Source organism: Serratia sp. D1N4 (genome assembly GCF_054552755.1).
The window spans coordinates 4311661-5234406 of the sequence record NZ_CM137274.1 but is presented as its reverse complement, the minus strand read 5'-3'; the positions used below and the strand labels follow the sequence as shown (position 1 = coordinate 5234406).

Sequence of the window (922746 nt, the reverse complement as noted above, 5' to 3'; positions counted from 1 at the left end):
AGCGCAGCGGCCATATGCATCGGTACGGAATCCACACCGAGGAATAATGTTGCGTGATCGATCAGCGCCGCGAGTTGGCGCAGGGTCAACTGCCCGGCCAGAGAAACCACGCCATGCGGTGGGCATTGCTCTAGAATCCGAGCCACCATTTGTTGCTCTTTAGCGTCTGGCCCTGAAGTGATCACCAACTGGTGTCCATCTGCCTGTAGCGCGCTGATGGTAGCAGCCATCTTTTCTTCACTCCAGCATTTGAAAAACCAGCGTGAGGTCGGTTGTACCACGATATACGCACCGGTGATGCCCTTTTGTTGCAGAAGCTGAAGGCTGGTTTGCCAGTCCTGCGGGCTATAACTCATGGTCACCTGCTGGCTGACGGTAGGCAAACCGAGCGGTTGCAGCAGTGAAAGGTTTTGCTCAACGGTATGCAGATGGGCATGATCGGCCACTGAAACCAGATGGGTATGGCAATGGCGCCATAAAAAACCGCGGCGTTTAGGGAAGTCAAAACCCAAGCGGATGCGCGCACCGGTCAGTTTGGCGAGCAGCGCGCTGCGCCATTGATCGGCGAGATTGACCACCAGATCGTAACGCTGTGCTTTTAACTGGCGAATCAGCTTTAGTTCGTGGCCGAGATGCGCCTTAGTTCCCTGTTTTTTCCATTGGCGATCGATGACGAATATCTGCGACAGCGCCGGGTTGCTGACCAGCATATCCTGCGTTTCTTGGTATAGCAGGACGTCAATCTGTGCATCAGGGTAGTTTTGCCGCAGGGTATTGATGACCGGTGTGGTAAGCAGCATATCGCCATGATGGCGGAGTTTAACGATCAAAATACGCTGTATTGGCGTGGCAAAAGCTAAGGCTGGTGCATCGTTCATCATGAGTCGCTTTCAGAGAAACCAATCACTGATTCTAAATGACCCGATTGCATGTGGCTACTGTTGCTCAATTTTCTTGCCAGTAACGAAAAAATAATCGGTTCTGGAGATAAACGTGGCGTAACGTTGTCCAAACGAGGCAGCAAAGTTGTTTGCCCTCGCTAAACAGGCTGCGTAACATAATGTATTCCGTTGAGATCAGGCTCGATATTTATGACCAAACCGGCGTTTCTTATCACGATTGATACCGAAGGCGATAATCTGTGGCAAAACCACGATCGCATTTCGACCGAGAACACGCGTTTTTTGCCGCGCTTTCAGGCGCTGTGTGAAAAATATGCCTTCAAGCCGGTTTATCTCACCAATTATGAAATGGCGGTGGATGCGGAATACGTCGAATTTGCCCGCGATGTGATTGCGCGCGGAACCGGTGAGGTGGGGATGCATCTGCACGCCTGGAACAGTCCGCCGCTGACGGCACTTACTGATGATGACTGGCGTCATAAACCCTATTTGATTGAATATCCTGCCGAGCAGATCCGCGCCAAGGTCGATCATATGACCAAACTGCTGGAGGATGCTTTCCAGACCAAAATGCTTAGCCACCGCGCTGGGCGTTGGGCGTTTAATGAGTTTTATGCCTCACTATTGCTGGAGTATGGCTATCAGGTGGATTGTTCCGTTACGCCGCGCGTCAACTGGCAGTATTCGCCGGGTAATCCGCAGGGTAAGGGTGGCACCGATTATCGTCACTTCCCGTCGCAGGCTTATTTTATCGACCCGCAAGATATTGCCAAACCGGGCCATTCGACGCTGTTGGAGGTGCCGATGAGCATCCAGTATAAACACTCGGCGCTGATGAATGCGGTAAAACAGGGCTATGATCGCCTGCGGGGTAAAAAACGTTCGCCGTCGGTACATTGGCTACGCCCAGCAGGTGGCAATCTGGAGCAAATGAAGCAGGTTGTGCAGCGTTCGTTGGCTGAAGGCAATGATTACGTTGAGTTTATGCTGCACTCTTCCGAATTTATGCCCGGCGGCAGCCCAACGTTTAAAACCGAGCAGGATATTGAAGCCTTGTATCGCGATCTGGAGCAGCTTTTTGCCTGGTTGCAACAACGTACGGTAGGAATGACATTGGCTGAATATTATCAACTTAAAGTGAATTAACATGTCGAAGCAATGGAAAGTAAAACTAGCGAATGCCTGTCTTTGGCTTTATACAAAACTTGGTAGCAATTTTAAAGACAAGAGTTCATTCGATACAAATCGTGAGTTTGATCGTATTGCAATATTTTCGACTACCGCTCTGGGTGATCTGATGTTCAATACACCAGCGATCCGTGCGCTTCGTGAACGCTATCCATTAGCTAAAATCACTATGGTATCCAGCTATAAGAATAGCGGAATGGTGGAGACCTGCAGCTATTTTGATGACGTGATTTATTGGGACCACAAGGCCAAGAGTTTGCTCAGCGTTATCCACAAGCTGAGGAAAAATCAGCCGCAGTTGGCGGTGATACTACATTCAAAAGCTCCCTATGATGTCCTTGCGGCGATTTTTTCTGGCTGTGAGTATCTGTTTAAAGATGTGTATAAAAATGAGCTGCCTGGTGTGGATCAGTGGCTTGCTGGCACTAGTGTTCGAAGTTGTGGTCATTTGATCCAGCGTAAGCTGGACTTGGTCGGCTTGTTAGGCTGCGATACACAAAACCGAGAAATGTTTATCCCGATAGATTTCCCGCTCCAGCAAAAACAACCGGGCAAAGTTATGTTTGGTTTCCAGATGGGGGCTTCTGAGCTGTTGCGTTGCTGGCCAATAAGCCACTTTGTCAGCTTGGCGAAAATGCTGCTGGCGCGTTCACCAGATTACTTGATTATCCTGATTGGTTCGCCCAAAGAGCAGATGATCGAGAGCGAGTTCATGGCAGGATTGACGATGGAAGAGCAGAGCCGGGTTATCAGTTATATTGGTAAAACTACGCTGCCACAGTTGTTGGCAGTGATAAAAAACATGGATATGCTGGTTACCGGTGATACTGGCCCGTTACATTTAGCTATTGCGTTGAAAACTAAAACTGTAAGTCTGTTTGTTACAGCCGATCCGTTACAAACAGGGCCTTATCAAGATATCGAGCGGCACCAGGTTATATATTTGCCGGCAGAGTCGATCAACCTAAGTAAAGAGCAGCGTCATCAACCCTTGAGCGTTATCTCCAGCGATGAAGTGATGGATAGGGTGATAAGAATGATCGCCGAATAACTGGGAGACGGAGTTTTAATAATGTCAGCAAGTTTAAAAGTATATGCTGATATAGTGAGCTATTAACGATGATTGCAGTTAGGGACAAAAGAGCGGGCTTGATTATCCCCTCAGATACTTCGGTGGTAAATATGGTCTGCGCGTTTGATAAACGCTTGGTTGCCATTTATAACCAACGAAAGCTCAAGGATACCAAATTGCCTGGTCATATCATCTGGTCACCCAACTATGACAATGCAGTGCAATTTGTGACGGAGGAGAAGAATGTGAGTGACGTACAGATTGAACAGATTACCCAGTTGATTGGCGAACAGATTGCGATGATGATTGAAGTGCCTGCGGCACAGAAGAGAACATCTTAAAATATAGAAAAGAGCTACTAAATAGGTAGCTCTTTATCCGTCAATCAATAAACGCGGGAATTCAAATTAGTGGTCATGAGTACTCCTAGCGGGAACCAAAACAAGTACCAGAACTCAGCTGGATTACCTATCATAAACATGCCCTGCGAGGTATAAAACAGCAGCGTGAAGATAAATAATCCTACCTCCAATCGCATGCCGTTGCGTAGATGCCGCGTAGCCAGAATACCGCAATAGCTTAATATCGCGACCAACATTCCTAACCCCACCATGCCGCCTTTCAGCAATGTACCCCAGTATAGGCTGTGGGTGGTACTGATATGTTCGCCAGAATAGTTAGTGAAATCCAGTTCATAATTAAAGCCATAGCCAAAATAAGGTGCTTGCTTTACTAAGTCGAATGTATGGTGCCAAATGCTCAAACGCAGGAAGCTTTGAACGTATATACCTTCGAAACGGGCGATCAGTTGTTGCCCTATTTCTGTGAATAGTATCGCTATACCCATAGCGATCAACATGAATAGAAAATAAGTGAGGTGTTTCAATTTCAAATGTTTGTAGGGTAGAGTCAGTATTAGGGCAATCAGTAAAGAAAGTACTGGTCCACGGCTTTGGGTAAGCAGCATGGTACCGAAGAGTATGAGAACAGCGAGCAACATAAATTTGCTTTGTTTTTCGCGAAAGACGATTAGGCTGAGTATAACGCCAACTCCTGCTAAACCAGCTAAGTCGATCACATTGTCCGGACCAGGATTGTTTTTTGATACCAATCGATTGGTCAGTATGTCGTTATAATCAAAAAATATCGAATATAGACACAGGATGGTTAAACCTAAAACAATTATGCTGAACAACAGATTACGTTGCTGGCTGTTAAGCACAGTGATTAGCATTGCTAAATATAGCAGCAGGTAAACGCTGTGTGTCAAGGTTGATTCAATATTGAATGGCTCGCTTGACCAGAGGTTGCTAAAGGAGAAGTAGAGCAGCATCGCAGCAATAAGCGCTAGACCCTGGCGGCTTTCACGATTACGGAAAAAAGACAGCCTGAGATCTTTATCAAGATACAGTGTGATAATGAAAAAAATAGCAGAAAGATGGAATAGGTTATTAACTTTAGTAAAACCACAAAAAATAGCACTGAAAAAAGAAAAAAGAAAAAAGAACATCACATACAGCTTTTTCGGCCGAAAAGGGTTACTTAAAGATATCATCGGGGGTGACCTTGTCGAAAATGTCATTGCTGATAGCGCTGGTAATTGAAAGATTTTTAATAGTGATATTCTTGGCTTTCATAAGGTGGCTGGCATGACGGAAAGACGGCATAACCAGACCAGCAACTTTATCGCCTAGAGCTGTAGGGAGCTTATTCTCTGCGGCCTCATAAAAGCGTGGCTGGTGGAAGTTATTCATATCCAGGCCTATGATATACAGCCGATTAAAACCGAGGAAAGTCAGGATCTGTAATGCCCAGTAAACGACTGTTCCAGCATCAAAGATACCGCTGCGAATGTCGTGATTAAAGGCGATGTCTTTTCTGTCGGCAGCAAAAACCACATTACGATTATCGCGGTAGGCTAACCACAGTGAGTCGTTGGTGATCATCGGCTGATAGATTTTAAATGTGGCGTCTTCAATCACCGCAAAACGGCAGTGGACCTGTTGTAGACTGAACCTGTCGATGATTTTGGCAACGCCGTGTACTGTGGTGAACAATGTTAGCCTTTTGTCATCTATAATATTGCGGATAATCTCAGGCTTTTGGTCAATAAACCCCATATCTACAATGACATAAAATTTAAAATCAACACTGTCATGCAAGAAGTAAGCGCCGTTAACACCCATTGCAGGCATAGCGGGAAATTTTTCTAGGCAGAGATTTTTCACCGATGGACCTGTGGCGGTCAACAGGAGATCACCGGAAAAACTCCCTTTCAGGCCAGCCAATTGCACTATCGGTACCCGCTGCTGTTTGTAATTCAGCTCAATAATTTCCCCGCTGGCTGCACGTTTGATTTTTACGTAGGGCCAGAGATTTTCGTTATGCCGAAAAGAACGAGCATGGGTATAGCGGTAAATTTGCTTAAATAAAGTTCCCATTACAGCAGCATCCTGTATTGAATTAGCGCGGCAACTTTTTGCGCAGAAATATCAGCCATACTATTCCCTGCCTCAGGGCGGCAGGCATGTTGATTCCGCCCATACCCCCCAATCAACCCCGGATCGGTCGGGCCGAATAGCGTGATATTCGGGCGATCCAGCGCGGCGGTCAGATGGCTGAGCCCGGTATCCACCGACACCACGCCTTTTGCACCGGCCAGCACTTCCGCTACTTGCTGTAAGCTGAGCTTCGGCAGCACTTCAACATGCGCAAACCCTTCCGCCAGCCGCAGGGCGCGCTGATGTTCATGCGCTGCTCCCCATGGCAGTTTTACCTTCAGCCCGGTCGCGGCAACCAAATCAATCAGTTCGCGCCAGTTTGCTTCCGGCCAGTGTTTTTCATCACGCGTGGTGGCGTGCAGGAAAACCAGATATTGCCCGGCATCCACCGGTGGTTGGCTGAGAAAACGGGCGGCAATGGCGTAATCACCCGCGCTCTGCGGTTTTTCATAGCCCAAGCTTTTGGCAAACAGCTCACGCAGGCGTTCCACCGCATGCTGCTGCTTATCAATTTCATGGCGATGATTATAGAACCAACTGGCAAAGGGCTCACGTGCGCTTTTGCAGTCCGGGCCGTGCTTGCTACCGCGCGCGATACGGGTTACCAGCGCGGCGCTTTTCATCAAACCCTGAGCGTCGATCACGATATCATAACTGCGTTCCCGAACCAGGCGCTTGAAATCGCAGCGCTGCTGGCGGGCTTCGGGGCCGAACCAGTTTTTGCGCCAGCGGCGAATGGCCACCGGAATAACGCGGTCCACCGCCGGATGCCAACTGGGGATCTGGCTGAACCCTTCTTCCACTACCCAATCGAAACGGATGCCGGGGATGGCATGCATCGCATCGGTCAATGCCGGCAGCGTATGGAGCACATCCCCCATGGATGAGGTTTTGACGATCAGAACCTGCATGTTTATTCCTCGCTGGCGGCAAGTAACGGCGTCAGCGCGTCCAACACCTGCTGTGGTTGAATGTCGATCAAGCTCTGGTGATAGCCCTGATCGGCATCACCCTTACGCACTTTGTGATAGCCGCTAATCAGGCGGATGACTTTTGCCTTGTTGGAAAGCGGCGGGGTGAAGTCTGGGCTGCTTGGGCCATACAAGGCTATCAATGGTTTATTCAATGCCGCGGCAACGTGCATCAATCCTGAGTCATTACTGACCACCGCCTGGCAGGAGGCCAATAGAATCACCGCTTGTTCCAACTGGGTTTCCCCGGCCAGATTGAGGCAGAAATCACGCGCTTCTTCGGCCAGCGCCGCACGGATCTGTTCCCCGGCAGCGTGGTCTTTGGCCGAACCAAACAAAGTGATCTGATAGCCTTGGTCGATCAGCAGTTGCGCCAGCGCGGCATAGTGGTAATGCGGCCAGCGTTTTGCCGGGCCAAATTCCGCCCCTGGGCAAAAGCCGATAATCGGCCGGTAATCGGTGAGGTTAAAGGCGGAAGTGGTTTCGGCAATCTCTTCGTCGCTCACCTGCAGTTGCGGCCATAGCAGCGGCTGTGGCAAGTCTGCGGCTCGCTGTATCCGCTGTTTGTCATAAGCCAGCGCGACATAGCGTTGCACCATCAGCGGGAAGGCGGCTTTATCCAGCACGCGGATATCATTGAGCAGGCCGTAGCGCATTTCACCCCGCCAGCCGGTGCGCAGCGGCACGTTGGCGAACAACGGCACCAGGGCGGATTTGAACGAGTTGGGCAACACGTAGGCGCGATCGTAACCGTTGGCACGCAGGCTGTGCCCCAAACGGCGGCGCTCGCCCAGCCCCAACGCGCCGTGGCCCAGCGGCATAGCCAGCGCCTGGTTGACTTCCGGCATGCGCGCCAGCAATGGGCGGCACCACGCGGGTGCCATCACATCGATTTCCGCTGACGGATATTCGGCCTTCAGGGTGCGGTAGAGACTTTGCGACATCATCATATCGCCAACCCACGAAGGGCCGATAACCAGAATTTTCATACCCTTTGCAGGTTCCTTCCGCTTAAGCGGTGCGATTCAACCAGGCCATATATTCTTTGACGCCTTCAGCGACCGTTTTGAACGGCGCGTTGTAACCGGCAGCGCGCAGTTTGGTCTGATCGGCCTGGGTATAAGCCTGATAGCGGCCTTTCAGCTTTTCAGGGAATTCAATGTACTCCACTGCGCCTGATTGATGGTATTCCACCACCGCATCGGCCACCGCCTGGAAGGTTTCCGCCCGGCCAGTTCCGCAGTTGAAGATGCCGGACACGCCGTTTTGCCAGAACCACAGGTTAACCGCCGCAACATCGCCCACATAGACGAAATCACGCTTGAAGTTTTCGCTGCCAGAGAACAGTTTCGGGTTCTCGCCACGGTTAATCTGGTTGTTCAGATGGAACGCTACGCTGGCCATGCTGCCTTTATGGCCTTCACGCGGGCCATAAACGTTGAAGTAACGGAAACCACACACCTGTGATTCGGCCTCTGGCAGGATTTCACGCACGTATTGGTCGAACAGGAATTTGGAGTAACCGTAAACGTTCAGTGGCTGCTCGTACTGGCGCTCTTCGATAAAGTTATCGGTCCGCCCACCATAGGTGGCGGCGGAAGAGGCATACAGGAACGGGATTTGGCGATCCAGGCAGAAGTGCAGGATGTCTTTGGAGTACTGATAGTTATTATCCATCATGTACTTGCCGTCCCACTCGGTGGTAGACGAACAGGCACCTTCGTGGAAAATGGCGTCGATGTCGCCGAGATCGTCACCGGCCATGATGCTGGCGATAAAATCTTCTTTATCCACATAATCGGCAATATCCAAGTCCACCAGATTGACGAATTTGGTGCCGTCTTTCAGGTTATCCACCACCAGGATATCGCGATACCCGGTGTCATTCAGTGCTTTGATAATGTTGCTGCCGATCATGCCAGCGCCGCCAGTGACGATAATCATTGGGTTTACCCCTGTATTCTTCCCGGTGACGCACAATGCTCCACCCGATATGCTGCCTATAATAGCATTTCATGCCAGCGGGAACAGCGTAACGGTTCTTAATGTCCCGTTCGATAAGTACATATCCTAGTTTGCCGTGATATCTGCTGCACTTTTCATATTCTCTACCGCGCATTGTCGTCAGTTTGCCAGTAAATCAGTAAAATATGTTGAAAACGTCCCTATTCTGGAGATTACCGAATGTCCACGTCCTTTTACCAGCAGCTGGAGCAACAGCTTGCGACCACCCGTGCCGAAGGGCTGTTCAAAGAAGAGCGCATTATCACCTCTGCGCAGCAGGCCGATATCGCCGTCGCTGATGGCCGCCATGTGATCAATTTCTGCGCCAACAACTATCTGGGGCTGGCGAATCATCCGGCACTGATTGCGGCCGCGAAGGCGGGCATGGACAGCCACGGCTTTGGTATGGCATCGGTGCGCTTTATCTGCGGCACGCAGGACAGCCATAAACAGCTGGAACAGAAACTGGCCGATTTTCTGGGTATGGAAGATGCCATTCTGTACTCCTCATGCTATGACGCTAACGGCGGCCTGTTTGAAACCCTGCTCGGCCCGGAAGACGCTATTATCTCCGATGCGCTGAACCATGCCTCGATCATCGATGGTGTGCGCTTGTGCAAAGCCAAGCGTTATCGCTATGCCAACAACGATATGCAGGAGTTGGCCGAACAGCTCAAGCAGGCTAAGGCCGATGGCGCTCGCCACATTATGATCGCCACCGACGGGGTGTTCTCCATGGACGGCGTGATCGCCAACCTGCAAGGCGTGTGCGATCTGGCCGATGAGTACAATGCGCTGGTGATGGTCGACGACTCTCACGCGGTGGGTTTTGTCGGTGCGCACGGGCGTGGAACGCATGAATACTGCGAAGTGATGGGCCGCGTCGATATTATTACCGGCACGCTGGGTAAGGCGCTCGGCGGTGCTTCCGGCGGCTATACCGCCGCGAAGAAAGAGGTGGTGGAGTGGTTGCGCCAGCGTTCGCGTCCGTATCTGTTCTCTAACTCACTGGCACCGGCGATCGTTGCTGCGTCAATCAAAGTGTTGGAACTGCTTGCAGACGGCGACGCGCTGCGCGATCGCCTATGGGCCAACGCTCGATTGTTCCGTGAAAAAATGACCGCGGCAGGTTTTACGCTTGCCGGTGCCGATCACGCCATCATTCCGGTGATGCTGGGTGAGGCGAAATTGGCACAGGATTTCGCCAATGCTTTGCTTAAGGAAGGCATTTATGTGACGGGCTTCTTCTACCCGGTGGTACCGAAAGGCCAGGCACGTATCCGTACCCAGATGTCTGCCGATCACTCACCGGAGCAGATTGAGCGTGCTGTTGCTGCGTTCATTCGTATCGGTAAAGAACTTGGAGTCATTGCATGAAAGCATTAGCAAAGCTGAAAGCGGAAGAAGGTATCTGGCTGACCGATGTGCCCGAGCCTGAACTGGGCCACAACGATGTGATGATCAAAATCCGTAAAACCGCCATCTGTGGCACCGATATGCATATCTACAACTGGGACGACTGGTCGCAGAAAACCATTCCGGTACCGATGGTGGTTGGCCATGAATACGTCGGTGAAGTGGTGGCGATCGGCCAGGAAGTCAAAGGTTTCAGCATCGGCGATCGCGTGTCTGGCGAAGGGCATATCACCTGTGGGCACTGCCGCAACTGCCGCGCTGGCCGCACGCATCTGTGCCGTAACACCATTGGCGTGGGGGTTAACCGCCCAGGGGCGTTCGCGGAATATCTGGTGATCCCGGCCTTCAACGCCTTCAAAATACCGGACAATATTTCCGACGAACTGGCCTCGATCTTCGATCCGTTTGGTAATGCGGTGCATACCGCGCTGTCTTTCGATCTGGTGGGTGAAGACGTGTTGGTTTCCGGCGCAGGCCCGATCGGCATTATGGCGGCTGCGGTGTGCAAACACGTGGGCGCGCGCCATGTGGTGATCACTGATGTGAATGAGTATCGTCTGGAACTGGCGCGTAAAATGGGCGTGACCCGCGCGGTTAACGTCAGCAAAGAAAACCTGAATGATGTGATGGCCGAGTTGGGCATGACCGAAGGGTTCGACGTGGGCCTGGAGATGTCTGGCGCGCCACCGGCCTTCCGCACGCTGCTCAATGCCATGAACCACGGTGGCCGCATTGCGATGCTGGGGATCCCGCCGTCGGACATGTCCATCGACTGGAATCAGGTGATCTTCAAAGGGCTATTTATCAAAGGGATTTATGGCCGTGAAATGTTTGAAACCTGGTACAAGATGGCGGCACTGATCCAGTCTGGCCTGGATCTGACACCGATGATCACTCACCGTTTCCCGATTGACGATTTCCAGCAGGGCTTCGATGCCATGCGTTCGGGGCAGTCTGGGAAAGTAGTGTTGAGCTGGGATTGATATAGCCTTCGTCTTTCAAGTTGCAGCGTTGTTGGCTGCATGCGCTAACCCCAGTCACTTATTGTGTATAAGCTCCTGGGGATTAGCGCATTTGCCGCCTAGCTGCCACTCGAAATCCATTGGCTACTTACCGGGGTGGATTTCATACCTTATGCTTATGGCGTAGTCTGCTCCGACCCCAACCAATTCTGCCAATGGTGTTTCAGCAACAGCACCACTGGCGACTGTGCAACGCTCTCCCCGATCACCTTCAGCGCTTGGCTGGCATTCACTTTTTCTTTCGGCAGCTTAACCTTGCACTGCTTGATTGCGCCGGTAAACGGATTCTTCGGTTGCACGGTGTGCGGCTTCGCTGGTGGAACATAGCTGCCCCCGCTTTGCTGCGGTTCATTCAGCAGGGCACTGGGTTTTACCAGCACGATATCGCTCGGCAACGTGGCCAGCATCTGTTGCAGCACTTTCACCGTGGCAGGCCGTGGGTGGCCGATGGCAATGGCAGAACCGCTGCGGCGTGCCAACTCAACCGCACGGTTGAACTGACGGCGGATATCGTCCGGGTTGGCGGTATCGTCAAGAAACACTTTGCGTTTGATCACTTTGACATGGGTACCGGCCGCAGCGCGCATCGCCTGGCTGTTGCCGATGGTCATGCTGTCGAGAAAATAGAGCTGATAACCGTCAAGCGCCTGCATCACCTTCTGCATACCCGGCAGGCTGGAGGTCATCGCGCTACCCATATGGTTGTTCATCCCCACTGCATAGGGCACGTTATTGACCGCGTTACGGATGATACGCTGAATTTCTTCACTACTCATTGAGGGTTGCAGCGTATTGGGTTCCAGCGATTGCTTGCTGAGCGGCGCCATTGGCATATGGATCAGCACTTCTCGCCCCTGGCTGTGGGCTTTGGTTGCCATCATCCGGGCGTGGGGCGCGTTGGGCAGAACGGCGACTGAGACGGCCGTGGGCATTTGCATCACAGCATTCTCTTCATGCGGGCGATAGCCGACATCATCAATCACGATGGACAGCTTTCCAGCCTGTGCGGCACAGGCCAGCAGCAGAGAACCCATCAGGATAGCGGTACGCAATTTGCTATAGTGCACTCTATCTTCCCAACCACGGCAGTGGGTTAACGGCCTGACCCTGGCGACGGATTTCAAAATAGAGCGATGGCGTTCCCTGACCACCGCTGGTGCCTACCAGCGCGATAGGCTGGCCTGCACGCACTTGCGCACCGACGTTGACCAGTGCGCTCTGGTTGTAGCCATACAGGCTCATATCACCTTTACCGTGCTCGATCACCACCACCAGACCATAGCCTTGCAGCCAATCGGCAAGCAGGACGCGGCCATCAGCGATGGCTTTCACTTCGCTGCCTTCGGCAGCCGAGATCACCATCCCTTTCCAGCGTAATTCACCTTGCAGTTGTTCGCCAAAGCGATGTTCGGTGCGGCCACGCACTGGCCAAACGGCCTGTCCTTCAGGGCGACCTAAACCGCCGGTGCGCGCCATCAGTGAACGTTCACCTTCGCTAGGCTGATAGCGGGTACCGGTTTTTTTCGCCTGCTGTTCTTTGACTTTAACCTGTTCACGCACTTTGGCGGCTTCACGCGCTTCGCGCTCTGCGCGAGCCCGTGCCTCACGCTCGGCGCGGGCGATCTGGTCACGCAGGCGGGTTTCGTTCTGGCGTAGTTCCACCAGCCGCTGCTGATCTTTTTCCAGCGAGGCTTCCAGTGAAGTCAGGGTTTTCTTGCGTGCGCTGCGTGCCTGTTCCAGCTTCTGTTGCTGGGTTTGCTGCTCGCCGAGTAACGATTTCTGTTGGCCCTGTTTGACCACCAGCGTGCCTTTCTGCTCGGCCAACTGCGTGCGGGTTTGTTGCAGTTGTTCAATGGATTGCTGGCGCGCCACATTCAGATAGCTGAAATAGGCCAGAATACGTTCACTGCGCTGGCTCTCTTCACCGCTGAGGATCAGCTGCAACGCGCTGTGTTGCCCCTGCCGGAACGCGGCATCGAGCTGTTTGGCGAGCATTTCCTGCTGGGTAGATTGCTGTTTTTGCAGTTTGGCGATTGAGGCATTCAGGCCAGAAATATCTTTGCCCAGTTCGCTGAGCGTGCCTTGCGTATCACGCAGTGAACGGCTGGCTTGCGCGATGGTTTTTTCTTGCAGTTTGAGTTGTTCTTGCAATGAGCTGCGCTGTTGCTGTTGTTGCTTCACCGCCTTTTCTTTTTCGGCGATGCTTTGTTGCAGGTCTTTGAGCTGGGATTTGTTGTCTTCTGCCGCATTGCTGGTTAACGGCAATAGCAATGCGCCAGCGAAAAGTACGCTGGCGCAGACGGTGGTCAACTTGCGTAGCGCAGAGCATTCAGGCAGTAATTGGCTGTCTGAGCTTGCGCTACGGATGACCCTTGGTAGTGCAAAATTCGCCTTCTCCCTCATGGAGAAGGATTATTCCACGATGAACAGCGGCTTACCAGTCATCTCTTGCGGGATTTCCATACCCATCAGCGCCAGCATGGTTGGTGCGATATCGGAAAGCTTACCACCTTCAACCGCCTTGGCCGGTTTGCCGACATAAATCAGCGGCACTGGCAGGCTGGTGTGCGCGGTATGCGCCTGGCCGGTAGCCGGATCGCGCATCTGCTCGGCGTTACCGTGGTCCGCAGTGATCAGCAATTGGCCATCAACGGCTTTCACCGCATCAACCACCTGCGCAATGCAGTGGTCCAGCGTTTCTACCGCTTTGACTGCCGCATCATAAACGCCGGTATGGCCCACCATATCGCCATTCGGATAGTTACAGATGATGGCGTCGTACTTGCCGCTGTGGATAGCGGTCAGTAACTTTTCGGTCAGCTCTGCGGAACTCATTTCCGGTTGCAGATCGTAAGTGGCCACTTTTGGTGAGTTGATCAGCACGCGTTCTTCGCCTTTGAACGGCTCTTCGACGCCGCCATTGTAGAAGAAGGTGACGTGAGCGTATTTCTCGGTTTCTGAAATGCGCAGCTGGGTTTTGTCGTGCTTCATCAGCCACTCGCCGAAGGTGTTCGCCAGCGAAGCCGGTGGATAGGCACAGGCGGTCTGGATGTCGGCGGCGTATTCGGTCAGCATCACGAAATCACCGAATTTCACCACTTTAGCCCGTGGGAAACCGTCGAAATCGGCATTGATAAAGGCGCGGGTGATCTGGCGCGCGCGGTCAGCACGGAAGTTCATGAAGATCAGCGCATCGCCGTCATTCATCTGTGCAGTGGCTTCGCCTGCGGCCTGAATCACGGTTGGTTTCACGAATTCATCGTTTTCATCGCGGGCATAGGCGGCTTGCAGCGCGGCAACGGCGTTATCGGCGGTGTATTCGCCTTTGGCCTGAGTCATCAGATCGTAAGCCAGTTGCACGCGATCCCAACGGTTATCACGATCCATAGCGTAGTAACGACCAATCACGGAGGCAATGCGCCCGGCACCCAGTTTGGCGAACTCATCACTGAAACGTTTCAGTGTGTTTTCAGCACTGCGCGGTGGGGTATCACGCCCATCCAGGAACGCATGCAGGTAAACGGCTTTAGCACCACGCTGTGCGGCGAGTTTGATCATCGCCAGAATGTGGTCTTCGTGGCTGTGCACGCCGCCAGGGGACATCAGGCCCATGATGTGTACCGCTTTACCGGCTTTCACCGCGTTGTCTACCGCAGCGGTCAGGGTGGCGTTGGTGAAGAAGTCACCGTCTTTGATTTCTTTGTCCAGGCGGGTCAGATCCTGATAAACGATGCGCCCAGCACCCAGGTTGACGTGGCCCACTTCCGAGTTGCCCATCTGGCCATCAGGCAGACCAACATCCAGACCGGAGGCGGCAATCAGGGTGTGTGGCTGTTGTTGCCACAGACGATCCATGACCGGCGTTTTGGCATTCAGGATCGCGTTGTCCTGCTGTTCTTCCCGGTGGCCATAACCGTCCAGGATCACCAGAACCATGGGCTTTTTCGTACTCGACATTGCTATAACCTCGTTATGATCGCTTAAGTTGTGAATAGCCATCAACCCCTTGGAATGATGGCTATTCACCCTCCAGAACCGAATGATTTTACAACAAAGCCGGGAAAAAAGAGCCTAGAAAGATCAAAGTTGCGTTGAACAATGGCGACTTTCCTTGTGCCATTGCGGTAATTTTTCGGCGCAGACCGCAGTTTCTGCATTCACGCTTGCTTATTGGCTGTATTTGCCGCATTCGGCAGGTATACTCTGAAACCTTGACTTATTTTCCCCTAACTGACGGGAGTTGTTACACCCCATGCTGCAAGAAATTATGCAATTTGTTAGCAGGCATCCCATACTGAGTTTGGCTTGGGTGGCGCTGCTGGCTGCGGTGATCGTTATGACCATCAAGGGCCGTTTCTCTAAAGTGAAAGAGATCACCCGCGGCGAAGCTATTCGCCTGATCAATAAAGAAGATGCTGTAGTGGTAGATACCCGCAGCCGGGATGATTTCCGTAAAGGTCACATTGCCAATGCCATCAATCTGACGGCAAGTGAGATCAAAAGCGGCAGCCTCGGCGAGTTGGAAAAACATAAAGCCCAGCCGATCATTGTGGCTTGCGCTAATGGCACCACATCACGCGAGCCAGCAGAAAATCTGGATAAAGCCGGTTTTGTCAGCGTCTACACCCTGAAAGACGGTATTGCGGGCTGGAGCGGTGAAAACCTGCCATTGGCACGCGGCAAGTAATTTATTTACGTAGTTGTAGTTTAAGGTGGTTTTTTCCATGGCTAGCATTGATATTTACACCAAGGCAACCTGTCCGTTCTGCCATCGCGCCAAAGCGTTGCTGAACAGTAAGGGAGCTGCGTTCAACGAGATTGCTATCGATGGCAATAACGTGAAGCGCGAAGAGATGATTGCGCGCAGTGGGCGAACCACCGTGCCTCAGATTTTCATCGACGGTCAGCACGTGGGTGGCTGCGATGATTTACATGCACTCGATGCTCGCGGTGGCCTTGATCCGCTGCTTTAAGCGGGTAGTTATACCCACAGGGCTTGGCGCTGCAGTCTGCAGTTTCAAGCTGCTTAGGGTATACCGGTTACTGAGTGTCAATAAGGATATTTAACTAAGGGTATCAGACAAATGTCAGAACAAAACACCACAGAGATGGCTTTCCAGATCCAACGTATCTACACCAAGGATATCTCTTTCGAAGCGCCAAACGCTCCGCAAGTATTCCAGCAGGAATGGCAGCCAGAAGTTAAACTTGATCTGGATACCGCTTCCAGCCAATTGACTGATGGCGTGTATGAAGTGGTACTGCGCGTAACCGTAACGGCGTCTCTGGGCGAAGAAACTGCGTTCCTGTGTGAAGTTCAGCAGGCGGGCATCTTCTCCGTAGCCGGGATCGAAGGGACGCAGCTGGCGCACTGCCTGGGTGCATACTGCCCGAACATTCTGTTCCCGTATGCGCGTGAGTGCATCACCAGCCTGGTTTCTCGCGGTACATTCCCGCAACTGAACCTGGCACCGGTCAACTTTGACGCGCTGTTCATGAGCTATCTGCAACAGCAGCAACAGCAGGCCGAAAGCGAAGGTGCCGAACCACATCAGGATGCCTGATGAACACCGTCAATGCTTCAATGACTGTTATCGGTGCCGGCTCGTACGGCACCGCATTAGCGATTACGCTGGCGCGTAACGGCCATCCGGTCATATTGTGGGGGCATATCCCCGAAAAAATTCAGATTATGCAGCGCGATCGCTGCAATCAGGCGTTTCTTCCCGACGTTGCTTTCCCCGATACCTTGCTGCTCGAAGCCGATCTGGCCCGTGCGCTGGCGGCCAGCCGTGATGTGCTGGTGGTGGTGCCGAGCCATGTATTTGGTGACGTGCTGCGCCAGTTGAAACCGCATCTGCGCCCGGATGCCCGCATTGTATGGGCTACCAAAGGCCTGGAAGCGGAAACTGGCCGGTTGCTGCAAGACGTGGCGCGCGAAGCGTTGGGCGATAATATACCGCTGGCGGTGATCTCTGGACCGACGTTTGCCAAAGAGCTGGCAGCCGGGCTGCCGACGGCGATTGCGCTGGCGGCCACCGACGAGCAGTTTGCCGAAGATTTGCAGCAGTTGCTGCACTGCGGCAAAAGCTTCCGCGTGTACAGCAACCCTGATTTTATTGGGGTGCAGTTGGGCGGCGCGGTAAAAAACGTCATCGCCATCGGCGCTGGCATGTCCGACGGTATCGGCTTTGGTGCCAACGCGCGTACCGCGTTGATCACCCGTGGGCTGGCGGAAATGAGCCGTCTTGGTTCCGCACTGGGCGCTGACCCGTCAACGTTTATGGGCATGGCGGGGTTGGGTGACCTGGTGTTAACCTGCACGGATAATCAATCGCGCAACCGGCGTTTCGGTATTATGCTGGGGCAGGGCATGGACGTGAATGAAGCACAGGCCAGCATTGGGCAAGTGGTGGAAGGCTATCGCAATACCAAAGAGGTCTTGGCGCTGGCGCAACGTCATGGTGTGGAAATGCCGATTACCGAGCAGATTTACCAGGTGTTGTACTGTGATAAAAATGCCCGCGAGGCCGCGCTGAGTCTGCTGGGGCGTACCAGAAAAGACGAAAAACACAGCGCTTGACCTAAGGAAGGGTTCAGGACCAGAAGTCTTGTGCCTCAGGATTGGATTGAGCCACCTTGCCGGAAACCCTGGCAAGGTGGCTTGTTTTGTAAGGCAGAGAGGAAAGCGATGTCAGTAGAAGAGTTAGAGCAGGTCTGGAGCAATATAAAATCAGAGGCGAGAGCACTGGCTGATTGTGAACCGATGCTGGCTAGCTTTTTCCACGCAACGTTGCTTAAGCATGAAAACCTGGGCAGTGCGCTCAGTTATATCCTGGCCAACAAGCTGGCCAATCCGATCATGCCAGCGATTGCCGTACGTGAAGTGGCGGAAGACGCTTACCGCTCTGATTCACAAATGATTGTTGCAGCGGCTCGCGATATTCTTGCGGTGCGGCTGCGCGACCCGGCGGTGGATAAATACTCTACGCCACTGCTGTACCTTAAAGGTTTTCACGCTTTGCAGGCCTATCGCATTGCGCACTGGCTGTGGATGCAGGGGCGTCAGGCCCTGGCGGTTTATCTGCAAAATCAGATCTCTGTCGCCTTTAGCGTGGATATCCATCCGGCGGCCACCATCGGCTGCGGCATCATGCTCGATCATGCGACCGGCATTGTGATCGGTGAAACCGCGGTGGTGGAGAATAACGTCTCTATCCTGCAATCGGTGACCCTCGGCGGGACCGGCAAAACCAGCGGCGATCGCCACCCTAAAATCCGTGAAGGCGTGATGATTGGCGCTGGTGCCAAAATTCTCGGCAATATTGAAGTGGGCAAAGGGGCGAAAATCGGTGCTGGTTCGGTAGTGTTGCACTCCGTGCCACCTCATACCACTGCCGCAGGCGTTCCTGCCCGCCTGGTTGGGCGGCCTGAAAGTGATACGCCGTCGATGGATATGAATCAGTATTTCAACGGCGTGAATCACGGGTTTGAATACGGCGACGGGATTTAACCCGCCGCCTTATCAGTTACTCCAAATAAAACACCTCACGCAGTGCTGAGCTGACCGGGCTGTGATCCGGGTTGCTTGGCATCACGTCGCTCATAAAACGCCACCAGCGCTGGCAGGTGGCGGTATTAGCCACGGCGTTCCAGCGCTCTTCCGACTCGATCTCAACATAGCCAAACAGCAGGTTGCGCGCTTCGTCCAGAAAGATGGAGTAGTGGTGCGCTCCGTGCTCTTTCAGCACTTGTTCCAGCTCTGGCCAGATCGGGTTATGGCGCTGTTGATATTCCGCGTGGGCACTCGGGTTAACCTGCATCACAAAAGCTTTACGGATCATGGATTTTCCTCCGCTATTACAGCGCCGCTAAATACAGCTCGCGCACCTGTTCGCGATCGGCCGGGCGTGGGTTGCAGGGTGCACAAGGGTCGGCCAGCGCTTTATCCAGCCAGTTTTCAATATCCTGTTCCTGGATGCCGAGCGCCGAGAAACCTGCTGGGATCCCCACGCGCAGCGAAAGTGCACGAATGGCGGCGATCGCCTGATGGCTGGCCTGCTCTTCATCCATTCCCTGGGTATTCACGCCCAAAGCCTGCGCGATGCGAGCAAAACGCGCCACGGCATTGGGGCGGTTAAACGCTTCGATCACCGGCAGCAGGATGGCATTGCACACGCCGTGCGGCAGATTGTGGGTGGCGCCGGGTTGGTGGGCTAACGCATGCACCAAGCCAAGCCCGGCACTGTTAAATGCCATGCCAGCCAGATATTGGCCATATGCCATCATTTCCCGCGCTTGCAGGTTGTTACCGTCGTCCACTGCGGCGGGTAGCCAAGTGCCGATCAGGCGAATCGCTTCCAAGGCTGAGTGATCGGTCAACGGATGGGCTCCGACAGAAACATAGGCTTCTATTGCATGAGTTAGTGCGTCCATGCCGGTGGCGGCGGTCACGCTGGTGGGAATGTTCAGCATCACGGCCGGATCGTCCACGGCAATATCCGGGATGATATTGGTGTCGATAATCACTTCTTTGACGTGGCGCTGGCTGTCGGTGATCACCGCATTGCTGGTCATCTCGGCTGCGGTGCCGGCGGTAGTGTTGATGGCGACCAGCGGCGCACCCGCCTGTTTGACCTTACCTACGCCCGAATAGGCGGTGGAAGGGCCGGGGTTGCCGGTGAGGATTTTGATCGCTTTGGCGGTGTCGATCGGGCTGCCGCCGCCGAAAGCAATCAGGTAGTCACACTGGTGCTGCTTGAATGCTTGCCAACCCTTCTGCACCAGTTCTTCGGTGGGATTGGGGAATACTTCATTGAACATCGCGTAGGGCAGCGCCTGTTGTTGCAGGGCGCTGAACAGCCCTTCCAGCAGGCCAAGCTCAACCAACTGACCATCGGTGACAATCAGCGCTTTACCCCATTGTTTTTGCGCCAGCAGCTTAACCATATCTTCAATGGCGCCACAGCCGTGCAAACTGATTTTTGGTAATGCCAGCATGAAACTCATATGTATTACTCCTGAAGTGAGAATGCATTGTGATGCGCCCACCTAAGTGGACGCAGGGAATGCATTCTCAGTCTTCGAGCGCCGCTGCCAGCGGCGTGACGCCAAAGCGCTGGGCCAGCGCGGCTAACTGGCTGCCAGAAATGGTCTGTTTCTTGCCGCCCATCGACAGCACTTTCACCATGATTTCGGCAGATTTCTCTGCGGTGTCGATCAGGCCGAAAGCGTCATCCAGCGTTGGGCCGGTGCCAAAGATGCCGTGGAACGGCCACAGTACCAGGCTGTGCGCCTGCATCTGTTCGGCGGTATGGGTGCCGATCCCGTCGGTACCCGGTACCATCCACGGCACAATGCCGATGCCGTCCGGGAACACCACCAGGCATTCGGTGCTGCCTTCCCACAACAGGCGGGTAAAGCGGGCATTATCCAGTTCCTGCACAAAGCTCAGTGCGATCAGGTTGGTGGCGTGGCAGTGCATGATGACGCGATCGCTACCGCCGCTGACCCGCATACGTACGATGTGTGACTGGAAGTGGGCCGCCAGTTCCGAGGTCGGCAGGCCGCCTTGCGCAAGCCCCCAGTGGATGTGATAGGCGGTACCGTTATGGTTAAGTTGCAGCAGCACCAGGTTTTCTTCTGGGGCCAGTTGCACGTTGCGGAAGAACTTGCCGGATCCGGTGACCAGGAACCAGCAGTTGGCCAGTTCGCTGGCCGGTTGCGTTAGTTCTACGCAGCGTGGCTGGGTGACGAAGTCGTTACGGAAAGGCTCAACGTCTTCCGCCGTCAGTCGCAGGCTGACATTGCCGCCGTTGCGTTCATCCCAGCCTTTGAGCCACATATCGCTGGTGGCTTTGATCATGCCCTGGATAAACCAGGAGGAAAGTAGCTGTTGCATTGCGCGGTATCCTTAACGTTGGCTGAGAATCTGTTGTTCGTAGCTGCGCACGTTGTCGAGCCAACTGGCATCGGCCGGGACATCGTTACGCTGGCAGTAGGTTTCCCACACGGCTTGCCACGGCAGGCATTTTTGCTCTTCCAGCAGGGCCAAGCGTGCGGTGTAATCACCGCGTAGTTCGAGCTGACGCAGCATTGCGGTCGGCTCAAGCAGGGCGCGTAGCAGTGCTTTTTTCATATTGCGCGTACCGATCACCCAGGCGGCGATGCGGTTGATCGAGGCGTCGAAGAAATCCAGGCCGATATGTACGCGGTTGAACAGGTTGTGGCGCACGATCTCACTGGCGATGGCCTGGGTTTCGTCATCCAACAGCACCACGTGATCGCTGTCCCAGCGCACCGGGCGGCTGACGTGCAGCAACAGGCGCGGAACATACAGCATGGCGCTGGAGATTTTGTCGGAAATCACTTCGGTGGGGTGGAAGTGCCCGGCATCCAGGCACAGCGCGGTCTGGCGGCTGGCGGCGTAGCCGAGGTAGAACTCATTGGAGCCGACGGTGTAGCTCTCTGCGCCGATGCCGAACAGTTTGCTTTCCACGGCGTCGATATGGTGGGCCGGGTCGAGCTTTTCGGCGATCACTTCATCCAGTGCGCTCAATAAACGTTGGCGCGGGGCCAAGCGATCGATCGGCGTGTCTTTCATGCCATCCGGGATCCAGATATTCATCACCGAAGGCGTGCCGAGCTGCTCACCGAAATAGGCGGAAACGCGGCGGCTAGCCTGGCAGTGTTCAATCCAGAACTGGCGGATGGCTGGATCGGCGTGCGACAGGGTAAAACCGTCTGCGCTCAGCGGGTGCGAGAAACACGAAGGGTTGAAATCCAGGCCCAGCCGGTGCCGTTTTGCCCATTCCACCCAGTTCTTGAAATGACGTGGCTCAATCTGGTTACGTGCTACCGGCGTCTCGGATTCGAGATAAATCGCGTGCAGATTCAGGCGGTTCGGGCCGGGGATCAGCGCCAGCGCCTGCTCCAGATCGGCACGCAGCTCTTTGGCATTACGCGCTTTGCCGGGGTAGTTACCGGTCGCCTGAATGCCGCCGGTCAGCGAGCCTTCCGGGTTTTCAAAACCGGCCACGTCATCGCCCTGCCAGCAGTGCATGGAGACTGGCAGAGTATCCATCGCCTGAATGGCGGCCTCAACGTCAACGCCAACGGCGGCAAAGCGCTGTTTTGCCAGTTCCCAGGCTTGTTCAATAGAGCTTTTCATATACAAAGTTCCTTAGGTAATTGACTCAACGACTGAAATTGCGGCCAGTGGGCGGCAAAGTCGGGATTGTCGCGAGGGGTGAAATGTTGCAGCGGGAAATTCTGCGCCACGATGCGGCGGAATTGCCCGATATCGGCGACGGCATCCAAGGCCATCAACTGGCAGCCGACGTTGCCCAGCGTAGAGGCCTCGATCGGCCCGGCGCTGATGGCCAGCCCACAGGCATCGGCACACAGTTGATTGAGAAAATGGTTCTGGCTGCCGCCGCCAACGATATGCAAATGGCTCAGCGGGCGGCCATGCAGGGTGGCCAACTCCTGTGCCACCTGGCGGTAGAGCATGGCCAGGCTGTCGAAGATACAGCGCACCAGTTGCGCAGGGCTCTCCGGTACCGGCATCTCCTGTTCACGGCAATAGGCCTGAATGGTCTGGCACATGTTGGCCGGGTTGATAAAGCGATCGTCATTGGGGTTGATCAACGAGCGGCAGGCGGGTTGCTGCGCGGCTTGGGTAATCAACGCCGGTAAATCGCCGATATTCAACTCCTGAGTGGCGCGTTGCAGCAGCCACAGGCCCATGATGTTTTTCAGTACCCGATAACCGGTTGCGCCGCCTTCGTTGGTGATGTTGGCCGCCAGCGATCTGGGGTTAACAATCGGTACCGGGCTTTCAATGCCCATTAGCGACCAGGTGCCGGAACTGAGGTAAGCAGCATTGGCATCCTGCAACGGCGTGGCGAGCACCGCGCTGGCAGTATCGTGAGTGGCGACGGCGATAACCGGCACTTGCTGGCCGCTGGCGCTGGCCCAATAGCCCACGCGGTTGCCCGGCGGGGTCGGCTTACCGAACCAACGTGTTGGCACGCCCGCCCAGGCAAGCAGCTCGGTATCCCATTGATCAGTATCGATATTCAGTAATTGGGTGGTGCTGGCGTTGGTGTATTCCCAGTTCAGTTGCCCGGTCAGCCGGAAGTGCAGATAGTCTGGGATCAGCAGCAGGTGCGCTACGCGCTCTAACAGCTCAGGCTGCTGCTCGCGCAAGGCGCGTAACTGATACAGGGTGTTGAAGGGCAGAAACTGAATGCCGGTGCGATGGTAGATATTGCTCCGCCCAAGAGTGCGCTGGGCTTGCGCCATTGTGCCCTGCGTGCGGGCATCGCGGTAAGAGACCGCTTGGCCGACTCGCTCGCCTTGGGCATCCAGCAGCACAAAATCCACCCCCCAGGTGTCGATACCGATGCTGTCGAGCACGATGCCCTGCTCATCAAGCTGAGCGAGCGCCTGGCGGATGTGCTGCTCCAGCGCATCCAAGTCCCAGCAGTCCTGCCCATCCCGCTGTTGCAAACGGTTGGTAAAACGGCTGACTTCCCGTAGCTGGAGAAGCTGTTGTTCCGGTTGATAGCTGGCCAGCATCACGCGCCCGCTAGAGGCACCCAGATCGATGGCAGCAATGTTGCGTGTAGTCATGAGTGAAAGCCCGTTATTGCTTGATGACGGGCAGTGTAGAAAGTTGCGGGTAGCGAAGCCTTCTCGCTACTGCCAATGCCGAGGGCGGGTTGGCAAAATGGCAAAGGTAAAGGTGAAGCAGCTCACAGTTTGCCATTCAGCCCGGTTTTCTGCGGGTTGTGACCTTGCACGCATTTCTCAACATTGCTGCGGCTTTCTTAAAAAACGCACAGATTTAGCGTGCTTTTCGGTCAAAAACTTAAGGTATCTTCCTTGATGCTTCTCTTACTATCGTTAACCGACGTTGCGCGGTAATCCCGCCGCGCCAAGGAACGGGGGGTAAGATGAATCTATTACACAGTAGTGATTTTTTCCCTTCCTGTAGCGCGCCCGTGGTGATTGAACCCCGTGAACCGCAGCAGGCTTTTCCAGAACATCATCATGATTTTTACGAAATCGTGATTGTTGAACAGGGAGCCGGTGTCCATGTGTTTAACGGCAATCCTTATACCCTTAACAGTGGCTGCGTCTGTTTTGTGCGCGATCACGATCGCCATCTGTTTGAACAGACCGACGGTTTAATCCTGACCAATATCCTGTTTCGCGCCCCAGGGGCGTTCCGCTTTGTTTCCGGCGTGGAACAGTTCCTGCCCCGCGAGCGCGACGGTATTTATCCCGCGCATTGGCGCATCAACCATCAGGTGTTGCAGCAGGTTAAGCAGCTGATTGCATTACTGATGAGTGCGCCAGCAGGTGACCAGCCGGAAGAGATTGCGCTGCATGAAAGTGTGTTTATGCAACTGCTGGTGCAGCTGTGGCGCGGGTGCATGGCGCGGCAGGGCGACGATCAGGAAGGGCGTTTACACCAACTGCTGGACTGGTTGCAAAACCATTACGCCGAACAAATCGAATGGCCGGAATTGGCAGAACGCTTTGCCATACCGTTACGCACGTTGCACCGGCAGTTGAAGAACCACACCAATATGACACCACAGCGTTATCTGACTCACCTGCGGCTGTTGCAAGCGCGCCATATGCTGTGCCACAGCGACCGCAGTATTACCGATATCGCCTTTCGCTGTGGCTTTGGTGACAGCAACCACTTCTCAACGCTGTTCAAGCGCGAGTTTACCTGCCCACCGCGTGCGCTGCGGGGTTTGCGTTAGCGGCGTGAAATCGCGATCGTATCAATTTTCCTCGCTTCAGGTTCGGTAATAATGCCCAGTGGTGATGAATAAAAAAGGTGTACAGATGAGGGAATCATTACTGTTGGAGAGCCGCGATTATCTGCCCTCTGAGCAGATGCCGGTAGCGGTGGCGGAACGCTATCCCCAGGAAGGGTTTGCTACCCATACTCACCAGTTTTGCGAGATCGTCATCGTCTGGCGCGGCAATGGCCTGCATGTGCTGAACGATCGCCCTTATCGCATAACCTGCGGGGATATTTTTTATCTGCGCGCCAGCGATTGCCACAGCTATGAGTCCGTACACGATCTGGTACTGGATAATATCATTTACTGCCCTGAACGCCTGCGGCTGAATGCGCAATGGGAAAGCCTGCTGCCACCGTTTGCTGCATTGGACGAGCGTTACTGGCGGCTATCCACCCAGGGCATGGCACAGGCGCGGCCGATCATTGCTCAGCTTTCGCAGGAGAGCCGTAAAACCGATTCGCTGTCGCTGCAATTAACCGAAGCGCTGCTGCTGCAACTGGCGATCGTGCTGAAACGCCATCGCTATGCGGTGGACAAAGCGCATATGCTACCGGATGGCGAGCAGTTGGATTTATTGATGGCGGCGCTGCAAAGCGGCATCGACGGGCATTTTGAACTGGGGTTATTTTGCCAACAGCACCGTTTAACCGAGCGGGCGCTGAAGCTGCTGTTCCGCCAGCAGACCGGCATGACCATCAACCACTATCTGCGGCAGATCCGGCTATGCCAGGCCAAGCGCTTGCTGCGCCGCAGCGAGTTCCGTATCAGCGACATTGCGGCTCGCTGCGGTTTTGAGGACAGTAACTATTTTTCTGTGGTGTTTGCGCGTGAGGCCGGAATGACCCCACGCGAATATCGTCAGCGGTTTGTGGCGATGGAGGCGTTGCTGTAATCGTCAGCCCTTAAGACGCCATCCCCATACCTACAATGTTGGCCGCCAGAATGATCACCAGGCAGCCGATACACAAGACGGCAACCGGTTTTCTGGTGCCGCATTTCCACTCTTTCAGCAGCAACCCGACGATACCGCCGCACAGTACGTAGAAGCTCATATGCAGCATCCAGCTCATGTAATCGTATTGTGTTGGGATCTTGGCGTGGCCCCAGGCGTAGAAGAAGAATTGCAGATACCACATCAGGCCAGCCAGCATGGAGAACAGCACGTTGATCACCAGCAGCCGCTTCGGTAGCGAGAAATCCGCTTTGACCGACAGGTTGTTCAGAGTTGCCAGGCGGATAAAGCAGTAACCGAGGTTAATCAGCGCACCTCCGCCCATAATCACCACATAGCTTGGCAATGCGACGTACAGCGGATCGATGCCCAAGGCACTCGCCGCTTCATGCATCGGTTTGGCGGCGTCCATGGCAAACGACATCCCTGCCGAGAAAATACCGCACATCACCGCCAGTACCAGCCCTTTTTTCAGGTTGAACTCTTCGGCGCGGATGCCCATGGCCCGCTCTTTCAGCAAGCCCGCGTAGCTGACGATTAACACACCGATCAGCGCAACGAACACGCCAAGCAGCGACATGCGGCCACCGGCGGTACCGAACAGCAGTTCAAACCGGCCTTGCAGCAATGGAGTCATCAGCGTACCGATGATCAGCGTGATGCCAATGGCGATACCAATCCCCATCGACATGCCGAGATAGCGCATGGTCAGGCCATAGTTGATGTTACCAATGCCCCACATGGCACCGAACAGGAACACCGGCAGCAGGGTGGCTGCGCTGAAGGAGCCGTAGTATTGCCAGAAATCAGGCAGCAGCACATAGCTGACTGCCCAAGGTAGAATCAACCAGGAGACGAAGCCGCCGATCGACCACATGGTTTCCCAGGACCAGTTTTTTACCTGTTTGAATGGTGCGTAGAAGCAGGCAGCGCTGGCTGCCCCGACCAGGTGCCAGAGTATCCCCAGCATAATGGCGTTGTTCATCTTGTTTATCCTTCGTTGTTATTGGCGCGGTAAGCCCACGGATGAACAGGAAGTCTAAAGAGAGGTGGCAAAGGGAACCTTCGGGTGGCTGCCGGATGGGGCAACAGCATGGCAAAATTCAGCGGGTGCGTATGCCGACGATCACAGATTTAGCGAGAATGATTTAGGGCGATGTCTGTACGGTAGGCCATCGCCTTGAGGTGGCATATTTTATTCTTTTAGCAAAGCACCTGCGTAACCTAGCTGGCGCCAAGCTTCATACACCACCACGGAAACCGCGTTTGACAGATTCATGCTGCGGCTTTGGGCCTGCATGGGGATGCGGATTTTCTGCTGTGCAGGCAACGCATCGAGAATGCTGGCGGGCAAGCCGCGGGTTTCTGGGCCGAACAGCAGATAGTCACCCGCCTGATAGCTCACCGCGCTGTGCGCTGGGGTGCCTTTGGTGGTCAGGGCAAACAGCCGCTGCGGGTTTTCGCTGGCGAGAAACGCGGGGTAATCGGTATGGCGTTTGATGCTGGCAAATTCATGGTAATCCAGCCCGGCACGGCGCAGGCGTTTGTCATCCCACGGGAAACCCATCGGTTCGATCAGATGCAGCTGGAAGCCGGTATTGGCACACAGGCGGATAATATTGCCGGTGTTGGGTGGAATTTCAGGTTCAAATAAAACGATATTCAGCATGTAAAAGGCCCCTCATGATGAGGGGCGCAGAATAGCAAACTCTTGGCGTGCTGGCGATTAACGCTGATGCAGCGGCAGCCACAGTACCAGGCGCAAACCACCCAACGGGCTGTCTTCGGCCTTTACCCAGCCGCGATGCTGGTTGGCGGCTGCCTCGACGATTGCCAGCCCCAGGCCGGTGCCGCCGGATTCACGATCGCGGGCTTCATCGGTGCGGTAGAACGGGCGGAAGATCTGCTCGCGATCTTCCGCGCTAACGCCAGGGCCGTCGTCATCGACCACGATGGTGACCCCCTGATTATCGGCGCTGAATGCCACCGTAATGCGCGTATGCGAGTAACGCAGGGCGTTACGCACAATGTTCTCCAGCGCGCTGTCCAGCGCACCTACATTGCCGTAAATCGTCCAAGGGCCAGGAGGGGAAGTGACCTCCAGATGTTTGCCCATCTGTTCGGCTTCGAAGCGAGCATTGTCCAGCACTTCGGCCCACAGTTCGTTCGCTTTCAGCAGTTCGCGCACCAGTTCGCTTTTCTGCTGCCCGCGCGACAGGATCAGCAGATCGTTGATCATCGAATCCAATCGTTGGGCTTCGGTTTCAATACGCGCCAGCTCATGCCCTTCGCCGTGACGGCGGCGCATCAAGGCGGTGGCCAGTTGCAGGCGGGTCAGCGGGGTGCGCAGTTCATGGGAGATATCGGAAATCAGCCGTTGCTGGGCCGTCATCATTCTTTCGAGCGCGCTCACCATCTGGTTAAAACTGGCACCGGTGGCGAGGAATTCCTGCGGGCCAGACTCCAGCTCTGGATGCTGTTTCAGGTTACCGCGTGCCACATCGTCGGCGGCATTTTTCAGCTTACGTGCCGGTTTCGCCAGGCTCCAGGCCAGCCACAACAGCAGTGGGGCGCTGATCAGCATGGTAACGATCAGCAGCAACAGCGGGCGGTCAAACATCAGGTTGATAAAATCGGATTGCGGACTGTTCGCCGGGCGGATCAGGTAGAGCTGATAGTTATCTTCGCCATCGCGCACCGAGAACGGGCCGACCAGCTCAACACGGCCATATTTTTTCTTTTTCGGAAAATCTGAGTTATCCGATTGGCCGATGAAGTTGCGCACAATCTGCATTTCGTTGCGCTGGGCACCAATCACCCGCCCTTCGCTGGTGACCAGAATCAGGCGCTGGCCTGGGGGAGCCCATTTATCGATAGCGCGAAACAGGCGGCGCCACCACATCAGATCGTTGGCCGGATCGTTTTGCAACTCGGCCTCGACGTGTTGTTCCAGCATCAACCCCTGCCGCTGCTCGCTGTCCAGCAGCGAGGTTATCTGGCGGGAGTCGAGTTTCGGCACCATCAACACCAACATCAGCACCAAGGCTAATGTGAACCAGAAAATGGCGAAGATGCGTGCCGTCAAACTGTTGATCATGTTGCTGATACCATCAAATAGCCCCGTCCACGCAGGGTTTTGAACCACGGGTGGCCGTCTTTGCGATCCGGCAGCTTACGCCGCAGGTTGGAAATGTGCATGTCAATGGCGCGGTCAAACGGCGTCAGGCGTTTGCCCAACACTTCCTGGCTCAGTAATTCACGTGAGACAACTTGGCCGAGATGCTGTGCCAGCAGGTAGAGCAGGGTAAATTCGGTGCCGGTGAGATCGAGCGCATGCCCGTCAAAAGTCGCCTCTTGGCGACCAGGGTTGAGTTGCAGGCCGTCTACGTCCAGCGTAGGGGCGCTGGTATCCACATTCTGCTGCTGTTCGCTCCAGTTGGAACGGCGGAGAATGGCGCGGATGCGGGCTACCAGTTCGCGATCGTTAAAGGGTTTCGCCAGATAGTCATCGGCACCCAATTCCAGGCCAAGCACCCGGTCCAGTTCGCTGCCACGCGCGGTCAGCATGATCACCGGAGTTTGGTGATGTTGGCGCAGTTCTTTCAACGTATCGATACCGTTTTTCTTCGGCATCATGATATCGAGCAACAGGAGATCGATGGAGCTGTCCAGTAACGACAACGCCTGTTCACCGTCGTGGGCCACGACGATGTTAAAGCCTTCCATTTCAAGCAGTTCTTTCAGCAGCGAGGTTAGCTCGCGGTCATCGTCAACTAACAGAATTTTGTTCATTATGATTTACCTCCTGACGCAAAATACGTCATCAACTGTTGACATTCCATGACTTTACGTAGTTTTACATGCACTGACGCATGTTTGCAGGTGCAGCAGTACACTGCTCCTCGTTGATTCGCAAAGAGAGAATGCTTGAGGAGTGAAAATGCGTAAGTTTACCGCAGTAGCGATGGCATCAATGTTGGCGATAGGTTCTTCCGCTGCCTTTGCTGCCGATACTACACCGGAAACTGCTCAAGCTCCTGCCAATGATGCGATGATGAGAACACCTGGCCAATACCACATGTTTGAGGGTATCAGCCTAACCGAGCAGCAGCGCCAGCAAATGCGCGATTTAATGCGCCAGGCTCGCCACGATCTACCTGATGTTAAGATAGCGGAAATTGAAGCCATGCATCGGCTGGTGACCGCAGACAAATTTGATGAAGCCGCCGTTTATGCCCAGGCGGAAAAGATGGCTCAGGAACAGGTTAAGCGGCAGGTCGAAATGGCCCACATACGCAACCAGATGTATAACCTGCTGACGCCAGAGCAAAAAAGTGTTTTAGACCAGAAACATCAGCAGCGCATGCAGCAGATGGAGCAACAAATTTCTGGTTTGCAGCAAACTTCTGCCCAGAAGTTGAGTACGACTGAGTAGTCCCCTGTTTTTTCCTTGCCATAGACACCATCCCTGTCTTCCCCGCCTTTATGGCGGGGCTTTTTTTGCCTGACATTCCGTTATACTAACGCCATGAGTTTTAGTTGGGGTTCTTTATGGAACAGCAATATGCGCGTCTGGTGAAATCCGCTGCTTTAGCCGCCACCGCGACGGCCTCTGTTTTGCTGCTAATCAAAATCGTTGCCTGGTATCTCACCGGGTCGGTGAGTTTGCTGGCGGCGCTGGTGGATTCTCTGGTTGATATCGCTGCTTCGTTAACCAACCTGTTCGTCGTGCGCTACTCATTGCAACCCGCGGACGAGGAACATGCTTTTGGTCACGGCAAGGCCGAGTCATTGGCGGCGCTGGCGCAGAGCATGTTTATTTCCGGTTCTGCGCTGTTCCTGTTTCTGACCGGTTTCCAGCACCTTTTCTCACCACAGCCACTTAATGACCTCGGTATCGGTATTGCGGTGACGGTCATCGCGCTGGTGAGCACTCTGGTTCTGGTCACCTATCAGCGCTGGGTGGTAAGAAAAACCCGCAGCCAGGCAATACGAGCAGATATGCTGCATTATCAGTCAGATGTCCTGATGAATGGTGCTATTCTAGTGGCGCTGGGGCTCAGCTGGTACGGATTTCACCGTGCGGATGCGCTGTTTGCTTTGGGGATCGGGGTCTATATCCTCTACAGTGCACTGCGGATGGGGTATGAAGCGGTGCAATCTCTGTTGGATCGGGCCTTGCCGGATGAAGAGCGCCAGGCGATTATCGACGTGGTATCCTCCTGGCCAGGAGTAAAGGGGGCGCACGACTTGCGTACCCGGCAATCCGGGCCGACGCGGTTTATTCAGCTGCATCTGGAAATGGAAGACTCGCTGCCGCTGATGCAGGCGCATATTCTGGCTGAGCAGGTTGAGCAGGCGCTGTTGCATCGTTTTCCGGGGGCGGATGTGATTATCCACCAGGATCCCTGCTCTGTAGTGCCAGTAGGCCAGCAGGGTCATTGGGAACTATAGTTAGTTGATTTGGGTCAATAGGGTAGACATTGCGGGAATATCGCCTTAGCTCGGTGTGCTATACGCGGTTTTTTCCGCGATATTGCGTGACCTGAATCAATTCAGCTAAGTCTTTTTGTTATAATATCCAGCAATAAAAGCCGTAAAGCTGGTTTTCTGCAGTCGGAAAGAGTCCAGGGCAATCGGCGAATACAGAATTCTTTACAAGTTCAGAGGTAGTCATGATCAAGAAAATCGGTGTACTGACGAGTGGCGGCGATGCGCCAGGTATGAACGCTGCCATTCGCGGCGTTGTGCGTGCTGCACTCACAGAAGGTCTGGAAGTTTTTGGTATTTACGATGGCTACCTTGGTTTGTACGAAGATCGCATGGATAAATTGGACCGCTATAGCGTGTCTGACATGATCAACCGCGGTGGTACCTTCTTGGGTTCTGCGCGTTTCCCTGAATTCAGAGATGAAAACGTACGTACCAAGGCGATTGAAAACCTGAAAAAGCGTGGTATTGATGCGCTGGTTGTCATTGGCGGTGATGGTTCCTACATGGGGGCGAAGCGCCTGACCGAAGAGGGCTTCCCTTGTATCGGTCTGCCAGGCACCATCGATAACGATGTGGCGGGCACTGACTACACCATCGGTTATTTCACCGCGCTGGAAACCGTGGTGGAAGCGATTGACCGCCTGCGTGATACCTCTTCATCACACCAGCGTATCTCCATCGTTGAAGTGATGGGCCGTTACTGCGGTGAGTTGACGCTGTCTGCCGCCATTGCCGGGGGCTGTGAATTTATCGTGCTGCCGGAAATCGAATTCAGCCGCGACGATCTGGTTAATGAAATCAAAGCCGGTATTGCCAGAGGTAAAAAGCATGCCATCGTGGCTATCACTGAGCACATCTGTGATATCGACGAACTGGCGCGCTATATCGAGCAGGAAACCGGTCGTGAAACCCGTGCGACCGTGTTGGGCCATATCCAGCGTGGCGGTTCGCCGGTGGCTTATGACCGTATCCTGGCGTCTCGCATGGGGGCTTACGCCATTGAACTGCTGCTGCAAGGTTACGGCGGCCGTTGCGTGGGCATTCAGAACGAGAAGATGGTGCACCATGACATCATCGATGCTATCGAAAACATGAAACGCCCGTTCAACATGGACTGGCTGGAAACGGCGAAAAAGCTGTACTGATACGTATTTATTTGCTGCAAACAAGCCTTCGTTTACCGGAGGCTTTTTTTTACGTGTTGCCGTCATATTCCAGAATGGTCTAGCAGGAAATTTTTTATTCTTTAATGGTGAGGGAAATTTCTGGCAGGCTTTGATGTTAAATCAACCTACTGAGGTTGCGGTCATTTTTCTGGGGGAGTAGGCAATGCGTAAATGGGGTGTAGGTGTGACTTTGCTGCTGTTGGTATCCGGTGCCATGGCGAAAGATATTCAATTACTGAACGTTTCATACGATCCAACGCGTGAGTTCTATCAGGAATACAACACCGCTTTCGGTAAATACTGGCAACAGCAGACCGGTGATAACGTCACGGTGCGTCAGTCACACGGTGGTTCCGGCAAGCAAGCCACCTCGGTGATCAACGGCATTGAGGCTGATGTGGTGACGCTGGCATTGGCTTATGATGTGGATGCCATTGCCGAGCGTGGTCGTATCGATAAAGACTGGATCAAGCGCCTGCCAGACAACTCAGCACCCTATACTTCCACCATCGTATTCCTGGTGCGCAAAGACAATCCCAAGCAGATTCATGATTGGCCCGATCTGGTGAAATCAGGTGTGTCGGTGATTACGCCGAATCCAAAAACCTCCGGTGGCGCTCGCTGGAACTATCTGGCGGCCTGGGGTTATGCCCTGCATCACAATAATGGCGATAAAGCCAAGGCGCAGGAATTTGTCAAAAAACTGTACAAGAACGTTGAGGTGCTGGATTCCGGTGCGCGTGGCGCAACTAACACCTTTGTTGAGCGTGGGATCGGTGATGTGCTGATCGCTTGGGAAAACGAAGCGTTATTGGCGGAAAAAGAGCTGGGGAAAGACAAATTTGAAATCATTACCCCGAGCGAATCGGTTTTGGCTGAGCCAACCGTGTCGGTGGTCGACAGAGTGGTGGATAAGCGCGGCACCCGTGAGGTGGCCAATGCCTACCTGAAATACCTGTATTCCACCGAAGGCCAGACTATTGCAGCGAAGAATTACTATCGCCCACGTGATGAGGCGGTTGCCGCCAAATTTGCCGAGCAGTTCCCGAAGCTGAAATTGTTCACCGTGGATGATACGTTCGGCGGCTGGACCAGCGCACAGAAGGTCCATTTTGCGACCGGCGGCGTGTTTGACGAGATCAGTAAGCGGTAATTCATTGAAGATATACACAAAAAACCCCGGCGCGCCGGGGTTTTGCTATTTCAGGCCGGAAAAATCAGGCTTTTTTCGCTGCGGCAGCGGCTTTGACGATCACGGCGAAAGCGTCAGCTTTCAGTGATGCACCACCAACCAGCGCGCCATCGATATCTGGCTGAGCAAACAGTTCTGCGGCATTTTTGTCGTTCACAGAACCGCCGTACTGGATGATCACTTCAGCGGCCACGGCAGCATCCTGCTTGGCGATATGATCGCGGATAAATTTGTGTACTGCCTGTGCCTGCGCAGGGGTAGCAGATTTGCCGGTACCGATGGCCCATACTGGCTCATATGCGATCACGGTACCTTTGAAGGCTTCAGCCCCTTGGGTTTTCAGCACGGCATCGAGTTGGCGTGCGCAAACTTCTTCGGTTTTACCCGCTTCGTTTTCTGCTTCGGTTTCACCGATGCACAGCACTGGGATCAGGCCAGCGGTTTTCAGCACGGCAAATTTCTCAGCGATCGCAGCATCAGTTTCTTTGTGATAAGTCCGGCGCTCAGAGTGGCCGATAATGATGTATTGCGCACCGATGTCTTTCAGCATGTCGGCAGAGACTTCACCGGTGAAAGCGCCGGACAGATTAACGTCAACGTTTTGTGCGCCCAGCGCGATGCGGCTACCGCCCAGCGCGTGCTTGGCCTGATCCAGATACATCACCGGAGGTGCGATGGCAACGCCACAACCGTCAACGCTGCTCAGTTCTTTGCGCAGGCCAGCGATCAGTTCATTGACCATATTGATGCTGCCGTTAAGCTTCCAGTTACCCATAACTAATGGATGACGCATGTGTTTTTCTCCAAAAAAGGGACGCGAGAGTCGAAATAACCACTGCCGGACCGGCAATTTACCTGCCCAACAGTATAGAGATGAATAAACGCAAAGGCTTTGCTTTTTGTCATTAATTGCCGGGGTATCAGGGTTCAGATAGCGACAGCTTAATCGGTTCAACCGCGAAGGTGACTCCCTGATCGCCGTTATCTGCCACCACATAGCGTATTGCGCCAATCTGATGCTGATAAAAATGCAGACCTTTGCCTTTTTCCAGTAAATTACTCACCTTGATGATGCTTTCTTCCACGGTCAGCGCGGGTTCGAACTGGCGCATCAGGGCGGCCATGTAGTTGACCGAGATCGCCCGTGCGGTCTTTTCTTCGTTACCCTGCAAGGGCAAATGGGTGATTTGCAACGTTTTGATTTTACCGGTGCCTTTTTCCAGCGCGGTAGAGGCATACAGATTTTCGTTCAGCTTACTGGCGGCGCGGGTCAACAGAGGGGAATCGTCTGCCTTGGAGGCAATCGCGCGGAACTCACCGATCGGTAACATCGGATTATCACGGTTATATTTTTCGCGAAATTGTACCACCGTCAAATCAAATGTCGGTGCTCCGGCCAGCAGATAAGGTGCGTTCGGAGGTGCACCAGCAACGGCATCTGGCGGATCGGCCCAAGCATTGCCGATACCGAATAACAGGCAGGCAATAGCGATGATTTTTCTCAGCATGATAGGCGGTATCGGTAACAAGGATGACTCCGATTAAAGCGATATACTCGTCATACTTCAAGTTGCATGTGCGATGGCCCGCTTTCTGCCGGGCAGAAATCTCAACCCGGTATGGCCTATGTTACACTGCGTCGCTGAATATGGGCAGGCCAAGAGTGCATGAATCAATGACCTTACAACAGTGGTGTTTCTCATTTAAAGGCCGCATCGGGCGGCGCGATTTCTGGATCTGGATCGGTATCTGGCTGGCGCTGATGGCGGCTGCTTTCACGCTGGCCAACTATCATCTGGTGGCGATCCAGTCGATTGCCTTTTTTATTGTAGTATTGCTATGGCCAACGGCGGCGGTGCTGGTTAAACGCCTGCACGATCGCAACAAGGCGGGTTGGTGGGCGTTGCTGCTGATCCTGGCATGGATACTGGCGGCGGGGAACTGGCAGATGCTGGCACCGATCTGGCAGTGGGGTGTCGGCCGGTTTATCCCGTCGCTGATTATGGTGATGATGGCGCTCGATCTGGGCGCTTTTGTCGGCACACCAGGGGATAACCGATTCGGCCCAGAAGCCGAGCCGGTAAAATTCCGCTAAATTACCAGTAATGCTCGCTGGTGATATGCCCTGGTTTGCGGCGCAGGTGCTTGCGCATCTGATGGCGTTCTTTCAGCGTTTGCTGGGTGTCACGCACCATCTGCGGGTTACCGCACAACATCACATGGCTGGTTTCGGCATTGAGGGTTAACCCCACGGCTGCTTCCAGCCGCCCATCTTCGATCAGCGCTGGCACACGCCCGGTTAACGATCCGGTTACTTCTTCGCGGCTGACGATGGTTTGAATGCGTAGCTTGCCGTGATAGCGCTGTTGCAGTTGCTGCATCAATGGCAGGTAGCTGAGATCGCGGGCAAAACGTGCTGCATGAACCAGAACCAGGTTGTTGAATCGCTCCAGCCCTTGGCCTTGTTGCAGAATCGACAGATAAGGGCCGATGGCGGTACCGGTGGCCAGCATCCACAGCGTGTCGCAATCCGGCACCTCTTCCAGCACAAAGAAACCGGCGGCCTCTTTGGTGACCATCACGTCGGCACCCGGTTGCAACTGGTGGAGCCTTGGGCTGAGTTTCCCTTCCGGCACGGTAACCAGATAGAACTCCAAGTTGGGATCGCTGGGGGCGTTGACATACGAATAGGCGCGCTGAACGCGTTCACCGTCGATCTCCAGCGCCAGTTTGGCAAATTGCCCGGCGCTGAAGCTGTCGATAGGGGCATTGACGGTGATACTGAACAATCCATCCGTCCAGTGTGTTACCTGAGTGACTTTGCCATTAACCCATTCAGCCATACTGTTTAAAGCTCCTGCGTTTGAATCAAATAAGCACAATGTCGTGAGCCGGAAATGGCATGTGCCGTGCGCTCTATCCGGTAACCCTGACCAAGCAGGCGATGGAACAGTTGCAGTTCCGAGTTGCACAGTTTGCTGCAAGCATTGGCCGCCACGCCGATGGGGCAGTGGTTTTCCACCAGCAGCATACCCTGCGGGTGATCAAGCAGTTCCGCCATATAACCGTCGTGCTGGCGCAGGCGCACCAGGCGAGAAAGCTTACCAAGCGGGTTTTCCTCTTCTGCCAATTCATCAGCATAGCGGCGAAAGAGCTTTTCCTCCCGTGCAAGAATCAGTTTCTCAACGCCTTCGGTACCGAACAGCTCATTGGCCGACTCCAGCAACGTTTTCGAAAGCCGGTCATGGCTATCGGCAAACTGGGCATGGCCCTGCTGAGTGAGCGACCAATAGCGCGTCGGGCGGCCTACTTTAGTGCGCGTTTCCTCGTAACAAACCAACTCACGCTTTTCCAGGGACTGCAGATGCTGACGGATACCCATCGGCGTGATCTCAAGCCGTTCGGCCAACATTTTGGCAGAGTGAGGTCCTAAGGTTTTCAACTGCAATAAAATAAGTTCTGGTGTTTTCATAAACCAAATCCCTGTGGCAGTCATATTATTTCAAGTTGATGAAAATAATTATCGATTAAATGCTAAAGCCGGATTGCCGCAATTCCCCTGACATTCTTAACTCTTTCTAGCTATTCGTACAATTTAATTTACGAAATTGGCGGTGATTTTTGCCAGTATGACGATGATCAATATCTACCTTAAATTCGCTGAAAAATCAGATTTGTTCGCTTATGCGACACAAAGAGGGTGCCCTTAGGTTTATCTCTGGCACTTTGCGTGGTAATGGGTGTAATGAAGGGTGAACACGTTAACAACGATAATGAGAAAATGGTGAGGCGGCCTGACAAGAATAGGTGGGCACCCTATAGGGTGCCCTTGATATTTACAGCAGGAATTCGTGCAGCGCAGCGTCTTTGCGATCCAGATAATGGGTCGAGCGGATGCGGCGGATGGTGCGTGACTTACCGCGGATCAACAGGGTTTCGGTGGTAGCCATATTACCTTTGCGGGTGATGCCTTCCAGCAGGTCGCCTTTGGTGATGCCGGTAGCGGAAAAAATCACGTTATCGTTGCGCGCCATGTCATCAAGAATCAGCACTTTACCGGCTTCGATGCCCATCTCTTGGCAACGGGCCAATTCCTGCTCACCGATCCGACGGTTTTCTGCGGTGTCGCCCTTCACCTGATGGCGTGGCAGCAAGCGGGCCTGCATGTCACCATCCAGCGCGCGGATCACTGCGGCGGATATCACGCCTTCTGGCGCACCGCCGATGCCATACATCACATCCACTTCGCTATCCGGCATGCAGGTTAAAATAGAGGCGGCCACGTCACCGTCAGGAATGGCGAACACTTTCACACCAAGCTGCTGCATCTGGGCGATCACCGCGTCGTGGCGTGGTTTCGCCAGCGTGATCACTGTCAGTTCTGTCAGCGGTTTACCAAGGCGGGCAGCGATATTGTGCAGGTTTTCGGCCAGCGGCAAATTGAGATCGATAGCCCCGCTCACTTCGGGGCCAACCACCAGCTTTTCCATATACATGTCTGGCGCATGCAGGAAGGTGCCGCGATCGCCCACGGCCAGCACCGCCAGCGCGTTGGACTGGCCCATGGCCGTCATCCGGGTGCCTTCGATCGGGTCGACGGCGATATCCACGGCATCGCCCTGACCGGTGCCTACCTGTTCACCAATGTACAGCATCGGGGCTTCATCAATCTCGCCTTCGCCGATCACAATACGGCCATCGATATCCACTCTGTTGAGCATAATGCGCATGGCATTGACGGCGGCTCCGTCAGCAGCATTTTTGTCGCCGCGCCCCAACCATTTGTAACCCGCCAGAGCGGCGGCTTCGGTAACGCGGGAAAATTCGATGGCTAATTCACGTTTCATGGCAAACCTGTGAGTGATTAAAGGGAAGAAAATATCAACAAAGTTTATCACAGGGCGGCGGCGGTCGGGCGGGGCAAAAAAAGCGCCGCCCGCAGGCAGCGCATTGTCAGGGCAAAAGCAGCCGGTGAACTTAGTCGTGATCTTCCCACGCCTGCGCACGAGCCACGGCTTTTTTCCAGCCGCTGTAACGGAAATTGCGCTCGGTGGTTTCGATACCAGGGCGGAATTCACGTTCAATGTTGGCTTTGCTCTTCACTTCGTCCAGATCGTTCCAGTAGCCGATCGCCAGGCCTGCCAGGTAAGCCGCACCCAACGCTGTGACTTCACGCACTTCAGGGCGCTCCACACGGGTACCGAGGATGTCGGACTGAAACTGCATCAGGAAGTTGTTGGCCACCGCGCCACCGTCCACACGCAGCGATTGCAGGCGGGTGTTGGCATCGGCCTGCATCGCATCCAGCACATCGCGAGTCTGGTAGGCGATAGATTCCAGCGTGGCTCGGATAATGTGGTTGCTGTTCACGCCGCGCGTCAGGCCAAAGATGGCACCACGAGCATACGGATCCCAGTATGGCGCGCCCAGGCCGGTAAAGGCGGGCACCACATATACCCCGTTGCTGTCTTTTACCTTGGTGGCAAAGTATTCGGAGTCGGCCGCATCGCTGATCAGTTTCATCTCATCGCGCAGCCACTGGATCGAAGCACCACCGATAAATACCGCACCTTCCAGCGCATAGTTCACTTCACCACGCGGGCCACAGGCGATGGTGGTCAGCAGGCCATGGTTGGAGCGCACGGCTTCAGTACCGGTATTCATCAGCAGGAAGCAGCCAGTACCGTAGGTGTTTTTCGCCATGCCCGGTTGGACGCAGAGCTGGCCGTACAGCGCCGCTTGCTGGTCACCGGCGATCCCGGCAATAGGAATACGCGTACCGCCTTTACCACCAATGTTGGTCTGGCCGTAAACTTCTGAAGACGGGCGGACTTTCGGCAGCATGGCGCGTGGGATATCCAGCACTTCCAGCATACGATCGTCCCAATCCAACTGGTGGATGTTGAACATCATGGTGCGTGAGGCGTTGGTGTAATCGGTCACATGCACCCGCCCTTGGGTCATTTTCCACACCAACCAGGTGTCGACGGTGCCGAACAGCAGTTCGCCGCGCTTGGCGCGCTCGCGGGCACCTTCGACGTGATCGAGGATCCATTTGACTTTGGTGCCCGAAAAATACGGGTCAACCACCAGCCCGGTGTTGTGGCGGATGTACTCCTCCAGCCCGTCACGCTTGAGCTCTTCGCAGATTTCTGCGGTACGGCGGCACTGCCAGACGATGGCGTTATAAATCGGCTTGCCGGTCTCTTTTTCCCAGACGATGGTGGTTTCGCGCTGGTTGGTAATACCGATACCGGCGATCTGGTCAGAACTGATGTCCGCTTTGGCCAGCACTTCCACCAGCGTAGAACTCTGCGAGGACCAGATCTCCATCGGATCGTGTTCCACCCAGCCGGGCTTCGGGTAGATTTGGGTAAATTCACGCTGTGATACCGCAACAATGTTGGCATCGTGATCGAGCACTACGGCACGTGAACTGGTTGTTCCCTGATCGAGAGCGACAATGTATTTTTTTTCTGTTGTCATGAGTTTAATCCTGTTGTTGTTAACCGTTAAAACCGTGCCAATCACGCGTTACGTTGTTCTGGCTTAGCGGCGGGTTGGTCTTCTTCGACGCAAACGTCGCAAGGCAGATGGCGGCCAATCAGCGCGCGGTAACCGAAAGCCCCCAGACCGGCACCGACGATAGGGCCGAAGATCGGTACCAGGAAGTAAGGGATATCACGTGCGCCGGTGAAGGCCACTTTGCCCCAGCCTGCCAGATAAGCGAACAGTTTCGGGCCGAAGTCACGCGCCGGGTTCAGTGCGAAGCCGGTTAATGGTCCCATAGAGGCACCGATGACGGCAATCAGAATACCGATCAACAGCGGGGCCAGTGGGCCACGCGGAATGCCGTTGCCGTCGTCGGTCAGCGCCAGAATCAGGCACATCAGAATGGCGGTGATCACCGTTTCTACCAGGAAGGCCTGGCCGACGGAGATATGGGCATTGGGATAGGTGGAGAAGATACCGGCCAACGCCAGGCTTTCATCACTGCCGCGCACCATCTGATTGGCGCTCTCAAAGTCGAAGAACAGGTTGTAATACAATCCGTAGACCAGTGCTGCGGCGCAGAAGGCCCCGGCAACCTGCGCCACGATGTAAGGGAGGACTTTGCGGCCATCAAAGCAAGCGAACAACCACAGCGCCAGCGTGACGGCCGGGTTCAGGTGTGCGCCGGAGATCGCGGCGGTCAGATAGATGGCCATGGCAACGCCCAGGCCCCAAATGATACTGATTTCCCACTGACCGAAGCTGGCACCGGCCAGTTTCAGCGCTGCAACGCAGCCTACGCCAAAGAAGATCAACAGACCGGTACCGAGGAATTCCGCGATACACTGGCCTTTTAAAGTCGGACTGGTGGTTTGGCTCATAATATTATTGTCCTGCAGACGATGGTTATAGGTTTATATCCTGCTGGGTATACAGACTTGGCGCGTTTCGCGTTGTGGCCAGAGGTACAGTTTTTTCATCTCGTCCACTTATAGATTGAGGACGTGATGTAAATTTATCGTTAACGAACATAAACGAGAAATAGCGAAATCAAAATGTGTGTACTTCGTCATAAAATTGAGCGAATTCGCGTTATTTAGTGTTTTTTATGAGCCATGAAAGTGTGATCTGACCATAGGTTTGATTTTCTTTTGTTAACAACGACTAAAGTGGCGGTAAGAAAATTGCAACAGACTGCGCGTTGGGCCGGTATGTTGCTAGACAGTGAGAGGCAGGCTACATACAATCGTTTTTATTGAAAGAAGCGTTTTATTGAGACACGCGCGTTTTCCATAACAGTGCGTGTCATTTGGCGCGATGCATATTCGCAGTAGCTGCAGCCGATGTTGCGGCGCTACTTATAGATGTACGCCTTGCTATCATGAGGGGACTGAAGAATGTCATTTGAAGTATTTGAAAAACTGGAAGCAAAAGTTCAGCAGGCGATTGATACCATCACTCTGTTGCAGATGGAAATTGAAGAACTGAAAGAGAAGAATAACGCTCTGTCTCAGGACGTGCAGAACGCTGCGGGTAACCACGAAGCGCTGGCGCGTGAGAATCAGCAACTGAAAGAAGAGCAGCATGTTTGGCAAGATCGCCTGCGTGCACTGCTGGGCAAAATGGAAGAGGTCTAATCTCGTCCGTTAGCTGAGATCGAAAAGGGCGCCTAGGCGCCCTTTTTCATATTCTGCGGTTACTCGATATCAAGAGGATCTTCGGAAAGAATGATACCGGTATTGTCGGCGTAGAGGTGATCGCCAGAGAAGAAGGTGACGCCACCGAAGTTAACGCGGATATCACTCTCACCCACGCCTTCACTGGTAGCACCCACCGGGATTGCGGCCATAGCCTGAATACCGATGTCCAACTCTTCCAGATCGTCCACCTGGCGTACCGCACCGTAAACCACGATGCCTTCCCATTCGTTCTGGGTTGCCAGGCGTGCCAGCTCAGCGTTGATCAGCGCGCGGCGCACAGAGCCACCACCGTCGATCAGCAAGACGCGGCCACGGCCGTTTTCTTCGAGCAGTTCGAACAGCAGGCCGTTATCCTCGAAGCATTTCACCGTAGTGATTTGCCCGCCAAATGAAGTACGCCCGCCAAAATTAGAGAACAGAGGTTCAACTACGTTGACCTCTTCCTGATAAATATCACAGAGTTCGGAAGTATCGTATTTCATAGGATTTTACGTCAGTTTGCCGCTGGAATAGTCAGTATATCCCTTTATTCGCCCTGTTGGCAAAATCATCAGTTTTTAACTGAGCACCACGCCGATAGCGAATAACAGGTTGGCCAGTAATGCTGCCTTCACCATGTGCTCCAGCATCGGGCGCATGCCGATGGCGGTGGGATCGCGCAGCACGCGCATACCGTGGCGCAACAGCAGCGGTATGGCCAGCACAAACAGCCAACCCCACAGGCTGTGCAGGTTGAGCAGGGTAAACAGCGCGAAGCACACCACGGCGGCGATCAACAGAAAGGCGTGGTAGTAACGTGCTTTCTGCGGCCCGAGGCGCACCGCCAGGGTATTTTTGCCGTTGACGCGGTCGCTTTCGATATCGCGCAGGTTATTGATGTTGAGCACCGCCGCCGCCAACAGGCCGCAGGCGGTGGCTGGCAGCATCACGATGCTGTCAAAGGTGTGTGTTTGCAGATAGTGCGATCCCGCCACGCTGAGCCAGCCGAAAAACACCAGAACCGAAATATCCCCCAATCCCAAATAGCCATAGGGTTTGTTACCCACGGTATAGGTAATGGCAGCGACGATCGCCAAGCCACCCAGCACCAGGAAACCGACCACATCACCCGGTTTTTCGCAGGCGACAGCAATCAGCCAGCAACCGGAAATGGCAATCAGGATCACCGTCAGCACCAACGCCCGTTTCATCTGGGCCTGAGTGATCATCCCTTTCTGCATGCCGCGCAGTGGGCCGATGCGATCTTCGTTATCACTGCCTTTTACCGCGTCGCCATAGTCATTGGCCAGATTGGAGAGGATCTGCAACAGGCCAGCGGTCAGCAAGGCCAACAGGGCTACACCCGGTTTGAGGCTGCCTTGCCAGGCGGCGATAGCAGAACCGACAACGATGGAGGCAAACGCCAACGGCAGGGTACGCGGTCGTAAACTTTCCAGCCAGGCTTTAGCCGGGGTGGTGGGGGTTGATAAGCTCATGTTTCGCTTCAGTAAGTCAAAAGGCGGTGTCCGTTCGAAATAAATGTGGGAGGCAATGCCTCCCACAACGATAACTGACAGGACAGTGATAGCGCGATTATAGGATAAAACGACTCAGATCTTCATCCGCTACCAGTTCATCCAGGTGATTGCGCACGTAATCGGCGTCAATTGTAATAGATTGACCGTTAATTTCACTCGCGTCATAGGAAATATCTTCCATCAGACGTTCCAAGACGGTGTGCAGACGACGTGCGCCGATGTTTTCGGTGCGCTCATTCACTTGCCATGCGGCTTCGGCGATGCGGCGGATGCCCTCGGCAGTGAAGTCGATCGTCACGCCTTCGGTGCCCATCAGCGCTTTATATTGTTCGGTCAGCGATGCGCTAGGTTCTGTCAGGATACGTTCGAAATCCTCCGTAGTCAGCGCCTGTAGCTCAACGCGGATTGGCAAGCGGCCTTGCAGTTCCGGGATCAGATCGGCAGGGCTGGCGGTCTGGAAAGCGCCGGAAGCGATGAACAGGATGTGATCGGTTTTCACCATGCCGTGCTTGGTGGATACCGTACAGCCTTCCACCAGCGGCAGCAGATCGCGCTGCACGCCTTCACGGGAAACGTCTGGGCCGGAACTTTGGCCGCCACGCTTACAGATTTTGTCGATTTCATCGATAAACACGATGCCGTGCTGCTCAACGGCTTCTACCGCCTGCTCTTTCAGCTCTTCCGGGTTCACCAGCTTGGCGGCTTCTTCTTCCACCAGCAGTTTGAAGGCTTCTTTGATCTTTAACTTACGGGGTTTCTGCTTCTGCCCGCCGAGGTTCTGGAACATCGACTGCAACTGGTTGGTCATCTCTTCCATGCCCGGAGGGGCCATGATTTCGACGCCCATCGGTGCGGCGGCCAGATCGATTTCGATTTCTTTATCGTCCAATTGGCCTTCACGCAATTTCTTGCGGAATACCTGACGGGCGGCAGAAGGTTCCTGCTGCTCTTCGGCCTGGCCCCAGTTGTTTTTGGCCGGTGGGATCAGTACGTCGAGCAGCCGTTCTTCGGCCATCTCTTCGGCGCGAGTACGGTTTTTCTCGATCGACTGCAAGCGCACCATTTTCACAGCGGCATCGGTCAGATCGCGGATGATGGAATCCACTTCTTTACCGACATAGCCCACTTCGGTGAACTTGGTGGCTTCCACTTTGATAAACGGCGCATTGGCCAGTTTGGCCAAACGACGGGCGATTTCGGTTTTACCGACGCCGGTCGGGCCGATCATCAGGATATTTTTAGGGGTGACTTCGTGACGCAGCGTCTCGTTGAGCTGCATCCGGCGCCAGCGGTTGCGCAGGGCAATGGCAACAGCGCGTTTGGCCTTGTTCTGGCCAATGATGTAGCTGTCCAGTTCGCTGACGATCTCGCGCGGGGTCATTTCAGACATAGTATTCGATCCTTACGCTTTGGAAGGCAATTCTTCAATAGTGTGGAACTGGTTGGTGTAAATACAGATGTCACCGGCGATGCTGAGGGATTTCTCAACGATTTCGCGGGCGCTCAGTTCGGTATTTTCCAACAGTGCGCGGGCCGCCGACTGGGCGTAGGGGCCGCCGGAGCCGATGGCGATCAAATCATTTTCTGGCTGCACCACATCACCGTTACCTGTGATGATCAGCGAGGCATTCTCATCCGCTACCGCCAGCAGCGCTTCGAGTTTGCGCAGCATACGATCGGTACGCCAGTCCTTCGCCAACTCAACGGCGGCTTTCACCAAGTGGCCTTGGTGCATCTCCAGCTTGCGCTCGAACAACTCGAACAGCGTGAAGGCGTCAGCAGTACCACCAGCGAAACCGGCAATCACTTTATCGTTATACAGGCGACGGACTTTCTTGACGTTGCCCTTCATGACCGTGTTGCCCAGTGTGGCCTGGCCATCGCCACCGATCACTACTTGGCCGTTGCGGCGTACGCTTACAATTGTTGTCACGAGCAAATCCTCGTTGCAGACGGAAAGAAGACCCCGTTGTCTCTGCTTGCGCAGAAGCAACGGGGCATATTGAGAATATAGTTGGGGGAGAAGTGACGCTTTTCAACCCCCGACGGCGAGGGGAATGCAACTCGACATGCCAGAGCTCTTCAGGCGGGCCAGGGTTTTGTCGGCAGCAGCACGGCTGCTGTAGGGGCCCAGCATCACGCGATTCCAACCACCACCTGCCGTGATGCGGCTTTCGATGCCTTCAAACGCCAACTGTGCGCGTACCGATTCGGCCTGATCTGTGGCACGGAACGAACCACATTGCACCATCCACTTCTGTTTCTGCTCTGGTTTGGCTTCCTGCTTGGCCGTTTCCGCTTTCACTTCGGGCTTCACTTCCGGTTTCGGCTGCGGCTTAGGTTCCGGCTGCCGGGTTTGAACCGGCGGAGTGACCGCTTGTGGCTTTGGCTGTTGCACCGGTTGTTGGTGCTGCTGTACCGGTGCCGCGTCGTTGTTGAACGGGTTTCGTGATTGGCTCACCGGCTGCTGCTGTTGCACCTGCTGCGGTATTTGCTGTTGTGGTATCTGTTGCTGCTGACGACCATTACCGCGGAGCTGTGACGGATCGTTATAAGGCACTTCAGACAACTGCGTCGGGCGCTGCTGCATGTCAGCCTGCATCTGTTCAAGCAACTGGCGCTGTTCGGCGGTCAGTTGGGTTTTGGTATTATCATCGCCACCGGCCCTAGGTTCGGTGGGTGATTGCACGCCAATCTGACGATTCTCCAGCTCTTTGATATAGCGCCAACGCTCTTCCGGCTTCGGCGGCAGGCCGTTACCTGGGCGAGTGCCGTGCGTAGGCAGCAACGGAGCATCGGCCGGTTTGTTGTGCGTAATGAAATAGAGGCCACCGATAAAGACAACCAGAAGGGCAACGGCAAGCGCCACCACGGTTTTGGATACCTTCGGAGAACTGCGTTTACGGCTGGGGGTCTTGCGCCGCGCTGCCCCTGAGCGCCCGCGGCTTACATAGTCTCTCTGTGCCACTATAATTCCGCTGTGTCCTGATGAGGTTAAAGCCTATCCTCTAGGCTGTTTGATTGGCCACCTTTGCCGTCTCGGCAGAAATGACCACAACAATAATTATACCTATCTGATAGGTTTTGAGTCCGCCATGTTACTTAACCCAAAAATGTTTGACTAGCGTTTCGGGGCCGCAGTGCTGTCACGGATAATCAATTCGCTGTCCAAAAGCCGGGATCCGCTGTTTACCGTCTGCCCGTGCAATTGTTCCAGCAGTAGCAGCATGGCTTGCTGACCGATCAGGAAACGAGGCTGCGCCACCGTGGTTAAAGGGGGATCACAATACTGTGCCGGTTTGATATCGTCAAAGCCGACAACGGAGAGATCCTGCGGTACCCGCAAGCCCAGCTTTTTGGCCTGGAACAGTACGCCAATAGCCATAATGTCGTTGTGACAGAAGATGGCTGTAGGAGGTTTTGGCAGGGCCATCAGCGATTTCAGGGCTTGAGCGCCTGCTTCATAGCTGAAATCACCCCGGGTAATATAACTGCTTTCAACGCTAATACCATTACGGCGTAGCGCCTGAATGTAGCCCTGCAACCGATAATGGCTCAGCGGCATGTGTTCCGGCCCCGCCACACAGGCGATCTGTTTGTGGCCAAGCTGATGCAGATAATGCACGGCTTCGAAGGCAGCGGTCAGGTTGTCGATATGCACCGTCGGCAGTTCCAGTTCCGGTGCAAATTCGTTGGCCATCACCATCGGTGGCAGGTTGCGTTGTTCTTCCTTGCTGGCGTCGAACGGCAGGTTAGAGCCGAGCAGCAGCATACCGTCAATTTGCTTGGTGATAATCAGGTTAACGAAAGTGCGTTCCTGCTGGTTCTGTTGCGCACAGTCGCCGATCAGTACCAGATATCCCTGTTGCGCTGCGGTTTGCTCGATCCCTTGGATCACGTCGGCAAAAAACGGATCGCAGATATCGGGAACGATCACCAGGATGGTACGGGATTCATTGCGTTTGATATTGCGTGAGAGGGCATGAGGGGAGTAACCCACGGCCAGCACGGCCTGTTCTACTTTCTGACGCGTTGGCGTTGACACCTTTTCCGGATTCATCAGCGCACGGGACACGGTTGCCGTTGAAACGCCGGCCATTTCAGCAACGTCTTTCATGGTGGCCATGGATAGTTCTTTCTTGTGTTCCAACGCCTTTCTCCTTGCGTTGGCCCATGCCAACGCGACAACTGGGATTGACTCATACATTCTGGCGTGCGGTGGTGTTGTTATTGTTAGCGCCATCCACGTTCAAAGCTTCCATCATGCTGCTTGCCTGCACTGACATTCTAAACAGATTACGCTCGGCTTTTGTTACCTAAATTTCATAAAAAGTGTGAGTTAGGGAGGTTTTTTCGTGTTACCTCGCAAATTCAAGGGTCTTTGTGCTCTGAATCAGATTGCTCCGGGTTTAACTGTCGATCGGATCGACGTCCAGCATCCACTTCACTTTGCGTGCCTGGGGTAGGGTGCCAATCAGCGGCAGCGTGGTTTTCATCAGGTGTTGCAGCAGGCGTCGGGAAGGGTGTTGCAACAGCAACTGCCAACGGAAACGGCCACCGCGCTTCGACTGTAATGCCGGAACCGGGCCCATGACCCACAGCGAATCATCCTTCAGCGGGCTGGCCTCCAGCAGATTGCGCAGTTGCTGTAAGAACAGCGGTGCCTGCTGATTATCGTGATCTTCCGAACGCACAATAATGTGGCTGGTGTAAGGCGGCAGAAATACGCTGTTGCGCTCCGCCAGCGTCTGTTTGGCGAAGGCGTCATAGCCCTGTTGCAACAGGATCTGCAACAGAGGGTGTTCGGGGTGATGGGTTTGCAACAGCACTTCACCCTGTTTACCCGCACGCCCGGCGCGGCCAGAAACCTGGGTATACAACTGGGCGAAACGCTCGGCAGAGCGGAAATCGGCGGAGAACAGCGCACCATCGACATCCAGCAACGCAACCAGCGTCACATCCGGGAAGTGGTGGCCTTTTGCCAGCATCTGGGTGCCGATCAGAATACGTGGGCCGCCGCGGTGGATATCCGCCAGATGTTGTTCCAGCGAGCCTTTGCGGCTGGTGGTATCGCGATCGATACGGGTGATGGCCGTTTCCGGGAACAGCGGTGCCAGCTCATTTTCCAACTGTTCGGTACCGACCCCGACCGAGACCAGATGCGTGGAACCGCACTGCGGGCACTGGTGTGGTACCGGGCGCTGGCTGTCGCAGTGGTGGCAACGCAGCTGGCGCTGATTCTGGTGGATAGTGTAGTAGTGGTCACAACGTTGGCACTCGGCGATCCAACCGCATTCATGGCATAACAGCGCAGGTGCATAGCCCCGGCGGTTGAGGAACAGTATCACCTGATTACCGTTCTTCAAGTGGTGCTGCATGCTTTTCAGCAGCGGTTGTGACAACCCAACCTTCAGCGGCAGGCCCTTCAAATCGATCAGGTGCTGGTTGGCCGGTTTGGCATTACCTGCGCGCTGGGTCAGCTTAAGCTGGCGATATTTACCCAGTTGCACGTTGTGCAGCGTTTCCAACGCCGGGGTGGCAGAACCCATCACCATCGGAATATCTTCGGCGTGGGCACGGAACACTGCCAAATCGCGGGCATGGTAACGCCAGCCTTCCTGCTGTTTATAGGAGCTGTCGTGTTCCTCGTCGATGATAATCACCCCAAGGCGCGAAAACGGGGTGAACAGCGCCGAACGGGTGCCGATCACAATGGCCGCTTCACCGCTGCGGGCGCGCAGCCAAACGGCCAGCCGTTCGCTGTCGTTCAGGCCGGAATGCAGCACGTCCACCGGTGCGTTGAACCGTTCGCGAAAGCGGGCGATGGTCTGCGGCGTCAGGCCGATTTCCGGCACCAATACCAGAGCCTGTTTACCTTTGGCCAGGATGTTTTCCAGCACGCTGAGATAAACTTCGGTCTTGCCGGAGCCGGTTACCCCTGCCAGTAACCAGGCAGCGAAATGGTCGTCTTCACTGCGGATGGCTCCCACAGCGGTGGCCTGTTCGGTATTGAGCCGCAGCCGTTCGCCGAGGATCTCAAAGCCGGGCCGCCAGTCCTGCGTTGCCAAAACCTGAGCGCGGAGATCGGCCAAGCCTTTGGCACGTAATGCCTGGAATGCACTGTCGGTCAGCTCGAGTTCGCTGACCTGGTGGCGATAAACCGGGCGTTGCAGCAGTGCCGCCAGCGCCTGCTGCTGTTTGGGGGCTCGTTTGAGGCTTTCCGGTGGTGTGGCGCGCCCCTGTTCGGTGGCAAACCATTGCCACAGCGGGGTTGTCTCTGCTGATTTGCCTTGGCGCAGCAGGATCGGCAACGCGTGGAACAGCACTTCACCAATCGGGTAATGGTAGTATTCAACCGCCCATAGCAGGATGCGCCACAGGCTGGGGGAGAATAGGGAGTCGTTATCCAGCAGGCTGTCGATGGGTTTCAGCTTTTCCAGCGGCAGTTCGCTGGTTTCGCTACAGCCGACAACAATCCCGATCGCCCGTTGCTTTCCCCAGGGCACACCCACACGCGCGCCGATGACCGGCTGCAAGCCTTCTGGCAGCAGATAATCGAAGGTACGGGCGAGGGGAACCGGTAAAGCAACCTGTACAACGGGCATGTGGCGATCCAGCTAGAAAAAAGTGGTGGCTAGTTTACACTGCGGGCCGCTAAATGTACGGATCCGTTTGCGCAGTCTATTTAATTCTGTATAATTTGCCGCCTTTGATATAATTCCATATCAAAATTTATCAACCACGTGTGGTGTCTGGCGGAACAGGGCTGGATAGCGACACGGCCTTAACTGAGGTTTCCCATGAAACAAGGTATCCACCCAAAATACGAAGAAGTTACTGCTAACTGCTCTTGCGGTAACGTGATCAAAATCCGCTCTACCGTGGGTCACGATCTGAACCTGGACGTTTGTGGCGAATGTCACCCGTTCTACACTGGCAAGCAGCGTGATGTTGCTACCGGTGGCCGCGTTGACCGCTTTAACAAGCGTTTCAGCGTACCAGGCGCTAAGAAATAAGATTTCTTACCGTCAGATGAAAAAGGCGCCTTCGGCGCCTTTTTTCGTTTCTGCCATCTGCATTGGCAGGTTGGGATCAGTAATCCCAGGTATCGGGATCCACACCCAATTCACGCATCAGCACTTTCGCGGCTTCCGGGATTTCATCGCTGCGTTCTTTGCGCAGATCTTCATCGTTCGGCAGCGGCTGGCCAGTAAAAGCGTGCAGGAATGCTTCGCACAGCAATTCGCTGTTGGTCGCGTGGCGCAGGTTGTTGACCTGGCGGCGGGTTCGTTCATCGGTCAGGATCTTCAGGACCTTCAGCGGAATGGAGACCGTGATTTTTTTTACTTGCTCGCTTTTTTTACCGTGTTCAGCGTAAGGGCTGACATACTCGCCGTTCCACTCAGCCATGGGACACCTTAAAATTTGTCAGAAAAACTACCATCATTCTAGAAACCGGCCAATTATGCCCGATCTTCACTGTTCTCACTAATAAATGTCAATTTCACGCGATCATATTCACCGAATTGCGACCTTCAGTAGACCTTGTGCATGCATTTTTGCATTAACATCTTGTCGTCATAACAAACCGCTACAATTTTAGCGGGTATTGGCGCTTTGCTCAATCTATACGCAAAGAAGTTTAGATGTCCAGATGTATTGACGTCTATTTCGGCTGCGAGTAATCTTTAGGCCTCATTCACCCACTTTCCGAGAGCCTAGCCACCCTATGACGCGTAAACCAGCCACCATTGCCGTGCGTAGCGGTCTGAATGACGACGAACAGTACGGCTGTGTCGTCCCGCCGATCCACCTTTCGAGCACTTATAACTTCACCGATTTCAATCAGCCCCGCGCCCATGATTATTCACGCCGTGGTAACCCGACGCGTGATGTGGTGCAGCGTGCGCTGGCGGAGCTGGAAGGCGGTGCAGGCGCGGTCATGACCGGCAGCGGGATGTCGGCGATCCATCTGGTGACCACCGTGCTGCTGAAGCCGGGCGATCTGCTGGTGGCTCCGCACGACTGTTACGGCGGCAGCTATCGCCTGTTCGATAGCCTGAGCAAGCGCGGTGCCTATCGCGTGCTGTTTGTCGATCAGGGGAATGAAGCCGCGTTGCAACAGGCGCTGGCGCAAAAGCCGAAGCTGGTGCTGATCGAAAGCCCAAGCAACCCGCTGCTGCGCGTGGTGGATATTGCGGCTATCTGTCACGCGGCGCATGAGGCGGGTGCGCTGACGGTAGTGGATAACACCTTCCTCAGCCCGGCATTGCAACAGCCGCTCAAGCTGGGTGCCGATCTGGTGGTGCATTCTTGCACCAAATACCTCAACGGCCATTCTGACGTGGTCGCCGGTGCGGTGATTGCCAAAGATCCGGATCTGGCGGTGGAACTGGCGTGGTGGGCGAATAACATTGGCGTTACCGGGGCTGCGTTTGACAGCTATCTGCTGCTGCGCGGCATCCGTACTCTGTCACCGCGCATCAAGGCGGCACAGCACAATGCCGGGGCGATTGTCAGCTATTTACAGCAGCAACCGCTGGTCAAAAAGCTGTATCATCCTTCTCTGCCGGAGAACCCAGGCCATGAGATTGCATGCCGTCAGCAACTCGGGTTCGGTGCCATGCTCAGCTTTGAACTGGATGGTGACGAAGCGCTGCTGCGGCGTTTCCTCTCCGCTCTGGAATTGTTTACGCTGGCAGAATCATTGGGTGGCGTAGAAAGTCTGATCTCGCATGCCGCGACCATGACTCACGCCGGGATGGCGCCAGAAGCCCGTGCTGCAGCCGGTATTTCCGAAAGCCTGCTGCGTATTTCCGTAGGTATTGAAGACTGTGATGATTTGATTGCCGATCTGGAACAAGCCTTCCAGGCGGCGGCAACGAGGTAAGCATGAATGCAATTGCGGTAGCAGGGGCGGTTAACGGGCGTCAACTGCACAAATTTGGTGGCAGCAGTCTGGCCGATGTGAAGTGTTATCAGCGGGTGGCCGGGATTATGGCCGAGTACAGCCAGCCGGGTGACATGATGGTGGTTTCGGCGGCCGGTAGCACCACTAACCAATTGATTAGTTGGTTGAAGCTGAGCCAGAGCGATCGCCTTTCCGCACATCAGGTGCAGCAAACGCTGCGCCGTTATCACAGCGAATTGATCGGGGGCTTGTTGCCGCCGGAAACGGCTGAACCGCTGATTGCCGAATTTATTCAGGATCTTGAGCGCCTGGCAGCTTTGCTGGACGGTAAAGTTGATGATGCGGCGTATGCGGAAGTGGTCGGCCATGGTGAAATCTGGTCGGCGCGCCTGATGGCTGCCGTACTGAACAAACAGGATATACAGGCGGCGTGGCTGGATGCGCGTGATTTTCTGCGCGCTGAACGTGCGGCGCAACCGCAGGTGGACGAAGGCCGCTCCTATCCTTTATTGCAGCAGTTGCTGGCGCAACACCCAGGCAAACGCTTGGTGGTAACCGGTTTTATTTCGCGCAACGATGCTGGTGAAACCGTGTTGCTCGGGCGTAACGGCAGTGACTATTCTGCTACGCAGATTGGCGCATTGGCCGGTGTGGCGCGCGTCACCATCTGGAGCGACGTGGCCGGGGTTTACAGCGCCGATCCGCGCAAAGTGAAAGATGCCTGCCTGCTGCCGCTGTTGCGCTTGGACGAAGCCAGCGAACTGGCTCGCCTGGCGGCACCGGTATTGCATACCCGCACGTTGCAGCCGGTTTCCGGCAGTGACATCGATCTGCAACTGCGTTGCAGCTATCAACCGGAACAGGGGTCGACACGCATCGAACGTGTGCTGGCTTCCGGCACCGGTGCCAAAATTGTGACCAGCCATGATGACGTTTGCCTGATTGAATTCAGCGTGGCTCCACGGCATGACTTCAAGCTGGCGCAGAAAGAGTTGGAGCTGGTGCTGAAGCGTGCGCAGATCAAACCGCTGGCCGTGGGTATCCATCCTGACCGTAACTTGATCCAACTGTGCTACACCTCGGAAGTGGTGAACAGCGTCTTGCGCGTTCTGCAAGAGGCGGTGTTGCCGGGTGAACTGCAACTGCGTGAAGGGTTGGCGCTGGTGGCACTGGTCGGTGCTGGCGTGTGCAAGAATCCGCTGCACAGCCACCGTTTTTACCAGCAGTTGAACGATCAGCCGGTAGAATTCATCTGGCAGGCGGAGGATGGCATCAGCCTGGTGGCGGTGCTGCGTCAGGGGCCGACCGGCCTGCTGATTCAGGGCCTGCATCAGACGCTGTTCCGCGCGGAAAAACGCATCGGCCTGGTGCTGTTCGGCAAGGGCAACATCGGTTCGCGCTGGCTGGAGCTGTTTGCCCGCGAGCAGAAGAACCTCTCGGCGCGCAGCGGTTTTGAATTTACCTTGGCTGGAGTGGTGGATAGCCGCCGCAGCCTGTTGAATTACGATGGGCTGGATACCAGCCGCGCGTTGGCGTTCTTTGAAGAAGAAGCCCAGGAACTGGATGAAGAATCGTTGTTCCTGTGGATGCGTGCCCATCCGTTTGACGATCTGGTGGTGCTCGACGTCACCGCCAGCGAAAACCTGGCAGAACAGTATCTGGATTTTGCCAGCTACGGTTTCCACGTGATCAGCGCCAACAAACTGGCGGGCGCTTCGTGCAGCGCTAACTACCGGCAGATTCGTGATGCGTTCGCCAAAACCGGCAGCCACTGGCTGTATAACGCCACCGTGGGTGCAGGTTTACCGGTGAACCACACCGTGCGCGATCTGCGCGACAGCGGCGACAGCATTCTGGCGCTCAGCGGTATTTTCTCCGGCACGCTGTCTTGGCTGTTCCTACAGTTTGACGGCACGGTGCCGTTCACCGAACTGGTAGACCAGGCTTGGCAACAGGGCCTGACTGAGCCGGATCCGCGCGTCGATCTCTCTGGGCAGGACGTGATGCGCAAGCTGGTGATCCTGGCGCGTGAGGCGGGTTACGACATTGAACCGAATCAGGTGCGAGTGGAATCGCTGGTGCCTGCCGGGGCGGAGCAAGGCTCCATCGATCAGTTCTTCGAAAACGGTGAGGCGTTAAATCAGCAAATGCTGCAACGCTTCGAAGCTGCCAGCGAAATGGGATTGGTGCTGCGTCATGTGGCGCGTTTTGACGCCAATGGCAAAGCGCGCGTCGGCGTCGAAGCCGTACGCCCGGAGCATCCGCTGGCTTCGCTGTTGCCGTGCGACAACGTGTTTGCCATCGAAAGCCGCTGGTATCGTGATAACCCGCTGGTGATCCGTGGGCCAGGGGCGGGGCGCGATGTGACCGCTGGCGCAATCCAGTCGGATCTTAACCGCTTGGCGCAACTGCTTTAATCCTCAACGGGCGCTGCGGATGGCGCCCGGTTTTTCTCCCGCTGTTAGCGCAATCATGAAATTCTCTCATGTTGTGTGAGGATTACTCATCGTATTACCCTCACTTTCCTGTTGACTCTTTAGGTCACATACGGCATTTTCTATCTAGACGTCTAAACGTATAGACGCTTAATAAAATAAAGCAAAACACAGTGATCGATAAGAGGCGGACAGGGTATGAGTTTTTTTCACGCAAACCAGCGGGAAGCGCTGAATCAGAATCTGGCGGAGTTAAGCGGCCAGATTAATGTGTCGTTCGAGTTTTTCCCGCCGCGTACCAGCGAGATGGAAGACACCTTGTGGCAGTCGATCGATCGTCTGAGCAGCCTCAAACCCAAATTTGTCTCCGTGACCTACGGTGCCAACTCTGGCGAGCGCGATCGCACCCACAGCATTATCAAAGGCATTAAAGAGCGCACCGGCCTGGATGCCGCACCGCATCTGACCTGTATCGATGCCAGCCCTGCACAACTGCGTGATATCGCTACCGATTACTGGAACAGCGGTATTCGCCATATCGTTGCCCTGCGCGGCGATTTGCCACCGGACAGCGGCAAGCCGGAAATGTATGCTGCCGATCTGGTCACGTTGCTGAAAGACGTCGGCGATTTCGATATCTCTGTGGCGGCCTATCCGGAAGTGCATCCGGAAGCGAAAAGCGCCCAGGCAGACTTGATCAACCTGAAGCGCAAAATTGATGCCGGTGCCAACCGGGCCATTACTCAGTTCTTCTTCGACGTGGAAAGTTACCTGCGTTTTCGCGATCGCTGCGTGGCGACCGGGATTGATGTAGAAATCGTGCCGGGGATCCTGCCAGTTTCCAACTTCAAGCAGTTACAGCGCTTTGCCACTATGACTAATGTGCGGGTGCCAAGCTGGATGACCAGCATGTTTGCCGGGCTGGACGACGATCCGGAAACCCGCAAAATGGTCGGTGCCAATATCGCGATGGATATGGTGAAGATCCTCAGCCGCGAAGGGGTGAAGGATTTCCATTTCTATACGCTGAATCGCGCTGAAATGAGCTATGCCATCTGCCACACGTTAGGGGTTCGTCCAGCAATCGCCTGATTTATTTGATTATTATTGAAAAAAAAAGCGCGGTGTATGATCACTGCGCTTTTTATTATTTAAAGGGAAGGCTAATCAGCCCCTTCACTCTGTGGGCGAAGGGGCGTTATTTTAGCCGGTATTACGCATCCCGGCGGCAACGCCGGCAATGGTCACCATCAGCGCCTGTTCAACCCGTGCGTCCGGGTGTTCCTGCTGGCGTGAACGGTGTAGCAGTTCGGCTTGCAGCACGTTGAGCGGATCGGTGTAAACGTTACGCAGCGCAATGGATTCGGCGATCCACGGCAGGTCTGCCATCAGGTTATCGTCGTTGGCAATGGTCAATACTACTTTGATATCGCTTTCCAACTGATCGCGCAGCTGTTTGCCCAACGGCCACAGCGATTTATCTACCAAGCGCTGATCGTAGTATTCCGCCAACCACAGATCGGTTTTGGAAAACACCATTTCCAACATGGCGATACGGGTCGAGAAGAACGGCCAGTTGCGGCACATGGCTTCCAACTGATCTTGCTTACCCGCCTTCACCGCTTCCTGCAAACCTGCACCGGCACCCAGCCAGGCGGGCAGCATCAAACGGTTCTGCGTCCAGGCGAAGATCCACGGAATGGCGCGCAGGCTCTCAACGCCGCCGTTCGGGCGACGCTTGGCCGGGCGCGAACCCAGCGGCAGTTTGCCCAGTTCCTGCTCCGGCGTTGCGGCGCGGAAATAGGGCACGAAGTCCGGGTTTTCACGCACGTAACCGCGATACATTTTGCATGAGGTTTCGGACAGTTCATCCATCAGCGAGCGCCACTCTTTTTTCGGCTCTGGCGGCGGCAACAGGTTGGCTTCCAGTACCGCGCCGGTGTACAGCGCCAGGCTGCTGATGGCGACTTCTGGCAGGCCAAACTTGAAGCGGATCATCTCGCCCTGTTCGGTAACACGCAGGCCGCCTTTCAGGCTGCCCGGCGGTTGTGACAGCAGAGCGGCATGGGCCGGTGCGCCACCACGGCCGATCGAACCGCCACGGCCATGGAACAGTGTCAGCACTACGCCAGCTTTTTCACAGGTTTTGATCAGCGCATCTTGCGCACGGTACTGCGCCCAGGAGGCCGCCATCACGCCAGCGTCTTTCGCCGAGTCGGAATAGCCAATCATCACCATCTGTTTGCCCTGAATAAAGCCGCGATACCAGTCGATATTCAGCAACTGGGTCATCACGTCGTCGGCATTGTTCAGATCGTCGAGGGTTTCGAACAGTGGTGCTACCGGCAGCGCAAATGGGCAACCGGCTTCTTTCAGCAGCAAGTGCACGGCCAGCACGTCGGATGGCGTGCGCGCCATGGAGATCACATAAGCGGCGATCGAACCCTGCGGTGCTTCCGCGACTACGCGGCAGGTTTCCAACACTTCCTGCGTATCGGCACTCGGCTCCCACTTCAGCGGCACCAGCGGGCGCTTGGAGTTCAGTTCGCGGATCAGGAAGGCCTGTTTATCGGTCTCAGACCAGCTTTCGTAATCACCCAACCCCAGATAGCGGGTCAGTTCGGCAATGGCTTCGGTATGGCGGGTGCTTTCCTGACGCACGTCGATGCGCACCAGCGGCACGCCGAAACAGCGCACGCGGCGCAGAGTATCCAGCAGTTGGCCGTTGGCGATAATCCCCATGCCACAGGCCACCAGCGATTGATAACAGGCGTACAGCGGTTCCCACAGTTGCTCGTTGTTCACCAGCAGATCGTGCGGACGCAGCACGCGTTCACCTTTCAGCCGCCCTTCCAGATACGCCTGGGAGCTCATCAGTTGGCTGCGCAGGCGCTTCATCAACTCACGGTAGGGTTCCTGTACGTCGTCACCACCGGCCAGTTCACGCAATTCCGGAGTACATTCGGTCATCGACAGCTCGGAGACCAGCACCTGAATATCGCGGGTGAACAGGTCACAGGCTTTCCAGCGGCTTAATAACAGCACATGACGGGTGATTTCTGCCGTGACGTTCGGGTTACCGTCGCGGTCGCCGCCCATCCAGGAGGTGAAGCGAATGGGCACAGCTTCTACCGGCAGGCGGTAATCGATGGAGTTTTCCAACTGCTCGTTAAATTCGCGCAGGAACGCTGGCACACCTTCCCACAGGCTGTTTTCTACTACCGCAAAGCCCCATTTGGCTTCGTCGACCGGCGATGGGCGGTTTTTGCGCATCTCGTCGGTATGCCAGGATTGCGCCACCAACTGGCGCAAACGGCGCATGATTTTATTGCGCTCGTAGTCGGCCAGATCGTTATGGTCGAGCTGGCTGAGGCAGGTATTCACCTCAACCAGCTTGTGGATCAGGGTACGGCGGGTGATTTCCGTCGGATGCGCGGTCAGCACCAGCTCGATAGAGATTTCGTCTACTGCCTTTTGCAGATCTTTGGTGCTGAGCTGTTTGTCTTTCAGCCGGGTAAACAGCTGCGCCAAGGCTTCCGGATTGCTCGCCGCCTCGCCGTGTGGCGAAATGCTGTGATACTGCTCGGCCACGTTGGTCAGATTGAGGAACTGGCTGAACGCGCGCGCTACCGGCAGCAACTCGTCGTTGGACAGGTTTTGCAGCGTCGACAGCAGTTCCTTGCGGTGTGCTTCATTACCGGCACGTGAAGATTTGGAAAGCTTACGGATAGTTTCAACGCGATCAAGAATATGCTCGCCCAGCGCGTCTTTGATGGTGTCGCCGAGCAATTTGCCGAGCATACTGACATTACTTCGCATTGCCGAATATTGTTCGTTCATATAACCCCTGGCTCAATTCTCTGTATACCTCCGTCACTCAAGTTGCCGTGTTGTTAACCACAACTTGAAATCTGTGGGTACCTGATTTTCATCTTGTAAGTAAATTTCACGTGTTAGGTAAAGAACCGCTGTTTTATCTCACCATGCACCTGCCCAATGGTTAATTGACACTATTTTTAGCAAAAAAACATCAAAATCGGCGCATTTTGTGAAATTTAATTACGGGCCGCTGGTTATCAGTCTGGCTTATCGGCTTAATTTTCTGCGCCTAAAGAGTAGGGAAACACCCTACTCTTTACGTGTTTTTATTGCTGGCAGAAGTGATCGACCAGTTGCCCCAGCAGTTTGCGGGTGGGTTCGATAAACGCCGTGTCGAGGTATTCATCTGGCTGATGCGCCTGGTTGATTGAACCCGGCCCCAGCACCAGCGTTGGGCACACTTCCTGTACGAATGGTGCTTCGGTGCAGTAGTTAACCACTTCGGTACGTGAACCCAGCAGTTTCTCAATCACTGCCACCATATGGTGATCGGTCGGGCACTCGTAGCCCGGGATCGGCGGATGCAGCTCATCAATCGACAAACGCCCAGGCCAGCGCTGGCTGACCGGTGCCAGTGCCTCGTGCAGCAGTTCGTTGATGTTATCCAGCGTCATGCCCGGCAGCGGGCGGATATCCATATGCAGTTCACAGCAGGCACAGATACGGTTGGCCGCATCTCCACCGCTGATATGGCCGAAGTTCATGGTGGGATAAGGCACGGCAAACGCCGGATTGTTGTAGCGCTCTTGCAACGTTTTGCGCAACTCCATCAAATGCCCGATGGATTCATGCATCAGATCGATAGCGTTGACGCCGCGCGCCGGATCGCTCGAATGGCCCGATTGACCCACGATGCGGATAGCATTGGAGATATGGCCTTTGTGCGCGCGCACCGGTTTCAGCGACGTTGGTTCACCGATAATGGCAAAGTCCGGGCGGATTTTGGTGGAGGCGGCGAAATAGCGCGCTCCGGCCATGGTCGTTTCTTCGTCTGCGGTGGCCAGAATGTACAGCGGCTTGGTCAGCTTGCTGGCATCAATATCCCGTACCGCGTCCAGAACGAAGGCGAAGAAGCCTTTCATATCGGCGGTGCCCAGCCCGTAAAGTTTATTGTCGTGCTCGGTCAAGGTGAACGGATCGCGCGTCCAGCGGCCTTCATCGTAAGGCACGGTGTCGGTATGGCCCGCCAGCAGCAGGCCGCCGCTGCCCGTGCCAATGCTGGCCAGCAGGTTAAATTTGTTGCGCGTATCAGGTACGGGCTGCACGTCAACGCGGAAGCCTAAATCGGCGAACCAACCGGCCAGCAAGTTGATTAATGCTTCATTACTCTGATCGAGGGCACCATCGGTGGCGCTGATCGACTTCGTTCTGATCAACGCCCGGTACAGCTCAATAAATGGGGGTAATTTCATCTTCACTGTTGACAGCCTTTGGTTAGGATAGTATCAATATTCATGCATTTATTCTGAATAAAAATACATTAAGCTGGAGCGTAAGGGAATACGAACCCTGGATGTTGATAAAACATCAACGCTCGACCACGTGGGTGAACGGCGCAACAACGCGACCAAGCCCTGCTGATGGGGCGCAAGTGCCTCTACTTTAAGCCAAAAAGGTGAAAGGCCACATGTTGAATACGCTGATTGTTGGAGCCAGCGGTTACGCCGGAGCGGAGCTCACGGCTTATCTGAATCGCCACCCACACATGAACATAACCGCTTTAGCGGTTTCAGCGCAAAGTGCAGATGCAGGAAAATTACTTTCTGAGCTGCATCCGCAGTTAAAAGGCATCGTTGATCTGCCGTTGCAGCCGCTGGTGAACGTGGCGGAAGCGGCAAAAGGGATCGACGTGGTGTTCTTGGCAACGGCACACGAAGTCAGCCACGATATTGCCCCCGAGTTTTTAGCGGCAGGCTGCGTGGTGTTCGATCTCTCAGGTGCGTTCCGCGTGCAGGACACCGATTTTTATCGCCAATATTATGGCTTTGAACATCAGCATGCCGAATGGCTGGCCAAAGCGGTATACGGCCTGGCGGAGTGGCAGAGCGAAAAAATCAAAGAGGCACAGCTGATCGCCGTACCGGGTTGCTACCCAACGGCGGCTCAGTTGACGCTGAAACCGCTGATCGACAAACAACTGCTGAATCTGGACCAATGGCCGGTGATCAACGCCGTCAGCGGTGTCAGCGGTGCCGGGCGTAAAGCCAGCGTCACCACCAGCTTCTGCGAAGTCAGCCTGCAACCTTACGGCCTGTTCAATCATCGCCACCATCCGGAAATTACTGCGCACTTGGGCATCCCGGTGATCTTTACGCCGCATCTGGGTAGCTTCCCACGCGGTATTCTGGAAACCATCACCTGCCGCCTGAAAGCGGGCGTCACCGCGCAGGATGTGGCTGCGGCCTATCACGCGGCTTACGACGATAAACCGCTGGTGCGGTTGTACGACAAGGGTGTGCCAGCGCTGAAGTCGGTGGTGGGCCTGCCGTTCTGCGATATCGGTTTTGCCGTGCAGGGCGAGCATTTGATCGCCGTAGCAGCCGAAGACAACTTATTGAAAGGTGCAGCCGCTCAGGCGGTGCAGTGCCTGAATATCCGTTTTGGGTTCCCGGAAACCCAATCATTAATTTAAATCAGCGTGAGCAAAGCGATGAACCCATTAATTATCAAACTCGGTGGTGTGTTACTGGACAGTGAAGAAGCGCTGGAGCGCTTGTTTACCGCGCTGGATATCTATCGCCAGGAACATCAGCGCCCGCTGGTGATCGTCCACGGCGGCGGTTGCGTGGTGGATGAACTGATGAAGCAACTTTCTCTGCCCGTGGTGAAGAAGAACGGCCTGCGCGTTACGCCTGCCGATCAGATCGACATCATTACTGGTGCACTGGCCGGTACTGCCAACAAAACTCTGCTGGCGTGGGCGGTTAAACACAAGATCAGTGCGGTTGGGCTGAGCCTGGCCGACGGCGGCAGCGTTGCCGTAACCCAGCTCGACCCGGCGTTGGGCCACGTTGGCAATGCACAGCCGGGTTCGCCTGCGCTGCTCAATACGCTGCTGGCGGCTGGCTATCTGCCGGTGATCAGTTCTATCGGCATTACCGCCGAAGGCCAACTGATGAATGTGAATGCCGATCAGGCCGCTACGGCGCTGGCCGCAACCTTAGGTGCAGATTTGATCCTGCTGTCGGATGTCAGTGGCATTCTCGACGGTAAAGGGCAGCGCATCGCGGAAATGACGGCGCAAAAAGCAGAACAACTGATTGCTCAGGGCATCATTACTGATGGTATGGTAGTGAAGGTGAACGCGGCACTGGATGCAGCGCGTACCCTTGGCCGCCCGGTGGATATCGCCAGCTGGCGTAATGCCGAAAAGCTTCCTGCTCTGTTTAATGGTGTGTCGATTGGCACCCGGATCCTCGCTTAAATTTAGAATTAAAAAGGAATAACACAATGCAAAACAAAGGCATCAAGAAAATCGTTCTGGCGTATTCTGGCGGTCTGGATACTTCAGCCATCATTCCATGGCTGAAAGAAAACTACGGTGGCTGCGAAGTGGTAGCTTTCGTTGCGGATATCGGCCAGGAGCGCAGCGATCTGGAAGGCGTTGAGCAGAAAGCTCTGCAATCCGGTGCCTCTGAGTGTCACGTGGTCGATCTGCGTGAAGAATTCATCCGTGACTATGTTTATCCGGTGCTGCAAACCGGTGCGCTGTATGAAGGCAGCTACCTGCTGGGTACCTCTATGGCGCGCCCAATCATCGCTAAAGCCCAGGTTGAGCTGGCGCTGAAAGTGGGTGCAGACGCGCTGTGCCACGGTGCGACCGGTAAAGGCAACGATCAGGTGCGTTTCGAAACCACCTATACCGCGCTGGCTCCACATCTGAAAGTGGTTGCACCATGGCGTGAGTGGAACCTGCGTTCCCGTGAAGCGCTGCTGGATTACCTGAAAGAACGTAATATCCCGACCACCGCGTCGCTGGAAAAAATCTACAGCCGTGATGAAAACGCTTGGCACATTTCAACCGAAGGCGGCGTGCTGGAAAGCCCGTGGAATGCGCCGAACAAAGATTGCTGGGTGTGGACCGTAGATCCGCTGGAAGCGCCGGATCAGCCTGAGCACGTGACGGTGACCGTGGCGAAAGGCTGCGTGGTAGCGGTGAACGGCGAAGCGATGAGCCCGTACAAGTGCCTGGAAACCCTGAACGTGCTGGGTGCCAAGCATGGCGTTGGCCGTATCGACATCGTAGAAAACCGTTTGGTGGGCATCAAATCCCGCGGTTGCTACGAAACCCCAGGGGGCACCATCATGGTGGCTGCGCTGCGTGGTGTCGAGCAACTGGTACTGGATCGCGACAGCTTCAAATGGCGTGAGCAGCTGGGCCTGGAAATGTCTTACGTGGTGTACGATGGCCGCTGGTTTGCGCCGCTGCGTCGCTCCATTCAGGCTTCTGCCCAAGCGTTGGCCGAAGAAGTGAACGGCGAAGTGGTACTGCAACTGTATAAAGGCCAGGTGACGGCAATTCAGAAAAAATCCGCCAACAGCCTGTACTCCGAAGAGTTTGCGACCTTCGGCGAAGACGAAGTTTACGATCATAGCCATGCGGGCGGCTTTATCCGCTTGTTCTCGCTCTCTTCCCGTATTCGCGCGTTGAACGAGAAGAAAAAGTAACCTTGGTTTAGCGTCAATTTGAGGGGCGCAGCATGCTGCGCCCTTTCGCATACTTATTCAGGAGCAAGATTATGGCACTTTGGGGCGGACGCTTCAGTCAGGCAGCGGATCAGCGGTTCAAACAATTAAACGATTCTCTGCGTTTCGATTATCGCCTGGCGGAACAGGACATTGTTGGCTCCGTCGCCTGGTCAAAAGCGCTGGTGACCGTCAATGTACTGACGGCGGTGGAGCAACAACAACTTGAACAGGCGCTGAATGCGTTGCTGGTAGAAGTGCAGGCCGATCCGCTGGCGATCGTCAAAAGCGATGCGGAAGATATTCACAGTTGGGTAGAGCAGAAGCTGATCGATAAAGTCGGCGATCTGGGCAAAAAACTGCATACCGGCCGCAGCCGTAACGATCAGGTGGCTACCGATCTGAAACTGTGGTGCAAACATCAGGTCAGCGAGCTGCATCAGGCGATCATCCAACTGCAACAAGCGCTGGTAGAAACCGCCGAAGCTAATCAGGATGCGGTGATGCCGGGGTATACCCACCTTCAGCGCGCACAGCCGGTTACTTTTGCACACTGGTGCCTGGCCTATGTAGAGATGCTGGCGCGGGATGAAAGCCGCCTGCAAGATACGCTGAAGCGCCTGGATGTCAGCCCACTGGGTTGCGGTGCGCTGGCAGGGACGGCTTATCCGATCGACCGTGAGCAACTGGCCGGTTGGTTAGGTTTTGCCTCTGCGACCCGTAATAGCCTGGATAGCGTTTCCGATCGTGACCATGTGCTGGAACTGTTGTCCAACGCGGCCATCAGCATGGTGCACTTATCGCGCTTTGCTGAAGACCTGATCTTCTTCAACAGCGGCGAAGCGGCATTTGTTGAGCTTTCCGATCGCGTGACTTCGGGCTCATCCCTGATGCCGCAGAAGAAAAACCCGGATGCCCTGGAGCTGATCCGTGGTAAATGCGGGCGCGTACAGGGTGCGCTGACCGGCATGATGATGACCTTGAAAGGGCTACCGCTGGCGTACAACAAAGACATGCAGGAAGATAAAGAAGGGCTGTTCGATGCGCTCGACACCTGGATGGACTGCTTGCAGATGGCGGCGCTGGTGCTGGACGGTATTCAGGTGAAACGCCCACGTTGCCAGGAAGCGGCGCAGCAGGGTTATGCCAACTCCACCGAACTGGCCGATTATCTGGTGGCCAAAGGCGTGCCGTTCCGTGAAGCGCACCACATTGTGGGTGAAGCGGTGGTTGAAGCTATTCGCCAAGGCAAGCCGCTGGAAGATCTGCCGTTGGCAGACCTGCAAAAATTCAACTCAGTGATTGGTGACGACGTGTATCCGGTTTTGGCGCTGCAATCTTGCCTGGACAAGCGTGCGGCCAAGGGCGGTGTTTCGCCGCAGCAGGTTGCGAGCGCGATTTCTGAGGCGAAGAAACGTTTGGCGTGATGAGCTTAACAGGGCCGAGTATGCTCGGCCCTGATTGATAATGCATTGCTAGCCTGCCAACCGCGCACACAGGTAGCGGTTCAGGCTGACACCCTCCTCCATAGCGCTGATCGCCAAGCGCCGATGCTGCTCCGGCGTCAGGCGCAGTACCAATTTCCCACTGAAATTTTTCTCCGCCAGCGCTTCCGGTGGCGTTTCACCGTTGGCGATCATGTCTGCCACCACCTGTGCTACCAGTTGTTCAATGCCATCCAGCGCACCAGTACGGGTTGGAGCCAGCCAGGACAGAGAAGGGAATTCTGTACATAGCCCAACGTACTCGCCGTCTTCTGCTGACCAAGTGATACGGTAAGTGTAATGCTCATGCATTGCCATTTTCTTCCTCCAATCTGATCAGTGCCGCTATCACCTGCCTGACTTGATAAACCTTTGCCATACCGCTGTCTGCGCGTTGGATGTTAACTCGCGGATCACCCGGCCATGGCATGCTGTAAACTTTGTGACTACTACTACTCATCCGTGGGGCGCCAAACCAACGGTTGCAGATTTTTGCCAGTTCATGAAATTTGATATTGGTCTGCCGTTGGCGAAGACTGGCTATAACGTCGCTGAGTTCTTTCATCCGTGCACTCTCAATATAGTATCATTAATAGTATCATTCAAGATATCTACGGATAAAAATGACGGCAGAAGAGGGTTTCGGCAACCAAGGGATAATAAATCTGGAGTGTATTACGCAAAAAACCGGGCGCAGCGGCCCGGTCTGGTGTTTTGCAGAGATGAATATTTATTCACCAGGGCAACGTTGGCAGCGCTCCGCTTCGGTTTCACCCAATTTCAGCTTGGCTTGCAGATCGCGCAGTGCGGTACGCAAGCCTTCTTCAATCACCGGATGGTAAAACGGCATATCCAGCATCTGGTCGATGGTCATCTGTTGCTGGTGCGCCCAGGCTAGCAGGTGAGCGATATGTTCTACATCCGGGCCGATCATCTCGGCACCTAAAAAGCGCCCGGTACCTTGTTCACCATAGACGTGCAGAATACCTTTATTACGCAGCATCACGCGGGAACGGCCCTGATTTTCGAACGACACTTCACCCACTTCAAAGCAGCCACAGGCGCTAAATTTCTGGCTCAGCTCGCGGAAAGTGGAGCCGACCATGGCGATTTGTGGATCGGAAAACACCACAGAAATCGCGCTGCGGCGCAGGCCTGGGTTAACTTCCGGGTAGCTGCCGGCATTTTGCCCGGCAATACGCGCCTGATCGCTGGCTTCGTGTAGCAGCGGCAGTTGGTTACTGGCATCACCAGCGATGAAGATATGCGGCACGCTGGTTTGCATGGTCAGGCGATCGGCCTGCGGCACGCCTTTGGCATCAAGCTCCAGATGGGTATTTTCCAGACCGAGGTTGTCTACATTCGGGCGGCGGCCGGTGGCGGCCAATACGTAATCCACCCCTATTTCCTGCGTTTGGCCGTGGTTATCTTGATAGCGGATAAACACTTTTTCGCCTTCGCGCTGCATGATGTCTACCTTCACGTCTGGGTCGAGAGTGAACTCTTCCCCTAGCGTTTTAGCGGCATATTGACGCACGGTGCTGTCAGTTAGCGGACCAACACCCCCACCAACGCCAAACACTTTGGTGTTTACCCCGAGGCGGTGCAGCGCCTGGCCCAGTTCCAACCCGATGACACCCGGCCCGAATACGGCGACCGACTGCGGTAAATCATCCCAGTTGAATATGTCGTCATTGACGATCAGGCGATCGCCCAACTCGTTCCACGGCGCAGGCCAGCTTGGGCGTGAACCGGTCGCGATCACGATACGCTGTGCCACAATACGCGTATGTTCATCTACCTGCAGGGTATTGTCGTCGATAAAGCGGGCATAACCCTGAATTTTGTCGGCTGCCGGGATGCTGTCGACGCCTTCCAGCACAAAACCGACAAAGCGGTCGCGCTCGCGTTTGACACGATCCATCACTTCGCGGCCATTGATGGTGGTTTTGCCCGCAGGGTGTACGCCAAAACCCGGTGCGCGTTCAATCTGATGTACTGCTTCTGCCGCAGCAATCAAGAGTTTGGAGGGCATACAGCCAACGCGAGCGCAGGTGGTGCCATAAGGCCCGCCTTCAATCATCACCACATTAGGGGTAGAGAGTTTGGCTGCGCGATAAGCCCCCAATCCGGCTGTGCCACCGCCGATCACTGCCACATCAACATTCAACTGTTTCATATCCACTCCTGAATACCCTGAGTTTTCAGCCCATCTGGTATAAAAAAGGCGGGTCAGTGCCCGCCAAAAGTTCACGTGTTTTTCAAACGGCACATTGTTGAGTACCGAATGAAACCCGTCGGGTATTTTTTCTTATTAGGCTGACAGGAAAGCTTCCAGATCGTCGCTGCCACCGATATGGCGACCGCCGATAAATACCTGTGGCACGGTCGCGCGGCCACTGACAGCGCGCAGGCTGACGGTAGTAGCATCTTGGCCCAGCACGATCTCTTCGTACTGCATGCCGCGCTCTTGCAGCATTTGCTTGGCTTTGGCGCAGAATGGGCAGCCCGGCTTGGTGAACAGGGAGACGGATTCCTGCACTTTGAACTCTGGAGCCAGGTATTTCAGCATGGTGTCGGCATCAGAGACCTCAAACGGGTCGCCCGGCTTGTTGGGTTCGACGAACATTTTTTCCACTACGCCATTACGCACCAGCATGGAATAGCGCCATGAGCGTGGGCCAAAGCCCAGATCGGGTTTCTCAACCAGCATGTTCATCCCTTTGGTGAATTCGCCGTTGCCGTCTGGCACAAAGGTAATGTTTTCTGCGTGCTGGTCTGCCTTCCAAGCGTTCATCACGAAGGTATCGTTGACTGAAACGCACAGGATGCTGTCAACGCCGTGCTGCTTGAACACGCTGGACAGCTCGTTATAGCGCGGCAGATGGCTGGAAGAGCAGGTTGGGGTGAACGCACCTGGCAGAGAAAACAGGATCACGGTTTTATCTTTAAACAGGTCATTAGTGGTGACATCAATCCATTGGTCGCCTTGGCGAGTGTGGAAAGTAACCTGAGGGACTTTTTTGCCTTCTTGACTGGTAAACATGGATTAACCCCTTAATTAGAAAAATAATTTTTTGCTTCTTGCGCGGTATCGCTTCGTTGGGGGACATTATTCATGCTTGGGCTTGATAGATCTAATCACTCATTGCTATCTTATCTATCGCCATGAGCTATCATGGCTAGGAGGTAAATAATGAATATTCGTGATTTAGAGTATCTGGTTGCTTTGGCTGAGCATCGCCATTTTCGGCGCGCTGCTGATTCATGCCACGTCAGCCAGCCCACGCTGAGCGGGCAGATCCGCAAGCTGGAAGATGAACTCGGTGTGATGCTGCTCGAACGCACCAGCCGTAAAGTGTTATTCACTCAGGCGGGCTTATTGCTGGTGGAGCAGGCGCGTACCGTGCTGCGCGAAGTCAAGGTTCTGAGAGAAATGGCCAGCCAGCAGGGTGAAGCCATGTCTGGGCCGCTGCATATCGGCCTGATCCCCACCGTGGGGCCTTATCTGCTGCCGCAGATTATCCCAACGCTGCATAAAACCTTTCCCAAGCTGGAAATGTACCTGCATGAAGCGCAAACCCACCAACTGCTGGCACAGCTCGACAGCGGCAAGCTGGACTGTGCGATTCTGGCGTTGGTGAAAGAAACCGAAGCCTTCATTGAAGTGCCGCTATTTGACGAGTCGATGAAACTGGCCGTGTATTCCGATCACCCTTGGGCGCAGCGCGATCGCGTGGCGATGCCGGATTTGGCAGGGGAAAAACTGCTGATGCTGGAAGATGGCCATTGCCTGCGCGATCAGGCGTTGGGCTTCTGCTTCCAGGCCGGTGCGGATGAAGATACCCACTTCCGCGCCACCAGTTTGGAAACGCTGCGCAATATGGTAGCGGCGGGCAGCGGAATTACGCTGTTGCCAGCGCTGGCGGTGCCCAATGAGCGCGAGCGTGATGGTGTTTGCTATCTCGATTGCTACAAGCCGGAACCGAAGCGCACCATTGCGTTGGTGTATCGCCCCGGTTCCCCGCTGCGTGGCCGTTATGAGCAGTTAGCCGAAGCGATCCGCGAGCACATGCAGAATTACCTCGGCACTGCCTTAAAACAGGCGGTTTAAACCGTTCAGCGCGGCAACGCGATAGGCTTCGGCCATGGTCGGATAGTTGAAGGTGGTATTAACAAAATACTCGATAGTATTGCCTTCACCTTTCTGTTCCATGATCGCCTGGCCGATGTGAATGATCTCTGCCGCACGTTCACCGAAGCAGTGGATCCCCAGGATCTGCAAAGTTTCGCGGTGGAACAGGATCTTCAGGCTGCCGACGCTCATCCCGGCGATCTGTGCCCGGGCCAAATGTTTGAACTGGGCGCGTCCTACCTCATACGGCACCTTCATGGCGGTCAACTCCTGCTCGGTTTTACCGACGGAGCTGATTTCCGGAATGGTGTAAATGCCGGTTGGGATATCTTCGATCAGGTGCCCGCTGGCGGCACCGGAGGAAATCGCCTGCGCAGCGATGCGGCCTTGATCGTAGGCGGCTGAGGCCAGGCTTGGGTAGCCGATCACATCACCCACGGCGTAAATATGGGCCACCGCCGTCTGATACATGCTGTTGACCTTCAGCAGGCCACGGCTGTCAGACTCCAGGCCAACATTCTCCAGCCCCAGCGAATCGGTATTGCCGGTGCGGCCGTTGGCGTACAGCAGGCAGTCGGCCTTCACTTTTTTGCCCGACTTCAAGTGCACAATCACACCATCTTCCGTGCCTTCGATCTTCTCGAACTCTTCGTTGTGGCGAATCACCACGCCATTATTCCAGAAGTGATAAGACAGCGAATCCGACATTTCCTGATCGAGAAACGCCAGCAGACGATCGCGGGTGTTGATTAAATCCACTTTTACGTTTAAACCGCGGAAGATCGACGCATATTCGCAGCCAATCACCCCAGCACCGTAGATAATCACGTGGCGTGGTTCGTGGTTCAGCTCGAGAATGGAATCGCTGTCGTAAATGCGTGGATGTTTAAAATCAACGCTGGCCGGACGGTAAGGGCGTGAACCGCAGGCGATCACGATATTGTCGGCGCGAATGGTGTCCTGAGTGCCGTCTTTATAGCGAACGCTGACGGTATTGGCGTCGATAAAGCGAGCATCGCCGGCAAACAGTTTGCATTGGTTGCGCTCATAAAAGCCTTGGCGCATGCGGGTTTGCTGGTTAATGACGCTGTCGGCGTGGCGTAAAATGTCAGGGAAAGTGGCACTGAGGGTGCGGGAGTTATTGTAAAGCGGGTTCTGGTTGAATTCGATGATGCGGCTGACCGCGTGGCGGAGTGCTTTTGAGGGGATGGTACCCCAATGAGTACAGCCGCCGCCCACGTTGTTGTACCGTTCAATCACGGCCACGCGGGCACCTTGTTTCACCAGCCCCATAGCGGCGCCTTCACCACCAGGGCCCGAGCCAATGACAATGGCGTCAAATTGATAGTGCTGTTGCATGTAGGAGAGACCTGTTCTTATACAAAATTACAACGGTATCTTAACATCATAGCGCTGTGTGCCCAATGACCATTAGCCTTTTTGAGGCAAAGCGCCACCTGCGCAGCCCGAAACTGTGACAAAGCGCGTTTGTATAAATGCGGTTGCAATAAATTTGCTATATTGCCAATTCTGCGGCGTTAGACTGAGTGGATGGAATTTATCTGAATATGCACATTGGCGTCAGAGCACAACAAAAAGAACGGACGCGCCGTTCCCTCATTGAAGCGGCTTTCAGCCAGCTCAGTGCCGAACGCAGTTTTGCCAGCCTGAGCCTGCGTGAAGTCTCGCGGGAGGCCGGTATTGCGCCGACCTCGTTCTATCGCCACTTCCGCGACGTAGATGAACTGGGGCTCACCATGGTCGACGAAAGCGGCCTGATGCTGCGCCAACTGATGCGCCAGGCACGCCAACGCATTGCCAAAGGCGGCAGCGTGATCCGCACGTCGGTCTCCACCTTTATGGAATTTATCGGTAACAATCCCAATGCATTCAGGCTGTTGCTGCGTGAGCGTTCCGGGACTTCTGCGGCATTTCGCGCGGCGGTAGCGCGTGAAATCCAACATTTTATCGCCGAACTGGCGGATTATCTCGAGCTGGAAAACCATATGCCACGCAGCTTTACCGAAGCGCAGGCGGAAGCGATGGTGACCATTGTGTTCAGTGCCGGTGCGGAAGCGCTGGATGTGGATATCGAACAGCGGCGGAAACTCGAGGAACGGTTAGTGTTGCAATTGCGGATGATTTCCAAAGGGGCTTATTACTGGTATCGTCGCGAGCAAGAAAAAGCATCTGTATCCCGCGTATAACAAGGTGAAAATAATGGAAAAATCCTGTCGTGAGAATGGTACTTTACTGCTGGCGTTAATTGCCGGTCTGTCGATTAACGGCTCTTTTGCCGCGCTGTTCAGCTCGGTGGTGCCGTTTTCGATCTTCCCGTTGATTGCTTTGGTGCTGGCGGTGTATTGCCTGCATCAACGTTACCTGAGCCGACCCATGCCGGAGGGAATGCCGAAGCTGGCTGCCGCCTGTTGCCTGCTGGGTATCCTGGGGTACAGCGCGATCGTCCGGGTGGAATACCCGCAGATTGGTTCTAACTTCCTGCCATCCATTGTCTGTGTTGCACTGGTATTCTGGATTGGATTCCAATTGAAGAGACGTGATTCTGCCGCGCAATAAGCTTTATTCTCAATGAAATGGCGGGCATCGAGCCCGCCTGATAATCTATCAGCGGCGTTCCAGCAACACACCGCATTCCATATGGTGGGTGTAAGGGAACTGATCGAACAGCGCCAGGCGGCTGACTTTGTGGGTTGCCTGCAATGTTGCCAGATTGGCGCACAGCGTTTCTGGGTTGCAGGAAATGTACAGAATGCGTGGATAAGCCTGCACCATCTTCACTGTATCTGCATCCAGCCCGCTGCGTGGTGGATCGACAAAAATCGTCTCGCAATTATAACTCGTTAAATCAATCCCTTTCAGCCGGTTGAATTCGCGCACGCCGTTCATCGCCTGAGTGAAATCCTCCGCCGCCATGCGGATGATCTGCACGTTGTCGATCTGGTTGGCCGCAATATTGTACTGGGCTGCGGCAACGGAAGGCTTAGCGATTTCGGTAGCCAGCACGCGATCAAAGTTGCGTGCCAGCGCCAGTGAGAAGTTGCCGTTACCGCAATACAGTTCCAACAGATCGCCTTGCGAATCCTGCGTGACATCCAGCGCCCATTCCAGCATTTGCACGTTCATTGCGGCGTTGGGTTGAGTAAAGCTGTTCTCTACCTGGCGATAGATCATGTCACGACCGGCGACCGGCAAGACTTCGTCGACATAATCCTGATCCAGCATAATTTTCATCTTCGACGCGCGGCCAATCAATTGCACATCAAAGCCCTGTGCGCGTAGCGCATCGCGCAGTACCGCTGCATCTTGTTGCCATTGTTCATCCAGCTTGCGGTGATACAGCAGCGAGGCAATGATTTTACCGCTCTGCGTGGACAGGTAATCAATCTGGAACAGCTTATGGCGCAGCACCGGGTTGGGTTTGATGGCGGCGATCAACGCGCTCATCAGCCGGTTAATCAGTTCGCTGGCGGCTGGGAAGCTGTCGACGCGGATGCGCTGTTTGGTCTGTTGATCGAACATGATGTGGTACATCTCGTCTTCATCATGCCAGATACGGAATTCCGCACGCATACGGTAGTGGCTGACTGGCGAGCGGAACACCTCCGGCTCAGGCGCCGTGAACGGTGACATCATCGTTTTCAGACGGGCAGTTTTCTCTGCCAGTTGGTCGTCATAGCGTTCAGTGGGCAAAATTTCGGGCGTCATGGGGTTCTTCTCGTCAGGCAAATTGGATCAGCGTGGATTGTAGGGAATCAAGCCGTGAAGTCCAGTTTTGTTAGGTTCGCGACCTTATTGGCTGTCTAGACATCTATTTTCATTGATCGTAGCATGGCCGTCCGGCCTCAAGCAGCGAGTGAAAAGGGAATCCAGTGTGAATCTGGAGCTGACGCGCAGCGGTATGGGGAAGTCACGGCGATAGCGTTTTTACGCAGACACTGTCCACTGCTGGATGGGAAGTCATCGCCCGGTGTCGGTTGCCCACGGCAATCTGCAAATCCCAAGCCCGAAAACCTGCCGGTGTACGTCGCACAATCCATGGCCGTCGCGAATTATCGGCTGTGATCCTGCGGCATCCGCCAATTAAGTTTGGATGCTTTTCTTTATGACAATGATAAAAAATACACTGCTGGCGGTGGCCTCCTCCGTGACGGCAGTTTCTGGATGGGCGCAAGACAACACCACAACCAACAACAGCGATACCCTGGTGGTGAGCGCCAATCGCTTTGCGCAGCCGGTTTCTTCCGTGCTGGCCCCGACCTCTGTTGTTACCCGTAATGATATCGATCGCTGGCAGGCCAAGAGCGTGGCCGATGTCATGCGCCGCTTGCCTGGTGTGGACATCGCGCAGAATGGCGGCCTGGGGCAAAGTTCCGCCGTCTTTATTCGTGGTACCGATTCCCGACATGTGCTGTTGTTGATTGACGGTATCCGCCTTAATCAGGCCGGTATCAGTGGCTCTTCTGATCTGAGCCAAATCCCGATTTCGCTGGTGCAAAAAGTCGAGTTTATTCGCGGACCTCGCTCTGCCGTCTACGGTTCTGACGCCATTGGTGGAGTGATCAACATCATTACTACCCGTGAGAAGGAGGGCTCTTCGCTTTCTGCCGGTGTCGGTTCGAATGGCTATCAGCAGTACGACGGTGCTACGCAACAGCAACTGGGGCAAAACACTGTTGCTACCTTGGCGGGCAACTATACCTATACCCGCGGGTTTGACGTGGTGGCCAACCTGCCGGACAGCTTTGGTAATCCGGCACAACCCGATCGTGATGGCTTCATGAGCAAATCGCTGTATGGCGAACTGCAACACCAGTTTACCGAGCAGTTGGGTGGGTTTGTGCGTGGTTATGGCTACGATAACAGTACGGCCTATGATGGTAGCTATGCAGACACCCGTCAGCTATATAGCCAGTCGTGGGACACTGGCATGCGTTATCGCGAGGGTATTTATGCCACGCAGCTAACGGCCAGCTACAGCCATAGCAAAGACTACAATTACGATCCGAAATATGGCCGCTATTCCCCCTCCGCAACCCTGGATGACGTCACACAATATAATGTGCAGTGGGGAAATAACGTCCAGGTTGCTCAAGGCAGTGTCAGCACCGGCGTTGACTGGCAGGAGCAGAAGCTCGAACCTGGCACCGCTTATATCACCGACAGCAAAAGCCAGCGCAATACCGGGCTGTATCTGACCGCACAACAACAGTTTGACGCTATTACCCTGGAAGGGGCGGTGCGTGGTGACGATAACTCGCAATTTGGTTGGCACAATACCTGGCAAACTAGCGCTGCGTGGGAGTTTGTTGAAGGCTATCGTGCAATTGCTTCTTATGGTACCGCATTCAAAGCGCCGACTCTTGGGCAGCAATATGGCGACTTTGCTGGTAATCCGAATTTAAAACCGGAAGAGAGCCAGCAGTGGGAAGGGGGCTTTGAAGGGCTGACTGGCCCGGTAAACTGGCGTGTGACGGGGTATCGTAACGATATCGATAACCTGATTGGTTATACTTCCAGCAGTTCCATTCCTGCTTATTACAATGTGGATCAGGCTATTATTAAAGGTATCGAAGCCACGGCCTCCTTTGATACCGGGCTATTTACCCATCAGATCAGCTATGACTATGTTGACCCGCGCAATGCCAAAACCAATGAGGTGTTGGTTCGTCGTTCTAAGCAGCAGGTCAAGTACGAACTGGATTGGCAGATCAAGGACTTCGACTGGGCAGTCACTTATCAATATCTGGGGGAGCGCTATGACACTGATTACAGCACCTACCCGGAGCAGCGGGTCAGACTGGGCGGTGTCAGCCTGTGGGATCTCGCAGTTTCGTATCCGGTCACATCTCATCTGACAGTTCGTGGTAGAATTGCTAACCTGTTTGATAAAGATTACGAGACGGCTTATGGCTACGTTACTCCAGGAAGAGAATATTACCTCACTGGAAGCTATATCTTCTAAAAGCGCCGTGACACCGCGCCCGACGGTGCTGATATTTGATTCCGGCGTTGGTGGGTTATCGGTGTATCAGGAGGTTCGGCAGTTGCTGCCGGATCTCCACTATATTTATGCCTTCGATAACGTGGCATTTCCCTATGGTGAGAAATCCGAAGAGTTCATCGTTGAGCGTGTGCTTGAGATCGTCAGTGCAGTTCAGCAGCGCCATCCTCTGGCGATTGTCATCATCGCCTGCAATACCGCCAGTATCGCCTGCCTGCCTGCGCTGCGTGAACGCTTTACTTTCCCGGTGGTTGGTGTGGTGCCTGCCATCAAGCCTGCGGCTAAACTGACGGCGAATGGCATCGTTGGTTTGCTGGCGACACGTGGCACGGTTCAGCGCTCTTATACTCATGAGCTGATTTCCCGTTTCGCGACCGATTGCAAAATCGAACTGCTGGGTTCTTCGGAACTGGTGGAGCTGGCAGAAGCCAAGCTGCATGGCGAAGAAGTGCCACTGGCTGCGCTGAAGAAAATCCTGCAACCGTGGCTGAATATGCGTGAGCCACCGGATACGGTGGTGTTGGGGTGTACCCATTTTCCTCTTTTATCTGAAGAGCTGATGCAGGTCCTGCCAGAGGGAACGCGGCTGGTGGATTCCGGTGCGGCCATCGCCCGTCGTGCTGCCTGGCTTATCTCGGCGCAAGAAGGTTTGGTCTCAACCCAGGAAGAGAATCTGGCCTATTGCATGGCACTGAATGAAGATACTGACGCATTGTTGCCCGTTTTACAGGGCTACGGCTTTAAATCGTTGAAAAAACTGCCACTTTAAATACATTTTGATTAAACATTCAACGGTCGGCAGAAAAAGTGAATTTAGGGGTTGCGGCGTTCTGAGAACTCCCTATAATGCGCCTCCACTGACCGGGAACAACGACTACTCTAACGAGACAGTTCGCCCAGCCAGGAAGAAGCAACCCGGTGAAAACACCGCATCTCGCAAGAGAAAAAAGGTTGACTCTTCAGCGGGAAAGCGTATTATCTGCCTCCCGCGTTACCGAGAAACATGTCGGTAACCAACGCTCTTTAACAATTTATCAGACAATCTGTGTGGGCACTCACAAGACGATATCCAGCCACTTCGGTGGCAAAAAAATATCAAGTCTTGAAGAGTGACAAAAGCAGTATACATTGACCCGCAAGGGCAATGCATTTGCAGAAAGTAATCTTTGAGCATCGCTTTACTTGTTAAAGCAAATCGAACTTTTAATTGAAGAGTTTGATCATGGCTCAGATTGAACGCTGGCGGCAGGCCTAACACATGCAAGTCGAGCGGCAGCGGAAAGTAGCTTGCTACTTTGCCGGCGAGCGGCGGACGGGTGAGTAATGTCTGGGAAACTGCCCGATGGAGGGGGATAACTACTGGAAACGGTAGCTAATACCGCATAACGTCTTCGGACCAAAGTGGGGGACCTTCGGGCCTCACACCATCGGATGTGCCCAGATGGGATTAGCTAGTAGGTGAGGTAATGGCTCACCTAGGCGACGATCCCTAGCTGGTCTGAGAGGATGACCAGCCACACTGGAACTGAGACACGGTCCAGACTCCTACGGGAGGCAGCAGTGGGGAATATTGCACAATGGGCGCAAGCCTGATGCAGCCATGCCGCGTGTGTGAAGAAGGCCTTCGGGTTGTAAAGCACTTTCAGCGAGGAGGAAGGCAGTCGTGTTAATAGCGCGACTGATTGACGTTACTCGCAGAAGAAGCACCGGCTAACTCCGTGCCAGCAGCCGCGGTAATACGGAGGGTGCAAGCGTTAATCGGAATTACTGGGCGTAAAGCGCACGCAGGCGGTTTGTTAAGTCAGATGTGAAATCCCCGCGCTTAACGTGGGAACTGCATTTGAAACTGGCAAGCTAGAGTCTTGTAGAGGGGGGTAGAATTCCAGGTGTAGCGGTGAAATGCGTAGAGATCTGGAGGAATACCGGTGGCGAAGGCGGCCCCCTGGACAAAGACTGACGCTCAGGTGCGAAAGCGTGGGGAGCAAACAGGATTAGATACCCTGGTAGTCCACGCTGTAAACGATGTCGACTTGGAGGTTGTGCCCTTGAGGCGTGGCTTCCGGAGCTAACGCGTTAAGTCGACCGCCTGGGGAGTACGGCCGCAAGGTTAAAACTCAAATGAATTGACGGGGGCCCGCACAAGCGGTGGAGCATGTGGTTTAATTCGATGCAACGCGAAGAACCTTACCTACTCTTGACATCCACGGAACTTGGTAGAGATACCTTGGTGCCTTCGGGAACCGTGAGACAGGTGCTGCATGGCTGTCGTCAGCTCGTGTTGTGAAATGTTGGGTTAAGTCCCGCAACGAGCGCAACCCTTATCCTTTGTTGCCAGCACGTAATGGTGGGAACTCAAAGGAGACTGCCGGTGATAAACCGGAGGAAGGTGGGGATGACGTCAAGTCATCATGGCCCTTACGAGTAGGGCTACACACGTGCTACAATGGCATATACAAAGAGAAGCAAACTCGCGAGAGCCAGCGGACCTCATAAAGTATGTCGTAGTCCGGATTGGAGTCTGCAACTCGACTCCATGAAGTCGGAATCGCTAGTAATCGTAGATCAGAATGCTACGGTGAATACGTTCCCGGGCCTTGTACACACCGCCCGTCACACCATGGGAGTGGGTTGCAAAAGAAGTAGGTAGCTTAACCTTCGGGAGGGCGCTTACCACTTTGTGATTCATGACTGGGGTGAAGTCGTAACAAGGTAACCGTAGGGGAACCTGCGGTTGGATCACCTCCTTACCTAACGATATTGCATCGAGTGAGTGCTCACAACAGATTGTCTGATGAAAAAGTAACGAGCAGAAAAATCTTTATAGGCTTGTAGCTCAGGTGGTTAGAGCGCACCCCTGATAAGGGTGAGGTCGGTGGTTCAAGTCCACTCAGGCCTACCAAATTCGCACTTATGCTGCATTATGGGCTGAGCACGGATGAACAGGTTTCCTGAAAGGGAAAGGCTGTAATTCGCCGCGAGTGGTAATAAAGATTTCTGCCAGTGACTGTATGGGGCTATAGCTCAGCTGGGAGAGCGCCTGCCTTGCACGCAGGAGGTCAGCGGTTCGATCCCGCTTAGCTCCACCATATCCATATAGTCCTTGATAATACTTCAGAGTGTACTGGCAACAGTATGCTGCGAAGTATTTTGCTCTTTAACAATCTGGAACAAGCTGAAAATTGAAACCTGACAGCTGAAACTTATCCCTCCGTAGCGTTATTGGGGTAAGGACTAACCTGTCAGAGAGTCTCTCAATTGTTTACAGCACGACTGTTGTTTTCTGTTTACAGGAAACACCTTCGGGTTGTGAGGTTAAGTGACTAAGCGTACACGGTGGATGCCTAGGCAGTCAGAGGCGATGAAGGGCGTGCTAATCTGCGAAAAGTGTCGGTAAGCTGATATGAAGCGTTATAACCGGCAATACCCGAATGGGGAAACCCAGTGCAATTCGTTGCACTATCGTATGGTGAATACATAGCCATACGAGGCGAACCGGGGGAACTGAAACATCTAAGTACCCCGAGGAAAAGAAATCAACCGAGATTCCCCCAGTAGCGGCGAGCGAACGGGGAAGAGCCCAGAACCTGAATCAGTGGGTGTGTTAGTGGAAGCGTCTGGAAAGTCGCGCAGTAAAGGGTGATAGCCCCGTACACTAAAATGCATGCATTGTGAGTTCGATGAGTAGGGCGGGACACGTGACATCCTGTCTGAATATGGGGGGACCATCCTCCAAGGCTAAATACTCCTGACTGACCGATAGTGAACCAGTACCGTGAGGGAAAGGCGAAAAGAACCCCGGCGAGGGGAGTGAAATAGAACCTGAAACCGTGTACGTACAAGCAGTGGGAGCCTACTAGTTGGGTGACTGCGTACCTTTTGTATAATGGGTCAGCGACTTATATTTTGTAGCAAGGTTAACCGAATAGGGGAGCCGTAGGGAAACCGAGTCTTAACTGGGCGAATAGTTGCAAGGTATAGACCCGAAACCCGGTGATCTAGCCATGGGCAGGTTGAAGGTTGGGTAACACTAACTGGAGGACCGAACCGACTAATGTTGAAAAATTAGCGGATGACTTGTGGCTGGGGGTGAAAGGCCAATCAAACCGGGAGATAGCTGGTTCTCCCCGAAAGCTATTTAGGTAGCGCCTCGTGAACTCATCTTCGGGGGTAGAGCACTGTTTCGGCTAGGGGGCCATCCCGGCTTACCAACCCGATGCAAACTCCGAATACCGAAGAATGTTATCACGGGAGACACACGGCGGGTGCTAACGTCCGTCGTGAAGAGGGAAACAACCCAGACCGCCAGCTAAGGTCCCAAAGTCATGGTTAAGTGGGAAACGATGTGGGAAGGCATAGACAGCCAGGATGTTGGCTTAGAAGCAGCCATCATTTAAAGAAAGCGTAATAGCTCACTGGTCGAGTCGGCCTGCGCGGAAGATGTAACGGGGCTAAACCATGCACCGAAGCTGCGGCAGCGACGCTTAGGCGTTGTTGGGTAGGGGAGCGTTCTGTAAGCCGTTGAAGGTGGTCTGTGAGGGCTGCTGGAGGTATCAGAAGTGCGAATGCTGACATAAGTAACGATAAAGCGGGTGAAAAACCCGCTCGCCGGAAGACCAAGGGTTCCTGTCCAACGTTAATCGGGGCAGGGTGAGTCGACCCCTAAGGCGAGGCCGAAAGGCGTAGTCGATGGGAAACGGGTTAATATTCCCGTACTCGGTGTTACTGCGAAGGGGGGACGGAGAAGGCTAGGCTAGCCGGGCGACGGTTGTCCCGGTTTAAGCGTGTAGGGGGAGAGAATTGGTAAATCCGTTCTCTTATTCAACCCTGAGGCGTGATGACGATGCACTACGGTGCAGAAGTGGTTGATGCCAAGCTTCCAGGAAAAGCCTCTAAGCTCCAGGTAACACAGAATCGTACCCCAAACCGACACAGGTGGTCAGGTAGAGAATACCCAGGCGCTTGAGAGAACTCGGGTGAAGGAACTAGGCAAAATGGTGCCGTAACTTCGGGAGAAGGCACGCTGGCGCGTAGGTGAAGAGACTTGCTCTCGGAGCTGAAGCCAGTCGCAGATACCAGCTGGCTGCAACTGTTTAATAAAAACACAGCACTGTGCAAACACGAAAGTGGACGTATACGGTGTGACGCCTGCCCGGTGCTGGAAGGTTAATTGATGGGGTTAGCGGCAACGCGAAGCTCTTGATCGAAGCCCCAGTAAACGGCGGCCGTAACTATAACGGTCCTAAGGTAGCGAAATTCCTTGTCGGGTAAGTTCCGACCTGCACGAATGGCGTAATGATGGCCAGGCTGTCTCCACCCGAGACTCAGTGAAATTGAACTCGCTGTGAAGATGCAGTGTACCCGCGGCAAGACGGAAAGACCCCGTGAACCTTTACTATAGCTTGACACTGAACATTGAGCCTTGATGTGTAGGATAGGTGGGAGGCATCGAAGTGTGGACGCCAGTCTGCATGGAGCCAACCTTGAAATACCACCCTTTAATGTTTGATGTTCTAACTCGGCCCCGTGATCCGGGGTGAGGACAGTGTCTGGTGGGTAGTTTGACTGGGGCGGTCTCCTCCCAAAGAGTAACGGAGGAGCACGAAGGTTAGCTAATCACGGTCGGACATCGTGAGGTTAGTGCAAAGGCATAAGCTAGCTTGACTGCGAGAGTGACGGCTCGAGCAGGTACGAAAGTAGGTCTTAGTGATCCGGTGGTTCTGAATGGAAGGGCCATCGCTCAACGGATAAAAGGTACTCCGGGGATAACAGGCTGATACCGCCCAAGAGTTCATATCGACGGCGGTGTTTGGCACCTCGATGTCGGCTCATCACATCCTGGGGCTGAAGTAGGTCCCAAGGGTATGGCTGTTCGCCATTTAAAGTGGTACGCGAGCTGGGTTTAGAACGTCGTGAGACAGTTCGGTCCCTATCTGCCGTGGGCGTTGGAAGATTGAGAGGGGTTGCTCCTAGTACGAGAGGACCGGAGTGAACGCACCACTGGTGTTCGGGTTGTCATGCCAATGGCACTGCCCGGTAGCTAAGTGCGGAAAAGATAAGCGCTGAAAGCATCTAAGCGCGAAACTTGCCTCGAGATGAGTCTTCCCTGGGCCTTTAAGGTCCCTGAAGGAACGTTTAAGACTAAGACGTTGATAGGCTGGGTGTGTAAGTGCAGCGATGCATTGAGCTAACCAGTACTAATGAACCGTGAGGCTTAACCTTACAACACCGAAGGTGTTTTAGTGAGAGACAGAATATAAGTTTTGATTTTCAGCGATGTTCTTAGATTGGTTCTGGTGGTTACGTGTAGAGACATGTAACGGCCTGGAATGAAACAGAATTTGCCTGGCGGCAATAGCGCGGTGGTCCCACCTGACCCCATGCCGAACTCAGAAGTGAAACGCCGTAGCGCCGATGGTAGTGTGGGGTCTCCCCATGCGAGAGTAGGACACTGCCAGGCATCAAACAAAGGTTATCAGAGTGACATCTGGTAATAGCGAAATCGCAGAAGCGGTTTTGCCGGTATCGAAAGGTACCGCATGAAAGAATCGGTGGAGCGGTAGTTCAGTTGGTTAGAATACCTGCCTGTCACGCAGGGGGTCGCGGGTTCGAGCCCCGTCCGTTCCGCCACTTATTTGATTATGCCTGCTAAAATTAGCAGGCATAATGTTAAGCACGATTTAGGGGCGTAGCTCAGTTGGTAGAGCACCGGTCTCCAAAACCGGGTGTCGCGAGTTCGAGTCTCTCCGCCCCTGCCATATTAGAAACCCTTTGCGAAAGCGAAGGGTTTTTTTTGCTTCAAATTTTCCTCAAACAACCTCGTTTATCACAACATCTTGCCTAATACTCCTGCCGAAACCGTTCCCATTTTAGACATTTTTAGCTGAATCCATGCACAAATTGGTTGTAATACTAGGGTGTGATAGCGCTCATCATTCCAATCTGCAGTTCGGTTACATCTTATTAGCCCTAAAGTTTTTTGGGCACATCTCACTGAAGCGAATACACCAACAGCCATCTCTGCCTGAGCTTGTTGCATTCTGAGCAGAGCGAGGAGAAAAACATGTATAAGCGTTTACTGTTAGCGGCCGCTGTAAGCGGTGTGTTGATGGGGGCGGCTCAGGCCGAACCATTGGTTGTCGGCTTTTCTCAGATCGGTTCCGAATCAGGGTGGCGTTCGGCAGAAACCAAAGTGTCGAAACAGGAAGCGGAGAAACGTGGTATTACGCTGAAGATCGCTGATGCGCAACAGAAACAGGAAAACCAGATTAAAGCGGTAAGATCTTTTATTGCACAAGGTGTTGATGCCATTTTCATCGCACCAGTGGTCGCCACCGGTTGGGCTCCGGTACTGCAAGAAGCGAAAGAAGCCAAAATCCCGGTCTTCTTGCTGGACCGTATGATCGAAGTGAACGATCCGTCGCTATATACCGCCGCTGTGGCTTCAGACAGCGTGCATGAGGGCAAGGTCGCAGGGGAATGGTTGGTCAAAGAAGTGGCTGGCAAACCTTGTAACATTGTCGAACTGCAAGGGACGGTAGGATCCAGCGTGGCGATCAACCGCAAGAAAGGTTTCGCTGACGGCATTGTTTCTGCCGATAACCTCAAAATCATCCGTTCGCAGTCTGGTGACTTTACCCGCAGCAAAGGTAAAGAAGTGATGGAAAGCTTTATCAAGGCGGAACAGAACGGCAAAAATATCTGCGCTGTTTATGCCCATAATGACGATATGGCGATTGGTGCTATTCAGGCCATCAAAGAAGCGGGTCTCAAACCAGGTTCGCAAATCAAGGTTGTTTCCATCGACGGTGTACCGGATATCTTCAAAGCCATGATCAATGGCGAGGCCAACGCTACGGTTGAACTGACGCCAAACATGGCGGGCCCAGCATTTGATGCTCTCCTGGCGATGAAAAAAGACGGTACCCAACCAACAAAATTCATCCAAACCGAATCAAAGTTGCTGCAACCTGACACCGCCAAGCAGGAATTCGAAATGAAGAAAAGCATGGGTTATTGATGGCAACAGGCGGGATAAATGATGGCCACACCTCAGACAACGTTACTGGTAATAAGCGGTTTATCCGTTGAGTTTCCGGGCGTAAAAGCGCTGGATCAGGTTGATTTTACGTTACAGCGCGGCGAGGTTGTGGCGCTTTTGGGGGAAAATGGTGCGGGGAAATCGACGTTAATCAAAGCATTAACCGGGGTTTACCCGCGTTCCGCTGGTGAGGTTCGCTTGGAGGGTAAAGCAATTGCGCCGCAAAGCACCGCGCAGGCGCAGGCGCTGGGTATTGGCACTGTTTATCAGGAAGTTAACCTGCTACCGAATATTTCGGTCGCGGCTAACCTGTTTATTGGCCGTGAACCCACCCGTTTTGGTTTGGTCGATCAAAAAACCATGCTGCGTAATTCACAACAACTGCTCAAGGGTTATGGCCTGGAGTTGGATGTCAGCCAGCCGCTAGGCAATTATTCGATTGCCATTCAGCAAATTGTTGCGATTGCCCGGGCCGTCGATCTTTCCGCCAAAGTGTTGATTCTGGATGAACCTACCGCCAGCCTGGATGCAAAAGAAGTCACCATGCTGTTGGATATTCTGAGCCAGTTGCGATCGCAGGGAATGGGGATGATTTTTGTCACCCATTTCCTTGAGCAGGTATATCGCATCAGCGATCGTATTACCGTATTGCGTAACGGCAAACTGGTAGGAACCCGCATTACCGCCGAGTTGCCCCGGCTTGAACTGGTGCAGATGATGCTGGGACACAGTTTTGATGAAACCTTGCTGAAGCGCGCTGCGCATGAGGCGGTACAGGCTGCGCCGTTGGTGGCGTTTAGCGGTTATGGCCGGCGTGGCATGGTTGAACCGTTCGAGCTGGCGCTACGCCCAGGTGAAATTGTCGGCTTGGCAGGCTTACTGGGCTCAGGCCGTACCGAAACCGCACAGTTGATCTTTGGTATCAAGAAACCGGACAAAGGTCAGGCAACCGTCGAGGGCAAGCCGGTGGAGATCCGTACGCCGCGTAAAGCTGCCAGCCTGGGGTTTGGCTATTGCCCGGAGGATCGTAAAACCGACGGTATTGTTGGCGCCGCAACGGTAAGGGAAAACATCATCTTAGCGCTGCAAGCGCAGCGTGGTTGGCTGAAGCCTTTAGCCCTGCGTGAACAAACCAAAATTGCCGAAAGTTTTATCCAACTGCTGGGCATCCGCACGCCGGGGCCGGAACAGCAGATTCAGTATCTTTCTGGCGGTAACCAACAGAAGGTGCTGCTTTCACGCTGGCTGGCGACCAAACCCCGTTTTCTTATTTTAGACGAACCGACACGCGGTATTGATGTCGGGGCGCATGCGGAAATTATCCGCCTGATAGAGCGGTTGTGCGATGAAGGGCTGGCACTGCTGGTGATCTCCTCAGAACTGGAGGAACTGGCAGGGTACGCCGATCGTATTGTGGTGTTGCGTGACAGAAAGCATGTGGCGCAGCTCGATCATGATGCCATTACGGTTCCCGCCATTATGCAGGCTATTGCAGTGCAACAGGGGGCAGGATGAACCAGAGGAGTTTTTCCATGACCGGTGGAGCGCGCAAGATCAGATGGACTATGCCTACTGGGGCGACGCAACTGGGGGCGCTGGCGGTCATTTTGATCATAGATAGCCTGGTCGCTCCGAACTTTTTCTCGATTCATATTCAGGATGGGCGCTTGTTTGGCAGCGTTATTGATATTCTCAATCGTGGTGCCCCAGTCGCGCTATTGGCGCTAGGAATGACGTTGGTGATTGCCACCGGCGGTATTGATTTGTCCGTTGGTGCCGTCATGGCGATCGCGGGTGCGACCGCTGCCACGATGACCAGCGCAGGATACCCACTGGCCTGCGTATTAGGGGCGGCATTGGTTGTGGGAGCACTGTGCGGCTTGTGGAACGGTTTTCTGGTGGCGGTGTTACAGATACAACCGATCGTGGCCACGTTGATGCTGATGGTGGCCGGGCGTGGTATTGCCCAACTGATTACTGAGGGGCAGATTGTCACCTTCGAGCGTGAAGGGTTGGCACAATTGGGCAGTGGTACGCTGATGTATTTGCCGATGCCGGTGATTATTGCTGCGGTAATGCTGCTGTTGATTTGGCTGTTAACGCGCAAAACGGCGTTGGGGCTGTTTATTGAAGCGGTAGGTATCAATTTACGCTCGGCGCGCAATGCGGGTGTTAACACGCAGTGGGTCGTTATCGCGGTGTATGTCATCTGTGGCCTGTGCGCAGCGGTGGCCGGTATTATCGTTACGGCAGATATCCGTGGGGCTGATGCCAATAATGCCGGCTTATGGCTGGAGCTGGATGCGATTCTGGCGGTGGTGATTGGCGGAGGATCGCTATTAGGTGGGCGTTTCAACCTGTTGTTGTCGGTGGTAGGGGCCTTGATTATCCAGGGAATGAATACCGGCATTCTGCTTTCCGGCTATAAACCTGAATTCAATCTGGTGTTGAAGGCGATGGTGGTATTGGCGGTGCTGATGGTGCAATCCCCGAGCGTTTCATTACACCGGCTGTGGCGGAGACGAAAACCATGATGAAACGTAATTTGCCGTTGTTAATCACGATCGCGGTGTTCCTGCTTGGCTACGCTTTTTGCCTCAGCCAGTTCCCTGGTTTTGCCTCAACGCGCGTGTGGTGCGATCTGCTGACCGATAACGCGTTTCTCGGTATTGTCGCGGTGGGGATGACCTTTGTGATCCTGTCCGGCGGGATCGATCTGTCGGTCGGTTCAGTGATTGCTTTCACCGGCGTGCTGCTGGCGAAACTGATTGGCAGCTACGGTATTGCCCCCGGCTATGCTTTTATGATTGCGCTGCTGATGGGAGCCTCTTTTGGTGCTTTGATGGGGTGGATCATTGATGCTCTCAAGCTACCAGCATTTATTATCACTCTGGCAGGTATGTTCTTCGTTCGCGGTATGAGTTTTATTGTCTCGGAAGAGTCGATACCGATCGATCACCCGCTGTATGCCACGTTGGCAAACTATGCCTGGAAATTACCGGGTGGCGGGCGGCTTACCTTGCTGGCGTTGGTGATGTTGTTGGTAGTGGCAATAGGCATGGTGTTGGCGCACCGCACACGCTTTGGTCATAACGTCTATGCCATCGGTGGTAACCCGGTTTCTGCGGCATTGATGGGCGTGCCGGTGCAGCGCACGACGGTATTGATTTACCTGCTTTCCAGCACATTGGCCGCGCTGTCCGGGATTGTCTTTTCGCTGTATACCTCGGCGGGCTACGCGCTGGCGGCCAGCGGCGTTGAACTGGACGCCATTGCAGCGGTAGTCATCGGCGGCACGCTGCTGACCGGCGGCGTCGGCACCATACTGGGAACCCTGTTTGGCGTGTTGATTCAAGGATTAATCCAGAGCTATATCACTTTCGACGGTACGCTAAGCTCTTGGTGGACCAAGATCGTCATCGGCATTCTGCTGTTCTGCTTTATCGGCCTCCAGAAGGCGATGAGCGCGTTTTGGCTGGCAAGAAGGGCGAAGCCCAGTCAACCGCGACTGAAGCCGCTATAGCGCTTTAGGCTGCGGTATTTAAAGGTATTTTCAGCAGTTGGCGGATGAGCGGCTGCTGATCGCTGTTTTGCAGCCACACCGCGTATAGCGGGCGAACGATGGCTGGCGTATCGGCCGCCACAACCAACTGTGGGTACTCTTTTTCCCACTGGCTGGGCAGAAAGGCACAACCTCCGGTGGTTTCCAGCAGTTGACGCGTCAGATGTGCCGAGGTGGTGGTCAGCACCGGCATAGTTTCGCTGTCCAGCATGCGGCTTTCCTGTTGGTGAAAGTCTGCTCCCCATTCCAGCTTGATATAAGGCATCGGTGCCTGCTTGTCGCGCAAGGCGGAGGAGAATAGCCGCAGCGAGAAGTTACCCAGCAGTTGGCTCGCCAACTCCTCCATCTTTGGCGGCTCGGTGGTAATCAGTAAATCAAGCTGTCTTTCATGCAGCTGTTTCACCAGAGAATGGCGTAACGCGATTCTGGCCTCCAGTTGCAACGCTTCCCGCTGTTGGTAGAGCGATTGCAGCCAGGGTGTCAGATAAGCCTCCCACAACGATGCGGTTGCGCCGATCGAAAGCTCGGTGTGCTGCAACGATCGCACAACTTCCTTTTTTGCCAACTGCCAGGTATTCATCAGGCTTTCAGCGTAGGGCAGCAGTCGTTCGCCGGCTGGCGTCAGGCGGATATTATTGCGGTGACGGGTGAATAAATTTGCACCTAATTGATTTTCAAGCTGGCGGATGCGGAAACTCACCGCAGACTGCGTTAAGTACAGGGATTCCGCTGCCCGGCCAAAGTGACGCGTTCTACTGACCTCCAAAAAGGTTTTCAGTAATTCGGTATCCACACCTGTCTCCAAAATTTTTTGTCGTTAGGATTTAAATGTTTTGTTTTACACAATGTCAAGCCTATCTAATACTCCGCGCCATAAACAGCACGGCCATGAGAGAATTAGGAGCGTGTCAGATGGCGGATAGCTTCATCACGACCAATCGTTTTTTTGATAATAAACACTATCCTCGCGGGTTCTCCCGTCACGGCGATTTCACCATTAAAGAAGCGCAATTGCTAGAGCGTTTCGGGTATGCGTTCAACGAGTTGGATGCGGGCAAACGTCAGCCAGCCACTGAAGAAGAACAACAGTTCGTCGCAGTGTGCCGTGGTGAGCGTGAGGCCGCGACCGAGCAAGAGAAAGTATGGGCCAAGTATCTGGCGCGCACTCGCCGCCCGAAAAAGTTCCATACGCTGTCAGGCGGCAAGCCGCAGGCAGATGCGGTGGAAGATTACACCGACAGCGACGATTGATCACCATGGGGCCTTTGGGCCCCATTTTTTTACTCCAGGCTGCGGTGTAACTGCAGTAACAGCCGATCCATGCTGCGATAGCTGAGGGCTTCGCTCAGGTGGCGTTTATCGATATCCTTCTCCCCGGCTAAATCTGCCAGCGTGCGCGCCACTTTTAGGATGCGATGCCAGGCACGAACCGACAGCCCCAGCTTACTCAGTGTCGCTTCCAGAAAATCTGCTTCTGCCGCTGGCAAGTGGCAATCCCGATCCACTTCTCGGTTATTCAATAGCGCATTCACCTTGCCTGCCCTGGTCAGCTGCCGTTCGCGTGCCTGCAACACCCGCTGGCGCACCTGCTGGCTGCTTTCGCCGACGCTGCGTTGCTTACCCAGCATCCCCGGCGGTAACAGCGGCACTTCAATCGACAAATCAAAACGATCGAGAAACGGGCCGGAGAGCCGCCCAAGATAGCGCAGGATCTGTTGTGGCGGCGTACGATTATGCACGCCCTGGTAGTGGCCGGTTGGGCTGGGGTTCATGGCTGCAATGAGTTGCACCCGTGCCGGGAAGCGTACTTTGGCTGCGGCGCGTGAAATCACGATCTCACCCGATTCCAACGGTTCACGCAGGGCATCCAGCACCCGTCGTTCAAATTCCGGCAACTCATCAAGAAACAGAACGCCATTATGCGCCATAGAAATTTCCCCTGGCCGGGGCAGTGAACCTCCACCGACCAGTGCCGCCATAGAAGCGCTGTGGTGGGGCGCGCGGAATGGCCGCTGTCGCCATGGCAGCGTTTCATCAGGGTGATGCAATAAACTGGCGACCGCAACGCTCTCTAAGGCTTCCTGATCGCTCAGCGGGGGGAGTAATCCATTGAGTCGGCTGGCCAACATGGTTTTTCCGGTGCCCGGCGGGCCGAGTAACAACAGGTTATGGCCACCAGCGGCGGCGATTTCCAATGCACGCTTGGCCTGCTCTTGGCCGATGATCTCCTGCAGATCGGCGGTTTCTGCTGGCGCTTCAGCCGCAGGCGGAGCGACAGCGTTCGGTAGCTCTCCTTTTCCTTGCAGGAAGGCGCAAACTTCCAACAAGTGTTCCGCTACTCGCGTGTTGTTATCTGGCAGCAGGCCCGTTTCTTTGCCGTTGGCTGTCGCCAGAATCAACCCCCGGCCTGCTTCTGTTGCCGCTATTGCTGCTGGGATCGCCCCGTTGACGGCTCGCAGCGCACCCGAAAGCGCCAACTCACCGAGAAATTCATAGCGCATCAGTTGGTCGACAGGAAGTTGCCCTGAAGCGGCGAGGATCGCCAGTGCAATCGGTAAATCGTAGCGCCCGCCTTCTTTAGGTAAATCGGCGGGTGCCAGGTTGACGGTGATCCGCTTGGCCGGAAAGGTGAAGCCATTGTTGATCAGCGCGCTGCGTACCCGATCGCGCGCCTCTTTTACCGTGGCTTCTGGCAGGCCGACTAATGCCAAGCCAGGTAAACCATTGCTGATATGAACTTCCACGGTGACCGACGGTGCCTGAACACCGATAGTGGCGCGGGTATAAACGACCGCCAGTGACATAGTGCTCTCCTTGCTGAAGGCCACATGATGCGGGAGCTGCGGAAGAGATGCGCGTCGGGAATGGCTGACTTGCGCAACGCTGTGCAATCAAAATTTGTTTATTTCAGTTGGTGAACATCAACGTGCGAAGTTGTACGCATCTTGCTGCAATGCTCTTTCACAATTCGTTACGGGTGACGAGCGTGCTGAGTGCCAAGGCATCGGGTTAGCGTGTTAGCGTTTGAATTACCAGTAGTTTGTTTGAGGTATGACCAGATTGCGATGAATAATAACGCAAAAAAATGTTGTCATACCACCTGCTGCTATGGTAACTCTGTAGGCATTAGTTCGACGCGAGCACAGTGAACAAACCCATTATGAAAGCCTTTATCCAAGTGATTAGCCTAGTCGTGATTAGCGTGGTGGTGATTATTATCCCACCGTGCGGGGCTGCACTTGGACGAATAAAGGCTTAGAAAACAAGCCGGAATCGCAAGAGAACCCCCCGCACCGTCAGGTCCGGGGGTTTTTTTATGCCAAGAGAAAAGCAAAACGAGGAGCAGAGAATGAACAACGGAATAAAATCCTGCCTTTCCCGCAGTAAGGCGGGGAAATAACCATGAATGGTGCTCAGTGGGTAGTTCAAGCGTTGCGTGCACAGGGAGTGGATACGGTATTCGGCTATCCGGGCGGCGCAATTATGCCGGTCTACGATGCATTGTATGACGGCGGGGTAGAACACCTACTGTGTCGCCATGAACAGGGTGCTGCGATAGCCGCCATCGGTTACGCCCGTTCCAGCGGTAAAGTCGGCGTATGTATCGCCACCTCCGGCCCTGGTGCCACTAACCTGATCACCGGTCTGGCGGATGCGCTGCTGGATTCGGTGCCGGTGGTGGCTATCACCGGTCAGGTCGGTTCTGCGTTGATTGGTACCGATGCTTTTCAGGAGATCGATGTTCTGGGCTTGTCTCTGGCCTGTACCAAGCACAGTTTCCTGGTGGAATCACTGGAAGCGCTGCCTGGCATCATGGCTGAAGCCTTTGCTATTGCCACCAGCGGCCGCCCTGGCCCGGTCCTGATCGATATCCCGAAAGACATCCAGTTGGCACAGGGCGATTTACCGCCTCACCTGATGCCGGTAGAAGCCGAACTGGAACACCCGGTTGCTGAACTGGCTCAGGCCACGCGGCTGCTGGCGCAGGCGCAGCGGCCAATGCTGTACATCGGTGGTGGAGTGGGGATGGCGCAAGCGGTGCCCGCATTACGTGAGTTTATCGCGGTGACCCAGATCCCTGCCGTTGCCACCCTTAAAGGGCTGGGCGCACCCGATGCCGACCATCCTTACTATCTCGGCATGCTGGGTATGCACGGTACTAAAGCTGCCAACTTTGCGGTACAAGAGTGTGACCTGCTGATCGCCGTTGGCGCCCGTTTTGACGACCGTGTGACCGGTAAACTGAACGCTTTTGCGCCGCATGCCAAAGTGATCCACATGGATATCGATCCGGCAGAAATGAGCAAACTGCGCCAGGTGCACGTTGCTCTGCACGGTGATTTGAAAACCTTGCTGCCAGCCCTGCAACAGCCGGTGAATATCAGCGCCTGGCATCAGCGGGTGGCCGAGCTGAAAGAGATCCATGCCTGGCGCTACGATCATCCCGGTCAGCCAATCTATGCACCGCTGTTACTGAAGCAACTCTCTGAACGCAAACCGGCCAATACCATCGTGACCACCGACGTGGGCCAGCACCAGATGTGGGCTGCGCAACATATGACCTTTGATCGCCCGGAGAACTTCATCACCTCCAGCGGCCTGGGGACGATGGGCTTTGGTGTGCCTGCGGCGGTAGGTGCCCAGATGGCGCATCCTGAAAACATGGTGATCTGCGTGTCCGGCGATGGTTCTTTCATGATGAACGTGCAGGAACTGGGCACCATCAAACGCAAGCAGCTGCCGTTGAAGATCGTGTTAGTGGATAACCAGCGTTTAGGGATGGTTCGTCAGTGGCAGCAACTGTTTTTTGATGGGCGTTACAGCGAAACCAACCTCTCCGATAACCCCGATTTCCTGATATTGGCCAGTGCCTTCGGCATCCCCGGCCAGCGTATTACCCGTAAAGACCAGGTCGCAGACGCGCTCGATGCCTTGCTCAACAGCGAAGGGCCTTATCTGTTACAGGTTTCCATTGATGAGCTCGAGAACGTCTGGCCGCTGGTGCCGCCGGGCGCAGGTAACGAAACTATGTTGGAGAAAGTATCATGATGCAGCATCAACTCTCGATCCAGGCCCGCTTCCGCCCAGAAATGTTAGAGCGCGTATTGCGCGTGGTACGCCACCGTGGTTTTCAGGTTTGCGCCATGAATATGGCTGCGGGTATCAATCCTGACAATATTAATATTGAATTGACCGTTGCCAGCCAGCGCTCTGTGGATTTACTGTCATCACAGTTAAGCAAGCTGATGGATGTTTCCAGCGTTGAGGTTCAGCAACAACTATCACAACAAATACGCGCCTGATTGCGCCACAAGGAATGGAACAATGACAAAGAAAGCCGATTACATTTGGTTTAATGGTGAGATGGTTCCCTGGGCCGAGGCTAAAGTACACGTGATGTCACATGCGCTGCATTACGGCACCTCGGTATTCGAAGGCGTACGTTGCTATGATTCCCACCTGGGTCCGGTAGTATTCCGCCACCGTGAACACATGCAGCGCCTGCATGATTCGGCCAAAATCTACCGCATGCCGGTGGAGCAGAGCATCGACGAACTGATGGAAGCCTGCCGTGCCACGCTGCGTAAAAACAATCTGGTGAGTGCGTATATTCGTCCGCTGGTGTTTATCGGCGATGTTGGGATGGGCGTTAACCCACCGCCTGGCTATAAAACTGACGTGATTATCGCTGCGTTTCCTTGGGGCGCGTATCTGGGCGAAGATGCGCTGGACCAAGGTATCGATGCGATGGTTTCTTCCTGGCACCGTGTGGCACCTAACACCATTCCAACCGCCGCCAAAGCGGGCGGTAACTACCTTTCTTCCCTGCTGGTGGGCAGCGAAGCACGCCGCCACGGCTATCAGGAAGGTATCGCGCTGGATGTTCACGGCTACATCTCTGAAGGGGCCGGTGAGAACCTGTTTGAAGTGAAAGATGGCGTGCTGTTTACTCCGCCATTCACTTCTTCTGCACTACCGGGCATCACCCGTGACGCTATTATCAGGCTGGCGAAGGACATGGGCTTTGAAGTGCGCGAGCAGGTGCTTTCCCGTGAGTCACTGTATCTGGCGGACGAAGTATTTATGTCCGGCACGGCGGCGGAAATCACCCCGGTGCGCAGCGTTGACGGCATCCAGGTCGGGATCGGCAAATGTGGCCCAATCACCAAGCAGATCCAGCAGGCGTTCTTTGGCCTGTTCACCGGCAAAACCGCAGATAAGTACGGTTGGCTGGATCCCGTGAATCAATAACGACAGACATCAGTAAACGGGCGGCCCGTTCGCCGCCGGTAAAATGAATATATTTGGAGTGAATAAGCATGCCTAAGTACCGTTCCGCTACCACCACCCACGGCCGCAACATGGCGGGTGCCCGCGCATTATGGCGCGCGACCGGGATGACCGACGCCGATTTCGGCAAACCGATTATTGCGGTGGTCAACTCCTTTACCCAGTTCGTCCCGGGCCATGTGCATCTGCGCGACTTGGGTAAACTGGTTGCCGAACAGATCGAAGCCTCCGGCGGTGTGGCAAAAGAGTTCAACACTATTGCCGTGGATGATGGGATCGCCATGGGTCACGGTGGCATGCTGTACTCCCTGCCGTCGCGCGAACTGATTGCCGACTCGGTGGAATACATGGTGAATGCCCACTGCGCCGATGCGATGGTGTGTATCTCCAACTGCGACAAAATCACCCCGGGGATGATGATGGCAGCGATGCGCCTGAACATTCCGGTGATCTTCGTTTCCGGCGGCCCGATGGAAGCCGGTAAAACCAAGCTGTCGGACAAAATCATCAAGCTGGATCTGATCGATGCGATGATCCAGGGCGCGAACCCGAACGTCAGCGATGCCGACAGCGAACAGATTGAACGTTCCGCCTGCCCGACCTGTGGTTCCTGTTCCGGCATGTTTACCGCCAACTCGATGAACTGCCTGACCGAAGCGCTCGGCCTGTCGCAACCGGGTAACGGTTCGCTGCTGGCGACCCACGCCGATCGTAAAGAGCTGTTCCTCAATGCCGGTAAGCGTATCGTTGAGCTGACCAAGCGTTACTACGAGCAAGACGACGAAAGCGCACTGCCGCGTAATATCGCCAACAAGGCGGCGTTCGAAAACGCCATGACGCTGGATATCGCCATGGGCGGTTCCACCAACACCGTATTGCACCTGCTGGCATCGGCGCAGGAAGGCGAAGTTGACTTCACCATGGAGGATATCGATCGCCTGTCGCGCAAAGTGCCGCACCTGTGCAAAGTGGCACCGAGCACGCAGAAATACCATATGGAAGATGTGCACCGCGCTGGTGGTGTGATCGGCATCCTTGGTGAGCTGGATCGTGCCGGGTTGCTGAATCGCGACGTAGGTAACGTGCTGGGGCTGAGCCTGCCGCAGATGCTGGAAGCCTACGACGTGATGCTGACCAAAGATGAAGCGGTGAAGAAAATGTACTCTGCAGGCCCGGCAGGTATCCGCACCACGCAGGCATTCTCACAGGATTGCCGTTGGGATTCGCTGGATACCGACCGTCAGGAAGGCTGTATCCGCACGCGTGAGCATGCTTACAGCCAGGACGGTGGCTTGGCAGTGCTGTACGGCAACCTGGCAGAAGACGGCTGTATCGTTAAAACCGCCGGTGTGGATAAAGACAGCCTGATCTTCAGTGGTCCGGCCAAAGTGTTCGAGAGCCAGGAAGATGCGGTAGACGCGATCCTCGGCGGCAAAGTGGTGGCTGGTGACGTGGTGGTGATCCGCTACGAAGGTCCGAAAGGCGGACCGGGCATGCAGGAAATGCTCTACCCGACCACGTATCTGAAGTCCATGGGCCTGGGCAAGGCCTGTGCGCTGATCACCGATGGCCGTTTCTCCGGCGGTACCTCTGGTCTGTCGATTGGTCACGCTTCACCGGAAGCGGCCAGCGGCGGCGTGATTGGCCTGGTGCAGGACGGCGATATGATCGCCATCGATATCCCGCAGCGTGGTATTGCCTTGGATGTGTCGGACAGCGAACTGGCTGCCCGCCGTGAAGCGGAACTGGCACGCGGCGACGCAGCCTGGACGCCAAAAGCCCGTGAACGCCAGGTCTCTTATGCGCTGCGCGCTTATGCGACGCTGGCCACCAGCGCCGATAAAGGCGCAGTACGCGATAAAAGCAAGCTGGGAGGCTGATACAAATGGCGGAATCCCTTCCCCTATCCGACGCTCCCTGCGGCGCGGAGTATCTGCGAGCGGTGCTCCGCTCGCCGGTTTACGAGGTGGCTCAGGTCACCCCGTTGCAGGCGATGGACAAAATCTCTGCGCGCCTCGGTAATACCATTCTGGTGAAGCGCGAAGATCGTCAGCCGGTGCACAGCTTCAAGCTGCGCGGGGCTTACGCGATGATTGCCAGCCTGAATGAAGAGCAGAGAGCCCACGGCGTGATCACCGCTTCGGCCGGTAATCACGCGCAGGGTGTGGCGTTTTCCGGTAACCGGTTGGGGATCAAAACCCTGATCGTGATGCCGGTGTCCACTGCGGACATCAAAGTGGATGCGGTGCGCAGTTTCGGTGGCGAAGTGCTGTTGCACGGTGCCAATTTCGACGAAGCCAAAGCCAAAGCAATCGCACTTTCACAGCAGCAAGGGATGACCTTTGTGCCGCCGTTCGATCACCCGATGGTGATCGCCGGGCAGGGCACGTTGGCCATGGAACTGTTGCAGCAGGACGCACATCTGGATCGGGTTTTCGTTCCAGTCGGTGGCGGCGGCTTGGCGGCGGGTGTGGCGGTGCTGATCAAGCAACTGATGCCACAGATCAAAGTGATCGGTGTCGAAGCGGAAGATTCCGCCTGCCTGCGTGCGGCGTTGGATGCTGGCCATCCGGTGGACTTGGCGCGTGTCGGGCTGTTTGCCGAAGGCGTGGCGGTGAAACGCATTGGTGACGAAACCTTCCGCCTGTGCAGCGAGTATCTTGACGATGTGATCACCGTCGACAGCGATGCGATCTGCGCGGCGGTGAAGGATCTGTTTGAAGACGTGCGGGCAATCGCCGAACCTTCAGGCGCGCTGGCGCTGGCCGGGCTGAAAAAATACGTGCAGCAGCACAATATTCAGGGCGAACGCTTGGCGCATGTGCTTTCCGGTGCCAACGTGAACTTCCACGGCTTGCGTTATGTTTCTGAACGCTGCGAACTGGGTGAACAACGCGAAGCGCTGCTGGCGGTGACCATTCCAGAACAGAAGGGCAGCTTCCTGAAGTTCTGCCAACTGCTGGGCGGCCGTGCGGTGACCGAGTTCAACTATCGTTACGCCGATGCCGATCATGCGTGCATCTTCGTCGGCGTGCGCTTAACGCGTGGCCGCGCCGAGCGGCTGGAGATCATCAACGAGCTGAACAGCGGTGGTTATCAGGTAGTGGATCTGTCTGACGACGAAATGGCTAAGCTGCACGTGCGCTACATGGTCGGCGGGCGACCGTCGAAACCGCTGCGCGAGCGCCTGTACAGCTTCGAATTCCCAGAATCGCCTGGTGCGTTACTCAAGTTTTTGCAAACGCTGGGGACTCACTGGAATATCTCCCTGTTCCATTACCGCAGCCACGGCACCGATTTTGGCCGCGTGTTGGCGGGCTTTGAGCTGTCGCAGAGCGAGCCGGAGTTTGATCAGCACCTGACGGCGCTGGGCTACGATTGCCACGATGAAACCGACAATCCGTCATTCCGTTTCTTTTTGCAGGGCTGAAATCAGCGACAAGGACAGCGCATGGCTAATGAGTTCACCGGTTTCAGTCAGCAAGGGCTGAGTTTTCTTCAGCAGGTGCGGATTGAGAACGACAAAGAATGGTTTGAAGCGAATCGCGATGTGTACGATCGTGAGCTGTTAACGCCGTTCCGCGCGCTGGTGGAGGCACTCAGCCCGGCGATGTTGGCTATCGATCCGTACTTCGAAACCCGGCCAGCGATTGGTAAAACGCTGTCGCGTATTCATCGCGACACGCGTTTCTCCCATGACAAATCGCGCTATCGCAGCCGCATGTGGCTGACCTTCAAACGGCCAAGCAAAGACTGGAAAGATGCGCCGGTGTATTTCTTTGAACTGGGGCCGGACATGCTGCGTTATGGGCTGGGTTATTACAGCGCCAACAAACCGACGATGGATCTGTTCCGCCATACCCTGCGGCATCGGCCACAGCCGTTTTTAGAGGTGGCCGCTTGTTGCCGTGCGCCGTTTGAACTGATGGGGGAAAGCTACAAACGGCCGCTGGTGAAAGAGCAGGTACCCGAGATCGCCACCTGGTACAACCGCAAATCCTTTGCGGTGATGGCCACCGACAGCCAGGTGGAAAAGCTGTTCAGCGCCGATCTGATTTCCCTGCTGGCTCAGGATTTTTTGCAGCTTGAACCGCTTTACCACTGGCTGATGCAGGTGGAGGCGATGAAGCAGATCGATCCAGCAGATCTATGAATGCCCGTCGTCTTTCAAACCGTAGCGCGATTAGCTTCGCTTAGATTATTTTGGGTAGAGCAACTGCCAAAACGCCTCGATCAGCGGTTCGCTGAGGCGTTTTTTTTGCACGCAAACGCCCAGTTCGAACGGTTCAACCATGGAAATATGGTCCAGCGTTGAAATGCGGTTGCGTACCGGTTCCGGGCTGTTGTCCACCACCACGCTCGGGATCAGCGCAATGCCGCAGCCGAGGGCGACCATCGAGACAATCGCTTCGTGGCCGCCGACGGTGGCGTAAATCAGCGGGTTGGTAATGCGCTGGCGGCGGAACCACAGCTCGATACGTTTGCGCGAAGGGCCGTGCTCCGGCAGGATAAACGGAATATTGGCCCAGTCAGGTTGATCGGCAAAGGCCTGAGCGCGCACCGCGCACGGCAGGGCAGGGGCAATCAGCACCAGCGGGATCTCGCCGATCTGGGTAAATGCCACGCTGGTGGGCAGGGTTTCCGGCCGCCCGGCGATGCCGAGATCGGCTTCGTTGGACTGCACTTTATCCACCGCATCGGCGGCATCGCCGGTGGTCAGCTTGATTTCCACCAGCGGGTGCTGGGCGCGGAAGCGATCCAGGATCGGCGGTAAATGGCTGTAGGCGGCGGTGACCGAGCAGAACAGCCGCAGTTCGCCGCTTAGCGAAGGGCCGTGCTGGCCGAGCGCATGTTTTAGCTGCTGATATTGCAGCAGCGTTTGCTGGGCAAACACTTTCAGTTGTTCACCGGCATCGGTCAGCTGTACGGTGCGGTTATCACGCAGAAACAGCGGTTGCCCAAGAATTTCTTCCAGCCGTTGGATCTGGCGGGAAAGCGTGGACGGGCTGACGTGCATCGCCTTGGCGGTACGGCCAAAGTGATGACTTTCAGCAAGATGCAGGAACAGCTTGAGATCACGCAAATCCATATCAGTACGCTCGCAGTGAGAGTGTTGCATAAATTGCAATATCACATTCGTAATATATCAATTTAAGCAACGCAATTCCTGTTATACATTGAACGCAACTTATCCCGCATACACCGAGCGGGGAATGAACCTTACATCTTACCGGAGTAAACCATGGCTAATTATTTCAACACATTGAACCTGCGTCAGCAGTTGGCGCAATTGGGTAAGTGCCGTTTCATGGCGCGTGACGAATTTGCTGATGAAGCGGGCTACCTGAAAGGCAAAAAAGTGGTGATTGTCGGCTGTGGCGCACAAGGGCTGAACCAGGGCCTGAACATGCGTGATTCCGGCCTGGATGTGGCCTATGCGCTGCGTAAAGAAGCCATTGAAGAGAAACGTGCCTCATGGCGCAAAGCCACCGAGAACGGCTTCAAGGTAGGCACTTACGAAGATCTGATCCCTCAGGCCGATCTGGTGGTTAACCTGACGCCAGACAAGCAGCACTCCTCTGTAGTCCGCGCAGTACAGCCGCTGATGAAAGACGGCGCAGCGCTGGGTTACTCCCACGGCTTCAACATCGTTGAAGTGGGTGAGCAAGTGCGTAAAGACATCACCGTGGTGATGGTAGCGCCTAAGTGCCCAGGTACTGAAGTACGCGAAGAATACAAGCGTGGTTTCGGTGTGCCAACGCTGATCGCCGTTCACCCGGAAAACGATCCAAAAGGTGAAGGTATGGCGATTGCCAAGGCATGGGCAGCGGCCACCGGCGGCCATCGTGCGGGCGTGCTGGAATCTTCCTTCGTAGCAGAAGTGAAATCTGACCTGATGGGTGAGCAGACCATCCTGTGCGGTATGTTGCAGGCGGGTTCTCTGCTGTGCTTCGACAAGCTGGTAGCTGAAGGCACCGATGCTGCTTACGCAGAAAAACTGATTCAGTTCGGCTGGGAAACCATCACCGAAGCGCTGAAGCAGGGTGGCATCACCCTGATGATGGATCGCCTGTCTAACCCGGCCAAACTGCGTGCTTACGCGCTGTCTGAGCAACTGAAAGGCATCATGGCTCCGCTGTTCCAGAAACACATGGACGACATCATCTCTGGCGCCTTCTCCAGCGGTATGATGGCCGACTGGGCAGAAGACGATGTGAAACTGCTGACCTGGCGTGAAGAGACCGGTAAAACGGCCTTCGAAAACGCACCACAGTTTGCGGGCAAAATCAGCGAGCAGGAATACTTTGATAACGGCGTGCTGATGGTGGCTATGGTGAAAGCGGGCGTTGAGCTGGCGTTCGAAACCATGGTGGATTCCGGCATCATCGAAGAGTCTGCTTACTACGAATCACTGCACGAACTGCCGCTGATCGCCAACACCATCGCGCGTAAGCGTCTGTATGAAATGAACGTGGTGATCTCGGATACTGCGGAATACGGTAACTACCTGTTCGCCAACGCGGCAGTGCCGTTGCTGAAAGATTTCATGAAGACCCTGCAAGCGGGCGATCTGGGCAAATCTGTTGCTGGCACTTCCGTGGATAACGCGCAACTGCGTGATGTGAATGAAGCCGTTCGCAACCACCCAATCGAATCTGTTGGCCGCAAACTGCGTGGCTATATGACCGATATGAAACGCATTGCGGTTGCAGGCTAAATACCCGTCGTCTTTCAAGCGGTAGCGTTGTTACCTGCACTATCTCACCCCAGTCACTTACTAAAGTAAGCTCCTGGGGATGAGATAGCTTGGCGCCTAGCTGCAACTTGAAATCCATAGGGTATTAAGATTGGTTTTCGAGTCCAATAAAAAGGCCAGCATTGTCGCTGGCCTTTTGGCGTTTTAGTGGGCAGAGAAATTACTGCGGCATGGCTTCACGCGGGATGATGGCACCACGGTACTGAATCACCGTGCTGGCGGTCAGGTGGCCGCGCTGTGCGGCGCTGACGGCATCACCGCCGGTCAGGCGAATCGCCAGATAACCGGCGCTGAATGAGTCACCGGCGGCGGTGGTATCAATAACCTTCTCTTTCGGCAGTTTCACCGCAGGCACGTCGTGCGTTGCTCCGTCTGCGCTGAACACCAGGCAGGAGTCCGCGCCACGCTTGATCACAATCTCGCTCACGCCGAAATCGCGCGTGCGGCTCACTACCTGCTCAACCGGCAGTTGGCCCCACAGTAAATCTTCATCGTCCAACGTCAGGAAAGCAATGTCGGTGCAGGACAGGATATCGCGGTAGGCCTGCTGGGTTTCGTCTTTGCTTTGCCACAGGCGCGGCCGGTAGTTGTTGTCAAAGATCACTTTGCCGCCGTTGGCCCGGCACTGGCGCAGCAAGGTCAGCAGTTTTGCCCGGCTGGCAGGAGGGAGGATCGCCACGCTGATACCGCTGAGATAGATATAGTCAAACTGCGCCAGTTGCGCGCACAGATCTTCCGCCTGCGGCCCATCCAGCCAGTAACGGGCTGCGGCGTCGTTACGCCAGTAGTAGAAGGTGCGCTCACCGGTGTTGTCGGTTTCGATCACATACAGCCCTGGCAGCTTGTTTTCCAGTTGCTGAATCAGATCGGTTTTCACCTGTTCCTGCTGCCAGGCGTGCAACATCTCCCGGCTAAAGCTGTCGGTGCCGAGCGCGGTAACGTAATGCACGTTCAACGCCTGCTGCGGAACCTGACGGGCGATATAGACGGCGGTGTTAAGGGTATCGCCACCGAATCCACGGCTGAGATCTGCGCCTTTCTGCGACAGTTCGATCATGCATTCGCCGATCACGGCGAGATTTTTGCTGTTCATGATAATCCCTGACTGAAGAGTTGAGTCTGACTGATGTGAGATACGTTTAGTCTCAACGCAAGGGCGGGGGCAGTCAATAGAAATAAAACGGCGTTTTAATTATTTTATGATCGCGATCGGGAAACACCGGGTTTCCCGTCGTCCATGAGTGAAAGGTGGGCTATATGGCGGCTGCGCGCAGGTCCGTCACGCTCTTGCCGCCGATACCCCAGTTATCGGTATCCACCTCTTCGATCACCACCACGGTAGTTGCCGGGTTTTTACCCAGCGTATCGACCAGCAACTGGGTGACACCGGCGATCAACTGTTTTTTCTGATCCGCAGTGGCACCTTCACGGGTAATTTTGATATTGACGTAAGGCATGGTTATTCCTCTTTTTATTGTTCAAGGTAAGAACCGATAATAGTCGATTACCTCAGCACCTGGCAGCTATGATCCTGAATCTCTTCTGCCGAGGCCATATTCAACCGCAGCAGATCACGTTCGACCGCCAGCAGCAGAAAATCACCTGCGGGCAATGCGGTCATCGCCAGGCCATAACTGCCCATGCTTTCATGCGCGCCCGGTACGCCCTGTGCGAGTAAGCGAAACGCCCCCGATTGCTTAAGCTCGGCTGCGCTGACGCGGCGTGCCAGATAGCTATGCTCCAACAAACCACCAAGCAGCGGTTGCCACTGTTCGCTGATATCGCCACTCAATTGTGCCAGCCGATCTCTGACTGCCGGTTGCAGGCAGGAAATATGAATATGCAGCTGATTCTGCGTGCGGCCGTACTCTGAGTTGATCGCCAGCGAGAGGTTGGCATTGTCGATTGGTTTGCCGTATTTATCCGCCATAAAATGGCGCGCTTGCCAGGCTAAGGCGAAAAAGTTCGGTGTATCGGGTTGCAGTACCTGCGGGCTTTCGATACCGGTGATTTTAGTGCTGGGCAGCAACAGGAACTGTAGTGGCCCATTGCGATCCTTCAGTACCACAAATCCTGCCGCTTCATCCACCTGTGCGCAAGGTGCCGGATTGTTGCTTTGCTGCTGGTTTGGCAGGCAGTGCTGGCTGACGATACGCCACAAGGCGTCTGGATGCGCCGGTTTCAGCCAGAAATAGAGCGCAAAAAAGATAAGCACCACTAGCGCAGCACACACAGCCAACCAACGGCGAAATGACATAATGAGTTTCCGTAGAGAAGGGGTAGCAAACAGAATAGCCGGGTTTTATGACAAACGGCCCCAGTAAACCGGGGCCGGGAAGGATTACAACGACTGGTGACGGGTTTCTTTCATCAGCAACAGAGCGATCAGCGTCAGGCTCGCCATCGCCGCCAGGTACAGGCCAACGTAGAACAGCCCAAAATTGTTTGCCAACCAGGTGGCGATATAGGGAGCGACAGAGGCACCCAGAATCGAGGCCACGTTATACGAGAAAGAAGCCCCGGTATAACGTACTTCGGTCGGGAATAATTCCGGCAGCAGTGCGCCCATCGGGCCGAAGGTCAGGCCCATGATGCTCAGACCGCACAGCAGGAAGGCCATCACCAGCACCTGATTGCCAGAACCCAGCATGCTTGGGAACACGAAGGCAAAGGCGATCATCAGCAGGGTGATAACAATCATGGTCTTGCGACGGCCAAAGGCATCCGCCAGCAAACCGGCGATCGGCACCATTACACCAAAACCGATTACCGCAACCATCAGCATCCACAGGAAGCTATTGCGCGAATAGCCCAGCCCCAGCGGTTCCGCTGCCGTACCGAAAGTCATGGAGTAGACGGTCATCAGGTAGAACAGCGTATAGGTGGCCAGCATTATAAAGGTGCCGAGGATAGTGGCCTTCATATGCTTGCTCAACAGCGTGCCAAGCGGGATTTTTACCTGTTTACCCGCTTTGGCCACTTTGGCAAAAATCGGGGTTTCATGCAGCGAAACGCGCACGTACAGGCCAACCAACACCAGCGCGGCAGACAGGATAAACGGCACGCGCCAGCCCCAGGTCATGAATTGCTGGTCGGTCAGCAGCCAGGAAAGCAGCAGGAAAGTGCCGTTGGCGAAGAAGAAACCGATGGGCGCACCCAACTGAGGGAAAGAACCGTACAACGCGCGTTTATGTGCTGGCGCATTCTCGGTGGCTAACAGGGCAGCACCGCCCCATTCTCCCCCTAACCCCAACCCTTGGCCAAAACGCGCCAGCGCCAGCAGGATCGGCGCAAAGATGCCGATGGTTTCATAGGTTGGCAGCAGGCCGATCAGCACGGTAGAGATCCCCATGGTCAGCAAGGAGGCAACCAGCGTGACTTTGCGCCCGACGCGGTCACCGAAGTGGCCAAAGACGGCAGAGCCAATCGGCCGGGCAATAAAGGCGATCGCGAAAGTAGCCAGCGATTGCAGCGTTGCCGCAGCAGGATCGCCCTGTGGGAAGAAGATATGCGGGAAGACGATGACTGCGGCGGTGGCGTAAATATAGAAATCGAAGAACTCAATGGCGGTACCGACCAGCGAGGCGACAATGACTTTTCCCCGGGAGTTAACCGGTGTGGATGCCTCTTCGGCGTCCACAGTTGTTGCGATGGAAGCTTGCATAGTTGTTTCTTATATTTTGGATTTATAAAAACCCATTTTAGTCATAGCAAAATGCCATTTTCAATGGCGTAACTTTGTGCAATTCGGTAAATGACCTGTTAAAAAGACTAATGATTTAATAAGTGGCTTTTATTTAGTTTTAAACACCGTTGAATAATGAATGTGTAGGTATAACGGCTGTGAAATGAGAAAAGAAAAGTTGTAGGCTAGTAGGTTATGCTGGTTTTTGTTGTGCGACCGGTTTGTTATCGAAGCTATACACTGCTTTTTACCGCATTTATCAGGATAAAAAGCCAGTCATAACTATACGACTGGCATTAACGGTCGGGATTCACTTCACCTGTGGCAGGGTCTTATCCTCTTGGTACTGGGCTGTGGCGATCCAGGCGGCGCAAAACAGCGTCAGGCGGGCAAAGAAGTAGAAGAATGCCATCAGCCCAATCACGGAGCCAAAGGCTGCGCCGGAAGGGGATCTCGCCACCTGCGGCAGCGTCATGGTCATCACAAACTTAATCACCTCAAAGCCGATGGCGGCAAGCAACGTGCCGCGCAGCAGGGCCTTTTTCTTCGGCTTGTGGCGCGGCAGCATCCAGAAGATCCACAGAAACAGCAGATAATTGGCAAAGATCGAAATGGATAGCGCAATCAGCGTCATCGCTGGTCGTAGCCATTCGATACCGCCTAACCCAAGGGCATGCACAATGGCCGCCTGAGCGGAACCGGCGATCGAGGTCAGCGAAAGCGTCACGATCAGCGCCACCAGCAGGCCGATCAGGGAAATAAAGTCGCGGGTGTAGCGGAAGTAAATTTTCTCCTGATCCTGCGGATTGCGTTCCCAGACATCGCGCGACTGTGCGCGGATCGCCTCACGCAAATTGCCCATCCAACTGATACCGGAATACAGCGCCAGCGCCAAACCGGTAAGGCCGACGGTGGTACGCTGCTGGATCGCCGTATTCACGGTGTTCTTCAGCGTGCTGGCGAGCGTTGGGTCGCTGATGCTGTTGACGATTTTGCCGATCAGTTCAGCCAGCAAATCCGGGTTGGAAGCCAGCACAAAACCCACGGCGGCGAACGAGACCATCAGGATCGGAATCAGCGAAAGAAAGGAGAAATAGGTAATGGCGGCACCAAACTGGCTGCCCATGCGATCGTTAAAACGTTCGGCGGCGCGCAGCAGATGGGCAACGCTGGGCCAGGTTTTGACACGCTCGACTAAATGGGAAAAACCAGAAAGGGTTTTATTCTGCGGCTGATGGGGTTTTTTATCCGATCCTGTAAGCATTACGTCACGATTCCTTATCGATAAACACAGCAACTTCTTTCAAGCCGCAGAGGTTGTCGCGTTGATTATACCAAAATGAGCCTGGGATGTGGCCGTTATACCCGCGTTGTACCATTCACCAAACATATTCTTTCAGCCGTATACCTTCAATTTTTATCTATTGCCCTCCTCAAGAAGGCGTTTACTCATTCATAGGGCGCAGCGTGTTTAGCTTTTCTGCGCCTGTAACTGTAGCAGCCGTAGGGGCTGGAACGGTTTTATCTCCCATCAATAGAAAAAATGGAAGGTCATATGAAATTATTCAATCACCCAAACTGTCGTCCGTTTCTTGAAGCGGGCAATCTGTCACAACTCTCTGCTTACTACGAGGAAGAGCGGCACATCATGTGGATGATGCTACGCGCTGAACCACGTCCTTGCTTCAATCATGCTCTGATTGAAGACATCATGACGCTGGCACAGGCGGCAAAAGAATCGTCGCTGCAGTTTGACTTTTGGGTAACCGGTTCGCTGGTTCCCAACATGTTTAACGTGGGGGGCGATTTGAACTTTTTTGCCGAGGCGATAAAAAACCGCAAACGTGAATCAATGATGGCTTATGCACGCGCCTGTATTGACTGCGTTCACGCCGCCGCTCGTGGTTTTGACACCGGAGCTATCAGTATCGCTATGGTAGAGGGCAGTGCGCTGGGAGGAGGTTTTGAAGCAGCACTGGCGCATCACTTTGTGCTGGCCCAGAACAATGCACGCATGGGTTTTCCGGAAATTGCCTTCAACCTGTTCCCTGGGATGGGAGGATATTCTCTGGTGGCGCGTAAGTCAGGCATGAAGCTGGCGGAAGAGCTGATCTGGACCGGTGAATCCCACACGGCTGAATGGTTTGAAAGCCGTGGATTGGTGGACCATCTGTTCCAGCCGGAAGATGGCTATATGGCGACCCGTACCTTCATCGATACCATTCGGCCCAAGCTGAACGGTATGCGCGCCATGTTGCGTGCCCGTCAACGGGTATTGCAACTGACGCGCTCGGAGCTGATGGATATTACCGAGGACTGGGTGCAGGCGGCCTTTACCATTGAGGAGAAAGATATTGCCTACATTGAACGATTGGTGATGTTGCAGGATCGCCATGCGCAGAACCTGCTGCGTGCTGGGTAATTAACGCTAGCCCGCATCATCTTGCTGATGGTGCGGGCTATATGATTTCAGCCACTGTTCCAACTCTTCCGGAAGCATAGGTTGTGCAAACAGGAACCCCTGCTTTTCGTCAACCCCGACGCAGTCCAGAAACTGGTTTTCGCTTTCCGTTTCAACACCTTCGGCAATCACCCGGAACTTCAGCGCCTCGGCCGTGGCGACGATCGCACGTATCAATGATTGCGACACCGGAGCGAGATTCACCCCACGCACAAAGCTTTTATCCAGCTTGATGGCATCGAGCGGAATACGCGCCAACTGCGCCAGTGAAGAGTAACCGGTACCGAAATCGTCCAGGTGAACCTGTGCACCCAGCGATCGCAACCGGCTGATCACCTCGTGCACCCGGCTTTCATCTTCAATCAGACTGCTTTCCGTTAATTCGAAATCCAGCGTACAAGGAGCGAGCTGGTTTTCTTTCAGCGCGTTGATGAAATCGTCAACAATGCTATCGTCCACCAGTTGCCGGGGTGAGAGATTGACTGCAACCCGCAGATTCAGCCCCTGCTGCTGCCATTTTGCCGCCTGTTTGGCCGCGGTTTGCAACACCCAGCGGCCAAGCGGGGCGATCAGCCCAGACTCTTCGGCATAGGAGATAAACTGCATCGGCGGGATCAGCCCACGCTCCGGTGAGTCCCAGCGTACCAGAGCCTCTACGCTGCGTGCGACACCGCTGCGCCTGTCGATCTTCGGCTGGTAATACACCACGAGCTGGTTCTGCTCCAGCCCTTTGCGCAGGTTGGTGTCCAGCCACATATATTCGGCGACGCGCCGGTTCATTTCCGGTGAGAACACGGTAAAGGTACGTTTGCCATTTTCTTTGGCGACATACATGGCGGTATCCGCGCTGCGGATCAGATCATCGAGATCCTTGCCGTGTTCTGGGCACAGAGCAATGCCGATCGAACAACCGGTATAGACCTCAATCAGGCCGATGCGGAACGGTATTTTCAGGCGATCGATAATGCGCTGTGATAATTCCTGCAGTGTGGGGATGTCGGCCTGACGCACCATAACCAGGAACTCATCGCCCCCCAACCGGGCCAGCATTTCGCCCTGCTTAAGGCAGCCGAGAATAGCTCGTGAAACTTCGACCAGCAAACGGTCGCCAAACATATGACCATAGGCATCATTTACTTTCTTGAAGTTGTCGAGATCGAGATACACCAACCCGACGCTGTGGTCACCGCGCTCGTTAATCGCCTGGCTGACGTAATCCTGGATGGCGTTACGGTTCGGCAAACCGGTAATGGTATCGGTATTGGCCAGCACCCGCAGACGTTCCTGGGCCCGGCGCTCTTCGGTAATATCGGTGCCGGAACAGATCAGGAAAACCTCTTTCTTGCCACTGCCGCTGTGCACGAATTTATTGCGGAACAGGAATAAACGTTCGCCCTTAACCGTTTTTATCCAGCGTTCCACCTCGTAAGAGGAGCCGTTACGAAAGAAACCGGCGATATTACGGCGTGATGCGCTGGCTTCTGCCGGGCTCATAAACATCTGAAAGACGTTTTTGCCGATCACATCCTGCTCTTGTAGGCCGGTGTACTCTTCACTCAAACGGTTAAAGCGCTGAATGCGGCCATGCTGGTCAACAATCACGATCACGGAGTTGGCTTCTGACACCACCTGTTCGGCAAACGACAGGCCGTGCACCAGATCGCGAGCAACCGCCTGAGTATCGGTGTAGGCGGAGGCTGTGCCCGCCCATTCGTGCTTATTGACCCGGCGGCCGACCAGATGCAGGTGAATGGGCTGGCCACCCAGCTGAATAGTGATATCCAGACTGGCGGTGATCCCGCTCAGGCGGCGGATTTTTGCCGCCTGCATATCGCTGAGTGCTACGGCAATATGTGTTTTACCTTTAATCGCAGTCAGTTCCAGAGCATTGCTGTCAAACGCCAGATGCCAATAGGGGCTGCTGGTGCCAAAATGGGCGCTAAGTAGCATCGGGCCTTGGTCTGCGAGCATTATCATTCCTCAAAAAGCAGAGCAACCGGGCGTTTTTGATGGGTAAACGGCTGACTTCAGGCCCGGTAATGCGGGCATTCCCATCAAGTAAAACGCCTTTGCGAGTCATTTGGGTGGCAGTGGAACAATTATAGAGGCAATTTTCGCTTTGATAGGTCACTTTTGCCTAAGTGACGTTTGCAATAGAGTGTAAAAGAGAACCGCAGACTGCGCGAAAATCTATTTTTATCCACCTTGTTGAACCTGGGGTGCTGCCGAGGTGGTTAAATTATGCCAACCGCTGTTGCAGGCAGAAATAAAGCGGAACCTCTTTCTGGCGCAACGCAAATTTCCATATCACTGACACCTTCTCCATAATTTATTCATAATTGATGCATAAAGCTATTTAAGGTTTTAAAAAGTTTACACTCCATCGCATTACTCTATGTTTATCAGCCTACTATTATTTCCGACGACACGATGAGCCTGTTAACGTACAGCGCTCCTGATGAAGAGTAATTTTAAGGAAATAATCATGCGTAAACTAACGGCTTTATTTGTTGCTTCTACTTTGGCTCTGGGTTCAGCTTCTGCGGCATTTGCTGCTGATACCGCGGCCACACCTGCCACGGGTGCCGCACCAATGAAAATGATGCATCACAATGGCCCAGGTAAAGGTGGCCCGTTTGCCGGTTTGAATCTGACTGAACAACAGCGCCAGCAGATGCGTGACATTATGAAGGAGTCGCACCAGAATCGTGGGCCGGGGGCGAAAGATGAGCGTCAGGCGCTGCATAACCTGGTTGCTTCAGACAGTTTTGATGAAGCTAAAGCCAAGACGCAAATTGATGCGATCGGTAAAGCGCAATCTGAGCGGATGCTGGAGCGCGCCAAAGCGGAAAATAAAATGTATAACCTGCTGACTCCAGAGCAGAAAAAGCAATACAATGAGAACTATCAGAAACGTGAGCAGAAGATGATGGAGCGTATGAATAAAATGAAGGATCAGCAACCTGCCGCGCAGTAATTAAGAATTCACCCTATATAAAAAGGCCGGATTAATTATCCAGCCTTTTTTATTTCGCTTTCCATTAAAAATGGATTCCCTGGTGAGGCGTGCGAATTATGATTATTCAGCCACAGGCGAAATGGCATGAAATTGTTCGACAATCACCTGGGCAAACAGCGGATCGTTGATGTGATAGGGCGTTTTAATCAACTGGCGTTTATCGGTTTGTTCCAGCGTCTGCTCCAGTGAATGGGCAAAGGCACTCAGCGCGGCCGGATCCCAGAAAGGTTGCCCTGGGGCATCCAGCGCCGAAACACCGCCTGTTGGTAGCACGAAGCGTATATCACCCTCACAAGCATTTAGCTTTTCACCTATCCAACGGCCCATGTGAGTATTTTCTTCCACCGTCGTGCGCATCAACGTCACCTGGGTATTGTGATTGTAGAAATGCCGATCGGCATAGCGCGCCGGGATGGTTTTCGGATGGCCAAAGTTGATCATATCCAGCGCCCCGCAGGACATCACACAAGGGATGCCGGTACGGGCAATGGCGCCAAAGCGATCTTCATTGCAGGCTAAAACACCGTCGAACAGATAATCACAGACTTCAGTGGTGGTCAGATCCAACACGGCGTTGAGCAAATGGCTGTCGATCAGCTTTTCCATTGCCCGGCCGCCGCTGCCGGTGGCATGAAATACCAGGCAATCCCAGTCAGCTTCGATCGCATGGGTAACGGCTTTGATGCAGGGCGTGGTGACGCCAAACATGGTCAAACCGGTTGCAGGCTTGCTGTCGGCATCATCATCCACATGAAAACGTATCGCCCCGGCAATCTGATTTGCGGCATTGCTCAAGACTTTGCGTGAAATCCGATTCAGCCCAGCGATGTCGGTGACCGAATACAGCATGGCGATATCGCTGGCCCCGACATAGCCGGAAACATCGCCCGCCGCCATACTGGAAACCATTAATTTTGGCAGACCAATCGGCAATTGCTGCATGGCCGGTGTTATGATTGCGGTTCCGCCTGATCCACCCAACCCGAGCAGGGCGGCGACATCGTTGCGTGTCAGCATGAAACGCTCGAAGGCGACCGCCATCGCAGCAATGGCCAGGCCACGGTTGCGGCAAAAAACGGCCTGTGCACCTTCGGGATGATAACGGGCAATTTCCGCAGCAGAAACGTCGACCTGATAAGGAGAAGGCGTTCCTGAAGTGGAAAGATCAAGGGTCAGTGGGGGTAAACCGAGATTGGCGATCAGGTTGCGGACATACTCCAACTCTTGTCCTTTGGTATCTGCTGTGGTAGCAATATAGACAAAAGCCGGGGTGTTTCTCATCGTCTGTTCCTGAAAAAGGTTCGGACAAATGTCCGAACAGTTTGTTTATAAAGACAATTATTATTTTAAGTTTGGAACCCTGGTGTTGGACAATAAGATACAGCAGATTATTTTGTAGACATAATGAGACTGTCGTATCATTTATGCAAGTGTTAATTAGCTGATAATGTGACTCCCGTCTCATTATTGGCCGTTTTAGCTTGTTTTTTGTGCTGGTGGACCAGGATCCTACCGGTTACGTTTCTATCGTATTTGCTCCAGGGTTGGATGATACGAGGAAGTTCGAGGTTGACGTGCCAATAACCGCATTCCCCGCACCGCGGGATGAATCTCTGACGCATACCAGGGCCAAAACCCGTCATTTGCTGCTGAGCAGCGCAATGGAACTCTATGATGGCGGCGTTTTCCCCTCGATCACTGAACTGGCTGCCCATGCGCAGGTTTCCCGTGCTACCGCCTATCGCTACTTCCCCACTCAGAGTGCGCTGATCGCTGCCGTGGTGGCGGAAAGCCTAGGGCCTATTCTTGAATGGCAACCGCAGGATAACGATGCGCTGAAGCGTATTCAGCAACTGCTGGCGTTTGCTTATCCGCAGATGGAACGGCATGAGGGGGCGTTGCGTGCGGCGTTACAACTGTCGTTGCAGCAGTGGGCCCATGCCGTACCGGGTGAAAAGTTTGTGCGCGGCAACCGTAAGCGCTTGCTGAAGCTGGCGGTAGAACCCTTGCAGGATAAACTGCCACCCGAAGCCCTACAGCGTGTGATCCATGCCTTCTCGCTGATTTATGGCTCGGAAGTTTTTCTGGTGCTGAAAGATATTTGGGGTTTAGAACTCGACGGTATTCAGAATGTGACCCAATGGATGGCGAAAGCCATTATTCGTCAGGCCGAAGAAGATGCGATAAACGGTGGCAAATAGCCAGCACTACCCGCCCACGCGATGGCCGAGCACGCAATATTCTTCTCTCTATCTCACTGTTAATCCACTCAAAATAAAAAAACCGGAACCCTTGCGGGGCCCGGTTTAACAGTGGGTAAAACGGCTAGCACGATGGCTAAACTACACACGGCTTGCAGAGCATCCTGATGCATACATCCATTCTCAGGAACCGCGACCGGTTCAAAATTTCCCTGGTGTCGTTATGGTTATTATGAACAGATAGGTCTAGTATCGTTTTTATAATATGTTGTTTCTCATACCATGTTTGACTATAAAAGATGGCATGTCAAGCAAGCTTTCGGTTTTAAGATTGCATAATATGTAAGTTTTCGATAACGTTTCTACATAGAAAGCATCAAAGCGACTGATAAATCAGTAAAAAAGATCGAAGGATAAAATGTATAACAATCATCAAAAATTCGATTCGCAGTCGATTGCAGGCAAGGTCAGGGAACTCTTTCTACACCATGGGGTTGGTAAGCGTCAGCAGGCAAAAGAACTCAGCCGTATTCTGGATCTGAGTTTTTCTCATGCCCATCGTAAGCTAAAAGGGCAGAGCCCGTGGACGCTGGAGCAAATTAATCGGGTGGCCGTGGCGCTGGGAGAAAACTTGGCTGCCATTGTTGATATCCTCCCCGAAAACGACGTGTTGGCACAAACTATGGTGCAGGATGCCATCTTTTCGGTTGCGGGGGTCGAACTTCCTTGTATCGGCCATATCGGTGACGAGCTCGCCGGAGGCCGCTTGGCGGAATTTGTTGCCTTGCAGCAGGAAGGGCAATGGAGGATCTACCGTGCCGATGAGGCGCCGGCGGGGCAGCGTTTCTGCGTAGAGCTGATAGAGATCCGCCCAGGCAGCGTTGACGATGAGCGCCTGAGTATTGCGGTATTGGATGATGCCCATCAGGCGGCAGACGAATTGACCAAGTATCTTAATGCTCAGGGTTTTAGCGCCGTTGCTTTCTACGACGTTGCCAGTCTCTGTCAGGCGCTGCACAAAAGCCCGTTCGATGGCTACGTAGTGGATTGGCTGATTGGGCAGGAAACGGCACAACAGTGCATCGAAACCATTCGCAGCTCAGACCACCCTGATGCGCCGGTATTGGTATTGACCGGGCAACTGGGGACCGATCTGCGCGAATCTGAAATTGCCAGAGCGATGCGTGATTACGACGTGCTTGGCCCTTATGAAAAACCGGTGCGGCTTCATGTGATCGAAGCCGCACTGCAACGCTGTTTTAATCTTTAGTGGCAAACAAGGCTGCCAATGATGTGGACAGTGTGCCCATGCGCACGGGCTTCATCAGATAGTCATCAAACATGGCTCGCTGCTCGGTGGCAAGTAATTCGGGCGCGTAGGCGCTGATACCGATAATTGGAATGTTGCGGTTCGGGCCACGCTGGCTGCGCAACTGTTTTGCCACCGTACTCCCGTCAATCCCAGGCATTTGCAGATCGAGCAGCAGCGCGTCATAAGGGCGTCGCAGCAGTTTTTGCAGTGCCCGTTCCGATGAATCGCACAATTCATACTGATACCCCAGTTTGTCGAGCAAGGTGATAAACGCATGGCCGGCGGCCGGGTTATCATCCACCACCAGAATCTGTTGTTCTTTTTTCAACGACGAGGCTTCGAGCTGCGGGCTTGCTGCGGGCAGCTCTTCCGTGCTGATTTCAACAGGAATGCTGACGACAAAGGTGCTGCCTTTTTTCACTTCGCTGGAAACCTTGATCGTCCCCTTAAGCAGCTCGACCAAGCCGTGGACAATCGCCAGCCCCATGCCAATGCCGCTGTATCGACGCGTATGTGACTGATCCAGCTGGGTGAATGGCTGGAAAATCTGTGGTAACACTGTTTCTTCAATGCCGATCCCGGTGTCTGTCACTTCGACAATCAGCGCAACGCCATTGGGTTGGTGACGCAGGCAACTGCGTAAGGTGATCGTGCCGTGCTCGGTGTATTTAAAGGCGTTGGTCAGCAGATTGATGAGAATCTGCCGGATGCGCAGCGGATCGGAATCAATCAGCGGTGTATTGGGCTCCAACTCACAGATTAATTTGATGTGTTTCTTGTGCGACAGCAGGCTAACTTCGTCGGCCGTTTCTTCAATCAGTTTTCGTGCGTTAAACGGCACGATGCGTAACTCCATCATGCCGCTTTCCAGGTGGGCATAATCGGTTAAATCTTTCATCTGGCTTTCAATTTGCTGTGCAGCGCTCTCCAACCGCTGGAAGGTATCCCCATGCTCAGCCGAGAATTTAGTATTCACCAGCACATCAATGGCGGACATAATGCTTTGCAAAGAAGTCCGTAGCTCGTGGCCGATGGCACCTAAGAAGGCATTTTTAGTGCGGGTGGCCTTTTCTGCTTCAATTGCCAGCGCCTGTTGCTGAATGGTCAGGCGTTGCTGGCGCAAAACCAGCAACGTGATCACGATCAGGGCGATGACTGAAAATATGATCATCACCAGCCCATAGAAAATAATGCGGCGTTTCTCAATAAAATCTTCGTAAGCATCGCTGCGTTGTTTCACTTCCGCATGATCTGTCAGGTTGGCCATCTCAATGGATAACGGTTTGAGTCGGGCTAAGGTTTGTGAAATCTGCTGAAAGTTAACGTTTGGATGGCTAATCAGCGCATCAAGGTTATCCATCTGCTGGCGTATTTCTGTAATGACTTGTGGATAACCGGGCTCGCGATACAAAGGCTCCGTGGATTCTGACACGGTTTCAAGCACATAAAAGCGTGAGTAAAGGATCTCGAATTTTAGTCTGAACTCCTCAGCATTATATTGGCTGGCACTTTTTCGTTGCTCAATAAAGGTTTCAAACTCGGCAAGCTTGATGGCAAATTTGGCGATCGACCACGAGTAGTTTTCCTGCGTGCCAGCAATCGCATACAGCCCCTTCTGGGAGAGGATTGCGCTGTAAGAATACAGCGTTACCGCGGAGGCGACTAAAAACAGGGCAGCAAAAATGGCCGGAATAGCCAACTTGCGGCCATTTTTAAATGACATCAGCATCATTTGATATCTATCCGAGTGATTTGCCAGATAAAGCGCGAGTTATACAGTGGGGAATTCAATTCCTTTCCGCCACTGTCGCGGGGGTACACGAGAAATAAGGGGCCAAAATTTCTTATTTTCAGCAGGGTGCCCCCCATTTTATAGGCCAGGATCATGCGATATTTTTCGACATCGGTGATGGGGATTGTGATGGAGTAATCATTCAACGCGTAAAACGTCATCGTGGTCCCTTTGGCGCCTACCATGGTCAATAATTCAGCCAGCGCGACGCCTTCAAATTTTTCCAGTGGAGTCCATGATGTGCTGGTGGTAATCGTGTGTACCGGCATGGAAAATAACTGCTTATCGGTAAAAATATAGCTGTGATTTTTTTCATCAGTGAAGTGGCTGATATTCCCTGTTATTTCCAGCGTAAAACTTAATGCGGAGGATTGGCAGATCGCCAGGGCAGCTAATGCCAAAGTGATAATTCTGAGCAAATGGGTGAACATCAGTGTATCCCAATCATCATCGGTAAAGATTTTAGAGTTACGAATTTATCAGGCCGCCGCGTTACAGAGAACACCCAATTTACCGTTCAGGACGCTACGCAGCGCCATCATGCGTCAATATTGCGTTCTTGCAACCCCGTAGAGAAGAAACGTGACGCCGGTCAGCTTTTTTGACGGGCAAAAAATGAGCTTTGAATCAGCCAGTATTTGGCCTTGATGGTGGCCGCTCCGGCATTGTTTGATAGGGGTGTTAAGTAAACCAGGGGTCCAGATTATGACATCTAACTTTAAAAACGAAATACAGACATTCGGACGCTCCCTATTATTGCCTATTGCCGTTTTAGCACCAGTAGGGATGTTAATGGGGATCTGTAGCGCGCTGGGTCAGGCGTATATGATCGACAAACTGCCGTTTCTGGGAAATGCCTATTGCAAGGCGATATTGTCTTCAATGGGGTTAATCAGCAGCGTGGTATTCCAGAATATCCCATTACTGTTTGCCATGGGGGTTGCCTATGGGATGTCGAAGAAAGAAAAAGGCATTGCGATTTTTGCCTCGGTTATCGCTTATTTAACGCTCTTGATCTCAATGCATGTGCATCTGAAATTAATGGATCAGTTGATTACGGATAATATGGCGCTGGTCGGGCAGGGCATGGTGCTGGGAATACACACGCTGAAAATAGAGGCGCTGGGGGGCATTATTGCCGGTCTGCTGGCTGCCAAGGTGACCGACAGATTCTATCGGCTGCAACTGCCATTGGCATTTGCCTTCTTCAGCGGTAAAAAATCGGTCGCCATCCTGTCAATCGCCTTTACCATTCCGATCGGCCTGCTGCTGCCCTTTGTCTGGGATCTGTTTACCTACGGGATGAGGAGTATTTCCACCATCATGATGGCACCGAACATCGGTGCCGGGATCTACATGACCTTGAATCGTTTGCTGATCCCGTTTGGTTTACACCATGTGCTGAGCTCGACGGTGCGCTTTACCGAGGCGGGTGGCACCTACCTGATCGACGGGCAAACCTACGTCGGCATTCTGCCGGCAATGAATAAAATCCTGTTTGAACTGGGGCCAAATCATCCGGCATGGAATGAGCTTATGCCGACGCTGTCGAGCTACCTGGCCTCATCACAGATGTTGACCACTTTGTTCCGCGTTCCGGCGATCGGCCTGGCGATGTACCACATGGCCTATCTCAAGAACAAGAAGTTTGCCAAGGGGATGATCCTCACCGTGGTACTGACCGCGTTCCTTGGCAATATTACCGAGCCGCTTGAGTTCTCTTTCCTGTTTATTGCGCCGAAGCTGTTTATTATCTATGCAATATTGTGTGGCCTGTTAACCATTCCTCTACAGATATTAGAAGTTTCGATTGGCTATATTCGCGGGACAATCTTTGACTTCGGTATTTTTGGGCTGATGTATGAGAATACCCACTGGGTGAACCTGATTCTTCTGGGGATGGTTAACTTTGTGGTGTTCTATTTCTTCTTCCGCTACGCCATTGGCAAGTTCGACATTAAAACACCGGGCCGTGAAAATGAAATGGCGGACAGCGCTCTGCTGAATAACAAAGAGTACGACAAGGTGGCGCAACTGGTGGTGGAAGGTTTGGGCGGTAAGAGCAATATCAAGCGGGTGGAAAACTGTGTATCACGTCTGCGTATCGATCTTGGCGATCAGAAGCTGCTGAATATGGATCTGCTGAAAGAAGCCGGATCCTTGGGGACCTTTATTCCCTCCAACAACCATATTCACGTCGTCTTTGGGCCACACGTCGAGTTTGTCCGCAATGCGGTAGACGATCAACTTGCTGGCATTACGCAACGTTAAGAGGAAACAGCATGCGCGCACTCTATGACTCTAAAAGTAAAACCATCGACCATCAGGGCATGAAAGATCTGTTCACCCACGAAGCCAGGGTGCAGTCATGGCTTGACGTGGAAGGCGCACTGGCGCTGGCGCAGGCCAAGGTTGGCATGATCCCCGCCGCAGCGGCTGAAAATATTGCTGCCAACTGCCGCTTGGAGCGGATCGATCTCGCCGAGGTTGATCGCTTGCTGCGCCAGATTGGCCACGGTTTTGTACCGGTGATCAAGGTGTTGGTTAAAGCCTGTGATGCGGAAAGCGGCAAATATGTGCATTACGGCGTAACCACCCAGAATATTCAGCAAACGGCCCATCTGCTGATCGTAAAAAAATTCCACCAGAAACTGATGAAGTTCGTGGATGACACGCTGGTCAATCTGGCGCGCCTGGCGAAAACGCATAAAAACACCCTGATGGCGGGGCGCACTCACGGTAAACACGCTTTGCCCATCACCTATGGCTATAAGGTTTCAGTGTGGATTTATGAACTGTTGGCGGCGGTGGAGCGCATGCAGGAGGCGGAAAAACGGGTGTTTACCGTAATGATGGGCGGTGCGGTGGGGGCGTTTCACGCCACGGGTGAAGCGGGCAGAACGGTGCAGGATCTGGTTGCCGAGCAGCTCGGCATGTACTCGATGCTGGTGCCTTCGCGCAATGCTCGGGTGTTCCGCGCCGAGTACATCACCAATCTTTGCCTGCTGGCGACGACCCTGCATAAAATCGCTGAAGAAGTTTATCAGACCTCCAGCGAAGAGTTTGGCGAGGTATCGGAAGCGTTCACCAAGGGCACCGTGGGCAGCAGCACCATGCCGCAGAAGGTCAATCCCAAGCTGGCCAAAGGCATTATTGCCAACGCGCAGAAGCTGTATTCGGTACTGACGGCGGCGCTGTATGTCTGCCCACGGCCGTTTGAGGCCGACAGCTCCGCCTACTTCATCTTTGATGCCAGCCTGCAAGAAAGTATTGAGCTGATGGCTGAAATCATCCTGCGCGCCGAAGAGCTGACGCGCACGCTGGTGATTAACCCTGAACGGATGCATGACAACGTAATGCTGACGCACGGGCTGATTAACAGCGAAAAAATCATGATGAAACTGGTGGATAAGCTGGGCAAGGATCCGGCTCACGAGCTGGTTTACCACATGGCGATGCGCAGCACGCACGAGCATCTCGAATACAGTGAGATATTGAGTAACGATCCGCTGATGGCGGAAAACTTCACCGCCGATGAGATTGCGGAGCTGCTGGACCCTGCATGCTACACCGGCCTGTGCGCCGTACTGGCCGATGAGTTGGCCGAGCGAGTGCTGGCCCGTGAATAGCCATCGTTCTGATTAATAAAGGCCATTGCATCAGCTCACCGCTGAAAGTTGTAAAAAAATATGTTGATACTTATCAATGTGTGACAGATTGAAAAGCGAGCAAACTAGCGCTGCCCAATTGGCACAGAGAAGTCGTCTATAAGCATCATTAAAAGGAATATCAGCATGAAATTGATTTCAAAGATATTTTTTTACCGGGCTTACCAAGAACATAACAGAACCCAAAGGGAAAGAGTCACACCCAATAAATCCCTGATTGCCTTGGCGATTACCGCAGCCATGTTGCCGATAGCAGGTTCGGCCGTTGCCGCCTATGCAGAGCCTGGCCAGATTGGCGATAAAGCCAGCTGGGAAACCGAAGAGTACGGCAAAGATTGGGGCCTGGCCGCGATAAAAGCCTCCGGTGCCTATGCGCTGGGGTTCTCCGGGCAAGGGGTTAAGGTTGGCGTGATGGATTCCGGTGCGCTGCTTTTTATTCATCAGGATCTTAATAGCGATCGCTTCCATGCGGTTGAAGCTGCTGGCACCTACGGCTCTTCTGGCTTGCGTTATCCCCAGTCGGCGGTGGGCTCGCAGGGGGAATATACTGAGGGCGAAGTATTCGATCTTAGCGGCCAATGGATAGCCGGGGTTAACGACGGGCACGGAACCCACGTCACCGGCACCGTTGGGGCTAATCGCGACGGTGAAGGGATGCACGGGGTTGCCTGGGGGGCTGATGTGTATGTCGGTAACACCGGCGGGACCGATGGCAATAACTATGGCCCGTTCCAGGATTATCAGTTCTTCTATAGCGGTTGGAAAGCGCTGGTGGATTCCGGTGCCGAAGTGATTAATAACAGTTGGGGCACCAACATTCGCATTACTGACAACGGCTCAACCGGTAATGACGGCGGCAACACCGGCGTTCATCTACCGGCAAATAATATGGCCCAGTCGGAATATGAGTATTTCTATTTCAACAAAAGGTATGGCGCAAATCCCTCCTTTGTTGATGCCGCTTACGATGCGGTGAAAGGAACCACGGTGGTGCAGATATTTACCACCGGCAATCGCGATTTCGCTAATCCATTCTATCGCGCGCTGTATCCCTATTATCATCCTGAGGCCGAACAGCACTGGATTGCGGTTGCCGGGCTACAGCGGGTAACGAGTAGCGATAAATACGCGCTGTCTTATACCTGGAATGAGGCTGGCGAGGCCAAGTGGTGGACCGTGGCGGCACCGGGAAGTGGCATTTACTCAACCACGGTGAATGCGGCAACCGGTGCGGCTGGCTGGGGGAATTCATCCGGCACTTCCATGTCTGCGCCGCACGTTGCCGGTGCCATGGGCGTTCTGCTCTCGCGTTATCAGGATATGAGTGCGCTTCAGGTGCGTGATGTGCTGTTTACCACCGCCAGCCACCAAAACCCAGACGGCAGCACCTTGGATAGCTGGACGGCGGCTGACGGCGTGCCTGATATTCGTTACGGCTGGGGCGTGCCCGATCTGGATAAAGGCATGTATGGGCCTAGCCAGTTCCTCGGCAAGTTTGAATACAACATCGCCAGCACGCCGCTTGATGTCTGGAGCAATAATATCAGCCAGCAAGCGCTGGATGCACGCGAACAGGAAGATCTGGCCTGGTTACAGCGCTATCAAGCGCAGGGCATCGCGGCGGGCGGAGCCTACGAGTTAGGCAACAGCTTCGTGGTCAATGACGGTAACAGCGATCCAACGGATCACCTCGTTAGCCAAGCGGATGCTGAACAGTGGCGGCAAGACTATTACAGCCAGCGTGCAGCGGCTATTCAGGCCAGGATTGATGCCGATCTTTATACCGGTTCTCTGGTTAAGCTCGGCGCAGGTACGCTGATCATGACCGGCGATAATACCTATCAGGGCGGCACCCGCGTGGATCAGGGTGAACTGTATGGTTTCACGGAATCATTTGGCAGCGGAACCGTGGCGGTCAACGGCGGTAAATTCGGTGTCCTCGCCCGCTATAACGATACCTTTACGTTGAAGGGCGAACTGGCCTCAACCGAGAGTCATAAGGCGAATATTGCCGTTAATGCGGGTGGGACTTACGTGGTCAGCACGGGCGAAAGCGTCAACGTAGGCCAGTTAACCTTTAATAACGGCTCAATGATTACGGTGGGCTCCACCAATAAAGACGTATTCGAGGAGGTGTTTAATCATGGCACCGTGGTTAGCGGAACCGTCACTGCGGATAGGTTAACCGGCGCTGATAAAGCCATCGCCACACCTCAGTATGCGTTCTTCAAAACCGATGTCGATATTTCCGGCAATTCGCTCACTGCCAGCTTTGGCCGTAATAAGGACGTGACCTTTGCCTCTTATGCATCAAGCCACAATGGCCGGTCTATTGGCCAAGCGATTGAAGGCAGCGGTTCTGGTGCGCTGTTCGATAGCCTGTTAATGGCGTCTGGCGATGAGGTTCGTAATACTCATGATTCACTCGGCAGTGATATGTACCTGAATACGCAAAATGCCAGCATTGTTAATTCAATGACTTTGTCGCGCGTGATTAAGGATCAGGCCGTTGGCGTGGGCGGTGGCCGCTATGTTGAAACGGTTGATGGTGCAGGCCGCCTTTGGGTTGCGCCGATCGGTAGCTGGTCCAAGGTGGATTACGGCCAATCCAGCATGGACGTCGATTTCTATGCGGCTTTAATCGGTGGTGAAATTAATGCCAACGCTAGCACCAAACTGGGCCTGTATTTCGGCGCGGGCAGCACCGATTTTAAAGGGAATAGGCAGAGCAGAATCGACAGCGATGATCTGCATTTTGGGGTGTACGGTGTTTCCAACATAGCCGATATGGCCTCGCTGAATTATGGTGCGATGCATACCCGGCAAAATCGCGATGCTCATCGTACTTTGCTGGTTGGCGATCAAATGGCTAGCAATTCAGTTTCCCCGGATGTGGATATTACCCAGCTGTTTGCCGAAGCGGCCTATTCAGGATTGACTACGGACACTTATTCCATCGAGCCGTATGCCGGTTTCAGTTGGCTGCATATTAAATCCGATGGCTATGTTGAAACGGTTAACAATATGCAGTTTACCACCGACGTTGATAACCAGGATCTACAGGTCACCACGCTTGGTGCCCGTGCTGCGCTGCCGTTTACCTTGGGTGAAATGAAGATGGCAGTGAAAGGCGATCTGTATGGCATGCACTTCTTTGGTGACAGCACACCGGAAGCGACGATGCGCCTGGCCGATAGCGGAGTGGCTAAAATCCAAGGCGGCAAATTGTCTACTCTGGTTGGGGTGGGTTTGGGCATTGAAACCAAGCTCAACAACGCGGCTACGTTCGGCATATCCTATACCGGCGCATATAATAGCGATGTCACCTCAAACGGTTTTTATGCCAAATTAAAAATCGACTTCTGACATTGATACGAAACGGAACGGCCAATATTCAGCGGCCGTTCTGTTTCAAATGAAAAAGTCGGGGTATTTCTGCTCTAACAGCGCACGCAGTTGCTGCTGATCCAACCCTGCGGTTTCCTGAATAAACGCCTCTGCGGGGATCTTCTTTTTAGCACGCGAAAGCCCGTGCTTACCCAGCAGCGAGATATCATCGCGGGTCAGATAGAAATTCACCTTGATATAATCCAACTGGTAATACTTCAGATAGCTGGAGATTTTATTGGTAAAAGTAATCAGCAAATCGAAAGGGATCTGCTCCAGCGTGTGTAATTCGTTGATATTGACGCAGCCGACGATCTCAATATGAAAGTGCGATTTCAGCACCTCCTTAAAATAACCGACCTTACTTTCCGACGAATTGGTAACGATAATCACGCGTTGTTTATATTCACTGTGGATGCGGTTTTGCAGCTCGTATTTTTTCAGGATTAATACCAGCGTCGACAGATGCACGGTGGAAAAGGTGGTGTGATAGTGCTGGGCGATGGGCGCAGTGGCTTCAGCCACGCCCTGATAGAGCAGGGCGTGCCGGGTCTGCACCTGATGCAGCTTTTTGTCGTCAAAATATAAATTGAACCGGCTTTGCACAATGGTCGCATAGATGAACTGATAAACCTCGGCAAAGAACGGCGACGCGTTGTGTATTTCTGCTCTCAACAGCGGGGAAATATAGTCACACAGGCGTGTGACCAGCGTAATCAGCGTGGGATCGTAGACATCGAACGGTCGCCAGGTAGAGGTCAGTGAGGAAATCAGCAGATCGAGAAAGCGATCTTCATGTTCACTGCCCAGCAGCGCAAAGTCGCAGGACTGAATAAAGTTAAGGTTAGCGCTGCTGGTAATCCCATGCCCGCGCCGCATCCGGTGCAGCGCAATGCTCATGTACACCAGAAAGTATTTTTTGCTGTTATAGCCCAGCGTAATCATGCGGCTTAGCCGTTGCTGACAAAGCTCGGCGGCAGCGTGAATCTCCTGCTGACACTCGCGTAAAAACTGCGTGGCAATGGAGCGATTAATCGGCTCATTGGCTTTGTGCGGCACCAGCAGGTGATCTTCACCAATTTCCACCGTTTTGAGAATGGTTAGGCACACCGCGATGCGCAGTAGAATCTCGTCGCCGTCCAGCCGCGATCCCTGTTTGGGAATGGCAGTCACACTGAGGCGGTTGGCTTGTAAAAAAGCTAAGAGCGCCTGATTATCGTTTTTGAGCGTGGTCGGGCTGACGTTGAACTTGCGGTAGTATTCGCTTTTATTCACCACCTCCTGCAAACACAGCGCCACGCTGAGATCCTTAATACGCTCCTCTGCGGTGGTGATATAGCGGTTAAACGGAATATGTTCCAGCAAGGCAATATATTCCCGATAGGTAATGGCCGTGACGATCGACTGCCCATCTAGGTGTAGGTGGTAGTCAGGCTCAAGCAGCTCGTTAATCTCTTTCATTGCCCGCTTCAGCGTCGATGTGGTTTTACCAAATCTGGACGTGACATCCTCGATTAATACCGGGCTGTGTTCCTGAATATATTTTAACAATGACAGGTCAAAGCTGTTCACTATGGCATCTCAAGGTCGCGTCAGAAGGGGATAATTTAGAATATAGAAAAGCCGGGATCCTGTCTGTGAACTGCGTGGAGCATCTTCAGAAGTAAAAAGGCCAGATGCGGTTGCATCTGGCCTCAGGCTGCTGACAAAGTCAGATATTAGGGAGAGCGCCCCTCGGTGCGCTAGGCCCGGGTATCTCGAGCTTAAAGACCACTTTGTCATCAACCTCTGGTTAATCAAACTCTTAAAACCCTGCTTGTTAGCGCATGGTCACAAACTCTTCCGCAGCGGTTGGATGGATCGCCACGGTGTTGTCGAAATCTTTCTTGGTCGCGCCCATTTTGATCGCCACGGCGAAACCTTGCAGGATTTCGTCCATGCCGAAGCCAATACCGTGCAGGCCGACGATCTTCTCTTCTGCACCCACGCACACCAGCTTCATGCGGCACGGCTGGCGATGCTGGGTTACCGCGCTGTACATAGCGGTAAAGGCGGATTTGTAGACCTTCACGTTATCTTCGCCGAACTGCTCTTTCGCCTGCGGCTCGGTCAGGCCAATGGTGCCGATCGGCGGGTGGCTGAATACCACGGTGGCGATGTTGCTGTAATCCAGATGCTCGTCTGGCTTGTTGTTGAACAGGCGTTCGGACAGACGACGGCCTGCGGCAACCGCCACCGGGGTCAGCTCAACCGCACCGGTGTTGTCGCCAACGGCGTAGACGCCTTTCACGTTGGTGTTCTGGAATTTATCGACTTCAATGTAACCTTTGGCGTTGGTTTTCACCCCGGTGACCGCCAGGTTCAGGTTGTCGGTGGCGGGTTCGCGGCCAATCGCCCACACCAGGCTGTCGACGATAAACTCTTTACCGCTTTCCAGTTGCAGCGTCAGGCTGCCATCGGCGTTTTTAACGATGGCTTTTGGAATCGATTCGGTGTGCAGCTGTGGCCCTTCGGTGTTCATCACCTCAACCAGGGTTTCTACAATCATCGGATCAAAGCTGCGCAGCGGTGCATGCTTACGCACGAACAGATGGGTTTCTGCTCCCAGCGCGTTCATCACCCCGGCAAGTTCCACCGCGATGTAACCTGCACCCACCACTGCGACGCGTTTAGGCATCGCGTCCAGCTCGAAGAAACCGTCGGAATCGATGCCGTATTCTGCACCAGGAATCGTCGGGTGGCTCGGGCGGCCGCCGGTGGCGATCAGGATATGATCGGCAGTGATGGTTTCGCCATTAACTTCTACCGTGTGCGCGTCAACGAAACGGGCAAAGCCTTTGATCACATCAACCTTGTTTTTACCCAGCACGTTGTCGTAGGAATTATGGATACGATCAATGTACGCGGTACGGTTAGCCACCAGCTTCTTCCAGTCAAACGCGTTGACGGTGGTATCAAAGCCGTAGTCTGGGCCGTATTGATGGATGGCTTCGGCGATCTGTGCCGCGTGCCACATGACCTTTTTCGGTACACAACCCACGTTAACGCAGGTGCCGCCCAGCTCTTTGGCTTCAATCAGTGCGCATTTCTGGCCATACATGGCCGCCCGGTTGATCGATGCGATACCGCCGCTGCCGCCGCCAATTGCTAGATAATCGTAATGTTTCGTCATCTGGGGTTTCCATGAGTTGTGTGATTCGAAGAGGTAGAGTTTAACGCCTGACAGGGGGTTGTCGCAAAGATTGCGTCAATGGCTGTGATAGGCAGAGGTTTGGGCTCCGGCCAGATGTAGAAGAAGTGACTCTACGCGGTGCTGCCGAACGAATGGCATCATCAGGTTGTCAATGCCCCTGCCTGTGGGGATTAGAGGGTAAGCGCGGGCAGAATGAACCGAGCCATAAGACTCACCTAGGGAATCTAAGATAAAGCCTATAGCGATGGTTTTTTTGAGCTTGAATTTGACTTTGACTTTTAGGTTAACTATATAAAAATGACTGAGGTAAAAAAATTACATTGAAAGTGGATGTCAGCACAGTAGGTGGTTAACAATATTCTCTCGCATATTTCCCGTATTAGTTTAGATATCAACTCAATATCCTGGCCGATTGCAGGATATTTACTGATACATGGAAGTCTTTTTTAAAGTAAATATCAAAAGACATAACTGCAAGGGTTAATATTTTAAAGCATCTAAGAGGACATTTTATGGAAAATGTAAAATTACCTTTAAGTGGCAACCCTAACATTGATTTTATTTTGAGACAATACAAGGCGTTGCCTAGTAATGGTGGCAATACCTATACATGGAGTATGGCCAAAACCTCATATACTAACCCTGTACCCAGCACAGAGTTTGGAACCACCTACATCCCTATTCCAGCAGATAATCCTTATAATGATTTAATCAGGAAGTCATTGAATAATCTCAGCACTTTTGCCAATGTCACCTTTAAAGAGGTTGATGAAAGTAAAAATGAAATGGGTGATCTGCGCTTCATGGCGAGCAATGAGCTCAATTTCAGGGCTGCTGGAATAAGCACTCGTATTAATAATGTTAGCACCCTGGTATTCAAAATCGACCCCCCTAATGGTGTCACTGTTCCACCCTCATTTTATGTCTCTGCACACGAAATCGGCCATGCGATGGGGCTCAGTCATACTCAAGTCAAGGTTAATGGGCAATGGAGTGAGGTAAGCAACCTCACTGATGTTACACTCCTGGATACTCTTATGTCGTATAATCAAATGCGGAACTCTTTACACTATCCGCAGGAAAGAACGGCCTTATATAACTCTAAGGGGGGGTATCTGGGTGAGGCACAAACCATCAGTTACGGTATTCTTGATATTCAGGCCTTACAATATATTTATGGTAAAAACACCCACTTCAATGCTGATAATACCACCTATAAATATACACCCGATAAGCTGAATTTCTTTGATACCATCTGGGATGGCGGGGGCAATGACACGCTTGATTTCAGTGCATTCAGTCTTGGGTCAGTCATCGATCTTAATGGGGGCACCAGAAGTTCAATCTATGTTGAAGTCCCTAAACTTGCCCCTGCTAAGTCATACTTGAATTCAATAAGCTATGATGGAACCCATGCTATTGGTCTTGCCTATGGTGCAAATATAGAAAACGCCAATGGAACACAAGGTAATGACACAATATATGGTAATGAATTAAATAATATCATTAAGGGGAATAATGGGAACGATACTCTTTATGGTGGCAAAGGCAATGACACGCTCTATAGCGGCATAGGTAATGATATACTCTATGGCGGAGAGGGTAATGATATTCTCTACGGTGGTGCAGGAGTTAAAACACTAAATGGTGGTGATGGAAATGACTCTCTTTATATAGCGAGTAATAGCATTAACTATCTTTACGGTGGCAGTGGTAATGATAAGTATGTAATAGGTGCTACCAATGCCAGCTATGAGATTTTTGAAGATAAAAACGGTGGGGCATCCGATACTATTGAGTTTTTAGGTGGTATTCAAGCCAACACAACTTTTTATCTGCCTGCCAATGTCGAAAATTTCAGAGCGAATACGATGCTAACAGCAAATAACGCTCAGGCAACGTTGATTGGGAATGAATTAAACAACTCAATCAGTGGCAGCATCTACGCCAATGATATCATCATAGGCGGTAAGGGTAATGATACGTTGCAAGGCTTTAAAGGTAGCGATACCTATATTTTTAACAAAGGTGACGGGAAGGATATCATCTGGGAGTACAATAACGATACCTCTGGCAAGGGTGATACAGACACCTTGATTTTAAATAATATTGATGCAGACCAACTTTGGTTCAGTCGCACCAAAGGTTTATCTGGTGATAGTGATAACCTGCTTATTTCAATATTAAATTCTTCTGACAGTATAACGATACATCACTGGTTTGATAATAATAAGGGCGCTACTTTTAGTAATGGTAAACTAGAGAGCATAAATACTGCTGATGGGGAGTCATTAAATATTGCACAGGTTGATGGCCTTGTGGGAGTAATGCAGGGGGTATTACCACCTTCGTCAGGACACTCGTCAATTATTGATGACTATCTTTCGTTGACTCACGGGGCCATTATATAATTTTAGTTGCTAAGCAATTATACTTTCCGCATAGCAAGGTTAAATGACAGCTTAAAATTAAGGTCATGAGATTTAGCAAATCACGTAATCAGAAGCAAAGGATATGCTCTATACCCAAAATAATGCGAGTTGCAGGGGGCGGTATTCCCCTGCAACTGAATATACCCGTGATCATTGAAAACGCTTGATTTTGTTCGCTACGAGGATCATGCGTTTTACCATGAAGATATTTATCACCGCAGAACAGAAAATCGAACTCGAACGCCTACATGATCCCAGTAGGGATAAGTTCGTTTGTGATCGCATAAAAGCTGTCCTTCTCGCTTCTGAAGGCTGGAGTTCTGTGATGATTGCTCAGGCTTTGCGCCTGCACCAAACAACGGTTGATCACCATATCCGTGAATACCTGAATAAAGGCAAGCTAAAGCCTGAAAATGGCGGTTCTGACGGAATGCTCAACGCTGAACAAACCGAGCAACTTATCCGCCATCTTTCTCAATATTTATTTCATCACACTCTCCAGATTGTGGCTTATGTCGCCCAAACCTGGGGGATCACATATAGTATCCCTGGGATGAATAAATGGCTGCACCGACATGGCTTCAGCTATAAGAAACCCTCAGGCGTACCTCATAAATTCAGTGAAGAGAAACAGCAACAATTTATTGAGTATTATGAAAAATTAAAGATAGATGCAGGCGATGAACCTATTCTTTTTTTGGATGCGGTGCATCCTACTCAAGCAACCAAACTGAGCTTCGGTTGGATAAGAACAGGCGAGAAAAAAGCTGTTGAAACAACGGGCAGCTGTACACGAATGAACATACTGGGGGCATTGGCTCTGAACGATACTGCCCATCCGGTCATTGATGACTATGAAACAATTAATGACTACAGTGCTTGCCAGTTTTTCAATGAGATAAGGAAGGTTTACCCGGATTATAGCCAGCCAATTCATATTATTCTGGATGGCGCAGGATATAACAAAGCAAACCTGGTCAAAGATTGGGCATTTATCTGCAATATCACGTTGCACTACTTGCCCCCTTACAGTCCCAATCTGAACCCCATCGAACGGTTATGGAAGTTGATGCACGAGTGTGCAAGGAATAACCGTTACTTTGCCAACAAGCGAGATTTTCGCGCGGCTATCTTTAACTTTTTTACGGCAACGCTACCTGAGATGGCGGGTGCTTTATCATCCCGGCTTAATGATAATTTTCAGGTGCTGAAGCAAGCACCTTCAAGTTAATCGGGTATATACTCAATCAAAAATCACATTTTTGAAATGATTCATAAAGCACTTTTTGGTGTGTAGGGAGGTTAAGGGACACAGCCTAGATAATCGTAATGTTTCGTCATCTGGGGTTTTCATGAGTTGTGTGATTCGAAGAGGTAGAGTTTAACGCCTGACAGGGGGGGTCGCAAAGATTGCGTCAATGGCTGTGATAGGCAGAGGTTTGCTCCTCTGCCTGGCCGATTTTAAACAATGATCAGTTCAGGTTTTGCCTGACTAAGTGCTTTGTGATCATCGTTGTTGATGCCAGTATCGGTGATGATGATGTCGATCTTGCTCATCGGTAGCACCAGATTAAAGCCGCGACGGCCAAACTTGGTGGAGTCCACCACCGCCACTACGCGTTTTGCCGCCTGCGCCATGACGCTGCTGATGGAAAAACCCTCATTAAAGGTGGTGATGCCGTTGGTGGCATCCAGTCCATCGGCTCCAACAAACATCACATCGCCCGCAATACCTTGCAAGGAAAGCTCTGCGATGGAACCGTGCAGCGAGCGGGTTTTGTGGCGCAGCGTGCCGCCGCAGAGTACCAACGTAATGTCTTTATTATCGGAAAGAGCGAAGGCGGCGGGCAGATTATTGGTGATCACGGTGATATTACCCATTTTCACCAGCTCTTCGGCAATCAACATGGTGGTGCTGCCGCTGTCCAGAATCACCGTATCGCCGGGATTGACCAGCGCGACCGCTTTTAACGCAATGCGTTTTTTTGGGTCTTGCGCCAGTTGGTAGCGTTCTTCCAAGATAATTTCGTCATTGCTTTTCGCCACCTCAGCTTCCTGCTCCAGTGGGCTACCTAACCGGGCTGCGCCGCCGTGAAAGCGGATCAGCAGGCCTTTTTCTTCCAGTAAGCGCAGGTCAGCACGGATAGTGACTTCCGATATTCCGAAGGAATTCGAAAGATCGCTAACCAAGATGCTGCCGTTCTGCTGGATTAAGTCGACAATTTTGTTTCGCCTTTCAAAAGAATTCATCATCCTGACCTATCGAAATGTTTTGCTTTTATTTTATGCGAAAGGGATATGAAAGGGGAGCATAAAGATAAAGGAGATGAGAGATGAAGCAAAAATAATGGCTGCACAGGGCAGCCATTGGAGGTTAATCATCAGCGAGTTTGAGCATTATTTTGCCCTGCATCGGCCCGCCAGCCAGGGCAGACACGTTTGCGGCGTACTGTTCCGGTGGGGCGATGCTGGCAATCAGCGGTTCCAACGCCAGTTCAGCCGCTTGGAACAATTTGATGGCTTGCTGCCACTCTTCCCCCGGCCAGGGCGCGGAATAATTCATCCAACTACCCAACAGCGTCAGCTCTTTGCGCAGTATCTGGCTGAAGGTGGTGTAAGACAGATGCAAATCCTTATGCAGCGTACCGACCAGCGCGATTTGTGCCCGTGGTCCGGCGATCTCCAGTGCTAAGCTGACAGTCTGTGGTGTACCGGCAGTTTCCAGAATCAACTGGTCAAAGCGCCGTGTTTGCAGGTTTTCAGCGATCTGTTGTGCGCTGAGTTCTGCACTGTTAAAGGTGTCCACCGCACTGATTTGGCGTGCCAACTGCAACCGCTCCTCGTTGATGTCGATCGCCGTGACGCTGCGTGCACCCATCGCTTTGGCACATTGGATCGCCAGTTGGCCGATAGTTCCGGCCCCGATGATGATCACTTCTTTATCTTGGCAGCCACCGGCTAACTGAATGGCGTGCAGGCCGACGGTGATCGGCTCAATAAACGCCCCTTGCACCAGGCTGACGTTAGCTGGCAGTTTCACCAGATTAGTGCGCTTTACCACCACCAGCTCGGCGTTGCCGCCGTGGCTGCGTGAACCGATAAATTGGTAATTCTTGCACAATGAATAGTAGTGCCGCTGGCATTCTGGGCACTTAAAGCACGGCAGCAGCGGAACACAGGCCACCGCATCATGTTGTTGTAGGTCAGTTACCTGCTCACCCCAGGCGACAACCCTGCCACTGAATTCATGCCCGAGAGTGATCGGGTAAAAATGCGCCCCTTCGGCGAAGATGCGTGGGATGTCTGAACCGCATAAGCCGGAATAGGCCACCTTTACCAACACCTCATCGGCGGCTTGGAGAGAAGGGGCGGGGCGTTGTTCAACGCACACTTGCCCCTCCGTGTGAATCACGACTGATTTCATAACTTGGACTCCGCAGAAAGAGAGGGGGAGACAAGCTCCCCGGGCAATCAGGAAAGAGCGTTGAGGCTCGCAGCGGCCTGTTGCTTGGCGGCGACTTCTGCCTGCTCAAACTGGCGGGCGCGGCGCCAGGTGAGGAACACTCCGATGGCGTAGATACAGCCGATTACCAGCAAGCCTGCCATGTTTTGCCAGGTCAGCAGTTGGATTAGCAGGTAAGTGATCGGTGAACCTCCCTGGTCCATCGAAGCCACCACGCCACCCGCCTTCAGCGCCCCTGCATTGGCGGCCAGTTGGGTATGCAGACCGATGGTCTGGGTGGCGATCCACAGCGTAATGCTCATGATGATGAAGCCGGAGATCAGCGTGCGGAACAGGTTACCCTGATGCACTGCCACGGCAATGGCGACGAAGAAGCCGATAGTGGCCAGATCGCCAAACGGTAGCACTTGGTTACCCGGCACGATAACGGCGATCAGGATGGTCAGCGGAATAAAGATCAGGCTGGCGGAGACTACTGCGGTATGACCTAACAGCAGCGCCGGGTCAAGGCCGATCAGGAATTCCTGGCCACCAAAGCGTGCCTGTAGGCGTTTGCGCGCATGCTTGGCGATCGGCGTCAGGCCATCCATGATCGGTTTAATCACCCGTGGCATCAGCAGCATTACTGCGGCGGTTTTCACCGCTAGTTGCAGGATGCCTTTCAGATCGTACCCGGCCAGCGCGCCAATAATCAGCCCCATAACAAAGCCGACGGTGACCGGTTCACCGAACGGCCCAAAGCGTTTTTGCACGTCGTCTGCGCTGAAGTGAATGCGGTTCAGGCCGGGAATTTTCTCGATCACGGTATCGACCAGTACGGCGATTGGCCCCATATAGGCAGAGGTCCCGTGTGGAATCGCGATACCTTCCAGCCCGAAAAAGTCGCGGGTATCTTTGGCGAACCAATCTCCCAGCTTGTAGACGAACGCGGCATGCACCACCACGCCTAGGATCCCCAGCCAGTAAGAGCCGGTGGCCAAATGCACCATGGCACCGGTAAAGGTCATGTGCCAGATGTTCCAGATATCCACGTTAACCACCCGTGTCATACGCGTCAGCAGCATCACGATGTTCACCGCAATCGCTACCGGGATGGCGATCAGGGCGATCTGCGACGCCCAGGTCATCGGTGACGATCCGGGCCAGCCGATATCCACCACGTGCAGGTTAATCTGGAACTGTTCGGCCATCGATTTGGCCGCCGGGCCGATTGAATCCAGCATCAGGCCAATCACCAGCCCGATACCCACGAAACCGATGCCGATATGAATGCCGGATTTAAACGAATCCCCCAGCTTCATCCCCAAAATCAGCGAGAAGATGATGATCACGATCGGCAGCATTACAGTCGGGCCGAGATCGAGTATGTAACGCATGATGTCGGTAAACATAGGGCTACTCCGTCAGAAGAGTGAGTATTTTTTGTTTCAGTGCGTCGATACCAACGCCGGAAACAAACGGCATGCCGTGCACCAGCGGGATATCGCCAAATTGGCGATCGACACGCGCGGTGGTGCAGATCAGATCGGCATCGTCCATATAGGTTTCAATCTCGGCCACGCGGCATTGCACCAGATCCAGCTCGATATTGTGCTCCGCGCACAGCTCTTTAATCTCTTCTGCGGCCAGGGTTGAGGTGGCAACGGCACCCCCACAGGCAACGATAATTTTACGCTTCACAGTGTTGCTCCTACATAGGCTTGTTGTTGGGTGGCTGCGGGCGAAGTGAATATCTGTTGTGCAAAAATCTCGCCCAATTTTTCTTCAGGTGCAGTCAGTAACGCATTGATAAATTCGGGGTGCTGTAATTGGCCAAACAGCTTACGCAGCAAGACCAACTGTGCGGCCGGGTCGGTGACGATCAGCGCGATAATCAGCGCTGCCGCAATGGTGCCATCACCATCCGCCTGAGCGAACGGTACTGCTTTGTCTGGGCGGATCAGGTAAATCGCCGGTGTGCGAGCGTGTTCAGCTTCGCAATGCGGTATCGCTACCGCATGTTGCTCCAGGGCGATGCCGGTGGGGTATGTAGCTTCACGCACCAGCAACGCCTGCGGGTAACTGTTGTGTACCACTCCGGTGTTGAGCATGGCGGTACCGATATGTTCCAGCGCCTGCTGCGCATCGGCAAAATGGATGCAGGTGCGAACGAACAGTTGGCTGCTATGCATAGCAAGTCTCTCCGCTGTTTGTTTGCAGTTCAGCCGGGGAACAGCCGAAGCGGTAAGCGCGCAGCACATCCTGAATTTTGTCGATGAGTAACGCATGTGGTTCTTTCGCCAGCTTGTGTTCCATCACACGCTGATATTGCAAAGGAAAGTACTGGCTGAGTAGGCCACCGGGGATCTCCTGCTGGCAGAGGTTTTCCAGCAGTGTCGCCATACTTTGCGCAATACGCGGGTGCGGCCAGTAATAACGAATGCGATCCGACAGGCTGAAATGCAGGTCTATCAATGAACGGCTGAACGTGGGGTGATAGTACTTCTTCCAGTAGTCCGGTTCGTCGAGCATGACTGTGTCAAGTACCGCCAGGATCTGGCTGCGTTTTTCCGGCGCGATTAATACCTGCTCGATATTGGCCATCGCAAACACCGCTTCGCGCAGGGCGAAAGTCAGCGCCGGGCCAACCTTCAGAATCGCGAAGTGGTCGCGCACCAGTTGCTGATAGGCTTCCCGCGTCTGGTAATCGGTGGAATGCGCTTCGTAAACCAGAGGTGTCGTGGTGATGAAGTGGGAAAGCTCGCGGGCCAGTTCTGGTTGGTAAGCGATCACTTGCGAGTGATCGAACTCAACACCCGGTTGCACCACTAGTGCGATAATCCTTGGGATAGCATCTTCCAGCCCAGCTTGGCGGAATGCCTGATAGTGGGTTTCTAGCGTCGCGGCAGCGTCGCTCGCGTGAGTAATATGCACGCTGCCAATGGCGGAGGATTCGCCGCCGGGGACCGGCACTTCGGTGCCGATCACATAGGTTAGCTGCTGTTTTTGCTCAGGCGTGGCTACCTGTTCGGCGATCCGGCACAGGCGTGCGGCGCGTTCAGCTAAGGTGTGGGGATCCAACGGGATCGGATCGTCGGCGCAGGACATGGAAGCGTCCAGGTGGATCTTGCTGAATCCGGCTTTGACGTAATCGGCGATCAGCACTTCCGCCTTTTCCATGGCGCTGGCTGCTGGTTCATGCTGCCAGCAGTTGGGCCCCAGATGATCGCCCCCTAACAGCAGCCGAGAGGTAGGGAAGCCGACGGTTGCCGCAATTTCACTGACAAACTGGCGGAAATCAGCCGGTTTCATGCCGGTGTAGCCGCCAAACTGATTAACCTGGTTGGATGTTGCCTCGATCAGCACCTGACGATTGCTGTGTAAATCCAGGCGGAGTGCAGCTTCAATAACTAACGGGTGTGCCGAACAGACAGAGCAAATACCGATCGGCTCGCCTGCTTTGTGTCTTGCGATGATATTTTTCATTTAACCTCCGTTTACTTACGAATATAATCGTAATGTTTCGAAGTGTTAGCAATGCTCTTTTGTATTATTCGTGATCCAGATCGAAAACTTTGCTGCTGTCTTCAGCCTGCTGGTCTTTCGCTATGGTGGACATCACAAATAAAAGAACTAATTTTTATTTTTAATAATCAATAAGTTGTATTTTCACACGAAGAAGAGGAATAAAATGAAAGCGGCATGAGAGCCGCTTGGTGAAGGATTTTCAACAAAAAGGGAATGGGTTTTAGGTCGCTCAGAGTTTGCCTTCACAACCACACACGTGAATGACCTTTTTCACCACCTGCTGCATGGCCTGCTTAGCCGGTTGCAGATAGTGACGCGGATCGTTGGCCTGCGGGTGCTGCGCCAGATACTGCTTCAGCGCATCCGAAAAAGCGATCTTCAGTTCAGTTGCAACGTTAACCTTACAGACTCCGAGCCGGATAGCGTGCTGAATATCGCCGTCTGGTAAGCCTGAAGCCCCATGCAGAACAAGCGGTACGCTGACCTTATTACGGATTTGCTCCAGGCGAGTGAAATCCAGTTCTGGCGTTCCTTGATAGAGCCCGTGCGCCGTGCCGATCGCCACCGCCAGTGAATCTATGCCGGTGGAACGAACAAACTCCTCGGCCTGCTCTGGCGAGGTATAGTGTGCGTCTTTGGCATCGACGCTGATGCCATCTTCAATCCCGCCTAGCCGCCCCAGTTCCGCTTCAACGCTCACGTCGTAACGATGGCAAAATTCGGTCACCTGCCGCACCAGCGCAATATTTTCTGCCAGCGGCAGGTGTGAGCCGTCGATCATCGCCGAGCGGATCCCTACATTCACTTTGCTTTCAATATCCTGCATGGTTTCATGGTGATCGAGATGCACCGCCAGCGGGATACGATATTCGGCCGCCAGCTGCTTGACGATGGCGACAACATTGGCGGTGCCTGCATAAAGGTAAGTGCCTGGCGTACCGGCCAGGATCACTGGCGAACGCATCTCTGCCGCCGTCTCTGCCACGACCTGCATGGTTTCCAGGTTATGAATATTAAAGGCCGGTACGGCATAGCCCTGTTGTTGTGCTTTTAGCAGCATATTTTTGGTCGAAATGATGTACACCGCACGCCTCCTGTTCTCTTTTCTTACGATATATTTCGTATTCATAATCAAATCGAAATAAAAAATAATCAAATGGTTGTTTCTTAGTTGTGATCTGGATCAGGAAAAGATCGTGATTAAAACGCAGGTTTGCAGAGGGAGACGGGGGAAATAAGAATGGCCGCCCAGGCAGGCGGCCATGTTGGGCATTACTCGGGAACCACCCAGTTCACCAAGTGGTGACCGATACCGGATGGCACCAGCACCTTGTGCAGCCACGGCAGCACGTTGTTCATCTGTTGCTCCAGCTTCCACGGCGGGTTAATCACGATCATGCCAGAGGCGGTCATGCCGCGCTGATCGCTGTCGGGTTTGACCGCCAGTTCGATCTGCAGGATGCGGCGAATACCGGTCGCTTCCAGCTCTTTCAGCATGCGTTTGATCTGCTGGCGCAGTACCACCGGATACCAAAGCGCATAAGTGCCGGTGGCGAAACGCTTGTAGCCTTCCTGAATGCCTTTCACCACGTCCTGATAATCGGTTTTCATTTCATACGGCGGATCCATCAGGATCAGGCCACGGCGTGATAGCGGTGGTAATTGGGATCTGATCTGTTGGTAGCCATCGGCACGTTGCACTTTGGCGCGTTCATCTTTCTGGAACTCACTGCGCAGCAGCGGGTAATCGCTCGGGTGCAGTTCGGTGAGATGAATTTTATCCTGCGGGCGCAGCAACTGGCGGGCAATCAGCGGTGAACCCGGGTAGTAACGCAGGGTGCCCGAACGGTTGAAGTTGTGTACCACGCTCATGTAAGCCGCCAGCTCTTCCGGCAGATCGTCACGCTGCCACAGCAGGCCGATACCCTCCAGGTATTCCCCGGTGCGTTCGGCGTGTTCACCGCTCAGTTGATAACGCCCGGCACCGGAGTGGGTATCCAGATACAGCAGCGGTTTCTCTTTTTCTTTCAGCGCTTCAATGATCAGGCTCTGAACGGTGTGCTTGAGCACGTCGGCGTGGTTGCCAGCGTGAAAACTGTGGCGGTAACTTAACATTTGTATTTATCCGATTGAATTTAAAATACTATTATCGAAAGCATTTATTCTGGCAGGCTGATGAATCTAGGTGTGAAAAGCCCGGGCAAACCAGGCTTATGGTTATGCGACTTTCTGTGCCTGCATTGTGGCATATTTTTGGTCTACCTGGATATCGAAGTCAGTAAACAGTGCCACAGGCTTCACGCTGCGCCCGGTTTTTTCCAGCCTAACAAAGCCATGTGAGCTAAGTGTTTTCAGGGTAACCGACAGGTTGCTAATTTTTCGTCCTGAGAGCTCGGCTAACTCCGTTAGCGTTTCCGGTTTCTGTTCGTCCATCATGCGTAGCAGCGAAATATTCTCGTTGCTTAGCACCTGCGCTAGAGCAATCATGGAGGTAAACCAGACCTTTGGCTCATTAGGTTCAGGTTTGTACTCACCTTTGGCGATCGCCAGCGTTCTTTTGCGAATGAGTTCTTCTGGCATTACACCGATCAGTGCTTTCATTCCGCTAACCTCTCTTTTCTCTTTCCGCGATGACTTCATCCATCTTCTCAAAGAAATCCTGAATCAGTTGGGACGCGGAGGTAAACTCGTAAGGGTATCCCTTATCACTGGGGGTTCTATGAATATGGTCATACACCAATCGGCCCGCATATTTGCCTTTTTTCGGTGGCTTGATGGCATGGGCATTATCCATACCAAATACCCTCGTATTGTGCTTATCATGCACTGTAAGGCTGTATCGAATGCCATGTGGAATAAAACTATTGGGTTTAACCCGCCATGCTTCAACTTTCCACCAGTAACCATCTTCTCGGTTGACTTTTTGCCCATGTAATTCAAGTAGATATTCTAAACTAGAATCATGTTGCATATCGCTTCCTTGTGATGCTTATGATCTAATCATAACCTTGTGTTGCTTAAAGTTCAAACCATAAAAGACCCTATGCCCCCTAATGGCACTTTCCCTCAATCGCCGCCATTGATTTTCCTGTCATTTGGCACCATGTTAGTGAGACATTCGTATTTACTCGGCCTGATGTCCGCATCCGGCCCACAACGCCAATCAGGACTGCCCTTATGACCAATCCGTTGCTGACCCCGTTTTCCCTGCCGCCGTTTTCGGCGATTCGCCCTGAAGATATCGTGCCTGCGGTGCAATCCGCGCTGGCTGATTGCCGTGCTGCGGTGGAGCGCGTGGTCGCTCAGCCGGGGCCGTTTACCTGGGAAAACCTGTGCCAGCCGCTGGCGGAGTCTGACGATCGTCTGTCACGCATCTGGTCGCCGGTTGGCCATTTGAATGCGGTGAAAAACAGCCCAGAGCTGCGCGAAGCCTACGAGCAGGCGTTGCCGCTGCTGTCTGAATACGGTACCTGGGTGGGCCAGCACGAAGGTTTGTATCAGGCGTATCGCAGCCTGAAAGAGGGCGCAGGCTTCGCTCAACTGACTACGCCACAGCGTAAATCGGTGGAAAACGCGCTGCGTGATTTTGAACTGTCGGGCATTGGCCTGCCGGTTGAGAAACAGAAACGCTACGGTGAGATCGTCGCGCGCCTGTCTGAATTGGGTTCCACCTACAGCAACAACGTGCTCGATGCCACCATGGGCTGGAGCAAGCTGATTACCGACGTCAATGAACTGAGTGGCCTGCCGGAAAGCGCGTTGGCGCAAGCACAGGCGATGGCCCAGGCCAAAGAGCAGGAAGGCTGGTTGCTGACGCTGGACATGCCGAGCTATCTGCCGGTCATGACCTATGCCGACAATCAGGCGCTGCGTGAAGAGATGTACCGCGCCTTTGCTACCCGGGCTTCCGATCAGGGGCCGAACGCCGGTAAATGGGACAACAGCGAAGTGATGGCAGAAACGCTGGCGCTGCGCCATGAACTGGCGGAGCTGTTGGGCTTTGCCAGCTATGCCGATAAATCCCTCGCCACCAAAATGGCAGAAAATCCGGAGCAGGTGCTGGGGTTCCTGAACGACTTGGCCAAGCGTGCGCGTCCGCAGGCGGAGCAGGAACTGGCGCAGTTACGTGCTTTCGCCAAGCAGCATTACGGTGTGGAAGAGCTTGAGGCTTGGGACATTACCTATTACGGCGAAAAGCAGAAACAGCATCTGTTCTCCATCAGCGACGAACAGCTGCGCCCCTACTTCCCTGAACAGCGCGTCGTTGAAGGGCTGTTCGAAGTGGTGAAACGCATTTACGGCATTACCGCCAAAGAGCGTAAAGATGTGGATACTTGGCATCCGGAAGTGCGCTTCTTCGATTTGTTCGATGCTAATGGCGAACTGCGCGGCAGCTTCTATCTGGATCTGTACGCCCGTGAGAACAAGCGCGGTGGGGCGTGGATGGACGATTGCGTCGGCAGCCTGCGCAAGGCGAACGGCGAACTGCAAAAACCGGTGGCTTACCTCACCTGTAACTTTAACCGTCCGCTGGGCGATAAACCGGCGCTGTTTACCCATAACGAAGTCACCACGCTGTTCCACGAGTTTGGTCATGGCCTGCACCATATGCTGACGCAGATCGATACCGCCGGTGTCTCTGGTATCAACGGTGTGCCGTGGGATGCGGTCGAGCTGCCGAGCCAGTTTATGGAAAACTGGTGCTGGGAGCCGGAAGCGCTGGCGTTTATCTCCGGCCACTTTGAAACCGGTGAACCGCTGCCAAAAGCCTTGCTGGACAAGATGCTGGAAGCGAAAAACTATCAGGCGGCGCTGTTTATTCTGCGTCAGTTGGAGTTCGGCCTGTTCGATTTCCGTATGCATGCGGAATACAGCCCAGAAAAGGGTGCGCAGATCCTGCCAACGCTGTTTGACGTGAAGAAAACCGTGGCGGTCGTGCCTTCGCCGAGCTGGGGCCGTTTCCCACATGCCTTCAGCCACATCTTTGCCGGTGGCTACGCGGCGGGTTACTACAGCTATCTGTGGGCGGAAGTGCTGTCGGCAGATGCCTACTCACGCTTTGAGGAAGAAGGGATTTTCAACGCACAAACTGGTAAATCCTTCCTGGATAACATCCTGTCGCGCGGCGGTTCTGAAGAGCCGATGGAATTGTTCAAACGCTTCCGTGGCCGTGAACCGAAGCTGGATGCTATGCTGCGCCATTACGGTATTAAAGGATAACCCGCCACGTGAGCGTGTTTTTATTGTGTGAAGCAGGCGCCGATCCCGGCGCCTTGTCTATTCTGGCTGAGCGCTGGCAGCTGACTTCCGACGACGATGCGGTGGTGGCGCTGGTATTGACGCCGGAGCGGCTGGAACTGCGCAAGCGCGATGAGCCGAAGCTTGGCGCGATCTACGTTGATTTTGTTGCAGGCCCGATGGCGCACCGGCGGCGTTTCGGCGGCGGCCGTGGTGAAGCGGTTGCCAAAGCGGTGGGCATTAAGGGCAATACTCTGCCCAGCGTGGTGGATGCTACCGCCGGGCTGGGGCGCGATGCCTTTGTGCTGGCGGCGCTCGGTTGCCAGGTGCGCATGCTGGAGCGTAATCCGGTGGTTGCTGCGTTGTTGGACGACGGTTTGCAGCGTGGCTATCAGGACGCCGAGATCGGCCCGTGGCTGCGGGAACGTATGACGCTGCTGCACGCTTCCAGCCTGACGGCGCTGGCGGATCTCGATCCGCGCCCGGAAGTGGTGTATCTCGATCCGATGTATCCGCATAAGCAGAAAAGTGCGCTGGTGAAGAAGGAAATGCGGGTGTTTCAGTCGCTGGTGGGCAGTGATGATGATGCCGATGGTTTGCTTGAACCGGCTCGCCGCCTGGCCACCAAGCGCATCGTGGTGAAACGCCCAGACTACGCACCGCCGCTGGCGAATGTTCCAGCCCATGCGGCAACCACCACCAAAAATCACCGCTTCGATATTTATATGCCGCTGTAAAGCGGCAGATTATTCAGCCAAGAGGTTTTCCCCTGATCTTGCCCAGGTTAGGGGAGCGTTGCTGGTCAATCATTGAACCATCTCACATTTCCTATGCTCCTTCTGCAATGCTGCTGGTATGTCTGGAATGCACCTCGCATAATCCCATTTAATTACAATTATCTATGATTAAATCACATCATGAAAAAGACGCTTCTGTCCTTGCTGCTTTGCTTGAGCACCTCTGTTATGGCCGCTGAACCGGTAAATATCACCATTCTGGGCACTTCCGATCTGCATGGCACCTTTGTGCCTTGGGATTACTCCACCGATACTGAAAATCTGGCGGGCAGCCTGAGCCAGATCGCGACTCAGGTGCACCAGGTGCGTGCCCAGCAGCCGAACGTGATTCTGGTGGATGCCGGTGACACCATCCAGGGCAACTTTGTTGAAACCTTCAAGAATGACCAAACCAGCCCGATGATCCTCGGATTTAACGCGTTGGATTACGACGTGTGGGTGATGGGCAACCACGAGTTTGATTTTGGTTTGAAAGCGCTGGCAACCCCGATTAGCCAATTTAAAGGGGCTGCGCTGGCGGGTAATATTTTCTGGCAAAGCGGTAAGCCTTATTTGCCTTCCTACAAGATCGTTGAACGGCAAGGGGTGAAGATTGGCATTATCGGCATGGATACGCCGATGACCGCCGAGTTTGCCAAAGGCACCGATCGTATCGATGGCCTGACATTTACCGATCCGGTGCAGGCGGTGAAAAACGTGATCCAGCAGATCCACGGCCAGGTGGATGCGATCGTGCTGGTAGCACATATGGGGATCGATAATGAGAACCAGCGGCCGGGCACCGGCGTGGGGGATATTGCGCGCGCCAATCCGGAATTGGCGGCAATCGTGGCTGGGCATATGCACGTCAAAGTGGATAAAGAGCTGATCAATGGTGTGATCGTCACCGAACCGGATAAATATGGCCGTGCGCTATCGCGTATCGATCTGCAATTCGAGCAGCAGAACGGTAAGTATGTGTTGATCAATAAAGACAGCTACACCTACCCGATCAAAGGGATGGCGTCCGACAAAAAATTGGAAGAGATCTATCAGCCGTTCCATACCATTCTGCGTGCCAATGCTAACCGGCCGATTGCGCAATTGACGGGGCAGGATTTGGTGCCGCCGGATGCGGTGAAGGGCATCCCGCAGGTACATATTCAGGATACCGGCATTAGCGCGTTATATCAGGAAGCGGCTCGCTACTATGCACCGCAGGCGCAGGTGGTTGCGTTGCAGATTGATAACGATCGGCCAAAGCTGAACGTGGGCACTATTACCGCCAAAGACATCGCCTTTAACTATCAATATGCTGGGGGTGAAATCACCGTTTACCAACTTACCGGCAAAGAGTTGAAAAAGTATATGGAGTGGGTCGGGGATTATTTCAATCAGCAACAGGATGGCGATGTGACCTACAGCTTTAACCCGCAGCGCCGTGCATCTAAATACTCCACCAACGACTTTTTTGATGGTGTGACCTATACCATCGATCTGCGTAAACCGGTTGGGCAACGGATCACTGACCTGAAGCTGAACGACGGCACCCCTGTAACCGACAGCATGCCGATTCGTTTGGGGATGAACAGCTACCGCATGGGCCACCTGACGCAGAAAGGCGGGGTGTTGGAGGGTATGCAGTTCCCGGTTCTTTCAGACACCAAGGCCGAATATGGCGAAGAGGCGGGCACGATCCGCAATCTGACTATCCGCTATCTGACCGAGGTGAAGCAGGGCCAATATCAGGGCAAAGCGATGCAACGTTGGAAACTGGTGGGGCTGGAAGGTTATGAACGTGAGCGCAAGATCGTCGAAAAACTGCTGAACGACGGTAAAATCAGCGTACCTACTACCGACGATGGCCGCTACAGCAATGTGGCTTCCATCAACGTCAAAGAACTGTTGTTCAGCGATCCACAGGCGATGCAGCAGCAGATGACGGCGTTGCGGCAACAGGCGCAGGCGGCGACCGATCCGGTCATCAAACAGCGGCTGAACGATCGGTTAGTGATTATTGGGGCGATTAACTGAGGTTGCCTCAACAGGAAGGGGATCCATCAGGCAAAATTAATGCCGGCTTCAGCGCTAATGCTTGTCAGTTAAGGCTAACCAGTTCCCTCTCCCTTGGGGCTGTCTCTTATACACAACGTGTTCGTCTCTGTAAGTCAGGTGTAATGGGAATTGCCGTAAAAGATCATAATCCGATGGAACAATAATGGACGGCAATTGCAGGGCCCAAGGCGGGGCCCTGCACCCGCGCCTACGCTTAACATGGCCTGCCCGCTGCGCGGGTACCTTCGCTACGCCCCCGTTGCCGGACGGGTCGGCTCAATTCACGTCCCTGTTCATATCGCCTCAACCGGCCATCCATGGCCGGTTGCCCCTGGCAACGGTGTCTTGCTCAGCAGGCCATGATGCGCTTAACGTCAACACCCGAATCTGTAAGTAACGGGCAAATTTTATAATGGTATTGATAACAGCGTGTCAAACTCCGTTGTTGGTGAGATGAGCACTGATGTTGAAGCCATTGAAGGCGCTGAACGCAGACACGGCGCATAAGTGACCGCGCCACGGACGGCGCGTTCATCACATTGCCAATGTGTACACAATATGTTTAGCGACCTAAATAAACACTCATTCCCCTACTTCAAGATGTGAACAAGAGACAGCCCTTGGGGAGAGGGTTAGGGTGAGGGGAAGATCACCGAACTCAAGCCCCTCACCCCGGCCCTCTCCCACAGGGAGAGGGAGGCCACACCTTTAGCATCTGCTGCATCATTATTATGCAGTTTTGCGCTTAACTGACCGGCATTACGGCTTCAGCGCCGGCATTTAACAGGTCTATCTCACCGAACAGGGCTTAGAGCACGCCCTGAGCCAGCATCGCGTCAGCAATTTTAACGAACCCGGCAATGTTAGCACCGTGAACGTAATGCGTTTGCTTGCTTTCACCGCCGTATTCGACGCAGGCCTGATGAATATCCGCCATGATATGACGCAGGCGAACATCCACTTTCTCGGCTCGCCAGTTAAGACGTGCGGCGTTCTGCGCCATTTCCAGGCCAGAGGTGGCTACGCCACCGGCATTGGCTGCTTTGCCCGGAGCGAACAGCACGCCCGCTTCGAGGAAGGCATCGGTAGCCTGAATGGTGGTTGGCATGTTGGCGCCTTCTGCTACGGCTTTGACCCCGTTGCGGATCAGCGTTTGTGCGGCTTCCAGATCCAGTTCGTTCTGCGTAGCGCAAGGCAGGGCGATATCCACCGGTACGTTCCACGGCTGCTGGCCTGCCAGATAGGTCAGGCCACGCTCACGGGCGTAATCTTCTACGCGGCCGTAACGCTGGTTCTTGATTTCTGCCAGGTGAGCCAGTTTCTCGGTGGTGAAGCCCGCTTCGTCCACCACGGTGCCGCCTGAGTCGGAAACGGTGATCACGCGAGCGTCCAGTTCTAACGCTTTCTCGATGGTGTATTGCGCCACGTTACCGGAACCGGATACCGCTACGCGCATGCCTTCAAAACCCAGGCCGTGGCGTTGCAGCATTGAATCGGTAAAGTAAACCAGGCCGTAACCGGTTGCTTCCGGGCGTATCAAGCTGCCGCCGAACGACAGGCCTTTGCCGGTGAACACGCAAGAGGTGTTGTTGGACAGCTTCTTCATCATGCCAGCCATAAAGCCCACTTCGCGGCCGCCTACGCCGATATCCCCAGCAGGTACATCGGTATCTGGGCCTAGGTGGCGATAAAGTTCGGTCATTAACGCCTGGCAGAAACGCATGATTTCGCCCTGGCTTTTGCCCTTCGGATCAAAGTCAGAACCGCCTTTACCACCGCCCATCGGCAGCGTGGTCAGGGCATTCTTGAAGGTCTGCTCAAAGCCAAGGAACTTCAGAATGGACGTGTTGACCGACGGGTGGAAACGCATGCCGCCTTTATACGGGCCGATGGCAGAGTTGAACTGGATACGGTAAGCGCGATTCACACGTACCTTGCCAAGATCGTCCACCCAGCTGACGCGGAACTGAATAATGCGCTCAGGCTCAACCAGGCGCTCTAACAAGGCATGGTCACGGTAATGTGGGTTGCGTTCAATGAAGGGCCACAATGAGGTGAAAACTTCACGTACTGCCTGTAAATATTCCGGTTGATGCGAGTTATGGCGCTTTAGCGAGGTTAGAAACGATTCCAGTGATACAGCTTGTTCCATGAATAAACTCCTTTTAGCATTTGGGTTCCCCTGTTTTTATAGATGTAGCTCACAGTTGGGGAGGATGTTGTGTCTATATCGACTATATCACCGGGGGCAGGCTGAATAACAAGTAATAAATAGGGGGTATACAACGAAAAACGCCCGCATTAGGCGGGCGCTGGCAAGCGGGGTTAGCAAATACTTACTTTTCTTCTTCGTCACGCAGCGGCACAATCAGCATGTCGATGTGCACGGTGTTGATCAACTGGCGTGCAGAAGACATCAGTTTGCTCCAGAAATCCTGGTGGTGGCCGCACAGCACCAGATCCACGTCATATTTCTTGATGGCATCGACCAGCACCTGTGCCAGATCGCCGCTGCCGCTCAGGGTTTCGCTGATCGGATAGCCCGCATTTTGCGAAAGTTCGGTTAACGCCTGGTGAGTTTCTTCGGAGATACGTTTCTGCATATCGCCGAGATTGACATCGATCAGGCCGGTATACAGATCGGAATAGTTAACATCAACGTGGATCAGGGAGACTTTGGCATTGTACGGTCGCGCCATGGATACTGCTTTTTCTACCAGAATTTTGCTTTCCGGTGATAGGTCAACCGCGATCAGAATGTGTTTGTAAGCCATGAGAATACTCCTTCCAGATAATGCCGATTAAAGGGTTGGCAGGCATTCAGTGTTCCAGCTTGGCGCTTGCGCCTTACCTGCATAGTACCATTCAGATAACACAGTGATATGTTGGTGCGATCACACTGCATTGCATCAATAAACCTTCTTGACGTCTACCTCTTTAGTTTTACACCGATGTAACAAAAAATCCTATTGTTTATATGGTTATCTACCATTTTAACCGTTGAGTTATAAGCGTTCTTGAGTAAAGAGGAGTTTACATTTCCCCTTGAACAGCGCAAAAGCGCCGCGGGTTACGGTTATGATTTATAACCAAGTGGTAGATGACAAATTTAGCCATTGCGTTAAATTTTATACAGGATTCAAGTCAGTTTGTGCTTCGGTATCCTACAATAGTGAATATGGGCTTCACCCTATCCCCTCTGAGCCGCAAGGTGCTTCATATGCACTTTGCGTATCGATGCCCCGTCGGCCAGAGGTTGTGATAATGCGTGGCCACTTAAAAGGTGCTAGGAGGATGGGAGCCACAGGCTCCGGCAGCATTGGGTAGAGGTAGGGCCGTTGGCCCGGCGGTTGGCCGGGATCGCAACGCCCTTGAGGGGGCAATCATCATGAGTACTGTCGCGCTATTTTGGGCTTTGTGTGTGGTATGTGTGATTAATATGGCTCGTTATTACTCTTCTCTGCGTGCGCTGCTGGTGGTTTTACGCGGCTGCGACCCGCTGCTGTATCAATATGTCGATGGCGGGGGGTTTTTTACTTCGCACGGCCAACCGAGTAAACAGATACGCCTGGTGCGCTATATCTTTGCACAACGCTATTGCGAGCATCACGATCCGGAGTTTATCCGCCGTTGCCAGCGTGTGCGCGGTCAGTTTCTGTTGACGACAGAGCTGTGCGGGTTGGTGCTTCTCAGCCTGTTAGCGATGGCGATTTGGTATTAGATGTTTGATTTGTAGACATAAAGAAAGGCGGCCAAGGCCGCCTTTCTTATTTCATGCACGAGATTAAATCAGCTTCAGAGCCAGCCAGTACAGGCCACCGGAAAGCAGAATCGATACCGGCAGGGTCAGTACCCAAGCCAGCGCGATGTTCTTCACGGTTTTACTCTGTACGCCGCCGCCATCCACGAGCATCGTCCCGGCAACCGCCGAAGAGAGTACCTGGGTGGTGGAAACGGGCATTCCGGTGTAACTGGCCACGCCAATCGACAGTGCGGCAGTCATCTGAGCCGACACACCCTGTGCGTAAGTCATGCCCTTCTTACCGATTTTTTCACCGATAGTAGTGGCAACACGCCGCCAGCCCACCATGGTACCGAGGGACAGCGCCAAGGCTACCGCTACGATAATCCACATCGGTGCATACTCAACGGTTTCCAGCAGGTCTGAACGCAGGTTCTTCAGGAAACGCTGGTCTTCCGCCGAGGTTTCCGGCAGTTTGGCCACTTTACCTGCCGTATCCGTTACGCACATCAGCAGGCGGCGCAGTTGGCTGCGCTGTTCCACCGTCAGTTGATCGTAACTCTGCAGGTTGTTCAGCAGGTCAAGGGAGCGCTCTACGGCGATCATGGCGCGTGAACTGTCGCAGTGGAACTCAGCCGGTTGGTTAGGCGTCTGAGACGCTTCCTCCGGCGTAGGGACCAGCGGAGTCTGGGCGATCACATGGGAAAGGGAATCCCCATGCTGCTGATAGAATTGCTGCAGGTGAGCGACGGCATCACGCGTACGGGTGATGTCATAACCGGTGGCACTCATATTGAGCACGAAACCTGCGGGAGCAACACCGATCAGCACCAGCATGATCAGACCGATACCTTTCTGACCGTCGTTGGCACCGTGTGAGAAACTCACACCGATAGCCGACAGGATCAGGGCAATACGCGTCCAGAACGGCGGCTTACGTTTGCCGTCGACCTTCTCACGCTCTGCCGGAGTCATATGGATGCGCTGACGTTTTTTGGTCTTGCTCCAATAACGGCGCAGCACAAACACCATCAGCCCGGCAATAATCAACCCAATCAGCGGGGAGAAGATTAATGACAGGAAGATGCTGATCATTTTCGGCACATTCAGCGCGTCAACCACCGACGTGCTGGTGACGAGTGCGTTGGTTAACCCTACCCCAATGATGGAGCCAATCAGCGTGTGCGAACTGGACGCCGGTATCCCAAAGTACCAGGTACCGAGATTCCAGATAATTGCCGCCAACAACATGGAGAAGACCATGGCTAACCCGTGTGTTGAACTGACGTTCAACAACAGATCGGTTGGTAACAGGTGGACAATGGCGTAGGCAACACTCAGGCCGCCGAGCATGACGCCAAGGAAATTGAAAACGCCCGCCATCACGACCGCAACTTGCGAGCGCATAGCACGGGTATAAATTACAGTAGCAACCGCATTGGCCGTATCGTGAAAGCCGTTGATGGCTTCATAGAACAATACAAACATCAATGCGAGGATTAACATCAGGCCGGTATGGAAATCCAGGCCAGTGAACAAATGTAGCATAAGCGTTACGCCAGGTTGGTGGACATGAACGCCGCGCATTATCTGTGACAACCGGTGTCGGGGAAAAGGAAAATATGACGTTTTTTTGATTTCAATGTGACAAAAGAAGGTTAGCGGCATGACTAATCGAATAACTATCAGCATATTACCTGCATTTACGCTTACTAACATTTTCTTACGGTAGCGTCGGCCCGCCGATGCCTTTACAATCCTCCGCCGCAGATTTAACGCTGACTGGCAGCGAAACGGCGTAAAATAGCGCGCTTTTACCGCGATTGTGATTTTTTTGCTCAGAGAGGCTCAGGTGGAACAGTTTGATGTCGTAGTGATAGGTGCGGGCGCCGCAGGGATGTTTTGTGCTGCGCAGGCAGGGCTTCTCGGCTGCCGGGTGCTGCTGCTCGACAACGGCAAAAAACCGGGCCGCAAGATCCTGATGTCCGGCGGTGGGCGCTGTAATTTTACCAATCTGTATACTGAACCGGCGGCTTATCTCTCGAACAACCCACATTTTTGCAAATCTGCGCTGGCGCGTTATACCCAGTGGGACTTTATCGATCTGATTAATCGCCACGGCATTGCTTACCACGAAAAAACGCTGGGGCAGTTGTTCTGCGATGATTCGGCGCAACAGGTGGTTGATCTGCTGGTGAAGGAGTGCGAACTCGGTCAGGTGACGATGCGCTTGCGCAGCGAAGTGCTGAGTGTAGAAAAAATCGACGATGGGTTCGAGCTGGCACTGAATGGTGAGAAAGTAAGTGCTCGCTCACTTGTTGTGGCCTGCGGCGGGCTTTCGATGCCGGGCTTGGGGGCATCGCCCTTTGGTTACAAGCTGGCGGAGCAGTTTGGCCTGAAAGTATTGCCCACCCGTGCCGCGTTGGTGCCTTTTACCCTGCATAAACCGTTGTTAGAGCAATCCCAGACGCTTTCCGGCGTTTCGGTGCCTGCGGTGGTGACAGCGGAGAACGGCACCAGTTTCCGTGAAAGCATTCTGTTTACCCATCGCGGTCTTTCTGGCCCAGCGGTTTTGCAGATTTCCAGCTACTGGCAACCCGGTGAGTTTGTGAGCATTAACTTACTTCCCGCGCTAGACCTGATGGGCTTCCTGAATGAGCAACGGCAGGCCCATCCTAATCAGAACCTGAAAAACACCCTGGCGCTGCACTTGCCAAAACGTCTGGTTGAGTTCTTGCAAACGCTGGGGCAACTGCCGGAAGCGACACTGAAACAGCTCACCCTGGCCCAGCAGACCGCGTTGGTTGAGAGCCTGCAAAACTGGCGGGTACAGCCGAACGGCACCGAAGGTTACCGCACCGCAGAAGTGACATTGGGCGGCGTGGATACCAAAGCGCTTTCTTCCAAAACCATGGAGGCGAACAGCGTGCCGGGCCTGTACTTTATCGGCGAAGTGGTGGATGTGACAGGGTGGCTGGGGGGTTACAACTTCCAGTGGGCCTGGAGTTCCGCCTGGGCCTGCGCGCAGGCTGTGGCCGCTGTGCAGGAACAATAAAGTTTGCCCACGGTAACTGGCTTAGTTATTAGCGGGTCAAGAGTATCGGATGCAGGTTGTATGACTGTCCACTTGTACCGGCCCCTATTTTTCATCATCTTGCCGGCGACGGATTGTCACTGGCAGAAAAATTCTATCTGTTGGCCGCCTAAAAAATAGGTACGCCCTGTTTTTTGTCTTCTCTTCGTGAATGCGACAGAGTCGTAAAACATTTATCTGCAATGAAATCCAGAAATTGATTTTCATTCTCAAATAGACTTTTAGGGGCCTGCTGTAGAATTTTTTCTTTACTATCGCTTCTTATAAAAAATAGGGTAGAACCTGAAAAGTAGGATGGAGTGATAAAGTAAATAAAGACCCCTTCATTGAACAGCTCTATATACTTAGTGCCGGAAATTGTCGTTTTTTCAGTCAGCATTGTGTATTTTTTGGGCAATACAGATCTAGCCATACCAAAAATATCGTTTCTAAATTTCAGTTGCAATGCAACCAGGTCCTTATTTTCATCAAATAGTACAAAAGCTATTTCGAGATCTTCAGGGACTATATCCTTACGCACCTCTTTGTCCGAGTTAGGCGTTTCTTGATAAATGTTACCTTTCAGTATGTTATTAAAACCTATTTTTACTGCAGTAGGATGCGCTTTTTTATACGTATCCTCCGTTGTTTGTCCGAATTTTATTGTAATAGTACCTGTCGCAGTCGCACCTACATCATGACAAAGCAGGCAATTTAACAATAAGAACATAAAGAGGCTTAAAAGAAACTTGGCATCCATAATCACATCCTATGAACTATTTTTGTGTATTCAGGGTCATCGCCCGATATCATGCCCACAACAACCACAGATGACATGCACAGCATCAACGAGGTTCTGTATTTAATTTAGCATGAATTTTGCCTCCCGTTTTACGAATCTGAATACGTAATTGAAGCACCATTTACAATGGCCCAGACAGGAGGGGGGCTTGACGCTCTTGATTCAACCAGTCGGACAAATTGATCGACGGTTAATACTTTCACAAGTAGTCACTATTCCATCCTGCTTTCGCACGTTTCGTTTTGATGCTGGTCTTAGTTGTCTTCTTATTTTTCAATAAGTTAAGGCTTGGTCTGTTGAATATCTATATACCTGTGATCGTTGAAGATGCTTGATTTTGTCCACGTTGAGGATCATGCTCTCCACCATGAAGATATTTATTGCCGCCGAACAAAACATCGAACTTGAACGACTGCATGACTCCAGTTGCGACAAGTATATGTATGATCGTATTCAGGGAAATAATTGCTGAACGTGACTTCTGTCCCTCTGCCAATCCCACACGTTGTGTTTTCGCCAGAGGGAAAATATGACACCAATATTTTATCAATTAGCGGGTTGCTGGGTATATGCGGTACATATTCCTGAACGATTGCCGATGCTTTAAAAGTTTATAGCAAGTATGGCAGGTTCAACCTAGGGGGAGTAATAATGTTCTTTTTTAAAGAAAACGCTTGAAGTTCGTGACATATCTTGGCTAAAAACTTTGGTAGCTCTTGCATTACTACTGGAATCCTACTTTTTCTTTATCCGATAATGATATGTTTCTCTGGTTTTGATCTATTTGGCATGACTGGTTTCGATAAATAATTTTTTTATCTTCACTGAGTGCTATCACTCATTTTATTGGTTATTCATCTTTATAAAAAATGATAGTTACAAAAAATATTGCAAGATTTTACCTTTAATTCAATTTGTCATTTTGATAAACGGTGTTTTGAACATTATTCCCTATGTCGACTGTCGTCACTATCGCTTTTTGAACGGTATACGACGCAGTCTGGCAATGTCTTCCCTGATACGGTTACAGGACGTGCTTGATTAACTCAACCCAACCCCGAATCTCGTGACTCTGGCGTTGTTGTTAGCGGAGTTCTGTAGGGTATATGTTTTACTTATCGGTGATAAAAAAATGGTATGGATGTAATTTAAGTAAAAGCTGTAAATTCTTCTATAATCTATTTGGCATAGGTAAAGAGCGAGTCGGTTACGCTCACGCTACCTATGATTAATATCAATTGCGATAGGCTAGAACCATCGTACCTCAAGTTACATATGCGTTAGTTTCCCTGTCGTTCGAATTATTTATGCTAATAGGATTTCTCTGAAGGGTTGGACCCCAGCCGTTTGTCTGTAAACGATATTTCAGTATCAAAACACATTTAATGCTGATAAATCGTGGGCAGTCATTGCGGTAATACTTAATGTATTTTTATGGGTAATCAAATATGCGTATTAACAAACCATTACTGACCATAGTAGGCGGACTATTCTTCTTTTCAGGGATGATTTGTGCACAAGAAATACACCCCAGTGTGACGAAAACCATCAAGATCACCGCGAATATCAGTGACAGTATTTTTGTTTCACGGCCAGACGGTGGTGGGTGGTACGACACGGTAAGTTTGGCTGCCACGGACGGTACGCAGAAGTCTTTCGCGGCCGACATCCCGGTTCAAGTGTGGACCAGCACGCCAGGCGTTAATGTCTCTCTGGTTCACCCTCTTGATCTCACACGCACTGATGCTGCCTACAAAATGGAGCAGGTTAACGTTAAGTTTGGTGATGGGGTAGGTGCAGGCAAAGACCTCAGCGCGTCACAGACGTTTGTGCAGAAGATAAAAGTGGGTAACGGCTACCAAAGCGTCTATCACCTGCAAATCAAAGCTAATTCTCCCACGACCTCTGACCGGGCCACCACGCAAGGCCTTTATACGGGCGATCTGGTTATGCTGTTCGAGATCCCACCTAGCGCTATTTGAGGGAGAGCCCTGGTACTGAATCATCCCCGTCATAATCTACGGTGGCCACTCAGGTGGTCACCGCTATCTGATACGCACAGAGCCTCATCACCTGTATCAGCCACAACGTCATGTCACGGCTGGCACAGTCGTAGCCAATTCCTTTCGCTCGGGCAATACGCCCCCTTGCGCAATTCAGGTGTAAACTCCGCAAGGCTTGAGATGCGCTTAAAATCGCCATCATAGAATGTAAAAATATGAATATCACCATAGCTTCCTGCAGGGAATATTCTTACAAATAAGTGATGCCATTGAAAATAGGTTTTGCTGTATTTCAGTAAGTTCAGAATATAAAACCAAAAACGATTAAAAAAATATACCATTAAAAATCAATAGATCGTATAGGAATGCACATCAGAGCAATCAACTGTGTAAATGCTTTATTTTGAGTTTCAAGATCGAGAATTGTCATATTTACCACATAATCAACATGATTTATTTGCTGGGATCGCTTTGTTTTAACGGTTTTATTCTGGTTTTTTCATACAATTAAACTGTATATTTATCATAATAACCTGTTGATTTTAATTAAATTAATAGCATTGTCGAATGGGTTGTAAGTTGATTTTTCTTTAACAAAAAATTAACGTTCGTGGTGGGGGTTTTTAGTTATTTTACTGTTGCCATAATGAGCTGGTTTTTAACTGTTTTTGCGGTTAAGATTTTTCTGTGATTATAGCGAATCATGACCGATTGTTGAGGTGTTATTTGTCGTTATTAACTCAATGTGAATACTGTTTGATTACGAGTGGTGAATTCGCTGGTTTAGGCATAATAAGTGCGTTTGGCATCATTTTAATAACCATTAAAAAGGGGTAATTATTTACGATAACCGCGATGAAATAATAATTCGTGCAAAAAAAACACAGAAAGTTCTCAACTGATGGATTGGTGAGGCGCGCGGATGATTCCTCTATAAATAGAGTCGGGTTTCTGAGCGATATTAGTCGACAAAACGCTCGGGAACGCGGCCTCTGTATCGAGAGAGATAAGTGGGTCACTACCGTTTAGCCAACTGAGAGAAGCGTTATGTCACTATTTATGAAGGTGTTCACCACGCTGGTGCCGGGTGAGAGAGGGTTTTATCGACAGCTTGCGTGTGGTCGCCGCATATAGAGATGCTTAAAAGTCACGACCGGGAGAAAACTATGGGGAAAACAGCCATCAAATATGAACTTAAAAAACGGCATATGCTAAAGGTGTTACAAGATTTGTGTTCGTTGCACATGACTCCAGGAGAGTTGCAAGCCCTACCACCGCCGGAACTGTGGCCGAAAACGCGGGAGCTGGCAGACCAGTGTGGCGAGAACATCTATGTGGCACGCACGCTGCTCTTGGCGCTGGAGAAAGAGGGCAAGGTTCACTGCACTCATCGCAGCATCAATAACTCATTGCGTTGGTACATTTGCACTGAATAAAAAGTGGCAGCTTGGCTGTTGCATGCAAGATGAAAGGTATAATGAGTCATCCTGTAAAAACTGGAGCCACCATGCGGGGCAGTAATGACATACTGGTATTGGACGATATCCATTATCAAATCGGGGATGCGGTCATTCTGGATTCCGTCTCTTTCACGCTGAAGCCGGGCGAATTCAAGCTGATTGCCGGGCCCTCGGGGTGTGGGAAAAGTACGCTGCTAAAAATTGTCTCTTCTTTAATCAGCCCGACTCGCGGCTGCATTCTGTGTGACGGCCAATCCATCGATGATATTGCGCCAGAAGAGTATCGCAAACAGGTGTCTTACTGTTTCCAGACGCCATCGCTGTTCGGTACCACGGTCTATGACAACCTCGCGCTGCCTTACCAAATCCGTAAGCTGAAGCCGGATGAACAGAAAATGCAGCGAGAACTTGAGCGCCTTGCTTTGCTTGGCAGCATGTTGAAAAAAGGGATTAACGAGTTATCTGGCGGTGAGAAGCAGCGTATTTCCCTGATTCGTAACCTGCAGTTTATGCCCAAGGTATTGCTGTTGGATGAAATCACCAGCGCGTTGGATGAGGACAACAAGCGTAACGTCAATGCGCTGATCCACCAGTTGGTGGCCGAGCAGGGGCTGGCCGTGCTGTGGGTAACGCACGATAAAGATGAAATCAGCCACGCAGACGATGTGATTACCCTGCCGGTAAACCGCGCCAATACTCAGGAGAGCACCGATGAATCAGCCTAGCATTACCAATGAGTCATTGGGGCTTTCGATGATTTTGGTGGTTGTCGCCATTTTGATCAGCCACAGAGAAAAGCTGGCGTTAGAAAAAGAGATTATCTGGAGCATGTGCCGCGCGGTGGTGCAACTGATCATCGTCGGTTATGTGCTGAAGTATATTTTTGATTTAAATAATGAAATCCTGACGGTGCTGATGGTGTTGTTTATCTGCTTCAATGCGGCTTACAACGCGCAAAAGCGCAGCAAATATATCGATCACGCGTTTGCCATCTCGTTGATTGCCATTACCACCGGGGCGGTGCTGACGTTGGTGGTGTTGGTGTTAACCCGCGCTATCACCTTTACGCCGATGCAGGTGATCCCCATCTCCGGCATGATCGCCGGTAACGCCATGGTGGCCGTAGGGCTGTGTTACAACAATCTTGAGCAGCGTTTTAACAGCGAGCAGCAGAAAATCCAGGAAATGCTCAGCCTGGGGGCCTCCCCCAAGTTTGCCTCTGCGGCGCTGATCCGTGACAGCATCCGTGCTTCGCTGATCCCCACCGTGGATTCGGCCAAAACCGTAGGCCTGGTGAGTTTGCCGGGGATGATGTCGGGGCTGATTTTTGCCGGGATCGACCCGGTAAAGGCGATCAAATACCAGATTATGGTGACCTTTATGCTGCTTTCCACCGCCAGCCTGTCGACCATCATTGCCTGCTATCTGGCGTACCGGAAGTTTTACAATTCGCGTAAGCAATTGCTGGTGGAGCGGTTGAAATAAAGGGAGTGCATGGTTCGCGAGTTATTGGTTATGATGGCTGTGGTATCTACGATATTCCAGCCATCAAAACAAAGTAATACTATCTATGTTCAACCCGCACCTTGATGCTTGGTTTTCGGTGGTTAATTATACATTCATCGATAAGTCACACTATATTGCACAGTGACATTGGCATTACCAGGTTTGACATTGTTACTGAGTGCTTTATAGCGGGCAGAGAAATTCAGAGAGTAATTATCCCCTGGTGATGGTGATGTCTCGAAATAGTTTTCCACATTTGGCTGGATTAAGAGGTATATTTTAGAGTTAATATTAACTTGAAATGGGTGATGAGTTTTTTACCAAAACAATGATTGAATAACATATCGTCTTGTTTTTAAACATTAAGCAAATAGTATTCAGAGTAAACTTTATGTTATGGGGTTTATACCCTTCATACTTCAAGTGGCTTGGGTGTTGGCTGCGTCCGTTCGCACCAGTCACATAGTTATCTATGCTCCTGGCGACTCTCGGACTGGCCGCCTACAAGCCACTCGAATTATTTTGGGTATATCCTTATAATAATGAAAGGCAAATGGGGTTTTATAAGTTAAATTAACCTCAGGTAGGAGGGTGAGATAATTCGCTTTTGGGTTGTAAGATATTAAAGCCCCCCGCGATACGCAAGGGGTTGAGTGGTATTACCCTTGCAACAACGCAATACTTTGGCGGATCTCGCGCTCAATATCCTGTTCCGTCCATTTATCCAGCTGCGAAGAGAAGGGTTCGAAAGCATAGAGCCCGCGGTAACCCAAACGCTCCAGATTCTGCACCTGCGTTTTACTCTTCAAGCGATCCTTATCACTCAGCATAATGCGTTGCTCATCGCTCAACGCACTTTTGTTCATTGGATCTTCCACACCGGAAAGATGCACCAGACCAATTTGCTCAACCTGAATCTGCGTATCGAAGTCCGTCTGACTCACCTCGCTCAGGTAGTGATGAAAGGTATCCAGCACCATTTTATAGGGTGCTGCGGAATCGCGGATCAGCGCCTGGGTCAGTAGCGAAGAGCGCAGGGAACTGATGCCGAAACCCAAGGGTTCGACGTAACCCGCAACATCGTATTGCTTGAACAGCGGGGCCAGCAGTTGCAGCGATTCCAGCGTATCTTCGCGCTTTTGCGCCTCGCTGCGGCGATCGCCCGCGTTGCAGTTGGGGCACAGCACCACTGCCTGGCATTGGAGAGCCCGTGCCTGCACCAATAGAGCTTCGGTTCTGGTCAATAGCGCGGCTTTATCTTCCAGCAGGTTGAATTGCCCAAGGGCGTTGATGGTGACGATCTCAATCCCGTACTCGGCCGCTAGCGTATTGAGTTGTGCGTCGCTTAGGTTATCGGTGACGCTGCCGCTCGGCATATCGTTGCGCAGTTCAACCTTGTTGAGCCCGCACCGTTGCACCAGGCGGAAGAAACTTTCCAGACTGAGCTTGGGTGCAATCTTGCGGTTGATGCAAAAACGTTCTAAGGCAATGGTCATCCTGTTTAACTCCTGTATGTAACGGGGATTCGCGCAGCTTGCTGCTGCACTCCGGGCTTCTATTCAATCTTTAAAAGGAATATTTATTTCATATTTATATTATTTTGAAATTTTATTGTTTGATCGGGTTCAAGGAATCAGCAAAGCACTACAGGGTTAACGCGCTTTTAACCTGTCTAATGGCCAAGATTTGCGAGCTTCCGCACTAAAATTAAATTTTCTAAAATAATTTATTTGAAATATATTTTTCATTGAAATAGAGTCCATTGCATCTGGTCAGGATTTCGCCTGTCTGTAGCAGCTGGGACTTAAGAGGGTGGGGAGATGAAAACTGTAGGTAACTTTATTGGCGGGCAGGTTTGCCTGAGCAGCAGTAGCCAGACCGCTGACGTGCATAATCCGGCCACCGGCCAGGTTGAACGCCGCGTAACGCAAAGCACCGCCGCCGAGGTGAAACAGGCGATTGATGTCGCTCATCAGGCGTTCAGCGATTGGTCGCGCACCACGCCGCTGCGCCGGGCGCGCATTATGTTCAATTTCAAAACCTTGCTGGAGCAAAATCGTGAAGAGTTGGCGCAGCTGATCGTCAGCGAGCACGGCAAGGTCTATTCTGATGCGCAGGGTGAACTGACGCGCGGGATCGAGGTGGTGGAGTTTGCCTGCGGTATTCCGCATCTGATCAAAGGGGAATATTCAGCGGATGTGGGGAGCGGCGTCGACAGTTTCTCACTGATGCAGCCGCTGGGCGTGGTGGCAGGGATCACCCCGTTCAACTTCCCGGCGATGGTGCCGATGTGGATGTTCCCGATCGCGCTGGTCTGCGGCAACACCTTTATACTGAAACCGCCTGCGCTGGTGCCTTCCGCCTCGGTGCGCCTGGCGCAACTGCTGCAAGAGGCCGGGCTGCCGGACGGTGTATTCAACGTGGTGCACTGCGCTAACGAAGAAGCTTCGCAACTGTGTACCGATCCGCGTATTCAGGCGGTGAGTTTTGTCGGGTCGTCCACCGTTGCCGAGCATATTTACACCACCGCCAGCGCCCACGGTAAACGCGTGCAGGCGTTTGGCGCGGCGAAGAATCAGGCCATCGTGATGCCGGATGCCGATCTGGATGCGACGGTGAATGCCCTAATGGGCGGCGCATTCGGCTCTGCCGGTGAACGCTGTATGGCCTTACCGGTGGCCGTGGTGGTCGGCGATAGCACCGCCGATAAGCTGATCGCTAAGCTCAAACCGCTGATTGCCCAGTTGCGCGTTGGCCCTGGCATGCAGCAGGGTGGGGAAGAAAATGAAATGGGGCCGCTGGTTTCATCGGCTCACCAGAAAAAAGTGCTGGGCTATATCGATCTCGGTGTGCAAGAGGGGGCCACGCTGGTGGCGGATGGCCGCAATTATCAGGTGCCAGGCCATCCGCAAGGGTATTACGTCGGCGGTACGTTGTTTGATCACGTCACGCCGAACATGCGCATCTACCGTGAAGAGATCTTCGGGCCGGTGCTGGGCATTGTGCGCGTACCGGATTATCAGACCGCTATCGCTACGGTAAACAGCCATGAATTCGGCAACGGCAGCGCGATTTTTACCAGCAACGGCCACTATGCCCGCCAGTTTGTGCAGGAAGTGCAGGCCGGGATGGTGGGGGTCAATGTGCCGGTACCGGTGCCGATGGCGTTTCATAGCTTTGGCGGCTGGAAGCGCTCGGTATTCGGCGCGCTTAACGTACACGGCACCGATGGCGTGCGATTCTATACCCGCATGAAAACCGCCACCGCCCGTTGGCCAACCGGCCAGCAGACGCTGTCTGAATACAGTATGCCTACGTTGGGGTAACCGAGAAGAGACCAGGAGAATCGCTATGTCTTCATTACTCGCTAAATGCCAACCGCCGGATGCTCAGGGGCGCATTCAAGCGGTGACGCCAGAGAACGCAGGCTGGCGTTACGTCGGGTTTGAGGTTTATCGTTTGCAGGCCGGGCAGTCGCTGCAACTGGCAAGTGCGGATAAAGAACTGTGCCTGGTGCTGGTGGCGGGCATTGCCTCGGTGGCGACCCTGCGCGCGGAATATCCGCACATCGGCAAGCGCATGAGCCCGTTTGAACGCACCCCGCCTTATGCGGTGTATGTTCCGCATCAGGATCGCGTAGAAATCCGCGCTGAAAGCGACTTGGAACTGGCCGTTTGCAGCGCACCGGGCAACGGGCATTTACCTTCGCGCCTGATCACCCCGGCAGACGTCGGCGTCGAGCGGCGTGGCAAGGGCCGCAATCAGCGGTTGGTGCATAATATCCTGCCGGACAGTGCTCCTGCCGACAGCCTGCTGGTGGTCGAAGTCTATACCGACGAAGGCAATACCAGCTCCTACCCGAGCCATAAACACGATCGGGAAGATTCACCGGACGAAACCTATCTGGAAGAAACCTATTATCACCGCCTTAACCCCGAGCAGGGCTTCTGCCTACAGCGGGTGTATACCGACGACCGCTCGCTGGATGAATGCATGCCGGTGTATAACCGTGATGTGGTGAAAGTACCGCGCGGTTATCACCCGGTGGCGACGTTGGCGGGCTATGACAGCTACTATCTCAACGTGATGGCCGGGCCGGTGCGCCAGTGGAAATTTACCTGGGAGAAGGATCACGCCTGGATTAATAGCGAGAGTTATTCGTTGTAGGAATAGACCACAAAACCGTGGCTTTATCGGCTGCCATCCGATGCTGGCAGCCTTTATCGTTTTAAGGCCGAGAAAACGAAGCTCCAAGGCTATTATTCTGGCAGTTTGCCTTCTTGCTTAAGGAAGTCGGTCAAAAAGTATTGCGCATCTCCTTCATCAGAAAGCGACTTACTGTAGGAAATAGGGTGAATGGCATTTTCCCCAGGCAGGTATAATTCACCCGAGTTACCGTTGCTAATCACCAGAGCCACAAATTTTTTGCCGTTCACACTGACGCTATAGTCAGTACGATCGCCTTTGCTCTCCACATCCATCAGTTGGATTTTCTTATCCCACTCATGGTCGGCATTGGTGACCTGCACTAACGCTTTCTGTTCTGAGCGTTGGCCATAGCGTAGCGTCCACACCTGAATACCCTGGCTGCCCTCCCATGCCTTCACCCGTTCTGCCACTTCTGGGCGAGCAGGCTCAGCAGAAAAACCAGTGGCCGACATCACACATAACAGAGTAAGAAGGATACATTTTTTTAACATCACATCGTCCCATTTACGGATTGAAAAAGAAGATTCTGGCGCTGTACGACCTGCTATTCCTACAGATCTTTAGCGTTATTCAGCGCCAGCGACACTGCCAGCGTCTGTGCCAGGCACATCGAGGCCACCTGCGAGCGGAACCCATCGACCTGCGCTTCGCGCACCACAAAGCAGACATCGCTGAAGGCGGCCAGCGGGCTGACCTGGCTGTCGGTAATGGCGATTTGCAGCGCACCCTGTTTGGCTCCCAACTCCACCAGTTCAATCGCTTCTTTGGCGTATGGCGAGTAGCTGATGGCGATCACCACGTCTTTGGGTTTCACCATGCTGAGCTGTTCGGTAAACATCCCACCTAATCCGTCGATCAAGAATGCGCGTCTTTCCAGGTGGCGCAGGGCATAGGTGAGGTAAGACGCCACGCTGAACGAGCGGCGCAGGCCAATCACATAGATATTTTCCGCGTTATTCAACAGTTCTACCGCCCGATCCAACTGCTCGGCGCTGGTTTGCATCGCGAGCTGTTGCAGCGCCTGCGAATTAACCATGGTGAAGACGTTGAGGATTTCGGCGGGCTTTTCTGGCGCGACGCTGTCATCGGAAGAGGTTTGGCGGAACAAACGTGCGCGTTCGGTATAGTTAACCGTTTCTTCCATTAGGTGCTGGCGAAAAACCTGTTTCATTTCGTTAAAGCCGTTAAAACCAAAGGCGCTGGCGAAACGAATCAGGGTAGACGGCGGGACACTGGCCTGTGCGGCGATGGAAGCAACGGTATCGAAAGCAATGCTATTACTGTTATCCAGAATATAGCGCGCCACCTGTTTTAAACGCTTGCTGAGCGTTTCATAACGGCGGCGGATCTCATCTTGTAACAGCGAAAGTTGAGTTGGGTTATTCATCCATTCGGCTCGCAGTAGGGGGAGGAAGCGTATCGGTGTATACGCCTGAATTATCGGCAGGCCATTCTAACAGATGGAGCGGAAATTTCATTTCATCAAAAAGCGATTTATTCCATCGCAAGCTGCGTTGCCTCACAGAAAATCGGCAAAAAAACCCCTTAAAGCGGCGAAAAGCACCTTAAGGGGAAATGAGATAATGCCGGTCTGTTATGCCAAAAATGGCCTAATTATTCGGCATAATGCTGAAAGTTTAGCCCCCTCTACCTGTGGGAGAGGGCCGGGGTGAAGGGCTTTAGCTCGGTGAAATTCCCCTCATCCTAACCCTCAATTGTTGTCAGGTTTAGCGAAGAGCCGTTTTTCCTTCAGGCTGAGGGCGATACTGTCGCCACAGACCGATCAGCCTCAGGTATTTCTGTTTCACCTGTTCGATTAAGGCGGCATCGTCGATCTCACCCTGTAGCCAGAGACGGGAAGGGGGGCCAAAGATGGTGCGGCCAACCGCAAACCCTTTCACCCAGCGGGCGTCTGCGGCAGCGGCAAAGCCCGCTTGCAGCGTGGCTTCCGGTGCATCCAGCCCCAGGATCAGTACCCCACGGCAGAACGGATCCTGCGCCTCAATCAGTGCGCCCACCTCTTGCCAGTTGGCGGCGCTCAGCGGGGGCAGTTTCCACCAGTCGGGCTTGATCCCCAAGCGGTAGAAATGTTCCAGCAGGGTCAGATAGTGGCGCTGGTCTTTGTCTGCGCTGCTCTCCGGCAAAATCACCTCAAGCAACAGTTCGTGGCCGGACTTGCAGCAGCCGCGATACACCTCGGTAATCCATTCATCCTGTTCACGGCGCAGTTCAGCCGCATCCTGCGGATGATAGAACACCAGGCATTTCACCACATGTTCCTGCGGCCAATCGAGCAACTGTGAGCCGATATTACCGTGCTCCAGCCGCAATGGGCGCGAGCCTGGCTGCTCAACAGGGCGGCCAATCCACCAGCCTTGGCCAGTGATTTCATTCAGCACCGCCTGGCCGTAGGTGGTATCCGCCAGAATGCCGCTGTTGCCCTTAAGACCGCCTTCTGCCGCCGCTGCCTGAGCTGCGCTCAACAACAGGGTTTTCAAGCGGGGAATGCGATCTTGGCCAACGCCCGCTTGATGCGCCATATCTGCCAGCTGTTTACGGTGATCGAAGGCAAACACGCACAGCTCGGGCCATTGCTGCTTACGCGTGGTCACCCGGTGCAGATGGTTCAGGTGTGCATCGCGATCCGGGCGTGGCACCTGTTGTTCACGCTGCAAATAGTCATCCAGTTCCCGCTTGGTGGGCATCGCCGGTGCGCAGCCATGGCGCGACACCACCAGCGCTCCGCAGGCATTGGCGTAGCGGCAGGCCTGATCCCAACCTTCGTCATTCAGGTAGCCGCGCAGCAGGCCGGACATAAAAGCATCCCCCGCGCCCAGCACGTTGAGCACCTCAACCCGCACGCCGGAGTGCAGTTTTACCTGCTGCCAATCCTCGGCGATCGCCCCTTCAAAGACCGAACAACCCTGTGCGCCACGTTTGCACACCAGCGTTGCCTGGGTGGTTTTACGCACGTTTTGCAGGGCGGTCAGGGTATCGGTGCTGCCACCGGCAATATGGAACTCTTCTTCGGTACCGACGATCAGATCGAAATGATGCAGCACCTCCTGCAACTCGCGGGTGACTTTCTCTGATTCGACAAAGCGGGTTTCACCGTCCCCCAGCGAAGTCAGCCCCCACAGCACCGGGCGGTAATCGATGTCCAGCGCGGTGCGCAACCCGTGGCGGCGGGCATATTCCAGTGCTTTCAGCACCGCCGCACGGGTATTGGGGTGCGAAAGGTGGGTGCCGGTGATCGCCAGCGCTCTGGATGAGGCGATGTAGTTTTCATCGATATCCTCTGGCGTCAGGGCCATATCGGCGCAGTTTTCGCGGTAAAAAATCAGCGGGAAGGTTTCCTGATCCTTGATGCCGAGGATCACCAACCCGGTCAGGCGCTGTGGGTCGGTGATCAGGTATTGGGTATCGGCCCCAACGCGCTGTAGCTCTTCACGCAGGAAACGGCCCATGTGCTCATCCCCCACGCGGGCCAGCATGCCGGACCTGAGCCCCTGAATCGCCGTGCCGTATGCCACGTTGCCGGACGAGCCGCCAAGGTATTTGGCAAATGTGCTGGCATCTTCCAGGCGTGCGCCAATTTGTTGCGCATAGAAATCGACAGCGATGCGCCCCAGGCAGATGACATCAAGCTGCTTGTGTTGTGTAGCCATACCCGTTTCCTTCTGTATTAAGCGAAACCCGACTGCGATCCGGTCAAAGCGATGAGTAAATTATGAGGAATAAAAATTTCAATTTCAATGTTGAATGAAATTTAAACCCCGAAAATGTGAGATGGCTGAAAATGGCGTAAAACCGGGCGGAGCGGCAGCTAGACCGCGCTATTGCTGGCCTACGGCGATCGCTGAACAAAGCCAAGCCTGACGGGAGTTGGTTGACGATTAGGTGGTAATAGATTGGCGTTTTTTGCATCCTCACGATAAAGAAAATTAATAACCTTATGAATTACAACTATAAATAGGCTTTCGGATTCACTGGTTCTGCGATCCTTATCGCAAAATGAAATATTTTTTCTGTTATTAAATTTTATGGAAAATATATTTGTTTATAATCGGTGGCGTTTCAGATTGTTCGACATCGCACGGTTTCTCAGGCCCGAGCATGGCATCCCGTTGCAGGGCACCTACGGATAACGAATCGAAAGGGTGAGTAAATGGGGAAGATCAGGTTAACCATGGCGCAGGCGCTGGTCAGATTTCTCGATAACCAGTACCTGTTGGCAGACGGCGTAGAAACCAAGTTCGTCAAAGGCATTTTTGCGATCTTTGGCCACGGTAACGTGCTCGGTCTGGGGCAGGCGTTGGAGCAGGATTGTGGCGATCTGCGGGTGCATCAGGGGCGCAACGAGCAGGGCATGGCGCATGCCGCTACCGGCTTTGCCAAACAGAAACTACGGCGGCAGATCTATGCCTGTACCTCGTCCGTCGGCCCGGGTGCGGCCAATATGATCACTGCTGCGGCCACCGCCACGGCCAATCGCATTCCGCTACTGCTGCTGCCGGGCGATGTGTTTGCCTCGCGTCAGCCGGACCCGGTATTGCAACAGATTGAGCAGTCTTACGATCTCAGCATCAGCACCAACGATGCTTTCCGTGCCGTCAGCAAATATTGGGATCGCATCGTGCGCCCAGAGCAACTGATGAGCGCCTGCATCAATGCCATGCGGGTACTCACCGATCCGGCCGAAACCGGTGCCGTTACGCTGTGTTTGCCGCAGGACGTGCAGGGTGAAGCCTACGACTACCCGGATTACTTCTTCCAAAAGCGGGTACATCGTCTCGATCGCCGCCCGGCAACCGCAGGTATGTTGGCCGAGGCGCTGGCATTGCTGAAAGGCAAGCACAAACCGCTGTTAATCTGCGGCGGTGGCGCAAAGTATTCGCAGGCCGGGCAGGCGCTGAAGCAGTTTGCCGAGCAGTTTCATATTCCGTTTGCAGAAACCCAGGCTGGGAAGGGCACCATACCTTCAGACCACCCTTATAACCTGGGGGGGATCGGTGAAACCGGCTGCCTGGCGGCCAACATGCTGGCAAAACAGGCCGATGTAGTGATTGGCGTCGGCACCCGTTATAGCGATTTCACCACCTCATCCAAGTGGCTGTTCCAGCACCCGCAGGTAGCCTTCCTCAATATCAACGTTAGCGCGTTTGATGCCGGCAAACTGGATGCGGTGCAGGTGCTGGCAGACGCCCGCGAGGCGTTGGATGCCCTGAGCAACCCACTGGCACAGGCGGATTACCGTTCCGGCTGGGGCGATGATATCCGCAATGCGCTCAGCGAGCAGCAGCAGGAAACCCGGCGCGTTTATCAGGCAGCCTATACCGGTGCTGATTTTGTGCCAGAAATCGACGACGCCCTCGATCATGAACGCGTATTTGCTGAATTTATCGAAAAAACCGACTCCGTACTGACCCAAAGCCGGGTGCTAGGCGTATTGAATCAGCACCTGCCGCCGGACGGTATCATCGTGGCCGCTGCCGGTAGCCTGCCGGGCGACCTACAGCGCGTCTGGCAGAACCGCAGTGAGCACGCTTATCACGTGGAATATGGCTATTCCTGCATGGGCTATGAAGTTAACGCCGCGTTGGGCGTCAAGCTCGCCGAACCACAGCGAGAGGTCTATGCCATGGTCGGCGACGGTGCCTTCATGATGCTGCATTCTGAACTGGTCACCTCGATCCAGGAAGGCTGCAAAATCAACGTGCTGCTGTTCGATAACATGACTAACGGCTGCATCAACAATCTGCAGCTGGGCAACGGTATGGGCAGCTACACCACCGAATTCCGCTTCCGCAACCCGCAGGGCGGCAAGCTGGATGGCGAACTGGTGCCGGTCAACTTTGCCATGCTGGCGGCGGCCTACGGCTGCAAAACCTATAGCGTTACCAACGAGCAGCAACTGATCGACGCGCTGGCGGATGCGCGCAAGCAGCAGGTTTCTACCCTGTTGGATATTAAAGTGCTGCCCAAAACCATGGTGCACAACTATCTCAGCTGGTGGCGCGTGGGCGGGGCCCAGGTGGCCGAAAGTGAAAAAATCGCCACAGCGGTTCGCCAGCAGCAAGAGAACATTGATAAAGCCCGCGACTACTGAATTCCCAGACATTACATCTGCCGTACACATGCGAGGAAAGCGAGAATGACATTGAATATTGGGGTGATTGGTACCGGAGCCATCGGCAGAGATCATATTCGCCGTTGCAGCAAAGTGCTGCAAGGCAGCCGTATTGTGGCGGTGAATGATATTAACCGTGACAGCGCGGCCAAGGTGGTCAGTGAGTTGAAACTGGATGCGCAGGTGTACGACAACGGCCATGATCTGATCCGCGCCGCCGATGTACAGGCTGTGTTGGTCACTTCATGGGGCCCAAGCCATGAAGAGTTTGTGCTGGCGGCGATTGCGGCGGGTAAACCGGTGTTCTGCGAGAAGCCGCTGGCGGTCACCGCACAGGGCTGTAAAAACATCGTCGAAGCCGAAGCCAAACAGGGCAAGCGGCTGGTGCAGGTCGGCTTTATGCGCCCTTACGATCAGGGCTACCGTGCGCTAAAGCAGGTGCTGACCAGCGGCCAGATTGGTGAGCCCTTAATGCTGCACTGCGCGCATCGTAACCCGACGGTCGGCGAGGCCTACACCACGGATATGGCGATTACCGATACGCTGATCCACGAGATCGACGTGCTGCGCTGGCTGCTGGACGATGATTACGTCTCTGTGCAGGTGGTGTTCCCACGCAAGTCTTCCAAAGCCTATTCGCATCTCAAAGACCCGCAGATTGTGCTGCTTGAAACGGCCAAGGGAGCCCGCATCGATGTGGAAATCTTTGTGAATTGCCAGTACGGCTACGATATTCAGTGCGAAATCGTCGGTGAAAGCGGTATTGCCAAGTTACCGGAACCCTCTGCGGTGCAAATGCGCAGCGGGGCTAAGCTTTCCACCGAGATCCTCACCGACTGGAAAGAGCGCTTTATTGATGCCTATGACGTTGAGTTGCAGGCTTTTATCAACGACGTACAAACCGGCAAGCTGACCGGCCCTTCTGCCTGGGATGGTTATGCCGCAGCGGTTGCTGCCGACGCCTGTATTGCAGCCCAGCTCAGCGGCGAAATTGTACCGATCCGGCTGCCAGCCCGCCCTGATTTCTACGGTAAATAAATGGGCCGAGGGTGGCGTAATGCCGGTCAGTTAAACGCAAAACTGCATAATCATACGCAATGGCTAAAGGAGTCGCCCCCTCTCCCCGTGGGAGAGGGCCGGGGTGAGGGGCTTGTAGTGCGGTGTTCATCCCCTCACCCTAACCCTCTCCCCAAGGGAGAGGGAACTGGTTAGCCTTAACTGACAAGCATTACCGCAAGTGGCTGGCATTAACCGATTACCGAGGCTGAAAATGAATCAAGAACATGTGAAGTTGGCCATCGCCCCGATTGGCTGGACCAATGACGATCTGCCCGAGTTAGGGCAAGAAAACACCTTCCAGCAGTGTATCAGCGAAATGGCGCTGGCGGGGTTCACCGGTTGTGAAGTGGGCAGTAAATACCCGCGCGACCCAAAAGTGCTGAAACCGATGCTGGATATTCGTGGCATCCAAGTCTGCAATGCCTGGTTCAGTACCTTCTTTGCCGATGGTTTGGAGGAGAAAACCATTGATGAATTTGTGAATCATATGAATTTCCTGCATGCCATGGGCGCGAAAGTGATCGGCTGTTCCGAACAAAGCCGTAGCATTCAGGGCACCACCAAAGGGGTGTTTGAAGAGAAACCCTATTTCAGCGACGCAGAGTGGCAACGCATCGCCGCTGGCTATAACGAACTGGCGAATATTGCTGCCAGCAAAGGCATGCAGGTGTGCCTGCATCACCATATGGGCACCGGCATTCAGACGGCGGAAGAGATCGACCGTTATATGAGTATGGTGAACGACGATGTTTACCTGCTGTTTGATACCGGGCACGCCTACTATGCCGAAGGCAGCCAAAGCGCGATGTTGGCGATCCTGGAAAAATACCTGCCACGTATCAACCATGTGCATTTGAAAGACGTACGTGATGAGGTGGTTGCAGCAGTGAAAGCCAACAGGCTGAGCTTCCTAGATGGCGTGAAGAAAGGCACCTTTACCGTGCCGGGCGACGGCGTGATCGATTTCCGCCCGGTGTTTAAACTGTTGGACGAAGGTGGTTATCGAGGTTGGATGGTGGTTGAGGCCGAACAGGATCCGGCGATCGCCAACCCGTTTGAATATGCGGTGAAAGCGCGGCGCTATCTGCGTGCAACCGCAGGGCTTTGAGCTCGACGGGGCGCATCATCGCGCCCCGTGGTGATCTCAAACTGAACGTAACCGTGCCATATGATAGGCATCAACCAGTTCACCGTCGCGGAAAGCAAAGTGGCGGCTGGTGCCTTCAATCTCGAAACCGAATTTGCGATACAGCGCGATCGCGCTCTGATTGTCGGTGAACACCGTCAGCTCAATGCGTTCGATGGCACCCCAGTTGTCGCAAATATCGATCATCGCTTTCATCAGCGCGCTGCCAATGCCTTTGCCGTGGTAATTGGCATCGACGCAGAGACCAAAAGTGGCCACATGGCGGCGGCGGATGCGTTGGATAAGTTCCACCGTCAGTTGGCCGACCACCTGCTCATTAATACAGGCCACTAGGCTGTAAGTCCCGGGTTTCACCTCGGCAATGCGTTTTTGCCAGTGGGCTTTTGACGGTAGCGGCAATTGTAGCGTGTCACGGTAAACGGCGGGGTGCGAGAACAGTTGATGCAACGCTTCGGCATCTTTATCTTCTACGTGACGAACCACAATCTCGCTCATTATTGCTTCTCCCTTGAGTTTACCCTTTGAATAATCTCTAAAATTATCTGTTTACCCTAGGGAGTCAATATTCTTGTTAACTGTTCAAAAAAACGCTTTACAAGTGCGAATGATAATGATTATTATTAACGTGCATTCAGGGGAAAGCATCAACCTTTGATACTGTCGCTTGAAGGCACGACATTGCTCACATTGCTTCCAATGTTTACTTAGCCAGCTCGGGTGCTGGCTTTTTTTTTGCCCAAATTTCCTCGCCTGCTAACTTGGCCAACTTATTTGCAACTCTGTTGAAAACTCCATCTAATTTTTTGAATAGAGGGGTGAGATTTTTACGCTTTCTTATTCTGCCGCCAGGACTAGACTGTAGAAAACGTTGAGGAGAGTTGAAGATGATTTATTTACGTAAAGCAGAAGATCGCGGTCATGCCAATCATGGTTGGCTGGATAGCTGGCACAGCTTCTCATTTGCTGACTACTATGATCCTGATTTTATGGGGTTCTCAGCCCTGCGGGTGATCAATGAAGATGTGATCGATGCTGGTCAGGGTTTTGGTACCCATCCCCATAAAGATATGGAGATCCTCACCTACATCCTGAGCGGTACGGTGGAGCATCAGGACAGCATGGGGAATAAAGAACAGATCCATGCCGGTGAGTTTCAGATTATGAGTGCTGGTACCGGGGTGCGTCACTCGGAGTACAACGCCAATAACGATCGGCCGCTGCATCTTTATCAGATCTGGATTATCCCGGATCAGGTTGGGCTGAAGCCTCGCTATGAGCAACGCATGTTTGACGCACCGCAGGGCCGCCAACTGGTACTGTCGCCGGATGCCCGCGAAGGCTCGCTGAAAGTGTTCCAGGATATGACGCTGTCGCGCTGGGCGCTGAAAAAAGATGAACAGTCGGTTTACCCGATTCAGGCTGAACGCCGAGTCTGGATCCAGGTGGTGCGCGGTAATGTCGCCATCAATGGCCACAAAGTGGGCACCAGCGATGCGCTTGCCGTGTGGGATGAAGTTGCATTATCGATTCATGCCGACGAAGACAGCGAGATACTGCTGTTCGATCTGCCACCGGTATGATGGAGTAGGGGCCAGCATGTTGGCCCCTTTTTCTTGCCCGCAGGCCGCGTAAGCAACAATATCGGCCTGCCGTTTTTTTTGCTAGAATGGCCACCCATTCACGGTAAGCCAGTTCATTGATAATGAAGAAAAAACGGCCGGTGCTCCAAGATGTCGCAGATCAGGTTGGCGTCACCAAGATGACGGTGAGCCGCTATTTGCGTAACCCCGATCAGGTTTCTGCGGCTTTACAGCAGAAAATTGCGATCGCGCTGGACGATCTTGGCTACATCCCTAACCGTGCCCCGGATATTCTTTCCAATTCCACCAGCCGTGCAATCGGCGTGCTGCTGCCGTCGCTGACCAACCAGGTGTTCGCCGAGGTGCTGCGTGGCATCGAGAGCGTGACCGATGCGCATAATTATCAGACCATGCTGGCGCACTATGGCTATCTGCCGGAGCGTGAAGAAGAACGCCTGACGTCTTTGCTGTCTTACAACATTGACGGGCTGATCCTGTCCGAGCGTAACCACACTCCGCGCACCTTGAAGATGATCGAAGTCGCTGGCATCCCGGTGGTCGAGTTGATGGACTGCGTATCGCCGTGCATCGATCTGGCGGTGGGGTTCAACAACTTTGAGGCCGCCCGCCAGATGACTCAGCAAATTATCTCGCGCGGCCATCGCCATGTGGTGTATCTCGGTGCGCGTCAGGATGAACGTACTCTGATTAAACAGCAGGGTTACGAACAGGCGATGCGTGAATCTGGCCTAGAACCGCACAGCGTCATGACCGCGCGCTCTTCTTCCTATTCTGCCGGTGGCGAACTGTTGCTCGAGGCACAACGCGCTTACCCGCAGATCGACAGTATCTTTTGCACCAACGATGATTTGGCGATCGGCGCGGCGTTTGAATGCCAGCGTCAGGGGCTTTCGATCCCGCAGGATATGGCGATTGCCGGTTTCCACGGCCACGATATTGGCCAGGTGATGGTGCCGAAGCTGGCGAGCGTGCTGACGCCGCGTGAGCGCATGGGGCAGATCGGCGCGGAACGCCTGCTGGCCCGTTTGCGGGGTGAAACGGTTGGCCCACGCATGGTTGACGTCGGTTTCACCGTGATCCCCGGCGGCAGTATCTGAAGCCGGGCGCATATCTGCGCCCTCAGCCCATTTATTTCTGCAGTTCGGCCACGCAACGGCTGACCACGCCTTCGATATCGGTATCGATATCAATGCAGATCACATCTTTCTCATCGGCCGTGGGTTCTTCCAAAGCGTCAAACTGGCTTTTCAGCAGGTCGGTCGGCATAAAGTGCCCGGAACGCGCTTTCAGGCGCGCCAGAATCACATCGAAGCTGCCTTTCAGGTAGATAAACACCATGTTTTCGTTGTCTTTGCGCAGCAGATCGCGGTAGCGGCGCTTCAGCGCGGAGCAGACGATGATCCCATTTTCATTTTTGTGATTCAGGCTGTACGCCGCATCATTAAGACGCTGCAACCAGGGAACACGGTCATCGTCATTCAACGGTTGCCCGCTGGCCATCTTCTGGATATTGGCGCGCGGATGCAGATCGTCGCCATCAATGAATTTTGCCTGGATTTCCCGTGCGACAGCCGCGCCAATCGTGGATTTGCCGCTGCCGGAGACGCCCATCAGGATGATGCTTTTTCCCGCCATAAGTTTGATCTCTATCCCAGAATAAGAATTTTGCCTTGGTTGATGGTTTCGAATCTTACCATGTTACCGGTATCATGATACGGGTAACAAATGGAGATGTGATTGCCATCACAAAGGGTTAGAGCCAGGGATAGTCGTCTGTACTCAATCGCACTCAAGCGGCCCAGTAACACCAGGAAAGGGCCGTAAAACTAAAACCAAGCACCCTTTTTCGCTGCCGTTTTGCGAAGAGGCTAAGTGATAAAAGAGTTGGAGAAAAATTATGCCATTAGTGATTGTTGCAGTCGGCGTAGCCATGCTACTGCTGCTGATGATCCGCTTTAAACTGAACGGCTTTATCTCGCTGATTCTGGTCGCGCTGGCGGTTGGGATCATGCAGGGTATGCCAGTGGATAAGGTGATTGGTTCCATCAAGGCCGGCGTTGGCGGTACGTTGGGTGGTTTGGCGCTGATCATGGGCTTTGGTGCCATGCTCGGCAAACTGTTGGCGGACTGCGGCGGAGCACAGCGCATCGCCACCACTCTGATCGACAAATTCGGCAAACAGCATATTCAATGGGCGATTGTGCTCACCGGTTTTACCGTCGGCTTTGCTCTGTTTTATGAAGTGGGTTTCGTCCTGTTGCTGCCGCTGGTGTTCACCATCGCCGCTTCTGCACGTATTCCGCTGCTGTATGTCGGCGTGCCAATGGCTGCTGCGCTGTCCGTGACCCACGGTTTCCTGCCGCCGCACCCAGGCCCAACCGCTATCGCCACCATTTTCCATGCGGACATGGGTAAAACCCTGCTGTTCGGTACCTTGCTGGCGATCCCAACCGTGATTCTGGCAGGCCCGGTGTATGCGCGCTTCCTGAAAGGCATCGACAAACCGATCCCTGAAGGTTTGTACAACCCGAAAACCTTTACTGAAGAAGAGATGCCTGGCTTTGCCGTCAGCGTAGCAACCTCGCTGGTGCCGGTGATCCTGATGGCGCTGCGTGCGGTAGCGGAAATGGTGCTGCCAAAAGGCCATGCCGTTCTGCCTTATGCTGAGTTCTTCGGCGATCCGGTGATGGCAACGCTGATTGCGGTGTTGATCGCGATCTTCACCTTCGGCCTGAACCGTGGCCGTAGCATGGATGAAGTGATGGCAACCGTGACGGAATCCATCAAAATCATTGCCATGATGCTGTTGATCATCGGCGGTGGCGGTGCGTTCAAGCAGGTGCTGGTGGACAGCGGGGTGGACAAGTACATTGCCAGCATGATGCAGAGCAGCGGCGTTTCGCCGATCCTGATGGCCTGGTCAATTGCGGCGATACTGCGTATTGCGCTGGGCTCTGCCACCGTCGCGGCGATTACCGCAGGCGGTATTGTTGCACCGTTGATCGCTACCACCGGGGTCAGCCCGGAGCTGATGGTGATCGCCGTGGGTTCAGGCAGCGTGATCTTCTCGCACGTTAACGACCCAGGCTTCTGGCTGTTCAAGGAGTACTTCAACCTGACCATTATGGAAACCATCAAGTCCTGGTCGGTGCTGGAAACCATCATTTCAGTCTGCGGCCTGATTGGCTGCCTGTTGTTGGCGATGGTGATTTAACGCTTTAACGCCAGGGCGCAGCAGCGCCCTGGCGTGGCTACAGTTTCATATAGGCTCGGATGCCATCCAGGAACATTTGGGTAGAGAGCATCACCAGAATCAGCCCCATCAACCTTTCCAGCGCGTTCACCCCTTTGCTACCCAGCAGGCGCAGGAACAGGCTCGACATCAGCAGGATCGCCGCCGACAACCCCCAGGCAATCAACAGCGCCACCACCAGGTGTGACAACTGGTTAGGATACTGATGCGAAAGCAGCATCAGCGCTGCCAGAATCGACGGCCCGGCCACCAGCGGAATGGCAAGCGGCACCAGGAATGGCTCTTCACCGGCAGAAAGGCCGGTGCTGTTACCCTCCTGAGACGGGAAGATCATCTTGATGGCAATCAGGAACAGGATAATCCCGCCGGAGATCGATACGGTTTCGGTGCGCAAGTTGAGAAACGCCAGAATACGCTCACCGGCAAACAGAAAGACCAGCATCAGCAGCAAGGCGATCAGCAGTTCACGGATCAGCACCACCCGGCGGCGACGCGGCTCCAGGTGCTTGAGCACCGACATAAAAATCGGCAGATTACCCAGCGGATCCATGATTAAAAACAGTAGCACCGTGGCCGAAATCATCTCTGTCATCATTACCTCAAAATCTGAAAAATGCGCCGGTGACTCGGGCAACACCCTGGTCTCTACATCCCCATCTCTTAGAAGAATGGCAGATATATAAGAAGCATTGCTGAGAATCGCTCAGCCATCGAATAAATTCACTTTGCGCCTGCGCCGACATTTTGTAAGGTGGGTAGATATTGCACACCACTTACGACAGTGTCGTTTATCCCCAAGGCAGGACTGTAAATTATGAAAAACGTTGGTTTCATCGGTTGGCGCGGTATGGTCGGCTCTGTACTTATGCAACGCATGACAGAAGAGCGCGATTTTGACGCCATTCGCCCGGTATTCTTTACCACCTCGCAGCACGGCGCTGCCGCCCCGGTTTTCGGCGGCCAACAGGGTACGCTGCAAGATGCGTATGATGTTGAGGCGCTGAGCGCACTCGACATTATTATCACCTGCCAGGGCGGTGATTACACCAACGAAATCTATCCAAAGCTGCGTGCAACCGGCTGGAAAGGTTACTGGATCGACGCCGCCTCCTCTCTGCGTATGAAAGATGATGCCATTATCATCCTTGACCCGGTGAACCACGACGTGATCCAGGAAGGGCTGAATAAAGGCATCAAGACTTTTGTCGGGGGGAACTGCACGGTCAGCCTGATGCTGATGTCACTGGGTGGTCTGTTTGCCAACAACCTGGTGGAGTGGGCGTCGGTGGCGACCTATCAGGCGGCATCCGGCGGCGGCGCACGTCATATGCGCGAACTGCTGATGCAAATGGGCATGCTGCACGCCGACGTAGCAAAAGAGCTGCAAAGCCCGGCTTCGGCCATTCTGGACATCGAGCGTAAGGTCACTGAAGCCACCCGTTCCGGCAAGTTGCCGACCGATAACTTTGGCGTGCCTTTGGCTGGCAGCCTGATCCCGTGGATCGACAAGCAGTTGGATAACGGCCAGAGCCGCGAAGAGTGGAAAGGCCAGGCGGAAACCAACAAGATCCTCAATACCTCGGCGATTATTCCTGTTGATGGTCTGTGTGTCCGCGTCGGTGCGCTGCGCTGCCACAGCCAGGCATTCACCCTGAAGCTGAAAAAAGATGTGCCGCTGGCGGAAATCGAACAGATGCTGGCAACGCACAACGACTGGGTGCGCGTGATCCCGAACGACCGCGAACTGACCATGCGTGAACTGACGCCTGCGGCGGTGACCGGTACGCTGAATACGCCGGTCGGCCGTCTGCGCAAGCTGAATATGGGGCCGGAATATCTCTCCGCGTTCACCGTCGGCGATCAGCTGCTGTGGGGTGCTGCTGAACCGCTGCGCCGCATGTTGCGTATTCTGTTGTAAACCTCTGCCCAACAGACCTCAGGATGCACTGTAGCCTGAGGTCCAGCGGGATAAGCTGAACTTCCTGAGGGCTGGTCTCTTTCGGCCCTTTAACACCTTGTTTTCAACACTCTCTGTTCTCTGTGTACGCAACCCACCTTTTATCGTTTCTGGCGCGAAGGGAGATGGAAAATCGCTGAAAGAGGGAATGAAACACTGCTGTAACACGCGTGTCACAAAGCCGGTTGCAGCGCAAACAGGCTGCCAGATCTGCCGTTTTTCCAATGCAAAATTTTCCTTTGTAATCATCAATGCTTCTACAGACTTTGGCTATGCTTGTTAGGCTGGCGAATTCATGCCGATTAACGGTGAGTATTTGTCTGAAAAGTAGACATAAAGAGCGGTATTTCGGCTTTGAAGGATGCAAATTAATCAATAACCGACCGAAATCACGCTTTAGGTTCTGAATGAATTGCATGATAGATACAACGGCTGCTGTTAGGTGTAGCCCCTTAAGAGTCATGCTCTTAATCTAAGGAAGAATGCCATGCCTGTACTTCCCGATCGTGACGTGATCAATCAGATAATTTCCGGCCACTACGCCGATCCTTTTGCCCTGCTGGGTATGCATGTTACAGAGCGTGGGTTGCAAATTTGCGCTCTATTACCGGATGCGGGTTCCGTGTGGCTGGTGGAGAGCAAAACCGGTAACCGTTTGGTTCAGCTCAATTGTGACGATGCGCGCGGCTTTTTCAGTGCCATCGTACCGCGCCGTAAAACCCCTTTCCGTTATCAGCTGGAAGCCAGTTGGCGCGATCACCAGCAAATTATCGAAGACCCTTACCGTTTTGGCACTCTGTTGCAGGATATCGACAGTTGGCTGCTGGCCGAGGGCACCCATCTGCGGCCCTATGAACGACTGGGGGCTCACCCCGGCGAACTGGATAACGTAGAAGGTGTCAGCTTTGCCGTGTGGGCACCGAATGCGCAGCGCGTTTCTGTGGTTGGCGAGTTTAACTTCTGGGATGGCCGACGCCACCCAATGCGCCTGCGCAGAGAGAATGGGATTTGGGAACTGTTCCTGCCGGGCGTCAAGGCCGGGCAATTGTATAAATATGAGATTATTGACTGCTACGGCAACGTCCAACTGAAAGCCGATCCTTATGCTTTTGAAGCGCAGATGCGGCCGGATACGGCGTCGCTGATTACGCCGCTGCCAGCCGTGGTGGAAAATACCCCCGAGCGGCAGCGGGCTAATGATTTTGATCGCCCCATTTCAATTTACGAAGTGCACCTCGGATCATGGCGGCGTCATACCGACAACAATTTCTGGCTCAGTTATCAGGAACTGGCCGAACAACTGATTCCTTACGTCAAAGAAATGGGTTTCACCCATCTTGAGCTGTTGCCGATCAACGAACATCCATTTGACGGCAGTTGGGGGTATCAGCCGCTGGGAATGTATGCCCCGACGCGCCGTTTCGGTACTCCTGCGGAGTTCAAAGCCTTTGTGGCTGCGGCGCACGAAGCCGGGATCAACGTGATTCTTGACTGGGTGCCGGGGCATTTCCCAAGCGACGCTCACGGGTTAGCGAACTTCGACGGCACGGCGCTGTATGAGTATGCCGATCCGCGCGAAGGGTTCCATCAAGACTGGAATACCCTGATCTACAACTATGGTCGCCACGAAGTGCGTAACTTTTTGGCAGGTAACGCGTTTTATTGGTTGGAACGTTTTGGCATCGATGGGCTGCGTGTGGATGCCGTCGCTTCGATGATCTACCGCGATTACAGCCGTGCCGACGGCGAGTGGGTGCCAAACTACTACGGCGGCAATGAAAACCTGGAGGCTATCTCCTTCCTGCGCTACACCAACCAGACGTTGGGCAAAGAGCGGCCAGGCGCGGTGACGCTGGCGGAAGAGTCTACCGATTATCCCGGGGTGACGCTGCCGCCGGAAGCCAACGGTTTAGGGTTCCATTACAAGTGGGATCTGGGCTGGATGCATGACACGCTGGATTACATGAAATGCGATCCGGTACACCGTAAATATCATCACAACATGATGACGTTCGGCATGCTCTACTCCCACACCGAGAACTTTGTGTTACCGATATCGCATGATGAAGTGGTGCACGGTAAACGTTCTATTCTGGACCGTATGCCGGGCGATGCGTGGCAAAAATTCGCTAACCTGCGGGCGTACTACGGCTTCATGTGGGCACATCCGGGCAAAAAGCTGCTGTTTATGGGCTGCGAGTTTGCTCAGGGCCGGGAGTGGAATTTCGATACCAGCCTTGATTGGCACCTGCTGGAAGGGACGGATGGTTGGCACAACGGTGTACAGCGCCTGGTGCGCGATCTCAACCACTGTTACCAGAACCATGCGCCGCTGTATGAGTGTGATTATCAAGCCGGTGGTTTTGAGTGGCTGGTGGTGGATGATCATGAAAACTCGGTATTTGCTTTTGCGCGTTACGACTCGCACGGCAATGAACTGATTGCCATTAGCAACTTTACCCCGGTGCCGCGCCATCATTATCGCATCGGTGTTTCCCGCCCTGGTGAATACCGTGAAATCCTCAATACCGACTCGCACCATTATCACGGCAGTAATGCCGGTAATCAGGGGCGGGTGATTTCAGAGTCGATCGGCAGTCATGGCCGTGAGCATTCGATCAGCATCATGGTGCCGCCGTTGGCAACAGTGTATTTGTTGCGGGAGGTGCAATGATTGCACTGACACCCGGCCTCGCTGCGCCTTTAGGGGCTTATTACGACGGTAATGGCATCAACTTTACGCTGTTTTCTGCCCACGCCACGCAGGTGGAACTATGCCTGTTCGACGCCGAGCTGCGGGAAACACGTTTGCCGTTACCGGCACGCAGCGGTGACATCTGGCATGGTTATTTGCCAGGTGGCGAGCCGGGGTTGCGTTATGGTTTCCGGGTGCATGGCCCGTTCGAACCGCAGCGAGGGCTGCGGTTTAACCCCAACAAGCTGCTGCTCGATCCTGCCGCCCGCGCGGTGGAAGGGCCGGTGGCCGATCACTTGTATCTGCATGGCGGTTATGACCAGCCGGATCCGCAGGACAGCGGGCCGCTGATGCCGAAATGCATCGTGATCGACGAGCGTTACGACTGGGAAGACGATCGCCCACCGGCAACGCCGTGGCGCAAAACGGTGCTTTACGAAGCCCACGTGCGTGGCTTGACCTTGCTGCATCCAGAAATACCGCCGGTGTTGCGCGGCAGCTTCGCCGCCCTCGGGCACCCGGTGATGATCGCCTACTTCAAGCGGCTGGGGATTACTGCGCTTGAGCTGTTGCCGGTTCAGCAGCACACCACGGAACCGCGTTTGCAGCGCCTGGGGTTGATCAACTACTGGGGCTACAACGTGCTGGCGCCCTATGCGCCGGATAACCGTTATTCCAGCCTGAGAACCGGGATGACGCCGTTGCGCGAGTTTCGCGATGCGGTGAAGGCGCTGCATAAGGCGGGCATTGAAGTGATTCTCGATGTGGTGTTCAACCACAGCGCAGAATTGGATCTCGACGGGCCGACGCTGTCACTGCGCGGCATCGATAATCCGAGTTATTACTGGCTTGAACCCGATGGCGACTACGTTAACGCCACCGGCTGTGGCAACACGCTGCGGCTGGATCAGCCAGCAGGAGTGGCGTGGGTGATGGATTGCCTGCGTTTTTGGGTACGTGAGTGCCATGTTGACGGTTTCCGTTTTGATCTTGGCACCGTGTTAGGCCGTACACCGGCGTTTGACCGCGATGCACCGCTGTTTCAGGCGATGCTGGCGGACGATACGCTGGGGCGTTGCAAACTGATTGCTGAACCTTGGGACATTGGTTCCGGCGGCTATCAGGTTGGGGCGTTTCCCGGCCGTTTTGCCGAATGGAATGACCATTTCCGTGATGATATCCGTAGCTTCTGGCTGCAAGGGCATCTGTCACTCGGTCAGTTCGCCCGGCGTTTTGCTGCCTCCAGCGATGTGTTCAACCAACGTGGGCGCGCACCTTATGCCAGCATCAATATGCTGGCGGCCCACGACGGATTTACCCTGCAGGATGTAGTGAGTTTTAACCAGAAGCACAACCAGCCGAACGGCGAAGGAAACCGTGATGGCAGTGACCACAACTTTAGCTACAACCACGGTGTTGAAGGCCCAGTTGCTGACGACGCCATTGTGCAACACCGTAGGGTCAGTCAGCGGGCGCTTCTTGCCACGTTGCTGCTGGCTCAGGGAACGCCGATGTTGCTGGCCGGCGATGAACATGGACACAGCCAGCAAGGCAACAACAATGCCTATTGTCAGGATAACGAAACCACTTGGCTCAACTGGGCCAAGGCGGATGATTCCCTCACCGCATACACCGCCGCGCTGATCCGCCTGCGCCAGCAAATCCCTGCTTTGCAGCAAGATTGCTGGTGGCAAGAGGGAGACGGCAGCGTGCAGTGGCTGAATGTGCATGGGCAACCGCTCAGCGCACAGGAGTGGGAACAGGGCGATCGGCTGTTACAGATCCGCCTGTCACAACGCTGGCTGCTGGTGATCAATGCCACGCCGCAAGACGTTGAGATGACGTTACCTGAAGGGGATTGGCAGGTTGTCGCCCCCTTTACGCAGGAAGAAGATTCTCAGGCGAAGTTACCCGCCTGGTGCCAGGCTGCGCATTCGCTTTGCGTGCTGGCAGAAAAGAAAAATTAAAAGGAGTCAGCTATGGTTAGGTTTGAGAGTAAAGACCCCCTGATGTTAGCGCGCCAATTGCCGAATAAAACCGTTGCCCTGATATTGGCTGGTGGTCGTGGCTCGCGTTTGAAAGATTTGACCTCTACCCGTGCCAAACCGGCCGTGCACTTTGGCGGTAAGTTTCGCATCATTGATTTTGCCATGTCGAACTGTCTGAATTCGGGGATCCGCCGGATGGGCGTGATTACCCAATATCATTCCCACACGCTGGTGCAACATATTCAGCGTGGCTGGTCGTTCCTCAATGAAGAGATGAATGAATTTGTCGATCTGCTGCCTGCCCAGCAGCGCCAGAGTTCCGATCACTGGTACAAAGGCACCGCCGATGCGGTATACCAGAACCTGGATATCATCCGCCGTTACGATGCGGAATACGTGGTGATCCTGGCCGGTGACCATATTTATAAAATGGATTACTCGCGCATGCTGATCGACCATGTGGAGAAAGGGGCGCAGTGTACGGTGGCCTGTATTCCGGTGCCGATCGGCCAGGCCAGCGAGTTTGGCGTGATGAAGGTGGACGATAACGACCAGATCCTGGAGTTTCTTGAGAAGCCGGAAAATCCGCCAGCCATGCCGGGTAATCCGGAGATGGCGTTGGCCAGCATGGGGATTTACGTCTTCAATGCGAAATATCTGTTCCGGTTACTGGAAGAGGATATGGCGACGCCGGATTCCACTAACGATTTCGGCAAGGATCTGATCCCGAAAATCACCGCACAAGGTGAAGCCTGGGCGCATCCGTTCACCATGTCCTGCGTGACTTCCAGCCTGGATGCCCCGCCGTATTGGCGTGATGTCGGGACGCTGGATGCCTATTGGCGTGCTAACCTTGATCTGGCATCGGTAACGCCGGAGCTGGATATGTACGATCGCGCCTGGCCAATTCGCACCTATATGGAGCCATTGCCGCCTGCCAAGTTTGTGCAGGATCGTTCCGGCAGCCACGGTATGACCATGAACTCGCTGGTTGCTGGCGGCTGTATTGTTTCCGGTTCGGTGGTTGTCCATTCGGTGCTGTTCTCGCGTGCGCGAGTGAACTCTTTCTGTACTATTGACTCTTCAGTATTACTGCCTGATGTGAACGTTGGCCGCTCTTGCCGCCTGCGTCGCTGCATCATCGACCGTGCCTGCCAAATTCCGGAAGGGATGGTGATTGGCGAAAATGCCGACGATGACAGCAGACGTTTTTATCGTTCAGAAGAAGGCATTGTGCTGGTGACGCGTGAAATGCTGTCAAAGCTGTAGGCATTTGCTGAACCCGTGGGCGCTCGCTGCGCCCTCTATCTCTGCAAAGAAGTTTTTGCCGAATTTCAGGAGTGAGAATGCAGGTTTTACACGTATGTTCTGAAATGTTCCCTCTGCTTAAAACGGGTGGTCTTGCAGACGTTGTTGGCGCATTACCGGCGGCACAAATTGCCGCAGGTGCGGACGTTCGGGTGTTGTTACCGGCTTTTCCTGATATCCGTAACGGTATTCCGGACACCGTACTGGTGGCGGAGATCGACTCTTTCGCCGGGCGGGTGGGCTTGCGGTATGGTACCTATCACGGCGTCGGGGTTTACCTGATTGACGCGCCTTGGCTGTATGACCGGCCGGGCAGCCCGTATCACGATCAGTCAATGAACGCTTATCCAGATAACCATCGCCGCTTTGCGTTGCTGGGGTGGATGGCCTGTGAGTTGGCGAAAGGGCTGGATCATTACTGGCGGCCAAAGGTGGTGCATGCGCATGACTGGCATGCCGGGCTGGCCTGCGCTTATCTGGCGGCCAATGGTTATCCTGCACGCTCTATTTTCACCGTGCATAACCTGGCTTATCAGGGGTTGTTCTCTGCCCATCATATGCCGGAGCTGTGGTTGCCACCGTCGTTCCTTAATCTTTACGGTTTGGAGTTCTACGGTCAGATATCATTCCTTAAAGCCGGGCTGTTTTATGCCGATCATATCACTACCGTCAGCCCGACCTATGCGCGTGAAATTACCCACGCGGAGTTTGGTTATGGCATGGAAGGGTTGTTGCAGGATCGTCAGCGGCAAGGCCGGTTGAGTGGCATTCTTAACGGTGTGGATGACAAGATCTGGGATCCGTCCCACGACGCACGTCTGACCGCCCGTTATGACGCCGATCGTCTGAAAGACAAGGCTAAAAACAAGGTTCATCTGCAAAAAGCCATGGGTTTACAGGTGGATGAGTCTTTGCCGCTGTTTGCCGTGGTTAGCCGCCTGACCAGCCAAAAGGGGTTGGATCTGGTGCTGGATGCCTTGCCGGCGCTGCTTGATCAAGGGGGGCAACTGGCGTTATTGGGAGCCGGTGATGCGATGTTGCAGCAGGCTTTTCTGGCGGCTGCGGCCGATTACCCAGAGCAGGTGGGTGTGCAGATTGGCTATCATGAGGCGTTCTCCCACCGGATTATCGGCGGGGCGGATGTGATTCTGGTGCCGAGCCGTTTCGAGCCTTGCGGCTTGACTCAGCTTTATGGTTTGAAATATGGAACGTTGCCGCTGGTGCGTCGCACTGGCGGGCTTGCGGATACGGTAGTGGACTGCGCGCTGGAGAATCTGGCCGACGGCACTGCCAGCGGATTTGTGTTTGATGATTGTGACGCCGTTGCCTTGAGTAACGCGATCCGACGCGCCTTGGTACTGTGGAGCAGGCCGAAACACTGGCGCCACGTACAACGCCATGCCATGGGTCTGGATTTTGGCTGGCAGGTCGCGGCAAAGGATTATCTGTCGCTTTATCAACGCTTGTTGTAATTACGCACTTGGGAACAAATCGTTATGACTTCACCATTTAGTTACACCTCACCCACGGTCAGTGTGGAAGCGCTGAAACATTCTATCGCCTATAAACTGATGTTTATTGTCGGTAAAGATCCGGCTATCGCCACCCAGCATGACTGGCTGAACGCCGTGCTGTTTGCGGTGCGCGACAGGATGGTGGAACGCTGGCTACGCTCGAACCGCGCCCAGCTTTCGCAGGACGTGCGGCAGGTCTATTACCTGTCGATGGAGTTCCTGCTCGGCCGTACATTATCAAACTCTTTATTATCGATGGGGATTTACCAGGATATTGAAGATGCATTGGATGAAATGGGCCTGAGCCTGAGCGAGTTGCTCGAAGAAGAAAACGATCCCGGCCTGGGCAATGGCGGCCTGGGGCGTTTGGCGGCCTGTTTCCTTGATTCGCTTGCCACGCTGGCGCTGCCAGGGCGGGGCTACGGTATTCGCTATGAATACGGCATGTTCAAGCAGAACATCATTAATGGCCAGCAGATGGAGTCGCCAGATTACTGGCTGGAATATGGCAACCCGTGGGAGTTCCCGCGTCATAACACCCGTTATAAAGTGCGTTTTGGCGGGCGTATTCAGCAGGAAGGGGCGAAAGCACGCTGGCTGGAAACCGAAGAGATCGTGGCGATCGCTTACGATCAGGTGATACCCGGTTTTGATACCGATGCCACCAACACGCTGCGCTTGTGGAGTGCCCAGGCCAGCAACGAAATCAACCTGGGTAAATTCAATCAGGGCGACTACTTCGCCGCAGTGGAAGATAAAAACCACTCCGAAAACGTATCGCGCGTGCTCTATCCGGATGACTCTACCTATTCTGGCCGTGAATTACGTCTGCGGCAGGAGTATTTCCTGGTGTCGGCCACGGTGCAGGATATTCTCAGCCGCCACTGGACGATGCACAAAACCTTCGACAATCTGGCCGATAAGATCGCTATTCATCTCAATGATACTCATCCGGTATTGTCCATTCCTGAACTGATGCATTTGCTGATTGATGAGCATAAATTCAGTTGGTTGGATGCCTGGACCGTGGTGGAGAAGGTGTTCTCTTATACCAACCACACGCTGATGAGTGAAGCACTGGAGACCTGGCCGGTCGATATGTTGGGCAAGATCCTGCCGCGTCACTTGCAGCTTATTTTCGAAATCAACGACCATTTCCTCAAGCATGTGCAGGAAGTGATCCCTGGCGATAACAAGCTGTTGTCGCGTGTTTCCATTATTGATGAAACCAATGGCCGTCGGGTGCGTATGGCATGGTTGGCGGTAGTGGCCAGCCATAAAGTGAACGGCGTTTCCGCACTGCACTCTGAGCTGATGGTGCAATCTCTGTTTGCCGATTTCGCCCGCGTATTCCCGGATCGTTTCTGTAATAAAACCAACGGGGTAACGCCGCGTCGCTGGCTGGGCCTGGCTAACCGGCCACTGTCGAAAGTGCTGGACGACAGCATTGGCCATCACTGGCGTACCGATCTCAGCCAGCTCAGTGAAATCAAACCCAACGTGGATTACCCGAGTTTCCTACAGGCGGTACAGGCGGCCAAGCGCCAGAACAAAGAGCGTTTGGCGAGCTACATTGCGAAGAAACTCAACGTGGTGGTGAACCCGGATGCGTTGTTCGACGTGCAGATCAAGCGTATCCATGAATATAAGCGCCAACTGCTTAACGTGCTGCATGTGATCACCCGCTATAACCGTTTGTTGCAGGATCCGGAAACCAAAAGCGTGCCACGCGTGGTGATTTTTGCCGGTAAAGCGGCTTCGGCTTATTACGCGGCCAAGCAGATCATTCGTTTGATCAACGACGTGGCGAAGGTGATCAACAACGATCCGCGTGTGCACGACGATCTGAAAGTGGTATTCATTCCGAACTACGGCGTGAGCCTGGCGCAGATGATCATTCCGGCGGCGGATCTTTCCGAGCAGATCTCGCTGGCGGGTACGGAAGCATCAGGCACCAGTAACATGAAGTTTGCCCTTAACGGCGCGTTGACCATCGGCACGCTGGACGGTGCTAACGTCGAAATGCTGGATCACGTCGGGGAAGAAAATATCTTCATCTTCGGCAATACCGCCGATCAGGTGGAAGATTTGCGCCGTACCGGCTATAACCCGCGTCAATATTATGAGCAGGATGCCGAGTTGCATCAGGCACTGACGCAGATTGCCACTGGCGCGTTCAGCCCGGAAGAGCCACAGCGCTACAGCAACCTGTTTGATTCGCTGGTCAATCTGGGCGATCACTATCAGCTGCTGGCAGATTACCGCAGCTATGTGGATACGCAGGACAAAGTGGATGAGGTGTATCTGAATCAGGACGACTGGACGCGGCGCGCCATACTGAATATCGCCAATATGGGCTATTTCTCTTCTGACCGTACTATTCAGGAGTACGCGGATGAGATCTGGAACATTAAGCCGATAAAATTGTAATAAAAAAGGGCCGAATAACGGCCCTTTAGTGAAAGATGTTCGGAGGCTCAGCGTGCTGGGCCTCTTTTTTGCCTTGATATCAAGAGGCCAGCGGCAGCGCTTTCAGCTTCGCGAGTTCTGCCAGCCAGGTTTTCACCCGCGCCTGCTGTGCTTCATCAAGCCACATACCCAGTTTAGTGCGGCGCCAGATAGCATCATCCAACTCAACCACCCACTCTTTCTCCACCAGATACTTCAGTTCTGCCTCATACAGACCATGACCAAAGTCTTCACCCAACTCGCTCAGGCTAGTGGCATTCGCCAAGATCAGCTCGCTATGGCTGCCGTAAGTGTGGGTGTAACGGCGAGCCAGCGACTCTGGCAGCCAACCATATTGGCGGCGCAGTTTGGCAGCGTAACTATCACGGTCGCCGCCGATGTCGCCACCGGGCAGCGCGCCGTTCTTGGTCCACGCCGGGCCAGCGCCAGGGTAATAGTGCGCCAGTTTTTCCATCGCATGCTCGGCCAGTTTGCGGTAGGTAGTGAGTTTACCGCCAAACACGGAAAGCAGGGGAGCTTTGCCCTGATCGTCATGCACATCCAGCGTGTAGTCACGGGTGACCGCCTGCGGCGAGTCAGATTCGTCATCACACAGCGGGCGCACGCCAGAGTAGGTCCAGACGATATCGTCACGGCCCAACTGTTTCTTGAAGTGATTGTTATACACCTTCAATAGATAGTCGATTTCGTTATCGTCGATCTTCACGTCTTTCGGGTCGCCGTGGTATTCCACGTCGGTGGTGCCGATGATGGAGAAGTCATCCAGCCATGGGATCACGAACACAATACGGTTGTCTTCGTTTTGCAGAATGTAAGACTGCGGCTGGTTATGCGCCTTCGGTACCACAATGTGGCTGCCTTTGATCAGGCGGATACCGTAAGGGGATTTGAGTTTCAGGCCGTCGTCGAAGAAATGCTTCACCCATGGGCCGGTGGCATTGACCAACCCTTTGGCGCGCCAGGTCAAGGTTTTGCCGCTGTCGATATCGGTGGCTTCCACCATCCACAGGCCATTTTCACGCCAGGCGCGGGTGACTTTAGTACGGGTACGCACCTCGCCGCCACGTTCAACCACTTCCTGCGCGTTCAATACCACCAGGCGTGCATCGTCTACCCAGCAGTCTGAATATTCGAAACCGCGCGTTAATTCTGGCTTCAGTACCGATTCTGGTCCAAAACGCAAACCTTTACTGCCTGGCAGGCTGGTGCGCTTACCCAAGTGATCGTACAGGAACAGACCGGTGCGGATCATCCAGGCTGGGCGTAAATGCGGTTGGTGCGGCAGGCGGAAACGCATTGGAAAGGCGATATGCGGTGCCAGTTTGAGCAGCACCTCACGTTCGGCCAGCGCTTCGCTCACCAGGCGGAATTCGTAATGCTCCAGGTAGCGCAGGCCACCATGGATCAGTTTTGAGCTGGCGGAAGACGTAGCACAGGCCAAGTCTTGCGCTTCCAGTAGCAGAACGGACAGCCCGCGCCCGGCTGCATCTGCTGCGATGCCGGCACCGTTGATACCGCCACCGATCACGATCAAGTCTTTGGTTTCCACGTTAACTTCCTCCAGATGTTCGGAATAGCTCTTTAATGTTCGTTTTCGCTCATGATTGTAATCAAAAACCAACAAACAAGCCAAGAGTTAACCAAACAAAAACATTTTTGCGTGATAGAGGTAACGATTCGGTGATGATAGGGATACAAATTGAAGGGGTATTTGGTGGTGGATTTTGGGAGCCTATTTGCAGTTATTGTGAACCCAAACAGCGGGTAAATGCGAGCCCGCGCGATTTCAAACGCGAGCCGCTATAGCCAATGTGCTCTGTTTCAGAGCATCGATCCTCCGGAAACGTCGATGACCTGGCCAGTAGTCCAACGGCCGTCGTGTGAAGCGAGGAATGCAACGAGGCCTGCGACATCATCTGCACTGCCGATTTTGGAGAATATTGAAAGCGCTTCGGCCTGACGACGCGCCTCCGGCTCGTTCAACCAGTCGCCGTTCATGTCCGTATCGATCACGCCCGGCGCGACCGCATTGACGGTAATACCACGTGGACCAAACTCCGCTGCCAGAGCCAGGGTCAGTGCGTTGATTGCTCCTTTAGATGCAGCATAGACCGGCCTCGTAGGAGCGGCTATGCGTGTTAGTGCCGATGAAAAATTGATGATTCGGCCACCTTCACGAATGTGAGGCGAAGCCGCTTGAGTGAGAAAGAAGGTCGAGGCCAGATTGATGGAAAGGACTTCGTTGTAAAGTGCCTCGGTGGTGTCATCCAGCGTGGCAAGCGGTGCAACACCAGCACAGTTGACCAGGATGTCTACTTTTTCTTCGCCGGTATGTTCCTTCGCAGCCGCAGAGAACGCCCGCCAAAGGCCCCAACTGGCAGCGTGCCCCTCGTTCCTGAAGTCGGCATGAAGCGCAATCGCACGCGACCCCAGCTTTTCGACGCAGTTTACGACCCGATCGGCCGCCTGACGGTGGGTGCCGTAGTGGACACCAATAAACTCTGCACCTTCGGCGGCAAGCCGTTCGACAATGGCTCTGCCGATGCCTCGCGATCCACCTGTGACCAGAGCCACCTTGCCGCTCAGTTTCTTAGAATTGTTAGCAACCATGTATTTTCTCCTAGGGTTTGATGAGATGCGTATACGCCGGTTTTCACCGGTAATAGCTACTCGCTAGCTGGTAGTGCTTGCCAATCGCGACGCAGGTACGGAAGTAGGCTGATGAGGCCCAGGACAGCAAGAATGACGCCAACCCAGAGCGGCGATCGAAGCCCGTAACCCGCACTGATACCTAGGCCACCTACCCATGAGCCGACGGCCAAACCGATGTTAATGACGGAGGTATGGACCGTGTTCACCAACGGGCCCGGGTGAACGGCCGTTTTCATCACGCGCGTGATCATCGCCGGGTTCATAGGAATGCCGACCAGCCCGATGATAACGATCAGTATCACAGTGAGAACGGCAGAATGAGCCAGAAGTGCCAGGAGGAGCAACGCAGCACTAAGCATAATCAGGCCAAGCAGCATGATGAGCATCGTGTAGCGGTCTGCGTAGCGCCCGACGATCGAATTGCCAATCACGTTTGCCAGTCCGTAGAGGCCAATCAGCCACGGAATAGCCGCGGTTGTGAAACCAGTCACTTCAGTAAGAATCGGCGCGAAATAGGCAAATGCGGCAAACGTCGCTCCGATGATGAGTGCACTCGTGGTGTAGGCCGCCCACAGGTGAGGATTCTTGAACTCAGCCAGTTCGGCATCAAGACTGACCATCTGCCGGTGCTGTGACTTGGGGACCAGAACAGCGACAATGAGCCCACAGACTACCGTCAAGACGAAAACGAGCCAGAAGGTTGCACGCCAGCCCATATGCTGATCGACGATGGTCGCCATGGGTACGCCCAACACAGTCGAAAGCATCAGACCGCCGATGACGATCGAAACGGCTCTGCCGCGGGCGTTCGGGCTAACAAGCTCGGCGCATATCGCCAGTGCGGCCCCAAAGCAGGCTGAGGCGAAGACACCCGTGGCGACCCTTGCCACTGCCATGACCTCGTAGCTGGTGGCTGAAGCTGCGATAGCTTGAGCGATTGCATAAGCGCTCATCAGCCATAGTAAAGCCTGTTTATTGGGAACCCGCAGTTTCAGCAGGAACGTGGTGAGCAGCGGCCCACCAATCACCATCCCCCCAGCGTAGAGCGAGATGAGATATCCGATCTCAGTGACGGAAACGTCGAATGCGCTGGTCAGCGAGAGCATCATTCCAGCGACCATGAACTCGGATGTGGTCAACGAGAAGATCGTCAAACCCAGTATGTAAACGACTAATGGCATGTAAATTTCCTTAGGTGAGTCAATTGTGGACCAATTGGTAAAAAATTGGGCGAAAAAACGGCTGACTCTGTAGGATGTACGCCACATGTTCAGTTACAGTCTGGCAAGTGCCCCTTCCAAGGCGTCTTGTAAGAACGCCCGGTCAGGCATCGATTGGCCAAGGATGCGCAAGCCGAAGTAGCTGCTGAGGAAAGCACGTGCCTTTTCAAGCGCAGGCCTATCGCAAGCAATGTCCCCATCCCGCTGGCCGGCGGTAAAGACCTCGCATAAAACCGTTTCCAGATGCACGACATGGCTACGGACCATCTTCTGGATCGATAAATCTTTTTGTGCACGTTCCATGGCCGCGAACAGAGCCATGCAGGTCCGATGTTCGGTATCGTTGAGGTCTTCATCCACACCCCATTGAAGGAACTTACGGAGTCGTTCGATGGCGGTTCCTGGTCCATTCAGGATCTTTTTGTGCGATGTGAGGGCAAGCCTTTGGTAGTGCTGCAGAGCCAACTCGTAGAGTTTCTGCTTGCTACCGAAAGCGTTGTAGAGGCTGCCTTTACCCAGGCCAGTCCGCTCACAGAGTGCCTGCGTGGAGGTTCCCTCGTAGCCATTGAGCCAAAAGACCTGCATGGCCGTTTCTATGGCAGTATCCCTGTCAAACTCTCTGGGTCTGCCTGCCACGCTGTTTGTCGTCATGATTGCAACCTTAAAGGCTGTGACACGCTGCAAAATGCTTTATGCCGTACTCAGTAAGGCCATTTTGTACCACTCGGTCAATAACCTGTCAAGCAACCCGAATTATTTGGGGTATAAATATATTATTTATCAATGTGTTTAACATTCATGTCGTCATCCCTTTAGGCAAAGAAGTCAGCACGGCTGCAACTGTAGATCATACTGCTCGACGGTCTTCATTGCGCTCAGCGTCATGTTTTCTTGATCTAGATCGGGTTTTTGGTGTGCATCTCTGGTTATACTCGAAAAGTTAGTAGGTGTTTTTAATCTTTCAGAATAGGGTTATTAACCCTGTTGTGAATATGGTTAATCCATAAAACTACCGTTTTATATTAAATTTTCGTATAACGCCTTCCTCAATCTGGAAGAGTCAATTATTTGATTTTTCTAAGAATCCTCTTGTAGCTATAAAAATAGCACATTACATGAAACAAAATAACATCTCCTCGGCCATAAAAAAGATCTCTATAGTCCACCCATCGCAAAAAATACACATGCAACGTTAAGCCTTTAATGGGTGACTTTAGCAATCAATTAACCACATTTAAAACATGGCATAATGAGAGTCTCTGAAAAAAGCATTCATACTTCTTTTGCTCATGGTGGTATTTAATTGTCATTTTTATAAAAATCAGTACACATATGAAATACTCAAGATATTAATTACTTATCGATAGTTTGATGGCTATTTCATATGGTTAATACCCAGAAATCACAAAAGTGGAACGGCTTTTATATTAAATAATACCTGAGGTAAAAAATAATCCGTAAACAAAAAATTTGCTTGTGAATAATTATCTCAAGCATGTTAATCGGGAGCTATTGGCCGAACGGTTTATCAACCAAACCAATAGCATTATTTGCCCTAAGTAATTCGAGTTGCACGAAAGCCAACGCCTCGGCAAGTTGAACTATGGTTGGGATATGAAACGATGCTAATGCATCAAATTAAGTCATAAATACGGAACCCGTATTTTAAAGGAAAGTGTTAAATGAAAAAGAATATTATCGTTGCCACCTTGGCTGCTGTTGCTGCTATGAGCTCTGTTTCTGCATTTGCAGCAGATGGCCAGATCAACTTTACCGGTGAAATCATCGATTCTGCCTGTGAAGTGGTGAACAACGTTAGTGCCCCACTGAATGTTAACCTGGGGAAAGTGGCTAAAACGGCTTTCTCTGGCGCTGGTGATACGGCTTCCGCTACCAAGTTTACACTGCAGCTGAAAAACTGCCCAGCCACATTGACCGGCGCGGCAGTGAAGTTTGAAGGCGCAACCGCTGATGGTGACAGCAGTGTCTTGGCACTGACCCAGGGCGCTGGCGTGGCAACAGGCGTGGGCATTCAAATCACTGATACTACTAATTCAGCTGTACAATTGAACACCGCATCAGCCATCTACCCACTGGTATCAACCGGTGTGAATAACCTGGATTTCGTTGCGCGTTATATTGCAACCGCAACTGATGTTGGCGCGGGCCAGGCGAATGCCGTAGCCAGCTTCACCATTAACTACAACTAAAACTCAGCCCGATTATAAAGGGCTGTGAAATAACGGGGAGGCCATGCCCCCCGTTATTATTAAATCTTCATTTGTGGAACCAAGATATATGAAATTCTCACCTGCATTAATTTTAGCCCTGTTATTCACCATCAATGTCGCACAGGCGGGTGTCATTGTGGGGGGAACTCGGCTGATTTATGACGGCGATAAGAAGGAGTCTTCACTGAGCGTCAAAAACCCGGATAAAACGCCTTATTTAATCCAAACCTGGATTGAGACGACCGGTGGTGCTGAGAAAGCCCCCTTTATAGTGACACCACCGCTGTTTCGTCTGGATGGTGGAAGAGAAAACGTACTGCGTGTGGTACGAGCAGGCGGCAATCTGCCAACAGATAAAGAATCCTTATTCTGGATAAACATTAAATCTATCCCGTCTGCCGAACAGAATATCGATAGAAATACGCTGCAAATTGCCGTTAAGACGCGCATCAAGCTGATTTATCGCCCGCAAGGCGTGAAAGGTAGCCCAGAAGATGTGGCTGACAAAATCATTTGGCAGCGCAATGGCAATGACCTGCAAGTGACCAACCCCACACCCTTCTATATGAACTTCCAAGGGGTGCAGGTGGCTGGAAAGGACGTGAAAGAGGCGACCTATGTTGCTCCAGGCAGCACCGCCCGCTTTGCCTTGCCGTCAGGAGTGAGCGCAGGCCGCGTAAGTTGGAAAATCATTAATGACTATGGCGGTGCTGGCAAAGAACATACAGCAGCGTTGTAAATGATGTGAATCAGCCAGATAGCCACATATATCTGTAATACATCTAAGAAATAAAGGGCGTTAGGGGAAAGGACATTCTCCTAATGCCATTGGGTAAAACAAGTGAGTCGTCGTAAAGGTCAGTGACATGTCTAGGAATTGGGTAAAAAGTAAGTCTTCGCTGCGCATCAGCCCGCTCGCTTATTTCATTGCTACACAACTGATGCTGCTGGGGGGAGTCTCCTTCGGGGCGCAAGCCCGTGAGTCTTTCAACCCAGCTTTATTGGAGGTCGGTAACCCGCATCACGACAGCACTGACCTGACCGTGTTTGAAGAGGGGGCCTTACAGGCTCCCGGTACTTACCGGGTGGATATCTACATCAACAATGAACAGCAAGATACACGCAGCGTTGAGTTTCAGATGGGGAAAAATGCGCAAGGTGAAGACAGCCTGCAGCCTTGTCTAACGGTCGCTCAGTTGAATGAAATGGGCGTTAAAACTGACCTGTTCCCGGAGATGGGCAATGCTGAGGCACAGTGTGCCAACCTGAGCGCTATTCCAAAAGCCAATGCCGAATTCCGTTTTGATGCCCAGCAATTGCTGCTGAGTATCCCGCAGGCGGCCATGTCACAGCAGGCGCAGGGCGCTGTACCAGAGAGCCAGTGGGATAAGGGGATTCCATCCTTGTTGCTGAACTACAGCCTGAGCGGTGCTAACACCTTGGCACGTGACGGCAACCGCGGTGACAGCAGCAGCCAGTTTGCCAACCTGCGCCCCGGTATCAACGCTGGCCCATGGCGGTTGCGCAACTACACAACGCTGAACCGCGATGATCAAGGGCAAAGTGAATGGAGTACGGTGTACACCTACGTGGCGCGTGACATCGCTTTTCTCAAAAGCCAACTGGTGTTGGGTGACAGCACCTCACCAAGTGACGTGTTTGACAGCGTACCGTTCCGTGGAGCACAACTGGCATCGGACGACGACATGATACCTGACAGCCTGAAAGGCTATGCGCCAGTGGTGCGTGGTATTGCACGCACCCATGCCCAGGTGACCATCCGCCAGAATGGCTATGTGATCTACCAGAGTTTCGTGGCCCCGGGAGCATTTGAAATTACTGACATATTCCCGACCGGCGGTAGCGGGAATCTGTTTGTGACTATCCGTGAGTCTGACGGCAGCGAGCAGCATCTGGTTGTTCCCTACGCGTCACTCCCGCTGTTGCAGCGTGAAGGCCGCCTGAAATACGCCATAACCGGTGGGCAATATCGTTCTTACGACAGCAGCGTGGAGAAAACCACCTTCGGCCAGGCCACGGCAATTTATGGTCTGCCCTATGGGCTGACCGTCTACGGCGGCGGGCAGTTTGCCAGCGGGCAGTATCAGTCCGTGGCGCTGGGGATGGGGACCAACCTGGGCGATTTTGGTGCGCTGTCGACCGATGTGACCCAAGCTTGGTCCACTCTGCAAGATCAACCACAAGAAGACGGCCAGTCGTGGCGGATCCGTTACAGCAAAAACTTTGTGCAGACCGGGACCAACTTTGCCATTGCGGGTTATCGCTACTCTACCGATGGTTACTACAGCCTGCAGGAAGTACTGGATACCCACCGAGATCAAGGCAGCCAGCCGCGGGACGAACGCCGACGCAACCGCTCCGAACTGACCATGAACCAGAATTTGTGGGAAGGAGCGGGAGCTTTGTCACTGAGCTGGATCAGCGAAGACTACTGGAACAGTAATCGGACCATGCGCTCAGTGGGGGCCGGATATAACAACAGTTGGAACGGTATCAGCTACGGCTTGAACTACAGCTACAGCGAGAACTCGACCGCGAGTGGCAGCCATGATGGTGGGCGCGTATACGACAGGGACCAGATGTTCTCGCTTAACGTTAGCGTGCCGTTGGACCGCTGGATGAGAAACACCCATGCCAACTATATGGTAAACAGCAGCAAGCAAGAGGGAAGCACCCACTCTGTTGGGCTGGGCGGAACGGTGTTAGCAGACAACAATCTGAACTGGAGCGTGCAGCAGGGCTACGGTACCAAAGGTGTGGGTAACAGCGGCAATCTGAATGCAGATTACCGCGGCACTTATGGGCAGGTGAATGCGGGTTATGGCTATGACCGCAACAACCAGCGGCTGAACTACGGTGTGCAGGGCGGCGTGCTGGTGCATGAAAACGGTGTGACCCTCGGCCAGACACTGGGAGAAACCGTAGCGTTGGTGAAAGCACCGGGTGCAGCGGGGATTGGTGTGAGTGGCCAAACGGGAGTGAAGACCGACTGGCGGGGCTATGCCATCGTGCCATACAGCAGCCCATACCGTAAGAACCAGGTGCAGTTGAATACCGAAACGTTGCCGAACAATGTTGATCTGACGATGACCAGCCAGAATGTGGTGCCAACGCGCGGCGCCGTGGTGCGCGCCGAGTTTGAGACTAATGTGGGCCAACGTGTGCTGATGAACCTGTTCAGAGCAGGTGGTGCTCCGGTGCCGTTTGGCGCGACGGTCAGCAATCCGGCGCAGAAAGCGGTACAGGGTTTTATCGTGGGTGACAATGGGCAGGTTTATCTGACCGGATTGGCGGACAGCGGTGTACTGAATGTGAAATGGGGAGCGGGGGCAAGCCAGCAGTGTCAGGTGGAATATCGTCTGACAAAACAGACTACAGAAAATACCGGTGTTCTAACCCTGAACGGGCAGTGCCTGTAATTAATCAGCATGTGCATACATCGGCAATATTTATTGAAGAGATCGTTATGAAGCAAAGAATACCACTATTTATTTTACTGCTGATCGGTGCCTGGCTGGGAACTGTTCGGGAGGCTGCGGCGGATTCCTGCACGGCTATCAACAACACTTTTGTCATGCCCAGCACTTTGGTAATACCTCGTGATTTACCCGTAGGCGCGCAGATTGGTGCGGAGATCAGAACCGGAAGCTACACGGTGTATAACAACTGTATAAAGACAACGACGGGAAACCAGAACGTGGGGATTGGCACCAATGCTACCTTTGTACAAAGCATCACGGGCGCTCGTCTGTATGCCACAGGGATCCCCGGCGTCAGTTACTCTTTATCTGTCACACAGATTGGTGGCTGTACCACGGTTAACACGCTTGGTGGAACCTCGGGTTATCAGGGCAACCCGAATATGCGAAATCAGTGTATCAGTACCGGGTTTTGGGGGACCGTAACTTTTCAATATATACTGCGCTTTTATAAAACTGCTGTCGTCACCGGTTCTGGCAATGTGGGTTCTTTAGCTGCGGGCTATGCCTTTGTGAGGTTCGATGGTTCCGGTTTTATCACCCCATATGCCAACCTGACGGTGACGGGGATGACGGCAAAAACCACAACCTGCTCGGTGACTGACAGTAACATCAATGTCAATCTGGATACCGCCAAAGGCAGGGACTTTAGTGGAATTGGCAGTACAACGGGCAGCACGGCGTTCAATATCGGCCTGAGTAATTGTGATGCCGGGTTGAATGTCAGAATGACACTCAGTCCAGGCAGCGGCGGCAGCAGTAATAAAAGCCTCGGGCTGTTAACCACCGATGGCACCTCTACCGCCAGCGGTCTGGCATTGCAGCTATTGTACAACAACGCGCCCGTTCAACTGGATACTGCTTTTAATGTATTGGGTTCGGCGACAACCGATGGGGGCACTTACCAAATCCCGTTGGCGGTGCGTTATTACCAATCAGGCGAAAAGATAACCGGCGGTACGGTCAACTCCAACGCGACGTTCACCATGACGTATAACTGATCTTGGTGGCCGTACTATGAATCACCCGGGAGCATTCAATGCTGCCGGGTGATTATCGTTGGGGGGAGAGGACAAAAATCAGCACAGCTCCAACTGCACATCGTACTGCTCGATGATCTTCATTACGCTCGGCGGTGGAGCCTGGTCGGTAAACAGGTAATCAATCAGGTTCATATTGCCCAGGTTAACCATCGCATTACGGCCGAACTTGGAGTGGTCAGTCACCAGCATCACGCAGCGGGAGTTTTCGATAATCGCGCGTTTGGTGCGCACCTCATGATAATCGAACTCAAGCAGCGAGCCGTCCATATCGATCCCACTGATGCCGAGAATGCCGTAATCCAGGCGGAATTGAGAAATAAAGTCCAGCGTGGCCTCACCCATAATACCGCCGTCGCGGGTACGCACTTCGCCACCGGCCAGGATCAGACGGAAATCCTCTTTGGCGGTCAGCAGAGTGGCGACGTTCAGGTTGTTGGTCACGACACGCAGGTTTTTATGATTCATCAGCGCATGGGCTACCGCTTCCGGGGTGGTGCCGATATCGATAAACAGCGTTGCGCCATCGGGGATCTGGCTGGCGACGCGTTGAGCAATCCGCGCTTTCTCTTCGGACCACATCACTTTGCGATCGTGGTAGGCAGCGTTGACTGAGCTGGACGGCAGCGCCGCGCCGCCGTGATGGCGTTGTATCTTGTTCTGATCGGCCAGGTCATTCAAATCACGGCGAATGGTTTGCGGGCTGACGGCAAAATGCTCGACCAACTCTTCTGTACTGACGTAACCCTGCTGACGCACCAATTCGATAATGGCGTCATGACGCTGTGTCTGCTTCACGATAATCCCCTAAAACGCCCGGTGTCTTTCAGGCAGCCACCTAGTCGGCAGCCACCCGAAATCCGCAGAGTAAATTATTTTTCGTTGTGCGTGCGATGACGCGTGTCCCAAAATGCCATTAATAACCCTAACACTAAACCGGCTACGTGTGCCGCGTTGGCGATCGACATTCCTAAAATATCGAAATAGCCAGCGACCAGCCAGAGCACGGAAAACACCATTAAACCGCGTGGCAGATTGAGGCCGCATTGCGGATTGCGTTCACCGCTCAGCCAGACGTAGCCCATCAGCGCGTAAACTACGCCGGAAAGCCCACCAAACAGCGCACCGCTGAACAGGGATTGCGCCCAGCCGCTGAAAAAGGCCGAAACCACGGCGATCACGAACAGTTTTCCCGCGCCGAGACGTTTTTCTACCGGGCCACCAAGGTACCACCACCAGAGCAGGTTGAAGGTAATGTGCAGCAGCGAGAAGTGCAGAAACGCATGGCTGAACCAGCGCCACAGTTGGCCGTATTGCGAGCTGTTCTGCGGCCAGGAGAGCCAGTACATCACGGTATCATCCCCCAGCACCTGCATCAGGATATACACCAGAATACACAGTGACATGACCGTGAGCGTCAGCGGCCCGGCTTTGCTGCGGATAATTTGCAGGTAAGAGAATTGCTGGTAATGCAAACCGGCGTCGGTATTGCCCGCCTGCCAACTGGCGGCCTGATAGCGGCTATTCAGCGGATCGAGCAGAAACTGCTGCAACTCATGTTGCACCTGTTCCAAATGGCCGTCGTCCGCCAGCCAGATTTCTGCCGCCTCGCCGGTATTGCGGATCTCAAGCGGGATGTGCTGCGTTGCCATGTAATCGACAAAGGCTTGTGCCAGACGAGGGTTGGATACGGCGATCACTCGAACCATGGATTTTCCGTCTAAGTAGATGATTTTATCCGCGAGTTTACCCCTCTGCGGCATTGATGGCAGATTATACCGTTGAAATACTGAACGCAGCGATAAAAACAGCGGAGAATTGAGCAGGCCGCCTAAATGAACGGCCTGTAAAGAATCAAGCGGAGGTTTCGACATCCTGCGGGAACTGGCGTGCCCAGGCTTCAAAGCCGCCGTCGATGCTGTAAACCGCGTCAAACCCCTGATGCAGCAGGTACTGTGCGGCGCTGCGGCTGCTGTTGCCGTGGTAGCACATGACCATCACCGGGCGTTCGAACTCATTTTGCTGCATAAAAAGCGGCAGGCTGGCGTTGGTAAGATGAAACGCGCCCGGTGTATGCCCGGCGGCAAAACTTTGCGGATCGCGGATATCGACCAGCGTCGCGCTGCCTTCTTTCCAACGGGTATGGGCCTGCTCAATGCCGATCGCTTCAAACTGTTCCATGACTTCAGACTGCCTCGTAATTGGGGGGATCTGATTAGTGTAACCAAATCCACCCCATTTATGACCAGAGCAACCCTGTGGGCTTTTCCGGCAGGCAGATTACCAGCGGTAGCTCAGACCCAATGAGGCACCGTAATCCTGATAGCTATTGCTGCCCATGGTGGTGCCCCCTTCCATCCAGAGCTGGAATTGGCTGGAAGTTGGCGTTTTTATGCCGACTTTCACTTCGAATAGATTATTAAGGGAGCCTGCTTCTACTCGCGATTCATTAAAATAGACCGCGTTGCTGCCGTTATTATGCCACCAGTTGGTGGCCAGATAGGCGGTAATATTGTCGTCTTGATTGCTATACCAACGAATGCCTGCCCGCGAAGTGAAATCTGGTGCATCACTCTGCCGAATGAATGTGTCTGTGGCATCACGATAATTATCGGTACGGAAATCATTATAGATAAGCTGAAGCTGTGGCTCGATAATCAATTCCCACGCAGAGAGAGGTTGGAAAGCATAACCGGTTTCCAAAGAGAGGCTAAAGTTGTTGCTGTTATAATCCTCTTTCCCCGCACTATTGTTAAACCAAGAATACTGGAGCCACGAATCAATATAAGCACCTTCATGGTTTTTACTGTCTTGATACCAAGTGCTATAAAGCCCGACGGAATAACCGTTAACGCGGCCGTCAGATGTGGAGTTGGCGAAGTGCGACTCGGTATCAGCGCGGCCGTATCCCGTCATGAGACCCAAGGTCCACTCTTCGTTTTCCTGCTGTAACGCGAAAATATCGCCACCGAGCTGGAACACCTGGCGATTCATATCGATCGGCAGGTTATCATCGGCTGCGCTCAGGTTTTTGGTGCTATAGCCGGAGGCGCGTAACCATAACTGATCGCTACCTGGCGATGTTTTCCGCTGGTGCAAGGTTTGAGAAAATAATGAACGTGCGGCGATCTGATTACCTAAATAGGTGCCCGCATCTGCGCGATAGCTATAATCTGTGGTCGTATTTTCGCTGGCTATTGCTGGGAAAATAGCGAAAGAAAGGCCTGCTGTAATTAGAAATGTCCTAGTTATTGCCATTATTCCAACTCCTTATGGAAAATATTAGGCAATACTACTTACAGCAAGAGCTAATGTCATTGAGCTTGTGCAAAATAAGAATACGCCCGTCAATTTTCAAGCGGCAGTGTTCAGCTCACCGAGCGGCTGAACACCGAATGCCATTAATTCCCCGTTATGCCCCATAGCCCATCATTTTCAGCAACTGCTGGGCTTGCTGCACCGCTTCCTGTCGATGGGCAACCCCCAGTTTCTGATACAGATTACGAATATGGGTTTTGATGGTGGTGGCTGCCACCGCCAGTTCACCGGCGATCTGCTCGTTGCTGTAACCGGAATAAATCAGGCCCAGCACCTGCCACTCACGCTGGGTCAGCGGGCTGGTGCGGATCAGTTCCGGCACCTGTGGGTGGGTCAGCAGCTTATCGACGAAACTCTCGTCAAAATGGGCGAACTTGTGGCGATGATGTTGGTTGATGTCGCGCAAAATGCGTTGCGCGCGGTGCTGCTCCAGCTCAGGCAGCGTATTGAGTTGGATTAACTGACGCAGTTGCTGCGCCATGGTTTCCCCTTCAATCACAAAGTGGCTGATAAACCCGGTGCGGTTTGCCAGCGCCAGCGCTTCGATCAGCACCCGCAGCGCATCGCCTTTGCGATCCATCTGCCAATAAAGCTGATTGCTGAGCAGCAGGTTACGATTGAGATCGCTGACCAGCCGCAGGCGGCGGGCGTTTTCATTTAATTCGTCCAGCACCACTTCGGCTTCTTCGAATTGGCCGAGAATAATCTGCACGCGGGCAATATTGCGCCACTGGCCCTGCATAAAGTGGTTGTTCGCCATGCCCGGTTTTTCGGTATGGCGCAGCCAGTTGGCGGCGGCGGCGGTGTCTCCGGTCATCTGCCAATGGATCACCCGGGGTTTATCGGCGTTGGTCAGCCAATCGCGGTGATATTGCGAGCCGTGCAGCAAGACTTCGCAACGCAGCAGGTGGCTATTGGCATTATCCAGATCGCCCCGCGCCAGTGAACATTTCGCCAACATTGCCAGGCATTGCAACTGCTGCTGTGGCTGGTAGTTGGCCAGCACCTTCAGCCCTTCACGCGCGGCGTCCTCGGCCTCATCCAGCCGTGACCATGACCAGAGCACCTGCGAGCGGATACGCAGCAGGAACTCATGCATCGGCAACTGTTCCAGATGCTGTTCGCGCACCAGCTCAAAGGCTTTTTCCTGCGTTTCATAAGCGGCCTGCAAGAAGCCTTGGGCGATCAGAATTTCGCTTTGCTGCAACAGTGCCCACAGCGCGTAATGGTAAGCCTGATGGCGGCGGGCCATCTGTTCGGTCTGCTGCATCATCGGCAGCGCGCGAGCCAGCTCGCCTTTGCAATGGTGAACTTCGCCAGTGACCGAGGTGGCCACGATGCGGCTGTAATAGCTGGAAAGCGGCAGGAACTTCAGCGCTTCGGTAGCCAACCGTTCGGCCTCTTCCGGTTTGCCAGCGTTGATCGCCACCTGCGCGCGCAATGCATCGAATTCAGCATGCAGGGTTTGGTCGATGGCGATTTTCTGCTCGCACATGGCCTGTTCGGCGCGTTCCAACTGGGTGTTGACCTCGCTGTAGCGGTGCTGGCTTTGTGCCAGCCAAGCCTGCAACAACGCCAGTTTCGGGCTTTGGATCAAGCGTTCATACGGCAGTGCCTTTAGGCACTCTTCCAGCAGCGCTAACTCACTGTGGTGGAACAACGACCAGGCATGTTGCAGCAGGATATCGCGCAACATGCTGACGTCGCTGGCCGCCAGCGCATGATGGATGGCTTCCGCTGGGTAACCGAGTGCCAGCCAGCCTTCGGCGGCGGCACGATGCAGGCCCGGCAGCTCCAGCGCCAGTTCCCACTGGCAGCGCTGGCGCAGGAATGAGGCGAATAACGGGTGGAAACAGAACCACTCACCGGTATCGTCCATGCGGTGGATAAACAGCCCTTGGCGTTCCAACTCTTCGAGCCGTTGCTGGCCGTTATCTTCGCCGGTCAGGCGCACGATCAGCGTGTCGTTCATCGAACGCAATACTGAGCAGCGCAGCAGGAAGGCGCGGGCATCGGCATCGACGCGATCCAGCACCTCATCCACCAGATAATCCGAAAGATGGCTGGCATTCAGCCCGGCTAAACGTTTGGCGGATTGCTGGGCGGAAGAGGTGGACTGGCGGGCAGACAGCGCGATCAACTGCAATGCGGTGGCCCATCCTTCCACTTCATCGCACAGGCGGCTGCTGTCATGGTGTTCAAGCGGTGAACTCAAGCGGTAGTCAAAGAACTGCTTGGCTTCCTGGTGGGTAAAGGCCAACTGCTGCGTGCTCAACTCCAGCAGTTGGTCGCGCACCCGCAGGTTGGCGATGCCGAGAGCGGGCAGCGTGCGTGACAGCAGGATCAGCGTCAGGTTTTCTGGCTGATGGCGCAGGAAGAAGCGCATCGCTTCGTGGATCACGTCGTTGGTGATCAGATGATAATCATCAATCACCAGATATAGGGGGTGATGCCAATCGGAAAGCTCGATAAACAGCTGTGCGAATAGCGCAGACAGGCTAGCGTACTGGTGTTTTTGGCTGAGCGCCTCGCTTTTCACACAGTGCCCGCCGGTTGCCTGCTGCACTGCGGCGATCAGATAACTGGCGAAGCGCTCTGGCTGGTTGTCGCTTTCATCCAGAGAGTACCACCCCAGATCCGATTTGCCCGCCGCCCATTGGGCAACCAGCGTGGTCTTTCCATATCCTGCCGGGCAATTGACCAATGTCAGGCGATAATTTGCAGCGCTGGCTAATTTGACCAGCAGGCGATCGCGTATCACGGTATTTTGCAGCCGTACCGGACGGCTCAGTTTTGATGGGATCAGCATAATATTCCAGGTGTAAAGTGCGGTTCCCGCCGCCGAAGGACTGCCCGAAGGTTTTTTGTCGCGAATCTTCTTCGGGACCGGGGTAGCATTAATTATTTTGTAGCTCGTAATTAATCCCCCTCAATAACTTCGAACATCGCCAAACGTATTGCAACAAGCTTCCGCTTTGGCTTGGAGTTAAGTTGCTATCGATCACACTTTTTTACGCTCTCTGCCAGATCATAACCAAGGCATTTTTTACCGTGACGTTTAATTGCACTCGGTAACTGTAGTGGCAATTTTGTCGCATGACGAGACCAGTACAAAACTTCAGCGGCTGAAGTCACTATGTTAACGTCACAGCACAGCATCCTGCCGTTGTTTTTGTGCGCAACGATAGCCCTGATGGGGGATGTTGAGCCCCTTCAGGGGGGATAAAAAGTGCCCGAGATCACAATTCCGACTACGCCCCAACTCTCCTCCCTCGCTAACCCCTAGGCGGGATGATGCCGTTGTGCGTACTCCCCGGCACGATAGTGAAAAAATTGGCCCATTTATCGGATTAGAGAGTTCTCCCTATGTCACAGTCTATGCTTAAAAAGGACGTTTTTCTGGCTGCGCTGACTCGTCAGTGGCAGCGTTTTGGCCTCAGTTCCGCACAGCAGATGACCCAACATCAATGGTGGGAAGCTGTCAGTGCTGCGCTTGCCGAGCAACTGGCGGCACAGCCGGCACCGCGTAAAAGCAGCAAGTCGCTGCGCCATGTGAATTACATCTCAATGGAATTCCTGATTGGCCGCTTAACGGCCAATAACCTGATCAACCTTGGTTGGTACGACACGGTTGAAGCGGCGCTGGCGGAGCAGGACGTTAAACTGGCAGATTTGCTGGAGCAGGAAACCGATCCGGCGCTGGGTAACGGCGGGCTGGGGCGTTTGGCAGCCTGCTTCCTTGATTCAATGGCGACGGTGGAACAACCAGCCACCGGTTATGGCCTGAACTATCAGTACGGGCTGTTCCGCCAGTCGTTCAAAGAGGGGCACCAGCAGGAAGCGCCAGACAACTGGCAGCGCGAGAGCTATCCGTGGTTCCGCCATAATGCGGCGCTGGCGGTGGACGTTGGCATCGGCGGTAAAGTGGAAAAACTGGCCGATGGCCGCGAACTGTGGCACCCGGAGTTTACTCTGCGCGGCGAAGCCTGGGATCTGCCGGTACTGGGGTTCCGTAACGGAGTGACCCAACCGCTGCGCCTGTGGCAGGCAACGCACTCGCATCCGTTCGATCTGAACGATTTCAACGATGGCAAATTCCTGCAGGCAGAAAAGCAGGGCGTTGAAGCGGCTAAACTTACCAAAGTGCTCTATCCGAACGACAACCATCAGGCTGGCAAACGCCTGCGCCTGATGCAGCAGTATTTCCAGTGCGCCTGCTCGGTGGCGGATATCCTGCGCAAACACCATCAGGCGGGCCGCAAGATTGCAGACCTGCCAAAGTACGAAGTGATCCAACTGAACGATACTCACCCGACCATCGCTATTCCGGAAATGCTGCGCATCCTGTTGGATGAACATCAGATGGATTGGGATGCAGCCTGGGCGATCACCAGCAAGACCTTCGCCTATACCAACCACACGCTGATGCCGGAAGCCCTGGAGTGCTGGGATGAAAAACTGGTGCGCAGCCTGCTGCCACGCCATTTCTCAATCATCAAGCAGATCAACGCCAACTTCAAAAAGCTGGTGGACCAACACTGGCCGGGCGATGACGCCGTTTGGGCCAAACTGGCGGTACACCATGACAAGCAGGTGCGCATGGCGAACCTGTGCGTCGTGAGCGGTTTTGCGGTTAACGGTGTAGCGCAACTGCACTCGGATCTGGTGGTGAAGGATCTGTTCCCGGAATATCACCAGCTGTGGCCGAACAAATTCCACAACGTCACCAACGGTATTACGCCGCGCCGCTGGCTGAAACAGTGTAACCCGGCGTTGTCCGGTCTGATCGACGAAACGCTGAAGGTAGAGTGGGCCAACGATCTGGATGCGCTGAAAGGCCTGGAAAAATATGCCGACGATGCGGCGTTCCGCCAGCAGTATCAGCAGATCAAACGTGATAACAAGGTGGCTCTGGCCAATTACGTGCATAGCGTGATGGGCCTGACGCTCAACCCGGATGCGATCTTCGACGTACAGATTAAGCGCCTGCATGAATACAAACGTCAGCACCTGAATTTGCTGCATATCCTGTCGCTGTATCGCCAACTGCGCGATAACCCAGAGATGGATATGGTACCGCGCGTGTTCCTGTTCGGTGCCAAAGCGGCTCCAGGTTACTACTTGGCGAAAAACATCATTTATGCGATCAACCAGGCGGCGGAGAAGATCAACAACGATCCGATCGTGAAGGATCGTCTGAAAGTGGTGTTTATTCCGGACTACCGCGTTTCGGTAGCGGAGCTGATGATCCCGGCGGCCGATGTTTCTGAGCAGATCTCCACCGCTGGTAAAGAAGCCTCCGGCACCGGCAATATGAAGCTGGCGCTGAACGGTGCCTTGACCGTGGGTACGCTGGACGGTGCCAACGTTGAGATTGCCGAGCAGGTGGGCGAAGACAATATCTTCATTTTCGGCAATACCGTGGAGCAGGTTAAGGCGTTGTTGAAGAAGGGTTACGATCCGCTGAGTTACCGTAAGAAAGACAAACACCTGAAAACGATTCTGGATGAATTGGCCAGCGGCATCTTCAGCCAGGGTGACAAGCACGCCTTCGATCTGATGCTGCACAGCCTGCTGGAAGGCGGCGATCCGTATCTGGTGCTGGCAGACTTTGCTTCCTACTGTGAAGCTCAACGGCAGGTAGACAAACTGTATCGTGACCGCGACGAATGGACGCGCCGTACCATCCTTAACACCGCGCGCGTGGGTATGTTCAGTTCCGATCGTTCGATCCGTGACTACCAGCAGCGCATCTGGCAAGCCAAGCGTTAAGGAGTACGAATGAGTAAAGCTATCGATCAGGCGGCCTCCCAGGCAGGGATTGCGGCTGATTACATCAATGCCCATGGTAAACAGCAGGCTATTTCGCCGGAAACCAAGCGTAAGCTGCTGGATGCCATGAGTAACGCGTCGCTTCGTTCGGAGGCTGCGCCGTTACCATTGGTGAAAGTGTTCTATCACGGCAACCCGGTGGCTTTGCCGCTGGGCGGCAGTGGTGAGTACCACTGGGTGCTGCAATGCGAGGACGGTAGCCAGCAACAGGGCCGCGCCAGCGCGCGCAAAACCTTGACCCTGGCGGGCAAACTGCCGCTGGGGTATCACCAGCTCCAGCTGACGCAGGGCGAGCAGCAATGGCAGTGCCGGTTGATTGTCGCGCCGAAACGCTGCTACGAGCCCCAAGCCCTGCTGACCGGAAAAAAACTGTGGGGTGCCTGCGTGCAACTCTACACGTTGCGCTCTGATCGTAACTGGGGCATCGGTGACTTTGGCGATCTGCGCGTGATGGTCAGCGAAGTGGGGGAACGCGGTGGCGCCTTTGTTGGGCTAAACCCGATCCATGCGCTGTATCCGGCCAATCCGGAAAGTGCTAGCCCTTACAGCCCTTCTTCACGGCGCTGGCTGAACGTGGTGTATATCGACGTCAACGCGGTGGAGGATTTCCAGCACAGCGCAGCCGCGCAGAAATGGTGGCAGAAGGCGGCGACACAGAAGCTGCTGGCGAAAGCGCGCAGCAGTGACCAAGTGGATTATTGCGCGGTCACCCAGTTGAAGCTGGCGGCGCTGAAGCTGGCGTTCCCGCAGTTTCAGGCCCGCAAGGCCAGCGATGCGCTGAAGCAGGCGTTTGAACGTTTCGTGAGTGAAGGAGGCAGCAGCCTGTACCAACAGGCGGCCTATGATGCGTTGCATGCACATCTGTCTGCCAACGATAGCAGCATGTGGGGTTGGCCAGCTTGGCCGGAGGAGTATCGGCAGGGCAATGGGGCCGCAGTAGCGGCTTTCTGCCAACAGCATACGGATGAAGTGACTTTCTATCTGTGGCTGCAATGGTTGGCTGCCAGCCAGTTTGCCGAGTGCTTCGGCCAAAGCCAAGAGCAGCAGATGCCGATCGGCCTTTACCGCGATCTGGCGGTAGGCGTGGCGGAAGGCGGCGCTGAAACCTGGTGTGAACGCGAGCTGTATTGCCTGGGGGCTTCTGTCGGGGCTCCGCCGGATATCCTCGGCCCGCTGGGGCAAAACTGGGGCCTGCCGCCGATGGATCCGCATGTGATGGCGGCGCGCGGCTACCAGCCGTTTATCGATTTGCTGCGTGCCAATATGACCAGCTGCGGTGCTTTGCGTATCGACCACGTCATGGCGCTGTTGCGTTTATGGTGGATCCCTTACGGTGAAACCGCCGATAACGGGGCCTACGTCAAATACCCGGTTGACGATCTGCTGGCGCTGTTGGCGCTGGAAAGCCAACGCCATCGCTGCATGGTGATTGGTGAAGATCTCGGTACCGTGCCGGTGGAGATCGTCGGCAAGCTGCGTGATAGTGGGGTTTACTCCTACAAAGTGCTGTATTTCGAACGTGATAGCGAGAGCCAGTTCCGCGCGCCGCAGTCTTATCCGGTGCAGGCGATGGCGACCATTACCACGCACGATCTGCCCACGCTGCGTGGCTATTGGCAGAGCGGTGATCTGACGCTGGGGAAAACGCTGGGGTTATACCCGGATGCCGAGGTGCTCAAAACGCTGTTTGCCGATCGTGAACGCGCCAAGCAGGGCTTGCTGGATGGGCTGCACCGCTACGGCTGTGTGCCGCAGAAGGTCGGCAAAAAAGCCTCTTTGTTGGCGATGAGCCCATTGTTGAACCGTGGGTTGCAGCGTTATGTGGCTGACAGTGCTAGTGCGCTGCTGGGCCTGCAACCGGAGGATTGGCTGGATATGTCCGACCCGGTCAATATCCCAGGCACCAGCAATGAATACCCAAACTGGCGGCGCAAGCTGAGCCATACCTTGGAAGAGATGTTTGCCGATCGGCAGGTGAATCGTTTACTGAAGGATTTGGATAAGCGGCGCAAGAAGGTGTCGGCTGGGTAATTCGCAATATATAGGGCGCCGTATTGGCGCCCTAAGCATATTAGTAGTAAGAGTGCTCACCACGCTGGTGCTCGGTCAGGTCGCGTACCCCTTTCAGTTCGGGGAACTTCTGTAATAGCTCTTTCTCGATCCCTTCCTTCAGCGTTACGTCAACCATCGAACAACCGTTGCAACCGCCGCCAAACTGCAGGATAGCCAGCCCGTCATCGGTGATTTCCATCAGCGTAACGCGGCCGCCGTGGCCTGCCAACTGCGGGTTGATCTGCGATTGCAGCACGTATTCCACACGTTCCATCAACGGGGCATTGTCGTCGACTTTGCGCATTTTGGCGTTTGGCGCTTTTAGCGTGAGCTGGGAACCGAGTTGATCGGTGACAAAGTCGATTTCAGCGTCTTCGAGATACGGTGTGCTCAATTCATCAACAAAAGCAGACAGCTTTTCGAACTTCAGCTCGGTGTCTGTTGCTTCTACCGCATCTGGCGGGCAATAAGAAACACCGCATTCAGCCGTTGGCGTACCCGGATTAATCACGAATACGCGGATTTGGGTGCCTTCTTCTTGGTTTGCCAACAGTTTGGCAAAATGTTCCTGTGCTGCATCTGTTATACGGATCATGGCATTGACTCAATAGTTGACTGCTATAGTAGGATATAATACGCCCATTGCGGTGGTACTACAATGTGCGGCAGACGCACCAGATCTGCAAGGAGGCGACGCCCTGTTTCTGCAATAATTTAGCGATTTCTGCCACCGTGCTACCGGTAGTTACTACATCATCCAGCAGCGCCACATGCCTCCCTGCCAGGTTTTCATCACAACGGAATGCGCCGCGTAAATTGCGCCGCCGCGCACGGGCGATTAATTGCTGCTGTGGCGAGGTAGTCCTGATCCGGCGCAGCGCGGCGGGCCGATATTCACACCCCAGCCAGTGCGCCAATGGCCGGGCCAGCAGATCGCTCTGATTGTAACCCCTGCGCCAGCAGCGCTTATCCTGTAAGGGTACCGCTAAAATGATGTCCGGTTTGTTCAGATGTTGCTCTCGGTGAGCCCGTAGCCAATGCAGCAGGATCAACCGGGCCAGCGTCGGGGCCAGTTCTGGCGTGCGCTGGAATTTGAAACGCTTGATTAAGCTACTGATTGGCAAGCAATAGTCGGTGGCAAAAACCAGTGCCTGCCAGGGCGGTGGCTGTTGCAGGCAGCGGCCACAAGGCCGGTGCGGATCGCCGCTAGGTAAACCACAGCGTGGGCAACTGATGGGTTTGGCGGGCAGTTCACGCAGGCAATAACTGCAAATGCCCTGCTGCATTAGCCTTAATGGTTGCCGGCATAGCCAACAGCGGCTGTAGATTGATAGCATACCGTCCTCCGTGACGGAACGAGTTCAGAAGGACAATAACTGATGACAGCGCTGTATTGGCAAACAATGGGCGAAGGCGATCGCGATCTTGTGCTGCTGCACGGATGGGGATTGAACGCCGAAGTATGGGGTTGCATATTGGAGCGATTGACGCCGCATTTTCGCGTGCACCTGGTCGATCTGCCGGGCTATGGCCGCAGCCAGGGTTATGGTGCGTTATCGTTGCCACAGATGGCGGACATCCTGCTGGCGGCAGCCCCTGCGCGCGCGTATTGGCTGGGCTGGTCATTGGGTGGGCTGGTGGCCGGGCAGATTGCCCTGACGCAGCCTGAGCGGGTGGTAGGGCTGATTACCGTGGCTTCTTCGCCCTGTTTTGCCGCGCAGGAGGATTGGCCAGGGATCCGGCCAGAAGTGCTGAGCGGTTTCAAGCAGCAGCTCAGCGAGGATTTCAACCGTACCGTAGAGCGCTTTCTGGCGCTGCAAACCCTGGGAACCGAAAGCGCCCGCCAGGATGCGCGCCTGTTAAAAACCGTGGTGCTTAATCAACCGATGCCGGGTGTCGCGGTGCTCAATAGCGGGCTTGATATACTGCGTACCGTGGATCAGCGGCAGCAGCTGGCCAAGCCAGCGATGCCGGTGCTGCGCATTTATGGTTACCTGGATGGTTTGGTACCGCGCAAGGTCGCGACGCTGTTGGATGAGCGGTGGCCGCAGTCGTCTTCGGTGGTGATCCCCAAGGCGGCCCATGCGCCTTTTGTCTCTCACCCTGAAGAATTCACCAGCATTATTAATCAATTTGCTGCAACCCGGTAGGCGCGCGGCTTCGCGCTGATACCACCCTGATTGCGGCCAAAAAAGGCACAAAAGAGCGCTACAAGGTCGGCTAATTGGCGGATAAAAAAGCAGGCTGATTCGATATATGAAGGGCTAGATATGTGGCGAACGGTGAGAAAACTGCATGTATTTTTTCACTGGGCTCTTGAGCATCGCTGCGTATCGATGCCTGATTTATTGTTAACGGCTTTCATAACAACTCATTTATCCGCTTAGAGGTATGGTCATGAAATCATTGAAGATGACGGTTGCAGCATTGGTTGTGGGTTTAGCGTCTTTCAGCACAATGGCGGCAACATTACTCACTCAGGAAGATTTGGATAAGGCACCAGGCAAGTACGAGAAAATTGGCATGATAACGTCAACTGCCCAAGCCACCGATCCAATGGACTTGAAAGAGGAATTGTCCAAACTGGCTGACGAGAAAGGTGGGAAGTACTACGTGGTTGTGGCTGCCCGCGAGCATGGCAGGTTCAGTGCGGCCGCTGAAGTGTACAAAGATAAGAAATAATTTGCTAACGAGGGGCGCATAGCGTGCGCCCCTGTTTTTTGTCTCTAGTTTTTCAAGCGATAAACTACCGTACTGCATCTTTCCGGGCAGCGCTTGCAGCTGCCGCTCAGGCATTCACTGTTATCCTGCTCGATACGCTCCACTTTACCCATATCGGTTAAACGCTCCAGCATGGCTTCAACCAGCGGCAACGGCGTTGCCAGTTGGTGGCTCAACTGTTGAGCCTGAGCGCTGCCCCGCAGGGCGAGCGCATCACGGATTTGCAGCAGGCTGGCCATCAGTGGCAATCACCCTGCGGGTTTTGGCAGCAGGCGGCAGGCGTTGCGTTGCGCAGGCGGATGGTCACGCGGCTGCGAGCCTTACGTAATGCCAGCAGCAGCAAGGCATTGAAGGCCAGCACCGACAGGATCGCCACCAGGCTGTATTGCGGATGCTGGCTAAAGGTTGCTATCTGGTAGAACAGGGTGGCCAGCGAGTAGGCCACATTCAGCCCCCACAGGATGGAGAAGGTCATCCAGCCCCGGCTTGATTCGCGGGCAATCGCACCCATCACCGAAACGCACGGCACATACAGCAGCACGAAGATCAGATAGCTGTAAGCAGAAATAGAGGTGCCGAATTTGCTGCTCATAACCCCCATTGAGCCTGCGCCCATTTCGCCATCGCCTTTGCTGGCTTCGATAGGGTTGGCAAGTACGCTGAGGCTGAAAGTGCCTTTCAGACCTTGCCAGGTTTCATCCAGAGCGGCAGACAATTCATCCAGCAGGTTGAAATTGGCGGCGTCGAACGGTTGATTGGTGATGTGTTCGGCGGTGTACAGCGTGTTGAGCGTCCCCACCACCACTTCTTTGGCCATGGCTCCGGTAACCAGGCCGACGGTTGCCTGCCAGTTATCGCTGTGCACCCCCATCGGTTGCAGCAGCGGTGTAAGCACTTTGGAAACCGATGCCAACGCTGAATCATTGATGCTGTCTACCGGCTTGCCGCTGAACGAGAAGCTGTTCAAGCCACCGATCAGGATACTGGCAATCACAATGACTTTCCCGGCGCGCAGCACAAAACCTTTCAGGCGTTGCCAGGTTTGCAGCAGCAGGCTTTTCAGGTGGGGTACGTGATAAACCGGCAACTCCATGACGAACGGTGATGCTTCACCGCGCATGATGGTGTATTTCAGCACCAGGCCGGTAAGAATAGCGACTACGATACCCAGCATATACAGCGAGAACACCACGCCAGCGCCGTCTTGGCCGAAAAATGCCGCAGCGAATACGGCGAAGATCGCCAGCCGCGCACCGCAGGACATAAAAGGAGCCATCATGATGGTGATCAGGCGTTCACGTTGGGCATCCAGCGTGCGGGCACCCATGATCGACGGCACGTTGCAGCCGAAACCGACGATCAGCGGCACGAAGGATTTCCCCGGCAAGCCGAGCGCCTGCATCAGGCGATCCATAACGAACGCTGCGCGCGCCATGTAGCCGGAGTCTTCCAAAAAGGACAGGAACAGGTACATCATGCCGATCTGCGGCACCAACGGCAGCACGGTATTGATACCGCCACCGACGCCCTGTGCCAGGAAAATGGTCAGCCATTCAGGGAAATGCAGGGTATAACCCACCCATTGGATCCCCTGAATAAAGATTGCCGCCGAGCCGAGATCGAAGATCGGTTGCAGCGCACCACCGATGTTGATCGCCAGCAGGAACATCAGGTACATCACCAGCAGGAAAATCGGCACGCCGAGCCAGCGGTTGAGGATCACTTTATCCAGCACTTCAGTCAGTCGGTTCGGCAGAGCTTGTTGCGCGTTACTGACGGCGTCGCAAAGGGCTGCGATCGACTGGTAACGTGCATCGGCAATCACCAGCGCCGGATCTTCCTGCTGCTGCTGTTGCAGCGCTTGCCTGGCCTGCGGCAGCAGAGCGATAGCATCACCTGCCAACTGGTGGCTATAAATATCCCCTTCCAGCATTTGCAGCGCCAGCCAGCGGCGCTGTTCGGTGGGCAGATTCTGCGGCATGGCTTCGGTCAAGGCGTTGACTTGGTCTAGCAGCAACGGCGGGTAATTTACCAAGGCTTTGAGCTGATTGAACCGATGACCGTCGATCATCTGTTTCAGCATGCCAATCCCGTCGGCTTTGGTAGAAATCAGCGGTACGACCGGGCAACCCAGGCGTTCAGACAGGGCCGCAAGATCAATCTCGATGCGCTGGCTTCTGGCGATATCCAGCATATTCAGCGCCACGATGCAGGGAATGCCCAGCTCCAGCAGTTGCAGCGTCAGGTAAAGGTTGCGCTCCAGGTTTGACGCATCTACCACGTTGATCAACAAGTCAGCGTCGCCGCTCAGGATGTAATGGCAGGCGATCTGTTCGTCAAGCGAGGTCTGTTCGGAGATGGTGGTGAGCGAGTAGGTGCCGGGCAAATCGACCAGAGTAACCTGCGATTGCGCTGTGGAAAACTGGCCTTCTTTGCGTTCAACCGTGACTCCGGCCCAGTTACCAACCCGCTGACGCGCACCGGTAAGCTGGTTGAACAGTGTAGTTTTCCCTGAATTCGGATTACCTATCAAGCCAATGGTGATTTTTTTCATAATCCAACGTGATATCAGTAAATTAAGTACCGGCCATGCGCAGAAGCACGGCAAAAGCCTGAGGCGGGGGGCGGCGTGTGGTTACTGGCCGTCGAGCAGGATCAGGTCCAAATCTTTTTTCCGCAGCACCAGGCTGACGCGGCGGGTTTTTATTTCTATTGGATCGCCGAGTGGTGCAACGCGTACTACTTCAAATAATGAACCGGGCAGCATCCCGAGCGACAGCAGTTTCTGTCGGTAAGCGGGGCTGATTTCACTGGAGAAACCGGCAATTTTATAAGTCTGTTTAGGAAGAAGATGCATATTACCTTCTTGGTGATCAAAACGTTCCCGCTGGAACGTTGCTTTCAGAACAGTTTTGCCCAGGCTACCCGAGGGGGTAAATGGAGCCGAAACAGCTGAGCCATGGCGTGGCCCAATAAACACGCAACATAATAATAGTGAGAACGATTATCGTAATCAATACAAGAAACAGGGTTGTTGACTGCTAATTGTACTACTTTCTTGCGGTGCATCAAAAATAAGTGGAAATGTTATCCGGCAGAGGGCGGGGTGAACTCCGCCCTCTGCCGTTAGGCTTAACGTTTTTTGCCGAACGCCGCAGCCAACGCGTCACCCATGGCACTGTTGTTTGCCGGGGTGGTGGTGCGTGGTTTCGCTGCTTTGTTGGCTGGCGCGCGTGAAGCGTTGTCGCGTGCTGGAGCGCTGTTGTTGCTACCGCTGCCACGGCGTGATGAACCTTCGCCCGGTTGCTCGTCCAAGCGCATGCTGAGTGCGATACGCTTGCGTTGCAGATCGACTTCCATCACCTTCACTTTGACGATATCACCGGCTTTCACCACGGTGTGCGGATCCTGCACAAACTTATCTGCCAGCGAGGAGATATGCACCAGCCCATCCTGATGCACGCCGATATCCACAAACGCACCGAAGTTGGTGACGTTGGTGACCGAGCCTTCCAGAATCATCCCGACTTGCAGATCGTTCAGCGTTTCCACGCCTTCTGCAAAGGTGGCGGTTTTGAATTCTGGGCGCGGATCGCGGCCCGGTTTTTCCAGCTCTTTCAGGATGTCGGTAACCGTTGGCACACCAAATTTCTCATCGGTGAAATCGCTGGCTTTCAGGTTGCGGATGGCGTTCGAGTTGCCCATCAGATCCTGCAACGCCTGCTGGGTCGCGGCCAGAATGCGCTCCACCACCGGGTAGGTTTCCGGGTGAACGGTTGAGGCATCCAGCGGGTTATCACCGTGGTTGATACGCAAGAAGCCCGCACACTGCTCAAAGGCTTTTGGCCCTAAGCGACTGACTTTCAGCAGTTGCTCGCGGTTGCTGAAACGGCCGTTTTCATCGCGCCAGGTGACGATATTCTGCGCCATCATACGCGTTAAACCGGCCACACGGGTCAATAAAGGCACCGACGCGGTATTCAGATCAACACCCACGGCGTTTACGCAGTCTTCCACCACCGAATCCAGCTTCTTCGCTAACTGGCTCTGGCTGACGTCGTGCTGGTATTGGCCGACGCCGATGGATTTAGGGTCAATCTTAACCAGTTCGGCCAACGGATCCTGCAAGCGGCGGGCAATGGAAACTGCGCCACGCAGGGAAACGTCGAGGTTCGGGAATTCCAGCGCCGCCAGTTCTGAGGCGGAATAGACCGAAGCACCGGCCTCGCTGACGATCACTTTCTGCGCCTGCACATTCGGGAACTGTTGCTGTAGTTCGGCAAAGAAGCGCTCGGTTTCGCGGGAGGCGGTACCGTTGCCGATCGCCACCAGTTCCACCTGGTGCTTGATGCACAGTGCGGCAACTACGGCGGCAGCTTTAGCGGCCTGACCGGTGTGCGGATAAACGGTATCGGTCGCCACCAGTTTGCCGGTGGCATCCACCACCGCCACTTTGACACCGGTACGCAGGCCAGGGTCCAGGCCCATGGTGGCACGCATACCGGCCGGGGCGGCCATCAGCAGATCGTGCATATTGCGGGCGAAAACGTTGATCGCTTCGTCTTCTGCACGCTCACGCAGGGTGCCCATCAGTTCGGTTTCCAGATGCAGCAGCACCTTGATGCGCCAGGTCCAGTTGACCACCGCCTTGCGCCAGACATCGGCCGGCGCATTGTTCAGGCGCAGGTTCAGGTGGTTGATGATGATCAACTCGCCCTGGCTTTCGCGCGGCGCTTCTTCAAACTGCGGGTCGGCATTCAGCGCCAGTTGCAGTACCCCTTCATTGCGGCCGCGGAACATCGCCAGCGCACGGTGAGAAGGCACTTGTGAAATCGGTTCATGATGATCGAAGTAGTCGCGGAATTTCGCGCCTTCCTCTTCTTTGCCTTCCACCACCTTGGACACCAGATGGGCGTTTTTCCACAGGTAATCGCGCACTTTGGCCAGCAGCGTGGCATCTTCGGCGAAGCGTTCCATCAGGATATAGCGCGCACCGTCCAGCGCCGCTTTTACATCGGCAACGCCTTTGTCGGCATCAACATAACGTTCGGCCGCCTGTTCTGGCTGCTGCTGTGGATCTTGCCACAGCAAGTCGGCCAGCGGCTCCAGACCGGCTTCAATAGCGATCTGACCACGGGTGCGGCGCTTGGGTTTATACGGTAGGTAAAGGTCTTCGAGTTCGGTTTTGCTCTGCGTGGCGTTAATTGCCCCAGCCAGCTGTTCGGTCAGCTTACCTTGCTCGTCGATGGATTTGAGGATGGTCTGGCGGCGATCTTCCAGTTCACGCAGGTAACCCAAGCGGGTTTCCAACTGGCGCAGTTGGGTGTCGTCCAGGCCTCCGGTGACTTCCTTACGATAGCGTGCGATAAACGGCACGGTATTACCTTCATCCAGCAGACGGATGGCGGAGTCAACTTGCTCCGGCCGGGCCTGCAATTCTGTTGCAATAATGCGGCTCAGTGGGTCATTCATAAGTCGGGTATCTGTTCAGCACGATAATCAATAGGGGGATAGTTATACGGTTTGCAGGGATAAAATGCCAGCGCAGTGGGCTGACATGCCCCTTCACTCTTTCACATAGGTGATCTCATTGACCGACCAAAACGCTTCACCGGCAGGCGTTTGCACCGTGGCGCTATCGCCCACTTCCTTTTTCAGCAGTGCGCGGGCCATCGGTGAGTCGATGGAGATGTAGTCTTTACGGCCGAAAATCTCATCGTAACCGACGATACGAAAGCGTTTGATCTCACCCTCATCGTTTTCGATCTCCACCCAGGCACCAAAAAACACCCGGCCTTCCTGCTGCGGCGAATAGTCGACGATTTTCAACTGCTCAAGGCATTTGGTGAGGTAGCGCACGCGGCGATCGATTTCACGCAGCCGCTTTTTGTTGTACTGGTAATCGGCGTTTTCACTTCTGTCACCCAGGCTGGCGGCCCAGGTGACTTTCTTGGTCACTTCCGGGCGCTCTTCACGCCAAAGAAAGTCCAGTTCTTGCTTCAGCTTGTCGTACCCCTCACGGGTAATCAGCAATGTTTTCATCGTTATCCACCTTGCAGTCAGCCGTTAATCTGGGGATTCTCGCATAAACGGGTCATTGGGTGAGTTTTTTATCGGTATCTCTGCGGTACACTGCCAAAACCGCCAGTTTGGGATTTTCGGCTGTCTGTGTAAACAATCACAAGTAAGAGGCGGCCTGGCCCGATACTTAAGTGAAAACAGTTGATATCTGAGCAAAAGAATAAGCTTTGTAACAATTTCGGCTAGAATGTATACCATTAAATGCTGTCAGTAATGACAGGGTTTTTTAACAATACAAGGCTGTTGCCAAACCGTCGCCAGCAGTGCTTATACATCTGTGCCGGCCACAGCCTAGAATCAGGCAATACAGCCTTTGGGAGTAATACAATGCAAGAAAATCATAAGATTCTGGTCGTCGATGATGACATGCGCCTGCGTGCGCTTTTAGAACGTTATTTAACGGAGCAGGGCTTTCAGGTTCGTAGCGTGGCCAACGCTGAGCAAATGGATCGTTTGCTGACGCGTGAATCTTTCCATCTGATGGTGTTAGACCTGATGCTGCCGGGTGAAGACGGGCTTTCTATCTGCCGCCGTCTGCGCAGCCAAAGCAACCCGATGCCGATCATCATGGTGACTGCCAAGGGCGAAGAAGTGGATCGCATTGTCGGGCTCGAAATCGGTGCCGATGACTACATTCCTAAACCGTTCAACCCGCGTGAACTGCTGGCCCGTATCCGTGCGGTGCTGCGCCGTCAGGCCAATGAACTGCCAGGCGCCCCTTCACAGGAAGAAGCCATCATCGCCTTTGGTAAATTTAAACTGAACCTGGGCACGCGCGAAATGTTCCGCGAAGACGAGCCTATGCCGCTCACCAGCGGTGAGTTTGCGGTATTGAAAGCGTTGGTCAGCCATCCGCGCGAGCCGTTATCACGCGATAAGCTGATGAACCTGGCTCGTGGCCGCGAATACAGCGCGATGGAGCGCTCCATCGACGTGCAAATTTCTCGCCTGCGCCGCATGGTTGAGGAAGATCCGGCCCATCCTCGTTATATTCAGACCGTTTGGGGCCTGGGTTACGTCTTCGTGCCGGACGGCACTAAGGCATGAAGCGATTGCGCTTTTCACCGCGTAGCTCGTTTGCCAGAACTTTGCTGTTGATTGTCACCTTGCTGTTCGTCAGCTTGGTGACGACCTATCTGGTGGTGCTCAACTTCGCCATCCTGCCCAGCCTACAGCAGTTCAACAAGGTTCTGGCGTATGAAGTCCGTATGCTGATGACCGACCGGCTGCAACTGGAGGATGGCACGCTGCTTGAAGTGCCACCGGCGTTCCGCCGTGAAATCTACCGTGAACTGGGTATTTCCCTGTATACCAATGCTGCGGCGGAGGAAAGTGGCTTGCGCTGGGCGCAGCACTATCAATTCCTCAGCCAGCAGATGGCGCAGCAACTGGGTGGGCCGACGGATGTCCGCGTTGAGGTGAATAAAAACTCACCGGTGGTTTGGCTGAAAACCTGGCTGCAACCGGACATCTGGGTGCGCGTTCCGCTGACCGAAATCCATCAGGGTGATTTTTCACCGCTGTTCCGTTACACCTTGGCGATCATGCTGCTGGCGATCGGCGGTGCCTGGCTGTTTATCCGTATCCAGAACCGCCCCCTGGTTGAGCTTGAACACGCGGCCTTGCAGGTGGGGAAGGGGATTATTCCGCCACCGCTGCGTGAATATGGTGCCTCTGAGGTGCGTTCCGTGACCCGTGCCTTTAACCAGATGGCGGCCGGTGTGAAGCAACTTGCCGACGATCGTACGCTGCTGATGGCCGGGGTGAGTCACGATCTGCGCACGCCGCTGACGCGCATCCGGCTGGCGACAGAGATGATGAGCACCGAAGACGGCTATCTGGCGGAGTCGATCAATAAAGATATCGAAGAGTGTAACGCCATCATCGAGCAGTTTATTGATTACCTGCGCACCGGCCAGGAAATGCAGACCGAGATTAGCGATCTGAACACTATTCTGGGCGAAGTGGTGGCGGCAGAAAGCGGCTATGAGCGGGTCATTGAAACGGACATCCTGCCGGGCGAATTGATGATGAATGTGCATCCGTTATCAATCAAGCGCGCGGCGGCCAACATGGTGGTGAATGCGGCCCGCTATGGCAATGGCTGGATCAAGGTCAGCAGCGGGCGTGAGTTGCAACGCGGCTGGTTCCAGGTGGAAGATGACGGCCCAGGGATCAAGCCGGAAGAGCTTAAGCATCTGTTCCAACCCTTTGTGCGTGGCGATAGCGCGCGCAGCACCAGCGGTACAGGGCTGGGGTTGGCGATTGTGCAACGTATTATTGATGCTCATGCTGGGGTGTTGGATATCGGCACCAGTGAACGCGGTGGGTTGCGCATCCGCGCCTATATTCCATTGCCGATGGAGAAAAGAGAATCGGCCAACGGCCATCAAACGGCGAAAGACACCGCATAGCTTCCTGACCGGGCTGTGGCTCGGTCAGGGTTTTCTGCTCATCACGTAGTATTCCGCTGCCTCTTCATGCAAGCGCAGGCTGGTGGTGGCTTGCCAAGGGTCGATTAGCTCAATCCCGCAATGGTGAAAGTCTTTGGTATTGCGTGTTGCCAGTGTTGCGCCGTACTGCAGACAGGTGGCGGCAATTTGCGTGTCGGGAATACTCATTAACCTACCTTGACGCTGATTTCGTCCCATTAGCTGGGCGTATTGCATAGCGCAAAGCGTATCAAATGGCAGAATCTGCTCATCAAATCTCACCTGTACCGCCTCGGTCAACTTATGCCTGAGCTCAAGTTGCCGCTTTCCGTCAGGCATACAGGCAACACCGCTAAACAACTCTGCAAGTACAATCGCACTCAGATAAAGCTCGTCGTTGTCTCTTTCATTCAGCCAATTAATGACGTTGTAATGTGGATTGGGGCGTAACGTTTCTGAAATCACATTGGTGTCGAGAATAATCATGCTTGGTCATCATCATCGTCAAAGGTGACAATCCGCGGCGGTACGGCATCGCGAGGTGGGATCTCCAGTTCAACACCGCCAAATTCGGCAAAATGCTGGTGCATCCAGGTGCCTAAACCATAGCGCGGTGGCTTTTTCACCAGTGCCTGCTTCAAAATCATGCGAACTTCCTCCTCCATGGAATGGCCATTTTTAGCCGCTGAGATACGCAGCAATTCTTTTACTTCATCATCCAGATTCCTGACGGTTATGGTAGCCATTGATCCCCCTTTTGCTAGCAATGATTGCATTGCATGATTATCCTATCGGGCTGATTAAAAAACAAGCTACTGAAATGAAAAAAGGCGCGAAATCGCGCCTTAAGGTAGAAAATGTAGGGGGCTAAAACACTGAGACAACGCCCCCTACAAGAGGGTATTACAGCTTCGGCCCTACACTGACCAGCGCTGCGCCAGCCGGTGTATCTGTATATTTATCGAAGTTGGTGATAAAGCGATTCGCCAGATCGTGCGCTTTTTCTTCCCACTGCTCGACCTTGGCGTAGGTGGCGCGTGGGTCGAGGATCGCCGGATCAACGCCCGGTAAGGCGGTTGGCATCGCCAGATCGAAGATCGGCAGCGTGATGGTTTCTGCTTTATCGATTTCACCGTTGAGGATGGCGTCGATAATGCCGCGGGTATCTTTGATCGAGATACGTTTACCCGTGCCGTTCCAACCGGTATTCACCAGATAAGCCTGCGCACCGGCCGCCTGCATGCGCTTAACCAAGACTTCGGCGTATTGGGTTGGGTGCAACGACAGGAAGGCGGCACCGAAGCAGGCTGAGAAGGTCGGCGTCGGCTCGGTAACACCGCGCTCGGTACCGGCCAGTTTTGCGGTGAAACCAGACAGGAAGTGGTACTGGGTCTGGTTGGCCGTCAGGCGTGATACCGGCGGCAGTACGCCAAAGGCATCGGCGGTCAGGAAGATCACCTTGGTGGCATGGCCCGCTTTTGAAACCGGTTTAACAATGTTGTGGATATGGTAGATCGGATAGGAAACGCGGGTGTTCTCGGTTTTCGAGCCGTCGTTGAAATCCACGGTGCCATCGGCCAGTACGGTGACGTTTTCCAACAGCGCATCGCGCTTGATGGCGTGATAGATATCTGGTTCAGCCTCTTCGGAAAGCTTGATGGTTTTGGCGTAGCAGCCACCTTCGAAGTTGAACACCCCGTCGTCGTCCCAGCCGTGTTCGTCATCGCCGATCAACTGGCGTTTCGGATCGGTAGAGAGCGTGGTTTTACCGGTGCCGGACAGGCCAAAGAACACCGCTACATCGCCTTTCTCGCCCACGTTGGCCGAGCAGTGCATAGAGGCGATACCTTTCAGCGGCAGCAGGTAGTTCATCATCGAGAACATACCTTTCTTCATTTCGCCGCCGTACCAGGTGCCGCCGATCAACTGCATACGTTCGGTCAGGTTGAACGCCACGAAGTTTTCCGAGTTCAGCCCCTGTTGCTGCCAGTTCGGGTTGGTGCATTTGGCACCGTTCATCACCACGAAGTCAGGTTCGAAGTCCTGCAACTCTTCTTCGCTTGGGCGGATGAACATGTTTTTCACAAAGTGCGCCTGCCAGGCCACTTCGGTGATGAAGCGGACTTTCAGACGGGAGTCTGCGTTGGCACCACAGAAGGTATCAACCACAAACAGGCGTTTGCCAGAGAGTTGCTCGGTGACCAGCTGTTTCAGATCTGCCCAGACTTCGGGGCTGAGAGGTTTGTTATCGTTCTTGCCTTTACCCTGATCGGCCCACCAGACGGTGTCCCGGGTGATATCGTCGCGGACGATGTATTTATCTTTTGGAGAACGGCCAGTGAAGATGCCGGTATCAACGGCAACGGCTCCCAGGCTGGTTACGACGCCACGCTCAAACCCTTCCAATGAAGGATCGGTCTCTTCCTTAAACAGTAATTCATAACTCGGATTGTGAACGATTTCACCAACGTTATGAATACCATAAGCGGCAAGATCCTGGTGGGTTATACCTTTAACACGCATGTCACTGCTCCTTGATCACAGAATTTCTGGCAACAATTGTAGGGATTCAGCAGGGAGTAACCGCGATAGCTATCAAATATTTAACGTTTAAAACGTTTTTTAGCTACGTTATGAGATGTAGCACACGGAAAAAAGCAAGCGTGCAAACGGTGAGGCTTGGCGAGCGCCAGAACGCGCTCGCCAGAGTGTGGTGCAACTTAGTGTAGCTGTGGGCTGCTGTCGGTATTACCACTGTAAAGTGCGGCGATGTCCACGGCATCGAACAGGTAATGATTGCCACAATAGTCACAATGCATGTCGATGTTACCGTCTTGCTCCAGCATGTTGGTCACTTCCTCTGCCGGTAGCGTGATCAGCGCATCGGCACAGCGCTGGCGTGAACAGGTGCAGCGGAAGGTCACATCCTGCGGTTCGTAGAGCGTCACTTCCTCCTGATGATACAGGCGATAGAGCACCTCGTTGGCTGGCAGGTTGAACAGCTCTTCATTCTTGATGGTGGCGGTCAGTTGCACCAGGTGATCGAAGTCATCGGCATTGCCGTCCTGTGCCGGTAGCACTTGCAGCAGCATGCCGCTCGCCACGGGCTTACCTGATGATTCGCCGGTACGGATAAACAAGCGGGTTGGCAACTGCTCGGACTGACGGAAATAACCTTCCAGGCATGCTGCCAGGGTTTCACCTTCCAACCCGACGACGCCCTGATAGCGCTCGCCTTCGGTCGGGCTGATGGTGATCACCATAATACCGTTGCCGAGCATTTGATGCAGCGTGTTGCCTTCAACGATTGGGCCTTCTACACGGGCTACACCGCGCATTTCCTGGCGGTTGTTACCGTTGATAACGGCCAGCTTGAGTGGGCCGTCACCCTGTAGCTGCACGGTGATGTCACCGTCGAATTTCAGCGTGGCAGTCAGCAGACTGGTGGCAACCAGCAGTTCACCGAGCAGTTGTTGTACCGGTGCCGGGTAGTCATGGTTGGTCAGAATCTGCTGATAGGTTTCATTGACGGTAACCAGCTCACCGCGCACCGCGTAGTTTTCGAACAGGTAACGGTGTAATTGGTCATGGTTGGACATAGTTTTCTCTCATTGAGGCGAGGGATGATTCCGGCTCGCCAGGCTATCTTATTGTGCAGCCCTACTGGGGCTGGCTCTTGAATTTAATCAAATCACGCCGCTCTTTTTTGTCTGGACGGCGATCCGGGTGCGGCATGGTCAGTGAGTTCATCTTGCGGGCCAGCGCCACTTTTTCGCGGTTGGCGATGCTGGCCTCGGTTTCCTGATAGATCTGCTGGGCCTCGCTGGCCCCTCGCCGCTGGCCGGTGACGGCCAGAACCACCACGGTACGTTCTTCATTGCCTTGGCGCAGTTTGATCTCGGCATTAATCTCAACGATTTTGCTCGGCTTGCCGCGCTGCCCGTTGTAATGCACCTTACCGCCGTCGATCATTTCGCGCGCCAGCGCACGGGTTTTATAAAAACGTGCCGCCCACAGCCATTTGTCCAGACGGACGGCATCATCATTCTGCGTTGCTTTGGCTTTCATGGCTTCCCCTGTTGCAGCGCCGGTATCAACTGGCGATAGTCGCTCATTGACGGATAGCGCTGAAAAGTTTTACTCGCCATGCTGGAGTCCGGGTTTTGTACCCCCAGGCAGTGGCGGATACCAAAGGTTTGGGCAGCATCCAGAATAGGCTCACTGTCATCAACAAACAGCGTGCGATGCGGATCAAAGCCGGTTTGCTGCTGCACCGCCTGCCACAGACGCTGATCTTCTTTTGGATAACCAAATGTGTGGGTGGAAAGTAATAAATCAAGGTGCTGGTCCAACCCGGTGTGCTCAATTTTTACCGCCAGACTGTGCGGATGGGCATTGGTCAGCAAGATGGTCCTGCGGCCTGCATGGCGCAAAGCCTGTAGAAACGGCTCGGTATCTTCACGCAGCCGCGCGCGGCTGCCCACTTCGCTGGTCATGCGATAGATATCCAAACCCAGCCGATGGCTCCAGTAATCAAAGCAATACCAATTCATGGTGTGCTGTACGGCGAGATATTCGGCATAAATGATTTTACGGGCGTCATCGAACGGGATGGCCCGCTGCTCACTTAGCGCTTGTGGAACCAGCGTCAGCCAGAAATGGCTGTCGAACTCCAGATCGAGCAGAGTGCCGTCCATATCCAGCAGCACGGTATCAATATCGTGCCAGTCGAACTCGGGAACCATGAAAAAACTCCATAGGCAGGCCGGTGGTGGCCCATAGTGTTAGCGTAGCATAAGCCGAGTTCGGGTTGTGCACGCGTAATGACTAAACCACCGGGCGTATGGAAACCGGATTGAGCTGAGGATTGAAGCAGCTTTCGTAGTAGCGTTGGATATCAGCGAGACGATGTTGGTTCTTGCGCCAGCGCTGTACCAGCCGCCAGGTGTTATAGCCAAGGCTGGCCACCAGCGCCAGCAGTAACAGGCTGGTGCCAAGGTAACGCCACAAGGTGATCATATCGGGTTCGCTGTGTAAGGCGATATGGCGGGTGCCATTGGCATCAACAGAGATACTGGTAATGACCCCCTGAGCGCGGAACGGCGTATGCAGTAACAGGCTGGAGAGACGTTGCAGTTCGCTCCACTGGTCGAGCGCATTGTATTCGTTCAGCGGTTGAGTGGGCAGCGGATGATCGACCAGTTGTTTGCCTTCATCGCTGGTGATCAGAAAGCCACCCGGCGGTGGGCTGTTGAGTGCGGCAGCGGCCTGGCGGGTTTCATTAGTGACAAACGACGAGGTCGCTGCGTTGCTCAGGTTTTCCAGCGATTCTGCACTGACTGGCCGCAGCAGGACGTTAACGCCCTGAAGAGTGCCTGATTTGGCGCGTTTCACCAGGCTGGCCCAGTTTTTGGCATTCCCCAGATTGACCAGGGCGTTTTTCAGCCGGACACAGTCGCTTTCCATGTTGCACAGATCATGGGTTTTCAACACGATATCCGAAAAATCATCCAACAGGATCATACCGGATTTCTCAATGGCGCTGGCCAATTGCGGGTTCAGTTTCTGGTCAGCTCCGCTGGGGTGCAACTGCCGGTTAATCGTGGCCAGCAGGGCGGAGGCCTTGTCGATCACCTCCGACTCCGGTTGCGGTAACGGGGCGGCATTGTTCCAGTAGATCCCAGAGCAATCGAAAGGCATAAAGCCGGGCTGCGCAGCACTCACGTTGCCTGATGGCACATAGCACATGCCGTAGCCCTGGATTTTCAGGGTATCACCAATGCGCAATGGTGTAGCTTCCAGCGCCTGTACGCTGGTGACGTCGCTTCTCTGTGCGCCCTGTAGCCACGCGCTGCTCAGTTTAACCGGTAGGCTGAGCGGTACGTAGGTCAGCAGCAACAGCATCGTTACTAAGGCGCTGGCGGCCAGCACGGCGTGCTTTCCCCATGGCTGCAAAGGGAAATTTTTCACCTCATCGTGCAGGGAGAGATAACGCCCTTGGCGCACCACTTGCCGGTTGAGGTAGATATCCACATTGGTGACTTTACCCAGATCGGACGTGAGGTAAGGCTGCCAATGTGCTGGGTAAGTCAAATCGATCACCCCCAGCGAGATATTACTGAGCTGCCCCTGATCGGTTTCGTCGAACAGCCCCCAGCGCTTTGGCGTGCCGCGCAGGCAGTGGACTTCCTTCAGTTCGCTTTCGGTCGGGTGGCGCAGCAGATTCCAGCAGCCCCAGATGATCATCAGCACTGCAACAACGATCATCCAGGGGATAACCATCACCGGGCTGATCAGGCTGAAGAACAGCAGCAACAGGGCGGCAGAAATGGTGGCCGCTTCCTTGATACCGTTCGGGCGATTCAGCGCATGCTCCTGGGGGGTTTCCTTACGGATATTGACCAGTTCAATATGTTCACTCTCTTCCTGGCGGATGGAGGCATTCCTTACTGGCATCGCAGTAGTCACTACGGGCGGTTGTGGGCGCTCGTGAATATGATCGAGCAGCGAATGGCCATTGAGTGAGATAACAAGCGGCAGCGTCTGGGTTCTGATCACTTCAACATGATTATCGGCGCTGATGTATTGTTCCCAGAATGGCGGCAGATGTATTTCTTCGGAATCGAGATAATAGCGCAAATTATTGGGTTCATCGCTGGCCAGGCCATAGCGGGTAATGGCATGAGTGATAGGGTAAACCTTGTCGCTCTGTGGTATGAGTGCCAGCCTGACGGAAGGCAAAGCCGGGGAGGCGGGCAAAAGTTTGTTACCTAGCCTGCTCTGCTGATTGAGGTAATACTCAACTGCCGCACGTTCATCCGCAGTCAGTTTGCGGTGTGTTGGTTTAATGAACGGCAGAGAACCTGCCAATACGGGCTGTTTGCGGAATTTAAACCAGAAATAGAGGCCAGCAGGGATCAGGCAAGCTAGCACCAAGACCAATATTAACGCTATTGTGCTCATGCTGCCCTCATCGTGAACTCATAAAACCCACCAACCTCACTCATAATTTGCTGCCTATTATACGGAGTTAGCTTCCAGGGGATATATATACCCTTCATACTTCAAGTCGCTTGGGTGTTGGCTGCCTTCACTCACCCCAGTCACTTACTTGAGTAAGCTCCTGGGGCTTCGTTCAGTTGCCGCCTACAAGCAACTTGAATTATTTTGGGTATACCCTTCATGTTTGAAGCTGCTGGTAGGCGGCAACTTGGATACTGAATCACCCACGAATAAATGGTATGCCACAGGGATGCTCTGCATAACCCATGGCTCATATGATGATAGCAACCATGCCACAGACCCGATATCGGCTTTATCCTATTTTATTATTCAGTTTTTAGTGAGTTTTTTGGGAAAATGGCTTCGTACTGGCTACGCTTGTTAAAAAAAAGTAAATTAACGCTTAAGTTCGTTGCGACAGAGGTTCTCATTAACGCACAATGTGATCAAGATCGAGTTTGTGCGCCCCAGTTTGGTGCAGCACGCCCATCATTATCCTGGTTGCCTGCTTTCTGAGCGGACAGCCCATTTGAGGCAATCATGCATAAACACCTGCAAAAACCTAAAATTCTGAAAGTAGAAACGGTCGCGCGTTCGCGTTTATTCAACGTGGAATCGGTCGATCTGGAGTTCAGTAATGGTGTACGGCGGGTGTACGAGCGTATGCGGCCCTCCGAGCGTGAAGCGGTGATGATTGTACCGGTGGTGGGGGACGATCTGCTGCTGATCCACGAATATGCGGTGGGCACCGAATCTTATGAGCTGGGGTTTCCAAAAGGCCTGATCGATCTCGGTGAAGGGGTGCTGGAAGCGGCCAACCGTGAATTGATGGAGGAGGTGGGCTTTGGTGCAAGGCGCTTTGATTTCCTGAGTAAACTGACGATGGCTCCCTCTTATTTTTCCAGCCAGATGAATATCGTGCTGGCGCACGATCTCTACCCGCAAAGCCTGGAAGGCGATGAGCCGGAACCCTTGCCGCAGGTGCGCTGGCCAATTGCCAACATGATGGCGTTATTGGAGGAACCGGATTTCCGTGAGGCCCGTAACGTCAGTGCGCTGTTCCTGGCCGCAGCCTTCCTGCGTAACTCGCGTTAACATTGCCAGATAACGTTCAGTTAAAAAAACGGCCAGATTGCTCTGGCCGTTTTTATGTTTAGAACAGCTCGTGGCTTTCACCACCGGGGTCTGTCAAGGTGGTACCGGCGTCATGCACCGAGTAGCCTGTTGGCTGGGTGCCATCGATAAAGAACTCGGAACGGCTGCCACCGCCGCCATTGGACAGCTTGCCAGTGCTCTTGTCGATGGTTACGCTCACAATGCCCGGTGGTGGTGTGACCTTCTGCTCTGGAACGCCGTCCAGTGCCACTTTCATAAAGTCATCCCACGCCGGTTGTGCACTTTTCGCGCCACCTTCGCCGCCGGAGATCTGATCCTCAATCGCACCAGAAGCGGTTGCACGCCCCAGATCGCGGCGGTGATCGTCGAAACCAATCCAGACCGACGTCACGGTATCCGGGCCATAACCGGAGAACCAGGCGTCTTTTGAACTGTTGGTAGTACCGGTTTTACCCCCGATATCACGGCGTTTCAGATCGCGCCCGGCACGCCAGCCGGTGCCCATCCAACCCGGCTCACCAAAGATATTGCTATTGAGCGCATCGCGCATCAGGAACGCCAGAGGCGTACTGATCACGTGCGGTGCATACTGCTGATCGTTATCCTGCTGTACCTGGGTTGGCGTTACCTGCTCCAACTGTGGCATTGGCACATTGGCGTTGCTGTTTTCCTGCGATACCGCTACGTTTTCAACGTTATCATCAGAAAGCATGGCTGCACGCTGAGTATCGCCGTAGATCACCGGCAGATTGCAGCTTTCACACACCACTTTCGGCTTGATTTCAAACAGGGCTTTGCCGCTGTCATCTTCAATCTTGGTGATGAAGTAGGGGTCAACCAGATAACCGCCATTGGCCAGCACTGCGTAACCACGCACCACCTGCAACGGAGTGAAAGAGGCCGAGCCCAGCGCCAGTGATTCCGAATGCACAATGTTCTGTGCCGGGAAGCCGAAACGCTGCAGATATTCTGCCGCATAATCCACGCCCATTGCACGCATCGCACGTACCATCACCACGTTCTTCGACTGCCCCAGGCCCTGACGCAAACGGATTGGGCCGTCATAGGTTGGCGGTGAGTTTTTCGGCCGCCAATCAGTACCGGCACCGGCATCCCAGCGGGTGATGGGCAGATCGTTGAGAATGGTTGCCAGCGTCAGGCCCTTATCCATCGCTGCGGTATACAGGAACGGTTTGATGTTGGAACCGACCTGACGCAATGCCTGAGTCACGCGATTGAACTTGCTCTGGTTGAAATCGAAACCGCCGACCAGCGCTTTGACGGCACCGTTGTTCGGATCGATAGAGACCAGCGCCGAGTTGACATCCGGCACCTGCGACAGCCACCAGTTATCATTCACTTTGCGCACCCACACCTGCTGACCCGCCTGAACCACGTCGGTGACGCGCTTCGGCGTTGGGCCTTGCTGGGTGTCGGATTTGAATGAGCGAGCCCAGCGCATGCCGGACATCGGCAACGTAATGCTGCTGCCATCGGCCAACATCGCCGTGGCCTGGTTGACGTCGGCCTGGGTAACTACCGCTGGTGCCAGCGGGCCATAGCTCGGCAGATTTTTCAGGGAATCGACAATCTGTTTCTGATCCCAAGCTGCTTCACCCACTTTCCACAGTACGTTCGACGGGCCGCGGTAGCCGTGGCGCATGTCGTAGTCCAGTACGTTGTTACGCACCGCCTCCTGCGCTGCCAACTGCAGTTTCTTGGTGATGGTGGTGTAAACCTTGTAACCGTCGGTATAGGCGTTCTCACCGTAACGCGTGATCATTTCCTGACGCACCATCTCAGCAAGATAAGGCGCAGAGAAGCTGATTTCTGGCGCATGGTAGTGGGCAACCAGTGCCTCACTGCGGGCCTGATCGTATTGCGCCTGCGTGATGTAATTTTCATCCAACATACGCGACAGCACCACGTTACGGCGCGCAACGGCACGATCGTGCGAGTACAGCGGGTTGAAGGTCGACGGTGCCTTAGGCAGACCGGCGATGGTGGCCATTTCGCTTAAGCTGAGCTGGCTGACGTCCTTGCCGAAGTAAACCTGCGCGGCCGCCCCGACGCCGTAAGCGCGGTAGCCCAAGTAGATTTTGTTCAGATACAGCTCAAGAATTTCGTCTTTGGACAGCATCTGTTCAATGCGTATCGCCAAGAAAACCTCTTTGAGCTTACGCATCAGGGTGCGTTCCGGGCTCAAGAAGAAGTTTCTTGCCAACTGTTGGGTGATGGTACTGGCACCTTGTGACGCTCGGCCAGAAACCAGGGCGACAGACGCGGCACGGAAGATACCGACCGGGTCAACACCATGGTGTTCATAGAAACGGCTGTCCTCTGTGGCGATGAAGGCATGCACCATCACCGGTGGAATTTGATCCAGCTTGAGAGGGATACGACGCTTCTCACCGAATTGAGCGATCAGTTCGCCATCGGCACTGTAAACCTGCATTGGAATTTGCAGCCGCACGTCTTTTAGCGTTGCGACGTCGGGCAGCTGTGGCTCGACATATTTGTACAAGCCAAAAATCGAGGCTGCTCCCAGCAAGATGCAACACACTGCAAGGATTAGAAAATACTTTACGAACTTCACCTGAGATTTCCCATTTCATGTCATTTGGGCAGTTTATAAACAACCGCGCGGTAGTATAAAGGCAAGCCTGCGACATGGATATGTTCTTTTATCATTTGACGATACGGAAGCGGGGTGAAATATGTTCTCTCAAGCATGGCAGGTAGGCCTGGATATACAGAGCAACTGTGTGAGGGCATTGGCAGCACAGCATCGCCGCAGCGGTTGGCAACTGCGTCATTGGTGGCAACAGGCGCTGCCTCAGCCGGTGCTACGCGACGGTTGTATTGAGAAATCCGAAATGTTGATCACCCTGCTAAAGCAGTGGCGTAATCGGTTACCAAGACATATTTCCTTACGCATTGCTTTGCCTGCGCAACGGGTTCTACAACACCGGTTGCCGTTACCGGATTATCGTTTGCGGGAGCCGGTCCGCCATGATTACATCACCACTCAGGGGCTGAAACAATTCCCGCTCGACAGCCAGACTTTAGCGATGGATTACCGTATCGCCCCACCGAATACCAGCCAACTGCTGCTCACCGCCGCTCGCCAACAAGAGCTCCAGCAGTGGCTGCACTGCCTGCAAGAAGCCGATCTTCAGCCGCAGGTCATTGATATTACTCCCAGTGTTCTGTGTGCCATGGCGGCTTTTGCAGGCCTGACATGCGACGCGGGCCTGCTGCATCGTCTGGAACAGGAGTGGCTGTGGGTGGCTCCGCGCAGTACGCCATTTGCCTACGGCGTACTGCCTGTCGGTGAGATCGAGAGCACGCAGCAGGCGCTGGCCGCTATGCGTATGGCCTGCCCGGCTCTGGGCGACAAACCGGTGTATTACAGCAGTGTGTTGGACGAAGCCTTGCCTGCCGGAGTTGTGTCCTGGTCGCCTTTCACCGCTTTCAGCCACTTGCATCCCCCGTTGCCAGCACAGCCCACGGCTTTTGTTCTGGCAGGCGGGCTGGCTTTACGCCGTGAGGATCGCTGATGTATCAGGTCAATCTTTTGCCTTGGCGCCTTAGGGCGCAGCGGCAGCGCTACGGATTTTGGCTGCGAGTGTTCTGCATCCAACTGTTGGTTGCCTTGGTCCTTCCGGTCACGGCTTTCTTCCTGCTGCGTTATCAACATACGCAGCAACAGAGCGCTTTGCAGACGCTGACGCAACAGCACCTGGTGCTGGCTGGCAGGATCCAGCAGACGCAGCAGGTGATGGCAGCGCTGGCGCGGTTAACGGCTGAAGAGACACGTCGCCAGCAGAATGAAATACATAACCGGCGTTACCTGTATTTATTGCAACAACTCTCGGCAGTGATACCCGACGAGCTATGGCTGACGGCGTTGGAAGAGAATGCACAGGGCATCTCTTTGCGCGGTTTTAGTGGGCAGTACGCAGCAATTACCCTGTTTGAACAGCGCTTGGCTGCTTCGCCTTTGTTGGAAAGTCATCGTTTGGCGGAGGTGACACGGCATAAAAACGGGATATTGGCCTTCACCCTAACGGCGCGTTGGGGGAAAGATGGATAAACCGCTGCCGGATTGGATCAAACCTTGGCTCAACCGGCCCGGCTGGCAACTGCTGGTGGTTCAATGGCTGCTCTTGATCGGCCTGATGCTGCTGACCAGCGTGTTGCTGGTATACGGTGAATGGCAACAGTTGGAGCATCTACGCGCGCAACAGCAGCGCCTGGAGGTAGAGATTGCCGAACGTCAGCAGCAACTGACTCGCTTACCGGCATTGGAGGAGTTGGAACAGCGTCTGCAAGATCAGACCTTGGCGTTACCCGCACAGCCGGAAAGCTTTGGTAGCAAGCTCTATCAGGTGGGTGGTGTGTTGCTGCGTTGGCAACAGCAGGAGCAACCTGCACAGCAAATCGCGAAGTTGCAGGTGGATTACCCTGGGTTATTGCGCTTGCTGGAAGGTTTGTCGCCCACGCTGCGCATTAGCCAGATGGCGATCGAAAAGCAACCGGAAGGGCTGATTACCCAACTGATTTTGCTCGCAGCAGAAGGGAGGAGCGAATGAAGAAAGAATATTGGCTATGGCTGATGCTCTCCACTCCCGTTTGGGCTGTGCAAGAGCGCGATCCGTTCCAACAGCCTCTGGTTGCGTCCTGTGTTTCACCAGCCGTTTCACCGGCTAATTGGCAGCTAAAGGGCACTATTGGTGAACCTGGCTTGCGTCATGGCTGGCTGATCACCTCGCAAGGGCAGTGGTTAAGGTTACAGCCGCAGCAGACATTGCTGGATGGGCTCTGGCAGGTGGAGCAAATTCAGGCGCGACAGCTTGAATTCAGTGAAGTTGGCACGGAACGCGTTTGCCCCCCAGCCACGGGCAATATTGTTCTGACGTTGGGCAAACCATAAGGAAATGGAAATGAAGAAATATCATTGGCTGGTGGCGCTGTTGCTGGCGTTTCCCTTCATGGTGATGGGGGAAATACAGCAGGAAATACAGCAGGAAAAACCGGTCTCTCTGGAGTTTCACGATACGCCAGTGAGCCTGATCTTACAGGCATTGGCGGAATACCAGCAACTGAATCTGGTGGCAGCCGAGGGCGTAGATGGCAATCTGACCCTGCGCCTGGAGAATGTTCCTTGGCGGCAGGCGTTGGCGGTGGTGTTGCGTATGGGGAAACTGACGATGACTCTCGATGGCAATGTGATGCTGGTTTTCCCCGAACCTGACGAGCAGGAGCAGCAGCGTCGGCAGCAGGCACTGGCGCAACAACTGCCCTTGGAGAACCTGACGATCTCGCTGCAAAATGCCGATGCTGGAGAGATCGCCCAGAGCCTGGATAGCCAGCGCGGCAAGTTGCTGACCGAGCGCGGTAGCGTGGTGGTAGATAAGCGCACCAATGCGTTATTGCTGCGTGATACCACATCGGCTCTCGCGCAGATGAAAGCCTGGGTGGCGGATATGGATACACCACTGGAACAGGTGCAACTGGCGGCACATATTGTCACCATCAGCAGTGAAAACCTGCGGGAGCTTGGCGTGCGCTGGGGATTGTTATCAGACGAAAAACCTGCGCAGTCTTTACGGATAGATAATTTCAGCGTGGGTTTGCCGGTGGAAAACAGCGCGGTAACGGCCGGTTTTCATCTGGCGCGCATCAGTGGGCGTATTCTGGATCTGGAGCTGTCGGCGCTGGAACAGGAAAATGAGGTGGAAATCATCGCCAGCCCACGCCTGCTGACGGCACACCAGCAAACCGCCAGTATCAAACAGGGCACGGAAATCCCCTACGAGGTCGCGAGCGGCACCAGTGGTGCGACCTCGGTAGAGTTTAAAGAGGCGGTATTAGGGATGGAAGTTACGCCCAAAATCCTGCCCAATGGCCGTATTACGTTAACGCTGCAAATCAGCCAGAACATGCCTGGCCGCTCGATAAAACAGGGGGCCGGGGAGGCGTTGGCTATCGACAAGCAGGAAATCAAAACTCAAGTGACGGTAAAAAACGGTGAAACCATTGTATTGGGTGGTATATTTCAGCAGCAGAACCTGAACGGCGCGAACAAAGTTCCAGGCGTGGGGGACGTGCCATGGCTGGGATCGTTGTTCAAACACAGCAGCAAACAGCATAAAAGGCGTGAGCTGGTGATATTTATTACTCCAACGCTGATCAAGGTCTGATTTACCGGGGCCGCTGCCAACGAAAAAGGCGAAAGTTAATGGTCAGATAGACTTTTTTTCTCGCCTTGGGGGCATCTGCGTTTGACGCTGCGGCCGATTTAGCTTACAAGGGTTACCGAATTAGGCTCCGAGGTTTTTTTGTTAATGCTATACCCGGCGTCTTTCAAGTTACAGTGTGGTTGGCTGCACGTAATCCCCCAGTCACTTACCTTGGTAAGCTTCTGAGGTATTTACGCTTGCTGCCTGGTTGTAACTCGAAATCCATAGGGTATTAAGACGCCGTTAAAAACGTATGGTTTCCCTCCTGCGGCGTGGATAGCGATTTATTCGGTTGCCAAACTACCAAGAGTGTTGAGATAATTTTTCGTCTGATCTCGCACTATCGCTTATGAGGTTTCAGTTTAGGTCCCGCCGCTAATTTGATTGGCGGGGCGGGTTATCATTAACGAATTGTCTTAGTAATACCGAAAAACATGGCAGAGAAACGCAATATCTTTCTGGTTGGGCCTATGGGTGCCGGCAAAAGCACTATTGGCCGTCAGTTAGCTCAGCAACTCAATATGGAGTTTTTCGACTCCGATCAAGAAATTGAGCGACGTACCGGAGCTGACGTGGGCTGGGTATTCGACGTGGAAGGGGAAGAAGGCTTCCGCGATCGTGAAGAAAAAGTCATTAATGAACTGACGGAAAAGCAGGGGATCGTGCTGGCTACCGGCGGGGGCTCGGTTAAGTCGCGTGAAACGCGTAACCGCCTGTCGGCGCGTGGTGTCGTGGTCTATTTGGAAACCACTATCGAGAAGCAATTGGCCCGTACCCAGCGTGACAAAAAGCGTCCGCTGTTGCAGGTTGATTCTCCTCCGCGTGAAGTGCTGGAAGCGCTGGCTAAAGAGCGCAATCCGTTATACGAAGAAATTGCAGATGTCACTATCCGCACAGACGATCAAAGCGCTAAAGTGGTTGCCAACCAGATAATCAACATGCTGGAAAGTAACTGATAGCGGTTTCCGCGTTGGCTACGGGCAAATGCGGAAATTCTGATTGTGTTCCCCGCGTTGGCGGGGACAAACCACACCGAGAACTGAGCGCGACATGGAGAGAATTACCGTAACGCTTGGGGAGCGTAGCTACCCGATTACCATAGCCGCCGGATTGTTTAACGATCCGGCTTCTTTTATGCCGCTAAAGGCGGGTGAACAGGTCATGCTGGTCACCAACCAGACCCTGGCTCCGCTGTATCTGGAGCCTGTACGCAAGGTGCTGGAGCAAGGCGGTGTAGTGGTGGATCAGGTGATACTGCCTGATGGCGAACAGTACAAATCCCTTGCCGTGCTTGAGCAAGTGTTCTCGGCGCTGCTGGAAAAGCCACACGGTCGCGACACCACGCTTATCGCCCTCGGCGGTGGCGTGGTTGGCGATCTGACTGGCTTTGCGAGCGCGTGCTATCAACGCGGTGTGCGTTTTATCCAGGTTCCTACCACGCTGCTCTCGCAGGTGGACTCCTCCGTTGGCGGTAAAACCGCCGTCAATCACCCGCTCGGTAAAAACATGATCGGCGCCTTCTACCAACCCGCTGCGGTGGTGGTAGATCTCGATTGCTTGCGAACCTTACCGGCGCGTGAACTTTCCTCTGGTCTGGCGGAAGTGATCAAGTACGGGATTATTCTCGACGGTGATTTCTTCGTCTGGCTGGAAAACAATATTGATGCGCTGGTGGCATTGGATATGGGCGCGTTGGCGTACTGCATCCGCCGCTGTTGCGAATTGAAAGCTGAAGTGGTCGCCGCCGATGAACGCGAAAGCGGCCTGCGCGCGCTGCTCAATCTGGGCCATACTTACGGCCATGCCATTGAAGCTGAAATGGGCTACGGTGTATGGTTGCACGGTGAAGCCGTGGCTGCTGGCATGATGATGGCCGCACATACCGCGCGCCGCCTGGGCCAGTTTTCTGTCGCCGATATTGAACGTATCAAAGCGCTGTTGCTGCGTGCCGGGCTGCCGGTGTGCGGGCCGCAGGAAATGACGCCTGACGCCTATCTGCCGCATATGATGCGCGACAAGAAAGTGTTGGCAGGGGAGCTACGTTTGGTATTACCGAAGGCGATGGGTGAAGCGGAAGTTCGCGGTGGTGTGGCACGTGATATAGTGTTGGCTGCAATTGCGGATTGCCTGCCGTTGCAACACGCGTGAGTAAATCGGAATAACTGACAGTGGCTTAGCCGCTGTTTGCATCTGTTATTAATTAATGTGCAAAGCAATACGAGCATCGCTTTGCCATCATCGGGTTAATAGTCTCGAACCATACCGGGTTCAGGGTGGCGGGCTTTTGCCTCTAGTTGGAGGATTTCAGATGGACGAGTTTAAACCGGAAGACGATCTCAGACCTGATGCTAGCGATCGTCGTCCTTCACGTTCGCGGCGGCCAGCAACAGGGCCGAGTTTTTCCTTATCGCGCCAGCATTTGATGATTGGTGTCGGCATTCTGGTTCTGCTGGTGCTGATCCTGGGTATCGGATCGGCGTTGAAAGCACCGACCCAGCATGAGACGGCGCAGCAGGGTGCAGCCCGTGATATCAACCTGTCGGATTCTTCGTCGCTGACTACCAGTAACAATGGTGTTCCGGGGGGCACTACCGATACCCACGATAACAACGGTGTTGGTCAGGCTCAGCCGCAGCAGCCACAAAACATCAGTGTTCCGCCTATTTCCAGCACGCCGAGCGAAGCACAGCCAATGCCACCACAGGGTGGGGCGCAACAGCGTGTCGAACTGCCAGGCAACATGACGGACGCACTGTCATCGCAGCAGAATCAGGTTGATGCAGCCGCACAGAGCCTGAACGCCCCGGTTTCCGGGTTGCCAACCGCGCCAGCAACCGTGATGAGCGGTGCAGGTGCGCGAGAAACCACGCGTCCGATGCATAACAATGCCATTCCAGCGGCACAGCAGCGTAAAACACCGGCGAAAACCGCAGCTAAACCTTCTGCAACGACCACCACGGTTTATACACCACCGGCAGCGGTAAAAAGCGGTGTGGTGAGCGGTAGCACGGGTTCCATTACAGCGGCACCGGGTAGCCATTACACGCTGCAACTGAGCAGTGCTTCTCGTTCTGATACGCTGAAGGCTTTCGCCAAACAGCAAAATCTACAGAACTTTACCGTGTATGAAACCAAACGCGACGGTAAGCCGTGGTTCGTGTTGGTGAGCGGTAACTATGCTTCTTCGGCGGATGCGAAGCGCGCAGTTGCGACGTTACCGGCAGAGGTTCAGGCGAAAAAACCATGGGTCCGGCCTGTACATCAAGTACAGCAAGATCTTAAAAAATAAACCATTTAATTTTGTGCGCTGATGTGCTGTCTGAAACAGAGTACAATCCGCCGCTCTGAATTGTATAAGTAGCTAACTGACGGCATGAAGAAAAACCGCGCTTTTTTAAAATGGGCTGGTGGAAAATACCCGCTGGTTGACGAGATCCGTCGTCATCTGCCAGCGGGCGACTGCCTAATCGAGCCCTTCGTGGGTGCGGGTTCAGTCTTTTTGAACACGCAATACGATGCCTACATTCTCGCCGACATCAACAGCGATCTTATTAATCTGTATAACATCGTTAAGCTGCGCACGGATGACTTCGTGCGCGATGCCCGCATCCTGTTTGCTGATGAATACAATGTCTCGGAACAGTTTTACCTGTTGCGCGAAGAGTTTAATGCAAGCGGCGATGCTTATCGTCGGGCGCAGCTGTTCCTCTATCTGAACCGCCACTGTTATAACGGCCTGTGCCGATATAACCTGCGTGGTGAGTTTAACGTCCCGTTCGGGCGTTATAAGAAGCCGTACTTTCCGGAAGATGAACTGTACTGGTTTGCTGAAAAATCCCGCAATGCCACTTTCGTCTGCGAGCATTACCGCGATACCATGGCCAAGGCAACGCGTGGCGCGGTAGTGTATTGCGATCCGCCTTATGCACCGCTTTCGGCGACGGCGAATTTTACCGCCTATCATACCAACAGCTTCAGCATTGCCGATCAGCAAGGGCTGGCGCAACTGGCGCATCAACTGTCGGTGGAAAATCAGGTACCGGTATTGATTTCCAATCATGATACCGAACTGACACGCGACTGGTATCAGCATGCTGAATTCTTTGAAGTGTCGGCACGCCGGACGATCAGCCGTAATATCCTCGGCCGCAGTAAAGTGAACGAACTTTTGGCTCTATATATCGCTAAGCCGGGGTTGCACCCCGACGTATAACAACTCGAACCCTACGTTTGGAGAAGCGGATGAAAAAGTTTTTGATTGCCCCGTCCATTCTGTCGGCAGATTTTGCCCGGTTAGGTGAAGATACTGCCAAGGTGCTGGCTGCCGGTAGTGATGTGGTGCACTTTGACGTCATGGATAACCACTATGTTCCCAATCTGACGATTGGGCCGATGGTCTGCGAAGCGCTGCGCAACTACGGCATCACTGCCCCGATCGACGTTCATCTGATGGTCAAGCCGGTTGATCGCATTGTGCCGGACTTCGCCAAAGCCGGTGCGACCTACATCTCTTTCCATCCCGAAGCCTCCGAACACGTTGACCGCACCCTCCAACTGATCAAAGAACACGGCTGTAAGGCCGGTTTGGTGTTTAATCCGGCCACGTCGCTGAGCTATCTCGATTATGTGATGGATAAACTCGATGTGATCCTGCTGATGTCGGTTAACCCCGGTTTTGGTGGCCAGTCGTTTATCCCTGGCACGCTGGATAAGCTGCGTCAGGTGCGCAAACTGATCGACGACAGCGGGTTTGATATTCGTCTGGAAGTCGACGGTGGGGTCAAGGTGGACAACATTGCTGAGATCGCCGCAGCGGGTGCTGATATGTTCGTCGCAGGTTCCGCGATTTTTGGCAAGCCGGATTACCGCGCGGTGATTGACGAAATGCGTCGTGAGCTGGCGAAGGTGAATCATGGCTGATTTTAGCGCCATTCGCGGCCTGGCTTTTGATCTGGACGGCACGCTGGTTGACAGTGCTCCAGGGCTGGCGGCGGCGATCGATCTGGCGCTGGCAGAGATGGGCTTACCGCAGGCCGGTGAGGCGCGAGTCGGCACCTGGATCGGTAATGGCGCAGATGTGCTGGTGCAACGAGCGCTGCGCTGGGCGGAAGCGGCGGCCACGCCGGAGCATTGTCAGCAGATGCGCGAGCGTTTTGACTATTTTTATGCACAAACCGTGAGCAGCGGCAGTCGCTTGTTCCCGCAGGTGAAAGCCACCCTTGGCCGCTTGGCTGAGCTGGGCTACCCGATGGCGCTGGTGACCAACAAGCCGACGCCCTTTGTGGCTCCGTTGCTGACTGAGCTTGGTATTATCGATACTTTCTCGCTGATTATTGGTGGCGATGATGTGGTGGCGAAAAAACCGCATCCCGCGCCGCTGTATCTGGTATTCGGCAAGCTCGGCCTCCGGGCTGGCGAGGTGTTGTTCGTCGGTGATTCACGCAACGATATTCAGGCGGCGCAGGCGGCAGGTTGCCCGAGCGTTGGCCTGACTTACGGATATAACTACGGTGAAGCGATCGCCCTGAGCCATCCCGACCGCGTGTTGGAGCGCTTTGCCGATTTGTTGCCCGCTCTTGGGCTGTCATCTTTAGAGAATCAGGAATTTAATCATGAGTAAGCCCATCGTATTTAGCGGCGCGCAGCCGTCTGGTGAACTGACCATTGGCAACTACATGGGTGCGCTGCGTCAGTGGGTTCAAATGCAGGATGATTATGACTGCATTTACTGCATCGTTGACCTGCACGCGATTACCGCGCGTCAGGATGCGGAAAAACTGCGTAAAGCCACGCTGGATACGCTGGCGCTGTACTTGGCCTGCGGTATTGACCCGGCAAAAAGCACCATTTTTGTTCAGTCCCATGTGCCAGAGCATTCGCAACTGAGCTGGGTGCTCAACTGCTATACCTATTTCGGCGAACTGAGCCGTATGACCCAGTTTAAAGACAAATCGGCACGCTATGCCGAAAACATCAACGCTGGCCTATTCAGCTATCCGGTGCTGATGGCGGCGGACATTTTGCTGTATCAGACCAACCAGGTGCCGGTGGGTGAAGATCAGAAACAGCATCTGGAACTGAGCCGTGATATCGGCCAGCGCTTCAACGCCCTGTACGGCGACGTGTTCAAAATACCAGAACCCTTTATTCCCAAGTCTGGCGCGCGCGTAATGTCACTGCAGGAGCCGACCAAGAAGATGTCCAAGTCGGACGATAACCGTAACAACGTGATCGGCCTGCTGGAAGATCCGAGCGCGGTGACCAAAAAAATCAAACGTGCGATGACCGACTCGGAAGAGCCGCCGGTCATCCGTTACGACGTGGCGAACAAAGCGGGCGTTTCCAACCTGCTGGATATCTTGTCTGGCGTCACCGGCAAGAGTATTGCCCAGTTGGAAACGGAATTTGCAGGCCAGATGTACGGCCACCTGAAGGGTGCAGTGGCAGAGGCGGTTTCCGGCATGCTGAGTGAACTGCAAGAGCGTTATCACAGCTTCCGCAATGACGAGGCGTTCTTGCAACAGGTGATGCGTGATGGTTCGACAAAAGCCCGTGCTCGCGCGCAGGAAACGCTGGCGAAAGTGTATGAAGCGGTAGGTTTTGTGCCACATCCGTAATCGCTCACCCATTCCCTCTCCTTGGGGAGAGGGCTAGGGTGAGGGGAATATCACCGCACTACAAATCCTTCATCCCGGTTCTTTCGGGGCGTTAACATTCAGTGAATGGCCGCTTTTTTTACGCCATTTTGCTAAGATTTTCCGATAGTTCCCGGCTGGAGAACCAGTTCAGCTTGCTGCGCAGGCTGACCACGCTGCCAACGATGATCAGGCTCGGGCTGGCGGCCTGTTGCGCAAGCACTCCCAACCGATCCAATTCCCCTTCAATCACCCGCTGGCGGGTAGACGTGCCGTTTTCCACCAAGGCTATTGGCGTGGTGGCGGCCATACTATGCGCCATCAGTTGCCGTTGGATCTCTGCTGCCTGTGCCAGGCCCATATAGAACACCAGGGTTTGTTGCCCGGCGGCCAGCGTGGCCCAGTCGAGCCCGCCATCAGCCTTGGCGTGGCCGGTCACCAGCCGCACGCTCTGGGCGTGATCGCGATGGGTCAGGGGAATGCCGCTGTAGGCCGAACAGCCGGACGCAGCGGTAATCCCCGGCACTACAGAAAACGGAATGCCCGCTTCGGCCAAGGTTTCCAACTCTTCACCGCCGCGGCCGAAGATAAACGGATCGCCGCCTTTCAGCCTGACCACACGCTTACCCTGTTGAGCCTGCTCCAGCAGGATCTGATTGATATGCTCTTGCGGCACGCAGTGGTGCCCGGCACGTTTACCCACGAAGATTAGCTGCGCATCGCGGCGCACCAGCGCCATCACCTCGTCAGAAACCAGGCGATCGTAAACTATCACGTCGGCCTGCTGGATCTGCTGTAGGCCTTTCAGCGTCAGTAACCCGGCATCGCCCGGCCCGGCACCCACCAATACCACTTCGCCATGTTCTTCAGGCTGATGCGCAAATAGCTGCTCAACCTGTTGATCAACCAAAGCAGCATCATGGCTAGCCAGCGACTGCGCCAGCCGATCGTGGGCGAACAGCCTTTCCCAGAAACGGCGGCGCGCACCGATCTCGCTAAACTGCTGTTTTACCCGTTGGCGCAGCGAACCGCCCAACTGAGCCAGTTTACCGAGGTGTTGTGGCAGCATCGCTTCCAGCTTTTCCCGCAGCAGGCGCGCCAGCACCGGGGCTTTACCGCCGGAAGTGACGGCGACCATTAGCGGAGAGCGATCGATAATTGACGGCATGATAAAGCTGGCGCGTTTTGGATCGTCCACCACGTTGCAGAATACCCGCTGCTGATTGGCACACTGATAGACCAGAGCATTCACTTCTAGCCGATCGGTAGCGGCAATCACCAGCCATTTTTCTGCCAGCAGTTCGGCATAGAATTCACCTTCCACCAGCGTGACCTGCCCCTGTGCGGCCCAGGCCAGAAACTGCTGATTGAACTGGCAGGCATTGACCGTCAGCCGTGCACCGGCATCCAGCAGCAGGCGCGCCTTGCGTTCGGCGACTTCCCCACCGCCGACCAGCAGGCAGGCTTTATGTTGCAGTTGGCAGAAAATCGGTAAGTAATCCATCGGCAATCCTTGGGGGGAAGTGGCTAACGGGGCGATAATTCGCCCCTGCTTGATTATGCGGTTTGGCGAGTGGCGGCGTTTGCAGCCTGCGGGCGTTGCGCACGCGGTGTGGCATACCAGTAACCGAGGCCCATCAGGACCGCGCCAGACAGCGTATTCCCCAGCGTTACCCACAGCAGGTTATGGCCGATACCGCTCAGGGTATAGGCTTCGCTATGATTGCCGAACCAGGAGAGGGCAAACAGCGTCATGTTGGCAATTGAGTGTTCGTAGCCGGAAGCGATAAACGCCAGCAAACACCACCAGATGGCGATGAACTTGGCAGCACCTTCAACGCGCAGCGCCATCCAGATCGCCAAGCAAACCAGCCAGTTACACAGCACCCCTTTAAAGAACAACACTTCTGCCGGGGCCGTGGTTTTCGCCAGCGCTGCGGTATGGACCAGGCTGGTGTCGACCGGCAACAGGCTACCGCCGCCGTAGTAATACATCAGCGCCACCAGCACCGAGCCGAGCAGGTTGCCCAGCCAGGTTTGCGGCAACACGGCCCACATCTGGCTCTGTTTGATGGTGCCTGCTTTCACGCCGAGCGTCAGGAACATAGTATGGCCGGTGAACAGTTCGGAACCGGCGATGATCACCAGCGTCAGCGCGATGCCGAAGGTGGCGCCCATTACCAATGGGCGGATCGACGGATCCACCAGATTACCCAGGGTGAAGATCAGAATGATGCCAAGGCCGACGTAGGCTCCGGCCATGGCTGAACTAATCCAGAAGCCGAGCGGGCTCTCTTGCGCCAATTTGACGATGCGCGCCGCGTTGGCGGCAGATTTATTGATGGTATCGGTAAACATAAATTTCCCTGGAAAGTAAAAACAAAAAGTGTAAAGGCAATAAGCGGTAATGCTGCTTGGGCGGAGCTAACCAGTTCCCTATCCCTGTGGGGGAGGGGGAAACCCCCTCAGGCATAGTGCGTTTTTACTGCATAGCCACCTGAACCCTATCGCCGACGACCCGGCTGGTGAAACTGGCCACGGACCGGTTTTCATCCTCCATACACCGGCCATCGCGCAGGCGGAAATGCTGTTTCTTCAGCGGGCTGGCTACCCACAGTTCACCCTGATGTTCGGCAATCAGGCCGCGTGACAGCACGCTGGCCTGGGCGAACGGGTCGATATTGCTGATGGCATACAGTTGTTCATCGGCGCGCGGGCGGAAGATGGCGACCTGCTGCTCGCCAATCAATGCACACACGCCAGTGCCGGGCAGGATATCGGCGATCGGGCAAACGGAAATCCACTGGCTCATGCGTTGCTCTCCTCAGTTTCAAGCAAGACGACGGGGATGCGCTCATCCGGGCGCGCCGGGCGGTGCTGTTCGCGTTCTGGCACCACTTGCACGTTCGGGTCGCGCTGGCTGCTGTTGATGAAGTGAGAAAAACGTACCTGAGCGGCAGGATCCTCGACGGTGGCTTTCCACTCGCAGATCACCGCGCTGCGTAGGCGGGCGATTTCGGCTTCCAACTGATCGTTGATCCCCAGTTTGTCGTTGATGATCACCTTGCGCAGATAATCGATCCCGCCTTCCAGGCTTTCCAGCCAGACCGACGTACGCTGCAATTTATCGCCGGTGCGGATGTAGAACATCATAAAGCGGTCGAGGTAGCGCATCAGCGTATCGCTGTCGAGATCTGCCGCCAGCAGATCGGCATGGCGCGGTTTCATTCCGCCATTGCCGCATACATACAGGTTCCAGCCGTTTTCGGTGGCAATAATACCGACGTCTTTCCCCTGCGCTTCGGCACATTCACGGGTGCAGCCAGAAACGCCGAACTTCATTTTGTGCGGGGTGCGGATACCTTTGTAGCGGTGCTCAAGCTGCACGCCGAAGCCGACGCTATCGCCGACGCCGAAACGGCACCAGGTGCTGCCGACGCAGGTTTTCGCCATACGCAGCGCTTTGGCATAGGCGTGACCGGTTTCGAAACCGGCGGCGATCAGCCTGCTCCAGATGGCCGGTAGATCGTCCTTCTGTGCGCCGAACATGCCGATACGCATTGAACCGGTCATCTTGGTGTACAGGTTATAGTCTTTAGCGATCTGGCCGACGGCGATCAGACCTTCCGGCGTGATTTCACCACCGGCAGAGCGTGGGATCACCGAATAGGTGCCATCTTTCTGGATGTTGCCCAGGAAGTTATCGTTGGTGTCTTGCAGCGGCGTGTGCTGCGGCTTGAGTACATACTCGTTCCAGCAGGACGCCAGCAGCGAACCGACGGTGGGTTTACACACTTCGCAGCCGTAACCTTTGCCGTATTTTGCCAGCAGCTCCGCAAAGGTTTTAATGCCTTCGACACGGATCAGGTGGTACAGCTCCTGGCGCGAATAGGCAAAGTGCTCGCACAGGTGGTTATTTACCTCGATGCCCTGTTTGCTCAGCTCGGCGTTCAGCACCTGGGTGATCAGCGGAACGCAGCCGCCGCAGCCGGTTCCGGCTTTGGTTTCAGACTTGATGGCCGCCACGGTGTGGCAACCCAGATTCACCGCTTTGATGATGTCGCCTTTAGTGACGTCAAAGCAGGAACAGATCTGCGCGGTTTCCGGCAGCGAATCGACACCGATCGCCGGTTTGCTGCCCGCATGGGCTGGCAGGATCAGGCTGTCCGGGTTTTCCGGCAGTTCGATGTTGTTCAGCGCCAGTTGCAGCAGGTTGCCGTAGTCGCTGGTATCACCGACCAAGACCGCGCCGAGCAGAGTTTTGTTATCTGCGCTGACCACCAGACGTTTGTAGACCTCTTTGCTCTCGTCCAGATAGACGTAGCTGCGTGCGCCAGCGGTACGCGCATGGGCATCACCGATCCCGCCGACGTCAACGCCCAACAGTTTCAGCTTGGCACTCATATCGGCACCTTGGAAGGCGTTCTCGCGGCTTAGCAGATGATCGGCGGTGACCTGCGCCATCTTGTAACCTGGAGCGACCAGGCCGAAGGTACGCTCGCGCCATGAGGCACATTCCCCGATGGCGTAGACATCCGGATCGGAGGTCTGGCAGCTATCGTTAATCGCAATGCCGCCGCGCGGAGCCGTTGCCAGCCCACACTGGTGCGCCAGCTTGTCCTGCGGGCGGATGCCGGTGGAGAATACGATGAAATCGACTTGCAGCTCGCTGCCGTCGGCAAAGTGCATGGTTTTGCGCGCGCTCTGCCCACCGTTAACGATCTCGGTGGTGTTTTTGCCGGTATGAACTTTAACGCCCATGCGCTCGATCTTGCGGCGCAGTTGGTCGCCACCCATCGGATCGAGCTGTTCGGCCATCAGCATCGGGGCGAATTCGATCACGTGAGTTTCCACGCCCAGGCTTTTCAGTGCTCCAGCGGCTTCCAAACCGAGCAGGCCACCACCGACCACCGCGCCGCGTTTGCTACGGCGTGCGCAGGACTCGATGGCGTTCAAATCTTCAATGGTGCGGTAAACGAAGCAGTCCTGGCTTTCGGAACCTTTGATCGGCGGGATCCACGGGTAGGAACCGGTGGCCATGACCAGTTTGTCGTAATACACCGTGCGGCCGGTGTTGGAGTGGATCACTTTCTCCGCCCGGTTAATGGTGATGGCGCGTTCGCCCACCAGCACTTTCACGCCCTGTTTTTCGTAAAAGCCTTCGCGCACCAGCGAAAGTTCTTCGGCAGTATGGTGAGAAAAGTAGGAGGAGAGATGTACGCGATCGTAGGCGATGCGGGGTTCTTCACAAAAGATGGTAATTTCAAACTGATCTTTGTCTGCCTTCTCCAGCAGATCTTCGATAAATCGGTGGCCGACCATGCCGTTGCCGATGACAGCGAGTTTAACTCTGCTCATTGTTGCCTCAAAAATTCTGATTTCCTAGGCGTACCTTATTCCTCCCTGACATCGATTTATTGATACAAATCAATTCGCCTTTCATATACCTCTAATGTGGTATATGCATGATTTTTATAAATATTTGTTAAGTTGTGGTTTTTGTTCAACTTTAGCTGAATCGAGCCAGTTAATTACAGAGTGAGTAATTTGCTAACCGCTGGTGAGGTTATAAACATTCCGCCGCTTTGTCAGCCACAACCGGCACCCGTATGATGAAGAGAACGCTTGGCTGAATAGAGGTGACAAGGTGGCAAATCATCCCGTGAAGTTTATCGATAACCTGCGCCTGAGTGGGCAGGAAGGGTTATGGCAACTGGCGTTTGAGCAGGGGCGTATTACTCATATCATTCCGCAACCGAGTGGGTTGGGGCGGCGCAATGATGCTCTGGATGCCGAGGGCGGTTTGGCACTGCCCGCGTTTGTCGAACCGCATATTCATCTTGATACCACCCAAACCGCCGGGCAGCCCGCCTGGAATCAGTCCGGCACCTTGTTTGAAGGTATTGAGCGCTGGGCCGAGCGCAAGGCGCTGCTGACCCACGAAGACGTGAAGCAGCGCGCCTGGCAGACGCTGAAATGGCAGATCGCCAACGGCGTGCAGTATGTGCGTACTCACGTTGATGTCTCTGATCCCACCTTGACCGCACTGCGCGCCATGCTGGAAGTGAAGCAGGAAGTCGCGCCTTGGGTGACGCTGCAAATTGTGGCGTTCCCACAGGAAGGGATCCTGTCTTATCCCAACGGCGAAGCGCTGTTGGAGGAGGCGTTGCGCCTGGGGGCCGATGTGGTTGGGGCGATCCCGCATTTTGAATTCACCCGCGAATATGGCGTGGAGTCACTGCATAAGGCCTTCGCTTTGGCGCAGAAGTACGACCGGCTGGTGGATGTGCATTGCGATGAGATCGACGATGAACAATCGCGCTTTGTCGAAACCGTGGCGGCGTTGGCGCTGAAGCTGGAAATGGGCAGCAAGGTCACCGCCAGCCATACCACGGCGATGCACTCCTACAACGGGGCTTACACCTCGCGTCTGTTCCGCCTGCTGAAGATGTCTGGGATTAACTTTGTTGCCAATCCGCTGGTGAATATTCATCTGCAAGGGCGTTTCGATACTTACCCTAAACGGCGTGGGATTACGCGGGTGAAAGAGATGCTGGAGGCGGGCATCAACGTCTGCTTTGGTCATGATGACGTGTTTGATCCCTGGTATCCGCTCGGCACCGCCAATATGTTGCAGGTGCTGCATATGGGGCTGCACGTTTGCCAACTGATGGGTTACGGCCAGATTAACGATGGGCTGAAGCTGATCACCACTCACAGCGCGCGGACCATGCACTTGCAGGACTATGGCCTGAAGGTGGGCAACAGCGCCAACTTGGTGATCCTGCCTGCGGAAAGCGGCTTTGACGCGGTACGCCGCCAAACGCCGGTGCGTTATTCCATTCGCCACGGCGCGGTGATTGCCGAGACCCAACCGGCAACCACCACGCTGTATCTGCAAGCTGAGGAAAAGGTAGATTTTCGGCGCTAAGCGGAGTGAGGGGTTTTAGTTTGGTGACTTTCCCCTCACCCTAGCCCTCTCCCCGAAGGAGAGGGTGATCTTTGCCGATCAGTGCGTTGTATGCCCGTGGCTGCGGTGCTTAGTGACAAAACCGAGCAGCAGACACATCACAAACACCGCCAGATACAGGCCGTTGGCGGCGGTCAGCGCCGCATGTGCACCGCCTTTGGCCACCAGCGGGCCGGTCACCACAAAGGTCAGCATGGTGCCGATAGTGCCGCAGGTCAGGATAAAGTTGACCAGTTTCGGTGAGGAAACTTTAGTTTGCAGCGAACCGAGGGTGATCAGCGTGGTGTAGATGGCGCTGGAAACAAAACCTAAAGCCATGATGAAGTAGCTCAGGTGCTGTGGGTTATCACTGCTGACAAACAGGTACATCGCACCGGTGGCCAACGCCGCCAGCACGGTCACGATGCGTTGCAGATCAAAGAAGCGCAGGATAAAGCTGAACACCCACATGCCGATCATATAGGACGTCCAGAAATCGCTCACCAGCTTACCCGCTTGACTGATATCCATGCCGAAGGATTTGGTGGCGTATTCCGGTACCCACTGGATAAAGCCCAACTGACCGAGGATATAGCACAGTGCGGCGATCGACAGGAACAGCACGCCAATACCCCATTTCTCTTTCACGACTGGTTCAGCGCTTTTTGGCCCTTTGTTGCCCAGCACCGGGAACTCAGAGCACAGGGTTAACACGAAGATCGCAACGTACAGCAGGCCAATGCAGGCATAAACCCAATACCAGCCAATGCTGCGGGCCAGCAACATGGCGGCGACGATCGGGAAAATCATCCCGGCCATGCTGAAGAACGAATCGGTGAACAGCAGGCGTGAACCGCGTTGGCGGCCAGCGTACATATGGGTGATCAGGAAGGTGCCGATCGACATGGTAATCCCGCTGACCACGCCAAGCACAAACATGCACAGTGAGAACAGAGCCAGGCTTTTGCTGACCATAAGCCCGGCAACCGCCAGCAGCATCAGGACAAAACCAAACAGCAACTGACGTTTCAACGGGATGATTTCCATCAGCCAGGCATTGAGGAAGATCGAAATCAGAATACCGGCGTTAAGAAAGGTAAAGGTGTTACTCATGCTGGAAACTGGCAGATTGAAATATTCTGCAATGTTGCCCATCACCATCCCTGTGACGATCACTAAAGCTCCGGTCAGCGCGTAAGAAAAGAAGCTGATCCATGTTAGCCGGATGCGGTTGCTGTCATTCATTGTATAGGCCTGATTGATGGCTGTTTCGGTTGAGGGTTAATACTGGCATTAGGCATAAGGCCGCAGGGTTTTTCTGGAAAGACAGAAAAAATCCCGTTCAGGCCACCAGGAAGCGGATCCTAGCATAGCCAACGGGAGTTTTTGTGATGGTTGTCTGTTTTTTGATGCAAGAGATGAAAGTTGAAAGATATCCCTGTGATCTAACCAGCGACTGGCACGATCGAATCACGGCGCACGATCATCGGCTCAAAGGTTACAGCAGGCGTGAGCGGATCGATCAACCGGCGAGTGGCATACTGCGCCATCTCAGTGATCGGGAAATGCACGCTGGTCAGGGCCGGGCGGACAAAAGGCGCACGTTCGCCGCTGTCATAGCAAATCAGCGCGATATCCTGTGGCACGCGCAGGTGGTGCTCATTGATCGCCAGCAGAGCACCGATGGCCATCTCTTCGTTACAGCAATAAATGGCGCTTGGCAGTATTTCACGGCGCAGCAACTGGTCGGCACAGTCATAACCGCTTTTCAGATCGTAAACCCCTGCCAAGCAATCCACCGGTAGTAGATTGGCGGCCTGCATGGCGTTAAGGAAACCCTGTAGCCGCAATTGGCTGGAGGCGCGCTGCGGTGGGCCGCTGATGCAGGCGATGCGCCGATGGCCGGCATCGATCAGCTCTTGTGTGGCCATCTGGCTGGCGCGTACGTGATCAAAGGTAATACAGCGATCTTCCAAGCCCGGCACCAGACGATCCAGCAACACAAAGTGGCGCTGTTCTGCGGCTAACTGGCGGAGTTGATCGTCAGAAAGAAAACGTACGTGCAGGATCACGCCGTCGCAGCGCAGGTTGAACAGGCGTTGAATCGCCAGCAGTTCGTTCTCTGCGCTGTTACGGCCTTGGGTTACCAGCAGCTGTTTACCCTGTGATTCTGCCTCGGCTTGCACAAAATCCATCAGCGCACCAAAAAAACCACCGCGGTAAGAGGTGGTGACCAGGCCCAGCGTGTTGCTGTGGCTGGAGGCCAGCGCCCTGGCCGCCGGGTTGGGGGTGTAACCTAGTGCGGCCACGGCTTTGGCCACTTTCTCACGGGTGAGGGGTTTAACGTTGCTGTCACCATTGACCACGCGCGACACGGTGGCACGAGATACTCCGGCTAACGCTGCGACATCTTCCAGTGTCACCATTATTCTGCTCCTGATTACGTATCCCCCTTGGTTTTTCAAGCTTCAGCGTTGTGAGCTGTGTTGGCTCGTCTTCTCAGCGTGGTGTACGACATTTATTTAAACTGTGGCAAATAGGCCTGGTTTGCCTCCAGCACCTCGTCTAACAGCGGCTGGGCAATCTGGGCATTGGCTATCAATGGGTTGGTCACCAGCGCCAGCAGCGCACTGCGGCGATTGCCATGTACGGCGGCTTCGATCGTCAGGCGCTCATAGGCTTTGACCTGTTGGGTCAGCGCGTGCATCGATTCCGGTAGCTGACCGAAAGCGAGCGGGTGCGTACCCTGGGCGTCGACGATACAGTTGGTTTCTATCACAGCATCGTCCGGTAAACCGCGAATAGCGCCACGGTTTGCGGTATTTACGACTAATTGCGTACCGAGATTATTATGAATAGCACGAATTAGCTCCAGCGCGACCTCTGAATAAAACGATCCGCCACGGAAGCTGAGCTGCTCGGGTTTGCTGTCCAGATGCGGGTCGGCATACAGTTCGAACAGCTCTTTCTCCACTTTCATCACCTGCTCAGCACGGGTACCGCGCTCGGCAGCGGCAGCCGTTTCCTCTGCCAGCATCTGCTGAGTCTGGTAGAAATAACGATGATAGGGGCAGGGAATGGCACCCACCGCCCGCAGGAATTCCGGCGGCCACGGTTCCTCTTTGATGTTGTTCATGGTTAACGTCGCGCCGTCACACAGCATATCGATCACGTCAGCGGTGACGTTCTGGCCGTTGTGCAGCACCTGGTGCACCCAGACCATGTGGTTGAGCCCGGCAAACTGCAGCTGTACCTGGCCGTAAGGGGCTTGCAGCATATTGGCAATCATATGGTGCATGCTGATAGGCACGTTGCACAGGCCGATGATTTTCGCTTGGGTATAACGCGAAACCGCTTCGGTGACGATGCCCGCCGGATTGGTGAAGTTGATGATCCAGGCACTTGGTGCCAACTGTTCCACTTTACGCGCGATGTTCAACATCACCGGGATGGTGCGCAGTGCTTTGGCAAAACCGCCGATGCCGGTGGTTTCCTGGCCAATTAACTGGTATTTCAGGCCCAAGCGCTCATCGGCGGCGCGTGCCGGTAGCTGCCCGACGCGCAGTTGGGTCAGCACAAATTTGGCACCGTGAATGGCCTCGTCCAGATCGAAATGCACGCTGACTTTCACCTGTTCCAAACCGTTGCGCGCCAGCATACGCCGGGTCAAGGCGGCAATGATCGCCACTTTTTCGCGGCCGGGCTCGACGTCTACCAACGCCAGTTCGGTGACGGGGAGTTCTTCAATGCGCTGGATCAGCCCTTCTACCAGTTCCGGCGTGTAGCTGCTGCCGCCGCCGATAATGGCGATTTTTAACGAACTCATGAACGCGCCTCCTGCTGTGCCTGACGGCGGTAAAGTTCAATCATATCGCCTGCCAAGTCCTGAATGACCATCGCGTTCATCAGGTGATCCTGCGCATGCACGGTGATCAGGTTGATCGGCAGTTTGCCGCAGCCTTCGTCCAGGCCGATAAGCTGGGTCTGGATATGGTGTGCGTGTTTCACCGCCTGCTGTGATTCGGCCATATGTTCAGCCGAGGCGGCGAAATCACCGGCTCGCGCCTGTTGCAACGCCATCAGCGCGCTGCTGCGGGCGCTGCCGGCGAACACCAGCAGCTCCATAATGGTGCTTTCAAAATCCGGGCTGATATCAGCCATCCGTTCTGTCACGTCAATTCTCCTGTTACTGCGCGGCAACGGTATCGGCGGCTTCGCGCTCGGCGTCGGCCTGTTGCTGTTCCTGCGCCAATAATTGTTTTTCATATACTTTGAAGAATGGCAGCCAGATCGCCAGATCGATCACCATCAAAACCAGCACCAGTAACGCGGCGCGGACATCCCAGGAGGCAGAAATCATCGCCCCCAGCGGTGCCGGTGCGGTCCAGGGGGCCATGGCCACCATTTTTTCCACCAGCGCCCAGTTCAAGGCGAAGTAGGCCAGCGTAGCGTTGACCATCGGGACGACGATCAGCGGGATAAACAGCGTGGGGTTCATCACCACTGGCGAACCGAACAGTAAAGGTTCGTTGATGTTAAAGGCCGCAGGCACCACGCTCAGCTTGCCAATGGTGCGCAAATGAATAGATCGGCTGCGCATATACAGGAAGGCCAGCACCAGCGTAGAGCCGGAACCGCCGATGCAGACATAGAACGACCAGAATGGCGCGGTGAGGGTTTGCGTGCTGGCCGCACCCTGCGCCACCAGAGCGGCGTTGGTTGCCAGGTTGGCCATAAAGATCGGGTTGAGCAGGCCGGTCACGATGTTGTCACCGTGGATACCGGCAAACCACAGCAGGTTGGCGATCAGCACCGCCAGCAGAATGGCTGGCAGGGTATCACCGGCAGAAATCAGCGGCTGGAACAGGTGCATGATGGCATCAGGCAGCAGGAGCTGGAATTCACTCTGCATCAGAAGGCTGATGGGATACACCGTCAACAGAATGCCCACCACCGGATACAGCAGCTCGAACGAGCGGGCAATCGCCGGGGGTACCTGTTCCGGCATGCGGATGGTGATGTTGTATTTCTTCAGCAGGCGGATCAGTTCGACTGACCAGATCGCGCAGATCAGGGCGGTAAACACCCCCTGACCACCGAGAAAATCGAGCGACATCTTGTTATCAACCTGCGGTGCTGCGGCCAGCAGAAATGCCATCAGCGACAGTAATCCTGCGGTCAGGGCATCCAAACCGTAATGCTTGGCCAGGCTGTAGGCGGTGCCAATGGCAACAAATACGCTCATCAGGCCCATGGTCATGAAGAACGGCATGGTGATGGTGTTCCAGTGGGTTTTGGCAAAACCCAGCCAGGCTTGCCCGAAACGGGAAGTGGTAGTGGCATCAAACGGCGGGTTGGCGACGATCAGCATAATACTGCCGACAATCAGGAACGGCATGGCGGAAATAAAACCATCGCGGATGGCAATAATATGGCGCTGGCTGCCGATCCGGCCTGCCAACGGGGCGATATGGTTTTCCACCACGCGCATCAGGGAAGCGTAAAGGCTCATGATTCTCTCCGCAGAGTCAGGCAATCAGGCTGAGGGCTTGATCCAGCACCTTGTCACCACGCATAGTGCCGTAATCCATCATGTCGATGACGGCAACCGGCAGGTCGTGGGGTTCAGCGAGTTTGGTGAAGCGCGCCAGTTCGTACTTCACCTGCGGCCCCAGCAGCACAACGCTGGCGGTGGGCAGTTCGGCCTCAAAATCGGCAGCCGGCACTGCGACGATCTCCACGTTCAGTTCACGTTTCTGCGCTTCGGTCTGCATGCGTTTGACCAGCATGCTGGTGGACATTCCTGCGGCACAGCACAGTACTATCTTCGTCATTTTTGCTCCCCCGTTATTATTATGGCTTTAAGCGCAAATGAGAGCGCTCTCATTTGCGCAGCCTAGCGAGATTGCAGAATCAAACCGGGAGTTAGGTCGCAAAATATGAGGAGGAGAGAAAACGGGTGAATAATGCGTGATCGGCTTGGCAAAAATGAGTACGGCGATCATACTATCGGCAAGAAAAAACTAGTACCTATAAGAAATATCCGGCAATTACTTAAATATTGGTAAATGGCTGGCGCTATCAGGGGTAGCTCTTTAGAATCAAAGCGCTTTTCCGTTGTTTGTCTCTCAGAGAAAGGACCCGTTCATGTTCAAACGTACTTTAGTGACCTTTGTTGCGCTGTGTTCCCTGACGGCAATGGTTCCCGCCGCACTGGCCGCCGGTGAAACTCACGTCATGCTGACCACCTCAGCAGGGAATATCGAATTAGCGCTCGACAGCCAGAAGGCTCCAGTTTCCACCAAAAACTTCATTGATTACGTGAACAGCGGTTATTACAACAACACCGTTTTCCACCGCGTGATCCCTGGCTTTATGGTTCAGGGCGGCGGTTTCACGGCGGATATGCAGCAGAAGTCCACCGGTGCTGCGATCAAAAACGAAGCTGATAACGGCTTGCGCAACCTGCGCGGCACTATTTCTATGGCGCGTACTGCCGATAAAGACAGCGCGACCAGCCAGTTCTTCCTCAACGTGGCGGATAATGCGTTCCTCGATCACGGCCAGCGTGACTTTGGTTATGCGGTATTCGGTAAAGTGGTGAAGGGGATGGACGTGGTGGATAAGATTTCCCAGGTGCCAACCAGCAACGTGGGGCCATATCAGAATGTGCCAAGCAAACCGATTGTGATCTTGTCGGCCAAAGTGCTGCCATAAACCTGCCTACTCTTATTGCTTGAAGCTGCAGCGCTGTTGGCTGCAACTCCGAGCATGTTGGATATGTGCCGGCCTCCGCCCAGGGGCTGGCGCGCTTTCTTCCTGTCGAAGCTTTGCCTGCATCACTGTTTTCTTCCTACCGGCATGTTTTAATCAGCGCCCATAACCAGACCCTTTTAGTTGGCATTTTCTGTTTGCCTTTGTTGTTTATGATGAGCTGCTGTTTATGTACGAATTTAACCAGGTTTTGCTGCTGTTACAGCAGATGTGTGTTTATCTTGTTATCGCCTATTTGTTAAGTAAGACGCCGCTGTTTATTCCGCTGACGCAGGTCACCATTCGCCTGCCACACAAGCTACTGTGCTACGTCATATTCTCCGTGTTCTGCATCATGGGTACTTATTTCGGCCTGCATATTCAGGATTCGATCGCCAATACCCGTGCGATCGGCGCCGTGCTGGGCGGATTGCTTGGGGGGCCTTCGGTTGGCTTCCTGGTTGGTTTGACCGGCGGTTTGCACCGTTACACGCTGGGAGGCATGACCGATGTGGCCTGCGCGGTGTCGACGGTGGCTGAAGGGCTGGTGGGCGGTATCGTACACAGTATCGCCATGCGGCGTGGGCGCATCGATCTGCTGTTCAACCCGCTATTTGTGGCAGGGATTACTTTGGTCACGGAAGTGCTGCAAATGGCCATCATCCTGGCGATCGCCCGGCCGTTCCCGGAAGCGGTGCGGCTGGTGGAACATATCGCTTTACCGATGTTGATCGCTAATACGCTCGGCGCGGCGATGTTTATGCAGATCCTGCTGGATCGGCGGGCGATGTTTGAGAAATACACCAGCGCATTCTCCACTAAGGCGTTGAAGATTGCCGAACGTACCGAAGGTATCCTGCGGCAAGGGTTCGATCAGGAAAACAGCATGAAGGTGGCGCGCGTCATTTATCAGGAACTGGGTATTGGCGCGGTGGCGATCACCGATCGTGACAAACTGTTGGCCTTTATCGGTATTGGCGACGACCACCACTTGCCGGGTACGCCGATCTCTTCGGTGCATTCCCACCGCGCCATTGATAATAACGAGGTGGTGTATGCCGATGGCAACGAGCTTTCCTACTGCTGTTCGATCAACGCCGGTTGCAAGCTGGGTTCGACGCTGGTGATCCCGCTGCGCGGTGAGAATCACCGGGTGATCGGCACCATCAAACTGTACGAACCGAAAACCAAGCTGTTCAGCACCATCAACCGCACGCTGGGGGAAGGGATCGCCAGCCTGCTGTCGGCACAAATCATGGCCGGGCAATATGAGCGGCACAAACAGCTGTTGGCGCAGTCGGAGATCAAGCTGCTGCATGCGCAGGTGAACCCGCACTTCCTGTTTAATGCGTTGAATACGCTGGTGGCGGTGATCCGCCGCGACGGCGAACGCGCCTGCGAACTGGTGCAGTACCTTTCCACCTTTTTCCGCAAAAACCTCAAACGTTCCGATGATGAAGTGAGCCTGGCAGATGAAATTGAGCATGTGAATGCCTATTTGCAGATAGAACAGGCGCGCTTTGCCGATCGGTTGGAAATTACCGTTTCCTTACCGGAAGAGCTGTTGGCGGTGAGGCTGCCCGCCTTCTCGCTGCAACCGATTGTGGAAAATGCCATCAAGCACGGGACGTCACATCTGCTGGGGATTGGCCGGATCGACATCGGCGCACGGCGTGAAGGGGGCAATCTGCTGTTGCAGGTGACCGATAATGCCGGGCTGTTCCGCCAGCAGGTGGGCGGTAGCGGGCTGGGGATGAATCTGGTGGATAGACGCATCCGCATCCGCTACGGCGAAGGTTATGGGGTGCAAGTGGCCTGTGAACCGGAAACGTTTACCTGTATTACCTTGAGTGTGCCGTTGGCGAGGGCTGCATAATGTTAACCGTATTGATTGTTGACGATGAGCCATCCGCCCGCGATAACCTGCGCCATCTGTTGGAAGAGGAACAGGGCGTGACCATCATCGGCGAATGTGCCAACGCGATTGAAGCCATCAGCCAGATCCACCGCCTGCAACCGGACGTGGTGTTTCTGGATATCCAGATGCCGCGCATCAGCGGGCTGGAAATGGTGGGGATGCTCGATCCAAACCGCATGCCCTATATCGTGTTTCTGACCGCGTATGACGAATATGCGGTGCAGGCCTTTGAGGAGCACGCCTTCGATTATCTGCTGAAGCCGACAGACGCTCAGCGGCTGAACAAGACGTTACAGCGCCTGCATCAGCGCCGCGCGCCGCAGAATGTCGCTGCGCTGGAAGAGAGCGCGGGCTATCTGAAATATATTCCCTGTACTGGCCATAGCCGTATTTACCTACTGCGTTTTGATGAGGTGATCGCGATCCGTTCGCGTTCGACCGGGGTGTATGTGGTGCGTAATGATGGCATGGAGTGCTTCACCGAACTGACGCTGCGCACGCTGGAAAGCCGCACGCCGCTGGTGCGCTGCCATCGGCAGTATCTGGTTAACCTTGAACAGGTCAGAGAGATCCGTTTTGAAGAAAGCGGCACGGCGGAGATGATCATGCCAGTGGGCGAGCCGGTGCCGGTCAGCCGTCGCTACCTGAAATCGCTGAAGGAAGAGTTGGGGCTGCGCGGTTAACGCGCCTTGACGGTATTTCGTCATGCTTATAGCTTTAATACAATCAACGGGTGTTTTTGTGTCGTACAGGACTAAAGGAAAAGCACATGAGCGAAGCACGGATTATTGCCAAAGCAATGCACAATGGTAAGCCAGGGCAGGAACTGGTGATTTTACCCGCCCTGGCCAACCGCCACGGCCTGATCACTGGGGCGACCGGTACCGGTAAAACGGTGACGCTGCAAAAGATGGCGGAACAGTTTTCGCGCATCGGTATTCCGGTGTTTCTAGCTGATGTTAAAGGCGATTTGTCAGGTATTGCGGCTGAGGGTGTGCCTTCTGAGAAACTCCAGGCACGGCTGGCGGCCATTGGCGTCAGCGACTGGCAACCGCAAGCCTGCACGATGATCCCGTGGGATATTTTTGGCGAAAAAGGTCACCCGATCCGTGCCACCGTTTCCGATCTTGGCCCGCTGCTGCTTGGCCGCCTGTTGGATCTGAACGATGTGCAAAGCGGCGTGCTGCAACTGATATTTAAAATCGCCGATGATAATGCGTTGCTGCTGCTTGATATGAAAGATTTGCGGGCAATGGTGCAGTACGTCGGGGATAACGCCAAACAGTTCCAGACCCAGTATGGCAACATCTCTTCTGCCTCGGTTGGCGCGATCCAACGTGGTTTGCTGACGCTGGAAGAGCAGGGGGCCAATCAGTTTTTTGGTGAACCGATGTTGGATATCAACGATCTGATGAAAACCGACGGCGACGGGCGCGGCATCATCAACCTGCTGGCGGCGGATAAGTTGATTAACCAACCGAAACTTTATTCGGTGTTCCTGTTGTGGCTGTTGGCCGAACTGTTCGAGCATTTATCCGAGGTAGGTGACCCCGAACAGCCAAAACTGGTGTTTTTCTTCGATGAGGCCCACTTGCTGTTTAACGATGCGCCACCGGCTTTGCTGACCAAAATAGAGCAGGTGGTGCGGCTGATCCGCTCGAAAGGGGTGGGGATCTACTTTGTTACCCAGAACCCGCTAGATATCCCAGACAGCGTGCTGGGCCAGCTAGGTAACCGCGTTCAGCATGCGCTGCGAGCCTTTACACCGCGCGATCAGAAAGCGGTGAAGGCGGCAGCACAAACCATGCGCGCCAATCCGGCCTTTGATGCAGAAACGGCAATTACCGAATTGGGCGTAGGGGAGGCGTTGGTGTCTTTCCTGGACGAGAAAGGACGGCCGAACGTAGTGGAGCGCGCAATGGTGATCGCTCCTGAATCGAAAATGGGCATGCTGGGGGCCGAAGGGCTGAACAGCGCCATCAATAAGTCGCCGCTCTACGGGCGTTACGAAGATGGGGTGGACCGTGAATCCGCCTATGAGAAGCTTTCTGCCGAAGGTTTTGCCACCCTGGGAAGGCCACAGCCGGGCCAAGCGGCACCAAAGCCTGCCGCAGAGCAGGAGGGCGGCGGCCTGATGGGGGGCTTGAACGACATCCTGTTTGGCTCCACCGGCCCGCGCGGGGGTAAACGAGATGGCATCGTCCAGACCGCTGCCAAGAGCATGGCGCGCGATCTGGGCCGCCAGATCCTGCGTGGCGTCTTGGGTTCGATTATGGGGGGCCGCAAAAAGTAGGCTCTGCATTAATATTACCTGGCAGCTTTGATAAAGGTTGCCAGTTAGGTTTCTTGGTGTTTTCGTATTATTTAAGCGACTTTTATGAGTTTTAAGTTGCTTAAATCAATATCTTAAGCCCATGCTTCTGTACTACAGTAAGCAACTTTAGTGACAATCCACTTGGGCGTTTTACACCGCTTTCCCATTTCTGCACCGTTGAAACACTGGTATTTAGATAGCGGGCGAAAACCGGCTGGCTGACATTCAACTTCTCACGTAGTGCCTTAATTTCAATTGGTTGGAGCTCATTAACGCTACTGATGCAGGCTTGATCGAAGCTACGCATTGTTTCCAGCGGAATGGCATCAACGCTGAATAGCCCAGAAGCCGCGCTATGGATGGCTTCAAATGCAGGGCTTTTGAATTTACTTTTTGTGGTCATGATAAATCTCCACCAGTTCTTTACTCTTAACTAATGCCGTAATCTTTTCATCTGCAAGAGCGGCGTAGTGCTTTGCCAACTCGCGGAATGCGGCCAATTCGCGATCGTCAATGTTCGCCATATCTTGCTTGGTATAGAGGAACGTGTAAAACCAATGTATACCACCTTTGGCTAATATTATGGCTCTATCACGGTTCTCACTCAGGCGTTTTTTGTATACCCCGCCCTCTAGGTCGTCGGCTTTTCCTTCTAACACTGCATCAATTGCCTGACATAACTCACTATCTTTGATGCCATGAGATTTGGCCGTTTTGGCAAACCATTTGGTTTTAAATACGCGCATCAGGCTGACATCCTGTTACCTTAACTATAGCACTTAGTGCTACTTTTCTCTCCTTTTTAGCCCATTCAAAGTGCTTCAAATCTGCAAGATGGGCCTGCTTTTTAATCAACTATCGTGAGATAGTTCGAGCGCAGCTATGGGCGTGGCAAAGAAGGTTCGCTAAACTCCGCTAAGGCCTGAGTTATAGGTTCAAGCGTTATATTTGAAACGGTTTTTTTAATCATTAAGTTAATTTAAACATGCTGCTGTTGATCGATAACTACGACTCCTTTACCTATAACCTTTATCAGTACTTCTGCGAACTGGGTGCAGAAGTGCTGGTGAAGCGTAACGATGAACTGCAACTGGCCGATATTGAGCGGCTGGCGCCGCAGCGTTTAGTGATCTCCCCTGGCCCCTGCACGCCAAACGAGGCGGGTATTTCGCTGGCGGCTATCCGCCATTTTGCTGGTAAATTGCCGATCCTCGGGGTTTGCCTCGGGCATCAGGCGATTGGCCAAGCATTGGGTGCCGATGTGGTTCGTGCCCGTGAGGTGATGCACGGTAAAACCTCGGCCATTCGCCATAACCATCAGGGCGTGTTTAGCGGCCTTAATAACCCGCTGACCGTCACTCGCTACCATTCGTTGGTGCTAGACGCTGCGACCTTACCAAGCTGTTTTGAGGTGACCGCCTGGAGTGAACGCAACGGTGAGCGGGATGAGATTATGGGCATTCGCCACCGGACGCTGGCGCTGGAAGGGGTGCAGTTTCATCCGGAAAGTATCCTGAGCGAGCAAGGCCATCAGTTGCTGGATAATTTCCTTAAAAGTTAGCAGGTTAGGATTTTTTTTGCCGCTATTGATGATTTTGGTTTGCCCTTGATTGGTTTTTTATGCATATTTTGTGACTATATTTTCAATTATTCGCAACAATAATACTGAGTCAATTTCAGGGTGGAGCCCATAATGACGGAAAAAATCGCAGTCGACCGCAGCACCTTTGATCAGGTTATCCTACCTATTTATGCACCAGCTCAATTCGTGCCGGTGAAGGGCAAGGGCAGCCGCGTATGGGATCAGCAGGGAAAAGAGTATATCGATTTCTCTGGCGGTATTGCCGTTACCGCGTTGGGGCACTGCCATCCTGCTCTGGTTGCTGCGTTGAAACAGCAGGGTGAAACCCTGTGGCATACCAGTAACGTCTTCACCAATGAACCGGCGCTGCGCCTGGCGACCAAGCTGATCAACGCCACGTTTGCCGACCGGGTGTTCTTTGCCAACTCGGGGGCGGAAGCTAACGAAGCCGCGTTCAAGCTGGCGCGCCATTATGCCATCAGCCGCCACAGCCCTTACAAAACCAAGATTATCGCGTTCAATAACGCTTTCCATGGCCGCACGCTGTTCACGGTTTCTGTCGGCGGCCAGGCGAAATACTCCGACGGTTTTGGGCCGAAACCGGCCGATATCGTGCATGTGCCGTTTAACGATCTGGCGGCGGTGAAAGCGGTGATGGACGATCACACCTGCGCCGTGGTGATGGAACCGATCCAAGGTGAGGGTGGGGTGACCTCCGCAGATGCGGCGTTCCTGCAAGGCGTGCGTGAACTGTGCGACAAACATCAGGCGCTGCTGGTATTTGATGAGGTGCAAAGCGGCATGGGCCGCAGTGGTAAGTTGTTTACCTATATGCACTACGGCATTACGCCGGACATCCTCACCACCGCTAAAGCGTTGGGCGGTGGCTTCCCGGTGAGCGCGATGCTGACCACGGAAGAGATCGCCTCCGTGATGCACGTAGGCACCCACGGAACGACCTATGGCGGCAACCCGCTGGCCTGTGCGGTAGCCGAAGCGGCGCTGGACGTGATCAATACGCCAGAAGTGTTGAGCGGCATTGAGCAGCGCCATAAGCTGTATGTGCAGGCATTGCAGAAGATGGGTGAGAAGTACTCAGTTTTCAGCGATATTCGCGGCATGGGCTTGCTGATCGGCGCAGAGTTGACGCCGGAGTATCACGGCAAGGCGCGGGACTTCCTGACCGCTGCGGCAGCACGGGGTTTGATGATCCTCAACGCCGGGCCAAACGTGATTCGCTTGGCACCTTCGCTGGTGGTGGAATTGAAGGATATCGAAGAAGGTATGGCGCTGTTCGAACTGGCGGTACAGGATGTGATTAACGCTTAAGCCATGTGCAGGGGTGTAGACCCCTGCAATATCAGTTTTCCCGCAGTTTCCGCTTCAGCCAGATACCGTGATGTGGGCGCTGGCGCCAGGCCAGCGACGAAATGGTGTGCATCACGCTCAGGTGCGAAAGAATACGCAGCAGGTGGCGTTCCATCTCGCTTGGTGGCCGATCGTTATGCAGCATTGGGGGCTGCATAACGATTTTGCTGGTGCTTGGGCCGTCATATTCCAGCCTTTGTTGGCAGCTTTGCAGGGCAATTTCGCAACTTTGCAGATACTCTTTCGCCATCTCTGGCGTTAAGGTGTCGTGCTCGCGCGCCAGAATGGTCAGCGCATTCAGATGCTCGACAATAAACTGGCTGTGCGTGATCCATAAGCGCATATCCGCCAGATAATCCGACTCAAACCCTGGTTCCTGCATCGCCTGATTAAGCGAGGTGAACAGCGCATTATGTGCCTGATTGACCTGCATTCGTGCGTAGGCCAGCGTAGCAGGATCCGCTTCCTGTTCTTGCAACAGCAGGCGTAATGCCGTTTGATCCTGCTCCAGTGCCTGGTGTGCGTTCTTACGCAGCAGACCGCTCTGCCATTGCGGCCACAGCCAGATACTCCCGCCAAACACCAGCACGCAGCCAATCAGCGTATCGAGCAGGCGCGGTACCAGAAAATGGGTGCCGTTAAGCGCCAACAATTGCAGGGTATACACCGCGGTGACGGTAAACCCCATCACCGCCAGCCCATAGTTTTTGCGCAATATCAGGTAGGCAGCCAGCGTGATTGCCAGCATGATGCTCAGCGTCAGGTGCTCCGGCAGTTGCAACTGCAAGAGCCCGGCGGCGATGATTAACCCGGCCAGCGTGCCGAGGGCACGATGCTGGATCCTGACGCGCGTGGCGTTATAGCCGTTCTGGCTGACCAGCATAATAGTCAGCAGGATCCAATAGGGCTTCGGCAGGTTGAAAATCATACCCAGACTGCTACCCACCGCCAGTATGATGCCCAGTCGGGCGGCATTGCGCAGGGCGTTGGACTTCAACGACAGGTAGCTCACCACGGCGGGCCAGAACGGCAATCGTGCCTGGTTGGCCATCAGATCGCGCTGATACAGCGGGCGCTGGCTGCGCAACAGGCGGGCGATGCGGCTGAAGTGGTAAAAACAGAACTGGCCAACCGGGTTGTCGGCATGCTGCGTGGCCACCTTTTCCAGCGCCGCCAGCTCATTCTTCATACTGAAACGCGCTGAACGTCGGTGATAGAGAATATCGTTGGCCACGAGGCGCAAACGCCCGGCAATCACCTGGGCGTTGCGGCGGATAATCGCTTCGGCCTGGCTCTGCTCCACCAGTTTTTGCACTTCTTCTGGCTGATGCAGGCTGACGGTAATGTGTTCCTGCAGATCGAGTGCCACCTGGAAAGTGCGTTGCAGGCGTTTTTGCTCTTGGTTATTGGCATGGGGCAGGAAGTTTAACTGCTGATATAACAGGCTGATCAGATCCATGACTTTCTGCTGGCGTTGCAGCAGCGGCGGTAGTGCGGTTTCTGGATCGATGTGCTGGGTCAGCAGCGAATATTTGGCTTCGAAATAGTCTGCCAACTGGATATAGAGCTGGCTCAGGGATTCGCGCATCGGTTGCTCTTTCCACAGTTTGAACCAGAACCAGGTGAACAGCCCGTACCAGGCGGTGCCGACCAGATACAGCAGCGGTGCATACCAGATCGGCACGTGTCCGGCCATGCTGAGAGAAAAGATGGCAGCGACCAGCGCGGCGGGCAGCAGACGTGCGTGCAGCGGGCTGATTTCACCGCTGACGCCCAGCAACAGCGCCATCGCCAGCATCAGTAAGGGTAACGGGATATGCCACAGCAGCGCCTGTTGCAGCAGCAAACTGCTGAGAGCAAACAGGGAACCGCCAACGGCCAGACGTTTGAAAAAGCGTTTGTGCGGCGTGTCCAACCCGGCGATGTTACAGCAGGCAGGCACCAGAGAGAACAGCAGGCCGAGTTGCAGGTTGCCCATCAGCAGGAAGAAAACCACCGGCAGGCACAGCACCAGCGTTTGCCGCAGTGCATAGTTGACTTCCGGGTGGTAGATCAGGCGCCGCCACATGATGAATGGGGGAAGTTAAAAAAAACGGCGTATCGCTACGCCGTTTCTTCAATAATTAACGCGTGCCGTAAACGACAATAGTTTTGCCGTGGGCAGAAATCAGGTTTTGATCTTCGAGCATTTTCAGAATACGACCGACGGTTTCACGTGAGCAACCGACGATTTGACCAATTTCCTGGCGGGTAATCTTGATTTGCATGCCATCCGGGTGAGTCATGGCGTCGGGCTGTTTTGCCAGGTTCAGCAGGGTTTGTGCAATGCGGCCGGTAACGTCAAGGAAGGCGAGGTTACCCACTTTCTCTGAGGTGATTTGCAGGCGGTTTGCCATCTGCGCAGACAGGCGCATCAGGATATCCGGGTTAACCTGAATCAACTGGCGGAATTTCTTATAAGAAATTTCAGCCACTTCACAGGCTGTTTTCGCTCTAACCCAGGCACTGCGCTCCTGGCCTTCTTCAAATAATCCAAGCTCGCCGATGAAATCCCCCTGGTTAAGGTAGGACAGAATCATCTCTTTGCCTTCTTCATCCTTGATCAGCACCGCCACGGAGCCTTTCACGATGTAGTAGAGCGTTTCGGCCTTTTCACCTTGGTGAATCAGCGTACTCTTTGATGGATATTTGTGGATATGGCAATGAGACAGGAACCATTCGAGAGTCGGGTCTGTTTGCGGTTTGCCGAGAACCATTCGCTGTTATCCTCTGTTGTTATCGCTGCCTTGTATCACAGGGGTCAGAGTTCCCTGTAAAACGTGCTTATAGCCCGGTGTTTTATAGAGTGGCTATCAACAGGTTTTGAGGCATGTTATAGAAATACGCTTGTACCCTAGCATATTAACTTGCGCCAAGTGCTGCAAGCTACATTCTGTTAACATACCAATATAGGGTCCTTTCCTCGGACATTTCCCTGAAATCGGTGACCTGGAAAGAGTTCTTGCGGCTCTGTTTGTAGCACAGAGTGAGGCGGGTGTCTTGTGTTGTCTCGCTTCAGTATGATTAGCATCAGGTTCCGTTGCCAGTTTCTATGCGAAAGCGTACCCTGATTTTGAGAAATTAACTGGAGTGTACAAAATGCAGGCAAGAGTTAAGTGGGTAGAAGGACTGACATTCTTGGGCGAGTCTGCGTCCGGCCATCAGGTATTAATGGACGGTAACGCGGGCGATAAAGCACCAAGTCCGATGGAAATGGTGTTGATGTCGGTTGGCGGTTGTAGCGCCATTGATGTGATGTCGATTCTGCTGAAGGGCCGTAACGATGTCCGTGACTGCGAGGTAAAGCTGACCTCGGAGCGCCGTGAAGAAGCACCGCGTCTGTTTACCCATATCAACCTGCATTTTATCGTCACCGGCAAAGGGCTGACCGACAAGATTGTTGAGCGTGCGGTTAACCTGTCTGCCGAAAAGTATTGCTCGGTCTCGCTGATGCTGAGCAAAGCCGCCAGCGTCACCCACAGCTTTGAAATCTGTGAAGTTGCCTGAGTTACCAGCGGTAGCGGTGGCAGTGGTTACTCAATAAATGCAGAAAACGCCGCGCCGTAATGGTTAGCGGCGATTTTTGTGAGTGCAGCACGCAGTACTGCGCCTGCGGCAGGCTGTCGATCGGCAACGTCACCAGTTTTTGCTGCAAATGGAAAGGCGTGTTCATCGCCCGCGCAACAATGGTCAAATAATCCGCCTCCAACACCATATTCAATCCACATACCGCCGAATCTGAACGAATGGGCTTATTGGTTAATTGCTGATAAAAGCTACCGAGCACCGTTTGCAGTTGCTGGTAATAACCCATGTCGGTTTCTGGCAGCAGCCATTTGGCTCCGTGCAGTTGATCCAGTGATGTTGCCTGTGCCAGAGGGTGTCCTCGGCGCGCAATAATGCAAAACGGGGCTTTGAACAGCGGGGTACAGGTCAAATCTTGCAATGGCATGTCCGGGATCACCGTGCCGATGGCCAAATCCAATTGGCCTGTGTGCAACGCTGGCAACAGCGTGGAGATCTGTGCCTCACGGATCAGCAGATTAGCCTGTGGGGCGGAGGCCTTGAAGAGATCGACCAGTTCCGGGAGTACCGTCACGGCCAGTAGTGAGGAACAACCGATCGCCACGCTACCCTGCGAATGCTGGTTCAGCTGTTGGATCTCCTCGGTGGCGCGCTGTAATTCCTCAATCACTAATCGCATTCGCACAGCAAAAGTATGACCGGCTTCGGTCAGCGTCATCCCCTTGCTGCTGCGTACGATCAACTGGGTTTTTAGCGTTTGCTCCAACTCCTGGATAGCACGGCTGACCGCCGGTTGAGATTGTGCCAAGGCCCGCGCAGCGCCACGAATACTGCCGCAGCGTATCACTTGCTGAAAGGCTTTTAGCTGCTGCAACTTTGGTAAATGTGGCATTTGTGTCCCTCCTTAATCGCTTAAAAAACGCTATTTCAGGCAAGCTGATAATCACCTTGCCCACAGAAGGAATATCGGCGATGAGGAATCGTTCATTAATGATTTTTTGGTTTGTGAGGGAGTGGCGGGTGTTGGAATGAGAGGGGGCTAGGCGCGGTGATTGGCCGCGCCCAAGCCAGTTATTCGATTTTTTTGCCTTCGAGCAGCCGTTGCACTAACGGAGCCATGATCAGCTCCATCGCCAGCCCCATTTTGCCGCCGGGCACCACCAGTGTATTGATGTGCGAGATAAACGAGCCTTGCAGCATGGCCAGCAGATAAGGGTAATCAATCTGATCCAGGCCGCGGAAGTGGATCACCACAAAGCTTTCATCCAGCGAGGGGATGGCTTTGGCGGCAAACGGATTGGAGGTATCGACCGTCGGTACCCGTTGGAAGTTGATATGGGTACGCGAGAACTGCGGTGTGATGTAGCTGATGTAATCTTCCATCGAACGTACGACGGAGTCCATCACCGCTTCACGCGAATGGCCGCGCTCGCCGGTATCGCGGACCAATTTCTGGATCCACTCCAGGTTGACGATCGGCACCACACCCACCAGCAGATCAACATGCTTGGCGACGTCGACCTTATCGGCAACCACGCCGCCGTGCAGCCCTTCGTAGAACAACACATCGGTGGGGGCTGGCAGCGGCTCCCACGGCGTGAAGGTGCCTGGTACCTGATCGTAGGGTACGGCTTCATCGTAGGTGTGCAGATATTTGCGCGAGCGACCGGTGCCATTTTCGCCGTACTGGATAAAGCTTTGTTCCAGCAGGCTGAAGTTATTGGCTTCTGGGCCAAAATAGCTGATATGGCGGCCAAGATCGCGTGCCTTACGGATGGCTGCATCCATTTCTGGCCGGGTGAAGTGGTGGAAACTGTCCCCTTCCAACTGGGCGGCGCGAATATTCAACTGCTGGAAAATCTTGCGAAACGCCAGGCTGGTGGTGGTGGTACCGGCACCGCTGGAGCCGGTCACCGCAATGACGGGATGTTTGGCAGACATAAGCGGAAAACTCCATTAAATGTGCGAGGTATACTTCAAGCTGCATGACGAGTATAGAAAACTTCGATTCGTCCTCGACGAAATATACCCCTATTTCTTGCGGTTGCAGATACCCAGTTTGCTATTAAGGCCAATTTCAAATGGAGGGGCGCAGGAATTTGCGGCCCCCGGCGATGCCTGCAACGATGGCCATCGCACCAAGAAGCCGCGAGAGGCTGGAAAATGTTTCATCATATCCGAAGGCGGAAATCAACGGGGTGCTGAACAAAGGGGAAAGGAACTGACCAAGAAATATTGATGTGGTCAAGACTCCCCCAGCGAAGCCCCTGCGCCGTTCTGGCACCAGGCTAAGCGCAATGGCGACGAAATTCGGCGAAACCGTGGCATAACCTGCACCGATTGTCGCTGTGCCGGCAAAGATGATCCAGGGGTTTCCCCCAGTGCTGATGAGCGTAAACCCAAGGGCCATCATGGCATAGCCCAAGGCGTAATTACCAAAAAAGCCGATCGCACGTTTCATCCGGGCATAGAGCAAGGCTGTACAGCCACCCGTTAGCGTTAATACGCCCAACGCCGAGCCGGTCATCACGGCGCTGTTGTCACCTTGTGCATTGAAGAAAAAGGGCAACTGCGTCGGCATAACGAAGAAGATCATGTTGGTCATCATTTGCAAACAGGCTAACGCTAAAACGAGAGGTTTCCATGCGGGAGCCCCGTGATTCCCTGATATTGTGGCGCGTGGGGTGGGTCTGGCTGGCTCGGTAATGGCTACCCACATCAGCGGCAGGAAAAGGGCCGCCAGGCCGTAGATCGCGAAGGGCAGCCTGGGCGAGATGGCTGCCGCGTATCCAGCCAGAGAGATAAACAGAAAACCGCCAAAATTGCGTGCCGATACCTGTAGCCCTACAAAGTCGCTGCGTTGCTCGCCGGTGAAGTAGTCGCCGATCAGGGCCGTTCCCGCTGTCATGATAATCGCCACGGCGACACCCAGCGCCAGGCGGCTGGCAAAAATCGCAGGCAGGCTTGGAAGGTAGAGACCGGCGCTACCTGTGATGACGAACAGGATCACGCCGACCAGCAGCATCCAGCGCCGCCCAAAACGGTCAGCGAAAATACCCGCAAGCGGGGCACATAGCACCACGCTCAGGGAGGGGGCCGGCACCAAAAGGCGTGTCAGCATGCCCGCGTTTAGGGTATCTGAAAAGGCGGCCTCAATCCCTGCCAGTGCAGGGCTGATCGTTGCATTCGCCATCACGGTCAAACTTGCCGCCATCAAAAGAGCGATGGCCCTTGGGTCGCGCCAGACGGCTGTTTTGAGACGGGCCGGATCTTGTTTCATGCTCTGTGTTCCTATTGCAAGAGTTTGTGTGTTGATGCATCTTACAAATTCAAGTCAACTTGAGGTCAAGCATGAAAATTCTGGATATCGGCGAGGTGGCGCAACAATCCGGCCTATCGCCTTCGACATTGCGCTATTACGAAGAAATCGGGCTGATCGCATCCGTTGGACGGCATGGGTTGCGGCGGCAGTTTGAAACGGATGTTCTGTTGCGGCTCTCATTGGTGGCGCTCGGTAAGTCCGCAGGATTCTCACTGGTCGAAATTTCGGCAATGTTTGGCAAAGATGGCCTGCCGGAACTCCCGCGCGCCAGCCTGCATCTCAAAGCAGACGAGCTAGAGCGCCAGATCGATAATCTCACGGTCTTGAAAAACGCTCTGCGCCATGTTGCCGACTGCCCGGCACCGTCACATCTTGAATGTCCGAAATTCCGACGTTTACTCTTGACGGCAATCCGTCGCCAAAAGAGCAAAGCAAAATAGGTTATCGCCGCCGTGAAAATCAGCTCTACCCGCGGCCCTTCAAGATAGCGGAGTGGGGTAACCGATATCGAGGGGCAGTGTGGGCAGAATGACGACTACAGCTCTTCCTGCCCCGCGCGGATCTGCCCGCGTGGCATGATGTTGATGGTCTCGTGCAGCTCCGACCACACCAGCACGATCTCGCCGCTTTTCAACTGGCGGCGCACGTCATCCACCTTCTGTTCCAGCGAGCGTTCGTGCTCACCGTAGTCGGTGCCTTCGCGCAGCACGAAGGATTCGATCAGGCTGCTCAGGGTGGCTGGTTCAAGTTCTTGCCAAGGGATAATCACGTTGTTGATTCCAGAAAAGGGGAAAGCCAAGCTGGAATACGGTATTCCAACCACATTTGCGGTTTTTTCAAAGTGCCGCCGACAAAGCCGACGTGGCCGCCACACTCAGTCAGTTGATATTCGATATTGGCGGGTAGCTGGGTGAGATCGGGGATCACCTCGTCGGTCATGAACGGATCGTCCTTGGCGTGGATGATCAGCAAGGGGGTAGTGATCTGTGGCAGCAGGGGCAGGGCGCTACAGCGGCGATAATAATCGATCGCGCCGTCGAAGCCGTGTAAGCGCGAGGTAATCACCTCGTCAAATTCACGGATGCGGCGCAGGTTGTTCAACTGCGGCAGATTCAGCGGCAAGGTGCCGGGGTAATACAGCAGCTTGCGCATGGCGTTCTGCTTTAACTGGCCCAGCAGGTAGTGTTGATAAACGCGCGAAAAACCTTGTTCCATGCGCAGGGAACAAGGCTCCAGCATCAGCGGGGCCGATACCACTACCGCTGCCTGCAGCAGGCTGTCATTGCCTTGCTGTGCCAGATAGTACGCCAGCATATTACCGCCCAGTGAAATGCCCACCGCCGCCGTGGGCACTTCGCCAAAGCTGCTACGCAGCCAGCGCAGAAAGAAACGGGCATCTTCGGTTTCGCCGGAATGATAGATGCGGTGCTTGCGGTTGGGCACGCCGCTGCAACCACGAAAATGCATCACCACGCCCAGCCAGCCTTTCTCGCGCCAGGCGTTGAGCAGGCCGTGTGCGTAAGGGCTGTAGAAATTCCCCTCCAATCCGTGGAACAGCACCACGCGCGGTTTGTCGCGGGCTAGCTGCGGATCTTCACTCCAGGCGAGATCGACAAAATCACCATCGGGCAACTCCAGCCGTTGCCAGTGGGGCTTTAGCAACACATGGCGACGAACCAGCCGTGGCAGCAGGGTTTGCAGGTGTGGATTACTGGCCCCGGTCAAAGGGCGAAAGGATTCATGCATAGTTGAATAAAAATCTTGTGGGCGGCTATTGTGTGATCAATACCGCACTGTTAGCTTCAATGTCATGTATTAACAATAATACTGCAAAAAATCATTTGGGTGAGGAGCACCCGCTTCATGGAACTGAGTTTATTTCTTTCGATGTTAGGCTTTCTGTGGGTTGCCGCAATTACACCTGGCCCAAACAACATGCTGCTCACCACTTCCGGGGCCAATTTTGGCTTTATGCGCTCGTTGTGGTTGATGATCGGCATTATGCTCGGCATGCAAAGTATCATGCTGCTGGTGGCGTTTGGCGTGGGTGGCCTGATCCTGATTTATCCTTCGTTGCACCTGATCCTGAAAATCCTCGGCAGCCTGTATCTGCTGTGGCTGGCGTGGAAAGTCGCCACCGCCGCCTATGAGAAACTGGAAACCGATGTGGCTCCGCCCAAGCCGATTCGTTTGTATCAAGGCTGGCTGTTGCAGTTCCTCAACCCGAAAGCTTGGCTGATGGGCTTGGGGGCGGTAGCGAGCTTTAGCCTGGAAGGGGAAAAATACAATCATTCCATCCTGGCGATCGCTTTTGGCCTGTTTGTGGTGAATATAGTGGCTGGGGTGATTTGGTTGGGTTTCGGTACGGTGATTGGCCGCCTGCTGCGCAGTAAGAAGGCCTGGATTATTTTTAACGTTTCCATGGGGTTGTTAACCGCAGCCTGTGTGTTACTGATCTGGCACTAGAGGAAAGACGGATGAGCGAAAATTATTTCCATGTTGATGCGTTTATCGGCACAGGCCTGCGCGGCAACCCGGCAGGCGTCTGCCTGCTGAAACATCCGCTAGAAACCGCACAGATGCAGGCGATCGCTAATGAGCTGTCCCTGCCAGAAACCAGTTTTGTTTGGGAAGATGGCGATATGCATGCAATCCGCTGGTTCACCCCTACGCGGGAAGTGGATCTGTGCGGGCATGCCACGCTGGCAACGGCACACGTGCTGCTAAGCGTGGTAAACCCGGCATTGCGTGATATTCGCTTTCGCTCCGCCAGCGGCGAACTGCATGTCACACGGGATGCCGAGGATCGCGAACGTTTGATTCTGGATTTCCCATCCCGGCCGCCGCAGAAAGTGGCCGAACCTGCGCAACTGGCGGCGTTGCTGGGCGCTCAACCGCTGGAAGTCTGGCAGGCCACGGCAGTGATGGTGGTGCTGGAGAATGAAGCACAGGTGCGGGCATTGCAGCCAGATATTGCGGCGCTGATCGATCTACTCGGCCGTGGTGTGATTGTCACTGCGCCGGGCGATGAGGTGGATTTTGTCTCGCGCTATTTCTCGCTGGATCGCAGCGAAGACCCGGTCACCGGCTCCGCCCATTGCACGTTGATGCCTTACTGGACGGCGCGCCTTGGCCGCCATGTGCTGCACGCCAAACAGATTTCATCGCGCGGCGGCGAGCTGTTTTGCGAACTGAAAGGAGAACGCACGCTGCTGGGCGGTTATGCGCGTATTTTCCTGCGGGGTGAAATTAACCTCTAGTCTGAATTTATATTCACATAAGGAATAAAGAATATTTTTTTATTCCTTTATTGCCAAGTTCCGCTCAGATAAAACTGTCAGCCACTGAACAGCAGTTTATCAACGGAGCGGAATATGGTGAGCAAACTCTTTTCATTACGCAGCGTGGCGCTGCTGGTTTTATCGCTTGGTGCGGCTAGTGCTCAAGCGGTGGATGTTACCGTGGCATACCAGACTTCCGCCGAACCGGCCAAAGTGGCGCAGGCGGAAAACAGCTTCGCTAAGCAGTCTGGTGCGACCGTTGATTGGCGCAAGTTTGACAGCGGTTCTGGCGTGCTACGTGCGTTGGCCTCCGGCGACGTGCAGATCGGCAATATCGGCTCCAGCCCATTGGCGGTGGCTGCCAGCCAGAAACTCCCGATTGAAGTGTTCCTGATCGCCTCGCAACTCGGCAGTTCCGAAGCCTTGGTGGTGAAGAAGGACATCAAATCCCCCCAGGATCTGATCGGCAAACGCATCGCAGTACCCTTCATTTCCACCACCCATTACAGCCTGCTGGCTTCCCTGAAACATTGGGGCATCAAACCGGAACAGGTGCAGATCCTCAACCTGCAACCCCCGGCGATTGCTGCCGCCTGGCAGCGCGGTGATATCGATGGCGCTTACGTTTGGGCACCGGTGGTGAATGAACTCGCCAAGCAGGGCAAAGTGCTGACCGACTCTGAACAGGTGGGTGAATGGGGCGCGCCGACGCTGGATGTGTGGGTCGTGCGTAAAGATTTCGCCGAACAACACCCAGAGGTCGTCACCGCCTTTGCCGCCAGCGCGCTCAAGGCGCAAAAAGCCTATCTGGCGCAACCGGAACAGTGGCTGAAGGATAAACATCACCTCAGTACGCTGGCTCGCTTGAGCGGAGTGCCGGAAGAGCAGGTGCCGATCCTGGTAAAAGGTAACCGCTATCTGCCGGTTGCCGATCAAATTACTCAGCTTGGGCAGCCGGTGGATAAAGCCATTCGTGATACCGCCGAATTCCTGAAACAGCAGGGCAAAATCCCGCAGGTCGACAGCGATTACAGCGCCTATGTGACCGATCGCTTCGTTAAACAGGTACAGGCTGCGCCGCAGTCGTAAGGGGCCAAGATGCTAAACGTCAGCCACCTTTCAGCCGAGTACCAAGGGCGGCCAGCGCTGCATGATGTCTCGTTTCAGATTGCTACCGGGCAACTGGTGGTGGTTCTTGGCCCTTCGGGCTGCGGTAAAACCACGTTGTTGAATCTTTTGGCCGGGTTTATCGCACCTTCAGCGGGCAGTATTACGCTGGATGGCGTTGCGGTACAGGGGCCCGGGGCCGAGCGCGGCGTGGTGTTTCAGCACGAGGGGTTACTGCCGTGGTGCAACGTGGTAGATAACGTGGCATTCGGCTTGCAACTGGCCGGGGTGGGCAAAGCGGAGCGCCATCAGGTTGCGCAGCAGATGCTGCAACGCGTTGGGCTGGCGGGTTACGGGCAACATTTTATCTGGCAGCTCTCCGGTGGGATGCGCCAGCGCGTGGGCATTGCGCGTGCGCTGGCGGCCGATCCGCGCCTGCTGTTGCTGGATGAACCCTTCGGCGCGCTGGATGCCTTCACTCGCGAACAGATGCAGGAACTGCTGCTGACCATCTGGCGTGATACCGGCAAACAGGTGTTGCTGATTACCCATGATATTGAAGAGGCGGTGTTTCTTGCCAGCGAACTCTTGCTGCTTTCACCGGGGCCAGGGCAGGTGATGGAACGGTTGACGCTGAACTTCGGGCAGCGCTATGCCGCCGGTGAAGCGTGCCGCGCGATTAAATCTGACCCTGAATTTATCGCCCAACGTGAATATGTGCTGGGCAAAGTCTTCCAGCAACGTGAGGCATTGCTATGAGCCTGCATTCAACCCTGAAAATCACGGGAAAACCGTTAATTGTGCGGCGATTTCAGCTTAACTGGCCAAGTAATCTCTGGCTAAGTGCCGCTACATTGCTGGGGATCTTGCTGCTGTGGTGGGCAGTGACCGCTTTGCAGCTTATCAGCCCGCTATTCCTGCCTGCACCGCAGCAGGTATTGCATCAGATGATTACCATCGCCAGCCCGCAGGGCTTTATGGATGCCACCTTATGGCAGCATTTGGCGGCCAGCCTGGGGCGCATTCTGGTGGCGCTGCTGGCGGCGGTGATCATCGGTATTCCGGTCGGTATCGCGATGGGGCTGAACGAGAAGGTGCGCGCTATCCTCGATCCGCTGATTGAGATTTATCGCCCGGTACCGCCGCTGGCTTATTTGCCATTGATGGTGATCTGGTTTGGCATCGGTGAGACCTCAAAAATCCTGCTGATCTACTTGGCCATTTTTGCCCCGGTGGCGCTTTCCGCCGTGGCAGGGGTGCGCAGCGTGGAACAGGTACGCATTCGTGCCGCTCAGGCATTGGGTGCCAGCCATTGGCAGGTGCTGCGCTTTGTGGTGCTGCCGAGTGCGCTGCCAGAAATTCTCACCGGTATTCGCATTGGGTTGGGTGTTGGCTGGTCGACCTTGGTGGCCGCCGAGCTGATTGCCGCCACACGCGGCCTCGGGTTTATGGTGCAATCCGCCGGTGAGTTTCTGGCGACCGACGTGGTGGTAGCCGGTATCAGCGTGATTGCGATAATCGCATTTGGTCTGGAGTTAGGGCTACGCGCATTACAGCGCCGCTTAACTCCGTGGCATGGAGTACAACAATGAACGAACGTCTGGCGATTAGCCCGTTAGGGCCGTATATCGGTGCGTTGGTAGAAAACGTTAACTTGGCGCGGCCATTGGGCGACGGCCAGTTTGAGCAGCTTTATCATGCGCTGCTGAAGCATCAGGTATTGTTCTTGCGTAATCAGCCGATTACGCCGTTACAACAGCGTGAACTGGCTGCTCGTTTTGGCGATCTGCATATTCATCCGGTCTATCCGCATGCTGCTGATGTAAAGGAGATTATCGTACTGGATACTCATGACGATAATCCCCCTGATAACGATAACTGGCATACCGATGTGACCTTTATTGCCAACCCGCCGTTGGGAGCGATTTTAGCCGCTAAACAATTACCGACCACCGGTGGTGATACCCTGTGGGCCAGCGGTATTGCCGCTTATGAGGCGCTGTCCGAGCCTGTTAAACAGTTGCTGGCCGGATTGCAGGCGGAACATGACTTCACCAAGTCATTCCCGGAATACAAGCATCGTGGCAGTGAAGAAGAGCATCAACGCTGGCAACTAGCGGTGCAGAATAACCCACCGCTGCTGCACCCGGTGATCCGCACCCATCCGGTCACGGGTAAGCAGGCGCTGTTCGTCAATGAAGGGTTCACCACGCGCATTGTCGGTTTGGCCGCGAAAGAGAGTGATGCGTTATTGAATTTCCTGTTTGCGCATATCACCAAGCCAGAATTCCAGGTGCGTTGGCGCTGGCAGGCCAATGACATTGCGATTTGGGATAACCGCGTGACGCAGCATTACGCCAACGCGGATTATCTGCCGCAGCGGCGCATTATGCACCGTGCGACCATTCTGGGGGATAAGCCGTTTTATCGGGCATGAGGATAACGGTACAGGCGGGCACAATGCCCGCCTGAGGTTGATGACCAAGTCGCCTTCTAGCCCGAGATACCCGGGTTTAGCGCACCGAGGGGCACTCCGACGGCTTACGCCGTTACGACCCTTTCGGCACGCTCCCCCTAATAACCAGCTTTGTCAGCAGTCTGAAGCGCACACAAAGCGCGCCTGTTGTTACTTTGTGGATCAACGTATGAAGACATTAATTGCAGCTTGATTTACCGGTTTTATGGTTAATCGCCCCTTTTTCTATCAGCAGGTTTGCCACATCGGTAAAGCCGTGTTCGCAGGCACCGCTGAGAGGGCTGGCGTTAATTTTAGGATTCTCGTTTATCGCGACGACATTTAAATCTGGGTTAAATTGCAGAATGTATTTGACGGTGTCGAGTCTGCCATCCACCGCTGCAACCATAAATAGCGTTTCACCATCTTTTTCTTTGGCATTCCAGTCTACTTCGTTCTTTAAACGCTCATGCAGATATTTAACCACCTCCACATTGTTACCCATAACGGCAGATTTAACCGTATTGTAAACATCGGCTCTATCGGTAGCGCGAATATCAGCACCTTGTTCTGTCAGATATTGAACGATATCAAAATAACCAATGAACGCAGCCCAGCCTAACGCGGTTTGCCCTAAGGAAGCTTCATCTTTTGCCTCAAGATTTTGCCCCGCTTCGACCATTTTTTTAACCGTGGCTAAATTGCCTTGTTTAACCGCATCAAACCAGGCGGCGTCAGGGCCTACAGAGGGTTTTTCATAGAAAATACGGTGCGATAGCAACTTAGGGTTGGCAATTTGCTGCATTTCTGCGTAGCTAAATCTGAATTTTGATAAATCCACATTTCCTTTATTTTCTTGGGCGTATAAATTAAAAGAACTCGCGGCGACAATGCCGGCAAGAAATATTATTTTTGTTAATTTCATCATGTTATTTACCCTGAGGTGAATGAAAAAGTGTTTTTAGACTATTTTTACTGATAACACCAGTAGTTATATTGAGCATGATATTCAAAAAAATTGAGTATTAAAAACATACAGTAAAACGTCAAATTTGCGGAATACCCAACTCATATACCACCTGAAGTACGATGGGAGTACACGGCAGGTTTTGGTATGGGGTTTTATGAGGGAATTTAAGCGTATCTGCGGGGGTATTGGGTTGGCTCAACTTCAATCATGGGTTCACCCTGCTCTGCAAGGTGAACCCCAATGACTGATGTAAAGGGATGACTAGCTCTCTGATTCAAATATCTGAGTCAGATTCTCCAGCTGTTCTTGCGCGTCCAGCCAGGTCATTTCGGTCTCTTCCAACGCGGATTTAGCCTGGCTCTGCTTTTGCAGGCATGCGGTCAAATCGGCTTTACGACTGATGTCATACAGCGCTGAGTCTGCCAGTTGTTCTTCCACCGCCGCCAATTCGGCCGCCAATTTTTCCATTTGCTGTTCCAGCTTGGCGATCTGCTTGCGCAGCGGCTGGGTTTGCGTGCGGAATTCGGCTTCACGGCGCTTTTGGTCTTTACGGGCCTGCGCGCTGTTGCCGTTATCCTGTTTGGGCGCGGCATCCTGCTGGGCCTGCTGCTTTTGCAGATCGCTCAGCCACTGTTGGTAATCGTCCAGATCCCCGGCGAATTGCTCCACCTGACCGTCGTGTACCAGATACAGATCGTCCGTGGTGGAGCGCAGCAGGTGGCGATCGTGCGAAACCACCACCAATGCGCCTTCGAAATCGATTAGCGCTTCGGTCAACGCCTGGCGCATATCCAGATCCAGGTGGTTGGTCGGTTCATCGAGCAGCAGCAGGTTAGGGCGCTGCCAGACGATCAACGCCAGTACCAGCCGTGCCTTTTCGCCACCGGAAAAACGCTCGGTCACTTCGGTGACTTTGTCGCCCTGGAAGCCGAAGCCGCCGAGGTAATCACGCAACTGCTGTTCCAGTACGCGTGGCGCAATGCGGCTCAGGTGTTGCAGCGGTGATTCATCGGCGCGCAGGAATTCCAGCTGATGCTGGGCGAAATACCCGAGCTTGATGCCTTTTGCCAAGCCAATCTCGCCGCTCAGCGGTTCGAGCGTGCCAGCCAGCAGCTTGATCAGCGTCGACTTACCCGCGCCGTTACGCCCCAGCAGGCCGATGCGTGAGCCGGGCACCAGATTGAGTTTGATCGATTGCAGGATCACTTTGTCGCCATAACCTGCGCTGATTTTTTCCATTCGCAGCAACGGGTTCGGCAGGCTTTCGGGCTGGCGGAAGCTGAAGCTGAACGGGTTATCGACGTGCGCCGGGGCAATCAGCTCCATGCGTTCCAGCATTTTGATACGGCTCTGCGCCTGTTTGGCTTTGGTGGCCTGGGCGCGGAAGCGATCAATGTAGCTTTGCAGATGCGCCACTTTTTCCTGCTGGCTCTGATAAAGCGACTGCTGTTGCGCCAGCTTGGTGACGCGCTGGCGCTCGAACGACGAGTAGTTACCGGTGTATTCGTTGATGGTCTGATTTTCGATATGCAGAATTTTATCGACGATCGGATCGAGGAAGTCGCGGTCGTGCGAAATCAGCACCAAGGTGCCTGAATAGCTTTTCAGCCAGCGTTCCAGCCAGATCACTGCGTCCAAATCCAGGTGGTTGGTCGGCTCGTCGAGCAGCAGCAGATCGGAGCGGCAAACCAGCGCTTGTGCCAGGTTAAGACGCATGCGCCAGCCGCCCGAAAAGGCGCGTACCGGGCTTTGCAGCTGTTCGTTGGAGAAACCCAAACCGTGCAGCAGGCTGGCGGCACGGGAACGGATGGTCCAGGCATCGATGGCATCGAGTTTGCCGTGCAGCGTGGCAATGGCATGGCCGTCATTGACATCGTTTGCCAACTGTAATTCGGCTTCGAGCTGACGAAACTCCCGGTCACCATCGATCACATACTCAAGAGCGGGGACATCCAGCGCTGGCGTTTCCTGATTCACCCAGGCCAGCGCCCAGTTGCCAGGGAAGGTGTAGCTGCCGCCGTCTGCGGCGAGCTCGCCTTTCAGCATGGCCAGCAGCGTGGATTTTCCACAGCCGTTTTTACCCACCAAGCCGACTTTCTGACCGGGATTAACCGTCGCCGTGGCGTTGTCCAACAGGACGCGAGTGCCGCGTCGGATTTGTAGCGAGGAGAAAACAATCATAAAGCGCCGTATGTTCAGAGTATGTTAAATTGGGATGATTGTAAGTTAATAGGACGCTTGCTGTCCTATTATTAGCCTTTTTGGTCTTTGCGCTGCATGGTAACGGAAATCCGCTACCCTGACGACGCTTTGGAGGGGAATGATGTCGCAGCCGCCTAAGGTTTTGCTGCTGTATGCCCATCCGGAATCCCAGGACTCGGTAGCAAACCGGGTTTTGTTACAACCGGCACAGCAGTTGGAACATGTCACCGTGCACGATCTCTACGCGCACTATCCCGATTTTTTTATTGATATCCACCATGAACAACAACTGCTGCGCGAACATCAGGTTATTGTTTTTCAACATCCTATCTACACTTATAGCTGCCCGGCCTTGCTGAAAGAGTGGCTGGATCGCGTACTGGCGCGTGGTTTTGCCAGCGGCGTAGGCGGTAATGCGCTGGCAGGCAAATACTGGCGTTCAGTGGTCACCACCGGCGAACCGGAAGGCGCTTATCGTACCGAAGGTTATAACCGTTATTCGATCGAAGATATCCTGCGCCCGTTTGAGCTGACTGCCGCCATGTGCCATATGCACTGGTTGACACCGATGGTTGTCTATTGGGCACGTCGGCAAAAACCCGAAGTATTGAAAAGTCATGCCAACGCTTACGGTGATTGGCTGCGTAACCCGTTACCGCATACAGGGAGAGTGTGATGGAGGGGTCGTCCTTATTGACAGCGATACTGCTGTTTTTGTTCGCTGCCGTAGTGACCGTGCCCATCGCCCGCCGTCTGAGGATCGGTGCGGTATTGGGCTATCTGATCGCCGGTATCGCGATTGGCCCGTGGGGATTAGGTTTTATCCGCGATGTGGATGAGATCCTGCACTTCTCTGAGCTTGGCGTCGTATTTCTGATGTTTATCATCGGGCTGGAGTTGAACCCGGCCAAGCTGTGGGAACTGCGCCGTTCGATCTTCGGGGTGGGTGCCGGGCAGGTGTTGCTCACCGCAGCGATATTGGGCGCGCTGCTGTATTTCAGCCACTTCGCTTGGCAGGCGGCGGTGATTGGCGGTATTGGTCTGGCGATGTCCTCCACCGCGATGGCACTGCAACTGATGCGTGAAAAAGGCATGAATCGCAACGAAGGGGGGCAGTTGGGGTTCTCGGTGCTGCTGTTTCAGGATATGGCGGTGATCCCCGCGTTGGCCCTGATCCCGATTCTGGCCGGTGGCGGTGGCACCAGCGATGACTGGGCGGAAATCGCTCTTAAGGTGGCGGCGTTTGGCGGCATGCTGATTGGTGGCCGTTTTCTGCTGCGCCCGTTGTTCCGCTATATCGCCTCTTCTGGCGTGCGTGAAATCTTCACTGCCGCAGCGCTGCTGGTGGTGCTGGGGGCGGCGCTGTTTATGGAAACGCTCGGCCTTTCCATGGCGCTCGGGACCTTTATCGCCGGTGTATTGCTGGCCGAAAGCGAGTATCGCCACGAACTGGAAATCGCTATTGAGCCATTCAAGGGGTTGCTGCTTGGGCTGTTCTTTATCTCGGTGGGGATGGTTCTTAATATTGGCGTGCTGTATACCCACCTGGCGGAAGTGCTGTTGGGCGTGCTGATTTTGGTTATGGTGAAATCAGGCGTGTTGTATGGATTGGCGCGTATTTTCGGTTTACGCAGTTCGGTTCGCCTGCAGTTTGCTGGGGTGTTGAGCCAAGGGGGGGAATTTGCCTTCGTGCTGTTTTCTGCCGCCTCGGCCCTGCATGTGTTAGATAGCGAGCAACTTGCGCTGTTGATGGTGGTGGTGACGATATCAATGATGACCACGCCGATGTTGATGCAGGTTATTGACCACATTCTGGTGCGCCGCTACAACGCCAGAAAAGATGAGGGTGAAGAAGCACCGTACGTTGCAGATGACAATCCGCAGGTGATCATCGTCGGTTTCGGGCGTTTTGGTCAGGTGATCGGCCGTTTGCTGATGGCCAACAAGATGCGCATCACCGTGCTGGAGCGCGATGTTAGCGCGGTGGGTGTGCTGCGCCGCTATGGCTATAAGGTCTATTACGGTGATGCGACGGAACTAGAGCTGCTGCGCGCCGCCGGGGCAGAGAAAGCCAAATCTATCGTGATTACCTGTAATGAACCGGAAGACACGATGGCGATTGTTCATCTGTGCCAGAAACATTTCCCGCATCTCACCCTGTTGGCGCGCGCCCGTGGCCGTGTGGAAGCGCATGAGCTGTTACAGGCCGGGGTGAAGCAATTTAGCCGCGAAACCTTCTCCAGCGCATTGGAGTTGGGGCGCAAAGCGTTGACGGAGTTGGGGATGCATCCGCATCAGGCTTATCGTGCACAGCAGCATTTCCGCCGTTTGGATATGCGGATGCTGCGTGAGCTGATGCCACCACATCATGGTGACGTGGCACAGATTTCCCGCGTGAAAGAAGCCCGGCGTGAACTGGAAGAGCTGTTCCATCGCGAAATGCAGAAAGAAAAACGGCAGTATGACGGTTGGGATGAACACGAATAACTTGGAGCGCAATGATGTCTGCAACACGTAAAAGATTTATCGCTGGGGCGGTGTGCCCAAGCTGTAACGCAATGGATACGCTGGCGGTCTGGCGTGAAGATCAGGTTGAAGCGGTGGAGTGCGTCAAATGTGGCCACCATCAGCGCCAGACCGAACAGCAGGTGGAAAAGCACGTTCGCCCGCAGGAACAGGTGATCGGTATTTTCCATCCCGAGTAGCGTTATCTGCCGTGATTTTTTATGCTGAAGGGTACAGCGGTGCAGATTTCCTATACAATCTTCACCGATTTAGTTTCCAACGGTAGGAGATATCATGAAAGTAGCAAAAGACTTGGTGGTCAGCCTGGCTTACCAAGTACGTACAGAAGACGGTGTTTTGGTTGATGAGTCTCCGGTGAGTGCACCGCTGGACTATCTGCACGGGCATGGTTCTCTGATTGCAGGTCTGGAAAAAGCACTCGAAGGCCACGATGCGGGCGATAGTTTTGATGTACATGTCGGCGCTAACGAAGCTTACGGCGACTATGACGAAAACCTGGTGCAGCGCGTGCCGAAAGACGTCTTTATGGGCGTTGACGAACTGCAGGTAGGTATGCGCTTCTTGGCTGATACCGATCAGGGCCCGGTCCCGGTTGAGATCACCGAAGTGGATGGCGATCACGTGGTGGTTGATGGCAACCATATGCTGGCCGGCCAGAACCTGAACTTCCATGTAGAAGTGGTTGCGATCCGCGAAGCCACTGAAGAAGAGCTGGCTCATGGGCACGTGCACGGCGAACATGACCATCACCACGAACACGGTGACGGTTGCTGCGGTGGCCACGATCATGACCATGAAGGCCATGACCATGGTAAGAAAGGCGGTTGTGGTGGTAACGGTGGCTGCGGCTGCCATTAATCCCGGCATCGTCACTGTAAAGAAAGGTCGCTTCGGCGGCCTTTTTTAGTAATGTGGCGGCGGCGTTTCTTCTGACTGCGAGGCGATCATTGAAGGCTGTGTCGCGCGCAGCTTATCGGTGAGTAAACGCAGATGCTCTTGCAGCTTCAGCATTTCAAGCTGATGCTGAACGACGGTTTGGTTAAGTTCTTCAATCGTGACTTCCTGAAAAGCCTGACGGCTTTCCAACTCTTCCAGCCGTTTTAACAGACTTTCGTTGTCGGCATTGTGCATGATATTACCTCTGGCACTGTTCAATCTGGGATACTGGCGCTATGTTAACAGTAGCTGCCAGCTTTGCGCTGCGCTATTTGTGAACGTGGTGTTTGTCGCTCCCGTCGCATCTCTGGGATGTGCTGAGAATAAAGAGCGCTTCAAGCCGTAGGGTGGATAATCCAGCGCGTCTGCCATAGACGAAAATTCTGAATTATCAGCCAGCTAGGCAGAGGCTGGAAACTTATAGGCAAATCTAGGGTCACACTTTGACTCGATTGGTTAGCTGTGTGACTGTTTTGTTTTGTTTCAGGCAGCTATAGTAGCCCGGTTACTTACTTAATGATCGTTTGAGGCACTGCTTCAAACACTGGAGAAATGGATGAAATCTTTGTTTAAAGTCACGCTTCTGGCAACTACCATGGCTTTCGCTCTGGGTACCACTCAGGTAATGGCTGCTGATGCCGCTAAACCCGCTGACGCTGCGGCTGCACCCGCTGCTGAAGCCGCTAAACCAGCAGAAGCACCAAGCACTGGCAAGTTCAAAAATGACGATGAGCAGGCTGCTTATGCGTTGGGTGCCTCACTGGGCCGTTACATGGAAAACTCGCTGAAAGAACAGGAAAAACTGGGTATCGCACTGGATAAAGACCAGTTGATCTCCGGTGTTCAGGATGCATTTGCCAACAAGAGCAAACTGAACGATGCAGATATCGAGAAAACCCTGCAGAGTTTTGAAGCGCGCGTGAAGGCTTCTGCTCAGGCGAAGATGGAGCAGGACGCGAAAGAAAATGAAGCAAAAGGCGCTAAATACAGTGAAGCCTTCGCCAAAGAGAAAGGCGTGAAAAAAACTGAGTCTGGCTTGCTGTACCTGGTAGAGAAAGAAGGTACTGGTGAAGCACCGAAAGACAGCGATACCGTGGTAGTGAACTACAAAGGGACTCTGACCGACGGTACTGAGTTTGACAACTCTTACACCCGTGGTGAGCCGCTGTCGTTCCGTCTGGATGGGGTGATCCCTGGCTGGACCGAAGGTCTTAAGCAGATCAAGAAAGGCGGCAAAATCAAGTTGGTTATCCCACCAGCGCTGGCCTACGGTAAAACGGGCGTTCCGGGCATCCCTGCTAACTCCACTCTGGTCTTCGACGTTGAGTTGCTGGATGTGAAACCAGCGGCTAAAGCCGACGAGAAAGCCGTGGAAGAAAAAGCCGTAGAAGAAAAAGCAGCAGAGAAAGGGGCTGAAGAGCCAGCAGCAGACGCTAAAGCAAAATAAGCGTATTTTTCCCCAACCGCCGCGAATGCCCTTCGCGGCGGTTGTCATTTCAGCCTCACCGAATAATGCAAAATCCCCTGCAACTTTTATTTCTCCCCTTACTGATCGCTTGACGCCTGCCTGGCATCGGGCTTAACGTCACTATCACGCGCAAATGCAAGGATTTTGATCTGGCAGTTTTGCTAGACTCAGGGTCTGGATTTATGAATCATGCGTCTGCCCCTTAGGGCGTGTATCTAAAGCTGTTTCTGGCCTCCCGCTGATGGAACGGAATCTGCACGAGCAGTTTTAGCTGCGTCCCCTGGCACAGGCGATCTATGAGGGTGGTATCTTCGATGTCTAATTCGCTTTTATCCAGCGAAGCCAGCGAACTTGATTTGCTGAATGAGCGTCCGTTTAGCCAGACGGATCATGAAATCCTGAAATCGTACGAAGCCGTGGTCGACGGTCTGGCAATGCTGATCGGTGCCCACTGTGAAATCGTACTGCACTCGTTGGAAGACCTGAAATGTTCAGCAGTGCGTATTGCCAATGGTGAACATACCGGACGTAAAATCGGTTCGCCAATCACCGACTTGGCGCTGCGTATGCTGCACGATATGGCGGGTGCTGACAGCAGCGTCTCCAAAGCCTATTTCACTCGCGCCAAAAGCGGCGTGCTGATGAAATCGGTGACTATCGCTATCCGCAATCGCGAGCAACGCGTGATTGGCTTACTGTGTATCAACATGAACCTTGATGTACCGTTCTCGCAGGTGATACAGACCTTTATGCCACCAGAAATGCAAGAAGTGGCCTCTTCGGTCAACTTCGCCTCTTCGGTTGACGATCTGGTCGCACAAACGTTGGAATTCACCATCGAAGAGGTGAATGTCGATCGCAACGTGTCCAATAACGCCAAAAATCGCCAGATAGTGCTCAATCTCTACGAAAAAGGCATCTTTGATATCAAGGATGCGATTAACCAGGTTGCCGAGCGCCTGAATATCTCCAAACATACTGTGTATCTGTATATCCGCCAGTTTAAAAGCGGCGATCTGCTGGGAAGTGAGCGTTGATGCTGAATTACTGCCTGTTGGTCACCGGCCCGGCGTATGGTACTCAGCAGGCCAGCAGTGCCTGGCAGTTTGCTCAGGCGTTGCTGGCGGCAGGGCACAAGATCTCCAGCGTGTTTTTTTACCGCGAAGGTGTCTTGAATGGCAATCAGCTGACTTCTCCGGCGAACGATGAGTTTGATTTGGTACGTGCTTGGGCAACGTTGTCCAGGCAGCACGGCATTGAGCTTAACGTCTGCGTGGCTGCCGCTTTGCGGCGTGGTATCACCGATGAGCAGGAAGCCGCACAGCTTGGGCTGGTAGCGGCCAACTTGCAGGAGGGATTTACCCTCAGCGGTTTGGGATCGCTGGCGGAAGCCGCGTTGAGCTGCGATCGCCTGGTGCAGTTTTAAGAGAGCAACATGAAACGAGTGGCGTTTGTTTTTACTCATGGACCCCATGGCAGTTCCGCCGGCCGAGAGGGGCTGGATGCGCTGCTGGCCACTTCGGCACTGAGCGAAGATATTGGCGTGTTCTTTATCGGCGACGGAGTGTTACAGCTTTTGCCGGGTCAGCAACCTGAAAAGATTCTGGCCCGTAATTACATCGCTACTTTTGGTGTATTGCCGCTGTATGACGTTGAAAACTGTTATCTCTGCGAAACCGCGTTGCGGGAGCGCGGGTTGCAACAGGTCACTGACTGGGTGCTGGAGGCAGAGATTCTGCCCGCCGATACGCTGCGCCAAAAGCTAGCCAGCTATGATGTGGTGCTGACTTTCTAGTAGGATATTTTGATGCTGTATACCTTGAGCCATTCTCCGAGTCATTGCGATTTGCCCGCCTTGCTACGACTCACCACGCCAGATGATGCCTTGCTGTTGTTGCAAGACGGCGTGTTGGCGGGCCTCACCGGCAGCATCCACCTTGATTTGCTGCTCAATGCCCCCATATCCCTTTACGCGCTGCAGGATGATGTGGATGCCAGAGGGCTTTGTGGTCATATTTCGCACAATGTCACGCTCATCAGCTATACTCTTTTCGTTGAATTAACCGAAAGGCACCGCAACCAAATGAACTGGTAATGAACGGGATGTTGTATATTTCTTGACACCTCTACTGGTCAGCCATAAAATTCTGCGTCCTCGTACTTTGCCAGTAGTGCATACGAGGGGATTTATCACATGTTTACGAAGCAACAAACGAAGCAAAACCAGGAGCTTTTTAATGGCAACAATTAATCAGCTGGTTCGCAAACCACGCTCTGTGAAGGCTGCTAAAAGCAACGTTCCAGCGCTGGAAGCCTGCCCGCAGAAACGTGGTGTATGTACCCGCGTATATACTACTACCCCGAAAAAACCAAACTCCGCACTGCGTAAAGTATGCCGTGTGCGTTTGACTAACGGTTTCGAAGTGAGTTCTTACATCGGTGGTGAAGGCCACAACTTGCAAGAGCACTCCGTGATCCTGATCCGTGGCGGTCGTGTTAAAGACCTGCCAGGTGTGCGTTACCACACCGTTCGCGGCGCACTTGACTGCTCCGGTGTTAAAGACCGTAAGCAAGCTCGTTCCAAGTACGGCGTGAAGAAGCCAAAGGCTTAATGGTTCTTCGTTAAGTAAGGCCAAACATTTTCACTTTAATGTCAAAATAAACTCGTAGAGTTTTGGACAATCCTGAATTAAAAACGGAGTATTTCCATGCCACGTCGTCGCGTCATTGGTCAACGTAAAATCCTGCCAGATCCTAAGTTCGGATCCGAGCTGTTGGCCAAATTTGTAAATATCCTGATGGTAGATGGTAAAAAATCTACTGCAGAAGCAATCGTCTATACCGCGCTGGAAACCCTGGCCCAGCGTTCTGGTAAAGGTCACCTGGAAGCTTTCGAAGTCGCTCTCGACAACGTTCGCCCGACTGTAGAAGTTAAGTCTCGCCGTGTTGGTGGTTCTACTTATCAGGTTCCAGTTGAAGTTCGCCCGGTTCGTCGTAATGCCCTGGCAATGCGTTGGATCGTTGATGCTGCTCGTAAACGTGGTGATAAATCCATGGCTCTGCGCCTAGCGAACGAACTGTCTGACGCAGCAGAGAACAAAGGTTCTGCTGTTAAGAAGCGTGAAGACGTTCACCGTATGGCAGAAGCCAACAAGGCGTTCGCCCACTACCGCTGGTAATTACCACGCTGTAGTTATGCTAACCAAGCGGGCGCCTCAAGTGGCTAACCCGCTTGGATTAACCGAACTTGAACGCCTAAGGCAATAGAGGAATCAAATGGCTCGTACAACACCCATTGCGCGCTACCGTAATATCGGTATCAGTGCTCACATCGACGCCGGTAAGACCACCACTACCGAACGTATTCTGTTCTATACCGGTGTAAACCATAAGATTGGTGAAACGCACGAAGGCACCGCGACCATGGACTGGATGGAGCAGGAACAGGAACGTGGTATTACTATCACTTCCGCTGCGACCACAGCCTTCTGGTCAGGTATGGCTAAGCAGTTTGAGCCACACCGTATCAACATCATCGATACCCCAGGGCACGTTGACTTCACCATCGAAGTAGAACGTTCTATGCGTGTGCTTGATGGTGCGGTCATGGTTTACTGTGCGGTTGGTGGTGTTCAGCCGCAGTCTGAAACCGTATGGCGTCAGGCTAACAAATATAAAGTTCCACGCATCGCGTTCGTTAACAAAATGGACCGTATGGGTGCCAACTTCCTGAAAGTTGTTGGGCAGCTTAAATCTCGTCTGGCAGCGAACCCGGTTCCATTGCAATTGGCGATCGGCGCAGAAGAGAAATTCACCGGTGTTGTTGACTTGGTGAAAATGAAAGCGATCAACTGGAGCGATGCCGACCAGGGCGTGTCATTCGAATACGAAGAGATCCCAGCAGAGATGCAGGAACTGGCCGAAGAATGGCACCAGAATCTGGTTGAGTCTGCTGCGGAAGCGTCAGAAGAGCTGATGGACAAATACTTGGGCGGCGAAGAGCTGACCGAGGAAGAAATCAAGAAAGCTCTGCGTCAGCGTGTGCTGAACAACGAAATTATCCTGGTTACCTGTGGTTCTGCGTTTAAAAACAAAGGCGTACAGGCAATGCTGGATGCTGTAGTCGAATACCTGCCTGCACCAACTGACGTTGAATCAATCAACGGTATGTTGGACGATGGTAAAGATACGCCTGCAGTTCGTCATTCTGACGACAAAGAACCGTTCTCGGCACTGGCGTTTAAAATCGCTACCGACCCATTCGTGGGTAACCTGACGTTCTTCCGCGTGTACTCCGGTGTGGTTAACTCTGGTGATACCGTACTGAACTCAGTAAAAGCGCAGCGCGAGCGCCTGGGCCGTATCGTTCAGATGCACGCCAACAAGCGTGAAGAGATCAAAGAAGTTCGTGCAGGTGACATCGCTGCAGCTATCGGCCTGAAAGACGTAACTACCGGTGATACGCTGTGTGATCCTGCTAACCCGATCATTCTTGAGCGTATGGAGTTCCCAGAACCGGTAATTTCGGTTGCTGTTGAACCAAAAACCAAAGCTGACCAGGAAAAAATGGGTCTGGCTCTGGGCCGTCTGGCGAAAGAAGACCCGTCATTCCGCGTATGGACTGACGAAGAATCAGGTCAGACTATCATCGCAGGTATGGGTGAGCTGCACCTTGATGTTCTGGTTGACCGTATGCGTCGTGAGTTTAACGTTGAAGCGAACGTCGGTAAGCCGCAGGTTGCTTATCGTGAAACGATTCGTGACACGGTTAAAGACATTGAAGGTAAACACGCCAAGCAGTCTGGTGGTCGCGGTCAGTACGGTCACGTTGTGATCGATATGATGCCATTGCCTCCAGGCGGTGTGGGTTATGAATTTGTCAACGACATCGTGGGTGGTACGATTCCTAAGGAATTCATCCCAGCCGTTGATAAAGGCATGCAGGAACAGCTTAAGTCTGGTCCTCTGGCAGGCTACCCGGTTGTTGATATCAAGGTCCGTCTGCATTACGGTTCTTACCATGATGTTGACTCCTCTGAACTGGCGTTTAAATTGGCCGCTTCTCTTGCATTTAAAGAGGCGTTCAAGAAGGCTAAACCAGTTCTGCTTGAGCCAGTCATGAAAGTTGAAATCGAAACCCCTGAAGATTACATGGGTGACGTAATTGGTGACCTGAACCGTCGTCGCGGTATGATCGAAGGCATGGATGATACTGCCACCGGTAAAACCGTTCGCGCTCAGGTTCCGCTGTCTGAAATGTTTGGTTATGCTACTGACCTGCGTTCTCAGACCCAGGGCCGTGCTTCATACTCTATGGAGTTCCTGAAGTATGCTGAAGCGCCGAACAACGTCGCTCAGGCCGTTATCGAAGCCCGTGGTAAATAAGCTGTCGGGTTTAAAACATTGATCCAGTGCTCTCTCCATGAGGGGGGAGCATAAGAGTAAGGAATATAGCCGTGTCTAAAGAAAAATTTGAACGTTCCAAACCGCACGTTAACGTTGGTACTATCGGCCACGTTGACCACGGTAAAACTACCCTGACTGCTGCAATCACCACCGTACTGGCTAAAACCTACGGCGGTAACGCACGTGCTTTCGATCAGATCGATAACGCGCCAGAAGAAAAAGCCCGTGGTATCACCATCAACACTTCTCACGTTGAATATGACACCCCGAGCCGCCACTACGCGCACGTTGACTGCCCAGGGCACGCCGACTATGTGAAAAACATGATCACCGGTGCTGCTCAGATGGACGGCGCAATCCTGGTTGTTGCTGCGACTGACGGCCCAATGCCGCAGACCCGTGAGCACATCCTGCTGGGTCGCCAGGTTGGCGTTCCTTACATCATCGTGTTCATGAACAAATGTGACATGGTTGATGATGAAGAGCTGCTGGAACTGGTAGAAATGGAAGTGCGTGAACTTCTGTCTGCTTATGACTTCCCTGGTGATGATCTGCCAGTGGTTCGCGGTTCAGCTCTGCAAGCGCTGAATGGCGTGCCAGAGTGGGAAGCGAAGATCATCGAGCTGGCTGGTCACCTGGATTCTTACATCCCAGAACCAGAGCGTGCTATCGACCTGCCGTTCCTGCTGCCAATCGAAGACGTATTCTCCATCTCCGGTCGTGGTACCGTAGTTACCGGTCGTGTTGAGCGCGGTATCGTTAAAGTTGGCGAAGAAGTTGAAATCGTTGGTATCAAAGACACCGTTAAGTCTACCTGTACTGGCGTTGAAATGTTCCGCAAACTGCTGGACGAAGGCCGTGCTGGTGAGAACGTAGGTGTTCTGCTGCGTGGTATCAAGCGTGAAGATATCGAACGTGGCCAGGTACTGGCTAAACCAGGTTCCATCAAGCCACACACTCAGTTCGATTCAGAAGTGTATATCCTGAGCAAAGAAGAAGGTGGTCGTCATACGCCATTCTTCAAAGGCTACCGTCCACAGTTCTACTTCCGTACAACTGACGTGACCGGTACCATCGAACTGCCAGAAGGCGTAGAGATGGTAATGCCAGGCGATAACGTGAACATGGTTGTTACCCTGATCCACCCAATCGCTATGGATCAAGGCTTGCGTTTCGCAATCCGTGAAGGCGGCCGTACTGTAGGTGCGGGCGTGGTTGCTAAAGTTATCGCTTAATCGCGAATAATTTATAAGCACGAAAAGAGGGCACTTCGGTGCCCTTTTTTTATACGATTTATTTAAATGTTAATTGAAATAAAAACCATTCCTATTTAGAATTGCTGTACTGGTTAAGAAGTGAGTCTCTCCATGTACGTATGTCTGTGTAATGCCGTGACTGATAAAGCAATCCGTAAAGCGGTGCGTCAGCACAATCCCCATACCATGAAGCAATTGCGTGACCTAGTGCCGTTCGGCAGTGACTGCGGGAAGTGTATTCGTCAGGCAAGGCAAATTATGGCGGAGGAATGTGCGACTGTTATCCACATGCATGAAGTCGCTTAATTAAAGGTGTGGTTATTTTTTGACTCTTGGTCCGTAGGTTCTACACTTCTAGAACTGCCCAGGAGGACATACCCATGAAAGGCGATAAAAAACTCATTGCTCATCTTAACAAACTGCTCGGTAACGAACTGGTTGCCATCAATCAATACTTCCTGCATGCGCGAATGTTCAAAAATTGGGGACTAATGCGCCTTAATGATAAGGAATATCACGAGTCTATCGACGAAATGAAACATGCCGATCGTTATATCGAGCGTATTTTGTTCCTTGAGGGCTTACCTAATCTGCAAGACCTCGGCAAGTTGAATATTGGCGAAGATATTGAAGAGATGTTGAGATCTGACCTGGCGTTGGAACTGGAAGGTGCCAAGAACCTGCGTGAAGGTATCGCTTATGCTGATTCCATCCATGATTATGTCAGCCGTGACCTGATGAAGGATGTTTTGGCTGATGAAGAAGAGCATATCGACTGGCTGGAAACTGAGTTGAGTCTGATTGAACGCCTTGGCATCCAAAATTATGCCCAAGCACAGGTACTCGAACGTAAAGATTGATTGTTCATCTTTTTCTCTTGCTCCCCGTTTGATTCGTGCCGTCGTTGTCAGTAAAGGGGAGCAACTCATTACTATCGTTGTGTGCTCCCCTATGAACTGATCTTTTACCCCAGTTCGCCGCTGAAAATCCCAATTTGCCAGAATCGCCGTAATCCTGAGCATATTTCCATCCGTTACTTGCAACCTGGCTCGTTTTGCGTATAATGCGCGGGCTTACCTAATCTTGGTAAGCCTGATTTTAGCGAATCAGTCGATTGGCAAGTCCGCTTTGCCTTTCGAACAATACTCCCGATATGGGGGTTATATGTTGACGATTACACTCCCCCATCAATCGAAATGGGTGTGAGGAGTAATTATTTACGTTTATAAATAATTGGAGCTCTGGTCTCATGCAGAACCAAAGAATCCGTATCCGCCTGAAAGCGTTTGATCATCGTCTGATCGATCAATCAACTGCGGAAATCGTCGAGACTGCTAAGCGCACTGGTGCGCAAGTCCGTGGTCCGATCCCGCTGCCAACTCGCAAAGAGCGCTTTACCGTTCTGATCTCTCCGCACGTCAACAAAGATGCGCGCGATCAGTACGAGATCCGCACTCACAAGCGTCTGGTTGACATCGTTGAGCCAACCGAGAAAACCGTTGATGCTCTGATGCGTCTGGATCTGGCTGCCGGTGTAGACGTGCAGATCAGCCTGGGTTAATCAGGTCATTGAGCGATTGAGAGGTTGAAACAATGATTGGTTTAGTCGGTAAAAAAGTGGGCATGACCCGTATCTTCACTGAAGATGGCGTTTCTATCCCAGTAACCGTAATTGAAATTGAAGCGAACCGCGTGACTCAGGTTAAAGACCTGGCGAGCGACGGGTACCGTGCCGTTCAGGTCACTACCGGTAGCAAAAAAGCTAACCGTGTGACTAAACCGGAAGCGGGTCATTTCGCTAAAGCTGGCGTTGAAGCTGGCCGTGGTCTGTGGGAATTCCGCCTTGAAGAAGGTCAAGAGTTCACTGCAGGTCAAGAAATTAGCGTTGAGATTTTCTCTGACGTTAAAAAAGTCGACGTTACCGGTACTTCTAAAGGTAAAGGTTTTGCTGGCACTGTAAAGCGCTGGAACTTCCGTACCCAAGATGCTACCCACGGTAACTCCTTGTCTCACCGCGTTCCGGGTTCTATCGGTCAGAACCAGACTCCGGGCAAAGTGTTCAAAGGCAAGAAAATGGCTGGCCACCTGGGTGACGAGCGTGTAACCGTTCAAAGCCTGGACGTAGTACGTGTTGACGCTGAGCGCAACCTGCTGCTGGTTAAGGGTGCTGTACCGGGCGCAACCGGTGGCAACCTGATCGTTAAACCAGCTGTGAAGGCGTAAGGGGATAGCAATGGAATTAGTATTGAAAGACGCGCAAAGCGCGCTGACTGTTTCCGAAACTACCTTCGGTCGTGATTTCAACGAAGCGCTGGTACACCAGGTTGTTGTTGCTTATGCAGCAGGTGCCCGTCAAGGTACCCGTGCTCAGAAGACCCGTGCTGAAGTAACTGGTTCCGGTAAAAAACCGTGGCGCCAGAAAGGTACTGGCCGTGCGCGTGCAGGTTCTGTGAAGAGCCCAATCTGGCGTTCCGGTGGTGTGACCTTCGCTGCTAAGCCACAAGACCACAGTCAGAAAGTAAACAAAAAGATGTACCGCGGCGCGCTGAAAAGCATCCTGTCCGAACTGGTACGTCAAGATCGTCTGATCGTTGTCGAGAAGTTCTCTGTAGAAGCGCCTAAAACTAAGCTGCTGGCACAGAAACTGAAAGATATGGCCCTGGAAGATGTGCTGATCGTTACCGGTGAACTGGATGAGAATCTGTTCCTGGCTGCGCGTAACCTGTACAAGGTTGACGTGCGCGATGTAGCAGGTATCGACCCAGTTAGCCTGATCGCCTTCGACAAAGTGGTTATGACTGCTGATGCTGTGAAGCAAGTTGAGGAGATGCTGGCATGATTCGTGAAGAACGTTTGCTGAAAGTGCTGCGTGCACCGCACGTATCTGAAAAAGCATCCGCTGCGATGGAAAAAACTAACACCATCGTTCTCAAAGTTGCCAAAGACGCGACCAAAGCAGAAATCAAAGCTGCAGTGCAGAAACTGTTTGAAGTCGAAGTCGAAGACGTTAACACCCTGGTAGTTAAAGGGAAAGTGAAGCGTCACGGTCAGCGTGTTGGTCGTCGTAGCGACTGGAAAAAAGCTTACGTCACCCTGAAAGAAGGCCAGAACCTGGACTTCATCGGCGGCGCAGAGTAAGTCGGAGGAGTAAGAACAATGGCAATTGTTAAATGTAAACCTACATCTCCGGGTCGTCGCCATGTTGTTAAAGTGGTTAACCCTGAGCTGCACAAGGGTAAACCTTACGCCCCGTTGCTTGAGAAATTGAGCAAAAGCGGTGGCCGTAACAACAATGGTCGTATCACCACCCGTCATATCGGTGGTGGCCACAAGCAACATTATCGTCTGGTTGACTTCAAACGCAACAAAGATGGTATCCCTGCTGTGGTTGAGCGTCTGGAGTACGATCCGAACCGTTCCGCGAATATCGCGCTGGTTCTGTACAAAGACGGCGAACGCCGTTACATCCTGGCGCCGAAAGGCCTGAAAGCTGGTGACCAGATCCAATCTGGTGTTGATGCTGCAATCAAAGCGGGTAACACCCTGCCGATGCGCAACATTCCAGTCGGTTCAACGGTTCATAACGTAGAAATGAAACCAGGTAAAGGCGGCCAGCTGGCTCGTTCTGCTGGCGCTTACGTTCAGATCGTTGCACGTGATGGTTCCTACGTAACTCTGCGTCTGCGCTCTGGCGAAATGCGTAAAGTTCCAGTTGATTGCCGCGCCACCCTGGGTGAAGTCGGTAACGCTGAACATATGCTTCGCGTTCTGGGTAAAGCAGGTGCTGCACGTTGGCGTGGTATTCGTCCTACCGTTCGCGGTACGGCGATGAACCCAGTCGATCACCCGCACGGTGGTGGTGAAGGTCGTAACTTTGGTAAGCACCCGGTAACTCCGTGGGGCGTTCAGACCAAAGGTAAGAAGACCCGTAGCAACAAGCGTACTGACAAGTTCATCGTACGTCGCCGTAGTAAAAAATAATTAGAGGATAAGCCATGCCACGTTCTCTCAAGAAAGGTCCTTTTATTGACCTGCACTTGCTGAAGAAGGTAGAGAAAGCGGTGGAAAGCGGTGACAAGAAGCCTTTGCGCACTTGGTCCCGTCGTTCAACGATCTTTCCTAACATGATCGGTTTGACCATCGCTGTCCATAATGGTCGTCAGCACGTACCAGTGTTCGTTTCCGATGAAATGGTCGGTCACAAACTGGGTGAATTCGCGCCGACTCGTACTTATCGCGGCCATGCGGCTGATAAAAAAGCTAAAAAGCGCTAAGGTAGGAGGAAGAGATGGAAACTATCGCTAAACATCGCCACGCTCGTTCTTCTGCTCAGAAGGTTCGCCTTGTTGCAGACCTGATCCGCGGTAAGAAAGTGTCGCAAGCTCTGGAAACTCTGACCTACACCAACAAGAAAGCTGCTGGTCTGGTTAAGAAAGTGCTGGAGTCTGCCATTGCTAACGCAGAACACAACGATGGCGCTGACATCGATGATCTGAAAGTCACGAAAATCTTCGTCGACGAAGGCCCAAGCATGAAGCGCATTATGCCGCGTGCAAAAGGTCGTGCAGATCGCATCCTGAAGCGCACCAGCCACATTACTGTGGTTGTGTCCGATCGCTGAGACTCTGGAGACTAGCAATGGGTCAGAAAGTACATCCTAATGGTATTCGCCTGGGTATTGTCAAACCTTGGAACTCTACTTGGTACGCGAATACCAAAGAATTCGCTGACAACCTGGACAGCGACTTTAAAGTTCGCCAATTCTTGACTAAAGAACTGGCGAAAGCTTCCGTTTCGCGCATCGTTATCGAGCGTCCTGCGAAGAGCATCCGTGTGACTATTCACACCGCTCGTCCAGGCATCGTTATCGGCAAGAAAGGTGAAGATGTCGAAAAACTGCGTAAGGTCGTGGCGGATATCGCTGGCGTTCCTGCGCAAATTAACATCGCCGAAGTCCGTAAACCGGAACTTGACGCTAAATTGGTTGCTGACAGCATCACTTCACAGCTGGAACGTCGCGTTATGTTCCGTCGTGCTATGAAGCGTGCTGTACAGAACGCAATGCGTCTTGGCGCTAAAGGTATCAAAGTTGAAGTAAGCGGCCGCCTTGGCGGTGCTGAAATCGCGCGTACCGAATGGTACCGTGAAGGTCGTGTTCCGTTGCACACACTGCGTGCGGATATCGATTACAACACATCTGAAGCGCACACCACTTATGGTGTAATCGGCGTTAAGGTATGGATCTTCAAAGGTGAGATCCTGGGTGGTATGGCTGCAGTTGAACAACCGGAACCGGCTGCTCAACCTAAAAAGCAGCAGCGTAAAGGCCGCAAGTAAGGAGAGTCGCTGATGTTACAACCAAAGCGTACAAAATTCCGTAAGGTGCACAAGGGCCGCAACCGTGGTCTGGCGCAAGGTACGGATGTTAGCTTCGGCACTTTCGGTCTGAAAGCTGTTGGCCGTGGCCGTCTGACTGCTCGTCAAATCGAAGCAGCTCGTCGTGCAATGACTCGTGCAGTTAAGCGTCAAGGTAAGATCTGGATCCGTGTATTCCCGGACAAACCGATCACCGAGAAGCCGCTTGAAGTGCGTATGGGTAAAGGTAAGGGTAACGTGGAGTATTGGGTTGCCCTGATCCAACCTGGTAAGGTCCTGTACGAAATGGACGGTGTGCCGGAAGAAATCGCCCGTGAAGCGTTCAAGCTGGCAGCAGCGAAACTGCCGATCAAAACCACCTTTGTAACTAAGACGGTGATGTAATGAAAGCACAAGAGCTGCGTCAAAAAAGTGTTGAAGAGCTGAACACTGAGCTGCTCAACCTGCTGCGTGAGCAATTTAACTTACGCATGCAGGCGGCGAGTGGCCAACTGCAACAAACTCACCTGTTGAAGCAAGTGCGTCGTAATGTCGCACGTGTTAAGACTTTACTGACTGAAAAGGCGGGTGCGTAAATGACTGATATTATCCGTACTCTGCAAGGTCGTGTTGTTAGTGACAAAATGGAGAAATCCATGGTTGTTGCTATCGAACGTACGGTGAAACACCCAATTTACGGGAAGTTCATCAAGCGTACGACTAAGCTGCATGTACATGACGAGAACAACGAATGTGTGATCGGCGACGTGGTAGAAATCCGCGAATGCCGTCCACTGTCTAAGACTAAGTCTTGGACGTTGGTTCGCGTTGTAGAGAAAGCGATTCTGTAATAGAGTAGCTGGCTCTAACTTAATAAACGGCTCAGAAAGTGAGCCGTTTATTTTTTCTACCCATACTTTGGAAGCGGTGTTATAATGCTGCGCCCTCAGTTATGGGGCTTTTCAACGACCTAGTAATAGGTCCTAAAGTTGTAGTTGACATTAGCGGAGCACTAACATGATCCAAGAACAGACTATGCTGAACGTGGCCGACAACTCCGGTGCACGTCGCGTAATGTGTATCAAGGTTCTAGGTGGCTCGCACCGTCGCTACGCAGGCATCGGCGACGTCATCAAAATTACCATCAAGGAAGCAATTCCTCGCGGTAAGGTGAAGAAAGGCGATGTGCTGAAGGCGGTAGTGGTGCGCACCAAGAAGGGTGTACGTCGCCCGGACGGTTCTGTCATTCGCTTCGATGGTAATGCATGCGTTATTTTAAACAATAACAGTGAGCAGCCTATCGGTACGCGTATTTTTGGGCCGGTAACTCGTGAACTGCGTAATGAGAAGTTCATGAAAATTATCTCTCTGGCACCAGAAGTACTCTAAGGAGCGAACCATGGCAGCGAAAATCCGTCGTGATGACGAAGTTATCGTGATTACCGGGAAAGACAAAGGTAAACGCGGTAAAGTAAAAAATGTCCTGTCTGCTAGTAAGGTCATTGTTGAAGGGATTAACCTGGTTAAGAAACATCAGAAGCCTGTACCGGCCCTGAACCAACCAGGTGGCATTGTTGAAAAAGAAGCTGCTATTCAAGTTTCTAACATTGCTCTCTTTAACACGGCTACTGGTAAGGCTGACCGTGTAGGCTTTAGATTCGAAGACGGCAAAAAAGTCCGTTTCTTCAAGTCAAATAGCGAAACTATCAAGTAATTTGGAGTATGACGATGGCGAAACTGCATGATTACTACAAAGACGAGGTAGTCAAACAACTGATGTCTCAGTTTGATTACAACTCTGTCATGCAAGTCCCTCGGGTCGAGAAGATCACCCTGAATATGGGTGTTGGTGAAGCGATCGCTGACAAGAAACTGCTGGACAATGCAGCAGCTGACTTGGCAGCAATCTCCGGTCAAAAACCGTTTATCACCAAAGCACGCAAATCTGTTGCAGGCTTCAAAATCCGCCAGGGCTATCCGATCGGCTGTAAAGTAACTCTGCGTGGCGAACGCATGTGGGAGTTCTTTGAGCGTCTGATTTCCATCGCTGTTCCACGTATCCGTGACTTCCGTGGCTTGTCCGCTAAGTCATTCGATGGTCGTGGAAACTACAGCATGGGTGTGCGTGAGCAAATCATCTTCCCAGAAATCGACTACGACAAAGTCGATCGCGTTCGTGGTTTGGATATTACCATTACCACTACTGCGAAATCTGATGATGAAGGCCGCGCGCTGTTGGCTGCTTTCAAATTCCCGTTCCGCAAGTAAGGCAGGGTTACTGATGGCTAAACAATCAATGAAAGCACGCGAAGTTGTTCGCGTGAAACTGGCTAACAAGTACCGCGCTAAGCGCGAGGAATTGAAAGCTATTATTTCCGGTGTGAACTCTTCCGACGAAGATCGTTGGGATGCTGTTCTCAAGCTGCAGAGTCTGCCGCGTGATTCCAGCCCGTCTCGTCAGCGTAAACGCTGCCGCCAAACTGGCCGTCCACATGGTTATGTGGGCAAATTCGGGTTGAGCCGTATCAAGCTACGTGAAGCCGCCATGCGCGGTGAAGTACCAGGCTTGAAAAAGGCTAGCTGGTAATTACCAATTGAATCACGGGAGTAAAGACAGATGAGCATGCAAGATCCGATCGCGGATATGCTGACCCGTATCCGTAACGGTCAAGCCGCGAACAAAGTTGCGGTCACCATGCCTTCCTCCAAGCTGAAAGTGGCAATTGCCAACGTGCTGAAGGAAGAAGGTTTTATTGAAGATTTCAAAGTCGAAGGCGATGCCAAGCCTGTTCTGGAACTGGTACTGAAGTACTTCCAGGGCACGGCAGTGGTAGAAAGCATTCAGCGTATCAGCCGTCCAGGTCTGCGTATCTATAAGAAAAAAGATGCGTTGCCAAAAGTTATGGCCGGTTTGGGTATCGCTGTTATTTCTACCTCTAAAGGTGTTATGACCGATCGTGCAGCTCGCCAAGCTGGTCTTGGTGGCGAGATTATCTGCTACGTAGCTTAATTCGGGAGGAAAGAATGTCTCGTGTTGCAAAAGCACCCGTCGTCATTCCTGCCGGCGTAGAGGTAAAACTCAACGGTCAGGTTATTTCGATTAAGGGTAAGAACGGCGAGCTGACTCGTACAGTCCACGACGCCGTTATCGTTACGCAAGAAGCTAACGCACTGACTTTCGCCCCGCGCGAAGGTTTTGCCAATGCATGGGCCCAAGCGGGTACCACGCGTGCTTTGCTGAACGCAATGGTTGTCGGTGTTACCGACGGCTTCACTAAGAAGCTTCAACTGGTAGGCGTTGGTTATCGTGCTGCTGTTAAAGGCAATGTGGTGAATTTAGCCTTGGGCTTTTCTCACCCAATCGATCATCAGCTGCCAGCAGGTATTACTGCTGAATGCCCAAGCCAAACTGAAATCGTGCTGAAAGGCGCTGATAAGCAAGTTATTGGCCAGGTTGCTGCAGATCTGCGTGCCTACCGCCGTCCTGAGCCTTACAAAGGCAAGGGTGTCCGTTACGCCGACGAAGTCGTGCGTACCAAAGAGGCTAAGAAGAAGTAAGGTAACACTATGGATAAGAAATCTGCTCGTATCCGTCGTGCGACCCGCGCACGCCGTAAGATCAAAGAACTGGGAGCAACCCGCCTGGTGGTACATCGTACCCCGCGTCATATTTACGCACAGGTTATTGCTCCAAATGGTTCTGAAGTACTGGTAGCTGCTTCTACTGTAGAAAAAGCTATCTCTGAGCAATTGAAGTATTCCGGTAACAAAGACGCAGCAGCAGCCGTAGGTAAAGCTCTGGCTGAGCGCGCGTTGGAAAAAGGGATTGCAAAAGTATCCTTTGACCGTTCCGGTTTCCAATATCATGGTCGAGTCCAGGCACTGGCAGATGCTGCCCGTGAAGCTGGCCTTCAGTTCTAAGGAAGAGGTTTAAGATGGCTCACATCGAAAAACAAGCTGGCGAACTGCAGGAAAAGCTGATCGCGGTAAACCGCGTATCTAAAACCGTAAAAGGTGGCCGTATTTTCAGCTTTACCGCACTGACAGTTGTTGGTGATGGTAACGGTCGCGTTGGTTTTGGCTACGGCAAAGCACGCGAAGTTCCAGCAGCGATCCAGAAAGCGATGGAAAAAGCCCGTCGCAACATGATGAATGTCGCGCTGAATGGCGGCACACTGCAGCACCCTGTTAAAGGTGCTCATACGGGTTCCCGTGTGTTTATGCAGCCAGCTCATGAAGGTACCGGTATCATCGCGGGGGGTGCAATGCGCGCCGTTCTCGAAGTTGCTGGGGTGCACAACGTATTGGCTAAAACTTATGGTTCCACCAACCCGATCAACGTGGTTCGTGCAACTATCGATGCTTTGGCAAATATGAAGTCTCCTGAAATGGTCGCTGCCAAGCGTGGTAAATCCGTTGCAGACATTCTGGGGTAATTGACCATGGCTAAGACTATCAAAGTAACACAAGTTCGCAGCTCCATTGGCCGTCTGCCGAAGCATAAAGCTACACTGCTCGGTCTGGGTCTGCGTCGTATTGGTCACACCGTAGAGCGCGAGGATACTCCTGCTGTACGCGGTATGATCAACCTGGTTTCCTACATGGTTAAAGTTGAGGAGTAACAGATGCGTTTAAATACTCTGTCTCCGGCTGAAGGTGCCAAGCATGCGCCGAAGCGTGTAGGTCGTGGTATTGGTTCTGGCCTGGGTAAAACCGGCGGCCGTGGTCACAAAGGTCAGAAGTCTCGTTCTGGCGGTGGCGTACGTCGTGGTTTTGAAGGTGGTCAGATGCCTTTATATCGTCGTTTGCCGAAATTCGGCTTCACCTCTCGCAAAGCTATGATTACGGCAGAAGTTCGTCTGTCTGAACTGGCTCTGATTGAAGGCGACGTAATCGACCTGAACACGCTGAAAGCCGCTAACGTTGTTGGTACCCAGATCGAATTCGCGAAAGTTATGCTTTCTGGCGAAATCGCTCGTCCGGTTACCCTGCGTGGTCTGCGTGTCACCAAAGGCGCTCGTGCTGCTATCGAAGCTGCTGGCGGTAAAATTGAGGAATAAGTAGCAGATGGCTAAGCAACCAGGATTAGATTTTCAAAGTGCTAAAGGCGGACTCGGCGAGCTGAAGCGCAGACTTTTGTTTGTTATCGGCGCGCTGATTGTTTTCCGCATCGGCTCTTTCATTCCGATTCCTGGTATCGATGCCACTGTGCTTGCCAAATTGCTTGAGCAGCAGAGAGGCACCATCATTGAAATGTTTAACATGTTCTCTGGTGGTGCTCTCAGCCGTGCTTCTATCTTTGCTCTGGGGATCATGCCGTATATTTCGGCATCGATCATCATCCAACTGTTGACGGTGGTTCATCCAACGTTATCGGAGATTAAGAAAGAAGGGGAGGCTGGCCGTCGTAAGATTAGCCAGTACACCCGCTACGGTACGCTGGTATTGGCCATATTCCAATCGATCGGTATTGCTACCGGTCTGCCGAATATGCCTGGTATGCAGGGCCTGGTGTTAAACCCAGGCTTCGCATTCTACTTTACTGCGGTGGTGAGCTTGGTTACTGGGACAATGTTCCTGATGTGGCTGGGTGAGCAGATAACTGAACGTGGTATCGGTAACGGTATCTCGATCATTATCTTCGCGGGTATTGTGGCGGGTTTACCGCCGGCAGTAGGCCATACTATTGAGCAAGCTCGGCAAGGCGACCTGCACTTCCTCCTGTTGCTGTTGGTTGCAGTATTAGTGTTTGCAGTAACCTTCTTCGTTGTTTTCATCGAACGTGGTCAACGTCGTATCGTCGTTAACTATGCGAAACGTCAACAAGGTCGTCGTGTTTACGCAGCACAGAGCACACACTTACCGCTGAAAGTGAATATGGCAGGGGTAATACCTGCAATCTTCGCTTCCAGTATTATTCTGTTCCCTGCCACGATTGCATCCTGGTTTGGGGGCGGTACCGGTTGGAACTGGCTGACAACGATTTCGCTGTATTTGCAGCCTGGACAACCGCTTTATGTGTTACTCTATGCGTCTGCAATCATCTTCTTCTGTTTCTTCTACACGGCGTTGGTTTTCAACCCGCGTGAAACAGCAGATAACCTGAAGAAGTCCGGTGCCTTCGTACCAGGAATTCGTCCGGGAGAGCAAACGGCGAAGTATATCGATAAAGTAATGACGCGTTTAACCCTGGTGGGCGCGATGTACATTACTTTCATCTGCCTGATCCCGGAGTTCATGCGTGATGCAATGAAAGTACCATTCTACTTTGGTGGTACCTCGCTACTGATCGTGGTTGTCGTCATCATGGACTTTATGGCTCAAGTGCAAACTCTGATGATGTCAAGTCAGTACGAGTCTGCATTGAAGAAAGCAAACCTGAAAGGCTATAACCGCTAATCAGGTGCGTTTGAGAAGTTACGGAGAGTAAAAATGAAAGTTCGTGCTTCCGTCAAGAAATTATGTCGTAACTGCAAAATCGTTAAGCGTGACGGTGTCGTGCGTGTGATTTGCAGTGCCGAGCCGAAGCATAAACAGCGTCAAGGCTGATTATCTCGCATATTTTTCTTGCAAAGTTGGGTTGAGCTGGCTAGATTAGCCAGCCAATCTTTTGTATGTAGCTGCAACATTATTTGAGTATCCTGAAAACGGGCTTTTCAGAATGGTGTTGCCGTAAAAATAAGTAGGAGTGCATAGTGGCCCGTATAGCAGGCATTAACATTCCTGATCATAAACATACCGTTATCGCGTTAACGTCGATCTTCGGAATCGGCAAAACTCGTTCACAGTCCATCTGTGCTGCTACGGGTATTGCTGAAAATGTTAAGATCAGTGAGCTGTCTGAAGAGCAAATTGAACAATTGCGTGAAGCAGTTGCCAAATTCACTGTTGAAGGTGATTTGCGTCGTGAAGTTACCCTGAGCATCAAGCGTCTGATGGATCTTGGTACATACCGTGGTTTACGCCATCGTCGTGGTCTGCCAGTGCGCGGTCAGCGTACTAAGACCAACGCACGTACCCGTAAGGGTCCGCGTAAACCGATCAAGAAATAATCGGGGTGATTGAATAATGGCAAAGGCACCTGTTCGTACACGTAAGCGTGTAAGAAAACAAGTCTCTGACGGCGTGGCTCATATCCATGCTTCTTTCAACAACACCATTGTAACTATTACCGATCGTCAGGGTAATGCTTTGGGTTGGGCAACTGCCGGTGGTTCCGGTTTCCGTGGTTCTCGTAAGTCAACTCCGTTTGCAGCTCAGGTTGCAGCAGAACGTTGTGCTGACGCAGTAAAAGAATACGGTATCAAGAACCTGGAAGTTATGGTTAAAGGACCTGGTCCTGGTCGTGAGTCTACTATCCGCGCTCTTAATGCGGCTGGTTTCCGCATCACTAATATTACTGATGTGACTCCGATTCCTCATAACGGTTGTCGTCCACCGAAAAAACGTCGCGTATAACGCCCCTGCTTTTCGGATTGTTGGAGAAAGAAAATGGCAAGATATTTGGGTCCTAAGCTCAAGCTTAGCCGCCGCGAGGGCACAGACCTGTTCCTGAAGTCTGGCGTTCGCGCGATAGATTCAAAGTGCAAAATTGATCAACCGCCTGGTCAACACGGTGCGCGTAAACCGCGTCTGTCTGACTATGGTGTACAGTTACGTGAGAAGCAAAAAGTTCGCCGTATGTACGGTGTTCTGGAGCGCCAGTTCCGTAACTATTACAAAGAAGCAACTCGCCTGAAAGGCAACACCGGTGAAAACCTGTTGACCCTTCTGGAAGGCCGTTTGGATAACGTTGTTTACCGTATGGGCTTCGGCGCCACTCGTGCAGAATCACGTCAGTTGGTTAGCCACAAAGCAGTTATGGTAAATGGTCGCGTTGTTAACATCGCTTCTTATCAGGTATCTCCGAATGACGTAGTCAGCATCCGCGAGAAAGCTAAAAAGCAGTCTCGTGTTAAGGCTTCTCTGGAGCTGGCTGAGCAGCGTGAAAAGCCGACTTGGCTGGAAGTTGATGCTGCGAAGATGGAGGGTGTGTTCAAACGTATTCCTGAACGTACCGATCTGTCCGCCGACATTAACGAACACCTGATCGTCGAGCTTTACTCCAAGTAAAGCTTGAGTTTCAAAGAGAGGACACAATGCAGGGTTCTGTGACAGAGTTTCTAAAACCGCGCCTGGTAGATATCGAGCAAGTCAGTTCGACGCACGCCAAGGTGACCCTTGAGCCTTTAGAGCGTGGCTTTGGCCATACTCTTGGCAACGCACTGCGCCGTATTCTGCTTTCATCTATGCCGGGTTGCGCGGTGACCGAGGTTGAGATTGATGGTGTACTACATGAGTACAGCACCAAAGAAGGCGTACAGGAAGATATCCTGGAGATCCTGCTCAACCTGAAAGGGCTGGCGGTGAGAGTTCAAGGCAAAGATGAAGTTATTCTTACCCTGAATAAATCTGGCATTGGCCCTGTGACCGCTGCCGACATTACCCATGATGGTGATGTCGAAATCGTCAAGCCGCAGCACGTGATCTGCCACCTGACCGATGAGAACGCTGCTATCAGCATGCGTATCAAAGTTCAGCGCGGTCGTGGTTATGTGCCGGCTTCTGCCCGAATTCATTCGGAAGAAGATGAGCGCCCGATTGGTCGTCTGTTGGTTGACGCCTGCTATAGCCCTGTAGAGCGTATTGCCTACAATGTTGAAGCAGCGCGTGTAGAACAGCGTACTGACCTGGACAAGCTGGTAATCGAAATGGAAACCAATGGCACGATCGATCCTGAAGAGGCGATCCGCCGTGCGGCTACCATTCTGGCAGAACAACTGGAAGCTTTCGTTGACTTACGTGATGTTCGTCAGCCGGAAGTGAAAGAAGAGAAACCAGAATTTGATCCGATCCTGCTGCGCCCTGTTGACGATCTGGAATTGACTGTCCGCTCTGCTAACTGCCTTAAGGCAGAAGCTATCCACTACATCGGTGATCTGGTACAGCGTACCGAGGTTGAGCTGCTGAAAACGCCTAACCTGGGTAAAAAATCTCTTACTGAGATTAAAGACGTGCTGGCTTCGCGTGGTTTGTCTCTGGGCATGCGCCTGGAAAACTGGCCACCGGCAAGCATTGCTGACGAGTAACCGGATCACAGGTTAAGGTTTTACTGAGAAGGATAAGGTCATGCGCCATCGTAAGAGTGGTCGTCAACTGAACCGTAACAGCAGCCATCGCCAGGCTATGTTCCGTAACATGGCCGGCTCTTTGGTTCGTCATGAGATCATCAAGACGACCTTGCCAAAAGCGAAAGAGCTGCGTCGCGTTGTTGAGCCGCTGATTACTCTTGCCAAGACCGACAGCGTAGCTAATCGTCGTCTGGCATTCGCCCGCACTCGTGATAACGAGATCGTGGCAAAACTGTTTAACGAGCTAGGCCCGCGTTTTGCGAGCCGTGCCGGTGGTTACACTCGCATTCTGAAGTGTGGCTTCCGCGCAGGCGACAACGCGCCGATGGCATACATCGAGCTGGTTGATCGTGCTGAGTCTCAAGCAGAAGTAGCAACTGCAGAGTAATCTGTAGACGCGTAAAAAAACCGGGCTTGCCCGGTTTTTTTACGCCCATTATCAGTACGAAGACATTTCCTTGCACTGACGCAGCACATCTTAAGATCCTTCTTTTTTATCCGTTATGCTAATACTATCAATCAGGTTAATTGGGACTGAGGACTCTTGCTATGTGGTGGTTCGATGTCTGAGCTGGAATACCAAACGCCGTGGGTTAAAAACCCCGAGGAGTAGAGATGTTTAAAATCGGCCAACTGGCAAAGCTCGCGGGCGTTACACCAGATACTGTCCGCTATTATGAGAAGCAAGGCATGATGGACCATAATGTTCGTACCGAGGGTGGCTATCGTTTGTACAGCGATCAGGATCTGCAGCGCTTACGCTTTATCCGCTATGCCAAGCAATTGGGTTTCACATTGGAAACCATTGCGGAATTATTGTCGATCCGTGTAGATCCAGAACATCATACCTGCAAAGAATCTAAATCCATCGTTGATGCTAGGTTACTCGAAGTAGAGAATAAGCTTACGGAGCTGACCAGAATGCGTGAGTCACTCAAAAGGCTCAGTGATGCTTGCTGCGGTAGTGCTCACACCACGAACTACTGCTCTATTCTGGAGGCTTTGGAGCAAGGCGCGAGTGAAGAGAAGAGTAAAAAATCAGGCTGAATGCTTCGCGGTACTTTAATTTTTACTTGTGCAGCAGTATCATCAGCCCGTTTTAAGTCCATGCGATTTACAAGGAATACTATGATGACTAAATATCGGCACACTAAAGGCCAAATACAGGAAAACGCCATTGAGGCATTGTTACATGACCCGCTGTTCCGTCAGCGAGTAGAAAAGAATATCAAAGGGAAAGGCAGTTACCGGCGTAAAGATAAACATGCGAAAGGTGGTAGCTGGGAGGCCAGTGGTAAGTTATCCAATAACAACTTACCACTGGCTTTCTGGTTTTGAGGCATAAAAAAGCCACCAGGATAAGGTGGCCTTTTTCGCAGTGCATGGCTTGGTCTATTGCTTGTGTTGCTGCTGTTGACTCAGTAAATCACGGATTTCCGTCAGCAATTTCTCTTCAGCTGTAGGCGCTGGCGGAGCTGCCGGTTCTTCTACTTCTTTACGGCGCATTTTGTTCATTAATTTGATGGCCATAAAGATCGCGAAGGCAACAATGATAAAGTCAAAAATATTCTGCAGAAACGAACCATAATTCATGACAACGGCGGGGATATTACCCTCAGCTTCGCGCAATACCAGATGGAATTGTTTGAAATCGACGCCCCCGAGCAGCATGCCTAAAGGTGGCATGATAATATCGGAAACCAGTGAAGAAACAATTCTGCCAAATGCGGCACCGATAATGACACCCACCGCCAAGTCGACCACATTGCCACGCATGGCAAACTCGCGAAACTCTTTCAAAATACCCATAAAAACACTCCTTAAAAACTAATGATCCAAGTTTAACAAAGCGATTTCCTTTCGCCACGATGAGTATAGAAAAGTTTTTGGTTTTCCCACGCCAGCACACAGCGGGGAAGCCCATTCACATAATCAATGTTTCTATAGGAAGAACGGGCTTGGTTGGAACAGACGTTCAACGTCCGGCACGAATTTCTTATCGGTAATAAACATGATTATGTGGTCGCCTTGCTGAATTTTGCTATTGCCATTGGCAATGATGACATCATCCCCACGCACAATAGCGCCAATAGTGGTTCCTGGTGGTAGTTTAATCTCTTCTACCGTACGACCAACCACTTTAGAGGTGCTTTCATCTCCGTGAGCAATGGCTTCGATGGCTTCTGCAACTCCACGGCGTAGCGAGGAAACGCTGACAATATCGGCTTTACGCACGTGCCCTAGCAATGCTGAAATCGTCGCCTGCTGCGGTGAAATAGCAATATCAATCACGCTGCCCTGTACTAAATCGACATAGGCACGGCGCTGGATCAGCACCATGACTTTTTTGGCCCCCATGCGCTTGGCTAGCATGGCAGACATGATATTAGCTTCATCGTCATTGGTGATGGCGATAAATACGTCTACCTGGTCCACATGTTCTTCGGCAAGCAGTTCCTGATCGGAAGCATCGCCGTAAAACACAATAGTATCGTGCAGGTGCTCTGCCAACTCAGCGGCACGCTGTTGATTACGTTCAATCAGCTTCACGTTGTATGATTTTTCCAACCGCTGCGCCAACCCTGCTCCCACATTACCCCCGCCAACAATCATGATGCGCTTATAGGGTTTTTCCAGCCGCTGTAACTCACTCATTACTGCGCGGATATGCTGAGAAGCGGCCACAAAGAACACTTCATCACCGGCTTCGATGATGGTTGAACCTTGCGGGCGTATCGGTCGATCCTGACGGAAGATGGCGGCTACGCGAGTATCAATGTGCGGCATATGCTCGCGCATGGAAGATAGAGCATTACCCACCAGTGGGCCACCGTAATAGGCTTTCACTGCGGCGATGCTGACTTTACCGGCGGCGAAATTCACCACCTGCAATGCGCCAGGGTATTCAATCAGTTTATAAATGTAATCGATAACCAACTGTTCCGGCGAGATCAGATGGTCGATCGGAACCGCTTCTGGATGGAATAATTTCTCGGACTCACGAATATATTCCGGTGCACGGATACGTGCGATGCGGTTTGGGGTATTAAATAGGGAATAGGCGATCTGGCAGGCAACCATATTGGTTTCGTCAGAATTGGTGACAGCGACCAGCATGTCGGCATCTTCTGCCCCGGCTTCGCGCAATACGCGCGGATGGGAGCCATGCCCCTGAACGACGCGCAGGTCGAATTTATCCTGTAGCTGGCGTAAACGCCCAGAGTCGGTATCGACTACGGTGATATCGTTGTTTTCACCAACCAGGTTTTCTGCCAGTGTCCCGCCGACCTGACCAGCGCCAAGAATAATTATTTTCATCGGGTTCTCTGCTTCACACTGCAACGGCCGTGGCCGCTATTTGTAGGCGCACTGAGGTGCGCCCTGATAGTTACATTTTAATCAGCTTAGCGTAAAAGAAACCATCACCATCCTCAGGATGAGGAAGATTTTGCCTGCCTGGTGATTGATTATCACCCGTTTCTGCCAAATTAGCGTCGCTATGGCGCTGCAGGAAAGCGGCTATTTGTTCACTGTTCTCCTGCGGCAGAATGGAACAAGTGGCATATACCATCACGCCGCCTGATTTTAAATGCGGCCAGATGGCTTCCAGAATTTCGCTCTGTAGGCTGGCTAACTCAGCGATGTCGCTGTCCCGGCGTAACCATTTGATATCCGGGTGGCGGCGAATGACGCCGGTAGCGGAACAGGGGGCATCCAACAAAATACGGTCGAACTGCTTATCGCCGCACCATTCCGCCGGTGTTCGGCCATCGCCTACTTTTACTTCAGCATGAAGACGCAAGCGTTGCAGGTTTTCTTTTACCCGGGCCAGACGTTGTTCATCGATATCGACGGCCATCACATGGGCTTTCGGCGCAGCCTCCAGAATGTGGGTGGTTTTACCACCGGGTGCCGCGCACAGATCGAGGATCTGTTCGCCGTCCTGCGGATCCAACAGATCGACACAGCCCTGAGCGGAAGCATCCTGTACGGTGACCCAGCCGTCAGCAAAACCCGGCAGATCCGTCACGCCGCAAGGGGCCAGCAAACGTACCGCGTCGCGATATTCCCTATGTGGCTCAGCGGCGATGCCAGCCTGCTGCATTAATTGCAGGTATTCATCACGGCTATGATGCAGACGATTAACACGTAGCCACATTGGGGGTTTCTGATTATTGGCATCAACGATCTGTTCCCAGTTGGCAGGATAAGCCTGTTTGATACGCTTGAGCAGCCAGCTTGGGTGCAAGTGGCGGCTTTCGTTATTGGCGGCGCGTTGCAGCAGTTCTTCTTGCTGGCGTTGGAATTGACGCAGGACGCCATTGATCAAGCCTTTCAATTGCGGGCGCTTCAGGGCAACTGCACCTTCTACGGTTTCAGCCAGTACAGCATGCGGTGGAATGCGGGTATAGAGTAATTGATACAGACCCACCATCAGTAGGTAATGCAGCGTACGCTGCTTGCCAGTCATTGGTTTGGCCATTAATTGCTGAATGCACCATTCAAGCTGCGGTAGCACTCGCAACGTGCCGAAACAAAGCTCCTGCAACAATGCACGATCCTTGTCGGAAATGTTCTTTTGTAATGCTGGCAGAATAGTGCTGAGTGACTGCCCCTGATCCAGTACCTGGCCGATGGCTTTGGCTGCATGGCTGCGGAGATTGTAATTATTTTTCATAGGCTGAAGCTGATAATAATCGGCGTTAAGAGAGAAACAGCCCGGTAATGGTAACCGGGCAAGGGGTGTCTTTTATAACCGGTTACCCGGCATGAACCATTCGCGGCGTGAATTTAATAAATCCTGTGCCGACATCGGTTTTTTACCTGCTGGCTGCAATTGTGTCAGGTTCAGAATACCGTCAGCGGTGGCAACTTGAATCCCCTGTTTGTCGGCATGAACGATAGTGCCTGGCTGTGCGCCAGATGTTTCGGCCAAAACCGTCGCTTGCCAGACTTTCACCGGTTGGTCTTCGATGGTGAAATAGCTGACTGGCCATGGATTGAAAGCACGGATACAACGTTCCAGTTGCGCCGCTGAAAGGCTCCAATCTAGTCGTGCTTCTTCCTTGCTCAGCTTTTCAGCGTAGGTGACCAGCGTTTCATTTTGTACCTCACGCTTCGCCGTACCGGAAGCCAATTGTTGCAGCGTTGCCAGCAACCCCTGTGGCCCCAGTTCCGCTAACTTGTTGTACAGGCTGGCGCTGGTATCAGTGGTTTCGATTGGGCAACTGATCTTGTGCATCATATCACCGGTATCAAGACCAACATCCATCTGCATGATCGTTACGCCAGTTTCACGGTCACCAGCCCACAAAGCACGTTGGATCGGTGCCGCGCCGCGCCAGCGTGGAAGCAGGGAGCCGTGAACATTGATGCAACCCAAGCGCGGCATCTCCAGAACGGCCTTCGGCAGGATCAAGCCATAAGCAACCACCACCATGATATCGGCGTTGAGATCGGCAACCAGGTGCTGATTCTCTTCCGGGCGCAGTGATTTAGGCTGAAACACCGGGATCTGATGCTGTTCTGCCAACACTTTAACCGGGCTTGGCGTCAATTTGTTACCACGGCCAGCTGGGCGATCGGGCTGAGTGAAAACGCCAACAATTTGGTGCTCAGATGACAGCAGCGCGTCGAGGTGACGCGCTGCGAAGTCTGGAGTTCCGGCGAAAATAATCCGTAAAGAGTCAGACACGTTAGTTTCCTGATCGGTTAGGCACGGGCGTTAAGCTTGGCCATTTTTTCCAGTTTCTGACGGATACGCTGGCGTTTAAGCGGAGAAAGGTAATCGACAAACAGCTTACCGACCAGATGATCCATTTCATGCTGGATACAAATAGCCAGCAGTTCATCGGCTTCGAGCTCAAAAGATTGTCCTTGGCGGTCAAGTGCGCGAACCTTTACTTTCTCAGCACGTGGCACCAGAGCGCGATGCTCAGGCACAGAAAGACAACCTTCTTCGATACCGGTTTCGCCGTGTTTTTCCAGCAGTTCCGGGTTGATCAGCACCAGCGGTTCGTCGCGGTTCTCAGAAATATCAATGACGATAATGCGCTGATGGATATCCACCTGTGTAGCAGCGAGGCCAATGCCATCCTCTGCGTACATGGTTTCAAACATATCATCCACGATGCGCTGGATATCTGCATTGAATTCTTTTACCGGGGTTGCAACTTTGCGCAGCCGCTCGTCTGGGAAATGTAATACTTGCAAGACTGACATATATCTTTAGATCTGTATCCGAGTGATAAAAGTGAGTTAGCTTCTATTCTAGACATTTCCTGGCCTGATTGACAGCATCGTTGACCAATTGCACCCATGGGCAATACCACATTTTCAGCGAGGGAATGCGCGATGCAGCCAGAGGAAATCGCTCTACGTATGCATGCTGTGACGGGGATAAGTGCGCAGCAAGCCAGCCAAGTTATCGTTCAGTTGATCGCAGAAGGTAGCGATCCTTACCCGCTATTAAAGCCGCTGGGTTTGAATAATAAACAACAGGAGCAATTCCGTCATGTTCCCGCGCATTATCTGCAGACAACGCTCAAATGGTTAGAACAGGCAGGAAATCAGATGATGATTTACGGTGAGCCCGGTTTCCCTGAGCTTTTGACACATATTGCTGATGCGCCGCTATTGCTGATGGTGAAAGGAAATCCCACAGCCCTACAGTTACCGCAAATCGCCATGGTGGGCAGCCGCCAGTTCAGTCACTATGGCGAGCATTGGGGGAATCACTTTGCCACCGGGCTGGTACATTGTGGCTTTGCCGTCACCAGTGGGTTAGCCATCGGCATTGACGGTATTTGTCACCGTGCAGCCTTGGCTGCCCACGGGGTGACAATTGCCGTGCTGGGCAGTGGCCTAGCCAATATCTATCCGCGCCGCCACCGGCATCTTGCTGAACAAATTGTTGAGCAGGGCGGTGCGGTGGTTTCTGAACATCTGGCTACGGATTTACCTCTGGCCGACCATTTTCCCCGTCGTAACCGAATTATCAGTGGTTTGAGCATGGGGGTGGTGGTCATTGAAGCTTCATTGCGCAGCGGTTCACTGATTACCGCACGTTGTGCGTTGGATCAGGGGCGTGAAGTCTTCGCTCTGCCGGGAGCGTTGGGTAACCCGATGAGTGAGGGAACACACTGGTTGATTCAGCAGGGGGCCAGCCTGGTTACTGGTCCGAAAGATATCGCTGAGCAACTGGGAAGTGGTCTGCATTGGTTGTCCGTGAACGAAAATACAACTATTTCTGCATCTGAGGCCCAAGTTGAATTGCCATTTGCCGATGTGTTGGCTAACGTAGGAGATGAGGTGACACCTGTTGACGTCGTCGCTGAACGTGCCGGCCAACCTGTGCCAGAGGTGGTAATCAAGTTACTCGATCTGGAGTTAGCAGGGTGGATCGCAGCTGTACCCGGCGGCTATGTCCGATTAAGGAGGGCAGGCCATGTTCGACGTACTCATGTACTTGTTTGAAACGTATATCCACAATGAGCCAGAGATGTCAGTTGATCAGGATACCTTGACCGCCGATCTTGCCGAAGCAGGATTCGATCGGGATGATATCTACAACGCATTGAATTGGCTTGAGAAGCTTGCAGACCTCCAGGAAGGTGAGAATGCGCCTTACTTTATGGATGCCGATCCGCTGGCAATGCGGATCTACACCGAAGAAGAAAGTGTGCGTTTGGATGCCAGTTGCCGTGGTTTCCTCTTGTTTTTAGAACAGATTCAAGTATTGAACCTCGAGACCCGTGAAATGGTCATCGATCGTGTTATGGCTTTGGATAACACGGACTTTGATCTCGAAGATCTGAAATGGGTGGTGTTGATGGTGCTGTTTAATATCCCCGGATATGAGAGCGCTTATCAGCAAATGGAAGAACTGTTATTTGAAGTCAACGAAGGTTATCTGCACTGAGCCGATAACAAGCATAGAAAGAAGTTATGACAAAACCAGCGATTTTTGCCACCAGGCAAAATGAACCCTGTCCGGAATGCGGGGCCGAATTGGTGATCCGTAGTGGTCGCCACGGCCCCTTTCTTGGTTGTTCCCAATATCCTGAATGCCAATATATTCGGCCGTTGAAAGCGCAGGCCGACGGCCATGTTGTCAAGGTTCTGGAAGGGCAGGCGTGCCCAAAATGTCAGGCGACGCTGGTGCTACGCCAGGGGCGTTATGGCATGTTCGTTGGTTGTGAGCACTATCCTGAGTGCGATCACACCGAAGCGATCGATAAACCGGACGAGACCAGCATTGCCTGTCCACAATGCGGCCAAGGTAAATTGCTGCAGCGCAAATCACGCTATGGCAAGGTGTTCCACTCTTGCGATCGCTATCCGGCCTGCCAATTCGCCCTCAACTTTAAGCCTATCGCCGGTGAGTGTGCCTTTTGCCACTATCCGTTGCTGATGGAAAAGCGTACGGCAAAAGGCCCAACCCTCTTTTGCGCCAGTAAATTGTGCGGAAAACCCGTCGTTACCACAGAATAATCACGCCATGAGCTCAGAACAAACTTCCGCATTCGCATCTATCATAGAAGCATTGAAAAATCAGCAGGTTATTGCTTACCCAACCGAAGCCGTATTCGGTCTCGGATGCGATCCAGACAGTGAACTGGCAGTCAGTGAGTTGCTGGCATTAAAACAGCGCCCATGGGAAAAGGGCTTGATCCTGGTTGCTGCTGATTATTCGCAGTTAACGCCTTATATCGATGACAACGCATTGAGTGAACAGCAACGTGCGACGATTTTTGCCAGTTGGCCTGGCCCGGTGACTTGGGTGATCCCAGCCAAGCAGCAAACGTCGCGATTACTGACCGGCCGCTTCAGTTCGCTGGCGGTTCGCGTTAGCGATCATCCCTTGGTGCAGCAACTCTGTCGTCAGTTTGGTAAGCCGTTGGTCTCAACCAGCGCTAATTTAAGCGGCCAGGAGCCGTGCCGTACTGTTGCAGAAGTGAAGCTGCAGTTTGGCGAATCTTTCCCGGTGCTGGCTGGTCACGTTGGTGGGCGCCTGAATCCTTCTGAAATCAGAGATGCTTTGACGGGTGAGCAAATCCGTCAGGGATAGAGGTCATGTTAATGGAGAAGTTCGCGGTATTCGGTAATCCCATTGCTCATAGCAAATCCCCCCGTATTCATGCGCTGTTTGCCGAACAAACCCAGATAGATCATCCCTATGGGTCCGTGCTGGCACCGTTGGATGGATTTGAGTCAGTGTTACAGCAGTTTATTATTGAGGGGGGAAAGGGAGCCAATGTCACCGTCCCTTTTAAAGAGCGTGCCTATGAAGCATCAAGTGAGTTAAGTGACAGGGCGGCAATCGCGGGTGCAGTGAATACGCTCAAGGTATTGCCGGATGGCCGTTTGTTAGGTGATAACACCGATGGTATTGGCCTGTTGACCGATCTTGAACGTCAACAACTGATCCAGCCCGGCGATCGTATTCTGCTGGTGGGGGCGGGTGGTGCTGCACGGGGAGTTATCCTGCCATTACTCTCTTTTGGCTGTCGAGTAGTGCTTACCAACCGTACCCCTAGCCGCGCACAAGAGTTGGTGACGCTCTTTCAGCATTTGGGTGAGATCACATCATTACCGATGGATCAACTCGATCAACCACACTTTGACTTAGTGATCAATGCAACCGCTTCAGGGATCAGTGGTGAGATCCCGGCGCTGCCAGCAAGTATTGTGAATAGCACAACCCGTTGTTACGACATGTTCTATCAGCAAGGAAGCACACCATTTCTTGCCTGGGCAAAGAAACAGGGGGTGAAACGTTATGCCGATGGCTTGGGGATGCTGGTGGGGCAGGCAGCACATGCTTTCCTGTTATGGCATGGCGTTATGCCGGAGATCGAGCCAGTGCTGTTAACGCTGCGCAAAGAAATGGCTGTTTGAACAATAGCCCCGCTACAGTGAATTGGAGCGGGGCGTTCAATATTGGATTAGATATCTTTGGAAAGGTATTCGTCTTTCCAGCGTACATAGTTGTTGGACGAGTAGACTAACCCTTCCCGTTCAGCCTGCGTTAATGGTCTCACCTGACGCGCCGGGCTGCCCATATATAGATAGCCAGTTTCTAGGCGTTTGCCCGGGGCAACCAAACTGCCTGCGCCAATCATTACATCATCTTCTATTACCGCACCGTCCAGCAGGATCGAACCCATCCCTACCAAAACCCGGTTGCCGATGACACAGCCGTGCAGCATGGCTTTATGCCCGACGGTGACATCTTCACCAATCAATAGGGGATAACCTGCTGGATTGTAGTCGGATTGATGTGTCACATGCAGGACGCTACCATCCTGGATGTTGCTGCGAGCACCGATCCTCACGGCATTAACATCTCCTCGGATGGAAACCAGTGGCCAGATACTGACGTCATCGGCCAGTTCAACGTTACCGATCACAACGCTGGAAGGATCGATCATGACGCGCTGGCCAATCTGGGGGGAGTAATGAAGATAAGAACGTACTGCATCGGACATGGTATAGCCTCACGTCAGGATCATATTTACCGGCAATACTAGACGCTGACGGTGGAATTACAACCAGTCAACATGCCGGATCCCGTGGAAAACAGCCCGGATCGGATAAGATCCACGCGAAAGGGCTGAAAAGTACGCAGTCGGTTATAAAAGATCTAAAAAGGGCTTGTGGAAAAAACGAGGATCCCTATAATGCGCCTCCATCGACACGGAACATGTGAATAACTTCACAGAGTCTCCGGGGGTCGCAGAGAAAAAACCTGAAAATTAAGGTTGACTCTGAAAGAGGAAAGCGTAATATACGCCACCTCGAGTTAGCAAGCGAAAGCGCGTAACTCACTGCTCTTTAACAATTTATCAGACAATCTGTGTGGGCACTCACAAGACGATATCCAGCCACCTCGGTGGCAAAAAAATATCAAGTCTTGAAGAGTGACCAAAGCAGTATACATTGACCCGCAAGGGCAATGCATTTGCAGAAAGTAATCTTTGAGCATCGCTTTACTTGTTAAAGCAAATCGAACTTTTAATTGAAGAGTTTGATCATGGCTCAGATTGAACGCTGGCGGCAGGCCTAACACATGCAAGTCGAGCGGCAGCGGAAAGTAGCTTGCTACTTTGCCGGCGAGCGGCGGACGGGTGAGTAATGTCTGGGAAACTGCCCGATGGAGGGGGATAACTACTGGAAACGGTAGCTAATACCGCATAACGTCTTCGGACCAAAGTGGGGGACCTTCGGGCCTCACACCATCGGATGTGCCCAGATGGGATTAGCTAGTAGGTGAGGTAATGGCTCACCTAGGCGACGATCCCTAGCTGGTCTGAGAGGATGACCAGCCACACTGGAACTGAGACACGGTCCAGACTCCTACGGGAGGCAGCAGTGGGGAATATTGCACAATGGGCGCAAGCCTGATGCAGCCATGCCGCGTGTGTGAAGAAGGCCTTCGGGTTGTAAAGCACTTTCAGCGAGGAGGAAGGCAGTCGTGTTAATAGCGCGATTGATTGACGTTACTCGCAGAAGAAGCACCGGCTAACTCCGTGCCAGCAGCCGCGGTAATACGGAGGGTGCAAGCGTTAATCGGAATTACTGGGCGTAAAGCGCACGCAGGCGGTTTGTTAAGTCAGATGTGAAATCCCCGCGCTTAACGTGGGAACTGCATTTGAAACTGGCAAGCTAGAGTCTTGTAGAGGGGGGTAGAATTCCAGGTGTAGCGGTGAAATGCGTAGAGATCTGGAGGAATACCGGTGGCGAAGGCGGCCCCCTGGACAAAGACTGACGCTCAGGTGCGAAAGCGTGGGGAGCAAACAGGATTAGATACCCTGGTAGTCCACGCTGTAAACGATGTCGACTTGGAGGTTGTGCCCTTGAGGCGTGGCTTCCGGAGCTAACGCGTTAAGTCGACCGCCTGGGGAGTACGGCCGCAAGGTTAAAACTCAAATGAATTGACGGGGGCCCGCACAAGCGGTGGAGCATGTGGTTTAATTCGATGCAACGCGAAGAACCTTACCTACTCTTGACATCCACGGAACTTGGTAGAGATACCTTGGTGCCTTCGGGAACCGTGAGACAGGTGCTGCATGGCTGTCGTCAGCTCGTGTTGTGAAATGTTGGGTTAAGTCCCGCAACGAGCGCAACCCTTATCCTTTGTTGCCAGCACGTAATGGTGGGAACTCAAAGGAGACTGCCGGTGATAAACCGGAGGAAGGTGGGGATGACGTCAAGTCATCATGGCCCTTACGAGTAGGGCTACACACGTGCTACAATGGCATATACAAAGAGAAGCAAACTCGCGAGAGCCAGCGGACCTCATAAAGTATGTCGTAGTCCGGATTGGAGTCTGCAACTCGACTCCATGAAGTCGGAATCGCTAGTAATCGTAGATCAGAATGCTACGGTGAATACGTTCCCGGGCCTTGTACACACCGCCCGTCACACCATGGGAGTGGGTTGCAAAAGAAGTAGGTAGCTTAACCTTCGGGAGGGCGCTTACCACTTTGTGATTCATGACTGGGGTGAAGTCGTAACAAGGTAACCGTAGGGGAACCTGCGGTTGGATCACCTCCTTACCTAACGATATTGCATCGAGTGAGTGCTCACAACAGATTGTCTGATGAAAAAGTAACGAGCAGAAAAATCTTTATAGGCTTGTAGCTCAGGTGGTTAGAGCGCACCCCTGATAAGGGTGAGGTCGGTGGTTCAAGTCCACTCAGGCCTACCAAATTCGCACTTATGCTGCATTATGGGCTGAGCACGGATGAACAGGTTTCCTGAAAGGGAAAGGCTGTAATTCGCCGCGAGTGGTAATAAAGATTTCTGCCAGTGACTGTATGGGGCTATAGCTCAGCTGGGAGAGCGCCTGCCTTGCACGCAGGAGGTCAGCGGTTCGATCCCGCTTAGCTCCACCATATCCATATAGTCCTTGATAATACTTCAGAGTGTACTGGCAACAGTATGCTGCGAAGTATTTTGCTCTTTAACAATCTGGAACAAGCTGAAAATTGAAACCTGACAGCTGAAACTTATCCCTCCGTAGCGTTATTGGGGTAAGGACTAACCTGTCAGAGAGTCTCTCAATTGTTTACAGCACGACTGTTGTTTTCTGTTTACAGGAAACACCTTCGGGTTGTGAGGTTAAGTGACTAAGCGTACACGGTGGATGCCTAGGCAGTCAGAGGCGATGAAGGGCGTGCTAATCTGCGAAAAGTGTCGGTAAGCTGATATGAAGCGTTACAACCGGCAATACCCGAATGGGGAAACCCAGTGCAATTCGTTGCACTATCGTATGGTGAATACATAGCCATACGAGGCGAACCGGGGGAACTGAAACATCTAAGTACCCCGAGGAAAAGAAATCAACCGAGATTCCCCCAGTAGCGGCGAGCGAACGGGGAAGAGCCCAGAACCTGAATCAGTGGGTGTGTTAGTGGAAGCGTCTGGAAAGTCGCGCAGTAAAGGGTGATAGCCCCGTACACTAAAATGCATGCATTGTGAGTTCGATGAGTAGGGCGGGACACGTGACATCCTGTCTGAATATGGGGGGACCATCCTCCAAGGCTAAATACTCCTGACTGACCGATAGTGAACCAGTACCGTGAGGGAAAGGCGAAAAGAACCCCGGCGAGGGGAGTGAAATAGAACCTGAAACCGTGTACGTACAAGCAGTGGGAGCCTACTAGTTGGGTGACTGCGTACCTTTTGTATAATGGGTCAGCGACTTATATTTTGTAGCAAGGTTAACCGAATAGGGGAGCCGTAGGGAAACCGAGTCTTAACTGGGCGTCTAGTTGCAAGGTATAGACCCGAAACCCGGTGATCTAGCCATGGGCAGGTTGAAGGTTGGGTAACACTAACTGGAGGACCGAACCGACTAATGTTGAAAAATTAGCGGATGACTTGTGGCTGGGGGTGAAAGGCCAATCAAACCGGGAGATAGCTGGTTCTCCCCGAAAGCTATTTAGGTAGCGCCTCGTGAACTCATCTTCGGGGGTAGAGCACTGTTTCGGCTAGGGGGCCATCCCGGCTTACCAACCCGATGCAAACTCCGAATACCGAAGAATGTTATCACGGGAGACACACGGCGGGTGCTAACGTCCGTCGTGAAGAGGGAAACAACCCAGACCGCCAGCTAAGGTCCCAAAGTCATGGTTAAGTGGGAAACGATGTGGGAAGGCATAGACAGCCAGGATGTTGGCTTAGAAGCAGCCATCATTTAAAGAAAGCGTAATAGCTCACTGGTCGAGTCGGCCTGCGCGGAAGATGTAACGGGGCTAAACCATGCACCGAAGCTGCGGCAGCGACGCTTAGGCGTTGTTGGGTAGGGGAGCGTTCTGTAAGCCGTTGAAGGTGGTCTGTGAGGGCTGCTGGAGGTATCAGAAGTGCGAATGCTGACATAAGTAACGATAAAGCGGGTGAAAAACCCGCTCGCCGGAAGACCAAGGGTTCCTGTCCAACGTTAATCGGGGCAGGGTGAGTCGACCCCTAAGGCGAGGCCGAAAGGCGTAGTCGATGGGAAACGGGTTAATATTCCCGTACTCGGTGTTACTGCGAAGGGGGGACGGAGAAGGCTAGGCTAGCCGGGCGACGGTTGTCCCGGTTTAAGCGTGTAGGGGGAGAGAATTGGTAAATCCGTTCTCTTATCTAACCCTGAGGCGTGATGACGATGCACTACGGTGCAGAAGTGGTTGATGCCAAGCTTCCAGGAAAAGCCTCTAAGCTCCAGGTAACACAGAATCGTACCCCAAACCGACACAGGTGGTCAGGTAGAGAATACCCAGGCGCTTGAGAGAACTCGGGTGAAGGAACTAGGCAAAATGGTGCCGTAACTTCGGGAGAAGGCACGCTGGCGCGTAGGTGAAGAGACTTGCTCTCGGAGCTGAAGCCAGTCGCAGATACCAGCTGGCTGCAACTGTTTAATAAAAACACAGCACTGTGCAAACACGAAAGTGGACGTATACGGTGTGACGCCTGCCCGGTGCTGGAAGGTTAATTGATGGGGTTAGCGGCAACGCGAAGCTCTTGATCGAAGCCCCAGTAAACGGCGGCCGTAACTATAACGGTCCTAAGGTAGCGAAATTCCTTGTCGGGTAAGTTCCGACCTGCACGAATGGCGTAATGATGGCCAGGCTGTCTCCACCCGAGACTCAGTGAAATTGAACTCGCTGTGAAGATGCAGTGTACCCGCGGCAAGACGGAAAGACCCCGTGAACCTTTACTATAGCTTGACACTGAACATTGAGCCTTGATGTGTAGGATAGGTGGGAGGCATCGAAGTGTGGACGCCAGTCTGCATGGAGCCAACCTTGAAATACCACCCTTTAATGTTTGATGTTCTAACTCGGCCCCGTGATCCGGGGTGAGGACAGTGTCTGGTGGGTAGTTTGACTGGGGCGGTCTCCTCCCAAAGAGTAACGGAGGAGCACGAAGGTTAGCTAATCACGGTCGGACATCGTGAGGTTAGTGCAAAGGCATAAGCTAGCTTGACTGCGAGAGTGACGGCTCGAGCAGGTACGAAAGTAGGTCTTAGTGATCCGGTGGTTCTGAATGGAAGGGCCATCGCTCAACGGATAAAAGGTACTCCGGGGATAACAGGCTGATACCGCCCAAGAGTTCATATCGACGGCGGTGTTTGGCACCTCGATGTCGGCTCATCACATCCTGGGGCTGAAGTAGGTCCCAAGGGTATGGCTGTTCGCCATTTAAAGTGGTACGCGAGCTGGGTTTAGAACGTCGTGAGACAGTTCGGTCCCTATCTGCCGTGGGCGTTGGAAGATTGAGAGGGGTTGCTCCTAGTACGAGAGGACCGGAGTGAACGCACCACTGGTGTTCGGGTTGTCATGCCAATGGCACTGCCCGGTAGCTAAGTGCGGAAAAGATAAGCGCTGAAAGCATCTAAGCGCGAAACTTGCCTCGAGATGAGTCTTCCCTGGGCCTTTAAGGCCCCTGAAGGAACGTTTAAGACTAAGACGTTGATAGGCTGGGTGTGTAAGTGCAGCGATGCATTGAGCTAACCAGTACTAATGAACCGTGAGGCTTAACCTTACAACACCGAAGGTGTTTTGGTGAGAGACAGAATATAAGTTTTGATTTTCAGCGAAGTTCTTAGATTGGTTCTGGTGGTTACGTGCAGAGACATGTAACGGCCTGGAATGAAACAGAATTTGCCTGGCGGCAATAGCGCGGTGGTCCCACCTGACCCCATGCCGAACTCAGAAGTGAAACGCCGTAGCGCCGATGGTAGTGTGGGGTCTCCCCATGCGAGAGTAGGACACTGCCAGGCATCAAACAAAGCAGAAGGCCATCCGCAAGGATGGCCTTTTTGCGTTTTGTTTACGTCATAACTCCCTTTGTTATAAAGTCTTCTATTTGCAGTTTATTGCTAGCAGCCATTGTTAATGGTTAAATATAGCGAAGATTCTCATCTGAAATATCCTAAAGAAGTTTATTTTTAAGCATTTAACCTAATATCCATGCATATAGATAATATTTATTAACTTTATATAACGTAGAGAACAGAGTTGAGATAGATAAGGTGAGTTTTGTATCGATATGATCTTAAAATACTTTTCTAATTCCATCTTAAAAAACCCATTAAATAATGATGAAAATTCAACTCAATAAAAACAAATAATAGCCATATTCGTTGAATCGAGTAGACTAGATGACAATTTACTACGTAAGAGTATTTAACGTCATGTCTACTGAAAACACTTCTTTAAAAAAGCACAATACTTTCGCGCTCCCCGTTAACGCAGCGCATTTAGTTATTGCTGAAAAAATTGAAATGATGATTAAGGCTTGGCAAAAAGCGCAAAAGCGTCGTGAGCCACTACTGGTAATCGGTGAAGGGAGTAATGTCCTGTTCTTGGAGGATTTTGCCGGTACCGTCATGATCAATAACCTGAAAGGTATCGAAGTCAGAGAAGAGGATGACGCTTGGCATCTTCATGTCAGTTCTGGTGAGAATTGGCACTACCTGGTAAGTAAGACTCTTGAGCAAGAGATACCAGGATTGGAAAATCTAGCATTAATTCCTGGTTTGGTAGGCTCTGCACCGATTCAAAACATTGGCGCGTATGGCTTGGAACTGAAGCATGTTTGCGAATATGTCGATCTGCTGAATCTGAGGACTGGCGAGATTGATCGCATGAGCCCCGAACGCTGCGAGTTTGGTTACCGTGAAAGCGTGTTTAAACATGAGTTTAAAGTCGGCTACATCATTGTAGGTGTCGGTTTACGACTCAATAAGCTGTGGAGTCCACTACTGAACTACGGTGATCTTACCAAGTTGGATCGACAGACAGTCACGCCACAGCAAGTCTTTGATTCGGTATGCGCTATGCGGCGTAGTAAGCTGCCGGACCCACGAGTAATGGGTAACGCAGGCAGTTTCTTCAAAAACCCGCAGGTGAGCGCGGAAAAAGCCAGCATGCTGCTTACCCAGTATCCAACGATGCCTCATTACCCGCAGTTGGATGGGCAAGTGAAATTGGCCGCTGGTTGGCTCATCGATCAGTGCTCGTTAAAGGGGTATCAGATTGGTGGTGCTGCAGTACATCGTCAGCAGGCGCTGGTTTTAGTGAATGCAGATAATGCCAGCAGCAGAGATGTGGTCGAACTAGCAAGGCATGTACGTAATACGGTGGCAGCGAAATTCGATGTCTGGCTGGAACCGGAAGTACGCTTTATTGGGGCAACCGGTGAGCTAGATGCGGTCGAGGTTCTGTCATGAAAGATACCAAAGTACCACTTAAGATTATTTCGCTTCTAGCTGATGGGGAGTTTCACTCAGGTGAGCACTTGGGTGAGTTTCTGGGAATGAGCCGAGCTGCCATTAACAAACACATTCAGACTATCCGGGAGTGGGGGTTGGATGTGTTTACCGTGCCAGGTAAAGGCTATAGCCTGCAAGGAGAGATGAATTTACTGGATGCCGAACGTATCCTCGGCATGCTGGAAGATAAGCGTGTCACTGTTTTACCGGTTGTCGATTCAACGAACCAGTATTTACTGGATCGTATTACGGATCTAACCTCTGGTGATGCCTGTATCGCAGAATACCAGCAGGCTGGCCGTGGGCGGCGTGGCAGACAGTGGGTATCTCCTTTTGGTGCTAACCTCTATCTGTCTATGTTCTGGCGTCTTGAACAAGGGCCAGCGGCGGCAATGGGGCTTAGCTTGGTCATTGGTATTGTGATGGCCGAAGTGCTTCAACGCTTAGGGGCAGAACAAGTACGGGTTAAATGGCCAAACGATCTGTATCTCAACGATCGGAAGCTAGCTGGCATACTCGTTGAGTTGACAGGTAAAACTGGGGATGCGGCACAATTGGTACTCGGTGCTGGTATTAACATGGCGATGCGTGAAACACATGCTAATACGATCGATCAACGGTGGATTAATCTGCAAGAAACAGGGATCAATATCGATCGTAATGAATTGGCGGCCACCTTACTTAATGAGTTACGTCATTCATTGATGCAATTCGAAACCGAAGGACTCCCACCATTTATTTCTCGCTGGCGCCAACTAGATAACTTTATTGATCGGCCTGTTAAGCTTTTAATTGGTGAGCAGCAGATTTTTGGCATTGCTAGAGGTATCGATCAGCAAGGAGCACTATTACTTGAACAGGATGGCGTAATTAGGCCCTTTATTGGTGGTGAGATATCTCTGCGCAGTGCTGAGTAATGCTGTGAAATAAGAGAGGCTACAGCCTCTCTTATTTTTTGGCTATTTCCGCAACCGTACACTTTCCACAGCATGATTGGCACTTTTAGTCATGATCAAGCTGGCACGCTCGCGTGTTGGAAGTATATTTTGGTGTAAATTCAATCCATTAATCTCATTCCATAATTGAGTGGCAATATGAATAGCTTCCGTTTCTGGAAGTTTCGCATAGTTATGGAAATAAGAATCCGGATTGGAGAACGCACCCTGTCGAAATTTCAGAAAACGGTTGATATACCATGTTTGCAATAAGTCTTCTGGGGCATCGACATATATTGAGAAGTCAACAAAATCCGAGACAAAGACGCGATGGGGATCGTGCGGATAATCCATGCCACTTTGCAGGACATTCAACCCTTCAAGAATCAGGATGTCGGGCTGCTCAATAACTTTATTGCCTTCTGGAACAACATCATAAATCAGATGAGAATAAACCGGAGCAGTGACACGTCGGGCTCCCGATTTTACTTCTGAAACAAACTTCACCAGGCTGTGCATATCGTAGGATTGCGGAAATCCTTTTTTCTTCATCAAACCGCGTTCGTTCAGTACCTTGTTCGGATGCAGAAAGCCATCGGTAGTAATCAACTCGACGCTACGATGTTCAGGCCAACGGCTCAATAACGCCTGTAACAAACGCGCTGTCGTACTTTTACCCACGGCAACACTGCCAGCAATGCCAATGACATAGGGGATGCGTTGACCATCCGTGCCCAGGAATTGTTCAAGCACAGCTTGGCGACGCAGGTTAGAACTGATGTAGAAGTTCAGCAGTCGTGAGAGCGGCAAATAGATCTGTGCCACCTCTTCCAAAGAGAGATCCTCGTTAATCCCTTTCAGTTTAACAATCTCTTCTTCCGACAACGTCAGTGGTACTGAATTTCGCAATGCAGCCCACTGGGTACGATCAAACTGAAGATATGGCGTTGCTAAAGATTGCTCTCTTTTTATCATAAGCCAAATTCTGCCTGTTAACGCAGGTTGGGAACGGCGCCGGACGCCAACTCCAGATAATAAACAAGCTGCATATTATAGACAGCTTCGTTTTTGGCGTAGACTTTTTTCACAAATGTTACCGATTAGCATGAGTTTATGCCAATAGTGCGAACAGGCACGCAGTTGATTGATAGCAAGTTGCAAAGTGGTATCTCCTGGTGATGATACCGCTCTCAGGTCAACTGCGAGGGTGTGAGATACAGCGAATGAAACGAGTATTTACGTTCTATGGACGGCTATTTCCTGATGTAGTGCCTCGATCCCGATCACAATTTTTTGTCAGATTGCTCGTTATGCGATGCCCAGCATGAAGAAACGCCGGGGAACCCTTGCAAAAAATGAATAAAATTGTACAGAATGATGGTCGCGATGGATGAATATGCGTACGTCCAAAGCGGTGAATTGCTAGCTGGCATGCAAAATCGAATGATTTGTGAGCGATAGTGCGCGGAACGCAAATTTTTTGTTGCATAGGCCGTCAGCTCTACCTAGAATGCGCTGCACTTGATGCCGGCTTAGCTCAGTTGGTAGAGCAACTGACTTGTAATCAGTAGGTCACCAGTTCGATTCCGGTAGCCGGCACCATCAAGTATAATTAGAGTACACAATCTGGTGGGGTTCCCGAGCGGCCAAAGGGAGCAGACTGTAAATCTGCCGTCACAGACTTCGAAGGTTCGAATCCTTCCCCCACCACCAAATTAAATCCTGACAACAGGATTAAACCGGGATGACAGATAGTAATTGACGTTGTCACGGGGAAGGTGAAAGCCTTCTGAAAAGTTCGCGCCAGATAGCAGTATGAATATTGGCACGAAGGGTGAAGAGTTAAGCGACGAACAATCCTTTTCTCACACCTAAAAATTCTACAGATAAAGTCAGGTAGCCGAGTTCCAGGATGCGGGCATCGTATAATGGCTATTACCTCAGCCTTCCAAGCTGATGATGTGGGTTCGATTCCCACTGCCCGCTCCAAGATGTGCTGATATAGCTCAGTTGGTAGAGCGCACCCTTGGTAAGGGTGAGGTCGGCAGTTCGAATCTGCCTATCAGCACCACTTCTTAATTTCTCGCCCCCTGATTTTCTTTCTGTTCTGGATTCAACAAGCAAACGCTTGGTTGATGTGGTGATACCACCGATTTATCCGTGTCTTAGAGGGACAATCGATGTCTAAAGAAAAGTTTGAACGTACAAAACCGCACGTTAACGTCGGTACTATCGGCCACGTTGACCATGGTAAAACTACCCTGACTGCAGCAATCACCACCGTGCTGGCTAAAACCTACGGCGGTAACGCACGTGCTTTCGACCAGATCGATAACGCACCAGAAGAAAAAGCTCGTGGTATCACCATCAACACCTCTCACGTTGAGTACGATACCCCGACTCGTCACTACGCGCACGTTGACTGCCCAGGGCACGCCGACTATGTGAAAAACATGATCACCGGTGCTGCTCAGATGGACGGCGCAATCCTGGTTGTTGCTGCGACTGACGGCCCAATGCCGCAGACCCGTGAGCACATCCTGTTGGGTCGTCAGGTTGGCGTTCCTTACATCATCGTGTTCATGAACAAATGTGACATGGTTGATGATGAAGAGCTGCTAGAACTGGTAGAAATGGAAGTGCGGGAGCTTCTGTCTGCTTATGACTTCCCTGGTGATGATCTGCCAGTGGTTCGCGGTTCAGCTCTGCAAGCGCTGAACGGTGTGCCAGAGTGGGAAGAGAAGATCATCGAGCTGGCTGGCTACCTGGATTCTTATATCCCAGAACCAGAGCGTGCGATTGACAAGCCGTTCCTGCTGCCAATCGAAGATGTATTCTCTATCTCCGGTCGTGGTACCGTAGTTACGGGTCGTGTTGAGCGCGGTATCGTTAAAGTTGGCGAAGAAGTTGAAATCGTTGGTATCAAAGACACCGTTAAGTCTACCTGTACTGGCGTTGAAATGTTCCGCAAACTGCTGGACGAAGGCCGTGCTGGCGAGAACGTGGGTGTTCTGCTGCGTGGTATCAAGCGTGAAGATATCGAACGTGGTCAGGTTCTGGCTAAGCCAGGCTCTATCAAGCCGCACACTCAGTTTGATTCAGAAGTGTATATCCTGAGCAAAGAAGAAGGCGGTCGTCATACGCCATTCTTCAAAGGCTACCGTCCACAGTTCTACTTCCGTACTACTGACGTGACCGGTACCATCGAACTGCCAGAAGGCGTAGAAATGGTAATGCCAGGTGACAACGTGAACATGAAAGTCACGCTGATCCACCCAATCGCAATGGATGACGGCTTGCGTTTCGCAATCCGTGAAGGTGGCCGTACTGTTGGTGCGGGCGTTGTTGCCAAAGTTATCGCCTAATCGCTGATAATATTTGACGCGACCTGCGGTAAAAGGGCATCATTTGATGCCCTTTTTATACGCTGTGAACTAGAACCTATCTCATCAGCGATTTTGCGGTCATAATCATTGGTGAGATGGGCTCTTAAACCGTATTGACTGAAATACGTCATAGCGTAAACACCGAGTGCTGCTCAGCAGCATCTGATCGGTTTGGTTTGCCTCGCGTTGCGAGGCAAAGTTATTTGTTCGAATCATTGTGACAGGTTGGTTTATGAGTGCGAATACCGAGGCTCAAGGGAGCGGACGCGGCCTTGAAGTGACTAAGTGGTTGATCGTCGCCGTTCTGTTGGTTATGGCTATTGTCGGTAACTATTATTACCGTGATTTCAGCCTGCCATTGCGCGCGCTGGCAGTTGTACTGATCATTGTGGTTGCTGGAGCAGTGGCATTGATGACTACCAAGGGCAAAGCCACCGTTGCGTTTGCGCGCGAAGCGCGTACTGAAGTACGTAAAGTGATTTGGCCAACTCGTCAGGAAACGTTACATACCACGTTGATCGTTGCCGCGGTAACTGCCGTGATGTCACTGATTCTGTGGGGGCTGGATGGTATTCTGGTCCGTCTGGTATCGTTTATTACTGGCCTGAGGTTCTAAAATGTCTGAAGCCCCAAAAAAACGTTGGTACGTCGTTCAGGCGTTTTCCGGTTTTGAAGGTCGCGTAGCTCAATCGCTGCGTGAACACATCAAACTGCAGGATATGGAAGAGCTGTTCGGCGAAGTCATGGTACCTACGGAAGAAGTCGTTGAAATCCGTGGTGGCCAGCGTCGCAAGAGTGAACGTAAATTCTTCCCTGGTTATGTATTGGTCCAGATGGTGATGAATGATGCAAGCTGGCACTTGGTGCGTAGCGTTCCTCGTGTTATGGGCTTCATCGGTGGAACTTCCGATCGTCCTGCGCCTATCAGCGACAAAGAAGTGGATGCGATTATGAACCGTCTGCAGCAGGCGGGTGATAAGCCACGTCCGAAAACGTTGTTCGAACCTGGTGAACTGGTGCGTGTTAACGATGGTCCGTTTGCTGACTTCAACGGTGTTGTTGAAGAAGTGGACTATGAGAAAAGCCGCCTGAAGGTTTCTGTTTCCATCTTTGGCCGCGCAACGCCGGTAGAGTTGGACTTCAGCCAGGTAGAAAAAGGCTGATTGATTAATCAGCAATGCAAGCGGATTTGTTGCTTGTCAGAGGCGCGGAATTGAACTACAATTTCGCGCCTTTTGTTTTTAGATGCTTCGCTCTCGGAGCGGGGTAAAACACGGGGAGCCTCTTTAGAGGCGATACTACCCATACGAGGAAATTTCAATGGCCAAGAAAGTACAAGCCTACGTCAAGCTGCAAGTTGCAGCCGGTATGGCTAACCCGAGCCCGCCAGTCGGTCCAGCTCTGGGTCAGCAAGGTGTTAACATCATGGAATTCTGTAAGGCGTTCAATGCTAAGACTGACAGCGTTGAAAAAGGTCTGCCGATCCCTGTTGTTATTACTGTTTATTCTGATCGCTCCTTCACTTTCGTTACCAAGACCCCGCCAGCGGCAGTTCTGCTGAAGAAAGCGGCTGGTGTTAAGTCTGGTTCCGGTAAGCCGAACAAAGAAAAAGTCGGTAAAGTGACTCGTGCTCAGGTACGTGAAATCGCAGAGACCAAAGCTGCGGACATGACTGGTTCTGACGTTGAAGCGATGACTCGCTCCATCGAAGGTACTGCTCGTTCCATGGGCCTGGTAGTGGAGGATTAAGAAATGGCTAAGCTGACCAAGCGCATGCGCGTGATCCGTGACAAAGTTGATGCTACTAAACAGTATGACATCACCGAAGCTGTTGCTCTGCTGAAAGAGCTGGCCACCGCTAAATTCGTAGAAAGCGTTGACGTTGCTGTTAACCTCGGCATCGACGCTCGTAAATCAGACCAAAACGTACGTGGTGCTACCGTTCTGCCACACGGCACCGGTCGTTCCGTTCGCGTTGCCGTATTTGCCCAAGGCCCTAACGCTGAAGCTGCGAAAGCGGCTGGCGCAGAGCTGGTAGGTATGGAAGATCTGGCTGACCAGATCAAGAAAGGCGAAATGAACTTCGACGTTGTTATTGCTTCCCCAGATGCAATGCGCGTAGTTGGTCAACTGGGCCAGGTTCTGGGTCCACGTGGCCTGATGCCAAACCCGAAAGTGGGTACCGTTACTCCGAACGTTGCTGAAGCAGTCAAAAATGCTAAAGCAGGTCAGGTTCGTTATCGTAACGATAAAAACGGCATCATCCATACCACTATCGGTAAGGTTGATTTCGACACAGACAAGCTGAAAGAAAACCTGGAATCTCTGCTGGTTGCGCTGAAAAAAGCGAAACCATCTCAGGCGAAAGGCGTGTACATCAAAAAAGTTAGCCTCTCCACCACCATGGGTGCTGGCGTTGCTATCGATCAGAGCGGCTTGACTGCTGTAGCGAACTAATCGCTTTGACTTGGGGCAAAGATTCACCTAGAATCCTATGCCCCAAGGTTTTGCTATAGCGTTGCTACAGTGAAACAACAGATTTTTCGGTTGGAGCCTGGCCTATCCAGGCCTCCGTCCAAGACCGCAGGTGTGTCGAAAGATGCTTAATCTTCCTGCGTAGACGGTGACAGAGCCTAAAGAAATTTTTTCTTTTTATAAAGAATAGTCTTTGCTGGATTCTGCTCACCGTGTTAACCCGCTCAATATCGCGTGTTTACACAAAATATTGAGTGAAGTGAGTTCCGGGGAATTATCCCCGGCTAATCCAGGAGCAAAAAGCTAATGGCATTGAATCTTCAAGACAAACAAGCGATTGTTGCTGAAGTCAACGAAGTGGCCAAAGGCGCGCTGTCTGCGGTTGTTGCGGATTCCCGTGGCGTTACTGTAGATAAAATGACTGAACTGCGTAGAGCAGGTCGTGAAGCTGGCGTTTACATGCGTGTTGTTCGTAACACCCTGATGCGTCGCGTAGTTGAAGGCACTCCGTTCGAATGCCTGAAAGACACGTTTGTCGGTCCAACCTTGATTGCATTCTCTAACGAACACCCGGGCGCTGCTGCTCGTCTGTTCAAAGAGTTCGCGAAAGCGAATGCAAAATTCGAGGTTAAAGCTGCGGCCTTTGAAGGTGAGCTGATCCCTGCGGCACAAATTGACCGCTTGGCAACGCTGCCTACTTACGATGAAGCAATCGCACGCCTGATGGCAACCATGAAAGAAGCCGCTGCTGGCAAATTGGTTCGCACTCTGGCTGCTCTGCGCGATCAGAAAGAAGCTGCATAAGCCGCTCTTTCTTAGCCTTTGCTAACGTATTTAAACTATTTCTGAATTTTAGGAACAATTGTTATGTCTATCACTAAAGACCAAATCCTGGAAGCGGTTGCTGCTATGTCCGTAATGGACGTTGTTGAACTGATTTCTGCTATGGAAGAAAAATTCGGCGTTTCTGCTGCTGCTGCTGTAGCTGTAGCTGCTGGTCCTGCTGAAGCTGTTGAAGAAAAAACTGAGTTCGACGTTGTTCTGTCTGCTATCGGTGGCAACAAAGTTGCTGTTATCAAAGCAGTACGTGGCGCGACCGGTCTGGGCCTGAAAGAAGCTAAAGACCTGGTAGAATCAGCTCCAGCAGTAATGAAAGAAGGCATCAGCAAAGACGACGCTGAAGCTCTGAAAAAATCTCTGGAAGAAGCTGGTGCTTCTGTTGAAGTTAAATAAGTTTAACTTTTCAGAGTGCAGTCTGGCTTAACAGACTGATGGCTGGTGACTTTTGGGTCACCAGCCTTTTTGCGCTGTAGGGCGTCAGTAGAGTTTCACACTGTTTGGCTACTGGCTAACCCCAATATTTCTTTCTATCGACGACTTAATATACTGCTTTTTCTGCTTCAGCCGAATCTGTCGCAAAGGCAATGAAATGATTTAAGCGTGATAGAAACGAGTATTGCGGAAAGTGTTCCCGCTTTCCGATCGACAAAATGGTGTTGCATGAACTGTCCACATTCTGGGCAGACAAATGGTTCGACTTTCCAGCGAGCTGAGGAACCCTATGGTTTACTCCTATACCGAGAAGAAACGTATTCGTAAGGATTTTGGTAAACGTCCACAAGTTTTGGACATACCTTATCTCCTTTCTATCCAGCTTGACTCGTTCCAGAAGTTTATCGAGCAAGATCCAGAAGGGCAACACGGCTTAGAAGCCGCATTCCGTTCTGTTTTCCCTATCCAGAGCTACAGTGGCAATTCGGAGCTGCAATACGTTAGCTACCGTCTTGGTGAGCCGGTGTTTGACGTCAAAGAGTGCCAGATTCGTGGTGTGACGTACTCTGCACCGCTGCGCGTAAAACTGCGCCTGGTGATCTACGAGCGTGAAGCACCAGAAGGTACGGTCAAAGACATCAAAGAACAAGAAGTCTATATGGGCGAAATTCCGCTCATGACCGAAAACGGTACCTTTGTGATTAACGGTACTGAGAGGGTTATCGTATCCCAGCTGCACCGTAGCCCGGGTGTGTTCTTCGACAGCGATAAGGGTAAAACCCACTCCTCGGGTAAAGTGCTGTATAACGCACGTATCATCCCTTACCGTGGTTCATGGTTGGATTTCGAGTTCGACCCGAAAGACAACCTGTTCGTGCGTATTGACCGTCGCCGCAAACTGCCTGCGACCATCATTCTGCGCGCCCTGAGCTTTACCACTGAACAGATCCTTGACCTGTTCTTTGCGAAAATTGTTTTCGAGATCCGTGATAACAAGCTGCAGATGGAACTGGTTCCAGAGCGTCTGCGTGGTGAAACGGCGACCTTCGATATCGAAGCCAATGGTAAGATCTACATTGAGAAAGGCCGTCGCATCACTGCTCGTCATATCCGTCAGCTCGAAAAAGACGAAATTCAGAGTATTGAAGTACCGGTTGAGTACATCGCGGGCAAAGTGGTCGCGAAGGACTATATCGATACCAATACCGGTGAGCTGATCTGTGCAGCCAACATGGAGCTGTCTCTGGATCTGCTGGCCAAGCTGAGCCAGTCTGGTCACAAGCGTATCGAAACGCTGTTCACCAACGATCTGGATCACGGTGCGTACATCTCTGAGACCGTACGTGTCGATCCAACCAGCGATCGTCTGAGCGCACTGGTAGAAATCTACCGTATGATGCGCCCTGGTGAACCACCAACGCGTGAAGCGGCGGAAAGCCTGTTCGAGAACCTGTTCTTCTCTGAAGACCGCTACGATCTGTCTGCGGTTGGCCGGATGAAGTTCAACCGTTCTCTGCTGCGTGACGAGATCGAAGGTTCGGGCATCCTGAGCAAAGACGACATCATTGAAGTGATGAAGAAGCTCATCGATATCCGTAACGGTAAAGGCGAAGTGGACGATATCGACCACTTGGGCAACCGTCGTATCCGTTCCGTTGGCGAAATGGCCGAGAACCAGTTCCGTGTCGGTCTGGTGCGTGTTGAGCGTGCGGTTAAAGAACGTCTGTCTCTGGGCGATCTTGACACCCTGATGCCTCAGGACATGATCAACGCCAAGCCGATTTCGGCGGCGGTGAAAGAGTTCTTTGGCTCAAGCCAGCTGTCTCAGTTTATGGACCAGAACAACCCGTTGTCTGAGATCACGCACAAGCGTCGTATCTCTGCACTGGGCCCAGGCGGTTTGACCCGTGAACGTGCGGGCTTTGAAGTTCGAGACGTACACCCGACTCACTATGGTCGCGTGTGCCCAATCGAAACGCCGGAAGGTCCAAACATCGGTTTGATCAACTCCTTGTCCGTGTACGCACAGACCAACGAGTATGGCTTCCTGGAAACCCCGTACCGCCGCGTGCGTGACGGCGTGGTGACCGATGAAATCAACTATCTGTCTGCTATTGAAGAAGGCAACTTCGTTATCGCCCAGGCGAACTCCAACCTGGACGAAGAAGGCCGCTTTGAAGAAGACCTGGTCACCTGTCGTAGCAAAGGCGAATCAAGCCTGTTCAGCCGCGATCAGGTTGACTATATGGACGTATCTACCCAGCAGGTTGTTTCCGTTGGTGCTTCACTGATTCCATTCCTGGAACACGATGACGCCAACCGTGCATTGATGGGTGCGAACATGCAACGTCAGGCGGTTCCAACTCTGCGCGCTGACAAGCCGCTGGTTGGTACCGGTATGGAACGTGCTGTTGCGGTTGACTCCGGTGTTACTGCCGTAGCCAAGCGTGGTGGTGTGATCCAGTACGTGGATGCTTCCCGTATCGTTATCAAAGTTAACGAAGACGAGATGTACCCGGGCGAAGCAGGTATCGATATTTATAACCTGACCAAGTACACCCGTTCTAACCAGAACACCTGTATCAACCAGATGCCGTGTGTGAATCTGGGCGAACCAATCGAGCGTGGCGACGTGCTGGCAGATGGTCCGTCTACAGACCTGGGTGAACTGGCGCTGGGCCAGAACATGCGCGTCGCGTTCATGCCTTGGAACGGCTACAACTTCGAAGACTCCATTTTGGTCTCCGAGCGTGTGGTACAGGAAGATCGCTTCACCACCATCCACATTCAGGAATTGGCGTGTGTGTCCCGTGACACCAAGCTGGGGCCTGAAGAGATCACTGCCGACATCCCGAACGTGGGTGAAGCTGCGCTCTCCAAACTGGATGAATCCGGTATCGTGTATATCGGTGCAGAAGTGACCGGTGGCGACATTCTGGTCGGTAAGGTAACGCCGAAAGGTGAAACCCAACTGACGCCAGAAGAGAAGCTGCTGCGTGCGATCTTCGGTGAGAAAGCGTCTGACGTTAAAGACTCTTCTCTGCGTGTGCCTAACGGCGTTTCCGGTACGATTATTGACGTGCAGGTCTTCACCCGCGATGGTGTGGAAAAAGACAAGCGTGCGTTGGAAATCGAAGAGATGCAGCTGAAGCAGGCGAAAAAAGACCTGACTGAAGAACTGCAGATCCTGGAAGCTGGCCTGTTTGCGCGTATCCATGCGGTGCTGGTTGCCGGTGGCATTGAAGCTGAGAAGCTGAGCAAGCTGCCACGCGATCGCTGGCTGGAACTGGGCCTGACCGACGAAGACAAGCAAAACCAGCTGGAACAGTTGGCAGAGCAGTATGACGAACTGAAATCCGACTTCGAGAAGAAGCTGGATGCCAAGCGTCGTAAGATCACCCAGGGCGACGATCTGGCACCAGGCGTGCTGAAAATCGTTAAGGTTTATCTGGCCGTTAAGCGTCAGATCCAACCGGGTGACAAGATGGCAGGCCGCCACGGTAACAAGGGTGTTATCTCCAAGATCAACCCGATCGAAGATATGCCTTACGATATAGACGGCACGCCGGTTGACATCGTACTGAACCCGCTGGGCGTTCCATCACGTATGAACATCGGTCAGATCCTGGAAACCCACCTGGGTATGGCTGCGAAAGGCATTGGTGAGAAGATCAACCAAATGCTCAAGCAGCATCAGGAAGTGGCCAAACTGCGTGAATTCATCCAGAAAGCTTACGATCTCGGCGACGGCGTTTGCCAGAAAGTCGATCTGAACACCTTCACCGACGACGAAGTGCTGCGTCTGGCAGAGAACCTGAAAAAAGGTATGCCAATTGCAACGCCAGTCTTCGACGGTGCGAAAGAGACCGAAATCAAGCAATTGCTGGAAATGGGCGGTATCCCGACTTCGGGTCAGATTACGCTGTTTGATGGCCGTACCGGTGAGCAGTTCGAGCGCCAGGTAACCGTTGGCTATATGTACATGCTGAAACTGAACCACTTGGTCGACGATAAAATGCACGCCCGTTCTACCGGTTCTTACAGCTTGGTTACTCAGCAACCGCTGGGTGGTAAGGCGCAATTCGGTGGTCAGCGCTTCGGTGAGATGGAAGTGTGGGCGCTGGAAGCCTACGGCGCAGCTTACACCTTGCAGGAAATGCTTACCGTTAAGTCCGATGACGTCAACGGCCGTACCAAGATGTACAAAAACATCGTGGATGGCGATCACCGTATGGAACCTGGCATGCCGGAATCCTTCAACGTACTGTTGAAAGAAATCCGCTCGCTGGGGATCAACATCGAACTGGAAGGCGACTAATCGCTATTCCGGCTCTGGTTCCCGGCCTTAGGGAACCAGAGGGTGGTTGTTCAGGTCACACGGGCGCGCGATTTGTCAGCGTGCGCCCAACAGGTTTAACTCCGACAGGAGCCAATCCGTGAAAGACTTATTGAAGTTTCTGAAAGCGCAAACTAAGACCGAAGAGTTTGATGCGATCAAGATTGCTCTGGCATCGCCAGACATGATCCGTTCGTGGTCGTTCGGCGAAGTGAAGAAGCCGGAAACCATTAACTACCGTACGTTCAAACCAGAACGTGACGGCCTTTTCTGTGCCCGTATCTTTGGGCCGGTAAAAGATTACGAGTGCCTGTGCGGTAAGTACAAGCGCTTGAAACACCGCGGTGTGATCTGTGAGAAGTGCGGCGTTGAAGTGACCCAGACCAAAGTGCGCCGTGAGCGTATGGGCCACATCGAACTGGCTTCCCCAACTGCGCACATCTGGTTCCTGAAATCGCTGCCATCGCGCATCGGTTTGCTGCTGGATATGCCACTGCGTGACATCGAACGTGTACTGTACTTCGAATCCTATGTGGTGATTGAAGGCGGTATGACCAACCTCGAGCGTCGTCAGATCCTGACTGAAGAGCAGTATCTGGATGCGCTGGAAGAGTTTGGTGACGAATTCGACGCCAAGATGGGTGCGGAAGCTATTCAGGCACTGTTGAAAAACATGGATCTGGAAGCCGAGTGCGAGCAGTTGCGTGAAGAGTTGAACGAAACCAACTCCGAAACCAAGCGTAAGAAGCTGACCAAGCGTATCAAGCTGCTGGAAGCGTTCGTTCAATCTGGTAACAAGCCAGAGTGGATGATCCTGACCGTGCTGCCGGTACTGCCGCCGGATCTGCGCCCGTTGGTTCCGCTGGATGGTGGCCGTTTCGCGACTTCCGATCTTAACGATCTGTATCGCCGCGTCATCAACCGTAACAACCGTCTGAAACGCCTGCTGGATCTGGCTGCGCCTGACATCATCGTGCGCAACGAAAAGCGTATGCTGCAAGAAGCGGTAGATGCCCTGCTGGATAACGGCCGTCGCGGTCGTGCGATCACCGGTTCGAACAAGCGTCCTCTGAAATCTTTGGCCGATATGATCAAAGGTAAGCAGGGTCGTTTCCGTCAGAACCTGTTGGGTAAACGCGTTGACTACTCTGGTCGTTCTGTAATCACCGTAGGTCCATACCTGCGTCTGCATCAGTGCGGTCTGCCAAAGAAAATGGCACTGGAGCTGTTCAAACCGTTCATCTACGGCAAGCTGGAACTGCGTGGCCTGGCCACAACGATCAAAGCTGCCAAGAAAATGGTTGAGCGCGAAGAAGCGGTCGTTTGGGACATCCTGGATGAAGTTATCCGCGAACACCCGGTACTGCTGAACCGTGCACCAACCCTGCACCGTTTGGGTATCCAGGCGTTTGAACCGGTTCTGATCGAAGGTAAAGCGATCCAGTTGCACCCATTGGTTTGTGCGGCATACAACGCCGACTTCGATGGTGACCAGATGGCTGTGCACGTACCGCTGACGCTGGAAGCCCAGTTGGAAGCGCGTGCGCTGATGATGTCTACCAACAACATCCTGTCACCAGCGAACGGCGAGCCAATCATCGTTCCTTCTCAGGACGTTGTATTGGGCCTGTACTATATGACTCGTGACTGTGTTAACGCCAAAGGCGAAGGCATGGTTCTGACGGGTCCTAAAGAAGCTGAACGCGTTTATCGCGCCGGTCTGGCCTCTCTGCACGCACGCGTCAAAGTGCGTATTACAGAAGAGATCAGGAATACCGAAGGTGAATCTATTCACCAGACCACAATCGTTGATACTACCGTTGGCCGCGCCATCCTTTGGATGATCGTACCACAGGGTCTGCCGTACTCGATCGTTAACCAGCCTCTGGGCAAGAAAGCGATCTCCAAGATGCTGAACACCTGTTACCGCATCCTGGGCCTGAAGCCGACCGTTATCTTCGCTGACCAGATCATGTATACCGGTTTTGCTTACGCTGCCCGTTCAGGTGCTTCCGTAGGTATCGATGACATGGTTATCCCGGCTAAGAAGGCGGAGATCATCGAAGAAGCGGAAACCGAAGTTGCCGAGATCCAGGAGCAGTTCCAGTCTGGTCTGGTAACCGCTGGCGAACGCTATAACAAAGTGATCGATATCTGGGCTGCGGCGAACGAACGTGTTGCTAAAGCGATGATGGAAAACCTGTCGGTTGAAGACGTGGTTAACCGTGACGGCGTGGTGGAACAACAAGTTTCCTTCAACAGCATCTTTATGATGGCCGACTCCGGTGCTCGTGGTTCTGCTGCTCAGATTCGTCAGTTGGCCGGTATGCGTGGCCTGATGGCGAAGCCAGACGGCTCAATCATCGAAACGCCAATCACCGCGAACTTCCGTGAAGGCTTGAACGTACTCCAGTACTTCATCTCCACCCACGGTGCGCGTAAAGGTTTGGCGGATACCGCGCTGAAAACAGCAAACTCCGGTTATCTGACCCGTCGTCTGGTTGACGTGGCGCAGGATCTGGTGGTGACTGAAGACGACTGTGGTACTCACAACGGCATCATGATGACTCCGGTTATCGAAGGTGGCGATGTTAAAGAGCCACTGCGTGAGCGCGTTCTGGGTCGTGTGACCGCTGAAGATGTCATCAAGCCGGGTACGGCAGACATCCTGGTGCCACGTAACACCCTGCTGAACGAGAAGACCTGTGACCTGTTGGAAGAGAACTCTGTCGACAGCGTTAAGGTTCGTTCCGTAGTAAGTTGTGAAACCGACTTTGGTGTGTGTGCTAACTGCTATGGTCGCGACCTGGCACGTGGTCACATCATCAACAAAGGCGAAGCCATCGGCGTTATCGCGGCGCAGTCTATCGGTGAACCTGGTACACAGCTGACGATGCGTACGTTCCACATCGGTGGTGCGGCTTCGCGTGCGGCTGCTGAATCTAGCATTCAGGTGAAGAACAAGGGTACGCTGAAGCTGAGCAATGTGAAGTTCGTTATGAACGCCGCAGGCAAGCTGGTGATCACCTCTCGTAACACCGAACTGAAGCTGATCGACGAATTCGGCCGTACCAAAGAAAGCTACAAAGTGCCTTACGGTTCCGTAATGGGCAAAGGTGATGGTGCAGAAGTTAACGGCGGCGAAACCGTGGCTAACTGGGATCCGCACACCATGCCGGTTGTTACCGAGGTGGGCGGTTTCATTCGCTTCGCCGATATGGTTGACGGCCAGACCATTACCCGCCAGACCGACGAACTGACCGGTTTGTCTTCTCTGGTGGTACTGGACAGCGCAGAACGTACCGGTAGTGGTAAAGACCTGCGTCCGGCACTGAAAATCGTTGACGCCAAAGGCGACGACGTATTGATCCCAGGTACTGATATGCCTGCTCAATACTTCCTGCCAGGTAAAGCGATTGTGCAGCTGGAAGACGGCATTCAGATCGGTGCGGGTGATACCCTGGCGCGTATTCCTCAGGAGTCCGGCGGTACCAAGGACATCACCGGTGGTCTGCCACGCGTTGCGGATCTGTTCGAAGCACGTCGTCCGAAAGAGCCGGCAATCCTGGCTGAAATCAGCGGGATTATCTCGTTCGGTAAAGAGACCAAAGGCAAACGTCGCCTGGTGATCTCGCCACTGGACGGCAGCGATGCTTACGAAGAGATGATTCCGAAATGGCGTCAGCTCAACGTGTTTGAAGGTGAAATTGTGGAACGTGGTGACGTTGTTTCTGACGGCCCAGAATCTCCACATGACATTCTGCGTCTGCGTGGTGTGCATGCGGTTACCCGCTACATCACCAACGAAGTGCAGGAAGTTTACCGTCTGCAAGGCGTTAAGATTAACGATAAACACATCGAAGTTATCGTTCGTCAGATGCTGCGTAAAGGCACCATCGTCAGCGCGGGTGGCACCGAGTTCCTGGAAGGCGAACAGGCTGAAGTTTCACGCGTCAAGATTGCTAACCGTAAGCTTGCTGCTGAAGGCAAGATCGAAGCAACCTTCTCGCGCGATCTGCTGGGTATCACCAAGGCTTCCTTGGCGACCGAGTCCTTCATCTCTGCTGCATCGTTCCAGGAAACGACGCGTGTTCTCACCGAAGCGGCAGTTGCCGGTAAGCGTGATGAGCTGCGTGGTCTGAAAGAGAACGTGATCGTGGGCCGTCTGATCCCAGCCGGTACCGGTTACGCTTATCACCAGGATCGTATGCGTCGTAAAGCACAGGGCGAAGTACCAGTGGTTCCTGTAGTCAGCGCGGCAGAAGCGACGGCTAACTTGGCCGAGTTGTTGAACGCAGGTAACCTGGGCGGCAACAACGACGAGTAAGTCGCCTTGACCTGATGTTTGATTGACTGCACGTTCTAAAGCCCCGGCTATCACAGCCGGGGCTTTTTGTTGTACAGTGCCTGTAAAGTTAAAACAACGGAATAGGCATGGATACCTCAACATCAGTTAGTAACAATACCTCTGTGAACGGCGTGGTTGCCCCACAAATCCAGTTAAACAGCCATTCTCAAAGCCGCGCGCGCCGCGCAGCGTGGGGCAGTTTTGTTGGCGCGGTGGTCGACTGGTACGATTTCTTACTGTACGGAATAGTTGCCGCTCTGGTATTTAACACCGAATTTTTCCCTCAGGTTAGCCCAACGATGGGAACGCTGGCCGCTTTTGGTACCTTTGGCGTCGGTTTCCTGTTCCGCCCGTTGGGTGGGATCGTGTTTGGCCACTTTGGTGACAAGCTAGGCCGCAAACGCATGCTGATGATTACCGTCTGGATGATGGGGATCGCCACCGCACTGATTGGCCTGTTGCCCTCTTTTGCCTCGGTTGGCTGGTGGGCACCGGTCATGCTGGTAGTGCTGCGTGCTGTTCAAGGGTTTGCCGTTGGTGGTGAATGGGGCGGTGCTGCGCTGTTGGCGGTTGAAAGTGCACCTAAAAAGAAAAAAGCTTTTTACAGCAGCGGCGTACAAATTGGCTTCGGCGTCGGGTTGTTATTGGCGACCGGCTCAGTTTCCATTGTGAACCAATTTACCACCAATGATCAGTTCGTAAGCTGGGGCTGGCGTTTGCCGTTTTTATTCAGCCTAGTGCTGGTCGCGATTGCCTGGTGGGTGCGTAACGGCATGGATGAGTCGCTGGAGTTTGAAGCAAACAAAACGTTGCAGGACAGAGCCGACAAAATACGCAAGTTCCCGATTTTAGAGGCATTGCGTCAGAACCCTAAAGCATTCTTATTGATCATCGCCTTGCGATTGGGTGAATTGCTCACGATGTACATCGTGACGGCGTTTGCGCTCAATTACTCCACCACCCACCTTGGCCTGGCGCGTGACATGTTTCTCAACATTGGCTTGCTGGTTGGGGCGGTGAGCTGTGTCTCTATTCCCAGCTTTGCCTATTTAGCCGATCGCTTTGGCCGACGCCGCATCTATGTCACAGGGGCACTCATTGGCTGTGCCAGCGCAGTACCGTTTTTTATGGCGCTGGAAAGCCGTAATACCCTAATGATTATCTTGTTTGCCATCATGCTCGGGAATGTGGCGCACGATATGCTCGTCAGCGTACAGCAGCCGATGTTTACCGAATTGTTTGGCACCGCCTACCGTTACAGCGGTGCTGGCGTTGGCTATCAGGTCGCCAGCGTCGTCGGTGGTGGTTTCACGCCTTTTATCGCCGTATTGCTGGTGGAGTTTATGGATGGTTCTTGGCATGCGGTTGCAGCCTATCTGGCAATAGGTTGTCTGCTATCGGCCATCGTTGGGGCAAGTATGAAGCCTCAGGCCACGGATTGATCAAATCAGAAACCGGAGACGCGCGGGGGACATCCGCGCGCTCCGGGGTTTGGTAGGGCAAGGCTATCAAGAGGGGTAGACAGCCTTGGTTGGCCTCGGGTTTGATAACCAACGCAGTCACTATAACGGTGCCAATTTTCTGTTCCAGCCCGGCTTTTTAGTTTTGCGTATGGCTTTCAGCGCTATTGGATCGCCTATGTAACCGTTGCAGGTTATTGCGCAGCACGCCCCAGATAATCATCCCAATCTTTCCACACCGGCTGCAATCCCGCGGCGCTAATAGCAAGGGCGACCTGCTGCGGTGTCCGGCCATCGTGCGGTTCAAACTGCTCCAGTTCCGCAGGTGTATTGTCGGCATAACCGCCCGGCTGGGTTTTCGAACCGGCGCTGACGCTGTTGATTGCCAACGGGATCATATGATCGCGGAAGAACGGTGACTCACGGGTCGATAATGACAGCTCAACGTCAGGGGCAAACAAGCGGAATGCACAGATAAGCTGCACCAGTTGTGGTTCACTCATCACCGAGGCCGGTTCAATACCTCCGGCGCAGGGCCGCAAACGGGGGAACGAGATTGAGTAACGGCTCTGCCAGTAGGTTTGCTGCAAGTAGAACAGGTGTTCCGCCAGCATGTAACAATCGGTGCGCCAACTGCTGGAAAGCCCGATTAACGCGCCAAGGCCGATCTTGTCGATCCCGGCACGGCCCAAGCGATCCGGCGTTGCCAGCCGCCAGTGGAAATCCTGCTTATGCCCGCGCAGATGATGCCGTTGGTAAGTGGCAGCATGATAGGTTTCCTGATAAACCATCACCCCGTCCAGCCCCAGGTTTTTCAATTCGGCGTACTCATCCTCGGCCAGTGGCTGAACCTCCATCATCAACGAGCTGAAATGGCTGCGGATTTGCGGCAGATGCTGGCGGAAGTAAGCCATACCCACTTTATTCTGGTGCTCACCGGTCACCAGCAGCAGGTGCTCAAACCCCAGAGCCTTGATCGCTGCGCATTCCCGTTCTATCTCATCACTATCCAGCGTTTTGCGTTTGATGCGGTTGCTCATAGAGAAACCGCAGTAAGTACAGTCGTTGGCGCACAGGTTGGAGAGATATAACGGCACGTAAAAGCTGACCACGTTACCAAAACGCTGGCGCGTCAGTTGTTGTGCACGCTGCGCCAGCGGTTCCAGATATGGCGCGGCGGCAGGGGAGATTAGCGCCATAAAGTCATCGCGCGTCAGCTTCTGTGCATTGAGTGCCTGTTCAACATCGCGCGCTGTTTTGCTGTTGATACGCAGTTGAATATCATCCCAATCCAGCTGTTGCCAGCGGCTACTGAAATCATCACTCATCAGCGTATCTCCTCTGATTGGCTGAGAAACGCGGTCAGCGGGCTGGAGGCAACGGCAATCCGCTGGCGATGGCCCAAACCGGCGCGGCGTGCCAACTCACCGGCTTCCAGCGCCAGCCGGAATGCCTGTGCCATTTGCACCGGATCGCGTGCCACGGCGATGGCGGTATTGACCAGCACCGCATCGGCACCTAATTCCATGGCTTCCAGCGCATGGCTTGGCGCACCGATACCGGCATCAACCACCACCGGCACCTTGGCTTGTTCGATGATGATTTCGAGGAAATCACGGGTGAGCAGGCCACGATTAGAACCAATCGGCGCTCCGAGCGGCATGACCGCCGCACAGCCGGCTTCTTCCAGCCGCTTGCACAGTACCGGGTCGGCACCGCAGTAAGGCAACACGACGAAGCCCTCTTTGACCAGAATCTCTGCGGCTTTCAAGGTTTCGATCGGATCTGGCAGCAGGTATTTCACATCCGGGTGGATTTCCAGTTTTACCCAATGAGTACCGAGCGCTTCGCGTGCCAATCTGGCGGCAAACACCGCTTCGGCGGCGGTTTTAGCGCCGGAGGTATTCGGTAGCAGCTTCACACCCAACTGTTGCAGCGGTGCCAGAATGGCATCGTTACCGCCGCGTAGATCGACGCGTTTCATTGCCATGGTAACGAGTTGGGAACCGGATGCTTGCAAAGCTGCCAGCATTAAGGCCGGGGTGGCGAATTTGCCAGTGCCGGTAAACAGGCGTGAAGTAAAAGTGGTATCGGCGATTTGCAGCATATCAGCCTCCGGCAATCGCTTGAAACAGCAGGATATCATCACCGTCCTGTACCTGGCGGCTTGCCCAGTCGGCGCGTGGGATGATGGTCTGGTTAATGGCCAGCGCGGTGCCTGGCTGGTGGCGGTCCAGTTGTTCGAGCAGGGCGGTGACGCTTAAGGCTTGCGCCAACTCCAACGGCTGGTCATTCAGCGTGATTTTCATGCGGCACCTCGGCAAACTGGGCAATTGCTGGCTTGGCTGAGTTGCAAGGTGCTCCAGCTCTGCTGCTTGCCGTCGAACAAACGCAGCTTGCCGCTGAGGGGCGAAGCCATTCCTGCCAGCATTTTGATCGCCTCCAACGCCTGGAGCGTGCCGATCACCCCTACCACTGGGCCGAGCACGCCCGCCGTTCGGCAGTTACGCTGTGGTTCGGTTTGTTCAGGGTAGAGGCAGGCGTAGCAGCCTTGGGCATACGGCGGTTCGATCACCAGCAACTGGCCGCTGAAACCTACCGCGCTGCCGCTGATCAAGGGCTTGCCGATGGCTACACAGGCGGCATTAACCGCGTGGCGCGTCGCCATATTGTCACTGCAATCCAGCACCAAATCGGCACGAGCCACGGCTTCGCTGAGTATTGACCCTTGTAAACGCTGTTCCAGCGCGATACAGGCTACCAGCGGGTTCAGCGCCTGCAATTGACGTTGGGCTAACCGCGCTTTGCCTTGGGGAACTTCGTTACTGCGATAAAGGATTTGCCGCTGTAGGTTAGTGATATGCAATTGATCGTCATCGGCCAACAGCAGCTTGCCGACGCCTGCGGCGGCCAGATACAGTGCTGCCGGGGAACCTAAACCCCCTAGGCCGACGATCAGCACCGTGGATTGCTTTAGCTTTTCCTGGCCTTCCGGGCCGAACTCTTCCAGCAGCAGTTGGCGGCTGTAACGCAGAAATTCCTGATCGTTGAGCATCGCATTACTCCTTGCCTTCAATCAGCTTCAGCAGCTGTGCGGTGGCTATACGCCAATCCGCTGCCTGAGTGATGGCGCTGACCACCGCCACGCTGCCCACGCCGCACTCGAGTACGGCGGGTACGCGATCGAGGCTGATCCCGCCGATCGCCACCGTCGGGTAATCTTGTAATCCGGCGATATGACGCTTCAACTCAGCCAGCCCCTGCGGTGCGGAAGGCATCTCTTTGGTTTGGGTGGGGAAGATATGCCCCAGCGCAATGTAGGAAGGTTTGACCGCGATGGCCCGGGCGATCTCGGCGTCGTCATGGGTTGATACCCCCAGGCGCAATCCGGCCCGATGAATGGCGGCCAGATCGGTGGTATCCAGATCCTCCTGCCCCAAGTGAACACCATAGGCACCGTGTTTGATCGCCAAGCGCCAGTAGTCGTTGATAAACAGCCGTGCACGGTATTGCTTGCCAAGCGCAATGGCGGCGGCAACGTCGGTTTCAACCTGTTCGTCCGGCAGGTCTTTGATGCGCAACTGAATGGTGGTTACGCCTGCATCCAGCAGGCGGGCAATCCATTCAACGCTGTCGACCACCGGGTAAAGCCCCAGTTTGTGCGGGGTGGCAGGAAAGGGCGTGGTGATTTCAGTCATTATTCACCTCTTCCTGTAGGTTAGATGCGCTGTGGTACAGCTCGCTGCCGCGTGAGCGGAACTCGGCAGACATTTTCTCCATACCGGAAAGCTGAACTTCGACCGGTTTAGCGGCCTCAAGAACTGCGGCGTAATCGCGTACCTCCTGCGAGATTTTCATTGAGCAGAATTTCGGCCCGCACATGGAACAGAAGTGGGCGATCTTGCCGGATTCCTGCGGTAGGGTTTCGTCGTGGTAAGCGCGGGCAGTGTCTGGATCAAGCGCCAGGTTGAACTGATCTTCCCAGCGGAATTCGAAACGCGCCTTGGACATGGCGTTATCACGGATTTGCGCACCCGGATGGCCCTTCGCCAGATCCGCAGCGTGGGCCGCGATCTTGTAGGTGATCAGCCCTTGCTTCACGTCTTCCTTGTTTGGCAGGCCGAGGTGCTCTTTTGGCGTGACGTAGCACAGCATTGCGCAGCCGAACCAGCCGATCATGGCGGCACCGATCCCCGAGGTGAAGTGGTCGTAGCCTGGAGCAATATCGGTGGTCAATGGGCCAAGGGTATAGAACGGCGCTTCGTGGCAATGCTCCAACTCTTCGGTCATGTTGCGGCGGATCATCTGCATCGGCACGTGGCCTGGACCTTCGATCATCACCTGCACATCATATTCCCAGGCGACTTTGGTCAGTTCACCCAGCGTGTGCAGTTCGGCAAACTGGGCTTCGTCGTTGGCATCCTGAATTGAGCCTGGGCGCAGGCCATCGCCGAGCGACAAGGCAACGTCGTAGGCGGCGCAGATTTCGCAGATTTCACGGAAGTGCTGATAGAGGAAGTTTTCCTGATGGTGCGACAGGCACCATTTCGCCATGATCGAACCCCCGCGTGACACGATGCCGGTCAGGCGTTTGGCGGTCATTGGCACATAGCGCAGCAGTACGCCCGCGTGGATGGTGAAGTAGTCCACGCCCTGTTCTGCCTGCTCCAGCAGGGTATCGCGGAACATTTCCCAGGTCAGATTTTCCGCCACGCCGTTCACTTTTTCCAAGGCTTGGTAGATCGGCACGGTGCCAATCGGCACCGGGCTGTTACGCAGGATCCATTCACGGGTTTCGTGGATGTAGCGGCCGGTGGAGAGATCCATCACGGTATCCGCGCCCCAACGGGTAGACCACACCAGCTTTTCTACTTCTTCTTCGATCGACGAAGTGACCGCCGAATTACCGATATTGGCATTCACCTTCACCAGGAAATTACGGCCAATGATCATCGGCTCGGATTCCGGGTGGTTGATGTTGGCAGGGATGATGGCGCGGCCAGCGGCCACCTCCTGGCGCACAAATTCCGGCGTGATGTTTTCCGGCAGATTGGCGCCCCAGTGCTGACCAGGGTGCTGCTGGCGTAACACCTCGCCACGAATGCGTTCACGGCCCATATTTTCGCGGATGGCGATAAACTCCATCTCTGGCGTAACGATACCAGCGCGAGCATAGTGCAACTGGGTGACACATTTGCCGGGTAAGGCCTTGCGTGGTAACGGTAAGTGTTCGAAACGCAGATGATCCAGCCCTTCGTCCGCCAGCCGTTGTTGGGTAAAGCCGGAGCTGACCCCGCTCAATGTTGCAGTATCGGCACGCTCTTCAATCCAGCCTGCCCGCAGTTTTTCCAGGCCACGATGGACATCCAACGTGGCGTGCGGATCGCCATAGGGGCCTGCGGTGTCATACACCGGGATCGCCTCATTCTGTTCATACTGCGGGTTATCTTTATTGCCGCCGATCAGCGTAGGGCTAAGCTGGATCTCACGCATCGGAACACGGATGTCGCCGCGTGAGCCTTGCAGATAGATACGGTGAGAGTTGGGGAAAGTCACGCCTTGTAAGGCATCGATAAACTGCTGCGCTTCGTCGCGCTGCTGTTTGCGGGCACGGGGCTTGTTCATCGTAGACATAGCAAATTCCTATCAGTGGGTGATGTTTGGAAAATTGCTTGTCTGGAGCTCGGAGGGAGTAATGATGCTGGCCAAGAAAGCAGCGAGACCCTGGATCGGGTAAGCTGTTTTTGGCGGTAGATTACTCTTGTTCCCTTCGCGGGTCTTAACCCGATCAGGTTCCGCGGATCCCGAATTAACGGTCTCAGCCTGGCTAATTTGTTAAACAGATCAGCGCTAGGCACTCCGACAAGAAGCGTCCAGTATAGGAGAGTGAGTAAAAACTACAAGGTTACCTTCGATCTTTCATGTTGCAGCGTGGTTGGTTGTGCGAGGTGACTCAGCCCGTCCGTGGGCTAAAGTTTATTGATGGGTTTAGGCGCGGTTTTCCAGCGAATCGGCGTTGGAAGCTCCTGGCTGAGCTTGCTGTAAGGTTTCTGCAGCCAGTTGAATCAGGTGATCCTCCAGGGCAAAGCGTGACGCCAAGGCTTCGCCGATATCTGACAGTGCCTGATGAAATTCCAGACAGACGTCCTGATCGATATCCACTTCGGTATAGCGATCGTGGAACGCCATGATCGTTTCGGTATTGGCCTGTAGCTTCGGGTAGAACTTGGTGGTCAGCGCCATTTTGGGGCTGGCTGAGCCTTCCACCCGCTTGATAATTTCGCCATAGATGTGAAAATGTCCATCAGAGAGATAATCCACCAGATTCTGGCAAAAGTTCTCCAGCGCTTTTTCATTCAGCGGCGTATGCTTTTCTTTGTTCGGTTTGATGCCTACCAAGGTGCAATAGGCGACCAGTAATTGCTTGCGTGCCTGTAGCCATTGATCAACTAATTCATTACTGCCACCAACGCGTTGAGTCAGGTTTTCCAACTTATTGAGCATGTTTGACTCCGTGAGTAATAGAAAGAAAACAGTAATTTATTAAAATCTAACCAAGAACAATTCCTAGATTGCCAGTGAAGCAGAGGTTGTGCAACAACATATGGAACTTGCATTAACGGGTAACGAAAATGGCTGGTGGATCGTCAGCCATGAAAGCAAAATTTGGCTGCCAAATGGTGAGTTGCCGTTGGGTTCAGCGGCGTCATATTCATTGTCGGGCCTGCATGCTCGCCAGATTGGTGAATGGGAAGGGGTACCGGTATGGCTGGTATGCCAGCCGATGCCAAAAGAGATGGGTTCGGTGCGGCAATTGCTCGATCGTGAACGCGGTCTGTTCCAACTTGCCGGGCGTGGTGTGCAGTTGGCCAACTTTTACCGTTCACATAAGTTTTGTGGCTATTGCGGCCATGAAATGGTGCTCAGCCGCACCGAGAGCGCCTGCCTGTGCAATCACTGCCGTGAACGCTATTACCCGCAAATTGCGCCTTGCGTGATCGTCGCCATCCGCCGTAATGATGAGATCCTGCTGGCACAGCACGTGCGCCACCGTGGTGGGATCCATACCGTGTTGGCCGGGTTTGTGGAGGTGGGGGAAACGCTGGAGCAGGCGGTAGCACGTGAGGTGATGGAAGAAAGCAATATCGCCATCACCAACCTGCGTTATGTGACATCTCAACCCTGGCCGTTTCCACATTCGCTGATGATGGCCTTTATGGCGGATTATCAGAGCGGTGAACTGCGCCACGATCCGAAAGAGTTGCTCAACGCAGGCTGGTATCGCCACGACCAATTGCCGTTGTTACCACCACCGGGCACCGTGGCGCGCCGGTTGATCGAGGATACCGTGGCGCTGTGTCGGGCAGAATAGAATCATGTACAATGGCGCCAGATGATCACGGGAGCCTGATAAATGAATGAGTTGAAGAACGATCGTTACCTGCGTGCTTTGCTGCGCCAGCCGGTGGATGTGACTCCTGTGTGGATGATGCGTCAGGCCGGTCGTTATTTGCCGGAGTACAAGGCCACGCGTGCCCAGGCCGGTGATTTTATGTCGCTGTGCAAAAATGCAGAATTGGCCTGCGAAGTGACGTTACAGCCGCTGCGCCGCTATGCGCTGGATGCCGCCATTTTGTTCTCCGACATTCTCACCATTCCCGACGCCATGGGCCTGGGGCTCTATTTCGAAGCCGGTGAAGGGCCACGCTTTTCATCCCCCATTACCTGCCGTGCCGATGTAGACAAGCTGCCTGCGTTTGATCCAGAAGATGAACTGGGTTACGTGATGAATGCGGTGCGTACTATCCGTCGTGAGCTGAAAGGTGCAGTGCCGCTGATCGGTTTCTCCGGCAGCCCGTGGACGCTGGCGACCTACATGGTGGAAGGGGGGAGCAGCAAGGCGTTTACCAAGCTGAAGAAGATGATGTACGCCGAGCCACAAACGCTGCATCTGTTGCTGGATAAACTGGCAGACAGCGTCATTCTGTATCTCAATGCCCAGATCAAAGCCGGTGCGCAATCGGTGATGGTGTTTGATACCTGGGGCGGCGTGCTGACCGGCCGCGACTACCTTGAGTTTTCGCTGCATTACATGCATAAAATCGTTGATGGTCTGCTGCGTGAAAACGACGGCCGCCGGGTGCCGGTGACTTTGTTCACCAAAGGCGGCGGTCAGTGGTTGGAAGCGATGGCCGCGACCGGTTGTGATGCGCTGGGTCTGGATTGGACCACGGATATCGCCGATGCACGCCGCCGTGTGGGTCACCAGGTTGCGCTACAGGGCAATATGGATCCTTCCATGCTGTATGCCGCGCCGGAACGTATCGCGCAGGAAGTGGAAACCATCTTGGCTGGCTTTGGTCACGGCGAAGGGCACGTCTTTAACCTGGGTCATGGCATCCATCAGGATGTGCCGCCAGAGAATGCGGGTGCCTTTGTCGAAGCCGTGCACGCGCTTTCGGCTAAATACCATCGCTGAGCCTGTAAGGAGACGCTGTGATTGATACTCAGGCCCTGCGGACGGAGCAGTTACAGCGTGCGGGCGACGTCATTCGCCACGATGATTTTCTGCAAAACCCGCCAGCTTTTATTGCCGGTGCTGACGTTGGTTTTGAGCAAGAAGGTGCGGTGACGCGCGCTGCCATTGCCATTCTGCGCTATCCTTCTTTGGAACTGGTGGAATACCGGGTGGCGCGCATCAAGACCTCGATGCCCTATATCCCCGGATTTCTTTCGTTCCGTGAGTATCCAGCTTTGCTTGCCGCGTGGGAGCAATTGCAACAGAAGCCCGATCTGATCTTCGTCGATGGGCATGGTATTTCGCACCCGCGGCGTTTGGGCGTGGCCAGCCACTTTGGCTTGCTGGTGAATGTGCCGACGATCGGCGTGGCCAAAAAGCGTTTGTGCGGCACCTTTGCCCCGCTTGATGCGGCGGCTGGTGCGTTGGCAGCGCTGGAAGACAAGGGCGAGCAGCTTGGTTGGGTGTGGCGCAGCAAGGCGCGCTGCAATCCATTGTTTATTGCCACCGGCCATCGCGTGAGCACGGCTAGTGCGCTGGCTTGGGTGCAGCGCTGTATGGCAGGGTACCGTTTGCCGGAGCCCACGCGTTGGGCCGATGCTATCGCTTCGCGCCGTCCGGCCTTTGTACGCTGGCTACAGCAGCATCCAGAGATGTCGACCTGCGCGATTTCGGGTACACTGCGCGGCAGATAACGAGTAAGAGAGTACACAATGCTACGTAACCCCATTCATTTACGCTTGGAAAAGCTCGAAAGCTGGCAACATTTGACCTTTATGGCGAGTTTGTGCGAGCGTATGTACCCGAATTATCAGATGTTCTGCCTGCAAACCGAGTTCGGCGATCCGGCGATTTATCGCCGTATTCTGGATCTGGTGTGGGAGACGTTGGTGGTAAAAGATGCCAAGGTCAACTTTGACAGCCAACTGGAAAAGCTGGAAGAGGCGATCCCGTCGGCAGAAGATTACGATCTTTACGGCGTTTACCCAGCAATTGACGCCTGCATCGCATTAGGTGAACTGGTCCATTCGCGCCTCAGCGGAGAGACGCTGGAGCACGCCATTGCCATTAGCGAAACCTCAATTCGCACCGTGGCGATGTTGGAAATGACCCAGGCTGGCAAAGAAATGACCGACGAAGAGCTGAAAATTCTGCCTGCCGTTGAAGAAGAATGGGACATCCAATGGGAGATTTTCCGCCTGTTGGCCGCCAGCGAAGAGCGCGATTTGGATCTGATCAAAGGGTTACGATCTGACCTGCGTGAGGCGGCGGTAAGTAACATCGGGATAAATTTAACGCAATAAGGCAAGAAAACGTGATTTAACGCCTGATTTGTCATGCCTTAAGGCTTCACATCCGCACCCTGTCTGGTCTACATTTGGGGGGCGAAAAAAAAGTGGCTATCGGTGCGTGTATGCAGGAGGGTGCTGTCAATCGGCATATCCGTCGCACTCGATGCTTTGCAAACGATAAACACACTGTAAGGATAACTTATGAACAAGACTCAACTGATTGATGTAATCGCGGACAAGGCTGACCTTTCCAAAGCACAAGCTAAACTGGCTCTGGAATCTACCTTGGCTGCTATTACTGAGTCTCTGAAAGAAGGTGATGCAGTACAATTGGTTGGTTTCGGTACTTTCAAGGTAAACCATCGTAACGAGCGCACTGGCCGCAACCCACAGACTGGTAAAGAAATCAAAATCGCAGCTGCTAATGTGCCTGCGTTCGTTTCTGGCAAAGCACTGAAAGACGCAGTCAAATAAGACGCGTATTGGTGAAAAGATTAAACAGAGGGGCGATGGCGCCCCTTTTGTTTGCCCGCCGGGTACTGATGGTGGTTGCCGTGATCGGCGGCCTGAGCGCCTGTAGTTTTCGTTCTACCCCTCCTTCATTTACTGCCAGCGGTTTTGTTGCCGATCAGGGAGTCATCCGCCTGTGGCGCAAAGACGATAACCAGCAGCGTCCCATGGTGCTGATGAGCGTCTATAGCCCTTATCGTGGCCCAGGGACGATAACTACCCTGTATGAATACCAGAATGGTGTACTGCGCCAGATCAGGCGTACCGATGCTGACGGCGATAAGGACTCGATTCAATTACGCTTTACCAACGACGGTACGGTCAGCTTTATGCAGCGCCAATTGGCGACGCGGCGCGAAAAACTGTCCAGCGACGATATCGCACTCTACCAATATCAGGCTCGCCGCATTCTGGAAGTGAGCGATGCCCTCAATGCTGGCCGGGTAAGGCTGTTGCAGGGGCGTTGGCAGCAGGGGAATGTGCAGTCGTGCCGTGGCGAAATGCTGAAACCAGACTTTGGCAAGCAGGCGGAAGCCTGGATTGCGCAGCGTGCTGCCAACAGCAGCCAACCGGTGAGTGTAGCCTGGCTGGATGGGCCGGACGGACGTGAACTGCTGCTGGTGGCGAACGACGATTTCTGTCGTTGGGAACCTACAGAAGATTCGCTTTAGAAAAGCCAATAAAAAAGGCTCTGCGAACAGAGCCCTCTCGTTTTACCTTGGTCGAGCTTATTTGCCACGCGCAATCGCGCGGTAGCCAATATCTTTGCGGCAGAAGCAGCCTTGCCACTGAATATTTTCCGCCAACTGATAAGCTCGTTGCTGTGCTTCAGCCACCGTTGCACCCAAGGCCGTCACGCACAATACGCGGCCGCCGCTGGTGACCACATCATTCCCTTGCAGACGCGTACCGGCATGGAACACTTTCCCATTGGCACTTTCCTGCTGCGATAAACCATGGATCACATCACTATTGCGGTAATCACCAGGATAGCCTCCGGCAGCCAGTACTACGCCTAAAGCAGGACGCTCGTCCCACTCGGAGGTTTTCCCTCCCAACGTACCTTCGGCACCCGCCAGACACAGTTCAACCAGATCGGAGCGCAGGCGTAACATGATTGGCTGAGTTTCCGGATCGCCAAAGCGGCAGTTGAATTCAATCACCTTAGGTTGACCGTCGGCATCAATCATCAGGCCAGCATACAGGAAGCCCACGTAAATATTACCTTCTGCCGCCATGCCGCGCACGGTTGGCCAGATCACCTGATCCATTACGCGCTGGTGGATTTCATCGGTGACCACCGGAGCCGGTGAATAAGCTCCCATACCACCGGTATTCGGGCCGGTATCGCCATCGCCCACACGCTTGTGATCCTGGCTGGTGGCCATTGGGACCACGTTTTCACCATCCACCATCACAATAAAGCTGGCTTCTTCGCCTTCAAGGAATTCTTCGATCACGATACGGTGCCCTGCGTCGCCAAAGGCATTGCCCGCCAGCATATCCTGAATGGCGTCTTCTGCTTCTTTCAGCGTCATGGCAACAATCACGCCTTTACCTGCTGCCAAGCCGTCAGCTTTGATCACGATCGGCGCGCCTTTGCTGCGTACGTACGCCAGCGCAGCGTCCACATCGGTGAAGTTCTGGTATTCCGCGCTTGGGATCACATGGCGAGCCAGGAAATCTTTGGTGAACGCTTTGGAGCCTTCTAACTGGGCGGCTGCCTGCGACGGACCAAAAATTTTCAGACCAGCGGCCTGAAAAGCATCAACCACGCCAATCACCAACGGGGCTTCAGGGCCAACAATGGTGAGACCGATAGCATGGCTTTTGGCAAAGGCCAGCAGTGCCGGGATATCGGTTGGGGCGATATCAATGTTGGTCAGGTTGACTTCCAATGCCGTGCCCGCATTGCCCGGCGCAACGTAAACCTTATCCGCCAATGGTGATTGGGCCGCTTTCCAAGCCAACGCATGTTCGCGCCCGCCGTTACCGATAATCAGAATATTCATCAGGTGCTCCATAAACAGCGTGCGCTTTGGCGCACGCAGCGAAAGGGATTAATGGCGGAAATGACGCATGTCGGTGAAGATCATCGCAATACCGTGCTCATTGGCAGCGGCAATCACTTCGTCATCGCGAATCGAACCGCCTGGCTGGATAACGCAGGTAATACCTACTGCGGCTGCGGCGTCGATACCGTCACGGAACGGGAAGAAAGCGTCAGACGCCATGGCGGAGCCGGGTACTTCCAAGCCTTCGTCAGCGGCTTTGATACCCGCAATCTTGGCCGAGTAAACGCGGCTCATCTGGCCCGCCCCGATGCCGATGGTCATGTTGTCACGCGCATAAACAATGGCGTTGGATTTAACGAACTTAGCCACTTTCCAGCAGAACAGCGCATCACGCAGTTCCTGAGCGGTTGGCTGACGTTCAGAAACCACGCGCAGATCGCCTTCAGCCACCATGCCCAGATCGCGATCCTGCACCAGCAGGCCACCGTTGACGCGTTTGAAATCCAGACCGGCAACGCGTTGCTGCCACTGGCCACAGGCCAGTACGCGCACATTCTGTTTGGCCGCTAGCAGAGAGCGAGCTTCGTCACTGATGCCTGGTGCGATGATCACCTCAACGAACTGGCGGCTGATGATCGCTTTCGCTGTCTCAGCATCCAATTCACGGTTGAAAGCGATGATGCCACCAAAGGCAGAGGTGGGATCGGTCTGGTAGGCACGATCATAAGCAGCGAACAGGCTTTCGCCGATCGCCACACCACAAGGATTAGCGTGTTTGACGATCACGCAGGCAGGCTCGGCGAACTCTTTCACACATTCCAGCGCAGCGTCGGTATCGGCGATGTTGTTGTAAGAGAGAGCCTTGCCTTGCAGCTGTGCGGCGGTGGCGACGGAGGCTTCCTGCAGGTTCTCTTCTATATAGAAGGCGGCTTGCTGGTGGCTGTTCTCGCCGTAGCGCATATCCTGCTTCTTGATGTAGTTCAGGTTCAGGGTGCGTGGGAAGCGGCCAGAAGGCTGCTCAGTTTCGCCGTGATAGGCCGGAACCAGAGCACCAAAGTAGTTGGCGATCATGCTGTCGTAAGCTGCGGTATGCTCAAAGGCCTTGATCGCCAGATCGAATCGGGTTGGATAGCGCAGCGAGCCCGCATTGTTATCCATTTCTGTAATGATGGCGGCGTAGTCGCTGCTCTTCACCACGATAGCGACATCTTTATGGTTCTTGGCGGCAGAGCGCACCATGGTTGGGCCACCGATATCGATATTCTCAACGGCATCCTCCAATGAACAATCTGGACGAGCTACGGTTTGGGCGAAGGGATACAGATTCACTACCACCATATCGATCGGCTTGATCGCATGTTGCTCCATGATGGCATCATCCTGGCCACGACGGCCCAGAATACCGCCATGCACTTTCGGATGCAGGGTCTTCACTCGTCCATCCATCATTTCCGGGAAACCGGTGTAGTCAGAAACTTCGGTAACGGGCAGACCGGCATTCGCCAGCAGGCGGGCGGTGCCGCCGGTGGAAAGCAGTTCTACGCCTCTCTGGGAGAGAGCTTCGGCGAATTCAACGATACCGGCTTTATCAGACACGCTGAGCAGAGCTCGGCGGATTGGACGAGGTTGTTGCATGGTTTTATCCCTTGGCTTTGAGTCGCAATATAAAGAGCGTTACGTGAATCTCTACCTTCTTTCCTTATATATAGGAAGGGCAGGAACAGATTCAGGTAACGCCCCCGTAAAAAGGGGGGATCGTTTTGTCGCGGGAATTGTAGCGAAAACGTTTGCGCGGTGCTCGTAAATTTTCCGAGCAAATGCGCTCTGTGGATAAGTTAGTGCATAACCGGGTATAAGGACGGGTTTTGCTGTGGAATGCAGCAAACGGTGTTTTTTATCGAAAATACCTGTTGCGGCCTGCGTGGAACTCCCTATAATGCGCCTCCATCGACACGGAACATGTGAATAACTTCACAGAGTCTCCGGGGGTCGCAGAGAAAAAACCTGAAAATTAAGGTTGACTCTGAAAGAGGAAAGCGTAATATACGCCACCTCGAGTTAGCAAGCGAAAGCGCGTAACTCACTGCTCTTTAACAATTTATCAGACAATCTGTGTGGGCACTCACAAGACGATATCCAGCCACCTCGGTGGCAAAAAAATATCAAGTCTTGAAGAGTGACCAAAGCAGTATACATTGACCCGCAAGGGCAATGCATTTGCAGAAAGTAATCTTTGAGCATCGCTTTACTTGTTAAAGCAAATCGAACTTTTAATTGAAGAGTTTGATCATGGCTCAGATTGAACGCTGGCGGCAGGCCTAACACATGCAAGTCGAGCGGCAGCGGAAAGTAGCTTGCTACTTTGCCGGCGAGCGGCGGACGGGTGAGTAATGTCTGGGAAACTGCCCGATGGAGGGGGATAACTACTGGAAACGGTAGCTAATACCGCATAACGTCTTCGGACCAAAGTGGGGGACCTTCGGGCCTCACACCATCGGATGTGCCCAGATGGGATTAGCTAGTAGGTGAGGTAATGGCTCACCTAGGCGACGATCCCTAGCTGGTCTGAGAGGATGACCAGCCACACTGGAACTGAGACACGGTCCAGACTCCTACGGGAGGCAGCAGTGGGGAATATTGCACAATGGGCGCAAGCCTGATGCAGCCATGCCGCGTGTGTGAAGAAGGCCTTCGGGTTGTAAAGCACTTTCAGCGAGGAGGAAGGCAGTCGTGTTAATAGCGCGACTGATTGACGTTACTCGCAGAAGAAGCACCGGCTAACTCCGTGCCAGCAGCCGCGGTAATACGGAGGGTGCAAGCGTTAATCGGAATTACTGGGCGTAAAGCGCACGCAGGCGGTTTGTTAAGTCAGATGTGAAATCCCCGCGCTTAACGTGGGAACTGCATTTGAAACTGGCAAGCTAGAGTCTTGTAGAGGGGGGTAGAATTCCAGGTGTAGCGGTGAAATGCGTAGAGATCTGGAGGAATACCGGTGGCGAAGGCGGCCCCCTGGACAAAGACTGACGCTCAGGTGCGAAAGCGTGGGGAGCAAACAGGATTAGATACCCTGGTAGTCCACGCTGTAAACGATGTCGACTTGGAGGTTGTGCCCTTGAGGCGTGGCTTCCGGAGCTAACGCGTTAAGTCGACCGCCTGGGGAGTACGGCCGCAAGGTTAAAACTCAAATGAATTGACGGGGGCCCGCACAAGCGGTGGAGCATGTGGTTTAATTCGATGCAACGCGAAGAACCTTACCTACTCTTGACATCCACGGAACTTGCTAGAGATAGCTTGGTGCCTTCGGGAACCGTGAGACAGGTGCTGCATGGCTGTCGTCAGCTCGTGTTGTGAAATGTTGGGTTAAGTCCCGCAACGAGCGCAACCCTTATCCTTTGTTGCCAGCACGTGATGGTGGGAACTCAAAGGAGACTGCCGGTGATAAACCGGAGGAAGGTGGGGATGACGTCAAGTCATCATGGCCCTTACGAGTAGGGCTACACACGTGCTACAATGGCATATACAAAGAGAAGCAAACTCGCGAGAGCCAGCGGACCTCATAAAGTATGTCGTAGTCCGGATTGGAGTCTGCAACTCGACTCCATGAAGTCGGAATCGCTAGTAATCGTAGATCAGAATGCTACGGTGAATACGTTCCCGGGCCTTGTACACACCGCCCGTCACACCATGGGAGTGGGTTGCAAAAGAAGTAGGTAGCTTAACCTTCGGGAGGGCGCTTACCACTTTGTGATTCATGACTGGGGTGAAGTCGTAACAAGGTAACCGTAGGGGAACCTGCGGTTGGATCACCTCCTTACCTAACGATATTGCATCGAGTGAGTGCTCACAACAGATTGTCTGATAGAAAGTAATGAGCAAAAGCGCTACCTGTTGATGTAATGAGTCTTCCGGACTCATGCTGATACGAACCGATTAAGAATTTCTATTTAATCGGATTTTCGTGTCCCCATCGTCTAGAGGCCTAGGACACTGCCCTTTCACGGCTGTAACAGGGGTTCGAATCCCCTTGGGGACGCCATCCGATAATGAGTGAAAGACATTATCACCGGTTCTTGCGGAACCGAAAATAACGTAAAGATGACTTTCACAAGTCGTGTTTACGATATTGCTCTTTAACAATCTGGAACAAGCTGAAAATTGAAACCTGACAGCTGAAACTTATCCCTCCGTAGAACTATTGGGGTAAGGATTACCCTGTCAGAGAGTCTCTCAATTGTTTACAGCACGACTGTGTTCTCTGTTTACAGGAAACACCTTCGGGTTGTGAGGTTAAGTGACTAAGCGTACACGGTGGATGCCTAGGCAGTCAGAGGCGATGAAGGGCGTGCTAATCTGCGAAAAGTGTCGGTAAGCTGATATGAAGCGTTACAACCGGCAATACCCGAATGGGGAAACCCAGTGCAATTCGTTGCACTATCGTATGGTGAATACATAGCCATACGAGGCGAACCGGGGGAACTGAAACATCTAAGTACCCCGAGGAAAAGAAATCAACCGAGATTCCCCCAGTAGCGGCGAGCGAACGGGGAAGAGCCCAGAACCTGAATCAGTGGGTGTGTTAGTGGAAGCGTCTGGAAAGTCGCGCAGCAAAGGGTGATAGCCCCGTACACTAAAATGCATGCATTGTGAGTTCGATGAGTAGGGCGGGACACGTGACATCCTGTCTGAATATGGGGGGACCATCCTCCAAGGCTAAATACTCCTGACTGACCGATAGTGAACCAGTACCGTGAGGGAAAGGCGAAAAGAACCCCGGCGAGGGGAGTGAAATAGAACCTGAAACCGTGTACGTACAAGCAGTGGGAGCCTACTAGTTGGGTGACTGCGTACCTTTTGTATAATGGGTCAGCGACTTATATTTTGTAGCAAGGTTAACCGAATAGGGGAGCCGTAGGGAAACCGAGTCTTAACTGGGCGTCTAGTTGCAAGGTATAGACCCGAAACCCGGTGATCTAGCCATGGGCAGGTTGAAGGTTGGGTAACACTAACTGGAGGACCGAACCGACTAATGTTGAAAAATTAGCGGATGACTTGTGGCTGGGGGTGAAAGGCCAATCAAACCGGGAGATAGCTGGTTCTCCCCGAAAGCTATTTAGGTAGCGCCTCGTGAACTCATCTTCGGGGGTAGAGCACTGTTTCGGCTAGGGGGCCATCCCGGCTTACCAACCCGATGCAAACTCCGAATACCGAAGAATGTTATCACGGGAGACACACGGCGGGTGCTAACGTCCGTCGTGAAGAGGGAAACAACCCAGACCGCCAGCTAAGGTCCCAAAGTCATGGTTAAGTGGGAAACGATGTGGGAAGGCATAGACAGCCAGGATGTTGGCTTAGAAGCAGCCATCATTTAAAGAAAGCGTAATAGCTCACTGGTCGAGTCGGCCTGCGCGGAAGATGTAACGGGGCTAAACCATGCACCGAAGCTGCGGCAGCGACGCTAAGGCGTTGTTGGGTAGGGGAGCGTTCTGTAAGCCGTTGAAGGTGGTCTGTGAGGGCTGCTGGAGGTATCAGAAGTGCGAATGCTGACATAAGTAACGATAAAGCGGGTGAAAAACCCGCTCGCCGGAAGACCAAGGGTTCCTGTCCAACGTTAATCGGGGCAGGGTGAGTCGACCCCTAAGGCGAGGCCGAAAGGCGTAGTCGATGGGAAACGGGTTAATATTCCCGTACTCGGTGTTACTGCGAAGGGGGGACGGAGAAGGCTAGGCTAGCCGGGCGACGGTTGTCCCGGTTTAAGCGTGTAGGGGGAGAGAATTGGTAAATCCGTTCTCTTATTCAACCCTGAGGCGTGATGACGATGCACTACGGTGCAGAAGTGGTTGATGCCAAGCTTCCAGGAAAAGCCTCTAAGCTCCAGGTAACACAGAATCGTACCCCAAACCGACACAGGTGGTCAGGTAGAGAATACCCAGGCGCTTGAGAGAACTCGGGTGAAGGAACTAGGCAAAATGGTGCCGTAACTTCGGGAGAAGGCACGCTGGCGCGTAGGTGAAGAGACTTGCTCTCGGAGCTGAAGCCAGTCGCAGATACCAGCTGGCTGCAACTGTTTAATAAAAACACAGCACTGTGCAAACACGAAAGTGGACGTATACGGTGTGACGCCTGCCCGGTGCTGGAAGGTTAATTGATGGGGTTAGCGGCAACGCGAAGCTCTTGATCGAAGCCCCAGTAAACGGCGGCCGTAACTATAACGGTCCTAAGGTAGCGAAATTCCTTGTCGGGTAAGTTCCGACCTGCACGAATGGCGTAATGATGGCCAGGCTGTCTCCACCCGAGACTCAGTGAAATTGAACTCGCTGTGAAGATGCAGTGTACCCGCGGCAAGACGGAAAGACCCCGTGAACCTTTACTATAGCTTGACACTGAACATTGAGCCTTGATGTGTAGGATAGGTGGGAGGCATCGAAGTGTGGACGCCAGTCTGCATGGAGCCAACCTTGAAATACCACCCTTTAATGTTTGATGTTCTAACTCGGCCCCGTGATCCGGGGTGAGGACAGTGTCTGGTGGGTAGTTTGACTGGGGCGGTCTCCTCCCAAAGAGTAACGGAGGAGCACGAAGGTTAGCTAATCACGGTCGGACATCGTGAGGTTAGTGCAAAGGCATAAGCTAGCTTGACTGCGAGAGTGACGGCTCGAGCAGGTACGAAAGTAGGTCTTAGTGATCCGGTGGTTCTGAATGGAAGGGCCATCGCTCAACGGATAAAAGGTACTCCGGGGATAACAGGCTGATACCGCCCAAGAGTTCATATCGACGGCGGTGTTTGGCACCTCGATGTCGGCTCATCACATCCTGGGGCTGAAGTAGGTCCCAAGGGTATGGCTGTTCGCCATTTAAAGTGGTACGCGAGCTGGGTTTAGAACGTCGTGAGACAGTTCGGTCCCTATCTGCCGTGGGCGTTGGAAGATTGAGAGGGGTTGCTCCTAGTACGAGAGGACCGGAGTGAACGCACCACTGGTGTTCGGGTTGTCATGCCAATGGCACTGCCCGGTAGCTAAGTGCGGAAAAGATAAGCGCTGAAAGCATCTAAGCGCGAAACTTGCCTCGAGATGAGTCTTCCCTGGGCCTTTAAGGTCCCTGAAGGAACGTTTAAGACTAAGACGTTGATAGGCTGGGTGTGTAAGTGCAGCGATGCATTGAGCTAACCAGTACTAATGAACCGTGAGGCTTAACCTTACAACACCGAAGGTGTTTTAGTGAGAGACAGAATATAAGTTTTGATTTTCAGCGATGTTCTTAGATTGGTTCTGGTGGTTACGTGTAGAGACATGTAACGGCCTGGAATGAAACAGAATTTGCCTGGCGGCAATAGCGCGGTGGTCCCACCTGACCCCATGCCGAACTCAGAAGTGAAACGCCGTAGCGCCGATGGTAGTGTGGGGTCTCCCCATGCGAGAGTAGGACACTGCCAGGCATCAAATTTGTGTGCTGATATGGCTCAGTTGGTAGAGCGCACCCTTGGTAAGGGTGAGGTCCCCAGTTCGACTCTGGGTATCAGCACCACTTTATTAAAGTGGTTTAGAAGTTCGGCAGAAAAAGAATTAAAAGAATTTGCTTGGCGGCAATAGCGCGGTGGTCCCACCTGACCCCATGCCGAACTCAGAAGTGAAACGCCGTAGCGCCGATGGTAGTGTGGGGTCTCCCCATGCGAGAGTAGGACACTGCCAAGCATCAATTAAGCCGAGAGGCCATCCGCAAGGATGGCCTTTTTGCTTTTCCGGTCTACCAAATCCTCCTTTTCCTCTCTGGCGATGAAACATTTTCACCTTCCTGTTGAAGACTCGACATGGTGGTAAAAAAACGTTATCTTCAGGCATCTAGAAGTCTAAACGTATAAACGGATATGTGGGGGTTAGGCAATGCCGATTCGTGTTCCTGATGAGTTACCTGCGGTGAGTTTCTTGCGCAATGAGAATGTCTTTGTGATGACATCTTCACGAGCAAAAACACAGGAAATCAGGCCGTTAAAAGTGCTTATCCTCAACCTGATGCCAAAAAAGATCGAGACTGAGAACCAGTTCCTGCGCTTGCTCTCCAATTCTCCGTTGCAGATCGATATCCAACTGCTGCGTATCGACAGCCGCGAATCGAAGAACACGCCTGCCGAGCACCTGAACAATTTCTACTGCAACTTTGAAGATATTCAGGATGAGAATTTCGACGGCCTGATCGTCACCGGCGCGCCGTTGGGCCTGGTTGATTTTTGTGATGTTGCCTATTGGCCGCAGATTGAGCGTGTAATCGATTGGGCTAAGAACCACGTGACTTCCACGCTGTTTGTCTGCTGGGCAGTCCAGGCGGCGTTAAACATCTTGTACGGTATTCCGAAGATGACCCGCGAGGTGAAGCTCTCGGGTGTGTATCAACATCAGACGCTGCAACAGCATGCCTTGCTGACCCGTGGTTTTGATGAAACCTTCCTGGCTCCACATTCACGCTATGCCGATTTCCCTGCCGACGTTATCCGTCAGTATACGGATCTGGATATTCTGGCCGAGTCGGAGCAGGCTGGTGCCTATCTGTTCGCCAGCCGTGACAAGCGCCTGGCATTTGTTACCGGGCATCCTGAATACGATACCCTGACGTTAGCGGGTGAGTATTGTCGTGATAACGATGCAGGCCTTAACCCTAGCGTTCCGCTAAATTATTTCCCTAACGACAACCCTGAACTCCCCCCTAAAGCTTCATGGCGCAGCCATGGTCACTTACTGTTTGCCAACTGGTTGAATTACTACGTCTACCAGATCACCCCGTTCGATCTGCGTCATATGAACCCTACTCTCGAGTAACATTTCCTCCTGGTATGGTGGCTGAATCGAGGCCACCATGCACTGCTCTGCGGCTTTTCTCCCCCTTTCTCGATGCCTTATCACCAATAATTTCATTTAAAACAATCCACTACATCACTTTTCCCACTTTATCGGAATTGGGTTCCTAGTTTGTTATCAATGATAAATTCTGTAATTTATTGATAATAAAAGGTTAATAAAATATTTAATAAAAAAATGGAAATCGTTTTTGATTTTTAATTTTTGTTGGTTATTCTAGAGTCAAAAGGGCTGATATCTAACCAATTAGCGGTTGTGTTTTCACCCTGAAATGCCGTGGTTTCCGACAATAATACTTTGCTCAGCCAGCAATGGCGGAGCGGGATGATGGGAAGGAGCAAGACAATGATGCAACAGATAGCAGGCACGGAGTTAACGTTTACGCGGGGTTTCAGCGCGGCTGAGCGACAGGTATTAACGGATGATGCCGTCGAATTCCTGGCGGAACTGGTGGCGAAGTTTACTCCGCAACGCAACAAGCTATTGGCTGCACGCGTCTGCTGGCAGGAAAATATCGATCGCGGCGGTTTGCCGGATTTTATTTCGGAAACTGATTCCATTCGTAATGGTAGCTGGAAAATCCGTGGCATTCCTGACGATTTACGCGATCGTCGGGTCGAGATTACCGGCCCTGTTGAACGCAAGATGGTGATCAATGCGTTGAACGCCAACGTCAAAGTATTCATGGCCGACTTCGAAGATTCGCTGGCCCCAAGCTGGGACAAAGTGATCGAAGGGCAAATCAACCTGCACGACGCGGTGAACGGCACTATTTCCTATACCAACGAAGCGGGTAAGATTTACCAGCTCAAACCGAACCCGGCGGTATTGATCGCCCGCGTTCGCGGCCTGCATCTGCCAGAGAAACATGTGCAGTGGCAAGGCGAGGCCATTCCCGGCGGGCTGTTCGATTTTGCCCTCTACTTCTTCCATAACTACCGCCAGTTGCTGGCAAAAGGCAGCGGTCCGTATTTCTATCTGCCAAAAATGCAGTCCTGGCAGGAGGCGGCCTGGTGGAGTGAAGTATTCAGCTCTACCGAAGATCGCTTCGAGCTGCCGCGCGGTACGATCAAAGCGACCGTACTGATCGAGACCTTGCCCGCCGTATTCCAGATGGACGAAATCCTGTATCACCTGCGCGATCATATCGTCGGGTTGAACTGCGGCCGTTGGGATTACATTTTCAGCTATATCAAAACGTTGAAGAATCACGGCGAACGCGTGCTGCCGGATCGCCAATCCGTCACCATGACCCAACCTTTCCTCAGCGCTTATTCACGCTTGCTGATCAAAACCTGCCACAAGCGCGGTGCTTTTGCGATGGGCGGCATGGCAGCATTTATCCCCAGCAAAGATGCAGAACAGAATGCCATCGTGCTCGGTAAGGTGCGGGCAGACAAAGAACTGGAAGCGACTAACGGCCACGACGGCACCTGGGTTGCGCATCCAGGGTTGGCCGATACGGTGATGGAAGTCTTCAACCGTATTCTGGGCGATCGCCGCAATCAGCTGGAAGTGCTGCGCGAGCAGGACGCACCGATCACCGCAGCCCAGTTGCTGGAACCTTGTGACGGTGAGCGTACAGAAGCGGGGATGCGCGCTAATATCCGTGTGGCGGTGCAATACATTGAGGCCTGGATCTCCGGCAATGGCTGCGTGCCGATTTATGGCCTGATGGAAGATGCCGCCACCGCTGAGATCTCCCGTACCTCTATCTGGCAGTGGATCCACCATGAAAAGAGCCTCAGCAATGGCCAACTGGTGACCAAAGCGCTGTTCCGCCAAATGCTGAAAGAAGAAATGCTGGTAGTACGTGAAGAATTGGGTGAGGCGCGCTACAACGCTGGCCGGTTTGAAGAAGCGACGCGCCTGATGGAGCGTATCACTACGCAAGATGAGCTGATCGATTTCCTGACCTTACCCGGCTACGAATTACTGGCCTGATAAACCGTTCCTGACTATTAACCCTACATTAATGACAAAGGATAAATATATGACAACCTCTCGTACCCAACAGATCCAACAGCTGGAACAGGAATGGAAATCAGCACGTTGGGAAGGCATCACCCGCCCATACAGTGCCGCAGACGTGATCAACCTGCGCGGTTCGGTCAACCCGGTCTGCACGCTGGCGCAAAACGGTGCGGCCAAACTGTGGGAGTTGCTGCACGGTAAATCCCGCAAAGGGTACGTTAACAGTCTGGGTGCGCTGACCGGCGGCCAGGCGTTGCAGCAGGCGAAAGCGGGCGTAGAAGCGATTTATCTGTCCGGCTGGCAGGTGGCTGCGGATGCGAATACCGCCTCTGCCATGTACCCGGACCAGTCACTGTACCCGGTAGATTCTGTTCCAGCGGTGGTTGAGCGTATCAATAATACCTTCCGCCGCGCCGATCAGATCCAGTGGGCGAACCAGATTGAACCGGGTAGTAAAGGTTATACCGACTATTTCCTGCCGATCGTTGCCGATGCGGAAGCCGGTTTTGGCGGCGTGCTGAACGCGTTTGAACTGATGAAGGCGATGATCGAAGCCGGTGCCGCAGGGGTACACTTTGAAGACCAACTGGCAGCGGTGAAGAAATGCGGCCATATGGGCGGCAAAGTTCTGGTACCGACCCAGGAAGCGATCCAGAAACTGGTAGCTGCGCGCTTAGCGGCCGACGTGCTCGGCGTGCCGACCCTGTTGATTGCGCGTACCGATGCCGATGCGGCAGATCTGCTGACCTCCGATTGCGATCCGTACGACAGCGCCTTTGTGTCGGGTGAACGCACGGCGGAAGGTTTCTTCCGTACCCATGCTGGCATTGAACAAGCGATTAGCCGTGGCTTGGCTTATGCTCCTTACGCCGATCTGGTGTGGTGCGAAACCTCAACCCCAGATCTGGCCGCAGCGAAGCGTTTTGCCGACGCCATTCATGCCAAATTCCCTGGCAAGCTGCTGGCCTACAACTGTTCACCGTCCTTTAACTGGCAGAAAAACCTGGACGATCAGACCATCGCCCGCTTCCAGGATGAGCTGTCTGCCATGGGCTACAAATACCAGTTCATCACCCTGGCCGGTATTCACAGCATGTGGTTCAACATGTTCGACCTGGCCCACGCCTATGCTCGCGGCGAAGGCATGAAGCACTATGTTGAAAAAGTGCAGCAGCCGGAGTTTGCCGCCGTCGAACGTGGGTATACCTTTGCTTCGCACCAGCAGGAAGTGGGTACTGGCTACTTCGACAAAGTCACCACCGTCATTCAGGGCGGGGCCTCTTCCGTCACTGCGCTGACCGGTTCGACCGAAGAACAGCAGTTCTAGTCTCACCACCGTAACAATGCGTAATTCAGGGCCTGCATTTGCAGGCTCTGCCTCGTGGGCAGGGAGGGGTAAAGATGGTGGCAAAACGGGAGTTGTTGATCGCACAGACGATCTTACAGGGATTTGATGCACAATATGGTCGCTTTCTGGAGGTTACCGCCGGGGCGCAGCAGCGTTTTGAGCAGGCCGACTGGCCCGCCGTACAGCAGGCGATGAAAAAGCGTATCCATCTTTACGATCACCATGTTGGCTTGGTGGTAGAGCAGTTGAAATGTATCACCGGGCAGCGCTATTACGATGCGGATTTCCCCAGCCGGGTGAAGGCGGTGTACACCGAATTACTGCCGGATTACCCACGCTTTGAAATTGCCGAGAGTTTTTTCAATTCGGTTTACTGCCGCCTGTTTAAGCACCGTGATTTAACCCCGGACAAACTGTTTGTTTTCAGCTCGCAGCCCGAACGGCGTTTTCGTGATATTCCACGGCCGCTGTCGCGCAATTTCCTGCCTAATGGCGATATGGCGGCGATGCTGCACAGCCTGCTGACCGATCTGCCGCTGCGTCTGCCGTGGGAAGATCTGCCGCGTGATATCGGTTATATCACTCAGGTATTGCAGCGGGACTTTAACCCCGAGCAATTGGCCGGAGCGACGCTCCAGGTGGCCAATGAGTTGTTTTACCGTAACAAAGCCGCCTGGTTGGTGGGCAAACTGCGGCTGGCAGACGGCGTTTATCCGTTCTTGCTGCCGATCCATCGCAGCGATTCCGGCGCTCTGTTTATTGATACCTGCCTGACCAGTAAGGCCGAGGCCAGCATCGTGTTTGGCTTTGCCCGTTCTTACTTTATGGTTTATGCGCCATTACCGGCGGCGCTGGTGGAATGGCTGCGTGAGATCCTGCCGGGCAAAACCACCGCCGAGTTGTATATGGCGATTGGCTGCCAGAAGCACGGCAAAACCGAATGCTATCGCGAATACCTGACCTTTATGGCGCAATCTCAGGAGCAGTTCATTATTGCCCCGGGCGTGAAAGGTATGGTGATGCTGGTGTTTACCTTGCCGTCTTTCGATCGGGTGTTCAAAGTGATCAAAGACCAGTTCGCCCCGCAGAAAGAGGTTACGCAAGCTCAGGTGATGGCCTGCTACCAACTGGTTAAAGAGCACGATCGCGTTGGCCGCATGGCGGATACGCAGGAGTATGAGAACTTCGTGGTGGATAAGGCGCGCCTCAGCCCGGAGTTGTGGGCAGAGTTACAGCTGGAAGTGCCGGAAAAGCTGGAAGATCTTGGCGATCGCGTGGTCATTAAGCATCTGTACATGGAACGGAAGATGACGCCGCTGAACCTGTATCTGGAACAGGCCAACGACCAGCAACTGCACGATGCGATAGAAGAATATGGCAACGCGATCAAACAGTTGGCAGCGGCCAATATCTTCCCCGGCGACATGCTGTTTAAAAACTTCGGCGTGACCCGCCACGGGCGCGTGGTGTTCTACGACTATGACGAAATTTGCTATATGACCGAAGTGAATTTTCGCGATATTCCGCCGCCGCGCTACCCGGAAGACGAAATGGCCAGTGAACCCTGGTACAGCGTCTCACCGAATGATGTCTTTCCGGAGGAGTTCCGTCATTTCCTGTGTGGCGATCGGCGCATCCGGCAGGTCTTTGAGGAGATGCACAGCGATCTGTTCGAAGCGGATTACTGGCGCGGTTTGCAACAGCGGATTAAGGATGGGCACGTAGAAGACGTGTTTGCCTATCGCAAAAAGCGCCGTTTCAGCCAGCGGTTGACTTCAGGTTATGCGGGGCTTCCACAGGCTGAAGTCATTGAGCGGGCTGGCTGAGGTTTGCCTCTTAAAACGGGATGCAGCAGGCTCCTTGTTCCGCGCCGGAAAGTTGGCTGCGTAACGCACTGAACAGTTCACGGCCACAACCGATACGCCCGGCGTTCAAATCCGGTTGGTAAGCGTTGCGCTGAGCCAGTTCGGCGGCATCAACCAGCAGTTGCAATTCGCCGGTCTGACCGTTAACGCAGATCAGATCGCCGTTTTGTACTTTTGCCAGCATCCCGCCGGTATAGGCTTCCGGCGTGACGTGGATCGCCGAAGGCACTTTACCGGAGGCCCCCGACAGGCGGCCATCGGTCACCAGTGCCACCTTAAAGCCGCGATCCATCAGTACGCCGAGCGGCGGCATCAGTTTATGCAACTCTGGCATACCGTTGGCCTGTGGCCCCTGAAAGCGCACCACCACCACACAGTCCTGGTTCAGCTTGCCCGCCTCGAAGGCCGGTACGATATCGTGCTGGCTTTCAAACACCACCGCTGGTGCTTCGATAATCTGGTTATCGGCGGGTACCGCCGAGGTTTTCATCACCGCACGCCCCAGATTGCCGGCAAGCACTTTGGTGCCGCCGTGGTGCTCGAACGGTGCGGCGATGCTGGCAATCACGTTGTTATCCAGCGAGCTCTGCGCCCCAGCGCGCCAGGCCAGTTGACCATGATCCAGCCAAGGTTCCTGCGTATAGCGCTCCAGGCCGAAACCGGCAACGGTGTGAACATCCTGGTGCAGCAGGCCATTTTTCAGCAGTTCACCTATCACCAGTTGCACGCCCCCGGCGGCCTGGAACTGGTTGATATCTGCTGGGCCATTGGGATAGATACGGCATAACAGCGGTACGGCGTCAGAAAGCTCAGAAAAATCATCCCAGTTGATGATGATGCCCGCAGCCCGCGCCATCGTGACCATATGCATGGTCAGGTTGGTAGAGCCGCCGGTGGCCAACAGCGCGACAATGCCGTTAACCACCACTTTCTCATCGACCAACTGGCCGATCGGTAAATAATGGCCGCTGGTTTCGGTCAGCCGGGTCACCTGGCGTGCCGCGGCGTCGGTCAGCGCATCGCGCAGCGGCGTATCCGGATGCACAAAGGAGGCGCCCGGCAGATGCAGGCCCATCACTTCCATCACCATCTGGTTGGTGTTGGCGGTGCCGTAGAAGGTGCAGGTACCGATACCGTGATAAGACGCCGCTTCGGCTTCCAGCAGCGCGTGGCGATCGGCCTTGCCTTCGGCATAGAGCTGACGTACTCGCACTTTCTCTTTGTTTGGCAGGCCGCTGCTCATCGGCCCGGCAGGCACAAACACCGCTGGCAGATGGCCGAAAGACAGCGCTGACATCACCAGCCCCGGCACGATCTTGTCGCAGATCCCCAGAAACAGCGCGCCATCGAACATGTTGTGCGCCAGCCCGATAGCGGCGGACATGGCGATCACATCACGGCTCATCAGCGAAAGCTCCATGCCATCCTGCCCCTGAGTCACGCCATCGCACATTGCGGGTACGCCACCCGCCACCTGGCCGACCGCCCCCACGCTGTGCAGCGCCTGTTTCAGCCGTTGCGGGTAATTTTCGTAAGGCTGATGGGCGGAAAGCATATCGTTATAGGCAGTGATGATGGCGATATCGCTACGCACCATATTTTTCAGCGCGGCTTTATCGCTGGGCTGGCAGGCAGCAAAGCCGTGCGCCAGATTACCGCAGGCCAACTGCGAGCGGTGTACGGTCTGCGATCGGGCCTCGGCGATGCGCGCCAGATAGGCAGAGCGGCTCTGTTTTGAACGTTCGATGATGCGCTGTGTTACGCGCGATAGGCTGTGGTTAATCATTCCGTCCTCACATGGCAGCCCTGCTACGCGATTGCTGAGGGCCGGTTATGTTGTTACTGTCAATTAAAGTTACCGGTAACATGTTATCGGTAACAATATCGAGGGAAATGTTCTCAGTGGCAATCGGCTTCAGCAGGCAGGATCGCTAACTGTGATCGGCTTCATGCTTCTAGCGAGCAGGGAAACAAGATCTCTACAAGCAGTCACAGAAATACAACAGAGGAGACTTGCCCCCACCTCAGCCGGTTGACCAAGATGGCAGGCAGGTGAGAACGTTAACGCACGCCACCATATTCGAGGCTGATCTCTTTGGCGGCGTGTATCACCAACGCCCCGAGTTCCGTCACGCGATCGTCGGTGATGCGTGAAACCGGGCCGGAAATGGAGATCGCCGCAAAGGCCTCGCGGTGCTCATCAAAAATACAGGCCGCTACGCAGCGCAGGCCGAGCGCATGTTCTTCGTCGTCAAACGAGAAACCCTGCTTGCGGATCAGCGCCAGCCCTTCTTTCAGGTTATGCGGTGTCAGCGTGCGCGCGGTATAGGTGTGCATGCCTTTTTTATGCAGCAGCTTGGTGACCTGAGCGTCTGAAAGCGTAGCCAGAAACGCTTTGCCTGCGCCAGAAGCGTGCATCGGCAGCTTGCCGCCAATCGGGGCCGACATGCGCATCAGCGCGGTGCACTGCACCTGATCGATAATTACCGCCTGATATTCGCTGGTATCCAGTACTGCCAGGTTAACCGTCTCGCCGGATTCCTCCATCAGGCGGCGCAGCGTCGGGTGCACCATCGCCAGCAGATTGCGGCTCTGCAAGAAGCTGCTGCCGACCACAAACGCATGTGCGCCCATGGTCCACAGGCCAAGATCGCCCACCTGGCGGACAAAACCTTGCTGTTGCATGGTGGTGAGCAGGCGATGGGTGGTGGAATTAGGCAATCCGGCCTGCTGGGCCAGATCGGTCAGCGCGACGTTACCGTGCGCTTCAGCAATATATTCCAGTAATTTCAGGCCACGGGTCAGTGACTGGACCTGGCCGGTTGCGGCACTGGCGGCGGGTGCTGCGGTGCGCGGCTTCTTGCCTCGCTTGGCGGGTACGGGTGTGGCCATGATTCACCTTCTATTTTCCGTATGGTGGAATTCATTTTCGTTTTTTGAGTATGAATTGCAAGGCGCATCTTTGCTCATCGGATCTGTTGGCTAGCCAACCTGAAAAACTCTCAATGAGCGCTCACACCTTTGCTTCTACAACCTGTGCTAGGATGACTCGTTTGTTTATATGGCATTTGGGCGATGGCGATTATCTATATCCGGTAGATGTTGAAAGCAATTTGAACGTCGGCGGGTATAAGGGGTGACAGTGACGAATCGAGTAGAACAACTGCGTCAGCAGTTAGCGCAGCGTATTTTAGTGTTGGACGGCGGTATGGGCACCATGATCCAGAGCTATCGGCTGGAAGAGCAGGATTACCGCGGTGAACGCTTTGCGGACTGGCAAAGCGATCTGAAGGGCAACAACGATCTGCTGGTGCTGACCAAACCGGAGGTGATCACGGCGATCCACAACGGCTATCTGGAGGCCGGCGCCGACATTCTGGAAACTAACACCTTCAACTCCACCCCGATTGCCATGGCCGACTACCATATGGAGTCGCTGTCTGCCGAGATTAACTATCAGGCCGCGTTGCTGGCCCGCGCCTGTGCCGATGAATGGAGCGCGCGTACTCCGGAACAACCGCGTTACGTCGCCGGGGTGCTGGGCCCGACCAACCGTACCGCTTCTATCTCACCCGATGTAAACGATCCGGCATTCCGTAATGTCTCTTTCGACCAGTTGGTGGACGCCTACCGTGAATCGACCCGTGCGCTGGTGGCGGGCGGCGTCGATCTGATCATGATCGAAACGATCTTCGATACCTTGAATGCCAAAGCTGCGGCCTTTGCGGTAGAAACCGAATTTGAAGCCTTGGGTGTGGCGCTGCCGATCATGATTTCCGGCACCATTACCGATGCTTCCGGCCGTACCCTGTCGGGCCAGACCACCGAAGCCTTCTACAACTCGCTGCGCCACGTTAAACCGCTGACCTTTGGCCTGAACTGTGCGCTCGGCCCGGATGAGCTGCGCCAATACGTGGCGGAACTGTCGCGCATTTCTGAAAGCTACGTGACCGCGCACCCCAACGCCGGTTTGCCCAACGCCTTTGGTGAATACGATCTGGATGCCGAAGAGATGGCCAAACAGGTCGGCGAATGGGCGCAGGCCGGTTTCCTGAATATCATCGGCGGTTGCTGTGGTACCACCCCGGCTCATATCGCCGCGATGGCGAAAGCGGTAGCCGGCGTGCCGCCGCGCAAGCTGCCAGAACTGCCAGTGGCCTGCCGGTTGTCCGGCCTGGAACCGCTGAATATTGATGCCAAATCGCTGTTTGTCAACGTGGGTGAGCGTACCAACGTTACCGGTTCGGCACGTTTCAAACGCTTGATCAAAGAAGAGAAATACAGCGAAGCGCTGGCGGTGGCGCGCCAGCAGGTGGAAAGCGGCGCGCAGATCATCGACATCAATATGGATGAGGGCATGCTCGACGCCGAAGCGGCGATGGTGCGCTTTCTCAGCCTGATTGCCGGTGAGCCGGACATTGCCCGCGTGCCGATCATGATCGACTCCTCCAAATGGAGCGTGATCGAAAAAGGCCTGAAATGCATTCAGGGCAAAGGCATCGTGAACTCGATCTCAATGAAAGAAGGCGAAGAAGCCTTTATCCATCATGCCAAACTGGTGCGCCGCTATGGTGCGGCGGTGGTGGTGATGGCGTTTGACGAAGTCGGCCAGGCCGATACCCGCGAGCGCAAGTTCGAGATCTGCCGCCGAGCCTATAAGATCCTCACCGAACGCGTCGGCTTTCCGCCGGAAGACATCATTTTTGACCCGAACATTTTTGCCGTCGCGACCGGGATCGAAGAGCATAACAACTATGCCGTCGACTTTATCGAAGCCTGCGGCGACATCAAAACTCATCTGCCACACGCGATGATCTCCGGTGGTGTCTCCAACGTGTCGTTCTCGTTCCGTGGTAACGATCCGGTGCGTGAGGCGATCCACGCGGTGTTCCTGTATCACGCCATCCGTAACGGCATGGATATGGGGATCGTCAACGCCGGGCAACTGGCGATCTACGACGATCTGAGTACCGAACTGCGTGAAGCCGTAGAAGACGTGGTGCTCAATCGCCGCCAGGATGGCACCGAGCGCTTGCTGGATCTGGCAGAAAAGTATCGGGGCAGCAAAGATAACGAAGTGGCGGTGCAGCAGGCGGAATGGCGCGGCTGGCCGGTGGCGAAACGCCTGGAATATTCACTGGTTAAGGGCATCACCGAGTTTATTGAGCTCGATACCGAAGAAGCGCGTCAGCAGGCGGATCGCCCGATCGAAGTGATCGAAGGCCCGCTGATGTCTGGAATGAACGTGGTAGGCGACCTGTTCGGCGAAGGGAAAATGTTTTTGCCGCAGGTGGTGAAATCCGCCCGCGTGATGAAGCAGGCGGTGGCTTACCTCGAACCTTATATTGAGGCCAGCAAGCAGAAAGGCACTACGGCGGGCAAAATCCTGCTGGCGACGGTGAAGGGCGACGTGCATGACATCGGCAAGAATATCGTCGGCGTGGTGCTGCAATGCAATAACTACGAAATTATCGATCTGGGCGTGATGGTGCCGACGGACAAGATCCTCAAGACCGCACGCGAGCAGAAGGTGGATATAATCGGCCTGTCTGGCCTGATCACCCCATCTTTGGATGAGATGGTAAACGTGGCGAAAGAGATGGAGCGCCAGGGCTTTACCCTGCCGCTGTTGATCGGCGGTGCCACCACCTCGAAAGCGCATACTGCGGTGAAAATCGAGCAGAACTACAGCGGCTCGACCACCTATGTGCAAAACGCCTCGCGTACCGTCGGCGTGGTGTCGGCGTTGCTGTCAGATACCCAGCGTGACGAGTTTGTCGCCCGCACGCGCAAAGAGTATGAAACCGTGCGTATTCAGCATGGGCGCAAAAAGCCGCGTACTCCACCGGTGAGTTTGCAGCAGGCGCGGGATAACGCCATGGTGCTGGATTGGGAGAACTACCAGCCGCCGGTGCCAAACAAGCTGGGCGTATTCCCGGTGACGGCGAGCATTAACCAGTTGCGTCACTATATCGACTGGACGCCGTTCTTTATGACCTGGTCGCTGGCGGGTAAATACCCACGCATTCTGGAAGATGAAGTGGTGGGTGAAGAAGCCAAACGCCTGCTCCAGGATGCTAACCAGATGCTGGATATGTTGGCGGAAAGCGGTAGCCTCAATCCGCGCGGTGTTTATGGCCTGTTCCCGGCCAACCGCGTGGGTGATGACGTGGAAGTCTATCGCGATGAAAATCGCGACGAGGTGCTGGTAGTGAGCCGTCACCTGCGCCAGCAGACCGAAAAAACCGATTTCCCTAACTACTGCCTGGCGGATTTCGTGGCACCGAAAAGCAGCGGCAAGGCCGACTACTTTGGCGCGTTTGCCGTCACCGGCGGGCTGGAAGAAGATGCGCTGGCGGCAGCCTACGACGCTAAACACGATGATTACAACAAAATCATGGTGAAAGCGTTGTCGGATCGTTTGGCGGAAGCCTTTGCCGAATACCTACATGAGCAGGTGCGTAAGCTGCATTGGGGCTTTGCGACGGATGAAAACCTGAGTAACGAAGAGCTGATCCGGGAAAATTATCAAGGCATCCGCCCGGCTCCCGGCTATCCGGCCTGCCCGGAACATACCGAGAAGGCCGAGATCTGGCAGTTGCTGGACGTTAACCGCCATACCGGCATGCAACTGACCGAATCCTTCGCCATGTGGCCGGGGGCGGCGGTTTCCGGTTGGTATTTCAGCCATCCGCAGAGCAAATATTTTGCCGTGGCGCAAATCCAGCGCGATCAGGTAGAAGATTACGCGGCGCGTAAAGGGATGAAAGTCAGCGAAGTTGAGCGCTGGCTGGCTCCTAACTTAGGATACGATGCGGATTAACAGGGTTTAGATCGCTTAATGTGGAAGCCAGAAGCCCCTTCTCTCTTTCGGAGAGGGGGTTGTCATTAACTGACCGGCTTGAATCATCGCGGGTTGTTTTTTAGGGGAACACCTTGTCTACTGTTGAACAGCAAAAAGGTGAATACCAGCAGGCTGGTGGCCCCTAGCCCCATCATCCACATGTTGTGATAGGCCTCAGCGGCGGGCAGCGTATCCTGCTAGTGGTAATGATTCTCAGCCAAAACGGAACTCAATGCCGTAGCCCGCATCGGGATAGCACCAGCGGGCAATGGTCTCCTCCCCGCACAGCAGGCGACAGGTACCACATTCCAGGCAACCCCGCACATCGAAGAACAGGCTGCCGTCCGGTTGGAGCTGGAAAAGCCCAGCCGGGCAGGCAATCACCAAACGCATCAGCATTTTACGATCGTGTGCACCGGCCAGAATAATGTGCGGTCGGGTATTATCCACCCGATAGTTATTGTGACTCTGATCGGGTTTATTCATAAACAACGCATTCCATTGACGGTATCTTTCAGCCATTGTCTCAGGCCAATACGGCGCGCATGCCGCCACAGCAGCTTGCGCAGTATGGAGGGCGCCGAGCCATTGACGTCGTTGCTTGCTCCCGCATTTAGCGAACAAGCTCGTCAGAATAACACCTGCTGCCACGACTTTATTGATTTTGCACAGTTTCTGCGCGATTGAGGCCGGTGGGTAAACCGATCGTTCCCACAGGTAAAGCAGAGCTGTGTTCATCATCAGAGCCGAAATGTAATAAAACCGCTGTTTTTTTATACTGACATATAATTATCACAATTGTCCGCTATACCCTTCTTACCCGCAGTTGCAGCTTGGGGTATAGGTTCTTGCTGGAATCATCCAGCTCATCTCACACCATCACACCACCTGGAGCATCAGTTATGAAACGTTTGTGCGCTTGCGTGTTAACCAGTGCCATTGCGCTGACCAGCCAGATGAGCTGGGCCGCTGACAGCGATCTGGCCGCGCTGATTCAGGCGGCCAAGAAGGAAGGGGAAGTGAATAGCGTTGGCATGCCGGACAGCTGGGCTAACTGGAAAGGAACCTGGGCCGATCTGCAAAGTCAGTATGGCCTGAAGCATATGGATACCGATATGAGTTCGGCGCAGGAGATCGCCAAGTTTGATGCCGAAAAAGGCAATGCTACGGCGGATATTGGCGATGTGGGAGCGGCTTTCGGCCCGATCGCGGTGCAAAAAGGCGTAACCCAGCCGTATAAACCCACCACCTGGGCGCAGATTCCTGTTTGGGCGAAAGACCAGGATGGCCATTGGGCGTTGGCCTATACCGGCACTATCGCCTTTATCGTCAACAAACAGCAGGTGCCGGATATTCCGCGCAGCTGGGCCGATCTGTTGAAAGGTAACTACCAGGTCACTATCGGCGATGTGGGTACTGCATCGCAGGCCGCCAGCGGCGTATTGGCGGCAACCTATGCCATGGGCGGTGACGAGAAAAACCTCAAGCCGGGGCTGGAGTTCTTCGGCAAGCTGGCCAAAGCCGGGCGGCTGAGCATGACCAACCCGGTGATTGCGTCATTGGAAAAAGGTGAAGTGCAGGTGGGCGTGGTGTGGGACTTTAACGGCCTGAACTACCGCGATCAGATCGATAAAACCCGTTTCGAAGTACTGATCCCGTCTGACGGCTCCATCACCTCCGGTTATACCACCGTCATCAATAAATACGCCAAACACCCGAATGCCGCCAAACTGGCGCGCGAATATATCTTCTCAGATGCAGGCCAGATCAACCTGGCGCGCGGCTATGCCCGCCCGATCCGCGCTGAACATATTACGCTGCCGGACGACGTAAAGGCCAAGCTGCTACCGGCGGAACAGTATAAAAATGCCCACCCGATTGCCGATCTGGCTGCCTGGGAAAAGAGCGCCAAACTGCTGCCACGCCTGTGGCAGGAAAACGTCATTATGCAGATGCAACAGTGAGTTAACGTATTATGAAGACGATCCTCGTACTGCTGGATGGCCTCAACTATCAGGTAGCCCATGATGCTATGGGCTATCTCCAGGCGGAATGTGTGGCAGGGCGCGGGCGGTTGTATCTGATGGAGAGCGAGTTGCCCTCGCTCTCCCGGCCGTTGTATGAATGCATTCTCACCGGCGTAACGCCGGTAGAAAGCGGTGTGGTACACAATCAGGTATCGCGGCTGTCGCGGGAGAAAAGCGTATTTCACTATGCGCGTGCCGCCGGGTTGACCACTGCGGCAGCGGCCTATCACTGGTTCAGCGAACTGTATAACCGCACGCCATTCGATGCCGCCCGCGATCGCCATACCGATGACCCGGCATTGCCGATCCAGCATGGTCATTTCTATTACGACGATTGCTACCCGGATTCACATCTGTTTGACGATGCGGAAAATCTGCGCCGTCGTTACCATCCTGATTTTCTGCTGATCCATCCGATGAATATTGATGATGCCGGGCATCGCCATGGGCTGTCTTCCCCCCAATATCGCAATGCTGCCCGCAATGCCGACGGCCTGTTGGCACGCTATCTGGCGGATTGGCTGGCAGCGGGTTATCAGGTGATGATCACCGCCGATCACGGCATGAATGACGATCATAGCCACGGCGGGGTATTGCCGGAAGAGCGGCAGATACCGCTGTTTGTGTTTGGGGAGGCATTCAGCCAGAACGATGCCAATCCGCAACAGACCGAGCTGTGCGGCACCCTGTGCGAGCTGTTGCAGGCGGTACACGACAAGCCTCGCTGCCGGGCGTTGCTGGCATGAAGGTGAAGAGATGAAAGCCAAGTGGATTGCTGCGCTGTGCCTGCTGCCGTTTATCGCGCTGTTTGGCGCGTTTCAGATTGTCCCGCTGATATGGATTGCGGTCAGCAGCTTTTTCAGTGAAAGCAGCGGCTGGGGCTGGGGTAACTATGTTGATGTGCTGACCTCGCCGTTTTACCTACAGGCATTCCAGTTCTCGCTGGAGATCTCATTGTGGTCAAGCGTTTACGGTTTGCTGATCGCGTTAGTGGGCAGTTACTCACTTCGCCAGCTAGGCCCAACCCGGCTGCATGATTTTGTGATGTCATTTACCAATATGACCAGCAACTTTGCCGGAGTACCGCTGGCGTTCGCGTTTGTCATTCTGCTGGGGCTGAATGGTTGCCTGACCCTATTGCTGCACAAGTGTGGCCTGATGGACAGTTTTAACCTCTATTCGAAAAGCGGGCTGATTGTGCTTTACACCTACTTCCAGATCCCGCTTGGTGTGTTGCTGCTGTATCCGGCGTTTGATGCGCTGCGTGAGGACTGGCGCGAGTCTGCGGCGTTGCTGGGGGCAGGGCCATGGCACTTTTGGCGCTATATCGGCCTGCCGGTATTGGCACCGGCGCTGATGGGCACTTTCGTCATTCTGCTGGCCAACGCTCTAGGGGCCTACGCCACGGTGTATGCGTTGACCACCGGTAATTTCAACGTGATCCCGATCCGTATTTCAGCGCTGGTGGCCGGGGATATTTCTCTCGATCCGAACCTGGCCAGCGCGCTGGCCATGATGCTGGTGGTGATGATGGGATTTATCACGGTGGTGCATCAATGGCTCCTACGCAGGAGTTACCTTAATGCACGTTTGTGAGTTGGCAGGGGATGTCTATGCGGCGTTTTGAAACGGTTTATCACCGGGTGGTGGTGACCCTGTTATTTCTGATCCTGCTGCTGCCCTTGGCGGCGACGCTGGTGTATGCCCTAGCGACGCAGTGGGGCGCGACCATTTTGCCGGAGGGTTTTACCCTGAAGTGGCTGGTGGCGTTATGGAGCGATCCGCGCTTTCTACAGGCGCTGTGGCACTCACTGCTGATCTGTTTCGGCACGTTGGTGCTGGCGGTGGTGGTGATCCTGCCGCTGATGTTTGTGATTGCTTACTATTTTCCTAAGCTGGATGCGGTGATGAACGTGCTGATCCTGCTGCCGTTTGCCGTGCCGCCGGTGGTGTCCTCTGTGGGTTTGATGCAGCTATTTGCTGCCGATCCGCTGCCGCTGCTGGGCACACCCTGGATCCTGATTGGCTGCTATTTCACCATCGCTCTGCCGTTTATCTACCGCGCCATCAGCAACAATATGCAGGCAATCAACCTGCGCGATCTGATGGATGCCGCCCATCTACTGGGGGCCAGTACCTGGCAGGCGGCGTTGCTGGTGGTGCTGCCAAACTTGCGCAAAGGCGGGATGATCGCAGTGCTGCTGTCGTTCTCATTTCTGATTGGTGAGTTTGTATTCGCTAACCTGCTGGTCGGCAGCCAGTATGAAACGCTGCAGGTTTACCTGTTCAATATGCGTAATGGCAGCGGCCACTTCACCAGCGCGTTGGTCATCTCTTATTTTGCCGTGGTGCTGCTCGTCACCTGGCTGGCCAATCTGCTGAATAAAACCAGGGGTTAATCATATGGCTTATCTCAACGTCACTCGCCTTAACAAACACTATGGTCACACCCAGGTATTTCACGATATCGATTTCAGCGCCGAAGAGGGTGAGTTTGTCACCCTGCTTGGGCCCAGCGGCTGCGGTAAATCGACATTGCTACGTTGCCTGGCAGGGCTGACTCCGGTGGATAGCGGGCAGATCCTGCTGCAAGGTCAGGATCTGGTGCCTTTGCCACCGCAAAAGCGCGGTATCGGCATGGTATTCCAGAGCTACGCGCTGTTCCCCAATATGACCGTAGAAGGTAACGTGGCCTTTGGCCTGAAGATGCAGAAGCTGCCCGCCGAGCAGATCCGCCAGCGGGTACAGGAGGTGCTGGCACTGGTGGAGTTAACCGAACTGGTGAAGCGCTACCCGCATCAGCTCTCTGGTGGCCAGTGCCAACGCGTGGCGCTGGCGCGCTCGCTGGTAACGCGGCCACGCCTGCTGCTGCTGGATGAGCCGCTGTCGGCATTGGACGCCCGCATTCGCAAACATCTGCGTGAGCAAATCCGCCGTATCCAGCGTGAACTGAACCTGACGGCGATTTTTGTCACCCACGATCAGGAAGAAGCGTTAACGCTTTCCGATCGCATCGTGTTGATGAACAAAGGGGAGATTGTGCAAAGCGGCAACGCAGAAACGCTGTATACCCAACCGGCCAATGCCTTTGCCGCCGGGTTTATTGGCAGTTACAACCTGTTGAGTGCTGAACAGGCGCAGGCTCTGACCGGGCGAACCTACCGTGGGCAAGTGGCGATCCGCCCGGAATCGATCCAATTGCTGCCCGCTGGGGAAGGGATTGCCGCCGTCGTTCTCCACCACAGCCTGTTGGGCAATGTGGTGCGTTATCGCGTTCGGGCCCATGGCGTTGAGCTGTGGGTGGACGTGCTCAATCGTTCCATTGCCGATTTGCGCGCCAATGGCAGTGAAATTGGGTTACAATTAGAAATAGTAACATTACGCGAAGTTGCATGATTTTGTCGCGATCTTCAACGATAACAACAGGATGATAACCCATCGCAGCGTGATGCTTCTTTTCGGCGAACTGCGTTTTATCGTCGCGCCTATCGGTGGGAAATCACTGCTGCAACAACAATGACTTTAGGCCTGTGACTTGCCGGGCGTTAATGGAGTACTCCGTCTGTGTTAACCCTTCTTCACCTGCTTTCCGCTATCGCCATGCTGGTGTGGGGTACCCACATCGTACGTACCGGGATTATGCGGGTTTATGGCGCTAACCTGCGTCAGGTGCTGAGCCACAGCGTAGAGAAAAAGCCGCTGGCTTTTATGGCCGGGATCGGCGTCACCGCGCTGGTGCAGAGCAGCAATGCCACGGCGTTGCTGGTCACCTCTTTTGTCGCTCAAGGGCTGGTGGGCCTGGGGCCTGCGCTGGTGATCATGCTTGGTGCCGATGTCGGTACCGCAATCATGGCGCGTGTGTTGACGTTCAATCTTTCCTGGCTTTCGCCGCTGCTGATTTTTGTCGGCGTGATCGTATTTCTCAGCCGCAAGCAGACTCGTGTCGGGCAGATGGGGCGTGTGGCCATCGGCCTGGGCCTGATCGTGCTGGCACTGGAACTGATTGTGGCCGCCGCTACGCCGATTACCCAAGGGTATGGCGTGAAGGTGCTGTTCTCATCGCTGACCGGTGATGTGATGCTCGACGCGCTGATTGGCGCGCTGTTTGCCGTCGTCAGCTATTCCAGCCTGGCGGCGGTGCTGTTGACTGCTACTCTGACCGCGTCCGGCGTGATTTCCCTACAGGTTGCGCTCTGCCTGGTGATTGGGGCCAACCTGGGCAGTGGCCTGTTGGTCACCCTCAACACCGGTGGGCAAAATGCCGCTGCGCGCCGTGTGGCACTCGGCAGCCTGTTGTTCAAGCTGCTGGGCTGCGCATTGGTACTGCCGTTTGTCTCTGTTCTGGCAAAGGGTATCGAAGGATTGCCGGGCGCTGCGGAAGAATTGGTGATCTATTTCCACATGTTCTACAACCTGATTCGCTGCCTGTTGCAGGTGCCGTTGTCAGGGCCGATGGCGCGTCTGTGTGAGCTGTTGATTGCTGATGTGCCCGAGGTAGACCCCCGCTTGCGGCCACGCCATCTTGACGCCAGTGCGCTGGATACTCCCTCTCTGGCGCTGGTTAATGCGGCGCGGGAAACCCTGCGCATGGGGGATGTGATCGAGCATATGATGATTCTGCATGGCGAGGTGCTGCACGGTAAGCTTGGCCAGAATAAGGAAGTTCGCCGCCTGGATGATGATGTGCACGTGTTGTACACCGCGATAAAACTCTATCTGGCACAGATTCAGAAAGAGGATTTGGGCGAGGCGGATTCGCGCCGTTGGGCGGAGATTATCGAAATGGCGCTCAACCTGGAACAGGCAGGCGATATTATCGAGCGTATGGCCAATGATGTGGCGGATAAATCGCGCGGTTCACGAAATTCGTTCTCCGCTGAAGGCCTGGCAGAGTTGGATACGTTACACGAAAGGTTGACCGGCAACCTGCGGCTGAGTATGTCGGTATTTATCGCCGGGGACATCACCAGCGCCAAGCGCTTGCGCCGCTCCAAACACCGTTTCCGTATTCTGGATCGTCGCTATGCGCATGCTCATGTTGAACGTCTGCATCAGCAAAACATACAAAGCATAGCCACCAGTGCGCTGCATCTGGGCCTGCTGGGGGATATGAAGCGGCTTAACTCGCTGTTTTGCTCGGTAGCCTATAACGTGCTTGAGCAAGATGAAAAAGACGACGATCGTGATTGGGAAGAGACCCCCAGCACAAGGTAAAAAGGGCCGGAGACGGCCCCTTGGCGAGAGTTACTCTTTCTTGGTGGGGCGGCCAGACCAGTAACCGGCCAGCAGGGAGCCGGAAAGGTTATGCCACACCGAGAATAGCGCGCCGGGCAATGCCGCCAGCGGTGAGAAATAAATCTTGCCCAGCGTGGCCGCCAGCCCAGAGTTCTGCATGCCCACTTCAATCGCCAACGTGCGGCAGGTGGATTCATCGAAGCCGAACAGTTTGCCGCCCCAGTAACCACTCAGCAACCCGATGCCGTTATGCAGGATCACCGCCACAATCACCACCAGCCCAACCGAAGCGATATGGCTCTGGCTGCCCGCCACTACCGCGCTGATGATGGTCACGATACAGACCATCGACAGCGCAGGCAGGAACGGCTCAACGCGCTTCACCGTTTTGGTAAAAGTATGGTGGATGATCAGGCCAAGACCGATTGGGATCACCACGATCTGCAGGATGCTTAACAACATCCCCATAATATCGACGCTGATTTTGGCATCGACATACAGGCGCGTCAGCAGTGGTGTGGCAAACACGCCAACCAACGTAGACACCGCAGAAATGGTCACCGACAAGGCCACGTCGCCCTTTGCCAGATAAATGATCACGTTGGACGCCGTACCGCTGGCGACGCTGCCCACCAGCACCATACCGGCGGAGAGATCCGGCGGCATACGGAACAGTATCGCCAGGATCCACGCCGCCAGCGGCATGATCAGGTAATGCAGGAAGATCCCGGCGGCTACCGGGCCGGGGCGCGACAGCACGCGTTTGAAATCACCCAGACGCAGCGTCACGCCCATGGCGAACATAACCAGCATCAGCAGCGGGCTGATGTAGGGGCTGATGCCCGTGAAGGTGGCAGGGGTGTAGTAAGCCGCGACGGAAAGCAGCACGGCCCACAGCGGGAAAAAACGGGTTATTTTTGCCAGCATTGATAGTGTTTCCCTTCACAAGGCATCTAGTCGTCGTGTTATTCAAACAGGTTGCGGTGCAGCGTTCGTACCACTTGTTCTGCATCGTCACCCGGTACCAGGAAGCACAGATTATAGCTGCTGGCCCCGTAGCAGATCATGCGGATATTGAACGGATCCAGCACGCCGAACACCTCTTTGCCCACGCCGCAAGCTTGGGAAAGCTTGTTACCGATTAAGGCAACCAACGCCAGATTCTCTTCCACCTCAACCCGGCACAGCGAAGATAGATCGGTGAGCAGGGAAGTGGTCAGCAGGCTGCCGCCGGTTGAGGTAGGGCCGGTGGTATCCATGGTTAGCGCAATGCTGACTTCGGAAGTGGTGATCAGATCGACAGAAATATTATGGCGCGCCAGAATGTTAAACACTTCCGCCAAGAAACCGCGTGCGTGCAACATGTTCAGGCTGTGCAGCGTCAGCAGCGTTTGCTTGCGGCGCAGTGCCAGCGCACGGAACAGCGGTGGGTTTTCGGTGGTGTTGCACACCAGCGTGCCACCTGCGGCGGGATCTTTGCTCGAGCCGACAAACACCGGGATATCACTGCGCACGGCGGGCAGCAGCGTTGCCGGATGCAGCACTTTCGCACCAAAGGTGGCCATTTCTGCCGCTTCTTCGAAGGCGATTTTATCGATGCGCTTGGCGGCAGGCACCACGCGCGGATCGGTGGTGTAGATGCCCGGTACGTCGGTCCAGATATCCACGCGGCTGACGTTCAGCGCTTCCCCCAGCAGGGCGGCGGTGTAGTCGCTGCCGCCGCGGCCTAGCGTGGTAGTGCGGCCTTTCGCTTCGCTGCCAATAAAGCCTTGGGTAATGATCAGGGCTTCCTGCAGGCGCGGTTTCAACAGCGTTTGGGCCAGTTCCGTTAATGCCGCATTGTCTGGTACCGCACGGCCAAAATGATCGTCGGTGCGCATCACTTTGCGCACGTCGAACCACTCCGCCTGTACGCGGCGCTGGCGCAGGATCTCAACAAACAGCAGGGTGGACATCAGTTCGCCATGGCTGACCAGTTCATCGGTCAATGCGGGGGAGGTGGCCAATGCCGCGGCTTCCGACAGCATGGCGATGTTTTCCAGCATGCGGTCGATTTCATCACGGATCACCGCCGGATTATCGAGGCGTTCGAGGATGGCATATTGAATACGGCGAATTTCATCGAGCTGGTAGGTGCGTTTCTCGGTGTTGCAACCTTCAGCCAAGGCCACCAGCAGGTTGGTGATGCCGGCAGAGGCGGAAAGGACCACCAGGCGCACGTTAGGATTGGACAGCACGACATCGGCACTGCGGTTCATCGCGTCGAAATCTGCCACGCTGGTACCGCCGAATTTTGCCACTACGGTATTGTTCAGGGATGCTGCTTGAATCATGTAAAACCTCGTGTCAGGGATGCCATATCATGATGGCAATTGATTTCCATAGCCTTGGCACAAGGGAAGAGCGGTAAACAGGGAGCAAGCGTAGAGGTTAAGACTACGGTACACCCAGAAGCGCCCCACCTTGCTGAACCCCCTTGCAGGGTGTTCCATGGTGACAACTCAGGGGATTCAGCCCCTGTAGCCGACGTGATGATTGCCGCATTCACCGCGCCTCGGCGTCGCTCCCCCTCAAATGTCGTCATCGGATAACGGCTCCTCTGACACTCTACCTGGGCGACGCGCCTCTTCTGGCTTGCGCACCGGGTGCGCAAGTAGGATGTTAGGAATAACGGGTTTACGTGCCGCTGTCAACGAGCAAACGTTGAGGGATCTTCATCTTGTCAGCGTACGGGGCATCTTGCGAACTGATCGATGGCTAAACTGTGGGTGTTTGGCACCGTTTTTATCGCGGTGATAACGGGTTGTTACCTGAAAGACAGAGGGTTTGTTGTGGAAAGGTAAAAAGAGAGCGTTCCGGTTTGACAGTTAATCCCTATCGCAAGAAAAGAGATCGTAATCACAGGTGAACAGGCTACAATCGGCCAATCACCTCCCTTCATTCTCAAGCATAAGAGCGTTGCTATGAAAAATATTAATCCTAGTCAAACCACTGCTTGGCAAGCCCTGCAGCAACATTTTGAACAGATGAAAGACGTACAGATCGGTGATCTGTTTGCTCAGGATAGCGAGCGTTTCTCCAAGTTCTCTGCCACGTTTAACGATCAGATGCTGGTGGATTACTCCAAAAACCGCATCACCGCAGAAACCCTGGAAAAACTCCAGGCGCTGGCCAAAGAGACCGACTTGCAGAGCGCAATCAAGTCGATGTTCGCCGGTGAGAAGATCAACCGTACTGAAGATCGCGCCGTACTGCATGTGGCGCTGCGTAACCGCAGCAACACGCCAATCCTCGTTGACGGTAAAGACGTGATGCCGGAAGTGAATGCGGTGCTGGCAAAAATGAAACAGTTCTGTGACCGCGTGATTGGCGGTGACTGGAAAGGCTACACCGGCAAGCCGATTACCGACGTGGTGAATATTGGGATCGGTGGCTCTGACCTCGGCCCTTATATGGCGACCGAAGCGCTGCGTCCGTATAAAAATCATCTGAATATGCACTTCGTTTCCAACGTGGATGGCACCCACATTGCTGAAACGCTCAAGCCGTTGGATCCGGCCACCACGCTGTTCCTGGTCGCCTCTAAAACCTTCACCACCCAGGAAACCATGACCAACGCCCACAGCGCGCGCGATTGGTTCCTGAAAACCGCCGGTGATCAGAAACATGTGGCGAAGCATTTTGCCGCGTTGTCCACTAACGGAAAAGCGGTGGCCGAGTTTGGTATCGACACCGACAATATGTTCGAGTTCTGGGACTGGGTGGGCGGCCGTTACTCCCTGTGGTCGGCTATCGGCCTGTCTATTGCGCTGTCGCTGGGCTTTGATAACTTCGAGCAACTGCTGAGCGGTGCGCACGAGATGGATAAGCATTTTGCACAGACGCCTGCTGAGAACAACCTGCCGGTGCTGCTTGCGCTGATCGGCATCTGGTACAACAACTTCTTCGGCGCAGAAACCGAAGCGATTCTGCCATACGATCAATACATGCACCGTTTTGCTGCTTATTTCCAGCAGGGCAACATGGAGTCCAACGGTAAATATGTCGATCGCAACGGCAATCCGGTGGATTACCAGACTGGCCCAATTATCTGGGGCGAGCCTGGTACCAATGGGCAGCATGCGTTCTATCAGTTGATTCATCAGGGAACTAAACTGGTTCCTTGCGATTTTATCGCCCCGGCCATCAGCCATAATCCGTTAAGCGATCATCACGCCAAGTTGCTGTCGAACTTCTTTGCTCAAACGGAAGCGCTGGCGTTTGGCAAATCACTGGCAGCGGTAGAAGAAGAGTTCGCGGTACAGGGTAAAAAACCGGAAGAGGTCAAGCACGTCGCGCCATTCAAGGTGTTTGAAGGCAACCGCCCGACCAACTCTATCCTGCTGCGTGAAATCACCCCTTTCAGCCTGGGCAGCCTGATTGCCCTGTATGAACACAAGATCTTTACCCAAGGTGTCATCCTTAATATCTTCACCTTCGACCAATGGGGCGTGGAGTTGGGTAAACAACTGGCAAACCGCATTCTGCCAGAACTGGCGGGTAAAGAGGCCGTGGCGAGCCACGACAGTTCAACCAACGGTCTGATCAATCTTTTCAAAGCGTGGCGTTAAGCCTGTGGCTTGAAACCCGCCTGCAAGCGCTGGTGCGTTAGCCTAAAGGATGAGCCTCACTAATGAGGTTCATCCTTCCTAACATAAGTAAATTGGCAGAGTGCACAATTTATTTATGGCAAATGAGATACTCTGAACGCTAGTTTGACTAGATTCTATATTCTGAACAATTCGAGCTGTGGCAAGGTGATGACGTAGCGAGGCTACAGATAACCTGAGTGACAAAGTCAATGCCCATGCAACTTGACGATGACGGATATAGAGGATTCGTTCAGTTAGCATATAGTTGCGATATCAAATACTCCGGCTATAGTTGGTCTATATATTTAATGCGTAATAAATCTATTTTGTCAGAAATATAAGATTTATTATAGTGGTGAGCTTTTTCCTAAATTTCGTACGAAGTTTGTTTTTATTATTTATTATGTTATAAAAATTAAGTTTACTGGCTATACCCTTTTCCTTTAAAGCTGTAGGGTGTTAGTTGTAATCGACCTATCGGTGGCGTAGCCTCGGTGGGAACGTTACGGCTACAAGTTCGAAGGGTGTACTATAAGTTTAAGAAAGTGTTCTTTAAACACTTGATTTAATACTATTAAGAGGGTTGTGTATGAAAAAGGTATTGTGTCCGGTATTAGTCGCGCTTGCTTTGTTCGGTGCTTCCAATTCTTGGGGGGCTCCTTTTGTTGCTCTCGGGGCAAAAGGTAAGGCGGTCGCTGTAGGGACCAGTGCTGTTGCCATTGCTGCCGCGTGCGGTTTAGTTGCGGAAAACCAAGGTGGTGAGGATGGCATTTCAGCTACCACCACTACCACGACCAGAACGAAATAAACAGTAAAAGAGTAACCGCATAATAGCTACAGTGCTTGGTGTTGCAGGTAGTGAGTAGAGCCTGATTGGTTTAGTTGAGTCAACGGTTCTTCTGCCGCAACTTCAGGGACCAAGGATATAAAAGCGGTTATTCTTTTTTTTTATCTACGTGCCGGGATTGCTCAATTGCGCTATCTACCTTTGTTAATCATATGCTTATCCCTCCAGGCCTGTACCTCAGCCCAGAAAAACGTTAATGATGCAATTTATCATTTGGTGTTTGAGTCGTCGGACGTTGAACTGACAGACCAAGAAGTCCAGAGCCTATCCAGCCCTAGTGCGTATGTCCGTATTGACGATCAGCTACAGATTGTGATGGTGCTCGGGGCGTTTGAAAACGGCGAAGAGAAATGGGTGAGTCAGGACCGTACTCTGATGACGTTAAGAAACGGACGCGTGGTCAAAACGCTGGGGTGGAAGGATAATTTGCTCAGTGTGTCTAATCTTGAGCAGGATCCTTTGGCAGACCCACGGCGATTGGTCAATGGAGCACGTTGGTCATCTATGATCTCCTGGACAGAAGAAGGCCAGGCTCGCTCTGGTTACGCTGAATCTGTATTCCATCGATTAGAAGATAAACCTCTAGTTATCGGCGGTAAGAGCCAGAATTATCAGGTCATTGAAGAGACGGTTAATGTTGATGACTTGGGTAAAAGCTGGGTGAACCGCTTCTGGTTGGATCCGCAAACGGGCACGGTAGTTAAATCAGTGCAATTCATGGGCGCGGACTATTTCCCAATTGAGATTACATTGTTGAAGCAGAGGCATAATGAAAAAAATTAATCTGCTTTTGAGTGCACTCCTGTGCTTTTCGCTGAATTCTGCCAATGCAGAAAGTCGGGTAACCGTATTTTATCCGGACAAGGCGTCAGTCACGCTTAAAAATGTGCCCACGTTAGAGAACCTGGTGGTGGATAACCCGGCTTTGCAAGGCAAAATCTGGTGGCCAGGTGCGGCGATCGCAGAACAGAGTGCGACCCGGTTCGAACAGCAGAAGCAGCAGCAACTCTTAGCGCGCTTGAAGGCGCTAAGCGCGGTTTTGCGACAGGATGACGATACGTCTTTGGCGGCAACGGTGGACGCGGTGCATTCGCAACTTGCTGAACTTAACGTCATCGGTCGCCTGTTTGTTCCGCTTGATCCTGACATGATCCGCTTAGATCCGGTGCTTGATCGTCGGCTGCAGGGCGAATATCAGGTCTATGTCGCACCAGAGCCGAAAAGCGTCAGGCTGTTGGGCGCATTGGCACCGCATGGTAAACGTGATTTCTTACCGGGAAAAGATGTCAGTGACTATCTTATCGGGCTCCAGCCTCTTGAGGGGGCTGAACATGATACCGCCTGGATTATCACTCCACAGGGTGAGGTGAAGCCTGTCCCTATCGCTTACTGGAACCGGCGGCATAATGAAATGACGCCAGGGAGTCTTTTATTTCTGGGGTTTGCTGTTTCCGCATTGCCTGACGATTTCAAAGACATCAACGAGCAAATTATTTCGTTATTGACGCACCGGATGCCAGACTGATGAAAAAACGTTACTTATTTAGCTTGGTTGCGCTGTCTGTCGCCAACGCGTGTCAGGCGGCTTCATATCCTGCCCCATTAGGGCCATCTCAGACTGACTTCGGCGGCGCTGGTTTGCTGCAAACCCCGACTGCGCGTATGGCGAAAGAGGGCGAATTCAGTTTTAACTACCGTGATAATGACCAGTACCGCTTTTATTCGATTTCTGTTCAACCGATGCCATGGTTGGAAACTACTCTCCGTTATACCGATGTGCGAACGCGAAAATACAGTAATGACCCCTCATTCAGCGGTGATCAAACCTATAAAGACAAATCTTTTGATGTGAAGTTACGTCTTTGGGAAGAAGGATACTGGCTGCCTGAGATGGCTGTAGGGGTGCGTGACATCGGTGGTACCGGGTTGTTCGATGGTGAATACCTGGTGGCCAGTAAAGGGTGGGGACCTCTCGATTTTACTTTGGGTATGGGATGGGGCTATCTGGGTAACAGTGGTAATGTCAGGAACCCATTCTGTGATGCCAGCGATCGCTTTTGTACGCGTAACAACGTACATACGACGACTGGCGGAACTGTCAGCCTCAGTGAGTCTTTCCGCGGGCCTGCGGCGATTTTTGGCGGCGTAGAATATCAAACCCCTTGGCAACCACTGCGCCTGAAGCTGGAATATGAAGGGAACGATTATCAAGGTGATTTTGCCGGTAAGCTTAAGCAAGACAGTAAATTCAACTTCGGCGCGGTTTATCGCGTAACAAATTGGGCCGACGTCAATATGAGTTATGAGCGCGGTAATACCTTGATGGCTGGGTTTACCTTACGCACTAACTTTAATGAATTAACACCTTCTCATGTTGATCAATCAAAGCCCGCTTATCAGCCCGAGCCACAGGGCAGCGGGTTGCAGCAGGATGTGGTCGCCAACCAGCTTTCTGCGCTTGAAGATCAAGCGGGTTTCTCTGCACCTAAGATTCAGGTGAAAGATAATACGCTGTACATGACCGGAACCCAGTCTAGGTATCGCTATAGCGAAGATGGGGTCGAGCGGGCCAACATTATTCTGATGAATCATCTTCCAGAAGGTGTTGATACGCTGGCGGTAACCGAGACGCGTTATAATTTACCGCAGGTGACCACCAAGACCGATGTCAACAGTTTACGTGCGCAGTTGGAAGGATATCCACTGGGGCATGAACAAACGTTGCAGCAAAAACGTCTTGAACCGTTATTGCCAGAAAATACCGATCAAGGCTATTACATTGAAAATGACAGGTTTGGTTTCAGCCTTTCACCGACGTTAACCCAGTCTGTGGGTGGTGCAGAGTCATTTTACATGTATCAGATTGGTTTGTTAGGGAGCGCCAACTGGTGGGTAACAGACCACTTGTTAACCAGCGGCGGCATTTTTGCTAACCTTGCGAACAACTACGATAGATTTAACTACACAGCGCCACCTCCAGACTCCCAATTGCCACGTGTTCGTACGCATATTCGTGAATACGTTGGCAACGATGTGTATCTCAACGATCTCCAAGCCAACTACTTCCAATCTTTTGGTGATGGTATCTATGGCCAAGTGTATGGCGGATATCTGGAAAGCATGTTCGGCGGCGTCGGTGCGGAAATGCTGTATCGTCCGTTAGACACTGATTGGGCGGTCGGTGTTAATGCCAACTGGGTGAAACAGCGTGACTGGGAGGATATGATGCGTTTCGCTGATTATGATGCCGTTACCGGGCATGTCACCGGTTACTGGAAACCGCCTTTTGCTGATGGCGTGTTGGTGGCTTTGAGCGTAGGCCAGTATCTGGCTAAAGACAAAGGTGCGACGGTCGATCTGTCTAAACGCTTTGATAGCGGAGTTGTGGCGGGCGTTTACGCTACGTTTACCGATGTCACACGGGAAGAGTATGGTGAGGGTTCGTTTACCAAGGGCTTCTACATTTCCATCCCGCTGGAGTTGATGACCACTTCGCCTTCCCGCAGTCGTATGCAGGTCGGTTGGACCCCGCTTACCCGCGATGGTGGGCAAATGCTGGGCCGCAAATATCAACTGTATGGTTTGACGTCCGATCGGGATGTTCGCTTCCGTTAATCGTTTATCACTGCTCAATTTGGGGGATTTTTAATCCCCCAAAATCTCTCTGCTCCCCCCATCGCTCACACTACTCACTCGTTTTGCTTCTGCAGAGCAATTCAATTGTCCTATGGCTTCAGCCTGAAATCACAGACATAAAAATGGCGGCCTAGCGCAGGCCGCCCAAGACACAGGTATTGATCAGATTAAAGCAAAGTACATCAAACGTATTGCAGTAGACAAAAACACAGGATTTAACACTTACCGGGCCCGGCATCACCGAACCTGGTAATTTATCAGCCTTTCACACCGCCAGAAGTCAGGCCACCCACCAACCAGCGCTGTGCCAACAGGAACACGGCGGTAATCGGAATTGCTGACAGCACGGCGGCGGCGGCAAAGTCACCCCACAGGTAGTTTTGCGGGTTCAGGTATTGCTGCATACCGACGGCCAGCGTGTAGCTGTTTACATCACGCAACAACAGAGAAGCGACCGGAACTTCGGTGATCGCCGCAATAAATGACAGAATAAATACCACCGCCAGAATTGGCACTGAAAGCGGCAACAGCACCAGGCGGAATGCCTGCCACGGGGTTGCCCCATCCAGCGCAGCCGCTTCTTCCAACGAGTTGTCGATGGTTTCGAAGTAGCCCTTAATCGTCCAGACGTGCAGCGCTATGCCGCCCATATAGGCAAAAATCACGCCGCCATGGGTATTCAGGCCGATAAACGGAATGTATTGGCCCAAGCGGTCGAACAGGGCATACAACGCCACCAAGGACAGCACGGCCGGGAACATCTGGAAAATCAGCATGCTTTTCAGCAGGGTGCTTTTACCGCGAAAGCGCATGCGGGCAAAGGCGTAGGCGCAGGTAGTAGACAGCGTCACAATACCCACGGCGGTGATTGCCGCCACTTTAACCGAGTTCCACAGCCACAACAGCACCGGGAAAGGCGGCGGAGTGACCGTGCCGTCAGCATGGGTCACGCTCATACCGAGCGCCAATCGCCAGTGATCCCAGGAGATCTGATCCGGGATCAGGCTGCCGGTGGCGAAGTTCCCTGAACGCAGCGATATCGCGATAACCATCAGCAACGGGAACATGATCAGAGCGATAAAGCTCAGCATCAGAATATGGGTGATCAACAGACGCACGCGCTGTGATTTGGGTTGGACCATAGCCATTATCGTTCTCCCTTAGTCAAAATTCATCTTGCTGGCTTTCAGGTTCAAGATCGCCAGTGCGCCTACCAACAGGAAGATCAACGTAGCAATGGCCGCTGCCAAGCCAAAGTCCTGCCCGCCGCCGCCTTCAAAGGCTATGCGATAGGTGTAGCTCACCAACAGATCGGTATAACCGGCTGGCGTGGTGGTGCCAATCATGTCCGGCCCGCCACGGGTCAGCAGTTGGATCAGGACAAAGTTGTTAAAGTTAAAGGCAAAGCTGGCGATCATCAGTGGCGTCAGCGGTTTGATCAGCAACGGGAGCGTGATGCGGAAGAAGTTCTGCATCGGGGTGGCACCGTCCATTGCCGAGGCTTCGTACAAGTCGTCAGGAATGGCTTTCAGCAGCCCCATGCACAGGATCATCATGTACGGATAACCCAGCCAGGTATTGACGATCAGGATCATGCTCTTGGCGGTGATCGGATCGGTGAACCAAGCGGGTTTAATGCCAAACAGCGCGCTGAGCATCAGGTTGATCTCGCCGAAGCTCTGGTTGAACAAGCCTTTGAAGATCAGGATCGAAATAAAAGACGGTACGGCATAGGGCAGGATCAGCAGCACGCGGTAGACCGCTTTGCCCTTCAGCGCTTCCCACTGCACCACGCAGGCCAGCACCATACCGACTGCGACGGTGAAAATCACGGTCAGCACCGAGAAAATAATGGTCCAGACGAAGATCGAGACGAAAGGCTTCTGAATGCCTTCATCGTTCAGTACGCGCAGGAAGTTTTTCCAGCCGGTGGTGACGGTATAGCCTGGGCTGAGAGTATCTTTCGCCCAACTGCCGTCGGCATTAATCGCCTGATAGAAACCGATCTGCGGATTAGGGCGATATTGGACCTGGGTCTGATTGTCGGTCAGTATTTTGCCGTCTTTACCCAACGTATAAAGAGGGCTGGTGCCTGAGAACTGGCGCAGTGAACTCATTCGCAGCTCACCGCCGTCCGGTAATATTGCGACCATCAGGCTCAGCGCCTGGCGGTTTTGAGTAATCACCCGCAGCGTAGCGCGCTCGCTATCAGGGGCGGCACTTTCAGCGCTCAGTTTCAGCGTCTGCGGTTCACTGCTATTGAGACTGAACGGCTCAGAAATCAGTAATTGGCCGCTATCCGGGTGGGTTAACTGCATCAGCCACTGCTGGTTTTCCGTCGGATAGAGCTCGAAGGTAAAGGTTTTACCGGTCTGGAATTGGCGTTGCATCAGTACTGACTGAGCCCGCTCAAAGGTTAACTGGTTGGTACTGCTGTAGTTGGTAAACGCGATGGCGATGGTACAGATCAGCGGGAACAGGACGAACAGCCCCATCCCGGCGACCCCTGGGTACACATAGCGCCAGGCATAGGCACGACGATTGGCGAACACATACAGCCCGGCACTGACCAGCACCAGCGTCAGAATCGCGAACAGGTATTCTCCCTGTGCATACATCAACACAATCAGATAGCAAGTCACCAGGCTGAACAGGCCGACGAACAGCCATTTCAGAATATCACTTTGCCACCACTTCGATTTTTTTCGCGCGGGCAAACCGGCGTGAGCTAATTGCATAGGGAATTCCTTTCTGGGGTATTACAGCGGGATGCTGACCGCATCCCACACAGCTAAGGGCACGGTGGGCACAGAGCCCACCGATTGCCGGGTATTACTTGATGATACGGGCGTGTGCATCTTCCAGTGCGGCCATTACCGTCTGGCGCCCGGTAATGGCGTTGATCACGGCACTGCGCATCGCATACCAGAAGGTGCTCATCTGTGGGATGTTTGGCATGATTTCGCCGTTTTGCGCGTTCTTCATGGTGGCAGCAATGCGTGGATCTTTCGCAAGATGCTCCTGGAACGATTTCAGCGCCACGGCACCCAGCGGTTTGTCTTTATTGACGTCAGCCAGGCCCTGATCGGTGATCAGATAGTTTTCCAGGAATTCGGTAGCCAGTTCTTTGTTCGGGCTGGCGGCGTTGATGCCGGCGGTCAGTACACCGACGAACGGTTTAGACGGCTTGCCTTGGAAGGTTGGCAGCAGAGTCACGCCATAATTGATTTTACTCTGCTCGATGTTTGACCAGGCCCACGGGCCGTTGATGGTCATGGCGGTCTGGCCTTTATTGAATGCGCCTTCAGCAATCGAGTAATCGGTATCGGCGTTGATGTGCTTGTTTTTCACCAGATCGACGATGAATTGCAGGCCAGCTTGTGAACCCGCATTGGCTACGCCCACGTCTTTAACATCGTATTTGCCGTTTTCAAATTTAAAGGCATAACCGCCGTTGGCAGAGATAATTGGCCAAGTGAAGTAGGGTTCTTGCAGGTTCCACATGATGGCGCTCTTGCCTTTGGCGCGCAGCTCTTTATCCAGTGCCGGGATCTCTTCCCAAGTCTTTGGAGCGTCTTTGACCAGATCTTTGTTATAAATCAGTGACAGGGCTTCAACCGCGATCGGGTAACCGATCAGCTTGCCGTCAAAGCGAACCGCATCCCAGGTGAAAGGATAGATTTTTTCCTGGAAGGCTTTGGAAGGATGGATTTCTGCCAGCAGGCCAGACTGTGCGTAACCGCCAAAGCGGTCGTGTGCCCAGAAGATGATGTCCGGGCCGTCACCGGTCGCGGCAACCTGCGGGAATTTCTCTTCCAGTTTGTCCGGATGCTCAATGGTCACCTTAATGCCGGTGTCTTTCTCAAACTTTTTGCCAACTTCGGCCAGGCCGTTATAGCCTTTATCGCCGTTAATCCAGATAACCAGTTTGCCTTCTTCAATTTTGGCAAAGGCAGAAGAAGACAGCACCAGCGTGGTTAAGGCCGAAAGCGCCAGTATGCGTGCGCTTTTTTTCATTCTGAGATTCATAATTCCATCCTTTATGTAGGCACTGCGGTAAGGAGAGCAATTTCGCGCTCATAGTGGGTCACAACCGGATACTTTCTCATCCTCCCCCCGTCTACGCCCCACGCCTGAGTAGTGTGATCCAGCTAACATTGCGCCCTATTCTGTGGTGTCAGGCACATAAAGGGGGGGCGATTTTTGCAAAGGAGATCACAGATTTGCCCTATGCTGGGAACTTCGACCGGGAACCGTAGTTCCCTCATCCTCCCATCTCCTCCCCCATGAAAAATCCTGTTACGGATGATTACCCCTTCCTGTCATTACCTCACTATCAGCAACATTGATTTTTTCGCCATGTACAGCAGGAACCCAGACTTATGTCGTTAATGCGTACTGCCACTCACCCAACGTTGTACCGGATCCATCCGGTCAGTTTCCGCGATGGAAACGGCGATGGTGTTGGTGATGTACCCGGCATGATGGCGGCGCTGCCCTATCTGAAGATGCTAGCCGTGGATGGCTTGTTGCTGCCGCAGGCGTTGCCACCAGAGGCCGGTGCGGAAGTGGCGGGGCACGGGTTGGCTCTCTGGCACAGCGAAGGGCCAAACCGTATCTGCCGCAGCGCAGCACCCGATCAGCATTATGCCCGTGGTGTGCTGGCGCTGGAGGTGATGCCATTCAGCGTTGAGAAACTGGTGGCGGTCCTTAATACCCACCGTCATCGGCTGGCGGAAAACGTCTGGAGTACCGGAGAAGCCGATCAGCCCCGCGTGGTCAGCCACTGGGGGCAGGGTGATCTGCGTTCCGCCCAGGCTTTTCTGACGTTGCTGGCGTTGCTGCCTGCCCCTATTTGCCTGTATCAGGGGGAAGAACTTGGCCTGCCACACGCAGCCGGTTTGCAAGAACCGCATGGCGCACAAACGCCAATGCCCTGGCACGAGGCCCCGGAGCAGGTGACTGCCGGTGAAATTCACTGGTATCAGCAGGTGGCTATCGAACATCGTGCGTTGGCGATCAGCCGCCAGCAGCATGACAACAACTCAACGTTACGTTACTGCCAGGCTTTGTTGGCTCTGCGCCAGTTGCCGGTGATTCAGCATGGTGAACTGAGTTCGGTCAGCCAGCAGGATGGCGTAATTCGTTTACTCATTACCCATCAGGATCAATGCCTTGAAGCGCTAATCAACCTGCAGCCATATACTCAGCCGGCCGTGCCGTCTGAGGCAACTATTCCTTTGGCTTGGCAGCACGGTGCGCAGCAAGAGGATCAACAATGGGTTTTGGCGGGTTTTGCATCTGCCATTTTTACACGAAATGTTAACTGCGAAAGCAGGGGAGTAACGCATGGCTAGCGTCACACTGCGCAGCGTTTATAAGGCCTTCGGTGAGGCCGTGATTTCCAGGGACGTTAATCTGACCATCGATGACGGTGAATTTGTGGTGTTTGTCGGGCCATCGGGCTGCGGTAAATCGACGCTGTTGCGCATGATTGCCGGGCTTGAGGATATTACCTCCGGCGATCTGTTCATTGGTGAAAAACGCATGAACGAAGTGCCGCCTGCTGAACGTGGCATCGGCATGGTGTTCCAGTCCTATGCGTTGTATCCGCACCTGTCGGTGGCCGACAACATGTCGTTCGGCCTGAAGCTGGCCGGGGCGAAAAAAGCGGAAATTACCCAACGGGTCAACCAGGTTTCCGAAGTGCTGCAACTGGCGCACTTGCTGGATCGGCGGCCAAAAGCCCTGTCCGGCGGCCAGCGTCAGCGGGTCGCAATCGGTCGTACTCTGGTTGCCGAACCGGATGTGTTCCTGCTCGATGAGCCGCTTTCTAACCTGGATGCCGCCCTGCGTGTGCAGATGCGCATCGAGATCTCGCGCCTGCACAAGCGCCTACAGCGCACCATGATTTACGTCACCCACGATCAGGTCGAAGCGATGACGCTGGCAGACAAAATCGTGGTGCTGGATGCCGGGCGTGTCGCTCAGATCGGCAAGCCGCTGGAGCTGTATCACTACCCGGCCAACCGTTTTGTCGCCGGTTTTATCGGCTCGCCGAAGATGAACTTCCTGCCGGTTAAAGTGACTGCCGTTGAGCACAATAACGTGCAGGTTGAACTGCCGATGCCTAATCGCCAACTGGTGTGGTTACCGGTTGAGTCTGAGGGGGTCGTGGTTGGAGCCAACCTGTCGTTGGGCATTCGCCCTGAACATCTGTTACCGAGCTCCGAATCTGCGGTATCGCTGATGGGCGAAGTGCAGGTCGTAGAGCAACTGGGCAACGAAACCCAGATTCATATTCAAATTCCAGAAATTCGTCAGAACCTGGTGTACCGCCAGAATGACGTAGTGCTGGTAGAAGAAGGTGCAACATTCGCTATCGGGTTGCCGCCTCACCGCTGCCATCTGTTCCGTGAGGACGGTACGGCATGCCGCAGGCTGCATCAGGAACCGGGCGTTTGATCCCCAAAGTACTTGGAGTTGCAGGTAGGCGGCAACTGAGCGAGGTCCGATGAGCTTACTCCAGTAAGTGATTCGGGTGAGTGAAGGCAGCCAACACCCCTGCAAATTCAAGTAACAAGGGGAAAAGCATGCATGCCGACAGGCAACTATAACAGGAGAATAATGATGACTACTCTGCGCAAACTTCCTTTGGCACTGGCTATCGCCGCGGGAGTTTTATCTACGCAAGCAATGGCAGTGGATTTTCATGGTTACGCACGTTCTGGTATTGGTTGGACCGGCAGCGGCGGCACACAGCAGTGTTTCCAGGCTACCGGAGCCCAAAGCAAGTACCGCCTTGGTAACGAATGTGAGACTTATGCGGAATTAAAACTGGGTCAGGAGCTGTGGAAAGACGGTGATAAGAGCTTTTACCTGGACTCAAACGTTGCGTATAGCGTCGATCAGGCCAATGATTGGGAAGCCACCAATCCAGCCTTCCGTGAAATCAACGTACAGGGTAAAAACCTGATTGCTGCATTGCCTGGTGCCAATATGTGGGCAGGTAAGCGTTTTTATCAACGTCATGACGTTCACATGATCGACTTCTACTACTGGGATATTTCAGGCCCAGGTGCGGGTCTGGAAAACGTCGATCTGGGCTTTGGTAAGCTGTCGTTTGCTGTGACTCGTAATACCGAAGCGGGTGGTTCTGCAGCCTTTGGTGATACGAGAACTGAGTGGTTTGTTGATCCAGTATCTGGGTTGCAACAACGTCAGGTGAGAAATACTGCAGATGTCTACAACGATGTCTACGACGTGCGTTTGGCAGGGATGGAAACCAATCCAGGCGGTACGTTGGAGTTCGGTGTTGATTATGGCAATGCCACCACCAAAGATGGTGTTGAACTGCAGCCAGGCGCTTCGAAAAATGGCGTAATGGCAACGGCGGAACACACTCAGAGCATGCTCGGTGGCTTTAACAAGTTCGTTGTACAGTATGCCACTGACTCTATGACATCATGGAATACGGGTCATAGCCAGGGTGCCAGCGTCAATAACGACGGCCATATGCTGCGCTTGTTGGATCATGGTGCGGTGAAGCTGAGCGACGATTGGGAAATGATGTACGTTGGTATGTACCAGAATATCAATCTGGACAACAACAACGGCACCACCTGGTACACCGTCGGTATCCGTCCAATGTATAAGTGGACTCCGATCATGAGCACCCTGTTTGAAGCGGGCTATGACAACGTCAAGTCGCAGAGAGCCGACGATCGTAACAGCCAGTACAAACTGACCTTGGCCCAACAGTGGCAGGCTGGCGACAGCATCTGGTCACGCCCGGCACTGCGCGTTTTCGCCACCTACGCCAACTGGGATGAGAAGTGGGGCTATGACAACAATGGAGCTGCGGTCAATAACGGCGGCCGTGGTAGCGACAGTGAAGTGACCTTCGGTGCGCAATTCGAAGCCTGGTGGTAAGCAATCTCGCAGCCGAACGTAAGTTCGGCTGCATCAACTTTTCGTTAATCTGTTTGGCTGACGCGTTCTTCTTGCCAGTTGCGCGTCAGTTTCCCCGCCTCTTTTCGAAAGGGCCATCACAATGAAAAAAAATCTACTCGCTTTTTATCTGTCACTGATTTGTGGTTCTGCACTGCCGTTGATGGCGCACGCCACAGCATTTAACGCGCAGGCGGATGTCTCGGTTGCCCCGGCGATTTCCCATGACACGCTGCAGAAGCTGCCTTGGAAACCTGTAGTACCGCCAGCCAGCGAAAGTTTTAAGATCACCGAGGCCAACCCGCAGGTTAGCCAAGGCGATATTCAGGGCCAAGTGGCCGCATTTACGTTGCCAGCGGATCGCGGTTCGCTGGAGATTACCCTCAGCAGCCTGGTGAACGATCGTAGCGTGTTTGCACCGAGCGTGCTGGTTCTGGATGAGCAAATGCGGCCCGCCGCGTTTTATCCCAGCAGTTATTTCCCGTATGAGCGAGCGGGCGTGATGTCTGGCGATCGCTTGGAAGGCACGATGAAGCTGACGCCCGCTCTGGGGCAGAAGCAGATCTACGTATTGGTGTACACCACCCGCCAGGATTTAGCGGCTACCACTCAGCTCCTTGACCCTGCCAAAGCTTACGCCATGGGGGTGGGGAATGCGGTCCCGGATATTCCAGACCCAATTGCCCGGCATAGCCCAACGGGTGAGCTGAACTTGAAAGTTCGCTCAGAGCAAAATATGGGCAGCGTCATGATTGGCTTACCGCTGACAAACTCTTCAGCACCTGCGCCGGTGGTGGTGGGTTCAACGGCCCCAGCACCTGCTGCACCTGTCGCCGCCCCGGCACCTGCTGCTCCAGCAGAACCGATGCTCAATGACACCGAAGCCTACTTCAATAAAGGTATCAAACAGGCGGTTAAGGCTGGTGATATCGATAAGGCCTTGAAACTGATGAATGAGGCCGAAAAACTGGGTTCTACCACCGCACGTGAAACGTTTATTGGCAGTGTGAAAGGCAAGGGGTAATCCCCACGCTGCTGATGCTGGCTTGATGATTGGTGCGCCTCCAGCGCACCTTTTTTGTGCGCCCAGCATGGGCGCACTCTTGCGGGTGCAAGTCCCGCCGTGAGTTGACCACAGCGACCGACCGTGGGGAGGAAGCGTGGAGCGAAACTGCGAGCCGATGTACAAGTGTGTGGCAGAGGCTTTTCCAATGGCTGCTCTTCCGTTTTACCCGTTCCCTTCCTGTTAAAAACTCTACTGATTTCACTGCGAATCAACCTGCCGCTTTCGGGTTTCTGCGTTACAATGACAATCTGTTAACGATTTGTAGGGTCAGGAACCGCTCGTCTGGCGTGGTTTCTGCCATGGAGTAGAACATGTCTGGCAATAGGGATTCCATCCTACCGCCCATTGCGTGGTTGCCTGAAAACTCCCCGATACCCGCCGCCATTAGCGATTGGCTGATGGAGTTGGGCTCCATGACTCGCCGTTTTGAGCGCCATTGTGGCCTGGTGCAGGTCGAGCCCCAGCGCGAATGTTTTGTGACCTGCGAGCAGTTGGGCGAAGAAGCCGAACATTTACCTTACAGCGAGCGTTATTGGCTGCGCGAGATTGTATTGTTGGGGGATGGCCAGCCCTGGCTCTTGGGGCGAACGGTGATCCCACAGGAAACGCTGACCGGCCCGGATCAGGCGCTGGTCGATCTGGGCACCTTGCCACTGGGCCGTTATCTGTTCAGCAGCAATACGTTAACGCGCGATTATATTCATGTTGGCCAGCAGGGAGAACGGTGGGCCCGGCGTTCCCGCTTACGCCTGGCAGATAAACCACTGTTGCTGACCGAACTGTTTTTACCGTCTTCTCCGCTGTATGCGGTGTAGAAAGGTATTCCGGCAAAATAAGGGGAGAAAAGGATCTTGGAAGGAAGCGTGACTCAAAGCAAATGGCAGGCTTATAGCCACCTGATGCGTATCGATAAACCGATTGGCACGCTGTTGCTGCTGTGGCCGACGCTGTGGGCATTGTGGCTGGCCGGGCAGGGGGTGCCGTCGCTGCCCGTATTGCTGGTGTTCGTGCTTGGCGTATTCCTGATGCGTGCGGCGGGCTGTGTGGTCAATGATTATGCCGATCGGGCCTTTGACGGGCATGTGAAGCGTACCGCGGGCCGCCCATTGCCGAGTGGTCGGGTCAGTGAAAAAGAAGCCAAAATTCTGTTTGTCGCGCTGGTGCTGATTTCCTTTGCCCTGGTGCTGACGTTGAATGCCATGACTATCTGGCTCTCGCTGGCGGCGCTGGCTCTGGCCTGGGTTTACCCGTTTATGAAGCGGGTGACCAACCTGCCGCAGGTGGTGTTGGGGGCCGCATTTGGCTGGTCGATCCCGATGGCCTATGCTGCCGTTAGCGAATCATTGCCGCTGAGCTGCTGGTTGCTGTTCCTGGCGAATATCTGCTGGACGGTGGCTTACGATACGTTGTATGCCATGGTGGATCGTGATGACGATGTGAAAATCGGCATTAAGTCCACTGCCGTGCTGTTTGGCCGCCATGACAAGCTGATTGTCGGGTTGTTGCAGTTTGCCACCCTGCTGTTAATGCTGTGGGTGGGTTATCTGATGCAGCTTGGCGGTGCCTATTATTGGTCATTGCTGCTGGCCGGAGCGCTGTTTATCCATCAGCAGAAACAGATTGCCAGCCGCGATCGCGATGCCTGCTTCACTGCCTTCCTGAACAACAACTACGTTGGCTTAGTGCTGTTTATCGGCATTGCGCTGAGCTATCTCTGAGCCTGATTGCAGGCAAAGAAAAGGCACCCAATTCGGGTGCCTTAGTCTGTTGAAGCACGACGCTATTCGCCAGCTTTTTCCACGTCTGCCGTTTCCGGCAACTCGTTAGTCTCTTCCGGCGTGCTGACGCTTTCGATGGTCAACTTGATTTCCGGCGTGATCAGATCGCTCAGCATGGTGTAAACCTCCATAGTGTGCTCACGGATCGCATCGCCAATGTCGTTGATGTAGCCTTCTTCACGCAGCGTCGCCACCAGGGTGGAGAACACCGCCTTGTCGAAGAATTCCGGCGCATTGATCCCGTGCAGCACCGACAGGCGCTGAGCCATGATGCGGCTCTCTTTCTCCAGCGCGCCACGATTGATGCTTGGGTTGGCGCTGAGGATCGACATGGTAATTGCGTAACGCTGCAAGGTTTCGCGCACACCGGCCGCCAGCAGTTGCAGCGGGCGAATACGCACCGGGTTCAGCACCAGTTCGTCACCTTTGTGGCAAATCAGCTGTTGGCGCGCCAGTTCGTCGATCAGCGGTTGCAGAACCTCCGGTAACTGTTCTTTTTCATAGCGCAGGAACAGTTCGGCTTTCAGCATCGGATAGATCAGGCTGACCTGGCGCAGCAACTCATCGCGGGATACGCGACGGTGATGCATCACGATGGTGGCAATCAGCGAAGGCAGTACCAGCATATGGTGAATGTTGTTGCGGTAATAGGTCATCAGCACCGCCTGCTCGCGCGGCAGGATGATGATGTCACCGATGCTGTCTTTTTCCACCTCGAACTTGTTCATGTTCAACGCGTGATCCAGCAATTGCTCTGGCGTTTGTGCTGGCACGGTGGCATCAGGCGCATAAGGTGCATTACGCATCAACTGGAGGTAACAATCCAACTGCTCAATCAACTGTTCACGAGTCAGCGCCCGCTGGCGCGAGGCCAATAAGGCGGTAACACACAGGTTCATGGCGTTGGCCGCCGCCGCATTGTTGATACGCACCATGATCCGGGCAGCCAGATCGTTGACCGCTGGCGTCAGCCAGCTTGGGCGCTGGGCTTCGATCGGATCGATAGACTCGCGCCACTGTGGCACATGGTGATTGAGGTAAGAGGTCAATGACAGAGGTTCGCCAAAGTTGACGTAGCCCTGGCCGAGGTTGCGCAGTTTGCGCAGGCCGCGCAGCATCTGCAACAGGCTCTCTTTCTCTTTGGTCGCACCGCGCAGCTCTTTGGCGTAGGTCCCTACCTCCATCACATGCTCATAACCGATGTAAACCGGCACTAATGTGATTGGGCGAGTCCCGCCACGCAGCATCGCCTGGATGGTCATCGACAGGGTGCCGGTTTTCGGTTCCAGCAAGCGTCCGGTACGGGAACGGCCACCTTCCACAAAATATTCTACCGAATAGCCACGGGTGAACAGCTCACCAAGGTATTCACGGAACACGGTGGAATAGAGCTTGTTGCCCTTGAAGGTACGGCGGATAAAGAACGCACCCAAACGGCGGAAGATCGGCCCGGCTGGCCAGAAGTTCAGGTTGATGCCTGCGGCGATATGCGGCGGCACCAAGCCCTGATGATAAAGCACGTAAGACAGCAACAGGTAATCCATGTGGCTGCGGTGGCAGGGCACATAGACAATCTCGTGGCCGTCTTGCGCCAGTTGGCGCACGCGCTCGGCTTTAGTGACGTTGATGCCCTGATACAGCCGGTTCCAGGTCCAGCTCAGCACGCGATCGGAAAGGCGTACGGCTTCGTAAGAGAAGTCGGCGGCAATCTCTTCCATCAGCGCAATGGCATTCTGCTGGGCTTTTTCGTGAGTGATTTTTTTGCTGCGCGCTTCGTCTTCGACCGCTTTTTCAATCGCTTTAGATGCCAGCAACTTGTTGAACAGATCCTGACGGGCCGGCAGGCTTGGCCCAACGGCGGCCAAGCGCTGACGCGAGAAGTGCATGCGCGCGACACGCGCCAGTTTCTGCGCAATGGTTTTATCAGTACCGTGCTCGGTAGCCATGCGCCGCAGAGAAACGGTATTGGAGAAGCGGACAAAACTGTCACGCCCTAACCACAATATGGCGAAGAATTTCTGTACGCCGTTCAGCAGGCGCAGATGCGGTGTTCCGTGCCCTTCACGCCCCGGTGAGCGGCCGAACATCACGGATACCGGAAGCATCTGAATATCGAGATCCGGATTGCTGCGGTGCAGATCCAGATAGTCGTGGAACAGTTTTACCGATTCTTCTTTTGGCGTGTAATAGCGGAATACGCGCGGGCCTTCATGGATAAACACGTGGCTCGGCAGAACGGCGCCGTCGATCTCCAGCGAGTTAAGGGGGTCGGGCAGATCTAACGCCAAGCACTGGGTGCGCAAGGTGAGCAAATCTGCCTTGGAATTATAAGGTAAAACATACAGAATTGGCCGCGAGGGATCTAACCCTAACTCCGTGACCGGATCCGAAGGGATAACCTTACTTTTTACCAACATTTTCAGTGGTAAATTCAATAGTTTATAATATATTTTACGCCAACCTAACATAACAACATAAAGCCTCTTGTTAGCAATGCGCCGCAAGCATACCAGAAACCAGGTAGCAGATCTGTGGTGTTGGGAATTCCAAGGCCGTTAACGGCTCTGGAAACACATAGGTAAATTATGACTCACCTTAGAGAAAGGTGCTCTTACATGGCAAATAAAGCAACGGGCCTGACACGCATCATTAAGGCGGCAGGCTATTCATATAAAGGCTTAACCGCAGCCTGGCAGAACGAAGCCGCATTCCGTCAGGAATCGGTCGCGGTCATAGTGGCTATCATACTGGCGATTTGGCTGGATGTGGGTGCGATAGCGCGCATTTTATTGATTGGCTCGGTACTGCTGGTGATGATTGTCGAAATCCTCAACAGCGCGATCGAGGCCATCGTCGATCGTGTGGGGACGGATTACCATGAACTGTCTGGTCGGGCAAAAGACATGGGGTCGGCGGCGGTTTCGTTGACGATTATGCTGGCGCTGTTCGTCTGGGGTTCGGTGCTGTGGCAGCATTTCAGTTGACCTTGAAAAGGGGCGTAATGTTGCGAACTGCTTCGCTAATCCCTGATTTTTATTTATTCTTCGGTTCCCAATCCCGGCTTACCTGTATATACTCACAGCAAGACTGTATAAACAAACAGGGGGCGGAATGAAAGCATTAACTACCAGACAGCAAGAGGTCTACGACCTGATTCGCGATCATATTGCGCAAACGGGTATGCCACCAACACGTGCCGAGATCGCCATGCGTTTGGGATTCCGTTCGCCTAATGCCGCCGAAGAGCATTTGAAAGCGTTGGCCCGCAAAGGGGTGATCGAAATCATCTCCGGTGCTTCGCGCGGTATCCGTCTGCTGATGGAAGATGAAGAAGGGTTACCTCTGGTTGGCCGCGTTGCTGCCGGTGAACCTTTGCTGGCCGAGCAACACATTGAAGGGCACTACAAAGTCGATCCTTCTTTGTTCAAACCTAACGCTGATTTCCTGCTGCGTGTTAACGGTATGTCGATGCGTGATATCGGTATCCTCGACGGCGATCTGCTGGCGGTGCATAAAACTCAGGACGTGCGTAACGGCCAGGTAGTGGTAGCACGTATCGAAGATGAAGTGACGGTTAAACGCCTGAAAAAGCATGGCAACATGGTTGAGCTGCTGCCGGAAAACAGTGAGTTTCAGCCGATTGTGGTCGATCTGCGCGAGCAGAATTTCACTATCGAAGGCTTAGCCGTCGGTGTGATCCGCAACGGTGATTGGATCTAAGCGTTATACCCCTGATTGATATTTCAATTAATAAGAATTATATCGCCCCAACTCTGGGGCGATACCTTTTCTAAACTATCTTCACCGCACTGCCACGGGAACATTTCACTATGCGCCTGATTTCTGCTTTTACCAGCGACACCGATAAAGCGTTGTGGCGCCTGGCGTTGCCGATGATCTTTTCCAATATCACTGTTCCCTTGCTTGGCCTGGTGGATACCGCCGTTATCGGCCATCTCGATAGCCCGACTTATCTCGGTGGGGTTGCCGTGGGCTCAATGGCGACCAGCTTCCTGTTCATGTTGCTGCTGTTCCTGCGTATGAGCACCACCGGGCTGGCGGCGCAGGCGTTGGGCGCGCAGGATCCGCAACGGCTGGCTAGGGCTTTTATGCAACCGCTGCTGTTGGCGCTGGTGGCCGGGGTGGCGATTGTGCTGCTGCGAGCGCCGCTGATCGCACTGGCCTTGCAGATTGTCGGGGGCGATAAAGAAGTCTTGGCACAGGCGCGGTTGTTTCTGGAGATCCGCTGGTTGAGCGCGCCAGCGGCATTGGCCAACATGGTACTGCTCGGCTGGCTGTTGGGTGTGCAGTACGTGCGGGCACCGGTGATCTTGCTGATCGTCGGTAACCTGCTGAATATTGTGCTGGATATCTGGCTGGTGATGGGCTTGGGCTGGAATGTGCAGGGGGCCGCAGCCGCAACGGCGATTGCCGAGTATGCCACGCTGTTGCTGGGTCTGTGGCTGTCGTGGCGGGTGCTGCGGATGCGCGGGATTACTCTGGCGATGCTGCACAACGCCTGGCGCGGTAATCTGCGCCGTTTGCTGGCGCTTAACCGTGACATCATGCTGCGCTCGTTATTGCTGCAACTGTGCTTTGCCTCGCTGACTATTCTGGGGGCGCGCATGGGGGGTGAAATCGTGGCGGTGAACGCGGTGCTGATGAATCTGCTGACGTTCACTGCTTACGCTTTAGATGGTTTTGCCTATGCGGTTGAGGCACATTCTGGCCACGCCTACGGAGCGCGGGACGATCGCCAACTGCATAAAGTATGGCGTGCGGCTTGCAGGCAGGCGTGCCTGGTGGCGTTCGGTTTTGCCATGATTTATGTGCTTGCCGGGCAGCACATCGTGGCAGCGTTAACCTCGCTGCCCGAATTACGAGCTTTGGCGAACCATTACCTGCCTTGGCAGGTGGTGCTGCCTTTGGTGGGTGTCTGGTGTTATCTGCTGGACGGCATGTTTATCGGTGCGACTCGCGGGGCAGAAATGCGCAATAGCATGGCGGTGGCCGCTGTCGGTTATGGATTGACTTTATTTACGCTGCCGTTGTTGGGCAACCACGGTTTATGGTTAGCTCTGATGGTGTTTCTGGCCTTGCGGGGGTTGGCACTGGGTTGGATTTGGCACCGCCATCAAGTGCGCGGCACCTGGTTTCCGGCTAATCATAACGTCTGAAAACAGATGAGCGCGGCGCTACGTTGCGGCATTGCTACCGCACCGCTTATTTCTTCTTGATCACAATACTGTGGTCATGATCGCAATCCTGTTTGTTTTCGCATGCTTCAACCTCAACGCAGGCAGAACACAGACCGTGGGCTTCAACCACGCTGTGGCGCAGCGCAAATCCTGATTCTGTTGCCAATTTCTGCAACATTTCTTCCACGCCTTCCGTCGTGCGCTCGGTTACCTGCCCGCAGCGATCGCAGATAAACAGCGCAGAGGTGTGCATCGGCTGTTCGAAGTGATGGCACAGCACATAGCTGTTAGCCGATTCGACGCGGTGGATAAATCCCTGTTCCAACAAAAAATCCAGCGCACGATACACCGTGGGGGGCTTAGCCTGGGGTTCGGCGACGCGCAGCAAATCGAGCAGATCGTAGGCGCTGATGGCACCGGGTTGCTCCGCCATCAGGCGTAACACTTCCAGCCGTTGTGGGGTCAGTCGCACGTTACGCTGCTGACAGAGTCGTTCAGCCTGCGCGAGCAGCTTTTCCTGGTTGGTTGAGTTCATAGCAGATATTCCGGTGCGCAAAGAAGCTGATTTTAACATGTTTCAGTGGAATCGCCGAGGGTTGTGCCCTTTTCCCCACATAATGCGTTACTAGCCGACAGCATGCGGGCGTTGGTATGGCTTGAAATGAGAAACAGATCACGATTTATCGCAGTTGTACCTGAATAGGTCACTTTTACTGCTTTCTGGGGTAGGTTCTGGCGCGGGGTAGCGGTATAACGCGCAGCAAGAACGATGCTTCTCAGGAGCTTTAGCATGACAGAAAGAGAGAAATTGCTGCGCGGCGAAGTTTATAACAGCCGTGATGAAGAGCTGATCGCACTGTATCACCGGGCGCGCGGCCTTACCAAACAGCTTGCTGCGTTGGATTCGCATCAGGCGGAAGAGAAGAAAAGCCTGCTGCGTGAACTGTTTGCTGCTTGGGGAGATGAAAGCTGGATCGAGCTGCCATTCTGGTGTGATTACGGCCAGCATATCAGCATCGGTAAAAACTGCTTCATCAACGTTAATGCGGTGTTTCTCGACTGCAATACCATTACCATTGGCGATAACACGCTGATCGGCCCGAACGCGCAAATCTATACGCCAAGCCATCCGCTCAAGGCCAGCGAACGCTTTAGCGGCAATCCTGATTTCCCATTTCAAACCTCGGCCAAACCGGTGGTTATCGGCAGTAACGTCTGGATTGGCGGGAACGTGGTGATCCTGCCGGGCGTAACTATCGGCGATGGCACGACTATTGGCGCAGGCAGCGTGGTTACCGGGGATATCCCGGCTAACGTATTGGCGCTGGGGCAACCGTGCCGGGTGGTCCGCGAGTTGGAATAACCGTTTTAGCTTGTGAGCGCTTGCCGTAATTGATCGGCAAGCGTGCTCATCTGTTGGGGCGGATTATGGCCAATCAACATAAAGCTGTGATCGCCGCCAGACCAGTACACCAGGTTCATTCCCATGCGCTGTTCATTCTCTGGCGCATCTTCACCGGGTTGTTGAATAATGCACAATGCCAGTGGCCCATATTGTTCATCAAGATAGGTCAGTTGAGCGATGCGCTTGCCATCGTAGGCCAAGACCCGGGCATTTTTCAGCGTCGCTCCTGGCAATGCCAACTGCTGTGACAGTAAGGTGATGCCGAGCTGTTCGCCGGTATGTTGCAACTGAACGGCGAGCTCCTGAGGGGAAAGGGAATTGTCAGCCAGTGTTTCTGGCGTATACAGCGCCATATATTGCGCCACTAGGCCGCGCCAGTTCTCTTCCGGTGGGTTGAACCGCAGGAAGGCGCGGTCGCCTGCTACTCCTAAAGCCAGTAAACCCATCGCTGCTGCAATCAGCCTGCGGCGGGTGATCCTGGGTGATGCAGGTTGCAAGAGAGTTTGCAGGCCTGCCTGTAGCCGTTTTTTCGGCGCTTCGTCGAGCAGTGGCTGAAAAGCGGCTTTGAACGGCAGATTACTGCCAGCCAGAAAGGCCAGACGAGCGGCCAGCTCCGGTTCTCTGGTGAGCCGTTGTTCCAGGTGATGTCGTTGTGAGCGCTCCAACTGGTCATCCAGATAAGCGACCAGCAGTTCGTCAATATCGCGATGAGCGCTCATGATTTTTCTCCTTTTGACCGCACGGGTGTGTTTTGCAACCCACTGTCGTTCGCCAGCCTCAGACGCGCGGCTGCCAGGCGGCTCATGATGGTGCCGATTGGCACGCCAAGCACTTCTGCCGCTTCCCGGTAGGAAAGCTCCTCTACATACACCAGAAAGACCGTATTGCGCTGGGCTTCCGGCAGCCGATTAACGCGCTGCATCACCTGATTGGCCCAGATCGGGTCGTCGTTGCTAGCCGAATCAGCAAGTTCCTCCACATCCACAAAACCTTGCCCCTGGCGAATATGCTGCGCCCGCATTTCATTGAGCCAGATGGAGTGCAGGATCGAGAACAACCAGCGATCCATGCGCGTACCCACGGTAAACTGTGCGGCACGCTCAAGCGCCCGCACGCAGGTGGCCTGAACCAAATCGTCGGCAATATCCCGCCGGTGGCAAAGCACCAGGCCATAGCGCCACAGGCGGGAAAGGTATTGCCCGATATCGTTGCGAATCGCGTCGTTGCTGATAGCGGCCTCCAGGGTGCAACCTCATGATTCAGGGTGATGGTCGATAGCCGCTGCCAGATCGCGATACTCTTCACATCCGGTTCCGCACAGTGATTTGATCACGGTCAGTTGCTGTTTGGCCAGATCCGGGCGGCCTTTAATCATGTAGGCTTCACCCAGATATTCGCGGACTTTCGGGTAGTTCGGATCCAATGCCACTGATTTTAAATAGTAGCTGATACCTTCATCGGTGCGGCCGAGTTTGCGGGTGGCATAACCACGATAATTCAGCGCTACGGCGGTGTTGGGATCCTGTAACGTGTTGAGGACATCAAGGGTCTCCTGATAGCGGCCACTTTTCGCCAGCATGTAGGCATAGTTAGTTCGATCGCCGTCGCTAAGCATGCTGCTTTTTTCCACCGTGCAGGTTTTGGTTTTACTGTCGTAGATTTGGCCTTTCGGGCAGGTTGGCGTGCTCTGGCTGTTGTCGCCCATGGCATGGGTAAAACCAGAAAACAACAGGGTGCTGGCGATGGCAGGCAGCAACAGGTTTTTGATGAAACGGTTCATGGTGTGTTCCTCGGTGGGGTAAGGCGTTCTGGGTTACGCCATTGAGTAGAGAACACCTGTGAACGCCTATTTATTCATTTCTTTTTAGGCAGTTTTCCCAAGACCGTCGATTGCCGTTATAATAGCCGTTTGCGACACTGGCACAGACCGCCGGTTGTTGAACTCCAGACATTTCAGGTAGCCAGTAATTCAGCATGACGACAGATAACCACGCCTCTCAATACGCCGCCAATCGTTTCTCCATCGCGCCAATGCTCGACTGGACCGATCGTCATTGCCGTTATTTTCACCGCCTACTGACCAAGGAAACGCTGCTGTACACCGAGATGGTGACCACCGGCGCGATTATCCATGGCAAAGGTGACTATCTGGCCTACAGCGAAGAAGAGCATCCTGTGGCGTTGCAACTGGGCGGCAGCGATCCGGCGGCGCTGGCGCACTGCGCCAAGCTGGCGGAGCAGCGTGGTTATGATGAGATCAACCTCAACGTCGGTTGCCCGTCCGATCGGGTGCAGAACGGCATGTTTGGTGCCTGCCTGATGGGGCAGGCGGCGCTGGTCGCCGACTGCATCAAGGCGATGCGCGATGTGGTTTCGATCCCGGTGACGGTGAAAACCCGCATCGGCATCGACGATCAGGACAGCTATGCCTTCCTGTGTGATTTTATCGGCACGGTTGCCGGGCGTGGTGAATGCGATATGTTCACCATTCATGCGCGCAAAGCCTGGCTTTCCGGGCTTAGCCCGAAGGAGAACCGCGAAGTGCCGCCGCTGGACTATCCGCGTGTCTATCAGCTAAAGCGTGATTTCCCACAGCTCACTATCGCGATTAACGGCGGGGTGAAAACGCTGGAAGAAGCGCAGCAGCATTTGCAGCATCTGGATGGCGTGATGATGGGCCGTGAGGCTTATCAGAATCCGGGTATTCTGGCGCGTGTCGACAGCGAAATTTTTGGCTCCCCGGCCGGTGTGCTCAGCAGCGTGGAGATTATCGAATCGCTGTATCCGTACATCGAACGTGAACTGGCCAACGGGACGTATCTTGGTCATATCACCCGCCATATTCTGGGCCTGTTCCAGGGGGTACCGGGGGCGCGCCAGTGGCGTCGTCATCTAAGTGAAAACGCCCATAAACCGGGCGCTGATGCACGGGTTGTCGAGCAGGCACTGAGCTTGGTGCGTTCGCCACGCGCCGAAGTGGCATAATTATTAATTTATTTGACTAAAACTTGGTCTTTTTGACTAAGAGTGCCAGAGGCGCTGGCACTCTTTTCACCGTATTTCAATAGGTTAAATTTCCTGCCAAGTTGGCATGCTTCTTGTAAAGAACAACGTATGCCCTAAATAATTCGAGTTGCAGGAAAGCCAACGCACCTACAACTTGAAGTATGACGGGGATAGACACATTGTTTTGCCAAGGAGCCACTCATGTTAGAACTCTTCTTTATTATTGGTTTTGTGGTCATGCTGCTGGTCACCGGTATTTCTCTGCTGGGCGTCATCGCTGCGCTATTCGTGGCTGCGGCCTTTATGCTGTTGGGCGGGTTGTTCGCTATGGTGATTAAACTGCTGCCGTGGCTGATTTTGGCGGTGATTGGCGTGTGGATATACCGTTCAATGCAGAAACCGCAGATACGCCGCTATTAACATTTTTTGCTGATTTATCAGACTGTCACACTGAAAATTACATCACAGTTTGCTTACGCGATGCGGCAGAGATCACACCTTGATGTTTTAGAGATGAATACGGCACGTTAAGCGTATGTTTTATTTTCAGCGGCTGTTAGGATACTTCCCAACAGCAGTGATGCCGATGATTTCATCACCGCGAGAGACAATAATAGTGTTGCTTAAGCAACCCCCCGTGTTTCTTGTGGACTCTGCTCTACCCCTACAAAATGCAGTAACAAGAAAGGGTTCCTCGCGGAACCCTTTTCTTTTGCTTAACGCCCTGGGATCAACAGGCAAGAACCGCTGGTTTTGCGGCTTTCCAGCACTTGGTGAGCCTTCTGCGCTTCCGCCAGCGCAAATTTTTGCTCCTCCTTCACCTCGATCTTGATCGCGCCGCTGCCGATCAGTGAGAACAGTTCATTACTGGCGAACTGCAACTCCTGGCGGTTGGTGATATAGCCGTAGAGCGAAGGGCGGGTGACATACAGCGAACCTTTCTGGTTCAGCAGCCCCAGATCGACCCCGGTCACCGGGCCGGAGGCATTACCGAAGCTGACCATCAATCCGCGACGCTTCAGGCTGTTCAGGGAATCCTGCCAGGTGCTTTTACCGACGGAATCGTACACCACGCCGACTTTCTCGCCGTTGGTCAGTTCCGCTACGCGTTGGGCAATATTTTCCTGATGATAGTTAATGGTCGCCCAGGCTCCAGCGCGCTTGGCCAGCTCCGCCTTTTCATCAGACCCGACGCTGCCGATCAGCTTGGCACCCAAGGCTTTGGCCCACTGGCAGGCGATCAGCCCAACGCCACCGGCGGCGGCATGGAACAGAAATACCTCACCGGGCTTGACCTCATAGGTCTGGCGCAGCAGATAGTGCACGGTCAGGCCCTTGAGGAAAGCGGCGGCACCTTGTTCAAAACTCAGGTTATCCGGCAGGATCGCCAGCCTTTCCAGCGGTACGTTGTGGATCTCGCTGTAAGCACCGAGTGCAGACTGAGCATAAACCACGCGATCGCCCGGTTTCAGCGCGCTGACGCCCGCCCCGACTTTGAGCACCACCCCGGCCGCTTCAGTGCCTAGGCCGCTCGGCAAGGTGGCCGGTGGATATAAACCGCTGCGTACGTAGGTATCGATAAAGTTGATGCCGATGGCTCGGTTCTCAACCTGGACTTCGCCCGCTGCCGGATCGACAGGCGTAAAATCAACATACTGCAACACTTCTGGGCCGCCGGTGGCGGAGAATTGAATACGCTTTGCCATGTCATTACCTCGTCTAGATGTTTGGCTCCACCCTACTCTTTACCGTATCGGCTAGCCAGCCTGTAGCGCAGCAGTTAATCCTTTTTTGCCATGGTGATGGCGCAAGAATCATGGATGAAAATCACGTATACTCTCGCGTCAGGATCTTCCATTCGCCACCGGATAAAGAATACGCTTCATGGCAGGAAAAAAACCAACCAACAAAACATTCGCGAACGAACCCAGAGATCGCCAGATGGAAGGGCTGAAGATGCCACCGCATTCGCTGGAGGCAGAACAGTCCGTGTTGGGCGGTTTGATGCTGGATAACGAACGCTGGGACAACGTGGCGGAACGCGTGGTTTCCAATGACTTCTTCAGCCGCCCGCACCGCCTGATCTTTACCGAGATGCAGCGCCTGCTGGAAATGAACCGGCCGATCGATCTGATCACCCTGTCCGAGTCGCTGGAGCAGAAGGGTGAATTAGAGTCGGTGGGTGGTTTTGCTTATCTGGCGGAACTGTCGAAAAACACCCCAAGCGCTGCCAACATCGGCGCTTATGCCGACATCGTGCGTGAACGTGCGGTGGTGCGTGAGATGATCTCCGTGGCTAACGAGATCGCCGACGCCGGTTACGATCCGCAAGGGCGCAGCAGCGAAGATCTGCTCGATCTGGCCGAATCCCGCGTTTTCCAGATCGCTGAAAACCGGGCCAGCAAAGATGAAGGCCCGAAAGGCATTGAACGTATTCTGGAAGATACCGTTTCCCGCATTGAGCAGCTCTACCAGCAGCCGCATGACGGCGTGACCGGGGTGGACACCGGCTATCACGATCTCAATAAGAAAACGGCCGGTCTGCAAAAGTCTGACCTGATTATCGTTGCCGCCCGTCCGTCGATGGGGAAAACCACCTTTGCGATGAACCTGTGTGAACATGCCGCGATGACGCAGGATAAACCGGTGCTGATCTTCAGCCTCGAGATGCCCGGCAACCAGATCATGATGCGTATGTTGGCTTCGCTGTCGCGCGTGGATCAAACCCGTATCCGTACCGGTCAGCTCGACGACGAAGATTGGGCGCGGATTTCCAGCACCATGGGGATCCTGCTGGAGAAGCGCAATATGTATATTGATGACTCCTCCGGCCTGACGCCTACCGAAGTACGCTCCCGCGCGCGGCGTATTTTCCGCGAACATGACGGGCTAAGCCTGATCATGATCGACTACCTGCAACTGATGCGCGTACCGGCATTGTCCGACAACCGCACGTTGGAAATTGCCGAAATCTCTCGTTCGTTGAAAGCGCTGGCGAAAGAGTTGCAGGTGCCGGTAGTGGCGCTGTCGCAGTTGAACCGTAGCCTGGAGCAGCGCGCCGATAAACGCCCGGTTAACTCCGACCTGCGTGAATCCGGCTCCATCGAACAGGATGCTGACCTGATTATGTTCATCTACCGTGATGAGGTTTATCACGAGAACAGCGATCTGAAAGGGGTGGCTGAAATTATTCTGGGTAAGCAGCGTAACGGCCCGATTGGCTCGGTACGCCTGACCTTTAACGGCCAGTGGTCGCGTTTTGATAACTACGCGGGGCCACAATATGATGACGAATAATAAGCTAAGGAATTGCAATGAAAGCGGCAACTGCGGTTATTGACCGCCGCGCTCTGCGCCATAATCTGCAACAGGTGCGCCGCCTGGCGCCGCAAAGCCGCCTGATTGCCGTGGTGAAAGCCAATGCTTATGGGCATGGCCTGCTGGAAACAGCACACACTCTGCAAGATGCCGACTGCTACGGCGTAGCGCGTATCGGCGAAGCCCTGATGCTGCGTTCTGGCGGTATCGTCAAGCCGATCCTGCTGCTGGAAGGGTTCTTCTGCGCCGAGGATTTACCGGTGCTGGTGGCGAATAACATCGAAACCGCCGTGCACTGTATTGAACAGCTTGAAGCGTTGGAGCAGGCCGAACTGGCGCATCCGGTGCCGGTGTGGATGAAGCTGGATAGCGGTATGCATCGCCTGGGCGTGCGCCCAGAGCATGCCGAGGCGTTTTATCAACGCCTGTGTGCCTGCCGCAATGTGGTGCAGCCGGTCAATATCATGAGCCACTTCAGCCGTTCCGATGAGCCACAGTCTGATGCCACACCAAAGCAAATCAGCTGTTTCGAGCGTTTTGCCAATGATAAACCGGGCCAGAAGTCGATCGCCGCGTCTGGCGGGATCCTGCTGTGGCCGCAGGCACATCGCGACTGGGTACGGCCGGGCATCATTCTGTACGGCGCTTCGCCGATAGATAACTCGTGTGCCGCTGACTTTGGTTTTCAACCGGCGATGACGCTGAAATCCAGCCTGATTGCGGTACGCGAGCATAAAGCCGGTGAACCGGTGGGTTACGGCGGCATCTGGGTGAGCGAGCGCGATACCCGTTTGGGTGTGGTAGCCATTGGATACGGCGACGGCTATCCGCGCAGTGCACCTTCCGGTACACCGGTCTGGCTGAATGGCCGTGAAGTGCCGATCGTTGGCCGCGTATCGATGGACATGGTCTCGGTGGATTTGGGGCCGGATGCCACCGATAAAGTGGGCGACGAAGTGGTGCTGTGGGGCAACCCGTTACCGGTTGAACGGGTTGCGGCCTGTAGCGGCATCAGCGCCTATGAGTTGATCACTAAACTCACCCAGCGCGTCGAGATGGAATATATCGGCGAGTAATCCGTAGTTGCCAGCCCCCTTTTCTCACAGAGAGAAGGGGACGGGCCTGCACTCACCTCAACTACTTCTTCACCGCCAGCCACTGATCGATAATCTGCTGATACTCGCCGGTGGCTTTGCTCAAGTGCAACCACTGATCCACATACAGCTTCCAGCTCATATCATCACGCGGCAGCATGTAAGCTTTCTCGCCGTACTGCATCGGTTTGTCCGGATTCACCGCGCAGAGTTTTGGGTAGCGCTTCTGCTGATACAGCGCTTCTGAGGCATCGGTAATCATCACGTCGGCTTTGCGATCCACCAACTGCTGAAAAATCCCCATATTGTCGTGCGACAGCGTCAGGTTGGCCTTCGGCAGATGAGCGCGGACAAAGGCTTCGTTGGTGCCGCCAGCCGGTTCGATCAACCGTACCGAGGCCTTGTTGATTTGTTCAACGGTGCGATATTTCTTCACGTCGGTACAGCGTACCAGCGGGATCTTGCCATCGGTATCCAGACGTTCGGCGAAAAACACCTGTCTTTGGCGCGGTAACGTCACCGAGATGCCGCCCATGGCGATGTCGCATTTGCCCGCGACAAAATCAGTCATTAGGGTCTTCCAACTGGTTTTCACCCATTTCACTTTGGCATCCAGGCTCTTGGCCAGCGACTCCGCCATGGCGATATCAATACCTTCATAGCTGCCATCTTCCTTCAGGAAGGTATAGGGCTTGTAGTCACCGGTGGTGCAAACGTCGAGGGTTTTTTGCTGTAGCACCTTATCCAGATGCGATTGAGCACTGGCGCTCCCGGTAGCAACCAGCAAAGCGAAGGGGAGTATTTTCTTCATAAACATCCTTATATTAATGGTTTTATGCACTATTTAGCCGTTGATTGTTGTTGGTTTGCGTAATTTACCCGTTTTTTATGCCATCGATGAGCGGAGATCTCGGCTTTGCTGCTGCGCAGCTCACAACCCACTAGGGGCGATGGTTTCAACGCTAAAAAAACTGATAGGCTGTAACGTCAACATTTCTTAACACAGTTTACAGGTGGTTATGTACAACATTGACGATTTTGATATGAAAATCCTGACGCTGCTACAGGCCAATGGCCGCCTGACCAATCAGGAACTGAGCGAACTGGTCGGGCTTTCGGCCTCGCAATGTTCGCGTCGGCGGATCAGCCTGGAGCAGGCACAGTTGATCAGGGGCTATCACGCACGGCTGGCTCCAGAAGCGGTTGGGCTTGGGTTGGTGAGCCTGATTGAGGTGAGCCTGCTGACCCACACGCAGGAACAGATCGACAGCTTTCATCAGATGTTGGAAGACGTGGATGCTATCCTTGACGCTTATAAAACCACCGGCGATGCCGACTATCTGTTGAAAGTGGCGGTGGCCGATCTGCCTGCGCTCAGTGATTTCATCAGCCAGACGCTCTCGCGGCATAACAGCGTGGCGCGGATTAAAACCGCAGTGGTGCTCAATCGCATCAAAGAAAATGGCTTACTGCCGTTGGCGAAATAAAACGGTGGCTGCTAAGAGCGACAGTGCAGTTTGCAAGACGAAGAGTATATATTGTAACTCGAACCCCTAAAATCAGGAGAACCAACCCGTGTTCCAGAATGTTGATGCTTATGCCGGTGACCCGATCCTGTCGCTGATGGAAAAATTCAAAAAAGACCCCCGTGCGCACAAGGTGAACCTGAGCATCGGCCTTTACTATAACGAGCAGGGCATCATACCACAGATGCAGGCAGTGGCCGCCGCAGAGGCGCAGCTCAACAGCGTAGAGCACGGCGCATCGGTCTATCTGCCGATGGAAGGCTTGCAACCCTACCGCAGTGCGATCCAGCAACTGCTGTTCGGAGCCGAACACCCGATGTTGCAGCAGGGGCGCATTGCCACCATTCAGACCGTGGGCGGTTCCGGCGCGTTGAAAGTGGGTGCCGATTTCCTGAAGCGCTATTTCCCTGATTCGCAGGTATGGGTCAGCGATCCGACCTGGGAAAACCACGTCGCCATCTTTGGCGGTGCCGGTTTCACGGTCCACACTTACCCGTACTTTGACGGCGAAAGCCTGGGCGTGAAGTTTGATGCCATGCTGAACGCGCTGAAAAAACTGCCCGCCAAAAGCATCGCGCTGCTGCACCCTTGCTGCCATAACCCGACCGGTTCCGATCTCACGGCGGCACAATGGGATGAAGTGGTAAAAGTGATTGCCGAGCGTGATCTGATCCCGTTCCTGGATATTGCCTATCAGGGTTTCGGTGGCGGCATCGATCAGGATGCTTATGCCATCCGCGCCATCGCTGCTGCGGGCTTGCCGTGCCTGGTGAGCAACTCGTTCTCGAAAATCTTCTCGCTGTACGGTGAGCGTGTCGGCGGGCTTTCCGTGGTGTGTGAAAGCAGCGAAGCTGCCGAGCGCGTGCTGGGCCAATTGAAAGCGACCGTGCGCCGTAACTACTCCAGCCCGCCGAACTTTGGTGCGCAGGTGGTCGCCAAGGTGCTGAATGATGCGCAATTGAAAGCGCAATGGCTGGCAGAAGTGGAAACCATGCGTACCCGTATCCTTGAGATGCGCCAAGTGCTGGTGGAGTCACTGAAAAGCGCGTTGCCGCAGCGTAACTTTGATTATCTGTTGGAACAGCGTGGCATGTTCAGCTACACCGGTTTCACTGCGGAACAGGTTGATCGCCTGCGTGAAGAGTTCGGCGTTTATCTGATCCACAGCGGCCGCATGTGTGTGGCGGGGCTGAACCATAATAACGTTCGCCAAGTGGCTGAGGCGTTTGCTGCCGTGCAATAAATGAGATCTGGGGCTTTATCAGAGGAGATAACCGTGAACAAACAGCAGCTGCTGGATTACTGCCTGGCCAAACCGTGCAGCGAACAGGATTATCAGAGTGACTGGCAGGCCGATCGGTTCAGAGTCGGTGACAAAATGTTTGCGCTCCTTGGTGAAGCCTATGGTCGGCCAGTGATCTCGTTAAAGTGCGGCGTAGAGCTGGCAGAGCAGTTGCGTGAGCAACATGCGGAAATTATCCCCGGTTACTATTTGAATAAAGCGCACTGGAACAGCGTCTATCTGGATGGTGCCTTGCCGGACTCACAGTTTTATCAACTGATCGATATTTCATATCAACTGGTGGTGGCCGGATTAACCAATAAGAAGCGCCAGGAACTGGGTATCTGAGAGTAAAAAACCGCTCCTGCTTGCTACAGGAGCGGTAACCATCACTTTTTATCCAACATTGGCTTCAGGAAGCGAGCGGTATGCGACTCTTTGTAGTTCGCGACGGTCTCTGGCGTGCCGGAAACCAGGATCTCACCGCCGCCGCTGCCGCCTTCCGGCCCCAGATCGACAATCCAATCTGCGGTTTTAATCACGTCCAGGTTGTGCTCAATCACCACGATGGTGTTGCCCTGATCGCGTAACTGATGCAGAACTGCCAGCAACTGCTGGATATCCGCAAAGTGCAGGCCGGTGGTGGGTTCATCGAGGATATACAGCGTCTGGCCGGTGCCACGTTTCGACAGCTCACGCGCCAGCTTCACGCGTTGCGCTTCGCCGCCGGAAAGGGTGGTGGCCGACTGGCCGAGGCGAATGTAAGACAGCCCTACATCCATCAGCGTTTGCAGCTTGCGCGCCAGCGCTGGCACTGCATCGAAGAAATCACGAGCTTCTTCAATGGTCATTTCCAGCACTTCGTGAATGCTTTTGCCCTTGTACTTCACTTCCAGCGTTTCGCGGTTGTAGCGCTTGCCTCTGCATTGATCGCAAGGCACGTAGATATCCGGCAGGAAGTGCATTTCTACCTTGATCACGCCATCGCCCTGGCAAGCTTCGCAGCGGCCGCCTTTCACGTTAAAGCTGAAGCGGCCCGGCGTATAACCACGGGTGCGCGATTCTGGCACGCCCGCAAACAGCTCACGCACCGGCGTAAAGATGCCGGTGTAGGTCGCTGGGTTAGAACGTGGCGTACGGCCAATCGGGCTCTGATCGATGTCGATCACCTTATCGAAATGCTCCAGCCCGGTGACTTCGCGGTAAGGAGCCGGTTCGGCAATGGTGGCACCATTCAGCTGGCGCTGAGCGATCGGGAACAGGGTGTCGTTGATCAGCGTGGATTTACCGGAGCCGGAAACCCCGGTGATGCAGGTAAACAGCCCAACAGGCAGCGTCAGCGTGACGTCTTTCAGGTTGTTACCGCGCGCACCGCTCAGTTTCAATACCTTGGTCGGATCCGCAGGAACGCGTTCTGCCGGGATAGCAATCTCACGCTTGCCGCTGAGGAACTGGCCGGTCAGCGATCCTGGCTCGGCCATAATGTCGTCAACGGTGCCTTCTGCTACCACATGGCCGCCGTGCACACCGGCACCAGGGCCGATATCGATCACATGGTCTGCGGCGCGGATCGCATCTTCGTCGTGTTCAACCACAATCACCGTGTTACCCAGGTTACGCAAGTGGATCAGGGTTTCCAGTAGGCGTTCGTTATCGCGCTGATGCAGGCCGATGGAAGGCTCATCCAGCACGTACATCACGCCCACCAGGCCCGCGCCGATCTGGCTGGCCAGGCGGATACGCTGTGCTTCACCGCCGGACAGCGTTTCAGCCGAGCGTGACAGTGACAGGTAGTTCAGCCCGACGTTGACCAGGAACTTCAGGCGATCGCCAATCTCTTTCAAGATCTTCTCGGCGATCTTGGCGCGCTGGCCGCTCAGCTTCATATTCTGGAAGAAGGTCATCGCATGGCCGATGCTGAGATCGGAGATCTGCGGCAGGGTGGTGTCTTCCACGAATACGTTACGGGCTTCTTCGCGCAGGCGGGTACCGCTGCACGAGGTGCAAGGGCGATTGCTGATAAACTTCGCCAGCTCTTCGCGCACCGCGCTGGACTCGGTTTCTTTATAGCGGCGTTCCATATTGTGCAGCACGCCTTCAAACGGATGGCGGCGCACGGTGGTGTCACCGCGATCGTTGATGTATTTGAATTCGATGGTTTCTTTGCCGGAACCGCTGAGCACCGCTTTCTGTACGCTGGCATCCAGGCTGTTGAATGGCGCTTCCACGTCGAATTGGTAATGCTCCGCCAGCGAGCGCAGCATCTGGAAGTAATAGAAGTTGCGGCGATCCCAGCCACGGATCGCACCGCCAGCCAGCGAAAGCTCGGGGTTCTGCACGACGCGTTCCGTATCGAAGAACTGCTGTACGCCCAGCCCGTCACAGGTTGGGCAGGCACCCGCCGGGTTGTTGAACGAGAACAGGCGCGGTTCCAGCTCGCGCATGCTGTAGCCGCAGATCGGGCAGGCGAAGTTGGCGGAAAACAGCAGCTCTTCGGCTTTGGCGTCGTCCATATCGGCCACTACCGCTGTGCCACCGGAAAGCTCCAGCGCGGTTTCAAACGACTCTGCCAGGCGCTGTGCCAGATCGTCACGCACCTTGAAACGATCCACCACCACTTCAATGGTGTGCTTTTTTTGCAGTTCCAGCTTGGGAGGATCGGAGAGATCGCACACTTCGCCGTCGATACGCGCGCGGATGTAACCTTGAGTCGCCAGGTTTTCCAGCGTTTTGGTGTGCTCGCCCTTACGATCTTTCACCACCGGAGCCAGCAGCATCAGGCGTTTGCCTTCTGGCTGGTTGAGCACGTTATCCACCATCTGGCTGACCGTCTGCGCCGCTAGCGGAACGTGATGATCCGGGCAGCGTGGTTCGCCGACGCGGGCAAACAGCAGGCGCAGGTAATCGTGGATCTCGGTAATGGTCCCGACGGTGGAACGCGGGTTGTGCGAGGTAGATTTCTGCTCAATGGAGATCGCCGGTGACAGACCTTCAATATGGTCGACGTCCGGTTTTTCCATCAGCGAAAGAAACTGGCGTGCGTAGGCGGAAAGCGACTCGACGTAACGCCGCTGCCCTTCGGCATACAGCGTATCAAAAGCCAGTGAAGATTTGCCGGAACCCGACAGACCGGTGACGACAATCAGCTTGTCGCGCGGGATAGTCAGGTTAATGTTTTTGAGATTATGGGTTCGAGCACCACGAACTTCAATATTGTCCATTTACACTTCCCGTCATGATGATACACCGTGCTTGTCTGGGTTCTTTTGTCGGCAATTATGTGATCTGACGCGCAAAAAAACGGCACAGCCAATACGAAACGCATAATTATGACACAAAATAACCTGAATGAATATCCAGTATATGTATGCAACAAGGTCGAGTGCGGAGACAATTTTGCAGGGTGCTTCGCAGGTATAATCTAAGCAGGTGGCATGCTACAATTTGTGGTTTAGACTACGCAAAATGTGGTTTAAACCCACTTAAATGATTCATCAGGAGATCTAACATGGCCAGCAGAGGCGTAAACAAAGTAATTCTGGTCGGGAATCTGGGCCAAGACCCTGAGGTCCGTTACATGCCTAATGGCGGCGCGGTTGCCAACATTACCCTGGCGACCTCCGAAAGCTGGCGTGACAAGGCTACTGGCGAGCAGAAAGAAAAAACGGAATGGCACCGCGTGGTGCTGTTCGGCAAGCTGGCGGAAGTGGCGGGTGAATACCTGCGTAAAGGTTCTCAGGTTTATATCGAAGGTGCTTTGCAGACCCGTAAGTGGACCGATCAGGCTGGCGTAGAAAAATACACCACCGAAGTCGTGGTTAACGTAGGTGGCACCATGCAGATGCTGGGTGGCCGTCAGGGCGGCGGTGCTCCGGCAGGCGGTGGTCAGCCAGCAGGCGGTCAGCAGGGCGGTTGGGGTCAGCCTCAGCAGCCACAGGGTGGCAACCAGTTCAGCGGCGGCCAGCAGGCGGCTCCGGCTCGTCCGGCACAGAACAGCGCACCAGCCAGCAGCAATGAACCACCAATGGATTTTGATGACGATATTCCGTTCTAGGATTGAACTTAGGCAATATTGTTAAAGTATTTGATATAAAACCCCGATTTTTCGGGGTTTTATATTGTTAGTGCTAATCCGGAGAAGAGGGCAAAATCCCGTTAGATGCCTTCATTGACACTAAGAATAAGTGTTCTTATTATTGTGTTGATAGTTAACACAGGAGGCGTTATGGCCAGAACAACAAGTGTTACGATTGGTGAGCAACTCGATTCGTTTATCAGTCGATTGATAGAGAGCGGCCGTTACGGCTCTGCGAGTGAAGTGATGCGTTCTGCATTGCGCTTGCTGGAACAGCAGGAAGCCAATGATGAAGTTGTTCGTCAGGCTGTTATTGCCGGATTGGAAAGCGCTGAGAGCCATTTGTCACTGCGGGATATTGCAGCACAAAGAAAGCTGAAACATCGTGTATAAACTGAGTGAACTCGCCGTAGAAGACTTCACCGGAATTTATGACTATACGTTTCTTCAATTCGGTGAAGCTCAGGCAGACTACTATACAGATGCCCTTGAGGCATTCTTTGAAACGCTGTCTGGAATGCCGAATATGGGGCGGAACTACCATGCTGTCTCTGGCGTAATGCACATTGAATTTCAGCGACATACTATTTTTTATACTGTTCGTGATAGAGAGATTCTGATTGCGCGTATTTTGCACCAACAGATGAATCATAAACGCCATTTATTGTAATCTACGCACTGTCGCGTTTTACTTGGGATTGTACCAACTCCCTATTTTTCATATGAAATAACCACTCTGTTAAACCCCCCTCAATCGAAGTCGATCCCCCGAAAATGATGTGCCACGTCTAGCCCCTAATTGGCGAGAGGTTGAGATCACCGCTACCTTTAACGGAACTATTACCGGAGAAAACGCATGCTAATCGTCCATCACCTGGAAAACTCGCGCTCGCAGCGCATTTTGTGGTTCCTCGAAGAACTAGGCGTACCCTATCAGGTACAGCGCTATGCGCGTGATAAAACCACAATGCTTGCACCGTCGGAACTGAAAAAAATTCACCCGTTGGGGAAATCACCGGTGATTGCTGATGGCGATCTAACGCTGGCGGAATCCGGCGCCATTATCGAATATCTGCAGGAAGTCTATGATGCACAAGGGTTATTCACCCCCACCGATTTTCATGCCCGCCAGGAGTATCGTTACTGGCTGCATTATGCCGAAGGTTCGCTGATGCCGCTGCTGGTGATGAAACTGGTGTTCAGCCGTTTAGGGCATCCGCCGATCCCGTGGCTGATTCGCCCGGTGGCTGGCGCAATCGGCAAAGGGGTGCAGAAGGAATATCTGGATAAGCAGATCGCTACCCATCGGGCTTATCTGGAGCAGCATTTAAATAAAAGCCTGTGGTTTGTCGGCAATGAATTCAGCGCTGCGGATATTCAGATGAGCTTCCCGGTGGAGGCAATGGCAGGGCGCGGTGGGCTGGAAGGTTGCCCGAAATTGCAGGACTATCTGCAACGTATCCACGCTCGGCCAGCCTATCAGCGGGCGCTGGAACAGGGCGGGCCGCTGAAGATACTCGAGTGAGCACCCGATGCCTTTTTGTATAAATTGTCGCGATCTTTAGTTGATCAGACGGCATGGAAGGCTAGATAATCGTTTGCCTTAAATATACTCGTCATACTTCAAGTTGCAGGTGCGTTGGCTTTCCTCACTCACCCCAGTTACTTACTGGAGTAAGCTCCTGGGGACTCGCTGCGTTGCCGCCTTCGCGCAACTCGAATTATTTAGAGTATAGACCCGCCAGATCTCAAGCCTCGATGTTGTTGGCTTTACTTGGGCTCTGTTGGGTAAAAACCGCCATAAATCACCCACTTCATGCAATAAGAGTTAAACGTTTGCTTTTTTACACGGCGTCTTTTGTGGCGTTCAAGAAGGGTATGGCAGCGAACGTGACGGAAACGGTTTCGTAATGACCATGCATGAGTGGAACAACCAGCCATATTTATACCAGATGTCAATGAAACACAGGGGATAGCAACATGTCGAATTCTCAAGCGAACAACGCCGCGAAACCTAAAGGCGGGCTTGATGCGTATTTTAAACTCTCAGCACGGGGTACCAACGTGCGGCAGGAAGTGGTGGCGGGTTTAACCACTTTCCTGGCGATGGTCTATTCGGTGATCGTGGTGCCCAGCATGTTGGGCAAAGCGGGTTTCCCGCCAACCGCCGTGTTTGTAGCTACTTGCCTGGTGGCGGGTTTGGGTTCTCTGCTGATGGGGTTGTGGGCCAACCTGCCGATGGCGATTGGTTGTGCGATTTCCCTGACCGCTTTTACCGCCTTTAGCCTGGTGCTGGGCCAGCACATCAGTATTCCTGTGGCGCTGGGTGCGGTATTCCTGATGGGGGTGCTGTTCACCATTATCTCTGTGACCGGCATTCGTTCCTGGATCCTGCGTAATTTGCCGATGGGCGTTGCACACGGCACCGGGATTGGTATCGGCCTGTTCCTGCTGTTGATCGCCGCCAACGGTGTCGGTCTGGTAGTGAAGAACCCGCTGGATGGCCTGCCGGTGGCGCTGGGGGCATTCACCTCTTTCCCGGTAGTGATGACGCTGCTGGGGCTGGCCGTGATTTTCGGTTTGGAAAAGCTGCGTGTGCCGGGTGGCATCCTGCTGGTGATTATCGCCATTTCCGTGATCGGCCTGATTTTTGACCCGGCGGTGAAGTATCAAGGGCTGTTCGCCATGCCTAGCCTGGCGGATGCTGACGGCAACTCCCTGATTTTCAGCCTGGATATCATGGGGGCTTTGCAGCCGGTAGTGTTGCCGAGCGTATTGGCGCTGGTGATGACTGCGGTATTCGATGCCACGGGCACCATTCGTGCGGTCGCCGGGCAGGCCAACCTGCTGGATAAAGACGGCCAGATCATCAACGGTGGCAAGGCGCTGACGTCAGACTCCCTGAGCAGCATTTTCTCTGGGCTGGTTGGCGCTGCTCCTGCGGCGGTGTATATCGAATCTGCGGCCGGTACGGCGGCGGGCGGTAAAACCGGCCTGACGGCCACCGTGGTCGGGATCCTGTTCCTGCTGATCCTGTTCCTGTCACCGTTGTCTTATCTGGTGCCGGTGTATGCTACTGCGCCAGCGCTGATGTACGTGGGTTTGCTGATGCTCAGCAACGTCAGCAAGCTGGATTTCGACGATTTTGTTGATGCGATGGCGGGCTTGTTGTGTGCGGTGTTTATCGTGCTGACCTGCAACATCGTAACCGGCATCATGCTGGGCTTCAGCTCCCTGGTGATTGGCCGCATCTTCTCGGGCGAGTGGCGCAGGCTGAACCTCGGTACCGTGTTGATCGCGGTCGCGCTGGTGGCGTTCTATGCCGGTGGTTGGGCTATTTAATCATTTATATGCTCTCTCTTGCGTGAGAGGGCATTCCTCTTCAGATAAGTCTCCTTCTTTCTGTGCTTTGTTTTAAAAGGCATAACAAGCTTTTCCTACTGCGAAAAAAGTGATCTATTATTCGGCATACTTTGCAGTGAGCCTAGGTGTTCTGAACCATAGAGTCTAAGGAAAGCATGGAAATCTTTTTTACAATCCTCATTTTGATCCTGGTGGTTTCCCTTTCTGGGGTCGTGACGCGCATGTTGCCGTTCCAGGTGCCGCTGCCGTTAATGCAGATCGTCATCGGGGCCTTGCTGGCCTGGCCGCATTTTGGCCTGCATGTTGATTTTGATCCTGAACTGTTTCTGGTGCTGTTTATCCCTCCACTGCTGTTTGCTGATGGCTGGAAAACCCCCCTGCGTGAGTTTTTGCATCATGGGCGCGAAATCCTCGGATTAGCGCTGGTTCTGGTGCTGATTACCGTGGTCGGGGTGGGTTATCTCATTTATCTGATGGTGCCAGGGATCCCGCTGGTGGCAGCGTTCGCTCTGGCGGCAGTGTTGTCGCCCACCGATGCCGTGGCGTTGGGGGGGATTGTCGGCAAAGGGCGGATCCCGAAGTCAATCATGGGCGTGCTGGAAGGTGAAGCGCTGATGAACGACGCTTCCGGCCTGGTATCCCTGAAGTTTGCCATCGCGGTAGCCATGGGTACGATGGTGTTTACCGTGGGCGGTGCCACCATGGAGTTCCTGAAGGTGGCCATCGGCGGTTTGCTGGCCGGTGTGGCGGTGACCTGGGTCTACAGTAAATCGCTGCGGGTGATGAGCCGCTGGAGCGGTGATGATCCGGCAACGCAGATCGTCTTCCTATTATTGTTGCCGTTCGCTTCTTATCTGATCGCCGAACATATCGGTGTTTCCGGCATCTTGGCGGCGGTCGCGGCCGGGATGACTATCAGCCAGTCTGGCGTGATCCGCAACGCTCCGCTGGCGATGCGCCTGCGTGCTAACAGCGTCTGGACCATGCTCGAGTTTGTGTTCAACGGGACGGTGTTCATCATGTTGGGGCTGCAACTGCCGGGCATTATCGAGACCTCCATTCTGCAGGCTGAGCTGGATCCGACCATTGAGACCTGGTATCTGTTCACCGACGTGGCGATTATCTACGCTGCGCTACTGATGCTGCGTTTCAGCTGGCTGTGGCTGATGAAAAACGCCAGCAAACGCTTTATGAAAAAACGCCCGTTGCAATTTGGTGATTACAGCACGCGTGATCTGTGGGTGGCGTCATTTGCTGGGGTTCGCGGGGCGATCACGCTGGCGGGCGTGCTTTCTATCCCTCTGTTACTGAGCGATGGCACCGCTTTCCCGGCCCGTTATCAACTGGTGTTTATTGCCACCGGTGTGATTCTGCTGTCGTTGATTATCGGTGTGCTGGTCTTGCCATTGCTGCTGCGTGGTGTGCAGATGGCTGACAAAAGCGTCAGCAAAGATGAAGAGCGCATGGCCATTGCCATCGTGGCGGAAGTGGCGATCGAAAGTATCAACAAGATGGAAGAGCGCTTGGCCGCCGACACCGAAGAAAACTTCGATCCACAGATTCTGAAAGAGGTCAGTTCGCGGGTGATTGGTACGCTGCGGCGGCGTATTGCCAACAAAGATGATATCGAGAACGCGCTGGCGCTGGAAAACCTGGAACGACGTTTCCGCCTGACCGCATTGCGGGCCGAGCGCGGTGAGCTTTATCACCTGCGGGCCACACAGAAGATCAGCAATGAGACGCTGCAAAAACTGCTGCACGATCTCGACTTGCTCGAAGCCTTGCTGATAGAGCGGGAAGGTTAAGAGAGATTACTGGAAGGGCCGCGACGCGGCCCTTCATGCAGCTAACCTTTTAACAGGGCCTCTGCGTCTCGTTCCCCCTCAGCCTTGAACTCCTTACTTTGAATCAGCCTCAATGCCAGATACAGATCGGGAACCAGGATCAGATCGCGCTCGTCACTGCCGGAGCGATGCAGACGGAACCAGCGTGTCAACTCGGTACGCCTGCCCGCGAGTACCAGACTGATCCCGCGCAGTTTAAGCTCCTGCTTCAATTCGTTGATTGCTGCGAGCACGCTGATGTCCGCATGGGTGAAGCTGGCCACCGCGTCAATCACCACCCAACGCGGTTTTGCGGGGCTGCTATCCACCAGATTGGTGATCCGTCGTTTAAAATAGGCCACATTAAAATAGGTCAACGGTGAGTTAAAGCGATACATAATCACCCCGTCGACCGGCTTAATGCCGTTACCGTCAGCAATCGAATGAATCATCCCGTCATCATTCACCCCGAGCAACTGTTCGGTAGGCCGGAACACCGTTTGTAGAAATTGCAGCAGGCCCAGCAGGACCGCCAGCCCGATGCCGGGAATGATCCCCACCAGCAGCACGCTAAGGAAAGTAAACAGCGCCAGATTGAATGCGGAACGATTGCGCTTGCGCAGCCGGAAAATACTGCGCATATCCAGTAACGACCAGGATGCGTAAATCAGCACCACGCCCAGCACCGGTATGGGAATAAATTGCAGCGGCTCGCTGAAGAACAGCACCACCACAGCGATCGCCAGCGCAGCAATCACCGACACCAACTGGCTTTTGCCGCCGTTGGCATCGTTAACCGCGGTACGGGAATTGGCTCCGCTGATAGCAAACCCCTGCGAGAGCGCAGAGACGATATTCACCAACCCCAGCGCACGAAACTCACTGTCGGCATCCACCTCGTAGCCATTTTTGGCCGCAAAGCTGCGCGCGGTGAGCATCATGCTGACAAAGCTGACAACCGCCAGGTTTAACGCGGGGATCACCAGATCGCGCAGCAGCCCTGGTTGAAAATCAGGCCATGACACCATGGGCAAACCGCCACCGGTATAGCCTGATACCGTTTCGATACCAAAGCGCGGCAAGTTCGCCGCCCAGGTTAATGCCGTCGTCAACACCACGGCGAACAGCGGTGCTGGCCAATTTGGCCTGGCATAATGTACGCCAAGCAGGATGAGCAGCGTCAGCAGCGAGATACCCATGGTGGGCCAGTGACTGTTGAGTAGGTTTTCCGGTAGCGCCAGAATGCGTTCAATCAGCTCATTGGAGGGGGAGGGGAAACCAAGCACCTTGCTGATCTGGTTGACGATAATCGTCAGCGCAACGCCGTTCAGCAGTCCATTCAATATCGGGCGCGACAGCAGATCCGCAATGGCTCCCAACCTGAAGCGGCTGGCGATCAGACACCATGTGCCCATCATCAGGGTCATCACGATGGTTAACTGCCAGTGGAGTTCGGTGTTGCCAGCGGCCAGCGGCGTGACAACGGCGGCAATCACCGCACAGGTTGCCGCGTCAGGCCCGACAATCAGTTGCCGCGACGAGCCAAAGATGGCGTAGGCGATCATCGGCAGAATGCAGGAATAAAGCCCGACGATTGCGCTCACACCGGCCAATTCGGCGTAGGCAATCGCCACCGGCAGCGCCACCGCCGCAACGGACAGGCCAGCGCGAATATCAGGTTTCAGCCAACTGCGCTCATAAGCGAGCAGATTCATCAAGCCGGGGGTCAGATTCTGGACGGATTTCCACTGCATATATTTTCCATCAGGCATAAGAATGGGAACGCTGATGTTATGCGGTCTCTTCCATAGGCTGAAGGAGAGTCACCCAGCGTGTTTTTAGGTATTTTCTGCAACCTTTAGCCGAAGTATAGCAGGCGATTTTGAGGTGAATTCCTTGGCGCAACAGGCCGGTTACTGAGTCGCAGGCCAATAGTCGCGGCAGCAGGCAATCCAGGCTTGAGCACTGTGGGAAAGATAACTCCCCTGGCGCCATATTAGCCCCACCCGCCATTCCATGCGTGGCTCCAGCGGCAGCCAAAGCAGGCTGCTCTTATCCAGCCATTGGCACACCGGCTCGGGTAAGGTGGCAATGCCAATGCCCGCCTGCACCATCGAAGCCAGAAAATCCCACTGGCCGCTGCGCACGGCAATCTTGGGCTCGAAGCCTGCCTGATGGAACGCCGCCATCAGCATTTTATACAGCGTAAAATCCTCGTTATAAATCAGGATCGGCCACTCGGCGAGCTCGGTGATATTGATCGTGGTGCGGTTGAGCCAGTGCGCTGTGCGTGGCATCACGACGCACATCGGGTGGCTTAGCAGCGGCAGAAAGGTCAGCGGTTGTTCGGTGCCAGAGGGGCATATCGTCATCGCCAGATCCAACTCGCCAGTCAGCACCGCCTGTTCGACCGACTGGCCACCCAGTTCGGCAATTTTCAGTTCGATGCCGGGATAGGTCTGGCGAAATTGTTTGATCAGCCCAGAGATCTGCCTGCCGACCATCGGCGGGATCCCCAACCGCAGCACGCCTTTTTTCACCGAACTGATGTCTTCCAGTTCAGCCTCTAACTGGCGGAACTCATCCAGAATCGTCAGCCCGCGCTGATAAACCGCCTGCCCGCTGTCGGTGAGATGCAGCTTGCGCCCTTCGCGGATCAGCAGCGTGCATTCCAGTTCTTCTTCCAGATGGCGCAGCATTTTGCTGATGGTTGGCTGGGTGACAAACAGCTTCTCGGCCGCGCGGGTGAAGCTTTGCTGACGAACCACTTCAACGAAATAGCGCAGGGTGCGGACATCCATTTGGGCTCTCCTCAGGGCGTTGCCGTGGGAAACTATTCCTTTACGGCATGATGTTGATGATTTTAATTCATTTCAGGCAGGGTTTCCTCGCTGCGTATACTGTGAACCGTGATTTTTTGTTTGAGGTTGCTGTTATGTACCTGGCGTTACGCCGTACTGCGCCATCTTTGTTAAACCGCTTACAGGTGCCGGTTCAGGTGGTGTTGTATGCCCTGTTATTTCTGCTTGCCGATCAGCTGGTAAAAAGATTCCATCTGCCGCTACCGGCCAATATTGTCGGCATGCTGATGATGCTGGCGCTTATCCTGCTGCGCATTCTGCCGCTGAATTGGGTGAAAGCCGGTGCGCGCTGGTTGCTGGCTGAAATGCTGCTGTTCTTTGTGCCCGCGGTGGTGGCGGTGGTGAACTATGCCCAGTTACTGATGGTAGAAGGCTGGAAAATTTTCCTGGTGATCGCTATCAGCACCATGCTGACGCTGGGAGCCACCGGGCTGGTGGTGGATCGCGTCTACCGTTTTGAGCTTTGGCTGCAACAACGGAAAACGCGCCATGAATGATGTGATCCTCAGCCTTGCCTGCTTTGTAGCGACCTTGGTGCTCTATTTTGCCAATAAGAAACTCTACCACCGCCGCAGAACGCTGCTGCTGATGCCGCTGGTATTAACCCCGATGATTCTGGTGTTGCTGCTGGTGGTGACCCATATCTCGTATCAGGACTACATCGGTGAAACGCACTGGCTGCTGTGGCTGCTTGGCCCGGCGACCATCGCTTTTGCCGTGCCGGTGTATGAAAACCTGCAGATTATCCGCCGCCACTGGCTCTCGCTCAGTGCTGGCGTGTTCACTGCGGTAGGCGTGGCCGTTTGCAGTTCGGTGTGGCTGGCGCGTTGGCTGACTCTGCCAGATGAGGTTCAGCGCAGCCTGGCGGTGCGCTCCATCACCACGCCGTTCGCGCTGGAAGCGGCAAAACAGATGGGGGGCCAGCCGGATCTGGTGGCGCTGTTTGTGGTGATCACCGGCGTATTCGGCATGGCGGTGGGGGATGTGTTGTTCCTGCGGCTTTCGGTGCGCAGCGGTTTGGCAAAAGGGGCTGGGTTTGGTGCTTCATCGCACGGCGCCGGTACTGCCAGAGCCTATGAACTGGGTCAGCAAGAGGGCGTGGTTTCCAGCCTGGTGATGATGCTGGCGGGGGTGATCACCGTGATTGCCGCCCCGTTGATTGGTCGGTTGATGTGGTGATAGCAGCAGGGGGCCGCTCGGCCCCCTGAAGACTCAGCGAGCGGCCTGGATCAGGGCCACCACCAGCGGTGGCAGTTCGCCACGCAGCGCCGCACGTTCCGACTGGAACAGCGTAGCGGCATAAAAACGGTGCCCCGGCAGTTCTATCGAACGCACATCCCCTTCGGAGTCGTGGCCGCTGACGATCAGCGGGTGCTGCTCCAAGTCGGCAACAAACTCAGGGTTCACGCCAAAGTTACAGCGGTAACCTTCGTGCGTTTCCAGTTTGCCATAGGCGCGGGCGATCAGCGTTTCCGGCTGGAACAGGATGGTGCCGGTTTGTTCGACCAGCGAACAGCTCAGCGGGGCGATCACCAACCGGCCACCCTGATCGGTTTCCGCATGTCCGGCATCGTGCCAGCCCATCACATTGCGGGCATATTCCACAATCGCATACTGAAAGCCGCCGCAAGATCCCAGGAACGGCACATTCTGTTCACGGGCATAGCGGATGGCCATAAAAGCGCCATCATCAGAGCGATAGGGGCTACCAGGCACCACCCAGATCGCATCATAGCCCTGCAATACCGAGGTTTCGGTAAGGGTTTCTGTGGCAAGCCACTGGAATTGAAGATCGATATCGAGGTGTGAGGCAGTAAGTTGCAGAGCGACGGGGATAGCTTGGTGGGCAACAGCTTCTGGTTTGTAATCACCGACCAGAGCAAGACGAACCTGAGTTTTCATCATTTCCTTTTCCTGTGCGGGTAAAAAAGGAGGTTACAGCAAAGTTAAAATCTGTTCAGCGGGTTTTTCGACGAGGAGCACAAAATGCCTGAGAGGGAGAAAATACTGGGGCGCGGTTGGTTGCACCCCAGAATGTGATGCTCAATACAGCGAAGGCGATCCTTCCGGGCGCGTCTTGAAGCGGCGGTGCAGCCACAGATACTGCTCTGGCGCACGCATGATCTCTTTTTCCACCACCTTGTTAATGTAGGTTGCGGCGGCAATTTCATCGTCGATAGGGTAGCCTTCCAGCGCGGGTTGGATCAGCAGATCGTAACCGCGGCCCTCAGGGCGACGAATCAGCACTACCGGCAGCAATGCTGGCTTGGCCAAGCGCATCAGCATAAAAGTACCGCTGGTGGTGGCGGCCTGCTCGACCGCAAACAGCGGAGCAAATACGCTGCCGCGCGGGCCGTAATCCTGGTCTGGCGCGAACCAGACGGCTTCGCCGCGTTTCAGGGCATTCACCATACCGCGCAGGTCTTTGCGATCCAGCATCGCCTTGTTGGAGCGCATACGGCCTTTGGTTTGCGCCCATTCCATGGCTTTATTGTTGTGCGGACGATACATCGCCATCATCGGCTGACACAGGCCCATCGCCCTGCCACCGAGCTCCAGCGACATAAAATGCACACCAATCACCAGCACGCCGCGATTGTTCTGCTGCGCGGCTTGCAGATGTTCGAGGCCGGAAACGCTAAACCAGCGCTTGACGCGTTGGTCGGGCCAGAACCAGGCCATACCGGTTTCCATCAGGCCCATGCCGAGGGATTCAAAATTACCGACCACCTGGCGCTCGCGTTGTTCTGCACTCATCTCTGGGAAGCACAGTTCAAGATTACGGCGAGCGATGGTGACGCGGCGCTTCAGGAAGCGCATGGAAGTGCGGCCCATCCACATACCGAGCTTGTGCAGTACTGGGTAGGGGAGTTGCACCAGCAGGAACAGAACACCCAAGCCAAACCAGGTCAGCCAGTAGCGTGGGTGCAGAAAAGCACGTTGGAATTTTTGCGGGGGCTTCATCATTAACTCATTATGCGATTGGGTACGGAAACCTGTAACGCATAAAGAAGCGACTCAATAGCGGTACAAGGTTCAGACAGCCAGTCATAGCGATCGTTTAGCCAACTTATGGAATTAGCGAAATATTTACACTCGGGGGCCAGAAAGCACGCATAACCCGACGTATTTCGCGGAGCCATAAATAAAAAGGCGCTTACCCCAATGAGGAAAAGCGCCTTTTTTCAATACGTTAACTGATTAGTATCAGTTCATGCCGTATTTTTTCAATTTCTTGCGCAGCGTACCGCGGTTGATACCCATCATCAGGGCTGCACGGGTCTGGTTGCCACGGGTGTATTGCATCACCATGTCCAACAATGGCTGTTCAACTTCAGCCAATACCAGCTCATACAGGTCACTCACATCCTGACCATTCAGTTGAGCAAAATAGTTCTTCAGTGCTTGCTTAACCGAGTCACGCAGAGGCTTTTGAGTCACTTGATCCTGTGAGTTCACGGTTGAAACGGTCAGTACGTCAGAATTTACGCGTTGTTCGAACATAGTTCTGTCAGCTCTTTTTTTACGCTAGATTTTCGAAATATGCCTCCAACGCCTCCAGCTGTTCGCTGGCATCCTCTATGGCGTTGAATGTGCGCCGAAACTGGTCATTTGGGGCATGCTCCTGTAGGTACCAGGATACGTGCTTACGAGCAATCCGGAATCCCTTGCCTTGGCCGTAAAAGCCGTGCAATTCCCGAATATGCTCTATCAACAAGCGCTTCACTTCGCCCAGTGGCATCGGTGGCAGCAGCTCCCCTGTGTCCAGATAATGCTGGATTTCCCGGAAGATCCAGGGTCTCCCCTGAGCAGCACGGCCTATCATCAGGGCATCGGCCCCGGTGTAGTCAAGCACTGCTCTGGCTTTATGCGGGTCAGTAATGTCGCCATTCGCGATAATCGGAATGGAAACACTCTGCTTAACTGCCCGAATGCTGTTGTACTCCGCGTCGCCGTTGAACAGGCAGGCACGGGTTCGGCCATGAATCGTCAGGGCCTGTATACCACAGTCTTCGGCCAGTTGGGCAATCTCTACACAGTTACGGTGTTCTGGTGCCCAGCCGGTACGAATCTTAAGTGTTACCGGCACATCCACCGCGTTAACTACCGCGAGGAGGATCTGTTTAACCAGATCCGGGTACTGCAACAGCGCAGACCCTGCAAGCTTCCGGTTCACTTTCTTGGCCGGGCATCCCATATTGATATCGATGATCTGTGCGCCGCTGGCCACATTAATGCGCGCCGCGGCAGCCATATCATCAGGATCACATCCGGCAATCTGCACGGAACGGATCCCTGGTTCATCGCTATGTACCATACGCAGACGTGACTTATCCGTGCGCCACACCTCCGGATTGGAGGAGAGCATTTCAGATACAGCCATCCCAGCACCCATTGCATGACATAAGGTTCTGAACGGGCGATCGGTGATCCCGGCCATCGGGGCCGCAATCAAGCAATTTGTTAACTGGTGGTTTCCAATGCGCATAGACAAAGACTGACCATACTGTGTCCGCAAGGGCGCGTATATTACGCATTTTTTCGCTGAGATGAAAGGCCAAACTTTGACCAATTTACGGCTATTTACCAATGAAAATGCGGCTCACAGCGATTTATAAAAATATTATAGTTATTTAACAATGGCTTGACGTATTGTGCTTAATTTGTGTGCAGTAAAATATTCCCGGCACAACAGGATTTTATCTTTAAACGGTGCGAATTTAAGCATGCAACATCAGGTGTACAGCAGAATTATCAGGGTAATACTTTGATAAAGCGTTAAAGATTCCTATCGGAAATCTATGACTGAATCGTTTTAGCGGCCCACCGCCTCCCCAGAGGGGGCAGCGGTGAGCATGCCTTAGATATTAATCGACGATAACGCGGCCATTCAGCGGCTGTACCGGACGATTGTTGGCATGGTGGACAACTGAACGGAATTGACCGATCTGCTCGGCAGAAGCGCTTACAGGATGATCCAGCACCATCCAGGTCACACCTTCAGAGCAAGGCGGCGTGGTTAGCGAACCACTGAAGCGGTAGAAGTTGAACTCTTTAGGCAACAGCGCCTTGATATCCACCGGTTTGGCCAATACCGCGGTCTGATCAACCTGAGCTGGCATCTGCTGCCAAGCCTGTGCCAGTTGCGGGTTGGCTTTGCCTTCTTGGAACATCAGCGCCAGTACCGCCAGAGCACCGTCTTTGTCTTTAAAGACGAAGTGCGCTTCCAGTGGGAATTGCTTGCCGTCGATCTCGTTCTCACTCGGTGCGTGGAAGTGGAACTGCTGCAACGTAAAGGTATCGTTATCCAAGCGCAGGGTATTGCCTTCGCTGACGTTTACCTGAATGGTGTGGCCGTTATTGATGATTTGCTGCTTACCCGGCTTGAAAGCCAGCTCAAGCTTGCCATGATGCGTCTTCAATGCACCCTGGATATTGACCGGTGACTGGTTCTTACCGGTTTCACACAGTGAGAAATCAGGTGAGAGTTTACCCCAGTGTGCCGGATCTTCCTGACCTTCATAACTCCAGTGCTGATGCTGTTCGGCTGCACCGATTGAGAAACTGGCTGCCAGCATGGCGGCCAACAATAATTTTCTTTTCATTTTCAATCCTTTCAAAACAAAAATCTGAATAACCCTCGGCGGACAACGCGCGGGTTGTCATCGCTTGCGCAGGAGAATACGCTCGCGATTTATCAGTATAAACCAGCGTTTTATGACCAAAATAAACAAAACCACCGGAAGTGATTAAATTTCAGGTGGTTTTTAGCGGTAAGGAAAAATGTAACTATTTGCGTTGGCCGGTAATACGGCACCACTCTTCGCGTTCGGCAACCGGATCGAGATTGAATTTATCCGCGTAAGCATCCGCAACGCTATGGGCCTGCGTGGCCAGAACGCCGGAAAGGCCGAGATAGCCACCGGCTTTTGGCAGGCAACCGATGAGCGGAGCCAGTTCACGCAGCGGGCCTGCCAGAATGTTGGCGACCACGACATCCGCCAGCAGATCGGCCGGTTGGTCTTTTGGCAGATACAGATCCAAGCGTTCAGAAACGCCGTTACGCTGCGCATTGTCGCGGCTGGCCTGAATGGCTTGGGGATCGATATCAATGCCAATGGCGCGTACCGCACCGAGTTTCAGTGCGGCAATCGCCAGAATGCCGGAGCCACAGCCGAAGTCGATGATGGTTTTGCCCGCGAGATCCAGGCCATCGAGCCATTGCAGGCACAGCGCCGTGGTAGGGTGAGTGCCGGTGCCGAACGCCAGGCCTGGATCGAGCATCACGTTAACCGCCGCTGGGTCCGGCACGTCGCGCCAGCTTGGGCAGATCCACAGCCGCTCGCCGAAACGCATCGGGTGGAAGTTATCCATCCATTCACGTTCCCAGTCTTTATCCTCCAACTGCTCGATTTTGTGGCGGAAACCGGCGCCCAGCAGCGGATGCTGCTCCAGCATGGCGACCACGTCGGCCATATCGGTTTCGGCATCGTACAGGCCGATCACATCGGTATCGCCCCACAGCAGGGTTTCGCCCGGCAAAGGTTCAAACACCGGATTATCGTGGGTGTCCTGAAAGGTCACCGACACGGCGCCGCTTTCAACCAGCGCATCGCTCAGGTCTTCTGCCAGTTTGCCGGTGGTGTTCAGTTTTAGTTGGATCCAAGGCATAACAATTCTCTTCAAGAGGGTAAGGATGACGCCAGCCGACGCTTTTCGCCGCACAGGTTACCGATATAAAACGCCGACAGGCTGAGCAGCAGCGCAGGCACAATCGGGTGCAGCCCTGCCAGTTGCAGCTTGAAACTGGCCAATAGCGTATAGCATAACGCACCTGTGACCATTGAGCTAAGCGCTCCCTGCGCGTTGGCGCGCTCCCAGTATAGGCCCAGCACCAGCGGCCACAGGAACACGGCCTCCAGGCCGCCGAAGGCCAGCAGGTTCAGCCAGATAATCATTTCCGGTGGCCGCCAGGCGGCCAGCAACACCAGCAGCCCAAGGAGCAGCGTGGTCAGGCTGGAGAAGCGTTTGATCATCTTCTCGTTGTGCATCTGCTGTGGCCGCACGCCCAGATAGAGATCTTTGATGATGGTGGCGGAGGATTGCAGTAACTGGGCATTGATGGTCGACATGATCGCCGCCATCGGTGCAGCCAGGAAGATCCCGGCGGCGTAAGGCGGCAGCACGGTGATCATCAGCGTCGGGATCACCTGATCGGGGATCTTCAGGTCCGGCAACACCGCACGCCCCAAGGCTCCAGCCAGGTGCATGCCGAACATTAGAACCGCTACCACGATGGTGCCGAGGATAATCCCGCGATGCACCGCTTTGCTGTCTTTGTAGGAAATGCAGCGCACGGCGGTGTGCGGCAGGCCAATCACGCCAAAACACACCAGGATCCAAAACGAAGCCATAAACGGCAGGCTGAGGATCTGTTCGCCCCCTTGCGGCGTTACCAAGGCCGGATCGATCTGTTGCAGTTTATCTACCGCGCTGTGCAAGCCGCCCGCTGCGTGGATCACCGCCACCAGCAGCAACACGGTACCGAGCAGCATCACCAGTCCTTGCATGGCATCGTTGAGCACGCTGGCGCGGAACCCGCCGAACGCGGTGTACAGCGCAATGCTGATGCCAAAAATCAGCAGGCCGGTATCGTAAGGGATGCCCGCTGCGGTTTCCAACAGGCGCGCCCCACCGATAAATTGCACCGTCATGGCCCCCAAAAAGGCCACCAGCAGGCTGAGGCTGGCCAGCCATACCAACAGGCGGCTTTGGTAGCGGGCGAACAGCATGTCGTTCAGGGTGATGGCATTGTAGCGCCGCGCCAGAATGGCGAACTTCTTGCCCAAAACGCCGAGCGAAAGCCATACGGCGGGCAGTTGGATCATCGCCAGCAGCACCCAACCGAGGCCATATTTATAGGCAGCGCCGGGCCCGCCGATAAACGAACTGGCGCTGATATAGGTGGCGGTGAGCGTCATTGCCAGCACAAAGCCGCCCATGGAGCGGTTGCCGAGGAAATATTCGCTGAGGAAGTTGCCGGTCTGGCGGCGGCTGTAGGCATAGATCGACAGGCCGAACACCAGCAGCAGGTAGGCAATCAGCGGCAGGATCACTTCAATTTGCATCGCTATCCTCCAGGGGAATGTCGCGGAAGACGCAGCGCACCATCAGCCAGCACAGGCCGATAAACAGCAGTGGTACCAACAGGCACGCCATTTCGAACCAATGCGGCAGGCCGGTGATGCCCGTGGTGTTATCCGGCAGGTAGGCCGCCAATGACCAGGCCAGCAGATACAGCAGCGTCAGACCTAGCGCCCAGCGCGCTTCGCGATGAGCTTGAACAAAGCGTTGTTCCATCCGTGCCTCCAGGGGGTTTACGGTGATGGATTGGCAAAGGAGGGGATTTTACGACAAGATCGGCATTTGCCCAGCGTTAAGTTGGCGGCTGCCACAAAGAAAAAGGCCGATGAATCATCGGCCTTGGTCAGACAATGTACAACCTGTGGGCTTAGGTCTCTTGCAGACCCAGCTTCTTCTCCAGATAGTGGATGTTGGTGCCACCGTGCTGGAAGTTTTCGTCGTTCATGATCTTTTGCTGCAGTTCAACGTTGGTTTTGATGCCATCGATGATCAGCTCAGCCAGTGCGTTCTTCATGCGGGCAATCGCCACATCACGATTTTCACCGTAGGTGATCAGTTTGCCGATCATGGAGTCATAGTACGGCGGTACGGTATAACCGGCGTAAATATGAGATTCCCAACGCACACCGAAACCGCCTGGCGCATGGAAACGGGTGATCTTGCCTGGGCTCGGCAGGAAGGTGTTCGGATCTTCGGCGTTGATGCGGCATTCCACCGCGTGGCCGTGGATCTTCACTTCATCCTGTTTGATCGACAGCGGCTGACCGGCAGCGATACGCAACTGCTCTTTGATCAGATCCACGCCGGTGATCATTTCCGTTACCGGGTGCTCTACCTGAATACGGGTGTTCATTTCGATGAAATAGAACTCGCCGTTTTCGTACAGGAACTCAAAGGTACCCGCACCGCGGTAGCCGATCTCCACACAGGCTTTCGAGCAGCGCTCGCCGATGTAACGGCGCAGTTCCGGGGTGATCCCTGGCGCTGGCGCTTCTTCAACCACTTTCTGGTGGCGGCGCTGCATCGAGCAGTCACGTTCCGCCAGATAGATGGCATTGCCCTGGCCGTCTGCCAACACCTGAATTTCGATGTGGCGCGGGTTTTCCAGGTATTTTTCCATATAAACCATGTCGTTGCTGAAAGCCGCTTTGGCTTCCGCTTTGGTCATGGAAATGGATTGCTCAAGATCTTTGTCGCTGCGCACAACGCGCATGCCACGGCCACCGCCGCCGCCAGAAGCCTTGATGATCACCGGATAACCGATGCGCTTGGCGAAGGCACGGTTTTTATCCATGTCGTCGGTCAGCGGGCCGTCGGAGCCCGGTACGCAAGGCACACCGGCTTTTTTCATCGCGCTGATAGCCGAAACCTTGTCACCCATCAGGCGGATGGTTTCAGCACGCGGGCCGATGAAGATAAAGCCGGAGCGTTCAACCTGCTCAGCAAAATCGGCGTTCTCGGACAGGAAGCCGTAGCCCGGGTGGATCGCCACTGCGCCGGTGATTTCAGCCGCAGAGATGATGGCCGGGATGTTCAGATAGCTTTTAACCGAAGGCGCAGGACCGATACACACGGTCTCGTCGGCCAGCAGTACGTGTTTCAGATCGCGATCGGCGGCAGAGTGAACAGCCACGGTCTTGATGCCCAGCTCTTTACAGGCACGCAGAATACGAAGCGCAATCTCGCCACGGTTGGCGATAACAATTTTATCAAGCATGATGCGCCTCGTTATTCGATGACGACCAATGGCTCGTCATATTCAACCGGCTGGCCGTTTTCTACCAGGATGGCTTTCACCACGCCTGATTTGTCGGCTTCGATTTGGTTCATCATTTTCATTGCTTCAACGATGCACAGGGTGTCGCCGGCGTTCACTTTCTGGCCCACTTCCACGAAGGATTTCGCATCCGGGCTTGGTGTGCGGTAGAAAGTACCGACCATCGGGGAACGAACGATGTGGCCACTCACGGCCGCAGGTGCAGCAGGGGTTTCTGCGGCAGCTGGTGCAACGGCAGTAGCCAGAGCGGGTTGCTGCTGGGCTGGCATCGCGTACTGCTGCATCATCGGGTAAGCCTGCACCGGTGCGGCGCGGCTGATGCGAACTGACTCTTCGCCTTCAGAGATTTCCAGTTCAGAAATGCCTGACTCTTCAACCAGTTCGATCAGTTTCTTGATTTTACGAATATCCATGAGTGTGATTCCGACTCTTTTTTGCGTAGCAATTAGTTGGATTTTGACAAGCGGCGAACCGCTGCCTGTAAAGCAAATGTGTAGCCATCTGCGCCGAGACCGCAAATCACGCCTACCGCAATATCAGAAAGGTAAGAGTGATGGCGGAAAGGCTCGCGGGCATGCACGTTGGACAGATGGATCTCGATAAACGGGATCTGCACCGCCAACAGCGCATCGCGCAGCGCCACGCTGGTATGCGTGAACGCGGCAGGGTTAATCAGAATAAAATCCGTATTACCGCGCGCCTGATGAATGCGATCGATTAGCGCATGTTCGGCGTTAGATTGCAGATGGCTCAGGGTAGTATTTAGCGCGAGCGCCTGGTTTTCCAACCCGCTAACAATCTCGGTTAACGTCGTGCTGCCGTACTTCTCCGGCTCACGCGTCCCCAGCAGATTCAGATTGGGGCCGTTCAAGAGCAAAATGTGAAACTTATCCGCCATTGTGCTGGTATCTCCGGCAATAAAACCATCATTGAAGAAAATAACCCGATGTCACCGATTTGTCACCTGCCAGGTGACGATTTCACGCAGTCAGCAGGTGCAAGGGCGGGCATTATAACGATATCGTAGCAATTCGCAGCTAAATACTGGTCTTATCAGCGAAGATATTCAACCCTGAATTGACAAACAGATAACCTCATTATCGGATTATGAGGGATAGAACACAGAAAAGTTCCGTGCCGAAAGCGCTGATTTTCGCCGTCAATCGGCCCCGTTGCGGCTGGATTTACTGCCACCCCGCCGGAATTTCTTGTAACGCAGGGCCAGTAACAGCAGTGCCAGAACAGCGTAAATAAAGGGCTGCGGCGAAAAGGTTTTTACCGACCATAGATAGTGAATTGGGACCAGAATAACGATCAGATAGACGAAGTTGTGCAACTTTTGCCATTTTGAGCCCAGTTTGCGCTGTGCCCAAAGCGTTGAGGTGGCGGCCAGCGCCAACAGCAGCAGCCAACTGACGATACCGAGCGTCAGATACGGGCGGGTAACCAGCTCGCGCCCCAGCAGGCTGATATTGCTCAACCCCAGTTCCAGCGTCGAATAGCTGATTAAGTGTAAAGTGGCCCAGGCAAAACACCACAAACCCAGCATACGGCGGCAGCGGATCAGCATCGGCTGGCGCGCGTAGCGGGCGAGAGGCGTGACACATAAGGTCACCAGCAGTAACTTCAGCGCCATTCTGCCGGTAAAGTGCTGAATATCTTTGGCCGGATCTGCGCTAAACCAGCCCTGATCGACCGCCAGAATCAGCCACAGGAACGGCAGAAAAGCCGCCAGAGTGATCACTACTTTCAGCCAGCGGATATGCGTTGGGGTTAATCTCACTCAGAAGTTCTCCCGTAAATCCAGGCCACGATATAGCGAGGCAACCTGATCGGCATAGCCATTGAACAGCAGCGTCGGCTGGCGCTGAACGTCCAGAATGCCGCCGGAGCCGATGAAACGCTCGGTGGCCTGCGACCAGCGCGGATGATCGACATGCGGGTTCACGTTGGCGTAAAAGCCGTATTCATTGGGGGCCGACAGATTCCAGGTGGTCGGTGGCTGTTCGCGGGTCAGGCTGATCTGCACGATCGACTTGATCCCTTTGAAGCCATATTTCCACGGAGTGATCAGCCGCAATGGGGCTCCATTCTGCGGTGGCAATGCTTTGCCATACACGCCAACGGTCAGCAGGGCCAGCGGATGCATGGCTTCGTCGAGCCGCAGCCCTTCCACATAGGGGTATTCCAGACCACCGCCGATAAAGCGATCTTTCTGGCCGGGCATCTGCTCGGGATCGTACAACGTCTTGAAGGCCACATAGCGTGCGTTGCTGTTGGGCTCCGCCAGTTTAAGCAGTTTACCCAGCTCAAAGCCGATCCAGGGCACCACCATTGACCAGGCTTCCACGCAGCGCATGCGATAAATACGCTGTTCGAGCGGGAAACGCTTCATCAGATCGTCGATATCCAGTGTGATCGGTTTGCCGACCTCACCGTCGATCTGCACCTTCCAGCCTTCGGTTTTCAGAGCGCCAGCGTTAGCCGCCGGATCTGCTTTATCCAGACCAAATTCGTAGAAGTTATTGTAGCCGGTGACTTTTTCTTCCGGCGTCAGCGGCAGAGCAGCCTGCCAGATCTCCGGTTTGCTGAACTCCAGCGCTTTGCCCGGCGGGGCTTTGGGCCGGTCGTTACCTTTGAACCATGACAGTAAATCGGCTTGCGCAGGGGTGGGTAAAGCCAGAGACGCGGCGGTAATGCCCAATGCCTGGAGCACTTTGCGCCGCTGATAGAACACGCTCTCCGGCGTGACATCGGCTTCGGTGAGTTTTCGTTGTTTGTTCATTATTTGTTCTCCGCAGGTTACGGTCTTAGCATGGCGTGAAAGCCAACGTAATGCGAGAGGTGGGAGGTAAAAATGGATGGCACAAGGCTTAAGGGGACTTTCCCTCTCCCGATGGAAGAGGGAACCGGTATCTGTTATTTCAGCGGATCTTCACCAGCGTACGGCCGGTGACTTGATTGTTCATCAGCGCAGCGGCAGCGGCAGGCACCTCTTCGAGCGGGATCTCCTGCGTTGCTTGCTCATAGAAGCTGTCTGGCAGAATGCTGGCCAAGCGTTCCCAAGCTGCCTGACGGCGCGGGAAGGGCGTGTGTACCGAATCAATCCCCTGTAGGCGCACGTTGCGCAGAATAAAAGGCATTACCGTGGTGGGTAACTGGTAGCCACCCGCCAGACCGCAAGCGGCCACCGTGCCGTTGTAATTCATCTGGGCCAGAACGCGGGCCAGCAGTTTGTCGCCCACCGTATCGATGGCTCCAGCCCACAGCTGTTTTTCCAACGGGCGTGGTGTTTCGAGATAATCGCTGCGGGGTAATACTTCTTTAGCGCCGAGCGATTTCAGATAGTCGGTATTGCTGTTGCGGCCGCTGATTGCCGTCACGCGGTAGCCCAGCGCCGCCAGCAGAGCGATGGCGGTGCTGCCCACGCCGCCGCTGGCACCGGTCACCAGAATATCGCCGTCTGCGGGTTTTACCCCACCTTCTTCCAGCGCCATCACGCAAAGCATGGCGGTAAAACCCGCAGTGCCGAGGATCATCGCTTTACGTTCATTCAGCCCTGCTGGCAAGGGAACCAGCCATTCGCCGCAGACACGAGCCTGTTCGGCCAAGCCGCCCCAGTGGTTTTCGCCGACTCCCCAGCCGGTGAGCACCACGCTCTGGCCTGCTTTAAATCGTGGGTCTTTACTGCTCTGCACCCGGCCAGCAAAGTCAATGCCGGGTACCATCGGGAAGTTGCGAATAATCTTGCCTTTGCCGGTGATCGCCAGTGCATCCTTATAGTTAAGGCTGGACCAGTTGACGTCGACCGTCACATCGCCCTCAGGCAACCGACTACTGTCGATATCTTTGACCTGCGCCAGGGTTTGATCGTCTTGTTGTTCCAATAACAATGCTCGCATGTCACTCTTCCCCTTGGTTTCATATTTTATATGAATGTTTAAATCGGTTTGGTTTGACTATATGCATAATAAAAATAAGTGTCCTGATAAAGGACAAAAAAATGGTGCTTAATAGTTTTCTTCATCAGCTATGCTTGATAGGTTGGTAAGGGTAAGCTGATGCTGGCTAAGGAAAAAAAACGCTTTCTTAATTTTTTAAAAATCAGGCTATTACGTTGTGCTTAATTCGTTCATGAACAGGGCCTTTATCTATTAAAGGATGATTTTCTTTTAACTATTGCGGACAAGGCTCGGGGATGAGATTTACCACTAAACTCTCTGCATTGATCACCCTGCTCGTTGCCTTGGCTATGTTTCTCATGCTGATGGGGTGCTCTTACAGTTTCTTTTACGTGACTCAAGAGCGTCTTGAGCGCCGTTTCGATGCATTGGCGACTTCTCTCGATCAGGCGATGCTGCATGAGGCTCCTAAGGCACAGGATCACTGGTTGCCGCTGGTTATGCGGCCACTCGGTATCATTGCCATCAGCGTGGATGCCGGGAAAAACAATCTTCTTTCCTATCGCCTGCCAAGGGTAAGAATGCCGTGGGAATCGCTCAATGGTTATCGGCAGACTTCGCTGGTGATGATGCATCATCCCGGAACCATGCTGAATATCACCTATCGCGATCCTTTCGCCAGTGACGTGCGATCGTTGCAATCTACGGCGGCGGTCACCTTATCGATCGTCGTCATGGTGATCATCCTGTTGTTCAGCCTGCGCTGGCTCCGCGAACAGGCCGATGGTGAAGAGCGTCTTGAGCGCCGTGCTCGGCGTATTCTCAATGGTGAACGTGAAGAAGTGCTCAAGGGGGATGTGCGCGAGTGGCCCGCCAACGTCAGTGGTGCGATCGACCGTCTGCTGGCGGATCTGGCCGAGGCGCGTGAGGAGCGCAACCGTGTCGATACCCTGATCCGCGCCTTTGCCGCACAGGATGCGAAAACCGGCCTCAACAACCGTCTGTTTTTTGATAATCAGCTGACGACGCAGTTGGAAGAAGGGGGAGCACACGGCATCGTCATGATGGTGCGCCTGCCTGATTTCGATACGCTGCGTGAAATTCACGGTAACGCAGCGGTACAGGAGCTGATGTACTCGCTGGTGAACCTGCTATCGACGTTTGTCATGCGCTATCCCGACGCTTTGCTGGCCCGTTATTTTCACAGTGACTTCACCGTATTGCTGCCGCACCGTACCTTGAAAGAAGCAGACGGCATTGCCGCGCAGTTGATTAACGCTATTGATTCATTACCTTCCACGACGCTGATCGATCGTGAGGCCTTCCTGCATATTGGTATTGTTGCCTATCGTAGCGGGCAAACCACCGAGCAAATTATTGATAACGCCGAGCAAGCCACCCGTAATGCCGCGCTTCAGGGGGAAAACAGTTGGTATATCTACGACATTGATGTGCCAGAGAAGGGACGCGGTAATGTCAAATGGCGCACTTTGCTCGAACAGGTATTGGCTCGCGGTGGGCCGCGCCTTTATTTGCAACCGGTGATCACGGTGGAAGGCGAAGTGCATCACCGTAAGGTGATGAGCCGGATCCACGACGGCGTGCAGACATTGTTGCCCGCCGAGTATTTGCCCCTGATCAAACAGTTCGGGCTGGCAGAAAGCTATGATCGCCAGCATGTGAGTCGGATAATTCCGTTATTGGCCCTTTGGCCTGAAGAGACGCTGGCATTTCCGCTGTGTGTCGATTCATTATTACAGCGCAGTTTTCAGCGTTGGGTGCGTGATATGCTGCTACAGTGTGAAAAAAGTTCTCGCCGACGAATTCTGATTGAACTTGCTGAGGCAGAAGTGTGTCAACATATCGACCGTTTGCGTCCGGTGTTACGCTTGTTCTCGGGTTTGGGCTGCCGTTTGGTGGTTTCTCAGGCAGGGTTAACCGTGGTAAGTACCTCTTATATCAAGTCTTTACCGGTGGAGATCGTCAAGCTTCACCCAGGTTTGGTGAGGAGTATTGACCGACGGGATGAGAACCAGTTGTTTACTCAGAGCCTGACCGGAGCCTGTGAAGGAACTCATACGCAGGTTTTCGCCGTGGGCGTGCGTACGCGCAATGAATGGCAGACGCTGAAAGAGTGTGGAATTCTTGGCGGACAGGGCGACTTTTTTGCCTCGCCTGAGCCGATCGATGTCAGTCGTAAAAAATATTCGCGTCGTTATCGTGTTTAACCTGATGACCGGGCAAAAATTGACGTAGAATGGTCCGTCTTTTCCTGTGGGCGTCAATAGGTGCTTACCACCGATGACAATCAGGAAAAATGTTAGATTTTATGAGCTGTGTTACGCCGCCTGGTACGTTGATTTGGTGGGGAACTGAGCCTTTATTGAGGGATTTCAGCCTCCATTCGTTTTCCGTGCATTCGGTCAGAAACAACACAGACTATTTTTCACCGAAGCAGAACATTTTTGCGCCTTGTCGCTGCTTCGTGTGGTTGGTAAAGTAGGCGGATTTTATTTTCCGCCCCCAGCTTGCAGGATTATCCTTTCGTTATGTTTAAGAAATTTCGTGGCATGTTTTCTAATGACTTGTCCATCGACTTGGGTACCGCCAATACCCTGATTTATGTTAAAGGACAAGGCATTGTATTGAATGAACCGTCGGTGGTTGCCATTCGCCAGGATCGTGCCGGTTCACCCAAGAGCGTTGCGGCCGTGGGTCATGACGCCAAACAGATGCTGGGGCGTACGCCTGGCAATATCGCCGCTATTCGTCCGATGAAAGACGGCGTTATTGCCGACTTCTTTGTGACTGAAAAAATGTTGCAGCATTTTATCAAACAGGTTCACAGCAACAGCTTCATGCGCCCAAGTCCGCGTGTGCTGGTTTGCGTTCCCGTTGGGGCAACTCAGGTTGAACGCCGTGCGATCCGTGAGTCCGCTCAGGGTGCAGGCGCGCGCGAAGTGTTCCTGATTGAAGAACCTATGGCTGCGGCTATCGGTGCTGGCTTGCCGGTATCGGAAGCAACCGGTTCCATGGTGGTTGATATCGGTGGCGGCACCACTGAAGTTGCAGTGATCTCGCTGAACGGCGTGGTGTACTCCTCTTCTGTGCGTATCGGCGGCGATCGTTTCGACGAAGCCATCATTAATTATGTGCGCCGTAACTACGGTTCACTGATCGGTGAAGCCACCGCAGAACGTATCAAACACGGTATCGGTTCAGCCTATCCGGATGATGAAGTGCGCGAAATTGAAGTTCGTGGCCGTAACCTGGCCGAAGGTGTGCCGCGTGGCTTCACCATGAACTCCAATGAAATCCTTGAAGCCTTGCAGGAGCCGTTGACCGGTATCGTCAGCGCGGTCATGGTCGCGCTGGAACAGTGCCCGCCAGAACTGGCTTCTGACATCTCCGAGCGCGGTATGGTGTTGACCGGTGGTGGTGCGCTGTTGCGTAACCTGGATCGCCTGCTGATGGAAGAAACCGGTATCCCTGTAGTGGTTGCAGAAGATCCGCTGACCTGTGTGGCACGCGGTGGTGGCAAGGCGTTGGAAATGATCGACATGCATGGCGGCGATTTGTTCAGCGAAGAATAGTCAGCCCCAGATTGGTGGGATCGTATCGGATAACGGTAGTCGCATGGTATCAGGTGCGATCCCCCTTTCTGTTGTCGAGGAACTCGCATAATTTATGAAGCCCATTTTTAGCAGGGGGCCTTCCCTGCAACTACGACTTTTTTTGGCAGTGATCGCGGCCATCGCCTTGATCGTTGCCGACAGCCGGCTCGGTACGTTTGCTAAAATACGAAACTACATGGATACCGCCGTCAGCCCTTTTTATTTTTTGGCCAATGGGCCGCGTAAAGTTTTGGACAGCGTTTCAGAAACGCTGGCTACCCGCCAACAGCTTGAGCTGGAAAACCGTGCTCTGCGGCAGGAACTGCTGCTGAAAAACAGCGATATTCTTCTTCTTGGCCAATTCAAGCAGGAAAATGCCCGCTTGCGAGAACTGTTAGGCTCGCCGCTGCGCCAGGACGAACACAAAATGGTCACGCAGGTGATGTCGACGGGTTCCGATCCTTACAGCGATCAGGTGGTGATCGACAAAGGTTCGGATAACGGCGTCTATGAAGGTCAGCCGGTGATCAGTGATAAAGGTGTGGTTGGTCAAGTGGTGGCAGTGGCCAAAATGACCAGCCGCGTCTTATTGATTTGCGATGCCTCGCATGCGTTGCCGATTCAGGTGTTGCGTAATGATATCCGCGTGATTGCCGCAGGCAGCGGTTGTGCCGACGATCTGCAACTGGAGCATTTACCAGGTAATACCGATATTCGCGTTGGCGATGTGTTGGTCACCTCGGGTTTGGGCGGCCGCTTCCCTGAAGGTTATCCGGTGGCGGTGGTTTCCTCGGTGAAAGTGGATAACCAGCGTGCCTATACGGTGATTCAGGCGCGGCCAACGGCCGGCCTGCAACGCTTGCGTTATCTGTTGCTGCTGTGGGGCGCCGATCGCAACGGCACCTTGCCGCTGCCGCCCGACGAAGTTCATCGCGTCGCGAACGAACGCCTGATGCAGATGATGCCGCAGGTTCTGCCGCCGGCTGATGCCATGGGCCCGCCGGCCCCATTACCGGCCGCCAGTAACACCGTGCCACCGGCTGCTACCGGGGCAACTACGGGCTCTGGAGCAACACGATGAACCGCTACCGCAGCAACGGGCGTTGGATGATCTGGCTGTCATTTCTTGTGGCGCTGGTGCTGCAGATTATGCCGTGGCCGGAGCAAATCTATATGTTTCGGCCATCCTGGTTGCTGCTGGTTCTGACCTACTGGGTGATGGCGTTGCCGCATCGGGTTAACGTCGGTACCGGCTTTATTCTGGGGCTGGTCATGGATCTGATCCTGGGTTCAACCCTCGGCGTGCGTGCGTTAGCGATGGGTATCATTGCCTATCTGGTAGCCTTTAAATTCCAACTGTTCCGTAATATGGCGCTGTGGCAACAGGCTTTAATTGTGGTGCTGCTGTCGTTGGCGATGGATGTGGTGGTCTTCTGGGCTGAGTTTTTAGTGATCAACGTTTCTTTCCGCCCCGAGGTATTCTGGAGTAGTGTGGTAAACGGTGTGCTCTGGCCGTGGTTGTTCCTGCTGATGCGCAAAATTCGCCGCCAGTTTGCCGTACAATAACAAGGATATACCCAATGAATTTCAAGTTGCTGCTTGAAGGATGAGAGATATATCAATGGTTTCGCTTTATCTTGCATCCGGTTCCCCACGTCGACATGAATTACTGACCCTGCTAGGCGTTCCGTTTGAAATCCTTCTGACGCATACCGAAGAACAACGTCGGAGCCGTGAGGGGGCAGAAAACTATGTCTGCCGTCTGGCGCAGGAAAAAGCCGTAGCGGGAGTGGCGCTGGCAACGCAGGATTGGCCGGTGCTGGGTGCGGATACCATTGTGGTGTTGAATGGTCAGATATTGGAAAAGCCACGAGACAAAGAGGATGCCGCACAGATGTTGGCAGCCTTGTCCGGCAAACGGCATCAGGTGATGACCGCCGTGGCGATCGCCGATCGGCATGACGTGTTGCGTCAGTTGGTGGTGACGGATGTCGTATTCCGCAGCCTGTCATCACAGGATATTCGCGACTATATTGCAACAGGCGAACCGATGGATAAAGCGGGCGCCTATGGAATTCAAGGAAAGGGTGGTTGTTTCGTCAGAACGATAACCGGGAGTTATCACGCGGTAATGGGTTTACCGCTGGTCGAAACACATGAGCTGCTCAGCCATTTTGTCGCATTACGAGATGCAAGAACCGGCCAATAGACTTGCTTGAAAGAGGCAGAGGCAGGCATTATCGACCGGCTCTGAGGAGAAAACATGACAGCTGAGCTACTGGTTAATATCACACCGTCTGAAACGCGAGTTGCTTATATCGACGGTGGTATTCTGCAAGAGATCCACATCGAGCGCGAGGCCAAACGCGGCATCGTCGGCAATATCTATAAAGGGCGTGTCAGCCGGGTGTTACCGGGGATGCAGGCGGCTTTTGTCGATATCGGTCTGGATAAAGCGGCCTTCCTGCACGCCTCCGATATCATGCCGCACACTGAGTGCGTTGCCGGTGACGAGCAAAAAAACTTCCATGTCCGGGATATTGCTGAGCTGGTGCGCCAGGGGCAGGATCTGATGGTGCAGGTGGTGAAAGATCCGCTGGGCACTAAAGGCGCGCGCCTCACTACCGATATTACCCTGCCTTCGCGCTATCTGGTCTTTATGCCAGGTGCCGCTCATGTAGGCGTTTCCCAACGTATTGAAAGTGAAGCCGAGCGTGAACGCTTGAAACGCGCCGTGGTGGGCTATTGCGACGATCTGGGTGGTTTTATCATCCGCACCGCTGCGGAAGGGATCGGCGAAGAAGAGTTGGCGCAGGACGCCGCCTTCCTCAAACGCTTGTGGACCAAGGTGATGGAGCGTAAAAAACGCAACCAGACCAAATACAAGCTGTATGGCGAACTGGCACTGGCGCAGCGTATTCTGCGGGATTTCGCCGGTTCCGCGCTGGATCGGATCCGGGTCGATTCCCGCCTGACCCATGACCAACTGCTGGAATTTACCGGCGAATATATCCCTGATATCACCAACAAGCTGGAGCTGTACACCGGCAGCCAGCCGATTTTCGATCTGTATGATGTAGAAAATGAGATCCAGCGAGCGCTGGAGCGCAAGGTTGAGCTGAAATCCGGTGGTTATCTGATCATCGATCAAACCGAAGCCATGACCACCGTTGATATCAATACCGGTGCTTTTGTTGGCCACCGGAATCTTGATGAAACCATCTTCAATACCAATATCGAGGCGACGCAGGCGATTGCCCGCCAACTGCGGCTGCGTAACCTGGGTGGTATCATCATCATTGATTTCATCGATATGAACAATGAAGAGCACCGCCGCCGGGTATTGCACTCGCTGGAGCAGGCGCTGAGTAAAGATCGTGTGAAAACCACGATCAACGGCTTTTCTCAACTAGGATTAGTTGAGATGACGCGTAAACGTACGCGTGAAAGCATTGAACATGTGCTGTGCAACGACTGCCCAACCTGCAATGGCCGCGGAACGGTAAAAACGGTGGAAACCGTCTGTTATGAGATTATGCGCGAGATTGTGCGTGTACATCATGCTTACGATTCCGATCGCTTCCTGGTTTATGCGTCGGCGGCGGTAGGTGAAGCGTTGAAAGGTGAAGAATCACATGCGCTGGCCGAAGTGGAGATCTTCGTCGGTAAGCAGGTTAAAGTGCAGATCGAACCTTTGTACAGCCAAGAACAGTTTGATGTCGTCATGATGTAAGCGTCTCTCCCGCCCAATGGGCGCAATGAGTGGCGTTGAACTCTGCCAAGCCCGCTGCTTTATCGTGCCGGTGGAGGGGCAACAGTTAAGAAATTCCCGTTGCCAGGCAGCGGATGCAAGGAGAAATGCGTGAGGCGACTGCCCGGGATCCTGTTAGCCACAGGCGCCATTTTGATTGTTATTGTGGCGTTGCTGATCAGCGGGTTGCGTCTGTTGCTGCCTGAGCTGAACAACTATCGCCCTCAATTGCTGGAGAAAGTGCAAGCGCTCTCCGGGATCCCTATTGAGGCCGATTTTGTTCAGGGCAGCTGGGAAACTTTTGGGCCAACGCTGGAAGTTCGCGACATCCGCCTGACCTTGCCAAAAAGCACCATGCAAATTGAACGGGTGACGCTGGCGCTGGACGTGTGGCAATCTCTGCTGCGTTGGCGCTGGCAGTTCCGCGATCTGACCTTCTACCAGTTGCAGCTCGATCTCAACGCCACGCTTGGCGGCGATAGCAATAATGGTAATACCCTCACTCCCAGCCGGATCAGCGATCTGTTCCTTTACCAACTGGATCATTTCGATCTGCGCGATAGCCGCATCTCTTTCCTTACGCCGTCAGGCTCGCGTGCCGAATTCCACATCCCGCAGCTTACCTGGTTGAACAGCCTGAACCGCCACCGCGCCGAGGGGCAGATTAGCCTGTCCACCCTCAATGGGCAGCACGGCGCGGTGCAGCTACGCCTGGATCTGCGTGATGAACAGGGGCTGCTGAATACCGGTATGGTCTATATGCAGGCCGACGATATCGATATGAAACCCTGGTTTAGCCGCTGGCTGAAAACCAATACCGGTCTGGAAAGTGCCGATTTCAGTCTGGCGGCCTGGTTACAACTGAAGAATGGCGAAATTTATGGCGGCAATGTCTTGCTCAAGCAAGGGGTTGCCCGTTGGTCGGCAGCGAATGCGCCACATCAATTGGATGTGGATAATCTGGCACTGGCGTTGAAGCGCGAAGGCAATGGCTGGCAGGTTAATGTGCCGCAGCTGAATCTGAAAACCGACGGCCAGGCTTGGCCGCCGGGTACCTTGGCGGCGCTGTGGTTGCCGGAAAATAACCAGTTTATCGGGCCAAGTCAGAACGAAGAGCTGCGGATCCGTGCGGCCGGGATTCAGCTTGAGCGGCTCGACGCGTTGCTGCCGACTTTTTCTTTCCTCAGCCCAGACTCGCTGGATCGCTGGAAAGACCTGCAACCGCAGGGCAAACTCCGCGCGCTAGCGCTGGATATTCCGCTGAAACAGCCAGAGAAAACCCGTTTTCAGGCACTGTGGCAGGATTTAAGCTGGCAGCATTGGAAACTGCTGCCGGGAATGAATCATTTCTCGGGGGCGTTATCGGGCAGTGTGGAGCATGGCCGTTTGACGCTGGGTTTGCGTGACAGCACGCTGCCTTACGGCGACATGTTCCGCGCTCCGCTGGAGATTAGCCGTGCGCAGGGAGCATTGACCTGGCAGAACAGCGATAAAGGCTGGGAGTTAGCCGGTAGAGATTTGGATGTAAAAGCCAAATCGCTGTGGGTTAACGGTGATTTCCGTTACCAGCAGCCGGCCAATGGCGAGCCTTGGTTAGATATTCTCGCCGGTATCCGCCTGTATGATGGTGCCGATGCCTGGCGTTATTTCCCGGAGCCGCTGATGGGTAAACACCTGGTGGATTACCTCAGCGGCGCCATTCAGGGCGGCCAGGTAGACAATGCCTCACTGATTTATGCCGGTAACCCGCATCAGTTCCCGTACAAACAAAATGACGGTCAGTTCCAGGTTTATGTTCCGCTGCGGCATGCCACTTTTGAATTCCAGCCGGAATGGCCAGCGTTGGAAGATTTGGCGATCGATCTTGATTTCGTCAACGATGGTTTGTGGATGAACGCGCCGCAAACCCGGTTGGGTAAGGTGGCGGGCAGGAATATCACCGCCGTGATCCCGGACTACCTGAAGCAAAAGCTGTTCGTCGATGCGGATATCGCCGGGGCCGGGCAGGATATACAAGACTATTTCCAACAGACGCCGCTGGATCACTCAATAGGGGCGGCATTGGATGAACTGCAGGTGGGCGGAAATGTCAGTGGGCGCTTACACCTTGATATCCCGCTGGACGGGGAGTTGGTGACGGCGACAGGCGAAGTGACGCTGCATAACAATTCATTGCTGGTAAAACCGCTGGCCAGCCAGTTGGAGAATGTGACCGGTAAATTCCGCTTTAATAACGGTAATCTGGATAGCGATACGCTGGCGGCCAACTGGTTTGGCCAACCGCTGGCCATCAACTTCACCACTCAGGAACAGCCGCAGGATTATAAGGTGAATGTGGCGCTGAAAGGTGACTGGCAACCGGCCAAGCTCGAAGGTATACCGCCAGAGGTGGCAAAATCCCTCAAGGGCAGCGCCGCGTGGCAAAGTGAGGTGGCCATCCATCTGCCGCACCAGGGCGAACCCAGCTATGAAGTGGCGGTGAACGCCGATCTGAAAAAAGTGAGCAGTAACTTACCTGCGCCGCTAGACAAACCGGCGGGAGCCGCCTTGCCCGTCAGCGTGAAAGCCAAAGGTGGCCTGCACGGTTTCCTTCTCAGCGGTAACGCGGGTAAGCAAAACCACTTTAACAGCGAATGGTTGCTGGCCGATCAACAGGTAGCGCTGGCCCGTGCCGCGTGGCAAACCGGCGTGAGTGCGGTTCCCGAACTGCCAAAAGACCCATCGCTGATGCTGAATCTGCCGCCGCTGGACGGCGAACAATGGCTGGCACTATTGGCACCGGCGATCAAGCAGAGCGGTGAAGCCGGTAAGGCGGGCAATGTCAGTTTCCCAACCAAGGTTACGCTTAATACGCCGCAGCTTTTATTAGGTGGGCAGGCGTGGCACAACCTCCAGCTTGCGGTGGAAAAACAGCTTGGGGGCATGAGTAGCGTCACCGCCAAGGGGAATGAAATTGATGGCAGCCTGAAGATGCCGGATCGCGGCCCGTGGCGGCTGGATCTCAGCTCTCTTTATTACAATCCGCAGTTTTCTGACGATAAGAACGCTCCAGGCACTACCAACCCGCTGGCGGCTGACAAGATTTCGTTCCAGGGCTGGCCTTCGGTCATGTTGCGCTGCGAATCATGTTGGGTATTAGGGCAGAAGCTGGGCAAAGTTGAAGCCGATATTAAGCATGACGGTGATTCCCTGGTGCTGACGCACGGCCTGGTGGATACCGGCCAAGGCCGGATGACGGTGTCTGGCCTGTGGAAACAGAACGGCCATGAAGAGCGCAGTGCGCTGGAAGGCAAACTGTTGGGCAGCAAGATCGATCAGACAGCCAGCTTCTTTGGCGTCACTATCCCGCTGAAAGACGCCCCTTTTAAGATTGATTTTGATCTGCACTGGCATGGCCAGCCGTGGAAACCGCGGCTCGATACGCTGAATGGCACCATGAAGATCGATCTGGGCAAAGGCGAGATTGACAGTATCGGCGGTGGCCGGGCTGGCCAACTGTTGCGGTTGGTGAGTTTTGACGCCCTGCTGCGCAAGTTGCAGTTCGATTTCAGGGATACTTTTGGTAATGGTTTCTACTTTGACTCCATACGCGGCAACATCTTGACGAAAGATGGCATAATGCATACAGATAATTTATTCATTGATGGCTTGGCAGCCGATATTGCCATGAGCGGCCAGATCGATCTGGTACGTCGCCAGATTGATATGCAGGCGGTGGTTGCGCCGGAACTTTCGGCCACGGTGGGCGTCGCTACGGCGTTTGTGATTAACCCGATTGTCGGTGCGGCGGTGTTTGCCGCCACTAAAGTGCTGGGGCCGTTGTGGAGCAAGATCTCGTTTATTCGCTATGACATCAGCGGTAGTCTGGATCAGCCAAGTATCAATGAGGTGTTGCGTAAGCCAAAAGAGGATAAGGCGCCATGAAAAATGCTAACGTTGCGTTGTTACAACTGTGTAGCGGTGACCAGGTGCGGGACAACCTGGCTCAGATTGAACAGCAAATCAAGCAGCTCAATGCCGGGGTAAAACTGGTCATGACGCCGGAGAATGCTTTGCTGTTTGCCAACTCGGCCGCCTATCGGGAACACGCAGAACAGCAAGGTGATGGGCCGCTGCAGCAGGCGGTGCGTGACATGGCCCGCCGTTACGGCGTCTGGCTGTTGGTGGGTTCCATGCCGCTAATCAGCCGTGAAGATCCGCAACGCATTACCACCAGCAGCCTGTTATTTGACAGCCAAGGCGAGATTCGTGCCCGTTACGACAAAATGCATATGTTCGATGTTGATATCAACGATATGCATGCACATTATCGCGAGTCGGATACCTATCAGCATGGCCAGCAGTTGACGGTGGTCGATACCCCCGTTGGGCGCTTGGGCATGACGATATGCTACGATTTACGTTTCCCAGGCCTGTACCAGGCGCTGCGGGCGCAGGGTGCTGAGCTGATCTCGGTGCCAGCGGCATTTACCCGCCTCACCGGCGAGGCGCACTGGGAAATCCTGCTGCGCGCACGGGCGATTGAGAACCAATGTGTGATCCTGGCTCCGGCACAGGTAGGGCGCCATGGTGCCACCCGCCGCACCTGGGGCCATTCCATCGCGGTTGACGGTTGGGGTAATGTGCTGGCAGAAAACGCCGATGCCGTCTCCGCGCTGAAAGTGCGTGTGGATATTGGCGCATTGAAAACCATTCGCGCCCAGATGCCAGTGATGCAGCACAACCGATTCCAGCCGTCGCTGATCGCGCCGGTTGAACCCTCCTCCTCACATCAAGAGTGAAAAAACTATGAGCCTGACGTTTGTCAGTGAGCAATTACTCGCTGTAAATAAGCTGAGTCACCAAGACCTGTTCTCCGTATTGGGTCAACTGGCCGAACGCCGCCTCGATTATGCCGATCTCTATTTTCAGTCCAGCTACCATGAGAGCTGGGTGATTGAGGACAGCATTATCAAAGATGGCTCTTACAATATCGATCAGGGCGTTGGCGTGCGCGCCGTCAGCGGTGAGAAAACCGGTTTTGCCTATGCAGACCAGATCACCCTGAATGCCCTGAATCAGAGTGCCCATGCCGCACGCAGTATTGTGCGCGACAGCGGTAATGGCAAAGTCCATACCTTGGGTGAAATCAGCCATCAGGCGCTGTATCCGTTGCTCGATCCGCTGCAAAGCTTGCCGCGCGAAGAGAAAATCGCCTTGCTGCACCGGGTGGATAAAGTGGCGCGCGCCGCAGACAAGCGCGTACAGGAAGTGACGGCCAGTATCACTGGCGTGTATGAGCAGATACTGGTGGCAGCTACCGATGGCACGCTGGCGGCGGACGTTCGCCCGCTGGTGCGTTTCTCCGTCAGCGTGCTGGTGGAAGAAGACGGCAAGCGCGAGCGGGGTGCCAGCGGCGGCGGTGGCCGTTTCGGCTATGACTACTTCCTGGAAGTGGTCGACGGCGAAGTGCGTGCCGATGCGTTTGCTAAAGAAGCGGTACGCATGGCGCTGATCAACCTCTCTGCGGTTGCCGCCCCCGCTGGCACCATGCCGGTGGTATTGGGCGCCGGTTGGCCGGGTGTACTGCTGCATGAAGCGGTCGGCCACGGGCTGGAAGGCGATTTCAACCGCCGCGGCACCTCCGTATTCAGCGGCCAGATGGGCCAACTGGTGGCTTCCGAACTCTGTACCGTGGTGGATGATGGCACGCTTCAGGGCCGCCGAGGTTCATTGGCGATTGATGATGAAGGGGTGCCAGGCCAGTACAACGTGCTGATCGAAAACGGCATTCTGAAAGGTTACATGCAGGATAAACTCAACGCGCGCCTGATGGGCGTTGCGCCTACCGGCAACGGCCGCCGTGAGTCTTATGCTCATCTGCCGATGCCGCGCATGACCAACACCTATATGCTGGCGGGCAAATCGACGCCGGAAGATATCATTGCCAGCGTCGAATACGGCTTGTATGCGCCGAATTTTGGCGGTGGCCAAGTGGATATCACTTCAGGCAAGTTCGTGTTCTCCACCTCCGAAGCCTATCTGATCGAAAACGGTCGCATCACTAAACCGGTGAAAGGCGCGACGCTGATCGGCTCCGGCATTGAAGCGATGCAGCAAATCTCAATGGTCGGTAACGATCTGGCGCTGGATAAAGGCGTCGGCGTGTGCGGTAAAGAAGGACAAAGCTTGCCGGTCGGCGTCGGCCAACCCACGCTGAAGCTGGATTCATTGACCGTCGGCGGCACAGCGTAACTCGATTTAAACGATGGGATGCGCTTTCTGCATCCATGGGGGCGTAAGCCTAATGCCGGTCAGTTAAGCGCAAAACTGCACAATCATGCGCAATGGCTAAAGGAGTCGCCCCCTCTCCCTGTGGGAGAGGGCCGGGGTGAGGGGCTTGTAGTGCGGTGTTCGTCCCCTCACCCTAACCCCAAGGGAGAGGGAACTGGTTAGCCTTAACTGACAAGCATTAGGGCGAAAGCCCCCTTTTTTATGTTTTTTGTACAGATTTAAAAAATTACTGAACGGTATAATTTACTGCCGTTATCATCTGCCACAAATGAAACGAACTGCTTCAAAATTTTTTTAGATATTTATCACTGAATAAAGCGGGAATAATCTTGCTTAGTGCTAACTGAGTGCAATGAATAACAAAAGTAGAGACTTGTTTGGTACTGGCCTACATGGTTAGAATGCGCGCGAATCATTAAAGTGACTTATCTGAATGGACTCAGTAGCAACGGATCGCAGCAATATTCCAATGTATCCTGTTCTTTTGGCGCACATCTACATGCCCAGCCACTTCCCTTCTATGTCACTGTGAGCAGCCTTCAACTTGCTTCTGGCAGTGTTGTCATCCAAATCAATTAATTGATTAAGCTCAGCAGGATAAATACGCCTCATTTGCGGGCCAGCGTTTGCGTTGGTTGGCAACTTGGGATCCTGCGGATAGTTCTATTACAAAAACAATGAGTTGTTTTTAGTTAAATTTATCAAGGGATAAGATGAACCACAATTACGGTAACCCTCTGGCGTTGTTCTTCAAGGCCAGCCTCTTCTGTTTGGCGACACAGCCTGTGTCGCTGGTGTCAGCCAATATGCTCTCACCTGCCGCGCCACAGAATGCGGCGGCCATTGATGCCCAAGAGCAAAGTCGGCAGCAAGAAAGGGAACGGGTTTTACAGCAGCAAAATACCCCGCAAACCGATGTGCGTCTCACTCGGCCAACGGCGTCATTGCCGGATTATCCGGTTGATGAATCTCCGTGTTTTACGATTAATACCTTTACGTTGGTCGGGGACGAAGCCAGTCGTTTCCAATGGGCGCTGGACGCTGCCGATGGCGCGAAAGGCCGTTGCTTAGGGTCGCAAGGGATCCTGCTGGTGATCAACAAAGTCCAGAATGCCATTTTGGAGCAAGGGTACGTCACCACGCGCGTGATGGCGCAAGAGCAGGATCTCACCAAAGGCGTCTTTACGCTCACGCTCCAGCCCGGCCGTATTGCCAACATTCACTTTGCTGAGCCGGTGTCTTACCGCGCCAGACTGTGGAATGCCGTGCCAGCGCGCTCAGGGGACATCCTTAGCCTGCGTGATATCGAGCAGGCTTTAGAGAACTTCAAACGTGTTCCGAATGTTGAGGCGGATATCCAGATTGTGCCGGGGGCACAAGAAGCGACCAGCGATCTGCTGATCGCCTGGAAAGAGAGCCGCCCTTTCCATCTCAGCGTTGGGCTGGACGACAGCGGCTCTGACAGCACCGGTAAGTACCAGGGCTCAACCACCCTGTCGATCGATGCGCCCTTTGCCCAGAACGATCTTTTCTATGTCAACCTCGGCAGAAGCCTGTTCCGCGATGGGCCCTATGACAGCCGCTCGAATACGGTGAACTACACCTTTCCTGTGGGTTACTGGAGCTTCTCCGCCAACTACAACGACTACGACTATCACCAGAATATTGCCAACGCCAACGAGATCCTCAGCTACAGCGGCAAAAGCGAAAACGCGCAATTCACCGTCTCCCGTTTGTTGTTCCGCAATCAGGTACACAAAACCACGCTGAATCTGCGTGGTTATCGCCGCCATTCGACCAACGCAGTTGACGACATTGAACTTACGCAACAGGAACGGCGTGCAACAGGCTGGGAACTGGGGTTCAACCAGCACAGCTACCTCGGTGATGCCACGTTGGATGCCAACCTCAATTGGCGGCGCGGCATCGGCGCTTTTGGTGCCCTGCGTGTACCGGAAGAAGATAATAACGAAGGCACATCGCGCCCGAGCCTGGTCACCGGGGATATCAGCCTGAATCAGCCATTTCCAATGGGCCAGTCAATCCTGGCGTTATAACACCAGCCTGCGTGGGCAATGGAGCAATCAACCGCTAATCCCACAGGATCGGCTGTCAATTGCTGGGCGTTACACGGTGCGTGGGTTTGATGGCGAGCAGAGCTTATCCGGTGAGAAAGGCCTGATCTGGCGTAACGAACTGGCCTGGAAGGTGTTAGCAAGTGAGCATGAGCTGTATTGGGGCGTGGACACTGGCCGGGTAGATGGCCCAGGGACGCGCAATTTGGCTGGGCAACAGTTGACGGGCAGCGCCATCGGCCTGCGCGGTGCCTTGTGGCAGCGCTTCAGCTACGACCTGTTTGCTGGCGTGCCGATCGACAAACCGGAAAGCTTCCACACCTCGGGTGTGACCACCGGTTTCAGCATCAACCTGCAAATCTAGCGATCGCTGCACAAAAGCACTCGTAGACGCCTTTTTACTGATTTTATTAGAGAATTCGCTCCATGAATAAGCATTGCTACCGCATCATTTTCAGCCGTACTCAAGGTGAGTTGAGGGTGGTGTCAGAACTGGCCCGCAGTTGTAGCACCCAGCCTGGGCAAAGCCGCAGTGCCGGGGGCGCTCGCCTGTGGGTCACCGTGCGCCGCTCCTTGTGGCTGATTGGACTGGCCTTGTGTACCGAGCCGGTGCTTGCCAACGGCATTGTGGCGGATGGCCAACTGGCACCCGCGCAGCGCCCGGAAGTGATCAACACCCAGAACGGCTTGCCGCAGGTCAATATCAATGCGCCGAATCAGGCCGGGGTATCACACAACCAGTACCAGCAGTTTGATGTTGGCCAGCAAGGGGCGATCCTCAATAACTCTGCGGTGATGACCTCTACCCAACTGGCAGGCTATATCCAGGGTAACGCCAAGCTCAACCCAAATGCGGCACCCGCCAAAGTCATCATCAATGAAGTCAACAGCAACAACCCTAGCCAACTGCGCGGTTTTCTGGAAGTCGCGGGCGGCAAGGCACAAGTGGTGGTGGCTAACCCGTCGGGCATTATGTGTGACGGCTGTGGCACCATCAATGCCGGGCGCATGACATTGACCACCGGTAAACCGCAGCTGAATGCGGATGGCAGTGTGGCGGGTTACCGCGTTGAGCGTGGGGTGATTCAGGTTCAAGGCGGCGGCCTGAATGGTGATTCGCGTCACGATACCGAATATGTCGATATTCTGGCGCGAGCGGTGCAGGTGAACGCCGGGGTTTGGGCGAAAGAAGGCGTTTCTGTGGTGGCAGGGCGCAACCAGATCGGCGCAGATGGCAAAACGGCCACTGCACTGGCAGGCAGTGATGGCAATGCCCCTGAGTTGGCGATCGACATGGGCCAGATGGGCGGCATGTACAGCGGCCATATCCGCATGGTCGGTACAGAAGCCGGGGTGGGTGTACGCAATCAGGGCGGGCATTTGCAGGCCGAAAAGACCCTGGTGGTGAGCAGCGAAGGCAAGCTTACCTGGCAGGCTGGCACGGCGGAGCCTTACACGCAGGCCGGGAGCGATATCACCCTCGCCGCTAAAGACAGCGTTGAGCATCATGGCAAACTGTACAGCGGTGGCCAGCTCAGCGTGCAAAGCCGCCAGGGTGAGATCACACAATCTGGCACCTTGGCCGCGGCGGGCAATGTCACGCTGCAAGCCGCGCAGGCGATCCAGAGCAGCGGCCATCTGTTAGCAGGCAGTGATGCAAACAGCACCCTGATCCGCCCGGCGGATTTAACGCTCGAGAGCCAGGCGGATATTCGTGCCAGCGGCAGCCTGATGAGCCAGAAAAAGGTGAGCGTTACCGGCCGCAAGGTGGATATCAGCCAGAGCCGTGTGGCGGCCGAGCAGGCAGTATTGACGGCGTTTGCCGGGGATGTTGCCCTGCAACAGGCGCAGGTGGATAGCCAGCAGTTCACGGTGAACAGCCAGAGCAATATTTACTCGCAGCAGGCGCAAATCCGCGCGGGCAGTTGGCAAATCACCGCCGATAGCCTGTTTAACCAGGCGGGTATCTGGTCACAGGTGGGGGCCGGTGAAAGCCGTTTTGCCCTGACCGGGGCGTTGGATAATACCGATGGCAGCATTGAAACCCAACAGCTCAGCCTGAATAGCGCCACCCTCAACAACCTGCGTGGCCGACTGGTGGCGTTGGACGGTACCGCGCAGCATTGGCGTGTCAGTGGTCTGCTGGCTAACCAGTCAGGGATTATAGGTAGCAACGGCAGCTTACAGCTGGATCTCGGTGCGTTAGACAACCAGCAGGGCACACTGCAAAGCCAGTCACATCTGGCGCTCATTACACAGCAAGGCGCGGATAACCGCCAGGGCAAGTTACTGTCGGGGGCGAATTTAACCCTGAACAGCCAAGGCGTTCTGAATAACAGTGCCGGTGAGATCCGTGGCCAGAACCTGCAACTCGCTGCGCAAGCACTGAATAACGCTCAAGGCCAAGTCATCAGTCAAGGGGGAATACGTCTTGACGCTCGCCAGTCGATCGATAACCAGCAAGGGCTGATAGAAGCGGGCGATGCGTTGGATGCCAGCACCGCAGGGAACTGGGATAACCGCAAAGGCACCGCGCTGGGGGCGAAGCAGGCCAATGTCACGGCAGGCAGCCTGGATAACACCGCAGGCAAGCTGCAATCGGGCGGCGAGTTAACTTTTAACACCACCGGCAATATCAACAACCAATCGGGCATCCTGACGGCGCAGCAAAACCTCTATTGGCAAGGTAGTGCGCTCAGTCTGTTTAATAACGATGAGGGCAAGCTGTTAAGCGGAGGGGCGCTGTCACTGAACGGCGGGCAACTGAACAACCGCCAGCAAGGGCTGGTGCAAAGCCAGCAGGCGCTGACCTTGAACCTTGCCGGGGCGTGGGACAACCAGGGCGGCAAGCTGGCCAGCGGGGGCAGCAGCACGCTGCGTGCGCTCAGCCTGCTCAATGCGCAGGGTGAGATCCAGGCGTTAGACTCGCTGGATATGCAGTTCACCCGTGCACTGGATAACCGCAACGGCAACATCATCAGCCAACGGGCACAGCGCTTGCAGGCCGAGAATATCTTTAACACCCAAGGGTGGATTGGCAGCCTGGGCACGCTGACGGCAATCAGCCAAGGTTTTGATAACCAACAGGGTGAAGTGGTCAGCCAGCAGGATGCTGATTTAACCGCTACCACGTGGAATAACCAATACGGCACATTGCAATCTGCCGCCAATCTGGTGCTGCGCACGGCGCAAGACATCACCAACCAGGGCGGGAAGATCAGCGCACAAGCCCGCCTGTGGCTGCAAGGGCTCACCAACGCTACGCCTGCCGGGGTGCTACACAACGCGGGTGGGCAACTGCTGGCGGGGGAGCAGCTCTGGATCCAGGCTCAGGGCATTGATAACCAGCAACATGGCCTGCTCTATAGCCAGAAACAGCTGCAGTTAACGCTAAACGATACGCTGGATAACCGCCTAGGCAAACTGCAAAGTGGCGAAGGGATGCAGATCAGCGCTGCACAGCTGCTGAACGCCCAAGGGGTGATTGATAGCCAACAACAGCTCAATCTGCAGCTTTCTGGCGTTTTGGATAATACCCAGGGCACGCTGCGTGCCAATCAGGCGCAACACATCTCGGCCGATCGTTTATTGAACGCTCAAGGGGTGATCAGCAGCCTGGGGAGCCTCCAGCTTACGACCCACCAGTTGGACAACGCCACAGGTATGGTGATCAGCCAAGGCGCAGGCGATTATCATTTCAGCACCCTCAATAATCAGCAGGGTAAAATCCACAGCGGCGGTGCGCTCACGCTGAGCGGCGGCAGCGTGGATAACCAGGCGGGCCAATTGGTCTCCAGCCAGGCACTGACGCTCAACGGCGATAGCGTGGATAACCGCAACCAAGGGATCATCAGCAGCCAGGGCGCATTGACCGTGAATGCCCAGCAGGTGAACAACCGCGACGGTGGCCTGCTGATTGGCACCACGCAGACCGACGTGAATACGCGCACTCTGGATAACACCGCCGGACGCGTGCAGAGCGCAGGCACCCTGACGCTGTCGCAACTGGATTCGCTGGATAACCGTCAAGGGTATCTGCTCGCCAATAACGCGCTGAGCATCAGTGGCGGATCTTTGTCGCTGTTTAACCAGGGCGGTAACATCCAAAGCGGCGGGACATTAACGGTCGCGACTCAATGGCTGGATAACCAATCGGGCACTCTGCTCAGCCAGCAGGCGCTGCAACTGAGCGTGCAGCAGGATTACACCCACCGCGCTGGGGATACCATTAGCAGCAACAGCGCAGTGACCTTCAGCGTCGCAGGCGTGTTGACCAACCTGGCGGATTGGTTACTGCCGGGCGATCTGACGCTTTACAGCGCTCATTTAAACAACCTGGCCAGCCTGGTGGCTAACCAGCTGCATCTGACCACCGGGGCGTTGACCAACCAGGGACGTATCGAAGCCGATACGTTAACCATTAATGCCGATAGCCTGGATAACCAGACCACGCTGATGGCGGATAATCTGGCGGTTAATAGCCGGATCATCGACAACCATGGCCGCGCAGCACTGATTGCCGCCACGGAAAACATCAGCCTGATAACCGGCGAGCGGTTAACCAACCGCGACGGCGCACTGATTTACAGCGCCGGAACGTTGCAGTTGGCAAGCGGCGATCTGATTGAAAACCGTGCCAGCAATATTGAGGCGGAAGGGGATCTGACCCTGACCGCCAAACGCTTCGACAACCTGCGTGAAGGGCTGGAAATTGTGCGTGACGCGGAAACCAGCGACTACAGCTGGCACCGTTACCACTACTACTGGCGTTCTTACGGTGAAGATGTCAATACTGATGTTGGCACCATGGCACCGACCACTCAGCAGTTGACCTTCCGCGATGATACGACGGCCGCCAGCAATCCGTATGGCACCCTGCTGAATATTGATGCTGCCACCAAGCGGGCGGAAGTGCAGGTGAAGGACAATCAGGGGCAACTGATCAGCCTGTGGGTGAATTACCTGGCCCTGATCCCGAATGCCGATGGCAGCTATGCCATGACGTTTTACGAAACGCGTGGATGGAACCAGCGCACGACCATTCCAACTCCCTATCAAAACGCTTTCCACTGGGAACACGACTGGGTGCAAGTCATGACGTGGGATCCGGAACAGCATATTGATATCGGTATAGCGCCATTTGTCGCTGACTACAACAACCTCCGTGAGCGCACGGCGACCGGCACAGTGACCCGCGACAAATTGGTCTCGGCTGGCGTTGGGGCGACCCTGCTCTCCGGTGGCAATATGGCTTTGCATATTGGTGAACAACTGCTGAATGACGCCAGCACCATCAGCAGCAACGGGAACCTGGCGATTGACGGCACCGCCAATATTATTAACCGAGGTTATTCGGTGAATGAACGGCGGCAGGAGTTTATCGTCGATCACTACGACAGAGCGGAAACTCACTGGTACCCAACCTACAATCTGGATGAAACCACCGCCTTGATGACCATTGACGGGGTGATCAGCGGCTACGGCGACGTGACGATCGGCGGTGCGCATCTGGAAAACACCACGGTCAATCAGGCACAGATCAGCGCCGTAGAAGCGGCGCAGAATGCCGCGGCGGCCGAGCGCGCCGAATGGGAGCGCAACCCGCTGGCGGTCAACGTTGAGGGTGGAGCTTGGCAGGCCGCAGATACCGGTTTGGCAGCAGGTAGCCGGCCATTGACGCCGGGAGAGCTGGCGTTAACCGATAAACAGCATCTGGCCAGCGTGGCAACCACTATTCCCAACAATGGCCTGTTCCGCCAGCAAGCAGCAGCCAACAGTCCGTTCCTGGTGGTGACCGACCCGCGTTTTGCCAACAAGAACAATTTCCTCAGCAGTGACTATCTGTTGCAGCGCGTAGGTTATGACCCAAGTCAGGTGCATAAACGCCTGGGAGACGGTTACTACGAGCAACGGGTGGTACGTGAACAATTGCTGATGCTGACCGGCCGCCCATCGTTGAAGGGTGACGATGCGATGGCGCAATACCAGGCGCTGATGAATAACGCTACCTTGGTGGCGGAAGACTTCCATCTGGTGCCTGGTGTCGCGCTCACACCGTCACAGATTGCCGCCTTGCAGCAGGATATCGTCTGGTTGGTGAGCGAAACGGTAGAGACGGCCGAGGGGCCGCAGATCGTGTGGGTACCGAAAGTCTATCTGGCCAACAGTACAATCCGTGTGACGGGAGATGGCGCAGTGATTGCCGGGGGCAACCTCCAGTTATCCACCGGCAGCCTCAGCAATGCGGGCAACCTGTTTGCCGACAAAGCCATGAGCATTGATACCGGCACGTTCCTGCACCAGGGGGGCGAACTTCGAGCAGACACCATCAATGTGCAGGCCGACAGCATCAGCCTGAGTACCAACCTGCAAGATGCCTTGCGCCAGGCGAGCATGAGTGCGCGTGAACTCAGCCTGAGCGGTGGCGATATCAGCCTGCAAGGCGCGAAGCTGAGCGCCACCGAAAACCTGAGCCTGAGTGCCAGCAATAGCATTAACATCACCACCGCGCGCAGCAGCACCACGGCGGATGTGAGTGTGATCTCCGGCGCAATGGGCAACCGTAAACGCGAAGGGATGGAAGAGGCCGGGGAGCGGAAGGCGCAGGTGAGCGGTGAATGGCAGCAGGCATTGGGCAGCAGCCTGACGGCTGGGGGCAACCTTAACCTGAAGGCGGGCCAGGACATTACTCTGCAAGGCAGCCAGGCCAGCGCCAGCGGCAAAACGCAGGTTCAGGCGGGTGGTAATGTGTCGTTACTGGCGGACACCACCACCAACAGCACGCATCTGGAAGCCAACAGCCGCACCTCGACGGTGAGCAACAGCCGTCAGGCGGACACGCTGCACACCAGCGGATTAAGCGGTGACAATGGCGTCACCATCCTGGCTGGCGGCAACTTTGTGGCCGAAGGGGCACAAGTGGAGAGTGCGTCGGGCAGCATCGGGCTGAGCGCACAGCAGGTGACGATTAAAGAAGCCCGCCAGCAGGTAAGCGACATCGACAGCGAACAAAACAAGGTGGGCAAATCGCAAAGTCAGCGCCAGAGCGAGATCACCAGCGATACTTCTCACGGTAGCTTGTTCAGCGCCAAAGAGGGGGTAACGGTGATCGCTGAACAGGGGGATATCCTGTTACAAGGCAGCACGTTGCAAAGTGAGAAAGGGACGATAGGGCTGAAGGCAGCCGGGGATATCTCGCTGAATGCCAGTCAGGATGAACAGCATCTGACGCAGCAGGGTAGCAGCAGCAGTAAAGGGTTCCTGAGCAGCAAACAGAGTGCCTATCAGCGTGAAGAGCACAGCAGCACGGCCAATGGCAGCCTGCTGAGCGGCCAGGAAGTGATCCTGCAAAGTGGCAAGGATATCAATGTGCAGGGCAGCAGTATTGTCGCTACCGACGATATCTCACTGACGGCGAAGAACAACATCACTGTGGATACGGCGGAAAACCAGTATCAGTCGAGTGCGGCGAGCCAGAGCAAGAAATCCGGCCTCTCCGGCACCGGTGGGATAGGTTTCAGCTACGGCACGCAAAGCCTGAAGACCACCGACACCGAGAACAGCATCAGCCACACCGGCAGTACGATAGGTAGCACCCAAGGCAATGTGACGTTAAACGCAGGCAATGCTTTGACGGTGAAAGGCTCGGACCTGCTGGCAGGGAAAGACATCAGCCTGACGGGTAAAGAAGTGAATATTCTGGCGGTTGAGAACCAGAGTAGCCAGAGCCACAGCGTTGAACATAAACAGAGTGGGTTGACGCTGGCGTTGTCGGGTGCGGCAGGCGGTGCGGTGAATACTGCAGTGAGCACCGCGCAGCAGGCGCAGAAAGAAACTGACAGCCGCCTGGCGGCGTTGCAGGGCACCAAAGCGGCTTTGTCTGGCGTGCAGGCGGGCCAAGCGGTGGCATTGGAGCAGGCCAAAGGCGGCAATCTCGCCAATACCGTGGGGGTCAGTGCCTCATTGGGGAGCCAGAAGTCCAGCTCTGAGTCCCATTCACAATCCACAACGATCACCGGCTCAACGCTGACGGCGGGTAACAACCTCTCCGTCACGGCCACAGGTAAAGGTAACAGCGCCAACAGCGGGGATATTGTGATTGCGGGTAGCCAGTTGAAAGCGGGTGGAGATACCACGCTCACCGCTGAACGCGATGTGCTGCTCAGCGGCGTGGCCAACACCCAACAAAGCAGCGGCAAAAACAGCAGCAGCGGTTTTGGTGTGGGGGTGGATGTATCAACCGCAGGTGTGGCGGTTTCTGCCAACGCCAACAAGAGTCAGGGTTCTGAGAAAGGTAACGGCACCCAATGGACGGAAACCACACTCGACAGCGGTGGTAAAGTGAACATCACCAGCGGACGCGACACCACGCTAACTGGTGCGCAGGTGAGTGGCGACAGCGTGAAGATGGACGTTGGGCGTGACCTGACGCTGAGCAGCCAGCAGGATAGCGATCGTTACGATGCGAAACAGACCAGCGTATCGGGTGGGGTGTCGGTACCGATTACTGCTGGCGTCGGCAGTGCGCAGTTCTCGACCAGCCGTGACAAGTTGCAGAGCAACTATGACAGCGTGCAGGAGCAGACGGGTATTTACGCTGGCAAAGGTGGTTTTGATATTACGGTGGGTGAGCATACCCAGCTCAATGGGGCGGTGATTGGCTCAACGGCGACGGCCGATAAGAACAAGCTCGATACGGGTACGCTGGGCTTTAGCGATATTGAGAACAAGGCGGAGTTCAAGACCGAACATCAGGGCGGCAGTTTTAGCACCAGTGGCAGCATCCTGGGCAATGTGCTGTCAAACAGCAATAACCTGTCGCTGGCCGGTGCCAATAACAGTGGTCATGCGGAAGGCACTAGCCAGGCAGCGGTCAGTGAGGGTACGATTATCATCCGTGACCAGGCTAAGCAGAAACAGGATGTGGCAGAGCTGAGTCGTGATGTCGAGAATGCGAACGGCAGCATTGCGCCGATTTTTGATAAGGAAAAGGAGCAGAACCGGCTGAAGCAGGCGCAGCTGATAGGGGAGATTGGTGGTCAGGCGATAGATATCATCCGGACACAGGGTGATATCAACGGGCTTGAAGCGGCGCTGAAGGCCAATCCGAAGCTCAAAGGTAATGCTGAAGAGTTACGTAAAACTGATGCCTACAAAGCAGAAATGCAGAAATACGGCACCGGCAGCGACGTGCAGAAAGCAGCGCAGGCCGTCACAGCAGCGTTGCAGGGCCTTGCCGGTGGCAATATGGCCGCAGCCATTGCTGGTGGGTTAAGCCCGTATGCGGCAGAGCAAATCAAGAAGTATACGGGGGATAATGATACCGCCAACGTGCTGGCTCACGCTGTGTGGGGCGCGATAGGGGCAGAGATGAGCGGCAACTCTGCTGCTGCCGGGGCAGCGGGTGCGGCAGGTGGAGAACTGGCGGCGCGTTATCTGGCTGGCCAGTTGTATGGCGCAGACACGGATGAGAAAATCGCCAAGCTGAGTGAGGAGCAGAAGCAGAATATCAGCGCGCTGTCGACGCTGGCGGCAGGGTTGGCGGGTGGTGTGACCGGTGATAGCAGTGCCAATGCCCTGGCAGGAGCACAGGCCGGTAAGAACGCGGTGGAGAATAACTTCCTGAAGGTTGTAGCTGAAGGTTGTGCCATCGCTGCCCCATGTCGTAGCAAGGTTGCAGAGCAGTTGCTGGAGATCGGAGCTAAGGCGGGTATTGCAGGGCTGGCAGGGGCAGCGGTGAAGGATATAGCGGACAAGATGACGTCCGATGAACTGGAGCATCTTGTTACCTTGAAAATGATGGGTAACGATGAGATCACCAGTAAATATCTGAGTTCGCTTCAGGATAAATATGCACCAGATACAGCCTCGAACCCGAATATAGGCAAGGATCTGACTGATGAACAGAAGAAAGAGCTGGGTGGTTCGGGGTCTGGAACAGGAACACCACCACCGCCAGAAAATGACCCGAACAAATCTGAAGAGAAAAAAGTCGATAAGCTGAATCAGAAGCAAGAAAGTGCTATCAAGAAGATTGATAACACTATAAAAAATGCTCTGAAAGATCATGATATAACAGGAACCCTCAAGGATATGGATGGTAATCCTGTTCCTAAAGAGAGTGGTGGTCATTGGGATCATATGCAGGAAATGCAAAACACTCTCAGGGGATTGCGGAACCATGCGGATACGTTGAAAAACGTAAATAACCCTGAGGCTCAGGCTGCATATGGCAGAGCAACTGACGCCATTAATAAAATAGAATCAGCCTTGAAAGGATATGGGATATGATTACCTTCCGTAAATTGATAGGAAACATCAACTTAACGAAGGATCCAAGTCAACAATCTCCGCTTGAACTATGGTTCGAACGCGTCATTGACATACCTATCGAAGAGTTGGCCGTAGAAGATCTTTGCCGTGCCATTCGGCAGGATCTATGTGTTGATCAGTTGATGCCAAGAGTTTTGGGTGTTCTGACTGAAGATCCGCTGGCTGGAGAATATTATGATGGTGAACTTATAGCAGCTTTATCGACGATAAAAGGCGAAGATCTAAAAGATCATAAACGTACTTTTGTCCAAATAAAGCAGCTTATAAGTCAGTTAGAACCTTCGGATATTAACGACGACTTAAGAAAAGATATATTAAAAATCAATCAAATAATCGTATAACTGACCCCGGCCAACTGGCCGGGGGTGTTACGTCTAAGCCCTAAAAACGTCCACTTCTCGCCGCTGCAACCGGAGCACACCGGGGGCGGCGGTGACTTCCAGTTGTTCAGCGTCGGTAATGCCGGACTCGGTGAGCCAGTCGCCGCCGATAATCACCTCGCCGTTCTCCCGCACCCAATCGGCCCCTAAATCTTGTCGGTCTTGACTGGCCTCGCAAAGCGCTTTCCAAGTGGCGTCGTCGGTGACGATAGTGATCCAGAGCCGGTGATGCTGTAGCGTTAGTTGTAGCGGGGTGCCGGGGGTAAATCCGAGCTTGGCCAACATAGCGCCTTCAATCATCAGCTCCGGGATCGGTTCAGGGGTAAAGGTGATGTTCATGCGTTACCCTCCATGGCGGGCGCGGTGCGGATAATCAGTTGGCCGTGTTCGGCGATAATGCACACCGATTGGCCCTGAGCAAAGCCCAACGCTTCCAGCCAGCGGCCCTTGATGGTCAGTTGTGGCAGCGGGTTCGGCCTGCCGCCGTTGGTGCGGTAATCCGCTTCAGCTTCGCAAACGGCAGGCCCGTTGTGGCGCGCTGCTCGCAGGCTCCCGCCGCTGTTGGCGACAGCCTCCTTCCTCAACATCAAGGTCAACTGCAAAGGGTTGTCGGCTTGGCGGCCTCCGCTGAAAGGCTTAATGCCCCCCCGGCTGCGTCTGGCTGCGCCGGGTCGTGCCCCGCGATAAAGAAGCGGTCACTCCTTCCCGTCTCGCCAACTTCCGCACCCGCCCTGGTTCTGTGTGGTCATGCAAAGCCAAACCCGGCTTGGGCAGGCGGTTCGGGGCGGAGAAAACCGGAAAAGCGGTAATGGCAGCGGCTAACGCCGCTGCTATGATGTGGGTGTAGTTGCTCTTTAACAGGTCGGGGAAATGGCGTCACGGGCGTAAAAGTCGCGTCGGGGAAAAAAGTTGGTGGTGTGAAAATGCACTGGCGAAAAATTTTTGTAACAGTATGATTAAAAACAGAAAAATAGGTTTTTTTGCGGTAAGCTTCACAATGGATCACGTTGTTGTGGAGAATAACGCGCTGAGTGATATCGGCGAGAACAAAGTCTCTGGCGTGACGCAGGAACAGAAATACCAAAAAGCTCAGGATGAGCTCAAAGCACTCGTAGAAGACGGTGGTGAGGTAAATATATGTTTATAGTATATTTATGGGATAAAAAAGTAGGTGAAAGTATCACCTCGTTGAAGGATTTTTCAGGCAACGAAAAATTTTTAATTAAAGGTGATCATCAAGAATATCCCCTGTTATCAGAGCTATCTAACTGTGACATGGAACTCTTCAGTGATGAACAGCTCATTGATCTTCGTAAAGAGATTGAGGAGTTAATGGTGGACAAATTATCTGAGCGAGATGTCCATGATTACTTATCATCAATTATTACGTTAATTGATCGCGCTGAAAGAGACTGTCAAAGCATATTATTTTCACCCTTTTAAACAGGAACCCCGGCCATCTGGCCGGGATTTTTGCTTTTACGCCTTGAAATCCTCCCTCTTCCCGCCGCTGCAACCGGAGCACACCGGGTGCAATGGTGAGTTCCAGTTGTTCCGCATCGATAATGCCGGACTCGGTGAGCCAGTCGCCGCCGATAATCACCTCGTCGTTCTCCCGTATCCAATCCGCGCCTAAGTCTTGCCGGTCTTGGCTGGCTTCGCACAGCGCTTCCCAGATGGCGTCGTCGGTGACGACGGTGATCCACAGGGTGCGATGCTGGCGCGTCAGTTGCAGCGGGGTGCCAGCGGTAAATCCGAGCCTGACCAACGTAGCGCCTTCAATCACCAGCTCCAGGATCGGTTCAGGGGTAAAGTTGATGTTCATGCATTACCCTCTGTGGCTGGCGCGGTGCGGATAATCAGTTGGCCGTGTTCGGTGGTAATGCTCACCGGTTGGCCTTTGGTAAACCCCAACGCTTCCAGCCACCTTCCCTTGATGGTCAGTTGTTGCAGCGGGTTCGGCCTGCCCACACAGGCGCAGACGGTGCATCTGCGCCTAAAGAACCTTGCCATATTCTCTAACTATTACACCGTCGCCGTACTCTGATCCGAACCATTAACGGTGACGTCAATCAGTGCTGGGGCTTGCAGACCCGACAGTTCTGGCTCTGGTGCTGATAGCTGCGGTGTACCCGCTTTCCCCGATTGCACGCCCAGGTTGTAAACCACTGCGGCAACCCCGGCGGGATCGCGCGCGGTGGTTCCAAAACTGGAATGGCGCACGTTGATATTTTCAATGATGCAGTTTTCTCCCGGCGCACTGCTTGCGGCGGCCAGATCGGGGGCATAGATATTGATAAATATCGGTGCGTTGGAAGGCCCACATTGGAAGTCGCTGACGTAGATATCGCGCATCTCATAGTTGCGCGTTCCTCCGGTATTCTGCTGGGGGCTGGCATAACCGTTGTAATTACCATCCAGCAGGATCGCACCGTAGAGGTTATTAGCGGTTGACGTACCGGCAGGCACGTTGATATTACGCATGTAGATATTGCGGATGTAGCCACCAATCCCACTATTACTTTTCAGGCGTAGTGCAGCATATAAATTGGTACTGCTCATGGTGATGTTCTGCGCATAAACGTTATATACGCCGCCAGAAATTTCACTGCCCAGCGTTACGCCACCATGCCCTTCGGCCATTTTGCAGTTTTGTATCACGATATTGTAAGAAGGGCGAGGGCCACCGGTGCCATCAGGAGAGAAGTTGAAACCATCTCCGCCACGGCCAGACTTGATGGCGATGCAGTCGTCACCGGTGTTAAAGGTACAGCCATCGATCAGCACGCCTGAACAACAGACCGGATCGCAGCCGTCGTTGTTGGTGCCAAGGCTTTCGGCAGTCACCCCACGTACCGTCACATTTGTACACAGCACCGGAGCCACTATCCACATGGGCGATCGGGTGAAGGTAACGCCTTCTATCAGGACGACTTCGCATTCCCAGAATCCGACAAAGTTGGGCCGCAAAAAGCTCATCTTGCCGCTGTCGGCATTGGGCCCGAAGGTGGGTGTGTTGCCCAGTACCCGCTCGCTCCAGGGCTGGTAGCTTTGCTCATCAGCACTGTTTTTCAATGCGTCACTTTCGGCTGCCTGATTACCGGAGATGATGGGATCAGAGTTGCTTGGATCGTTGCCATAGGTAGTAGAACCTTTCCATGGCCACCACGCTGTTTTGCTAGCTTGGCCGTCAAATGTCCCTAATCCGGTCACAGCAATATTGTTCGCCTGGTAGGCATACAAAAATGGCGAGTAGTTGTAGCAGGGATTAGCCTCGAAGTGCGTCAGCACGGTGGGGTAGAACGCCGGGTCAGTCCCAAACAATACTGTGGTATCAGCACTCTCAAGATACAGGTTAACGTTGGAAAGCAGGGTGATAGGGCCATTCACTAACCAGGTACCTGATGGCACGACGACACGGCCACCCCCGGCATCATGACAGGCCTGAATAGCCGCAGTAAAAGCACTCAAACAGTCATCGGTGCCTCCAGACAGGGCACCGTAGGTGGTTATCGAAAAATCTCGTGTGGGGAAAACCGGTAGGCGAATATCGTTAATAATCTTCTGTACGGCGGCATCATCCCAATAAGGGTCTGCAGGGGCAGGCGGTTTATTATCTTTACCATGCGATATCGATGTACCGCTCCAATCATTACAGGCTGAAAGTATAAAAGGTGATAGTACGGTCGATAATACAAAGGTCCTACGCTTCATGAAAACTCCCTTTGATAAAAAAGATATATCCTTCATGGATTTCAAGATGCAGCAACACATTGAGGTGAGTACAATCAATGTATCTGTAACGCTAATTACTGTTGGCGTAATTAAACGTATTCTCAGACCCTGGTAAAGGTAGAAAAGTATATTAAATGGATTAATAACTAAATGTTATTATTTTATTGTTGCTTTATTTATTACTCTGACGAGTGTAAAAATATCTTCTGCGTGATCAATATGCCCCGGTATTAACCGGGGCATATTGATGGTATTACCCTTCCAATTCCAGTACTGGTTTACGCTTCAGCACCACGCGCAGCACGAAGTAATAGACAATGCCCACCGCCAGCCAGCTCAGGCCGAGGATTTTGGCTTCCATATCCATTTCGTACAGCACAAAGCCGATAATCGCCAGGCCAACCAGCGGGAAAAGCAGGTGCTTTACCCAGGCGGTGGATTTCTGGCGGATGATGTAGTGGTTAATCACCGACAGGTGCAGGATCAAAAAGCCCATCAGCGCGCCGAAGTTCACCAAGCGGCTCAGGTTGTCGATGCTGCCGTTGAAGTACAGCCCGGAACCGAGGGAAATCACCGCCACTAGCAGGGTGCTGACGTAAGGGGTTTTGAAACGAGGATGCACCTTCGCCAGGATTTTCGGCAACTGACGATCGCGCCCCATGGCAAACAGAATGCGCGAAATTGCCGCCTGTGCCACCAAGGCGTTAGCGATACCCCAAGAGAGCGCCGTGGCCCAGATGGTCACCTGCTTCAGCCAGGCGCCACCGGCCAAGTTGGCGGTGTCGTAAAACGCGGTATCCAGGTTGGTGAAGTTGTTGCCTGCGGCCAGATCGGCGGCGATCCAGGTTTGCAGAATAAACAGCGACCCGACCAGCAGCAGGGCAAACAGCGAGGCTTTGCCCACCGCATCAGCTCCGCCTTTGCTCTCTTCAGAGAGCGTCGAAATACCGTCAAAGCCCAGGAATGACAGCACGGCGATCGACACCGCTCCCATTACCAGCGGCAGGCTGAATTTCTCGGCGTTGTAGAGCGGATTGAGCGTCAAACCGCCCGAACCTTCACCGGCGTACAGGGCAATCAGCCCCATCACCACGAAGATCGCCAGGATCACGATCTCTGCCACCAGAATGTAGCGGTTGGCTTTGGCGGTAAACTGAATGCCGATCAGGTTGATCACACTGTTAATGGCGATAAACGTCACGATCCACACCCAGGCAGGTACGCCCGGCAGAATCGGGCCAAGGGCCGCAGCGCTGACGATATACAGCAGCGATGGCACCAGAATGTAATCCAGCAGGATCAGCCAGCCAGCGAAGAAGCCGACGGTTTCATGAATACCGCGCTGTGCGTAGGCATACACCGAGCCGGAAACCGGGAACGCGCGCGACATCGACCAGTAGCTCATCGCGGTGAAGAACATCGCCACCATGCCGATCAGGTAAGCCAAGGCAACCATGCCCTGCGAGCCTTCCCACACGTAGCCAAAGACGCCAAACGGCGCGATCGGCACCATAAAGATCATGCCGTAAATCACCAGATCTTTCAGGGTGAGGGTGCGATGCAGCTCCTGCTTATAGCCAAATTGTTCAACAGACATTGCTTTGGCTCCTTAATCCAACTGAATATTTAACTGAGCGGCAACGCTGCGTGGCAGAGCGAAGCGGCAGGTTTTCAGCGGATCAACCACCTGGCAGATTTGCAAATCGCCGGTGATGCTCATCAGGTTGATGGCGTCGGCCAGCGTCACTGTGCTGTGATCGGCAATAAAGTGCGCCATATTGCGGGTCGCCAGTTGGGCGGCCTCATCCAGCGTTTTGGCGGAGGCCAGGGTGTACAGCGCGTCTGCGGTGCTGATCATCGGCGTTGGCAGCGGGCGGTTTTTCACCACGCTCAGATTCACCACCACTTCACCGGGGATCTCCAAGCCGCATACCGAGACTTCACCGTCGCCCATGGCGGCATGCAGATCGCCGAGTGCAAACAGCGCGCCTTCCACGTTGACCGGCAGCCACAGCGTGCTGCCTTCGGTGATGATCTTGCAGTCCATATTGCCGCCGTGCGCATCCGGCGTGCCGCATGGCACCGCTTCACCCGCAGGTGCCACGCCAATCACACCAATCATCGGCTTGAGTGGCCAACGCACGCCGCCCGGCAGCAGGGCAAAACCCTCTTCCAGCGGCACGGTGCGGATCTGTGGTTGTTGCAGTTCATCGCCGATCACGCCCAGACCCGGTGCGGTCACCATCACCGCTTGGTGGCTGCGTGGGGTGATGCGTTTGATCTCTACCCGCAGTACGTCGCCCGGTAGCGCGTCCTGCACGTAGACCGGCCCGGTGGCCGGGTTGATGCGGTTCCAGTCCAGCTCGGTAAATGCGGCTTGCTCAGAAGCAATCTGATCTTCGAAACAGTCGCAGGTTTCAAAGCAAACGTCGCTGCCGCTGGCAATTCTTGCCACGGGAGCGTTATCACGCGACATGGCATAAACCACGTGCGTGCGGGGAATTCTTTCCATGGTGATTCCTGTAAAGTTGTGCTGAGTTTTTTCTTATGAGAGGCGTTAATTGCAGTCTGCCAGAGACAGTGTAAATAACCTTGCCTGAAATAATTAATCACATCCGCCGGGGCAGAGGCAAGTGCGGCAAAATCCTGCCCGGCGGCCGTTCGGAGGAATATCCTTTAATTAAAAATCATGCTGGTTTTTTACGTTAGCTAAAAGCGAATAGTGCCGTATAACTGCTTTGCCATTGAGCGAGTAAGCAGCAGGTAAAATATCAATCAGCGATAACCCTGATAGGCCGCCGCCACGCGTTTAAAGTATTCCGTCAGGTAGTTAATACACACTTGCACTTTTAGCGGCAGCTTGTCCTTCTTGGTGTACAGGGCGTATACCGGGCGGGGATCTGAGTGGTAGCGCTTGAACAGAATTTCGATCTCACCGCGTTTGATCTCTTCGATCACCCACATCAGCGGGACATAAGCGATGCCAGCCCCGGCATTCAGCCAGCGGACCATGGTTTGCGAGTCATTGGTCACGAAGCGCCCCTGTGGGGAAATGCGCGTACTGATGCCTTCCGGGGCCATCAGCTCGAATTCGCTGTCTGGCCGCACGCTGTATTCCAGCCAGGAGAAATTCACCATATCGCTCGGTTTTTGCGGCGTGCCGTGTTGGTTGAGGTAGCTTTTGGCGGCGCAAACTACCATCGGCATTGAACCCAAACGCGTGGAAAACAGGCTGGAATCCTGCAACGCACCGGTGCGGATCACCAGGTCCAATCCGTCGGTAATCAGATCGGGGGCCGGAATACCGGTGACTAGATTCACCGTTAAGCCTGGGTACTCTTGCAACATTTCGGCGGTCATGGTGGCCAGCACGTTTTGCGCCATGGTGGAGGAACTGCCAATGCGCAGGGTGCCGATTGGGGTATTGTTCAGCGCATACAGTTGTTCATGCACTTCGGTGGCTTCCTGCAGCATCCGGCGGCAACCTTGATAGTAGATTTTGCCCGCTTCGGTCAGGCCGATACTGCGCGTGCTGCGGTTAAGCAGCTTCACTTGCAGATCATTTTCCAGTTTGGACACTGTCTGGCTGATGGACGAAACGCTCATATCGAGCTGGCGCGCCGCCGCAGTAAACGACCCACACTCAACAACTTTGGCGAACACTGACATCCGTTTGAGTCTTTCCATTGTTCACTCTGGCTTAAAAGTGATTTAGATCACATATTGTAGATGAGCTTATAGTAAGCAGGCTAATATAACCGGGTCGGGTGTATCCTTCTGAGCGCTTGAGCGTGGTCAGCAATGTCGCGGTTTATTGTCGTCTGTCATGCATTCCCTTTCATGAGTCTAAGTTCGTAGTTTAACCCTTTTTTCAGGTTCGTGGCCTGGCAACTGTCTAGGTGCGACGTTTGGCGTCCGTTAGCCAAAATGTAAAGAGAATGTGAAATCAGCAGGGCGCGATCCCCGGTGCAGTAAACAATTAAGGAAAAAGTGATGAGTTTGCTTCCGGTTATGGTCATTTTTGGGATGTCGTTCCCGCCGGTGTTTTTTGAGCTGTTGGCGTCGTTGGTGCTGTTTTTTGTCATGCGCCGCCTGCTACTGCCGACCGGGATTTACGATTTTGTCTGGCATCCCGCGCTGTTCAATACTGCGCTGTATTGCTGCTTGTTTTATCTGGTTTCATGTCTTTTTGTTTGAGGTGGCTGTGAAAACTTTTTCAATACAAATAACCCGAATCGCGATCACGTTGATTTTTGTCGTGCTGGCCGCTATTGCGGTGTTCAAGTCCTGGTCGTTTTACACCGAATCGCCGTGGACGCGTGATGCCAAATTCACCGCCGACGTGGTGGCGATTGCCCCAGACGTCAGCGGCCTGCTGACCGAGATACCGGTCACGGATAACCAACTGGTGGAAAAAGGCCAGATCCTGTTTGTGATCGATAAGCCTCGCTACCAGCAGGCGCTGGCGCAAGCCAATGCTGACGTGGCCTATTATCAGGCGCTGGCCGAAGAGAAGAAACGTGAGGCTGGCCGCCGCGTACGCTTGGGCATTCAGGCGATGTCGCAGGAAGAGATCGATCAGTCGAGCAACTCATTGCAAACCGTGCAGCACCAGTTGGCAAAGGCGATGGCTACCCGCGATCTGGCACAGTTGGATCTCGATCGCACTACGGTTCGTGCACCCGACGACGGCTGGGTAACCAACCTGAACGTACACGCCGGGGAATTTATCACCCGTGGTTCCACCGCCGTGGCGTTGGTGAAGAAAAACACCTTCTACATTCTGGCCTATCTGGAAGAAACCAAACTGAACGGCCTGCAGCAAGGCGATCGGGTGGAAATCACCCCGCTGGGCAGCAACCGCATTATGCATGGCACCGTCGACAGCCTGGCGGCGGCGGTCAATAACAGCAGCAGCACCGTTAACAGTAAGGGATTGGCGTCGATCGACAGCAACCTGGAATGGGTGCGCTTGGCGCAGCGCGTGCCGGTGAAAATACTGCTGGATGAGAAAGATCAGCAGCACCCCTACCCGGCGGGAACCACCGCCACCGTGGTGATTACCGGCAAGAACGACGGCAACGATAATGGTTCGCCGTTTATCCGGCTGATGCACCGGTTACGTGAGTTTGGCTGATGACGAGCCCAACCTTTATTCGCCTGAGATTTGCCTGCAAACTCAGCTTTGCGATTGTTTTTGCGCTGTTTGTCGGTTTTCACCTTAACTTGGAAACCCCGCGCTGGTCGGTGCTGACGGCAGCGATCGTCGTGGCAGGGCCTGCGTTTGCCGCGGGGGGCGAACCGTTTTCTGGTGCCATCCGTTATCGCGGCTGGTTACGCATTATCGGCACCTTTGTGGGCTGCTTTGTCGGCCTGGTGATTATCGTCACCTGCGCGCGCGCGCCCGTGGTGATGCTGATGCTGTGCTGCGTCTGGCTTGGAGTCTGTACCTGGATTTCATCGCTGGTCAGAGTTGAGAACTCCTATGCCTGGGGGCTGGCGGGCTATACGGCGCTGATTATTATCGTCACCTCGGCCAGCAGTACCTCTGCGCTGATGCAAGCGCCGCAGTTCGCGCTTGAGCGCTGTAGCGAGATTGTGTTCGGTATTCTCAGCGCGGTGTTGGCCGATCTGCTGTTTTCGCCGCGTTCAATCAAACAGGATATCGATCGCGCAGTCGATCAACTGCTGGTGGGGCAATACCGGCTGATGCAGATGTGCATCAGCAATGCAGAGAAAGAAGATATCGACCGTGCCTGGGGCGATCTGGTGAAAAGCACCACCGCTTTGAACGGGATGCGCAGCAACCTGATGTTGGAGTCTTCGCGTTGGCAGCGGGTAAACCAGCGGGTACGCGTACTGCATACCCTTTCGCTGACGCTGATTACTCAGGCCTGTGAAACCTACTTGATCCTGCTGAATTACCCCAATGCGGTGAAGGATAACATTCGCGAGTTGCTGATGATGCCCGCTGAAACGCCGCAGGAAGTGCATCAGCACTTGAAACGGGTACGTCAGGTATTGGCCACCAACCTCACCAATGAAACCCTGGTTACGGTCAGTACCTGGGTGGGTACGGCGACGCGCTACCTGCTGGTGGCGAAAGGGGTGCACACCAACAGCGGCATCAACGCCGTTGAAAACGAGATACTGGCCAGTGAAGTGGTGGTGAAAACCCCTTCGGCAGAAGGTCATCATGCGTTGATCAACGGCCTGCGCTCCTGGGCAGCCACCTCGATTGGCTGTTTGTTCTGGCTGTGGACCGGCTGGACCTCCGGCAGCGGCTGCATGGTGATGATCGCCGTGGTGACCGCTTTGGCGATGCGTACGCCGAACCCAAAAATGATGGCGTTCGATTTCCTGTTGGGGGTGCTGATCGCCTTCCCGATGGGGGCGCTGTTCTATATGTTTATCCTGCCACAGACCCAGCAAAGCATGTTCCTGCTGTGCCTGAGCCTGGGCACGCTGGCGTTTTTCATCGGTATTGAAGTGCAGAAGCGCCGCCTGGGTTCGCTGGGCACCTTGGCGAGTACCATCAATATCATCGTGTTGAGCAACCCGATGCATTTCTCGGTGACGACGTTTATCGACAGCGCCATCGGCCAGATCATCGGCTGTTTTGTCGCGATGATCGTGCTGTTCCTGATCCGTGATACCTCACGCGAGCGCACCGGCCGCACGCTGATGAACCAACTGGTCAGCAGCGCCGTTTCGGCATTGACCACCCAGGCGGCGCGTCGCCGTGAAAATCACCTGCCAGCGCTGTATCAGCGCTTGAACCAGTTGCTGATGATGTTCCCGAACGACATTGCCAAATACCGCCTGGGGCTCAACCTGATTATCGCTCACCAGCGCATGCAGATGACCGAGATCCCGGCCAAGGAAGAGCTGTCGGTGTTCCATAAGCAGATCCGCAATACCGCCGATCACGTGGTCTCCGCCAAGAGCGACGGGAAACGCGCTTATTACTACAATCGGCTGCTGAAAGAGATGAATGAATACCAGCAGAAGCTGGTGGATAACAGCGCGCCACTCAGCGTGACCGGGCCGGTCAAACGCTTGGCGGATATGCTGCATCTCTATCGCCACGCCTTGATCGATTGAGCACTTTTAGGCTGAAAATCGGGGCGTGTTCCGCGTGTCAGCGGCGCTGGAAAGTGGCATGATTGATAGCAAGAGCGCAGACTCTGCGCGGGATGAAGGTTAGCAGATGAAACGGTTACATTTCAGTCATCTCTGATTCATTATTTTTTGCTATAAGTTTAGCCATCATGGGGCATTCACCTCATTCAGGGAAAATATGAATAAACGTACCCTTGTGGCGATGCTGATCGCCATTGTGGTCGCCGGTTTTAGCGCGCTGCGTGGTAATGATACTGACCGGGTGATCGCCCCTGTGCCTGCGGCCACCGTTGCCGCTGAGAGTATCGATAAGCTGACGGAACCCAAGCGCGTTGCCCGTTATCTGCAACAGCATCAGCGGTTGCCGGATTACTACCTCACCAAAAAACAGGCGCGTGAACAGGGCTGGGATGCGGCTGATGGCAACCTGTGTCTGGCGTTGCCGGGTAAGGCGATTGGCGGCGATCGTTTCTCTAACCGTGAAGGGCGTTTACCGGTGGCCAACAACCGGGTATGGCGCGAGGCGGATGTCAATTACCAATGCGGCCGACGCGGGGCCGATCGCCTGCTGTATTCCAGCGACGGTCTGATTTTTGTCACGCGTGACCATTATAAAAACTTCATTCGGATGGAGTGAGTTGATGGTGAAAATAGAGTTCGATTTTAACCAGATACCCGATCTACCGGCGTTCTATCAGCAATTTGCCGACCGGTTCGCGCTGGGTGAAGGATTTGGTGCCAATCTGGACGCGCTGTGGGATGTGGTTACCGGCGATATCAGCCTGCCGGTCGAGATTGAATTTGCCAATCTCAACGCCCGCCGCAAACGCCGTTTTGGTGCCATTATTCTGCTGTTTGAAGAGGCGGAAGAAGAGTTGGAGGGGGACCTGCGGTTCAATATTCGTGAAGCCAGCGGTGCAGCGGTGCATCACCGGGGATGAACAAGGTTCATCCCATCGTGATGCTGCTGACGATCACTGTTGCGCCTCGGCCAGATCGCGTAAGTACTGGAAGATTTGGCGGAACGATTTCGGCGGCTTGTTAGCAGCCTGCTCTTTTTGCGCGTTACGCACCAGCGCACGCAGCTGCTGGCGATCGGCCTCTGGATAGAGTTCCAGCACGGACGGGATCGCATCATCACCTTCAGCCACCAGGCGATCGCGCAGTGCTTCCAGCTTGTGGAACAGCGACACCTGTTGGTTATGGCGGTTCTTCAGCTTATCGAGCGCGGTCTGGATCGGCTCAACATCACGGGCACGCAGCATTTTGCCGATCAGTTGGATCTGGCGGCGGCGGCCTTCTTTTTTGATCTTCTGCGCCAGTTCGATGGCGGCACGCAAATCTTCATCCAGCGGAATGCGTTCTAGCGCATTTTTACCCAGTTCGACCAACTCGGTCCCCAAGTCTTTCAGCGCTTCAGCGTCACGCTTAATTTCACTTTTACTGACCCAGATAATCTCGTCATCGTCCTCATTTTCGTTCTCAGGGACATCGTCGAGCCAGTCTTCAGGCTGTTTGTTCATGGTAGGCTCCGTCAAAAAGAGGCTAATCCTAACAGGTTGCTGGCTGTGTACCCAAAATAATTCGAGTCACTGAGCGTAGCCAACGCCTATGTGGCTCGAAGTATTAAGGGTGTATGCGAAATTCCACGCAGTTCCTGTTAGACTCAAAAGCACATCAGGCTGTGTTCCGCGTTGCTGCAAGCGGATATAGTCTGGCATTATTTTGGCGCGTTATACTCGTCATACTTCAAGTTGCCTGGGTGTTGGCTGCGTCCGTTCACACCAGTCACATAGTGGCCTATGCTCCTGGCGACTCTCGGACTGGCCGCCTACATGCAACTCGAATTATTTAGAGTATATGCCGCGCAAAACCACGCCGATACGTGATGCAGGTCAGTTAAGACTCACCAATTCCCTCTCCTTGGGGAGAGGTTAGGGTGAGGGGAAGATCACCGAATTACAGCCCCTCACCCCGGCCCTCTCCCACAGGGAGAGGGGGCGCCGATGATGCACTTTTCTGCTTAACTGACGGGCATTGCGCCGATACGGCACTTTTCTCAGCGATTTCCTGATTAATTATGGCAGATTGATGAAAGTAGTCACTCAAGTTGCAGAACAGCGCAAAGCGCTGGAACAAGCCGTCTCACAGGCTTTGGAACTGGCGCGCGCCGGTTCCGATGCGGCAGAAGTTGCCGTGACCAAAACCACCGGTATCAGCGTCAGCACCCGCTTCGGTGAGGTGGAAAACGTCGAGTTTAACAGCGACGGGGCGTTGGGTATCACCGTTTATTACCAACAGCGTAAAGGCAGCGCCTCTTCCACCGATCTGAGCCCGGATGCCATTTCTCGCACCGTGCAGGCGGCGCTGGATATTGCTCGCTATACCTCGCCAGATCCTCATGCCGGCCCGGCAGAAAAAGATCTGTTGGCGTTTGAGGCACCGGATCTCGATCTGTTCCACCCGGCCGAACTGGATGCCGAACGCGGGATTGAGCTGGCGGCGCGCGCCGAACAGGCAGCGTTGTCGGCAGATAAACGCATTACCAATACCGAAGGCGGCAGTTTCAACAGCCATTACGGTATTAAGGTGTTCGGTAACAGCCACGGTATGCTGCAAAGCTATTGCTCCAGCCGTCATTCCCTCTCCAGCAGCGTTATTGCCGAGCACAACGGTGATATGGAGCGTGACTACGCCTATACCATCGGCCGTGCTATGGGAGATATGGCAAGCCCCGAGTGGGTTGGTCAGGAGTGCGCTCGCCGTACGCTGGCGCGCCTTTCGCCACGTAAGCTTGCCACCATGAAGGCACCGATTTTATTCGCTTCTGAAGTGGCAACCGGCTTGTTTGGCCATCTGGTGGGCGCTATCAGCGGCAGCAGCGTTTATCGCAAATCCACCTTCCTGTTGGATTCACTGGGTAAACAGATCCTGCCGGAATGGATGACCATTGAAGAACATCCGCATCTGCTGAAAGGTTTGGCTTCCACGCCGTTCGACAGTGAAGGGGTACGTACCGAACGCCGCGATATCGTCAAAGATGGCGTATTGCAAACCTGGTTGCTGACCAGCTACGCGGCGCGCAAGCTGGGTATGCATAGCACCGGGCATGCGGGCGGTATCCACAACTGGCGCATTGCCGGGCAGGGTAATGATTTTGCCGCGATGCTCAAGCAGTTGGGTACCGGTTTAGTGGTAACTGAACTGATGGGGCAGGGGGTCAGCGGTATTACCGGTGACTACTCGCGCGGAGCCTCCGGTTTTTGGGTAGAAAATGGTGAGATCCAGTATCCGGTCAGTGAGATCACCATTGCCGGTAACCTGAAAGACATGCTGCGTAATATTGTCAGCATCGGCAGTGATATCGAGACTCGCAGTAATATTCAATGCGGTTCTATTCTGTTGCCGGAAATGAAGATTGCCGGTCAGTAATATATGCCTTTCGGCCGGTATTATGCCGGCCATGTCTTCTTTTTAACCCTGCTTACAAATATAAGGTTTCGATTTCACCATTCTCTGCCTATGTTATCTATGGGTTAAATAAAACAATAACTGGAAGGTGAGCATGAAAAAAACATGGAAAGTATTAGCAGCATTGACGCTGCTGGGCGCGAGTTCGGCATTGATGGCGTCCGATCTGGAAACAGATATGGGTACCATCGCCAGCAATTACAAAACCGTATTGAAAACCGATTCTGCCGATACGTTTAAGCAAAGCCTGCAAAATATGCGTGCTGCCGCAGTAAGCGCAGAGCAAGGCACGCCATCGAAGCTGGAAGGTAAAGCGCCTGACAGCGCCGAGATGAAAGACTTCCGCCACGGCATGACCACGTTGATCGGGCAGATCGACCTGTCACTGGCGTTGGCGAGTCAGGGCAAACTGGAAGAGGCGCGTAAAGTCGCGCAGGATTTCAAGCAAACCCGCGATACCAATCATAAGAAGTTCCGCTAACTGCCAGCTACGGGCGGAAGTGTTTCCAAGCCGCCCGTTTATTCCCGTCGCCTTCCGTCATAAGCTATCAGCGGTGATATTCACCCGCGGCTTCCGGCTGATACAGCAGTTCCAGTACTTCAATCCATGCCTCTTCGCCATTCGGCAACTGCCAGTTGATCCGCTTACCCACGTGCATACCCAGCAGTGCTGCACCCAAGGGTGCCATCACGGAAAGCTGTTCGTTGCTGTCTTTGAGCGAAGCCGGATACACCAGCGTGCGCACGTGTTCTTCTGCGGTGTGCAGATCGCGGAAACGCACGCGGCTGTTCATGGTGACGACATTGGCCGGGATCTGGGATGGCGGCACGATGTCAGCGCGATCCAGTTCGGCATTCAGCGCGGTTGCGACGTCAGTGTTGGCAAAGGCAGGCTGCGCCAGCAGTGCATCCAGGCGTTCCGCATCCAGCTCATTAATGGTAATGGTTGGTTTGGTCATTCCACTCTCCAGTCAAATCAAAGGGCGCCCTTTCTGCGCCCATAAATTCGGAAAAACAACACAAAGCAACACCCCCGCGCCGTTTGGAGCGGGGGTGTAAGAAATATCGACTTGTCCTACTGATAGTAGGCGGTTAAGCACGGAAAAGGAAGAGATCCCGATCACGAAGTTTTTTGCCGCGTTCTCGCCCACTGTAAACAAAGGGTTGCGCTATCTTTTTGTAATCTCATTAACTTATTGGCCAAAACCACGTTTTGCGAAATGGATCCCTAAGCGTCACGCAATTTCCAGTTTGAACTGGAAAAAAACAGGCTACACACGAAATGCCCTTAAGGTTAGGGTAAAAGCATCCGATAAAGTGAATGGTTTGATGATGCGCTTTACGATTGACAGATTAATGTCCGAAACCAGGGGTGACTGAAAAGTGAATGAAGAAACTGCTTCGGTAAATGAAATAGAACAGGTGGATATCAGCAGGGCGGCAACTATCACCACCCAGGTGCTGGCAGATATCACCGCAATGTTGGGTGCAGAGAATATTTTTACCAATGCGGTGCAACAGCAAATGCTGGAGTCACATATTCGCGCCATGGTATTGCGCTCGATTACCGGTGAGCCTTTGCCGGAAGTGGATAAATCACTGTTTGACGAGATCTCTGCTGAATCAATGCGAATGGCAGAGCGGGTAGTGGATAAATTTGCCACGTTACCTATTGAGGAGGCTTATTTACTTTCCGTGCACTTTGAAGTAGCTAAAGATAATAACCAATAGGTTTTGCTGGATTAAATTCAATCAGGAGAGAATACCATGGGTCAAATTACCGTAGTGATTGGCGATCGTTTGGGCAAAGGCCAGAAAGTCGGCTTAGGCATTGAAAATGCTGGCGCAAAAGCCATCGTCATCCCAGGCGTGGCGGCAGATATGAAACTGGGCGATGTGATGAAAGCTGAAAACGCACAGTTGGGCATTTCCTTCTGCGGCAGCGGCGGTGCCGGTGCCATTACTGCGCAAACCAAGCATGGCTATAAAGCCAAATATGGTATGCGCTCCGTAGAGGAAGGCGTAACGGCCATTAATGAGGGTTACAACGTATTAGGCTTTGGTTTTATGGATAAAGAGGAGTTGGGCCAGCGGCTGGTGGAAGCCTATATCAAAAAATACGGCAACGCGTAATGAAAGAACAATATACCACCTCGGTAAAAGTGGAAGGTAAAGGCGACAGCAAGGCGAAAGCCTTTGCTTCCGCATTGGCGAATGTGCAGGGGGCAATATTAAAGTCCACCAGTAATATTCTGCTGCGCATTGAGCCACAGGACGTCAAGGTATTAAAAGCGGAAGAGAAAACCACCAAAGAGAAATTTCTTTTCTTCTTTCTGCCACGTGAAAGAAAAAGTTATGCCGTCTCTTTGGAAATAACCGTGAATGTGACGATCATCAATACCGAAAAAGTGGTCTTCACCACGAAATAAAAACGTTATATCCACCCTGTTTCAAACGCTTGCGTCACTGCTTGGCGACAATTTGAAAGCAAGGGGATATAGCATAAAAAGGGGATGTTAATGTTTTTAATCATCTTATTTAAGTCGATTATTATCGGCGGGCTGGTTGGTGTCGGCGTAGGTGCCGGTGCCGCACGTATGTTCCACGCCCCGACGACACAGGGTATGGGTGCTTTCCGCACCTTGGGTGAGCTGAATTCCTGCGAAGGCGATCCGGCTTCTCACTTCTCATTTGGTCTGGGCTTCTTCTTCAACGCCTGGGCGTCTTCCGTGGCGGCGGGTGCCTTCACGCAGGACGTTGACCACCGCATTATCCCCAACTGGGGCGCTGCGGCCTTGATGATCAAGAACCGTAACGTGGCCGAAACGCTGCACGATCCGAAAAAAATGGCGATTGCCTGCGGCCTGATCGGCATCTTCGTGGTGACCTTCCTTAACACCACCGCGTCGGCGGTGCCTGCGGCCTTGCAGGTGACGGCGATCAAGGTGCTGGTACCGGCGGCTAACCTGCTGGTGAACACCGTGATGCCGGTGATCTTCTGGCTGGCAGCGATTGAAGCCGGTAAGCGTTCCGGCTTCTGGGGCACCATCTTTGGTGGCTTGGCGCAGCTGATTATGGGCAACGCCGTACCGGGGCTGGTACTGGGGATCCTGATCGGTAAAGGCGTAGAAGAGAGCGGTTGGAACAAAGTCACCAAGATCATGATGGCGGTGATTGTGCTGCTGTTCGTGATGAGCGGCTTCTTCCGCGGCTTCGATATGAAACTTCTCGAATCCTTCAGCCTTGGCGTGCCTGGCTGGTTGGATGCCATCCATAACACCCTGAGCGGTAAATAAGGAGCTGAATGATGGAAACACAAACTCAAAAAGGCTTCTGGTACGCCGACTGGTCGTTCCCGATTTTTGTTGGCCTGCTGTCGTCCGGCGTGTTTGCCGGGACGCACATGTATTACCTGTACGGCATTGGCGCGTTTAACGAAGTGGCGTTCGTCTCTATGCTGCGTGCCGGGATGGATACCGGGGTGTATGGCGCGGTGGCAGCGTTCGGTGCCAGCTTCCTGTTTGCTCGTATCATCGAAGGTTCACTGGTGGGGATCCTGGATATCGGTGGGGCGATCCAGACCGGTGTTGGCCTTGGCGTTCCGGCGCTGTTGCTCGGTGCCGGGATTATTTTCCCGGTGGCTAACTTTGCCGCATCGCTGGTCACTGGCTTGGTGGTTGGCCTGGCGATTGGTTACCTGATTATTTTGGCGCGTAAATTCACCATCAACCAGAGCAACTCCACCTACGGTGCTGACGTGATGATGGGTGCCGGCAACTCCTCCGGGCGTTTCCTTGGGCCGTTGATCATCCTGTCTGCTATCGCCGCTTCGATTCCGATCGGCGTCGGTTCCCTGCTGGGTGCACTGCTGTTCTACATCTGGGGTAAACCGATCACCGGCGGTGCAATCCTGGGTGCGATGATCTTAGGCGCGATTTTCCCGGTGGCGATTGCTTAACGTGGTACGCGTTATGCGTACCCGCTGAAAGGAGTAGCCCAGTATGTATGATCTAATCATCCGCCGCGCGAGGTTGGTGGATGGCACCCTGGCCGATGTGGCCATCCAAGACGGCAAAATTGCCGCCGTAGGGCAGGTGGCGGCAGACGCCAGTGCGCATCAGCAACGGGATCTGGCGGGGAATTATTACCTGAGCGCTGGCTGGATCGACTCGCACGTACACTGCTACCCCTCTTCGCCGATCTACCATGACGAACCGGATCGGGTGGGCGTTGCCAGCGGTGTCACATCGGTGGTGGATGCGGGCAGCACCGGCACCGACGATATCGATGAGTTCTACGCCCTGACGCGCAGTGCTAAAACTAACGTTTTTGCCTTCCTGAATATCTCGCGTATCGGCCTGCTGCGGCAGAACGAACTGGCGGAGATGGCGGATATCAATAAATCGGCGGTCAAACAGGCCATCGACGGCAAACCGGGTTTTATCATCGGCATCAAGGCGCGCATGAGCAGCAGCGTGGTGGGGCAGAACGGCACTCAACCGCTGGTGTTGGCGAAAGAGATCCAGCAGGAAAACCATCAACTGCCGCTAATGGTGCACATCGGTAATAACCCGCCGGATCTGGACGAGATTGCCGATCTGCTGACCCAGGGCGACATCATTACCCACTGCTATAACGGTAAACCGAACCGCATCCTGACCCCAGCCGGTGCGCTGCGCGAGTCGATCCAGCGTGCGTTGAAGCGCGGGGTGCTGTTGGATGTGGGCCACGGCACGGCCAGCTTCAGTTTTGCGGTCGCCAGGCAGGCGATTGCGCTGGGTATTTTACCGCACACTATCAGTTCCGATATCTACTGCCGTAACCGCATCAGCGGCCCGGTCTACAGCCTGGCGGCGGTGATGTCCAAATTCTTTACCGTTGGGCTCTCATTACCGCAGGTGATTGACTGTGTGACGGCAAACGCCGCTGCGGCGCTGCGCCTGACCACCAAAGGGCGCTTGCAGCCGGGCTTAGATGCCGACCTGACTATTTTTGAGCTTCGCACCGCGCCGCAGGTGTTTGCCGACTCCGAAGGGGAGTCAGTTAACGGCGAACGGTTGCTGGTGCCGCTGGCCGCCGTGGTGGCCGGGGAAGTTCTATTAACCGATGAAGGGAAAGCCACCCATGTCTTCAGTCTATGAAAAATATAATTTAAAACAGGTGATCAATACGTCTGGTCGTATGACCATTCTTGGCGTCTCTACGCCGCGCCAGGAGGTGATTGACGCCGTGGATTACGGCCTGAATCATTACTTTGAAATCAAAGATATGGTCAACAAAACCGGTGCTTATATTGCTGGCCTGCTGAACGTGGAAGATGCGGTGATTGTCTCCTGTGCTTCTGCCGGTATTGCCCAGTCGGTGGCGGCGGTGATCGTCAAAGATAACGCCAACCTGCTGGTCAACCTGCACTCGGCGGCGGTGAATGAACCGCGCGAAATCGTGCTGCCACGCGGCCATAACGTTAACTATGGTGCGCCAGTGGACACCATGATCGCCCTCGGCGGTGGCAAAGTGGTAGAGGCGGGTTACGCCAACGAATGTTCCCCAGAGCAGATCGAAGCCTGCATCACGCCACAAACTGCGGCCATCATGTACGTGAAATCCCACCACTGCGTGCAGAAAAGCATTCTCTCCGTCGAACAGGCGGCGATCGTGGCGCGTAAGCACAACCTGCCGCTGATCGTCGATGCGGCGGCTGAAGAAGATCTGATGTGCTACTACCAGATGGGGGCCGATCTGGTGATCTACAGCGGTGCCAAGGCGATCGAAGGGCCAACCAGCGGGTTGGTGATCGGTAAAAAACAGTACGTTGCCTGGGTGAAGCAGCAGTCCAATGGTATTGGCCGGGCGATGAAGGTGGGCAAAGAGGGCATTCTGGGCCTGACGCAGGCGATTGAAAGCTATCTGACCCTGGAGAAAACCAGCGGTGCGCAGATGGTAGAGCGCATGACGCCGTTTATCACCCATCTCAATACCCTGAACGGCGTCAGTGCCAAAACCGTGTGGGACAGCGCGGAGCGTGATATCGCCAGGGCTGAAATCACCTTTGATGAAGCGGTGCTGGGCATGTCGACCGTCGACATCGTGCAACGGCTGAAAACCGGCGATATCGCCATCTATTTCCGTGGCTATAAAGCCAACGAAGGCAAGATCGAAGTGGATGTGCGCAGCGTCAATGAGCAACAGCTGATGACCGTTTTCACCTGTATTAAAAACCTGTTTACGGAGCAATAAGCATGAAGCTGAAGCCGAATTACTATAAAGACCGCGTATGTCTGAACGTGTTGGCCGGTTCGAAAGACAACGCGCAGGAAATCTATGAGGCGGCCCAGGGGCATGTGTTGGTAGGGGTGCTGTCCAAAAACTACCCGGACGTGGACAGCGCGGCAGCCGATATGGCGCACTATGCCCGGCTGATCGAAAACGCGCTTTCCATCGGCTTGGGGGCGGGCGATCCAAAGCAGTCCAATATGGTCAGCCAGATCGCCTGGAAGGTGCAACCGCAGCATGTGAACCAGGTGTTTACCGGCGTCGGTGCCAGCCGTGCGCTACTGGGGCAGCGCGAAACCGTGGTCAATGGCCTGGTATCCCCGACCGGCCGCGTGGGCCTGGTAAAAATCTCCACGGGGCCGCTGAGTGCGCAGGCACCAGACGGCATCGTGCCGGTCGAAACGGCGATCGCCTTGCTGAAAGACATGGGCGGTAGCTCCATCAAGTATTTCCCGATGGGCGGTCTGAAGCATAAAGACGAATTCCAGTATGTGGCGCAGGCCTGTGCCGAGCACGACTTCTTGCTGGAGCCAACCGGGGGCATCGATCTGGATAACTACGAAGCCATTATGGAGATCGCGCTGGCTGCCGGTGTGAAGCAGGTGATCCCGCATATCTACAGCTCGATCATTGATTCTGCCAGCGGTAATACCCGCCCGCAGGATGTGAAAACCCTGCTGGAGATGACCAAAAAGCTGGTGGGTTAAAACCGGACGCCGAGAGTTGTATTTTCCCCCGGCCTTCTCCTGAAAGGAGTGGGTTCGGTGCTGTAGTCAAGTGTAGGAGCAGATTTGTGGCACGTTAAGCCCCTCGTTATGGGAGGTGTAGGGTAAGGGGCGTCGTGCCGGGGTTAAGAGTTAACGTCTTTTCCAATCGCGGGTGCAACAGACTGCGCCCCTTTATCTGTTAAAAAGGATATTTATGCGAAACTCTCTACGAATCACAACGCTCTCCCTGGCACTGCTGACGGTTGCCAGCCCGGCACTGCATGCTGAGGATACCATGACATCCCCATCGTCACATTTTGCTTATATCGGCACCTATAATCCTAATGGTGAGGGCGTCTACCGGGTACGGGTGGATGCCAAAAGCGGGGCGCTGAGCGACAAAACGTTGGTCAGCAAGCTGCCGAATCCAGCCCAACTGGTGGTGGATGCTAAAGGGCAGACGCTCTATGTGGCCAGTGAAGTGGCGGATTTTAATGGTACTAAGCACGGTGGCATTGTTGCCTATCGTATCAACCGGCAAGACGGCAGCCTGACGCCGCTTAACCAGGTGGATTCGCAGGGGGCTGGGCCGGTTTACCTTTCCCTGCTGCCTGACGGGCGGCATTTGCTGGTGGCTAACTATGTCAGCGGCAGCGTGGCGGCCTTTCCGCTAGACGGTGAGGGTAAACTGGGTGAGGCCAGCTCGGTGCAGCAGGCTGAAGGTCCTGCGGGTGCGGCTAAACCTGCCGGCGCGGTGGAGGGCAGTTTTGCCATCAGCGATCACAACGGCCCGCACGCGCATATGATTGCCAGCGATCCGAGCGGCAAATTTGTGTTTTCCACCGATCTGGGGTTGGATCGCATCTACCAGTGGCGTTTTGATAACAGTAACGGCAAGTTGACGCCGAACGATCCGCCATGGATTAGCGCCTCTTCTGCGGGGGCCGGGCCGCGCCACTTCGTGTTCCACCCGGATGGCAAAACGGTGCTGTTGATCAACGAAGAGGCCTCGACATTGACCAGCTATCGTTTCGACGGCCAGAAAGGCACGCTGAAGCAGTTGCAGGTTATTTCGAGCTTACCAGCCGATTATCGGGGCACCAGCTTTGCTGCTGGCTTGGCGTTGAGTGCCGAGGGTAAAAACCTGTATGTCGCCAACCGCTTACATAACAGCATTGCGCAGTTCAGCGTCGGCGGCAATGGCGAACTGAAACCGGTGGCAGAGGTTTGGACGCGTGGGGATTATCCGCGCACTATTACGTTGGATCCGAGTGGTCGCTACCTGTACGCACTGAACCAGCGCAGCGATAACATCACTCGCTTCAGCGTGGACAAGCAGAGCGGTAAACTCAGCTTTGTTGCTGGCTATACCCCGGTTGGCAGCCCGTCACAAATGGTGTTTATGCCATAACCTGTGGCCCGTCTGGCGCGAGCGGACGGGCACGTTAATAACGGAAAGAGAATGGTGCGCTTCCCCTATCCACGTTTGGCTTATCTGTTTGATGCTTTGCAGTCTGAGACTTTGCCTCAGGAAGAACTGGCGAAGCGTTTTGCCGTGTCTACGCGAACCGTGCGTGCGGATATCACTGCGCTGAATGACATTCTGGAAAAATACGGTGCGCGGTTTGTGCATAACCGTGGAGCGGGTTATCGCTTGCAGGTGGACGATGCGACGTTGTTCAGCGCATTGCAGCATCAGGAACGCAGAAAACAGGCCACTCCGCGCAGTGGGCAGGAGCGGGTGCATTATCTGTTGATTCGTTTTTTGACCTCAGCCTTTTCCCTCAAGCTGGAAGATTTAGCTGACGAATGGTTTGTCAGCCGTGGCACCTTGCAAAACGACATGGCTGAGGTGAGAGAGCGCTTGGCGCATTACCAGCTCACCATTGAAACCAAACCGCGTTATGGCATGAAGCTGTTCGGCTCGGAAATGGCGATCCGCGCCTGCTTGACCGATCTGCTATTTCAGTTGCATCTGGCCGACCCGGAAAATCCGCTGCTGAACAATGAGATCCTGCATCAGCCGCAGGTGGTGGCGTTTGCCGGGCTGCTGCACCCGCTGTTTTCGCAGTACGCCATCCGGTTGACGGACGAAGGTGAGCAATACCTGATTTTTTACTGTGCGGTGGCGCTACGGCGTATTATCGACGGCTATCCGCTGCCGGATTTTGACGTTGAGGACGGTGATGATGCGGTACGCAAAGTCTCCAGCCGGTTGGCAAGCGAACTGCGCAAAGCCGCGGGCAAAGAGATCTCGGCGGCGGAGGAAGCTTATTTACGGGTGAATATTGCCGCCCGGCGGGTGCAGGAAGTACAGCCGACGGAAATCAATGCTGATGATGAAGACGCGCTGGTGGATTACATTCTTTCTTATATCAATACGCACTATAACTACAATTTACAGGGCGACAAACAGCTGCGCGCCGATCTGCTCACCCATATCAAGACCATGATAACCCGGGTGAAATACCAGATCACCATTCCGAATCCTTTGCTGGCCAACATTAAGCAACACTATCCGATGGCCTACGATGTCACGCTGGCGGCGGTTTCCAGTTGGGGTAAGCACACGCCTTATATCCTGAGTGAGAATGAAATCGGCTATCTGGTGCTGCATATCGGTGTTGGCCTGGAGCGGCATTACAATATCGGCTATGAGCGCCATCCGCAGGTGATGTTGGTGTGTGATACCGGCAACTCCACGGTACGCATGATCCAGGCGCAGATTGCGCGCAAGTATCCGCAACTGGTGATGACGCGCATCGTTTCGCTGCGTGATTACGAGATCCTCAGCCAGATCGACGAAGATTTCGTGATTTCCAACGCGCGTATCAGCGAGAAAAATAAGCCGGTGGTGGTGATGTCGCCGTTCCCGACCGAATATCAGCTCGAACAGTTGGGTAAGCTGGTGCTGGTGGATCGCACCAAGCCGTATATGCTGGAGAAATTCTTCGACGCCAATCATTTTATGATCGTCAACGAGCCGCTGACGCAGGAACAGCTGTTTAAGAAAGTCTGCACCCAGTTGGAGCAGGAAGATTACGTAGGCAGCGATTTTTATCCTTCGGTGGTTGAGCGCGAGGCGATCGTTTCTACCCTGTTGGGCGAGGGCATTGCCTTGCCACACTCACTGGGCTTGCTGGCGAAAAAGACCGTGGTGGTCACCTTGTTGGCTCCGCAGGGCATTGCCTGGGGGGAAGGGGAGATCGCCCATGTGATATTCCTGCTGGCGATCAGTAAAAGCGATTACGAAGAAGCGATGGCGATTTACGATCTGTTCGTCACCTTTGTGCGCGAACGCTCAATGAGCCGCCTGCTGGGCAGTGATAATTTCGACAGTTTCAAAGCGGTGGCTCTAGATTGCCTGAGCCGGATTTGACAGTCTCCTCTCTCCCGGCGGGAGAGAGGAGACTGTCAGTTTATTTCTCTTTCTTCTTGCCAAAGATCTTGATCAACGCGCCAACGATCAGGCCAACCGCAATGCCGGTTAAAATCCAGTCGATAATACCCATATTCGTTCTCCCGCTATTTTTTACCCTAAATAATTCGAGTTGCAGGAAGGCGGCAAGTGAGCCCCCAGGAGCATAGACCACTATGTGACTGGGGTGAACGAACGCAGCCAACGCACATGCAGCTTGAAGTATGACGGGTATATTGATCTGATTATATTATCATGTAATCGGGAACGCCCCTTCGATCATCAACTGTTGTTGTTGTTCTGAATAGGTGACCCAGGCATTTTTACTGTTGGATTTCTCCAAGACGATGTTCAGTTCGTTACGGGTGAGCGGTAAATCGTTCTGCCAGAATGGCACGATGGCATTACGGGTAATGAAATCGATCAGGAAATGCTCCGGGCTGCCCTGTTCCTTAGGGAACAAGCGCTGGGCGAGTTCTGCCATCAAGGCCCGCTGCTGCGGGTGTTCACTTTCATTGAGCAGCTCCAGGAAGGGCAACAGCAGGCGGGCGCATACCTGGCCGTGGTGGTAATTACGCAATGCGCCAATCTCACCAGCAATGCCGTGGATCACCCCTAGCCCTGCCATACTCAGCGTCAGACCGCCCAGGTAGGAAGCCTGCATAATTGCTGCCCGCGCCTCATCGCTGTGTTTCAACGTCGGCCAGGCGCTGAGGAAGTGTTGGAGACCCGCCAGCGACATGGCGCGCGACATGCTGCTGGCGGTTTTGGAAAGATACGACTCAAGCAAGTGAGTGAAAGCATCAATGCCGCAATAGACCAGCACGTTGTCAGGAGCCCCTTTCAGCAGCTCGGGATCGAGGATCGCCACCTGTGGGACAAAATTAGGGTGGCGTAATGAGGCCTTCACTTTAGTGAGCTGGGTGTCGGTGATCACGGCGTTTTGCGTGGCCTCGCTGCCCGTACCTGCGGTGGTAGGAATGGCGATCACTGGCAGCGTAGCCCCACTGATCTGGCAGTCACCGATTTTTTCCATATAGCGCCGCGTAGGCAATGGGTGCTCGATGATGGCAGCAAAGGCTTTGGCGGCATCCAATACGCTGCCCCCGCCAATAGCAACCACCCTTTTTACCTTGCCACGCCAGCGTGCTACCCAGGCGTCGATCTCCTGCGGTGAAGCTTCATGAGTAACAACTTCGCTGCCAACCAGCAGTGGCGTCAGCGCATCCGCCAGCGAAGAGTAAATGGGACTATTAATAAATGAGCGGCAGGTGAACAGCAGCGTCGCCTGAGGCTCAGTCTGCAACAGAGGGATCAATTGCTGGATACTACCGTTGCCGAACCAGGTCTGCCGGTTAGTAATCATCAGGCTAGTGGTCATGCTCTCTCCTTGGTGCTCGTCGGCATGGAAACCACAGCATAATTCAGCCCTTGAAGTGAACCAACGCTTTTTACGGTACTAACTCGTAATTGTTAATATGTTAATTTCTGCTATTTAGCCAAACTGCCGAACTTGTGATTTGATTAACATGTAAACAGTTTCGGCCTTGCATTCTTGCTGGTTGAATGCTTTTTATAGCCTATGGCCCAAACCGGAAGGTTATGATCGGGAAAAAGCTTATTGTTAATTTGTTAATGATTTTGGGGGCGGCATGGATATTCAGATCGAAAGATTATCAGCGGTGATCGACGCAGTGGCGACCCGCCAGTTTTATCCTCATCTGCTGGCTTACCTGGAAGGGTTCTTTGCTTTTGATAGTGCCATCGTTTATGCCTTCGAGCATGGCCAGGCACCGCGTTGCCTGATGAAGACCGAAAAAGAAAATAGCGATGCGGTAAACCAGATTTATCAGCAGGGGGCTTACCTTGAGGATCCTTTTTACCGGGTGCTGAATGACAGTGGGCATGGGGAGGTGTTTACCCTGCGCCAATTGGCCCCGTGCGGTTTTTATCAGACGGATTATTACCGCAACTTCTACCGTAAAACCGGCTGGCACGATGAGGCCGGTGTGTTGCTGCAACTGACGCCGGAGCGTGGTTTGGGCGTGTTTTTCGGCTCTGCACGGCAAACGGTAGGGGTGCGCGCTCCCCGTCTGGCGGATTTACGCGGGGCGTTAACGCTGGTAAAAAGCGTTGCGCGGCTGCACAGTGAGGTGGTGCCCGCTAACGTGCCGGTATCTGCAACTCCGCTGGCAGATAATGCCGCTCAGGCGCGTTATGCATTGACGCCGCGTGAGCGTGAGATTGTCGATCTGATCCTCAACGGTAACGGCTCGCAGCAGATTGCCGAACGGCTATTTATCAGCCTGGGTACGGTAAAAAATCACCGTAAAAACATCTACAGCAAGCTGAAGATCGGTTCTCAGGCCGAGTTGTTCAGCCTGTTCCTCACTACGCCGCTGCGGCGCACCGCATAATGTTAAAATTCTGTTGCAAATATCCCTAAAGGGACATAGCCGCCCGCACTCACTCTCCTGATAATCCAGGCTAAGGCAATGGGTAAACGGGAGTGCAGGAATGAGTAATGAAATCGAATCGTTAACCTACTACGCGGCGACCAAGAAATACGATCTGCGCTTCCCGACGCTGGAAGAAGATCTGGACGTTGATGTGGTGATCATCGGCGGTGGTTTCTCCGGCATTAACACCGCGCTGGAGCTGGCGGAAAAAGGCATCACCAACATTGCCATTCTGGAAGGCCGCTATCTGGGCTATGGCGGCACCGGTCGCAACGGCGGGCAGGTGATGGCCGGGATCGGCCACGATCTGGAAAAGATAAAACGTCACGTTGGCCCGGCCGGGCTGGAAACTATTTTCAAGATCAGCAATCTGGGTGCCGGGATCATCCGCGAGCGGATCAAAAAATACGCTATTAATGCCGATTTCTGCTTCGGCTATGGCTACCTGGGCAGCAATGCGCGGCAGGAGAAAACCCTGCGTAGCTGGCTGAAGGAGTTCAAGGCAGTTTCACCGGATGAAGAGATCGAACTTTATACCGGCTCGGAGGTGAAACAGGTGGTGGGTTCCGATGCCTATACCTGTGCGCTGAAACATATGGGTGGCGGCCACGTCCACTCGCTCAACCTGTTGCTGGGTGAGGCGCAAGCGCTGACGGGTTACGGCGTAAAAATCTTCGAGAACAGCAGCGTGCTGAATGTGGAATACGGTTCGCATATTACCGTGCGCACGGCGATGGGCTCGGTGCGTGCCAAGAAAATGCTCTGGGCCTGCAATGGTTTCCTGAATGGCATGGAGCCTTTCATCTACAACAAAACCATCAACACCTATGCCTTCCAACTGGCTACTGAGCCTTTATCTGACGAGTTGATTAACCGGATCAGCCCGATTCGCGGCGCTTACAGCGATATCCGGCCGGTGATCGACTATTACCGCGTCACCAACGAGAACCGGCTGCTGTTTGGCAGCACGACTCGCTTGATCGAGTACATTCCATCAGATCTGAAAGCCTGGAACCGTAACCTGATGCTGAAGGTGTTCCCTTATCTGAAAGACGTGAAGATCGATCTGGCCTGGGGCGGGCCACTGTGTTGCAGCGCCAATCTGTTCCCGCAGATCGGCACATTGCCACAGCATGACAATGTGTTCTACGTGCAGGGGTATTCCGGCTTTGGCGTGACGCCGAGCCACATCGTTTGCAAGGTGTTGGCGGAGGGCATGAGTGAGGGATCCGATCGTTACGATCTGATGAGCTCGATCCCGCACATCAATATTTTCGGCAAAGACAAACTGCGCCGGGTGATGACCACCGCCGGTAAAGTTTGGCACCAGACTTCGGGCTACTGGAAGGGCCGCCGTTGATTCTGTCGCCCCTCACCCCGGCCCTCTCCCTTGGGAGAGGGGGAAAAGATGTTAGCGGCGCAAGGCACCACTTTGCGGGCGAACGTTGTTGCTGCGGCTATGTACCAGACGGTTCCCTGTCTCGAGGGAGAGGTGAAAAGACGTTAGCGGCTCTGTTTGTGCAAGGTGCCACTTTGCAGGAGAGCGCCGTTGTTGCAGCGATGCGCTAGACAGTCCCCTCTCCCTTGGGGAGAGGGTTAGGGTGAGGGGAAAATCCCATCATTGATTTTAAAAGGAAAAACCATGAAACCATTACTGCTTAAACAAACACTACCAGAGCTGCTGCAAATCGGCAGCGTTAGCAATCTGGGGGCGACGGTTGTTGCCGGTGAACCTAACGTCGGTGTGGCGATGATCTTTGGTGAACCGTCAGACAACCTGAATTGCGGCGTCTTTAGCTGCACCCGGGGCTCGTTCGTGATGGAATATCCGTTTACTGAGCATGCCACCGTGTGGGAAGGCACCGCGACGCTGACCAACCAGAACACCGGTGAATCGGTGCAATATCAAGCCGGTGACTCCTGGTTTGTGGAAAAAGGCACCCCGGTACGCTGGGAAATTACCTCCGATCGTTTTATTAAGCACTATCTGGCGATTGTGGAAGGTTGAGGAGGATGCGATGACTGACATTACGCTGCTGCCGCAGGTGACAGCATTTCTGGGCCGCGATCATGGTCACTACATCAACGGCCAGTTACTGACCGGAACAGGAACGGAAAGGTTTGCGGTGGTGAACCCGGCAACCGGGCAGGCCATTGCGCAGGTCATGGAAGGCGAACAGAAAGAGGTGGATGCCGCAATGCAGGCGGCATTTAGCGCTTTCCACGGTGCCTGGGCGCAGGTGTCGCCGATGGAGCGCGGCAACTGCCTAACGCGCTTGGCCGATTTGCTACAAGCACACCGCGAAGAGTTGGCGCAGTTGGAAAGCCTGTGTTCCGGTAAAACCATTCAACTGGCGCGTGGCTTGGAAATCGACATGGCTGCGCAGTTCCTGCGTTACTTTGCCGGTTGGTCGAGCAAAATCAGTGGGGAAACGCTCAACGTTTCATTGCCTTCCTTCAAGGGAGAACAGTACACCGCCTTCACCCGGCGCGAACCGCTGGGCGTGGTGGTGGGTATTATCCCGTGGAACTTCTCGATCATGATCGCCATCTGGAAGCTGGCTGCGGCGCTGACCTGCGGCTGTACGGTGGTGCTGAAACCCAGTGAATATACGCCGCTGACCATGTTGCGGGTGGCTGAGCTGGCGAAAGCAGCGGGGATCCCGGATGGTGCGCTTAATGTGATCAACGGCTCCGGTGCGCGTTTGGGCCCGGCGCTGATCGCTCACCCTCATTGCGCCAAAGTGACCTTTACCGGCTCGGTGCCGACCGGCATTGCCGTGGGTAAAGCCGCCATGGAGCAGGGGATTGTGCGTACTACGCTGGAGTTGGGTGGTAAAAATGGCGCAGCGTTTCTGGCCGATGTCTCAGTCGACAAGATGGTCGACGGCATCATCGAAGCGGGTTACCTGAATCAGGGGCAAATCTGCGCGGCGGCCGAGCGTTTTTATCTGCCGGCCAGCCATATCGACGAGGTGTTGGAAAAGCTGACGCAGCGTTTGGGCGCCATGAAGGTGGGATCGTCACTGGATGAAACCACCGAAGTCGGCCCGTTAGCTAACGAAGCCCATTACCGCAAGGTGCTTGGCCTGTTCGATAAGGCGCGTGCCGAAAGCAGCCAGATTGTCTGCGGCGGCCATGCGCTCGCTGGCCCCGGTTTCTTTGTGGCCCCGACGGCGATCCGCGCCAATGGGCCGAACGATCTGTTGATGCGTGAGGAAACCTTCGGCCCGGTGGGCACCTTCCTGGCTTATGACGATGAAGAGCAGATGATCGCCATGATGAACGACTCGCCTTACGGCCTGGCGGCCAGCCTATGGACCAACGATCTCAGCAAGGCGATGCGCATGATCCCACGGATCGAAGCCGGTACGGTGTGGATCAATATGCACACCTTCCTCGATCCGGCATTGCCGTTCGGTGGGGTGAAATCGTCAGGGATTGGGCGTGAATTTGGCAGCGCGTTTATCGAGCATTATACCGAGCTGAAATCGGTGATGATAAGGTACTAAGCATACCCGTCGTCTTTCAAGCCGCAGCGTTGTTGGCTGCGTGCGTGAACCCCAGTCACTTACCTAAGTAAGCTCCTGGGGATTAACGCCCTTGCCGCCTGGCTGCAACTTGAAATTCATAGGGTATTCTGGGATGGGGAGAGGATTAATCCTCATCAAAGCCGGAATTAAACAGCTCAATCACCGCCGCCAGGGCCTGTTGTTCTTGCGGCCCGGTGGCTTCAATTTCGATCTGACGGCCTTGGGCGGAATCCAGCATCAGTAGGGCTATCACGCTGCTGGCCTCCGCTTCGGTGCCGCTGTCATTACGCAGCAGCACCTCGGCGTCAAAACTCTGCACCAGTTCAAACAGCTTCATCGCTGGCCGGGCATGCATGCCCAGCCGATTTTTGATTTCTACCGTCTGCTTGACCGTCATTGCTTGCGTTTTTCCAGCGTGCGGTGGCGTGATTGCACGTTCTTGCCGCGCGAGCGGAAATAATCAGCCAACTGTTCAGCGACATACACCGAACGGTGTTTACCGCCGGTACAACCGATAGCCACGGTCAGATAGCTGCGATTGTTGGTTTCCAGCATCGGCAGCCACAGTTCCAGATAGCTGCGCGTCTGGTAGATGAAGTTATGCACTTCGGTGTGGCGATCGAGGAACGACGCCACCGGTTTATCCAGGCCGGTCATCGGGCGCAGTTTTGGATCCCAGTGCGGGTTTGGCAGGAAACGCACGTCGAACACATAGTCGGCATCAATAGGAAGGCCATGCTTGAAGCCGAAGGATTCAAACACCATGGTCAATTCGCGTTCGCGTTTACCCAGCAGGCGGGTACGCAGCATTTCGGCCAGCTCATGCACCGACATTTCTGAGGTGTCGATGATCAGATCGGCGCGCGAACGCAGGGGTTCGAGCAAATCGCTTTCTTCATCGATCGCGCTTTCCAGCGACAGATTTTTGGCAGAAAGAGGATGCAGGCGGCGAGTATCGCTGTAGCGGCGGATCAGGGTATTGCGATCGGCGTCGAGGAACAGCAGTTGCGGTGAAAAGCTCTCTGGCAACTGCGTCATTGCATGTTCGAACACTTCCGGTGATTCGGGCATGTTACGCACGTCAATGCTCACCGCCGCAGAGGTATTACGCTCAGCCAGCGTTTGAGCAAGCTGCGGCAGCAGTACTACCGGCAGGTTATCAACGCAGTAAAAACCCATATCTTCCAGCGCCCGTAGGGCGACAGACTTCCCTGAACCGGAACGGCCGCTGACAATCATCAGCACCATGTGGCAACTCCCCCTGGCATCTCAATGGCGCTTATCGCCACCGTTAGGATCTTTTATTATCCAGGCCGAAGCCTGGATGCATTATCAGTAAAACAGTAGCTTTTTCATGGCTGAAAGTCACGTCAACCAACGGTTATTCGGTGATAATCTGATAGAGCTCTTCATCGGTCTGTGCAGCCCGCAGGCGGCGGCAGACGGTTTTGTCCGCCAACCGTTTGGCGACCAGCGACAGCGTATGCAAATGCGTTTTGCATTGGTCGGCCGGGACCAGCAAGGCGAACAGCAGGTCGACCGGCTGGTTATCAATGGCGTCAAAGGCGATGGGTTGTTCCAGACGGATAAACACGCCAACGGCACGCAGGGTGTCCTCTTCCAGTTTGCCATGGGGGATCGCGATACCGTTGCCGATACCGGTACTGCCCATGCGCTCCCGGGTGAGAACCGCCTCAAACACCACCTGCGAAGGCAGGTTGAGCTGTTTGGCTGCCAATTCGCTGATAATTTCCAACGCCCGTTTCTTGCTGGTGCAGTGTACCGAGCTTTTGGTGCACTCGATGTTTAATACCGAGCTTAATTGCATTATTTCGTTGTTCATCTCATCTTCACTTAAAAAACCTCATCAAACGCTGTGACTGGCGATTTGAAACCACAACGGGTGGTGTGCAAACTGCCTGTGCCGATTACGCTTGATGAATCGGTTTTTTTCGCCGGTTTAACCCTGATGGCTGATCGGCGTGCCCCATTCAGGGTAACACGCCGATGGTTGCCTGGTAGCCAATGACTACAATTTGGGCTGCTTTCGCCTGGGCGATCGCGGCCTTAATGTCAGTGCTGCTTGAGTTTGTCTTTATGCTTGTTCAATTGGCGCGCCAGTTTATCGATCAGGCTGTCAATTGCGGCATACATATCTTCTTTTTCCGAGGTGGCGTGCAACTCGCCTCCATTCACGTGCACCGTTGCTTCAGCAATCTGCTGCACTTTTTCCACACTAAGAACGACATACACCTGATTTATGCGATCAAAATACTGTTCGAGTTTGGCGAACTTGGTGTTCACAAACTCACGCATAGGTTCAGTGACTTCGATGTGGTGTCCGGTAATGTTGAGCTGCATAATGTCTTCCTTCTCTAGTGAGGTCAAATCAACTGTTTGCGCTGATTTGACGGCGGGATGGACAAAGACTCTCGGTACTTGGCAACGGTGCGCCGTGCCACCATGATCCCCTGATCGGAAAGCATCGTGGCCAGCTTGCTGTCGCTAAGCGGTTTAGCGGGGTTTTCCGCCGCAATCAACTTCTTCACCAACGCACGGATCGCCGTGGAGGAGGCTTCGCCGCCGCTGTCGGTATTCACATGGCTGGAGAAGAAATATTTTAATTCAAAAATGCCGCGCGGGCTGTGCAGAAACTTCTGCGTGGTCACGCGCGAGATGGTCGATTCGTGCATCTCCACGGCCTGGGCGATATCGGCCAGCACCATGGGTTTCATAAATTCTTCCCCCTGTTCAAAGAACGCTTCCTGCTGATCGACAATGCAGCGGGTCACTTTGAGCAGAGTGTCGTTACGGCTTTCCAGGCTTTTAATCAGCCACTTCGCTTCCTGCAGATTGCTGCGGATAAACTGGCCGTCGGCATCGTTGCGCACGCTATTGCCAAGCGCAGCATACTGCTGGTTGATCTTCAGCCGCGGGATGCTGTCAGTATTGAGTTCAACCTGCCATTTATCCTGTACCTTGCGCACCAGCACATCCGGGATCACATACTCTGATTCACCGGTGTTGATTGACTGACCAGGACGCGGGTTGAGCGACTGAATCAGCACCATCGCTTCTTTCAGTGTATCTTCTTTTAAGCGGGTTGTTCGCATCAGGCTGCGAAAGTCGTGATTGGCCAGCAAATCCAGATGATGACTGACGATTAATTGTGCTTCGGCGAGATAAGGCGTGTCTTTGGCGTATTGAGAAAGCTGGATCAGCAAGCAATCACGCAGATCGCGCGCGGCAACGCCGATCGGGTCGAAGCGCTGTACGCGTTTCAGTACCGCCTCGACCTCGTCCATGGTCACATTGTCATCACCGATGCTTTCCAGAATGTCTTCCAGCGGCACGGTGAGATAGCCGGTATCATCAACGGCGTCGACGATCGAGGTGGCAATGGCCGCGTCGGTATCGGAAAACGGCGTTAAATCCACCTGCCACATCAGATAGTCTTGCAGCGTCTGGGTGGTTTCCCCCTGATAGACCGGGAGTTCATCATCGCTGTAATCGATGCTGTTACCTGATGGGGTACCTGCGGTGTAGATTTCGTCCCAAGTGGCATCCAGAGGCAGCTCTTCGGGCATATCCTTCTGTTCCAGCGCTTCACGGGTATCCAGCGCTTCGGTCTCGGGGCGTTCTTCAGTGTCGATCTCGTCGTGCAGGTCGGTTTGTTCAAGCAGTGGGTTGCTCTCTAACGCCAGTTGGATTTCCTGCTGGAGCTCAAGCGTGGACAGCTGCAGCAGACGTATCGCCTGCTGTAGCTGGGGAGTCATCGCCAATTGTTGGCTGAGCCTGAGTTGCAAACCTTGCTTCATAATCTTCAGGTTACTTCCGTTTGCTAGAACCTAGAGGCGGAATTCTTCGCCCAGATAAACGCGTTTCACTTGCTCATCGGCCAGAATAGCATCTGGTGTGCCATGGGCAATCAGTTTGCCTTGGCTGACAATGTAGGCGCGTTCACACACGTCCAGCGTTTCGCGCACGTTGTGGTCAGTGATCAGCACGCCCAGGCCGCTGTCACGCAGGTGCTCGATGATTTTCTTTATATCGATAACGGAAATCGGGTCAACCCCGGCAAAGGGTTCATCCAGCAGGATGAATTTCGGGTTGGCGGCCAGCGCGCGGGCAATTTCCACGCGGCGGCGTTCACCACCGGAAAGTGACTGGCCCAGGTTGTCGCGCAGATGAGAAATATGGAACTCCTCCATCAGTTCTACCGCACGATCGGTACGCTGTTCGCTGGTGAGATCGTCACGGATTTCCAGCACGGCCATCAGGTTGTCGTAAACGCTCAGGCGACGGAAGATCGAGGCTTCCTGCGGCAGATAGCCGATACCGCGGCGTGCACGCGCATGCAGCGGCAGAATGCTGATGTCTTCTTCATCGATGGCGATACGCCCGGCATCGCGCTGAACGATACCCACGACCATGTAGAAAGTAGTGGTTTTCCCTGCGCCGTTGGGGCCCAGCAGGCCGACGATTTCGCCGGATTTCACTTTCAGGCTGACGTCTTCAACGACTTTGCGGCCTTTATAGGCTTTCGCCAGATGTTCTGCGATGAGTGTTGCCATAAGTGATTAGTTACTCTTCTTTTGACCGTTTTTGTCTTGCAACTGTGATGGCACCAGCACCGTGGTCACGCGTTTGCCTTTATCGCTGAACGCCTGCATCTGCTGCTGCTGTACCAGATAGGTGATGCGATCGCCCTGCACATTGCTGTCGAGCTGTTCCAGGTAGGCATTGCCAGTGAGCGTGACTAACTGGGTGGCAACGTCGTAACGAACTTTTTGTGCATGGCCTTTCACCGGCTTGCCGTTATCTTGCATCTGGTAGAACGTGACCGGGTTGCCAAAGGCTTCAATGTAGGTCTTGTTCTGATCGCCATCTGGACGAGTAACCACCACTTTATCGGCTTTGATCTCAATGGTGCCCTGCTTGATCACCACTTCGTCGGTAAAGGTGCTGACGTTGCTCTGCATATCCAGCGATTGTTTCAGTGAATTGATATTCACCGGCTGATCGGCGTCGGATTTCAACGCCAGAACCGGAGTGCTGGCGGTCAAAACGAGGCTGGCGATCAACAGATTACGGAGTTGTTTTTTGGTTCTGAATTTCATAGTTGGTCTTGACCTTATCAATCAGCTCAGCGGTTTTGTCCCGCAAGTTCCCACGCATTTTCATGCCGTTAGAGGTAAAATTGGTCCCGAACAGGGTCACTTCGTCATCGGAGTAGACATCCTGTGTGACCAGATTAACCCGAGCATTGTCCGTTTTGATTTTTTCTAGCTGCGAGGTGGTGGTCAGGCTGTTCACCTCAACGTGGCCGTACAGATACAACATACGATCCTTGGTCAGCTTGGCGCGATCGGCGCGTACCGACCAGGTGGCTACGGCGTTCTGATCAAACAGCGTCATCACCGGCTGGGTAAACCAGCTTAATTCATCGGCGGTGTAATACTTCACCTCTTCGGCCACCAGTTTATAGTTCAGCTTACCGGTTGGGCTGTACACCACGGTCACCGTATGCTGACTCTGGTAGGTCGGATCCTGATGATTGATCGGCACCGAACTGTCGTCATCGCTGAAGTCGGCCATATTCCAGCCGATCAGCGCCAGTACGATCACCGCCAGTATCAGGGTGATCCAAAGCTTGGTTTTACTCATATTGACAACCCTTTGGCCCCTTCCAGCTTGTTCTGAGCCAAAAGAATAATGTCACACAGTTCACGCACGGCACCACGCCCACCGGCAATGCGGGTAACGTAATGAGCACGCGGTGTCAGCAGCGGATGCGCATCTGCTACAGCGACCGCCAGACCCACTTCGGCCATCACCGGCCAGTCGATCAGATCGTCACCGATATAGGCCACTTCATCATGCGCTAACGACAGTTTATCCAACAGTTCGCGGTAGGCCAAAAGCTTATCGGATTGCCCTTGATACAGATGGGTGATATCCAGCGTTTTTGCGCGATCTTCCAGCAGTTTGGCAGAACGGCCGGTGATGATGGCGACGTCAATGCCTGAGGTTTTCAGGCAGCGGATGCCGTAGCCATCACGCACATTGAAGGCTTTCAGCTCTTCACCCTGGTTGCCCATGTAGATCAGGCCGTCTGACAGCACGCCGTCGACATCACAAATCAGCAGGCGGATCTTCCCGGCTCGTGCCATTACGCTTTCAGTTACCGGCCCGTAGCAGGTTTCGACCATACTCATTCACTTCGTTCCTTTCATTAGACGACGCCGGCGCGCAGCATGTCATGCATATGTACCACACCCAGCAACTGGTCGCCATCAGCAACCAGCACGGCGGTGATATGGCGCTGCTGCATCAGGTTGAGTACGTCAACCGCCAGCATGTTCGGGCGCACCCGGATGCCGCCCAGCGTCATCACATCGGCGATTTTGGCGTTGTTGAGATCGATACCCATATCGAAGACCCGGCGCAGGTCGCCGTCGGTAAAGATCCCGGCGATTTTCATCAGATCGTTGCAGATCACGGTCATGCCGAGATTCTTGCGGGTGATCTCCAGCAAAGCATCGCGCAGAGAGGCATCGGCGCTCACCTGCGGGATCTCATCGCCGCTGTGCATGATATCGCTGACGCGCAGCAACAGGCGGCGGCCAAGCGCCCCGCCAGGGTGCGAAAGTGCAAAATCTTCCGGCGTAAAACCGCGCGCTTTCAGCAGCGACACCGCCAGGGCATCGCCCATCACCAACGTAGCCGTGGTGCTGGTGGTAGGAGCCAGGCCGAGCGGGCAGGCTTCTTGCGGCACCTTAATGCACAGATGTACTTCTGCCGCTTTGCCCATTGAGCTTTCCGGGTTGTTGGTCAGGCAAATCAGCGGGATCTGCTGGCGTTTCAGCACCGGGATCAAGGCCAGAATCTCATTGGACTCGCCGGAATTGGAGATGGCCAACACGATGTCCTGCGCTGAAACCATGCCAAGATCGCCGTGGCTGGCCTCTGCCGGGTGCACGAAGAACGCTGGGGTGCCGGTGCTGGCCAAGGTAGCGGCAATTTTGCTGCCGATGTGGCCGGATTTGCCCATACCCATTACGACGACTTTGCCGCAGCAGGCGGCGATCATTTCACAGGCGCGGGTAAAATCGGCATTGATGTACTGATCAAGCTGTGCCAGGCCGTCGCGCTCAATCTGGAGCACTTCTCTGCCCGCCTGCTGAAAATCAAAGCCTGGTTGCCACTGAATGTTCGACATACTCATTCCCATCACTTAGCCAAAAAACGCGCTGAAAGGGTTAAACAACAACACCGCAAGATACGCAATAAAACCACATAATAACAGAGCACCAGCCAGATGGCCGATGCGATGTTTACGCCCGATACACAAGGCGCTGAGCAGGATACTGGCCGCCAGCATCACCCAGTAATCGCGCTGGAAAGCGGCAGAATCAATACTGCCCGGCGACAGCAGGGCAGGGACGCCCAGAACAATCACCGTGTTAAAAATATTGGAGCCGATGATATTACCAATCGCCATATCATCTTCACCCTTTAGTGCTCCGGCAATCGAGGTGGCCAGTTCGGGCAGGCTGGTGCCGATGGCAATAATCGTCAGGCCGACCACCAGTTCGCTCAGGCCAAAGTAATGGGCAATCACCGTGGCGTTGTCGACGATCATCTTCGAAGAGAGCGGCAGGATGATAAAGGCCAGCACCAGCCACAGCACCGCCACGGTGTTGCTGCTGTCCTGCGGCAGTTCGGCAAGCTGTTCCATGGTCAGGCTGTCATTGCCTTCGCGCTGGGCCTGGCGGGCGATTTTCAGCATCAGCAGGATAAACCCGGCGGCCGCGGCCAGCAGCAGCACGCCATCCAACCGGCTGAGGCTGTTGTTCATCAGCACAAAACCGCACAATACGGTGACCGCTAACATCAGCGGCAGTTCGCGCCGCAGGATTTCAGAACGCGCTGCCAAAGGGTGGATCAGGGCAGCAACCCCCAGGATCAATAAAATATTGGCGATGTTGGAACCTAACACGTTGCCAACGGCCATATCGGTCTGCCCGTTCAGCGCCGCCGTCACCGAAACGATCAGCTCCGGCAAGGAAGTGCCGATGCCGACAATGGTCATCCCGATAATCAGCGGTGGTACGCCCAAGGAGCGGCTAATCACCGCCGCACCATAAACTAATCGATCCGCTCCATACACCAGTAAAAATAAACCAACGATTAACAATACTATCGCGAGAAACATGCAGGGTCCTTTATTGGGTATAATCCCCCTGGCTTTTCAGGTTGCAGTGTTGTGGGTTGTGCACGTTCACCCCAGTGATTGGGGCACCGACTGACCGCCTGGCTACAACTTGAAATCCATTGGGTATCATCCCGGTTCGTTGGTAAAGCCGAAATTCGGCCATCTTGCTTGCCCATCGTTGTACAAAGAACAACGGATTTTCCCGGCTAAAAGTCAAACAGTTTCATTTTTTTGCGTTATTTCTCAATTTTGACTGCCTGAAGCCTAAAAGTAAAACCAATGGCATCATTGGTAGCGAAATGACGATAAGTTTTTGTAAAGATAAGACGCATCGCGTCTGTTGCTTTAACATCACGGATAGATTTAGAGCCTGCCCAATCGTTCTATTAGAAGCAGGCCCCTAGCAAGAATGACCGGTAAAGGATCAATAAACATGTACCAGAAGGCAGATAATCTGGTCGAAGTGCGCGGTATGAGCTTCTCTCGCGGCGATCGGCTGATATTTGAAGACATCAATCTGACGGTCCCCCGTGGCAAAATAACGGCGATCATGGGGCCATCGGGGATTGGCAAAACCACATTATTACGCCTGATCGGTGGCCAGTTAGCGCCAGATCGCGGCGAGATCTGGTTTGATGGTGATAACATTCCTGCATTATCGCGCCATCAACTGTATGAATCGCGTAAAAAGATGAGCATGCTGTTCCAATCGGGGGCGCTGTTCACCGATCTGACGGTATTTGAAAACGTGGCTTTTCCGCTGCGTGAGCACAGCCGCCTGCCGGAGCCGATCCTGCGCAGCACGGTGCTGATGAAGCTCGAAGCAGTGGGATTGCGTGGCGCTGCCGAACTGATGCCCAACGAGCTTTCGGGTGGGATGGCGCGGCGTGCCGCACTGGCACGGGCCATTGCGCTGGATCCGGAATTGATCATGTTCGATGAGCCTTTTGTCGGCCAGGATCCGATCACCATGGGCGTCTTGGTCAAGCTGATTGACGAGTTGAATCATGCGCTGGGCATCACTTGTATCGTGGTGTCACATGATGTGCCAGAAGTGTTGAGCATCGCTGATTACGCCTATATCGTGGCGGATCACCATGTGATTGCCGAAGGCACAGCACCGCAGTTGCAGAACAACGCTGATGCGCGCGTGCGTCAGTTTCTGGATGGTATTGCCGATGGGCCGGTACCGTTCCGCTATCCGGCCAGTGATTATCAGACTGAGCTTCTAAGGAATGGGAGTAATTAATTTCATGTTTTTACAGGCGTTAGCGTCGTTAGGGCGCCGTGGCATCAACACCAGCGCTTCCTTTGGGCGTGCCGGGCTGATGCTGTTCCACGCGCTGGTCGGGCGCCCGGAACCGCGCAAGCAGTGGCCGCTGTTGATCAAGCAACTTTACAGCGTGGGCGTGCAATCGTTATTGATCATCATGGTTTCCGGCGTGTTTATCGGCATGGTATTGGGGCTGCAAGGTTATCTGGTACTAACCACCTACAGCGCAGAGGCCAGCTTGGGTATGATGGTGGCGCTATCGCTGCTGCGTGAACTGGGGCCGGTCGTGACCGCGCTGCTATTCGCTGGCCGTGCCGGTTCTGCCTTGACCGCCGAGATTGGTCTGATGAAAGCCACAGAGCAGCTATCGAGCTTGGAAATGATGGCGGTCGATCCGCTGCGGCGCATCGTTGCCCCGCGTTTCTGGGCTGGCCTGATCAGCATGCCGCTGCTGACGATCATTTTCGTTGCCGTCGGGATCTGGGGTGGATCGGTAGTGGGGGTGGATTGGAAGGGGATCGACAGCGGTTTCTTCTGGTCTGCCATGCAAGGAGCGGTTGAATGGCACAAGGATTTACTCAACTGCCTGATCAAAAGCGTGGTATTTGCTATTACCGTCACCTGGATTGCGATCTTCAACGGCTATGATGCGGTGCCGACTTCTGAAGGGATTAGCCGGGCAACGACAAGGACCGTGGTACATTCGTCACTGGCGGTGTTGGGATTGGATTTTGTGCTGACTGCACTGATGTTTGGGAATTGATTCGATGCAAACGAAGAAGAGTGAAATCTGGGTTGGGGCGTTCATGCTGATTGCACTGTGTGCCGTCGTCTTCCTCTGTCTCCAGGTAGCAAATATTAAATCGATCGGCAATGAGCCGACTTACCGTATTTATGCCACCTTCGATAATATCGGTGGCTTGAAGGCGCGTTCCCCGGTGAAAATCGGTGGTGTGGTGATTGGCCGGGTGGCTGAGATCTCTCTCGATGCGAAAACCTACACCCCGCGTGTGGCGCTGGATATTCAGGATAAATACAACCAGATCCCGGACACCAGTTCGCTGGCGATCCGTACCTCCGGTCTGTTGGGGGAGCAGTATCTGGCGTTGAACGTCGGTTTTGAGGATCCCGATATGGGCACCGCCATTCTGAAAGATGGCGGAACCATTCAGGACACTAAATCGGCCTTGGTTCTGGAAGATTTGATCGGCCAGTTCCTTTACAAGAGTGGCAGCGATAATGCGGGTAAACCGGCCGATGCCGCTGCTCCGGCAACGGATGCTGCTCCGCACACTGTTACAAGTCATTAAGAGAGGAAGCCTGCATGTTTAAACGTTTACTGATGGTGGCTCTGCTGGTGGTTGCACCGCTGGCTTCTGCGGTTGATCAGACCAACCCTTATAGCCTGATGCAGGATGCTGCGAATAAAACCTTCACGCGCCTGAAAACCGAGCAGCCGAAGATCAAGCAGGATCCCAACTATCTGCGGACCATCGTACATGAAGAGTTGATGCCTTTTGTTCAGGTGAAATATGCCGGTGCGCTGGTGTTAGGCCGTTACTACAAAGAGGCCACTCCGGCGCAGCGTGAGGCCTATTTTGCCGCCTTCCAGGCTTATCTGGAGCAGGCTTACGGCCAGGCACTGGCGATGTATAACGGCCAGACTTACCAGATCGAACCGGCACAGCCTTTAGGTGATGCCGATATTATCGCCATGCGTGTGACGATCATTGATAACGGTAGCCGCCCGCCGGTGCGCCTGGATTTCCAATGGCGTAAAAACAGCAAGACTGGCTACTGGCAGGCATATGACATGATCGCCGAAGGCGTCAGTATGATCACTACCAAGCAGAACGAGTGGGCGTCTACTCTGCGCACCAAAGGGGTTGACGGCCTGACTCAGCAGTTGCTGGTAGCGGCACAGCAGCCGATCACGCTGGATCAGAAAAAGTGATGGCTGAGGCTCTGAGCTGGGAATCACAACAGCAAACTCTGACCCTGCGCGGTGAACTGACTCGCGAAACGTTGTTGCCGCTGTGGCAACAGCGCGAGGTGTTGATGGCGGATAAAACCACCCTTGATGTAGCGCAGTTGCAGCGTGTTGACTCTTCCGGCTTGGCAATGTTGCTGCATTTGCGCGAGCAGCAGCACCAGCAAGGTATCGAGTTAAAAATTTCCGGCGTGACAGAACGGTTGCAAACGTTGATCACGCTCTACAATCTGCAAGCGATAATGCCTGCCGAAACCGTCAGTTAGCCATATTTTTAGCTGGCTGCGCGCTGAAAGCCCCTGTTACCGAGGGGCTTTTTCTTTAGTTTAAGAAAGCGCCGGATTCCACTAAGATACAGGGCTGATGATGATCCTTTTGATACAGAACTGGATACTATGGAAAATAGCGAAATTAAAGACGTACTGATGCGCGCGTTGGTACTGGATGAAGTCCATGTTACCGGTGATGGTAGCCACTTTCAGGTGATCGTGGTTGGTGAACTGTTCGCCACCCTGAGCCGCGTCAAAAAACAGCAGACCGTCTATGCGCCGTTGATGGAATACATCGCGGATAACCGCATTCATGCCTTGTCGATCAAAACATTCACGCCAGAAGAGTGGCGGCGGGATCGCAAGCTCAACGGATTTTAAGGCTGTTTGCCCTGTCAGGCAGGCAGCTCAGAACAAATAACAGAGAGTAGTCAAATGGATAAATTTCGTGTGCAGGGCCGGACCCGTCTGAGCGGGGAAGTGACCATTTCCGGGGCAAAGAATGCCGCCCTGCCGATCCTGTTTGCCGCGTTGTTGGCGGAAGAGCCTGTCGAGTTACAGAATGTCCCGAAGCTGAAGGACATTGACACTACCATCAAATTACTCAGCCAGTTAGGCACCAAAATCGAGCGTAATGGCTCGGTGTTCGTTGATGCCAGCGAGGTGAATGAGTTTTGTGCGCCGTACGATCTGGTGAAAACCATGCGTGCATCCATTTGGGCCTTGGGGCCATTGGTCGCACGCTTTGGTCGTGGTCAGGTTTCGCTGCCCGGTGGCTGTGCCATCGGCGCGCGTCCGGTTGATTTGCACATTACCGGCCTGGAACAACTGGGTGCTGAGATCAAACTGGAGGAGGGTTACGTCAAGGCTTCTGTGGACGGGCGCTTGAAAGGTGCACATATCGTGATGGATAAGGTCAGCGTAGGCGCTACCGTGACCATTATGAGCGCGGCAACCTTGGCGACGGGTACCACCATCATTGAGAACGCCGCACGTGAGCCGGAAATTGTCGATACCGCCAACTTCCTCAACACGCTGGGTGCCAAAATCAGCGGTGCAGGCACTGACCGCATCACGATTGAAGGCGTTGAGCGCCTGGGTGGCGGCGTTTATCGCGTGCTGCCTGATCGTATCGAAACCGGTACTTTCCTGGTGGCGGCAGCGGTTTCCGGTGGCAAAGTTCTGTGCCGCAATACGCGCCCAGATACGCTGGATGCGGTGCTGGCCAAGTTACGCGAAGCCGGAGCCGACATTGAAGTGGGTGCCGACTGGATTAGCCTGGATATGCATGGCAAGCGTCCGAAAGCGGTAACCGTGCGTACTGCGCCGCACCCTGGCTTCCCGACCGATATGCAGGCGCAGTTCAGCCTGCTGAACCTGGTGGCAGAAGGCACCGGTGTGATCACCGAAACCATCTTTGAAAACCGTTTCATGCACGTTCCTGAACTGATTCGCATGGGGGCACATGCGGAGATCGAGAGCAATACCGTGATTTGCCACGGTGTTGAGCAGCTTTCCGGTGCGCAGGTGATGGCAACGGATCTACGTGCTTCCGCTTGCTTGGTGCTGGCAGGCTGTATTGCTGAAGGCGTGACGATGGTTGATCGTATCTATCATATCGATCGTGGTTATGAGGGTATCGAGCACAAGCTGCGCGCGCTGGGTGCCAATATCGAGCGTGTGAAAGACGCATAAGGCCACGGTTTGTCGCTACAGAGAAGCCTGGGAAACCGGGCTTTTTAGTTATTATCTTCCGGGAATTCTCCCACCGCCATCTTCAGCGTCAGGCGTTGACCTTCACGTAATACCACGACCGGGATTTCGGTGCCTGGGCGAATTTCGGCCACCTGATCCATGGTTTCCAACACGGCCACTGCCGGTTTGTTATCGACGTTGATAATGATGTCGTTGATATGGAAACCTGCTTTGGCGGCTGGCCCATTGGGCGTGAGTTCGGTAACGATAATGCCTTGCAGGCGATCGATGCCGGTATTGGATGTGCGAACCGGAATAATCTCTTTCCCCTGAATGCCGAAGTAACCGCGGATCACCCGGCCATCGCGGATCAGCTTATCCATAATCTTGGTTGCCAGCGCCGTCGGAATGGCGAAGCCCAAGCCTTCAGGCGTTTCCCCATCGGTCACTTTGTCGTAAGTGAGCGTATTGATACCCATCAGTTCACCCAATGAGTTGACTAGCGCACCGCCAGAGTTGCCGCGGTTGATGGAAGCATCGGTTTGCAGGAAGGTTTGCCGCCCGGTAGTGCTCAAGCTGATACGGCCGGTGGCACTGATAATCCCCTGCGTGACCGTTTGCCCTAGATTGTAGGGATTGCCGATCGCCAGCACCACATCGCCGATATGCGCCGGGCGTTGGCTATTGATCGGGATCACCGGCAAATTGCCGGGATCGATTTTCAGCACCGCTAAATCCGTCAGGCTGTCGGAGCCCACCAGCAGCGCCTCATAACGGCGGCCGTCTTGCAGCACAACGGTAATCAGCTGAGCATCTTTGATCACATGGCGATTGGTGATGATGTAACCGCGATCGTTCATGATCACGCCGGAACCCAGCGAAAGCACGTTGGCGGTGCCACTCATGTTGCGATTATAGATATTCACCACCGCAGGCGCAGCGCGGCGTACGCCGGTATTGTAACTGGCAGGGGTTTCGTCACTGGTATTGCCAGGCTTGTTCGCGAAAAGATTACTGGAAGAACGCAGCACGGGCAGGGCAACCAACAACAGGCCGGCGACAATCAAACCAATAACAATGGAACGCAAAAGCTTAGCAAACATGGATTTTTAATATGAGAAATGGAAGATAAATGGAGGATAGCATGAGTTAACCGGGTGCAGTATGTTGCCGCACCCGGTTTTAAGACAAATTAACGCATTAACAGATAAATGTTTTCATTGCCGCGCATGATGCTCAATGCCGTGACGGCTGGCTTAGTTTCGAGCAGTTTACGTAACGCAGTGATGTCTTCAATCCGTTCACGGTTGACACCGATGATCACATCCCCTTTTTGCAGGCCAATCTGCGCCGCCGGGGTGCCTTTTTCGACGTTTTCAATTTTCACGCCTTTGTCACCGCTTGGCAGAGCACCGTTACTGAGGGATGCCCCTTGCAGCGACGGAGACAGCGTCTCGGCGTTGGTGGCGGCACTCTCGCTGTTGTCCAGGGTGACTGCAACCTCCATCGGCTTGCCTTCGCGCAACAGACCCACCTTGATGGTAGTGCCTGGTGCGGTGGTGCCGACTTTGGCGCGCAGTTCAGCGAAGCTGCTGATCGGTTTGCCTTCAATCGACACCAGAATGTCACCGGCTTTGATGCCCGCTTTAGCGGCGGCAGATTTTGGCAGCACTTCGCTGACGAAGGCACCACGCTGAACGTCGGTATTAAAGGCTTTCCCCATATCGGCGGTCATTTCGCTGCCCTTGATACCCAACAGACCGCGTTTGACTTCACCGAACTCAATCAGTTGCTTGCTCAGGCTCTGCACCATATTGCTAGGGATCGCGAAACCAATACCGATATTGCCCCCGCCCGGCGCCAGAATGGCGGTGTTGATACCGATCAGTTCGCCGTTAAGGTTAACCAGCGCGCCGCCAGAGTTGCCACGGTTGATGGAAGCATCGGTCTGGATGAAGTTTTCCAGCCCTTCCAGGCTCAGGCCGCTGCGGCCCAAGGCGGAGATAATGCCGGAGGTTGCTGTCTGACCGAGGCCGAAGGGGTTACCGACCGCGACGGCAAAGTCACCCACGCGCAGTTGGTCGGAGTCTGCCATTTTTACCGCAGTCAGATTTTTGGCTGCGCTGACCTGTAGCAGAGCAATGTCGGACTGCTCGTCACGGCCCAGCAGTTTGGCATCGTATTCACGGCCATCATTGAGCTGGATGCTGATCTTGTCGGCGTTATTGATGACGTGGTTGTTGGTCAGGACATACCCTTTTTCCGCATCAATAATCACACCAGAACCCAGTCCTTCAAAAGGACGCGAGCTTTGCCGCTGTGATGGCATATTGGGGCCAAAGAAGAATTTAAACTGCTCTGGCAATTGTTGCTGATTTTGTACCTGGGTGCCTTCCACTCGCACGCTCACCACGGCGGGCAGGACTTTTTCGAGCATCGGTGCCAGGCTTGGCAGCGGTTGCCCCTGAACGGCAACCGGCATTACTGCGTTGGCTGCCGGTACAGAAGTCAGCGTCAGGCTAATACTAATTGCTAACACGCTAAGAATTAATGATTTTTTCTTCATTGATAGTAACTCTCTCAATACCTGCCGGTGAAATTCTGATGATAAAGCAATAGCGATACCCATGTAAGACTGTGAATTTGCGTGAAAAGTTCACTTAATCGTCAGTAGCAAGAATAGCTCAGATGCAGGGGGTAAGGCGTGGACAAAATCAAGAAACCCGTGGGATGGCCCACGGGTTACATTAGAGAGATTAATCGCGGCGTGGTGTTGCACCACGCAGCAGACCAGATGCTCCTTCGGAATAGTCCCGCGGCATTTCTACGGGTGCCTGATCGTTATCGGCTTCCGCTTCGGTCAGACGATAACGGAACGGATTGTCTTGGAGAGGTAGATCCGGCAGCAGATTGTTGGAGCTTTTCGCCATGTGCTGATACAGCTGACGATAGTCGCGCGCCATGTTATCCAGCAGTTCGGCACTGCGAGCAAAGTGGCCAACCAACTCCTGACGGTATTCCTCGAGCTCGGTTTTGCTTTTATCCAACTCGCTTTGCAACTCTTGTTGTTGGCGTAGTTTACTGTTACCAAAACGCATCGCTACCGCACCAATCACGATACCGACGGCCAAACCAATTAGCGCATACTCCCAGGTCATGATGACTCCTATTTTGACTTCGTTGTTCCGCAGGGATTTTTCACTTAATAATGTCCACTATAACCGTTAACCTTGTCTGAGTGGAATCCTGATAAACCGTAACCGAATGTTTGCCGGGTTTTTCTCCGGCCACAGCGCGGGTAAATGTGGCGAACAGGGTGCGAAGCGGCAGCGAAACGCCGCGAAAATGGGTTAAATAAATTCTCAGCGTTCTTAGGGATCGTCGAATAAATGCAGGCACAGTCACCGTTATCACGCTACCAGCAGGCGCTGGAGGCAGGGGAATACCAGGCCGATGCGGTTCAGCGTCAGGCCGTTACGCAGTTGGATCAGATTTACCAGGCATTGCTGCAACTGCCTGCCCAAGCGGTAACAACGGGAGGTCTACGCGGCAAACTCAGCCGACTGTGGGGCAAAAGTAGCGAAACGCCGAGCCAGCGCCCAGTGCAGGGGCTCTATATGTGGGGGGGCGTTGGCCGCGGTAAGACCTGGCTGATGGACCTGTTTTTCCACAGCCTGCCTGGCGAACGCAAACTGCGGCTGCATTTTCACCGCTTTATGCTGCGGGTGCACGAAGAACTGACGGAATTGCAGGGGCAGGAAAATCCGCTGGAGATCGTGGCCGACGGTTTCAAGGCACAGACCGATGTGCTGTGCTTCGATGAGTTTTTCGTCTCGGATATCACCGATGCCATGCTGTTGGCAACGCTGTTGCAGGCACTGTTTGCCCGTGGGATTACTTTGGTGGCAACCTCCAACATTCTGCCGGATCACCTCTATCATAACGGCTTGCAGCGTGCTCGCTTCCTGCCCGCCATCGCGTTAATCAAGGAACATTGTGAGGTGATGAACGTCGATGCCGGTATTGATTATCGCCTGCGCACCCTGACGCAGGCGCATCTGTATCTGACACCGCTCACGCCACAAAACCAGGGCGCAATGGATCAGATCTTTTTGAAACTGGCGGGAAGAGCAGGTGAAGATGCGCCGGTACTGCAAATCAACCATCGGCCGTTGCCGACGATCCGTGCGGTGGAAGGGGTTTTGGCTGTGGATTTTCACACTCTGTGCGAAGAGGCGCGCAGCCAGTTGGACTATATTGCGCTGTCGCGTCTGTATCACAGCGTGATGCTGTATAACGTGCGCATTATGGGGCCGCTGAAGGAAAATACTGCCCGCCGTTTTCTGGCTCTGGTGGATGAGTTCTACGAGCGTCATGTCAAACTGGTGATTACCGCCGAGGCATCGATGTTCGAGATTTATCAGGGCGAGCGGCTGAAGTTTGAGTTCCAGCGCTGCCTGTCGCGGTTGCAGGAGATGCAGAGTGAAGAGTATCTGAAGCTGCCGCACTTGCCATAAATACGTTGCCAGTAACAACCCGTTACTGGCAACGTTTCTGGTGTAAATCCATCCCCACCGCAAAAACTGTTCGACCTTTGTGGGGGACTTCTCTATAATCCTGCGACCCCACGTTACAACAAAGTTTTTTTCCCAAAAACTTTATAGTGCCGGCAATGGCTATTCGAAGGGGTAGGTTTGCTGGACTTGATGGTCGTGTGAGCCTCAGCTGTTTTCGAGCGTTTGGGTGTTCACCAACGTGTAACTAATTATTGGGTAAGCTTTTAATGAAAACTTTTACAGCTAAACCAGAAACCGTAAAACGCGACTGGTATGTTGTTGATGCAGACGGTAAAACTTTAGGCCGCCTTGCTACTGAACTGGCTCGTCGTCTGCGCGGCAAGCATAAAGCGGAATACACTCCGCACGTTGATACCGGTGACTACATCATCGTTCTGAATGCAGAAAAAGTTGCTGTAACCGGCAACAAGCGTACAGACAAGATGTACTACCATCACACCGGCCACATCGGTGGTATCAAAGAAGCGACCTTTGAAGAGATGATTGCTCGCCGTCCTGAGCGTGTGATTGAAATCGCGGTTAAAGGCATGCTGCCGAAGGGCCCGCTGGGTCGTGCAATGTACCGTAAACTGAAAGTTTACGCGGGCACTGAGCACAATCACGCGGCACAGCAACCGCAAGTTCTTGACATCTAATCGGGATTATAGGCAATGGCTGAAAATCAATACTACGGCACTGGTCGCCGCAAAAGCTCCGCCGCTCGCGTCTTCATCAAGCCGGGCAGTGGTAACATCATTATTAACCAGCGCAGCCTGGAACAGTACTTCGGTCGTGAAACTGCCCGCATGGTAGTTCGTCAGCCGCTGGAACTGGTCGACATGGTTGGTAAATTTGACCTGTACATCACCGTTAAAGGTGGTGGTATCTCTGGTCAAGCTGGTGCTATCCGTCACGGTATCACCCGTGCACTGATGGAATATGATGAGACTCTGCGTGGCGAACTGCGTAAAGCAGGCTTCGTTACTCGTGATGCTCGTCAGGTTGAACGTAAGAAAGTCGGCCTGCGTAAAGCACGTCGTCGTCCGCAGTTCTCCAAGCGTTAATTCTTGCTGCTTCGGCAGTGCGATTTGCGCGAAAAACCCGGTGCTTCGCCGGGTTTTTTTATGCCTGAAATTCCTTGAAACTTCATGAAAATTTGCAACTCGCTTGACAATTCAACATGAAATCGCCGTATAGTCCCCACAAAACAGTCAAAATCTGGTAGACTATCACCCACTTTTGCGCCTGTTCGCCGTGCAGTTGCCGTCAGTCTACCTCCGAGGCCCGTTTCTCGATCCAGGTTTATCTGCGAGCTGCTGGCTTGCGGTCAAGAATATTCAGGATAGCAGCCTGATAGACCCAATAGATTTCAAATTGCCGCAGGGTAGTATTTGAAAGACGAAGGGAAGTTGGCTATTCGCAGTATTTTCTAGATAAAACTTGGAGGTTTTCATGGCTGTCGCTGCCAACAAACGTTCGGTAATGACGCTGTTTTCTGGCCCGACCGACATCTTTAGCCATCAAGTACGTATCGTACTGGCGGAAAAAGGTGTCAGCGTCGAGATCGAGCAGGTTGAACCGGATAACCTGCCACAAGATCTGATTGACCTCAATCCTTACCAGACGGTACCTACGCTGGTCGATCGCGAACTGACGCTGTATGAATCCCGCATCATCATGGAATACCTTGATGAGCGTTTCCCGCACCCGCCGTTGATGCCGGTTTACCCGGTTGCTCGTGGTGAAAGCCGCCTGATGATGCTGCGTATCGAGAAAAACTGGTACTCGCTGATGTACAAAATCGAGCAGAGCAACGCTCAGGAAGCAGAGTCAGCACGTCGTCAACTGCGTGAAGAACTGTTGGCGATCGCGCCAATCTTCGGCCAGACGCCGTATTTCATGAGCGAAGAATTCAGCCTGGTGGATTGCTACCTGGCACCGTTGCTGTGGCGTTTGCCACAACTGGGTATTGAATTGAGCGGTACCGGCTCCAAAGAACTGAAAGGCTACATGACCCGTGTGTTCGAGCGTGATGCATTCCTGGCCTCCCTGACCGAAGCCGAGCGCGAAATGCGCCTGCAGACTCGGGGCTAAGCGTCATGGATATGTCTCAGATGACCCCGCGCCGTCCTTATCTGTTGCGGGCATTCTATGACTGGCTGCTGGATAATCAGCTCACCCCGCATTTGGTGGTGGATGTTATGCGCCCTGATGTTCAGGTGCCGATGGAGTTTGCCCGTGACGGCCAGATCGTTCTGAACATCGCGCCGCGTGCCGTTGGTAACCTGCAACTGGGTGATAGTGACGTGAGTTTCAGCGCCCGTTTTGGCGGTGTACCACGTCAGGTGTTGGTGCCAATGGCAGCAGTGCTGGCGATCTACGCACGCGAAAACGGTGCTGGCACCATGTTCGAACCTGAAGCCGCCTATGAAGCGGAAGGGACTTTCGAAGGCCTAGAGAATCAAACCAGCCCCGCAGAGAATCTGATGTCAGTGATCGATGGCGATCGTCAGGACAACCATGATGATCATAGCCCTGATGATGAACCACCACAGCCGCCACGCGGTGCTCGCCCGGCGTTGCGCGTCGTGAAGTAATCGCGGCAAGCAGGATAAAAAGGTACAGCATGCTGTACCTTTTTTGTTGCCCGCAGATCTTCGGAGAGGGGCTTACGTCAAAACTTCGCCCCTTCATTCTCCGCCAGACTATTAGGAAGAACATATAAAAAACAGGCAATTACATAATTAAAATTACGGTCTCCGAAGGTAAAGTGCCCGAAAACGCTGTATTAATAACCTTACCTTTACCATTGGTATTTCATCAGAGTTAATTTTCATGAAATATTTTTAAAAAACTTTTTTTAGTGAATTATTTTTGTCTTTTATTGATTTTCATTGTTTTAATTTTTTTTGTTTCTTTGTTGTTAATTTTCACAATGGTTTCATCTCTCTAATGCCTTTTTTATATCATATAAAACAAAATATCATCTTCTCAGTTTCAGAGTTCAATCCTATAGTGCGTTCGAATTAAATTTTGGCGTTGAAAATGCCATATTAAGTGAAGGGTTATTTTATTGATGAGTCGATTTCAAATAATCATTTTAATAATGGTTATTTGAACAAAACTCAAAAATAAACGAGAGAGACGTTTCCTAACGGAAAGGGCGTCGTATTCATTTTAAAAAGGAAAGTAAGTAATGAATAAATTTATTTTATCTACTATTGCTGCCGCAGTTCTGTCTACCAGCATGGCTCATGCGGCTACTGGGGTGCAAAAAGAGATTACTATTGTTGCCAATATCAACGATGCCATCTTTGTTTCCAAGCCTGATGGTAGCACTTGGTATGACAAAGAAGAGTTGTTCGCCAAGGACTATACCCAGACTTCGTTTGCCTCTAAGGATCTGCCAGTGCGTGTCTATACCACTGATAATGAAGTGAACGTTTCTCTGGTGCAGAACCCAGTTATTGCACGTACTGATGGTGCACAGTTGTCTAACGTCGCGGTCAGCTTTGCAGGTAAACCAGTGGTTCAGGGGACTCCACTGAAAGTGATGCAGACCACCGTAGCTCCGGGCGGTTATGACAACACCTATACCTTGCAAGTGACCGCTGGCGCACCGACCAACATCGGTTCTGGTCCGGGTGCCACGACTAACGGTTCATACCAGGGCGATCTGGTTATGATGTTCGAACCAAAGCCGTAATATCATACTGAAATACGTTTATTAATGATTTTCGCATGATGAATAATAGGGTTATTATTTGTAACCCTATTATTTTAATGATTTATACCCTAAATGATTCGAGTTGCAGTCATATCCATAAAATTTGAAATGTGGCGGGTATAGGATGCAGGGTATTTAGTTAGAGTAGATTGACGATATAACTCATTACATGGCAGGAATGTTGAGTGAACCCACATTTAAGTGACTTATTAATTGTTGTGTAATTACGCCAATCAATAAGTCATTGACTCTATATGGAATATAAGATGGGCAGAGTTATCCCGGGATGGGCGACAGGTTTATTATTATTGACACCGTCAGCAGCCACCTTTGCTGATGGGCTCCAGATCGAATATCAGGTACCCGCAGGTTTTTCCGAGACTGAACAGGATTCCTCCATGCAGTTTCTGGCTACCCTCGACAGTAAACCTTTGCCGGGGCCCGTTAGCTGGTCGGCCAAAATGAATCGTCTCTCTTTTGACGAGGTGCTCTATCGTCAGAATGGTATCTCAACCGAGCAGATCGATCTGCTCAACAAGGTACTGACTAGCATCCCTTATGCCGTCTGTCCGAATGGCTGTGACTATAACGTCAATGGTCAGACTGTATCGCTGGACAAGGTTAAGCAGTCGTTGACTATCACTGATGGTAAGCAACGTTACGTACAGCCCCAGACCATGATGGGATTTATCCACAATCAGTCGCTGGATGTCCGCGTCGCCTCCAATGAGTACCAGGCTGTGTCTGCCTACGGTCAGGGTTATCTTGGCCTGCCTGCGCAGAGCTATGGCTATCTCAACTGGTACTACAACGAGAGTAAGAATTTTGATAACCGGACTACCGACCAGGGGGTAAGTACTTGGTATCTGCAGAAAAACTTTGCGACTACCTATCTGCGCAGTGGTCGTCAGGACAGCCGAGACAGTGCTGCGGGTAGCGTCAGCACCTCGCTCAATCCGAGTTTTGATCAGTTTGTCACTTTGGGGAGCCAGGATAATCTCCGGCGCGATAACCAGTCGGCCGGCAAGATGGTGCTTTTCGCTACCGCCGACGGTGACTATGAATTCTACCGCGATGGCCGTCTTATCCGTCGTCTGCCTGCGGTTATTGGCCGTAATGAGATCGACTATAACCAGTTGCCCGGTGGTTTTTACAGTGTCGAAGTTCGGCTGGTCAATCGCGGTGGTCAGGTGGTCAGTACCGAAACTCAACAGATTGCCAACATTAACTACGGCGGTAACAGCGGCTGGTACCTCACGTTGGGTAAAGAACTCGACACCGAGAGAAACCTCCTCAGCGCCGGGGTCAGCTTCCAAACCAACTGGTTTGCCGCCAGCAGTGCCTTGCTGAAGGGGGCAGGTAAGGCCTGGGCAATGGAACATAACATTACCCGACCGACACAAGTGGCTAATGTGGACATTACCCCTACCGTCGGTGTGATGGCGGGCGAAAAACGTGTTGGCGGCTATGCCAGTCTGAGTGCAGGTAGCCAGTTACTGGGTTATCTGACGGCATCGAAGTATCAAAATACAGCGGTATCTGACTTCTACCCGGCTAACAACAGCATAGCGTTTGGTTACAGCCGCCAGTTTGGCCCTACTCGTCTGGGTTACAACTACAGTCGTTATGACCGCAGCGAACGCCATCAACTGCAAAGCTCATGGGACTGGCGAGGCAATGGTGTCTGGGCAGTGATTTCAGCCGGGGTGCAAAAAGGCGGATTCAACGACAGTAATAACAATTACGGGTTGTATCTGAACACAACACTCATGCTTGACCGTAGTGCCGGCACGCTGAACGCTGCCTATAGCGACGGTAAGCTCCACACTGGCGGCAGCTATACCCGTGAATTCGAAGACAGCACCGGTACCACCTATGCCGGTGTGGATTTCAGTGAAGTCGGCCGCACCAATGCGGTTGGCCTCAACGCCCGCCGCAGCGGTACACGAGGGGATGCATCTCTGCGTGCCGGTGTGGACGATCATATTACCAGCGGTAGCTTCAACTATAACGGCATGCTTGCCGCCAGCCGCGATGGGATTGCCCTCGGCCGAACCAGCCCGAGTGGCGCAGCCATGTTGGTCACCACCCCCAAACTGGGGGATGCCAAATATGGCTTCAAGGTTGAAGGTAACCCGGTGGGTGGGGGGAGCACCTACGCGGTGCCATTGGCCAGCTATCAGGACGTGACTTTCGCCAGAGCTCAGACGGTGGATGCCAATGTTGACATGAATATTCGTCTGCCAGCCAACGTCGTACGTGCCCATCCGGGGCAGGTGTATCCGGTAAGGGCAGAAGTGGACATGAACCTGTTGTACAACGGTTTCTTGGTTGATAGCAAGGGAGCGCCGGTTAGCGGTGTCTTGCTGGAAACCGGTGATACGGTTTACCCGAATGGCCTGTTCTCAGTGGCTTCTTCCATGCTGCTCAAGGAGATCACTGTTACCGGTAAACAAGGGCGTTATCGCTGTGACCTGAGCCAGCCCAAAGACAAACGATATTTCTGCGTTGCTGGCTGATACTGGGAACGGCAAGCGATTTAACCTACTGGATATAGTGAATACAGGTGAGAAGGGCCATGAAATCAATAATGAGTACATTACGTATTGCCATAACGTTGGGCCTTCTGGCCCTGAGTGGTGTAGCCCAGGCCGACGGCCAGTTAATGGTGATGCCTGCTCGCAGCACCGTCGAAGGTGTACTGAGCCGCACCGTACAGGTCAGCAATCTGGGCGATAAGCCGCTGTATTTGAAGATTGACCTGCAACGAGTTGAAAACCCAGGTGAAGCTCCAGAGCGCAAAACGGCGATCGGCGATATTACCGTGCCTGAAATGATGGCCAACCCAGCAAAATTGACCTTAGGCCCTGGACAGAAGCGCGATATCAGCTTGGTGGCGCTGAAAGCCCCGGCTAAAGAAACGCTTTACCGTCTGTATATCGTGCCAGTTTCCAGCATCAAAGTGGTTGGGGATGAGCGTAAGGACAAAATTAGTGCACCGCTCACCTTTGGAGTGGCTTACGGCGTGCTGGTCCATCATCTACCTCCTTCTGGGGCGCAGACCCGTGGCTGGAGCCACCAATGCACAGCAGGCAAGCTGCAAATAACCGCCACCGGCAATGTGCATGCGCAGTTCAGCCAGTTACAGAGCACACCACCGGGCGCTATCTCTGCAGAACAGAAAGTGTTCCCCGGAATGCCGCTGGTGTTTGCGGTGAAAACTTTGAAAGGAAACGCTGATGGTCAGCCTTTTGATGTGCGTTGTCCGTAAAGCCACCATCGGATTGCTACTGTTTGCGTTCCCTTGGGGAACGGCACTGGGGCTGATAGATATCAGCCCCAAGGTGTTGGAAATAGAGGGGGATTCGTTGCCAGTAACGGTAATAAATACGGGGGATACGGTGGAGTTTGTAGAAATAAAATTGTATCAGCTCGAAAACCCCGGTGAACCTCCAGAGCAAGAGCAACTGATCCCGCTCGGGCTGGTAAAAGAGCCCTATCTGTATGCGGCGCCGTTCAAGCTCTCTTTGGGGCCGCGCCAGCAAAAGCGGATCCAGTTGACGGTGCTGAAACAGCCTGAAAAAGAGAAGGTATACCGTTTGTCTGTGCTGCCACAGCGACAGGTCAATATTACCGGTACTAACAGCAATGTCATGTTGGTTGGGCTGGGCTATATGGGGCTTATACGTCAGTTGCCATCAAATAAGACCCAGACCTGGCAGCATCGCTGCAATGCAGCAGGCCTGCTATTGGAGGCCACCGGCACGGTACGGGTTGAATTCAACGACTTGGTGTTGAGTGGCAAGACGGTAGATGATTTTAACGTCTACCCGGGAACACCACGGCAGATTGTGGGAAAAGCATTGAGTGGCAAGGCGCAAGGTAAAGATTTTACGTTGCAATGTAATGGATAGCAGATAACAACAACAGGAGTCACACAATGAAGATGTGGAAGCAAATCACAGGCGCAATGTTGTTACTGCCTGGGATCGTGGCCAGCGCAGCAGATATTCCATTGGGTGGAGTGCCGGTGAGCGTCATGTTGACCAATTTGCCGAAAATCACGGTAGCGAAGCCAGGCGGCGGTTGGTATGACATTTTGACGCTGAGCAACAGTGGTGGTAGCGATGTGGCAGTTTATCGTGCTCAGGTTCCGGTCGAGGTTGAAATTCGTAATGAACGTAACTTTATGGTGTCACTCACTGAACCGTTAGTACTTATGCATGAAACAGATACTTCGCTGACGTTTACCACGGAGAATGTGTCATTTGGCAACAGTAGCACAACGCTACAGCCACTAAGTACCACGCCGATTGATTTCAGTAACCCGCCAATGACGGGTGATATATCTACCGGCGACTACTTGTTATCGATATCTGGGCGGCAACCCATGGGGGTGTTGGGTAATATCTCCGGTAATTATCAGGGGAAACTGGTGCTGCTGTTCGAAGTGAAAGTATGAATTACCTAATAGAAATAAGTGCGGGACGCCGTTATCTGAGAGTTTTGAATAATGTCCATCGCTACGCCATATTAACGTCCGCTACGAAACCATAATGGAACAGTAAGCATGAAAATAACTACCTCAAAACTGTCCCGATTGATAACGGGCTGTTTGTTGGTGCTGGCGACTCCGGTGCTGGCAGATACATACGAGACCAGATTCAGTAATTGTGATGTTGTCAATGTGGGTCCTGAACGATGGAAGGCGACGTTTACTTTGAATGTTAGATTCCAAAGTAGTTCGGTTGCAAACACGACAGATAATACTTTTACGGTATGGATGCCGCAGTTAAACCCAATCACCGGTCTGCCCAAGTTTCTGTATGCCGATCGAGTCCTCAACCCCGGATGGAGCCGCAATAGTGTGGTGACTCCTAATGGAGTGAACGCCTTCGTCGGCGCGTCTCTTATCGAATATACCAGCAACTGGGTTGGCGGCTCGACAGTGATAGTGAACTCCGGTAATTTTTCTATCGAGTTTAGTACCTCTGGGTTAAATGCCTACCCTGCTATATTTATGAGATATAAAAATCTTATTAATGGCGCTGGGAATTCATCTGTACCCATGTTTATTCTGCCAGGTTTATCGGGGGTTTGCTATTCTAACTCGATACCTCCTGATGTAGTCATACCACCAATAGATGAGTTGGTTCCACCAGAGCCGGAATTTAACCTGAAGTCTGCGGTTTGGGAGTTAAATCCAGTTGAAGTGGGCAATTTACCCGATGTTGCCACAGCGGGTAATGGATTTGAGGCCACCATTAAAAATATTGGTAGCAATAACTTATGTTTATCCTATGTCACCGCCGGTATTAAAAATAAAACTTACGCGCTGAGCGTCACAAACGGCAGCAGTAATTACAGTGGTCGCAACCTATTTGCCATGAGTGGTAGTGCAGGCAGTCAATTACCTTATAATCTTCAATTGATCAGCAATGATGGTGCGACAAGCAAAAACTTTGATTTTCCAATAAGTACCGCCAAGTACATTTCATTATCGCAACTTGCCAGTAGTGTAGATAAGAGAAGTGAAATGTGCTGGACGCCAAAAGTGAATTTATTTAAAACCGATGTGACAAAAGAGGGTATGCACTCGGATACGATAAATTTCATTATCACTCCAAAGGCATAGGTTGCTAATTTTGATTGAGGCGTGTTAATGGGGTTGTTGCGGGTGAGTTGTTATACCCGTCATACTTAAAGTTGTAGCTGCGTTGGCTTTGTTATTTGGCCCATCCGTGGGCTTGGCCAAGCAGCGTTCAAATCTGCTCCCTGTTCACCTCAGTCGGGGCCAGCATGCTGGCCCCTCGGGATAATGCAGCGCAATTGATCACACTTCGAGATAGCTCATAATGCCTTCTGCGGCTTTACGCCCTTCGGCAATTGCGGTCACCACCAGATCGGAACCGCGCACCGCATCGCCACCGGCGAAGATCTTCGGATTACTGGTCTGGAAGGCATTATCGATACTTTCTGGTGCTACAATCCGGCCCTGTTTGTCGAGCTGCACGTCGTGCGCTGCCAACCAGTCCATTTTGTGCGGGCGGAAACCAAACGCCATCACCACTGCATCGGCGTCGAGCACGTGCTCGGAGCCTGCAACCTGTTCGGCTACCTGGCGTCCATTGGCATCCGGGGCACCCAACTGAGTGCGCACCATCTTCACGCCAGCCACGCGGCCCGCGCTATTCAGCTCAATGCTCAGCGGTTGCAGGTTGAATTTGAACTCCACCCCTTCTTCACGCGCATTCTTCACTTCGCGTTTGGAGCCCGGCATGTTGACTTCATCACGGCGATAGGCACAGGTTACCTGCGTTGCGCCTTGGCGGATGGAGGTACGCACGCAGTCCATCGCGGTATCACCACCGCCAAGCACCACTACGCGTTTACCTTCCATGCTGACATAAGGCTCGTGCTGCGTAGCGTCATAACCCATCAGCTGTTTGGTATTGGCGATCAGGAATGGCAGAGCATCGTAAACGCCCGGAGCCTCTTCGTTCTCCAACCCGCCGCGCATCGACTGGTAAGTGCCCACGCCAAGGAATACCGCATCGTATTCGCTTAACAGCGCATCCATGGTGATGTCTTTACCGATTTCGGTATTGAGCTGGAACTCGATACCCATCTCGCTGAAGATCTCGCGGCGTTTGAGCATCACCTCTTTCTCCAGCTTGAAGGCCGGAATACCGAAGGTTAGTAGGCCGCCGATTTCAGGATGGCGATCGTAAACCACCGCTTTGACCCCGTTACGGGTCAGCACGTCGGCACAGGCCAAGCCCGCAGGGCCAGCACCGATCACCGCCACGCGTTTGCCGGTGGGCTGCACGTGCGACATATCCGGCTTCCAGCCCATTTCGATGGCTTTATCGCTGATATAGCGCTCGATATTGCCGATGGTGACCGCACCGAATTCATCATTCAGGGTACAGGAACCTTCACACAGGCGATCCTGTGGGCAGACGCGTCCGCAGACTTCCGGCAGGCTGTTGGTCTGGTGCGCCAGATCGGCGGCTTCCATAATACGGCCTTCGTTCGCCAGCTTCAGCCAGTTCGGAATGTAGTTGTGTACCGGGCATTTCCATTCGCAATACGGGTTGCCGCAAGACAGGCAGCGATCAGCCTGCGCTTTCGCCTGGGTTTCCGAAAACGGCTCGTAAATCTCTACAAACTCAATTTTACGGATCTTCAGCGGTTTCTTTGGCGGATCAACACGCTGCAGGTCGATAAATTGATAAACATTCTGACTCATTTCATGACCTCTTACTGTGCCTGAACCCGCAGCTCGGCGGCGCTTCGACTACGGTGACCCAACAATGCTTTAACATCACTGGACTTCGGCTTAACCAGAGCAAACTTCGGTGCCCATTCCGGCCAGTTGGCCAGGATCTCTTCGGCGCGTGATGAACCGGTGGCCTGCACGTGCTCGGTAATCAAACCACGCAGGTGCTCTTCGTGGATCGCCAGTTGGTCGACGTCTAACACTTCCACCAGTTCAGGGTTCACGCGTTTACGGAACTCGCCGTCTTCATCCAGCACATAGGCGAAACCACCGGTCATGCCTGCACCAAAATTGATGCCGGTTTTGCCCAACACGCAGACGATACCGCCGGTCATGTATTCACAACCGTTATCACCAATCCCTTCAACCACGGTAATGGCACCGGAGTTACGCACCGCGAAACGCTCACCAGCGCGGCCAGCGGCGAACAGCTTGCCACCGGTTGCGCCATACAGGCAGGTGTTACCCACGATGCTGGCTTCATGGCTGCGGAAGGCAGAGCCCACCGGAGGGCGCACGGCGATGCGGCCACCGGCCATCCCTTTACCCACATAATCGTTGGCGTCACCGGTCAAGGTCAGCTCAACCCCGCCAGCATTCCATACGCCGAAGCTCTGGCCTGCGGTACCGGAGAAGTGCGCCTTGATCGGATCGGCAGCCATGCCCTGATCTCCGTGCAGAGTCGCAATCGCACCCGATAAGGTCGCCCCGACGGAGCGATCGGTATTGCGGATATCGAAGTAGAAGGTCTTGCTCTGCTTGGCTTCCACATGCGGTTTTGCCTGCGCCATCAGCTCTTTGTTCAGCAAGCCCTGATCGAACGGCGGGTTGCTGCTTTCGGTGCAGTGCAGAGCTTTGCCCACGTGTGGCGTGGCGGTTTTCAGCAACGGCGACAGATCCAGTTTGTTCTGCTTGGCAGAGATCCCAGGAAGTGAAGTCAGGAACTCGGTACGGCCAATCAGATCGACCAGTTGGCTGACGCCCAGCTCTGCCATGATTTCGCGGGTTTCCCGGGCGATAAAGTGGAAGTAGTTAACCACGCGCTCCGGCAAACCGTGATAGTGATCGCGGCGCAGTTTTTCGTCTTGCGTTGCAACGCCGGTGGCACAGTTGTTGAGATGGCAGATACGCAGGTATTTACAACCCAGCGCTACCATCGGGCCCGTACCGAAGCCAAAGCTTTCTGCACCGAGGATCGCCGCTTTAACAATGTCGACGCCGGTTTTCAGGCCGCCATCCACCTGTAGGCGGATTTTGTGGCGCAGACCGTTGGCCACCAGCGCCTGCTGGGTTTCCACCAGGCCCAGTTCCCACGGGCAACCGGCATATTTCACCGAAGACAGCGGGCTGGCACCGGTGCCGCCATCGTAACCGGCAATGGTGATCAGATCGGCATAGGCTTTCGCCACGCCGGTCGCGATGGTGCCTACGCCCGGCTCGGAAACCAGTTTCACCGAAATCATCGCCTTCGGGTTCACCTGTTTCAGGTCGAAAATCAGCTGTGCCAAATCTTCGATTGAATAGATATCGTGGTGCGGCGGTGGCGAAATCAGGGTCACGCCCGGCACCGAATAACGCAGTTTGGCGATATACGGTGTGACTTTATCCCCTGGTAACTGGCCACCTTCACCCGGCTTGGCACCCTGGGCGACTTTAATCTGGATCACGTCGGCGTTAACCAGATAAGCCGGGGTCACGCCAAAGCGGCCGGAAGCCACCTGCTTGATACGGGAAACTTTGTTGGTGCCGTAACGCGCTGGGTCTTCACCGCCTTCGCCGGAGTTGGAGAAACCGCCAAGGCTGTTCATGGCAATCGCCAGCGATTCATGCGCTTCCGGGCTCAGCGCCCCGATGGACATGGCTGCGGTATCGAAGCGTGTGAACAGTGACTCGGCGGGTTCAACCTGATCGACCGGGATCGGCGTGCCTTGTGGTTTGATCGCCAGCAGATCGCGCAGCGTGGCGATTGGGCGCTCGTTTACCAGCTTGGCATAAGCCTGATAATCGCTGTATTCGCCGCTGTGTACCGCTTTTTGCAGCGTGTTCACCACGTCCGGGTTGTAGGCATGATATTCGCCGCCGTGAACGAACTTCAGCAGGCCGCCCTGTTCCAGCGGTTTGCGTTTCAACCAGGCGCGCTTGCTCAGATTCTGCAGATCCTGCTGGAAGTCGCTGAAGTTGGCACCGCCAATGCGGCTGACCACGCCCTGGAAACACAGATCGGAAAGCTCACGGTGCAGGCCGACGGCTTCAAACAGTTTCGAGCAACGGTAAGAGGCGATAGTAGAGATGCCCATTTTGGACATGATCTTGTACAGCCCTTTATTGATGCCGTTGCGGTAGTTCAGCATCACTTCACGGTATTGCTTGTCGATCGCCTGGCTGTCTACCAGCTTGGCCAGGGTTTCGTAGGCCAGATACGGATAGATAGCGGTAGCACCAAAGCCCAACAGCACGGCAAAGTGGTGCGGATCGCGTGCGCTTGCGGTTTCAACGATGATGTTGGCATCGCAGCGCAGGTTTTTTTCTACCAGACGGGTCTGGATCGCACCCACGGCCATCGGGGCCGGTACCGGCAGGCGCTGGCTGCTGATGGCGCGGTCAGACAACACCAGCAGTACCGCGCCGTCACGGACTTTACGTTCGGCTTCATCGCACAGGATACGGACTGTCTGCTCCAGATCCTGCTCGGCGGGATCGAAGGTCAGATCGAGCGTATCGGCGCGATAATATTCCCCTTCCAGCGTGGTGAGCTGTTTGAAATCTGAGTACAGCAGGATCGGCGATTTAAAGCTCAGGCGGTGTGCCTGGCCTTCGGCTTCACAGAATACGTTCATCTCGCGGCCGATGCTGGTGGCCAGCGACATCACGTGCGCTTCACGCAGCGGGTCGATCGGCGGGTTGGTCACCTGCGCAAACTGCTGGCGGAAGTAGTCATAAATGATACGTGGGCGGCTGGAAAGCACGGCAAACGGGGTGTCGTCACCCATTGAGCCGGTCGCTTCCTGGCCAATCTCACCCAGCACGCGGATCACCTGATCCAGCTCTTCGCTGCTATAGCCGAACTGTTTCTGGTAAGTTTCGAGCGTGGCGTCATCCAGTTCGCGTTTACCCACCTGATCGTCCGGCAGATCTTCAAACGGCACCAGGCGCTTAACGTTTTTCTCCATCCACTCTTTATACGGATGGCGGCTTTTCAGATCGTTATCGGTTTCGGCGGAGTGCAGGATCTTACCGCTGCGGGTATCGATCACCATCAGTTCACCCGGCCCAACGCGGCCTTTTTCCACCACTTCATCGGGCTGATAATCCCAGATGCCGACTTCCGAGGCACAGGTGATCAGCTTGTCTTTGGTGATCACGTAGCGCGCTGGACGCAGCCCGTTACGATCCAGGCTACAGGCGGCGTAGCGGCCATCGGACATCACGATGCCCGCCGGGCCGTCCCACGGTTCCATGTGCATCGAGTTGAAGTCGAAGAACGCACGCAGATCGGTGTCCATATCCGGGTTGTTCTGCCAGGCCGGTGGCACCAGCAGGCGCATGGCGCGGATCAAGTCCATCCCGCCCGCCAGCAACAGCTCCAGCATGTTGTCCAGCGAACTGGAGTCGGAGCCGGTTTCGTTAACGAAAGGCGCGGCGGAATGCAGGTCCGGGATCAGCGGCGTCTGGAATTTATAAGTACGGGCGCGTGCCCACTGACGGTTACCGGTGATGGTGTTGATCTCGCCGTTGTGCGCCAGATAGCGAAACGGTTGCGCCAATGGCCAGCGCGGCACGGTATTGGTGGAGAAACGCTGGTGGAACAGGCAGATGGCGGATTCCAAGCGCAGATCGGCCAGATCGAGATAAAAACGTGGCAGATCCGCAGGCATACACAGGCCTTTGTAGATCGTCACCAGGTTGGAGAAACTGCACACATAGAAGCTGTCGTCCTGAACACGCTTCTCGATACGGCGGCGCGCTATAAACAGGCGGCGCTCCATATCACGCGGACGCCAGCCCGCAGGGGCGTTCACGAAAATCTGTTCAATACGCGGCAGGGAAGAGAGGGCGATTTCACCCAGCACATCCGGGTTAGTGGGAACTTCACGCCAGCCGACAATCGACAGCGTTTCGTTTTGCAGTTCTTCTTCCACAATGCGGCGGCTGGCGCGGGCTTCCTCTTCGTTGGTGCTGAGGAACATCATGCCAACCGCGTAGTTCTTGGCTAAACGCCAGCCGCGCTCTTCCGCCACCATGCGGAAAAAGCGATCGGGCTTTTGCAATAACAGGCCACAACCGTCGCCAGTCTTGCCATCAGCAAGGATTGCGCCACGGTGCTGCATGCGGGCCAGTGCGTGAATAGCCGTTCGCACTACCTTGTGGCTAGGTTCGCCTTCTATGTGGGCGATCAGGCCGAAACCACAGTTGTCCCTCTCTTGGGATTTGTCGTACAACATATCAGTGAACCTCCCCAGGCTCTGCGTGACTCTCACAACCACCCACGAGGGGGCTTCCTGGCTTCAGGCGGAAGTCCGAACGGCGAGGTGAATAGCGCCGAACTGCTTTTCCGCCCTCCATCAATGGCCTCTCGTGACGGTTTTCACAAGTGGTAAATGACTTGTTTTAAGAGGGAGTCTTAAAATACTGCATAAATATGACGAGACGTTTGCCCGTCCAGAAAGCTTCCAGCGGACTTCCAACTTATACGAGAAAGAATACGCAGGTCAAATATGGGCTTAATAGAGTTTCCTGATGGATAAATCGTGCTTATTTTTATGAAAAATAAGCTTTTTTAGGCATTTTGCTCGTGGTGTGGCGGTAAGGGAAAGGCCAGGAAAATGTGAGCTGTCTCACTATAGTGCAGGGGCTGAATCTCTGCACCATGCTAGTGCGGATGGGAATGCTAGAATTTTATTCCAATAAATGTCGATTTATTGTTGGTTATGACTATTTTTCATGGCTTTGTCATAAAGAGGTTAATAACGGTGCGCAAATTAGAAAAATTCATCGTGATGGAAGTGATTTTATTTGCATTAATAGTGAATAGTTATGTCTAAAGCGGCCTTTGGAGAAAAGCGTTGATCTCTGTCATCGCGGGAAAAGCCACCTTTGATTAACATCACGGGCTTTGAACACAGAGAAGCACCAGAATTATGCAGTTGCCGCAATTAGTCAATATGTTTGGCAGCGATCTTCAGCACCGCTATGGCGAAAAGATCCACAAACTCACGCTGCATGGCGGGTTTAGCTGCCCGAATCGTGACGGTACGCTCGGCTTTGGTGGCTGCACTTTTTGCAATGTGGCGTCGTTCGCCGATGAACAGATGCAGCAACAGAGCATCGCTGAACAGTTGGCCGTGCAGGCACGCAAGGTCAACCGGGCAAAACGCTATCTGGCCTACTTCCAGGCCTATACCAGTACTTATGCCGAAGTGGAATTGCTGGCCAACATGTATCGGCAGGCATTGTTGCAGGCAGAAATGGTCGGCATCTGCGTGGGCACCCGCCCAGACTGTGTACCTGATGCGGCGCTTGATTTACTGGCGGGTTATCGTGAACAAGGGTTTGAAGTGTGGCTGGAGCTCGGGCTGCAAACGGCACACGATAAAACGCTGAAGCGCATCAACCGTGGCCATAATTTCTCCTGTTACCAGCAGACCGCGCGGCGGGCGCGTGAGCGCGGCCTGAAGGTCTGTAGCCACTTAATCGTTGGCCTGCCGGGGGAAACCCAGGCAGAACATCTGGCAACGCTTCAGGCGGTAGTTGAGAGCGGTGTGGACGGCATCAAGCTGCACCCGCTGCATATCGTCACCGGCAGCATTATGGCGCGAGCCTGGCAGGCGGGCCGTTTACCGGCGCTGGCGTTGGACGATTACGCCGCCAGCGCCGGTGAAATGATCCGCCATACGCCAAAAGAGATCGTCTATCACCGCATTTCTGCCAGCGCACGTCGGCCAACGCTGCTGGCACCATTATGGTGCGAAAACCGCTGGAATGGCATGCAGGCGGTCGGCGGTTATCTGCAATGTCGCGGCGGCCAAGGCAGTGCTCTTGATGTTTCGCATCACTACTCTCTTTAAAAACCATTCTGTTAGTTTGGGTTTGTAATCATTCCCACACTTCCCATCAAGGTTTCTTATCTCACCGAGGTTTTACGGTATGATTTAAACGATTATGTCTGATGGGAATGGCTCATGAAGCAAATCCGGGTGTTAGCCCAGTACTACGTTGATTTAATGGTAAAGCTTGGCCTGGTGCGCTTTTCGCTGTTGCTGGCTTCTGCGCTGGTGGTGCTGGCGATGGTGGTGCAGATGGCGGTCACCATGCTGCTGCGCGGTCAGGTGGAAAGTATCGATGTGGTGCGCTCCATCTTCTTTGGCCTGCTGATTACGCCGTGGGCGGTCTACTTTCTTTCGGTGGTGGTTGAACAGTTGGAGGAGTCGCGCCAGCGCCTGGCACGGCTGGTGGATAAGCTTGAGGAGATGCGCTATCGCGATCTCGCTTTGAATCAGCAGATGAAAGAGAACATCACCCAGCTTAATCAGGAAATTGCCGAGCGCATCAAGGCGGAAGAAGGCCGCCAGCAGGTGATGGACAAGCTGACCGAAGAAATGGAGCAGCGCGAGCGCGCGCAGGTCGAACTCGGCCAGCAATCGGTGCTGTTGCGCTCTTTCCTCGATGCCTCACCGGATTTGGTCTATTACCGCAACGAAGACAAAGAGTTCTCCGGCTGCAACCGGGCTATGGAACTGCTGACCGGCAAGAGCGAAAAGCAGCTGATTGGCCTTACGCCGTTTGATGTTTACAGCCAGGATGTCGCCGAGAAGGTCATCGAAACCGATGAAAAAGTGTTCCGCCACAACGTTTCTCTCACCTACGAGCAGTGGCTGGTGTACCCGGACGGGCGCAAAGCCTGTTTTGAGCTGCGCAAGGTACCGTTTTACGATCGCGTGGGCAAACGTCACGGGCTGATGGGCTTTGGGCGCGATATAACCGAGCGTAAGCGCTACCAGGACGCGCTGGAGAATGCCAGCAGGGACAAGACCACCTTTATCTCAACGATCAGCCACGAGCTGCGTACGCCGCTTAATGGCATTGTCGGCCTGAGCCGCATCCTGCTCGATACCGAGCTGAATGATGAGCAACTCAATTACCTGAAAACCATCCACGTCAGCGCCATCACCCTCGGCAATATTTTCAACGACATTATCGAGATGGACAAACTCGAACGGCGCAAAGTGCAGTTGGATAATCAGCCGGTAGATTTTACCGGTTTCCTGGCAGACCTGGAAAACCTCGCTGGCCTGCTGGCGCAGCCAAAAGGGCTGCAGTTTGTGATGGAGCCGCAGTTGCCGTTGCCGCAGAAAATCATTACCGACGGTACGCGCCTGCGTCAGATCCTGTGGAATCTGATCGGCAATGCGGTGAAGTTCACCCCACAGGGCCGGATCGTGGTGCGCGTGCGGCATGAAGATCACCAGCGGATGACGTTCGAAGTGGAAGATTCCGGCATGGGTATTCCGCAGGATGAACAGGATAAAATCTTCGCTATGTATTATCAGGTGAAAGATCAGCACGGCGGGCGGCCTGCCACCGGCACGGGGATCGGCCTGGCGGTTTCCAAGCGGCTGGCGCAGAGCATGGGCGGTGATATTAGCGTGCAAAGCGTGCAGGGGCATGGTTCTTGCTTCACGTTGACTATCCTGGCCCCGGCGGTGGAAGACGTCGTGAGCGAAGCCGAGCAAGAAGAACTGCCACTGCCAGCACTGCATATTCTGCTGGTGGAAGATATTGAGCTGAACGTGATCGTTGCCCGTTCGGTGCTGGAGAAGCTGGGTAACAGCGTGGAAGTGGCGATGAATGGCCATGACGCGCTGGCGATGTTTGACCCGGATGAATTCGATCTGGTGTTGCTGGATATCCAGTTGCCGGATATGACCGGGCTGGATATTGCCCGTGAACTGCGCAGCCGCTACAGCGGCCAGGCGCTGCCGCCGTTGATTGCGCTGACGGCCAACGTACTGAAAGACAAGAAAGAGTATCTTGATGCGGGTATGGACGATGTGTTGAGTAAACCGTTGTCAGTGCCAGCCTTGACCCAGATGATCAAACATTACTGGGATCTACAACCCTCGCATACCACAAAAAAAATGGAGCAAAAGGCAATGCAGATTAACGAGTCGTTACTGGATACCGTCATGCTGGAGCAGTACATGGACCTGGTGGGGCCGCAGCTGATTTATCAGAGCCTGGACATGTTCGAACAGGTGATGCCTGGCTATCTGGCGCTGCTGGATTCCAACATGACCGCACGGGATCAGAAAGGGATCACGGAAGAAGGCCACAAAATTAAGGGTGCGGCGGGTTCCGTGGGGCTGAAACATCTGCAACAGCTGGCACAGCAGATTCAGACACCGACTTTACCAGCATGGTGGGATAACGTGCAGGATTGGGTGGATGAGCTCAAACAGGAGTGGCGTAACGATGTGGCAATGTTGCGGGCATGGGTAGAGAACGCTGAAAAAAAATGACCCCGACCTAGGCCGGGGTGCGCGAATATTGCGCCAACACCAGGGAAATTGTGAACCTGCGTATTGGTTTTCAATGTTCAGATAGAGCAGGTTGCAGAAAATTCGTGTACATCATACAGCGAACAACATAGCAAATGTAAGCGCTCTTGTTAGAAGATTCATTAAAATGTGTGATGTAGTTAGTGTTTGTTGGTTTTAGGTGCTCATCCATTGGTCGTCCTGATTGGGAGAATATCGATGAAACAGGTAGGTGTGGTACTGAGTGGTTGTGGCGTTTATGACGGTGCGGAGATCCATGAAGCCGTCCTCACATTACTGGCATTGGATCGTGCCGGTGCACGGGCGGTGTGCTTTGCCCCTGATGAGGAACAACTCCATGTTATTAATCACTTATCTGGCGATTTTTTGGCTGAAAAGCGTAACGTGTTAGTGGAATCTGCGCGCATTGCGCGAGGGAAAATTCAGCCCCTTTCCCAGGCGGATGCCAGCCAGTTGGATGCCCTGATCGTACCCGGTGGATTTGGTGCGGCTAAGAATCTCAGCAGTTTTGCCGAGGAAGGCAGTGAATGTTCCGTTAATACAGATTTTGCTGAGATTACGCAAAAAATGCATAAGGCACATAAACCAATTGGTTTTATGTGTATTGCTCCGGCCCTGTTACCCAAGATCTTGGGCCAACAAATCCGGTTGACGATTGGTAACGATCCCGATCTCGGTGAGGTGATTGACGCTATGGGGGGAGAGCCAGTGATTTGCCCTGTGGATGATATTGTGGTCGATATAGAGAACAAAGTGGTCACAACGCCGGCCTACATGTTGGCCCAATCGATCGGTGAAGCGGCGCGCGGAATTGATAAGTTGGTTTCACGGGTGCTGGATTTAACCGAATGAGCAGATTTGCGTCTAAGTCGGTGATTCACCGGCTGTGGTATTGGTTTAAGCGTGCTTTGTTGGCGTTGCTGGGCCTGTGGTTGGCGGGGATTATCCTGTTTGCTTTCCTGCCGGTGCCCTTTTCTGCGGTGATGGTAGAGCGGCAAATCAGCGCCTGGCTGAGCGGTGATTTCAGCTATGTTGCCCATTCAGATTGGGTGTCGATGGATGAGATTTCACCGAACATGGTGCTGGCGGTGATGGCTGCCGAAGATCAGAAATTCCCCGACCATTGGGGTTTTGATGTGGCGGCCATCGAGAAAGCGATCAGCCACAATGAACGCCGCCCGACACGCATTCGTGGCGCTTCCACGCTGTCTCAGCAGACGGCAAAGAACCTGTTTCTGTGGGATGGGCGCAGTTGGGTGCGTAAAGGGCTTGAAGTCGGGCTGACGGCGGGGATTGAACTGGTATGGACCAAACGCCGAATTTTGACGGTGTATCTGAATATTGTCGAATTCGGTGACGGTATATTTGGTGTAGAAGCCGCGGCTCAGCATTTTTTCAATAAACCGGCCAAACGCTTAACGGCATCTGAGGCCGCATTGTTAGCGGCGGTTTTACCCAACCCTCATCGCTTTAAGGTCAACGCCCCTTCAGGGTACGTGATTGGGCGCCAGCAGTGGATTATGCGTCAGATGCGGCAGTTGGGCGGGGCGGAGTTTCTTAAAGAGAATGAGCTGAAGTGATTGGCTATGTGTTCTCTTCCTACGCTGATCACTTGTTGACGAGCGTGGGAGAGGGCTGGGGTAAGGGCATCAGATAACGCCGCCCTTACCCCGGTGCGCGAGTTTACTTAACGTAGGTAAATGCCGTGGTGACGTGTTTTACGCCACTGATCTGGCTGGCGATCTGTGCTGCTGACTGCCCTTCTTTTTGTGTTACCAGGCCCAGTAAGAACACTTCGCCATTCTCGGTCGTCACCTTGACGTTCGAGGATTTGACCGTATCGCTGGTCAGGAGCTGCGAACGCACTTTAGTGGTGATCCAGGTATCTGAAGACGCGGTTCCCAAGCTAACCGGCGTACCCTGGCGGATTTCGTTATACACTTCTACCGCACCGTCTACGCCAAGCGCGATCTGTTTTGCACGGCTGGCAAGCTCGCTATTGGGTGCCTGACCGGTCAGCAGGACTTTGCCCTGATAGGCGGTTGCGACCACCCGGGCTTCTTTCTTCAGTTGCTGATCTTTGCTCAGGGCATTTTCAACCCGAGCTTCCAAGGTTCCATCATCGACCTGAGTTCCTACGGAACGCGGGTCTGTGGCAGTTTTGGTGGCAACGGCCGCACTGCCGACCACGACAGCGCCGACACAGCCTTGTAACAGCAGAGCGCTGAACAGCACTGCCAATGTTGTTTTCAGCTTCATCTCAGTTCCTTTAATCGTCCTGGTGGGGGAACAACGTATTATCAATCAGGTCACATAGGCAATTTACGGTAAACATATGCATTTCCTGAATGCGCGCACTGCGGTGGGAAGGAATACGGATCTCAACATCCTGTTGGCCAAGTAAACCTGCCAATTCCCCGCCGTCGTGGCCCGTGAGTGCAACAATGGTCATATCTCGCGTTACTGCGGCTTCAACCGCTTTCACAATATCACGGCTATTACCGTGAGTGGAGATCGCCAGCAACACATCTCCGGCATGGCCCAACGCGCGCACCTGCTTGGCATACACTTCATCGTGCAGACGATCGTTGCCGATCGCGGTCAGCACCACGTTATCGGCATTCAGCGCGATGGCAGGCAGGCTGGGGCGCTCGGTTTCAAAACGATTGATCATACTGGCAGCAAAATGCTGAGCATTGGCGGCTGAAGTCCCATTGCCACAGCACAGGATCTTGTTGCCGTTCAATAACGATTGAACCAGAGTCATCGCGGCACGGGAGATGGCGTCAGGCAGGGCTTCCGCCGCTGCAATCTGGGTTTGGATACTTTCGGTAAAACAGACTTTGATTCGATCCAGCACGTTGTTTTTAATCCACTAAGTCAAAGGCCGGTTACACCGGTAAACCATAATTAATCCGCATTGAAGGCATTCGGTATCCATTCTAACTGGTTACCGGTGATGGCAAAAACATCAAAACGGCAAGATGATGTGTCAAAACTGGCTCCGCGCCCCGCCAGCCAGACGGCAGCGGCATGCAACAACCGCTGCTGCTTGCGGTAAGTGACGCTGGCGGCGGCATCACCAAATGCGGCGCTGCGCCGATAGCGTACTTCAACGAACACCCAGGTTTGACCATCGCGCATGATAAGATCAAGCTCACCACCGCGCACCGCCACGTTGGCGGCGGTGAAGGTCAGCCCAGCGCGTTCCAGATAGCGGCGGGCCTGTATTTCGTAGCCCGCCCCTGTGGCGCGTCGGCTCAGGAGACCGGAACGACCATGCCCTGGTGGTATTGCAACCAAGTCAGTTTCCTGGTGATCACACAGTGAGGTGACGAACTCAGCACACCGCTGGCTCCAGAGACCTGGAAGCCTGGCAGCTGGCGCATTTCAGCAAAGTGGTTGGTCAATGTCCAGGCATCCATGCCCATGGCGTAAAGACGTACCAGAGAATAGTCGTTGCCGAACTTGGCACTGGCCTGCTGCTGCAATGCTGGGTTGACGCCCGCCAGCAAAGGAATGTCACTGAATTGCAAACCTTCCATTTCCAGACGGAAATCCGGGCCAGCACCGGCCTGATAGCTGCGTGAGCTGGCGAACATGGCGGGTTTGCTGCGGGAATTGGTGGTCATGTCGATCATCGGTTTGATCAGCGTCAGCTGATCCTGGGTGGCCACGATGTACACCGCGTCAACGCCGCCGCCGGTAGAGGCAGCAGGGATCTCGCTTGGCTGAGCTGGAATGGTCAGGCCAGCGATAGTCACCGACTGCGGTGCTTGCGCGGGTGCCGAGACCGGCGTACCGCTCATGCGGATACCGCCGCTGTTAACCATCTGGCGCAGTTCGGTGGTAGAACCAATACTCTGCTGCAAGACGGTTTGCCCACCCTGTTTCTGCCACTCTTCGGCAAAGGCTTTGGCAATGCGATCGCCGAACGCGCCGCGCGGGATCAACAGCAACGGCAGACGTTTCTGCTGTGCCCAGATATGCCGCGCTGCATCACGGGCCTCGTCTTCTGGAGAAAGCGCGAAGTAGCAGATGTTCGGGCTGTCTTGCGGCTGTTCCGGCTGGTTGAGTGCCAGTACGTTCAGCGCAGTAGGCGTGCTGGCAAGCTGATCAACATCGGCCTTCAGTAACGGGCCAACCACCAGCGTTGCCCCATCCTGCTGGGCCTGGGCCAGTAGAGCAGGTAATGGCTGGCTGGAGGTATCGTATACCTTCACCTGAGCATTGGCAGGCTGCGCGATGGTAGTGGCTGTGGCGACAGGGGCTACCGGCTGTGCCGTGGCAATATCCGCAGGAAGTGCGGAAGGGCTCACTGCACCGTCGGCATTGGTCAGCGCTGCGGCATTTTGAGCCGGATCATTGCCTGGCTGCGTTGGCTGGACCGGTGCGGCCAGCGTGATGCCACTTTGGGCGGCGGCAAAGCCTTGCTGGATAGCGTCGGCAAACACCTTGGCCTGACCATTCAGCGGCAACAGCAGCGCGATACCCGAGGTGGAAGCCTGGCTGAAATTCTGCACCTGGCTTAATTGGGTTGGCAGGCTTTTGGCCGCCGGGTTTTGTGGATAGCGGTTTTGCCAATCTTTAATTCCGGCTTTCAGCAGTTCTGGGTCCTGCTTGTTTTCCTGATAAACCCGCAGCAGATCCAGCCAGCCTTGCAGCACGTTTTCGTTGGCGTTGATGACCAGGCTATTCATCTCTGCTGGTTTGAGGCCGAGCAGCGCCTGCCAGGTCTGATCCAGGTTGTCTTGCCGTGCATTGACTGGCAGCAGCGGTTCCTGAGCGATATAGGCACGGAGCAGTGGCAGAGACGGTTGGCCCTGATAGGCGGCAATCTGGGCCTGATACAGGCGCACCAACTGATTAGGCGAGAGCGAGTTGCTGTCGATGTTGCTCAGCAAATTACGCGCGGCGTCATAATTTTTGTTGCCAACTTGCAGTTCTGCAAGCAACAGTTGGCGTTCCACCTGTTGTTGGCTGTTCATATCTTGCGGCAACGTATCCAACTGCGCAGCGGCCTGTGGTAATTGGCCTTCGCGGATTAATGCGCGAATAGCAAGTAATTGCCAGTCAGCCTTGTTATCATCGCCGCTTTGCTGCAGTTGTTGCAGATAGTAATCAGAGTTGGCGCTCGCTTCATTTTGTATATTTATCTGCGGAGTTTGCGGCGCCTGACTCGGGCAGCCTGCTAACAGCAGGGCGGCCAGTACAACAGGGAGTAAACGCCCTGCTTTGGTACGAATGAATGATGAGGAAAGCATACTGTATCCAGTGATGTTTTTTTCAAGATGCTCAATATTAAATCGGCAATCCGGATGAAACAATGAATCAACAGCAACAATCAGTCATTTCTGCCTCAACGCTGTACGTGGTGCCCACTCCCATCGGTAACCTGGGGGATATCACTTATCGGGCACTCGAAGTACTGAAAAGCGTCGATCTGATTGCGGCGGAAGATACGCGTCATACCGGGTTGCTGTTGCAACACTTTGCAATTAGCGCGCGGTTGTTTGCGCTGCACGACCATAACGAACAGCAGAAGGCGGACCAATTGCTGGCGAAACTGCAGGAAGGCCAGAGCATAGCATTGGTTTCCGACGCTGGCACGCCATTGATCAACGACCCCGGTTATCACCTGGTGCGCCGTTGCCGTGAAGCGGGGATCCGCGTCGTGCCGCTGCCAGGAGCCTGTGCCGCCACCACGGCGCTGTGCGCTGCCGGGTTGGCGTCCGATCGTTTCTGCTACGAAGGATTCCTGCCTGCGAAAACCAAAGGCCGTAAGGATACTCTGCTGGCGCTGGCAGAGGAACCACGTACGCTGATTTTCTATGAATCAACCCACCGTTTACTGGACAGCCTGCAGGACATGGTTACGGTGTGGGGGCCTGAACGCTACGTAGTGCTGGCTCGTGAGTTGACCAAAACCTGGGAGTCGATCCACGGCGCGCCGGTGGGGGAGCTGCTGGCCTGGGTGCTGGAAGATGAAGTCCGCCGCCGGGGGGAGATGGTGCTGATTGTCGAAGGCCACAAGGTACAAGAGGACGATCTGCCATTGGAAGCGCTGCGCACGCTGGCATTACTGCAAAAAGAACTGCCGCTGAAAAAGGCGGCGGCCCTGGCGGCAGAGATCCACGGCGTGAAGAAAAATGCGTTGTATAAACATGCGCTGGAACAGCAGGCAGAGTAAAGCTGTTGACCTGCTGCGGCCACGACGCTACTATCCGCGCCGGAGTTGACCAGACAGTCGCCGCTTCATTGCCGTCCTCTTCGGGGGAGACAGATGGAGGGGAGGAAAGTCCGGGCTCCATAGGGCAGGGTGCCAGGTAACGCCTGGGAGGCGCAAGCCTACGACTAGTGCAACAGAGAGCAAACCGCCGATGGCCCGCGCAAGCGGGATCAGGTAAGGGTGAAAGGGTGCGGTAAGAGCGCACCGCGCGGCTGGCAACAGTCCGTGGCACGGTAAACTCCACCCGGAGCAAGGCCAAATAGGGGTTCGCATGGTACGGCCCGTACTGAACCCGGGTAGGCTGCTTGAGCCAGTGAGCGATTGCTGGCCTAGAGGAATGACTGTCCACGACAGAACCCGGCTTACCGGTCAACTCCCTCTATAAATAGAAAACCCCGCGTAGCCTGAGCTGCGCGGGGTTTTTCTTTTCTGCCTAAATCGGTAAATCAATCAGCAGCGCGCGCAGCGGTGTCTCTGCCCGAACGGTGAGGCGATTCTCCTCGCGGATAAACGCGCCGTCTCCGCAGGTCAGCGTTTGGCTGTCGTGATGCTCACCGTTGGCTGAAAGCGTGCCGTGGATCGATTGCAGGTAAGCGCGCGGCCCGTTCAGCGCCAGCGTTTGCTGCTCACCGGCCTGTAAATCCAGATGATGGATCCACACCTGTTGCCGCAGTTGCAGGCTGCCTTGCGCGCCATCGGGCGAAGCCAGCAACTGGTGCGGCTGTGATGGCAGATTCAGGCGCTGTACGCGATCGTTGCTGCGTTCCGGGCAGGCATCCAGCCACAGTTGCATCCGGGTGAGCGGTGTGGTGCTGCTGATGTTCTGTTCGCTATAGCTTAGCCCGGCCTGAGTGGCCAGCAACAGTGCTTCTCCGGCCGCCGCGCGCACGGCATTGCCATCGCTGTCGCGGTATTCGGCCTCCCCTTGCAGGATCAGGTTCAGAATATCGACGTTAGGGTAAGTACGTGGCTGGAATGAGGCACCCGGCGCCAGCACTTCCTGGTTCAAGACCCGCAGCGAGGCGTAGCCCATCAGTTTTGGATCAAAGTAATGCCCAAAGGAAAAGGTATAGCGAGCCTGTAGCCAACCAAAGTCAGCTTGCCCGCATTGTTGTGCTGTTCTGCATGTGATCATGGCAATTGGCTCTTTAAATATTCATTACTCGAATGGTAAGCATCTGGACGCCAGATTGTTAGCCAGTTAATCTGGTCGGCATATTCAAATTTCCTGAAAGAGAGACTCGATGGCCAGAGATCGTGCATTAACGCTGGAAGCGCTGAGGGTAATGGATGCGATTGACCGCCGTGGCAGCTTTGCTGCTGCTGCCGATGAACTGGGGCGAGTGCCCTCAGCACTCAGCTATACCATGCAAAAGCTGGAGGAAGAACTGGACGTGGTGTTGTTCGATCGTTCAGGGCATCGCACCAAATTTACCAACGTTGGGCGGATGTTGCTTGAGCGCGGGCGCGTTTTGCTTGAGGCCGCCGACAAACTGACCACCGACGCTGAAGCGTTGGCGCGCGGTTGGGAAACCCATCTGACTATCGTCAGTGAGGCGCTATCACCAGCGGCTAAACTGTTCCCGTTGATCGACAAACTGGCGCTGAAGGCGAATACCCAGGTTTCGCTTTTTACCGAAGTGCTGGCCGGTGCCTGGGAGCGTTTGGAGCAGGGGCGTGCCGATATCGTGATCGCACCGGATATGCACTTTCGTGCCTCGTCGGAAATCAATACCCGTAAATTGTACAAAGTAATGAGCGTTTATGTGGCTGCGCCGGATCATCCGATCCACCAGGAGCCGGAACCGTTGTCGGAAACCACCAGGGTGAAGTATCGCGGCATTGCGGTGGCCGATACCGCGCGTGAGCGGCCGGTACTGACCGTGCAACTGTTGGATAAGCAGCAGCGTCTGACGGTCAGCACTATTGAAGATAAACGCCGCGCTCTGCTGGCCGGATTGGGCGTAGCCACCCTGCCGTACAGCATGGTGGAAAAAGACATTGAGGCCGGGCGCTTGCGCGTGGTTGGGCCGGAGTATAGCCAGGAAGTCGATATCATCATGGCCTGGCGGCGTGACAGCATGGGGGAAGCGAAATCCTGGTTCCTGCGCGAGATCCCACGCCTGTTTGCCCGGCAGGAAAATCAGTAACCCCGCCAGCTAGACGGGGTTTGCACCTCAATCAAAGTGCCGATCGCGCCCGTGCGGCGCATTAAGATCCTGCGTTGGCCCGATCGAAATAATGCCATGCGGATTAAGGGTGGCGTGGCTGCGGTAATAATGATGGCGGATATGCTCCATGTTGACCGTATCCGCCATGCCCGGTATCTGGTAGATATCGCGCAGGAACCCGTACAGATTAGGGTAATCGCTGATGCGGCGCTGATCGCATTTGAAATGGGTGACATATACCGGATCAAAGCGCACCAGCGTGGTCCACAGGCGCAAATCGGCTTCGGTCAGGCGATCGCCGGTCAGATAGCGGTGCTGTTCCAGAATCCGCTCCAGCCGTTCCAATGCGGCAAACACCCCGTGCACGGCTTCGTCATACGCTTCCTGGCGGGTGGCAAAACCAGCTTTATACACTCCGTTATTCACGCTGTCATAAATCCAGCCATTCAGTTCATCAATCTGTGCGCGTAACTCCGCAGGGTAATAGTCGCCTGCGCGCGCACCTATGGCATCAAACGCGCTGTTGAACATGCGGATGATATCGGCAGATTCATTGCTGACGATAGTCTGTTGCTGTTTATCCCACAGCACGGGTACGGTCACGCGGCCGCTGTAGTGTGGATCGGCGCGCAGGTAAATCTGATAGAGAAAATCGGCGTGATACAGCGCATCGCCGGTGGTGGCAGGGAAATCTTCCCCGAAGGTCCAACCGTTTTCCAGCATCAGCGGATGCACAACGGAAACCGGAATGATCTGCTCCAGGCCCTTGAGCTTGCGCATCAGCAGAGTACGGTGCGCCCAAGGGCAGGCGAGGGATACATACAGCTGGTAACGATCGGCTTCTGCCTTGAATCCGCCGTTGCCATGTGCGCCAGCCTGGCCGTCCAACGTCACCCAGTTGCGGAACTGAGCGGTTGAACGTTTGAAACGGCCTCCGGTAGCGGTGGTGTCATACCAGGTGTCTTGCCAAACGCCATCAACGAGTTGCCCCATGGTGATCCCCTTAATATCTGAGTGAGAAAAGACCAAAGGCCCGGAATTCCGGGCCTTTGGCTGAGATATTCAACTTACCATTTCTTGTTCAGAAGACGATCGATGCTGAAACCACCAGGGCCGGCGATGGCCAGAACGATGTAACCACCGGCAATGGTCAGGTTTTTCATAAACATCAGTTGGTTTACACCTTCTGCAAAGTTAGTGTGGAACAACAGTGCGGTCAGAATGGTGAAACCGGCGGTGAACAGCGCCACGGTACGGGTCAGGAAGCCGAACAGAATCGCCAGACCGCCGCCAAGTTCCAACAGAATAGTTAATGGCAGTAGAAAACCAGGTACACCCATTGACTGCATGTATTGTTGGGTGCCTGCATAGGCATCACCCATCTTGCCGTAACCCGCTACGATAAACAGGATTGGCATCAAAATACGTGCAACCAGCAAACCTGTATCTTCTAATTTTTTCATCATTAACTCCAAAAGTAATTTTGTTCGCCAATCTTGGCATCTGTTCGGCTAGGCGGCGTTGTGCTGCCCATGACCTGTTGATGAAATTAATAGTAGACGAGAATGATTGCGGTTGTTAGCAAGTAAATCTGTCATATTTTTTCAAAAAAATTGAATATTTAGCCTGCTTATAAAGTGATATGAATCAGAACGTTGGTGATAAAAAAGAAGAGGTTGCGCAGGATGTAGGGTTTTACCACGGGATAATTGAACGAACGGTGAAGGTGTTACTTGGAAGGAAAAACTTTGCGGATCAAACGAATAGTGCCAAAAACGCCAATGGCGCGGCGTGACCAACGGATAAATTTTCCGGGGTGGCGGATGCCATACAGGGCAACAACGCTGGAAGCAATAGCTACATATTTACGCAGGCTGAATAGCGTTTGCCAGCCTTGATCGAGGCATTCGGTCTTTTCCAGCCATAGCGTCTTGTTTGCCGCCAGATCCAGGCGTTGTTGCTGGATCTGCTGAATCAACTGCTGTTTTTTCCATTCACGGTACTGGCGGTGATTCATTGCTCCCCTCCAGCGTGGAACGATCCAGCTCCAGTTGCTTGCGTGTGGCGTTCAGCAGCGTGGAACGACGAGCTTTAGACAGCGTCCAGATGATGCCCACGAGGGCTAGCGACAGCAACACAGCGGTGGTGGTGCCCAGCGCAATCAGACGATAAGCGGGGTCGATCGCCCAGAAAATCAGTAACAGCAGGCTCATCAGGCCAAAAGCGGTGAATAGAAGAGTGATCCCGGCCATGAGCAGTAGTTGAACGAGGTTGGCTTTCTCCTCTTCCAATTCGATAACGGCCAAGCGCACCCGCGTTTCCACCATGTTCACCAGAATGGTGAGGATACGTTGGCCGATATCCAGGACCCCTTTAGCAGGGCCCTGGGCGCGAGTTTGCGGTTTTTCGCTCATCATCAGCGGCGCGCGAGTAGAACGCCTAACACTATGCCGACCGCCGCGCCGATACCGATACCGGTCCACGGGTTTTCACGCACATAATCGTCGGCCTGGCAGGCCATCTGCTTGGTTTGATGGGCCAGTTTGTCGCCAGCATCGCTCAGGCGTGCACGAGTATCTTTCAGTGTGCCTTCGGCTTTAGCGCGCAGTTTTTCCAGCTCGGCTTTAGATTTATCGGTGGAAGAGTTCAGAACTTCTTCCAACGTATCGGCCAGAGACTTCAGTTCAGCGCGTAAGTTTTCTGCATTTGAATCTTGTGCCATTTCGATAACTCCTTAACGTCGACAGGCTTTCAACATAGCGGATTTATTCGTCGGAGCAAAGGCTTATGTCTGGTTGATCTCACTGACCAACTACGCGATAGACTGCAAAAATCCCGCCAGGCGTGGCTCTCATCGATAAATCCGCTAGTGTAAAAAAATTATTCCGCCTGAGCCGCTTTCAGCTCAGCCTGTGCTTCGGCCAGTTTTTTCTGCTTATTGGCCACTTTATCCGCTTTGCCTGTTTGCTGAGCTTCTTGCAATTCTTGTTCGCGCTTGGCGACTTTATCTTGTTTATCAGCGATTTTCTGTTGGCGTTCTGCGGCTAAACTGGCCTCCGTACAGTGGCTTTTTACCTCGTTGAGCGCTTTTTCCAAGCCTTCCACACGATGGCGGTTGCCGTGCTGCTTGGCGTAATCGACTTGTGTTTGAATCGCCTGTGCTTTTTTGGCACAAGTATCGGTGTTGGCCGCTGAAGAGAGGGTCGCATAGGCCAACAATGGGATGGCCAGTAAGAGTGTGTGGCGTATTTTCATGATATTCAATTCCTTATTGAGGGATGACTCCCGCTGCCCAAATGATAGGCGCTGACATTCAGCGTAGTCATAAATAGCCGATAATCCCAATGAGTTATTGAGGATCAGCAGGTGATGGCGGATTAATCAAACGGGATAACCCTTTTAATAGAAAAGAATTATCCCAGATTGAACGGCGCGCGGGCAAACTTGCGAACCCAATGGCTCGGTGCCGGGGATTCGCTCAGGGCGATGGTATAACCGGGGGGAAGAATAGTTTGTAAAGCTTCGCGTGCCAGCAGTTGCTGTTCTGGGGAATCCAGGCGGATCACCAAACTATCACCTTCAGGCGTAATGCTTTTGATGCGAATGCCGCGTTCATCCAGGCGTTGATAGACATAAAAACCGTCGGGCAGCGATAGCCCTTGATGAAGGGTATCAATACGCAGTTCGCTTTCTGTACGTACCATATAAGGCACCAGCACCGTGGCCAAGGCCAGCAGTGCCAGTGCGATAACCAGTGCGTATTGCCAGCGTGGTCGTTGGGTGATCACACGCCTTTTCCCTGATCGTGATTGCCTGAGCGTTTTTTACGCCACAGCACGACCAGTGAACCGACCAGCCCGACGACTAACAATACCAGTGGCAGCATCATCAGGCCGAACATCAGCTGATCTTCATACTTGCGGAACATCGGGGTATTCCCCAAAGCGAAGCCGACAGAAACCAGGATCAAAACCCACAGCAGACCGCTGATCCAGTTGAAGAACTGAAAGCGAGCATTGCTCAGGCCAGACAGGCCGGCGATGGTTGGCAGCAGGGTACGCACGAAGGCCAGGAAACGCCCAACCAGCAGGGCAGATAATCCGTGGCGGTGGAACAGTTGGTGTGCCCGCTGGTGATAGTGGGCGGGTAAGTGTGAAAGCCAGCTCTGCACCGTTCGCGTATTCCCCAGCCATCGGCCCTGTATATAACTGAGCCAACATCCCAGACTGGCGGCGGTGGTCAGGATCAGGATCGTCACTGGGAAATTCATGGCGCCTTTTGCGACCAGTACACCAACCAGGATCAACAGACTGTCACCCGGCAGAAAGGCCGCAGGCAACAGGCCGTTTTCCAGAAATAAAATCATAAACAGCAAGACATAGAGCGTCCAAACCAGCGAAGGGTTGGCCAGCGTCTCGAAGTCTTGCTGCCATAAGGCATCCAACAATTGCTTAATAATATCCATCCGGTGTTCCTAAAACGTCATTGTTTGTTTTATTCAGCGGTAGGGCGGCGATGAGCGGAAACCCTGATTACTGATGGTGATGAAACGGTGTTGCTTTATTCGTTAGTTCTAATGGGTGCGACACCGGGTCATGAGTGATAAGTCAATGAACCACGGTAAAGAATATTGCTGTCTTTCCAGCCACCGATCCTGCTTTGCTGCTGGGAGGAGTGCAGGGCCCAGTTGATTTGCACAAGCCGGTTAGGTGCGGGTGAATCTGCCTGCCGCTGAGGCTTGGTATTACTGGCTGGGTCCGTCGCTAAAGTATAGGTTGGAACCTGCTGTGCGGGGGAAAGCAACGAACTGGGAAAGGACTGTACCCGCGGCAGCAACAGCAGCAATTTGCCAGGGGCTTTACGACGAAGTTCCGCATGTGGGCGATAAACAGGGTCGTCAGGAGAGAGCATCGGCTGCTCAGGAGATACCAGAGAGTTTAACGCAGTGGCTTTGGTTTGTACTGCACATAGCTTTTGACCGGAAACCGAACTGGTCCAGCAAAAAAGAGCAATAAGCATGGCAAACAACCAGCGCATGTATTCGCGTTCCGCCCCCAAGCCAATAGGTAAAAAAGTGGTCTAACTCTACCAAAATAGCATGATTGGCAACAGGGAAATCTGCGTTGCCGCAGGCAAAATGTTAGCGGGCCAGCGCCAGTTATGGCATCGATTCAGCCTATTTTACATTACCTGACACAAGCCAAGCTTGTTTGACGGTTAAACGCTATTTGTTGCCAGCGGCAACGTTTTCAAGATGCACCACCGGATTTTCTGAAAACAGATAACGGTCGGCGTTGTATTCGAAGTCGTCGGTCGTGGCGTTGAACAGCATCTGTTTGGTGTTTTCCAGGTGCTGCCACATGGCCAGCTTGGCGGCATGAGGATCTTTGCGGATCAGCGCCTTGAGGATCTCATCGTGATCGTCACACCAGCTGGCGATCGAACGATCGTCAATATGCTCGTGCAGTTTGATCCAATACGGGTTGTTTACCCTCTGCGCCCACATTTTTTCGACAATCGTCGCCATGGCGGTGTTCTGGGTCGCCAATGCCACCTGAACGTGGAATTTGAGATCCCACTCTGAATCACGGAAGCGATCTTCCTTGCGAGCCTGCTCCTGGATCTCCATCAGGTTAACGATATCCTGTTTGGTCACCTGGGTGGCGGCGAACTCGGCGATATTGCTTTCGATCAACTGGCGGGCTTGCAGCAGCTCAAAAGGCCCTGCGGTGGCAAATTCAAGGCTATCGCCCGGTATCACCAGGTTTTTCTGCTGGTTGGAGATCACATGGATCCCAGAACCCTTCCGTACTTCGACATAGCCTTCGACTTCCAGCATGATAATCGCTTCGCGCACTACGGTGCGGCTAACGTTCATTTCTTCAGCGATATAGCGCTCTGCTGGCAGCTTATCACCCACCAGGTAGACTCCGCTCTCAATACGATGTTTGAGCTTGGCGGCCAATTGCTGATAAAGGCGTCTGGTTTCAGTGAATTCCATAGTGAGTACTCTGTGGTAGGAAGGCTCGATGCCATAACAGTTGTTATACCACTTATCCACTACGGCTGCCAGTAGCGCAAAGGTGGAAAACCCGGCACAGGGGCCGGGTGGCGTGGGTTAACTGCTGGCGCTTGCCGCTTGCAAGAGTTCTTGCGGGGGTTCCGCGGCGGTGCGGTTTTGCAGCACGGTCCAGATGACAATCGCGCCCAGAATATCGAACACCGACAGGGCGGCGAACAGCGGGCTGAAACCCAGCGTGTCGGCCAGTGCGCCTACGACCAGGGCAAACAGGGTACTTGCCGTCCAGGCTGCCATACCGGTCAGGCCGTTGGCGGTAGCGACTTCGTTACGGCCAAACACGTCTGAGGACAGGGTAATCAATGCGCCAGACAGCGACTGGTGCGCAAAACCACCGACGCACAGCAGGGCAATGGCGGCATACGGGCTGGTGAATAAACCGATCATTCCTGGGCCAATCATCAGTAGCGCGCCCATGGTGACCACCAGTTTGCGCGACACGATCAGGTTCACTTTGAAATGTTTCTGGAAGAACGGCGGCAAGTAGCCACCCACGATGCAGCCGAGATCGGCGAACAGCATCGGCATCCAGGCGAACATGGCAATCTCTTTCAGGTTAAAGCCGTAAGCTTTGAACATGAATAGCGGGATCCAGGCGTTGAAGGTGCCCCAGGCCGGTTCAGCCAGAAAACGTGGCAGTGCGATACCCCAGAACTGCCGGTTGCGCACGATCTGCCAGGCGGACATCTTTTTGGCATTGCTGGTCTGGTGCTGCGCTTCTTGCCCCTCCAGAATATAGGTGCGCTCTTCACTGCTGAGTTTTTTCTGGTCTTTCGGGTGTTTATAAAAAATCAGCCAGCAGATGGCCCAGATCAGGCTCAGTATCCCGACGATGATGAACGCCAGTTCCCAACTGTGGGCGACGATGGCCCACACCACTAAAGGCGGAGCGAGCATGCCGCCGATGGAAGAACCGACGTTGAAATATCCCACGGCGATCGAACGCTCTTTGGCGGGAAACCATTCGCTGGTGGCTTTCAGCCCGGCGGGGATCATGGCGGCTTCGGCCATCCCTACCGCACCACGGGCCATGGCCAGGCCGCCCCAGCTATTGGCCAGAGCGGTACCCATACAGAATAGGGCCCACAGAATGGCAAACATTGCATAACCGATCTTGGTGCCGAGCACGTCCAGTATGTAGCCTGCGACGGGTTGCATGACGGTATAACAGGCAGAATAAGCGGCAACGATATAGGAATATTGCTGCGTAGTGATATGCAGCGTGCCTTCCAGCGTGGGTGCCGCGACAGCCATTGCGTTACGGGTCAGATAACCGAGCACGGTACCGATGGTCACCAGACCGATCATGTACCAGCGTAACCCTTTAATTTTACGCATCCAAAACCTCTCCCAATCTTGAAATTCCTGCCACCGGCAAACCCGTGGCGTTTCATGTGGTGATTCCCTTTCATTTATGTTTGCCAGTCTTCCTATACCGGCGTCCCCCCTGCACATTGCCATAGTGAACTGTTGAAAAAAGGTGCAGGGCGGCGAGACGATAACTTGTCATACAGATTTAAAAGTTGAGTGACATCACAAAAGCCGCGAGTCGATTAGGCAATAATAAGTTGCAAATTGTTACGCCGTTTTGGTGATGTTTTGCCCTGAAATGTGTTTTAAACGGCTTTAGGTGGTGAGCTAACCGAGAGCAGGATGAAATATTGCTAGACGTTGAATAAAATTGGTGTGATAACTTCCAAAAATTAACCGCAAGGTTAGCCAGGAAACCAGGTGAGGAACCGATATGGCCACGTTTTTGAGCGATGATTTTTTGTTAGACAGTGAATTTGCCCGCCGCCTTTATCATGATTACGCTGCGGATCAGCCAATTTTCGACTATCACTGCCATCTGCCACCGCAGCAGATTGCCGAAAACACCCGTTTTCATAACCTGTATGATATTTGGCTGAAGGGCGATCACTATAAATGGCGAGCCATGCGCACCAATGGGGTGGCCGAGCGTCTGTGTACCGGCGATGCCTCTGACCGTGAAAAGTTTGATGCCTGGGCCGCTACGGTGCCGCATACCATTGGTAACCCGCTGTATCACTGGACCCACCTGGAACTGCGCCGTCCGTTTGGTATCACCGGCAAACTGTTGTCACCGACCACGGCAGACGAAATCTGGCAGCGTGGTAATCAACTGCTGGCGCAAGATTCGTTCAGCGCACGCGGCATCATGAAGCAGATGAAAGTGAAGATGGTCGGGACCACCGACGATCCGATCGACGATCTGCGCCATCATAAAGCCATCGCCGCCGACGGCAGCTTCGACATCAAAGTGTTGCCAAGCTGGCGGCCGGATAAAGCCTTCAACATTGAAGCGTCAGGATTCAACGACTACCTGCAACAGTTGGAAGCCGCTGCGGATACGTCGATCGCGCGTTTCAGCGATCTGCGCGATGCGCTGAAAAAGCGTATGGATCACTTTGCTGCGCACGGCTGCAAGGTTTCCGACCACGCGCTGGACGTGGTGGTTTACGGTGAAGCCGACGAAGCCACGCTGGACAGCATTCTGGCGCAACGGCTGAGTGGCAAAATCCCCACTCCACAGCAGAGCGCACAGTTCAAGACCGCCGTGCTGCTGTTCCTGGCCACTGAATACCAGCGCCGTGAATGGGTGCAGCAATATCACATTGGCGCGCTGCGCAATAACAATAGCCGGATGTTTGAAACCATTGGCCCGGATATCGGCTTTGACTCGATTAACGATCAGCCTCTGGCCGAACCGCTGTCGCGCTTGCTGGATGCGCAGGCCAAACAAGGCAGCCTGCCAAAAACCATCCTTTATTGCCTCAACCCGCGTGATAACGAAGTGCTTGGCACCATGATCGGCAATTTCCAAGGGGAAGGTACACCGGGCAAGATGCAGTTCGGTTCCGGCTGGTGGTTTAACGATCAGAAAGACGGCATGCAGCGCCAGATGACGCAGTTGGCCCAGCTTGGGTTGCTCAGCCGCTTTGTCGGCATGCTGACCGACAGCCGTAGCTTCCTGTCTTACACGCGCCACGAATATTTCCGTCGCATCCTGTGCCAGATGATTGGCCGTTGGGTGGAAGACGGTGAAGCTCCGGCGGATATCGCATTGCTAGGCGAAATGGTGAAAAACATCTGTTTCGACAATGCTAAACAGTATTTCGCTATCGAATTGGCGTAGGTAGGTTTATGCAAAGCATCATAAAAATTCATTCAAAAGATAACGTAGCGGTAGCATTGCGTGATTTGGCTGCCGGTGAGACGCAGACGCTGGGCGAATGCGTCATTACGCTGGTGCAAGACGTGGTGCGTGGGCACAAGTTTGCGCTTGAGCCGATTGCCGTTGGTGGGATGATCGTCAAATACGGTTTACCGATTGGTCATGCGCTGGTGGCCATTGCGCCGGGTGAACATATTCATTCGCAAAATGCCAAAACCAACCTGAGCGATCTCGACAGCTATCAGTATCAGCCAGAATTCCAAATTTTACCGGCGCAGGCGGCGGATCGTGAAGTGCAGATCTACCGGCGCAGCAATGGTGAGGTGGGGATCCGCAATGAGTTGTGGATCATCCCGACCGTGGGCTGTGTCAACGGCATTGCCCGCCAGATCCAACAGCGCTTTCTGAAAGAAACCAATGAGGCGCAGGGGATCGACGGTGTGCATCTGTTCAGCCACCCGTTTGGCTGTTCGCAGCTCGGCCAGGATCATGAAAACACCCGCACCATGCTGCAAAATATGGTGCGTCACCCGAATGCCGGTGCGGTGCTGGTTATCGGTTTAGGATGCGAGAATAATCAGGTGGACGCATTCCGCACCACGCTCGGGGAGTTTGATGAGCAGCGTGTGCACTTTATGGTCTGCCAGCAGCAGGATGATGAAGTCGAGGCCGGGCTGGAGCATATGCATCAGTTGTACCAGATCATGCGCGACGATCGCCGTCAGCCGGGCAAGCTCAGCGAACTGAAGTTTGGTCTGGAGTGCGGCGGATCGGATGGCCTGTCAGGCATTACCGCTAATCCATTGCTGGGCTGCTTCTCGGATTATGTGATCGCCAACGGCGGTACCACAGTACTGACGGAAGTGCCGGAAATGTTTGGCGCTGAACGTATTCTGATGAGCCGCTGCCGCGACGAAAGCACGTTTGAAAAAACCGTCAGCATGGTTAACGACTTCAAACAGTATTTTATCGCCCACGATCAGCCGATTTATGAGAATCCATCACCGGGTAACAAAGCGGGCGGTATTACTACCTTGGAAGAAAAATCACTCGGCTGTACCCAAAAAGCTGGGCAGAGCCAGGTGGTGGACGTGCTGAAATATGGCGAGCGCCTGCGCCAGCCAGGGTTGAACCTGCTGAGTGCGCCGGGTAACGATGCCGTCGCTACCAGCGCCTTGGCCGGTGCCGGTTGCCATATGGTGCTGTTTAGCACCGGGCGAGGCACGCCATACGGTGGGTTTGTGCCGACGGTGAAACTGGCGACCAACTCGGAGCTGGCGGCTAAAAAACCGCACTGGATCGATTTCGATGCCGGGCAACTGATCCACGGCGTGCCGATGGATGAAATGCTGGAGCAGTTTGTTGAACTGATCGTCGGCATTGCCGATGGCAAACCGGCACGTAACGAAGTTAATGATTTCCGCGAGCTGGCGATCTTTAAAAGCGGGGTAACATTGTAAAGCCTGGCGGGTGGGAGTAGCATAAAACGGCGTAATATCGAACAGTTAGGCAGAAAAGTGCATAATTACATGTAGCACAATGCTAAAGGTAACGCCCCCTCTCCCAGTGGGCTGTCTCTTATACACATTTCCCCGGCACAAACGCCGGGGAGTTTTTGAACTTTCTCCCCGTCTGTTGATCTCTCTTTATATTCTCCTCTTCTTCGGTTTTTAGTATGGTGCTTTCTGATTGTTATTCATGGGCTAATGACACTTTTGGGCTCGCTCAACTTGGCGACTATCGGCGAACTCAGCGTCTCGTCAAATTCACTGCCTCGTTGGCTAAAAATACAGGACTTTCTATTGTGAAATCATCCCAAACCACCGCTGAAGTTGAAGGGGCTTATCGTCTGATCCGCAATCCCAACGTCTCACCCGATGCCATTGCCGAGGCCGGCTTCAACGCCACGGCAATGGCCGCCAAGACGCACACCCTGCTACTTGCTTTGGAAGACACCACCTCCATTAACTTCGCTCACACCACCGCGTATGACGAGTTGGGAAATACGACAACCAGCAAGAATACGCATGGCCTGTTAGCCCACACCGTCCTGCTTTATGCTCCCGAGCACGCACTGTTCTTGGGGCTCATCGACCAGCATCGCTGGAGCCGTGAAGCGAACAAATACGGTAAAAAGCACCAACGTAAACACGTGCCTTATGAAGAGAAAGAGAGTTACAAATGGCAACAGGCATCTGAACGAACGGCACAGCGTCTCGGTGACACACAAGCACACGTTATCTCCGTCTGTGACCGGGAAGCGGATATCTGGCATTACCTTGATTATAAAACGAAAAACAAACAGCGCTTCATCGTTCGAGCCGCTCAGAACCGGTTGCTAAGTGGACACAATGAGAAGCTGTTGGAGTTGCCAGAAACACTAACAGAAGCAGGCAGTTATCGACTGAATGTGGTCCAGAAAGGCGGACGTGCTGCGCGTGAGGCACAAATGAGTATCCGCTATAGCTCGGTCGAACTCAAAATGCCGGGGAGTACGTCAGAAGAAAATACCGTCCCACTGACGTATATCTGCTGTCGTGAAGAAGGAGAAGACGGAGCGTGCTGGCACCTTCTGACATCAGAAAAAGTCACATCAGCGGAAGAAGCCCGGGTGATTATCAGTTACTACGAGCGTCGCTGGCTGATAGAGGAATACCATAAAGCGTGGAAAAGCGGTGGAACGCAGGTGGAACAGCTACGGATGCAAACGCGAAATAATCTGGAGCGAATGATCGTCATCCTGAGCTTTATAGCGGTGCGGGTGTTGTCGTTACGCCAGGGCGGGTTGAGTGAAGAGACGCTCAATGCAAGCTGTGAACGGGTACTGAGTCCACTTGAATGGAAGTTGCTGTGGGTGAAACAGGAAGGTAAAACGTTGCCGAAGAGGCCGCCGAGTGTGAAGTGGGCGTACCTGAATCTGGCGAAGCTGGGGCGTTGGTATGACAGTAAACGGACGGGACGAGCAGGATGGGTAGTGATGTGGGAGGGATGGTTCAAGCTTCAGGATATCGTCGAAGGGTATAAACTGGCGAAGTCTCTTGATCAGGAGATCTGATCAAGAGACAGCCCAGTGGGAGAGGGCCGGGGTGAGGGGCTTTAGTTCGGTGAGCCTCCCCTCCCACCAATCTTCCCCCGCAGGAGAGGAGATTAGTTAGTCTTACTGATTGGCGTATACGTTTCAATTCCAGCGCTTGTTATTTCCGCCCCAGGATCCCTTAATGACGTTTTATTGGTTTGCCCAGTCCGTTGGCGTACTGGCTTTTTTGGTCGGTATCACCAGCTTCTTCAATCGCAACGATCAGCGCTTCAAACTGCAACTCTCGGCTTACAGCCTGATTATTGGCGTCCATTTCTTCCTGATGGGAGCCAGCGCCGCTGGCAGCAGCGCACTGTTAGGTGCCTGTCGCAACCTGATCTCCATGCGTACCCGCAGCCTTTGGATGATGTGGTTCTTTATCATTCTGACGCCGATCGTCGGCCTGTCTCATTTCAAACACTGGGTGGAGTTATTGCCTATTTTGGGCACTACGGCCAGCACCTGGGCACTGTTCCGCAGCCGTGGCCTGACAACTCGCTGTGTGATGTGGTGCTCAACCGCCTGTTGGTTTACCCACAATATCTGGCTGGGATCGATTGGTGGTTCGTTGATTGAAGGCAGTTTCCTGCTGATGAACGGCTTCAACATTATCCGTTTCCGCCGCTTGCAGTTACGCGGTATCGATCCTTTTGCGGTCGAAAAAAAGGCGCCCGATGGGCGCCTGGCTGACGATCGTTAACTATCGACGCATCTTCAGCGGATCGTTGCTTGCCAGCCGCTGATCTTCTGCCTGACAGGCGGCTGCGGTAAACAGCACGTCGGTGGAAGAGTTCAGCGCGGTTTCTGCCGAGTCCTGCAATACGCCGATGATAAAGCCTACCGCCACCACTTGCATCGCGACATCGTTCGGAATGCCGAACATGTTACACGCCAGTGGGATCAGCAGCAGTGAACCACCGGCCACGCCGGAAGCACCGCAGGCACAGATGGCTGCTACTACGCTCAACAGCAGAGCGGTTGGCACATCCACCGGGATACCCAGCGTATGCACCGCGGCCAACGTCAGCACGGTGATGGTGATCGCCGCACCGGCCATGTTGATCGTGGCACCCAACGGGATAGAAACCGAATAGGTATCTTCGTTCAGATTCAGTTTTTTGCTGAGCTCCATATTAACCGGAATGTTGGCGGCGGAGCTGCGGGTAAAGAAGGCGGTCACGCCGCTTTCGCGCAGGCAGGTGAACACCAGTGGGTACGGATTGCGGCGGATCTTCCAATAGACGATCAGCGGGTTAAGCACCAGTGCCACCAGCAGCATACAACCGATCAGCACCACCAGCAGTTGGGCGTAGCCCCACAGTGCGCTAAAGCCGGTTTCGGCCAGCGTGGAAGCCACCAGGCCAAAAATCCCCAGCGGCGCACAGCGGATCACCGCACGTACTACCAGAGTGATGGCGTGTGACATGTCGGTGATCAGCGTTTTGGTGGTATCAGAGGCATGACGCAGCGCCAACCCAAGGCCAACCGCCCAGGTCAGAATGCCGATGTAGTTGGCATTAATCAGGGCATTGAACGGGTTAGCGACCACGCTCATCAGCAGGTTTTTCAGCACTTCAACGATGCCACCCGGCGGGTTGATATCGGTATTTCCCACCGCCAGAGCCAGTGTTGAAGGGAAGATAAAGCTGATGATAACGGCGGTCAGTGCGGCCGCAAAGGTGCCCAGCAGGTAGAGAAACAAAATCGGGCGGATATTGGTTTTCTGCCCCTGCTTGTGGTTGGCGATGGAGGCCATCACCAGCACCAGCACCAATACTGGTGCAACGGCCTTCAGTGCGCCGACGAACAGCGCCCCGAGCAGGCCAACGGCGCTGGCGGCGGCAGGAGAAACCAACGCTACTGCAATACCGGCCACCAGGCCGATCAATATTTGTTTAACCAGGCTGCCCTGAGTGATGCGTACTAATAGTTTATTCATGATGCTGTTGCGTTTCCGCTCCCCTGAAATGTGGCGTACAGATGATTGCGCCTCGGCAGGAACGCTGCCGGGCAAATTTTAGTTGTATCTGTAACTAAGTATGTTTGCCCGATCAGTATTCAGTAAATGAGGGTGGTTGAAAAGAGGTGATGCTGAAATTACGTGCGCGGAGTAATCGTTTATAACATTCTGTTTACATTTATGTGATCGCAATAACATTTGGCCTTTAACGGTTATTGCCAAACAATCGCGGGGCGGCTAGCGCCCCGGATGACAGATTATGGCGTGTTTCTCGTTTTCACATCGTTACGGTGGTTAACCCAGGCGTTGATCAGCAGCGTCAGCACCAGAATACCGGCAACCGTACTCAGGGAAACGGCGATCGGGATATGGTAGAAATCGACGATCAGCATTTTGATACCGATAAATACCAAGATCACCGACAGGCCATATTTCAGCATCGAGAAGCGTTCCGCCACGTTAGCCAGCAGGAAGTACATGGCACGTAGCCCCATGATGGCAAACAGGTTGGAGGTCAGCACGATGAACGGATCGGTGGTCACGGCGAAGATTGCAGGGATGCTGTCGACGGCGAAAATCACGTCGCTCAGCTCCACTAGGATCAGCACCAATACCAGCGGTGTGGCAAACAGCACACCGTTGCGACGCACGAAGAAACGTTCACCCTCCAGGTTATCGGTCATGCGCAGGTGACTACGCAGCCACTTCACCAGAGGTTTGTCGCCGATAGCCGCGTCATCTTCCTTCGCCAGCGCCATCTTGATACCGGTAAACAGCAGGAAAGCGCCAAACAGATACAGCAACCAGGTGAACTGTGCGATCAACCAACTGCCCGCGAAGATCATGATAGTACGCAGGACGATAGCGCCAAGAATACCGAAGATCAGCACGCGGCGTTGTAAGTGGGTCGGGATGGCGAAATAGCTGAACAGCATCAGCCAGACGAACACGTTATCGATCGCCAGTGCTTTCTCAATCAGGTAACCGGTCAGGAAGGCCAGAGCTTGCGTATCCGCCACGGCGCGCCCGGCGGTTGCGTTCAGGTAGTACCAGAAACCGGCGTTAAACAGCAGCGCCAGGCTCACCCACAGCAATGACCAGCAGGCAGCCTGCTTCAGCGTCATGGTTTGTGCGCCTTTACGCCCTTGTAACAGTAAATCAATGACCAGCATCACGACTATGATGGCGGTGAAACTGGCCCAGAGCCAGGGAGTGCCAACGGAATTCAACATCAGGGATATCCTTCAGAAAACAAAAACGGCCAACGTCGGAAGACGCTAGCCGCTCTGTGAACGCTGCAAGCAAACCTCGCCTTCCGGCAAGGTCTCACTTACAACGTTGATGAAGGTAATGACACCTTAGACATCAGGTTGCCCGGTAACCGGATGCTTACGCATCGTAATGACGATTAACCGGCAATGAAGTTACTCCCCTTTGCACGAAAAAAAATAGTGCAAAATGTGCGTTTGGTCAATGTTTAAAATAATTACCTGCTATTTTAACGTTGTGCGCCGAGGCTGATGACAAAGCCTTGCAACAGCATCTGGCTGAACGGGGTATTGCTAACCTGTTGTTGTTTAACCTGGTAGCTTTCCTGATTTTCTGGATCCAACTCACTGAGCCAACTCAGGTAGCGTTGCATGGCCGCACCGTTAAATTCTGGGTGGAATTGGGTGGTTAAGGCGTTGTCACCGTAGCGCAGGATCTGATAAGGATCCTGCTGCGAGCGTGCCAGCACTTCGGCACCGGGCGGCGGCGTCAGAACCGACTGTGCATGGATCAGATTCGCTTTGAAACGCGGCGGCAGTATTGCGAGGCGCTTATCATTACCCGCTGCAGGCAGCAATTCGATCTCCAGCGTGCCGACTTCCATCCCCTGCGGGTGATAACCCACTTCTCCTCCTAGCGCATGCGCCAGAAGCTGATGGCCGTAGCACACGCCAAAAATCGGCAGCCTGATTTGCATCGCCTGGCGCAGCCACGTTGCCGCTTGTTCGCTCCACGGTAGCTGTTCTGTCACCATTGCCGGTGAACCGGTGATCACCACACCGCAGTAGTTTTCTGGCGGTAACAAGGGGTCACCGGCAGGGAGATGCACGATCTGCACCCGATCGGCGGCGATATTACCCTGTTGCAGGAACATCTGGTCAAAGTTGGCCAATTCACGCTGAATGGCTTCCGGCGCATCACCAGTTTGCATTAACAGCAGCGGTTTCATTTCATTCTCCATCCGCAGGGAATACCACCCCGGTCTGACGGCGGATTTCAGTCAGCAGGCGGGCGACGATCAATGAGTTTTCCAAGCCTGGGTGCTCGATCTGCTGTTTTTCCACCAATGCGGCAAAGGCTTCTGCCTCATACAGCATGGTGTTGATGTGCTGCGGCTGGGTCAGATCCTGCGGGTTTGCACCGCGCGGCGTCAGCACCACCTTCTGATATTCGGAGATCTTCTCGATCATCAGCGTGCCATCTTCACCCTGGATCTCGCTTGAGATATCCGAGTTGCTCACCTTGGAATGCGTAATGGTTACGTCGAAGTCGCCGTAGTTCAGGCAGACGGTGCCGTGCGCATCCACGCCGGTATCCAGCAGCGAGGCACTGGCCATCACCGATCTCGGCTCGCCGAACAGAGACACCGCGTTGGCAACGCAGTAGTAGCCAATGTCCATGATCGAACCGTTGGAAAACTGCGGATTAAAGGTATTCGGGTTTTCACCGGCCAGATAGCGCGGGTAGCGCGAAGAGTATTGGCAAAAGTTGAGGAAAGCTTTACGCAACCGGCCGATTTTGCTCAATGCCTGTTGCAGCACCAGGAAATTTGGCAAATAGGCGCTTTTAAACGCCTCAAACAGCACCACCTGGTTTTCACGTGCGCAGGCCACCAGCTTTTCCACGTGTTGCAGATTGGACGCCAGCGGCTTCTCACAGATCACATGTTTTTTATGGCTGAGGCACAGCAGCGATTGTGGGTAATGCAGCGAGTTAGGGCTGGCGATATACACGGCGTCGATCACATCGGACTGGGCCAGCGCGTCGAGAGAATCGAAAAAATGCTCGACCGGGTAGTTGGCCCCAAATGCCCGCGCCTGCTCGAGGTTGCGCGAGTAGATGGCGGTTAGTTTCATTTTACCGCTCTCATGAGCCGCATCAATAAAGCGTTCCGTAATCCAGTTGGTGCCGATGACAGCAAAACGAATCATAGGTAACTCCGGTTCCCGCAAACAAGTGGCTTAGTAAAGCAGATTATGGCTCTGTGGAATGTGCTTAAAATCCCTATTTATTCATACAGTTCACCGAAAATTGACAGATGCGTCAGATACAGCCGGGTGTCAAATTCCAACTGGTGATAGCTGGGTTCCATATGGCAGCACAGGCTGTAAAACGCTTTGTTATGATCTTTCTCTTTCAGGTGCGCCAGCTCATGCACCACGATCATACGCAGAAAAGGCTCCGGTGCGTTTTTGAATACCGTCGCCACGCGGATCTCCGCTTTGGCCTTCAGCTTGCCGCCCTGCACGCGAGAAATGGCGGTATGCATACCCAGAGCATGTTTCATTACCTGGATTTTGCTGTCGTAAGCCACTTTGCTCAGCGGTTGGGCATTGCGCAGATACTGGTTTTTCAGATCGACAGTAAATTGATACAACGACTTGTCGGTGGTGCAATCGTGGATCTGCGGGTAGCGCTGTAATAGCACTGCGCCCAGCCGTTGTTGCTGGATAAGCTGCCGCACCTGCGCTTGCAGATGTTCGGGATAGCCTTGCAGGTAGGTCAACTCAGGCATGTTGTTCAGGATTCAGTAGCAAAACGGGGCGTTTATTGTATGACGTTTTTTCGCGCAAATCCCGCAAACGGCAATTAATCCCAAAAAACATTTTACTGATGCGCGTTTTTAAGGGATAAACAGCTCAAATTTTATCAGTCAGGAGGGGCAATGAGCCAACTCGATCTGGGAACACAGCAACTTGAGCTGGAGCGTTATCCCCAACAAGAAGAATCCACCCAATTGCAGGCGTGGGAAGCGGCGGACGAATATCTGCTGCAACAGCTTGAAAATAGAGAAGTGGGCGAGCGGCCAGTGCTGATTTTCAACGATCATTTCGGCACGCTGGCCTGCGCTCTGCATGCTCATAAGCCTTACAGCATCAGCGATTCCTACATGAATCAACTGGCGACGCGCCATAATCTGGTGCTGAATGAGCTGGACGTTGAACAGGTTACGCTGCTGGACAGCCTGGCGGATCTGCCAGCCAACCCGGCAGTGGTGCTGATTCGGGTACCGAAAGCGCTGGCCTTGCTGGAGCAGCAACTGCGGGCGCTGCGCAAAGTGGTGTCTGCCGATACGCTGATTATTGCCGGTGCCAAAGCGCGTGACGTACATACCTCGACCATGCAGGTATTTGAGCGCGTGCTTGGCCCGACCCGCACCAGCCTAGCCTGGAAAAAGGCGCGCCTGATTTATTGCCAGGTGACTGACATCGTGCCACCGGCCGCGCCGGAAACCACCAACTGGCTGCTCGACGGCACGGATTGGCTGATCCACAACCATGCCAACGTGTTTTCACGCGGCGGCCTGGATATCGGCGCGCGTCTGTTCCTGGAATATTTACCGCAGGATCTGAACGGCCATATCGTCGATCTTGGCTGTGGCAACGGCATTATCGGTATGAAAGCGCTGGTACAGAATCCAGAAGCGCAGATGACCTTTGTCGATGAATCTTATATGGCGGTGGCGTCCAGCGAACTGAACGTGGCGCACAACCTGCCGCAGGAGATGGATCGCTGCCAGTTTGAAGTGAACAACTCGCTGGCGGGCATTGAGCGTGAAAGTTTGCAGGCGGTGTTGTGCAATCCGCCGTTCCACCAGCAGCATGCGATTACCGATCACACCGCCTGGCAGATGTTCTGCGATGCCAAGCGCTGCCTGCAAGTGGGCGGTGAACTGCGCATTGTCGGCAACCGCCATCTGGACTACTACCAGAAGCTGAAACGCCTGTTTGGCAACTGCACCACCTTGGCGTCGAACCAGAAGTTTGTGATCCTCAAAGCGGTCAAATCTGGCGCTCGGCGTTAATCAGTGGTGGGCGCAGTTTTTTTACTGCGCCCACTCTTTTACAGTGCCATCGCCAAGCGGGTTCCCTGATCGATAGCGCGGCGCGCGTCCAGCTCAACGGCCACATCGGCACCGCCGATCAGATGCACGGTTTTCCCCATCGCCAACAGCGGCTGCTGTAATTCACGACGCGGTTCCTGCCCGGCGCAGATCACAATGGTATCGACCGGCAGGCAGCTTTTATGCTCGGCCCGCACGATATGCAATCCTTGCTCATCAATACGCTGATAGCTGACGCTGTTAAGCATCTTCACGCCGCGCAGCAAGAGGCTGGTGCGATGGATCCAACCGGTGGTTTTGCCCAACCCTTCACCCACTTTGCTGGCTTTGCGCTGTAACAGGAAGATCTGGCGTGGCATCGGCGGCACGACGGGCCCCTGTGTGCTCAATCCGCCGCGTTGGCTGAGTTGTGAATCGATCCCCCACTCGCGGTTAAACGCCTGTAGATCCAGGCTGCTGGAAAGTTCGTGCTGGCTGAGGTATTCGGCGGTATCAAAACCGATCCCTCCTGCGCCAATGATGGCTACCCGCTGGCCGACCGGCTTTTTATCACGTAAAACGTCGAGATAACTCAGCACGTTAGCCTGCTCAATACCGGGTATATCCGGCATGCGCGGTACGATGCCGCAGGCGAGGATCACCTCATCGAAATCAACTAAATCCTGCGCTTGCACCTTGTGCCCCAGTTTCAACGTGACATCCAGCAGCACTAGCTGACGGCGGAAGTAGCGCAGGGTTTCGTGAAACTCTTCCTTGCCGGGGATCTGCTTGGCAATATTGAATTGCCCACCGATCTCATCGGCGGCGTCAAACAGCGTCACCTGATGCCCACGGCTGGCGGCGGTAGTGGCGAACGCCAACCCGGCAGGGCCAGCACCGACCACTGCCAGCCGTTTAGGTTTCTCTGCCATTATCAGCGGCATTTCGGTTTCGCGGCAGGCGCGCGGGTTCACTAGGCAAGAGGTGAGTTTGCCTTCAAAAATCTGGTCCAGACAGGCCTGATTACAGCCGATACAGGTGTTGATCTCGTCGGCGCGGCCTTCGGCGGCCTTTTGGACAAAAGCGGCATCGGCCAAGAATGGGCGCGCCATCGACACCATATCGGCACAGCCTTCCGCCAGCACCTGTTCGGCCACCGCCGGATCGTTGATGCGGTTGGTGGTGATCAGTGGGATCGCCACTTTGCCCATCAGCTTGCGCGTCACCCAACTGAACCCGGCGCGCGGCACCATGGTGGCAATAGTCGGGATACGCGCTTCATGCCAGCCGATGCCGGTGTTGATCAGCGTGGCACCCGCCTGTTCGATCGCCACGGCGAGCTGTTCGATCTCCTGCCAGCTCGAGCCATCTTCCACCAGATCGAGCATCGAAAGGCGGTAGATCAGAATAAACTCTGGGCCCACCGCTTGGCGCACGGCGCGAACAATCTCTACCGCGAAACGCATGCGGTTACTAAAACTGCCACCCCATTGATCGCTACGCTGATTGGTGCGCGCTACCAGAAACTGGTTAATCAAGTAGCCTTCGGAACCCATCACTTCGACGCCGTCATAACCCGCCTTTTGCGCCAGCGCAGCACAAGCGGCGTAATCGGCAATGGTCTGTTCAACCTCTTCGGCCGTCAGCGCCGTTGGGCTGAATGGGCTAATCGGAGCCTGCAGTGCGGAAGGGGCTACCGGCTGTGGTTGATAGCTGTAACGCCCGGCGTGCAGAATTTGTAGCGCGATTTTGCCGCCTGCCTGATGGACCGCATCGGTGATAACCCGATGATGCGCGACCTGCTGTGGCTGATTCAATATTGCCGCACCGCGCTGTACCACCCCTTTCTCATTGGGGGCGATACCGCCAGTGACGATCAGTGCGACACCCGCGGCTGCCCGTTCGGCATAAAATGCCGCCAGGCGCTCCGGGCCATTCGGCAATTCTTCCAGGCCGGTGTGCATCGATCCCATCAGCACCCGGTTTTTCAGGGTGGTGAAGCCGAGATCCAGCGGCGCCAGCAGGTGGGGGTATGCGCTCATTGCAGTCTCCATAGGGTAGATATCGTTATAGTTATAGATGGTTATCGAGTGGTCGGATGAGCTAAATCTAGCCGTTGTCGGCGGCGTTGGGAACTAAGGATGCGCTGAATGTGATTAATATCATGAATCTTTGCCGTTATTTGCAATGTATATAAAAAGATCGGCTAGTATCTGCGTGCTGTATACCCATTAGCCATTTAGGAAATACGTTTCCAATCCTTTTCTCTCTGCGGAGCCATTAGCGAAAATGAACAACCACACCTGTTGATATCTTGTCCCATGCCGTGCACGCCAGTGCCGAATGGGGATGTTTTGATTTCATTCAGGAGTGCTTATGGCTCATTTTGCGCAGTCCCCTTACTTCGTTTTACATCAATTAATCTGTCAGTTCGCGAATGGCGAAACCTTGTTTGGTCCGCTTAACCAAACTCTGGAACAGCAACACTATGGGTTGGTGGGGCGAAATGGCGTAGGGAAAACCCGTTTGTTACGCCTGATTGCGGGTTTGGATAAACCCGCTTATGGGCATGTTGAAGCTCATGCTTCTTTCGCCTATGTTGCACAACAGCCGCATCTCACCAAACAACTCACTCTGGCGCAAATGCTGGGCTATGGGGCAATTTTTGCCGCACAGGCACGCCTCGAACAGGGATGCCCACAACATGATGATATTGATTGTCTGGAAGGCCACTGGGATCCGGCCGAACGCCTGAAAATGGCGTTTGCCACCGCAGGGTTGCCCGCTTTTGACCCGCAACGACCAGCCAGTGGCCTGAGTGGTGGTGAGCGTATGCGTGCAGCTTTGTGCGGTGCATTGCTGACGGGGGCGGATTTCCTGCTGCTGGATGAACCCACCAATCATCTCGACGTTAGCGGGCGTGAATGGTTGCATCAACAGATTGCACAGTGGCATGGAGGCCTGTTGATAGCCAGCCACGATAGGCAATTATTGGCACGGATGCAGCGAATTGTTGAACTTAGCCCAGGCGCACTGCGTAGCTATGGTGGCAATTATCATGATTACCATCGGCAGCGGGAGCAGGAGCAGCAAGCGGCGCGTAATCAACGGGAACATACAGTACTGGAAAGGCGACGTGCCCGAATCCGTCTGCAGAAGGAGCATGATAATTACCAGCGCCGTTCCGCCCATGTGCTGAGATCTTTGAACACCCGGAACGTTGCCTCTTTTGAGAAAGCAGCCATCAAAGGCGCGGCCCGCGACATCATGGGGACAATAAGTAAACAGCATCAGGGGCAAAAGAGCTCGTTGGATAACGCCGTGCGTGACGCTCGGGAGCGGGTGGTGGAAGAGAAACCGGTGATGCTGACCTTGCCAGGTAGCGCAGTGGCGACAGGTAAGCAGGTGCTGGTCTTGGAGCAACTGCAACTGCCTTTTATCACTATGCCGCCACTCGACTGGAGGATGGATGGTCCAATGCGTGTCGCTATCACCGGCCCGAATGGCTGTGGAAAATCTACCTTGCTGAAGGTGATTATGGGGCAGTTACCCGCCGTTAGTGGTCATTGTCACTGTTCGGTAGTGCCAGCTTATCTCGATCAAAATCTCTCTCTGCTTGATCTGACTTGTTCGGTTGTCGATCACCTTGGCTTGCAGGAGACTCCGCTGGCTGAGGGGGTTCTGCGCAGCCAACTGGCGCACCTGCAATTGGACGCAGAGCGAGTGATGTTGCCATTATCGGCACTGAGTGGGGGAGAACGTTTGAAGGCGGCGCTAGCCTGCGTGTTATGGCGTCGGGAGCCTGCACAGCTACTGCTGCTGGATGAGCCGACCAACCATGTGGATCTGGCTTCGTCGCAGGCGATTGAAGCGGCGCTGACCGAGTTCCCCGGCGCGATGCTGGTGGTCTCGCACGATGAGGATTTCCTAAAGGCATTGAAACTGACTCATCGGCTGCATTGGCAGAATGGGAACTGGCACTTTCAGGCGATGTAGCCGGGCCAAGGATTTCAGTTTTCGCCTGAGTCAGATCTATACTTAGGATCGTTTTGTGTGATTTTGAGAGCTTTGATATGACACCAGTGGCAAAAGTGGCCGACGTAATTTATTACAACGGCATTATCTTCACGGCGGATGCTGCAAACCGGGTTTGCAGCGCGCTGGCGATCGGGCAGGGATACGTGCTGGCGGTCGGGGATGACGAGCAAGTGCTGGCGCTTGCAACACCGGCGACCGAGCGTATCGATCTGCACGGTAAAATGATGATGCCGGGCCTGATCGACAGCCATATGCATCCGTTCTGGGGCGGCAAGCAGCTCAAAGGCTGTAGCCTGCACTATGCGGCGCTGACGGTGGAACAGACGTTGCAGCATATTCAGGCACACCTGGACAAATACCCGGCGCACGATGATAACGAATGGCTGACGGTGCGCGCCTGGCAGCGTCAGGCGATGATCCCGGTGGGGGCGGATATGAGCCGCGCCGTGCTGGATACCCTGAATACCCGCCGCCCGGTGGCGCTGTTCTCCAACGATTGTCACACCTTGGCCGCCAACAGCCGCGCGCTGGAAATGCTAGGGATTGATGAAAATACCCCGGTGCCGCCGGATGGTAAGATTGCCCGCGATGCCAACGGCCAATTGACGGGGATTTTGGAAGATGCACCTGCGATGCGCGCCTTCGACAGCATCCCTTCCGGCACCGCAGAGCAGAACGTGCAGATTGCGGCCCACGTGCAGCAGGTGCTGCATTCCCAAGGTGTTACCACCGTGATGGATACCCGCGTGTTTGCTGAACAGCTTGCGGCTTTTGCCGCATTGCGCGATCGCGGTGAACTGACGCTGCGTGTCCTCGGTGCCAAAGAGGTGACGCCAGACAGCGTGCAGGGCCCGGAAGATGCCGCCCGTGCGGTGCAGGACGTGGTCGCGTTCGCCAAGCAGTGGGGCGATAAAGAGTGGACGCCGCAGGCCGGTATTGCGGTTGATCATCTGAAGCTGTTTGTCGACGGCGTTTTGCAGCCGCCGACCATGACCGCCGCGCTGTTGCAGCCGTATCGTGAACATCACGGTGAAGCGCAAAGTGAACGCTATGGCGATCTCTACTTCACTACGCCGGTGTTGAACGCGTTGGTGGTGGAATGCGGCCGCGCTGGCCTGCATCCGCACACCCATACGGTGGGCGATGGGGCGATCGAGCAGGTGCTGGACGCGGTTGAGCTGATGCGTGCCGCCTGCCCAGGTAAGGATATTCGCCCTGGCTTGGCGCACAACGAACTGGTGGCGGCGCATCAGTACGCACGTTTTGCCGAATTGGGCGCTACAGCGGTGCTGTCATTCCAGTGGGCCGGTTTGCCGGGCGTGTTGATTGACGAAGAGCGGGAAATGCTGGGTGAAGAACGTTTCCCTCATTTGGAACCGGCAGCGCGTTTTCTGGATGCCGGGGCGCGCGTGGCGTACGGCAGCGACTGGCCGATCGATCGGTTAGACGAGTGGTATAACCTGCAAGTGGGGATGACCCGCCGCGCCTGGGACAGCGAAGGTAATCCCGCCGGGCCGCGTTTGGACAACGATCGCGACTTAACGCTGATCGAAACGCTGCGCGCAGCGACCATTGATGCGGCCTATATGATCGCCAAAGAGCAATACATCGGTTCGCTGGAAGTGGGCAAGTTTGCTGATGCGATCGTGTTGCAGCAAAACCTGTTTGAGCAGCCTGCCGAGGTTATTTACCAAACCCGTATCGAAAGAACCTTAGTGGGTGGTCAGGTGGTTTACCAAGCATAACGGTAACGTTTTTTAGCTTAAGCGTCGCGGGCGGGAAGGGTAATTTCGGCCATTCCCGCCTGATTAAAAAACGGAAAGCTGATTGTTGCTTCCCCGGCACCTTTTCTTGTGCCAGTATTCGTTTCCTTAATTTTTACACAGCTCATAAGTGCTGATGAACGATGCAGTTTTGTGTCAGGAGATGATACGGTAATGCCGCAAAATATTCGGTTGCAACGAGTTCTTAAAACCCCCGCCTTGGTGGCGTTTGGCCTCGCCTATATGGTGCCGCTGGGCGTATTTACCACCTATGGTCAGGTTACCGTTTTGAGTCAGGGTCATTTGCCTGTCGCTTATCTGGTAACCATCGTCACCATTCTGTTTACCGCTTTGAGCTATTGCCGGATGACCAACGCGATGCCGTTGGCCGGGTCGGCCTACTCCTATGTTCAACGCAGCTTTGGCGGTAAAACCGGTTTCCTGGTTGGCTGGGCGCAGATCCTCGATTATCTGTTCCTGCCGATGCTTAACTATTTGGTTTTAGGTATTTTCTTGCACGAGGCATTTCCGTCGATTCCTGCCTACGTGTTTATTCTGGCTTCCATCGTCAGCGTCAGCCTGTTGAATATTCTTGGGGTGCGCCTGCTCAGCTCTGTGAACTTCACGCTGATCGCCTTGCAGATGGTGTTTATCGTGCTGTTTATTGCGCTGGCGTTCAGCGGAGCCGATCTCAGCCCAGAGGCGCTGATGAAGCCACTGCTGGTGGATGCTGGTAATTTTTCTGGCCTGATTGCCGGTGCGGCGGTGCTGTGCCTGGCGTTTCTGGGCTTTGATGCCATCGCCACCATGGCCGAGGAAGCCGCCGACGCCAAACGCACGCTGCCGCGCGCCATTCTGATCACCGTGATCAGTGCTGGGGCGATTTTTGTCGCCGTCTCTTACGCCGCACACTTGGCGTATCCCGACTGGCAGGCGCTGATCCCTTATCAGGATACTTCCAGCCTGATTATCTCGGAGCACGTGGGTGGGAAGTGGATGTATAACTTCTTTATGGCCACTTATCTCACCGGGGTTTACGCCTCATCAATGACGGCGCAAACCGGCGTATCCCGTATCTTCTACGCCATGGGGCGCGAAGGGGTGCTGCCGCGCAGAGTGTTCTTCCATCTCCATGCCCGTTTCCACACGCCGTGGCGTGCGATCGTGTTTGTCGCCATCATCTCCCTGCTGGCGCTGTGGATGGATCTCAGCATGGTGGTGTCGATGATCAGCTTTGGTGCTTTGGGGGCGTTCACCTTCGTGAACCTCAGCGTCATCAAACACTTTCTGGTGAATGAAAAACGCCGTGGGTTGAGGGCGATGTTCAAATATGGCCTGCTACCGCTGATCGGTTTTGCCATGTGCATCTGGCTGTGGTTTAACCTGGATCCGGAAGCGCTGAAAGTCGGCTTTATCTGGCTGTTTGCCGGTTTTCTTTATCTGCTGTGGTTAACCAAAGGGATGCGTCAGGATCCGCCAGCGGTTGCCCATGATGATATTTCTCACCTGATGGATTAATCCGTTTTTACTCAACGCTGAATGGGCCATTGATAGCACCTTTAAAGGTGCTATTATTAGCGCTAATTGCACTTGGAGGTAAAAATGACATACCAAATATTGACCACAACGGCAGCAAGTATCACTGACTTAAAGCGTAACCCGATGGGAACGGTGGCTGAAGGTGAAGGTCATGCTGTCGCCATTCTCAACCGTAACGAACCTGCGTTCTACTGTGTCCCGCCCGAGCTGTATGCTTATTATCTCGAGCTTGCCGAAGATGCTGAACTGAATGTGATAGCCGATGAGCGCATGAAGGATCTGGATACGGTGAGCGTGACTCTGGATGACCTTTAAACTCGAGTTTGACAAGCGTGCGCTTAAAGAATGGCAACGGCTAGGGCATCCGGTACGTGAACAGTTTAAAAAGAAACTGGCTGAACGCCTTGATAACCCGCATGTTCCTGCGGCAAGGCTCAGTGGTCGCCATAACCGCTATAAAATAAAACTCAGGGCTTCAGGCTACCGCTTGGTCTATGAAGTGCTCGAAGACCGGATCGTTTTGCTGGTGATTACCGTGGGTAAGCGTGCTGGAGATGACGTCTACAACATGGCGAACAAACGATAAACTCCTTATTTCAATCCCCCTGAGAATAAATACATTCCAGCAGCACGCTGAACGCCGCTGCCATTTGTTCTTCCGGCACACAGGCAAACCCCATCAGCAGGCCGCGCCGGGCGCTGGGTTGCATGTAATAACGCGACAGAGCCCGCACTAATACCCCGCGCGTGCTGGCAGCGGCGGCAATGGCAACATCGTCGGCATCATTGGGCAGATTGAGGATCAGGTGCAGCCCGGCATTGCTGTTGAACTCACTCAAGGCCTGTTTACCCAAATGTTGCTCAATCAGCGCGCTAAGAAACGCGCGACGCTTAGCATACAGCAAACGCATACGGCGGATGTGGGCCGTGTAGTGCCCTTCCTGAATAAACTGTGCCAGAGCTGCCTGGATCAACAGGTGGCCCCCGCGATACAGCTCGGCATGGGCGATTTTGAACTCCTTCACCAGCGGTTTTGGCAGCACCATATAACCCAGCCGCAGGGCCGGATACAGCGTCTTGCTGAAGGTGCCGATATAAATCACCGGCGCATCGGCCTCTAACCCTTGCAGCGCGGGGATCGGCTGCCCGGAGAAGCGGAACTCGCTGTCATAATCATCTTCCACAATCCAGCTACCGGCATGGCGTGCTAACGCCAGCAGCCGTTGTCGCCGCGCCAAACTCATCACCGAACCCAGTGGATATTGGTGTGAAGGGGTGACGAAAATCAGCCGTGGCGCACCGCTGGTTTGCTCCGGCGGCACCATTCCTGCTTCATCCACTTCGCACGGGTAAATATTGACGTCGTTTATGCGCAGAATATTGCGGATCCCCCAGTAGCCCGGCTCCTCGATCCAGGCAGCATCCCCTGGATTGCACAACATGCGGGTAACCAGATCGATCGCCTGATGAATACCTTCGGTAATCAGGATCTGTTCCGGCGAGCAGCGCACCGAACGTGCCACGCGCAGATAGTCCACCAGCGCATGTTGCAGTTCCGGGCTGCCGCCCTGATTGCTGTAGGTCAGGCGTTGTGGCGTAGGGCGGCGGCTGATGCGCGCCTGGATCTTGCTGAAAATCTGATGTGGGAAGGCATTGACGTCGGGCACGCCGGGAATAAAAGCCCCCCATTGTTTCGGGCTGGCGCTGGCGTGCTGCAACAAAGTGGCCCCACGTTTTGACAGCTCAACGCGCCGTGGCTCGCCATTTTCGCTAATCGGCTGGCTGGCGGTGGAGAGATAGCTGTCGGGCACCGTTTCTGCGACGAAGGTTCCACTTCCCTGACGTGAAAATACATATCCTTCGGCCAGCAGTTGTTCGTAAACGGTTAACACCGTGTTGCGTGACAAACTGAGCTCCTGAGCCAGATCGCGCGATGCAGGCAAGCGGCTGGAAGGGGGCAGACTGCCATCCAGAATGCTGGTGCGGATCGCATTATATAGCCGCTTATGCAGCTTATCATCAGGCTGGTCGCCGAGGCGCTGCAATAACAGGTCACCACTCAATGAGCGCAATTGGATCCCTCAAGTAAACGTAACTGGCACTGGATTATAGAGCCACATCCTGTGTAAATAAACATCATTGTTTCGTAGTTGTGAACAAAATTGACAACGGGCACTGTCCGGAGAGAACAAGATGAAAAACGCAGAACTGAATCAACGTCGCTTGGCCGCTACCCCGCGTGGGATTGGTGTGATGTGTGGTTATTACGCAGAGCGCGCGGAGAATGCCACTTTGTGGGATGTAGAAGGTAATGAGGTTATCGATTTCGCTGCGGGCATTGCCGTGCTCAATACCGGCCACCGCCACCCGAAAGTGATTGCCGCGATTGAAAAACAGCTCAAAGCCTTCACCCATACCGCTTACCAGATTGTCCCGTATGAAAGCTATATCGCGCTGGCGGAGCGTATCAATAATATTGCGCCGATCGATGGGGCCTGCAAAACCGCCTTCTTTACCACCGGGGCGGAAGCGGTAGAAAACGCGGTGAAAATTGCCCGCGCCTATACCGGCCGCCCAGGGCTGATCACCTTCGGCGGTGGCTTCCATGGCCGTACTTACATGACCATGGCCCTGACCGGCAAAGTGGCCCCGTACAAATTGGGCTTTGGCCCGTTCCCAGGTTCGGTGTTCCACGGCCAGTATCCGAATGCGCTGCATGGCGTCAGCACCGAAGAGGCGATGAACAGCCTGGAGCGCATTTTTAAAGCTGACATCGACCCTAAACAGGTCGCAGCGATTGTGCTGGAGCCGGTACAGGGTGAGGGCGGTTTCAATATCGCACCGCCGGAATTTATGCAGGCGTTGCGCACGCTGTGCGATCAGCACGGCATTCTGCTGATTGCCGATGAAGTGCAGACCGGTTTTGCCCGTACCGGCAAGCTGTTCGCCATGGATCATTACGCCGTGAAGCCCGATCTGATCACGATGGCGAAAAGCCTGGCAGGGGGCATGCCGCTGTCGGCGGTAGCGGGCCGTGCCGAGGTAATGGATGCTCCAGCACCGGGCGGGCTTGGCGGTACATATGCCGGTAACCCGCTGGCGGTTGCGGCGGCGTTGGCGGTGTTGGAAGTGATCGAAGAAGAACAGCTCTGCCAGCGCTCGCAGCGTTTGGGCCAACACCTGGTGGAAGTGTTGCAGCAGGCGCGTAAACATTGCCCAGCCATTGCCGATATTCGTGCCAAGGGTTCGATGGTGGCGGTGGAGTTCAACGATCCGGCCACCGGCAAGCCCTCTCCAGAGTTTACCCGTCAGGTGCAGCAAAAGGCTCAGGAAGAAGGGCTGCTGCTGCTCAGTTGTGGCGTATATGGCAACGTGATCCGTTTCCTGTATCCGCTGACCATTCCTGACGCCCAGTTTAGCCAGGCGCTGACGATCCTTTCCCGCGTGCTGGCCCAATAAGGAGCAAGAACGATGAAATTACAAAATCCAGAACTGCTGCGCAGCCAGTGCTTGATCAACGGTGAATGGTGCGATGCACGCAGCGGCAAGCGTGAAACGGTGATCAACCCGGCCACCGGTGCAGAACTGACCACGGTTCCACTGGTCAGTGCGGAAGAAACTCAGCAGGCGATAGTTGCCGCACAACAGGCACAAATCGGCTGGAAACAGCTGACGGCCAAACAGCGTTCGGCGCTGCTGCTGGCCTGGGCCGATAAAATGATGGCGGCCCAAGAGGATTTGGCGCAGTTGATGACCGCCGAGCAAGGCAAATCATTGGCCGAAGCGCGCGGTGAGGTGGCCTACGCCGCCTCGTTTATCACCTGGTTTGCCGAAGAGGCCAAGCGCGTCGACGGCGCGGTATTGCAGGCTCCACTGGCGTCGCAACGCTTGGTGGTGGTGAAGCAGCCGATCGGCGTCTGTGCGGCGATCACCCCGTGGAACTTCCCGGCGGCGATGATCACCCGCAAGGCTGCCCCGGCGCTGGCGGCGGGTTGCACCATGATCGTTAAACCGGCTGAGCAGACGCCGCTGACCGCACTGGCGCTGGCCAAGCTGGCGCAGGATGCTGGTATTCCGGCGGGCGTGTTGCAGGTCGTCACCGGCGAAGCCGCACAGGTTGGCAAAGTGCTGTGTGATAGCCCGGTGGTGCGCAAGCTGAGCTTCACCGGCTCGACCGAAGTGGGCCGCATTCTGATGGCGCAATGCGCACCGACGATTAAAAAGCTTTCATTGGAACTGGGCGGTAACGCGCCGGTGATCGTCTTCGATGATGCCAATCTGGATGCCGCAGTGGCGGGCATTATGGCGTCAAAATTCCGCAACAGCGGCCAGACCTGCGTATGCGCCAACCGGATCTACGTGCAGGACGGTATCTACGATCGTCTGGTGGATAAGCTGGTGGCCGCCGTCGAACAACTGAAAGTGGGGGATGGCACGCAGGAAGGCACCACTCAAGGGCCGCTGATCGACCAGGGCGCGGTGGAAAAAGTGCAGAGCCACATTGATGATGCGCTGATCAAAGGGGCACAAATTGCCACCGGCGGGCAGCCACACGCGCTGGGCCGCACCTTCTTCCAGCCGACGGTGGTGACCGGTGTGACGCAGCAAATGCTGTTTGCCAAAGAAGAAACCTTCGGCCCGGTGGCGCCACTGTTCCGCTTTCATGATGAAGCAGAAGCTATCGCCATGGCCAACGATACCGAATTCGGTTTGGCAGCCTATCTGTTCACCCAGAATGCCGCACGCCAGTGGCGGGTACCGGAGGCTTTGGAATATGGCATGGTGGGCATCAACACCGGGTTGATTTCCAACGAAGTGGCGCCGTTTGGCGGCGTGAAACAGTCAGGGCTCGGACGTGAAGGATCGCGTTACGGCATTGAAGAATATCTGGAGCTGAAATACCTGTGTATCGATGTGAGCTGTTAACCCCCTGGACTTCAACATTTCCCGGTGGCCAGCGCCACCGGGATTTAAAGGATGAACTATGCCTTCCGAAAACATCGCTATTGCCCCGGCGACTGCCGCCGGGGAGCGGGCACCTGCACCCGCCAAATCACTGAGTTTCCTCGAAGGAGTCGCCATGATCGTCGGTACCAACATCGGTGCTGGCGTACTTTCCATCGCATATGCCTCCAGCAAGGCGGGCTATTTACCCCTGTTGTTCTGGCTGGTGCTGGTCGGTTGCCTGACCACTATTACCATGCTTTACGTGGCTGAATCGACTCTGCGCACCCAAGCGCATCTGCAACTGAGCGGTTTAGCCCGGCGCTATGTTGGCGGCTTTGGCTCCTGGCTGATGTTTGCTTCGGTCTGTGTCAACAGCGTTGGCGCACTCACCGCCTATATGACCGGCAGCGGCAAACTGCTGCAATCCCTGTTTGGTATTTCTCCCGCCCTCGGTAGCCTGCTGTTCTTTATCCCAGCCGCGCTGGTGCTGTATCTGGGCCTGAAAGCCATCGGCCGTGGTGAGAAATTTATCAGCATCGGCATGGTGGTGATGATTGCCACCTTGGTGATCGCGACGCTGCTGAAAGAAACCACTCAGATGCGCAATCTGCTGGACGGTGACTGGCGCTTTATGGTGCCGGTGTTCAGCGTGGTGGTGTTCTGTTTTTCCGCGCAGTACATCGTGCCTGAGATGGCGCGTGGTTTCTCGGATAAGCCAGCGCAACTGCCGAAAGCGATTATCGTCGGTATGGTGATCACCTTCGTGTTACTGGCGGTGGTGCCGATGTCGGTGATTGCTCTCAGCGGGCTGAATAATATTTCCGATGTTGCCACCATTTCCTGGGGCCAGGCACTGGGGCAATGGGCCTTCTTCTCGGCCAACATCTTTGCGCTGTGCGCGATGCTGACCTCTTACTGGGGATTGGGCGGCAGCTTCCTGACCAATATCTTCGATAAGTTCCGCTTGGGGGATGATGAACAACCTTTCCGCCGGTTCAGCGTACTGTTGCTGGTGGTGTTACCGCCGTTTGCCTTGGCTTACAGTGGCCTGGTTTCCTTCGTCAATGCGCTGTATTTCGCCGGGGTATTCAGCGGCGTGATCCTGTCGATCATGCCGATGCTGATCCTGCGGGGAGCACGTAAATCTGGCGATCAGGTACCGCTCTGGCAGTGCAACTGGATCACCCATCCCATCCTGCAAGTGAGCATTGTGCTGCTGTACATGGGCGGCGCGGTGTATGCCATTGCCTCGCTATTTGGTTACCTGCCTGCCGGGTGGTGAGGCTTTCCCAAAAGTGATGTTGTGTTTCTCAGCGATGAAAACGGCGGTGCCGTGGCCGCAGTGCTGGTCAGTTAAGCGAAAAACTGTATCAGCATGCGGCCAATGTTAAGGGCAGTACTCCCTGCGGATTGACTCTTGTCCACATTTTAAGAGAGGGATCACTGCTGAACGCTGAATAGGTGGTTTAAAATGGACGCGAGTCGTTCGATTTGACCATGTTGAGCTATCGGGTCGTTTTCAACGTATATCATTGCCATTTATGAGTTGCACCATTGGCTTTTTAATTATGGAAGACCCAAGTGTTAAATTAATTATTATAAATTTAACACTAAAAAGGAGTTAAGAAATGAGTAACCCATACAAAGAATGCCCAACGTATGAAACATCACATTTTATAATACGCCTTATTTCAGAGAATGATGCGGAAGGTTTATTGAAATGTTATTCGGATGTAAACTCCAGACCGCTATTCAATTCAGATATGTGCATGGGGGATTTCAATTTTAATACGATAGACGAAATGAAAAGCGCAATAATAGGCTGGCTGGGTTGTTATGCGCGTGAGGAGTTTATCAGGTATTCAATTGTGAATAAGGAAACCAGTCTTGCCGTCGGCACATTAGAAATGTTTGGCGATGATAAAGTGAATACCGGGGTTTTGAGGTTGGATATATTATCAGAATATGAAAGAGAAAAATATCTAACGGAAATTTTATCTTTATGTTCTGAAAATTTCTTTGATGATTTCAGTGTTGAAAAAATAGTGACTAAAGCTATTCCTATAGCTAAAGAAAGGATAAATTATCTGGTGGCGCTTGGGTTTGAAAAATATAAATTGCCAGACAGAGAGAACTATTATGCATTGTCTAAATAGACCACTATTTTAAACAGGAGTGCACCAATCTGACCCAGTGAGTTGCAAACGCTCTGGGCCAGTTCAGAGATGTACCGATACTATGTTCCAGCCTTAACTGATGAACATTCGGCATTAACCCCGTACTTTTTCCGGCAGCGCCAGCCAGGCCTGCACCGAAGGGCGTTGCCACTGCTGTTGTGCATAACGACGCAGGTTCTCCGGCACGTCGTCACCATGCATCACCAGCCGGTTGAGCATCAGGGCCAAATCGGCATCGGCGATGCACCACTCGCCAAATAGATGATCCTGGCCGTGACTCAACAGCTTTTCCGCAGCGGCGATCAGCTTCTGCGCTGCCTGCTGGGCGGCGGTGCTCAGCGGGGCGAATTTACCTTGGCTGAAAATGACCTCTGTCGGGCGTTCTGCGCGCAGCGGCAGCAGATCGCTGCGCAGCCAGGCCTGAATCTCACGCGCCTTGGCGCGCTGTTTGACATCGCGTGGGTAGACCGGATGGGCAGGGTGGATCTCTTCCAGATATTCATCAATGGCGGAGGATTCGGAAAGATGAAAATTATCTATCACCAGCGTGGGTACGCGGTGGGTCAGCGACAGCGCGCCGTAGGCTTGGCCTTGGTTTTCCCCCTGCGATAAATCCACGGGTTTGATAGTAAACGGCATCCCCTTTTCGGTCAGAGTGATAAATACCGACATGGCGTAAGGACTGAAAAAGTGTGCATCTGTGTAAAGTACGGCGGCCGAGGGATTCATAGGTGATCCTGATGATTAAAGAGGAACGGAAATCATTGGTGAAAAAGAAAACCAAATCAAGACACTGTGCCGATGATAAAAAGTAATACGGCATTAGGCTGATTAATGGATCGACTACGAATCACTGACGAGCACAATGCCCAGTCGATCGATCAAACCGACAATCTGCTGGCTATCCAGTTGCGCCCCTTCCAGATCGACCTGGCGGAGATCCAGTTCACCCAACTCGGAGCCGGTAAGATTACAGTGATTGAACGTGGCTGCCCGCCAGTCGAAATGGTTGAATTCACCGCCGGAAAGGTCTGAGCCGATAAAGCTGGCACCGAGCACGTTGGCACCGTTCCAGCGGTTTTCCCACAGTTCACATTTTTCCAGCACCACCTTGGAGAAGTTGGCATAGCTCAGGTTGCTTTTGATGATGAAAGCGCTGCAAAAATAGCTGCGCTGCGAAATCATATTCATAAAGTTGGCACCGCGAAAATCGGCCCCTTGCACTTTGCACTCGCGGATCTCCAAACCTAATGCGCTGGTATTCCGGAAATCCGCCAAAGACAGATCGCAGCTTTTGAAGCTGGCATCTTTCAGCACTGCACGGTTGAAGGAACAGCCGAGCTGGGTGGCTTCATCATAGAACAGGCAGCCGATAAACTGGGTATCGGTCAGGTCGGCACCCGAAAAATCACAATTGAGGAACTTGCCGTTGGTGATGGTTTCACCACGAAATCGATCGCGTTCGATCCGTGTGGATTGCAGAACTATGGGTTGCATCGTATCACCTGTTTTTTTATACAGTTTTTAAGATGGTACCTGAGATAAAAGGGAATAGAAATCCCTATAAATCAGATTGTTTTTTATATTAAATAGTAATATCGATTTGAATGATTTTATTTTAGTTAGTGAAGTAGGGCTATTATTACAAAATCAACTATCAAGATACTTCACTACTAATTTTTACAGTGTTTTCTTTCTATATTATTACCTGATTTCACCGGTTGTTAAATTAAGTGATCGCAGTCTGATTCTGGTGAAAAAAATAGCAGGGCAGAGTTTTTTTATATAAATTGGGTGGGTGAAAAACTATAACCATTTGACGTGGGGTATTTTATGGCACTTTTAGACGAACTATACAGTCTTTCGGCCAAGATTAAACAGCAGGCTGTGGTTATTCAGACGGAAGAGGCGACAAAAAGTGCTTTTGTTATGCCTTTCATCAATAGAGTGCTTGGTTATGATGTTTTTGATCCAACCGAAGTGACACCTGAATTTATTTGTGATGTCGGTACCAAGAAAGGTGAGAGAATAGATTACGCTATTTTAAAAAATAGTGAGATACAAATACTGGTTGAGTGTAAGAAAATCGGCGAACCGCTGAATGTCAATCATGCGTCACAGTTATTTAGATACTTCCATGTTACTAACGCGAGAATATCTATTTTAACCAATGGGCAGATCTATAAGTTTTTCACCGATCTTGATGCTCCAAACAAGATGGATGAAAAGCCGTTTTTAGAATTAGACTTGCTGGATATTGATGAGAATGTGGTTCCTGAAATCGTTAAGTTAACTAAATCAGCGTTTGATGTAGAATCAATAGTTAATGCCGCTGGAGAGTTAAAGTATGTCAGCCAAATAAAGAAAATATTCTCCACGCAGTTTACCAATCCAGAAGAGGACTTTGTTAAGTTTTTTGCCTCCAGAGTTTATGATGGCATGCTGACACAAAAAGTACGTGAACTGTTCGCAACCTTAACGAAGAAGGCTGCCAGTCAATGGTTAAATGATCAAGTCAATGAACGTCTAAAGTCTGCGATTAGCGGTGCTTCTCATCCTCAATCCACGGTAGTCAATGAGCCGAAAGAAGACAGTGCTGATTTGATAGGAACACCAATCACAGAGCCTGAGAGTATTGTTACTACTGAAGATGAGATTGAGGGATTTCATATTATTAAATCTATCATTCGAACCGTAGTTGAACCCAGTAGAATTTCTCATCGAGATACTAAAAGCTATTTCGGAATATTGCTTGATGATAATAATAGGAAACCTATTTGCAGATTGCACTTTAATCGGAGCCAAATGTATATTGGCCTGTTTGATGCTGACAAGAAAGAAACTCGGTACCCTATAGATGCACTGGATGATATTTATTCTCATTCTGAGCATATTATATCTACCGCAGAAAGTTACAATTGATAGGGATTTGGCCAGGTTTTTCTGGCCAAATCATTAGTAAAAATAATATTTTCACACAATTCGTTTGGTTGAACTCTCAATTTACATTGATTATCAGGAATATGTCTGTCTATGTAGCCTGATAATAGGCTGTTACCATTTCAGTCTTAACATGAAAGAAATACCTTGCAGTGTAAGCGCTTATAAATCATTATTGAAACGTCGTTTCACTTCCAATCTTCAGGCCAATTTTGAACTTACCTGCGGCACTGCGCCAGAGCGTGACCAACACGCGTTGGTATGCCAAACGAAAAAGCTATCGGGTGCTCTTCTGGCGCGAGATTACCCCGTTGGCGCTGCCTATCTTTTTAGAAAATACCTGTGTATTGCTGATGGGGGTGCTGAGCACTTTCCTGGTGAGTTGGCTCGGTAAGGAGGCGATGGCCGGGGTTGGCCTGGCAGACAGCTTCAACATGGTGATTATGGCCTTTTTCGCCGCGGTCGATCTGGGAACCACGGTGGTGGTGGCCTTTAGCCTCGGCACGCGGGATCGCAAACGGGCGAGAGCGGCGGCGCGTCAGTCGCTGGTGTTGATGACCGCATTGGCGATATTGCTGGCGGTGGTGATCCACCTGGCCGGTGAACAGATTATCAATGTGATCGCCGGGGCTGCCACGCCCGAGGTCAAAGCGCTGGCCCTTTCCTACCTGCAAACCACGGTGTGGAGCTACCCGGCGGCGGCCATTGCGCTGATTGGTAGCGGGGCGCTGCGTGGGGCAGGGAATACCAAGATCCCGCTGCTGATCAATGTCGGCATGAATATCCTCAATATTCTGATCAGCAGTACGCTGATCTACGGTCTGTTTAGCTGGGATGGGCTGGGCTTTGTCGGCGCTGGCTTAGGGTTGACCATTTCCCGCTATATTGGCGCGATCGGTATTATTTATGTGTTGATGATCGGCCTGAACCCGGCACTGCGTATTTCATTGAAGAGCTATTTCACCCCGCTGAACAGCAATATCTTGCGCGATGTGCTGGGGATTGGCATCCCTGCCAGTATTGAGTCGGTGCTGTTCAACTGCGGAAAATTACTGACGCAGATGTTTGTTGCCGGTATGGGCACCAACGTGATCGCCGGTAACTTTATTGCCTTTTCCATTGCTGGGCTGATTAACCTGCCGGGAAGCGCTCTGGGATCGGCCTCAACCATTATTGTCGGTAAACGCTTGGGCAAGGGGCAGATCGCCCAGGCCGAGAAACAACTGCGTTACGTGTTCTGGCTGGCAACCGTCGGCTTGACGATCCTGGCCTGGGGAACCGCGCCGTTCGCCGGGCTGTTTGCCTCTTTTTACACCCAGGAAGAAGATGTGAAAGAGGTGGTGAAAATCTTGATCTGGCTGAACGCGGCGTTTATGCCGATCTGGGCGGCCTCCTGGGTATTACCTGCCGGGCTGAAAGGTGCTCGCGATGCCCGCTTCACCATGTGGGTCTCAATGTTGGGCATGTGGGGCTGCCGTGTGGTTGCCGGCTATACCTTGGGCGTGCTGCTCGGTATGGGCGTGGTCGGGGTCTGGTTGGGGATGTTCAGTGACTGGGCGGTGCGCGGAGCGTTCTTCTATTGGCGCATGGTCAGCGGGCGCTGGCTGTGGAAGTACCCGCGCATCAAAAAAACTCCGCCTGCAATAGCCGAGAATAAAAAACCGGCTGAGTGATCAATCCCATCTGATGCAGGTGAATAACACCTGCATGCAAATACCTAGGCTACCTCAGGGATCTTCTCGTCGATGCTGACAAACAGGCGCGCATAAGCGGTTTCGCCGAGCACCTGAAAAACGTGGAACTTTTGTTCCAGCAGTAATATGCCAAACACCTGTAAATCACCCAACACTCTGATTTCCAACGGCTCCAACTGTGAACCCTCTTTGCAAAAGACGCTATTAAGATGGTTCATCTCGATCATCAGCGCATTAATGCCATTCACACGGGCAGGGACTTTTTCCGTTATCCATTCTTCAGGCGTCAGCACATAGTAGCGCCAGCCTGCATTTTTCAATGCCTCGATAATATAGGTCAGCCGATGCAAATCTGGCTGCTGCTCGATAGGATCTACCCAGGAAAAATATAAATACTGCACCCGCTCATAGAGCCTGCTTTGCATGCCTAACTGACGCCCGCGTGCGATCAGCCAGGCTATTTCTGGCGCGACTTGTTTAGGAAAACGTTTTTGTTTTTGTGCCGTGATGAGCCAGCGTAGTAAGAAAAGATGTCCATCTAAAAAAGAAGTCACCTTCCCATCTTGTTCAGCCAGCTTCATGGCAACCTGAGCACAAAAAGCAAAGTGGGCTAATTCCCGGTTTTTATTATCGATATCAGTCATAACCAATGCCGTAAAAGAAGAACTATCATGTTGAACATAAACTTTCTGGTGAATTCCCCCACCTCTTGGTTGTTCATCTGGGTTTCAATGGGGGAAAAGATTTCGGGAAGCAAAATCTCGCCTCCCGAAAAGTGACTATTTTTGCGCCGTTAACTCGGTCAGTTTTTCCAGCGGCGCTTTTTGCCCTAACGGATTATTGCCCCAGCATTGCTCGTATTTCCAACCGGTCAATTCTTCGACAATGGCACGGTGAGCCGGAGAGATATCCGCCATGGTTCCTCCTGCTTTAATCCGCGCAATCTCTTCTAACAGGATCATATGGCTCTTTCTATCCAGCTTCATTTGCGTGGTGTAGAAAATCGCCACTATTGCCAGCGCTATTACACCAATGGCAAACACGCCGACAATCGCCTGTACTGCCATTTCTGGTTGTACTGATTGCCCTGAGACAAAGCCAAATTTGCTGAGCGTCCAGCCCATGGCGAAGACGATGATAGAGCGCACCATTTTCCCGGCGAATGTCATGGCACCAGCATACAGCCCTTCACGACGACGCCCGGTCAGCACCTCATCCACGTCCGCCAGGAAGGTATAAACGGTCCAAGGGATGTAGTAGATCCCGCCGGTGCTCAGGCCAAAAACAGCGGTGATGGCAAACAAGACGATCACGGTGGCAGTATCTGACCAACCGGTAAAGTAGAGCGCTGCGTAAGCAATAACGCTGACAATCACTACCTGCAAGGCGATGCGGAACGGCCGGGCAAAGCCCATTTTTACGCAGATGCCAATAAAGAATGCGGTTGAAATCAGCTGCATCACCGAGCTGAAACTGTTGAGCTGCGAAACCAGCACGGCGCTTTGGCGCAAGCCGAAGATGATGAAATAGGTAAATGAAGACGCAAACAGCCATTCTGCGCCGAAGCCGAACAGATACATCCCCAAATGCTTGCGGAAAATACGTAAGCGGAAAGTGGAGATCATATCAATACAGAGTTTCTTCAGTGCTTGCCCCAGGCTGCTGGTGGTTTCTTTTACCACTTCGCTGGCCGGGCGTTCCCATGAGGAGACATACAGAGAAATCATGGCGAGACACATGATTGCGCCGTAGGCGATGCCGGTATAAAGGAACGGGGTTGGAGAGTCTTTACCGTAGATAGCAATGAACTGGCCAGGAATAAAGGCCGCCATAAAGTTAGCGATTTTACCAAAGATCGCTTTTGAGCCAGTCAGCTTGGAGCGTTTGGCAAAATCCGTGGTCATTTCTGTCGCTAAGGTTTCGTACGGCACCATGATGGAGGTGTAGATCAATTCAAACAGGGCGTAGGTGAGCAGGTAATACCAAAACCCGAAACCGCTCATCCACAACATCGGGTAGAACAGCACCAGAGGGATCCCGAGGAGGATGAAGAATCGACGGCGGCCAAATAGCCGGCCAAGCCGCGTGTTGTAAAAGTTATCCGTGATGTAACCCATGATCGGGTTGCTGACGGCATCAAGAATACTGGCCAGGGAGAAGATGGCTGCGGCTTCTACGACAGAAAGGCCACAAAAGGTCGTATAGAAGTACATCAACCAGGCGCCGCTGATCGCCAGCGCGCCACTTCCTAGTAAGTTCGCACTACCGTATGCGACCGTATGCCTGACTGTTATCTGCTTTTCCATGTATCCGCCATATATAAAACATCGTTTCAATTTATCTGACACATTGTTTCTTTATATTACTGTTGTGGGGTGTGAAACGAGACGGGGATCACACAACAGCGTTTTGCACGGAAAAGGTTCAAGGGGGAATATTTTGGGATGCTTTCAGTTATTTTTTAAATAAAAAACAATATAAATCAATTGATTGTAAGTTTTTTGCTCTGTTGAACGAAGGGAGAGGTCAGTTAGCCGAACCTGTAAAATCGTATTTTTTGTGATTTATGTCACAAAAATATTGAAATGCTGTTTTGAAAAGAGTAGATTCATTTGTGTGACACAGGTCACACTAAAAGACACTAAGTACAACTGAGGAAACGACCATGAAAATCATACTGACTATCTCTAAATTTTTCGACAAGCTGGACGAAGCCTACTCTGATCTATGCAAGCGGATTGGCTCAATTGTATCACCTTTCTGATCTAAGCCATCTAGGGCTTCATCAGCTAAGATCGTAGGCGCTTACTCTATCCTCGCCATAAAGTAGGATACGGTCACGACAATTTGACGTTGATCATCAAATGATGAGTGGTAACTAATCACGTCATTTGTCGTAGCGCCTGCTATAACCTCTCTTCATCCCTTTCTCTATTAATAACCCGAATTTCGGCTTAAGTTAAAGCGCTTCTGCCATTGCGGAACTCTCATCCCTAATTCCTCCTGGAATAAAACTAAGATAAATCTGTATTCGCAAATGATATTTTTAAGTCGATCTTAGTGACATCATCATGAACGAAAAAGAGGTTTTTACTACTGAGATTTTTCAACAGACACGTCACTTCTAGAAAAATACAGCGTGAAAAATTAGAGTGCTAACATAACAGGGAGACGCTGTAATGGTTTTTTCTAATGTTTATCAATGGATTGAAGTGGCCCAGTGAATCTGCCTATTGGGTTGATATCGCTGAGGGGGTCGACATACCTAACATTTGCGAAGAGATGTATTTATAATCAGAGTATAACAAAACTGCATTGTGTATAGAAAAAAAGCATCTGCCCTGGCACAAAGAAAAATCCTATATTGCTTGCCATTGGCATGTTAGACTGTTCGTTTACTGCGTATATTATTCTTGTGCTTTCATTTTTAAGGTTTTTCTCTTTCGTTGAATAAAATACAAATAACTTTTTGTTGAGGATTATCTGTAGTGCATTCGGTGTTGAACGGAAGTATTAAGGATTTTTTGTTAATTAAGAGAAGGAAATAAAAATGTAAAATCCCTCCATCTGTTATTATGGCTTCTATTCTGTTTGCCTGAGGATTTAGGAATAATTACCCATTCACCTCAGGATTAACTATCAGTTGAGAGAGATATCGCCAGTTACAATATAGCCTATAAGTTATATTTCCAACATGGAATTAAAGATGGTCTCATGATTGTTTTTTATTTAATAGATTAAACTATAATACGTATAAATAGAGGTATTATGAGGTACTTGCCAAAACTCCAACAGCTACAGGCATTTCAAGCAGTAATACTGCATGGTAGTATCCGTTCTGCTGCCAAGGCGCTTGACCAATCACAACCAGGAATCACACGCAGTTTACAGGAGTTGGAGCAGGTATTGGGCACGGCATTGGTAATAAGAGGTGGTGGCGGTGTGATACCTACTGAGGCGGGGCGATTATTTAATGCGCGTATTGAGTTGGTGTTAAATGAGTTAGACCGTGCTTTGGATGAGATTGAGCACCTCAATCTTTCGACATCAGGGCCTGTTGTGATAGGGTTGTCATCGTTACCTATTTTAACTATATTTCCAGGGGCTTTGAAAAGATTTAAAAAAAAATATCCAAAAGCAAGCATTACCAATATGGAAGGGCAAATATCCGAACTGCTGCCATCCCTGCGTATAGGCAAACTGGACTTTATTATTGGTGCCAATATACCTTCTGAATACTTGAGTGGCCTTGTGCAGGAACCTCTATTTAATACTGCATATGCTGTATACGTTCGCAAAGGACACCCCTTGGTGAGTTGCACGTCATTAGCCGAGTTACAGGAGGCAGATTGGTTTTTGCCTGTGACAACGATGGGGCATTACGACCAATTGGAGTTATTGTTATTTGGTTCTAAAACTTATCAGCAGAAGGCAATAATGCGGGGCACCGGTACCGCCGCTTTACAAATGGTTATGAATGCGGATTACCTGACTATTGCGACTAAAGCGATGGTTCGTACACATTTTCTCGCGCAAAACCTTTGTACTATTCCAGTGAAAGAAGCTATGCCGAATGCTGAATTCTGTTTAATCTACTCCTCAGAGCGCCCTTTAACGTTAGCGGCGAGAAATTTAATGGATGAGTTTCATCGGGAATCTCAAAATTACAACTGGGATTGAGTTTGTACACAGGTTGTGCCATGGTCCGATATTGATATGCTCATTATATTTCAACTGATATACGCCGCACTGTAATTTGAACTGTTTGTGGCGTAAATTTAGTGGGCTATCAGAAGTTAACTGACTCCTGAGTAATGAGGAAGTAGCTCATGGAATAGGAAAGCTGTTATGGTCAGTAACTATAATCAATCGGGCAGGTATTGCCGAATCAGTGATGATATATTATCTGAATATAAAATTCGTTAATATAGTCGGTGATATAAAACCCCTTTGGTCTTGAGTTTTATACCCTCGGTAACATGCCTGTCCTTTCCTCTGGTTACGAAAGGATTCGATTGCAGGTTCATCCAGATGTGACCATTAATTATGGTTAATACTATGGGCTGAGGAATCCCGCCCGAGCGTAGCCCTACTGTTCCGGCGAGGTGTTGCCCGCTTTTAGATATTTTTGTTTATACATAAAGACAGGTTGTTCCTGTTAAACTTCGCCTTAAGTGCGTTGTTATCCAAAGAGATACCGCATGATGTTAGAAAACAATCGACTTGAACCTGGCCGCATTGCTGGCCGTATAGAGTACCGTATGACGGATATTTCTGTGCCCTAGATAGTCTTGAATTAAACGTGTATCCATACCTTGTTCTGCTAGTGCATAACCGCAAGAGTGGCGCAACATATGCGGGGTAACAACCACGCTGATCCCTGCGGTTTCCCCATAGCTTTTAACCGCTTTATAAAATCGTTGGCGCGAGATCCGTGTTCCGTGGCGCGAAAGGAAAAGCCACTCACTGTCCGCGTTTAAATAACTTGAGCGTTGCCCAAGCCAAGCGTTGAGCAATGTGATTTCAATATCGTGTAACGGATGCTGAACTGAAAAGCCATTTTTTAGCCTGCTAACGTGAACTTTTCTGTTCACTAAATCAATATCGGAGAGTTTTAGAGCCGTTAGCTCACTCACCCGAAAACCATGGATATAACACATCAAAATCATACACTGATCCCGATAGTAGTTATTCCCGCGTGCAACACTTACCAGTAAACGATCCACCTCGTTTTTATTTAAGTACTTTCTTGTTCTCACCACTTTTCCTGTTGCTACCTGTCACTGATTGATGCATGTATCCTACTGATTTTATGTGCTCTTAGGTGGTGGGTTTGGTTACTCTTTGGTTGCGTTTTGGTTGCCCTATGTTGTCTTTTGTAGCTAATGTTTCTAAATGTAAGGCTGTTATTGATGTTGATAATCACAAGGTATCTCTACGACGAAACTGGCGCCGCCGAGTTCTGAAGTTTTCACGAAGACCGTGCCCCGGTGCAACGCAACGATTTTATCTACGATCGTCAGCCCTAAGCCAAAGCCTCTAATCCCTAATTTCTTGTTGCCTTTTCCCCTGTAGAACGGTTTAAAGACTTTCTCTATATCTTCAGCAGCGACCCCTTTACCATTATCTTCGATAGAAAAAGTGAGGATTTCTTCAGTACGTGTTACGTTCACCTGAACTATGCTCTTAGTGTACTTTTTGGCATTGCCGAGTAAATTGCTCAATACACGTTCCATTAAGTTCATGTCCATATAAACCCAACCAAGATTGCTGTCATAATTTTTTATAAACTGAATATCTTTACTCCCTTTAATGGCTGTATCAATCTGTTCATCAAACCAGGTGGAGATATACTGCTTTTGCGGAGAGAATATTTTATTATAGTTTGCAATGCTGGCATAACTGAGTGCGGTATCAATTAATGACTCTACGCAATTAATTTCATCGTAGATATTATTCATTATCGCTTCTTTATTATCAACATCCTTCTCTTCGAGATAGTTATGGAGATGAAACCTTATCCTGGCGATCGGTGTCCGAAGCTCGTGAGCCATGGTCGTCGTCATAGCTCTGCGCATCAGGGTTGCATCCTGAATTTTATCCGCCATCTCGTCCAGCGCGCTAGCAATGGGTTTGAAGATAGCCGATGATGCACCCTCCACTCTAGCCTTCAGATCCCCTGCACTCAGAAGCAGGGCTTTTTGACGTATTTTCTTTACGTCACACCAAATAGGGTTGAGCCAACTGTAACAAAATAGTGCAATTAATAAGGCAAGCCACAGCATTCCATTAATATATACACGATATCTTATAGTCCGATCTTCTGATATTATGTTTACAATACCAAACTGGCTTGCATTGAGAGAAAGAACTTTATTGGTTCCTCTGATTTTTTTAAGGGCAGTGTTATCATTAATGATGACTATCTCTCCTTTAAGTATCCTGGCGTATTTATCTGCGGGAAGTTCCTTTTGGAGGTTAACCACACCCACGACACTGACAGAGTAAATTGAGTATTCATTCAGTTCATTAAATTTTCCATCCAACTCTCCCTCTTTATGTAAAAGGTATTTTTTTTCTAATAAATTAATGGTTTCCTGAATAAGTTCATAGTGCGCCCGGGCTGTTAAGACTGTCATAGTGCGTATTTTTACAAAGTCTATAATGGCATAGATAACAAAGCCAAATAGCAGGCAGAATAGATAAAACCTCAAAAACATGATGACTCTAGGCCAGTTGTTTATTTTCATCTTTTAGGCACCCTGACTGTGCTATTCATTCCAACCATCGCGATTCAGAAGATACCCTTTTCCTCTGATTGTTTTGATTTTTTTGGGATTTTCGGTGTTATCGTCAAGCTTCCTGCGCAACCGGGATATGTGAATATCTATTGTGCGATCCAGCCCATCGAAATCAATGCCTTTCAGCGCCATTAACAGCTGATCGCGCGTGAGAACTTTGCCTGCGTCTTTAGCCAACAACAGCAGCAGATCAAATTCCGCCGTCGTCATAGGGATTTCTTGCTGATACAAAAAAACGGTTCGAGAACTTGGCATAATGACCAACTGCCCGAGCTCCAATGCTGGATTCGCCGGCTCTTTCTTTTCTGCTACGACGGGTTTACTCACACGACGGAGTTGGGCTCTGATCCTGGCCAGCAACACTCTGGGTTCAACGGGTTTAATGATGTAATCATCAGCCCCAAGTTCTAACCCCAAGATCTGATCGAGACTTTCCCCCAGAGCCGTTAACATAATAATGGGCCCATGATATAACCCCCCGAGTTCCTTACAGATATCCATACCACTTTTGCCCGGCAGCATGATATCCAGCAATACCAGGTCAGGATGATGTTGCAGGATATGGGTTACGGCAGATTCACCATCACCGATCACGGTAACGTCGAACATATGATTTCTTAAAAAATCGGAAATCAATGTTGCCAAGGGTTTGTCATCCTCAACCAGAACGATAGTTTTTCTTTCATTCATAAAAACTCTCATTAAATTAGTGCTATAAGAAAAGTCTATCAATTTGCGCTAAAACGACAATTTTTATCATTTAAAAAATGTCATTGTATGCGCGTGCTATAGAACAATGAATTCACTTATTTAAATGAGCCCACTCTGCTTTTTAATTATGTACGCAGTTCGGTTTTTACGACAGTTGAAATGCTTAATTAGATATTTAGCGCTTGGTGCTGCACATCCAGAGCCGTTATCACTCTTTAGCATTATGACGCGTTCGGGATGGTGTTAGGCAGGCTTGGGGTATTGCGGCACTCGCAAATTAATTGTTAACTGTGATTAAAATCATTAGGTTATGAGAGTCTGTGCTGCTTATGCCGTTGGGGTAAAGGGGCAACCATGGCGTTAGGGTTCTGGATTTATGAGAGAGATATCGGGGGTTGTTTACCTGGTTTGATCTGTGGTGAATGGATAACAAAGAAAAGATATTTCACCGGGTGAAAAAGTGAGAAAGACGATAGTGCAATGGCAGATAACCATCAGGCACCACCGTCGTTTATGAGACAGGCAACAAACGCCATGTCCGGTAGAATAAAAACGTGCAGCGAAGCCATTGAGTATTCAATGGCTTCGCTGCCGATAGGTTTACTTATAAATAATCGTGAACTGGGCGCTGGCGTTGGCCATACCGGCAGTAATGGTGTCGGAGATGGCTTTGTAACGAGCAATAAAGTTCAGATTGGTGACAGAGCCTACGCCGGTTTCCAGAGTATAAGGCTGGGATTCCTCAAACAGATTAACCACCTGCTGGCTGGCATCGGAAAGCTCGATGGCTACACCTTCAGCGGTGTCTACGCCAGGGGTCAGTGCCAGTACGCTGCTGTCACCAGAAACGCTGGTGCCGTCAAATTTCACCACTGCGGTGGTGGCTGCTACCGGACAATCTTTCAGTACCAGTTGGAACTGGGTCGGTGCTGCCGTGCTGCCGATGCCGTTAAAGGCGCTGGAGGCGACTTTACCCAGTGTTACCGTCAGGTTCTGTGAATCGGTATCAACCGTACAAGCGACATCGGTAATTTCGCCCATAAAATTAATGGTACCGTCAGCAGCAAATACGGCTGGGGTGGCAACAACCAGAGAAAACAACGCAGCGCTAATGATGTTCTTTTTCATAAAATCTCTATTCAATCCGTCTTTTGGGCATAGCTAAATGCCGCTTTATGTAATTAAACCCAATGATAATTTGAGGTGGGGTGTCATCATCGAATTATCTTCTGTGCCACCGCATGTGGTGGTTTCATTTGATTTCGGTGAATCACCGGCTCTAAATGATGGGCTTAGCTTACGTTTATTCCGAAATTCATGATGGAGACTTTGGTTATCCCTGTGTTGTTATTTGTACAACTTATAACAAAGTGTAAATACTCGCCGTGTTACCTCATTATTGATAAGTGATATTCAGCGTTGCGGTGGCATTGGCCTTGCCCGGCATTACCGTTGCCAGAGTTTGGTAATAGCGCGCCTGGAAGCCTAGGGTTTCAACACCGCCAGCAGAGGTTTTTAGCAGTAGGTTTTCATCAATATTCATAGGGATGCCGTTATAGAGAATCTGCGCTCCCACACCTTTGGCTACATCAGCATTGCCTGCACCGCTGAGGGCTAATACGCTGGTATTGGTGGTATCAGCATTTTGGGTGCCTGACATTGAGACATTGACTCTGGCATTGGCATCGCAATTCAGGCCCAGATTGAAACTCTGGGTTGCCAGGGTGCTGCTCACGCCGGTAAACAGCGCCGCCTGTACGTTCCCCAGTGGCACCGAGACGCTAGGCGTATTCAGGGTACAGGCCAGCACGGTAACGGTGAGGGCGTTGAGGTTGATCGGCACTTCGGTCGCCCATCCACCGCCACCTGACACGCTGGAGCCAAGAATAAAGGCACCCACTTTGCCAGAGATGACTCCTGAATTGATTGGGCCCGTTTTATACAGTTGGATTTTGGCGGAACCACTGCTGGAGAGAAAACTGCTATTTTGTATCGCAACCAAAGCTATCTGATGGATATTACCATCCAGCGGGGTGGCTGACGGCGTGGGTAGCCTGTAGACCGTTGTTGAAGCTCCTTGGATTGCCCCTAATGTGAAGCCGATACCGGGAGTACTGGTCGCATAAATATAGTCTCTGCCCGATTTAAGACCTGAAAAGGCGCTGGTGGTTTTGAAGCCAAAATTCTGCCAGACCCCACTATACTTAGCCGTGCTAGGGCAGGTATAAATCGTTTGCAGTGGTGAGCTTAGTTCCACCTCACTCAGCGGATCTCCCACCTTGACATCCCGTTGTACAATTAAGGCTGCCCCTGAGATGTTGACCGACGGCGTTGCGGTACTACAGACACTGTAAGCCCAGACAGGGGCTGTGTAGGCGAGTGATAGCGTTAGGGTAAACTTAAACAGGTTTTTCATCGTATTTTCTCTTCACAGGCAATTGCCGTTGACCGTGATCAGGCCGGTGGTTTGCTTTGTGCGTGATTGTGGGGGTAACTGATAACTGACTTGGCATTGTTGTGTACTCTCTTTGCCCCATTGCACCAGCAGGGCTCCTTTTGCCTCCATTCCTGTTAGATAGACTTGGCCACCGTCGCCGACAATGCTGCTATGTACCTCGGTGCTGGTCGCTTCGGTGACGGTGGCACCAAATGGCACCGGTTCTCCATTAGCCCGCAGCAGAGTCATCATGATTCGCTGGCCGATACGGGGTTGATAATCAGCCACCACCACCGCACCGCGCGTCGGGGTGACCGTTTTTGAGGTCAATTCCAGCTCGACATCTTCAGGCAGGGTGGCGGTATCCAGCCCGAGTGCATTATTGCGGTAAGGGGTGACGTAAGGCACCACGGCATAGCCACGCCAGTCGGTTTTCACGCCAATATTGTTAGCCACGCCAACCCCTTTAGCACCCGGTGCTTTCACCAGTGCTACCGTTTCGCCCAGCGGCTGTGACAAAGTGATGCCATTCGCGTGAACCAGAATACCGCCTTGGACACCGTAGTTGAGCCGTTGCTGCTGACTCCCGTAGCTGTAGCCCGCGTTTAGCTGGCCACTGTTGCCCCGGTAGCTGGTTGATAGGTTGCCGTTACTGCCATTTTGTTGGCTGTTGTAGCCCTGTGTTACGGACCAGCTCAGATTGTTTTGTTCCAAAGCGGTGCCGTTGAGCCCCACGCTGTGGCTGACCCGCCCTTGATTGCTGCTGTTCATGCTGTAGGTCGCCCAGGAGTTATTGAGCCAGCCGGACAGCGGAATGCTGATGTTCAAGGCCAGTAAATGTTCGGTACTCCCGTTGTTAAGGGGGTTCTTGCTTTGGCTGTAGTTGATGCCGTAGCTGATGGCGCGCCAGTTGTTGTTATAACCCAGGCCGAAGGTTTGGGTTTTCTGCCCGTCCCAGTCCCTTTCATCCACCAGGCTCAGTGACAGAGAGCCCGCCTGTTGCCCCAGACTCTGGTTAACCGTCAGCTCTATGCGGCCACGCCTGTGCTGCGGGGCGTCAGTTGATTGCGTGGTTGCCTGAGCGTAGGTATCCAGCGTTTCCTGTAGCGTATAAAACCCTTTGGAGAAGTAATGATAACTCGCCAGACTGACGTTGGTCCCGGTATCGGCAAAGCTCTTGCCATAACGCAGGCGCAATGACTGGCCGCTACTGCGTTGCTTGTCTGCTGGTGTCGCTTGGGCTTGGGTGACATCAGCGGAAAAAGCCCCGATCGGCCCCATATTTTTGCCGAGCCCCAGCGCGTATGCGTTGTAGTGGGTGGCTGTTTGCCCACCGCCGTACAAGGTGATCCCCCAGGGCATCCCATAGATCGCGGTGGCCTGAACAAAAGATGCGTTTTCAACCCGATCATCGGCCGGGCGATAACGCCCGCCAGCGAGGCTGTATTTCAGTTGCCCTTCACGCTGTAATACCGGCACCGAGGCGAAAGGCACCACCAGATGTTGTTCACTGCCATCGGCTTCAGTAATGGTGACGTTCAGATCGCCACTACCCCCGGTAGGGTAGAGATCGTTGATAACAAACGCTCCGGCAGGCACGTAGCTCTGATAAATCACGTAGCCATTCTGGCGGATGGTGACCTGGGCGTTGGTTCTGGCGATGCCGCGCACCACCGGTGAATAGCCGCGCAGGCTTTCCGGCAGCATCTCTTCATCCGACATCAACTGGCCGCCGCGCAGCGGCACGCTGTCGAACACTTCGCTGGAGGAGTTGGTATCTCCCAGCGTCAGTTGGCTCTTTAAAAAGGTGATATCGCGTTGCAGATAGGTATTGATGGATTGCCAGTGGCTTTGCTGCTGGCGATCGTCGTTGCCACTTTCCCGGTTCCAGACTGAATAGTTGCGCAGGCGCCAAGGGCCGGCGTTCAGGCCGCTGCGCAGGTTCAGGTAGTAACTGTTGCTGGCCGCCGAATTTTCACCGGCACGGGTGTTGGAGCCGCTGAAACTGTAGTTGGCTAACAGGGCCGTAACACCCTGCTGCCATTGATCCGGTGCCACATAGCCACGGGCCTCGCTCTTCAGTGCCGCCTGTGGAATGCTTAGGTTCAACTGCTGGTTGTTGAAATAGAATTCGGTATAGGCACCAGGGATCGCGGTTGGCAGATCGACACAATGGTTGTTTTCCGTCAGGGCACTGAATGCGGCGACGTTCACCCCGAGCGTTGCCAGATCGCTGGTGCTCAGGCAGGGTTGCAGGCTGCTATTACCGGCATCATCCTGACGCTGAACAAACTCCATCTCGCGGGAATCAATAGCCTGGTTATTCAGCAGCAAGTCGATCCGGTATAAGCCAGGAGCCTGGGTACCGCCCTCTTCAAACACCGACAGGTCCGCCCCTGCCTGTGCCGGATTATCGATCTGCAGCAGTTCCGGGTTAAAATATTCACGAGCCTGGAGCACGTGCAGATCGAGTATCAGTAAGCCCATTAGACACACCCAGGGTATCAGGTGGCAGTGGGGGCGGTTTTTTTCAGGCACGTATGTATCAGAGATATCACCCACTCGTACATTGCGGTTCACAGGTTTAGCCCTGATTTATTTAACACTGCTGCATGGGCGCTCACGTTAACCGTGGTTAACGCTCATTATGGTCGCCAGCGTTATAAGGAAAATTGGAAGGCATCGCTGGTGCCGCCATAGTCATTGATGATCTTCCAACTGACCGCATTGCCCGTCATGCCCGCAGTCAGCGCAAAGCTCGCCGTGGCATTTGGTGCCACCATGGTCACTTCCGGCAGTTCCTTACCGCCAACGGAGATGGAGAAGAAGCTCAGGTAATAAGGGGAGTTGTTGGTTGCCTGTAAGGTATTACCGCTGCGCTGCCATTTGAGGCTTTTCGCCGCGTCATTAAGGGAGCCTTTTACGCCAGCCGGGCGATAAATCAGCTTGATGCGGGTCTTGACCGCGATCTGCAGGGTGTTATCCACCTTCTCCGCAGAAGGAATGGACTTTATATTCAGCCAGAACAGGGATTCTTTATCTTCCGGCAGGTTGCCCCCAGCGCGGACGATGCGCAGTACGTTATCTTGCCCGCCATTCAGCCTGAACAGCGGTGGGGTAATGATGAAAGGCGCTTTAGTTTGGCCTCCTTCCTGTGTCTCAACCCAGGATTGGATAAGATAGGCCGTTTTATCCGGGTTTTTCACGCTGAGCGCGGTTTCTTTCTTGCCGCCGTCATAGATCACCCGGGTACCGCCGACGATCACGCCTGCTGAGGCGCTCAATGAGGTCAGCAACAGTCCGCCGAGTAGTGCCTTATGCCATAATTTCATCTTGGAATCTCCAGCCATCTGCGATCAGAAAATCAATAAACCCGCAGATTTATTGCCAAAGGTTTGCAAAGTGAATGTGCTCGTCGCAAACATGGCATTACGGTTTATTACTTATGGGCTACATACGCTCTGAAGCGGTTCTTGTACGCCTTTAGAAAGTATATGAACGCAATGAACATTGTGTGGGCTTTTTTGTCGTTAGTTTGGTGTGGCTTATTACCAATCGTTTTTTGAACGAATAAATCCTCTTTTTTAGCGTTCAACAGAAGGGTTCCTTAACAAGGGGAATTCCCGGTTTGGGGCAAGAAGCGTACCGTTACGGCATAGGCACCAAAGCAGCCTAAAGTACGGTAAAACTACCCGGTACAATCCAATAATGACTACATCTTCACCGGAACCGAGGATAGCTGTCCGTCGGGTCACGACTTAACGGCAAAGCAGATGGCTTTGCCGTTAAGTGCATGACATTAGTTGTAGGTGAACGAGGCAACTACGGTGGCATTGATAGTGCCTGGCATCACGGTACCGGTGGCATAAGCACGCGTTCTCAGTGCGAAGGTGGCGGTATTGGCTGCCACGCTGATAGTGGTTCCTTTGGTATTGCCAAAATTCATGCCACCACCGCCGGTTAACTCGACAGCGAGGTTGGTTGCCGTACCGGTGTTTTTATAGCGGGTGGCATCCCCGGTGTCTGGCGTTCCGCTAAATACCACGTTGACCTTGGTGGTTGAAGCCGGGCAACTTTTCAGAACGACATCAAAGGTTTTCCAATCACCGAATGTTCCGGCCGTTGCCAGAGAGGCGGCCTGAATACTCCCCAGGTCGATATTGACGGTGGCGTTGCTGGCGTCAATCACACAAGGTGAGGCTACGACATTCCCCGTCACGTTGATGGTGCTGATATCAGCAGCGTTAACGGCCATGCTGTGCACTGCTAATAACGCTAAACTGCAATATCCCAATTTAACTGACTTTTTCATTCTATAATCCCAACGTTGATATTTGACTGTGTATTTCTCTGTGAGAAAACGCTTTATATTTTTTATAGTCGCCCAGTAGGTTATTTACTGGTAAGTGAAATTAACCTGCACTGCACCTGCAATGGTTCCACCCTCGCTCATGCCGTTGACACTCAATAACCGGCTGGCAAGGGGGATGGTGGCGGTTCTTGAGGTGGAATCCACCGCCACGGTCAGGCTACTCCCCGTTCCCAACTTCTGTGTGCGCGTGACATCAGCCAGATGAATAGCGATATTCCTTGCCGTGCCCGTATTGGCATAAAGCGCGCCGTCATCATCACTGGCAGTACCGCTAAAGTTGGCTATCACTTTGCTGGTTGATATTGGGCATGCTGTTAACTTGAGGGTGATGGGTATCCACTCACTGGCATTGCCAGCGCCGGACAAATCACGCAACTGCAATTTGCCAAAATTAACCGTTTGATTAACCGTGCCGATATCGATAATGCAAGGAGAGGCAACGACTCGGCCGCTGACGTTAATGTTCGAAGCATTAACGTTAAATAAAAAGCCTTGCAATAATAGACCAACAGAAATTATCGTCCCGATCTTTCCCATTTAAACCTCGATGAATAAATCATGTTTGTCTTGCTATAGGCTGCCGTACTCTTTTTCCGAGAGAATACCTGCCTGCAATATGTAAATTTGGCCAATGCGATTGATGTTGCCTTGACCACCGCTGACCATTTTTCTGGCTTACATGCGGTGGCTTCATTTAATGCCGAGTAACACAGGCGTTCTAAATGATGAGTTTAGATTACGTTTATTTTGAGTCCCTTGATGGGGACTTTGGTTATACCCGTGTTACTTTTTGTACAACCTATGACAAAGTGTAAATACCGCTCGCATCGCTCACTTATTGATAAGTAATATTCAGCGTTGCGCTAGCATTGGCCTTGCCCGGCATCACCGTGGCCAGGGTCTGGAAATAGCGAGCCTGGAAGCCGAAGGTTTCAACTCCACCGGTTGAGGTTTTCAACAGCAGATTTTCGCCAATCTTCAGCGGTGCGTTGTTGTATAAGATCTGCGCCCCTACGCCCTTAGCGACATCGGCATTGCCTGCGCCACTGAGTGCCAAGACGCTGGTATTCGCCGTATCGGTATTCTGGGTGCCTGACATCGAGACGTTAACATTGGTGCCGGCATTGCAATTCAGACCCAGGTTGAAGCTCTTGGTCCCTAGCGTGCTGCCCACACCGGTAAATAACCCGGCCTGCACGTTTCCCAGCGGTACTGAGATACTGGGCGTACTCAAAGTACAGGCCAGTACGGTAATCGTCAGGGCGCTGACATTGATCGGCACTTCGGTGGCCCATCCACCGCCGTCGGCAGCGCTGCTGCCGAGAATGAATGATCCGACCTTGCCGGAGAACACCCCTGAGCTCAGGGGGCCGGTTTTATACAGTTTTATCCAGGCAGAACCACTGCTGGAACTGAAATTCCCATTTTTTACCGATCGCATAGCTAACTGATTAGGGTTGCCGTCTAGCGGTGTGTCGAGAGTCGATGGTAACCAGTAGCTCACCGTACCTGACTCGGTTGCTCCCAGCATAAAACCGAGTCCGGAATAGTTGCTCGTATAAATATTATTGCTACCCGACCAGAGAGTACTGGTGGCCTTGAAACCAAAGTTCTGCCAGACATTGCTATAAATAGGCGTGCTGGGGCAGGTATAAATCACCTGTATCGGCGATGCCAGGACCACATCGCTCAGCGGATCGCCAACCTTCGCATCCCGCTGGACCAGCATTGTCGCGCCGCTGATCGTTACGGAAGGCACCGACGGAGTACAAATTCTGTAGGCCCATGCCGGGGCAGCGCAGACCAGTGACAGCGCCGCAATCATCTTGAACATTTTTTTCATCACGCTCTCTCTTCTTACTGACAGGAACCGTTAACTATCACCACACCCGCGGCCGGTGCCGTTTTGGGTTGTGTTGGTAACTGATAATTTACCCGGCACTGTTGAGTACTCTCTTTGCCCCACTGCACCTGCAGGGTGCCTTTCTCGGTCATCCCGGTCAGGTAAGCCTGGCCACCTTCGCCAACAATGCTGCTATTTTCCCCGTTGCCGCCCACTTCAGTTACCGTGGCACCAAAGGGAACGGGTTGGCCGTTGGCGCGCAGCAGCGTCATCATCATTCGCTGGCCGATACGGGGTTGATAGTCTGCGACCACGACCGCGCCGCGCGTCGGCGTCACCGTCTTGGAAGTTAACGCCAGTTCGACATCATCCGGTAGCGTTGCCGTATCCAGTCCGATCGCGTTATTGCGGTAAGGGGTGACGTAAGGCACCACGGCATAGCCACGCCAGTCGGTTTTTACCCCGACATTGTTGGCCACGCTGACCCCTTTGGCACCTGGCGCTTTCACCAGCGCTACCGTTTCGCCCAGTGGTTGTGACAAAGTGACGCCGTTTTCATGCACCAGAATGCCGCCCTGAACGCCGTAGTTCAGCCGCTGCTGCTGGCTGCCATAGCTGTAACCCGCGTTGACCTGGCCGCTGCCGCCCTGATAGCTGGCTGACAGGTTGCCGTTACTGCCGTTTTGTTGGCTGCTGTAGCCCTGTGCCACGGACCAGTTCAGATTGTTTTGCTCCAGCGCGGTGCCGCTAAGCCCCACGCTGTGGCTGACCCGCCCCTGGCTACTGCTGTTCATGCTGTAGCTGGCCCAGGAGTTATTGAGCCAACCGGACAGCGGGATATTCACGTTCAATGCCAACAGATGATCGTTACCGTTGCTACCGACCGCATTCTTGCTGTAGCTGTAGTTGATGCCATAGCTGATACTGCGCCAGCTATTGTTGTAGCCCACGCTGGTGGAGCGGGTTTTCTGCCCATTCCAATAGCCTTCATCCACCATGCTTAGTGACAGAGAACCGGCCTGTTGCCCCAGACTCTGGTTAACCGTCAACTCCACTCGGCTGCGCTTGTGTAATAGGTAATCTGACTGCAATTTGGCTGACTGGGTGTAGGTATCCAGCGTTTCCTGTAGCGTGTAGAACCCTTTGGTTGAGTAGCGATACCCTGCCAGGCTGACGTTGGTTCCACTATCGGCAAAGCTCTTGCCGTAACGCAGGCGCAGGGACTGGCCGCTGCTGCTGTGATCCTCCGCCAAGGCGGCACGGGCTTGGGTAACATCGGCAGAGAACGCACCGATCGGCCCCATATTTTTGCCGAGCCCCAGCGCGTATGCGCTGTAGTGGCTGGCGGTCTGCACGCCGCCGTAGGCTGTTATCCCCCAAGGCAAACCGTAAATGAGGCTGCCTTGAGCAAAGGGGGTTTCGTCCACCTGGCCATCGACCGGGCGATAGCGCCCGCCGACCAGGCTGTATTTCAGTTGCCCTTCACGCTGCAATACCGGAACCGAGGCAAAAGGCACCACCAGGCGCTGTTCACTGCCATCGGCTTCAGTAATGGTGACGTTCAGATCGCCACTGCCTGCGGTAGGGTAGAGATCGTTGATGACAAACGCCCCGGCAGGCACGTAGCTCTGATAAATCACGTAGCCATTCTGGCGGATGGTGACTTGCGCGTTGGTTCTGGCGATACCGCGCACTACCGGTGAATAGCCGCGCAGGCTTTCCGGCAGCATCTCTTCATCCGACATCAACTGGCCGCCGCGCAGCGGCACGCTGTCGAACACTTCGCTGGAGGAGTTGGTATCTCCCAGAGTCAACTGGCTCCTCAAAAAGATGATATCGCGCTGGAGATAGGTATGGATGGACTGCCATTGGTTCTGGCCCTGATCGCTGCCACTTTCCCGGTTCCAGACTGAATAGTTACGCAGGCGCCAAGGGCCGACGTTCAGGCCGCTGCGCAGGTTCAGGTAATAACTGTTGCTGGCTGCCGTATTATCCCTGGCACGGCTGTTGGAGCCGCTGAAACTGTAGTTGGTCAACAGTGCAGGGATCCCCTGTTGCCACTTTTCTGGCGCCACATAGCCGCGGGCCTCGCTCTTCAGCGCGGCTTGCGGAATGCTCAGGTTCAACCGCTGGCTGCTAAACTGGAATTCGGTATAGGCGTTAGGGATCGCGGCCGCTAAATCGATGCACTTACTGTCTGGCTTCAACGCGCTGAACGCGACAATATTCACCCCAAGAGCGTCCAGATCACGGGTGCTCAGGCAAGGTTGCAGGCTGACCTTTCCCGCCTCATCACGATGCTGGATAAACTCCACTTCACGGGAGTTGATCACCTGACCATTCAATAAGACGTCTACACGATAAGTCCCAGGCGCCTGAGTATCGCCTTCTTCAAATACCGACAGGTCGGCCCCCGCTTGTGCCGGGTTATCGATCTGCAACAGTTCCGGGTTAAAATATTCACGTGCCTGGGCCACGCGCAGATCGGCCACCATCAAGCCTATCAGACAAGCCAACGGCAATAGCTTGAAGTTCTGCATCTTGTTTTTAGTGCGGTAATTGCTTGGCGTATAGCGCATTCTCAGATTCCTGTTCACGGGTGAAACTCTGATGTTTTCTGGTTTACCTGTGTTACAGAGAGGACTGGAAGGCGTCGCTGGTGCCACCATAATCATTGATGATCTTCCAACTGACCGTATTACCGGCTACGCCTGCGGGCAGCGCAAAGCTCGCCGTGGCATGCGGAGCTACCATGGTCACTTCTGGTAGTTCTTTACCGCCAACGGAGATGGAGAAGAAGCTCAGGTAATAAGGTGAACTGTTGGTTGCCTGTAAGGTATTACCGCTACGCTGCCATTTGAGGGTTTGCGCCGCGTCATTCAACGTGCCTTTTACGCCATCCGGGCGATAAATCAGCTTGATGCGGGTCTTGACCGCGATCTGCAGGGTGTTATCCACTTTCTCTGCGGAAGGAATAGACTTTATATTCAGCCAGAACAGGGATTCTTTATCTTCCGGCAGGTTGCCCCCGGCGCGGACAATGCGCAGCACATTATCTTGTTCAGCATTCAGCCTGAACAGCGGTGGGGTAATAATAAAAGGTGCTTTGGCTTGCCCACCTTCCTGTGTATCAACCCAGGATTGGATGAGATAGGCCGTTTTATCTGGGTTCTTCACGCTGAGAGCGGTCTCTTTTTTACCGCCGTCATAGATCACTCGGGTACCGCCAACGATGACGCCTGCTGATGCGCTCAGTGAGCTCAGCAGTAACCCGCAGAGCAATGCTTTATGCCATAATTTCATAATAGAATTTCCTATATCCTGTGGACAACAAAGTAAAAAACCAACAGCAGCTTTATCCTCCACGCAGATCTCATCATTTGAGGTTTATTTTTTATGTGGAAAAAACACCCTGAAGGTATTCTTCCATTGGGCAGTTATACTGCCCATTTTTAATCTGCCGTGATGGTAACTTTGGTTATGCTGATGTTATGTTTTGTACATTCCATTTCTAATTGTAAAAATGCCGGCTTACCGTGAATCCAACGATTTTTTTATTGCATAACGAGCCCAAGCTATATCGTTTAACTCTTTTTATTCATCTTTTTTGCTATCACCAGCAGGTCAGCAGCGCTCGAAATCTCTCACGTGCATTTCACTGCCTTGATAGTTAAGCAGGCTATTGCCCGATGCCGTTTTGGCAAAGGCAACCAAGCCGGTATTCCCTTTGACCCCCAGTTTTCGCATGGCATTACGCTTGTGACAACTGATGGTTTTTGCACTTCTATTCGTGAGGTCAGCGATTTTTTTCTGCGTGACACCACGTAAGAAATAGTTCAGCACAGTAAGCTCAGCCTCCGTCAAAAATGGGTGCATGGGTTTTGCTTTGCTATTTAACAGCCTGCTAATGTGTGGGCTACAAACATTGTTGTTCTCAATCACCTGAGCAATCAGGCTCGATATTTCACCAAGGCGTTCATCTTTAGAAATAAGCGCATGAATATCGATATTGTAGAGAGAGCGTAGCGTCGTCTTATCCTGAATCCGTGTTAATATCACAATTTTTATTTCAGGCAGGGTATGCTTTACCCAATGGATAAAATCAATAACCTGAAATAATGCTTTATCTGCACTAAAAGGTTCTATCACAACAATCTGTATCTCTTCTTTAATCAGAACGCTTTTTAACGCAGTTAAATTATTGGCGTGATGAAGATTACAGGTCATCGGCATGCAGGAGAGCAAAGACTCAAAGCCTATTGTTGACATCGTACAGTCATCAATTAATGCGATTTGAAATGCAGTGCTGTTTTCCTCACATGCTACTTTCGTCTTGTTTTTTAACACAGGTCCTCTATAAAATTTATTAATATTAAAAAAGGCCGCTCATTAATTACGGCCTTGGTTAATATGTATTACCGTAAACGGCTACTGAGCTTACTGGTAGACAACCGTAAACTGGGCGCTAGCGTTAGCGGTACCGGCAACGATGGTATTGCTGATAGCTTTGTAGCGTGCAACAAAGTCCAGTTTGTTTTGGGTGCCAGCACCTGCAACTAATGCGTAAGGCTGTGAGCTTTCGGACAGGTTGACCACGTTCTGGCTGGCATCAGACAACTGGATTGCCACACCTTCTGCGGTATCTGTACCTGTGGTCAACGCTAGCATGCTGTTATCGCCTGCAACGCTAGTACCGTCGAATTTAACGACGGCGTTGGTTGCGATTGGGCAATCTTTCAGGATCAGTTGGAATTTTGTTGGTGCTGCAGTAGAACCGGTACCTTTCAGGGCTGAAGATGACACTTTGCCCAATGTGACGGTCAGGTTTTTAGAATTAGTATCTACCACACATGCATCATCAGTCACTTCCCCTTCAAACTTAATGGTGCCATCGGCTGCTACTACGGCAGGAATAGACACAACGGAAGCCAAGAATGCTGCAGCGATAATTTTGCGGTTCATGAAAACAATCCTTTTAACTAACACATCATAATGTCGTGCAATAGCATCTGATGATGCGGTTGCATTCTATTTATCCCTTGATTAACATCTTGATCAGAAAGGCTCACTAATACTTAGTGAGCCTTTCTCGAGGTGGTCATTTTGGGCTATTTTGTATACCTTGGTTTTTTGAGCCAAAAAGAAAGCAAATGGCCCATATACTTGGAGTTAACCGCTAATTATAGGTTGTTAGGTAGCATTATATGCTTACTGGTTTTTTTATGGAAAATTTGCTGCCATAGGGGAACATGCGGGGTTTCTACGATCCAGACGTGGATACGGGCGGTTTTTAATGATTAATCTTTTGAATTTAAATGGTTTTTTAAAAATTAGTGATGTGGATCATAGGAGAGTTGACATGAAGGAATTGTGGCCATTACTATGGGCTCCAGTTTAGCCCAAAATGATCACCTGGTAATTCTTTGTTACAATTCACCAGATATTTAAAAACCGCCTCGAATTACTTGCCGTATATAGCACCGTATGACGAATGTTCCTATGCCCTAAATAATCTTGAATTAAGCGTGTATCAATTCCTTTATCCGCCAGCGCATAGCCACAAGCGTGACGTAACATATGCGGATGGGGCGCAATTGACAATGCTGATTCACGTCCATATTTGCGCATCATTTTGTAGATTTGCTGGCGGGAAAGGCGGTTGCCTTGGCGTGAAAGAAACAGCCATTCACTATCACTACCGTTGTAATTCAATCGCTTACTTAACCATTGTTGCAATGGTTTTATCTCGATTTCAAACAGCGGATGTATGGTCGAAAACCCATTTTTTAGTCGATTAATCATGATGGTTTTACCTTCCAGATCGATATCTGAGAGGCGTAACGAATTGAGTTCACTGACGCGGCAGCCATGCAGAAAACACATCCAGATCAGGCAACAATCTCTGGCGGCATGATCTCCTTCCCCAACAGCATTAATTAATCTCTTTACTTCTGATGTGGTTAAATACTTCCGACTTTTCATAAATACCCTCTCTGTAGTCATAAATTTAACTAGGGTTAACGGGGTTGGTATCAAATAAAAATACCACCGTTAAAGAAGATAGAGTGTGCTATCACCTCCATTAAAAATATTGTGCATAAAAATAACGCTCCCCAAGTTTTATTTTAATTGCAATATGTCACATCCTTGTGTGTGGTATTATACTAACCTATTAATAGGGTAGTTCTTTTTTTTGTTTTTGCACAAGGATAATTCTTGTTTACCAAGAAAAGTAAGCAATTATCGGATTATTACTAAGAAAATCACGTCTACAATGGTTAATGCTGCTTACGGGTAATCCAACGGGCTACTAAGATAATACGTGGTTTAATAAGATTATTACCGGTTTTCTTGAGAGTATTCTCATTAGAAGCTCAGTTGATAATTTTAAGCAAGTAAACGTTAGAGTAATCTGTTTTTAGATACATTTTTTTATACTTATTATTGAAAGTTATAGGGTGACTACCCTTTAACTGTGGCTATTTTAACGCAGTAGCTCATGCGGATACGGATCATTACGAGTGAGTAGATGCACAGACTTATCAAGGCGTTAGGCATCTTTCACGCTTTAGGGCTAACATATCTCGCTGTTTGAACCCTGCTTACCGGAGGGCTTGATTGCTACTGACTTACCGATTCGGTGATTTTTTATAATATTATTTAAATCAATGGATTACCTAGCTATCTTATTGTCACGTTGAATGATGATAAAACACTCATTTCATTTCTCATGGAAACTCATTAAATAAGGTAGGTTTTTTTAACGATATTCTGCGGTGTGCAATATTTATTAAGGTAACACGATTATCTGACGAGGCGGTTAAAGAGATAATTATCAGAGAGTCGACAGTATCCTACTCAGGGAGTTATCCATATCCTTTCAACTCTGTGGTAAATAGAAGTGACTGCGGTCAACGCAGTGCCTGGCGTCGCGCGGGAGGATATTCACCAAGCTGCTATAAGAACGAAGTGACCAAAGAGATGATTAATGAAAGGCGGGGATCACATAGCCAATAGAATAAGAAATAGGTGTTGCGCCGACGAACTCATAAGGATGATTTTGTCGTTGTGCTGAACAGGTGGTACTGAATGCTCAGTGGGCGCTTCTGGTGAATTGAAGAGACCGATATCAATATCAAAGGCTACTGCAAATAGTGGTATTGAGCAGCAAAAGGCAGGTTCAGCATTTAGACGGGGGACGGCTATCTCTTGTAGAGCAATGTGGCCTGTTGGTTGATCAAAAAGCAGGCTGCGCAATTTCTGCCAACTTTTTAACGTTAATACAACAAAGCCTTGTAAGTCAGGTGGTAAACCTTGAGAAAGAAAATCATTTGTCGTTCGACTCAAACTATGGAGGTGGGTATACTGCCGCAATAATCAAAGCTTGCAGGTTTAAGGTTATTTCATATTTGTAATCATAATAATATGCCCTGCAAAGTATTATTAAAGTAATGATTTCTGGCTTTTTGTTGACCTAATCTCTTGGCGCATGGTTATTCAAGCGTCGCATTATATTTCATGCCTGGTGTGGAACGGCCATAATGACTGTTGATAACAAGAATGTTACATCTGCGGCAAAACAGAGCCGCAGCAAATATGGGTTTTGGGCAGTGGGCATTATTCTGGTGATTTCTGCCGCTGCATGGGGTATTCAACGCTTTTTAATGTTGCCTCATCACGTTTCTCCTCCCAAAGAATTGGTCTGGCACAACGATCTGCAGATTGATCTGCATCACCCCGATGTGCTGATCGAAAGCGAATCCCTGAGCCGATTGCCTAAAGATCTGCTGGCGATCCCGTTTCTGCGCGACACCCTGACTGAGGATCTGGTTTTCTATTACCAGAACAATGCCGATCGTCTGGGTCTTGCCGGTAGCCTGCGGCGCATTATCTTCGAACATGAGTTAACGCTGCGCGATAACCTGCTGGAAACGCTCCTCGACCAACCAGCGAATATTGCGCTTTGGCATGATGAACGCGGCAAGCTCAATCATTTTATGGCAGTGATCAAGCTAGGTGGATTAGCGCGCCTGCTGGAGCCATTAGCCAAGGTGGCGGCGGATGATACTCAACTGGAACTGATGGATTTTGCTCCCTTCAAAGTGGGCAATGAAACGGTTTCGGTTTATCAATTACGCTACAGCGGTAATCAACGGCTGCTGTTTGCCAGCCACGGCGACAATCTGTTGCTGTTTTCCGATATCGACATGCTGTATGACCAGCAGGCTCCTTCGCAAGACTCCTCACAGATCGCCAGCGCGCTGCTGAGCGGCGGCACGCCGTGGCCGGAAAGTTTTGGCCTGAAGGCGCGCAATGCCGCTGGTGATAACACAGCGGGTGCCGATAAAACGGCCCACCGTATTGCGGTTAGCGCCAACTATCTCGGGTTTGGCTATCAGCGCTTTGTCCCGGCGTTTGCCGGTGTTCGCTTTGAGATGCAGCCGCAAGGGTGGGCAAGCTATCTGGCGCTGAACGATCCGTCAACTGCGGGCAATGCCACGTTTGATTTCAGCCCAATCTGGAAAACCATGCCGATGGGCGCCAGTTTCTGTGTGGCGCTGCCGGTTTCGCAAAGCGTGCCGGAATACCTGTTGCAGCGGGTCGATGCCATCAGTGACAACGCCAGTTCTACTGAACAGGCCGATGCACCGGCGTTGGCGATGAGCGGGATCAGCGGTTTGTGCTGGTATCCTGATTCCCATCTTTATACGCCGCTGTTTGTCAGCCGTTTGGAGAGCGCTGCGGATGCGCAGAACGATAACAAACTGGCTGGGCTGTTTGACACGGTGATCGGCGCCAGAGAGAAGCAGCCGGTGCCGGTGGTGGCAAGTAACAAAAACCAGGCCAAGCTGTGGCAGCGCGAAGTCAGTTCCCGCTACGGCCAGTATCCGCTCAGTGAATCCACGGCGCAGGAAAGTCTGGCAGGCAGTCAGTTCTTCCGCGTCAGCCTGGCGCGCCATCAGCAGACCCTGCTGTTTTCGCTGGATGACAAACTGGTGAACAAAGCTTTACAGACGCTGGATAAAAACTTCCCGCCGATCGCCGACGTATTGCCGCAGCAGGCGGTGGTTCCTGCTTATATGGCCCCGGAAGCGTTGTCTGGGTTGTTCAAACAGGAAGTGTTCGCCAGCCTGCCGAAGAACCTGGAACCCATCTTCTATAACGCGGCTCAGACCCTGCTGCTACCCAAGCTGACCGCTTTGGCCGGGCAGCAGAGTTATGCCTTGGTCCTGCCCGCTAATACCGAGATGAAAGCCTCCTGGCAGTGGTTACCGCTGAAATGGCAGGGGCTATGAGGCTTACAGCGGTATTTCTGCTGGGCATCACGCTGCTTTTTACCTGGCGAGCACAGGCTGAAGCCCAGGTTGCGCCGCTCGATCCCGAGCAATCCAGCCGGTTTCGCGCCTGGTTTGTGCGCATTGCTGAAGAGCAACTGAATCAGGGGCCGAGTGCGCGCTGGTATCAGCAGGACTGTGCCGGGCTGGTGCGGTTTGCCGCCAACGAATCGCTGAAAATTCATGACAGTAAATGGCTGCGGGCAAACGGTTTATCCAACCGTTACCTGCCGCCAGAACTGGTCATCAGCCCGCAGCAGCGCCAGTTTGCCCAGCGCTGGCAGCAAGGTGGCGGCCAGCAGGGCCCCTATGTGGATGCCATCAAGCTGATTCAATTCAATAGCCAACTGCTGGGCCGCAACCTGAATCAGGCACAGCCCGGCGATCTGCTGTTTTTTGATCAAGGCGATGAGCAGCATTTGATGATCTGGATGGGGCGCTATATCGCCTATCACACCGGAACAACTACCCCGACGGATAACGGAATGCGTGCGGTGAGCATGCAACAATTGATGAAATGGAAGGATACCCGATGGATACCCGACGAATCGAACCCCAACTTCATTGGCATTTATCGCTTGGGCTTCCTGTCACGATGAATAGATTCCTACGCCAGTGTCGCAAACTGCTGATCGGGGTAGCGCTGTTACTGCCGATGGCCCAGGTGCAGGCCGAGGGCAGCCTGCCAGCGAGTGATTACGCGATCCCCAAACAATCCTTTTTCCTGCTTTCTGACAGCAGCTTTGCCAGTGATGAAGTGGCCAAAGTGCGCCTGGAGGCGCCGGGGCGCGACTATCGTCGTTTTGAGGTGGAGCAATACGGCGGAGTAGATATCCGGCTGTACCGCATCGATCAACCGATGGAGTTCCTGAAGAAACAGAAGAACCTGCATCGCATCATGTTGGAAGGCCAGTACCAGGGGGAAGGTTTATCCAACACTCTGTCGTATCTGTGGGATAACTGGTACGGCAAATCGCGCCGTGTGATGCAACGGACCTTCTCTTTCGATACCCGCCAGGAAGTGACCAACGCATTGCCTGAGCTGAAAATGGGTGAAGCGTTAGCAGCACCGAGCAAATTCGTGGTTCAGCCCCAGTTTGCTCCGCTGAAAAACCTGCCGCTGATTAGCCAGTTCCGTTACCCGCTGTGGGATGCACTGCCGATCCAGCCGCCGGAGCAGGTCAAAATGGAAGGCTCATCCAGCCGTTTTGTTGAGCCGCTGCCGGGTAATGTTTACATCCCATTAGGCAAACTGAAACCGGGTTTATATCTGGTAGAAGCCCTGATTGGCAGCTATCGCGCAACCACGGTGGTGTTTGTGGCCAATACCGTTGCGCTAAGCAAGATCTCGGGTAACGAACTGCTGGTGTGGACGGCTAACCGCCATGACGGCCAAGCGGTGGACGGCAGCCAGATCCTGTGGAGCGACGGGCTGGGCATCTTGAACAGCGGCCAGACGGATAGCAATGGCTTGCTGAAGCTGAGCCATATTGCGCCAGAGCGTTCCTATCTGCTGGGCGAAGACCGCGAAGGCGGGGTGTTCGTTTCAGAGAACTTCTATTACGACAGCGAGATTTACGACACCAAGCTGTATGCCTTTACCGATCGCCCACTGTATCGCCCGGGTGATTGGGTCGAGGTCAAACTGCTGGGGCGCGAATTCAAGAATGCGCTCGATTCCGTGGCGATCACGCCTGCATCTGTATCCTTAACCGTACTGGATGCCAACGGTAGCGAACTACAGACCTTAAACCTGCAAATTGATGGCAAGTCGGGCGCTCAGGGGCGTTTCCAACTGCCAGAGAACGCGGTAGCGGGGGGCTATGAACTCCGTACCACTTACAACAGTCAGGTCTATAGCAGCTCATTCCGCGTGGCCAGCTACCTCAAGCCGCATTTTGAAATCTCACTGGCGATGGCGAAAACTGATTTTCGTACCAACGAGCCGGTGACCGGTGACATCGTACTGCTCTACCCCGACGGCAAACCGGTGGCTAACGCGCGCCTGGATCTTAGCCTGTATAGCCAGCAACTCTCGATGGTGAGCAACGATCTGCAATACCAGGGCAAATTCCCGGTTGCGCTGAAAACGGCGCAGTTGACCACCGATGATAAAGGCCATGCCAAGCTGGATCTGCCCGCGGTGGATAAACCGAGCCGCTATCTGCTGACTATTTTTGCCAGCGACGGAGCGGCTTATCGGGTCAAAACCACCCGTGAGATCCTGATTGAGCGCGGGGCATCGCGCTATGAGATCGCTGCGCCAAAGCGTTTTAGTCAGGCTGGCGAACAAGTGGCATTCAGCTTCCGTAATGTGCAGGGCAGCGGTGCGACGCCAACCACTTATGAGTGGTTGCGGCTGGAAGATCGTCAACTCACCACCGCACCGTTACCGGCGGCGGATCAATCCTTCACCATTGCCTTCGAGAAACCCGGCACTTACACGGTGACCCTGCGAAGTGAGCAGGGCATGATCCTCGGTGCCACCAGCCATACGGTCAGCGGCCCTGGGGAGAAAGCCGTACCGGGCAGCGTCGAGATCGTGATGGATAAAGGCCAGTATCAGGTGGGTGACGTTGCCCAGGCGTTGATCACTTTCCCTGAGCCAGTCGACCACGCGTTGCTGACGCTGGAGCGCGATAAGGTGGAGAAGATCGCACTGCTCGCCAGCGGTGCCGAGTGGATCAAAATGCAGCGCCTGAGCGATACCCAGTATCTTGCGCGCATCGCTGTGCAGGAGAATTTTGCGCCTAATCTCACGTTCTCCGTGCTGTACAGCAAGGGCGGGCAATACAGCTTCCAGAATGCCGGGATCAAAGTCGCGATGCCGAGCATTGATATTGCTATCAAAACCGATAAAGCCGTTTACCAGCCGGGTGAGACGGTGAAGGTGGCGCTGGATACCCAATTTGCCGGTAAACCGGTTGCCGCTCACCTTACCGTGAGCGTGGTGGATGAGATGATCTATGCCTTGCAGCCGGAGATCGCCCCGACTATCGAGCAGTTCTTCTATCATCCGCGGCGCAACAATGTGCGTACCAGCGCCAGCCTGTCGTTTATTGCCTACGATCTGGCGCTGCCGGGCTCGCTCACTGCGCCCGGGCGCGCTAACCGCAGCGATCGCAGCGTTAAGGTGCTAGAACGCCCGCGCCGTGAAGATGTGGATACGGCGGCCTGGCAGCCGGATATTGTCACCGATGCTAACGGCAAGGCCACCTTCAGCTTCCGGATGCCGGATTCTTTGACCCGCTGGCGGATCACCGTGCGCGCGCAGAATCCGCAGGGGCAGGTGGGGCAGAAACAGGGCTTTACCCGCTCGGAAAAACCGCTCTACCTGAAATGGAGCGGTGCAACGCAGTTCCGCCAGGGCGATCGCCCGCAGCCGGGGCTGTTTATCTTCAGTCAGGACAAGCAGCCAGCAGCGGTAGAGCTGCGCACGCGCTATGGCGATCAGACCCTGACTCAGTCGATCACCCTGCATGAAGGGGTGAACTATGTCAGCCAGCCGGTGGAAGCGGTGCATTCCGGGCGCTGGATCTCTGAGGTAGTGAAAAACGGCCAGGTGCTGGATACCCTGAGCGTTGACCTGAAAGTGCTTGAAGATAACTGGTCGGTGCCGCAGCAGCGGGATATCCGCCTGCACAGCGGCAGCAATAATCTGAATCTGCCCGCCGGAGCTTATGACGTTCGGCTGCGCATCAATGGCGATGCGCAATCGCTGTTCCGCAGTAGCCTGGACGATCTGCTCAATGAACCTTTCGGCGGCGTCATCAACACTGCCAGCCGGTTGTTGCCGCTGAGCCTGGCCTACAACATGCTGGCGAAAGAAGACACGCAGCGGGGGGATGCCCTGCGGCAGATCATGCAGAATAACCGCCAGCGTCTGATGCAGATGGCGGGGCCTGGGGCCAAGTTCACCTGGTGGGGAGAGGATGGGGATCCTGATGCCTTCCTGACCGCCTACGCCTATTACGCGGATTGGTACGCCAGCCAGGCGTTGGGCGTGGCCATTCCGGCAGAGCACTGGCAGCGCTTGCTGGATGTATATGCGCAACAGGCGGACGAAATGCCAATGCTGCATCGTGCGCTGCTGCTGTCCTTTGCGCAGGAGATGCATTTACCGGTGACCAGCATGCTGCAAGGGTTGGCAGAATCACTGCCGGATGCCACGGCGGTTGAAGGCCATGCACTGGCAGAAAACGACAGCCTGGTGATGGCCGCTCCTGATTCTAAGCTGGGGCTGGCAGTGGCACGGGTGCTGACCTATTCGCTGTTACAGCAAATTCCAGGCTACCGCTTGCAGGAGCAGGAATTACAGGCGTTAAAGCAAAGCCAGCAGTTTATCGCCTATAGCCAGCATCCGTTTGCCTATGCGGCGATCTGGCGCACCAGCGGTGCCGATGCCGAGCAGGTCGCTTGGCTGTTGCCGCAACTGCTACCTTCACAGCAGGGCCCCGAGCGCGCGTTGGCTCTGACCTGGCTGTACAATTCGCTGGGTTCTGCCGCGCAGCCGATAGAATTTAACCCGGGAGCGGGCTGGGCAGAGCTACAGGGAACCCTCGGTGAGCGTTACTGGCAATGGTCGGGCAAAGAGCCGGTACCACCGCTTGAGCTCCCGGCTGATTTGGCACAATCCATTGATGTTTCAGTTAACTTCAGCCTGCCGCTGAGCGCCACTGGTATCGATCAGGCAAAACAGCCGCTGCCGGTTGGCATCAGCCATCGCTTACTGAGGCTGGTTCCCGGCGATAAAGCCTTTGAGTTTTCGGTACTCCCGGTGGGGCCAAATGAAGCGCTGGCCAGCGATGCGCTCTATTTGGATGAGGTGACGTTAACCAGTAAAAGCGATGTGCCGCAGCGTTACATGCTGCTTGAGGTGCCATTGCCACCGGGAGCAGACGTTGAGCGCACGACTTGGGGCATCACGGTGTCTGGGTTGAGCGGTAAGAACGGCATCCCGCTGGAAAAGGCGCGCAATGAAATCGGTCAACTTTCTTATGTGGTGCCGGTTGATGAACTGGTGGAAAGCAAGGTCTTCCGTCATCTGATCCGTTTCTCACAGAAAGGGGAGTTCCTGCTGCCGCCGATCCGTTATTCACGGATGTATGCGCCGCAGGAAGCCGCAACGGAAAACAGCCGCGGCCTGAAGACCGTGACGGTGAAATAGATGTGGCGCTGGTGGTGGTTGCTGATGCTGCCTGCGGTTGCGATGGGGGCGGAACCGCGGTTGCAACTGGCGTTGCCGCAGGGGCAGGAGAATCAACTGCTGATCCTGAATCAGAGCCAGCAGCTTGCCCAGCAACCGCTGCCAGCCACGCTGACTACGCCGTTGGGCAGTATCTGGAAGCTGCTGGTGTATGCCTATCTGGTGGATACCCAACAGCATGAAGCGGATTACACCTGCAACGGCAGCCAGCCGCAGGAAGAGGTTTACTGCTGTGAGGTGGGGCAAAAGATCGGGCGCGATCGGGCCTTGGTGCAATCGTGCAGTCTCTACTTCAACCCCCAGCGGCTGCAACTGGATCCGCAGCAGTGGGCCAGCTATTGGCAATGGCTACAAAGCCCCGGCTGGTTGCAGGATCTGGCCCAGTTACAACCTGCGAAACGGGTATCGGTCGCCGAACTGCTGGGGGTTTTGGCTACGCTGCCCGGCCAACAACAGGCGCGTAATGTGTTGCTGGATGTGCTGCTGCCTGCTGATGGCAAGCTGGTGGGCGCATTAGGCAGCCGATTGCGGATAAAAACCTGGAGCTGGCATGACGAGCAGGATCCCGAGCAGCGCCAGGGCGGATTTGCGGGCTGGCTGATGGACGGCACGCCGCTATGGGGGCAAGGCCAGGGGACCAGTAAAACGGTCCTGCAAAATTATGCCAATGTGCTGAACAGCGTGCTGCCGCAGGCACAACCCGTCGATTCTCTGGGTTGCGTAGTGGTGAACATGTTTGATCGTTACCCGATCGTTGCCGTACGCCGCAGCGGTGAGCCAACGCCGGTAGAACCGGGGGCATTGCGCGGGCGCTATCAGGTTGAGTTCAGCAATGGCAATTATCAGGCGATCGAGAGCCAGGGCGAGCTTTTCCTGCGTGCGGATCCTGGTCAATTAACCCTGACGGCCCGTCTTGAGCGGGAAGAATATGTGGCTCGGGTATTGCAGCGTGAAGCGGCAGCCCAACCCGCCGAAGCGGCAAAGGCCTTGGCGGTGGCAATTCGCACTTATCTGCTGCAAAACGCCACGCGTGCAGGGGACTGCCTGCTGATCGCTGACAGTAGCGCCAGCCAGCGAGTGGCCCCGGAGCCGTCAATGGCGGCAGCACGCGAAATTGCCGCCTGGAGCGCCGATCTGGTACTGGCCGGTGCGCCGGTCACTTACCATCTTGATCAGGCCGGTAATAACCGTTTGTCGTGGCAGCAGGCGGTGTCTCAGGCCAAGCAGGGGATGCGTTATGATGCGATTTTGGCTCATGCCTATCCGCGCGCTAATTTGGGGCGCTGGGATAAGCCGGAGGCCTTATGTCAGGCGATGCCGGAAGCCGAAGCCTGGTTAGCAACTCAACAAAAGCGCTGGCGTGAAGCCCTGTACGCTCAGCCGGGTTACGCACCCGTGGGGCAGTTCACCGTATGCCGCTTGCTCTCCGGCAAGCCCCATGTTGATCGCATGTATAGCCGCATCTATGTTCGGGATCTTTACTCACTGCAAGACCGGCTGGATTTGGCTCATGAATATTTACACTTGGCCTTTGCGGCCCACCCTAGTGGTCAGGATGAAGAGTTTGTCGAGCAGCTTGCCCGCCATCTCTTGCTGGAATAGGGCTTCACTAAAGGATTTAGGATAACGCTATGATTATTCGTCGGTTATGTGGCATAGGCTCGTTACTGTTAATGGTAGTGACCCCCTCGGCGTTGGCCGAACAGCGCGTTGATATTGATACGCCGCTCGCCGGGTGGCATGACACGTCGGGCGAGGGAGCCGAGTTTTCCCAGCAGGTTAACTATCCGGCATCGTCGGTGAATTCGCCAGCGACTCAGGCAGCACAGGCGCTGATCAAGGGGCAGATTAAAGATTTCCCTAAGCCGGACAGCAAGGCCAAACAGGAACCGGGGCGGCTGATTGTCAATGGCGTCAGCATGCCGCTGAAAATTCAGGAAGATGGCAGTTTTAACCGCCCCTATATCTTCCCGCAGGGCAGCAACGGCGTTGAAGTCCGTAGCCCCGATCGGGCAGCTAAGCACCGTACCCAGTTTTATGCGCAAAGAGGTAATGGGGCGATCCCGGCGCGTTTACGCTTGGTGCTCTCATGGGATACGGATAATACCGATCTCGATCTGCATGTGGTGACTCCCGACGGTGGGCATGCCTGGTATGGCGGGCGGCAGTTAGCCAACGGCGGGGCGCTGGATGTGGATGTGACCACCGGTTACGGCCCTGAGATCTTCTCTTCACCGGCACCTGAAAGCGGCCAGTATCTGGTGTACGTCAACTACTATGGCGGCAGAGGGGAAGAGATCCTGACGACGGCGCAGCTTACTATTGTGACCGAAGAGGGCACCACCAATGAGAAACAAGAGACCGTGATTGTGCCGATGCGTAATCCTGGTGAACTGACGTTGGTAAAAAAATTCAGCTATTCGAGCCGGGGATAGGTGGGGAAGGCTCTGTAATTTAACACCCGTCCTGATAACCAAATCCCAAGCAACATAAAAAGTTAGGTGAGCACAGGTGTTGACGCCATTGAAGGCGCCGAACGGAGACACGGCGCATAGGCGAACGCGCCAGGGACGGCGCGGTCAGGCGAGACAGTCAGGGACGACTGTCGTAGCCGGCCGTCATGCGCAGTGGCGGAGTGAGACAAATCTGCCGGGAGCAGATTTGAACGCTGCTTGCAGCGGCCCCGAAGGGGCGAGGCCCAGGGATGGGCCGAGTACTAGTCGCGCAGCGACCGCCTGATATGGCAAGGGCCGGGGTGCAGGGGGCTGGCTCTTGAGCCCCCTGCTCGGTCGCGTTCACTACATTGCCAAGTGAACACAACATGTTTAGCGACCGAAATAAATACTCGTCCAACATGCGAATAAGAAATAGCCCACGAGGCCCCCTCACAAATACGCTTAACGCTGTCTGGCATCCCGATATTGCAGATAGGTGCGTTGCGTCGCGATATGGTCCGCAACGTATTTAGCGTCATGCCAGACGCCCCAAATAAAGGTTGAGCCGCGCCGTGATAGCCAAGGCAACCCTAAAAAATAGACGCCAGGCTCGCTGGAAACCCCGCGTTGATGCTGTGGCTTGCCTTGTTCATCGAAGGCGTTGACCTCAAGCCAGCCATAATCAACCGTATAGCCGGTTGCCCAGACAATCGAGGTAATGCCCGCCTCAGATAAGTTCAGCTGCAAAATCGGGTCAGTGATGCAACCTGGATCGGGTAAAATGTGGCGGGCCGTCGGCTCTTCAGGCAGATCCAACCCATTGCGGGCGATATAAGCATCTGCGGCATCCAAGAGTTCCAGGTAATTTTCATCGCCACGGGCAATATTTTCTTTGAGGTCGGCGGCGAAAGTGACGGTTCCATCCTGGAAAGAGCGTGTCAGGCCAACCAGCGTCACCCCCTCATGCGCCAGTTCGCGGAAATCAACCGTATAGCCCCCGTGAGCCCCCGTGACGGCAATCGTTACGTGCTCTTTACCCGGTTGGCTCACTGCCGCATCCCACAACCCCAGCACGCCTAACCACCAGCAGAAGTCTCGGCCACGATAAGAGCGGGGTGGGCGATCGTGCGCGCCGACGGAGAGGTACACCCGTTTTCCGGCACGCCTCAGTTCATCGGCAATCTGTACCCCGGATGAACCCGCGCCGACAATCAGCACCGCTCCTGCGGGTAATTGCTGCGGGTTGCGATAATGCGCCGAGTGAATTTGGGTGAGCTTTTCATCTTGGGGAGCAACTGCTGGGATCACCGGGCGTTGAAACGGGCCGGTGGCGGCCACCACATGGTTTGCCTCGATAATCCCCGCGCTGGTTTCAATGCTAAAGCCTGGGCGGCCAAGGTTGCGTTGCACCCGCTTTACCTCTACGCCGATGCGAATCGGCGCGTTGAATTTATCCGCATAGGCAGCAAAATAATCGGCAATCTGCTCTTTGGGCACAAAGCCATCGGGATCGATATTGGTAAACTCCATCCCCGGAAAGCGATCGTGCCAGGCGGGGCCGTTAGCCACCAGAGAGTCCCAGCGCCCAGTACGCCAGGCTTCGGCTATCCGATTTTTCTCCAACACTAAATGAGGGATGCCAAGTTTAGTCAGGTGTTCACTGATCGCGACCCCAGCCTGACCTGCCCCTACCACTAGCGTATCAATTTTGATGTTGTCTGATGTCATATCTGCATCCTTAGCCTGGTTATTCGGTTACGTGAAATAGCTTGGGCATAGGCTGGCAAGACTATGGAATAGAAAAGCAGGGGTAAAATATTATTAAACTAAGGATTGAACATAAATTAATGATGCAAGCGGCAACATTGGATTATGTGGAATAACAGGCAAGGCAGTTTTTTTATTCTCTCAGATAACAAAATTAATATTTTATCTCTCCTTCCATCAGTGCCCATTATCACGCCAATAAGAAAATACTGCCGATAATAACGGCTACCGCACTATCACAATAATAATTTTCTTAACTGGAGTTCACCATGTCCATCACTGAATCATCGCCACCGCTGATTGAAAAGCACACGATCGGCTATATTCCCCCTGAAGAGCGCCATGGCAAGGTCAGAGATTTATTCACGCTGTGGTTCGGCGGCAATATTGCTCCTTTACCTATTGTGACCGGTGCGCTTGGCATACAGCTATTTCACTTAAATCTGTTTTGGGGGGTGATCGCCATTCTGGTGGGGCACTTTATCGGTGGGGTTTTTATGGCCCTGCATTCGGCCCAGGGGCCGCAAATGGGCATTCCGCAAATGATCCAGAGCCGTGCTCAATTCGGTTCATTAGGATCGCTGCTGGTGGTGGCGATCGCCGGGGTGATGTATGTCGGTTTCTTTACCTCCAATATTGTTCTGGCGGGCAAATCCCTGCATGGCGTGGTGAGCAGCATATCGGTTCCGGTGGGGATTGTGGTGGGTGCGGTCGGTTCCTGCGTGATCGGCATTATCGGTTATCGCTTTATTCATGTGCTTAACCGCATCGGGACTTGGGTATTGGGGATCGGCATTGTGCTGGGCTTTGGCTATATTTTTACCCATATACACACCGCCGACTTTCTGACGCGCGGCAGCTTTAATATTTCCGGCTGGCTGGCCACGGTGTCGCTGGCGGCGTTATGGCAAATTGCTTTTGCGCCTTACGTTTCTGATTATTCACGTTACCTACCGGCAGACGTTTCCGTATCGGCCACCTTCTGGACCACCTATCTGGGCTCGGTATTGGGTTCGAGCCTGTCGTTTATCTTCGGTGCGGTCGCGGTGCTGGCCACGCCCATCGGCATGGACACCATGGATGCGGTGAAGCTGGCTACCGGCACCCTTGGCCCCTTAATGCTGGTGCTGTTCCTGTTGAGCGTGATTAGCCACAATGCGCTGAATCTGTATGGCGCGGTGATATCGTTGATCACGCTGGTGCAAACCTTTTCCTGGCGTTGGATCCCTACCGCCAAGAGCCGGGCGGTGTTATCCGTTATTGTTCTGTTGTGCTGCTGTATTGCCGCTATTTATTCCTCGGCAGACTTTATCGGCCATTTCGTTGATTTGGTGCTGGCTCTGCTGGTGGTATTGGTGCCCTGGACTGCTATCAATTTAATCGACTTCTACGCCATTCATAAAGGCCAATACGATATTAACTCTATTTTTCAAGCTAATGGCGGTATCTACGGTTACTTTAATCCGCAGGCATTATTAGCCTATGCCATTGGTATTCTGGTACAGATCCCATTTATGAACACGCCGTTATACGTAGGGCCAGTTTCAGCCCATATTAATGGGGCCGATCTTTCCTGGCTGGTGGGGTTAGTGGTGACGTCACCGCTGTATTACTGGATGGCAAGCCGTGATAGCAGCTATCGCCGCCAAGTGCTATCAGATTAGTTTTTACCTTGCTAAACCTAACTAAAAATATCGTTTCAGCAGCAATGCTTTTCTTGGATGATGAATGAGCGGTTTGGCGGTTTTCTATTTTATCAAAGGTCATTTATTTCATATTTTGCGTTAACAGGAGTTGTTAATGAGCAACGTTACTCATACTCGAATTCGCATGTTTAATACCAAAGAAACCTATCCTAATCAGTCATTGGATAACGATCTGTGTCAGGCGGTGCGGGCGGGAAATACCGTTTATGTCCGTGGCCAGGTGGGAACCGACTTTGCCGGTAATCTGGTGGGTTTGGGCGATCCACGTGCCCAAGCCGAGCAGGCGATGAAAAACGTGAAACAGCTGCTGGCGGAAGCGGGCAGCGATCTGTCACATATTGTCAAAACCACCACTTACCTTATTGATCCAAGATATCGTGAGCCGGTTTATCAGGAAGTGGGTAAATGGCTCAAAGGGGTATTTCCGATCTCGACCGGGATTGTGGTGGCAGCACTGGCCCAGCCGCAGTGGTTAATGGAAATCGATATTATCGCCGTGATTCCCGAAGGCTGGGAAACGAAGGAGCCGCTATGACCTTTTCTATTGCTGCACGCTGTGCAGAGACCGGGCAGCTCGGTATTGCGCTGAGTTCTTCCAGCATTGCGGTCGGCGCTCGCTGCCCTTGGTTGCAGGCTGGCGTTGGCGCGGTCTCCAGCCAGAACATTACGCTGCCGATGCTCGGCCAGCAGGTGTTGCAACAGCTGGAGCAGGGGGTGAAACCTGAACATGCGTTGGAAAACGTGCTGGCGGATAACGCGTTTAGTGAATACCGCCAAGTCATCGCCATCGACAGTGTTGGCGCAACGGCGGTATTCAGCGGAGCAAAATCATTAGGCCTCTACCATACGGCGCAGGGCATAGACTGCGTTGCGGCGGGTAACCTGCTGGCAGATATTGAGGTGATTAATGCCATGGTACGCGTATTTGAACAGGCCAGCGGCCAACTGACCGATCGCTTGCTGGCGGCGCTGCAAGCGGCAAGAGATCATGGCGGTGAGGCAGGGCCGGTACATTCTGCGGCGGTTAAGGTGGTGGGGAATTACTCCTGGCCCATCGTTGACCTGCGGGTCGACTGGGCTGATAAAGATCCGATTGCGCAACTGGATGCGCTTTGGCAGGCCTATAAACCACAGATGCAAGCCTACCTCACGCGTGCGATAGACCCCCGTGAGGCACCAAGCTATGGGGTGCCGGGCGATGAGTAATGCAGTGCGTAACCTGTTAGCCAAGTTGTTGGCTTTTGATACCACCAGCCGTGAATCCAATCTTGAGCTGATTGATTTTATTCAGGCTTATCTGGCTGACCTGGGCGTGGAAACTCAACTGTTCCTCGATGCCAGTGCAAGAAAAGCCAACTTGTACGCGCGCACCGGCCCGGCTGGCAATGGTGGGGTGATGCTGTCTGGCCATACCGACGTTGTGCCGGTCGATGGGCAGCAATGGACCGTGCCTGCGTTTGCGCTGACGCAGCAGCATGGCCGTTACTATGGCCGTGGCAGCGCCGACATGAAGGGCTTTCTGGCGTGTGTGTTAGCCTCTGTGCCTGATTTTGTTGCTCAGCCGCTGCGCATGCCGCTGCATCTGGCTTTTTCCTATGATGAAGAGGTCGGTTGCCTGGGGGTTCGCAGCCTGGTGGCCCACCTTAAAGCCTCGAAGGAGAAACCGGCGATGTGCATTGTGGGCGAACCGACGGAAATGAGGCCGGTGTACGGCCATAAAGGCAAATTGGCGATGCGCTGCCAGGTACAGGGTCATGCCTGCCACTCGGCCTATACGCCGCAGGGGGTCAATGCCATTGAGTACGCAGCCAAACTGATTAATAAATTAACCCTGCTTGGCAGCCAACTTGCCACCACGCAGAACCGCTGTTTTGATCCTCCTTACAGTACGTTGCAGGTGGGTACCATCCACGGAGGCACTGCGCTCAACATTGTGCCGCAGGGCTGTCAGTTCGATTTTGAAATTCGTCATCTGCCCGGCGTATCGGTTGATGCCGTGATGAGCGAACTGCAACAGTATGCTCAAGAGGAGCTGCTACCCGCTATGCGGCAGGTTGCGGCCAGCAGTGATATCCGCTTCCAGCCGCTTAGCCAGTACCCAGGGTTATTCACCGATCGGCAATCGGACTTTGCCCGCTGGTTGGCGCAGTGGTGCAGCAGTGATGAGTTCACCACGGTGGCCTTTGGTACCGAAGGTGGCCTGTTTGATGAAGCCGGGGTGGCTACGTTGATTTGCGGGCCCGGCAATATGGATCAGGGCCACAAACCTGATGAATACGTTAGCGCTGAGCAGTTGGATCGCTGCATGACAATGTTGGCTAACTTGCGAGCCTGGATGCGGGCTTAGAGCATGCCCGCCAGTTCGGTCTTGCAAAACTCCACGAATAACTGCGCCGGTTTGGTCAGTTGGTTGCGTGTAAGCCATGCCACGACCAGCCCGGAACCTTCCACTTCATCTTGCAGCTCTATGGTCACCAGCGGCTGACCATCGTAACTGTATTGACCATAAGGCCGCGTGACCAGAATGGCAAAGCCCAACCCTTGGCCGACCATGCCACGTACCATTTCAATGGAGGGTGAGCTAAAGACGATATTGGGTGTAATACCCATCTGCGTGAACAAATTGACGAAGTAATTGCGGCTTGGCAACACGTCCAGCAGGATCATCGGCTCAGCGGCTAACTCTGCCAGAGACACCTGCGTTTGCTGCGCGAAGCGATGGTTGGCGGGTAATAAAACATAAGGCTTTCTTGGCTCAGCCAGAATGTCCGTTGAAATATGGCTGTTCAGTTCATGGTGATATAACAGGGCAACGTCAAGATTCCCGGTAGTTAAGCTTTGCACTAATTCATGCTGCTCGCCATCGCGAATAATGGTTTCTACGCCGGGATAAAGCGTTTTAAACCCTCTAATCAGTTTCGGCAAAATTAATGGGGCGACCGTTTCAAAGCAGCCAATGTTGATTTGCCCAGAAACCATATCATTATCGGCTAACGCATTTTGCTCAAACATATGAGCCATTCTTAATAATTTTTGCGCTTTGCTGTAAAAACGCGCGCCCGAAGGAGTGAGTGAAACGCCCTGAGCATGGTGACGAATAAAGAGCTGCACCCCAAAGCTGTCTTCAAGGCCTTTTATTGCGGTGGAGATAGAAGGTTGCGCGATATACAACTTACGTGAGGCTTCTGCCACGCTCCTGCATTTGGCAGTGGTAACGAAGTATTTAAGCTGGCGTAAGGTGTAGTTAGCCATCGTTGACTCCTTGATTTCCTGTAGGGATAAACGTTACTGACGGTTAACCCGCTCCCGGTTTTTTTGGCAATCAATGCTTAACAGTTAAGCTTAATATTTTAATTAATTGTTATTTAAATGTAAAAAAGAGACCTGAAGCATAGAGTAACTCTGGCTGTTTAACAGTGAGACAGCTCAAAGAATTCAGCGCGATTCTGGCGGTAAAATATATCGGTGTCGCTCGATATATTTATTCATCATGGCTCATGCAGCTATTCTTAGCCTAATTCCCCCTGCTAAGTTTTTTTATCACTACTCACCATATTTTTACTGCTTTTCCCCAACCTGGTTGCCAGATAGCATCAACTGTCTTATTTAACACTAAATAAACATATTATTCACATGGTGAGGGGATAGGCATGTTTAATCTCAGCGACTGGCAGGAGCGAGCGGCTCGCCAAGGCTTCATCGATAAGGCCATTATTGATGGCCAACAGGTTGCCGCAAGATCGGGTATGACGCTTGATGTGATCAACCCGGCCACTAACCAGCTCTTGGCAAAAGTCGCCGCTTGCGATGAGCCGGAGGTCGATCAGGCGGTAGGTGCTGCGCGCCGCAGTTTCGAGCAGGGGGTATGGGCGCACCAGTCACCCGCAGAGCGCAAAAAGGTGCTGCTGCGCTTAGCTGAACTGATGCTGGAACATCGTGAAGAGCTTGCTCTGCTTGATTCACTGAGTATGGGCAAACCGGTGATGGACGCCTGGAACGTTGATGTTCCCGGTGCTGCTCAGGTGTTCTCCTGGTATGCCGAAAGCCTGGATAAACTCTATGGCCAGATTGCGCCGACGGCGCAGAACGTTCTGGCGACGGTGACCCGTGCGCCACTCGGGGTGATCGCCGCAGTGATCCCGTGGAATTTCCCGCTGGATATGGCGGCCTGGAAACTGGCCCCGGCGCTGGCGGCAGGCAACAGTGTGGTGCTGAAACCTGCCGAGCAGTCGCCGTTTTCCGCCTTGCGCCTGGCGGAGTTGGCGCTAGAGGCGGGGTTGCCCGCCGGGGTGTTGAACGTGGTGCCCGGCTTGGGCGAACGGGTAGGTAAAGCGCTTGGGCTGCACAAGGATGTCGATTGCCTGGTGTTTACCGGTTCAACTCAGGTGGGCAAGCACTTTATGCAGTATTCGGCACAGTCAAACCTCAAACAGGTGTGGCTGGAATGCGGCGGTAAAAGCCCGAATCTGATCTTTGATGATTGCCAGGATCTGCATCTGGCGGCAGAAAAAGCCGCTTTTGCCATTTTCTATAACCAGGGCGAAGTCTGCTCGGCCAACTCCCGCCTGCTGGTGCAACGCGCCATTCATGACGAGTTTGTCGAACGCCTGATCGCGCAGGCGGCTTACTGGCAGCCCGGCGATCCTCTCGATCCGCAGAGCCGTGCCGGTGCACTGGTGGATGCCCGCCATACCCAACGCGTGATGAGCTTTATTGAACAAGCCAAGCGCGACGGCGCTCGCCTGGTTTATGGCGGTAACCGCCTGAGCTGCAACGGCTCCAGCAACTTTGTGCAACCCACGCTGTTCACCCAGGTTGATGCCGATATGCACCTGTTTCAGGAAGAGGTTTTCGGCCCGGTGCTGGCGATTACCGCCTTTGATACGGAAGACGAGGCGATCGCCATGGCAAACGGCAGTGTCTACGGGCTGGCGGCTTCGGTATGGAGTGATGATCTCAATCGTGCCCACCGGGTGGCACAGCGCCTGAATGTAGGGACGGTTTCGATCAATACGGTCGATGCGCTGGATGTGGCCGTGCCCTTTGGCGGCGGTAAGCAGTCGGGTTTTGGGCGTGATTTATCTTTGCACTCGTTCGATAAATACACCCAATTGAAAACGACCTGGCTTCAGTTGCGCTAGCTCCCTGACAATGACGAGGGTAAAACGATGACTCAAAAAGCCAATCTATTATTAGACGCTATCCCCAAAGCCAGTCAGATCGCCGGGGCACGGCATAAAACGCTGGGCCTGGTGGCGTTACTGTCGGTCTCGATCGGTTTAGTGGTGTCACAAGGCGTGATGGTGTTGATGTTGCAGGCCGTCGGCATTGCAGGATTCGGTTTTATCATCCCGCTGGGGCTGGCTTATCTGCTGGCGCTCAGTTACGCATTTTCATTTTCTGAGCTGTCGCTGATGATCCCGCGCGCGGGCAGCCTGAGCAGTTATACCGAGGTGGCTATTGGCCAGTTCCCGGCGATCCTGGCGACGTTCTCCGGCTATATCGTGGTGGCGATGTTTGCGCTTTCTGCCGAACTGCTGCTGCTCGATATGATCATCGGCAAAGTCTTCCCTTTGCTGTCATTACCCCCGCTGACGGTCGCTTTCGGCATATTGGGCTTATTCACCCTGCTCAACCTGATGAATATTGATATTTTCGCTCGTTTGCAATCGTTGTTGGCGGTGGTGATGCTGGTGGTGCTACTGCTGTTAGGCCTGAGCGCCATCAGCCATGAACAGGCACAGCCCTTGACCAATCTGCTGGCCAATAGCCCGGTAAACCCACTCGGTTGGGGCGTGTTGACGCTGGTTGCCATGGCAATTTGGGGATTCGTCGGTGCGGAGTTTGTCTGCCCGCTGGTGGAAGAAGCCCAGCGCCCAGAGCGCGATATCCCACGTTCGATGATCATCGGTTTGAGCGTGATTTTCTGCACCATTGTGATTTATTGCCTCGGCGCACTGTTGATGATCCCGCCCGAGGAGTTAGCCACTAACGGCTTGCCACATTACCTGTTTGCCACGGCGGTGTTTGGCGAAACGGGCCAGATCTTCCTGGTGACCGCTGCGGTCACCGCCACCTGTAGCACCTTGAATTCCTCGCTGGCCACCATTCCTCGCATGCTGAGCGGGATGGCGCAAAATGGGCAGGCGTTCCCCTGCTTCAAACGCCATAGCGCCAAAACGGGTTCTCCTTGGGTTTCGGTTCTGTTTGTTGCCAGCATTACCGGGCTGCCGCTGCTGTTGATGGAAAACGATTCTATCAACCTGCTCCTAAGCGCTGCCGCACTGGCTTGGCTGCTGGCTTACATCATCACCCATATCAATGTGCTGGTGCTGCGCAGACGTTATCCCGCTCGGCACCGGCCTTTCCGTACCCCGTTTTACCCACTGCCGCAGGTGATTGGCATCGTCGGTATGTTGTATGCCATCGCGAATATTTCACCTTCAACCGAGCAAGCGATACAGATCTACCAGGTGGCAGGAGTGGTTCTGGGGCTGGTTTCACTGATTGCGGTGTTATGGATCAAATTTGTGATGCGTAAACCCTTGTTCAAGCCAGAGCCGCTGGTACATGCGCCGCAGCCTAACGTCGATACTCATACTATGTGAAAGGATAATCGCCAATGAATATGCAAAGTAACCACAAGCGTGCAACCCGTGACTATCAGGAACTGGATGCGAGCCATCATATCCACGCGTTTCTGGATCAAAAAGTATTGAATGCCGAAGGCCCACGGGTGATGGTGAAAGGTGAGGGGCTCTACCTTTGGGATAACGATGGCAACCGTTATCTGGATGGCATGTCGGGCCTGTGGTGTACCAATCTTGGCTATGGGCGTGAAGACTTGGTGGCTGCGGCGACTCAGCAGATGCAACAACTGCCGTACTACAACATGTTCTTCCACACCACGCATCCAGCGGTGGTGGAACTATCAGAAATGCTGTTCAGCCTGCTGCCGGGCCATTACAGCCACGCTATTTATACCAACTCAGGCTCTGAAGCCAACGAAGTGCTGATCCGTACTGTACGCCGTTACTGGCAGGTGGTCGGGCAGCCGAAAAAGCGCATCATGATTGGCCGCTGGAACGGTTACCACGGTTCTACGCTGGCCAGCTCGGCGATGGGTGGGATGAAGTTTATGCATGAAATGGGCGGCATGCTGCCGGAGATCGCCCATATTGATGAACCTTACTGGTACGCCCACGGCGGCAATATGACGCCCGAGGAGTTCGGCCGCCGCTGTGCCTTACAGTTGGAGGAGAAAATCCTCGAACTGGGGGCCGAAAATGTGGCCGGGTTTATCGCCGAGCCTTTCCAGGGCGCGGGCGGGATGATCTTCCCGCCAGAGAGCTACTGGCCGGAGATTCAGCGCATCTGCCGTCAATATCATGTGCTCCTTTGTGCCGATGAGGTGATCGGCGGTTTTGGCCGCACCGGAGAATGGTTTGCCCATCAGCATTTCGGCTTTAAACCCGACACGCTGTCGATCGCCAAAGGGCTGACCTCAGGGTATATCCCGATGGGTGGTCTGGTGCTTTCCCACACCATTGCCGAAGCGCTGGTGGAAAAGGGTGGGGTGTTCGCGCATGGGCTGACCTACTCGGGCCACCCGGTTGCGGCCGCGGTTGCGTTGGCGAATCTCAAGGCGTTGCGTGACGAAGGGATCGTCAGCCAGGTGAAAAAGGATAGCGGGCCATATCTGCAAAAAGGGCTGCGTGAGATCTTTACCCATCACCCGCTGATCGGCGAGATCCAAGGCACTGGCATGGTGGCCGCATTACAGTTTGCCGAGGATAAAACCCGCCGCCAACGTTTTAGCAATGAAAGCGATATTACCTGGCGTTGCCGAACCTATGGTTTTGAAGAGGGGGTGATTATCCGTTCCACCGCAGGGCGGATGATCATGGCGCCAGCGCTGGTGGCGAAGCACGGTGAGATTGACGAACTGCTGGAGAAAACCAAACGCGCGGTGGATCGTACCGCGCGCGATCTGGGGCTGATGTGATGGCTCAATAAGCGATAAGCCGCTGAGCAGGGCGGCTTATCTTTCCTGACACTATTCCCCCATCGATTCGACCAGTGCCTTTATTTTCACCGCCTTCTCAAAGTGATCCAGCTTCATGTCTTTGATCCACCAACTGGCGGCTTCCATCAGCAGTTCAGGATCGTCATTTCTGTTGGCAAAAAAGGCATAAAACGAGAGCCCAACGTTATCTCCCTTCGTACGGATTTTCTCATCACAAACCTGGATAATTTTGGTTCTTAACGTTTTTCTCATGGTTAATCCTCAATACGGAAGATGGGCTTATTGTTGAACGCTGCTATTTTTCAGAGGCATCTTTAGCCTTGCTGCTTGAGTAAATGAAGCAAAAAGCTATATCCAAGCAGGCGCGTCAGCGAGAAGTGGATTGCCTCGTTACCTTGATTGGATGTCTTATTGTGAGGTGGCAATCAACACTGAGCCACAGCATATCGCCATGGTTTATCCCAATGCACGTCATCCTGTTCTCAATTTCCGATCGGTGATTGATTATGTTGGAGAGGTTTATGGCGTACCACTTTACTGGCGGTTTGATTGATGCCTGGTTTGCTGGTATTCCGGGGCGTTCACAACGGCGGGTTATCGCCGTTGTGAAGATGAAAATTAAGGGAAATAGGCGACGAGTGCGTCCTGATATTGTTATCCACTACCGTTAGATTGAGGTAAAAACTGAGTGACACTATTCCCTTTTATATAGGGAGCCAGCGTGATTCATTTTTAGACTGCCCCATTTTTATGCAAGAGTAGAATGACATCCGGCATTTGAGTGAGTCATCACTTCCAGTAACAAGGTGGGCAGCGCATGCAGTGTTACGGAGCTGTCAACCCGCTCCAAAGCGTGGGCCGACAGAAAAGGCATTCTGGGTAGGATGGCGATGCTCTCTGGGTCATACAGTAGCAGAGTAGGGCAATGGAGTCCTTGGTGGCAAAGAGTGCTATCAAAGGCATGCCAGTCGTCAACTAACAGCAAAGGTGTGACATGTACCACCAGGATTGCCACACCAGAAGAGGCAGAAAGCACCTGTTGTGCCTGAACGGCGGTGGCGACCGCGAATACCGCATCCAGCGGGTGTAAAGGACGTAGGTTATTAAGCACCGTGCACAATCCGGCGCGTGTAAAGACGCAGGGGGAGAAAATCACGGCCTGCTGTTTACTGCCCATCTACATATCCTTTTGCCTGTAATTGATTAGACTGATTGTGTATGGCAATAGCCTCTGTTTATTCGAAAGTGCTCGCCCCCACTTATCTTGCATCACTACAGTGCATCGGGAGTGCATTTTTTAGTCATTTCTAAACTTTCTAAACGCCTAAATCAATGATAAAATTCAATCAAGCAATCTAATTTATGGTGATTAAGTGGTGTATCATGCTTTTATTCTGATGATTAATGGTTTTTAAGTGAGGTTTTTAAATCAGTTAATGAACTAATGAATCTAATGCACAATAATAGCCGGTAATTAATTTTTTTTATGGCTTATTCTTAATCTGAAATTTTCATCTGGATTGGTATAGGCATGAAAATAATGGGCGCTGAATGTGCGAGGAGAGCATCAAAAGAGGGGCTAATTTATCAGGAATGCAATAGTTAGCTAATCTGTTTATCTGGCGGTAAAAAATCCATTAATATTTTTACTGGCATGGAACCCCCTGAATATCTGCTCTTGATTATGCTACATATTTATCTGATCTATATTGTGGAGAGGTTGGCTATCAAGCCAGTTCTCAGACCACAACTGAAGTTGCATTCATTAAAGTACGTAGGCATACGTATGACAGTACTCTGACATTGTAGTCGTGATATGCCTTCTATGCGAATCTGTAGGCCGCCAATTTATTCTAGGATGCGATATCCCAGCTTGTTTACCTGCTGGTGAAAATCCTCGAACTGTTGCAACAAAAATGTCATGGCCTGTGAGATTGCAATGGGGTCTGGTGTATTTTCGTTACACAGCGCGTCTAATTTATTACAGGTAATCACAATGTCATCTTGATGAATAAAACTGAATGGACCTTTGATCCTATGGATAGTTTCGGACAGCAACCGCCAATCTCCATTCTGCTGATGACGTTGTGCTTCGAGCCGATCGGCTAACGTGCTCTGCCAAAGTGACTGCAAGAATAACGTGACTGCCGGTTGTTGATTTGCCAGTGCTGCCAGCAAGCGCTGCTGCAAACTCTGGGGCAGGGAAAGTTCGGTGGTAAGGATCGAAGGGGACAGACAAAACTGTGGCAATATCTCAGCCCATTTGAGCAGACTGATTGGCTTACGTAAACAAAGGTCCATTCCCGCCGCAATGGCTTGATCAAATATTTCAGGTTGTACAAAGGCAGTTAAACCTATGATCGGGATCCTGACTTCCTCAAGAGCCATTTCACGTTGGCGTATTTTTTCTGCCAATGCCATTCCTGACATTCCAGGCATAGAAACATCCGTAATCATTAAGGAGAATCTATTCTCAGCTATCAATTCCAGAGCTTGCTCCCCGTGACTGGCGGTTGTGACCTTGGCACCTAACTGCTGCAATTGAGTAGAGAGCAATATCCTATTAGCAGAGTGATCATCAACGATGAGTATTGGGGTCAGTTCAGGCAATGGCGGTGCTACTGCGGCAGTATCAATCGGCAAAGAGCGCTTAACGGGGTCTGCAGTGGGAAAAGTGACGCAGACATGCAGTTGCGTACCTTTGCCCAGTTCGCTGGTCAGCGTAATGGTGCCTCCCATCATCTCCAATAGGTTTTTGCTAATGGTTAAACCCAAACCGGTACCACCAGTATATTTTGCCGTTTCCTCAATCTGGCTAAAGGGGGAGAACAATATGGGGAGGTCGGCTGTGGCAATGCCTATACCGGTATCACGGACTGTGAATGCCACTGTGACAGAAGTGCTATCAGGTTTTCCATTGACCGTGCATTCCAAGGTAATCTTACCCTGCTGAGTAAACTTAACCGCATTGGATAATAGATTGGCTAAAATCTGGCGCAATCGTAAAGGGTCCGCCAGTAGCCAACAATCTGTCGCATTGCCTTTGAGCTCCAAAATAAAATCAAGGCCTTTACTCCGGGCCATAGGAGAAAACATCCGTTCTAACAATCCAAGCTGTTCAGACAGATAGATTGGCTGTGGCTGCAAGACCATTTTCTCCGCTTCGATCTTGGATAAATCCAGAATATCGTCAATCAGCATTAATAAATGCTGTGAAGACTCGTTGGCGATCGTCAAGGCATTACGCTGTTGCAGCGTTAACTCATTACCGTGTAGCTGTAATTCCAACATACCAATGATCACATTCAACGGGGTACGAATTTCGTGACTCATTGTAGACAGGAATGTTGACTTGGCACGATTGGCTTTATCGGCCACCTCCTTAGCCTGGCGCAGCGCAACTTCAAGTCGCGTGCGTTCGCTGATATCTAGCCAACCACTTAGCAGACCTACAATTTCGCCAAGGCTATTAGAAAAAGGAATGCTCCAGGTATATAAATGGTTGGTTTCATGTTCGGCCGTCAAACTTAAATCTTTAAAGCACGCCTTGCCCGTCTCCCTCGATTGATGGTAGATCTCAGTGAGTTGAGCGAAAAAATGTGGATACTCATGAGATATGAATGGAGTAGGATCCTCTATGTCAGAGGTGGGGATCTGTAAAAAATCAATAAAGGCTGGATTACCCTGCTCTATTTTATAGTCAGATTTCACAACAAACATTGCCAACGGTAAGTTATCAAACAGTACTCGTTGGAAAGCCAGCTCGTCCAGCAACTTTATTTCTGAATGTCTTCTTTTAGCTATCTGTACCCACAATAGTTTAATCCAGATTAAGGAAGTGAAAATAATAATAAAAACAACGACAGCGCCCACGAAAAATGTATTCTGATACCTCAGAAATGGTGTATCAGGGTGAGAGGGAGTGGTATCGTATTGCTGTTTAAATTCAAAGTAATTTGTTGGCAAGCTAAGTATTAATTTATTCATTATACTCAGTAGTTCAGGTTGGTTTTTAGCCACACCGATACTGTAAGGAATATACTGTGGGTTCTTATCAAATACAGGCCCGTCAATCACCAGTTCATTCGGGTAGTTTTGTGATATTTCATATCTTGCGAGAGTAAAATCAGCGATAACCGCATCGACATCACCTTGCATTAATAGATTTAAGGCATCTGTGGTTTTTGATTGCAGTGTCATATTCACCTGAAAAGTCTTGAGGTTATCCAGTAATATGCGCTTAGGTGATGCTGTTAATGCAATAACCTTTCCCTTTAATGCCGCCGTACTCTCAAAATGTGGCCCTTCTTTACGTGAAATGATGACCAGCAATGAATAATTGTAGGGTACTGTGAGCCGCATTAAGTCAGATTGTTCGTTAGATAATTTATTTACATAGGGTATAAATGTGCTTTTACCTTGCTGGATATCAACGAACAACTCTTGCTGCGTACGCCTTAATCGCCCCTGAAACACGACCCCAATTCGCTGTCCCAAGTCATTAAGTTTGTCAGCAGCAAACCCTGCGGGCATTCCTGAGGCTGAGGAAAATGACAATGGCGTTTCATCATTCTGCATACTGTAATAAACGAAAGGATGAGATTTTATCCAATTTTTTTCATCCTGACTAAAAAGAATCTCTGGCTCTACTTTCTGAGTGTTGTTAAACAATGGAGGTTTATTTTGCGGCGGCAGTCCTGGAGAGTTTAATGAATAGGACTCTTTTCTCACACCGGATAACAAAGGGGATTGCTCTACAGTTTCCACTATAGCTATAGAAGGGTTTTTTATCGCAGAGGTAGCTCTTGCCCTAAAAGTGAAGCATTCACTCGCAATAATTAAAGCTATAAAAAATATTTTAATATTAGCTCTATTCATAACATGCCGTCCATATGAATATATTAAATCAACCTCCATTGATTAATCCATTAAGTATGGCGAATGAAGCTATCTCTACTGAGCTGTTAAGATTAAGCTTTCTTTTAATGTTCAACTTATGAGTGCCGACTGTTTTTTCACTTATATTTAATGCTATTGCGATATCTTTGTTCCCGCGACCTCTAGCCAGGGCAAGAAAAATAGTTAATTCACGGTGCGTTAACTTTTTCAGAATATCGTTGCTTTCGGATTTTTTACCTTCCTTTCTTAATTGAGGGCTGGAAGGAAAACAATTATACCCAGAGAGCACGGCTCGTATCATGCTCAATATTTCTTCCGTAGTACAACTCTTACTGATATATCCATTACATCCGATCGAAGCCAGTTTATCAGCATAAATACGTGGTTCATGACTTGACAAAATTAAAATCTTTGAGCTTGTTGCATGCTTTTTAATGTTAACAACAAGGTCAAGACCATCGACATCGGGTAAAATTAAATCAAGGATGATTAGGTCAGGCATTAGCTGTTTAATAACCAGCATACCTTCTCGCCCATTACTTGCCTCACCAACAATATCAATGTTTTTTTCTGTTGCTAGAATGGTTTTAAGTGCAAACCGCATTGATGGGTGATCCTCAATAATCACTATCGACTTATTCAACTGAGCGTCAAGAGTCATGATGCTACTCCAAGATAGAGTCATATGTAATAAAGATGAGTATTGATTGATAGTAAATGACTTATTTTTTAATGGTTATTATCATTGTAGTTCATCTATCAAATTATGTTTAATTTTTTTAATTAATGCTCTAGAATAGGCTCGAAATCCCTTTGTTGAGTGAACGCCTGTTGTGAAATTTTCATCCTGTCGACCAGGCTCTGCATGCAGTAAGATTTTATGTGGCTGAGTTTGCCATTGCACGCATTCAGCAACAAAAATACCAGAGTATCTATAGAGAAAATGGCCTGATGTTTTTCCATAAAGGCAGGCCTAACTTTGGGGGGAGGGAGTATCATAGTAATTTCAGGAGGTAAAATTTATCTTGCCTTACCACATAATTCGATTACTTGCCCTATTCACTTCTTAAACCGTGTTTATATCTTCGGGCCACACTTTTAATGTCAAAAATAAAGTCAGCAATTTAAAGCATATGTAAGTGAGATAGTGTTCTAACACCGAGTTTTTTTAAAGCGCTTTCCTGGTGTGTATAAATTGTTTTTATATTTACCGCTAATAAGCGACTCAGACTGTATACTTCCATTCCTTGTAGCCTGTAGCTTAAAACGGTGGCTTCTTTATTGGTTAATGACCACATTTTTGGGGTTTTCAATGTGATATTCCCTTTGACAATATTCTTAATGTAACTGTCATCCACTTTGCAGGGTAAAAATGAAGAAAAAAAATGCGTGTTCATCAGTACGTTTCTTTTGTAGGGGAGTAAAAATGCACTGACCGATAAATAATCGAGCATCACTAATACTGATGTAGTGAAATTAAACTCCTCTGTGGCTATCATAAATATATCATCATCTTTTATAACAAAGCTTTCACTTAAACGCATCATCATTCTAATTGTAATAAGTTTAACTGAAAATCCGAATTCCTCTTCGACAATTCCATTGACGCCAGCATAGAAATACATATTGTTTGAAAATAAGTAAACATTCAACTTAATACCTGCCTGAAATATTTCAGTTAAGATTTTTGCGCCAATAATTTTAAACGCTATTATATATTTCTATGTGGCAAAGAACACACAACTCATTCGAGTATCAATGGTTTTTCATACAATCAACTCGAGGTGTATATAAAGATACACTAAAATATATTGTAATATTTTCATGGGAATTATCTATCTATGCAGATCATTATTGGGGAGTTCAAGTTCCCAATCAAATAACCATTTGCCAGTAATTTTTTAAAATTTAAAATACGTACGGGTTGAGAGTGATCACCGACAAGATATTTTTCAACGATACCTGGAGGTGACTGGTCATGCTCAAGAGAAAGACTATTGATAGCGTGAATAGTCAATAACTGAGTCTTATCGGTTGCATCTTTTAAGTCATGCTTGATATTCAACCGCTTGGATACGGGATAAGTGTCTCCTTGCCATTTAATAATGCCTGATACTTCTAGAAACCCGTAACCATTATTACTCAGATGAATATTTAAAATGCCATTAATAATAGGTCCAGATGAGGTATTATCTGATAAGTTAAAGTTGATATTAGATGCACAGGATAAAACGTCTTCCTTTTTCTCATCCAGCCAACTAAATGTATAGCCGAAAAATAAAATAATAATCATACCGAAAAATATTAGTGAAGATGCTTTTTTAATAACCTTCACTCGACACCTTCCAGATAGTAATAATTATCACACATATATAGATGATTTTTATTAATGTCACAAATAGAGAAAAAGTCTCTATTGGCTCTTATATATTTTTTGCCCTTTTCTTGAGAGTTGGCAATGACAACCTTGCCATCATTACAATCTATTTTCTCATTTTTAACAAAGGTATTAGCGTGTGCTATTAATCGTGTTGACTCAATGCTAGATAACTTTTCAAGTGAAAAAACCTTACACTTACCAACATCTCCAATATGAATGAGCGGATCTGATTCACCAGAGTGTAGTAATAGGAAAGATAATGAAAAGGACAAAATAGTCCCGAATAAAATGGCCCCTCCCCATTTTACTGTATTTGACATACTTTTATTAGCAACCTCTGTACAGGCATAACCCTCAGTTTTATCCGGTACAATCTCCTCAGAGAAAAACGCAATGCTAGTCCCCTGTCTAAGGCTTACCCCTACTCTCGGAGTGGTAACAATCAAATCGCTCATCCCCATTTCTTTAAAGAATTTCCTTAAATAACTGAGGTTGTTATTTATACTGGCGATAGACGCATCGACCGAACACTCTTTCCATAGGTAGTCATGAATTTCCTGCTTTGAAACAGCCTCGGTATTCAAGGTGACCAATAAAAAAAGTACGCGATCCGAGATTAATGATAGTTTAAATTCTACTGATTCTGATGTGACATGATAAAGCCCATGACCAGGAATAAAAACAATTGTGTCATCTATAATGTATTTCACTCTAACTCCATGGATATAACCACTACTTCTAACACTGTCTTACATAACACCCATTATGTAAGACAGTGTTAGAACTTGCAGTTGTTAGATAATATCTTTACAGCCCCGTTAGGTAAAAATCATCTTATCGTTAACAATCTAATCGTTCTTCCTTGCAGTACAGGTACGGTTCAAGTGAGTTCCCGACAATTTGTCCTACTATTACTTCTGGCAGTAATTGATAATCTAACTTGCTTAATTTTTTTACATTCTATTGTTTTTTCATGAGAGCGGAAAACAGTCTTAGTTCCCTCATTCATGATACTAAGATAGAACTTTATTGTGTATATATTTCATTGTCATATAAAAAAGCGGTTTTTAATCCTGAAAAATTAAATAAATTATATATATAATATTGAAAAATAATAGTAATTAAGCACGATAAATTGGCTCATATAGGATAAAGCAAATCACACAAATCCCACAAATCAGGTTAACGATTTGACCTGCAGCAATAGAGTAGATAATACAGGCAGGTAACTCGTCATAATGGCAAAACGACTTTTCGATGGTTATGCCATTGGTTAACTAATGCTCGCCACGAGAAGTTGTCTGAATGTCAGAGAGATGGCATCTCCATCCTATAAAGCCCTGGTCGTATAGTGAATGGAAAGCTCAAAAACTAATCTGTGTTTTTCAACGCAATCTCAACGTCTCTTTTGTTAGTCGCGAACCGTGAGTGATACATCACGGTGAAGCCTGATATGCGGTAGGTGGAGTCAATGTTTTCTATGGAAAACCTTAATTAATTATAATTATCAGAATTAAAAACTTAATTTAAATGAAGTAAGGAATTACGGTTATTTCTTTGATTGATGTGGCTAAGATATTTCTCGTCAACTAGGCCAGCTAAAAAATTCATGCAAGAGGTTGGCTGATGGCATCTCTTCCGCCAGCGATACCAGGGTTTCTTTATTGGCTGTCAGAAGAAAAAGGACACGTCACTCTTAAGAGAGTGGCATCACAATTTGTTAAGTTGAAAGGAATTTTGACATGAAGAAAATCGCGCTGGCTCTGGCTATTGTTTCTACATTTGCCGCTGTTAGCACTGCCCAGGCAGTTGATGTGACTGCTCAGGCTTTAGCGACCTGGTCTGCCACTGCCAAGAAAGATACGACCAGCCAACTGGTTGTTACTCCGATTGGCAGTTTGTCTTTCCAATACGCTGAAGGTATCAAGGGCTTTAACAGTCAGAAAGGTCTGTTTGATGTCACTATCGCAGGGGACACAGCAGCTACCGACTTTAAATTGACCTCAAGAGTGGTTGCTAACACCTTGACCCAATTGGATACCTCCGGTTCAACTCTGACCGTTGGCGTTACTTACAACGGCGCAGTGGTAGATACAACGAATGAAACCACCATGATTGACACTGCCAGTGGTGCTTTGGGTGGCAACCTGAGTGCGTTGTCCAATACTTTCGATCAGGCAGGCCGCGCCAGTGCACAGGATCAGTTCACCTTCAGCATCATCGGTGCGACAACCGACGGTACCAGTGATGTGACTGACTACAGTACGCTGCCAGAAGGTATCTGGAGTGGCGATGTGAGCGTCGAATTTAACGCCACCTGGACTGATGCCTAACTTTTTCTCACTAATAAAGCAGGGGCATTCCCTGCTTTATTTCTTCGTATCAGCTATATGGAATAACGAATGAAACGTATCCATTTTGCCGTTTCACTCTTGCTACTATGCCACTCTGCTATGGCACTGGATGTAGGCGATATCAGTTCATTTATACCAAGCGAACAATCACAGTTAAGCAAAGAAATTAAAAACACCACTGATAGCGGCAGATTGGTCAATATCAAGATTGAACGTATATCCAGTCCGTTAGACTCCGGTACCGCGATCCCGATGGCCACACCGGACGAAATATTACTGACACCGGCCAGCATGGTATTGCCAGCTAATGCCAAGGATGTGGTCCGTTTTTACTATAAAGGCCCGAGCGATGACCAAGAGCGCTATTACCGCATTATCTGGTTTGATCAAGCGCTCAGCGAAGCTGGGCAAAATTCGTCTAAGCGTAATGCGGTAGCCACCACCTCAGCACGTATCGGCACTATTTTGGTAGTGTCGCCACGCCAGGACAAATTTAACTATCAGTACAACCATGGCCGTATCAAAAATACCGGTAATAGCACGTTTAAGTTGGTTGCCTATGGTCCTTGCCGCGACCAGAAAACGGCTAATGACTGCAAGGAAAACTATTTTTTGATGCCGGGCAAGGAGCGCACTTTAAGCAAAGTGAATACCGAGGATAAAAAAGGCCACGTGGGATTGTGGCACGGTGAGCTGTTCATTCCTGTCAAATAAACTTGATAACACGCCAGGGATGGAACCATCAGAATATTCAAGGATCTGGATATGAAACGAGCGTTGGATCAGGTGCTATTGCACACATTGATTACCGCTGGAGTGACTGTCTTACCGGCGGTAATAATACCCACTCAGTCAGTGATGGCCGCAGAGTTGGCGCAAATTAATGGTGTACTGATCCCGCAGACGTTTGCGCTGGCGCTGAATGAAGGGATGAGCATTCCCTTGATGTTGCACTTCGATAAAAACAGTACCGCCAAAACCGATCAGCGTATCGGCCACGCATTTTTGTTACTGGACAAGGGGCAATTGAAAATCCGCCAGATCGTGTTAGAAGACAACGACGATGGTACGCAATTAGCCATCGCCACCATCAAACAGATCGATGCGTTGCAAAATGCGGCATTCGACAAACAGTTACGCATTCAGCTTGCAGAAGATGCCTGGTTGATGCTGGATTTCCGTCAGCTCAATCTGCAACTGATCGTGCGTGAGTCGGCAATAGGAACAGCGCTGCGCGCGCGCTCCAGCGATATCGGCGCCTCCAGCGTTGACAAAATCAGCAGCACGCTGGATTACAACCTTGGTGTGTATGACAACCGTAAAAAAACCAGTGAAGGTTTTACCTCCAGCTATCTGTCACTCAACAGTGTGACCGCGTTGCGTGAACATCATATTGAGGTTAATGGTTCGCTGTATGGCATAGGTAGCAGCAATGAGAATGTTACGATCTACAAGGCGATGTATGAACGTGACTTCGCAGGCCATCGGCTGGCGGCTGGCATGCTCGATAGCTGGAATTTGCAGTCATTAGGACCGGTGACCACGATCAACGCCGGTAAAATCTATGGTTTGTCCTACGGCAACCGAGCCAGTTCAACCCAGTTTGACAACTCGCAGTCGTTGACGCCGGTGGTGGCGTTTTTGTCTTCGGCTGGCGAAGTGCATTTATCGCGAGATGGTCGCTTGCTGAGCGTGCAGAATTTCACCATGGGCAGCCATGAGGTAGATACCGGCAATCTGCCATACGGTATTTATGACATCGAAGTTGAGGTGGTGATCAATGGCCGGGTGACTGAAAAACGCATGCAACGGATTAATAAACTGTTCAGCCCAGGTAGCGCGGCCAATGCACCTCTGTCATGGCAGGTCTGGAGTGGCCTGATACATATGGATGAGTGGCGAGGTGAAAACAACCGCCAGGAGTTCGCTCAGGACTCGTACCTGATCGGTGCCTCTGCCACCGCCAACGTGCATCAGACGAATTGGGCGCTAGCGGGTTATTCTTTCAAGCGCAATACGGTGGCGGAAGGGCGCATCGTGGTACCGATGAGCGAAGTATTCCAGTTCACCGCGCAGAATATGGTCGCCACAGATAACTCATGGAGCCTGATTGTTAACGCCAGCGCTCGCCTCCCTGGGGGATTCAGCTCTATCTGGGTTAACCAGGAAAAGCGGGTGATCGGTAATAGACTATTGCAAAACGACGTCTATAACCGTGCCTGGGGGGGAACCTTGAATCTGGGGACGATAGTGCCTCACCTGGGTAGCTTGAGTGCCAGTTATAACAACGACAAAAAAAATGGCAGTCATTACTACAATATCGATTATTACCAAACGCTGTATTCCGGGCGCTTTGGCTCACTGGGCCTGCGTACAGGCATACAACGATTCAGTAACAATAATTCCAACCCTAACACGGGTAAATATATTGCTCTGGAATTCTCGCTGCCGTTGGGTAATTGGTTCAGCGCCGGTTTTTCCAATCAGAATGGTTACACCACGGCAAACCTGGCCGCCCGTAAAGAGTTCAGTGATGGCGCGATTCGCAGTGTGGGCGCCAACGTTTCAAGGGCTATTTCCGGCAATACCAACTTGGATAAAAGCTTTAATGGCGGCGGTTACGCGCGCTTTGATACCAAATATTCAACGGGCACGCTCAACGTCAGCAGCTCTGCAGACGGTAACGTCAATAGCAACCTGACTGCCAGTGGCAGCGTGGGGTGGCAGGGACGCAATATTGCCGCCAGCGGACATAACGAGGGTAGTGCCGGGGTGATCTTCAATACTGGCATTGAGAATGAAGGGATGCTCACTGCACGGGTTGATGGCCGTAACGTCAAGCTGACCGGTAATAAAAACTATGTGCCTTTATCGCCCTATGCTCAATATGAGATTGAGCTGATGAACAATAAAAACTCGGCGGAAAGCTTTGATATTGTCACCAAACGCAAAAGTAAACTGACGCTCTATCCCGGCAATGTGGCGGTAATTTCACCAGAAATCAAACAGATGGTCACAGTTTTTGGCCGTATCAAGGCCGAAGACGGCACATTACTGGCTAATGCTTATATCAAGAACCATATCGGCCGAACCCGCACCGACGAGCAAGGCGGATTTATTATGGATATCGACAAAAAGTTCCCGGTGATCGACTTCACCCATAGCGGTAATCAAACCTGTGAAGTAGGACTAGACCTGAGTAAGGCGCAAGGGGCGATCTGGGTCGGTGACGTTGTCTGTAACGGGTTGAAAACCTACGTCAGCAGTCGGCAGGCCGAGGAGGTTGGTTATGAAGGCTAAGTTATGGCTAATCGCTGCACTATGTGGGCTATGGTGGTTTTGTGGGGCCGCGAATGCGGTAACCGTCGAGAACCGGGCTGCGGCCGCCCCGATGACATTTGTGTTTGTCGAAAACAACAACGATAACAACTTCTTCGTTACTCCAGCCGCTGGCCTGGATCCGCGCTTGACCGGGGCTAACCAGTGGACTGGGTTGAAATCTGGCAGCTCTGGTACTCATTATCAGCAAAGTCTGGGGTATATCTCCAGCGGATATAATGACGGTCTGCTGTCGGCGGTGCCTAACTATTATTTTGATATGTGGCTGGAAAATGGCCCGGTTGCCAACCCGTTGCTTGGCCTGCGCTGTATCAACTGGTACACAGGCTGCAATCTTGATACCAGCCTGATACTGCCAGCACTTACCGATAGCAAGGGGTTTTATGGCGTACGAGTTCCATATCCTAATGCCGGGATGTGGATGCAAGGGATGATGTCACCCAGTTTTTATTCGTACCTGCAACAAATGGCGCCAGGTGCCAGCTTCAGCATGCAAGTTAACGGTTGCCAGACCAGTATCCCCTACGATGCCACTAAAGGTGGTCGTTGCAAGGATCAGACTAGCGGTCTTTGGAACGCCCGCACCGTTACCCACAAGAAGGGGGCGCATCTGCGATTTATCAATACCGATGCGGTGTCGGAAGTGTTTATCAACAGCAATGGCATCCCCACCCTTGGTGAGGGCAATGCCGATTGTAAAACTCAGACCATCGGATCGGGTCTTTATCGAAGAGATGGTGTGATGTGCAAAATGGTCACCTACACGTTGCAAACCGATGGTAGCGTCAGCAATACCTCGATCAACGTGTTCCCGTCGATCAATAACGTGCCACTGGGGGCGGCGATGACTGCGTTACCCCTTAATGGCATATACGATCTGCAATATAGTCTTGATGGCAACACTTGGCGACTCAACTACAACAATAACCTCGGCTACGTCTTCGACCAACTGAAAAACAGCCATGCTATTTATGTGTTCTTTTCCAGTAATTTTTTCCAACAGATGGTAAAGCTGGGTATGTCAGATAGTGGTATGCAGGATCTGATCAACTTCCGCTTTTATAACAGCACCTCACCGGAGTCTGGCTGGTATGAGTTTTCCGCCTCTACCCAGTTGATCATCAAGCCCCGTGATTTCGGTATCAGCATCATTTCCGATGATTTTGACTACCAACCGCAACGTGAAGGTTATGTTGGCCCCACAGAACCCCCGTTGGAGTTTGGTTATGTTGTCACCACCAGTGGTAAAACCGCCGCAGACCAGGTACAGATTATGGCGACCGGCCCCACTCAAACCATCAATGGTCACAATTACTGCATTTTCTCTTCCGCTGATGGGGCTACACGAGTCCCGTTCCCGGCGATACTGAGTATCACAACCAGCAGCGGTGCGCAGCAGGCATATGCCGCCGGTTGCGACAGTCAGTGGCACGACATGACCAATGCATTATGGAATAGCACTCCCTGGAACGATATTTCTGGAGATGTCGGGATTTTGAACAAAACCAAGGTGAAATTCAGCATCCCGATGAATGATAGAATTTCGCTGAAAGCAGTAGACGGCAGCGGCTGGTATGGGGACGTCAGTGCCTCTGGAGAGATCCATGTTAAAGCAACCTGGCGTAATATTAATTAGAGAGCATGTATGAGAACTCTACTGTTTTGGCTGTGTTATCTACCCTTTACCGCCATGGCAATTAATGTTGGCTCACTGACTTTTGCGATGGGGCAGGATAAGAACTTCACCGCCAAGCGCGTGCTGAATAACAATAAAAGTGCACGTTTCTACCAGGTGACTATCCGCGCCATCGATCGCCCTGGGGAGCATGAAATCAATAGCCGACCCGCGGATGGTGAACTGTTGTTTGCGCCTAAGCAGTTAACGCTGCAGGCCGGGCAAGCCGAGTATTACAAGTTTTTCTATCGTGGCCCGCAGGACAGTCGCGAGCGATACTACCGGGTTTCTTTCCGGGAAGTACCAACTCCGCCACCTGCGGTACTGCGCCGGCAAAAGGCTGGCGCTAACCTGGAGCCGATTGTGGTGATGGATACCATTCTGGTGGTGCGCCCAAGGGAGATCAATTTTGCCTACAAGCTAGACCCTCAGCGTGGCATTTTGACTAACAGCGGAAATACCTACTTCAAGCTACTACTCAAGCCGGGTTGTAACAGTAGCGATGAAGAGGGAAACACCTTTTACCTGCGTCCAGGGGATAGCTTGGTCAATCCGGCGATCAAGCAGCAAGGTGAGAAATTTATTATCTATAGTGGCCGCTTTATTAGCCTTGATAAGAGCTGTGTTTAATAAATTGTGTGATCGTGATAACCCGTGAAGAATCAATGATGGACAGAGTAAATCGTATTACAGTATACCTATTATCCTGTACTCCAAGTATCAATGCTTATCAATGAATATGAGGATAACTGGTGCATAAGTAAGAGAGCAACAGTAATGCACTTATACGGCAAGACATTACTCCGATTATTAACTAAGTAATTTCTTAGGTAAAATCAGGAAAAGGCCCACCATAAAATGGGTGGTTCATAGCTATACACAAATAGGACAAGATAACTATTATAGTCAGGCATTCAAGGTTAAGTGCTTTCCGCTTTATCAGAATGCTGGGTCTTTAATATTCCATAGTTAACTACGGAATTACTCATATGAATATGATCTAGTCAATAGATTATAGGGAATTTTACTTCAATAAATGGTATTTAAAATGAAAAAAATTGCATTAGCACTGTCATTCATCTTAGCGGGCGTCTCTCATTTTGCAACTGCTGCAGATGGTCAGATTAAATTCACCGGTAACATCACTGCAAATACCTGCTCCATTAACGGTGGAACGCCTGGCCAACAGCAAGTCCCTCTTGGCGATGTTCCAGCGTCATCCCTGGCAGCTAGCGGGCAGACTGCTGGTGCGAAAAACTTTTCATTGGTACTGACTGAGTGTACCGGTGGAACTACTGCGGTTGCCGCTCGTTTTGAATCTATTGCGCTGGGTACCCTTGCTGGCCGCCTGCTTCTGGACTCATCATCTGTAGCCGAAAACGTTGAAATCGCACTGTATGACAGCATGGGTGTACCACAGCCGGTCAACGGCGCTATTCCAGCGTCAAGCTATGTTACGCTGACTGGCGGTAATGCGACGCTGGAGTACGTGGCATCCTTTTATGCCACCGGTGAAGCCACCACAGGGGCTGCAAACTCAGAAGTCTCTTACACTCTGTCCTATCAGTAAAAGAGTTAATTTATTATAGAGGGGGGAATCCCCTCTCTATACTCACAATATTCAAGTTGCATAACGGCGGCAAACTTGTGAGCTCTCAGCAGCATAGTCAACTATGTAAGTGGGGGGCTCGCATAGCCAATATAAGGCAATATGAAGCATGAATAATATATTCACTTAGTTATACATGAGAGTAATATGAACAAAAGAAAATTATCTGCAATTCTAGCGTTAGTATTCAGTAGCTACGCAACCTATGCACAGGCAAGCGTTATTTTGCACGGTACGCGTGTTATTTTTCCTGGCGATAAACAAGAAGTTTCCTTGCGCACTGAAAATGATAATAATCTACCCGTTCTAGTACAAGCCTGGGTTGATGATGGTAATTCAACCATGTCAGCCAAGATGCCTAAAACGCCATTTGTTATTACGCCGCCAATGTTCCGCATGGAGCCAAAGCAGGGGCAGACGTTACGCATAATTTATAATGGCAGCATATCTGTTAAAGACAGGGAGTCGGTATTTTGGGTGAATGTTTTTGAAATTCCACCAACAGATGCCAAGAATAGAGAAAACAGTTTGCAACTGGCATTTAGAAGTCGGATAAAGCTGTTTTATCGCCCAGCAGAACTCGCGACGCCAAAAACAGACGATTTGGCTAAACAGATGCAGTGTACTGGCAAAAAAGAGAGTTCACAGATGCTGGCGTTAAGTTGTAAGAACCCATCACCTTACCACTTATCATTCTCTCAGGTTAACGTTATGGTGAATAATAAGCCAGTAATGGTTTCATTACAGAGTTTTGGCATGATCGCCCCCTTCGGTTCCCTGAGTACTAAAGTTAAAGTACCTGAAAGTACACAGCCAGTGACATTAAGCTATTTTCTCATTAACGATCAAGGCGGAGCAAAGGAATATAGCGCAACGCTTTAATGAACCACTTCACTTTATATAAGGATACATTATCTTCCTATGGATCGGCTAAGTAAAGAAAACGCCAGTGATAACACTAACTCAACAACTAAAGTTGTTCTGGCTTTATTGTTAGTCAATATGCACCTGGGAGAGTCGGCCTGGGCCGCTGATACAACAGAATTATCACAGGGCAGTTCAGAGGGCCAGTCATACTTATATAACTCGAGTTTTTTAGTGGGTTCAGAAACGGTTGATGTCGCGCGTTTTGCCTATGGCAATGATATTACACCGGGTAGCTATAGTATGTCTATCCTGGTTAATAAAAAGCTTGTGGGTAATGTAACCCTGCTTATTAAAGATATTGCCGACAAAAAAGTGGTCTGTTTGAGTAAAGAACTCATCAGCTTGTTGGATATTAAAGCTGATAGCAACTCTGTTGCTTCAGAGCACGACGGTTGTGTATTACTGGAGTCACTGATCCCTACAGCCAGCTATGTGATAAACATACCCGATCTGGCAGTGGATTTTTCTATCCCTCAGGCTTACTTGCAACGTCAGTCTCAAGGGAGCGTTAGCCAAGAACTGTGGGATGCCGGTATTAATGCGGGGTTTATCAACTATAATGCAAACTATTATGAATCCCGAATTAACGGTGACCCGCGGTCACTCACCAATACTAACTTTTTTACTGTATTCAATAGTGGTATCAACTTGGGTTTATGGCAACTGAGAAATAACTCCAACTACAGTACCAGTAATAATGGCATTAGCAAATGGACAACGTTGAACAGCTATCTACAGCGCCCATTACCCAGCTTTAAAGGGCTGTTGGTTGCCGGTGAGTATAATACTTCCGGGCAATATTTCGATAGTCTGAGCTTTCGCGGCATCCAACTTGCTTCTGATGACCGTATGCTGCCAGCCTCACAACAGGGATTTGCACCTGTCGTGCGTGGCGTAGCCCGTACCAACGCATTGGTGCAGATCAGTCAGCGCGGTGTCTTGCTGAACAAAACAACCGTAGCCCCCGGTGCTTTTGAGATTGATGATCTGTACCCTACAGGATTTGGTGGTGAACTGGATGTTGTTGTTACAGAAACTGATGGTACGGTACAGACATTCTCTGTGCCTTATTCTTCGATAGCATCATTGTTGCGTGAAAATAACTCCCGTTATTCCGTCACCGCTGGCCAATTGAATAATCAGATTTTACGCGACAAACCGACATTTGTGCAGGCACTCTATTCCCGTGGGTTATCCAATCGTGTAACAGCCTATACGGGGAGTCAACTGTCAGAAAATTATAAGTCTGCCGTCGTGGGTTCAGCCTTCAATACCGGTCTGGGTGCACTGGGATTAGATATTACTGGCTCATCGGCAAATTTGCCCTCGGGTAATAGCCGAGGCTGGAGTGTGAAAGCCTCTCACAGTAAGCTTTTTGAAGCTAGCCAGACGTTTTTATCACTGGCGACCTATCGATACTCTGATAAGGGCTATTATGGTTTTAATGAAGCCGCACAGCAGCGAGAGCAGGGTTATAACCATATTCTACGGCAGAAAGGGCGTTTTGAACTGGCAGTTAATCAACAAGTTGCAGATTACGGTAACCTATTCATATCTGGTTCAATCGTTTCACATTGGGATAAGCCAGGCTCGTTTAATAACTATCAGGCCGGGTACTCCCTTATGGTAAAAAACATTAATATTGGCGCTTCTATTTCGCGAACCAATAATAATGCTGGTGAAAGTGAAAACCAGTACATGCTGACATTCAGCGTGCCCTTTGGTAATGAACGTAATGGATACCATAGTGTTAACACTAATCTTAATACCAGTAGTGATGGTTCATCGCAAACTACTTTAGGTCTGAATGGCTCACTGGGTCAGGACAATGCGGTTAATTATGGATTATCGGCCAGCTCTGATTCGCGCAATCAAACTTCCGTGTCCGGGAACATGGCAAAAAGATACTCCCAGGGTCAAGCCTCAGCGTCAGCCAGCCAAGGAAAAAACTTCCGCCAATATGCCTTGGGGATGTCCGGTTCTGCGGTGGTTCATTCTGGTGGGCTGACTTTGGGGCAATATGCGGCAGAGTCTATGGCACTGGTAGAAGCCAAAGATGCCGCCGGTGCCAGAGTAGAAAATATTCCAGGCTTAACTATTGACCGTTTTGGTTATGCGATTGTGCCTTATCTTAGCGCCTATCGCAGCAATACTATTAATATCGATCCGCAAGGCATGTCTGAGAATACTGAACTTTTAAGCAGTGGCAGCAAAGTTGTGCCTTACAGTGGCGCAGTGGTCAAAGTGAAATTCGATACCCGTGCAGGCAATAAGGCATTCATCGAAAGTACTACACCAGACGGTGAGCCTTTACCTATGGGGGCTGTGGTTACGGATGAGAATGGCAATAGTATCGGTATGGTTGGTCAGAGTGGAATTATGTATGCCAGTGGCTTAAATGATAATGGCCTGTTGCTTGTCACTTGGCGGTCTGATTTAACCGGTCAGTGCCAGATTCGTTATCATTTCGCTAAAGAGAAACAGGCTGACAAAACTAGCGGTATTCGCCAATTGGCCCTGCCATGCAAAGCCGTGAAACAAGCGACCAGAGAGCAAAAATGAAACTATTTCCCTTGAAATTTATACGTAATGAACGTGCGATAAGATTATTGCTTATCACACTGTTGTCTGGCCTGTTACCGCAACAGGCACTGGCCGTTCGCGCCTGTGTTTTTACTCCGGGTATCCCCGCGCTGAGTCCTAACGTAGAGATCCCCTCAGCTGAGGGTATTGTTGGCGTCAATGACGGTAAATACCCTAGCCCAACTAATACTACCTATGCCAACACGACCTCGAATTCCGGCAGTGCCTCATGGAGCCTGACCTGTACGGCCCCGGTGCAGGTTACCCCGGTATTACAAACTCACCTGGCTCCAGATACACGCTATACCACTAAAGGTTATCCGAATATGCAGATGACCACGGCTTTTGGTAACGGTAACTATTATTATTCGACGGAAATGTGGTACACCAGCCCGGCCGGGCAGAAGACTTGGTTTACCGGTGCTCCAGGTACTAATACTCTGGGCACACCTTTTATTCTGGCGGCTAACGCAACACCAACAAATCCGGTGGTGATTACCATGCGGGATCTCGGGGTGCAGAATGTGGGTTTTCAGGGGTATCAGTCGGCTAATGCCGCAGCCGGTTCGTTTAACTGGGGAACAGGCGGGCTTCTGCACTATATGCGATTTCGGATGGTTAATTATACCAGCAGCGACAAAACCGTTTATGATGACTTTTATTTCGCCTTATATGTTGACCACGTAAATTTTTCGGTGCGCACCTGTGGCATCGTTTCCAGCGATCTGTATAAATCAGTGAACATGGGTAACCGGGTTTCCTCCGATTTTGCCAGTCAGAGTGTAGGAGCAACCACGTCACCGGTACCATTCCAGATCGGTTTGCGCTGTCTGCCGAAAACAGCGGTTACCTATCGAGTCAATGCCAATTTACCGGATACCATCCATGATCCTAGCAATACACGCGGGCTGATCGCATTAAGCGGCACGAATGTGGCAACAGGTTTTGCTCTTCAACTCAACGCGTTACCTTTTGGACAGTCCAGCGGCCAATATCAACCAGTTAAATTTGGTGTGGCCAACACCTCTGCTGCACTTGCCGTTGGTGATGCGGTGGGTAGCGTGACCTCGGATGTTATTCGATTTACGGCTAACTATTATAGAACAACTAATGCACAGAGTTCCCGAAGTGGAACTGCAAATGCAACGGCAACTATTGATATCAATTATCAGTAAAGAGTTCAAAGGAGTTAGCTGTTCCTTAACAAAATCAGTGACTGTTTATTTTTAAGTGATATTTTTGCAGAGAATGTTTTTATGAACACTATGAATACAGAGCTTAACTCATCAGTATATATTATTGATGAGCATCCTATAGTCCGTGATTCTTTAGCGATGCTAATCAGCACCCGATTAGGCATGCGGGTTTCCGGTGGCTCTGAAAATAATTCAGATCTTTTTGTGGAGATCGCTAAAGAAAAACCAGGGTTGATTATCACTGATATGAACATGTCAACCATGAAGGTGATTGCCAATATCAGAAGGGAATATGTAAAAACTAAAATACTGGTTTACTCGGGAAGGAGTGAGGGAGTTTACTCACGTAGGGTTTCTCAAATGGGAGCCAATGGTTTTATTTCTAGAAAATACTCATTTGAAATTTTGCTGAATGCTATCAACTTGGTTTTTAACGATATTAACTGCTTTCCAAATTACAATCATGATAATGAAGAGGTTCATCCTGGTGTGTTTGGCCAGCTTTCAAAACGTGAGGTTTCTATTGCGATCGCTTTAACTAAAGGCCTTAAAAACCATGAGATATCAAAATTTTTCAATATCAGCGAAAAAACAGTAAGCTCTCACAAGAGAAATATATTAGGAAAGCTGAAAATAAATAACGTAATAGACCTGGTTGGCTTGCTTGAAGTTAATAATTTCATTGACTAAGAGTTAGGTTTAGAAAACGAATACGTTGAGCATAAAATGCAGGTCATCATCCAACTTTTTGCTATTTAATGACCTCCCCTGTTCTTAATGATACCAATTAAAGGTGTCTGCTGTAGAAAGTATATAGAATATTTAAGGTTTTAGAAATGACTGTCGAGTATGCTACTATTTTGCACCCGTGCCAATTTACCCGATTTGGGTTAATTAATCTTTTACCCTCAAGTTGCAGAGTATGTAGTACGGAAAAAATTCGCCAATGCCAGTTATATTTACTCTCAGTAAAGAAACCCAATCTGATAATCCTCTCCTTGCAGGGTGCTGATTATACCGTAATGGATGTTCTGTCGTTAATCAACATGATATACCAAGAAAATCGACAGCACCGAGTTCTCGTCATTATGGATATATACAGAAACTCCGGGTTGGTGGAATATCTACGGGAAACCAGGAGTCAGATTGCGTTTATTGACACACAACGCTCTATGTCATTCGTCGCTCGGCAGATTAATAATTTTATTATCAATAATCTGTCTGCAGTTGTTGCAACTGATAAAAAAGCAGCTAAATTTTTGTCGTTACGTGAGCGGCAGATACTAGATGGCATTTTAATGGAATTTAATTACAAACAGATAGCTCAAATGCTCTCTATTAGCCCTAAATTAGTGGGGCATTATAAGCGGCAAGCATTAAGAAAGTTGCGAGCAAAGAGTATGCAGTCACTGTTAATGCCGACTAACCAATCGTTTAAAGTTACAGCTACTGTAAGTATCCCAGCTTTAGCTCCACGCACTTTTTGAGATTTTCGGGTCTTCAGCCATCAGCCGGTATTCTTCCGGTGTCAGGTTATTCACGGGTTCATGCGGACGCTCGCTGTTATATTCGGTCAGCCAGCGCTCCGTGATTTCTCGTACTTCATTCAGGGTTCTGAACAGATAAAAATCCAGTATTTCTGTCCGGTATGTCCTGTTAAACCGTTCGATAAACGCGTTTTGTGCCGGCTTACCCTGCTTGATAAATTCCAGCATCACGCCATGTTCTTCAACCCATTGCGCCAGAGTCAGTGATATTGATCCTGCCCCCAAATATGATCCAGTCATAATCAGGAATAATCGGCTTCCGGGATTTTGGTTGGGGTCATCTGCGTGCATTGCTGCGTTGTTCGCCACTTATTTGGTCTACCAAGCCTCACGGCTCATACGTGCAAATGACAGCCAACGGTACCGAGGATAAAACCCGCCGCAAAGTGATATTACCTGGCGTTGCCGGACTTATGGTTTTGAAGAGGGGGTGATTATCCGTTCCACCGCAGGGCGGATGATCATGGCGCCAGCGCTGGTGGCGAAGCACAGTGAGATCGACGAACTGCTGGAGAAAACCAAACGCGCGGTGGATCGCACCGCGCGCGATCTGAGGCTGATGTGATGGCTCAATAAGCGATAAGCCGCTGAGTAGGGCGGCTTATCTTTCCTAACGTTATTCCCCCATCGATTCGACCAGCGCCTTTATTTTCACCGCTTTCTCAAAGTGATCCAGCTTCATGTCTTTGATCCACCAACTGGCGGCCTCCATCAGTAGTTCAGGATCGTCATTTCTGTTGGTAAAAAAGGCATAAAACGAGAGCCCAACGTTATCTCCCTTCGTACGGATTTTCTCATCACAAACCTGGATCATTTTGGTTCTTAACGTTTTTCTCATGCTGGATCCTGAATGTGGGGATGGAGACTGTGGCCATCAGTTACCCTAAAAACTATTTTTTTGACAGAAAGTTTAGCCAGTCGTCATTAAATAATATGCGTTCAAATGGGGCGACATATTTTCTGATATAAGAAAGAATATCAGCCTCGGTCATTTTAGAGGCCTCGGAAGGGTAAAGATCGCTACAATCATCAAAGATGCTGTAATAAAGCCAATTGAGATAGTCACACGTTTTGGAGAAAAAACGCGGACCGAACCAGAAGTATGTTTTTACAAATAAATATAAAAGAGACTCAGCCGTATTTGCATCTTCTGAATGGGTTAGTTGCCAAAGCTGGATCCTAAGCCATATCAGAGCGCTCAATTCTCTGCTTGGATAGCTTATCCCTACCTCGATAAGATAACGATCAAGATAAAGCATGACCTCGTATTCATCTAGTGTTTTATCAAGACTCAGTGCAGCAAGAATCAGCAATGTTTCGGAACCGTTGCCTGACATGACTTCACGCTCCGCCCATTCAGTAACAGCTTTGATATGATCTATTGGCCGATCAATCTGCATTAGGCAAAGGAGGTCCGTTAGGGTGTAGTTGTAAGTATTGGATTCCATTCTTAACTCACTATTCAATATTTTTCAAGGACTAAACGTAATGGTTTTATTGAAGATATTTAGGGGGAAGTGAGCATAGCTCATTGTCAGGCTAATGTCCGTATGTTCGAGGATAAAATGTAACCACAGAGTGTTACCGCAGCAGATTATGAAGACAAGCCTCCGTACAGGTGAACATTCAATAGCAAGGTTTTTATGACACCGACGGTGTTCATTTTTCCGATACAATCGGTCAACACGGTGCATGTTGGATACTGAACGCCTTAACGAATGGAGGTTTTTTAATGGACGAATATAGTGATACTGAGGAGTGGCTAAATGATAGGCCAGCGTTAGCGGAAGAAAGGAACCATCCAAACCATTGGTATAATCGAGCGTCGGACTTACATGCGTCTGCTGGTGCACTTTGGTATGTCATGAAGTTGAAAGACACGGAAGTTGTGGAATCTCTAGGTCTAAGCTCAGGTTTTTCTATGGGGGTTGCATGCAGGCCAGTTTACCACATGCTGTGCGGTTTATCGCTTGAGTTAATACTTAAGGCAGTGATTGTTAAAAAAGGGACTGAGCCACCCAAAAAACATTATCTAAATAAATTAGTTTCAGACTTAGGCATTAAAAAAACACCTCATGAAGCTAAGTTGTTGAGATTCTATGAAGAATCTATCCTATGGACTGGAAAGTATCCACTCCCTATTCCTAATTTGTGTGGAGATGATGACTTGAAGAGATACTGGACGCTTGCAGGTGATGTACTCACGACCCCCATTTCTCCACCGCCAACAGATAGCAAGATTCTTCAGTTTCGGGAATCTAGTGGTGCTACAGATTGGGAAAAGTATGACCTCTTATGGCTTAAATATTCGTCAATATTCACTTCTGCATGATTGATACTTACCGCATATTACCGCTCTGATGTATCCCATAAGTATCCCAGAAAAAACAAAGGGGCTACGTTTTTAACGTAACCCCTTGTTTTATATGGTGGCCCCTGCTGGGTTTGAACCAGCGACCAAGCGATTATGAGTCGCCTGCTCTAACCACTGAGCTAAGGGGCCAAGCGGCGTGATTATACGGTAATCACCGGACGCAGGTCTACTCTCTTCAAACCATATGTTGCTTTTATGTTCAGTTCTAGCCTGTTGTAATTGCAGGCAGATTTTGCGATAACCCCTCTAAATGCTTTAACGGAACATATCATGATCACGGATATTCTGGCACCCGCTCTGCAAGTTGTCTTTTGTGGCATCAATCCCGGCCTTTCTACTGCACACCATGGCTATCATTTTGCCAATGCCAATAATCGCTTCTGGAAGGTGATCCATCAGGCAGGTTTTACCGAGCGTTTATTGGCTCCGGAAGAAGAGCGGCATCTGCTGGATACCGGCTGTGGTATTACCATGCTGGTCGAACGCCCAACGGTTGAGGCCAGCGAGTTGGCGCGCAATGAGTTACGTGCGGGGGGGGACGCATTAAAAGAAAAGATCCTGCAATGCCAGCCTCAGGCGCTGGCGATCCTCGGCAAGCAGGCATTCAGCAGTGCATTTGGTATCCGCAAGGCGCCTTGGGGGCGTCAGGAGATGATGATCGGTAAAACCGAGGTGTGGGTGCTGCCTAACCCAAGCGGGCTGAACCGTGCCACGCTGGAGCAGTTGGTGGCAAGCTATCGTGAATTGTTTTTAGCGCTGAAATAAAGGCAATAAAAAACCCCGGCAAGCCGGGGTTTCAGACCGTATCAGCGAACCTTAGTCATCCAGGAAGCTGCGCAGCACTTCTGAACGGCTTGGGTGGCGCAGTTTACGCAACGCTTTGGCTTCGATCTGACGAATACGCTCACGGGTAACGTCGAACTGTTTACCCACTTCTTCCAGCGTGTGGTCAGTGTTCATATCGATACCGAAACGCATACGCAGCACTTTCGCTTCACGTGCGGTCAGGCCTGCCAGAACGTCGTGCGTTGCAGAACGCAGGCTTTCAGAGGTGGCAGAATCCAACGGCAACTCGAGGGTGGTATCCTCGATGAAATCGCCCAGATGTGAATCTTCATCATCACCGATCGGCGTTTCCATGGAGATCGGCTCTTTAGCGATCTTCAGCACTTTGCGGATTTTGTCTTCCGGCATCAGCATACGTTCAGCCAGCTCTTCCGGCGTTGGTTCGCGGCCCATCTCTTGCAGCATCTGGCGCGAAATACGGTTGAGTTTGTTGATGGTCTCAATCATATGCACCGGAATACGGATGGTACGCGCCTGATCGGCGATAGAACGGGTGATCGCCTGACGGATCCACCAGGTGGCATAAGTCGAGAACTTATAACCACGACGGTATTCGAACTTGTCTACCGCTTTCATCAGGCCGATGTTGCCTTCCTGAATCAGATCCAGGAACTGCAAGCCACGGTTGGTGTATTTTTTGGCGATCGAGATAACCAGACGCAGGTTGGCTTCAACCATCTCTTTCTTCGCACGGCGGGCTTTTGCTTCGCCGATCGACATACGACGGTTGATGTCTTTTACCTGCTCAATGGTCAGGCCGGTTTCTTCTTCGATCTGACGCAGTTTCTGCAGGCTGCGCTGTACATCATCGCTGACGTCTTTCAGTTTTTCTGACCATGGCTTAGCCATTGCCAGTGCCGCTTCGAACCAGGTGGTGCTGGTTTCGTTACCGGCAAACAGAGTGACGAAGTTTTTCTTCGGCATTTTGCACTGTTCAACGCACAGCTTCATGATGAGACGTTCTTGAGTACGAACGCGATCCATCATGATACGCATGCTGTTGACCAGGAAGTCGAACTGCTTTGGCACCAGGCGGAACTGCTTGAACACTTCAGACAGCTTCAGGATCTCTTCTGCTGCACTGGCGTGGCTGCGGCCGTTCTTTTTGATCATCAGACGGGTCGCTTCGTACTGATCGCGCAGATCGGCGAACTTCTGACGTGCCAGTTCTGGATCGATGCTGTTGTCATCTTCAGCATCGTCTTCTTCATCTTCGTCTTCGTCGTCGTCATTCTGCTCTTCGGTCGTTAATTCGGAACCGATGTGCGTGGCGGTTGGGGCAATGTCTTCTTCCGCATTTGGATCGACGAAGCCGGTGATCAGATCGGACAGGCGAGCTTCACCTGCTTCGACGCGATCGTACTGTTCCAGCAGATAAGTGATGGCTTCAGGGTACTCGGCTACGGAGCACTGTACCTGATTAATACCGTCTTCGATGCGCTTGGCGATGTCGATTTCGCCTTCGCGCGTCAGCAGTTCAACGGTACCCATTTCACGCATGTACATGCGCACCGGGTCGGTGGTACGGCCAATCTCAGATTCAACGCTTGAGAGCACCTGAGCTGCAGCTTCTTCCGCGTCTTCGTCTGTGTTGTTTGAGTTTTCAGCAAGCAACAGGTCGTCGGCGTCCGGTGCCTCTTCCAGTACCTGAATGCCCATGTCGTTAATCATCTGGATGATGTCTTCGATCTGGTCAGAGTCGACGATATCTTCCGGCAGATGGTCATTGACCTCAGCATAGGTCAGATAGCCTTGCTCCTTACCACGGGTGACAAGTAGCTTAAGCTGTGACTGCGGGTTTTGCTCCATAAGACGGTATCCACACTTCAGAGTATTTGGGTTGGTGTCGGTCGGCGAAACCGCCAACAATAGCATTTGGGGCGTTTTAGTTGTTGCCGCGGCCCACTATGGCGGCATATTGCAGGGTTTTACCCTCGCATTTATCGGCACTTAAGCCGTTTGGTATTCAGTTTTTCTTCGCTAACACCTGATTCAGTGAATGAACTTCTTCACGTTCTTCAGGGCTCAGACCGTGTGTTCTGGCCTGGGCGATCAGTGTTTCCAGCCGCTGCTCTAGCACCGAGTCATACAGGCTGGCCAACGTATCTAAAAAGGTCTGTTCAACCATATCCTCAACGATCATATGGTTCCATGTCGCCAAGGTTTCAAGCTGCTGGCTGAATTTGTTGTCGCGATACAGCTCCAGCAGTTGGCCAGTTGTCAGGCCAGGTTGCGCCAGGCAGGTCTGCACCAGTTCAACAAACAGCGGTAGTCCTGCCTGCTTGGTCTGCTCTAATCCTTCCAGTGAAGGGATAAGTGTAGCCAAACGCGGGTTTTGTACCAGTAACCCTATCAGTATACGCATGGTTGTGCGTTTTAGCTGGGGCACCTGATAATTATTCGCATTTTCAGCCTGTTTTGGCATCAGCTTGTCGAGCTGGCTGTCATCCAATAGGCCCAACTTGCTGCCGAGCTGTTGGCGCAGATACAGGCGTAAGGTTTCGCCCGGTACCTGAGTAATCAACGGCAATGCCAGCGTGCTCAGCTTGGCGCGGCCATCTGGGCTGCTCAGATCGACCTGCGGCATCAACGTTTCGAACAGGAAAGTGGAAAGCGGCTGCGCCAGCTCCATCCGTTGTTCGAATGCGTCTTTGCCTTCTTTACGGACTAACGTGTCCGGGTCTTCGCCGTCAGGCAAAAACATAAACCGCAACTGGCGCCCGTCGTTGAGATAAGGCAGTGCGGTTTCCAGCGCGCGCCAGGCCGCTTCGCGACCGGCTCTGTCGCCGTCATAACAGCAGACAACCTGATCGGTGGCGCGGAACAGGAGCTGAATATGTTCCGCCGTGGTCGAGGTTCCGAGTGAGGCGACGGCATAATCAATGCCGTACTGCGCTAGCGCCACCACGTCCATGTAGCCTTCCACCACCAGCAAACGCTGCAGGGTAGGGTGGCTCTGCTGTGCTTCATACAGGCCGTACAACTGGCGGCCCTTGTGGAATACTTCGGTCTCCGGCGAGTTCAGGTATTTTGGCATACCGTCGCCCAACACGCGGCCACCAAAGGCGATCACCCGCCCGCGTTTGTCGCGAATGGGGAACATGACACGTTCACGGAAACGATCGTATGTACGACCCTGATCGTTAGTCACCAACATTCCGGCATCGTTCAATGCTGCACGGCTGTCGGCGTCGCGGCCAAAGCGTTTTAACGCATTATCCCAACCGGCAGGTGCAAAACCGATGGCAAAATGCTGGATAACCTGCTCACTTAGCCCACGTTGTTGCAGGTAATCGCGCGCCTGCGCACCGTTGGATTGATGCAGTGACTGTTGATAGAACGCGCTAAGCTGTTCCATCAGTTGATAGAGACTCTGGCGCTGATGGCGCTCAATCTGCGTCGGCCCGGTACCTGCCTCGTAAGGCACTTCCAGCCCGTTCATGGTGGCCAATTCCTCGATGGTTTCGACAAACTCAAGTCTGTCGTAATTCATCAGGAAATCAACGGCGTTGCCGTGCGCACCACAACCAAAACAGTGATAGAACTGTTTTTCGCCATTAACGGTGAATGAAGGCGTTTTTTCGTGGTGGAACGGACAGCACGCGTGATAATTCTTGCCTTGCTTCTTGAGCTTTACCCGGGCGTCGATCAGATCGACGATGTCGGTGCGAGCCAGCAAGTCATTGATAAATACACGCGGAATTCGTCCAGCCATAAGCCCCTGTTCGATTGCTTATAAACGAGAACAAGCCGCGCATTCCTTTCGGAAAGCACGGCCTTCGTATGCAACTACTCAGTCTGCGTGTTCTTGAAAAAGAAAAAATCACGCGGTGGGGTTACCCCCGAAGGATTAATACAGACGAGTGCGGCGTGCGTTTTCGCGAGCCAATTTCTTCGCGTGACGTTTTACAGCAGAAGCTTTAGCGCGTTTACGTTCGGTAGTCGGTTTTTCATAGAACTCACGACGACGAACTTCAGCTAAAACACCTGCTTTTTCGCAGGAACGCTTGAAACGACGCAGTGCAACGTCAAATGGCTCGTTTTCACGTACTTTAATTACCGGCATGTGCCTCTCACCTCAATGGAATTCGGTTTGCTGCTGGCCAAGCGCCAGCCTTTTCAAAATGGTGCGGAATTTTACTTCAATGGATGCTGCTTTGTAAAGCACCATAGCAAATTGAAACATGCCACGTTCCGGCAAACTCGCGCAATTATGCATTGGTCGTGGATTATAGACTAATCAGGGAGAATTGCTTGTTTTTAATCGTTCCCGCTGCGTCGTTGTGAATCATCGACATAGCGTACAGTGGCGGTAAATGGCCGCAATTATGGTAAACTGGCGGCCGCACGTGAATGATGGGAAATGTAATGCGAGTATTGGGTATAGAAACCTCCTGCGATGAAACCGGAATTGCAGTGTATGACGATCAAGCCGGTTTATTAGCCAACCAACTCTACAGCCAGGTGAAACTGCATGCCGATTACGGCGGCGTGGTGCCGGAGCTGGCTTCCCGCGATCACGTGCGTAAAACCGTGCCGCTGATCCAGGCAGCGCTGAAAGAAGCGAACCTGACCGCCGCGGACATCGACGGCGTGGCGTATACCGCAGGTCCTGGCCTGGTGGGGGCGTTGCTGGTGGGGGCCACTATTGGCCGCGCGCTGGCGTTTGCCTGGAACGTGCCTGCGGTGCCGGTGCATCATATGGAAGGCCATCTGTTGGCACCTATGTTGGAAGATAATCCTCCGGCGTTCCCGTTTGTGGCGCTGCTGGTGTCTGGCGGGCATACCCAGCTCATCAGCGTTACCGGCATCGGCGAATATGCATTATTGGGCGAATCCATTGACGATGCGGCCGGCGAAGCCTTCGATAAAACCGCCAAGCTGCTGGGGTTGGATTATCCCGGTGGCCCGATGCTGTCTAAAATGGCACAGCAGGGCACCGAAGGGCGTTTTACCTTCCCGCGCCCGATGACCGATCGCCCCGGGCTGGATTTCAGCTTCTCCGGGCTGAAGACCTTCGCTGCCAATACTATCCGCTCCAACGGTAACGACGATCAGACGCGTGCCGACATCGCCCGCGCGTTTGAGGATGCGGTGGTGGATACCTTGGCGATCAAATGCAAACGTGCGCTGGAGCAAACCGGATTTAAACGCTTGGTGATGGCCGGTGGCGTCAGCGCCAACCGCACATTGCGCGCCAAATTGGCTGAAATGATGAAAAAGCGCGGCGGGGAAGTGTTCTATGCCCGCCCGGAGTTTTGTACCGATAACGGTGCGATGATCGCCTATGCGGGGCTGATACGGCTGAAAAGTGGTGCTAATCCCGAGCTGAGCGTTTCTGTGCGCCCACGCTGGCCGTTGGCGGAATTGCCAGCGGTATAAAAGCCAAGGGCCGGAAATCTCCGGCCCTTAATTATTCTTCTTTATGATCTTGCTGCTCCGCCGCGTCTTGTTTCTTCCTGCGTAACTTACCCCAGATCTTGCCCTCCTGCCCGCGCCACAGGCGCTGGATGTTATCGTGATGGCGCATCAGGATCAGGCATGAGAGCATCGCCACCGGGAAGGTAAACTGGGGTTTGAACCACCAGACGTAGAACGGTGCGATCAGCGCACTGACGATCGCGCCCAGCGAGGAGTAACCACTCAGCAGCACCGTCAGTAGCCAGGTGCCGGTCATCAGGCCGGTGAGATCCCAGCCGATCGGGGCGATGGCACCGAACGCGGTAGCAACGCCTTTACCGCCGCGAAAGTGGAAAAACACCGGATAAATATGGCCGAGGCAGGCGGCGATCGCCGTCAGGCCAAGGTACAGCGGTGGAACATTCAGTGCGTAAGCCAGCCAGACCGGCAACATCCCTTTCAGAATATCAAACACCAGCACGGTTGCTGCGGCTAGCTTGCCACCAATGCGCAGGACGTTGGTCGCCCCGGGATTTCCTGATCCATGTTCACGCGGATCCGGCAGCCTGGCGATCCGGCAAACCAGGATCGCACTGGAAATTGAGCCACACAGATACGCGAAGATAATCATGCCAAGCGCGGTAGCACTCATAACGCGGTTCCGTTTAATAATGGTCGTTTTACTCGCAATATCTATGGATAATACGCACATTCCGCTGGAAGTGGTATCCGGCAGGGCCAAAAACTGAGAATGACGTGATGGATATCGTATTTATCGAAGAGCTTACCGTAATCACCACCATTGGCGTTTATGACTGGGAACAAACCATTCAGCAGAAGCTGGTGTTCGATATCGAAATGGCTTGGGATAACCGCCAAGCGGCGGCCAGTGACGATGTGAACCATTGCCTGAGCTATGCGGATATCAGCGATGCGATCATTCAGCATGTGCAGCCGAAGCGTTTTGCGCTGGTGGAGCGTGTGGCAGAGGAGGTATCCGAAATTTTACTACAGCGCTTTAAATCTCCGTGGGTCCGTATTAAGGTCAGCAAGCCGGGAGCGGTTGCACAGGCCAACCGGGTTGGGGTAATCATTGAGCGTGGCACGCGTGGTGCGTGATTGTCATCCAGATGCAACTCAGAAATTTATTCTGAGCGGTAGATAATATTGGTCGAAGCGGCAATGTATTGAGCACTGCCGCTTTTTTACGTTTATACCCTATATTTTTCAACGGTTAGCTGTGCGTATGGGCTGCAATTTGAAAACGATGGGGTATAGAGCCTTAAACTTGACATGGGGTAAGACAGGATCATGGCTGACATGCATTCACTGTTTGTAGCGTTTGTTCTTGGGGTGGTTGAAGGGTTAACCGAATTCCTGCCAGTTTCTTCTACCGGGCATATGATTATCGTCGGTGAATGGCTGGGGTTTACCGGCGATAAAGCCAAAACCTTCGAAGTGATCATCCAGTTGGGATCGATTCTGGCGGTAGTTGTCGTGTTCTGGCGTCGCCTGTTTGGCCTTATCGGCATTCATTTCGGCGGTAAGCCGGTGGAGCATGAAGGTAAAACGGCGGGCCGCTTAAAGCTGAGCCATATTCTGTTGGCGATGATTCCAGCGGTGGTGATGGGGTTGGCGTTTCACGACTTTATCAAATCGCTGTTTGAACCGAAGAACGTGATGTATGCGCTGGTTGTTGGTGGTGTGCTGCTGCTGGTGGCTGAATGGCTGAAGCCGAAGAATCCTCCGGCCGTGGGGCTGGATGACATCACTTACCGTCAGGCATTTGCCATCGGTTGCTTCCAGTGTTTGGCGCTGTGGCCGGGCTTTTCCCGTTCAGGAGCCACTATTTCCGGCGGTATGCTGATGGGTGTGAGCCGTTACGCGGCGTCTGAGTTTTCCTTTATCCTGGCGGTGCCGATGATGATGGGGGCCAGCGCGCTGGATCTGTACAAGAGCCTGCACTTCCTGACGCTGGGTGACTTGCCGATGTTCGCCGTCGGTTTTATTACCGCCTTCGTCGTCGCGCTGATCGCGATTAAAACCTTCCTGCAACTGATCAAGCGCATTTCGTTTGTGCCGTTTGCCATTTATCGCTTTATCGTCGCGGCCGTGGTGTACATGGTGTTTATGTAATACCCACCATTTCAATAGTGGGCTTTGCCCACTATTTTCAGATTAATACCTCCCTCTCTCTTGCCATTTGGTCCTACCAATCAATAAAAAATGTGAATCTTCTACACAGAATGGCAAAAATAAAAACAGAGTCATTGCATATTTTTAACAGTGAATTAACTATCGCATATCAAATATATTACTCCGCTATATTGGTCTGACCAATCGGGCGGGGGATAAGTGCGAAAAAATCGCTGGAGATACCTGCATGCAAGTCTGGCAACAAGTTTATGATCCGATTGGTAATATCTGGCTGTCGAGCCTGATCGCAGCGCTGCCTATCCTGTTTTTCTTTTTTGCTCTGATTAAACTCAAGCTCAAGGGGCACATTGCTGCAACATTCACCGTAGGGATTGCCCTGCTGGTGGCGCTATTCCTTTACCGCATGCCCGTTGACCGTGCGATCGCTGCGGTGGTTTATGGCTTTTTCTATGGGCTATGGCCGATTGCGTGGATCATTATCGCGGCGGTGTTTGTCTACAAAATCTCGGTCAAGACCGGGCAGTTTGACATCATTCGCTCTTCCATTCTTTCGATCACCCCCGATCAACGTTTGCAGATGCTGATCGTCGGTTTCTGTTTTGGCGCATTTCTGGAAGGTGCCGCCGGGTTTGGCGCGCCGGTGGCGATTACCGCCGCGTTGCTGGTTGGGCTGGGTTTTAATCCGCTGTATGCGGCGGGGCTTTGTCTGATTGTTAACACCGCGCCGGTGGCTTTCGGCGCGATGGGGATCCCGATTATTGTGGCAGGTCAGGTGACCGGGATAGATAGCTTCGTCATCGGCCAAATGGTTGGGCGCCAATTGCCTTTCCTGACGATCATCGTGCTGTTCTGGATCATGGCGATTATGGACGGTTGGCGTGGTATCAAAGAAACCTGGCCAGCGGTGGTGGTGGCAGGGGGGAGCTTTGCCTTGGCGCAGTATCTCAGCTCCAACTTTCTTGGGCCGGAACTGCCAGACATCATCTCCTCGCTGGTTTCACTGGTGTGCCTGACGCTGTTTCTGCGCGTTTGGCAGCCCAAACGCATCTTCCGCTTTGAGAACGTTGCAAGCCCCGTTACCGATCAAGCATTGGTGCAGCACAACTATCGCTTAGGGCAGATTATTCGCGCCTGGATGCCGTTTATTTTCCTGACTGCCACGGTCACCCTGTGGAGCATCCCGCCATTTAAAGCGCTATTTGCCAAAGGCGGCGCGTTACAAGATTGGGTACTCAATTTCCCGGTGCCATTCCTGGATAAGCTGGTGGCGAAAGTGCCACCGGTGGTGGCGGATATCACGCCCTACGCCGCGGTGTTCAAACTCGACTGGTTCTCTGCTACCGGCACCGCGATTATGGTTGCGGCGATCGCTTCGGTGATCTACCTGCGGATGAAGCCCAAAGATGCGGTCACCACATTTGCCGAAACGCTAAAATCGTTGGCACTGCCCATCTATTCCATCGGCATGGTGCTGGCGTTTGCCTTTATTTCTAACTATTCCGGCCTGTCGGCAACGCTGGCGTTGGCATTGGCGCATACTGGCAAGGCGTTCACCTTTTTCTCGCCGTTCCTTGGCTGGTTGGGGGTGTTTCTTACCGGTTCCGATACCTCGTCCAACGCGCTGTTCGCCGCCCTGCAAGCCACCACCGCGCAGCAGATTGGTGTTTCGGATGTGTTGTTGGTGGCGGCTAACACCACCGGCGGGGTCACTGGGAAAATGATTTCGCCACAGTCTATCGCCATCGCCTGTGCCGCCGTTGGCTTGGTGGGGAAAGAGTCAGACCTGTTCCGCTTTACGGTAAAACACAGCCTGATCTTCACCTGCATGGTGGGTGTGATCACCACGCTACAGGCCTACTGGCTGACGTGGATGATCCCATGACCGCGTCTCATCCACCGCGCTTGGCCGATCGCTTGGCTGAGCGCCTTAAGGCGATGATTCACGAACGTAAACTGGAGGCGGGCATGCGTTTGCCCGCTGAACGCCAGTTGGCCAACGAGTTGGGCGTCTCGCGCTCTTCTTTGCGCGAAGCGATCCAAAAGCTGATCAGCGAAAAGGTGCTCATCAGCCGACGCGGCGGTGGGACCTATCTTTATGACGAGCTTTCCCCTTGGTCGGAGCAAAGTATCGTGGAGCCGCTGAGAACCTTGGTGGCCGACGACCCTGACTATCGCTATGACATTCTGGAAGCCCGCCACGCCATTGAGGCCAGCACCGCCTGGCACGCGGCGATGCGTGCTACCGCCGCAGACAAGGAGAAGTTGCAGGCTTGTTTTGACGCCACGCTGGAGTTTAAGGAGAGCGATAACCCTGACCTGGCGGCGCAGGCGGATGTACGTTTCCACCTGGCGATTGCCGAAGCCTCACACAACGTGGTTTTACTGCAAACCATGCGTGGTTTTTTCGATTTAATGCAGTCCTCCGTCATGCATAGTCGCCAGCGTATGTATACCGTGCCGACCATTTTCACGCGGCTTACTGAACAGCATGAGGAAATGCTACAGGCTATTTTGGCCGGCGATCCCGAGCGCGCGGGCAAGGCGGCGAAATCCCATCTGGGATTTGTTCACTCCACCATTAAAAGCCTGCATGAAGATGAGGCTAGGCTGGCGCGCATTACCCGCCTGCCAGATGAAAATTCACTGTAATAAGGGAGATCGTTCCATGATTATCTCAGCAGCCACCGACTACCGCGCTGCGGCACAACGTAAACTGCCACCGTTCCTGTTTCATTACATCGATGGTGGCGCTTACGCTGAGCATACTTTGCGGCGCAACGTAGAAGACCTGGCGCAGGTTGCGTTGAGGCAGCGTGTTCTGAAAAACATGTCGGCGCTCAGCCTGGAAACCAAACTCTTTAACGAAACCTTATCAATGCCTGTCGCTCTGGGCCCGGTTGGGCTGTGCGGCATGTACGCCCGCCGTGGCGAAGTGCAGGCCGCGCGGGCCGCAGAGCAGAAAGGCATTCCTTTTACGCTTTCTACCGTCTCCGTATGCCCGATCGAAGAGGTGACGCCAGCCATTAAGCGCCCGATGTGGTTTCAACTGTATGTGCTGAAAGATCGCGGATTTATGCGCAACGCCTTAGAGCGTGCGAAAGCTGCCGGTTGTACCACCTTGGTATTCACCGTGGATATGCCTATACCGGGGGCTCGTTACCGCGATGCGCATTCTGGCATGAGCGGGCCGCATGCCGCACTGCGGCGCTATTGGCAAGCGGTTACCCATCCCTCTTGGGCATGGGATGTTGGTTTGAACGGGCGTCCGCACGATCTGGGGAATATCTCCGCGTATCTCGGTAAACCCACCGGATTAGAAGACTACATTGGCTGGCTGGGATCCAACTTTGATCCTTCGATCTCGTGGAGTGACCTGGAGTGGATCCGCGACTTCTGGCAGGGGCCAATGGTGATTAAAGGCATTCTCGACGCTGACGATGCGCGTGATGCGGTACGCTTTGGTGCCGACGGCATTGTGGTTTCCAACCACGGTGGTCGCCAGTTGGATGGCGTGCTCTCCTCGGCGCGTGCGTTGCCGACGATCGCCGATGCGGTAAAGGGTGATATCACCATCCTTGCAGACAGCGGGGTGCGCAGTGGGTTAGACGTGGTGCGGATGATCGCACTCGGCGCTGATAGCGTGCTGTTGGGGCGCGCTTATCTCTATGCGTTGGCGACCGCAGGCCAGGCAGGGGTGGAAAACCTGCTCGATCTGATCAAAAAAGAGATGTGCGTCGCGATGACGCTGACCGGGGCGAAAAGTATCGCTGAAATCAGCCGTGATTCATTGGTGCGGGAGGGTTTTTAAGCTAGGCAGCTCCTCTTTCCCGAAGGTGGGAAAGAGGAGCTGAACAACCGGCTTAGGCCTGCGGTTCCTGCGTTTTCTTCCATTCAGCCAGTGCCTGCTGGCGACGGCGTTTAAGCTCATCGCGGATCGCTAACCCTTGCAGGCCGCTTTCCACCACCTCTTTGATCGACACGGCGTTGGCAACCTGATACGCCTCACGCAGATAATCCCCCTGTGGATAGGGGTTGTTTTCAAAACCGGTGCGGCCACGGGCATCAGCCTCGCTGGAGAGGATCATCTGTTCCAGCCGTTGCGGTTTACGCCATACGTCGATGGCATCAAACAGCTTCAGCAGGGTCTCCGGGCGCAGTTTATTCACCGTATGGATCAGATCGTGGTATTCAGCCACCAGCTTGGCCAGTTCGCGTACGGGATTGGGCACGCGCAGCCGCTTGCACAGGGCTTCAACCAGTTTGACCCCGGCTGGCCCGTGGCCATAGTGATGTGGCCACAGCTCCGGTGGCGTTTTGCCCTTGCCGAGATCGTGGCACAGTGCCGCAAAGCGGATATCTACTTCAGGGCTGAGCTGCGTGGCGATCGCCAGCGTCATCAGGGTGTGCACTCCGGTATCGATCTCCGGGTGCCACTTTTCTGGCGCGGGTACGCCAAACAGCGCGTCGATTTCAGGGAATAACACCTTCAGCGCGCCACAGTCGCGCAGTACCTGAAAGTAAACCTGCGGGCTTTGGCTCTGTAACGCTTTCTCGGTTTCTTTCCATACGCGTTCTGCCGTCAGCGCAACCAGTTCGCCGCTCTCAGCCATCTGCTGCATCAGTGCGGCGGTTTCTGGTGCGACGGTAAAGCCCAGATGGGCAAAACGGGCGGCGAAACGCGCCACACGCAGTACGCGCAACGGATCTTCGCCAAAGGCCTCGGAAACATGGCGTAAGACCCGTGCCGCAAGATCGGCCTGGCCGTGGTAAGGGTCGACCAGTTCGCCATCGTCACTTTGTGCCATGGCGTTGATGGTGAGATCGCGCCGCAGCAGATCTTCTTCCAGCGTCACGTCCGGTGCGGCATAGCAGGTAAACCCGGTGTAACCCTGGCCGGATTTGCGTTCTGTTCGCGCCAGCGCATACTCTTCATGGGTTTCTGGGTTGAGAAATACCGGGAAGTCTTTACCAACCTGCTGGTAGCCGCGCGCCAGCAGATCGGCAGGCTCAGCGCCGACCACCACCCAGTCGCGATCGACCACCGGTATATTGAGCAGATTGTCGCGCACGGCGCCGCCGACCAGGTAAATCTTCACGGTTTAACTCCTGAATGTATTCGATAGCTTGTTTGATCAGCTTACATGAATTGGGTGTCAGATGCCGAAGCCAATAAAAATGGCGCCCGCAGGCGCCTGATTTGGCTAACAACGCGATCAGTTCATCCAGCGATTATTTTTACGGCGTGGAACCAGGCGCGGAAGCAGCAGGCCAAGCAGCAAGCCAGCCCCAGCAACGCCGCCGCCATACAGGAACCACTGCAGGATAATGGTGCGCTGTTTGTCATCGAGTTGCAGATTAACCGCGTTCACCTTCTTCTGGGCGACAACCAACTGATTTTTCAGATCCTGGTTTTCTTGGCGCAAGCCACTGATGGTGCTGTCGCTGGCGGCCACTTTTTGCTGCATTTCGGCGGTGCGCTGGTTCCAGCTGTTATCGATATTGGCCAGCTTGTCGGTCAGGGTTTTCACCTGTTGTTCCAGTTCCGGCACCTGAGTCCGCAGGCTCGGCGTTTGGCTCAACTGCTCCAGTTGGATCCACACGGTGCGCCCTTTAGAGTCACGGATCTGGCCATAGGTATTGTTTTCGTTCACGCTCAGCAGCGTGACTTCTTCACCCGCATTCAAGGTGCCAACAATACGGTATTGCGTACCGGGGCCACTGTGGACATAAGTATTTAATTCATCGGAGATATAGCGCTTATCTTCGGCATGTGCGCCCCAAGTGATGCTGAAGCTCAGCACGGCAAGGTAAATCAGGCGTAATTTCTGCATGAGTTAATCGTTTCTAGGTGAATTAATGGAATGATAGTAGAGCGTTCAGTCTGATGGTGCAACGCTAAAGCCGGAAGTAAGAACACTCTTAGTATCATGGATTCTCTGTGTTGCGCGGCATTTTATAGCCTAACAGGTTTTTTCTACAGTCGGCAGAGTCAAGCCGGGGGGAATCGCGGTAAGATAATAGCCATTGTGCGTTGTCGGGCAGTTCATGGCCGGTGACTCCGCCGCCGTGAAGATCCACGGGAATGCCTAACCTATTGGTGTAGAAGAATTATGAGCGTTGAAATAGAACTGAAGTTTATTGTTTCCCCTGAAGCGATCGCCATACTCCCGGCTCGGCTGGCCGCTTGGCCGCATCAGCATTCTGCACCGCAGAAGCTGATCAATATTTATTTTGAAACCGCCGATAACTTCCTGCGCAACCACGATATGGGCCTGCGTATTCGTGGCTTTGACGACAGCTATGAAATGACCATCAAAACTGCGGGTTCGGTAGTGGGCGGCCTGCATCAGCGGCCAGAATACAACGTTGCCATCAGCAAGCCAGTGTTGGCATTGAAAAAATTCCCTGCCGATATCTGGCCGGAAGGCTGCAAGCTGGCCCCATTGCAAAAGGCGCTGCAACCGCTGTTCCGTACCGACTTTGTGCGGGAAAAGTGGGTGGTCACTTACGGTGAAAGCGAGATTGAGATTGCGCTCGATCAGGGCGAAGTTCATGCAGGTGAACTGAGCGAAACGCTGTGTGAGCTTGAGTTGGAACTGAAACAGGGTCAAGCCAGCGATCTGCTGGCCTTGGCAACGGTATTGGCGGAACAGGGGGGGTTACGCCAGGGCAGCCTGAGTAAAGCGGCGCGGGGTTATCATCTGGCGCAGGGCAATGCCGAGCGTGAGCGTCGTCCGCTGGCAGTGCTGAAGCCAGCCGCCAAATCCACGGTTGAACAAGGCATGGTTGCCGCTTTTGAGCTGGCGCTGAGCCACTGGCAGTATCACGAAGAGCTGTGGCTGCGTGGCGATAAGCACGCACGCCGCTCGGTAATGGAAGCGATCGCCTTGATTCGTCAGGCGCTGGTGATTTTTGGTGGCCTGGTGCCGCGCAAGGCCAGTGCCGATCTGCGCGCCCGCCTGACGGCGCTTGAGCCGCTGCTGGAAGATAAAACCACCGAGCCGCAGGTGCTGTGCTACAGCGCAGAGTATCTGCAATGTAAGTTGGCGCTCACATCATGGTTGGTGACCGGCGCATGGCGGCCGTTTGTCGATGCCAAAGCGCAGGCCAAACTGGATGGTTCATTCAAGCGTTTCAGCGATATCATGCTGGGGCGCAGCGCTGCCGAGCTGAAAGAAGCCTTTACGCGCCCCCTGAATGAAGATGAATATCAGGAACAGTTGCCGCGTTTGACGCGTCAGGTGCTGGCTTTCATGCTGCTTTCCGGCGCCTACCCGGACAGCGAATCCGGGCCGTACATTGACAGCTGGCGCGAGCTGCAACTGGCGGTCGCGGAACGCCGTCAGGGCTGGTATGAAGGTAGCCGCAAACAGGCCTTATCCCATGCGCCATTCTGGTTAAACGGCGCAGTTCGTTAATCACACCGCAGGCCTGCTAGCTTGCAGGCCGTAGAATAGGTCACTCACTTATGTTGCCACTCTCTGCTGCGTTACAGGTTCAGGCACAGAACATCGTGCAGCGATTTCAGGAAACTCAAGGCGCTGGGATGCTGCTCAGCGCTGCGGAACAGGGCGTTTTGGCGTCGAGCGATTTTGTCAGTGACATGTTGCTCAACCACCCCGAATGGTTGGCAAGGTTGCGCCAACAGCCTCCGGTTCCTGAAGAGTGGCAGCACTATGCGGCCTGGTTGCAGGACGAACTTGAAGAGGTGCGCGACGAAGCGCACTTAATGCAGGTTCTGCGCCTGTTTCGCCGTGAGAGCCTGGCGCGGATTGCCTGGGCGCAGGCCCAGCAGCTCTGCACCACAGAACAAACCTTGCAGCAACTGAGTGCGCTGGCGGAAACGTTGATTGTCAGCGCCCGTGATTGGCTATACCAGACCTGTTGCCGTGAGTGGGGCACTCCTTGTAATGCCGCAGGCGTGCCGCAGCCGCTGCTGATCCTGGGTATGGGCAAGCTGGGCGGCGGTGAACTGAATTTCTCTTCTGATATCGATCTGATCTTCGTCTACCCGGAAAACGGCCAGACGCAGGGCGGCAGGCGTGAGCTGGATAACGCCCAGTTCTTTACCCGTTTGGGGCAGCGGCTGATCAAAGCGCTGGATCAGCAAACTATCGACGGCTTTGTCTACCGGGTTGACATGCGCCTGCGGCCGTTTGGCGACAGCGGCCCGTTGGTGATGAGCTTTGCCGCGCTGGAGGATTATTATCAGGAGCAGGGGCGCGACTGGGAGCGCTACGCCATGGTGAAAGCGCGCCTGATGGGCGGAGATGAAGATCCGTACAGCCAGGAGTTGCGTAACACCCTGCGGCCTTTCGTGTTCCGCCGTTATATTGATTTCAGCGTGATCCAGTCGCTGCGCAATATGAAAGGCATGATCGCCCGTGAAGTGCGGCGGCGCGGGCTGAAGGACAATATCAAACTGGGTGCCGGTGGCATTCGGGAAATTGAATTTATCACTCAGGTATTCCAACTGATTCGTGGCGGGCGTGAGCCTAGCTTACAAGGGCGTTCACTGCTGCCCACGTTGCAGGCGGTGGGCGAACTGGGGCTGCTGACAGCTCAGCAGGTGGCGGATCTGAGCGCTAGTTATCTGTTCCTGCGGCGGCTGGAGAATCTGTTGCAGGCCATTGCCGATCAGCAAACGCAAACGCTGCCGCAGGATGCGCTGGATCAGGCTCGCCTCGCCTGGGGGATGGATCAGCCGGACTGGCCGTCACTGATGGCGGCGCTGGAAGCGCATATGCAGAATGTGCGCGCCGTGTTTGATGACCTGATTGGCGACGATAGCCCTGACGTAGGCGAAGATCCCAACTATCAGCACTATCACAGCCTGTGGCAGGATGAGCTGGAAGAAAACGAACTCGCTCCGCTGACGCCACATCTGGCCGAAGAACCCCGCCGCCAGATGCTGCGCACGATCGCTGAATTCCGCCGCGACGTGGACAAACGCACCATCGGCCCGCGTGGCCGCGATGTGCTGGATCAACTGATGCCGCGCTTGCTGGCAGAAGTCTGCCCGCGCAACGATGCGCCCACCGCGTTGGTGCGCTTAACCCAACTGCTGCTGAGCATTGTTACCCGCACCACCTATCTTGAACTGCTGGTGGAATATCACGCCGCCCTCAGCCATTTGATTCGTTTATGTGCCGCTTCGCCGATGGTCACCAGCCAACTGGCGCGCTATCCGTTGCTGCTGGATGAACTGCTGGATACCGCCACGCTGTATCAACCGGTGGCCCCAGACGCCTATCGCAGTGAACTGCGCCAATATCGCCTGCGCGTGCCGGAAGACGACGAAGAACAGCAGTTGGAAGCGCTGCGGCAGTTCAAGCAGACACAGCAACTGCGTATTGCCGCTGCGGATATCGCCGAAGCGCTGCCGGTGATGAAAGTGAGCGATCACTTAACCTATCTGGCAGAAGCGATGATTGATGCGGTGGTGCAGCAGGCGTGGAAAGACATGGTGGCGCGTTACGGCCAGCCGACGCATCTGCATGAACGGGAAGGGCGCGGTTTTGCGGTGATTGGTTACGGTAAACTGGGGGGATGGGAACTGGGCTACAGCTCCGATCTTGACTTGGTGTTCCTGCTCGACTGCCCGCCGGAAGTGATGACCGATGGCGCTCGCAGCATTGATGGCCGTCAGTTCTACCTGCGTCTGGCCCAGCGTGTGATGCACCTGTTCAGCACCCGCACCTCTTCCGGCATTCTTTACGAAGTGGATGCGCGTCTGCGCCCTTCCGGTGCCGCCGGGATGTTGGTCAGCACCGTCGAGGCCTTCGCTGATTATCAGCACAATGAGGCCTGGACCTGGGAACATCAGGCACTGGTGCGCGCACGTATTGTGTATGGCGATCCGGCGTTGCATCGGCAGTTTGACGTTATCCGCCACGAGATCTTGTGCAAAGCGCGTGAGGCAGAAAAATTGCAGCAGGAAGTGCGCGAAATGCGCGAGAAAATGCGCAACCATTTGGGCAATAAACAGCGAGATCTGTTTGATATCAAAGCGGACGAAGATGGGATCACCGATATCGAATTTATCGCCCAATATCTGGTCTTACGTTACGCGAGCGAAGAACCACGCCTGACGCGCTGGTCGGATAATGTGCGCATCTTTGAGCTGATGGCCAACTACGACATCATGCCGGAGCAAGAAGCGCGGGCGCTGACCCAGGCTTACGTCACCATGCGTGATGAAATTCACCATCTGGCACTGCAAGAGCACTCCAGCAAGGTCAGCAACCAGCTGTTTGTTGCTGAACGTGAGCAGGTGCGCGCCAGTTGGAAGAAATGGTTAAGTTAATCGGTATTACTGGCTCCTATGGTAATATCTGCCGAATTTATTTTTATGACTTGTTTGGAGTTATCGGATGAAAGTTACACTGCCTGATTTTCGCCGCGCCGGTGTGTTGGTGGTTGGTGACGTCATGTTGGATCGCTATTGGTATGGGCCAACCAGCCGTATTTCACCGGAAGCGCCGGTGCCGGTGGTCAAGGTAGATACTATCGAAGAGCGTCCCGGCGGTGCGGCTAACGTCGCAATGAATATCGCGTCACTCGGGGCCAATTCACGCCTGGTGGGGCTGACCGGTATTGACGATGCGGCGCGTGCGCTGAACGCCAAGCTGAATGAAGTCAACGTGCGCTGTGATTTTGTCACGGTGCCGACGCATCCGACCATCACCAAGCTGCGCGTGCTTTCCCGCAATCAGCAGTTGATCCGCCTGGATTTCGAAGAAGGCTTCTCCGACGTCGATCCGCAGCCGATGCTGGAACGTATCCAGCAGGCGTTGCCGCAGATTGGCGCACTGGTGCTGTCGGACTACGGCAAAGGTGCGCTGAGCAAAGTGCAGGGCATGATCGCCTTGGCACGAGCGGCGAAGGTGCCGGTGCTGATCGACCCGAAAGGCACCGATTTTGAACGTTACCGCGGTGCTACGCTGCTGACGCCAAACCTGTCTGAGTTCGAAGCGGTGGTCGGTCATTGTAAAAATGACGATGAGCTGGTCGAACGGGGCATGAAGCTGGTGGCGGATTACGCGCTTTCTGCTTTGCTGGTCACCCGTTCTGAGCAGGGAATGACGCTGTTGCAGCCAGGCCATGCGCCGTTGCATCTGCCGACTCTGGCGCAGGAAGTGTTCGATGTCACCGGTGCCGGTGATACGGTGATTGGCGTGCTGGCGGCGGCGCTGGCTGCGGGCAACTCGCTGGAAGAGTCCTGTTTCCTGGCTAACGCTGCCGCAGGCGTGGTGGTGGGCAAGCTGGGAACCTCGACCGTTTCACCTATCGAGCTGGAAAACGCTATTCGCGGCCGTGCTGAGACCGGCTTTGGCGTAATGACCGAAGCTGAACTGAAAAATGTAGTGGCGCAGGCTCGGCAACGCGGCGAGAAAGTGGTAATGACCAACGGCATCTTTGACATTCTGCATGCCGGCCACGTGTCCTACTTGGCGAATGCCCGCAAGCTGGGCGATCGCCTGATTGTGGCGGTTAACAGCGATGCTTCCACCAAGCGCCTGAAAGGGGAAACTCGCCCGATCAACCCGTTGGAAAACCGCATGATCGTGCTGGGGGCATTGGGGGCCGTCGACTGGGTGGTGTCGTTTGAAGAAGATACGCCGCAGCGCCTGATCGCCGACATCCTGCCCGATTTACTGGTAAAAGGCGGTGATTATAAGCCGCAGGACATCGCTGGCAGCGCCGAAGTCTGGGCCAACGGCGGTGATGTGAAAGTGCTGAACTTTGAAGATGGGTTGTCGACAACCAACATTATCAAGGCCATCAAGGATGGGCGTGATTAACGCTCAATAAGGCTTAGCGTGAGTGGATTAAAACAGGATCTGAGTTTGGCGCAGGGCGTTGGGCTGTTGTCCACTTCGCTGCTGGGGACGGGCGTGTTTGCCGTTCCGGCACTGGCGGCGCAGGTTGCTGGCAATGATAGCCTGTGGGCATGGCCGATACTGATTGCGTTGGTGTTCCCCATTGCCATCGCTTTTGCAGCGTTAGGCCGCCATTTTCCCAGCGCGGGCGGTGCGGCGCACTTTGTTGGCATGGCCTTCGGGCCGCGCATGGCTAAAGTGACCGGCTGGCTGTTTCTCTCGGTGATCCCCGTTGGGTTGCCTGCCGCACTGCAAATCGCGGCGGGTTTCTGGCAATCCGCGTTTGGCTGGAGTGCCAACGGTTTGCTGCTGGTGCAGATCGCCACGCTGGTGGTGATCTGGCTGCTCGGCACGCGCAGCGCCGGTTCCAGCGCCAATATTCAGACGTTGATCGCCACTCTGGTTGTCGCGCTGGTGGTGGCGATCTGGTGGAAAGGTGGCATTACGCCTGCGCAGATCCCTTGGCCGTTAGTCAGCGATATTTCCCCGCCTAATATGTTCCACGCTTTGGCCGTGATGTTCTGGTGCTTCGTCGGGCTGGAGGCTTTTGCCCATCTGGCCACCGAGTTCCGCAACTCTGAGCGTGATTTCCCGCGCGCGCTGCTGATTGGCATGCTGGTGGCCGGTGCCGTTTATTGGGGCTGCACCGTGGCGGTGTTGCACTTCCATGCCTACGGTGCCGATCGGGCCGCCGCCGCTTCACTGCCCGGCGTGGTTGTACAACTGTTTGGTGAAGGTGCGCTGTGGATCGCCTGCATCATCGGTTATCTGGCCTGTTTTGCCAGTGTGAATATCTATACCCAGAGCTTTGCCCGCCTGGTGTGGTCGCAGGCGCAGACCAGGCCATCAGGCGCGTTGGCCAAACTTTCCGCAGGCCGGGTGCCGGTGAATGCCTTGAGCGCCGTAGTCGGTTGTTGCCTGATCTTCACCCTGCTGATCTATACCCTGAATCTGCCGCTCGATACGCTGTTGGTGTATGCCAATGGGATTTTCGTGCTGATTTATCTGCTGTGTATGCTGGCAGGTTGCCGGATCTTGCAGGGCCGTTCGCGGCTGATGGCGGTGATTGGTTCAATACTGTGTCTGTTGCTGCTGGTGATTATCGGCTGGAAAAGCCTGTATGCGTTGGTGATGCTGGCGCTGATCTGGCTGGTATTGCCGCGCAAGCCGCAGGTGGTTGTCAGGAAGCAATAAGGGCGCGCAACCGCGCCCTCGTCAATCTTATTCGTCTGCGGGTTTGGTGGCTGGCGCGGCATTCAGCTTGCCTTCCAACTCGGCCAAACGCTGCTCCAGCAATGCCAGTTTCTCACGGGTGCGCAGCAGTACCTGGGTCTGCACGTCGAACTCTTCGCGGTTAACCAGATCCAAACGGGTCAGCTGCGATTGCAACACTTGGCGAACCTTTTTCTCAACGTCTTCCCCGAATTCCCGTACGCCTTTAGGCAGAGATTCTTGTACCTGGCGTGCGATCTGTTCAATTTTTTTCGGGTCAATCATGGCATTTCCCTTTCTGATATTGAGTGGCTGATGCTTAGTGTAATGCGAGTTGCCCGCCGGATAAACCAATACTCGTCATCTGATGCCATGGCTTGAAAGACGAAGGTGATGGCGTTATAGTCGAAGGGCTTATTCTCAGGGCGGGGTGAAAGTCCCCACCGGCGGTAAATCACCTTCTACGGTGAAAGCCCGCGAGCGCTCAGCTTCTCTCTTGGGGGAGGTTAGAGGTCAGCAGATCCGGTGTAATTCCGGGGCCGACGGTTATAGTCCGGATGGGAGAGAGTAACGACACCTGTCGGGCTTATGCCCGCTTGCGTTATTTTTTCGGCTATGGTTATAGCCACTCCTCAAGCTAGCCCTGGTTCTGGTAATCCATAATTTTAATGAGGTTTTTTACCATGAATCAGACTCTACTTTCAGATTTCGGCACGCCGTTAGAACGCGTTGAACACGCGCTCGATGCACTGCGCAATGGGCGCGGTGTGATGGTGCTTGATGATGAAAACCGTGAAAACGAAGGTGATATGATCTTCGCCGCAGAAACCATGACCGTTGAGCAGATGGCGCTGACCATTCGCCACGGCAGCGGTATTGTGTGCCTGTGTATCACCGAAGATCGCCGCCAGCAGCTCGAGCTGCCGATGATGGTCACCAACAACTCCAGCCAGTTCCAGACGGCGTTCACCGTGACCATCGAAGCTGCGCAGGGCGTAACCACTGGCGTATCGGCAACCGATCGCCTGACCACCATTCGTGCCGCGATTGCCGACCATGCCAAGCCGAGCGATTTGAGCCGCCCAGGCCACGTGTTCCCACTGCGTGCCCAGCCGGGTGGCGTACTGAGCCGCCGTGGTCACACCGAAGCGACGATCGATCTGGTCTCTATGGCCGGTTTCAAACCTGCCGGTGTGCTGTGTGAACTGACCAACGATGATGGCAGCATGGCCCATGCGCCGGAAGTGATCGCGTTTGCCAAACAACATGATATGACTGTGCTGACGATTGAAGATCTGGTGGCCTACCGCCAGGCGCAGGAAAAAAAAGCCAGTTAATACCTTGATTGATATAAAAAAGCCGCTTTATCAGCGGCTTTTTTACGTCTAAATAGCTTAGCCAATCCCGCCGCTTTGCAGCAGCGACAGGCTGAAACCCATCACTGCCATACCACATAACACGCCATAACTTGGGTTATTGTGTGGATCGATCTCTTTCGCCAGCGGCATTAGCTCATCTACCGACAACGCCACCATAATCCCTGCGACCGCCGCCATAATTGACGCCATCACTACTGGTGAGATCATCGGGCCCAGCAACAGGAAGGCCATCACGCCCCCCAGAATTTCAGCCAAACCGGAGATCCCCGACCACAGCAGCGCCTTGGTTTTGGAACCGGTTGCCGCATACACCGGCCCGGCGACCGCCAGCCCTTCAGGAATATTGTGGATCGCTACGGCTAAAGCAATCCCCATGCCCAGTTCCAGATCGGCACTGGCCGTCACAAAGGTGGCGATACCCTCAGGGAAGTTGTGCAGGCTGATACCCAGCGTTAACAGCATCGCCGTACGCTTCAGGTTGTGCGGCTTAATCGGTTTTTGCATCAGATCCTGCGGATGCTGGTGTGGCAGCATGCGATCGAGCGCAAAATAGCCCAGCAGCCCGAGCATGAACATGCCGTAGCCGAGCATCGGTGACATCCCTGGGGTATGCAATGCGGCAGGCAGCATTTCCATCAGGGAGATCAGCAGCATAATCCCGGCGGCAAAACCGAGGGAAAACGCCAGCAGGCGGTTGGATGGCTTCTGGCCAATAATGCCGAACAGGGCACCGACAAAGGTTGCGCCACCGGCCAGCAGGGTCAGAATCAGCGGTACTGACAAGATATGTTCCTTCACGCTAATGATTATTGTTTATGTTCCGATACTAACAGAGTAAAGGCATAAATCGAGCGGATTTGGCTGATTGCTTCCATTGATATAGCCGTTCAAATTTATTGAAGATCATCATCACGGTTATCCGGCTGTCTCCATAAAGCAAAGAGCGTAATGTAGTCGGCAGAAAGCCTATTACGCTAACCAAAGGATAACTTATGACCACCTCTCGTATGCCTGCACTGTTTCTTGGCCACGGTAGCCCGATGAACGTGCTGGAAGAGAACCGTTACACCCAGGCATGGCGTGCGTTGGGTGAACAGTTACCGCGTCCGAAAGCGATCGTTGCCGTTTCTGCCCACTGGTATACCCGGGGCACCGCTGTGACGGCGATGGATCATCCAAAAACCATCCATGATTTTGGTGGTTTTCCTCAGGCATTGTTTGATACCCAGTATCCGGCTCCGGGCTCACCTGAACTGGCGACTCAATTGCAAACCTTGCTGGCTCCGACCGAGGTGGGGGCGGATACTGGTGAATGGGGATTGGATCACGGCACTTGGGGCGTACTGATCAAAATGTACCCGAAAGCAGATATCCCGGTGGTGCAGCTCAGCATTGATGGCACTCAGCCTGCGCAATATCACTATGAACTTGGGCGTAAGCTGGCGGCGCTGCGCGATCAAGGCATTATGATCGTTGCCAGCGGCAACGTGGTGCATAACCTGCGGATGGTGAAATGGCAGGGGAATGCCAGCCCGTACCCATGGGCAGAATCATTCAACCAGTATGTGCGCGATAACCTGAATTATCAGGGTGAGAATCATCCACTGGTGAACTTTATGCAGCATGAAGGTGCAGCGCTGTCGAACCCGACGCCGGAACATTACCTGCCGTTGCTGTATGTGCTGGGCGGCTGGGACGGTAAAGAACCGATCTCAATTCCGGTCGATGGCATCGAAATGGGCGCGTTGAGCATGCTGTCGGTGCAGGTAGGATAATGTGATTGGGCGTAACCGAGCGCTACGCCCAATCTATTACAACGGGCTATCAGCCAAGAATAATATGCGGATAGAAGCGTGACAGATCCTGAGTGATCAACTCGCGATCTTCCCGCAGGCCGATGCCACAAGGCTGATCGTTAACCAGCCAGCTACCAATCAGCGTATAGCTGCCTTCAAACTGCGGCAACGGATGGAACTGCTGCACAATCATGCCTTCTTCGCCATATGGCCCTTCAACACGCGCCACTTCCTGGCCGTTCTGTACGATCTGGATATTCGCCCCTTCGCGTGAGAACAGCGGTTTGGTGACGTAGTGATCCATCTGCGGATGATCGTCTTGCGCAAAGTAAGCCGGTAACAGGTTGGGATGGTTGGGGAACATTTCCCACAGCAGCGGCAACAGCGCCTTGTTGGAGATAATGCTCTTCCAGGCCGGTTCCAGCCAGCGCACGCCAGCGTCTTCCAGCTTGGTGGAAAAATTCTCGCGCAGCATGAATTCCCACGGGTAAAGCTTGAACAGGTTACCGATAACCTGGTTTTGCAGATCGGTAAACTGGCCTCTTTCCCCAAGGCCGATCTCTTCCATAAACAGGAATTCGGTCGGCAGACCTGCTTCCAGCGCACAATCTTGCAGATATTGCACCGTACCGCGATCTTCTTCGCTGTCCTGGCAGCAGGCCAGATGCAGCAGGTTAAAACCGTGATTGGCTTGCAGATCGGCAAAGCGTTCGATCAGTTTTTCTTGCAGGCTGTTGTACTGATCGGACTCAGGATCCAGCTTGCCGGCGTTGATCTGATCTTCCAGCCACAGCCATTGGAAAAAGGCCGCTTCATATAGCGATGTGGGCGTATCGGCGTTGTTCTCCAGCAACTTGGGTGGATTCACACCGTCGTAAGCCAGATCGAGACGCGAATACAGCGAAGGCTGATTGGTGCGCCAGGAACTGCGAACGAACTCCCAGGTATGCTTTGGAATACAGAACTTGGTCATCAACTCGTCGCTGTTGACCACTCTCTTCACCGCTTTCAGGCACATTTGATGCAATTCTGCGGTGGCGTTTTCGATCTCTTCGATCTGTGCCAGGGTGAACTGGTAATAGGCGTCTTCACACCAGTACGGCTCGCCGTACATGGTGTGGAACTGGAAACCAAATTCAGTGGCTTTTTCGCGCCAGTCCGGGCGCTCGGTAATCGCAACGCGTTTCATGCCTTAACCGCCCATGCTGCGCGAGCTGGAACTGGAGGTGGCGCTGCTGCGCTGCATGCTGGTCTGTTTAGCGACGCTTTCACCGAAGCCACCACGGGTGATGGTTTTGGTCACTGCCGGTTTAGGGGCCATGGCGGTTTTTGGCACGGTCATGGTACGGCCACCTGCGGTTGCCGGGCCATAGCTCTTGCCGGTGGCATCAACGAACTTGCCGTTTGCCGGGCTGGCACCGTTTTTAGAGGTGAACAGCGGCTGCTGGGCAAAACCCGAACCGCCCATCATACGGCCCATCATGTAGCCCGCCATCAGTGGCATCCACATGCTGCCGCTGCTTTGTGACTCTGCGGCCATACCTGCCTGCGCAGGAGCCTGAGTTTGCGCACATTGCGTTTCGCCGAATTCGGCTACGCAATCTTCACGGGTGGCATACTTCGGCGCGGTTTTCTCTGCTTCTTTCATCGCGTTGTTGTACGCGGTGGTGCATTGCTCGCTCATCGAAGGGTTGGCGCGCGAACAGTCGTCGGCATTCTGATACAGAGAAACCGTTTCATCCGCTTGTTCGCAGCCGGCCAGCATAAAGACTGCGCTGATCGCCAAAGCCACGGGCGCAACACGCCAGGATTTGCGGAATGTATCTCGGTTGATGTTTTTTGTCCGTTTCATCGTTAGTAATCCCATCATTTGGGCTGTATTCGCCCTTACCCAGTAGTAGGCCGTAAGGATAGGGGAAAGATGGTCACAATTAAAGCGAAAATGCCCACAGAATCCACTCTTTACGCAGTTATACGTTGCGATGTGCGCCAGTTCGCTTTACGGCGGGAGAAAGCTTTATATGAGAGCGGTTATACAACATCATGCAGCCTGTGATGCTTAAATCTTCTCCAGCCCGCTAACGGGCGCTCGGCGTATCGGCATTTCCAACAGAGGAGTGAATCGTGAAGAAACTGATCAATAGTCTTGAGTCGGTATTGGATGAACAATTACTGGGAATGGCGGAAGCCCATCCGGAACTGCTGGTACATCAAGACCCTCTGTTTGTCACACGGGCTACGGGGCCAGTTCCCGGTAAGGTGGCGATTTTGTCCGGCGGCGGTAGCGGGCACGAGCCGATGCACTGTGGCTTTGTCGGGGAAGGGATGCTGGATGGCGCTTGCCCAGGGGAGATTTTTACTTCACCGACGCCGGATAAAATGTACGCCTGCGCTCAGGCTATCGACGGTGGTGCTGGCGTCTTGCTGATCATCAAGAATTATACCGGCGATGTAATGAATTTTGAGACGGCGACCGAATTGCTGCACGACAGCGGCACGGCGGTGGCTACCGTGCTGGTGGATGACGACGTGGCGGTCAAAGATAGCCTGTTTACCGCCGGGCGGCGCGGCGTGGCTAACACGGTGCTGATGGAGAAGTTGCTTGGCGCAGCGGCGGCACGGGGCGACGATTTGGATGCCTTGGTGGCGATGGGCCACAGAATCAACAATCAGGGGCATTCGATCGGTATCGCGCTCGGTGCCTGTACCGTTCCGGCTGCTGGCAGGCCATCGTTTATTCTGGCGGATAACGAAATGGAGTTCGGTGTGGGGATCCATGGTGAACCGGGCATCGAACGGCGGCCCTTTACCACCCTTAACCAGGCCATAGATGACATGTTCCATACCCTGATTGAACACGGCCCCTATCAGCGCCAGATCCGCGTTTGGGATCGCACACATGGGGAGTGGCGTGATGAAAGCCAGAGCAAGCGGGCTCTGGCTCGGGGCGATCGGGTCATTGCGCTGGTCAATAATCTGGGGGCTACACCCCTTTCTGAATTGTATGGCGTTTACCACCGCCTGGCCGAGCGCTGCGCGGAGGCCGGGATCATCATCGAACGTAATCTGGTGGGTTCATACTGCACTTCGCTGGATATGCAGGGGGTTTCCATTACCTTGCTGCACGTGGATGACGAGTTGCTATCGCTGTGGGATGCGCCAGTGAAAACCCCTGCGCTGCGCTGGGGTTGAGGAGGAAACATGACGTTAAGCAAACAACAGGTCGTGGGCTGGTTGCTGCGTTGCGCTGAGGTTTTTACCCGCGAGCGTGATTTTTTAACCCAGTTGGATACCGACATTGGCGATGGTGACCACGGCCTGAACATGAGCCGTGGTTTTAACAAAGTGGTAGAAAAGCTGCCTTCAGTGGCGGACCAAGATATCGGCTCCATTCTGAAGTTCACCGGTATGACGCTGCTTTCCAGCGTCGGCGGTGCCAGTGGCCCACTGTTCGGCACTTTCTTTATCCGCGCGGCACAGGCAGCCAATGCCAGGCAAAGTCTGGATCTGGCGGAGTTGCAGCAGATGATCCAGCAAGGCGTTGAGGGCGTGGCGATGCGTGGCAAGGCGGAACCGGGGGATAAAACCTTGTGTGATGTCTGGTGGCCGGTGGTGGATAGTTTCGGCCAATCGGTGCAGCAACAGCTTGGTATAACGCAGGCACTGCAGCAGGCCGCCATGTGCGCTGAACAAGCGGTGCAGGCCACGATCCCGATGCAAGCGCGTAAAGGGCGGGCCAGCTACTTGGGCGAGCGCAGTATCGGTCACCAGGATCCGGGGGCGACCTCGGTCATGCTGATGATAAAAGCGCTGGCTACGGTAGTGGAGGAGGCCGGATGATCAATATCGTTATTGTTTCACACAGTGCTCAACTGGCGCGTGGCGTAGAGGAACTTGCCCGGCAGATGATGCGTGGCGACGGCTGCAAACTGGCACTGGCTGCGGGGATCGACGATGCCGATCACCCGATCGGTACGGATGCGATCAAAGTCATGGCAGCGATCGAGTCGGTATCAGAGGGGGATGGGATCCTGGTGCTGATGGATCTTGGCAGCGCGTTGTTGAGTGCGGAAACGGCGCTTGATCTGCTGGATCCGGAACTGGCCGCCAAGGTGGTGTTGTGTTCTGCACCGTTGGTGGAAGGCACCCTGGCGGCGGTCGTCGCGGCCAATTCCGGTGGTGGCTTGGAACAGGTATTGGCAGAAGCGCAGGGCGCACTGCTGGCTAAACAGGTACAACTCGGCGAGGGCAAGCCCGCCAGTACCCCGGTGGATTTGCCATTGAAAGAGGGTAAAAGCCTGAGCTGGAAGATACGCAACCCACATGGCCTGCACGCCCGCCCAGCGGCGCGTTTGGCGGAGGTGCTAGCCCCCTTTGACGCGGAACTGGTATTGGAAAAACACGGCCAATGCGCCAGCCCCCTGAGCCTGAATCAGCTAGCACTGTTGCAAATCCATCAGGGTGATACCATCCGCCTGATCGCCAACGGCCCGCAGGCGGATGCCGCACTGGCCGCTTTCAAGGCATTGGCAGAGCAGCACTTTGGCGAGACGGTTTCTGAACCGCAGCAGCCTTCGTTGCACGGTATACCGGTAGAAGATAGCGTCAGCAGCGGTCCGATCTGGCAGGCTTTCAGCTTTTGGCCGCAGATGAGCGTGCGGCTGGCGGCGTCAGACGATGCACTGCATGAGCAGCAGCGGTTGCGCATCGCCTTGCAGCATACGTTGAGCGATCTTAACAAGCTGGCGGATCGCACCGCTACGTTGGTGGGTAAACCGCAGGCGGCCATATTCGGAGCACACTGCATGTTGCTGGACGATCCTGATCTGCAACAGGCTGCCTATACCCGTATCGCCCAAGAGCGCTGCAGTGCCGAACAGGCGTGGCAACAGGAACTGGATCAGGTGGCGGCTGGATACCGGGCACTGGAGGATGAGTATCTGCGGGCGCGTGAGCAAGATGTACGCGACATATTGCGCCGCACGCTGAGCCACTTACAGCAGCAACCAATCCCGCCGATCGCTCTCAGCGCGCCATCCATTCTGGTGATGGATGAGCTGATGCCTTCGGATGTGGTGATGCTCGATCGGCGGATGGTGCTGGGTATTTGCCTGAGTGGTGGCAATGCGTTATCACATTCCGCCATTCTGGCGAAAGCGATGGGGATCCCGATGGTGGTAGGGATGCATGATTGCATGAGCAAAACCCGCACCGGGCAGAAAGCGATGTTGGATGCCGCGCGCGGGGTGTTACAACTCAGTCATTAGATGGCACAAAAACGAGGGGACGATATGGAATATCATCAGGTTCACAGAGAGGCATTTAGCATCACCGGTATCCGCAAGGTAACCCCCCATGGCGGTGGTATTTGGCAGGTCATCAAGTCAGACGGCAGCAAACAACAGTTGGAAGCATTATCTGGCAAGGTCTGTGATATTGGGCTGTGTTTTGGTTTTGATTCTGGTGGGGGTAACGACTCCCTGGCGGGTGTTGAAAACGTCAGTCTTGAGGGTTTTGCGTGCTATGAATACCCGGCGACCAATTTTTTACTGATTGAAGTAAAAGGCAAAATCTCTGATGGTTCGTTGAGAAAAACGTGGGAAATGCTCAAAGAGCAGGGGTTACCTGCCGGATATACGCAGAGCCACTTACCCACGTTGGAGCGTTATAAAGTGTGGAGTGAGGCATCGGACCAATGCCATGTTGAGATCATGATACCGCTCAAATAGAGCAGCTTGGCCTATAGATAATAAAAAACGGGGCCCGGCGCATTGCCAAGCCCCGTTGTGGTGACAACGATCAGTTACGCGTCATATTGCCGCTTGCGGGCTTTGCCGCGGTTTCGGGTGCTACGACGTCCGGGGAGGTCGAGGTAGGTTTACCCAACACGCCATTCATCATCATCAGATCGTTTTCATTCAGCGTACCGAGTGCCGACTTGATGTTCAACTGATTGATCAGATAGGAATAACGCGCGCTGGAAAGCTGCTGCTTGGCGTTATACAGCGTGGTGGTAGCATTCAGCACGTCGACGATGGTACGTGTGCCCACCTCATAACCGGCTTCGGTCGCGTCCAGTGAACTCTGGGCAGAGATCACCGCCTGTTTGTAAGCGTTGATGCTGCTGACAGAGGCAGAGACGTTGTTGAAAGAAGAACGCACGGTTTGCACTACGCTGCGGTGTGCGCTTTCCAACTGCTCACTGGCACCAACAAAGTTGTACTGCGCCTGTTGCACCCGAGAGTTAGTCACACCGCCGTTATACAGTGGCAGGTTCAAGCTGACGCCGACCTGATTTTGACCATTATCACTGTTAGGTGAAGGGTTGTTGGAACCGCTATTTCTGGTATTGGTAATACCGGTAGATGCAGACACATCGACGGTTGGCATATAGCCGGTTTCTGCCGATTTGATCTGCTCGCGGGCCAGATCCTGACTTAAACGAGCCGAAAGCAGGCTCAGGTTGCGCTTCTCAGCTTCTTTCAGCAGGTTGTTCACCGCATCCGGGCGTTGAGTGCTGAATTTGTCAGTATTGAGCGAAGCCAGTTCCGGGTAGAAAGTACCGGTGATCTGGCGCAGGCTTTCAACTGCGTTATCCAGATTGTTACGTGCGGTCACTTCATTGGCCAGCACGGTATCGTAGTTGGAACGGGCGTTCTGCACGTCGGTAATTGCCACCAGGCCCACGTTAAAGCGCTGGGTGGTCTGATCCAGAGTACGATAAACCGCCAGTTTGTTGGCCTGAACGTAAGACAGCGAATCAATCGCCTGCAGCACGTTGAAATAGGCGGTAGCAGTATCAAGGATTAACTTCTGAGACGCGGTTTGGAAAGTGACATCCGAAATACCGGCGGTTTTTTCCTGCAGCGTCAGCGCACGCCATTTGGACATATCAAAAATGGTCTGTGTCAGCGCCAAGGAACCGCTGGTGGCATTGCTGTTGACGCCGTTTGCATCACGGAAACCGTTGCTATGGCTGTAACCGGCAGATAATCCAAGCTGTGGCAGCAGCGGGCTGCGTGCCTCGCTGATCTTTTCGAACGCCGCATCACGGTCAGCAGCCGTTTTACGCAGATCAGGGTTACTTTCCCGCGCCTGTTTGTAAACCTGCAACAGGTTTTCTGCTTGACTCATGGCACTGAAGCCACCCAGGCTCAGTCCGATAAGAAGGGGGAGCAGTTTCTTCATTTGCATTCCTTGTTGTGCAGCAATATTGCTATGTTAGCGCTGACGATAGACGAAATAGTTGCCGATTCTAGCAGAGTCCGCTGATGGCTTAAGTTGGCTTAATGTGCCATCTCACAGAACTTTTACCTTTCAGGACGCTACGTTGACCTACGCTTGACTGTTTGCACATGCATCACCTGATATCATGGTTCACAATCTATCACAAAGCCGGGAAAGATGACCTTGCCGTTTCTGTCATCGAAACTGTTTATTTTGCCCGCATACTGACACAGGAGAATTCGCCAGATGAACCGCTTGCAGCCTTCGCCCGTTACTTTTGATGAGAATGATGTAGAAATTATTGCACGTGAGACGCTATATCGTGGTTTTTTTTCACTTAATTTATACCGGTTTCGTCACCGTTTGTTCAATGGTGAAATGAGCGGAGAGGTAAAACGCGAGATTTTTGAGCGCGGCCATGCGGCTGTGCTGCTACCCTATGACCCTGTACGTGATGAAGTCGTATTGATTGAACAACTGCGTATTGCGGCGATCGACACCTCGGTTTCCCCCTGGCTGCTGGAAATGGTCGCAGGCATTATTGAAACCGGGGAAAGCGTTGAGGACGTCTGCCGCCGCGAAGCGTTGGAAGAGGCAGGCGTGGTGGTCGGGCGCTGCAAGCCGGTGCTGAGTTACCTGGCTAGCCCCGGCGGCACCAGTGAACGCCTGTCGATCATGGTGGGTGAGGTCGATGCCCTGACGGCGGAAGGGATCCATGGACTGGAGGAAGAGAATGAAGACATCCGTGTCCATGTGGTTAGCCGTGAACAGGCTTACCGCTGGGTTGAAGAGGGCGCGATTGACAACGCCGCATCAGTGATTGCATTGCAGTGGCTGGCGTTGCACCATCAATCGCTCAAAGCAGAGTGGGTCGACTAAATGCAAAAGCGCTATACCCCTGATTTTCCGGAAATGATGAGATTGTGTGAAACCAATTTCGCACAATTACGCCGTTTGCTGCCGCGCAACGACGAAGTGGGTGAAATCGTGACTTATCAGGTGAACGGCGCCAGTTATCGTCTGACTATTGTTGAATCTACGCGTTATACCTCGCTGGTGGAAATTGAGCAGATTGCGCCTGCGGTCAGCTACTGGAGCCTGCCTGCCATGACGGTGCGTCTGTATTATGACGCGATGGTTGCGGAAGTGTGTTCCAGCCAGCAGATCTACCGCTTTAAAGCGCGTTATGATTATCCGAATAAAAAGTTGCATCAACGTGACGAAAAGCATCAAATTAACCAGTTTCTTGCTGATTGGTTGCGCTATTGTTTAGCGCATGGAGCGGTGGCGGTTCCGGTTTGTTAGACAGACTGCAATAACAAAGGACACCATTTGGAAAGCCTGTTGAAACTGCCTGTGGCGAGTGGGGCCAGGGTCAGGATCCTGCAAATAACAGATACCCACCTGTTTGCCGGCAAAAATGAGACCTTGCTGGGCATCAATACCTATTCCAGCTATCACGCCGTGCTGGATGCGATCATCGCCCAGCAGCGGGAGAGCGATTTGATCGTGGCAACCGGCGATCTGGCGCAGGATCATTCGCTGGCAGCCTACCGGCATTTTGCTGAAGGTATTATTCGCTTGCCCGCTCCCTGTGTGTGGCTGCCGGGCAATCACGATTTCCAACCGGCGATGGTTGACGCACTGGCGGCTGCCAGGATCACCCCTTCAAAGCATATTTTGCTGGGAGACAGCTGGCAGGTACTGCTGTTGGACAGCCAGGTTTTCGGCGTGCCGCACGGCGAATTGAGCGACTACCAGTTGGCATGGATGGAGCGTTGCCTCACGGCTTACCCAGAGCGCTATACGCTGCTGTTGCTGCATCATCACCCATTCCCTTGTGGCTGTAGCTGGCTCGATCAGCACAGTCTGCGCAACTCGCATCAACTGGCTGCGGTGCTGGCGAATTATCCAAAAGTGAATACCCTGTTGTGTGGGCATATTCACCAGGAGCTGGATCTCGACTGGCATGGGCGTCGCCTGCTGGCTTCTCCCTCTACCTGTGTGCAATTCAAACCGCACTGCACCAATTTTACTATCGACGAAGTCTCCCCTGGCTGGCGCTACCTTGACCTGCTGCCCGATGGCCGCGTGGAAACCCAGGTATTCCGCTTGGAGAACGACGATTTCCGCCCCGACATGGATTCGGACGGCTACTGATGCCTTCAACATTACTCTACCTACACGGTTTTAACAGTTCGCCGCTCTCGGCCAAGGCAACCTCTTTCAAGGCCTGGCTGGCTGAGCATCACCCAGAGATTGACATGCTGGTGCCGCAGTTGCCGCCTTACCCGGAAGACGCAGCCGAAATGCTGGAAAATCTGGTCATGGAGCGTGCTGGCCATACGCTGGGCGTGGTGGGCTCTTCATTAGGGGGCTATTATGCCACCTGGTTGTCCCAGTGTTTTGCTTTGCCCGCGGTGGTGGTTAACCCGGCGGTGAAGCCGTTTGAGCTGCTGATCGACTATCTCGGGCCAAACGAGAACCCCTACACCGGCCAACAATATGTGTTAGAGTCACGCCACGTTTACGATCTGAAAGTGATGCAGATCGATCCCTTGGAGTCGCCGGATTTAATCTGGTTGCTACAACAAACGGGCGATGAAATCCTCGATTACGGCCAGGCTGTGGCTTATTACACCGCCTGTCGGCAAACGGTGGAATCCGGTGGAAACCACGCCTTCGTCGGTTTCGAACACTACTTCCCCCAGATTGTGGATTTTTTAGGGCTATAACACCGCTGCAACTTCATGTGCCGCAGGTATACTGAAGAGGTAGGCGGTTCCAGCACCTCCCCTTAACCACGAAAAATAATCAACGATGACTCAATCCAGCTATAACGCTGATGCCATTGAAGTACTCAGCGGTCTAGAACCAGTGCGCCGCCGTCCCGGTATGTATACCGACACGACGCGCCCGAACCACCTCGGCCAAGAGGTGATTGATAACAGCGTCGATGAAGCGTTGGCGGGCCACGCCAAGCGTATCGATGTGATTCTGCACGCCGATCAGTCACTGGAAGTGATCGACGACGGCCGCGGCATGCCGGTGGACATCCACCCTGAAGAAGGCGTACCGGCGGTTGAGTTGATCATGTGTCGTCTGCACGCGGGCGGTAAATTCTCCAATAAAAACTACCAGTTCTCCGGCGGCCTGCACGGCGTGGGCATCTCGGTGGTCAACGCCCTGTCCAAACGGGTGGAAGTCAGCGTTAAGCGCGACGGCAACGTCTATAGCATCGCTTTTGAGAACGGCGACAAAGTGCAGGAATTGGCGGTGACTGGTAGCTGCGGCAAGCGCAACACCGGCACCAGCATTCACTTCTGGCCTGACGAGCAGTTCTTCGACAGCCCACGCTTCTCGGTTTCCCGCCTGTCGCACCTGCTGAAAGCCAAAGCGGTGCTGTGCCCCGGCGTTGAAATCTACTTTATCGACAAGCTGAATAACACCGAGCAGCGTTGGTGCTACCAGGATGGTCTCACCGATTATCTGATGGAGGCGGTGAACGGCCTGATTACCCTGCCGGAAAAAGCGTTTGTCGGTAACTTTGCCGGTGACACCGAGGCGGTGGATTGGGCGCTGCTGTGGCTGCCGGAGGGCGGGGAACTGCTAACGGAGAGCTACGTCAACCTGATCCCGACCATGCAGGGCGGTACTCACGTTAACGGTTTGCGTCAGGGCTTGCTGGATGCCATGCGTGAATTCTGCGAGTTCCGCAATATTCTGCCACGCGGCGTGAAGCTTTCTGCCGAAGATATCTGGGATCGCTGTGCTTACGTGCTGTCGGTGAAAATGCAGGATCCGCAATTTGCCGGGCAGACCAAAGAGCGTTTGTCTTCGCGTCAGTGTGCGGCGTTTGTTTCCGGCGTAGTGAAAGATGCCTTCAGCCTGTGGCTGAACCAGAACGTGCAGGCGGCCGAACAACTGGCTGAACTGGCGATCTCCAGCGCCCAGCGCCGTTTGCGTGCGGCGAAAAAAGTGGTGCGTAAAAAACTGACAAGCGGGCCTGCATTGCCGGGCAAGCTGGCGGATTGCACCTCGCAGGATCTGAGCATGACCGAGCTGTTCCTGGTGGAAGGGGACTCGGCGGGTGGCTCGGCCAAACAGGCGCGCGATCGTGAATATCAGGCGATCATGCCGCTGAAAGGCAAGATCCTGAACACTTGGGAAGTCTCTTCTGACGAAGTGCTGGCCTCGCAGGAAGTGCATGATATCTCAGTGGCGATCGGCATCGATCCAGACAGCGAAGATCTCAGCCAACTGCGTTACGGCAAAATCTGTATCCTGGCGGATGCGGACTCTGACGGCCTGCACATCGCCACGCTGTTGTGTGCGCTGTTTGTGCGCCACTTCAGTGCGCTAGTCAAAGGTGGGCACGTCTATGTAGCGATGCCTCCGTTGTACCGTATCGACTTGGGTAAAGAGGTTTATTACGCCCTAGACGAAGAGGAAAAAGCCGGTGTGCTGGATCAATTGAAGCGCAAGAAAGGCAAACCGAACGTTCAGCGTTTCAAAGGGTTGGGCGAGATGAACCCGCTGCAACTGCGTGAAACCACGCTCGATCCCAACACTCGCCGATTGGTGCAGTTGACCATTGATGACGAGAATACGGATCAAACCATGGCGCTGATGGATATGCTGCTGGCGAAGAAGCGTTCGGAAGATCGCCGCAACTGGCTGCAGGATAAAGGTGACATGGCCGACTTGTCGGTCTGATGCCTGGGGGCCGGGATACCGGCCCCTGCCTCAATCCCCTAGAGGCGCGGCAGACTGCGCCCGATATTCAGGGCGGAAAGCATGAAGATCACCCTCGACGAATTGCTCGCGTTCACTTCGGTGATCGACAGCGGCTCCATCACCTCCGCTGCTGAGCAGCTCGGCCAGACCACTTCCGGCATCAGTCGTGCCCTCAGCCGCCTGGAAAAAAAACTCGATACCACCTTATTGCGCCGCACCACCCGCCGCTTGGAACTGACCGAAGAGGGACAGAGTTTTCTCGTTCACTCGCGGGAGATTATTCACTCGGTGGAGAATGCTGAAGAGCAGATGGCGTTACGCCGCCAGATCCCGGCCGGTCGGCTGCGGGTCAACGCCGCCGCCCCCTTTATGGAGCACGTGATCGTGCCGCTGGTGGCAGGTTTTCGCCAACGTTTTCCGCAGATTGAGCTGGAACTGCATACCGATAACCAGATTATCGATCTATTAGAGAAACGCACCGACATCGCCATTCGCATCGGCACATTGCGCGACTCGACCATCCACGCGCGCCTTCTTGGGGCTAGCAGGCTACGCATTCTCGCCAGCCCGGAATATATTGCCCGCTTCGGTGCTCCGCAGAGCGTTGACGAACTCAATCAGCATTGCCTGTTGGGGTTTACCCAGCCAGAATCGCTGAATCTGTGGCCGTTGCGCAACCAGCAGGCGGAGCATTTTGCCATTACCCCAACGCTGTCGGCGTCCAGCGGTGAAACGCTGCGGCAACTGGCGCTACGTGGGGTTGGCATCGTTCAACTGGCAGATTTTATGACGCGCGAAGATCAGCGGGAAGGGCGGTTGATCGCACTCCTGGAAGAGGAAACGCTGGACGTGCGCCAACCGATTAACGCGGTGTATTACCGCAATACGCAATTGGCCGCACGCATTACCTGTTTTCTGGATTATGTCAGCGCAAACCTTGATGTGCAGACGCTGTAGATCTGTGTGAGAGATAAGGGGGCATGCTGCTAATCTTTAAGCCTAACCAGTTCCCTCTCCCTGTGGGAGAGGGTTAGGGTGAGGGGCGACGCTTAAGCAAAAACCTCAGCCAGATGCGCGCGAAAGCGTGCGATATCACCCGCAATATCCGGCTGCTTAATCACATCATTACAGATAAAGGTTGGCAGAGCTTCCATTCCCAGGAACTGGTTGGCCTTGTGGAAGTGCAGGTAAACCCCGTCAACGCCCACGCCTTCGAAGAACTGCTCCGGATCGGTAAAGGCTTGCAGCGGAGCGTTCCAGGTCAGGCTCAGCATATATTTTTTACCCTGAATCAGGCCGCCTGAACCGTATTTTTTCGCCGCATCGGCGCGGGTGCGGCCATCGCTGGCATACAGGCTGCCGTGGCCCGCGGTGAACACTTCATCGATGTATTTTTTCAGGATCCAGGGTTCACCCATCCACCAGCCTGGCATCTGATAGATCACCGCATCGGCCCACAGGTATTTCTGTACTTCGGTTTCAATGTCGTAGCCATCATCGACCACGGTGACCTGCACATCGTGCTTGCCGTCGCGCAGAAAACTTTCCGCTACGTCGCTCAGGGTTTGGTTTAGTTCGCCCTTGGAATGGCCGAAATGCTTCTTGGCGTTGATAATCAGAATATTGCTCATCGGTACACTGCCCCTGTCAGAATCAGAATAGGTTATGGTCACCGCTGCTGTGCGGTCACCATATTGCTGAAACGGAGTGTAATCTTTTACACCTCAGGGAAAAATGCGAACTGGCGCACAACAGTGTTGACTGTGAGTCAATAAAGAGAGCCGTCGATGGCAGGGTTTTGCATAAAATAGATAAATTATCGATGCCGCTGGGCGATCAATGCGCCATCTGTGACAGCTACCCTGCAGATGAGTTACTATCGCGACCAGAATCGACAACCCATTAAATTGCGGGCGCTGTTGTTATGCACCATACACTGCGCCCCATTGTCAGGGATAGCCAAACTACGGTCTGAGGATATTTGAGTAATGAGTGAACTGACTCATGACGGTGTTGAGCGTTTACCGCTGCACACATTCACTGAAAAAGCCTATCTGGACTATTCCATGTACGTCATCATGGATCGGGCGTTGCCGTATATTGGCGATGGTTTAAAGCCGGTACAGCGCCGTATCATCTATGCCATGTCGGAACTGGGGCTGAGCAACAACGCTAAATTCAAAAAATCGGCCCGTACCGTGGGCGATGTCTTGGGTAAATACCATCCGCACGGTGACAGTGCCTGCTATGAAGCGATGGTGCTGATGGCGCAGCCGTTCTCTTACCGCTATCCGCTGGTGGATGGTCAGGGGAACTGGGGGGCACCGGACGATCCGAAATCCTTCGCCGCGATGCGTTATACCGAATCGCGCCTGTCGAAATACGCCGAAGTGTTGCTGGGTGAACTGGGGCAGGGCACGGTCAATTGGGTGCCAAACTTCGATGGCACCATGCAGGAACCCAAAATGTTACCGGCGCGCCTGCCGAACATCCTGCTCAACGGCACTACGGGCATTGCCGTCGGTATGGCCACCGATATCCCACCGCACAACGTACGCGAAGTGGCGGCGGCGGTGATCGCGTTGATCGACAAACCAGATACCTCGCTTGAGGATCTGCTGGAGTTTGTGCAAGGGCCGGACTTCCCGACCGAAGCTGAAATCATCACCCCGCGCGACGAAATCCGCAAAATTTACCAGAATGGCCGTGGCTCGGTACGCATGCGCGCCATCTGGAAGAAAGAAGACGGTAGCGCGGTGATTACCGCACTGCCGCACCAGGTTTCCGGTGCCAAGGTGTTAGAGCAGATCGCCAGCCAGATGCGCGCCAAGAAGCTGCCAATGGTGGAAGATCTGCGCGATGAGTCGGATCACGAGAACCCGACCCGCCTGGTGATCGTGCCGCGTTCCAACCGTATCGACCTGGATCAGGTGATGAACCACCTGTTTGCCACTACCGATCTGGAACGCAGCTACCGCATCAACATGAACATGATCGGCCTGGATAACCGCCCGCAGGTCAAAGGGCTGTTGGAGATCCTCACCGAATGGCTGGTTTTCCGCCGCGATACGGTGCGCCGCCGCCTGAACTACCGCCTGGAAAAAGTGCTGAAACGCCTGCACATTCTGGAAGGTTTGCTGGTTGCGTTCCTCAATATCGATGAAGTGATCCACATCATCCGCAGTGAAGATGAACCGAAGCCGGTACTGATGCAGCGTTTTGGCATCTCCGACACCCAGGCTGAAGCGATCCTCGAACTGAAGCTGCGCCACTTGGCCAAGCTGGAAGAAGTGAAGATCCGCGGCGAACAGGATGAACTGGCGAAAGAGCGCGATCACCTGCAAGCGCTGCTGGCGTCCGAGCGCAAGCTGAATACGCTGATTAAGAAAGAGATCCAGGCCGATGCGCAGGCCTACGGTGACGATCGTCGTTCACCGCTGACCGAGCGTGAAGAAGCCAAGGCGATGAGCGAGCACGACTTTGTGCCTTCTGAGCCGGTGACCATTGTGTTGTCTGAAATGGGCTGGGTGCGCAGCGCCAAAGGCCATGATATCGATCCAACGGGGCTGAGCTACAAAGCCGGTGACAGCTTCCGTGCCGCCGCGCGTGGCAAGAGTAACCAGCCGGTGGTGTTTATCGACTCCACCGGGCGCAGTTATGCGCTCGATCCGCTGACGCTGCCTTCTGCGCGCGGGCAGGGCGAACCGTTAACCGGTAAACTGACGCCACCGCCGGGTGCAACGATCGCACAGGTGCTGATGGCGGCTGACGATCAGAAACTGCTGATGGCTTCCGATGCCGGTTACGGCTTCGTGTGTACCTTCAGCGATCTGGTGGCACGCAACCGTGCCGGTAAAGTGATGATCACTCTGCCGGATAACGCCAAGGCGCTGCCGCCGATGGAGATCCACGGTGCTGATGACATGCTGCTGTCGATTACCGCCGCGGGCCGCATGCTGATGTTCCCGGTGGCCGATCTGCCGCAGTTGTCGAAGGGTAAGGGCAACAAGATTGTTTCGATAGCGTCGGCGCAGGCGGCGTCGGGTGAAGATAAGCTGATCTGGCTGTTCGTGCTGCCACCGCAGACTTCCGTCACCCTGCACGTAGGCAAGCGCAAGCTGACGCTGCGGCCAGAGGACCTGCAGAAATTCCGCGCTGAGCGTGGTCGTAAAGGCACCTTGCTGCCGCGCGGCCTGCAACGGATTGATCGGGTTGAGCTGGATATGCCGGAGCGAATATTGCCGAGCGATAGCGAAGAGTAAGCCGGTATCAGAGGATCATTCGGGCGTAGCAGGCTGCGCCCGCTTTTTTACCGGTGTCCCCTAAATGTTTGGAGTGGTGGGGTAGATTCCAAATTGTGGGGGTTCGCTGCATAAATGTATTGTGCCGATCGTCTGCTGGCGAGAAAATAGTGAAAACAGCAGGGACGTAAAGTGCTGCGCCAGCAGTGTGCTAATGAGGTGGTTATGTTATTGATATTACGTGCGATTATTGTCGCGATATATTGTATTCTGGTCTGTATTTTTGGTTCGATTTACTGTTTGTTCAGCCCGCGTAACCCCCGTCATGTGGCGACTTTTGGCCACCTGTTTGGTCGTTTGTCGACGGTATTCGGTATCAAGGTCGAAGTGCGTAAACCTGCCAGTGCGGCCAATAACGGCAAGTGCATTTATATTGCCAACCATCAGAATAACTACGACATGGTAACGGTTTCCAATATTGTGCAGCCGCGCACCGTGACGGTTGGCAAGAAAAGCCTGGCGTGGATCCCGTTTTTCGGCCCGCTCTATTGGCTGGCCGGTAATCTGCTGATCGATCGGAATAACCGTGCCAAAGCGCACGGCACTATTGCCCAGGTGGTTGAAGCATTGGCGGAAAAAGACATTTCTGTCTGGATGTTCCCAGAGGGTACCCGCAGCCGTGGCCGTGGATTGTTGCCGTTCAAAACCGGTGCATTCCATGCGGCAATTGCGGCAGGGGTGCCGGTTGTGCCGATTTGCGTTTCTACCACCAGCGGCAAGATCAACCTCAATCGCTGGAATAACGGTCATGCGATTGTGGAGATGCTGGAACCGGTCGATACGAGTGCTTACAGCAAAGAGCAGGTGCGTGAGTTGGCGGCCCATTGCCGCGATCTGATGAAGGCGAAAATTGAGCAGTTGGATGCAGAAGTTGCCCAACTGGACGCCAACAAAAAATAAAAGTATTCAGCAGGTCAGTGCCGATAGTTAAAGGCTGGCCAGTTCCCTTGCTTCGGGGGAGAGAATGAGGGTGAAGGGAATATCACCGGCTAAAGCCCCTCACCCCGGCCCTCTCCCAAAGGGAGAGGGGGCGTAATATTAGGCATTGCATCTATGCTCGGGTTAGCTGTAATGCTGGTCAGTAAAGACTAACCAGTTCCCTCTCCTTCGGGGAGAGGGTTAGGGTGAGGGGAATTCACTGAACTAAAGTCCCTCACCCCGGCCCACCCATAGGGCGCGCGATATTAGGCATTGCGCCTATGCTCGGGTCAGTTGTAATGCTGGTCAGTTAAGGCTAACCAGTTCCCTCTCCTTCGGGGAGAGGGTTAGGGTGAGGGGGAATTGACTGAACTAAAGTCCCTCACCCCGCCCCCCATAGAGAGGGGTTGTACACTTATGCCCCGGTCAGCCGGGGCTTTTCATACAGTTTAGTTTGGTTTCCATGGAGAAAATATGTCACTCAGTCGACGTCAGTTTATTCAGGCATCGGGCTTGGCGCTGTGCGCTGGAGCGGTGCCGCTGAGGGCTGAGGCGAGCGGAACGCAGACCCCGTTACCCATTCCGCCCCTGTTGGAATCCCGCCGTGGGCAGCCTCTGTTTTTAACGCTGCAACGCGCCCACTGGGCCTTTATGGATAACCGCAAAACATCGGTGTGGGGCATTAACGGCACCTACCTGGGGCCGACGGTGCGGGTATACAGCGGTGACGACGTCAAACTGATCTACAGTAACCGCCTGACCGAGCCGGTATCGATGACCATCAGCGGCCTGCAAGTGCCGGGCACGCTAATGGGTGGCGCGGCGCGCATGATGTCGCCGAATATTGATTGGTCGCCGGTGATTCCGATCCGCCAGGCGGCAGCCACCTGCTGGTATCACGCTAACACCCCCAATCGGATGGCACCGCACGTTTACAACGGCCTGGCTGGTTTATGGCTGGTCGAAGATGAGATCGGCAAAAATCTACCCTTGCCAAACCATTATGGTGTGGATGATTTCCCGCTGATCATTCAGGACAAGCGGTTGGATAATTTCGGTACCCCTGAATACAATCCGCCCGCACACGGGGGTTTTGTGGGGGACACGCTGCTGGTGAACGGTGTGCAAAACCCCTATGTGGAAGTTTCTCGCGGCTGGGTGCGGCTGCGTTTGCTGAATGCTTCCAACTCACGGCGTTACCAGTTGCAGTTGAGCGACGGTCGGCCGATCAGCGTGATCGCCAGCGATCAGGGCTTCCTGCCTGCTCCGGTGTCGGTACAACAGCTTTCTTTGGCTCCGGGTGAGCGCCGTGAAGTGCTGATCGACATGTCGAAAGGTGATGATGTGACCATTACTGCCGGTGAAGCGGCGAGCATGATGGACCGTCTGCGTGGCCTGTTTGAACCTTCCAGCCTGCTGGTTTCCACTCAGGTGCTGACCTTGAAACCCACCGGCCTGTTGCCGCTGGTCACCGATAACCTGCCAGCGCGCCTGCTGCCGGATCAACTGCTGGAGGGGAACGCAATCCGTTCGCGTGAGTTCACTCTAGGCGACAAGATGGCCGGAATTAACGGCGTGATCTGGGATATGAACCGCATTGATGTGCAAGCGCAGCAGGGCACCTGGGAGCGCTGGACGATCCATGCCGACACCCCGCAGGCATTTCACATCCAGGGCGTGCAGTTTCTGGTGAAACGTGTCAACGGCGCTCAGCCGATGGCGGAAGATCGCGGCTGGAAGGATACCGTTTGGGTGGATGGCGATGTCGAACTGCTGGTGTATTTCAACCAGGTTTCCTCAGAGCACTTCCCGTTCCTGTACTACAGCCAAACGCTGGAAATGGCCGATCGCGGTTCTACCGGCCAGTTTGTGGTGCAAGCGGCACCTTAAGCCTCCTGCGGCGTGCGCAGCATTTTCAGGAACGCCCGTACCACCGGTGTGGCACTTTCGGCATGATAGATCGCATACAGATCGGCCGAGGGTGCCGCCAGCAGCGGGCAAAAACGCACGCCGGGCCATGGGATTCGCCCATAGCTGTCCGGCAGCAGCGTAATACCATATCCTTCCGCTACCAGCGCCATCAGCGTTTGCGGTTCATTGACCTGATGCGAAATCTCCGGCACAAAACCCTGTTGCAGGCACAGATTGTGCAGATACAGCCCCAAACTGGCCTCGTGCGGCGGCAGCACAATAAATTTGTCATGCTGCAATGCTTGCAGCGGGATCGCCGTGCCGTCAGCCAACGGATGTGATACCGGCAGTACCACCGCCATCTTCTCCCGTGCCAATAGCTGGCACGCCAGGCCCGGCAGCGCCTGTTGCTTGGCCTCGCGCCACACGCCAATATCTATATGCCGCTTTTGCAGTGAAATAATCTGCTGGCTGGGGGTCTGTTCGTTCAGTACCCAGGTCACCTTGTCGGCTTGTGCGGTAAAACGTTTCAGCGCCGGGATCAGCCCACCCCACACCGACGTGCCCACCATGCCAATCACCATATGGCCCGCCTCACCACGCCCCAGTTGCTGCACCTGATTGAGCGCGTTGCCCGCCTGATCCAGCAGCATCTCGACGTTATGAAACAGCGTGCGGCCTGCCAGCGTCAGCGCCATGGAGCGGGTGGTGCGCTTAAATAATTCTACGCCCAGCTGGCTTTCCAGCTCTTTGATATGTTTGCTGAGCGGGGGTTGAGAGATATTCAGCCGCCGCGCTGCCTGTGTGAAATTCATCTCTTCCGCCACCACGCGGAAATAATGCAGCAGACGGAAATTAATCCGGCTTGGGTCGGGCATTGGCTGTTTCATCAGTGGTGCGCCTCCCGGCAGGTATTTATAGGTAAATGGAATAAATCAGCGGGCAATAATGTATTGGTCGCCGCCCTCAATCGCTCTCTACTATGGGGAACACTCCACCCTTCCACAGAAGAGAATACTATGTTTAATCAAGAAGATGCTTTTTCCTGTGCGGATATTTTGCGTACCCGGCTGCCCGGCTTTCAGCCGCGTGCTGCCTTGATTCTGGGATCTGGGCTGGGAGCGCTGGCCGAGGTGATGAAGGATACCGTCACCATCGACTATACCGAATTGCCGGGCTTCCCGGTAAGCAGCGTCGTTGGCCACGCCGGGCAACTGGTGGCCGGTTGGCTGGAAGGGGTGCCGGTGTTGTGCATGAAGGGGCGCGGGCATTTCTATGAAGGGCGCGGCATGCAGGTGATGACCACGGCAATACGCACCTTCAAACTGCTGGGCTGTGAGTTCCTGTTGGCGACTAATGCCGCCGGTTCGCTGCGCAAGTCGGTTGCGCCGGGTAGCCTGGTGGCACTGACCGACCACATCAACTTTATGCCGGAATCCCCATTAGTGGGCAGCAACGACGAGCGCTTTGGCCCGCGCTTCTTCAGCCTGGCCAATGCCTACGATCGTGACTTGCGTGCGCAGCTGGCGCAGGTAGCGGAAAAGGTCGGGATCCCGCTGGCCGAAGGGGTGTTTGCTGCCTATACCGGCCCGAATTTCGAAACCCCGGCAGAGATCCGCATGATGCAAACGCTGGGCTGCGACGTGGTGGGGATGTCGATCGTGCCGGAAGTGCTTTCTGCCCGCCATTGCGGCCTGAAGGTGCTTGTGGTGTCGGCGATGACCAACTACGCCGAAGGGCTGTCGGATACCCCACTTTCTCACGAGCAGACGCTGAGCTGTGCCGCAATGGCGGCCGACGATTTTATGCGCCTGATCCGCGAGTTCTTCAAAACGCTGTAAATATTATTTCCGTCCGATACCCCGCGGCAAACCCTACTTTGCCGCGTAAATCATCGTTAAATCAGAATAACAAGGTGATGGTAATGGCAATAAAAACCAGATTGAAAGTGATGGTCTTCCTCCAGTTCTTTATCTGGGGTGCCTGGTTAGTGACCTTAGGGTCTTACATGATCAACACCCTGCATTTCAGCGGGGTACAGGTAGGAATGGTTTACAGTTCGAAAGGCATTGCGGCACTGATTATGCCGAGCTTGGCAGGGATTATTGCCGATCGCTGGATCAAGGCCAATTACCTCTACGGCCTGTGTCATTTACTTGGCGCGGTGGCGCTGTACTGCGCGGCCCAGGTCGAACAGCCGATGGTGATGTTCTGGGTGATGCTGTTCAACGCCATGGTGTATATGCCCACTATCGCGCTGTCCAACGCCATTTCTTACTTCTGCCTGGAAAAGCACGGCTGCGATACGGTAAAAGATTTCCCGCCGGTGCGGGTCTATGGAACCGTGGGCTTTATTCTGGCGATGTGGCTGATCAGTTTCGGCAAAATTGAACTGAGCAATATGCAGCTATACCTGGCTGCGGCGGTATCGCTGGTGTTAGCCGCTTATTCGCTGACGCTGCCCCATTGCCCGACCAACAATGTGAAGCGCTCGCAAAGCTGGGTCAGCCTGCTGGGGCTGGATGCCTTTGTATTGTTCAAACAAAAGCGCATGGCGGTCTTCTTCCTGTTTGCCATGCTGCTGGGGGCCGCGCTGCAGATCACTAACACCTTCGGTAACCCATTCCTGCACGATTTCTCGCTCAACCCGCTGTATCAGGAAAGTTTTAGCGTGCGTTATCCTTCCGTGCTGCTTTCCCTGTCACAAATCTCTGAGGTGTTCTTCATCCTCACGATCCCGTTCTTCCTGCGTAAATACGGCATTAAACAGGTGATGCTGATCAGCATGGCCGCCTGGACGCTGCGCTTCCTGTTTTTGGCCTATGGCACCCCGGCCGGATTCGGTTTTATCTTGCTGCTGCTGTCGATGATCGTTTATGGCTGCGCGTTTGATTTCTTTAATATTTCCGGTGCGATCTTTGTTGAAAAAGAAGCCGACCACCGCATTCGTGCCAGCGCGCAAGGGCTGTTTATGAGCATGGTCAACGGTGCGGGTGCCTACGTTGGGGCGATCGCCAGCGGTGAAGTGGTGGACTTCTTTACCCAGGATGGCGTGAAAGACTGGCAGAGTATCTGGCTGGTGTTTGCGGCTTATACGCTGGTGCTGGGGGTGATCTTCGCGCTGACGTTCAACTATCAACATCAGCCAGAAGAGGTGGTCGGAGAGATGCAGAAGGCGCATTAAGCGATGTCAGGGTTAAGACTAACCAGCTCCCTCTCCTTTGGTGAGAGGGAGCTGCGCTGTTAGCGTATTGCCAAATGATTATGCATTTTTTTGCTTAACTGGCCGGCATTACCCTATGTCTGGCCCTGAACGCATCAGGCAGGAAAGCGCTGTTGTAGCTGCTGCCAGTCCGGTGCCCCTGCAGCTCCCCGGCTGGCGACCACGCAGGCGGCAACGCGGTTGGCGAGATCGACCGCCTGTGGCAGTGGCCAACCGGCAGAAAGCCCGGCCAGCAAACCGGCGCAGTGAGCGTCGCCCGCACCGATGGTATCAACCACTTCAACCGGATAGATCGGCACATGCTGCGGTGGCTGGTGGCCATCGCAAATCCAGGCCCCGTCACGATCCAAACGGCAGATCAATGTAATATTATGCGCGCTGGCAAAGCGCTGTGCGGCGCTGACCGCATCGCCCTCGCCACACAAGATCGCCACTTCGTCGCGGTTCAGGGTCAGCAGGGTATGGCTGTCGCTGAGCATGGCAAAGAACTCTGCACCCAACTGACCAACCCGTGGGCCGGGGTCGATCAACCGCTGCTGATCGAACGGCAGGCGCGTCAGCCAGTCACGTAACGCTTCGCCCGGTTCACCCACCAATTCGTAACCGTTGGCATACACCACGGTCTCTGCTTCCAGCGGCAGAGTGGCTAATTGGGCCTTGTTCCACTGTGCTTCACAGCCGGTGATGGTGATAAACGTGCGTTCACCGTTGGGTTCCACTAATGCCAGGCACCAGCCGTTATCCATCTGACCGTGGCGCAGCAGCACCGGCAGATCCAGCTCCTGCATCGCGCTTTCAATGGTGGCACCCCAATCTCCGTTGCCGACCGGCATACCGTTGATCACCGGCACATTCAGGCGGCGCAGCGCGCGCGCCACGTTAAAGGCACAGCCACCAATCTGCCGATCTTGTGGCACGGCTTCAATATCTTCACCGCTGCTGGGCAAGTGTGGCAGCGTGAGTACCAGATCACCCACTGCTCCCCCGACCACCAGAATCGGTCTTACGGCTAACAGCTCACTCATTGGCGCGCCCCGCACTTAGCCAGATACAGGCCATAACCGAGCAGGCTGACCAGGAAGGAAACGAACAGCCCCAGGCTGGAGTCGGCAAACAGGCCTTTAGCCAATGGGCCATCGATAAAACCGGTTTTGGTCACCATCAGCCCGCAGAAAGCACCGAGGAACCAGCAGAGCAGCGGTACTTTACGCACGCCGCGATTCTGGCCGTTCAGACCATACAGCGCGTTGGCATCGTAGCCGTGGTGGCGGCGCAGCTTGGTGTAATCGAGGATGAAAATCGCCGCCCAGGCCGCGAGGAAGACGCCGCAGAACACCAGGAACGAGATGAATGGCCCCAGGAAATCTTCAGAGACAAACAGCACGTAGATGGCAATGCCGAGCACCAGCACTGCATCGATAGACACTGCCAGCGACTGCTTCACTTTCACCCCCAGCGTCAACAGGTTCAGGCTGGCGGAGTAGAGGCTGAGCACTGCGATAGTGACGATCCCGGCGGTAGCGGCCAGCAGATAGGGGATGGCCATCCATTTCGGCAGCACCGAGCCGATCAGCGCAATCGGGTTGGCGGAGCTGGCCAGGTCCGGCAGTTGCACCGACAGCAGGATCCCGGTGAACATCAGCAGCATCAGCGGCAGGCAGGCACCGCCTACCACGGCGGCAAAAATGCTTTTATCGGAAGACTGCGGGCTCTGGTAACGGCTGTAATCCGCCCCGGCGATGGCCCAACTGATGCCGGTACCGGCGGCGATCACCGAAACCGCTGGCAGGAAGCCGGTCAGCCAACTGCCGGAAGGCAACGACAGCACCTTGCCCCACTCAGTGGTAAAGACGATATACAACACCACGATCAACGTCATGGTGCCGAAAATCCGGCTGAACCAGCTCTGCATCCAGACCACGGTATTCTGGCCGAGCAGGCTGACGACGATGGTCAGGCCGCCAAACAGCAACAGGCTGATGGCAGTGAGAGAATGGCTGGCGCTGATGCCCGCCGCCTGGAACAGGGCCGCCAGCGTCAGCGTGCCGGTAATCACGTTGACCGCCTCCCAGCCCATCAGGTTGACCCAACTGAAGGTGGTAGGGGCAATATTGCCTTTCAGACCAAAAATCACCCGCGATAAGGTCAGGGTAGAGGTACGGCCGCGTTTGCCAGCGAAGCTGGTGTAACCCACCAGAATAAAGCTGGCGACGCCAACCAGGGCAGCCAGAATCGACTGAACGAACGACAGGCCAAAGGCGACGATAATCGCCCCATACACCACGCCAAGAATGCCGATGTTGGCAGCTGACCAGACCCAGAACAGCTCGATAGGTTTACCGGTCTGTTCCGCATCAGGTACGCGATCGATCCCGGTACTTTCTACTTTCCATGTCTCATTGCGGTTGATTTCACTCATGTATCGCTATCCTTGGTTGCGCAGCCTGGTAAGAGCCGCTGCGTAAGGCTGAAAATCAATCTGATTGGCATGGTTGATGGTGTCAATCCATTCCGCTGGGAAGGCACCAATTCCGTGCAGTGCGCCGCAAATCGCCGTTGCCATTGCACCGATGGTATCGGTATCGCCACCCAGATTGGCGGCCAGCACCGCGCAACGTTGCGGATCGGTTCCGGCCAGTTCAACCAGTGCCAGCGTCATTGGAATGGACTCGATATTGTCCATCCCGGCACCGACGGTATGGTACAGCTCTGCCAACGCTTCGGCCTCGGGCAGCGCGCTGGCTTTAGTGGCACATTCTAACGCCCAGACCAAGCGGCGGCTGAGCGATGGGCTGAAGGTGGTGATCTGCTGCTGTTGCACCTGTTCTACCCGTTCTGGCAGTTCTTGTTTGATGGTGGCCCAGTCTGCTCCTTCAATCGCTCGGCTAATCGCCCAGGCGACGGTAAAAGCCCCGGCTACGGCGATGTCCGATTTGTGGGTCGGGCTGCATGATAGCCGTACCGCATCGATAAACCTGGGCAGATCGGCGCTGGGCATCAGGCAACCGATGGGGGCTACCCGCATCGCCGCGCCGTTGGTGACACCATTGGTGGGGATCTCCACCACCGGCGTACCGGCACGTACTGCCAGCAGCGCGGCTTTGGAGCTCGGGCCAAGGATGTTTTTATCAAAGGCATTCACCCGCTCCGCCCACAACATAATGTGGTGGGCGATGAGCTCCGGTTCGACGCGGCCATCGGCGGCTAACAGCGCATCCATCAACGCTACCGCCTGTTGGGTGTCGTCGGTATATTCTCCGGCGGTAAATTCGTTTGCGGCGATATTCTCTTCTGGACCTGGCAGAAATTGAGTGATCCAACCAAAATAGTGACGAACCTGCTGCAAGGGCCACAGTTCAGACGGCATACCCATTGCATCACCTACGGCCTGGCCATAAAGCGCGCCGAGAATGGCTTGGTAGGTGTTATTTTTATTTATCATTTAATTATTTTGTTCCCTGGTGTTGGTGCGTATTGATATAGAACATCAATGCAGTGACATTATAGTCAAAATAAAGCCAATTGCAGTCCAGTTAGTGAAAACTGTGATACCAATCCAACTCCACTGTAAACCTGGGTCAGGCGGTTATCTTGCAGGTGGCAAATATGGTAAAAATGAGGTTGGAAAGGGGGATAGACAGCAGAGGCAGATCCAATGAGTGATTTTATTACCTGGCTGCGTCAACAGTTTTTGCAGGCTGCGGCGGCACCACGCTATATCCAGTTGGCCACAACGATTGAAGCGGCGATTAAACAGCATGTGCTGGCCGTCGGGGATTTTCTGCCGCCGGAACGCCTGATCGCTGAATCGCTGGATGTGTCACGCGTGACCGTCAGCAATGCGATGAAGTTGCTGGATGAAAAAGCGCTGATCTCGCGCCAGCAGGGTATCGGCACGCGGGTGGCGATGCATATCGGTTACTCCCTCAATCAGGATCACGGCTTTACCGCTCAGGTGCTGCGTAATGGCAGCAGCGTCAGCAACCAGTGGCTGCTGCGTATCCGCATGGAGGCTCCTGCCGATGTTGCCAAAACGCTGGAAGTGGCCAATCACAGCGAAGTGATCAAGCTGCGCCGCCTGCGATTGGTCGATGGTAACCCGGTTTCACTGGAAACCACCTATATCCCACTGCGTTTTCTGCCCGATCCTGAAGTGTTGGAGCATTCACTTTATGCTCTGTGGCAGTCGCGCGGCATTGTGCCAGAAGGGAGACATTTTCGCTTAAAGGCCATTGCCAGCACCGACGAGATTGCCGAGCTGCTCAACGTACACAGCGGTATGCCGCTGCTGCGGATTGTGCAGACCAGCCGCAATGCCAGAGGGGAGGTTCTTGAACTCAGCGAAACCCTGTGCCGCAGTGATGTGTATGAGTTTGAGGTCAATAGCTGATCAAACTGATAAATAACCATGCTCTTTTGGCAACGAGTGCGTATAATCGCCGCCCGGCGATAAATTAACCTGCACAAGAGTACCCGCAATGAGCACCACCAGCCTGATCCAACCCGAACGTGAACTGTTCTCCTATAAGCCCTATTGGGCGGAATGTTTTGGCCCTGCGCCGTTTTTACCGATGTCGCGAGAAGAAATGGACCAACTGGGTTGGGACAGCTGCGATGTGATCATTATCAGTGGCGACGCTTATGTTGATCACCCGAGTTTTGGCATGGCGATCATTGGCCGCATGCTGGAAGCGCAGGGGTTCCGCGTCGGGATCATTGCCCAGCCGGACTGGAACAGTAAAGACGACTTTATGCGCCTGGGCAAACCGAACCTGTTCTTCGGCATTACCGCTGGCAACATGGATTCGATGATTAACCGCTACACCGCCGATCGCAAACTGCGCCATGACGATGCCTATACCGCAGGCAACGTGGGGGGTAAACGCCCGGATCGTGCCACGCTGGTGTACAGCCAACGCTGCCAAGAAGCATATAAAGACGTGCCGATCGTGTTGGGTGGTATCGAAGCCAGCCTGCGCCGTATCGCGCATTACGATTACTGGTCGGATACCGTGCGCCGCTCGGTGCTGGTGGATTCCAAAGCAGATATCCTGATTTACGGCAACGGCGAACGCCCGTTGGTGGAGTTGGCACATCGTCTGGCGGCGGGTGAAAATATTCAGGATATCCATGATATCCGCAACACTGCGGTGATGCGCAAGCAGCCGCTGCCGGGTTGGAGCGGAGTGGATTCCACCCGCCTGGACAAACCGGGCCGCATTGAGCCGATCCCCAATCCTTACGGGGAGGATTTGCCTTGTGCCGATGGTAGCGTGCCAGAGCCAGAGGCCAAACCGGTTGTGGTGCGTGCCGCCAAGCCCAAGCCGTGGGAAAAGACCTACGTGCTGCTGCCTTCTTTTGAAAAGGTGAAGGCGGACAAAGTGCTGTATGCTCACGCTTCGCGTATTCTGCACCACGAAACCAACCCCGGCTGTGCCCGTGCGCTGATGCAAAAGCATGGCGATCGCTACGTGTGGATCAACCCACCGGCGATCCCGCTGACCACGCCGGAAATGGACAGCGTTTTTGCCCTGCCTTACCAGCGTATCCCGCACCCGTCGTATGGCGAAGCGCGTATTCCAGCCTATGACATGATCCGCTTCTCGGTGAACATCATGCGCGGTTGCTACGGTGGCTGTTCGTTCTGCTCGATCACCGAGCATGAAGGTCGCATCATTCAGAGCCGTTCCGAAGACTCCATCGTGCGCGAGATCGAAGAGATCCGTGACAAAGTGCCGGGCTTTACCGGGGTGATTTCCGATCTGGGTGGCCCTACCGCTAACATGTATATGCTGCGCTGCACCAACCCGCGCGCGGAGCAGACCTGCCGCCGTGCGTCGTGCGTATATCCGGAAATCTGTACCTACATGGATACCAACCATGAGCCGACCATCAAGCTCTACCGTCGTGCCCGTGAATTGACCGGCATCAAGAAGATCCTGATTGCTTCCGGCGTGCGCTACGATCTGGCAGTGGAAGATCCGCGTTATATCAAGGAATTGGCCACCCATCACGTGGGCGGCTACCTGAAGATCGCGCCGGAACATACCGAAGAAGGGCCATTGTCGAAGATGATGAAGCCGGGTATGGGCAGCTACGATCGTTTCAAACAGTTGTTCGATCAGTATTCCAAACAGGCTGGGAAAGAGCAGTACCTGATCCCTTATTTCATCTCTTCGCATCCAGGCACCCGCGATGAGGACATGGTGAATATGGCACTGTGGCTGAAGAAGAACCGTTTCCGCCTCGATCAGGTGCAGAACTTCTATCCTTCGCCGATGGCTAACTCCACCACCATGTATTACAGCGGTAAAAACCCGTTGGGCAAAGTGGGTTACAAGAGTGAAGACGTGTATATCCCGCGTGGCGATCGCCAGCGCCGCCTGCATAAGGCGTTGCTGCGCTATCACGATTCGGCTAACTGGCCGTTGATCCGCAGCGCGCTGGAAGAAATGGGCTTGAAACACCTGATCGGTAGCCGCCGTGAATGCCTGGTGCCAGCGCCAAGCCTGGATGAGCAGCGCGAAGCCAGACGCCTACAGCGTAATACGCGCCCGGCGCTGACCAAGCATACCGATATCACCCGTCAGCGTACGCCATCGAACAAACCGCCGGTGCGTAAACCGACACGCAGCGGCAAGGCGTAAGGTCAGCTTGAAGTTAAAGGGGCCACTTGCCTAATGCTTGTCAGTTAAGGCTAACCAGTTCCCTCTGCCTCGGGGAGGGTGAGGGGAAGATCACTGAACTAAAGCCCCTCACCCCGGCCCTCTCCCACAGGGAGAGGGAGGCCACACCTTTAGCACCTGCTGCATAATTATGCAGCTTTGCGCTTAGCTGATCGGCATTAGGGCCATTTGCCCCTACTTTAATAGTGAAGTGGCTATTAGCCGGAGATAAAACAGTAGATTTACGTTCTCACGCAGGCCCACAGATGGTTTTGAACTTATTTTTGAACCAGACTACGGTGTTATCCCCCTCGGCATAGATTGCATAGAATTTGTTGTCTTTCAGCGGCGGCGTCTGTTTGCTACAAATACCTTGCAGCAGATCGGGATAAGTATCTTCCCAACCTAGCTCTATGTTGGTAATCCCCATTGCAAATAGGGTACGCCTAGAGATCCACCCATAGGCTGGTGTATATATCAGGTCGATGATTGCCTGGTGGTCGAGAATATGTTGGGTAACTGGTGATGTGCTTGGGTAGTTATTGATGAAAATGGTGCCATGTGTGTTGGCGTTCATTGCCATCAGGTCATAGCTCAGCCATGAGAATATACGATTTTCATAGATATGCTGATTTTTTAACGCATTGCCATATTGGAAACTCACTACGATAAAATAAAGTACAGGAATGATACTTAAGAACATCAGTTTAGGATTTAATTTTTTCAAGACCAAATATAAAGAGTAGCCAAAAAGAAAAAGAGTTGCAGAGAAACCTGGCAGCACCCTTACATCTGTTACACCTTCCTTAAGCAAAAATAATGGGCCAAGGAAGGAAAGGACGATAACAATCGGTGACAGTAAAATAAGTAGCAAAGATAACAGCGTGTTAGCATTCCATTTTTTATCTTTTAGAAAATCATGCACATGTAACATAAATGCGTACATCACACAGACTGATGTGATGTAAATGATAATTTTAAGTTCACGGGTAATAGCGAATCTAATAAATCGTAGTAGAGCTTTAATATCTCTGAGGATATAATTCCCAGCGTCATTGATAGCGATCATTTCGCCACGGCCACCGCTAAGGCCTAGCATTTTATTGACAATGACAAAATAAAAAATATAGGCACTGAGCAATACAATGCCAGCCCATAATGTTTCTTTTAACGGCGGATTACTATTTTTATTGAACCCAATGAATAGGTTAACACCATATAAGCCAATAAAAATGTTAGTGCAGGGTTGATACAATGTCAGTGCGATAAACAAGCAGACAATTGGGACCAGATGGCTTTTTACCCCTTTATTACGCGGATAAAAAAATGCCAGTATAGAAAGGCCAAGCCCGACAATCATCGGGAAGCTGTCATACTTGTATGAAATGTTCTGCAGAAAGAAGGGGCTGATCAGCAGTAACACATAGGGGGAAACAGAGCCTATTGTCAGCGTTGTTTCAGTTTTTATTGCAACTGACCAGAGCACCCAAGAGATAAACAGAATCCCCAATAACAAGGTCAGCGGCGCGGTATCGGTTATCTCAAAAATATTGAAAGTGAAAATCCGCATGAGCAGATCAGCAGTGGGTCGGCCCAGCGTATACCATCCAGCAGCAGGATTTATTACCCTTTCTACATCGTCACGATAATAGACGTCGGCCAGAATAATAGGAAGTGCATAGAGTAAGCAACAAGTAAAAACAAAGACGAAAGCATTCCTTGCAGAAATCTGATTATTAAGTGGATGGTTCATTTTTTTCCCTTCAAACTCTTCACGATAAAGCGAGGTCTTTGTTTGGTCTCAACATATATCCGGCCTATATACTCACCTAGAACACCAATTCCGATCAGCTGCACACCACCTAAAAAGAGAATAATAGAGATCAGTGAAGGGTAGCCAGGTACCGGGTTGTCATAAATAATTTTATGAATAATCATAAATATGGCATAACAAAATGACAACGACGCAATGGTCAGGCCGATATAAGTCCAAAAACGCAGAGGAATGGTACTGAACGATGTAATACCTTCTAATGCTAAATTCCATAGTTTCCAGAAACTGAATTTGCTTTTGCCATTAACGCGTTCTACCCGTGTGTAAGTTACAACTTCGGTTTTAAATCCGACCCAGCTTAGAAGGCCTTTCATAAAGAGGTTGCGTTCATTGAGCATCATTACAGCATCAACAACCTGACGGCTCATCAGGCGGAAATCGCCCACATTGTCTTCAATTTCCGGGTTTGAAACCATATTATGCACTCTGTAAAACCATGTTGCACTGAGCCGTTTCAGTATGCTGTCTGACTTTCGGTCTATCCGTTTTGCCAGCACTACATCGGCTCCATTCTGCCAGCGTTCAACTAATTTGGGGATAACAGAGATAGGATCCTGCAGATCGACATCGATAGGAATGACGGCATCACCCGTTGCATATTTCAGTCCCGCATACAGAGCGGGTTCTTTGCCAAAATTACGTGAAAAGTTGACCTGTAAAACGAGAGGATCGGTTTTAATTAACTCATCCACAACCATTTCTGTATTGTCAGAGCTACCATCGTTAACAAACACAATCTCAATGGAGTGCTGTGACAACTCAGGCTGATTACGTACCGCCTGATAGAAGATTGGGATCGCTTTTTCTTCATTAAAAACAGGAACTACCAGGGAAAGCATCATTGGGATTTCTTCCTGAAAACAACATATTTAGAATAAATGAATCCGAGCAGTAAACTTATCAAAGAGAAAATAATCATTGTCAGGATGGGATTTATCTTCCTGTTATCAGCGATAGCGCCTACCAGCCAACTCATGGCACCCATAAAAGTGACATAAAGTACATATCGCTGTAGCGACACACTGCTGTCAAAGGTGAATCGTGCATTGACGAAAAACGAGAACGTGACCGCGATAAAAAAAGCGAGCAGGTTACTGAAGGCTTGTGTTTGCAATAGTTCGTAGTAGAAAAAAAGAAATATTGCCCAATGTATTAGGGTGTTTAAAATGCCAACGGCACCGTACTTGGTAAATAACTTCCACATGTAGACACTCGGTTAGAATTTTAATTTGTATAAATTATAATAGTGAACTCAAAGCATGCCCTGTTGCCGATGTTTAATCGGCTCTGATTGTGATCTACATCACTAAACTAAGCACATTTATAGCAGTGAGTGAATAAAGTATGATTAATGTATCGATTGAACATATTTAATTGGAAAATAATCCCATTACGTGACTGTTTTTAGTGCATCAAAATGACGGGTCTGATGTATGATTGTAACGGCAGATTTTGATAGAAAGCGGAAGTTAACGTATTAATAATCATTATTTTGTAAACTCAGCCTCTTTGAGAGTGACAATATGTACGTTTTTTCTTACGCTGAGATCAACGAGCATGTTAGGAGCAGGTATATCGGTATGCCGAATACATCTAGGCACCATATCAGTAAGTTTTATCGTCTAATCCCCGTTTTTTATAAACTACCTACGCTATGTCTGCTCGCTGCATACCTATTTCCCATCGCACATGCGGAAAACACTAGCAAAGCACCGGTGGTCAATGTGTTTACGACCCCTTGGTCACGTCTTTTTTCCGGCAGTGAGTCCTCATTTTCTGCCGCATTGACCTATAACGTTCCGCTGGAAAGGACGATGACAACCACTCCAACTGGCAGAGAGAGTTCTGAAACTCGGAAGACGTTGAATCAGCGCGGGTTGCTGAGCTTGCAGTATTCACCCTTGAGTTACTTTTTTGCCAACACTACTTTTGGTGTTCCATTACGGGAAGTGAATAAATACAGTACGAACTTTTCTTACAGCTTTGGCTATGACGATTGGCACCCTGGCACCTACAGCTTCATATACAGTAACTATTCGCAAGATAATCATTTATTCACGCAAACAGGCCGTTCAGTCACTACCTTTGAGAAAGGGGCATTCACTGCTGCTTATAAGTTTCGACTTCCTGAAAAAATAGAAAGTAAATTGCTGATTAATAAAGAAGATAACTTGGGGTGCCAAGTCGGTTACACTTATTCCCATCGTTACTTTGATAACGTCAGTAATACAACAAAAAACAATAAAAACATTCTCTTAGCCAGTTGTGGTTACACTGTGAAAGGGCACTATTTTGTCCGGCTATCTGGTTTTTATTATCCGGATAAAACACAGCAACAACCGTGGGATTCAGACTATACCTACAGCTTCGGATATGTTTCGGGTTATAAACCCGGAGCTATCTCGGTACATTATGATAACTACAGTGGCACACGCTATCCATGGCGCGGAAATCCGACGGCCAACTTCCGTTCAGGAACTGTGAGCGTGAGCTGGATACTTCCCTTTTAGTTGATGGGCATGTTATCCAAACTCTATTGCCGCATACTGAGCTTCCAAGCGATGCTTGCGGGCTCAGTATTTAACGGTTTTATCGCTTCACTAAGGGCTGTGGAGCGTGAATATTACTGAAGGAGAGTTGGTTTTTCCCCAAAATGTTTCCAGCCTTATCCCGCAATTCTGCTTCGATCACCATGGTTTGCTGATTACGTGGACGAACCTTTAACTCCACTATTTTTTGGCCGCTGTCGGCAACCAAATCAAGCTTTACCGTCCCTTTACTTAGGGTTTTACCTGATTGCTGAATGTGCCAATACAGCACCGTATCTGGATAGGATTGCCACCGATCGTTAATTGCCCACAGGCCTATATTTCCCCATTGCCCCACTACCCAGTTTTTCGACGGAGGTTCAATGGAAGGCAATATGGGCTGATAGGCCCGTTGCAAGGCATAGTAACCGGGCTTAGGCTGCCGCAGATAATCGACTACAGCCCAATTGATCGAGGGCCATGTTTCAGAAAACATAAACTGAAACAGCATGTTAACTGGGTAATAGCGTTGTCGACGATAACTCTCTGCTGCAAGTTGAATCAGGTCTGCCTGATACTTTTGGGTATTGGCAACAAGCTCTTCAATATCTTTCCCCATTGGCACCTGTGCCAATGCAAAGGTATTGCTGGGCTGGAAATTATGGTAATGCCACTCCTTCCACGCAGGGGCTTTGGGATCGGGAGTTCCCGGCCACAGTTTATCCGCTGGAATAATGGTGCGCAGAGTTGCCAAGTTAGGTAATGCCTGAGCCCCAAACTCGGTAATAAATTTACTGGTGGTGGGCTTCAGATAATCCTGCATTTTACCCGAGTACCACCCCAACCACGGGTGCTCATTGACGGAAGACCAAGGGTGAGTGATCCGCCCGTGATCTTGACTTAATACCTGCGCAACCTGCTCGGTTAAGGCTTTATTCAGCGTCGGCGTCCAACCTTTAAATGATTTCATCCAGGGGGAGTCGAAAGGCGGTTCATTCTGCCCTGCCCAAACAATAATGGAAGGGTGGTTCCCCAGTTGCATCAACATATCCTGTGCCTGGCGTTTCGCTTCATCAACAAAGGCCGCGCTATCGTCATAAGCCCACTGCAACGGGAAGTCCTGCCACAACAGCATGCCCATACGATCCGCCTCTTCATACAGCGCCCGCCCGGCAATGTGTGCGTGTACACGCACGGCATTGATATTGGCATCACGCATTAATTGCAGGTCGCGGCGATATTTTTTGCCATCCATGGTGCCCAGCCATACCGAACCAATGTAGTTAGTGCCACGAATAAAGATCCGTTTATCGTTGATCATCAGGCTGTCATTGTGATCATCCTGGCTGATCTTGCGTAATCCGGTCTTGAGCGTTTGCTGGTCGAGCAGTCCTGCGGCATCACTGAGTGATACTCGGAGCTGATAACGATGAGGTTCACCATAGCCCGCTGGCCACCAGAGGGCTGGATTTGGCACTGGCTGGCTGAATGACAACTGCTGCACCTGATTCGGGGAATGCTTAAGTTCAACAGGATAGGTAAAGTGATAAGCACGCCCAGCGAAGTTATCCGGGATCAGTTCGATGGCCAGCATGGCGCGGGATGATGAGATTGCACGGTAGTCGATATCGACCCTGAGCTGCGGCTGGTTTAGCCCTGCCTGCCAGTCAACCGAGGTCAATAGGTTGTCGATGGTGGCAATACGGCTAAGATGTACTGAAACGGGCTGCCAGATGCCGCCAGAGTTCGCATCCTGTCCATGCTCAGACCAGGCGCCCCCTGGACGGGTATCATGATGGTTAAGCACACCTTTGATCAGTTGCTTTTGCATCGGCCAGTGTGTACCAAACTTCTCATTCGGGCTGTCGACTTTGAGCAGTAATTGGTTGTTAGGCTGATGGGCAGACGTGATGTCAAAGGCAAAACGCTGGAAATATCCCCTGTGCTGCCCGACAGGTTTTTGATTGAGCGTAGCGGCTGCTGAATAATCAACGCCATTGAATACCAGCGTTGCCATTTGATCGGAGGTCAAAACGGGCAAAGAGAAGTCGGTCTGATACCAGACGACGCCCTGATGATCCACACCCTGCGTGAACCAGTTGGCAGGCACCTGCATCGGTTGACATATCTTGTTATTGAACAAAGGCGGGGATTGGAGGGCCGAAGGCGTTAACTTGATGCACCAGGTACCATCCAGCGTGATATCTGCCACAGGAGGAGCGCTGGAAGGGGCATGCTCGGCACATCCAGCAGTCAATAATATCAGTAGCAACAAGCTAAGACGGTTCATTTCCATATCTTAACAATCCCCTGAGTGATGATAACGGCATACGACCCACATCAGTGGCATCGTCACATCGTGGCTTTCTCGGCAATGAATGGCAGGCAGGTTTTTGGGCGATTAAACACATCCTGACGAATGCGCTCGAAGGTGCCTGCAGGATTTTCACGGTTCAGAACGCCGTGAGCACTCTTGTACCACAAGGATTCAAGCACCAGAGTATTGGTGGAAAGCGTCAGGGCCTTGTTCAGTTTGCCAGATCTCTCTGAACGCCCTTCAAACCAGCCGCGATTAGGGTCGTTATGCCATTGCCCGAGATTCATCAACTGCGTGGTATAGGGGGTATCCCATAGCACCCACATACCAAACAGGGCTTTGGTGGAAAGTTGGGCAAGTTCGGGTCGATAGTTACCGCTGCCATCCAGCGTATTCCAGGGATAGCCACTGGCAAAAATGCTATCGACAATCATCCAGGGATCGGTACTGAGTGAAGACTCTGCTCGTGCGGTCAGTATTCCTTCCTTCTGAGCTCGCAGCTGTTGCACACTGTAAATGTTTTGAGCCTGGCGGCGCAGGGCTTTGCTCTGTTCTGTATTGCCTGGAATCTGCCACTGAAACTCCATTCCTGCCAGCAGATAGGGCGTTGATACCAGTGCATTACTGACCCCGGTGGTGCGCGGGTCACGCTCATCCAGTTTCAACGGTATGCCGTAAATCTTGATGTTTTTGTAAGGAAGAGCAATGTTATTGGCAGCGGAAAACCCCCACAGTTGGAAGCCCAGCGCACTGTATTCACTGTAACCCAGGCGCAATTCATCCTGCACACGCAACTTACCATTCTGGCGTGTACCGCTCAGCAGCGTTCCTTGGGAGTCAAACAGCGGGCAAAAATTCCAGTTCAGGACGGTTTTATCCACATAATAGGCATAATCAGGTGACAGATTGCGTACTAGACGTAAAGCGATCAGCAGGCGACCAATGTCTTGCGCAGACCAGCCCGTTGCTGCTGGTTTAACGGCCGAATTCACCATTGCCGCATCTGTTGTGCGGTAATGGCGATTCAGCACGCCGTCAGTTAATGGCAGCGCCTGCAGCGTAGCAAGCAAGGTGGTCAGCCGCCGATCGTATTCAGCCTTATCAATCAGCCCTATCTGCCTTGCAGCAAGAATGGCAATCACACTGTCACCGATCTGACTAATGGAGGCCAACGGGTAAAGATCGCTGCCATTAACCAAGCCAGTCACTGGCTGAGTGTTGTTTTCGATATAACGCCAGGCGACAGTTGCCCACTGGTGTTCTTCTGGCGTGAGCTGTCCAAGACGGCCCTGAGACTGCCAGCCACCCTGATAAACGTACTGCCACCCTTGCTGGACGCGCCCATGAAACAGCACTATTACCAATGCAAGACTCAACAACGTCAAAAAGAGTATTTTACCCTTTATTGTTTTGTACATGATGAGAGCGCCGGTGGAAGTTTAACTGGCATATCCTCGTTGCACTGAGCGCACTGGCATGCAGTGCAAGCGGCAGAAGCTTCACGCAACGCAACGCCTGTTCGTTGACACCAACTGCGAGTTCCTTTATCCGCCGAAATAAAGGGCCGATTGAGGCGCTTATTATTCTCTTCAAAAACGTTCAACAGCCTTTGGTTCCAGATAGAAGGGACAAAACTGCTGGCCTGCGAGTCTTGTGCTCTTAATTTCAGCAGATTGCCTTCTTTCTTGAATAGCAGGGCCTCTAGCATGATGCCATTATTGTTGGCCGTGAACTCATGAATTGGCCCTGAGCCGTTCTCATACAGCCCTTCATAATAACCTTTGCCTTTCTCTGTCGCATTTTCAATGGTATCGAAAAGGTGGTCAGTATAAGGGGAGTTCCACAGTGTCCACATGCCGAGCGCCGCTTTCATAGATACCGCAGCGGTGTTTGGCACAAATTCGCCTTTATCGGTGATCGTATTCCAGTCGTAACCATCAGAAAATACGGTGTCATACACAAAATACGGTGCACGATCGAGTTGATGTTCCGAACGGGCGGTTATCATCCCGGTGATTAAGTAACGGTTCTCTTGTGCCTGATACACCCGGTTAGCAAAATCCTGAATCCACTCTGGGGTGATTGCGACTTTTTCTTGCGCATTGCTTTTGTCGCCTCCCCAACCGAATTCCATGCCTTGCAGAATGAAAGGTTCCGTCAGCACATAGTTATGCTGGTGATGTTCACGGGGATCTCGGGAGTCATAGGGCACCATGACGCAATAAATGTCGGCAAGCTGATAAGGTTCTGGACGTGAAGCTTGGCAAGTATTGAAGCCCCACAGCTGAAAACCACGCGCCGCATACTCTTCATAGCCTAAACGCCCTTCCTGCACATACATAGGCTGCTTGTTGCCATCAAGAACAGCACCGTACAACGTCCCGCATCCATCAATCACATGGGTAAAATCCCATCTGAGCACAATGTTATCAACGCTGTTGGCATACTCGGGGTAGCGTTCTTTAATCACCCTAAGCCACACCAGCATGCGGCCACCGTCAAGTGCAGAGAATCCGATCTCACCAGGTTTGTTCACATAGTTAACTTTCTGTCCGCTGACGGTGTTGTAGGCTTTATTGGGCATCTGATTTTGAAATAACGATATCGTATTTAGCGTGCCCAGCAGTTTAAGCATTCTGTGGTCAAACTCTTCCTTGTTGATAATGGCCAGTTCCCGTGCCGAGACCAGTGCCGCAATGTAGGAAGCGGTATCCCACATGGTTGTAGATGGGTAATTGTTAACGGCATTCACCAGCCCGGTAGTGGGCTGATAGTTGGTGACAAAGTATTCCCATGCTCGATTGGCCACGGCTTTCTCACGATCTGTCAGTTCACCATGGCGCACGGGATAGCTCTGCGCAGGGAGTTTTTCAGCTTGTGCTATCACTGGGCTGGCGCTCCCCAGTGCTAGCGTGGTGATAGCCAAAATACTCACCATAAGATGACTAAATATCCTGAAATACGGTGGCAAAGAAAAAGGGGGCAAACGCATGAGTGCTCCTTATTGAGATCCTGAAGGTTGCGCCGCAGAGGCGAGTTCTGTGTTCTGGCAAGCCAGACAGACCATTTTTCCTTGAACGGTATACACCAGACTTTCTAGTATGGCCGCATTCGTTGTTGCTGTAATAAGTGCACTTGGTTTCTGACTGTATGCCTCCACACCATCAAGCCACCCTTTTCCTGGAACAAATAGGGTTGAGGCTTGCTGCCTTACTTGTTCGGTCCAAGGCGTGCTGAATAATGCATACCAGCCAAAAGCCGCTTGCGTTGAGAGCGACAGCGGGACTCGGTTCTGTAGCTGAATGTCATCTTTATTGGGCGCTGAAACATGCGCTTTAGATTTTTCTACATGCAAGAGAGGAAGATTGTTCGAAAATCCCATGTTGACATAGTTATGTCTGTAGGCATTCTGGTTAAACACTTCCTGCGCTTGAATAATGTTCCACGAGATTTCTGCAGACTCGGTATTAAAACCATTTTCCAAGCCGGTCAGGATATAGGGCAGGCTATTGATCACCGGATAAGACTTCTTTTGCAGCACTACGCTGCCATCCTTAGGGATATTTACCCCACCGACATTAATAAAATCGTGTGGTTGCTTGCTATTACTCAGCACTATGCCAGCCCAGGTGTTAATCAACGATAGACCATTCACGGAATACAATGCATAGCCGTATCCGCTACGATAATCGTTGGGCAGAAAATAGGCTTGATTGTGGCGGCTTTTAAGTGAACTGTTATCCTTTTCCATATCGAATAAAGCCACCAGATTCCAGTGGTTAACCGTTTGTTTGATCAAGGCGTTGTACTGCGGATATCGCCAGATAATCACTTTGAATGCCATCAGTAGCCGGCTGAGATCTATCAGGGAATAATCAACTCCGTAGGCTGTAGATATCGGTTTTAGCTCTGTGGCGCTGTAGTAAAGATAGGGCATCTTTCCCTGATATAATTGCAAGGAACTCAACGCATTTAACGCTTTCTGAATACGTATATCGAACTCGTGATCGTCGATGATATCGAGTTGATGAGCAGATATTATCGCCATCAGGTAGCTCGCACTGTCCCACAGGCTGGTATAGGGGAGGCCTTCGGCAGCGTTTGCCAGGCCGCTTTCTTGGGTATTGTTGACAAAGTATTGCCAGGCAATTCTTGCCCAGATGGCTTCGTGATAACTGAGTTCTCGTGGCGCAGGGAGATTGGGGAAATTTTCGCTTAGCTGTAATCGCGGGATTTTCATGTCCGCGGAGCCGGTATTTTTTTCAACATAAAACACAATGCCGAAAGCCAGCATAAATCCCAAAATAACAGTGAGATAACTTCTCGCTTTGAGCAAATCCTGGCTAAGAGACATCGGGCACCTCATCGGGCGATGACATATGTTCTGGTGACGCTTCTGGTCGCCAAACTGATGCACGGATCATCGGAATCATCGCAGCAATATTCATGGAACACCAAAATATATTGATTAAAAAACCCGCAGGGTCTTCAACTCGCCCAAAGAAAAGTTGTAATGCGCCAGCAGCCAGAGCCAGTATGGTTAATAGAACAATTGCAAGCTGTGGTTTCACTAAGACGAGGAAATTGCCTTGCTGCCGCTCTTTCGGGGTAACGTGAAATTTGACTTTCTCACCGCGTAATACGGTATCTATTGCTCGTAAGTTCATGGAAAATAACCCCAGATAAGAGGCTTTCCCATCCCAGGCGGAGATTCCCCAGGTGCCGAACATAAAAGCCAGTTCAGACAGCAGGAAGAAAGGCACGAAATGCAGATAGAAAGGGGTTGAATAGACCGCGAGAGGGGGAATCCCCGTAAAAAGATAGATCATGGGGGCAATCAGAAAAATGGCATTCCACAAACATGCCAGATAAGAGATAAAGGTAGAACCGTACATAATTTTCTGCGGTACGCTGAGGTTAAGATTCTCGCGCTTAAAGATATGATCATGGAGAAGAATATCTATCGAACCCGCAGCATATTTAAAACGCTGAGTCATCCAGGATAGCATATCCTGTGGCGATAACATCTTTGATTCCACTTCGGGATGCATCACCGAGCGCCAGCGGCGTTCATGATCGCCGTGTAGCATCAACGAGGTATAAATATCTTCAGAGACATGGAATTTATAAGGCATTAATTCCGTTTCGTTGGCCACCGGCATCAACATGGCGCTACGCAGTGAAGATTTAAACTCCTCATGATCAATCTCGTTTGTGTATTTACTGATTTCTGTTTCAATATCCTTGTGATACCTGCGCAATGCGGTTTGCATGACAGCTTCACGTCTGTGTATTGACGCAGCACCACAGCAGAATGCGGCGTTAGCCCAATTACGCCGCCTTAAAATGATGTCGTAAAACATCTTTGGGTCATTGGCGAAAGGATCCTGCCCCACAACGATTGGCCCTACGCAGAATTCAGCCACCTTTCCCAAGTAATAACCCACTTTACCGAACCGCTGCTGTAACTTTTGCGGTAAGGGTTTACCTTCAGGAATATCATAAAACCATTGAGGAGTTTGGACCCAGGCAACATCAGGATCGCGAAAGTAGCCTAAGGTATTGCTGAGTATTGAAGGAAAAACGCGGGTATCTGCATCACAGATAATAAAGAAATCACCGTCACTGTGCTCCATACCATTACGCAGATTACCTGCTTTAAATCCGGTATTTTTGTGACGCGTAATGTAATTAACACCTTCTTCTTCGGCCACTATGCGCATTTCTGAACGCTGACCATCGTCGAGCACATAAATTTTGTAGTCGATGGTACTCGGGTAATTCACTTTCTTGGCATCGATAATAGAGAGCCGAACCAACTCAACATCTTCAGAGTACGTTGCAATCAGCAGATCTACGCGAATCGGCCTATCATCATGAACCTGAGCGATCGGCTCCATGCATTGATTAATAGTTTCCGGAGGTGCGAGGCGTTTATAGTCCTGAATTTTCCACAGGCTGATGGTAAAAAACAGAGTTCCGATATAGGCAAAGGTTTCTGCGAGAGCCAATGGAACAGAATACCAAAGGGCATCATAGTTTAACGACTCCATCCAGCGCCAGCGGATGTAGTTTGCACCGCATACCAGCGCTGTAACGGAAAGGATTTGCCAGATACACTCTATACCTTTGCGATGGCGCAAAGGAGTGGGGGGCGTCCGTTTCTCAAAAGATGAAAAGTAAAATCCCATACTAAGCAATATCCTGTCCCAAGTGCTGCCTATATTTATCACACGCTAATTACAGGGTGGAAATTGGCAATCAACAATAAAATATAGTTGAGCTTCCATAAGTTGGCAAATCAGAGAGTAAAATATAAAATCATTGTGTATCAATAGCATAATGAATTGCGTTTAAAAAAAGAGCAATAAAATAAATTACGGTATAATTAATGTAGGAAACCAAAGAATAGGCATTGACGTTTAAAAGGAGGGATGTAATTCTTTCTAAAATGTGCAATTAAACGGCATTTTTTCCGTTCTGAAATGCTAGTTGAGCAGGGTAGTAGCGTCTGAAACTGGAAGTGATAAAAGAGTATGTCAGGCAAATTTATCGGTTTGTTGGCTGTGATGTGAAAAGAGTGCATCGTGCAATTATCTGCCCTCCAGTTTTTTGCCGGGTAACATTGAACACTTTCAGGAGATGTATGTCATTGTCAGCAGGAGCGTCTATCAAAGGTATATCACTCACCTATCACAGCAGTGAGACAGCTAAACGTGATTTGCGGATTGATTTCCTCCGTGGCATTGCCCTGATCATGATGGTCGCCGCACACCTGGAAATTACTTCGATAGTGAATATTTTCACCTGGGAACGCTTCGGTTTGACTACTGGAGCAGAGGGTTTTGTCATCTTGTCTGGCTTTGTGCTGGGCTTTCTAAAAAAGAAACAGCTGGAAAAAGATCATTTTATCACCGTGTCCTACTCAATATTTCGCAGAGCGGTAATGCTCTATGTTATTAATATTGCGATTATTGTCTCCATGCTGTTGCTTAACAAGATGGGTATCAACACCTATGAAACTACTCACTTCGTTGAAAGATTCTCTGGTGCGGAATACTCAATGTATCCCCTTGGTAACCCTTCATTAGCATCATGGCTGAATAATATTTTCTATTTGCAAATTGGTCCTCATCAAACGCAGATTCTGGGGCTCTACTTTTATTTGTTAATGCTTACTCCTATTGTATTGTATTTTCTTCACCAAAGAAGGACCGTATTGCTCATTAGCCTATCTTTAGCGATATATATTATTTATCAAGAGAATACGATTACTCTCACTTCTGCAGAGTTCGAGTTTGCATTTCCTCTCCTTGCATGGCAATTTATCTATGTTCTTGGTCTATGCTGTGGTTGGCATAAAGATGCACTGATTTCTTTGGCCAAAAGTCAGTTTGGTGTCTTCATTATTGGTATGATGATCTTTATTTTCTGGGTTATGTTTTTCATTGCACAGAATCATACTAACCCATTCCTACCAAAGTCATTGTTTATCCAGGTTATTTCTACAGAGAGTTTTAACTGGTTGTATGAAAATTTGGCATCAAAGAACGCTCTTGGCCCTTTGCGGGTGCTGAATGATTTTGCCCTTATCATTACTATGTATGTTTTTCTTAGTTATTTCTGGCGGCCGGTAAACTATCTTTTTGGTTGGTTTCTTATTCCGTTAGGTCAGAATTCTCTCTATACTTTTATCCTGCACGTGTATGTCATATTATTTGTCAGCCTGTTTGTTCGATTCGATCTTTTTGAACATCACTGGTTGAAAAATACATTAATACATTGCAGCGTGTTGCTTTTCTTATGGTGGTCTGCGAAATACCAAGTGTTTAGGCGCTTTATCCCAAATTGAATATCGCGCTGTTTTACACTTCAAATAATTCCAGTTGCAGCGACCCCTGGCCCAGTATGGGGGGATACATGCAACTTGAAGTATGACGAGGATAGCTATAACTGATTATACGCCGCCTCGACCTTGGCCATATAGCGCGGAGCCTGCGGTGAAGGATGGTGCTGGCGCACATGCCAGTTAAAGGCTTCTGGCGACAGGTTGTTGATCATGCTGACCGCCTGTTTGCGATCGTTGGAGAAGGTACGCAGCAGGGCACCCGCGCCGTTGACGTAGGCCACTTCGGTGGCATAGCGCAAGGTAACCGGATTATCGATGCCACTAAGTTGGCGCTGTAGCGAGGCCAGATAAGCGGTGCCGAGATCGATATTGGTTTGCGGATCCCGCAGATCGTCGTCATCCGGGCAACCGCGCTTGCCTTTGAATCGGTAAGCATCACAGCCAGCGGTGCTGGCCTTGAGCTGCATCAGACCTATGGCGTTAGATTTGCTCACTGCACCGGGGTTAAAGCTTGATTCCACCTGAATCATCGCGGTGATGAGCTTTTTGTCGACGCCGTACTGCGCCGCCGCCTCTTCAATCGTGCTTTGATAGGAGCGAGGCTCGTAGTGATAGCTGCTGTTGCGGGGTTTCTCGCCAGCACAGCCAGCCAGAAGCAGCACCAAGCTTATTATAATCAGGCGAGACTTGAGTTTCATGATGCTCCATGCGGTTGTTTCAGTCGGGGCGTTGAGACAGCATGATAGCCTCAGTGTAGTGCAATAAAAACGATTAAACATGTTCTGCCAGTTTAGCCCGTGATGCCAAACAGGTAAAAATTGTAGGTATGGCAGCGATCAATACTCTTTTAATAGATTTATCTTCCCATTAAATGTTCCATTTATGACTCATCATGTTCCAAAATGGATGCATTAAGTGCCTTTTAGGATACAATGAAGCTTATCAACGGATACAGTCAGGTGTGCCAATGATAGGAAGTTTCAGGGATGGAGAATCCGGCATATTGTGCAGGTTTTACCAGCACAATGAACGGAGTGGGGTGATCCCCACAAGTATTGAAAGCCAGTTACGGCGAAAGCTCAGTATGTTGGCGGCAGCCAGCACTGAGCGGTCATTGTTCCAGCCGCGTAGCAACAATTATGAGCGACTTTCGGGCAACCTGGAGGGCTGGTCAAGTATACGGGTAAACATTCAGTGGCGGCTTATATTCCGCTGGCGAGACGGAGCTGCCTACGATGTCTATCTGGATCCACATAAATACTAACGGGGGATAATATGGACACGATTACAGCAGAGCCTACCACTGTAGGTGAAATGTTGAACGAAGAGTTCCTGAAGCCATTGAATATTACCCAGCAACAATTAGCTGACGCGATGAAATTATCACGTAAGGTTATTGGTCAAATCGTCAATAATACACGTCGTCTGAGTGTAGAAGAAGCGAGCAAGCTGGCAGCGCTGTTTGAACTTGATGATGATTTCTGGATCAACCTACAGGCTGCGCACGATCGTTGGGAAGCCCACAACCTGATCGCTCTACACCGCTACCCACCGATTAATACTCTCCTTGCTGCGGGTTGATGCAAACCTGCACTGAACTGAAAAAGGGCCGATTCCCTATCGGCCCTTGCAGAGATACACCTCAGACTGAAATTACAGCGACTCGGGATCTGGCCCCAGGCGGTTGCCGACGTCCAGCGTGGCGATCTCGCTCAGTTCGTCTTTATCCAGTTTGAAATCAAACACCTCAAAGTTTTCGCGGATACGTGCAGGAGTGACCGATTTCGGGATCACTACCAGGCCGCTGTCCAAGTGCCAACGCACCACGATCTGCGCTGGAGTCTTGCCGTGTTTCTCTGCCAGTCGCTTGATGATGGGCTGATCGAAGACGCCTTCACCACCTTGCGCCAGCGGGCTCCATGATTCTGTGACGATGTGGTGCGTGGCGTTCCAGGCGCGTAGTTGCCGCTGTTGCAGCATCGGGTGCAGTTCGATCTGGTTGATCACCGGCGCGGTGTTGGTTTCATCCAGCAGGCGTTGCAGGTGCGGCATGTGGAAGTTACATACCCCGATGCTTTTTGCCAGCCCTTGTTCACGCAACTTGATCAGCCCGCGCCAGGCGTCGACATACTGATCCTGCTCTGGTTTTGGCCAGTGGATCAGATACAGATCGACATAGTCCAGCTTCAGCTTTTTCAAGCTGGTTTCCAATGCTGCTTGCGGATCGCCCTGATCGTCGTTCCACAGTTTGGTGGTGATAAACAGTTCACTGCGCGGGATCGAGGTGGATTGCAGCGCGTCGCCAACCCCTTCCTCGTTTTTGTAGATCGCAGCGGTATCAATGGAACGATAGCCGACTTCCAGCGCCTTGGTGACCGCATGGGTGGCTTCTGCAATACTTGCCTGCCAAACGCCGAGACCCAACTGCGGCATCAGATTACCATCGTGGAGTTTGATGATGGGTTGCATGCGTTGTCTCCTTAAATAACAACTTCCAAGACAAGATTAATTTTAGTTGGCAACCCCAGGCATTGCTGAGATTACCGCCTAAGCGTGCATATCCAGTACGATACGATAACGTGCCTTACCTGTTTCCAGATGCACCATAGCATCGTTTACTTTGCTGAGTGGGAAATGTTCCACCTGCGGTTCAATGCCATGCCGGGCGCAGAACGCCAACATATCCGCCAACCGCGAAGGAGCACCGGTCGGGGAAGCAGAAAGCTCTGCCTGTTTGCTGATAAACGCGAACACCTGAACGGGTACCGGATCGGGCACTGCGCCGACGAAGTGCAGGCGGCCTTTTGGTGCCAGCGTGCCGAGGAACGCGTTCCAGTCCAGCGACGCGCTGGCGGTGACCAGAATAAAATCGAGCTGGTTGGCAATGGCTTTCAAGGCCGCGCTGTCATTACTGGCGATAACCCGGTGCGCACCCAGCGCCAGGGCTTCGTCACGTTTGCTGTTAGATGAGGTAAAGGCGGTGACTTCACAGCCCCAGGCGTGCATAAAGCGGATTGCCATATGCCCCAAACCGCCGATGCCCACCACGCCGACGCGCTGGGTCGGGCGGACATTGTACTGCAGCAGCGGGTTGAAAACGGTGATCCCGCCGCAGAATAGCGGCCCGGCGCTGGTGATATCGACCCCTTCCGGCAGCGGAATGGCCCAGGCCCAGTGGCTGCGAATGCGATCGGCAAAGCCGCCGTGGCGGCCAATAATGGTCGGTTGCACCTTATGGCATAAATGCTGATCGCCAGACATGCAAGGGTGGCAGTGCATACAGCTGCCGCGGTTCCAGCCGACGCCCACCGCCTGGCCGACTTTCAGCCCTTTGTTCTGCGCGTGTACCCCGAGCTTGACCACTTTTCCGACCACTTCATGCCCTGGAACGAACGGATAGCGGGTGATGCCCCATTCGTTATTCAGCATCGATAAGTCGGAGTGGCAGACGCCGCAGTAGTCGATTGCCACCTCGATATCATCATCGCCTAACTCTCCGGCGTCGAAACTGAAAGGTTCAAGGGGCTTTCCCTTGCCGGGCGCGGCCCAGGCATGGATGGTATTGTCGGATTGGTTCGCCATAATATTCTCCCATTGGTTAACGAGACGATGTCATGCGATATGATCGAAAGCGCAGGTGCAGCGCAAAACTGTGCCCGGTGATCGGCCGGGCACAGAGAAGAACCAGAAACTAAAGCCTAGCAGGAAACTGTGATGTGTGTTTAACGAGCAGCCTGATAAATCCGCTGGCTGACTTCCAGCGTGATGTCCTGGTGCTCACCCAGCGCGGTCATACCGTGCTGATGCAGCTTGTCGATCAGCGCCGGGATTGAACTGCCATCGAGCTGGTAATCAGACAGACGGGTCGGTACGCCCATTTTTTCAAAGAATTCGCGGGTAGCGGCGATAGCGGCATCAATACGGCTGTCTTCAGAGCCGTCGCGCAGGCCCCAGACGCGCTCGGCGTATTGCAGCAGCTTGGCGCGTTTCTGCGCTTTCTTCTCCACCAGCAGCGCTGGCAGCACAATGGCCAGAGTTTGCGCGTGATCCAGACCGTGCATGGCGGTCAGTTCGTGGCCGAGCATATGGGTTGCCCAATCCTGCGGTACACCGGCACCGATCAGGCCATTGAGAGCCATGGTGGCGCTCCACATCACGTTGGCGCGAACCGCGTAGTTTTCCGGCTCAGCCAGCGCGCGTGGGCCATCTTCCAGCAGCGTCAGCAGCAGGCCTTCGGCGAAGCGATCCTGAACTTTGGCATCAACCGGGTAAGTCAGGTACTGCTCAAGAGTATGCACAAACGCATCTACCACGCCGTTGGCGATCTGGCGTGGCGGCAGCGAATAGGTCACTACCGGATCCAGTACGGCAAACTGCGGTTGCACATGTGGTGAGAAGAAGTGCTGCTTATCGCCGCTGCTTTTGCGGGTGATCACCGCACCGCTGTTGGATTCAGAACCGGTGGCGGGCAGGGTCAGCACACAGCCCATCGGCACTGCGCTGGTCACATCGCTGCCTACGGTCTTCAGGATATGCCACGGATCTTGAGCGGCAGTGTAGTGGGCTGCTGCGGCGATAAACTTGGTGCCATCAACCACCGAACCGCCGCCAACCGCCAGCAGGAAGTCGATATTTTCCGTGCGGACGATCCCTACCGCTTTCATCAGCGTTTCATAGGTCGGGTTCGGCTCAATGCCGGAGAACTCTTGCACGTTGCGGCCCGCCAGTGCGGAATAAACCTGATCCAGCACGCCATTTTTCTTCACGCTGCCACCACCGTAGGTGATCAGGATGCGGGCTTCTGCCGGGATCTGTTTAGCCAATTCGGCGATCTGGCCTTTACCAAACAGGATTTTGGTTGGGGTATGGAGAATAAAGTTATGCATGATCGATTTCTCTCGGGTATCAGGGAGGCGCCAGCGGCGCAAAAATAACTGGAGTGTATTGTCAGTAACTTAGCCCTGTTGCACAATGCACATTCCTATCGATGTCTTGCCTATTTCTACTGAATACTGTAGAAAAAACCCTGTTTTTTACTACTATCTGTGCTGGATTATTCTGGGTACAAGAGGGGTTTCCATGACTGAACTTGATGAGCTGCGTAGCCGCATGGCGCGCCAGGCAATGCGTTTTGCCAGCGCGAAAGGTTATACCTCTTCGCCGGTACCCAAGGTGAATATCCTGTACGTCAACGAGTATTGCCCGCGTCAGCCGGTGATGTACGAGCCCGGTATTGTGATCATCTTTCAGGGGCACAAGGTGGGCTACTGTGGCAACAAGGTTTTCCAGTACGATCCGCGCAATTATCTGCTGATGACGGTGCCGCTGCCGTTTGAATGCGAAACCTTCGCCAGCCCGGAACAGCCGCTGGTGGGGCTGGCGGTGAATATTGATATCCAAATGTTGCAGGATCTGCTGATCGACATTGGTGACGATGATTACCTGATGAAACCACGGGTTGAAAGCAGCGGCGTCAATCTTTCACCGCTGACGGACGAAATGCTGTGCGCCACCGAACGCCTGCTGGACGTGATGGAAAAACCGCTCGATGCCCGCGTCTTGGGGCCGCAGATTGTGCGCGAATTGCTGTATTACGTGCTGCGCGGCAGCTGTGGCGCGTCGTTGCAGGAATTGGTCAACCGCCATACTCACTTCAGCCAGATCGCCAAAGCGCTGCGGCGGATTGAAAGCCAGTATGCCGAAAACCTCAACGTCGAGCAGTTGGCGAACGAAGTGAATATGAGTATTTCGGCGTTCCACCATAACTTTAAAGCGGTGACCAATACGTCACCGTTGCAGTATGTGAAATCCTATCGCCTGCACAAAGCGCGATTGCTGATGGTGCATGATGGGCTGAAAGCCAGCACGGCGGCGATCCGCGTGGGTTATGAAAGCGCTTCCCAGTTCAGCCGCGAGTTTAAGCGCCTGTTTGGCATTACGCCGAGCGATGAACTCGCCCGGCTGCGGGACAGCAACCTGATGATGATGCAGGGTTAAACGCTAGCGCGGCTGGCGCGCTTCTTGCGCCAAATCACCAACATCGCACCGAGCAGGCCGAAGACCAGCAGTGCGACGGGTAGAATCATCAACCCGGCCATCACCTGATCTTCATGGCGTTTTACCAGCGGAATTTGGCTGAAGGCGTAACCCAGGGTGATCACGGAACCGACCCAGAGCAGGCCACTCAACCAGTTAAAGATCTGAAAGCGTGTATTGCTCAGGCCGGAGATCCCGGCCATGGTTGGCAATAGCGTGCGGACGAACGCCAGAAAGCGCCCAATCAGCAGGGCCATCAGGCCGTGGCGGTTAAAAAGGACGTGGGCGCGCTGATGATATTGCAGCGGTAGCTGTAGCAGCCAGCCTTTTACCAGTGAGGTATGGCCTAACCATCGCCCTTGCAGATAACTCAGCCAGCAGCCCAAGCTGGCGGCAACGGTCAGGATAATCAGGGCGGGGAGAAACCCCATTACGCCTTTGGCTATCAGCGCTCCGGTCAATAACAGCAGGCTGTCACCCGGCAGGAAGGAGGCGGGCAGTAATCCGTTTTCTAAAAACAGGGTGGCAAAAAGTACCAGGTAAACCACCCAAACCACACTGGGTTCAGCCAAGGCAGCAAAGTCGTGCGTCCAAAGTGCGTGAACAATCTCTCTTAATACATCCATTTCTTGTCCTGTGGTGCCTGATCTGATTCTTTGCGGGCTACCATGCTTTAATCATGCTCAATTGTGTGCTGAGTGTACCGCTATTCGCTTAAGTGGACATTAAACAGAACGTAGAAATGTGCTACGAAGGGTAAAACGTGTAAAAAAAGGGCGGCAGAGTTGCCGCCCGCTAACGTTACGAGGCGATGCGTTTAAAACCGGCGGCCAGATCGTCGATCAGATCCTGCACGTTTTCCAGCCCGATATGCAGACGCACCAGCGTGCCAGCGAAATCAACGCCCCCTGCCGGGCGAATGGCCGCCAACTCTTCCGGCTGATTGGCCAGGATCAGCGACTCATAGCCGCCCCAGGAATAGGCCATGCTGAAGTGGCTGAAATTGTCGAGATAGTCGGCCAGTTGTTGATCGCTCAGCCGTTGTTTCAGCACAAAGGAGAACAGGCCGTTGCAGCCGTTGAAATCACGGCGATAGAATTCGTGGCCTTTGCAGCTTGGCAGGGCCGGGTGATTGACCACTGCCACTTCTGGCCGTTGCGCCAGCCACTGTGCCACCGCGATGCTGCTCTGTTCATGCTGTTTCAACCGCACGTTCAGCGTGCGCAGGCCGCGGCTGGCCATGTAGGCGGTATCGGCGTCGACCATCTGGCCCATCAGGTAAGAGTATTCACGCAACTGATCCCAGCAGCGGGCATTGGCCACCGCCGTGCCGAGCATATAGTCGGAATGACCAATGATGTATTTGGTACCGGCCTGAATCGAAATATCGATATCAAACTCCAACGCCTTGAACAGCACGCCAGCCGCCCAGGTATTGTCGATCATAATGACGATCTCCGGGTTCACGGCGCGAATGGCGCTGACGATGGCCGGAATATCCTGCACTTCCATGGTGATAGAGCCGGGGGATTCGAGGAACACCACCTTGGTGTTGCTCTGGATCAGGTCGGCGATCCCGCTACCGATCAGCGGATCAAAATAGGTGGTGGCCACATTCATACGGCCAAGGATATGGGTGCAGAAATCCTGCGTGGGCTCATAAGCAGAACCGGTTACCAGCAGATGATCGCCCGCGCCGACGAAAGACAGAATGGCATTCGCTACCGCAGCGGCCCCACATGGATACAGCACGCAGCCCGCGCCGCCTTCCAGTTCGGTCATCGCGTCCTGAAAGGCAAAATGGGTGAGCGTGCCGCGTCGCCCGTAAAACAGTTCACCTTGGGCACGTTTGGCGGTGGCATGCTTTTTGGCGGCAACCGATTCAAACACCAGTGAAGACGCGCGTTGGGTGACCGGGTTAACGGAGCCCTGCGTATAGCGTTTGCTGCGCCCGGCCACGATCAGCGCGGTTTCGATATTTTTTGACGTCATGCTTGGTTTCCCTTTGCCTTGCTCCCCTGCGATAGCGCTTACGTTAGCATGGCGTTTAATAGCCATCCAGACGTTTTAACTGCTATGTAAGGAAATGGGGGGATCTCTGCTGCGGTTACGCCTAATGCATCACACCGCCACCGAAGATATCAGCAAGCAAGATAGAGCTGCGTTAGGGTAAATATGACTCTTTTGGTTTTTATTCGGTGTTGTTCATTTTATAGTTAATTGCAATAATTACTTTTATTAAATGCACTGCAATATCTTGAGAGAGCAATGTTATGACAACGGAAACTATCGATCATTCTACTTTGCACCGCTTGGTTGAAGCGGGTGCTGTCAGCGCAGCGCATGTCATTGGTACTCCGGGCGGTTGGGTGCTGATGATCAAATATGGTTTGATTGAACGCCCGCTGGCAGCGCAACGCAGTCGGCAAGTTCGGCTATTTAAAAAACTGGAAACGCTGGTTGGCTACCTGAAAGGTATTGGTATTGCACAATTTGATGTTGATGCATCCAACTATTCTTCGGATAGCCTGACCCAGAACCCACGTCCAGATCGATCAATTGCGCTTAAACGGGCGCATGAAGCCGCCGCTTACGATACGTGGTTCAGAGAACAGGTGCAGGCATCCATGGATGATCCCCGCCCGGCAGTTTCACATGAAGAGGCGAAGAGTCACTTTGCCGCCCGGAAGGCCGCTTTGCTTAAGGATCGTTAATGCGTGTGGAATGGAAACCCATGTCCCTGGCCGACAGGGAAAGCATTATGAATTATATCGCGCGTGATAATCCACAGGCCGCGATCGCATTGGATGACGCATTTGAGACGGCGGCAGAAAGGGCGTGTGAGCGGCCTGATATGTACAAAGCTGGCCGGATGAAAGACACCAGAGAAGTGGTTGTACGGCCTAATTACATCCTGATATATCGGATTAATGATGAAACTCTACAGGTTTTACGCATTCTTCATGCGGCTCAACAATGGCCGCGTTCGGAGTGACAACATTTGCAGTGGCTGAGGCATTATTAGGTAAATAGTAATGATAACCACTATCAATTGAAGATTAATTTGATATCATCGCCAGCGGAATTCTTCCGTAAATGTTGAGATTGGGTGGAGGCACAGCGTGAAAACGGCTGTCAGAACAATGAATCAAGAAGCCCGTGGGCAATGGAGTGCGCTGGGGCGCAAGGTGATCGCTTCACTGGTATTGGTGGCTGGGCTGGCGGGCACAGTGCAGGCGGCTCCTACCAATGCACCGGCAATCACTGAAAGCGTGGCCGCCGCAACGGCTCCGGCGGAAAATAGCATGATGCCAGTGAACCCGGCACCAACGCTCCAACCGCCAGAAACCCGTGGCATGGATCTCTCCGTCTGGGGGATGTACCAGCATGCGGACGTGGTGGTCAAAACCGTGATGATCGGCCTGGTGCTGGCCTCTATCGTCACCTGGACCATTCTGTTTGCCAAAGGCGGCGAACTGATTCGCTCCAAACGCCGTCTGCGCCGTGAGCAACAGGCGCTGGCCGATGTCCTCTCTCTGGACGACGCTACCGAACTGGCCCAAAGCTTTTCCACAGAAAGTATCAGTGCGGTATTGCTGAATGATGCACAGAACGAGCTGGATCTGTCGGCGGCCTCCAACGATAACAACGGTATTAAAGAACGCGCCGGCTTTCGCCTTGAGCGCCGCGTGGCAGCTTATGGGCGTCAGCTGGGGCGTGGCAACGGTTTCCTGGCTACCATCGGTGCGATTTCACCGTTTGTTGGCCTGTTCGGCACCGTCTGGGGCATCATGAACAGCTTTATCGGCATCGCACAATCGCAAACCACCAATCTGGCGGTGGTGGCACCGGGGATCGCCGAAGCGCTGTTGGCAACCGCACTCGGTCTGGTGGCGGCGATTCCTGCGGTGGTGATTTACAACATTTTTGCCCGGGTGATCGGCGGTCATCGTGCCGAAGTCGGTGATATGGCTGCGCAGGTGCTGCTGCTGTTGGGGCGCGATCTGGATCTGGCGGCCACGATTGAGGCTAAACGCGCGCAGCACCAGCACCAACTGCGGGTGGGGTGATTTATGGCGATGCGCTTAAATGAAGATCTGGACGACAGCGGCGAACTGCATGAAATCAACGTAACGCCGTTTATTGATGTCATGCTGGTGCTGTTGATTATCTTTATGGTGGCGGCACCGTTGGCTACGGTGGACATTCGCGTCGATCTGCCCGCTTCTACCGCCAAGCCGCAGCCGCGCCCGGAAAAACCGGTGTTTCTGTCGGTGAAAGCTGATAAGCAACTGTATGTGGGCGATGATCCGGTAACCGCCGAGCAACTGACGTCGGTGCTGGATCAACGCACCCAGTCGAATAAAGAAACCACCATTTTCTTCCAGGCGGATAAGAGCGTCGATTACGAAACGCTGATGAGCGTGATGGATATGCTGCGTAAATCCGGCTACCTGAAAGTGGGGCTGGTGGGGATGGAAGGCGTGGCTAAATAGGGGTTAATGGTGCGAACCAGCCTCGCTGCTAAAACAATCCGAAGGGGCGAAATGCCCCTGAGGTTGATGACAAAGTGGTCTTTAAGCCTGAGATACCCGGGCCTAGCGCACCATAGGTATCTACACAAGTTGCCAATAGACAGCCCCATCACCTCCGACGGACAGAGTATCACGGCTTTCTGCGGCTTTGGTGCTTGAAATGTGCACTGAACGGTCCCCTCTCCCCGCGGGAGAGGGCTAGGGTGAGGGGCTATTTACAGCGAACTTTCATTGATTAAATATCAATTAATTCAATGGGTTTTGTTGTCCATGACAATGAGTTTCCAACGGAGTCGCTGGCAATAGATCGTGATAAAAAGGCCCCTCACCCCCTCACCCCCGCCCTCTCCCCGAGGGAGAGGGAGTCCCACCTTCCGTGCAAAGATGTGTAGATACCTATGCCTAGCGCACCGAGGGGCGCTCCGGCGGCTTACGCCGCTACGACCCCTTCGGCACACTCTCCCTCATAACAGGCTTTGTCAGCAGTTTGAGGGGCGAAACGCCCCTTTTGCTTTATCTGGCAACAAGCGAAATAGATGGTCATATCTGATTTAACAGCGCCTGTGAACCTGCGTGGCGCCAGTGGATCTGGCCTGGCAGGTATAGCCTGTTCTGCTCGAGTGGACGCTCTTCAATCAGTGCGGTAACCAGATCGAAACTGTGCTGTGCCAGGCCATGGCAGTCTTGCGCCACGGTGTCGATTTTCAGCGTCATACAGTCGAACAGGTAATGATCGTCAAAGCTGCACAGATGAATCTTGCTTTCCATCAGCGCGTGCTGATTCAGATAACGCAGGACCCCTTCCAGCAAACCGCAGGCAGCGGTGAAGAGCGCTTTGGGCGGGCGACCAAGCTGAGCACAGAGTTGGGCAATCATTTCGTAGCCTGAGCTGGGGTGGTAATTGCCGTTGATGATCCATTCCGGCTGGTAGGTGACACCTGCGCGTTCCAGCCCAAGCTGGAAACCCTCCAGGCGATCGCGGGTCGGTGAAATACGCGGCTGCCCACCAAGAAAATAGAACTCATCAGGATGCTGGCGCGCAACGGTTTCTACCAAGGTGGCGGTTGACGCCACGGAATCGGTAATCACCAAGGGCAGGTTTGATCCTGGGATCAAGCGATCCATCTGTACTACTGGCAGATGAGCGTTGATCTTCTGGTATTCCACATCATTGAGTTGGCTGGAGGCGACGATTAAGCCATCAACCTGGCGCTGCACCAGGCTGTTCACGGCCATCATCTCCTGACCGGGGTTTTCGTCGGTGCAGGCAATCAGTAACTGCAAACCTGCTTCACGGCACAGGGTTTCCAACTCACGTGAGATGACGGCAAAACCGTAGTTGGTCATTTCCGGCACGACTAAACCGAGCGTGTGGCTGCGAGCGGAACGCAATGAGCGGGCGTGGAAGCTGGGCTGGTAGTGATGTTCATTGGCCAAGGCCAGAATGCGATCGCGGGTTTCGTTGGCAACCCGGAATTCCTTGCTGCGGCCGTTGAGCACCAGGCTGGCGGTCGACTTCGACACTCCAGCCAGCCCGGCAATATCGCTGATGGTTATGCGTTTACTTTTTTTCACTGACGGCATCTGTGTTCATCGTAGGATGCGTCATTCTAGCATGCATGGTGTCAGCAGCCAGTGATCCAGCACCACGATAGCCTCACCGCTCAACTGCAAGCAAGGGTGTGGTGAAGGGAAATAGCGTGAGCTCATGACGGCACGGCCTTGATTAATGAAAATCTCCACGCTGGAGCGATCGAACAGAATTTGCAGCTGTTGCAGGTTGCCGCGCCAATAGCGGTGTTCCGCTTCACCGCTGCGCAGATTACGGCGCGTCAGCCGCAGGCGTTCAGTATCCCATTCCAGCGTCATGGCATCACCAAAATGCGCCGTAAAAGCCCCCTGGGGTTTGAGCAAAAGTTCGGCGTTGCCAATCAGCCATGCCGGTGCCTGGCTGGCCATGCCTTGCCAGGTTTGGTGTTCACTGCGCAGCTGTTGCAGTTCGTGCGCTGGCTGTTGATGCAGTTGGCCATCGTGCAGGGTCAGTTCACGCGGACAGGTCATGGTGTGCAGCCAACCGTACTGTACCGTGGGGTGAAAAGACTCATCCTGCTCTGGCACACCCATCCAGCCGAACAACAGGCGACGGCCATCTTCCGCTAGCGTGGTCTGCGGGGCGTAGAACTCAAAACCGGCATCCAACTCATGGAACTCTCCGTGCGCAAAGTATGCTTGCGAGTAATCGAGTTTACCGATCAGGTATCCAGCCTGATAGACATTTAGATAACGCTCTTCCTGCGCCACCAACCCTTGCGGGCAACAGATAAGCACCTCAAGGTTACCCAATGTAAACAGATCCGGGCATTCCCACATGTAGCCAAAATCCCCCATCCCCTTTAGCTGTGAGCCTGCAATTTCACCCAGCAATTGCCAACTGTGCAGGTTGGCCGATCGCAACAGCAACACTTTGCCCCGGTCTTGCCGATCGCGTGCACCCAGCACCATGTACCAGTGATCCTGATGCCGCCATACTTTCGGATCGCGCACGTGGCCGCTGTACCCGTCTGGCAGCGCTAACACCGGGCCTAGCTTGTCATACTCTCCCTCACTGTTCTCACGCGCCAGGCACTGATAGGCAGTACGTGAACCGTCCGGGTATTTCACATTACCGGTGTACACCAGCATGATGCGGCCATCTTCAACCACCGCAGAACCTGAGTAGCAGCCGTGGCTGTCATAACAGGCACCCGGCACCAGCGCTAGCGGCTGGTGCTGCCAGTGCAACAGATCGGTTGATTGCCAGTGGCCCCAGCATTTGCGGGTGTGATCGCACGCCAGCGGGTTCCACTGATAGAACAGGTGATAGAGGCCGTTATGCTGGATAAACCCGTTCGGGTCGTTGAGTAAACCGACGCAGGGGGCCAGATGCCACACCGGGCGGTGTGGATCGTGCGCGGCACGTTGCTGCCCGTTCATCACGGCCAGTAGCGCCTGTTTTACTAAGCTCAGTTCGGTCATGCTTCACTGTCCGTTGGGTATTTCAGCAGCAATGAGAGCATAAAAGCGCTGCCGAAAGCGATAACCATGCCGATGCTATAGCTCAGCAACGAACTGGCCTGCACAATCGCCAACCCTGGGAGCCCCGTCAGCCCAACGGCATTCATGCCGACGTGGTTCGCCACCACCCAGGCACCGCCGAGCGCGCCGCCCGCTAACGCTGCCAGAAAGGGTTTCACAAAGCGCAGGTTGATCCCGAACAGCGCTGCTTCGGTGATGCCCAGCATGGCGGAAAACGCCGAAGGGATGGCAATGGCTTTGATCTTCACGTCGCGGGTTTTGAAATACACCGCCAGGCAAGCGCCCCCTTGGGCGATGTTGGCCATTGACCAGATTGGCAGCAGGAAGTTGACACCGATATTGGGGTTGCCCAGCAGCCCGGCTTCGATGGCGTGGAAGCTGTGGTGAATACCGGTGATCACGATCACCGAATACAATCCGCCAAACAGCAGCCCGGCAAACCAACCTGCGTGGGCGATCAGCGTACTGAGCAGCAGGGATATACCATCACCCAGTACCCGTCCAGCAGGGCCGATAAACAGCATGGCAACAAAGCCGGAGATTATCACCGTCAGGAACGGCGTCAGGATCAGATCCAACGCATTGGGGATCACCTTGCGGAGCTGCTTTTCCACCAGGCTCATAAACCATACCGCCAGCAGCACCGGGAACACCGTACCCTGGTATCCGATCATGGCGATCTCCAGGCCAAAGAAATTCATGGTGTGGAAACCGCCAGCGACCCCCCAGGCATTGGTCAGCGCGGGGTGCGTGAGAATACCGCCCAGCGTGGCCCCCAGATAGGGATTGCCGCCGAACTCCCGTGCGGCAGTAAAGCCGATCAGTATCGGCAGGATGATAAATGCCGCCGAGCTGAACATATCCAGCATCACGAACACGGCGCTGCCAGCATCCGCCCAACCGTAGGTTTTTACCATTCCCAACAGGCCCATCAGCAGGCCGGAGGCGACGATGGCGGGAATGATGGGAACGAAAATGTTCGACAGCAGACGTGCCAGGCGCTGTAGCGGGTTGAGCTTTCTGGCGGCGATATCGGCAGCTTCAGACTTGCTGGATTCGTTGATCCCCGCCACCTTGATAAATTCGGCGTAGACTTTATTAACCAGCCCGGTACCAAAGATCACCTGGATCTGTCCGGCATTGATGAAACAGCCCTTTACCCCTGTGATTTTTTCGATAGCCTTTTTGTCGATCTTGCTGTCGTCGACCAGCACCAGACGCAGGCGCGTCGCGCAATGGGCGGCACTGGCGATATTGTCTTTACCGCCGAGCAACGGCAACAGCGCATTGACGATTGCAGTAATATCCATGCTGTCCCTCTTATCAAGCAGAATACCGCCGTGGCTTACCATGGCGGTAATGGATTAAATCCTATCAGAATAAGTATTTGAATCTGGCGCGCACGCCGTAGCGTTGATCGTTATCGCCATTGGCAATTTTGTTCTCGGCATTGGCTTCAAGCATGGAGAAATAGGCCCCCAGGTAGAGATTGAAGTTCTTCATATCCATAATATTAGGGATGAGATACGAGGTGTGGATGGTATGAATATCATATTTACCTGGTTCACTCAGTGGGTTATCGATGTTTGCCGCGATCCCGCTGGTATTGAACTCTTTGATATCGTTGTGCGCATAGATATAGCCCAGCTCAAAGCGCCGCCACAGTGCGTTAATGCCGGTAGTGAAGTTCTGCTCGCCGGACGCATCCAGATAGGCGGTATTCAGGTTGGCGACAACACCGTTATCAGGATGCGTCGCCATATTGTTCCAGCCGAGCGTGATGCCATAACCATTGCGCTTTGACTGATTAACCCATTGACCCTCGGCGTTCTGGTAACCGTAGGCATTGTTCACCACGTTGCTTTCCATCGCCACTGCGGCGCTGAATTCCTGCTGCTTCCAAGCGATCACCGGGCGCAGATAGGCTACGTTCTTCTTATTTTCCAGGGTATTGCCGTGGTATTGATCGCCTTGGAACAGCGAAGTGCCGTCTTCAACCAGCGTATTCAGTTCAAAGTACCAGTTACCGGCATACTTGCTGAGCATCAGGTTGCCACCGCTGTTGCTGCGGCCTCGTCCCTCTTTCATCATGTAGATATAGCCGAAGCCGTCGGCATACAGATCGTTGGCGGTATTGCCGGAATACTGGACGAAGGTGTCCTGATTGAGCGGGAACATGTCGTAGGCTTCAAAGCGGCCGATTTTTGCCTGCCAGTTTTTCTCGTTGCCGAAGAAGAAGGCGGCATCATCGAGATTCATTTTACCTCTCATGTCTGCCAGCGGCTGGACGCTGAAGCCGGAGAAATTACCGTCCTGATTGCGGCGGTAACCGTCCAGCCCAATCAGAATGCGGCCATTGATATCCCAACGCTCTCCGTCGCCGGGTTTCCAGTCTTTATTACTAGAGCTTTTCAGCGAAGTGAGTTGGCCGCTGCGGCTGGCGCCGTCGAGGTTGAACTCGACATCGCCGTACAGCTTCAGATCGCCAAAGTTATTCAGTTTTAGCTGGCTGGCAGGAGCGGTCGTTTTCTCCAGCGTAGCGGTACGCTGAGCGACCTGTACGGTTTGTTGTTCGGTTTTGACCGTACGTTGTTCCAGCAACTGTGCGCGTTGCTCGGCGGAAGCGGCTCGGGCTTCGGCCTGTTGCACCCGCTGTTCCGCCTGTTGCACCCGCTGTTCCGCCTGTTGCAGGCGCTGTTCCAGCGAATTAAGGCGTGCTTCGATGCTGGTGCCGGGGGTGGCAAGGGCTGCGCCCGGGTTTGAGAGTAATAATCCTGTAGTAACAGCCAGATAGCGAAATTTTTTCATGATTTTCTATCACCCGAGAGGTTAATTATTATTGTTTGCTAAATTGCTAAACCGGTTTTTCAAGAAAAAAGATAAGCGAGAAGCTAGGTCACTGGCAATCAAGTTTGCTAACCCGATTTAGCCATTGTGATCCTGCTCGCAAATCTTTGGGAAATAGGGGGGAACGGTGAGTGGGAAACTCACCGTTGTAGATCAGGCGTGGCGTTGCAGAAAAGCGTTTAACTCTTTGGCGTGGGGTAACGCGGTCATTGCGCCTTTGGCGGTGGTGGCCAGTGCGCCGCAGGCCTGAGCCTGAGCGATAACGCAGGCCCATTCTGCTGCGCAAGGTAGGCGCCCCAGTTCTGCCAGCGCGGCCAGCAAACCGGCAACGAAGGCGTCTCCGGCACCGGTGGTGTCGATAGGAATAACCGGCATAGCAGAGAAATGGCGGAGCTTTTGGCGATCATGCACATAGACACCGTCGCTGCCCAAGGTTACCAGCAGCAGATGCAGCGGGAATTGATCCATCATCCAGTCAATGGCGTGCTCTGTTTCAGAGATTTCGCTGATGAAATGCAGTTCATCAAGAGAGATTTTCACTACGTCTGCCAGTTGCAGAGCCTGATGCAGGCAAGGGCGTAGCGCCTCTGGTTGCTGCCAGAGATCTTCACGGATATTAGGATCAAAACTGACCCAACCACCGGCTGCCCTGATATTTTCCATTGCGGTAAAGGTGGTGCTGCGGCTCGGCTCCCGTGACAGCGCAATCGAGCAGGTATGGAGCCACTCGTCATGCTGGAATCGAGGTAAATCATCGGGTTGCAGAAAGAGATCGGCGCTGGGGTTGACCATGAAGGTGAACGAACGCTCACCCTGCGGATCCAGATCTACCAGCACGGTAGAGGTGTGGTGATCACTGTCCGGTATCATACAGTGAGTATCTACCCGTTCGTCATCCAACACTTGGCGCAGAAATGTGCCAAAGCTGTCTTGACCTACCCGGCCAATAAAGGCACTGGTCCCCCCGAGACGTGCAATACCCACCGCCACATTGGCCGGTGCTCCTCCTGGGCATTTGAGGTAACGTTCTGAATCTTCTGGGATCAGGTCGACAACGGCGTCACCCAGCACCCATACGCGATTAGCCATATGACTTCCTTTAAAGTTGCGTTATCAAGTGTTAGCTAAATTAAAAGAACCGGTTTAGCAATGCAATGGAATAATCGGCAAACTGCCGTGCGCCAATCTTCTTGTACTCTTTTTTCTGACATCTTTCTGTCACACATCCTCTCTAATTTATATGTCTATACGTTTTCATATGTTGCCAATTAATACAAAAAAGACGTTTACCTGATTTAAATAGGGAGATTGAATGAAACGCAATATGCTCTGCCTGATGATTCTCGGTTTAGTTTTTGCTGCAACAGGCTGTAATGACAGTGATTCTGTTACCAATACCAGCAGCGAAACGCCCACGCCAACGCCATCACCGATGCCAACCCCTACCAAGAACGTGTTGTTCTTTCTGGGGGATGGTATGGGGATTGCCACGTTAACTGCGGCACGTATTTACAGCGTCGGGGAAGACGGTGATTTAACCATCGATACCCTGCCGGAAACCGCGTTTGTCCACACCTATTCGAGTGACGCGCAGGTCACCGACAGTGCGCCTTCCATGTCGGCCTATATGACAGGGATCAAAACCAATAACGAAGTGATCTCAATGTCCCCTGATACTAAAGCCACCAATCCACAGGGCAAGCCTTATCAGGTCAACTTCGACAGCACCTGCCCACCGGACAACGGCCATGCGGTTGAAACGCTGTTGGAACAGATGAAAGCGGCCAACTACGGCACCGGGATAGTGACCACCACCCGGATTACCCATGCGACACCGGCGGCGACCTACGCCCATATCTGCCATCGCGATGCGGAAAACACCATTGCCGCCGCGCTGGTGCCGGGCGGCCAAGGGTTCAACGCCAAGTTGGGGGACGGTATTGACGTGATCCTCGGCGGTGGAACCAGCTATTTCACGCCAGCGACGGCGGGCGGTACCCGTGGCGATCAGCGCAACCTGATTACCGAGTTACAGGCGGCCAATTACCACTATGCGGCGAACAAACAGCAGTTCGATCAACTGCCGATTAATGGCAGCAAGCTGGTTGGGCTGTTCACCCCGAATCATATGTCCTATGACCAGGATCGCGATCCTGCGCAGGAACCGAGTCTGGCAGAAATGACCGAAAAGGCCATTGACGCGCTGGCCGCCAAAGAAAAAGGCTTCTTCCTGATGGTGGAAGGGGGCCGTATCGATCACGCCCTGCATGCCACCAACGCCCGCCGTGCGTTACAGGATACGGTGGCGTTTGATGACGCGATCAAATTGGCCTTAGACAAAATGCAGCAGCTTGATCCCGGCTTGAAAAATACCTTGATTGTGGTGACTGCCGATCACGATCACACGTTGCAGATGAACGGCTATGCGCAGCGTACCGGCAAAACGCAAGAGGGCAACCCCGGCGTGCTGGGGGTGGTGAAGAGTTATGTCAGCGGGGCCAACTCAACGGACGTGGACGGTAATCCTTATACCATCATCGGCTTCGGCAATGGCCCGGCTCATCAGGCGACCCGTGGGCCGATCGACGAAAGTACTCTGGAAAGTGCCGATTTCTTGCAGGAATCCGTTATTCCAATGAAAAGCGAAACGCATGGTGGCGGCGATGTTTTCCTCGCGGCGCAAGGGCTGGGTGCTGAGCAGTTCACCGGAGCGCTAAATAACGATCGGGTATTTAGCCTGATTAAACAAGCGATTGACTTGCAGTGAACATCCGCACGCGAAGCGTAAATCCCTCTTTCCAGAATGAGCAAAATCATGAAAAAAAGACAATTTGTCGGCAAGATCAATAGCTGCACGCTGTTCCTGTTGAGCCTGTTATCGCTGGCGGGTGGCCATGCTCAGGCGGCAAACGAAGCCAAGAACGTGATCTTTTTCCTCGGCGACGGCATGGGGCCGGTAACCGTGACGGCTGCCCGTATCTATAAAGGCGAGAAGCAACTGGCGGCTGAGCCGGGTTCGCTTGGCAGCAGTGAGCGCGCAGAACTGACCATGCAGTCGCTGGGCACTGCGGCACGCGTCAAGACCTTCTCCAATGATGCTCAAACCACCGACAGTGCGCCGTCGATGGCTGCTTATATGACCGGCGTGAAGGCCAACAATGAGGTGATCTCCATGTCTGCGGATACGCAGGCCTACACCGCGACCGGTGAGCAATATATCTCGGGTGAAGACAGCACCTGCCAAGCGGATAATGGCCAGCGGGCCAAAACGTTGCTGGAGCTCTCCAAGGCGGCAGGGCGTTCGGTCGGCGCGGTGTCAACCACACGGGTTGGCCACGCTACGCCTGCGGCAACCTATGCCCATATCTGCAACCGTAATGGCTACAACACCATCGCGGAGCAATCGGTGCCGGGTAACCCTAACTACAACAGTGAGTTAGGTGACGGCGTAGACGTTTTGATGGGCGGCGGGCAACGCAACTATCTGCCGAAATCGCTCAACCCCAGCAGCAAGCGCAGCGACAACCAGAATCTGGTGAGTGCCATGCAGAGCGCGGGTTACACCTATGTCGACAGCGGTTCGCAATTGCGCAGCCTGAATACCGGCTCCGTCAATAAACTGCTTGGGCTGTTCGCCCAAAGTGAAATGGCTTACGAACTGGATCGGGTGAATCAGAATCTGGATCAGCCGAGCCTGGCGGAAATGGCTGAAAAAGCGTTAGAAGTGCTCAGCCGTAATGACAAAGGGTTTTTCCTGATGGTGGAAGGCGGGCGTATCGATCACGCCCTGCACGGCAGCAATGCCAAACGCGCACTAGAAGATACCTTGGCGATGGACGAGGCGATCAAAACCGCGCTAGCGTTTATGGAAGCCAAAGATCCTGGGCTGAAGAACACGTTGATCGTGGTGACGGCTGACCATGACCACTCCATCGCCTTCAACGGTTACGGCAAGATCGGTAACCCGATTTTGGGCAAGGTATACGATTACCAGAACGGTGAACTGGCCAAGGCTGCCGACGGTAAACCCTATACGGCATTGGTGTTTGGTAACGGTGGGCGTCCTAACGCCAGCGGTAGTAGCCAAGTTAACGTGGAAGATGGCAACGCTCCTTGGGTGGCTCCGGCACGCGGCGCAGAGCGCGAAGATCTGACCGATGTTGATACCACGCAGGATAACTTCCTGCAGGAAGTTGGTATTAATTTGGGTACGCCGGGTTCAGAAACCCATGCCGGTGGCGATGTGATGTTGTACGCAGGCGGTGCTGGTTCCCAGATCTTCAAAGGCACCATGGATAACACCAAGGTCTTCTTCAAAGTGAAAGAGGCGGCCGGTTTATGATCCACTGGCGAGGAATATTCAGCCTGGCGTTGCTGATGGCGGTGGCTCTGCCTTTGCAGGCTCAGACCACGGTGCAGCCCGCCGCTGCACCGGCGGTGAATCTGCGCTTGAGCTATGAAAACCGCTCGATAGGGCATGACGGTATCATCCGTGATAGCCGCTATACCGATCTGATGTACCGTCGTGCCGGTCTGGTATGGATCGAGCGTGAGCTGCCGGAAGGAGTGCGCGAAAGTGAAGCGCACGGGCATGACGATCGCGCTTCTCCGCATGCTGGCCATGCGCATAACGAAGCACAGGGCGCACCCTTGTTGATACGCCGCGATGCTGAAACCGGGAAGGTGAGCGTGCAGACGGTATTGCACAATCTGCGCCGGGTGATTGATGTGGAACTGGCCCATTATGGCAACGTGGGCTATGGCGGATCCTGGGCTGCGGCATATTGGCTGATCGAGCCTGCCGCCTTAAGCCGTATGGAAAAACAGGGGCCGGAGCAACAGGGCATCCAGCACTATCTGTTGCAGAAAGGGGAACGCACCACCAAGGTGGCCTGGGACGTTGCCGGTCAGTACGCTCGCAGTATTGAGCAGAGCGACAGCCATGGCACATCAGTCCAACGCATGACGGCGACCCCGTTTGCCGATCCACAGAGTCTGCCCTGGCAACAACTTGCTGATTATCAACGCGGTGATTACTCCGACCTGTTGGATTGACCTGGATAGCGTTTTTCCTAGGCGAATATGAAAATCAACGGAAAGGAGTGACGAGGGGGGCCTGGTTTGGTGATCCACGACAATTGGCCCCAAGGCGTAGAAACGATCCGCTATTCGCCGCTGTTCTCGATCCGTAATTCTCGCTCCTGACGTGGGACGGGAACCACTGCGGTGGCCGGTTTGCGCCGGCCACGGATCGTGCCTAGATTAGCCAGTTGCGTACGCAAAGTATTACGGCTGATGCCTAGCAGGGTAGCAGCCTGAGTTTGGTTCCCTTCACTCAGCGTCAGGGCATTGCTGATCAGCGTCTCGGTCAACCGCTGATAGACTTTGCTCTGGCCTGCTGTCAGTAATCGCAGAATAAACTGCTCAATCTCATCTTCATTCTTCACTATGCCTTGGCGATCCGGGCGCAGATTGAAGCGTAATTGATCCGGCGTAATCAGTTCTTCATTATTGAGGAGCACGGCGTTGTGCAAGGTGTTTTCCAGTTCCCGCACATTTCCTGGCCAACTGTAATTCAGCAGGGTAGCTATTGTTTCTGGCGTCAGTCTCTGGACCGGGCGCCCCAAACGACGCGCGTAAAGAGACAAAAAGTGGTGGGCAAGGACAGGAATATCTTGACGCCGCTGGCGTAGTGGGGGCAGTTCAACGGCAGCAATATTCAGGCGATACCAGAGGTCTTCCCGAAAGCGCCGAGCTTGAATTGCCTGCACCAGATCGACATGGGTGGCGGCAATAACCCGTACATTCACTTTAACCGGTTTACGGGAGCCTACCCGGGTGATTTCTCTTTCCTGAAGCACTCTGAGGAGCTTCACCTGTAATGGAAGGCTCAGTTCACCAATCTCATCCAGTAGTAGCGTTCCGCCCTCCGCAGCTTCAAACCAGCCCGCCTGGGCCTGCGTAGCGCCAGTAAACGATCCTCTTTCATGGCCGAACAGTTCCGCTTCGGCGAGGCTTTCCGTTAAGGCTCCGCAGTTTACCGCCAGAAATGGCCTATGGCGGCGGGAACTGTGGTGGTGCAGGTAACGTGCCACCACCTCTTTACCGGTCCCGGTTTCTCCCACAATCAGCACGGTGGCGTCAGTTGGGGCGAGCTTGTCCAGCAATTTCTGGAAGGCTTTTGACGCCGGATCAATAAGTACCGGAGCGCTGCTGTCTGCTGGCTGTACGTTTTGCATCATATTCTCCTGCCTGGCTGACCGTTTGACGGTATCCCTTGTTCATGCTCATGACTGCGTACAAACCCGTGGGCTATTGCTGCAAATACAACAGCTTCTGTCGACAAACTGCTGCATTTGCAGCAACGGAACTGAATAACGTTTATTTAATATATTGATAAATAACAGTAATTATAAGAATGCAAAGTTGGCACACAATTCGCTAACAATCATATAACCAAAATGGAAATCTAATAATACAAATATTAGATATGGTTATATAAGGGCTGCATAATGACTGAACGCACTGACGATAAAATCAACGTACTCTGGTTTTTGCCCACCCACGGTGATGGACGTTACCTTGGCACTTCCCACGGCGGGCGACCGGTCGATCTCGCCTATCTGCAACAGGTGGCACTGGCCGCAGACCATCTGGGCTATTACGGGGTGTTAATTCCGACCGGGAAAAGTTGTGAAGACTCCTGGCTGGTGGCTTCTGCACTGGCACCTATTACCCGTCGCCTGCGCTACTTGGTGGCTGTTCGCCCTGGATTACAACCCCCCACGCTGGCGGCACGTATGGCCGCTACTCTGGATCGCTTATCAGAGGGACGCTTGCTGATCAACGTGGTCACCGGCGGGGATCCGGTCGAAAACAAAGGAGATGGGATCTTCCTCAGCCACAAAGAACGTTATGAGGTCACCCGAGAATTCCTCGATGTCTACTCCCGTTTATTAAAAGGGGAGAAAGTGGATTACCAGGGAAAACATATTCATGTTGAAGGGGCCGAAGTGCTATTTCCACCGGTGCAGCCAAATGGGCCACCGCTCTGGTTTGGCGGCTCTTCTGAGGACGCCATTGATGTCGCTGCCGATCAGGTGGAAACCTATCTTACCTGGGGAGAGCCGCTGGAACAGGTGGCAGAGAAGCTGGCGGTCATCCGTGAGCGCGCCGCCACCCGTGGCCGAACGCTACAGTTTGGTATTCGTTTGCACGTTATCGTCCGGGAAACCGAAGAGGAGGCATGGGCGGCGGCCGAACGGCTCATTGCCCACCTGGATGATGAAACGATTGCCCAGGCGCAGCAGATCTTTTCCCGTATGGATTCCAGCGGGCAAGCGCGGATGAGTGCATTACACAATGGCTCCCGTGAAAAACTGCGCATCGCACCTAATTTGTGGGCGGGCGTTGGTTTGGTTCGTGGTGGGGCTGGCACTGCCTTGGTCGGGAACCCACAACAGGTGGCGGAACGTATCCGCGAATATCAGGCTCTGGGAATTAGCAGCTTTATTTTTTCTGGCTACCCACATCTGGAAGAAGCCCACCGCTTTGCGGAACTGGTGATGCCGCTTCTGCCGCTTGCCGGGAAGAATCCGCAGCGAGAAAAAACGGTGAATACCGGTCCGTTCGGGGAAACCATCGGCGGCGACCGCCGTCCGTTTAAACAGGTCAGCGCGAGCTGAGGAGGATATATGTCTGAACAACGTCCGTTGCAGTTTGCTTACTGGGTACCCAATGTTTCCGGTGGTCTGGTGGTGAGCAAGATCCCCCAGCGCACCCAGTGGGATGCCCCCTATAACCGGAAGTTGGCACAAATCGCCGAGCAGGTTGGTTTTGACTATGCCCTGACGCAAATTCGCTTCACCGCCGGTTACGGTGCCGATAATCAACATGAATCGGTCAGTTTTTCTCAGGATCTGCTAGCCGCGACCAAACGGTTGAAAGTCATTGCCGCTCTGTTACCGGGGCCGTGGAATCCGGTACTGGCGGCGAAACAAATCGCCACCATCAGCCATCTCTCCGGCGCACGCATTGCGGTAAATATTGTTAGTGGTTGGTTTAGGGGGGAGTTTAAGGCGATAGGCGAACCCTGGCTGGATCATGAAGAAAGGTACCTACGCTCTGCGGAGTTTATCCAGTGTCTTAAAGGGATCTGGCAGGAGCCCTCCTTCAATTTTGCCGGGGATTTTTACCGCTTCCGCGATTACAGCCTGAAGCCAAAGCCGCTCGCTCCGCGTCCGGAAATCTTCCAGGGGGGCAGTTCCAGAGCAGCACGGGATATGGCGGCCCGGTTATCCGACTGGTATTTTACCAATGGCAACAGCGTTGAAGAGATACGCAGGCAGGTGGAAGATATCGCCCAGAAAGCCAGCGCGCATCAGCATCAGGTGAAAATTGGGATGAACGCCTTTGTCATTGCGCGCCCTACGGAGCATGAGGCCCTGGCGGAACTCCAGGCCATTCTCGATCACGCGGATATTGAGGCTGTTAAAGGTTTCCGCCATGAGGTCCAGAATGCCGGAGGCGCTTCGCCAGAAAAAGAAGGTAACTGGGCGAAGTCGACATTTGACGATCTGGTGCAGTATAACGATGGCTTCAAACCGGGCCTGATCGGTACGCCGCTCCAGATTGCCCAGCGCATTATTGAATACAAAAAAGCCGGAGTGGACCTTTTATTACTGGGGTTCCTGCATTTTCAGGAAGAAGTTGAATTCTTTGGCCGTGAAATCATCCCTCTGGTGCGGGAGCTTGAACAACAATTGACGAAGGAATTGACTCATGAGTGATGCGCATGTGGTGGTCATTGGTGGCGGTTTCAGCGGCACAGCACTGGCCATCCATCTGGCGCGTCTGGCTACCGGGCCGTTGAATATCACGCTGGTGGAACCCCGCCCGGTCCCCGGGCAGGGGGTTGCTTACTCTACCACTGAACCCTCCCACCGGATTAATGTTCCCGCCTCCCGTATGCAGTTGAGCGGGGCGGAGCAGGGCGATTTTGAGCGTTGGTACTGTGAGCAGGAGGCGTATTATCAAGATCCGGCCGCCCTCAGTGCGGATGGGGCGCTCTATCCGCGCCGGGAGTTGTTTGGCCGTTATGTGGCTTGGCACTTCTCACAGGCGGCCTTGCAAGACGGCATCACATTACGCCACTTGCAGGATCGGGCTGTGGCGATCGCATCGGGGCAAGTCCTTACCGCAAGTGGAGAACACTTGAAGGCAGACGTTGTGGTGCTGGCGGTGAGCCATCCTCCTCCCGCGTTACCTGGGCTGTTAGGGCCGCTGGCAGATCATCCGGGCATCATCGCTAATCCGTGGCAGGTATCGCGTTTTGATGATATTGCGCCCGACGCCAGTGTGGCGATTATCGGCAGCGGTTTGACGATGGCGGATGTGGTGGCTTCACTCGATGACCGGGGCCATCATGGCCCAATACTGGCTTTTTCCCGACGGGGTTTGTTGCCGCGCCCTAATTTATCTGGGGATTACCCGGACTGGTCAGGGGACTACCAACGCCATGACATTACCCGTATCCGTCAGTGGTTACGCCTTATCCGGCGTGATATTCACCAAGCGACTCTGCAAGGTATCCCTTGGCAGAAAGTCATGGATGAGGTACGCAGTCATGGCCAGAGTATCTGGCAACATTTGCCTTTAGAACAGCAACAGCGTTTTCTGCATCATCTACGCAGTTGGTGGGACGTACATCGTTACCGGATCGCTCCCCAGGTGGCTGATATGCTGGATCGTCGTTGGCAGAAAGGGCAACTGGAAGTCCGTGCCGCCCGTCTGCTGGCTGCGACAGCCGATGGAAACCGCCTCACGCTGACGTTGGGCTTACGGGGAGGGAAACGGTTACAGCGCCAGGTAGAACATCTGATTGTAACCACCGGTCCGGCGCATAGCACTCTGGCTTCCAGCCAGGAGTTATTCCAGAGCCTGACTCAGATCGGGGCTATCCAACCCGATCCTCTGGGGTTGGGCTTACTGGTTAACGAACATTCACAGGCGATCGATCGCGGTGGAAGGGCAAATTCGCGCCTGCTGGTGGTAGGGCCTGCCGCCAGGGGATATTTTGGTGAATTAATGGGCCTCCCTCAGGTTGCCGATCATGCTCTGGCAGTGGCCTTGGAAACGCTGAATACCCTGCGTCATATGTAGCTGTCGTGATGCTGCAAACCTGGCTGTTTCACGTCAGCCAGTGCAAGCGGGAACAACAAGCCGTGGTTTTTGCTGGGGCAGTTCAATTGAAAGAGACAGGGTTAAAAATCTTGCGGGCTAAAAAATAAAAAGCCCGTTCTAGGTAAAACGGGCAAAGTCTAACAGCTTAAAGGAAATCGTTATCCGGTATGGACACCAAACAGCTTAGGCAGGAACAGTGAGATCGCCGGAACATAAGTTACCAGCATCAGCACGCTAAGCAGGGCGATATAGAACGGGATCATGGCTTTTACCACGTGTTCTATCTTCTGCTTACTGACCGCACTGGCGACGAACAGCACTGAACCCACCGGCGGCGTAATCAGGCCGATGCCCAGGTTGACCAGCATGATCATACCGAAGTGCACCGGATCGATGCCCAGATTGATCGCCACCGGCAGCAGCACCGGCGTCAGGATCAGGATCAGCGGCGCCATATCCATCAGGGTGCCGATCAGCAGCAGCATGATGTTGATCCACATCAGGATCACATACTTGTTGTCGGAGATGGAGGTGAAGAACTCGGTGATCCGCGTCGGCAGCTGCATGTAGGTCATGATGGCACCGAAGCTGGCGGCAAAGCCAATCAGGATCATCACGATGGTGACGGTTTTCACCGTGCGGAACATCAGCTTGGGCAGTTCAGACCATTTATAGTCCCGATAAATGAACATGGTGACGAAGAATGACCACAGGCAGGCGATGGCAGCGGACTCGGTAGCGGTAAAGACACCGGAAAGGATCCCGCCCATGATGATGACCACCGTCATTAAGCCCCACAGGGTATCAACGAAGATCTTCAGCGCCTGACGGAACGGCACGCGTTCGCCTTTCGGGTAGCCACGCTTGTGCGCGAAGCAGACGCACATCACCATCAGCGTCAGGCTCAGCAGCAGGCCCGGTAGAATCCCAGCGATAAACAGCGAAGCGATGGAAACGGTGCCGCCGGTCGCCAGCGAGTAGATCACCGAGTTATGGCTTGGCGGTGTCAGAATAGCTTGCACCGATCCGCTGGCGGTGACCGCGGCGGCGAAATCGCGTGGGTACCCTTTTTTGTCCATCTCCGGGATCATCACCGAGCCGATAGAGGCGGTATCCGCCACTGACGAACCGGAAATGGCACCAAAGAAGGTCGAAGCCACGATGTTGACCAATGACAGGCCACCGCGAATAAAACCGACAAAAATATAAGCAAAGTTAACTAATCTACGGGCGATTCCACCTTCTGCCATGATGGCACCGGCCAGAATAAAGAACGGAATGGCCAGCAGCGAAAACTTGTTCACGCCGTTGGTGATCTGAATCATCACGGCTTCGAGCGGTAGATCGATCCAAAACGCCCCAGCGACGGCGCTGATACCGACCGCGTAGGCCACGGGGACACCAATGGCGAGCATCACGCCAAGGGTTAACAACAGAATCAATGCGTCCATAATTTACAGGCTCCTAGTGACCGCTTAGGAATTACCCAGCATCACCACCGGGCGGTGATTCTGCGGGCCAAAAAAGATTCGCTCAATGATGAACAGTAGCGTGATGAATGAACCGATGGGCAGCGGCAGGTAGGTTTGCCCTGCGGTTAACACCGGGAATTCAGCCACGGGTTGTTCCCACAGTTCCAGGCACAGGTTATAGCCGTAATAGAGAATAAACAGGCTGATCGCCAGCATCATCAGATCGGTAAGCACTGAGCAGACCTTTTTCATCGGCTCTGACAGGCGGTCGGTCATCATGCTGACCGCGATATGCGAGCAGGAACGGTAACTGACGGCGGCGCCAATAAAGGTAAAGGTCACCATACAGATAATGGCCACCGGTTCCGGCCACGATAGACCGGCGTTCAATACATAGCGGGCAAAAATACCGACGGGGATCACGGCGGTCATAACGAGCAGGGCAAGGCCAGAAAGCCAGATGGAAAAACGGTAAAGAAAATCCATTAGCGATATATAAGAGTGAGACATGATAATCCCCTACATCCTAGTCAGGAAAAATTGGGGTGGATATACCCGTCGCCCTTCAAGCGGCAGGGGTGTTGGCTGCCATCACTCACCCCAGTCACTTGGTTTACCCAAGCTCCTGGGGCTTCGTTCAGTTGCCGCCTACCTGCAACTTGAAGTCGCTTGGGTATATTTGATATTCCACCCCTAGGCCATTATTTGACGGCTTCGATACGTTGAATCAGCTCTTGGTAATTCTTACCAAACTGGTCACGCACTGGCTGAGTAGCCTTATAGAAATAATCGCGATCGATGGCCTGAATATTCACGCTGCCTGCCTTCATCTTATCCAGGGATTCCTGATTATATTTGGCCCACAGTTCGCGCTGCTCGGCCTGTGCTTCTTTCGCCAGTTTGAGAACCAACTGCTGATCTTCCGCAGACAATTTGTTCCATTTGGTTTTGGAGTACAGGAACACTTCAGGGATGATCATGTGGCCGGTCAGGGTGTAGTTTTTCGCCACCGGCATGTAGTTATGCGCCACATAGGTCGGCGGGTTATTTTCAGCACCGTCGATAACGCCGGTCTGCATGCCGCTGAACACTTCGCTCACGCCCATGCTGACCGCGTTGGCACCCATGGCTTTCAGCGTGGCAAGCGCAACCGGGTTACCCTGAACGCGGATCTTCATGCCTTGCAGATCTTCCGGCTTGTTGATGGGATTTTTGGTGATCATGTTGCGCGTGCCACCGTCCATCCAACCGAGGAAGACCATTTTTGACTTGGTGTTATCGGTAATTTTCTGACCGATTTCCTGGCCGATTTCACCGTCGAGCACTTTGTGCATGTGGTCTTCATCGCGGAAGACATAGGGCAGGGTAAAGACGTCGACCTCTGGCAGAATGGCGGCGACCGGCGACATGGAGACGCGGATGATATCAATCGCACCGATCTGCGCCTGTTCAATTTCCTGCTTTTCATCACCTAACACACCACCGGGGAAGGTTTTGATTTCCAAGCGGCCATCGGTCGCCTGTTTTAACTTCTCACCCATATGTTGAACGGCGACGACGTTAGGGTAACCGGCAGGGTGAACATCTGCGGCTTTGATCTGCTGCGCGGCAATGGAAGAGTGGCTCATAAGCAACGTTGCCGACGTGAGGCAAAGGCTGAGTAGCGTCTTGGACAGTTTCATTGGGTGATCTCCAGAGGTGAGCTAAGGAACCTGGGGGATTCAGTGAATCAAAAGCCTGATGAAATGTGGCCCAGGTATCATTTTTAATCTGATATTGATCCGGCGTTATTTAGCCATGTTCAATAAGCCTGTTTGAGGCGTGAGCTGACCGTCAGACAATTAACGTCCGTACAAATCAGTAGGTTTTTTAATGTGTTGCCAACTATGTCACAAGCTAATCAGATACAACACAAGGTAACTTATTATACAACTTTGTAAATTGCGTGATATCACAAAAGGGGAAAGTGGGTTTAAACGTTCAAGGAATGAATATTTTTTAAAAACAAAACCGTATTTTATTTTTATGTGATTGATAAATATTGGTTATTATTTATTTTTCGGTTTTTTATAGCTTATGAAAAGGTAAATAACTTGGTTAAAATGGTGTGACAACTTTTCATGGCATCATACTTTTCGGTGTATCCGTAACAGCATTAAGCCCTGTTTTATCTACGCTAAAGCGTGCAGCAGAGGTTTGCTGTGGGAAAGCCAGATCCGCGCCGTTGCCTTCCTGCAATTCAGATTATTAAGGGGATGTCGCTCTCATCCTGAAATATTCATTCCCTATGGTTATTAATCATGTTTTATCCTGGTCTAAAAGCATCACTCTCTGTGGTTAACATATTTTTAACCAAGTCAATAAGAATCAATGAGGATTTAATTAATTGAATTTAATACAATAAATTTGGTTTCAATGCGTAAAAAAATCACGCACAGCAATAATTGACAAAAAAAATCCTATCCAGCATTTTCTAGATGCTAACAAGTCGAACCTGTCTGACCTGTTATGCCAAAATACTAAGGATCCTGTAGTGACGACCAAAATGTCTGTAGTGCAACAAGCCATTCAAGAGATTGAAACGCGGATTGGCGTAGGTGAATGGGCGGTGGGGCAGCGTCTGCCTTCACAGCATGAGCTGGCCAAAATGCTGGAGCTCAGCCGCGCTTCACTGCGAGAAACGCTCAGCCATCTTGAGTCGCGAGGGTTGGTCAGTATCAAGCCAGGGAAAGGGGTGTATGTCACTGCGCGCTTACCCACGGAACAGCGGCAATGGGGGTTTGAAAACTACTCGTTTGCTGAGGTGATGGCCATGCGCCAGCAGCTTGAAGGCTTTGCGGCTGCGCATGCTGCCGTAAACGCAGGGGCGGAAGAGATTGCTCTGCTGGAAACTTCGATTGCCGATGCTTATCAGGCGGCAAAACAGGGCGATCTGCTGCTGGTTAAGCTGTGCGATCTGGATTTTCACGCTCAGATCATCCGTATTGCGGGTAATCGCCTGTTGCAAGAGATCATCAAACTGATCCGTCAACCCTATGAGCAGAGTAAAACCCCGCCGCACGGCAGTTTTGAGGATATGGAACCGGCGCTGGCGGAGCATAAGCGGATCTTTCTAGCCATAAAAATGGGTGAGCCTCATTTAGCGCGGACGGCAATGGAGTTGCATCTGCAAAATGCCGCCAGACGCGCCAACGTCCAGCTCAGTAAGCCATTTTAATTAATTCTTCAGGAGCTATCATGATAAAGAAATTCACGTTGAGTGTCGGTGCCAGTGTGTTGCTGATGGCGAGCATGGCGAATGCTGCCGAACCGGTAAAAACCCTGAAAGTCTGTACGGAAGCGAGCCCCGATGGCTTTGACTACTCCTTATATCATGCCAACTCCACGGCAGATGCCTCCTCCGAGGCACTGTATAACCGCCTGATTGATTTTAAACCAGGCGCCACTGAACTCAGGCCTGCGCTGGCAGAAAGCTGGGAGATTAGCTCAGACGGTAAAACCTATACTTTCCATCTGCGCAAAGACGTGCAGTTCCATACCACGCCCTGGTTTACACCCACGCGTAATATGAATGCGGACGATGTGGTTTATAGCCTGCAACGCCAGATTGACCCGAATAATCCTTGGTATAAAACTGCTGTACAAGGCTGGTTTTATGCACAGGCGATGGGATTTAAGGAACTGGTTAAATCCGTTGAGAAGGTGGATGACTCAACCGTACGCATTGAATTAAATCGCCCTGAAGCGCCGTTCTTGGCGGATTTAGCCATGGGCTTTACCTCCATACTTTCGCGTGAATATGCCACCCAGTTAGAAAAAGAAAATAAGCTGCGAGATATGGATGTGAAACCGGTTGGCACCGGGCCATTCGTGTTTAAACGCTATAGCAAAGATCAGATGGTGCGTTATGAGGCCAACCCCACCTATTTCCGCGGCAAGCCGAAAATCGATCAGCTGATTTTCAGTATTGCACCTGATGCCTCCGTGCGTTTGCAGCGCCTGAAAGCGGGTGAATGCGATATTATGCTGTACCCAAGCCCGCAGGATTGGCCAGCGCTTGAGGCAGACAGTAAATTTAATCTGATTAAAGGCCAGGCGCTCACCAGCTCTTATTTACAGGTGAATACTCAGAAGCCGCCGTTGGATAATAAATTGGTACGTCAGGCATTAGCCTTGGCGGTGGATCGTCCTAACCTGATTAAAGTGGTTACTGCCAATGCGGCGTCATCAATGACCAACCCGTATCCCCCGTCGCAGTGGAGTTATAATACCGACATCAAACCGCTGGAACTGAATATTAATAAAGCCAAGCAACTGCTGGCAGAAGCCGGGCACCCTAACGGCTTTGATATGGATATCTGGGTTCGCCCGGGCACCAGCGGTTCTAACCCGAATCCTAAATTAACCGCCGAAATGTTGCAGGCCGACTTCAAGAAAATTGGTGTCAACGTCAATATCAAAACCATCGAGTGGGGCGAGTTGCTGCGCCGCGCACGTGACGGCGAACATACCTCGGTGGTATTGGGTTGGGCATCGGATAACGGCGATCCGGATAACTTCCTGTCAAACAATCTCTCTTGTTCAGGATTGGAAGATGGCAGTAATTTCTCGCGCTGGTGTGATAAACCCTTCGATCAATTGCTGAAAGATGCTCGGGCAGAATCGGATATCGGCAAGCGTACGGAAATGTATAAACACGCACAGGTGATCTTCCAGGATAATTTACCTTGGATCCCCCTCTTCCATCCGCTTAATGCGCTGGCAACCAATAAAAAAGTCACCGGTGTAGTGGCCAGCCCATTAACCTTAAATAATTATGCCGATGCGGATATTGCTAAATAATATTCGAGAGTTGTCGCTGTAATTATTTAACCCTGTTGATAAGTCTCATCATCCTTATTTTATAAGGGTGATGAGGCCGCTATTTTTGAGGAATATCATGAGCCATGCTCCATTAAAAGAGCAGGTCACTCGCCTGGGCGATCTGCTGAACGTGATTAATTTATTAAACTGGGATGCCAGCACCGGTATGCCTAATGGTGCCAGCATTCATCGTGGGCAACAAATTGCCACCCTAAGCAGCCTGGCACAAAATATGATTTTGTCCGATGAGTTGGCCTCGGCGCTAGCGCAGGAGAAGCAACTGGCGGGTTTAACCCAGCATCAGCAGCGATCGCATCAGGCGTTAGAGCAGGCGATCGCGCACTATAAAAAAGTCCCTGCCAGCCTGGTAATGGAACAGGCGCAACTGGTGGCCGTCGCCGAAGTGGCCTGGCGCGAGGCGCGGGAGCAGAATAAATTCCACCTGTTCCAGCCCTATTTAGAGAAAATCGTTGATTTAAAACGCCGCTTTGCCGATGTCGTCGGCTATGAAAACCACCCGTACGAAGCGCTGACGCATGAATATGAGCCTGGTTTAACCGTGCCTGCGCTGAAAACCCTGTTTGCCCAGTTGCAAGAGCGCTTATTACCGCTGGTGAAACGGGTGCATGCGGCACCTAAACCCGATAATGCCTTTTTACACCGCCACTTTCCGGTGGCGCAGCAGCGCGAGCTATCTACCCAACTGGCAGCCATGATTGGCTATGATTTCCAGCGTGGCCGCCTGGATACCACCACTCATCCGTTTGAAATATCGATCACTCGCGACGATGTGCGCATTACCACACGCTTTAACCCGCAATTTATCAACGCTGGGTTATTTGGCACCCTGCATGAAGCGGGCCACGCCATTTATGAGCAGAATGTTTCCCCTGCCTTAAGCGGCATGGCACTCACGCTGGATCTGTTTGGCCTGTATGCGGTGGCCGGTGCCAGCTATGGCGTGCATGAGTCGCAGTCGCGCCTGTGGGAAAACCGCGTGGGCCGCTCTCTGCCGTTCTGGCAAAACCATTACGCCACCTTGCAGAGCACCTTCCCCGGCGTGCTGGACGACATTTCGCTCGAGCAGTTCCATCGCGCGATTAACCGTTCGGAGCCGAGCCTGATCCGCGTGGAAGCCGACGAACTGACTTACGATTTCCACGTCATGCTGCGGGTGGAGATCGAGATGGGGCTGATCGATGGCAGCCTGAAGGTCAGCGACTTGCCGGGCTTTTGGGCAGAGAAAATCCAGGCTTATCTGGGGGTGAAACCCACCACGGATACCCAGGGCGTGTTGCAGGATATTCATTGGTCAAAAGGCATGATCGGCTCGTTCCCGACCTACACCCTTGGCAATGTGATGGGCTCACAGTTTATGGCCGCCGCCCTGGAGCAGCAGCCGTCATTAGCCACAGAACTGGCTCAGGGCAACTACGCACCGCTCAAGCAGTGGTTGACGGAAAATATTCTGCAGCATGGCCGCACCTATTTACCTCACGAGTTATTACAGCGCGCCACCGGTAAGGGCCTGGATGCCACGCCGTATCTGGACTATCTGGAGCAGAAATTCACCAAGCTGTACCCGTCATAATTCAAGCCGCAGGTGCGTTGACTACGCGCGCTCACCCCAGTCACATAGTTATCTATGCTCCTGGGGCTTCGCGCGCTTGTCGCCTTCCTGCAACTCGAATTATTTAGGGTAACTATGAGTTGTAGCTTTAAAAAAACGAGGGGAAATAATGAAAATTGCAGATATGAACTGGATGCAGATCGAAAGCTACTTACAGCAGGACGATCGCGTAGTGGTGCCATTGGGCAGCGTTGAACAGCATGCCTATTTAAGCGTGGCCGTGGATATGATCCTGGCAGAAAAAGTGGCGGTGGATGCGGCAGAGCCTTTGGGCATCCCGGTTTATCCGGCCATACCGTTTGGCGTTACGCCTTATTTTGCCGCTTTCCCCGGCACCGTATCTTTACGCGTCGAAACCTACGTGCGTGTGATCCACGATCTGCTGGACAGCCTGGCCCGCTCCGGTTTCAAACGCATCGTGCTGGTCAACGGCCATGGCGGCAATCAGCCCGCCCACAGCGCGGCAACCGAATGGATGCTCAGTCATCCCGAAGTTAAGGTCCGCTTCTATAACTGGTGGAATGCGCCCAACACCTTGGCTAACGTGCGCTCAGTGGACCCTACCTCTTCTCACGCCAGTTGGATGGAAAACCTGCCTTGGACGCGTTTAGCCAACGCTCCGTGCCCGGATGCACGTAAAGCGCCGATCGACTATCAGCGTTTCCACGTAATGAACGCGGCAGAGGCCAAAGACTATCTGGGTGACGGCAACTTCGGTGGCTACTATCAACGCCCTGCCGAGGTGGAGGAAGCCATGTGGCAGATCGCGGTAGCTGAAACCCGCGCGATTCTGGAAGGGCCATGGCAATGAGTGATTCACCGATTGTTGTATGGGGCGCAGGTGCCATGGGCGGCACGCTGGCTGCCTACTGGATCCGTGCCGGTAAGAACGTGCTGCTGGTGGATAACAATCCGGCTCATGTGGCGGCGATTAACCAGCACGGGCTGCGCATCAGCGGGCCGATAGAAGAGTTCGTTGTTACCGCTAAAGCGCTGTTACCGGAACAGCTTTTTTCTGCTGATGCTCAGGGCGTGGCGATCCCGAATCAATATCCCCGTATTTTCCTCTGCACTAAAGCGCAGCATACCGAAGCCGCCTGCCGGGCTCTGGCACCGCATCTCGCGGCGCAGGGCGAAGTGATCTCGGTACAAAACGGCTTAAATGAGTTGATCATCGCCGAGATCGTAGGCGAATCGCGCTGTATCGGCTGCTTTATCAACTTTGGTGCCGATATTCTGGAGCCCGGCCATATTCACTACGCCGGGCGCGGTGCGGTGGTGGTGGGTGAACTGAACGGTGCTTTAACGCCCCGGCTGGCCGATATTCTGCAACTGATGCAGGTATTTGAACCAAACGCGCTGCAAACGGAGCAGATCTTCAGCTATCTGTGGGGCAAGTTGGGCTACGGTGCGCTGCTGTTTGGCACGGCATTGACCAATGAATCCATCGTCGACGTGCTGGCGCATCCTGACTATCGCGCAGTGTTGATTGCCATTGGTAAAGAGGTTTGCGCGGTTGCCGAGGCGGCCAAGATTCCGCTGGAAGGATTCAACGGTTTCCATCCCCCGGCGTTCAGCGCCAATGCGCCTTTGGCAGAAAGTTATACCTCGATGGACGCGATGGTGGCGTTCAACCGGCGTTCAGCCAAAACCCACAGCGGCATTTGGCGTGATTTAGCCATTCACAAACGTAAAACCGAAGTCGATCAACAGCTCGGCGTCATCGTGCGCGAGGCCGCACAGCTTGGCATCGCCACGCCGCTGTTGCAGGCGGTGATCGCCGGTATTCACCAGATCGAACAGGGCGCAGCGCTATCTTGGGCCAACCTCGATCGGGTGGCAGCATTACTCAAAAGGAGTGAGCAATGAATCTCGATTTTTCAGGGCAGACCATCGTGGTCACCGGTGCGGCACAGGGGATTGGCCGGGCGATTGCCAAGTCTTTCGCTGCGTTGGGCGGCAAGGTGTGGGTATGTGACGTTGATGCCGAAACTTTGGCGATCACCCAGCAGGAGTGCGGTGCCATGACCCAGGCGCGGGTTGTTGACGTTACCGTTCAGGCCGAGGTCAGCACCTTTGTGGCCGAAGTGGGTAAGGTCGATGTACTGGTGAACTGCGCCGGTGGGGTACGCGGCCAGGAAGGTCACCCGCTGGAAAACGTGACGGCGCAGCAGTGGCACGCGCTGTTTCAGGTCAACGTGGATAGCACCTTCTGGTTTGCCCAAGCGGTAGCGCCATCGATGAAAGCCGCCAACTATGGCCGGATCATCAATATCTCCAGCGGGGCAGGGCTTGGTATCAGCCTGACTGGCATCCAGGCCTACGCGGCGGCGAAAGCGGCGCAGATTGGCCTGACCCGCCAGTTGGGGCATGAACTGGGGCCATTCGGCATTACCGTCAACAGCGTTGCGCCGGGGTTTGTGCGCTCCAACCCCAGCAGCGAACGTCAGTGGCAGAAGTTTGGTGAAGCCAGACAGCAGGCCATTCTGAGCCAAATTGCTATGCGCCGTTTGGGCAAGGTAGAGGATATCGCCAATGCCGTGCTGTTCTTTGCCTCGCCGGATTCGGGCTGGGTATCAGGGCAAACGCTGTCGGTGGATGGCGGTAAGTAACGGGCAGGTATTGCGATGATCAAATTTATTATCAAGCGGTTACTGATGCTGATCCCGACGTTTATCGGCATCACCCTGATCACTTTTCTGCTGGTCCGTCTGATTCCCGGCGATCCGGTGGAAATTATGATGGGTGAGCGTGGCCTGGATCCCGCCTATCACGCAGAAATGCTGAAAAAGCTCGGGTTGGACCTGCCGCTGCCGCAGCAGTATTTCAACTATCTGCTCAGCCTGTTGCACGGTGATTTAGGCATCTCGTTAACCTCAAACGAGACCGTGCTGCATGAGTTTTTAACCCTGTTCCCGGCAACGCTGGAACTGGCCACCTTAGCGATGATCCTGGCGATTATCGTCGGCATTCCGATCGGCGTGCTGGCGGCGGTAAAGCGTGGTTCTATTTTTGATCATGGTGTGATGGGCCTGTCGTTAACCGGCTTTTCCATGCCGATCTTCTGGTGGAGCCTGATTCTGATCATGTTCTTTTCGGTACAGCTGGGTTGGACGCCGGTATCGGGGCGCATCGATCTGGATTTCGACATTGAGCCGCACAGCGGATTTATGCTGATCGACTCGCTGATCGCGCAATATCAGGATCCTGACGCGAATCAGGGGGCGTTCCTGAATGCCCTGAAACACCTGATTTTGCCTTCTATCGTGCTGGCTACCGTGCCGCTGGCGATTGTTTCGCGCATGACGCGCTCATCAATGTTGGAAGTGCTGCGTGAAGACTACGTACGCACCGCCTATGCCAAAGGGCTATCTCCTTTCCGGGTGATCTTCGGCCATACGCTGCGCAATGCGCTGATCCCGGTACTCACCATTATCGGCCTGAGCGTCAGTTCGTTGTTGGGCGGCGCGGTGATGACGGAGACCATCTTTTCCTGGCCCGGCATCGGCAAATGGCTGATCGAAGCAATTGGTCGCCGCGATTATCAGGTGGTGCAGAACGGTATTCTGCTGGTGGCGACGCTGGTGATTATCACCAACCTGCTGGTGGATATTTTATACGGTGTGGTTAATCCGCGCATTCGCCATGCTTAACAGGGCCTGATTATGACTCAGACTATTTTGAATACTCTCGGTGCGGCGGCAGAACCAGACGATCTCTCCAGCAGCTATCCTTCGCCGCTGAAAGAGTTTTATCAGAGCTTTTTCGCCAACCGTGGCGCGACCGTGGCGTTCTTTTTTATGCTGTTGGTGCTGATTGCCGCTGTTTTTGCCCCGTGGATCGCGCCTTATGATCCTATTACCCAATACCGCGATCATTTAATGCAGCCACCGATGTGGCAAACCGGCGGCAGCGCCGCTTTTCCTTTAGGCACCGATGAAGTGGGGCGCGATATTCTTTCCCGCTTGATGCACGGTGGGCGGCTATCGCTGTTTATTGGTTTCTGTGCGGTGGTGTTTGCCCTGATCCCGGGGGCGATCCTCGGGCTGCTGGCGGCGTTTTATCCACGCGTTATCGGCATTGCCGTGATGCGTTTAATGGACATCATGATGTCGATGCCCACCCTGCTGCTGGCGGTTGCCATCATGGCGGTGCTCGGCCCTGGCCTGCTCAATGCGATGATCGCTATCGCCATTGCCTCCTTGCCCGGTTACGTGCGCTTGACCCGCTCCTCGGTGATGATGGAACTGCACCGCGACTATGTGACCGCCGCCCGCGTCGGCGGGGCCGGTACGCTGCGCCTGATGTTTTTCACCGTGTTGCCAAACTGCATGGCTCCGCTGATTGTGCATATGACCATGAGCTTCTCTTCGGCGATTTTAGAGATTGCCGCGCTCGGCTTTTTGGGGTTAGGCATTCAGCCACCGCAGCCGGAATGGGGAACCATGCTGGCCTCGGCGCGTGAATATATGGAGCGCGCCTGGTGGATCGTCACCATGCCGGGCCTGACGATTTTGCTGTCCGTCGTTTCGATCAACCTGATCGGCGACGGCCTGCGTGACGCATTAGATCCTCGGCTGAAGCAGGCAGGATAAGGTGAACTCATGAGTCTGTTAGCGATTCGTAATCTTTCTGTGGAATTCGGCGCGCGGGCAAAACCGTTTCGTGCCGTCGAGAATGTGAATTTAACCGTTGAAGAGGGGGAGATCGTCGGTATTGTCGGTGAGTCCGGTTCGGGCAAATCGGTCACCATGATGGCGATGATGGGGTTGCTGGAAAAGCAGGGGCGGGTGTCTGCCGACATGCTGCAATTTAACGGCAATGACATGCTGAATATGTCGGCCCGCGAGCGCCGCAAAATCATTGGTAAAGACATTGCCATGATTTTTCAGGATCCGATGTCTTCGCTCAATCCGAGCTATACCGTGGGCCGGCAAATCATGGAAGTGCTGACGCTGCACCACGGCCTGAAGGGCAGTGCGCTGCGGGATCGCGCCATTGAACTGATGACGCTGGTGGAGATCCCCGATCCTGCACGCCGGTTAGAAGCCTACCCGCATCAGCTGTCGGGGGGCATGAGCCAGCGCGTGATGATCGCCATGGCGATCGCCTGTAAGCCTAAGCTGTTGATCGCCGATGAGCCAACCACGGCTTTGGACGTCACCATCCAGGCGCAGGTGATGGAGCTGTTGTTGAACTTGCAGAAAACGCAGGGCATGGCGCTGATCCTGATCACCCACGATCTGGCAGTGGTGGCGGAAATCGCCCATAAAGCGGTGGTGATGTACGCCGGGCAGGTTGCCGAAGTCTCTGCGGTGCCTGCGATCTTCCGCCAGCCGCATCATCCTTATACTCAGGCGTTGCTGAAATCGATCCCTGAGCATAGCAAAGGTACGGAGCGGCTGTTTACCCTGCCGGGGATCGTGCCGGGGCAATTTGATCGCCCGGTGGGTTGTCTGCTGGCTCCACGCTGCCCTTATGTGCAGGATCAATGCCGCATTCAGCGGCCAGAACTCCGGGTGGCGGATCACTATGCCGTCAGGTGTCACTTTCCTCTCAGCGCCGAAGGTCAACGATGAAAACAATATTGCAGGCCACCGATCTGACTCGTCATTATCAGGTTGGCCAAGGTTTCTTGAGCAAACCCCAGCGCGTTAAGGCGCTCAACGGCGTCAGTTTTTCACTGGCAACCGGTAAAACCCTGGCAGTAGTCGGTGAGTCCGGCTGCGGTAAATCAACCCTGGCGCGTCAGTTAACCCTGATCGAAGCGCCGACTTCGGGTTCGCTGGTGCTGGACGGGCAGGACGTGGTGGGAGCCAATGCTGCACAGCGCAAGGCAATGCGCAGCAAAGTGCAGATGGTGTTTCAAAACCCCTATGCTTCGTTAAACCCGCGCAGCAAGATTGGCACGCAGCTGAGCGATCCGCTGGTGATCAACACCTCACTCAATGCCAAAGAGCGCGAAGAGCGGGTACGGATGATGATGGCGAAAGTGGGGCTGCGCCCGGAACATTATCAGCGCTATCCGCATATGTTTTCCGGCGGGCAGCGGCAGCGGATTGCCATCGCGCGCGCCATGATGCTCAACCCGAAGATTGTGATTGCGGATGAACCCACTTCGGCGCTGGATGTCTCTATTCAGGCGCAGGTACTGAACCTGTTTATGGATCTACAGGCGGAATTTAATACCACCTATGTGTTTATTTCCCATAATCTTTCCGTGGTGGAGCATGTGGCGCACGACGTGATGGTGATGTATCTGGGGCGTGCGGTTGAGATCGCCAGCAAAACTGCGCTGTATGCGCAGCCGTTGCACCCCTATACCAAAGCGTTGCTATCGGCGACGCCGACCATCCACCCGGAAGATCGGAAAATAAAGATTAAAATCACGGGGGAGCTACCCAGCCCGTTAAATCTGCCCGCTGGCTGCGCTTTCCATAAGCGCTGCCCGTTTGCCGATGAACGCTGCCAGCACGATGAACCGCAGTTACGCGCTTTTGGCGATACCCGGGTGGCTTGCCATCACGTTGAGAGAATTAATTAATAAAGTGATTTTTTAGCTCGAGATACCTGGGCCTAGCGCACCAAGGGGCACTCAGGCGGCTTACGCCGCTACGACCCCTCCGGCACGCTCTCCCCTAATAACGGGCTTTGTCAGCAGTCTGTTTAAGCAACTTATTAAGGTTATCAAATGCATGCCATAAAACCCGTAATCGTTATACATGGTGGAGCAGGGACAATCAGCCGCCAGGCAGTTAACGCTGAAAAAGAGCAGGAGTACCATGCCGCCTTGCGCAACATTTTGCTGGCAAGCCAGCAGGTTCTTACCGCGGGCGGCAGCGCCGTCGATGCGGTGACCCTGGCGGTAACCCTGCTGGAAGACTGCCCGCTATTCAACGCCGGTAAAGGCGCGGTCTTTACCCATGCGGAAACCCATGAGCTGGATGCGGCGATCATGCGTGGCGAAGATCTGCAAGCCGGGGCGGTTTCTTGCGTCAGCCAGATCAAGAACCCGATCAAGGCCGCGCGCGCGATCATGGAGCACAGCGAGCATGTGCTGTTCGTCGGCGCTGGAGCCGAGGATTTTGCCCAGCAGCACGGTCTGGAACGGGTGGACAGCAGCTACTTCTCTACCGAAGCACGCCGTGAGCAACTTTATCGGGTGCGGGATCATCAGGGGGGCACCGCGCTCGATCACAGTGGCGAAGCCTTAACCGTACAATCCGCGCCAATTAATGAAGAGCAGAAATTCGGCACCGTGGGTGCGGTGGCGCTCGATAGCCAGGGTAATCTGGCCGCGGCGACCTCCACCGGAGGAATGACCAATAAGCAGGTAGGCCGCGTCGGCGACAGCCCGATCTTCGGCGCAGGAACCTATGCGGATAATCACACCGCCGCTATTTCCTGCACCGGCACTGGTGAAACCTTTATGCGCCTGCTCTCCGCCTATGATGTTTGCGCACTGATGCGCTATGCGGGCTTATCTCTTGAGCAGGCCACCGATAAGGTGGTGATGGAAAAGCTACCGACGATTGGTGGAGAGGGCGGCCTGATTGCCGTTGATGCAGAGGGCAATATCAGCCTCAGCTTTAACAGTGAAGGGATGTACCGTGGCTACGCCTATGCGGGGGAAAAGGACGTGGTCACCGCGATTTTTAAATAAGTGCTTTAACTGACCGGTATTAAGCAAGGGGCGAGCCAAAGCGCGGGGATTTGTGAGCTGAATCACCGATCTCAGTCAGCTTATCAAATGATTTCTTCTGATTTTGGATGTTAACGGAATGTAGGCTCGTGGATGGCGGTAAAACACTGTGTTAGGATGATTTGCCGCTATTTCAGGCGCTCACTATAACTCTAAAAGGATGCCCCTATGCTTTTAAATAATCGAAAGATTTTTGTCGCCGTTGCCGCAGCCTTATTTGCAGTAAGCAGCTATGCGGCTACGCCGAAATCGGTGGCTATCGTCTCGATCGTTGACCATCCGGCGCTGGATGCGACGCGTGACGGCGTCATTGATGAGTTAAAAGCCGCAGGTTATGACAAGGATAAGGTCAAGATTCAATTCCAGAGTGCACAGGGGAATATGGCTACCGCCGGGCAGATCGCACGTAAATTTATTGGTGACAAGCCCGATGCGATAGTGGCGATCTCAACCCCGGCAGCCCAGTCGGTGATTGCCGCTACCAAAACCATTCCGGTGGTGTTTACTACGGTAACGGATCCGGTAGCCGCCAAGCTGGTCAAAAGCTGGGAGCCAAGCGGCACCAACGTGACCGGCGTTTCTGACCGCGTCGCCATGGGCCCGCAGGTGGATCTGATTTTAAAAGTTAAGCCAGACGCCAAGCGGGTTGGCATGGTGTTCAGCCCTGGTGAAGTCAATTCGACGGTGGTGGTTAAAGAGCTGAAAGAGGAATTAACCAAGCGCGGTATGACGTTGATTGAAGCCCCGGCAGCGCGCACCGTTGACGTGAGCCCGGCGGCGAAAAGCCTGGTGGGTAAAGTTGATGTGATCTACACCAATACCGATAACAACGTGATCTCCACCTACGAATCACTGGTTGCGGTGGCTAATCAGGCTAAAATCCCGCTGATCGCGGGCGACAACAGCGTTGCCAAACGCGGTGCTGCTGCTGCGCTGGGGATGAGCTATTACGACCTGGGGCGGCAGACGGGTAAGATCGTTGTGCGCCTGTTAGAGGGTGAAAAGCCCGGCACCATTGCGCCAGAGGTGGGTAACAAGCTCAGCCTGAGTGTGAATCCAGCCGCCGCGAAGAAGCAGGGCGCTACCCTGCCTGCGGATCTGGTGCAGTCAGCGCAGGAAGTGATCAAGTAACGTTCCGTGTTAAGTGATTTTTTATTCTAGGGAATGGCCCGCCAGATCTGGTGGGCCAAGGTTTTTTATGAGGTTTGCATGTCGTTAATTTCCCTGATGGGGGCTTTGGAGATCGGTCTGATCTTTGCGCTGGTGGCGCTTGGGGTGCTGATTTCCTTTCGTTTACTCAACTTTCCCGATTTGACCGCTGACGGCAGTTTCCCCTTAGGCGGTGCCGTTGCCGCAATCATGATCGTCAGTGGCTACAATCCTTGGCTGGCTTGTGGGCTGGCGGCTATCGCCGGAGCTGGCGCGGGTTGTCTGACCGCCTGGCTGCATGTGCGGCTCGGTATTCTGCAACTGCTGGCCAGTATTCTGGTGATGATTGCCCTGTATTCCATCAATCTGCGCATTATGGGTGCACCTAACCTGGCGCTCATTGGCTTGCCGAGCGTGTTCACGCCTTTCCTCAGCCAGGTTGAAGATAATGCCTGGCTGATCCAGCCGTTGCTGCTGCTGGTGGTGGTGTTGCTGGTTAAGGTGGCGTTGGATGCGTTCCTGACATCCGAAGTCGGCCTGGCTCTGCGTGCAACCGGCGCGAATCCGCGTATGGCGCGCGCTCAGGGGATTGCCACCAATCGGCTGACGGTGATCGGCATGGCGCTCTCTAATGCGCTGATTGCGCTGGCCGGAGCGCTGTATGTACAAACCCAGGGCGGTGCCGATATCTCTATGGGGATTGGTACCATCGTGGTTGGTCTGGCGGCGGTAATCATCGGTGAGACGCTGTTGCCTGCTCGCAGCCTTTATCTGATCACCCTGGCGACGTTGCTGGGGGCGTTGTTATACCGCCTGATGATCGCGCTGGCCTTGAATGCCGATTTTATTGGTCTTCAGGCGCAGGATCTGAACTTGATCACCGCAGTACTGGTTACGCTGGCACTGGTTCTGCCGAAGTTGAAACAGAAATTGAAAAGCAAGCAAGGAAGGCGATCATCATGATGCGTGCCGAGCAGTTGTTTAAAACCTTTAATCCCGGCACTCCATTGGAGAACCCGGTATTGCGCGGCCTGTCTCTGAACATTGAAGCCGGGCAGTTTGTTACGGTGATTGGCAGCAACGGGGCAGGAAAGTCCACGCTGCTCAATGCGGTCAGCGGTGATATTACCCCCGATAGCGGTCAGCTGTTTATTGGTGAACAGGACGTCACCTCAATGCCCGCCTGGCGCCGTGCTGGCATGGTGGCTCGGGTATTCCAGGATCCGCTGGCGGGGACCTGTGAAGGGTTGAGCATTGAGGAGAACTTGGCGCTGGCGTTGCAGCGCGGTCAAGCCCGCGGGTTTCAGCGCGCGGTAAAAAGCCAACAGCGCGAGCTGTTCCGTGACAAGCTGGCCACGCTGGAGTTGGGGTTAGAGAATCGCTTGGGCGATCATATGGGCTTGCTCTCCGGTGGGCAGCGGCAGGCGGTGAGCCTATTGATGGCTTCGCTACAGCCTTCCCGGTTACTGTTGCTGGATGAACATACGGCAGCGCTCGATCCTAAAACGGCGGCCTTTGTGTTGGCATTGACTGACCGCATTGTTGCTGAGCAGCAACTGACGGTGCTGATGGTGACGCACTCGATGCGCCAAGCGTTGGACCACGGCCATCGAACGGTAATGCTGCATCAGGGGCGCGTGGTGCTGGATGTCAGCGGTAAGCAGCGGGCAAACATGCAGGTGACCGATCTGCTGGAGATGTTTGAAAAAACGCGCGGCGAAAAGCTGGATGATGACGGGTTGCTGCTGAGCTAAGCCCGAAATAGTAAACCGAATGAGTAAAACCTAGAACCGTGCAAACGCTGATCCCGCTTCGCTTACTGGAAGTGAATTCCTCGCTGATCTGGCATTGGCCACATTTGCAGGAAGTGATTGCCGTCATGAAGCGGGATCGTTTTAACGGTCTGGTTGTTCATCAGCAGGATCTATTAGCCCTACTGGTATTGCCCTCTCTTTATTGCCTGCATAGCCGGGAGAACCTGCTGCGTGAACGGCAGGAGCGCCTATTGTATCTGCAGCGCTTGTCCCGTTATTGCAATCTCGCCGGTATCGGCGTTTGGCTCCAGGGTGAAGCCTTTCCTCATGGTGGGAAATTACAGGAAAAGTACCCTGAATATGCCTTGATAGAGAACAGCCATGCCGATGAACTGTTCTGGAAAAATTTCTATCAGCAGGCGCTGGTTGAAGCATTGCAACATTTACCCGGTATCGACGGGGTGATTGTCAATTTGCCCCGGCATCAGGCCTATCGCGCCAACTGGTCATCAACGCTCCCCTACCTTTATCAAACACTACGTGGCCTGGGGAAGAAAATGGTGTTGCGTGATTACATGGATGACGACGCCGCACCCTGGCAATTGATCAATGCGTTGCAGGTGCTGCCGCCGGATGTGCGGGTGTCATTAAAAGCGGTGGCTAACGGCTATCGCCCTGGGTTTGCCAATAACCCGTTGCTTACGCAGTTGGCTGGCCGCATCAAGTGGATCGAGTTTGACATGTGGGGCTTGGAGTATGGCTGGACACTGCTGCCTTGTTATCTGCTAGAGGAAATTCAGGGGCGGCTCAGTTGGGGTGAGAACGTGGCAGGCGATCGCCTGGAGGCCATCACCGGCAGGCTCAGTTGGGAATGGATTTCTAACAGCTCGCTGATTAACTCGGTCAATTCCGTCAACCTGCATGGGCTGGCGATGTTTGGCCGCGAAATGTGTCTGTCAGAAAAACAGGCGTTTCACTGTTGGTTAACCGATATGCTGGACCATAAAGTGGAAACGGCTGAACTGAACGCGTTCCATCAGTTATATACCAGCAGTTATGAATGGATGAAGAAAACCCCCTATATATTGGGCCACGTTCTGCATCACTACAGCCAGGTACCGGAAACCTATGCGCAGGCAGTGAAACTGTTGCAACTGCATGCGCGCCATGCGCAGGGATATCTGGGGGCGTCGTCACTTTTCCCCACCGACAGCCCGGATGCTGGCCGCGAACAGTACCAGCAATTGCTGCTGGAGAAGCAACGGGCACTTTTTCTGGCACAAAGCTCCCGCAGCCAGTTACATCAGCTATTACAGTGTGTTGATATTGCTGAGGAAAAGAGTGCGCTCTTCAAACGGGTCTGGGAGCGGGTCGCCTACTACACCGATATGTTTGATGCCGTGGCGCAAGGGGTAGCCATGAAGTTGATGCTTGAACGCTATGGCAGCCAGAGTGGCATCTCCTCATTTGATTTGGCGCAGCAGATCACGCAGCTGCGGCAGTTGGCGCTGCGCATTGATGAATGGCTGGAGAAGGAGGAGCAACAGCAGCCCCACTATCTGGCGATGCTGTTCGATCCCGCCAGGCTCATCAGCCTGGCGGATAGCCTGTGTCAGGATTAGTCAGCCTGTTTTAGTTGTTGATAGAAATCCCGCAGGATGTAAAAAGCCGCTTTGCGGGTGTGTTTATCGGCGGCGATCAACCCTTTGCAATTAAGCCCCCGTTGGTAAGGATTCTGCCGCCGTTCCGAGCGATAGTCGTACAGCAGCCATGGCGTGAAGCCGCGCACGTAGCCGAGTTTTGGCAGATAGGCGGTTTGTTTACGATAGACTTCCGCCATGTAGTGTTCAGAGAACGGGCCAGATTGTGGTGCGTGATCGCCCAGAACCCCTTCTGCCCCAGTTTCGGTAATCACCACCGGCTTGGTAGGCGATGAGTTTTCCCCCAACGCGATCAGATCCTCAAAGTTCTCTTCATACCAGCCGTAGTATTCATTCAGTCCGATGATGTCGAGATGTTCCGCCAGGCGATCTTCAATCTTCATTTTGGCATGGTTAACCAGGCAGGCCGCTGAAATCAACCGGCTGGGATCGGCCTGCCGCGCCGCCTCAACCAGCGTGGTCATAAAATGCAGCCGCTCGTCGGTATCGGCGTTTTCATTACCCACCGACCAGATAATCACGCTAGCGCGATTGCGGTCGCGTATGATCAGCTCCATCAGTTGGTTATGCGCATCGCGCTGCGTGGCCGGGTTGCTGAAATCGATAGCCCAATAGTTCGGGATCTCCTCCCACAGCAGCAGGCCCACTTCATCAGCAATGCGTGCGGCCATTTCGTGGTGCGGATAGTGAGCCAGACGCAGGTAATTACAGTTCAACTCCTTGGCATCGCGAAAGCGGCGGCGAATATCGGCTTCGCTGGTCATTTTCCCCAGCAGCAGGTCGTCTTCATGGCAGTTAACCCCACGCAGGTAGAGCGAGCGGCCATTCAGGCGAATATCGGTGCCCACCACCTCTATCTGCCGGAAACCCACGCGATCGCTCACCCAATCTCGCCCCAGTGACGCCATAACCTGGTAGAGCTTCGGTTGCTCGGGCGACCACAGCATCGGCCGCACGGGGAAGGTGGCTTCGGCGATCCCTTCAACCACCGGTAAGCTTTGGCTAATACCCAACTCAGTTAAAGTAAAATTAACCTCCGTTGCCTGCCCTTCAACGGCGATCCTGACGGCTATGCGGTTGTAACCGCCATCAGGAACCAGATAGACGAAAAGATCGCGGATATAATTTGCTGGCGTGCGGATCAAATCGATTTCGCGATAAATTCCGCCGTAGTTAAACCAGTCGTTATTACGCAGCGGCAGTCTGTCGGTGGTGCGGTTATTATTCACGCACAGCATCAGGATATTATTACCCGGTTGCAGCTCCGGGGTTAATTCCGCGCAGAAAGGTGTTGAACCGCCATAATGATTACCGATAAAGCGATGGTTAAGGAATACCTTGCAGTCGTAGTTGGCAGCGCCAACACGCAAGAAAATGCGTTCATCCTCATCGCGCACCACATAATCAATCTCACGGGTATACCAGGCGCTGCCTTCAAAATAAAACCACTTGTCTTTCATCATCTGCCAGCAACTGGGAACAGGAATGGTTTCCCCGGCGAATGGGTCATAGTCATAGGGATCTCGGCGTGTTTCCGCGTCGCTCGGTTGCAGCAAAAACCATTTCTGTCTCAGCCCGGTATCGTGCAGATCCAGGGTAAAGCGCCACTCTCCGCCAAGGCTTTCGCGCTCTCGGCCGTCACAGAACAGCAGGTTGTGGTGATTAAGATTCTGCCGGTTATAGGGGCGATCGTATTGTTCGTTATGCAGGCATTCAACGGCATTTTCGGCCAGGTCAGACTTTTCAAGCATGGTATTTCCCTTTAGCGCTAAAGTATTGTTGGAGAATAACCGCTGTCGCCTTGTGGTTGCGGAGTCTAGGGTAATGGCCAGGAAATAAGTCATGATGAAAAAAGAAAATTGTGATTAATGTCTGAATTCAGCCGGTTCGGAGAGTGATATTCATCACAGAGTTATTTTTATTGACGCGATCTGCATCACAATAACCTCTGGCAACCGCGAAGTGGCTCACAAAAAATAATCGGACGCCTTTTGAGTTCTCAATTCTATTTCGTGCCCGTCTGCGTTTTTAAACCGCCCCCATAGACTGGAATGGCGTGATTTTAGGCTGTTTCTATCTGGCACTGGAGGGTAATACGATGAGTGAATTACGAAGCGAGCTCAGTGAACAGGCGGTAAAGTCGGGCGTTACCATGAGCCGCTACCGATGGACCGTGTGCGCATTACTGTTCTTTTCTGTCACTATTAATAATCTTGACCGTTCTATTTTGGGGCTGTTGGCCCCGATGTTACAAAAAGACATTGGTTGGAACGAAATTGAGTACGGCAATATCGTTACCGCGTTTCAGGCCGCCTACGCCGTAGGTTTATTTATTTGTGGCCGGATCGTCGATCTGTACGGGGCGCGCCTGGTATTGCCGATTGCCCTGGCGATCTGGAGCGTGGCGGCAATGGCCCATGGCGCAGCCAGCACGGTAGTAGGATTTATTTACGCCCGTATCTTTCTGGGCCTGGGGGAAAGCGCCAACTTCCCTTCTGCGGTCAAGGTGGCAGCGGAATGGTTCCCTAAACGTGAGCGTGCCTTCGCCACCGGTATTTTTAACTCAGGCTCTAACGTCGGTAACATTTTTGCACCGATTATTATCCCCTGGATCGCGCTGCAATGGGGATGGCGTGAAGCCTTTGTGGTGACGGGGGCCGTGGGCTTTATCTGGATTGCTTTCTGGCTATTTTTATACGGCAAACCGGGCAAGACGAAAAAAGTTAATCAGGAGGAGTTAGCCTGGATCCATCAGGATGATGAGCCAGAAGTGGCTGAGCAGGCTCCGCAAAAAGTCAGTTGGTTAGGGCTGTTAAAACATCGCCAGACCTGGGCTTTTGCACTGTGCAAATTCCTGACCGATCCGATCTTCTGGTTTTTCCTCTTCTGGCTGCCAAAATGGCTGCATGACGCACGCGGTATTGATATGGCGCACATGGCAATGCCGCTGGTATTAATCAATATTTTGGCCACCTTGGGTGGGCTGGGGGGCGGTTATCTTCCTGCCTGGCTGGTGAATCGTGGCGTGGCGGTCAATAAGGCACGTAAATTAACGCTGCTGCTGTGCGCCATTTGCGTTTTACCTATTCTGCTGGTTTCTAACGTCTCTAATCTTTGGCTGGCGGTGGGGTTGATCGGTATTGCGGTTGCTGCTCATCAGGGATGGTCGGTGAATCTCTACACCAGCGTATCGGATATGTTTCCTAAACAGGCGGTGGGCGCAGTGGTTGGTATTGGCTGCTTAATTGGTTCAATCGGTTCTATTATTTTTGCCCAGGCCACGGGGCATATTTTGCAGGCCACCGGAAGCTATTGGTCTATTTTCCTGATGGGTGGTTTTGCCTATCTGCTTGGCTTCCTCATTATGCACTTCTTAATCCCCAATATGTCTGCGGCGAAACTTAACGATTAAAAGGAAATAAGATGAAATTGACCGATAGCCTGTTGCAGGAGCGTATTCTGGCGGCTAAAAATCAGAGTCTACGTTGGTTGAATAGCATGCAGTTGCCTGATGGCGTGCCGGGCGTATTGCGCGTTAGCGAATATCATCAGCCGGAACGGTGGCCGCAGATGTTGCTTTCCGGCACTTATGACGGAACTATGGCCCGAGTGCTGTTGGGCGATCATATTGAGGAGAAAAAGCGGCTGGCAGACTGGATTTTAAGCCATCAGCAGGAAGAGGGCTATTTCCTGTTACCGGGATTACGTTGGGAGGACACCTGGAAGCGCCCCGATATTGAAGCAACTCGCCAGTATATGCGCTTTCATGCGACCAACTATTGCATGGGGGCATTAGAGGTATTAGAGCAATTGGATCGCGTAGAACTGCCTTTTTTAACCCCGTTCCTTGATCCCCAATATTTCTGGGCATGGTTAGGCCAGCGCGATATGCGCGATCCCTGGCTGGAAGGGAATAATATCGTCAACCTCGGCAGCTTCTTACTGCTTGAACAGCAGAGAAAACCAAGCGGTGCTGCCGCCCAGCGCCTACAGGGTATGATCTTCTGGCATAACCAGCAAAGTGAGCCTTATTCCGGCTTCTGGGGCCCTGGCCAGCAGTTCAGCCAGGAGGCGCTGCTGTTTGCGCTCTGTGGGGCCACGCATAATCTCCACGTTTTCTATGCGCTGGATGAAAATATCCCCTATTTCAACCAGTCGATTAGCCGTTGCCTGGAGCAGCCGATCGCGATTCGCAGCGGCTGTATTGATGTCGATATTATCGATATTCTGGCTCACGGCGTTGCCCGTTGCCCGCACCGGCGCGATGAGATCGAGTTCTGGCTGCGTGGCATGCTGGCAAAATTGCTGGATTTCCAGAATCCGGATGGCGGTTTTCCTGACTCGCTGCTCGGTGAGCGCGGCTATGATGGCTGGGTAAAGGGCTATAAAGAGCCACAGGGGTATAGCAATACCTTTGCCACCTGGTTTCGCTGGATAGCGATCGCCATGATCTCCGAGGTGTTATGGCCAAGGTGGCAGCCATGGCGTTTTCGTAAAACTATCGGCATTGGTTACTTCAAACCTGAAATAGGGCAAAAACCTCAATAAAATTCCTTGGCAGGAAATTATTCACGGGTTCCCTGGCGGTAACGCTATGCAGGGAACCCGCACTATTTTTAATGCACAACATGGAAAAAATGAAACCGTGACATATAGTTATAGTGGTTATCAAGTCGATCTGGGTTGTGTTATGCCGTTAATTTTCAGGAGAACGAAGGGCACAGGAAAGTGAAAAGGTGGTGATGATTCAGCCACTGTTAAAATTATGCGGACATGACTTGGATTAAAAAAGATTTTTTATGCTTTGTTTGATGTTAAGGAACGATAATGACCGCACATTTACTGACTATTTGGGATGTTCTGGCAACGACATTCTCACTGTTCTTTTTTATTGCCTACCTGTTTATTCTGTTCCAAGTCGTCTCCGACCTTTTTCGAGATCACGAGCTAAGTGGTTTTTATAAGGCCGTATGGATTATTTTCCTGCTGTTCATCCCGCTGTTAACCTCACTGGTTTACCTGATTACGCGTGGTAAAGGTATGGCCGAGCGGCATCGTGCGCTGGTGCAGAAAAATGTCTCGGCGACCAATGAGTATATTCGCGAAGTTGCCGGGAAATCGCCCGCTGAGCAAATTGCAGATGCTAAAAAACTGTGGGATGAGGGGACGATTACGGAAAGTGAATACTTGCAGCTTAAGGCTAAAGCCTTAGCCTGAGGTTTTTAGCTGTTGATCTATTGCGTAAGCGCAGCCTGTTGTCAGGCTGCGCTTTTACAATAATACACACGTTATAATTCACGTTATTTATTCAGTGACTCACTAGCCATAGGGGAACATCTTTTTATATATTTAGATTACTTTTTTATTGGGCCGGAAATGATGTTTACCCAACCCCACAGCGAGAAAGCCCTCTGCAAAGTGCCAGTGAAAGAGAAGCTTCTTGATGGCACCTTTAGTCTGATATACAGCAAAAAAATGGCAATGACACTCGTTGCCAAACAGTTAGCAGATGAAATTCGTTACCAATGTAAAGTCTGTACGTAATTGTGGAATGAGAGAGGAACTGTGTAAGTGTGCAGGCAGAGTCGTTGGAAACTATCGCTATGTTTCTCGGTACAGTTCCGCCATACGCAGGATAATGCTTTACGACACCATAAGGCTATATTCAATCGGTGAAATATTCCACAGGGGTAAGGAATATCTTATATATGAGGCGGTGTATCTCTGGCTATTATGTCAGCATTTCAGAAGTGAATATGCAGATAAACAAACTTTCACGGTACATAAAGCATATAAATCTCATGAATAATTCTTTTGTTGTAACTTTTATTCTGTTGTTTTTTTGTGTTAAAAATTTTTAAATAAATGTATCCACATGTTATAAAACAGTCGGTTATATGATTTCTATCAGTGATTTCCACCCTAAGATTCATTAGATTTTTTTTAATAAAGCTATTTTTTTATCATTGATAAAAAATAAAGTCTTCACAGTTAAGAAGAAAAATCCTATAGTGCGTATATTGGCAATGAGGTACCGGGGGAGATATTCCTCTTGCTTGCTGCTTTACATCCCATAATAGAATGTTGATTTTTCTCTTATTGAATAAAAGGAACGTAAAACCTTGCTTTAGAGCCAGTGACCTCTTTCACTTCGCTCAATGTGGAGGCGAAAAATCGCCCTGCTTGCAGGTGGTTCTGGCAAGTATTAAAAAAGCCAGCGTGCAAAACTGCGATGGGTGAGATTACCCAGTTGAAATGAGAGCCAGCCCGGTCAAACTAATTCTGGGGCGCTGGCAGAGGCGTGATATTAATCTGGTGGTGCTGAATCTCTGCCAAAGAGGCGTGGTACCGGTTGTATAATTACTAACCGTAATGTGCTGAGCAAACGATTACGCCGGTTTGATTAAAGAACCCATCTGTTTGCCGTGCCCATTAGTCATGTTACGTGGTTATTAGCTTGCTCTTCATTATGGTACTGAAGCCATTTGTTGTGTAGGGGAATAGAGCAGAATGGCATTTTCACTCATTTATGGGCAGATAAATCCTAACTGATAATGTTTTTATAGTTTATTGATTTTAAATAAAAAAATAACACAATCGGCTTTTTTAACTTTTTTTTTAAAAAATTCAGAATTTTTGGTTGATGGAGTATTTCTAGTATTGACATGATTAACGCATATTGAATATATGATTTTTAATTTAAAATACCTAAAAATTTATTCATTTCAGCATTAAATTCTGAAATGCGTTTTTTAAGAGTGGGTAACATTATTGTTTTAGATAAGTTGCCATGAAGAGAATGACTTATATAATAAGCGACTCAATGGTGGGTTGTTATTTTTATTGTTAAAAGGGAAATAATGAACCGAGATTTGTGTGGAAATGGAAAATAGACTCTATGGCTTTCTGCTTGATGATAACATCCTATTTAATATTGCTAATAGAAAACTCTTTTATTACAGTGACGAATCCTCTGAACATTCCATTTATTTCAAGGCTGTCTCTTTAAATGAAACTCAATCTCGGTTGTTAATTTGCTTGCTGGTCAATAGCCAAAATGCAGTCATTGATAAGAATGACATTATGAAAAGCGTGTGGGAAGAATTTAGTTTGTCAGCGTCCAATCAACGACTTTGGCAAACAATCAATGAATTAAGAAAAAAGCTCTCCTCTATTGGTCTTCCTGATGATTTTATTGGGAATGTACATGGTATTGGCTATTCAATAGGGAGTTCTAAAGTCAATTCATTACATATTATATAAATTTTGCTCTATTAAGACCAGAGCAAGCTCAATATACCTATATATATAGGTATACATCACCCCATTTTAATGGATATTAAAATGGTTTAACAATACAAGGTAAGTAGGAATATATATGAAAAAGTTAGCAATCGTTGCATCTCTGTTCGCCGTATTCGGTTCCGTGGGTCTGGTTCAGGCGGCTTCTACCGGCACCATCACCTTTAACGGTAAGCTGACGGCGAACACCTGCGATGTAGTGGTTGATGGCCAGACTGCCGATGCTACGGTGACTCTGCCAACGGTAGGCACCAACCAGTTGGATGCTCCCACTAAGACGGCAGGCCAGACGGGCTTTATTATGGCATTGAACAACTGTGCTGGTACGCTGAGGACCGCTTCTGCCTTCTTCGAAGCGGGCTCGTCGGTCGATACCGTGACTGGCCGTCTGAAAAACCTGACCGGTACCGCCACGGGTGTCAGCCTGCAACTGCTGGATGCATCCAGCGCGTCTCAGGCAGTGATCCTGGCCGGTAACCAGAACCAGGTAACCCAGACTACCTATAAAGACGTTTCCGGTGGCAGCGCGACTCTGCCATACGCCGTGCGTTACTACGCTGAAGCACCAACCCAAGCGGGTACTGTGGTCAGCAACGTGGTTTATTCTATTCAGTACCAGTAATGGGCTGTGGGAGGGGGTATTCCCCTCCCAATCCGGGTGTTCGTCAGGAGTGTATTATGCAGTATATTTCTCTTAATAAGCGTCAGGTGTGTACCTTTGCCGTCGCTGCACTGTTCAGCGCACACAGCCTGGCCAGTGTGGTAATTAGCGGCACGCGGGTGATTTATCCTTCTGATGCCAAAGAGGTCAGCGTCAAGATCAACAATGTCGGTCCGTCTCCGGTGCTGTTGCAAAGTTGGATCGATAACGGTGACACCAATGCCAAACCGGCAGCCATCAAAGTGCCATTTGTGCTGACCCCGCCGATGAACCGCGTTGAGGCCAGCAAGGGCCAGACGTTGCGCATCAGCTACGCGGGCGGCACGTTGCCGATGGATAAAGAATCGGTGTTCTGGTTGAACGTGCTGGAAGTCCCGGCTAAAAGCCAGGCGAAAGACAGCGAAAACCGTCTGCAGATGGCTTTCCGTACCCGTATCAAACTGTTCTATCGTCCGGTGGGCCTGGAAGGCAATGCCAACGATGCGGCCAAAGCGGTGACCTGGAGCAGCCAGGGTAACAGCGTGCAGGCGACCAATCCTACCCCGTATTATGCTTCTCTCGTGGATCTGTCGGTCAATGGCAAGAAACTCGAAAGCGCCATGATTGCGCCACGCTCTACCCTGGTACTGAATTTACCCGGGCAGGTAGGCAGTAAAGTGACCGGCAGTTTTGTCAATGATTATGGTGCAGTGAATACCTTTGACGCTGTCGTGAAATAAGCCGCCGGATAGGCGTAAATAGAGTTAATTAGAGTTAATTACGATATCAATCATGATTCAGGAAATAAATTCTTGAAGGGATTCTTTATGTCAAAATCTTTGCAATGTGGCTTGTATGGCCGACTATCCCCCGTGGCGATGGCCATTTTATCGACTTTTTGCGTGGGACAGGTCAATGCTGAAACGGTTGCTTCTGCTCCACAGGAAGAGATCGCAAAGAATCTGGAATTCGATGCTTCTTTCCTGAATGTTGATGATCAGAAATCGGTTGACCTCAGCCGCTTTGCCAACGGATCTTCCGGGCTACCTGGGGTGTATAGAACCGCTTTATATATTAATCATCAGCTCATCAGTAATACCGATATTGAATTCAAGGCGCGAGCAGATAAATCGATATATCCCTGCCTGACCCATGATCTCGCTAAAAACATTGCGTTTAATTACGACAAACTGCCTGCCGATTTTTTAAACCAACAAAATGGCGGCGAATTGTGCCTAGACCTGCAACACAAGTTACCTGAAGCGCGGGTCAACTACGACAGTAATGAACAACGCCTGGATATTGTTATTCCGCAGGTCTATATGCTGAATACTGCCAGGGGAACCGTCAGCCCGGAATTATGGGATCGTGGCGTACCGGCATTATTGCTGGGTTATAACGTCAATGGGTACACCAGTGAATCGCAGGGCAATACCTTCAATTCGGTGTTTGCCGGGGTGAATGCCGGGGTGAACGTCGGGGCCTGGTACCTGCGGCACAACGGCTCGTATACCCATATGGACAACGGGCCAAACCAGTACAGCAATATCAATACCTACCTGCAGCGTGATATCCCGGCGCTGAAGGCGCGGCTGTTGATGGGGCAATCGAATACCACCGGACAACTCTTCGATACCTTGCCGTTCTCCGGTATTCAGCTTGCCACCGACGAGCGGATGCTGCCAGAGTCCCTGCGCGGTTACGCGCCGGAAATCCGCGGCATTGCCCGGACTAATGCCCGTGTCACCGTGCGCCAGAGTGGCCAGGTGCTGTATGAAACCACGGTCACGCCAGGGGAGTTCTTGATCAACGATCTGTACCCGACCGGCTACGGCGGCGATCTGGTTGTTAACGTGCGTGAGTCAGACGGCACCGAACAGACCTTCAGCGTGCCTTATGCCTCGGTGGCGCAACTGTTGCGCCCGGGGGCATCGCGCTATGCCGTCACGGCGGGCGAAATGCGCAGTGATAACCTGCGTGAAAAACCGGCGTTGTACCAGGCAACCTATCAGTACGGGTTGACTAATGCCATCACCGGTTATGGCGGCCTGCAGGCGAGCCAGGATTATTATGCGCTGCAACTGGGGACCGCAATCGGTGTGCCGATCGGGGCGCTGGCGTTTGATGTCACCCAGGCGCGCACGCATCTGGGGAAAGGCCCGGTGACCGATGATAGCCAACACCAGGCGAGCAACAGCCTCAGCGGGCAGAGTTATCAGGTGAGCTACAGCAAGCTTATCAGCGAAACCAACAGTAACCTGTCATTGGCAGCCTATCGCTTCTCCACCAACGGTTATATGGACTTTATGACCGCAATGCAGACCCGTGAGGCGGTCGCAAAAGGGTATTCGCCGGATGCAATTTCACGCGCCAAAAACCGCCTGACGCTGACCGCCGGGCAGGGATTACCCGAGGGCTGGGGGCAGTTGTACATCAGTGGTTCATTGCAGAACTACTGGAACAAAGACGGCAGCGAGAAGCAGTACCAGATGGGCTACAACAACCGCTATCAACGCCTTTCTTACGGTTTCAGCATCAACCGCAGTTTCTCCAGCCTGGGAACGGCGCAAACCAATTACCTGCTGAGCTTCAGCCTGCCATTGGGCCGCGCCGACCAGACGCACACCCCTCAGTTGCGCATGGACTTGTCGCATGACAGTACGGGGCGTTATGGCCAGCAGGCCACGGTGTCTGGCAGCGCAGGGGCAGGGGATCAGTTCAGCTACGGCGTCACGGCCATGAATACCAATCAGGGTGTGGGTTCCAGTGGCTCGGTGAGCGGTAACTACCGTAGCCCGGCGGCAGCGCTGAGTGGGACTTACAGCACCGGTAAAAACTACCAGAGCGCCTCAGCCGGGATAAACGGCACGATGATTGCGCATGCGGGTGGGGCGACCTTTACGCCGTACACCTCGGACACCTTCGCCCTGGTGGAAGCCAAAGGCGCGGAAGGGGCCAGCGTCTCGTCTTATCCAGGGGTGCACATTGACCCGTGGGGATATGCGGTGGTGCCTTATCTGAACCCGTACCAGATGAATGAAGTCAGCATTGATCCGAAAGGCACGGCCGCCAGCGTGGAGTTGGATAATACCAGCCAGAAAGTGGCGCCGTATTCCGGGGCGGTGGTGAAGGTGAAATACACCACCAAGCAGGGCACACCGATTCTGGTGAATGCGACCTATCAGGGTGAACCGGTGCCGTTTGGGGCCGATATTTTTGACAGTAAAGGCAACAGCGTCGGTTCGGTAGGCCAGGGTGGGCAACTGTTTGCGCGAGTGGCTGAAAGCAGGGGTCAACTGCGCGTGACATGGGGCGAAGGGAGCCAGATGCAATGCCGGGTGAACTATAGGCTGATGCCACGAGCAAAAAATAGCGTCGACTCGACAATACAGACTTTCAATACGGTTTGTGAAACCCAGCCAGGCTAACCACTGGGCAACCCCAGTTTCTAAGAGACACTGTCTGCGTTTTTACTCAGACTTCTATTTTCTGCCTGCAAGCGAGGCAATGACGGATGAAATTATCTATGAAAAACGTTCTCGGACTGTTTGGCAGCCTCTTGCTCAGCGTTATCAGCGCCAAGAGTTGGGCCGTGGCGAACTGTTCGTTTGATGCTGGAGCAATCCAAACGGAAACGGTGCCGCTGAGTCCGCCGGTGATTTCTGCCGGGGCCGATATTCCCGTGGGGACGGTGCTTTATCAAGGCAGTTGGGTGATGAAAAGCACCAAGATGGGGTGCCAATGGGCACAGGCCGACGTGGGTAAATCATTTTGGTACAGCAGCTCAACGCTGATTAGCAATGCTCCACTGCCTCTGAGCGGCTTGATGACCGGCCCGTTTGCTGGCGCAGTCTATCAGACGAATATTCCAGGGATTGGCGTAGCTATCTCACGAACCCCTGATGGCAACCCAATAATACCCAATAGGCCTGCAGTGACTACCGATATAGAGAGCCCTATTAGGCAGGTTAGTAATGAATTAGGTGGAGCCTTGAATTTCGTCGGTTCAACACGCTATGTCTCGCTCATTAAAACGGGGCCGATCACGCCCGGTAGCTTTACAATTAGCGGTGCAAATTTCCCGAGTATCAAGACAGCGCTGGAGCCACCGGTAAATAGCCACCCTGGCTCCGTCGCCGTCACCGGGCTGCCGTTTACTTTTTATAATATCAATTTCCAGGGAACCTTGAGGATCTCTACACAAACCTGCGCGACGCCAGATGTCACTGTGGCAATGGGGGTTTATGACGTCAGTGAGCACTTTACTCGGGTAAATTCGACCACACCTTGGGTGGATGCCTCCATTGCCTTAACCAATTGTCCGACATTCTACGGCTTTTATAACAGCACCAATACGACCTTGCTGATGGATTACGCTACGGGAACGAGTAACGCTACCACCTCACTCAATAACAGTATTGGCGTGCGATTGACTCCGGCGACTTCAGTGATCGATGCAGCCAACGGAATAATGGCTATCGACTCAACGGTCTCTGGTGCTGCGGCAGGCGTGGGGATTCAGCTTGGTTGGGGGGAGAGCAGCCAAACGCCGACGCCGTTTAACTTCTCGGCCGAACAGACAGTGACACTACCAAAAGACAGCAGTTCGACAATTCGTATCCCGTTAGCAGCCCGTTATATTCAAACTGCGACGAACAATGCTGACGTTTCGCCGGGCCATGCGAATGGCAAAGTGGTATTTACGATCAATTATTATTAATCGATAAACGACGATACCCTCAAGAGAGCATATAGGTATTATCTACATGCTCTCTTGCTTTCAGACCTTCCACACACCGTAGACCTGTTTGTTTTCATCGCAAACATCTACAGAGCATGTCGTTCCGTTTATCACAGCCATATTGCGTTTCTGCCTACTGTCAGAGAGCAATAGAATCCCACTTGATCATATCTGGTGGAAAGCGAGAGGATGATGAGTTGGCGATAAAATGATCGACATCAATGTAGCGTATTACCCGCCAGATTTTCCTGCTTACAAATTTGTCACAATCGTTAAAAATCCATCAGGCGTTATTGCCAGGGTAAGTTATTAATTGTTCTGACTTTGTTTTTTATACTGATGTTGGATTTTTAATTTGGACCTTTGTCAATAAATAAAACTACGGTTTAATTTAAATAAAATAACTTGCCACATCCTTTTTTGGCCGCTATTAATTAATGCAGTTAACGATTCCCTGGTGTTGGCCTATTGGCACCCTTACTCAGTTAACGGATTGAGTAAGGGATTTTTTTGCTATTGAACACCATAGCATAATTATTTCACAAACCTTGCGAATGATGCCGCTTGGTACCCTTAGTACTATTCTGTCAACGCATAATATGCCTATTTTTTTGTATCTCATACCATCAGATCAGAATTCGTTTTGCTATCTTGTCAGATCTGCTAGTTTATTCAGGCGTGTATTTCCGCTCAGAGCATAAACAGGGAAAGGTAAGGTACCTCTATGTTTATAACAATTGCAGATATTACAGATGTTGCAGAAATGTTTCGTATCCGCCTCAGTGTAAATGAAAATAAAGCAACCATGGCGGATTTAGCAAAGTACGGTGTAACGCCAGAATCCCTCCCTGAAATGTTATGTGGTAAAGGCCGAGGGTGGGTAGCCAAGATTGACGGAGTTATAAGAGCTTTCGCGATGGCTGATGCTGCTAATGCTACAGTTTTTGCATTGTTTGTTGAGCCAGGTTTCGAAAGGCAAGGTATTGGTCGCAAACTGATGGATGAAGCAGAGAAATGGCTCGCAGAGATGGGATGTGTACAAATTTGGCTCGAAACAGACAGAAACACAGGGGTGCGAGCGAACGGCTTTTATCGTCATATTGGGTGGACGGAAAACAATATACAACCTGATGGACAGGCTAAATTCATTAAGATATTAAATGAGTTATATTAACCTCATGCGCTTAAAAATAGTGATAGGCTCGGCAAACAGCGTTGGGGTATCCGTAGATGGACGTTTATCAATGGCAGGAGTATGTGATGAGTGATCAGAGAAAACACGGCTGTATAGATAATATTGAGTTTGCCGTCAGTGATATTGCACGTTCAAGAGAGTTTTATGGGGCGGTTTTTAATTGGCAATTTACTGTTTATGGACCCCAATATTGCGAGTTTACGGATGGACGCCTATGTGGTGGCTTAACAACGCTGAGTGAGGTTAAATCGTCAGGCGGTCCATTGGTTATCCTGTATACGGAAGATCTTGAGGGAACTCAGAAGCGGCTTGAGGCTTTGGGTGCCCCAATAGTCGTGCCTGTGTTTTCATTTCCGGGTGGGCGCAGATTCCATTTTACCGATCCCGATGGCTATGAACTGGCAGTCTGGTCAGATCGATAAATGCCAGTGTGCGATCTCTTCTCTGTCTGGTGAGATAGGCGGCTGGCAGCGTCTTTTTATCAGCCAGCCCGATCACCAGCAACTTTTTCCCTACGCAGATTCCGCAGGCCGTGGCTCATTTGTGAATACTGTAACTCATTGATGTAAAATTCCTTTTTCAGGACTCATTTATGTCTCAAATAAATAAAATACACATCATGGGGGCTTCTGGTTCAGGTACCACCTCGATTGCCGCGCGGCTGAGCAAAATCACAAATTATCAGCATATAGATACGGATGATATTTACTGGCATAACACTACGCCTCCCTTTACCGTTGCTCGTGAATACCTGGAAAGACAACAGAGATTATTGACCGCATTAAACGCAAACAAGCAATGGATACTGAGTGGTTCCCTTTGTGGCTGGGGGGATAGGTTTATCCCTTATTTCGATCTCGTCGTTTATGTGTACGTAAAGAACGATGTCAGGATCGAACGTATCAGGAAGAGGGAGTTGGCAAGATACGGCGAAGCCATTTCTCCTGGGGGTGAGTATTATGAGAAATCCCAAAGTTTTATTGAATGGGCTTCAGCCTATGATACTTCTACAGAAATAAGTAGAAATGCGTACAAGCATAAAAAATGGCTTGAAAGCGTGGAGTGTCCGGTTGTTGAGATAACAAATCATACGGAATGCGATGATGCGGTGAAAGCAATAATGGCTTACGTAGCATCCCTATGAAAATTAAGGCATAATTTTTCTTAAATAAAAATCACCTCCCATTCAGGGAGTATGAGCAGGTAGAACCGATGAGTCGAGCTTCCTGCTAAAACCTGACTACCTGGGATGGCGCAAGATTCTCTTACCGGTAGTGCTGCCCCCGATCTGCCAGAGAAGAGCTTTCACTTGTCACTTTCACCACCACACTGAGATTGTTCCCATGTGCGTAGGATGCCGATGGTATAAAGATCAGGTATGGCCGATTCCCTCCTATAAAAAATGAAATACATTCGTTGTATGAATGTATTTGTGTGTGAGAGACGCTTTTTAAAATCATGACATCCCCTGATCCCGATGCCTTTATAAAAAACATTGGGCAATAAATGCCTTTCTCAACCCTATTATTTACACGTTAATCGGTTGCTGATCGGCTCACTGCTCCGTACCGCCCCTTGCCTGATAAGCGTTGGTGACGCTTGCTTGGAAAATTCTTAATAATCATCACACTGAGGGAGGTCGGATGATGATTGTTTTGTAACATTTGGTTACATTACTGAGTTTCACTAATGTGATCAAGGTTTCTACACTGCCCCCGATGATTTTTATCCGGATGATCTCAGTATTCAGATAAACCTTATTTACACAGCGCTCTGCCATTGTCCCGTAAGGAATGTGCTGGCTTGTGACCCTCTTTTTCGTCTGCATCCGATGATGCAAAAAAGGAAGTTGTTGTCTGGCAGGGTTAGCCATTCTTATTGATCCCCCAGGGGCAGACCGTTCTTTATTGTCTTAATTGAACAGGGATACCCATGTCCAATTCCTACCAAAATGAATTGCCGAAAGCGCGCGTTAACATAAAACTCGACCTGCATACCGGTGGCGCACAGAAGAGTGTCGAATTGCCACTCAAATTGCTGGCGATGGGTGATTACAGTAACGGGCAGGAACACCGTCCGCTGTCCGAACGTGAAAAAATCGGCGTCAATAAAAATAACTTCGATAGCGTGTTGGCCGAATTCAACCCTCAACTCGCCCTGTCGGTGCCCGACACGCTGTCCGATGACCCGAGCGACACCGCCGTCAACCTCAGTTTCAGCGCTATGAAAGACTTCGAACCCGAGCAGGTGGCGCGTCAAATCCCGCAACTGCGCGCCATGCTGGCGATGCGCAACCTGCTGCGCGACCTCAAATCCAACCTGCTGGACAACGCCACTTTCCGACGCGAGCTCGAAATTATCCTGAAGGATGAGGCACTGAGCGACGAACTGCGGATGGAACTGGAAATACTGGCACTCGAAAACTGTTAATTGCCCGGGATGGGAATATAAAGGAATAGACCAATGTCTGGACAGGAAGAAACCCTGCAGGAAAAAACGGCACAACGTCAGAGCCACACCACCACCGTGCTGGAGAAAGACGCCCCGGCGGCACACAGCGTTTACGCGTCATTGTTTGAAAAAATCAACCTTAACCCGGTTTCCCAGTTGAACGGCATTGAGGCCTTTCAGGACGGCGATGCCCTGGCGGACGTCTCGGCTGATGAGCGCGTTACCGCCGCCGTCAGCGTATTTCTAGACTTGCTCAAGCAGTCAGCGCAGAAGGTCGAAAAACTCGACAAGAACCTGCTGGATAGCCATATCGCCGCGCTGGATGAAAAAATCAGCCGCCAACTGGATGCGGTGATGCATCACCCGGAATTCCAGAAAGTGGAATCCCTGTGGCGTGGTCTGAAATCCCTGGTGAACAAAACCGATTTTCGCCAGAACGTGAAGCTGGAACTGCTCGACGTTTCCAAAGACGACCTGCGTCAGGATTTTGAAGACAGCCCGGAAATCATCCAGAGCGGCCTGTATCGCCATACCTATATTGCCGAGTACGACACCCCCGGCGGTGAGCCGATTGGGGCGGTGATTTCCAACTACGAGTTTGATGCCAGCGCCCAAGACGTGGCATTGCTGCGCAACCTTTCCAAAGTGGCCGCCGCCGCCCATATGCCGTTTATCGGTGCCGTTGGCCCGGCGTTCTTCCTCAAGAATTCGATGGAAGAAGTGGCGGCCATCAAAGACATTGGCAACTACTTTGATCGCGCCGAATACATCAAGTGGAAATCCTTCCGTGACACCGACGATGCGCGCTATATCGGCCTGACCATGCCACGCGTGCTAGGCCGCTTGCCGTATGGCCCGGATACCGTGCCGGTGCGCAGCTTCAACTATGTGGAAGAGGTCACCGGCCCGGACCACGATAAGTACCTGTGGACCAACGCGTCGTTTGCCTTTGCCGCCAACATGGTGAAAAGCTTTATCGACAACGGCTGGTGCGTGCAGATCCGTGGCCCGCAGGCCGGTGGTGCGGTGCAGGACTTGCCGATCCACCTGTACGATCTGGGCACCGGCAATCAGGTGAAGATCCCGTCGGAAGTGATGATCCCGGAAACCCGCGAGTTCGAGTTCGCCAACCTCGGTTTTATCCCGCTGTCGTACTACAAAAACCGCGACTATGCCTGCTTCTTCTCCGCCAACTCGGCGCAGAAACCGGCGCTGTATGACACCGCGGATGCTACGGCCAACAGCCGCATCAACTCACGCCTGCCGTACATCTTCCTGCTGTCGCGTATCGCACACTACCTGAAGCTTATTCAGCGCGAGAACATCGGCACCACCAAAGACCGCCGTCTGCTGGAGCTGGAGCTGAACACCTGGGTGCGTGGTCTGGTGACCGAGATGACCGATCCGGGCGATGACCTGCAAGCCTCTCACCCGCTGCGCGATGCGAAGGTGACGGTGGAAGACATCGAAGACAACCCGGGCTTCTTCCGCGTCAAGCTGTATGCCATCCCGCACTTCCAGGTGGAAGGCTTGGATGTGGCACTGTCCCTGGTGTCGCAGATGCCGAAAGCGAAGGCGTAAACGGAGACACGATGAAGATTGATCGTCCTTTATGGACACGCGGGATCCTGGTATCCCCGCAGCAGTTTCAACAACAAGCCTCTCTGGAGGCCTGGACCAACGAATGCATTGCGCAGATGGGGGTCTTGCATCCCTGGGGCGTGTTGCAGGCCACCTTTGATCAGGACGCGCTGGCGCAAGGGCGTCTGAAAGCGGAGCGCCTGCAAGTGCGGTTTCAGGATGGTGTGCTGATCGACACGGACTGTGCCGATCTGCTGCCGCCCACGCTGACCCTGGCGGCCAACCTGCCCGCGGACGCCACGGACGTCACCGTGATGCTGGCCCTGCCGCAACTCTATGCCAACGGCGGCAACTGCCTGCAACCCGATGAGCGGGCCGAACGGCCGGTGCGTTACCGTCAGACGTGGCGTGATGTGCAAAATCAGTATGGCGACGATAAAAAACAGGTTGCGGTGATGAGCCATGAGCTCACCCTGCGTCTGGACACCCAGGAAAACGGGGACTATCAAGTCTGCCCGGTGGTGCGGTTATTGCGCGACGCACAGGGCCGCTGGGCGCAGGACACGCAGTTTATCCCGCCGTTGCTGAGCCTGCGGGCCAGCCCCTGGTGTGAGGGGCAGTTGGAGTCATTGATGGTGCAGCTGCGGGCGCGTCTGCAACGCCTGATGGGCATGCGCCGGGAAAGCAACGCGCGCATGGCCGACTTTGCCGTGGCCGATGTGTCGCTGTTCTGGCTGCTGAATGCCCTCAACGGGGCCGAGCCGGTGCTGGGGAATTTTCAGCGCTACCCGCAGGTGCACCCTGAACGTCTGTACCAGGAACTGGCCCGATTGGCGGGCAGCCTGCTGACCTTTTCCCTGGAGCATGACGTCACGGCCATTCCGGTTTATCAGCACGATCGCCTGACGGTGGTGTTCCCTCCGCTCTTCACCTTGCTCAATACCCTGCTGGAAGTGAGCCTGCCGTCACGGGTGGTGGCGATTGAACTGGTGCATGAGCCGCGCGTCAATCAGTGGCGCGGTGCCCTGCACGATCCGCGTCTGCGCGAAGAGGTGGATTTCTACCTGTCCGTGCGTTCCTCCCTGCCGGCGGCACAGTTGCAAACCCAGTTCCCGCAACTGTGTAAAGTCGGTGCGCCGGATGATGTCGGCAAGGTGGTGAACATCGCGTTGAGCGGGATCCCGTTGCGCCCGCTGAGCCATGTCCCTGCGGCCATTCCGTTGCGTCTGGAGAATCAGTACTTCTCCCTGGATCTGAACAACCCGGCGGCGCAGCAGATGCTGGAGGCGGGGGCCTGCGTGTTCTATGTTCCGGGTACGCTGGGTGACATTCAGCTTGAACTGTTCGCGGTGCTGCGCTCATGAGCCCGTCGATGAAGCGATTTGCCCCGCACGTGGATATGGACGCGTTATTGCAGGATACCTGGCTGCAGGTGATCAGCCTGCGTCAGGGCCTGACCTGCGCGGAAGGCGAGGGTCAGGCGTTCTGGCAGCGCTGCGTGGCCGATATCGAACACCTCCAGAAGGCGCTGATTGAGGCGGACGTCAGTGAGCCGAGCCGTCAGCACATCCTGTATGCCCAGTGCGCGATACTGGATGAAACCGTGAAAGGGCGAGGTGTGCAGGATGATGCCTACTTCGTGTGGAGCCATTCGCCGTTACAGGCCCATTTCTTCAACACGCTGGACGCCGGTAATCAACTGTATGAGCGGATGCGTAGCGTGTTGCGCGAGCCTGCGCCGGACAATGCCGTACTGACCTGTTTTCACCGGGTGCTGATGCTGGGGTTCCTGGGCGGGTATCGTTCACTGGCCGTGACGGAGCGTGAACAACTGGTCGATCAGCTCTCCGCATGGGTCCCTCCGTTCAATGTGGCACCGTCGCGTCCGGTTTTGGCCATCGCGGCTTCACGCAATCGCCTGGGTATTTGGCTGCGCTACTGGCCGGTGCGCCTGGTGCTGGCCGGGCTCACCGTGGCCTTGCTGTGGTGGGGGCTCGATCACCAGTTGTCTGGCCTGTTGCCGACTCTGTTGCCGAGGCCAGCGTAATGCATCCGCGGTGGCGACAGGGTCTCTGGTTGTGGGCAGGGTTATTGGCCAGTCTTCTGTGTCTGGTTTTTTTGCCCTTTTCACCGCCGGTTCGTTGGGGCGCTTTCCTGCTGGTTGTCGCTACCGGTGTGGCAGGGCTGTGGCGAGCGGGTCGCCAGCCTGACGCGACGTTGACCACGAGCCGCTTTGACGGGCTACCGGTGGACAACACCCGCTTGCCGGTAGTGCTTGCGGTGATGGTCTGGACTCCCTGTTCGGCACCGAGACGCTGCGCCAGAGTGCGCAGGGGTGCTGGCTGCGGGTGGATGACAGCCGCCAGCTTCGCCAGTATGTGCAGCAACTGCTGTGGCAACGTCCGGCGTGGGCCGCGCAGTTGGCGGTGATGGTTTCGGTCAACCCGCAGCAACAGGCAGACGCACGGGCGTTATCCACGACTTTGCATGAACTCCGCTGGCAACTGGTGCAACTGCGCCGGGATACCCGCTGCCCGCTGCCGCTGCTCCTGTGCAGCACTGTGGCGACCTCGCTTGCCACGACCCCGGTCTGGCTTTCTCAACAGCAGGCACCGCCTGTCACTCTGTGGCCGAACGTCACCCAGCCGGAAACGTTGGCAGACTGGCAACGCCAGGGCAGCAATACACTGCAGGCTGAGCGGATGCAGCAGACAGTGCTGTTCCGCCATCACCAGGACTGGCTGCAGGCGCAGGTGCTGCCTGCATTGCAGACACACAGCGACGATGTGGCCGCGGTATCCCCGCAGCAGGTGGTTCTGCATCAGGTCGCCGGGTTGCAGAGTCGAGTTGCGTCTTCGCTCTGGCAGCAGTGGCTGGCGGCGCACACTGCCCTGACCCGAGTGGTGGGCTGGCACCCGGAACCCACGACCGAAGATAACGTGCTGCCTTTCCCCGATTTTATTTTTTCCACGCTGCCGGTGGGCAGTGGCGTATCACCACGCCAGCGGGCATTGCGTTATGCCGTCACCCTGTTGGGGTTGGCCGCGGTGGTGGCCTTGTGTAGCAGTGCCTGGCAAAACCGGCAACTCGTGCAGCGTGTCGTGTTCGATATTCGCCATTACGACAGCGTGGAGATGAAAGACCACGACCTGAAAGCCCGCGCCGTTGAGGTGTTGCGTCAGGATATGGCGTTGCTGGATGAACAGTTTCGCAACGGTGAGCCCCTGCGTCTGGGCCTCGGGCTGTATCAGGGAGAACGCCTGCGTCAGCCACTGATGGCGGCCATCAAAGGCTATGTTCCTCCAGTACCCGCATCGTCACCGGTCTCCTCTACCGCGTCGACGGAGGAAACCCCGCAGACTGTGCGTCTGGACAGCCTGTCACTGTTTGATACCGGCAAGGCCACGCTCAAGCCCGACGCCACCAAAGTCCTGGTGGCGGCACTGATTAACATCAAGGCCAAACCCGGTGAATTGATTGTGGTGGCCGGGCATACCGACAGCACCGGTGATGTGCACACCAATCAGCCACTTTCGCTTAAACGCGCGGAAGCGGTGCGTGACTGGATGGTACACAACAGCGAGGTTCCCGCGAGCTGTTTTGCCGTGCAGGGCTTTGGGGCGACCCAGCCGGTGGCCAGCAATGAGACGGCTGCCGGGCGAGCGGCCAATCGCCGCGTTGAAATCACTCTGGTCCCGGCGGCTTCGGCCTGCCCGGGGCCAGGATCGACAACCGGGTCACCGGAACACGTGACCTTATTACGTCAATAAAAGGAGCTTTACATGGCAATTCCAGTCTATCTGTGGCTGAAAGACGACGGTGGTGCAGACATCAAAGGGTCTGTGGATGTCAAAGACCGCGAAGGCAGCATTGAAGTGGTGGCACAGGATCACAGCCTGTACATCCCGACCGATAACAACACCGGTAAACTCACGGGGACCCGTATTCATACGCCGTTCCTGTTTACCAAGGAAATCGATGCCTCCAGCCCGTACCTGTACAAGGCGGTAACTACCGGTCAGACGCTGAAAAAGGCCGAGTTCAAATGGTACCGCATCGATGACGCTGGCCAGGAAGTGGAGTATTTCAACACCACACTCGAGAACGTCAAGCTGGTGAAAGTGGCGCCGAAGATGCACGACATCAAAGACGCTGCCAAAGAGAGGCACAATCATCTGGAGCAGATCGAGTTGCGCTACGAGAAAATCACCTGGACCTACAAAGACGGCAACATCATTCATTCCGACTCCTGGAACGAACGTACGACCGCGTAAGTCTTGAGAGCAGGCGGTTTCCCGCCTGCTCTTTGTGTTTTTGGCTGAGTCTCGCCGTGCCGGTACTCAGCCAAGCACATTCACAATGCATCCAATGACCTTATGGGCCTCGGTTAACGGCTATGGGCGGTAGCGTGCCCGCACGGGATAGATCATTGCGGGCAGGAAAAGAGAACAGGGAAGAGGCATGAGCACTCACGCAGCACGTTTATTACATCGGTTAAATCCTTACTGTGCCCAGGCGCTGGCGGCAGCGGCGACGCTTTGCCAGACCCGTGGCCATGCGGAGATCACCGTGGAGCACTGGTTGCTCAAATTATTAGAGCAGGGGGATGGCGATCTGTCGGTGATCGCCCGGCGCTATGACTGGGATCAGGATGCGCTGTGGCACGGGCTGCTGGTACACCTTGAACCTTTACCCCATCAGATCCAGGGCAAACCACAGCTGTCAGCCCCACTACAGCAGTTGATACAACAGGCCTGGCTGGAGGCCTCGGCACAGGTCAATACGGAGGCGGTACGTTCGCTGCATGTGCTGATGGCCCTGGTCGCCGCCCCGCATCTGGTCACCCAGAATGCCACCTGGCCACTGCTCAGCCTCAGTGCCACACAGCTGGCCCACCTGCTACCGCTGCTGGATGCGCAATCGGAAGAGCGCCCGGAAAAGCCCCCGCGCCTGGAATGGCCGGTCGATGCCCCGGTGGAGGCCACGTTGCCCCCGGCTATCGAACCGAATCAGGCCTTGCACGCCGAGCTGGATAAATTTACCCAGGACCTGACCGCCAAAGCGCGGGCGGGTGAGATTGACCCGGTATTGGGGCGTGATAACGAAATCCGCCAGATGGTGGACATTCTCTCCCGCCGCCGCAAGAACAACCCGATTTTGGTGGGGGAACCCGGCGTGGGGAAAACCGCCCTGGTGGAAGGCCTGGCACTGCGCCTGGCCGAGGGGGATGTCCCGGCCAGCCTGAAAACCGTCAGCGTGCGCACCCTGGATTTAGGGCTGTTGCAGGCGGGGGCGGGCGTGCGCGGCGAGTTTGAACAACGGCTGAAGAACGTGATTACGGCGGTGCAGCAGTCACCGACGCCGATACTGCTGTTTATCGACGAAGCCCACACCCTGATTGGTGCGGGTAATCAGGCGGGCGGTGCCGATGCGGCCAACCTGCTGAAACCGGCGCTGGCGCGCGGTGAACTGCGTACCATCGCGGCCACCACCTGGTCAGAGTACAAGCAGTATTTTGAGCGTGATGCGGCACTGGAGCGGCGCTTCCAACTGGTCAAAGTCGAAGAGCCGGATGATGTGAACGCCTGCCGGATGCTGCGGGGCCTGAAGGCACGCTATGCCGCCTACCATGGGGTACATATCTGCGACTCGGCGGTGAAAGCGGCCGTGACGCTCTCGCGCCGTTACCTGACGGGCCGACAGTTGCCGGATAAAGCCGTCGACCTGCTGGATACCGCCAGTGCCCGGGTGCGCATGGGGCTGGACAGTGAACCTGAGCAAATCGTACACCTCAGAACAGAGCTGGCGGCGTTGACCCTCGAGCAACAGTCGATTGAACAGGACAAGGTGCTGGACCCCGCCATTGACCCGGCCAGACTGGCAGATATCAGCGACCGGCTGCGGGCACTGCAACAGCATCAGGTCCGGCTGGCGGTACAATACGAGAAAGAGCGGACGCTGACAGAACAACTGCTGGTGGCGCGTCAGGAAGGCCACCGCCGTGAGGAGTGTGACGCACTGCGGGCGCAGTTGCACGATATCCAGCGCTGCAACCCGCTGCTGTGGCTGGACGTGGATGCCAGGACGGTGGCGACGGTGATTGCCGACTGGACCGGCGTGCCGCTGGGCAGCCTGCTGAAAGACGAACAGAGCGAATTACTGCAACTCGAACGCCAGTTGGCGAAACGGGTTATCGGGCAGGACGTGGCGCTGGGTGACCTGGCGCAACGGCTGCGCGCCACCCGCGCTGGGCTGACGCCGGATAACGGCCCGCAGGGCGTGTTCCTGCTGGTCGGCCCGAGCGGCGTGGGCAAAACCGAAACCGCGCTGGCGCTGGCGGATATCCTGTTTGGCGGTGAAACGTCGCTGGTCACCATCAACCTCTCCGAATACCAGGAAGCCCACACCGTCAGCCAACTGAAAGGTTCGCCACCGGGCTATGTCGGCTATGGCCAGGGCGGCATTCTGACCGAAGCGGTGCGTCAACGTCCCTACAGCGTGGTGCTGCTGGACGAGGTGGAAAAGGCCCACCGCGACGTGCTCAACCTGTTCTATCAGGTGTTTGACCGCGGTTTTATGCGTGACGGCGAAGGGCGTGAGATTGATTTTCGCAACACCGTGATCGTGATGACCTCGAACCTTGGCAGCGATGCGTTGACGACGTATCTGGATAAACACCCCGACGCGCCCGAGAGCGAATTACACGAACGGCTGCGCCCGCTGTTGCGTGACCATTTCCAGCCTGCGCTGCTGGCGCGTTTCCAGACGCTGATTTACCGCCCGCTGGGCGCGGTGGCGCTCAAACGCATCGTCGCCATCAAACTGGCGCAGCTGGCCCAACGGTTACAGCAGCATTACGGCCTGCGTTGTGTGATGGAAGACAGCCTGACCGACGCTCTGGTGGCGGCCTGCCTGCAACCGGACAGCGGGGCGCGCCATATTGACAGCCTGCTGAACCAGCACATCCTGCCAGTGCTGAGCCAACAACTCCTCAGCCAGCAGGCAGCGAAACACCACCCCACCCGGCTGACGCTGGGGTGGGACAAGGACGCGGGCGTCACGCTCGAATTTTATGGAGAAAAAAGATGAGTGAACTATCCACCGCGCTATTTTTCGACCACAGTCACCATAAATTGGCGGTCCGCGGCAGCAATGCTCAAATAGATGTACTGGGCTTTACCGGTGAGGACGCGCTGAGCGCGCCGTTCCGTTACGCCATCCAGTTCACCAGCCGCGACAAGGCCATCGCCCCGGACACCATGCTGATGCAGGACGCCGCCTTCACCCTGCAGGCCCCGGTGGCCGAAGCTTTTGGCGTGTCCGTCCAGCAACCCCAGCGGGTTATTCAGGGGGTGGTCACCGGCTTTAAACGCCTCTCCACCTCCCGCGACGAAAGCCACTATGAAGTCTGCCTGCAACCGCGCCTGGCGCTGCTGTCGCGCAGCCACCAGAACGCGATTTATCAGGATATCTCGGTGCCGGGCATTGTGGAGAAAATCCTGCGTGAGCGCCACGATATGCGCGGGCAGGATTTTGTCTTCACGCTGGCCCATGAGTATCCGCGCCGTGAGCAGGTGATGCAGTACGGTGAAGATGACCTGACCTTTATCTCACGCCTGCTGGCCGAGGTGGGTATCTGGTTCCGCTTTACCGCCGACCCGAAGCTCAATATTGACGTGGTGGAGTTTTACGACGACCAGCGCCATTACCAACAGGGGATGACCCTGCAGGCGGTGCCGCCTTCCGGTATGCACGACAGTGGCGCGGACTCGGTCTGGGACCTGTCCAGCGCCCATCAGGTGGTGGAGAAATCGGTCAGCACCAACGACTACAACTACCGCACCGCCACCGCCGACTTGACCCAGCAGGTGGATGTCACTCGCGGTGACGCCACCACCTACGGCGAAGCCTATCATTACGCCGACAACTACCTGACCGCCGGCAGCGAAGGGCGTGAGCCAGAGCCGGAAAGCGGCGCCTTTTATGCCCGCTTGCGCCATGAGCGCTACCTGAACGCACAAACCCGGTTCACCGGCGTAGCCAATACCGCAACATTGGTTCCAGGTGTAGAGCTAAAGGTGACGGGCAGCTATGCCCCGGCCGCGTTTGCCCAGGGCGTGGTTATCGTGCGTACCACCAGTTCTGCACGGCGCGACCGCAGCTTTGAAGTGGCGTTCGAGGCCATCCCTTATTCCGAGGATTACGGCTTCCGCCCGGCGTTGCTCCCCAAACCCAAGATGGCCGGTACGCTACCGGCACGGGTGACCAGCACCACCGCCAATGATATCTACGGTCATATCGACAAAGACGGGCGCTACCGGGTGAACATGCTGTTCGACCGTGATAGCTGGGAGGCGGGTTATGAAAGCCTGTGGGTGCGGCAAGCCCGACCGTATGCGGGAGACGTCTATGGACTCCATCTTCCGCTTTTGGCAGGGACGGAGGTAGCGATTGCGTACGAAGATGGCAATCCGGACCGCCCTTACATCGCGCACGTTCTGCATGATTCGGCGCACGTCGACCATGTGACCATCCGCAACTACAAGCGCAACGTGCTGCGCACTCCAGCTAACAACAAACTCAGACTGGACGACACGAGAAATCAGGAGCATATCAAGCTCAGTACCGAGTACGGTGGCAAGAGCCAACTGAACCTGGGGCACCTGGTTGACAGCGAGAAGCAGCAGCGCGGTGAAGGGGGGGAGGTACGTACCGACGACTGGCTGGCCCTGCGGGGTGGCAAAGGTATTTTACTCTCGTCTCAAGCACAACCCCGAGCCGGTGGTCAGCAACTGAGCATGGACGAGATTAAGCGCCAGTTGTCTGATGCACTTGCCTTGGCGGAGTCCCTCTCCAACGTATTGCAGACAGCGCAAATCGACCCGCTTGACAACAGTACCCAGCAGGCTTTTTTGCAGCAAAGTGTGGATACCCTTCAGCAACCCGTTATTGTAGCCGGAGCCCCAGCAGGGATTGTCCTCTCTACACCGCAACACATTCAATTGAGCGCCAACCAGAACCAGATATTCACTGCAGGCGGTAATACGGAAATATCGGCACTGAAACGCATCGCGTTGGTGGCCAAAAAAACACTGGTGGTTTTTGTGCATGAAATGGGGATGAAGCTGGTTGCTGCTGCCGGGAAAATCGAAATGCAGGCACAAACTGGTGGTATTGATATCCTGGCCCAAAAGGGCATTACAGTCACCAGCCTTGACGATGAAATCATTATCTCGGCGAAGAAAAAAATCACGCTGCAGTGTGGTGGCTCTTATCTGACGATTGATCCGACTAAAATCGAGAGTGGCACCGGCGGTGATTTTAAGGTGAAAAGTGCCAATTTTGATTATGCTGGCCCGGCAAAGCTTGATGTGCCCTACCCGAAATTTACGGCCTGTGAATCCACCGCCTCTGACGCTGCCAGCCAGGGCGACGCCACAATGCCACTGAGCTAAGGAATGGCAATGACGATTGACTATCTGGAACAGGCATTACCACTGGAGGCGCACCAGTATGCTGTCATTGACCGTTTGCGGATACCTGTCTTGCCGGAGGGGTGGCCCTGTATCGAACTGGTGTCACCGATGTTGGCTCCACAGGCACACCTTTACCCGTGGTTAGTGCCGTTGCATGAGTTACCCTCGGGTGAATGGCTTGCATTGATAAAAGAACTGTCACAGCATGCAGACCTGCGCTCGCCGCCGATGTGTTCTCTTATGCTGTCCAGCACTCGCTCTCCTCAGGCGGTACGTAATGCCCTGGTCAATGCGTTGTATTTTAAGGATGAGCAACAGCAAGGACATATTCTGCGCTATTACGATCCCCGCGTGCTGTTTCACCTGCACTGGATGCTGAGCCCGTGGCAGTTGTTTAATCAACTTCCCGCACAGGAAATACCGCGCTGGACCTTCTGGCTGGAGGGGGGGTGGCACACGCTGGAATTCCCTGAACGCCTTTCTTACCAACCAGGCGAGGCCGTGGGAATACCGCTGGAGCAGTTGCAACGCAGCGGGCAGATAAATCAGGCACTGTTAAAACTGCCGCGCAGTGCGGATCTGACACAACGCCAGGACACCAGTCGCCGGATAGATGCTTTGCTGGAGCAGGCGATGAAGTGCGAACTCCCTAGTCAGGAAGACCGCATTGCGTTTGCACTACAGGGTCTGACGCAGCGTGAAGGATTCTGGACAGCGCCGAAGATGCAGGCCTTTCTGGCACAGGCCAGGCAGGCTGCAGACTTTTACCGTGACGAAACCAGTGACTGGGATGAAAGCCGCTGGCTGGAGATGACCCAGACTCAGTCCCGCAACATTCGATGGAACGATTAACATGAGCACACAAAAAGGCTGTAAATTCTGTATTCGTCGGGGGCTTCCTCTCTTACCTGCACGCCCGGCGGTAATATCACAAAGCGATACCTTACCCCATCTGCCAGCTTCCATTACCGTACCGACGGTGGCTCAAGGAGAAACCGCATGGACTGCGCGTTTGTTACGCGAAGGTTTTCTCTATATCTGGGCAGAATCGGGTAAACGCTGGATAAACTATTTCGCGACGAGTGAAGGCTATTACTACCCGTTGCCAGAAAACGGCGATGTGCCACAGGATATTGTCAATGGCAAGGTCAAGCCCTGTATTACGCAGCCTGCCGAACTGGCGAGCGCCTCACTGATTACCCTTCCGGTTAAACCGGCAGGCATGAAAAACGGGGTGTTCTGGTTTGTCTGGTCCGAAGTGGAATGGACGGAGGCGGTACGTAAAAAACATGAAGATGCCGCCTACCGCAGCAAGTCCATGCAATCGTTTGATATGGATGCATGGATAAACGGTGGGAAAGCAAAACAGACATTACCTATTGCCAAGCTGAGTGACACGATCGCGGAATACAGCCGCAGTGCGGCTCAATGCAAGGCAAAGCAATGGACGCGGGCGCCATGGAAAAAGGTGAATCCGGCAGCAGGAGAGAATATTAAACTCGCGGCTGATGCACTTTATGCCGGTAAAGGAGCCATTCTGCTGCTGGAAGATGCCCCTGCCATACTGCAGGATCTTTCTGCCGTTATTGATTATGACTTGCAAGAACAGGTATACAAAAAACCCGAATATCAGCGAGAACTGGCTTTAGCCAGTGCCATTACCGGCCTGAAGGAGTCGATGAAACGCCAATTTCAGCGTGATTACATCGAGAAGCGTGAAAGTGAGGAGAGGATTGCCCTTTATGGCCCCTTTGGCTACTCCGCAAATCCTGATGTGCCGGACAATATGTACACTGCGGTTGGTGACAGTCAAATGCACGCTGCTGCAGAAAAGAAATGGAAAGAATACGAACAGTATTACGACCCTAATCAAGTGACTAATTTTCAGGATAAATTCAATCAAGTCTTAAAGCAGTACAACGACAGCATCGTCAGCCCACGCACCGAGATGTACCTGGCGTGGTTCAAGAGCCAGACGTTGTTGGGGTATTTTCAGCATAACTTCGATACTCGCGAACTGAAAAGCGGCATTGAGTATGTTCAGACCCTAAATTATTGCATTGCAGGTATGCAGGATAAAGTCGGGGTTCTCCGTCACTTCACCGATTTGCTGTCAGGCACACCGACGGATGCCACCAATATCCTGGCGCGGGCGTTAGTACTGAATCAGGATGTATTGGCCGAGAAGTTAGCTGAAGCAACAAAAGGGTTTTCCGACTGGTTTTCTATCCCCTGGAATGGGATAGCGGATGCGTTCAGAGAGGGCATCGAGAAAAAACGTAATAACGCGGCTGGCGTGGCGGGTATTTTTATCGGTTTGCTGTCAGGTATACTGACGAGAAAGATCACTCAGGCGCTTGAGTCAAATCAGGTCTATGGTTGCCTGGTTGCAATGGGGGCGCTCACCAATAAAGCGCTGGTTCCGCTGGAAAAAACCGGTACCTACAGACAGTTTGTTGCTGAGGTGGTTAAGCAGTTGGCGAAAGAAAGCGGGCTTGATGGCAAAGCGCATCAAGGCAGCTTGCGCGGTTATGTCCGGCGGGAATTGAGGCGGCTCAGGATCGACGGGCTGCCGATGGAAGGGGTGGAAACGAAACGATTTCTGGTGATGGTGGATATCGACAAGGTCCATGAATTGGCCGCTTTGCCGCCCAAAGAACGTGCTGCTGCCCTGAGTAAATTGCTACGGACTTCGGCGGATGTTGAAGCACAGCAATTTAGCCGTTGGCAAGGGGCTGTGCAACGTGGTGTCAGAAAAGCCGGAGAGGCCATGCCGTTTACTTTGGGCGTTATTTCTGGCGTGTTGCAGGTTGCAGCGCTGTATACCACAGCCGATCTTAAAAATAAAAAGACGTTAACTGCCGATCAAAAAGAAGCACACTCCCGTTTTTGGGCAGGCGTGGCGGGACTGGGGAGCACGACGTTAAGTGTGATAGAAACCGGTATAAAACAGTTTCGGTTATTTGCAGATGCAACATCAAGAATGCGCGTTTTTAGTTCTGAAACCTTTATGAAATGGTTTATTGGCTATGGAGGAAAAGGATTGGGTGTAGTGGCTGGGGTAATTGCCGCTGGATTTGATTTATATCATCTTGGTGATGAGGCCTATAAAGGGCATGCCGGGCTTGCTATTGCTTATGGCTTGTCAGGATTGGCAGGTATCTGGATAAGTGTAGCAGTGGTTGCTGCAATACCTGTTGCGGGGACTTTTATTGCAGCACTAATACTGATAGGTACGGCCATTTATCTGGCATTTAATAATCGCGATAATATTCAAAAGTGGCTGGTGCAATGTCTATGGCGCACAATACCCGTAGATCCTGACGATACAAAGGAAGATCAAGATACATATATGAAAAGAGAAGCAGCAGACCTTCCTATCTGGCCAACCATGCAAATGGAAATGGATGAATTGAAACTGGCACTGGATTCAGAGGGATAATATGGATTACTACGGACTTTTTCCAAAGTTTAAAATTAATCGACCGCTTAACGACTCAGAGAGGGAGCAGCAATTAAAACAGAGTCACTCCATTGATCTTGAAGGGCAGTCAATTATCCCGGACAATAAAATAATTTCAATCAACTCTGGTTACTTGGAATTGGTGGACAAATATTACTCAGCAAAAGGATTTATTAGCCTGATAGGTGCATTTGGTTTTTTTAGTTGCTCGCTGTTATTAATTTTTTCAGTTATTGATGTACTCCCTCGTATTGGATGGAAGTTTGCAACACCTGAGAAGCTTTTTTTGTTTTCTAGTTTTTTTTTGGTCCCTGCAGTAATATTGACGTTTAAAATACTTAAAACAGAATGGTTTGCCTGGACACACTACCCGGTTCGTTTTGACAGAAAAAACCGACTGGTGCATGTTTTCCGGTTGGATGGCTCTACCTATAGTGTCCCTTGGGATAGCGTGTTTTTCACCTCGGGTTTGAACCACAGAAAAGACTTCAACAAAGACTACTATATCAGTGGCCACGTACTGGCTGATGATAACCAGACGGTGATTGATACCTTCTGCTTACCGGCAACGCATTCAGACAGAAAGGAATTAGAACGGCACTGGGAGTTTGTCCGTCGTTATATGGAAGATGGCCCTGATTCGGTGATTGGTGTGGTGGATTTTTGTCTGCCAATTGCCAAAAAGCGTGAAGGGTTCAGATTCGGTCTGTTATATCTACTGTCTGGCTGCAATGGTGCACCATTATTCCTCTTCCCGTTTTTCTTTGTGCTGTTCTTTATCTTTAGCGTACCGCGTTATATCGCGATGGTAACCAGTAAAATCCCTGTCTGGCCTGAAAGCATTGAGTCTCAGTGTCGTATCTCGGCAGATGACCCTTATGTGGTCGATGCATCCAGTAACTCAAAACACCCGTGGCGGGATATTTTTAAGAAATCGTCTCCCGATGAGACCCGTTGAGTAAAGATCCCTATTTTTTGTGTTCGGGTATGTTAAATGAAATTAAGCAGTTGGCGAAAGAAAGCGGGCTTGATGGCAAAGCGCATCAAGGAAGCTTGCGCGGTTATGTCCGGCGGGAATTGAGGCGGCTAAGGATCGACGGGCTGCCGATGGAAGGGGTGGAAACGAAACGATTTTTGGTGATGGTGGATATCGACAAGGTTCATGAACTGGCAGCTTTGCCGCCCAAAGAGCGTGCCGCTGCCCTAAGTAAATTGCTACGGACTTCTGCGGATGTTGAAGCGCAGCAATTTAGCCGTTGGCAGGGGGCTGTGCAACGTGGTGTCAGAAAAGCTGGAGAGGCTATGCCGTTTACTTTGGGCGTTATTTCTGGCGTGTTGCAGGTTGCAGCGCTGTATACCACAGCCGATCTTAAAAATAAAAAGACGTTGAGCACCGACCAAACAGAAGCACACTCTCGATTCTGGGCCGGAGTGGCGGGGCTGGGGAGCACGACGTTAAGTGTGATTGAAACCGGTATCAAACAGTTTCGGTTATTTGCAGATGCAACATCAAGAATGCGCGTTTTTAGTTCTGAAACCTTTGTGAAATGGTTTATTGGCTATGGAGGAAAAGGGTTGGGTGTAGTGGCTGGGGTAGTTGCAGTGTTCTATGATGGTTATCATACTGGTGATGAGTTTTATAAAGGCCACTTTGGGCTTGCCGCAGTTTATTTTTTATCCGCAGTGGCTGGAGCTTGGGTGACTGCTGCAGTAATCTGGACAATACCTGTTGTGGGGACTTTTATTGCGGTTGCTATTCTAATAGGTATGGCTATTTGTCTGGCGTTGAATAACCGCGACAATATTCAAAAATGGCTGTTGCAATGCATGTGGAGGGAAATACCAGTAAATACAAGTTTTTCAGAGGAGAATCAGAAAAAATATAAAGAAAGAGAAGCAGCAGACCTTCCTATCTGGCCAACCATGCAAATGGAAATGAATGAACTGAAACTTGCACTGGGCTAAGGGATATAATATGGATTACTATGGGCTTTTTCCAAAATTTAAACTTAATCGCTTGCTTAGTGATGAAGAGAGAAAATATCAATTAAAACAGAGGCAGAGTGTTAATATAGAAGGTCAATCAATAGTGCCTGATAATAAGGTTATTTCAATAAATTCTTACTATCTGGAGTTGGTGGACAAATACTACTCAGCGAAAGGCTTTGGTAGTCTATTAAGTGCCACTTTCTTTTTTATGCTTTTAGGTTTGTTTTTTTTCATGTTTTCTCTAAGCATTATTGATGGTCTTTGGAAAACCCCTGGTGGTGCGGCTATGATGTTTGCTTTTCTTATACCTAGTGGTGCGATGGCAATCTGGATGTTTATTCTATTAAAAACAGAATGGTTTGCCTGGACACACTACCCGGTTCGTTTTGACAGAAAAAACCGACTGGTGCATGTTTTCCGATTGGATGGCTCTACCTACAGCGTTCCTTGGGATAGCGTGTTTTTCACCTCGGGTTTGAACCACAGAAAAGACTTCAACAAAGACTACTATATCAGTGGCCACGTACTGGCTGATGATAACCAGACGGTGATTGATACCTTCTGCTTACCGGCAACCCATTCAGACAGAAAGGAATTGGAGCGGCACTGGGAATTTGTGCGCCGTTATATGGAAGAAGGGCCTGAGTCGGTGATTGGTGTGGTGAATTTTTGTCTGCCGATTGCCAAAAAGCGCGAAGGGTTCCGATTCGGTCTGTTATATCTATTGTCTGGCTGTAATGGTGCACCATTATTCCTCTTCCCGTTTTTCTTTGTGCTGTTCTTTATCTTTAGCGTACCGCGTTATATCGCCATGGTAACCAGTAAAATCCCTGTCTGGCCTGAAAGCATTGAGTCCCTGTGTGAAGTCGCGACTGATGACCCTTATTTAGTCGATGCATCCAGTAACTCAAAACACCCGTGGCGGGATATTTTCAGGAAATCGTCTTCCGATAGTGAGAGGCCATAACTTCACCAGATAGAGAGTAAGAATCTAACCAGCTTTCTTGCAAGTTAAAACGGATAGGCTGAAATTGGTATTGGGTTCAGAGGGGTAATATGGATTATTACGGGCTTTTCCCAAAATTTAAAATTAATCGACCGCTTAACGACTCAGAGAGGGAGCAGCAATTAAAACAGAGTCACTCCATTGATCTCGAAGGGCAGTCAATGATCCCGGATAATAAAGTTATTTCAATAAGCTCTACTTATCTGGAATTGGTAGATAAGTACTATTCAGCAAAAGGATTTGGCAGTCTAATAAGTTCACTTTTTTTTATTGCTTTTTTATCATTATATTCTTTTGTATTAATTATGATTGTACTTGATGGCAGGTGGAAGACATTAAGTGATATTAGTGTTGTTTTTTTTGTTTCTTTGATTTGCATTCCTGCAATAGCATGGATGTTTATTTTATTAAAAACTGAATGGTTTGCTTGGACACATTACCCGGTTCGTTTTGATAGAAAAAACCGACTGGTGCATGTTTTCCGGTTGGATGGCTCTACCTATAGTGTCCCTTGGGATAGCGTGTTTTTCACCTCGGGTTTGAACCACAGAAAAGACTTCAACAAAGACTACTATATCAGTGGCCACGTACTGGCTGATGATAACCAGACGGTGATTGATACCTTCTGCTTACCGGCAACCCATTCAGACCGAAGGGAATTGGAGCGGCACTGGGAATTTGTGCGCCGTTATATGGAAGAAGGGCCTGAGTCGGTGATCGGTGTGGTGAATTTTTGTCTGCCGATTGCCAAAAAGCGTGAAGGGTTCCGATTCGGTCTGTTATACCTATTGTCTGGCTGTAATGGCGCACCATTATTCCTCTTCCCGTTTTTCTTTGTGCTGTTCTTTATCTTTAGCGTACCGCGTTATATCGCCATGGTAACCAGTAAAATCCCTGTCTGGCCTGAAAGTATTGAGTCCCTGTGTAAAGTTGCGGCTGATGACCCTTATCTGGTCGATGCGTCCAGTAACTCAAAACACCCGTGGCGGGATATTTTTAAAAAATCGTCTTCCGATGAGGTCCGTTGAGTAAAGATCCCTATTCTTTGTGTTCGGGTATGTTAAATGAAATTAAGCAGTTGGCGAAAGAAAGCGGGCTTGATGGCAAAGCGCATCAAGGCAGCTTACGCGGTTACGTCCGGCGGGAGTTGAGGCGGCTCAGGATCGACGGGCTGCCGATGGAAGGGGTGGAAACGAAACGATTTCTGGTGATGGTGTATATCGACAAGGTTCATGAACTGGCCGCTTTGCCCCCCAAAGAACGGGCTGCTGCGCTGAGTAAATTGCTACGAACTTCTGCGGATGTTGAAGCGCAGCAATTTAGCCGTTGGCAAGGTGCCGTTCAACGTGGGGTTAGAAAAGCCGGGGAGGCCATGCCGTTTACTTTGGGCGTTATTTCTGGCGTGTTGCAGGTTGCAGCGCTGTATACCACAGCCGATCTTAAAAATAAAAAGACGTTAACTGCCGATCAAAAAGAAGCACACTCCCGTTTTTGGGCCGGTGTGGCGGGGTTGGGGAGCACGACGTTAAGTGTGATAGAAACCGGTATAAAACAGTTTCGGTTATTTGCAGATGCAACATCAAGAATGCGCGTTTTTAGTTCTGAAACTTTTATGAAATGGTTTATTGGCTATGGTGGGAAAGCATTAGGTATAGTGGCTGGGGTAATTGCCGCTGGATTTGATTTTTATCATTTTGATGATGAGCGTTACAAAGGGCATAAGGGTCTTGCTGCGGCATATTTTTTCTCAGGATTAGCTGGTCTATGGGTTACTGCTGCAGTTATTTGGGCAATGCCAGTAATAGGGACGTTTATTGCAGTTGCTATTCTGATTAGTATGGCTATTTATCTGGAATTTAATAATCGCGATAATATTCAAAAATGGCTGGTGCAATGTTTATGGCGCAGAATTCCAGTAAATGAAAACTATTCAAAAGAAGATCAAGAGAAATTTAAAAAAAGGGAGGCTGCCGACCTTCCAATCTGGCCAACCATGCAAATGGAAATGGATGAACTGAAGTTGGCACTGGACTCAGAGGGATAATATGGATTATTACGGGCTTTTTCCAAAATTTAAAATTAATCGACCGCTTAACGACTCAGAGAGAGAGCAACAATTAAAACAGAGTCAATCCATTGATCTCGAAGGGCAGTCAATTATCACGGACAATAAGGTTATTTCAATAAATTCCAGTTATTTGGAATTAGTAGACAAATATTACTCAGCAAAGGGGTTTGGTAGTTTAATTGCCTTTTTTGGTTTCTCAAGCATGGTTTTTATTTTAATATCTACAATATTTTTTTCTTTTTTTGATTCCAGTAATATATACTGGGATGATATTTTGTTTGCTTTGGTTATTCTTATTCCAAGTGGGGCAATGGCAATCTTGATGTTTATTTTATTAAAAACTGAATGGTTTGCTTGGACACATTACCCTGTTCGTTTTGATAGAAAAAACCGACTAGTCCATGTTTTCCGGTTGGATGGCTCTACCTACAGCGTTCCTTGGGATAGCGTGTTCTTCACCTCGGGTTTGAACCACAGAAAAGACTTCAATAAAGACTACTATATCAGCGGTCATGTACTGGCTGACGATAACCAGACGGTGATTGATACCTTCTGCTTACCGGCAACCCATTCAGACAGAAAGGAATTGGAGCGGCACTGGGAATTTGTGCGCCGTTATATGGAGGCGGGGCCTGAGTCGGTGATCGGTGTGGTGAATTTTTGTCTGCCAATTGCCAAAAAGCGTGAAGGGTTCCGATTCGGTCTGTTATATCTATTGTCTGGCTGTAATGGTACACCATTATTCCTCTTCCCGTTTTTCTTTGTGCTGTTCTTTATCTTTAGCGTACCGCGTTATATCGCCATGGTAACCAGTAAAATCCCTGTCTGGCCTGAAAGCATTGAGTCCCTGTGTGAAGTCGCGACTGATGACCCTTATTTAGTCGATGCATCCAGTAACTCAAAACACCCGTGGCGGGATATTTTCAAGAAATCGTCTCCCGATAGTGAGAAGCCATAACTCCGCCAGATAGGAAATAAGAGCCTAACCAGCTTTTTTACAGGTTAAAGTGGGTGGGTTTAAATTAGCGTTTGGTTTATAGGGGTAATATGGATTATTACGGGCTTTTTCCAAAATTTAAATTTAATCGACTGCTTAACGACTCAGAGAATGACCACCAATTAAAACAGAGTCAACTCATTGATCTCGAAGGGCGATCAATAATCCCGGACAATAAAGTTATTTCAATAAACTCTAGTTATTTGGAGTTGGTGGATAAATATTACTCAGCAAAAGGTTTTGGTAGTTTTATAAGTGCATTCATATTTTTTGGTTGCTCACTGATATTAATACTTTCAGTTATTGATACACTTCCTCGTATTGGGTGGAAATTTGCAACACCTGAAAAACTGTTTCTATTCTCTATTTTGTTTTTTGTTCCAACGATAGTGTTTTCGTTTAAGCTTCTTAAAACTGAATGGTTTGCCTGGACACACTACCCGGTTCGTTTTGACAGAAAAAACCGACTGGTGCATGTTTTCCGGTTGGATGGCTCTACCTATAGTGTCCCTTGGGATAGCGTGTTTTTCACCTCGGGTTTGAACCACAGAAAAGACTTCAACAAAGACTACTATATCAGTGGCCACGTACTGGCTGATGATAACCAGACGGTGATTGATACCTTCTGCTTATCGGCAACCCATTCAGACAGAAAGGAATTAGAACGGCACTGGGAGTTTGTGCGCCGTTACATGGAGGAAGGGCCTGAGTCGGTGATGGGTGTGGTGAATTTTTGTCTGCCGATTGCCAAAAAGCGTGAAGGGTTCAGATTCGGTCTGTTATATCTATTGTCTGGCTGTAATGGTGCACCATTATTTCTCTTCCCGTTTTTCTTTGTGCTGTTCTTTATCTTTAGCGTACCACGCTATATCGCCATGGTAACCAGTAAAATCCCTGTCTGGCCTGAAAGCATTGAGTCCCTGTGTGAAGTCGCGACTGATGACCCTTATTTAGTCGATGCATCCAGCAACTCAAAACATCCGTGGCGGGATATTTTCAAGAAATCGTCTCCCGATGAGGTCCGTTGAGTAAAGATCCCTATTCTTTGTGTTCGGGTATGTTAAATAAAATTTTATTTATTGGCTGACTATCTTCGTGGGTCTCTAAAAAATAGATATTGATTAATAATAACGACAATCAATATATATGTAATTTGGTGTGTCATAAATACATTGTGATTTAATAATGTTTAGGATGAGAATAGAAGTGAATAAACTAAGTAAGTTAATCTGGGTTGGTTTGATTGTTAATGCTGTTTTACTCGGTGTAGTGTGTTTTTTTTCAGCATCGGCAAAAGATATTTATAGCGAACTGAGTTATTCAGAGCGCGATCTTGTCGATGTTGTATCACTGATGAAAATCCCATTTATCATTGCGCTTGCTATGCAAATCGTCAGTTTGCCTGTGTTGTTTAAAGTGCCGAAGGTTGGGTTGACGCTGGCTATTATTGGCTCGTTGGTGATGTTGCCTTTGAGCCTGATTTTTATGACAGGTTATCTGTTTAGCTATGAGGAACACTGCAATAAAAATCTGGCAGTATTGACCCGAAGTGAACAAAACATGCTGACAATGGCGCTAAGCTTCAAAACCTCTCAGTTGCTTATGCAAGGGCTATTGTTTATCGCATTGGGTTTATTTGTCTGTTTCTTTAGCGGCATGGCGACAGGCTGGCTAGTTGTCGGAGCAGGGTTGTTATCATCGTGCAACTCTTTCCGTTTGAAAAATCGTACCATGATTGGCATGTCGCAGGACAAACTGGTTATTACCCCTAGCCTGTTTGCAGACACTTATCTGGTTCCTCTCAGTAATGTGACGCTGATTAAAGAAGATAAGCGGTTATTTAAATTACATATCAAGTCTGCTGGCATAGATAGAAAATGTACGTTCCGTAAAGGGCTTATTAAAGAGGATAACTACCCGGTATTGCTGGAAGGCCTTTTATCAAAATTGGCCAAGCAGGAATAAAAGGCACTGTTCATGTTGGCAAAAAACCTTGCGCCAGGGTTTATTTAAGAAAAAACTTGCCGCTTCTATATGTTGTTTGACATGCCTCTGCTTGCGGCATCATATCTATAAGCTAAGGATTGGTCGATTATGCTGATGGATTATCTCCCTGAGCACGCCAAATTTGATGAGCACCAATATGCGATTATCGATCGCGTACTCTTTAGTCATTTACCTGAACCTCTGCCGGTCATTGAATTGGTATCACCGTTGCTCGCTCCGCAGGCACGTCTCTATCCGTATTTACTGCCATTACGCGCAATCAGCGGAACACAGTGGCGTTCTCTGATGGCAGAAATACAGCAAGCCAGCGATCCAGTATCAACCCCGCTGATTTGCCTGCTGCTGAAAAGCACGCTTTCACCGTCCGAGGTCAGAAATAGCCTGTTGGATACACTTATCACCGAGGATGAGCAGCGGCAAAACCATGTCCTGCGTTTTTACGATCCTCGGGTGCTGTTTCATCTGCACTGGATGCTCACCCCGTGGGAGTTCAGCAACAGATTCAACACACGAGAAATCACTGTCTGGACGTTTTGGCTGGAAGGCCAATGGCATTCTCTGGAATATTCCCAACCAGCCCCCTTTGACCGTAACAGGTCAAAAACTGCTTTTGCCCAGATCCAGCGCATTGGTTTGATTAATCGCGTGTTAGCCGAACAGCCATTGATAACCGATCTCGCCGTAAGGCAGCAAACCAGCCAGCGCGTTGATGCCTTGCTGGTGCAATGTCCGCTAACCACCTTAGCCGACCAGGTTGCGTTTGCCACGCAAGGTTTACTGCATGGCGATGATTTCTGGCGATCAGCAAAAATAACTGCGTTATTGGCAGAGTCTCAGAATTCGCCCGGCTATTACGCCCGTCTGACATCAAGCTGGGATGACGCCGACTGGCAGGAAATGACGCGTAAAGATTATCGACAGATGAAGGGAAGTTTTCACCTATGAGCAACAGTAAAGGATGTACTTTTTGTATCCGCCACGGATTGCCTATTCTGCCCGTTCGTCCAGCGTTAATGGAAAACACGGAAGTACTGCCGGTATTACCGTCCAGCATAAAAATGCCGACGCCAGCGCAGGGCGATACGGCCTACAATGCCCGCCTGCTGCGTGATGGGTATCTCTACGTTTATGATGAGATGGTCAAAAGTTGGCTGGATTACTACGTCACAGCTGAAGGGTATTACTATCCATTGCCAACTAAAGGCCCGGTTCCGCCAGATTTAGCGCAGGGAAAGGTAAAACCATGCGCTGACCAGCCAGCCGAATTGGCCAGAGCATCATTGATCACGCTGCCGGTGATGCCAACTGGCAAGAAAAACGGCATCTTCTGGTTCAGTTGGTCCCAGGCACAGTGGACAGACGCGACTCGTAAAAAACACGAAGATGCCAGCTACCGTGCCCAATATATGCAACGTTTCGATATGGATGCCTGGATTAAAAGCAAACGCGCTGAAAATGTGGTGGCATTGAGCACGCTGGCAACCTGTGTGGCAGAATACAGCCCCAAGGCCAATGCAGCGACGGTCAAAAACTGGTCTCACGCTCCTTGGAAAAACCTCAAGCCACTTGAGGCTACCAATATTATCTCTGCGGCGGATGCGCTGTATGCCGGGCATGGTGCGATCATGGTGCTACAGGATCCGGTGGCGATGGCGCAGGATATTGCCTGGTTAGCCAACTATCGTATTAATAAACACTTTAATGAAAACCCGGCCTACACGCGGGGACTTGCACTCACCAGTGCTGTTAGCTGGTTAAAAGAGAGCACCTGCGCGCAATACAGGCGTGATATTGTGTTTAATAATCAAGTGGAGGAGCTCAATACCGAGATTGGTTATGACATGATCAGTGGTATGCCGGTCCCTGGTTCTGCGGCGATGAGTGCCGTCTTGCATAAAAATAACGTCAAGATGCTCGAGACTCGTGTTGAAAATAAATGGCAGAGCAACTACGGGAAATACTACGATGAAGAAAAACAAAAAGCATTTACTACCAGATTTAACAGCGCGTTAGATGATTATGATAAACGTGTCATTGTACCGATGATGAAGATGTATCTCGTCTGGCTGGGTAGTGAGGTCATGACGCATTACTTTCAGCATAACTTCGACACCACAGATGCAGACAGCGGCATTTTATATGTCCAGTCAGCTACGGACTGTATTGATGGCGTTCAAGACAAACTGCTGGTTTCTAAGCACTTCCAAACTCAATTATTGGCTGCCTGCACTGATAAAAACAATTTCATCTCCCGCGCAGCGGTTTTCAATAATGACCGTTTCGCTGAAAAAATAAATACCAGCGTCCGTATCTCTGGCGACGTAACTTCGTTACCTTGGGATAAAATCGTTGATGGCTTTAAAGATATTTTTGACCAAAAAATAGCAGGCGCACAGTTGGTACTGGAAAAGTTCCAGAATGCACTTAGCGGTGCGATCTATTCTCTGGTGGAGAAAGTAATTAACTCTAAACCAGCGGATGCACTGGTCTCCTTCGCAGTGGTCAGTAATAAACAAATCAAGGTGATTACCTTGACGGCTTCACGTAAAGATTTTGTTAGCGCGGTGGTTAATGAACTCGCTCAGACATTTGGTGTATCAGGGCGTGCCGGTATCGATCAGTTACGCCATTATGTGCAGGTTGAGTTGCGTCATATGGAAGCTCAGGGTATCAAACTGACAGGAACCCAGGTGAGTAAGTTTGCTGTTCTGACCGATATAAGAGAGGCTAACACCATCCCTACCGCGCCTGGGGCTGCACGGGCTGCGGCTATCGCCAGCACCCTGCGTTCAGCCGAAGAGGTGAAAGCGACGATTTTCCCGAATACCTTTAGAAATAAACTGGCGCAATTGCAAGGCAGTTCACCGCAAGCCATATCGACCTCGGCGTTAAAATCACTGCCCTTTGCCGGTAGCGTATTATCGGCATCATTTCAGACTTATGCCATCGTACATGCTGGGTTGCCTAAAGAGTTTACCGTGGAGACAAGCTCACGCTTTGCCGCCAATATTACGATGGCGGTAGGGGCGATGGCAGACTCTGTTGAACGCTTGTTAAATGATTTTAAAAGTGTTCGCTGGAAGGCTCAGCTCAGAATAGGTATGGGTGGAAACGTGCAAAGATTTATTATGAGTTCGCTTAAGTGGATAAAATGGTTAGGGGGGGCAGCGGGGATTGTGGGAGCGGCATTTGATTTTTATAGCTTTGTCACTGAAGCAAATAAAGGCCATGTTGACATTGCAGTTGCCTACTTATGTTCTTCACTTGGTGGCGGTATACTTGCTGTCGCTGTGATATTGAACGTTACCTTAGCTCCGGTATGGATTGTTATTGCCGTGGTATTGTTCTTTGGATCTGCGATTTATTTAGCTCTGAATATCAAAAATGATGTCCAACTTTGGTTAATGAGTTGCCTGTGGCGTAAAATCCCGACAGATGAAAAAGAAATCCCCCCCATCTGGCCAACCAGCAGTATGGAAATGGCAGAATTCAATAAAGCATTGACCTCGGGGGCACAGTAATCATGAACTACACCGGTCTCTATAGTCCGTTCTCCCTTAATCGCCCGCTAAGTGAAGAGGATATTAAATACCAGCTTAGGCAGGATTTTTCTGGCATGGGTAAGTCAGACTCATTGGCCTTGGCTGACGATGCGGTGATCAAAATGAACTCAACCTATCTGGAACTGGTAGACAAATACTACAACGATCGTGGTATGCCTGAAATATTTACTTTCATATTATCCTCAATGTTTATCTCTGCAGCCTTTCTTTGTATATATTTTTCTATAGTAGAGTTGGTAAAACCAGTTGGTTCTGTATTTGGTTTTTTTGCCTACCTGTTCATGTCTATCCCCTCCGGTGCATTTGGTTTTTTTTGCTATAGACTTTTACGCAAATCCTGGTTTACCTGGACCCATTACCCGGTGCGCTTTAACCGCAAAACCCAAATGGTGCATGTATTTAAACTGGATGGCTCTATTCTTTCGGTGCCGTGGCAAGAGGTGTTCTTTACCCGTGGCCGAGCGGGGCGTGGCCCAATGCCGGAATGCAGTATTGACGGGTATATTCTGGCAGAAGATAAGCAAACCGTGTTAGATACCTTTAGTTTGGGCTTTTCGACGGAACGCCGCGAACTGGTAAAAAACTGGGCGTTAATTTACAGCTATATGAATGTAGACTGTCTGGAGGAACTAAAAGATATCATCGCCTTATGCCCACCGATTGCTGAGAAAAAAGAGAGCTATCTATTTGGCCTGCAATATATGATGCGTGTGGACTCACGCCTGGAGTGGTTCTTCACGCTGACTTTGTTACCATTAACTTTGCTGGGCAGCGTTGCACGCTACATCGCCATGCGTACCAGCAAAATCCCCAGTTGGTCGGCAGAGGTAGAGGCGGATTGCCAGTTTGATCCCAATGACCCGATCAACGTCAGCGCTGCCAATAACCCTAAACATCTTTGGCGCTACGTGCTGGCTAATCAGTCGCTGGAGGAATATAACGCGCTCTACCAGCGTCAGGAGCAGGCGATGAATCGCTTGCGCGAGAAAGTGCAGGCGCAAAAAAACAGCTAACACTAACAGAAGAGAAGATGTCATGAACTCCATGTGGTGGATATTACAGACCTAATTTCAAAAACATGTCATGAACTGCGGAATTAAATTAAAATGAGTAAGTTTTATTTTAATCAATATGCGAAAGAAGTTGCAAAAACCGGTGTGAAGTTTAAGTTAAATTACACAGGGGGATTTATCGTTTTCCCTATTTTGCTATTGATTTTTAATGGGTGTTTTTTTTGGTATTCATTTTTAAACAAAAATTCCCCTCTGGATTTTGAGAGTCCGATGCTTGTCGTTACAGTATTCAATATTGTGCTTGGCGGCATGCTGTTGTTACTGCTTTGGCGGAAAAACATATATATATTTGGTTTTAAAGATGGCTGTCTTATCAGTGATAGGCTTGCCTCCCCTTACCCATTCAAGTATGTAAATGACTATCGTATAATCAATAGTTCAGGCACGAATGCAGGAGCAGTAAAACTATATGTGGACCAGGCACATCCCCCGATAGTAAAAAACTCACTGTTTTTTCGATACAATAATGAAAAAGGCGTTATTACTATTTCAATAAGTGACTGTATATCTGACAAGGGATATCATCTTTCAGAGAATCAAGTGACGAAATTATTTCGTCGACAGTTAAGGACTGCCAGTGCTACAGGCCAAGGTCAGGAGCAGGCACTGCGCGAGAAAGTTCAAGCTACACAACAAAGACAGAGAGTGTCATTATGAAAGGGATCATTCGCATCGGCGACAAAACCACCCATGGTGGCCAGGTTCTTGCTGGTTCGTCCAATATGAAGTTTGCTGGAATTGGCGTTGCACGTCTGGGAGATCTGGTCTCCTGCCCGATTATTGGGCACGGGCCGACAAAAATTGTCGAAGGGCATCCAACCATGAAGGATAACGGTCTGCCGGTCGCGTTTCACGGCCATAAGTGTGCCTGTGGCTGTACGCTTATTACGTCTTTAGGTAATGCGACTGCGAGCTGAATTATGCCTGTTGATTTGAGTACTATCCCTGCACCTGCTCAGCGTTCATCCCCGCCATCATTTAAACGCTGGTTGTTTTTTTTGACCTTGGTCATGCTCATTTGTGGAACAGCCACACTCTATTTCTGGCCTGCGAATAAACCGACTCAGACACCGATTTTCTGGATCTGCTTTATTCTTGTTCCTGCTCTTTCATGGTTATGCTTATTTGCGCTTCGCTGGCTGGTGTATACCTTCTCTGATTGTGTGGCCGATGGCTGGGATGAAGAAAGGGAATGGACTCTGCACAGGGAAATTCAACGTGGGCAGCGCTATGTCAATGTGCTGGCGCAGGTTGTCCATTTGCCTCATGCCATGATATCGACATCATTATCAATGCAAATGATTGCCCAGGAGGTCGTTTTACCCTCTGCTGCGGATGAAACATCATCGGAAGTGATCCGTCAGGCACGCTTTGAGGATAGTGATCTTCCACTACCAGAACGTTTGCGGAACAGGATTGTTGCGTTACTGGTTGAAAGTTCGTTAAATACGGCGCTGACACAACTTCCTGAATCAAAGCCTCTAACGGTTGCCCTACTGGCAGAAACGGGCGAGTATTCTGGCGATATTGATTTACCTTCATTGTGGAAAAGTGTTTTGCAGGTTATCACGCTTCCTGTTTCGGTTTCTGTTGTGCCGGGTGGTGGGTTGAAGACATTGGATAACTGGTTGGATAAGTCAATTGCTGGACAGACATTACTGGTTATTGCCGTGCATTTGGCTGATGAACCCAAGGATGGTGCAGGGGATGCCGCCGTTGCCCTGCTGTTGCAGACTCCCTTATCAGAGAAGCCCATGTCTGGCACTCTCGCGCGCATTCATCGCCCGCAAGCAAGTAAAGCAGCGGAACAATTAACGGCCGCCGTTGTGCAGTCATTGCATTGGGGGAATACTCAACCTGAGTGCATCGGGCAAATCTGGTTAACGGGAATGGGGTGTGACAATCAGGCACAATCTCTATTTTCCTCCGTCGAGGTGGTATTTCCGGCGGTTGTTACACCGGAGCAAACCTGTGATATCGATATTTTTACAGGGTTGACCGGCAAGGTGTCTCCCTGGCTAGCACTGGCTATTGCCTCTGATAATGCCGGGCTAGGGCAATATTCCCAGTTAATCATGAGTGTTCCTGCATCGGATCTCACTTTGCCCTGGTTCACCGTTGTTCATCCTGGGCAGTAAGGTACAAAGCAATAGCAGGTTAAATAACTTTTCAAAACAGCATCCACTCTGCCTAGAGCTGCAAGCCGCAATGCCAAGTGTGGATGTGGACGCAGATTGTGAGAGCAGGATATTGCCTGATTGAAAATCGACCAGAACTATCACTCTTTAATTCTCTGGGTGGAGAAAATAATGTGACGCGTTTTATTTTATGGATAAAAAAGCCTGAAGTTCGTTTGTGGCTAATCATGGTGATGTTTCTGATCGTGGGTGGGCTTATTTGCTGGTTACTCTGGCAACGTCCTGAGCTGTTGGGCGTTGAACCAGGCTCAACGCTGCGCGACCGTTTACTGGTGGGGGCCGGTGTCACAACTGTATCACTGCTGTTATTCGTTAACCTTTTCTTTATCAATACTCGCCTGCACGGTCGTCGCGCATTCAAGCAGGTCAGGATGCAAGCTGGCGGAAACGATACCGCTTTAAACGAAGAAAATGCTAAAGACAAGAAGTCACAACATTCAGAGCTCAGAACCTTAAAAAAACGCCTGCGCCGCCGCTACGGCCTGTTCTGGCGTTATAAAGTGCGGTTGCTGATGGTAGTAGGCGAACCTGAACAAATCGCCGCCCTGGCCCCCACACTGGCTGAGCAAGGTTGGCTGGAAGGTCAGCGTACCGTCTTGTTGCACGGTGGCAGTTTGCATTCGCAAAACGACGAGCCACGCCTTGCTGCGTGGCGAAAACTGCGCCGCAGTCGTCCGCTGGATGGCGTGGTCTGGGCTGTGACGCAGGCGCAGAGCCGGGTATCCTCGTGGATGGATGATGGGCTGCGCACGCTGGAAAAATCTGGCGAAGCGTTGCGTTATCAGCCACCGGCCTATCTGTGGCAGGTGTGTGAAAGCCAATGGCCGCAGGATGAACGGGTGACGCAGCCGGTTGGGGCGGTCTTTGCCGCCCATGCGACGCCGGATGCGATTGAACGTCAACTGCGGTCGTTAATCCCCCAATTGCGCGAACAGGGCATGCAGCAGGTGTTGGCTCAACAGCCGCACGATTTCCTGTTGCGTCTGGCACAGTCTCTGGGTACCAGCGAGGCCGCACGCTGGCGGCAGGTTCTGACGCCATGGTTCGCGGACTATGCCGCCCGCATTCCGTTGCGCGGGCTGATGTTCAGCCTGCCAGAGGTGTCCACGGCATCTTCTGCGAATGTGCATGAGAAGACCTGGACTGCCCCGGCCAGTTGGCAAGGGGTGCTGGACGATTGCCGTTCCGCCCGCGGCCGTCGTGTTGGTCTGCCGTGGCAGCAAACGTTGTGTTACAGCCTGCTGGCCCTGATGGTCTTGTGGGGCGCGGGCAGCGTGGCGTCGTTTGCCGTCAACCGTCAGCAGATGCTCTCTGCGGCTGAACAGGTGCAGCGTCTGGCGCAGCCACAGCCGGTGTCCGATGAACAACTGATTGCCTTGCAGGCACTGCGTAACCAGATCGGACGCCTGCAGGTGCGTGCAGCAGAAGGCTCCCCCTGGTATCAGCGCTTCGGCATGGATCATAATGCGCAACTGCTCGATACCCTGCTGCCGTGGTACGGCAAGGCCAATAACCGTTTAATTCGCGATGCGGCTGCAGACAGTCTGCAACAACAACTCGGCGTATTGGCCAACCTGCCCGCCAATAGCCCGAAACGGACCGCACTGGCCAAATCCGGTTATGACCAGTTGAAGGCCTACCTGATGATGGCACGGCCGGAAAAGGTCGACGCGGCGTTTTTCGCCCAGGTGATGAAAACCACCGCGCCAGTGCATCAGGGCATCTCTCCAGGGTTGTGGCAGAGCCTGGCTCCGGACCTGTGGCAGTTTTATGCCCACAACCTGCCCACCCAGCCGAGCTGGAAAATCGTGCCGGACAAAGCCCTGGTGTCACAGACGCGGCAGGTGTTGCTGGGTGAAATCGGCCAGCGTAATGCCGAAAGCACGCTGTATGAAAATATGCTGCTGTCGGTACGCCGCAATTATGCCGACATGACCTTGACCGAGATGACGGGTGATACGGATGCGCAACGCTTGTTCCACACGGACGAAACCATCCCTGGGATGTTTACCCGCAAGGCCTGGGAGGAACAAATCCAGCGGGCGATAGATAACGCGGTCACCTCCCGGCGTGAAGAGATCGACTGGGTGCTCAGTGATAACCGTCGTTCTATCTCTGATGACATTTCACCAGAAGCACTGAAAAAGCGCCTGACCGAACGTTACTTCACGGACTTTGCCGGTGCCTGGCTGAGTTTTCTCAACAGCCTGCACTGGAATGAGGCGAAAAACCTGTCCGATGTGATTGACCAACTCACCTTGATGAGCGATGTCCGCCAGTCGCCGCTGATAGCGCTGATGAACACCGTGGCCTGGCAGGGGCAAACCGGGCAGCAGACCGAAGCGCTGTCCGACTCACTGGTGAAGTCGGCCAAGGCCCTGATAAAGAAAGACGCCGAACCGGCGATAGACCAACAGGCCAGCGGACCGGTGGGCCCGCTGGATGAGACCTTTGGTCCGTTGCTGGCTCTGATGGGCAAAGGCAATACCCAGACCATGATGTCGTCGGACAGCTCGCTCAGCCTGCAGACCTTACTCACTCGCGTTACCCGCGTGCGCCTGAAACTTCAGCAGGTCGCCAGCGCGGCCGACCCGCAGGAGATGATACAGGTGCTGGCACAGACGGTCTTTCAGGGCAAAAACGTTAACCTGACCGATACTCAGGAGTATGCCAGCCTGATTGCTGCCAGCCTGGGGGAGGAATGGAGCAGCTTTGGCCGGACGATGTTTGTTCAGCCGCTGACCCAAGCCTGGGAAACGGTGTTGCAGCCGTCGTCTGCTAGCCTCAACGACCAATGGAAAAACGCCATCGTGGTGAACTGGAAATCGGCCTTTGACGGGCGTTACCCGTTTGCCGCGAGCAAAAGCGATGCCTCACTGCCGATGTTGGCCGATTTCATCCGCAAAGACAGCGGGCGTATCGACAGTTTCCTGACCAGTGAACTGAGTGGGGTACTGCATAAGGAAGGTACCCGCTGGGTACCGGACAAGGTAAACAGCCAGGGGCTGACCTTTAATCCCGACTTCCTGGCGGCCATTAATCAGCTGAGCCAGATTTCCGACATTCTGTTCACCGACGGCAGCCAGGGGTTACGGTTTGAATTGCTGGCGCGGCCGGTGCCGGATGTTGTGGAAACCAACCTGTCGATTGATGGCCAGAAGCTTCATTACTTCAACCAGATGGAAAGCTGGCAAAGTTTCCGCTGGCCGGGGGATACCTATAAGCCGGGTGCCATGCTGACCTGGACCAGCGTTGATGCCGGTGCCCGTTTGTACGGTGACTATCAGGGCACCTGGGGTCTTATCCGCTGGCTTGAACTGGCGAAGCAGCAAAAACTGGATGAAGGGCGTTATCAACTGACGTTTACCACACCGGACAACGCGCCGTTGCAATGGATATTACGCACCGAACTGGGTAAAGGCCCGTTGACGCTGCTGCAGTTGCGTAACTTCACGTTGCCGACGCAGATTTTCCAGATACAGAATACCCCGGAACCTGCTGCGCATACCCCTGATGATGAGTTTGTGCAGGAAGATAGCGTACCGACTCAAACACCTGAGAAACGGTGATGGCGACGTTACTCCACAACACCGCCCCGCTCCCGTCCAGGGTGCGAGAGCACGGTTTTCTGATGTTTCCCTCTGCGCTAGTGGCATAACGAACAAGAGAGCTATGGACGACTTAACCCTGCGTTATTTTGACGCCGAAATGCGTTACCTGCGCGAGGCGGGCGAAGAGTTTGCCCGCGCGCACCCCGACCGGGCTGCCGGATTGAATCTGGATAAAGCCGGAGCCCGCGACCCTTATGTGGAACGCCTGTTCGAAGGCTTCGCCTTCCTGATGGGACGCCTGCGGGAAAAACTCGATGACGACCTGCCGGAGCTGACCGAGGGGCTGGTCAGCCTGCTGTGGCCACACTACTTGCGCACCATCCCCTCCCTGTCGATTGTGGAGTTCACCCCGGAATGGCAGGGCATGAAAGAGCGTATGGTGGTCAACAAAGGCTTTGAAGTGCTGTCCCGCCCTATCGGGGAACGGGCGACGCGCTGCCGCTACACCACCACGCAGGATATCGAACTGTTGCCGCTCACCCTGAATCGCGCGGTGCTGGATACCGAACCGGATGGCCGCTCGGTGATCCGCCTGCGCTTTAACTGTGGTGAGTTGGCCGACTGGAGCAGCATCAGTCTGCGCCATCTGCCGCTCTATTTCGATGCTGATGCGCCACTGGCCTGCGCCTTGCACGAAGCCTTCACCCTCAATACGGCCAAGCTGTGGATACGTCTGCCGGGCCAGGCTGACCGTCAGCCGCTGGATGCGTTCTTTGCCCCGCAGGGCTTTAGCGAGAACGATACCCTGTGGCCGAAAGGTGACAGCGCCTTCAGCGGTTATCAGTTGCTGCTGGAGTATTTCACCTTCCGCGAGAAATTCATGTTTGTCGCGCTGACCGGGTTGGACTCCGTGGAGCTACCGGCAGAGCTGGCCTGGTTTGAAATCGATGTGGTGCTGGAGAAGCGCTGGGAGCACGACTTCTCGTTCTCGGAAAAACACCTGCGCCTGCACTGCGTGCCGGTCATCAACCTGTTCCCGCTGGAGTCGGACCCGCTGTCGCTCTCCTCGTTACAGACCGAATACCTGCTGCGCCCGATGCGCGTGCAGGACGGTTATACCGAGATTTACTCGGTGGACGCGGTGATTTCTTCCAAGCACTCCGGTCACCAGGTGTACGTGCCGTTCACCAGCTTCCGCCACAAGGGCGGCATGTTGCGCCACGACGCGCCGGAATATTACTATCACACGCGCGTCAAGCGCGGGCCATCGGGCCTGCACGATACCTGGCTGATACTGGGCGGTGAGGCGTTTGATAACCAACTGGTGCCGGAGAACGAAAACCTGTCCCTGAGCCTGACCGGCACCAACGGGCAACTGCCGCGTAAATCGCTGCAAAGCACCGTGCTCGACACCGCAGTGAAATCGACGGGGGCCAATGTGCGGATACGCAACCTGTCTGCGCCGTCGATGCCCTGTTACCCGCCGAACCGTGACCGTTTCCACTGGCGGGTGCTGAGCCATCTGGGCAGCAGCTTCCTGTGGATGATGGACAGCGCCGACGTGTTGCGTGGTACGCTAGCCTTGTATGACTGGACGGAAAGCGAAATGAACCGCCGTCGGTTGGAGGCCATCGCCGAGGTGAAACACAGCGAGATTGAGCGCTTTGAACGCGGCTATCTGCTGCGTGGGGTGCATATCGAAATCACCCTCGACAGTAACGGCTTTGCCGGTACCGGGGATATCTGCCTGTTCGGTGAAATGCTCAGCCGCTTCTTTGCACTGTATACCGACATTCACCTGTTTAATCGTCTGACCCTGATACTGCAACCGACAGGAGAGCGCCTGGAATGGGAAGAGAATCACACCCGCCGCATCCCCGGCTGACCGACAGGCTGGAACGGGACATCGGACGGATTAATTTTTACCGTTTCTGCCAGTTGCTGGAGCAGCCCGGTACGCCGCCGCTCGGCAGCACCGCCAACCCGGCGGACGACCCGGTGCGTTTTCGGCCGTGGCCTGGCATGGGGTTCCCGGTCAGCGAGTTGAAATCGCTGGAAATGGATGCGGAACATCCAGACGCGCCGCCGACCGTACGCACCACCTTTATGGGGCTGTATGGCGTCGATTCGCCGCTGCCCACTGCCTATATCGACGACATCACCCAACAGCGTGAAGGGCATGAGGCGTTAGAAGGCTTCCTTGATATCTTCAACCACCGGTTCATGACGCAGTTTTACCGTATCTGGCGTAAGTATTCTTATCCGGCGACGTTTGAATCCGGCGGCAAAGACCCTACCTCACAAAGCCTGCTGGGGCTGATTGGTATGGGCATCCCCGGCACGCAGCAGCATTTCACTACTCCTACGTCTCGCTTTCTGGCGTTGCTCGGGGTGATGCGCCAGCCGGGCCGAACCGCCGAAGGCGTTCAGGCGCTGGTGCGTTTGCTGGCACCGGACACACAGGCGGAGGTGACGCCCCATTGCCTGCGTACGGTGCGCATTGATTCCCCGATGACCTTTTCTGATGAAGGCGCGAACTGGCTGGATGGCTATCAGGTATTGGGGGATGAAGCCACCGATGCCAACAGCCAACTGCTGATTTCCCTGCACACCGGGAACCGCGACGAGGCTCACGACTGGCTGCCAGAGGGGGCGCTGTATGCGGATTTTCTGGTGCTGTTGCGGGTGTATCTGGGATGGCGTTACACCGCCTGCATTCAACTGACGGTGCCTACTCCGCTGCTGCCCACCATGGTACTGGGTGAGGCGCCAATAAGGTTGGGCCTGACCGGGGTACTGGGGCTGGATGATCAGAGCCCGTCGGACGATATGCCGGATTATTTTACCGTAGAACTGGGCCACTACCGTGGTATGGCCCCTGATAGGCCTCAAGAAGGAACGCGACGTGTTATCAACTACCGCCTGGAAAAATAAAATCGGCTTGGCTGCCTTGGTCGTATTGCTGAGTGGCTGCGGGCTGACGCAGACGGTGACGGACGGCACCGTGTCAGCGACCCAATCGCTGTTTTATAAGCAGGTGAAAGTCCTGCATCTGGACTTCACCGCCCGCGAAGCGCTCAACACCGACGCGCGCGAAGAGAATTCTGCCTCCGAGCCGGTGCTGGTGCGGGTGTATCAGTTGCGCGATGACAAGCTCCTCCAGAAAACGGTGTATCAGCAACTGGCAGCGGACGGGGAGGGTGCGCTGAAAGACGACCTGCTGGCCAGCCGCAGCGTGGTGGTCAAACCCGGCACTGCGGCCTCGCTGGATATGCCGATGGAAAAGGAGGCGAAGTTTGTCGCCGTGGTCGGTCTGTTCCGCCACCCGGATATGGAAAAAAACCACTGGCGTCTGCTCCTGACCCGCGAGGATTTAGACCCCGAAAAACCGCGCACCATTGAACTGAACAATAACGGCCTGACGCTGCGGGCGGAGAAAAAGTGATGCCCCATCGCCACTCGCCTTCACTGTACGAGCAACTGCTGGGCAACTTCGCCAGTGGCCTGGAGTTGAACGCGGTCAGCGAAGAGGAACAGGTCATCCTGTCGGTCCTCGACAACATGCAGCGCATTCTCAACTGCCGTGCGGGGACGCTCAGCCATTTACCGGATTACGGTCTGCCGGACATGAGTAAAATCCTGCAGGGCATGCCCGGTACGGCGCATTCGCTGCTGGTTACCCTCTCCGATACCTTGCTGAAATATGAGCCACGCCTGAAAAGCCTGACCGTGGTGCTGCTGCCGCAAAGTACGCCGGGGTATCTGGAATATGGCATCGATGCTGAGTTGAAAGGGCGCGGATTGGTACGTTTTGGCACCGCGTTTATGCCGGAAGGCCAGGTCATTATCCGCCATCTGAAACAACAGAACTACGTCTGAGCACCCTTTCCGCGACTTAACCGTGACACATTGATAAAACCGCAGGAAAAAGCACCATGATTTCACTTCCCGTCTGGTTCTCTGACGCCTTTGGTCATCTGGAAAAACAGGATGCTGATATCCTGAAACATCTCTGGGAAACTGAGCCGGTGTTGCGTGAAGCGGTGGCACGGCTGGATACCATCAACCCCGCATTGCATCCCACAACCTATTGCCCACACTGTGGCAGTGAGCATTACGTACGCAACAGCCGCGACTGGGAATACCGCTGCCTGATGTGCTTGCGGCAGAGTTCCCCTGCAACGGGAACCCCGTTTGCGGACCTGCATCGCCGAAAGTACTACATTCTGTATGCGGTACTGGTGACATTCTGGGTTAATGGCTATATCGAAGACGTGGTCTGGCTGTCAGGGTGCCACAACAAAATCAACTGGAAGGAGTATGCCCGTCGTCTGGAACCAGTACGGGGTGACTTGCCCGTGCCCGTTACCCTTTTCCCACGCTACCTGCATGGATTCACCCCCGAACTGTTCGTCCAGATGCTCAGCCCTATGAATATACGCAGCACGAACGCTGTTACGTTCCTGGTGACTCATCTGGCGCTCTACTGCATCCCTCGACCATAAGCCAGACTCAATCAGCGAACTACACGCCATCGCTCTAAATCCCTGACCGCAGACATCCACTTTCGTATCGTACCCCATAAGTAGTGGTACGTTATTCACGGTATTTTCACTCATGGGCTTCCAGGGATTGTGATCGCCAGTAAAGATCAACTCGTATCCCCCCGCTTATAGCGTGTATCTGTTGCAGAAGTTCCAGCACCTGGCGTGATAGAGGTACAAGGTGCTCAGTGCCCATTTTAGAACCACGGTGCGAGAATTTGACACCTTCAATCGGTTTGCGCTCTGGTGGGATTGCCCACATGGATTTTTCAAAGTCGATCTCTGACCAACGAGTAAAGCGCAATTCGCTGGAGCGGATAAAGATCAGCAACGTGAGCGTGGTTGCCAGCCTTGTCAGCGGTTGCCCTTTGTAGGCATCCAGTCGAGCCAACAGCTCAGGGGTACGGTTAAGAGCAAGGGCAGGCGGTGTTGACGTTTAACCGTGGTCAGTGCACCAGCCATATCTACGGCAGGGTTGTAATCAATTATCCCGGATTGAGCTGCATATCGCATAACGGCAGAGATTCGCTGTTGCAACCGGGCGGCTATTTCGTAGATCTCTTTTGCTTCCGCAGCTTTGACCGGGATCCGCAGGTCTGGCGTTTTAAGCGTGGTGATATCCCGTGAGCCAATATAGGGGAACACGTGGGACTCGAAGCTCTTCAGAATTTTAGCGCTGTGTGATTCAGACCATTTTTTGTTGCTTTTGTGCCACTGGAGAGTCACCGCTTCAAAGGCTAATGAAGTCTCAGGTACTGATTTCTTAACACGCTTTTGTTCGCAGGGGTCAATGCCGTCCGCGATCAATTTTCTGGCCACATCACGTTTATCTCGTGCCTCAGATAATGAGATGTCAGGGTATACGCCAAGCGCCAGCGTTTTTTCCTTGCCTAGAAGCCGATAGCGGAGTCGCCAGTATCTGGAGCCGTTGGGGTGAACGAGCAAAAACATATTGCCGCTGTCTGCGAGCTTATAGGGTTTATCTTGCGGTTTAGCTGCACGGATTTTAGCGTCAGTGAGTGCCATAGCCTGGTTTCCTGATGGAAAAAGGGTACAAACATTATCGAATCAGACTATACCCTCAAATATACCCGCACAAGGGTGTTGATGCCGGGTAAGTTCGGTGGAGTCTGGTAGAGTGAAAGTCTTATGGAAACGTGGATTATGGCGGGGTATACAAACAAAAACGGGCCTCCGTGGAGGTCCGTTGATATGAATTTGGTGCCGGACTCGGAATCGAAATAAACCAATAAAATCTTTGTTATTTAACGATATTGTTGTGTTCGAAAATTCAAAGGGCCACCAATAGGGCCCCCTGATGGTTTGGCATCAAAAAGGGAATAAGTTCGATACTGTTTTCTCCTGTCGGGGTATTAAATGTGATTCAGCGTGGTTCCGAGGCACGGACCCATATCAAGCACAGGTTATCCTCTGGTGAATATCTATCATCCAATTAGTGCCTTGGCTTTGGCTCTAATTTCTGCCAGTTCAGCAGGCGTCACTGTGCCTTTTTTGGTTATCTTCCTCGCTCTCCAGTCAACACAGGTCACTTGGTCGGCCAGGGCTACGCTTTCGCGGCTGCCCGATAATTCTACCTCAAAGGGATAGCCTTTGACCTTCGTGGTGCAGGGAACGCAAAGCAGCAGACCAACGGGATTATTATAAGAAAAAGGGCTGAGCACAACGGCTGGGCGGTAACCTCCCTGTTCGTGGCCTTCCACCGGGTCAAAATCAATCCAGATCAGATCTCCGCAAGTGGGAACAAAGCGTGAAACCATTTAGAGTAATTCCTTTCCAACGGGCGCACCGAAAGTTATCTTTTCGTGAAGGTTCTCTGGTGTGATGCCCGATAACAGCGACTCGAGGGAATATTCTTGCGTTTTTACCGGGATCAAAACGATTTGCCCCTCCTCGTTTATTTTCAAATCAAGTTTGTCTTCAACATGCAATGCTGCCGCTTGCATGATGCTGGCCGGTATCCTGATGGATGGGCTGTTGCCCCATTTCTTTAACGTTACAGTAGCCATTTTTCATTACCTCTCTTAAGCAAGTAGATACACTGTATAGGATAAACAATGTATCTACAACTGCGATGATTAACACGTTAGGAGCTTCGAAACTGCTGAGAGTGTACTGGTGGGATATCAGTGAGTTTGATCGAGGGTGGTTAGTCGCAGTCATTAGATATCGAGCATTCAATGCTGTTCACCTAAATAGCATTTCATAATACCGCTACAGTTGATAGATTTGGTTGCTTTTTAACCAGAATGCCATAGTGTGCTCGCAATCCGCACCAGAGTTCGATCTTGCTGTTTGAGGCTTGTAACCCTTACAGCTCAAGGCATAGCGCAAAGTAGAGCACTATTGTGAAAAGTTATTTAGGATTTCAGCCATTTCCTCTTGAAGGTTGTTGATACATTTCTTTGCCAATTTCAACGCCAGAACGGTACCGGTTTTTTAAAATTTTAACTATAAAAATCAAATTGATAATGGGTATTCAGTTCGGAAATCTCGCAGCCTTATGGGTTTTTTGTTTCTAATTAGTTAATGAAAAGTAAAAACATTAATTAATTTGTTGATTTTTGTTTAGTGGATATGTTAATTATTCTAAAGATTATCTATTTCTTAGGATGCTGGCATCATGGTTAGGGAAAGCGCAGCTGAGTCGTCGTTGGATAGTGTTGGGGATGGGATTGATTCTCTAAATGCAGCATGGAGTTTTGGCGGTAAGACACCCCAAAATTTCGACTCCCATGTTTCAAAGTCAGTACCAAAATATAAAGATGGGCACGACATAATCCTTTCGTTAAGTGATTTCTTTGTGAACAAGCATTCCGTGGTTTATGAACTGGGGAGTTCAACCGGATCATTAACGCGTAAACTAGCTAAACGCCACCCACATGGTGCCAAGTTTATCGGTATAGATATTGAAGAAGCAATGACACGTCAGGCTGGCATTATGCTATCCGAACAGGAGGTTAATCAAAATGTGACCTTCCTGACGGATGACATCCTCAATTTCCCTTATGAAAAAAGCGACTTTATCGTTGCTTACTACACCGTACAGTTCATTCCACCGCGTGTGCGACAGCAGTTATTCGATCACATTTATCAAAGTTTAAACTGGGGCGGCGCCTTCGTTCTGTTTGAGAAAGTACGTGGTCCAGATGCTCGTTTCCAGGACATCATCAGCAGTCTATATGTGGACTACAAGGTGGAGCAAGGCTATGCCGCTAATGAAATCCTAGCCAAATCACGTTCTCTGAAAGGGGTGCTAGAACCATTTTCCACTGTGGGCAATCTGGATATGCTCAATCGCGCTGGTTTTGTTGATGTGATGACTATTTTCAAACATATCTGTTTTGAAGGGTTCTTCTGTATCAAATAACGAGATGAATATGGATATCAAATCCGTTCGGTATTACCTGGGTTTATTGCAAATGCACCAGGATTACCAAGCAACTTCTATTGAGTGTGAAATTTGCGGTTCGTCAAGTAGCCTAACCTTATCGACACACATCAGCGGACCGCAAGAAAATACAGTGGCTTTACCCGTGGTTGGCTGTACTCAGTGTGGGCATATCTATCAAGCTTATCGTTTTGACGCACAGTTTTATCAAGACTATTACGACAAGTTTTATCGACTGAATTTATTTGGCGATAGTGTTCCTGATAAAAATTTTTTCCTCGATCAGATCAAACGCGGTGATTACCTCTACAAAAACTTAAGCCAATGGTTACCTGAGCGCGGTAAATTGCTCGATATTGGCTGTTCCGCTGGTGGGCTAATGATCCCGTTCGCTAAACGTGGCTGGCAGGTAAGGGGTAATGATCCCGACAGTGTCTACGCTCAGTACGGCAAAACGCTGGGGCTTAATATTGACACTGTCAGCGCAGAAGATATGGAGCCCGATGAAGAGGCGGATCTGATCATCATCAATGGTTCACTTGAACATGTCTATGATGTCAACCTTGTGATGGCCAAATGTCAGGCTATGACGGCACCACAGGGGCTATTGTTGATTGAAGGACGTGCATTGGGTTATGGCATGCAGCAGGGCTATCTGACACATAATCATCGGCGTTTTCTCACGCCGCATAGCATCGAACTGCTGATGTTAAAACATGGTTGGACACCGATACTGACGACAGATACTCCCTTGTGCGGCCCGACAAGACCTGGGGCAGTCTTCGTTCTGGGGCGTGCTGATGTGGCTGATAGTAAGGCGTTCGTTGCCATCAGTAACGCTGGACGTAACAAACTGTATCAGTTTTATCAACCTTGGTTTGAAGCTGTGGGTGCCGCATGAGCGAAAGCATACTGCCAGCGGTCCATGGTGAACAGCCCTGTCGCTACCGTGACGAATTGATTTGCGAGCAGCTATCAGAGGCGACAAAAACAAAATTCCGAATCTATGATCCCAAAAATGATATTGCCTATGAACTCGGTTTAACAGAATTGACCTTGGCCAGGTTGTTTAATGGCGAGCGCACTTTGGTGCAGATACAACAACTGGCTTATGAACGCATGCAGGTCACCATCAGCTTGCCAAAACTGGCAGGGTTCCAAGCCCGCTTGTTGCAACTCGGTCTACTGACCCATAACGGCGAAGAGGGCGGTTTGAGGCGTGATCCGGCTACCGGTATTACTTACGGCCCGCTTAAGCGTTTTTTACTGGTCAATCTGGTCAAAATGAACCCGCAAAGAGGCCTGGATACTATTTATCGCCTTGCCCCCTGGCTGTGTTCGTCAGCTCTCAATGCAATACTGTTGCTGGCTGTTGGTGTAGCATTTACCTATTTATTCAGCCAGTGGGCGCAGTTCAGTCAAGATGTGATAGTAACTTATACTCAGAGCTGGTCGTGGTTGGCTTGGCATTACCCGGTGATTTTGAGTTCCATTGCCATACACGAGCTGGGACATGCGCTGAGTTGCCGCCATTACCGTGTACGCGTTACCGATTTTGGTATCGGTATTTACACTCTGCTGGCGACCGGCTGGGTGCGACCAGAACAGCGTACGTGGTCCGCGCTAAGCTCAGGCAAACGTGCCATCACTATCCTTATGGGGCCCGTTACCAGCTTTTACTATGCGACTGTAGGCATTGCAGTCTGGGGAGTGACTACCGCCAGTTCGCCGTTACATGATATGGGGGTCGTGATGGTTGTAGCCTCCTGCTTATCGTTAATCCCTACACTGTTGCCAATTTTCAACGGCGACACCTATTTAGCACTCACTGAGTTCTTCAATCAGCCTCGTTTGCGGCAGCGTGCATTGCGCTACTGCCGCCAACGCCTCACAGGAAAAAATACTGAAGATGATCAAGATCACCGGCTCTACTGGTTGGTGAGTTTGTTGACCGTATTAGGCTGGGTACTGGCTTGGTGCGGTATTGCTACGATGATTATTCGCCTATTGCCATAAGGAGATCAAGATGAAGCCTGAAGTTAAAGATAGTGAACTGAGCCCGGTAGTTGAACAGCAGCCAACTGAAGAATCGTTAGATAATTTGTTCGAAGAATTTGACCTCGACGATATCGAAGTGATTGAAAGTAAAGTCTTTGCATAAACACTGCAGCCCTGTTCCCAGGGCTGTTCTGTTCCGATGGAGATGGTGGGCAATATGGCAGTAATGGCAAAACCCGCAATTGTTGGCGTAGGCATTCAATATAATCCGGAAATACTAGACTGGTTTCCGTTTGAAACGCTGCATGTCGATCTGCTTGAAATACTGTTAGACAACATCATGGCTCCAATGGATGGGCCCCATATTATTCGCCCCGAAATGGAAGCGATGTTGAAAAGACTCGGCGAACGTTTCACTCTACTGGCACATTCAAATTATGGTTGCGATTTTGGCTTTAATCCGCTGGAAGGTACCGCAGCAGTACAACGCCATATTCCATTAGCCAAGATGATCAATAGCCCGTGGGTGGCTAACCACTGTTTTTATGGCGATGATTCCTGGTTGGACATCTGGAGCAGTCCACTACAGTTTTCGCAGAAAGAGGTGATTCGCTGTTCCGATCGCGCAGCCGATCTACAACAACGTTACGGTATCCCTTTGGCCCATGAGAATGCTGCCTATTACCTGCCATGTCCTGGTGCAGAAATGCGCGAGGCCGAGTTTTTGGCTAGGCTGGTACAGCGTTCCGGCACCTTCCTGCATCTTGATTTGCACAATATCTATACCAACTCAATCAACCTGCCAGGTTTCGATTTAGCAGATTATCTTGACACTTTACCGCTAGAACGGGTGATTTCGGTGCATTTAGCCGGTGGTAGCTGGGCTGATGGGTTATATCACGATTGGCATGATGCCGCCGTGCCTGAACCCGTGTGGGATCTATACGAAGAGTTGCTATCGCGAGCATTGCCTTCTGCCATTGTGCTGGAATATCAAGGGCAGGCGCACCATGCGCTGACGCGAGTTATGGATGCCAATGATGAGTCAATGATTGTCAAAGACGTGAAGCGGGCCCAGGCCATCTGGCAGCGCGCCATTAGCGATCAAAAGGCGGTACACGATGGATGCTAAAATTGCCTGGAACACTTGGCGCAGAATCCTGCGGGATGAGGTTTTGCAACAGCAACTCTTTGAGCACCAATGGCAGGCACAAGACTGTGACGCGTTTACACCGGAAGAGCAGGCAGTGATCGCCGTCTATGCTGACAATATTGATCGTGCAAGATGGTTTATCGAAAACTATCAGTTTCGCTTGGTTAACTCATTTATTAACGCTTTGGAAAACGGTGCGCCCTTGACACTACGAGCACTGCTTAACAGCGGTATAGACTTACCGAATCTGTCGCGCGAGTTCTTAAGAGCACACCAATGGCATGATTATGGTCCGTGGGTTTACCGTTATTGCCGCGATATCCTTAACTGGCTGGTGTCTACCTTGCCAACCAGAGATCAACCAGAAGCGCTAGTGGACTTGATGGGACTGGAATCTGAGGTGGTCTCGTTGTATCTGTCGTTACAGCACGGCGCTCCAACGGTAATGGCTCAAGTTGGATATTCCCATACCGGTATGGCGCGTCTCTACCGCAGTAGGTTCAGGCTATCACAATGGCTGCGCGATAAAAAAACGCTGGGGTTGGTTATGCCGCCTGAAGGCGAAGAGCAACTGCTGGTGACCTTACCAGCTCTTAATAGCCGCCATAAATACCTGCTGTTGCCGCAGCGCTGTGCCGCATTGTTCAACCAACCGCCGACTGCTTGTGGTTGCCTTAATGAGAGTGACCTGCCGCATTTGTCGCGCTTAGTGGCCGCGAATGCTCTGATACTGCAGGAGGCAACTCATGAAGTGCTCTGATTATTTTTGGCTGCGTTCTACTGGGTTTTCAGCCGACAACGTGCTTCATGCTACGCCGCTGTCCAGTACGCCTGAATTTGCTTCACTGACAGCGCTGCACCAACGGCGCGAAAGTCTTCGGGAGCAATTTAAGCGGCACATTGCCACCATTGGGGAAGCGCAGTGTCGCAAGTTTGAACGCAAGCTGGATGCTTACCAAGCGGTGAGCGTCAGCGACTTGCCTTTATCGTTACGCGATATCCTGACGAAACCAATTAGCGAATGGCAAAATGTTATCGGTGCTATTGCCGCACAGGAAGAGTCCCTGCGTCCGGAATTTACTGCCTTCAGTGAGCAAATTCGTCAGAAATTGATTGATTTTCTTTCTATTTCTGACGTTGCAGAGGCAGTATTTATTTCCAACCCGGATGCAGCACAGCGAATTGCAGCATTGGTCGCCGAACGTCATGCTCCCAACGATAGCCGTAAAAAACAGAAAATTCGCCTGGGGTGGAGCTATGCCCAGCGTTTTTGCACTAAAAACGACACTTGCAGCTTTTTTGGACCGATCGCCTGGGGACACTTTACCGATCAACAAACTGCATTGGCAGGCGTCAGTATTCCTGTTGGCCCATGGCTTGCTCAGCGGGAAACTTTTTTTGAAAGCTGGGTGATACAGCGCCTTGTCAATCAGGTAAATGTGCAATGCCCAGATCCGACACGTTTGCCGTTGGCGCTTAGCCCCGGCTGTCACCTGCGTGGCGATGTATTACATTATCCATTGGATAAGTCACGCCGTCTTACAGGCCCTGTATTAGAGGTGTTGATCGCATTAGCTGCAGGAGCCACTAGCGAATCGCAACTGTATGATAGGTTGATCGAGGAACCAGGGCCGGCACTTAATCACCTGATCACCGCAGGAATTGTACAACGCGGTTTCCAACTTTCACCACGCGACCCACTTGGATTAACCACTTTATTGCGGGCAATGCGTGCTGCCGCGTTATCGGACGATTTTATTGCCTACTGGTCCGTATGTTTCCAGCGCCTGGAAGCGCAACGTGAATCCTATGCCAGTGGCGATCTACAGCAGCGACAGCAGGCGTTGGCGCAGATGAATCAAACGCTGAGCGAGGTGGGAGTTTCGTTAACTCGGGAAAACGGGAAAATGTATGTCGGACGCTACCCGGTTTATGAGGATTGTGCCCGTGCTACCACCGTGACGTTTAACCGTACTCTGCAGGGACAGCTAGAAGCAGATTTTGCCCCGCTCATGATGCTGTATCAGTGGCTAACTCGCGCCACGGGGGTATTACTGCATCAGGCTTGGTTGGAGATCTATCAAGCGTGTCAGTTGGGTTTATCTCAGCATGAATCAGGCATCAACCTGTTGGCATTTTTACACGAGTTGCAGCCACAACAAGCAGCGATTCAGCAAAGGATTTCCCAACAGATACGTACCATGCTCGACAACGCTTGGCGACCGTTATTGTCCACCTTACACACCGATGAGTTGCATCTTAGCACTGAGCAATTGGCGCAAGTGCTGGATGCCTTAAATAAACAATGCCCGGCAGCACAAAACTTTCCGGTGTTTGGTGATGATTTCCACTCGCCAGACTTTATGCTGGCAGCAGCTAGTCTGGAGGCGTTGAATCAGGGGAAATACCAAGTGGTTCTGGGGGAGACACATCCCGGCGTTCATACGCTTAGCCAGCCGGTCGCAGCGCCGTTTTGCCCGTTTACCAATGAGATCGAGCAAGCGGTCAGCGCGCTGTTTGGCCGTGAGCGGATAGTATTGGCCGACTCACCCGAAAGTTATCAACGTTCTCACATTGATTGGCCGCTCATTGAACGTTACGCCCAGTTGATATTACCTTCCGGTGGGGGCAGTGTTCCGCCAAAAAGATGCTATCCCATAGGCCGTGCATACCTGAGCTGCAAAACAGGGCGCCTGACTGTTGAAGATATCGACGGTGTCTTTCAGGAGGACTTACTGTGTGTCAGTAGCACCACCTTACACCAGCTTTTATTCCAACTGGCGGGTGACGTTTTACCACGAAGCGATCCACGCCGTATCCGCGTGAACCGGACTCTTTATAAACGGCGTACTTGGGTTTTTAACGCCAATATGTGGCCCATAGCAGTGGCCGACGAGTTTACGGCATTTATGCAATGGCAGTGTTGGCAGCAACGGCAAGGGTTACCGCGCTGGGTATTTATCAAGTGTGATAGCGAGCCAAAACCACTGTTTATTGATTTTGAAAATCCGCTTTCTCTAGATGCATTGGCAACAGCGCTGAAGAAATCACAAACGATTCATGTATCGGAAATGCTACCAACTCCTGATGATCTTTGGTTAAACGATGCGCGTGGTCGCGTCTGTAGTGAGGTACGCACCACATTTTCAACCATTAAACAGGAGGTGACCGATAATGCAGAATGAACAGGTTTCTGACTCGTCAGTACAAGAGGCGAAACAGAGTTTCGCCATGTTGTTCTTGACCATCTTTATTCCCTTTGGCATGGGGCACTTCATTTCGTACCTCTACCGTACAGTAAATGCGGTGATTTATAACGACCTCGCCAGCGAACTGCATCTACCCGCAGAAAGCCTTGGGCTATTGACTGGCGTGTATTTCCTGACGTTTGCCGCAGCCCAATTGCCCCTTGGCGTGATGCTGGATCGCTATGGCCCGCGTTCAGTTCAAAGTCCAATGCTGCTGATTGCCGCTTCGGGCTCAGTGGTTTTCGCGTTGTCGCACAGTGAAGTCGGGTTACTGATTGGGCGCGGCATGATCGGCCTTGGTGTGGCCGGTTCACTGATGAGCGCCATCAAGGCCTGTTCTATTTGGTTACCGGTAGATCGTTTGCCACTCAGCACAGCCTGCCTGCTTTCTGTCGGTGGATTAGGGGCGATGGCCTCAACAGCACCTTTACATGCTGCACTGCACTGGGTGACTTGGCGGGAAGCATTCCTGCTGCTGGCGGTTCTGACAGTGCTGGTGAGCGCAGTAATTCACTTTTCCGTGCGAGGCGCGTTTACACCGAAAAATACCCGTTTCAGCGACATGTGCCGCGAAGTGGGCCTTTTATATCGGTCATGGACCTTTTGGCGCTTGGCGCTCTATTCCGTGTTTGCCAATGCGACCTACATGGCCATACTGGCGTTGTGGATGGGACCATGGCTGCATGATGTTGCAGGCTTGAGCAACGCACAAATGGCTAATGCCCTGATGTCTGGCACGGTAGCGATGGTGGCAGGGTCTCTCAGCTTTGGTTGGTTGACCGACTACCTACGTAAATACGGTGTGCAGCCGATCATGATCTGTGGCAGTGGGGTGGCAATGTTCGTGCTATTCCAGGTATTAATGTTAAGCGGTTTGCGGGTTTCCCCCTTTGTGATCACGATGGGTTTCAGCTTCTTTGGTACGGCTGCCACCATGAACTACGCAATTGTTGCCCAATCGGTAGAACCGGCCCTGGCTGGCCGCGTGAGCGCCTCGTTTAATCTTGTGGTTTTCGGGCTTGCGTTTGCTGTCCAGTGGGTTGTAGGTGCCGTAATTGGTCACTGGAGCACCGAATCAGGCAGTTACCCGGTGGTGGCTTACCAGTGGTCACTGGTGTTGCTGATTGCACTGCAATTGCCGGGTTTGCTGTTGTGGTTGACCTTCAAACCTTGGAAGCGCATGCATACATAAAGCATCTTGCACTGCCAATCTGTCCGGGCGTTGAGTTCTTTCAAATTATATCCCCGATCTCATTGAAAACGCTTGATTTTTCTCGTCATAAGGATCATGTTTTTTTGCCATGAAGATATTCATCACCGCAGAACAGAAAATCGGTAACCGAACGGCGAACTCGCGTTGTGTGATTAAAGTAATGTAATAAGCTGGCAGATATTAACTGAAGCTGTTTTCGGCGTAGGGTAATAGCTCGCTGAGCCTATTGTTGGGCCAAGTCGGCAAGCGGGTCAGCACGTCTCGCAACCAGATATACGGGTCGTGGCCGTTGAGTTTGGCGGTTTCCAGCAGACTCAGGATAGCCGCCATCCGTTGCCCAGCCCGTAACGACCCGGCAAAGAGCCAGTTTTTGCGGCCTACGGCCACCGGACGGATACAGTTTTCAGTGCGGTTATTGTCGATGGGCACGCGGCCATCGTCCAGGTAGCGCAGCAACGCTGGCCAACGTTTCAGGGTATAGTCCAGCGCCTTGCGCAGCCCCGAGTTGGGTGCCGTGTGTGTTTGTTGCAACAACAGCCATTGATAGAAGGTCTCCAGCCGGGGTTTGGCGTATCGCCGTCGCCATTGGCGTTTCTTATCCGCCGACCGAGGTTTGATTTTACGCTCAAGCTTACAAAGCTCACGGATGGTGTCTAGCGCAACCTTGGCTACCGGGCTTTTGTTGGCGGTAAACAGCTCGAAGAACTTGCGCCGGGCGTGCGCCCAACACCCCGCTTCAAGCGCCTGGCCACTGTCGAACAACGCCTGGTAACCGGCATAACCGTCTACCACCAGAGTACCGCGCCAGCCCTCAAGCACATCGCGGGTATACTGACCACTGCGCCCCGGTTGGCAGTCATAAAGCACGATTGACCGGTCAGCCCCCTGCGCGGTGATATAAGCCCACAGGTAGTCGCGTTGGGTTTTGCCCTTGCCGGGGTCGAGGAGGGAGAGCGGCGTTTCGTCAGCCTGCAGGACCGGGTGTTGCAGCAGGTCCTGATGCAGCGCCTGGGCCAACGGTTTCAGAGCCGCCCCCACCGCGCCGAACCAGCCCGCCAGCGTACTGCGAGGCAGGTCGATACCGCTGCGCTGATATATCGCCTGCTGACGGTAGAGTGGCAGATGATCAAGGCTCTTGGCACACACCACCTGTGGGCACACTATACAGTCTTCTGAAGGATACGGTCATGCCTTGCAACAGCTCGATGCAGTTTATGTTCGAAACAGGTGGCCAGCACTCGTCTGGCAAATGGATATTGCTGAAATGTTTTCGCATTTCCGGCAGGTAGCTCTTTGATTATTTTTTCGATCAATCCTGGGGAACATCTGGTGACTTGTGAACAGTTATTAACATTTGATGCGCTGTTAGACCATTATTTTTTCAGTCACGCGGTCCGTAATGACACCGAGTGGAGTTATCGAAAGGTGGTGAGGACTTTTTTAAGGTTTACCACTAAAAATCCGAATGAGGTTGATAACAGAGTGGTGCTCGAATGGCGCAGGCATGTCTTGAAGGAGCAGCAATTACAGGCGACGACCTGGAATAATAAAGTCACACATATGAGGGCGCTATTCAATTTCGGGATGAAGAACGGGCTACTACAGCATAAGGATAACCCTTTTAATAAAGCGGTGGTTAGGGCAGGGAGGAAAAAGAAGAAAATCCTGACCGAGGCGCAGACGGATGCCGTCTATCGTTTGATGGCGCACTATGAGGAGCGTGAGCGTTTGCAGGCCATGAGTCTGGCGGTGAACTGGCGTGTCCATGCTTGCCAGCCTGCCTGGTTCTGGCTGACGGTGCTTGATACCCTCAGTTACACCGCGATACGTCAAAACCAGCTTCGTCATATACGTATCTGCGATGTCAATCTTGAAGAACGCTGGCTGGATTTGATTATCGCGGGAGCCAAGAATCACCGCGAACTGCGTATCCCCATTATTACCGAGCTATTCCCCCGCTTGGAGATACTGGTGACCCGTTCATTAGAAGCAGGTGCTGAACCGGAAGATCAATTGTTCAATGTGAACCGTTTTGATGTGGGACGCAGGGCAAAACAACAGGGTGCAATGACTGATATGGGCATCTATCCCATTCGGGCCTTTTTTCGGCGACTTTCCCGAGAATGCCGGTTTGTTGTCAGTCCTCATCGTTTTCGGCATACGGTGGCCACCAACATGATGAAGTCCCCGGATCGCAATATTCAGGCTGTCAAACGTCTGCTGGGGCATTCGAGTTTACGTTCTACGCTGGAGTACATTGATGAAGATGTGGAGAGTTTGCGGGAGATTATGGAGCAGGAGTTCAAGCGTTAGGTGAACTATACGGTGAGTATAGCGTATCCCCTTGACATAATTTGACATTTGAATGCGAAGTCTGTAAGAATTGGATGCGAAAAAAAACCGCCTGTTACAGCAGGTGGCTTTTCAAGAGCCTTTTTACAATAACCGGGTAATGGTAGCACTGAATAAAATCAATCAGTCATTTAACCTGGGTTATCGTGTGCTTTGACTCGTTTTCGAACCCGTCATTTTTTCATCCTGAATGAATGACAAGCGCTTCTGAATTTGATGGTGCCCGGACTCGGAATCGAACCAAGGACACGGGGATTTTCAATCCCCTGCTCTACCGACTGAGCTATCCGGGCAACGGGGCGCATTAAACCGTATTTGCCCGTATCTCGTCAATCGCTTTCTGTCATAAACCCGATCGGTTGCTCTATTTTCATTCAGTCTGTGGAGGCACTCTGTCGTCATAAGACAAATAGATATGCAATAAAATCGTGTATTTATATAATCATATTTTCTGGATTTTATTTTTTTGTATTAAATTACAAATAGTTAGCATGGCTATCATCCCAGGGTGAACCTCTTAATAGTTACTTGAACCTCATAAAAAAACGTGCAATCATTGCGCGAATTTTGCTATCCATCTATCGCACAATGGTGATCATGCTCATCAAAATCAGAGGGTTACAGACATGACTGGTTTCGTTATTCAAGCATTGCTGTGCGCCAGACATCTGATGATGCCGTTATCCCGCCGTCGTTATTCCCGAATAATATTCCCGCGATTACCTCTGCACACTATGCGGTAAGGCCACTTTATGCTCGCTGTTAGGCATTATTAAAAATAGAGCTAATGCTCTGATTTTACTGATGTCTATCGGTCGCTGCCGATCCCAGCCCTCGATAGCTGCCTGATGTTGACCCGCATCAGCCGACCCTGTTTGCGCCTCTGGCTACAACACCGTGCATCACTTTGCCGGGATAACCTTGGTTATCTCATTATGTGCCCTAGGGCACACCCTCATCCTTAACCGTTTGAGAGTCAGCACTATGAAAGAATTGAAAATAGCAACAAGTGCCAGCCTGGTTGCCAGCATCGAAACCCTACGCCAGATTGTCCGCGTGGAACAAACCGACTATACCGATGTGGCGGCGGCTGTGGTGTCCGTTGAGGACGTGAACGCCGGCATTCTCGAAACGCTTAAGACGACCGGTTTTGGCATCCCGACGTTTGTTGCTGTGGAAGGGGATGAACATCTTTCCCCGGATTACCTGCCGTTGATTAGCGGTGTGTTTGCGCTTGCTGCGGCGACCAAAGCGTTTTATATGGCACAGTTGGAAGCTGCCGCCGATGCTTACGAACAGGCGCTCCTGCCACCGTTTTTCAAAACGCTGAAAACCTATGTGGAAATGGAAAATTCAACCTTCGCTTGCCCAGGGCACCAAGGTGGTGAGTTTTTCCGTAAGCATCCGGCAGGGCGCAAGTTTTTTGAATTCTACGGTGAGAAGATTTTCCGTTCGGACATGTGCAACGCCGATGTGAAGCTTGGCGATCTGCTGATCCACGAAGGCTCGGCGAAAGATGCACAAAAGCATGCTGCTAAAGTGTTCAATGCCGACAAAACCTACTTTGTACTAAACGGTACCTCGGCGGCCAATAAAGTAGTGACCAATGCGCTGCTGACGCGCGGCGATCTGGTGCTGTTCGATCGTAACAACCATAAATCTAACCATCACGGTGCGTTGATCCAGGCCGGAGCGACGCCGGTGTATCTGGAAACCGCGCGCAACCCGTTTGGCTTTATTGGCGGGATCGACTCCCGCTGTTTTGATGAGCGCTACCTGCGTGAGCAAATCCGTGACATCGCGCCAGAGAAAGCTAATACGGCGCGGCCTTTCCGTCTGGCGATCATCCAGCTTGGCACCTATGACGGCACGATCTATAACGCCCGCCAGGTGATCGACACCATCGGCCACCTGTGCGATTACATCCTGTTTGATTCCGCCTGGGTGGGTTACGAAGGGTTTATTCCGATGCTGAAAGAGTGCTCGCCGCTGCTGCTGGAGTTGGATGAACTCGATCCCGGCATTTTTGTCACTCAGTCAGTGCATAAACAGCAGGCCGGGTTCTCGCAGACTTCGCAGATCCACAAGAAAGACGATCATATTAAAGGCCAAAAACGCCACTGTAATCACAAACACCTCAACAATGCGTTTATGCTGCATGCGTCGACCAGCCCGTTTTACCCGCTGTTTGCCGCGCTGGATGTTAACGCCAAAATGCACGCCGGGGCCGCTGGCCGCCGCATGTGGATGGAGTGTGTCAAGCTGGGGATTGAAACGCGCAAACAGTTGCTGGCACGCTGTACGCAGTTGAAACCTTTTATTCCGCAGCAGGTGGCTGGCAAAGACTGGCAGGATTACGATACCGAACTTATTGCCAACGATGCGCGTTTCTTTAACTTTGTGCCGGGCGAGAAATGGCATGGATTTGAGGGCTATGCGCAGGATCAGTATCTGGTGGATCCTTGCAAACTACTGCTGACCACGCCGGGTATTGATGCCGCAACGGGGCAATACACCGAGTTCGGCGTACCGGCGACCATTCTGGCCAACTTCCTGCGTGAGAACGGCATTGTGCCGGAAAAGTGCGATCTTAACTCGATCTTGTTCCTGCTGACCCCGGCGGAAAATCCGGCCAAGATGGATAACCTGGTGGATATGCTGGTGCAGTTCGAGCGCTACATTGAGCAGGATGCACCGTTGAGCGAGGTTTTGCCGACGGTGTACCGCAAGAACGAGCAGCGTTACCGGGGTTACACCATCCGGCAACTGTGTCAGGAGATGCACGATCTGTACGTCAGCTTCGACGTGAAGCAACTGCAAAAAGAGATGTTCCGCCAGGATCACTTCCCGCCGGTGGTGATGAACCCGCAAGATGCCAACGTGGAGTTTATCCGCGACAACGTCGAACTGGTGCCCATCGGCCAGGCGGAAGGGCGCATTGCGGCGGAAGGTGCGTTGCCGTACCCACCGGGCGTGCTGTGTGTGGTGCCGGGGGAAGTGTGGGGCGGGGCGGTTCAGCGCTATTTCCTGGCGCTGGAAGAGGGCATCAACCGCTTACCGGGTTTTTCCCCTGAGTTGCAGGGCGTGTATATCGAGAAGAAGGATCACGGCTGGAAGCGAATTTTCGGCTATATGATCAAGCAGTAAAACAGCAGGGCCGATGAGATTATGCATAGGCCCTGATGGTTTATGGCACTACATTACTTGCGGCGATAACTCTTCTGCGCGTTATTCACTTTCACCAGATAGCGGCGCGATTCACTCGCCGGATGCTTGGTGGTCAGCGTTTGATAAATATCACCCGGCTGCATGCCGTTGATAATCGTCACCGCCTTGGCTTTGTCGCTGTTGAACACCCGCAACACGCTGCCTGCTCCGCCGTTATAAGCGGTGATTACCGCATAGCGACGTGAGGTCGGGTTCTGAATTCCGCCCAGATAGTTGTTCTGCAGAATGGCCAGATATGCGGTACCGGTATCAATATTATTTTCTGGATCAAATAGATAGCTGCGGCTTGGCGTGCCCCATTTACCTTTCATCTGGAACACGTCTTTACCAGCGGTATGTTGCACTACCTGCATCAGGCCCAGCGCATCGGAACCGCTCACCGCATACGGGTTAAAGCTGGATTCGGTCTGCATGATAGCCAGGATCAGCGATTCTTCAATCCCGTACTTCTCAGAGGCTTTACGTACCATCGGCAGATATTTGTGCGCGCGTTTATCCAAGTGGTTAGGCACCAGTTGGATGGTGACCGAGGTAATCACGTGCAGGCCGGAGGTGCGCTTTTGCAAGCGGGTTTGCAGCAGGTAGTCGGCGAAATGCGCCGCACGCCATTCCCAGCGGATCGGTTGACCGTTGTTATCCAGCACCTGGCCGTACAGGAACGGCTCTTTACTGATCTGGATATCGTTGACGTCGGAATAAAGGTCGATAGACCCCGGATCGTCGCCCATCAGCAAGGTGCTGATAATCGCCTGGCGCAGATGGCTGGCAGGATCGGTAGTGGCAATAGTCTCGACCGTGATGGTGCCCGAATCAAAGTTGATGTGGCTACGGGTCTGATATTGGTCGGTATATTTAACGTAATCTTTTGGCCCCGCGATCAAAACTTCTTTCAGGCCCCAGATATTCTCAATGTTGTGGGCAAACTGACCCATCAGAATCTCGAAGCCGTTGGTATCTTTGACCAAGGCCTCGCTGGCTTCTTCATTTTTTTGGCCGGAACAGGAGATCAGCAAAGGCGCTATGACTAGCAAAGCTAAAATTTTCTTCATTTTAAAGCCGTCTACGAGATCAAAAGGGCCAGCGCCTGGCCCGGAAAATATTATTCGCTTGGCGGTGTGTAACCTTCAATATGAACGTCATGCCCTTCGAACAGAAAACGGATCATCTCTGCCTCCAGCAGTTTGCGGTCATCAAGGTTCATCATGTTGAGTTTTTTCTCGTTGATCAGCATGGTCTGCTTTTTCATCCATTCGCCCCAGGCCTCTTTGGAGATCTCGTTGAAAATACGCTTGCCGACGTCACCTGGATAGAGCTGAAAGTCCTGCCCTTCGGCATCGCGCTGTAGGAAGGTACAAAAAATGGTTCTGCTCATGCTAATTCCTCGTCAATGGCGCTGTTGCCAAATAAACCTTGTTGGATCGGTGGCTGCTTCGCCAGTTGTTGCAACAGGCGTTCGACCGGTGCGGCCAACCCGACCGATGGCGGCTGCGCTAAGTTATACCAGAGACCGGCACCCTCATCCATGGCGCTGGTGGCTTTGTCGATATTCAGCCACATAGGCACAATATCCAAGTGGAAATGGCTGAAGGTGTGGCGGAAAGCGGTCAGTTGCTCCAGGTGGTTACCCTTCAGGCCGCGTTGCTGTAGCCAGAACTCCAGGTCGATGCGGGTAGTGAACTGTGGGAAACAGAACAGGCCGCCCCAGAGCCCGCTGCCGGGGCGCTGCTCCAGCCAAACGCCGTCGCCTTGTTGCAGCAATAAAAAGTAGGCGGTTTTTTCTGGCAATGTTTGCTTGGGCTTTTTGCCCGGATACTTGGCCCAACTGCTGTTGCCGTTGGCGATACAGCCGGTATTGAGCGGGCATAAATCGCATTTCGGTTTGGAGCGGGTGCAGACCATCGCTCCCAGATCCATCATCGCCTGGTTGAACTGGCCCACGCCTTGCGCGGGTGTTACCTCTTCACTGATCTGCCAGAGGCGGTTTTCCACCTCTTTTTTGCCCGGCCAACCTTCAATGGCGTAGCTGCGGGCCAGCACGCGTTTTACGTTGCCGTCGAGGATCGGGTAATGCTGCCCCAGCGCCAAAGACAGAATCGCACCGGCGGTTGAGCGGCCCACGCCGGGCAGATCGACGATTTCTGCAAAGGTTGTCGGGAACTCGCCGCCATGCTGTGCGACAATAGTCTGAGCCGCTTTGTGCAGGTTTCTGGCGCGGGCGTAGTAACCCAACCCGGTCCACAGATGCAATACTTCATCCAGCGGCGCTTCGGCGAGTGCGCGCACGTTCGGAAAACGTGCCATAAATCGCTGAAAATAAGGAATAACGGTGGCAACCTGAGTTTGTTGCAACATCACCTCAGAGAGCCATACTTGATAAGGCGTTTTATCGATTTGCCACGGCAGCGTTTTGCGGCCATAGCGCTGGTACCAGTCAAGCACCACGTGCGAGAACTGTTGCGCTTGCATCATTAGCGGGTTTCGCTCTTCGGCTGATATTTGATGCGCGATTCCAGCATAGTGTGAGAGTGCTGTAAACCGTAACTTTCCTTAGCCGTACAGGATGAATGCTTGCTAAACCAGGGTATCTTTGCATAATGCGCGTTTCTACTCGACATACTTCAAGTTACATGTGCGCTCGCTCACCCCAGTCACAGAGTTATCTATGCTCTTGGGGACTCTCGAGCTTGCCGCCTGCTTGTAACTTGGATTATTTAGAGTATCTCCTAACTGGCAGCCAAACAGACAGAAAGCACTATGATTAATGACGTCATCTCTCCGGAATTTGATGAGAACGGCCGCGCGATGCGCCGTATCCGCAGTTTTGTTCGCCGCCAGGGGCGGTTGACCAAAGGCCAGCAGTATGCGCTGGACCACTATTGGCCGGTGATGGGCGTGGAATATCAGGCTGAACCTGTCGATATCTCCACCCTGTTCGGGCGCGAAGCGCCAACCGTGCTGGAGATCGGTTTTGGCATGGGGGCCTCGCTGGTGACCATGGCGGGCCATAACCCGCAGCAGAACTTCCTGGGAATTGAAGTCCATTCGCCGGGCGTTGGTGCCTGCCTGGCGGACGCCCACGAAGCCGAATTGAGCAACCTGCGGATCATGTGCCATGACGCAGTAGAAGTGCTACAGAACATGATCCCGGATGCTTCACTGGACATGGTTCAGCTGTTCTTCCCGGATCCGTGGCACAAAGCGCGCCACAACAAACGCCGCATCGTACAGACGCCGTTTGTTGAACTGGTGTTGAGTAAATTAAAAGTGGGTGGCGTGTTCCATATGGCCACCGACTGGCAACCTTATGCGGAACACATGCTGGAAGTGATGAACGGCAGCGCAGGATATCGTAATCTTTCCGAGAGCAATGATTACGTGCCGCGCCCAGAGTCACGCCCGGTAACGAAATTTGAATTACGTGGCCAGCGTCTGGGACATGGCGTTTGGGATCTTATGTTTGAGAGGGTGGAATAATGGCTAAGAATCGCAGTCGTCGTTTACGTAAAAAGATGCACATTGAAGAGTTTCAGGAGCTGGGTTTCTCCGTTGCCTGGCGTTTTGCCGAAGGCACTGATGTTGAAGAGATCGACAGCGCGGTAGATGCTTTTATTGACGAAGTGATCGAGCCAAACGGCCTGGCATTTGACGGCAGCGGCTACTTGCAGTGGGAAGGTTTGATCTGCCTGCAAAAAATCGGTAATTGCACCGATGAACAGCGTGAACTGGTTAAAAACTGGTTGGAAGCGCGTAAGCTGAGTGACGTGAAGGTCAGCGATCTGTTCGATATCTGGTGGGATTGATTTCTGCCCGATAAGCGTTGATGCAAGGTGCCTTCACGGCACCTTTGTTTTATCTGGAGTACAACCGCAGTGGTAACAACGTTGGATAACGCGTTGCTGGATGAGATCCTGCAACAGGTGCGCCCGCTGATTGGCCAAGGCAAAATCGCGGACTATATTCCTGCCTTGGCAGAAGTGGCGGCCGATCGTCTGGCGATCGCCGTTTGCACCGTCGATGGCGAAATGTTCCAGGCGGGAGATGCCACAGAGCGTTTTTCTATCCAGTCGATTTCCAAAGTGCTGAGCCTGACGCTGGCGCTAACGCGCTATCAGGAAAGCGAAATCTGGCAGCGGGTCGGCAAAGAACCTTCCGGCCTGCCGTTCAACTCGTTGCTGCAACTGGAAATGGAGCAGGGCAAGCCGCGTAATCCGTTTATCAACCCTGGCGCGCTGGTGGTGTGCGATATGCTGCAAACGCGGCTTAGCGCCCCCAAACAGCGCATGCTGGAAGTGGTTCGCCAGCTTGCGGGGGAGAATGATCTGGCGTACGACGTTCGCGTTGCGCGCTCTGAATTCGAACACTCCGATCGCAATGCCGCTATTGCCTATCTGATGAAGTCGTTTGGCAACTTCGAAAATGATGTGCTGACCGTGCTGCAAACCTATTTCCACTATTGTGCACTGCGCATGAGCTGCGTGGAGCTGGCACGCAGCTTTGCTTATCTGGCCAATCAAGGGCGTGCGCTTAATGGTGATGAGATCATCAGCCCGTTGCAGGCACGGCAGATCAACGCCCTGATGATGACCAGCGGTATGTATGACGGTGCCGGTGAATTTGCCTACCGGGTAGGGATGCCGGGGAAGTCTGGCGTAGGTGGCGGCATTATCGCGATTGTGCCGGACGAATTGTCGATTGCCGTCTGGTCACCGGAGCTGGATGCGTCTGGCAACTCTCTGGCGGGAACTGCGGCACTGGAACTGTTGTCTCAACGCATTAGCCGTTCGATTTTTTAGTTCCATCGCGGATGCAGGTGGAAGGGAGTCAGGAGAAATGATGTTAAATAAAACCGGGTTAGCCTTGCTGTTGTTAGTGGCCTCGCAGGCGCATGCCGAATATCAGTGCAACGTCAGACCCCAGGACGATGTGATTATCAGCCCGCAGAGCGTACAGGTGACTGGCGCCAGCGGTAACCTACAGATTTCCGCCGATGGTGATGTCACCCGTAACGGGCAGGTGTTAAACCTGAATGACACCCAGCGCCAGAAAGCTTTCAGCTACCAGAGTGCGCTGCGTAAAGATCTGCCCTGGATCGATCAGGGCGCGCAGCAGCACTTGGAAAAAGCACGAGCCTCATTGGATAACATCATCGTACAGCAACTGGGCAGCAGCAGTAATGTGCGTAACCGGCTGACTACGCTCAATACGCAGCTCAAGCAGCAGATGAACCGTATTATCGAGCATCGCAGCGACGGCTTGGCGTTCCACCATAAGGCGATCGCACAGGTGGAGCAGGACGGGCGCAATCTGGTTCAGCAAAGCATGGGCGGCGTACTGCAAGATAGCCTGAATGAAATGGGCATTAAACAGGCTGCCAATGCCAACGGTAATCCGCTACAGGCGCTGATGGGCAACCTGGGCGGCTTGCAACAGGCTATTCAGAGCGAATGGAGCAAGCAGGAACAGAGCTTCCAGAACTTCGGTAACGATGTGTGCAACCGCGTTACGGCACTGGAAACCCAGCGTAAGAATCTGATTAATGCGTTGAAGTAAAAAGTATTTAATGGAGCTCACTTTTGACGCCTTAGCGGAGAACTGGCAAGCTGGCTAAACTATAATCAATCAGCGAAAGGATTTGCGTTGATGCCAGTGATATTGCGTTTCAGAGGCTATAAGTTTTTCTTCTATTCAAATGAGGGGACTCCGCGTGAACCTGCTCATATCCATGTTAGGGATGTTCAATTTGAGGCGAAGTTTTGGTTAATGCCTGAAGTTCATTTGGCCCGTAATGACGGTTTCAATGCGAAGGCATTGAAAGAGCTGATCGAAGTGACGGAACTGCATCGCGCTCAGTTTCTGGAGGCTTGGAATGACTATTTCAGCTAAAAGTGTTCGTTTTGACGAGCTTAATATGTGGGTTGAGCTTAATGATGCCAGAACTATTGGCGTGCCTTTGGCTTGGTTTCCACGCCTTTTACAGGCGAGTGCTGAACAACGAGCCAATTATGAGCTCAGTGCTCGGGGTATCCATTGGGAGGATCTTGACGAAGACATCTCTGTTGAGGGGCTTCTAAAAGGGCGGGGTGATATCACCCGCCGCCCACATCATGCCGCCTGAGTAAGATGACAGATAAAAAGCGCTGAACTCTCAGCGCTTTTTCTTTACTCGTCCGGCAGAAAAAGTTCCAGTAGCGAATTGAGGAACAGTTTGCCTTTCTCAGTGATCTGCCAGTATTCCGCCGTTTCTGCCAGATAACCTTGTGCCAGGGCCTCGTCCAACTGCGTGCGGATTACGCTTTCATCCAGCCCGGTATAGCGGGTGAATTCCGCACGCGGAGCCGCTTCCAGCAGACGGAAACGGTTCATAAAGAACTCGAACGGCCGGTCGTGATCTGCCACTTCGTGCAGCTTGTCGCAGTATTCGCCGCGCATAAAGCCGCGTGGATGCTTGGTTTTGCTGGTGCGCAGAATTCGGCCATCGGCAAAGGTCAGTTTGCCGTGTGCGCCGCAGCCAATCCCCAGATAATCGCCAAACCGCCAGTAGTTGAGGTTGTGTTGGCACTGATAGCCCGGTTTTGCGTAGGCCGAGGTTTCGTATTGCTGATAACCGGCGGCGCTCAGCAGTTCGTGCCCTTGCTGATAGATATCCCACAGCGCGTCATCGTCCGGCAGCACCGGCGGGCGCGAACTGAACAGGGTATTCGGTTCAATGGTGAGTTGATACCACGACAGGTGCGGCGGATTCAGGGCAATCGCTTGGCGCAGATCGTCCAGAGCTTCTGCCAGCGATTGATCCGGCAGGCCGTGCATCAGATCGAGATTAAAACTGCGCAGGCCCAAACCGGTGGCCAGATGCGCCGCGCGCTTGGCCTCATCCGGCCCGTGTATCCGCCCCAGACGGGTTAACTTCTCGGCGCTGAAACTCTGCACGCCAATCGAAATGCGGTTCACACCGGCGCGTTGATAGCCACTGAAGCGATCGGCTTCCACGGTGCCGGGGTTGGCTTCCATGGTGATCTCCGCATCGGCAGCCACGTGAATGCGTGCGCGTACTCCGTCCAGCAATGCCTGCATGGCTTCGGCACTCAGCAGGCTTGGCGTGCCACCGCCAATGAAGATGGTGCTGATTTCACGGCCGCTGGTGAGCGGCAGATCGGCATCCAGATCGGCCAGCAGATGATCGACGTATTCCTGATGCGGCACTTCGCCTTTTAAGGCGTGCGAGTTGAAATCGCAGTATGGGCATTTCTGCACGCACCAGGGAATATGGATATACAGGCTGAGCGGCGGCAGTTGCACGGCTTTAGCTGGCATTACGCAGGGCTTCCAACATCAGTTTCAATGCCTGACCACGGTGTGAGATTGCACTTTTCTTCTCGCGCGACAGCTCAGCCGCCGTGCAGCCCAGTTCCGGCACGTAGAAAATAGGATCGTAACCAAAGCCGCCTTCGCCCGCAGACTCAAAGGTCACTTCACCGGCCCAGGTACCGTGGAACACCAGCGGGGTTGGATCATCCGCATGGCGCATATAGACCAGTACGCAGTGGAACTGTGCCGCGCGTTGGCCTGCTGGCACATCTTTCAGCGCTACCAGCAGTTTATCCAGATTCTGCTGGTCGCTGGCATCGACGCCTGCGTAGCGAGCGGAATAAATGCCCGGCGCGCCACCCAGAGCATCTACTGCCAGGCCAGAATCGTCGGCAATGGCTGGCAGACCGGTGATCTGCGCGGCATGGCGGGCTTTCAGAATGGCGTTTTCAATAAACGTCAGGCCGGTTTCTTCGGCAGAGTCTACGCCCAGTTCGGTTTGTGCCACCACGTCCAGGCCGAAATCGGCGAGCAGGCTGGCGAGTTCACGCACTTTTCCGGGGTTTCCGGTGGCAAGAACGACTTTTTGCATGATGATTACCTTGGAAATTATTCAATAAGCGCAGCAATCGCGGCAGGGATCTGTTGCGGATTGATGATGCGTAACTGCTTGTGCCGCCCCAACTCGCCCTTCTCGATGATAACGTTGCTTTTCGCCACCTTGAACTGCTTGGCAATAAACTTGATCAAGTGAGCGTTGGCCTGGCCATCAACCGGCGGGGCGGTGATGGCGACTTTTATCTCGTCGCCATGCAGGCCGATAATCTGGTCGCGGCTGGCTTTCGGCTGAATATAAAGCCTGATAGCCAGCCCGTCCAGCACGGGGGTCACTGCACTCACAGCAGGAACCAGAGCTCGCCGAACAGATCCATCCCCAGGTAGTTGATGAGATACAGGATCAGAATCACCACCATCGCGGAAAAATCAATGCCGCCCATTGCCGGGATCACGCGGCGGATTGGCGACATCAGTGGCTCGGTGAGTTGATGCATCACATAATCGATCGGGCTGCGGCCCTGGCTGATCCAGCTCATCAGCGCACGGATAATCATCACCCAGAAGATCAGGTAACCGGCGGATTTAATCAGCGAGATCAGGCCAAACAGCAGATTGTACGGGCTGAGCGACATAGCTCCACCCTGAATCAGCAACAGGAGCGGATACTTGATGGTCATCAGCAAAAATGCCACCAGCAACGACGCGCTGTCTACCGGCCCAAGCGACGGAATGATGCGGCGCAACGGGCCGACTATCGGCTGAGTGATTTTCACCACAAACTGCGAGAACGGGTTATAAAAGTCAGTGCGCGTTAATTGCATCCAGATGCGCAGCAACAGCACCATCACGTAAATATCAACAACGGTTTTGACCAGGAAAGTCAGCGTTAGCATGTGAGTTACCCTTCTCCTTAACTCTTGGTTATCCCTTGTGTCTTTCGGGCAGTAACTGCCAGAAATTCAGTCGGTAGCGTTAAAATAGCTTTTCCATTTCCTGCGCGCGGGAAACGGCAGCCTGCATCGCTTTGGCGACGGTTTCAGGCAGTTGTTGTTCGTTGAACACCCGCAGTGCTTCCGCGGTGGTTCCCCCTTTGGATGTCACCTGCTCACGCAGCGTAGACAAGGGTACTTCCGGGTTGGCTGCGGCCAGCGCGGCGGCACCAATGGCTGCCTGCTGCACCAGTTCGCGTGCTGCGGTGCTGCTAAAGCCCATGCGTTCGGCTTCCTGCTGCATCGCATCCATAAACAGGAAAAAATAGGCCGGAGCGCTGCCTGCGGCGGCAATCACCCCATTAATCCCACTTTCGTCGTCAACCCAACACACTTTCCCGACCGAACTCATCAGATCGCGGGTGTAATCGCGATCCTGCTGGTTGACCTGAGAAGGGGCATACAGCCCGCTCATACCTTCCCCCACCAAAGAAGGGGTGTTGGGCATAATGCGCACGATGTTCAGCGGTTCCCCCAGCATCTGATAGAAACGGCTGACCAGAATCCCGGCTGCGATGGAGAGCACCAGCTTGCCAGAAAAATTAACCTGTTCCTGCAAAGGTTTACACACATCTGCCATCATTTGCGGTTTTACTGCCAGCACCACCACATCGGCGGCCTGTGCGCAACTGATGTTATCCGCGCTGCTGATAACGCCATAGTCAGCAGCCAGCGCGTCACGGTTTTTGGCCGAAGGGGCGCAAACGCTGATGGATTTTGCTGGATAGCCCCCAGCAACCAGGCCAGCAATGATAGCGCGTGCCATATTACCGGCACCAATAAAGGTAATCTTGCGATGTTGCATCAAATCCCTCGTTAATTCAGTTGCGCCCATCAAGCCTGCGAGTAGTCACGGGCTCCAAAAATGGCGGTGCCAATACGCACCATGGTGCTGCCAGCCTCGATGGCGGCGGCCATATCGTCGGTCATGCCCATCGACAGCGTATCCACCTGCGGATAGCACTGCTTGAGGGCCTGGAAAGCATCGTTCATCTGGCCAAAAACCGCCAGTTGGCGCTGATAATCAGCTTCCGGTGCCGGGATCGCCATTAGGCCGCGCAACGTCAGGTTAGGCAATGCGGCGATGGTCTCAGCCAATACCGGCAGCTCATCCAATACAATGCCAGATTTGCTCTGCTCATCGCTGATATTTATTTGGATCAGCACATTGAGCGGCGGCATCCCCGCCGGGCGTTGATCGTTCAGGCGCTGAGCGATACGCAGGCGATCAAGGGTATGACACCAGGCAAAGTTTTCTGCCACCAGTTTGCTTTTGTTGGATTGCAACGGGCCGATAAAGTGCCATTCCAAACCTGCTCCTTCCGGCAATGAGGAAAAATGCTGGATCTTGTCCACCCCTTCCTGCACGTAATTTTCGCCGAATGCGTGCTGGCCAGCGGCGATGGCTTCTGCGATCGCCGCCACAGGCTTGGTTTTACTGACTGCAAGCAATATCACTTCTTCTGGAGCACGTGCGCAGCGTTGAGCTGCCGCAGCAATACGGCTCCTGACATCCTGCAGATTCTGTTGGATAGTGCTCATTGTTGACCCAGGAGATTGATATGGATATCGATGAATTTGTGGCGCTTAGTGTAAAGCATAATGCCTCCGATCTGCACCTTTGTACCGGTCATCTGCCCATGTTACGCATTGATGGTGAACTTAAGGCCGTGGAAGAGGCCGAAACCGTTTCGCCATCGCAGATGGCAAGCTGGTGCGAAACCTTGTTAACTCAAGAACAGCGGCAGCAGTTACAGCACAATGGCCAGCTCGATCTGGCGCTGGCATTGGCGGGTGGGATTCGCCTGCGTGCCAATTTCTTTTTGCAAAACGGCGGGCTGTCCGTGGCGTTACGGCGGATTGCCAGCGAGTGCCCGACCTTGGTCGAATTGGGCACTCCCGAAATTATTCCGGCGCTGGTGCAGCGGGAAGATGGCCTGATCCTGGTCACCGGAGCCACCGGCAGCGGTAAATCCACCACGCTGGCGGCGATGATCGACTTTATCAATCGGCATCAGCGCCGCCATATACTGACGCTGGAAGATCCTATTGAGTTTATCCATCACAGCCAGCGCTCGCTGATCCAGCAGCGCGAGCTGGGGCGCGATACGCACAGCTTTGATGAAGCGTTACGGGCGGCGCTGCGTGAAGATCCTGATGTGATCCTGCTGGGGGAACTGCGTGATACCACCACCATCCGCTTGGCGCTGACCGCGGCAGAAACTGGTCATCTGGTGCTGGCAACGCTGCATACCCGCAGTGCGCCGCAGGCGGTAGAACGGCTGGTGGATGTGTTCCCGGCAGAAGAAAAGCCCTATGTCCGCGCACAGTTGGCCAGCAGCCTGCAGGCGGTGATTGCGCAAAAGCTGTTGAGCAAACCGGGGGGAGGGCGAGTTGCTATTTATGAGATCCTGACCGCCACGGCCGCCGTGAGCAGCATGATCCGCGAAGGTAAAACGCACCAGCTTGCCAGCGTATTGCAAACCGGTGCGCAGTCAGGCATGCAGACCTTTGAACAGGGGTTGCAGCAGCGTATTCAGGCCGGGTTGCTCAGCGGGGCAGCTTAGGTGAGGTGGTTAACCCAGTTGTTGTTCGAACCAGCTTTCCAGAATAACCACGGCGGAAGCAGAGTCGACGCTGCCTTTGTCCAGCGCGCGGAAACCACCGCGATCGAACAGATGGGCGCGAGCCTCAACGGTACTCAGGCGTTCATCATGCAGGGCGATCTGCACGCCAAACCGGCCATGCAGGCGGTTGGCAAATTTACGTGCGCGTTCGGTGAGTGGTTGTTCGGTGCCGTCCATGTTCAGCGGCAGGCCGACCACCACCAGATCCGGCTGCCACTCTTTCAGCAACCGCTCAATTTTTTGCCAGTCTGGCGTGCCGTCCTGCGCTTTAAAGGCGGCTAACGCCCGAGCCGTGCCGGTAATCTCTTGGCCGATGGCGGCACCGATGCTTTTGGTGCCGAAGTCGAAGGCAATAATGGTGCGGCTGGTCATCAGGCGTGTCCTGCTTGGTTGGCAATGCTGCGAATATCGATGCCAAGGCGGTTCGCCGCCTCGCGCCAGCGGCTAGCGATCGGCGTATGGAACAAAATATCGATGTCGGCTTCGGTGGTCAGCCAGGCGTTCTCCAAAACTTCCTGTTCCAGTTGGCCTTCTTCCCAGCCAGCATAACCGAGCGCCACTAATACGTCTTTGGGTTGATCTGGGGTTCCGAGGGTTTCCAGCACGTCTTTGGAGGTGGTGATCATGGTTTGCGGCGATATCTGAATGCTTGAAGCGAATCCTTGACGCGGCGAGTGCAGAATAAAACCACGATCGTCAGCCAGTGGCCCACCGGCAAACACCGGTTTATCCAGGTTGATAGCGGGATCGCGCGGTGAAGGCTCGATTTGGAGTTTGCTCAACACCGACTCCACCGTGAACTGCTCCACGGGTTTGTTGATGACTAACCCCATGGCGCCGCTTTCATTATGCTCACAAATGTATATCACCGAACGTTTGAAGCGCGGATCTTGCATCCCAGGCATGGCAATAAGGAAGTGATGCTGTAAATTCATGTCGTTATACAAGGCGTTATCGATTAGAGAATAAACAACCGTCAGTATGCGGTTATACCCGCCATACTTCAAGTTGCGTTATTTGGGGCGGTGGCATGTGAACCCCAAGAGAGTCCTGAGGTTCACCAAGCTTAGGTTAGACAGGCGTCGGCTTATTTGGCCGCAAGACGTTTTTCAATGGCGTCCATCAGCATACCGGTGACGGAAACCGGGAAGGCGGCTTCGATTTCACGGGCACAGGTTGGGCTGGTGACGTTGATTTCGGTGAGACGATCGCCGATCACATCCAAGCCAACAAAAATCAGGCCTTTTTCTTTCAGCGTTGGCGCAACCGCACGGGCAATTTTCCAGTCGCTTTCGCTCAGCGGACGAGGCTCACCACGGCCACCAGCCGCCAGATTGCCGCGGGTTTCGCCCTGGGCAGGAATACGCGCCAGGCAATAAGGCACCGGTTCGCCATCCACCACCAGAATACGTTTATCCCCGTCCTTGATGGCTGGCAGGAAGTTTTGCGCCATGCAGAAGCGGCTGCCGTGCTCGGTCAGGGTTTCGATAATCACCGACAGGTTAGGATCGTCCTGTTTCACGCGGAAGATCGAGGCTCCACCCATGCCGTCTAACGGTTTGAGGATGATGTCGCTATGCTGCTGGTGGAATTTACGGATATGCGCTGCGCTGCGGCTGACCAGCGTGTCTGGCGTCAGTTCCGGGAACCAGGCGGTGAACAGTTTCTCGTTACAGTCGCGCAGGCTTTGCGGTTTGTTGACCACCAGCGTGCCTTTCACTTCGGCGCGCTCCAAAATGTAGGTGGCGTAGATGTATTCGGTATCGAAAGGCGGATCTTTGCGCATTAGGATCACGTCCAGATCCTGCAACGCCAGATCTTGTTCGGCTTCAAAGCTGAACCAGCTCTCTTTATCTTCTTTTACGCTCAACAGGCGCGTACGGGCGCGGCCATCACCGGCGTGCAGGTAGAGATCGTTCATCTCCATGTAATGCAGTTCCCAACCGCGGCGCTGTGCTTCGAGCAGCATGGCGAAGCTGGTGTCTTTCTTGATATTGATGGAGGTAATAGGGTCCATCACGATGCCGAGCTTAATCATTTTTTCTCCTTACGAACCGGTGTCAACAGGCTCTTAGCCCAGGTCGCCGAAACGGACCTGCAAAGCGGTAATTGCGGTAAGCGCTGTGGTTTCTGTACGCAAAACGCGTGGCCCCAGCAGAATATCAGTAAATCCGTAACCTGTAGTCATGGCGATTTCTTCGGCGGATAGCCCGCCTTCCGGTCCAATCAACAGACGAACGTGGTCCACCGGCAGCGGTAGCGTGTTGATGCTCTGGCTGGCTCGTGGGTGCAGGTTCAGTTTCAGGCTGCCATCCTGCTCTGCGCACCAGGCTTCTAGCTGCATCGCTTCACGGATTTCCGGGATGCGGTTGCGGCCACATTGCTCACAGGCGGCGATGGCAATTTTTTGCCACTGTTGCAGCTTTTTCGCCAAACGTTCGCCGTCCAGCTTAACGCCGCAGCGTTCGGAAAACAGCGGGGTAATCACGTTCACCCCCAGCTCAATGGATTTCTGGATGGTGAACTCCATCTTTTCGCCGCGCGAGATCACTTGGCCAAGATGCAGATTGAGTGGCGATTCGCGATCCTCAATCTGCCCGGCGCTGACGCGAACCAGGAGGTTCTTTTTATTCACCTGGGTGATTTCGGCGTCGAACACCTGATTGCTGCCATCGAACAGCTGCAACGCCTGCCCGGCGCTCATACGCAGCACGCGGCCAACGTGGTTGGTGGCATCCTCGCTCAACGCGATTTCGGCATTGGCGCTTAAAAGGTCTGGATGGTAAATGCGGGGTATACGCATAGTGATTATCAGATCCTGGCTCGATGAAACGGCGCTGCCAGCGGGCAGCGCGAAAGCTCTATAGTAGGTCAGCCTTTTCGCTGCTGACAAGCTTGTTGAATATAAGGGTTATGGTTGCCCTGGATCTGTGCGATGCGTGCTTCTCGCGTACATTCCCAGGGGGTTGCCGGGTATTGGCGGTTCCAGGCTTCAAACAGTTGGGTTTGTTGACGCGAGAGCTGTAACTGATAGCGATCGCGCATATAAAAGTAGGTACGGGCAATGGCGCCGCGCGCTCGTGCCGGTGGCTCGGCCTGTTTATTTTTGAAATCCACTTTCATTGGGCACTGGCCATATTGGCCTTCACCGCCGCGCCATTGGCTGTACATGAAGTTGTTGCGATCGCCATTCACTTCTCCAATAGCGGGTTGCAGGTTATGCAGGTCAGTTTCTATCTGGCGGTAAAGCGGGTCTTTGTTGCAGTTTTTACGCCCGCCGTCTTGCCAGCATTGCAACTGGTGGCCGAACTGCCAGGCCGGGACTACGTGTTCCCATTCAATCCGTTCGGCGCGCTGGGCACTTTTACGCACCTGATAGCCACAGCTGTTGAGGTCGGGAATGCCTTTTTTGCCCTGCCAGTCGATCTTGCAGCCACAATAGAAACTGCCGGGGGCATCCTGATTGATCTTGACCGCTGCGGCTTTGGCTTGGGTGAAGTTATTGATTTGCGCCTGCGCGCTGCCTGAGGAAATCAAGACCACCATAAATAAAATTTTGCGAAGCATATTCCAAAAACACCTGAAAGCGGAAAAGCGGGCAGGGTAGCGGAAGTAACCAGTGGGCGCAAATGGTGATAACGGCTTGTTCCAGGAAGGTATCAGATTGTCTATTAACGGTTTTCGTTAAGCAGAGAGCGCAGTTTTTCGCCGCATTGACGGCAACGATACTCACTCTCGCCGCGTAACACGCGATTATGGCGACGCACGGTTAACTGGTGCTGCTGACAGGCGCACTGATAGGGGAAAGTTTTGCTCTGTACCGAGCTGATTTCAAACTGATGGGTACGGCTGGCGGGCACTTGCAGCACGTTTTCCATCATCCAGCGCCATTCGCGGCCATGCGGTGGCACACGGCCAAACTGGCGAAATACCAGCAGATGGGCCAGTTCATGGGGCACAACTTCGTCGATAAACGGCTGCTGGTTTTCGATCAGCAAGACCGGGTTAAGGCGGATTTCCCAGGCTTGCAGCCAGGCAGTCCCCGCGCTGGTGCCGCGTTGCTGGTAGACGATCTTCGGCTCAGGGAATTCGATAGCAAAATGCTGGCATGCCAACTGCAGTTTGGCCCGCAGGCAGCGCATCACCGCTTGTTGCAGCGCAATAGGGATTCTTACTCTGTTCATTGTGGTTAGCTTAAGCAATGGCGTAACGGCTGGCAACTGTAGAACCTGTTAAGCCGTTATTTCCCCACAATGATAACCCGATCGACCCGTGTGGATTGTAATCAATGTGTTAACTGCGGGATAATAAAGCGTGCAGGATGAGTCTGTACCCGCAGTGCTCACCGGATAAAGTCAGAAAAGCGCCCGTAGTCATAATTCCCTACGTTAATAAAGGTATAGCGGCGGTTTTGCGATTTGGCGCAATAACTTACTACCTAAAAATACGTAAGGTGTGGGAAGTTTTTTTGACGCAGCGCGCCCGAGTACGCTGAGTGAGTGTGAATTTAACGCAGCTGATGTTGCAAGTGAGAGATTAATGTCGAATAAACCGTTCCATTATCAAGATCCGTTCCCGCTGAAGAAAGACGATACCGAATATTATCTGCTAAGCCGTGAGCACGTTTCTGTCGGCGAGTTTGAAGGCCAGGAAATCCTCAAAGTTGCCCCGCAAGCCCTGACCCTCCTCGCCCAGCACGCTTTCCACGACGCTTCATTTATGCTGCGCCCGGCGCACCAACAGCAGGTAGCGGATATCCTCAGCGATCCCGAAGCCAGTGAAAACGACAAGTACGTTGCGCTGCAATTTTTACGTAACTCAGAGATCGCCGCCAAGGGGATTTTGCCAACCTGCCAGGATACCGGCACTGCGATTATCGTCGGCAAAAAAGGCCAACGCGTCTGGACCGGCGGTAGTGATGAAGAAGCCCTGTCGCGCGGGGTGTACAACACCTTTATCGAAGATAACCTGCGTTATTCGCAAAACGCCGCGTTGGATATGTATAAAGAGGTCAATACCGGCAGCAACCTGCCAGCGCAGATCGATCTCTACAGCGTGGATGGCGAAGAGTATAAATTCCTGTGCATCGCTAAAGGCGGTGGCTCGGCCAACAAGACCTATCTGTATCAGGAAACCAAAGCGCTGCTGTCACCGGGTAAACTGAAAGATTATCTGGTGGATAAAATGCGCACGCTCGGCACCGCCGCTTGCCCGCCGTACCATGTCGCCTTTGTGATCGGCGGTACTTCGGCTGAAGCGACGCTGAAAACCGTGAAACTGGCTTCGACCAAATACTACGATGGCCTGCCAACCGAAGGTAACGAACACGGTCAGGCGTTCCGCGATGTCGCCTTGGAACAGGAACTGCTGAAAGAAGCGCAAAACCTGGGGTTAGGGGCTCAGTTCGGCGGTAAATACTTCGCGCACGACGTGCGTGTGGTGCGCCTGCCGCGCCACGGTGCCTCCTGCCCGGTCGGGATGGGGGTTTCCTGCTCGGCTGACCGCAATATCAAAGGCAAGATCAACCGCGAAGGGATCTGGCTGGAGAAACTGGAGCACAACCCAGGCAAATTTATTCCGCAGGAACTGCGTCAGGCTGGCGAAGGGGAAGCGGTCAAGATCGATCTTAACCGCCCGATGGCCGAGATCCTTAAGCAACTGTCGCAGTATCCGGTCTCGACCCGCCTTTCCCTCAGCGGAACCATCATTGTCGGGCGCGATATTGCGCACGCCAAACTGAAAGAGCGCTTGGATCGTGGTGAAGGTTTGCCACAATACGTGAAAGATCACCCGATCTACTACGCGGGCCCGGCCAAAACACCAGAAGGGTACGCATCCGGTTCGTTGGGGCCAACCACGGCAGGCCGTATGGATTCGTACGTCGATCTGTTGCAGTCGCACGGTGGCAGCATGATCATGCTGGCCAAAGGCAACCGCAGCCAGCAGGTGACTGACGCTTGCCATAAACACGGTGGGTTCTACCTCGGCAGCATCGGCGGCCCGGCCGCAGTATTGGCGCAGCAGAGCATCAAGAGCCTGGAGTGTGTGGAATATCCTGAACTGGGGATGGAAGCGATCTGGAAGATTGAAGTGGAAGACTTCCCGGCCTTTATCCTGGTGGATGATAAGGGCAATGACTTCTTCCAGAAGATCCAGGAATCACAGTGTACGCGTTGCGTGAAATAACCTGATAGATAGCCGCCCGGTAGCGGGCGGCTTATGGATAAACCCGCAGTTAAACCCCGCCTAAACACCAATCCATCAGCGAATCTGATTCTTCTGTTGCACAATATCTGCCATCACGGCCAGCGCGATCTCCGCCGGGGTTTTACTGCCAAGCGGCAGGCCGATAGGGGCATGGATACGTGCGAGATCCTGAGTGCTGAATTCAGCAATCTGTTGCAGCCGTTGGCGGCGGCGATCGCTGTTGCGTTGGGAGCCCATCGCACCAATGTAAAACGCCGGGGTGTAGATAGCCTCCATCAGCGTTAAATCATCCATGCGCGGATCGTGGGTCAGCGCCACGATCGCGGTATTGGCGTGGCAGCCCCCTTCTTCAATGAATTTTGCTGGAAATTGGCGCAGTAAAGTGATGTGAGGTTTTAGCTGGCTGGCGAAGTTCTCCAGCGCTTCTGGCCGGTTTTCGCATACCAGAACCTCGAAGCCTAATGCGCTGGCAAAATCGGCGCAAAACAGGGCGACGCTGGAAAGCCCGGCAATCAGCAACCTTGGCGCAGCGGCGATATGTAAGGTGATCGTCTGCTGGTTGCGCATGACTTGGGTTGTACTGGCAAAGTGGGTAGTTTCCAAACTGCTACAGGCATCGGGTAAGGTCAGGCGTTTGACCAATGTATGGTGACCGGCCAATGCTTCGGCAATGGTACGCATGTAATTGATGCTGGCTGCCCCAGGGGGCAAGCGCTCGATCAAAACGTCCAGAACGCCGCCGCAAGGGAGGGCAACGCTGGGGGCCAGCCCCTCTGCGCCGTAGCGGATCACCTGGCTGGCGGCTTGATATTCACCGGCGGCCAGGCGGCGTAGAAAGTCTTCTTCCACACAGCCACCGGACAGTGAACCACAATAATGTCCGTCGCGGGTTGCCACCATCAGCGCTCCGGGGGAGCGTGGGGAGGAACCGTAGGTGTTCAGTACGGTACACAGCCACACCGGCTGCTGTTCTAGCCAATTTATCGCCTGGCTGACTACGGTGATATCAAGGTGTTGCATGAGTGAATTGACTCGTTGGCTGCCAGCGGTGATGGCAGAAGTTTATGTTCAAATGCTGCGGTTTGAATTTACCTACCTGGATAAAGCGTTCACTACGTTCGGTAGCCATCATCACAATGTCTGTTGCCATCTCGTCTACCTGTTGTTGCGCAAATTACGCTCATAGCAAAGAATTTAAGTGTTTTTTATCTGTAATTTTTTTGAAACCAGTATGTTAATTCTTACATAAAATCGCTTATAAGCATATGCTTATAGCGCCTGCAGCAAGGTTACTCGCGTTTGCGCAACGAACCTGTTGATAAAAAAAGAATTACCCTTGATCCCCCAGTAACGGTGTTATTAGCCGCAGAGGGTGATTGTGGGTACACAAAGATGTGAAGGATATTTTATGAGCAATTTTAACCCGTCGCGGCGCCGCTTTATCAAAGGTGCCGTGATTGCAGGGATATCTGTTTACCTCGCCCCCCTCTACAGCCGTGCCTATGCTGCGCTGTTTGAGCAGAGGATCCTGCAATCGCCAAACTGGGATGCGCATGCCAGACGCATCCGTTACCGTATTGATGGCCGCTCCAAGGTAATGGGGCAGAAAGTGTTTGCTCGCGACATCCGTGCTGTTGATATGCCGCATTGGCCGCAAAAGCAGGCGCATGCCTTTATTCTCAGAGTAACGAAAGCCGATCGCTTGTTTAGCGGCATCGATCTTTCTCTGCTAGGTGACGATCTGCAACCGGATCGCCTGGTGACGGCAGAAGATCTGGCGCGTGACGGCCTGGCCTTCCCGGAATTCTATGGCGACGACATGCTGCTGCCGACGGGGAAAACCCCAGCCTATCTCGGCCAAGCGGTGGCGATCCTGATCTATCATGATTTTGCCCGTTTCCGCTTTGCTAAAGACAAGCTGAAATTCCGCGATGAAGTGATCCAATATGGCAGTGAAACCGGCCCGTTAGAGCGCGATCCTTGGGGCAGTTTCCGCTATGTGCGCGTTGGTGGAGATAAATCTTCTGATGACGATCGCTTCTCCAGCCTGAAAGACAGCCCGATCTTCCCGTTGGCGATGCGAAGGCACTTGCCAGTGTGGCCGGAAGGGCGCGAGGGCGGCAAACTGGATCAGGAGGGCATGTATTACGCCGGTATGATCAACCAGCAACTGCAAACTCCACCTGCGGACTGGCTGGTCATGTCACGCCGCTATACCACGCAATCTGCTGATACTTCTGCGTTAGAACCAGATAACGCCAACGGTTGGTTTGATAGCGCAACCCAAACTCTGCATCTGGTGATCCCGACCCAGTCTCCGCAAGAGGTGGCTGAACAAATGCCGCGCATGTTGGCCAAACGCCATCAGCCGGTAAAACAGCTGATCCTGCACCCTTGCTATACCGTCGGTTATGGATCAAAAGATCACTATAACTTCCCGTATTACGGTGCCGTTGCGGCGTTATATGGTGATGGATTGCCGGTACGGCTGGCCAATGACCGCTTCGAGCAGTTCCAGACATCAATTAAGCGTCACGCTTTCGATATGAACTACCGTATTGCGGTAAATAAGCAAACCGGCGTGTTGCAAGCGTTTCAAGGCGCGATGACGGCAGACGGCGGTGGGCGCAGCAACTTTACGCCTTCGGTGGTGATGGTAGCGGCCACGGCGGCACAGTCGATTTACTATTTCCCGAAAAGCGACCTTTCCGCCGTGGGGTTGGCATCGCGCGCCATTGATGCTGGCTCTGCCCGTGGTTATGGCACTCTGCAAAGCATGGCTGCCACCGAAATGATGATCGATGAGCTGGCGGAGGAGCTGAAACTCGATCCGATCGAGTTCCGTTTGCGCAACGTGCTCAAGTCCGGCATGAAAAATACGCAAGGTGCGATCCCGGCGGGGGCTATTCGTGCCGACGAGGTGCTGGAAAAGGCCGCTCAGCATGAAATGTGGCTTAAACGTGCCGAGCGCAAGGTGGAGTTTGAACGGCAAAACCCAGGTAAACGCTATGGCGTAGGCTTTGGTTGCGTACAAAAAGACTTTGGCACCGGGGCCGAAACTTCCTTTGCCCGGGTGGAACTGAGTGAAGATGGGCATATCACTCTACACCACAGCGGGGCAGAGATGGGTACCGGTATGTCGACCTCTCAGTCAGTGCTGTGTGCGCAATGGTTGGGTAAACCGGCGGACGAAGCTCATTTCTCGGTGACCGATTGGTCATTACTGCCGATGGTGACCAGCGGCGATCCTTACCTGATGTCGCAGGAAGAGCAGGACAAGCTGCAAACCAACCCCAATTGGACACCCAGCTATTGCTCACCTTCCAGCGCCAGTAACTCCGCTTACTATTTCTCTCACAGTACGCGTGAAGCAGCACGCGTGGTGTTTGAACAAGGGATATGGCCAGCTGCGTTGGCGATCTGGCAATCCGGCATTGGTGGTGGCCAGGCGGCCCCGTTGGTGGTGCGCAAAGAAGACGCTCGCTGGGTTGAAGGGGGCTTAACGGCGGCGGGGATGCAGATCTTGCCGCTGGAGTTGTTAGCGAAGAAAGCCCACGAGATGGGCGTTCTCACCGGCGCGGTAGTGCATGTGTTTAACCGCTGGCAGTGGGCTGAAGCAGAATTCATGCTGAATAATCAAAGCGAGCGTTTGCCGATCGACGGGCTGGCGGTGCGCATGGGTGGCGGTGAGTTCAAGACTTTGGCGCGTGAGCAGATTTTTTATCCACCGACCCAGCGTAATAACGCCGCAGTGACCTATTACAGCGCCGTTGGCACGTTGGCGGAAGTGGCCGTGGATATCGCTACCGGCAAGGTTGAACTCTTAAACCACCATTCGATTATGGAGTGCGGCAACCTGATTGTGCCTGAGCTGGTTTCTGGTCAGTTGCAGGGAGGGTTAGCGATGGGGATCGGCCATGCGCTGCATGAGTACCACCCATTATACGAAGACGGGCCGGGTAACGGCACCTGGAACTTTAACCGTTACCATTTACCGCGCGCCAGCGATGTGGCGGTCTGGAAGCAGAGCGGTGATATCCTGCCTGCGTTGTCGGAAACCGATCCACCGAAAGGGATGGCGGAAGTAGTGATGATTCCGGTGGTGGCTGCGCTGGTTAACGCCATTGCCCATGCTACCGGCCATCGTTTCCGTGATTTGCCTGTCCGCGCCGAGAATATTCTTGAGGTATTACCATGAGCATTAAAACCCAGCCCATTACTCTGACCGTTAACGGTAAACAGTTCGGCCCTATCGAAGTGCCGGAAGGGTTGATGATGATCGATTTTCTGCACGAATATCTCGATCTTACCGGTTCGCGCCTCGGTTGTGGCCAAGGGATCTGCCATGCCTGTGTGGCGATCCTCGATCACCCGAGCGGTACCAGCGAAGAGGTTCGCACCTGCATTACCGGCGCGCACTTTTTCAATGGTAAACAAGTGAGAACCGTTGAGGGCCATGCGGCAGTGGATAGTAAAGGGGAAGTGGTTGAACTCTCGCCGATCCAGCAGTCATTCCTTGAGCATTACAGCTTCCAGTGCGGCTATTGCACACCGGGCTTTGTCAATGCGGCGACCATTTTTGTTGAGCAGCTAAAGCGTGAGCCGATCCCGCGTGAACAGTTGGAAGACGCGATTGCACAGGCTTTGGAGAATCACATTTGCCGCTGCACCGGCTACGTGCGTTATTACGAAGCGGTGCGTGACGTGGTGTTGAAAACGCCTGGCTTGCTTAAGGAGACGGCGTAATGAAAAAGCGCTTTGCACTGTGGATAGTGCTGATTGCGGCGTTGGTGATCGCCGTATTGTGGTGGCGGGAAAACCGCCGTTATGACGGCCCAGTCCAGCAAGTGACTGCCAGCAGCGAACAGATTGCCCGTGGGCGCTACCTGACTCAGGCTGCCGATTGTGCGGCTTGTCATACCGCTTCTGGCGGCGCGCCACTGGCGGGTGGCTATCCGATGGATACGCCGTTTGGCACGATTTACGGCAGTAACCTGACGCCTTCGGCAGATCACGGCATTGGCCGCTGGACCAAAGATGATTTCTTCCTGGCATTGACCCAAGGGGTTGCTCCAGGGGGGCGCCATTTGTACCCGGCGATGCCTTACACCTCCTACAAAGGGATGTCGCGCGAAGATGCGGATGCCATTTATGCCTATCTGATGTCGCGTCCTGCGGTGGATGTTGCCACGCCGAAAAACGACATGCCATTCCCGTTTAACCAGCGTATGGCGATGATCGGCTGGAATTTGCTGTTCCGTAACAGCGATCCGTTGCCAGCCAGTTCACAGGGATCCTCTGCCGAATGGCTGCGTGGCCGCTATCTTGCCGATGTGCTGGGCCACTGTGGCGAATGCCATACGCCGCGTGGCGTATTCGGGCAGATGGAGTTGAGCAAGTCGATGCAGGGCGGCGATCTGGGGCGGTTTGTCGCACCGGATCTTACGCCAGAAGGGCTGGCACAGCGCGGCTGGACGCCAGAGGATCTGAGCCGTTTCCTCAGTACTGGCATCGCGCCACAGGGTTCTGCTTTCAGCGAAATGCACACGGTGGTCGCGCTCAGTATCGCTCATTTGACGCCGGAAGATCACCGAGCATTGGCAACCTACCTGATGGGCGATAAGCCACCGCAGGCAGTGGCTGCCAAAATTGGGCAGGGCAACGAAGCCGGGCGTATCACTTATCTTGACCAGTGCTCTGCTTGCCATGAGCGTGATGGTGCGGGCAAACCGCATGTGGCAGTGGCAATGCGCGGTAACGCTACGTTACGCCAGCCAGACGGCAAAAATCTGATCGTTTCGGTGTTGGATGGTCTGCCCGCGCAGCAGTTCCCTGGTAACGAAAGCATGCAGCCGATGCCAGGCTTTGCCGATCGGTTGGATGATGCGCAAATTGCCGAGCTGGTCAATTATCTGCGGGTGACCTGGGGAGGATTACCGGGGGATATCACCGCCGAACAGGTGAAGGCACTGCGTAAAGCGCATTAATGACGCGCTATCGCGGTTAAGAAACAGGCTCGCGGGTGCGAGCCTCAGATGGCTGACAAAGCCCGTTATTAGGGAGAGCGTGCCGAAGGGGTCGTAGCGGCGTAAGCCGCCGGAGCGCCCCTTGGTGCGCTAGGCCCGAGTATCTCGGGTTAAAAAGCAATCTCAACGAGCGGCTGTGTTTGCTGCCCGCTGGCTACGCTGTTTGATCGCGTAACCGATACCAAGAATGGCAACCCAAGCTGGGATCAGCAGGACGGAAATCTGGATGCCCGGCGTAAAGTACATGATCACCAGAATCCCAGACAAAAACGCCAGACATAGATAGTTGCTGAACGGATACCAGAAGGCCTTGAACTTCGGCTGCACACCCTCGCGATTTTTGGCCGCACGGAATTTCAGGTGCGCCAGACTGATCATCGCCCAGTTGATCACCAGAGCAGAAACCACCAGAGCCATCAGCAGTTCGAAAGCACGGCCTGGGATCAGGTAGTTAATCAGCACGCACAGCGCGGTTGCCAGTGAAGAAAGACCGATGGCAATGACGGGAACGCCGCGACCATCCACTTTCAGTAAGGCTTTCGGGCCATTGCCCTGTTTTGCCAGGCCGTACAGCATGCGGCTGTTGCAGTAGACGCAGCTGTTATACACCGACAGTGCCGCTGTCAGCACCACGATGTTCAGCACGGTGGCCACCAGGTTGCTGTTCAGCGCGTGGAAGATCAGTACAAACGGGCTGCCGCCTTCTACCACTTTGCCCCAGGGGTAAAGTGACAGCAGAATGGTCAGTGAACCGATATAGAACAGCAGGATACGGTAGATCACCTGATTGGTGGCTTTCGGGATGCTGGTCTCTGGGTTATCGGCTTCGGCAGCGGTGATACCCACCAGTTCCAATCCACCGAAGGAGAACATGATCACTGCCATCGCCATCAGCAGCCCCATGGTGCCGTTCGGGAAGAACCCGCCTTGCGCCCACAGGTTAGTGATGGTGGCTTCCGGGCCGCCCATACCGCTGAACAGCAGGTAGGCACCAAACACGATCATGCCGATAATCGCCACCACTTTGATAATGGCGAACCAGAATTCCATTTCGCCATACACTTTCACGTTGGATAGGTTAATGGCGTTGATGGCGAGGAAGAACACCGCAGCGGAGACCCAGGTTGGGATTTCTGGCCACCAATACTGCACGTAGATACCGACGGCGGTCAGTTCTGCCATCGCTACCAGCACATACAGCACCCAATAGTTCCAACCTGACGCGAAGCCAGCAAAACTTCCCCAGTACTTATAGGCAAAGTGGCTGAAGGAGCCAGCAACCGGCTCTTCCACGACCATTTCACCCAACTGACGCATGATCAGGAAGGCAATAAAACCGCCAATCGCATAGCCAAGAATGACCGATGGACCGGCCATTTTTATTGTTTGAGCGATACCGAGGAATAATCCGGTACCGATAGCGCCACCTAAGGCAATGAGCTGAATATGGCGGTTTTTCAAGCCGCGTTTCAGCTGATCGCCATGTTGTTGACCATCCATCAATAAACCCTCTGTTGTTGCATAACTCTCACGGCTGTAAAGCAATGATTACGATGTGTGTTATTTTTTGTTTACGGTGTTATCGCGATTAATTCCACGGAGCCGCTACCGTTTGGCAAAGAATAATGATAAGCGACAAGGTTTGCACCTGCTTTGTTGTGTGAGTGATTAAGATTGCAGCAGTTTAGGCAACAAAATGCGGGCTGTGTGACGAGGGAAGTGGTTTCGTGCGTGAAGTAAGCAATAAATCACATAAAGCGCAAAAATAGTCATTTTGCTTGTTGAAATAATGGACGCTCAACCGCGTTTGTTGTGGCTGAAATCAGCCACGCCCCGCAGTTTAATCATCGCCTAATCAGGGCCGATGATCGCCTAACCAGAGGTTTCACAAACGTTAAATTCGCCATCTACCTCGTAAATGGTATTACCAAGATTGCGTTATCAGCATGCAGCAGCCTAGAAGCTGAGTTGTTAAAATGTGCGGGAAACCATGATTTCAATCAAGGCCTATATGGACAGCAGGTGAATACTTTGTTACTTTACCGTCACGTTTTTGAAATTGGTATTACCAATTGACTACGCGCCATTCGCAGAGAAGAAATCACTCATGGCCTACAGCAAAATCCGCCAACCCAAGTTGTCAGACGTCATCGAGCAGCAGCTTGAATATCTGATCCTCGAGGGCACGCTACGTCCAGGCGAAAAATTGCCTCCAGAGCGCGAACTGGCGAAACAATTTGATGTTTCCCGCCCTTCTCTGAGAGAGGCAATCCAGCGCCTTGAAGCCAAAGGACTGCTCCTGCGCCGTCAGGGCGGTGGCACCTTTGTACAAACTAATTTGTGGCAGAGCTTCAGCGATCCGCTGGCTGAACTGTTGGCTAACCATCCCGAATCACAATTCGATCTGCTCGAAACCCGTCATGCTCTCGAAGGTATTGCTGCTTATTACGCAGCGCTGCGCGGCACCGACGAAGATCTGGCGCGCATCCGCGATTGCCACCATGTGATTCAGCAGGCTCAGGATAGCGGCGATCTCGACGCCGAAGCCGATGCGGTGATGCAGTATCAAATCGCCGTCACCGAAGCTGCCCATAACGTTGTGTTACTGCACCTGCTGCGCTGCATGGGGCCGATGCTGGAACAGAACGTCCGTCAGAACTTTGAATTGCTCTACTCGCGCCGTGAAATGTTGGCAAAGGTGAGCAGCCATCGCGCCGGGATTTTTGAGGCGATTGTGGCACGCGAGCCGGAAAAGGCCCGTGAAGCCTCGCATCGCCATTTGGCGTTTATCGAGGAAATTTTGCTGGATCTCAGCAGAGAACATACCCGGCGCGATAGATCGCTTCGGCGACTCCAGCAACGCAAGGATTAAGAGCGGCTCTCGGCAGGGTACACCAGCCTGTAGAGATAACGCTCGCAGTGCTTAATTAAGTACTTAAGCGGCAACTAAACTGATGAGCCTGTCTTCGTGTGTTTTGCTTCAGAATGCAGGAAGACAGGCTCCAAACAAACCATTAGACAGATAAGGAATACCACCATGTCAGAACGTTTAAACAATGACGTGGATCCGATCGAAACCCGCGACTGGCTGCAGGCGATCGAATCGGTCATCCGTGAAGAGGGTGTTGAGCGAGCTCAGTTTCTGATTGATCAGGTTCTGGGAGAAGCTCGCAAAGGCGGTGTTAAGGTTGCGGCAGGATCGGCAGCTAACCACTACGTCAACACCATCGCGGTAGAAGACGAACCTGAATACCCAGGTAATCTGGATCTGGAACGCCGCATTCGTTCAGCGATCCGCTGGAACGCCGTGATGACCGTGCTGCGTGCGTCCAAAAAAGATCTGGATCTGGGCGGCCACATGGCTTCTTTCCAGTCTTCCGCGACCTTCTATGAAGTCTGCTTTAACCACTTCTTCCGTGCGCGCAACGAGAAAGACGGCGGCGATCTGGTGTATTTCCAGGGCCACATCTCTCCGGGCGTTTATGCACGTGCCTTCCTTGAAGGCCGCCTGACCGAAGAACAAATGAATAACTTCCGCCAGGAAGTTCACGGCAAAGGCCTGTCTTCTTACCCGCATCCAAAACTGATGCCGGAATTCTGGCAGTTCCCGACCGTTTCCATGGGCCTGGGCCCAATCAGCGCCATCTATCAGGCCAAGTTCCTGAAATACCTGGAGCACCGTGGCCTGAAAGACACCTCTGGCCAGACCGTGTATGCCTTCCTGGGCGACGGCGAGATGGACGAACCGGAATCCAAAGGGGCGATTACCATCGCTACCCGCGAGAAGTTGGACAACCTGGTGTTCGTCATCAACTGTAACCTGCAACGCCTGGACGGCCCGGTTACCGGTAACGGCAAGATCATCAACGAGCTGGAAGGCATCTTCGCCGGTGCTGGCTGGCAGGTGCTGAAAGTGATCTGGGGCGGCCGTTGGGATGAACTGCTGCGTAAAGACACCAGCGGTAAGCTGGTGCAGTTGATGGGCGAAACGCTGGACGGCGACTATCAGACCTTCAAATCCAAAGACGGCGCTTACGTGCGTGAGCACTTCTTCGGCCGTTACCCGGAAACCGCCGCGTTGGTGAAAGACATGACTGACGACGAAATCTGGGCACTGAACCGTGGTGGTCACGATCCGAAGAAAGTCTATGCCGCACTGAAAAAAGCGCAGGAAACCAAAGGTAAAGCCACCGTGATCCTGGCCCATACCATCAAAGGTTACGGCATGGGTGAAACGGCGGAAGGTAAAAACATCGCTCACCAGGTGAAGAAAATGAACATGGAAGGGGTTCACCACTTCCGCGATCGTTTCAATGTGCCGGTTGCCGATGCGGATATCGAAAAGCTGCCACTGATTACCTTCGATAAAGATTCTGAAGAATACAAATATCTGCACGAACGTCGTCAGGCGCTGCATGGCTATGTGCCAACCCGCTTGCCTGCGTTCACCCAGAAGCTGGAAATGCCCGCGCTGGCAGACTTCAACTCCCTGTTGGAAGAGCAGAATAAAGAAATCTCTACCACCATCGCCTTCGTGCGCGCCCTCAACGTGATGCTGAAGAACCCGTCGATCAAAGATCGCCTGGTGCCAATCATTGCTGACGAAGCGCGTACCTTCGGGATGGAAGGTCTGTTCCGCCAGATCGGTATCTACAGCCCGAACGGCCAGCAGTACACCCCGCAGGACCGTGAGCAGGTGGCGTACTACAAAGAAGACGAGAAAGGCCAGATCCTGCAGGAAGGGATCAACGAACTGGGCGCAGCTTCTTCATGGCTGGCCGCAGCGACTTCCTACAGCACCAACGATCTGCCAATGATCCCGTTCTACATCTACTACTCGATGTTCGGGTTCCAGCGCATCGGTGACCTGTGCTGGTTGGCTGGTGACCAACAGGCGCGTGGCTTCCTGATCGGCGGGACTTCAGGCCGTACTACCCTGAACGGGGAAGGTTTGCAGCACGAAGATGGCCACAGCCACATTCAGTCGCTGACTATCCCTAACTGCATCTCTTACGATCCGGCCTACGCGTATGAAGTGGCGGTGATCATGCATGACGGCCTGGTACGTATGTACGGCGACGCGCAGGAAAACGTCTACTACTACCTGACTACGCTGAACGAAAACTACCATATGCCTGCGATGCCACAGGGCGCAGAAGAGGGTATCCGTAAGGGTATCTACAAGCTGGAAACGCTGGCTGGCAGCAAAGGTAAAGTACAGTTGCTGGGCTCTGGCTCGATCCTGCGTCACGTGCGTGAAGCCGCACAGATCCTGGCGAAAGACTACGGCGTGGGTTCTGACACCTACAGCGTAACCTCCTTCACCGAGCTGGCACGCGATGGCCAGGACTGTGAGCGTTGGAACATGCTGCACCCAACCGAAACCCCACGCGTACCTTACATCGCCCAGGTGATGAACGATGCGCCGGCGGTGGCGTCTACCGATTACATGAAACTGTTCGCAGAACAGGTTCGTACTTACGTTCCTGCCAGCGATTATCGCGTACTGGGTACAGACGGTTTCGGTCGTTCTGACAGCCGTGAAAATCTGCGTCACCACTTTGAAGTTGATGCTTCTTACGTGGTGGTTGCTGCACTGGGTGAACTGGCCAAACGCGGTGAGATTGAAGCTTCTGTGGTAGCTGATGCGATTAAGAAATTCGACATCAACCCAGAAAAAGTCAACCCACGTCTGGCATAAGAGGTAAATAGAATGTCTATCGAAATCAAAGTGCCGGACATCGGTGCAGACGAAGTTGAAATCACCGAGATCCTGGTGAAGGTCGGCGATAAAGTGGCCGTTGAGCAATCGCTGATCACCGTGGAAGGCGACAAAGCCTCCATGGAAGTGCCATCCCCGCAGGCGGGCGTGGTGAAAGAGATCAAAGTTGCCGTGGGTGACAAAACCGAAACCGGCAAGCTGCTGATGATTTTTGAAGCAGAAGGTGCTGCAGCAGCACCTGCGGCCAAGGCGGAAGAAAAACCTGCTGCGGCTCCGGTAGCCGCTGCCGCCAGCGCAGCCAAAGAGGTTGAAGTTCCAGACATCGGCGCTGACGAAGTTGAAGTCACCGAGATCCTGGTGAAAGTGGGCGATACCGTTGCTGCTGAGCAATCGCTGATCACCGTAGAAGGCGATAAAGCTTCTATGGAAGTGCCAGCTCCGTTTGCAGGCACCGTGAAAGAGATCAAAATCAGCACTGGCGCTAAAGTGAAAACCGGCTCGCTGATTATGGTGTTCGAAGTGGCTGGCTCCGCCCCAGCAGCTGCGGCAGCACCAGCAGCGCCTGTGGCTGCTGCTCCGGGCGCTAACGCAGTTAAAAACGTTGAAGTACCCGATATCGGCAGTGACGAAGTCGAAGTGACCGAAGTAATGGTGAAAGTAGGCGATAAAGTTGCCGCTGAGCAGTCATTGATCACCGTTGAAGGTGATAAAGCTTCGATGGAAGTCCCAGCTCCGTTCGCTGGCACCGTGAAAGAGATCAAAATCAGCACTGGCGCTAAAGTGAAAACTGGCTCGCTGATTATGGTGTTCGAAGTGGAAGGTGCCGCACCTGCCGCTGCTCCAGCTCAAAAAGCAGAAGCTGCACCGGCTCCGGCCAAGCAGGAAGCAGCAGCCGCAGCTCCGGCTGCAGGCAAGAACGAGTTCGCTGAGAACGATGCTTACGTTCACGCAACACCGGTCATCCGCCGCCTGGCGCGTGAATTCGGCGTAAATCTGGCGAAAGTGAAAGGTACCGGTCGTAAAGGCCGTATCTTGCGCGAAGACGTTCAGGCTTATGTAAAAGACGCGGTGAAACGCGCTGAAGCCGCTCCAGCGGTAACCGGTGGTGGCCTGCCAGGCATGCTGCCATGGCCGAAGGTGGACTTCAGCAAGTTTGGTGAGATCGAAGAAGTTGAACTGGGCCGCATCCAGAAAATCTCGGGCGCCAACCTGAGCCGTAACTGGGTGATGATCCCGCACGTGACTCACTTCGACAAAACGGATATCACCGATCTGGAAGCGTTCCGCAAGCAGCAGAACGAAGAAGCCGCCAAGCGTAAGCTGGACGTGAAGTTCACCCCGGTGGTGTTCATCATGAAAGCCGTTGCAGCCGCTTTGGAGCAGATGCCGCGTTTCAACAGCTCGCTGTCCGAAGATGCTCAGAAGCTGACGCTGAAAAAATACATCAACATCGGTGTGGCGGTTGATACGCCAAATGGTCTGGTGGTTCCGGTGTTCAAAGATGTGAACAAGAAGAGCATCACCGAGCTGTCCCGCGAACTGATGACGATCTCCAAAAAAGCGCGTGACGGTAAGCTGACCGCAGGCGAAATGCAGGGCGGTTGCTTCACCATCTCCAGCCTGGGCGGGATCGGGACAACCCACTTTGCGCCGATCGTTAACGCTCCGGAAGTGGCGATCTTGGGCGTTTCCAAGTCTGCTATCGAGCCGGTCTGGAACGGTAAAGAGTTCACGCCGCGTCTGATGATGCCGATGTCGCTCTCCTTCGACCACCGTGTGATTGATGGTGCTGATGGTGCGCGCTTTATCACCATTATCAACAATATGCTGGCTGACATTCGCCGTCTGGTGATGTAATTGTGTAGGGGCGCTCTGGTAGCGCCCCTGCCGATCCTACTACCGGTTTTGTCGGGTTGTTGCATGACTCGACAGAATTGTTGGGACACGGGTCACCCGAACATGCTTTGCAGACTATTAACAATTCTGTAAACTGCTCGCGGTGTAAGCGTCCCGGTGGATGAAGGGCGTTATGAGATCGATTAGTAATAAAAATGACGTCTGACCCGCCGGACAAACAATTAAGAGGTCATGATGAGTACTGAAATTAAAACTCAGGTCGTGGTACTTGGGGCGGGCCCGGCAGGTTACTCTGCTGCCTTTCGTTGCGCTGACTTAGGTCTTGAAACCGTTCTGGTAGAGCGTTATGCCACTTTGGGTGGAGTTTGCCTGAACGTGGGTTGTATCCCTTCCAAAGCACTGCTGCACGTTGCTAAAGTGATCGAAGAAGCCAAAGCGCTGGCTGAGCACGGCATCGTTTTCGGTGAACCGAAAACTGACATCGACAAAGTGCGTATCTGGAAAGAAAAAGTCATCAATCAACTGACCGGCGGTCTGGCTGGGATGGCTAAAGGCCGTAAAGTGAAAGTGGTCAATGGCCAAGGTAAATTCACTGGCGCTAATACTCTGGTTGTTGAAGGCGAAAATGGGGCTACTACCATTAACTTCGACAACGCCATCATTGCTGCGGGCTCCCGCCCGATCCAATTGCCATTTATTCCTCATGAAGATCCGCGCGTGTGGGACTCCACCGACGCACTGGCGCTGAAAACCGTTCCAGAGCGTATGCTGGTGATGGGCGGCGGTATTATCGGCCTGGAAATGGGTACCGTATACCATGCGCTGGGTTCCAAGATCGACGTGGTTGAAATGGCCGATCAGGTGATTCCAGCCGCTGATAAAGACGTGGTGAAAGTCTTCACCAAGCGCATCAGCAAGCAGTTCAACCTGATGCTGGAAACCAAAGTGACGGCGGTAGAGGCCAAAGAAGACGGCATCTATGTCACGATGGAAGGCAAAAAAGCTCCGGCAGAACCACAGCGTTACGACGCCGTGCTGGTGGCGATTGGCCGTGTGCCAAATGGTAAACTGCTGGATGCAGGCAAAGCCGGTGTGGAAGTTGACGAGCGTGGCTTTATCCATGTCGACAAGCAGCTGCGCACCAACATGTCCCACATCTTTGCTATCGGCGATATCGTCGGCCAGCCAATGCTGGCGCACAAAGGTGTGCATGAAGGCCACGTTGCGGCTGAAGTTATCGCTGGCATGAAGCATTACTTCGATCCGAAAGTCATCCCGTCCATTGCTTACACCGAGCCAGAAGTGGCATGGGTTGGCTTGACCGAGAAAGAAGCGAAAGAGAAAGGCATCAGCTACGAAACCTCCACCTTCCCGTGGGCGGCTTCCGGCCGTGCTATCGCTTCTGATTGTGCAGACGGTATGACCAAACTGATCTTCGACAAAGAAACTCACCGTATCATCGGTGGTGCGATTGTCGGCACCAACGGCGGCGAACTGCTGGGTGAGATCGGCTTGGCAATCGAGATGGGTTGTGACGCAGAGGATATCGCTCTGACTATCCATGCTCACCCAACGCTGCATGAATCAGTCGGCCTGGCCGCTGAGATCTACGAAGGCAGCATCACCGATCTGCCAAACCCGAAAGCCAAGAAGAAGTAATTCTTCCGGTTTAAGGGTTGATAAGCGGCTCCTGAAAGGGGGCCGTTTTTATTGGACGTAATAAAAAGGCCGCTTTGAAAAGCGGCCAGTAGCTTACTTGTTCTGGATTATGACGTTGAAGTTGAGATGGTTGCCGGAAACTGACCAGCCGCCATTACTGACCCCAAACGCTGAACCCAGTACAATGAGCAGGATAAAGAAAGAACTCCTTTTCATTGCGCGTTCCTTGTGGGACCACGACCACCGCGACTTCACCGGGAAAGCCCCGGTGGAACAAGCGTTCGGTAGCGCTTGTGTCGCAGTCGTTGTAGTACTGTTCTCAAGCCCGATGACCGGCTGCTAAACCGGCAGAACAGACCCAAAATCAGAGTACATAAAAAAGAGTTGTTTTACATCCTGATGGTTGATTTTTTGACCTGATTTACGCACAATGTTTCTGCTCGGTAGCGCTTGTATCGTTTCTGACGATGTAAAAAATCCGTTCGGTGCCTGCTAACACCGTATGGATACAAAAGAACCGTCGTAATTGGCGGTTTTTTTGTATCTGCTGCTCGCAAATCTCCCCTCGACACAATCAATAACCATTGTAAAAGTATGGATGTTGTGTTGTTCTCATCTGGCTGAGCTTTTGGACCGTAACTAACGTCCCGCCTGCGTTGCAGCCGATTACGCTGTGCTCAACGATTCAGCAAAGATTTAATGTTGCTTTTATGTGAACGAATTAACAAGCGTTTCAGATCCTGATATGCTGGCTGAGCGGAACCGGGCACTGTACCTTACAGTCCAGGATATCGACAGCAGTGCCCCGTCAGGATTATGCCTTTCATATTTGAAGCCAAAACAGCGCAACTCGAACGATGAAGGGTATAAAACGCCAGGCACCATAAATGACAATGAGAGCGAGGAGAAAGTCGTGCTAGAAGAATACCGTAAGCACGTGGCCGAGCGTGCTGCAGAGGGCATCGTCCCTAAGCCATTAGATGCGACACAAATGGCAGCGCTGGTTGAATCATTAAAAAATCCGCCAAAAGGCGAAGAAGAATTTCTGTTAGACCTGCTGATTAACCGTGTACCACCTGGCGTCGACGAAGCCGCCTATGTCAAAGCAGGTTTCCTTGCTGCCATCGCCAAAGGCGAAGCCACATCCCCCTTGGTTACCCCTGAAAAAGCCGTTGAACTGTTAGGCACTATGCAGGGCGGCTATAACATTCATCCGCTGATTGACGCACTGGATAACGCCAAACTGGCACCGATTGCTGCCAAAGCGTTGTCCCACACGCTGTTAATGTTTGATAACTTCTACGACGTAGAAGAGAAAGCCAAAGCAGGTAATCCGCACGCCAAGCAGATCATGCAGTCTTGGGCCGATGCCGAATGGTATCTGTCACGTTCGCCGCTGGCAGAAAAGATCACCGTTACCGTGTTCAAAGTTACCGGTGAAACCAACACCGATGATCTGTCCCCGGCGCAGGATGCTTGGTCACGCCCGGATATCCCGCTGCACGCTCTGGCGATGCTGAAAAATGAACGTGACGGCATTACCCCCGATCAGCCGGGTAACGTTGGTCCGATCAAGCAGATCGAGCAGTTGAACAAAAAAGGCTTCCCGTTGGCCTACGTCGGTGACGTGGTCGGTACCGGTTCTTCCCGTAAATCCGCTACCAACTCGGTGCTGTGGTTTATGGGTGACGACATCCCTCATGTGCCGAACAAGCGCGCTGGTGGTGTGGTGCTGGGCGGCAAAATTGCGCCAATCTTCTTCAACACCATGGAAGATGCCGGTGCATTGCCGATCGAAGTGGACGTGTCCAATCTGAATATGGGCGATGTGATTGACATCTTCCCGTACAAAGGTGAAGTGCGTAATCATCAAACCGGCGCACTGCTGGCCAGCTTCGAACTGAAAACCGACGTGCTGCTGGATGAAGTCCGCGCCGGTGGCCGTATTCCGCTGATTATCGGCCGTGGCCTGACCACCAAAGCGCGTGAAGCGCTGGGCTTGCCGCACAGTGAAGTGTTCCGTATTGCCAAGCCGGTTGCGGCAAGCAACAAAGGCTTCTCGCTGGCGCAGAAAATGGTCGGCCGTGCCTGCGGCGTGGCGGGCGTGCGTCCTGGTGAATACTGTGAGCCGAAGATGACTTCCGTAGGTTCACAGGATACCACTGGCCCGATGACCCGTGATGAGCTGAAAGACCTGGCTTGCCTGGGCTTTTCTGCCGATTTGGTGATGCAGTCATTCTGCCATACTGCCGCTTATCCTAAGCCGGTTGACGTGACCACGCACCACACTTTGCCGGACTTTATCATGAACCGCGGCGGCGTTTCGCTGCGCCCTGGTGATGGTGTGATCCACTCCTGGCTGAACCGTATGTTACTGCCGGATACCGTTGGTACCGGTGGCGATTCCCACACCCGCTTCCCGATCGGCATTTCCTTCCCGGCCGGTTCTGGTCTGGTAGCCTTTGCTGCCGCGACCGGCGTGATGCCGCTGGATATGCCTGAGTCGGTGCTGGTGCGCTTCAAAGGCAAAATGCAGCCTGGTATCACCCTGCGTGATTTGGTGCATGCGATCCCTTACTACGCGATCCAGCAGGGCCTGTTGACCGTAGAGAAGAAGGGCAAGAAGAACATCTTCTCTGGTCGCATTCTGGAGATCGAAGGTCTGCCGGAACTGAAGGTCGAGCAGGCGTTTGAGCTGACCGATGCCTCGGCAGAACGTTCCGCTGCCGGTTGTACCATCAAGCTGGATAAGGCACCGATTGCCGAATATCTGAGCTCTAACATCGTGCTGCTGAAGTGGATGATCTCCGAAGGTTATGGCGATCGCCGTACGCTGGAGCGCCGTATTCAGGGGATGGAAAAATGGCTGGCGGATCCGCAGTTGCTGGAAGGCGATGCGGATGCAGAATACGCGGCAGTGATCGAAATCGATCTGGCCGATATCAAGCAGCCAATCCTCTGTGCGCCGAACGATCCAGACGACGCGCGCCTGCTGTCCGACGTGGCCAATAGCAAGATCGATGAAGTGTTTATCGGTTCCTGCATGACCAACATCGGCCACTTCCGCGCGGCGGGTAAACTGCTGGATCAGCACAAAGGCCAATTGCCAACCCGCCTGTGGGTGGCTCCGCCAACCAAGATGGATGCGGCTCAACTGACTGAAGAAGGCTACTACAGCGTCTTTGGCAAGAGCGGGGCGCGTATCGAGATCCCTGGCTGTTCACTGTGCATGGGTAACCAGGCACGCGTGGCCGACGGTGCAACCGTGGTATCCACCTCGACGCGTAACTTCCCGAACCGCTTGGGGAATGGTGCTAACGTTTATCTGGCTTCTGCGGAGTTGGCGGCAGTGGCATCGCTGCTGGGCCGTTTGCCAACCCCGGATGAATACCAGACTTACATGGCGCAGGTTGATAAAACGGCAGCGGATACCTATCGCTACCTGAATTTCGATCAACTGAGCCAGTACACTGAAAAAGCTGACGGTGTGATTTTCCAGACCGCAGTTTAATTCGCTAAGCTGTTGCAATACTAGCGGGGGCCTTTGGGTCCCCGTTTTTTATTGGCTTGCTATATCTAGAATTTATCGTTACTATCGCCGCGTTTTTTCCATTCACATTATGCAAAGGAGGTACATCATGAATTATCAAGCACTGTTTACCCTTTGCAGGTCGTATCCTCAGGCTTAATTTCCTGTTTTCCGCGTAGTCGTACAGGTATTGCTCTGGCTCCGGCCTGCCACATCCAAATTATATTAATTAATCATCAGGATTGGTTATGGGCAATATTATACGCTCCGTTGCGCAGCGAGTTTCATTGATCGCGTCGGAACACACCTGGATTGAAGGAAATGCAATCCAGCAATTAGAAATTACGGCCAAGCTACCGGATATGGTACGCGTTGTCGGGATGCCCGATTTGCATCCAGGCCGCGGTTATCCTGTCGGTGCCGCTTTCTTTTCACAACATCGTTTTTATCCAGCGTTAATCGGTAATGATATCGGCTGCGGCATGTCGCTATGGCAAACAGATTTAACTGCCATGAAACAGTCGTTGGATAAATTAGAAAAAAATCTGGGCAATATTGATGGCCCGTTGGATGACGACAGCCTCGGCGATATTTCACCGACACTGGCACCTTTTGCACATAGCTTGGGAACCATCGGTGGAGGTAACCATTTTGCCGAGCTTTTACAGGTCGATGAAATATATCAACCGGACGCCATCTTCGATAAAAAACGCCTGATGCTGCTGGTACACAGCGGCTCGCGGGGGTTGGGCCAAATGATATTGGAACAGCATGTTCGTGCTCATGGGCACCATGGCTTGCTGGAAAATAGCGAAGAGGCCGATCACTATCTGCAACAGCATCAACAGGCGTTGGATTTCGCCGCTTTCAATCGGCAATTGATTGCCGGACGAATACTGAAGCGCTTGCGTGCCACGGGCAATTGCCTGCTGGATATTCATCACAACCTGTTGACACCTGCCACTATCGAAGGTGTACAGGGTTGGCTGCATCGTAAAGGTGCTACCCCCTCGGATGAGGGGCTGGTGGTGATCCCGGGTTCGCGTGGTGATTACAGCTATGTGGTTCAGCCGCAGCCTGCAGCCAGCAGTCTGTTCTCACTGGCGCATGGTGCCGGGCGTAAATGGATGCGCACAGAGTGTAAAGATCGTCTATCTGCGCGTTTTAGCGTGGAACAGCTGGCCAGAACGCGTTTCGGCAGCAGGGTGATTTGCCGCGACAGGCATCTGATCTATCAGGAAGCACCTGAAGCCTACAAACCTATCGATAGCGTGGTTGGGGCGTTGCAGCAAGCTGGATTGGTTACACTGCTGGCTCGTATGAAGCCGGTACTGACGTACAAAACCAGCGGAGGACGGGAATGATTCTGTTACAGATTTCTGCCGCCCATGGCCCCGATGAGTGTTGTCTGGCGGTGAGTCTGGCGCTTCGACAGTTTTACCAAGAAGCCCAGGCTATGCAGGTAGAACTGCACGAGGTTGAACGGGAAAGTGGCCGCCAGGCGGGCACCTTGCGCTCGGTGCTGCTGACGCTCAATGGTGAATCAGCCGAACAATTGGCCGAACGATGGTGTGGAACATTGCAATGGATCTGCGAAAGCCCGTGGCGTAAAGGGCGCGCCAGAAAGAACTGGTTTATCGGGGCCGCACGTTTTTCTCCGGCAGCCATGCCAAAAGAAAGCGAGATTCGGTTTGAAACCTTGAAATCATCCGGTCCTGGTGGGCAACACGTGAATAAAACGGAGTCGGCGATTCGTGCCACTCATCTTGCCAGTGGAATTAGCGTTAAGGTGCAGGCGGAACGCAGCCAGCATGCGAATAAACGTTTGGCATGTTTACTGATTGCGCACCGGCTGGAACAACTTGAACAACAGCAGTTGGGTGAACAACGAGCCCAACGGCGCATGTTTCATCATCAAATTGTTCGCGGTACGCCAGTGCGCATTTTTAAAGGGAATGACTTTACGCCATCTCAATAATAGTTAGCGCGTTAACGGCGAAGAGTAATAAATAGCCTATCGAACTGCTGGATTAACCCGATAGGCTAATCAAAAGAAGCAAAATAATGGACATACAAAGAAAATATGGTCGGACGTACCATTATCCTTTCTCTCCGGGTACCACCAGTGACGATCGGATCAACAAAGAATATTGGCAAGACATTCAGCTAATTAATCTATTAATACATACTGAAAAGCTCGACGGTGAAAATAACTGCCTGAATCAATATGGCGTGTTTGCTCGATCCCATGCGGCGCCGACGGTTTCTGCCTGGACGCGTCAGATCCGTCAGCGTTGGCAACAGATTAAAAACGATCTCGGCGATATTGAGCTGTTTGGTGAGAATTTATATGCCACACACTCTATCGAATATCGCGGGTTAGAACAGGACTTCTACTTATTCGCCGTTCGTTGCAAAGATATGTGGCTGAGCTGGGAAGAAGTGAGGTTCTATGCCGCATTATTTGATTTTGCCTGTGTGCCAGAGCTGACGCTTAGCGCTCAACGCCAGACAGAAACGGAATACCGATCGGCCATCATTGAACAAGCGGGTGGGGCTGGGTGTTTTGCACCGCATGATGTTCATACCGGTTTGCCCTGCAGCATGGAAGGGATCGTGACACGTAATGCGGCTGAATTTCCGGTGGCTCAATTTCCCCATCACGTCTTTAAATACGTGCGTAAAAACCATGTGAAGACGGACCGTCACTGGAGGGTAAACTGGCAGCGAGCCCGTATGGCACATGAGTATCATCAGGAGGAAAGTCATGTGGTGCTTAAGTGAGGATAAACAGTGGGCCAAGCTAACTGAGAAGTTTCGCTGGGTTGCCGATATGCATCAGGTGCCGCAAGATCCCCGGCACCATGCTGAAGGGGACGTGGCAATCCATACCCAGCGCGTGTTGGCCGCATTGACCGGGGCCAAGGAATTTATCGCGCAGCCTCAGCAGCAACAAGAGCTACTCTGGGCTGCCGCATTGCTGCACGATGTGGAAAAGCGCAGCACCACGCGTGTTGAGGCTGATGGTTCGGTCACCTCCCCCAATCATGCCAAACGTGGTGAACTGACTACGCGCTCGATTTTGTATCGGGACATCGTCACGCCGTTTCACCTGCGCGAACAGATTGCGGCTTTGGTGCGTTTTCATGGTTTACCGCTGTGGATCATGGGGCGTCCTTCGCCGGAGCGGGCGCTATTATCTGCCGCATTACGGCTGGATACGCGGCTGTTGGCGATTCTGGCTCGGGCGGATGTCATGGGGCGTGACTGCGAAGATCAAGCCAGCTTGCTGGATAATATTGAGCTGTTCGAACTGTTTTGCCAGGAGCAGCAATGTTGGGGGCAGGTTCGTCCTTTTGCCAGTGATTACCAGCGTTATCACTATCTGACGCACCCGCAGGCCAGCGTTGATTTTGAACCTTACGAACAATTTCACAGTGAGGTGATCTTGCTTTGTGCATTGCCGGGTATGGGTAAGGATCGCTATATCACGCAATATGCTTCAGGGATGTCGATCGTCAGCCTGGACGATATCCGCCGCCAGCACCGGCTATCACCTACGGATAAAAACGCCACGGGTTGGGTCGTGCAGCAGGCCAAGCAACAGGCGAAAGCGCTGTTACGCCGGGGTGAACCTTTCGTGTGGAATGCCACCAACATTACCCGGCAATTGCGTAGTCAATTGGTCGAACTGCTTACGGCCTATCGGGCAAAAGTGAAGATTGTTTATCTCGAAGTGCCCTATAAGCAGTGGTTGCAGCAAAATGCCGGGCGGGAGCACAGCGTGCCGATTAGCGCCATGGAACGTATGCTGAGCAAATTGGAGATTCCGCAGGTGGACGAGGCGCATGAAGTGGAGCTACAGATTCAGGATCTTAAATAAAGTTGCCGCCTACAAGCAACTCGAATTATTCTTGGTATATAATGTAATAAAATCATGTCATTAGGTTTTTTTTCTCGTTACTCGGCGGCGCAAGAGGCCGACCAAGAACAGAGGGTGACTCATTTACGGGTATCTGCACCCAGTTACCCACTTTGCGAGCTTTCACTGAGACAGTCGCGAATTAACGTTTAAACTTATAAAAACGGCTCAGGAGGGCATGCTATGGATTACGAATTTCTGCGTGACGTTACCGGTCAGGTGGTGGTCAGATTTTCGATGGGGCATGAGGCCATCGGGCATTGGATCAACGAAGAGCTGAAAGGGGATTTTAACCTGCTGGATCGTATCGAAGCCGGTGCGGCAGAAGTCAAAGGCAGCGAGCGTCAGTGGCAGTTGGAAGGCCATGAGTACACCCTGCTGATGGATGGTGAAGAAGTGATGATCCGTGCCAATCAGCTGGAGTTTGAAGGCGACGAAATGGAAGAGGGGATGAATTACTATGACGAAGAAAGCCTCTCTTTCTGCGGTGTAGAGGATTTTCTGGCGGTGCTGAAGGCGTATCGTTCCTTTATGCTGAATTACTGATTTCCCTTCATGTAAAGAGGTGCTCTCTACGGGGCATCTCTTTCACTTCATTTATTCGCCATACTTCAAGTTGTATGCGTTCGCTCACCCCAGTCACATAGTTATCGAGACACCTTTTTCACTTCACACCCGGCAATACCTTCAGACTGATTAAATGAAATCAAAAAATCATTTCTCTGATTTTTTAATCTGCGATCCAGCGCTCAGTTTGTCTTTTTTGATTTAATATAATCAAATTGATTAAAATAAATCAAGATCGAGAGGGAAGGATGAAAATTAAGGCGGCAATAGAAAAGATCCCTGGAGGGATGATGGTCGTCCCACTGGTGCTTGGCGCAATGATCAACACCTTTGCTCCCCAGGCGTTGCAGATCGGTGGTTTTACCACGGCATTGTTCAAGAACGGCGCGGCTCCGTTGATTGGCGCTTTCTTGCTGTGCATGGGGGCAGGGATCAGCTTCAAGGCGGCTCCGCAGGCGCTACTGCAAGGCGGTACGATCACGCTGACCAAATTGCTGATCGCGATGGCGCTGGGATTAGGCGTTGAACATCTGTTTGGCACGGAAGGGATTTTTGGTCTCACCGGTTTGGCGATCATTGCCGCTATGAGTAACTCCAACGGTGGCTTGTATGCGGCGCTGGTGGGGGAGTTCGGCAATGAGCGGGATGTGGGGGCGATTTCGATTCTTTCGCTGAATGATGGACCATTCTTTACCATGATCGCTCTCGGTGCAGCAGGCATGGCGAACATCCCGATGATGGCGCTGGTGGCGGTGCTGGTCCCGCTGTTGGTGGGTATGCTGTTAGGTAATCTGGATCATCAGATGCGTGATTTCCTGACCAAAGGCGGCCCGATCCTGATCCCCTTCTTTGCGTTTGCACTGGGGGCAGGGATCAACCTGGAAATGCTGTTGCAAGGCGGCGTTGCCGGGGTACTGCTCGGCGTATTGACCACGTTTGTCGGCGGTTTCTTTAACATCAAGGCCGATCGGCTGGTGGGCGGTTCGGGGATTGCCGGTGCGGCGGCATCCAGTACCGCAGGTAATGCGGTGGCCACGCCGTTGGCGATTGCCCAGGCGGATCCTTCATTGGCCAGCGTGGCCGCGGCCGCTGCACCGTTGATCGCCGCATCGGTGATCACTACCGCCATACTGACCCCGATTCTCACCTCCTGGGTAGCGAAGCGTAATGCCGCGAAGGGTACTACGGTGGAGAAAACGGCATGAAGATGATTGTGATCGCTGATGATTTTACCGGTGCCAATGACACCGGGGTGCAATTGGCAAAAAAGGGTGCGCGTACCGACGTGGTTCTGAATGGGTTACTTCGTTCCACACAGCGTACTGATGTGCTGGTGATCAACACGGAAAGCCGGGCATTAACTGCGGCAATGGCCAAAGCCAAGGTAACCGAAGCCTTGCAGCCCTACTGCCAAAGCGACACGCCACCCTTGGTCTATAAGAAGATCGACTCTACCTTTCGCGGTAACGTGGGGGCCGAAGTAGAAGCCGCCATGCTTGCCAGCGGTGCGCAACTGGCGATTGTTGCCGCCGCTATTCCTGCCGCAGGCCGGGTGACCCGCAATGGGCAATGCTGGGTTAATGCGGTGCCGCTGGCAGAAACGGAGTTTGCCAGCGATCCGAAAACGCCGATTGTGTCATCACACATCAAGACCTTGATTGAGTTGCAGAGCGATTATCCCGTTTATGAGCTGGATTTGCTGACGGTACGTGCTGGTAAGTTGGGCGCTGAATTACAAAAGATCGGCCAGGCAGGCACAGCGATGGTGGTGGTTGATGCAGAAAATGACGGCGATCTGGCGCTGCTGGCACAGGCCACCTCGCAGCTCAGCGTACGCTATTTACTGGTGGGGGCTGCCGGGTTAGCCAATGCGCTCCCTGCCAGTTGCTATCTTGCTGCTCGCCAGCGGTTGCCGGTGTTGGTGGTCGCGGGTTCGATGAGTGAGGCCACTCAGCAGCAGATCCTGTTTGCAGCAGAAGAAAAATTACTCGGCGTGGTAGAGGTGGATGTCGAAGGGTTATTGCAACCAGACCATCAGCAGGCGTTTGACGCGATCATCCACCAGGCAGCAGCGGTGCTGCGAGACAGGCAACACTGCGTGTTGCGCACCTGTCGCGATGCTAATGCCCGCCAGATGATCGATATACTGTGTGAACGGCATCACCTCTCGCGCCAGCAGCTCGGCGACCGGATCAGCGAGGCATTAGGCGCGATCGCGCTGGCGATTATCAATCAGTCACAAATTGGTGGGTTATTCCTTACCGGCGGGGACATTGCGATTGCGGTTGCCAGAGCGCTGGGGGCCGAAGGATATCGCATCACCCATGAGGTGGCTCCTTGTGTCCCGTGCGGCACCTTTGTTAACAGCGAAATAGACGATCTGCCGGTGATCACCAAGGCTGGCGGGTTTGGCGGCGCGTCCACGCTGCGTGATGCACTTTATTTTATTGAGGAGATGTACAGTGGTAAATAACACGATTGCAGTCACCATGGGGGATCCGGCAGGCATTGGGCCAGAAATTATCATCAAGGCACTGGCTGAAGGAGAGTTGGCGGGAGCGCCTGCGATCGTGGTGGGCTGTCTGCAAACGTTGCAACGTATTCAGGCTTTGCGGATCGCGCCAAATGTGGAGTTAAAGCCGATCCAACGCGTTTCGGAGGCGCGCTTTGCACCCGGTGTGATCAATATTATTGATGAACCTCTGGAGGATCCCGCTGCGCTAATACCAGGGAAAGTGCAATCACAGGCGGGCGATCTGGCCTACCGCTGTGTAAAGCGTGCCACCGAACTGGCGATGGCTGGCGAAGTGAAGGCGATAGCCACGGCGCCCTTGAACAAAGAGGCACTGCATCTGGCTGGGCATCTCTATCCTGGCCATACCGAACTGTTGGCGCATCTGACCAACAGCCGGGATTACGCCATGGTGCTGTATACCGATAAACTGAAGGTTATTCATGTTTCTACGCACATTGCCCTGCGTAAATTCCTCGATACCTTGAGTGCGGAACGCATTGAGACGGTAGTGGCGATGGCGAGCACCTTCCTCAAGCGTGTCGGTTATCAACAGCCACGTATTGCCGTCGCCGGGGTCAATCCGCATGCGGGTGAGAATGGCCTGTTTGGTGATGAAGAGATCAACATTGTCAGCCCTGCCATTGCTGCGGTGAAACAGCGTGGGATCGATGTTTATGGCCCATGCCCGCCGGATACCGTTTTCCTGCAAGCCTATGAAGGGCAGTACGACATGGTGGTGGCGATGTACCACGATCAGGGTCATATTCCGCTTAAGCTGCTCGGTTTTTATGATGGAGTGAATATCACCGCCGGTTTGCCGTTTATTCGCACCTCTGCCGACCACGGCACTGCGTTTGATATTGCCTGGACAGGTAAAGCCAAGTCTGAGAGCATGACGATCTCGATTAAACTGGCCACGCAGTTGGCATGATCAAACGGATGTTATGAAGCCACAAAGCCGTCAGAACCAGATTATGGAATTTCTGAAAGCCCATAATCTGGTCACCGTTGAGCAATTGGTCAGCGCTATCGATGCTTCCCCTGCTACCATCCGGCGCGATCTGATCAAGCTGGATGAGCAAGGGATTATCAACCGCAGCCACGGCGGTGTGGCGCTCAACCGGTTTATTCCTGCACAACCCACCACCAACGAGAAGCAACTGCGTTATCCGCAGGAAAAACGCGCGATCGCCCGCCATGCCGTGACGATGATTAAGGCAGGTGACTCGCTGGTGCTGGATGCCGGAACTACCATGCTGGAATTGGCACGGCATTTAACCCATCTGCCGTTGCGGGTGATCACCGCCGATCTGCATATTGCTCTGTTTCTCTCGGGGTTCAAGCAGATAGAAGTGACGATTATCGGTGGCAGAATTGATGATAGCAGCCAGTCCTGCATTGGCGATCACGGGCGCAGATTATTGCGCGGGATTTACCCGGATATTGCTTTTGTCAGCTGCAACTCGTGGAGCATGGAGAAAGGCATCACCACCCCCACCGAAGAGAAAGCGGGCCTGAAGCAGGATCTGATGGCCAATGCCCGGCAGCGCGTACTGTTGGCCGACAGCAGCAAATACGATGCCTACTCGTTGTTCTGCGTGGCTCCGCTTAGTAACCTGACGGATATTGTGACCGATAAATCCTTGCCTGCGGCAGCGCAACAGCAACTGGCTGATTTACCCTGTGGTTTGCATCTGGTGTGAAATACAGGGTAGGTTTGGTTGTCCCGCATTATCGCGCCATTAAAGCGAACACGCCCCATCCAAGATATTCACGCGTATACGTAACATAGCGTTTGGGTTCTGAGGTCAAATGCGCCCGAATCTCTTTCGCAAAATCGTCGTCAGGATTAGCGTTGAGCCATTTACGCATGGTGAGCCACATGGCTGCCGAGTATCTATCCCAGCCTTCCTGGTCAGCCAGAACCATTTCTACTACGTCATAACCGAGGGTTTCGAATGACCCAATAAGCTCCGGGAGCATAAGGAAGTCGGAAATGGCATTGGCCCCGCATCCCCTGGCTATGTCTTCCGCGGGCGGCAATTTCAGCCAGTAAGGTTCGCCGATAAGAATGATGCCTTCGGGGCAAAGGCTTTTCGCCAAAAGTTCGAGGGTTCCGGCAACGCCACCACCAATCCATGTGGCACCAACGCAGGCAGCTACGCCGACTTTTTCGTCGGCAACATAACCGGCAGCATCTGCGTGGACGAACTGGACCCTGTCGGCGACGCCAAGTTCTTCTGCTCGGCGTTTCGCTTGAGTGGAGAACAGTTGGCTCATATCAACGCCCTGACCAGTGATTTTATGATCACGCGCCCAGGTGCACAGCATCTCGCCCGAGCCGCTACCAAGGTCGAGTACTCGAGTCTCCGGCTCCAGGCGCAAGGCTGCCCCAAGCGTGGCGTACTTTTCCGGCGTGAACGGGTTATGGATGCGGTGAGCGCTTTCGGTAATAGTAAAAATACGTGGGATATCCAAGGTAAAAACTCCTTTTACTCAATGGCTTGATACTTGTGATATGCCAGTAACGTATGATGTATGGGGTGGCAATGCATCCTATTCATCGTTTCAGAAACGAAAAAGCGCCCAAACCAAGTTAGGGCGCTTTTATTTTTAGCCATTTTTACTGGCGTTAATGATTTTGTATATGGTTTTTTCCGACAAGAAATATTGTTCCGCCAAGTCACTAACAGAACAACCAGCCAGACGTTTTGCTAGAATTTCCCCATTTCTTACCTGGAGACTTTCCCTCGTCTCGGTATTTGTACCCCACTGCAGTTTGTTATCTGCCTTACGTGGAATATAAATATATTCACCGTCTATATACTGCTGAATCGCATGTAGTAAATTATGCGGTAATACATCATTGGCTTTTTTATAGCTCATTATGCTCCTCCTAAGTTTATGTCAGGATTGAGCAAGAGCTATTGCTTAAAATTTATGTTGGTATGCAATAGCCCTTGCTATGCATAACGAACCCGCTCCAATTGATTAAACATCCAGTGCTCCATTGAGTTAACATTTTGTTTTTAATATCAATAAGGCTAATGCCTTACTGATAAAGGTATGCCAGTCAGGTGGTCTAGTCAATATGCGATATGCAGGATTTTATTACCGACTCCCGATATTTTATACTTCGCCGCCTACAAGAAGTTTGAATTCTTTTGGGTATCCATCCATCAGTATTCACAAGTTTTATTGGTATAATAGTGGGTAAACTATGTGTAAAAATATTTATTATCTATTGGACTAACATTGTTAATAAATAACAACAGCTCGAACAGGGCAACGCCCGTTGCCCTGTTCGCCTGAATTACAGATGCGGAATATTCCGCCCGTAATAAATCTCCTGCATCTCTTTCCACAGCAGATCGGTGATCCTGTTACGTTCGGCGGTGCTGAGCTCTTCCGGTTTGGCATTGAACAGGTAGTGCTTCAGATCGAAATCCTTCAACAGCATCTTGGTATGGAAAATGTTTTCCTGATACACGTTCACATCCATCATGTGGTACAGCGACTTCATATCTTCCGACATAAAGTTCTGGATCGAATTGATCTCATGATCGATGTAGTGTTTTATGCCGTTCACATCGCGGGTAAAGCCGCGCACGCGGTAATCCATGGTGACGATGTCGGATTCCAACTGGTGGATCAGGTAGTTCAGCGCTTTGAGCGGCGAAATTACCCCACAGGTAGAGACTTCAATATCGGCGCGGAAGGTGCACAGGCCGCCTTCGGGATGGCTTTCCGGGTAGGTATGAACGCAGATATGGCTCTTATCCAGGTGCGCGACCACCGTTTTCGGCAGCGGGCCAGGATGTTCCGAGGTATCGACATCTTTAGGGTCGACCGGCTCCTCGCTCACCAGAATAGTGACGCTGGCACCCTGCGGTTCATAATCCTGACGCGCGATATTCAGAATATTGGCGCCAATGATCGAGCAGGTTTCGCTGAGGATCTCGGTCAGGCGGTTGGCGTTGTATTGCTCGTCAATGTAGGCGATATAGCCATCGCGGTCATCCGCGGTTTTGGCATAGCAAATATCGTAAATACAAAAACTCAGGCTCTTGGTCAGGTTGTTAAAGCCGTGCAGTTTTAGCTTATGCAATTAGGTTCACCTTCCTTATCTTCTCGCTTAACGTGTCACGTTCAGTGCGTTGAGCAAATACTGTGGCAGAGCGAAGCTGCCCACGTGAATTGCCGGGTTGTAGTAGCGGCAGTGTAAATCACTTTGAGCCACGCGCTGTTGCAGCGTAGCCACATCAAGCTGACGCAGTGCCGGGTTCTGGCTCGCCCAGGCAAAGGTCATGATACCGCCGTAATAGGTCGGGATCGCCGCCTGGTAGAAGCTGACATCGTTGAAATATTGGCTCAGTTTGGTATGGCTGTTGATCGCTTCATCCTGTTGCAGGAAGCAGACGCCGTTTTGAGCCACAAAGATACCTCCTTCATTCAGGCAGCGTGCGCAACCTTCATAGAACGCAGAGGTAAACAGGCTCTCGCCAGGGCCGATCGGGTCGGTGCAATCAGAGATAATCACATCGAATTTTTCAGCAGTCTGGGTCACAAAGTTGACGCCGTCATCGATCACCAGCTTGAAACGCGGATCGTCATAGGCACCGGCATGGTGATTCGGCAAGTACTGGCGGCAGAACTCGACGACACCGGCGTCGATCTCGACCATGGTGATCTGCTCAACACCCGTATGGCGGCTGACTTCGCGCAGCATGCCGCCATCGCCACCGCCGATGATCAGCACTTTCTTCGCCTGACCGTGCGCCAATAACGGCACGTGGGTCATCATTTCATGATAAATAAACTCGTCGCGTTCGGTGGTTTGCACCACACCGTCGAGCGCCATCACGCGCCCCAGCACCGGGTTTTCGAAGATCACCAGGTCCTGATGCCCGGTTTTTTCACGGAACAACACTTTCTCCACCGAGAAGTACTGGCCGAAGTTGGCATGTAACGTCTCGTACCAAATATCTTTCTGGGTCATGTTCGGGAAACTCCGTAAACAGCCATGAAAATGGGCGAAATATCATAGCTAACTCTGCCGGAGGATGCACGGCAGAATTCTGAATCGAGGGCGTTGAAAACAGGGGGATGTTTAATTCGCGTAAGCCAACAGACTCAGTGAGTCGCGGGCCAGAGACTTGCATTTGTTAGCGGTTGGGATAGCAATACCGCTGAGATCGCGATAGCTCTCTTCGCCCAGCATCTTCATATTAAAGCTATTGTAATTGCTCAAATCCCAACGATTCTGCTGAGCGAAATAGACAATCGCGCGTTTGATTTGCGCATTAGGCAATTCATTGTATCCGCACTCATTTTTAAGATAGACAAAAACCGCCGTCAGATCGGCCAGATCTTCTGCCTCAGATTCATTCAGCGCCAGACTGGTATTGGAAAAGCCCAGCGTGGCTAGCAAGAGCATCAATAACGTTGTTTTTTTCATCATAAAATAGACCTGTTCATTATTTACTGACGTTACCACACTTGCCTGCAAAGGCAGCAAATTTATTACTTATTCAGAGTATAACCAAAGTGCTTGGTACCGTAGTGGCATTGACAGCATCTTTAAATCTATTGCTTGACCTTCCTGCAGGGGGAGGGTTTAGGCTGCTGGCGTTGAGCTATCAATCACTGAAAAAATAGGGAGTCAGCGATGTTACGCCGTGATTTTATTAAATTGACCGCCGCGTTGGGCGCAGCCAGTGCCTTACCGTTATGGAGCCCTGCTGCCTGGGCAGCCGAACAACCCGCTTTGCCGATCCCACCGTTATTGCTGCCCGATGCGCAGGGCAAGATTGCACTGACGTTGCAGACCGGTGAAATGAACTGGTTGCCCGCCGCCGCGACTCGCACCTGGGGGATCAACGGTGCCTTGCTGGGCCCGGCGGTGCGTTTACAGCGTGGTAAACCGGTTACAGTAGATATCAGTAATAAATTGCCAGAAGCCAGTACCGTGCACTGGCATGGGCTGGTGATCCCCGGCGATGTCGATGGCGGCCCACAGGCGTTGATTCATCCGGGGAGCACGCGCACGGTGAATTTTACGGTCGATCAACCTGCCGCCACCTGCTGGTTCCACCCGCACACTCACGGCAAAACCGGCCATCAGGTGATGATGGGCCTGGGCGGATTGGTGCTGCTGGAAGATGATGAAAGCAGCCAGTTGCCGCTGCCGAAAACCTGGGGTAAAGACGATATTCCGGTGATCTTGCAGGACAAGCGCTTGGGGAAAGATGGCCAGATCGAATATCAGCTGGACGTGATGAGTGCGGCTATTGGCTGGTTTGGCGATCGCATGTTTACCAACGGTGCAGCATATCCGCAGCACGCTGCCCCGCGTGGTTGGTTGCGCTTGCGCTTCCTCAACGGCTGCAACGCACGCTCACTCAATCTGGCTACCAGCGATAACCGGCCTTTATATGTGATTGCCAGCGATGGCGGTTTCCTCGCTGAGCCGGTAAAGCTGAGCGAGTTGCCGATCCTGATGGGTGAGCGTTTCGAAGTGCTGGTGGATGCCTCTGACGGCAAGCCGTTTGATATCGTGACCCTGCCGGTGGTGCAGATGGGGATGACGTTAGCGCCGTTCGATCAGCCGCTGCCGGTGCTGCGCATTCAGCCTTCGTTGGCGCAGGGCGTGAAAGCCATGCCGGATAGCCTGGTAAAATTGCCCGCACTGCCAGCGTTAGCGGGCTTGCAAGATCGTTTGCTGCAACTGTCGATGGATCCAAAACTCGATACCCTGGGGATGCAGGCCCTGATGGATCGCTATGGTCACCAGGCGATGGCGGGGATGAGCATGGATCATGGCAACGCCGGCAAAGCTGACAGCAACAGTATGGCCGGGATGGATCATGGCGATATGAAAGGTATGGATCACAGCAACATGCCGGGGACGGATCACGGTAACATGGCCGGTATGAATCATGGTGAGAAAGCCTTTGATTTCAGCAATGGCAATATGATCAACGGTAAAGCCTTTGATATGGCCAAGCCGATGTTTACCACCAAGCGTGGTCAGTATGAGAAGTGGACCATCTCGGGTGAGGGCGACATGATGCTGCATCCGTTCCATATTCATGGCACCCAGTTCCGCATTCTGTCGGAAAACGGCCAAGCGCCAGCGGCGCATCGCGCAGGTTGGAAAGACACCGTGCTGGTGGAAGGCAAACGCAGTGAAGTGCTGGTCCGTTTCAACCATCTGGCCAATGCGGAGCATGCTTACATGGCCCATTGCCATCTGTTGGAGCATGAAGACACCGGCATGATGCTGGGCTTTAGCGTGACTGACTGATTTTAGAGCAAGCACGTGGCGATGCACTCGCGTCGCCACCGTCTGCCAGCTATGTTAAACTCTGCGCCTTTCTTCCGGCAACTGACCTGAAAACTATGAAACACACCGTAGAAGTAATGATTTCCGAGCAGGAAGTTAAGACCCGTATCGCTGAACTTGGCCGCCAGATCACCGAAGATTACCGCGACAGCGGCAGTGATATGGTGTTGGTCGGGTTGTTGCGTGGTTCTTTCATGTTCATGGCCGATCTGTGCCGCACGATTGAGGTGTCGCACGAGGTCGATTTCATGACCGCCTCCAGCTATGGCAGCGGTATGTCCACCACGCGCGATGTGAAGATCCTGAAAGATCTGGATGAAGACATTCGTGGCAAAGACGTGCTGATCGTTGAAGACATCATCGATTCCGGCAATACGCTGAACAAGGTGCGCGAGATCCTGGCGCTGCGTGGGCCAAAATCCCTGGCGATCTGTACGCTGCTGGATAAACCGGAGCGCCGCGAAGTAGACGTGCCAGTGGAATATGTCGGTTTCGCGATCCCGGACGAATTCGTGGTGGGTTACGGTATCGATTATGCTCAGCGTTATCGCCATCTGCCGTATATCGGCAAAGTAGTCTTGCTGGACGAATAACTGGCGCTTGCCCGGTTATTGAGGCAAGGCGCGGCAACCGCGCCTTGATGACAGGTTATAAGCCTTTGTCCTGCAACAGTGTGGCTATCGCCTTGCGGTAGCCCATCTCCAGGCTTTCGCGGCTGGTGGCAGTCACTTCCAAGTCGCGCAAGCGACCATCCTGAATCCCGTATACCCAACCGTGAATCATCACTTTCTGGCCGCGTTTCCAGGCGGACTGCATGATGGTGGAATGACCCAGGTTATAAACCTGTTCGATCACGTTGATTTCGCATAAAACATCCAGGCGCTGCTCTGGCTCCAGTTCGCCCAGTAGTGAACTGTGTTTGTACCAGAGATCGCGGATGTGCAGCAGCCAGTTATTGATCAAACCCAGTTCCGGGTTTTCTACCGCCGCTTCCACGCCCCCGCAGCCCAGGTGGCCGCAGATGATGATATGCTCAACTTCCAGTACGTCGACGGCATATTGCACCACCGACAGGCAGTTCAGGTCGGTATGGATCACCAGATTCGCCACGTTACGGTGCACGAACAGTTCCCCTGGTTCCAGGCCCGTCAGGCGTTCAGCGGGAACGCGGCTGTCGGAACAGCCAATCCATAAGAATCGCGGCTTTTGCGCCTGTGATAAACGTTCGAAAAAGCCGGGGTCTTCCTGATTGATGGTGTCGGACCAGGTATGGTTGTTGGCGATGAGCCTTTCGATTTCTTTCATGGCGGTTATTGGCCTGTAATGAACGAATTGCGTTGATGTAATATATGGCAAGCGTCACAATTTGGAAATCGGAACAGTGAGGCTAATTTTCCGCACGGATTCGACTCAGTAAGAATCCGGCTGATGATAAACTCGCTCTCATTGTCAGACACAGCAGCATACACATCTCCACAAGGTACTCTCTAACCTATGAATTATGCACTGGAAATAGCGCGATTGACCAAAACTTACGCAGGTGGCGTAAAGGCATTGCGCGGTATCGATCTGAACGTCGAGGCGGGGGATTTTTATGCCCTGCTGGGGCCGAACGGCGCCGGGAAATCGACAACCATCGGCATTATCAGCTCGCTGGTCAATAAAACCTCAGGCACCGTGAGAGTGTTTGGTTACGACATCGACAAAGATATCGTCAACGCCAAACGTCAGCTTGGGCTGGTTCCGCAAGAGTTCAACTTCAACCCGTTTGAAACGGTGCTGCAAATTGTGGTCAACCAGGCGGGTTACTATGGCGTAGAGCGGCGCGAGGCGCTGGTGCGTGCAGAAACATACCTCAATCAGCTCGATCTGTGGGGCAAGCGCAATGAGCGTGCGCGTATGCTTTCCGGTGGTATGAAACGCCGTCTGATGATCGCTCGCGCCCTGATGCACCAGCCGAAGCTGCTGATTCTGGATGAACCGACCGCCGGGGTGGATATTGAACTGCGCCGCTCCATGTGGGGGTTCCTGAAAGAGCTGAACGCCCAGGGCACCACCATCATCCTCACCACCCACTATCTGGAAGAAGCAGAAATGCTGTGCCGCAATATCGGTATTATCCAGAATGGTGAACTGGTGGAAAACACCTCAATGAAAGCGCTGTTGGCGAAGCAGCAGTCAGAGACCTTTATTCTCGATCTGGCGGCGAAAAGCCCATTGCCGAAGCTTGACGGTTACCCTTGCCGCTTGGCAGATACGTCCACCCTGGAAGTGGACGTGATGCGTGAGCAAGGGCTGAACGGTTTGTTCACTCAGCTGAGTGCGCAAGGCATTCAGGTGTTGAGTATGCGTAACAAGGCTAACCGGTTGGAAGAGCTGTTTGTCACCCTGGTTAACGGTAATGGGGAAATATCATGATGCATTTGTATTGGGTGGCGTTGAAGAGCATCTGGGCCAAGGAGATTAACCGGTTTACGCGCATCTGGATCCAGACTCTGGTTCCGCCGGTGATCACCATGACGCTCTATTTCATTATCTTTGGCAACCTGATTGGTTCGCGTATCGGTGAAATGCACGGTTTTGACTATATGCAGTTTATCGTTCCCGGCCTGATCATGATGGCGGTGATTACCAACTCCTATGCCAACGTGGCGGCATCGTTTTTCAGCGCCAAGTTCCAGCGCAATATTGAAGAGCTGCTGGTGGCTCCGGTTCCCACCCACATCGTGATCGCCGGTTATGTTGGTGGGGGCGTTGCGCGCGGCGTTTGCGTGGGTATTCTGGTGACGGTGATCTCGCTGTTCTTCGTTCCGTTGCAGGTACATGCCTGGTGGGTGATCGCAGTGACGCTGTTGCTGACGGCGATTCTGTTCTCTCTGGGGGGCTTGCTTAACGCGGTGTTTGCCACCACGTTTGATGATATCAGCCTGATCCCGACCTTTGTGCTGACGCCGTTAACCTATCTGGGCGGGGTATTTTACTCGCTGACGTTGTTGCCGCCGTTTTGGCAGGCGGTGTCCAAACTGAACCCGATCGTCTACATGATCAGCGGTTTCCGCTTCGGTTTCCTCGGTATTTCCGATGTGCCGCTGGTGTTTACCATGGCGGTATTGCTGGCGTTTATCCTGGTGTTCTATGCGCTGGCCTGGTATCTGATCGAACGCGGCCGCGGTCTGCGCTCCTAGTGGAAGCACGGTTTCCTCTCTCTTCCGCTTGCGGAGAGAGAGGTTTATTGATTTGACACAGCTACTAACGAAATCTATAGAATTGCATTAATAACCCTTTTCTCTCCGTTCTAAAAATCGTGCTATGCTGACGCTCCATATTTTCTCCATTTTCACTATGTACTCGTAAGCAGAGCAAATCATGCGGTCTCAACATAAGATAGCGGCGATGCTACTCGGCATTTTTATGTCGTTGATAGCCCCGGCAGCGTTGGCGAATTTGCTGTCGGAAGGCGGCGCTGTTAAACCTGAATACATGGAAGTGCAACGCGATAGCGAAGTTTATTCGCTGATCGGTGAGCATGTTATTCCGGTGGGTGAAGTGAAGCGGGGGCAACTGCTTAAAGTGTTTCCTGCGGTTGCGGAATACTATGAATTCAAGTTTGGTCACGGTACCGGTTTTATTGATAAAAATGACGTACGTGGCGTCAGCAAGCCGCGAAAAAAAATAAAGGACGACTTGGGGGAGCTGAATAAGCCGCTGACCAATCAGAATCTGATTACGCCACGGCCGATCAACGTTTACACCGCTGCTGATAATAAAAGTGAAATCTTCGGCGTATTGGACGAGAACCTGCGTTACCCGATCATCGGCAAGCTGAAAGACCCGTTGAATAACACCTGGTATGAAGTGAATATCGGCGAACGTCTGGGATATGTCAGTGAACTGGATGGTGAGATCGACACCGGGATCCCGGTACTGACTTATCACCATATGCTGAAGAACGAAGAGAACAAGCGTTTCCGCAATACGTCAACCACCACTTCAGACGTCGCATTCAGTAACCAGATGACCTACCTGAAGCAGGCGGGGTATGACACTATTTCTCTCTATCAGCTGGAAGCCTATCTGAATAATCAGATTAACCTGCCGGGCAAAGCGGTGGTGCTGACTTTCGATGACGGTTTGAAATCGGTGTATCGCTATGCCTATCCGGTGCTGAAAGCCTACGGCTTCCGTGCGACGGCGTTTGTCATTTCTTCGCGGATCAAACGTCATCCGCAGAAATGGAACCCGGATGCGTTACAGTTTATGAGCATTTCTGAACTGAAGGAAATTCAGGATGTATTTGATATCCAAACACATACTCATTTCTTGCACCGGCTGGACAACAAGCGTCGGCCAATTTTGCTGAGCCGTTCGCTGCATAACATTGAATTTGATCTTGAGCGCTCAAGGCGCGCGCTGTCGCAATTTAATCCGCATGTGCTGTACCTGGCGTATCCGTTTGGTGGCTATAACCAGAATGGTATTCAAGCGTCAAAAGATGCCGGGTTGCATATGGCGCTGACCACCGTGCAGGGAAAGGTGAAGCTCGGGGATAATCGATATACGTTGAAACGGTTATATATTCTGCGCACTGACTCTATTCCGACCATGGCAGAGCGGATTGCCAACAAGCCAGGCAAGCTGGTAACGCAATAAAGAAAACACCGGGTGCAGAAGCGCCCGGTGCTGTTTTATCCCTTAAGCTTAACGGCTTCAGGCAACCTGAACCGGCACCGCTTTGGCTTTGCGCTGTAGACGATTTTCGCCTTCAAAATAGGCGACTTTAGGATGATGTTGGCGGGCATCTGCGTCGCTCATCTGCACATAAGAACAGATGATCAGTTTGTCGCCCACGCAGGCGCAGCGGGCTGCGGCCCCGTTGACCGAGATGATACGTGAACCACGTTCAGCGGCGATGGCATAGGTGGAGAAACGCTGACCGTTATCAACGTTGTAAATATCGATGGCTTCATATTCCAGAATCCCTGCGGCTTCCAGAAAATCCTGATCAATAGCGCAGGACCCTTCATAATGCAAGTCAGCCTGAGTCACTTTCACTCGATGCAGCTTGCCTTGCAACATAGTACGTATCATGGCTTTACCTAACTGAATATCGGCCTTTTCAGGCGACCGGGGTTGAATATTCCTTGCAAGGTCTATCGTCACCAATAAACTCGCTCAGTCTACCGCTAACCAGCTAAAAACGGCAATGAGCGTACAAAAAATAGCTTAGAGAGTGAGATCAACCTGCTGATTATCGATCAGACGCGCTTTGCCTAGCCAGGCCGCCATCAGCACCACCGCACGGCGGCTTTCCACGTTGAGCGGTTGCAGGCTGTCGGCGTCACGGATAAACAGTTCGTCCGGCGTAAAACCGGCGGCGCGCAGCTGCTCTGCGGTCTGCTCCAGCAATGCGTCAATCTGGCGTTCACCGTTACTGAGTTTATCTGCCAGTTCATGCATGATCTTGCAGAGCTGGGGGGCGATTTTACGCTCTTCAGCACTCAGATAGCCGTTGCGTGAGCTGAGCGCCAGCCCGTCTTTGGCCCGCACGATCGGCACACCGACGATGTCGATGTCATAACCCATATCCGCGACCATTTTGCGGATCAGCGCCAGTTGCTGGTAATCCTTCTCGCCGAAGCAGGCCAAATCCGGTTGAACCAGGTTGAACAGCTTGCTGACGATGGTAGAAACACCGCGGAAATGCCCAGGGCGGCTGGCACCTTCCAGCATGGTAGAAATGCCAGGGACATCAACGTAGGTCTGATCGTGCAGCCCTTGCGGATAAACTTCCGCCGGTGCCGGGGCAAAAACCAGATCGACATTACGACGGTTCAGTTTTTCGCAGTCTTCCTGTAGCGTGCGCGGGTAACGGGCCAGATCGTTCGGGCGTTCGAACTGCATCGGGTTAACGAAAATGCTGACGATGACCACATCGGCACGGGCACGCGCCTCTTCAACCAGCGTCATATGGCCTTCGTGCAGGTTGCCCATGGTGGGCACCAGCGCGATGCGCTTGCCCTCCTGCCGCCAGCGCCGAATCTGTTGGCGCAGCAACAGCAGGGTTTCGATGATTACCATTCTATAACTCCTCGCTCTGCTCTAAACCGGCAGTAAGATCATGCTATTAATGAAAAGAGTGCTCTTCACCGGGATAGGTGCCTTGCTCGACTTCCTGAATATAGAGCTGCACGGCGCTGCGGATATCACCGCTCTGCGCCAGGAAATTTTTGGCGAATTTCGGCGTGTGGCTGCCGGTGATGCCCAGTGCGTCATGCATCACCAGAATCTGCCCGTCGGTGCCATTACCAGCACCGATACCGATCACCGGGATCGACAGCGCCTCGGTGATTTGGCGTGCCAGAGCGGCAGGAACGCATTCCAGCACCAGCAGTTGTATACCGGCCAGCTCCAGATTTTGCGCGTCTTCCAGCAGCTGTTTGGCCGCCAGTTCATCACGGCCCTGAACTTTGTAACCGCCAAAAACGTTAACTGACTGAGGGGTTAGGCCCAGGTGGCCACAAACCGGCACCGCACGTTCGGTGAGCATTTTCACCGTTTCGTACAGCCAACTGCCACCTTCCAGCTTAACCATGTTTGCACCGGCTCGCATCAGCTCGGCCGAACTGGCAAACGCCTGTTCCGGGGTGGCATAACTCATGAAGGGGAGATCGGCCAGCAGCAGGCAGGCTGGTGCACCACGGCGCACGGCACGGGTGTGATAGGCGACATCGGCGACGGTCACGGGCAACGTGGAGTCGTGGCCCTGCAACGTCATGCCCAGCGAATCGCCAACCAGCATCACTTTGATTCCTTGCTCTTCAAACAGCTGAGCAAAGCTGGCATCGTAGGCGGTAATGGTAGCAAACTTGCGTTGCTCCTGTTTCCACTGGCGTAAATGGCTCACGGTGGTGGGTTTCATCACAACGTCTCCTGAGAATAGCCGCGCAGCACAGGGCTGCGGTACGGGTGCAAAGTGCTGACATTCTACTGTAACCCTTCCGGGGTGGGTAGCACCGATCATGATGCTTAAGGGGTTCTTAAGAACCTTGTGATGTAATATACCCGCCATACTTCAAGTTGCATGTGCGTTGGCTTTCCTCACTCACCCCAGTCACTTACTGGTGTAAGCTCCTGGGGATTCGCTGCGTCGCCGCCTTCCTGCAACTCGAATTATGAGGGTATAGGCAGTAAAGCTAAAAGGGGAAAGCATGAGAATTCTGCTGATTGAAGACGATAAACTGATTGGTGATGGTATCAAAGCCGGGTTAACCAAGCTGGGGTTTAACCTGGACTGGTTCACCGATGGAGCGATCGGCAAAAATGCGCTGGAAAGTGCCCCCTATGATGCGGTGATCCTCGACCTCAGCCTGCCGGGCCTTGATGGGCTCGATCTGCTGCGCCAGTGGCGCCAGGCCGGGCATGACGTACCGGTATTGATTCTGACGGCGCGCGATGCCCTGGAACAGCGGGTTACCGGCTTGCAGAGCGGTGCAGATGATTACCTGTGCAAACCCTTTGCCCTGGCGGAAGTGGCGGCGCGTTTACAGGCGTTGATCCGCCGACGCCATGGCCAACTGACCCCGCAGTTGGTTCACGGTAACGTGGTGTTCGACGTGGCAGCTCGCGCGGTGAGCCACAACGGCGAGGCTGTGACGCTGACTCCACGTGAATTAGCAGTGCTCGAACTGTTTCTTAACAACAAAGGGCGAGTGCTGGCACGGCCATTGATTCAGGAAAAACTGTATAACTGGGACGATGACGTGAGCAGCAACGCGGTTGAAGTGCATATACATCATTTGCGGCGCAAGCTGGGCAACGGTTTTATTCGCACCGTGCATGGTGTGGGCTATACGCTGGGGGATGCGGAGTGAAACGCTTGAGCCTGCGATTGCGCCTGATCCTGATTTTCAGCCTGTTGGCGTTATTCACCTGGTGTTCTGCCAGCGTGGTGGCGTGGATGATGACGCGTAACAAGATTAACGAAGTGTTTGATACCCAACAGATGTTATTTGCCAAAAGATTGGCCACGACCAATCTGGGCGATCTGCTGGCTAATCAGGACGTACGCAGCCTGCCGAAGACCAAAAAAATCCTGCGTAATGGCAAACGTGGTGAACAGGAAGAGGATGCGCTGGCGTTCGCTATCTTCTCCCGCGAGGGCAGAATGCTGCTCAACGATGGTGAAAACGGCGAAGATTTTCTGTTTGATGGCGAGCATCAAGGTTTTATCGATGGCCAACGCAAGGGCGACGACGACAACTGGCGCCTGTTGTGGCTGACCAGCCCCGATGGACGCTACCGCATTGTGGTCGGCCAGGAGTGGGATTATCGGCGTGAGATGGCACTGGGGATGGTTACGGGGCAATTAATCCCCTGGCTGGTGACGTTGCCGCTGCTGATGCTGCTGATTGCCCTGATGGTTGGGCGCGAGCTGCGGCCGTTGAAAACCGTAGCCGCCAGCCTGCGCCAGCGGGCTCCTGATGATGCCAGCGCGCTGGATGGCCAGCAGGTGCCTACCGAAGTCCGCCCGCTGGTGGAGGCGCTTAACGCGCTGTTTGCGCGCATTAGCGCCATGCTGGTGCGTGAGCGGCGTTTTACCTCAGATGCCGCCCATGAACTGCGCAGCCCGCTGGCCGCGCTGCGGGTGCAGACGGAAGTGGTGCAGTTGGCGGGGGACGATGAGCAGATGCGGCAACATGCGGTGGAAAACCTGACGATCGGTATCGATCGCGCCACGCGGCTGGTGGATCAACTGCTTACGCTGTCGCGGCTGGATTCGCTTTCCGATCTGGGTGAATTTGAGCAGGTTGATTGGCAGCAACTGGTGCCGATGGTGCTGGCAGAACAGGACCGTTACGCTCATGCGGCAGGCGTCACGCTGCGTTATGAGCAGCAAGGGATACCGCAGCCGTTACCAGGCCAATCGCTGCTGCTGTCACTGTTGGTGCGCAATCTGGTGGATAACGCCGTGCGCTATACGCCCGCAGGCGGCACGGTCAGCGTCACGCTCGGTTCGCAGCAGTTACAGGTGGAAGATAATGGCCCAGGCGTAACGGTGGAACATCTGGCACGGCTGGGGGAGCGCTTTTATCGCCCGCCGGGGCAGGAACAGATCGGCAGCGGGCTTGGGCTATCAATAGTGCAACGTATTGCCAGCCTGCATGGCCTGCGGGTGCGTTTTGCTAATCGGGTTGAAGGGGGATTTTCTGTAACGGTACTGTTCTAGAGATGCCTGGTTATCGATGCCACAGTTCCATGCCGTTGTTTGGCACCCGTTTCAGGCAATCGGCCAGGGTTTCCCCGTCAGGGAAAACCAAGTCAGGTGCTATTTCGGCCAGCGGGTAGAGCATAAATTCGCGCTCTTTCAAGCCGTAATGGGGCACCGTCAGACGATCGGTATTAATCACCCGATCGCCATACAGCATAATATCCAGATCCAGCGTGCGCGGGCCCCAACGCTGATCCTTGCGCACGCGGCCCTGATTGCGTTCTATCGCCTGGGTTTCATCGAGCAGTTGTTCCGGTGGCAACAGAGTATCCAGTGCCACTACCGCGTTGAGAAAGTCCGGCTGGTTTTGTGGCCCCAGCGGCTTGGTGCGGTAAAACGACGAACAAACGATCAATCGGCTACGAGGAAGATGTTCCAACGCCTCCAGCGCAGTGCTCACCTGTTGCAGTGGCTGCGCCAGATTGCTGCCCAGCGCGATATAAACGCGGATCATCATGCCCCGTCTTTACCACTTGGAGCCCTGCGGCGCGGGCGGCGCGTACGTGTACGGCGTGGTGCCGGATCGTCACCCAAGGTGCTCAACATGTTTTTCTGCACTGCCGCAGTGGCATCCTGGAATTCATCCCACCATTCAGCGAGGCGCAGCATTTCCGGGTTGTTCTCTACTTGCGCACGCAGCGCCAGCAGATCGTAAGCCGCACGGAATTTAGGGTGTTCCATCAGTTTATGCGCACGCTTGCCCTGGCGGCGGGAAAGGCGCAGCTGCAATTGCCAGATATCGCGCACCATCGTGGTGATGCGCTTAGGGATGGCCAGTGAACGGCACTCTTCGTCCAGCACATCGTTCATGGCCAGCGCAAACGCGTCGTAGTAGGCCAAGCCACTTTCCTGTGCCAGTTTCTGCGCGTGCTCCAGCAGCGGATACCACAGCATGGCGGCAAACAGAAACGCCGGGTTGACGCGCATGTCGTTCTGCAGACGATGATCGGTATTTTTCAGTACCTGCACCAAAATGCGCTCCATCGGCGTGTCGTGATCCGGCGTAAAGTGCCGTGCGATCAGCGGGAACAGCGGTTGGAACAGCTGGTATTCACACAGCTTGAGGTAAGTCGGGTAACCAAAGCCGGACTGCAACAGTTTCAACGACTCTTCAAACAGGCGTGCGGGCGGGATCTCGTGCAACAGCGATGCTAAACGCGGGATCGGCTCGGCAGTTTCAGCGCTGAGGGTCATATCCAGCTTGGCGGCGAAACGAATGGCACGCAGCATGCGCACCGGATCTTCGCGATAGCGGGTTTCCGGATCGCCGATCAGGCGGATCACGCCCTGTTGCAGATCGTTCAGACCGCCTACGTAGTCACGCAGGGTGAAGTCCGCTACGCCGTAATACAGGCTATTGATGGTGAAATCGCGGCGCTGGGCATCTTCTTCGATCGAACCGAAGATGTTATCGCGCAGCAGCATGCCGTTTTGGGCCTGTTGTGATGAGTTCTTGTCTGATTCCGGAGTCTGTTCGTGATGGCCACGGAAAGTGGCGACTTCGATAATTTCCGGGCCGAACATCACGTGCGCCAAGCGGAAACGGCGGCCAACCAAGCGGCAGTTGCGAAACAGCTTGCGTACCTGTTCCGGCGTGGCGCTGGTGGTGATATCGAAATCTTTCGGTTTTTTGCCGAGCAACAGATCGCGTACGCCGCCACCGACCAGATAGGCTTCATAACCGGATTTATTCAGGCGATACAGCACTTTCAGCGCGTTCTCGCTGATGTCTTTACGTGAGATCGAATGTTGTGCGCGTGGGATCACGGTCATTGAGCGCGTTCCCTCAGCGGCAGGCAATGGCGGGCGTTTGTGCGCCGCCGGGCGGCGAGCAGAAGTCTCTCTACCGTTATTGGCAGTGCGCTGTGGCGCGGCTTGCTGCTGCTCTGCGGGGGTACTTTCTTCGCGGACTGGGTTTTTATCGTTGTCCGGCGCATCATCGCGGGTCAACTTGTCATCGCGGATTAGTACCTTACGGCAGAAATTGGCTACTCGGGTAAAAATGGTACACCTCGATAGTGACGGATCAAAATGGTGCTAACAAAAAAATAGCGGCTAATCATAGCTCACCATGGCTCCTTTGAGAATGCTGTTGTGTTTTCGTGCAGGGGAATGGCTAACCGGCGCGGCACATTCTCCCATTGCCAGTGTTGGATTGCCCAGCCCAATAATAACGGCAGATCAAGATCTTGCCAGCTTTCCGGCAGGGGCTGGTGCAGAAATTTCAGTGCTTCAACCAATGTTGGACGCGGATCGCCACTGGGCAGCGCCGGAGCGTGGTTCTGCTTCGACAGCTTAATCCCATTAGCGCCCAGCGCCAGCGGTAAATGGAGATAAGCCGGAACCGGCGCTTGTAACTGATGATAAAGCGCAATCTGGCGCACGGTGGGTTCGATCAAATCGGCCCCGCGTACGATCTCGGTCACGCCCTGGAAATGATCGTCGATCACTACTGCTAAATTATAGGCAAACAGCCCATCGCGGCGGCGGATGATAAAATCTTCCTGTGCCAATGCGGGATCTGCCTGCAATTCACCCTGCAACCGATCGTGAAACGCAAATACCGGCGCCGATTGACGTAAGCGGATCGCCGCACCCTGTGGGCCCAGTTGCAAACTGCGGCAGTGGCCGTCATACAAACCGCCAATCTGCTGGATACGGCTGCGGGTACAGGTGCAGTAATAGCTGAGATCCTGCTGCTGTAGCCAGTCAAGCGTTGCGCGGTAGGCTGCTTGGCGTTGGGATTGGTAGATGACCTGACCATCCCAGTGGAGGCCATAGTGTTCTAAGGCAGATAAAATACGGGCGGCGGCTCCGGCGACTTCACGCGGAGGATCGATATCTTCAATGCGTACCAGCCATTGCCCGCGTTGGGCACGAGCCTGGAGGTAGCTTCCCAGAGCGGCAATCAGCGAACCGAAGTGCAGATCCCCAGAAGGCGATGGGGCAAAACGCCCCACATAATGACTTTCTAACATATCAGAAGGGAGTGGTTCCCTTGGTTCTGTGCGGCGCGCGTAGTGAGCACGCGCCGCGAACGATAATAACTGCTTAGCCGGCCATCTGCTTTTCGCGGATTTCGGCCAGCGTCTTGCAGTCGATGCACAAATCGGCAGTCGGACGCGCTTCAAGGCGGCGAATACCGATCTCCACGCCACAAGATTCGCAGTAGCCGAAATCTTCGTCTTCTACTTTCTTCAGCGTTTTCTCGATCTTTTTGATCAGTTTGCGTTCACGGTCGCGGTTACGCAATTCGAGGCTGAACTCTTCTTCCTGCGCGGCACGATCGACCGGGTCTGGGAAGTTGGCAGCTTCGTCTTGCATATGCGAAACGGTACGATCTACTTCGTCCCTGAGCTGGTTGCGCCATGCTTCAAGAATGCGCCTGAAATGCGTCAGCTGAGCGGCGTTCATATACTCTTCGCCCGGCTTCTCTTGGTACGGCTCTACCCCAGCGATGGCGAGAATGCTCAAGGACGAGGTTTTACGGGTTTGCCCTTCTTGCATATTGCTTCTCCTACATACACACGCACTATACCCATCATCTATCAAGGTGCAGGAGTGTGGCTGCCTTCTTTCTCCCTGGTGACTTAGTGAACTAAGTCACCAGGGATTCGTTCAGTTGCCGCCTACCTGCATCTCAAATGCTATAGGGTATGTCGAATCCCCAATACGGGGGAAAAACAGGCCGCTATAAATAACAGAAGGGAAGGGGGATGGCAATTATTCCTGTCACCTGCTTGACAAGGGTGTGAAGGCAGGCGTATTTGCGACGCAATATCCAGCGATCAATTTATGACTACCTGGAATCGCTAATCGATAAAAAACGGTAATTTCCCGCAGAGAGAGATACCGTCAGGCGATAATGTTGCCCCATAACAAATCACTTCCACTCCTGCCTGCTGAACCTGCGCTAGTAGTGCCGCATAACGTGCATCTATGTGATGTGCCGGAGCGACCTGATCGATACCCGTGTGCAACACAGCAAAGAACAATATCGCCCGCTGGCCGTTTTCAACCACGCTTTGCAACTCCCGTAAATGCTTCTGCCCTCTCAGCGTTACGGCATCAGGGAAGTAACCACGTTGATGTTGCAATAGTGTGACTGATTTCACCTCAATATAGCAGTTAACCCGGTTTTCTGCCTGTAATAACAAATCGATACGGCTATTTTCGCTACCGTATTTGACTTCGCTGCTGATTTTACTGTAACCGGATAATTCATTGATTATATTCTGCTCGATCGCCTCGCGAACCAAGGTATTGGCTCGCAGGGTATTCACACAGATCCAGTCCCCTTGCTGAGTCTGCGTGAGCTCCCAACTGTGGGCATATTTGCGCTTGGCATTATCCGATGTGGAATACCAGATGGTGTCGCCCGGCGTGGCACAGCCGGTCATGGCCCCGGTATTGGCGCAGTGCAGGGTAAAGGTTTTGCCCTCGGGGGTGATGGCATCGGCCAGAAAACGCTTGTAGCGCTTAATCAGCGTGGCGGGCTTCAGGGGCGGTGTGAAGATCATGGATTATCCTGGTTATTAAGCGGCCACTGCGCCAACTGATGGTAGCGGGTGCGGCCATGCTCAACAGTTGACTGGTACAAAGAAAAATGGTCGGCGCTGAAGTTCCAACCCGGCGTAGACGGCGGAATGGCAACTGGCTGGGTTGCCGCACGCAATAAGGTGATATGCGGGTGAAACGGCAACGAGCTTTGATAGCAACCGCTGCGTGCTGCCTGCGAGCGCAGCAACTCTGCCAGTTGCAACAGCGCGCGCGGTGCTCGTTTGGTGCCGAGCCACACCACGCCGGGGCGCGGCCAGTGGCCGAGATCGTCAAGGCAGACGTTAAAGCCGGTTTGCCGGATGCGCCCGGCCAGCGTTTGCAGCGCCCGTTCTTTCTGCGTGCTGACATCGCCGAGAAACGCCAACGTCAGATGCAGATTGGCGGCGGCAACCGGGCGGCCATCTTCGGGTTGAAAAGCGTCGGCGCGCCAGCGGATCACCTGTTGCTGCAAGGCATCGGGTAACGACAGGGCGAAAAACAGGCGGCGCGAACTGGACATGAATCTCCGGTAAATAAATGAAACGCTGGGCGTAATGCTACAATGTGCGCCGTCCATTAACTACCCCATGGAGAGTTTTGTGTCTTCACTGCCCGTCAGCGCGGTTCTTGATGAGTTGCTCGCTGCATTGCAATCCGCCCCGCAGGTGCTACTGCATGCCCCAACCGGCGCAGGTAAATCGACCTGGCTGCCATTACAGATCCTGGCTAAAGCCGGGCTGCCGGGGCGCATCATTATGCTGGAGCCACGGCGGCTGGCGGCCAAAAACGTCGCTTACCGCCTGGCACAACAGCTTGGCGAAGAACCCGGCCAGACCGTGGGTTTCCGCATGCGTGCCGAGAGTAAAAGCGGGCCGCATACCCGGCTGGAAGTGGTGACCGAGGGCATTCTCACCCGCATGTTGCAGCAGGATGCTGAGCTGCAAGGTGTTTCGCTGATTATTCTCGATGAATTCCATGAACGCAGCCTGCAAGCCGATCTGGCTTTGGCACTGTTGCTCGACGTGCAGCAAGGGCTGCGTGACGATCTGAAATTGCTGATCATGTCGGCAACGCTGGATAACGCGCGCCTATCCCAACTGCTGCCGGAGGCACCGGTGGTGGTATCCGAAGGGCGCAGCTACCCGGTCGAACGTCAGTATCAACCGCTGGCCAGCCATCAGCGGTTGGAAGATGGCGTTGCCACGGCGGTGAAACGTTTGTTGGCTGAACAGCCCGGTTCGTTGCTGCTGTTCCTGCCCGGCGTCGTGGAGATCAACCGCGTGCTGGAGCGGCTCACCGGTGAGGTGGCAGCCGATACCGACCTCTGCCCGTTGTACGGCGCATTGCCGCTGGCACAGCAGCAAAAAGCGATCCAACCAGCGGTCGCTGGGCGGCGTAAAGTGGTGCTGGCAACCAACATTGCTGAAACCAGCCTGACGATCGAAGGCATCCGGCTGGTGGTCGACAGCGGCCTGGAGCGGGTGGCGCGTTATGACGTGCGTAACGGTCTGACTCGGCTGGTGACGCAGCGGATCAGCCAGGCGTCGATGATCCAACGCGCCGGGCGTGCCGGGCGCTTGGAGCCGGGCATCTGTTGGCACCTGTTTGCCAAAGAGCAGGCGGAACGTGCAGCGGAGCACGCGCAACCGGAGATACTGCAAAGCGATCTCGCCAGCTTTTGGCTCGAACTGTTGCAGTGGGGCTGCGTGGATGCCGAACAACTGACCTGGCTCGATCGGCCACCCACGGTGGCGCTGGCGGCGGCACGCCGTTTGCTGCAAACCCTCGGTGCCATCGATGGTGCTGAAAAGTTAACCAGCAAGGGCCGTCAGATGGCCGGGTTGGGCTGTGAGCCACGCTTGGCGGCCATGCTGTGCGCCGGAGCGGCTTTGGGGGCCGATGGTCTAGCGACGGCGGCGATGCTGGCAGCGCTGTTGGAAGAGCCGCCGCGTAATGGGCAGATGGACATTAGCTATTGGCTGAGCCGCCCGCAGCCGCATTGGCAACGCCGTGCTACCCAACTTAGTAAGCGCTTACCACAAAAAGCGGGGCAGATTGATGCCGATCTGGCGGCCCCACTGTTAGCGCAGGCGTTTGCCGATCGTATTGCTCAGCGGCGCGGGCAGGATGGTCGCTATCTGCTGGCCAATGGAATGGGGGCGGCGATGAATCAGGACGAAGCGCTGTCAAGAACCCCCTGGCTGATTATCCCCAGCCTGTTGCAGGGCCATAACAGCCCGGATGCCCGTATCCTGCTGGCGCTGCCGGTCGACATTGACGCGCTGGTGGCCCAGCTACCCGCGATAGTCAGCAGCCAGACGGCGGTGGAGTGGGATGAGGAGAAAGGCTCGTTGCGCGCCTGGAAGCGCCAGCAGATTGGCCGCTTAACGCTGCGTGCTCAACCCTTGGCGAAACCGGCCGATGAGGAGTTGCAACAGGCGCTGATTAACTGGGTGCGGGCGCAGGGTTTGGCTGTGCTGAACTGGAGCCTTGCCGCCGAACAGTTGCGGCTGCGCCTGCAATGCGCACAGCGTTGGCTGCCAGAGGCGGTATGGCCGGCGGTGGATGATGAATCCTTGCTTGATACGCTGGAAACCTGGCTGTTGCCTTCGCTGAGTGGTGTGCGCGATCTGCGCGGGCTTAAGCAGGTCAATATCGCCGAAGCGCTGGGCCGCCTGCTGAACTGGCAGCAAAAACAGCGGCTGGATCAGGCGTTACCCACGCATTACACCGTACCGACCGGCAGCCGCCTGCCGATCCGTTATGATGCCGACAATCCTCCGGCTCTGGCGGTGCGTTTACAGGAGATGTTTGGTGAACAGCGCAGCCCGATGCTGGCAGAAGGCCGCATCGCGGTGGTGCTGGAGTTACTCTCGCCTGCGCGTCGGCCGTTGCAGATCACCGGCGATCTGGCGGCCTTCTGGCAAGGAGCCTACCGCGAAGTACAAAAAGAGATGAAAGGGCGTTACCCCAAGCACTCATGGCCTGTTGATCCTTTGGCTACCCCACCGACTAAAAAGTGAATTGCCCTGGGTTTTTGGCGAGTGTTAACTCCATCAACCCAGGCAGCCTGTCTCTGTTAATGCACCGCAGCGCCATCTTTGGCGTTAATTAGCCATGTCCCTGCCTGGTCAATAGTGAACTGTTTCTGATACTGATATTGCGCGGTACGAACTTCTGCCTGGTACTGGCCAGCGGCCAGCTTCAGATAAACGAGGCCGTTTTCGTTCGGCGTAACCTTCTGCTGTTTGCCATTAATGCTAAGTTGTTCATCCGGTTGCAGTTTGAAATACACCACGGCAGTCGATGCCGGTGCGGCAGGTTCAGGCGCCGTAGGTGCTGGCGGTTGTGGTTCTGCAACGGGGGTGGCTGGCGTAGGGGTTGCTACCGTTATGGGAGCCGTGGATGGCTCACTCCTCAACCAGAGGATGAGCCCGGCGAGTAACACGACAACCACAGCTGCGCCGACCATCAGTGGGCGAAAGCGCTTGCTGCTGCGGGGAGGGTGATCGGCAACTGCTGTTTGCACTTTGGCTGCGGGCATCGGGCTGGCTGCGGCAGCTTGGGTGCTGATGATTTCATTTTCGCTGGCGATCGACAGGTGCAAGCGCTCCGCCATTTCACCAATGGTTTGCGGCCGATCTTCGGGCTTTAACAGCAATGCCCGATCGATCGCATCCAGCAGATCTAACGAGTACCCTTTCGGACGGCGCTCAGTCAGCGGTTGGTAGTGATCTTCGATGCTGCGCACCACGCTGACGGGAGGAGGTGCATCCACGATCAGCGTATGCAGAACTGCGCCGAGGGCATAGATATCGGACCACGGCCCCTGCTCACCATCGCTATTCTCAGTGTATTGCTCAATCGGGGCAAAGCCGGGTTTGAGCATGATCTCGGTTTGGTCCGACAGGTTACCGATCTCTTTGCGGGCAGAACCGAAATCCAGCAACACCGGCAACTGATTTTCCTGGATCTGGATATTGTCCAGCGAGATATCGCAGTGCAGATAACCTTCCTGGTGGATCGCGTTGATTGCACTGAGCAAGCTGGGCAGCAAATTGCGGATCCAGGTTTCGTTGATCTGCTCTGGATACTGAGCCTTGAATTTTTTCAGCGTGGTTCCGGTATAAAACTGTGTCCCGATGTAGGCGGTGCCATTTGCCTCCCAGAAACGCAGGACGTGGAGCAGGGCCGGATGTGAAAAACGTGCGAGCAAGCGCGCTTCTTGAATAAAGCTGTTCAGCCCGGCTTGAAAAGTGTGGCTAAAGCGCTCACTGCGCAGGCTGAGCGTGAGATCTTCATTGCGTGTAACCAACGTCGAGGGGATGTACTCCTTGATGGCGACAATGCGCTCTAGCTGGTGATCGTAGGCTCGATACACGATGCCAAAACCACCTTCACCAATGACTTCCTTGATCTCAAATTCATTGAAACGATAACCGATGGGCAAGCTGTTTGAATTGGGTTTTATTGTTTCGTGTCCTGACATAATAACGATTCTCTGTAATCAAGGCTGGCTGATGTTATGCCTGAAATGGGCAGTTAACCCCGTGGTTCTGCATTGAAATATCAATGAGCATCGTCCTTAACGGACAGATAACTGCCGCTGGCAGGATCGGCGCGCTCAACGGCCAGGGTTTCCACCAGACGGAACGTGAGAGACATTCCCTGTGCGTTGATCAAGGGCCGCCAGGTCTCGCGGGCGTAGGCGACTTTCTGGTCGACTTCTGCCTGGGTGGCCGCTTGCTCGCGCGGCATTTCAATAATCACTTCTCCCTGAAATGCCCAGGCGTGTAGCTGTGGGTTAAAGGGCAGCACCAGGGCACTGTCCGCGGCGCTCAGGATCAGGCGTTGGGCATTGGCACTGACCACATTCAGCGGGCGATCGTCTGGGGCGATCTTGAGCAGCGGATACCCTTGATAAAAGGTGATGTTGTAGGTTTGTGGAATGCCTTCCTGCTGAAGAACTATCGTGCCAAGGCCGTTCAGGAAGCCGCTGCTATCACAACGCAGCTTGTCAGTGCCGGGCACCGATAGGGTGCTGTCACCGGCCTCGCCGTTCCAAAAGGTACGGAACTGGCAGCCGGATGGCAGTTCAAAAGATGAAATCGTATCTTGCGTGGCTAAAGGCGACGTCACCGCAACCGCGGCGGGAATCGTGGGGCCAGACGGGCTTTTTGCCTTGGGCGGCTGGATTATTGGCTGCCAGTGTTGGCTTTTTTTCGCGCTGCCCGAGGCGATCTCATTGCCCTGTGTGTCGGTCAGCAGCCAAGGGAGTTGTGCCACCTTAGGGCACTGTTTTTCTACTAGCGTCCCCACCCGCGGCAGGAAATCAGCCAGCACCTGGGCATCGGTTTTCTGCGCTGAAGTAATGCGCAGTGGGATGCTTTTGGCACACCAGCTTGCCGGGGTGCTGTTTTTGACATTATCGATAAAAACTTCAAGTTTCAGGCTTGGGGAGTGTACCAACTGATAATTTGCCGCCTGTGCAGCAGGGACTATCAGCAGAGCAAGTATCCTGGGTATCCAATATTTCATAGTCGGCCTTGGACGTAGTTCGCATTAATTGTGGGAAAGAAAACGTTCAGCATCGGCAAGTGAGTGCAACAAGGTGGTTTCTTGCGGAGAGCCAATCCAAACGGCAATCGCGCTGTAGTTATCAGAACTGGCACCCTGGCCATTTTTATCCCAGGCTTGTTGCAGCAGAGAGAGCCATTCGCCGGGTGAATTCACCATATGCAGCGCCTGTTCCAGCTCATTGTGAGTAAAGTTGTGCCAGAAACCGTCGGTACACAGCAGGAAAACGTCACCGTCCTCCAGTTGCAGCACATCGCCATAGCTGGCATCGCGATCCTCATTGAGCCCTAAGGCGAAGTACAGGAGATTGCTGTTGATCCCGCTGGTTTGATAGCCAGCATCGGCCATTTGCTGCACCAGGCTGTGATCGCGAGTGATGGCATGCAAATAGCCCCGGCGAAACAGATACAGGCGGCTATCGCCTGCGTGTGCCCAGTAGGCAAGCTGGTAGTCACGATCGACAAACAGGCTCACCAGAGTGGTTCCCATCTTGCTGTACTGTGCCGATTGCTGCTGTTGCCGCTGAATGGCCTGATTGGCTTGCGAAATGTACTGGCGGATGCTTTGGGCATCCATGTGCTTTTCGCCATCAAAATTGCGCAGGATGGTGTCTCGCGCCACTTTGGCCGCAATCTCTCCCCCCGGTAGACCGGCAATGCCATCACAGACCACAAAACAAGCGGAGCGGTTGCCGATCACCTCGCCGATCTGATCCTGATTGCTCATGCGTTCTCCCTGATTGGAGGTAGAGGCGATGGTGATATTCATGGTGCCTCCGGTTTGATCTGTGAATCTTTGTATTGGTTGGCTTCTACGGCATAGGCATGCAGGAAGGCTTCACCAAACAGCGTATGGAAATCATCCTCAAGCTCACCGGAGGTTTTTCGGTAGCTTTTAACGAAGTAATCCCACAGCGCGGCCTTGCGGCTGGAAGGTAAGGCCAACCGAGGTACCGTACCCTCCTGGCGCGCTGCCTCTTCCAAAAGTTCCGGATTAAAGGATTGCAACATAGCGGCGATAATGGCGCGAATACCGGCGATCATGCCGAGTTGATGAGCCTGTAAGTCGATCAGCGCATCACGCACTGATTGCTCTGGCGGGATAAAACCCGGCATTTTGCTGCCAAACATTTGCATCAGCACGGTTTTGCCTGAGGGCAACAGCTTGAAGGGGTTGTTGGCTTCATCGAGGATCATGGTCATTTCTGCTTTGACGCCACGCTTGAGGATCGAGCGGGAAGAGAGTAACGCCACCGTCCCCTGTGAAAACAGGCTCAACAAGCGCCCCACCTGGCGTAGCTGCTGTTCGTCAAAGTGGGGCGCGGGTTGCAGGTCATACAGCCCGAGCCCTTGCAGTAAGGCCCTCAGTAATGGCCCTTCCAGCGTTTCGCCGTCAGAAGCGGGCAGGCTTGGCGGTTGATCGATTGAGTCGGCAATAGGATCGATCCCTAAGCGGTTTCCTGGGCGGCTCCTCGGTTTTGCCGGTGCAGTCTGGGGCTGAACCTTTGGCGGTTCGGGCTGGGTAATGGCCGCCCGGACCGGTGTTTCCGGCGTGAGGGATAATGGGGGGGCTGCCGATGGTACGGCACTGCTGAGTTGCAGGCCGAGCGGATCCTCACCGTTTAGGCTATCTGACACGGCTGCTGGAGCGGATGAGGTGCCAAACAGAGCCAAGGGATCCAGCTCTTGCGCGCTGGCGTGATTTTCCATTGAGGGAACAGGTTCAGGCATATGGCTCTCTGCCAGCAAGGTACTTGGCGTGGTATCAGCCAGAATATGCATTTGGTCAAAGGGGGTATCAGAGTTGAATAACGTGGCCGGGTCGATCGGCCTGGTTTGTAAATGCTGTAGGTCGATATTGCCGGTCAGCTGTTCCAGTGGGTCGTTAGGGTTCAGTTCGACGTGGGGTTCCGCCAGTAACGGATGGTGATTATCGTGGTAACTGGCCGGTGTTTGGGAGATCTCTCCTGGGGGGAATTCCTGTATCAGGCTATCCCAGATTTCATTGGGCACCGACACCGTGTTGGGTATAACCACCGGCTCAATATTGACGCTGTTGGCCATGGTGGGGGCCGGTACAGACGCTGGCTGTAGGCTGCTGACCTGAATCTGATAATCATCAATACCCAGAATATCGCCGTCCTGTAATTCAACCTGGCGGCCACGTTCTAGCGGAATATTATTGAGCTGTACGTTGGTGACATTGCCACGGTTGGTAATCCGGCATCCACCATCAACGGAAATATTTACGATGGCCTGTAGGCGAGATATGGCTCGCTCTTCATCTGGCAACACCAGATTATTATCCACGCTGCGGCCTATGGTTCCGCCTGGCGGCAGGAAGTCACAGCTGCTTTGTGGGGGGACCTGACCATTTTTGTTTTTTACAATAGCAAATCGCATAAGTCATTCCTGCTGATTAAGGCGCATACCCGAAATACGTGAGGCTATAGTTTCTGGTAGACGGCAACGGGATTACCTTTAAAAATTAATTTAATCAAATAGTTGTGGGTACTGGCCGCCACGGCCAGCGCTTGAACAACCCTCGGGATTAAACAGTAACGAGAACAGCTGCACGGTGAAATTGCCACTGTGTGCATGGGGCGATAATGGGCGAACATCGGCTTGATGGGGCCACCAAAAGCTGATGTATTGCGTGGGCTCAAAGCCATCAGCGGCCTGTTGCCACACCGGTCTGTTCTCTGGCTGATGTGGCAAACCGATAATTGAGAGAATCTCTGACTCCCCTGTCGCGGCGGGAATCGGCAACTCTGGCAGGGTGAGCAGCGCCTGATCAATTTGCGCGGCGGAGCAACCGTTACGTACGCCATGCAAGAGCGTCTGGCCGAGTTGGTGATACCACTGGGCAGCGGTATGCAACTGTCGCTGGTGCCAGTCATTCAGGTTCCACAGGCGCATCGCACAAACGGGGTAGTAACGGCCAACGCGGTCACGGGCGGGGAGCACACAGCCCATTTGTACATACTGATTGCCCAGCGGGGCGGGTATGACAAAGTTCCAGACCGGAGCCTGGTTGAAGGTATGTGTTCCGTTGCCAGGCCACTCCTGTTGCAGATTCAGTAAGCCGCTGTGAAACCAATCGGCCCAGCGGTTAACGACCACCTTGGGCAGACGGCGCTGAAGAAAATCCCCCTCAGCAGGCACTTTGCCATACCAGCCAATCTGCGTGGTTAGGTTTGGGTTGTGAACCATCATCATCACCTCTCGGGCTACGGGCAGGAAAATGCAGGTAGCTGGAAAGGATTGCGAATGCTGTTGGGGGTAAACTCCAACGTCACACTTTGCCCATCCAGATTAAAGGTCGCCTGTCGGCCCAGCGTACTGCCGTTATCAGACGATTTTGCCCGATCGACCAGGCGATTAAGCGCCCATGGCCCGGTGGTCACCATGCTGGCGGTGGTGCCGTTCGCCAAGGACAATTGCAAGTGCACCTGATTGGTATTGCGGGTGCCCGGCCAACTCACCACCAGCGGGACTTGCGGGCCGTGACTGTACTTGAACAACTGGCCGTCGATGTCCAGCGTCAGGTTCAGGATCGCGTTATCCATGCGCACTGGCCGTATGGTGACCCGGTAAGAGGGCACCGCAGTGCCGTTGGCAAAGAAGGCGTCCCGAATGCGTTGGGCCTGCTGGAATGAGGGCAGAATGCCCTCTCCTCCAGGCAGGGTTTTGCCATCGACGCCCGGCGTAAAACGCCAGATAGGGCGGGTGGTATCGACTTTCCCTTGTAGGTTGTCACGAAAAAAACTGTCCATCAGGCCGCTATTGGGGGCAAACATCCGCGCCAAATCGTCCGGCGTCACATCCTGCTGCGATCGAGGGTTAAGCGGATAACGGCCCGCAATCGCCTGGCGGCAAAAGCTGCCGACCTCAACGCTGATGCGCTTTTTGATATTCTCCATCTCTTTGCTTTGGGTATCGCTGCTGGCACCAATAGCCAGCGACAACAGCATTTGTTTGAATGGAATAGGTAAGCGGCCGGACTCTGCCTGTAAACGTGGAATAATATCGCTGGGGGGGACGGTCATACCGCTGTTGGCCGCGCCCTGAACCGCTGTCAGGTAATTGTAGAGGTCATCAACCTGCTTGAGTACGGCATCAAATGGGATGGTTTTATCGTCTTCTCCCTGACTCTGTGCCAGCTCCAGCAAAGGCGCAAAGTGTGCCATGACTACCTGTTCCGGCTGTGCAGAGACATCCCCATCAGCGTTGACCGGGCGCGTGGCAAAGAGCGTCTCCAGCGTGTGATTGGCCCCCTGATTTATTTTGTCTTCGGCTTTCCCCAGCAACGAGCGCCGATCGGCGTCACTCTGCTCGTCACGCAGGGTGAGGTATTGCCTTAGGTTCACCAACAGGTTGCGCATAGGGGAAGGGTTGCCAGAAAGTAAACGCGCGCTGCTGATGCGCTGGCTTAGCTCACTGATATTCGCCAGCTGTATATCCGCCAGCAGCGCATCCCAAACGGCGATAAAGTCCTGCATATAGAGTTGGCGTACCGTTTTTGTCAGGTCGGCACTTTTTTGTTCCGACGCCGTGCGGGCATTCAGCACCCAGCTATCTTCCTGACGCAGCGTTTCCGTGACCTGGCTGATGTTGTTATCAAACGCTTTCCAGTAACCTTGCGAGGTAAAAAGCCCAGGTATGCTTTCGGTCACCGGTTTGCCACTTTTGCGCGTAAAAGCCAGCTCTGCCTGTGGCCCGGCTAAATCCACCAGGCTGACCGGCTTGATCTCGGTTTGCTGCAACAGTAAACGCTTCAAACGGCTATAGACCCGCTGGGGGAGAGACGAACGTCCGAGGAGAGATTGCGCCTGTGCCACGAGCGATTCATCTTTGGCATAAGGCGAGGACTGGATTTGATCGTCAAGCAATTGGGCTAAATGCCATTCCAACCGCTCTAACTGTTGTTGCGTGACGCCCTGCTGCAGATGGCGCCGCAGGTTAAGCATCACCCAGGCACGCAGAAACTTCCCATCATATTGCTTTGGCAGATAGAGCATTTGATACGCTTTTAACGCTTCATAGCTGAAATCTGCATCGCTGTGATTGTCCTGGCGCAGCGTGAGGATAATCTGCTGCGCTACCTGTGGCAGCAGCAGCTCTTTCAGCGCCTTTTGGTAGAGCGCATTGCTGGCATAGCTGAGCTGCTCGCCCCGGTACAATCCCATACGGTAAGAGAGGGGGGGATCTTGCAGTGAAAAATGCTGTCTTTCGGGTAAATTCAGAATGCCGTCAAGGAACGGGATCAGGGGCAACATATCGCCAAAATCCAGCTGAGTCAGCCCTTGCCCTTGGTGCTCCAACTGCGGCACTTTAGCCGTTATTTCTGTCAGGTACTCTTTGTTATTGCCATAGCTGATAAACCAGCCGCTTGCCAGAATGACCAGCAGGCCCAACAGAGAAAAATAACCAGCCCAGTGCAAGGCACGGTTACGGTATTCCCACCAGCGGTTGCTCCCCGCCAGGCCCGCCTCCTGAAAGATCACCGTTTCCAGCATATCCTTTAGGAAAAAGCTTTGGCCTTTGGCCGCGGGGATCGGCGCTTCATGACTGAGGCTGTTCCAGTGGGAGTGCGCCGTTTCTGCTGATGGAGCGGTGGACAGTTGTAAATAGCGATTCAATTCGCCCATTACACGGTCAAAGGGCAAGCCTTCCTGGGTGCCACTGGTGAAATAGATGCCACGGGGAGTGAAACAGCTTTCAAAGTTGGAGCGGGTGAAAACCCGTTCCAGATATTGGTGCAGCAAGGGGCGCAAAGCCGCAAATTCCTGCGGGAACAGGTAACATCCGGCGCGTTGCCGAACATCGTGCTCGAGTAAAATGGTCTCTGGCAGGGCCGCGTTCAGCCGTTGCTGTAACAGGGTATATTGTGATTCGAAAGCCTGATTGAGGTCAAAATCAGCCTGGCGAGACTGTTCGTAAGGGAAGGTAAATCCCCAGATTTGCTCGCGCTGTGCTTTATCGAACTGGCTGAAATAAGCCATGAAACCGTTCAGTAAATCGGTTTTGGTGACCATCACATACACCGGAAAGCGAATACCTAACTGCTGATGCAGTTCGATCAGCCTTTTGCGTAGGGCATCGGCCTGCTTGGCGAGCGCTTCACTGCTTTCGCTCAGCAAATCGGCCACGCTAATGGTGATGATCACTCCGTTGATAGGCTGACGGGCGCGGTATTTTTTTAACAGTTCGACGAAGCTTTTCCACTCTTCGGCGTCCTCTAGACGCTGGCTTTCCTGCGTGGTGTAGCGCCCGGCGGTATCCAGCAAAATCGCCTCATTGGTAAACCACCAGTCGCAGTTACGTGTGCCACCGACGCCGCGCAGGGCGGATTGGCCAAAGCTTTCCGCTAATGGGAAGTGCAGCCCTGAGTTGCTCAGCGCGGTGGTCTTCCCGGCACCGGGAGCCCCGATGATGACATACCAGGGCAGTTGATAAAGATACTGGTGATTAAAGCGGTTCAGCCAAGGGTGCTTGCCCCCTTGCCCTGGGGCGAAGCGGGCTTTTTTTAACAGTTGCACCGCTTCATCAAACCGCTGGGACAGCAGGGGATCCTGCTGAGGCTGGGCTTTGGCCTGCCCCTTGGGGATTTCCTGGCTAGCCCGTAGGTTGCTCAGTAGCTTGCTGTTGAACCAGATACTGTAAATACGCGGAATGATGCGTAACAAAGCCCAGAGCAGATAAATAATGCCGATAGCGATCTGCCGGTTCAATTCTGGCTCGAGGGGCCGATAGTCGCCGATGGCGAGCAGTGGGCCTATCACCCAGATAATAAATGCCAATGCGGTAATGCCTATCGCCCCCCAGAGCAGGCGACTGGTGATAATGGAGAATAACGTTCTGAACATTACTGTCCGTTCCCTTGCTGCGATCGGTTGAGTTCTGCCTGTGTGTTTCCTGGTGCAACCAACAGGGTAATTTCGACCCGGCGGTTTAAGGCCCGGTGCTCTTCGCTGTTATTTTCCGCGACCGGATTGCTCTCGCCGCGGCCTTCCGTTTTGACCCGCAGTGGATCATCCAGGTGTTTTTGCAGTTGTGCGGTGACGGACGCGGCACGCGCCAGCGAAAGCTCCCAGTTAGAGGCGAAGCGGGGACTGCGGATAGGTAGGTTATCGCTGTATCCCGTTACCAGGATTTTGCCGCTGACGCCATTCATGGCGCTGGCGATCCGATCGATGACCGGAATATATTCCGTACGTACCGTGGTCGCCGCAGAGTCAAATAGCCCATCGCCTTTGAGGATCACCACGCTTTGTTGCGCCTCATCACGCACCGCGACCAAACCTTCGGCAATCTCCTGATGCAGAAAACCTTTCAGATCCAGCATCGGTGGCGGCGTGGGTGCCGGATTGCTGATGGTCATTTGCGGCAGATTGGCCTGATAAATGGAGGCCAGCACGGGAGAGGTCGTTTCACCCAGACGCCAGTTGAGAACAATAAAGAGCAATGAGGCAATAAACCCCGTCAGCGCGGCGCAGGCCCAGAGTGGCACCAAGGGACGCCAGTGTTTTTGCAATACAGGGAGATCCCGCGCATTGGGCGAGAGTGCGGTGGCATAACTGCCCCGCACCGAACGTATCATCTGTAACAGGCGCTGTTTGATGGTTTCTAACTGGGAGCGGCCGTTTTCGATCACCCGATAACGGCCTTCAAAACCCAGCAGCAGGCAGTAGTTGATCAGTTCCAGCAGTTGAATATGTTCACGTGGGTTCTGCGAAAGCTTGGCCAGCAGTTGGAAAAACTTTTCGCCGCCCCAGGTTTCATTATGGAAGGTCACCAACAGGCCACTGCCGGACCAGACGCTGTTACTGCCCCAAGGCGTTAAGGCGGCCGCTTCATCCAGCGCCGTACACAGGCAATAGCGAGCCCCGATGATCACTTCATAGGTCAGGTTTTCCCTTTTGGCGCGTACCTCGAAGTGGCGTACTTCATCTATCAACTGCTGGCGCAGCTGCGCCGGATCGGCATGGGTTGCCGACTGGCGGATCTGCAAAATCGCGTTCAGCAGTGGGTTAGCGGTGAGGATCAGTGGGTTATCCCATTGGGTTGCTTGAGTCATAAATTACCGATCCTGACCATGGGGGGCTTGCAGGCCGCTGGCCGTAACCACGATATGAGCGGTCAGTTCATCAGGGGATAATTGCCATATCTTGTAGAAGTTGGTTTCGGTGGGTTTGGGCAGTGGTAATGAAAGACGCCAGGTTTTACCGTCCAGCTCCCGGTATTCAGCAATAATGCCGATATAACGGGCATCCAGCGTGCTTTGCCCTGCCAGGGTTTTGCCTTTTTGCCCTGGAGCCAGGAAGAATTGATCGCTTTCAATCAGGCTATTGCCGAGTACGCTTTTCACATCGCCTTGCAGGGTAAAGAAGTCGGTTTCCATAAATTCAGCATCGGAGCGTAGCAGCAACACGCGGACTTTGACCGGGGCCGAAGATTGGCCGCCGCCCGCGTTGATCTGCGGATCGGCATCAAACATCAGGCTGTAGCGTGCTGGCACGTTTTTCGCGGATGACATACAGCCGCTGAGCAGAGATACGGTGAAAATCAACAGCAGCAGAGGCCAATAGCGCTGGATGGATTGTGATTGGATCATGATGCCTCTCATCATCAACGGTAGATTATTCAAGGATCCAAGTGGCTGACTTGGCGTCCTGACAGGCTTTGCTGTTCTTACCCAGGGTCACGCAGTTTTCAGCACCCTTTGTGGCACCGGCATGGTGGGTACGAGGGCGATCTTTACGGACCTCCGCCCGGTATTGGCTTTCAGCAACCCCGGCATTGCCCTGGATATAACCCATCAGTTCCCCTCCAGGTTCCTGCGAGACGGCCAACCATTTATTTTCTACTTCGCCTAAGGCGAAGAAAGGAGTGGCATTCTTCAGCCTGCCGAGCACTTGGCCGTTGTATCTCGGCTCGCTCATCAGGCTGGCGCTGTACAGGCTGCGATACTTTTTATTGATCGGTTTGAACTGTGCTGGTGGGGAAATTGTGGCGCGGTGTGTCAATGTCACGCCATCCACCTGATGGCTGACCAAAGCATCGGCAGCGATCGCAGGCTCTGTGCGTTCAGCACAAGCAGCGAGCAACAGCGAAAGCAGTAGTAGCGAAATCCGTATTTTCACAAGTGCCTCTTGGTCTCTTTTGGAGTTGCAATAACTCACTCAGTTAAGGGTTAGGGTGCAAGCAGCAACACTTTGAACTGGCTGGGTATGGTGCGCATGCCGGCCATATTGGTTGAATTTTGCAGGCTGAGACTGGTTAAACGCGTTGCTGGTGTTCCTTTCACTAACACGGTAAACGCACCGGTAGTGTGGCGTGATTGTCCCATGACCGTTCCAGACGCCACGCCCGTCCCAATGCCAACGTTATCCCCATTGGTGAGGGGGATAACCGTGGCCATGTTATGGGCTGGCACCCCCATAAACAGAATGTTGAAAGCATTAGGGATAGCAGTTTGCCCCGTGGCTATGTCTGGATAAGGGACAGGAGTCGGTGCTGGTGCAGGTGTCACGCAAACGTCGGGAAATGCCAGGTCGAGGCCCTGTAATTGGCAATTGGCAAACATGGTGTTACCCCATATGGATCTGTTCTGAATCGATTTTAGTCATGGCCTTGGAGGTAATAATGGTGTTCTGCGCGTGCATGCGCAGGTAATCCTCGGCCTGCATATCCAATTGGCCCGCGCGAACCTGCTCCATCTGTGTGGTTCTGCGCAAGAGTCGGTGGCTGATTTGGGTTACGGCTTGCCAGACGGACTCACACTGCCTGCCCACGATGCGAGACAGGCTGAGCCAGGCGGTGAGCGACTCACCGCTGTAATTCATCGCCTCAATATGGCAATCACTGGTTTTTGCCGTGATGTTCAATGCCTGGCTATCCAGACTGAGATTGCCCAGGGGGGCAATCTGTAAATCGCCTTCTACGCTGAGCACGGCGGGCTGCTGGCTTTCTGCCCGCGCCAAGACGGCCAGAAGCCATAGCTGCCCATCCGCGCTGGCGATCAGGACACGATCGCCGAACTCCGGAGTCAGCAGACAACTGGCGGCCCGGTGGCAGTGCCAGCCGCGGCCCTCGCTTTCAACCATCAGCGTACCGTCGCTGAGCAGGTTAACGACTTGTCCGGCGGCTTGTTGCGGCGGCGTTACGGGAAGCGTGTAGGGGGTAATTGCACTGGTCATGGTATTCCTTATTAGATTCGGCTCTGGCGCTGGGCGCTCCAGGTTTCTGCGTGCAGCAATTCTGGATCACTCTCCAGAATTCCATGGCGACCGGAAAAGTGAGAGCCCATTTGGTGAGCGCGATGAAAACGGCTGCGCATAAAATGGGCATGACGAAAATCTGCGGCCCTGAGGTCAGCGTAAGAGAAATCGGCATAGGTCAGATCGCTGCTACTGAAGGACGTACTCTCTGCGCGAACCTGCTGTAATACCGTTTGAAAGAGTCGGCAATGGGAGAAATCCGCGCGATCCAGGCAGGCCGAGACAAAAATGGCCTGATCGAACAGGCTGTGTTGGCACTGCGCTTCTGCCAGATTAGCGCTAAGAAACAGGGCCTGGCTGGCGTTGATGCCCTGAAGCCGCGCGCGTTGCAGTGAAGCGCCTTTGAAATTGCACTGGATAAGCTGGCAATGGGAAAAATCAGCGTCATCCAATTGGTTATCAGTGAACTGACAGCCACGAAAATGCTGGTGCTGATAGTTTTTGCCGCGTTGATCGCATTCAAAGAACGCCGCTCGATCAAACTGGCTGGCACTGAAATCGGTTTCGCGCAGATCAAGACGGAAAAAGGTGGTCAAGATGCTGTTGATATTATCCAGTTTTGCCTGCGTTAGCGCCGACTGGTAGAAGGTGACGCGATCCAAATGGGCATGGCTGAAGCTGGCGGCCTGTAACGATCCCTGCATAAACTGCGTTTTATCATGCTGGCTATGGCTGAAGTTGGCGTTATCCAGCGGACATTGGTTGAACGTGCTGTCACTCAGGGCGGTTTGATTAAACTGGCTGTTAGTCATCTCGCACTGATTAAATACCGTCTGTTTTAACCTGGCTTGCACGAATTTGGCGGCGGTCAGTTGGCATTCATTGAATACCGTTTCATGCAGATTGGCGCCGCTGAAATCCGCGCCACTGAAATCCGCTTCGCTGATGATCCCACCAGAGAGATCCAGCCCTGCCAACGATTGACCGGCAACGGAAACGTTCTGTACCGGTTCACCCTGTTTGATTTTTTGTTGTAGTTCCCTGGGCGTCAGCGTTTTCATATCAGCTCCTTGTCACGCTTTGGCAGCGTTTTGGTGCGCTGGGTGTAAGCGCCATCAATCTGGCTGGTGGCATCGATGGTTGACTGCGACATGTCCGTGCGAAACAGGTTGGCCCCACGCAAATCTGCACCGCTGAAATTGCACTTTTGCATCAGTGCGCCCATTAAATTGCTGTCGGTCAGTGTGGCGCCACGAAAATCCGTGCGTATAAACAGGCTACCGATGGCATTCATTTTGCTCATATCAGCCTGTTGGCAGTTGGCCTCACTCAGATCGCTGTTATCCAGTTTTGCCTTATGGAAAGAGGCTCCGCTCAATGGCATAAGGCGCAGATTGCACTGGGTTAGCGTCGCATCACGGAAATCCGCGCCGGTGAGGATGGTCTGCGCAGCGAAGGCGCAGGTCAGAAGCTTGGCTCCCTGAAAACGACTGCCTGTTGCCGAGGTGTCGATCCAGGAGCAACTGCCCAGTGTGGCATGGTCGAAGGCAGCCTGTTCCAGAGTGCATTTGATAAAAGCCACCTTGATCAGATGGGCATGTGAGAAATCCAGCGCGGGCGCGGTCAGTTCCAGAAAAAGGGTGTTTTCAATCCGGGCCTGATGGAAACGACAGCGGGAGAGATAGGTCTGATACAGCATCAACTCCCCGAGCGTGGCGTTATCAAAGATGCAGTTTTCCAGCAGCGTTTGCTGTAGCTGTACGTTCTTTAGACTGGCACCGGTGAAGTTGCTATCACGACATTGCGCCAGCGACAGGCTGGCATTGTTCAAAATCACCTCGCACAGGGAGGCATGGGTGATATCTGCCCGTGCCAGCATGGCGTTACTGAAGTTGGCACCATCCAACTGGCAGTGGCTGAGGTTGGCACTTTCCAGCAGAGCCTTGGAGAAATCTGCACCGCGCAGGTCCAGGCCAGAGAGATCGGCACCGGTGAAGTCCAGCCCGCTGAAGTCTCCCCCACGGCTCATCGTTAGCTGCGCGCGGTTGCGGATAATCTGGGCGATATCACCTTTCAATTTTGGGGCCGGGCTCTGCGCCTGCACCGACATCAGGTACATTTGGTGCAGTGAATGTTCAGTTTGTGCCAGTTTTTTATCTGACATCCCGTGCTCATTGTTGTGCAACATATCCAGCATGCGGTGCAGACTTTCCGGGCCCTTGGGTGTGTTGGCCTGTGCGGGGGGGTTATCAAGATCGACCCCATGTGCTCGGGCTTTGGCCTTGGCTTCTTCGCGTATCTTTTCGACTTGCTGCTCTATCTTTTCGACGAATTCCGGGATATCGGTCAAAGCAGACAGCTTTGTAGCTTCAAAAGTGGGGATAACCGCATGAATATCCTGCCCTCGTTGTGCCAGGCGCTCGCCATGCTCCTCACGTAGGCGTTGTACACGGTTTTGCATATTGCCGCGCATTGGGCCGTCATTTGTCGGTAGTTCGGTATCCAGCCAAGGGCCAATGGCGTTTTCGGGGATCAGATCTTTTTCACGGAACGAAAATAGAGCCCCTTTCTCTTTGTCCAGACGTTGGCGCAGCACCTTGCGGTAATGGTTGATTGAGCGCGGTGAACCGCTCTGCTCCAGCGCGGGCATGAGCTGTAAAACGTCGGCGGCATCGTCTTCATTGATCCGGGCGCTGCCATGCCAGATCAGCAGCATCTGTTCAAGATGTGGGAAAAACCATACCGTGGTATTACGCAGGGCAATTTCCTCAAATATCTCTTCGTCACCCCGTAATCGATTGATAAAACAGCGGGAGCGCCACGCCGGGAGGCGGCCTTCTTGCAGCGGTTTTTCCGGATGCATATTCCAGATGTGCCATGGTGCTTCGGGCGGAAGCGCATCGAGATTTTCCCACCACTGATCCTGCGGTGCGGCATTAAATAAGCGCCAGTCGATATCACGCGCGAAGCCAGGGAACTCATGTTGTAACCAGTGGGCATCATACTTTTTGCCAATACGGGAAAAACGGCGTGGCCACGTCAGATCCAACGAACTAAAGCCCGCTGGCTCTGGTTGCTGGTGCGGTGAGGTAAGGCGGTGGTGCAAAGGTTCGACATTTGGCAGACGATGAATCTGCGAGTTTTCAAATGGTTCTGGGCTTGCTCCGATCCCATGGGGATTTTCGGGGTGTTCCGGCCCACCGAATGCACGGCTCCAGTCCAGACGCATCTGTTGAAAAGGGAGAGGTGAAGAAGGGGTATTGTTAATCCAGTGGCGTTCACCAAATGCAACCAGCGTTTTTTCGCGTTGCTCCAGTTGGATCTTCACCGCACAGGCGGTTTTTTCCGCCTGATGATGGGTATAGGCATAACCCGTGGCAAGGAACTCGGCACAGGCTTTGGGGATCGCAAGATCGACAATGCCGCCGCTGGTTTGCAGCTCCTTTTCGGCAAGCTGCCACAGTTCGGGTTCAGGACGCAGACGCGGGGTACTCCCCATATCGGCTAATGCCAGCACGGAAACGCCGAGATAGTTTTTTTCCTGCCATCTGTAGGGGCGGTTCAGGATACTTAGCCGTAGTGGTTTGATGACTTTCATTGTTTTTATACGTCCGTGTGTACCGATAAATTAGAGTTTTTCTTTCCCCAAGTGCTCATTAATATTTTTCATAGGGGGTTAATTAAAAACCTCTGTTATTTAAATATAAAAGTCATTTCATTGGGGTTTTCTTTTAAGTATTTTATTTTTATCTTCATCCCTTTCTGTAGTTGCCCAGAGTAAAAACTAGGTATGATCTCTGTTTTTTTTATTATCTGTGGCTTATGTGTCGTTTCGTCGGTATACGAAAGTATAAAGAAAATTTTCGAGCCACCTGTTTGATTGGAGCTTATGTATCTATTTTCAATGATTTCAGCAGTGGTTATTATACCATTTTTTTCTATCTTACTATCTTTATAAAAAAGTCGCCCTATAAATAAAAATGCTGCTATTACAAGTAATGAAATGACAATGTAATTTGACATGCCCCCTCCTAATATAATTAAGATACGGAAAATAGCCCTGAGAAAAAGTTCTTAATCCCTGTAACGGTATAATCTACCGTTAAAATAAATTCAGTTCTTCCCTCAGCAGTTGCTAAATCAAAAGCCACGTTAGAATATGCGGTTCCTTTTAAATCTAAAGAAAAATCAATGATGGAAATATCAAGACCTTTGAATGACGCTGCGGCGAGTTCAACAGATACCATATCCTGTACAAAGCTCGTCTTCTTCACATCATTATGCTCAAACTCTGGGGAATCAATAAAAACCTT

The 922746-nt window shown here is 53.3% G+C and carries 806 protein-coding genes, 14 tRNA genes, 10 rRNA genes, 2 other RNA genes, 8 pseudogenes and 4 riboswitches (2 of these 844 cut by a window edge); of the genes and pseudogenes, 493 read left to right on the top strand and 347 right to left on the bottom strand.

All coding sequences use genetic code 11. From position 1 onward, the window contains the following. A protein-coding gene (rfaQ, locus tag ACX1CU_RS23540) for a putative lipopolysaccharide heptosyltransferase III (protein ID WP_459400583.1) crosses the window boundary here: on the bottom strand, window positions 1-881 show its 5' portion. The gene continues 202 nt to the left of window position 1, outside the view; only the first 881 of its 1083 coding nucleotides appear in the window; the start codon lies at window positions 879-881; its stop codon lies beyond the left edge, outside the window. Window positions 882-1091: 210 nt separating this feature from the next. Here rfaQ and ACX1CU_RS23535 point away from each other — a divergent pair, with 210 nt between their 5' ends. From ACX1CU_RS23535 to ACX1CU_RS23525, 3 genes are all read left to right on the top strand, one after another. After that, the gene (locus ACX1CU_RS23535) at window positions 1092-2048 is read left to right on the top strand and encodes a polysaccharide deacetylase family protein (protein ID WP_459400582.1); all 957 of its coding nucleotides are present in this window, start codon (window positions 1092-1094) and stop codon (window positions 2046-2048) included. A gap of 1 nt (window position 2049) precedes the next feature. Next, window positions 2050-3141, top strand: coding sequence for a glycosyltransferase family 9 protein (locus ACX1CU_RS23530; RefSeq protein WP_459400581.1), 1092 nt, complete (start codon window positions 2050-2052; stop codon window positions 3139-3141). Window positions 3142-3209: 68 nt separating this feature from the next. Then, entirely contained in the window at window positions 3210-3503 is a 294-nt protein-coding gene (locus ACX1CU_RS23525) for a hypothetical protein (RefSeq protein ID WP_459400580.1), read from the top strand. Window positions 3504-3547: 44 nt separating this feature from the next. Here the strand turns inward: ACX1CU_RS23525 and ACX1CU_RS23520 are convergent, their stop codons facing one another. From ACX1CU_RS23520 to rfaD, 5 genes are read right to left on the bottom strand one after another with little or no spacing between them, the layout of a single operon-like run. Then, entirely contained in the window at window positions 3548-4717 is a 1170-nt protein-coding gene (locus tag ACX1CU_RS23520; protein ID WP_459400579.1) for an O-antigen ligase family protein, read from the bottom strand. Next, on the bottom strand, window positions 4701-5603 hold the full coding sequence (locus ACX1CU_RS23515) for a sugar glycosyltransferase (RefSeq protein WP_459400578.1): 903 nt from the start codon (window positions 5601-5603) through the stop codon (window positions 4701-4703). The genes ACX1CU_RS23520 and ACX1CU_RS23515 overlap by 17 nt, the downstream gene beginning before the upstream one ends. Beyond that, on the bottom strand, window positions 5603-6574 hold the full coding sequence (gene rfaC, locus ACX1CU_RS23510; RefSeq protein WP_459400577.1) for a lipopolysaccharide heptosyltransferase RfaC: 972 nt from the start codon (window positions 6572-6574) through the stop codon (window positions 5603-5605). Before rfaC ends, ACX1CU_RS23515 begins: the two co-directional genes overlap by 1 nt. Before the next feature lie 2 nt (window positions 6575-6576). Next, complete coding sequence (rfaF, locus tag ACX1CU_RS23505) at window positions 6577-7623, bottom strand: ADP-heptose--LPS heptosyltransferase RfaF (protein WP_459400576.1); 1047 nt, start codon at window positions 7621-7623, stop codon at window positions 6577-6579. A gap of 22 nt (window positions 7624-7645) precedes the next feature. Further along, window positions 7646-8578 carry an ADP-glyceromanno-heptose 6-epimerase gene (gene rfaD / locus ACX1CU_RS23500; RefSeq protein WP_459400575.1) on the bottom strand — a complete coding sequence of 311 codons (933 nt, stop codon included), beginning with the start codon at window positions 8576-8578 and terminating at the stop codon, window positions 7646-7648. 240 nt (window positions 8579-8818) lie between these two features. Between rfaD and kbl the strand changes: the two genes are divergently transcribed. After that, the gene (gene kbl, locus ACX1CU_RS23495; protein ID WP_459400574.1) at window positions 8819-10015 is read left to right on the top strand and encodes a glycine C-acetyltransferase; all 1197 of its coding nucleotides are present in this window, start codon (window positions 8819-8821) and stop codon (window positions 10013-10015) included. After that, window positions 10012-11037, top strand: a complete 1026-nt coding sequence (tdh, locus tag ACX1CU_RS23490) for an L-threonine 3-dehydrogenase (protein WP_459400573.1) — start codon at window positions 10012-10014, stop codon at window positions 11035-11037. Before kbl ends, tdh begins: the two co-directional genes overlap by 4 nt. Before the next feature lie 155 nt (window positions 11038-11192). On the opposite strand, the gene ACX1CU_RS23485 is transcribed toward tdh, so the two are convergent. The 3 genes from ACX1CU_RS23485 to gpmM are packed head-to-tail and all read right to left on the bottom strand — an operon-like array spanning window position 11193 to window position 15033. Beyond that, the gene (locus tag ACX1CU_RS23485) at window positions 11193-12143 is read right to left on the bottom strand and encodes a divergent polysaccharide deacetylase family protein (RefSeq protein WP_459400572.1); all 951 of its coding nucleotides are present in this window, start codon (window positions 12141-12143) and stop codon (window positions 11193-11195) included. A 1-nt stretch (window position 12144) separates the two neighbouring features. Next, entirely contained in the window at window positions 12145-13479 is a 1335-nt protein-coding gene (gene envC, locus ACX1CU_RS23480) for a murein hydrolase activator EnvC (RefSeq protein WP_459400571.1), read from the bottom strand. A gap of 9 nt (window positions 13480-13488) precedes the next feature. Next, on the bottom strand, window positions 13489-15033 hold the full coding sequence (gene gpmM, locus ACX1CU_RS23475) for a 2,3-bisphosphoglycerate-independent phosphoglycerate mutase (protein WP_459400570.1): 1545 nt from the start codon (window positions 15031-15033) through the stop codon (window positions 13489-13491). Between the two features lie 295 nt (window positions 15034-15328). On the opposite strand from gpmM, the gene ACX1CU_RS23470 reads away from it, so the two are divergent. The 5 genes from ACX1CU_RS23470 to cysE all read left to right on the top strand — a co-directional run bounded on the left by ACX1CU_RS23470 (window position 15329) and on the right by cysE (window position 18589). Further along, a complete protein-coding gene (locus ACX1CU_RS23470) occupies window positions 15329-15763 on the top strand; it encodes a rhodanese-like domain-containing protein (RefSeq protein ID WP_459400569.1) in 435 nt (144 codons plus the stop codon). A 37-nt stretch (window positions 15764-15800) separates the two neighbouring features. Next, the gene (gene grxC, locus ACX1CU_RS23465) at window positions 15801-16049 is read left to right on the top strand and encodes a glutaredoxin 3 (protein ID WP_459400568.1); all 249 of its coding nucleotides are present in this window, start codon (window positions 15801-15803) and stop codon (window positions 16047-16049) included. Window positions 16050-16160: 111 nt separating this feature from the next. Continuing rightward, window positions 16161-16640 (top strand): protein-export chaperone SecB, encoded by a 480-nt coding sequence (gene secB / locus ACX1CU_RS23460; RefSeq protein ID WP_459400567.1) that lies wholly within the window; start codon window positions 16161-16163, stop codon window positions 16638-16640. Continuing rightward, a complete protein-coding gene (gene gpsA, locus ACX1CU_RS23455) occupies window positions 16640-17659 on the top strand; it encodes an NAD(P)H-dependent glycerol-3-phosphate dehydrogenase (RefSeq protein WP_459400566.1) in 1020 nt (339 codons plus the stop codon). Before secB ends, gpsA begins: the two co-directional genes overlap by 1 nt. Window positions 17660-17767: 108 nt before the next feature. Beyond that, window positions 17768-18589 carry a serine O-acetyltransferase gene (gene cysE, locus ACX1CU_RS23450; RefSeq protein ID WP_459400565.1) on the top strand — a complete coding sequence of 274 codons (822 nt, stop codon included), beginning with the start codon at window positions 17768-17770 and terminating at the stop codon, window positions 18587-18589. Between the two features lie 16 nt (window positions 18590-18605). Here cysE and rhaM read toward each other — a convergent pair whose 3' ends face one another. From rhaM to rhaB, 5 genes are all read right to left on the bottom strand, one after another. Beyond that, window positions 18606-18920 (bottom strand): L-rhamnose mutarotase, encoded by a 315-nt coding sequence (gene rhaM, locus ACX1CU_RS23445; protein ID WP_459400564.1) that lies wholly within the window; start codon window positions 18918-18920, stop codon window positions 18606-18608. A gap of 16 nt (window positions 18921-18936) precedes the next feature. Further along, window positions 18937-20085, bottom strand: a complete 1149-nt coding sequence (gene fucO / locus ACX1CU_RS23440) for a lactaldehyde reductase (protein WP_459400563.1) — start codon at window positions 20083-20085, stop codon at window positions 18937-18939. Window positions 20086-20152: 67 nt separating this feature from the next. After that, window positions 20153-20977: a rhamnulose-1-phosphate aldolase gene (rhaD, locus tag ACX1CU_RS23435; RefSeq protein WP_459400562.1), complete on the bottom strand. Its 825-nt coding sequence runs from the start codon at window positions 20975-20977 to the stop codon at window positions 20153-20155. 12 nt (window positions 20978-20989) lie between these two features. Beyond that, a complete protein-coding gene (locus tag ACX1CU_RS23430) occupies window positions 20990-22246 on the bottom strand; it encodes an L-rhamnose isomerase (RefSeq protein ID WP_459400561.1) in 1257 nt (418 codons plus the stop codon). Then, window positions 22243-23712, bottom strand: a complete 1470-nt coding sequence (rhaB, locus tag ACX1CU_RS23425) for a rhamnulokinase (RefSeq protein WP_459400560.1) — start codon at window positions 23710-23712, stop codon at window positions 22243-22245. The genes ACX1CU_RS23430 and rhaB overlap by 4 nt, the downstream gene beginning before the upstream one ends. Before the next feature lie 323 nt (window positions 23713-24035). Here rhaB and rhaS point away from each other — a divergent pair, with 323 nt between their 5' ends. Continuing rightward, the gene (gene rhaS, locus ACX1CU_RS23420) at window positions 24036-24857 is read left to right on the top strand and encodes an HTH-type transcriptional activator RhaS (protein ID WP_459400559.1); all 822 of its coding nucleotides are present in this window, start codon (window positions 24036-24038) and stop codon (window positions 24855-24857) included. 85 nt (window positions 24858-24942) lie between these two features. Continuing rightward, window positions 24943-25797: an HTH-type transcriptional activator RhaR gene (gene rhaR, locus ACX1CU_RS23415; protein WP_459400558.1), complete on the top strand. Its 855-nt coding sequence runs from the start codon at window positions 24943-24945 to the stop codon at window positions 25795-25797. A gap of 10 nt (window positions 25798-25807) precedes the next feature. Here the strand turns inward: rhaR and rhaT are convergent, their stop codons facing one another. The 4 genes from rhaT to cpxR form a co-directional block, all read right to left on the bottom strand. Next, window positions 25808-26842, bottom strand: a complete 1035-nt coding sequence (gene rhaT, locus ACX1CU_RS23410; protein ID WP_459400557.1) for an L-rhamnose/proton symporter RhaT — start codon at window positions 26840-26842, stop codon at window positions 25808-25810. A gap of 210 nt (window positions 26843-27052) precedes the next feature. Next, window positions 27053-27526 carry a tRNA (uridine(34)/cytosine(34)/5-carboxymethylaminomethyluridine(34)-2'-O)-methyltransferase TrmL gene (gene trmL / locus ACX1CU_RS23405; protein ID WP_459400556.1) on the bottom strand — a complete coding sequence of 158 codons (474 nt, stop codon included), beginning with the start codon at window positions 27524-27526 and terminating at the stop codon, window positions 27053-27055. A 57-nt stretch (window positions 27527-27583) separates the two neighbouring features. After that, window positions 27584-28954 carry an envelope stress sensor histidine kinase CpxA gene (gene cpxA / locus ACX1CU_RS23400; protein WP_459400555.1) on the bottom strand — a complete coding sequence of 457 codons (1371 nt, stop codon included), beginning with the start codon at window positions 28952-28954 and terminating at the stop codon, window positions 27584-27586. Beyond that, window positions 28951-29649: an envelope stress response regulator transcription factor CpxR gene (gene cpxR, locus ACX1CU_RS23395; protein ID WP_459400554.1), complete on the bottom strand. Its 699-nt coding sequence runs from the start codon at window positions 29647-29649 to the stop codon at window positions 28951-28953. The genes cpxA and cpxR overlap by 4 nt, the downstream gene beginning before the upstream one ends. Window positions 29650-29797: 148 nt before the next feature. On the opposite strand from cpxR, the gene cpxP reads away from it, so the two are divergent. The 4 genes from cpxP (at window position 29798) to ACX1CU_RS23375 (ending at window position 33669) form a co-directional block, all read left to right on the top strand. Beyond that, window positions 29798-30292, top strand: a complete 495-nt coding sequence (gene cpxP / locus ACX1CU_RS23390) for a cell-envelope stress modulator CpxP (RefSeq protein WP_459400553.1) — start codon at window positions 29798-29800, stop codon at window positions 30290-30292. 116 nt (window positions 30293-30408) lie between these two features. After that, window positions 30409-31311, top strand: a complete 903-nt coding sequence (gene fieF / locus ACX1CU_RS23385; RefSeq protein ID WP_459400552.1) for a CDF family cation-efflux transporter FieF — start codon at window positions 30409-30411, stop codon at window positions 31309-31311. Window positions 31312-31532: 221 nt separating this feature from the next. Further along, on the top strand, window positions 31533-32495 hold the full coding sequence (pfkA, locus tag ACX1CU_RS23380) for a 6-phosphofructokinase (protein WP_459400551.1): 963 nt from the start codon (window positions 31533-31535) through the stop codon (window positions 32493-32495). A 184-nt stretch (window positions 32496-32679) separates the two neighbouring features. Beyond that, window positions 32680-33669 (top strand): sulfate ABC transporter substrate-binding protein, encoded by a 990-nt coding sequence (locus tag ACX1CU_RS23375; protein WP_459400550.1) that lies wholly within the window; start codon window positions 32680-32682, stop codon window positions 33667-33669. 64 nt (window positions 33670-33733) lie between these two features. Here the strand turns inward: ACX1CU_RS23375 and tpiA are convergent, their stop codons facing one another. Then, window positions 33734-34501, bottom strand: a complete 768-nt coding sequence (gene tpiA / locus ACX1CU_RS23370; RefSeq protein ID WP_459400549.1) for a triose-phosphate isomerase — start codon at window positions 34499-34501, stop codon at window positions 33734-33736. A gap of 127 nt (window positions 34502-34628) precedes the next feature. Next, window positions 34629-35216 (bottom strand): DUF1454 family protein, encoded by a 588-nt coding sequence (locus ACX1CU_RS23365; RefSeq protein WP_459400548.1) that lies wholly within the window; start codon window positions 35214-35216, stop codon window positions 34629-34631. Window positions 35217-35383: 167 nt separating this feature from the next. Here ACX1CU_RS23365 and ACX1CU_RS23360 point away from each other — a divergent pair, with 167 nt between their 5' ends. Then, complete coding sequence (locus ACX1CU_RS23360) at window positions 35384-35803, top strand: DUF805 domain-containing protein (RefSeq protein ID WP_459400547.1); 420 nt, start codon at window positions 35384-35386, stop codon at window positions 35801-35803. Between the two features lies 1 nt (window position 35804). Here the strand turns inward: ACX1CU_RS23360 and fpr are convergent, their stop codons facing one another. The 5 genes from fpr to ACX1CU_RS23335 form a co-directional block, all read right to left on the bottom strand. Beyond that, a complete protein-coding gene (fpr, locus tag ACX1CU_RS23355; RefSeq protein ID WP_459400546.1) occupies window positions 35805-36551 on the bottom strand; it encodes a ferredoxin--NADP(+) reductase in 747 nt (248 codons plus the stop codon). A 5-nt stretch (window positions 36552-36556) separates the two neighbouring features. Next, complete coding sequence (locus tag ACX1CU_RS23350; RefSeq protein ID WP_459400545.1) at window positions 36557-37180, bottom strand: helix-turn-helix transcriptional regulator; 624 nt, start codon at window positions 37178-37180, stop codon at window positions 36557-36559. Between the two features lie 364 nt (window positions 37181-37544). Beyond that, a complete protein-coding gene (gene glpX / locus ACX1CU_RS23345) occupies window positions 37545-38555 on the bottom strand; it encodes a class II fructose-bisphosphatase (RefSeq protein ID WP_459400544.1) in 1011 nt (336 codons plus the stop codon). Window positions 38556-38685: 130 nt separating this feature from the next. After that, window positions 38686-40194, bottom strand: coding sequence for a glycerol kinase GlpK (glpK, locus tag ACX1CU_RS23340; protein ID WP_459400543.1), 1509 nt, complete (start codon window positions 40192-40194; stop codon window positions 38686-38688). Between the two features lie 41 nt (window positions 40195-40235). Next, a complete protein-coding gene (locus ACX1CU_RS23335; RefSeq protein WP_459400542.1) occupies window positions 40236-41081 on the bottom strand; it encodes an MIP/aquaporin family protein in 846 nt (281 codons plus the stop codon). Window positions 41082-41597: 516 nt separating this feature from the next. On the opposite strand from ACX1CU_RS23335, the gene zapB reads away from it, so the two are divergent. After that, on the top strand, window positions 41598-41837 hold the full coding sequence (gene zapB, locus ACX1CU_RS23330; protein ID WP_459400541.1) for a septal ring assembly protein ZapB: 240 nt from the start codon (window positions 41598-41600) through the stop codon (window positions 41835-41837). Between the two features lie 59 nt (window positions 41838-41896). On the opposite strand, the gene rraA is transcribed toward zapB, so the two are convergent. The 7 genes from rraA to priA form a co-directional block, all read right to left on the bottom strand. Next, entirely contained in the window at window positions 41897-42382 is a 486-nt protein-coding gene (gene rraA, locus ACX1CU_RS23325; protein WP_076943998.1) for a ribonuclease E activity regulator RraA, read from the bottom strand. 75 nt (window positions 42383-42457) lie between these two features. Further along, on the bottom strand, window positions 42458-43375 hold the full coding sequence (locus ACX1CU_RS23320) for a 1,4-dihydroxy-2-naphthoate polyprenyltransferase (protein ID WP_459400540.1): 918 nt from the start codon (window positions 43373-43375) through the stop codon (window positions 42458-42460). Window positions 43376-43472: 97 nt separating this feature from the next. Continuing rightward, on the bottom strand, window positions 43473-44807 hold the full coding sequence (hslU, locus tag ACX1CU_RS23315; protein WP_459400539.1) for an HslU--HslV peptidase ATPase subunit: 1335 nt from the start codon (window positions 44805-44807) through the stop codon (window positions 43473-43475). Between the two features lie 12 nt (window positions 44808-44819). Next, complete coding sequence (gene hslV, locus ACX1CU_RS23310; protein ID WP_459400538.1) at window positions 44820-45350, bottom strand: ATP-dependent protease subunit HslV; 531 nt, start codon at window positions 45348-45350, stop codon at window positions 44820-44822. 102 nt (window positions 45351-45452) lie between these two features. Further along, window positions 45453-46385, bottom strand: a complete 933-nt coding sequence (ftsN, locus tag ACX1CU_RS23305; RefSeq protein ID WP_459400537.1) for a cell division protein FtsN — start codon at window positions 46383-46385, stop codon at window positions 45453-45455. A gap of 153 nt (window positions 46386-46538) precedes the next feature. After that, window positions 46539-47567, bottom strand: coding sequence for a DNA-binding transcriptional regulator CytR (gene cytR / locus ACX1CU_RS23300; RefSeq protein ID WP_459400536.1), 1029 nt, complete (start codon window positions 47565-47567; stop codon window positions 46539-46541). A gap of 259 nt (window positions 47568-47826) precedes the next feature. Then, a complete protein-coding gene (gene priA / locus ACX1CU_RS23295) occupies window positions 47827-50022 on the bottom strand; it encodes a primosomal protein N' (RefSeq protein ID WP_459400535.1) in 2196 nt (731 codons plus the stop codon). Between the two features lie 195 nt (window positions 50023-50217). On the opposite strand from priA, the gene rpmE reads away from it, so the two are divergent. Next, on the top strand, window positions 50218-50433 hold the full coding sequence (gene rpmE / locus ACX1CU_RS23290) for a 50S ribosomal protein L31 (RefSeq protein WP_012147462.1): 216 nt from the start codon (window positions 50218-50220) through the stop codon (window positions 50431-50433). A 76-nt stretch (window positions 50434-50509) separates the two neighbouring features. On the opposite strand, the gene metJ is transcribed toward rpmE, so the two are convergent. Further along, window positions 50510-50827 (bottom strand): met regulon transcriptional regulator MetJ, encoded by a 318-nt coding sequence (gene metJ, locus ACX1CU_RS23285; RefSeq protein ID WP_024913974.1) that lies wholly within the window; start codon window positions 50825-50827, stop codon window positions 50510-50512. Between the two features lie 319 nt (window positions 50828-51146). On the opposite strand from metJ, the gene metB reads away from it, so the two are divergent. From metB to metF, 3 genes are all read left to right on the top strand, one after another. Then, entirely contained in the window at window positions 51147-52307 is a 1161-nt protein-coding gene (gene metB, locus ACX1CU_RS23280; protein ID WP_459400534.1) for a cystathionine gamma-synthase, read from the top strand. Between the two features lie 2 nt (window positions 52308-52309). After that, window positions 52310-54745: a bifunctional aspartate kinase/homoserine dehydrogenase II gene (locus tag ACX1CU_RS23275; protein WP_459400533.1), complete on the top strand. Its 2436-nt coding sequence runs from the start codon at window positions 52310-52312 to the stop codon at window positions 54743-54745. Window positions 54746-54961: 216 nt separating this feature from the next. After that, the gene (metF, locus tag ACX1CU_RS23270) at window positions 54962-55855 is read left to right on the top strand and encodes a methylenetetrahydrofolate reductase (RefSeq protein WP_459400532.1); all 894 of its coding nucleotides are present in this window, start codon (window positions 54962-54964) and stop codon (window positions 55853-55855) included. A gap of 111 nt (window positions 55856-55966) precedes the next feature. Here the strand turns inward: metF and ppc are convergent, their stop codons facing one another. Both ppc and argE (ACX1CU_RS23260) read right to left on the bottom strand, forming a co-directional pair. Next, window positions 55967-58603, bottom strand: coding sequence for a phosphoenolpyruvate carboxylase (gene ppc / locus ACX1CU_RS23265; protein WP_459400531.1), 2637 nt, complete (start codon window positions 58601-58603; stop codon window positions 55967-55969). A 305-nt stretch (window positions 58604-58908) separates the two neighbouring features. Further along, a complete protein-coding gene (gene argE, locus ACX1CU_RS23260; protein WP_459400530.1) occupies window positions 58909-60054 on the bottom strand; it encodes an acetylornithine deacetylase in 1146 nt (381 codons plus the stop codon). A 215-nt stretch (window positions 60055-60269) separates the two neighbouring features. Here argE (ACX1CU_RS23260) and argC point away from each other — a divergent pair, with 215 nt between their 5' ends. The 4 genes from argC (at window position 60270) to argH (ending at window position 64755) form a co-directional block, all read left to right on the top strand. Next, a complete protein-coding gene (argC, locus tag ACX1CU_RS23255) occupies window positions 60270-61274 on the top strand; it encodes an N-acetyl-gamma-glutamyl-phosphate reductase (protein WP_459400529.1) in 1005 nt (334 codons plus the stop codon). A gap of 18 nt (window positions 61275-61292) precedes the next feature. Continuing rightward, window positions 61293-62066 carry an acetylglutamate kinase gene (gene argB, locus ACX1CU_RS23250; protein WP_459400528.1) on the top strand — a complete coding sequence of 258 codons (774 nt, stop codon included), beginning with the start codon at window positions 61293-61295 and terminating at the stop codon, window positions 62064-62066. A gap of 26 nt (window positions 62067-62092) precedes the next feature. Then, a complete protein-coding gene (locus tag ACX1CU_RS23245) occupies window positions 62093-63310 on the top strand; it encodes an argininosuccinate synthase (RefSeq protein ID WP_459400527.1) in 1218 nt (405 codons plus the stop codon). A gap of 71 nt (window positions 63311-63381) precedes the next feature. After that, window positions 63382-64755 (top strand): argininosuccinate lyase, encoded by a 1374-nt coding sequence (gene argH / locus ACX1CU_RS23240; RefSeq protein ID WP_459400526.1) that lies wholly within the window; start codon window positions 63382-63384, stop codon window positions 64753-64755. Window positions 64756-64803: 48 nt separating this feature from the next. Here the strand turns inward: argH and ACX1CU_RS23235 are convergent, their stop codons facing one another. The 4 genes from ACX1CU_RS23235 to ACX1CU_RS23220 all read right to left on the bottom strand — a co-directional run bounded on the left by ACX1CU_RS23235 (window position 64804) and on the right by ACX1CU_RS23220 (window position 67858). Then, window positions 64804-65130 (bottom strand): type II toxin-antitoxin system HicB family antitoxin, encoded by a 327-nt coding sequence (locus ACX1CU_RS23235; protein WP_459400525.1) that lies wholly within the window; start codon window positions 65128-65130, stop codon window positions 64804-64806. After that, window positions 65117-65377 (bottom strand): toxin HicA, encoded by a 261-nt coding sequence (locus ACX1CU_RS23230; RefSeq protein WP_459400524.1) that lies wholly within the window; start codon window positions 65375-65377, stop codon window positions 65117-65119. The genes ACX1CU_RS23235 and ACX1CU_RS23230 overlap by 14 nt, the downstream gene beginning before the upstream one ends. 165 nt (window positions 65378-65542) lie before the next feature. Then, complete coding sequence (locus ACX1CU_RS23225) at window positions 65543-66991, bottom strand: dihydrolipoyl dehydrogenase (protein WP_459400523.1); 1449 nt, start codon at window positions 66989-66991, stop codon at window positions 65543-65545. 135 nt (window positions 66992-67126) lie between these two features. Next, window positions 67127-67858, bottom strand: coding sequence for a glutathione peroxidase (locus tag ACX1CU_RS23220; protein ID WP_459400522.1), 732 nt, complete (start codon window positions 67856-67858; stop codon window positions 67127-67129). Between the two features lie 150 nt (window positions 67859-68008). On the opposite strand from ACX1CU_RS23220, the gene oxyR reads away from it, so the two are divergent. Then, window positions 68009-68926: a DNA-binding transcriptional regulator OxyR gene (oxyR, locus tag ACX1CU_RS23215; protein ID WP_459400521.1), complete on the top strand. Its 918-nt coding sequence runs from the start codon at window positions 68009-68011 to the stop codon at window positions 68924-68926. On the opposite strand, the gene sthA is transcribed toward oxyR, so the two are convergent. Further along, a complete protein-coding gene (gene sthA / locus ACX1CU_RS23210) occupies window positions 68909-70306 on the bottom strand; it encodes a Si-specific NAD(P)(+) transhydrogenase (RefSeq protein ID WP_459400520.1) in 1398 nt (465 codons plus the stop codon). The two genes, oxyR and sthA, sit on opposite strands and share 18 nt — an antisense overlap. 215 nt (window positions 70307-70521) lie before the next feature. Between sthA and fabR the strand changes: the two genes are divergently transcribed. Both fabR and ACX1CU_RS23200 read left to right on the top strand, forming a co-directional pair. Next, the gene (gene fabR, locus ACX1CU_RS23205) at window positions 70522-71154 is read left to right on the top strand and encodes an HTH-type transcriptional repressor FabR (RefSeq protein WP_459402896.1); all 633 of its coding nucleotides are present in this window, start codon (window positions 70522-70524) and stop codon (window positions 71152-71154) included. A gap of 13 nt (window positions 71155-71167) precedes the next feature. Beyond that, window positions 71168-71524, top strand: coding sequence for a YijD family membrane protein (locus ACX1CU_RS23200; protein ID WP_459400519.1), 357 nt, complete (start codon window positions 71168-71170; stop codon window positions 71522-71524). Between the two features lie 48 nt (window positions 71525-71572). Here ACX1CU_RS23200 and trmA read toward each other — a convergent pair whose 3' ends face one another. Then, complete coding sequence (trmA, locus tag ACX1CU_RS23195) at window positions 71573-72673, bottom strand: tRNA (uridine(54)-C5)-methyltransferase TrmA (RefSeq protein ID WP_459400518.1); 1101 nt, start codon at window positions 72671-72673, stop codon at window positions 71573-71575. 118 nt (window positions 72674-72791) lie between these two features. Beyond that, a riboswitch (cobalamin riboswitch) is annotated at window positions 72792-73001 on the top strand. Between the two features lie 69 nt (window positions 73002-73070). Between trmA and btuB the strand changes: the two genes are divergently transcribed. From btuB to yjfF, 13 genes are all read left to right on the top strand, one after another. Beyond that, window positions 73071-74930, top strand: coding sequence for a TonB-dependent vitamin B12 receptor BtuB (gene btuB / locus ACX1CU_RS23190; protein ID WP_459400517.1), 1860 nt, complete (start codon window positions 73071-73073; stop codon window positions 74928-74930). Then, window positions 74875-75738, top strand: a complete 864-nt coding sequence (murI, locus tag ACX1CU_RS23185; RefSeq protein WP_459400516.1) for a glutamate racemase — start codon at window positions 74875-74877, stop codon at window positions 75736-75738. The genes btuB and murI overlap by 56 nt, the downstream gene beginning before the upstream one ends. A gap of 435 nt (window positions 75739-76173) precedes the next feature. Continuing rightward, window positions 76174-77716 (top strand): 16S ribosomal RNA (locus tag ACX1CU_RS23180). A gap of 75 nt (window positions 77717-77791) precedes the next feature. After that, window positions 77792-77868 (top strand) — tRNA-Ile (locus tag ACX1CU_RS23175). A gap of 111 nt (window positions 77869-77979) precedes the next feature. After that, window positions 77980-78055, top strand: a tRNA-Ala gene (locus ACX1CU_RS23170). A 224-nt stretch (window positions 78056-78279) separates the two neighbouring features. Beyond that, window positions 78280-81188, top strand: a 23S ribosomal RNA gene (locus tag ACX1CU_RS23165). 122 nt (window positions 81189-81310) lie between these two features. After that, window positions 81311-81426: ribosomal RNA gene (rrf, locus tag ACX1CU_RS23160) — 5S ribosomal RNA — on the top strand. The 16S, 23S and 5S rRNA genes sit together here with 4 tRNA genes alongside, the layout of an rRNA operon. A gap of 93 nt (window positions 81427-81519) precedes the next feature. Then, a tRNA-Asp gene (locus tag ACX1CU_RS23155) sits at window positions 81520-81596 on the top strand. Window positions 81597-81648: 52 nt separating this feature from the next. Further along, a tRNA-Trp gene (locus ACX1CU_RS23150) sits at window positions 81649-81724 on the top strand. Window positions 81725-82029: 305 nt separating this feature from the next. Continuing rightward, window positions 82030-82986: a galactofuranose ABC transporter, galactofuranose-binding protein YtfQ gene (gene ytfQ, locus ACX1CU_RS23145; protein WP_459400515.1), complete on the top strand. Its 957-nt coding sequence runs from the start codon at window positions 82030-82032 to the stop codon at window positions 82984-82986. 21 nt (window positions 82987-83007) lie between these two features. After that, window positions 83008-84522, top strand: a complete 1515-nt coding sequence (ytfR, locus tag ACX1CU_RS23140) for a galactofuranose ABC transporter, ATP-binding protein YtfR (RefSeq protein ID WP_459402895.1) — start codon at window positions 83008-83010, stop codon at window positions 84520-84522. Continuing rightward, window positions 84519-85541, top strand: coding sequence for a galactofuranose ABC transporter, ATP-binding protein YtfT (ytfT, locus tag ACX1CU_RS23135; RefSeq protein WP_459400514.1), 1023 nt, complete (start codon window positions 84519-84521; stop codon window positions 85539-85541). The genes ytfR and ytfT overlap by 4 nt, the downstream gene beginning before the upstream one ends. Further along, window positions 85538-86530, top strand: a complete 993-nt coding sequence (gene yjfF, locus ACX1CU_RS23130; RefSeq protein ID WP_459400513.1) for a galactofuranose ABC transporter, permease protein YjfF — start codon at window positions 85538-85540, stop codon at window positions 86528-86530. Before ytfT ends, yjfF begins: the two co-directional genes overlap by 4 nt. A gap of 4 nt (window positions 86531-86534) precedes the next feature. Here the strand turns inward: yjfF and hdfR are convergent, their stop codons facing one another. Next, window positions 86535-87362, bottom strand: coding sequence for an HTH-type transcriptional regulator HdfR (gene hdfR / locus ACX1CU_RS23125; protein ID WP_459400512.1), 828 nt, complete (start codon window positions 87360-87362; stop codon window positions 86535-86537). 119 nt (window positions 87363-87481) lie between these two features. Between hdfR and ACX1CU_RS23120 the strand changes: the two genes are divergently transcribed. Continuing rightward, window positions 87482-87820, top strand: coding sequence for a MaoP family protein (locus ACX1CU_RS23120; RefSeq protein WP_459400511.1), 339 nt, complete (start codon window positions 87482-87484; stop codon window positions 87818-87820). A gap of 29 nt (window positions 87821-87849) precedes the next feature. Here ACX1CU_RS23120 and ACX1CU_RS23115 read toward each other — a convergent pair whose 3' ends face one another. After that, a complete protein-coding gene (locus tag ACX1CU_RS23115) occupies window positions 87850-89373 on the bottom strand; it encodes a YifB family Mg chelatase-like AAA ATPase (RefSeq protein WP_459400510.1) in 1524 nt (507 codons plus the stop codon). A gap of 356 nt (window positions 89374-89729) precedes the next feature. On the opposite strand from ACX1CU_RS23115, the gene ilvL reads away from it, so the two are divergent. The 7 genes from ilvL to ACX1CU_RS23080 all read left to right on the top strand — a co-directional run bounded on the left by ilvL (window position 89730) and on the right by ACX1CU_RS23080 (window position 97013). Next, window positions 89730-89828, top strand: coding sequence for an ilv operon leader peptide (gene ilvL, locus ACX1CU_RS23110; protein WP_459400509.1), 99 nt, complete (start codon window positions 89730-89732; stop codon window positions 89826-89828). Between the two features lie 143 nt (window positions 89829-89971). Continuing rightward, window positions 89972-91618 carry an acetolactate synthase 2 catalytic subunit gene (gene ilvG / locus ACX1CU_RS23105; protein ID WP_459400508.1) on the top strand — a complete coding sequence of 549 codons (1647 nt, stop codon included), beginning with the start codon at window positions 89972-89974 and terminating at the stop codon, window positions 91616-91618. Continuing rightward, window positions 91615-91872: an acetolactate synthase 2 small subunit gene (gene ilvM, locus ACX1CU_RS23100; RefSeq protein ID WP_037403382.1), complete on the top strand. Its 258-nt coding sequence runs from the start codon at window positions 91615-91617 to the stop codon at window positions 91870-91872. Before ilvG ends, ilvM begins: the two co-directional genes overlap by 4 nt. 22 nt (window positions 91873-91894) lie before the next feature. Further along, complete coding sequence (locus ACX1CU_RS23095; protein WP_459400507.1) at window positions 91895-92821, top strand: branched-chain amino acid transaminase; 927 nt, start codon at window positions 91895-91897, stop codon at window positions 92819-92821. A 68-nt stretch (window positions 92822-92889) separates the two neighbouring features. Next, on the top strand, window positions 92890-94740 hold the full coding sequence (gene ilvD, locus ACX1CU_RS23090) for a dihydroxy-acid dehydratase (RefSeq protein WP_459400506.1): 1851 nt from the start codon (window positions 92890-92892) through the stop codon (window positions 94738-94740). A gap of 5 nt (window positions 94741-94745) precedes the next feature. Next, window positions 94746-96290, top strand: a complete 1545-nt coding sequence (ilvA, locus tag ACX1CU_RS23085) for a threonine ammonia-lyase, biosynthetic (RefSeq protein WP_459400505.1) — start codon at window positions 94746-94748, stop codon at window positions 96288-96290. 21 nt (window positions 96291-96311) lie between these two features. Continuing rightward, the gene (locus ACX1CU_RS23080) at window positions 96312-97013 is read left to right on the top strand and encodes a DUF2461 domain-containing protein (RefSeq protein ID WP_459400504.1); all 702 of its coding nucleotides are present in this window, start codon (window positions 96312-96314) and stop codon (window positions 97011-97013) included. Window positions 97014-97058: 45 nt separating this feature from the next. On the opposite strand, the gene ilvY is transcribed toward ACX1CU_RS23080, so the two are convergent. Beyond that, window positions 97059-97949 carry an HTH-type transcriptional activator IlvY gene (gene ilvY, locus ACX1CU_RS23075; RefSeq protein ID WP_459400503.1) on the bottom strand — a complete coding sequence of 297 codons (891 nt, stop codon included), beginning with the start codon at window positions 97947-97949 and terminating at the stop codon, window positions 97059-97061. Window positions 97950-98102: 153 nt separating this feature from the next. Here ilvY and ilvC point away from each other — a divergent pair, with 153 nt between their 5' ends. Further along, window positions 98103-99578: a ketol-acid reductoisomerase gene (gene ilvC / locus ACX1CU_RS23070; protein ID WP_459400502.1), complete on the top strand. Its 1476-nt coding sequence runs from the start codon at window positions 98103-98105 to the stop codon at window positions 99576-99578. A gap of 199 nt (window positions 99579-99777) precedes the next feature. On the opposite strand, the gene kdgK is transcribed toward ilvC, so the two are convergent. From kdgK to yhjD, 5 genes are all read right to left on the bottom strand, one after another. After that, a complete protein-coding gene (gene kdgK / locus ACX1CU_RS23065; RefSeq protein WP_459400501.1) occupies window positions 99778-100710 on the bottom strand; it encodes a 2-dehydro-3-deoxygluconokinase in 933 nt (310 codons plus the stop codon). Window positions 100711-100870: 160 nt separating this feature from the next. Next, on the bottom strand, window positions 100871-101074 hold the full coding sequence (locus ACX1CU_RS23060) for a 2-hydroxymuconate tautomerase family protein (protein ID WP_459400500.1): 204 nt from the start codon (window positions 101072-101074) through the stop codon (window positions 100871-100873). A gap of 47 nt (window positions 101075-101121) precedes the next feature. After that, window positions 101122-101874: a CDP-diacylglycerol diphosphatase gene (locus ACX1CU_RS23055; protein WP_459400499.1), complete on the bottom strand. Its 753-nt coding sequence runs from the start codon at window positions 101872-101874 to the stop codon at window positions 101122-101124. An 84-nt stretch (window positions 101875-101958) separates the two neighbouring features. Further along, window positions 101959-103281 carry an MFS transporter gene (locus ACX1CU_RS23050; RefSeq protein WP_459400498.1) on the bottom strand — a complete coding sequence of 441 codons (1323 nt, stop codon included), beginning with the start codon at window positions 103279-103281 and terminating at the stop codon, window positions 101959-101961. 331 nt (window positions 103282-103612) lie between these two features. Then, window positions 103613-104566: an inner membrane protein YhjD gene (gene yhjD, locus ACX1CU_RS23045; protein WP_459400497.1), complete on the bottom strand. Its 954-nt coding sequence runs from the start codon at window positions 104564-104566 to the stop codon at window positions 103613-103615. Window positions 104567-104857: 291 nt separating this feature from the next. Here yhjD and ACX1CU_RS23040 point away from each other — a divergent pair, with 291 nt between their 5' ends. After that, window positions 104858-105724 carry a crotonase/enoyl-CoA hydratase family protein gene (locus ACX1CU_RS23040; RefSeq protein ID WP_459400496.1) on the top strand — a complete coding sequence of 289 codons (867 nt, stop codon included), beginning with the start codon at window positions 104858-104860 and terminating at the stop codon, window positions 105722-105724. A 6-nt stretch (window positions 105725-105730) separates the two neighbouring features. Here the strand turns inward: ACX1CU_RS23040 and pdeR are convergent, their stop codons facing one another. Beyond that, the gene (gene pdeR, locus ACX1CU_RS23035) at window positions 105731-107734 is read right to left on the bottom strand and encodes a cyclic di-GMP phosphodiesterase (RefSeq protein WP_459400495.1); all 2004 of its coding nucleotides are present in this window, start codon (window positions 107732-107734) and stop codon (window positions 105731-105733) included. Between the two features lie 514 nt (window positions 107735-108248). Between pdeR and spy the strand changes: the two genes are divergently transcribed. After that, entirely contained in the window at window positions 108249-108740 is a 492-nt protein-coding gene (gene spy / locus ACX1CU_RS23030; protein ID WP_459400494.1) for an ATP-independent periplasmic protein-refolding chaperone Spy, read from the top strand. A 102-nt stretch (window positions 108741-108842) separates the two neighbouring features. On the opposite strand, the gene ACX1CU_RS23025 is transcribed toward spy, so the two are convergent. Next, window positions 108843-110063 (bottom strand): Tm-1-like ATP-binding domain-containing protein, encoded by a 1221-nt coding sequence (locus ACX1CU_RS23025; protein WP_459400493.1) that lies wholly within the window; start codon window positions 110061-110063, stop codon window positions 108843-108845. 293 nt (window positions 110064-110356) lie between these two features. On the opposite strand from ACX1CU_RS23025, the gene ACX1CU_RS23020 reads away from it, so the two are divergent. Both ACX1CU_RS23020 and ACX1CU_RS23015 read left to right on the top strand, forming a co-directional pair. Continuing rightward, a complete protein-coding gene (locus ACX1CU_RS23020) occupies window positions 110357-110983 on the top strand; it encodes a TetR/AcrR family transcriptional regulator (protein WP_459402894.1) in 627 nt (208 codons plus the stop codon). Window positions 110984-111401: 418 nt separating this feature from the next. Further along, window positions 111402-112253, top strand: a complete 852-nt coding sequence (locus ACX1CU_RS23015; RefSeq protein ID WP_459400492.1) for a helix-turn-helix domain-containing protein — start codon at window positions 111402-111404, stop codon at window positions 112251-112253. Here the strand turns inward: ACX1CU_RS23015 and ACX1CU_RS23010 are convergent. After that, window positions 112243-114027, bottom strand: coding sequence for an ATP-binding response regulator (locus ACX1CU_RS23010; protein WP_459400491.1), 1785 nt, complete (start codon window positions 114025-114027; stop codon window positions 112243-112245). The two genes, ACX1CU_RS23015 and ACX1CU_RS23010, sit on opposite strands and share 11 nt — an antisense overlap. Continuing rightward, window positions 114024-114518 (bottom strand): putative pterin-binding protein, encoded by a 495-nt coding sequence (locus ACX1CU_RS23005; RefSeq protein WP_459400490.1) that lies wholly within the window; start codon window positions 114516-114518, stop codon window positions 114024-114026. Before ACX1CU_RS23005 ends, ACX1CU_RS23010 begins: the two co-directional genes overlap by 4 nt. Before the next feature lie 274 nt (window positions 114519-114792). Between ACX1CU_RS23005 and ACX1CU_RS23000 the strand changes: the two genes are divergently transcribed. The 3 genes from ACX1CU_RS23000 (at window position 114793) to ACX1CU_RS22990 (ending at window position 121121) form a co-directional block, all read left to right on the top strand. Continuing rightward, a complete protein-coding gene (locus ACX1CU_RS23000; RefSeq protein ID WP_459400489.1) occupies window positions 114793-116358 on the top strand; it encodes a PTS transporter subunit EIIC in 1566 nt (521 codons plus the stop codon). Between the two features lie 11 nt (window positions 116359-116369). Further along, complete coding sequence (locus ACX1CU_RS22995; RefSeq protein ID WP_459400488.1) at window positions 116370-117716, top strand: class-II fumarase/aspartase family protein; 1347 nt, start codon at window positions 116370-116372, stop codon at window positions 117714-117716. 165 nt (window positions 117717-117881) lie between these two features. After that, window positions 117882-121121 carry an autotransporter domain-containing protein gene (locus tag ACX1CU_RS22990; RefSeq protein ID WP_459400487.1) on the top strand — a complete coding sequence of 1080 codons (3240 nt, stop codon included), beginning with the start codon at window positions 117882-117884 and terminating at the stop codon, window positions 121119-121121. Window positions 121122-121166: 45 nt separating this feature from the next. On the opposite strand, the gene ACX1CU_RS22985 is transcribed toward ACX1CU_RS22990, so the two are convergent. Both ACX1CU_RS22985 and gorA read right to left on the bottom strand, forming a co-directional pair. Beyond that, entirely contained in the window at window positions 121167-122714 is a 1548-nt protein-coding gene (locus ACX1CU_RS22985) for a BglG family transcription antiterminator (RefSeq protein ID WP_459400486.1), read from the bottom strand. Between the two features lie 247 nt (window positions 122715-122961). Next, on the bottom strand, window positions 122962-124314 hold the full coding sequence (gene gorA / locus ACX1CU_RS22980; protein ID WP_459400485.1) for a glutathione-disulfide reductase: 1353 nt from the start codon (window positions 124312-124314) through the stop codon (window positions 122962-122964). Window positions 124315-124847: 533 nt separating this feature from the next. On the opposite strand from gorA, the gene ACX1CU_RS22975 reads away from it, so the two are divergent. Further along, window positions 124848-126746 (top strand): M10 family metallopeptidase C-terminal domain-containing protein, encoded by a 1899-nt coding sequence (locus ACX1CU_RS22975; RefSeq protein WP_459400484.1) that lies wholly within the window; start codon window positions 124848-124850, stop codon window positions 126744-126746. 220 nt (window positions 126747-126966) lie between these two features. Beyond that, a complete protein-coding gene (locus ACX1CU_RS22970) occupies window positions 126967-127998 on the top strand; it encodes an IS630 family transposase (protein WP_459400483.1) in 1032 nt (343 codons plus the stop codon). 230 nt (window positions 127999-128228) lie between these two features. Here the strand turns inward: ACX1CU_RS22970 and ACX1CU_RS22965 are convergent, their stop codons facing one another. From ACX1CU_RS22965 to ACX1CU_RS22920, 10 genes are all read right to left on the bottom strand, one after another. Further along, on the bottom strand, window positions 128229-129017 hold the full coding sequence (locus ACX1CU_RS22965; protein ID WP_459402893.1) for a DeoR/GlpR family DNA-binding transcription regulator: 789 nt from the start codon (window positions 129015-129017) through the stop codon (window positions 128229-128231). Between the two features lie 124 nt (window positions 129018-129141). Further along, window positions 129142-130191 carry a galactitol-1-phosphate 5-dehydrogenase gene (gene gatD / locus ACX1CU_RS22960; protein WP_459400482.1) on the bottom strand — a complete coding sequence of 350 codons (1050 nt, stop codon included), beginning with the start codon at window positions 130189-130191 and terminating at the stop codon, window positions 129142-129144. A gap of 47 nt (window positions 130192-130238) precedes the next feature. Further along, the gene (locus ACX1CU_RS22955; protein ID WP_459400481.1) at window positions 130239-131621 is read right to left on the bottom strand and encodes a galactitol-specific PTS transporter subunit IIC; all 1383 of its coding nucleotides are present in this window, start codon (window positions 131619-131621) and stop codon (window positions 130239-130241) included. 4 nt (window positions 131622-131625) lie between these two features. Beyond that, entirely contained in the window at window positions 131626-131910 is a 285-nt protein-coding gene (gene gatB, locus ACX1CU_RS22950) for a PTS galactitol transporter subunit IIB (protein ID WP_459400480.1), read from the bottom strand. After that, window positions 131907-132401, bottom strand: coding sequence for a PTS galactitol transporter subunit IIA (gene gatA / locus ACX1CU_RS22945; protein ID WP_459400479.1), 495 nt, complete (start codon window positions 132399-132401; stop codon window positions 131907-131909). Before gatA ends, gatB begins: the two co-directional genes overlap by 4 nt. Beyond that, window positions 132394-133695 carry a tagatose-bisphosphate aldolase subunit GatZ gene (gene gatZ / locus ACX1CU_RS22940; protein ID WP_459400478.1) on the bottom strand — a complete coding sequence of 434 codons (1302 nt, stop codon included), beginning with the start codon at window positions 133693-133695 and terminating at the stop codon, window positions 132394-132396. The genes gatA and gatZ overlap by 8 nt, the downstream gene beginning before the upstream one ends. 271 nt (window positions 133696-133966) lie before the next feature. Next, window positions 133967-134821, bottom strand: a complete 855-nt coding sequence (locus ACX1CU_RS22935) for a tagatose bisphosphate family class II aldolase (RefSeq protein ID WP_459400477.1) — start codon at window positions 134819-134821, stop codon at window positions 133967-133969. Window positions 134822-135009: 188 nt separating this feature from the next. Next, window positions 135010-135852, bottom strand: coding sequence for a 23S rRNA (adenine(2030)-N(6))-methyltransferase RlmJ (locus ACX1CU_RS22930; protein WP_459400476.1), 843 nt, complete (start codon window positions 135850-135852; stop codon window positions 135010-135012). Between the two features lie 102 nt (window positions 135853-135954). After that, window positions 135955-136338, bottom strand: a complete 384-nt coding sequence (locus ACX1CU_RS22925; RefSeq protein WP_459400475.1) for an HVO_A0114 family putative DNA-binding protein — start codon at window positions 136336-136338, stop codon at window positions 135955-135957. Between the two features lie 4 nt (window positions 136339-136342). Beyond that, window positions 136343-136708 (bottom strand): toxin-antitoxin system TumE family protein, encoded by a 366-nt coding sequence (locus ACX1CU_RS22920; protein WP_459400474.1) that lies wholly within the window; start codon window positions 136706-136708, stop codon window positions 136343-136345. Window positions 136709-136914: 206 nt separating this feature from the next. Here ACX1CU_RS22920 and prlC point away from each other — a divergent pair, with 206 nt between their 5' ends. The 3 genes from prlC (at window position 136915) to ACX1CU_RS22905 (ending at window position 141785) form a co-directional block, all read left to right on the top strand. Further along, window positions 136915-138957, top strand: coding sequence for an oligopeptidase A (gene prlC / locus ACX1CU_RS22915; protein ID WP_459400473.1), 2043 nt, complete (start codon window positions 136915-136917; stop codon window positions 138955-138957). An 8-nt stretch (window positions 138958-138965) separates the two neighbouring features. Further along, complete coding sequence (gene rsmJ / locus ACX1CU_RS22910; RefSeq protein WP_459400472.1) at window positions 138966-139712, top strand: 16S rRNA (guanine(1516)-N(2))-methyltransferase RsmJ; 747 nt, start codon at window positions 138966-138968, stop codon at window positions 139710-139712. 180 nt (window positions 139713-139892) lie between these two features. Then, complete coding sequence (locus tag ACX1CU_RS22905) at window positions 139893-141785, top strand: bifunctional metallophosphatase/5'-nucleotidase (RefSeq protein ID WP_459400471.1); 1893 nt, start codon at window positions 139893-139895, stop codon at window positions 141783-141785. 829 nt (window positions 141786-142614) lie between these two features. Here ACX1CU_RS22905 and gdhA read toward each other — a convergent pair. Next, window positions 142615-143958 (bottom strand): NADP-specific glutamate dehydrogenase, encoded by a 1344-nt coding sequence (gene gdhA / locus ACX1CU_RS22900; protein WP_459400470.1) that lies wholly within the window; start codon window positions 143956-143958, stop codon window positions 142615-142617. Between the two features lie 184 nt (window positions 143959-144142). Next, entirely contained in the window at window positions 144143-144580 is a 438-nt protein-coding gene (gene uspA / locus ACX1CU_RS22895) for a universal stress protein UspA (RefSeq protein WP_459400469.1), read from the bottom strand. Window positions 144581-145191: 611 nt separating this feature from the next. Here uspA and uspB point away from each other — a divergent pair. Continuing rightward, the gene (gene uspB / locus ACX1CU_RS22890; RefSeq protein ID WP_459402892.1) at window positions 145192-145527 is read left to right on the top strand and encodes a universal stress protein UspB; all 336 of its coding nucleotides are present in this window, start codon (window positions 145192-145194) and stop codon (window positions 145525-145527) included. 63 nt (window positions 145528-145590) lie between these two features. On the opposite strand, the gene pitA is transcribed toward uspB, so the two are convergent. After that, on the bottom strand, window positions 145591-147096 hold the full coding sequence (gene pitA, locus ACX1CU_RS22885; protein ID WP_459400468.1) for an inorganic phosphate transporter PitA: 1506 nt from the start codon (window positions 147094-147096) through the stop codon (window positions 145591-145593). A gap of 304 nt (window positions 147097-147400) precedes the next feature. Here pitA and ACX1CU_RS22880 point away from each other — a divergent pair, with 304 nt between their 5' ends. After that, window positions 147401-148603 carry a BaiN/RdsA family NAD(P)/FAD-dependent oxidoreductase gene (locus tag ACX1CU_RS22880; protein WP_459400467.1) on the top strand — a complete coding sequence of 401 codons (1203 nt, stop codon included), beginning with the start codon at window positions 147401-147403 and terminating at the stop codon, window positions 148601-148603. 148 nt (window positions 148604-148751) lie between these two features. On the opposite strand, the gene ACX1CU_RS22875 is transcribed toward ACX1CU_RS22880, so the two are convergent. After that, window positions 148752-149381: a hypothetical protein gene (locus ACX1CU_RS22875; protein WP_459400466.1), complete on the bottom strand. Its 630-nt coding sequence runs from the start codon at window positions 149379-149381 to the stop codon at window positions 148752-148754. A 1577-nt stretch (window positions 149382-150958) separates the two neighbouring features. On the opposite strand from ACX1CU_RS22875, the gene ACX1CU_RS22870 reads away from it, so the two are divergent. The 4 genes from ACX1CU_RS22870 to fetB all read left to right on the top strand — a co-directional run bounded on the left by ACX1CU_RS22870 (window position 150959) and on the right by fetB (window position 154371). Continuing rightward, entirely contained in the window at window positions 150959-151405 is a 447-nt protein-coding gene (locus ACX1CU_RS22870; RefSeq protein WP_459400465.1) for a CS1 type fimbrial major subunit, read from the top strand. A 1187-nt stretch (window positions 151406-152592) separates the two neighbouring features. Further along, window positions 152593-152862, top strand: coding sequence for a FaeA/PapI family transcriptional regulator (locus ACX1CU_RS22865; RefSeq protein ID WP_459400464.1), 270 nt, complete (start codon window positions 152593-152595; stop codon window positions 152860-152862). 71 nt (window positions 152863-152933) lie between these two features. Next, entirely contained in the window at window positions 152934-153611 is a 678-nt protein-coding gene (gene fetA, locus ACX1CU_RS22860) for an iron efflux ABC transporter ATP-binding subunit FetA (protein ID WP_459400463.1), read from the top strand. Continuing rightward, entirely contained in the window at window positions 153598-154371 is a 774-nt protein-coding gene (gene fetB / locus ACX1CU_RS22855) for an iron efflux ABC transporter permease subunit FetB (protein WP_459400462.1), read from the top strand. The genes fetA and fetB overlap by 14 nt, the downstream gene beginning before the upstream one ends. Window positions 154372-155051: 680 nt before the next feature. Here the strand turns inward: fetB and ACX1CU_RS22850 are convergent. Continuing rightward, a complete protein-coding gene (locus ACX1CU_RS22850) occupies window positions 155052-155888 on the bottom strand; it encodes a TIM barrel protein (protein ID WP_459400461.1) in 837 nt (278 codons plus the stop codon). Between the two features lie 324 nt (window positions 155889-156212). Between ACX1CU_RS22850 and ACX1CU_RS22845 the strand changes: the two genes are divergently transcribed. After that, window positions 156213-157718, top strand: a complete 1506-nt coding sequence (locus tag ACX1CU_RS22845; RefSeq protein WP_459400460.1) for a CoA-acylating methylmalonate-semialdehyde dehydrogenase — start codon at window positions 156213-156215, stop codon at window positions 157716-157718. 25 nt (window positions 157719-157743) lie between these two features. Continuing rightward, on the top strand, window positions 157744-158559 hold the full coding sequence (gene iolB, locus ACX1CU_RS22840; protein WP_459400459.1) for a 5-deoxy-glucuronate isomerase: 816 nt from the start codon (window positions 157744-157746) through the stop codon (window positions 158557-158559). A gap of 92 nt (window positions 158560-158651) precedes the next feature. On the opposite strand, the gene ACX1CU_RS22835 is transcribed toward iolB, so the two are convergent. The 3 genes from ACX1CU_RS22835 to ACX1CU_RS22825 form a co-directional block, all read right to left on the bottom strand. Then, window positions 158652-159092, bottom strand: coding sequence for a hypothetical protein (locus ACX1CU_RS22835; protein ID WP_459400458.1), 441 nt, complete (start codon window positions 159090-159092; stop codon window positions 158652-158654). Window positions 159093-159151: 59 nt separating this feature from the next. Next, window positions 159152-159988, bottom strand: a complete 837-nt coding sequence (locus ACX1CU_RS22830) for a MurR/RpiR family transcriptional regulator (RefSeq protein ID WP_459400457.1) — start codon at window positions 159986-159988, stop codon at window positions 159152-159154. A gap of 340 nt (window positions 159989-160328) precedes the next feature. Beyond that, on the bottom strand, window positions 160329-162269 hold the full coding sequence (locus ACX1CU_RS22825) for a bifunctional 5-dehydro-2-deoxygluconokinase/5-dehydro-2-deoxyphosphogluconate aldolase (RefSeq protein ID WP_459400456.1): 1941 nt from the start codon (window positions 162267-162269) through the stop codon (window positions 160329-160331). Window positions 162270-162769: 500 nt separating this feature from the next. Here ACX1CU_RS22825 and iolD point away from each other — a divergent pair, with 500 nt between their 5' ends. The 3 genes from iolD (at window position 162770) to iolE (ending at window position 166898) form a co-directional block, all read left to right on the top strand. Beyond that, window positions 162770-164710, top strand: coding sequence for a 3D-(3,5/4)-trihydroxycyclohexane-1,2-dione acylhydrolase (decyclizing) (gene iolD, locus ACX1CU_RS22820; protein ID WP_459400455.1), 1941 nt, complete (start codon window positions 162770-162772; stop codon window positions 164708-164710). Window positions 164711-164755: 45 nt separating this feature from the next. Then, on the top strand, window positions 164756-165769 hold the full coding sequence (locus tag ACX1CU_RS22815) for a Gfo/Idh/MocA family protein (RefSeq protein ID WP_459400454.1): 1014 nt from the start codon (window positions 164756-164758) through the stop codon (window positions 165767-165769). A gap of 232 nt (window positions 165770-166001) precedes the next feature. Next, window positions 166002-166898, top strand: a complete 897-nt coding sequence (gene iolE / locus ACX1CU_RS22810) for a myo-inosose-2 dehydratase (RefSeq protein WP_459400453.1) — start codon at window positions 166002-166004, stop codon at window positions 166896-166898. A 36-nt stretch (window positions 166899-166934) separates the two neighbouring features. On the opposite strand, the gene ACX1CU_RS22805 is transcribed toward iolE, so the two are convergent. Beyond that, the gene (locus tag ACX1CU_RS22805; protein WP_459400452.1) at window positions 166935-167432 is read right to left on the bottom strand and encodes a GNAT family N-acetyltransferase; all 498 of its coding nucleotides are present in this window, start codon (window positions 167430-167432) and stop codon (window positions 166935-166937) included. Window positions 167433-167821: 389 nt separating this feature from the next. On the opposite strand from ACX1CU_RS22805, the gene ACX1CU_RS22800 reads away from it, so the two are divergent. Together ACX1CU_RS22800 and gntR are read left to right on the top strand one after the other, a co-directional pair. Continuing rightward, entirely contained in the window at window positions 167822-168517 is a 696-nt protein-coding gene (locus tag ACX1CU_RS22800; protein WP_459400451.1) for a pirin family protein, read from the top strand. Between the two features lie 122 nt (window positions 168518-168639). Then, window positions 168640-169635 carry a gluconate operon transcriptional repressor GntR gene (gene gntR, locus ACX1CU_RS22795; protein WP_459400450.1) on the top strand — a complete coding sequence of 332 codons (996 nt, stop codon included), beginning with the start codon at window positions 168640-168642 and terminating at the stop codon, window positions 169633-169635. A gap of 31 nt (window positions 169636-169666) precedes the next feature. Here the strand turns inward: gntR and ACX1CU_RS22790 are convergent, their stop codons facing one another. Continuing rightward, on the bottom strand, window positions 169667-170173 hold the full coding sequence (locus tag ACX1CU_RS22790) for a gluconokinase (protein ID WP_459400449.1): 507 nt from the start codon (window positions 170171-170173) through the stop codon (window positions 169667-169669). 262 nt (window positions 170174-170435) lie between these two features. On the opposite strand from ACX1CU_RS22790, the gene gntT reads away from it, so the two are divergent. Next, window positions 170436-171752, top strand: coding sequence for a gluconate transporter (gene gntT / locus ACX1CU_RS22785; RefSeq protein ID WP_459400448.1), 1317 nt, complete (start codon window positions 170436-170438; stop codon window positions 171750-171752). A gap of 37 nt (window positions 171753-171789) precedes the next feature. Here gntT and ACX1CU_RS22780 read toward each other — a convergent pair whose 3' ends face one another. Further along, complete coding sequence (locus ACX1CU_RS22780; protein ID WP_459402891.1) at window positions 171790-172383, bottom strand: YhgN family NAAT transporter; 594 nt, start codon at window positions 172381-172383, stop codon at window positions 171790-171792. A 222-nt stretch (window positions 172384-172605) separates the two neighbouring features. On the opposite strand from ACX1CU_RS22780, the gene asd reads away from it, so the two are divergent. From asd to glgP, 6 genes are all read left to right on the top strand, one after another. Next, window positions 172606-173709, top strand: a complete 1104-nt coding sequence (gene asd, locus ACX1CU_RS22775; protein ID WP_459400447.1) for an aspartate-semialdehyde dehydrogenase — start codon at window positions 172606-172608, stop codon at window positions 173707-173709. Window positions 173710-174235: 526 nt separating this feature from the next. Beyond that, window positions 174236-176422, top strand: a complete 2187-nt coding sequence (gene glgB / locus ACX1CU_RS22770; RefSeq protein WP_459400446.1) for a 1,4-alpha-glucan branching enzyme — start codon at window positions 174236-174238, stop codon at window positions 176420-176422. Next, the gene (gene glgX, locus ACX1CU_RS22765) at window positions 176419-178410 is read left to right on the top strand and encodes a glycogen debranching protein GlgX (protein ID WP_459400445.1); all 1992 of its coding nucleotides are present in this window, start codon (window positions 176419-176421) and stop codon (window positions 178408-178410) included. Before glgB ends, glgX begins: the two co-directional genes overlap by 4 nt. Before the next feature lie 12 nt (window positions 178411-178422). Then, window positions 178423-179700 (top strand): glucose-1-phosphate adenylyltransferase, encoded by a 1278-nt coding sequence (glgC, locus tag ACX1CU_RS22760; RefSeq protein ID WP_459400444.1) that lies wholly within the window; start codon window positions 178423-178425, stop codon window positions 179698-179700. A 77-nt stretch (window positions 179701-179777) separates the two neighbouring features. Beyond that, complete coding sequence (gene glgA / locus ACX1CU_RS22755; RefSeq protein ID WP_459400443.1) at window positions 179778-181211, top strand: glycogen synthase GlgA; 1434 nt, start codon at window positions 179778-179780, stop codon at window positions 181209-181211. 24 nt (window positions 181212-181235) lie between these two features. After that, on the top strand, window positions 181236-183683 hold the full coding sequence (gene glgP / locus ACX1CU_RS22750; protein WP_459400442.1) for a glycogen phosphorylase: 2448 nt from the start codon (window positions 181236-181238) through the stop codon (window positions 183681-183683). Window positions 183684-183762: 79 nt separating this feature from the next. Here glgP and glpD read toward each other — a convergent pair whose 3' ends face one another. From glpD to ACX1CU_RS22730, 4 genes are all read right to left on the bottom strand, one after another. Next, window positions 183763-185271, bottom strand: a complete 1509-nt coding sequence (glpD, locus tag ACX1CU_RS22745) for a glycerol-3-phosphate dehydrogenase (protein WP_459400441.1) — start codon at window positions 185269-185271, stop codon at window positions 183763-183765. Between the two features lie 272 nt (window positions 185272-185543). Beyond that, window positions 185544-186332: an SDR family NAD(P)-dependent oxidoreductase gene (locus ACX1CU_RS22740; protein WP_459400440.1), complete on the bottom strand. Its 789-nt coding sequence runs from the start codon at window positions 186330-186332 to the stop codon at window positions 185544-185546. Between the two features lie 56 nt (window positions 186333-186388). Next, window positions 186389-187555: an MFS transporter gene (locus tag ACX1CU_RS22735; RefSeq protein WP_459400439.1), complete on the bottom strand. Its 1167-nt coding sequence runs from the start codon at window positions 187553-187555 to the stop codon at window positions 186389-186391. Between the two features lie 93 nt (window positions 187556-187648). Then, on the bottom strand, window positions 187649-188245 hold the full coding sequence (locus tag ACX1CU_RS22730; RefSeq protein WP_459400438.1) for a TetR/AcrR family transcriptional regulator: 597 nt from the start codon (window positions 188243-188245) through the stop codon (window positions 187649-187651). 1031 nt (window positions 188246-189276) lie between these two features. Here ACX1CU_RS22730 and ACX1CU_RS22725 point away from each other — a divergent pair. The 4 genes from ACX1CU_RS22725 to ACX1CU_RS22710 all read left to right on the top strand — a co-directional run bounded on the left by ACX1CU_RS22725 (window position 189277) and on the right by ACX1CU_RS22710 (window position 194326). Then, on the top strand, window positions 189277-189804 hold the full coding sequence (locus ACX1CU_RS22725; protein WP_459400437.1) for a fimbrial protein: 528 nt from the start codon (window positions 189277-189279) through the stop codon (window positions 189802-189804). An 88-nt stretch (window positions 189805-189892) separates the two neighbouring features. Continuing rightward, window positions 189893-190564, top strand: coding sequence for a fimbrial biogenesis chaperone (locus ACX1CU_RS22720; RefSeq protein ID WP_459400436.1), 672 nt, complete (start codon window positions 189893-189895; stop codon window positions 190562-190564). Between the two features lie 127 nt (window positions 190565-190691). Beyond that, window positions 190692-193265 carry a fimbria/pilus outer membrane usher protein gene (locus ACX1CU_RS22715; RefSeq protein ID WP_459400435.1) on the top strand — a complete coding sequence of 858 codons (2574 nt, stop codon included), beginning with the start codon at window positions 190692-190694 and terminating at the stop codon, window positions 193263-193265. 47 nt (window positions 193266-193312) lie between these two features. Continuing rightward, window positions 193313-194326, top strand: coding sequence for a fimbrial protein (locus ACX1CU_RS22710; RefSeq protein ID WP_459400434.1), 1014 nt, complete (start codon window positions 193313-193315; stop codon window positions 194324-194326). 78 nt (window positions 194327-194404) lie between these two features. Here the strand turns inward: ACX1CU_RS22710 and ACX1CU_RS22705 are convergent, their stop codons facing one another. The 5 genes from ACX1CU_RS22705 to malT form a co-directional block, all read right to left on the bottom strand. Then, window positions 194405-195163, bottom strand: coding sequence for a DeoR/GlpR family transcriptional regulator (locus ACX1CU_RS22705; protein WP_459400433.1), 759 nt, complete (start codon window positions 195161-195163; stop codon window positions 194405-194407). A gap of 74 nt (window positions 195164-195237) precedes the next feature. Continuing rightward, a complete protein-coding gene (gene glpG, locus ACX1CU_RS22700) occupies window positions 195238-196074 on the bottom strand; it encodes a rhomboid family intramembrane serine protease GlpG (protein ID WP_459400432.1) in 837 nt (278 codons plus the stop codon). 145 nt (window positions 196075-196219) lie between these two features. Then, entirely contained in the window at window positions 196220-196546 is a 327-nt protein-coding gene (gene glpE, locus ACX1CU_RS22695; RefSeq protein WP_459400431.1) for a thiosulfate sulfurtransferase GlpE, read from the bottom strand. Window positions 196547-196645: 99 nt separating this feature from the next. Continuing rightward, on the bottom strand, window positions 196646-197623 hold the full coding sequence (locus ACX1CU_RS22690) for an autotransporter family protein (RefSeq protein ID WP_459400430.1): 978 nt from the start codon (window positions 197621-197623) through the stop codon (window positions 196646-196648). Between the two features lie 154 nt (window positions 197624-197777). After that, window positions 197778-200492 carry an HTH-type transcriptional regulator MalT gene (gene malT / locus ACX1CU_RS22685; RefSeq protein ID WP_459400429.1) on the bottom strand — a complete coding sequence of 905 codons (2715 nt, stop codon included), beginning with the start codon at window positions 200490-200492 and terminating at the stop codon, window positions 197778-197780. Window positions 200493-201049: 557 nt separating this feature from the next. Here malT and malP point away from each other — a divergent pair. Together malP and malQ are read left to right on the top strand one after the other, a co-directional pair. Next, window positions 201050-203455 carry a maltodextrin phosphorylase gene (gene malP / locus ACX1CU_RS22680; RefSeq protein ID WP_459400428.1) on the top strand — a complete coding sequence of 802 codons (2406 nt, stop codon included), beginning with the start codon at window positions 201050-201052 and terminating at the stop codon, window positions 203453-203455. A 9-nt stretch (window positions 203456-203464) separates the two neighbouring features. Then, on the top strand, window positions 203465-205546 hold the full coding sequence (malQ, locus tag ACX1CU_RS22675) for a 4-alpha-glucanotransferase (RefSeq protein WP_459400427.1): 2082 nt from the start codon (window positions 203465-203467) through the stop codon (window positions 205544-205546). 40 nt (window positions 205547-205586) lie between these two features. On the opposite strand, the gene nfuA is transcribed toward malQ, so the two are convergent. Then, a complete protein-coding gene (gene nfuA, locus ACX1CU_RS22670; RefSeq protein WP_459400426.1) occupies window positions 205587-206162 on the bottom strand; it encodes a Fe-S biogenesis protein NfuA in 576 nt (191 codons plus the stop codon). Window positions 206163-206220: 58 nt separating this feature from the next. Then, on the bottom strand, window positions 206221-206904 hold the full coding sequence (gntX, locus tag ACX1CU_RS22665; protein ID WP_459400425.1) for a DNA utilization protein GntX: 684 nt from the start codon (window positions 206902-206904) through the stop codon (window positions 206221-206223). A 42-nt stretch (window positions 206905-206946) separates the two neighbouring features. Here gntX and bioH point away from each other — a divergent pair, with 42 nt between their 5' ends. Beyond that, window positions 206947-207717, top strand: a complete 771-nt coding sequence (gene bioH, locus ACX1CU_RS22660; RefSeq protein ID WP_459400424.1) for a pimeloyl-ACP methyl ester esterase BioH — start codon at window positions 206947-206949, stop codon at window positions 207715-207717. 247 nt (window positions 207718-207964) lie between these two features. Then, window positions 207965-208249 (top strand): YdgH/BhsA/McbA-like domain containing protein, encoded by a 285-nt coding sequence (locus ACX1CU_RS22655; RefSeq protein ID WP_459400423.1) that lies wholly within the window; start codon window positions 207965-207967, stop codon window positions 208247-208249. Between the two features lie 44 nt (window positions 208250-208293). Here the strand turns inward: ACX1CU_RS22655 and ACX1CU_RS22650 are convergent, their stop codons facing one another. From ACX1CU_RS22650 to greB, 5 genes are all read right to left on the bottom strand, one after another. Continuing rightward, on the bottom strand, window positions 208294-208527 hold the full coding sequence (locus ACX1CU_RS22650) for a FeoC-like transcriptional regulator (RefSeq protein ID WP_459400422.1): 234 nt from the start codon (window positions 208525-208527) through the stop codon (window positions 208294-208296). Then, window positions 208527-210842, bottom strand: coding sequence for a Fe(2+) transporter permease subunit FeoB (gene feoB, locus ACX1CU_RS22645; protein WP_459400421.1), 2316 nt, complete (start codon window positions 210840-210842; stop codon window positions 208527-208529). Before feoB ends, ACX1CU_RS22650 begins: the two co-directional genes overlap by 1 nt. An 81-nt stretch (window positions 210843-210923) precedes the next feature. Then, window positions 210924-211145, bottom strand: a complete 222-nt coding sequence (gene feoA / locus ACX1CU_RS22640; RefSeq protein WP_459400420.1) for a ferrous iron transporter A — start codon at window positions 211143-211145, stop codon at window positions 210924-210926. 275 nt (window positions 211146-211420) lie between these two features. Then, window positions 211421-213760, bottom strand: a complete 2340-nt coding sequence (locus tag ACX1CU_RS22635; RefSeq protein WP_459400419.1) for a Tex family protein — start codon at window positions 213758-213760, stop codon at window positions 211421-211423. Between the two features lie 93 nt (window positions 213761-213853). Beyond that, on the bottom strand, window positions 213854-214330 hold the full coding sequence (gene greB, locus ACX1CU_RS22630; protein WP_459400418.1) for a transcription elongation factor GreB: 477 nt from the start codon (window positions 214328-214330) through the stop codon (window positions 213854-213856). 366 nt (window positions 214331-214696) lie between these two features. On the opposite strand from greB, the gene ompR reads away from it, so the two are divergent. Beyond that, window positions 214697-215416, top strand: coding sequence for an osmolarity response regulator transcription factor OmpR (ompR, locus tag ACX1CU_RS22625; protein ID WP_459400417.1), 720 nt, complete (start codon window positions 214697-214699; stop codon window positions 215414-215416). Beyond that, window positions 215413-216783: a two-component system sensor histidine kinase EnvZ gene (gene envZ, locus ACX1CU_RS22620; RefSeq protein ID WP_459400416.1), complete on the top strand. Its 1371-nt coding sequence runs from the start codon at window positions 215413-215415 to the stop codon at window positions 216781-216783. The genes ompR and envZ overlap by 4 nt, the downstream gene beginning before the upstream one ends. A gap of 24 nt (window positions 216784-216807) precedes the next feature. Here the strand turns inward: envZ and ACX1CU_RS22615 are convergent, their stop codons facing one another. The 7 genes from ACX1CU_RS22615 to ACX1CU_RS22585 all read right to left on the bottom strand — a co-directional run bounded on the left by ACX1CU_RS22615 (window position 216808) and on the right by ACX1CU_RS22585 (window position 223764). Further along, entirely contained in the window at window positions 216808-217287 is a 480-nt protein-coding gene (locus tag ACX1CU_RS22615; RefSeq protein ID WP_459400415.1) for a PIN domain-containing protein, read from the bottom strand. Continuing rightward, window positions 217284-217547 (bottom strand): FitA-like ribbon-helix-helix domain-containing protein, encoded by a 264-nt coding sequence (locus tag ACX1CU_RS22610; RefSeq protein ID WP_459400414.1) that lies wholly within the window; start codon window positions 217545-217547, stop codon window positions 217284-217286. Before ACX1CU_RS22610 ends, ACX1CU_RS22615 begins: the two co-directional genes overlap by 4 nt. 157 nt (window positions 217548-217704) lie before the next feature. Continuing rightward, complete coding sequence (gene pckA, locus ACX1CU_RS22605; RefSeq protein WP_459400413.1) at window positions 217705-219324, bottom strand: phosphoenolpyruvate carboxykinase (ATP); 1620 nt, start codon at window positions 219322-219324, stop codon at window positions 217705-217707. Window positions 219325-219521: 197 nt separating this feature from the next. Then, window positions 219522-220400 carry an Hsp33 family molecular chaperone HslO gene (gene hslO, locus ACX1CU_RS22600; RefSeq protein ID WP_459400412.1) on the bottom strand — a complete coding sequence of 293 codons (879 nt, stop codon included), beginning with the start codon at window positions 220398-220400 and terminating at the stop codon, window positions 219522-219524. Between the two features lie 61 nt (window positions 220401-220461). Next, on the bottom strand, window positions 220462-220869 hold the full coding sequence (hslR, locus tag ACX1CU_RS22595) for a ribosome-associated heat shock protein Hsp15 (RefSeq protein ID WP_459400411.1): 408 nt from the start codon (window positions 220867-220869) through the stop codon (window positions 220462-220464). Continuing rightward, window positions 220866-221546, bottom strand: a complete 681-nt coding sequence (gene yrfG / locus ACX1CU_RS22590) for a GMP/IMP nucleotidase (RefSeq protein ID WP_459400410.1) — start codon at window positions 221544-221546, stop codon at window positions 220866-220868. The genes hslR and yrfG overlap by 4 nt, the downstream gene beginning before the upstream one ends. Window positions 221547-221628: 82 nt before the next feature. Next, window positions 221629-223764 carry an intracellular growth attenuator family protein gene (locus tag ACX1CU_RS22585; RefSeq protein ID WP_459400409.1) on the bottom strand — a complete coding sequence of 712 codons (2136 nt, stop codon included), beginning with the start codon at window positions 223762-223764 and terminating at the stop codon, window positions 221629-221631. A 579-nt stretch (window positions 223765-224343) separates the two neighbouring features. Between ACX1CU_RS22585 and nudE the strand changes: the two genes are divergently transcribed. Beyond that, a complete protein-coding gene (gene nudE / locus ACX1CU_RS22580; protein WP_459400408.1) occupies window positions 224344-224898 on the top strand; it encodes an ADP compounds hydrolase NudE in 555 nt (184 codons plus the stop codon). Window positions 224899-224956: 58 nt separating this feature from the next. Here the strand turns inward: nudE and mrcA are convergent, their stop codons facing one another. After that, window positions 224957-227515, bottom strand: coding sequence for a peptidoglycan glycosyltransferase/peptidoglycan DD-transpeptidase MrcA (gene mrcA, locus ACX1CU_RS22575; protein WP_459400407.1), 2559 nt, complete (start codon window positions 227513-227515; stop codon window positions 224957-224959). A 121-nt stretch (window positions 227516-227636) separates the two neighbouring features. Here mrcA and pilM point away from each other — a divergent pair, with 121 nt between their 5' ends. The 12 genes from pilM (at window position 227637) to trpS (ending at window position 237781) form a co-directional block, all read left to right on the top strand. Continuing rightward, window positions 227637-228479, top strand: a complete 843-nt coding sequence (gene pilM, locus ACX1CU_RS22570) for a type IV pilus biogenesis protein PilM (RefSeq protein WP_459400406.1) — start codon at window positions 227637-227639, stop codon at window positions 228477-228479. Further along, the gene (locus ACX1CU_RS22565) at window positions 228479-229015 is read left to right on the top strand and encodes a PilN domain-containing protein (protein ID WP_459400405.1); all 537 of its coding nucleotides are present in this window, start codon (window positions 228479-228481) and stop codon (window positions 229013-229015) included. The genes pilM and ACX1CU_RS22565 overlap by 1 nt, the downstream gene beginning before the upstream one ends. Further along, entirely contained in the window at window positions 229008-229514 is a 507-nt protein-coding gene (locus ACX1CU_RS22560; protein ID WP_459400404.1) for a hypothetical protein, read from the top strand. Before ACX1CU_RS22565 ends, ACX1CU_RS22560 begins: the two co-directional genes overlap by 8 nt. Next, the gene (locus tag ACX1CU_RS22555; protein ID WP_459400403.1) at window positions 229511-229855 is read left to right on the top strand and encodes a hypothetical protein; all 345 of its coding nucleotides are present in this window, start codon (window positions 229511-229513) and stop codon (window positions 229853-229855) included. The genes ACX1CU_RS22560 and ACX1CU_RS22555 overlap by 4 nt, the downstream gene beginning before the upstream one ends. A gap of 58 nt (window positions 229856-229913) precedes the next feature. Further along, window positions 229914-231125 (top strand): DNA uptake porin HofQ, encoded by a 1212-nt coding sequence (hofQ, locus tag ACX1CU_RS22550; protein WP_459402890.1) that lies wholly within the window; start codon window positions 229914-229916, stop codon window positions 231123-231125. A gap of 473 nt (window positions 231126-231598) precedes the next feature. Then, window positions 231599-232120: a shikimate kinase AroK gene (aroK, locus tag ACX1CU_RS22545; RefSeq protein ID WP_004391482.1), complete on the top strand. Its 522-nt coding sequence runs from the start codon at window positions 231599-231601 to the stop codon at window positions 232118-232120. Window positions 232121-232214: 94 nt separating this feature from the next. Further along, on the top strand, window positions 232215-233312 hold the full coding sequence (gene aroB / locus ACX1CU_RS22540) for a 3-dehydroquinate synthase (RefSeq protein WP_459400402.1): 1098 nt from the start codon (window positions 232215-232217) through the stop codon (window positions 233310-233312). 160 nt (window positions 233313-233472) lie between these two features. Continuing rightward, entirely contained in the window at window positions 233473-234453 is a 981-nt protein-coding gene (locus tag ACX1CU_RS22535) for an SPOR domain-containing protein (protein WP_459400401.1), read from the top strand. Window positions 234454-234537: 84 nt separating this feature from the next. Beyond that, window positions 234538-235377, top strand: a complete 840-nt coding sequence (gene dam, locus ACX1CU_RS22530; protein ID WP_459400400.1) for an adenine-specific DNA-methyltransferase — start codon at window positions 234538-234540, stop codon at window positions 235375-235377. Window positions 235378-235406: 29 nt separating this feature from the next. Then, the gene (gene rpe, locus ACX1CU_RS22525) at window positions 235407-236084 is read left to right on the top strand and encodes a ribulose-phosphate 3-epimerase (RefSeq protein ID WP_459400399.1); all 678 of its coding nucleotides are present in this window, start codon (window positions 235407-235409) and stop codon (window positions 236082-236084) included. Beyond that, window positions 236077-236784 carry a phosphoglycolate phosphatase gene (locus ACX1CU_RS22520; RefSeq protein ID WP_459400398.1) on the top strand — a complete coding sequence of 236 codons (708 nt, stop codon included), beginning with the start codon at window positions 236077-236079 and terminating at the stop codon, window positions 236782-236784. Before rpe ends, ACX1CU_RS22520 begins: the two co-directional genes overlap by 8 nt. Further along, complete coding sequence (trpS, locus tag ACX1CU_RS22515) at window positions 236777-237781, top strand: tryptophan--tRNA ligase (protein ID WP_459400397.1); 1005 nt, start codon at window positions 236777-236779, stop codon at window positions 237779-237781. The genes ACX1CU_RS22520 and trpS overlap by 8 nt, the downstream gene beginning before the upstream one ends. A gap of 118 nt (window positions 237782-237899) precedes the next feature. Here trpS and cysG read toward each other — a convergent pair whose 3' ends face one another. The 4 genes from cysG to nirB form a co-directional block, all read right to left on the bottom strand. Further along, window positions 237900-239303, bottom strand: a complete 1404-nt coding sequence (gene cysG, locus ACX1CU_RS22510; RefSeq protein WP_459400396.1) for a siroheme synthase CysG — start codon at window positions 239301-239303, stop codon at window positions 237900-237902. Between the two features lie 53 nt (window positions 239304-239356). Then, a complete protein-coding gene (nirC, locus tag ACX1CU_RS22505; RefSeq protein WP_459400395.1) occupies window positions 239357-240157 on the bottom strand; it encodes a nitrite transporter NirC in 801 nt (266 codons plus the stop codon). A 124-nt stretch (window positions 240158-240281) separates the two neighbouring features. Then, on the bottom strand, window positions 240282-240611 hold the full coding sequence (gene nirD, locus ACX1CU_RS22500) for a nitrite reductase small subunit NirD (RefSeq protein WP_459400394.1): 330 nt from the start codon (window positions 240609-240611) through the stop codon (window positions 240282-240284). Then, on the bottom strand, window positions 240608-243157 hold the full coding sequence (nirB, locus tag ACX1CU_RS22495; RefSeq protein ID WP_459400393.1) for a nitrite reductase large subunit NirB: 2550 nt from the start codon (window positions 243155-243157) through the stop codon (window positions 240608-240610). Before nirB ends, nirD begins: the two co-directional genes overlap by 4 nt. Before the next feature lie 304 nt (window positions 243158-243461). Here nirB and ACX1CU_RS22490 point away from each other — a divergent pair, with 304 nt between their 5' ends. Then, entirely contained in the window at window positions 243462-244730 is a 1269-nt protein-coding gene (locus tag ACX1CU_RS22490) for a cytosine deaminase (protein WP_459402889.1), read from the top strand. 78 nt (window positions 244731-244808) lie between these two features. On the opposite strand, the gene tsgA is transcribed toward ACX1CU_RS22490, so the two are convergent. The 6 genes from tsgA to ACX1CU_RS22460 form a co-directional block, all read right to left on the bottom strand. After that, on the bottom strand, window positions 244809-245993 hold the full coding sequence (gene tsgA / locus ACX1CU_RS22485) for an MFS transporter TsgA (RefSeq protein WP_459400392.1): 1185 nt from the start codon (window positions 245991-245993) through the stop codon (window positions 244809-244811). Window positions 245994-246193: 200 nt separating this feature from the next. Continuing rightward, complete coding sequence (locus tag ACX1CU_RS22480) at window positions 246194-247174, bottom strand: LacI family DNA-binding transcriptional regulator (protein WP_459400391.1); 981 nt, start codon at window positions 247172-247174, stop codon at window positions 246194-246196. Between the two features lie 92 nt (window positions 247175-247266). After that, window positions 247267-248574, bottom strand: coding sequence for a 6-phospho-beta-glucosidase (locus ACX1CU_RS22475; protein ID WP_459400390.1), 1308 nt, complete (start codon window positions 248572-248574; stop codon window positions 247267-247269). Continuing rightward, on the bottom strand, window positions 248571-248909 hold the full coding sequence (locus ACX1CU_RS22470) for a PTS lactose/cellobiose transporter subunit IIA (protein ID WP_459402888.1): 339 nt from the start codon (window positions 248907-248909) through the stop codon (window positions 248571-248573). The genes ACX1CU_RS22475 and ACX1CU_RS22470 overlap by 4 nt, the downstream gene beginning before the upstream one ends. A gap of 25 nt (window positions 248910-248934) precedes the next feature. Then, on the bottom strand, window positions 248935-250260 hold the full coding sequence (locus ACX1CU_RS22465) for a PTS sugar transporter subunit IIC (RefSeq protein ID WP_459400389.1): 1326 nt from the start codon (window positions 250258-250260) through the stop codon (window positions 248935-248937). 16 nt (window positions 250261-250276) lie between these two features. After that, window positions 250277-250582 carry a PTS sugar transporter subunit IIB gene (locus ACX1CU_RS22460; RefSeq protein ID WP_459400388.1) on the bottom strand — a complete coding sequence of 102 codons (306 nt, stop codon included), beginning with the start codon at window positions 250580-250582 and terminating at the stop codon, window positions 250277-250279. 313 nt (window positions 250583-250895) lie between these two features. Here ACX1CU_RS22460 and ppiA point away from each other — a divergent pair, with 313 nt between their 5' ends. From ppiA to ACX1CU_RS22440, 4 genes are all read left to right on the top strand, one after another. Next, window positions 250896-251465, top strand: coding sequence for a peptidylprolyl isomerase A (ppiA, locus tag ACX1CU_RS22455; RefSeq protein ID WP_459400387.1), 570 nt, complete (start codon window positions 250896-250898; stop codon window positions 251463-251465). Between the two features lie 226 nt (window positions 251466-251691). Continuing rightward, window positions 251692-253377, top strand: coding sequence for a LytS/YhcK type 5TM receptor domain-containing protein (locus ACX1CU_RS22450; RefSeq protein ID WP_459400386.1), 1686 nt, complete (start codon window positions 251692-251694; stop codon window positions 253375-253377). Beyond that, the gene (gene btsR, locus ACX1CU_RS22445; protein WP_459400385.1) at window positions 253377-254102 is read left to right on the top strand and encodes a two-component system response regulator BtsR; all 726 of its coding nucleotides are present in this window, start codon (window positions 253377-253379) and stop codon (window positions 254100-254102) included. The genes ACX1CU_RS22450 and btsR overlap by 1 nt, the downstream gene beginning before the upstream one ends. 86 nt (window positions 254103-254188) lie before the next feature. Next, a complete protein-coding gene (locus ACX1CU_RS22440; protein ID WP_459400384.1) occupies window positions 254189-255712 on the top strand; it encodes a helicase HerA-like C-terminal domain-containing protein in 1524 nt (507 codons plus the stop codon). Window positions 255713-255812: 100 nt separating this feature from the next. Here ACX1CU_RS22440 and ACX1CU_RS22435 read toward each other — a convergent pair whose 3' ends face one another. Next, window positions 255813-256136, bottom strand: a complete 324-nt coding sequence (locus ACX1CU_RS22435) for a helix-turn-helix domain-containing protein (RefSeq protein ID WP_459400383.1) — start codon at window positions 256134-256136, stop codon at window positions 255813-255815. After that, a complete protein-coding gene (locus tag ACX1CU_RS22430; protein WP_459400382.1) occupies window positions 256120-256479 on the bottom strand; it encodes a type II toxin-antitoxin system RelE/ParE family toxin in 360 nt (119 codons plus the stop codon). Before ACX1CU_RS22430 ends, ACX1CU_RS22435 begins: the two co-directional genes overlap by 17 nt. Before the next feature lie 239 nt (window positions 256480-256718). Here ACX1CU_RS22430 and ACX1CU_RS22425 point away from each other — a divergent pair, with 239 nt between their 5' ends. Beyond that, entirely contained in the window at window positions 256719-257294 is a 576-nt protein-coding gene (locus ACX1CU_RS22425) for an aminodeoxychorismate synthase component II (RefSeq protein ID WP_459400381.1), read from the top strand. A 132-nt stretch (window positions 257295-257426) separates the two neighbouring features. Further along, window positions 257427-258644: a bifunctional acetylornithine/succinyldiaminopimelate transaminase gene (gene argD / locus ACX1CU_RS22420; RefSeq protein ID WP_459400380.1), complete on the top strand. Its 1218-nt coding sequence runs from the start codon at window positions 257427-257429 to the stop codon at window positions 258642-258644. Window positions 258645-258675: 31 nt separating this feature from the next. Here the strand turns inward: argD and ACX1CU_RS22415 are convergent, their stop codons facing one another. Both ACX1CU_RS22415 and crp read right to left on the bottom strand, forming a co-directional pair. Next, window positions 258676-260751: a YccS/YhfK family putative transporter gene (locus tag ACX1CU_RS22415; RefSeq protein ID WP_459400379.1), complete on the bottom strand. Its 2076-nt coding sequence runs from the start codon at window positions 260749-260751 to the stop codon at window positions 258676-258678. Window positions 260752-260806: 55 nt separating this feature from the next. Then, window positions 260807-261439 carry a cAMP-activated global transcriptional regulator CRP gene (crp, locus tag ACX1CU_RS22410; RefSeq protein WP_004718520.1) on the bottom strand — a complete coding sequence of 211 codons (633 nt, stop codon included), beginning with the start codon at window positions 261437-261439 and terminating at the stop codon, window positions 260807-260809. A 382-nt stretch (window positions 261440-261821) separates the two neighbouring features. Between crp and ACX1CU_RS22405 the strand changes: the two genes are divergently transcribed. Beyond that, a complete protein-coding gene (locus ACX1CU_RS22405; protein WP_459400378.1) occupies window positions 261822-262229 on the top strand; it encodes an OsmC family protein in 408 nt (135 codons plus the stop codon). Window position 262230: 1 nt separating this feature from the next. Here the strand turns inward: ACX1CU_RS22405 and ACX1CU_RS22400 are convergent, their stop codons facing one another. The 3 genes from ACX1CU_RS22400 to ACX1CU_RS22390 form a co-directional block, all read right to left on the bottom strand. Next, window positions 262231-263139 carry a LysR substrate-binding domain-containing protein gene (locus ACX1CU_RS22400; protein ID WP_459400377.1) on the bottom strand — a complete coding sequence of 303 codons (909 nt, stop codon included), beginning with the start codon at window positions 263137-263139 and terminating at the stop codon, window positions 262231-262233. A 179-nt stretch (window positions 263140-263318) separates the two neighbouring features. Next, on the bottom strand, window positions 263319-264188 hold the full coding sequence (locus ACX1CU_RS22395; protein WP_459400376.1) for a phosphoribulokinase: 870 nt from the start codon (window positions 264186-264188) through the stop codon (window positions 263319-263321). A gap of 136 nt (window positions 264189-264324) precedes the next feature. Beyond that, a complete protein-coding gene (locus ACX1CU_RS22390) occupies window positions 264325-265527 on the bottom strand; it encodes an MFS transporter (RefSeq protein WP_459400375.1) in 1203 nt (400 codons plus the stop codon). Window positions 265528-265598: 71 nt separating this feature from the next. Here ACX1CU_RS22390 and ACX1CU_RS22385 point away from each other — a divergent pair, with 71 nt between their 5' ends. Continuing rightward, window positions 265599-266009: a helix-turn-helix domain-containing protein gene (locus ACX1CU_RS22385; protein ID WP_459400374.1), complete on the top strand. Its 411-nt coding sequence runs from the start codon at window positions 265599-265601 to the stop codon at window positions 266007-266009. A gap of 95 nt (window positions 266010-266104) precedes the next feature. Here ACX1CU_RS22385 and ACX1CU_RS22380 read toward each other — a convergent pair whose 3' ends face one another. Both ACX1CU_RS22380 and ACX1CU_RS22375 read right to left on the bottom strand, forming a co-directional pair. After that, window positions 266105-266338 carry a YheU family protein gene (locus ACX1CU_RS22380; protein ID WP_459402887.1) on the bottom strand — a complete coding sequence of 78 codons (234 nt, stop codon included), beginning with the start codon at window positions 266336-266338 and terminating at the stop codon, window positions 266105-266107. Next, window positions 266335-267315: a hydrolase gene (locus tag ACX1CU_RS22375; protein ID WP_459400373.1), complete on the bottom strand. Its 981-nt coding sequence runs from the start codon at window positions 267313-267315 to the stop codon at window positions 266335-266337. Before ACX1CU_RS22375 ends, ACX1CU_RS22380 begins: the two co-directional genes overlap by 4 nt. 117 nt (window positions 267316-267432) lie before the next feature. Here ACX1CU_RS22375 and ACX1CU_RS22370 point away from each other — a divergent pair, with 117 nt between their 5' ends. The 6 genes from ACX1CU_RS22370 (at window position 267433) to tauD (ending at window position 272394) form a co-directional block, all read left to right on the top strand. Beyond that, on the top strand, window positions 267433-268035 hold the full coding sequence (locus ACX1CU_RS22370; RefSeq protein ID WP_459400372.1) for a LysE family translocator: 603 nt from the start codon (window positions 267433-267435) through the stop codon (window positions 268033-268035). An 11-nt stretch (window positions 268036-268046) separates the two neighbouring features. Beyond that, on the top strand, window positions 268047-268829 hold the full coding sequence (locus tag ACX1CU_RS22365; RefSeq protein WP_459400371.1) for a PhzF family phenazine biosynthesis protein: 783 nt from the start codon (window positions 268047-268049) through the stop codon (window positions 268827-268829). A 114-nt stretch (window positions 268830-268943) separates the two neighbouring features. After that, the gene (gene tauA, locus ACX1CU_RS22360) at window positions 268944-269939 is read left to right on the top strand and encodes a taurine ABC transporter substrate-binding protein (protein ID WP_459400370.1); all 996 of its coding nucleotides are present in this window, start codon (window positions 268944-268946) and stop codon (window positions 269937-269939) included. 9 nt (window positions 269940-269948) lie between these two features. After that, the gene (tauB, locus tag ACX1CU_RS22355; protein ID WP_459400369.1) at window positions 269949-270716 is read left to right on the top strand and encodes a taurine ABC transporter ATP-binding subunit; all 768 of its coding nucleotides are present in this window, start codon (window positions 269949-269951) and stop codon (window positions 270714-270716) included. Beyond that, window positions 270713-271549 carry a taurine ABC transporter permease TauC gene (tauC, locus tag ACX1CU_RS22350; protein ID WP_459400368.1) on the top strand — a complete coding sequence of 279 codons (837 nt, stop codon included), beginning with the start codon at window positions 270713-270715 and terminating at the stop codon, window positions 271547-271549. Before tauB ends, tauC begins: the two co-directional genes overlap by 4 nt. Next, the gene (gene tauD / locus ACX1CU_RS22345) at window positions 271546-272394 is read left to right on the top strand and encodes a taurine dioxygenase (RefSeq protein ID WP_459400367.1); all 849 of its coding nucleotides are present in this window, start codon (window positions 271546-271548) and stop codon (window positions 272392-272394) included. The genes tauC and tauD overlap by 4 nt, the downstream gene beginning before the upstream one ends. Window positions 272395-272611: 217 nt before the next feature. Here the strand turns inward: tauD and ACX1CU_RS22340 are convergent, their stop codons facing one another. Continuing rightward, the gene (locus ACX1CU_RS22340) at window positions 272612-273340 is read right to left on the bottom strand and encodes an ankyrin repeat domain-containing protein (RefSeq protein WP_459400366.1); all 729 of its coding nucleotides are present in this window, start codon (window positions 273338-273340) and stop codon (window positions 272612-272614) included. A gap of 303 nt (window positions 273341-273643) precedes the next feature. Then, window positions 273644-275563, bottom strand: a complete 1920-nt coding sequence (locus ACX1CU_RS22335) for an ABC transporter ATP-binding protein (protein ID WP_459400365.1) — start codon at window positions 275561-275563, stop codon at window positions 273644-273646. 142 nt (window positions 275564-275705) lie between these two features. On the opposite strand from ACX1CU_RS22335, the gene kefG reads away from it, so the two are divergent. The 4 genes from kefG to slyD all read left to right on the top strand — a co-directional run bounded on the left by kefG (window position 275706) and on the right by slyD (window position 278968). Then, the gene (gene kefG, locus ACX1CU_RS22330; protein ID WP_459402886.1) at window positions 275706-276260 is read left to right on the top strand and encodes a glutathione-regulated potassium-efflux system ancillary protein KefG; all 555 of its coding nucleotides are present in this window, start codon (window positions 275706-275708) and stop codon (window positions 276258-276260) included. Continuing rightward, window positions 276260-278071: a glutathione-regulated potassium-efflux system protein KefB gene (kefB, locus tag ACX1CU_RS22325; protein WP_459400364.1), complete on the top strand. Its 1812-nt coding sequence runs from the start codon at window positions 276260-276262 to the stop codon at window positions 278069-278071. The genes kefG and kefB overlap by 1 nt, the downstream gene beginning before the upstream one ends. Window positions 278072-278085: 14 nt before the next feature. Beyond that, window positions 278086-278289: a YheV family putative zinc ribbon protein gene (locus tag ACX1CU_RS22320; protein WP_459402885.1), complete on the top strand. Its 204-nt coding sequence runs from the start codon at window positions 278086-278088 to the stop codon at window positions 278287-278289. A gap of 94 nt (window positions 278290-278383) precedes the next feature. Next, window positions 278384-278968, top strand: a complete 585-nt coding sequence (slyD, locus tag ACX1CU_RS22315) for a peptidylprolyl isomerase (RefSeq protein ID WP_459400363.1) — start codon at window positions 278384-278386, stop codon at window positions 278966-278968. Window positions 278969-279013: 45 nt separating this feature from the next. Here slyD and ACX1CU_RS22310 read toward each other — a convergent pair whose 3' ends face one another. Then, window positions 279014-279241 carry a protein SlyX gene (locus ACX1CU_RS22310; RefSeq protein WP_459400362.1) on the bottom strand — a complete coding sequence of 76 codons (228 nt, stop codon included), beginning with the start codon at window positions 279239-279241 and terminating at the stop codon, window positions 279014-279016. Between the two features lie 361 nt (window positions 279242-279602). Here ACX1CU_RS22310 and fkpA point away from each other — a divergent pair, with 361 nt between their 5' ends. The 41 genes from fkpA to ACX1CU_RS22105 all read left to right on the top strand — a co-directional run bounded on the left by fkpA (window position 279603) and on the right by ACX1CU_RS22105 (window position 303039). Further along, complete coding sequence (fkpA, locus tag ACX1CU_RS22305; protein ID WP_459400361.1) at window positions 279603-280493, top strand: FKBP-type peptidyl-prolyl cis-trans isomerase; 891 nt, start codon at window positions 279603-279605, stop codon at window positions 280491-280493. Window positions 280494-280828: 335 nt separating this feature from the next. Beyond that, window positions 280829-281551 (top strand): helix-turn-helix transcriptional regulator, encoded by a 723-nt coding sequence (locus tag ACX1CU_RS22300; protein ID WP_459400360.1) that lies wholly within the window; start codon window positions 280829-280831, stop codon window positions 281549-281551. Then, complete coding sequence (gene tusD / locus ACX1CU_RS22295) at window positions 281551-281940, top strand: sulfurtransferase complex subunit TusD (RefSeq protein WP_459400359.1); 390 nt, start codon at window positions 281551-281553, stop codon at window positions 281938-281940. Before ACX1CU_RS22300 ends, tusD begins: the two co-directional genes overlap by 1 nt. 9 nt (window positions 281941-281949) lie before the next feature. Continuing rightward, on the top strand, window positions 281950-282309 hold the full coding sequence (gene tusC / locus ACX1CU_RS22290; protein WP_459400358.1) for a sulfurtransferase complex subunit TusC: 360 nt from the start codon (window positions 281950-281952) through the stop codon (window positions 282307-282309). A gap of 12 nt (window positions 282310-282321) precedes the next feature. Further along, on the top strand, window positions 282322-282609 hold the full coding sequence (tusB, locus tag ACX1CU_RS22285) for a sulfurtransferase complex subunit TusB (RefSeq protein WP_459400357.1): 288 nt from the start codon (window positions 282322-282324) through the stop codon (window positions 282607-282609). Between the two features lie 142 nt (window positions 282610-282751). Beyond that, the gene (rpsL, locus tag ACX1CU_RS22280) at window positions 282752-283126 is read left to right on the top strand and encodes a 30S ribosomal protein S12 (protein WP_024914452.1); all 375 of its coding nucleotides are present in this window, start codon (window positions 282752-282754) and stop codon (window positions 283124-283126) included. 96 nt (window positions 283127-283222) lie between these two features. Next, entirely contained in the window at window positions 283223-283693 is a 471-nt protein-coding gene (rpsG, locus tag ACX1CU_RS22275) for a 30S ribosomal protein S7 (protein ID WP_021181637.1), read from the top strand. A 97-nt stretch (window positions 283694-283790) separates the two neighbouring features. Continuing rightward, window positions 283791-285899, top strand: coding sequence for an elongation factor G (gene fusA, locus ACX1CU_RS22270; protein ID WP_459400356.1), 2109 nt, complete (start codon window positions 283791-283793; stop codon window positions 285897-285899). A 71-nt stretch (window positions 285900-285970) separates the two neighbouring features. Next, complete coding sequence (gene tuf, locus ACX1CU_RS22265; protein ID WP_459400355.1) at window positions 285971-287155, top strand: elongation factor Tu; 1185 nt, start codon at window positions 285971-285973, stop codon at window positions 287153-287155. Window positions 287156-287287: 132 nt separating this feature from the next. Then, window positions 287288-287482: a bacterioferritin-associated ferredoxin gene (bfd, locus tag ACX1CU_RS22260; protein ID WP_459402884.1), complete on the top strand. Its 195-nt coding sequence runs from the start codon at window positions 287288-287290 to the stop codon at window positions 287480-287482. Window positions 287483-287556: 74 nt separating this feature from the next. Then, window positions 287557-288036 carry a bacterioferritin gene (gene bfr / locus ACX1CU_RS22255; protein ID WP_459400354.1) on the top strand — a complete coding sequence of 160 codons (480 nt, stop codon included), beginning with the start codon at window positions 287557-287559 and terminating at the stop codon, window positions 288034-288036. A 389-nt stretch (window positions 288037-288425) separates the two neighbouring features. Continuing rightward, on the top strand, window positions 288426-288737 hold the full coding sequence (gene rpsJ, locus ACX1CU_RS22250; protein ID WP_001181005.1) for a 30S ribosomal protein S10: 312 nt from the start codon (window positions 288426-288428) through the stop codon (window positions 288735-288737). 32 nt (window positions 288738-288769) lie between these two features. Next, complete coding sequence (gene rplC, locus ACX1CU_RS22245; protein ID WP_459400353.1) at window positions 288770-289399, top strand: 50S ribosomal protein L3; 630 nt, start codon at window positions 288770-288772, stop codon at window positions 289397-289399. 10 nt (window positions 289400-289409) lie between these two features. Beyond that, the gene (gene rplD / locus ACX1CU_RS22240; RefSeq protein ID WP_411752035.1) at window positions 289410-290015 is read left to right on the top strand and encodes a 50S ribosomal protein L4; all 606 of its coding nucleotides are present in this window, start codon (window positions 289410-289412) and stop codon (window positions 290013-290015) included. Next, window positions 290012-290314 (top strand): 50S ribosomal protein L23, encoded by a 303-nt coding sequence (gene rplW, locus ACX1CU_RS22235; RefSeq protein ID WP_012147222.1) that lies wholly within the window; start codon window positions 290012-290014, stop codon window positions 290312-290314. The genes rplD and rplW overlap by 4 nt, the downstream gene beginning before the upstream one ends. An 18-nt stretch (window positions 290315-290332) precedes the next feature. Further along, window positions 290333-291157, top strand: a complete 825-nt coding sequence (gene rplB, locus ACX1CU_RS22230) for a 50S ribosomal protein L2 (RefSeq protein ID WP_021182228.1) — start codon at window positions 290333-290335, stop codon at window positions 291155-291157. A 14-nt stretch (window positions 291158-291171) separates the two neighbouring features. Beyond that, on the top strand, window positions 291172-291450 hold the full coding sequence (rpsS, locus tag ACX1CU_RS22225; RefSeq protein ID WP_004929772.1) for a 30S ribosomal protein S19: 279 nt from the start codon (window positions 291172-291174) through the stop codon (window positions 291448-291450). A 14-nt stretch (window positions 291451-291464) separates the two neighbouring features. Continuing rightward, on the top strand, window positions 291465-291797 hold the full coding sequence (gene rplV / locus ACX1CU_RS22220) for a 50S ribosomal protein L22 (protein ID WP_002223844.1): 333 nt from the start codon (window positions 291465-291467) through the stop codon (window positions 291795-291797). Window positions 291798-291814: 17 nt separating this feature from the next. Further along, on the top strand, window positions 291815-292513 hold the full coding sequence (gene rpsC / locus ACX1CU_RS22215) for a 30S ribosomal protein S3 (protein WP_004956187.1): 699 nt from the start codon (window positions 291815-291817) through the stop codon (window positions 292511-292513). A 12-nt stretch (window positions 292514-292525) separates the two neighbouring features. Continuing rightward, window positions 292526-292936 carry a 50S ribosomal protein L16 gene (gene rplP, locus ACX1CU_RS22210; protein WP_076943277.1) on the top strand — a complete coding sequence of 137 codons (411 nt, stop codon included), beginning with the start codon at window positions 292526-292528 and terminating at the stop codon, window positions 292934-292936. After that, window positions 292936-293127: a 50S ribosomal protein L29 gene (rpmC, locus tag ACX1CU_RS22205; RefSeq protein ID WP_024912203.1), complete on the top strand. Its 192-nt coding sequence runs from the start codon at window positions 292936-292938 to the stop codon at window positions 293125-293127. Before rplP ends, rpmC begins: the two co-directional genes overlap by 1 nt. After that, on the top strand, window positions 293128-293382 hold the full coding sequence (gene rpsQ / locus ACX1CU_RS22200; RefSeq protein WP_459400352.1) for a 30S ribosomal protein S17: 255 nt from the start codon (window positions 293128-293130) through the stop codon (window positions 293380-293382). A 166-nt stretch (window positions 293383-293548) separates the two neighbouring features. After that, window positions 293549-293920 (top strand): 50S ribosomal protein L14, encoded by a 372-nt coding sequence (rplN, locus tag ACX1CU_RS22195; RefSeq protein WP_020837240.1) that lies wholly within the window; start codon window positions 293549-293551, stop codon window positions 293918-293920. A 10-nt stretch (window positions 293921-293930) separates the two neighbouring features. Beyond that, complete coding sequence (gene rplX / locus ACX1CU_RS22190; RefSeq protein WP_459400351.1) at window positions 293931-294245, top strand: 50S ribosomal protein L24; 315 nt, start codon at window positions 293931-293933, stop codon at window positions 294243-294245. Between the two features lie 14 nt (window positions 294246-294259). Further along, a complete protein-coding gene (rplE, locus tag ACX1CU_RS22185; RefSeq protein ID WP_459400350.1) occupies window positions 294260-294799 on the top strand; it encodes a 50S ribosomal protein L5 in 540 nt (179 codons plus the stop codon). Window positions 294800-294812: 13 nt separating this feature from the next. Then, window positions 294813-295118 (top strand): 30S ribosomal protein S14, encoded by a 306-nt coding sequence (rpsN, locus tag ACX1CU_RS22180; RefSeq protein ID WP_076943279.1) that lies wholly within the window; start codon window positions 294813-294815, stop codon window positions 295116-295118. A gap of 30 nt (window positions 295119-295148) precedes the next feature. Continuing rightward, the gene (gene rpsH / locus ACX1CU_RS22175) at window positions 295149-295541 is read left to right on the top strand and encodes a 30S ribosomal protein S8 (protein WP_459400349.1); all 393 of its coding nucleotides are present in this window, start codon (window positions 295149-295151) and stop codon (window positions 295539-295541) included. 14 nt (window positions 295542-295555) lie between these two features. After that, window positions 295556-296089, top strand: coding sequence for a 50S ribosomal protein L6 (rplF, locus tag ACX1CU_RS22170; protein ID WP_459400348.1), 534 nt, complete (start codon window positions 295556-295558; stop codon window positions 296087-296089). A 9-nt stretch (window positions 296090-296098) separates the two neighbouring features. Beyond that, a complete protein-coding gene (rplR, locus tag ACX1CU_RS22165) occupies window positions 296099-296452 on the top strand; it encodes a 50S ribosomal protein L18 (protein ID WP_459400347.1) in 354 nt (117 codons plus the stop codon). A gap of 14 nt (window positions 296453-296466) precedes the next feature. Continuing rightward, window positions 296467-296967, top strand: coding sequence for a 30S ribosomal protein S5 (rpsE, locus tag ACX1CU_RS22160; protein ID WP_459400346.1), 501 nt, complete (start codon window positions 296467-296469; stop codon window positions 296965-296967). A 6-nt stretch (window positions 296968-296973) separates the two neighbouring features. Further along, complete coding sequence (rpmD, locus tag ACX1CU_RS22155; protein ID WP_004956161.1) at window positions 296974-297153, top strand: 50S ribosomal protein L30; 180 nt, start codon at window positions 296974-296976, stop codon at window positions 297151-297153. A gap of 3 nt (window positions 297154-297156) precedes the next feature. After that, entirely contained in the window at window positions 297157-297591 is a 435-nt protein-coding gene (gene rplO, locus ACX1CU_RS22150; RefSeq protein WP_024912197.1) for a 50S ribosomal protein L15, read from the top strand. A 7-nt stretch (window positions 297592-297598) separates the two neighbouring features. Further along, window positions 297599-298930: a preprotein translocase subunit SecY gene (gene secY, locus ACX1CU_RS22145; RefSeq protein WP_459400345.1), complete on the top strand. Its 1332-nt coding sequence runs from the start codon at window positions 297599-297601 to the stop codon at window positions 298928-298930. Between the two features lie 33 nt (window positions 298931-298963). Further along, window positions 298964-299080: a 50S ribosomal protein L36 gene (rpmJ, locus tag ACX1CU_RS22140; RefSeq protein ID WP_037402687.1), complete on the top strand. Its 117-nt coding sequence runs from the start codon at window positions 298964-298966 to the stop codon at window positions 299078-299080. A gap of 146 nt (window positions 299081-299226) precedes the next feature. Beyond that, the gene (gene rpsM / locus ACX1CU_RS22135; RefSeq protein ID WP_025123454.1) at window positions 299227-299583 is read left to right on the top strand and encodes a 30S ribosomal protein S13; all 357 of its coding nucleotides are present in this window, start codon (window positions 299227-299229) and stop codon (window positions 299581-299583) included. 16 nt (window positions 299584-299599) lie between these two features. Further along, window positions 299600-299989 carry a 30S ribosomal protein S11 gene (rpsK, locus tag ACX1CU_RS22130; protein ID WP_004929731.1) on the top strand — a complete coding sequence of 130 codons (390 nt, stop codon included), beginning with the start codon at window positions 299600-299602 and terminating at the stop codon, window positions 299987-299989. Between the two features lie 33 nt (window positions 299990-300022). Beyond that, window positions 300023-300643: a 30S ribosomal protein S4 gene (gene rpsD, locus ACX1CU_RS22125; protein WP_459400344.1), complete on the top strand. Its 621-nt coding sequence runs from the start codon at window positions 300023-300025 to the stop codon at window positions 300641-300643. Between the two features lie 26 nt (window positions 300644-300669). Beyond that, window positions 300670-301659, top strand: coding sequence for a DNA-directed RNA polymerase subunit alpha (locus ACX1CU_RS22120; RefSeq protein ID WP_002919219.1), 990 nt, complete (start codon window positions 300670-300672; stop codon window positions 301657-301659). Window positions 301660-301699: 40 nt separating this feature from the next. After that, window positions 301700-302089: a 50S ribosomal protein L17 gene (gene rplQ / locus ACX1CU_RS22115; protein ID WP_004929726.1), complete on the top strand. Its 390-nt coding sequence runs from the start codon at window positions 301700-301702 to the stop codon at window positions 302087-302089. 227 nt (window positions 302090-302316) lie between these two features. Continuing rightward, entirely contained in the window at window positions 302317-302748 is a 432-nt protein-coding gene (gene zntR, locus ACX1CU_RS22110; protein WP_459400343.1) for a Zn(2+)-responsive transcriptional regulator, read from the top strand. Window positions 302749-302832: 84 nt separating this feature from the next. Further along, window positions 302833-303039, top strand: a complete 207-nt coding sequence (locus ACX1CU_RS22105; protein WP_459402883.1) for an alternative ribosome-rescue factor A — start codon at window positions 302833-302835, stop codon at window positions 303037-303039. Between the two features lie 54 nt (window positions 303040-303093). Here the strand turns inward: ACX1CU_RS22105 and mscL are convergent, their stop codons facing one another. The 5 genes from mscL to def all read right to left on the bottom strand — a co-directional run bounded on the left by mscL (window position 303094) and on the right by def (window position 307923). Beyond that, the gene (mscL, locus tag ACX1CU_RS22100) at window positions 303094-303510 is read right to left on the bottom strand and encodes a large-conductance mechanosensitive channel protein MscL (protein WP_459400342.1); all 417 of its coding nucleotides are present in this window, start codon (window positions 303508-303510) and stop codon (window positions 303094-303096) included. A 132-nt stretch (window positions 303511-303642) separates the two neighbouring features. Continuing rightward, window positions 303643-305019, bottom strand: coding sequence for a Trk system potassium transporter TrkA (gene trkA, locus ACX1CU_RS22095; protein WP_459400341.1), 1377 nt, complete (start codon window positions 305017-305019; stop codon window positions 303643-303645). A 70-nt stretch (window positions 305020-305089) separates the two neighbouring features. Continuing rightward, the gene (rsmB, locus tag ACX1CU_RS22090; RefSeq protein ID WP_459400340.1) at window positions 305090-306379 is read right to left on the bottom strand and encodes a 16S rRNA (cytosine(967)-C(5))-methyltransferase RsmB; all 1290 of its coding nucleotides are present in this window, start codon (window positions 306377-306379) and stop codon (window positions 305090-305092) included. Between the two features lie 72 nt (window positions 306380-306451). After that, the gene (gene fmt / locus ACX1CU_RS22085; protein ID WP_459400339.1) at window positions 306452-307396 is read right to left on the bottom strand and encodes a methionyl-tRNA formyltransferase; all 945 of its coding nucleotides are present in this window, start codon (window positions 307394-307396) and stop codon (window positions 306452-306454) included. A gap of 17 nt (window positions 307397-307413) precedes the next feature. Then, entirely contained in the window at window positions 307414-307923 is a 510-nt protein-coding gene (gene def / locus ACX1CU_RS22080; protein WP_459400338.1) for a peptide deformylase, read from the bottom strand. 132 nt (window positions 307924-308055) lie between these two features. Here def and dprA point away from each other — a divergent pair, with 132 nt between their 5' ends. The 5 genes from dprA to aroE are packed head-to-tail and all read left to right on the top strand — an operon-like array spanning window position 308056 to window position 311601. After that, on the top strand, window positions 308056-309177 hold the full coding sequence (gene dprA, locus ACX1CU_RS22075; protein ID WP_459400337.1) for a DNA-protecting protein DprA: 1122 nt from the start codon (window positions 308056-308058) through the stop codon (window positions 309175-309177). Beyond that, window positions 309149-309622 (top strand): DUF494 family protein, encoded by a 474-nt coding sequence (locus tag ACX1CU_RS22070; protein ID WP_459400336.1) that lies wholly within the window; start codon window positions 309149-309151, stop codon window positions 309620-309622. The genes dprA and ACX1CU_RS22070 overlap by 29 nt, the downstream gene beginning before the upstream one ends. Window positions 309623-309648: 26 nt before the next feature. Then, on the top strand, window positions 309649-310194 hold the full coding sequence (locus tag ACX1CU_RS22065; RefSeq protein WP_459400335.1) for a DNA topoisomerase family protein: 546 nt from the start codon (window positions 309649-309651) through the stop codon (window positions 310192-310194). A 7-nt stretch (window positions 310195-310201) separates the two neighbouring features. Beyond that, on the top strand, window positions 310202-310771 hold the full coding sequence (tsaC, locus tag ACX1CU_RS22060; RefSeq protein WP_459400334.1) for an L-threonylcarbamoyladenylate synthase type 1 TsaC: 570 nt from the start codon (window positions 310202-310204) through the stop codon (window positions 310769-310771). Window positions 310772-310782: 11 nt separating this feature from the next. Beyond that, complete coding sequence (gene aroE, locus ACX1CU_RS22055; protein WP_459402882.1) at window positions 310783-311601, top strand: shikimate dehydrogenase; 819 nt, start codon at window positions 310783-310785, stop codon at window positions 311599-311601. A 47-nt stretch (window positions 311602-311648) separates the two neighbouring features. Here aroE and ACX1CU_RS22050 read toward each other — a convergent pair whose 3' ends face one another. Beyond that, window positions 311649-312191 carry a gamma carbonic anhydrase family protein gene (locus ACX1CU_RS22050; protein WP_459400333.1) on the bottom strand — a complete coding sequence of 181 codons (543 nt, stop codon included), beginning with the start codon at window positions 312189-312191 and terminating at the stop codon, window positions 311649-311651. Between the two features lie 527 nt (window positions 312192-312718). Between ACX1CU_RS22050 and ACX1CU_RS22045 the strand changes: the two genes are divergently transcribed. The 7 genes from ACX1CU_RS22045 to birA all read left to right on the top strand — a co-directional run bounded on the left by ACX1CU_RS22045 (window position 312719) and on the right by birA (window position 320382). Then, window positions 312719-314261, top strand: a 16S ribosomal RNA gene (locus tag ACX1CU_RS22045). 75 nt (window positions 314262-314336) lie between these two features. Next, window positions 314337-314413, top strand: a tRNA-Ile gene (locus tag ACX1CU_RS22040). A 111-nt stretch (window positions 314414-314524) separates the two neighbouring features. Further along, a tRNA-Ala gene (locus ACX1CU_RS22035) sits at window positions 314525-314600 on the top strand. Window positions 314601-314824: 224 nt separating this feature from the next. Next, window positions 314825-317733, top strand: a 23S ribosomal RNA gene (locus ACX1CU_RS22030). A gap of 122 nt (window positions 317734-317855) precedes the next feature. After that, window positions 317856-317971, top strand: a 5S ribosomal RNA gene (rrf, locus tag ACX1CU_RS22025). A gap of 414 nt (window positions 317972-318385) precedes the next feature. After that, a complete protein-coding gene (gene murB / locus ACX1CU_RS22020; protein ID WP_459400332.1) occupies window positions 318386-319423 on the top strand; it encodes a UDP-N-acetylmuramate dehydrogenase in 1038 nt (345 codons plus the stop codon). Continuing rightward, entirely contained in the window at window positions 319420-320382 is a 963-nt protein-coding gene (gene birA / locus ACX1CU_RS22015) for a bifunctional biotin--[acetyl-CoA-carboxylase] ligase/biotin operon repressor BirA (RefSeq protein WP_459400331.1), read from the top strand. The genes murB and birA overlap by 4 nt, the downstream gene beginning before the upstream one ends. 42 nt (window positions 320383-320424) lie before the next feature. On the opposite strand, the gene coaA is transcribed toward birA, so the two are convergent. Beyond that, complete coding sequence (gene coaA / locus ACX1CU_RS22010; RefSeq protein WP_459400330.1) at window positions 320425-321375, bottom strand: type I pantothenate kinase; 951 nt, start codon at window positions 321373-321375, stop codon at window positions 320425-320427. Window positions 321376-321926: 551 nt separating this feature from the next. Here coaA and ACX1CU_RS22005 point away from each other — a divergent pair. The 15 genes from ACX1CU_RS22005 to shiA all read left to right on the top strand — a co-directional run bounded on the left by ACX1CU_RS22005 (window position 321927) and on the right by shiA (window position 337659). After that, window positions 321927-322002, top strand: a tRNA-Thr gene (locus ACX1CU_RS22005). Between the two features lie 26 nt (window positions 322003-322028). Further along, window positions 322029-322113 (top strand) — tRNA-Tyr (locus ACX1CU_RS22000). Between the two features lie 45 nt (window positions 322114-322158). Next, window positions 322159-322274, top strand: a non-coding RNA gene (locus tag ACX1CU_RS21995) — RtT sRNA. A gap of 40 nt (window positions 322275-322314) precedes the next feature. Continuing rightward, a tRNA-Gly gene (locus ACX1CU_RS21990) sits at window positions 322315-322389 on the top strand. Between the two features lie 6 nt (window positions 322390-322395). Then, window positions 322396-322471 (top strand) — tRNA-Thr (locus tag ACX1CU_RS21985). A gap of 109 nt (window positions 322472-322580) precedes the next feature. Beyond that, entirely contained in the window at window positions 322581-323765 is a 1185-nt protein-coding gene (tuf, locus tag ACX1CU_RS21980; RefSeq protein ID WP_459400329.1) for an elongation factor Tu, read from the top strand. Window positions 323766-324018: 253 nt separating this feature from the next. After that, window positions 324019-324402 carry a preprotein translocase subunit SecE gene (secE, locus tag ACX1CU_RS21975; protein WP_459400328.1) on the top strand — a complete coding sequence of 128 codons (384 nt, stop codon included), beginning with the start codon at window positions 324019-324021 and terminating at the stop codon, window positions 324400-324402. A 1-nt stretch (window position 324403) separates the two neighbouring features. Beyond that, on the top strand, window positions 324404-324949 hold the full coding sequence (gene nusG, locus ACX1CU_RS21970; protein WP_459400327.1) for a transcription termination/antitermination protein NusG: 546 nt from the start codon (window positions 324404-324406) through the stop codon (window positions 324947-324949). 157 nt (window positions 324950-325106) lie between these two features. Next, a complete protein-coding gene (gene rplK / locus ACX1CU_RS21965; protein WP_459400326.1) occupies window positions 325107-325535 on the top strand; it encodes a 50S ribosomal protein L11 in 429 nt (142 codons plus the stop codon). 3 nt (window positions 325536-325538) lie between these two features. Then, the gene (gene rplA, locus ACX1CU_RS21960) at window positions 325539-326243 is read left to right on the top strand and encodes a 50S ribosomal protein L1 (RefSeq protein ID WP_459400325.1); all 705 of its coding nucleotides are present in this window, start codon (window positions 325539-325541) and stop codon (window positions 326241-326243) included. 324 nt (window positions 326244-326567) lie between these two features. Beyond that, window positions 326568-327065, top strand: a complete 498-nt coding sequence (rplJ, locus tag ACX1CU_RS21955) for a 50S ribosomal protein L10 (RefSeq protein ID WP_459400324.1) — start codon at window positions 326568-326570, stop codon at window positions 327063-327065. Between the two features lie 63 nt (window positions 327066-327128). Further along, window positions 327129-327494 carry a 50S ribosomal protein L7/L12 gene (gene rplL, locus ACX1CU_RS21950; protein ID WP_459400323.1) on the top strand — a complete coding sequence of 122 codons (366 nt, stop codon included), beginning with the start codon at window positions 327129-327131 and terminating at the stop codon, window positions 327492-327494. A gap of 328 nt (window positions 327495-327822) precedes the next feature. Further along, the gene (gene rpoB, locus ACX1CU_RS21945; RefSeq protein WP_459400322.1) at window positions 327823-331851 is read left to right on the top strand and encodes a DNA-directed RNA polymerase subunit beta; all 4029 of its coding nucleotides are present in this window, start codon (window positions 327823-327825) and stop codon (window positions 331849-331851) included. Between the two features lie 118 nt (window positions 331852-331969). Beyond that, window positions 331970-336196, top strand: a complete 4227-nt coding sequence (gene rpoC, locus ACX1CU_RS21940; RefSeq protein ID WP_459400321.1) for a DNA-directed RNA polymerase subunit beta' — start codon at window positions 331970-331972, stop codon at window positions 336194-336196. A gap of 107 nt (window positions 336197-336303) precedes the next feature. Next, window positions 336304-337659: a shikimate transporter gene (gene shiA, locus ACX1CU_RS21935; RefSeq protein WP_459400320.1), complete on the top strand. Its 1356-nt coding sequence runs from the start codon at window positions 336304-336306 to the stop codon at window positions 337657-337659. A 212-nt stretch (window positions 337660-337871) separates the two neighbouring features. Here the strand turns inward: shiA and thiH are convergent, their stop codons facing one another. The 7 genes from thiH to rsd all read right to left on the bottom strand — a co-directional run bounded on the left by thiH (window position 337872) and on the right by rsd (window position 344181). Continuing rightward, the gene (gene thiH / locus ACX1CU_RS21930) at window positions 337872-339005 is read right to left on the bottom strand and encodes a 2-iminoacetate synthase ThiH (RefSeq protein ID WP_459400319.1); all 1134 of its coding nucleotides are present in this window, start codon (window positions 339003-339005) and stop codon (window positions 337872-337874) included. Next, entirely contained in the window at window positions 339005-339784 is a 780-nt protein-coding gene (locus ACX1CU_RS21925) for a thiazole synthase (protein ID WP_459400318.1), read from the bottom strand. The genes thiH and ACX1CU_RS21925 overlap by 1 nt, the downstream gene beginning before the upstream one ends. A gap of 1 nt (window position 339785) precedes the next feature. Continuing rightward, window positions 339786-339986, bottom strand: coding sequence for a sulfur carrier protein ThiS (gene thiS, locus ACX1CU_RS21920; RefSeq protein WP_459400317.1), 201 nt, complete (start codon window positions 339984-339986; stop codon window positions 339786-339788). Continuing rightward, window positions 339983-340732: a HesA/MoeB/ThiF family protein gene (locus ACX1CU_RS21915; protein WP_459400316.1), complete on the bottom strand. Its 750-nt coding sequence runs from the start codon at window positions 340730-340732 to the stop codon at window positions 339983-339985. Before ACX1CU_RS21915 ends, thiS begins: the two co-directional genes overlap by 4 nt. 4 nt (window positions 340733-340736) lie before the next feature. Continuing rightward, entirely contained in the window at window positions 340737-341375 is a 639-nt protein-coding gene (gene thiE / locus ACX1CU_RS21910; protein ID WP_459400315.1) for a thiamine phosphate synthase, read from the bottom strand. Next, on the bottom strand, window positions 341368-343311 hold the full coding sequence (gene thiC / locus ACX1CU_RS21905) for a phosphomethylpyrimidine synthase ThiC (RefSeq protein WP_459400314.1): 1944 nt from the start codon (window positions 343309-343311) through the stop codon (window positions 341368-341370). Before thiC ends, thiE begins: the two co-directional genes overlap by 8 nt. A 114-nt stretch (window positions 343312-343425) precedes the next feature. After that, window positions 343426-343549, bottom strand: a riboswitch (TPP riboswitch). A gap of 116 nt (window positions 343550-343665) precedes the next feature. Then, window positions 343666-344181 (bottom strand): sigma D regulator, encoded by a 516-nt coding sequence (rsd, locus tag ACX1CU_RS21900; protein WP_459400313.1) that lies wholly within the window; start codon window positions 344179-344181, stop codon window positions 343666-343668. Between the two features lie 100 nt (window positions 344182-344281). Between rsd and nudC the strand changes: the two genes are divergently transcribed. The 6 genes from nudC to ACX1CU_RS21870 all read left to right on the top strand — a co-directional run bounded on the left by nudC (window position 344282) and on the right by ACX1CU_RS21870 (window position 348668). Further along, a complete protein-coding gene (nudC, locus tag ACX1CU_RS21895) occupies window positions 344282-345049 on the top strand; it encodes an NAD(+) diphosphatase (protein WP_459400312.1) in 768 nt (255 codons plus the stop codon). A 42-nt stretch (window positions 345050-345091) separates the two neighbouring features. Then, complete coding sequence (gene hemE, locus ACX1CU_RS21890) at window positions 345092-346156, top strand: uroporphyrinogen decarboxylase (protein ID WP_459400311.1); 1065 nt, start codon at window positions 345092-345094, stop codon at window positions 346154-346156. Between the two features lie 17 nt (window positions 346157-346173). Next, entirely contained in the window at window positions 346174-346890 is a 717-nt protein-coding gene (gene nfi / locus ACX1CU_RS21885) for a deoxyribonuclease V (RefSeq protein WP_459400310.1), read from the top strand. A gap of 18 nt (window positions 346891-346908) precedes the next feature. After that, the gene (locus tag ACX1CU_RS21880; protein WP_459400309.1) at window positions 346909-347499 is read left to right on the top strand and encodes a YjaG family protein; all 591 of its coding nucleotides are present in this window, start codon (window positions 346909-346911) and stop codon (window positions 347497-347499) included. A gap of 189 nt (window positions 347500-347688) precedes the next feature. Next, window positions 347689-347961, top strand: a complete 273-nt coding sequence (hupA, locus tag ACX1CU_RS21875) for a nucleoid-associated protein HU-alpha (RefSeq protein WP_012004757.1) — start codon at window positions 347689-347691, stop codon at window positions 347959-347961. 35 nt (window positions 347962-347996) lie between these two features. Next, window positions 347997-348668: a DUF1481 domain-containing protein gene (locus ACX1CU_RS21870; protein ID WP_459400308.1), complete on the top strand. Its 672-nt coding sequence runs from the start codon at window positions 347997-347999 to the stop codon at window positions 348666-348668. 57 nt (window positions 348669-348725) lie between these two features. Here ACX1CU_RS21870 and purD read toward each other — a convergent pair whose 3' ends face one another. Next, window positions 348726-350009 carry a phosphoribosylamine--glycine ligase gene (purD, locus tag ACX1CU_RS21865; RefSeq protein WP_459400307.1) on the bottom strand — a complete coding sequence of 428 codons (1284 nt, stop codon included), beginning with the start codon at window positions 350007-350009 and terminating at the stop codon, window positions 348726-348728. A gap of 48 nt (window positions 350010-350057) precedes the next feature. Continuing rightward, complete coding sequence (gene purH, locus ACX1CU_RS21860; RefSeq protein WP_459400306.1) at window positions 350058-351647, bottom strand: bifunctional phosphoribosylaminoimidazolecarboxamide formyltransferase/IMP cyclohydrolase; 1590 nt, start codon at window positions 351645-351647, stop codon at window positions 350058-350060. A 636-nt stretch (window positions 351648-352283) separates the two neighbouring features. On the opposite strand from purH, the gene ACX1CU_RS21855 reads away from it, so the two are divergent. The 10 genes from ACX1CU_RS21855 to aceK all read left to right on the top strand — a co-directional run bounded on the left by ACX1CU_RS21855 (window position 352284) and on the right by aceK (window position 364006). Further along, a 16S ribosomal RNA gene (locus ACX1CU_RS21855) occupies window positions 352284-353826 on the top strand. A gap of 146 nt (window positions 353827-353972) precedes the next feature. Continuing rightward, window positions 353973-354048 (top strand) — tRNA-Glu (locus ACX1CU_RS21850). Window positions 354049-354297: 249 nt separating this feature from the next. Beyond that, a 23S ribosomal RNA gene (locus ACX1CU_RS21845) occupies window positions 354298-357206 on the top strand. A 122-nt stretch (window positions 357207-357328) separates the two neighbouring features. Continuing rightward, window positions 357329-357444: ribosomal RNA gene (rrf, locus tag ACX1CU_RS21840) — 5S ribosomal RNA — on the top strand. 13 nt (window positions 357445-357457) lie between these two features. Beyond that, window positions 357458-357533, top strand: a tRNA-Thr gene (locus tag ACX1CU_RS21835). A 51-nt stretch (window positions 357534-357584) separates the two neighbouring features. Further along, a 5S ribosomal RNA gene (rrf, locus tag ACX1CU_RS21830) occupies window positions 357585-357700 on the top strand. A 189-nt stretch (window positions 357701-357889) separates the two neighbouring features. Beyond that, the gene (metA, locus tag ACX1CU_RS21825; protein ID WP_459400305.1) at window positions 357890-358819 is read left to right on the top strand and encodes a homoserine O-succinyltransferase MetA; all 930 of its coding nucleotides are present in this window, start codon (window positions 357890-357892) and stop codon (window positions 358817-358819) included. A 384-nt stretch (window positions 358820-359203) separates the two neighbouring features. Next, window positions 359204-360802, top strand: a complete 1599-nt coding sequence (gene aceB / locus ACX1CU_RS21820; RefSeq protein ID WP_459400304.1) for a malate synthase A — start codon at window positions 359204-359206, stop codon at window positions 360800-360802. A 49-nt stretch (window positions 360803-360851) separates the two neighbouring features. Next, window positions 360852-362159 (top strand): isocitrate lyase, encoded by a 1308-nt coding sequence (gene aceA, locus ACX1CU_RS21815; RefSeq protein WP_459400303.1) that lies wholly within the window; start codon window positions 360852-360854, stop codon window positions 362157-362159. Between the two features lie 74 nt (window positions 362160-362233). Continuing rightward, complete coding sequence (aceK, locus tag ACX1CU_RS21810) at window positions 362234-364006, top strand: bifunctional isocitrate dehydrogenase kinase/phosphatase (protein WP_459400302.1); 1773 nt, start codon at window positions 362234-362236, stop codon at window positions 364004-364006. A gap of 10 nt (window positions 364007-364016) precedes the next feature. On the opposite strand, the gene edd is transcribed toward aceK, so the two are convergent. Both edd and iclR read right to left on the bottom strand, forming a co-directional pair. Then, window positions 364017-365831 (bottom strand): phosphogluconate dehydratase, encoded by a 1815-nt coding sequence (gene edd / locus ACX1CU_RS21805; protein WP_459400301.1) that lies wholly within the window; start codon window positions 365829-365831, stop codon window positions 364017-364019. Window positions 365832-366106: 275 nt separating this feature from the next. After that, on the bottom strand, window positions 366107-366937 hold the full coding sequence (iclR, locus tag ACX1CU_RS21800; protein ID WP_459400300.1) for a glyoxylate bypass operon transcriptional repressor IclR: 831 nt from the start codon (window positions 366935-366937) through the stop codon (window positions 366107-366109). 250 nt (window positions 366938-367187) lie between these two features. Here iclR and metH point away from each other — a divergent pair, with 250 nt between their 5' ends. Further along, on the top strand, window positions 367188-370868 hold the full coding sequence (metH, locus tag ACX1CU_RS21795) for a methionine synthase (RefSeq protein WP_459400299.1): 3681 nt from the start codon (window positions 367188-367190) through the stop codon (window positions 370866-370868). An 83-nt stretch (window positions 370869-370951) separates the two neighbouring features. Here the strand turns inward: metH and ACX1CU_RS21790 are convergent. Both ACX1CU_RS21790 and ACX1CU_RS21785 read right to left on the bottom strand, forming a co-directional pair. After that, window positions 370952-371086: pseudogene (locus ACX1CU_RS21790) on the bottom strand (hypothetical protein); the annotation flags it as partial. A gap of 16 nt (window positions 371087-371102) precedes the next feature. Further along, window positions 371103-371375: a ferredoxin family protein gene (locus tag ACX1CU_RS21785; protein WP_459400298.1), complete on the bottom strand. Its 273-nt coding sequence runs from the start codon at window positions 371373-371375 to the stop codon at window positions 371103-371105. Between the two features lie 416 nt (window positions 371376-371791). On the opposite strand from ACX1CU_RS21785, the gene ACX1CU_RS21780 reads away from it, so the two are divergent. The 6 genes from ACX1CU_RS21780 (at window position 371792) to ACX1CU_RS21755 (ending at window position 378130) form a co-directional block, all read left to right on the top strand. After that, window positions 371792-372853: an ABC transporter substrate-binding protein gene (locus ACX1CU_RS21780; RefSeq protein ID WP_459400297.1), complete on the top strand. Its 1062-nt coding sequence runs from the start codon at window positions 371792-371794 to the stop codon at window positions 372851-372853. An 11-nt stretch (window positions 372854-372864) separates the two neighbouring features. Continuing rightward, window positions 372865-373662 carry an alkaline phosphatase family protein gene (locus ACX1CU_RS21775; protein ID WP_459400296.1) on the top strand — a complete coding sequence of 266 codons (798 nt, stop codon included), beginning with the start codon at window positions 372865-372867 and terminating at the stop codon, window positions 373660-373662. Between the two features lie 10 nt (window positions 373663-373672). After that, window positions 373673-374512, top strand: a complete 840-nt coding sequence (locus ACX1CU_RS21770; RefSeq protein WP_459400295.1) for an ABC transporter permease — start codon at window positions 373673-373675, stop codon at window positions 374510-374512. 17 nt (window positions 374513-374529) lie between these two features. Continuing rightward, on the top strand, window positions 374530-375315 hold the full coding sequence (locus tag ACX1CU_RS21765; RefSeq protein WP_459400294.1) for an ABC transporter permease: 786 nt from the start codon (window positions 374530-374532) through the stop codon (window positions 375313-375315). Window positions 375316-375319: 4 nt separating this feature from the next. Then, a complete protein-coding gene (locus ACX1CU_RS21760) occupies window positions 375320-376312 on the top strand; it encodes an ABC transporter ATP-binding protein (RefSeq protein WP_459400293.1) in 993 nt (330 codons plus the stop codon). Between the two features lie 168 nt (window positions 376313-376480). Further along, on the top strand, window positions 376481-378130 hold the full coding sequence (locus ACX1CU_RS21755; RefSeq protein WP_459400292.1) for a Na/Pi cotransporter family protein: 1650 nt from the start codon (window positions 376481-376483) through the stop codon (window positions 378128-378130). Window positions 378131-378160: 30 nt separating this feature from the next. On the opposite strand, the gene panS is transcribed toward ACX1CU_RS21755, so the two are convergent. Together panS and lysC are read right to left on the bottom strand one after the other, a co-directional pair. Further along, on the bottom strand, window positions 378161-379078 hold the full coding sequence (panS, locus tag ACX1CU_RS21750; RefSeq protein ID WP_459400291.1) for a ketopantoate/pantoate/pantothenate transporter PanS: 918 nt from the start codon (window positions 379076-379078) through the stop codon (window positions 378161-378163). Between the two features lie 38 nt (window positions 379079-379116). After that, complete coding sequence (gene lysC, locus ACX1CU_RS21745; RefSeq protein WP_459400290.1) at window positions 379117-380484, bottom strand: lysine-sensitive aspartokinase 3; 1368 nt, start codon at window positions 380482-380484, stop codon at window positions 379117-379119. A gap of 110 nt (window positions 380485-380594) precedes the next feature. Continuing rightward, window positions 380595-380788, bottom strand: a riboswitch (Lysine riboswitch). Between the two features lie 326 nt (window positions 380789-381114). On the opposite strand from lysC, the gene pgi reads away from it, so the two are divergent. The 5 genes from pgi to ACX1CU_RS21720 all read left to right on the top strand — a co-directional run bounded on the left by pgi (window position 381115) and on the right by ACX1CU_RS21720 (window position 387244). After that, a complete protein-coding gene (gene pgi, locus ACX1CU_RS21740) occupies window positions 381115-382761 on the top strand; it encodes a glucose-6-phosphate isomerase (protein WP_459400289.1) in 1647 nt (548 codons plus the stop codon). Between the two features lie 610 nt (window positions 382762-383371). Continuing rightward, the gene (locus tag ACX1CU_RS21735; protein WP_459400288.1) at window positions 383372-383590 is read left to right on the top strand and encodes a hypothetical protein; all 219 of its coding nucleotides are present in this window, start codon (window positions 383372-383374) and stop codon (window positions 383588-383590) included. A gap of 165 nt (window positions 383591-383755) precedes the next feature. After that, complete coding sequence (locus tag ACX1CU_RS21730; protein ID WP_459400287.1) at window positions 383756-384412, top strand: YjbF family lipoprotein; 657 nt, start codon at window positions 383756-383758, stop codon at window positions 384410-384412. After that, window positions 384399-385154, top strand: coding sequence for a capsule biosynthesis GfcC D2 domain-containing protein (locus ACX1CU_RS21725; RefSeq protein WP_459400286.1), 756 nt, complete (start codon window positions 384399-384401; stop codon window positions 385152-385154). Before ACX1CU_RS21730 ends, ACX1CU_RS21725 begins: the two co-directional genes overlap by 14 nt. Next, window positions 385154-387244, top strand: coding sequence for a YjbH domain-containing protein (locus ACX1CU_RS21720; protein ID WP_459400285.1), 2091 nt, complete (start codon window positions 385154-385156; stop codon window positions 387242-387244). Before ACX1CU_RS21725 ends, ACX1CU_RS21720 begins: the two co-directional genes overlap by 1 nt. Window positions 387245-387522: 278 nt before the next feature. Here the strand turns inward: ACX1CU_RS21720 and malG are convergent, their stop codons facing one another. The 3 genes from malG to malE form a co-directional block, all read right to left on the bottom strand. Then, complete coding sequence (malG, locus tag ACX1CU_RS21715) at window positions 387523-388413, bottom strand: maltose ABC transporter permease MalG (protein WP_459400284.1); 891 nt, start codon at window positions 388411-388413, stop codon at window positions 387523-387525. A 12-nt stretch (window positions 388414-388425) separates the two neighbouring features. Further along, the gene (gene malF / locus ACX1CU_RS21710; protein WP_459400283.1) at window positions 388426-390003 is read right to left on the bottom strand and encodes a maltose ABC transporter permease MalF; all 1578 of its coding nucleotides are present in this window, start codon (window positions 390001-390003) and stop codon (window positions 388426-388428) included. A 94-nt stretch (window positions 390004-390097) separates the two neighbouring features. Beyond that, on the bottom strand, window positions 390098-391294 hold the full coding sequence (malE, locus tag ACX1CU_RS21705; RefSeq protein WP_459400282.1) for a maltose/maltodextrin ABC transporter substrate-binding protein MalE: 1197 nt from the start codon (window positions 391292-391294) through the stop codon (window positions 390098-390100). Between the two features lie 353 nt (window positions 391295-391647). On the opposite strand from malE, the gene ACX1CU_RS21700 reads away from it, so the two are divergent. From ACX1CU_RS21700 to ubiA, 6 genes are all read left to right on the top strand, one after another. Next, complete coding sequence (locus ACX1CU_RS21700; RefSeq protein WP_459400281.1) at window positions 391648-392622, top strand: alpha-amylase family glycosyl hydrolase; 975 nt, start codon at window positions 391648-391650, stop codon at window positions 392620-392622. Next, window positions 392615-393730: a maltose/maltodextrin ABC transporter ATP-binding protein MalK gene (gene malK / locus ACX1CU_RS21695; protein WP_459400280.1), complete on the top strand. Its 1116-nt coding sequence runs from the start codon at window positions 392615-392617 to the stop codon at window positions 393728-393730. The genes ACX1CU_RS21700 and malK overlap by 8 nt, the downstream gene beginning before the upstream one ends. A 165-nt stretch (window positions 393731-393895) precedes the next feature. Further along, window positions 393896-395197 carry a maltoporin gene (locus tag ACX1CU_RS21690; protein ID WP_459402881.1) on the top strand — a complete coding sequence of 434 codons (1302 nt, stop codon included), beginning with the start codon at window positions 393896-393898 and terminating at the stop codon, window positions 395195-395197. Window positions 395198-395318: 121 nt separating this feature from the next. Further along, window positions 395319-396239 (top strand): maltose operon protein MalM, encoded by a 921-nt coding sequence (malM, locus tag ACX1CU_RS21685; RefSeq protein WP_459400279.1) that lies wholly within the window; start codon window positions 395319-395321, stop codon window positions 396237-396239. Window positions 396240-396592: 353 nt separating this feature from the next. Beyond that, complete coding sequence (gene ubiC, locus ACX1CU_RS21680) at window positions 396593-397096, top strand: chorismate lyase (protein ID WP_459400278.1); 504 nt, start codon at window positions 396593-396595, stop codon at window positions 397094-397096. Window positions 397097-397132: 36 nt separating this feature from the next. Next, window positions 397133-397999, top strand: coding sequence for a 4-hydroxybenzoate octaprenyltransferase (gene ubiA, locus ACX1CU_RS21675; RefSeq protein WP_459400277.1), 867 nt, complete (start codon window positions 397133-397135; stop codon window positions 397997-397999). A 62-nt stretch (window positions 398000-398061) separates the two neighbouring features. Here ubiA and plsB read toward each other — a convergent pair whose 3' ends face one another. Continuing rightward, complete coding sequence (gene plsB / locus ACX1CU_RS21670) at window positions 398062-400527, bottom strand: glycerol-3-phosphate 1-O-acyltransferase PlsB (protein WP_459400276.1); 2466 nt, start codon at window positions 400525-400527, stop codon at window positions 398062-398064. A 147-nt stretch (window positions 400528-400674) separates the two neighbouring features. Between plsB and ACX1CU_RS21665 the strand changes: the two genes are divergently transcribed. The 3 genes from ACX1CU_RS21665 to dinF all read left to right on the top strand — a co-directional run bounded on the left by ACX1CU_RS21665 (window position 400675) and on the right by dinF (window position 403236). Further along, window positions 400675-401043, top strand: coding sequence for a diacylglycerol kinase (locus tag ACX1CU_RS21665; RefSeq protein WP_459400275.1), 369 nt, complete (start codon window positions 400675-400677; stop codon window positions 401041-401043). A 127-nt stretch (window positions 401044-401170) separates the two neighbouring features. Continuing rightward, window positions 401171-401779 carry a transcriptional repressor LexA gene (gene lexA / locus ACX1CU_RS21660; RefSeq protein ID WP_459400274.1) on the top strand — a complete coding sequence of 203 codons (609 nt, stop codon included), beginning with the start codon at window positions 401171-401173 and terminating at the stop codon, window positions 401777-401779. A 110-nt stretch (window positions 401780-401889) separates the two neighbouring features. After that, on the top strand, window positions 401890-403236 hold the full coding sequence (dinF, locus tag ACX1CU_RS21655; protein ID WP_459400273.1) for an MATE family efflux transporter DinF: 1347 nt from the start codon (window positions 401890-401892) through the stop codon (window positions 403234-403236). 46 nt (window positions 403237-403282) lie between these two features. Here dinF and zur read toward each other — a convergent pair whose 3' ends face one another. Beyond that, window positions 403283-403792: a zinc uptake transcriptional repressor Zur gene (zur, locus tag ACX1CU_RS21650; RefSeq protein ID WP_459400272.1), complete on the bottom strand. Its 510-nt coding sequence runs from the start codon at window positions 403790-403792 to the stop codon at window positions 403283-403285. A 255-nt stretch (window positions 403793-404047) separates the two neighbouring features. On the opposite strand from zur, the gene ACX1CU_RS21645 reads away from it, so the two are divergent. Further along, window positions 404048-404620, top strand: coding sequence for a sugar O-acetyltransferase (locus ACX1CU_RS21645; protein ID WP_459400271.1), 573 nt, complete (start codon window positions 404048-404050; stop codon window positions 404618-404620). 5 nt (window positions 404621-404625) lie between these two features. Here the strand turns inward: ACX1CU_RS21645 and ACX1CU_RS21640 are convergent, their stop codons facing one another. Genes ACX1CU_RS21640 through ACX1CU_RS21630 form a run of 3 tightly spaced genes read right to left on the bottom strand, consistent with a single transcriptional unit; the run spans window position 404626 to window position 406442 of the window. Further along, a complete protein-coding gene (locus tag ACX1CU_RS21640) occupies window positions 404626-405381 on the bottom strand; it encodes an anti-sigma factor family protein (protein ID WP_459400270.1) in 756 nt (251 codons plus the stop codon). Beyond that, on the bottom strand, window positions 405378-405878 hold the full coding sequence (locus ACX1CU_RS21635) for an RNA polymerase sigma factor (protein WP_459402880.1): 501 nt from the start codon (window positions 405876-405878) through the stop codon (window positions 405378-405380). The genes ACX1CU_RS21640 and ACX1CU_RS21635 overlap by 4 nt, the downstream gene beginning before the upstream one ends. Window positions 405879-405914: 36 nt before the next feature. Continuing rightward, window positions 405915-406442 carry a tetratricopeptide repeat protein gene (locus ACX1CU_RS21630; protein ID WP_459400269.1) on the bottom strand — a complete coding sequence of 176 codons (528 nt, stop codon included), beginning with the start codon at window positions 406440-406442 and terminating at the stop codon, window positions 405915-405917. Window positions 406443-406636: 194 nt separating this feature from the next. Between ACX1CU_RS21630 and dusA the strand changes: the two genes are divergently transcribed. Both dusA and pspG read left to right on the top strand, forming a co-directional pair. Further along, a complete protein-coding gene (gene dusA, locus ACX1CU_RS21625) occupies window positions 406637-407647 on the top strand; it encodes a tRNA dihydrouridine(20/20a) synthase DusA (protein WP_459400268.1) in 1011 nt (336 codons plus the stop codon). A 222-nt stretch (window positions 407648-407869) separates the two neighbouring features. Continuing rightward, window positions 407870-408088 carry an envelope stress response protein PspG gene (gene pspG, locus ACX1CU_RS21620; protein WP_037403994.1) on the top strand — a complete coding sequence of 73 codons (219 nt, stop codon included), beginning with the start codon at window positions 407870-407872 and terminating at the stop codon, window positions 408086-408088. A gap of 296 nt (window positions 408089-408384) precedes the next feature. Here the strand turns inward: pspG and ACX1CU_RS21615 are convergent, their stop codons facing one another. Continuing rightward, complete coding sequence (locus ACX1CU_RS21615) at window positions 408385-409374, bottom strand: NADPH:quinone reductase (RefSeq protein WP_459400267.1); 990 nt, start codon at window positions 409372-409374, stop codon at window positions 408385-408387. Between the two features lie 178 nt (window positions 409375-409552). On the opposite strand from ACX1CU_RS21615, the gene dnaB reads away from it, so the two are divergent. Together dnaB and alr are read left to right on the top strand one after the other, a co-directional pair. After that, window positions 409553-410965: a replicative DNA helicase gene (gene dnaB, locus ACX1CU_RS21610; protein ID WP_459400266.1), complete on the top strand. Its 1413-nt coding sequence runs from the start codon at window positions 409553-409555 to the stop codon at window positions 410963-410965. Window positions 410966-410982: 17 nt separating this feature from the next. After that, window positions 410983-412062, top strand: coding sequence for an alanine racemase (gene alr / locus ACX1CU_RS21605; RefSeq protein WP_459400265.1), 1080 nt, complete (start codon window positions 410983-410985; stop codon window positions 412060-412062). 61 nt (window positions 412063-412123) lie between these two features. Here alr and ACX1CU_RS21600 read toward each other — a convergent pair whose 3' ends face one another. Then, entirely contained in the window at window positions 412124-412891 is a 768-nt protein-coding gene (locus ACX1CU_RS21600) for a transporter substrate-binding domain-containing protein (protein ID WP_459400264.1), read from the bottom strand. Between the two features lie 208 nt (window positions 412892-413099). Between ACX1CU_RS21600 and ACX1CU_RS21595 the strand changes: the two genes are divergently transcribed. The 3 genes from ACX1CU_RS21595 to ACX1CU_RS21585 all read left to right on the top strand — a co-directional run bounded on the left by ACX1CU_RS21595 (window position 413100) and on the right by ACX1CU_RS21585 (window position 415236). Further along, window positions 413100-413567 (top strand): Lrp/AsnC family transcriptional regulator, encoded by a 468-nt coding sequence (locus ACX1CU_RS21595; RefSeq protein ID WP_459400263.1) that lies wholly within the window; start codon window positions 413100-413102, stop codon window positions 413565-413567. Window positions 413568-413655: 88 nt separating this feature from the next. Continuing rightward, window positions 413656-414849 (top strand): amino acid aminotransferase, encoded by a 1194-nt coding sequence (locus ACX1CU_RS21590; protein WP_459400262.1) that lies wholly within the window; start codon window positions 413656-413658, stop codon window positions 414847-414849. Between the two features lie 33 nt (window positions 414850-414882). Next, complete coding sequence (locus ACX1CU_RS21585) at window positions 414883-415236, top strand: MmcQ/YjbR family DNA-binding protein (RefSeq protein ID WP_459400261.1); 354 nt, start codon at window positions 414883-414885, stop codon at window positions 415234-415236. A gap of 41 nt (window positions 415237-415277) precedes the next feature. On the opposite strand, the gene uvrA is transcribed toward ACX1CU_RS21585, so the two are convergent. Continuing rightward, window positions 415278-418109, bottom strand: a complete 2832-nt coding sequence (gene uvrA / locus ACX1CU_RS21580) for an excinuclease ABC subunit UvrA (protein WP_459400260.1) — start codon at window positions 418107-418109, stop codon at window positions 415278-415280. Window positions 418110-418396: 287 nt separating this feature from the next. Between uvrA and ssb1 the strand changes: the two genes are divergently transcribed. The 6 genes from ssb1 to ACX1CU_RS21550 all read left to right on the top strand — a co-directional run bounded on the left by ssb1 (window position 418397) and on the right by ACX1CU_RS21550 (window position 424131). Next, entirely contained in the window at window positions 418397-418942 is a 546-nt protein-coding gene (gene ssb1, locus ACX1CU_RS21575; protein ID WP_459400259.1) for a single-stranded DNA-binding protein SSB1, read from the top strand. A 171-nt stretch (window positions 418943-419113) separates the two neighbouring features. Beyond that, a complete protein-coding gene (locus ACX1CU_RS21570) occupies window positions 419114-419356 on the top strand; it encodes a type II toxin-antitoxin system ParD family antitoxin (RefSeq protein ID WP_459400258.1) in 243 nt (80 codons plus the stop codon). After that, on the top strand, window positions 419349-419633 hold the full coding sequence (locus ACX1CU_RS21565; protein WP_459400257.1) for a type II toxin-antitoxin system RelE/ParE family toxin: 285 nt from the start codon (window positions 419349-419351) through the stop codon (window positions 419631-419633). Before ACX1CU_RS21570 ends, ACX1CU_RS21565 begins: the two co-directional genes overlap by 8 nt. 186 nt (window positions 419634-419819) lie before the next feature. Further along, window positions 419820-420488, top strand: a complete 669-nt coding sequence (locus tag ACX1CU_RS21560) for a glutathione S-transferase family protein (protein WP_459400256.1) — start codon at window positions 419820-419822, stop codon at window positions 420486-420488. A 455-nt stretch (window positions 420489-420943) separates the two neighbouring features. Then, on the top strand, window positions 420944-422305 hold the full coding sequence (locus ACX1CU_RS21555; protein ID WP_459400255.1) for an NCS2 family permease: 1362 nt from the start codon (window positions 420944-420946) through the stop codon (window positions 422303-422305). 176 nt (window positions 422306-422481) lie between these two features. Further along, window positions 422482-424131: a Na+/H+ antiporter gene (locus ACX1CU_RS21550; RefSeq protein WP_459400254.1), complete on the top strand. Its 1650-nt coding sequence runs from the start codon at window positions 422482-422484 to the stop codon at window positions 424129-424131. A gap of 41 nt (window positions 424132-424172) precedes the next feature. Here ACX1CU_RS21550 and ACX1CU_RS21545 read toward each other — a convergent pair whose 3' ends face one another. After that, window positions 424173-425903, bottom strand: coding sequence for a SulP family inorganic anion transporter (locus ACX1CU_RS21545; protein WP_459400253.1), 1731 nt, complete (start codon window positions 425901-425903; stop codon window positions 424173-424175). Window positions 425904-426062: 159 nt separating this feature from the next. Beyond that, on the bottom strand, window positions 426063-426950 hold the full coding sequence (locus ACX1CU_RS21540) for a LysR substrate-binding domain-containing protein (RefSeq protein WP_459400252.1): 888 nt from the start codon (window positions 426948-426950) through the stop codon (window positions 426063-426065). A gap of 134 nt (window positions 426951-427084) precedes the next feature. Between ACX1CU_RS21540 and ACX1CU_RS21535 the strand changes: the two genes are divergently transcribed. Beyond that, window positions 427085-427507: a CidA/LrgA family protein gene (locus tag ACX1CU_RS21535; RefSeq protein WP_459400251.1), complete on the top strand. Its 423-nt coding sequence runs from the start codon at window positions 427085-427087 to the stop codon at window positions 427505-427507. Then, a complete protein-coding gene (locus tag ACX1CU_RS21530) occupies window positions 427500-428189 on the top strand; it encodes an LrgB family protein (RefSeq protein ID WP_459400250.1) in 690 nt (229 codons plus the stop codon). The genes ACX1CU_RS21535 and ACX1CU_RS21530 overlap by 8 nt, the downstream gene beginning before the upstream one ends. Before the next feature lie 33 nt (window positions 428190-428222). Here ACX1CU_RS21530 and ACX1CU_RS21525 read toward each other — a convergent pair whose 3' ends face one another. From ACX1CU_RS21525 to acuI, 14 genes are all read right to left on the bottom strand, one after another. Beyond that, window positions 428223-428915, bottom strand: a complete 693-nt coding sequence (locus tag ACX1CU_RS21525) for a CTP synthase C-terminal region-related (seleno)protein (protein ID WP_459400249.1) — start codon at window positions 428913-428915, stop codon at window positions 428223-428225. 138 nt (window positions 428916-429053) lie between these two features. Then, window positions 429054-429974, bottom strand: a complete 921-nt coding sequence (gene lpxP, locus ACX1CU_RS21520) for a kdo(2)-lipid IV(A) palmitoleoyltransferase (RefSeq protein ID WP_459402879.1) — start codon at window positions 429972-429974, stop codon at window positions 429054-429056. Window positions 429975-430217: 243 nt separating this feature from the next. Further along, window positions 430218-430514: a DNA-binding transcriptional regulator Fis gene (gene fis, locus ACX1CU_RS21515; RefSeq protein ID WP_003855228.1), complete on the bottom strand. Its 297-nt coding sequence runs from the start codon at window positions 430512-430514 to the stop codon at window positions 430218-430220. 19 nt (window positions 430515-430533) lie between these two features. Beyond that, complete coding sequence (gene dusB, locus ACX1CU_RS21510) at window positions 430534-431499, bottom strand: tRNA dihydrouridine synthase DusB (RefSeq protein WP_459400248.1); 966 nt, start codon at window positions 431497-431499, stop codon at window positions 430534-430536. Between the two features lie 379 nt (window positions 431500-431878). Continuing rightward, window positions 431879-432616 (bottom strand): carbonic anhydrase, encoded by a 738-nt coding sequence (locus ACX1CU_RS21505; protein ID WP_459400247.1) that lies wholly within the window; start codon window positions 432614-432616, stop codon window positions 431879-431881. 184 nt (window positions 432617-432800) lie between these two features. Beyond that, complete coding sequence (gene prmA, locus ACX1CU_RS21500) at window positions 432801-433682, bottom strand: 50S ribosomal protein L11 methyltransferase (protein WP_459400246.1); 882 nt, start codon at window positions 433680-433682, stop codon at window positions 432801-432803. An 11-nt stretch (window positions 433683-433693) separates the two neighbouring features. Then, window positions 433694-435139 carry a sodium/pantothenate symporter gene (gene panF / locus ACX1CU_RS21495; RefSeq protein WP_459400245.1) on the bottom strand — a complete coding sequence of 482 codons (1446 nt, stop codon included), beginning with the start codon at window positions 435137-435139 and terminating at the stop codon, window positions 433694-433696. Next, window positions 435129-435371: a YhdT family protein gene (locus ACX1CU_RS21490; protein ID WP_459400244.1), complete on the bottom strand. Its 243-nt coding sequence runs from the start codon at window positions 435369-435371 to the stop codon at window positions 435129-435131. Before ACX1CU_RS21490 ends, panF begins: the two co-directional genes overlap by 11 nt. 151 nt (window positions 435372-435522) lie before the next feature. Further along, on the bottom strand, window positions 435523-436872 hold the full coding sequence (accC, locus tag ACX1CU_RS21485) for an acetyl-CoA carboxylase biotin carboxylase subunit (protein WP_459400243.1): 1350 nt from the start codon (window positions 436870-436872) through the stop codon (window positions 435523-435525). 11 nt (window positions 436873-436883) lie between these two features. Then, entirely contained in the window at window positions 436884-437345 is a 462-nt protein-coding gene (gene accB, locus ACX1CU_RS21480; RefSeq protein ID WP_459400242.1) for an acetyl-CoA carboxylase biotin carboxyl carrier protein, read from the bottom strand. Between the two features lie 32 nt (window positions 437346-437377). Then, window positions 437378-437830: a type II 3-dehydroquinate dehydratase gene (gene aroQ, locus ACX1CU_RS21475; protein WP_459400241.1), complete on the bottom strand. Its 453-nt coding sequence runs from the start codon at window positions 437828-437830 to the stop codon at window positions 437378-437380. Between the two features lie 261 nt (window positions 437831-438091). Beyond that, the gene (msrQ, locus tag ACX1CU_RS21470) at window positions 438092-438715 is read right to left on the bottom strand and encodes a protein-methionine-sulfoxide reductase heme-binding subunit MsrQ (protein ID WP_459400240.1); all 624 of its coding nucleotides are present in this window, start codon (window positions 438713-438715) and stop codon (window positions 438092-438094) included. Further along, complete coding sequence (gene msrP / locus ACX1CU_RS21465) at window positions 438716-439717, bottom strand: protein-methionine-sulfoxide reductase catalytic subunit MsrP (RefSeq protein WP_459400239.1); 1002 nt, start codon at window positions 439715-439717, stop codon at window positions 438716-438718. It lies immediately after the preceding gene. A gap of 139 nt (window positions 439718-439856) precedes the next feature. Then, window positions 439857-440834: an acrylyl-CoA reductase (NADPH) gene (gene acuI, locus ACX1CU_RS21460; RefSeq protein WP_459400238.1), complete on the bottom strand. Its 978-nt coding sequence runs from the start codon at window positions 440832-440834 to the stop codon at window positions 439857-439859. Between the two features lie 296 nt (window positions 440835-441130). Here acuI and csrD point away from each other — a divergent pair, with 296 nt between their 5' ends. The 12 genes and pseudogenes from csrD (at window position 441131) to ACX1CU_RS21400 (ending at window position 467220) form a co-directional block, all read left to right on the top strand. After that, the gene (csrD, locus tag ACX1CU_RS21455) at window positions 441131-443062 is read left to right on the top strand and encodes an RNase E specificity factor CsrD (protein ID WP_459400237.1); all 1932 of its coding nucleotides are present in this window, start codon (window positions 441131-441133) and stop codon (window positions 443060-443062) included. 321 nt (window positions 443063-443383) lie between these two features. Next, on the top strand, window positions 443384-444427 hold the full coding sequence (gene mreB, locus ACX1CU_RS21450) for a rod shape-determining protein MreB (protein WP_021180765.1): 1044 nt from the start codon (window positions 443384-443386) through the stop codon (window positions 444425-444427). A gap of 94 nt (window positions 444428-444521) precedes the next feature. Continuing rightward, window positions 444522-445529, top strand: coding sequence for a rod shape-determining protein MreC (mreC, locus tag ACX1CU_RS21445; protein WP_459400236.1), 1008 nt, complete (start codon window positions 444522-444524; stop codon window positions 445527-445529). Further along, window positions 445526-446014 (top strand): rod shape-determining protein MreD, encoded by a 489-nt coding sequence (gene mreD / locus ACX1CU_RS21440; protein WP_459400235.1) that lies wholly within the window; start codon window positions 445526-445528, stop codon window positions 446012-446014. Before mreC ends, mreD begins: the two co-directional genes overlap by 4 nt. Window positions 446015-446069: 55 nt before the next feature. After that, the gene (locus ACX1CU_RS21435; RefSeq protein WP_459400234.1) at window positions 446070-446657 is read left to right on the top strand and encodes a Maf family protein; all 588 of its coding nucleotides are present in this window, start codon (window positions 446070-446072) and stop codon (window positions 446655-446657) included. A gap of 54 nt (window positions 446658-446711) precedes the next feature. Then, on the top strand, window positions 446712-448181 hold the full coding sequence (gene rng, locus ACX1CU_RS21430) for a ribonuclease G (protein ID WP_459400233.1): 1470 nt from the start codon (window positions 446712-446714) through the stop codon (window positions 448179-448181). A gap of 129 nt (window positions 448182-448310) precedes the next feature. Beyond that, entirely contained in the window at window positions 448311-452123 is a 3813-nt protein-coding gene (gene yhdP, locus ACX1CU_RS21425) for an AsmA2 domain-containing protein YhdP (protein ID WP_459400232.1), read from the top strand. After that, window positions 452120-452980, top strand: a complete 861-nt coding sequence (gene nit1, locus ACX1CU_RS21420) for a deaminated glutathione amidase (protein ID WP_459400231.1) — start codon at window positions 452120-452122, stop codon at window positions 452978-452980. Before yhdP ends, nit1 begins: the two co-directional genes overlap by 4 nt. Window positions 452981-452987: 7 nt before the next feature. Next, window positions 452988-454433 (top strand): metalloprotease TldD, encoded by a 1446-nt coding sequence (tldD, locus tag ACX1CU_RS21415; RefSeq protein WP_459400230.1) that lies wholly within the window; start codon window positions 452988-452990, stop codon window positions 454431-454433. Window positions 454434-455278: 845 nt separating this feature from the next. Further along, a pseudogene (locus tag ACX1CU_RS21410) lies at window positions 455279-456911 on the top strand (ShlB/FhaC/HecB family hemolysin secretion/activation protein). Window positions 456912-456973: 62 nt separating this feature from the next. Beyond that, entirely contained in the window at window positions 456974-466837 is a 9864-nt protein-coding gene (locus ACX1CU_RS21405) for a hemagglutinin repeat-containing protein (RefSeq protein ID WP_459400229.1), read from the top strand. Further along, on the top strand, window positions 466834-467220 hold the full coding sequence (locus ACX1CU_RS21400) for a contact-dependent growth inhibition system immunity protein (RefSeq protein ID WP_293649306.1): 387 nt from the start codon (window positions 466834-466836) through the stop codon (window positions 467218-467220). The genes ACX1CU_RS21405 and ACX1CU_RS21400 overlap by 4 nt, the downstream gene beginning before the upstream one ends. A gap of 33 nt (window positions 467221-467253) precedes the next feature. On the opposite strand, the gene ACX1CU_RS21395 is transcribed toward ACX1CU_RS21400, so the two are convergent. The 3 genes from ACX1CU_RS21395 to ACX1CU_RS21385 form a co-directional block, all read right to left on the bottom strand. Further along, the gene (locus ACX1CU_RS21395) at window positions 467254-467598 is read right to left on the bottom strand and encodes a SymE family type I addiction module toxin (RefSeq protein ID WP_459400228.1); all 345 of its coding nucleotides are present in this window, start codon (window positions 467596-467598) and stop codon (window positions 467254-467256) included. After that, window positions 467595-467846 (bottom strand): SymE family type I addiction module toxin, encoded by a 252-nt coding sequence (locus tag ACX1CU_RS21390; protein WP_459400227.1) that lies wholly within the window; start codon window positions 467844-467846, stop codon window positions 467595-467597. Before ACX1CU_RS21390 ends, ACX1CU_RS21395 begins: the two co-directional genes overlap by 4 nt. A gap of 158 nt (window positions 467847-468004) precedes the next feature. Beyond that, complete coding sequence (locus tag ACX1CU_RS21385) at window positions 468005-468343, bottom strand: hypothetical protein (protein ID WP_459400226.1); 339 nt, start codon at window positions 468341-468343, stop codon at window positions 468005-468007. Between the two features lie 53 nt (window positions 468344-468396). Here ACX1CU_RS21385 and ACX1CU_RS21380 point away from each other — a divergent pair, with 53 nt between their 5' ends. Next, complete coding sequence (locus ACX1CU_RS21380; RefSeq protein WP_459400225.1) at window positions 468397-468702, top strand: hypothetical protein; 306 nt, start codon at window positions 468397-468399, stop codon at window positions 468700-468702. A 43-nt stretch (window positions 468703-468745) separates the two neighbouring features. Here ACX1CU_RS21380 and ACX1CU_RS21375 read toward each other — a convergent pair. The 6 genes and pseudogenes from ACX1CU_RS21375 to aaeR all read right to left on the bottom strand — a co-directional run. After that, window positions 468746-469084, bottom strand: a pseudogene (locus tag ACX1CU_RS21375) (hypothetical protein); the annotation flags it as partial. Continuing rightward, window positions 469081-469272 (bottom strand): SymE family type I addiction module toxin, encoded by a 192-nt coding sequence (locus tag ACX1CU_RS21370; protein WP_459400224.1) that lies wholly within the window; start codon window positions 469270-469272, stop codon window positions 469081-469083. The pseudogene ACX1CU_RS21375 and the gene ACX1CU_RS21370, both read right to left, overlap by 4 nt. Window positions 469273-469284: 12 nt before the next feature. After that, a complete protein-coding gene (locus tag ACX1CU_RS21365; protein WP_459400223.1) occupies window positions 469285-470730 on the bottom strand; it encodes a glycoside hydrolase family 28 protein in 1446 nt (481 codons plus the stop codon). A 517-nt stretch (window positions 470731-471247) separates the two neighbouring features. Further along, window positions 471248-472591: an APC family permease gene (locus tag ACX1CU_RS21360; RefSeq protein WP_459400222.1), complete on the bottom strand. Its 1344-nt coding sequence runs from the start codon at window positions 472589-472591 to the stop codon at window positions 471248-471250. A gap of 12 nt (window positions 472592-472603) precedes the next feature. Then, window positions 472604-473506 carry an acetamidase/formamidase family protein gene (locus ACX1CU_RS21355; RefSeq protein ID WP_459400221.1) on the bottom strand — a complete coding sequence of 301 codons (903 nt, stop codon included), beginning with the start codon at window positions 473504-473506 and terminating at the stop codon, window positions 472604-472606. 263 nt (window positions 473507-473769) lie between these two features. Then, on the bottom strand, window positions 473770-474681 hold the full coding sequence (gene aaeR, locus ACX1CU_RS21350; protein WP_459400220.1) for an HTH-type transcriptional activator AaeR: 912 nt from the start codon (window positions 474679-474681) through the stop codon (window positions 473770-473772). Between the two features lie 306 nt (window positions 474682-474987). Between aaeR and aaeX the strand changes: the two genes are divergently transcribed. The 5 genes from aaeX to ACX1CU_RS21325 all read left to right on the top strand — a co-directional run bounded on the left by aaeX (window position 474988) and on the right by ACX1CU_RS21325 (window position 479057). Then, window positions 474988-475191 (top strand): p-hydroxybenzoic acid efflux pump operon protein AaeX, encoded by a 204-nt coding sequence (aaeX, locus tag ACX1CU_RS21345; RefSeq protein ID WP_459400219.1) that lies wholly within the window; start codon window positions 474988-474990, stop codon window positions 475189-475191. A gap of 7 nt (window positions 475192-475198) precedes the next feature. Next, complete coding sequence (aaeA, locus tag ACX1CU_RS21340) at window positions 475199-476131, top strand: p-hydroxybenzoic acid efflux pump subunit AaeA (protein WP_459400218.1); 933 nt, start codon at window positions 475199-475201, stop codon at window positions 476129-476131. After that, a complete protein-coding gene (gene aaeB, locus ACX1CU_RS21335) occupies window positions 476131-478098 on the top strand; it encodes a p-hydroxybenzoic acid efflux pump subunit AaeB (RefSeq protein WP_459400217.1) in 1968 nt (655 codons plus the stop codon). Before aaeA ends, aaeB begins: the two co-directional genes overlap by 1 nt. A gap of 196 nt (window positions 478099-478294) precedes the next feature. Then, window positions 478295-478753: a ribonuclease domain-containing protein gene (locus ACX1CU_RS21330; protein ID WP_459400216.1), complete on the top strand. Its 459-nt coding sequence runs from the start codon at window positions 478295-478297 to the stop codon at window positions 478751-478753. Between the two features lie 4 nt (window positions 478754-478757). After that, on the top strand, window positions 478758-479057 hold the full coding sequence (locus ACX1CU_RS21325; RefSeq protein ID WP_459400215.1) for a barstar family protein: 300 nt from the start codon (window positions 478758-478760) through the stop codon (window positions 479055-479057). A 33-nt stretch (window positions 479058-479090) separates the two neighbouring features. Here the strand turns inward: ACX1CU_RS21325 and yjgA are convergent, their stop codons facing one another. Then, window positions 479091-479639, bottom strand: a complete 549-nt coding sequence (gene yjgA, locus ACX1CU_RS21320) for a ribosome biogenesis factor YjgA (protein ID WP_459400214.1) — start codon at window positions 479637-479639, stop codon at window positions 479091-479093. A 568-nt stretch (window positions 479640-480207) separates the two neighbouring features. On the opposite strand from yjgA, the gene pmbA reads away from it, so the two are divergent. Next, window positions 480208-481548, top strand: a complete 1341-nt coding sequence (gene pmbA / locus ACX1CU_RS21315; protein ID WP_459400213.1) for a metalloprotease PmbA — start codon at window positions 480208-480210, stop codon at window positions 481546-481548. A 133-nt stretch (window positions 481549-481681) separates the two neighbouring features. Next, window positions 481682-482068, top strand: coding sequence for a cytochrome b562 (gene cybC / locus ACX1CU_RS21310; protein WP_459400212.1), 387 nt, complete (start codon window positions 481682-481684; stop codon window positions 482066-482068). Between the two features lie 67 nt (window positions 482069-482135). Here the strand turns inward: cybC and rnk are convergent, their stop codons facing one another. Continuing rightward, window positions 482136-482546 carry a nucleoside diphosphate kinase regulator gene (gene rnk / locus ACX1CU_RS21305; RefSeq protein WP_459400211.1) on the bottom strand — a complete coding sequence of 137 codons (411 nt, stop codon included), beginning with the start codon at window positions 482544-482546 and terminating at the stop codon, window positions 482136-482138. 424 nt (window positions 482547-482970) lie between these two features. Here rnk and ACX1CU_RS21300 point away from each other — a divergent pair, with 424 nt between their 5' ends. The 10 genes from ACX1CU_RS21300 to ACX1CU_RS21255 all read left to right on the top strand — a co-directional run bounded on the left by ACX1CU_RS21300 (window position 482971) and on the right by ACX1CU_RS21255 (window position 491946). After that, window positions 482971-483318, top strand: coding sequence for a glycine dehydrogenase (locus ACX1CU_RS21300; RefSeq protein ID WP_459400210.1), 348 nt, complete (start codon window positions 482971-482973; stop codon window positions 483316-483318). Window positions 483319-483354: 36 nt separating this feature from the next. After that, window positions 483355-483720: an SFCGS family glycine-rich protein gene (locus ACX1CU_RS21295; protein WP_459400209.1), complete on the top strand. Its 366-nt coding sequence runs from the start codon at window positions 483355-483357 to the stop codon at window positions 483718-483720. Next, entirely contained in the window at window positions 483720-484016 is a 297-nt protein-coding gene (locus ACX1CU_RS21290) for a DUF4312 family protein (protein ID WP_459400208.1), read from the top strand. Before ACX1CU_RS21295 ends, ACX1CU_RS21290 begins: the two co-directional genes overlap by 1 nt. Window positions 484017-484106: 90 nt before the next feature. After that, window positions 484107-484883: a DUF4311 domain-containing protein gene (locus ACX1CU_RS21285; protein ID WP_459400207.1), complete on the top strand. Its 777-nt coding sequence runs from the start codon at window positions 484107-484109 to the stop codon at window positions 484881-484883. 11 nt (window positions 484884-484894) lie between these two features. Then, the gene (locus tag ACX1CU_RS21280; protein ID WP_459402878.1) at window positions 484895-485545 is read left to right on the top strand and encodes a DUF4310 family protein; all 651 of its coding nucleotides are present in this window, start codon (window positions 484895-484897) and stop codon (window positions 485543-485545) included. A 43-nt stretch (window positions 485546-485588) separates the two neighbouring features. Continuing rightward, window positions 485589-486728 (top strand): amidohydrolase/deacetylase family metallohydrolase, encoded by a 1140-nt coding sequence (locus ACX1CU_RS21275; RefSeq protein ID WP_459400206.1) that lies wholly within the window; start codon window positions 485589-485591, stop codon window positions 486726-486728. Then, window positions 486712-487824, top strand: coding sequence for a DgaE family pyridoxal phosphate-dependent ammonia lyase (locus tag ACX1CU_RS21270; RefSeq protein ID WP_459400205.1), 1113 nt, complete (start codon window positions 486712-486714; stop codon window positions 487822-487824). The genes ACX1CU_RS21275 and ACX1CU_RS21270 overlap by 17 nt, the downstream gene beginning before the upstream one ends. A gap of 2 nt (window positions 487825-487826) precedes the next feature. Continuing rightward, window positions 487827-488567, top strand: coding sequence for a 2-dehydro-3-deoxy-phosphogluconate aldolase (gene dagF / locus ACX1CU_RS21265; RefSeq protein ID WP_459400204.1), 741 nt, complete (start codon window positions 487827-487829; stop codon window positions 488565-488567). A 214-nt stretch (window positions 488568-488781) separates the two neighbouring features. Continuing rightward, on the top strand, window positions 488782-489978 hold the full coding sequence (locus ACX1CU_RS21260) for a lactonase family protein (protein ID WP_459400203.1): 1197 nt from the start codon (window positions 488782-488784) through the stop codon (window positions 489976-489978). A gap of 51 nt (window positions 489979-490029) precedes the next feature. After that, complete coding sequence (locus tag ACX1CU_RS21255; protein ID WP_459400202.1) at window positions 490030-491946, top strand: BglG family transcription antiterminator; 1917 nt, start codon at window positions 490030-490032, stop codon at window positions 491944-491946. A gap of 292 nt (window positions 491947-492238) precedes the next feature. Here ACX1CU_RS21255 and ACX1CU_RS21250 read toward each other — a convergent pair whose 3' ends face one another. Next, on the bottom strand, window positions 492239-493366 hold the full coding sequence (locus ACX1CU_RS21250) for an iron-containing alcohol dehydrogenase (RefSeq protein WP_459400201.1): 1128 nt from the start codon (window positions 493364-493366) through the stop codon (window positions 492239-492241). A 271-nt stretch (window positions 493367-493637) separates the two neighbouring features. Between ACX1CU_RS21250 and ACX1CU_RS21245 the strand changes: the two genes are divergently transcribed. The 4 genes from ACX1CU_RS21245 to ACX1CU_RS21230 all read left to right on the top strand — a co-directional run bounded on the left by ACX1CU_RS21245 (window position 493638) and on the right by ACX1CU_RS21230 (window position 497956). After that, the gene (locus ACX1CU_RS21245; protein WP_459400200.1) at window positions 493638-494402 is read left to right on the top strand and encodes a helix-turn-helix transcriptional regulator; all 765 of its coding nucleotides are present in this window, start codon (window positions 493638-493640) and stop codon (window positions 494400-494402) included. 100 nt (window positions 494403-494502) lie between these two features. After that, window positions 494503-495804, top strand: a complete 1302-nt coding sequence (locus ACX1CU_RS21240) for an NAD(P)/FAD-dependent oxidoreductase (RefSeq protein ID WP_459400199.1) — start codon at window positions 494503-494505, stop codon at window positions 495802-495804. A 282-nt stretch (window positions 495805-496086) separates the two neighbouring features. Further along, window positions 496087-496452, top strand: coding sequence for a cupin domain-containing protein (locus tag ACX1CU_RS21235; protein ID WP_459400198.1), 366 nt, complete (start codon window positions 496087-496089; stop codon window positions 496450-496452). Window positions 496453-496462: 10 nt separating this feature from the next. Further along, complete coding sequence (locus tag ACX1CU_RS21230; protein WP_459400197.1) at window positions 496463-497956, top strand: aldehyde dehydrogenase family protein; 1494 nt, start codon at window positions 496463-496465, stop codon at window positions 497954-497956. 145 nt (window positions 497957-498101) lie between these two features. On the opposite strand, the gene npr is transcribed toward ACX1CU_RS21230, so the two are convergent. From npr to ACX1CU_RS21175, 11 genes are all read right to left on the bottom strand, one after another. Continuing rightward, a complete protein-coding gene (gene npr, locus ACX1CU_RS21225) occupies window positions 498102-498374 on the bottom strand; it encodes a PTS phosphocarrier protein NPr (protein WP_459400196.1) in 273 nt (90 codons plus the stop codon). Continuing rightward, on the bottom strand, window positions 498371-499225 hold the full coding sequence (rapZ, locus tag ACX1CU_RS21220; protein WP_459400195.1) for an RNase adapter RapZ: 855 nt from the start codon (window positions 499223-499225) through the stop codon (window positions 498371-498373). Before rapZ ends, npr begins: the two co-directional genes overlap by 4 nt. A 133-nt stretch (window positions 499226-499358) precedes the next feature. Next, the gene (gene ptsN, locus ACX1CU_RS21215; RefSeq protein WP_459400194.1) at window positions 499359-499820 is read right to left on the bottom strand and encodes a PTS IIA-like nitrogen regulatory protein PtsN; all 462 of its coding nucleotides are present in this window, start codon (window positions 499818-499820) and stop codon (window positions 499359-499361) included. Window positions 499821-500050: 230 nt separating this feature from the next. After that, window positions 500051-500338, bottom strand: coding sequence for a ribosome hibernation promoting factor (hpf, locus tag ACX1CU_RS21210; protein WP_459400193.1), 288 nt, complete (start codon window positions 500336-500338; stop codon window positions 500051-500053). A gap of 23 nt (window positions 500339-500361) precedes the next feature. Continuing rightward, window positions 500362-501795, bottom strand: coding sequence for an RNA polymerase factor sigma-54 (rpoN, locus tag ACX1CU_RS21205; RefSeq protein ID WP_459400192.1), 1434 nt, complete (start codon window positions 501793-501795; stop codon window positions 500362-500364). 30 nt (window positions 501796-501825) lie between these two features. Beyond that, complete coding sequence (gene lptB, locus ACX1CU_RS21200) at window positions 501826-502551, bottom strand: LPS export ABC transporter ATP-binding protein (protein WP_459400191.1); 726 nt, start codon at window positions 502549-502551, stop codon at window positions 501826-501828. A gap of 6 nt (window positions 502552-502557) precedes the next feature. After that, complete coding sequence (gene lptA / locus ACX1CU_RS21195; RefSeq protein WP_459400190.1) at window positions 502558-503097, bottom strand: lipopolysaccharide ABC transporter substrate-binding protein LptA; 540 nt, start codon at window positions 503095-503097, stop codon at window positions 502558-502560. Next, window positions 503066-503644, bottom strand: coding sequence for an LPS export ABC transporter periplasmic protein LptC (gene lptC / locus ACX1CU_RS21190; RefSeq protein WP_459400189.1), 579 nt, complete (start codon window positions 503642-503644; stop codon window positions 503066-503068). The genes lptA and lptC overlap by 32 nt, the downstream gene beginning before the upstream one ends. Then, window positions 503641-504195, bottom strand: a complete 555-nt coding sequence (gene kdsC / locus ACX1CU_RS21185) for a 3-deoxy-manno-octulosonate-8-phosphatase KdsC (protein WP_459400188.1) — start codon at window positions 504193-504195, stop codon at window positions 503641-503643. The genes lptC and kdsC overlap by 4 nt, the downstream gene beginning before the upstream one ends. Before the next feature lie 17 nt (window positions 504196-504212). Beyond that, the gene (gene kdsD / locus ACX1CU_RS21180; RefSeq protein WP_459400187.1) at window positions 504213-505199 is read right to left on the bottom strand and encodes an arabinose-5-phosphate isomerase KdsD; all 987 of its coding nucleotides are present in this window, start codon (window positions 505197-505199) and stop codon (window positions 504213-504215) included. A 15-nt stretch (window positions 505200-505214) separates the two neighbouring features. Beyond that, complete coding sequence (locus ACX1CU_RS21175; protein WP_459400186.1) at window positions 505215-506195, bottom strand: calcium/sodium antiporter; 981 nt, start codon at window positions 506193-506195, stop codon at window positions 505215-505217. Window positions 506196-506628: 433 nt separating this feature from the next. Here ACX1CU_RS21175 and mlaF point away from each other — a divergent pair, with 433 nt between their 5' ends. The 7 genes from mlaF to murA all read left to right on the top strand — a co-directional run bounded on the left by mlaF (window position 506629) and on the right by murA (window position 511422). Continuing rightward, complete coding sequence (mlaF, locus tag ACX1CU_RS21170; protein ID WP_459400185.1) at window positions 506629-507444, top strand: phospholipid ABC transporter ATP-binding protein MlaF; 816 nt, start codon at window positions 506629-506631, stop codon at window positions 507442-507444. A 4-nt stretch (window positions 507445-507448) separates the two neighbouring features. Further along, window positions 507449-508231 (top strand): lipid asymmetry maintenance ABC transporter permease subunit MlaE, encoded by a 783-nt coding sequence (mlaE, locus tag ACX1CU_RS21165; protein ID WP_459400184.1) that lies wholly within the window; start codon window positions 507449-507451, stop codon window positions 508229-508231. Window positions 508232-508235: 4 nt separating this feature from the next. Continuing rightward, window positions 508236-508778, top strand: a complete 543-nt coding sequence (mlaD, locus tag ACX1CU_RS21160; RefSeq protein WP_459400183.1) for an outer membrane lipid asymmetry maintenance protein MlaD — start codon at window positions 508236-508238, stop codon at window positions 508776-508778. Window positions 508779-508792: 14 nt separating this feature from the next. Further along, on the top strand, window positions 508793-509422 hold the full coding sequence (mlaC, locus tag ACX1CU_RS21155; protein ID WP_459400182.1) for a phospholipid-binding protein MlaC: 630 nt from the start codon (window positions 508793-508795) through the stop codon (window positions 509420-509422). Continuing rightward, window positions 509422-509724 carry a lipid asymmetry maintenance protein MlaB gene (gene mlaB, locus ACX1CU_RS21150; protein ID WP_459400181.1) on the top strand — a complete coding sequence of 101 codons (303 nt, stop codon included), beginning with the start codon at window positions 509422-509424 and terminating at the stop codon, window positions 509722-509724. The genes mlaC and mlaB overlap by 1 nt, the downstream gene beginning before the upstream one ends. A 129-nt stretch (window positions 509725-509853) precedes the next feature. Then, window positions 509854-510108 carry a BolA family iron metabolism protein IbaG gene (ibaG, locus tag ACX1CU_RS21145; protein ID WP_459400180.1) on the top strand — a complete coding sequence of 85 codons (255 nt, stop codon included), beginning with the start codon at window positions 509854-509856 and terminating at the stop codon, window positions 510106-510108. A gap of 54 nt (window positions 510109-510162) precedes the next feature. Then, window positions 510163-511422 (top strand): UDP-N-acetylglucosamine 1-carboxyvinyltransferase, encoded by a 1260-nt coding sequence (gene murA / locus ACX1CU_RS21140; protein WP_459400179.1) that lies wholly within the window; start codon window positions 510163-510165, stop codon window positions 511420-511422. 44 nt (window positions 511423-511466) lie between these two features. Here the strand turns inward: murA and degS are convergent, their stop codons facing one another. The 3 genes from degS to zapG all read right to left on the bottom strand — a co-directional run bounded on the left by degS (window position 511467) and on the right by zapG (window position 514580). Further along, window positions 511467-512525, bottom strand: coding sequence for an outer membrane-stress sensor serine endopeptidase DegS (gene degS, locus ACX1CU_RS21135; protein ID WP_459400178.1), 1059 nt, complete (start codon window positions 512523-512525; stop codon window positions 511467-511469). An 89-nt stretch (window positions 512526-512614) separates the two neighbouring features. After that, the gene (gene degQ, locus ACX1CU_RS21130; protein ID WP_459400177.1) at window positions 512615-513988 is read right to left on the bottom strand and encodes a serine endoprotease DegQ; all 1374 of its coding nucleotides are present in this window, start codon (window positions 513986-513988) and stop codon (window positions 512615-512617) included. Between the two features lie 190 nt (window positions 513989-514178). After that, a complete protein-coding gene (gene zapG / locus ACX1CU_RS21125) occupies window positions 514179-514580 on the bottom strand; it encodes a Z-ring associated protein ZapG (RefSeq protein ID WP_459400176.1) in 402 nt (133 codons plus the stop codon). A 231-nt stretch (window positions 514581-514811) separates the two neighbouring features. Here zapG and zapE point away from each other — a divergent pair, with 231 nt between their 5' ends. The 11 genes from zapE (at window position 514812) to ACX1CU_RS21070 (ending at window position 525340) form a co-directional block, all read left to right on the top strand. Then, window positions 514812-515939, top strand: coding sequence for a cell division protein ZapE (gene zapE / locus ACX1CU_RS21120; RefSeq protein WP_459400175.1), 1128 nt, complete (start codon window positions 514812-514814; stop codon window positions 515937-515939). A 266-nt stretch (window positions 515940-516205) separates the two neighbouring features. Beyond that, complete coding sequence (gene rplM, locus ACX1CU_RS21115) at window positions 516206-516634, top strand: 50S ribosomal protein L13 (RefSeq protein ID WP_459400174.1); 429 nt, start codon at window positions 516206-516208, stop codon at window positions 516632-516634. 15 nt (window positions 516635-516649) lie between these two features. Then, window positions 516650-517042, top strand: a complete 393-nt coding sequence (rpsI, locus tag ACX1CU_RS21110; RefSeq protein WP_459400173.1) for a 30S ribosomal protein S9 — start codon at window positions 516650-516652, stop codon at window positions 517040-517042. A 388-nt stretch (window positions 517043-517430) separates the two neighbouring features. Then, window positions 517431-518072, top strand: a complete 642-nt coding sequence (sspA, locus tag ACX1CU_RS21105; protein ID WP_459400172.1) for a stringent starvation protein SspA — start codon at window positions 517431-517433, stop codon at window positions 518070-518072. A gap of 5 nt (window positions 518073-518077) precedes the next feature. After that, window positions 518078-518575 carry a ClpXP protease specificity-enhancing factor gene (sspB, locus tag ACX1CU_RS21100; protein WP_459400171.1) on the top strand — a complete coding sequence of 166 codons (498 nt, stop codon included), beginning with the start codon at window positions 518078-518080 and terminating at the stop codon, window positions 518573-518575. 599 nt (window positions 518576-519174) lie between these two features. Continuing rightward, window positions 519175-519684 (top strand): CS1 type fimbrial major subunit, encoded by a 510-nt coding sequence (locus ACX1CU_RS21095; RefSeq protein WP_459400170.1) that lies wholly within the window; start codon window positions 519175-519177, stop codon window positions 519682-519684. A 287-nt stretch (window positions 519685-519971) separates the two neighbouring features. Further along, on the top strand, window positions 519972-522224 hold the full coding sequence (locus tag ACX1CU_RS21090) for a TcfC E-set like domain-containing protein (RefSeq protein ID WP_459400169.1): 2253 nt from the start codon (window positions 519972-519974) through the stop codon (window positions 522222-522224). A 71-nt stretch (window positions 522225-522295) separates the two neighbouring features. After that, the gene (locus ACX1CU_RS21085) at window positions 522296-522976 is read left to right on the top strand and encodes a pilus assembly protein (protein ID WP_459400168.1); all 681 of its coding nucleotides are present in this window, start codon (window positions 522296-522298) and stop codon (window positions 522974-522976) included. After that, entirely contained in the window at window positions 522945-523619 is a 675-nt protein-coding gene (locus ACX1CU_RS21080; RefSeq protein WP_459400167.1) for a fimbrial biogenesis chaperone, read from the top strand. The genes ACX1CU_RS21085 and ACX1CU_RS21080 overlap by 32 nt, the downstream gene beginning before the upstream one ends. Window positions 523620-523645: 26 nt before the next feature. After that, window positions 523646-524167 (top strand): fimbrial protein, encoded by a 522-nt coding sequence (locus ACX1CU_RS21075; RefSeq protein ID WP_459400166.1) that lies wholly within the window; start codon window positions 523646-523648, stop codon window positions 524165-524167. Between the two features lie 108 nt (window positions 524168-524275). Next, window positions 524276-525340: a hypothetical protein gene (locus tag ACX1CU_RS21070; protein WP_459400165.1), complete on the top strand. Its 1065-nt coding sequence runs from the start codon at window positions 524276-524278 to the stop codon at window positions 525338-525340. Window positions 525341-525538: 198 nt separating this feature from the next. Here the strand turns inward: ACX1CU_RS21070 and ACX1CU_RS21065 are convergent, their stop codons facing one another. Continuing rightward, complete coding sequence (locus ACX1CU_RS21065) at window positions 525539-526957, bottom strand: glutamate synthase small subunit (RefSeq protein ID WP_459400164.1); 1419 nt, start codon at window positions 526955-526957, stop codon at window positions 525539-525541. A gap of 11 nt (window positions 526958-526968) precedes the next feature. Continuing rightward, window positions 526969-531429 (bottom strand): glutamate synthase large subunit, encoded by a 4461-nt coding sequence (gene gltB, locus ACX1CU_RS21060; protein WP_459400163.1) that lies wholly within the window; start codon window positions 531427-531429, stop codon window positions 526969-526971. Window positions 531430-532125: 696 nt separating this feature from the next. Here gltB and ACX1CU_RS21055 point away from each other — a divergent pair. From ACX1CU_RS21055 to mtgA, 4 genes are all read left to right on the top strand, one after another. Beyond that, window positions 532126-533052, top strand: coding sequence for a TIGR01212 family radical SAM protein (locus ACX1CU_RS21055; RefSeq protein WP_459400162.1), 927 nt, complete (start codon window positions 532126-532128; stop codon window positions 533050-533052). A gap of 114 nt (window positions 533053-533166) precedes the next feature. Beyond that, complete coding sequence (arcB, locus tag ACX1CU_RS21050; protein ID WP_459400161.1) at window positions 533167-535503, top strand: aerobic respiration two-component sensor histidine kinase ArcB; 2337 nt, start codon at window positions 533167-533169, stop codon at window positions 535501-535503. A gap of 237 nt (window positions 535504-535740) precedes the next feature. Beyond that, entirely contained in the window at window positions 535741-536394 is a 654-nt protein-coding gene (elbB, locus tag ACX1CU_RS21045) for an isoprenoid biosynthesis glyoxalase ElbB (protein ID WP_459400160.1), read from the top strand. After that, window positions 536391-537122 carry a monofunctional biosynthetic peptidoglycan transglycosylase gene (gene mtgA / locus ACX1CU_RS21040; RefSeq protein ID WP_459400159.1) on the top strand — a complete coding sequence of 244 codons (732 nt, stop codon included), beginning with the start codon at window positions 536391-536393 and terminating at the stop codon, window positions 537120-537122. The genes elbB and mtgA overlap by 4 nt, the downstream gene beginning before the upstream one ends. 103 nt (window positions 537123-537225) lie before the next feature. On the opposite strand, the gene dolP is transcribed toward mtgA, so the two are convergent. The 4 genes from dolP to ACX1CU_RS21020 are packed head-to-tail and all read right to left on the bottom strand — an operon-like array spanning window position 537226 to window position 540806. Beyond that, window positions 537226-537801 carry a division/outer membrane stress-associated lipid-binding lipoprotein gene (dolP, locus tag ACX1CU_RS21035; RefSeq protein ID WP_459400158.1) on the bottom strand — a complete coding sequence of 192 codons (576 nt, stop codon included), beginning with the start codon at window positions 537799-537801 and terminating at the stop codon, window positions 537226-537228. A gap of 10 nt (window positions 537802-537811) precedes the next feature. Continuing rightward, on the bottom strand, window positions 537812-538402 hold the full coding sequence (gene diaA / locus ACX1CU_RS21030; RefSeq protein WP_459400157.1) for a DnaA initiator-associating protein DiaA: 591 nt from the start codon (window positions 538400-538402) through the stop codon (window positions 537812-537814). A gap of 50 nt (window positions 538403-538452) precedes the next feature. Next, entirely contained in the window at window positions 538453-538806 is a 354-nt protein-coding gene (locus ACX1CU_RS21025) for a YraN family protein (protein ID WP_459402877.1), read from the bottom strand. Then, window positions 538803-540806: a penicillin-binding protein activator gene (locus ACX1CU_RS21020; protein WP_459400156.1), complete on the bottom strand. Its 2004-nt coding sequence runs from the start codon at window positions 540804-540806 to the stop codon at window positions 538803-538805. Before ACX1CU_RS21020 ends, ACX1CU_RS21025 begins: the two co-directional genes overlap by 4 nt. 62 nt (window positions 540807-540868) lie before the next feature. Between ACX1CU_RS21020 and rsmI the strand changes: the two genes are divergently transcribed. Further along, a complete protein-coding gene (rsmI, locus tag ACX1CU_RS21015; RefSeq protein ID WP_459400155.1) occupies window positions 540869-541732 on the top strand; it encodes a 16S rRNA (cytidine(1402)-2'-O)-methyltransferase in 864 nt (287 codons plus the stop codon). Between the two features lie 41 nt (window positions 541733-541773). Next, window positions 541774-542152: RNase P RNA component class A (gene rnpB / locus ACX1CU_RS21010), an RNA gene on the top strand. A gap of 52 nt (window positions 542153-542204) precedes the next feature. Here rnpB and ACX1CU_RS21005 read toward each other — a convergent pair. Next, the gene (locus ACX1CU_RS21005) at window positions 542205-542906 is read right to left on the bottom strand and encodes a pirin family protein (protein ID WP_459400154.1); all 702 of its coding nucleotides are present in this window, start codon (window positions 542904-542906) and stop codon (window positions 542205-542207) included. A 109-nt stretch (window positions 542907-543015) separates the two neighbouring features. Between ACX1CU_RS21005 and ACX1CU_RS21000 the strand changes: the two genes are divergently transcribed. Beyond that, window positions 543016-543921 (top strand): LysR family transcriptional regulator, encoded by a 906-nt coding sequence (locus ACX1CU_RS21000; RefSeq protein ID WP_459400153.1) that lies wholly within the window; start codon window positions 543016-543018, stop codon window positions 543919-543921. Window positions 543922-543948: 27 nt separating this feature from the next. Here the strand turns inward: ACX1CU_RS21000 and ACX1CU_RS20995 are convergent, their stop codons facing one another. The 11 genes from ACX1CU_RS20995 to ACX1CU_RS20945 all read right to left on the bottom strand — a co-directional run bounded on the left by ACX1CU_RS20995 (window position 543949) and on the right by ACX1CU_RS20945 (window position 551359). Next, window positions 543949-544935, bottom strand: coding sequence for a glutathione S-transferase family protein (locus ACX1CU_RS20995; RefSeq protein WP_459400152.1), 987 nt, complete (start codon window positions 544933-544935; stop codon window positions 543949-543951). Window positions 544936-545009: 74 nt separating this feature from the next. After that, on the bottom strand, window positions 545010-545405 hold the full coding sequence (locus ACX1CU_RS20990; protein ID WP_459402876.1) for a DoxX family protein: 396 nt from the start codon (window positions 545403-545405) through the stop codon (window positions 545010-545012). A gap of 266 nt (window positions 545406-545671) precedes the next feature. After that, entirely contained in the window at window positions 545672-545959 is a 288-nt protein-coding gene (locus ACX1CU_RS20985) for a YqjK-like family protein (RefSeq protein WP_459400151.1), read from the bottom strand. Further along, window positions 545937-546356, bottom strand: a complete 420-nt coding sequence (locus ACX1CU_RS20980) for a phage holin family protein (RefSeq protein WP_459402875.1) — start codon at window positions 546354-546356, stop codon at window positions 545937-545939. The genes ACX1CU_RS20985 and ACX1CU_RS20980 overlap by 23 nt, the downstream gene beginning before the upstream one ends. A 2-nt stretch (window positions 546357-546358) precedes the next feature. After that, on the bottom strand, window positions 546359-546664 hold the full coding sequence (locus tag ACX1CU_RS20975) for a DUF883 family protein (RefSeq protein ID WP_459400150.1): 306 nt from the start codon (window positions 546662-546664) through the stop codon (window positions 546359-546361). A 158-nt stretch (window positions 546665-546822) separates the two neighbouring features. Next, window positions 546823-547197 (bottom strand): DUF1090 domain-containing protein, encoded by a 375-nt coding sequence (locus ACX1CU_RS20970; RefSeq protein WP_459400149.1) that lies wholly within the window; start codon window positions 547195-547197, stop codon window positions 546823-546825. A gap of 158 nt (window positions 547198-547355) precedes the next feature. After that, window positions 547356-547727 carry an EnvZ/OmpR regulon moderator MzrA gene (mzrA, locus tag ACX1CU_RS20965; protein ID WP_459402874.1) on the bottom strand — a complete coding sequence of 124 codons (372 nt, stop codon included), beginning with the start codon at window positions 547725-547727 and terminating at the stop codon, window positions 547356-547358. Further along, window positions 547727-548407, bottom strand: coding sequence for a DedA family protein (locus tag ACX1CU_RS20960; RefSeq protein ID WP_459400148.1), 681 nt, complete (start codon window positions 548405-548407; stop codon window positions 547727-547729). Before ACX1CU_RS20960 ends, mzrA begins: the two co-directional genes overlap by 1 nt. 128 nt (window positions 548408-548535) lie before the next feature. Then, a complete protein-coding gene (locus tag ACX1CU_RS20955; protein WP_459400147.1) occupies window positions 548536-548979 on the bottom strand; it encodes a hypothetical protein in 444 nt (147 codons plus the stop codon). Window positions 548980-549166: 187 nt separating this feature from the next. Continuing rightward, complete coding sequence (exuR, locus tag ACX1CU_RS20950; RefSeq protein ID WP_459400146.1) at window positions 549167-549943, bottom strand: transcriptional regulator ExuR; 777 nt, start codon at window positions 549941-549943, stop codon at window positions 549167-549169. Between the two features lie 117 nt (window positions 549944-550060). Beyond that, on the bottom strand, window positions 550061-551359 hold the full coding sequence (locus ACX1CU_RS20945) for an MFS transporter (protein WP_459400145.1): 1299 nt from the start codon (window positions 551357-551359) through the stop codon (window positions 550061-550063). A gap of 406 nt (window positions 551360-551765) precedes the next feature. Between ACX1CU_RS20945 and uxaC the strand changes: the two genes are divergently transcribed. The 4 genes from uxaC to ACX1CU_RS20925 all read left to right on the top strand — a co-directional run bounded on the left by uxaC (window position 551766) and on the right by ACX1CU_RS20925 (window position 556993). Next, the gene (uxaC, locus tag ACX1CU_RS20940; protein WP_459400144.1) at window positions 551766-553178 is read left to right on the top strand and encodes a glucuronate isomerase; all 1413 of its coding nucleotides are present in this window, start codon (window positions 551766-551768) and stop codon (window positions 553176-553178) included. A gap of 8 nt (window positions 553179-553186) precedes the next feature. Beyond that, the gene (locus tag ACX1CU_RS20935; protein WP_459400143.1) at window positions 553187-554677 is read left to right on the top strand and encodes a UxaA family hydrolase; all 1491 of its coding nucleotides are present in this window, start codon (window positions 553187-553189) and stop codon (window positions 554675-554677) included. A 215-nt stretch (window positions 554678-554892) separates the two neighbouring features. Beyond that, window positions 554893-556272 carry an IS4 family transposase gene (locus ACX1CU_RS20930; RefSeq protein WP_459399038.1) on the top strand — a complete coding sequence of 460 codons (1380 nt, stop codon included), beginning with the start codon at window positions 554893-554895 and terminating at the stop codon, window positions 556270-556272. A gap of 163 nt (window positions 556273-556435) precedes the next feature. Further along, a complete protein-coding gene (locus ACX1CU_RS20925; RefSeq protein ID WP_459400142.1) occupies window positions 556436-556993 on the top strand; it encodes a YgjV family protein in 558 nt (185 codons plus the stop codon). Here ACX1CU_RS20925 and sstT read toward each other — a convergent pair whose 3' ends face one another. The 5 genes from sstT to ACX1CU_RS20900 form a co-directional block, all read right to left on the bottom strand. Next, window positions 556994-558232, bottom strand: a complete 1239-nt coding sequence (sstT, locus tag ACX1CU_RS20920; RefSeq protein WP_459400141.1) for a serine/threonine transporter SstT — start codon at window positions 558230-558232, stop codon at window positions 556994-556996. Between the two features lie 278 nt (window positions 558233-558510). Continuing rightward, window positions 558511-559485, bottom strand: a complete 975-nt coding sequence (locus tag ACX1CU_RS20915; RefSeq protein WP_459400140.1) for a TerC family protein — start codon at window positions 559483-559485, stop codon at window positions 558511-558513. Between the two features lie 266 nt (window positions 559486-559751). Then, window positions 559752-560471, bottom strand: coding sequence for a glutamine amidotransferase (locus tag ACX1CU_RS20910; protein WP_459400139.1), 720 nt, complete (start codon window positions 560469-560471; stop codon window positions 559752-559754). Window position 560472: 1 nt separating this feature from the next. Continuing rightward, on the bottom strand, window positions 560473-561453 hold the full coding sequence (locus ACX1CU_RS20905; protein WP_459400138.1) for a Gfo/Idh/MocA family protein: 981 nt from the start codon (window positions 561451-561453) through the stop codon (window positions 560473-560475). 77 nt (window positions 561454-561530) lie between these two features. Beyond that, window positions 561531-562037, bottom strand: coding sequence for a M48 metallopeptidase family protein (locus ACX1CU_RS20900; protein ID WP_459400137.1), 507 nt, complete (start codon window positions 562035-562037; stop codon window positions 561531-561533). A gap of 150 nt (window positions 562038-562187) precedes the next feature. Between ACX1CU_RS20900 and rlmG the strand changes: the two genes are divergently transcribed. Further along, complete coding sequence (gene rlmG / locus ACX1CU_RS20895) at window positions 562188-563327, top strand: 23S rRNA (guanine(1835)-N(2))-methyltransferase RlmG (RefSeq protein ID WP_459400136.1); 1140 nt, start codon at window positions 562188-562190, stop codon at window positions 563325-563327. 38 nt (window positions 563328-563365) lie between these two features. Here the strand turns inward: rlmG and ACX1CU_RS20890 are convergent, their stop codons facing one another. After that, window positions 563366-565387, bottom strand: coding sequence for an oxidoreductase (locus tag ACX1CU_RS20890; RefSeq protein ID WP_459400135.1), 2022 nt, complete (start codon window positions 565385-565387; stop codon window positions 563366-563368). A 334-nt stretch (window positions 565388-565721) separates the two neighbouring features. On the opposite strand from ACX1CU_RS20890, the gene ACX1CU_RS20885 reads away from it, so the two are divergent. From ACX1CU_RS20885 to ACX1CU_RS20865, 5 genes are all read left to right on the top strand, one after another. After that, complete coding sequence (locus tag ACX1CU_RS20885; RefSeq protein WP_459400134.1) at window positions 565722-567341, top strand: ABC-F family ATP-binding cassette domain-containing protein; 1620 nt, start codon at window positions 565722-565724, stop codon at window positions 567339-567341. A 77-nt stretch (window positions 567342-567418) separates the two neighbouring features. Further along, on the top strand, window positions 567419-569128 hold the full coding sequence (locus ACX1CU_RS20880) for an amidohydrolase (RefSeq protein WP_459400133.1): 1710 nt from the start codon (window positions 567419-567421) through the stop codon (window positions 569126-569128). A gap of 192 nt (window positions 569129-569320) precedes the next feature. Further along, the gene (locus tag ACX1CU_RS20875) at window positions 569321-570664 is read left to right on the top strand and encodes an APC family permease (protein ID WP_459400132.1); all 1344 of its coding nucleotides are present in this window, start codon (window positions 569321-569323) and stop codon (window positions 570662-570664) included. A gap of 84 nt (window positions 570665-570748) precedes the next feature. Beyond that, window positions 570749-571000 carry a type II toxin-antitoxin system Phd/YefM family antitoxin gene (locus ACX1CU_RS20870; protein ID WP_459400131.1) on the top strand — a complete coding sequence of 84 codons (252 nt, stop codon included), beginning with the start codon at window positions 570749-570751 and terminating at the stop codon, window positions 570998-571000. Next, window positions 570990-571271, top strand: a complete 282-nt coding sequence (locus ACX1CU_RS20865; protein WP_459400130.1) for a type II toxin-antitoxin system RelE family toxin — start codon at window positions 570990-570992, stop codon at window positions 571269-571271. The genes ACX1CU_RS20870 and ACX1CU_RS20865 overlap by 11 nt, the downstream gene beginning before the upstream one ends. A gap of 10 nt (window positions 571272-571281) precedes the next feature. Here the strand turns inward: ACX1CU_RS20865 and pdxR are convergent, their stop codons facing one another. Next, the gene (gene pdxR / locus ACX1CU_RS20860) at window positions 571282-572757 is read right to left on the bottom strand and encodes a MocR-like pyridoxine biosynthesis transcription factor PdxR (RefSeq protein ID WP_459400129.1); all 1476 of its coding nucleotides are present in this window, start codon (window positions 572755-572757) and stop codon (window positions 571282-571284) included. Window positions 572758-572878: 121 nt separating this feature from the next. On the opposite strand from pdxR, the gene ACX1CU_RS20855 reads away from it, so the two are divergent. The 4 genes from ACX1CU_RS20855 (at window position 572879) to ACX1CU_RS20840 (ending at window position 577788) form a co-directional block, all read left to right on the top strand. After that, window positions 572879-574144 (top strand): 4-aminobutyrate--2-oxoglutarate transaminase, encoded by a 1266-nt coding sequence (locus tag ACX1CU_RS20855; protein ID WP_459400128.1) that lies wholly within the window; start codon window positions 572879-572881, stop codon window positions 574142-574144. 12 nt (window positions 574145-574156) lie between these two features. Beyond that, complete coding sequence (locus ACX1CU_RS20850) at window positions 574157-575611, top strand: NAD-dependent succinate-semialdehyde dehydrogenase (RefSeq protein WP_459400127.1); 1455 nt, start codon at window positions 574157-574159, stop codon at window positions 575609-575611. A 58-nt stretch (window positions 575612-575669) separates the two neighbouring features. Further along, entirely contained in the window at window positions 575670-576914 is a 1245-nt protein-coding gene (locus ACX1CU_RS20845; RefSeq protein ID WP_459400126.1) for an aromatic amino acid transport family protein, read from the top strand. A 346-nt stretch (window positions 576915-577260) separates the two neighbouring features. After that, entirely contained in the window at window positions 577261-577788 is a 528-nt protein-coding gene (locus ACX1CU_RS20840) for a GNAT family N-acetyltransferase (RefSeq protein WP_459400125.1), read from the top strand. Between the two features lie 114 nt (window positions 577789-577902). On the opposite strand, the gene yfcF is transcribed toward ACX1CU_RS20840, so the two are convergent. Continuing rightward, a complete protein-coding gene (yfcF, locus tag ACX1CU_RS20835; protein ID WP_459400124.1) occupies window positions 577903-578538 on the bottom strand; it encodes a glutathione transferase in 636 nt (211 codons plus the stop codon). A 114-nt stretch (window positions 578539-578652) separates the two neighbouring features. After that, window positions 578653-579306, bottom strand: a complete 654-nt coding sequence (locus ACX1CU_RS20830) for a Qnr family pentapeptide repeat protein (RefSeq protein WP_459400123.1) — start codon at window positions 579304-579306, stop codon at window positions 578653-578655. 336 nt (window positions 579307-579642) lie between these two features. Here ACX1CU_RS20830 and ACX1CU_RS20825 point away from each other — a divergent pair, with 336 nt between their 5' ends. Then, window positions 579643-580731: a type I restriction endonuclease gene (locus ACX1CU_RS20825; protein WP_459400122.1), complete on the top strand. Its 1089-nt coding sequence runs from the start codon at window positions 579643-579645 to the stop codon at window positions 580729-580731. Window positions 580732-580961: 230 nt separating this feature from the next. Beyond that, complete coding sequence (locus ACX1CU_RS20820; RefSeq protein WP_459400121.1) at window positions 580962-582422, top strand: EmmdR/YeeO family multidrug/toxin efflux MATE transporter; 1461 nt, start codon at window positions 580962-580964, stop codon at window positions 582420-582422. 44 nt (window positions 582423-582466) lie between these two features. Here ACX1CU_RS20820 and ACX1CU_RS20815 read toward each other — a convergent pair whose 3' ends face one another. Both ACX1CU_RS20815 and ACX1CU_RS20810 read right to left on the bottom strand, forming a co-directional pair. After that, window positions 582467-583087 carry a DUF2913 family protein gene (locus ACX1CU_RS20815; protein WP_459400120.1) on the bottom strand — a complete coding sequence of 207 codons (621 nt, stop codon included), beginning with the start codon at window positions 583085-583087 and terminating at the stop codon, window positions 582467-582469. 135 nt (window positions 583088-583222) lie between these two features. After that, complete coding sequence (locus ACX1CU_RS20810) at window positions 583223-584749, bottom strand: MFS transporter (RefSeq protein ID WP_459400119.1); 1527 nt, start codon at window positions 584747-584749, stop codon at window positions 583223-583225. A 1462-nt stretch (window positions 584750-586211) separates the two neighbouring features. Between ACX1CU_RS20810 and ACX1CU_RS20805 the strand changes: the two genes are divergently transcribed. After that, on the top strand, window positions 586212-587123 hold the full coding sequence (locus ACX1CU_RS20805) for a LysR substrate-binding domain-containing protein (protein ID WP_459400118.1): 912 nt from the start codon (window positions 586212-586214) through the stop codon (window positions 587121-587123). A gap of 527 nt (window positions 587124-587650) precedes the next feature. Here ACX1CU_RS20805 and ACX1CU_RS20800 read toward each other — a convergent pair. The 15 genes from ACX1CU_RS20800 to ACX1CU_RS20730 all read right to left on the bottom strand — a co-directional run bounded on the left by ACX1CU_RS20800 (window position 587651) and on the right by ACX1CU_RS20730 (window position 605089). Then, window positions 587651-588202, bottom strand: a complete 552-nt coding sequence (locus tag ACX1CU_RS20800; protein WP_459400117.1) for a tyrosine-type DNA invertase — start codon at window positions 588200-588202, stop codon at window positions 587651-587653. A 147-nt stretch (window positions 588203-588349) separates the two neighbouring features. Next, window positions 588350-589693 (bottom strand): ATP-binding protein, encoded by a 1344-nt coding sequence (locus ACX1CU_RS20795; protein ID WP_459400116.1) that lies wholly within the window; start codon window positions 589691-589693, stop codon window positions 588350-588352. A 21-nt stretch (window positions 589694-589714) separates the two neighbouring features. Then, window positions 589715-590434: a winged helix-turn-helix domain-containing protein gene (locus tag ACX1CU_RS20790; protein WP_459400115.1), complete on the bottom strand. Its 720-nt coding sequence runs from the start codon at window positions 590432-590434 to the stop codon at window positions 589715-589717. Window positions 590435-591055: 621 nt separating this feature from the next. After that, window positions 591056-591583 (bottom strand): fimbrial protein, encoded by a 528-nt coding sequence (locus ACX1CU_RS20785; protein WP_459400114.1) that lies wholly within the window; start codon window positions 591581-591583, stop codon window positions 591056-591058. A 268-nt stretch (window positions 591584-591851) separates the two neighbouring features. Beyond that, the gene (locus tag ACX1CU_RS20780) at window positions 591852-592871 is read right to left on the bottom strand and encodes a fimbrial protein (RefSeq protein WP_459400113.1); all 1020 of its coding nucleotides are present in this window, start codon (window positions 592869-592871) and stop codon (window positions 591852-591854) included. A gap of 12 nt (window positions 592872-592883) precedes the next feature. Beyond that, window positions 592884-595379 (bottom strand): fimbria/pilus outer membrane usher protein, encoded by a 2496-nt coding sequence (locus ACX1CU_RS20775; RefSeq protein ID WP_459400112.1) that lies wholly within the window; start codon window positions 595377-595379, stop codon window positions 592884-592886. A gap of 173 nt (window positions 595380-595552) precedes the next feature. Continuing rightward, on the bottom strand, window positions 595553-596224 hold the full coding sequence (locus tag ACX1CU_RS20770; RefSeq protein WP_459400111.1) for a fimbrial biogenesis chaperone: 672 nt from the start codon (window positions 596222-596224) through the stop codon (window positions 595553-595555). Between the two features lie 467 nt (window positions 596225-596691). After that, window positions 596692-597204, bottom strand: coding sequence for a fimbrial protein (locus ACX1CU_RS20765; protein WP_459400110.1), 513 nt, complete (start codon window positions 597202-597204; stop codon window positions 596692-596694). A gap of 84 nt (window positions 597205-597288) precedes the next feature. Continuing rightward, window positions 597289-597801: a fimbrial protein gene (locus tag ACX1CU_RS20760; protein WP_459400109.1), complete on the bottom strand. Its 513-nt coding sequence runs from the start codon at window positions 597799-597801 to the stop codon at window positions 597289-597291. 298 nt (window positions 597802-598099) lie between these two features. Then, window positions 598100-599107, bottom strand: coding sequence for a fimbrial protein (locus ACX1CU_RS20755; protein ID WP_459402873.1), 1008 nt, complete (start codon window positions 599105-599107; stop codon window positions 598100-598102). A 14-nt stretch (window positions 599108-599121) separates the two neighbouring features. Beyond that, window positions 599122-601686 carry a fimbria/pilus outer membrane usher protein gene (locus ACX1CU_RS20750; RefSeq protein ID WP_459400108.1) on the bottom strand — a complete coding sequence of 855 codons (2565 nt, stop codon included), beginning with the start codon at window positions 601684-601686 and terminating at the stop codon, window positions 599122-599124. Between the two features lie 52 nt (window positions 601687-601738). Further along, window positions 601739-602410 (bottom strand): fimbrial biogenesis chaperone, encoded by a 672-nt coding sequence (locus ACX1CU_RS20745; protein WP_459400107.1) that lies wholly within the window; start codon window positions 602408-602410, stop codon window positions 601739-601741. 321 nt (window positions 602411-602731) lie between these two features. After that, complete coding sequence (locus tag ACX1CU_RS20740) at window positions 602732-603454, bottom strand: helix-turn-helix transcriptional regulator (RefSeq protein ID WP_459400106.1); 723 nt, start codon at window positions 603452-603454, stop codon at window positions 602732-602734. Between the two features lie 90 nt (window positions 603455-603544). Next, on the bottom strand, window positions 603545-604069 hold the full coding sequence (locus ACX1CU_RS20735) for a fimbrial protein (RefSeq protein WP_459400105.1): 525 nt from the start codon (window positions 604067-604069) through the stop codon (window positions 603545-603547). A 471-nt stretch (window positions 604070-604540) separates the two neighbouring features. Next, window positions 604541-605089 (bottom strand): tyrosine-type DNA invertase, encoded by a 549-nt coding sequence (locus ACX1CU_RS20730; RefSeq protein ID WP_459400104.1) that lies wholly within the window; start codon window positions 605087-605089, stop codon window positions 604541-604543. A gap of 1559 nt (window positions 605090-606648) precedes the next feature. On the opposite strand from ACX1CU_RS20730, the gene ACX1CU_RS20725 reads away from it, so the two are divergent. Genes ACX1CU_RS20725 through ACX1CU_RS20705 form a run of 5 tightly spaced genes read left to right on the top strand, consistent with a single transcriptional unit; the run spans window position 606649 to window position 616083 of the window. Next, window positions 606649-608403, top strand: a complete 1755-nt coding sequence (locus tag ACX1CU_RS20725) for a DUF2138 domain-containing protein (RefSeq protein ID WP_459400103.1) — start codon at window positions 606649-606651, stop codon at window positions 608401-608403. After that, the gene (locus ACX1CU_RS20720) at window positions 608400-609041 is read left to right on the top strand and encodes a DUF1175 domain-containing protein (RefSeq protein ID WP_459400102.1); all 642 of its coding nucleotides are present in this window, start codon (window positions 608400-608402) and stop codon (window positions 609039-609041) included. The genes ACX1CU_RS20725 and ACX1CU_RS20720 overlap by 4 nt, the downstream gene beginning before the upstream one ends. Further along, window positions 608975-613609: an alpha-2-macroglobulin family protein gene (locus tag ACX1CU_RS20715; protein WP_459400101.1), complete on the top strand. Its 4635-nt coding sequence runs from the start codon at window positions 608975-608977 to the stop codon at window positions 613607-613609. Before ACX1CU_RS20720 ends, ACX1CU_RS20715 begins: the two co-directional genes overlap by 67 nt. Then, the gene (locus tag ACX1CU_RS20710; protein ID WP_459400100.1) at window positions 613610-615250 is read left to right on the top strand and encodes a DUF2300 domain-containing protein; all 1641 of its coding nucleotides are present in this window, start codon (window positions 613610-613612) and stop codon (window positions 615248-615250) included. A gap of 29 nt (window positions 615251-615279) precedes the next feature. After that, window positions 615280-616083: a YfaP family protein gene (locus ACX1CU_RS20705; RefSeq protein ID WP_459400099.1), complete on the top strand. Its 804-nt coding sequence runs from the start codon at window positions 615280-615282 to the stop codon at window positions 616081-616083. 462 nt (window positions 616084-616545) lie between these two features. Here the strand turns inward: ACX1CU_RS20705 and ACX1CU_RS20700 are convergent, their stop codons facing one another. Next, window positions 616546-617811, bottom strand: a complete 1266-nt coding sequence (locus ACX1CU_RS20700) for a flavin-containing monooxygenase (protein WP_459400098.1) — start codon at window positions 617809-617811, stop codon at window positions 616546-616548. A gap of 308 nt (window positions 617812-618119) precedes the next feature. On the opposite strand from ACX1CU_RS20700, the gene ACX1CU_RS20695 reads away from it, so the two are divergent. From ACX1CU_RS20695 to argE (ACX1CU_RS20680), 4 genes are all read left to right on the top strand, one after another. Beyond that, a complete protein-coding gene (locus ACX1CU_RS20695; RefSeq protein ID WP_459400097.1) occupies window positions 618120-619514 on the top strand; it encodes a purine-cytosine permease family protein in 1395 nt (464 codons plus the stop codon). Between the two features lie 136 nt (window positions 619515-619650). Beyond that, a complete protein-coding gene (locus ACX1CU_RS20690) occupies window positions 619651-620091 on the top strand; it encodes a RidA family protein (RefSeq protein WP_459400096.1) in 441 nt (146 codons plus the stop codon). After that, on the top strand, window positions 620088-620762 hold the full coding sequence (locus tag ACX1CU_RS20685) for a DUF1028 domain-containing protein (RefSeq protein WP_459400095.1): 675 nt from the start codon (window positions 620088-620090) through the stop codon (window positions 620760-620762). Before ACX1CU_RS20690 ends, ACX1CU_RS20685 begins: the two co-directional genes overlap by 4 nt. Then, a complete protein-coding gene (gene argE, locus ACX1CU_RS20680; RefSeq protein ID WP_459400094.1) occupies window positions 620755-621903 on the top strand; it encodes an acetylornithine deacetylase in 1149 nt (382 codons plus the stop codon). The genes ACX1CU_RS20685 and argE (ACX1CU_RS20680) overlap by 8 nt, the downstream gene beginning before the upstream one ends. Here the strand turns inward: argE (ACX1CU_RS20680) and ACX1CU_RS20675 are convergent. Then, window positions 621900-622808 (bottom strand): LysR family transcriptional regulator, encoded by a 909-nt coding sequence (locus ACX1CU_RS20675; protein WP_459400093.1) that lies wholly within the window; start codon window positions 622806-622808, stop codon window positions 621900-621902. The two genes, argE (ACX1CU_RS20680) and ACX1CU_RS20675, sit on opposite strands and share 4 nt — an antisense overlap. A 398-nt stretch (window positions 622809-623206) precedes the next feature. Between ACX1CU_RS20675 and ACX1CU_RS20670 the strand changes: the two genes are divergently transcribed. From ACX1CU_RS20670 to ACX1CU_RS20660, 3 genes are read left to right on the top strand one after another with little or no spacing between them, the layout of a single operon-like run. Further along, complete coding sequence (locus ACX1CU_RS20670) at window positions 623207-624697, top strand: aldehyde dehydrogenase (RefSeq protein WP_459400092.1); 1491 nt, start codon at window positions 623207-623209, stop codon at window positions 624695-624697. Between the two features lie 27 nt (window positions 624698-624724). Further along, window positions 624725-626164, top strand: coding sequence for an APC family permease (locus ACX1CU_RS20665; protein ID WP_459400091.1), 1440 nt, complete (start codon window positions 624725-624727; stop codon window positions 626162-626164). A 14-nt stretch (window positions 626165-626178) separates the two neighbouring features. Beyond that, window positions 626179-627561 (top strand): aspartate aminotransferase family protein, encoded by a 1383-nt coding sequence (locus tag ACX1CU_RS20660; protein ID WP_459400090.1) that lies wholly within the window; start codon window positions 626179-626181, stop codon window positions 627559-627561. Between the two features lie 51 nt (window positions 627562-627612). Here the strand turns inward: ACX1CU_RS20660 and ACX1CU_RS20655 are convergent, their stop codons facing one another. Beyond that, window positions 627613-627834, bottom strand: coding sequence for a DUF6500 family protein (locus tag ACX1CU_RS20655; RefSeq protein WP_459400089.1), 222 nt, complete (start codon window positions 627832-627834; stop codon window positions 627613-627615). Between the two features lie 169 nt (window positions 627835-628003). Between ACX1CU_RS20655 and ACX1CU_RS20650 the strand changes: the two are divergent. Next, window positions 628004-628135: pseudogene (locus tag ACX1CU_RS20650) on the top strand (LysR family transcriptional regulator); the annotation flags it as partial. A 195-nt stretch (window positions 628136-628330) separates the two neighbouring features. Here ACX1CU_RS20650 and ACX1CU_RS20645 read toward each other — a convergent pair. From ACX1CU_RS20645 to ACX1CU_RS20620, 6 genes are all read right to left on the bottom strand, one after another. Then, window positions 628331-628759 (bottom strand): hypothetical protein, encoded by a 429-nt coding sequence (locus tag ACX1CU_RS20645; protein WP_459400088.1) that lies wholly within the window; start codon window positions 628757-628759, stop codon window positions 628331-628333. Window positions 628760-629430: 671 nt separating this feature from the next. Continuing rightward, a complete protein-coding gene (locus ACX1CU_RS20640; protein ID WP_459400087.1) occupies window positions 629431-632460 on the bottom strand; it encodes an ATP-binding protein in 3030 nt (1009 codons plus the stop codon). Window positions 632461-632488: 28 nt separating this feature from the next. Beyond that, window positions 632489-633142, bottom strand: a complete 654-nt coding sequence (locus ACX1CU_RS20635) for a response regulator (RefSeq protein ID WP_459400086.1) — start codon at window positions 633140-633142, stop codon at window positions 632489-632491. 463 nt (window positions 633143-633605) lie between these two features. Further along, window positions 633606-634133 carry a helix-turn-helix transcriptional regulator gene (locus ACX1CU_RS20630; RefSeq protein WP_459400085.1) on the bottom strand — a complete coding sequence of 176 codons (528 nt, stop codon included), beginning with the start codon at window positions 634131-634133 and terminating at the stop codon, window positions 633606-633608. A gap of 179 nt (window positions 634134-634312) precedes the next feature. Then, window positions 634313-634816, bottom strand: coding sequence for a hypothetical protein (locus ACX1CU_RS20625; RefSeq protein ID WP_459400084.1), 504 nt, complete (start codon window positions 634814-634816; stop codon window positions 634313-634315). Next, the gene (locus tag ACX1CU_RS20620) at window positions 634813-635571 is read right to left on the bottom strand and encodes a winged helix-turn-helix domain-containing protein (RefSeq protein WP_459400083.1); all 759 of its coding nucleotides are present in this window, start codon (window positions 635569-635571) and stop codon (window positions 634813-634815) included. The genes ACX1CU_RS20625 and ACX1CU_RS20620 overlap by 4 nt, the downstream gene beginning before the upstream one ends. Before the next feature lie 1032 nt (window positions 635572-636603). Here ACX1CU_RS20620 and ecpA point away from each other — a divergent pair. The 11 genes from ecpA (at window position 636604) to ACX1CU_RS20565 (ending at window position 650031) form a co-directional block, all read left to right on the top strand. Beyond that, window positions 636604-637194, top strand: coding sequence for a common pilus major fimbrillin subunit EcpA (gene ecpA, locus ACX1CU_RS20615; RefSeq protein WP_459400082.1), 591 nt, complete (start codon window positions 636604-636606; stop codon window positions 637192-637194). 69 nt (window positions 637195-637263) lie between these two features. Then, a complete protein-coding gene (locus ACX1CU_RS20610) occupies window positions 637264-637929 on the top strand; it encodes an EcpB family pilus assembly chaperone (RefSeq protein WP_459400081.1) in 666 nt (221 codons plus the stop codon). Between the two features lie 51 nt (window positions 637930-637980). After that, window positions 637981-640515 (top strand): CS1-pili formation C-terminal domain-containing protein, encoded by a 2535-nt coding sequence (locus ACX1CU_RS20605; RefSeq protein ID WP_459400080.1) that lies wholly within the window; start codon window positions 637981-637983, stop codon window positions 640513-640515. Further along, window positions 640505-642190, top strand: a complete 1686-nt coding sequence (locus ACX1CU_RS20600) for a fimbrial adhesin EcpD (protein ID WP_459400079.1) — start codon at window positions 640505-640507, stop codon at window positions 642188-642190. Before ACX1CU_RS20605 ends, ACX1CU_RS20600 begins: the two co-directional genes overlap by 11 nt. 9 nt (window positions 642191-642199) lie before the next feature. After that, on the top strand, window positions 642200-642859 hold the full coding sequence (locus ACX1CU_RS20595; RefSeq protein ID WP_459400078.1) for a fimbrial biogenesis chaperone: 660 nt from the start codon (window positions 642200-642202) through the stop codon (window positions 642857-642859). A gap of 418 nt (window positions 642860-643277) precedes the next feature. Beyond that, entirely contained in the window at window positions 643278-643799 is a 522-nt protein-coding gene (locus tag ACX1CU_RS20590) for a fimbrial protein (protein ID WP_459400077.1), read from the top strand. 186 nt (window positions 643800-643985) lie between these two features. Beyond that, window positions 643986-644720 (top strand): fimbrial biogenesis chaperone, encoded by a 735-nt coding sequence (locus ACX1CU_RS20585; RefSeq protein ID WP_459400076.1) that lies wholly within the window; start codon window positions 643986-643988, stop codon window positions 644718-644720. Between the two features lie 39 nt (window positions 644721-644759). Next, the gene (locus ACX1CU_RS20580) at window positions 644760-647327 is read left to right on the top strand and encodes a fimbria/pilus outer membrane usher protein (protein ID WP_459400075.1); all 2568 of its coding nucleotides are present in this window, start codon (window positions 644760-644762) and stop codon (window positions 647325-647327) included. Next, the gene (locus ACX1CU_RS20575; protein ID WP_459400074.1) at window positions 647324-648523 is read left to right on the top strand and encodes a fimbrial protein; all 1200 of its coding nucleotides are present in this window, start codon (window positions 647324-647326) and stop codon (window positions 648521-648523) included. The genes ACX1CU_RS20580 and ACX1CU_RS20575 overlap by 4 nt, the downstream gene beginning before the upstream one ends. A gap of 81 nt (window positions 648524-648604) precedes the next feature. Continuing rightward, on the top strand, window positions 648605-649234 hold the full coding sequence (locus ACX1CU_RS20570; protein WP_459400073.1) for a LuxR C-terminal-related transcriptional regulator: 630 nt from the start codon (window positions 648605-648607) through the stop codon (window positions 649232-649234). 146 nt (window positions 649235-649380) lie between these two features. Then, window positions 649381-650031 carry a LuxR C-terminal-related transcriptional regulator gene (locus ACX1CU_RS20565; protein WP_459400072.1) on the top strand — a complete coding sequence of 217 codons (651 nt, stop codon included), beginning with the start codon at window positions 649381-649383 and terminating at the stop codon, window positions 650029-650031. Here the strand turns inward: ACX1CU_RS20565 and ACX1CU_RS20560 are convergent. Continuing rightward, window positions 650011-650313 (bottom strand): annotated as a pseudogene (locus ACX1CU_RS20560) (integrase core domain-containing protein); the annotation flags it as partial. The gene ACX1CU_RS20565 and the pseudogene ACX1CU_RS20560 sit on opposite strands and share 21 nt — an antisense overlap. 208 nt (window positions 650314-650521) lie before the next feature. Between ACX1CU_RS20560 and ACX1CU_RS20555 the strand changes: the two are divergent. Further along, the gene (locus ACX1CU_RS20555) at window positions 650522-650656 is read left to right on the top strand and encodes a hypothetical protein (RefSeq protein WP_459400071.1); all 135 of its coding nucleotides are present in this window, start codon (window positions 650522-650524) and stop codon (window positions 650654-650656) included. 51 nt (window positions 650657-650707) lie between these two features. On the opposite strand, the gene ACX1CU_RS20550 is transcribed toward ACX1CU_RS20555, so the two are convergent. Then, window positions 650708-650929 (bottom strand): DUF6500 family protein, encoded by a 222-nt coding sequence (locus tag ACX1CU_RS20550; RefSeq protein ID WP_459400070.1) that lies wholly within the window; start codon window positions 650927-650929, stop codon window positions 650708-650710. 52 nt (window positions 650930-650981) lie between these two features. Continuing rightward, window positions 650982-651539 (bottom strand): hypothetical protein, encoded by a 558-nt coding sequence (locus ACX1CU_RS20545; RefSeq protein WP_459400069.1) that lies wholly within the window; start codon window positions 651537-651539, stop codon window positions 650982-650984. Window positions 651540-651823: 284 nt separating this feature from the next. Here ACX1CU_RS20545 and ACX1CU_RS20540 point away from each other — a divergent pair, with 284 nt between their 5' ends. Next, the gene (locus ACX1CU_RS20540; protein WP_459400068.1) at window positions 651824-652423 is read left to right on the top strand and encodes a HEPN domain-containing protein; all 600 of its coding nucleotides are present in this window, start codon (window positions 651824-651826) and stop codon (window positions 652421-652423) included. Window positions 652424-652518: 95 nt separating this feature from the next. Here ACX1CU_RS20540 and ACX1CU_RS20535 read toward each other — a convergent pair. Next, window positions 652519-652594, bottom strand: a tRNA-Ile gene (locus ACX1CU_RS20535). 141 nt (window positions 652595-652735) lie between these two features. Between ACX1CU_RS20535 and mug the strand changes: the two genes are divergently transcribed. Next, window positions 652736-653230, top strand: coding sequence for a G/U mismatch-specific DNA glycosylase (mug, locus tag ACX1CU_RS20530; RefSeq protein WP_459400067.1), 495 nt, complete (start codon window positions 652736-652738; stop codon window positions 653228-653230). A gap of 51 nt (window positions 653231-653281) precedes the next feature. Here mug and rpoD read toward each other — a convergent pair whose 3' ends face one another. From rpoD to rpsU, 3 genes are all read right to left on the bottom strand, one after another. Next, a complete protein-coding gene (gene rpoD, locus ACX1CU_RS20525) occupies window positions 653282-655120 on the bottom strand; it encodes an RNA polymerase sigma factor RpoD (RefSeq protein WP_459400066.1) in 1839 nt (612 codons plus the stop codon). Window positions 655121-655277: 157 nt separating this feature from the next. Next, window positions 655278-657026 (bottom strand): DNA primase, encoded by a 1749-nt coding sequence (gene dnaG, locus ACX1CU_RS20520; RefSeq protein WP_459400065.1) that lies wholly within the window; start codon window positions 657024-657026, stop codon window positions 655278-655280. Window positions 657027-657161: 135 nt separating this feature from the next. Further along, entirely contained in the window at window positions 657162-657377 is a 216-nt protein-coding gene (rpsU, locus tag ACX1CU_RS20515) for a 30S ribosomal protein S21 (protein ID WP_001144069.1), read from the bottom strand. A gap of 302 nt (window positions 657378-657679) precedes the next feature. Between rpsU and tsaD the strand changes: the two genes are divergently transcribed. Next, window positions 657680-658693 (top strand): tRNA (adenosine(37)-N6)-threonylcarbamoyltransferase complex transferase subunit TsaD, encoded by a 1014-nt coding sequence (gene tsaD, locus ACX1CU_RS20510; RefSeq protein ID WP_459402872.1) that lies wholly within the window; start codon window positions 657680-657682, stop codon window positions 658691-658693. A 31-nt stretch (window positions 658694-658724) separates the two neighbouring features. On the opposite strand, the gene plsY is transcribed toward tsaD, so the two are convergent. Next, window positions 658725-659363, bottom strand: coding sequence for a glycerol-3-phosphate 1-O-acyltransferase PlsY (gene plsY, locus ACX1CU_RS20505; protein WP_459400064.1), 639 nt, complete (start codon window positions 659361-659363; stop codon window positions 658725-658727). A gap of 107 nt (window positions 659364-659470) precedes the next feature. On the opposite strand from plsY, the gene folB reads away from it, so the two are divergent. The 5 genes from folB (at window position 659471) to lldD (ending at window position 664676) form a co-directional block, all read left to right on the top strand. Next, window positions 659471-659830: a bifunctional dihydroneopterin aldolase/7,8-dihydroneopterin epimerase gene (folB, locus tag ACX1CU_RS20500; RefSeq protein WP_459400063.1), complete on the top strand. Its 360-nt coding sequence runs from the start codon at window positions 659471-659473 to the stop codon at window positions 659828-659830. A 192-nt stretch (window positions 659831-660022) separates the two neighbouring features. Further along, the gene (gene bacA / locus ACX1CU_RS20495) at window positions 660023-660847 is read left to right on the top strand and encodes an undecaprenyl-diphosphate phosphatase (RefSeq protein ID WP_459400062.1); all 825 of its coding nucleotides are present in this window, start codon (window positions 660023-660025) and stop codon (window positions 660845-660847) included. A gap of 247 nt (window positions 660848-661094) precedes the next feature. Further along, entirely contained in the window at window positions 661095-662750 is a 1656-nt protein-coding gene (lldP, locus tag ACX1CU_RS20490; protein ID WP_459400061.1) for an L-lactate permease, read from the top strand. Continuing rightward, window positions 662747-663517: a transcriptional regulator LldR gene (gene lldR, locus ACX1CU_RS20485; RefSeq protein WP_459400060.1), complete on the top strand. Its 771-nt coding sequence runs from the start codon at window positions 662747-662749 to the stop codon at window positions 663515-663517. Before lldP ends, lldR begins: the two co-directional genes overlap by 4 nt. Window positions 663518-663533: 16 nt before the next feature. Next, the gene (gene lldD, locus ACX1CU_RS20480; RefSeq protein ID WP_459400059.1) at window positions 663534-664676 is read left to right on the top strand and encodes an FMN-dependent L-lactate dehydrogenase LldD; all 1143 of its coding nucleotides are present in this window, start codon (window positions 663534-663536) and stop codon (window positions 664674-664676) included. 52 nt (window positions 664677-664728) lie between these two features. Here lldD and ACX1CU_RS20475 read toward each other — a convergent pair whose 3' ends face one another. Then, window positions 664729-665964 carry a multifunctional CCA addition/repair protein gene (locus ACX1CU_RS20475; protein ID WP_459400058.1) on the bottom strand — a complete coding sequence of 412 codons (1236 nt, stop codon included), beginning with the start codon at window positions 665962-665964 and terminating at the stop codon, window positions 664729-664731. Window positions 665965-666081: 117 nt separating this feature from the next. Then, window positions 666082-666699, bottom strand: a complete 618-nt coding sequence (locus tag ACX1CU_RS20470; protein WP_459400057.1) for a TIGR04211 family SH3 domain-containing protein — start codon at window positions 666697-666699, stop codon at window positions 666082-666084. 279 nt (window positions 666700-666978) lie between these two features. Between ACX1CU_RS20470 and ACX1CU_RS20465 the strand changes: the two genes are divergently transcribed. The 4 genes from ACX1CU_RS20465 to yjeH all read left to right on the top strand — a co-directional run bounded on the left by ACX1CU_RS20465 (window position 666979) and on the right by yjeH (window position 673944). After that, window positions 666979-668286 (top strand): CYTH domain-containing protein, encoded by a 1308-nt coding sequence (locus ACX1CU_RS20465; protein ID WP_459400056.1) that lies wholly within the window; start codon window positions 666979-666981, stop codon window positions 668284-668286. Between the two features lie 50 nt (window positions 668287-668336). Beyond that, the gene (glnE, locus tag ACX1CU_RS20460; RefSeq protein WP_459400055.1) at window positions 668337-671174 is read left to right on the top strand and encodes a bifunctional [glutamate--ammonia ligase]-adenylyl-L-tyrosine phosphorylase/[glutamate--ammonia-ligase] adenylyltransferase; all 2838 of its coding nucleotides are present in this window, start codon (window positions 668337-668339) and stop codon (window positions 671172-671174) included. Window positions 671175-671241: 67 nt separating this feature from the next. Continuing rightward, on the top strand, window positions 671242-672672 hold the full coding sequence (hldE, locus tag ACX1CU_RS20455) for a bifunctional D-glycero-beta-D-manno-heptose-7-phosphate kinase/D-glycero-beta-D-manno-heptose 1-phosphate adenylyltransferase HldE (RefSeq protein WP_459400054.1): 1431 nt from the start codon (window positions 671242-671244) through the stop codon (window positions 672670-672672). 18 nt (window positions 672673-672690) lie between these two features. Continuing rightward, on the top strand, window positions 672691-673944 hold the full coding sequence (yjeH, locus tag ACX1CU_RS20450; protein WP_459400053.1) for an L-methionine/branched-chain amino acid transporter: 1254 nt from the start codon (window positions 672691-672693) through the stop codon (window positions 673942-673944). 27 nt (window positions 673945-673971) lie between these two features. Here the strand turns inward: yjeH and ubiK are convergent, their stop codons facing one another. After that, the gene (gene ubiK / locus ACX1CU_RS20445) at window positions 673972-674247 is read right to left on the bottom strand and encodes a ubiquinone biosynthesis accessory factor UbiK (protein WP_459400052.1); all 276 of its coding nucleotides are present in this window, start codon (window positions 674245-674247) and stop codon (window positions 673972-673974) included. 127 nt (window positions 674248-674374) lie between these two features. Beyond that, a riboswitch (FMN riboswitch) is annotated at window positions 674375-674535 on the top strand. Between the two features lie 110 nt (window positions 674536-674645). Between ubiK and ribB the strand changes: the two genes are divergently transcribed. Continuing rightward, window positions 674646-675299: a 3,4-dihydroxy-2-butanone-4-phosphate synthase gene (gene ribB, locus ACX1CU_RS20440; protein WP_459400051.1), complete on the top strand. Its 654-nt coding sequence runs from the start codon at window positions 674646-674648 to the stop codon at window positions 675297-675299. Window positions 675300-675356: 57 nt separating this feature from the next. Here ribB and zupT read toward each other — a convergent pair whose 3' ends face one another. Further along, window positions 675357-676124, bottom strand: coding sequence for a zinc transporter ZupT (gene zupT / locus ACX1CU_RS20435; protein WP_459400050.1), 768 nt, complete (start codon window positions 676122-676124; stop codon window positions 675357-675359). A 209-nt stretch (window positions 676125-676333) separates the two neighbouring features. Between zupT and ygiD the strand changes: the two genes are divergently transcribed. Then, a complete protein-coding gene (gene ygiD / locus ACX1CU_RS20430) occupies window positions 676334-677116 on the top strand; it encodes a 4,5-DOPA-extradiol-dioxygenase (RefSeq protein ID WP_459400049.1) in 783 nt (260 codons plus the stop codon). A gap of 49 nt (window positions 677117-677165) precedes the next feature. On the opposite strand, the gene ACX1CU_RS20425 is transcribed toward ygiD, so the two are convergent. Then, window positions 677166-678326, bottom strand: coding sequence for a glutathionylspermidine synthase family protein (locus ACX1CU_RS20425; protein WP_459400048.1), 1161 nt, complete (start codon window positions 678324-678326; stop codon window positions 677166-677168). 3 nt (window positions 678327-678329) lie between these two features. Further along, window positions 678330-678989: a DUF1190 family protein gene (locus ACX1CU_RS20420; RefSeq protein ID WP_459400047.1), complete on the bottom strand. Its 660-nt coding sequence runs from the start codon at window positions 678987-678989 to the stop codon at window positions 678330-678332. Between the two features lie 272 nt (window positions 678990-679261). Here ACX1CU_RS20420 and dhaK point away from each other — a divergent pair, with 272 nt between their 5' ends. From dhaK to ACX1CU_RS20400, 4 genes are read left to right on the top strand one after another with little or no spacing between them, the layout of a single operon-like run. After that, complete coding sequence (dhaK, locus tag ACX1CU_RS20415) at window positions 679262-680329, top strand: dihydroxyacetone kinase subunit DhaK (protein ID WP_459400046.1); 1068 nt, start codon at window positions 679262-679264, stop codon at window positions 680327-680329. Between the two features lie 9 nt (window positions 680330-680338). Continuing rightward, entirely contained in the window at window positions 680339-680977 is a 639-nt protein-coding gene (gene dhaL, locus ACX1CU_RS20410) for a dihydroxyacetone kinase subunit DhaL (protein ID WP_459400045.1), read from the top strand. Continuing rightward, complete coding sequence (gene dhaM, locus ACX1CU_RS20405; RefSeq protein ID WP_459400044.1) at window positions 680974-682404, top strand: dihydroxyacetone kinase phosphoryl donor subunit DhaM; 1431 nt, start codon at window positions 680974-680976, stop codon at window positions 682402-682404. The genes dhaL and dhaM overlap by 4 nt, the downstream gene beginning before the upstream one ends. Before the next feature lie 24 nt (window positions 682405-682428). Beyond that, on the top strand, window positions 682429-682866 hold the full coding sequence (locus ACX1CU_RS20400) for a GyrI-like domain-containing protein (RefSeq protein WP_459400043.1): 438 nt from the start codon (window positions 682429-682431) through the stop codon (window positions 682864-682866). A gap of 70 nt (window positions 682867-682936) precedes the next feature. Here ACX1CU_RS20400 and tolC read toward each other — a convergent pair whose 3' ends face one another. Further along, complete coding sequence (tolC, locus tag ACX1CU_RS20395; RefSeq protein WP_459400042.1) at window positions 682937-684325, bottom strand: outer membrane channel protein TolC; 1389 nt, start codon at window positions 684323-684325, stop codon at window positions 682937-682939. 285 nt (window positions 684326-684610) lie between these two features. Between tolC and nudF the strand changes: the two genes are divergently transcribed. The 6 genes from nudF (at window position 684611) to ACX1CU_RS20365 (ending at window position 690058) form a co-directional block, all read left to right on the top strand. After that, window positions 684611-685243: an ADP-ribose diphosphatase gene (gene nudF / locus ACX1CU_RS20390; RefSeq protein WP_459400041.1), complete on the top strand. Its 633-nt coding sequence runs from the start codon at window positions 684611-684613 to the stop codon at window positions 685241-685243. Beyond that, on the top strand, window positions 685244-685669 hold the full coding sequence (locus ACX1CU_RS20385) for a DUF1249 family protein (RefSeq protein ID WP_459400040.1): 426 nt from the start codon (window positions 685244-685246) through the stop codon (window positions 685667-685669). 27 nt (window positions 685670-685696) lie between these two features. Continuing rightward, window positions 685697-686524 (top strand): 3',5'-cyclic-AMP phosphodiesterase, encoded by an 828-nt coding sequence (gene cpdA / locus ACX1CU_RS20380; RefSeq protein ID WP_459400039.1) that lies wholly within the window; start codon window positions 685697-685699, stop codon window positions 686522-686524. Beyond that, entirely contained in the window at window positions 686524-687099 is a 576-nt protein-coding gene (yqiA, locus tag ACX1CU_RS20375; protein WP_459400038.1) for an esterase YqiA, read from the top strand. The genes cpdA and yqiA overlap by 1 nt, the downstream gene beginning before the upstream one ends. A gap of 85 nt (window positions 687100-687184) precedes the next feature. Continuing rightward, the gene (gene parE, locus ACX1CU_RS20370; protein WP_459400037.1) at window positions 687185-689080 is read left to right on the top strand and encodes a DNA topoisomerase IV subunit B; all 1896 of its coding nucleotides are present in this window, start codon (window positions 687185-687187) and stop codon (window positions 689078-689080) included. An 81-nt stretch (window positions 689081-689161) separates the two neighbouring features. Then, on the top strand, window positions 689162-690058 hold the full coding sequence (locus ACX1CU_RS20365) for a LysR substrate-binding domain-containing protein (RefSeq protein WP_459400036.1): 897 nt from the start codon (window positions 689162-689164) through the stop codon (window positions 690056-690058). 92 nt (window positions 690059-690150) lie between these two features. Here the strand turns inward: ACX1CU_RS20365 and ACX1CU_RS20360 are convergent, their stop codons facing one another. Further along, a complete protein-coding gene (locus ACX1CU_RS20360; RefSeq protein ID WP_459400035.1) occupies window positions 690151-690732 on the bottom strand; it encodes an NAD(P)H-dependent oxidoreductase in 582 nt (193 codons plus the stop codon). 357 nt (window positions 690733-691089) lie between these two features. On the opposite strand from ACX1CU_RS20360, the gene parC reads away from it, so the two are divergent. From parC to ftsP, 3 genes are all read left to right on the top strand, one after another. After that, entirely contained in the window at window positions 691090-693363 is a 2274-nt protein-coding gene (gene parC / locus ACX1CU_RS20355) for a DNA topoisomerase IV subunit A (RefSeq protein ID WP_459400034.1), read from the top strand. Between the two features lie 204 nt (window positions 693364-693567). Then, window positions 693568-694302 carry a 1-acylglycerol-3-phosphate O-acyltransferase gene (locus ACX1CU_RS20350; protein WP_459400033.1) on the top strand — a complete coding sequence of 245 codons (735 nt, stop codon included), beginning with the start codon at window positions 693568-693570 and terminating at the stop codon, window positions 694300-694302. Window positions 694303-694794: 492 nt separating this feature from the next. Then, a complete protein-coding gene (gene ftsP, locus ACX1CU_RS20345; RefSeq protein ID WP_459400032.1) occupies window positions 694795-696210 on the top strand; it encodes a cell division protein FtsP in 1416 nt (471 codons plus the stop codon). Here ftsP and ACX1CU_RS20340 read toward each other — a convergent pair. After that, entirely contained in the window at window positions 696207-697109 is a 903-nt protein-coding gene (locus tag ACX1CU_RS20340) for a LysR family transcriptional regulator (RefSeq protein ID WP_459402871.1), read from the bottom strand. The two genes, ftsP and ACX1CU_RS20340, sit on opposite strands and share 4 nt — an antisense overlap. Before the next feature lie 141 nt (window positions 697110-697250). Here ACX1CU_RS20340 and xapA point away from each other — a divergent pair, with 141 nt between their 5' ends. Then, the gene (gene xapA, locus ACX1CU_RS20335) at window positions 697251-698072 is read left to right on the top strand and encodes a xanthosine phosphorylase (RefSeq protein ID WP_459400031.1); all 822 of its coding nucleotides are present in this window, start codon (window positions 697251-697253) and stop codon (window positions 698070-698072) included. An 83-nt stretch (window positions 698073-698155) separates the two neighbouring features. After that, the gene (locus tag ACX1CU_RS20330) at window positions 698156-699415 is read left to right on the top strand and encodes a nucleoside permease (protein ID WP_459400030.1); all 1260 of its coding nucleotides are present in this window, start codon (window positions 698156-698158) and stop codon (window positions 699413-699415) included. 134 nt (window positions 699416-699549) lie between these two features. Here ACX1CU_RS20330 and ACX1CU_RS20325 read toward each other — a convergent pair whose 3' ends face one another. Genes ACX1CU_RS20325 through ACX1CU_RS20315 form a run of 3 tightly spaced genes read right to left on the bottom strand, consistent with a single transcriptional unit; the run spans window position 699550 to window position 702896 of the window. Further along, on the bottom strand, window positions 699550-700479 hold the full coding sequence (locus tag ACX1CU_RS20325; protein WP_459400029.1) for a PfkB family carbohydrate kinase: 930 nt from the start codon (window positions 700477-700479) through the stop codon (window positions 699550-699552). After that, a complete protein-coding gene (locus ACX1CU_RS20320) occupies window positions 700476-701873 on the bottom strand; it encodes a purine-cytosine permease family protein (protein ID WP_459400028.1) in 1398 nt (465 codons plus the stop codon). Before ACX1CU_RS20320 ends, ACX1CU_RS20325 begins: the two co-directional genes overlap by 4 nt. 6 nt (window positions 701874-701879) lie before the next feature. Beyond that, window positions 701880-702896, bottom strand: coding sequence for an ADP-ribosylglycohydrolase family protein (locus tag ACX1CU_RS20315; RefSeq protein ID WP_459400027.1), 1017 nt, complete (start codon window positions 702894-702896; stop codon window positions 701880-701882). Between the two features lie 213 nt (window positions 702897-703109). On the opposite strand from ACX1CU_RS20315, the gene ACX1CU_RS20310 reads away from it, so the two are divergent. Both ACX1CU_RS20310 and ACX1CU_RS20305 read left to right on the top strand, forming a co-directional pair. Further along, window positions 703110-703844, top strand: coding sequence for a GntR family transcriptional regulator (locus tag ACX1CU_RS20310; RefSeq protein ID WP_459400026.1), 735 nt, complete (start codon window positions 703110-703112; stop codon window positions 703842-703844). Between the two features lie 88 nt (window positions 703845-703932). Beyond that, on the top strand, window positions 703933-706101 hold the full coding sequence (locus ACX1CU_RS20305; protein ID WP_459400025.1) for a YgiQ family radical SAM protein: 2169 nt from the start codon (window positions 703933-703935) through the stop codon (window positions 706099-706101). A gap of 268 nt (window positions 706102-706369) precedes the next feature. Here ACX1CU_RS20305 and ACX1CU_RS20300 read toward each other — a convergent pair whose 3' ends face one another. The 3 genes from ACX1CU_RS20300 to ACX1CU_RS20290 are packed head-to-tail and all read right to left on the bottom strand — an operon-like array spanning window position 706370 to window position 709157. Further along, entirely contained in the window at window positions 706370-707872 is a 1503-nt protein-coding gene (locus ACX1CU_RS20300) for a glucosyltransferase domain-containing protein (protein WP_459400024.1), read from the bottom strand. Further along, a complete protein-coding gene (locus ACX1CU_RS20295; RefSeq protein ID WP_459400023.1) occupies window positions 707869-708795 on the bottom strand; it encodes a glycosyltransferase family 2 protein in 927 nt (308 codons plus the stop codon). Before ACX1CU_RS20295 ends, ACX1CU_RS20300 begins: the two co-directional genes overlap by 4 nt. Continuing rightward, window positions 708792-709157, bottom strand: a complete 366-nt coding sequence (locus tag ACX1CU_RS20290) for a GtrA family protein (protein ID WP_459400022.1) — start codon at window positions 709155-709157, stop codon at window positions 708792-708794. Before ACX1CU_RS20290 ends, ACX1CU_RS20295 begins: the two co-directional genes overlap by 4 nt. A gap of 376 nt (window positions 709158-709533) precedes the next feature. Between ACX1CU_RS20290 and ACX1CU_RS20285 the strand changes: the two genes are divergently transcribed. After that, window positions 709534-710463: a hypothetical protein gene (locus ACX1CU_RS20285; protein ID WP_459400021.1), complete on the top strand. Its 930-nt coding sequence runs from the start codon at window positions 709534-709536 to the stop codon at window positions 710461-710463. Window positions 710464-710542: 79 nt separating this feature from the next. Here ACX1CU_RS20285 and ACX1CU_RS20280 read toward each other — a convergent pair whose 3' ends face one another. Genes ACX1CU_RS20280 through ACX1CU_RS20260 form a run of 5 tightly spaced genes read right to left on the bottom strand, consistent with a single transcriptional unit; the run spans window position 710543 to window position 718989 of the window. Further along, window positions 710543-712777, bottom strand: a complete 2235-nt coding sequence (locus ACX1CU_RS20280; protein ID WP_459400020.1) for a glycoside hydrolase family 2 protein — start codon at window positions 712775-712777, stop codon at window positions 710543-710545. A 56-nt stretch (window positions 712778-712833) separates the two neighbouring features. After that, window positions 712834-714216, bottom strand: coding sequence for a DUF3131 domain-containing protein (locus tag ACX1CU_RS20275; protein WP_459400019.1), 1383 nt, complete (start codon window positions 714214-714216; stop codon window positions 712834-712836). Then, on the bottom strand, window positions 714201-715790 hold the full coding sequence (locus ACX1CU_RS20270) for a DUF3131 domain-containing protein (RefSeq protein WP_459400018.1): 1590 nt from the start codon (window positions 715788-715790) through the stop codon (window positions 714201-714203). The genes ACX1CU_RS20275 and ACX1CU_RS20270 overlap by 16 nt, the downstream gene beginning before the upstream one ends. A 9-nt stretch (window positions 715791-715799) precedes the next feature. Further along, on the bottom strand, window positions 715800-717152 hold the full coding sequence (locus tag ACX1CU_RS20265) for a DUF3131 domain-containing protein (RefSeq protein WP_459400017.1): 1353 nt from the start codon (window positions 717150-717152) through the stop codon (window positions 715800-715802). Beyond that, the gene (locus ACX1CU_RS20260) at window positions 717142-718989 is read right to left on the bottom strand and encodes a glycosyltransferase family 2 protein (RefSeq protein WP_459400016.1); all 1848 of its coding nucleotides are present in this window, start codon (window positions 718987-718989) and stop codon (window positions 717142-717144) included. Before ACX1CU_RS20260 ends, ACX1CU_RS20265 begins: the two co-directional genes overlap by 11 nt. 455 nt (window positions 718990-719444) lie before the next feature. Between ACX1CU_RS20260 and opgC the strand changes: the two genes are divergently transcribed. Further along, the gene (gene opgC, locus ACX1CU_RS20255) at window positions 719445-720650 is read left to right on the top strand and encodes an OpgC domain-containing protein (protein WP_459400015.1); all 1206 of its coding nucleotides are present in this window, start codon (window positions 719445-719447) and stop codon (window positions 720648-720650) included. Between the two features lie 95 nt (window positions 720651-720745). On the opposite strand, the gene ACX1CU_RS20250 is transcribed toward opgC, so the two are convergent. After that, entirely contained in the window at window positions 720746-721345 is a 600-nt protein-coding gene (locus ACX1CU_RS20250) for a transglycosylase SLT domain-containing protein (RefSeq protein WP_459400014.1), read from the bottom strand. A 194-nt stretch (window positions 721346-721539) separates the two neighbouring features. Here ACX1CU_RS20250 and ACX1CU_RS20245 point away from each other — a divergent pair, with 194 nt between their 5' ends. Beyond that, on the top strand, window positions 721540-721911 hold the full coding sequence (locus ACX1CU_RS20245; RefSeq protein ID WP_459400013.1) for a type II toxin-antitoxin system RelE/ParE family toxin: 372 nt from the start codon (window positions 721540-721542) through the stop codon (window positions 721909-721911). A gap of 11 nt (window positions 721912-721922) precedes the next feature. Then, entirely contained in the window at window positions 721923-722228 is a 306-nt protein-coding gene (locus tag ACX1CU_RS20240; protein ID WP_459400012.1) for a HigA family addiction module antitoxin, read from the top strand. A 72-nt stretch (window positions 722229-722300) separates the two neighbouring features. Here ACX1CU_RS20240 and dkgA read toward each other — a convergent pair whose 3' ends face one another. From dkgA to yqhD, 3 genes are all read right to left on the bottom strand, one after another. Next, window positions 722301-723116 carry a 2,5-didehydrogluconate reductase DkgA gene (gene dkgA / locus ACX1CU_RS20235; protein WP_459400011.1) on the bottom strand — a complete coding sequence of 272 codons (816 nt, stop codon included), beginning with the start codon at window positions 723114-723116 and terminating at the stop codon, window positions 722301-722303. Between the two features lie 78 nt (window positions 723117-723194). Continuing rightward, a complete protein-coding gene (ahr, locus tag ACX1CU_RS20230; RefSeq protein WP_459400010.1) occupies window positions 723195-724229 on the bottom strand; it encodes an NADPH-dependent aldehyde reductase Ahr in 1035 nt (344 codons plus the stop codon). A gap of 140 nt (window positions 724230-724369) precedes the next feature. Then, the gene (gene yqhD, locus ACX1CU_RS20225; protein WP_459400009.1) at window positions 724370-725533 is read right to left on the bottom strand and encodes an alcohol dehydrogenase; all 1164 of its coding nucleotides are present in this window, start codon (window positions 725531-725533) and stop codon (window positions 724370-724372) included. 193 nt (window positions 725534-725726) lie between these two features. On the opposite strand from yqhD, the gene ACX1CU_RS20220 reads away from it, so the two are divergent. Next, window positions 725727-726644 carry an AraC family transcriptional regulator gene (locus tag ACX1CU_RS20220; protein ID WP_459400008.1) on the top strand — a complete coding sequence of 306 codons (918 nt, stop codon included), beginning with the start codon at window positions 725727-725729 and terminating at the stop codon, window positions 726642-726644. Here the strand turns inward: ACX1CU_RS20220 and ACX1CU_RS20215 are convergent. Continuing rightward, a complete protein-coding gene (locus ACX1CU_RS20215; RefSeq protein ID WP_459400007.1) occupies window positions 726641-727309 on the bottom strand; it encodes a DedA family protein in 669 nt (222 codons plus the stop codon). The genes ACX1CU_RS20220 and ACX1CU_RS20215 overlap by 4 nt on opposite strands. Before the next feature lie 175 nt (window positions 727310-727484). Next, entirely contained in the window at window positions 727485-728675 is a 1191-nt protein-coding gene (metC, locus tag ACX1CU_RS20210; RefSeq protein ID WP_459400006.1) for a cystathionine beta-lyase, read from the bottom strand. A 281-nt stretch (window positions 728676-728956) separates the two neighbouring features. On the opposite strand from metC, the gene ACX1CU_RS20205 reads away from it, so the two are divergent. The 4 genes from ACX1CU_RS20205 to exbD all read left to right on the top strand — a co-directional run bounded on the left by ACX1CU_RS20205 (window position 728957) and on the right by exbD (window position 731179). Continuing rightward, the gene (locus tag ACX1CU_RS20205) at window positions 728957-729397 is read left to right on the top strand and encodes an antitoxin PaaA2 family protein (protein WP_459400005.1); all 441 of its coding nucleotides are present in this window, start codon (window positions 728957-728959) and stop codon (window positions 729395-729397) included. Beyond that, window positions 729397-729678, top strand: a complete 282-nt coding sequence (locus tag ACX1CU_RS20200; protein WP_459400004.1) for a type II toxin-antitoxin system RelE/ParE family toxin — start codon at window positions 729397-729399, stop codon at window positions 729676-729678. Before ACX1CU_RS20205 ends, ACX1CU_RS20200 begins: the two co-directional genes overlap by 1 nt. A 127-nt stretch (window positions 729679-729805) precedes the next feature. Further along, entirely contained in the window at window positions 729806-730753 is a 948-nt protein-coding gene (exbB, locus tag ACX1CU_RS20195; protein ID WP_459400003.1) for a tol-pal system-associated acyl-CoA thioesterase, read from the top strand. Between the two features lie 3 nt (window positions 730754-730756). Then, on the top strand, window positions 730757-731179 hold the full coding sequence (exbD, locus tag ACX1CU_RS20190) for a TonB system transport protein ExbD (RefSeq protein ID WP_459400002.1): 423 nt from the start codon (window positions 730757-730759) through the stop codon (window positions 731177-731179). A gap of 579 nt (window positions 731180-731758) precedes the next feature. Here exbD and ACX1CU_RS20185 read toward each other — a convergent pair. From ACX1CU_RS20185 to ACX1CU_RS20165, 5 genes are all read right to left on the bottom strand, one after another. Beyond that, complete coding sequence (locus tag ACX1CU_RS20185; RefSeq protein ID WP_459400001.1) at window positions 731759-732802, bottom strand: substrate-binding domain-containing protein; 1044 nt, start codon at window positions 732800-732802, stop codon at window positions 731759-731761. A 21-nt stretch (window positions 732803-732823) separates the two neighbouring features. Continuing rightward, window positions 732824-734233 (bottom strand): sucrose-6-phosphate hydrolase, encoded by a 1410-nt coding sequence (locus tag ACX1CU_RS20180; protein ID WP_459400000.1) that lies wholly within the window; start codon window positions 734231-734233, stop codon window positions 732824-732826. Next, the gene (locus ACX1CU_RS20175) at window positions 734230-735603 is read right to left on the bottom strand and encodes a sucrose-specific PTS transporter subunit IIBC (RefSeq protein ID WP_459399999.1); all 1374 of its coding nucleotides are present in this window, start codon (window positions 735601-735603) and stop codon (window positions 734230-734232) included. Before ACX1CU_RS20175 ends, ACX1CU_RS20180 begins: the two co-directional genes overlap by 4 nt. A gap of 64 nt (window positions 735604-735667) precedes the next feature. Beyond that, a complete protein-coding gene (locus tag ACX1CU_RS20170) occupies window positions 735668-737101 on the bottom strand; it encodes a carbohydrate porin (protein ID WP_459399998.1) in 1434 nt (477 codons plus the stop codon). Window positions 737102-737293: 192 nt separating this feature from the next. Then, a complete protein-coding gene (locus tag ACX1CU_RS20165; RefSeq protein ID WP_459399997.1) occupies window positions 737294-738229 on the bottom strand; it encodes an aminoimidazole riboside kinase in 936 nt (311 codons plus the stop codon). Window positions 738230-738452: 223 nt separating this feature from the next. Between ACX1CU_RS20165 and ACX1CU_RS20160 the strand changes: the two genes are divergently transcribed. The 3 genes from ACX1CU_RS20160 to ACX1CU_RS20150 are packed head-to-tail and all read left to right on the top strand — an operon-like array spanning window position 738453 to window position 742195. Beyond that, on the top strand, window positions 738453-739907 hold the full coding sequence (locus ACX1CU_RS20160) for an alkaline phosphatase (protein WP_459399996.1): 1455 nt from the start codon (window positions 738453-738455) through the stop codon (window positions 739905-739907). Between the two features lie 48 nt (window positions 739908-739955). Further along, window positions 739956-741482 (top strand): alkaline phosphatase, encoded by a 1527-nt coding sequence (locus tag ACX1CU_RS20155; protein WP_459399995.1) that lies wholly within the window; start codon window positions 739956-739958, stop codon window positions 741480-741482. Beyond that, window positions 741479-742195, top strand: coding sequence for a hypothetical protein (locus ACX1CU_RS20150; RefSeq protein WP_459399994.1), 717 nt, complete (start codon window positions 741479-741481; stop codon window positions 742193-742195). The genes ACX1CU_RS20155 and ACX1CU_RS20150 overlap by 4 nt, the downstream gene beginning before the upstream one ends. Window positions 742196-742323: 128 nt before the next feature. Here ACX1CU_RS20150 and ACX1CU_RS20145 read toward each other — a convergent pair. Continuing rightward, a pseudogene (locus ACX1CU_RS20145) lies at window positions 742324-743379 on the bottom strand (sigma-54 interaction domain-containing protein); the annotation flags it as partial. Window positions 743380-743652: 273 nt separating this feature from the next. Between ACX1CU_RS20145 and ssuD the strand changes: the two are divergent. Genes ssuD through ACX1CU_RS20130 form a run of 3 tightly spaced genes read left to right on the top strand, consistent with a single transcriptional unit; the run spans window position 743653 to window position 747301 of the window. Next, the gene (gene ssuD / locus ACX1CU_RS20140) at window positions 743653-744825 is read left to right on the top strand and encodes an FMNH2-dependent alkanesulfonate monooxygenase (RefSeq protein WP_459399993.1); all 1173 of its coding nucleotides are present in this window, start codon (window positions 743653-743655) and stop codon (window positions 744823-744825) included. Window positions 744826-744834: 9 nt separating this feature from the next. Next, window positions 744835-745929, top strand: coding sequence for a dimethylsulfone monooxygenase SfnG (gene sfnG, locus ACX1CU_RS20135; protein WP_459399992.1), 1095 nt, complete (start codon window positions 744835-744837; stop codon window positions 745927-745929). Further along, window positions 745922-747301: an FAD/NAD(P)-binding protein gene (locus tag ACX1CU_RS20130; RefSeq protein ID WP_459399991.1), complete on the top strand. Its 1380-nt coding sequence runs from the start codon at window positions 745922-745924 to the stop codon at window positions 747299-747301. The genes sfnG and ACX1CU_RS20130 overlap by 8 nt, the downstream gene beginning before the upstream one ends. A gap of 179 nt (window positions 747302-747480) precedes the next feature. Here ACX1CU_RS20130 and ACX1CU_RS20125 read toward each other — a convergent pair whose 3' ends face one another. The 3 genes from ACX1CU_RS20125 to ACX1CU_RS20115 form a co-directional block, all read right to left on the bottom strand. Then, the gene (locus tag ACX1CU_RS20125; RefSeq protein ID WP_459399990.1) at window positions 747481-748773 is read right to left on the bottom strand and encodes a TRAP transporter large permease; all 1293 of its coding nucleotides are present in this window, start codon (window positions 748771-748773) and stop codon (window positions 747481-747483) included. Window positions 748774-748797: 24 nt separating this feature from the next. Then, a complete protein-coding gene (locus ACX1CU_RS20120) occupies window positions 748798-749304 on the bottom strand; it encodes a TRAP transporter small permease (protein WP_459399989.1) in 507 nt (168 codons plus the stop codon). A 191-nt stretch (window positions 749305-749495) separates the two neighbouring features. Continuing rightward, on the bottom strand, window positions 749496-750476 hold the full coding sequence (locus ACX1CU_RS20115) for a TRAP transporter substrate-binding protein (protein ID WP_459399988.1): 981 nt from the start codon (window positions 750474-750476) through the stop codon (window positions 749496-749498). Window positions 750477-751327: 851 nt separating this feature from the next. On the opposite strand from ACX1CU_RS20115, the gene ACX1CU_RS20110 reads away from it, so the two are divergent. The 15 genes from ACX1CU_RS20110 (at window position 751328) to ACX1CU_RS20040 (ending at window position 767514) form a co-directional block, all read left to right on the top strand. Beyond that, on the top strand, window positions 751328-752011 hold the full coding sequence (locus ACX1CU_RS20110; protein WP_459399987.1) for a FadR/GntR family transcriptional regulator: 684 nt from the start codon (window positions 751328-751330) through the stop codon (window positions 752009-752011). A 20-nt stretch (window positions 752012-752031) separates the two neighbouring features. Beyond that, on the top strand, window positions 752032-753636 hold the full coding sequence (locus ACX1CU_RS20105) for an ABC transporter substrate-binding protein (RefSeq protein ID WP_459399986.1): 1605 nt from the start codon (window positions 752032-752034) through the stop codon (window positions 753634-753636). 97 nt (window positions 753637-753733) lie between these two features. Beyond that, entirely contained in the window at window positions 753734-755248 is a 1515-nt protein-coding gene (locus ACX1CU_RS20100) for a carboxypeptidase M32 (protein WP_459399985.1), read from the top strand. A gap of 148 nt (window positions 755249-755396) precedes the next feature. After that, window positions 755397-756098: a creatininase family protein gene (locus ACX1CU_RS20095; RefSeq protein ID WP_459399984.1), complete on the top strand. Its 702-nt coding sequence runs from the start codon at window positions 755397-755399 to the stop codon at window positions 756096-756098. Beyond that, on the top strand, window positions 756089-757156 hold the full coding sequence (locus ACX1CU_RS20090) for a ketopantoate reductase family protein (RefSeq protein ID WP_459399983.1): 1068 nt from the start codon (window positions 756089-756091) through the stop codon (window positions 757154-757156). Before ACX1CU_RS20095 ends, ACX1CU_RS20090 begins: the two co-directional genes overlap by 10 nt. Continuing rightward, complete coding sequence (locus ACX1CU_RS20085; RefSeq protein WP_459399982.1) at window positions 757153-757899, top strand: SDR family NAD(P)-dependent oxidoreductase; 747 nt, start codon at window positions 757153-757155, stop codon at window positions 757897-757899. Before ACX1CU_RS20090 ends, ACX1CU_RS20085 begins: the two co-directional genes overlap by 4 nt. 15 nt (window positions 757900-757914) lie before the next feature. Beyond that, window positions 757915-758940: an ABC transporter permease subunit gene (locus ACX1CU_RS20080; RefSeq protein ID WP_459399981.1), complete on the top strand. Its 1026-nt coding sequence runs from the start codon at window positions 757915-757917 to the stop codon at window positions 758938-758940. A gap of 12 nt (window positions 758941-758952) precedes the next feature. Beyond that, window positions 758953-759882, top strand: coding sequence for an ABC transporter permease subunit (locus ACX1CU_RS20075; protein ID WP_459399980.1), 930 nt, complete (start codon window positions 758953-758955; stop codon window positions 759880-759882). A 9-nt stretch (window positions 759883-759891) separates the two neighbouring features. Next, window positions 759892-760866 (top strand): ABC transporter ATP-binding protein, encoded by a 975-nt coding sequence (locus tag ACX1CU_RS20070; RefSeq protein ID WP_459399979.1) that lies wholly within the window; start codon window positions 759892-759894, stop codon window positions 760864-760866. Further along, window positions 760863-761831 carry a peptide ABC transporter ATP-binding protein gene (locus ACX1CU_RS20065; protein WP_459399978.1) on the top strand — a complete coding sequence of 323 codons (969 nt, stop codon included), beginning with the start codon at window positions 760863-760865 and terminating at the stop codon, window positions 761829-761831. Before ACX1CU_RS20070 ends, ACX1CU_RS20065 begins: the two co-directional genes overlap by 4 nt. 147 nt (window positions 761832-761978) lie before the next feature. Beyond that, on the top strand, window positions 761979-762950 hold the full coding sequence (locus ACX1CU_RS20060) for an isoaspartyl peptidase/L-asparaginase family protein (protein ID WP_459399977.1): 972 nt from the start codon (window positions 761979-761981) through the stop codon (window positions 762948-762950). A 207-nt stretch (window positions 762951-763157) separates the two neighbouring features. Continuing rightward, window positions 763158-764120: an ABC transporter substrate-binding protein gene (locus ACX1CU_RS20055; protein ID WP_459399976.1), complete on the top strand. Its 963-nt coding sequence runs from the start codon at window positions 763158-763160 to the stop codon at window positions 764118-764120. A 78-nt stretch (window positions 764121-764198) separates the two neighbouring features. Continuing rightward, window positions 764199-765101 (top strand): ABC transporter permease, encoded by a 903-nt coding sequence (locus ACX1CU_RS20050; RefSeq protein WP_459399975.1) that lies wholly within the window; start codon window positions 764199-764201, stop codon window positions 765099-765101. Next, window positions 765098-765892 (top strand): ABC transporter ATP-binding protein, encoded by a 795-nt coding sequence (locus ACX1CU_RS20045; protein ID WP_459399974.1) that lies wholly within the window; start codon window positions 765098-765100, stop codon window positions 765890-765892. Before ACX1CU_RS20050 ends, ACX1CU_RS20045 begins: the two co-directional genes overlap by 4 nt. 38 nt (window positions 765893-765930) lie before the next feature. Further along, the gene (locus tag ACX1CU_RS20040; RefSeq protein ID WP_459399973.1) at window positions 765931-767514 is read left to right on the top strand and encodes a hypothetical protein; all 1584 of its coding nucleotides are present in this window, start codon (window positions 765931-765933) and stop codon (window positions 767512-767514) included. Here ACX1CU_RS20040 and ACX1CU_RS20035 read toward each other — a convergent pair. Next, on the bottom strand, window positions 767511-769304 hold the full coding sequence (locus tag ACX1CU_RS20035) for a glycoside hydrolase family 2 protein (protein WP_459399972.1): 1794 nt from the start codon (window positions 769302-769304) through the stop codon (window positions 767511-767513). The two genes, ACX1CU_RS20040 and ACX1CU_RS20035, sit on opposite strands and share 4 nt — an antisense overlap. Window positions 769305-769651: 347 nt before the next feature. Here ACX1CU_RS20035 and ACX1CU_RS20030 point away from each other — a divergent pair, with 347 nt between their 5' ends. The 41 genes from ACX1CU_RS20030 to tssE all read left to right on the top strand — a co-directional run bounded on the left by ACX1CU_RS20030 (window position 769652) and on the right by tssE (window position 820733). After that, complete coding sequence (locus ACX1CU_RS20030; protein ID WP_459399971.1) at window positions 769652-770965, top strand: MFS transporter; 1314 nt, start codon at window positions 769652-769654, stop codon at window positions 770963-770965. An 11-nt stretch (window positions 770966-770976) separates the two neighbouring features. Continuing rightward, complete coding sequence (locus ACX1CU_RS20025; protein WP_459399970.1) at window positions 770977-772101, top strand: hypothetical protein; 1125 nt, start codon at window positions 770977-770979, stop codon at window positions 772099-772101. A gap of 279 nt (window positions 772102-772380) precedes the next feature. After that, window positions 772381-772770, top strand: a complete 390-nt coding sequence (locus tag ACX1CU_RS20020; protein WP_459399969.1) for a hypothetical protein — start codon at window positions 772381-772383, stop codon at window positions 772768-772770. Between the two features lie 1665 nt (window positions 772771-774435). Continuing rightward, complete coding sequence (locus tag ACX1CU_RS20015) at window positions 774436-774816, top strand: winged helix-turn-helix domain-containing protein (RefSeq protein ID WP_459402870.1); 381 nt, start codon at window positions 774436-774438, stop codon at window positions 774814-774816. A 115-nt stretch (window positions 774817-774931) separates the two neighbouring features. Next, window positions 774932-775477 carry a fimbrial protein gene (locus ACX1CU_RS20010; RefSeq protein WP_459399968.1) on the top strand — a complete coding sequence of 182 codons (546 nt, stop codon included), beginning with the start codon at window positions 774932-774934 and terminating at the stop codon, window positions 775475-775477. A gap of 56 nt (window positions 775478-775533) precedes the next feature. After that, window positions 775534-776235 (top strand): fimbria/pilus periplasmic chaperone, encoded by a 702-nt coding sequence (locus ACX1CU_RS20005; protein WP_459399967.1) that lies wholly within the window; start codon window positions 775534-775536, stop codon window positions 776233-776235. A gap of 87 nt (window positions 776236-776322) precedes the next feature. Next, window positions 776323-778923, top strand: a complete 2601-nt coding sequence (locus ACX1CU_RS20000; RefSeq protein WP_459399966.1) for a fimbria/pilus outer membrane usher protein — start codon at window positions 776323-776325, stop codon at window positions 778921-778923. Between the two features lie 86 nt (window positions 778924-779009). Next, the gene (locus ACX1CU_RS19995) at window positions 779010-780215 is read left to right on the top strand and encodes a fimbrial protein (protein ID WP_459399965.1); all 1206 of its coding nucleotides are present in this window, start codon (window positions 779010-779012) and stop codon (window positions 780213-780215) included. A 745-nt stretch (window positions 780216-780960) separates the two neighbouring features. Further along, the gene (locus tag ACX1CU_RS19990; RefSeq protein ID WP_459399964.1) at window positions 780961-781410 is read left to right on the top strand and encodes a GNAT family N-acetyltransferase; all 450 of its coding nucleotides are present in this window, start codon (window positions 780961-780963) and stop codon (window positions 781408-781410) included. Between the two features lie 86 nt (window positions 781411-781496). Then, window positions 781497-781853 carry a VOC family protein gene (locus ACX1CU_RS19985; RefSeq protein WP_459399963.1) on the top strand — a complete coding sequence of 119 codons (357 nt, stop codon included), beginning with the start codon at window positions 781497-781499 and terminating at the stop codon, window positions 781851-781853. Window positions 781854-782023: 170 nt separating this feature from the next. Continuing rightward, the gene (locus ACX1CU_RS19980; RefSeq protein ID WP_459399962.1) at window positions 782024-782575 is read left to right on the top strand and encodes an AAA family ATPase; all 552 of its coding nucleotides are present in this window, start codon (window positions 782024-782026) and stop codon (window positions 782573-782575) included. Between the two features lie 788 nt (window positions 782576-783363). Further along, entirely contained in the window at window positions 783364-783861 is a 498-nt protein-coding gene (gene tssB / locus ACX1CU_RS19975; RefSeq protein WP_459399961.1) for a type VI secretion system contractile sheath small subunit, read from the top strand. Between the two features lie 33 nt (window positions 783862-783894). Beyond that, complete coding sequence (tssC, locus tag ACX1CU_RS19970) at window positions 783895-785463, top strand: type VI secretion system contractile sheath large subunit (RefSeq protein ID WP_459399960.1); 1569 nt, start codon at window positions 783895-783897, stop codon at window positions 785461-785463. Window positions 785464-785474: 11 nt separating this feature from the next. Continuing rightward, on the top strand, window positions 785475-786827 hold the full coding sequence (gene tssK, locus ACX1CU_RS19965) for a type VI secretion system baseplate subunit TssK (RefSeq protein ID WP_459399959.1): 1353 nt from the start codon (window positions 785475-785477) through the stop codon (window positions 786825-786827). Next, entirely contained in the window at window positions 786824-787510 is a 687-nt protein-coding gene (gene tssL / locus ACX1CU_RS19960; protein WP_459399958.1) for a type VI secretion system protein TssL, short form, read from the top strand. The genes tssK and tssL overlap by 4 nt, the downstream gene beginning before the upstream one ends. 44 nt (window positions 787511-787554) lie before the next feature. Continuing rightward, on the top strand, window positions 787555-787893 hold the full coding sequence (locus ACX1CU_RS19955) for a hypothetical protein (protein WP_459399957.1): 339 nt from the start codon (window positions 787555-787557) through the stop codon (window positions 787891-787893). After that, window positions 787812-789233 carry an OmpA family protein gene (locus tag ACX1CU_RS19950; RefSeq protein WP_459399956.1) on the top strand — a complete coding sequence of 474 codons (1422 nt, stop codon included), beginning with the start codon at window positions 787812-787814 and terminating at the stop codon, window positions 789231-789233. Before ACX1CU_RS19955 ends, ACX1CU_RS19950 begins: the two co-directional genes overlap by 82 nt. A gap of 12 nt (window positions 789234-789245) precedes the next feature. After that, complete coding sequence (locus ACX1CU_RS19945) at window positions 789246-789737, top strand: Hcp family type VI secretion system effector (RefSeq protein ID WP_076941484.1); 492 nt, start codon at window positions 789246-789248, stop codon at window positions 789735-789737. Window positions 789738-789924: 187 nt separating this feature from the next. Further along, window positions 789925-792552, top strand: a complete 2628-nt coding sequence (gene tssH, locus ACX1CU_RS19940; protein ID WP_459399955.1) for a type VI secretion system ATPase TssH — start codon at window positions 789925-789927, stop codon at window positions 792550-792552. After that, window positions 792549-794918: a type VI secretion system Vgr family protein gene (locus tag ACX1CU_RS19935; protein ID WP_459399954.1), complete on the top strand. Its 2370-nt coding sequence runs from the start codon at window positions 792549-792551 to the stop codon at window positions 794916-794918. The genes tssH and ACX1CU_RS19935 overlap by 4 nt, the downstream gene beginning before the upstream one ends. Before the next feature lie 9 nt (window positions 794919-794927). Beyond that, window positions 794928-795791 (top strand): DUF4123 domain-containing protein, encoded by an 864-nt coding sequence (locus tag ACX1CU_RS19930; protein WP_459399953.1) that lies wholly within the window; start codon window positions 794928-794930, stop codon window positions 795789-795791. Between the two features lies 1 nt (window position 795792). Further along, on the top strand, window positions 795793-798381 hold the full coding sequence (locus tag ACX1CU_RS19925) for a T6SS effector BTH_I2691 family protein (RefSeq protein ID WP_459399952.1): 2589 nt from the start codon (window positions 795793-795795) through the stop codon (window positions 798379-798381). Between the two features lies 1 nt (window position 798382). Continuing rightward, complete coding sequence (locus ACX1CU_RS19920) at window positions 798383-799360, top strand: DUF6708 domain-containing protein (RefSeq protein WP_459399951.1); 978 nt, start codon at window positions 798383-798385, stop codon at window positions 799358-799360. Then, complete coding sequence (locus ACX1CU_RS19915; RefSeq protein ID WP_459399950.1) at window positions 799357-800367, top strand: hypothetical protein; 1011 nt, start codon at window positions 799357-799359, stop codon at window positions 800365-800367. The genes ACX1CU_RS19920 and ACX1CU_RS19915 overlap by 4 nt, the downstream gene beginning before the upstream one ends. A 10-nt stretch (window positions 800368-800377) precedes the next feature. Beyond that, window positions 800378-801358 carry a DUF6708 domain-containing protein gene (locus ACX1CU_RS19910; RefSeq protein WP_459399949.1) on the top strand — a complete coding sequence of 327 codons (981 nt, stop codon included), beginning with the start codon at window positions 800378-800380 and terminating at the stop codon, window positions 801356-801358. Between the two features lie 89 nt (window positions 801359-801447). Beyond that, a complete protein-coding gene (locus tag ACX1CU_RS19905; protein WP_459399948.1) occupies window positions 801448-802425 on the top strand; it encodes a DUF6708 domain-containing protein in 978 nt (325 codons plus the stop codon). Next, the gene (locus ACX1CU_RS19900; RefSeq protein ID WP_459399947.1) at window positions 802422-803441 is read left to right on the top strand and encodes a hypothetical protein; all 1020 of its coding nucleotides are present in this window, start codon (window positions 802422-802424) and stop codon (window positions 803439-803441) included. The genes ACX1CU_RS19905 and ACX1CU_RS19900 overlap by 4 nt, the downstream gene beginning before the upstream one ends. 1 nt (window position 803442) lies before the next feature. Then, entirely contained in the window at window positions 803443-804423 is a 981-nt protein-coding gene (locus ACX1CU_RS19895; protein ID WP_459399946.1) for a DUF6708 domain-containing protein, read from the top strand. Window positions 804424-804512: 89 nt separating this feature from the next. Then, entirely contained in the window at window positions 804513-805490 is a 978-nt protein-coding gene (locus ACX1CU_RS19890; RefSeq protein ID WP_459399945.1) for a DUF6708 domain-containing protein, read from the top strand. A 178-nt stretch (window positions 805491-805668) separates the two neighbouring features. After that, a complete protein-coding gene (locus tag ACX1CU_RS19885) occupies window positions 805669-806427 on the top strand; it encodes a hypothetical protein (RefSeq protein ID WP_459399944.1) in 759 nt (252 codons plus the stop codon). A 129-nt stretch (window positions 806428-806556) separates the two neighbouring features. Then, the gene (locus tag ACX1CU_RS19880; RefSeq protein ID WP_459399943.1) at window positions 806557-807414 is read left to right on the top strand and encodes a DUF4123 domain-containing protein; all 858 of its coding nucleotides are present in this window, start codon (window positions 806557-806559) and stop codon (window positions 807412-807414) included. Next, window positions 807411-809990: a T6SS effector BTH_I2691 family protein gene (locus ACX1CU_RS19875; RefSeq protein ID WP_459399942.1), complete on the top strand. Its 2580-nt coding sequence runs from the start codon at window positions 807411-807413 to the stop codon at window positions 809988-809990. Before ACX1CU_RS19880 ends, ACX1CU_RS19875 begins: the two co-directional genes overlap by 4 nt. 2 nt (window positions 809991-809992) lie before the next feature. Then, on the top strand, window positions 809993-811045 hold the full coding sequence (locus ACX1CU_RS19870) for a DUF6708 domain-containing protein (RefSeq protein ID WP_459399941.1): 1053 nt from the start codon (window positions 809993-809995) through the stop codon (window positions 811043-811045). Between the two features lie 93 nt (window positions 811046-811138). Further along, the gene (locus ACX1CU_RS19865) at window positions 811139-811762 is read left to right on the top strand and encodes a hypothetical protein (RefSeq protein WP_459399940.1); all 624 of its coding nucleotides are present in this window, start codon (window positions 811139-811141) and stop codon (window positions 811760-811762) included. After that, the gene (locus ACX1CU_RS19860) at window positions 811759-812022 is read left to right on the top strand and encodes a PAAR domain-containing protein (RefSeq protein WP_156292764.1); all 264 of its coding nucleotides are present in this window, start codon (window positions 811759-811761) and stop codon (window positions 812020-812022) included. The genes ACX1CU_RS19865 and ACX1CU_RS19860 overlap by 4 nt, the downstream gene beginning before the upstream one ends. Before the next feature lie 3 nt (window positions 812023-812025). Further along, window positions 812026-813243: a hypothetical protein gene (locus tag ACX1CU_RS19855; protein WP_459399939.1), complete on the top strand. Its 1218-nt coding sequence runs from the start codon at window positions 812026-812028 to the stop codon at window positions 813241-813243. Window positions 813244-813476: 233 nt separating this feature from the next. Further along, complete coding sequence (locus ACX1CU_RS19850; protein WP_459402869.1) at window positions 813477-816872, top strand: ImcF-related family protein; 3396 nt, start codon at window positions 813477-813479, stop codon at window positions 816870-816872. 103 nt (window positions 816873-816975) lie between these two features. Next, entirely contained in the window at window positions 816976-818739 is a 1764-nt protein-coding gene (gene tssF / locus ACX1CU_RS19845; protein ID WP_459399938.1) for a type VI secretion system baseplate subunit TssF, read from the top strand. After that, window positions 818703-819788: a type VI secretion system baseplate subunit TssG gene (gene tssG, locus ACX1CU_RS19840; protein WP_459399937.1), complete on the top strand. Its 1086-nt coding sequence runs from the start codon at window positions 818703-818705 to the stop codon at window positions 819786-819788. The genes tssF and tssG overlap by 37 nt, the downstream gene beginning before the upstream one ends. Then, on the top strand, window positions 819760-820299 hold the full coding sequence (gene tssJ / locus ACX1CU_RS19835) for a type VI secretion system lipoprotein TssJ (protein WP_459399936.1): 540 nt from the start codon (window positions 819760-819762) through the stop codon (window positions 820297-820299). The genes tssG and tssJ (ACX1CU_RS19835) overlap by 29 nt, the downstream gene beginning before the upstream one ends. Beyond that, window positions 820299-820733: a type VI secretion system baseplate subunit TssE gene (gene tssE, locus ACX1CU_RS19830; RefSeq protein WP_459399935.1), complete on the top strand. Its 435-nt coding sequence runs from the start codon at window positions 820299-820301 to the stop codon at window positions 820731-820733. Before tssJ (ACX1CU_RS19835) ends, tssE begins: the two co-directional genes overlap by 1 nt. Window positions 820734-821140: 407 nt before the next feature. Here the strand turns inward: tssE and ACX1CU_RS19825 are convergent. From ACX1CU_RS19825 to ACX1CU_RS19815, 3 genes and pseudogenes are all read right to left on the bottom strand, one after another. Beyond that, window positions 821141-822424, bottom strand: a pseudogene (locus ACX1CU_RS19825) (tyrosine-type recombinase/integrase). Window positions 822425-822843: 419 nt separating this feature from the next. Next, on the bottom strand, window positions 822844-823176 hold the full coding sequence (gene mazF / locus ACX1CU_RS19820; RefSeq protein ID WP_023492663.1) for an endoribonuclease MazF: 333 nt from the start codon (window positions 823174-823176) through the stop codon (window positions 822844-822846). Continuing rightward, window positions 823177-823425 carry an AbrB/MazE/SpoVT family DNA-binding domain-containing protein gene (locus ACX1CU_RS19815; RefSeq protein WP_459399934.1) on the bottom strand — a complete coding sequence of 83 codons (249 nt, stop codon included), beginning with the start codon at window positions 823423-823425 and terminating at the stop codon, window positions 823177-823179. A gap of 614 nt (window positions 823426-824039) precedes the next feature. Here ACX1CU_RS19815 and ACX1CU_RS19810 point away from each other — a divergent pair. The 8 genes from ACX1CU_RS19810 to ACX1CU_RS19775 are packed head-to-tail and all read left to right on the top strand — an operon-like array spanning window position 824040 to window position 832398. Then, a complete protein-coding gene (locus ACX1CU_RS19810) occupies window positions 824040-824786 on the top strand; it encodes a methyltransferase domain-containing protein (protein ID WP_459399933.1) in 747 nt (248 codons plus the stop codon). A 10-nt stretch (window positions 824787-824796) separates the two neighbouring features. Then, complete coding sequence (locus ACX1CU_RS19805; protein WP_459399932.1) at window positions 824797-825708, top strand: class I SAM-dependent methyltransferase; 912 nt, start codon at window positions 824797-824799, stop codon at window positions 825706-825708. Next, complete coding sequence (locus ACX1CU_RS19800; protein ID WP_459399931.1) at window positions 825705-826823, top strand: site-2 protease family protein; 1119 nt, start codon at window positions 825705-825707, stop codon at window positions 826821-826823. Before ACX1CU_RS19805 ends, ACX1CU_RS19800 begins: the two co-directional genes overlap by 4 nt. Before the next feature lie 10 nt (window positions 826824-826833). After that, window positions 826834-826968, top strand: a complete 135-nt coding sequence (gene tglA, locus ACX1CU_RS19795; protein ID WP_459399930.1) for a 3-thiaglutamate biosynthesis pearlin carrier peptide TglA — start codon at window positions 826834-826836, stop codon at window positions 826966-826968. A gap of 54 nt (window positions 826969-827022) precedes the next feature. Next, on the top strand, window positions 827023-827937 hold the full coding sequence (locus ACX1CU_RS19790; RefSeq protein WP_459399929.1) for an MbnB/TglH/ChrH family RiPP precursor modification enzyme: 915 nt from the start codon (window positions 827023-827025) through the stop codon (window positions 827935-827937). Further along, window positions 827927-828718 (top strand): hypothetical protein, encoded by a 792-nt coding sequence (locus tag ACX1CU_RS19785; protein WP_459399928.1) that lies wholly within the window; start codon window positions 827927-827929, stop codon window positions 828716-828718. Before ACX1CU_RS19790 ends, ACX1CU_RS19785 begins: the two co-directional genes overlap by 11 nt. Then, on the top strand, window positions 828705-831143 hold the full coding sequence (locus ACX1CU_RS19780) for a lantibiotic dehydratase (protein ID WP_459399927.1): 2439 nt from the start codon (window positions 828705-828707) through the stop codon (window positions 831141-831143). Before ACX1CU_RS19785 ends, ACX1CU_RS19780 begins: the two co-directional genes overlap by 14 nt. Beyond that, window positions 831133-832398 (top strand): MFS transporter, encoded by a 1266-nt coding sequence (locus ACX1CU_RS19775; RefSeq protein ID WP_459399926.1) that lies wholly within the window; start codon window positions 831133-831135, stop codon window positions 832396-832398. The genes ACX1CU_RS19780 and ACX1CU_RS19775 overlap by 11 nt, the downstream gene beginning before the upstream one ends. A 201-nt stretch (window positions 832399-832599) precedes the next feature. Here the strand turns inward: ACX1CU_RS19775 and tnpC are convergent. Further along, window positions 832600-833571: pseudogene (tnpC, locus tag ACX1CU_RS19770) on the bottom strand (IS66 family transposase); the annotation flags it as partial. A 141-nt stretch (window positions 833572-833712) separates the two neighbouring features. Here tnpC and ACX1CU_RS19765 point away from each other — a divergent pair. Further along, a complete protein-coding gene (locus ACX1CU_RS19765) occupies window positions 833713-834732 on the top strand; it encodes a tyrosine-type recombinase/integrase (RefSeq protein ID WP_459399925.1) in 1020 nt (339 codons plus the stop codon). 256 nt (window positions 834733-834988) lie between these two features. Here the strand turns inward: ACX1CU_RS19765 and ACX1CU_RS19760 are convergent. Beyond that, window positions 834989-835064, bottom strand: a tRNA-Phe gene (locus ACX1CU_RS19760). 691 nt (window positions 835065-835755) lie between these two features. Here ACX1CU_RS19760 and speF point away from each other — a divergent pair. Further along, window positions 835756-837918 (top strand): ornithine decarboxylase SpeF, encoded by a 2163-nt coding sequence (gene speF, locus ACX1CU_RS19755; RefSeq protein WP_459399924.1) that lies wholly within the window; start codon window positions 835756-835758, stop codon window positions 837916-837918. A gap of 53 nt (window positions 837919-837971) precedes the next feature. Here the strand turns inward: speF and mltC are convergent, their stop codons facing one another. From mltC to mutY, 3 genes are read right to left on the bottom strand one after another with little or no spacing between them, the layout of a single operon-like run. Next, window positions 837972-839048 (bottom strand): membrane-bound lytic murein transglycosylase MltC, encoded by a 1077-nt coding sequence (gene mltC / locus ACX1CU_RS19750; protein WP_459399923.1) that lies wholly within the window; start codon window positions 839046-839048, stop codon window positions 837972-837974. Window positions 839049-839098: 50 nt separating this feature from the next. Next, on the bottom strand, window positions 839099-839371 hold the full coding sequence (locus ACX1CU_RS19745; RefSeq protein WP_459399922.1) for an oxidative damage protection protein: 273 nt from the start codon (window positions 839369-839371) through the stop codon (window positions 839099-839101). Next, window positions 839368-840468 carry an A/G-specific adenine glycosylase gene (gene mutY / locus ACX1CU_RS19740; RefSeq protein WP_459399921.1) on the bottom strand — a complete coding sequence of 367 codons (1101 nt, stop codon included), beginning with the start codon at window positions 840466-840468 and terminating at the stop codon, window positions 839368-839370. Before mutY ends, ACX1CU_RS19745 begins: the two co-directional genes overlap by 4 nt. A 285-nt stretch (window positions 840469-840753) precedes the next feature. On the opposite strand from mutY, the gene trmB reads away from it, so the two are divergent. The 6 genes from trmB (at window position 840754) to ACX1CU_RS19710 (ending at window position 844114) form a co-directional block, all read left to right on the top strand. Further along, a complete protein-coding gene (trmB, locus tag ACX1CU_RS19735; protein ID WP_459399920.1) occupies window positions 840754-841473 on the top strand; it encodes a tRNA (guanosine(46)-N7)-methyltransferase TrmB in 720 nt (239 codons plus the stop codon). Continuing rightward, on the top strand, window positions 841473-841799 hold the full coding sequence (locus ACX1CU_RS19730; RefSeq protein ID WP_459399919.1) for a YggL family protein: 327 nt from the start codon (window positions 841473-841475) through the stop codon (window positions 841797-841799). The genes trmB and ACX1CU_RS19730 overlap by 1 nt, the downstream gene beginning before the upstream one ends. A gap of 69 nt (window positions 841800-841868) precedes the next feature. Next, window positions 841869-842792: a glutaminase B gene (gene glsB, locus ACX1CU_RS19725; RefSeq protein ID WP_459399918.1), complete on the top strand. Its 924-nt coding sequence runs from the start codon at window positions 841869-841871 to the stop codon at window positions 842790-842792. Between the two features lie 40 nt (window positions 842793-842832). After that, complete coding sequence (locus ACX1CU_RS19720) at window positions 842833-843549, top strand: YggN family protein (protein WP_459402868.1); 717 nt, start codon at window positions 842833-842835, stop codon at window positions 843547-843549. 90 nt (window positions 843550-843639) lie between these two features. After that, a complete protein-coding gene (locus ACX1CU_RS19715; protein ID WP_459399917.1) occupies window positions 843640-843882 on the top strand; it encodes a DUF4160 domain-containing protein in 243 nt (80 codons plus the stop codon). Next, window positions 843866-844114: a DUF2442 domain-containing protein gene (locus tag ACX1CU_RS19710; protein ID WP_459399916.1), complete on the top strand. Its 249-nt coding sequence runs from the start codon at window positions 843866-843868 to the stop codon at window positions 844112-844114. The genes ACX1CU_RS19715 and ACX1CU_RS19710 overlap by 17 nt, the downstream gene beginning before the upstream one ends. Window positions 844115-844158: 44 nt before the next feature. Here the strand turns inward: ACX1CU_RS19710 and hemW are convergent, their stop codons facing one another. The 6 genes from hemW to ACX1CU_RS19680 form a co-directional block, all read right to left on the bottom strand. Beyond that, complete coding sequence (gene hemW, locus ACX1CU_RS19705; RefSeq protein ID WP_459399915.1) at window positions 844159-845310, bottom strand: radical SAM family heme chaperone HemW; 1152 nt, start codon at window positions 845308-845310, stop codon at window positions 844159-844161. Further along, a complete protein-coding gene (locus tag ACX1CU_RS19700; protein ID WP_459399914.1) occupies window positions 845300-845896 on the bottom strand; it encodes an XTP/dITP diphosphatase in 597 nt (198 codons plus the stop codon). Before ACX1CU_RS19700 ends, hemW begins: the two co-directional genes overlap by 11 nt. 17 nt (window positions 845897-845913) lie before the next feature. Continuing rightward, the gene (yggU, locus tag ACX1CU_RS19695; protein WP_459399913.1) at window positions 845914-846204 is read right to left on the bottom strand and encodes a DUF167 family protein YggU; all 291 of its coding nucleotides are present in this window, start codon (window positions 846202-846204) and stop codon (window positions 845914-845916) included. Next, the gene (locus ACX1CU_RS19690; RefSeq protein WP_459399912.1) at window positions 846201-846755 is read right to left on the bottom strand and encodes a YggT family protein; all 555 of its coding nucleotides are present in this window, start codon (window positions 846753-846755) and stop codon (window positions 846201-846203) included. The genes yggU and ACX1CU_RS19690 overlap by 4 nt, the downstream gene beginning before the upstream one ends. A 79-nt stretch (window positions 846756-846834) precedes the next feature. Next, window positions 846835-847656: a pyrroline-5-carboxylate reductase gene (gene proC, locus ACX1CU_RS19685; protein ID WP_459399911.1), complete on the bottom strand. Its 822-nt coding sequence runs from the start codon at window positions 847654-847656 to the stop codon at window positions 846835-846837. Between the two features lie 29 nt (window positions 847657-847685). After that, window positions 847686-848393 carry a YggS family pyridoxal phosphate-dependent enzyme gene (locus ACX1CU_RS19680; protein ID WP_459399910.1) on the bottom strand — a complete coding sequence of 236 codons (708 nt, stop codon included), beginning with the start codon at window positions 848391-848393 and terminating at the stop codon, window positions 847686-847688. A 20-nt stretch (window positions 848394-848413) separates the two neighbouring features. Between ACX1CU_RS19680 and ACX1CU_RS19675 the strand changes: the two genes are divergently transcribed. Further along, window positions 848414-849418, top strand: coding sequence for a type IV pilus twitching motility protein PilT (locus ACX1CU_RS19675; protein WP_459399909.1), 1005 nt, complete (start codon window positions 848414-848416; stop codon window positions 849416-849418). A gap of 9 nt (window positions 849419-849427) precedes the next feature. Here ACX1CU_RS19675 and ruvX read toward each other — a convergent pair whose 3' ends face one another. From ruvX to ACX1CU_RS19645, 6 genes are all read right to left on the bottom strand, one after another. Then, window positions 849428-849850 carry a Holliday junction resolvase RuvX gene (ruvX, locus tag ACX1CU_RS19670; protein WP_459399908.1) on the bottom strand — a complete coding sequence of 141 codons (423 nt, stop codon included), beginning with the start codon at window positions 849848-849850 and terminating at the stop codon, window positions 849428-849430. Then, entirely contained in the window at window positions 849850-850413 is a 564-nt protein-coding gene (locus ACX1CU_RS19665; RefSeq protein WP_459399907.1) for a YqgE/AlgH family protein, read from the bottom strand. The genes ruvX and ACX1CU_RS19665 overlap by 1 nt, the downstream gene beginning before the upstream one ends. A 152-nt stretch (window positions 850414-850565) precedes the next feature. Beyond that, complete coding sequence (gshB, locus tag ACX1CU_RS19660) at window positions 850566-851516, bottom strand: glutathione synthase (RefSeq protein WP_459399906.1); 951 nt, start codon at window positions 851514-851516, stop codon at window positions 850566-850568. A 33-nt stretch (window positions 851517-851549) separates the two neighbouring features. Further along, on the bottom strand, window positions 851550-852281 hold the full coding sequence (rsmE, locus tag ACX1CU_RS19655) for a 16S rRNA (uracil(1498)-N(3))-methyltransferase (protein ID WP_459399905.1): 732 nt from the start codon (window positions 852279-852281) through the stop codon (window positions 851550-851552). Between the two features lie 68 nt (window positions 852282-852349). Then, a complete protein-coding gene (endA, locus tag ACX1CU_RS19650; protein WP_459399904.1) occupies window positions 852350-853045 on the bottom strand; it encodes a deoxyribonuclease I in 696 nt (231 codons plus the stop codon). Between the two features lie 104 nt (window positions 853046-853149). Then, window positions 853150-853662 carry a SprT family zinc-dependent metalloprotease gene (locus ACX1CU_RS19645; protein WP_459399903.1) on the bottom strand — a complete coding sequence of 171 codons (513 nt, stop codon included), beginning with the start codon at window positions 853660-853662 and terminating at the stop codon, window positions 853150-853152. A 355-nt stretch (window positions 853663-854017) separates the two neighbouring features. On the opposite strand from ACX1CU_RS19645, the gene fumA reads away from it, so the two are divergent. Continuing rightward, the gene (fumA, locus tag ACX1CU_RS19640) at window positions 854018-855664 is read left to right on the top strand and encodes a class I fumarate hydratase FumA (protein ID WP_459399902.1); all 1647 of its coding nucleotides are present in this window, start codon (window positions 854018-854020) and stop codon (window positions 855662-855664) included. Window positions 855665-855739: 75 nt separating this feature from the next. Here fumA and ACX1CU_RS19635 read toward each other — a convergent pair whose 3' ends face one another. Further along, entirely contained in the window at window positions 855740-856705 is a 966-nt protein-coding gene (locus ACX1CU_RS19635) for an XdhC family protein (RefSeq protein WP_459399901.1), read from the bottom strand. Between ACX1CU_RS19635 and ACX1CU_RS19630 the strand changes: the two genes are divergently transcribed. The 4 genes from ACX1CU_RS19630 (at window position 856704) to ACX1CU_RS19615 (ending at window position 861672) form a co-directional block, all read left to right on the top strand. Beyond that, window positions 856704-856871, top strand: a complete 168-nt coding sequence (locus ACX1CU_RS19630; RefSeq protein ID WP_459399900.1) for a hypothetical protein — start codon at window positions 856704-856706, stop codon at window positions 856869-856871. The genes ACX1CU_RS19635 and ACX1CU_RS19630 overlap by 2 nt on opposite strands. Window positions 856872-857093: 222 nt before the next feature. Then, window positions 857094-859883, top strand: coding sequence for a xanthine dehydrogenase family protein molybdopterin-binding subunit (locus ACX1CU_RS19625; protein WP_459399899.1), 2790 nt, complete (start codon window positions 857094-857096; stop codon window positions 859881-859883). Then, window positions 859880-860431 carry a (2Fe-2S)-binding protein gene (locus tag ACX1CU_RS19620; protein WP_459399898.1) on the top strand — a complete coding sequence of 184 codons (552 nt, stop codon included), beginning with the start codon at window positions 859880-859882 and terminating at the stop codon, window positions 860429-860431. Before ACX1CU_RS19625 ends, ACX1CU_RS19620 begins: the two co-directional genes overlap by 4 nt. After that, on the top strand, window positions 860431-861672 hold the full coding sequence (locus ACX1CU_RS19615; RefSeq protein ID WP_459399897.1) for a c-type cytochrome: 1242 nt from the start codon (window positions 860431-860433) through the stop codon (window positions 861670-861672). Before ACX1CU_RS19620 ends, ACX1CU_RS19615 begins: the two co-directional genes overlap by 1 nt. A 162-nt stretch (window positions 861673-861834) precedes the next feature. Here the strand turns inward: ACX1CU_RS19615 and ACX1CU_RS19610 are convergent, their stop codons facing one another. Further along, a complete protein-coding gene (locus ACX1CU_RS19610; RefSeq protein WP_459399896.1) occupies window positions 861835-863211 on the bottom strand; it encodes an amino acid permease in 1377 nt (458 codons plus the stop codon). Between the two features lie 607 nt (window positions 863212-863818). Between ACX1CU_RS19610 and pdhR the strand changes: the two genes are divergently transcribed. The 4 genes from pdhR (at window position 863819) to lpdA (ending at window position 870949) form a co-directional block, all read left to right on the top strand. Next, window positions 863819-864583, top strand: coding sequence for a pyruvate dehydrogenase complex transcriptional repressor PdhR (gene pdhR / locus ACX1CU_RS19605; protein ID WP_459399895.1), 765 nt, complete (start codon window positions 863819-863821; stop codon window positions 864581-864583). A gap of 165 nt (window positions 864584-864748) precedes the next feature. Continuing rightward, window positions 864749-867412, top strand: coding sequence for a pyruvate dehydrogenase (acetyl-transferring), homodimeric type (aceE, locus tag ACX1CU_RS19600; RefSeq protein ID WP_459399894.1), 2664 nt, complete (start codon window positions 864749-864751; stop codon window positions 867410-867412). 12 nt (window positions 867413-867424) lie between these two features. Next, window positions 867425-869290, top strand: a complete 1866-nt coding sequence (gene aceF / locus ACX1CU_RS19595; protein WP_459399893.1) for a pyruvate dehydrogenase complex dihydrolipoyllysine-residue acetyltransferase — start codon at window positions 867425-867427, stop codon at window positions 869288-869290. Between the two features lie 234 nt (window positions 869291-869524). Further along, a complete protein-coding gene (gene lpdA / locus ACX1CU_RS19590; protein ID WP_459402867.1) occupies window positions 869525-870949 on the top strand; it encodes a dihydrolipoyl dehydrogenase in 1425 nt (474 codons plus the stop codon). Window positions 870950-871042: 93 nt separating this feature from the next. On the opposite strand, the gene ACX1CU_RS19585 is transcribed toward lpdA, so the two are convergent. Further along, window positions 871043-871165, bottom strand: a complete 123-nt coding sequence (locus tag ACX1CU_RS19585) for a hypothetical protein (RefSeq protein WP_459399892.1) — start codon at window positions 871163-871165, stop codon at window positions 871043-871045. 697 nt (window positions 871166-871862) lie between these two features. Between ACX1CU_RS19585 and acnB the strand changes: the two genes are divergently transcribed. From acnB to ACX1CU_RS19535, 10 genes are all read left to right on the top strand, one after another. Continuing rightward, the gene (gene acnB / locus ACX1CU_RS19580) at window positions 871863-874460 is read left to right on the top strand and encodes a bifunctional aconitate hydratase 2/2-methylisocitrate dehydratase (protein WP_459399891.1); all 2598 of its coding nucleotides are present in this window, start codon (window positions 871863-871865) and stop codon (window positions 874458-874460) included. Window positions 874461-874726: 266 nt separating this feature from the next. Beyond that, complete coding sequence (locus ACX1CU_RS19575) at window positions 874727-875842, top strand: RNA ligase RtcB family protein (protein WP_459399890.1); 1116 nt, start codon at window positions 874727-874729, stop codon at window positions 875840-875842. After that, window positions 875839-876456 carry a peptide chain release factor H gene (gene prfH, locus ACX1CU_RS19570; RefSeq protein WP_459399889.1) on the top strand — a complete coding sequence of 206 codons (618 nt, stop codon included), beginning with the start codon at window positions 875839-875841 and terminating at the stop codon, window positions 876454-876456. The genes ACX1CU_RS19575 and prfH overlap by 4 nt, the downstream gene beginning before the upstream one ends. An 86-nt stretch (window positions 876457-876542) precedes the next feature. After that, a complete protein-coding gene (locus ACX1CU_RS19565) occupies window positions 876543-877262 on the top strand; it encodes an RNA ligase family protein (protein WP_459399888.1) in 720 nt (239 codons plus the stop codon). After that, window positions 877246-878361 carry an AAA family ATPase gene (locus tag ACX1CU_RS19560; protein WP_459399887.1) on the top strand — a complete coding sequence of 372 codons (1116 nt, stop codon included), beginning with the start codon at window positions 877246-877248 and terminating at the stop codon, window positions 878359-878361. Before ACX1CU_RS19565 ends, ACX1CU_RS19560 begins: the two co-directional genes overlap by 17 nt. A gap of 222 nt (window positions 878362-878583) precedes the next feature. Then, window positions 878584-878946 (top strand): protein YacL, encoded by a 363-nt coding sequence (gene yacL, locus ACX1CU_RS19555; protein WP_076943401.1) that lies wholly within the window; start codon window positions 878584-878586, stop codon window positions 878944-878946. Between the two features lie 269 nt (window positions 878947-879215). Next, window positions 879216-880172 carry a 2-keto-3-deoxygluconate permease 1 gene (locus tag ACX1CU_RS19550; protein WP_459399886.1) on the top strand — a complete coding sequence of 319 codons (957 nt, stop codon included), beginning with the start codon at window positions 879216-879218 and terminating at the stop codon, window positions 880170-880172. Next, complete coding sequence (dtnK, locus tag ACX1CU_RS19545) at window positions 880169-881440, top strand: D-threonate kinase (RefSeq protein ID WP_459399885.1); 1272 nt, start codon at window positions 880169-880171, stop codon at window positions 881438-881440. The genes ACX1CU_RS19550 and dtnK overlap by 4 nt, the downstream gene beginning before the upstream one ends. Continuing rightward, complete coding sequence (locus tag ACX1CU_RS19540) at window positions 881400-882413, top strand: D-threonate 4-phosphate dehydrogenase (RefSeq protein WP_459402866.1); 1014 nt, start codon at window positions 881400-881402, stop codon at window positions 882411-882413. Before dtnK ends, ACX1CU_RS19540 begins: the two co-directional genes overlap by 41 nt. 13 nt (window positions 882414-882426) lie before the next feature. Continuing rightward, window positions 882427-883185 (top strand): DeoR/GlpR family DNA-binding transcription regulator, encoded by a 759-nt coding sequence (locus ACX1CU_RS19535; protein ID WP_459399884.1) that lies wholly within the window; start codon window positions 882427-882429, stop codon window positions 883183-883185. 28 nt (window positions 883186-883213) lie between these two features. On the opposite strand, the gene ACX1CU_RS19530 is transcribed toward ACX1CU_RS19535, so the two are convergent. The 5 genes from ACX1CU_RS19530 to ACX1CU_RS19510 form a co-directional block, all read right to left on the bottom strand. Next, window positions 883214-883960: an SAM-dependent methyltransferase gene (locus ACX1CU_RS19530; RefSeq protein WP_459399883.1), complete on the bottom strand. Its 747-nt coding sequence runs from the start codon at window positions 883958-883960 to the stop codon at window positions 883214-883216. A gap of 135 nt (window positions 883961-884095) precedes the next feature. Beyond that, on the bottom strand, window positions 884096-884368 hold the full coding sequence (locus ACX1CU_RS19525; protein WP_459399882.1) for a CD3324 family protein: 273 nt from the start codon (window positions 884366-884368) through the stop codon (window positions 884096-884098). A 427-nt stretch (window positions 884369-884795) separates the two neighbouring features. Then, window positions 884796-885590, bottom strand: coding sequence for an adenosylmethionine decarboxylase (gene speD / locus ACX1CU_RS19520; RefSeq protein ID WP_459399881.1), 795 nt, complete (start codon window positions 885588-885590; stop codon window positions 884796-884798). A 27-nt stretch (window positions 885591-885617) separates the two neighbouring features. Then, window positions 885618-886481, bottom strand: a complete 864-nt coding sequence (gene speE, locus ACX1CU_RS19515) for a polyamine aminopropyltransferase (protein ID WP_459399880.1) — start codon at window positions 886479-886481, stop codon at window positions 885618-885620. A gap of 111 nt (window positions 886482-886592) precedes the next feature. Further along, a complete protein-coding gene (locus ACX1CU_RS19510) occupies window positions 886593-886940 on the bottom strand; it encodes a YacC family pilotin-like protein (RefSeq protein WP_459402865.1) in 348 nt (115 codons plus the stop codon). A 210-nt stretch (window positions 886941-887150) separates the two neighbouring features. On the opposite strand from ACX1CU_RS19510, the gene cueO reads away from it, so the two are divergent. Further along, the gene (gene cueO, locus ACX1CU_RS19505) at window positions 887151-888788 is read left to right on the top strand and encodes a multicopper oxidase CueO (protein WP_459399879.1); all 1638 of its coding nucleotides are present in this window, start codon (window positions 887151-887153) and stop codon (window positions 888786-888788) included. Between the two features lie 95 nt (window positions 888789-888883). After that, window positions 888884-889420, top strand: a complete 537-nt coding sequence (gene hpt / locus ACX1CU_RS19500; RefSeq protein ID WP_459399878.1) for a hypoxanthine phosphoribosyltransferase — start codon at window positions 888884-888886, stop codon at window positions 889418-889420. 55 nt (window positions 889421-889475) lie between these two features. Here hpt and can read toward each other — a convergent pair whose 3' ends face one another. Continuing rightward, window positions 889476-890132, bottom strand: a complete 657-nt coding sequence (can, locus tag ACX1CU_RS19495; protein WP_459399877.1) for a carbonate dehydratase — start codon at window positions 890130-890132, stop codon at window positions 889476-889478. Window positions 890133-890321: 189 nt separating this feature from the next. Here can and ACX1CU_RS19490 point away from each other — a divergent pair, with 189 nt between their 5' ends. The 3 genes from ACX1CU_RS19490 (at window position 890322) to ACX1CU_RS19480 (ending at window position 893477) form a co-directional block, all read left to right on the top strand. Then, a complete protein-coding gene (locus tag ACX1CU_RS19490) occupies window positions 890322-891245 on the top strand; it encodes an ABC transporter ATP-binding protein (RefSeq protein ID WP_459399876.1) in 924 nt (307 codons plus the stop codon). Continuing rightward, window positions 891242-892012, top strand: coding sequence for an ABC transporter permease (locus ACX1CU_RS19485; protein WP_459399875.1), 771 nt, complete (start codon window positions 891242-891244; stop codon window positions 892010-892012). Before ACX1CU_RS19490 ends, ACX1CU_RS19485 begins: the two co-directional genes overlap by 4 nt. A gap of 181 nt (window positions 892013-892193) precedes the next feature. After that, window positions 892194-893477, top strand: coding sequence for a polysaccharide deacetylase family protein (locus ACX1CU_RS19480; RefSeq protein WP_459399874.1), 1284 nt, complete (start codon window positions 892194-892196; stop codon window positions 893475-893477). A gap of 57 nt (window positions 893478-893534) precedes the next feature. On the opposite strand, the gene panD is transcribed toward ACX1CU_RS19480, so the two are convergent. The 3 genes from panD to panB all read right to left on the bottom strand — a co-directional run bounded on the left by panD (window position 893535) and on the right by panB (window position 895746). Next, window positions 893535-893915 carry an aspartate 1-decarboxylase gene (gene panD, locus ACX1CU_RS19475; RefSeq protein ID WP_459399873.1) on the bottom strand — a complete coding sequence of 127 codons (381 nt, stop codon included), beginning with the start codon at window positions 893913-893915 and terminating at the stop codon, window positions 893535-893537. A gap of 135 nt (window positions 893916-894050) precedes the next feature. Then, on the bottom strand, window positions 894051-894905 hold the full coding sequence (gene panC, locus ACX1CU_RS19470; protein ID WP_459399872.1) for a pantoate--beta-alanine ligase: 855 nt from the start codon (window positions 894903-894905) through the stop codon (window positions 894051-894053). 46 nt (window positions 894906-894951) lie between these two features. Then, a complete protein-coding gene (gene panB / locus ACX1CU_RS19465) occupies window positions 894952-895746 on the bottom strand; it encodes a 3-methyl-2-oxobutanoate hydroxymethyltransferase (RefSeq protein ID WP_459399871.1) in 795 nt (264 codons plus the stop codon). 289 nt (window positions 895747-896035) lie between these two features. Here panB and qseB point away from each other — a divergent pair, with 289 nt between their 5' ends. Then, window positions 896036-896698, top strand: coding sequence for a quorum sensing response regulator transcription factor QseB (gene qseB, locus ACX1CU_RS19460; protein WP_459399870.1), 663 nt, complete (start codon window positions 896036-896038; stop codon window positions 896696-896698). Next, complete coding sequence (qseC, locus tag ACX1CU_RS19455; RefSeq protein ID WP_459399869.1) at window positions 896695-898053, top strand: quorum sensing histidine kinase QseC; 1359 nt, start codon at window positions 896695-896697, stop codon at window positions 898051-898053. Before qseB ends, qseC begins: the two co-directional genes overlap by 4 nt. Window positions 898054-898063: 10 nt before the next feature. Here qseC and folK read toward each other — a convergent pair whose 3' ends face one another. The 6 genes from folK to thpR all read right to left on the bottom strand — a co-directional run bounded on the left by folK (window position 898064) and on the right by thpR (window position 903154). Beyond that, window positions 898064-898549, bottom strand: coding sequence for a 2-amino-4-hydroxy-6-hydroxymethyldihydropteridine diphosphokinase (gene folK, locus ACX1CU_RS19450; RefSeq protein WP_459402864.1), 486 nt, complete (start codon window positions 898547-898549; stop codon window positions 898064-898066). Beyond that, window positions 898549-900099, bottom strand: a complete 1551-nt coding sequence (gene pcnB, locus ACX1CU_RS19445; RefSeq protein WP_459402863.1) for a polynucleotide adenylyltransferase PcnB — start codon at window positions 900097-900099, stop codon at window positions 898549-898551. The genes folK and pcnB overlap by 1 nt, the downstream gene beginning before the upstream one ends. Before the next feature lie 62 nt (window positions 900100-900161). Beyond that, window positions 900162-901073 (bottom strand): tRNA glutamyl-Q(34) synthetase GluQRS, encoded by a 912-nt coding sequence (gluQRS, locus tag ACX1CU_RS19440; protein ID WP_459399868.1) that lies wholly within the window; start codon window positions 901071-901073, stop codon window positions 900162-900164. Between the two features lie 73 nt (window positions 901074-901146). Then, window positions 901147-901602: an RNA polymerase-binding protein DksA gene (dksA, locus tag ACX1CU_RS19435; protein WP_459399867.1), complete on the bottom strand. Its 456-nt coding sequence runs from the start codon at window positions 901600-901602 to the stop codon at window positions 901147-901149. 305 nt (window positions 901603-901907) lie between these two features. Further along, window positions 901908-902615, bottom strand: coding sequence for a DNA/RNA nuclease SfsA (sfsA, locus tag ACX1CU_RS19430; protein WP_459399866.1), 708 nt, complete (start codon window positions 902613-902615; stop codon window positions 901908-901910). Then, window positions 902612-903154 carry an RNA 2',3'-cyclic phosphodiesterase gene (gene thpR / locus ACX1CU_RS19425; RefSeq protein ID WP_459399865.1) on the bottom strand — a complete coding sequence of 181 codons (543 nt, stop codon included), beginning with the start codon at window positions 903152-903154 and terminating at the stop codon, window positions 902612-902614. The genes sfsA and thpR overlap by 4 nt, the downstream gene beginning before the upstream one ends. A 67-nt stretch (window positions 903155-903221) precedes the next feature. Here thpR and hrpB point away from each other — a divergent pair, with 67 nt between their 5' ends. Next, the gene (hrpB, locus tag ACX1CU_RS19420) at window positions 903222-905657 is read left to right on the top strand and encodes an ATP-dependent helicase HrpB (RefSeq protein WP_459399864.1); all 2436 of its coding nucleotides are present in this window, start codon (window positions 903222-903224) and stop codon (window positions 905655-905657) included. 56 nt (window positions 905658-905713) lie between these two features. On the opposite strand, the gene ACX1CU_RS19415 is transcribed toward hrpB, so the two are convergent. The 15 genes from ACX1CU_RS19415 to ACX1CU_RS19345 form a co-directional block, all read right to left on the bottom strand. Beyond that, window positions 905714-907123 carry a serine/threonine protein kinase gene (locus tag ACX1CU_RS19415; RefSeq protein WP_459399863.1) on the bottom strand — a complete coding sequence of 470 codons (1410 nt, stop codon included), beginning with the start codon at window positions 907121-907123 and terminating at the stop codon, window positions 905714-905716. Window positions 907124-907203: 80 nt separating this feature from the next. Further along, window positions 907204-908172, bottom strand: a complete 969-nt coding sequence (locus ACX1CU_RS19410; RefSeq protein ID WP_459399862.1) for a type VI secretion system-associated protein — start codon at window positions 908170-908172, stop codon at window positions 907204-907206. Between the two features lie 24 nt (window positions 908173-908196). Continuing rightward, window positions 908197-908979: a PP2C family protein-serine/threonine phosphatase gene (locus ACX1CU_RS19405; protein ID WP_459399861.1), complete on the bottom strand. Its 783-nt coding sequence runs from the start codon at window positions 908977-908979 to the stop codon at window positions 908197-908199. Continuing rightward, entirely contained in the window at window positions 908976-910613 is a 1638-nt protein-coding gene (gene tagH, locus ACX1CU_RS19400) for a type VI secretion system-associated FHA domain protein TagH (protein ID WP_459399860.1), read from the bottom strand. Before tagH ends, ACX1CU_RS19405 begins: the two co-directional genes overlap by 4 nt. 90 nt (window positions 910614-910703) lie before the next feature. Then, on the bottom strand, window positions 910704-911423 hold the full coding sequence (gene tagF / locus ACX1CU_RS19395) for a type VI secretion system-associated protein TagF (RefSeq protein WP_459402862.1): 720 nt from the start codon (window positions 911421-911423) through the stop codon (window positions 910704-910706). Between the two features lie 17 nt (window positions 911424-911440). Next, entirely contained in the window at window positions 911441-915079 is a 3639-nt protein-coding gene (gene tssM, locus ACX1CU_RS19390) for a type VI secretion system membrane subunit TssM (protein ID WP_459399859.1), read from the bottom strand. Next, entirely contained in the window at window positions 915079-916290 is a 1212-nt protein-coding gene (locus tag ACX1CU_RS19385; protein WP_459399858.1) for a DotU family type VI secretion system protein, read from the bottom strand. The genes tssM and ACX1CU_RS19385 overlap by 1 nt, the downstream gene beginning before the upstream one ends. Window positions 916291-916293: 3 nt before the next feature. Continuing rightward, window positions 916294-916824, bottom strand: coding sequence for a type VI secretion system lipoprotein TssJ (tssJ, locus tag ACX1CU_RS19380; protein WP_459402861.1), 531 nt, complete (start codon window positions 916822-916824; stop codon window positions 916294-916296). A gap of 28 nt (window positions 916825-916852) precedes the next feature. Next, on the bottom strand, window positions 916853-917356 hold the full coding sequence (locus ACX1CU_RS19375) for a type VI secretion system accessory protein TagV (protein ID WP_459399857.1): 504 nt from the start codon (window positions 917354-917356) through the stop codon (window positions 916853-916855). A gap of 50 nt (window positions 917357-917406) precedes the next feature. Further along, a complete protein-coding gene (locus ACX1CU_RS19370; protein ID WP_459399856.1) occupies window positions 917407-917799 on the bottom strand; it encodes a DUF4150 domain-containing protein in 393 nt (130 codons plus the stop codon). 4 nt (window positions 917800-917803) lie between these two features. Then, window positions 917804-918412 (bottom strand): DUF3540 domain-containing protein, encoded by a 609-nt coding sequence (locus ACX1CU_RS19365; protein ID WP_459399855.1) that lies wholly within the window; start codon window positions 918410-918412, stop codon window positions 917804-917806. A gap of 11 nt (window positions 918413-918423) precedes the next feature. Further along, complete coding sequence (locus tag ACX1CU_RS19360; protein ID WP_459399854.1) at window positions 918424-919494, bottom strand: pentapeptide repeat-containing protein; 1071 nt, start codon at window positions 919492-919494, stop codon at window positions 918424-918426. After that, window positions 919491-922031, bottom strand: coding sequence for a DUF2169 family type VI secretion system accessory protein (locus tag ACX1CU_RS19355; RefSeq protein ID WP_459399853.1), 2541 nt, complete (start codon window positions 922029-922031; stop codon window positions 919491-919493). Before ACX1CU_RS19355 ends, ACX1CU_RS19360 begins: the two co-directional genes overlap by 4 nt. A 95-nt stretch (window positions 922032-922126) precedes the next feature. After that, the gene (locus ACX1CU_RS19350; RefSeq protein ID WP_459399852.1) at window positions 922127-922456 is read right to left on the bottom strand and encodes a hypothetical protein; all 330 of its coding nucleotides are present in this window, start codon (window positions 922454-922456) and stop codon (window positions 922127-922129) included. A 17-nt stretch (window positions 922457-922473) separates the two neighbouring features. Continuing rightward, window positions 922474-922746 carry the end of a type VI secretion system Vgr family protein gene (locus tag ACX1CU_RS19345; protein WP_459399851.1) on the bottom strand. 2082 nt of this gene lie beyond the right edge of the window, so 273 of the gene's 2355 nt are visible here — the last part of the coding sequence; its start codon lies off the right edge, out of view — the gene reads right to left on this strand; its stop codon occupies window positions 922474-922476.

Bases quoted from the DNA above. Each gene is read 5' to 3' on its own strand.
- folK (WP_459402864.1), bottom strand. From the start codon at position 898,549: ATGATCCGCGTTTATATCGCGCTGGGCAGCAATCTGGCGCAGCCACTG.
- malT (WP_459400429.1), bottom strand. From the start codon at position 200,492: ATGCTGATCCCATCAAAACTGAGCCGTCCGGTACGGCTGCAAAATACC.
- tssB (WP_459399961.1), top strand. From the start codon at position 783,364: ATGTCCAATTCCTACCAAAATGAATTGCCGAAAGCGCGCGTTAACATA.
- speE (WP_459399880.1), bottom strand. From the start codon at position 886,481: ATGACCCAGAAAGATATTTGGTACGAGACGTTACATGCCAACTTCGGC.
- ACX1CU_RS21090 (WP_459400169.1), top strand. From the start codon at position 519,972: ATGGGCAGAGTTATCCCGGGATGGGCGACAGGTTTATTATTATTGACA.
- ACX1CU_RS20215 (WP_459400007.1), bottom strand. From the start codon at position 727,309: ATGGATGTATTAAGAGAGATTGTTCACGCACTTTGGACGCACGACTTT.
- ftsP (WP_459400032.1), top strand. From the start codon at position 694,795: ATGTCACTCAGTCGACGTCAGTTTATTCAGGCATCGGGCTTGGCGCTG.
- ibaG (WP_459400180.1), top strand. From the start codon at position 509,854: ATGGAAAATAGCGAAATTAAAGACGTACTGATGCGCGCGTTGGTACTG.
- ruvX (WP_459399908.1), bottom strand. From the start codon at position 849,850: ATGACCAGCCGCACCATTATTGCCTTCGACTTCGGCACCAAAAGCATC.
- kefG (WP_459402886.1), top strand. From the start codon at position 275,706: ATGTCGCAGCCGCCTAAGGTTTTGCTGCTGTATGCCCATCCGGAATCC.
- ACX1CU_RS19355 (WP_459399853.1), bottom strand. From the start codon at position 922,031: ATGAAAGTCATCAAACCACTACGGCTAAGTATCCTGAACCGCCCCTAC.
- argC (WP_459400529.1), top strand. From the start codon at position 60,270: ATGTTGAATACGCTGATTGTTGGAGCCAGCGGTTACGCCGGAGCGGAG.
- aroB (WP_459400402.1), top strand. From the start codon at position 232,215: ATGGAGAGAATTACCGTAACGCTTGGGGAGCGTAGCTACCCGATTACC.
- pfkA (WP_459400551.1), top strand. From the start codon at position 31,533: ATGATCAAGAAAATCGGTGTACTGACGAGTGGCGGCGATGCGCCAGGT.
- ACX1CU_RS20340 (WP_459402871.1), bottom strand. From the start codon at position 697,109: ATGCCCGACCCAAGCCGGATTAATTTCCGTCTGCTGCATTATTTCCGC.
- ACX1CU_RS20020 (WP_459399969.1), top strand. From the start codon at position 772,381: ATGACCGCACATTTACTGACTATTTGGGATGTTCTGGCAACGACATTC.
- ACX1CU_RS20160 (WP_459399996.1), top strand. From the start codon at position 738,453: ATGAAACGCAATATGCTCTGCCTGATGATTCTCGGTTTAGTTTTTGCT.
- zapE (WP_459400175.1), top strand. From the start codon at position 514,812: ATGCAGGCACAGTCACCGTTATCACGCTACCAGCAGGCGCTGGAGGCA.
- ACX1CU_RS21020 (WP_459400156.1), bottom strand. From the start codon at position 540,806: ATGCTTTCCTCATCATTCATTCGTACCAAAGCAGGGCGTTTACTCCCT.
- ACX1CU_RS23360 (WP_459400547.1), top strand. From the start codon at position 35,384: ATGACCTTACAACAGTGGTGTTTCTCATTTAAAGGCCGCATCGGGCGG.
- ACX1CU_RS19665 (WP_459399907.1), bottom strand. From the start codon at position 850,413: ATGAATTTACAGCATCACTTCCTTATTGCCATGCCTGGGATGCAAGAT.
- ACX1CU_RS20175 (WP_459399999.1), bottom strand. From the start codon at position 735,603: ATGGATATTACTGCAATCGTCAATGCGCTGTTGCCGTTGCTCGGCGGT.
- ACX1CU_RS20010 (WP_459399968.1), top strand. From the start codon at position 774,932: ATGAAAAAGTTAGCAATCGTTGCATCTCTGTTCGCCGTATTCGGTTCC.
- rfaF (WP_459400576.1), bottom strand. From the start codon at position 7,623: ATGAAAATTCTGGTTATCGGCCCTTCGTGGGTTGGCGATATGATGATG.
- ACX1CU_RS20570 (WP_459400073.1), top strand. From the start codon at position 648,605: ATGAACACTATGAATACAGAGCTTAACTCATCAGTATATATTATTGAT.
- rpoD (WP_459400066.1), bottom strand. From the start codon at position 655,120: ATGGAGCAAAACCCGCAGTCACAGCTTAAGCTACTTGTCACCCGTGGT.
- ACX1CU_RS20705 (WP_459400099.1), top strand. From the start codon at position 615,280: ATGATTATTCGTCGGTTATGTGGCATAGGCTCGTTACTGTTAATGGTA.
- glpG (WP_459400432.1), bottom strand. From the start codon at position 196,074: ATGGTTCGAGTGATCGCCGTATCCAACCCTCGTCTGGCACAAGCCTTT.
- ACX1CU_RS19360 (WP_459399854.1), bottom strand. From the start codon at position 919,494: ATGAAAACGCTGACGCCCAGGGAACTACAACAAAAAATCAAACAGGGT.
- ACX1CU_RS22395 (WP_459400376.1), bottom strand. From the start codon at position 264,188: ATGTCTGCCAAACATCCCGTCATTGCGGTGACCGGCTCCAGCGGTGCC.
- ACX1CU_RS20075 (WP_459399980.1), top strand. From the start codon at position 758,953: ATGACTCAGACTATTTTGAATACTCTCGGTGCGGCGGCAGAACCAGAC.
- ACX1CU_RS19785 (WP_459399928.1), top strand. From the start codon at position 827,927: ATGGATGCTAAAATTGCCTGGAACACTTGGCGCAGAATCCTGCGGGAT.
- tagF (WP_459402862.1), bottom strand. From the start codon at position 911,423: ATGGTTCACAACCCAAACCTAACCACGCAGATTGGCTGGTATGGCAAA.
- ACX1CU_RS20725 (WP_459400103.1), top strand. From the start codon at position 606,649: ATGACTGTTGATAACAAGAATGTTACATCTGCGGCAAAACAGAGCCGC.
- mtgA (WP_459400159.1), top strand. From the start codon at position 536,391: ATGAGCAGATTTGCGTCTAAGTCGGTGATTCACCGGCTGTGGTATTGG.
- tglA (WP_459399930.1), top strand. From the start codon at position 826,834: ATGAAGCCTGAAGTTAAAGATAGTGAACTGAGCCCGGTAGTTGAACAG.
- ACX1CU_RS20765 (WP_459400110.1), bottom strand. From the start codon at position 597,204: ATGAAAAAGTCAGTTAAATTGGGATATTGCAGTTTAGCGTTATTAGCA.
- ACX1CU_RS21175 (WP_459400186.1), bottom strand. From the start codon at position 506,195: ATGTTTCTCGCGATAGTATTGTTAATCGTTGGTTTATTTTTACTGGTG.
- rplQ (WP_004929726.1), top strand. From the start codon at position 301,700: ATGCGCCATCGTAAGAGTGGTCGTCAACTGAACCGTAACAGCAGCCAT.
- glnE (WP_459400055.1), top strand. From the start codon at position 668,337: ATGTTGCCACTCTCTGCTGCGTTACAGGTTCAGGCACAGAACATCGTG.
- ACX1CU_RS20275 (WP_459400019.1), bottom strand. From the start codon at position 714,216: ATGTACAAAACAATAAAGGGTAAAATACTCTTTTTGACGTTGTTGAGT.
- tsaD (WP_459402872.1), top strand. From the start codon at position 657,680: ATGCGAGTATTGGGTATAGAAACCTCCTGCGATGAAACCGGAATTGCA.
- pdeR (WP_459400495.1), bottom strand. From the start codon at position 107,734: ATGCTCGCAGACCAAGGCCCGATGCTACTTAGCGCCCATTTTGGCACC.
- ACX1CU_RS23470 (WP_459400569.1), top strand. From the start codon at position 15,329: ATGCTGCAAGAAATTATGCAATTTGTTAGCAGGCATCCCATACTGAGT.
- ACX1CU_RS20935 (WP_459400143.1), top strand. From the start codon at position 553,187: ATGCAAAGCATCATAAAAATTCATTCAAAAGATAACGTAGCGGTAGCA.
- ACX1CU_RS21645 (WP_459400271.1), top strand. From the start codon at position 404,048: ATGACAGAAAGAGAGAAATTGCTGCGCGGCGAAGTTTATAACAGCCGT.
- ACX1CU_RS20470 (WP_459400057.1), bottom strand. From the start codon at position 666,699: ATGCAGAAATTACGCCTGATTTACCTTGCCGTGCTGAGCTTCAGCATC.
- ACX1CU_RS19895 (WP_459399946.1), top strand. From the start codon at position 803,443: ATGGATTATTACGGGCTTTTTCCAAAATTTAAAATTAATCGACCGCTT.
- opgC (WP_459400015.1), top strand. From the start codon at position 719,445: ATGTCATTGTCAGCAGGAGCGTCTATCAAAGGTATATCACTCACCTAT.
- lptC (WP_459400189.1), bottom strand. From the start codon at position 503,644: ATGAGTAAAACCAAGCTTTGGATCACCCTGATACTGGCGGTGATCGTA.
- ACX1CU_RS20885 (WP_459400134.1), top strand. From the start codon at position 565,722: ATGGCTCATTTTGCGCAGTCCCCTTACTTCGTTTTACATCAATTAATC.
- ACX1CU_RS19865 (WP_459399940.1), top strand. From the start codon at position 811,139: ATGAGTAAGTTTTATTTTAATCAATATGCGAAAGAAGTTGCAAAAACC.
- rng (WP_459400233.1), top strand. From the start codon at position 446,712: ATGACAGCTGAGCTACTGGTTAATATCACACCGTCTGAAACGCGAGTT.
- ACX1CU_RS23535 (WP_459400582.1), top strand. From the start codon at position 1,092: ATGACCAAACCGGCGTTTCTTATCACGATTGATACCGAAGGCGATAAT.
- ACX1CU_RS20675 (WP_459400093.1), bottom strand. From the start codon at position 622,808: ATGGCTAACTACACCTTACGCCAGCTTAAATACTTCGTTACCACTGCC.
- ACX1CU_RS22955 (WP_459400481.1), bottom strand. From the start codon at position 131,621: ATGTTTACCGACATCATGCGTTACATACTCGATCTCGGCCCGACTGTA.
- ACX1CU_RS19905 (WP_459399948.1), top strand. From the start codon at position 801,448: ATGGATTATTACGGGCTTTTCCCAAAATTTAAAATTAATCGACCGCTT.
- ACX1CU_RS22480 (WP_459400391.1), bottom strand. From the start codon at position 247,174: ATGGTGACACTGGAAGATGTCGCAGCGTTAGCCGGAGTATCTCGTGCC.
- uspA (WP_459400469.1), bottom strand. From the start codon at position 144,580: ATGGCTTACAAACACATTCTGATCGCGGTTGACCTATCACCGGAAAGC.
- ACX1CU_RS19715 (WP_459399917.1), top strand. From the start codon at position 843,640: ATGCCAGTGATATTGCGTTTCAGAGGCTATAAGTTTTTCTTCTATTCA.
- ppiA (WP_459400387.1), top strand. From the start codon at position 250,896: ATGTTCAAACGTACTTTAGTGACCTTTGTTGCGCTGTGTTCCCTGACG.
- nfuA (WP_459400426.1), bottom strand. From the start codon at position 206,162: ATGATCCGTATAACAGATGCAGCACAGGAACATTTTGCCAAACTGTTG.
- ACX1CU_RS20745 (WP_459400107.1), bottom strand. From the start codon at position 602,410: ATGAAATTATGGCATAAAGCATTGCTCTGCGGGTTACTGCTGAGCTCA.
- ACX1CU_RS21770 (WP_459400295.1), top strand. From the start codon at position 373,673: ATGAAAGCCAAGTGGATTGCTGCGCTGTGCCTGCTGCCGTTTATCGCG.
- bacA (WP_459400062.1), top strand. From the start codon at position 660,023: ATGGCTGACATGCATTCACTGTTTGTAGCGTTTGTTCTTGGGGTGGTT.
- ACX1CU_RS21880 (WP_459400309.1), top strand. From the start codon at position 346,909: ATGCTACGTAACCCCATTCATTTACGCTTGGAAAAGCTCGAAAGCTGG.
- ACX1CU_RS22375 (WP_459400373.1), bottom strand. From the start codon at position 267,315: ATGCATGAATCCTTTCGCCCTTTGACCGGGGCCAGTAATCCACACCTG.
- rsmI (WP_459400155.1), top strand. From the start codon at position 540,869: ATGAATCAACAGCAACAATCAGTCATTTCTGCCTCAACGCTGTACGTG.
- ACX1CU_RS19365 (WP_459399855.1), bottom strand. From the start codon at position 918,412: ATGACCAGTGCAATTACCCCCTACACGCTTCCCGTAACGCCGCCGCAA.
- aaeR (WP_459400220.1), bottom strand. From the start codon at position 474,681: ATGGAAAGACTCAAACGGATGTCAGTGTTCGCCAAAGTTGTTGAGTGT.
- ACX1CU_RS22845 (WP_459400460.1), top strand. From the start codon at position 156,213: ATGAAAACTGTAGGTAACTTTATTGGCGGGCAGGTTTGCCTGAGCAGC.
- aceA (WP_459400303.1), top strand. From the start codon at position 360,852: ATGACAACCTCTCGTACCCAACAGATCCAACAGCTGGAACAGGAATGG.
- ilvY (WP_459400503.1), bottom strand. From the start codon at position 97,949: ATGGATTTGCGTGATCTCAAGCTGTTCCTGCATCTTGCTGAAAGTCAT.
- crp (WP_004718520.1), bottom strand. From the start codon at position 261,439: ATGGTTCTCGGCAAACCGCAAACAGACCCGACTCTCGAATGGTTCCTG.
- ACX1CU_RS20185 (WP_459400001.1), bottom strand. From the start codon at position 732,802: ATGCCGTCAGTGAAAAAAAGTAAACGCATAACCATCAGCGATATTGCC.
- ACX1CU_RS20090 (WP_459399983.1), top strand. From the start codon at position 756,089: ATGGCAATGAGTGATTCACCGATTGTTGTATGGGGCGCAGGTGCCATG.
- envZ (WP_459400416.1), top strand. From the start codon at position 215,413: ATGAAGCGATTGCGCTTTTCACCGCGTAGCTCGTTTGCCAGAACTTTG.
- rplK (WP_459400326.1), top strand. From the start codon at position 325,107: ATGGCCAAGAAAGTACAAGCCTACGTCAAGCTGCAAGTTGCAGCCGGT.
- arcB (WP_459400161.1), top strand. From the start codon at position 533,167: ATGAAGCAAATCCGGGTGTTAGCCCAGTACTACGTTGATTTAATGGTA.
- ACX1CU_RS20990 (WP_459402876.1), bottom strand. From the start codon at position 545,405: ATGAAAAAATTAGAAGATACAGGTTTGCTGGTTGCACGTATTTTGATG.
- malM (WP_459400279.1), top strand. From the start codon at position 395,319: ATGAAAAAAAATCTACTCGCTTTTTATCTGTCACTGATTTGTGGTTCT.
- mlaF (WP_459400185.1), top strand. From the start codon at position 506,629: ATGTACCAGAAGGCAGATAATCTGGTCGAAGTGCGCGGTATGAGCTTC.
- ACX1CU_RS20750 (WP_459400108.1), bottom strand. From the start codon at position 601,686: ATGCGCTATACGCCAAGCAATTACCGCACTAAAAACAAGATGCAGAAC.
- ACX1CU_RS21280 (WP_459402878.1), top strand. From the start codon at position 484,895: ATGGAAACACAAACTCAAAAAGGCTTCTGGTACGCCGACTGGTCGTTC.
- ACX1CU_RS19480 (WP_459399874.1), top strand. From the start codon at position 892,194: ATGCGGTCTCAACATAAGATAGCGGCGATGCTACTCGGCATTTTTATG.
- rplP (WP_076943277.1), top strand. From the start codon at position 292,526: ATGTTACAACCAAAGCGTACAAAATTCCGTAAGGTGCACAAGGGCCGC.
- rpoN (WP_459400192.1), bottom strand. From the start codon at position 501,795: ATGAAGCAAGGTTTGCAACTCAGGCTCAGCCAACAATTGGCGATGACT.
- ACX1CU_RS20900 (WP_459400137.1), bottom strand. From the start codon at position 562,037: ATGCCTGAGTTGACCTACCTGCAAGGCTATCCCGAACATCTGCAAGCG.
- dagF (WP_459400204.1), top strand. From the start codon at position 487,827: ATGAAGCTGAAGCCGAATTACTATAAAGACCGCGTATGTCTGAACGTG.
- dhaM (WP_459400044.1), top strand. From the start codon at position 680,974: ATGATCAATATCGTTATTGTTTCACACAGTGCTCAACTGGCGCGTGGC.
- ACX1CU_RS19870 (WP_459399941.1), top strand. From the start codon at position 809,993: ATGAACTACACCGGTCTCTATAGTCCGTTCTCCCTTAATCGCCCGCTA.
- ACX1CU_RS21395 (WP_459400228.1), bottom strand. From the start codon at position 467,598: ATGAACATCACCTTTACCCCTGAACCGATCCCGGAGCTGATGATTGAA.
- ACX1CU_RS20120 (WP_459399989.1), bottom strand. From the start codon at position 749,304: ATGTCTCACTCTTATATATCGCTAATGGATTTTCTTTACCGTTTTTCC.
- ACX1CU_RS21000 (WP_459400153.1), top strand. From the start codon at position 543,016: ATGGCCAGAGATCGTGCATTAACGCTGGAAGCGCTGAGGGTAATGGAT.
- ACX1CU_RS21240 (WP_459400199.1), top strand. From the start codon at position 494,503: ATGAGTAATGAAATCGAATCGTTAACCTACTACGCGGCGACCAAGAAA.
- ACX1CU_RS20180 (WP_459400000.1), bottom strand. From the start codon at position 734,233: ATGACCGAACTGAGCTTAGTAAAACAGGCGCTACTGGCCGTGATGAAC.
- ACX1CU_RS19560 (WP_459399887.1), top strand. From the start codon at position 877,246: ATGTGGTGCTTAAGTGAGGATAAACAGTGGGCCAAGCTAACTGAGAAG.
- ACX1CU_RS22635 (WP_459400419.1), bottom strand. From the start codon at position 213,760: ATGAATGACCCACTGAGCCGCATTATTGCAACAGAATTGCAGGCCCGG.
- tagH (WP_459399860.1), bottom strand. From the start codon at position 910,613: ATGCGATTTGCTATTGTAAAAAACAAAAATGGTCAGGTCCCCCCACAA.
- gpsA (WP_459400566.1), top strand. From the start codon at position 16,640: ATGAACACCGTCAATGCTTCAATGACTGTTATCGGTGCCGGCTCGTAC.
- kdsC (WP_459400188.1), bottom strand. From the start codon at position 504,195: ATGAGTATGGTCGAAACCTGCTACGGGCCGGTAACTGAAAGCGTAATG.
- aroQ (WP_459400241.1), bottom strand. From the start codon at position 437,830: ATGGCGGATAAGTTTCACATTTTGCTCTTGAACGGCCCCAATCTGAAT.
- ACX1CU_RS19550 (WP_459399886.1), top strand. From the start codon at position 879,216: ATGAAAATTAAGGCGGCAATAGAAAAGATCCCTGGAGGGATGATGGTC.
- ACX1CU_RS20980 (WP_459402875.1), bottom strand. From the start codon at position 546,356: ATGAGCGAAAAACCGCAAACTCGCGCCCAGGGCCCTGCTAAAGGGGTC.
- ACX1CU_RS19850 (WP_459402869.1), top strand. From the start codon at position 813,477: ATGTTTCTGATCGTGGGTGGGCTTATTTGCTGGTTACTCTGGCAACGT.
- murA (WP_459400179.1), top strand. From the start codon at position 510,163: ATGGATAAATTTCGTGTGCAGGGCCGGACCCGTCTGAGCGGGGAAGTG.
- prlC (WP_459400473.1), top strand. From the start codon at position 136,915: ATGACCAATCCGTTGCTGACCCCGTTTTCCCTGCCGCCGTTTTCGGCG.
- ACX1CU_RS19805 (WP_459399932.1), top strand. From the start codon at position 824,797: ATGGATATCAAATCCGTTCGGTATTACCTGGGTTTATTGCAAATGCAC.
- ACX1CU_RS20080 (WP_459399981.1), top strand. From the start codon at position 757,915: ATGATCAAATTTATTATCAAGCGGTTACTGATGCTGATCCCGACGTTT.
- ACX1CU_RS19620 (WP_459399898.1), top strand. From the start codon at position 859,880: ATGAGCATTAAAACCCAGCCCATTACTCTGACCGTTAACGGTAAACAG.
- ACX1CU_RS20975 (WP_459400150.1), bottom strand. From the start codon at position 546,664: ATGGCACAAGATTCAAATGCAGAAAACTTACGCGCTGAACTGAAGTCT.
- ACX1CU_RS20785 (WP_459400114.1), bottom strand. From the start codon at position 591,583: ATGAAAAAGAACATCATTAGCGCTGCGTTGTTTTCTCTGGTTGTTGCC.
- sspB (WP_459400171.1), top strand. From the start codon at position 518,078: ATGGATATGTCTCAGATGACCCCGCGCCGTCCTTATCTGTTGCGGGCA.
- ubiK (WP_459400052.1), bottom strand. From the start codon at position 674,247: ATGATTGACCCGAAAAAAATTGAACAGATCGCACGCCAGGTACAAGAA.
- hldE (WP_459400054.1), top strand. From the start codon at position 671,242: ATGAAAGTTACACTGCCTGATTTTCGCCGCGCCGGTGTGTTGGTGGTT.
- rplA (WP_459400325.1), top strand. From the start codon at position 325,539: ATGGCTAAGCTGACCAAGCGCATGCGCGTGATCCGTGACAAAGTTGAT.
- ACX1CU_RS20285 (WP_459400021.1), top strand. From the start codon at position 709,534: ATGCCGAATACATCTAGGCACCATATCAGTAAGTTTTATCGTCTAATC.
- ACX1CU_RS21255 (WP_459400202.1), top strand. From the start codon at position 490,030: ATGGTGCGCTTCCCCTATCCACGTTTGGCTTATCTGTTTGATGCTTTG.
- ACX1CU_RS20905 (WP_459400138.1), bottom strand. From the start codon at position 561,453: ATGATTCGTTTTGCTGTCATCGGCACCAACTGGATTACGGAACGCTTT.
- sspA (WP_459400172.1), top strand. From the start codon at position 517,431: ATGGCTGTCGCTGCCAACAAACGTTCGGTAATGACGCTGTTTTCTGGC.
- ACX1CU_RS20635 (WP_459400086.1), bottom strand. From the start codon at position 633,142: ATGACTCTTGACGCTCAGTTGAATAAGTCGATAGTGATTATTGAGGAT.
- gntX (WP_459400425.1), bottom strand. From the start codon at position 206,904: ATGCTATCAATCTACAGCCGCTGTTGGCTATGCCGGCAACCATTAAGG.
- ACX1CU_RS20265 (WP_459400017.1), bottom strand. From the start codon at position 717,152: ATGTCTCTTAGCCAGGATTTGCTCAAAGCGAGAAGTTATCTCACTGTT.
- sfsA (WP_459399866.1), bottom strand. From the start codon at position 902,615: ATGATCTTCACACCGCCCCTGAAGCCCGCCACGCTGATTAAGCGCTAC.
- ACX1CU_RS21700 (WP_459400281.1), top strand. From the start codon at position 391,648: ATGTCGTTAATGCGTACTGCCACTCACCCAACGTTGTACCGGATCCAT.
- ACX1CU_RS22925 (WP_459400475.1), bottom strand. From the start codon at position 136,338: ATGAAAGCACTGATCGGTGTAATGCCAGAAGAACTCATTCGCAAAAGA.
- ACX1CU_RS22430 (WP_459400382.1), bottom strand. From the start codon at position 256,479: ATGCGCGTATTTAAAACCAAATGGTTTGCCAAAACGGCCAAATCTCAT.
- ACX1CU_RS21505 (WP_459400247.1), bottom strand. From the start codon at position 432,616: ATGAAAAGAAAATTATTGTTGGCCGCCATGCTGGCAGCCAGTTTCTCA.
- rplE (WP_459400350.1), top strand. From the start codon at position 294,260: ATGGCGAAACTGCATGATTACTACAAAGACGAGGTAGTCAAACAACTG.
- mreD (WP_459400235.1), top strand. From the start codon at position 445,526: ATGAACCGCTACCGCAGCAACGGGCGTTGGATGATCTGGCTGTCATTT.
- rsmE (WP_459399905.1), bottom strand. From the start codon at position 852,281: ATGCGTATACCCCGCATTTACCATCCAGACCTTTTAAGCGCCAATGCC.
- ACX1CU_RS23025 (WP_459400493.1), bottom strand. From the start codon at position 110,063: ATGAGAAACACCCCGGCTTTTGTCTATATTGCTACCACAGCAGATACC.
- ilvD (WP_459400506.1), top strand. From the start codon at position 92,890: ATGCCTAAGTACCGTTCCGCTACCACCACCCACGGCCGCAACATGGCG.
- ACX1CU_RS22105 (WP_459402883.1), top strand. From the start codon at position 302,833: ATGACTAAATATCGGCACACTAAAGGCCAAATACAGGAAAACGCCATT.
- kdsD (WP_459400187.1), bottom strand. From the start codon at position 505,199: ATGTCGAACATTCAGTGGCAACCAGGCTTTGATTTTCAGCAGGCGGGC.
- ACX1CU_RS20645 (WP_459400088.1), bottom strand. From the start codon at position 628,759: ATGGGCAGTAAACAGCAGGCCGTGATTTTCTCCCCCTGCGTCTTTACA.
- gatD (WP_459400482.1), bottom strand. From the start codon at position 130,191: ATGAAATCAGTCGTGATTCACACGGAGGGGCAAGTGTGCGTTGAACAA.
- ACX1CU_RS21525 (WP_459400249.1), bottom strand. From the start codon at position 428,915: ATGATGAAAACTCAGGTTCGTCTTGCTCTGGTCGGTGATTACAAACCA.
- ACX1CU_RS22120 (WP_002919219.1), top strand. From the start codon at position 300,670: ATGCAGGGTTCTGTGACAGAGTTTCTAAAACCGCGCCTGGTAGATATC.
- dusB (WP_459400248.1), bottom strand. From the start codon at position 431,499: ATGCGCATTGGAAACCACCAGTTAACAAATTGCTTGATTGCGGCCCCG.
- aaeX (WP_459400219.1), top strand. From the start codon at position 474,988: ATGAGTTTGCTTCCGGTTATGGTCATTTTTGGGATGTCGTTCCCGCCG.
- ACX1CU_RS20545 (WP_459400069.1), bottom strand. From the start codon at position 651,539: ATGGAATCCAATACTTACAACTACACCCTAACGGACCTCCTTTGCCTA.
- ACX1CU_RS22385 (WP_459400374.1), top strand. From the start codon at position 265,599: ATGAAAATTCTGGATATCGGCGAGGTGGCGCAACAATCCGGCCTATCG.
- envC (WP_459400571.1), bottom strand. From the start codon at position 13,479: ATGAGGGAGAAGGCGAATTTTGCACTACCAAGGGTCATCCGTAGCGCA.
- ACX1CU_RS21690 (WP_459402881.1), top strand. From the start codon at position 393,896: ATGACTACTCTGCGCAAACTTCCTTTGGCACTGGCTATCGCCGCGGGA.
- rplW (WP_012147222.1), top strand. From the start codon at position 290,012: ATGATTCGTGAAGAACGTTTGCTGAAAGTGCTGCGTGCACCGCACGTA.
- ACX1CU_RS22990 (WP_459400487.1), top strand. From the start codon at position 117,882: ATGAAATTGATTTCAAAGATATTTTTTTACCGGGCTTACCAAGAACAT.
- ACX1CU_RS22975 (WP_459400484.1), top strand. From the start codon at position 124,848: ATGGAAAATGTAAAATTACCTTTAAGTGGCAACCCTAACATTGATTTT.
- mreB (WP_021180765.1), top strand. From the start codon at position 443,384: ATGTTTAAGAAATTTCGTGGCATGTTTTCTAATGACTTGTCCATCGAC.
- ACX1CU_RS20805 (WP_459400118.1), top strand. From the start codon at position 586,212: ATGAGGTACTTGCCAAAACTCCAACAGCTACAGGCATTTCAAGCAGTA.
- ACX1CU_RS19635 (WP_459399901.1), bottom strand. From the start codon at position 856,705: ATGCAACACCTTGATATCACCGTAGTCAGCCAGGCGATAAATTGGCTA.
- secE (WP_459400328.1), top strand. From the start codon at position 324,019: ATGAGTGCGAATACCGAGGCTCAAGGGAGCGGACGCGGCCTTGAAGTG.
- ACX1CU_RS19925 (WP_459399952.1), top strand. From the start codon at position 795,793: ATGAGCACACAAAAAGGCTGTAAATTCTGTATTCGTCGGGGGCTTCCT.
- nit1 (WP_459400231.1), top strand. From the start codon at position 452,120: ATGAAAAATGCTAACGTTGCGTTGTTACAACTGTGTAGCGGTGACCAG.
- aceE (WP_459399894.1), top strand. From the start codon at position 864,749: ATGTCAGAACGTTTAAACAATGACGTGGATCCGATCGAAACCCGCGAC.
- rplL (WP_459400323.1), top strand. From the start codon at position 327,129: ATGTCTATCACTAAAGACCAAATCCTGGAAGCGGTTGCTGCTATGTCC.
- slyD (WP_459400363.1), top strand. From the start codon at position 278,384: ATGAAAGTAGCAAAAGACTTGGTGGTCAGCCTGGCTTACCAAGTACGT.
- ACX1CU_RS20700 (WP_459400098.1), bottom strand. From the start codon at position 617,811: ATGACATCAGACAACATCAAAATTGATACGCTAGTGGTAGGGGCAGGT.
- ACX1CU_RS22965 (WP_459402893.1), bottom strand. From the start codon at position 129,017: ATGAATTCTTTTGAAAGGCGAAACAAAATTGTCGACTTAATCCAGCAG.
- ACX1CU_RS21720 (WP_459400285.1), top strand. From the start codon at position 385,154: ATGAAAAAACGTTACTTATTTAGCTTGGTTGCGCTGTCTGTCGCCAAC.
- ACX1CU_RS22370 (WP_459400372.1), top strand. From the start codon at position 267,433: ATGGAACTGAGTTTATTTCTTTCGATGTTAGGCTTTCTGTGGGTTGCC.
- rpsK (WP_004929731.1), top strand. From the start codon at position 299,600: ATGGCAAAGGCACCTGTTCGTACACGTAAGCGTGTAAGAAAACAAGTC.
- ACX1CU_RS20660 (WP_459400090.1), top strand. From the start codon at position 626,179: ATGAATATGCAAAGTAACCACAAGCGTGCAACCCGTGACTATCAGGAA.
- ACX1CU_RS22065 (WP_459400335.1), top strand. From the start codon at position 309,649: ATGACAAAACCAGCGATTTTTGCCACCAGGCAAAATGAACCCTGTCCG.
- lysC (WP_459400290.1), bottom strand. From the start codon at position 380,484: ATGATTCAAGCAGCATCCCTGAACAATACCGTAGTGGCAAAATTCGGC.
- ACX1CU_RS19540 (WP_459402866.1), top strand. From the start codon at position 881,400: ATGCACTTTATTTTATTGAGGAGATGTACAGTGGTAAATAACACGATT.
- ACX1CU_RS20365 (WP_459400036.1), top strand. From the start codon at position 689,162: ATGAAGATCACCCTCGACGAATTGCTCGCGTTCACTTCGGTGATCGAC.
- hslU (WP_459400539.1), bottom strand. From the start codon at position 44,807: ATGTCTGAAATGACCCCGCGCGAGATCGTCAGCGAACTGGACAGCTAC.
- yfcF (WP_459400124.1), bottom strand. From the start codon at position 578,538: ATGAATCCCTCGGCCGCCGTACTTTACACAGATGCACACTTTTTCAGT.
- ACX1CU_RS20605 (WP_459400080.1), top strand. From the start codon at position 637,981: ATGAAACGAGCGTTGGATCAGGTGCTATTGCACACATTGATTACCGCT.
- kefB (WP_459400364.1), top strand. From the start codon at position 276,260: ATGGAGGGGTCGTCCTTATTGACAGCGATACTGCTGTTTTTGTTCGCT.
- ACX1CU_RS23225 (WP_459400523.1), bottom strand. From the start codon at position 66,991: ATGAAACAGTTGAATGTTGATGTGGCAGTGATCGGCGGTGGCACAGCC.
- bfd (WP_459402884.1), top strand. From the start codon at position 287,288: ATGTACGTATGTCTGTGTAATGCCGTGACTGATAAAGCAATCCGTAAA.
- dnaB (WP_459400266.1), top strand. From the start codon at position 409,553: ATGGCAGGAAAAAAACCAACCAACAAAACATTCGCGAACGAACCCAGA.
- rfaC (WP_459400577.1), bottom strand. From the start codon at position 6,574: ATGCAGGTTCTGATCGTCAAAACCTCATCCATGGGGGATGTGCTCCAT.
- fpr (WP_459400546.1), bottom strand. From the start codon at position 36,551: ATGGCTGAATGGGTTAATGGCAAAGTCACTCAGGTAACACACTGGACG.
- ACX1CU_RS19710 (WP_459399916.1), top strand. From the start codon at position 843,866: ATGACTATTTCAGCTAAAAGTGTTCGTTTTGACGAGCTTAATATGTGG.
- yhjD (WP_459400497.1), bottom strand. From the start codon at position 104,566: ATGCTTACAGGATCGGATAAAAAACCCCATCAGCCGCAGAATAAAACC.
- ACX1CU_RS20325 (WP_459400029.1), bottom strand. From the start codon at position 700,479: ATGAGTGAGCTGTTAGCCGTAAGACCGATTCTGGTGGTCGGGGGAGCA.
- ACX1CU_RS21075 (WP_459400166.1), top strand. From the start codon at position 523,646: ATGAAGATGTGGAAGCAAATCACAGGCGCAATGTTGTTACTGCCTGGG.
- ACX1CU_RS20315 (WP_459400027.1), bottom strand. From the start codon at position 702,896: ATGATAAATAAAAATAACACCTACCAAGCCATTCTCGGCGCGCTTTAT.
- yacL (WP_076943401.1), top strand. From the start codon at position 878,584: ATGGATTACGAATTTCTGCGTGACGTTACCGGTCAGGTGGTGGTCAGA.
- ACX1CU_RS22320 (WP_459402885.1), top strand. From the start codon at position 278,086: ATGTCTGCAACACGTAAAAGATTTATCGCTGGGGCGGTGTGCCCAAGC.
- ilvG (WP_459400508.1), top strand. From the start codon at position 89,972: ATGAATGGTGCTCAGTGGGTAGTTCAAGCGTTGCGTGCACAGGGAGTG.
- ACX1CU_RS21550 (WP_459400254.1), top strand. From the start codon at position 422,482: ATGGAAATCTTTTTTACAATCCTCATTTTGATCCTGGTGGTTTCCCTT.
- metB (WP_459400534.1), top strand. From the start codon at position 51,147: ATGACGCGTAAACCAGCCACCATTGCCGTGCGTAGCGGTCTGAATGAC.
- ACX1CU_RS19630 (WP_459399900.1), top strand. From the start codon at position 856,704: ATGAGTGAATTGACTCGTTGGCTGCCAGCGGTGATGGCAGAAGTTTAT.
- ACX1CU_RS22390 (WP_459400375.1), bottom strand. From the start codon at position 265,527: ATGAAACAAGATCCGGCCCGTCTCAAAACAGCCGTCTGGCGCGACCCA.
- rpsJ (WP_001181005.1), top strand. From the start codon at position 288,426: ATGCAGAACCAAAGAATCCGTATCCGCCTGAAAGCGTTTGATCATCGT.
- ACX1CU_RS23335 (WP_459400542.1), bottom strand. From the start codon at position 41,081: ATGAGCCAAACCACCAGTCCGACTTTAAAAGGCCAGTGTATCGCGGAA.
- ACX1CU_RS21360 (WP_459400222.1), bottom strand. From the start codon at position 472,591: ATGTCTGTTGAACAATTTGGCTATAAGCAGGAGCTGCATCGCACCCTC.
- panB (WP_459399871.1), bottom strand. From the start codon at position 895,746: ATGAAACCCACCACCGTGAGCCATTTACGCCAGTGGAAACAGGAGCAA.
- metC (WP_459400006.1), bottom strand. From the start codon at position 728,675: ATGACGTCAAAAAATATCGAAACCGCGCTGATCGTGGCCGGGCGCAGC.
- gpmM (WP_459400570.1), bottom strand. From the start codon at position 15,033: ATGTCGAGTACGAAAAAGCCCATGGTTCTGGTGATCCTGGACGGTTAT.
- ACX1CU_RS20890 (WP_459400135.1), bottom strand. From the start codon at position 565,387: ATGAGCGCATACCCCCACCTGCTGGCGCCGCTGGATCTCGGCTTCACC.
- ACX1CU_RS19775 (WP_459399926.1), top strand. From the start codon at position 831,133: ATGCAGAATGAACAGGTTTCTGACTCGTCAGTACAAGAGGCGAAACAG.
- ACX1CU_RS21260 (WP_459400203.1), top strand. From the start codon at position 488,782: ATGCGAAACTCTCTACGAATCACAACGCTCTCCCTGGCACTGCTGACG.
- ACX1CU_RS19920 (WP_459399951.1), top strand. From the start codon at position 798,383: ATGGATTACTACGGACTTTTTCCAAAGTTTAAAATTAATCGACCGCTT.
- dtnK (WP_459399885.1), top strand. From the start codon at position 880,169: ATGAAGATGATTGTGATCGCTGATGATTTTACCGGTGCCAATGACACC.
- ACX1CU_RS21540 (WP_459400252.1), bottom strand. From the start codon at position 426,950: ATGGATGTCCGCACCCTGCGCTATTTCGTTGAAGTGGTTCGTCAGCAA.
- ACX1CU_RS20720 (WP_459400102.1), top strand. From the start codon at position 608,400: ATGAGGCTTACAGCGGTATTTCTGCTGGGCATCACGCTGCTTTTTACC.
- tauC (WP_459400368.1), top strand. From the start codon at position 270,713: ATGAGCCTGCATTCAACCCTGAAAATCACGGGAAAACCGTTAATTGTG.
- ubiC (WP_459400278.1), top strand. From the start codon at position 396,593: ATGTCTGGCAATAGGGATTCCATCCTACCGCCCATTGCGTGGTTGCCT.
- btsR (WP_459400385.1), top strand. From the start codon at position 253,377: ATGTTAACCGTATTGATTGTTGACGATGAGCCATCCGCCCGCGATAAC.
- thpR (WP_459399865.1), bottom strand. From the start codon at position 903,154: ATGTCCAGTTCGCGCCGCCTGTTTTTCGCCCTGTCGTTACCCGATGCC.
- rhaR (WP_459400558.1), top strand. From the start codon at position 24,943: ATGAGGGAATCATTACTGTTGGAGAGCCGCGATTATCTGCCCTCTGAG.
- ACX1CU_RS21780 (WP_459400297.1), top strand. From the start codon at position 371,792: ATGAAACGTTTGTGCGCTTGCGTGTTAACCAGTGCCATTGCGCTGACC.
- zapB (WP_459400541.1), top strand. From the start codon at position 41,598: ATGTCATTTGAAGTATTTGAAAAACTGGAAGCAAAAGTTCAGCAGGCG.
- tauD (WP_459400367.1), top strand. From the start codon at position 271,546: ATGAACGAACGTCTGGCGATTAGCCCGTTAGGGCCGTATATCGGTGCG.
- exuR (WP_459400146.1), bottom strand. From the start codon at position 549,943: ATGGAATTCACTGAAACCAGACGCCTTTATCAGCAATTGGCCGCCAAG.
- nirD (WP_459400394.1), bottom strand. From the start codon at position 240,611: ATGAGCCAGTGGATTTCCGTTTGCCCGATCGCCGATATCCTGCCCGGC.
- argH (WP_459400526.1), top strand. From the start codon at position 63,382: ATGGCACTTTGGGGCGGACGCTTCAGTCAGGCAGCGGATCAGCGGTTC.
- ACX1CU_RS20655 (WP_459400089.1), bottom strand. From the start codon at position 627,834: ATGAGAAAAACGTTAAGAACCAAAATTATCCAGGTTTGTGATGAGAAA.
- ACX1CU_RS21250 (WP_459400201.1), bottom strand. From the start codon at position 493,366: ATGACCACTAGCCTGATGATTACTAACCGGCAGACCTGGTTCGGCAAC.
- ACX1CU_RS20690 (WP_459400096.1), top strand. From the start codon at position 619,651: ATGAGCAACGTTACTCATACTCGAATTCGCATGTTTAATACCAAAGAA.
- dinF (WP_459400273.1), top strand. From the start codon at position 401,890: ATGCGCCTGATTTCTGCTTTTACCAGCGACACCGATAAAGCGTTGTGG.
- btuB (WP_459400517.1), top strand. From the start codon at position 73,071: ATGACAATGATAAAAAATACACTGCTGGCGGTGGCCTCCTCCGTGACG.
- ACX1CU_RS20960 (WP_459400148.1), bottom strand. From the start codon at position 548,407: ATGGATATTATTAAGCAATTGTTGGATGCCTTATGGCAGCAAGACTTC.
- ACX1CU_RS21390 (WP_459400227.1), bottom strand. From the start codon at position 467,846: ATGTTGAGGAAGGAGGCTGTCGCCAACAGCGGCGGGAGCCTGCGAGCA.
- pilM (WP_459400406.1), top strand. From the start codon at position 227,637: ATGTTCTCTCAAGCATGGCAGGTAGGCCTGGATATACAGAGCAACTGT.
- gatA (WP_459400479.1), bottom strand. From the start codon at position 132,401: ATGCATAGCAGCCAACTGTTCGTTCGCACCTGCATCCATTTTGCCGAT.
- ACX1CU_RS21535 (WP_459400251.1), top strand. From the start codon at position 427,085: ATGTACCTGGCGTTACGCCGTACTGCGCCATCTTTGTTAAACCGCTTA.
- ACX1CU_RS23275 (WP_459400533.1), top strand. From the start codon at position 52,310: ATGAATGCAATTGCGGTAGCAGGGGCGGTTAACGGGCGTCAACTGCAC.
- ACX1CU_RS20465 (WP_459400056.1), top strand. From the start codon at position 666,979: ATGAGCGTTGAAATAGAACTGAAGTTTATTGTTTCCCCTGAAGCGATC.
- ACX1CU_RS20610 (WP_459400081.1), top strand. From the start codon at position 637,264: ATGAAACGTATCCATTTTGCCGTTTCACTCTTGCTACTATGCCACTCT.
- ACX1CU_RS23430 (WP_459400561.1), bottom strand. From the start codon at position 22,246: ATGAAAAGCTCTATTGAACAAGCCTGGGAACTGGCAAAACAGCGCTTT.
- ACX1CU_RS21405 (WP_459400229.1), top strand. From the start codon at position 456,974: ATGAATAAGCATTGCTACCGCATCATTTTCAGCCGTACTCAAGGTGAG.
- tssH (WP_459399955.1), top strand. From the start codon at position 789,925: ATGAGCACTCACGCAGCACGTTTATTACATCGGTTAAATCCTTACTGT.
- coaA (WP_459400330.1), bottom strand. From the start codon at position 321,375: ATGATAAAAAGAGAGCAATCTTTAGCAACGCCATATCTTCAGTTTGAT.
- ACX1CU_RS20640 (WP_459400087.1), bottom strand. From the start codon at position 632,460: ATGAATAGAGCTAATATTAAAATATTTTTTATAGCTTTAATTATTGCG.
- ACX1CU_RS22400 (WP_459400377.1), bottom strand. From the start codon at position 263,139: ATGCCACATTTACCAAAGTTGCAGCAGCTAAAAGCCTTTCAGCAAGTG.
- rhaB (WP_459400560.1), bottom strand. From the start codon at position 23,712: ATGACTACACGCAACATTGCTGCCATCGATCTGGGTGCCTCTAGCGGG.
- ACX1CU_RS20095 (WP_459399984.1), top strand. From the start codon at position 755,397: ATGAAAATTGCAGATATGAACTGGATGCAGATCGAAAGCTACTTACAG.
- ACX1CU_RS20150 (WP_459399994.1), top strand. From the start codon at position 741,479: ATGATCCACTGGCGAGGAATATTCAGCCTGGCGTTGCTGATGGCGGTG.
- ACX1CU_RS23095 (WP_459400507.1), top strand. From the start codon at position 91,895: ATGACAAAGAAAGCCGATTACATTTGGTTTAATGGTGAGATGGTTCCC.
- argD (WP_459400380.1), top strand. From the start codon at position 257,427: ATGACGGAAAAAATCGCAGTCGACCGCAGCACCTTTGATCAGGTTATC.
- mazF (WP_023492663.1), bottom strand. From the start codon at position 823,176: ATGGTTTCACGCTTTGTTCCCACTTGCGGAGATCTGATCTGGATTGAT.
- ACX1CU_RS20350 (WP_459400033.1), top strand. From the start codon at position 693,568: ATGTTATTGATATTACGTGCGATTATTGTCGCGATATATTGTATTCTG.
- cpxP (WP_459400553.1), top strand. From the start codon at position 29,798: ATGCGTAAGTTTACCGCAGTAGCGATGGCATCAATGTTGGCGATAGGT.
- ACX1CU_RS20050 (WP_459399975.1), top strand. From the start codon at position 764,199: ATGTCGTTAATTTCCCTGATGGGGGCTTTGGAGATCGGTCTGATCTTT.
- ACX1CU_RS22435 (WP_459400383.1), bottom strand. From the start codon at position 256,136: ATGACCACAAAAAGTAAATTCAAAAGCCCTGCATTTGAAGCCATCCAT.
- csrD (WP_459400237.1), top strand. From the start codon at position 441,131: ATGAGATTTACCACTAAACTCTCTGCATTGATCACCCTGCTCGTTGCC.
- ACX1CU_RS19980 (WP_459399962.1), top strand. From the start codon at position 782,024: ATGTCTCAAATAAATAAAATACACATCATGGGGGCTTCTGGTTCAGGT.
- rpsS (WP_004929772.1), top strand. From the start codon at position 291,172: ATGCCACGTTCTCTCAAGAAAGGTCCTTTTATTGACCTGCACTTGCTG.
- ACX1CU_RS19990 (WP_459399964.1), top strand. From the start codon at position 780,961: ATGTTTATAACAATTGCAGATATTACAGATGTTGCAGAAATGTTTCGT.
- ACX1CU_RS20830 (WP_459400123.1), bottom strand. From the start codon at position 579,306: ATGCAACCCATAGTTCTGCAATCCACACGGATCGAACGCGATCGATTT.
- ACX1CU_RS23080 (WP_459400504.1), top strand. From the start codon at position 96,312: ATGGCTAATGAGTTCACCGGTTTCAGTCAGCAAGGGCTGAGTTTTCTT.
- parC (WP_459400034.1), top strand. From the start codon at position 691,090: ATGAGTGAACTGACTCATGACGGTGTTGAGCGTTTACCGCTGCACACA.
- ACX1CU_RS20985 (WP_459400151.1), bottom strand. From the start codon at position 545,959: ATGAATCACCGCCAGTACCGTGAATGGAAAAAACAGCAGTTGATTCAG.
- rplV (WP_002223844.1), top strand. From the start codon at position 291,465: ATGGAAACTATCGCTAAACATCGCCACGCTCGTTCTTCTGCTCAGAAG.
- ACX1CU_RS21070 (WP_459400165.1), top strand. From the start codon at position 524,276: ATGAAAATAACTACCTCAAAACTGTCCCGATTGATAACGGGCTGTTTG.
- ACX1CU_RS20055 (WP_459399976.1), top strand. From the start codon at position 763,158: ATGCTTTTAAATAATCGAAAGATTTTTGTCGCCGTTGCCGCAGCCTTA.
- ACX1CU_RS20775 (WP_459400112.1), bottom strand. From the start codon at position 595,379: ATGGGCTTACTGATACTCGATCTGCACGTGCTCCAGGCTCGTGAATAT.
- ACX1CU_RS20850 (WP_459400127.1), top strand. From the start codon at position 574,157: ATGAAATTACAAAATCCAGAACTGCTGCGCAGCCAGTGCTTGATCAAC.
- dolP (WP_459400158.1), bottom strand. From the start codon at position 537,801: ATGAAGCTGAAAACAACATTGGCAGTGCTGTTCAGCGCTCTGCTGTTA.
- fieF (WP_459400552.1), top strand. From the start codon at position 30,409: ATGGAACAGCAATATGCGCGTCTGGTGAAATCCGCTGCTTTAGCCGCC.
- ACX1CU_RS20540 (WP_459400068.1), top strand. From the start codon at position 651,824: ATGGACGAATATAGTGATACTGAGGAGTGGCTAAATGATAGGCCAGCG.
- tssG (WP_459399937.1), top strand. From the start codon at position 818,703: ATGGGAAGAGAATCACACCCGCCGCATCCCCGGCTGACCGACAGGCTG.
- iolB (WP_459400459.1), top strand. From the start codon at position 157,744: ATGTCTTCATTACTCGCTAAATGCCAACCGCCGGATGCTCAGGGGCGC.
- ACX1CU_RS20880 (WP_459400133.1), top strand. From the start codon at position 567,419: ATGACACCAGTGGCAAAAGTGGCCGACGTAATTTATTACAACGGCATT.
- ACX1CU_RS20875 (WP_459400132.1), top strand. From the start codon at position 569,321: ATGCCGCAAAATATTCGGTTGCAACGAGTTCTTAAAACCCCCGCCTTG.
- malF (WP_459400283.1), bottom strand. From the start codon at position 390,003: ATGCAATTAGCTCACGCCGGTTTGCCCGCGCGAAAAAAATCGAAGTGG.
- zntR (WP_459400343.1), top strand. From the start codon at position 302,317: ATGTTTAAAATCGGCCAACTGGCAAAGCTCGCGGGCGTTACACCAGAT.
- ACX1CU_RS22655 (WP_459400423.1), top strand. From the start codon at position 207,965: ATGAAATCATTGAAGATGACGGTTGCAGCATTGGTTGTGGGTTTAGCG.
- ACX1CU_RS20585 (WP_459400076.1), top strand. From the start codon at position 643,986: ATGAACAAAAGAAAATTATCTGCAATTCTAGCGTTAGTATTCAGTAGC.
- ACX1CU_RS21400 (WP_293649306.1), top strand. From the start codon at position 466,834: ATGATTACCTTCCGTAAATTGATAGGAAACATCAACTTAACGAAGGAT.
- ACX1CU_RS20580 (WP_459400075.1), top strand. From the start codon at position 644,760: ATGGATCGGCTAAGTAAAGAAAACGCCAGTGATAACACTAACTCAACA.
- hslR (WP_459400411.1), bottom strand. From the start codon at position 220,869: ATGAAAGCCAAAGCAACGCAGAATGATGATGCCGTCCGTCTGGACAAA.
- ACX1CU_RS23515 (WP_459400578.1), bottom strand. From the start codon at position 5,603: ATGGGAACTTTATTTAAGCAAATTTACCGCTATACCCATGCTCGTTCT.
- rapZ (WP_459400195.1), bottom strand. From the start codon at position 499,225: ATGGTGCTGATGATTGTCAGCGGCCGTTCCGGTTCAGGGAAGTCTGTC.
- ACX1CU_RS21055 (WP_459400162.1), top strand. From the start codon at position 532,126: ATGCAGTTGCCGCAATTAGTCAATATGTTTGGCAGCGATCTTCAGCAC.
- dkgA (WP_459400011.1), bottom strand. From the start codon at position 723,116: ATGCAACCCATCATCAAACTCCACGATGGTAATCTGATGCCGCAGTTG.
- dnaG (WP_459400065.1), bottom strand. From the start codon at position 657,026: ATGGCTGGACGAATTCCGCGTGTATTTATCAATGACTTGCTGGCTCGC.
- ACX1CU_RS20550 (WP_459400070.1), bottom strand. From the start codon at position 650,929: ATGAGAAAAACGTTAAGAACCAAAATGATCCAGGTTTGTGATGAGAAA.
- ACX1CU_RS20970 (WP_459400149.1), bottom strand. From the start codon at position 547,197: ATGAAAATACGCCACACACTCTTACTGGCCATCCCATTGTTGGCCTAT.
- ACX1CU_RS20165 (WP_459399997.1), bottom strand. From the start codon at position 738,229: ATGGCTAATCGCGTATGGGTGCTGGGTGACGCCGTTGTCGACCTGATC.
- ACX1CU_RS22780 (WP_459402891.1), bottom strand. From the start codon at position 172,383: ATGACAGAGATGATTTCGGCCACGGTGCTACTGTTTTTAATCATGGAT.
- ACX1CU_RS19790 (WP_459399929.1), top strand. From the start codon at position 827,023: ATGGCAGTAATGGCAAAACCCGCAATTGTTGGCGTAGGCATTCAATAT.
- ACX1CU_RS19690 (WP_459399912.1), bottom strand. From the start codon at position 846,755: ATGCTAACGCTGACTTTCCTGGTCAAAACCGTTGTTGATATTTACGTG.
- mlaB (WP_459400181.1), top strand. From the start codon at position 509,422: ATGGCTGAGGCTCTGAGCTGGGAATCACAACAGCAAACTCTGACCCTG.
- aceK (WP_459400302.1), top strand. From the start codon at position 362,234: ATGGTGGCAAAACGGGAGTTGTTGATCGCACAGACGATCTTACAGGGA.
- greB (WP_459400418.1), bottom strand. From the start codon at position 214,330: ATGAAAACATTGCTGATTACCCGTGAGGGGTACGACAAGCTGAAGCAA.
- ACX1CU_RS20945 (WP_459400145.1), bottom strand. From the start codon at position 551,359: ATGCGTAAAATTAAAGGGTTACGCTGGTACATGATCGGTCTGGTGACC.
- lpdA (WP_459402867.1), top strand. From the start codon at position 869,525: ATGAGTACTGAAATTAAAACTCAGGTCGTGGTACTTGGGGCGGGCCCG.
- ACX1CU_RS19405 (WP_459399861.1), bottom strand. From the start codon at position 908,979: ATGAATATCACCATCGCCTCTACCTCCAATCAGGGAGAACGCATGAGC.
- ACX1CU_RS23005 (WP_459400490.1), bottom strand. From the start codon at position 114,518: ATGTTCACCCATTTGCTCAGAATTATCACTTTGGCATTAGCTGCCCTG.
- panS (WP_459400291.1), bottom strand. From the start codon at position 379,078: ATGCTGGCAAAAATAACCCGTTTTTTCCCGCTGTGGGCCGTGCTGCTT.
- glpE (WP_459400431.1), bottom strand. From the start codon at position 196,546: ATGGAACAGTTTGAAGCGATCGGCATTGAGCAGGCCCATACCCGTTGG.
- ACX1CU_RS21725 (WP_459400286.1), top strand. From the start codon at position 384,399: ATGAAAAAAATTAATCTGCTTTTGAGTGCACTCCTGTGCTTTTCGCTG.
- dksA (WP_459399867.1), bottom strand. From the start codon at position 901,602: ATGCAAGAAGGGCAAACCCGTAAAACCTCGTCCTTGAGCATTCTCGCC.
- elbB (WP_459400160.1), top strand. From the start codon at position 535,741: ATGAAACAGGTAGGTGTGGTACTGAGTGGTTGTGGCGTTTATGACGGT.
- ACX1CU_RS22970 (WP_459400483.1), top strand. From the start codon at position 126,967: ATGAAGATATTTATCACCGCAGAACAGAAAATCGAACTCGAACGCCTA.
- gntR (WP_459400450.1), top strand. From the start codon at position 168,640: ATGAAGAAAAAACGGCCGGTGCTCCAAGATGTCGCAGATCAGGTTGGC.
- cueO (WP_459399879.1), top strand. From the start codon at position 887,151: ATGTTACGCCGTGATTTTATTAAATTGACCGCCGCGTTGGGCGCAGCC.
- ACX1CU_RS20825 (WP_459400122.1), top strand. From the start codon at position 579,643: ATGGCACTTTTAGACGAACTATACAGTCTTTCGGCCAAGATTAAACAG.
- ACX1CU_RS20815 (WP_459400120.1), bottom strand. From the start codon at position 583,087: ATGACTGATATCGATAATAAAAACCGGGAATTAGCCCACTTTGCTTTT.
- secY (WP_459400345.1), top strand. From the start codon at position 297,599: ATGGCTAAGCAACCAGGATTAGATTTTCAAAGTGCTAAAGGCGGACTC.
- hupA (WP_012004757.1), top strand. From the start codon at position 347,689: ATGAACAAGACTCAACTGATTGATGTAATCGCGGACAAGGCTGACCTT.
- rpmJ (WP_037402687.1), top strand. From the start codon at position 298,964: ATGAAAGTTCGTGCTTCCGTCAAGAAATTATGTCGTAACTGCAAAATC.
- pspG (WP_037403994.1), top strand. From the start codon at position 407,870: ATGTTAGAACTCTTCTTTATTATTGGTTTTGTGGTCATGCTGCTGGTC.
- asd (WP_459400447.1), top strand. From the start codon at position 172,606: ATGAAAAACGTTGGTTTCATCGGTTGGCGCGGTATGGTCGGCTCTGTA.
- ACX1CU_RS20715 (WP_459400101.1), top strand. From the start codon at position 608,975: ATGGATACCCGACGAATCGAACCCCAACTTCATTGGCATTTATCGCTT.
- yrfG (WP_459400410.1), bottom strand. From the start codon at position 221,546: ATGGTTCCCGAGTTCGACTGGCACGATATTGATACCGTGCTGCTGGAT.
- trmA (WP_459400518.1), bottom strand. From the start codon at position 72,673: ATGACGCCCGAAATTTTGCCCACTGAACGCTATGACGACCAACTGGCA.
- ACX1CU_RS20280 (WP_459400020.1), bottom strand. From the start codon at position 712,777: ATGGAAATGAACCGTCTTAGCTTGTTGCTACTGATATTATTGACTGCT.
- rpsD (WP_459400344.1), top strand. From the start codon at position 300,023: ATGGCAAGATATTTGGGTCCTAAGCTCAAGCTTAGCCGCCGCGAGGGC.
- ACX1CU_RS19575 (WP_459399890.1), top strand. From the start codon at position 874,727: ATGGGCAATATTATACGCTCCGTTGCGCAGCGAGTTTCATTGATCGCG.
- rpsN (WP_076943279.1), top strand. From the start codon at position 294,813: ATGGCTAAACAATCAATGAAAGCACGCGAAGTTGTTCGCGTGAAACTG.
- ACX1CU_RS20995 (WP_459400152.1), bottom strand. From the start codon at position 544,935: ATGGGGCAACTCGTTGATGGCGTTTGGCAAGACACCTGGTATGACACC.
- ACX1CU_RS19855 (WP_459399939.1), top strand. From the start codon at position 812,026: ATGCCTGTTGATTTGAGTACTATCCCTGCACCTGCTCAGCGTTCATCC.
- purH (WP_459400306.1), bottom strand. From the start codon at position 351,647: ATGCAACAACCTCGTCCAATCCGCCGAGCTCTGCTCAGCGTGTCTGAT.
- ACX1CU_RS23055 (WP_459400499.1), bottom strand. From the start codon at position 101,874: ATGTCATTTCGCCGTTGGTTGGCTGTGTGTGCTGCGCTAGTGGTGCTT.
- glgC (WP_459400444.1), top strand. From the start codon at position 178,423: ATGGTTAGGTTTGAGAGTAAAGACCCCCTGATGTTAGCGCGCCAATTG.
- ACX1CU_RS22905 (WP_459400471.1), top strand. From the start codon at position 139,893: ATGAAAAAGACGCTTCTGTCCTTGCTGCTTTGCTTGAGCACCTCTGTT.
- metJ (WP_024913974.1), bottom strand. From the start codon at position 50,827: ATGGCTGAGTGGAACGGCGAGTATGTCAGCCCTTACGCTGAACACGGT.
- aceB (WP_459400304.1), top strand. From the start codon at position 359,204: ATGATGCAACAGATAGCAGGCACGGAGTTAACGTTTACGCGGGGTTTC.
- ACX1CU_RS20065 (WP_459399978.1), top strand. From the start codon at position 760,863: ATGAAAACAATATTGCAGGCCACCGATCTGACTCGTCATTATCAGGTT.
- ACX1CU_RS22415 (WP_459400379.1), bottom strand. From the start codon at position 260,751: ATGTGGCGGCGCCTGATCTACCACCCGGAAGTCAACTATGCACTGCGG.
- ACX1CU_RS19730 (WP_459399919.1), top strand. From the start codon at position 841,473: ATGGCTAAGAATCGCAGTCGTCGTTTACGTAAAAAGATGCACATTGAA.
- prmA (WP_459400246.1), bottom strand. From the start codon at position 433,682: ATGCCTTGGATCCAACTAAAACTGAACACCACCGGCAAACTGGCAGAA.
- rpsH (WP_459400349.1), top strand. From the start codon at position 295,149: ATGAGCATGCAAGATCCGATCGCGGATATGCTGACCCGTATCCGTAAC.
- tauA (WP_459400370.1), top strand. From the start codon at position 268,944: ATGGTGAGCAAACTCTTTTCATTACGCAGCGTGGCGCTGCTGGTTTTA.
- ACX1CU_RS21080 (WP_459400167.1), top strand. From the start codon at position 522,945: ATGGTCAGCCTTTTGATGTGCGTTGTCCGTAAAGCCACCATCGGATTG.
- argE (WP_459400530.1), bottom strand. From the start codon at position 60,054: ATGAAATTACCCCCATTTATTGAGCTGTACCGGGCGTTGATCAGAACG.
- ACX1CU_RS23060 (WP_459400500.1), bottom strand. From the start codon at position 101,074: ATGCCTTACGTCAATATCAAAATTACCCGTGAAGGTGCCACTGCGGAT.
- malE (WP_459400282.1), bottom strand. From the start codon at position 391,294: ATGAATCTCAGAATGAAAAAAAGCGCACGCATACTGGCGCTTTCGGCC.
- ACX1CU_RS20130 (WP_459399991.1), top strand. From the start codon at position 745,922: ATGAGTGATGCGCATGTGGTGGTCATTGGTGGCGGTTTCAGCGGCACA.
- cysG (WP_459400396.1), bottom strand. From the start codon at position 239,303: ATGGATTACTTACCGATTTTCTGCCAACTGCAACATAAAGCCTGCCTG.
- mreC (WP_459400236.1), top strand. From the start codon at position 444,522: ATGAAGCCCATTTTTAGCAGGGGGCCTTCCCTGCAACTACGACTTTTT.
- mlaC (WP_459400182.1), top strand. From the start codon at position 508,793: ATGTTTAAACGTTTACTGATGGTGGCTCTGCTGGTGGTTGCACCGCTG.
- ACX1CU_RS19875 (WP_459399942.1), top strand. From the start codon at position 807,411: ATGAGCAACAGTAAAGGATGTACTTTTTGTATCCGCCACGGATTGCCT.
- ACX1CU_RS19910 (WP_459399949.1), top strand. From the start codon at position 800,378: ATGGATTACTATGGGCTTTTTCCAAAATTTAAACTTAATCGCTTGCTT.
- feoB (WP_459400421.1), bottom strand. From the start codon at position 210,842: ATGAAAAAAATCACCATTGGCTTGATAGGTAATCCGAATTCAGGGAAA.
- cysE (WP_459400565.1), top strand. From the start codon at position 17,768: ATGTCAGTAGAAGAGTTAGAGCAGGTCTGGAGCAATATAAAATCAGAG.
- ACX1CU_RS19860 (WP_156292764.1), top strand. From the start codon at position 811,759: ATGAAAGGGATCATTCGCATCGGCGACAAAACCACCCATGGTGGCCAG.
- glpX (WP_459400544.1), bottom strand. From the start codon at position 38,555: ATGAAACGTGAATTAGCCATCGAATTTTCCCGCGTTACCGAAGCCGCC.
- ACX1CU_RS20565 (WP_459400072.1), top strand. From the start codon at position 649,381: ATGACTGTCGAGTATGCTACTATTTTGCACCCGTGCCAATTTACCCGA.
- ribB (WP_459400051.1), top strand. From the start codon at position 674,646: ATGAATCAGACTCTACTTTCAGATTTCGGCACGCCGTTAGAACGCGTT.
- dusA (WP_459400268.1), top strand. From the start codon at position 406,637: ATGACGACAGATAACCACGCCTCTCAATACGCCGCCAATCGTTTCTCC.
- rplO (WP_024912197.1), top strand. From the start codon at position 297,157: ATGCGTTTAAATACTCTGTCTCCGGCTGAAGGTGCCAAGCATGCGCCG.
- ACX1CU_RS22585 (WP_459400409.1), bottom strand. From the start codon at position 223,764: ATGAGCACAATAGCGTTAATATTGGTCTTGGTGCTAGCTTGCCTGATC.
- gltB (WP_459400163.1), bottom strand. From the start codon at position 531,429: ATGTTGTACGACAAATCCCAAGAGAGGGACAACTGTGGTTTCGGCCTG.
- tsaC (WP_459400334.1), top strand. From the start codon at position 310,202: ATGAGCTCAGAACAAACTTCCGCATTCGCATCTATCATAGAAGCATTG.
- ACX1CU_RS22800 (WP_459400451.1), top strand. From the start codon at position 167,822: ATGATTTATTTACGTAAAGCAGAAGATCGCGGTCATGCCAATCATGGT.
- ACX1CU_RS20790 (WP_459400115.1), bottom strand. From the start codon at position 590,434: ATGAATGAAAGAAAAACTATCGTTCTGGTTGAGGATGACAAACCCTTG.
- ACX1CU_RS21085 (WP_459400168.1), top strand. From the start codon at position 522,296: ATGAGTACATTACGTATTGCCATAACGTTGGGCCTTCTGGCCCTGAGT.
- murI (WP_459400516.1), top strand. From the start codon at position 74,875: ATGGCTACGTTACTCCAGGAAGAGAATATTACCTCACTGGAAGCTATA.
- ACX1CU_RS20025 (WP_459399970.1), top strand. From the start codon at position 770,977: ATGAAATTGACCGATAGCCTGTTGCAGGAGCGTATTCTGGCGGCTAAA.
- ACX1CU_RS20575 (WP_459400074.1), top strand. From the start codon at position 647,324: ATGAAACTATTTCCCTTGAAATTTATACGTAATGAACGTGCGATAAGA.
- ACX1CU_RS20600 (WP_459400079.1), top strand. From the start codon at position 640,505: ATGAAGGCTAAGTTATGGCTAATCGCTGCACTATGTGGGCTATGGTGG.
- mutY (WP_459399921.1), bottom strand. From the start codon at position 840,468: ATGATGCAAGCGCAACAGTTCTCGCACGTGGTGCTTGACTGGTACCAG.
- tdh (WP_459400573.1), top strand. From the start codon at position 10,012: ATGAAAGCATTAGCAAAGCTGAAAGCGGAAGAAGGTATCTGGCTGACC.
- ACX1CU_RS21235 (WP_459400198.1), top strand. From the start codon at position 496,087: ATGAAACCATTACTGCTTAAACAAACACTACCAGAGCTGCTGCAAATC.
- ACX1CU_RS23525 (WP_459400580.1), top strand. From the start codon at position 3,210: ATGATTGCAGTTAGGGACAAAAGAGCGGGCTTGATTATCCCCTCAGAT.
- ACX1CU_RS21295 (WP_459400209.1), top strand. From the start codon at position 483,355: ATGGGTCAAATTACCGTAGTGATTGGCGATCGTTTGGGCAAAGGCCAG.
- ACX1CU_RS20070 (WP_459399979.1), top strand. From the start codon at position 759,892: ATGAGTCTGTTAGCGATTCGTAATCTTTCTGTGGAATTCGGCGCGCGG.
- glpK (WP_459400543.1), bottom strand. From the start codon at position 40,194: ATGACAACAGAAAAAAAATACATTGTCGCTCTCGATCAGGGAACAACC.
- ACX1CU_RS21285 (WP_459400207.1), top strand. From the start codon at position 484,107: ATGTTTTTAATCATCTTATTTAAGTCGATTATTATCGGCGGGCTGGTT.
- lptB (WP_459400191.1), bottom strand. From the start codon at position 502,551: ATGGCAACACTCATCGCAGAACATCTGGCGAAAGCCTATAAAGGCCGC.
- ACX1CU_RS21640 (WP_459400270.1), bottom strand. From the start codon at position 405,381: ATGAGCGCTCATCGCGATATTGACGAACTGCTGGTCGCTTATCTGGAT.
- rplC (WP_459400353.1), top strand. From the start codon at position 288,770: ATGATTGGTTTAGTCGGTAAAAAAGTGGGCATGACCCGTATCTTCACT.
- zapG (WP_459400176.1), bottom strand. From the start codon at position 514,580: ATGACCTGGGAGTATGCGCTAATTGGTTTGGCCGTCGGTATCGTGATT.
- purD (WP_459400307.1), bottom strand. From the start codon at position 350,009: ATGAATATTCTGATTATCGGTAACGGCGGGCGCGAACATGCGTTGGCT.
- shiA (WP_459400320.1), top strand. From the start codon at position 336,304: ATGGATACCTCAACATCAGTTAGTAACAATACCTCTGTGAACGGCGTG.
- panF (WP_459400245.1), bottom strand. From the start codon at position 435,139: ATGCAAATTGAAGTGATCCTGCCGCTGATTGCCTACCTGCTGCTGGTG.
- ACX1CU_RS21570 (WP_459400258.1), top strand. From the start codon at position 419,114: ATGGCCAGAACAACAAGTGTTACGATTGGTGAGCAACTCGATTCGTTT.
- rpmC (WP_024912203.1), top strand. From the start codon at position 292,936: ATGAAAGCACAAGAGCTGCGTCAAAAAAGTGTTGAAGAGCTGAACACT.
- ACX1CU_RS21665 (WP_459400275.1), top strand. From the start codon at position 400,675: ATGGCAAATAAAGCAACGGGCCTGACACGCATCATTAAGGCGGCAGGC.
- ytfQ (WP_459400515.1), top strand. From the start codon at position 82,030: ATGTATAAGCGTTTACTGTTAGCGGCCGCTGTAAGCGGTGTGTTGATG.
- ACX1CU_RS22735 (WP_459400439.1), bottom strand. From the start codon at position 187,555: ATGCCATTAGTCGTTTACATACTGGGTTTGACGATCTTCTCGTTGACC.
- hemE (WP_459400311.1), top strand. From the start codon at position 345,092: ATGAATGAGTTGAAGAACGATCGTTACCTGCGTGCTTTGCTGCGCCAG.
- malP (WP_459400428.1), top strand. From the start codon at position 201,050: ATGTCACAGTCTATGCTTAAAAAGGACGTTTTTCTGGCTGCGCTGACT.
- ACX1CU_RS23015 (WP_459400492.1), top strand. From the start codon at position 111,402: ATGTATAACAATCATCAAAAATTCGATTCGCAGTCGATTGCAGGCAAG.
- kdgK (WP_459400501.1), bottom strand. From the start codon at position 100,710: ATGAACAGCAAAAATCTCGCCGTGATCGGCGAATGCATGATCGAACTG.
- ACX1CU_RS20060 (WP_459399977.1), top strand. From the start codon at position 761,979: ATGCATGCCATAAAACCCGTAATCGTTATACATGGTGGAGCAGGGACA.
- gatZ (WP_459400478.1), bottom strand. From the start codon at position 133,695: ATGAAAAATATCATCGCAAGACACAAAGCAGGCGAGCCGATCGGTATT.
- ACX1CU_RS22720 (WP_459400436.1), top strand. From the start codon at position 189,893: ATGAAATTCTCACCTGCATTAATTTTAGCCCTGTTATTCACCATCAAT.
- ACX1CU_RS19890 (WP_459399945.1), top strand. From the start codon at position 804,513: ATGGATTATTACGGGCTTTTTCCAAAATTTAAATTTAATCGACTGCTT.
- ACX1CU_RS20320 (WP_459400028.1), bottom strand. From the start codon at position 701,873: ATGAGTGAAATCAACCGCAATGAGACATGGAAAGTAGAAAGTACCGGG.
- ACX1CU_RS20330 (WP_459400030.1), top strand. From the start codon at position 698,156: ATGGCAATAAAAACCAGATTGAAAGTGATGGTCTTCCTCCAGTTCTTT.
- ACX1CU_RS20005 (WP_459399967.1), top strand. From the start codon at position 775,534: ATGCAGTATATTTCTCTTAATAAGCGTCAGGTGTGTACCTTTGCCGTC.
- ACX1CU_RS19370 (WP_459399856.1), bottom strand. From the start codon at position 917,799: ATGTTTGCCAATTGCCAATTACAGGGCCTCGACCTGGCATTTCCCGAC.
- ACX1CU_RS22920 (WP_459400474.1), bottom strand. From the start codon at position 136,708: ATGCAACATGATTCTAGTTTAGAATATCTACTTGAATTACATGGGCAA.
- ACX1CU_RS19485 (WP_459399875.1), top strand. From the start codon at position 891,242: ATGATGCATTTGTATTGGGTGGCGTTGAAGAGCATCTGGGCCAAGGAG.
- yjfF (WP_459400513.1), top strand. From the start codon at position 85,538: ATGATGAAACGTAATTTGCCGTTGTTAATCACGATCGCGGTGTTCCTG.
- malG (WP_459400284.1), bottom strand. From the start codon at position 388,413: ATGGCTATGGTCCAACCCAAATCACAGCGCGTGCGTCTGTTGATCACC.
- rpsU (WP_001144069.1), bottom strand. From the start codon at position 657,377: ATGCCGGTAATTAAAGTACGTGAAAACGAGCCATTTGACGTTGCACTG.
- dam (WP_459400400.1), top strand. From the start codon at position 234,538: ATGAAGAAAAACCGCGCTTTTTTAAAATGGGCTGGTGGAAAATACCCG.
- iclR (WP_459400300.1), bottom strand. From the start codon at position 366,937: ATGGCCACACCCGTACCCGCCAAGCGAGGCAAGAAGCCGCGCACCGCA.
- ACX1CU_RS22740 (WP_459400440.1), bottom strand. From the start codon at position 186,332: ATGGTTGCTAACAATTCTAAGAAACTGAGCGGCAAGGTGGCTCTGGTC.
- ACX1CU_RS19815 (WP_459399934.1), bottom strand. From the start codon at position 823,425: ATGGCTACTGTAACGTTAAAGAAATGGGGCAACAGCCCATCCATCAGG.
- bioH (WP_459400424.1), top strand. From the start codon at position 206,947: ATGACAGCGCTGTATTGGCAAACAATGGGCGAAGGCGATCGCGATCTT.
- ACX1CU_RS22725 (WP_459400437.1), top strand. From the start codon at position 189,277: ATGAAAAAGAATATTATCGTTGCCACCTTGGCTGCTGTTGCTGCTATG.
- accB (WP_459400242.1), bottom strand. From the start codon at position 437,345: ATGGATATTCGTAAAATCAAGAAACTGATCGAACTGGTTGAAGAGTCA.
- iolE (WP_459400453.1), top strand. From the start codon at position 166,002: ATGAATCAAGAACATGTGAAGTTGGCCATCGCCCCGATTGGCTGGACC.
- hofQ (WP_459402890.1), top strand. From the start codon at position 229,914: ATGGTGATGGGGGAAATACAGCAGGAAATACAGCAGGAAAAACCGGTC.
- thiE (WP_459400315.1), bottom strand. From the start codon at position 341,375: ATGACTGAAATCACCACGCCCTTTCCTGCCACCCCGCACAAACTGGGG.
- ACX1CU_RS20735 (WP_459400105.1), bottom strand. From the start codon at position 604,069: ATGAACCGCAAAATTATCGCTGCAGCATTCTTGGCTTCCGTTGTGTCT.
- ACX1CU_RS19930 (WP_459399953.1), top strand. From the start codon at position 794,928: ATGACGATTGACTATCTGGAACAGGCATTACCACTGGAGGCGCACCAG.
- ACX1CU_RS19800 (WP_459399931.1), top strand. From the start codon at position 825,705: ATGAGCGAAAGCATACTGCCAGCGGTCCATGGTGAACAGCCCTGTCGC.
- ACX1CU_RS22310 (WP_459400362.1), bottom strand. From the start codon at position 279,241: ATGCACAATGCCGACAACGAAAGTCTGTTAAAACGGCTGGAAGAGTTG.
- murB (WP_459400332.1), top strand. From the start codon at position 318,386: ATGTCTACTGAAAACACTTCTTTAAAAAAGCACAATACTTTCGCGCTC.
- ACX1CU_RS20665 (WP_459400091.1), top strand. From the start codon at position 624,725: ATGACTCAAAAAGCCAATCTATTATTAGACGCTATCCCCAAAGCCAGT.
- ACX1CU_RS20590 (WP_459400077.1), top strand. From the start codon at position 643,278: ATGAAAAAAATTGCATTAGCACTGTCATTCATCTTAGCGGGCGTCTCT.
- ACX1CU_RS20810 (WP_459400119.1), bottom strand. From the start codon at position 584,749: ATGGAAAAGCAGATAACAGTCAGGCATACGGTCGCATACGGTAGTGCG.
- ACX1CU_RS21735 (WP_459400288.1), top strand. From the start codon at position 383,372: ATGAAAAAGGTATTGTGTCCGGTATTAGTCGCGCTTGCTTTGTTCGGT.
- tssL (WP_459399958.1), top strand. From the start codon at position 786,824: ATGAGCCCGTCGATGAAGCGATTTGCCCCGCACGTGGATATGGACGCG.
- ACX1CU_RS20955 (WP_459400147.1), bottom strand. From the start codon at position 548,979: ATGCGCTGGTTGTTTGCCATGCTTATTGCTCTTTTTTGCTGGACCAGT.
- ACX1CU_RS22710 (WP_459400434.1), top strand. From the start codon at position 193,313: ATGAAGCAAAGAATACCACTATTTATTTTACTGCTGATCGGTGCCTGG.
- lpxP (WP_459402879.1), bottom strand. From the start codon at position 429,974: ATGAAGCCCCCGCAAAAATTCCAACGTGCTTTTCTGCACCCACGCTAC.
- gluQRS (WP_459399868.1), bottom strand. From the start codon at position 901,073: ATGTTAGAAAGTCATTATGTGGGGCGTTTTGCCCCATCGCCTTCTGGG.
- edd (WP_459400301.1), bottom strand. From the start codon at position 365,831: ATGATTAACCACAGCCTATCGCGCGTAACACAGCGCATCATCGAACGT.
- tssE (WP_459399935.1), top strand. From the start codon at position 820,299: ATGCCCCATCGCCACTCGCCTTCACTGTACGAGCAACTGCTGGGCAAC.
- endA (WP_459399904.1), bottom strand. From the start codon at position 853,045: ATGCTTCGCAAAATTTTATTTATGGTGGTCTTGATTTCCTCAGGCAGC.
- tldD (WP_459400230.1), top strand. From the start codon at position 452,988: ATGAGCCTGACGTTTGTCAGTGAGCAATTACTCGCTGTAAATAAGCTG.
- nudF (WP_459400041.1), top strand. From the start codon at position 684,611: ATGAACCGCTTGCAGCCTTCGCCCGTTACTTTTGATGAGAATGATGTA.
- degQ (WP_459400177.1), bottom strand. From the start codon at position 513,988: ATGAAGAAAAAATCATTAATTCTTAGCGTGTTAGCAATTAGTATTAGC.
- ACX1CU_RS22995 (WP_459400488.1), top strand. From the start codon at position 116,370: ATGCGCGCACTCTATGACTCTAAAAGTAAAACCATCGACCATCAGGGC.
- ACX1CU_RS20710 (WP_459400100.1), top strand. From the start codon at position 613,610: ATGTGGCGCTGGTGGTGGTTGCTGATGCTGCCTGCGGTTGCGATGGGG.
- ACX1CU_RS21005 (WP_459400154.1), bottom strand. From the start codon at position 542,906: ATGATCACATGCAGAACAGCACAACAATGCGGGCAAGCTGACTTTGGT.
- ACX1CU_RS20685 (WP_459400095.1), top strand. From the start codon at position 620,088: ATGACCTTTTCTATTGCTGCACGCTGTGCAGAGACCGGGCAGCTCGGT.
- cpxR (WP_459400554.1), bottom strand. From the start codon at position 29,649: ATGAACAAAATTCTGTTAGTTGACGATGACCGCGAGCTAACCTCGCTG.
- pmbA (WP_459400213.1), top strand. From the start codon at position 480,208: ATGAAAGTAGTCACTCAAGTTGCAGAACAGCGCAAAGCGCTGGAACAA.
- aroE (WP_459402882.1), top strand. From the start codon at position 310,783: ATGGAGAAGTTCGCGGTATTCGGTAATCCCATTGCTCATAGCAAATCC.
- ACX1CU_RS21370 (WP_459400224.1), bottom strand. From the start codon at position 469,272: ATGGCAAGGTTCTTTAGGCGCAGATGCACCGTCTGCGCCTGTGTGGGC.
- ACX1CU_RS20925 (WP_459400142.1), top strand. From the start codon at position 556,436: ATGACGTTTTATTGGTTTGCCCAGTCCGTTGGCGTACTGGCTTTTTTG.
- ACX1CU_RS20250 (WP_459400014.1), bottom strand. From the start codon at position 721,345: ATGAAACTCAAGTCTCGCCTGATTATAATAAGCTTGGTGCTGCTTCTG.
- ACX1CU_RS20000 (WP_459399966.1), top strand. From the start codon at position 776,323: ATGTCAAAATCTTTGCAATGTGGCTTGTATGGCCGACTATCCCCCGTG.
- rhaS (WP_459400559.1), top strand. From the start codon at position 24,036: ATGAATCTATTACACAGTAGTGATTTTTTCCCTTCCTGTAGCGCGCCC.
- ACX1CU_RS21545 (WP_459400253.1), bottom strand. From the start codon at position 425,903: ATGCAGTGGAAATCCGTCCAGAATCTGACCCCCGGCTTGATGAATCTG.
- lldP (WP_459400061.1), top strand. From the start codon at position 661,095: ATGCAAGTCTGGCAACAAGTTTATGATCCGATTGGTAATATCTGGCTG.
- ACX1CU_RS21600 (WP_459400264.1), bottom strand. From the start codon at position 412,891: ATGAAGAAAATACTCCCCTTCGCTTTGCTGGTTGCTACCGGGAGCGCC.
- iolD (WP_459400455.1), top strand. From the start codon at position 162,770: ATGGGGAAGATCAGGTTAACCATGGCGCAGGCGCTGGTCAGATTTCTC.
- ilvM (WP_037403382.1), top strand. From the start codon at position 91,615: ATGATGCAGCATCAACTCTCGATCCAGGCCCGCTTCCGCCCAGAAATG.
- ACX1CU_RS22465 (WP_459400389.1), bottom strand. From the start codon at position 250,260: ATGAGCCTTTACGCTTCCCTGATGCGCGTGGTGGAAAACCATATCGCC.
- rsd (WP_459400313.1), bottom strand. From the start codon at position 344,181: ATGCTCAATAAGTTGGAAAACCTGACTCAACGCGTTGGTGGCAGTAAT.
- fumA (WP_459399902.1), top strand. From the start codon at position 854,018: ATGTCGAATAAACCGTTCCATTATCAAGATCCGTTCCCGCTGAAGAAA.
- ACX1CU_RS22460 (WP_459400388.1), bottom strand. From the start codon at position 250,582: ATGACGAAGATAGTACTGTGCTGTGCCGCAGGAATGTCCACCAGCATG.
- rpmD (WP_004956161.1), top strand. From the start codon at position 296,974: ATGGCTAAGACTATCAAAGTAACACAAGTTCGCAGCTCCATTGGCCGT.
- hslO (WP_459400412.1), bottom strand. From the start codon at position 220,400: ATGTCCAACCATGACCAATTACACCGTTACCTGTTCGAAAACTACGCG.
- thiH (WP_459400319.1), bottom strand. From the start codon at position 339,005: ATGAGTGATGATTTCAGTAGCCGCTGGCAACAGCTGGATTGGGATGAT.
- msrP (WP_459400239.1), bottom strand. From the start codon at position 439,717: ATGAACAAACAACGAAAACTCACCGAAGCCGATGTCACGCCGGAGAGC.
- oxyR (WP_459400521.1), top strand. From the start codon at position 68,009: ATGAATATTCGTGATTTAGAGTATCTGGTTGCTTTGGCTGAGCATCGC.
- gshB (WP_459399906.1), bottom strand. From the start codon at position 851,516: ATGATTAAGCTCGGCATCGTGATGGACCCTATTACCTCCATCAATATC.
- ACX1CU_RS22565 (WP_459400405.1), top strand. From the start codon at position 228,479: ATGTATCAGGTCAATCTTTTGCCTTGGCGCCTTAGGGCGCAGCGGCAG.
- rplX (WP_459400351.1), top strand. From the start codon at position 293,931: ATGGCAGCGAAAATCCGTCGTGATGACGAAGTTATCGTGATTACCGGG.
- ACX1CU_RS22405 (WP_459400378.1), top strand. From the start codon at position 261,822: ATGCAGGCAAGAGTTAAGTGGGTAGAAGGACTGACATTCTTGGGCGAG.
- ACX1CU_RS19680 (WP_459399910.1), bottom strand. From the start codon at position 848,393: ATGAGCACTATCCAACAGAATCTGCAGGATGTCAGGAGCCGTATTGCT.
- ACX1CU_RS20035 (WP_459399972.1), bottom strand. From the start codon at position 769,304: ATGCTTGAAAAGTCTGACCTGGCCGAAAATGCCGTTGAATGCCTGCAT.
- ptsN (WP_459400194.1), bottom strand. From the start codon at position 499,820: ATGAACAACGAAATAATGCAATTAAGCTCGGTATTAAACATCGAGTGC.
- kbl (WP_459400574.1), top strand. From the start codon at position 8,819: ATGTCCACGTCCTTTTACCAGCAGCTGGAGCAACAGCTTGCGACCACC.
- ACX1CU_RS23010 (WP_459400491.1), bottom strand. From the start codon at position 114,027: ATGATGCTGATGTCATTTAAAAATGGCCGCAAGTTGGCTATTCCGGCC.
- ACX1CU_RS21355 (WP_459400221.1), bottom strand. From the start codon at position 473,506: ATGGAAAGAATTCCCCGCACGCACGTGGTTTATGCCATGTCGCGTGAT.
- ACX1CU_RS19385 (WP_459399858.1), bottom strand. From the start codon at position 916,290: ATGACTCAAGCAACCCAATGGGATAACCCACTGATCCTCACCGCTAAC.
- ACX1CU_RS19625 (WP_459399899.1), top strand. From the start codon at position 857,094: ATGAGCAATTTTAACCCGTCGCGGCGCCGCTTTATCAAAGGTGCCGTG.
- rpe (WP_459400399.1), top strand. From the start codon at position 235,407: ATGAAAAAGTTTTTGATTGCCCCGTCCATTCTGTCGGCAGATTTTGCC.
- ACX1CU_RS20290 (WP_459400022.1), bottom strand. From the start codon at position 709,157: ATGTGGAAGTTATTTACCAAGTACGGTGCCGTTGGCATTTTAAACACC.
- ACX1CU_RS21765 (WP_459400294.1), top strand. From the start codon at position 374,530: ATGCGGCGTTTTGAAACGGTTTATCACCGGGTGGTGGTGACCCTGTTA.
- ssuD (WP_459399993.1), top strand. From the start codon at position 743,653: ATGACTGAACGCACTGACGATAAAATCAACGTACTCTGGTTTTTGCCC.
- nusG (WP_459400327.1), top strand. From the start codon at position 324,404: ATGTCTGAAGCCCCAAAAAAACGTTGGTACGTCGTTCAGGCGTTTTCC.
- lldR (WP_459400060.1), top strand. From the start codon at position 662,747: ATGACCGCGTCTCATCCACCGCGCTTGGCCGATCGCTTGGCTGAGCGC.
- rplJ (WP_459400324.1), top strand. From the start codon at position 326,568: ATGGCATTGAATCTTCAAGACAAACAAGCGATTGTTGCTGAAGTCAAC.
- ACX1CU_RS20425 (WP_459400048.1), bottom strand. From the start codon at position 678,326: ATGAAACGCGTTGCGATTACCGAGCGCCCGGACTGGCGCGAAAAAGCC.
- ACX1CU_RS23115 (WP_459400510.1), bottom strand. From the start codon at position 89,373: ATGTCACTGGCGGTCGTTTATACCCGCGCCACTATCGGTGTTCAGGCA.
- ACX1CU_RS19535 (WP_459399884.1), top strand. From the start codon at position 882,427: ATGAAGCCACAAAGCCGTCAGAACCAGATTATGGAATTTCTGAAAGCC.
- prfH (WP_459399889.1), top strand. From the start codon at position 875,839: ATGATTCTGTTACAGATTTCTGCCGCCCATGGCCCCGATGAGTGTTGT.
- mlaE (WP_459400184.1), top strand. From the start codon at position 507,449: ATGTTTTTACAGGCGTTAGCGTCGTTAGGGCGCCGTGGCATCAACACC.
- ACX1CU_RS20310 (WP_459400026.1), top strand. From the start codon at position 703,110: ATGAGTGATTTTATTACCTGGCTGCGTCAACAGTTTTTGCAGGCTGCG.
- tsgA (WP_459400392.1), bottom strand. From the start codon at position 245,993: ATGAATGACAGCAACCGCATCCGGCTAACATGGATCAGCTTCTTTTCT.
- trkA (WP_459400341.1), bottom strand. From the start codon at position 305,019: ATGAAAATAATTATTCTTGGCGCTGGTCAGGTCGGCGGGACACTGGCA.
- ACX1CU_RS20755 (WP_459402873.1), bottom strand. From the start codon at position 599,107: ATGAAAAAAATGTTCAAGATGATTGCGGCGCTGTCACTGGTCTGCGCT.
- cybC (WP_459400212.1), top strand. From the start codon at position 481,682: ATGAAAAAAACATGGAAAGTATTAGCAGCATTGACGCTGCTGGGCGCG.
- ACX1CU_RS19700 (WP_459399914.1), bottom strand. From the start codon at position 845,896: ATGCAAAAAGTCGTTCTTGCCACCGGAAACCCCGGAAAAGTGCGTGAA.
- xapA (WP_459400031.1), top strand. From the start codon at position 697,251: ATGTTTAATCAAGAAGATGCTTTTTCCTGTGCGGATATTTTGCGTACC.
- ACX1CU_RS21870 (WP_459400308.1), top strand. From the start codon at position 347,997: ATGGCGCCCCTTTTGTTTGCCCGCCGGGTACTGATGGTGGTTGCCGTG.
- ACX1CU_RS20220 (WP_459400008.1), top strand. From the start codon at position 725,727: ATGACTGAACTTGATGAGCTGCGTAGCCGCATGGCGCGCCAGGCAATG.
- ACX1CU_RS20695 (WP_459400097.1), top strand. From the start codon at position 618,120: ATGTCCATCACTGAATCATCGCCACCGCTGATTGAAAAGCACACGATC.
- aroK (WP_004391482.1), top strand. From the start codon at position 231,599: ATGGCAGAGAAACGCAATATCTTTCTGGTTGGGCCTATGGGTGCCGGC.
- ACX1CU_RS22425 (WP_459400381.1), top strand. From the start codon at position 256,719: ATGCTGCTGTTGATCGATAACTACGACTCCTTTACCTATAACCTTTAT.
- rhaT (WP_459400557.1), bottom strand. From the start codon at position 26,842: ATGAACAACGCCATTATGCTGGGGATACTCTGGCACCTGGTCGGGGCA.
- rplN (WP_020837240.1), top strand. From the start codon at position 293,549: ATGATCCAAGAACAGACTATGCTGAACGTGGCCGACAACTCCGGTGCA.
- ACX1CU_RS22830 (WP_459400457.1), bottom strand. From the start codon at position 159,988: ATGAATAACCCAACTCAACTTTCGCTGTTACAAGATGAGATCCGCCGC.
- folB (WP_459400063.1), top strand. From the start codon at position 659,471: ATGGATATCGTATTTATCGAAGAGCTTACCGTAATCACCACCATTGGC.
- rpsE (WP_459400346.1), top strand. From the start codon at position 296,467: ATGGCTCACATCGAAAAACAAGCTGGCGAACTGCAGGAAAAGCTGATC.
- ACX1CU_RS19490 (WP_459399876.1), top strand. From the start codon at position 890,322: ATGAATTATGCACTGGAAATAGCGCGATTGACCAAAACTTACGCAGGT.
- ACX1CU_RS19880 (WP_459399943.1), top strand. From the start codon at position 806,557: ATGCTGATGGATTATCTCCCTGAGCACGCCAAATTTGATGAGCACCAA.
- rplD (WP_411752035.1), top strand. From the start codon at position 289,410: ATGGAATTAGTATTGAAAGACGCGCAAAGCGCGCTGACTGTTTCCGAA.
- aaeB (WP_459400217.1), top strand. From the start codon at position 476,131: ATGACGAGCCCAACCTTTATTCGCCTGAGATTTGCCTGCAAACTCAGC.
- malQ (WP_459400427.1), top strand. From the start codon at position 203,465: ATGAGTAAAGCTATCGATCAGGCGGCCTCCCAGGCAGGGATTGCGGCT.
- ACX1CU_RS22850 (WP_459400461.1), bottom strand. From the start codon at position 155,888: ATGACCATTGCCTTAGAACGTTTTTGCATCAACCGCAAGATTGCACCC.
- ssb1 (WP_459400259.1), top strand. From the start codon at position 418,397: ATGGCCAGCAGAGGCGTAAACAAAGTAATTCTGGTCGGGAATCTGGGC.
- ytfT (WP_459400514.1), top strand. From the start codon at position 84,519: ATGAACCAGAGGAGTTTTTCCATGACCGGTGGAGCGCGCAAGATCAGA.
- yjgA (WP_459400214.1), bottom strand. From the start codon at position 479,639: ATGAACAAACAGCCTGAAGACTGGCTCGACGATGTCCCTGAGAACGAA.
- ompR (WP_459400417.1), top strand. From the start codon at position 214,697: ATGCAAGAAAATCATAAGATTCTGGTCGTCGATGATGACATGCGCCTG.
- ACX1CU_RS22300 (WP_459400360.1), top strand. From the start codon at position 280,829: ATGTCTAATTCGCTTTTATCCAGCGAAGCCAGCGAACTTGATTTGCTG.
- rplM (WP_459400174.1), top strand. From the start codon at position 516,206: ATGAAAACTTTTACAGCTAAACCAGAAACCGTAAAACGCGACTGGTAT.
- ACX1CU_RS20420 (WP_459400047.1), bottom strand. From the start codon at position 678,989: ATGAAACGGACAAAAAACATCAACCGAGATACATTCCGCAAATCCTGG.
- ACX1CU_RS19615 (WP_459399897.1), top strand. From the start codon at position 860,431: ATGAAAAAGCGCTTTGCACTGTGGATAGTGCTGATTGCGGCGTTGGTG.
- ytfR (WP_459402895.1), top strand. From the start codon at position 83,008: ATGGCCACACCTCAGACAACGTTACTGGTAATAAGCGGTTTATCCGTT.
- rplB (WP_021182228.1), top strand. From the start codon at position 290,333: ATGGCAATTGTTAAATGTAAACCTACATCTCCGGGTCGTCGCCATGTT.
- ACX1CU_RS20760 (WP_459400109.1), bottom strand. From the start codon at position 597,801: ATGGGAAAGATCGGGACGATAATTTCTGTTGGTCTATTATTGCAAGGC.
- ACX1CU_RS22790 (WP_459400449.1), bottom strand. From the start codon at position 170,173: ATGGCGGGAAAAAGCATCATCCTGATGGGCGTCTCCGGCAGCGGCAAA.
- ACX1CU_RS21760 (WP_459400293.1), top strand. From the start codon at position 375,320: ATGGCTTATCTCAACGTCACTCGCCTTAACAAACACTATGGTCACACC.
- bfr (WP_459400354.1), top strand. From the start codon at position 287,557: ATGAAAGGCGATAAAAAACTCATTGCTCATCTTAACAAACTGCTCGGT.
- qseB (WP_459399870.1), top strand. From the start codon at position 896,036: ATGAGAATTCTGCTGATTGAAGACGATAAACTGATTGGTGATGGTATC.
- tssK (WP_459399959.1), top strand. From the start codon at position 785,475: ATGAAGATTGATCGTCCTTTATGGACACGCGGGATCCTGGTATCCCCG.
- ACX1CU_RS21785 (WP_459400298.1), bottom strand. From the start codon at position 371,375: ATGAATAAACCCGATCAGAGTCACAATAACTATCGGGTGGATAATACC.
- exbD (WP_459400002.1), top strand. From the start codon at position 730,757: ATGGCGATGCGCTTAAATGAAGATCTGGACGACAGCGGCGAACTGCAT.
- ilvC (WP_459400502.1), top strand. From the start codon at position 98,103: ATGGCTAATTATTTCAACACATTGAACCTGCGTCAGCAGTTGGCGCAA.
- ACX1CU_RS19995 (WP_459399965.1), top strand. From the start codon at position 779,010: ATGAAATTATCTATGAAAAACGTTCTCGGACTGTTTGGCAGCCTCTTG.
- speF (WP_459399924.1), top strand. From the start codon at position 835,756: ATGAAAGAATTGAAAATAGCAACAAGTGCCAGCCTGGTTGCCAGCATC.
- ACX1CU_RS19565 (WP_459399888.1), top strand. From the start codon at position 876,543: ATGGACATACAAAGAAAATATGGTCGGACGTACCATTATCCTTTCTCT.
- trmL (WP_459400556.1), bottom strand. From the start codon at position 27,526: ATGCTGAATATCGTTTTATTTGAACCTGAAATTCCACCCAACACCGGC.
- gntT (WP_459400448.1), top strand. From the start codon at position 170,436: ATGCCATTAGTGATTGTTGCAGTCGGCGTAGCCATGCTACTGCTGCTG.
- ACX1CU_RS20030 (WP_459399971.1), top strand. From the start codon at position 769,652: ATGAGTGAATTACGAAGCGAGCTCAGTGAACAGGCGGTAAAGTCGGGC.
- ACX1CU_RS22365 (WP_459400371.1), top strand. From the start codon at position 268,047: ATGAGCGAAAATTATTTCCATGTTGATGCGTTTATCGGCACAGGCCTG.
- ACX1CU_RS23350 (WP_459400545.1), bottom strand. From the start codon at position 37,180: ATGAAAACACCAGAACTTATTTTATTGCAGTTGAAAACCTTAGGACCT.
- degS (WP_459400178.1), bottom strand. From the start codon at position 512,525: ATGTTTGCTAAGCTTTTGCGTTCCATTGTTATTGGTTTGATTGTCGCC.
- ACX1CU_RS22825 (WP_459400456.1), bottom strand. From the start codon at position 162,269: ATGGCTACACAACACAAGCAGCTTGATGTCATCTGCCTGGGGCGCATC.
- ACX1CU_RS19720 (WP_459402868.1), top strand. From the start codon at position 842,833: ATGTTAAATAAAACCGGGTTAGCCTTGCTGTTGTTAGTGGCCTCGCAG.
- tssM (WP_459399859.1), bottom strand. From the start codon at position 915,079: ATGTTCAGAACGTTATTCTCCATTATCACCAGTCGCCTGCTCTGGGGG.
- ACX1CU_RS20305 (WP_459400025.1), top strand. From the start codon at position 703,933: ATGAGCACCACCAGCCTGATCCAACCCGAACGTGAACTGTTCTCCTAT.
- pdhR (WP_459399895.1), top strand. From the start codon at position 863,819: ATGGCCTACAGCAAAATCCGCCAACCCAAGTTGTCAGACGTCATCGAG.
- ACX1CU_RS20100 (WP_459399985.1), top strand. From the start codon at position 753,734: ATGAGCCATGCTCCATTAAAAGAGCAGGTCACTCGCCTGGGCGATCTG.
- rpmE (WP_012147462.1), top strand. From the start codon at position 50,218: ATGAAACAAGGTATCCACCCAAAATACGAAGAAGTTACTGCTAACTGC.
- mug (WP_459400067.1), top strand. From the start codon at position 652,736: ATGATCACGGATATTCTGGCACCCGCTCTGCAAGTTGTCTTTTGTGGC.
- ACX1CU_RS23050 (WP_459400498.1), bottom strand. From the start codon at position 103,281: ATGCAAGCTTCCATCGCAACAACTGTGGACGCCGAAGAGGCATCCACA.
- lldD (WP_459400059.1), top strand. From the start codon at position 663,534: ATGATTATCTCAGCAGCCACCGACTACCGCGCTGCGGCACAACGTAAA.
- ACX1CU_RS21275 (WP_459400206.1), top strand. From the start codon at position 485,589: ATGTATGATCTAATCATCCGCCGCGCGAGGTTGGTGGATGGCACCCTG.
- ACX1CU_RS22535 (WP_459400401.1), top strand. From the start codon at position 233,473: ATGGACGAGTTTAAACCGGAAGACGATCTCAGACCTGATGCTAGCGAT.
- ACX1CU_RS20295 (WP_459400023.1), bottom strand. From the start codon at position 708,795: ATGATGCTTTCCCTGGTAGTTCCTGTTTTTAATGAAGAAAAAGCGATC.
- ACX1CU_RS22715 (WP_459400435.1), top strand. From the start codon at position 190,692: ATGTCTAGGAATTGGGTAAAAAGTAAGTCTTCGCTGCGCATCAGCCCG.
- tusC (WP_459400358.1), top strand. From the start codon at position 281,950: ATGAAACGAGTGGCGTTTGTTTTTACTCATGGACCCCATGGCAGTTCC.
- uvrA (WP_459400260.1), bottom strand. From the start codon at position 418,109: ATGGACAATATTGAAGTTCGTGGTGCTCGAACCCATAATCTCAAAAAC.
- alr (WP_459400265.1), top strand. From the start codon at position 410,983: ATGAAAGCGGCAACTGCGGTTATTGACCGCCGCGCTCTGCGCCATAAT.
- malK (WP_459400280.1), top strand. From the start codon at position 392,615: ATGGCTAGCGTCACACTGCGCAGCGTTTATAAGGCCTTCGGTGAGGCC.
- ACX1CU_RS22650 (WP_459400422.1), bottom strand. From the start codon at position 208,527: ATGGCCAGCCTGCTGCAAATCCGTGATGCGCTCGCCCTGCGGGGCAGC.
- rplR (WP_459400347.1), top strand. From the start codon at position 296,099: ATGGATAAGAAATCTGCTCGTATCCGTCGTGCGACCCGCGCACGCCGT.
- ACX1CU_RS20245 (WP_459400013.1), top strand. From the start codon at position 721,540: ATGTTCCAAAATGGATGCATTAAGTGCCTTTTAGGATACAATGAAGCT.
- fkpA (WP_459400361.1), top strand. From the start codon at position 279,603: ATGAAATCTTTGTTTAAAGTCACGCTTCTGGCAACTACCATGGCTTTC.
- ACX1CU_RS21230 (WP_459400197.1), top strand. From the start codon at position 496,463: ATGACTGACATTACGCTGCTGCCGCAGGTGACAGCATTTCTGGGCCGC.
- metF (WP_459400532.1), top strand. From the start codon at position 54,962: ATGAGTTTTTTTCACGCAAACCAGCGGGAAGCGCTGAATCAGAATCTG.
- nudC (WP_459400312.1), top strand. From the start codon at position 344,282: ATGGAACTTGCATTAACGGGTAACGAAAATGGCTGGTGGATCGTCAGC.
- ACX1CU_RS19645 (WP_459399903.1), bottom strand. From the start codon at position 853,662: ATGAACAGAGTAAGAATCCCTATTGCGCTGCAACAAGCGGTGATGCGC.
- mscL (WP_459400342.1), bottom strand. From the start codon at position 303,510: ATGGGTATTTTGAAAGAGTTTCGCGAGTTTGCCATGCGTGGCAATGTG.
- ACX1CU_RS20105 (WP_459399986.1), top strand. From the start codon at position 752,032: ATGATAAAGAAATTCACGTTGAGTGTCGGTGCCAGTGTGTTGCTGATG.
- thiS (WP_459400317.1), bottom strand. From the start codon at position 339,986: ATGAAAATCACGCTGAATGACCAGCCGTTGGAGTTGGCGCAAGCCTTA.
- secB (WP_459400567.1), top strand. From the start codon at position 16,161: ATGTCAGAACAAAACACCACAGAGATGGCTTTCCAGATCCAACGTATC.
- ygiD (WP_459400049.1), top strand. From the start codon at position 676,334: ATGACCACCTCTCGTATGCCTGCACTGTTTCTTGGCCACGGTAGCCCG.
- ACX1CU_RS22930 (WP_459400476.1), bottom strand. From the start codon at position 135,852: ATGTTAAGTTACCGCCACAGTTTTCACGCTGGCAACCACGCCGACGTG.
- tusB (WP_459400357.1), top strand. From the start codon at position 282,322: ATGCTGTATACCTTGAGCCATTCTCCGAGTCATTGCGATTTGCCCGCC.
- ACX1CU_RS20300 (WP_459400024.1), bottom strand. From the start codon at position 707,872: ATGAACCATCCACTTAATAATCAGATTTCTGCAAGGAATGCTTTCGTC.
- metA (WP_459400305.1), top strand. From the start codon at position 357,890: ATGCCGATTCGTGTTCCTGATGAGTTACCTGCGGTGAGTTTCTTGCGC.
- ACX1CU_RS20770 (WP_459400111.1), bottom strand. From the start codon at position 596,224: ATGAAATTATGGCATAAGGCACTACTCGGCGGACTGTTGCTGACCTCA.
- ACX1CU_RS20670 (WP_459400092.1), top strand. From the start codon at position 623,207: ATGTTTAATCTCAGCGACTGGCAGGAGCGAGCGGCTCGCCAAGGCTTC.
- ACX1CU_RS19985 (WP_459399963.1), top strand. From the start codon at position 781,497: ATGAGTGATCAGAGAAAACACGGCTGTATAGATAATATTGAGTTTGCC.
- rpsG (WP_021181637.1), top strand. From the start codon at position 283,223: ATGCCACGTCGTCGCGTCATTGGTCAACGTAAAATCCTGCCAGATCCT.
- ACX1CU_RS20910 (WP_459400139.1), bottom strand. From the start codon at position 560,471: ATGAAACCGCTGCTGTTAATGCAAACTGGTGATGCGCCGGAAGCCATT.
- ACX1CU_RS23530 (WP_459400581.1), top strand. From the start codon at position 2,050: ATGTCGAAGCAATGGAAAGTAAAACTAGCGAATGCCTGTCTTTGGCTT.
- ACX1CU_RS20855 (WP_459400128.1), top strand. From the start codon at position 572,879: ATGAAAAACGCAGAACTGAATCAACGTCGCTTGGCCGCTACCCCGCGT.
- sthA (WP_459400520.1), bottom strand. From the start codon at position 70,306: ATGCAACAGCACTATCAATTTGACGCCATTGTCATTGGCTCGGGCCCT.
- gdhA (WP_459400470.1), bottom strand. From the start codon at position 143,958: ATGGAACAAGCTGTATCACTGGAATCGTTTCTAACCTCGCTAAAGCGC.
- ACX1CU_RS20155 (WP_459399995.1), top strand. From the start codon at position 739,956: ATGAAAAAAAGACAATTTGTCGGCAAGATCAATAGCTGCACGCTGTTC.
- ACX1CU_RS21595 (WP_459400263.1), top strand. From the start codon at position 413,100: ATGTACAACATTGACGATTTTGATATGAAAATCCTGACGCTGCTACAG.
- ACX1CU_RS21435 (WP_459400234.1), top strand. From the start codon at position 446,070: ATGGTTTCGCTTTATCTTGCATCCGGTTCCCCACGTCGACATGAATTA.
- ACX1CU_RS19935 (WP_459399954.1), top strand. From the start codon at position 792,549: ATGAGTGAACTATCCACCGCGCTATTTTTCGACCACAGTCACCATAAA.
- rnk (WP_459400211.1), bottom strand. From the start codon at position 482,546: ATGACCAAACCAACCATTACCATTAATGAGCTGGATGCGGAACGCCTG.
- birA (WP_459400331.1), top strand. From the start codon at position 319,420: ATGAAAGATACCAAAGTACCACTTAAGATTATTTCGCTTCTAGCTGAT.
- ACX1CU_RS19945 (WP_076941484.1), top strand. From the start codon at position 789,246: ATGGCAATTCCAGTCTATCTGTGGCTGAAAGACGACGGTGGTGCAGAC.
- ACX1CU_RS19350 (WP_459399852.1), bottom strand. From the start codon at position 922,456: ATGTCAAATTACATTGTCATTTCATTACTTGTAATAGCAGCATTTTTA.
- ACX1CU_RS23365 (WP_459400548.1), bottom strand. From the start codon at position 35,216: ATGCTGAGAAAAATCATCGCTATTGCCTGCCTGTTATTCGGTATCGGC.
- ACX1CU_RS20115 (WP_459399988.1), bottom strand. From the start codon at position 750,476: ATGAAACTGTCCAAGACGCTACTCAGCCTTTGCCTCACGTCGGCAACG.
- ACX1CU_RS20205 (WP_459400005.1), top strand. From the start codon at position 728,957: ATGACAACGGAAACTATCGATCATTCTACTTTGCACCGCTTGGTTGAA.
- ACX1CU_RS21560 (WP_459400256.1), top strand. From the start codon at position 419,820: ATGCTAATCGTCCATCACCTGGAAAACTCGCGCTCGCAGCGCATTTTG.
- ACX1CU_RS21330 (WP_459400216.1), top strand. From the start codon at position 478,295: ATGAATAAACGTACCCTTGTGGCGATGCTGATCGCCATTGTGGTCGCC.
- tssF (WP_459399938.1), top strand. From the start codon at position 816,976: ATGGACGACTTAACCCTGCGTTATTTTGACGCCGAAATGCGTTACCTG.
- yqiA (WP_459400038.1), top strand. From the start codon at position 686,524: ATGCCTTCAACATTACTCTACCTACACGGTTTTAACAGTTCGCCGCTC.
- ACX1CU_RS23235 (WP_459400525.1), bottom strand. From the start codon at position 65,130: ATGGCAATGCATGAGCATTACACTTACCGTATCACTTGGTCAGCAGAA.
- ACX1CU_RS20595 (WP_459400078.1), top strand. From the start codon at position 642,200: ATGAGAACTCTACTGTTTTGGCTGTGTTATCTACCCTTTACCGCCATG.
- ACX1CU_RS22835 (WP_459400458.1), bottom strand. From the start codon at position 159,092: ATGTTAAAAAAATGTATCCTTCTTACTCTGTTATGTGTGATGTCGGCC.
- fetA (WP_459400463.1), top strand. From the start codon at position 152,934: ATGCGGGGCAGTAATGACATACTGGTATTGGACGATATCCATTATCAA.
- rlmG (WP_459400136.1), top strand. From the start codon at position 562,188: ATGAGCCAACTCGATCTGGGAACACAGCAACTTGAGCTGGAGCGTTAT.
- ACX1CU_RS22520 (WP_459400398.1), top strand. From the start codon at position 236,077: ATGGCTGATTTTAGCGCCATTCGCGGCCTGGCTTTTGATCTGGACGGC.
- ACX1CU_RS23220 (WP_459400522.1), bottom strand. From the start codon at position 67,858: ATGTTTACCAGTCAAGAAGGCAAAAAAGTCCCTCAGGTTACTTTCCAC.
- ACX1CU_RS20930 (WP_459399038.1), top strand. From the start codon at position 554,893: ATGGTGCTTTCTGATTGTTATTCATGGGCTAATGACACTTTTGGGCTC.
- panC (WP_459399872.1), bottom strand. From the start codon at position 894,905: ATGGTAATCATCGAAACCCTGCTGTTGCTGCGCCAACAGATTCGGCGC.
- pckA (WP_459400413.1), bottom strand. From the start codon at position 219,324: ATGCGTGTTAAAGGTATAACCCACCAGGATCTTGCCGCTTATGGTATT.
- ACX1CU_RS23230 (WP_459400524.1), bottom strand. From the start codon at position 65,377: ATGAAAGAACTCAGCGACGTTATAGCCAGTCTTCGCCAACGGCAGACC.
- spy (WP_459400494.1), top strand. From the start codon at position 108,249: ATGCGTAAACTAACGGCTTTATTTGTTGCTTCTACTTTGGCTCTGGGT.
- mlaD (WP_459400183.1), top strand. From the start codon at position 508,236: ATGCAAACGAAGAAGAGTGAAATCTGGGTTGGGGCGTTCATGCTGATT.
- ACX1CU_RS23245 (WP_459400527.1), top strand. From the start codon at position 62,093: ATGCAAAACAAAGGCATCAAGAAAATCGTTCTGGCGTATTCTGGCGGT.
- ACX1CU_RS20845 (WP_459400126.1), top strand. From the start codon at position 575,670: ATGCCTTCCGAAAACATCGCTATTGCCCCGGCGACTGCCGCCGGGGAG.
- ACX1CU_RS23000 (WP_459400489.1), top strand. From the start codon at position 114,793: ATGACATCTAACTTTAAAAACGAAATACAGACATTCGGACGCTCCCTA.
- ACX1CU_RS20170 (WP_459399998.1), bottom strand. From the start codon at position 737,101: ATGAAAAAATTTCGCTATCTGGCTGTTACTACAGGATTATTACTCTCA.
- dprA (WP_459400337.1), top strand. From the start codon at position 308,056: ATGCAGCCAGAGGAAATCGCTCTACGTATGCATGCTGTGACGGGGATA.
- ACX1CU_RS21245 (WP_459400200.1), top strand. From the start codon at position 493,638: ATGGATATTCAGATCGAAAGATTATCAGCGGTGATCGACGCAGTGGCG.
- ACX1CU_RS22610 (WP_459400414.1), bottom strand. From the start codon at position 217,547: ATGGCTACCATAACCGTCAGGAATCTGGATGATGAAGTAAAAGAATTG.
- ACX1CU_RS23040 (WP_459400496.1), top strand. From the start codon at position 104,858: ATGAAATTATTCAATCACCCAAACTGTCGTCCGTTTCTTGAAGCGGGC.
- ACX1CU_RS23520 (WP_459400579.1), bottom strand. From the start codon at position 4,717: ATGATATCTTTAAGTAACCCTTTTCGGCCGAAAAAGCTGTATGTGATG.
- pgi (WP_459400289.1), top strand. From the start codon at position 381,115: ATGAAAAATATTAATCCTAGTCAAACCACTGCTTGGCAAGCCCTGCAG.
- ACX1CU_RS21325 (WP_459400215.1), top strand. From the start codon at position 478,758: ATGGTGAAAATAGAGTTCGATTTTAACCAGATACCCGATCTACCGGCG.
- ACX1CU_RS23320 (WP_459400540.1), bottom strand. From the start codon at position 43,375: ATGAGCTTATCAACCCCCACCACCCCGGCTAAAGCCTGGCTGGAAAGT.
- panD (WP_459399873.1), bottom strand. From the start codon at position 893,915: ATGATACGTACTATGTTGCAAGGCAAGCTGCATCGAGTGAAAGTGACT.
- ACX1CU_RS21615 (WP_459400267.1), bottom strand. From the start codon at position 409,374: ATGGCAAAGCGTATTCAATTCTCCGCCACCGGCGGCCCAGAAGTGTTG.
- npr (WP_459400196.1), bottom strand. From the start codon at position 498,374: ATGACGGTCAAGCAGACGGTAGAAATCAAAAATCGGCTGGGCATGCAT.
- uxaC (WP_459400144.1), top strand. From the start codon at position 551,766: ATGGCCACGTTTTTGAGCGATGATTTTTTGTTAGACAGTGAATTTGCC.
- feoA (WP_459400420.1), bottom strand. From the start codon at position 211,145: ATGCATCTTCTTCCTAAACAGACTTATAAAATTGCCGGTTTCTCCAGT.
- argE (WP_459400094.1), top strand. From the start codon at position 620,755: ATGAGTAATGCAGTGCGTAACCTGTTAGCCAAGTTGTTGGCTTTTGAT.
- ACX1CU_RS22475 (WP_459400390.1), bottom strand. From the start codon at position 248,574: ATGAGTTCGTTAAAAATCGCCATTATCGGCGGCGGCAGCAGCTACACG.
- ACX1CU_RS20400 (WP_459400043.1), top strand. From the start codon at position 682,429: ATGGAATATCATCAGGTTCACAGAGAGGCATTTAGCATCACCGGTATC.
- argB (WP_459400528.1), top strand. From the start codon at position 61,293: ATGAACCCATTAATTATCAAACTCGGTGGTGTGTTACTGGACAGTGAA.
- ACX1CU_RS22470 (WP_459402888.1), bottom strand. From the start codon at position 248,909: ATGGCTGATATCAGCCCGGATTTTGAAAGCACCATTATGGAGCTGCTG.
- rpsC (WP_004956187.1), top strand. From the start codon at position 291,815: ATGGGTCAGAAAGTACATCCTAATGGTATTCGCCTGGGTATTGTCAAA.
- proC (WP_459399911.1), bottom strand. From the start codon at position 847,656: ATGCAACATCGCAAGATTACCTTTATTGGTGCCGGTAATATGGCACGC.
- ppc (WP_459400531.1), bottom strand. From the start codon at position 58,603: ATGAACGAACAATATTCGGCAATGCGAAGTAATGTCAGTATGCTCGGC.
- ACX1CU_RS21065 (WP_459400164.1), bottom strand. From the start codon at position 526,957: ATGAGTCAGAATGTTTATCAATTTATCGACCTGCAGCGTGTTGATCCG.
- yqhD (WP_459400009.1), bottom strand. From the start codon at position 725,533: ATGCATAACTTTATTCTCCATACCCCAACCAAAATCCTGTTTGGTAAA.
- rsmB (WP_459400340.1), bottom strand. From the start codon at position 306,379: ATGAAAAATAATTACAATCTCCGCAGCCATGCAGCCAAAGCCATCGGC.
- dhaL (WP_459400045.1), top strand. From the start codon at position 680,339: ATGACGTTAAGCAAACAACAGGTCGTGGGCTGGTTGCTGCGTTGCGCT.
- ACX1CU_RS20015 (WP_459402870.1), top strand. From the start codon at position 774,436: ATGGAAAATAGACTCTATGGCTTTCTGCTTGATGATAACATCCTATTT.
- ACX1CU_RS20385 (WP_459400040.1), top strand. From the start codon at position 685,244: ATGCAAAAGCGCTATACCCCTGATTTTCCGGAAATGATGAGATTGTGT.
- glgA (WP_459400443.1), top strand. From the start codon at position 179,778: ATGCAGGTTTTACACGTATGTTCTGAAATGTTCCCTCTGCTTAAAACG.
- fucO (WP_459400563.1), bottom strand. From the start codon at position 20,085: ATGAGTTTCATGCTGGCATTACCAAAAATCAGTTTGCACGGCTGTGGC.
- ACX1CU_RS22070 (WP_459400336.1), top strand. From the start codon at position 309,149: ATGTTCGACGTACTCATGTACTTGTTTGAAACGTATATCCACAATGAG.
- lptA (WP_459400190.1), bottom strand. From the start codon at position 503,097: ATGAAATTCAGAACCAAAAAACAACTCCGTAATCTGTTGATCGCCAGC.
- ACX1CU_RS19410 (WP_459399862.1), bottom strand. From the start codon at position 908,172: ATGAAATATTGGATACCCAGGATACTTGCTCTGCTGATAGTCCCTGCT.
- ACX1CU_RS21775 (WP_459400296.1), top strand. From the start codon at position 372,865: ATGAAGACGATCCTCGTACTGCTGGATGGCCTCAACTATCAGGTAGCC.
- hpt (WP_459399878.1), top strand. From the start codon at position 888,884: ATGAAACACACCGTAGAAGTAATGATTTCCGAGCAGGAAGTTAAGACC.
- ACX1CU_RS22730 (WP_459400438.1), bottom strand. From the start codon at position 188,245: ATGACGACAAACAGCGTGGCAGGCAGACCCAGAGAGTTTGACAGGGAT.
- nudE (WP_459400408.1), top strand. From the start codon at position 224,344: ATGCATAAACACCTGCAAAAACCTAAAATTCTGAAAGTAGAAACGGTC.
- ACX1CU_RS20045 (WP_459399974.1), top strand. From the start codon at position 765,098: ATGATGCGTGCCGAGCAGTTGTTTAAAACCTTTAATCCCGGCACTCCA.
- tssC (WP_459399960.1), top strand. From the start codon at position 783,895: ATGTCTGGACAGGAAGAAACCCTGCAGGAAAAAACGGCACAACGTCAG.
- ACX1CU_RS20360 (WP_459400035.1), bottom strand. From the start codon at position 690,732: ATGAGCAATATTCTGATTATCAACGCCAAGAAGCATTTCGGCCATTCC.
- ACX1CU_RS23375 (WP_459400550.1), top strand. From the start codon at position 32,680: ATGCGTAAATGGGGTGTAGGTGTGACTTTGCTGCTGTTGGTATCCGGT.
- glgP (WP_459400442.1), top strand. From the start codon at position 181,236: ATGACTTCACCATTTAGTTACACCTCACCCACGGTCAGTGTGGAAGCG.
- ACX1CU_RS22340 (WP_459400366.1), bottom strand. From the start codon at position 273,340: ATGATGAAATTAACAAAAATAATATTTCTTGCCGGCATTGTCGCCGCG.
- gorA (WP_459400485.1), bottom strand. From the start codon at position 124,314: ATGACGAAACATTACGATTATCTAGCAATTGGCGGCGGCAGCGGCGGT.
- rfaD (WP_459400575.1), bottom strand. From the start codon at position 8,578: ATGATTATCGTCACTGGCGGCGCTGGCATGATCGGCAGCAACATTATC.
- mltC (WP_459399923.1), bottom strand. From the start codon at position 839,048: ATGAAGAAAATTTTAGCTTTGCTAGTCATAGCGCCTTTGCTGATCTCC.
- ACX1CU_RS22555 (WP_459400403.1), top strand. From the start codon at position 229,511: ATGAAGAAAGAATATTGGCTATGGCTGATGCTCTCCACTCCCGTTTGG.
- ACX1CU_RS20865 (WP_459400130.1), top strand. From the start codon at position 570,990: ATGACCTTTAAACTCGAGTTTGACAAGCGTGCGCTTAAAGAATGGCAA.
- rpsL (WP_024914452.1), top strand. From the start codon at position 282,752: ATGGCAACAATTAATCAGCTGGTTCGCAAACCACGCTCTGTGAAGGCT.
- ACX1CU_RS21270 (WP_459400205.1), top strand. From the start codon at position 486,712: ATGTCTTCAGTCTATGAAAAATATAATTTAAAACAGGTGATCAATACG.
- plsB (WP_459400276.1), bottom strand. From the start codon at position 400,527: ATGTTAGGTTGGCGTAAAATATATTATAAACTATTGAATTTACCACTG.
- tauB (WP_459400369.1), top strand. From the start codon at position 269,949: ATGCTAAACGTCAGCCACCTTTCAGCCGAGTACCAAGGGCGGCCAGCG.
- hrpB (WP_459399864.1), top strand. From the start codon at position 903,222: ATGGAGAGTTTTGTGTCTTCACTGCCCGTCAGCGCGGTTCTTGATGAG.
- hemW (WP_459399915.1), bottom strand. From the start codon at position 845,310: ATGCCAGCTAAAGCCGTGCAACTGCCGCCGCTCAGCCTGTATATCCAT.
- ACX1CU_RS23200 (WP_459400519.1), top strand. From the start codon at position 71,168: ATGGAAAAATCCTGTCGTGAGAATGGTACTTTACTGCTGGCGTTAATT.
- fetB (WP_459400462.1), top strand. From the start codon at position 153,598: ATGAATCAGCCTAGCATTACCAATGAGTCATTGGGGCTTTCGATGATT.
- ACX1CU_RS22050 (WP_459400333.1), bottom strand. From the start codon at position 312,191: ATGTCCGATGCAGTACGTTCTTATCTTCATTACTCCCCCCAGATTGGC.
- ACX1CU_RS21490 (WP_459400244.1), bottom strand. From the start codon at position 435,371: ATGGAACAACGCTTTGTTCAAGCTCATCGCGAAGCGCGCTGGGCGCTA.
- rplF (WP_459400348.1), top strand. From the start codon at position 295,556: ATGTCTCGTGTTGCAAAAGCACCCGTCGTCATTCCTGCCGGCGTAGAG.
- ACX1CU_RS22615 (WP_459400415.1), bottom strand. From the start codon at position 217,287: ATGATTATTCTCGACACCAATGTGATTTCAGAAACGTTACGCCCCAAT.
- def (WP_459400338.1), bottom strand. From the start codon at position 307,923: ATGTCAGTCTTGCAAGTATTACATTTCCCAGACGAGCGGCTGCGCAAA.
- tolC (WP_459400042.1), bottom strand. From the start codon at position 684,325: ATGAAGAAACTGCTCCCCCTTCTTATCGGACTGAGCCTGGGTGGCTTC.
- ACX1CU_RS21380 (WP_459400225.1), top strand. From the start codon at position 468,397: ATGTTTATAGTATATTTATGGGATAAAAAAGTAGGTGAAAGTATCACC.
- acuI (WP_459400238.1), bottom strand. From the start codon at position 440,834: ATGCGAGCATTGTTATTGGAACAACAAGACGATCAAACCCTGGCGCAG.
- fusA (WP_459400356.1), top strand. From the start codon at position 283,791: ATGGCTCGTACAACACCCATTGCGCGCTACCGTAATATCGGTATCAGT.
- ACX1CU_RS20795 (WP_459400116.1), bottom strand. From the start codon at position 589,693: ATGAAAATAAACAACTGGCCTAGAGTCATCATGTTTTTGAGGTTTTAT.
- sfnG (WP_459399992.1), top strand. From the start codon at position 744,835: ATGTCTGAACAACGTCCGTTGCAGTTTGCTTACTGGGTACCCAATGTT.
- ACX1CU_RS19745 (WP_459399922.1), bottom strand. From the start codon at position 839,371: ATGAGCAGAACCATTTTTTGTACCTTCCTACAGCGCGATGCCGAAGGG.
- ACX1CU_RS20260 (WP_459400016.1), bottom strand. From the start codon at position 718,989: ATGGGATTTTACTTTTCATCTTTTGAGAAACGGACGCCCCCCACTCCT.
- ACX1CU_RS21530 (WP_459400250.1), top strand. From the start codon at position 427,500: ATGAATGATGTGATCCTCAGCCTTGCCTGCTTTGTAGCGACCTTGGTG.
- ACX1CU_RS20085 (WP_459399982.1), top strand. From the start codon at position 757,153: ATGAATCTCGATTTTTCAGGGCAGACCATCGTGGTCACCGGTGCGGCA.
- fis (WP_003855228.1), bottom strand. From the start codon at position 430,514: ATGTTCGAACAACGCGTAAATTCTGACGTACTGACCGTTTCAACCGTG.
- parE (WP_459400037.1), top strand. From the start codon at position 687,185: ATGACTCAATCCAGCTATAACGCTGATGCCATTGAAGTACTCAGCGGT.
- rpsQ (WP_459400352.1), top strand. From the start codon at position 293,128: ATGACTGATATTATCCGTACTCTGCAAGGTCGTGTTGTTAGTGACAAA.
- ACX1CU_RS19525 (WP_459399882.1), bottom strand. From the start codon at position 884,368: ATGAGCTATAAAAAAGCCAATGATGTATTACCGCATAATTTACTACAT.
- ACX1CU_RS21925 (WP_459400318.1), bottom strand. From the start codon at position 339,784: ATGCTGCAAATCGCCGATACCACTTTTACTTCACGCCTGTTTACCGGC.
- glgB (WP_459400446.1), top strand. From the start codon at position 174,236: ATGCCTGTACTTCCCGATCGTGACGTGATCAATCAGATAATTTCCGGC.
- hpf (WP_459400193.1), bottom strand. From the start codon at position 500,338: ATGCAGCTCAACATTACCGGACACCACATCGAAGTCACTGAACCTATG.
- zur (WP_459400272.1), bottom strand. From the start codon at position 403,792: ATGAACTCAACCAACCAGGAAAAGCTGCTCGCGCAGGCTGAACGACTC.
- ACX1CU_RS21630 (WP_459400269.1), bottom strand. From the start codon at position 406,442: ATGAACCGTTTCATCAAAAACCTGTTGCTGCCTGCCATCGCCAGCACC.
- trmB (WP_459399920.1), top strand. From the start codon at position 840,754: ATGATTAATGACGTCATCTCTCCGGAATTTGATGAGAACGGCCGCGCG.
- ahr (WP_459400010.1), bottom strand. From the start codon at position 724,229: ATGGCGAACCAATCCGACAATACCATCCATGCCTGGGCCGCGCCCGGC.
- rhaM (WP_459400564.1), bottom strand. From the start codon at position 18,920: ATGATCCGTAAAGCTTTTGTGATGCAGGTTAACCCGAGTGCCCACGCG.
- thiC (WP_459400314.1), bottom strand. From the start codon at position 343,311: ATGTCTACGATGAACAAGCCCCGTGCCCGCAAACAGCAGCGCGACGAA.
- ilvA (WP_459400505.1), top strand. From the start codon at position 94,746: ATGGCGGAATCCCTTCCCCTATCCGACGCTCCCTGCGGCGCGGAGTAT.
- tusD (WP_459400359.1), top strand. From the start codon at position 281,551: ATGCTGAATTACTGCCTGTTGGTCACCGGCCCGGCGTATGGTACTCAG.
- ACX1CU_RS19510 (WP_459402865.1), bottom strand. From the start codon at position 886,940: ATGAAAAAAACAACGTTATTGATGCTCTTGCTAGCCACGCTGGGCTTT.
- ACX1CU_RS21915 (WP_459400316.1), bottom strand. From the start codon at position 340,732: ATGCTCAACGATCAGGAATTTCTGCGTTACAGCCGCCAACTGCTGCTG.
- ACX1CU_RS22450 (WP_459400386.1), top strand. From the start codon at position 251,692: ATGTACGAATTTAACCAGGTTTTGCTGCTGTTACAGCAGATGTGTGTT.
- sstT (WP_459400141.1), bottom strand. From the start codon at position 558,232: ATGAATAAACTATTAGTACGCATCACTCAGGGCAGCCTGGTTAAACAA.
- ACX1CU_RS19675 (WP_459399909.1), top strand. From the start codon at position 848,414: ATGGATATCGATGAATTTGTGGCGCTTAGTGTAAAGCATAATGCCTCC.
- ACX1CU_RS22335 (WP_459400365.1), bottom strand. From the start codon at position 275,563: ATGATTGTTTTCTCCTCGCTACAAATCCGACGCGGCACTCGCGTCCTG.
- ACX1CU_RS21555 (WP_459400255.1), top strand. From the start codon at position 420,944: ATGTCGAATTCTCAAGCGAACAACGCCGCGAAACCTAAAGGCGGGCTT.
- trpS (WP_459400397.1), top strand. From the start codon at position 236,777: ATGAGTAAGCCCATCGTATTTAGCGGCGCGCAGCCGTCTGGTGAACTG.
- cpxA (WP_459400555.1), bottom strand. From the start codon at position 28,954: ATGATCAACAGTTTGACGGCACGCATCTTCGCCATTTTCTGGTTCACA.
- ACX1CU_RS20780 (WP_459400113.1), bottom strand. From the start codon at position 592,871: ATGAAAAACCTGTTTAAGTTTACCCTAACGCTATCACTCGCCTACACA.
- ACX1CU_RS21095 (WP_459400170.1), top strand. From the start codon at position 519,175: ATGAATAAATTTATTTTATCTACTATTGCTGCCGCAGTTCTGTCTACC.
- ilvL (WP_459400509.1), top strand. From the start codon at position 89,730: ATGAAAGCCTTTATCCAAGTGATTAGCCTAGTCGTGATTAGCGTGGTG.
- lexA (WP_459400274.1), top strand. From the start codon at position 401,171: ATGAAAGCATTAACTACCAGACAGCAAGAGGTCTACGACCTGATTCGC.
- nirC (WP_459400395.1), bottom strand. From the start codon at position 240,157: ATGTTTACCGATACCATCAATAAATCTGCCGCCAACGCGGCGCGCATC.
- rhaD (WP_459400562.1), bottom strand. From the start codon at position 20,977: ATGCAACAGCTACTTTCCTCCTGGTTTATCCAGGGCATGATCAAAGCC.
- nirB (WP_459400393.1), bottom strand. From the start codon at position 243,157: ATGAGCAGAGTTAAACTCGCTGTCATCGGCAACGGCATGGTCGGCCAC.
- ACX1CU_RS20270 (WP_459400018.1), bottom strand. From the start codon at position 715,790: ATGCGTTTGCCCCCTTTTTCTTTGCCACCGTATTTCAGGATATTTAGT.
- ACX1CU_RS20840 (WP_459400125.1), top strand. From the start codon at position 577,261: ATGAGTAACCCATACAAAGAATGCCCAACGTATGAAACATCACATTTT.
- ACX1CU_RS22865 (WP_459400464.1), top strand. From the start codon at position 152,593: ATGGGGAAAACAGCCATCAAATATGAACTTAAAAAACGGCATATGCTA.
- ACX1CU_RS22815 (WP_459400454.1), top strand. From the start codon at position 164,756: ATGACATTGAATATTGGGGTGATTGGTACCGGAGCCATCGGCAGAGAT.
- pitA (WP_459400468.1), bottom strand. From the start codon at position 147,096: ATGCTACATTTGTTCACTGGCCTGGATTTCCATACCGGCCTGATGTTA.
- ACX1CU_RS20200 (WP_459400004.1), top strand. From the start codon at position 729,397: ATGCGTGTGGAATGGAAACCCATGTCCCTGGCCGACAGGGAAAGCATT.
- ACX1CU_RS19585 (WP_459399892.1), bottom strand. From the start codon at position 871,165: ATGAAAAGGAGTTCTTTCTTTATCCTGCTCATTGTACTGGGTTCAGCG.
- rpsI (WP_459400173.1), top strand. From the start codon at position 516,650: ATGGCTGAAAATCAATACTACGGCACTGGTCGCCGCAAAAGCTCCGCC.
- can (WP_459399877.1), bottom strand. From the start codon at position 890,132: ATGAAAGAAATCGAAAGGCTCATCGCCAACAACCATACCTGGTCCGAC.
- ACX1CU_RS20125 (WP_459399990.1), bottom strand. From the start codon at position 748,773: ATGGACGCATTGATTCTGTTGTTAACCCTTGGCGTGATGCTCGCCATT.
- ACX1CU_RS21290 (WP_459400208.1), top strand. From the start codon at position 483,720: ATGAAAGAACAATATACCACCTCGGTAAAAGTGGAAGGTAAAGGCGAC.
- ACX1CU_RS19810 (WP_459399933.1), top strand. From the start codon at position 824,040: ATGGTTAGGGAAAGCGCAGCTGAGTCGTCGTTGGATAGTGTTGGGGAT.
- priA (WP_459400535.1), bottom strand. From the start codon at position 50,022: ATGCCCGTTGTACAGGTTGCTTTACCGGTTCCCCTCGCCCGTACCTTC.
- rraA (WP_076943998.1), bottom strand. From the start codon at position 42,382: ATGAAATACGATACTTCCGAACTCTGTGATATTTATCAGGAAGAGGTC.
- grxC (WP_459400568.1), top strand. From the start codon at position 15,801: ATGGCTAGCATTGATATTTACACCAAGGCAACCTGTCCGTTCTGCCAT.
- ACX1CU_RS20915 (WP_459400140.1), bottom strand. From the start codon at position 559,485: ATGTTGAATTCCGTTGGCACTCCCTGGCTCTGGGCCAGTTTCACCGCC.
- ACX1CU_RS22560 (WP_459400404.1), top strand. From the start codon at position 229,008: ATGGATAAACCGCTGCCGGATTGGATCAAACCTTGGCTCAACCGGCCC.
- ecpA (WP_459400082.1), top strand. From the start codon at position 636,604: ATGAAGAAAATCGCGCTGGCTCTGGCTATTGTTTCTACATTTGCCGCT.
- aceF (WP_459399893.1), top strand. From the start codon at position 867,425: ATGTCTATCGAAATCAAAGTGCCGGACATCGGTGCAGACGAAGTTGAA.
- ACX1CU_RS19610 (WP_459399896.1), bottom strand. From the start codon at position 863,211: ATGGATGGTCAACAACATGGCGATCAGCTGAAACGCGGCTTGAAAAAC.
- ACX1CU_RS19415 (WP_459399863.1), bottom strand. From the start codon at position 907,123: ATGTCAGGACACGAAACAATAAAACCCAATTCAAACAGCTTGCCCATC.
- tuf (WP_459400329.1), top strand. From the start codon at position 322,581: ATGTCTAAAGAAAAGTTTGAACGTACAAAACCGCACGTTAACGTCGGT.
- ACX1CU_RS22875 (WP_459400466.1), bottom strand. From the start codon at position 149,381: ATGGATGCCAAGTTTCTTTTAAGCCTCTTTATGTTCTTATTGTTAAAT.
- ACX1CU_RS22690 (WP_459400430.1), bottom strand. From the start codon at position 197,623: ATGGCAATAACTAGGACATTTCTAATTACAGCAGGCCTTTCTTTCGCT.
- accC (WP_459400243.1), bottom strand. From the start codon at position 436,872: ATGCTTGATAAAATTGTTATCGCCAACCGTGGCGAGATTGCGCTTCGT.
- ACX1CU_RS23120 (WP_459400511.1), top strand. From the start codon at position 87,482: ATGGCGGATAGCTTCATCACGACCAATCGTTTTTTTGATAATAAACAC.
- glgX (WP_459400445.1), top strand. From the start codon at position 176,419: ATGATTGCACTGACACCCGGCCTCGCTGCGCCTTTAGGGGCTTATTAC.
- ACX1CU_RS22805 (WP_459400452.1), bottom strand. From the start codon at position 167,432: ATGAGCGAGATTGTGGTTCGTCACGTAGAAGATAAAGATGCCGAAGCG.
- ACX1CU_RS20870 (WP_459400131.1), top strand. From the start codon at position 570,749: ATGACATACCAAATATTGACCACAACGGCAGCAAGTATCACTGACTTA.
- ACX1CU_RS20730 (WP_459400104.1), bottom strand. From the start codon at position 605,089: ATGAAAAGTCGGAAGTATTTAACCACATCAGAAGTAAAGAGATTAATT.
- rpoB (WP_459400322.1), top strand. From the start codon at position 327,823: ATGGTTTACTCCTATACCGAGAAGAAACGTATTCGTAAGGATTTTGGT.
- ACX1CU_RS20240 (WP_459400012.1), top strand. From the start codon at position 721,923: ATGGACACGATTACAGCAGAGCCTACCACTGTAGGTGAAATGTTGAAC.
- tpiA (WP_459400549.1), bottom strand. From the start codon at position 34,501: ATGCGTCATCCATTAGTTATGGGTAACTGGAAGCTTAACGGCAGCATC.
- ACX1CU_RS22440 (WP_459400384.1), top strand. From the start codon at position 254,189: ATGAGCGAAGCACGGATTATTGCCAAAGCAATGCACAATGGTAAGCCA.
- plsY (WP_459400064.1), bottom strand. From the start codon at position 659,363: ATGAGTGCTACCGCGCTTGGCATGATTATCTTCGCGTATCTGTGTGGC.
- ACX1CU_RS19780 (WP_459399927.1), top strand. From the start codon at position 828,705: ATGAAGTGCTCTGATTATTTTTGGCTGCGTTCTACTGGGTTTTCAGCC.